The sequence below is a fragment of the Bdellovibrio bacteriovorus genome, from assembly GCF_025558485.1.
GTDB classification, from domain to species: domain Bacteria; phylum Bdellovibrionota; class Bdellovibrionia; order Bdellovibrionales; family Bdellovibrionaceae; genus Bdellovibrio; species Bdellovibrio bacteriovorus_G.
This window is the reverse complement of the sequence record NZ_CP102930.1, coordinates 57033-973917: the sequence shown is the minus strand read 5'-3', so window position 1 is coordinate 973917 and position 916885 is coordinate 57033. Positions and strand designations below refer to the sequence as shown.

General features: G+C 48.8%; 911 protein-coding genes, 11 tRNA genes, 1 other RNA gene, 6 pseudogenes and 1 riboswitch (2 of these 930 only partly in view). Of the genes and pseudogenes, 538 read left to right on the top strand and 391 right to left on the bottom strand.

Going from position 1 to position 916885, the window contains the following annotated elements; all coding sequences use genetic code 11:
* The 4 genes from EZJ49_RS04935 to EZJ49_RS04920 all read right to left on the bottom strand — a co-directional run.
* On the bottom strand, positions 1–80 hold the start of the coding sequence (locus tag EZJ49_RS04935; RefSeq protein WP_262554860.1) for a penicillin-binding protein 1A. 2605 nt of this gene lie to the left of the window's left edge; only the first 80 of its 2685 coding nucleotides appear in the window; the start codon lies at positions 78–80; its stop codon lies beyond the left edge, outside the window.
* Between the two features lie 74 nt (positions 81–154).
* The gene (locus tag EZJ49_RS04930; protein WP_262554859.1) at positions 155–1555 is read right to left on the bottom strand and encodes a hypothetical protein; all 1401 of its coding nucleotides are present in this window, start codon (positions 1553–1555) and stop codon (positions 155–157) included.
* 121 nt (positions 1556–1676) lie between these two features.
* Positions 1677–2108 (bottom strand): large conductance mechanosensitive channel protein MscL, encoded by a 432-nt coding sequence (gene mscL / locus EZJ49_RS04925; protein ID WP_262554857.1) that lies wholly within the window; start codon positions 2106–2108, stop codon positions 1677–1679.
* 14 nt (positions 2109–2122) lie between these two features.
* Complete coding sequence (locus tag EZJ49_RS04920) at positions 2123–2836, bottom strand: YdiY family protein (RefSeq protein ID WP_262554855.1); 714 nt, start codon at positions 2834–2836, stop codon at positions 2123–2125.
* Between the two features lie 119 nt (positions 2837–2955).
* On the opposite strand from EZJ49_RS04920, the gene EZJ49_RS04915 reads away from it, so the two are divergent.
* From EZJ49_RS04915 to EZJ49_RS04890, 6 genes are all read left to right on the top strand, one after another.
* Positions 2956–3210 (top strand): hypothetical protein, encoded by a 255-nt coding sequence (locus EZJ49_RS04915; protein ID WP_262554854.1) that lies wholly within the window; start codon positions 2956–2958, stop codon positions 3208–3210.
* Between the two features lie 82 nt (positions 3211–3292).
* Positions 3293–3829 carry a cell division ATP-binding protein FtsE gene (gene ftsE / locus EZJ49_RS04910; protein ID WP_262554852.1) on the top strand — a complete coding sequence of 179 codons (537 nt, stop codon included), beginning with the start codon at positions 3293–3295 and terminating at the stop codon, positions 3827–3829.
* A gap of 16 nt (positions 3830–3845) precedes the next feature.
* Positions 3846–4748 (top strand): cell division protein FtsX, encoded by a 903-nt coding sequence (locus EZJ49_RS04905; RefSeq protein ID WP_262554851.1) that lies wholly within the window; start codon positions 3846–3848, stop codon positions 4746–4748.
* Positions 4745–5854 carry a murein hydrolase activator EnvC family protein gene (locus tag EZJ49_RS04900; protein WP_262554849.1) on the top strand — a complete coding sequence of 370 codons (1110 nt, stop codon included), beginning with the start codon at positions 4745–4747 and terminating at the stop codon, positions 5852–5854. Before EZJ49_RS04905 ends, EZJ49_RS04900 begins: the two co-directional genes overlap by 4 nt.
* Before the next feature lie 4 nt (positions 5855–5858).
* On the top strand, positions 5859–7238 hold the full coding sequence (locus EZJ49_RS04895; RefSeq protein ID WP_262554848.1) for a S41 family peptidase: 1380 nt from the start codon (positions 5859–5861) through the stop codon (positions 7236–7238).
* 63 nt (positions 7239–7301) lie between these two features.
* Entirely contained in the window at positions 7302–7874 is a 573-nt protein-coding gene (locus EZJ49_RS04890; protein WP_262554846.1) for a hypothetical protein, read from the top strand.
* An 8-nt stretch (positions 7875–7882) separates the two neighbouring features.
* On the opposite strand, the gene EZJ49_RS16420 is transcribed toward EZJ49_RS04890, so the two are convergent.
* The 8 genes from EZJ49_RS16420 to EZJ49_RS04855 all read right to left on the bottom strand — a co-directional run bounded on the left by EZJ49_RS16420 (position 7883) and on the right by EZJ49_RS04855 (position 14071).
* The gene (locus EZJ49_RS16420; protein WP_410468746.1) at positions 7883–8536 is read right to left on the bottom strand and encodes a transposase; all 654 of its coding nucleotides are present in this window, start codon (positions 8534–8536) and stop codon (positions 7883–7885) included.
* A gap of 79 nt (positions 8537–8615) precedes the next feature.
* Entirely contained in the window at positions 8616–9509 is an 894-nt protein-coding gene (locus EZJ49_RS04885; RefSeq protein ID WP_262554845.1) for a DUF72 domain-containing protein, read from the bottom strand.
* Between the two features lie 67 nt (positions 9510–9576).
* On the bottom strand, positions 9577–10017 hold the full coding sequence (locus tag EZJ49_RS04880) for a hypothetical protein (protein WP_262554844.1): 441 nt from the start codon (positions 10015–10017) through the stop codon (positions 9577–9579).
* Positions 10018–10039: 22 nt separating this feature from the next.
* Positions 10040–11104 (bottom strand): translocation protein TolB, encoded by a 1065-nt coding sequence (locus EZJ49_RS04875; RefSeq protein ID WP_262554842.1) that lies wholly within the window; start codon positions 11102–11104, stop codon positions 10040–10042.
* A gap of 13 nt (positions 11105–11117) precedes the next feature.
* On the bottom strand, positions 11118–11969 hold the full coding sequence (locus EZJ49_RS04870) for a TonB family protein (RefSeq protein ID WP_262554840.1): 852 nt from the start codon (positions 11967–11969) through the stop codon (positions 11118–11120).
* A complete protein-coding gene (locus tag EZJ49_RS04865; RefSeq protein ID WP_262554838.1) occupies positions 11966–12382 on the bottom strand; it encodes an ExbD/TolR family protein in 417 nt (138 codons plus the stop codon). Before EZJ49_RS04865 ends, EZJ49_RS04870 begins: the two co-directional genes overlap by 4 nt.
* A gap of 3 nt (positions 12383–12385) precedes the next feature.
* Positions 12386–13126: a protein TolQ gene (tolQ, locus tag EZJ49_RS04860; RefSeq protein ID WP_262554836.1), complete on the bottom strand. Its 741-nt coding sequence runs from the start codon at positions 13124–13126 to the stop codon at positions 12386–12388.
* Positions 13127–13204: 78 nt separating this feature from the next.
* A complete protein-coding gene (locus EZJ49_RS04855; RefSeq protein WP_262554834.1) occupies positions 13205–14071 on the bottom strand; it encodes a hypothetical protein in 867 nt (288 codons plus the stop codon).
* 172 nt (positions 14072–14243) lie between these two features.
* On the opposite strand from EZJ49_RS04855, the gene EZJ49_RS04850 reads away from it, so the two are divergent.
* From EZJ49_RS04850 to EZJ49_RS04825, 6 genes are all read left to right on the top strand, one after another.
* Complete coding sequence (locus EZJ49_RS04850; protein ID WP_262554833.1) at positions 14244–14699, top strand: RrF2 family transcriptional regulator; 456 nt, start codon at positions 14244–14246, stop codon at positions 14697–14699.
* Positions 14692–16149, top strand: coding sequence for a Fe-S cluster assembly protein SufB (gene sufB / locus EZJ49_RS04845; protein ID WP_262554832.1), 1458 nt, complete (start codon positions 14692–14694; stop codon positions 16147–16149). The genes EZJ49_RS04850 and sufB overlap by 8 nt, the downstream gene beginning before the upstream one ends.
* A gap of 72 nt (positions 16150–16221) precedes the next feature.
* On the top strand, positions 16222–17052 hold the full coding sequence (sufC, locus tag EZJ49_RS04840; protein WP_262554831.1) for a Fe-S cluster assembly ATPase SufC: 831 nt from the start codon (positions 16222–16224) through the stop codon (positions 17050–17052).
* Between the two features lie 21 nt (positions 17053–17073).
* The gene (gene sufD / locus EZJ49_RS04835) at positions 17074–18333 is read left to right on the top strand and encodes a Fe-S cluster assembly protein SufD (protein ID WP_262554830.1); all 1260 of its coding nucleotides are present in this window, start codon (positions 17074–17076) and stop codon (positions 18331–18333) included.
* Between the two features lie 5 nt (positions 18334–18338).
* A complete protein-coding gene (locus tag EZJ49_RS04830; RefSeq protein WP_262554829.1) occupies positions 18339–19568 on the top strand; it encodes an aminotransferase class V-fold PLP-dependent enzyme in 1230 nt (409 codons plus the stop codon).
* Entirely contained in the window at positions 19565–20125 is a 561-nt protein-coding gene (locus tag EZJ49_RS04825; RefSeq protein ID WP_262554828.1) for a NifU family protein, read from the top strand. Before EZJ49_RS04830 ends, EZJ49_RS04825 begins: the two co-directional genes overlap by 4 nt.
* A 31-nt stretch (positions 20126–20156) precedes the next feature.
* On the opposite strand, the gene EZJ49_RS04820 is transcribed toward EZJ49_RS04825, so the two are convergent.
* The 3 genes from EZJ49_RS04820 to ssrS form a co-directional block, all read right to left on the bottom strand.
* Positions 20157–20717 carry a hypothetical protein gene (locus EZJ49_RS04820; RefSeq protein WP_262554827.1) on the bottom strand — a complete coding sequence of 187 codons (561 nt, stop codon included), beginning with the start codon at positions 20715–20717 and terminating at the stop codon, positions 20157–20159.
* Positions 20699–22660 (bottom strand): hypothetical protein, encoded by a 1962-nt coding sequence (locus EZJ49_RS04815; protein WP_262554826.1) that lies wholly within the window; start codon positions 22658–22660, stop codon positions 20699–20701. The genes EZJ49_RS04820 and EZJ49_RS04815 overlap by 19 nt, the downstream gene beginning before the upstream one ends.
* Positions 22661–22778: 118 nt before the next feature.
* A non-coding RNA gene (ssrS, locus tag EZJ49_RS04810) (6S RNA) lies at positions 22779–22958 on the bottom strand.
* 359 nt (positions 22959–23317) lie between these two features.
* Between ssrS and xseA the strand changes: the two genes are divergently transcribed.
* From xseA to EZJ49_RS04780, 6 genes are read left to right on the top strand one after another with little or no spacing between them, the layout of a single operon-like run.
* Positions 23318–24724: an exodeoxyribonuclease VII large subunit gene (gene xseA, locus EZJ49_RS04805; protein WP_262554825.1), complete on the top strand. Its 1407-nt coding sequence runs from the start codon at positions 23318–23320 to the stop codon at positions 24722–24724.
* Positions 24725–24949, top strand: a complete 225-nt coding sequence (locus EZJ49_RS04800) for an exodeoxyribonuclease VII small subunit (protein ID WP_262554824.1) — start codon at positions 24725–24727, stop codon at positions 24947–24949.
* A gap of 2 nt (positions 24950–24951) precedes the next feature.
* Positions 24952–25821 (top strand): polyprenyl synthetase family protein, encoded by an 870-nt coding sequence (locus EZJ49_RS04795; protein ID WP_262554823.1) that lies wholly within the window; start codon positions 24952–24954, stop codon positions 25819–25821.
* Positions 25822–25826: 5 nt separating this feature from the next.
* Complete coding sequence (locus tag EZJ49_RS04790; protein ID WP_262554822.1) at positions 25827–26603, top strand: TlyA family RNA methyltransferase; 777 nt, start codon at positions 25827–25829, stop codon at positions 26601–26603.
* A complete protein-coding gene (locus EZJ49_RS04785; protein ID WP_262554821.1) occupies positions 26572–27588 on the top strand; it encodes a patatin-like phospholipase family protein in 1017 nt (338 codons plus the stop codon). The genes EZJ49_RS04790 and EZJ49_RS04785 overlap by 32 nt, the downstream gene beginning before the upstream one ends.
* Before the next feature lie 9 nt (positions 27589–27597).
* Positions 27598–28920, top strand: a complete 1323-nt coding sequence (locus EZJ49_RS04780; RefSeq protein ID WP_262554820.1) for an aminopeptidase P family protein — start codon at positions 27598–27600, stop codon at positions 28918–28920.
* Positions 28921–28954: 34 nt separating this feature from the next.
* Here the strand turns inward: EZJ49_RS04780 and EZJ49_RS04775 are convergent, their stop codons facing one another.
* A complete protein-coding gene (locus EZJ49_RS04775) occupies positions 28955–30307 on the bottom strand; it encodes a PAS domain-containing protein (protein WP_262554819.1) in 1353 nt (450 codons plus the stop codon).
* 124 nt (positions 30308–30431) lie between these two features.
* Positions 30432–31175, bottom strand: a complete 744-nt coding sequence (locus tag EZJ49_RS04770; protein WP_262554817.1) for an HAD family hydrolase — start codon at positions 31173–31175, stop codon at positions 30432–30434.
* Positions 31176–31226: 51 nt separating this feature from the next.
* Here EZJ49_RS04770 and EZJ49_RS04765 point away from each other — a divergent pair, with 51 nt between their 5' ends.
* Together EZJ49_RS04765 and EZJ49_RS04760 are read left to right on the top strand one after the other, a co-directional pair.
* A complete protein-coding gene (locus EZJ49_RS04765; protein ID WP_262554815.1) occupies positions 31227–31682 on the top strand; it encodes a hypothetical protein in 456 nt (151 codons plus the stop codon).
* A gap of 4 nt (positions 31683–31686) precedes the next feature.
* Positions 31687–33321, top strand: a complete 1635-nt coding sequence (locus EZJ49_RS04760; RefSeq protein WP_262554813.1) for a glycerol-3-phosphate dehydrogenase/oxidase — start codon at positions 31687–31689, stop codon at positions 33319–33321.
* 2 nt (positions 33322–33323) lie between these two features.
* On the opposite strand, the gene EZJ49_RS04755 is transcribed toward EZJ49_RS04760, so the two are convergent.
* Complete coding sequence (locus EZJ49_RS04755) at positions 33324–38186, bottom strand: hemagglutinin (RefSeq protein ID WP_262554811.1); 4863 nt, start codon at positions 38184–38186, stop codon at positions 33324–33326.
* A gap of 191 nt (positions 38187–38377) precedes the next feature.
* Between EZJ49_RS04755 and EZJ49_RS04750 the strand changes: the two genes are divergently transcribed.
* From EZJ49_RS04750 to EZJ49_RS04710, 9 genes and pseudogenes are all read left to right on the top strand, one after another.
* Complete coding sequence (locus tag EZJ49_RS04750) at positions 38378–39163, top strand: hypothetical protein (RefSeq protein WP_262554809.1); 786 nt, start codon at positions 38378–38380, stop codon at positions 39161–39163.
* A pseudogene (locus tag EZJ49_RS04745) lies at positions 39126–39791 on the top strand (rod shape-determining protein); the annotation flags it as partial. The gene EZJ49_RS04750 and the pseudogene EZJ49_RS04745, both read left to right, overlap by 38 nt.
* A gap of 256 nt (positions 39792–40047) precedes the next feature.
* Positions 40048–40368, top strand: a complete 321-nt coding sequence (locus tag EZJ49_RS04740; protein WP_262554808.1) for a helix-turn-helix transcriptional regulator — start codon at positions 40048–40050, stop codon at positions 40366–40368.
* Positions 40349–41305: a hypothetical protein gene (locus EZJ49_RS04735; RefSeq protein ID WP_262554806.1), complete on the top strand. Its 957-nt coding sequence runs from the start codon at positions 40349–40351 to the stop codon at positions 41303–41305. Before EZJ49_RS04740 ends, EZJ49_RS04735 begins: the two co-directional genes overlap by 20 nt.
* Positions 41302–43269 (top strand): ATP-binding protein, encoded by a 1968-nt coding sequence (locus EZJ49_RS04730; protein ID WP_262554803.1) that lies wholly within the window; start codon positions 41302–41304, stop codon positions 43267–43269. Before EZJ49_RS04735 ends, EZJ49_RS04730 begins: the two co-directional genes overlap by 4 nt.
* Before the next feature lie 31 nt (positions 43270–43300).
* On the top strand, positions 43301–43513 hold the full coding sequence (locus EZJ49_RS04725) for a hypothetical protein (RefSeq protein ID WP_262554801.1): 213 nt from the start codon (positions 43301–43303) through the stop codon (positions 43511–43513).
* A gap of 68 nt (positions 43514–43581) precedes the next feature.
* Positions 43582–44316, top strand: a complete 735-nt coding sequence (locus EZJ49_RS04720) for a fimbria/pilus periplasmic chaperone (RefSeq protein ID WP_262554799.1) — start codon at positions 43582–43584, stop codon at positions 44314–44316.
* Positions 44313–46733 (top strand): fimbria/pilus outer membrane usher protein, encoded by a 2421-nt coding sequence (locus EZJ49_RS04715; protein ID WP_262554798.1) that lies wholly within the window; start codon positions 44313–44315, stop codon positions 46731–46733. The genes EZJ49_RS04720 and EZJ49_RS04715 overlap by 4 nt, the downstream gene beginning before the upstream one ends.
* Complete coding sequence (locus EZJ49_RS04710) at positions 46733–47653, top strand: hypothetical protein (protein WP_262554796.1); 921 nt, start codon at positions 46733–46735, stop codon at positions 47651–47653. Before EZJ49_RS04715 ends, EZJ49_RS04710 begins: the two co-directional genes overlap by 1 nt.
* Positions 47654–47707: 54 nt before the next feature.
* Here EZJ49_RS04710 and EZJ49_RS04705 read toward each other — a convergent pair whose 3' ends face one another.
* Positions 47708–48232, bottom strand: a complete 525-nt coding sequence (locus tag EZJ49_RS04705) for a hypothetical protein (protein ID WP_262554794.1) — start codon at positions 48230–48232, stop codon at positions 47708–47710.
* Between the two features lie 335 nt (positions 48233–48567).
* Here EZJ49_RS04705 and EZJ49_RS04700 point away from each other — a divergent pair, with 335 nt between their 5' ends.
* A complete protein-coding gene (locus EZJ49_RS04700; protein ID WP_262554792.1) occupies positions 48568–49161 on the top strand; it encodes a hypothetical protein in 594 nt (197 codons plus the stop codon).
* Here the strand turns inward: EZJ49_RS04700 and EZJ49_RS04695 are convergent.
* Entirely contained in the window at positions 49155–49568 is a 414-nt protein-coding gene (locus EZJ49_RS04695; protein ID WP_262554791.1) for a JAB domain-containing protein, read from the bottom strand. The two genes, EZJ49_RS04700 and EZJ49_RS04695, sit on opposite strands and share 7 nt — an antisense overlap.
* A 159-nt stretch (positions 49569–49727) precedes the next feature.
* Between EZJ49_RS04695 and lpoB the strand changes: the two genes are divergently transcribed.
* Both lpoB and EZJ49_RS04685 read left to right on the top strand, forming a co-directional pair.
* Positions 49728–50327: a penicillin-binding protein activator LpoB gene (lpoB, locus tag EZJ49_RS04690; protein WP_262554790.1), complete on the top strand. Its 600-nt coding sequence runs from the start codon at positions 49728–49730 to the stop codon at positions 50325–50327.
* Positions 50328–50381: 54 nt separating this feature from the next.
* Positions 50382–51575 carry a COG3014 family protein gene (locus EZJ49_RS04685; protein WP_262554789.1) on the top strand — a complete coding sequence of 398 codons (1194 nt, stop codon included), beginning with the start codon at positions 50382–50384 and terminating at the stop codon, positions 51573–51575.
* Positions 51576–51640: 65 nt separating this feature from the next.
* Here the strand turns inward: EZJ49_RS04685 and EZJ49_RS04680 are convergent, their stop codons facing one another.
* A complete protein-coding gene (locus tag EZJ49_RS04680) occupies positions 51641–52165 on the bottom strand; it encodes a polyhydroxyalkanoate synthesis regulator DNA-binding domain-containing protein (RefSeq protein WP_231839234.1) in 525 nt (174 codons plus the stop codon).
* Between the two features lie 285 nt (positions 52166–52450).
* Between EZJ49_RS04680 and EZJ49_RS04675 the strand changes: the two genes are divergently transcribed.
* Together EZJ49_RS04675 and EZJ49_RS04670 are read left to right on the top strand one after the other, a co-directional pair.
* Positions 52451–52948, top strand: a complete 498-nt coding sequence (locus EZJ49_RS04675) for a hypothetical protein (protein ID WP_262554786.1) — start codon at positions 52451–52453, stop codon at positions 52946–52948.
* Between the two features lie 104 nt (positions 52949–53052).
* Positions 53053–54924, top strand: a complete 1872-nt coding sequence (locus tag EZJ49_RS04670; protein WP_262554784.1) for a tetratricopeptide repeat protein — start codon at positions 53053–53055, stop codon at positions 54922–54924.
* A gap of 61 nt (positions 54925–54985) precedes the next feature.
* Here EZJ49_RS04670 and EZJ49_RS04665 read toward each other — a convergent pair whose 3' ends face one another.
* Positions 54986–55615, bottom strand: coding sequence for a hypothetical protein (locus tag EZJ49_RS04665; RefSeq protein WP_262554782.1), 630 nt, complete (start codon positions 55613–55615; stop codon positions 54986–54988).
* Positions 55616–55659: 44 nt separating this feature from the next.
* On the opposite strand from EZJ49_RS04665, the gene EZJ49_RS04660 reads away from it, so the two are divergent.
* The 7 genes and pseudogenes from EZJ49_RS04660 (at position 55660) to EZJ49_RS04625 (ending at position 63076) form a co-directional block, all read left to right on the top strand.
* The gene (locus EZJ49_RS04660) at positions 55660–56259 is read left to right on the top strand and encodes a hypothetical protein (RefSeq protein ID WP_262554780.1); all 600 of its coding nucleotides are present in this window, start codon (positions 55660–55662) and stop codon (positions 56257–56259) included.
* Positions 56260–56335: 76 nt separating this feature from the next.
* A pseudogene (locus EZJ49_RS16415) lies at positions 56336–58350 on the top strand (PrkA family serine protein kinase).
* The gene (locus EZJ49_RS04645) at positions 58350–59447 is read left to right on the top strand and encodes a DUF444 family protein (RefSeq protein ID WP_262554776.1); all 1098 of its coding nucleotides are present in this window, start codon (positions 58350–58352) and stop codon (positions 59445–59447) included. The pseudogene EZJ49_RS16415 and the gene EZJ49_RS04645 overlap by 1 nt, the downstream one beginning before the upstream one ends.
* A 15-nt stretch (positions 59448–59462) precedes the next feature.
* Complete coding sequence (locus EZJ49_RS04640; RefSeq protein WP_262554775.1) at positions 59463–60992, top strand: SpoVR family protein; 1530 nt, start codon at positions 59463–59465, stop codon at positions 60990–60992.
* Positions 60989–61351, top strand: coding sequence for a translation initiation factor (locus EZJ49_RS04635; protein WP_262554773.1), 363 nt, complete (start codon positions 60989–60991; stop codon positions 61349–61351). The genes EZJ49_RS04640 and EZJ49_RS04635 overlap by 4 nt, the downstream gene beginning before the upstream one ends.
* Before the next feature lie 95 nt (positions 61352–61446).
* Complete coding sequence (locus EZJ49_RS04630; RefSeq protein ID WP_262554771.1) at positions 61447–62124, top strand: response regulator transcription factor; 678 nt, start codon at positions 61447–61449, stop codon at positions 62122–62124.
* A gap of 142 nt (positions 62125–62266) precedes the next feature.
* On the top strand, positions 62267–63076 hold the full coding sequence (locus EZJ49_RS04625) for a gamma-glutamyl-gamma-aminobutyrate hydrolase family protein (protein WP_262554769.1): 810 nt from the start codon (positions 62267–62269) through the stop codon (positions 63074–63076).
* On the opposite strand, the gene EZJ49_RS04620 is transcribed toward EZJ49_RS04625, so the two are convergent.
* Positions 63073–64089, bottom strand: coding sequence for a M48 family metalloprotease (locus EZJ49_RS04620; protein ID WP_262554767.1), 1017 nt, complete (start codon positions 64087–64089; stop codon positions 63073–63075). The genes EZJ49_RS04625 and EZJ49_RS04620 overlap by 4 nt on opposite strands.
* 65 nt (positions 64090–64154) lie before the next feature.
* On the opposite strand from EZJ49_RS04620, the gene EZJ49_RS16385 reads away from it, so the two are divergent.
* Positions 64155–64427, top strand: a complete 273-nt coding sequence (locus tag EZJ49_RS16385) for a hypothetical protein (RefSeq protein WP_316963675.1) — start codon at positions 64155–64157, stop codon at positions 64425–64427.
* 92 nt (positions 64428–64519) lie between these two features.
* Here the strand turns inward: EZJ49_RS16385 and EZJ49_RS04610 are convergent, their stop codons facing one another.
* The 4 genes from EZJ49_RS04610 to EZJ49_RS04595 are packed head-to-tail and all read right to left on the bottom strand — an operon-like array spanning position 64520 to position 68098.
* Positions 64520–65251, bottom strand: coding sequence for a DEAD/DEAH box helicase (locus EZJ49_RS04610; protein ID WP_262554765.1), 732 nt, complete (start codon positions 65249–65251; stop codon positions 64520–64522).
* A 59-nt stretch (positions 65252–65310) separates the two neighbouring features.
* Complete coding sequence (gene tadA / locus EZJ49_RS04605; protein ID WP_262554764.1) at positions 65311–66243, bottom strand: tRNA adenosine(34) deaminase TadA; 933 nt, start codon at positions 66241–66243, stop codon at positions 65311–65313.
* Positions 66243–66995, bottom strand: coding sequence for a TerC family protein (locus EZJ49_RS04600; RefSeq protein WP_262554762.1), 753 nt, complete (start codon positions 66993–66995; stop codon positions 66243–66245). The genes tadA and EZJ49_RS04600 overlap by 1 nt, the downstream gene beginning before the upstream one ends.
* Before the next feature lie 41 nt (positions 66996–67036).
* Positions 67037–68098 carry a hypothetical protein gene (locus tag EZJ49_RS04595; protein ID WP_262554760.1) on the bottom strand — a complete coding sequence of 354 codons (1062 nt, stop codon included), beginning with the start codon at positions 68096–68098 and terminating at the stop codon, positions 67037–67039.
* 179 nt (positions 68099–68277) lie between these two features.
* On the opposite strand from EZJ49_RS04595, the gene rpsU reads away from it, so the two are divergent.
* The 5 genes from rpsU to EZJ49_RS04565 all read left to right on the top strand — a co-directional run bounded on the left by rpsU (position 68278) and on the right by EZJ49_RS04565 (position 72709).
* Complete coding sequence (gene rpsU / locus EZJ49_RS04590; protein ID WP_374001877.1) at positions 68278–68472, top strand: 30S ribosomal protein S21; 195 nt, start codon at positions 68278–68280, stop codon at positions 68470–68472.
* A gap of 92 nt (positions 68473–68564) precedes the next feature.
* The gene (locus EZJ49_RS04585) at positions 68565–69011 is read left to right on the top strand and encodes a GatB/YqeY domain-containing protein (protein WP_262554756.1); all 447 of its coding nucleotides are present in this window, start codon (positions 68565–68567) and stop codon (positions 69009–69011) included.
* A gap of 15 nt (positions 69012–69026) precedes the next feature.
* Positions 69027–70895: a DNA primase gene (dnaG, locus tag EZJ49_RS04580; RefSeq protein WP_262554754.1), complete on the top strand. Its 1869-nt coding sequence runs from the start codon at positions 69027–69029 to the stop codon at positions 70893–70895.
* A gap of 14 nt (positions 70896–70909) precedes the next feature.
* Entirely contained in the window at positions 70910–71812 is a 903-nt protein-coding gene (locus EZJ49_RS16380) for a sigma-70 factor domain-containing protein (protein ID WP_316963674.1), read from the top strand.
* Between the two features lie 132 nt (positions 71813–71944).
* On the top strand, positions 71945–72709 hold the full coding sequence (locus tag EZJ49_RS04565; protein ID WP_262554753.1) for a helix-turn-helix domain-containing protein: 765 nt from the start codon (positions 71945–71947) through the stop codon (positions 72707–72709).
* Here the strand turns inward: EZJ49_RS04565 and EZJ49_RS04560 are convergent.
* Complete coding sequence (locus EZJ49_RS04560; protein WP_262554752.1) at positions 72706–72948, bottom strand: AbrB/MazE/SpoVT family DNA-binding domain-containing protein; 243 nt, start codon at positions 72946–72948, stop codon at positions 72706–72708. The genes EZJ49_RS04565 and EZJ49_RS04560 overlap by 4 nt on opposite strands.
* Before the next feature lie 197 nt (positions 72949–73145).
* Between EZJ49_RS04560 and EZJ49_RS04555 the strand changes: the two genes are divergently transcribed.
* Both EZJ49_RS04555 and EZJ49_RS04550 read left to right on the top strand, forming a co-directional pair.
* Positions 73146–74075 (top strand): DMT family transporter, encoded by a 930-nt coding sequence (locus EZJ49_RS04555; protein ID WP_262554751.1) that lies wholly within the window; start codon positions 73146–73148, stop codon positions 74073–74075.
* Between the two features lie 83 nt (positions 74076–74158).
* On the top strand, positions 74159–74536 hold the full coding sequence (locus EZJ49_RS04550; RefSeq protein WP_262554749.1) for a nuclear transport factor 2 family protein: 378 nt from the start codon (positions 74159–74161) through the stop codon (positions 74534–74536).
* Between the two features lie 29 nt (positions 74537–74565).
* Here the strand turns inward: EZJ49_RS04550 and EZJ49_RS04545 are convergent, their stop codons facing one another.
* The 6 genes from EZJ49_RS04545 to EZJ49_RS04520 form a co-directional block, all read right to left on the bottom strand.
* Positions 74566–75363 (bottom strand): hypothetical protein, encoded by a 798-nt coding sequence (locus tag EZJ49_RS04545; RefSeq protein WP_262554747.1) that lies wholly within the window; start codon positions 75361–75363, stop codon positions 74566–74568.
* Positions 75360–77864: a hypothetical protein gene (locus tag EZJ49_RS04540; RefSeq protein ID WP_262554745.1), complete on the bottom strand. Its 2505-nt coding sequence runs from the start codon at positions 77862–77864 to the stop codon at positions 75360–75362. The genes EZJ49_RS04545 and EZJ49_RS04540 overlap by 4 nt, the downstream gene beginning before the upstream one ends.
* Before the next feature lie 148 nt (positions 77865–78012).
* Positions 78013–78528: a porin family protein gene (locus EZJ49_RS04535; RefSeq protein ID WP_262554743.1), complete on the bottom strand. Its 516-nt coding sequence runs from the start codon at positions 78526–78528 to the stop codon at positions 78013–78015.
* A gap of 134 nt (positions 78529–78662) precedes the next feature.
* Entirely contained in the window at positions 78663–78896 is a 234-nt protein-coding gene (locus EZJ49_RS04530) for a hypothetical protein (RefSeq protein ID WP_262554741.1), read from the bottom strand.
* Between the two features lie 139 nt (positions 78897–79035).
* Positions 79036–80577, bottom strand: coding sequence for an exonuclease domain-containing protein (locus tag EZJ49_RS04525; RefSeq protein WP_262554738.1), 1542 nt, complete (start codon positions 80575–80577; stop codon positions 79036–79038).
* The gene (locus tag EZJ49_RS04520; protein ID WP_262554735.1) at positions 80568–82946 is read right to left on the bottom strand and encodes an ATP-dependent DNA helicase; all 2379 of its coding nucleotides are present in this window, start codon (positions 82944–82946) and stop codon (positions 80568–80570) included. The genes EZJ49_RS04525 and EZJ49_RS04520 overlap by 10 nt, the downstream gene beginning before the upstream one ends.
* A 102-nt stretch (positions 82947–83048) precedes the next feature.
* On the opposite strand from EZJ49_RS04520, the gene EZJ49_RS04515 reads away from it, so the two are divergent.
* Positions 83049–83987: a hypothetical protein gene (locus tag EZJ49_RS04515; RefSeq protein ID WP_262554733.1), complete on the top strand. Its 939-nt coding sequence runs from the start codon at positions 83049–83051 to the stop codon at positions 83985–83987.
* Here the strand turns inward: EZJ49_RS04515 and EZJ49_RS04510 are convergent.
* A complete protein-coding gene (locus EZJ49_RS04510) occupies positions 83984–84739 on the bottom strand; it encodes a substrate-binding periplasmic protein (RefSeq protein ID WP_262554731.1) in 756 nt (251 codons plus the stop codon). The genes EZJ49_RS04515 and EZJ49_RS04510 overlap by 4 nt on opposite strands.
* A gap of 51 nt (positions 84740–84790) precedes the next feature.
* Here EZJ49_RS04510 and EZJ49_RS04505 point away from each other — a divergent pair, with 51 nt between their 5' ends.
* Positions 84791–85063 (top strand): peptidylprolyl isomerase, encoded by a 273-nt coding sequence (locus EZJ49_RS04505; protein WP_262554729.1) that lies wholly within the window; start codon positions 84791–84793, stop codon positions 85061–85063.
* A gap of 1 nt (position 85064) precedes the next feature.
* On the opposite strand, the gene EZJ49_RS04500 is transcribed toward EZJ49_RS04505, so the two are convergent.
* Together EZJ49_RS04500 and EZJ49_RS04495 are read right to left on the bottom strand one after the other, a co-directional pair.
* Positions 85065–86060, bottom strand: coding sequence for a hypothetical protein (locus EZJ49_RS04500; protein WP_262554726.1), 996 nt, complete (start codon positions 86058–86060; stop codon positions 85065–85067).
* Positions 86061–86075: 15 nt separating this feature from the next.
* The gene (locus EZJ49_RS04495; protein ID WP_262554724.1) at positions 86076–86723 is read right to left on the bottom strand and encodes a chalcone isomerase family protein; all 648 of its coding nucleotides are present in this window, start codon (positions 86721–86723) and stop codon (positions 86076–86078) included.
* 250 nt (positions 86724–86973) lie between these two features.
* Here EZJ49_RS04495 and EZJ49_RS04490 point away from each other — a divergent pair, with 250 nt between their 5' ends.
* Entirely contained in the window at positions 86974–88248 is a 1275-nt protein-coding gene (locus EZJ49_RS04490) for a hypothetical protein (protein WP_262554722.1), read from the top strand.
* On the opposite strand, the gene EZJ49_RS04485 is transcribed toward EZJ49_RS04490, so the two are convergent.
* Complete coding sequence (locus EZJ49_RS04485) at positions 88229–89116, bottom strand: DMT family transporter (protein ID WP_262554720.1); 888 nt, start codon at positions 89114–89116, stop codon at positions 88229–88231. The genes EZJ49_RS04490 and EZJ49_RS04485 overlap by 20 nt on opposite strands.
* Before the next feature lie 152 nt (positions 89117–89268).
* Here EZJ49_RS04485 and EZJ49_RS04480 point away from each other — a divergent pair, with 152 nt between their 5' ends.
* Positions 89269–89814 carry a DUF4383 domain-containing protein gene (locus tag EZJ49_RS04480; protein ID WP_262554718.1) on the top strand — a complete coding sequence of 182 codons (546 nt, stop codon included), beginning with the start codon at positions 89269–89271 and terminating at the stop codon, positions 89812–89814.
* 45 nt (positions 89815–89859) lie between these two features.
* On the opposite strand, the gene EZJ49_RS04475 is transcribed toward EZJ49_RS04480, so the two are convergent.
* From EZJ49_RS04475 to EZJ49_RS04465, 3 genes are all read right to left on the bottom strand, one after another.
* Entirely contained in the window at positions 89860–90267 is a 408-nt protein-coding gene (locus tag EZJ49_RS04475; RefSeq protein ID WP_262554716.1) for a glycine cleavage system protein H, read from the bottom strand.
* A 71-nt stretch (positions 90268–90338) separates the two neighbouring features.
* Positions 90339–91751, bottom strand: a complete 1413-nt coding sequence (gene glnA / locus EZJ49_RS04470) for a type I glutamate--ammonia ligase (protein ID WP_262554713.1) — start codon at positions 91749–91751, stop codon at positions 90339–90341.
* 28 nt (positions 91752–91779) lie between these two features.
* Positions 91780–92118, bottom strand: a complete 339-nt coding sequence (locus EZJ49_RS04465) for a P-II family nitrogen regulator (RefSeq protein ID WP_262554711.1) — start codon at positions 92116–92118, stop codon at positions 91780–91782.
* 249 nt (positions 92119–92367) lie between these two features.
* Here EZJ49_RS04465 and EZJ49_RS04460 point away from each other — a divergent pair, with 249 nt between their 5' ends.
* The 3 genes and pseudogenes from EZJ49_RS04460 to secA all read left to right on the top strand — a co-directional run.
* Entirely contained in the window at positions 92368–92970 is a 603-nt protein-coding gene (locus EZJ49_RS04460) for a gamma-glutamylcyclotransferase (protein WP_262554709.1), read from the top strand.
* Entirely contained in the window at positions 92963–93445 is a 483-nt protein-coding gene (locus tag EZJ49_RS04455) for a tRNA (cytidine(34)-2'-O)-methyltransferase (RefSeq protein WP_262554707.1), read from the top strand. Before EZJ49_RS04460 ends, EZJ49_RS04455 begins: the two co-directional genes overlap by 8 nt.
* A 130-nt stretch (positions 93446–93575) precedes the next feature.
* A pseudogene (secA, locus tag EZJ49_RS04450) lies at positions 93576–95879 on the top strand (preprotein translocase subunit SecA); the annotation flags it as partial.
* Between the two features lie 246 nt (positions 95880–96125).
* On the opposite strand, the gene EZJ49_RS04445 reads toward secA, so the two are convergent.
* The 4 genes from EZJ49_RS04445 to EZJ49_RS04430 all read right to left on the bottom strand — a co-directional run bounded on the left by EZJ49_RS04445 (position 96126) and on the right by EZJ49_RS04430 (position 100920).
* Entirely contained in the window at positions 96126–96581 is a 456-nt protein-coding gene (locus EZJ49_RS04445; protein ID WP_262554704.1) for a hypothetical protein, read from the bottom strand.
* A 204-nt stretch (positions 96582–96785) separates the two neighbouring features.
* Entirely contained in the window at positions 96786–99734 is a 2949-nt protein-coding gene (locus EZJ49_RS04440; protein WP_262554703.1) for a proline dehydrogenase family protein, read from the bottom strand.
* Between the two features lie 110 nt (positions 99735–99844).
* Positions 99845–100432 (bottom strand): fumarylacetoacetate hydrolase family protein, encoded by a 588-nt coding sequence (locus tag EZJ49_RS04435; protein ID WP_262554701.1) that lies wholly within the window; start codon positions 100430–100432, stop codon positions 99845–99847.
* The gene (locus EZJ49_RS04430; protein WP_262554700.1) at positions 100429–100920 is read right to left on the bottom strand and encodes a phosphoglycerate mutase family protein; all 492 of its coding nucleotides are present in this window, start codon (positions 100918–100920) and stop codon (positions 100429–100431) included. Before EZJ49_RS04430 ends, EZJ49_RS04435 begins: the two co-directional genes overlap by 4 nt.
* Before the next feature lie 78 nt (positions 100921–100998).
* Here EZJ49_RS04430 and EZJ49_RS04425 point away from each other — a divergent pair, with 78 nt between their 5' ends.
* Positions 100999–101898, top strand: coding sequence for an Hsp33 family molecular chaperone HslO (locus EZJ49_RS04425; protein ID WP_262554698.1), 900 nt, complete (start codon positions 100999–101001; stop codon positions 101896–101898).
* Here the strand turns inward: EZJ49_RS04425 and EZJ49_RS04420 are convergent.
* Entirely contained in the window at positions 101895–104087 is a 2193-nt protein-coding gene (locus EZJ49_RS04420; protein WP_262554697.1) for a phospholipase D-like domain-containing protein, read from the bottom strand. The genes EZJ49_RS04425 and EZJ49_RS04420 overlap by 4 nt on opposite strands.
* Positions 104088–104248: 161 nt before the next feature.
* Here EZJ49_RS04420 and EZJ49_RS04415 point away from each other — a divergent pair, with 161 nt between their 5' ends.
* Complete coding sequence (locus EZJ49_RS04415) at positions 104249–105442, top strand: sensor histidine kinase (protein ID WP_262554695.1); 1194 nt, start codon at positions 104249–104251, stop codon at positions 105440–105442.
* Between the two features lie 66 nt (positions 105443–105508).
* Complete coding sequence (locus tag EZJ49_RS04410; RefSeq protein WP_262554694.1) at positions 105509–106108, top strand: hypothetical protein; 600 nt, start codon at positions 105509–105511, stop codon at positions 106106–106108.
* Here EZJ49_RS04410 and EZJ49_RS04405 read toward each other — a convergent pair whose 3' ends face one another.
* Positions 106109–107011: a hypothetical protein gene (locus EZJ49_RS04405; RefSeq protein WP_262554693.1), complete on the bottom strand. Its 903-nt coding sequence runs from the start codon at positions 107009–107011 to the stop codon at positions 106109–106111.
* Entirely contained in the window at positions 107011–107439 is a 429-nt protein-coding gene (locus EZJ49_RS04400; RefSeq protein WP_262554692.1) for a hypothetical protein, read from the bottom strand. The genes EZJ49_RS04405 and EZJ49_RS04400 overlap by 1 nt, the downstream gene beginning before the upstream one ends.
* Before the next feature lie 72 nt (positions 107440–107511).
* On the opposite strand from EZJ49_RS04400, the gene EZJ49_RS04395 reads away from it, so the two are divergent.
* A complete protein-coding gene (locus tag EZJ49_RS04395; RefSeq protein WP_262554690.1) occupies positions 107512–107790 on the top strand; it encodes a hypothetical protein in 279 nt (92 codons plus the stop codon).
* A gap of 86 nt (positions 107791–107876) precedes the next feature.
* The gene (gene bamE, locus EZJ49_RS04390) at positions 107877–108320 is read left to right on the top strand and encodes an outer membrane protein assembly factor BamE (RefSeq protein ID WP_262554689.1); all 444 of its coding nucleotides are present in this window, start codon (positions 107877–107879) and stop codon (positions 108318–108320) included.
* Here the strand turns inward: bamE and EZJ49_RS04385 are convergent, their stop codons facing one another.
* From EZJ49_RS04385 to EZJ49_RS04365, 5 genes are all read right to left on the bottom strand, one after another.
* Entirely contained in the window at positions 108321–109013 is a 693-nt protein-coding gene (locus EZJ49_RS04385) for a hypothetical protein (RefSeq protein WP_262554688.1), read from the bottom strand.
* A 1-nt stretch (position 109014) separates the two neighbouring features.
* The gene (locus EZJ49_RS04380; RefSeq protein ID WP_262554686.1) at positions 109015–109659 is read right to left on the bottom strand and encodes a matrixin family metalloprotease; all 645 of its coding nucleotides are present in this window, start codon (positions 109657–109659) and stop codon (positions 109015–109017) included.
* A gap of 73 nt (positions 109660–109732) precedes the next feature.
* A complete protein-coding gene (locus tag EZJ49_RS04375) occupies positions 109733–110257 on the bottom strand; it encodes a hypothetical protein (protein ID WP_262554684.1) in 525 nt (174 codons plus the stop codon).
* Positions 110258–110322: 65 nt separating this feature from the next.
* Positions 110323–111828 carry an acyl-CoA synthetase gene (locus EZJ49_RS04370; RefSeq protein WP_262554683.1) on the bottom strand — a complete coding sequence of 502 codons (1506 nt, stop codon included), beginning with the start codon at positions 111826–111828 and terminating at the stop codon, positions 110323–110325.
* 21 nt (positions 111829–111849) lie between these two features.
* Entirely contained in the window at positions 111850–112857 is a 1008-nt protein-coding gene (locus EZJ49_RS04365; protein WP_262554681.1) for a ketoacyl-ACP synthase III, read from the bottom strand.
* Positions 112858–113004: 147 nt separating this feature from the next.
* On the opposite strand from EZJ49_RS04365, the gene fabG reads away from it, so the two are divergent.
* From fabG to EZJ49_RS04315, 10 genes are all read left to right on the top strand, one after another.
* Positions 113005–113754 carry a 3-oxoacyl-ACP reductase FabG gene (gene fabG / locus EZJ49_RS04360; protein ID WP_262554679.1) on the top strand — a complete coding sequence of 250 codons (750 nt, stop codon included), beginning with the start codon at positions 113005–113007 and terminating at the stop codon, positions 113752–113754.
* A 31-nt stretch (positions 113755–113785) separates the two neighbouring features.
* Complete coding sequence (locus EZJ49_RS04355) at positions 113786–114787, top strand: alpha/beta fold hydrolase (protein WP_262554677.1); 1002 nt, start codon at positions 113786–113788, stop codon at positions 114785–114787.
* A complete protein-coding gene (locus EZJ49_RS04350; RefSeq protein ID WP_262554676.1) occupies positions 114784–115563 on the top strand; it encodes an alpha/beta fold hydrolase in 780 nt (259 codons plus the stop codon). The genes EZJ49_RS04355 and EZJ49_RS04350 overlap by 4 nt, the downstream gene beginning before the upstream one ends.
* 145 nt (positions 115564–115708) lie before the next feature.
* Positions 115709–116245, top strand: a complete 537-nt coding sequence (locus tag EZJ49_RS04345; protein ID WP_262554674.1) for a c-type cytochrome — start codon at positions 115709–115711, stop codon at positions 116243–116245.
* 35 nt (positions 116246–116280) lie between these two features.
* Entirely contained in the window at positions 116281–117138 is an 858-nt protein-coding gene (locus tag EZJ49_RS04340) for an SCO family protein (RefSeq protein WP_262554672.1), read from the top strand.
* A 6-nt stretch (positions 117139–117144) separates the two neighbouring features.
* The gene (gene coxB / locus EZJ49_RS04335) at positions 117145–118101 is read left to right on the top strand and encodes a cytochrome c oxidase subunit II (protein ID WP_262554671.1); all 957 of its coding nucleotides are present in this window, start codon (positions 117145–117147) and stop codon (positions 118099–118101) included.
* A gap of 10 nt (positions 118102–118111) precedes the next feature.
* A complete protein-coding gene (ctaD, locus tag EZJ49_RS04330) occupies positions 118112–119719 on the top strand; it encodes a cytochrome c oxidase subunit I (protein ID WP_262554669.1) in 1608 nt (535 codons plus the stop codon).
* On the top strand, positions 119706–120371 hold the full coding sequence (locus tag EZJ49_RS04325) for a cytochrome c oxidase subunit 3 family protein (RefSeq protein ID WP_262554668.1): 666 nt from the start codon (positions 119706–119708) through the stop codon (positions 120369–120371). The genes ctaD and EZJ49_RS04325 overlap by 14 nt, the downstream gene beginning before the upstream one ends.
* A 3-nt stretch (positions 120372–120374) precedes the next feature.
* Positions 120375–120710 (top strand): cytochrome C oxidase subunit IV family protein, encoded by a 336-nt coding sequence (locus EZJ49_RS04320; RefSeq protein WP_262554666.1) that lies wholly within the window; start codon positions 120375–120377, stop codon positions 120708–120710.
* A 4-nt stretch (positions 120711–120714) separates the two neighbouring features.
* Positions 120715–121593 (top strand): protoheme IX farnesyltransferase, encoded by an 879-nt coding sequence (locus tag EZJ49_RS04315; protein WP_262554664.1) that lies wholly within the window; start codon positions 120715–120717, stop codon positions 121591–121593.
* Between the two features lie 52 nt (positions 121594–121645).
* Here EZJ49_RS04315 and maiA read toward each other — a convergent pair whose 3' ends face one another.
* Complete coding sequence (gene maiA / locus EZJ49_RS04310) at positions 121646–122305, bottom strand: maleylacetoacetate isomerase (RefSeq protein ID WP_262554662.1); 660 nt, start codon at positions 122303–122305, stop codon at positions 121646–121648.
* Between the two features lie 63 nt (positions 122306–122368).
* Between maiA and EZJ49_RS04305 the strand changes: the two genes are divergently transcribed.
* The 3 genes from EZJ49_RS04305 to EZJ49_RS04295 all read left to right on the top strand — a co-directional run bounded on the left by EZJ49_RS04305 (position 122369) and on the right by EZJ49_RS04295 (position 124817).
* Positions 122369–123094 (top strand): hypothetical protein, encoded by a 726-nt coding sequence (locus EZJ49_RS04305; protein WP_262554661.1) that lies wholly within the window; start codon positions 122369–122371, stop codon positions 123092–123094.
* Between the two features lie 167 nt (positions 123095–123261).
* The gene (locus EZJ49_RS04300) at positions 123262–123825 is read left to right on the top strand and encodes a PorT family protein (RefSeq protein ID WP_262554660.1); all 564 of its coding nucleotides are present in this window, start codon (positions 123262–123264) and stop codon (positions 123823–123825) included.
* Between the two features lie 11 nt (positions 123826–123836).
* Positions 123837–124817 (top strand): fumarylacetoacetate hydrolase family protein, encoded by a 981-nt coding sequence (locus EZJ49_RS04295; protein WP_262554658.1) that lies wholly within the window; start codon positions 123837–123839, stop codon positions 124815–124817.
* A gap of 31 nt (positions 124818–124848) precedes the next feature.
* On the opposite strand, the gene EZJ49_RS04290 is transcribed toward EZJ49_RS04295, so the two are convergent.
* Complete coding sequence (locus EZJ49_RS04290) at positions 124849–125412, bottom strand: superoxide dismutase family protein (protein ID WP_262554657.1); 564 nt, start codon at positions 125410–125412, stop codon at positions 124849–124851.
* 63 nt (positions 125413–125475) lie between these two features.
* A complete protein-coding gene (locus EZJ49_RS04285; protein WP_262554655.1) occupies positions 125476–125598 on the bottom strand; it encodes a hypothetical protein in 123 nt (40 codons plus the stop codon).
* Positions 125599–125813: 215 nt separating this feature from the next.
* On the opposite strand from EZJ49_RS04285, the gene EZJ49_RS04280 reads away from it, so the two are divergent.
* A complete protein-coding gene (locus EZJ49_RS04280) occupies positions 125814–131270 on the top strand; it encodes an alpha-2-macroglobulin family protein (protein WP_262554653.1) in 5457 nt (1818 codons plus the stop codon).
* Positions 131267–133291, top strand: coding sequence for a penicillin-binding protein 1C (pbpC, locus tag EZJ49_RS04275; RefSeq protein WP_262554652.1), 2025 nt, complete (start codon positions 131267–131269; stop codon positions 133289–133291). The genes EZJ49_RS04280 and pbpC overlap by 4 nt, the downstream gene beginning before the upstream one ends.
* Here the strand turns inward: pbpC and EZJ49_RS04270 are convergent, their stop codons facing one another.
* The 4 genes from EZJ49_RS04270 to EZJ49_RS04255 are packed head-to-tail and all read right to left on the bottom strand — an operon-like array spanning position 133292 to position 137946.
* Complete coding sequence (locus EZJ49_RS04270; protein ID WP_262554650.1) at positions 133292–133699, bottom strand: OsmC family protein; 408 nt, start codon at positions 133697–133699, stop codon at positions 133292–133294. It abuts the gene before it with no gap.
* Between the two features lie 26 nt (positions 133700–133725).
* The gene (locus EZJ49_RS04265) at positions 133726–134226 is read right to left on the bottom strand and encodes a response regulator (protein WP_262554648.1); all 501 of its coding nucleotides are present in this window, start codon (positions 134224–134226) and stop codon (positions 133726–133728) included.
* Positions 134227–134238: 12 nt separating this feature from the next.
* Positions 134239–137634 (bottom strand): ATP-binding protein, encoded by a 3396-nt coding sequence (locus EZJ49_RS04260; RefSeq protein WP_262554647.1) that lies wholly within the window; start codon positions 137632–137634, stop codon positions 134239–134241.
* 6 nt (positions 137635–137640) lie between these two features.
* A complete protein-coding gene (locus EZJ49_RS04255) occupies positions 137641–137946 on the bottom strand; it encodes an Hpt domain-containing protein (protein WP_262554645.1) in 306 nt (101 codons plus the stop codon).
* A 125-nt stretch (positions 137947–138071) separates the two neighbouring features.
* Between EZJ49_RS04255 and EZJ49_RS04250 the strand changes: the two genes are divergently transcribed.
* Positions 138072–138965, top strand: a complete 894-nt coding sequence (locus EZJ49_RS04250) for a phosphate/phosphite/phosphonate ABC transporter substrate-binding protein (protein ID WP_262554643.1) — start codon at positions 138072–138074, stop codon at positions 138963–138965.
* Positions 138966–139280: 315 nt separating this feature from the next.
* Entirely contained in the window at positions 139281–140147 is an 867-nt protein-coding gene (locus EZJ49_RS04245; RefSeq protein WP_262554641.1) for an NAD(P)H-quinone oxidoreductase, read from the top strand.
* A 6-nt stretch (positions 140148–140153) separates the two neighbouring features.
* Here the strand turns inward: EZJ49_RS04245 and EZJ49_RS04240 are convergent, their stop codons facing one another.
* The gene (locus tag EZJ49_RS04240; RefSeq protein ID WP_262554639.1) at positions 140154–141020 is read right to left on the bottom strand and encodes a M14 family zinc carboxypeptidase; all 867 of its coding nucleotides are present in this window, start codon (positions 141018–141020) and stop codon (positions 140154–140156) included.
* A gap of 79 nt (positions 141021–141099) precedes the next feature.
* On the opposite strand from EZJ49_RS04240, the gene EZJ49_RS04235 reads away from it, so the two are divergent.
* Together EZJ49_RS04235 and EZJ49_RS04230 are read left to right on the top strand one after the other, a co-directional pair.
* Entirely contained in the window at positions 141100–141999 is a 900-nt protein-coding gene (locus tag EZJ49_RS04235; RefSeq protein ID WP_262554637.1) for an aminoglycoside phosphotransferase family protein, read from the top strand.
* Positions 142000–142105: 106 nt separating this feature from the next.
* The gene (locus tag EZJ49_RS04230; protein WP_262554635.1) at positions 142106–142720 is read left to right on the top strand and encodes a DUF899 family protein; all 615 of its coding nucleotides are present in this window, start codon (positions 142106–142108) and stop codon (positions 142718–142720) included.
* On the opposite strand, the gene EZJ49_RS04225 is transcribed toward EZJ49_RS04230, so the two are convergent.
* Complete coding sequence (locus EZJ49_RS04225; RefSeq protein WP_262554633.1) at positions 142717–143103, bottom strand: STAS/SEC14 domain-containing protein; 387 nt, start codon at positions 143101–143103, stop codon at positions 142717–142719. The two genes, EZJ49_RS04230 and EZJ49_RS04225, sit on opposite strands and share 4 nt — an antisense overlap.
* An 89-nt stretch (positions 143104–143192) precedes the next feature.
* Positions 143193–143804, bottom strand: a complete 612-nt coding sequence (locus EZJ49_RS04220) for a 16S rRNA (guanine(527)-N(7))-methyltransferase RsmG (protein ID WP_262554632.1) — start codon at positions 143802–143804, stop codon at positions 143193–143195.
* Between the two features lie 103 nt (positions 143805–143907).
* Between EZJ49_RS04220 and EZJ49_RS04215 the strand changes: the two genes are divergently transcribed.
* From EZJ49_RS04215 to EZJ49_RS04185, 7 genes are all read left to right on the top strand, one after another.
* A complete protein-coding gene (locus tag EZJ49_RS04215) occupies positions 143908–144696 on the top strand; it encodes an App1 family protein (RefSeq protein WP_262554630.1) in 789 nt (262 codons plus the stop codon).
* A 99-nt stretch (positions 144697–144795) separates the two neighbouring features.
* Complete coding sequence (locus EZJ49_RS04210) at positions 144796–145548, top strand: transglycosylase SLT domain-containing protein (protein WP_262554628.1); 753 nt, start codon at positions 144796–144798, stop codon at positions 145546–145548.
* Positions 145549–145615: 67 nt separating this feature from the next.
* Positions 145616–146113: a thiol peroxidase gene (gene tpx, locus EZJ49_RS04205; RefSeq protein ID WP_262554627.1), complete on the top strand. Its 498-nt coding sequence runs from the start codon at positions 145616–145618 to the stop codon at positions 146111–146113.
* 12 nt (positions 146114–146125) lie between these two features.
* Positions 146126–147304, top strand: coding sequence for a DEAD/DEAH box helicase (locus EZJ49_RS04200; protein WP_262554625.1), 1179 nt, complete (start codon positions 146126–146128; stop codon positions 147302–147304).
* Positions 147305–147307: 3 nt separating this feature from the next.
* Complete coding sequence (locus EZJ49_RS04195) at positions 147308–147655, top strand: ArsC/Spx/MgsR family protein (RefSeq protein WP_262554623.1); 348 nt, start codon at positions 147308–147310, stop codon at positions 147653–147655.
* A gap of 3 nt (positions 147656–147658) precedes the next feature.
* Entirely contained in the window at positions 147659–149386 is a 1728-nt protein-coding gene (locus EZJ49_RS04190) for a DEAD/DEAH box helicase (RefSeq protein ID WP_262554621.1), read from the top strand.
* A gap of 24 nt (positions 149387–149410) precedes the next feature.
* Positions 149411–150721 (top strand): sensor histidine kinase, encoded by a 1311-nt coding sequence (locus tag EZJ49_RS04185; RefSeq protein WP_262554619.1) that lies wholly within the window; start codon positions 149411–149413, stop codon positions 150719–150721.
* A gap of 3 nt (positions 150722–150724) precedes the next feature.
* Here the strand turns inward: EZJ49_RS04185 and EZJ49_RS04180 are convergent, their stop codons facing one another.
* Positions 150725–151363, bottom strand: a complete 639-nt coding sequence (locus EZJ49_RS04180; protein WP_262554617.1) for a hypothetical protein — start codon at positions 151361–151363, stop codon at positions 150725–150727.
* An 89-nt stretch (positions 151364–151452) separates the two neighbouring features.
* Between EZJ49_RS04180 and EZJ49_RS04175 the strand changes: the two genes are divergently transcribed.
* The 3 genes from EZJ49_RS04175 to trhA all read left to right on the top strand — a co-directional run bounded on the left by EZJ49_RS04175 (position 151453) and on the right by trhA (position 153909).
* Positions 151453–151845 (top strand): DoxX family protein, encoded by a 393-nt coding sequence (locus EZJ49_RS04175; RefSeq protein WP_262554615.1) that lies wholly within the window; start codon positions 151453–151455, stop codon positions 151843–151845.
* A 159-nt stretch (positions 151846–152004) separates the two neighbouring features.
* A complete protein-coding gene (locus tag EZJ49_RS04170; protein WP_262554614.1) occupies positions 152005–153243 on the top strand; it encodes a DEAD/DEAH box helicase in 1239 nt (412 codons plus the stop codon).
* Between the two features lie 12 nt (positions 153244–153255).
* On the top strand, positions 153256–153909 hold the full coding sequence (gene trhA / locus EZJ49_RS04165; protein WP_262554612.1) for a PAQR family membrane homeostasis protein TrhA: 654 nt from the start codon (positions 153256–153258) through the stop codon (positions 153907–153909).
* Here trhA and EZJ49_RS04160 read toward each other — a convergent pair.
* The 3 genes from EZJ49_RS04160 to EZJ49_RS04150 all read right to left on the bottom strand — a co-directional run bounded on the left by EZJ49_RS04160 (position 153906) and on the right by EZJ49_RS04150 (position 156376).
* Positions 153906–154559, bottom strand: a complete 654-nt coding sequence (locus tag EZJ49_RS04160) for a substrate-binding periplasmic protein (protein WP_262554611.1) — start codon at positions 154557–154559, stop codon at positions 153906–153908. The genes trhA and EZJ49_RS04160 overlap by 4 nt on opposite strands.
* A gap of 137 nt (positions 154560–154696) precedes the next feature.
* Positions 154697–155953 (bottom strand): MFS transporter, encoded by a 1257-nt coding sequence (locus tag EZJ49_RS04155; protein WP_410468756.1) that lies wholly within the window; start codon positions 155951–155953, stop codon positions 154697–154699.
* A gap of 72 nt (positions 155954–156025) precedes the next feature.
* A complete protein-coding gene (locus EZJ49_RS04150) occupies positions 156026–156376 on the bottom strand; it encodes a GFA family protein (RefSeq protein WP_262554608.1) in 351 nt (116 codons plus the stop codon).
* A gap of 193 nt (positions 156377–156569) precedes the next feature.
* Here EZJ49_RS04150 and EZJ49_RS04145 point away from each other — a divergent pair, with 193 nt between their 5' ends.
* Positions 156570–156920, top strand: coding sequence for a VOC family protein (locus tag EZJ49_RS04145; protein WP_262554606.1), 351 nt, complete (start codon positions 156570–156572; stop codon positions 156918–156920).
* 67 nt (positions 156921–156987) lie between these two features.
* On the opposite strand, the gene EZJ49_RS04140 is transcribed toward EZJ49_RS04145, so the two are convergent.
* Positions 156988–157512, bottom strand: a complete 525-nt coding sequence (locus EZJ49_RS04140) for a hypothetical protein (RefSeq protein ID WP_262554605.1) — start codon at positions 157510–157512, stop codon at positions 156988–156990.
* A gap of 103 nt (positions 157513–157615) precedes the next feature.
* Here EZJ49_RS04140 and EZJ49_RS04135 point away from each other — a divergent pair, with 103 nt between their 5' ends.
* Positions 157616–158248: a helix-turn-helix transcriptional regulator gene (locus tag EZJ49_RS04135; protein WP_262554604.1), complete on the top strand. Its 633-nt coding sequence runs from the start codon at positions 157616–157618 to the stop codon at positions 158246–158248.
* 272 nt (positions 158249–158520) lie between these two features.
* Here the strand turns inward: EZJ49_RS04135 and EZJ49_RS04130 are convergent.
* From EZJ49_RS04130 to EZJ49_RS16410, 8 genes are all read right to left on the bottom strand, one after another.
* Positions 158521–158611 (bottom strand) — tRNA-Ser (locus EZJ49_RS04130).
* Positions 158612–158688: 77 nt separating this feature from the next.
* Positions 158689–159189 carry a hypothetical protein gene (locus EZJ49_RS04125; protein ID WP_262554602.1) on the bottom strand — a complete coding sequence of 167 codons (501 nt, stop codon included), beginning with the start codon at positions 159187–159189 and terminating at the stop codon, positions 158689–158691.
* A complete protein-coding gene (locus tag EZJ49_RS04120) occupies positions 159186–160295 on the bottom strand; it encodes a 3-oxoacyl-[acyl-carrier-protein] synthase III C-terminal domain-containing protein (protein WP_262554601.1) in 1110 nt (369 codons plus the stop codon). Before EZJ49_RS04120 ends, EZJ49_RS04125 begins: the two co-directional genes overlap by 4 nt.
* Before the next feature lie 44 nt (positions 160296–160339).
* Positions 160340–161614, bottom strand: a complete 1275-nt coding sequence (locus tag EZJ49_RS04115; protein ID WP_262554599.1) for an NAD(P)/FAD-dependent oxidoreductase — start codon at positions 161612–161614, stop codon at positions 160340–160342.
* Positions 161615–161779: 165 nt separating this feature from the next.
* Positions 161780–163123, bottom strand: a complete 1344-nt coding sequence (locus tag EZJ49_RS04110) for an AmpG family muropeptide MFS transporter (RefSeq protein ID WP_262554598.1) — start codon at positions 163121–163123, stop codon at positions 161780–161782.
* On the bottom strand, positions 163120–164763 hold the full coding sequence (locus tag EZJ49_RS04105) for a hypothetical protein (RefSeq protein WP_262554596.1): 1644 nt from the start codon (positions 164761–164763) through the stop codon (positions 163120–163122). The genes EZJ49_RS04110 and EZJ49_RS04105 overlap by 4 nt, the downstream gene beginning before the upstream one ends.
* A gap of 54 nt (positions 164764–164817) precedes the next feature.
* Entirely contained in the window at positions 164818–165273 is a 456-nt protein-coding gene (locus tag EZJ49_RS04100) for a GNAT family N-acetyltransferase (protein WP_262554595.1), read from the bottom strand.
* Positions 165270–165749 carry an HNH endonuclease gene (locus EZJ49_RS16410; protein ID WP_410468755.1) on the bottom strand — a complete coding sequence of 160 codons (480 nt, stop codon included), beginning with the start codon at positions 165747–165749 and terminating at the stop codon, positions 165270–165272. The genes EZJ49_RS04100 and EZJ49_RS16410 overlap by 4 nt, the downstream gene beginning before the upstream one ends.
* 236 nt (positions 165750–165985) lie before the next feature.
* Here EZJ49_RS16410 and EZJ49_RS04090 point away from each other — a divergent pair, with 236 nt between their 5' ends.
* The 7 genes from EZJ49_RS04090 to EZJ49_RS04060 all read left to right on the top strand — a co-directional run bounded on the left by EZJ49_RS04090 (position 165986) and on the right by EZJ49_RS04060 (position 172359).
* Positions 165986–166465 (top strand): peptidylprolyl isomerase, encoded by a 480-nt coding sequence (locus EZJ49_RS04090; protein WP_262554591.1) that lies wholly within the window; start codon positions 165986–165988, stop codon positions 166463–166465.
* Positions 166466–166491: 26 nt separating this feature from the next.
* On the top strand, positions 166492–166977 hold the full coding sequence (locus EZJ49_RS04085; protein ID WP_262554589.1) for a YajQ family cyclic di-GMP-binding protein: 486 nt from the start codon (positions 166492–166494) through the stop codon (positions 166975–166977).
* A 131-nt stretch (positions 166978–167108) separates the two neighbouring features.
* The gene (locus tag EZJ49_RS04080) at positions 167109–167453 is read left to right on the top strand and encodes an RNA recognition motif domain-containing protein (protein ID WP_262554586.1); all 345 of its coding nucleotides are present in this window, start codon (positions 167109–167111) and stop codon (positions 167451–167453) included.
* Between the two features lie 135 nt (positions 167454–167588).
* Positions 167589–168119 carry an arylesterase gene (locus EZJ49_RS04075; protein ID WP_262554584.1) on the top strand — a complete coding sequence of 177 codons (531 nt, stop codon included), beginning with the start codon at positions 167589–167591 and terminating at the stop codon, positions 168117–168119.
* On the top strand, positions 168116–168781 hold the full coding sequence (locus EZJ49_RS04070) for an ABC transporter ATP-binding protein (protein WP_262554581.1): 666 nt from the start codon (positions 168116–168118) through the stop codon (positions 168779–168781). The genes EZJ49_RS04075 and EZJ49_RS04070 overlap by 4 nt, the downstream gene beginning before the upstream one ends.
* Positions 168781–171330, top strand: a complete 2550-nt coding sequence (locus EZJ49_RS04065; protein WP_262554579.1) for an ABC transporter permease — start codon at positions 168781–168783, stop codon at positions 171328–171330. The genes EZJ49_RS04070 and EZJ49_RS04065 overlap by 1 nt, the downstream gene beginning before the upstream one ends.
* Positions 171331–171363: 33 nt before the next feature.
* Positions 171364–172359, top strand: coding sequence for an L-threonylcarbamoyladenylate synthase (locus tag EZJ49_RS04060; RefSeq protein WP_262554577.1), 996 nt, complete (start codon positions 171364–171366; stop codon positions 172357–172359).
* Here the strand turns inward: EZJ49_RS04060 and EZJ49_RS04055 are convergent.
* Entirely contained in the window at positions 172352–172513 is a 162-nt protein-coding gene (locus EZJ49_RS04055) for a hypothetical protein (RefSeq protein WP_262554575.1), read from the bottom strand. The two genes, EZJ49_RS04060 and EZJ49_RS04055, sit on opposite strands and share 8 nt — an antisense overlap.
* A 254-nt stretch (positions 172514–172767) precedes the next feature.
* On the opposite strand from EZJ49_RS04055, the gene EZJ49_RS04050 reads away from it, so the two are divergent.
* The 5 genes from EZJ49_RS04050 (at position 172768) to EZJ49_RS04030 (ending at position 176132) form a co-directional block, all read left to right on the top strand.
* Positions 172768–173643, top strand: coding sequence for a GNAT family N-acetyltransferase (locus EZJ49_RS04050; protein ID WP_262554574.1), 876 nt, complete (start codon positions 172768–172770; stop codon positions 173641–173643).
* Entirely contained in the window at positions 173607–174443 is an 837-nt protein-coding gene (locus EZJ49_RS04045; protein ID WP_262554572.1) for a lysophospholipid acyltransferase family protein, read from the top strand. The genes EZJ49_RS04050 and EZJ49_RS04045 overlap by 37 nt, the downstream gene beginning before the upstream one ends.
* A 32-nt stretch (positions 174444–174475) precedes the next feature.
* Positions 174476–175546: a DNA polymerase IV gene (gene dinB, locus EZJ49_RS04040; protein WP_262554570.1), complete on the top strand. Its 1071-nt coding sequence runs from the start codon at positions 174476–174478 to the stop codon at positions 175544–175546.
* A 205-nt stretch (positions 175547–175751) separates the two neighbouring features.
* Positions 175752–175922: a hypothetical protein gene (locus EZJ49_RS04035; RefSeq protein WP_262554568.1), complete on the top strand. Its 171-nt coding sequence runs from the start codon at positions 175752–175754 to the stop codon at positions 175920–175922.
* A 69-nt stretch (positions 175923–175991) separates the two neighbouring features.
* The gene (locus tag EZJ49_RS04030; RefSeq protein ID WP_262554566.1) at positions 175992–176132 is read left to right on the top strand and encodes a hypothetical protein; all 141 of its coding nucleotides are present in this window, start codon (positions 175992–175994) and stop codon (positions 176130–176132) included.
* 35 nt (positions 176133–176167) lie between these two features.
* On the opposite strand, the gene EZJ49_RS04025 is transcribed toward EZJ49_RS04030, so the two are convergent.
* Positions 176168–176605 (bottom strand): ArsC/Spx/MgsR family protein, encoded by a 438-nt coding sequence (locus EZJ49_RS04025; RefSeq protein ID WP_262554565.1) that lies wholly within the window; start codon positions 176603–176605, stop codon positions 176168–176170.
* Positions 176598–177653 (bottom strand): agmatinase family protein, encoded by a 1056-nt coding sequence (locus tag EZJ49_RS04020; protein ID WP_262554564.1) that lies wholly within the window; start codon positions 177651–177653, stop codon positions 176598–176600. The genes EZJ49_RS04025 and EZJ49_RS04020 overlap by 8 nt, the downstream gene beginning before the upstream one ends.
* Before the next feature lie 154 nt (positions 177654–177807).
* Between EZJ49_RS04020 and EZJ49_RS04015 the strand changes: the two genes are divergently transcribed.
* From EZJ49_RS04015 to EZJ49_RS03995, 5 genes are all read left to right on the top strand, one after another.
* Positions 177808–179424, top strand: coding sequence for a peptide-binding protein (locus EZJ49_RS04015; RefSeq protein ID WP_262554562.1), 1617 nt, complete (start codon positions 177808–177810; stop codon positions 179422–179424).
* A 136-nt stretch (positions 179425–179560) separates the two neighbouring features.
* A complete protein-coding gene (locus EZJ49_RS04010; protein WP_262554561.1) occupies positions 179561–180592 on the top strand; it encodes an ABC transporter permease subunit in 1032 nt (343 codons plus the stop codon).
* The gene (locus tag EZJ49_RS04005; RefSeq protein WP_262554559.1) at positions 180589–181608 is read left to right on the top strand and encodes an ABC transporter permease subunit; all 1020 of its coding nucleotides are present in this window, start codon (positions 180589–180591) and stop codon (positions 181606–181608) included. The genes EZJ49_RS04010 and EZJ49_RS04005 overlap by 4 nt, the downstream gene beginning before the upstream one ends.
* A 120-nt stretch (positions 181609–181728) precedes the next feature.
* Positions 181729–182322 carry a hypothetical protein gene (locus EZJ49_RS04000; protein ID WP_262554558.1) on the top strand — a complete coding sequence of 198 codons (594 nt, stop codon included), beginning with the start codon at positions 181729–181731 and terminating at the stop codon, positions 182320–182322.
* A 235-nt stretch (positions 182323–182557) separates the two neighbouring features.
* The gene (locus tag EZJ49_RS03995; protein WP_262554557.1) at positions 182558–183070 is read left to right on the top strand and encodes a hypothetical protein; all 513 of its coding nucleotides are present in this window, start codon (positions 182558–182560) and stop codon (positions 183068–183070) included.
* Here EZJ49_RS03995 and speA read toward each other — a convergent pair.
* Both speA and leuS read right to left on the bottom strand, forming a co-directional pair.
* Complete coding sequence (speA, locus tag EZJ49_RS03990) at positions 183015–184919, bottom strand: biosynthetic arginine decarboxylase (protein ID WP_262554555.1); 1905 nt, start codon at positions 184917–184919, stop codon at positions 183015–183017. The two genes, EZJ49_RS03995 and speA, sit on opposite strands and share 56 nt — an antisense overlap.
* A gap of 83 nt (positions 184920–185002) precedes the next feature.
* A complete protein-coding gene (gene leuS / locus EZJ49_RS03985; RefSeq protein ID WP_262554553.1) occupies positions 185003–187393 on the bottom strand; it encodes a leucine--tRNA ligase in 2391 nt (796 codons plus the stop codon).
* Between the two features lie 443 nt (positions 187394–187836).
* Here leuS and EZJ49_RS03980 point away from each other — a divergent pair, with 443 nt between their 5' ends.
* The 4 genes from EZJ49_RS03980 (at position 187837) to EZJ49_RS03965 (ending at position 191011) form a co-directional block, all read left to right on the top strand.
* A complete protein-coding gene (locus EZJ49_RS03980; RefSeq protein ID WP_262554552.1) occupies positions 187837–188838 on the top strand; it encodes a diguanylate cyclase in 1002 nt (333 codons plus the stop codon).
* A gap of 43 nt (positions 188839–188881) precedes the next feature.
* The gene (locus tag EZJ49_RS03975; protein WP_262554551.1) at positions 188882–189922 is read left to right on the top strand and encodes a cation diffusion facilitator family transporter; all 1041 of its coding nucleotides are present in this window, start codon (positions 188882–188884) and stop codon (positions 189920–189922) included.
* Entirely contained in the window at positions 189891–190598 is a 708-nt protein-coding gene (gene trmB / locus EZJ49_RS03970) for a tRNA (guanosine(46)-N7)-methyltransferase TrmB (protein WP_262554549.1), read from the top strand. Before EZJ49_RS03975 ends, trmB begins: the two co-directional genes overlap by 32 nt.
* A 107-nt stretch (positions 190599–190705) precedes the next feature.
* Positions 190706–191011 carry a hypothetical protein gene (locus EZJ49_RS03965; protein WP_262554547.1) on the top strand — a complete coding sequence of 102 codons (306 nt, stop codon included), beginning with the start codon at positions 190706–190708 and terminating at the stop codon, positions 191009–191011.
* Between the two features lie 9 nt (positions 191012–191020).
* Here the strand turns inward: EZJ49_RS03965 and EZJ49_RS03960 are convergent, their stop codons facing one another.
* Entirely contained in the window at positions 191021–193498 is a 2478-nt protein-coding gene (locus tag EZJ49_RS03960; protein WP_262554545.1) for a delta-60 repeat domain-containing protein, read from the bottom strand.
* Positions 193499–193644: 146 nt separating this feature from the next.
* Complete coding sequence (locus EZJ49_RS03955) at positions 193645–193935, bottom strand: 2Fe-2S iron-sulfur cluster-binding protein (RefSeq protein ID WP_262554544.1); 291 nt, start codon at positions 193933–193935, stop codon at positions 193645–193647.
* A gap of 109 nt (positions 193936–194044) precedes the next feature.
* Between EZJ49_RS03955 and trxB the strand changes: the two genes are divergently transcribed.
* From trxB to EZJ49_RS03935, 4 genes are all read left to right on the top strand, one after another.
* Positions 194045–194989, top strand: coding sequence for a thioredoxin-disulfide reductase (gene trxB / locus EZJ49_RS03950; protein WP_262554542.1), 945 nt, complete (start codon positions 194045–194047; stop codon positions 194987–194989).
* Between the two features lie 7 nt (positions 194990–194996).
* Positions 194997–195494, top strand: coding sequence for a response regulator (locus tag EZJ49_RS03945; RefSeq protein WP_262554540.1), 498 nt, complete (start codon positions 194997–194999; stop codon positions 195492–195494).
* A 176-nt stretch (positions 195495–195670) separates the two neighbouring features.
* Positions 195671–196411, top strand: a complete 741-nt coding sequence (locus EZJ49_RS03940; RefSeq protein WP_262554538.1) for a hypothetical protein — start codon at positions 195671–195673, stop codon at positions 196409–196411.
* Positions 196398–198140, top strand: a complete 1743-nt coding sequence (locus EZJ49_RS03935) for a S8 family peptidase (RefSeq protein ID WP_262554536.1) — start codon at positions 196398–196400, stop codon at positions 198138–198140. Before EZJ49_RS03940 ends, EZJ49_RS03935 begins: the two co-directional genes overlap by 14 nt.
* A gap of 13 nt (positions 198141–198153) precedes the next feature.
* Here the strand turns inward: EZJ49_RS03935 and EZJ49_RS03930 are convergent, their stop codons facing one another.
* The 6 genes from EZJ49_RS03930 to EZJ49_RS03905 form a co-directional block, all read right to left on the bottom strand.
* Positions 198154–199284, bottom strand: a complete 1131-nt coding sequence (locus EZJ49_RS03930) for a hypothetical protein (RefSeq protein WP_262554533.1) — start codon at positions 199282–199284, stop codon at positions 198154–198156.
* A 237-nt stretch (positions 199285–199521) separates the two neighbouring features.
* Positions 199522–200379, bottom strand: a complete 858-nt coding sequence (locus EZJ49_RS03925; RefSeq protein WP_262554531.1) for a PilZ domain-containing protein — start codon at positions 200377–200379, stop codon at positions 199522–199524.
* 51 nt (positions 200380–200430) lie between these two features.
* On the bottom strand, positions 200431–201399 hold the full coding sequence (locus tag EZJ49_RS03920) for a dipeptide ABC transporter ATP-binding protein (protein WP_316963673.1): 969 nt from the start codon (positions 201397–201399) through the stop codon (positions 200431–200433).
* The gene (locus EZJ49_RS03915) at positions 201399–202391 is read right to left on the bottom strand and encodes an ABC transporter ATP-binding protein (RefSeq protein WP_262554529.1); all 993 of its coding nucleotides are present in this window, start codon (positions 202389–202391) and stop codon (positions 201399–201401) included. Before EZJ49_RS03915 ends, EZJ49_RS03920 begins: the two co-directional genes overlap by 1 nt.
* 104 nt (positions 202392–202495) lie before the next feature.
* The gene (locus EZJ49_RS03910) at positions 202496–203158 is read right to left on the bottom strand and encodes an HAD family hydrolase (RefSeq protein ID WP_262554526.1); all 663 of its coding nucleotides are present in this window, start codon (positions 203156–203158) and stop codon (positions 202496–202498) included.
* Positions 203159–203164: 6 nt separating this feature from the next.
* The gene (locus tag EZJ49_RS03905; RefSeq protein WP_262554523.1) at positions 203165–203827 is read right to left on the bottom strand and encodes a hypothetical protein; all 663 of its coding nucleotides are present in this window, start codon (positions 203825–203827) and stop codon (positions 203165–203167) included.
* Between the two features lie 254 nt (positions 203828–204081).
* On the opposite strand from EZJ49_RS03905, the gene EZJ49_RS03900 reads away from it, so the two are divergent.
* Positions 204082–205131, top strand: a complete 1050-nt coding sequence (locus EZJ49_RS03900; protein WP_262554521.1) for a hypothetical protein — start codon at positions 204082–204084, stop codon at positions 205129–205131.
* Here EZJ49_RS03900 and EZJ49_RS03895 read toward each other — a convergent pair.
* The 5 genes from EZJ49_RS03895 to EZJ49_RS03875 all read right to left on the bottom strand — a co-directional run bounded on the left by EZJ49_RS03895 (position 205112) and on the right by EZJ49_RS03875 (position 211833).
* Positions 205112–205918 carry a hypothetical protein gene (locus tag EZJ49_RS03895; protein ID WP_262554519.1) on the bottom strand — a complete coding sequence of 269 codons (807 nt, stop codon included), beginning with the start codon at positions 205916–205918 and terminating at the stop codon, positions 205112–205114. The genes EZJ49_RS03900 and EZJ49_RS03895 overlap by 20 nt on opposite strands.
* Positions 205919–205939: 21 nt before the next feature.
* On the bottom strand, positions 205940–209137 hold the full coding sequence (locus tag EZJ49_RS03890) for a DNA polymerase III subunit alpha (RefSeq protein WP_262554517.1): 3198 nt from the start codon (positions 209135–209137) through the stop codon (positions 205940–205942).
* A complete protein-coding gene (locus tag EZJ49_RS03885) occupies positions 209121–210443 on the bottom strand; it encodes a hypothetical protein (RefSeq protein ID WP_262554515.1) in 1323 nt (440 codons plus the stop codon). Before EZJ49_RS03885 ends, EZJ49_RS03890 begins: the two co-directional genes overlap by 17 nt.
* Positions 210391–211047 carry a recA protein gene (locus tag EZJ49_RS03880; protein WP_262554512.1) on the bottom strand — a complete coding sequence of 219 codons (657 nt, stop codon included), beginning with the start codon at positions 211045–211047 and terminating at the stop codon, positions 210391–210393. The genes EZJ49_RS03885 and EZJ49_RS03880 overlap by 53 nt, the downstream gene beginning before the upstream one ends.
* Positions 211048–211188: 141 nt before the next feature.
* Entirely contained in the window at positions 211189–211833 is a 645-nt protein-coding gene (locus EZJ49_RS03875; RefSeq protein ID WP_262554510.1) for a hypothetical protein, read from the bottom strand.
* A gap of 16 nt (positions 211834–211849) precedes the next feature.
* On the opposite strand from EZJ49_RS03875, the gene EZJ49_RS03870 reads away from it, so the two are divergent.
* Positions 211850–212797 (top strand): hypothetical protein, encoded by a 948-nt coding sequence (locus EZJ49_RS03870; RefSeq protein ID WP_262554508.1) that lies wholly within the window; start codon positions 211850–211852, stop codon positions 212795–212797.
* A 10-nt stretch (positions 212798–212807) separates the two neighbouring features.
* On the opposite strand, the gene EZJ49_RS03865 is transcribed toward EZJ49_RS03870, so the two are convergent.
* From EZJ49_RS03865 to EZJ49_RS03845, 5 genes are all read right to left on the bottom strand, one after another.
* Positions 212808–213299, bottom strand: a complete 492-nt coding sequence (locus tag EZJ49_RS03865) for a methylated-DNA--[protein]-cysteine S-methyltransferase (protein WP_262554506.1) — start codon at positions 213297–213299, stop codon at positions 212808–212810.
* 46 nt (positions 213300–213345) lie between these two features.
* Complete coding sequence (locus EZJ49_RS03860) at positions 213346–213765, bottom strand: hypothetical protein (protein ID WP_262554503.1); 420 nt, start codon at positions 213763–213765, stop codon at positions 213346–213348.
* A 35-nt stretch (positions 213766–213800) separates the two neighbouring features.
* Entirely contained in the window at positions 213801–214820 is a 1020-nt protein-coding gene (locus EZJ49_RS03855; RefSeq protein ID WP_262554501.1) for a hypothetical protein, read from the bottom strand.
* 69 nt (positions 214821–214889) lie between these two features.
* Positions 214890–215651 carry an alpha/beta hydrolase gene (locus EZJ49_RS03850; protein ID WP_262554499.1) on the bottom strand — a complete coding sequence of 254 codons (762 nt, stop codon included), beginning with the start codon at positions 215649–215651 and terminating at the stop codon, positions 214890–214892.
* Between the two features lie 53 nt (positions 215652–215704).
* Positions 215705–218062, bottom strand: a complete 2358-nt coding sequence (locus tag EZJ49_RS03845) for a pyruvate dehydrogenase (protein ID WP_262554497.1) — start codon at positions 218060–218062, stop codon at positions 215705–215707.
* Between the two features lie 334 nt (positions 218063–218396).
* Here EZJ49_RS03845 and EZJ49_RS03840 point away from each other — a divergent pair, with 334 nt between their 5' ends.
* Entirely contained in the window at positions 218397–219203 is an 807-nt protein-coding gene (locus EZJ49_RS03840) for a TIGR02147 family protein (RefSeq protein WP_262554495.1), read from the top strand.
* Here the strand turns inward: EZJ49_RS03840 and EZJ49_RS03835 are convergent.
* The 7 genes from EZJ49_RS03835 to EZJ49_RS03805 form a co-directional block, all read right to left on the bottom strand.
* The gene (locus EZJ49_RS03835; RefSeq protein WP_262554494.1) at positions 219200–219997 is read right to left on the bottom strand and encodes a hypothetical protein; all 798 of its coding nucleotides are present in this window, start codon (positions 219995–219997) and stop codon (positions 219200–219202) included. The two genes, EZJ49_RS03840 and EZJ49_RS03835, sit on opposite strands and share 4 nt — an antisense overlap.
* Positions 219994–220371, bottom strand: coding sequence for a hypothetical protein (locus EZJ49_RS03830; protein ID WP_262554493.1), 378 nt, complete (start codon positions 220369–220371; stop codon positions 219994–219996). Before EZJ49_RS03830 ends, EZJ49_RS03835 begins: the two co-directional genes overlap by 4 nt.
* A gap of 14 nt (positions 220372–220385) precedes the next feature.
* Positions 220386–221639 (bottom strand): hypothetical protein, encoded by a 1254-nt coding sequence (locus EZJ49_RS03825; RefSeq protein WP_262554491.1) that lies wholly within the window; start codon positions 221637–221639, stop codon positions 220386–220388.
* Positions 221640–222088: 449 nt separating this feature from the next.
* A complete protein-coding gene (locus EZJ49_RS03820; RefSeq protein ID WP_262554489.1) occupies positions 222089–222256 on the bottom strand; it encodes a hypothetical protein in 168 nt (55 codons plus the stop codon).
* 124 nt (positions 222257–222380) lie between these two features.
* Positions 222381–223994: a hypothetical protein gene (locus tag EZJ49_RS03815; RefSeq protein ID WP_262554488.1), complete on the bottom strand. Its 1614-nt coding sequence runs from the start codon at positions 223992–223994 to the stop codon at positions 222381–222383.
* 163 nt (positions 223995–224157) lie between these two features.
* Positions 224158–225351 carry a Bcr/CflA family multidrug efflux MFS transporter gene (locus EZJ49_RS03810; protein ID WP_262554486.1) on the bottom strand — a complete coding sequence of 398 codons (1194 nt, stop codon included), beginning with the start codon at positions 225349–225351 and terminating at the stop codon, positions 224158–224160.
* An 84-nt stretch (positions 225352–225435) separates the two neighbouring features.
* Positions 225436–226386 carry a TonB family protein gene (locus EZJ49_RS03805; protein ID WP_262554484.1) on the bottom strand — a complete coding sequence of 317 codons (951 nt, stop codon included), beginning with the start codon at positions 226384–226386 and terminating at the stop codon, positions 225436–225438.
* Between the two features lie 134 nt (positions 226387–226520).
* Here EZJ49_RS03805 and EZJ49_RS03800 point away from each other — a divergent pair, with 134 nt between their 5' ends.
* From EZJ49_RS03800 to EZJ49_RS03790, 3 genes are all read left to right on the top strand, one after another.
* Complete coding sequence (locus tag EZJ49_RS03800; RefSeq protein WP_262554483.1) at positions 226521–227246, top strand: Stp1/IreP family PP2C-type Ser/Thr phosphatase; 726 nt, start codon at positions 226521–226523, stop codon at positions 227244–227246.
* Positions 227247–227269: 23 nt separating this feature from the next.
* Positions 227270–228274, top strand: a complete 1005-nt coding sequence (locus tag EZJ49_RS03795; RefSeq protein ID WP_262554481.1) for a M23 family metallopeptidase — start codon at positions 227270–227272, stop codon at positions 228272–228274.
* A 102-nt stretch (positions 228275–228376) separates the two neighbouring features.
* Complete coding sequence (locus tag EZJ49_RS03790; RefSeq protein ID WP_262554480.1) at positions 228377–228973, top strand: hypothetical protein; 597 nt, start codon at positions 228377–228379, stop codon at positions 228971–228973.
* 82 nt (positions 228974–229055) lie between these two features.
* On the opposite strand, the gene EZJ49_RS03785 is transcribed toward EZJ49_RS03790, so the two are convergent.
* A complete protein-coding gene (locus EZJ49_RS03785) occupies positions 229056–231227 on the bottom strand; it encodes a hypothetical protein (RefSeq protein WP_262554478.1) in 2172 nt (723 codons plus the stop codon).
* A 340-nt stretch (positions 231228–231567) separates the two neighbouring features.
* Between EZJ49_RS03785 and EZJ49_RS03780 the strand changes: the two genes are divergently transcribed.
* The 4 genes from EZJ49_RS03780 to EZJ49_RS03765 all read left to right on the top strand — a co-directional run bounded on the left by EZJ49_RS03780 (position 231568) and on the right by EZJ49_RS03765 (position 234519).
* The gene (locus EZJ49_RS03780; protein ID WP_262554477.1) at positions 231568–232116 is read left to right on the top strand and encodes a hypothetical protein; all 549 of its coding nucleotides are present in this window, start codon (positions 231568–231570) and stop codon (positions 232114–232116) included.
* Between the two features lie 18 nt (positions 232117–232134).
* A complete protein-coding gene (locus EZJ49_RS03775; RefSeq protein WP_262554475.1) occupies positions 232135–233316 on the top strand; it encodes an acetyl-CoA C-acetyltransferase in 1182 nt (393 codons plus the stop codon).
* Between the two features lie 68 nt (positions 233317–233384).
* Positions 233385–234137, top strand: a complete 753-nt coding sequence (locus EZJ49_RS03770; RefSeq protein ID WP_262554473.1) for an SDR family oxidoreductase — start codon at positions 233385–233387, stop codon at positions 234135–234137.
* A 7-nt stretch (positions 234138–234144) separates the two neighbouring features.
* On the top strand, positions 234145–234519 hold the full coding sequence (locus EZJ49_RS03765; RefSeq protein ID WP_262554471.1) for a hypothetical protein: 375 nt from the start codon (positions 234145–234147) through the stop codon (positions 234517–234519).
* A gap of 6 nt (positions 234520–234525) precedes the next feature.
* Here EZJ49_RS03765 and EZJ49_RS03760 read toward each other — a convergent pair whose 3' ends face one another.
* Complete coding sequence (locus EZJ49_RS03760; protein WP_262554469.1) at positions 234526–235842, bottom strand: HD domain-containing protein; 1317 nt, start codon at positions 235840–235842, stop codon at positions 234526–234528.
* 193 nt (positions 235843–236035) lie between these two features.
* Here EZJ49_RS03760 and EZJ49_RS03755 point away from each other — a divergent pair, with 193 nt between their 5' ends.
* The 4 genes from EZJ49_RS03755 (at position 236036) to EZJ49_RS03740 (ending at position 240375) form a co-directional block, all read left to right on the top strand.
* Positions 236036–236674 carry a transposase gene (locus tag EZJ49_RS03755; RefSeq protein WP_262554467.1) on the top strand — a complete coding sequence of 213 codons (639 nt, stop codon included), beginning with the start codon at positions 236036–236038 and terminating at the stop codon, positions 236672–236674.
* 219 nt (positions 236675–236893) lie between these two features.
* Positions 236894–237742 (top strand): flagellin, encoded by an 849-nt coding sequence (locus tag EZJ49_RS03750; RefSeq protein ID WP_262554465.1) that lies wholly within the window; start codon positions 236894–236896, stop codon positions 237740–237742.
* Between the two features lie 495 nt (positions 237743–238237).
* Positions 238238–239071 carry a flagellin gene (locus EZJ49_RS03745; protein WP_262554463.1) on the top strand — a complete coding sequence of 278 codons (834 nt, stop codon included), beginning with the start codon at positions 238238–238240 and terminating at the stop codon, positions 239069–239071.
* Positions 239072–239223: 152 nt separating this feature from the next.
* The gene (locus EZJ49_RS03740) at positions 239224–240375 is read left to right on the top strand and encodes a hypothetical protein (protein WP_262554461.1); all 1152 of its coding nucleotides are present in this window, start codon (positions 239224–239226) and stop codon (positions 240373–240375) included.
* Here the strand turns inward: EZJ49_RS03740 and EZJ49_RS03735 are convergent.
* From EZJ49_RS03735 to EZJ49_RS03665, 15 genes are all read right to left on the bottom strand, one after another.
* On the bottom strand, positions 240359–241630 hold the full coding sequence (locus tag EZJ49_RS03735; protein ID WP_262554460.1) for a hypothetical protein: 1272 nt from the start codon (positions 241628–241630) through the stop codon (positions 240359–240361). The genes EZJ49_RS03740 and EZJ49_RS03735 overlap by 17 nt on opposite strands.
* Positions 241627–242712, bottom strand: coding sequence for a hypothetical protein (locus tag EZJ49_RS03730; RefSeq protein ID WP_262554458.1), 1086 nt, complete (start codon positions 242710–242712; stop codon positions 241627–241629). Before EZJ49_RS03730 ends, EZJ49_RS03735 begins: the two co-directional genes overlap by 4 nt.
* Positions 242709–243452, bottom strand: coding sequence for an outer membrane beta-barrel domain-containing protein (locus EZJ49_RS03725; protein WP_262554456.1), 744 nt, complete (start codon positions 243450–243452; stop codon positions 242709–242711). The genes EZJ49_RS03730 and EZJ49_RS03725 overlap by 4 nt, the downstream gene beginning before the upstream one ends.
* Complete coding sequence (locus EZJ49_RS03720; RefSeq protein ID WP_262554454.1) at positions 243452–244468, bottom strand: hypothetical protein; 1017 nt, start codon at positions 244466–244468, stop codon at positions 243452–243454. Before EZJ49_RS03720 ends, EZJ49_RS03725 begins: the two co-directional genes overlap by 1 nt.
* Positions 244469–244480: 12 nt before the next feature.
* Positions 244481–245713, bottom strand: a complete 1233-nt coding sequence (locus EZJ49_RS03715; protein ID WP_262554452.1) for an AgmX/PglI C-terminal domain-containing protein — start codon at positions 245711–245713, stop codon at positions 244481–244483.
* 8 nt (positions 245714–245721) lie between these two features.
* Complete coding sequence (locus EZJ49_RS03710; protein ID WP_262554450.1) at positions 245722–246003, bottom strand: hypothetical protein; 282 nt, start codon at positions 246001–246003, stop codon at positions 245722–245724.
* Complete coding sequence (locus EZJ49_RS03705) at positions 246000–248960, bottom strand: tetratricopeptide repeat protein (RefSeq protein ID WP_262554449.1); 2961 nt, start codon at positions 248958–248960, stop codon at positions 246000–246002. The genes EZJ49_RS03710 and EZJ49_RS03705 overlap by 4 nt, the downstream gene beginning before the upstream one ends.
* Positions 248957–249454, bottom strand: a complete 498-nt coding sequence (locus EZJ49_RS03700; RefSeq protein WP_262554447.1) for an ExbD/TolR family protein — start codon at positions 249452–249454, stop codon at positions 248957–248959. The genes EZJ49_RS03705 and EZJ49_RS03700 overlap by 4 nt, the downstream gene beginning before the upstream one ends.
* Before the next feature lie 5 nt (positions 249455–249459).
* On the bottom strand, positions 249460–249909 hold the full coding sequence (locus tag EZJ49_RS03695) for an ExbD/TolR family protein (protein ID WP_262554445.1): 450 nt from the start codon (positions 249907–249909) through the stop codon (positions 249460–249462).
* Entirely contained in the window at positions 249906–250586 is a 681-nt protein-coding gene (locus EZJ49_RS03690; protein ID WP_262554443.1) for a MotA/TolQ/ExbB proton channel family protein, read from the bottom strand. Before EZJ49_RS03690 ends, EZJ49_RS03695 begins: the two co-directional genes overlap by 4 nt.
* 156 nt (positions 250587–250742) lie before the next feature.
* Positions 250743–251513, bottom strand: coding sequence for a LysR family transcriptional regulator (locus EZJ49_RS03685; RefSeq protein ID WP_262554441.1), 771 nt, complete (start codon positions 251511–251513; stop codon positions 250743–250745).
* Positions 251514–251525: 12 nt separating this feature from the next.
* Entirely contained in the window at positions 251526–253025 is a 1500-nt protein-coding gene (locus EZJ49_RS03680) for an ABC1 kinase family protein (RefSeq protein ID WP_262554439.1), read from the bottom strand.
* A gap of 49 nt (positions 253026–253074) precedes the next feature.
* The gene (gene rnr / locus EZJ49_RS03675; protein ID WP_262554436.1) at positions 253075–255693 is read right to left on the bottom strand and encodes a ribonuclease R; all 2619 of its coding nucleotides are present in this window, start codon (positions 255691–255693) and stop codon (positions 253075–253077) included.
* A 249-nt stretch (positions 255694–255942) separates the two neighbouring features.
* Positions 255943–256869 carry a Fic family protein gene (locus tag EZJ49_RS03670; RefSeq protein ID WP_262554434.1) on the bottom strand — a complete coding sequence of 309 codons (927 nt, stop codon included), beginning with the start codon at positions 256867–256869 and terminating at the stop codon, positions 255943–255945.
* Positions 256870–256963: 94 nt separating this feature from the next.
* Positions 256964–258034 carry a porin gene (locus EZJ49_RS03665; RefSeq protein WP_262554432.1) on the bottom strand — a complete coding sequence of 357 codons (1071 nt, stop codon included), beginning with the start codon at positions 258032–258034 and terminating at the stop codon, positions 256964–256966.
* A gap of 536 nt (positions 258035–258570) precedes the next feature.
* Between EZJ49_RS03665 and EZJ49_RS03660 the strand changes: the two genes are divergently transcribed.
* The gene (locus EZJ49_RS03660; protein WP_262554431.1) at positions 258571–259626 is read left to right on the top strand and encodes a hypothetical protein; all 1056 of its coding nucleotides are present in this window, start codon (positions 258571–258573) and stop codon (positions 259624–259626) included.
* Positions 259627–259834: 208 nt separating this feature from the next.
* On the top strand, positions 259835–260344 hold the full coding sequence (locus EZJ49_RS03655) for a hypothetical protein (RefSeq protein WP_262554430.1): 510 nt from the start codon (positions 259835–259837) through the stop codon (positions 260342–260344).
* A gap of 224 nt (positions 260345–260568) precedes the next feature.
* On the opposite strand, the gene EZJ49_RS03650 is transcribed toward EZJ49_RS03655, so the two are convergent.
* Both EZJ49_RS03650 and EZJ49_RS16405 read right to left on the bottom strand, forming a co-directional pair.
* A complete protein-coding gene (locus EZJ49_RS03650; RefSeq protein WP_262554429.1) occupies positions 260569–260832 on the bottom strand; it encodes a BrnA antitoxin family protein in 264 nt (87 codons plus the stop codon).
* Positions 260813–261088, bottom strand: coding sequence for a BrnT family toxin (locus tag EZJ49_RS16405; RefSeq protein ID WP_410468754.1), 276 nt, complete (start codon positions 261086–261088; stop codon positions 260813–260815). Before EZJ49_RS16405 ends, EZJ49_RS03650 begins: the two co-directional genes overlap by 20 nt.
* 828 nt (positions 261089–261916) lie before the next feature.
* Here EZJ49_RS16405 and EZJ49_RS03645 point away from each other — a divergent pair.
* The 3 genes from EZJ49_RS03645 (at position 261917) to EZJ49_RS03635 (ending at position 264787) form a co-directional block, all read left to right on the top strand.
* On the top strand, positions 261917–262933 hold the full coding sequence (locus tag EZJ49_RS03645) for a hypothetical protein (protein ID WP_262554428.1): 1017 nt from the start codon (positions 261917–261919) through the stop codon (positions 262931–262933).
* A 35-nt stretch (positions 262934–262968) separates the two neighbouring features.
* Positions 262969–263889, top strand: coding sequence for a hypothetical protein (locus EZJ49_RS03640; RefSeq protein WP_262554427.1), 921 nt, complete (start codon positions 262969–262971; stop codon positions 263887–263889).
* Positions 263890–264154: 265 nt separating this feature from the next.
* Positions 264155–264787 (top strand): response regulator transcription factor, encoded by a 633-nt coding sequence (locus EZJ49_RS03635; protein ID WP_262554425.1) that lies wholly within the window; start codon positions 264155–264157, stop codon positions 264785–264787.
* On the opposite strand, the gene EZJ49_RS03630 is transcribed toward EZJ49_RS03635, so the two are convergent.
* The 3 genes from EZJ49_RS03630 to EZJ49_RS03620 form a co-directional block, all read right to left on the bottom strand.
* Positions 264784–265920: an ATP-binding protein gene (locus EZJ49_RS03630; RefSeq protein WP_262554423.1), complete on the bottom strand. Its 1137-nt coding sequence runs from the start codon at positions 265918–265920 to the stop codon at positions 264784–264786. The genes EZJ49_RS03635 and EZJ49_RS03630 overlap by 4 nt on opposite strands.
* On the bottom strand, positions 265910–266572 hold the full coding sequence (locus EZJ49_RS03625; RefSeq protein ID WP_262554421.1) for a response regulator transcription factor: 663 nt from the start codon (positions 266570–266572) through the stop codon (positions 265910–265912). Before EZJ49_RS03625 ends, EZJ49_RS03630 begins: the two co-directional genes overlap by 11 nt.
* Positions 266573–266743: 171 nt before the next feature.
* On the bottom strand, positions 266744–266923 hold the full coding sequence (locus tag EZJ49_RS03620; RefSeq protein WP_262554420.1) for a hypothetical protein: 180 nt from the start codon (positions 266921–266923) through the stop codon (positions 266744–266746).
* 191 nt (positions 266924–267114) lie between these two features.
* Here EZJ49_RS03620 and EZJ49_RS03615 point away from each other — a divergent pair, with 191 nt between their 5' ends.
* Positions 267115–267957 carry an EamA family transporter gene (locus EZJ49_RS03615; protein ID WP_262554419.1) on the top strand — a complete coding sequence of 281 codons (843 nt, stop codon included), beginning with the start codon at positions 267115–267117 and terminating at the stop codon, positions 267955–267957.
* A gap of 5 nt (positions 267958–267962) precedes the next feature.
* Here EZJ49_RS03615 and EZJ49_RS03610 read toward each other — a convergent pair whose 3' ends face one another.
* The 12 genes from EZJ49_RS03610 to EZJ49_RS03555 all read right to left on the bottom strand — a co-directional run bounded on the left by EZJ49_RS03610 (position 267963) and on the right by EZJ49_RS03555 (position 279178).
* The gene (locus tag EZJ49_RS03610) at positions 267963–269630 is read right to left on the bottom strand and encodes a hypothetical protein (protein ID WP_262554417.1); all 1668 of its coding nucleotides are present in this window, start codon (positions 269628–269630) and stop codon (positions 267963–267965) included.
* A 21-nt stretch (positions 269631–269651) separates the two neighbouring features.
* The gene (locus EZJ49_RS03605) at positions 269652–270116 is read right to left on the bottom strand and encodes a hypothetical protein (RefSeq protein WP_262554415.1); all 465 of its coding nucleotides are present in this window, start codon (positions 270114–270116) and stop codon (positions 269652–269654) included.
* A gap of 195 nt (positions 270117–270311) precedes the next feature.
* Entirely contained in the window at positions 270312–270911 is a 600-nt protein-coding gene (locus EZJ49_RS03600) for a hypothetical protein (RefSeq protein WP_262554413.1), read from the bottom strand.
* 15 nt (positions 270912–270926) lie between these two features.
* Positions 270927–271961, bottom strand: coding sequence for a serine hydrolase domain-containing protein (locus tag EZJ49_RS03595; RefSeq protein ID WP_262554411.1), 1035 nt, complete (start codon positions 271959–271961; stop codon positions 270927–270929).
* Positions 271958–272857, bottom strand: coding sequence for an HTTM domain-containing protein (locus EZJ49_RS03590; RefSeq protein ID WP_262554410.1), 900 nt, complete (start codon positions 272855–272857; stop codon positions 271958–271960). The genes EZJ49_RS03595 and EZJ49_RS03590 overlap by 4 nt, the downstream gene beginning before the upstream one ends.
* Positions 272848–273396 carry a DUF5819 family protein gene (locus EZJ49_RS03585; RefSeq protein WP_262554408.1) on the bottom strand — a complete coding sequence of 183 codons (549 nt, stop codon included), beginning with the start codon at positions 273394–273396 and terminating at the stop codon, positions 272848–272850. Before EZJ49_RS03585 ends, EZJ49_RS03590 begins: the two co-directional genes overlap by 10 nt.
* Positions 273397–273565: 169 nt before the next feature.
* Positions 273566–274642 carry a hypothetical protein gene (locus EZJ49_RS03580; RefSeq protein ID WP_262554406.1) on the bottom strand — a complete coding sequence of 359 codons (1077 nt, stop codon included), beginning with the start codon at positions 274640–274642 and terminating at the stop codon, positions 273566–273568.
* 12 nt (positions 274643–274654) lie between these two features.
* Entirely contained in the window at positions 274655–275527 is an 873-nt protein-coding gene (locus EZJ49_RS03575; RefSeq protein WP_262554405.1) for an ABC transporter permease, read from the bottom strand.
* A complete protein-coding gene (locus EZJ49_RS03570; protein ID WP_262554403.1) occupies positions 275515–275700 on the bottom strand; it encodes a hypothetical protein in 186 nt (61 codons plus the stop codon). Before EZJ49_RS03570 ends, EZJ49_RS03575 begins: the two co-directional genes overlap by 13 nt.
* A complete protein-coding gene (locus EZJ49_RS03565) occupies positions 275701–276729 on the bottom strand; it encodes an ABC transporter permease (protein ID WP_262554402.1) in 1029 nt (342 codons plus the stop codon). It abuts the gene before it with no gap.
* Positions 276726–278192 (bottom strand): ABC transporter ATP-binding protein, encoded by a 1467-nt coding sequence (locus EZJ49_RS03560; RefSeq protein ID WP_262554401.1) that lies wholly within the window; start codon positions 278190–278192, stop codon positions 276726–276728. Before EZJ49_RS03560 ends, EZJ49_RS03565 begins: the two co-directional genes overlap by 4 nt.
* Before the next feature lie 5 nt (positions 278193–278197).
* Entirely contained in the window at positions 278198–279178 is a 981-nt protein-coding gene (locus EZJ49_RS03555; protein ID WP_262554399.1) for a BMP family protein, read from the bottom strand.
* 260 nt (positions 279179–279438) lie between these two features.
* Between EZJ49_RS03555 and EZJ49_RS03550 the strand changes: the two genes are divergently transcribed.
* Complete coding sequence (locus EZJ49_RS03550; RefSeq protein ID WP_262554398.1) at positions 279439–280155, top strand: Crp/Fnr family transcriptional regulator; 717 nt, start codon at positions 279439–279441, stop codon at positions 280153–280155.
* Positions 280156–280228: 73 nt separating this feature from the next.
* Here the strand turns inward: EZJ49_RS03550 and EZJ49_RS03545 are convergent, their stop codons facing one another.
* The 5 genes from EZJ49_RS03545 to EZJ49_RS03525 form a co-directional block, all read right to left on the bottom strand.
* Entirely contained in the window at positions 280229–281767 is a 1539-nt protein-coding gene (locus EZJ49_RS03545) for a phospholipase D family protein (RefSeq protein ID WP_262554396.1), read from the bottom strand.
* A gap of 51 nt (positions 281768–281818) precedes the next feature.
* The gene (locus EZJ49_RS03540) at positions 281819–282415 is read right to left on the bottom strand and encodes a redoxin domain-containing protein (protein ID WP_262554394.1); all 597 of its coding nucleotides are present in this window, start codon (positions 282413–282415) and stop codon (positions 281819–281821) included.
* On the bottom strand, positions 282412–284418 hold the full coding sequence (locus EZJ49_RS03535; protein ID WP_262554392.1) for a protein-disulfide reductase DsbD family protein: 2007 nt from the start codon (positions 284416–284418) through the stop codon (positions 282412–282414). The genes EZJ49_RS03540 and EZJ49_RS03535 overlap by 4 nt, the downstream gene beginning before the upstream one ends.
* A gap of 69 nt (positions 284419–284487) precedes the next feature.
* On the bottom strand, positions 284488–286068 hold the full coding sequence (locus EZJ49_RS03530) for a S8/S53 family peptidase (RefSeq protein ID WP_262554390.1): 1581 nt from the start codon (positions 286066–286068) through the stop codon (positions 284488–284490).
* A gap of 206 nt (positions 286069–286274) precedes the next feature.
* The gene (locus tag EZJ49_RS03525; RefSeq protein WP_262554388.1) at positions 286275–286673 is read right to left on the bottom strand and encodes a hypothetical protein; all 399 of its coding nucleotides are present in this window, start codon (positions 286671–286673) and stop codon (positions 286275–286277) included.
* Between the two features lie 129 nt (positions 286674–286802).
* Here EZJ49_RS03525 and tsaA point away from each other — a divergent pair, with 129 nt between their 5' ends.
* The 6 genes from tsaA (at position 286803) to EZJ49_RS03495 (ending at position 291042) form a co-directional block, all read left to right on the top strand.
* Entirely contained in the window at positions 286803–287510 is a 708-nt protein-coding gene (tsaA, locus tag EZJ49_RS03520) for a tRNA (N6-threonylcarbamoyladenosine(37)-N6)-methyltransferase TrmO (protein ID WP_262554386.1), read from the top strand.
* Between the two features lie 65 nt (positions 287511–287575).
* Positions 287576–288559, top strand: a complete 984-nt coding sequence (locus EZJ49_RS03515) for an isopenicillin N synthase family dioxygenase (RefSeq protein ID WP_262554384.1) — start codon at positions 287576–287578, stop codon at positions 288557–288559.
* Positions 288560–288684: 125 nt separating this feature from the next.
* On the top strand, positions 288685–289164 hold the full coding sequence (locus EZJ49_RS03510; RefSeq protein ID WP_262554383.1) for a hypothetical protein: 480 nt from the start codon (positions 288685–288687) through the stop codon (positions 289162–289164).
* Between the two features lie 8 nt (positions 289165–289172).
* Positions 289173–289937, top strand: a complete 765-nt coding sequence (locus EZJ49_RS03505) for a hypothetical protein (protein ID WP_262554381.1) — start codon at positions 289173–289175, stop codon at positions 289935–289937.
* Positions 289938–289948: 11 nt separating this feature from the next.
* Positions 289949–290377, top strand: coding sequence for a VOC family protein (locus tag EZJ49_RS03500; RefSeq protein ID WP_262554380.1), 429 nt, complete (start codon positions 289949–289951; stop codon positions 290375–290377).
* A gap of 131 nt (positions 290378–290508) precedes the next feature.
* Positions 290509–291042 (top strand): hypothetical protein, encoded by a 534-nt coding sequence (locus EZJ49_RS03495; protein WP_262554378.1) that lies wholly within the window; start codon positions 290509–290511, stop codon positions 291040–291042.
* 67 nt (positions 291043–291109) lie between these two features.
* On the opposite strand, the gene EZJ49_RS03490 is transcribed toward EZJ49_RS03495, so the two are convergent.
* Positions 291110–293788 (bottom strand): valine--tRNA ligase, encoded by a 2679-nt coding sequence (locus EZJ49_RS03490; RefSeq protein WP_262554376.1) that lies wholly within the window; start codon positions 293786–293788, stop codon positions 291110–291112.
* Between the two features lie 203 nt (positions 293789–293991).
* Positions 293992–294972 (bottom strand): OprO/OprP family phosphate-selective porin, encoded by a 981-nt coding sequence (locus tag EZJ49_RS03485; protein WP_262554374.1) that lies wholly within the window; start codon positions 294970–294972, stop codon positions 293992–293994.
* Positions 294973–295084: 112 nt separating this feature from the next.
* Between EZJ49_RS03485 and EZJ49_RS03480 the strand changes: the two genes are divergently transcribed.
* Entirely contained in the window at positions 295085–297148 is a 2064-nt protein-coding gene (locus EZJ49_RS03480) for an efflux RND transporter permease subunit (protein ID WP_262554372.1), read from the top strand.
* A 60-nt stretch (positions 297149–297208) separates the two neighbouring features.
* On the top strand, positions 297209–297571 hold the full coding sequence (locus EZJ49_RS03475) for a 4a-hydroxytetrahydrobiopterin dehydratase (RefSeq protein ID WP_262554371.1): 363 nt from the start codon (positions 297209–297211) through the stop codon (positions 297569–297571).
* Here the strand turns inward: EZJ49_RS03475 and EZJ49_RS03470 are convergent.
* The gene (locus EZJ49_RS03470) at positions 297568–298437 is read right to left on the bottom strand and encodes a DUF72 domain-containing protein (RefSeq protein ID WP_262554369.1); all 870 of its coding nucleotides are present in this window, start codon (positions 298435–298437) and stop codon (positions 297568–297570) included. The genes EZJ49_RS03475 and EZJ49_RS03470 overlap by 4 nt on opposite strands.
* Positions 298438–298599: 162 nt before the next feature.
* Between EZJ49_RS03470 and EZJ49_RS03465 the strand changes: the two genes are divergently transcribed.
* Positions 298600–299151 carry a hypothetical protein gene (locus EZJ49_RS03465; protein ID WP_262554367.1) on the top strand — a complete coding sequence of 184 codons (552 nt, stop codon included), beginning with the start codon at positions 298600–298602 and terminating at the stop codon, positions 299149–299151.
* A 127-nt stretch (positions 299152–299278) separates the two neighbouring features.
* Positions 299279–300076, top strand: a complete 798-nt coding sequence (locus EZJ49_RS03460) for a hypothetical protein (protein WP_262554365.1) — start codon at positions 299279–299281, stop codon at positions 300074–300076.
* 69 nt (positions 300077–300145) lie between these two features.
* Here EZJ49_RS03460 and EZJ49_RS03455 read toward each other — a convergent pair whose 3' ends face one another.
* The 6 genes from EZJ49_RS03455 to EZJ49_RS03430 all read right to left on the bottom strand — a co-directional run bounded on the left by EZJ49_RS03455 (position 300146) and on the right by EZJ49_RS03430 (position 306118).
* Positions 300146–301315, bottom strand: coding sequence for a glycosyltransferase (locus tag EZJ49_RS03455; RefSeq protein WP_262554364.1), 1170 nt, complete (start codon positions 301313–301315; stop codon positions 300146–300148).
* Entirely contained in the window at positions 301312–302514 is a 1203-nt protein-coding gene (locus EZJ49_RS03450; protein ID WP_262554362.1) for a cytochrome P450, read from the bottom strand. Before EZJ49_RS03450 ends, EZJ49_RS03455 begins: the two co-directional genes overlap by 4 nt.
* The gene (locus EZJ49_RS03445) at positions 302511–303305 is read right to left on the bottom strand and encodes a TauD/TfdA dioxygenase family protein (protein WP_262554361.1); all 795 of its coding nucleotides are present in this window, start codon (positions 303303–303305) and stop codon (positions 302511–302513) included. Before EZJ49_RS03445 ends, EZJ49_RS03450 begins: the two co-directional genes overlap by 4 nt.
* Positions 303302–304252 (bottom strand): isocyanide synthase family protein, encoded by a 951-nt coding sequence (locus EZJ49_RS03440; RefSeq protein ID WP_262554360.1) that lies wholly within the window; start codon positions 304250–304252, stop codon positions 303302–303304. The genes EZJ49_RS03445 and EZJ49_RS03440 overlap by 4 nt, the downstream gene beginning before the upstream one ends.
* Before the next feature lie 98 nt (positions 304253–304350).
* On the bottom strand, positions 304351–305193 hold the full coding sequence (locus EZJ49_RS03435; protein ID WP_262554358.1) for a LysR family transcriptional regulator: 843 nt from the start codon (positions 305191–305193) through the stop codon (positions 304351–304353).
* A gap of 64 nt (positions 305194–305257) precedes the next feature.
* Positions 305258–306118, bottom strand: a complete 861-nt coding sequence (locus EZJ49_RS03430; protein WP_262554356.1) for a S1 family peptidase — start codon at positions 306116–306118, stop codon at positions 305258–305260.
* Positions 306119–306246: 128 nt separating this feature from the next.
* Here EZJ49_RS03430 and EZJ49_RS03425 point away from each other — a divergent pair, with 128 nt between their 5' ends.
* From EZJ49_RS03425 to EZJ49_RS03410, 4 genes are all read left to right on the top strand, one after another.
* Positions 306247–307035, top strand: coding sequence for a S1 family peptidase (locus EZJ49_RS03425; RefSeq protein ID WP_262554354.1), 789 nt, complete (start codon positions 306247–306249; stop codon positions 307033–307035).
* A 142-nt stretch (positions 307036–307177) separates the two neighbouring features.
* On the top strand, positions 307178–308125 hold the full coding sequence (locus tag EZJ49_RS03420; protein WP_262554353.1) for a DUF438 domain-containing protein: 948 nt from the start codon (positions 307178–307180) through the stop codon (positions 308123–308125).
* A 28-nt stretch (positions 308126–308153) separates the two neighbouring features.
* A complete protein-coding gene (locus EZJ49_RS03415; protein WP_262554351.1) occupies positions 308154–308744 on the top strand; it encodes a hypothetical protein in 591 nt (196 codons plus the stop codon).
* Between the two features lie 54 nt (positions 308745–308798).
* On the top strand, positions 308799–310571 hold the full coding sequence (locus tag EZJ49_RS03410; protein WP_262554350.1) for a pyridoxal phosphate-dependent decarboxylase family protein: 1773 nt from the start codon (positions 308799–308801) through the stop codon (positions 310569–310571).
* Here EZJ49_RS03410 and EZJ49_RS03405 read toward each other — a convergent pair.
* Positions 310568–311128 carry a DUF4256 domain-containing protein gene (locus EZJ49_RS03405; protein ID WP_262554349.1) on the bottom strand — a complete coding sequence of 187 codons (561 nt, stop codon included), beginning with the start codon at positions 311126–311128 and terminating at the stop codon, positions 310568–310570. The genes EZJ49_RS03410 and EZJ49_RS03405 overlap by 4 nt on opposite strands.
* 114 nt (positions 311129–311242) lie before the next feature.
* Here EZJ49_RS03405 and EZJ49_RS03400 point away from each other — a divergent pair, with 114 nt between their 5' ends.
* The 3 genes from EZJ49_RS03400 to EZJ49_RS03390 are packed head-to-tail and all read left to right on the top strand — an operon-like array spanning position 311243 to position 313129.
* Positions 311243–312013, top strand: coding sequence for a hypothetical protein (locus tag EZJ49_RS03400; protein ID WP_262554348.1), 771 nt, complete (start codon positions 311243–311245; stop codon positions 312011–312013).
* Between the two features lie 50 nt (positions 312014–312063).
* Positions 312064–312468 (top strand): hypothetical protein, encoded by a 405-nt coding sequence (locus tag EZJ49_RS03395; RefSeq protein ID WP_262554346.1) that lies wholly within the window; start codon positions 312064–312066, stop codon positions 312466–312468.
* On the top strand, positions 312410–313129 hold the full coding sequence (locus EZJ49_RS03390; RefSeq protein WP_262554344.1) for an RCC1 domain-containing protein: 720 nt from the start codon (positions 312410–312412) through the stop codon (positions 313127–313129). The genes EZJ49_RS03395 and EZJ49_RS03390 overlap by 59 nt, the downstream gene beginning before the upstream one ends.
* Positions 313130–313189: 60 nt before the next feature.
* Here EZJ49_RS03390 and EZJ49_RS03385 read toward each other — a convergent pair whose 3' ends face one another.
* The 3 genes from EZJ49_RS03385 to EZJ49_RS03375 form a co-directional block, all read right to left on the bottom strand.
* Positions 313190–313570, bottom strand: a complete 381-nt coding sequence (locus EZJ49_RS03385; RefSeq protein ID WP_262554341.1) for a hypothetical protein — start codon at positions 313568–313570, stop codon at positions 313190–313192.
* Between the two features lie 211 nt (positions 313571–313781).
* Positions 313782–314525, bottom strand: coding sequence for an endonuclease I family protein (locus tag EZJ49_RS03380; RefSeq protein ID WP_262554340.1), 744 nt, complete (start codon positions 314523–314525; stop codon positions 313782–313784).
* 371 nt (positions 314526–314896) lie between these two features.
* Positions 314897–314973: transfer RNA gene (locus tag EZJ49_RS03375), tRNA-Pro, on the bottom strand.
* A gap of 83 nt (positions 314974–315056) precedes the next feature.
* Between EZJ49_RS03375 and EZJ49_RS03370 the strand changes: the two genes are divergently transcribed.
* Entirely contained in the window at positions 315057–315719 is a 663-nt protein-coding gene (locus EZJ49_RS03370) for a hypothetical protein (protein WP_262554338.1), read from the top strand.
* Between the two features lie 4 nt (positions 315720–315723).
* On the opposite strand, the gene EZJ49_RS03365 is transcribed toward EZJ49_RS03370, so the two are convergent.
* Positions 315724–315927: a hypothetical protein gene (locus EZJ49_RS03365; protein WP_262554336.1), complete on the bottom strand. Its 204-nt coding sequence runs from the start codon at positions 315925–315927 to the stop codon at positions 315724–315726.
* Between the two features lie 142 nt (positions 315928–316069).
* Between EZJ49_RS03365 and EZJ49_RS03360 the strand changes: the two genes are divergently transcribed.
* Positions 316070–316462 (top strand): hypothetical protein, encoded by a 393-nt coding sequence (locus EZJ49_RS03360; protein WP_262554334.1) that lies wholly within the window; start codon positions 316070–316072, stop codon positions 316460–316462.
* Positions 316463–316557: 95 nt separating this feature from the next.
* On the opposite strand, the gene rpsR is transcribed toward EZJ49_RS03360, so the two are convergent.
* Positions 316558–316827, bottom strand: coding sequence for a 30S ribosomal protein S18 (gene rpsR, locus EZJ49_RS03355; RefSeq protein ID WP_262554333.1), 270 nt, complete (start codon positions 316825–316827; stop codon positions 316558–316560).
* 191 nt (positions 316828–317018) lie between these two features.
* On the opposite strand from rpsR, the gene rpmB reads away from it, so the two are divergent.
* The 9 genes from rpmB to EZJ49_RS03310 all read left to right on the top strand — a co-directional run bounded on the left by rpmB (position 317019) and on the right by EZJ49_RS03310 (position 323151).
* Positions 317019–317300 carry a 50S ribosomal protein L28 gene (rpmB, locus tag EZJ49_RS03350; RefSeq protein WP_262554330.1) on the top strand — a complete coding sequence of 94 codons (282 nt, stop codon included), beginning with the start codon at positions 317019–317021 and terminating at the stop codon, positions 317298–317300.
* A gap of 14 nt (positions 317301–317314) precedes the next feature.
* Entirely contained in the window at positions 317315–317572 is a 258-nt protein-coding gene (locus EZJ49_RS03345) for a KOW motif domain-containing protein (RefSeq protein ID WP_262554328.1), read from the top strand.
* Between the two features lie 172 nt (positions 317573–317744).
* Positions 317745–318110, top strand: coding sequence for a hypothetical protein (locus EZJ49_RS03340; RefSeq protein ID WP_262554326.1), 366 nt, complete (start codon positions 317745–317747; stop codon positions 318108–318110).
* Between the two features lie 15 nt (positions 318111–318125).
* Positions 318126–318956, top strand: a complete 831-nt coding sequence (locus EZJ49_RS03335) for a carbon-nitrogen hydrolase family protein (protein ID WP_262554323.1) — start codon at positions 318126–318128, stop codon at positions 318954–318956.
* Positions 318957–319072: 116 nt separating this feature from the next.
* Entirely contained in the window at positions 319073–319318 is a 246-nt protein-coding gene (locus EZJ49_RS03330; protein ID WP_262554321.1) for a hypothetical protein, read from the top strand.
* Positions 319319–319357: 39 nt separating this feature from the next.
* Entirely contained in the window at positions 319358–321094 is a 1737-nt protein-coding gene (locus EZJ49_RS03325) for an electron transfer flavoprotein-ubiquinone oxidoreductase (RefSeq protein ID WP_262554319.1), read from the top strand.
* A gap of 84 nt (positions 321095–321178) precedes the next feature.
* Positions 321179–322303, top strand: coding sequence for a class I SAM-dependent RNA methyltransferase (locus EZJ49_RS03320; RefSeq protein WP_262554318.1), 1125 nt, complete (start codon positions 321179–321181; stop codon positions 322301–322303).
* A gap of 54 nt (positions 322304–322357) precedes the next feature.
* Entirely contained in the window at positions 322358–322753 is a 396-nt protein-coding gene (locus EZJ49_RS03315) for a branched-chain amino acid aminotransferase (RefSeq protein WP_262554316.1), read from the top strand.
* A gap of 29 nt (positions 322754–322782) precedes the next feature.
* A complete protein-coding gene (locus EZJ49_RS03310; protein WP_262554314.1) occupies positions 322783–323151 on the top strand; it encodes a polyketide synthase in 369 nt (122 codons plus the stop codon).
* A gap of 59 nt (positions 323152–323210) precedes the next feature.
* Here EZJ49_RS03310 and EZJ49_RS03305 read toward each other — a convergent pair whose 3' ends face one another.
* Together EZJ49_RS03305 and lpxD are read right to left on the bottom strand one after the other, a co-directional pair.
* Positions 323211–323576 carry a hypothetical protein gene (locus EZJ49_RS03305; protein ID WP_262554312.1) on the bottom strand — a complete coding sequence of 122 codons (366 nt, stop codon included), beginning with the start codon at positions 323574–323576 and terminating at the stop codon, positions 323211–323213.
* Positions 323577–323591: 15 nt separating this feature from the next.
* Positions 323592–324638 carry a UDP-3-O-(3-hydroxymyristoyl)glucosamine N-acyltransferase gene (lpxD, locus tag EZJ49_RS03300; RefSeq protein WP_262554310.1) on the bottom strand — a complete coding sequence of 349 codons (1047 nt, stop codon included), beginning with the start codon at positions 324636–324638 and terminating at the stop codon, positions 323592–323594.
* Positions 324639–324764: 126 nt separating this feature from the next.
* Between lpxD and EZJ49_RS03295 the strand changes: the two genes are divergently transcribed.
* The 4 genes from EZJ49_RS03295 (at position 324765) to EZJ49_RS03280 (ending at position 328214) form a co-directional block, all read left to right on the top strand.
* A complete protein-coding gene (locus EZJ49_RS03295) occupies positions 324765–325370 on the top strand; it encodes a hypothetical protein (RefSeq protein WP_262554308.1) in 606 nt (201 codons plus the stop codon).
* Between the two features lie 72 nt (positions 325371–325442).
* Entirely contained in the window at positions 325443–325661 is a 219-nt protein-coding gene (infA, locus tag EZJ49_RS03290) for a translation initiation factor IF-1 (protein WP_011163494.1), read from the top strand.
* A gap of 47 nt (positions 325662–325708) precedes the next feature.
* The gene (locus tag EZJ49_RS03285) at positions 325709–326893 is read left to right on the top strand and encodes a Tex-like N-terminal domain-containing protein (protein ID WP_262554304.1); all 1185 of its coding nucleotides are present in this window, start codon (positions 325709–325711) and stop codon (positions 326891–326893) included.
* Position 326894: 1 nt separating this feature from the next.
* Entirely contained in the window at positions 326895–328214 is a 1320-nt protein-coding gene (locus EZJ49_RS03280; protein WP_262554302.1) for a helix-hairpin-helix domain-containing protein, read from the top strand.
* Between the two features lie 174 nt (positions 328215–328388).
* On the opposite strand, the gene EZJ49_RS03275 is transcribed toward EZJ49_RS03280, so the two are convergent.
* Positions 328389–329759, bottom strand: a complete 1371-nt coding sequence (locus tag EZJ49_RS03275; RefSeq protein WP_262554300.1) for a hypothetical protein — start codon at positions 329757–329759, stop codon at positions 328389–328391.
* Between the two features lie 268 nt (positions 329760–330027).
* Here EZJ49_RS03275 and EZJ49_RS03270 point away from each other — a divergent pair, with 268 nt between their 5' ends.
* The 3 genes from EZJ49_RS03270 to EZJ49_RS03260 are packed head-to-tail and all read left to right on the top strand — an operon-like array spanning position 330028 to position 333206.
* The gene (locus EZJ49_RS03270) at positions 330028–331416 is read left to right on the top strand and encodes a TldD/PmbA family protein (protein ID WP_262554298.1); all 1389 of its coding nucleotides are present in this window, start codon (positions 330028–330030) and stop codon (positions 331414–331416) included.
* A complete protein-coding gene (locus EZJ49_RS03265) occupies positions 331416–332759 on the top strand; it encodes a TldD/PmbA family protein (protein ID WP_262554297.1) in 1344 nt (447 codons plus the stop codon). Before EZJ49_RS03270 ends, EZJ49_RS03265 begins: the two co-directional genes overlap by 1 nt.
* Positions 332760–333206 carry an LEA type 2 family protein gene (locus tag EZJ49_RS03260; RefSeq protein ID WP_262554296.1) on the top strand — a complete coding sequence of 149 codons (447 nt, stop codon included), beginning with the start codon at positions 332760–332762 and terminating at the stop codon, positions 333204–333206.
* Between the two features lie 81 nt (positions 333207–333287).
* On the opposite strand, the gene EZJ49_RS03255 is transcribed toward EZJ49_RS03260, so the two are convergent.
* Complete coding sequence (locus EZJ49_RS03255) at positions 333288–334094, bottom strand: HAD family hydrolase (RefSeq protein ID WP_262554295.1); 807 nt, start codon at positions 334092–334094, stop codon at positions 333288–333290.
* Between the two features lie 140 nt (positions 334095–334234).
* Between EZJ49_RS03255 and topA the strand changes: the two genes are divergently transcribed.
* From topA to EZJ49_RS03215, 8 genes are all read left to right on the top strand, one after another.
* Positions 334235–336955 (top strand): type I DNA topoisomerase, encoded by a 2721-nt coding sequence (gene topA / locus EZJ49_RS03250; RefSeq protein ID WP_262554294.1) that lies wholly within the window; start codon positions 334235–334237, stop codon positions 336953–336955.
* A gap of 86 nt (positions 336956–337041) precedes the next feature.
* The gene (locus EZJ49_RS03245; RefSeq protein WP_262554292.1) at positions 337042–337941 is read left to right on the top strand and encodes a hypothetical protein; all 900 of its coding nucleotides are present in this window, start codon (positions 337042–337044) and stop codon (positions 337939–337941) included.
* A gap of 120 nt (positions 337942–338061) precedes the next feature.
* A complete protein-coding gene (locus EZJ49_RS03240) occupies positions 338062–340080 on the top strand; it encodes a S41 family peptidase (protein ID WP_262554290.1) in 2019 nt (672 codons plus the stop codon).
* A 422-nt stretch (positions 340081–340502) separates the two neighbouring features.
* Complete coding sequence (locus EZJ49_RS03235) at positions 340503–341633, top strand: thiamine pyrophosphate-dependent dehydrogenase E1 component subunit alpha (protein WP_262554288.1); 1131 nt, start codon at positions 340503–340505, stop codon at positions 341631–341633.
* The gene (locus tag EZJ49_RS03230; RefSeq protein WP_262554286.1) at positions 341633–342688 is read left to right on the top strand and encodes an alpha-ketoacid dehydrogenase subunit beta; all 1056 of its coding nucleotides are present in this window, start codon (positions 341633–341635) and stop codon (positions 342686–342688) included. Before EZJ49_RS03235 ends, EZJ49_RS03230 begins: the two co-directional genes overlap by 1 nt.
* Positions 342688–343530 (top strand): class I SAM-dependent methyltransferase, encoded by an 843-nt coding sequence (locus EZJ49_RS03225; protein WP_262554284.1) that lies wholly within the window; start codon positions 342688–342690, stop codon positions 343528–343530. Before EZJ49_RS03230 ends, EZJ49_RS03225 begins: the two co-directional genes overlap by 1 nt.
* Positions 343531–343569: 39 nt before the next feature.
* Entirely contained in the window at positions 343570–344067 is a 498-nt protein-coding gene (locus EZJ49_RS03220; RefSeq protein ID WP_262554282.1) for a phospholipase, read from the top strand.
* A gap of 10 nt (positions 344068–344077) precedes the next feature.
* Positions 344078–344866, top strand: a complete 789-nt coding sequence (locus tag EZJ49_RS03215) for an App1 family protein (protein WP_262554280.1) — start codon at positions 344078–344080, stop codon at positions 344864–344866.
* Positions 344867–344894: 28 nt separating this feature from the next.
* Here EZJ49_RS03215 and EZJ49_RS03210 read toward each other — a convergent pair whose 3' ends face one another.
* The 4 genes from EZJ49_RS03210 to EZJ49_RS03195 all read right to left on the bottom strand — a co-directional run bounded on the left by EZJ49_RS03210 (position 344895) and on the right by EZJ49_RS03195 (position 347838).
* Complete coding sequence (locus tag EZJ49_RS03210) at positions 344895–345848, bottom strand: hypothetical protein (protein WP_262554278.1); 954 nt, start codon at positions 345846–345848, stop codon at positions 344895–344897.
* A gap of 42 nt (positions 345849–345890) precedes the next feature.
* Positions 345891–346406, bottom strand: coding sequence for an orotate phosphoribosyltransferase (gene pyrE, locus EZJ49_RS03205; RefSeq protein ID WP_262554277.1), 516 nt, complete (start codon positions 346404–346406; stop codon positions 345891–345893).
* A 79-nt stretch (positions 346407–346485) separates the two neighbouring features.
* Positions 346486–346794 carry a divalent-cation tolerance protein CutA gene (cutA, locus tag EZJ49_RS03200; RefSeq protein ID WP_262554275.1) on the bottom strand — a complete coding sequence of 103 codons (309 nt, stop codon included), beginning with the start codon at positions 346792–346794 and terminating at the stop codon, positions 346486–346488.
* Positions 346795–346797: 3 nt separating this feature from the next.
* Complete coding sequence (locus EZJ49_RS03195) at positions 346798–347838, bottom strand: CNNM domain-containing protein (protein WP_262554273.1); 1041 nt, start codon at positions 347836–347838, stop codon at positions 346798–346800.
* A 231-nt stretch (positions 347839–348069) separates the two neighbouring features.
* On the opposite strand from EZJ49_RS03195, the gene EZJ49_RS03190 reads away from it, so the two are divergent.
* The 3 genes from EZJ49_RS03190 to EZJ49_RS03180 all read left to right on the top strand — a co-directional run bounded on the left by EZJ49_RS03190 (position 348070) and on the right by EZJ49_RS03180 (position 350270).
* The gene (locus EZJ49_RS03190; protein ID WP_262554271.1) at positions 348070–348858 is read left to right on the top strand and encodes a dienelactone hydrolase family protein; all 789 of its coding nucleotides are present in this window, start codon (positions 348070–348072) and stop codon (positions 348856–348858) included.
* A 27-nt stretch (positions 348859–348885) separates the two neighbouring features.
* Complete coding sequence (locus EZJ49_RS03185) at positions 348886–349608, top strand: carbonic anhydrase family protein (RefSeq protein WP_262554270.1); 723 nt, start codon at positions 348886–348888, stop codon at positions 349606–349608.
* 152 nt (positions 349609–349760) lie between these two features.
* Positions 349761–350270, top strand: coding sequence for a hypothetical protein (locus EZJ49_RS03180; RefSeq protein WP_262554269.1), 510 nt, complete (start codon positions 349761–349763; stop codon positions 350268–350270).
* A gap of 65 nt (positions 350271–350335) precedes the next feature.
* Here EZJ49_RS03180 and EZJ49_RS03175 read toward each other — a convergent pair whose 3' ends face one another.
* From EZJ49_RS03175 to fusA, 4 genes are all read right to left on the bottom strand, one after another.
* On the bottom strand, positions 350336–350590 hold the full coding sequence (locus EZJ49_RS03175) for a hypothetical protein (protein ID WP_262554267.1): 255 nt from the start codon (positions 350588–350590) through the stop codon (positions 350336–350338).
* Between the two features lie 190 nt (positions 350591–350780).
* Entirely contained in the window at positions 350781–351227 is a 447-nt protein-coding gene (locus tag EZJ49_RS03170; RefSeq protein WP_262554266.1) for a hypothetical protein, read from the bottom strand.
* Positions 351228–351458 (bottom strand): YqjD family protein, encoded by a 231-nt coding sequence (locus EZJ49_RS03165; RefSeq protein WP_262554264.1) that lies wholly within the window; start codon positions 351456–351458, stop codon positions 351228–351230. It lies immediately after the preceding gene.
* Positions 351459–351641: 183 nt separating this feature from the next.
* Positions 351642–353750: an elongation factor G gene (gene fusA, locus EZJ49_RS03160; protein ID WP_262554262.1), complete on the bottom strand. Its 2109-nt coding sequence runs from the start codon at positions 353748–353750 to the stop codon at positions 351642–351644.
* Between the two features lie 240 nt (positions 353751–353990).
* Here fusA and EZJ49_RS03155 point away from each other — a divergent pair, with 240 nt between their 5' ends.
* Genes EZJ49_RS03155 through aat form a run of 3 tightly spaced genes read left to right on the top strand, consistent with a single transcriptional unit; the run spans position 353991 to position 357177 of the window.
* A complete protein-coding gene (locus EZJ49_RS03155) occupies positions 353991–355427 on the top strand; it encodes a RecQ family ATP-dependent DNA helicase (protein ID WP_262554260.1) in 1437 nt (478 codons plus the stop codon).
* Positions 355428–355438: 11 nt separating this feature from the next.
* A complete protein-coding gene (locus EZJ49_RS03150; RefSeq protein WP_262554258.1) occupies positions 355439–356512 on the top strand; it encodes a PQQ-dependent sugar dehydrogenase in 1074 nt (357 codons plus the stop codon).
* Positions 356512–357177: a leucyl/phenylalanyl-tRNA--protein transferase gene (gene aat / locus EZJ49_RS03145; protein ID WP_262554256.1), complete on the top strand. Its 666-nt coding sequence runs from the start codon at positions 356512–356514 to the stop codon at positions 357175–357177. Before EZJ49_RS03150 ends, aat begins: the two co-directional genes overlap by 1 nt.
* Positions 357178–357207: 30 nt before the next feature.
* Here the strand turns inward: aat and EZJ49_RS03140 are convergent, their stop codons facing one another.
* Positions 357208–357795, bottom strand: coding sequence for a hypothetical protein (locus EZJ49_RS03140; RefSeq protein ID WP_262554254.1), 588 nt, complete (start codon positions 357793–357795; stop codon positions 357208–357210).
* Positions 357795–358364 (bottom strand): cell wall hydrolase, encoded by a 570-nt coding sequence (locus tag EZJ49_RS03135; protein ID WP_262554253.1) that lies wholly within the window; start codon positions 358362–358364, stop codon positions 357795–357797. The genes EZJ49_RS03140 and EZJ49_RS03135 overlap by 1 nt, the downstream gene beginning before the upstream one ends.
* Before the next feature lie 205 nt (positions 358365–358569).
* Between EZJ49_RS03135 and EZJ49_RS03130 the strand changes: the two genes are divergently transcribed.
* From EZJ49_RS03130 to EZJ49_RS03110, 5 genes are all read left to right on the top strand, one after another.
* Entirely contained in the window at positions 358570–359745 is a 1176-nt protein-coding gene (locus EZJ49_RS03130) for a hypothetical protein (RefSeq protein ID WP_262554251.1), read from the top strand.
* Positions 359742–361034 (top strand): ankyrin repeat domain-containing protein, encoded by a 1293-nt coding sequence (locus tag EZJ49_RS03125; RefSeq protein WP_262554249.1) that lies wholly within the window; start codon positions 359742–359744, stop codon positions 361032–361034. Before EZJ49_RS03130 ends, EZJ49_RS03125 begins: the two co-directional genes overlap by 4 nt.
* A gap of 143 nt (positions 361035–361177) precedes the next feature.
* A complete protein-coding gene (locus EZJ49_RS03120; RefSeq protein ID WP_262554248.1) occupies positions 361178–362821 on the top strand; it encodes a hypothetical protein in 1644 nt (547 codons plus the stop codon).
* A complete protein-coding gene (locus tag EZJ49_RS03115; RefSeq protein ID WP_262554246.1) occupies positions 362822–363700 on the top strand; it encodes a trypsin-like serine peptidase in 879 nt (292 codons plus the stop codon).
* 8 nt (positions 363701–363708) lie between these two features.
* Entirely contained in the window at positions 363709–365526 is a 1818-nt protein-coding gene (locus EZJ49_RS03110) for an ABC-F family ATP-binding cassette domain-containing protein (protein ID WP_262554244.1), read from the top strand.
* Between the two features lie 47 nt (positions 365527–365573).
* Here the strand turns inward: EZJ49_RS03110 and EZJ49_RS03105 are convergent, their stop codons facing one another.
* From EZJ49_RS03105 to EZJ49_RS03090, 4 genes are read right to left on the bottom strand one after another with little or no spacing between them, the layout of a single operon-like run.
* Positions 365574–365861, bottom strand: a complete 288-nt coding sequence (locus EZJ49_RS03105; protein ID WP_262554242.1) for a hypothetical protein — start codon at positions 365859–365861, stop codon at positions 365574–365576.
* Positions 365862–365879: 18 nt separating this feature from the next.
* Positions 365880–366794: a hypothetical protein gene (locus tag EZJ49_RS03100; protein WP_262554240.1), complete on the bottom strand. Its 915-nt coding sequence runs from the start codon at positions 366792–366794 to the stop codon at positions 365880–365882.
* 26 nt (positions 366795–366820) lie between these two features.
* Positions 366821–368284 (bottom strand): TolC family protein, encoded by a 1464-nt coding sequence (locus EZJ49_RS03095; protein WP_262554239.1) that lies wholly within the window; start codon positions 368282–368284, stop codon positions 366821–366823.
* A complete protein-coding gene (locus EZJ49_RS03090; RefSeq protein ID WP_262554237.1) occupies positions 368278–369012 on the bottom strand; it encodes a hypothetical protein in 735 nt (244 codons plus the stop codon). Before EZJ49_RS03090 ends, EZJ49_RS03095 begins: the two co-directional genes overlap by 7 nt.
* A gap of 193 nt (positions 369013–369205) precedes the next feature.
* On the opposite strand from EZJ49_RS03090, the gene EZJ49_RS03085 reads away from it, so the two are divergent.
* On the top strand, positions 369206–372358 hold the full coding sequence (locus EZJ49_RS03085) for an efflux RND transporter permease subunit (RefSeq protein WP_262554236.1): 3153 nt from the start codon (positions 369206–369208) through the stop codon (positions 372356–372358).
* On the opposite strand, the gene ygiD is transcribed toward EZJ49_RS03085, so the two are convergent.
* The gene (ygiD, locus tag EZJ49_RS03080) at positions 372359–373132 is read right to left on the bottom strand and encodes a 4,5-DOPA dioxygenase extradiol (protein WP_262554235.1); all 774 of its coding nucleotides are present in this window, start codon (positions 373130–373132) and stop codon (positions 372359–372361) included.
* Between the two features lie 5 nt (positions 373133–373137).
* Positions 373138–373740, bottom strand: coding sequence for a YceI family protein (locus EZJ49_RS03075; RefSeq protein ID WP_262554234.1), 603 nt, complete (start codon positions 373738–373740; stop codon positions 373138–373140).
* A gap of 94 nt (positions 373741–373834) precedes the next feature.
* Between EZJ49_RS03075 and EZJ49_RS03070 the strand changes: the two genes are divergently transcribed.
* Together EZJ49_RS03070 and EZJ49_RS03065 are read left to right on the top strand one after the other, a co-directional pair.
* The gene (locus EZJ49_RS03070; protein WP_262554233.1) at positions 373835–374734 is read left to right on the top strand and encodes a LysR family transcriptional regulator; all 900 of its coding nucleotides are present in this window, start codon (positions 373835–373837) and stop codon (positions 374732–374734) included.
* Positions 374735–374906: 172 nt separating this feature from the next.
* The gene (locus tag EZJ49_RS03065) at positions 374907–375263 is read left to right on the top strand and encodes a hypothetical protein (RefSeq protein ID WP_262554231.1); all 357 of its coding nucleotides are present in this window, start codon (positions 374907–374909) and stop codon (positions 375261–375263) included.
* Positions 375264–375269: 6 nt separating this feature from the next.
* Here EZJ49_RS03065 and EZJ49_RS03060 read toward each other — a convergent pair whose 3' ends face one another.
* Together EZJ49_RS03060 and thiL are read right to left on the bottom strand one after the other, a co-directional pair.
* Entirely contained in the window at positions 375270–375812 is a 543-nt protein-coding gene (locus tag EZJ49_RS03060; protein WP_262554229.1) for a PilZ domain-containing protein, read from the bottom strand.
* Between the two features lie 69 nt (positions 375813–375881).
* Positions 375882–376832, bottom strand: coding sequence for a thiamine-phosphate kinase (thiL, locus tag EZJ49_RS03055; RefSeq protein WP_262554227.1), 951 nt, complete (start codon positions 376830–376832; stop codon positions 375882–375884).
* Positions 376833–376910: 78 nt separating this feature from the next.
* Here thiL and ppk1 point away from each other — a divergent pair, with 78 nt between their 5' ends.
* Positions 376911–379079 carry a polyphosphate kinase 1 gene (gene ppk1 / locus EZJ49_RS03050; RefSeq protein ID WP_262554226.1) on the top strand — a complete coding sequence of 723 codons (2169 nt, stop codon included), beginning with the start codon at positions 376911–376913 and terminating at the stop codon, positions 379077–379079.
* 16 nt (positions 379080–379095) lie between these two features.
* Positions 379096–379602 carry a phosphohistidine phosphatase SixA gene (sixA, locus tag EZJ49_RS03045; RefSeq protein ID WP_262554224.1) on the top strand — a complete coding sequence of 169 codons (507 nt, stop codon included), beginning with the start codon at positions 379096–379098 and terminating at the stop codon, positions 379600–379602.
* 2 nt (positions 379603–379604) lie between these two features.
* On the opposite strand, the gene EZJ49_RS03040 is transcribed toward sixA, so the two are convergent.
* On the bottom strand, positions 379605–380516 hold the full coding sequence (locus tag EZJ49_RS03040) for a hypothetical protein (RefSeq protein ID WP_262554222.1): 912 nt from the start codon (positions 380514–380516) through the stop codon (positions 379605–379607).
* Positions 380517–380568: 52 nt separating this feature from the next.
* On the opposite strand from EZJ49_RS03040, the gene EZJ49_RS03035 reads away from it, so the two are divergent.
* From EZJ49_RS03035 to EZJ49_RS03005, 7 genes are all read left to right on the top strand, one after another.
* The gene (locus tag EZJ49_RS03035; RefSeq protein WP_262554220.1) at positions 380569–380820 is read left to right on the top strand and encodes a hypothetical protein; all 252 of its coding nucleotides are present in this window, start codon (positions 380569–380571) and stop codon (positions 380818–380820) included.
* Positions 380793–381689 carry a hypothetical protein gene (locus EZJ49_RS03030; protein WP_262554218.1) on the top strand — a complete coding sequence of 299 codons (897 nt, stop codon included), beginning with the start codon at positions 380793–380795 and terminating at the stop codon, positions 381687–381689. Before EZJ49_RS03035 ends, EZJ49_RS03030 begins: the two co-directional genes overlap by 28 nt.
* A 102-nt stretch (positions 381690–381791) precedes the next feature.
* Entirely contained in the window at positions 381792–382457 is a 666-nt protein-coding gene (gene phoU / locus EZJ49_RS03025) for a phosphate signaling complex protein PhoU (RefSeq protein ID WP_262554217.1), read from the top strand.
* Positions 382450–383151 (top strand): response regulator transcription factor, encoded by a 702-nt coding sequence (locus tag EZJ49_RS03020; protein WP_262554216.1) that lies wholly within the window; start codon positions 382450–382452, stop codon positions 383149–383151. Before phoU ends, EZJ49_RS03020 begins: the two co-directional genes overlap by 8 nt.
* On the top strand, positions 383148–384581 hold the full coding sequence (locus EZJ49_RS03015) for a sensor histidine kinase (RefSeq protein ID WP_262554214.1): 1434 nt from the start codon (positions 383148–383150) through the stop codon (positions 384579–384581). Before EZJ49_RS03020 ends, EZJ49_RS03015 begins: the two co-directional genes overlap by 4 nt.
* Before the next feature lie 10 nt (positions 384582–384591).
* Complete coding sequence (locus EZJ49_RS03010; protein ID WP_262554212.1) at positions 384592–385482, top strand: RsmB/NOP family class I SAM-dependent RNA methyltransferase; 891 nt, start codon at positions 384592–384594, stop codon at positions 385480–385482.
* A 108-nt stretch (positions 385483–385590) separates the two neighbouring features.
* On the top strand, positions 385591–385953 hold the full coding sequence (locus EZJ49_RS03005) for a hypothetical protein (protein WP_262554211.1): 363 nt from the start codon (positions 385591–385593) through the stop codon (positions 385951–385953).
* On the opposite strand, the gene EZJ49_RS03000 is transcribed toward EZJ49_RS03005, so the two are convergent.
* Positions 385950–386207: a DNA-dependent DNA polymerase gene (locus EZJ49_RS03000; protein WP_262554209.1), complete on the bottom strand. Its 258-nt coding sequence runs from the start codon at positions 386205–386207 to the stop codon at positions 385950–385952. The two genes, EZJ49_RS03005 and EZJ49_RS03000, sit on opposite strands and share 4 nt — an antisense overlap.
* Positions 386208–386300: 93 nt before the next feature.
* On the opposite strand from EZJ49_RS03000, the gene EZJ49_RS02995 reads away from it, so the two are divergent.
* The 11 genes from EZJ49_RS02995 (at position 386301) to EZJ49_RS02945 (ending at position 398442) form a co-directional block, all read left to right on the top strand.
* The gene (locus EZJ49_RS02995) at positions 386301–387563 is read left to right on the top strand and encodes a DUF814 domain-containing protein (protein ID WP_262554207.1); all 1263 of its coding nucleotides are present in this window, start codon (positions 386301–386303) and stop codon (positions 387561–387563) included.
* Between the two features lie 104 nt (positions 387564–387667).
* Entirely contained in the window at positions 387668–388612 is a 945-nt protein-coding gene (locus EZJ49_RS02990) for an ABC transporter ATP-binding protein (RefSeq protein WP_262554206.1), read from the top strand.
* Positions 388609–389382, top strand: a complete 774-nt coding sequence (locus EZJ49_RS02985; RefSeq protein WP_262554204.1) for an ABC transporter permease — start codon at positions 388609–388611, stop codon at positions 389380–389382. The genes EZJ49_RS02990 and EZJ49_RS02985 overlap by 4 nt, the downstream gene beginning before the upstream one ends.
* Positions 389382–390920 carry a GldG family protein gene (locus tag EZJ49_RS02980; protein WP_262554202.1) on the top strand — a complete coding sequence of 513 codons (1539 nt, stop codon included), beginning with the start codon at positions 389382–389384 and terminating at the stop codon, positions 390918–390920. Before EZJ49_RS02985 ends, EZJ49_RS02980 begins: the two co-directional genes overlap by 1 nt.
* On the top strand, positions 390920–391903 hold the full coding sequence (locus EZJ49_RS02975; protein ID WP_262554200.1) for a DUF4340 domain-containing protein: 984 nt from the start codon (positions 390920–390922) through the stop codon (positions 391901–391903). The genes EZJ49_RS02980 and EZJ49_RS02975 overlap by 1 nt, the downstream gene beginning before the upstream one ends.
* A complete protein-coding gene (locus EZJ49_RS02970) occupies positions 391903–392895 on the top strand; it encodes a galactokinase (protein ID WP_262554198.1) in 993 nt (330 codons plus the stop codon). The genes EZJ49_RS02975 and EZJ49_RS02970 overlap by 1 nt, the downstream gene beginning before the upstream one ends.
* Positions 392841–393785 carry a DUF429 domain-containing protein gene (locus EZJ49_RS02965; RefSeq protein ID WP_262554196.1) on the top strand — a complete coding sequence of 315 codons (945 nt, stop codon included), beginning with the start codon at positions 392841–392843 and terminating at the stop codon, positions 393783–393785. The genes EZJ49_RS02970 and EZJ49_RS02965 overlap by 55 nt, the downstream gene beginning before the upstream one ends.
* 140 nt (positions 393786–393925) lie before the next feature.
* The gene (locus tag EZJ49_RS02960) at positions 393926–394417 is read left to right on the top strand and encodes a DUF3015 domain-containing protein (protein ID WP_262554195.1); all 492 of its coding nucleotides are present in this window, start codon (positions 393926–393928) and stop codon (positions 394415–394417) included.
* 167 nt (positions 394418–394584) lie between these two features.
* Complete coding sequence (locus tag EZJ49_RS02955) at positions 394585–395661, top strand: PepSY-associated TM helix domain-containing protein (RefSeq protein ID WP_262554193.1); 1077 nt, start codon at positions 394585–394587, stop codon at positions 395659–395661.
* 31 nt (positions 395662–395692) lie between these two features.
* Positions 395693–397621, top strand: coding sequence for a DUF4105 domain-containing protein (locus EZJ49_RS02950; protein ID WP_262554191.1), 1929 nt, complete (start codon positions 395693–395695; stop codon positions 397619–397621).
* An 8-nt stretch (positions 397622–397629) separates the two neighbouring features.
* Positions 397630–398442, top strand: a complete 813-nt coding sequence (locus tag EZJ49_RS02945) for a class I SAM-dependent methyltransferase (protein WP_262554190.1) — start codon at positions 397630–397632, stop codon at positions 398440–398442.
* Between the two features lie 6 nt (positions 398443–398448).
* On the opposite strand, the gene EZJ49_RS02940 is transcribed toward EZJ49_RS02945, so the two are convergent.
* On the bottom strand, positions 398449–399375 hold the full coding sequence (locus EZJ49_RS02940) for a CorA family divalent cation transporter (RefSeq protein ID WP_262554188.1): 927 nt from the start codon (positions 399373–399375) through the stop codon (positions 398449–398451).
* A 9-nt stretch (positions 399376–399384) separates the two neighbouring features.
* Here EZJ49_RS02940 and EZJ49_RS02935 point away from each other — a divergent pair, with 9 nt between their 5' ends.
* From EZJ49_RS02935 to EZJ49_RS02920, 4 genes are all read left to right on the top strand, one after another.
* Positions 399385–400239 carry an alpha/beta hydrolase gene (locus EZJ49_RS02935; protein ID WP_262554186.1) on the top strand — a complete coding sequence of 285 codons (855 nt, stop codon included), beginning with the start codon at positions 399385–399387 and terminating at the stop codon, positions 400237–400239.
* A 70-nt stretch (positions 400240–400309) separates the two neighbouring features.
* A complete protein-coding gene (locus EZJ49_RS02930) occupies positions 400310–401893 on the top strand; it encodes a penicillin-insensitive murein endopeptidase (RefSeq protein ID WP_262554184.1) in 1584 nt (527 codons plus the stop codon).
* Between the two features lie 154 nt (positions 401894–402047).
* Positions 402048–403124: a phosphatase domain-containing protein gene (locus EZJ49_RS02925; RefSeq protein WP_262554182.1), complete on the top strand. Its 1077-nt coding sequence runs from the start codon at positions 402048–402050 to the stop codon at positions 403122–403124.
* 9 nt (positions 403125–403133) lie between these two features.
* Entirely contained in the window at positions 403134–403781 is a 648-nt protein-coding gene (locus EZJ49_RS02920; RefSeq protein ID WP_262554181.1) for a hypothetical protein, read from the top strand.
* A gap of 2 nt (positions 403782–403783) precedes the next feature.
* Here the strand turns inward: EZJ49_RS02920 and EZJ49_RS02915 are convergent, their stop codons facing one another.
* Positions 403784–404590: an AgmX/PglI C-terminal domain-containing protein gene (locus tag EZJ49_RS02915; RefSeq protein ID WP_262554180.1), complete on the bottom strand. Its 807-nt coding sequence runs from the start codon at positions 404588–404590 to the stop codon at positions 403784–403786.
* Between the two features lie 41 nt (positions 404591–404631).
* Positions 404632–405036, bottom strand: coding sequence for a preprotein translocase subunit SecG (gene secG / locus EZJ49_RS02910; protein WP_262554178.1), 405 nt, complete (start codon positions 405034–405036; stop codon positions 404632–404634).
* 141 nt (positions 405037–405177) lie between these two features.
* On the opposite strand from secG, the gene EZJ49_RS02905 reads away from it, so the two are divergent.
* The 4 genes from EZJ49_RS02905 (at position 405178) to EZJ49_RS02890 (ending at position 408585) form a co-directional block, all read left to right on the top strand.
* Positions 405178–405648, top strand: a complete 471-nt coding sequence (locus EZJ49_RS02905; protein WP_262554177.1) for a hypothetical protein — start codon at positions 405178–405180, stop codon at positions 405646–405648.
* 144 nt (positions 405649–405792) lie between these two features.
* Positions 405793–406974: a hypothetical protein gene (locus EZJ49_RS02900; RefSeq protein WP_262554175.1), complete on the top strand. Its 1182-nt coding sequence runs from the start codon at positions 405793–405795 to the stop codon at positions 406972–406974.
* Between the two features lie 15 nt (positions 406975–406989).
* Positions 406990–407625: a dTMP kinase gene (tmk, locus tag EZJ49_RS02895; protein ID WP_262554173.1), complete on the top strand. Its 636-nt coding sequence runs from the start codon at positions 406990–406992 to the stop codon at positions 407623–407625.
* Positions 407626–407649: 24 nt separating this feature from the next.
* Positions 407650–408585: a DNA polymerase III subunit delta' gene (locus EZJ49_RS02890; protein WP_262554171.1), complete on the top strand. Its 936-nt coding sequence runs from the start codon at positions 407650–407652 to the stop codon at positions 408583–408585.
* 114 nt (positions 408586–408699) lie between these two features.
* On the opposite strand, the gene EZJ49_RS02885 is transcribed toward EZJ49_RS02890, so the two are convergent.
* The gene (locus EZJ49_RS02885) at positions 408700–411228 is read right to left on the bottom strand and encodes a hypothetical protein (RefSeq protein WP_262554170.1); all 2529 of its coding nucleotides are present in this window, start codon (positions 411226–411228) and stop codon (positions 408700–408702) included.
* A gap of 112 nt (positions 411229–411340) precedes the next feature.
* Here EZJ49_RS02885 and EZJ49_RS02880 point away from each other — a divergent pair, with 112 nt between their 5' ends.
* Positions 411341–412162, top strand: coding sequence for a TatD family hydrolase (locus tag EZJ49_RS02880; protein ID WP_262554168.1), 822 nt, complete (start codon positions 411341–411343; stop codon positions 412160–412162).
* On the opposite strand, the gene EZJ49_RS02875 is transcribed toward EZJ49_RS02880, so the two are convergent.
* Positions 412125–413027, bottom strand: coding sequence for a S1 family peptidase (locus tag EZJ49_RS02875; RefSeq protein WP_262554166.1), 903 nt, complete (start codon positions 413025–413027; stop codon positions 412125–412127). The genes EZJ49_RS02880 and EZJ49_RS02875 overlap by 38 nt on opposite strands.
* Positions 413028–413260: 233 nt before the next feature.
* Here EZJ49_RS02875 and EZJ49_RS02870 point away from each other — a divergent pair, with 233 nt between their 5' ends.
* The 6 genes from EZJ49_RS02870 (at position 413261) to tpiA (ending at position 420062) form a co-directional block, all read left to right on the top strand.
* Positions 413261–414520 (top strand): beta-sandwich domain-containing protein, encoded by a 1260-nt coding sequence (locus EZJ49_RS02870; RefSeq protein WP_262554165.1) that lies wholly within the window; start codon positions 413261–413263, stop codon positions 414518–414520.
* Positions 414521–414546: 26 nt separating this feature from the next.
* Positions 414547–415893: a beta-sandwich domain-containing protein gene (locus EZJ49_RS02865; protein WP_262554164.1), complete on the top strand. Its 1347-nt coding sequence runs from the start codon at positions 414547–414549 to the stop codon at positions 415891–415893.
* Positions 415894–416003: 110 nt separating this feature from the next.
* Positions 416004–416972, top strand: coding sequence for a beta-sandwich domain-containing protein (locus tag EZJ49_RS02860; protein WP_262554163.1), 969 nt, complete (start codon positions 416004–416006; stop codon positions 416970–416972).
* Between the two features lie 146 nt (positions 416973–417118).
* Positions 417119–418126, top strand: coding sequence for a type I glyceraldehyde-3-phosphate dehydrogenase (gene gap / locus EZJ49_RS02855; RefSeq protein WP_262554162.1), 1008 nt, complete (start codon positions 417119–417121; stop codon positions 418124–418126).
* Between the two features lie 3 nt (positions 418127–418129).
* Positions 418130–419335, top strand: a complete 1206-nt coding sequence (locus EZJ49_RS02850) for a phosphoglycerate kinase (protein WP_262554159.1) — start codon at positions 418130–418132, stop codon at positions 419333–419335.
* 1 nt (position 419336) lies between these two features.
* Complete coding sequence (gene tpiA, locus EZJ49_RS02845; protein WP_262554157.1) at positions 419337–420062, top strand: triose-phosphate isomerase; 726 nt, start codon at positions 419337–419339, stop codon at positions 420060–420062.
* A 19-nt stretch (positions 420063–420081) separates the two neighbouring features.
* Here the strand turns inward: tpiA and EZJ49_RS02840 are convergent, their stop codons facing one another.
* The 3 genes from EZJ49_RS02840 to asnS all read right to left on the bottom strand — a co-directional run bounded on the left by EZJ49_RS02840 (position 420082) and on the right by asnS (position 423401).
* Entirely contained in the window at positions 420082–420522 is a 441-nt protein-coding gene (locus EZJ49_RS02840; RefSeq protein ID WP_262554156.1) for a phosphoenolpyruvate carboxylase, read from the bottom strand.
* A 13-nt stretch (positions 420523–420535) separates the two neighbouring features.
* On the bottom strand, positions 420536–421678 hold the full coding sequence (locus EZJ49_RS02835) for a hypothetical protein (RefSeq protein WP_262554154.1): 1143 nt from the start codon (positions 421676–421678) through the stop codon (positions 420536–420538).
* 331 nt (positions 421679–422009) lie between these two features.
* Positions 422010–423401, bottom strand: coding sequence for an asparagine--tRNA ligase (gene asnS, locus EZJ49_RS02830; RefSeq protein WP_262554152.1), 1392 nt, complete (start codon positions 423399–423401; stop codon positions 422010–422012).
* Positions 423402–423907: 506 nt separating this feature from the next.
* Here asnS and ilvA point away from each other — a divergent pair.
* Positions 423908–425119: a threonine ammonia-lyase gene (gene ilvA / locus EZJ49_RS02825; RefSeq protein WP_262554150.1), complete on the top strand. Its 1212-nt coding sequence runs from the start codon at positions 423908–423910 to the stop codon at positions 425117–425119.
* 13 nt (positions 425120–425132) lie between these two features.
* Here the strand turns inward: ilvA and EZJ49_RS02820 are convergent, their stop codons facing one another.
* From EZJ49_RS02820 to EZJ49_RS02805, 4 genes are all read right to left on the bottom strand, one after another.
* Positions 425133–426002: a substrate-binding periplasmic protein gene (locus tag EZJ49_RS02820; RefSeq protein WP_262554147.1), complete on the bottom strand. Its 870-nt coding sequence runs from the start codon at positions 426000–426002 to the stop codon at positions 425133–425135.
* A gap of 92 nt (positions 426003–426094) precedes the next feature.
* Complete coding sequence (msrA, locus tag EZJ49_RS02815; protein ID WP_262554145.1) at positions 426095–426685, bottom strand: peptide-methionine (S)-S-oxide reductase MsrA; 591 nt, start codon at positions 426683–426685, stop codon at positions 426095–426097.
* A gap of 105 nt (positions 426686–426790) precedes the next feature.
* Positions 426791–428194: a hydantoinase B/oxoprolinase family protein gene (locus EZJ49_RS02810; RefSeq protein WP_262554143.1), complete on the bottom strand. Its 1404-nt coding sequence runs from the start codon at positions 428192–428194 to the stop codon at positions 426791–426793.
* Positions 428194–429555 (bottom strand): hydantoinase/oxoprolinase N-terminal domain-containing protein, encoded by a 1362-nt coding sequence (locus EZJ49_RS02805; protein ID WP_262554141.1) that lies wholly within the window; start codon positions 429553–429555, stop codon positions 428194–428196. Before EZJ49_RS02805 ends, EZJ49_RS02810 begins: the two co-directional genes overlap by 1 nt.
* Before the next feature lie 88 nt (positions 429556–429643).
* Between EZJ49_RS02805 and hisC the strand changes: the two genes are divergently transcribed.
* From hisC to EZJ49_RS02760, 9 genes are all read left to right on the top strand, one after another.
* A complete protein-coding gene (hisC, locus tag EZJ49_RS02800; RefSeq protein ID WP_262554139.1) occupies positions 429644–430762 on the top strand; it encodes a histidinol-phosphate transaminase in 1119 nt (372 codons plus the stop codon).
* Between the two features lie 12 nt (positions 430763–430774).
* A complete protein-coding gene (gene cmk, locus EZJ49_RS02795; protein WP_262554138.1) occupies positions 430775–431431 on the top strand; it encodes a (d)CMP kinase in 657 nt (218 codons plus the stop codon).
* A 73-nt stretch (positions 431432–431504) separates the two neighbouring features.
* Positions 431505–432371 carry a TIGR02285 family protein gene (locus EZJ49_RS02790; RefSeq protein WP_262554137.1) on the top strand — a complete coding sequence of 289 codons (867 nt, stop codon included), beginning with the start codon at positions 431505–431507 and terminating at the stop codon, positions 432369–432371.
* Between the two features lie 227 nt (positions 432372–432598).
* Entirely contained in the window at positions 432599–434395 is a 1797-nt protein-coding gene (locus tag EZJ49_RS02785) for a 30S ribosomal protein S1 (RefSeq protein WP_262554135.1), read from the top strand.
* Positions 434396–434536: 141 nt separating this feature from the next.
* Positions 434537–435505: a signal peptide peptidase SppA gene (gene sppA / locus EZJ49_RS02780; RefSeq protein ID WP_262554133.1), complete on the top strand. Its 969-nt coding sequence runs from the start codon at positions 434537–434539 to the stop codon at positions 435503–435505.
* Between the two features lie 3 nt (positions 435506–435508).
* A complete protein-coding gene (locus EZJ49_RS02775) occupies positions 435509–435916 on the top strand; it encodes a hypothetical protein (protein ID WP_262554132.1) in 408 nt (135 codons plus the stop codon).
* Between the two features lie 2 nt (positions 435917–435918).
* A complete protein-coding gene (locus EZJ49_RS02770) occupies positions 435919–436521 on the top strand; it encodes an HIT family protein (RefSeq protein WP_262554130.1) in 603 nt (200 codons plus the stop codon).
* A complete protein-coding gene (locus tag EZJ49_RS02765; protein WP_262554129.1) occupies positions 436514–437269 on the top strand; it encodes a rhomboid family intramembrane serine protease in 756 nt (251 codons plus the stop codon). Before EZJ49_RS02770 ends, EZJ49_RS02765 begins: the two co-directional genes overlap by 8 nt.
* Positions 437270–437328: 59 nt before the next feature.
* A complete protein-coding gene (locus tag EZJ49_RS02760; RefSeq protein ID WP_262554127.1) occupies positions 437329–437514 on the top strand; it encodes a hypothetical protein in 186 nt (61 codons plus the stop codon).
* Between the two features lie 132 nt (positions 437515–437646).
* On the opposite strand, the gene EZJ49_RS02755 is transcribed toward EZJ49_RS02760, so the two are convergent.
* Positions 437647–438645: a murein L,D-transpeptidase family protein gene (locus EZJ49_RS02755; RefSeq protein WP_262554125.1), complete on the bottom strand. Its 999-nt coding sequence runs from the start codon at positions 438643–438645 to the stop codon at positions 437647–437649.
* Positions 438646–438807: 162 nt separating this feature from the next.
* Between EZJ49_RS02755 and fliL the strand changes: the two genes are divergently transcribed.
* The 3 genes from fliL (at position 438808) to EZJ49_RS02740 (ending at position 442257) form a co-directional block, all read left to right on the top strand.
* On the top strand, positions 438808–439317 hold the full coding sequence (gene fliL / locus EZJ49_RS02750) for a flagellar basal body-associated protein FliL (RefSeq protein ID WP_262554123.1): 510 nt from the start codon (positions 438808–438810) through the stop codon (positions 439315–439317).
* 118 nt (positions 439318–439435) lie between these two features.
* Positions 439436–440836, top strand: coding sequence for a M16 family metallopeptidase (locus tag EZJ49_RS02745; RefSeq protein WP_262554121.1), 1401 nt, complete (start codon positions 439436–439438; stop codon positions 440834–440836).
* 2 nt (positions 440837–440838) lie between these two features.
* Positions 440839–442257 carry a M16 family metallopeptidase gene (locus tag EZJ49_RS02740; RefSeq protein WP_262554120.1) on the top strand — a complete coding sequence of 473 codons (1419 nt, stop codon included), beginning with the start codon at positions 440839–440841 and terminating at the stop codon, positions 442255–442257.
* A gap of 82 nt (positions 442258–442339) precedes the next feature.
* Here EZJ49_RS02740 and EZJ49_RS02735 read toward each other — a convergent pair whose 3' ends face one another.
* On the bottom strand, positions 442340–443059 hold the full coding sequence (locus EZJ49_RS02735) for a hypothetical protein (RefSeq protein ID WP_262554119.1): 720 nt from the start codon (positions 443057–443059) through the stop codon (positions 442340–442342).
* Between the two features lie 119 nt (positions 443060–443178).
* Between EZJ49_RS02735 and EZJ49_RS02730 the strand changes: the two genes are divergently transcribed.
* Together EZJ49_RS02730 and EZJ49_RS02725 are read left to right on the top strand one after the other, a co-directional pair.
* Positions 443179–444084: a LysR family transcriptional regulator gene (locus EZJ49_RS02730; RefSeq protein ID WP_262554118.1), complete on the top strand. Its 906-nt coding sequence runs from the start codon at positions 443179–443181 to the stop codon at positions 444082–444084.
* Between the two features lie 73 nt (positions 444085–444157).
* Entirely contained in the window at positions 444158–446065 is a 1908-nt protein-coding gene (locus tag EZJ49_RS02725; RefSeq protein WP_262554116.1) for a methyl-accepting chemotaxis protein, read from the top strand.
* Between the two features lie 5 nt (positions 446066–446070).
* On the opposite strand, the gene EZJ49_RS02720 is transcribed toward EZJ49_RS02725, so the two are convergent.
* Together EZJ49_RS02720 and EZJ49_RS02715 are read right to left on the bottom strand one after the other, a co-directional pair.
* On the bottom strand, positions 446071–446532 hold the full coding sequence (locus tag EZJ49_RS02720; protein ID WP_262554114.1) for a hypothetical protein: 462 nt from the start codon (positions 446530–446532) through the stop codon (positions 446071–446073).
* Positions 446533–446611: 79 nt separating this feature from the next.
* Positions 446612–446878, bottom strand: a complete 267-nt coding sequence (locus tag EZJ49_RS02715; RefSeq protein WP_262554112.1) for a hypothetical protein — start codon at positions 446876–446878, stop codon at positions 446612–446614.
* A gap of 172 nt (positions 446879–447050) precedes the next feature.
* On the opposite strand from EZJ49_RS02715, the gene EZJ49_RS02710 reads away from it, so the two are divergent.
* Genes EZJ49_RS02710 through EZJ49_RS02700 form a run of 3 tightly spaced genes read left to right on the top strand, consistent with a single transcriptional unit; the run spans position 447051 to position 448942 of the window.
* Positions 447051–447482 (top strand): hypothetical protein, encoded by a 432-nt coding sequence (locus EZJ49_RS02710; protein WP_262554111.1) that lies wholly within the window; start codon positions 447051–447053, stop codon positions 447480–447482.
* Positions 447483–447521: 39 nt separating this feature from the next.
* The gene (locus tag EZJ49_RS02705; RefSeq protein WP_262554109.1) at positions 447522–448553 is read left to right on the top strand and encodes a hypothetical protein; all 1032 of its coding nucleotides are present in this window, start codon (positions 447522–447524) and stop codon (positions 448551–448553) included.
* Positions 448550–448942, top strand: a complete 393-nt coding sequence (locus tag EZJ49_RS02700) for a hypothetical protein (RefSeq protein ID WP_262554107.1) — start codon at positions 448550–448552, stop codon at positions 448940–448942. The genes EZJ49_RS02705 and EZJ49_RS02700 overlap by 4 nt, the downstream gene beginning before the upstream one ends.
* Here the strand turns inward: EZJ49_RS02700 and EZJ49_RS02695 are convergent.
* Genes EZJ49_RS02695 through nrdR form a run of 5 tightly spaced genes read right to left on the bottom strand, consistent with a single transcriptional unit; the run spans position 448939 to position 451764 of the window.
* The gene (locus EZJ49_RS02695; RefSeq protein ID WP_262554105.1) at positions 448939–449781 is read right to left on the bottom strand and encodes a pyruvate, water dikinase regulatory protein; all 843 of its coding nucleotides are present in this window, start codon (positions 449779–449781) and stop codon (positions 448939–448941) included. The genes EZJ49_RS02700 and EZJ49_RS02695 overlap by 4 nt on opposite strands.
* A complete protein-coding gene (locus tag EZJ49_RS02690) occupies positions 449781–450335 on the bottom strand; it encodes a GTP cyclohydrolase (protein ID WP_262554103.1) in 555 nt (184 codons plus the stop codon). Before EZJ49_RS02690 ends, EZJ49_RS02695 begins: the two co-directional genes overlap by 1 nt.
* Positions 450336–450381: 46 nt before the next feature.
* Positions 450382–450834 (bottom strand): hypothetical protein, encoded by a 453-nt coding sequence (locus EZJ49_RS02685; protein ID WP_262554102.1) that lies wholly within the window; start codon positions 450832–450834, stop codon positions 450382–450384.
* Complete coding sequence (gene nusB, locus EZJ49_RS02680; RefSeq protein WP_262554100.1) at positions 450834–451241, bottom strand: transcription antitermination factor NusB; 408 nt, start codon at positions 451239–451241, stop codon at positions 450834–450836. The genes EZJ49_RS02685 and nusB overlap by 1 nt, the downstream gene beginning before the upstream one ends.
* Positions 451180–451764, bottom strand: coding sequence for a transcriptional regulator NrdR (nrdR, locus tag EZJ49_RS02675; RefSeq protein WP_011163623.1), 585 nt, complete (start codon positions 451762–451764; stop codon positions 451180–451182). The genes nusB and nrdR overlap by 62 nt, the downstream gene beginning before the upstream one ends.
* Before the next feature lie 147 nt (positions 451765–451911).
* On the opposite strand from nrdR, the gene EZJ49_RS02670 reads away from it, so the two are divergent.
* The 4 genes from EZJ49_RS02670 (at position 451912) to EZJ49_RS02655 (ending at position 455179) form a co-directional block, all read left to right on the top strand.
* Positions 451912–452541 carry a hypothetical protein gene (locus tag EZJ49_RS02670; protein WP_262554096.1) on the top strand — a complete coding sequence of 210 codons (630 nt, stop codon included), beginning with the start codon at positions 451912–451914 and terminating at the stop codon, positions 452539–452541.
* The gene (locus EZJ49_RS02665; protein ID WP_262554095.1) at positions 452538–453728 is read left to right on the top strand and encodes an RsmB/NOP family class I SAM-dependent RNA methyltransferase; all 1191 of its coding nucleotides are present in this window, start codon (positions 452538–452540) and stop codon (positions 453726–453728) included. The genes EZJ49_RS02670 and EZJ49_RS02665 overlap by 4 nt, the downstream gene beginning before the upstream one ends.
* 62 nt (positions 453729–453790) lie before the next feature.
* Entirely contained in the window at positions 453791–454339 is a 549-nt protein-coding gene (locus tag EZJ49_RS02660) for a hypothetical protein (RefSeq protein ID WP_262554093.1), read from the top strand.
* Between the two features lie 99 nt (positions 454340–454438).
* Positions 454439–455179: a hypothetical protein gene (locus tag EZJ49_RS02655; protein WP_262554091.1), complete on the top strand. Its 741-nt coding sequence runs from the start codon at positions 454439–454441 to the stop codon at positions 455177–455179.
* A 34-nt stretch (positions 455180–455213) separates the two neighbouring features.
* Here EZJ49_RS02655 and EZJ49_RS02650 read toward each other — a convergent pair whose 3' ends face one another.
* Positions 455214–455951: a hypothetical protein gene (locus tag EZJ49_RS02650; protein WP_262554089.1), complete on the bottom strand. Its 738-nt coding sequence runs from the start codon at positions 455949–455951 to the stop codon at positions 455214–455216.
* Between the two features lie 146 nt (positions 455952–456097).
* Between EZJ49_RS02650 and lgt the strand changes: the two genes are divergently transcribed.
* The gene (lgt, locus tag EZJ49_RS02645) at positions 456098–457156 is read left to right on the top strand and encodes a prolipoprotein diacylglyceryl transferase (protein ID WP_262554087.1); all 1059 of its coding nucleotides are present in this window, start codon (positions 456098–456100) and stop codon (positions 457154–457156) included.
* A gap of 355 nt (positions 457157–457511) precedes the next feature.
* Entirely contained in the window at positions 457512–458129 is a 618-nt protein-coding gene (locus EZJ49_RS02640) for a hypothetical protein (protein ID WP_262554086.1), read from the top strand.
* Positions 458130–458181: 52 nt separating this feature from the next.
* Here the strand turns inward: EZJ49_RS02640 and hisS are convergent, their stop codons facing one another.
* Positions 458182–459432: a histidine--tRNA ligase gene (hisS, locus tag EZJ49_RS02635; RefSeq protein ID WP_262554084.1), complete on the bottom strand. Its 1251-nt coding sequence runs from the start codon at positions 459430–459432 to the stop codon at positions 458182–458184.
* 101 nt (positions 459433–459533) lie between these two features.
* Between hisS and EZJ49_RS02630 the strand changes: the two genes are divergently transcribed.
* From EZJ49_RS02630 to EZJ49_RS02615, 4 genes are read left to right on the top strand one after another with little or no spacing between them, the layout of a single operon-like run.
* Entirely contained in the window at positions 459534–459983 is a 450-nt protein-coding gene (locus EZJ49_RS02630) for a DUF3299 domain-containing protein (protein ID WP_262554083.1), read from the top strand.
* Between the two features lie 17 nt (positions 459984–460000).
* Positions 460001–460480: a DUF2796 domain-containing protein gene (locus EZJ49_RS02625; protein ID WP_262554081.1), complete on the top strand. Its 480-nt coding sequence runs from the start codon at positions 460001–460003 to the stop codon at positions 460478–460480.
* Positions 460467–461159: an ABC transporter ATP-binding protein gene (locus EZJ49_RS02620; RefSeq protein ID WP_262554079.1), complete on the top strand. Its 693-nt coding sequence runs from the start codon at positions 460467–460469 to the stop codon at positions 461157–461159. The genes EZJ49_RS02625 and EZJ49_RS02620 overlap by 14 nt, the downstream gene beginning before the upstream one ends.
* Positions 461159–462424: an ABC transporter permease gene (locus tag EZJ49_RS02615; RefSeq protein WP_262555920.1), complete on the top strand. Its 1266-nt coding sequence runs from the start codon at positions 461159–461161 to the stop codon at positions 462422–462424. Before EZJ49_RS02620 ends, EZJ49_RS02615 begins: the two co-directional genes overlap by 1 nt.
* A 60-nt stretch (positions 462425–462484) precedes the next feature.
* On the opposite strand, the gene EZJ49_RS02610 is transcribed toward EZJ49_RS02615, so the two are convergent.
* Positions 462485–464497 (bottom strand): iron-regulated protein frpA, encoded by a 2013-nt coding sequence (locus tag EZJ49_RS02610; RefSeq protein ID WP_262554077.1) that lies wholly within the window; start codon positions 464495–464497, stop codon positions 462485–462487.
* A 58-nt stretch (positions 464498–464555) separates the two neighbouring features.
* On the bottom strand, positions 464556–464843 hold the full coding sequence (locus EZJ49_RS02605; RefSeq protein WP_262554075.1) for a hypothetical protein: 288 nt from the start codon (positions 464841–464843) through the stop codon (positions 464556–464558).
* A gap of 322 nt (positions 464844–465165) precedes the next feature.
* Here EZJ49_RS02605 and EZJ49_RS02600 point away from each other — a divergent pair, with 322 nt between their 5' ends.
* The gene (locus EZJ49_RS02600) at positions 465166–465402 is read left to right on the top strand and encodes a hypothetical protein (protein ID WP_262554074.1); all 237 of its coding nucleotides are present in this window, start codon (positions 465166–465168) and stop codon (positions 465400–465402) included.
* Positions 465403–465502: 100 nt separating this feature from the next.
* On the opposite strand, the gene EZJ49_RS02595 is transcribed toward EZJ49_RS02600, so the two are convergent.
* From EZJ49_RS02595 to EZJ49_RS02585, 3 genes are read right to left on the bottom strand one after another with little or no spacing between them, the layout of a single operon-like run.
* Positions 465503–467332 (bottom strand): adenylate/guanylate cyclase domain-containing protein, encoded by a 1830-nt coding sequence (locus tag EZJ49_RS02595; RefSeq protein ID WP_262554072.1) that lies wholly within the window; start codon positions 467330–467332, stop codon positions 465503–465505.
* Between the two features lie 16 nt (positions 467333–467348).
* Positions 467349–468962 carry a hypothetical protein gene (locus EZJ49_RS02590; RefSeq protein ID WP_262554070.1) on the bottom strand — a complete coding sequence of 538 codons (1614 nt, stop codon included), beginning with the start codon at positions 468960–468962 and terminating at the stop codon, positions 467349–467351.
* Complete coding sequence (locus tag EZJ49_RS02585) at positions 468962–470764, bottom strand: hypothetical protein (protein WP_262554068.1); 1803 nt, start codon at positions 470762–470764, stop codon at positions 468962–468964. Before EZJ49_RS02585 ends, EZJ49_RS02590 begins: the two co-directional genes overlap by 1 nt.
* A 147-nt stretch (positions 470765–470911) precedes the next feature.
* On the opposite strand from EZJ49_RS02585, the gene greB reads away from it, so the two are divergent.
* The 4 genes from greB to EZJ49_RS02565 all read left to right on the top strand — a co-directional run bounded on the left by greB (position 470912) and on the right by EZJ49_RS02565 (position 473947).
* Positions 470912–471388, top strand: a complete 477-nt coding sequence (greB, locus tag EZJ49_RS02580) for a transcription elongation factor GreB (protein ID WP_262554066.1) — start codon at positions 470912–470914, stop codon at positions 471386–471388.
* 114 nt (positions 471389–471502) lie between these two features.
* Positions 471503–472330: a substrate-binding periplasmic protein gene (locus EZJ49_RS02575; RefSeq protein WP_262554065.1), complete on the top strand. Its 828-nt coding sequence runs from the start codon at positions 471503–471505 to the stop codon at positions 472328–472330.
* A 154-nt stretch (positions 472331–472484) separates the two neighbouring features.
* Positions 472485–472943, top strand: coding sequence for a DUF3465 domain-containing protein (locus EZJ49_RS02570; protein WP_262554063.1), 459 nt, complete (start codon positions 472485–472487; stop codon positions 472941–472943).
* A 2-nt stretch (positions 472944–472945) separates the two neighbouring features.
* On the top strand, positions 472946–473947 hold the full coding sequence (locus EZJ49_RS02565; RefSeq protein ID WP_262554062.1) for a YheT family hydrolase: 1002 nt from the start codon (positions 472946–472948) through the stop codon (positions 473945–473947).
* Here EZJ49_RS02565 and EZJ49_RS02560 read toward each other — a convergent pair.
* Positions 473903–474628 (bottom strand): hypothetical protein, encoded by a 726-nt coding sequence (locus tag EZJ49_RS02560; protein WP_262554060.1) that lies wholly within the window; start codon positions 474626–474628, stop codon positions 473903–473905. The genes EZJ49_RS02565 and EZJ49_RS02560 overlap by 45 nt on opposite strands.
* On the opposite strand from EZJ49_RS02560, the gene EZJ49_RS02555 reads away from it, so the two are divergent.
* The 3 genes from EZJ49_RS02555 to EZJ49_RS02545 all read left to right on the top strand — a co-directional run bounded on the left by EZJ49_RS02555 (position 474619) and on the right by EZJ49_RS02545 (position 480023).
* On the top strand, positions 474619–476139 hold the full coding sequence (locus EZJ49_RS02555) for a flippase activity-associated protein Agl23 (RefSeq protein WP_262554058.1): 1521 nt from the start codon (positions 474619–474621) through the stop codon (positions 476137–476139). The genes EZJ49_RS02560 and EZJ49_RS02555 overlap by 10 nt on opposite strands.
* Entirely contained in the window at positions 476136–478361 is a 2226-nt protein-coding gene (locus EZJ49_RS02550; protein WP_262554057.1) for a transglycosylase SLT domain-containing protein, read from the top strand. Before EZJ49_RS02555 ends, EZJ49_RS02550 begins: the two co-directional genes overlap by 4 nt.
* Before the next feature lie 63 nt (positions 478362–478424).
* A complete protein-coding gene (locus EZJ49_RS02545) occupies positions 478425–480023 on the top strand; it encodes a LysM peptidoglycan-binding domain-containing protein (protein WP_262554055.1) in 1599 nt (532 codons plus the stop codon).
* Between the two features lie 66 nt (positions 480024–480089).
* On the opposite strand, the gene EZJ49_RS02540 is transcribed toward EZJ49_RS02545, so the two are convergent.
* A complete protein-coding gene (locus EZJ49_RS02540) occupies positions 480090–480938 on the bottom strand; it encodes a LysR family transcriptional regulator (RefSeq protein ID WP_262554053.1) in 849 nt (282 codons plus the stop codon).
* A gap of 88 nt (positions 480939–481026) precedes the next feature.
* Here EZJ49_RS02540 and EZJ49_RS02535 point away from each other — a divergent pair, with 88 nt between their 5' ends.
* Entirely contained in the window at positions 481027–481365 is a 339-nt protein-coding gene (locus EZJ49_RS02535) for a hypothetical protein (RefSeq protein ID WP_262554051.1), read from the top strand.
* Here the strand turns inward: EZJ49_RS02535 and EZJ49_RS02530 are convergent.
* On the bottom strand, positions 481362–483182 hold the full coding sequence (locus EZJ49_RS02530) for a hypothetical protein (RefSeq protein ID WP_262554049.1): 1821 nt from the start codon (positions 483180–483182) through the stop codon (positions 481362–481364). The two genes, EZJ49_RS02535 and EZJ49_RS02530, sit on opposite strands and share 4 nt — an antisense overlap.
* 222 nt (positions 483183–483404) lie before the next feature.
* Between EZJ49_RS02530 and EZJ49_RS02525 the strand changes: the two genes are divergently transcribed.
* Positions 483405–484169 (top strand): M48 family metalloprotease, encoded by a 765-nt coding sequence (locus EZJ49_RS02525; protein WP_262554048.1) that lies wholly within the window; start codon positions 483405–483407, stop codon positions 484167–484169.
* A 90-nt stretch (positions 484170–484259) separates the two neighbouring features.
* A complete protein-coding gene (locus tag EZJ49_RS02520; RefSeq protein ID WP_262554046.1) occupies positions 484260–485327 on the top strand; it encodes a branched-chain amino acid aminotransferase in 1068 nt (355 codons plus the stop codon).
* Between the two features lie 174 nt (positions 485328–485501).
* A riboswitch (cyclic di-GMP riboswitch) is annotated at positions 485502–485588 on the bottom strand.
* A 431-nt stretch (positions 485589–486019) separates the two neighbouring features.
* On the opposite strand, the gene EZJ49_RS02515 is transcribed toward EZJ49_RS02520, so the two are convergent.
* The gene (locus tag EZJ49_RS02515; RefSeq protein ID WP_262554044.1) at positions 486020–486820 is read right to left on the bottom strand and encodes an Mrp/NBP35 family ATP-binding protein; all 801 of its coding nucleotides are present in this window, start codon (positions 486818–486820) and stop codon (positions 486020–486022) included.
* A 68-nt stretch (positions 486821–486888) separates the two neighbouring features.
* Between EZJ49_RS02515 and EZJ49_RS02510 the strand changes: the two genes are divergently transcribed.
* A complete protein-coding gene (locus EZJ49_RS02510; protein WP_262554042.1) occupies positions 486889–487290 on the top strand; it encodes a hypothetical protein in 402 nt (133 codons plus the stop codon).
* Positions 487291–487302: 12 nt separating this feature from the next.
* Here the strand turns inward: EZJ49_RS02510 and EZJ49_RS02505 are convergent, their stop codons facing one another.
* The 5 genes from EZJ49_RS02505 to EZJ49_RS02485 form a co-directional block, all read right to left on the bottom strand.
* Positions 487303–487755 carry a hypothetical protein gene (locus tag EZJ49_RS02505; protein ID WP_262554040.1) on the bottom strand — a complete coding sequence of 151 codons (453 nt, stop codon included), beginning with the start codon at positions 487753–487755 and terminating at the stop codon, positions 487303–487305.
* Positions 487756–487820: 65 nt separating this feature from the next.
* Entirely contained in the window at positions 487821–488027 is a 207-nt protein-coding gene (locus EZJ49_RS02500; RefSeq protein ID WP_262554038.1) for a hypothetical protein, read from the bottom strand.
* A gap of 90 nt (positions 488028–488117) precedes the next feature.
* Positions 488118–488537, bottom strand: a complete 420-nt coding sequence (locus EZJ49_RS02495; protein WP_262554036.1) for a YbaN family protein — start codon at positions 488535–488537, stop codon at positions 488118–488120.
* Positions 488534–491602 (bottom strand): efflux RND transporter permease subunit, encoded by a 3069-nt coding sequence (locus EZJ49_RS02490; RefSeq protein WP_262554034.1) that lies wholly within the window; start codon positions 491600–491602, stop codon positions 488534–488536. The genes EZJ49_RS02495 and EZJ49_RS02490 overlap by 4 nt, the downstream gene beginning before the upstream one ends.
* A 139-nt stretch (positions 491603–491741) precedes the next feature.
* A complete protein-coding gene (locus EZJ49_RS02485) occupies positions 491742–492098 on the bottom strand; it encodes a photosynthetic reaction center cytochrome c subunit family protein (protein WP_262554032.1) in 357 nt (118 codons plus the stop codon).
* 105 nt (positions 492099–492203) lie between these two features.
* On the opposite strand from EZJ49_RS02485, the gene EZJ49_RS02480 reads away from it, so the two are divergent.
* On the top strand, positions 492204–493544 hold the full coding sequence (locus tag EZJ49_RS02480) for a glycine--tRNA ligase (RefSeq protein WP_262554030.1): 1341 nt from the start codon (positions 492204–492206) through the stop codon (positions 493542–493544).
* A 256-nt stretch (positions 493545–493800) separates the two neighbouring features.
* On the opposite strand, the gene EZJ49_RS02475 is transcribed toward EZJ49_RS02480, so the two are convergent.
* Both EZJ49_RS02475 and EZJ49_RS02470 read right to left on the bottom strand, forming a co-directional pair.
* A complete protein-coding gene (locus EZJ49_RS02475; RefSeq protein ID WP_262554029.1) occupies positions 493801–494289 on the bottom strand; it encodes a hypothetical protein in 489 nt (162 codons plus the stop codon).
* Between the two features lie 105 nt (positions 494290–494394).
* Complete coding sequence (locus EZJ49_RS02470) at positions 494395–494709, bottom strand: hypothetical protein (protein ID WP_262554027.1); 315 nt, start codon at positions 494707–494709, stop codon at positions 494395–494397.
* 274 nt (positions 494710–494983) lie between these two features.
* Between EZJ49_RS02470 and ppdK the strand changes: the two genes are divergently transcribed.
* The 8 genes from ppdK (at position 494984) to EZJ49_RS02430 (ending at position 508820) form a co-directional block, all read left to right on the top strand.
* Positions 494984–497695 (top strand): pyruvate, phosphate dikinase, encoded by a 2712-nt coding sequence (gene ppdK / locus EZJ49_RS02465; RefSeq protein WP_262554025.1) that lies wholly within the window; start codon positions 494984–494986, stop codon positions 497693–497695.
* 204 nt (positions 497696–497899) lie between these two features.
* Entirely contained in the window at positions 497900–499384 is a 1485-nt protein-coding gene (locus EZJ49_RS02460) for a catalase (RefSeq protein ID WP_262554023.1), read from the top strand.
* A 15-nt stretch (positions 499385–499399) separates the two neighbouring features.
* Positions 499400–499882 (top strand): ankyrin repeat domain-containing protein, encoded by a 483-nt coding sequence (locus EZJ49_RS02455; RefSeq protein WP_262554021.1) that lies wholly within the window; start codon positions 499400–499402, stop codon positions 499880–499882.
* 304 nt (positions 499883–500186) lie between these two features.
* The gene (locus EZJ49_RS02450; protein ID WP_262554019.1) at positions 500187–500699 is read left to right on the top strand and encodes a hypothetical protein; all 513 of its coding nucleotides are present in this window, start codon (positions 500187–500189) and stop codon (positions 500697–500699) included.
* Between the two features lie 309 nt (positions 500700–501008).
* Complete coding sequence (gene smc, locus EZJ49_RS02445; protein WP_262554017.1) at positions 501009–504596, top strand: chromosome segregation protein SMC; 3588 nt, start codon at positions 501009–501011, stop codon at positions 504594–504596.
* A gap of 268 nt (positions 504597–504864) precedes the next feature.
* Complete coding sequence (locus EZJ49_RS02440; RefSeq protein ID WP_410468745.1) at positions 504865–506412, top strand: hypothetical protein; 1548 nt, start codon at positions 504865–504867, stop codon at positions 506410–506412.
* 12 nt (positions 506413–506424) lie between these two features.
* Positions 506425–508107 carry a hypothetical protein gene (locus tag EZJ49_RS02435; RefSeq protein ID WP_262554013.1) on the top strand — a complete coding sequence of 561 codons (1683 nt, stop codon included), beginning with the start codon at positions 506425–506427 and terminating at the stop codon, positions 508105–508107.
* Between the two features lie 8 nt (positions 508108–508115).
* A complete protein-coding gene (locus EZJ49_RS02430) occupies positions 508116–508820 on the top strand; it encodes a hypothetical protein (RefSeq protein WP_262554011.1) in 705 nt (234 codons plus the stop codon).
* A gap of 127 nt (positions 508821–508947) precedes the next feature.
* Here EZJ49_RS02430 and EZJ49_RS02425 read toward each other — a convergent pair whose 3' ends face one another.
* Complete coding sequence (locus tag EZJ49_RS02425) at positions 508948–509589, bottom strand: NAD(P)H-dependent oxidoreductase (RefSeq protein WP_262554009.1); 642 nt, start codon at positions 509587–509589, stop codon at positions 508948–508950.
* Positions 509590–509736: 147 nt separating this feature from the next.
* On the opposite strand from EZJ49_RS02425, the gene EZJ49_RS02420 reads away from it, so the two are divergent.
* The 5 genes from EZJ49_RS02420 to EZJ49_RS02400 all read left to right on the top strand — a co-directional run bounded on the left by EZJ49_RS02420 (position 509737) and on the right by EZJ49_RS02400 (position 515424).
* Positions 509737–510150, top strand: a complete 414-nt coding sequence (locus EZJ49_RS02420) for an RrF2 family transcriptional regulator (protein ID WP_262554007.1) — start codon at positions 509737–509739, stop codon at positions 510148–510150.
* A 27-nt stretch (positions 510151–510177) separates the two neighbouring features.
* Complete coding sequence (locus EZJ49_RS02415) at positions 510178–510387, top strand: DUF5522 domain-containing protein (RefSeq protein WP_262554005.1); 210 nt, start codon at positions 510178–510180, stop codon at positions 510385–510387.
* Between the two features lie 120 nt (positions 510388–510507).
* Complete coding sequence (locus EZJ49_RS02410; protein ID WP_262554003.1) at positions 510508–512151, top strand: microtubule-binding protein; 1644 nt, start codon at positions 510508–510510, stop codon at positions 512149–512151.
* 12 nt (positions 512152–512163) lie between these two features.
* The gene (locus tag EZJ49_RS02405; RefSeq protein WP_262554002.1) at positions 512164–513069 is read left to right on the top strand and encodes a hypothetical protein; all 906 of its coding nucleotides are present in this window, start codon (positions 512164–512166) and stop codon (positions 513067–513069) included.
* A 3-nt stretch (positions 513070–513072) separates the two neighbouring features.
* Entirely contained in the window at positions 513073–515424 is a 2352-nt protein-coding gene (locus EZJ49_RS02400) for an FHA domain-containing protein (protein WP_262554001.1), read from the top strand.
* Here EZJ49_RS02400 and EZJ49_RS02395 read toward each other — a convergent pair.
* Genes EZJ49_RS02395 through EZJ49_RS02385 form a run of 3 tightly spaced genes read right to left on the bottom strand, consistent with a single transcriptional unit; the run spans position 515418 to position 517492 of the window.
* Entirely contained in the window at positions 515418–516038 is a 621-nt protein-coding gene (locus tag EZJ49_RS02395; RefSeq protein ID WP_262553999.1) for a hypothetical protein, read from the bottom strand. The genes EZJ49_RS02400 and EZJ49_RS02395 overlap by 7 nt on opposite strands.
* Positions 516039–516041: 3 nt before the next feature.
* Positions 516042–516722 (bottom strand): hypothetical protein, encoded by a 681-nt coding sequence (locus tag EZJ49_RS02390; RefSeq protein ID WP_262553997.1) that lies wholly within the window; start codon positions 516720–516722, stop codon positions 516042–516044.
* Entirely contained in the window at positions 516719–517492 is a 774-nt protein-coding gene (locus EZJ49_RS02385; RefSeq protein ID WP_262553995.1) for a TIGR02147 family protein, read from the bottom strand. The genes EZJ49_RS02390 and EZJ49_RS02385 overlap by 4 nt, the downstream gene beginning before the upstream one ends.
* 161 nt (positions 517493–517653) lie before the next feature.
* Here EZJ49_RS02385 and ftsY point away from each other — a divergent pair, with 161 nt between their 5' ends.
* Together ftsY and EZJ49_RS02375 are read left to right on the top strand one after the other, a co-directional pair.
* Positions 517654–518856 (top strand): signal recognition particle-docking protein FtsY, encoded by a 1203-nt coding sequence (gene ftsY, locus EZJ49_RS02380; RefSeq protein WP_262553993.1) that lies wholly within the window; start codon positions 517654–517656, stop codon positions 518854–518856.
* Positions 518857–518956: 100 nt separating this feature from the next.
* Positions 518957–519394 (top strand): hypothetical protein, encoded by a 438-nt coding sequence (locus EZJ49_RS02375; protein WP_262553991.1) that lies wholly within the window; start codon positions 518957–518959, stop codon positions 519392–519394.
* Positions 519395–519408: 14 nt separating this feature from the next.
* Here the strand turns inward: EZJ49_RS02375 and EZJ49_RS02370 are convergent, their stop codons facing one another.
* Positions 519409–520080: an oxidoreductase gene (locus EZJ49_RS02370; RefSeq protein WP_262553990.1), complete on the bottom strand. Its 672-nt coding sequence runs from the start codon at positions 520078–520080 to the stop codon at positions 519409–519411.
* Between the two features lie 15 nt (positions 520081–520095).
* A complete protein-coding gene (locus EZJ49_RS02365; RefSeq protein WP_262553988.1) occupies positions 520096–521646 on the bottom strand; it encodes an SH3 domain-containing protein in 1551 nt (516 codons plus the stop codon).
* Between the two features lie 165 nt (positions 521647–521811).
* Between EZJ49_RS02365 and EZJ49_RS02360 the strand changes: the two genes are divergently transcribed.
* From EZJ49_RS02360 to EZJ49_RS02315, 10 genes are all read left to right on the top strand, one after another.
* Entirely contained in the window at positions 521812–523443 is a 1632-nt protein-coding gene (locus EZJ49_RS02360; RefSeq protein ID WP_262553987.1) for a hypothetical protein, read from the top strand.
* Between the two features lie 144 nt (positions 523444–523587).
* On the top strand, positions 523588–525300 hold the full coding sequence (locus tag EZJ49_RS02355) for a murein L,D-transpeptidase (protein ID WP_262553986.1): 1713 nt from the start codon (positions 523588–523590) through the stop codon (positions 525298–525300).
* Entirely contained in the window at positions 525300–526148 is an 849-nt protein-coding gene (locus EZJ49_RS02350) for a hypothetical protein (RefSeq protein ID WP_262553984.1), read from the top strand. The genes EZJ49_RS02355 and EZJ49_RS02350 overlap by 1 nt, the downstream gene beginning before the upstream one ends.
* Positions 526149–526212: 64 nt before the next feature.
* Positions 526213–526803, top strand: a complete 591-nt coding sequence (locus tag EZJ49_RS02345) for a hypothetical protein (protein WP_262553982.1) — start codon at positions 526213–526215, stop codon at positions 526801–526803.
* A 135-nt stretch (positions 526804–526938) separates the two neighbouring features.
* Positions 526939–527247 carry a cell division protein ZapA gene (locus tag EZJ49_RS02340; protein ID WP_262553981.1) on the top strand — a complete coding sequence of 103 codons (309 nt, stop codon included), beginning with the start codon at positions 526939–526941 and terminating at the stop codon, positions 527245–527247.
* 26 nt (positions 527248–527273) lie between these two features.
* Entirely contained in the window at positions 527274–527837 is a 564-nt protein-coding gene (locus tag EZJ49_RS02335) for a 5-formyltetrahydrofolate cyclo-ligase (protein ID WP_262553979.1), read from the top strand.
* A 7-nt stretch (positions 527838–527844) separates the two neighbouring features.
* On the top strand, positions 527845–529410 hold the full coding sequence (rny, locus tag EZJ49_RS02330; protein ID WP_262553978.1) for a ribonuclease Y: 1566 nt from the start codon (positions 527845–527847) through the stop codon (positions 529408–529410).
* Between the two features lie 125 nt (positions 529411–529535).
* The gene (tyrS, locus tag EZJ49_RS02325) at positions 529536–530756 is read left to right on the top strand and encodes a tyrosine--tRNA ligase (protein ID WP_262553976.1); all 1221 of its coding nucleotides are present in this window, start codon (positions 529536–529538) and stop codon (positions 530754–530756) included.
* A 56-nt stretch (positions 530757–530812) separates the two neighbouring features.
* Complete coding sequence (locus tag EZJ49_RS02320; protein ID WP_262553974.1) at positions 530813–531451, top strand: 2Fe-2S iron-sulfur cluster-binding protein; 639 nt, start codon at positions 530813–530815, stop codon at positions 531449–531451.
* 61 nt (positions 531452–531512) lie between these two features.
* Positions 531513–532322, top strand: a complete 810-nt coding sequence (locus EZJ49_RS02315) for an alpha/beta fold hydrolase (protein WP_262553972.1) — start codon at positions 531513–531515, stop codon at positions 532320–532322.
* Between the two features lie 76 nt (positions 532323–532398).
* Here EZJ49_RS02315 and EZJ49_RS02310 read toward each other — a convergent pair whose 3' ends face one another.
* The 3 genes from EZJ49_RS02310 to EZJ49_RS02300 all read right to left on the bottom strand — a co-directional run bounded on the left by EZJ49_RS02310 (position 532399) and on the right by EZJ49_RS02300 (position 535582).
* Positions 532399–532725, bottom strand: coding sequence for a HesB/IscA family protein (locus EZJ49_RS02310; RefSeq protein WP_262553970.1), 327 nt, complete (start codon positions 532723–532725; stop codon positions 532399–532401).
* 104 nt (positions 532726–532829) lie between these two features.
* A complete protein-coding gene (locus EZJ49_RS02305; protein WP_262553968.1) occupies positions 532830–533999 on the bottom strand; it encodes a cysteine desulfurase family protein in 1170 nt (389 codons plus the stop codon).
* Between the two features lie 95 nt (positions 534000–534094).
* The gene (locus EZJ49_RS02300; protein ID WP_262553966.1) at positions 534095–535582 is read right to left on the bottom strand and encodes a hypothetical protein; all 1488 of its coding nucleotides are present in this window, start codon (positions 535580–535582) and stop codon (positions 534095–534097) included.
* Positions 535583–535775: 193 nt separating this feature from the next.
* Between EZJ49_RS02300 and EZJ49_RS02295 the strand changes: the two are divergent.
* The 3 genes and pseudogenes from EZJ49_RS02295 to EZJ49_RS02285 all read left to right on the top strand — a co-directional run bounded on the left by EZJ49_RS02295 (position 535776) and on the right by EZJ49_RS02285 (position 540520).
* Positions 535776–538146: pseudogene (locus tag EZJ49_RS02295) on the top strand (vitamin B12-dependent ribonucleotide reductase).
* A gap of 85 nt (positions 538147–538231) precedes the next feature.
* Positions 538232–539425 carry a S1 RNA-binding domain-containing protein gene (locus tag EZJ49_RS02290; protein WP_262553965.1) on the top strand — a complete coding sequence of 398 codons (1194 nt, stop codon included), beginning with the start codon at positions 538232–538234 and terminating at the stop codon, positions 539423–539425.
* 729 nt (positions 539426–540154) lie between these two features.
* Positions 540155–540520, top strand: a complete 366-nt coding sequence (locus tag EZJ49_RS02285; protein ID WP_262553963.1) for a hypothetical protein — start codon at positions 540155–540157, stop codon at positions 540518–540520.
* Between the two features lie 3 nt (positions 540521–540523).
* On the opposite strand, the gene EZJ49_RS02280 is transcribed toward EZJ49_RS02285, so the two are convergent.
* A complete protein-coding gene (locus tag EZJ49_RS02280) occupies positions 540524–541624 on the bottom strand; it encodes a competence/damage-inducible protein A (RefSeq protein WP_262553961.1) in 1101 nt (366 codons plus the stop codon).
* Positions 541625–541800: 176 nt separating this feature from the next.
* Between EZJ49_RS02280 and EZJ49_RS02275 the strand changes: the two genes are divergently transcribed.
* The 4 genes from EZJ49_RS02275 to EZJ49_RS02260 are packed head-to-tail and all read left to right on the top strand — an operon-like array spanning position 541801 to position 545090.
* A complete protein-coding gene (locus tag EZJ49_RS02275) occupies positions 541801–543009 on the top strand; it encodes an acyl-CoA dehydrogenase family protein (protein ID WP_262553959.1) in 1209 nt (402 codons plus the stop codon).
* 21 nt (positions 543010–543030) lie between these two features.
* A complete protein-coding gene (locus EZJ49_RS02270) occupies positions 543031–543744 on the top strand; it encodes a TrmH family RNA methyltransferase (protein ID WP_262553957.1) in 714 nt (237 codons plus the stop codon).
* 45 nt (positions 543745–543789) lie between these two features.
* Positions 543790–544656: a tyrosine-protein phosphatase gene (locus EZJ49_RS02265; protein ID WP_262553955.1), complete on the top strand. Its 867-nt coding sequence runs from the start codon at positions 543790–543792 to the stop codon at positions 544654–544656.
* Positions 544653–545090, top strand: coding sequence for a hypothetical protein (locus EZJ49_RS02260; protein WP_262553953.1), 438 nt, complete (start codon positions 544653–544655; stop codon positions 545088–545090). The genes EZJ49_RS02265 and EZJ49_RS02260 overlap by 4 nt, the downstream gene beginning before the upstream one ends.
* A gap of 20 nt (positions 545091–545110) precedes the next feature.
* Here the strand turns inward: EZJ49_RS02260 and EZJ49_RS02255 are convergent, their stop codons facing one another.
* Complete coding sequence (locus EZJ49_RS02255; protein ID WP_262553951.1) at positions 545111–545788, bottom strand: class I SAM-dependent methyltransferase; 678 nt, start codon at positions 545786–545788, stop codon at positions 545111–545113.
* Positions 545789–545790: 2 nt separating this feature from the next.
* Here EZJ49_RS02255 and EZJ49_RS02250 point away from each other — a divergent pair, with 2 nt between their 5' ends.
* The 3 genes from EZJ49_RS02250 to EZJ49_RS02240 all read left to right on the top strand — a co-directional run bounded on the left by EZJ49_RS02250 (position 545791) and on the right by EZJ49_RS02240 (position 547369).
* Entirely contained in the window at positions 545791–546540 is a 750-nt protein-coding gene (locus tag EZJ49_RS02250; protein WP_262553949.1) for a TPM domain-containing protein, read from the top strand.
* Between the two features lie 21 nt (positions 546541–546561).
* Positions 546562–547206 carry a TPM domain-containing protein gene (locus tag EZJ49_RS02245; RefSeq protein ID WP_262553947.1) on the top strand — a complete coding sequence of 215 codons (645 nt, stop codon included), beginning with the start codon at positions 546562–546564 and terminating at the stop codon, positions 547204–547206.
* An 86-nt stretch (positions 547207–547292) separates the two neighbouring features.
* Positions 547293–547369: transfer RNA gene (locus tag EZJ49_RS02240), tRNA-Arg, on the top strand.
* A gap of 15 nt (positions 547370–547384) precedes the next feature.
* Here EZJ49_RS02240 and EZJ49_RS02235 read toward each other — a convergent pair.
* Together EZJ49_RS02235 and EZJ49_RS02230 are read right to left on the bottom strand one after the other, a co-directional pair.
* On the bottom strand, positions 547385–547723 hold the full coding sequence (locus EZJ49_RS02235) for a tRNA-binding protein (RefSeq protein WP_262553944.1): 339 nt from the start codon (positions 547721–547723) through the stop codon (positions 547385–547387).
* Positions 547724–547737: 14 nt separating this feature from the next.
* Positions 547738–548217, bottom strand: a complete 480-nt coding sequence (locus EZJ49_RS02230; RefSeq protein ID WP_262555918.1) for a GNAT family N-acetyltransferase — start codon at positions 548215–548217, stop codon at positions 547738–547740.
* Between the two features lie 257 nt (positions 548218–548474).
* Here EZJ49_RS02230 and EZJ49_RS02225 point away from each other — a divergent pair, with 257 nt between their 5' ends.
* A complete protein-coding gene (locus EZJ49_RS02225; protein WP_262553942.1) occupies positions 548475–551678 on the top strand; it encodes a delta-60 repeat domain-containing protein in 3204 nt (1067 codons plus the stop codon).
* Between the two features lie 6 nt (positions 551679–551684).
* On the opposite strand, the gene EZJ49_RS02220 is transcribed toward EZJ49_RS02225, so the two are convergent.
* Positions 551685–552566 carry a sterol desaturase family protein gene (locus EZJ49_RS02220; RefSeq protein WP_262553940.1) on the bottom strand — a complete coding sequence of 294 codons (882 nt, stop codon included), beginning with the start codon at positions 552564–552566 and terminating at the stop codon, positions 551685–551687.
* A gap of 46 nt (positions 552567–552612) precedes the next feature.
* Entirely contained in the window at positions 552613–553002 is a 390-nt protein-coding gene (locus EZJ49_RS02215) for a hypothetical protein (RefSeq protein WP_262553938.1), read from the bottom strand.
* 179 nt (positions 553003–553181) lie between these two features.
* Between EZJ49_RS02215 and EZJ49_RS02210 the strand changes: the two genes are divergently transcribed.
* Positions 553182–553859, top strand: a complete 678-nt coding sequence (locus tag EZJ49_RS02210; RefSeq protein ID WP_262553935.1) for a hypothetical protein — start codon at positions 553182–553184, stop codon at positions 553857–553859.
* On the opposite strand, the gene EZJ49_RS02205 is transcribed toward EZJ49_RS02210, so the two are convergent.
* The 4 genes from EZJ49_RS02205 to EZJ49_RS02190 form a co-directional block, all read right to left on the bottom strand.
* Positions 553860–554465, bottom strand: coding sequence for a hypothetical protein (locus EZJ49_RS02205; RefSeq protein WP_262553933.1), 606 nt, complete (start codon positions 554463–554465; stop codon positions 553860–553862).
* Entirely contained in the window at positions 554462–555220 is a 759-nt protein-coding gene (locus EZJ49_RS02200) for a TIGR02147 family protein (RefSeq protein WP_262553930.1), read from the bottom strand. Before EZJ49_RS02200 ends, EZJ49_RS02205 begins: the two co-directional genes overlap by 4 nt.
* Positions 555221–555376: 156 nt before the next feature.
* Positions 555377–555682, bottom strand: coding sequence for a KH domain-containing protein (locus EZJ49_RS02195; protein WP_262553928.1), 306 nt, complete (start codon positions 555680–555682; stop codon positions 555377–555379).
* 114 nt (positions 555683–555796) lie between these two features.
* Complete coding sequence (locus tag EZJ49_RS02190) at positions 555797–556606, bottom strand: hypothetical protein (RefSeq protein WP_262553926.1); 810 nt, start codon at positions 556604–556606, stop codon at positions 555797–555799.
* A 279-nt stretch (positions 556607–556885) separates the two neighbouring features.
* On the opposite strand from EZJ49_RS02190, the gene EZJ49_RS02185 reads away from it, so the two are divergent.
* Positions 556886–558592 carry an ABC transporter ATP-binding protein gene (locus EZJ49_RS02185; protein ID WP_316963672.1) on the top strand — a complete coding sequence of 569 codons (1707 nt, stop codon included), beginning with the start codon at positions 556886–556888 and terminating at the stop codon, positions 558590–558592.
* Positions 558593–558626: 34 nt separating this feature from the next.
* On the opposite strand, the gene EZJ49_RS02180 is transcribed toward EZJ49_RS02185, so the two are convergent.
* Together EZJ49_RS02180 and EZJ49_RS02175 are read right to left on the bottom strand one after the other, a co-directional pair.
* Positions 558627–559049 (bottom strand): hypothetical protein, encoded by a 423-nt coding sequence (locus EZJ49_RS02180; protein WP_262553924.1) that lies wholly within the window; start codon positions 559047–559049, stop codon positions 558627–558629.
* A gap of 16 nt (positions 559050–559065) precedes the next feature.
* The gene (locus EZJ49_RS02175; RefSeq protein WP_262553921.1) at positions 559066–559959 is read right to left on the bottom strand and encodes a pirin family protein; all 894 of its coding nucleotides are present in this window, start codon (positions 559957–559959) and stop codon (positions 559066–559068) included.
* A 79-nt stretch (positions 559960–560038) separates the two neighbouring features.
* Here EZJ49_RS02175 and EZJ49_RS02170 point away from each other — a divergent pair, with 79 nt between their 5' ends.
* The 10 genes from EZJ49_RS02170 (at position 560039) to EZJ49_RS02125 (ending at position 568854) form a co-directional block, all read left to right on the top strand.
* On the top strand, positions 560039–560812 hold the full coding sequence (locus EZJ49_RS02170) for an AMP nucleosidase (protein ID WP_262553919.1): 774 nt from the start codon (positions 560039–560041) through the stop codon (positions 560810–560812).
* 76 nt (positions 560813–560888) lie between these two features.
* Positions 560889–561374, top strand: a complete 486-nt coding sequence (locus EZJ49_RS02165) for a hypothetical protein (RefSeq protein WP_262553918.1) — start codon at positions 560889–560891, stop codon at positions 561372–561374.
* A gap of 192 nt (positions 561375–561566) precedes the next feature.
* A complete protein-coding gene (locus EZJ49_RS02160; RefSeq protein WP_262553917.1) occupies positions 561567–562106 on the top strand; it encodes a hypothetical protein in 540 nt (179 codons plus the stop codon).
* Positions 562107–562304: 198 nt separating this feature from the next.
* On the top strand, positions 562305–562808 hold the full coding sequence (locus EZJ49_RS02155; protein WP_262553914.1) for a Dps family protein: 504 nt from the start codon (positions 562305–562307) through the stop codon (positions 562806–562808).
* A gap of 306 nt (positions 562809–563114) precedes the next feature.
* Positions 563115–563549 (top strand): helix-turn-helix domain-containing protein, encoded by a 435-nt coding sequence (locus EZJ49_RS02150; RefSeq protein ID WP_262553912.1) that lies wholly within the window; start codon positions 563115–563117, stop codon positions 563547–563549.
* Between the two features lie 68 nt (positions 563550–563617).
* Positions 563618–564886, top strand: coding sequence for a S41 family peptidase (locus EZJ49_RS02145; protein WP_262553910.1), 1269 nt, complete (start codon positions 563618–563620; stop codon positions 564884–564886).
* 183 nt (positions 564887–565069) lie between these two features.
* The gene (locus EZJ49_RS02140; RefSeq protein ID WP_262553908.1) at positions 565070–565687 is read left to right on the top strand and encodes a hypothetical protein; all 618 of its coding nucleotides are present in this window, start codon (positions 565070–565072) and stop codon (positions 565685–565687) included.
* Positions 565688–565726: 39 nt separating this feature from the next.
* A complete protein-coding gene (locus EZJ49_RS02135; RefSeq protein ID WP_262553907.1) occupies positions 565727–566944 on the top strand; it encodes an RDD family protein in 1218 nt (405 codons plus the stop codon).
* Positions 566941–567879, top strand: a complete 939-nt coding sequence (locus EZJ49_RS02130; RefSeq protein WP_262553905.1) for a rhomboid family intramembrane serine protease — start codon at positions 566941–566943, stop codon at positions 567877–567879. The genes EZJ49_RS02135 and EZJ49_RS02130 overlap by 4 nt, the downstream gene beginning before the upstream one ends.
* A gap of 99 nt (positions 567880–567978) precedes the next feature.
* On the top strand, positions 567979–568854 hold the full coding sequence (locus tag EZJ49_RS02125; RefSeq protein WP_262553903.1) for an endonuclease I family protein: 876 nt from the start codon (positions 567979–567981) through the stop codon (positions 568852–568854).
* A gap of 296 nt (positions 568855–569150) precedes the next feature.
* Here the strand turns inward: EZJ49_RS02125 and EZJ49_RS02120 are convergent, their stop codons facing one another.
* From EZJ49_RS02120 to EZJ49_RS02105, 4 genes are all read right to left on the bottom strand, one after another.
* Positions 569151–573881, bottom strand: a complete 4731-nt coding sequence (locus tag EZJ49_RS02120; RefSeq protein WP_262553901.1) for an RCC1 domain-containing protein — start codon at positions 573879–573881, stop codon at positions 569151–569153.
* Between the two features lie 38 nt (positions 573882–573919).
* Positions 573920–574552 carry an MFS transporter gene (locus tag EZJ49_RS02115; protein ID WP_262553900.1) on the bottom strand — a complete coding sequence of 211 codons (633 nt, stop codon included), beginning with the start codon at positions 574550–574552 and terminating at the stop codon, positions 573920–573922.
* A gap of 61 nt (positions 574553–574613) precedes the next feature.
* Positions 574614–575387, bottom strand: a complete 774-nt coding sequence (locus EZJ49_RS02110; RefSeq protein WP_262553898.1) for a hypothetical protein — start codon at positions 575385–575387, stop codon at positions 574614–574616.
* A 38-nt stretch (positions 575388–575425) separates the two neighbouring features.
* Positions 575426–576397, bottom strand: coding sequence for a hypothetical protein (locus EZJ49_RS02105; protein WP_262553897.1), 972 nt, complete (start codon positions 576395–576397; stop codon positions 575426–575428).
* 494 nt (positions 576398–576891) lie between these two features.
* Between EZJ49_RS02105 and EZJ49_RS02100 the strand changes: the two genes are divergently transcribed.
* The 3 genes from EZJ49_RS02100 to EZJ49_RS02090 all read left to right on the top strand — a co-directional run bounded on the left by EZJ49_RS02100 (position 576892) and on the right by EZJ49_RS02090 (position 578269).
* Positions 576892–577533 carry a matrixin family metalloprotease gene (locus EZJ49_RS02100; protein WP_262553896.1) on the top strand — a complete coding sequence of 214 codons (642 nt, stop codon included), beginning with the start codon at positions 576892–576894 and terminating at the stop codon, positions 577531–577533.
* 106 nt (positions 577534–577639) lie between these two features.
* On the top strand, positions 577640–577867 hold the full coding sequence (locus EZJ49_RS02095; protein ID WP_262553895.1) for a hypothetical protein: 228 nt from the start codon (positions 577640–577642) through the stop codon (positions 577865–577867).
* Positions 577868–577981: 114 nt separating this feature from the next.
* Positions 577982–578269: a helix-turn-helix transcriptional regulator gene (locus EZJ49_RS02090; RefSeq protein WP_262553893.1), complete on the top strand. Its 288-nt coding sequence runs from the start codon at positions 577982–577984 to the stop codon at positions 578267–578269.
* Here EZJ49_RS02090 and EZJ49_RS02085 read toward each other — a convergent pair.
* The 3 genes from EZJ49_RS02085 to EZJ49_RS02075 all read right to left on the bottom strand — a co-directional run bounded on the left by EZJ49_RS02085 (position 578241) and on the right by EZJ49_RS02075 (position 580462).
* Positions 578241–579491: an Hsp20/alpha crystallin family protein gene (locus EZJ49_RS02085; RefSeq protein WP_262553891.1), complete on the bottom strand. Its 1251-nt coding sequence runs from the start codon at positions 579489–579491 to the stop codon at positions 578241–578243. The two genes, EZJ49_RS02090 and EZJ49_RS02085, sit on opposite strands and share 29 nt — an antisense overlap.
* A gap of 66 nt (positions 579492–579557) precedes the next feature.
* The gene (locus tag EZJ49_RS02080) at positions 579558–579890 is read right to left on the bottom strand and encodes a hypothetical protein (RefSeq protein ID WP_262553889.1); all 333 of its coding nucleotides are present in this window, start codon (positions 579888–579890) and stop codon (positions 579558–579560) included.
* Between the two features lie 254 nt (positions 579891–580144).
* A complete protein-coding gene (locus tag EZJ49_RS02075; RefSeq protein WP_262553888.1) occupies positions 580145–580462 on the bottom strand; it encodes a hypothetical protein in 318 nt (105 codons plus the stop codon).
* 161 nt (positions 580463–580623) lie between these two features.
* Between EZJ49_RS02075 and EZJ49_RS02070 the strand changes: the two genes are divergently transcribed.
* Positions 580624–581493 (top strand): PBECR2 nuclease fold domain-containing protein, encoded by an 870-nt coding sequence (locus tag EZJ49_RS02070; RefSeq protein WP_262553886.1) that lies wholly within the window; start codon positions 580624–580626, stop codon positions 581491–581493.
* 232 nt (positions 581494–581725) lie between these two features.
* Here the strand turns inward: EZJ49_RS02070 and EZJ49_RS02065 are convergent, their stop codons facing one another.
* Positions 581726–582475, bottom strand: coding sequence for a hypothetical protein (locus tag EZJ49_RS02065; protein ID WP_262553884.1), 750 nt, complete (start codon positions 582473–582475; stop codon positions 581726–581728).
* Between the two features lie 217 nt (positions 582476–582692).
* Complete coding sequence (locus tag EZJ49_RS02060) at positions 582693–584129, bottom strand: lipase maturation factor family protein (RefSeq protein ID WP_262553882.1); 1437 nt, start codon at positions 584127–584129, stop codon at positions 582693–582695.
* A 117-nt stretch (positions 584130–584246) separates the two neighbouring features.
* On the opposite strand from EZJ49_RS02060, the gene EZJ49_RS02055 reads away from it, so the two are divergent.
* Positions 584247–584522: a hypothetical protein gene (locus EZJ49_RS02055; protein ID WP_262553881.1), complete on the top strand. Its 276-nt coding sequence runs from the start codon at positions 584247–584249 to the stop codon at positions 584520–584522.
* 32 nt (positions 584523–584554) lie between these two features.
* Here EZJ49_RS02055 and EZJ49_RS02050 read toward each other — a convergent pair whose 3' ends face one another.
* The 3 genes from EZJ49_RS02050 to lnt form a co-directional block, all read right to left on the bottom strand.
* Positions 584555–585346, bottom strand: coding sequence for a Smr/MutS family protein (locus EZJ49_RS02050; protein WP_262553879.1), 792 nt, complete (start codon positions 585344–585346; stop codon positions 584555–584557).
* A gap of 649 nt (positions 585347–585995) precedes the next feature.
* Entirely contained in the window at positions 585996–586712 is a 717-nt protein-coding gene (locus EZJ49_RS02045; RefSeq protein WP_262553878.1) for a hypothetical protein, read from the bottom strand.
* Positions 586690–588300: an apolipoprotein N-acyltransferase gene (gene lnt, locus EZJ49_RS02040; protein ID WP_262553876.1), complete on the bottom strand. Its 1611-nt coding sequence runs from the start codon at positions 588298–588300 to the stop codon at positions 586690–586692. The genes EZJ49_RS02045 and lnt overlap by 23 nt, the downstream gene beginning before the upstream one ends.
* 33 nt (positions 588301–588333) lie before the next feature.
* Between lnt and EZJ49_RS02035 the strand changes: the two genes are divergently transcribed.
* Positions 588334–589155 carry a hypothetical protein gene (locus EZJ49_RS02035; protein ID WP_262553875.1) on the top strand — a complete coding sequence of 274 codons (822 nt, stop codon included), beginning with the start codon at positions 588334–588336 and terminating at the stop codon, positions 589153–589155.
* Positions 589156–589185: 30 nt separating this feature from the next.
* Here EZJ49_RS02035 and EZJ49_RS02030 read toward each other — a convergent pair whose 3' ends face one another.
* From EZJ49_RS02030 to EZJ49_RS02020, 3 genes are all read right to left on the bottom strand, one after another.
* A complete protein-coding gene (locus EZJ49_RS02030) occupies positions 589186–589755 on the bottom strand; it encodes a hypothetical protein (RefSeq protein ID WP_262553874.1) in 570 nt (189 codons plus the stop codon).
* 68 nt (positions 589756–589823) lie between these two features.
* Complete coding sequence (locus EZJ49_RS02025) at positions 589824–590396, bottom strand: hypothetical protein (protein ID WP_262553872.1); 573 nt, start codon at positions 590394–590396, stop codon at positions 589824–589826.
* 143 nt (positions 590397–590539) lie between these two features.
* Positions 590540–591922: a S8 family peptidase gene (locus EZJ49_RS02020; RefSeq protein ID WP_262553871.1), complete on the bottom strand. Its 1383-nt coding sequence runs from the start codon at positions 591920–591922 to the stop codon at positions 590540–590542.
* A gap of 177 nt (positions 591923–592099) precedes the next feature.
* Between EZJ49_RS02020 and EZJ49_RS02015 the strand changes: the two genes are divergently transcribed.
* Together EZJ49_RS02015 and EZJ49_RS02010 are read left to right on the top strand one after the other, a co-directional pair.
* Positions 592100–592597 (top strand): hypothetical protein, encoded by a 498-nt coding sequence (locus EZJ49_RS02015; protein ID WP_262553870.1) that lies wholly within the window; start codon positions 592100–592102, stop codon positions 592595–592597.
* Positions 592598–592678: 81 nt separating this feature from the next.
* Entirely contained in the window at positions 592679–593224 is a 546-nt protein-coding gene (locus EZJ49_RS02010) for a GNAT family N-acetyltransferase (RefSeq protein WP_262553868.1), read from the top strand.
* Between the two features lie 38 nt (positions 593225–593262).
* Here EZJ49_RS02010 and EZJ49_RS02005 read toward each other — a convergent pair whose 3' ends face one another.
* From EZJ49_RS02005 to clpS, 4 genes are all read right to left on the bottom strand, one after another.
* A complete protein-coding gene (locus EZJ49_RS02005) occupies positions 593263–595311 on the bottom strand; it encodes a lytic transglycosylase domain-containing protein (RefSeq protein WP_262553867.1) in 2049 nt (682 codons plus the stop codon).
* A 201-nt stretch (positions 595312–595512) separates the two neighbouring features.
* Positions 595513–596409, bottom strand: a complete 897-nt coding sequence (gene htpX, locus EZJ49_RS02000) for a protease HtpX (RefSeq protein WP_262553866.1) — start codon at positions 596407–596409, stop codon at positions 595513–595515.
* A gap of 60 nt (positions 596410–596469) precedes the next feature.
* Positions 596470–598800 carry an ATP-dependent Clp protease ATP-binding subunit ClpA gene (gene clpA, locus EZJ49_RS01995; protein ID WP_410468744.1) on the bottom strand — a complete coding sequence of 777 codons (2331 nt, stop codon included), beginning with the start codon at positions 598798–598800 and terminating at the stop codon, positions 596470–596472.
* On the bottom strand, positions 598797–599141 hold the full coding sequence (gene clpS, locus EZJ49_RS01990; RefSeq protein ID WP_262553862.1) for an ATP-dependent Clp protease adapter ClpS: 345 nt from the start codon (positions 599139–599141) through the stop codon (positions 598797–598799). The genes clpA and clpS overlap by 4 nt, the downstream gene beginning before the upstream one ends.
* 235 nt (positions 599142–599376) lie before the next feature.
* Between clpS and EZJ49_RS16375 the strand changes: the two genes are divergently transcribed.
* Entirely contained in the window at positions 599377–599931 is a 555-nt protein-coding gene (locus tag EZJ49_RS16375; protein ID WP_316963671.1) for a type IV pilin protein, read from the top strand.
* 112 nt (positions 599932–600043) lie between these two features.
* Positions 600044–600595 (top strand): tetratricopeptide repeat protein, encoded by a 552-nt coding sequence (locus tag EZJ49_RS01980; protein WP_262553860.1) that lies wholly within the window; start codon positions 600044–600046, stop codon positions 600593–600595.
* Between the two features lie 183 nt (positions 600596–600778).
* On the opposite strand, the gene EZJ49_RS01975 is transcribed toward EZJ49_RS01980, so the two are convergent.
* Positions 600779–601090, bottom strand: a complete 312-nt coding sequence (locus tag EZJ49_RS01975; RefSeq protein WP_262553859.1) for a helix-turn-helix domain-containing protein — start codon at positions 601088–601090, stop codon at positions 600779–600781.
* 201 nt (positions 601091–601291) lie between these two features.
* On the opposite strand from EZJ49_RS01975, the gene dnaK reads away from it, so the two are divergent.
* Together dnaK and EZJ49_RS01965 are read left to right on the top strand one after the other, a co-directional pair.
* Entirely contained in the window at positions 601292–603205 is a 1914-nt protein-coding gene (gene dnaK, locus EZJ49_RS01970) for a molecular chaperone DnaK (RefSeq protein WP_262553857.1), read from the top strand.
* 92 nt (positions 603206–603297) lie between these two features.
* Positions 603298–603894 (top strand): Crp/Fnr family transcriptional regulator, encoded by a 597-nt coding sequence (locus EZJ49_RS01965; protein WP_262553855.1) that lies wholly within the window; start codon positions 603298–603300, stop codon positions 603892–603894.
* Here EZJ49_RS01965 and EZJ49_RS01960 read toward each other — a convergent pair.
* On the bottom strand, positions 603877–604737 hold the full coding sequence (locus tag EZJ49_RS01960) for an MBL fold metallo-hydrolase (protein ID WP_262553853.1): 861 nt from the start codon (positions 604735–604737) through the stop codon (positions 603877–603879). The two genes, EZJ49_RS01965 and EZJ49_RS01960, sit on opposite strands and share 18 nt — an antisense overlap.
* Positions 604738–604911: 174 nt before the next feature.
* On the opposite strand from EZJ49_RS01960, the gene EZJ49_RS01955 reads away from it, so the two are divergent.
* The 7 genes from EZJ49_RS01955 (at position 604912) to EZJ49_RS01925 (ending at position 609957) form a co-directional block, all read left to right on the top strand.
* Complete coding sequence (locus EZJ49_RS01955) at positions 604912–605235, top strand: rhodanese-like domain-containing protein (protein ID WP_262553851.1); 324 nt, start codon at positions 604912–604914, stop codon at positions 605233–605235.
* Complete coding sequence (locus EZJ49_RS01950; RefSeq protein WP_262553850.1) at positions 605232–605654, top strand: YeeE/YedE family protein; 423 nt, start codon at positions 605232–605234, stop codon at positions 605652–605654. The genes EZJ49_RS01955 and EZJ49_RS01950 overlap by 4 nt, the downstream gene beginning before the upstream one ends.
* 1 nt (position 605655) lies before the next feature.
* Positions 605656–606096 (top strand): DUF6691 family protein, encoded by a 441-nt coding sequence (locus EZJ49_RS01945; RefSeq protein ID WP_262553848.1) that lies wholly within the window; start codon positions 605656–605658, stop codon positions 606094–606096.
* A 10-nt stretch (positions 606097–606106) separates the two neighbouring features.
* Positions 606107–606883 carry a sulfite exporter TauE/SafE family protein gene (locus tag EZJ49_RS01940; RefSeq protein ID WP_262553846.1) on the top strand — a complete coding sequence of 259 codons (777 nt, stop codon included), beginning with the start codon at positions 606107–606109 and terminating at the stop codon, positions 606881–606883.
* 78 nt (positions 606884–606961) lie between these two features.
* Positions 606962–608899: an acetate--CoA ligase gene (gene acs, locus EZJ49_RS01935; RefSeq protein WP_262553844.1), complete on the top strand. Its 1938-nt coding sequence runs from the start codon at positions 606962–606964 to the stop codon at positions 608897–608899.
* 13 nt (positions 608900–608912) lie between these two features.
* Positions 608913–609434 (top strand): DUF6580 family putative transport protein, encoded by a 522-nt coding sequence (locus EZJ49_RS01930; protein WP_262553842.1) that lies wholly within the window; start codon positions 608913–608915, stop codon positions 609432–609434.
* Between the two features lie 22 nt (positions 609435–609456).
* Positions 609457–609957, top strand: coding sequence for a tRNA-dihydrouridine synthase family protein (locus tag EZJ49_RS01925; RefSeq protein WP_262553840.1), 501 nt, complete (start codon positions 609457–609459; stop codon positions 609955–609957).
* Here the strand turns inward: EZJ49_RS01925 and EZJ49_RS01920 are convergent.
* The 3 genes and pseudogenes from EZJ49_RS01920 to EZJ49_RS01910 all read right to left on the bottom strand — a co-directional run.
* Positions 609929–610324: pseudogene (locus EZJ49_RS01920) on the bottom strand (tRNA-dihydrouridine synthase); the annotation flags it as partial. The gene EZJ49_RS01925 and the pseudogene EZJ49_RS01920 overlap by 29 nt on opposite strands.
* 104 nt (positions 610325–610428) lie before the next feature.
* A complete protein-coding gene (locus tag EZJ49_RS01915) occupies positions 610429–610893 on the bottom strand; it encodes an EVE domain-containing protein (protein ID WP_262553837.1) in 465 nt (154 codons plus the stop codon).
* Positions 610890–611285 (bottom strand): YchJ family protein, encoded by a 396-nt coding sequence (locus EZJ49_RS01910; RefSeq protein ID WP_262553836.1) that lies wholly within the window; start codon positions 611283–611285, stop codon positions 610890–610892. The genes EZJ49_RS01915 and EZJ49_RS01910 overlap by 4 nt, the downstream gene beginning before the upstream one ends.
* Positions 611286–611423: 138 nt before the next feature.
* Between EZJ49_RS01910 and EZJ49_RS01905 the strand changes: the two genes are divergently transcribed.
* The 6 genes from EZJ49_RS01905 (at position 611424) to EZJ49_RS01880 (ending at position 618712) form a co-directional block, all read left to right on the top strand.
* On the top strand, positions 611424–612191 hold the full coding sequence (locus tag EZJ49_RS01905; protein WP_410468753.1) for an SDR family NAD(P)-dependent oxidoreductase: 768 nt from the start codon (positions 611424–611426) through the stop codon (positions 612189–612191).
* Positions 612192–612193: 2 nt separating this feature from the next.
* Positions 612194–613597 (top strand): class II fumarate hydratase, encoded by a 1404-nt coding sequence (fumC, locus tag EZJ49_RS01900; protein ID WP_262553834.1) that lies wholly within the window; start codon positions 612194–612196, stop codon positions 613595–613597.
* A gap of 73 nt (positions 613598–613670) precedes the next feature.
* Positions 613671–614603 carry a hypothetical protein gene (locus tag EZJ49_RS01895; RefSeq protein ID WP_262553832.1) on the top strand — a complete coding sequence of 311 codons (933 nt, stop codon included), beginning with the start codon at positions 613671–613673 and terminating at the stop codon, positions 614601–614603.
* Between the two features lie 13 nt (positions 614604–614616).
* Positions 614617–615057 carry a hypothetical protein gene (locus EZJ49_RS01890; protein WP_262553830.1) on the top strand — a complete coding sequence of 147 codons (441 nt, stop codon included), beginning with the start codon at positions 614617–614619 and terminating at the stop codon, positions 615055–615057.
* A gap of 21 nt (positions 615058–615078) precedes the next feature.
* Positions 615079–617100 carry an ATP-dependent helicase gene (locus EZJ49_RS01885; RefSeq protein ID WP_262553827.1) on the top strand — a complete coding sequence of 674 codons (2022 nt, stop codon included), beginning with the start codon at positions 615079–615081 and terminating at the stop codon, positions 617098–617100.
* 175 nt (positions 617101–617275) lie between these two features.
* Positions 617276–618712, top strand: coding sequence for a hypothetical protein (locus EZJ49_RS01880; protein ID WP_262553826.1), 1437 nt, complete (start codon positions 617276–617278; stop codon positions 618710–618712).
* Here the strand turns inward: EZJ49_RS01880 and EZJ49_RS01875 are convergent.
* Positions 618698–619360, bottom strand: coding sequence for an RluA family pseudouridine synthase (locus tag EZJ49_RS01875; RefSeq protein WP_262553825.1), 663 nt, complete (start codon positions 619358–619360; stop codon positions 618698–618700). The genes EZJ49_RS01880 and EZJ49_RS01875 overlap by 15 nt on opposite strands.
* The gene (locus EZJ49_RS01870; RefSeq protein ID WP_262553823.1) at positions 619357–619767 is read right to left on the bottom strand and encodes a hypothetical protein; all 411 of its coding nucleotides are present in this window, start codon (positions 619765–619767) and stop codon (positions 619357–619359) included. Before EZJ49_RS01870 ends, EZJ49_RS01875 begins: the two co-directional genes overlap by 4 nt.
* 125 nt (positions 619768–619892) lie before the next feature.
* Here EZJ49_RS01870 and EZJ49_RS01865 point away from each other — a divergent pair, with 125 nt between their 5' ends.
* The 4 genes from EZJ49_RS01865 to EZJ49_RS01850 all read left to right on the top strand — a co-directional run bounded on the left by EZJ49_RS01865 (position 619893) and on the right by EZJ49_RS01850 (position 622058).
* Entirely contained in the window at positions 619893–620147 is a 255-nt protein-coding gene (locus EZJ49_RS01865; protein ID WP_262553822.1) for a hypothetical protein, read from the top strand.
* A 79-nt stretch (positions 620148–620226) separates the two neighbouring features.
* On the top strand, positions 620227–621156 hold the full coding sequence (locus EZJ49_RS01860) for a ParA family protein (protein ID WP_262553820.1): 930 nt from the start codon (positions 620227–620229) through the stop codon (positions 621154–621156).
* Positions 621157–621167: 11 nt separating this feature from the next.
* Positions 621168–621722 (top strand): hypothetical protein, encoded by a 555-nt coding sequence (locus tag EZJ49_RS01855; protein ID WP_262553818.1) that lies wholly within the window; start codon positions 621168–621170, stop codon positions 621720–621722.
* 3 nt (positions 621723–621725) lie between these two features.
* The gene (locus tag EZJ49_RS01850) at positions 621726–622058 is read left to right on the top strand and encodes a BolA family protein (RefSeq protein WP_262553816.1); all 333 of its coding nucleotides are present in this window, start codon (positions 621726–621728) and stop codon (positions 622056–622058) included.
* Positions 622059–622244: 186 nt separating this feature from the next.
* Here EZJ49_RS01850 and EZJ49_RS01845 read toward each other — a convergent pair whose 3' ends face one another.
* Positions 622245–623360, bottom strand: a complete 1116-nt coding sequence (locus EZJ49_RS01845; protein WP_262553815.1) for a sensor histidine kinase — start codon at positions 623358–623360, stop codon at positions 622245–622247.
* Positions 623361–623368: 8 nt separating this feature from the next.
* Positions 623369–623983, bottom strand: a complete 615-nt coding sequence (locus EZJ49_RS01840) for a response regulator transcription factor (RefSeq protein ID WP_262553813.1) — start codon at positions 623981–623983, stop codon at positions 623369–623371.
* Positions 623984–624142: 159 nt separating this feature from the next.
* Between EZJ49_RS01840 and EZJ49_RS01835 the strand changes: the two genes are divergently transcribed.
* Complete coding sequence (locus EZJ49_RS01835) at positions 624143–624577, top strand: Spy/CpxP family protein refolding chaperone (protein WP_262553811.1); 435 nt, start codon at positions 624143–624145, stop codon at positions 624575–624577.
* An 11-nt stretch (positions 624578–624588) separates the two neighbouring features.
* The gene (locus EZJ49_RS01830) at positions 624589–624858 is read left to right on the top strand and encodes a hypothetical protein (RefSeq protein WP_262553809.1); all 270 of its coding nucleotides are present in this window, start codon (positions 624589–624591) and stop codon (positions 624856–624858) included.
* Positions 624859–624869: 11 nt separating this feature from the next.
* On the opposite strand, the gene EZJ49_RS01825 is transcribed toward EZJ49_RS01830, so the two are convergent.
* A complete protein-coding gene (locus tag EZJ49_RS01825; RefSeq protein ID WP_262553807.1) occupies positions 624870–625130 on the bottom strand; it encodes a hypothetical protein in 261 nt (86 codons plus the stop codon).
* A gap of 204 nt (positions 625131–625334) precedes the next feature.
* On the opposite strand from EZJ49_RS01825, the gene ettA reads away from it, so the two are divergent.
* Together ettA and EZJ49_RS01815 are read left to right on the top strand one after the other, a co-directional pair.
* On the top strand, positions 625335–627005 hold the full coding sequence (gene ettA / locus EZJ49_RS01820) for an energy-dependent translational throttle protein EttA (protein WP_262553805.1): 1671 nt from the start codon (positions 625335–625337) through the stop codon (positions 627003–627005).
* A 6-nt stretch (positions 627006–627011) separates the two neighbouring features.
* Positions 627012–627857, top strand: a complete 846-nt coding sequence (locus tag EZJ49_RS01815; RefSeq protein WP_262553803.1) for a DUF4010 domain-containing protein — start codon at positions 627012–627014, stop codon at positions 627855–627857.
* Positions 627858–627868: 11 nt separating this feature from the next.
* Here the strand turns inward: EZJ49_RS01815 and EZJ49_RS01810 are convergent, their stop codons facing one another.
* The 3 genes from EZJ49_RS01810 to EZJ49_RS01800 form a co-directional block, all read right to left on the bottom strand.
* Positions 627869–630364 carry a hypothetical protein gene (locus tag EZJ49_RS01810; RefSeq protein WP_262553801.1) on the bottom strand — a complete coding sequence of 832 codons (2496 nt, stop codon included), beginning with the start codon at positions 630362–630364 and terminating at the stop codon, positions 627869–627871.
* Positions 630365–630492: 128 nt separating this feature from the next.
* Positions 630493–630828 (bottom strand): rhodanese-like domain-containing protein, encoded by a 336-nt coding sequence (locus tag EZJ49_RS01805; protein WP_262553799.1) that lies wholly within the window; start codon positions 630826–630828, stop codon positions 630493–630495.
* A 4-nt stretch (positions 630829–630832) separates the two neighbouring features.
* Complete coding sequence (locus EZJ49_RS01800; protein ID WP_262553798.1) at positions 630833–632050, bottom strand: MFS transporter; 1218 nt, start codon at positions 632048–632050, stop codon at positions 630833–630835.
* 29 nt (positions 632051–632079) lie between these two features.
* Between EZJ49_RS01800 and EZJ49_RS01795 the strand changes: the two genes are divergently transcribed.
* Entirely contained in the window at positions 632080–633234 is a 1155-nt protein-coding gene (locus tag EZJ49_RS01795; protein WP_262553797.1) for a hypothetical protein, read from the top strand.
* Here the strand turns inward: EZJ49_RS01795 and EZJ49_RS01790 are convergent, their stop codons facing one another.
* From EZJ49_RS01790 to EZJ49_RS01775, 4 genes are read right to left on the bottom strand one after another with little or no spacing between them, the layout of a single operon-like run.
* A complete protein-coding gene (locus EZJ49_RS01790; protein WP_262553796.1) occupies positions 633235–633525 on the bottom strand; it encodes a DUF167 domain-containing protein in 291 nt (96 codons plus the stop codon).
* A 14-nt stretch (positions 633526–633539) separates the two neighbouring features.
* On the bottom strand, positions 633540–634079 hold the full coding sequence (locus EZJ49_RS01785; protein WP_262553794.1) for a DivIVA domain-containing protein: 540 nt from the start codon (positions 634077–634079) through the stop codon (positions 633540–633542).
* Positions 634080–634139: 60 nt separating this feature from the next.
* Positions 634140–634967, bottom strand: a complete 828-nt coding sequence (locus EZJ49_RS01780; RefSeq protein WP_262553793.1) for a pyrroline-5-carboxylate reductase family protein — start codon at positions 634965–634967, stop codon at positions 634140–634142.
* Positions 634968–634976: 9 nt separating this feature from the next.
* Positions 634977–635636, bottom strand: a complete 660-nt coding sequence (locus EZJ49_RS01775) for a YggS family pyridoxal phosphate-dependent enzyme (RefSeq protein ID WP_262553792.1) — start codon at positions 635634–635636, stop codon at positions 634977–634979.
* A gap of 248 nt (positions 635637–635884) precedes the next feature.
* Between EZJ49_RS01775 and EZJ49_RS01770 the strand changes: the two genes are divergently transcribed.
* A complete protein-coding gene (locus EZJ49_RS01770) occupies positions 635885–636292 on the top strand; it encodes a hypothetical protein (RefSeq protein WP_262553791.1) in 408 nt (135 codons plus the stop codon).
* Here EZJ49_RS01770 and EZJ49_RS01765 read toward each other — a convergent pair whose 3' ends face one another.
* Both EZJ49_RS01765 and EZJ49_RS01760 read right to left on the bottom strand, forming a co-directional pair.
* Complete coding sequence (locus EZJ49_RS01765; RefSeq protein ID WP_262553790.1) at positions 636293–637153, bottom strand: polysaccharide deacetylase family protein; 861 nt, start codon at positions 637151–637153, stop codon at positions 636293–636295.
* A 76-nt stretch (positions 637154–637229) separates the two neighbouring features.
* The gene (locus EZJ49_RS01760; protein WP_262553789.1) at positions 637230–637805 is read right to left on the bottom strand and encodes a Maf family protein; all 576 of its coding nucleotides are present in this window, start codon (positions 637803–637805) and stop codon (positions 637230–637232) included.
* Positions 637806–637833: 28 nt separating this feature from the next.
* Between EZJ49_RS01760 and EZJ49_RS01755 the strand changes: the two genes are divergently transcribed.
* From EZJ49_RS01755 to EZJ49_RS01730, 6 genes are read left to right on the top strand one after another with little or no spacing between them, the layout of a single operon-like run.
* Positions 637834–638742, top strand: coding sequence for a type II secretion system F family protein (locus tag EZJ49_RS01755; protein ID WP_262553788.1), 909 nt, complete (start codon positions 637834–637836; stop codon positions 638740–638742).
* Positions 638742–639092 carry a DUF192 domain-containing protein gene (locus EZJ49_RS01750; RefSeq protein ID WP_262553787.1) on the top strand — a complete coding sequence of 117 codons (351 nt, stop codon included), beginning with the start codon at positions 638742–638744 and terminating at the stop codon, positions 639090–639092. The genes EZJ49_RS01755 and EZJ49_RS01750 overlap by 1 nt, the downstream gene beginning before the upstream one ends.
* Positions 639079–640752, top strand: coding sequence for an FHA domain-containing protein (locus tag EZJ49_RS01745; RefSeq protein WP_262553785.1), 1674 nt, complete (start codon positions 639079–639081; stop codon positions 640750–640752). The genes EZJ49_RS01750 and EZJ49_RS01745 overlap by 14 nt, the downstream gene beginning before the upstream one ends.
* On the top strand, positions 640752–641915 hold the full coding sequence (locus EZJ49_RS01740; protein WP_262553783.1) for an FHA domain-containing protein: 1164 nt from the start codon (positions 640752–640754) through the stop codon (positions 641913–641915). Before EZJ49_RS01745 ends, EZJ49_RS01740 begins: the two co-directional genes overlap by 1 nt.
* Entirely contained in the window at positions 641915–643948 is a 2034-nt protein-coding gene (locus tag EZJ49_RS01735) for an FHA domain-containing protein (protein ID WP_262553781.1), read from the top strand. The genes EZJ49_RS01740 and EZJ49_RS01735 overlap by 1 nt, the downstream gene beginning before the upstream one ends.
* A gap of 8 nt (positions 643949–643956) precedes the next feature.
* Positions 643957–644634 (top strand): hypothetical protein, encoded by a 678-nt coding sequence (locus EZJ49_RS01730; protein ID WP_262555915.1) that lies wholly within the window; start codon positions 643957–643959, stop codon positions 644632–644634.
* On the opposite strand, the gene EZJ49_RS01725 is transcribed toward EZJ49_RS01730, so the two are convergent.
* Positions 644631–646358: a sulfatase-like hydrolase/transferase gene (locus tag EZJ49_RS01725; protein ID WP_262553779.1), complete on the bottom strand. Its 1728-nt coding sequence runs from the start codon at positions 646356–646358 to the stop codon at positions 644631–644633. The genes EZJ49_RS01730 and EZJ49_RS01725 overlap by 4 nt on opposite strands.
* 161 nt (positions 646359–646519) lie before the next feature.
* Between EZJ49_RS01725 and EZJ49_RS01720 the strand changes: the two genes are divergently transcribed.
* Entirely contained in the window at positions 646520–647149 is a 630-nt protein-coding gene (locus tag EZJ49_RS01720; protein WP_262553777.1) for a MotA/TolQ/ExbB proton channel family protein, read from the top strand.
* Positions 647150–647152: 3 nt separating this feature from the next.
* Positions 647153–647557, top strand: a complete 405-nt coding sequence (locus EZJ49_RS01715; protein ID WP_262553775.1) for an ExbD/TolR family protein — start codon at positions 647153–647155, stop codon at positions 647555–647557.
* A gap of 30 nt (positions 647558–647587) precedes the next feature.
* Here EZJ49_RS01715 and EZJ49_RS01710 read toward each other — a convergent pair whose 3' ends face one another.
* The gene (locus EZJ49_RS01710; RefSeq protein WP_262553773.1) at positions 647588–648661 is read right to left on the bottom strand and encodes an immunoglobulin domain-containing protein; all 1074 of its coding nucleotides are present in this window, start codon (positions 648659–648661) and stop codon (positions 647588–647590) included.
* 217 nt (positions 648662–648878) lie between these two features.
* Here EZJ49_RS01710 and EZJ49_RS01705 point away from each other — a divergent pair, with 217 nt between their 5' ends.
* The 6 genes from EZJ49_RS01705 to EZJ49_RS01680 all read left to right on the top strand — a co-directional run bounded on the left by EZJ49_RS01705 (position 648879) and on the right by EZJ49_RS01680 (position 654474).
* Complete coding sequence (locus EZJ49_RS01705) at positions 648879–649295, top strand: hypothetical protein (RefSeq protein ID WP_262553772.1); 417 nt, start codon at positions 648879–648881, stop codon at positions 649293–649295.
* A 127-nt stretch (positions 649296–649422) separates the two neighbouring features.
* Positions 649423–650088, top strand: coding sequence for a diacylglycerol/polyprenol kinase family protein (locus EZJ49_RS01700; protein WP_262553771.1), 666 nt, complete (start codon positions 649423–649425; stop codon positions 650086–650088).
* A 25-nt stretch (positions 650089–650113) separates the two neighbouring features.
* On the top strand, positions 650114–650971 hold the full coding sequence (pssA, locus tag EZJ49_RS01695) for a CDP-diacylglycerol--serine O-phosphatidyltransferase (RefSeq protein ID WP_262553770.1): 858 nt from the start codon (positions 650114–650116) through the stop codon (positions 650969–650971).
* Positions 650955–651962: an aspartate-semialdehyde dehydrogenase gene (locus tag EZJ49_RS01690; protein WP_262553769.1), complete on the top strand. Its 1008-nt coding sequence runs from the start codon at positions 650955–650957 to the stop codon at positions 651960–651962. The genes pssA and EZJ49_RS01690 overlap by 17 nt, the downstream gene beginning before the upstream one ends.
* A 56-nt stretch (positions 651963–652018) precedes the next feature.
* Positions 652019–653383: a CFI-box-CTERM domain-containing protein gene (locus tag EZJ49_RS01685; RefSeq protein WP_262553768.1), complete on the top strand. Its 1365-nt coding sequence runs from the start codon at positions 652019–652021 to the stop codon at positions 653381–653383.
* Positions 653380–654474: a porin family protein gene (locus EZJ49_RS01680; RefSeq protein ID WP_262553767.1), complete on the top strand. Its 1095-nt coding sequence runs from the start codon at positions 653380–653382 to the stop codon at positions 654472–654474. Before EZJ49_RS01685 ends, EZJ49_RS01680 begins: the two co-directional genes overlap by 4 nt.
* 33 nt (positions 654475–654507) lie before the next feature.
* Here EZJ49_RS01680 and EZJ49_RS01675 read toward each other — a convergent pair whose 3' ends face one another.
* Positions 654508–654765, bottom strand: coding sequence for a hypothetical protein (locus tag EZJ49_RS01675; RefSeq protein ID WP_262553766.1), 258 nt, complete (start codon positions 654763–654765; stop codon positions 654508–654510).
* Between the two features lie 75 nt (positions 654766–654840).
* Here EZJ49_RS01675 and truA point away from each other — a divergent pair, with 75 nt between their 5' ends.
* The 5 genes from truA to EZJ49_RS01650 all read left to right on the top strand — a co-directional run bounded on the left by truA (position 654841) and on the right by EZJ49_RS01650 (position 658435).
* On the top strand, positions 654841–655698 hold the full coding sequence (gene truA / locus EZJ49_RS01670; protein ID WP_262553765.1) for a tRNA pseudouridine(38-40) synthase TruA: 858 nt from the start codon (positions 654841–654843) through the stop codon (positions 655696–655698).
* A gap of 110 nt (positions 655699–655808) precedes the next feature.
* Positions 655809–656249 (top strand): 50S ribosomal protein L13, encoded by a 441-nt coding sequence (rplM, locus tag EZJ49_RS01665; protein ID WP_262553764.1) that lies wholly within the window; start codon positions 655809–655811, stop codon positions 656247–656249.
* Between the two features lie 13 nt (positions 656250–656262).
* Positions 656263–656661 carry a 30S ribosomal protein S9 gene (rpsI, locus tag EZJ49_RS01660; protein WP_262553763.1) on the top strand — a complete coding sequence of 133 codons (399 nt, stop codon included), beginning with the start codon at positions 656263–656265 and terminating at the stop codon, positions 656659–656661.
* Between the two features lie 192 nt (positions 656662–656853).
* Positions 656854–658182, top strand: coding sequence for a DUF3373 family protein (locus tag EZJ49_RS01655; protein WP_262553762.1), 1329 nt, complete (start codon positions 656854–656856; stop codon positions 658180–658182).
* 7 nt (positions 658183–658189) lie between these two features.
* Entirely contained in the window at positions 658190–658435 is a 246-nt protein-coding gene (locus EZJ49_RS01650; RefSeq protein WP_262553761.1) for a hypothetical protein, read from the top strand.
* Between the two features lie 40 nt (positions 658436–658475).
* Here the strand turns inward: EZJ49_RS01650 and EZJ49_RS01645 are convergent, their stop codons facing one another.
* Positions 658476–658865 carry a hypothetical protein gene (locus EZJ49_RS01645; protein ID WP_262553760.1) on the bottom strand — a complete coding sequence of 130 codons (390 nt, stop codon included), beginning with the start codon at positions 658863–658865 and terminating at the stop codon, positions 658476–658478.
* A gap of 227 nt (positions 658866–659092) precedes the next feature.
* Between EZJ49_RS01645 and EZJ49_RS01640 the strand changes: the two genes are divergently transcribed.
* The 3 genes from EZJ49_RS01640 (at position 659093) to EZJ49_RS01630 (ending at position 663967) form a co-directional block, all read left to right on the top strand.
* Positions 659093–660937, top strand: a complete 1845-nt coding sequence (locus EZJ49_RS01640; RefSeq protein WP_262555914.1) for a hypothetical protein — start codon at positions 659093–659095, stop codon at positions 660935–660937.
* Between the two features lie 11 nt (positions 660938–660948).
* Positions 660949–663249, top strand: coding sequence for a hybrid sensor histidine kinase/response regulator (locus EZJ49_RS01635; RefSeq protein ID WP_262553759.1), 2301 nt, complete (start codon positions 660949–660951; stop codon positions 663247–663249).
* Positions 663250–663385: 136 nt separating this feature from the next.
* Positions 663386–663967 carry a hypothetical protein gene (locus tag EZJ49_RS01630; protein WP_262553758.1) on the top strand — a complete coding sequence of 194 codons (582 nt, stop codon included), beginning with the start codon at positions 663386–663388 and terminating at the stop codon, positions 663965–663967.
* A gap of 8 nt (positions 663968–663975) precedes the next feature.
* Here the strand turns inward: EZJ49_RS01630 and alaS are convergent, their stop codons facing one another.
* Genes alaS through EZJ49_RS01615 form a run of 3 tightly spaced genes read right to left on the bottom strand, consistent with a single transcriptional unit; the run spans position 663976 to position 668334 of the window.
* Positions 663976–666699: an alanine--tRNA ligase gene (gene alaS, locus EZJ49_RS01625; protein WP_262553757.1), complete on the bottom strand. Its 2724-nt coding sequence runs from the start codon at positions 666697–666699 to the stop codon at positions 663976–663978.
* Positions 666686–667150: a regulatory protein RecX gene (locus EZJ49_RS01620; RefSeq protein WP_262553756.1), complete on the bottom strand. Its 465-nt coding sequence runs from the start codon at positions 667148–667150 to the stop codon at positions 666686–666688. Before EZJ49_RS01620 ends, alaS begins: the two co-directional genes overlap by 14 nt.
* Positions 667151–667173: 23 nt before the next feature.
* Entirely contained in the window at positions 667174–668334 is a 1161-nt protein-coding gene (locus EZJ49_RS01615) for a metallophosphoesterase (protein ID WP_262553755.1), read from the bottom strand.
* A gap of 90 nt (positions 668335–668424) precedes the next feature.
* On the opposite strand from EZJ49_RS01615, the gene EZJ49_RS01610 reads away from it, so the two are divergent.
* Both EZJ49_RS01610 and EZJ49_RS01605 read left to right on the top strand, forming a co-directional pair.
* On the top strand, positions 668425–670113 hold the full coding sequence (locus EZJ49_RS01610) for an AMP-binding protein (protein ID WP_262553754.1): 1689 nt from the start codon (positions 668425–668427) through the stop codon (positions 670111–670113).
* A 78-nt stretch (positions 670114–670191) separates the two neighbouring features.
* Positions 670192–670983 carry a substrate-binding periplasmic protein gene (locus EZJ49_RS01605; RefSeq protein ID WP_262553753.1) on the top strand — a complete coding sequence of 264 codons (792 nt, stop codon included), beginning with the start codon at positions 670192–670194 and terminating at the stop codon, positions 670981–670983.
* 7 nt (positions 670984–670990) lie between these two features.
* Here EZJ49_RS01605 and trpS read toward each other — a convergent pair whose 3' ends face one another.
* Positions 670991–671986: a tryptophan--tRNA ligase gene (trpS, locus tag EZJ49_RS01600; RefSeq protein WP_262553752.1), complete on the bottom strand. Its 996-nt coding sequence runs from the start codon at positions 671984–671986 to the stop codon at positions 670991–670993.
* A 381-nt stretch (positions 671987–672367) separates the two neighbouring features.
* Between trpS and EZJ49_RS01595 the strand changes: the two genes are divergently transcribed.
* The 7 genes from EZJ49_RS01595 (at position 672368) to EZJ49_RS01565 (ending at position 677344) form a co-directional block, all read left to right on the top strand.
* The gene (locus tag EZJ49_RS01595) at positions 672368–673000 is read left to right on the top strand and encodes a GNAT family N-acetyltransferase (RefSeq protein ID WP_262553751.1); all 633 of its coding nucleotides are present in this window, start codon (positions 672368–672370) and stop codon (positions 672998–673000) included.
* Between the two features lie 57 nt (positions 673001–673057).
* The gene (locus tag EZJ49_RS01590; protein WP_262555913.1) at positions 673058–673594 is read left to right on the top strand and encodes a phosphatidylglycerophosphatase A; all 537 of its coding nucleotides are present in this window, start codon (positions 673058–673060) and stop codon (positions 673592–673594) included.
* Positions 673594–674076 (top strand): CinA family protein, encoded by a 483-nt coding sequence (locus tag EZJ49_RS01585; protein WP_262553750.1) that lies wholly within the window; start codon positions 673594–673596, stop codon positions 674074–674076. The genes EZJ49_RS01590 and EZJ49_RS01585 overlap by 1 nt, the downstream gene beginning before the upstream one ends.
* Positions 674077–674147: 71 nt before the next feature.
* Positions 674148–675275, top strand: coding sequence for a recombinase RecA (recA, locus tag EZJ49_RS01580; RefSeq protein WP_262553749.1), 1128 nt, complete (start codon positions 674148–674150; stop codon positions 675273–675275).
* Positions 675276–675496: 221 nt separating this feature from the next.
* Entirely contained in the window at positions 675497–675847 is a 351-nt protein-coding gene (locus tag EZJ49_RS01575) for a DUF488 domain-containing protein (protein ID WP_262553748.1), read from the top strand.
* Between the two features lie 166 nt (positions 675848–676013).
* On the top strand, positions 676014–676757 hold the full coding sequence (locus tag EZJ49_RS01570) for a 3D domain-containing protein (RefSeq protein WP_262553747.1): 744 nt from the start codon (positions 676014–676016) through the stop codon (positions 676755–676757).
* 50 nt (positions 676758–676807) lie between these two features.
* Positions 676808–677344, top strand: a complete 537-nt coding sequence (locus EZJ49_RS01565) for a DUF924 family protein (RefSeq protein ID WP_262553746.1) — start codon at positions 676808–676810, stop codon at positions 677342–677344.
* Here the strand turns inward: EZJ49_RS01565 and EZJ49_RS01560 are convergent, their stop codons facing one another.
* The 3 genes from EZJ49_RS01560 to EZJ49_RS01550 all read right to left on the bottom strand — a co-directional run bounded on the left by EZJ49_RS01560 (position 677345) and on the right by EZJ49_RS01550 (position 680489).
* Complete coding sequence (locus EZJ49_RS01560; protein ID WP_262553745.1) at positions 677345–677635, bottom strand: hypothetical protein; 291 nt, start codon at positions 677633–677635, stop codon at positions 677345–677347.
* A 21-nt stretch (positions 677636–677656) separates the two neighbouring features.
* On the bottom strand, positions 677657–679879 hold the full coding sequence (locus EZJ49_RS01555) for a S8 family serine peptidase (protein ID WP_262553744.1): 2223 nt from the start codon (positions 679877–679879) through the stop codon (positions 677657–677659).
* 127 nt (positions 679880–680006) lie between these two features.
* Positions 680007–680489, bottom strand: a complete 483-nt coding sequence (locus tag EZJ49_RS01550) for a glutathione peroxidase (RefSeq protein WP_262553743.1) — start codon at positions 680487–680489, stop codon at positions 680007–680009.
* 128 nt (positions 680490–680617) lie between these two features.
* Here EZJ49_RS01550 and EZJ49_RS01545 point away from each other — a divergent pair, with 128 nt between their 5' ends.
* The 3 genes from EZJ49_RS01545 to EZJ49_RS01535 all read left to right on the top strand — a co-directional run bounded on the left by EZJ49_RS01545 (position 680618) and on the right by EZJ49_RS01535 (position 684213).
* A complete protein-coding gene (locus EZJ49_RS01545) occupies positions 680618–680941 on the top strand; it encodes a hypothetical protein (protein WP_262553741.1) in 324 nt (107 codons plus the stop codon).
* A 167-nt stretch (positions 680942–681108) separates the two neighbouring features.
* A complete protein-coding gene (locus EZJ49_RS01540) occupies positions 681109–682656 on the top strand; it encodes a hypothetical protein (protein WP_262553740.1) in 1548 nt (515 codons plus the stop codon).
* A 375-nt stretch (positions 682657–683031) separates the two neighbouring features.
* Positions 683032–684213, top strand: coding sequence for a hypothetical protein (locus EZJ49_RS01535; RefSeq protein ID WP_262553738.1), 1182 nt, complete (start codon positions 683032–683034; stop codon positions 684211–684213).
* Between the two features lie 12 nt (positions 684214–684225).
* On the opposite strand, the gene EZJ49_RS01530 is transcribed toward EZJ49_RS01535, so the two are convergent.
* Both EZJ49_RS01530 and EZJ49_RS01525 read right to left on the bottom strand, forming a co-directional pair.
* Positions 684226–685413, bottom strand: coding sequence for an aspartate kinase (locus EZJ49_RS01530; RefSeq protein ID WP_262553736.1), 1188 nt, complete (start codon positions 685411–685413; stop codon positions 684226–684228).
* Complete coding sequence (locus EZJ49_RS01525) at positions 685410–686336, bottom strand: lytic transglycosylase domain-containing protein (RefSeq protein ID WP_262553734.1); 927 nt, start codon at positions 686334–686336, stop codon at positions 685410–685412. Before EZJ49_RS01525 ends, EZJ49_RS01530 begins: the two co-directional genes overlap by 4 nt.
* Positions 686337–686626: 290 nt before the next feature.
* Here EZJ49_RS01525 and flgF point away from each other — a divergent pair, with 290 nt between their 5' ends.
* The 12 genes from flgF (at position 686627) to fliW (ending at position 696838) form a co-directional block, all read left to right on the top strand.
* Positions 686627–687442 carry a flagellar basal-body rod protein FlgF gene (gene flgF, locus EZJ49_RS01520; RefSeq protein ID WP_262553733.1) on the top strand — a complete coding sequence of 272 codons (816 nt, stop codon included), beginning with the start codon at positions 686627–686629 and terminating at the stop codon, positions 687440–687442.
* Between the two features lie 66 nt (positions 687443–687508).
* Positions 687509–688294, top strand: coding sequence for a flagellar basal-body rod protein FlgG (gene flgG, locus EZJ49_RS01515; RefSeq protein WP_262553730.1), 786 nt, complete (start codon positions 687509–687511; stop codon positions 688292–688294).
* A 3-nt stretch (positions 688295–688297) separates the two neighbouring features.
* Entirely contained in the window at positions 688298–689227 is a 930-nt protein-coding gene (gene flgA / locus EZJ49_RS01510; protein ID WP_262553728.1) for a flagellar basal body P-ring formation chaperone FlgA, read from the top strand.
* Positions 689224–689976 (top strand): flagellar basal body L-ring protein FlgH, encoded by a 753-nt coding sequence (locus tag EZJ49_RS01505; RefSeq protein ID WP_262553726.1) that lies wholly within the window; start codon positions 689224–689226, stop codon positions 689974–689976. The genes flgA and EZJ49_RS01505 overlap by 4 nt, the downstream gene beginning before the upstream one ends.
* A gap of 1 nt (position 689977) precedes the next feature.
* The gene (locus EZJ49_RS01500) at positions 689978–690976 is read left to right on the top strand and encodes a flagellar basal body P-ring protein FlgI (protein WP_410468752.1); all 999 of its coding nucleotides are present in this window, start codon (positions 689978–689980) and stop codon (positions 690974–690976) included.
* A gap of 309 nt (positions 690977–691285) precedes the next feature.
* Positions 691286–692026 (top strand): rod-binding protein, encoded by a 741-nt coding sequence (locus EZJ49_RS01495; RefSeq protein ID WP_262553721.1) that lies wholly within the window; start codon positions 691286–691288, stop codon positions 692024–692026.
* Between the two features lie 78 nt (positions 692027–692104).
* The gene (flgM, locus tag EZJ49_RS01490) at positions 692105–692434 is read left to right on the top strand and encodes a flagellar biosynthesis anti-sigma factor FlgM (protein WP_262553720.1); all 330 of its coding nucleotides are present in this window, start codon (positions 692105–692107) and stop codon (positions 692432–692434) included.
* Between the two features lie 148 nt (positions 692435–692582).
* Complete coding sequence (locus tag EZJ49_RS01485; protein WP_262553718.1) at positions 692583–693101, top strand: flagellar protein FlgN; 519 nt, start codon at positions 692583–692585, stop codon at positions 693099–693101.
* A gap of 182 nt (positions 693102–693283) precedes the next feature.
* Positions 693284–694693, top strand: a complete 1410-nt coding sequence (gene flgK, locus EZJ49_RS01480; protein ID WP_262553716.1) for a flagellar hook-associated protein FlgK — start codon at positions 693284–693286, stop codon at positions 694691–694693.
* A gap of 3 nt (positions 694694–694696) precedes the next feature.
* Positions 694697–695779 (top strand): flagellar hook-associated protein FlgL, encoded by a 1083-nt coding sequence (gene flgL / locus EZJ49_RS01475; RefSeq protein WP_262553715.1) that lies wholly within the window; start codon positions 694697–694699, stop codon positions 695777–695779.
* Positions 695780–695839: 60 nt separating this feature from the next.
* Positions 695840–696067: a carbon storage regulator CsrA gene (gene csrA / locus EZJ49_RS01470; protein ID WP_038451346.1), complete on the top strand. Its 228-nt coding sequence runs from the start codon at positions 695840–695842 to the stop codon at positions 696065–696067.
* A 243-nt stretch (positions 696068–696310) separates the two neighbouring features.
* Positions 696311–696838, top strand: a complete 528-nt coding sequence (gene fliW / locus EZJ49_RS01465; RefSeq protein ID WP_262553713.1) for a flagellar assembly protein FliW — start codon at positions 696311–696313, stop codon at positions 696836–696838.
* Between the two features lie 81 nt (positions 696839–696919).
* Here the strand turns inward: fliW and EZJ49_RS01460 are convergent, their stop codons facing one another.
* The 4 genes from EZJ49_RS01460 to EZJ49_RS01445 form a co-directional block, all read right to left on the bottom strand.
* Entirely contained in the window at positions 696920–698290 is a 1371-nt protein-coding gene (locus tag EZJ49_RS01460; RefSeq protein ID WP_262553711.1) for a family 14 glycosylhydrolase, read from the bottom strand.
* 148 nt (positions 698291–698438) lie between these two features.
* Entirely contained in the window at positions 698439–699005 is a 567-nt protein-coding gene (locus EZJ49_RS01455) for a hypothetical protein (protein WP_262553708.1), read from the bottom strand.
* Positions 699002–699466: a hypothetical protein gene (locus tag EZJ49_RS01450; protein WP_262553707.1), complete on the bottom strand. Its 465-nt coding sequence runs from the start codon at positions 699464–699466 to the stop codon at positions 699002–699004. Before EZJ49_RS01450 ends, EZJ49_RS01455 begins: the two co-directional genes overlap by 4 nt.
* 90 nt (positions 699467–699556) lie before the next feature.
* Positions 699557–700780, bottom strand: coding sequence for a DNA recombination protein RmuC (locus EZJ49_RS01445; protein WP_262553705.1), 1224 nt, complete (start codon positions 700778–700780; stop codon positions 699557–699559).
* A 104-nt stretch (positions 700781–700884) separates the two neighbouring features.
* Here EZJ49_RS01445 and menA point away from each other — a divergent pair, with 104 nt between their 5' ends.
* Genes menA through EZJ49_RS01425 form a run of 4 tightly spaced genes read left to right on the top strand, consistent with a single transcriptional unit; the run spans position 700885 to position 704229 of the window.
* The gene (gene menA / locus EZJ49_RS01440) at positions 700885–701784 is read left to right on the top strand and encodes a 1,4-dihydroxy-2-naphthoate octaprenyltransferase (RefSeq protein WP_262553704.1); all 900 of its coding nucleotides are present in this window, start codon (positions 700885–700887) and stop codon (positions 701782–701784) included.
* Entirely contained in the window at positions 701781–702773 is a 993-nt protein-coding gene (gene menC, locus EZJ49_RS01435; protein WP_262553703.1) for an o-succinylbenzoate synthase MenC, read from the top strand. The genes menA and menC overlap by 4 nt, the downstream gene beginning before the upstream one ends.
* Positions 702749–703915 carry an AMP-binding protein gene (locus tag EZJ49_RS01430; protein ID WP_262553701.1) on the top strand — a complete coding sequence of 389 codons (1167 nt, stop codon included), beginning with the start codon at positions 702749–702751 and terminating at the stop codon, positions 703913–703915. Before menC ends, EZJ49_RS01430 begins: the two co-directional genes overlap by 25 nt.
* Complete coding sequence (locus EZJ49_RS01425) at positions 703912–704229, top strand: (2Fe-2S) ferredoxin domain-containing protein (RefSeq protein WP_262553699.1); 318 nt, start codon at positions 703912–703914, stop codon at positions 704227–704229. The genes EZJ49_RS01430 and EZJ49_RS01425 overlap by 4 nt, the downstream gene beginning before the upstream one ends.
* 6 nt (positions 704230–704235) lie before the next feature.
* Here EZJ49_RS01425 and EZJ49_RS01420 read toward each other — a convergent pair whose 3' ends face one another.
* Positions 704236–706161 (bottom strand): hypothetical protein, encoded by a 1926-nt coding sequence (locus EZJ49_RS01420; RefSeq protein WP_262553698.1) that lies wholly within the window; start codon positions 706159–706161, stop codon positions 704236–704238.
* A 154-nt stretch (positions 706162–706315) separates the two neighbouring features.
* Between EZJ49_RS01420 and EZJ49_RS01415 the strand changes: the two genes are divergently transcribed.
* On the top strand, positions 706316–706975 hold the full coding sequence (locus EZJ49_RS01415; protein WP_262553697.1) for a hypothetical protein: 660 nt from the start codon (positions 706316–706318) through the stop codon (positions 706973–706975).
* Positions 706976–706989: 14 nt separating this feature from the next.
* Here the strand turns inward: EZJ49_RS01415 and EZJ49_RS01410 are convergent, their stop codons facing one another.
* From EZJ49_RS01410 to EZJ49_RS01400, 3 genes are all read right to left on the bottom strand, one after another.
* On the bottom strand, positions 706990–707601 hold the full coding sequence (locus EZJ49_RS01410) for a murein L,D-transpeptidase family protein (RefSeq protein WP_262553694.1): 612 nt from the start codon (positions 707599–707601) through the stop codon (positions 706990–706992).
* Between the two features lie 153 nt (positions 707602–707754).
* On the bottom strand, positions 707755–708210 hold the full coding sequence (locus tag EZJ49_RS01405; protein WP_262553693.1) for a YkgJ family cysteine cluster protein: 456 nt from the start codon (positions 708208–708210) through the stop codon (positions 707755–707757).
* Positions 708211–708219: 9 nt separating this feature from the next.
* Complete coding sequence (locus EZJ49_RS01400; RefSeq protein ID WP_262553692.1) at positions 708220–708648, bottom strand: acyl-CoA thioesterase; 429 nt, start codon at positions 708646–708648, stop codon at positions 708220–708222.
* A 92-nt stretch (positions 708649–708740) separates the two neighbouring features.
* On the opposite strand from EZJ49_RS01400, the gene EZJ49_RS01395 reads away from it, so the two are divergent.
* The 6 genes from EZJ49_RS01395 to EZJ49_RS01370 all read left to right on the top strand — a co-directional run bounded on the left by EZJ49_RS01395 (position 708741) and on the right by EZJ49_RS01370 (position 714829).
* Complete coding sequence (locus EZJ49_RS01395) at positions 708741–709697, top strand: polyprenyl synthetase family protein (RefSeq protein WP_262553691.1); 957 nt, start codon at positions 708741–708743, stop codon at positions 709695–709697.
* A complete protein-coding gene (locus tag EZJ49_RS01390; protein ID WP_262553689.1) occupies positions 709694–710761 on the top strand; it encodes a prenyltransferase in 1068 nt (355 codons plus the stop codon). The genes EZJ49_RS01395 and EZJ49_RS01390 overlap by 4 nt, the downstream gene beginning before the upstream one ends.
* Complete coding sequence (locus EZJ49_RS01385; RefSeq protein WP_262553687.1) at positions 710737–711495, top strand: class I SAM-dependent methyltransferase; 759 nt, start codon at positions 710737–710739, stop codon at positions 711493–711495. Before EZJ49_RS01390 ends, EZJ49_RS01385 begins: the two co-directional genes overlap by 25 nt.
* Complete coding sequence (locus tag EZJ49_RS01380; RefSeq protein ID WP_262553685.1) at positions 711473–712642, top strand: hypothetical protein; 1170 nt, start codon at positions 711473–711475, stop codon at positions 712640–712642. The genes EZJ49_RS01385 and EZJ49_RS01380 overlap by 23 nt, the downstream gene beginning before the upstream one ends.
* Positions 712643–712665: 23 nt before the next feature.
* On the top strand, positions 712666–713559 hold the full coding sequence (locus EZJ49_RS01375; protein WP_262553683.1) for a PP2C family protein-serine/threonine phosphatase: 894 nt from the start codon (positions 712666–712668) through the stop codon (positions 713557–713559).
* Between the two features lie 130 nt (positions 713560–713689).
* Complete coding sequence (locus EZJ49_RS01370) at positions 713690–714829, top strand: citrate synthase (protein ID WP_262553681.1); 1140 nt, start codon at positions 713690–713692, stop codon at positions 714827–714829.
* Positions 714830–714923: 94 nt separating this feature from the next.
* Here EZJ49_RS01370 and EZJ49_RS01365 read toward each other — a convergent pair whose 3' ends face one another.
* Positions 714924–716654, bottom strand: a complete 1731-nt coding sequence (locus EZJ49_RS01365; protein ID WP_262553680.1) for a hypothetical protein — start codon at positions 716652–716654, stop codon at positions 714924–714926.
* 244 nt (positions 716655–716898) lie between these two features.
* Here EZJ49_RS01365 and EZJ49_RS01360 point away from each other — a divergent pair, with 244 nt between their 5' ends.
* Complete coding sequence (locus EZJ49_RS01360) at positions 716899–718416, top strand: murein L,D-transpeptidase (protein ID WP_262553678.1); 1518 nt, start codon at positions 716899–716901, stop codon at positions 718414–718416.
* A gap of 4 nt (positions 718417–718420) precedes the next feature.
* Here EZJ49_RS01360 and EZJ49_RS01355 read toward each other — a convergent pair whose 3' ends face one another.
* Positions 718421–720130, bottom strand: a complete 1710-nt coding sequence (locus tag EZJ49_RS01355; protein ID WP_262553677.1) for a septum formation initiator family protein — start codon at positions 720128–720130, stop codon at positions 718421–718423.
* 113 nt (positions 720131–720243) lie between these two features.
* The gene (locus EZJ49_RS01350; protein WP_262553675.1) at positions 720244–720918 is read right to left on the bottom strand and encodes a response regulator transcription factor; all 675 of its coding nucleotides are present in this window, start codon (positions 720916–720918) and stop codon (positions 720244–720246) included.
* Positions 720919–721056: 138 nt separating this feature from the next.
* Between EZJ49_RS01350 and EZJ49_RS01345 the strand changes: the two genes are divergently transcribed.
* From EZJ49_RS01345 to EZJ49_RS01295, 11 genes are all read left to right on the top strand, one after another.
* Positions 721057–721455 carry an HIT family protein gene (locus tag EZJ49_RS01345; protein ID WP_262553673.1) on the top strand — a complete coding sequence of 133 codons (399 nt, stop codon included), beginning with the start codon at positions 721057–721059 and terminating at the stop codon, positions 721453–721455.
* A gap of 18 nt (positions 721456–721473) precedes the next feature.
* The gene (locus tag EZJ49_RS01340) at positions 721474–722025 is read left to right on the top strand and encodes an inorganic diphosphatase (protein ID WP_262553670.1); all 552 of its coding nucleotides are present in this window, start codon (positions 721474–721476) and stop codon (positions 722023–722025) included.
* The gene (locus tag EZJ49_RS01335) at positions 722026–722268 is read left to right on the top strand and encodes a DUF1653 domain-containing protein (protein ID WP_262553668.1); all 243 of its coding nucleotides are present in this window, start codon (positions 722026–722028) and stop codon (positions 722266–722268) included.
* 9 nt (positions 722269–722277) lie between these two features.
* Complete coding sequence (locus EZJ49_RS01330; protein WP_262553666.1) at positions 722278–723300, top strand: NAD(P)H-dependent flavin oxidoreductase; 1023 nt, start codon at positions 722278–722280, stop codon at positions 723298–723300.
* Between the two features lie 154 nt (positions 723301–723454).
* Complete coding sequence (locus EZJ49_RS01325) at positions 723455–724786, top strand: hypothetical protein (protein WP_262553665.1); 1332 nt, start codon at positions 723455–723457, stop codon at positions 724784–724786.
* Between the two features lie 37 nt (positions 724787–724823).
* The gene (locus EZJ49_RS01320; protein ID WP_262553663.1) at positions 724824–725909 is read left to right on the top strand and encodes an imelysin family protein; all 1086 of its coding nucleotides are present in this window, start codon (positions 724824–724826) and stop codon (positions 725907–725909) included.
* 12 nt (positions 725910–725921) lie between these two features.
* Complete coding sequence (locus tag EZJ49_RS01315) at positions 725922–727430, top strand: di-heme oxidoredictase family protein (RefSeq protein WP_262553661.1); 1509 nt, start codon at positions 725922–725924, stop codon at positions 727428–727430.
* A gap of 350 nt (positions 727431–727780) precedes the next feature.
* Positions 727781–729517 carry a chemotaxis protein CheA gene (locus tag EZJ49_RS01310; RefSeq protein WP_262553660.1) on the top strand — a complete coding sequence of 579 codons (1737 nt, stop codon included), beginning with the start codon at positions 727781–727783 and terminating at the stop codon, positions 729515–729517.
* Positions 729514–730281, top strand: a complete 768-nt coding sequence (locus EZJ49_RS01305; protein WP_262553658.1) for a chemotaxis protein CheW — start codon at positions 729514–729516, stop codon at positions 730279–730281. The genes EZJ49_RS01310 and EZJ49_RS01305 overlap by 4 nt, the downstream gene beginning before the upstream one ends.
* On the top strand, positions 730278–731840 hold the full coding sequence (locus EZJ49_RS01300; RefSeq protein ID WP_262553656.1) for a chemotaxis protein CheB: 1563 nt from the start codon (positions 730278–730280) through the stop codon (positions 731838–731840). The genes EZJ49_RS01305 and EZJ49_RS01300 overlap by 4 nt, the downstream gene beginning before the upstream one ends.
* An 8-nt stretch (positions 731841–731848) precedes the next feature.
* Entirely contained in the window at positions 731849–733234 is a 1386-nt protein-coding gene (locus EZJ49_RS01295) for an aldehyde dehydrogenase family protein (RefSeq protein ID WP_262553655.1), read from the top strand.
* Positions 733235–733277: 43 nt separating this feature from the next.
* On the opposite strand, the gene EZJ49_RS01290 is transcribed toward EZJ49_RS01295, so the two are convergent.
* Positions 733278–733484, bottom strand: a complete 207-nt coding sequence (locus EZJ49_RS01290) for a hypothetical protein (RefSeq protein WP_262553654.1) — start codon at positions 733482–733484, stop codon at positions 733278–733280.
* Positions 733485–733676: 192 nt separating this feature from the next.
* Here EZJ49_RS01290 and EZJ49_RS01285 point away from each other — a divergent pair, with 192 nt between their 5' ends.
* Positions 733677–734633, top strand: coding sequence for a hypothetical protein (locus EZJ49_RS01285; RefSeq protein WP_262553653.1), 957 nt, complete (start codon positions 733677–733679; stop codon positions 734631–734633).
* Here the strand turns inward: EZJ49_RS01285 and EZJ49_RS01280 are convergent.
* The 5 genes from EZJ49_RS01280 to EZJ49_RS01260 form a co-directional block, all read right to left on the bottom strand.
* On the bottom strand, positions 734630–736564 hold the full coding sequence (locus EZJ49_RS01280) for a response regulator (protein WP_262553651.1): 1935 nt from the start codon (positions 736562–736564) through the stop codon (positions 734630–734632). The two genes, EZJ49_RS01285 and EZJ49_RS01280, sit on opposite strands and share 4 nt — an antisense overlap.
* Before the next feature lie 190 nt (positions 736565–736754).
* Positions 736755–737846, bottom strand: a complete 1092-nt coding sequence (locus EZJ49_RS01275; RefSeq protein WP_262553649.1) for a D-alanine--D-alanine ligase family protein — start codon at positions 737844–737846, stop codon at positions 736755–736757.
* Positions 737847–737881: 35 nt separating this feature from the next.
* Entirely contained in the window at positions 737882–738535 is a 654-nt protein-coding gene (elbB, locus tag EZJ49_RS01270; RefSeq protein ID WP_262553647.1) for an isoprenoid biosynthesis glyoxalase ElbB, read from the bottom strand.
* A gap of 70 nt (positions 738536–738605) precedes the next feature.
* Positions 738606–739475, bottom strand: a complete 870-nt coding sequence (locus EZJ49_RS01265; protein ID WP_262553646.1) for a hypothetical protein — start codon at positions 739473–739475, stop codon at positions 738606–738608.
* Positions 739472–740563, bottom strand: a complete 1092-nt coding sequence (locus tag EZJ49_RS01260) for a GNAT family N-acetyltransferase (RefSeq protein WP_262553644.1) — start codon at positions 740561–740563, stop codon at positions 739472–739474. The genes EZJ49_RS01265 and EZJ49_RS01260 overlap by 4 nt, the downstream gene beginning before the upstream one ends.
* A 164-nt stretch (positions 740564–740727) precedes the next feature.
* On the opposite strand from EZJ49_RS01260, the gene EZJ49_RS01255 reads away from it, so the two are divergent.
* From EZJ49_RS01255 to EZJ49_RS01230, 6 genes are all read left to right on the top strand, one after another.
* Entirely contained in the window at positions 740728–740961 is a 234-nt protein-coding gene (locus EZJ49_RS01255) for a ferredoxin (protein WP_262553642.1), read from the top strand.
* Positions 740951–741604, top strand: a complete 654-nt coding sequence (nth, locus tag EZJ49_RS01250) for an endonuclease III (protein WP_262553640.1) — start codon at positions 740951–740953, stop codon at positions 741602–741604. Before EZJ49_RS01255 ends, nth begins: the two co-directional genes overlap by 11 nt.
* Positions 741605–741618: 14 nt before the next feature.
* Complete coding sequence (locus tag EZJ49_RS01245; protein WP_262553639.1) at positions 741619–742101, top strand: DoxX family membrane protein; 483 nt, start codon at positions 741619–741621, stop codon at positions 742099–742101.
* Positions 742102–742104: 3 nt separating this feature from the next.
* The gene (locus EZJ49_RS01240; protein WP_262553638.1) at positions 742105–743145 is read left to right on the top strand and encodes a thiamine ABC transporter substrate-binding protein; all 1041 of its coding nucleotides are present in this window, start codon (positions 742105–742107) and stop codon (positions 743143–743145) included.
* Between the two features lie 77 nt (positions 743146–743222).
* The gene (locus EZJ49_RS01235; protein WP_262553636.1) at positions 743223–744605 is read left to right on the top strand and encodes an ABC transporter permease; all 1383 of its coding nucleotides are present in this window, start codon (positions 743223–743225) and stop codon (positions 744603–744605) included.
* Complete coding sequence (locus tag EZJ49_RS01230) at positions 744577–745218, top strand: ABC transporter ATP-binding protein (RefSeq protein ID WP_262553634.1); 642 nt, start codon at positions 744577–744579, stop codon at positions 745216–745218. The genes EZJ49_RS01235 and EZJ49_RS01230 overlap by 29 nt, the downstream gene beginning before the upstream one ends.
* Here the strand turns inward: EZJ49_RS01230 and EZJ49_RS01225 are convergent.
* Entirely contained in the window at positions 745215–745670 is a 456-nt protein-coding gene (locus EZJ49_RS01225) for a response regulator (protein ID WP_262553632.1), read from the bottom strand. The genes EZJ49_RS01230 and EZJ49_RS01225 overlap by 4 nt on opposite strands.
* Positions 745671–745810: 140 nt before the next feature.
* Here EZJ49_RS01225 and EZJ49_RS01220 point away from each other — a divergent pair, with 140 nt between their 5' ends.
* The 19 genes from EZJ49_RS01220 (at position 745811) to EZJ49_RS01135 (ending at position 753761) form a co-directional block, all read left to right on the top strand.
* A complete protein-coding gene (locus EZJ49_RS01220) occupies positions 745811–746110 on the top strand; it encodes a hypothetical protein (protein ID WP_262553630.1) in 300 nt (99 codons plus the stop codon).
* Positions 746100–746342: a hypothetical protein gene (locus EZJ49_RS01215; RefSeq protein ID WP_262553628.1), complete on the top strand. Its 243-nt coding sequence runs from the start codon at positions 746100–746102 to the stop codon at positions 746340–746342. The genes EZJ49_RS01220 and EZJ49_RS01215 overlap by 11 nt, the downstream gene beginning before the upstream one ends.
* A 6-nt stretch (positions 746343–746348) precedes the next feature.
* Positions 746349–746424: transfer RNA gene (locus EZJ49_RS01210), tRNA-Thr, on the top strand.
* A 187-nt stretch (positions 746425–746611) separates the two neighbouring features.
* Positions 746612–746745: transfer RNA gene (locus tag EZJ49_RS01205), tRNA-OTHER, on the top strand.
* A gap of 20 nt (positions 746746–746765) precedes the next feature.
* Positions 746766–747098, top strand: coding sequence for a hypothetical protein (locus EZJ49_RS01200; RefSeq protein ID WP_262553626.1), 333 nt, complete (start codon positions 746766–746768; stop codon positions 747096–747098).
* Positions 747099–747105: 7 nt separating this feature from the next.
* Positions 747106–747181 (top strand) — tRNA-Trp (locus tag EZJ49_RS01195).
* 409 nt (positions 747182–747590) lie between these two features.
* Positions 747591–747923, top strand: a complete 333-nt coding sequence (locus tag EZJ49_RS01190; RefSeq protein ID WP_262553625.1) for a hypothetical protein — start codon at positions 747591–747593, stop codon at positions 747921–747923.
* A 671-nt stretch (positions 747924–748594) separates the two neighbouring features.
* Positions 748595–748670: transfer RNA gene (locus EZJ49_RS01185), tRNA-Ile, on the top strand.
* A gap of 314 nt (positions 748671–748984) precedes the next feature.
* On the top strand, positions 748985–749173 hold the full coding sequence (locus EZJ49_RS16400; RefSeq protein WP_410468743.1) for a superinfection immunity protein: 189 nt from the start codon (positions 748985–748987) through the stop codon (positions 749171–749173).
* A gap of 162 nt (positions 749174–749335) precedes the next feature.
* A tRNA-Gln gene (locus EZJ49_RS01180) sits at positions 749336–749412 on the top strand.
* A 23-nt stretch (positions 749413–749435) separates the two neighbouring features.
* On the top strand, positions 749436–749588 hold the full coding sequence (locus EZJ49_RS01175) for a hypothetical protein (RefSeq protein WP_262553624.1): 153 nt from the start codon (positions 749436–749438) through the stop codon (positions 749586–749588).
* A complete protein-coding gene (locus tag EZJ49_RS01170) occupies positions 749585–749992 on the top strand; it encodes a hypothetical protein (RefSeq protein WP_262553622.1) in 408 nt (135 codons plus the stop codon). Before EZJ49_RS01175 ends, EZJ49_RS01170 begins: the two co-directional genes overlap by 4 nt.
* Before the next feature lie 127 nt (positions 749993–750119).
* Positions 750120–750278, top strand: coding sequence for a hypothetical protein (locus EZJ49_RS01165; RefSeq protein ID WP_262553621.1), 159 nt, complete (start codon positions 750120–750122; stop codon positions 750276–750278).
* A 256-nt stretch (positions 750279–750534) separates the two neighbouring features.
* A tRNA-Cys gene (locus EZJ49_RS01160) sits at positions 750535–750609 on the top strand.
* A 219-nt stretch (positions 750610–750828) separates the two neighbouring features.
* Positions 750829–750904, top strand: a tRNA-Asn gene (locus EZJ49_RS01155).
* Positions 750905–751005: 101 nt separating this feature from the next.
* Entirely contained in the window at positions 751006–751515 is a 510-nt protein-coding gene (locus EZJ49_RS01150) for a hypothetical protein (RefSeq protein ID WP_262553620.1), read from the top strand.
* A gap of 60 nt (positions 751516–751575) precedes the next feature.
* Positions 751576–752091, top strand: coding sequence for a hypothetical protein (locus EZJ49_RS01145; RefSeq protein WP_262553618.1), 516 nt, complete (start codon positions 751576–751578; stop codon positions 752089–752091).
* Positions 752092–752157: 66 nt separating this feature from the next.
* Positions 752158–752472 (top strand): hypothetical protein, encoded by a 315-nt coding sequence (locus EZJ49_RS01140; RefSeq protein ID WP_262553616.1) that lies wholly within the window; start codon positions 752158–752160, stop codon positions 752470–752472.
* A 464-nt stretch (positions 752473–752936) separates the two neighbouring features.
* The gene (locus EZJ49_RS01135; protein ID WP_262553615.1) at positions 752937–753761 is read left to right on the top strand and encodes a flagellin; all 825 of its coding nucleotides are present in this window, start codon (positions 752937–752939) and stop codon (positions 753759–753761) included.
* Positions 753762–753941: 180 nt separating this feature from the next.
* Here the strand turns inward: EZJ49_RS01135 and EZJ49_RS01130 are convergent, their stop codons facing one another.
* Positions 753942–754580 (bottom strand): transposase, encoded by a 639-nt coding sequence (locus EZJ49_RS01130; RefSeq protein ID WP_262553613.1) that lies wholly within the window; start codon positions 754578–754580, stop codon positions 753942–753944.
* 437 nt (positions 754581–755017) lie between these two features.
* Between EZJ49_RS01130 and EZJ49_RS01125 the strand changes: the two genes are divergently transcribed.
* A complete protein-coding gene (locus EZJ49_RS01125; protein WP_262553611.1) occupies positions 755018–755851 on the top strand; it encodes a flagellin in 834 nt (277 codons plus the stop codon).
* Between the two features lie 161 nt (positions 755852–756012).
* Here EZJ49_RS01125 and EZJ49_RS01120 read toward each other — a convergent pair whose 3' ends face one another.
* Complete coding sequence (locus EZJ49_RS01120) at positions 756013–758361, bottom strand: phosphoenolpyruvate carboxylase (protein WP_262553609.1); 2349 nt, start codon at positions 758359–758361, stop codon at positions 756013–756015.
* Positions 758362–758516: 155 nt separating this feature from the next.
* On the opposite strand from EZJ49_RS01120, the gene EZJ49_RS01115 reads away from it, so the two are divergent.
* From EZJ49_RS01115 to EZJ49_RS01050, 14 genes are all read left to right on the top strand, one after another.
* Positions 758517–758894: a hypothetical protein gene (locus EZJ49_RS01115; RefSeq protein ID WP_262553608.1), complete on the top strand. Its 378-nt coding sequence runs from the start codon at positions 758517–758519 to the stop codon at positions 758892–758894.
* Between the two features lie 244 nt (positions 758895–759138).
* On the top strand, positions 759139–760506 hold the full coding sequence (gene fliD, locus EZJ49_RS01110; protein ID WP_262553606.1) for a flagellar filament capping protein FliD: 1368 nt from the start codon (positions 759139–759141) through the stop codon (positions 760504–760506).
* Positions 760507–760546: 40 nt separating this feature from the next.
* Positions 760547–760954: a flagellar export chaperone FliS gene (gene fliS / locus EZJ49_RS01105; protein ID WP_262553604.1), complete on the top strand. Its 408-nt coding sequence runs from the start codon at positions 760547–760549 to the stop codon at positions 760952–760954.
* Positions 760955–760977: 23 nt separating this feature from the next.
* A complete protein-coding gene (locus tag EZJ49_RS01100) occupies positions 760978–761403 on the top strand; it encodes a hypothetical protein (RefSeq protein WP_262553602.1) in 426 nt (141 codons plus the stop codon).
* A gap of 146 nt (positions 761404–761549) precedes the next feature.
* On the top strand, positions 761550–762596 hold the full coding sequence (locus tag EZJ49_RS01095; RefSeq protein WP_262553600.1) for a tetratricopeptide repeat protein: 1047 nt from the start codon (positions 761550–761552) through the stop codon (positions 762594–762596).
* A 1-nt stretch (position 762597) separates the two neighbouring features.
* Entirely contained in the window at positions 762598–763209 is a 612-nt protein-coding gene (locus EZJ49_RS01090; protein WP_262553598.1) for a hypothetical protein, read from the top strand.
* A complete protein-coding gene (locus EZJ49_RS01085; RefSeq protein WP_262553596.1) occupies positions 763209–763940 on the top strand; it encodes a glycosyltransferase family 9 protein in 732 nt (243 codons plus the stop codon). Before EZJ49_RS01090 ends, EZJ49_RS01085 begins: the two co-directional genes overlap by 1 nt.
* Complete coding sequence (locus EZJ49_RS01080) at positions 763858–764685, top strand: glycosyltransferase family 9 protein (RefSeq protein ID WP_262553594.1); 828 nt, start codon at positions 763858–763860, stop codon at positions 764683–764685. Before EZJ49_RS01085 ends, EZJ49_RS01080 begins: the two co-directional genes overlap by 83 nt.
* On the top strand, positions 764672–765355 hold the full coding sequence (locus tag EZJ49_RS01075; protein ID WP_262553593.1) for a hypothetical protein: 684 nt from the start codon (positions 764672–764674) through the stop codon (positions 765353–765355). The genes EZJ49_RS01080 and EZJ49_RS01075 overlap by 14 nt, the downstream gene beginning before the upstream one ends.
* A 43-nt stretch (positions 765356–765398) precedes the next feature.
* Positions 765399–767312 (top strand): PAS domain-containing sensor histidine kinase, encoded by a 1914-nt coding sequence (locus EZJ49_RS01070; protein WP_262553591.1) that lies wholly within the window; start codon positions 765399–765401, stop codon positions 767310–767312.
* Entirely contained in the window at positions 767309–767662 is a 354-nt protein-coding gene (locus EZJ49_RS01065; RefSeq protein WP_262553590.1) for a response regulator, read from the top strand. The genes EZJ49_RS01070 and EZJ49_RS01065 overlap by 4 nt, the downstream gene beginning before the upstream one ends.
* Positions 767659–768240, top strand: coding sequence for a 16S rRNA (guanine(966)-N(2))-methyltransferase RsmD (rsmD, locus tag EZJ49_RS01060; protein WP_262553588.1), 582 nt, complete (start codon positions 767659–767661; stop codon positions 768238–768240). The genes EZJ49_RS01065 and rsmD overlap by 4 nt, the downstream gene beginning before the upstream one ends.
* Positions 768233–768715, top strand: coding sequence for a pantetheine-phosphate adenylyltransferase (gene coaD, locus EZJ49_RS01055; RefSeq protein WP_262553586.1), 483 nt, complete (start codon positions 768233–768235; stop codon positions 768713–768715). Before rsmD ends, coaD begins: the two co-directional genes overlap by 8 nt.
* 11 nt (positions 768716–768726) lie before the next feature.
* A complete protein-coding gene (locus EZJ49_RS01050) occupies positions 768727–769929 on the top strand; it encodes a pyridoxal phosphate-dependent aminotransferase (protein WP_262553584.1) in 1203 nt (400 codons plus the stop codon).
* Between the two features lie 70 nt (positions 769930–769999).
* Here the strand turns inward: EZJ49_RS01050 and EZJ49_RS01045 are convergent, their stop codons facing one another.
* A complete protein-coding gene (locus tag EZJ49_RS01045; RefSeq protein WP_262553582.1) occupies positions 770000–771226 on the bottom strand; it encodes a hypothetical protein in 1227 nt (408 codons plus the stop codon).
* Positions 771227–771387: 161 nt separating this feature from the next.
* Here EZJ49_RS01045 and EZJ49_RS01040 point away from each other — a divergent pair, with 161 nt between their 5' ends.
* Together EZJ49_RS01040 and EZJ49_RS01035 are read left to right on the top strand one after the other, a co-directional pair.
* Positions 771388–772299 carry a DUF2802 domain-containing protein gene (locus EZJ49_RS01040; RefSeq protein ID WP_262553580.1) on the top strand — a complete coding sequence of 304 codons (912 nt, stop codon included), beginning with the start codon at positions 771388–771390 and terminating at the stop codon, positions 772297–772299.
* Positions 772300–772301: 2 nt separating this feature from the next.
* Entirely contained in the window at positions 772302–772544 is a 243-nt protein-coding gene (locus EZJ49_RS01035; protein WP_262553578.1) for a hypothetical protein, read from the top strand.
* Here the strand turns inward: EZJ49_RS01035 and EZJ49_RS01030 are convergent.
* Positions 772541–773506, bottom strand: a complete 966-nt coding sequence (locus EZJ49_RS01030) for a hypothetical protein (protein WP_262553577.1) — start codon at positions 773504–773506, stop codon at positions 772541–772543. The genes EZJ49_RS01035 and EZJ49_RS01030 overlap by 4 nt on opposite strands.
* Positions 773507–773690: 184 nt before the next feature.
* Between EZJ49_RS01030 and EZJ49_RS01025 the strand changes: the two genes are divergently transcribed.
* Complete coding sequence (locus tag EZJ49_RS01025; RefSeq protein WP_262553575.1) at positions 773691–774491, top strand: S1 family peptidase; 801 nt, start codon at positions 773691–773693, stop codon at positions 774489–774491.
* 46 nt (positions 774492–774537) lie between these two features.
* Here EZJ49_RS01025 and EZJ49_RS01020 read toward each other — a convergent pair whose 3' ends face one another.
* Both EZJ49_RS01020 and EZJ49_RS01015 read right to left on the bottom strand, forming a co-directional pair.
* On the bottom strand, positions 774538–775047 hold the full coding sequence (locus EZJ49_RS01020) for a helix-turn-helix transcriptional regulator (protein ID WP_262553573.1): 510 nt from the start codon (positions 775045–775047) through the stop codon (positions 774538–774540).
* 9 nt (positions 775048–775056) lie between these two features.
* Complete coding sequence (locus EZJ49_RS01015; protein WP_262553572.1) at positions 775057–775803, bottom strand: cytochrome b/b6 domain-containing protein; 747 nt, start codon at positions 775801–775803, stop codon at positions 775057–775059.
* A gap of 194 nt (positions 775804–775997) precedes the next feature.
* Here EZJ49_RS01015 and EZJ49_RS01010 point away from each other — a divergent pair, with 194 nt between their 5' ends.
* On the top strand, positions 775998–776258 hold the full coding sequence (locus EZJ49_RS01010) for a PepSY domain-containing protein (RefSeq protein WP_262553570.1): 261 nt from the start codon (positions 775998–776000) through the stop codon (positions 776256–776258).
* Between the two features lie 41 nt (positions 776259–776299).
* Here the strand turns inward: EZJ49_RS01010 and EZJ49_RS01005 are convergent, their stop codons facing one another.
* On the bottom strand, positions 776300–776809 hold the full coding sequence (locus EZJ49_RS01005; RefSeq protein WP_262553569.1) for a hypothetical protein: 510 nt from the start codon (positions 776807–776809) through the stop codon (positions 776300–776302).
* 125 nt (positions 776810–776934) lie between these two features.
* Entirely contained in the window at positions 776935–779889 is a 2955-nt protein-coding gene (locus EZJ49_RS01000; protein ID WP_262553567.1) for a hypothetical protein, read from the bottom strand.
* A gap of 122 nt (positions 779890–780011) precedes the next feature.
* Here EZJ49_RS01000 and pal point away from each other — a divergent pair, with 122 nt between their 5' ends.
* From pal to smpB, 6 genes are read left to right on the top strand one after another with little or no spacing between them, the layout of a single operon-like run.
* On the top strand, positions 780012–780515 hold the full coding sequence (pal, locus tag EZJ49_RS00995; RefSeq protein WP_262553565.1) for a peptidoglycan-associated lipoprotein Pal: 504 nt from the start codon (positions 780012–780014) through the stop codon (positions 780513–780515).
* A gap of 47 nt (positions 780516–780562) precedes the next feature.
* Entirely contained in the window at positions 780563–780874 is a 312-nt protein-coding gene (locus tag EZJ49_RS00990) for a DUF4398 domain-containing protein (protein WP_262553564.1), read from the top strand.
* A complete protein-coding gene (locus EZJ49_RS00985) occupies positions 780871–781548 on the top strand; it encodes a tetratricopeptide repeat protein (RefSeq protein WP_262553562.1) in 678 nt (225 codons plus the stop codon). Before EZJ49_RS00990 ends, EZJ49_RS00985 begins: the two co-directional genes overlap by 4 nt.
* A gap of 7 nt (positions 781549–781555) precedes the next feature.
* Positions 781556–782590 carry a tRNA (adenosine(37)-N6)-threonylcarbamoyltransferase complex transferase subunit TsaD gene (gene tsaD / locus EZJ49_RS00980; protein ID WP_410468772.1) on the top strand — a complete coding sequence of 345 codons (1035 nt, stop codon included), beginning with the start codon at positions 781556–781558 and terminating at the stop codon, positions 782588–782590.
* Entirely contained in the window at positions 782587–783414 is an 828-nt protein-coding gene (rsmA, locus tag EZJ49_RS00975; protein ID WP_262553558.1) for a 16S rRNA (adenine(1518)-N(6)/adenine(1519)-N(6))-dimethyltransferase RsmA, read from the top strand. The genes tsaD and rsmA overlap by 4 nt, the downstream gene beginning before the upstream one ends.
* On the top strand, positions 783411–783869 hold the full coding sequence (gene smpB / locus EZJ49_RS00970; protein ID WP_262553556.1) for an SsrA-binding protein SmpB: 459 nt from the start codon (positions 783411–783413) through the stop codon (positions 783867–783869). Before rsmA ends, smpB begins: the two co-directional genes overlap by 4 nt.
* Here the strand turns inward: smpB and EZJ49_RS00965 are convergent.
* The gene (locus EZJ49_RS00965; protein WP_262553554.1) at positions 783814–784473 is read right to left on the bottom strand and encodes a hypothetical protein; all 660 of its coding nucleotides are present in this window, start codon (positions 784471–784473) and stop codon (positions 783814–783816) included. The genes smpB and EZJ49_RS00965 overlap by 56 nt on opposite strands.
* A gap of 77 nt (positions 784474–784550) precedes the next feature.
* Between EZJ49_RS00965 and EZJ49_RS00960 the strand changes: the two genes are divergently transcribed.
* Positions 784551–785333: a hypothetical protein gene (locus EZJ49_RS00960; protein WP_262553552.1), complete on the top strand. Its 783-nt coding sequence runs from the start codon at positions 784551–784553 to the stop codon at positions 785331–785333.
* A 13-nt stretch (positions 785334–785346) separates the two neighbouring features.
* On the opposite strand, the gene EZJ49_RS00955 is transcribed toward EZJ49_RS00960, so the two are convergent.
* From EZJ49_RS00955 to EZJ49_RS00945, 3 genes are read right to left on the bottom strand one after another with little or no spacing between them, the layout of a single operon-like run.
* Positions 785347–786024 carry a flagellar brake protein gene (locus EZJ49_RS00955; protein WP_262553550.1) on the bottom strand — a complete coding sequence of 226 codons (678 nt, stop codon included), beginning with the start codon at positions 786022–786024 and terminating at the stop codon, positions 785347–785349.
* Positions 786000–786899: an SAM-dependent methyltransferase gene (locus tag EZJ49_RS00950; protein ID WP_262553549.1), complete on the bottom strand. Its 900-nt coding sequence runs from the start codon at positions 786897–786899 to the stop codon at positions 786000–786002. Before EZJ49_RS00950 ends, EZJ49_RS00955 begins: the two co-directional genes overlap by 25 nt.
* Positions 786896–787198 carry a hypothetical protein gene (locus tag EZJ49_RS00945; protein ID WP_262553547.1) on the bottom strand — a complete coding sequence of 101 codons (303 nt, stop codon included), beginning with the start codon at positions 787196–787198 and terminating at the stop codon, positions 786896–786898. The genes EZJ49_RS00950 and EZJ49_RS00945 overlap by 4 nt, the downstream gene beginning before the upstream one ends.
* Before the next feature lie 205 nt (positions 787199–787403).
* Here EZJ49_RS00945 and EZJ49_RS00940 point away from each other — a divergent pair, with 205 nt between their 5' ends.
* On the top strand, positions 787404–788615 hold the full coding sequence (locus EZJ49_RS00940) for a hypothetical protein (RefSeq protein ID WP_262553545.1): 1212 nt from the start codon (positions 787404–787406) through the stop codon (positions 788613–788615).
* A gap of 110 nt (positions 788616–788725) precedes the next feature.
* Here the strand turns inward: EZJ49_RS00940 and EZJ49_RS00935 are convergent, their stop codons facing one another.
* From EZJ49_RS00935 to map, 4 genes are all read right to left on the bottom strand, one after another.
* Entirely contained in the window at positions 788726–789253 is a 528-nt protein-coding gene (locus tag EZJ49_RS00935; RefSeq protein ID WP_262553543.1) for a MarR family winged helix-turn-helix transcriptional regulator, read from the bottom strand.
* Positions 789254–789467: 214 nt separating this feature from the next.
* Positions 789468–789863: a hypothetical protein gene (locus tag EZJ49_RS00930; protein WP_262553541.1), complete on the bottom strand. Its 396-nt coding sequence runs from the start codon at positions 789861–789863 to the stop codon at positions 789468–789470.
* A 109-nt stretch (positions 789864–789972) separates the two neighbouring features.
* Positions 789973–790482 (bottom strand): GlcG/HbpS family heme-binding protein, encoded by a 510-nt coding sequence (locus tag EZJ49_RS00925; RefSeq protein ID WP_262553540.1) that lies wholly within the window; start codon positions 790480–790482, stop codon positions 789973–789975.
* Positions 790483–790553: 71 nt separating this feature from the next.
* Positions 790554–791312 carry a type I methionyl aminopeptidase gene (gene map / locus EZJ49_RS00920; protein ID WP_262553539.1) on the bottom strand — a complete coding sequence of 253 codons (759 nt, stop codon included), beginning with the start codon at positions 791310–791312 and terminating at the stop codon, positions 790554–790556.
* On the opposite strand from map, the gene EZJ49_RS00915 reads away from it, so the two are divergent.
* Both EZJ49_RS00915 and EZJ49_RS00910 read left to right on the top strand, forming a co-directional pair.
* On the top strand, positions 791311–792186 hold the full coding sequence (locus EZJ49_RS00915) for an NAD(P)H-hydrate dehydratase (RefSeq protein WP_262553538.1): 876 nt from the start codon (positions 791311–791313) through the stop codon (positions 792184–792186). The two genes, map and EZJ49_RS00915, sit on opposite strands and share 2 nt — an antisense overlap.
* Positions 792187–792276: 90 nt before the next feature.
* Positions 792277–793215 (top strand): hypothetical protein, encoded by a 939-nt coding sequence (locus EZJ49_RS00910; protein ID WP_262553536.1) that lies wholly within the window; start codon positions 792277–792279, stop codon positions 793213–793215.
* A gap of 326 nt (positions 793216–793541) precedes the next feature.
* On the opposite strand, the gene EZJ49_RS00905 is transcribed toward EZJ49_RS00910, so the two are convergent.
* Complete coding sequence (locus tag EZJ49_RS00905) at positions 793542–794141, bottom strand: NUDIX hydrolase (protein WP_262553535.1); 600 nt, start codon at positions 794139–794141, stop codon at positions 793542–793544.
* A gap of 50 nt (positions 794142–794191) precedes the next feature.
* Positions 794192–795394: a TCR/Tet family MFS transporter gene (locus EZJ49_RS00900; protein WP_262553533.1), complete on the bottom strand. Its 1203-nt coding sequence runs from the start codon at positions 795392–795394 to the stop codon at positions 794192–794194.
* A gap of 115 nt (positions 795395–795509) precedes the next feature.
* On the opposite strand from EZJ49_RS00900, the gene EZJ49_RS00895 reads away from it, so the two are divergent.
* From EZJ49_RS00895 to EZJ49_RS00885, 3 genes are all read left to right on the top strand, one after another.
* On the top strand, positions 795510–797324 hold the full coding sequence (locus EZJ49_RS00895) for a monovalent cation:proton antiporter-2 (CPA2) family protein (protein WP_262553532.1): 1815 nt from the start codon (positions 795510–795512) through the stop codon (positions 797322–797324).
* Between the two features lie 53 nt (positions 797325–797377).
* Complete coding sequence (locus EZJ49_RS00890) at positions 797378–797620, top strand: hypothetical protein (RefSeq protein ID WP_262553531.1); 243 nt, start codon at positions 797378–797380, stop codon at positions 797618–797620.
* A gap of 138 nt (positions 797621–797758) precedes the next feature.
* Positions 797759–798604: a porin family protein gene (locus EZJ49_RS00885; RefSeq protein ID WP_262553530.1), complete on the top strand. Its 846-nt coding sequence runs from the start codon at positions 797759–797761 to the stop codon at positions 798602–798604.
* A gap of 71 nt (positions 798605–798675) precedes the next feature.
* Here the strand turns inward: EZJ49_RS00885 and EZJ49_RS00880 are convergent, their stop codons facing one another.
* The 3 genes from EZJ49_RS00880 to EZJ49_RS00870 form a co-directional block, all read right to left on the bottom strand.
* Positions 798676–799053, bottom strand: a complete 378-nt coding sequence (locus EZJ49_RS00880; RefSeq protein WP_262553529.1) for a DUF2914 domain-containing protein — start codon at positions 799051–799053, stop codon at positions 798676–798678.
* Between the two features lie 215 nt (positions 799054–799268).
* Positions 799269–799610 (bottom strand): hypothetical protein, encoded by a 342-nt coding sequence (locus EZJ49_RS00875; RefSeq protein WP_262553527.1) that lies wholly within the window; start codon positions 799608–799610, stop codon positions 799269–799271.
* Positions 799607–800395 (bottom strand): TIGR02147 family protein, encoded by a 789-nt coding sequence (locus EZJ49_RS00870; RefSeq protein ID WP_262553525.1) that lies wholly within the window; start codon positions 800393–800395, stop codon positions 799607–799609. Before EZJ49_RS00870 ends, EZJ49_RS00875 begins: the two co-directional genes overlap by 4 nt.
* Before the next feature lie 211 nt (positions 800396–800606).
* Here EZJ49_RS00870 and EZJ49_RS00865 point away from each other — a divergent pair, with 211 nt between their 5' ends.
* Positions 800607–800963, top strand: a complete 357-nt coding sequence (locus tag EZJ49_RS00865; protein WP_262553524.1) for a hypothetical protein — start codon at positions 800607–800609, stop codon at positions 800961–800963.
* A gap of 36 nt (positions 800964–800999) precedes the next feature.
* Here EZJ49_RS00865 and EZJ49_RS00860 read toward each other — a convergent pair whose 3' ends face one another.
* The 5 genes from EZJ49_RS00860 to EZJ49_RS00840 all read right to left on the bottom strand — a co-directional run bounded on the left by EZJ49_RS00860 (position 801000) and on the right by EZJ49_RS00840 (position 804857).
* Positions 801000–801503, bottom strand: a complete 504-nt coding sequence (locus tag EZJ49_RS00860) for a hypothetical protein (protein WP_262553522.1) — start codon at positions 801501–801503, stop codon at positions 801000–801002.
* A gap of 131 nt (positions 801504–801634) precedes the next feature.
* Positions 801635–801970, bottom strand: a complete 336-nt coding sequence (locus EZJ49_RS00855) for a hypothetical protein (RefSeq protein ID WP_262553520.1) — start codon at positions 801968–801970, stop codon at positions 801635–801637.
* A 144-nt stretch (positions 801971–802114) separates the two neighbouring features.
* Positions 802115–802447 carry a nuclear transport factor 2 family protein gene (locus EZJ49_RS00850; protein ID WP_262553519.1) on the bottom strand — a complete coding sequence of 111 codons (333 nt, stop codon included), beginning with the start codon at positions 802445–802447 and terminating at the stop codon, positions 802115–802117.
* On the bottom strand, positions 802447–804090 hold the full coding sequence (locus EZJ49_RS00845; protein WP_262553517.1) for a CRTAC1 family protein: 1644 nt from the start codon (positions 804088–804090) through the stop codon (positions 802447–802449). The genes EZJ49_RS00850 and EZJ49_RS00845 overlap by 1 nt, the downstream gene beginning before the upstream one ends.
* Before the next feature lie 2 nt (positions 804091–804092).
* Positions 804093–804857 carry an SDR family NAD(P)-dependent oxidoreductase gene (locus EZJ49_RS00840; RefSeq protein ID WP_262553515.1) on the bottom strand — a complete coding sequence of 255 codons (765 nt, stop codon included), beginning with the start codon at positions 804855–804857 and terminating at the stop codon, positions 804093–804095.
* A 150-nt stretch (positions 804858–805007) separates the two neighbouring features.
* Between EZJ49_RS00840 and EZJ49_RS00835 the strand changes: the two genes are divergently transcribed.
* From EZJ49_RS00835 to EZJ49_RS00825, 3 genes are all read left to right on the top strand, one after another.
* Positions 805008–806561: a tolA protein gene (locus EZJ49_RS00835; protein WP_262553513.1), complete on the top strand. Its 1554-nt coding sequence runs from the start codon at positions 805008–805010 to the stop codon at positions 806559–806561.
* The gene (locus tag EZJ49_RS00830) at positions 806558–807208 is read left to right on the top strand and encodes a J domain-containing protein (RefSeq protein ID WP_316963670.1); all 651 of its coding nucleotides are present in this window, start codon (positions 806558–806560) and stop codon (positions 807206–807208) included. Before EZJ49_RS00835 ends, EZJ49_RS00830 begins: the two co-directional genes overlap by 4 nt.
* Before the next feature lie 212 nt (positions 807209–807420).
* Positions 807421–808977, top strand: coding sequence for a BspA family leucine-rich repeat surface protein (locus EZJ49_RS00825; protein ID WP_262553511.1), 1557 nt, complete (start codon positions 807421–807423; stop codon positions 808975–808977).
* 65 nt (positions 808978–809042) lie between these two features.
* Here the strand turns inward: EZJ49_RS00825 and EZJ49_RS00820 are convergent.
* From EZJ49_RS00820 to gcvT, 3 genes are all read right to left on the bottom strand, one after another.
* A tRNA-Leu gene (locus EZJ49_RS00820) sits at positions 809043–809125 on the bottom strand.
* Between the two features lie 100 nt (positions 809126–809225).
* Complete coding sequence (gcvH, locus tag EZJ49_RS00815; RefSeq protein ID WP_262553509.1) at positions 809226–809615, bottom strand: glycine cleavage system protein GcvH; 390 nt, start codon at positions 809613–809615, stop codon at positions 809226–809228.
* Between the two features lie 45 nt (positions 809616–809660).
* Positions 809661–810752, bottom strand: coding sequence for a glycine cleavage system aminomethyltransferase GcvT (gene gcvT / locus EZJ49_RS00810; RefSeq protein WP_262553507.1), 1092 nt, complete (start codon positions 810750–810752; stop codon positions 809661–809663).
* A gap of 54 nt (positions 810753–810806) precedes the next feature.
* Between gcvT and EZJ49_RS00805 the strand changes: the two genes are divergently transcribed.
* Together EZJ49_RS00805 and EZJ49_RS00800 are read left to right on the top strand one after the other, a co-directional pair.
* On the top strand, positions 810807–811313 hold the full coding sequence (locus EZJ49_RS00805; protein ID WP_262553505.1) for a class I SAM-dependent methyltransferase: 507 nt from the start codon (positions 810807–810809) through the stop codon (positions 811311–811313).
* A gap of 154 nt (positions 811314–811467) precedes the next feature.
* Entirely contained in the window at positions 811468–811893 is a 426-nt protein-coding gene (locus tag EZJ49_RS00800; RefSeq protein WP_262553503.1) for a DUF4423 domain-containing protein, read from the top strand.
* 60 nt (positions 811894–811953) lie between these two features.
* On the opposite strand, the gene EZJ49_RS00795 is transcribed toward EZJ49_RS00800, so the two are convergent.
* A complete protein-coding gene (locus EZJ49_RS00795) occupies positions 811954–815136 on the bottom strand; it encodes an Ig-like domain-containing protein (RefSeq protein ID WP_262553501.1) in 3183 nt (1060 codons plus the stop codon).
* A 176-nt stretch (positions 815137–815312) separates the two neighbouring features.
* On the opposite strand from EZJ49_RS00795, the gene EZJ49_RS00790 reads away from it, so the two are divergent.
* Entirely contained in the window at positions 815313–816092 is a 780-nt protein-coding gene (locus EZJ49_RS00790; RefSeq protein ID WP_262553499.1) for a substrate-binding periplasmic protein, read from the top strand.
* Here the strand turns inward: EZJ49_RS00790 and EZJ49_RS00785 are convergent.
* From EZJ49_RS00785 to EZJ49_RS00765, 5 genes are all read right to left on the bottom strand, one after another.
* Positions 816051–817067: a small ribosomal subunit Rsm22 family protein gene (locus EZJ49_RS00785; protein ID WP_262553497.1), complete on the bottom strand. Its 1017-nt coding sequence runs from the start codon at positions 817065–817067 to the stop codon at positions 816051–816053. The two genes, EZJ49_RS00790 and EZJ49_RS00785, sit on opposite strands and share 42 nt — an antisense overlap.
* Before the next feature lie 9 nt (positions 817068–817076).
* Positions 817077–818078, bottom strand: a complete 1002-nt coding sequence (locus EZJ49_RS00780) for a glycosyltransferase family 9 protein (protein ID WP_262553495.1) — start codon at positions 818076–818078, stop codon at positions 817077–817079.
* 3 nt (positions 818079–818081) lie between these two features.
* Positions 818082–820955, bottom strand: a complete 2874-nt coding sequence (gcvP, locus tag EZJ49_RS00775) for an aminomethyl-transferring glycine dehydrogenase (protein ID WP_262553492.1) — start codon at positions 820953–820955, stop codon at positions 818082–818084.
* Between the two features lie 107 nt (positions 820956–821062).
* Positions 821063–821920, bottom strand: a complete 858-nt coding sequence (locus EZJ49_RS00770; RefSeq protein ID WP_262553490.1) for a hypothetical protein — start codon at positions 821918–821920, stop codon at positions 821063–821065.
* A gap of 112 nt (positions 821921–822032) precedes the next feature.
* The gene (locus tag EZJ49_RS00765) at positions 822033–822365 is read right to left on the bottom strand and encodes a hypothetical protein (protein ID WP_262553488.1); all 333 of its coding nucleotides are present in this window, start codon (positions 822363–822365) and stop codon (positions 822033–822035) included.
* Between the two features lie 129 nt (positions 822366–822494).
* Here EZJ49_RS00765 and EZJ49_RS00760 point away from each other — a divergent pair, with 129 nt between their 5' ends.
* Complete coding sequence (locus EZJ49_RS00760; RefSeq protein ID WP_262553486.1) at positions 822495–823352, top strand: class I SAM-dependent methyltransferase; 858 nt, start codon at positions 822495–822497, stop codon at positions 823350–823352.
* A gap of 120 nt (positions 823353–823472) precedes the next feature.
* Here the strand turns inward: EZJ49_RS00760 and EZJ49_RS00755 are convergent, their stop codons facing one another.
* From EZJ49_RS00755 to EZJ49_RS00740, 4 genes are all read right to left on the bottom strand, one after another.
* Positions 823473–823946 (bottom strand): actin-binding protein, encoded by a 474-nt coding sequence (locus tag EZJ49_RS00755; protein WP_262553484.1) that lies wholly within the window; start codon positions 823944–823946, stop codon positions 823473–823475.
* A 66-nt stretch (positions 823947–824012) separates the two neighbouring features.
* Positions 824013–824336: a DUF4286 family protein gene (locus tag EZJ49_RS00750; protein WP_262553483.1), complete on the bottom strand. Its 324-nt coding sequence runs from the start codon at positions 824334–824336 to the stop codon at positions 824013–824015.
* 8 nt (positions 824337–824344) lie between these two features.
* Positions 824345–825682, bottom strand: coding sequence for a TldD/PmbA family protein (locus EZJ49_RS00745; RefSeq protein ID WP_262553481.1), 1338 nt, complete (start codon positions 825680–825682; stop codon positions 824345–824347).
* A gap of 11 nt (positions 825683–825693) precedes the next feature.
* Entirely contained in the window at positions 825694–827118 is a 1425-nt protein-coding gene (locus EZJ49_RS00740; RefSeq protein ID WP_262553479.1) for a TldD/PmbA family protein, read from the bottom strand.
* A 235-nt stretch (positions 827119–827353) separates the two neighbouring features.
* Between EZJ49_RS00740 and EZJ49_RS00735 the strand changes: the two genes are divergently transcribed.
* The 6 genes from EZJ49_RS00735 to EZJ49_RS00710 all read left to right on the top strand — a co-directional run bounded on the left by EZJ49_RS00735 (position 827354) and on the right by EZJ49_RS00710 (position 836751).
* Entirely contained in the window at positions 827354–827590 is a 237-nt protein-coding gene (locus tag EZJ49_RS00735) for a hypothetical protein (RefSeq protein ID WP_262553477.1), read from the top strand.
* A gap of 12 nt (positions 827591–827602) precedes the next feature.
* Entirely contained in the window at positions 827603–828814 is a 1212-nt protein-coding gene (gene epmA, locus EZJ49_RS00730) for an EF-P lysine aminoacylase EpmA (RefSeq protein ID WP_262553475.1), read from the top strand.
* 110 nt (positions 828815–828924) lie between these two features.
* Positions 828925–832458, top strand: coding sequence for a tail fiber domain-containing protein (locus EZJ49_RS00725; RefSeq protein WP_262553473.1), 3534 nt, complete (start codon positions 828925–828927; stop codon positions 832456–832458).
* A 137-nt stretch (positions 832459–832595) separates the two neighbouring features.
* Positions 832596–833837, top strand: coding sequence for a TolC family protein (locus EZJ49_RS00720; protein WP_262553471.1), 1242 nt, complete (start codon positions 832596–832598; stop codon positions 833835–833837).
* Positions 833834–834805 carry an efflux RND transporter periplasmic adaptor subunit gene (locus EZJ49_RS00715; RefSeq protein WP_262553470.1) on the top strand — a complete coding sequence of 324 codons (972 nt, stop codon included), beginning with the start codon at positions 833834–833836 and terminating at the stop codon, positions 834803–834805. The genes EZJ49_RS00720 and EZJ49_RS00715 overlap by 4 nt, the downstream gene beginning before the upstream one ends.
* Entirely contained in the window at positions 834802–836751 is a 1950-nt protein-coding gene (locus tag EZJ49_RS00710) for an ABC transporter permease (RefSeq protein WP_262553469.1), read from the top strand. The genes EZJ49_RS00715 and EZJ49_RS00710 overlap by 4 nt, the downstream gene beginning before the upstream one ends.
* Positions 836752–836776: 25 nt before the next feature.
* On the opposite strand, the gene EZJ49_RS00705 is transcribed toward EZJ49_RS00710, so the two are convergent.
* Positions 836777–837346 carry a GNAT family N-acetyltransferase gene (locus EZJ49_RS00705; RefSeq protein WP_262553468.1) on the bottom strand — a complete coding sequence of 190 codons (570 nt, stop codon included), beginning with the start codon at positions 837344–837346 and terminating at the stop codon, positions 836777–836779.
* A 138-nt stretch (positions 837347–837484) separates the two neighbouring features.
* On the opposite strand from EZJ49_RS00705, the gene EZJ49_RS00700 reads away from it, so the two are divergent.
* Positions 837485–837766: a hypothetical protein gene (locus EZJ49_RS00700; RefSeq protein WP_262553467.1), complete on the top strand. Its 282-nt coding sequence runs from the start codon at positions 837485–837487 to the stop codon at positions 837764–837766.
* 136 nt (positions 837767–837902) lie between these two features.
* On the opposite strand, the gene EZJ49_RS00695 is transcribed toward EZJ49_RS00700, so the two are convergent.
* The 6 genes from EZJ49_RS00695 to EZJ49_RS00670 all read right to left on the bottom strand — a co-directional run bounded on the left by EZJ49_RS00695 (position 837903) and on the right by EZJ49_RS00670 (position 843455).
* On the bottom strand, positions 837903–838199 hold the full coding sequence (locus EZJ49_RS00695; protein WP_262553466.1) for an HU family DNA-binding protein: 297 nt from the start codon (positions 838197–838199) through the stop codon (positions 837903–837905).
* Positions 838200–838313: 114 nt separating this feature from the next.
* Positions 838314–839573, bottom strand: a complete 1260-nt coding sequence (locus EZJ49_RS00690; RefSeq protein WP_262553465.1) for a glycosyltransferase family 4 protein — start codon at positions 839571–839573, stop codon at positions 838314–838316.
* A 3-nt stretch (positions 839574–839576) separates the two neighbouring features.
* Entirely contained in the window at positions 839577–840689 is a 1113-nt protein-coding gene (locus EZJ49_RS00685) for a hypothetical protein (protein WP_262553464.1), read from the bottom strand.
* Entirely contained in the window at positions 840677–841138 is a 462-nt protein-coding gene (gene mutT / locus EZJ49_RS00680; protein ID WP_262553463.1) for an 8-oxo-dGTP diphosphatase MutT, read from the bottom strand. The genes EZJ49_RS00685 and mutT overlap by 13 nt, the downstream gene beginning before the upstream one ends.
* Positions 841125–842126 (bottom strand): quinone-dependent dihydroorotate dehydrogenase, encoded by a 1002-nt coding sequence (locus EZJ49_RS00675; protein WP_262553462.1) that lies wholly within the window; start codon positions 842124–842126, stop codon positions 841125–841127. The genes mutT and EZJ49_RS00675 overlap by 14 nt, the downstream gene beginning before the upstream one ends.
* Positions 842127–842180: 54 nt before the next feature.
* Positions 842181–843455 carry a Glu/Leu/Phe/Val family dehydrogenase gene (locus EZJ49_RS00670; RefSeq protein ID WP_262553461.1) on the bottom strand — a complete coding sequence of 425 codons (1275 nt, stop codon included), beginning with the start codon at positions 843453–843455 and terminating at the stop codon, positions 842181–842183.
* A gap of 288 nt (positions 843456–843743) precedes the next feature.
* Here EZJ49_RS00670 and EZJ49_RS00665 point away from each other — a divergent pair, with 288 nt between their 5' ends.
* Positions 843744–845273, top strand: a complete 1530-nt coding sequence (locus EZJ49_RS00665; RefSeq protein WP_262553460.1) for a hypothetical protein — start codon at positions 843744–843746, stop codon at positions 845271–845273.
* On the opposite strand, the gene EZJ49_RS00660 is transcribed toward EZJ49_RS00665, so the two are convergent.
* Complete coding sequence (locus EZJ49_RS00660) at positions 845245–846162, bottom strand: alpha-ketoglutarate-dependent dioxygenase AlkB (protein ID WP_262553459.1); 918 nt, start codon at positions 846160–846162, stop codon at positions 845245–845247. The genes EZJ49_RS00665 and EZJ49_RS00660 overlap by 29 nt on opposite strands.
* Before the next feature lie 116 nt (positions 846163–846278).
* On the opposite strand from EZJ49_RS00660, the gene rfaE1 reads away from it, so the two are divergent.
* The 3 genes from rfaE1 (at position 846279) to EZJ49_RS00645 (ending at position 848409) form a co-directional block, all read left to right on the top strand.
* The gene (gene rfaE1 / locus EZJ49_RS00655) at positions 846279–847307 is read left to right on the top strand and encodes a D-glycero-beta-D-manno-heptose-7-phosphate kinase (RefSeq protein WP_262553458.1); all 1029 of its coding nucleotides are present in this window, start codon (positions 846279–846281) and stop codon (positions 847305–847307) included.
* 35 nt (positions 847308–847342) lie between these two features.
* Entirely contained in the window at positions 847343–847720 is a 378-nt protein-coding gene (locus tag EZJ49_RS00650) for a DOPA 4,5-dioxygenase family protein (protein ID WP_262553457.1), read from the top strand.
* Between the two features lie 203 nt (positions 847721–847923).
* Positions 847924–848409, top strand: a complete 486-nt coding sequence (locus EZJ49_RS00645) for a peptidylprolyl isomerase (RefSeq protein WP_262553456.1) — start codon at positions 847924–847926, stop codon at positions 848407–848409.
* Between the two features lie 20 nt (positions 848410–848429).
* On the opposite strand, the gene EZJ49_RS00640 is transcribed toward EZJ49_RS00645, so the two are convergent.
* Both EZJ49_RS00640 and EZJ49_RS00635 read right to left on the bottom strand, forming a co-directional pair.
* A complete protein-coding gene (locus tag EZJ49_RS00640) occupies positions 848430–849221 on the bottom strand; it encodes a hypothetical protein (RefSeq protein WP_262553455.1) in 792 nt (263 codons plus the stop codon).
* Positions 849222–849281: 60 nt separating this feature from the next.
* Positions 849282–850457 carry an MFS transporter gene (locus EZJ49_RS00635; RefSeq protein WP_262553454.1) on the bottom strand — a complete coding sequence of 392 codons (1176 nt, stop codon included), beginning with the start codon at positions 850455–850457 and terminating at the stop codon, positions 849282–849284.
* Positions 850458–850787: 330 nt separating this feature from the next.
* Between EZJ49_RS00635 and rlmN the strand changes: the two genes are divergently transcribed.
* The 7 genes from rlmN to EZJ49_RS00600 all read left to right on the top strand — a co-directional run bounded on the left by rlmN (position 850788) and on the right by EZJ49_RS00600 (position 858870).
* Positions 850788–851987: a 23S rRNA (adenine(2503)-C(2))-methyltransferase RlmN gene (gene rlmN, locus EZJ49_RS00630; RefSeq protein ID WP_262553453.1), complete on the top strand. Its 1200-nt coding sequence runs from the start codon at positions 850788–850790 to the stop codon at positions 851985–851987.
* Between the two features lie 10 nt (positions 851988–851997).
* Entirely contained in the window at positions 851998–852906 is a 909-nt protein-coding gene (locus EZJ49_RS00625) for a PfkB family carbohydrate kinase (RefSeq protein ID WP_262553452.1), read from the top strand.
* A 175-nt stretch (positions 852907–853081) separates the two neighbouring features.
* Positions 853082–853723 carry a hypothetical protein gene (locus EZJ49_RS00620; protein ID WP_262553451.1) on the top strand — a complete coding sequence of 214 codons (642 nt, stop codon included), beginning with the start codon at positions 853082–853084 and terminating at the stop codon, positions 853721–853723.
* A gap of 314 nt (positions 853724–854037) precedes the next feature.
* Positions 854038–855327: a hypothetical protein gene (locus EZJ49_RS00615; RefSeq protein ID WP_262553450.1), complete on the top strand. Its 1290-nt coding sequence runs from the start codon at positions 854038–854040 to the stop codon at positions 855325–855327.
* 1 nt (position 855328) lies between these two features.
* Positions 855329–856468 (top strand): metallophosphoesterase, encoded by a 1140-nt coding sequence (locus EZJ49_RS00610; protein ID WP_262553449.1) that lies wholly within the window; start codon positions 855329–855331, stop codon positions 856466–856468.
* 214 nt (positions 856469–856682) lie between these two features.
* Positions 856683–857900 (top strand): glucose-6-phosphate isomerase, encoded by a 1218-nt coding sequence (locus EZJ49_RS00605; RefSeq protein WP_262553448.1) that lies wholly within the window; start codon positions 856683–856685, stop codon positions 857898–857900.
* Between the two features lie 37 nt (positions 857901–857937).
* A complete protein-coding gene (locus EZJ49_RS00600) occupies positions 857938–858870 on the top strand; it encodes a GGDEF domain-containing protein (protein WP_262553447.1) in 933 nt (310 codons plus the stop codon).
* 2 nt (positions 858871–858872) lie between these two features.
* Here EZJ49_RS00600 and EZJ49_RS00595 read toward each other — a convergent pair whose 3' ends face one another.
* Complete coding sequence (locus EZJ49_RS00595) at positions 858873–859223, bottom strand: hypothetical protein (protein WP_262553446.1); 351 nt, start codon at positions 859221–859223, stop codon at positions 858873–858875.
* Positions 859224–859584: 361 nt separating this feature from the next.
* On the opposite strand from EZJ49_RS00595, the gene EZJ49_RS00590 reads away from it, so the two are divergent.
* The 3 genes from EZJ49_RS00590 to EZJ49_RS00580 are packed head-to-tail and all read left to right on the top strand — an operon-like array spanning position 859585 to position 861204.
* The gene (locus tag EZJ49_RS00590; RefSeq protein ID WP_262553445.1) at positions 859585–860205 is read left to right on the top strand and encodes an RNA polymerase sigma factor; all 621 of its coding nucleotides are present in this window, start codon (positions 859585–859587) and stop codon (positions 860203–860205) included.
* A gap of 9 nt (positions 860206–860214) precedes the next feature.
* Positions 860215–860694 carry a hypothetical protein gene (locus EZJ49_RS00585; RefSeq protein WP_262553444.1) on the top strand — a complete coding sequence of 160 codons (480 nt, stop codon included), beginning with the start codon at positions 860215–860217 and terminating at the stop codon, positions 860692–860694.
* Between the two features lie 24 nt (positions 860695–860718).
* Positions 860719–861204, top strand: a complete 486-nt coding sequence (locus tag EZJ49_RS00580) for a hypothetical protein (protein WP_262553443.1) — start codon at positions 860719–860721, stop codon at positions 861202–861204.
* 1 nt (position 861205) lies between these two features.
* Here EZJ49_RS00580 and EZJ49_RS00575 read toward each other — a convergent pair whose 3' ends face one another.
* The 9 genes from EZJ49_RS00575 to EZJ49_RS00535 all read right to left on the bottom strand — a co-directional run bounded on the left by EZJ49_RS00575 (position 861206) and on the right by EZJ49_RS00535 (position 872118).
* Entirely contained in the window at positions 861206–862363 is a 1158-nt protein-coding gene (locus tag EZJ49_RS00575) for a hypothetical protein (protein ID WP_262553442.1), read from the bottom strand.
* A gap of 64 nt (positions 862364–862427) precedes the next feature.
* On the bottom strand, positions 862428–863576 hold the full coding sequence (locus EZJ49_RS00570; protein ID WP_262553441.1) for a hypothetical protein: 1149 nt from the start codon (positions 863574–863576) through the stop codon (positions 862428–862430).
* Positions 863573–865153 (bottom strand): hypothetical protein, encoded by a 1581-nt coding sequence (locus EZJ49_RS00565; RefSeq protein ID WP_262553440.1) that lies wholly within the window; start codon positions 865151–865153, stop codon positions 863573–863575. The genes EZJ49_RS00570 and EZJ49_RS00565 overlap by 4 nt, the downstream gene beginning before the upstream one ends.
* A gap of 32 nt (positions 865154–865185) precedes the next feature.
* Positions 865186–866322: a protease gene (locus EZJ49_RS00560; protein WP_262553439.1), complete on the bottom strand. Its 1137-nt coding sequence runs from the start codon at positions 866320–866322 to the stop codon at positions 865186–865188.
* A gap of 30 nt (positions 866323–866352) precedes the next feature.
* Positions 866353–866934, bottom strand: a complete 582-nt coding sequence (locus EZJ49_RS00555; protein WP_262553438.1) for a cation-transporting ATPase — start codon at positions 866932–866934, stop codon at positions 866353–866355.
* 3 nt (positions 866935–866937) lie between these two features.
* Complete coding sequence (locus EZJ49_RS00550; protein ID WP_262553437.1) at positions 866938–869649, bottom strand: hypothetical protein; 2712 nt, start codon at positions 869647–869649, stop codon at positions 866938–866940.
* A gap of 21 nt (positions 869650–869670) precedes the next feature.
* Entirely contained in the window at positions 869671–870204 is a 534-nt protein-coding gene (locus EZJ49_RS00545; protein ID WP_262553436.1) for a protease, read from the bottom strand.
* Between the two features lie 289 nt (positions 870205–870493).
* Complete coding sequence (locus tag EZJ49_RS00540; protein WP_262553435.1) at positions 870494–871558, bottom strand: aminopeptidase; 1065 nt, start codon at positions 871556–871558, stop codon at positions 870494–870496.
* Positions 871546–872118, bottom strand: a complete 573-nt coding sequence (locus tag EZJ49_RS00535) for a porin family protein (protein ID WP_262553434.1) — start codon at positions 872116–872118, stop codon at positions 871546–871548. Before EZJ49_RS00535 ends, EZJ49_RS00540 begins: the two co-directional genes overlap by 13 nt.
* Before the next feature lie 89 nt (positions 872119–872207).
* On the opposite strand from EZJ49_RS00535, the gene msrB reads away from it, so the two are divergent.
* Complete coding sequence (msrB, locus tag EZJ49_RS00530) at positions 872208–872624, top strand: peptide-methionine (R)-S-oxide reductase MsrB (protein ID WP_262553433.1); 417 nt, start codon at positions 872208–872210, stop codon at positions 872622–872624.
* Between the two features lie 63 nt (positions 872625–872687).
* On the top strand, positions 872688–873407 hold the full coding sequence (locus EZJ49_RS00525; protein WP_262553432.1) for a DUF3750 domain-containing protein: 720 nt from the start codon (positions 872688–872690) through the stop codon (positions 873405–873407).
* Here the strand turns inward: EZJ49_RS00525 and EZJ49_RS00520 are convergent.
* Positions 873404–874294, bottom strand: a complete 891-nt coding sequence (locus tag EZJ49_RS00520) for an energy transducer TonB (protein ID WP_262553431.1) — start codon at positions 874292–874294, stop codon at positions 873404–873406. The two genes, EZJ49_RS00525 and EZJ49_RS00520, sit on opposite strands and share 4 nt — an antisense overlap.
* Positions 874295–874386: 92 nt before the next feature.
* On the opposite strand from EZJ49_RS00520, the gene EZJ49_RS00515 reads away from it, so the two are divergent.
* The 5 genes from EZJ49_RS00515 to EZJ49_RS00495 all read left to right on the top strand — a co-directional run bounded on the left by EZJ49_RS00515 (position 874387) and on the right by EZJ49_RS00495 (position 877714).
* Positions 874387–874896: a PilZ domain-containing protein gene (locus EZJ49_RS00515; protein WP_262553430.1), complete on the top strand. Its 510-nt coding sequence runs from the start codon at positions 874387–874389 to the stop codon at positions 874894–874896.
* A 161-nt stretch (positions 874897–875057) separates the two neighbouring features.
* Positions 875058–876401 (top strand): PhoH family protein, encoded by a 1344-nt coding sequence (locus EZJ49_RS00510; RefSeq protein WP_410468742.1) that lies wholly within the window; start codon positions 875058–875060, stop codon positions 876399–876401.
* Positions 876402–876419: 18 nt separating this feature from the next.
* Positions 876420–876839: a MaoC family dehydratase gene (locus tag EZJ49_RS00505; protein WP_262553428.1), complete on the top strand. Its 420-nt coding sequence runs from the start codon at positions 876420–876422 to the stop codon at positions 876837–876839.
* On the top strand, positions 876836–877264 hold the full coding sequence (locus tag EZJ49_RS00500; protein WP_262553427.1) for a BLUF domain-containing protein: 429 nt from the start codon (positions 876836–876838) through the stop codon (positions 877262–877264). The genes EZJ49_RS00505 and EZJ49_RS00500 overlap by 4 nt, the downstream gene beginning before the upstream one ends.
* A gap of 21 nt (positions 877265–877285) precedes the next feature.
* Positions 877286–877714 carry a DoxX family protein gene (locus tag EZJ49_RS00495; RefSeq protein WP_262553426.1) on the top strand — a complete coding sequence of 143 codons (429 nt, stop codon included), beginning with the start codon at positions 877286–877288 and terminating at the stop codon, positions 877712–877714.
* 12 nt (positions 877715–877726) lie between these two features.
* On the opposite strand, the gene lipB is transcribed toward EZJ49_RS00495, so the two are convergent.
* Positions 877727–878416: a lipoyl(octanoyl) transferase LipB gene (lipB, locus tag EZJ49_RS00490; protein ID WP_262553425.1), complete on the bottom strand. Its 690-nt coding sequence runs from the start codon at positions 878414–878416 to the stop codon at positions 877727–877729.
* 177 nt (positions 878417–878593) lie between these two features.
* Between lipB and EZJ49_RS00485 the strand changes: the two genes are divergently transcribed.
* On the top strand, positions 878594–880216 hold the full coding sequence (locus tag EZJ49_RS00485; RefSeq protein WP_262553424.1) for a hypothetical protein: 1623 nt from the start codon (positions 878594–878596) through the stop codon (positions 880214–880216).
* A gap of 99 nt (positions 880217–880315) precedes the next feature.
* Here EZJ49_RS00485 and EZJ49_RS00480 read toward each other — a convergent pair whose 3' ends face one another.
* Positions 880316–881626 (bottom strand): imelysin family protein, encoded by a 1311-nt coding sequence (locus EZJ49_RS00480; RefSeq protein WP_262553423.1) that lies wholly within the window; start codon positions 881624–881626, stop codon positions 880316–880318.
* 146 nt (positions 881627–881772) lie between these two features.
* Here EZJ49_RS00480 and EZJ49_RS00475 point away from each other — a divergent pair, with 146 nt between their 5' ends.
* Positions 881773–882744 (top strand): sterol desaturase family protein, encoded by a 972-nt coding sequence (locus EZJ49_RS00475; RefSeq protein WP_262553422.1) that lies wholly within the window; start codon positions 881773–881775, stop codon positions 882742–882744.
* Positions 882745–882917: 173 nt separating this feature from the next.
* On the opposite strand, the gene EZJ49_RS00470 is transcribed toward EZJ49_RS00475, so the two are convergent.
* The 3 genes from EZJ49_RS00470 to EZJ49_RS00460 all read right to left on the bottom strand — a co-directional run bounded on the left by EZJ49_RS00470 (position 882918) and on the right by EZJ49_RS00460 (position 887375).
* Positions 882918–885026, bottom strand: a complete 2109-nt coding sequence (locus EZJ49_RS00470) for a TonB-dependent receptor family protein (protein ID WP_262553421.1) — start codon at positions 885024–885026, stop codon at positions 882918–882920.
* An 89-nt stretch (positions 885027–885115) separates the two neighbouring features.
* Positions 885116–886105, bottom strand: coding sequence for an extracellular solute-binding protein (locus tag EZJ49_RS00465; protein ID WP_262553420.1), 990 nt, complete (start codon positions 886103–886105; stop codon positions 885116–885118).
* A gap of 121 nt (positions 886106–886226) precedes the next feature.
* Positions 886227–887375 (bottom strand): hypothetical protein, encoded by a 1149-nt coding sequence (locus EZJ49_RS00460; protein WP_262553419.1) that lies wholly within the window; start codon positions 887373–887375, stop codon positions 886227–886229.
* A 129-nt stretch (positions 887376–887504) separates the two neighbouring features.
* Here EZJ49_RS00460 and EZJ49_RS00455 point away from each other — a divergent pair, with 129 nt between their 5' ends.
* Positions 887505–888254, top strand: a complete 750-nt coding sequence (locus tag EZJ49_RS00455; protein WP_262553418.1) for a tyrosine-protein phosphatase — start codon at positions 887505–887507, stop codon at positions 888252–888254.
* On the opposite strand, the gene EZJ49_RS00450 is transcribed toward EZJ49_RS00455, so the two are convergent.
* Positions 888255–889043, bottom strand: a complete 789-nt coding sequence (locus EZJ49_RS00450) for an SdiA-regulated domain-containing protein (RefSeq protein WP_262553417.1) — start codon at positions 889041–889043, stop codon at positions 888255–888257.
* Positions 889044–889278: 235 nt separating this feature from the next.
* Here EZJ49_RS00450 and EZJ49_RS00445 point away from each other — a divergent pair, with 235 nt between their 5' ends.
* Complete coding sequence (locus EZJ49_RS00445) at positions 889279–889935, top strand: hypothetical protein (protein WP_262553416.1); 657 nt, start codon at positions 889279–889281, stop codon at positions 889933–889935.
* A 73-nt stretch (positions 889936–890008) separates the two neighbouring features.
* Here EZJ49_RS00445 and EZJ49_RS00440 read toward each other — a convergent pair whose 3' ends face one another.
* The 4 genes and pseudogenes from EZJ49_RS00440 to EZJ49_RS00420 form a co-directional block, all read right to left on the bottom strand.
* Positions 890009–890440 (bottom strand): DUF3011 domain-containing protein, encoded by a 432-nt coding sequence (locus EZJ49_RS00440; protein WP_262553415.1) that lies wholly within the window; start codon positions 890438–890440, stop codon positions 890009–890011.
* A 96-nt stretch (positions 890441–890536) separates the two neighbouring features.
* Complete coding sequence (locus EZJ49_RS00435) at positions 890537–891184, bottom strand: hypothetical protein (RefSeq protein ID WP_262553414.1); 648 nt, start codon at positions 891182–891184, stop codon at positions 890537–890539.
* A gap of 194 nt (positions 891185–891378) precedes the next feature.
* Positions 891379–892799 (bottom strand): annotated as a pseudogene (gene lpdA / locus EZJ49_RS16395) (dihydrolipoyl dehydrogenase).
* A gap of 64 nt (positions 892800–892863) precedes the next feature.
* A complete protein-coding gene (locus tag EZJ49_RS00420; protein ID WP_262553411.1) occupies positions 892864–894468 on the bottom strand; it encodes a 2-oxo acid dehydrogenase subunit E2 in 1605 nt (534 codons plus the stop codon).
* A 493-nt stretch (positions 894469–894961) separates the two neighbouring features.
* On the opposite strand from EZJ49_RS00420, the gene sfsA reads away from it, so the two are divergent.
* The 3 genes from sfsA to EZJ49_RS00405 all read left to right on the top strand — a co-directional run bounded on the left by sfsA (position 894962) and on the right by EZJ49_RS00405 (position 897729).
* Entirely contained in the window at positions 894962–895693 is a 732-nt protein-coding gene (gene sfsA / locus EZJ49_RS00415; RefSeq protein WP_262553410.1) for a DNA/RNA nuclease SfsA, read from the top strand.
* A gap of 11 nt (positions 895694–895704) precedes the next feature.
* The gene (locus tag EZJ49_RS00410) at positions 895705–896751 is read left to right on the top strand and encodes an NAD(P)-dependent alcohol dehydrogenase (RefSeq protein ID WP_262553409.1); all 1047 of its coding nucleotides are present in this window, start codon (positions 895705–895707) and stop codon (positions 896749–896751) included.
* 207 nt (positions 896752–896958) lie between these two features.
* A complete protein-coding gene (locus EZJ49_RS00405) occupies positions 896959–897729 on the top strand; it encodes a murein L,D-transpeptidase catalytic domain family protein (RefSeq protein ID WP_262553408.1) in 771 nt (256 codons plus the stop codon).
* Between the two features lie 60 nt (positions 897730–897789).
* Here EZJ49_RS00405 and EZJ49_RS00400 read toward each other — a convergent pair whose 3' ends face one another.
* The 4 genes from EZJ49_RS00400 to EZJ49_RS00385 form a co-directional block, all read right to left on the bottom strand.
* On the bottom strand, positions 897790–898098 hold the full coding sequence (locus EZJ49_RS00400; RefSeq protein ID WP_262553407.1) for a helix-turn-helix domain-containing protein: 309 nt from the start codon (positions 898096–898098) through the stop codon (positions 897790–897792).
* Positions 898098–898394 carry a hypothetical protein gene (locus EZJ49_RS00395; protein ID WP_262553406.1) on the bottom strand — a complete coding sequence of 99 codons (297 nt, stop codon included), beginning with the start codon at positions 898392–898394 and terminating at the stop codon, positions 898098–898100. Before EZJ49_RS00395 ends, EZJ49_RS00400 begins: the two co-directional genes overlap by 1 nt.
* Before the next feature lie 194 nt (positions 898395–898588).
* The gene (locus tag EZJ49_RS00390) at positions 898589–898975 is read right to left on the bottom strand and encodes a HEPN domain-containing protein (protein WP_262553405.1); all 387 of its coding nucleotides are present in this window, start codon (positions 898973–898975) and stop codon (positions 898589–898591) included.
* A 119-nt stretch (positions 898976–899094) separates the two neighbouring features.
* The gene (locus EZJ49_RS00385; protein WP_262553404.1) at positions 899095–899877 is read right to left on the bottom strand and encodes a DsbA family protein; all 783 of its coding nucleotides are present in this window, start codon (positions 899875–899877) and stop codon (positions 899095–899097) included.
* A gap of 146 nt (positions 899878–900023) precedes the next feature.
* On the opposite strand from EZJ49_RS00385, the gene EZJ49_RS00380 reads away from it, so the two are divergent.
* From EZJ49_RS00380 to eno, 6 genes are all read left to right on the top strand, one after another.
* The gene (locus tag EZJ49_RS00380; protein WP_262553403.1) at positions 900024–900641 is read left to right on the top strand and encodes a hypothetical protein; all 618 of its coding nucleotides are present in this window, start codon (positions 900024–900026) and stop codon (positions 900639–900641) included.
* Between the two features lie 170 nt (positions 900642–900811).
* On the top strand, positions 900812–901090 hold the full coding sequence (locus EZJ49_RS00375; RefSeq protein WP_262553402.1) for a cytochrome: 279 nt from the start codon (positions 900812–900814) through the stop codon (positions 901088–901090).
* Positions 901050–901562 carry a cupredoxin domain-containing protein gene (locus tag EZJ49_RS00370; protein ID WP_262553401.1) on the top strand — a complete coding sequence of 171 codons (513 nt, stop codon included), beginning with the start codon at positions 901050–901052 and terminating at the stop codon, positions 901560–901562. The genes EZJ49_RS00375 and EZJ49_RS00370 overlap by 41 nt, the downstream gene beginning before the upstream one ends.
* A gap of 23 nt (positions 901563–901585) precedes the next feature.
* The gene (locus EZJ49_RS00365) at positions 901586–902692 is read left to right on the top strand and encodes a CpaF family protein (protein ID WP_262553400.1); all 1107 of its coding nucleotides are present in this window, start codon (positions 901586–901588) and stop codon (positions 902690–902692) included.
* 127 nt (positions 902693–902819) lie between these two features.
* Positions 902820–903845, top strand: a complete 1026-nt coding sequence (locus EZJ49_RS00360; RefSeq protein ID WP_262553399.1) for a hypothetical protein — start codon at positions 902820–902822, stop codon at positions 903843–903845.
* Positions 903838–905106 (top strand): phosphopyruvate hydratase, encoded by a 1269-nt coding sequence (eno, locus tag EZJ49_RS00355; protein WP_262553398.1) that lies wholly within the window; start codon positions 903838–903840, stop codon positions 905104–905106. The genes EZJ49_RS00360 and eno overlap by 8 nt, the downstream gene beginning before the upstream one ends.
* Positions 905107–905167: 61 nt before the next feature.
* On the opposite strand, the gene EZJ49_RS00350 is transcribed toward eno, so the two are convergent.
* Positions 905168–906604: a catalase gene (locus tag EZJ49_RS00350; RefSeq protein ID WP_262553397.1), complete on the bottom strand. Its 1437-nt coding sequence runs from the start codon at positions 906602–906604 to the stop codon at positions 905168–905170.
* A gap of 4 nt (positions 906605–906608) precedes the next feature.
* A complete protein-coding gene (locus tag EZJ49_RS00345; RefSeq protein WP_262553396.1) occupies positions 906609–907100 on the bottom strand; it encodes an ankyrin repeat domain-containing protein in 492 nt (163 codons plus the stop codon).
* A gap of 151 nt (positions 907101–907251) precedes the next feature.
* Between EZJ49_RS00345 and EZJ49_RS00340 the strand changes: the two genes are divergently transcribed.
* The 3 genes from EZJ49_RS00340 (at position 907252) to polA (ending at position 910612) form a co-directional block, all read left to right on the top strand.
* On the top strand, positions 907252–907557 hold the full coding sequence (locus EZJ49_RS00340; protein WP_262553395.1) for a septum formation initiator family protein: 306 nt from the start codon (positions 907252–907254) through the stop codon (positions 907555–907557).
* A gap of 99 nt (positions 907558–907656) precedes the next feature.
* Positions 907657–907956 (top strand): XRE family transcriptional regulator, encoded by a 300-nt coding sequence (locus EZJ49_RS00335; protein WP_262553394.1) that lies wholly within the window; start codon positions 907657–907659, stop codon positions 907954–907956.
* Between the two features lie 64 nt (positions 907957–908020).
* Complete coding sequence (gene polA / locus EZJ49_RS00330) at positions 908021–910612, top strand: DNA polymerase I (RefSeq protein ID WP_262553393.1); 2592 nt, start codon at positions 908021–908023, stop codon at positions 910610–910612.
* Positions 910613–910637: 25 nt separating this feature from the next.
* On the opposite strand, the gene EZJ49_RS00325 is transcribed toward polA, so the two are convergent.
* The gene (locus EZJ49_RS00325) at positions 910638–911276 is read right to left on the bottom strand and encodes a hypothetical protein (protein WP_262553392.1); all 639 of its coding nucleotides are present in this window, start codon (positions 911274–911276) and stop codon (positions 910638–910640) included.
* A gap of 103 nt (positions 911277–911379) precedes the next feature.
* On the opposite strand from EZJ49_RS00325, the gene EZJ49_RS00320 reads away from it, so the two are divergent.
* Positions 911380–912363, top strand: coding sequence for a flagellar basal body-associated FliL family protein (locus EZJ49_RS00320; protein ID WP_262553391.1), 984 nt, complete (start codon positions 911380–911382; stop codon positions 912361–912363).
* Here the strand turns inward: EZJ49_RS00320 and EZJ49_RS00315 are convergent.
* The gene (locus tag EZJ49_RS00315) at positions 912353–913582 is read right to left on the bottom strand and encodes a sigma 54-dependent Fis family transcriptional regulator (RefSeq protein WP_262553390.1); all 1230 of its coding nucleotides are present in this window, start codon (positions 913580–913582) and stop codon (positions 912353–912355) included. The two genes, EZJ49_RS00320 and EZJ49_RS00315, sit on opposite strands and share 11 nt — an antisense overlap.
* Positions 913583–913752: 170 nt before the next feature.
* Here EZJ49_RS00315 and yihA point away from each other — a divergent pair, with 170 nt between their 5' ends.
* The 4 genes in view from yihA to EZJ49_RS00295 are tightly spaced (at most 13 nt apart) and all read left to right on the top strand, a layout consistent with a single transcriptional unit that may run on beyond the window.
* Entirely contained in the window at positions 913753–914343 is a 591-nt protein-coding gene (gene yihA, locus EZJ49_RS00310; protein ID WP_262553389.1) for a ribosome biogenesis GTP-binding protein YihA/YsxC, read from the top strand.
* Positions 914340–915083, top strand: coding sequence for a 3-deoxy-manno-octulosonate cytidylyltransferase (gene kdsB, locus EZJ49_RS00305; protein WP_262553388.1), 744 nt, complete (start codon positions 914340–914342; stop codon positions 915081–915083). Before yihA ends, kdsB begins: the two co-directional genes overlap by 4 nt.
* Positions 915083–916744 carry a CTP synthase gene (locus EZJ49_RS00300; protein WP_262553387.1) on the top strand — a complete coding sequence of 554 codons (1662 nt, stop codon included), beginning with the start codon at positions 915083–915085 and terminating at the stop codon, positions 916742–916744. Before kdsB ends, EZJ49_RS00300 begins: the two co-directional genes overlap by 1 nt.
* Positions 916745–916757: 13 nt before the next feature.
* Positions 916758–916885, top strand: partial view of an SIS domain-containing protein gene (locus EZJ49_RS00295; RefSeq protein ID WP_262553386.1) — the beginning only. Its footprint extends 853 nt past the window's final position; 128 of the gene's 981 nt are visible here — the first part of the coding sequence; it begins with the start codon at positions 916758–916760; the stop codon falls past the right edge of the window.

Sequence of the window (916885 nt, the reverse complement as noted above, 5' to 3'; positions counted from 1 at the left end):
ACAGATTGGATAATTAGATACGCACTGAGGATGCCAATAAGACCGAGGGCGACGAAAAATAGCAGGATCTTTTTTAACACTGTGGGGGGCTCCTTTAATAAGCCCCCATTCTAACAGTGTGAAAGGGTAGGGTCTAGGGACACTGGCCCGAAGGCTAGTTGCCGCGCACGCCTTTTGTTTTAGAACTGTCACGCGATCTTTTCTTAACCTTAGCTGAAGCCAAGGCGCTGTCGAGGTTGCAGGATGGGTCTGAACTGCCGATGACGCCATTGATTTTGGCAAGTTCTCCGGAAATTTCAGAAGAAGCCTCATCTGCTGTGTATTCTGCACTCTTCTTTGGCGCCGGAGAGTTTTTAAGGGTCATCAATTCATTGGATGCAGTAGTAAGAGCTTTTTGCAAACTGGCCTGGCGGGTTGCCAACGCCTGAAGTCGAGTTTGTAGCTCTTGCTGAGCTGCCGTCATCTTTTGCTGGGTCAAAGTCATAAGGTCTGTGACTTTCTTTTCGGCCGCAGTTTTCTTTTTCGCTGTAGAGTCTTTCATTTGCTGAAGCTGAGTTGAAGCCAGATTCAACGTGTCGTTAATTTCATCCATACTGGACTCTGCGGAGCGGATTTTATCGTCCAATGCCTCAATTTCGGCCTGTGTATCTTCGCTGACTTTAATGCGGGCTTGCTGGAAGCGGTTAAGACATTTTTGATAGGCATCCAGAGCTGCTGCTTTCTGGGCTTTTGCTTTGCTGATGTGGTTCTTGCTGGAAGTGCCGCTTACATTTCCGTATTCTTTCGCGGCTTTTAGATACTCACCATTGCAAGTGTATTTGCTGGTTTCAGCGGTTAGCTCCAGCATCTTTGTTGCTTTGTTGCGCAAAGCGGCCGTGCGAGCACTGCGCAGAGAAATCAATTCACTGCCTTTGGCGCGCAATTGTTCTTTGTTAGAGACCTGAGCCTGTTGGAAGCTGGCTAGCTGTTCGCGTTCCTCGGCGTCCAGATCCTCTTTGGTTTTTTCCAGTTCTTGCTGGGCCTCTGTCAAAGCCTCTTGAAGGTCTGCAATCTTTTCGTTGAACTCTTTTTCGATGTCCGCTTTTTCCTGTCCAAGATCTGCGATGTCTTTTTCAGTGTCTTTAACTTCCTGATTCAAACGTTTGATTTCGTCATAGTAATCGCGACCATTCATCTGTGGGCAGGCAGAGCCCAGACTTGAATTGATGGGAAGACCCAGAACCGTTCCAATGGCATCAGTAGTGCTAAATTCTTCGCCACCAATGGTATCTGCGCAGGATTCCGCTTTTGCCACGCAGTTTGAGCCACTGCCCAGGCCCGCCTTACGGCAGGCGGTGCCAATCGCTCTTTCTGCTTCAGAAATTTTGTCCCGGGCGCTATTGCATTCCTGTCTGATCCTGTCAGCTTTATAGTCTTCCGAGCTAATTTGAACTTGAACACCTGATGTTACTGGCTGTGCAAAAGACACAGCCGGCATAATAAGGGAAGACACGCTCAGAAGATTGATGACTAATTTGACAGATGATCTCTTTTTAGAGTTTGAAATCGTACTCATTTGATTTCCTCCCCGATGATGGTTACTGATGCAAGTGCAGTACCAATTATCGGCAGGGGCGACCAAAAAGTTTACGTCCCAGAATGAGAAAAGCCCGGCGGGTGCCGGGCTTTCGTAGGTATTAAGCGACTGCGCTTGTGCAGTTAGGGCACTTGCGGGCTTTGATAGGAATTTGAGAGCAGCATTCCGGACACTCTTTTGTTGTTACCGGGGCAGCTTCTGGAGCTTTTTGCATCTTATTAGCCGCTTTCACGATCAGGAAGATGGCAAAAGCCACGATCAAGAAATCCAAAACGATGTTCAGGAAAATACCATAGTTGAGTGTCGCCACGCCTGCCTGTTTGGCAGCATCCAGAGTCGCATAGGACTCGCCATTCAAGGCAACAAACAGGTTGGAGAAATCAACTTTGCCCAATCCCAAACTCAAAACCGGAGTCAGGATATCGGCAACGAAAGAGGATACGATCTTACCGAAGGCGGCACCAATGATGATACCAACGGCCATGTCCAGGACATTGCCGCGCATAATAAACGTTTTGAACTCTTTAAACATGGTGGGTTCCTTTCTTAGAACTTCGCAACAAGGTTCATTGTAGTCGTAGTTGTCGTGTACTTGCCACTAGCTGGCACTTCATTCTGATATTGTAATAGGTAAGCCAATTTCAGAGAGAAGATAGAATTCAACATAACATTCAAAGAAGCCTCTGTGTTGAACAGGTAAGCATCCGGCTCAGTGAAGTTTGGCAGATATTCCGCCCAGTATTTGAAGGACAAGGTTTTATCCAAAGCTTTATTGAACTCTGTGTACACACGGCCCATGTTGTCGTTGGCAACAGTTCCAGCTGTGGACAATGTCTTTTGGTAACGATAACCGACCTCGAAGAACCAGTTCATTTCATCACTTTTTATCAGGGAATACTTCAAACCCAAATCCGTGGAATCCCTTTGAACATATCCGTTGAACACGTCACTTTCAGCTTTTTGACCGGCAAACACACCCAGGTAATCGGTCAATTCGCGCTCATAACGGGCACCAGCTTCCCAGTTGCGCGCACTTTCAACACCGTTAGAGTCAGTTTTCAAGTAGCGGCCGAAAGCTGTGTACACGTTTTTCTCGTGTGTATAGACAGCTTTTCCCTTTGCGGCATAGCTTTGGGAATCACTGTTGCCACTGACAACAACCGCACCCGCTTCTGCTTCACCAGTGAAAGGCTCAGCTGCCACAGCAGAGAAAGAACAAAGCAAAGCGAAAACACTTGCCGACAATGAGAACAATTTCATAGCAAAATCTCCTTTTATTTAGACAGGCTTTGACTCTAGATTTTTTTCGACACTCATCCAAGAAAAATGTGGTGAGAAACACAGCAAAATCTGCTATTTTTTGTTCGAGGTTTGTGAAGGTGCAAAAGGGTTTTAATTCGGATATTACAGTGCGTGGGCAGAAGTACCACATTCAGACAGAGGATTGGGGAGTTCAGAACCCCTATTTGGTCAGCAGAATTTTCTGCAACGGTGCGGTCCTTAAGACCATCAAAACACCTTACGACACAGTCTTGAAACTGGGTTCAACTCAGTCAGAAGAAGCGATCAAGTTGGCGCTGCGTCGCCAGCACAGTACGGTCATTGATACCTTGATGTCCGGAAGCATGCCTTAACTTCCTAAAAAAGGGACTTTCCCTCTAAAACCTCGACTTGTGGCGAGTATTCATCAGCCTGCATCTTTCATAAGATGAAGGGATGATTGAATTCTCTCACGTCTATAAGACTTATCCCGGCCCGGTTCATGCCCTAAAAAATGTTGATTTGCGAATCGACAAGGGTGAATTTGTCTTTCTGACCGGCCCCAGCGGTGCTGGAAAAACCACACTGTTTAAAATGATCTCGGCCTATGATGTAGCCACCTCCGGAGATGTGAAAGTGGCAGGCCATGACCTGCTGACAATTCGTGATACTCAAATCCCATTCTTTCGCAGAAAAATCGGTGTGATCTTTCAGGATTTCAAGCTTCTTAAGGATCGCACGATCTTTGAAAACGTCGCCTTGCCTTTGCAGGTTCGCGGTGACAAAACACCTGCGATTCAGCGCCGAGTGTACGAGGTTCTGGAACAGGTGGGGCTGGCGCATAAGCACGATCAGTATCCTGACTTTGTTTCCGGCGGAGAGCAGCAACGCACCGCCATTGCCCGGGCCATCATTCACCAACCGGGTGTTTTGATTGCCGATGAACCGACGGGGAATCTGGACCCGCGCCTTAGTGAAGAGTCAGGATACTGATCGTGGGGGATACGAAATGAGACCTCCCCAAAAAAACTGGGCATTAAAGCTTTCCACATTGGTTGTCGTCACGGCCTGCTTCGTGGTGATGGGAGCAGCCCTTCTTATTTCTCAGAACTTCAGAAATATTCTGACCTTATGGGGTGAAGACGTGCAGATGACGGTCTATCTGGCACAGGATCTGTCTGATTCTGGTCGCCAGGACATTCAGGCGCGCCTTAAGGAAAACGATGAAGTCGGTGCCGTGAAATTCATTTCTCAGGAAAAGGCCCTGGGGGATTTCCGTTCCCAAATGGCAAGCTATGCACCTGATATTTCGCAGGATGAAGAATTGCTGCGCCTGATTCCGGCAAGTTTTCAGGTGCAGTTAAAATCCTCCGTGGCGACAGCAGATCAAATGCCCGTGCTGCAAAAACTTTCTGAACAGGTCAAAGGACTTCAGGGAGTGGAAGAAGTCAGTTACGGACAGGACTGGGTGGAAAAATACGCCGCCTTGGTCAGTGCGATCGAGCTGACTTTGCAAGCGCTTTGTCTGGTGATTCTGCTGGCATCGCTCTTTGTGATGTCCAATGCTATTCGCGCTTCAGTGCAGGCTCGCAAGGATGAAATTGTGGTGTTGGAAATGATTGGGGCGACACCGTCCATGATTCGTAAACCCTTTTTGATGGAAGGGGCCCTCTTGGGTGTTTCTTCCTCGTTGATCGCAATGGTTTTGTGTTTTGTGGTGTATGTTGGCATCAAAAATCTGCTGACGACAAAGTTAAGTTTCCTGCAGCTGGGACAGCATATCGAATTCCTGGGCCCGGTCGTGTTGGTGGCTTTTGTCTGCGTGGGTACGGCGTTGGGGGCTTTTGGTTCTTATCTTTGCGTGCGTAGAATTAATGACGGATTTGCCGGAAGTCAGGGGACAACAGTTTGATTTGGTCGCGAATTCTTTTGGCATTAAGTCTGGCATGGGCCGTGGGGGCAAAAGCATCCACGGACGTGGATAGTCTTGCCAAGGACTTTGAAGCGACAAAAAAGAAGCTGGAAGCCGAAGAGGTAAAGCAGCGCCAAGTGCTGTCGGCATTGTATCAGTTGAATAAGAAAATCAAAAAAATTGTGACTGAAAAAGGGGAGCTGTCGCAGGATCGCGCCTTCCTTGAAGTCAGTGTTCGTAATCTGACTGTTAAAGTCGAGGATCTGGATCAGAAGTCCAAACAGCAGCGACTGTTACTGGCCGAACGTCTGCGTGCCATGTACAAGCTGGGCGGCCCTTCGATTGCGCGTTTTGTTTTCTCATCCAACAGTTCGGTGTCTTTGGAAAGAAATTTAAAGATTCTGGGTGTGGTGGCGGCTCGCGATCTGGAGCTGATTAAGAATTACTCCAAGGACCTTAAGGATTTGGAATCCAAAAGGAAAAGTCTGGCACAGAAGCTGGAAGGCCTGAAATCTGTTGAGCTAAAAATCGCAAATCAGGAAAAGGCTTTGCGCAAAGAGCAGGACCTTAAAGGCAAGCTTCTGGATGGGATCAGAAAGAACAAGATGTTTGCTCTTAATAAGATCAACGGCCTTCGTGAGAAATCGCTGCAATATAATATAGAGGATGCCGGACTCTTTGATTTGCTCTTTAAGCCCTCTTTTGCCGACCAAAAAGGAGCTTTACCGACGCCTTTGGAAGGTGTGGTTATCCACAAATTTGGACTTATGAAAGGCCAAGAACATCCCTATACTTTAACACACAAAGGTGTCTTCATCGCCGCAGCCAGGGGCAGCAACGTCAAAGCTGTGTTTGATGGAAGGATTTCTTATGTGGGACACATTCCCGGCTTTGGAACGACGTTGATCGTGGATCATGGTGATCATTACTACAGCGTTTATTCTCATACTCAGGATGTGAAGGTGAATGCCGGTGACGAGGTCACAGGATCACAGGTTCTTGCTCAGGTGGGCGAGGCTCCGATGGAAGGCTCCTCTGGACTGTATTTTGAAATTAGACATTTTTCCGAACCCTACGACCCGCAACAGTGGATGAAAGGACTCTAACACTATGCAATCACTCAAACGCTACTGGAAAACCTACATACTGGGTGGTGCCCTTCTGCTGGTTTTATTTGTCATGGCAGAAACAGGTTTTCAAGTAAGAGCCTTCGCCCAGGAAAGATATGCGGATCTTCAGAACTTCAGTAAAGTGCTGAATCTGATTCAGCAATACTACGTGGAGGAAGTGAACACCAAAAAGCTGGTCTATGGCGCGATCAAAGGGATGCTGCGTGAATTAGACCCGCACACGAACTTCATGCCGCCGGAAATGTTCAAGGACTTTGAAACCGAAACCAGTGGGGAGTTCGGGGGTCTGGGGATCGAGATTTCCATTCAAAACAGTATTCTGACGATTATTTCTCCGATCGAGGATGCGCCAGCCTGGGAAGCGGGGATCAAGGCTGGGGATAAAGTTGTGGGTATCGACGGCACCAGCACCAAGGGTATGAGTTTGGTTGAAGCCTCGCAAATGATGCGTGGAAAGAAAGGCAGCAAAATTGTTCTGCGTGTGGTTCGTGATGGTGAAGAAAAGCCGCGTGATATCACCGTTGTTCGCGGCAGTGTGAAAATCAAGTCTGTGAAATACACGGATTTGGGCGATGGCTTTGCCTATGTGAAAATCACGAGCTTCATTGAAAATACATCCAAGGACCTTCAGAAGGTTGTGGAAAATCATATGAAGAACAATAAAAACAAAATGTCCGGATTGCTTATCGACATGAGAAGAAATCCCGGTGGTTTGTTGGATCAGGCCATCAAGGTCAGTGATATGTTCCTGAAAGAAGGCACGATTGTCAGCACCATTGGTCGTAACAAAAACGAAAAAGAAATTGCGACGGCCACTAAAAAAGGTCAATACACCAATTTCCCAATCGTGATTCTGGTGAACGAATACACAGCCAGTGCCAGTGAAATCGTGTCTGGTGCTTTGCAAGACAACAAACGCGCTTTGATTGTTGGTCAAAGAACATTCGGAAAAGGCTCTGTGCAGTCCGTGATCAAACTGGGTGACGGCAGTGGTTTGAAGCTGACTGTGGCGCGCTACTATACGCCAAGTGGAGTTTCCATTCAGGCCGAAGGTATTCATCCTGACATTGAAATCGAAGACGTGGATACAGATGCATTCTCTAAAGCGATCGTGAAATCTGTGACAACTCGTGAGGGCGACATCGCCGGTCATTTGAAGGGCGATCGTGAGAAAGCCGCGGAAAAACTTGACGTAAAACAAGGCGCGGAAGAGGGTGCGTTAGCTTGGTGGAAAGACGTGGGATCAAAAAAAGAAGAGAAGCTTTCGCCACGCGACAAACTGTTCAAGACAGACTATCAGGCATATCAAGCATTTAGCTATCTGAAGGCTTGGGACACCCTGAAAGCTTTGACGCGCTAGTTATTGATTAAGGAATTTAGAGGCCCTACTCTACCGCAACAAGCAAGGCAGAGGGGGCCTTTCATGTTTAAAAAGACCAAGTTTATCATAGCCTTAGGCATGTTCGTGGGATCTGTTTCACAGGCTCAACATGTTGGTTTTGAAAAAGGCAACTCTCTCACAGCAGTACCTATTCAAGGACAAGTTCGTGTGATGTGTGGTGGATTCAATGGCAGTGGATCTGCGGTGTACACCTGCCGCGATCTTGTTTTGTCTCCGAATGCTTACGATTATTTCGTCGGTCCTCGTGACGGGCGAGCTACCAAGGTGGAGCTTGTGGCTTTCCATCAGGATGGTTCCAGTCGCAGTAAAACAGAAGACTACATTGGGTCCCGTGGTCGCAGCGAAGATGCTTTCAACCTTTGGATTTCAACGCTGTTCCAAAAGCCTTTATTGGAAAATGGCACGAACAAAGTGAACTATCGCTTGTTGGGAAATAATGCTGTTTACGCCGAAGGCACATTCACAGCCATGGTCAGTAAGGGTGCGCCGAAAGAATGCCCTCCAACGACCTATCAGTCCACTGACATCAACGATTGCAGTTCGCAGTATTCCATCTGCCAACGTTACTTCCGCGAATTTAACAACTGCCAATAGGTACGGACTTACTTATGGTTGTGCACTTGCGTAATAAATGGGTCTGTCCTTGTTGAGCGGTCTTGCGCTTTGAATATAGTTCTCTTCAGGCCTTCTCTCAGCACGTCGTAGTGTCTTTCCTCGAAGTTTTGATTTAACCAGTGTGATTTTTCACTCCGACATCTCGGCACTGAATCGAGCCAATGAAGTGGTGTCGTAACTAAGATGAAGTCACCTTTCTCATTTTTTCGACTAAATGTGGAGTAGCTGTAGTCTTCGACTATCGAGCTCAACCCTGCCTTTACCGGATTTCTTGCGACATATTTATATACGTTTCTATAGTGATAGGGATGAAGAATTAGACTGGCTTTATAGGGACCTCCAAAGACATGATTGATCCGGCCCGTTCTTCGGTTGATCTGCTTGCTGATGAATTTTTGCAGCCAGCCCATAACCTCGCCTAGGTCATGCTCCTTGGAGCACTGCCCGATAAGATGGTAGTGATTGCTCATCAGAACGAATGCGTGAATTTCAAAGCCAAATTCGTTGTGAATATGGTTGAGCCCCCGCCGAAATAGGTGCCAGCAGTCTCGCGCGGGAAGATAGAACCAATCCTGATTATTGGATCGGGCTGTTATGTGATAGGGAGCTTCATCTGTATATAAAAGAGGTTTTCTTGGCATAGTGTGGAGTTGTGCAATTGCACGGCCAAGCGGAGATCATTAACGCGGTTGCACTACCATAAGTAAGTCCGTACCCCGGCTAAAGGGTGGCGCACCATTTCAAGGGTAACAAGCTCGCGTCGCATTCTTCATTCAGGTATTGGATCAGGGCTTGAGTCATTTCAGGGCTGTTGATGTCGTCAGGTTCATGCACGAAGTAATAAACTCTTTGAAGCCCGGCCCGACTCCATTGACTGAGCCGACGAGCCCATTCCAAAGAACGAGTGTAGTCGCTGGGGTCCAGATTATTGCCGATGATTCTTAACATTGTGAAAGGCGCACTGATCGAGGTGTGTAAGACGTCGCGGCGGCCGGCCACATCGGTGATCACCAGTCCCAGCCCACGAGTTTGCAGATATTGTGTAAGCGCGGGCAGAATCTGACGGTCTTTAAACCAACTGGGGTGACGGAATTCCAAAGCCAGTTCAAATTCTTTCGGCCATTGTTGCAGGAAATAAAACAGAGCCGCCTTGTGGGAATAGTCAAAGTGCGGAGGGAATTGAATAAAACAAGGGCCGCGATGCTCTTGCAGGCTTTCCACAAAACGCAGCCATTCTTTCAGCAGGGATTTATCCAGCATGCCTTGTTCAGAATGCGAAAGCCCCTGAAACACTTTGGGACAAAACTGAAACTGCGGTGTCACCTGTTCCCGCCACTTTAAGACTTGTTCGTGATTGGGAATGCGATAGTGAGACGTGTTCAGTTCGATCGTGTCGTAGTTCTGAGAGTAATAGGACAGATACTCCGTCGGTTTGGTTTTCTCTGGATAGATCTTGCCGATCCATTCCTTGTGTCCCCACGCAGGGGTGCCCAAAAGGAAGCGGGTGGGTTGTGTGGGGCGCGGAAGCTTTTGCAAATACGCAACCGAAGCTCCGTCATCCGGTGGCAGTGACCAATCAACATTCGCGATGGAGGAAAGTTTTCCAAACTCCATAAGTAAATTCCGGGCAAAAAAAAGCCCGCCAGACAAATGCCTGACGGGCCCGATGTTCAATCAGAAACTAGTGGTTTTCTTCTTTCAAAGAACCCGCTGGAACTTCTTTTACTTTCACGGACTTATTCAGGAAAGCGATCACTTTCTCTTCAGTCAGCATGTAAGTCAGGCGGGAAGCCTGTTCCGGACGACCGTAGAATTCCTTGATACGGGATTCTTCGATACCAGTTTGTTGAGCGTACTCAGCAAATTTCGCATCCAGGTCTTCTTTTTTGCAGAACAAATCGTGTTTCTTCGCGATAGCATCCACAAGGAAGGAAGACTGGATCATTTCAGCGGCTGTTTTTTCAAAGTCGCCATCCCATTTTTCAACGTAAGAAGCGAAATCGTTTGGACCCATGCCTTGTTCAGTCATGCGTTTTTTGAAGTCTTCAACCAAAGAAGCTTTTTGTTCTTTCATCAAAGAAGGTGGAACTTCAACCGGGTTTTCCTTTACCAAAGTTTTCAAAAGACGGTTTTTGAAAGCGTCTTCAACACGCCCGATGATCTATACGCTTTAATGCTGAACCATCACCATTGGCCGTATAGATCATCGGGCGACCCGCGCGGTCTGAAGAAAACGCCAATTGACCGGAGTTGGAAACATTCGGTTCCACATTCAAAGCACCGGAAGGACCATTGGTGATTTTTCCAACCAAAGTTCCATCCAAAGTCATTTTATAGATGTCAGGGCTTGTCCCTTGAGAAATCGTCAGATAGATATTGCGACCATCCGGGGAAAAAGACGCACCTGAGTTGATCCCCTGACGGTAAGAGATCAAGGATCTTTTCCCGGTTGTCAGGTCCAACAGCAGCATATCAGCATTTCTGAATTTAGAGCCGACGCGTTTTACATATGAAGTGTAAGCAATCTTCTTGCCGTCCGGAGACCATGCTGGAGAGATTGCGATACTGCGATGACGGGAAACCTGTTCACTGTTGGCGCCATCCCAGTCCATCACAAAGATTTCTTTGCTTTGGCCGCCAGCGCGATCACTGGAAACCACCACGCGGGAAAGGAACGGACCTTCTTCACCGGTCAGAGCTTTAAGAACATCGTTAGAGAACGTGTGCGCAATACGGCGGGCGCTGGAAGTCGGGCCTTTATACTTCTTGCCTAAGACCAACGCCGCACGAGGCACGTGATATGTGTAAGTTTCCAAGGTCACTTCGTTACCAACCACGGAATAGGCGGCACGGACCAGGAAATCAGCTCCAATAGAAGACCAGCTTTGGAATTTGAAGCCATTAGGCAGACCCGGGGCTGGCATCAAACCTGTTTTGGCAGTGTCTTCAAGAAAGGCACTTTGATTGATGAACTGGAAGTAAGAGGAAACGCTTAAGTCATTGGTGATGGTGTTGAAAATCTCAATGCCCACACCCTGATTGCGGGACGCCGTGGACGGGGACCCTGAGTATTGCAGTGGTGGAAAAGCCATCAGACTTTTCTTTGTACGTGCTTCACCCATCTTGATATAGATGCCATTGGATTGCGCCTGAGAGATAAGGGGTGACAGGCCTAAAATCAGAATCAAGGCCAAAATCTGCTTCATCATGATGTCCTCCTAATTATTCCGGGAACCCAATCAGGATTCCGTCCACAGAGAATACGGCGATCAATTTTTCCGGTGGAGCCGGGAAAGGCGCCGAACGATCAATGGTTGCTAATACTTCTTCATCGTAGCTGGGATTGCCACTGGATTTAACAATTTTTCTACCTAAAATATTGCCGCGTGAATCAATGAACAGACGCACTTGGGCTTTATAGTCTTTTTTGGACAGCCATTCAGGAATGGTCCAATTCTGCTTAATATGACGATCCAGATCAGAAATATAGCTGTCGTTCTGAAGTTTCGCGATCCCGGTCAGTGAACTGCCAGGCGACACGACATTGCCCTTGATGGGCGCAGCACCCGTATCGGCTTTACCAGTTCCGGCATTAGCCGCGACTTTTTTCTTTTCTTCAGCGACGTCTTCTTTGATCTTTTCCAAAGCTGCCATGGCTTTTAGTTTGTCCAGAGCGTTTTGCTGCTTGGCTTTGACCTTTTCCAGATTCACGCCCTCTTCCTTTGGTTTTGCCGGAGGAAGTTTGACTGGCTCTGGTTTGGGCTCCGCTTTTTTCTCTGCCACTTTTTCGGGTGGTTTTTCCACAGGCTTTTCTTTGGCTGGTTCCTTGTCAGGCAGAGCTGGTTTCGGATTTTCTTTGGCCGGGGGTGCCAGATCCTTTGGTGGAGTTTTGTCCGGCAGACCCACCATATCCACACGCACGGCTTGTGTGAAATCAATGGTTTCCTGTGTAAAGAACACGGTCTTTAGCGTGAAGATCGAAATAACAAGTGCGTGCAGGGCAAAGGAGATCCCTATGCCGCGGGTGACTTGTTCGTCGTTTTTCTGCTGCTCGTTTTCTTCTAAGTAGTTCACTGGTCTTTAGGTTGTGTGATCAGGCCAATGTTAAAGATCCCGGCGGCACGCACTTCGGCCATAGCTTCCGCGACGAAGCCATAGTCCACCTTGCGGTCTGCCTGGATGTATACTTGTTTGTTCTTCTTGTGCTCAAAGATTGCTTTGAGTTTTGGACGAAGTTCATTCATGGCGATCTTTTGTTTGGCAATCGTCATTCGTTGATCCGAATTGATGACCAATACAAAAGGCTCTTCATTCACTTCAACACCGGACGAGGAGGTCTTTGGCAGATCCACCTCAATCCCCTGTTGCATTAAAGGAGTCGTCACCATGAACATGATCAGCAAAACCAGCATCACGTCCACCAGGGGCGTGATATTGATTTCACTTAATGTCGCCCGGCTTTTTCCGCCGCCGCCACTCATTCCCATGACTTAGTTTCCTTGAAAGAAGTTACGCTTAACAATGTTCAGGAAGTCCGCACTGAAGTTATTCAGAGCAATTTCCTGCTTGCGAATTTTAGAGATAAAGTTGTTATAAAGAACAACCGCCGGAATCGCTGTCGCCAAACCAATCGCAGTTGCAATCAAAGCCTCGGAAATCCCCGGAGCCACAACCGCCAGGCTGGCAGTTCCAGTTTGACCGATTTTGTGGAAGGACCCCATGATCCCCCAAACTGTTCCGAACAAACCAATGAAGGGACCGGTGGAACCTGTTGTGGCCAGAACTGTCAGGCGGGATTCAATTTTGGAAATCTCGCTTTCAGTGGCTTTGTTCAAAACACGCTCAAGGTTGTCGATCCCCGACAGAATCGGTTTATCACCTTCGGTTTTGGAAAGCAGCGGGGATTCAGAGATCTTTTTCATTTCCAGATAAGCGGCTTTGAACACGCGCGCGATGGAAGAGTCTTTATACTGGTCGATGTCTTCAAAAAGTGTGTCCAGGGAATTTACTTTCCAGAACTTGCTCATGAACAGTTCGTCGGATTGCTTCATGTTTTTAAAAGTCACGAATTTGGAATAACCAATAGCCCAGCAGAAAATGGACATGATGATCAGCATCAACAGAGTCAGCTGAACGACGGGACTGGCTTGTGCGATTGCATCGATGGAGCTGGTGTTCACCGAAACAGAAGGTGCGGCTTCAGCCACGTTGATGAAATTAAAAGCGGACATATCTGGACCTCCGGCGGACAGCTGTTAGAGCTTCTGTCTGTCAGTAAAAAGATATGCCCAAATGCAATTGGGATCAACCTATTGGGCAGGACCTTGGTTTAGGAGCTGTAGCAATTCTGGAAGATTCTCTGTGATCAGTCCGTCAGCTTTATAGCGACTCGCCTCAGCAAACTGTTCGGAAGTTTGGATGGGTCCCAGGAAGATTCTTTTGTTGCGACGACGCATTTCCACGATAACGTTTTCATTAAAGGCCGGTCGTTTCAGCAAAGTGAACGGGGCAATGAAGACATCACCTTTGAACTGTGTGGAAGAAAGAATATATAGAGAATCAAATGTAAGAAGTCTCATAATATCCGGCGTGCTGGTGCCGTACACCCATTCCGGTTTTAGTTCTTTCACAGAACTCATCACCACCAGGGCGTCACTTTGAATCAGCGTGCGATCTTTGGGGGAAAAGCCTTCAATGGCCTCCACCACTGCGGAATGCACGTCATGCACGTTATCCACGATGTTCAGGACAAAGCGGGTCTGCGGGAACTGTTCGTAGTATTCCTTCAGGGCCGGAGTGTTCTTATAGAACTCGTTGATTTGCTCCCACGGATATTCAGACAGTTTGCTGCCAATCATGATCGGAGTTGTGGGGTTGGCTTTCTGTTCTTCCTCTTTCGCCTTCAAAAACTCGATATCCCGGGAGGAAGGCAAAATGAAAGGAATCTTGTCCCGGGACATGCGCACATCAGCCCAGATTGCGACGTCGGATTTTAGCTTAACGGCCTCTTGCACCTTATCCAAAGTGTCGGCTTTTACGATCACAATCGGAGCGGGGCCAGAAAAGAAGGCATGTTCGTAAAGAGGGTAGTTCTGAGCATCACCCCAAATACGGGCCATCAAAATAAGAACACCAAGGACCAGGAAGCTACAAACGGTAATGAAAAGGATTCTCATAGGACTTTCGTATAGCACCCTAAGACTTTGAAATCAGCACATTTTTTCAAAACCAAAGGAAAGAATCCTGTCATGATCTTAAATACGCTAAAATTAGGCGTATTTCATCTTGTTTTTCAATTGGCTTTCTATTAGATAGAAGGCCATACAGTGTCCGCAGAAGGAACCTTTTATGAATAAAATCAACCGCAAGCTTGAGTATGCTTTAATGGCTTTAAAGTATATGAGCCAAAAGATGCCCGGAGAGCTGACCACAGCCAAGGAAGTGTCTGACGCTTTTCATACTCCGTTTGATGCAACTGCTCGTGTGATGCAGCAAATGGCCCAAAAGGGCGGCTTTTTGCGCGCCGAATACGGAGCCAATGGCGGCTATCAGATCACCAAAGATCTGGCGAAAGTTTCCATCCACGATCTTGTCGAAGTGATCGAAGGCCCCACGGCGTTGGTCAAATGTCTTCACAAAGAAGCTCCCTGCGAAATTCAAGGCACCTGCAACATTGTATCCCCGATCACAGATTTGAATCACAGACTTACGGAATTCTATAAGAGCCTGAGCCTGAAAGAACTATTAGTAGGAAAAGTGGCTATGCCAGCAAAAAAATCCACAGAGGTGGTGGCTCATGGATAACAACAAAAATTCCAACAACCCTCTGGAAAGTTACGAATACAAATACGGTTTCACCACAGACATTGAAACCGATCAGGTGGCGTTGGGTCTGAATGAAGACATCATTCGCCTGATCTCTGCAAAAAAGAATGAACCTGAATGGATGCTGGAATATCGCCTGAAGGCGTTCCGTCACTGGCTGACCATGGTGGAGCCCACCTGGGCGCACGTTTCTTATCCGCCAGTTGATTTCCAGGCGATTCGTTATTACTCCGCTCCTAAAAAGGCGAAAGACGAAGCCGACAAACCAAAATCCCTGGACGACCTGGACCCGGAACTTATCAAAACTTTTGAGAAGCTGGGCATTCCTTTGACAGAACAAAAGCGTATCTCGGGCATTGCTGTGGATGTGGTTTTTGACTCTGTTTCGGTGGGCACGACTCACACTGAAGTTCTGGATAAAGCCGGAGTGATCTTCTGTTCTATTTCTGAGGCCATTCATAAACATCCAGAATTGGTGAAAAAATATCTGGGCTCTGTGGTTCCGCACACGGATAATTTCTATGCAGCTTTGAATGCAGCTGTCTTCACTGATGGATCGTTCTGTTACATCCCCAAAGGGGTGCGTTGCCCGATTGATCTTTCCACTTATTTCCGTATCAACGCGAAGGATACCGGTCAGTTTGAAAGAACTTTGCTGGTATGTGATGAAGGTGGTTATGTGAATTACCTTGAGGGCTGTACCGCGCCTCAACGTGATGAAAACCAGCTTCACGCCGCCGTTGTTGAACTGGTGGCTTTGGATAATGCAGAGATTAAATATTCCACAGTGCAGAACTGGTACACGGGCGATAAAGAAGGCCGTGGCGGTATCTATAATTTTGTGACCAAGCGTGGAAAAGCTTTGGGTAAGTATTCCAAGATTTCCTGGACTCAGGTTGAATCCGGCTCGGCGATCACTTGGAAATATCCAAGCTGCATCCTGCAGGGGGAAGGTTCCGAAGGGGCTTTCTACTCTGTGGCATTGACTCACGATTTGATGCAAGCCGATACCGGAACGAAAATGATCCATATTGGTAAAAACACCAAGAGCACGATCATCTCCAAAGGTATTTCCACGGACAAATCCTCCAACGCCTATCGTGGGCAGGTGAAGATTCTGCCGTCAGCGGAAAATGCGCGTAATTATTCCCAGTGTGATTCCATGCTGGTGGGTGATCAAAGCAGCGCGCACACATACCCTTATATTGAAGTAAAAAACAAAACAGCGACGATTGAACACGAAGCGACGACTTCCCGAATCAGCGAAGACCAGATCTTCTATCTTCAGTCCCGCGGTCTGGATATGGAAAAGACCATTTCAATGCTGGTGAATGGCTTCTGTAAGGAAGTCTTCAAAGAACTTCCGTTGGAGTTCTCTGTCGAAGCAGTGAAATTGATCGAAATGAAGTTAGAAAATTCTGTTGGTTAGGTGCGCTGGGCGCACAGAGTGCAGCCGCCATCGGCGGCGGAACTGAAGTAGAAATAATTAAAGGTAAAGCAAATGTTAGAAATTAAAAACCTCCACGCTCGAGTTGAAGAAAAAGAAATCCTGAAAGGTCTGAACCTGACTGTGAAAGCTGGCGAAGTTCATGCGATCATGGGGCCAAATGGTTCCGGTAAATCCACACTTTCCAAAGTGCTGGCAGGGCACCCGGCGGGCGAAGTTCATGCGATCATGGGGCCAAATGGTTCCGGTAAATCCACACTTTCCAAAGTGCTGGCAGGGCACCCGGCGTATGAAGTGACTGCGGGCGAAGTGAAATACGAAGTGAATTTCCAAATGTCCAACCTGTTGGATCTTGAGCCGGATGAAAGAGCCAAAGAAGGCATCTTCCTGGCTTTCCAGTATCCTATTGAGGTTCCGGGTGTTTCCAACTTCACCTTCCTGCACACAGCCTTTAATTCTGTGTTGGCCCATCAGGGTTCCGAGCCAATGCCTGAAGGGGAGTTCCGTGAATTCCTTTACCAGAAAATGAAACTGGTCAGCATGAAGCCTGAATATCTGGATCGTCCGGTGAACACAGGTTTTTCTGGTGGTGAGAAAAAGAAAAACGAAATTTTGCAGATGGCGGTGTTGTCTCCGCGTCTGGCGCTTTTGGATGAAACGGATTCCGGTCTGGATATCGATGCTTTGCGTGTGGTGTCTGACGGTGTGAACAAGCTTCGTCGCAAGGACAATGCGATTGTTTTGGTGACTCACTATCAAAGACTTCTGGATTATATCAAGCCGGACTTTGTTCACGTGCTGGTGAATGGAAAAATCATTGAAACGGGCGACAGCTCTTTGGCGTTGAAGCTGGAAGAAAAAGGTTACGACTGGTTGATTAACTAATCGACCGTGGGAATAAGAACTATGAACTTACTATCAACTTACGACAGATTTAGTCAGTCCAACCCGGCACAAGGGGCTTTGGCCACCTTCCGTCAGGCGGGCTATGACTATGCTCTGAACAAGGGTTTGCCGACCCGCAAAGATGAAGACTGGCACTACACCAGCGTAAAAGCGATTGGTGAAGCAGGATTTGTTTCCAGCGGGATCACGTCTTTTGAGCCCAGCCATGAAACTCTTTTGCAAATCAAGGCACGTTTGAATTCTGACTTCACCAATATTGTTTTCTTTAATGGTGTTTTGAATAAAACCTTGTCTGCGGATTTGCCAGCGGGCGTGGTGTTGCGCGAACCGGATCAGTATCCGGCTCAATTTGACGATGCCTTTGATGCCTTAAACGGCGCTTATCTGACCAAGGCTTTGGAAGTTTCGATTGCCAAAGAAACTTCTGTGGAAAAGCCTGTGAATTTCATCTTCTTCACTTCCAATGAAGGTGGCACCAATTTGATGGTTCATCCGCGCATTCGTCTTGAGGTTGGTGCCAGATCTTCTGTGAAAGTTTTGGAAAGCCACTATGGGCTTCAGGATACAGTGTACTTTGTAAACTCTGTTTTTGATCTGCATATCGCAGACAGTGCCAAGGTTGGTTATGTGCGCGTACAGGCAGAAAGCGAACAAGCTTTCAATATTGGCCGTACCCGTATTGTGGTTGAAAAGAATGCCAACCTGGAAAGCCTGGCGTTTGCAACCGGGGCGGCTTTGTCCCGCCATTCTCTGGATGTCGTTTTGAATGGACCGGGTTCCAATTCAGAGATCTTGGGTGTGTATGCGGTTCGTGGTTCTCAACATGTGGACAACACCTCGTTGATTGATCACCATGTGGGTGAATGTAATACCAACCAGTTGTACAAAGGCATTCTGGATGGCGAATCCAAAGCTGTCTTCTGCGGCAAGGTGCTGATCGAAAAAGGCGCACAGAAAGCCAACTCTGCGCAGTTGAATAACAACCTGCTTTTAAGCACCAAGGCGGAAGCTGACAGCAAGCCTTGTCTTGAAATCTATGCTGATGATGTAAAAGCGGCTCACGGTTCTACAGTGGGTCAGTTGAATCGCGAAGAGCTTTTCTATCTGCAATCCCGCGCGATTGCGAAAGAAAAAGCCATTCCGATGCTTAGTTATGGTTTCCTTTCTGAAGTGATTTATAAAATTTCCGACGAGAACATCCAGACCTGGTTGTCTCGCCATTTGGATGAGGCGTTCAGTCACCTCAGCCTGAATCGGTAAGTGTTATGGGTAATTTGGACGAGTTATTTCTAAATGTGCGCAATCAGTTTCCGGCTTTGACCCAGTTGGTTCATGGCAAGAAGCTGGTTTATCTGGACAGCGGGGCAACAACTTTGAAGCCTCAGTCCGTGATTGATCGTATTTCGCATTTTTATTCTTATGAAACCTCTAATGTGCACCGTGGAGCGCATTACCTGGGTGATGTGGCGACGGGGCATTTTGAGGCGGCAAGGCACAAGGTCGCTCAGTATCTGGGGGCGGCTCAGTCTGAGGAAATCATCTTCGTGCGTGGTACGACCGAAGGCGTGAACCTTGTGGCCAACACCTGGGGTCTTGCGAACTTGAAGGCCGGGGATGAGATTCTGATCACGGTGATGGAACATCACGGGAATATCGTGCCTTGGCAGATGGTCGCGGAAAAAGTCGGTGCGAAAGTGGTTGCGGCTGACATTCATGATAACGGCGAGCTGAATCTGGAAGATTTCAAAAGCAAGCTGTCAGAAAAGACCAAGCTTGTGGCCTTCACAGCGTCATCCAATGTGCTGGGCACAAACACGGACATGAAACTATTGACCCGTCTGGCTCACGAAGTTGGCGCCAAAGTTCTGGTGGATGGGGCACAGATCGTGTCTCAGCTTCCGGTGAATGTTCAGGACATTGACTGTGATTTCTTTGTGTTTTCTGCCCACAAACTTTTTGGTCCGTTTGGCTTTGGTGCTCTGTATGGCAAAAAAGCGATTTTGGATCAAATGCCTCCTTATCAAGGGGGCGGCAGCATGATTGCCAAAGTCACGATCGAAAAGACCACGTTCAATGACGTGCCGACGCGTTTTGAAGCGGGGACTCCGCATGTGGAAGGGGCTGTGGGCCTGCATGCGGCTTTGGATTTTGTGGAAAAGATCGGTCTGGATAAGATCCATGCCTATGAAATGGAAGTTCTTAAAGATGCCACAGAAAAACTTCTGGCGATTCCGGATGTGAAAATATTCGGAACGGCGGCAGATAAAGGGGCGATTCTTTCCTTCAACCTGAAGGGGGCTCATCATTCGGATGTGGCTCAGATTCTGGATCAGGAAGGTGTTGCTGTTCGCGCCGGTCACCATTGCACACAGCCTTTGATGGCGCGTTTAGGTGTGCCGGGCACTGTGCGTGCGTCTCTTTCCGTGTATAATAATCATGAAGATATTGATGCTTTAGTTAAAGCCGTGGCGAAGGCCCGGGAGATGTTGTTATGAGCACCCAAGATGTACTCATCCGTATTCAAGCGACCCCAAATCCCAACGCGTGGAAATTTGTGTTGGATCGTCCTGTCCTGACTGAAGGAAAGGCGACTTATGCTGACGCAAAAGAGGCTGATCAAAGCTTGTTGGCGTCGTCTTTGTTCCAAGTGGACGGGGTTCGTCAGGTTCACTTCTTCCAGAACGTGATCACGATCACACACAATTTCGATGCAGACCCGGAAGAGATTCAGAAAAACGTCTGCTCGGTCATTCAGACCAGAATGCCTGCGCACAATCCGCAGCAAACACAAGTGGATGAAAAGAAATTGCGCCGCGCAAGTTTGCCGCCGGAAGTGCAGCAGATCGAAGAGATCCTTGATCACACAGTTCGCCCGGGATTGCAGGGTGATGGCGGGGACTTGGATGTTGTGAAGTATGAAGATAACAAACTGTATGTCTTCTATCAGGGGGCTTGCGGTACTTGCCCAAGTGCCACGTCCGGCACACTGATGGCCATCGAAGGCATTTTAAGAGATCAGTTCAATCCGGAAATCGAAGTGATTCCGGTGTAGGTAACAAAAAAGGACCCTTTCGGGTCCTTTTTTATTTTCTACGACGTTTAAAAGTTTCATTCCCCAGCTGAGCTTCAGCGGAACGTCGAAGCTCCGGGGCTCCGGCTTCCAAGGTGTCCTCAGCGCGGCTCACGATCACGGCGGAATTTCCCAGCACCTCATTGCCTGCATGGGCCTTAACTCCCAAAGAAATCATCTTTTGCTTTTCTTTAGAGAACCCCACAACAGTCAGCTTTAGTTCCACAACCTGACCGGATTTTACGTTGGCCAAAGAATCAGCTATTTCTCCATCGACCACGGAAACGCCCTCAGGAAGACTCCAGGAATAGCTGAAATCGCTTTGCAGATCCTGATTGACCAGCACGCGGGCCACCAGGGTGACTTCATCGCTGCTGTCCTCAGGAATGTCTGCTTCGGACTTTAGCTCCACATGGAAAGTTGCCAGATGTTTCCCAACAGGAGGTGGGCGCCAGCTTGATTTTTCCGCCGCTGCCGGGGCGCGCTCCTCGGATTTGCCAGAGAAGGAATATACAGAAGCCCCCAGGGCCAAACTCATAAAGGCAGCGGTGAAAACTATCTTTCGCTTCCGCATAGGGCGACTCCATTCCGTGTCAGTGAATATGTGGCAGAGGAACTCATTTGATAGTTCTCTTTGTTGTAGGCATTGATCTTCACGTTGATCACATAGTAACCGGCGGCAAGACCGCTTAAAGAGATGCTTTCAGTTGTTGAGCTTGCCGAGCGACTTTGTCTGACGATATAGGGTGAGGAATATCCTGCATACCAGTGCGCATCCTCAAAATAGATATAGTCCTTTTTGTAAAGAATCAGATCCAGATTCAGCAGTGTGCTGGTGTAGGTCATGGCCAAAGTTCCGCCGGAACCATCGTAATAGAATAAATAGAAGTCATTGTTGACCTGCTGATTGGATCGGGCAAGGCCCCCCAAAGACAGTTCTTTGGTGCCGACAGTGAAGGTCGTCGGGCAGGAACCTCCGGTGGCTGTCAGGTTGTAGGCATAGTCTTTGGTGGTTTTACTTTGTTTTTCTTCCGTCAGGATGGTGTCCCATTTGCTGTTGGCGTTTATATTTTGGGAAAGCAGATAGTTGAAAAGACCCACATTCGGAATCGGATACTTTGTCAGATTCACAAGACTCGTGGCAAGAGGGTTGCTATTTTTTCTGTGCCCCGAGGTGTCTTCGCCGGAGAATGTTTTCCAGATATCCGCAAAGGCGACGCCCGCTCCAGTATTCGCGCCGGAGTAAACCGCATCGTTCTTGCGTGTTGTCTTGTAAAGAGTTCTGGAGACAGAGACTTCGCGGAAGGTTCCGGTGCCCTCAAGGTCTGAGCCTCCTGTATTGTCCATCGAGGCCGTGGCGCCATTTTCCCAAAGGTTAAAGGAAATGCTGACGCCGGATTTTGCATTGCCCTTGTAGCCGTAAGTATCGACGTAGTAGTGATAGCGAACTTCATCAGGAACGCGGCTTTCATCTATGCCAAGACTCGCAGCATCGGCTCCGGTCAGCACGGCAGCTTGCAGGTAGTTGGCCCAGCCTTCACTCCACGCCAGACGGGCGTCAATTACGAAGTTCCCGTTATGGGACCCACCCGGAGAAGCCGAGTTTCCATAGACGTCTTCAAGGAAGTGACCATATTCATGCAGGATGACCGAGTCATCGAAGTGATCGGTGTCCGAGGACTTCACGTCACCGCTGACACCACCCAGGATAAAGAGCTTGCGATCTCCGGGGGAATAAAAAGACAGTGGTGAATTGGAACCAAAATAAGAATACGGATTAAATCCGGCCTTCCAGTAAACAGTCACCTTGTCGGCAACCCACCATTTGTCAGGATCGGCAGAGGGAACTCCGCTGACCATGATATTTTTGCTGATGTTGCGACGGATGTATTCGTTGGCCAAGAGAATATTGTACATGATATTGAAGGCGCCGCCCTCAAGACCCGGGTACAGGTTTTCATCAGCCTGGGCGATGACAGGGGTTGATGTCAGGTCCTTGGTGCCCGCAGTAATATCGCTGGCTGTGATCGTAAAATCCAAAGAGGCAAAGTGCGGAGTGTTGCCATAAATATCTTTTAGAATGCTGACTTTCAGAAAACTGTTCTGAGCGCGAGAGAAAACTTTGATAGTGTAGGTGCCTTCGGTTTTTGGAATTTTAAATTCGGCAGTTCCGTCTGTGGTGGTTTCGCCCTGTTGAATGCGAGTGCCACTGGCATCATAAATATGGAATTCAGCAAAGGCGATGGCCATGCCTTCGTTTACGACATTTGTCAGGCCATTTGTGCTGACTCCGGGGGAAAAGCTTAAGCCACGGTAACGGAAGATCGCAGGGACTGTCACCGTCACGGCATCAGCGTTGTCGATATCGGTGGGTTTGCCATAATAAGGCGGTTCGTTGGAAGCGGGCTCGGACGACGACGAATCGTCACGGCCTTCAAAGCCATTGCCACTGCCACAACCAGAAAGAAGTATAGAACAACCGCATAGAATAGCGGCCAGTATCCGGCTTAAATTCATAAAGAACTTATCGGACTTACGGGCAAGGGCCTGAACGATTACAGCCGTGATTTCTCAGTGTAAATTGTGGTAAAAATGCAGAAGTTTTTTGCAGGACTGTCTTGATTTGAGACAAATAAAAAAAGGCTCGAAGGCCACTCTGAAAAAGTAAACCTGTTTTAGCTAAGGTGGGTAACCATGATAACAACTTTAGGCTTCTCAGTACGAGCTGAGCTTGCTCACCATTGTCAGGGACAGTCCCCAAAAATATGCTTGTAAGGTTTATTTTCGATAGAGCTTTACGCCGTCGAACCCTTCTGAAGTCTATTCTAGCAGGTCTTTTAAAGTCGTCAATCAAACCGGACTCTTACTTTCCGGCAAAGCTCCGATAAATTGCTTATGACGCCAGAAAAGCTCGATTTTATTTTTCCGTTTGTGGTTTTTTTCTATGGACTCCTGATGGTTGTTGTGTTGGAGAACCCGGTCCTGGCAAGGATCGGACACGAGCGCCTGGGTCAGGCTTACGCCAATATCACGAAGCATAAATCTCTGGCGTGGATTTGCTTTTTTGTGGGCGGATTGTGGTCCGCACAGAACGTCTGGTATTCCTCTCTTTAGCTCTTGAGTTGACTCTCAATGTATTGACTCCCGTGGGAGGGGGCATTAGCCTCTGCTCCCATGTCGGATACTCCTAATCAAGCTCTTCGCAAGACAGATATTTCTGCCCAGGCCAATCTGGGGGCTGCGGATCTATTGACAAAAAACAATGAACCTTCCGTGCTCTCTGTTGAGCAGCTTAATATCTATGTCAAACAACTTCTGGAAGGTCAGATTGGGACAGTGTGGGTGAAGGGGGAGATTTCCAACTTTAAAGCACACACCTCCGGGCATTTCTATTTCAGTCTTAAAGATTCCAAATCCCAGATCACCGCAGTGATGTTCCGTGGTCACAATGCACGTTTGAAGTTCAAGCCGACGGACGGAATGGAAGTGATTGTGCGTGGTCGTATCACGGTGTACGAACCGCGCGGGAACTATCAGCTTATGTGCGAGATGATGGAACCTGTTGGCGCCGGTGCTTTGCAAAAGGCTTTTGAACAGCTGAAAATGAAACTGAAGGCTGAAGGACTTTTTGAGTCAGGCAAGAAAAGACCGATTCCGACTTTCCCGCGCCATATTGCGATCGTGACGTCTCCGACGGGAGCGGCGATTCGTGATATTCTGAACGTGCTTTCCCGTCGTGTAAAATCAATTCAAGTGACGGTGGTGCCCACGATTGTTCAGGGCGAGGCGGCTGCTCCGCAGATTTGTGAGGCGTTCAGGAAAGCCACAGCACTTCCGGGTGTGGATGTGGTGATTGTGGGTCGTGGCGGCGGCTCAATTGAAGACATGTGGTGCTTTAATGATGAAAAGCTGGCTCGTTTGATTGCTGCCAGTCCGGTGCCGGTGATTTCAGCTGTCGGACATGAAATTGATTTTACCATTGCGGATTTTGTTGCGGATTTGCGCGCTCCCACTCCATCGGCGGCGGCAGAGCTGGTGGCCAAAAGTTCCGGAGAGCTGGCTAATAAGGTTGTCTCTTTGGAGCGCATGCTGAAACTGACTTTTGAAAAGAAGATGAAGTATCTGCGTGAAAAGATGACGGGCCTTTCCAAGCGCTTGGTGGACCCGCAACGTCGTCTTCAGGATCTGGAGCTTCGCAATGATGATCTTTTGAATCGTCTGGAATTTGCGATGAATCGTCGGTTGTCTGAACGCCATCACAAGGTGGAGCTTCTGACGGAAAAACTGGGAAGCCCTCAGGATCTGATTGATGAAAAGAAAAAGGATCTGGAGTACTTGAAAGCGCGCACAGAAAAAGCGCTGCTGTTTTCTATCGAGCGTAAAAAAGCCCGCATGGGTAAAGTGATGGGAATGCTTGACAGCCTTAGCCCCCTGAAGGTGGTGGAGCGCGGCTATTCCATCGTGACCAAGGAACGTGTTGTTATTAAATCATCTGGCCAGGTGAAAAAAGGGGATCTTTTGGATATCCGTCTGGCTCAGGGCTCACTGACCGCTGTCGTTGACAGTGTGAAAGGGGAATAAATGGATTTCGAGAAAAAACTGGGTCGTTTGGAAGAGATCGTTCAGAAAATGGAAAAAGGTGATTTGGCTTTGGAGGAATCACTGAAGCTTTTTGAGGAAGGCGTGAAGCTTTCCCGCGAATGTCATCAGCGTCTGAATGAAGCAGAATCCAAAGTAAAGCTTCTGATGTCTGTAGGGGCTGATGGTCAGCCGGTGACTTCTGATTTTACTCCCGAGGAGAACTAATCTTGGATTTGGCAATTCAGATTGAACAGGAAATTGCGGCACGCACCCAGGCTGTGAATCAGTTTGTGGAAAAGTATCTGTCTGAAATGGAGCTTCCTGACGGGGCGGCCATCGCTGAATTGCGCAAGTCCATGCTTTATTCTGCCACCAATGGCGGCAAACGTTTCCGTCCGGTGCTTTCCTTGTTGGTGGGGGAGCTGTTTGGTGCGGGGAAAGAAAAGATTCTTCCTTTCGCAGCCGCGGTGGAATTGATTCACACCTATTCTTTGATTCACGATGATCTTCCCTGCATGGATAACGATGACATGCGCCGGGGCAAGCCAACCAATCACAAGGTTTTTGGTGAGGATTTTGCCCTGCTGTCTGGTGATGCTCTTTTAACAGAGGCGTTCATGTTGATTGCGGAAGGTTATAGCGATAATAGTTTCTTGGTGGCGCAGTTAAGTCGTTTGTTGTCCGGAGCTGCGGGTATCCGTGGAATGGTCGGAGGTCAGGCCATTGATCTTCGCGCGGGTGACAGGCAAATGTCCTTGGAAGAGCTGACGCACTTGCATCGTCTGAAAACCGGTGCGCTGATTCGTGTGGCGGTGGAAGGGGCTGCGGTGATTGCCGGGGCCAAGCCGACAGAAATCGAAAGCTTGAAAAAATTTGGTGAAGGTCTGGGACTGGCTTTCCAGGTGGCGGACGATGTTCTGGATCACGGTGAAAAAGGGCAGGATCTGCGCAGCTTCACAGGTATTCTGGGGCTTGAAGGTACAAAAACCTATCTGAGTGATATCAGCGCCTCCACATTGGCGGAGCTTCGCAAGGTTTCTGCGGATGCACCTATGCTGGAATTCCTTATCAGCTTTAATCAGAATCGTCAGGTGTAGTCTTTATGTCGGAAAAAATGCGCTTGGATCTTTATCTTGTCGAAAAGGGTCTGGCGCAATCGCGCACTCACGCACAGGAACTGATCGAAGCCGGTCAGGTGTTTCTTTTTGAAAACGCACAGAAAAAAGTTTTAAAGAAATCCAGCTACGCGGTGACTCGGGCACAGGTGGATCTTATCTCCGTGGATGCGGGGCCGGCCAATCGCTTTGTTTCCCGCGGAGGATTGAAGCTTGAAGGCGCTTTGGCGCATGTGAAGAAGTCCCCGCAGGGCCTGAAGGTTCTGGATGTGGGAATTTCCACAGGGGGCTTCACGGATTGTCTTTTGCAGCAGGGGGCAGAACAGGTTTTGGGTGTGGATGTGGGACATGGTCAGGTTCATCCGCAGCTGCTAAAGGACCACCGCTTGCAAGTGATTGAAGGCATCAATGCCCGTAATCTTTCCAAAGATGAGCAGGTTCTGAAATCCACACCTTCTGAAAAATTTGATCTGGTGGTGATGGATGTTTCTTTTATTTCAATAGCTTTGATTGTACCGGAGTTGACAGGTTTTCTTAAGACCGAAGGCTGTCTTTTAAGTCTGGTAAAGCCCCAATTCGAGGTCGGCGTTGACGGCCTTGCAAAGGGGGGTATAGTCAAAGATGTTTCTTTGTATGCAGAGGTCGAGACGAGAATAAAGACTCTTTGTTCTCAAAATGGATTCAGGGTGCTCGACTACTTCCCATCTCCGATTCAGGGAAAGGACGGAAATAATGAATTTTTCATCTATGCACAAAAAGTCTAGCTGGCTGGTGTTGTTCCTGTTTCTGGCAAGCTGTCAAAGCATTCGAACCCGGGAAGATGTTCGTAAAGCCACGACACCATCCACGCCGTCCCGTCCGGGAGCTGTTCAGCAACAGCGTCCGCAGGAAAGAGAAGACATCGGAACTCCTCCGCCTGTCGAGTCTGACGACGAGGAAATGGCTGAAGTTCCGCCAACACCACCTCCTGCGCCGGTGATTCCAACAATGCCCAAGATCGGTGTGATTCTGGGGGCTGGCGGGGCCAAGACATACGCGCATATTGGATTCTTGCATGAACTGCAAAGAGCCAAGGTTCCGGTGTACGCTATCGGCGGGGTGGAATTTGCATCCCCTATGGCGGCCTTGTATGCAAATAAGGAGCTGGCCAACGACGTTGAATGGCAGATGTTCAAGTTGAAGGATGAAGAGGTTCTGAAAAAATCTTTGCTGGGTGGCGTGAATAAGAACAATGACGTCACTGTGCTGAAGGACTTTGTGGGCGTGGCCTTTAATCGCGCCAAGGTTGAGGACTTTAAGGTTCCATTTGCGTGCCCGTCCTACAATCTGAAAAAGAATCAAGTTTATCTGATGAATCGTGGTGGTATCGACCAGTTGATGTATCTGTGCATGGCATACCCGCCATTCTTTAAGCCGTATCAAAACAGTGTTGCTGGCATTCGTGACATTACGGCATTGGCGAACTATTTGCGCCAGAAGGGGGCCAATTACATCGTCTTTGTAAATGTCCTTCAGTCGCCGGGCGGGTCTAAACCGTTTACTTTGGATGCACAGGCAACGGATAACGTATTATGGAGTGAAGTGGCGGGACTGTATAATAAGCCTTTGCCGGGAGTTGACACTGTCATTTCACTTGATACGTCCAGTTATGGTATTATGGATTTTGAAAAGCGTCGTGAGATTATGAACAAGGGCGCGGATTCCGCAGCCAAGCAGTTGAAAAATCTGACGCGCAAATGGGGTCTTTAGGAGAATTTTATGAGCAGAAAACCCACGTATGACATGAACATTTTTGCCGAGAGAAGAAGACAAGCCGGAGAGCAGATCCCAGGAGCTGCTTTGGTGGTGGCTTCACATCCGGAATACATTCGTAACCACGACTGTCATTTTCCTTACCGACAGGATTCCAATCTTTTTTATCTGACAGGATGGGAAGAGCCAGAATCTGTTTTGATCTATCGTCCGGGCCTGAAGCCTGAAACGGTGATGTTTGTGCGCCGTCGTGATGTGGAAAGGGAGACCTGGGACGGTTTTCGCTATGGGCCGGAAGGGTGCGAGCGTGAATTCAAGGTAGATAAGGCTTATCCAATTGATGAGTTCAGCAAGGTGGCTCCGCAGCTTCTGAAAGAAGTCGATCGCATTTATTACCGTCAGTATAAGAATCCAGAAATGGATCACAAGATGCAGGACGTTTTAGAAAGCGTCAAAGCTCTGCAAGGCCGTATGGGCAATGGCCTTTTGACTATTGTCGATGCGGATACATTGCTGGGTGAAATGCGTCTGGTAAAGTCTGAATACGAACTGACCCAGTTGCGTGAGGCTTGCGAGATCTCTGCACAGGCTCATTTGGCGGCGATGCGCTTTACCCGTCCGGGTGTGACGGAACGTCAGGTTCAAGGGGTGCTGGCGCACAACTTCTACATGAGAGGTTCAGCGCGCGAGGGTTACAACTACATCGTGGCCTCTGGAAATGCGGCAACAACCCTGCACTATAATTTCAACGATCAAGTCTGTCAGGACGGGGATCTTCTGTTGATCGACGCCGGGGCGGAGTTTAACTACTACACTGGCGATATCACGCGCACTTATCCTGTGAATGGTAAATTCACTGATGAGCAGGCTCGTGTGTATGAAGGTGTTCTGAAAGTTCAAAAAGAGATCTGTGATTTCGTTAAGCCGGGGATTGTATTTAAGGAACTGCATGACATGGGCACATCGCTTTTGACGGATCTTATGCTGGATCTTGGTTTGTTGTCCGGTCGTAAAGATGACCTGATTCAGTCTTTGGCACAGAAGAAATACTACCCACATGGTATTGGTCACTGGCTGGGTATGGATGTTCACGATGCGGGTTTGTACTTTAAAAAAGGCGAGCCTCGTCCTATTGAGGCAAACATGTGTTTCACCATCGAACCAGGCCTTTATATTCCTGCGGATGATACGTCAGCTCCTCAGAAATACCGTGGAATCGGTATTCGTATTGAAGACAATCTGCGTGTGACTTCGACAGGTTCTGAAAACATGACCTCTTCAGTGCCAAAAGAAATTGCGGATATTGAAAAGGTTGTAGGTAAAGCTTAATCGAAAAAAGCCCTCTGCTGTCAGAGGGCTTTTTTTATGCCGTGATGGCGCGATCCACTTTGCGTAGATTCTGGGAAATGAACAGCAGTTGCTCGCGTAATTCGTTGGACAGTCCCAGGCCCCATTTACTTTCACTTTCGATGGCGCGCAGGATCTTTTTAAAGCTCTCTGTTAAATCCTCCATGTCCCCCAGCAGGGCATCGAGTGAAGAGGAAAGCTCCTTGACCCGGGACATCTCGATTTTTCCCACAACACAAATAACATCCATTCCGGCTGTCACTTTGGAAAGCATGCTGATCGAGCGGATCAGGGATTTGTTTTTTGTGGTGAGTTCTTTGGCGGTGGCTAGAGCGATGGTGAAATTGGCTGAAATGAGCTGTTTCAGCAGATCGCAGTTTTGCACCAGCAATTGTTCCTGCTTTTCGTCGATGGTGCTATTTGCATTTTCCCGGTGCAGGGTTTCTTCGATCAGATGATTCATCATTTCGATTTGAAAGCGGGAAATCCCGATAGCCAGATACATCCCGGCAGTGGCCTGATGGAACGAGGTAAAGGTTTTCTCGAACTCCAGTGAATTGCTCAATATATCCTGGGCCAGCTTTTCCAGATTGTTGGAAACAACACCCAGAGGTTTTCCGACCTCTCCCAGCTTGGCTGCCGAGATGGTCAGGTTGGTGGTGACCATTTGGACTTCCCGGCAGATTTCATCAATGGCCTGGGATTTGGCCTTTAGGGTGTGGGTTCTTTCGCTAAGTTGATCTGCCACGCGAAAGGCATTTCGTGCGGTTTCTGTGCAGGCCCGTGATGCCATCAGCAGCCCTTCCAAAAGGCCGCTGGCAGAGGTTGATGTTGGTAACAGATTTTCCTGGGTTAATGTCAGCAGGCCGTCCCGCGATTTCATTTCAGCCAGAAGGGCTTCATTCATAAAATCTTCATACGAGGAAAACCCTTTCTCCTGCAGGACTTTTAATAGTTCCGCAGTGGCGTCATCCATTGAGGCACCTTCGTGCTCTTTTTTTAGAATATCGGCATATACTGTTTGGATTTCGCACATAAGTGCGGTGCTGGGCTTTAAGCGAATGGAAAGATAGCCATCCCCCATTGGAAAGGCCATGGCAAAGACCCAGTAGAAACGACCGCTTTTGCTTTGGTTTTTGACGTAGGCGCAGATAGGGCGGTTGCTTTTCAGGAAGCTCCAGAAGAGCTTAAAAACACAACGGGGCATATCAGGATGGCGAATGATGTTGTGAGGACGTCGCAGAATTTCATCCTCGTGATACTCGCTGACACGAAGAAATACTTTGTTGCCGGTTTGAATCAGGCCTTTGAAGTCGGTTTTGGAAAAGAACAGCTCATGCAACGCAAAGTCGGCCTCAAGACTTACCACCCGTGTCTCCTCGTGAAGACACTGCTATAACTTCAGTGATTCAATCACAGCAACAGATTTGGGTGGTTGAGGGAACAATCCACCGGCGCGGTGGAGAAACTCCCCCGCTGGTATAGACATTTTGTTAGATAAACCGGTGAGAAAGCCAGGAGAACTTTTCAGCATTCTCCTGAAGTTCCTGTTCAGTTTTAAATAACCGGTCATCGCGTGCAGCGGCACTGACTGCCAGCCCCAGATGTGTGGCAGATTGCAGCAGCTGATAGTCACCCATGGTGTTGCCAGATGCGAAGAACGGTTTTTTTCCTCCGGTTTTTTCAAGCAGCGCATCCACTTTTCCCTGCTTATAGGTGATCAGTCCTTTTTGAGAGCTGGTGATCGTGCCGTTTTCGACGACGGTTTCAATTCCGATGACGTCCTCTTTCTTCAGTCCCAGCATTTCAGCGCCGGGTTCCACGGCCCATTTGACAGAGGCAGTGACGACATAGATGCGCACACCTTTGGATAAAAACAGATCAATCAGCTTCTTTTGCTCGGTGAAAACGGGTAAAGGAAAATGCCCTTTGACGGCGTCGATAGCCCAGCTGTGAATTTGCTCCAGCTTTTGCCCCTGACAGATTTGAGCTAGCCAAAGGTAGGCTTTGGCGGGATTTTCCGCTTTCATGGACTGATAGTGTTCCCAAGGCTCTGGTGGAAGCGTTACCAGCTTGTTGTCGATCTGGTGATGGAAGAAAGTTTCCCCCAAATCGGTATCCCACAAAGTTCCATCCGCATCAAAAGCAGCCACGGGTGCAGAATCTTCTTTCAGAATGAGGTCCAGTGTCGTATTTATGCGCTTCCAAATGTCGGCGGAATAATCTTTGTATTTCATAGGCTCTTAGTATGAAATATGAAAAGAAAAATGACAAGGAGACCTGAGGGCATGAGCCTTTATTGTCGAGTGATTCAGTCGGAAGATTTGCAGCAAATTTTGGATCTGGAAAATAAGAAACTTGCAGAAGCTTATCCAGATGAGATGGAAAGAATGATAGCCAGCTGGAACTCCAAGTTTCGCGTCGAGGCTCTGAATCATTATATTGCTTTGGGCTGGAGCTTTCTGGCTCTGGAGCAGGACACCAACAAGCTGATGGGCTATTTCATTGCGCAGCCGTTGCTGTTCCTTGATGGACAGACGCAGACTTTGTGGGTGGAACATGTGCAGTACAACTCGTTGCAGGCACGCGATGAATTATGTGAGCTGGCTTACAAGCTGGGCCGGGAAAAACATTTGCAAAGGGTTTACTTCCCCAATGAAAATGGCGTGCCAAATTCAGTCAAGGGCTTCAAGCCGGAAAACTGGCAGCCGGGTACGCTTAGTGTGAAGACGACAAAAGGATAAAGCTATGAAGAATTTCTCCTTCGCAAACCGGATCCAGAATATCAACAGGATGAAGACTCAGGAATTTGACCTGGTCATTATCGGCGGGGGAATCAACGGTGCGGGAGTAGCGCGGGACGCTTCGGCCCGGGGCATGAAAGTGGCTTTGATCGAAGCACGTGATTTTGCATCCGGAACCTCTTCAAAATCCAGTAAGCTGATTCATGGTGGGATTCGTTACCTTGAAAATATGGAATTCAAACTTGTCTTTGAGGCCTTGAACGAACGCACACGTTTGTTCGAGATGGCTCCGCATCTGGTTCATCCGTTGAGATTTATGATTCCTCTTTATGAGGAAAGTCGCGTGGGTATGTTCAAAATGGGGATGGGGATGTGGCTTTACGATGCCTTGTCCTTGTTTCAGGCGCCGGAAATGCATGAACGCCTGAATGCCAAGGAATCCATGGATCACATGCCGGCTTTGCGCCAACAGCATTTGCTGGGTTCTTACATTTATTCTGATGCCTATATGGACGATGATCGTCTGGTTCACGAAACTTTGCGTTCAGCAAATGAAAATGGCGCCTTGTGTGTGAACTACGTAAAGGCCGTGGGTGTTCATTACGGATCAGATGGAAAAATTGATTCAGTCCTGTGCGAGGATCAGCAGGTAAAAGAAAAGTTTTCTATCAAGGCCCGTCACGTTATTAGCAGTGTTGGACCGTGGACGGATGATTTGGGTGCGAAAATCTTCAACGACTGGAAGAATATCCTGCGCCCGACAAAAGGTATTCATCTGACTTTGCCAAAACATCGTCTGCCGTTAAATAGTGCTGTGGTGATGGGGGCCGAGAAAAGCGATCGAATCGTTTTTGGAATTCCACGTCATGAAATGATCATTATTGGCACGACGGACACCGACTTTAAAGAATCCCCGGAAAATGTTTCGGCGACTCCCGAAGATGTAAAGTATCTTTTGTCGATCACGGATCATTATTTCCCGGGTGCGAATCTGACAGCACACGATATTATCGCAAGCTATGCCGGGGTCCGTCCTTTGGTAAATGACGGTTCCAGCAGCGAAGGAAAAACCAGCCGGGAACACACGATCATCAATGATGACCGTGGCGTGACTTTTGTGGCTGGTGGAAAATACACGACTTATCGTTTGATGTGTGAACAGACTGTCGATGCGGCCTTGCAATCGTTTTCGTTTGAAGAACGGGTGGCTTGGAGCAAGTCCGACACGATGAAGCCGCTGAATCCATACACCAGCGTGGATGCTTTCCAGCAGGCCCGGGTTCAAACAGATGTATGGTCGCATGAAACCGGACGCCCGTTGGATGAAATGAAGCTTCTGGCTGAACGCTATGGCATGGAAGGGGAGGAGATTTTAAATAAATACTCCTCAGACATGACGTACTGGCAGTTGGAGGCGGCTCAGGCCATTGATTCCACAATGTGTCTGCACATGCGGGACTTCTATGCCCGCCGTGTGCCTTTGTTCCTTGCGGACCGCAATCACGGTGTGAAGCACATGGATGAAATTGGTCAGATATTCCAGGAAAAACTGGGATGGAATGACAGCCGTCTTAAAGATGAAAAGCACATGCTGACCGAATACATGGCGCATGAAGTGGAATGGAAAAAGCACTTCTAGTTTTAAGGCAGGAAGTATTCAGAAATAGCCGGAAGCCCGTTCTGCATGGCCATAAAGACCAGTCGTTTTGGTTTTGGTCCTGAGGCGGGCTTAATCAGAATACGACGCCCCTGACACGCGATAGAGCTTGCAGGGAATGGCAGCTCTGTTGTTGTATAGTGAACCCCTTCCGCCAGCGGCCAGACTGCCGTATTGGAAAGATCCCCGATATTGTGAATGACGACTTTGTATAGCTTTCTGTCGGTGCCACCGCAGTAATAAAGTGCGCCAGTGTTGTCATAGACAAAGCTGGAGGGCTGCTGTGGCAGGGTCAGAAGTGTTTTCACATTTCCTGAATACAGCACATGCAAATTCGGGGTCGTAATCGCCGCATTCGTTGCGGGTTTGTACAGCCAGCCCCCCAATGGGTCAAAGTAAGTGGGCGTTCCCGTGCGATGAGGCCCCGTTGGTCCCAATGAACAATTCGTTGCCACGCCATCAGGACAGTCATCCAAATCCGAATCCACACCTATGCGTCCGCCCACGTAGGCAGTGGTTGCCGGAGTCACCAGACGCAGGGTCGTGTCGTTGTGAGCCGTGCCATTCCAGTACATAAAGTTCACAAGGAAGTTGCCGCCTTTGTAGGCCATGACTGACGGAGCATATCCTGTCATCAGTAAATCACCATAGGCGACATTGGATTGAGTGGAGGCTGGAGTTCCGCCTTCACCGTTCATAATTTGTTCCCACAAACCGGTGGCGCGATTTAAGCGGCACAGGCTGTGATAGGCTTTATAAGTGCTTGGCGGCGTGATCAGCACGTCGTTCTGCGCACAGTTCATATAGATGTCGCCATTGGCTGGGTTGGAGGCAAAGGCATTTGGTTCGACCCAGTTCCCAAGTTTAATACCCTGAGCATTTGCAGCCACAGCGAAGTTGACGTTGGTGTTTGTGCCATTTCCGGCCACCAGACGAACCTCAGGTGAAGCCCCCGGGGCCACTTCACGCAGTTTGTTTTGTTGGTGATCCAGCAGAAGAATATTATCACCCACACCGTGATCAATATAAAATAGCGAGGCCATGCGCATATCAAATCCGGTGCCGCCGTCCCCGGCGTCTTTTCGTTGACCAAATAAAGTATAAACTTTGCCGGCAACAACTGTTTTGATAATTCCTCGAGTGGAAAAGAACATGCGCCCATAGCGATCCACAAAGACGTCGTCCAGGGCCACCGGGCAGGAAGTGGCGTCGGTGCCGTCGATGCATTCACCGGAAGCTCCCGTGCCCAGTACACGCAGCCAGCTTCCATCATCCTGCAACTGGTTCACGCTGTTGTCGGTATAACGATTGGCCCGATAGACCCGGCCATCCATCGCATGCACATCGTAATATACAAGCGAAGAGTTGGTGAAAGGGTGCACGGGGAATACACCGTTGCCAACAAAGGTTGTTGTATTAAGTTCTGTCATGGGTCCGTAGGAATTTCCCGGGACAGAATAAACCGCCTGTACATAAGCTTTGATCAAAGTGCTGGTGGAAGGGTCGTAGCGCAGACTGAAGAAGGAATAGATATTGGAATTCAGATCCCAGGATGGCAAACCATTCACCCCGGTTCCGGAGAAGCGGATTGTTTCGACACGGGGAACTGCCAGAGATCCCTTGTAAAGGCGGATGCGCCCCCCGTTATTGGGTGCCGCGCCGGGTTTGTCAGATACAAAATACAAGTCTCCATTGGGCATGGGGATAAACGGTGAGCGTTTGCGAATCGCCCAGGTTTCATCAAGAGTCGGCACCTGGGTCAGATTGATTTTTAAATCGCGAGGGTCGGCAACAGTGTCGGCGGTGTCTGTCCCCAGATTTCCTGCCGGATCAGCCCCGATCAATGTTTCAATGATCATGGGTGTGACGTTGGTGTCAATTCTGCGGATCATATAGCGGTCATAGATCAGAATACGATTCTGATAATCCAAAGCGGTGCGCAAAATGGCCTTGGCGCGGGCTTGTTCCACGGGAATGCCATCACCAAAAGAATCCTCGCCCTCTTTTGTCAGGCGCAGCAGAACTTTGGAGTTATTGGTTTTTGGATCGATGTAAATAATTCCGAATGATGAATCATTAAAAAAGATTTTACCGTCTGTTGCCACCAAGAGCGTGCCGGGTGCCGTGTCATTGCCCACACTGGTGTTAAAGACCGTGCTTTTGGCGTTGCCGTTGTGTCCGGGGTCCTGATTTCCGGCCAGCAGATTGTAGGCGCCACTATTTAATGGAGGACTGGTGACCTGAGATGTCTGACCGTTATTGTCAGTCACACGAATTTGCAGTTTAAAGAACACATCGTTGGCGATGATGGAATTCCAAAGATAGCAACCTGTGCGGGGAGCTGAATACGAGCACGCGGAAGAGTTGCTGGAGTTATTTGCCAGCGTGTCTGTAATCAAAGTAAAGGGCTGGCCGTCTTCAGCATAGTAGAGCTCGACTTTGGCGATGGTGCCATTGTCACTGGCCTGCCAACTGATGTGAACCGGAGCCCCATTTGCGAAGTTCATATCAAAGGTGTTGGGCGGATTGGCCGGGGTGGTGGAATTTACAGTCAGGAACTTTGTGACCTCAGGTGGTGGATCGTTGATATAGTCGATGGTGTTGTAGTCTTTTGTCAGTGTGGCGGAGTTGGTGCTGATATTGCCACCGACATCCATTACCCATGCATAAATGTTGTAGGTGCCAAAGTTGATTCCCAGGAAGAAATCAAAGTCCGCTAAATTTAAAGTGGGAAGCTCTTCCAGACCGGGCTTGGGTGCTTTGACACTGACCCAGCAACTGTCAGAGGCGTTCGGTGCACTGTTGCCGGTTTTCAGGCAGAACTTGGTGATGGCTGTTTCTGCATCCGTGGCCTTTAAACTTACAGTCACATAAGAGCGAACGGTGTCATCGGGATTTAGCTGACCGTTGATTTTCATTTCGCCTGTGGCGATGACGGGTGCAATGGTGTCAAGAATGACATCAAAGGCATTGCTGGTTCCTGTTCCGGTCAGGCCATGCGTGTCTGTCAGGCGGGCGCGGACCAGGACTCCGGTGTTGTAGGCGTTTGGCGTCCAGTTCACGGTAAAGGATTTGTTATTCATGGGACCGGCAAGTCCCAAGGCGCGACTGGTGGCGACATTCCAAGTGCTCCCGCCATCGGTGGAATAATCAAGATAAAGTGTGGCTGCCGCCGACACGGTGGCTTCTGTGACATAGACAACAAACGGATAGCTGACATTGATGGCAAGTGTGGGGACAGGGTCCAATGTCAGAATAGGAGCCTTGCTGTCATAGGTGATGGTGACCACCGTGGCAGTTGAAATATTTCCGGCTTCATCACGGGCATAGAAGCGGACATTGCGAAGCCCCTGTTGATCACCGTTGGCGCTAAAATCAAAACTATAATTTTGCGCGGTGGTAGAACAGGGCAGCCAGCCGGAATCAGCCAGTGTGGGTGGGGCGTTGATTTCTTTTAGCAGAATAAAAGTCGCGTCACTGCAATCATTGGCTGTAAACTTCGCCAGCGGATCGTTGGTCACCGAAGCCGTGACAAGTGTGATAGACGGGGCTGTAATAGCATTGTCACGAATCAAATTCCACGCGGCATGAGACGTGGTGTTACCTGCGGCGTCCGAGGACGACAGCAGCAGTGCTTTATTCCCATCGCCAGCAGACAATGTCAGGTTCAAAGAGAAACTTCCCCCCGCAGAGCAGATGGTGTCATTCGGAGACGGCGTGAAGTTACCTGTTGCGGAAACAGAGGTTCCGGCTTCGCAAGATCCTGTGACGGTCACAGCGGATTTGTGTTTGCTTCCATCGGTCGGTGACAGAATCGTCAGGACTGGCGCTGTTGTATCCAGAGTGATCGTGCCGGATTCGATCATACCTTCTTCTGGCTGCCAGTTCCCGGCCTGATCACCTGCGATCAGGCAAAGACGATAGTCACCGTCGCCATTGAAAGTGATCGTTGCGGGGGTGCTAGCGCTTACGGGGGCAGTGTTCATCAAGGCCGTCCACTGGCCCTCGCAGTTGGTGTCTTTCACTATGATATAGCGGTACTCAGTGGCGCCGTCTGCCGGCACTGTGATGGAAATTGTACGATTCGAGCTGTCATTGGAAAGGGCCGGGCCCAATGGTCCAAGGGTAACCGGGAATAGAGGTGCTTGCGTGTCTTTGTTAAAAGTGGAACTGAGTGCGGTGCCTTTATTACCCGCGGCATCTGTCTGGGACACTTGCAGTTGAGCGGCACCGTCACTTAGAACAGCGGCGGTCAGCAGGCCAGTGAAGGTGTCATGAGTGCAGGGAAGTGTTGCCAGCACTGTGTCTGCGGAAGAAATGCTAACGGGACCATCACTGCTTTCGCAATTTCCATCCACCGGAAGTTGTGTTACCAGAGAGTTGCCAACCTCTGTGGGTAAAGGTGTGGAAAAACTAACGAGTGGTGCCTGAATATCCTTAACCACAGCGGTTTCATTGGAGGACTTGACTCCCGCTTTGGATGTGACCTCCAGCTTTACTTTGTATTCAGTGTCCGGCCAGCCTTGAGTATCAACGGACAATTCAAAGACACCCTTGGAACAAATCGCGGAAAACTTTTTTGCATCTGACAAGTCAGACGGTGCGGTGGTGACTGGCGCAATGGTGATGTCGATGCGCTGGCCTTCGTAAAAGCAGTCACCTTTGAGGGGATACTGATTAATGGGGTCTTGCGAGTTGATGATAAATGATTCGAGTTTATTGCCTTCGGAATCGGTCAAAAAAGGCGGTGTTAGAGAATTGAAGTCCCACAACTGACCATTGATGGTGCAGCCCGTGGTAAGACCCACGAATAAGAGGAGAAGGACTCCGATACCAGTTACGTTCATGCTATATAACTTATCGGTATATGTTTCCTTATATTTAGGCGAGGATCATTCATGCTGGCGTGAAAGTGTCTCAAAATGTCACTGGTGACAAAACTTTAACATGTTGAGCGTCTCATTATGGAACCTATGTGCAGAGGGCGCTGGCAGACTCTTTGATACAACAGGGGTGGTTCCCTGTTTTGGAGGTGCCTATGCGTTTTCACTTACCAATAATTCTTTCGGCTCTGACCCTGTCGTTGGCAGCTTGCTCCAATGGTGGCGGCGGTGGTGGTGGGACAAATCCTCCTGTTGTTGTGAATCCGAACAGTCCCACACCGCAAGTGCCGGGGACGACTTCTGAATTCACTTACGAATATCATCAAAACGGCTGCACGACCGGCAAGCAGAAGCTGGCGTCCAAAGCAGCTTACTGTGATGCTTTGTTAAATGATGCTCTTAACAACAACTGCGCGCGCGAAATGCGTGTGGAAACTTTCAATCGCATGTGCACGACGGGATCGACAATTTCCCCAACTGGCGGCTTGCAGGGCATGAGCACGGCTCGCTGTGAAGTCAACGGCATGGACTTGCGCGATCGCACGGTGATTCAAAATATGAATCCGTTCAATCCTCAACGTCGTCAGATTTATCGCGACATGTTCTGGAATGCGAGATCTGAACATGCTTACGACATTCTGGGCAGTTTGATTGATACATATGGACGGGCTCGTTTTGTTATGACGCCGTCTGTGGCTCAACGTGCGGCTCAGGGTGAAATTGATTTGTCTCAGCAAAAGGGCGAGTACCGCTTCTCTGTGCGCTCTGCTTTGGGGTATCCGATTTCCCTGAAGGTCACAAACGAGGAAACGGAAAAAGAAGTTTCTGCGACATGTATCGGTCCTATCAAGGACTACGAGTGCTTGTGCGGTAAGTACAAACGTATGAAGTACCGTGGCGTCGTCTGTGAAAGAGGCGGCGCAATCTGCGGGGGCTCGTGAAGTGTATCTGATCGAGGAACCAATGGCAGCGGCGATTGGTGCGGGTCTTCCGATCACGGAACCATCCGGCAACATGGTTGTCGATATGGGCGGTGGTACAACGGGCGTTGCGGTGATCTCTTTGGGTGGTATCGTTTATTGCAAATCCATCAAAGTTGCCGGTGACAAGTTTGACGAAGCGATCGTGAACTATGTTCGTCGTCAGTTCAATCTTCTGATCGGTGAAAGAACTGCTGAAAACATCAAAATCCAAATTGGTAACGCCTATCCGTTTGAAGAAGAAAAATCCATGGAGATCAAAGGTCGTGACCTGGTTGCCGGTGCTCCGAAGACCATCGAAATCACTTCTTCTCAAGTGAACGATGCTTTGATGGACCCATTGTCTGAAGTGGTGGACGCTGTTCGTACGGCTTTGGAAAAAACTCCGCCAGAACTGGCTTCTGATATCGTGGATAACGGAATTGTTCTGACCGGCGGGGGCGCATTGCTGGCGAACCTGGACGTGCTTCTAAGAGAAAGAACTGGACTGCCGGTTTCCATCGCGGAAGATCCATTGAGCTGTGTGGTTATGGGTTCTGGCAAGGTGCTTGACCAGCTCGACCTTCTAAGACAGCTGACTGTCGATTAATTGCTTTTCAAGGTTCCGCCGAAATGCCGTTTTGGTGTTTCGGTGTGACTGGACTTTTTTAACAGCCTGTTAGATTGTTTCCGAATTACCTGATAATATGACTGCGATGACAGAGTCTGACGTACAATCTATCGCTCTATTTTTCTATTTCTCTTTGCTCGATGATCAAAAGGCGATAGAGGCCTCATCACAAGCTCTGGTCCTTTGTCGGGGACGCAAGAATCGAAATCCTGAAATAAAAAATTCTGTGGCTATTGTGGCGGCTACCAAATCTGTTTGGGACAAGTATAAAGTGCGTGTTTCTCGTGGTCGTCCGAACACCACTGTGGAATCCGGCTGGTTGATTCCAGAGTCCCTGGATCTGGGACCGTGGCGTGAATTTCAAAAGACCGCCTCTGAAGACGAACTTTTGACTGTAATCTGGTCCAAAATTTTGAAGATTCATGATGATGATATTTCCGCAGGCTTGGGAATTACCGAAGGCACCATTCGTTATCGTTTGGGTCGGGCATTGCGCAAGCTGGGCAGTATGACCCAAGGTGTGAGTAAAGTAAAAAATGGCTCAACAGGAAAATAAGATACCTCTTTCCAAAAAGAACAAACGAGAGATGTCACCGTTTATCGGGCATGAGCTCTTGTATGATTTCCTGACGGACAGTCTGGACCCGGAACGCCGTGCAGCTGTGGCTGATCATGTGAAGTTTTCCCGGGATGCACAGCTGGATTTAAGCAAAATTGAAAACGGCCAAAAGTATGCAGAACGTCTGGCCGACACCCGTGTTTCTGAACCGATCATTGAGCAAATCAATGCCCCTTCCAGCTATCTGACAGTGCTGATGCAAAAGTCCAACTTCGACAAGTGGCCTCAGGGCTTGAAGTGGGGATTGGAAGCTTTGGTGGTTGTGGGTGTAATTGTGACCCTGCTATCTGTGACACCATGGCAGAAGGTGATGCAGCTGGGTTCTTTGGGTGGCTCTAAAGATATGGTGCTGGCTGAAATTTCCAAAACAGAAACCACTGCCGTGGTTGAAGAACAGCCGGAGTTCGTGGATGAAGGGGCAAAGGAAACTCCAGCAGAGGTCACTGCCAAATCACCGGACAAGGCTTCGGTGAAACCCGACGTGAAAGCTTCTCCAGCCACACCGACGCCGACTCCGACAACTGTGGCGGCCAAAACACCTGAAAAGGCGGCGGAAGTGCCTGCGGTCACGGGTGGTGGCGGATTCCTTTATCGTGGTGAAATCGAAGCCACAAATATTGAAACCATCGGGCCAAAAGTAACGGATAAGATTATCGAGCTGGGTGGGCGTAAAGCCGGCTCCGTAGAGCTGGGTTGGAAGAAAACCCCCACGTCCATGTACTATCACTTTACGATTCCGGAAGCGAAATATCAGGACCTGATGAATTCTCTTGCGGCCTATGGCAAGCCTAAGTTTTCCAAAGAAAAACACCCGCGCGTGATGCCTGATGGAATCATTCGTTTGATCTTTACCTTGGATGAAACGAAAAAGTGAAAACACTCAGGAAGAAACCTAAACGATCATTGCGCACGATCTTGATTGTCTGGTTTGTTCTGTTTTCCGTCGTGCCCCTGGCGTTCGTCACGGGCTATTCCATGATCAAATATGAAAAGGCCATTGATCACGAGCTGTCTCAGCGTCTTAGCGGCAATGCCCGCGAAATTGATTTACTGCTAACTGACCTGCGCTCCAGTCTGGCGCAGAAGCGGGATCGTTATGTTCGTGATCCCAGTCTGATCTATCACATGTCCGAAGGCGATAGCGGGACAATTCGTAATATTTCGTCCCAGTGGATTAAAACCGACAGTCTGTCCAGTCTGACGTTCTTTAATCGTGAAGGACGCATGCTGGCCTCTGTCTTTAAGGACGAAAAGGACAATGTGCGCAGTTTTGTTCCGGTTCAGGATGCCGTCTTTCTTTCTGCGAAATACATGGCGCAGGTAAAAGACGAAAAAGAAATTGCCCTGGCTGAATTTGGCGATAAGCAAAAGGTTAATCTGATCCTGATTTCCAAAGTGACCGGAGCTGGCGGGCGTCTGGTGGGCTACATGGAACAGATCGTGGATCTGAACCGCGCTTTTGTTGGAAAAATCAAAAGCCGTCTGAAGCTGGAGCTGATTTTTTTCTCTGACAACGGTCAGGTGGTGGTGGCCAGTCACCCGGATTTTTACCTTTATAAAAAAGATTTCTTCAAGTCGTACTTCCGTCCGGGGGCAGAGCCGTTCTTTGACCTGAATGTGCGCAGTAATCCCTATGGCTTTCTGATTTACCCGATTGACTGGGGCATCACAAAATTTTACGTGGCCTTGGGGGCCTCGAAAATTGAAGCCAAGGCCGTGCTGAAGAACGTGAACTATGCCTTCATCAGCGTCGTGGGTGCCGTTATTATTCTTTTGATTCTGACTATTCTGGTTACTTCCAGCTGGGTGTTGAAACCGCTTTATGATCTGGTGGAAGCTCTGCAGTCGTTTGAGTCGCAGGAACAAGCCGTCACCATTCCGGTGAAGAATGATACGGAAATCGGGCTTTTGACGGAATCCTTCAATGAAATGAGCAAAAAAATCTGGGTGGCCCGTTCAGATCTGCGCAAGAAGATCACTGAACTTGAAGCCGCCAACAAAGAGCTTAAAGACACGCAGACCAAGCTGGTGCATTCAGCGAAGATGGTCAGTCTGGGGCAGTTGGTGGCCGGCGTGGCGCACGAACTGAATAATCCGATCGGCTTTATCTACAGCAACATGACTCACTTGAAAGAGTATTCTGAAAAGCTGATTGAGCTTGCTGAAGTGGCGGAAAAAGATCCGCCAAAGCTTCCGGCGTTGAAAGAGGAATATGAATTTGACTATATCGTGAAGGACCTGCCAAAGCTGGTGGCATCCTGTCAGGATGGAGCTCGGCGCACGCGGGACATTGTCCTGGGCTTGCGTAATTTCTCGCGCTTGGAAGAGGCAAAACTTCAGGAGATCGACGTTCATCAAAGTCTGGATACGACGCTGAATCTTCTGCAAGGGGAGATTAAAAATCGCATCGAAATTCATCGACAGTATGAGCCAACTCCGTTGATTCATTGTTATGCCAGCCAGATCAATCAGGTCTTCATGAATATCCTTTCCAACGCTGTTCAGGCAATTGAAGGCAGTGGGCATATCTGGATTTCCACCATTGCTTTGAAGGACTTTAAAGGTTCCAAAGACAAGCGGGGTTGGGTGCAAGTCTCAATTCAAGACAGTGGTAAAGGCATGTCGGCGGATGTTTTGGAAAAAATCTTCGACCCGTTCTTCACGACAAAAGGTGTCGGACAAGGTACCGGTTTGGGGCTGAGTATCTCTTATGGTATCGTTCAAAATCATGGCGGTGAAATTCAGGCGCGTTCCGAAATGGGCGTAGGCACTGAATTTATTGTTGTCATTCCGGTCTATCCACCAATTCAGGAAAAGAACCCCCAACTATTGTCCTAAAGCTTTGGTCCAGCTTTCCGACAAGAACAGTATGAAGTTTCTTGCCGCAATCATATCGCTGACTCTGTCCTGTCCGCTGGCGCAAGCCCAGAGTGGGAAGATTTACCTTCAGGGTAAGGTGCGTGAAAAAGTTGATGTCACGGCTGTGAATGGAAAGCTGCAAATTGCCAAGAACTCCCCTCGCCTGAAAGTCGTAGTGGACAAGCGTTCCCCGGCATCTGTTGTGCGAGTTGAAGCGCCTTAAGGCCAGTTGTTAAAACTTGGTTAATGAGTTCTTCATCGCATTCAAAACACCTCTTATCATCAGGAGGTATGGCAAAAATCATTCTTCGTTCTGCATTTGTTTTCCTGCTGCTTCCGTCGCTGGCCTGGGCTTTTCGTTTTTCGCCCATGGTGGTGGAATTCACTCCTTCCGGCTCGCGTTCCACTCAAGTGTTGATTGTTGAAAATCCGGGGGACGAAAAGCTGCCGGTGCAGATTGAAGCCTTTGCCCGCCACACCGGCAAAGGGGGTGAAGAGATTCGGACCAAGACAGAGGATTTTGCCATCTATCCTGAACAGGTTGTGCTTCTGCCAAAAGAAAAAAGAAATGTCCGTGTATCGTGGTCGGGCAAGATTACTGATGGAAAAGAAAAAGCCTATCGTTTGGTGGCTTCGCAATTGCCGGTGGATTTCCGCGAAAAAAATTCTGCGCCCAAAAAGACCTCTGTGAATCTGAAGTTTCTTCTGCAATATGTGGCTTCTGCCTATGTGACGCCTGAGGGAGCCGAACCCCGGGTGATTGTAAAACAGGTGAAAAAGGCCGGACCCAGGAAAGTGTCCGTGACCTTTGCCAATGAAGGCACAGCCCACCGGGTGCTCTTGTTTAAAAGTCTGAAGATCAAGGCATCCCAGAATGTTTTGCTGGAACTGACTGGCAAAAAAGAAATTGAATCCATTAATCTGCTTCCGGGTGACACCGCCGCCGTGGAGCTGGAGACGACCAAAGAAGTCCCGGCCAATCAGGAACTTAAAGCGGAACTGACCCTGAAGGAATCAGATAATTGAAGAATTTTTTGTACGTTTTTATTCTACTGTTCGCCGGAATCCTTGCGGATGTGGCTTGGGCCCGCCCGGATTTGGGAAAGCCTTATTTGATGGCTCCTTTGGTATTGGATGGCCGGGTTCTTTCCGAAGCGTGGTTGTTTCCGCGTGATCAGGCTGAAGAATTTTCCGTAGAGGCTGCGCCCCTTTTGGAATCCGTTAAGCCGGTTCTGAAAGATGATCTGTTTTTAAAGCTTCAGCAAAGTGTGAAACCTCAAGGCGTTTTGACCATGAAGGATTTGGAAGCTTCCGGATTTTCAGTTTCTTTTGATCCGCCCAGTCTGGAGTTGCGTTTGGGTCTTCCTTCCAGATATCGCAAGCCCCAAACAGTGGATTTAAATTTTGTAGAGTTTGAAAATAAGAAGTACCTGCGTCCTGGGGAGCAAAGTGGTTATCTGAATTTGCGCACCCAGCAGTCCTGGCAGTATGGCAGTGATATAGAAAACAAACGCCGGGGAGCCACCGGAAATGTCGAACTGGTGGAAAATATCCAGAGTTTCGTGTTGGAATCCAGCGCGGATTTTCAAGAGGACGCCGTCGATAAGTGGCGCCGTCAGGACACCCGCCTTCGCCATGACGATGAAGAAAATATGATTCGCTATACCTTGGGGGATTTGACTTTGCGATCCGTTGGCTTTCAGATCTCGCCTTCCATTGCCGGGGTCTCGGGCAGCCGTGAATTTTCCATCCAGCCTTATAAGACACTGACCCCTTTAAGCAGTACAGAGATTATTATCAAAAGATCCTCTATCGTAGAAATTTATGTGAATGGTCTTCTTTTCAGCCAGCTGCGTTTAAGTCCGGGGGTGTTCAACATTCGCGATTTTCCTCTGGCCAGCGGTCAAAGCAGTGTGCGTATCAAAGTCAAAGATGATCTGGGACAGGAAGAGGTCTATGACTTTTCTCTGCTTTATGAAAACAGCCTGTTGGCACAGGGAATTCAGGAATTTTCATATGCAGCGGGCTTGCCGTGGCAGGTGTCTGGTGGGGATAGAGCTTATGATGATTCCGCTGTTTTGGTCAGCCTTTTTCATCGTCGCGGGATCACGGATCAGTTGACGGTGGGCGTGAACTATCAAAGTTATTTTTCACAGCTCCTTTTAGGAGGCGAGGTTTCCGGAGTTGGCGCTTGGGGCTATCTGTCGTTGCAGATGGCTCAGGGGTCTGAGTCATCTCAGAAAGCGGGATACGCGGAACGTCTGACCTATCGGTCTTTGGATAAAATCATGGGTCGTCAGATGCCAGTCCTGTTTATGCTGGAAGCGGAAAATCAGGATCGCGATTTCCGACCGGTGGTGGCTGGGGTAAACTCTCTAGACCCGCAGAAGTATCTAAGACGTTATGATGCGCAGGTGAATTATCGCTTTGATTCTTCGTGGTTGCTGGGGGTTGGTGCCGGAACTTTGCAGTTTGCCAGTCAGGAAGATCAAAGAATCTACCGCAGCAATCTGATGATTCCACTGCGCAATCAGATGCGTTTGGAAATAGCATACAATAAAACTTTGCAGGATAAAGAAGAAGACCGTGTGCTGCTGTCGTTCTTCTGGAATGAATCACAGGGCTTGCATAGTGCGAGTGCTTATCACGACACGCTTGAAAAGACCACAAACCTGACAGTTCACCGTAACAATCGCTATCAGTATGATGACTATCGTTGGAATGCCTCCATACAAAATAGTGACAGTCGCAATTCGCGCAGTGTTTCGGGTGAATACCTGACTCAACCGGCCAGCTTCCGGCTGGATCATTTCAACTTTGATCAAAACGGGCAGCAGTCCAATGTGACTTCCGTGGGCGTAAATACCGGTATTGCCTGGGTGGGATCTCGCTTTGCATTCACACAGCCGATCAGTGACAGCTTTGTGTTGGTCCATTCCGATCATTTGGAAAAGAATCAGGCATTGATGATCAATCCAACCGGAGACCGCGGGCAGGCCCAGTTGGGACCACGTGACACCGTGGTGTTGCGGGATCAGTCAGCTTATTACCGCAATACTTTGAATGTGGATTCGACCTCGTTGCCGATGGGGTATTTGATGGATCAGGAGTTTTATGGAACTCAGCTGACTTATCGTAGCGGTCTGTTGCTGGATTTGAAGATCACCAAGAAAGTCATGGTGAAGGGGCAGGTGCTTTTACCTTCCGGAGATCCGTTGGTCTATGCTGCGGGGGATGTTTTTGATGCTCAGGGAAAACTGGTTGATAATTCCTTCTTTACGAATAAAGAAGGGCGTTTCCTGATCGAAGGCCTGGAGCCCGGAACTTATAAAGTGATAACAGATCAGGCGGGTTTAAGTGGGTTTACATTTGAAGTTCCGCCGGAAGCTGCGAAAGTGCTGTTGATTGAAGCTGTGAAACTGCAACCACAGGAGAATCGGTGATGAAAACATATATTCTTTTCCTGATCCTGCCGTTGCTGTTTGTTGGAAGAGAGGCTGAGGCCTGTTCCGATATGGGCTTTTATCTGACACAACCATCCCCATACTTTCAAACCGGCGGCAGCATGAAGGAAACCTTTGGGATCGTGGTTAATGGAAATACGACTCAAGGGGCTTGCAGTTACTTTTTAACTTTCGACTATGGTTCTTCAACTTCTTATGCGACTCGGTCGATGAAGTTTGGATCTAACACCTGGCCTTATCAAGTGTCCAAGGACACCGCGGGTATGCAGCTTCTTAAGAAGTTCCCGGAAGGGGTTTCCTGCAATGACTTTATCTGCGACAAGCTTCAGGGAAACAGTTCGTATAATACGCAGTCGCAATCTTACACGATCTCTGTGGATGCCACCAATGACTGGCGGGCTGCAGGCACCTATGTGGATACGCTGACGGTTCGTCTTTATCAGGGGCCGGTGAATAATGCCACGCTGATAACATCGCATACGCAGACTTTGACCTTTGGTGCACATCGCAAAGCGGACATCTCGGTGGTGTCTTCGGGTGGGTCTTTTGACATTAACAAAACGACTCACACAATGAATTTTGCCAATGGTTTGGTAACGGGAGCAAAAGGCACGGCGGATATTATCCTGAAGTACAATGCCGGATATTCGTTGTATGCGTGGACTGACAATGGCGGAAAGCTAAAAAAAGTTGGTGGAACGGATACGATTGACTACACCTTCAAGATCAATGGCAATGTCGTGGCAATTCCATGGTGGACTCTGATTACATCAGGTTCCGGAGCCTCGCCAGCCAGCGGGTTGGTGAATCCGGTGGAAATCACCATTGGTAACACCACAGGCAAGTCGCAAGGGTCCTATCAGGACACGATCAATCTGACTATCCAATCCAACCAATAAAAAAGCCGGTCTTTGAGGCCGGCTTTTTGAATATTCTGAATATTCGCGAAACGCTTAAAGAGCTTCGATAGTCACAGTTACAGTGTCAGAGTAAACGCCGGATTGCAACGCTGCGATTTCCGCCGCAGTGGAAGTGGCTTTCACATTTACGGAAACCGCACTGCTTGTTTTTGCAGTCAAAGCACCAGAGGATGCTGTGCAATCAGCCGTCAAAGCACAGTTGGAGATACCAATTTTAGCGGAAGTATAGTCCAAAGAGTATTTTACTTTGCTTGTGCCTGGGCCTTGCAGTTCACCCGCATTTACAGAGGACAATGTGATTTTATAACCAGCTGTGGAGTTGGAGATTTCATGCATAATATTTGCGAAGGACAACTGAGTCGCCGCACCATTTACGATGTCATCAACATTCAAAGTCTGATCGACGTTTTCAAGAGGGTCAGTGCCTGTCGCCGTCAAAGACAGATATGTTGTTTCAGCCACAGTACCAGTAATAAGAAGCTGACCGGAGCTAGCGGCAAACGCATTTGCGGAAACAACTAGAGCACTGACTACAGCCAAAGTTTTGAACATTTTCATGGGAGGGGGGTCCTTTCGGTAAGTTGGGGGAACTTGTTATTATTGACAGTTTCTTTACTTCACGTTTCATGCCTGACATGAATTCACGGTAATTTGATTAATAGGTCACAATAAGTGTCTAAAACTTTGACGTTTGTGCCGAAATTCCAAATCACCTATTCGGGTTAGCCCTATTATTGAACTGTTTTTAAACTTTTCTATGTAATCAAGACTCATATTTTTACCAAGTCTTGATAATCAGAAACCGGAAGATACTGGAACGGTTAGGAAGAAAGTGTTTCAGAGTGAGATACAAAGGTCTTTAGATTTGTATTCAGCACTCCGATAAGGTTTTTATGGAATCGCAGAAGCCTCAAAAAGAAAGCTCCATGTTTCTGGCTTTGCTGCTCTTTATTGGAGCGGGCGCTATGATATTTGTCTATTTAGGCACGTCCGAGCCTCCCAAAAAAATGGCGGGCACCCCGGTGGCTGCAAAATCCGAAAAGTTTGAAAAGTCCGTGAATAGGCATTTGATGCTGACCAATGAAAAGATGGAGATGGCCCGTCAGCGCATGCAGGTTGAAAACGCGCGACTGATGAACAGTGATTTCAGTGAAACCAAAGCACAGGCGGCTTATGAAAATGACCGTCGTCTGGATCTTTCCACAGATACTCGTGCACAGGAATTGGCAGAAGAACTGGGTCGGGGCGCACGCCATGAGGAAGCCATGTCTCCGCACGATATTGTTCAAAAAGAATTGTTCAATGCTGAACAGGCTCAGGAATATTCTCAGGCCTATAAAGAAGAGTACGCCCGTCAGTTTGTTGAAAATGCCCGTCGTGGTGGTTACAACATTATTCTAAGTGAGGATCTGTCCCGCGTTCTGTCTGTAACGCCGATCCGTAACCCCAGCAATCAGTATCAAAGCACTTTGGAAGCCATTCAGTAAATTATCTGAGAGCTTCGTCCCCGTTTCCATTTCTTAAAATAGCCGTGATCCGCCATGCTGAAGTAGCTGTCGGCACAAATCACCAGGTGATCATTCAACGGAATTTCAAATAGCAAAGCCATTTGATGAATTTTCCGGGTCAGGATCAGATCCTGTTCGGAGGGGGTTGAGCTGTTGCTGGGATGGTTATGAGCCAGAATGAAAGAACTGGCATTGGAGGCGATCAGAATACGAAAGATGTCCCGGGGATGAATCAGGCAAAAGTCCGCGGTGCCTCGAAACACCATTTCTTTGCGGATCAGGTTCATCTGTGAGTCCAAAGCGAGAATCCAAAGTTCCTCGGCATAGGGATTGATGTTGGTTCGGAGAGATTCATAGGCCTGCAAACTCGTTGAGACTTCTTTCATATTTGATCTGTATTGCAATATACGAGGGGAGCAGGGCTTCAGCAGGAAATAAATGACGTTCGGATTTTGGACGGCCGTCCTGAAACGGAGGGGCATGACTTGCGTCTGCAAATCCCCGAGCATAGACTTTTGAGGTGTCCAAAGGGACAGGAAGGTAATATGAAAAAGAATCTGACTTTTGCAGCAGTGGCTCTTTCTTTCTTGGCTGTGACCAGTTGTGGTCCGAAGGCTTTTGTTAAAGGCCAGTATGATGATGTAAACCGCGAGAATCTGTTAAATGACCAATGGTCCGAAACAGACATGCAAAAAGCTGTTCAGGATCTGGTTGCCAGCCTGATGAATTCCCCAGCCATCAACAGTGCTAAAAAAATGCCGGTTGTGATGGTGACAAACCTGCAAAATAAAACCAGCGAACATATCGACACTCAAAGCATCATGGATATGGTGCGTGTGGAGCTGATGAAGTCCGGCAAAGTGGGTTTCATCGACAAAGAAGCCCGTCAGGATATTGCTGATGAATACAACTACCAGAACTCCGGCATGGTTGAAGAAACCAGCAAAAAAGGACCGGGCGGTCAGGTGGGTGCAGACTTTATCATCAACGGTCGTCTGGATTCCATCGTTCAGGAAGTTGGCAAAGACAAGTCTGTGTACTACAAACTGACTTTGAATCTGACCAATCTGAAAAGCAGTATGATCACATGGTCTGATCAAAAACAAATCCGTAAAACCTTCAAGAAAAAATCCATTGGTCTTTAATTGATGAACCGGATTGCGCAAAGACTCACGCCTGTCGTGGGTCTTTTTTTAGTTATGCCCCTGTTAGGTTGCGCCACTTATCAAAATAAAGTGCAACCTGCCCGCGAAGCATTGGCTCGCCATGAATACACCAAAGCTCTTGAAGATCTGAAACCGCTGGCAGAAAAATCCAGCGATGATCAATTGGTGTATTTGCTGGATTACGCGGTGGCCTTGCAGGTGGCGGGACAGCTAAAAGAAAGCAATCAGGTTTTCATGCAGGCGGATCGACTTGCAGAACTGATTGATTATCAGTCTATTTCCCGTATCGCCGGATCGTTGGCTTTGAACGAGGAAATGATTCAGTACAAGGGCGACACTTTTGAAAAGATCTTCATCAACGCCTACTTGGCGATGAACTTTCTGCAAATGGGGCAGTTGGATGATGCTCTGGTCGAAGCCCGCAGGATCAATGAAAAATATCTGAAATACCGCGCAGATGAAAAGCAGGCTTTCGAGCTGAACTCATTCAGTAAATATCTGTCGGCTGTCATCTGGGAAGCCAGTCGCAGCTATGACGATGCTTATATTGCATACGCTGAAGCCTATAAAATCGACCCGGGCATTTCGACAATTCGTGAAGACCTGATTCGTTCAGCCAAACTGGCGCGTCGGATGGATTCTTATCAGGATTGGAAAAAGAAATTCCCCGACGTGGTTGAGAAAAAAGAATGGTACGAGCGTGGCCTGGGCGAACTGGTTATTATCTATCAGCAGGGTTGGGGGCCACGAAAGGCGCCAAGTCCGAACGGACAAAGTCTGCCGACACTTTATCCGGTGCGCAGTGAAACTCAACAGGCCAGACTGTATCTTTCCGATAACATGAACTATTTAAGTCGCGAAGTCTATGATGTGCAATCAGCGGCGATCAAGACTTTGCAGGAAGACTATGGAATCCTTCTGGCAAAACGTGTGACGGGGATTGCGACAAAAGCAGTTCTGGCCGATCAAATCAGACAAAAGAATCAGGCCTTGGGTGACCTGGCTTATATTGCGATGTTGGTGTCGGATCGTGCCGATGTCCGCCAGTGGTCATTCCTGCCACAAACAATTCAGATCATTCGCGTGCCTTTGGCTGCCGGAAAATATCAGTTCCGTCTGGAAGGTTTGGATTACGGTCAGTCCCCGACAGGGGAAGGATTGGATCAGCGCGAAGTGGAAATCAAATCAGGTCAGAAAAAATTCGTCGTCTGGCGCTCTTTAAAGTAATTCTGAAAATAAAAAAGGCCCCGCATTGCGGAGCCTTTTTTTGAAATCCTTGCTGAAAGGTCTTCTTAGTTGTTCAACAAAGAAGTGCCTGGCAGGTTTGGAGTTTCGTCGTCCTGTTGAAGACCAGGAAGAACAGTTGCTTTTTCAGCGGCTACTTTAGCAGTAGTGTCTGTGTTGTAGCGAGTCGCTGCAGTTGCAACGCGGTTTTCCAAGTTTTGTTTAACGCTGTCAGTAGAAGCATTTTCAACAACAGTGTTTACTTGTTGTTTAGTCATGTAATCCTGAGGGAAAGCGCCAAGCTTAGCAAGGTAACCAGAGATGCTGCCGTTACCGTTCTGGATGATTTCACGAAGAGTGAAAAGAGGAGCGTACTGAGATGCTTTCTTTTCAGCTTCGAAAATGATCTGAGTCAAAGTCGCAGCAGTGATATCGTTTTTAGACTTGTTGTCGATAACCATCACTTCTTCGTTAGTGCGGATCATCTTTGCGATATCGTCCAAAGTCACATAGCAGCTTTGTTGAGTGTCGTAGAGTTTGCGGTTCTGATAGCGCTTGATGATTTTAACTTTAGAATTTGGCTTAGATGTCATTGTTTCGTTTTGGTTGATCAAAAGTGCCTCCCAATTTGAAATTTCCCCAAAGTCCCAAGGGGTTAACGGTGCCTTATGATTCGGCGTCCCCTTGCAGATGGGCGCAACCTATCCCTGCCGCCACCCCTTGTCAAGGGGTCCTAAAATCAAAAGAAAAGACTCTAGGCGTTATTTTTTCTGCAAATAGCCATTAGTTTTCTAAGATTTTACCGACCTTTGTCTAAAGTTTTTTCTAAAGGACGCCGAAATGTTAAAGGAAGACCTTTATTTTCGGAAAGAAAATTAATGAAAAACGAGCAAAAACAAGAGTTTAAGTCCTCTGGAGTTTTGGCCCTACTGGGTCTGGTGGGCTTTTCCACGGCGATCATCGCGACCCCTTGGAATCGCCAGATTCAGGACTCTCGAAGTGAGAACGCTCGTCAAAAAGCCGAGGTTGTCGGTTACCAAGTTGTACAAATTTACCGCGAAGCATCAAAAACTTCTGGGGCGGCAGAGAAGTCTTCTGGGCGGCTCCCAGCTTCAGTTTCAGCGGAACAGGGTCTTTCCCCCGAAAATTTGCGCAGCACAGGAACCATGGGTATGGACCCGTGGGGGCAGCCCTATCGCTATCGCATTTTATCCACCGAAACCAAGAGCGGGAAAATCCGCATCCTGGTCTGGTCAACGGGACCAAACCAGAAAATCGAAACCGCATCCTTGGACGACGAGGACAAGCCACTGGACAATCAGCCCCTCTATGAAGGTGATGATTTAGGGGTTCTTCTGAGTGTGTCTCACAACTAGACAGAGGGTGGGCGCGATCTTAGTCGCGATTACTGCCTGCTCGTTTAAGTTGCATCAAGCAAATCTCAAAAAAAGCCGATCAGCCTAGTGACCAAGGAGATCTAATGTTTCCATACACTAGGACCGCGATTATAGCCCCTCTTCTTCTTTCCCTTACGGCTTGCGCGACATTCACTTCGAATGATTCTGACAAGGCGCCGTACTTTGAAGCCTCTTTCGACGATAAAAACCGGGCACCGGCTTCCTTTGCTCCTGCGGTACTTTCCTTGGATAGTGGCAGCTCTTTGGACCCACTTTACATGCGCACTCAGGCGGACTATTACTTCGCGATGGGTGAGGCCTATGCATTGGAAGGAAACTCCCAGAAGGCCATCGAATCTTTCAAAATGGTTTTGATCTACGACACGAACTCTCCGGCAGTGAACATGCGTCTGGCTGCAGAATATCTGAAGCAGGGCATGATCACGGAATCTTTGGCGCAGTCTGAAGAGGCTGTGAAAAAAGATCCGAAGAACGTGGACGCGCACTTGTTGCTGGGTGGTTTGTATTCCTCCCTGAAAGTGTATCCAAAGGCGATGGAGCAGTATCACACAGTGATGAAGCTTCAGCCGGAAAACACAGAAGCCCCATTATACATTGGAGCATTGTACTCTGAGCAAAAACAATCCGACAAAGCGGTGAAGTACTTTGAGACTTTGCTGAAAAATCCGGAGTACACAACTCCGTACCTGGCGCACTACTACATCGGCCGTGTTCGCATGGAGCAGTCGGAAACTAAATTTGCCAAAGTGGCAGAGACGTCCTTCAAAAAAGCTCTGGAGCTAAAGCCGGACTTTGCAGATGCGGTTCTGTCTTTGGGTGTTTTGTATTCCAAGCAGAAAAATGAAGACAAGGCGATCAGCTTGTATCGCAACTTCCAAAAGGAAAACACTCCAAGCCCGCGTGTGGCGGAAGTGCTGGCGCAGATCTATATTGAGCGTGGGGACTATGAAAATGCCTATGCTCAGTTGGAAGTGATGGAAAGTGATTCGGACGAGCCACTGAATGTGCGCATGAAAATGGCTTTGATCCTGATTGAACAAAAACGCTACGACACAGCGGTGCAGAAATTGGAAGAGATTCTGAAGGATGCTCCGGAGTCTGACAAAGTCCGTTTCTATCTGGCTGCGGTTTACGAAGAAGCCCGTCAGCATGAAAAGGCTGTGAAGGAATATCGTAAGATCCCGGCTTCCAGCACATACTATGGAGAGTCTGTGGTTCATGCAGCTTACCTGCTAAAAGGTTTGGGCCGTCTGGACGAGGGTATCGAAGTGGCTGCTGTCGGTTTGAAATCTCGTCAGGATCAGCCGCAGGTGTTCGCGATGTATGCCTCCTTGCTGGATGAAAAAGGCGATTATAAAAATGCCTCCAAAACTTTGGAACAAGGTCTGCAAAAGTTCCCGGAAAATGCCCAGTTGAGATTCTACTATGGAACTATCAACGACCGCATGGGGAACAAGGATGTGGTGGTAACAGAAATGCAAAAGGTTCTGGAGCTGGATCCAAACCATGTGCAGGGCATGAACTACCTGGCCTTCACTTGGGCGGAAATGGGCGTGAAGCTTCCGGAAGCTGAACAGCTTGCCCGTCGAGCTTTGGAGCTGGAGCCGACAGATGGCTACATTCTGGATACTTTGGGCTGGATCTTGTATAAACAAAGCAAGTATTCTGAATCCGTGAAGTTCCTGGAAGCAGCTCACAAACATCAATCCACAGTCAGCATTATTGCTGAACACCTGGGTGATGCTTACTACAAGCAGTCCATGGTGGATAAAGCGAAGAAGATGTACAGGAAAGCCGCTGACCTTGAAACTGACACTAAAAAAGTTCAGGAGATCCGCAGCAAAATCACAGCGATTGAAAAACAAGAGCTGAATGGTGCGCCTCGCTTACCGGCCTCTGTTGAAAAGCCGATTGCAGAGCACGCTGAAAAATAACAGCCAAGATAACAAATAAACTAAAAAGCCCGCAGAAATTGCGGGCTTTTTGTTTGTTGGATCAGATGCCGGTTTTCCTGTTAAGAGCACCCTTGTCCTTGATGTGTCTATATATATGGTTCGTGGCGAAGAAAACAAAAGGCAGGGTGACGATAAAGCCAAATCCCCACAGCAGGCCGGAAATCAGAATGGCGACGCTTAAATAGAAGCTGACCAGGAAATACTCTTTGAAGTTCTTTATCGAAGCCAGCGCCACAATATCAATGGCCTTGGCCAGGGATGTGTCGTTTTCCATATTCAGGCGCAGGGCATGGTTCAGAATCAAATAGAAATATAAAGCCAGAATCAACAGCCCCAATGACAGCGGAATGGTTTGCAGAATGTCCTGCGGACTTTGCAGCAAACCCATGGCTGAACCCAGCAAGGCGCTGGTCGGCAACAGAATCAGAGCTGTAACCACGAAAGACAGCAGGTGTTGTTTAATAAAATTAAACTGCTGAGGCCATTTACGGGCTTGCGAATATTGATTGCTGATTTCCTGAAGGAATAAAAGCCCCATGGAGATAACGAAAGCGCTCAGGTACGGAACAAAACGCACCAGCAGAACGAATATAGTGGCAATACACCCCAAAAGAAGGCTGTTGCGCCAGTCTTCTTTTAATTGAATCAAGGCTTGTTTAAGGGAATTCATTTCTCTATGCTAAGGCAATGATGAACAGGTTCAATGCTTTTTTCATGATCGTATTAACCCTTTTCCTTTCCGGCTGTGTCACAAAGACGGTGAAGGAGGGTTCTTTCCAGAAAGCGCAGTGGGAAACCAAGGCGTTGATCAAAAATCAGAAAGAAAATAAAACCCAGTCTCTGAATATAGATATCTTTGCGATTAAGAACGAAAGAGCACGTTTTGAAATCACCGCGTTGTTGGGGTTTCAAGTTGCCAGCCTCGTGATGAGTCCGTCTGAGATCTCTTATGCTGTTTATCCTCAGAAGGCCTTCTATTATGGCCGCAATTCTGAACGTGCCTTCTTAAATGTCGTGGGCATGCCTTTGCATCCCATGAATCTGACAAATATCGCATTTGATGAGCCTGTACGAGGCCCCGGGTGGAAGTGTGGATTGGACCCCTCGGGTCTGATTTATCAATGTGAGAATCTGGCGAAGAAAACCCGTGTCGAATGGTTAGATCGAAAAGAAGGACAAAAGAAGGTTGTGATTACGGCACCGCAATTTGAAATGCAGTGGTTGTTCTCTGCGCCCAAGACTGAAGTCCAGTTCAAATCGGACCTTTTCACCTTGAGACAGCCTCAAGGGTTCAAAGCAATACAACTAAATTAAAAAACTCGTTAACCGTCTAGTAATGAGGCATAATCTAACAGAGTAGGTGTGTCACCAATCACCTGGGGGAGAGATTATGGCCTCTAAGTTTGATCTGCATTCACTGGTCGCCAACTGGCAAAACTCAAGCACTCATGCTAAAGAGCATTGGAGTGGAACCTTCGAGGAATATCTCGACCTGGTAAAACAAAATCCGAAAATTACCAGAAACGCCTATCAGCGCATGTATGACATGATCGTTGAGGAAGGCACTGAAACTTATATCGATTTCAAAAAAGAAGTTATTCGCTACAAATTCTTCGACGACACCTTCAATAACGGGAAAGACGCAGTCTTCGGTCTTGATGTGCAGTTGATGAAATTGGTGAATGTTCTAAAAGCGGCGGCCCTCGGATACGGCACTGAAAAACGTGTGATCCTGCTGCATGGACCGGTGGGAAGTGCAAAGTCCACGATTTGTCGTATGCTGAAAAAAGGCCTTGAACGCTACTCTCACACCAAGCAGGGTGCGGTTTACACATTTGAATGGATCGATGAAAAGCTGGAGCTGGATGGTCTTTTAGGAAAAGGTGTGAAGGTCTTCCATTCACCGATGAATGAAGAACCTTTGCTTTTGATTCCGGAAGAGCTGCGTGGTTCCGTTTATGATTCCATCAACAAAGGACAGGAAGGCAGCTTCCGCGTGCATGTGGATGGGGAGCTCAGCCCGCCTTCACGATTTATTTTTAAAGCCTTGATGGAAAAATACGACGGCAACCTGATGCAGGTTCTTTCCCACGTTCGCGTGAAAAGACTGTTTATCTCTGAGGCCGATCGTGTGGGTATTGGCACCTTCCAGCCGAAAGATGAAAAGAATCAGGACTCTACGGAACTGACCGGGGATATCAACTATCGTAAGATCGCAGAATACGGATCGGATTCAGATCCGCGTGCATTTAACTTCGATGGGGAGTTCAATGTCGCCAATCGCGGGATGATCGAGTTCGTCGAGGTTCTGAAACTTGACGTGGCTTTCTTGTACGATTTGTTGGGTGCTTCGCAAGAGCATCGTGTGAAACCTAAGAAGTTCGCACAAACCCAGAATTCATGGAAGCCCTTCGTGACCGTACGGTGAAGATCGACATTCCGTACATCACTCGCTGGAGAGATGAAATCAATATCTATAAACGTGATTTCAATTCCCAAAAAGTGCGCGGAATCAGCATTGCCCCTCACACCGTGGAAATGGCGGCAATGTGGGCGATTCTGACCCGTCTGGAAAAGCCGAAAAAAGCCAATCTGACCCGTTTGCAGAAACTAAAGCTGTATAACGGCAAGACTCTCCCGAATTATACAGAAGACAACGTGCGCGAGCTTCGTAAGGAAACTGTGCGCGAGGGCTTAGAGGGTATTTCCGCCCGTTACATTCAGGATAAACTTTCCAATGCTCTGGTGGCGGCTCAGCAGTCCAATAAAGGTTCTGTGAATCCGTTCATGGTCTTTAAAGAGCTTGAATCCGGTCTGAAAAATCATTCGTTAATTGCTAACGAGGAACTAAAGACGGAATTCAAAGAGCTTCTGGGTGTGGTCATGCAGGAGTACGAGGAAATCATCAAAGCTGAGGTGCAAAGAGCCATCAGTGCGGATGAAAGTGCGATGCAGCGCCTGTGTGCCAATTATATAGATAACGTCAAAGCCTATACGCAGAGAGAACGAGTTCGCAATCAGTTCACTGGAAACGACGAGGAACCCGATGAGCGTCTGATGAGATCCATCGAGGAGAAGATCGAGATTCCAGAGTCCCGCAAGGATGATTTCCGTCGCGAGATCATGAACTACATCGGGGCTCTGGCTTTGGAAGGTAAGAAGTTCAATTACAAAATGAACGAACGCCTGCACAAGGCCATCGAATTGAAACTCTTTGAGGATCAGAAAGACAGCATTAAGCTGACCACTTTGGTTAGCAACGTGGCTGACAAAGACACTCAAGAGAAGATTGATATTGTTAAAACCCGTCTCATCAAGGACTTCGGGTACGATGAAATTTCTGCTACGGATGTATTGCATTACGTGGCAAGTATCTTCGCCCGAGGGGACGTAAAGAATAAATAATGTCGATACGTGAAGACCATAACAGATTCAGAGAGATCGTTAAGGGCAAGGTCAAAGAGGATCTACGCAAGTATGTCTCTCAGGGTGAAATGATCGGGAAGCGTGAAGACGAATTTGTGAAAATTCCGCTTCCTCGTATCGATATTCCCAATTTCCGCTACGGCCCCAAGCAACAAGGTGGGGTTGGCCAAGGGGAAGGACAGCCGGGTCAGGATGTTGGTGATCCGGGCGAGGGTGGACAGGGACAGGCGGGCGAAGCTCCCGGAGAACATCTTGTCGAAGTTGAGATGTCCATGGAAGAGCTTGCCAATATCCTGGGTGAAAAGCTGGAACTTCCTTTGATTCAGCCCAAGGGCGCCAAGAACATTGATTCCTTAAAAACAAAATTCACGGGCCTGGCTCCGGTGGGACCGGAAGGTCTGCGCCACTTCAAGTCTTCATACAAAAGAGCCTTGAAGCGCATGGTGGGTTCGGGAACTTATGATTCTGAGGAACCTTTGGTGCTGCCGATCCGCCGGGACATGCAGTACAAGTCCTTTAAGAAAGTGCAACAGCCACAAACTCAGGCTGTGGTGATTTACATGATGGACGTGTCCGGAAGTATGGGTGATGAACAAAAGGAAATCGTTCGTCTGGAAAGCTTCTGGATCAACACATGGTTGCGTAAGCACTATAAAGGCCTTGAGACCCGGTTTATTATTCACGATGCCGCCGCAAAAGAGGTGGATGAAGACACGTTCTTCAGAACCAGTGAATCGGGCGGGACGCTGATCAGCTCGGCCTATAAACTGTGTCAGGAAATCATTCAGGCGGATTATCCGGTGAATGAATGGAACATTTATCCGTTCCATTTTTCAGATGGCGATAACTGGTCCGGCGAGGATACGCGTCTATGTGTTAAGATGTTGCAGGAATTCTTCCTGCCGAACTGTAATGTTTTCAGTTACGGTCAGGTGGAAAGCAAATACGGCAGCGGGCAGTTCCTGAAAGATCTGCAAAAGGAATTTGGCGAGGACGAACGACTGACACTCAGTCAAATCGAAAACCGCGACAAGATCCTGGATTCAATCAAAGACTTCCTTGGCAAAGGGAAGTAAGAGAGCGGAGCGAGCATGGCTAATCTGACACCCGAACTTGAGGCCGAAAGAAAAAGAATATGCCAGATCGCCAAAGATGCGGGGCTGGATTTCTTTGAAACGATCTTTGAGTTGATCACTTACGATCAAATCAATCAGTTTGCCGCCTACGGTGGATTCCCGGTGCGCTATCCGCACTGGAAGTTCGGGATGGAGTACGAACATCTTTCCAAGAGCTACGAATACGGCCTTTCCAAGATCTATGAAATGGTGATCAACACAGATCCGTGCTACGCGTATCTGATGGAAGGTAATGCCATGATGGACCAAAAGCTGGTCATGGCGCACGTTTACGGTCACTGTGATTTCTTTAAGAACAATATCTGGTTTTCAAAAACAAACCGCAAAATGATGGATCAGATGGCCAATCATGCCACGCGCATCCGTCGTTATATGGATCGTTATGGTCAGGATGTGGTGGAAAACTTCATCGACGTCTGTTTGTCTTTGGAAAACCTGATCGATCGTTACAGCCCTTATGTGGAAAAGTCTGTGGTTAAAACTCAAGAGTCGCGCCCACAGCAGGAAACAAACTACCTGCTCAGGGTTGATCGCTCTTACATGCGTGATTATATCAACCCTCCTTCCTTTGTTGAAGAACAACGTCGTAAGGCGGACGAGGAAGCTCAAGCCAAAGCGCAACGTTTCCCGAGCGAGCCTGAAAAAGATGTGCTGAATTTCTTTATTCATTATGCTCCGCTGACAGACTGGCAGCAGGATGTATTGTCGATCATTCGTGACGAGGCTTATTATTTCTCTCCGCAGGGAATGACGAAGACGATGAATGAAGGTTGGGCTTCGTACTGGCATTCCAAACTGATGACGACAAAGATTTTGGATGATTCTGAAATCATCGACTTTGCCGATCATCATGCCGGAACGATGGCGATGGCTCCGAACGGATACAATCCCTACAAGGTCGGCATCGAGCTGATGCGCGATATTGAAGACCGTTGGAATAAAGGCCAATTCGGCCGCGAATGGGAACAGTGTGATGACGTGCGCGAAAGAAAGCACTGGGATCGCAAGCTGGGCTTGGGGCGCGAAAAAATCTTTGAGGTTCGCAAAGTCTGCAATGACGTGACTTTCATTGACCAGTTCTTAACAGAGGACTTCTGCGTTCGTAATAAGATGTTCGTTTACAAGTTCAATAAGAAGACCCAGAAGTTTGAAGTCGATACCAAAGACTTTAAGGCCATTAAAGCGCAGTTGTTGTTCCACATGACCAATTTCGGCCAGCCGATTATTCGTATTGAAGATGCGAACTTTGAAAACCGGGGCGAGCTGCTTCTGACTCATTTGCACGAAGGCATTGATATGCAGCCGGATTTTATGAGCGAGACGTTGAAGAATGTTTTCAAGATCTGGAAAAGACCGGTGAATATCGCGACAGTCATGGATGAAACCCCGCAGCTTTTTAGATTCGATGGGAAAGAGTACACTCAGCACAAGCTGGGTGAGGAACCCAGTCCTAATCCATCAAATCAAGAGAGCTCAGGTTCGTGAAAAATACTCGCTTAGTTTTTAGTACAGATCCCCGGGACAATGTCACTTGTCCCGATTGCAAGGAATTGAAAGCCGAATGCCGCTGCCAGCCTGAAGAAGCTGTGCAGGACGGCCAATTTACTGTTATTTTTCGCATGGAAAAAAGCGGACGGGGCGGTAAGATCGTCACGGTTTTGGATGGTTTTCCCAGAAATGAGACCTATCTAAAGACCTTGGCGAAGGAATTGAAAGCTAAATGTGGAGTCGGTGGAACCCACATCCTGGGCGAAAAATCCGGGATGATCGAAATTCAGGGCGATAAGCGTGATCAATTGAAGAAGATCCTTGAGAGTAAGCGCATTAAATTTAAGGGAATGTAAAACTGGACCCTGTACAGCTTGCACTTTTCACCTGATCGGGTGATGCTTCAAATATGAACATGTTTACAACTTCCACTCCTTTAAGGGGAACGGACTTGGGCGCAAAAAAAATCGTAATTGTAGATGACTATGAAGAGAGCTGTAAGCTTCTTGCCGAGATTCTTAGCTCGACCTACGAGTGTTCTTACACTTCAGACAGCACATCTGCGTTTCGTCTGATTAATGAAAAACGCCCGGACCTGATTCTTCTCGACTATAAAATGCCGGGAGTGATGGGTGTGGATGTGTGCCGTATGGTGCGCGAAAGCGATACGACTAAAAACACGCCGATCATCTTTGTTTCCGGTGCGGCGACGATTGATGAACGTATCAAGGCTTTTGAAACAGGTGCGGATGATTTCATTTCCAAACCTTTCCATGTTAAAGAACTGATTTTGCGAATTAAAGCTCGTCTTTCAGAAAAAGAAACCGAAACGGCTTCTGAACTGAATGCGGCGAACTTGAAAATGAACCTTCTGTCCCGTCAGGTTTTTGTGGATGGGGACGAGGTAAACCTGACGCCTAAACAGTTCGATATTCTGAAGCTTTTGGTGGCGGGAAAGAACAATCTGGTCACTCGTGAAAAATGTCTTTCAGAAATCTGGGGCGATACGGAAGTCACTTCCCGCAATGTCGATTCGCAGATCAACTATCTGAAACGCAAAATCAGCAAATTCAACGGCCGTATCGTGGCTGTGCCATCCTTAGGCTACCGCTTGGAAGCCCACGACTAGCGAGTGAGTGAGGCTTTGCTCCTCCTTGCGCTTGAACCCCTTTGGCCGACCTCTATTTCTATCTGTTGGCCAGAGGTCGTAAAATTCTTGCGAAACGGCAAAGTCTATCGACATGTTCTTCTTTTGGGTCCACACTTAAAATGTGGACGCAGCAAAACCTTTACTTATAGGTCTTTCCCCTCGGTTTTTGCATCAGACACCGGAAAGTTTTGAGATCAAAGGCAAAACTATTCAGTATCTTGAGCAAAGTCTGGCGCATTTGATCGCCAAGCACGGCGATCTTGTCTTTATGATTCCTTCTTTGGAATCTTCCGGTCTTTTGGAAAAAGATGATCTGAACGTGCATCAGTATGCCGAAATTCTGGATGGTTTGGTGTTGCAGGGTGGGGTGGATATTTCTCCGACCGTGTATGGTGAAGAACCGCTGGAGCTTATGGCCAACCACCGGATCGACCCGATCCGCGATCGCTATGAATTGAAGTTATTAAAAGCCTTTGTCACCCGCAATAAACCTGTATTGGGAATTTGCCGGGGCTTTCAGTTGATGAACGTCTTTAAGGGCGGAACTCTTTTCCAGGATTTACCCACTCAGCTTCCCAGCGACATGACGCACTTTAAATCCGAGCTGTATGAAAAGCTGACCCACACAGTGGATATTGAACCTGGTGGATTGTTACAAGGCATGTATTCCTCTGGCGGGGAGATTGTCTCTATTCACCATCAGGGCGTTAAAAAGTTGGGAAATGGGCTGCAAGTAGAGGCGCGATCGCCGGATGGTTTGGTGGAGGCCTTTAGTTCCACAACAGATGCGTTCTTTGTCGGTGTTCAATGGCATCCGGAATTTCACATTGATAATGAAGCCAGATTCCTTTCATCGGAACCCTTGGTGAAAAAGTTCCTGGAGGCCTGCCGAGGCCCCCAGAAAACTGTCGAAAAATCCTACGATCTTTAGCTCTTTTGCTGTTTCTTTTTCGCAAGCTCCGTGCACAGGGCTTTCATGCGATCAAATTCCTTGGTCGATGTGATGGCGCGCGGATTGCGAGCTTGTTCCGCAGCCATCTGATTCATCTGGGTGACACGTTCACGACTTGGCGGGTGAGTGCTCATGGCATCGGCCAGTGACGTCATTAAAGCGTTTTGTTGCCCTTTGTTTTGCTCTTCCATCTTTAGAAGCTTGTCATAGAAAAGACCGACTTTATCTTTGTCATAACCTGCGGCCACGGAAGTTCGGAAACCGATACGGTCTGCTTCCATTTCGTCTTCACGGGAATTGGCCATAAAGGCGTACTTCTGAATCAACAAACCACCACCGGCTCCGGCGGCAGCTCCATACAAGGTCGCTTTTTGCATACACTCGTCGTCACCTTGTTTGCACAGCATTTTTCCCAGTCCATAACCTAAAGCACCACCCAGCAGTCCGCCACCCGCGGCATACATCCAGGATTTGCCCTCGGCTTTCTTTGCAGCATCCATGCGGATGGCAGTGTGGCGGGCTTTGATGTGACCGACTTCATGCCCGATGACCCCGGCAAGTTCAGCTTCAGAATCCGCCATCGCAATTAGGGGAGCCGTGATAAACACAGTTCCCGCCGGAAGAGCAAAAGCATTCACATAGCCGACATCAACGGCTGTAAAGTTATAGTTGTAAGGATGGCCTTCCAGGCTATTGGCAGAGACGATCTTGCGACCTAGTTGACTGATATAGGATTGTAGCTGGGGATTTTGGATGGCTGGGTAGTCTTTGCGCATTTGCGGAAGAACTTCCGAAGTCATGCGCTTTTCGTCTGCCACAGTCAGGGATGTCTCGTCCCCACGCAGATTTCCCTCACGCTGGCGGTGCTGTTCTGTTGCACAGGCCGCCATCAGAAGTGGGAGCGAAGCCAAGAAGGTTCTTCGTCCCATTGGGGTGCTGGTCCATTGTTTCAATACATCATCTAGTTTTTGGATCGCTTCCTTTTGTGCCATGGAGTCGATTTTACGCGAGGGCCTTCGCCTTTGGCAACTGGGCGTTTATTCCCGCCAGAAGGTCTGTGTTTTGCCTTGTTCTGCAAACGCTGTCCTTCCAGAATGGCTTTGGCTTTTCCAACAGTCATGATGGCCGCATTGGCGGCATCATCAGAATGGAACGGCTGATCTTCGACAACAGTGACTTTAGTGCGCGTGATTTTTTCAATTGCGAACAGGAAAGATTTTTCTTCCGCAGTACAGAAGGAAATGGAAATACCTTCCGCTCCGGCACGGGCGGTTCTTCCGATACGATGAACGTAGCTTTCGGGGATATGCGGAAGCTACGTTCATCGTAGATCGGAGAGCACACGTCTGAACTCCAGTCACGAGCTGAAAACTCGTATGCCGTAGTTGTTGCGTGTTATCGGTACTGGCAAACAAGTCACTGCTACTTTGCAAACTGTTGCAACAGATCCAGCTTTTGAGGTTTCTCCACGAACATCACACGCTGCTCGACTTTTTCGGCGGTGGAGGAAACCGGAGTCACTTCCACTTTCTTGGGATTCACCAGAATGCGATTGGCAAGAGTCTGAATTTCGTGCGGCATCGTCGCAGAGAAGAAGAGGTTGTGACGTTTCTGTGGAAGCAGAGGAAGGATTTTCTTAATATCCTGCATGAAGCCCATATCCAGCATACGGTCTGCCTCATCCAGAACGAAGATTTCCACGCGATCCAGCTTCAGGAACTTTTGATTGTGCAAATCCAGCAGACGGCCCGGTGTGGCCACCAGAATATCCACGCCACTTTGCAAAGCTTTGACCTGCGGATTCTGTCCCACACCGCCAAAAATAACCGTGTGGTGCATTTTTAAGTGCTTGCTGTAGGCCTCGATATTTTCATGAATCTGAATTGCCAGTTCACGTGTTGGAGTTAATATCAGTGCGCGCGGGGACTTGGGTTCGATCTTGCGTGTGTGTTTTGCCAGATTTTGCAGGATTGGCAAAGAGAAGGCCGCAGTCTTTCCCGTGCCGGTTTGTGCAATTCCCAGCAGATCATGCCCTTCAAGAATGACAGGAATAGCCGCCAACTGAATAGGTGTTGGAGTTTCGTAACCTGCTTCTTTTAAAGAAAATTGAAGAGGGGCAATAAGAGGAAGATCAGTAAATTTTGTAGTAGTCATCAGACCAGACTTCTAACAGGGGCCCTGTCCCCTGTAAATTTATTTCTGGTTTCGGGGGGTTATCGTCGGGATTGATTTTTCTTTTTGGCTGTTTTCAGAAGTTTTTGCACGGCCCAAAGGATGTCTTTGCTGTAGGAAAAGACGTCAGAGGCGGTCTTTTCATCAATCCATTCCACACCCCGGTGATAAGAGGCATCCTCAACTTGCTTGGGCGCCACCCAGTTTTGATCCAGAATGCCGACAAAGAACGTGGTTTTGCAGGCATGAATTTTTCCATCCCAGGGGAAGTCGTATTTTCGCTCGAAAGCAGTTTCCTCCAGAATGCGCACGCGGTATCCGGTTTCTTCCAGACATTCGCGGGCGGCGGACTGGGCCGGTGTTTCGCCGGCTTCAATGGCTCCGCCGGGCAGGAAAAAATAGGGCACTTCGGAAGTGGGATCAACGGCGTGAAAGCCCAGAACCTGACTGTTGTGCAAAACCACGACAGAGGCTCTTTCGCGATAATTTTTCCGGGCCTTGTCGATTTTTTTTTCGTCTCTGCGGTCTTTGAAGAAGCCTTGTAACAGGCTGCTGCATTCATTTTCCAGAATGCCGTCTGTGACCTCCACCTGATGATTCAGGCGGGAATCATGCAGAATCTGATAAAGGCTGCTGACGCCGCCAGCTTTAGGGTCTGTGGCTCCATAAACCACGCGTGCGATGCGCGATTGCTGAATGGCGCCAGCGCACATAATACAAGGTTCAAGGGTGACGTACAAAGTGCAATCACTCAGCCGCCAGCTTCCGCGCTTTTGCGAGGCCTTATGCAGTGCCAGCATTTCAGCGTGCCCCAGGGGAGTTTGCTGTCGCTCGCGGGTGTTGATCGCATAGGAGATCAGCCCCTCAGGACCCACGACAATGGCGGCGACGGGAACTTCATCCCGCACGGCGGCTTTGCGTGCCAGTTGCAAAGCCTTTTTCATCCATTTTTCATCGAGGGCTGGGGTGGTCATTATTTTTCCTCTGCGATTCTTTCACGAAGTTTAACAGGCTCTGTGGGTTTCTTGCGACGCATGCGAATGTTCAGCATTTCCACGCCGACAGAGAAGGCCATCGCGAAGTACACATATCCTTTCGGAATATGAACTTCCAGGGATTCAACGATCAAAGTAAAGCCGATCATCAGAAGGAAGCTCAAGGCCAGAATTTTCAGGGAAGGGTGTGAGTCCACAAAATCGCTGATAGTTTTTGCTGACACGATCATCACGCCGGCAGAAAGAACCACGGCGGCAATCATCACAGCAATTTCATTCACCATCCCAACCGCGGTGATGACCGAATCCAGAGAGAAAACCACATCCAGCAGCAGAATCTGCACGATGACAGCATTGAAAGAATGAGCGACAGTATTGGACTGGCTGCCTTCGACGCCTTCCAGTTTGTGATGAATTTCCATTGTGCTTTTCACGATCAGGAACAGACCTCCCAACAACAAGATCAGATCCCGTCCGGAGATTTCCTGACCCAGAACCTCAAACAAAGGCTCGGTCAATCCGATGATCCATGATAATGAGAACAGCAGAATCACACGCGTGATCACAGCTAGTCCCAGACCCATCATGCGGGCTTTGTTCTGCTGCTCTTTAGGAAGTTTTCCGGCCAAAATGGAAATGAAGATAACGTTGTCGATACCCAGAACAAGTTCCAGGGCAAAAAGGGTGAAAAAGGCGATCCAGATTTGTGGGTTCGCAAGCATTTCGGTCATAAAAAAGAGAACTCCTGTTAAGTCGTTCTCTTTTTTATAAACTATTTCAAAGGGCTTGGGTATTTCAGATCGCGGTTCAGGAAGTCCTGCATCCAGATTTTCTTTGGACCGCTGTCCCGCCACTTGGCCTCAAGGGAATAGGACGCATAAGGGGTTTGAATCAGGTATTGGAAGTCGTCATGTTCGGCCATCACCGCAAAGGTCAGGCTTTCTGCAAAGTCCTCAAAAGGGCTGACGGCGGCGTAGGTCGATACGAAGTTTGTGGGATTCAGTTGATGATAAAACGCCTCGATGTCTTCAAGTCCCAATTGTTCTGAACAGCCATAGAAACAAAGCTTGCTCCACAGAGGGAACTTCTGTTCCGGCAAGGGCTCCAGAGGATTTTTCCAGCTTAGTGCTGACCAGGAACCATCTTTAGGGGTCAGCTTTTTGAACTCTTCCGGATTCCACTCTGACAGATTGCAGGTGACCCCTTCCGGACAAATGAAGTTGTTGGCAGAATTTGCGAAATCCAGGATGTGGGCGAACTCATGCGCGATAATGTAGTGAAGCGCAGATAAAGACGCCGGCAGAGTCACATCCACACGCGGACCTTCAGGCAGATGAACAAACGGAGGCGCCTTGATACCGAAGGCCTTTTGTTCCTTCCAGCCTAGCACAGAGGTGGCGTCGTAGTTCTGTTCAACCAAAGCGCGGCGGATTCCCATAAAGGACCCGCGAACGTTTCCTTGGGCATCGGCTTGGATGATTCCGGCATAAGCCAAAGATTCCAGTTCGTTTTCGATATAGATGACATCCAGTCCGCAGAAAACTTTTTGCAGTTTTGGCGGCAGAATATCGTGGATCTTTTCTAGCGCCGCAGCGGCACTGGAGCTGTCTTCCTGGCACTGGCGGGATTCCTGCGGATTCTGAGCGGGATTCACGACACAGGTGATCTGCGGGATGCGAGAACGGCAGTCCGACTGGGAAAAGTGAGAGAATTTCTGGGAAACGGTCCGTTCAAAATGCAGTTGGCCGGGCTTTAGAATGTAAAAGTCTTCCCAGGCGTGAGCGTGACTAGTTCCAACGAATACTAGTAATATCAAATAGATAAGTAATTTCATAGGGTCCCCTCTGTTGCGATTTCCGCATTCCTTTAGGGGTGTTTCAATCAAAATGTGCAGAGGCGTGAATAATTCATCGCGTCAGGACCCCGAGACTTGCCCCTTTTCTGCTGCTTTGTTATACACTCTTTCTCTCAAATTCATAATTCCACTCAGAAGGGAAGGTGATTGTCGTGGCAATGGTTAAGATCAAAGACGGTGAGTCTTTTGAATCTGCGTTCAGAAAATTCAAAAAGTCTTGCGAAAAAGCAGGTATCCTTTCTGAAGTTAAAAAACGCGAAAACTTTGAAAAACCTTCTGTAAGACTTAAAAAGAAGTCTCTAGCAGCTCGTAAACGCGCTGTTAAAAAATCCAGAAAAGGTTGGAACGACTAGTTCCCTTTTTGAAAGATTGTTTTTTCAAGAGGCGACCACTGGTCGCCTCTGTTTTATGACCGAATCTCTTCTTAAGTCCCTTTGGAGGCACTATGGAACTCAGAGATAAAATCGCTGCAGATGTTAAAGCTGCCATGATCGCAAAAGAATCTGCAAAGTTGGGAGCGCTTCGTATGCTCCAGTCTGCGATCAAAAACCGCGAAATCGACATGAGACCAGATCCCATCACTCCAGATGAAGTGATGAATGTGGTTAAAAAGCTTGTTAAGCAACGCAAAGAATCCATCGAGCAGTTCCAGGCCGCAGGCCGTACGGATCTGGTGGATCAGGAAACTGCCGAACTGAAAGTTCTGGAAGTTTATTTGCCAGCGCAGATGAGCCGCGAACAAATCGAAGCTCTTGTTACAGAAGTAATTGCAGCATTGGGTGCTAAAACCGTGAAGGACATGGGTCCTGTGATGAAAGAAGTCATCGCAAAATCCGGTGGCGCCGCAGACAACAAAGTAGTGAGCGAAGTTATCAAGTCCAAGCTTTCTTAATTTTGTTGGAGAGGCATGCGATTTTCACAAGACTTTATCGAGAAGGTGTCAGAGGCCAATAACCTCGTTGATATCATCTCTCAATATACTCAGTTGAAACCTAGTGGTAGCGGCCTTATGGGCCGCTGTCCGTTTCCTGATCACGCCGAAAAAACGGCGTCGTTTTCCGTTTCCGAAACAAAACAGGTCTATCACTGCTTCGGTTGCCATAAATCCGGCAACCTGTTTTCGTTTTTGCGCGACTATCAGGGGATGAGTTTCCCTGAGGCGGTGGAATATCTTGCCGACCGTGCCAGCATTCCGATGCCCGCACCGGAAAAAGAAGACGCGCAACGAGATCAAGCGCACGATAAAAAGAAGTTGTTGTTAAAAGTAAACAAGCTCGCTGCTGATTATTTTTCAGAGCAACTTAAGCGCGTTCCTCACGATCACCCGGTGAAAAGATACATCGCCAGTCGCGGTTTGTCTCAAGAGGTGATCGAGGCTTTCGGTGTGGGTTATGCCGTGCCGGAATGGGATGGGTTGGAACAGTACCTGCTAAGTAAAAATGTTCCGATGGCTTTGGCGGAAGAAGCGCGTCTGGTGAAGGCTCGTAACAACAAGTCCGGGCACTTTGATATTTTCCGTGATCGTTTGATGTTCCCGATTTTCTCGGCGATGGGCGAACCCATTGCTTTCGGCGGACGTTATTTAGAGAAAAAAGAGAACGAACCGAAATATCTGAATTCGCCGGAAACGCCGGTGTTTGTAAAAGGCCGTGTGCTTTACGGGTTGTCTCAGACCGCGCGCTATATTCGCAGTGAAGACATGGCTCTGATTGTGGAAGGATACATGGATCTGGTGTCCCTGTATCAGGCGGACATCCGTAACGTGGTTGCTACGATGGGCACAGCTTTGACGCCGGATCATGGCAAGATGCTAAAGCGCATGACCAAGAACGTGGTGGCCTTGTTTGACGGGGACTCTGCGGGAATGGAAGCGGCCGAGCGCAGTTTGCCGATTTTGCTGGCGGCGGATTTATATCCAAAAGGGCTCACATTGCCCAATGGTATGGACCCCGACGATTATGTGAAAAAGTACGGATCTGAAGCTCTGAAAGCAGAGCTGGATCGTGCTCCGGATCTTTTTGTGATGATTCTGGCGCGCTGGATGGAAGGATACCGTGGCGAGGCTTCGGAAAAAGTAAAATTAGCCGATAAGTTAAAGCCATTGTTTGAGTCCATTCCGGATCTGCGTTTGCGGGATCTGTATCTGGCCGAGGCCGCTCAAAAAATGGGTGTAGGGCTTCCCTGGTTGCGTCAGGCTGTGGGAATACAGGGCAGTGGTCCTGTAAATTCACAAAGTCGCCCAGGAATGACTAGGACGGTGCAGCCAAACCCTTCTGTGGGCGCAGCTAACCCGAAAGCCTCTTCTGAGGTGTCCCAGTCAGTGGATGGAGGCAAAATCAGCCTTCAGGGAGCCTCTAAAGCCGAGTTGATGCTCTTGGGATTGGTACTCAAAAGTCGTGCCAATTTCGAGTCGTTTGTGAGTGAAAATCTCCTCGAGAGCACGGCCCATGAAGGAGTGAAAAAGATCCTCGAAAAAGCCACGGATGTGTATAGACAAGATCTCAGTAAGTTTGATAAATTGACCAGTCTCCTTGTCTCTTACGTCGATCAGCCTGAGTATTTATTCCAAGTGAGCCCAGCGAATGAGGGCGATCCAGGGTTCGATGAAGAGGCAGAATTGAAACTCCTGCGCGATTGCTTTAAGCGCGTAAAAGAAAATTTCCTGCGCGAACAAGCAAAGCGCCTGGCACGAGATCTTAAAAACGAACCTAGTTCGGAAAAGTTGGAACAGATTATGAATATTCAGAGAAACCGAATCTCTCTGAATAAAGGGTAAAAGGCGGGGTATTGATGAAACCGAACCTACCAAATAAACAAGAGAAAGAACCTGTAAAGGTGCTTTCTTTGCAAGAACAAGAGTCTCTGATTAAAGAAGAAATCCAGAGATTCCTGAAACTTGCGAAGGAGAAGGGTGCGCTTACGATCGAAGAGATCAATGAGCTCCTTCCCCCTGAAATTATCGCTCCGTCAGTCCTGGACATGTTCATGCATGGCCTTGAGGGCGGTGGTGTAGTTATTTCAGACTTGTCTGAAAGTTCGAAAGAGGAAGAGGGCGAAGGCTCCTTCCTGGAAAGCGTCGATTCTGAAGACGAAGAAATTGATGATGAAGAAAAAGCTGAAAGTGAAGACGTTAAGGGTAACGACCCTGTTCGCCTTTACTTGCGCAAAATGGGTAGCGTTTCCCTACTGACTCGTGAAGGGGAAGTGGAAATTGCCCGTCGTATTGAAAAAGGGGAGCGCGAGATCGTTCGTGCGATCCTTTTGTCCCCACTGGGTACCTACGAGATCATCCAGCTTGGTAAGCGCCTTGATGAAGGCCGTATCAAAGTTAAATCGATCTTCCGTGGTCTTGAGGACGAAGACACTCAATACGACGAAAAGGAATACATCGATAAGATTCACGAATTGATCGGTAAGGTCACAGAGTATCAGAAAGCCGCAGAAAAGCTGTTCGTGGTTCTTCGTAAAGAAGAAACCAACACGCCAGCCCGTCAGGCTGCCATGAAAGAACTTGTTGCGATGAATGACAAGTTAACCTGTTTTTTCCATCGCCAGTCCCAAAGGAATCACCCCGGCGATCATCACAAATATTTTCACCTCAATGGATTCATATTCGATACAACCTTCATAGCACCAGTATTCGACCTTTTCTGGCGGTGGCAGATAGCCTGCGGTAGCCGTTGCGCTCATTAGGATCAGTGCGGTGATGTGCATAAGTGCTTTAATCATGGGATAACTCCTTGTTGGATATAGAGTTGTCAAAAAACGATACCTTTATCAAACATGTTTAAATTGGTATCTTTTAGTGATACGAAATAAGCCATTATGGATCAAATCAGCCAACATACCGATGCCAAAAAGCTGCTTAAAAGCCTTCAAGAGGTTCTGAAGTCGAAAAAGATCACCTATGCGGATCTGGCACTTCAAATGGAAGTTTCTGAAGTCACCGTGAAAAGACTTTTCTCAACTCAGAACTGCAGCCTGCAAACGGTCTTTAAGGTTTGTGACCTGGTGGGGATTTCGTTTTTTGATCTGGCGGCTTTGGCCAATCAGGACAGGGAAGTCGACTATGTTCTGTCGGAAGAACAGGAAAAATTCTTTGCTGCGAATCCTGCGATGTTTGGAATTTTCCGATCTCTTCACCGTGGGGTCAGTCCTGACAAACTTGCGGCAGCCTGGAAGCTGACAAGTCAGAAGCTTTTCAAAGTGCTTCGTAAAATTGAAAGCTTCGGTTTGCTGGAGGTTCTGCCGGGCAATCAGGTGCGAATCAAAGCTGTTGGCAATATCCGTTTTCAGCACAAAGGCCCACTGGCGCGTGCTATCTTGCGTCCGCAGATTTTACAGTTCCTGGATTATGTGGATGTGGTTTTAAAGAATAAAGAAGTGTGTATGCAGTCAGCCGAAGTCGAGCTGTCCAAGATAAGCATCACCGAGCTGGTTGAAGAAATTCATGCCCTGGGTGCCAAGTATCGCGCCCGGGCTTTGCGGGATAAAAATCTTTTGTCAGCGGATCAGCTGCAGTCGGTGCGCTGGCTGTATGCCTTTGCGCCCTTTGAAACCAACTGGCAGCAGTACGAGCTGAAGGATTAAAGGCCGGCTGCGGGATCTTTTGCTGTTTCGGTTTCAGCAGTCCATTCAAGCAAGGACAATTCAGAAGTCTTTGTCCAATCAACCTGTTTGCGGTTGATGATGCGGATATTCACTTCATCGCCGTTCACCGTCCACAACAGGGTGTCGCCTTTGGCAATGCCCAGGGCTTGGCGGACGCGAGCGGGAATGGTGGTTTGGTTTTTACGGGAAGCTTTTGATGTTGCACCTGATTTGCTCATGCTATGGGATCTCCGTAAGGTCCATTTTAGGGGATAAAGTGGGGCTTTGTCGCCTTTTCCACTCTTGGCAGGCTCTACAAACAATCCTTTGTCCAGTTGGACGGGTCCACTGTTGAAGGTTTATCATTTGGGATTCGCTGTGATTCAAATCTAAAATCGCAGTAGGATTCGGTTCGGTTCCTAACTATAATCATCCTATGAACGAACGCCACTCTGCCGATAAGCAGGCCTTTGGAACCATGATTGTTTTGTGTATGCTCTGGGCCTTGCCGCAGATTGCGATCAAGATTGTGGGTAGTGATGTTGCGCCATTACTGCAAATCTCCATCCGTTCAGGAATCTCGGCCTTGCTGGTGGGTCTGTTTATGTTCTTCCGGAAAGAACGTCTGACGACTTTGTTCGACGGTTCTTGGAAGGCAGGCATTGCGGTGGGATTCTTTCATGCCTTGGAATTTTTCTTTATTGGTGAAGGTCTGCGTTTCACCTCCACATCCCATCTTGTTGTGTTTCTTTATACGGCACCGATCTTTGCTGCGCTTGGATTGCATTGGCGAGTTCCCGCGGAAAGATTAAAGCCGATTCAATGGGGTGGTATTGCCGCCGCCTTTCTGGGGATCATTATCGCTTTTAGTGGTCCGGCAGAAGCAAACTCGATAAATTCATTCGTTGGGGATCTGTTCGGACTGCTGGCCGGTGCCTCTTGGGGCGCCACCACCGTCCTTATTCGCACTACACGTCTTTCCAATGCTCCGGCAACACAGACATTGTTGTGGCAATTGATAAGTGCCTGTGTGCTTCTTGTGGTGGCGGCCATTCCCCTGGGGCAAAGTCATCTGAACTTCACGACTGCGGCAGTTGGCAGCATCCTGTTTCAGGCCGTGATTATTTCGTTTGTAAGCTATCTGATATGGTTCCAACTTCTTAGAAAATATCTGGCTTCGCAACTGGGGATACTGTCATTTATGACACCGTTCTTCGGTGTGATTTTTGGCTCTTTGTTTTTGGATGAACCTCTCGACGCCAATTTTCTGATTGGGGCCGTTTTTGTGTCTGCGGGAATTGTTATTGTTCTGGGTTATAGCTGGATACTGCAATTCATTGGCAAGCTGGTTCGGCGTCAGGTTTAGCCAAAGCACTCTGCGCAATTACATATTTCCTTAGTTCTATCGCCAGTTCAGTATTGAATCCATCAACCTTGAAGGAGGACGCGATGGAAAGAGAATCTGAATCCCTCAGAGTGGGACAGAAGCTGGTGGAGCTTTGCAAAAAAGGCGAAAACCTCAGAGCTGTGGATCAGCTTTATTCCGATAAAATCGAAAGTCATGAGGCTGTCTCGATGCCAGGAATGCCCGAAGGCGTGAATGGTATTGAAGCTATCCGCAAGAAAAACAAAGAGTGGGAAGAAACCATGGATGTTCATTCCATGGAGGTCGATGGCCCCTTTCCTTGTGGGGATCGCTTTGCTGTTTACTTCAAGATTGATGCGACTGACAAGAATACCAAAAAGCGCATGAAGATGAATGAAGTGGGGCTTTATACAGTCCACAATGGAAAGATCATCAAAGAAGAATTCTTCTATGCCATGTAAGAAAAAAAGCCCTCGTGCAGAGGGCTTTTTTATGGAGTCAAAGGCTTGAGCGGTGTTGCAAGAACACGTTTCTTTTCCGCATCCAGCAGAAGCAGACCCAGCGGAGTGATGGCAAGGTTCAGCTTGCGGGCCGTTGAGTGGTCACTGGAAAGCACCAGACCCGTTGTTGGAATTTCAACGAATCCTTGATCCTGACGGGCCGCCCAGACTTGGGCTCGGCGATCCGTGGCGACATCCTTGGTGACGGCAAAATAGCTCCAACCTGTGGCGGCATCATAAACGGCATGGGTCCAGCGGTCCACGTTGGGCCGGTTGGCAAAACTGAGGAAGTTCACTTCATCATAAATTTTCGGCGTCGCAGCTTCCGTTGTGACGGTCACTTTGCGCAGTCTCCAACCGTCAAAGATTAACAAATCCCCATCGGCATTGGACTGCATGCCATAGACATCTGTCAGATAGGCGCCCAGTGCGACACCACCATGATCTGAGGCCACGTAGTTCACCGGGCCACTGCCGCCCGCGACAGGTTTTACTGCTGTTGTATCTGATTCAAAGATCCATAGATCTGATTCGTCTAAGTTTCCGGAAGATCCCATAAAATAGAACTTCCCATTCGGAGTAAAGGCGGCGATTTTTCGCATGTTCTTCAGATTGTGCGAAGAGGTTATGCTAAACGGCGCCGTATCGAGAGTCGGATAGGTGCTGGCAGTTCCTGGCGCACCATAGAGCGTCGGGCCCAGACTGATGGTGTTTCCGGCAGCGGCTTCGTTCCAGGTTGAAAGGTCGAAGGAGTCCCACAGATTTGCAGGAACTCCACCCACGTTCACAGCCCAGTCCACCGCCGATGACCAATGGTCAGTGTATCAATCGTGGACGTGAAGATCGTGTTCAGGTTGCCAGTGCCGTTAAGATTTGCAGCGGATGACCAAATTTCCGTCTCGAAGTTTAAGACATGCATGGTGTTGGTATTTGTTTCTCCGCGCATGCAATAGATTTTATTGGGTTCGGTAGAGACCATCGCACATCGATTAAACGGAGAACCCCAGCCACCAGTGGTCAAGTTTTCGTTGGCCAGTTTGTAGGAACCATAGGTGCCAGTACCTTCAAGAACCAGAGTTTTATTGCTATAACGTATCCATATTTTGCTGGCGTCAGGATTGATCATGAACATGTAAAGATCTGTTTCAGGACATGGCAGCAGTGAGCTGCTGGCCAAGGTGTCCATTGCGCCCAAAGGACCGCAGGAGCCCGGAGTTCCCAGAATACGGATTGGATTTCTATCAGTGGAATTCAAATCCACCTGATAGATGGCGTGGTCTGAGTAATAAAGAAGATGCCCTGTTTTTACATAGCGGGTGGTTGTGGACTGATCTTTCAGTGTGGGAGACAGATAATTGATCTGTGGAAGTTGCTTGCTCCACACAACACTCTTGTCCGAGATTTTAACTTTGACCAGCAGCGAACATGCGGTGCTCATCAAAATCATTTCATCAGAACTATTGATATCCAGAATATAGGGCTCGGTCAGTTTCACATTGGCAGCATCACAAGCGGATTTGTAGGTGTCCCCGATCCACGATGAAATCAAACCCGTCTGGGAATTGACCGTCACAATGGCATGCCCTTTGGTGTAATAAAGGCGGTTGTTGGAATCCGAGAAGAAAGTTCCGGACTGGGTGTTGTTGGCTCCAAGATCTGCGGCATTGATATGTACGCCTTCATTTAAGTTGCCAGGCTCGCCCAATAAAGATGTCCAAACAGAGTTTTGCAGTTTTGAGTTGGCACTGGCGACCACCCCGGCTGCGGAACTGCAAGTGATGATAATTCGTAAAGGGGTGGATGCTGAAACCGTCTGGCCTGTGGGTGTTACGTTGGGAACGGTCCAGGAGAAATCACCCGTTGTGGCCGTCTTATTATTGGGTAAATTCTGGGCGATCAGATGATAACTTAAGCCATCATCGACAGAATACTGGATCTTTTTAATGGGATTGGAGTCTAAAGGAATGCTCCCTCCGGGACTGCATGACCATTCGATGGTCATGGTAGAGGCTGGACTATAGACTCCACTTGTGGCAGGTGCAGTGATCACTACGGTTGGTGGCGCGCCCAAATCCAAAGTGACTGCCGCCTGACGAATATTGCTGACAGTCCCCGCAGCATTCTTGACCTGGGCATAAACTGTTTTTGATCCGCCCGTGTTGCTTAGTGTGAATGTACCGTTGGTATTATACGGAAGCCAGGTGGCTCCGGTGAAGCTGCTGTTTTCTGAAAAACGCATGTGGCTGATAGGGGCATGGACGGGCGTTGCTGTGATCTGAGTTGTGGTGTAGGCAAAGCCAATTGTGCCAGCCCCGTCGGCGATAGAGAAAGTATCTAAAGTGGGAGTGCCTGAGTCCACGACCCAGGTCACGCTTGTGGGCGCACTGATATTGCCAGCGGTATCTTTGGCGCGAATTTGAAAGTTGTGCGATCCCTGACTGAGGGAAGAAAATGAGATACCGCTAATACAGGCAGAAAAATCCGCCGAATCCAGCTTGCATTCATATCCATCAAAAACGGCGCCCCCTGTTTCAGTATTGGTAAAACTGAAAGTGGCTGTGCTGCTGGTGGTGGCGGTTGCAGGGGCTGAAGAAATGGTGATCACCGGAGCCGTCAGATCCACTGTCCACGTATAAGAAATCACATTGGAAATATTTCCGGCAGCATCTTTTGCGCGAATTCGATAGGTATGAACATCCTGATTCAAGCTGACCAGTGGAACCAAGGAACTGCATGTTTTGAAAGATCCTGTTGGTGCCAAAGCAGAAGTGTGTTCGCACTCGTAAAGTGCGACACCTGTACTGTCATCGGTGGCAGTGAACTCAAAAGTGGCGGAGTTTTCTTTTGTCAGAGTGGCAGGTGTGGATTGGACACTTAAAACCGGTGACACCGTATCCACGGTCCAGGTGATGGTGGCGACTTGACGATTGTTGGCGTCGTCCACGGCGGTTACTTGAAGACGGTGTTCGCCGTCATCTAAGGAGCTGAGATTCAAAGGGCTGGAACATGCTGCGAATACACTGCCGTCAATGGAACATTCGACAGAAGCCACCGGGCGACTGGTAGGGGCCTTGATAGTGAAAACGAAGTTGGCGCTGGTCTGATTGGTGATTGTTTGAGGCTTGTCTGAGAATGAGATAATGGGAGCCAAATTGCTTTGCCATGCAAATTCAGAATCCAGAGTGCAGGAGCTGAATACCATCGCGGTTAAAAACAGCAAGCTGATCTTAACCGGATAGAGATCAAAAAAGCGAAGTATTAACTTCTTGCTACACCCCAACACGTTCATCAAAGAACTCTTCGGTCTAAGCCGGGGGATCTTAATATCTCAGGGTGAGAATTGAGAAAAGTGTGTTCCGTAGTTTGAGGATACTAAAAAGCCCCTGGGGGATGCACAACCCAGGGGCCTCTTAGCTGGAAACTGTCGTCTTTAAGAACTAGAAGTTGTAAGAAACGACGGCATTCGCAAAGTTATAGTGGTCTGCGGTTTTGTCGCTGAACCAGTTATAAAGTGACAGATACTCCAGTCCGACACCCCATTGTTTGTTAAGGGTGTAGGTCGCTCCTAAAGTCAGGGTCGGGCCAAAGAGAGTTTCATCATCGCCGCCGGCTGCGATCTGATCCATGTTAGTCACTGCGAGGCCGGGCGCGATATAGATATCCAAATCGTTCTGATCGTAAAGATGAGAAGTGATGTTGGCTCCTAAAGTCGTGCTTTCAGGTTTATTGGCGTCCGAGTTTTTCGTGGAATGCATAAGCATCGCCCCTAAACCGAAAGTTCCTGTGCGGTGTTCGTATTCCAGGCCAAAGTTTACCGCGGCTTGAGTGGAACCCACCATCAGTTTGACTTGATTTGTACCGTTCTTGATATCTTCCACAGTTTGCGCTTGTGCGAGAGTGGAAATTCCTAAGGTGATTAAAAGACCTGCCATGAGTGCCATGAAATATTTCATAGGTGATTCTCCTTGTTGATGTTTCATGACTTTAAAACGGGAGGGACATGAGGGAGAGGAGTCGGGACCCTCCTGAAAGAATGCAGGAACAGGAGGGTCCCTAGGATGCGTCATGGAGGTGACACAAGCCGTATTTAGGATACTTTTTTAAAGCGAGTCGGAGGATGTTCGTACTTTTTCAACAGCTCAGTGAGTTTGGCCTTCACCTCTTCCTGGTGAAGTTCGCATTTCTGTTGAATCAATCCAAAGATAGCTTTCACGCTTCCGCGAGTGCTTTCGATATCCTCAGGGGAAATGTCTTCCCACGCTGCTTGAATTTCAGCCTTCAAGCTTTTCCAGTTTTCTTTTGAGATTTGCTTATTCATCATGCGTAAGCTCCTTGCGTATCTACAGGAACTTAAAGCAGGATTGGTTCCAAGCATGAAACCATGTTTATTTCGACCTGAGCCGGGATTGTCGCCCAGGCAGGGGAAAAACTCCCCATTTTATGGGGAGTAATGGGAGGGTCTAGGTCAGGTTGTAGTGTCCCTTTTTGGAACGTACCCGCTCTAGCTCCGACAGCAGAACAGCCATGCGATCATAAGTAACGACAGAAGAATCCTGCCAACGAGGTGATGAAATTGTGGCTTCACTTAAAGAGGATTCTTCAATTCGCTGCCCGTTTCTAAAATGAAGCGCAAAACGGGGACCTTTGCTGGAAAGTGCATATTCGATATCCGAGTTTAGTAACTTCGTCAGTTTGCGTGCTCGCAAATACGCTTGCGCGGCTCGCTTGAAATGTCGTTCAAACTTATCCGCGATATCTTCAGCCGTCAGCTCAACTTCGATTTCTTCTTCCTCGGGCATCTCGATATCACCATCAAGTTCTTCTTCCGGCGGGGCATTTTTAACGAAATACAAACCCAGCGCAAAAATAGATCGCATGGAAACAAAAGTCCCCATCGGCTCTTGATGACGAGTGCAGAAGATTTCAAATCCGGCTTTAAGAAGTTCTGAATCCAAAGGTTCATAGAACATATTGGGATCAAAAACCTGATCTTCAGATCGTAAAGACTCATTGAGTTTCAAAATAGAATCAAAAACCAGAGCGCTCGAGAAGGGACCGATGAAATGTTCATCATCCTGCTCGGGGCTCATGGAAAGAAAATCATGGCTAAAGAAGACCAGACTGCGTTCGCCCGCCTTTAAGCTGATGTTATAGCGAGGATTGTGCTTTTTGATTTCATCGGTTTCTAGCAGGGCCGCTTCCAAAGGTGTACGGCAAGGGGTCACGATCAAATCATAGGCTTGGGTCAGCATCTCGAGCTTGAAGGAGTCCCGGCCTTTCTGCCCGCGGAAATAACTATTCACGCGGTCATGCAGGGACGTGGCTTTACCAACATAAAGGATCTCGCCCCATTGAGAAAGATAGCGATAGACACCGGGAACCTTGGGAAGATTCAGACGCTTTTCCTTGGGCATGGGATATTCATATTTGGTTTTCTTCGGGGCTTCCTGATTCAGCCAGATATTCAATTCATCCAGTGTTGCAATCTGCTGTTTTTCAAGTTCGTTCAGCAGTTGATTCCAAATAACCTGTGTGGCTTCCACGTGGCTGGAGCCGCGTTTGAATTCACCCGAAGCATGACCAAAGTATCCAGCCAGTCCCTTGATGCCTTTGGCGGGAAGATTGGGGAAAAGCCTTTTGGCAATCGCATGGGTGCAGATCACCGGAAATTCACGAAGTTTTAAAGCTTCAAAGCTGGCGGCCAGAAACGGTCTTTCAAACTGGGCAAAGTGAATCACGGCCTGGCGGTCTGAAATTTCATTGTAAAGAACTTCAAAGACCTGTTCCAAAGGTTTTGCATTTTCAAGTTCTTCGCTGCGGATACCGGTCAAAGACAGAATTCTTTTGGGAACAGGCTGGTCTTCGGGTTGAGCAACCAAATGACTGCGAACATCAGAAGAATCTGATAAAGCCCAGGCCATTTCCAAAATGTTGGCAGTATCCGGCTTAGCGCCGGTGGTTTGCAGATCGAAAAAGAAAACGGGCAGATCCTTTAATCGCACGCAATTTCCTCTGCACTTTTCCAGAAGGATTCGATATCAGAAAGAATCTTTTGTGAAACCAGTTCCTTCGGGCTTTGTTTAAACCACCCGCGGGGCATGGCTTCGGCATAGACCGGATTTAAGAAGCGCGAATCCATCAGGATAATCACTCCCTTGTCGGTTTCCGAACGAATCACGCGTCCCGCAGACTGAATGGCTTTTGCCATCGCTGGATAGACATAAGTGTAATTAAAGCCGTGTTCTTTTCCGTAACGGGTGTCGAAGTAGGAACGAATTTGTTCGCGTTCAAAATCAAAACTGGGTAAAGCCGGCCCGATCACAAAGGCCCCAATCAACATATCCCCCGGGAAATCCACGCCTTCAGAAAAAACACCGCCCTGCACGCCCAAAAGCAAAATCGGCTCGGTGGCGGATTTGAGTTCCTCCAGATAGATTTGCACGTCCATCTGTTTCATGTCGCGTTCCTGACGCAGAACCCGCATGTGCGGAACCTGCAACAGCTTTTCAACTTGTGCCAGGAATTCAAAGCTGGGGAAAAGAGCAATATAGTTTCCGGGCTTCACGCGTGTGACCCGGGCGATCACTTCAGCAACTTTGCCAGAATTTAAAACACGGTCATTCAGTTTGGTGGAAATCTGCGGGATGATCATCAACTGACGGTTTTCCACCTTGAACGGGGACTGGAATTCCAGTGTCTGACTTTCTTCCGGGAATCCCAGAAGTTCCTGATAGTAGGCAAAAGGTTTTAAAGTCGCAGAAAATGCCACGACATTTTTAAATTCCTTATAAGCCAGTTTCAACTGTTCCGAAGCATCACAGCAGGTGACTTTCAGCATTTCACTGAATCGGGTGTTCTGATAAGTCGTGAAAAATTCAGGCCCGTGATATTCCAGGGCTGCAATGAAATCGCTCCACATGTTCATCATGCGCAACATCGGATCGCGCTGAATGATTTCTGTTTCACTGTCCAGATATTCTGTGGTCAAGGCTCGGATGGATCTTTCCAAATCAAGGAACGGTTCAATGTCGATATCCACTTTGCGGGACCCGCCGTCTTCGCCGTATTCCTGAATCAGGGATTTCGCCTTGCGAATCAAAGTTCCAGCCTGCAAAGAAAACGTCGCAGGCAGTTTGGTAAAGTCTGATTCCAGAATATCCAGATCCTGCACACTTAATGACGGAGAAAAATAATCCTGAGCCCGACTGGGCAGGTTGTGAGCTTCATCAATGACCAGATTGGGTCTTTCTGCCGATTCCAACAGGGGTTCGGAAAGGCGTCCCAACAAACTGCGTGGGGAAAAAGCATAGTTGTAATCACCAATTACCACGTCGGCCTGCTCAATGGCTTCCACAGAAAGCTCGAAAGGACAGACTTCGTATTCTTTTCCCATTTCGATCAGCTTTTCCTGGGTCAGCTTTTTCTTCTTACTTAGCTTATTCACCAGATCATGATCGGCCAGTTTGGTGTAATAACCGCGGGCAAATTCGCAGTAACCGGGATTGCACAGGGTTTCGGCCTTCAGGCACATTTTACTTTTTGCTGTTAACGTCAGCGAGCGCAGCTTGCTGCCTTGTTCTTGCAGCTTTTCAACAGCCTCTTCCGCCACAATGTGCTGGGAATTTTTCGGCGTCACATAGACGGTCTTTTGCCCGCGGGCCAAAGAGTCTTTCAGATTCGGATAAAGAACGCCGACGGTTTTTCCCAAACCTGTTGGGGCTTGCACCAACAAAGGATGCTTGCTGGCCACCTGCGCTTCAATGCTTTCAATCAGTTCACGCTGTCCCGGACGGGGTGTCGCAAAAGGGAAGGTCATTTCTTCCGCCATTTTCTGGCGGGACTTGAAAAGCTTTTCTTTGACCTTGGTTTCTTCAACCAGTTCTGCCAAACGCAAAGCCAGCCACAGTTCATAGTGGGCAATATCCAAAGTCACACGCAAATCCACGGATTTGAAATTGCGCGAGGAAACCAGATGCAGATTTAAAAACGGAATATGCCCTGTTTCCTTGTAGTGGAAATATCCATAAGTGCGCAGCTGCCAGATGTAGGGATGATTGTCGTCAGCGCGAAGTTTGCGCCACAGCTCTTCGACATCAAAGGCGGTTTTGATCTCTTCGATTTGCACTGGATTTGCAGTGATACCATCAGCCCGGCCAGAGATATGAAACTCATAAGGACCGGCCTCGAATACGCAGCTCATGCGTTTTTCGGGGGTGTAGTCGTCGTATTCCTTCTGGCGGCGGCGCTGGATGGACTGATGGATTTCCTGCCCGCTCATCGGAGGCGCACCATAACCGGAATGCAGCTCGATGCTTCCGCGGCGAGGGCATGGCAGGGCAAATTGTCGGACATCCAAAGACACTTTTCTCACAGGTCTAATCAATCACAAACCGCTGCTAAACGCGACAGCAAAAATTTAAAATGAACTCGGTTTTCCTTGCCCCGAGCGGGAGTTGAAACATACCTTGTTTATATGTGGCGTTTCCTTCCGGTCCTTTTTATTGCATTTTCCCCACTTGCGGGGGCTCAGGTCGAATCAGAGGCCTTATCAGAGGAATCCGTAGAACAAACCACTTCTGCACAAAAAGCCACCGCTTATTTGGAAGGCACCCGGGAATTGCTGTCTTCACGCGTAATCCGCCTGTCTGAAAGTGTGGATTCCCTGTTTGGCAATACCCGTGCGGATGACCAAAAAAACACCAGCACTTTACGTGTCAGTCAAACCTACTATATCCGTCGGGGCAATTTGGGTGCTGATGATCCCGGAACATCCTTAAATCTATTTTTACCGAATCTAAAGCGTTGGGAAAAAGCAGTGCAGGATAAAATGCAACTGCCTCAACGGAACGGCGGTTCTGCCGATGAGGCAGTTGTCCCTGCGGCTGAAGAGGAAGAGCGTTTGTGGGACCTGAACAGCGAGACAGGGCTGGTCGTCGCAATTCCAGTGAATTATTTTGCCCGCCTGCGTTTGCGTCGAAGTTTTCTGCTGGGATATTTTGAAAACTCCTTTTTTGAACAGATCGGATGGTCCAAAAAAGATGAATGGGAAGAGCGAACCTCGCTGACAACGGACTATGCCTTTTCCCGGGATTTGTTATTCCGTTTTGTCAATGAAGCCAACTGGGCGATGACGAACCGGGATTTTGATACGCATCACGGTCCGTCATTAATTCGCACCTTAAGCGAACATTCGGCCTTGTCACAGGATTTTCGTTATAACACCAAGTTGATCGGCCGGGCGATATACAGTGAAAGCTTTGTGCTGTCTTCGACTTTTACGCAAAGAATGCCCATGCAGTGGATTTATGTGAAGACAACGCCGTCCCTGTCGTGGTCCCGCAGTGATGGTTTCACACCGGCATGGGCCTTGTATATGACTGTGGAATTGGTATTTGGAAACGAGGATTCCTAGTCGCGGAATTCTTCAATGCCCTTTTCTTTCAAAAGAGCCGACCACGATCCGTCATGGATGATGATATCAATAAGACGATTGACCTCTGCCACAGAGATGGCCTTTTGTTCTTTGGAAACCAGAATACCCAAATCGTAAAGCTGATCGTACTTGGTGGAAACCATCAGCTTCGCGCGTTCTTCAGGATGGGTTTTCAAGTAAATATCCAGATACTCCTTGGTCACCATAGCGATGTCGGCGCGCTTCATCACCACAGACCGGATATTGCCATCCAGAGTATTGGTGAATTCCACATTGAAACCCTTTAAGGCCGCGCTGCTGGTGGAAAACCCCAGAAATCCGTAATGATAACCTTGCATGCACTTGATGGTCTTATTGTGGAGATCGTCAAAATAGCTCTGGTTTTTCGCCTTGTCTTTGTGAGCGACGAAAACCTCAGCGCCGTGGCGGAAAATTTTAGAGCTTTCCACTGTTCCCGGAGTCCAGCCCCAGGTTTTGCTTTCAAACGCCATGATTTGATAGCGGGACGATTTCAGATCGTGGTATCTTCGATAGGTCGTTGTTGGTACGAAAGAGAAGACATACTTATTCTGCTTTTGATTTAACAAAGCGATTAAATCCAGCGTCAGCCCTTCATAAGTGCCGCCGCGGTTGATGACATAAGGTGGAAACTCATATCCCCCCAGTTGAATGGGAATAGGCTTCGCCCAAGTCGTCAGACTTGTTAGCAGTAAAATTAAAGCGATCTTCACATTGACGACCTTAAGGAGTCTTTGCGGGATCGTCAAATTAAAAGGGAACTTATGAAAATCAGAGCCAGTCATATTTTGGTTAAAAATCAGTATGAAGCCGAAGATTTGATCAGAAATTTGAAAGAGGGAAAGAGTTTTGAAGAACTCGCCCAGCGCTACTCGCAATGTTCATCGGCGAAAGTGGGTGGTGATCTGGGCATCTTTGGTGAGGGGCGTATGGATGCGGACTTTGAAGAAGCCGCATTTGCCTTAAAGGTCAACGAAGTGACAGCCAAACCCGTGCGCACCCGCTTTGGCTATCACATCATCAAAAGAACTCAGTAACCTAAGTATTGCCTTCGGGATTTAAACTGCTCCAATATTGCAACGCTTGTTGGATCAGTTGCATATCGTATTGAATACGCTTTTTTTCATTTTCCAACAGACGTTGGTCCTCTTCCGGGGAGGCTCCGACACTACGAGCTTCCACTTTCATTTGCGCAGAAGCTTTGTCGTACAGTGATTCCCACAGACGCTGCGCCATCAGGCGATCAAACTTTTCCTGGGGCTGTTCATCGGAAGGAAGCTGTTGGCCTGCATAATCCACAAGTCCGCGGGATTTGAATTCGATCCTGCTATGAAAACGCAGACGGGAAATGGCATCAATCTTCTTGATATACTTCATGGCTTCTTCAAGCTTTCCCACGTTGTCGATGGACTTTGATAGAATGCTTTCTTTTAACAGCACGTCGCGGATGAACATCGTTCTAAGCATCAGGAATGAATAAGTGGTTTCTTCAAAGCGGCGACCGCCCTCAATGCCGCCGCCAATGACGTAGTTTTGAATCATTTCCTGGACGACATTCTGTGGGGTGAAGCCTGCGATAATCTGTAAAGCGGTCAGCTTTGCGATTTTCAAAGTATTGATGCGTTGGATTTGTTTTTTTGTATAAGGAATCTCGGCTCCGCTGCCCTCGTCAATGTCTTTGGCGGGCAGGGCTTCATCAACCTCTTTCAGCCATAGGTAGGTCAGCTCCACCAGTTCTTCGGCGGTGGCCGCTTCGGCAAGTTTTTTTCCGTAAGGCATCAGCTTAAATGGAACCGGGGCAAGAGTGTCGTAGTTTTCTTCTTTCAGAAGATTTTCCAATGGAATAAGCAGGGATTGATCATGAACCCCTTTATTGGTGGTCTTCATGGCGTCGAGCATACTTTCCATCTTGGAATTGGTCTGATTCATTTTATCAGGAATCTGCTTGGTGCTGTCGATGGCATCCTGAGCATCACAGGCCACCAGGCCTGTGATAAGGGCAGACGCAATCAGAACTTGTGTCAGTTTTTTCATCGGAATACCCCAACCTTAAGGATTAACAATGTCGTTCTTCAGGGACGCTACACCGTCATCGGACGGCGTACCCAGCCAGATCGAAAAGATTTTATACGCCAGACCTTTTTCGCCGTTGATACGAGTCTGGTGTCCGGCCGTGTCTTCATAAATCAAAGACTCTGAACCATCGGAATGTTTGGTCACCAGAATTGTCAGACTGGCGCCGGCATCGGCATCGCCACCTTTACGAACGGCTTCCAGAAAGGCTTTGATGGCAGGGGTGTTCATATCTACTTTGTTAACGTTTAAGGCATCACGGAAAGAACTTTGTACGGTGTCAGCATCCACGGAGCGCAGGAAGCTAAGCTGAATGGCAACACTTTCGCTATCCTCCAGGGATTTAAGGGCTTCCGCTGATTTTCTGACAAAACGTTCGGGGCTGCTAATCAGAAGTTGCGCCACATAGACTTTTACTTTCATCAGTAAAACCTTTTTCCAGCGCAAACCCGCACCGACAGATCCCAGTTCGATTTTTTTATCGTCCAGAGTACCCTGGGCGGATTTTGCGATATTCACACCTTCGATAGAACGTGCGCCTTTTTCCAGTTGCAAAAGAGCAGCGTTCGACGACAGGGACAGCATCAGCAGGGTGGACAACAAAGCAGAAGCAATGATTCTCATAAAATAGACTCCTTATGGATCCGAGCTAGATACGGGAGAAAGCCTGACGAGTCCCTTTATTTGTCAGCAATCAATATTTCCATCAGGTAAGACGGCACTCGACACAGGACGCGTAAACAAACAGATGCTTTTGTTCTTTCTAATAGAATTTCAACACTTGAATGCAAACCGCTGAATACAAATTGGACACTACAAAAAATATTAAATTCCTAATGTGAACCGGCCGAAGACCTTTGGGAACGGAGGTCCCATGGTCGGAACCAATAAAATCACCAAATCTTTCTTTGTCACAGGATTGCTGGTCTTGGCAGCCTGTGCCCCATCCAATGACTTTCCTGCAATTGATGAAAGTGGAAACGAAAGTGCTTCCGTTGTTGAGCCCGCCGTTCCCAATCCTGATGCGGGAACACCGGGAGTGCCGGAACCGGCGCCAGGCATTCCGGAAGTGACCGGTCAAAAATTACTGCTGAATCAGGCGATGACATTACGTTATGAAAAATCCGGGGTTCTGGAAAATAAAATCGAACTGCCTGAAGGTACGCAGATAGAAATCCCGGCCAGCTATGAAGTTAAACATCTGGATTATCGCACATCCAGTGGCGGTATTGAGCGGTCCAGCACTGGCTTTATTTATCCGATAAAGGTGGTTTCGGTTCTTTCACAGTACCAGTCCCAGTTTACTGCGGCAAAAATTGCAGAGATTAATAGAACCTCCGGTGGACTGTTTATCTTTGCCTCTATCGTTGGAAATTTGGAAGGCACCGAAGGAAATTTTGCAGTGGTGACGGCTTCAGCATTGGGAGAAGGGTTTAACAAAAATTTTGAAGCCAGCGGCAAGCCCAAGTTTAATTACACCACATCGGTGAAAAAGAGATTTGGTGACAGGCTAAATAAAGGAATCAGTCCGGATTCCTTAAGTTTCGACATGCGCACAAAGTATCAGGCTATATTTAATGAGCTAAAAAAAGCCGTGAACAGAACTGCCGCAACGCCCAAGTCCTATCTGATGATGGATAAAAGTGCGGCGACCCAGTGGTCCATTAACTTTGAAAAGACGGGTGTGATTTCCACCAGCGGGGCCTGGAGTATTGCGACTCAAGGAACGGCTGTTCGTCACGGTTTTTCAAATGTCCCTTGTGCCGAGTTTCAGTCCGAGCTTTTACGTCAGGCCTATCAGCGTGCCGGATATCGTGTGGCGGATGATTTCAATAAATCCAAAGGCAATCAGTTGATATGGTCCAGCACCGCTGCGGTGGTGAATTATTCAATGGCTTTGTACAAGGCTGGATGGGTGCCATGGGATGCTACCAAGTATCGTCCCATTTTAGGTTCAATCATGATGAATGGGGCAGGTTATACTCCCGGGCATACTTATATTTCTGCCGGGGACGATGGCATGATCATCGTGGATAACGGGGCGCCTCAGGGACGGGACTTGCGCAAGACAACAGATAAAACGATTTCAATCATGTTCCAGGTGGGTGTGTTCTTCCTTCCTCCGGGGATCAACCCGCCCGCTTGGTAAGTGTCAGGACATTTCCCAGCAGGCACAGCACGACGCCTAAAACTATATAAGGTGTCCAGTGAAAGCCTTCAAAGAAACTGGAAAGTGTCAGGGCAATCACCGGGGAAAGCACGCTGGTATAGGCGGCTTTCTCCGCTCCTATTCTGCCAGCCAGTGAAAGATACGCACCAAAAGCAATCACAGAGCCGAACAATGCCAGATACGCCAAAGCCCCCAGGAATTTTCCGGTCAGAGGGATGCTGAGGTCATGACCCAAAATCAGAGCCACTAACAGAGTGAACAGACTGCCATACATCATACCCCAGGTGTTTGTGACGACGACGGGAATGCGCAGCTGATAACTTTTTTGCGCCACCATATTACCCATCGAAGCCGACAGCGTGGCTAAAAATCCAACCAGCAGACCCCAGATGGTTTTTGAATTGGGATCGAAATGTAAAATCTCATTCAGAAAAATGAAAATGATCCCGATTCCACCCAGAACCGAACCCCAGATCACGTTGCGAGTGATGGGCTTTTTGAAGAACAGATTCATGCCGAACATGTTGTAATAAACCAGAGCCGTAAAACTCAATGCAACCATGCCGGAACTAATCATGGTTTCTGCCACATAGGTCAGCATGTAGTTGATGGAAAACATCAGGATTCCCTGCCCGGCAAATAGCAGGTGTTCGCGGCGCGAGTATTTCAGGTTTTGCTTTTTCCAGAAGCAAAAAGCGAAAAGCATTCCCGCTGCCAGCAGAAAACGCCAGAAGACCGAAGTGACCGGAGACGCAGAATCAATCTGAAATGTGATGACAAGCCAGGTAGAACCCCAGATCACAGTGCAGATGGTATAAAGAATAAGGTTTTCAAATCTTGCTGGCATTCAGGAAATTTAGCAGAAGGTCCAGATACGGTCACTGCACTTCTTGTAAGTTCGCAGTGAAACAACTGAATCTTGTCAAAGTTCGAGAACTCTTCTGCTGCGATCTCGCATCCGGCGGCATAATAAAGGGGTGAAACAACAAGGAGCATCTTATGGAACCGCAAAGACCGGATTTAGAGAAGATACCCAAACAAGAGAGAGTCTCGAAACCCACACCTCCAAAGGTGGAAAGTAAGCCGGTGGTTCAAGTGGAATCCGAAACCAGCCCGGCGCAGTGGGTGTGCATGGTGCTGGGGGTGGCTTTTGTGCTGGTGGGAATGTCGGGATTTGTCCTGCCGAATTTATTCGGAATGCATTTAGGCTGGGGGCATAACATTATTCATATCGTTTCGGGGATCGCGGCATTATGGTTTGGTGTCGGGAACTCCATCATTACGGCAGAGCGCTTTAGTTACATCTTTGGTGCTATCTATGGAATGTTGGGGTTGGCGGGATTCCTTTTTGGCTCCAACACCAGCATGATTCCGCCGACCATGGACTATGATTCGTTCTGGTGGCGTTTGATTCCGGGTTACTTGGAGCTGGGAACGGCTGACCATATCGTGCACATTCTGATTGGCGCGGCGTTTGTTATCGGGGCCTGGCTGACAGCCAGAAAGCTTGAGCGTATTGCTCCGAAAGGAACGACCTGGCATTAAAGCAAATAAAAAAGCCCCGGTGTGTCCGGGGCTTTGCTTTAAGGACTAATCCTCGTCCTCATCGTCATAATCGTCGTCTTCGTCGTCATCTTCTTCGTCGTCATCTTCTTCGTCTTCTTCATCCTCATCGTAGTCCTCGTCGGCTTCGATGCGAATCAGCCAGCCTTCTTCATAAGGATCTTCCATGATAAGGGAAGGATCGTCGATCACTTGAGAGTTCACTTCAACCACAGTTCCGGCGATTGGAGTGTAAATGTCCAAAGGGCCATCGTCAGTTTCCAGAGTGCCGATAACGACATCTTCATCAACTTGTTCGTTCTCCGCAGGCAAATCTACGGAGGAGATGGATTCGAAGTCTTCAAGGCCGTCTTCGTTGATGCCGATGGTGATCATACCATCTTCCTGGCGCACCCAAAGGTAGCCCATAAAATTTCTAACGTCGTCTGATGCCATAGTCTTTCCTTATCTATGCTGATCTAGTCCAGTGGTGCGGTAAAACCGCACCACATCCTCCGCGTGGCGGCTTAACAATCGTAGTATAAATGGAACTCGTAGGGAACTGGTCTTTGCTGAATTGGGCGAACTTCTTTGTCGATTTTGTATTGAACCCAGGTCTGGATCAAATCGTCGCTAAAAACATCGCCTTTTTTCAGGAAGCTGCAATTAGCCATCAGGCTGTTCAGGCTTTCTTCCAAAGTTCCGGGAACGGAAGGAATGGCCGCCGCCTCTTGGGGAGGCAATCCGTAGATGTCTTTATCCAGCGGGTCGCCCGGATTGATCTTATTAATAATACCGTCCAAACCGGCCATCAGGATCGCGGCTTCCGCCAGATAAATATTGGCAGAAGGATCTGGAGTGCGGAACTCGATACGTTTTGCTTTCGGGTTTGGACCGGAGTTAGGGATGCGCATGGCTGCGGAACGGTTTTTAAAGCTGTAAGCCAGCTTGGTCGGAGCCTCAAAGCCCGGCACCAGACGTTTATAAGAGTTGGTTGTCGGGTTGATGATACCGCAAAGAGCCGGGGCATGTTTCAGAACACCGCCGATGTAATGTAAAGCCATTTCGGAAAGACCCGCATATTTGTTGCCCGCGAAAAGATTTTTTCCATCTTTCCACAGGGACATATGGATGTGCATTCCAGAGCCGTTATCACCAAAGATAGGCTTTGGCATAAAGGTCGCGGTTTTTCCATAGCGTTTGGCCACGTTCTTCACGATGTATTTGAACCACATCATTTTATCGCCCATGTTCAAAGCGGTGTCGAAGCGGAAGTTGATCTCACTTTGTGCGGCAGCGACTTCGTGGTGATGACGTTCCACTTGCATGCCACATCTTTCAAGCTCCAGACAGATTTCGGTTCTTAGATCCTGTTGGGAATCTGTTGGCAGGGCCGGGAAATAACCCTCTTTGGCGCGAACTTTATAACCTTGATTGTTGCCGCCTTCGTCGCGACCTGTGTTCCAGACAGCTTCGTCACTGTCGATCATGTAGAAGGCAGAACTGTTGGTCTGTTCATAACGGATGTCATCGAAGATAAAGAACTCTGCTTCAGGGCCGAAGTAAGCCGTGTCAGCAATGCCGGTGGATTGCATATAAGCGATGGCTTTTTTAACAACCTGACGAGGATCGCGGTTATAGGCTTGAAGAGTTTCAGGAAGGCAGACATCACAAATCAGAGATAAAGTGGGAACCTGCATGAATGGGTCCATCATTGCTGTGGCCGGATCGGGCAGGATGATCATGTCAGATTCTTCAATGCCTCTCCAGCCGCGGATGGAGCTTCCATCAAAACCGAAGCCCTGTTCAAAAGCCTCGTCAGTCAACTGGTGCAGTGGCACTGTCAGATGTTGCCAAGTTCCGACCATGTCGCAGAACTTCAGGTCCACCATTTTAGCGCCTTTTTCATTGGCGAATTTTAAAACGTCTTGTCCGGTCATCGTGAGCCTCCCTGGGGGTTAAAAACTTTTAAAGTGCCTGCTCGTCCTTCTCACCGGTGCGGATGCGAAGGGCTGATTCCACAGGAATAACGAAGATTTTTCCGTCACCAATTTTTCCTGTGCGCGCTGTTTTCTGAATGGCTTCCACGGCACTGTCAACAAGTGCTGCGGGAAGAACCACTTCAATTTTTATTTTTGGGAGAAAATCGACGACGTATTCCGCGCCTTTGTAAACTTCAGTGCGGCCTTTTTGACGGCCAAAGCCCCGAACTTCTGAGACAGTGATCCCTTCAACGCCGACCTCAGCAAGAGCATCGACCACGTCATCCAGTTTGAAGGGTTTGATAATGGCCTCAATTTTTTTCATGTACTACTTTGCTCTGAAAAAGAAATCCTACATCAGATTTTTAAAAGGATAGCAAAGCATCCGAAGAATGCAAAAACTAGAAAGGTCATTTAATTTTTTTAATTTCTGCATAACGCATTCCAGTAAGTGTCACTCTTTGGAAAAAAAGAAAAAGCCTTAGGAATGCGGCTTGCGGGGCTATGTGGTTTTTGGTACACACGGGACCTCATTTTCGGAAAATCACTATTGTTGTCGTACTCGGGGGGGATAATGACTACAAATCGTTTTTTCGTTTACGGTTCTTTTTGCGAAGGCATGGTTCACTTCAGCAAGATCCAAAATTTCGTGGAATCTTCAGTATTTGCACGAGTTAAAGCCACAGCTTACCGCCTAAAAGTGGGCTTTCCGGCGCTGGTCAAAGGGGGCTCGGACCTGATTCCCGGGCAGATGATCGAACTTAAGGGTTCCGATCTATTGTTGAACCTGATGGACGAGTTCCACGGTTACAACCGCATGGACCCGGACAAGAGCCTTTACTCCAGAGAAGAAATTGATGTGCATCCAGAAGGTGCTTCCGAGTCGGTGAAAGCTTGGATTTACTTCCTGAATCCATTAAAACTTCCGGTGAATGCCGCTGTGATTGCAGGGGGAGACTGGAAACGTTCCATGCAGGAACAGCCCGCTTTGACCTCCAAGCTTAGCGACAAGCAGGTAACTTATATTCAAAGACTGGGACGTTCTTCTGGCCGCGAGATCGTTCCGATTGATCTGACGCTTTATCGTGAGCTGATGAATCTGGAGTTGATCGTCGATAAGGGTCGTCGATTGGCGCTGTCTAAACTGGGCCAAGAGGTTTACAGACACCTTGCCTAATACAGAAAAACTTTTCCGCATTGTTCTTATTGAGCCCGAGATTCCTCAGAATACGGGAAATATCGGGCGCACTTGTGTGGGTACTAACTGCGAGTTGCACATTGTGGGAAAAATGGGGTTCGAGATCAACGACACGAACCTGAAAAGAGCGGGGCTGGATTACTGGCCCCATCTGACCTGGTACCGCCACGAAACTTTTGAAGACTGGTGGAAATTGGTAGAAGATCCCAGCCGCATCTGGCTGTTCACGACAAAAACGCAGCGCACATACTTTGATCCTCAGTATCAGGCCGGGGACTGGCTTGTCTTTGGGAAGGAAACCAAAGGGCTGGACCCGGATTTTTTGATGAAGCATCCCAACCAGACAGTGACGATTCCAATGATTGGTGAAGGTGCACGCAGTCTGAATTTGGCCACCAGTGTGGCCATCGCAGCTTACGAGGGTCTTCGTCAGCTGAAGTATCCATTGCGATAGTTTAAGGCTTTGGTCGGGGTTTAACCTGACCAAGTCTTTAAAATTCCGAATGAAATCGCGTCAATGACGCATCCAGAAATTGCCCCCTTACCTTGCCGCTTGCGAGTATTTAGGTCTATCCTCATAGGCTATGGTTACACAAATTTTGACAAAAATGTTCGGAACGAAGCACGACCGTGAGATGAAAAAGATCCAGCCTACTGTGGATCGTATCAATGCCCTGGAACCTCAGATGGCAGCTCTTACGGATGATCAACTTAAAGCCAAAACTCCAGAGTTCCAGGAACGCCTGAAGAAGGGCGAAACGGTTAACGATATTCTGCCGGAAGCTTTTGCGGTCTGTCGTGAGGCCTCCAAACGTGTTTTGGGAATGCGCCACTACGATGTTCAGTTGATCGGTGGTTACGTTTTGAATCGTGGTAACATCGCAGAGATGAGAACGGGTGAAGGTAAAACCCTGGTGGCAACGCTGCCGGTTTATCTGAACGCTCTTACGGGTCGCGGTGTCCACGTTGTGACCGTGAATGACTATCTGGTTCGTCGTGACGCCGAACACATGGGTCGTCTGTATGGCTGGCTGGGTCTTACAACCGGTATCATCGTGCACGGTTTGAACGATCAACAGCGTAAAGAGATGTACGCTTGCGACATCACTTACTGCACCAACAATGAGCTGGGCTTCGACTACCTTCGTGACAACATGAAGTTTGATCTGAACGACTACGTTCAAAGACCTCATTACTACGCTATCGTGGATGAGTGCGACTCCATCCTGGTCGATGAAGCACGTACTCCGCTGATTATTTCCGGTCCTGCGGAATCTTCCACAGACAAATACTATGCTGTGAATGCCATCATTCCTCACCTGAAGCGTGATGTTCACTTCACGATGGAGGAAAAATCCAAAACGGCTTCTTTGACTGACGCTGGGAATGCGAAAGTGGAGGAACTGATGGGTCTTTCCAATCTTTACGATCCGCAAAACATCGAAATCCTTCACCACGTTTATCAGGGTTTGAAGGCTCACTATCTATACCGTCTTGATGTGGAATACATGATCAAGGATGGCGAAATCGTGATCGTCGATGAATTCACAGGCCGTTTGATGCCGGGCCGTCGCTGGAGCGATGGTTTGCACCAGGCGATCGAAGCCAAAGAAGGCGTTGAAGTGAAGTCTGAAAATCAGACTTTGGCAACGATCACCTTCCAGAACTATTTCCGTATGTATGAAAAGCTGTCTGGTATGACCGGTACTGCGGATACAGAAGCGGTGGAGTTCCAAAAGATCTATGAACTTGGTGTGAATGTGATTCCAACCAACCGCCCGATCATGCGTAAGGATCAGGAGGACGTGGTTTATAAGTCTGAGCTTGCGAAGTTCAAGGCGATCACAGCCGACGTGAAAGAACGTATTGCCAAAGGTCAGCCCATTTTGGTGGGTACTGAATCCATCGAAAAATCAGAGGCTTTGAGTAATTTCCTGCGTAAAGAAGGTGTTAAACACGAAGTTCTGAATGCGAAACACCACGAACGTGAAGCGGAAATCATCGCTCAGGCAGGTCGTAAAGGTGCTGTGACTATTGCTACAAATATGGCAGGTCGTGGTACGGATATCATGCTGGGTGGTAATGCCGAGATGCTGGCAAAAGCTCAGGTTGGGAATGACGATTCTCCAGAGTATCTGGAAGCAGTTCAGAAGCTGAAGCCGCAAGTTGAGGCGGAACGTGCGGAAGTTCGTTCTTTGGGTGGTTTGTATATCATCGGTACTGAACGCCATGAGTCCCGCCGTATCGACAACCAGTTGCGTGGTCGTGCCGGTCGTCAAGGGGACCCGGGTGAATCCAGATTCTATCTGTCGTTGGAAGATAAACTGATGCGCATCTTTAACGGGGAGCGTATCCAGAAGATCATGGAAATGCTGAACATCCCTGAAGATGAACCGATCACGGCAAAAATGGTGACCAACGCCATCGAAGGTGCGCAACGTAAGGTTGAAGGACACAACTTCGATATTCGTAAGAATCTGATGGAATACGATTCCGTGATGAACGCACAAAGAAATGCGATCTATGGAATGCGCCGTAAGGTTCTGGAAGGTCAGGAGATCGAAAGAACCACTTTGGACTGGTTGGGTGATGTTGTTTCCACACTTCTGGATACCTACATTCCTGAAAACGGGAAAAAAGAGGAATGGAGTCTTGAGGGTCTGAACAACGCTTTGGCACAAACATTTGGTTTCAAAGTTGATTTCAGCACCATGTCTGTAAATACCGACACTGTAACTGAGGCTGTTAAAGCCGGTGTGAAAGAGGTTTGGGATCGTCAGAAAAACTCCATGGGTCCGTTCTTTGAACAAGTTCAGAAAATGATTCTGCTTCAAAGCATCGACAATCACTGGAAGAACCATCTGTATGTGATCGATTCGATCCGGGAATGGAGCTCTTGTGAATTGATGACGATTCCTCAGGCGGACACCACTTACTATGATGTTTACATCATCTGGCCGTTCAGCATGAGTGGTCCCTATTCGAGTATCACTCAAGGGGATCTGAACTTCGGCTATCGGGATAGTGAAAAAGACGGAACGACAGAGGAAAAAAGACCGGACTCTGTGACGAGTCCGGATTTCAAAAGGCATGCACTTTAAAAGAGTGAAGCCAGCATCAACACTGGCGTTGTCTTATTGACCCAGGATTTCGAAGTAATACGGATCATAGCTTTCCACCAGCAGGCGTTCGCTTTCCGGCAGCTTGCCTTCGTTCAGGCTTCTTAGAACATCCTGAATCAGTGTGATGTCCATGATGTAGGCCTTGCTATTGAAAAGCATTCCGCCGACAGATTTTCGCCCCCAAGGTGGGAAGAATACAGGATAACATTTCAGATCTTCAGCCACGGTGTTCACAAAATCGCCCACCGTGATGCCGGGAACCATGGCGGTCGCGGCAATCAGGGTGATCTGGTCAGACGACAAGGCCTCGCAATAAAGACGTTTACCGACCAGGCCGCGATGATCGTTGGTCACTTGCAGAACCTTGTTGGTCTGAGCTACGAAGGACTCGATAAACTCGTGAGGGGTGACGGCAGACGCCGATGCCGTGGCGACAAAAAGACTTAGAAAAAGAACCAGTGCTTTCATAGACCTTCCGGAAATAGGGGAATGATGGATTTGTATGGCCGGGGAGATTGCAGTTATCGCGCCAACCATGCTTGAACTGAGAGGCAGATGAGGCCCAAGGCCGTGAAGTCTTTGCAGAACGCCCCTTTGGAACAGGGAAAAAGAACAATAAAAAAGCCCTCAGCTTTTGACTGAGGGCTTGTGGAATTTCCTGGAAAGGAAGGTCTATTCTTCTGTCGGAGCAAAACCGCGACGAAGTGTATTTTCAGTCACACAGGCGGGTTCCATGTACTGTTTCAAGTAATCAGGGCCACCGGTTTTAGAACCGATACCAGACATTTTAAAGCCGCCAAATGGATGACGGTCCACCATCGCGCCCGTGATTCCTCGATTGACGTAAAGGTTTCCAACTTCCAATTCGTCTTTCACACGCGCGATATTCGCAGGACTTCTGGAGAACACACCACCCGTCAGAGCGTACTCTGTACTGTTGGCAATATCCAAAGCCTGATCCAGATTTTTCGCACGAACGACAGCCACAACCGGACCGAAGATTTCAGCTTGAGCCAGTTTTGCATCACCAGCCACGTCACCAAAGATTGTCGGAGGAACGAAGTAACCGCCGCCCGGGACAGAGCCCTTGAACAGAAGTTTGTGGTTTTTCTCGGCATCAGCAATGGTGCCCAGAATACGGTCGTAAGCTTCCTTATCCACAACCGGACCCATGTACGCCTTTGGATTTTCAGCAGCGTGGATTTCGATGGATTTGGCAGACTCTACCAGACGGTCCACGAAACGTTCGTAAACTTCATCCAGCACAATCACGCGGCTGGCCGCTGAACATTTCTGACCACTGAAACCAAACGCAGAATAAAGTACACCATCAACCGCTTCATCCAGATCAGCATCGTTGTCGATAATGACAGCATTTTTTCCGCCCATTTCGATGATGCAGCGTTTGACATGTTGCTGGCCCGGCTGAACCACAGCGGCACGGTTCATAATGTGCAAACCGACGGCTTTGGAACCTGTGAAGGCGATTGTTGTCGTGTACTTGTGGTTCACGATGTGTTCACCGACCTCTTCACCGAAGCCCGGAAGGAAGTTAATCACACCTTGTGGGAAACCGGCTTCCTGAATCATCTTCATCAGGCCCCAGGCAACCACAGAGGATTGTTCGGCAGGCTTCATCACCACGGTGTTACCGGCAACAGCGGCTGCCGTCACCATGCCAGCTAGAATTGCCAGCGGGAAATTCCAAGGCGCAATCACCGCAGTTACACCGCGGGATTTGTAGATGTACTGGGACACTTCGCCCGGAAGGCCGCCCACACGCAGTGGCTTTTGCAGATCGCGCATGTGACGAGCATAGTAACGGCAGAAGTCGATGGCTTCACCAATGTCGCCATCAGCTTCGGCCCACGGTTTACCCACTTCCAGAACTTGAGTTGCGATCAGTTTGAAACGATCGCGAGTCATAATGTCGGCCAGCTTATCGACCAGAGCCGCACGTTGTTCGCAAGGCACGTTCTTCCACGTCTTGTAAGCGGTTTGCGCGGCTTGCATGGCCTGTTCAGCCTGCTCTGTGGTGGCCATCTGAATCTTGCCAACAATCTGGTCGGATTGAGACGGGTTCACACGGTCAAAGATCTTGCCGGACTGAAGCTCTTTGTTGTTGATGACGATGTTGACGTTCACCGGCAAAGAGGCTTTGGCTTCGTTCAGGGCTTTTTGCATTTTTTCACGATCTGTTTTAATCGCGAAGTCCAAAAGTGGTTCGTTATAGAACTTGCCCGGTTTTTTCTGAATGGTCGCGGATGTCGGAGTCAACCCCTGAGCCGGATCTTTCAAAAGTTCCGCCATGGATTTGTTATCAGCAAACTTGCCACGCAACCAGGATTCGTTGGACGTGTTTTCCAGAAGACGGCGCACCAGATAAGCCATGCCCGGGATCAGCTCACCCACCGGAGCGTATTCACGCATGCGGTAGCCCATGTCCACGATGGTTTTTTTGATGGGTTCGGCCATTCCGTAAAGCATTTGGAACTCCAAAGCCTCTTTCGGGATGTTCAGTTTTTCTGCGTAAAGCATGCACGCTGCCAAAGTTCTGACGTTGTGGGAGGCAAAAGCAGGGCGGATGGATTTGATATTTTCCAGCAGGTACTTCGCGCACTGTTCATAGTTCGCGTCAGATTCCGCTTTGTTGGTGTAAACCGGAATCGGCCAGCCACGCTGTTCGGCTTCGATGGTTTCGTAATCCCAGTAAGCACCTTTAACCAGACGAACCCAGAATGGAGTGCCGCGCTTTTGTGCAAAGTCTGTCAGGGATTTGACGTCTTCAAAGGAATCACGCAGGTAAGCCTGAATCACGATACCGAAGAATTTATAATTTTTGAACTCAGGTTCGTTGATCAGTTCGGTGAACACTTCCAATGTCAGATGTTTGACAGAGTACTGTTCCATATCCAGATTGACGAACACGCCTTTTTCCATACCCAGACGGAATACAGGGCGCAGACGGTCTTTCAGGATTTTTTTGGATTCATCCCAAGCCGCATCTTTGATCTGGGAATAAAGCGCCGTCATTTTCACGGACACGTTTACTTTGGGTAAAGCGCCTTCGTGATCGCGGTCGATCTGCGGAACTTCGTCCCACTTCTCAGCGTCTTTAGCCAGCCAGCTAATCAGCTCCATGTATTTGTTATTATAGTCCTGTGCTTCTTTTTCAGAAAGCGTCGCCTCACCTAAAATATCCACGGTGAAGGTCATTTTGTTTTTGCGCGCTTTTTTCAGAACTGGCAGTGCCTCATCCGGGCTTTCGCCAGTGATGAACATTTTTGCCATACCCATGACATTTTTTTTGATTGCTCCCGCCATCAGGCCCGGCGCCAAAGAACCCAAACCAAGACCGACGTTGAACACCGGAGGCAGAGAGCCGCCATCTTCAGAGAAGTATTCTTTCAAGTGGCGCGCGACTTCGTCACCCGAGTTGATGGAAGGAAGCACGTCCACAAAGCGGAACATGTTGGTTTTGAATTTTTCGTTTTTCATACTCCATTCCATGATGGAGCCATACCAGAAATCTTTGGAGAAGATGGAAGCCTTGGACTGGCTTTCCATGCGTTTAAGGATCTCTTCGCCACGGGAGACAATTTGCGACTGAATGTCGTTCATATGTTTTTTACCTCAATAATAGAGGGCCGCATATTCTCTCCGCAAAATCAAAAATTCAAGAGTTTAGTGTTCCGGGAATGAGGCCGGGAACGCCCTCTTGACGCGAATGGCTAGCGGACGATCCAGGTGTGTTTGGTTTTACCGGTGATCTCGGCTTCCAAAATGTCGCCGGAACGAATAGGACCGACTCCGGCAGGGGTTCCGGTCAGCAGCAGATCCCCCGGAACCACCGGGAAGTGCTGGCGGACGAAATCAATCAGCTTTTCATAGCCAAAAATCATATGGGCCGTGTTGCCTTTTTGACGGATCTCGCCGTTGATTTTTAGAATTATTTCAAGGTTTTTCAGCTCTTCCAAGTCGCCGACAGCAAAGAAGCTGGAAAGCGGACAGGACTGCTTAAAACTTTTCGCCAAAGTCCAAGGGTGGCCTTTGGATTTAAGTTGGTTTTGTTTGTTTCGCTCGGTCAGATCCAGGGCAATGCAAGCTTCATCGATTTGCAGGTTTTCATCAAACTGCAATGCCAGCTCCACCTCGTGATGGATTTCACCGGCCCATTCTGGAAGGTGAATTTCTTTCGCGGCCAGTGTTGCAGAACTGCCGGCTTTCAAAAACAACATCGGTTCAGCGGGAACATCATTCCCCAATTCTTTGGCGTGATCGGCATAGTTGCGGCCTACGGCCCAGATATTCTGAATCATAGCTGAATCCTTTTTAGCTCGATAAATTCAAAAACTCCGTCGGCATTGACGTGAAAACCGACATGCTGCGCGGGACTCCAGTGGGAAAACTCATAATCAGACAGGTCTTTATCGGCCGGAGCCACGGCCATGGCTTCCACCACCCAGTCATAGTGGGAGCACATAAAAATCACGGCTTCTTTTTGAGTCGCGGCGTTTTCCAGCGTTTTGCCAATGCGATGGCGGAATTCGGTCACGGTTTCATCGGATTTCTGTTCCAATAGGGCGTCCTGAATCACGAGCGGAAGTCCAAAATGCTGGGACATCGGGCGAAATGTGCTATGCGTGCGTTTTTTCGGGGAAACCCACAGTTCTGTGGGACGCGGCAGTTCCTCTTTAAGCACCTTGTCGAGTAGTTTGGAAGCTTGAGCATGTCCCTCGGCGGTCAGATCGGGATCTCCGGAAAAATCCATGGCTTTTTGGGCGTGTCTAAAGACGTAGATCTTCATGGGAATAGGCTCTCTTCACTTGAAAAAATGGGGCTGCTTTGTTAGCTTTCATTTTTCCACAAAGTCCGGGAGTTTGTCATGAGTAAAGAACGGGTTCATCGCTTCGTATCCAAAGATCTCACTTTGCGTATTGCCGCAGTCAATGCCACAGAGGTTGTTCGACACATGCAAAACCTGCAGAATACCTATCCTTTGGCCACAGTGGCCGTGGGGCGCAGCATGGTCGGGGCTCTTTTGATGGCAGCTCAGCTTAAGGACGATCAAATGGTCGGTCTGCTTTTCCGTGGCAACGGTCCTTTGGGAAGTATCTATGCCGAAGCTTCTTACAATGGTCATGTGCGTGGATACACAGCCAACCCTCAGTATCAGCCTGCCAATTACGATAATGGCTTGAGTTTGAAAGAAGCTATCGGTATCGGGCTGCTGAGTGTTGCTCGACATCAGCCGTTCCAAAAACAACCATTCCAGGGAACAGTGGAGCTGGTCAGTGGTGAAATCGGGCAGGACATTGCCCATTACCTTCATCAGTCACATCAGATTCGTTCTTTGGTTTCTCTGGGTGTTTATCTGGATACTTATGGCAAGGTGCAATCTGCCGGAGGCGTGCTGATTGAAGTGATGCCGGGCGTGGATGAAGCGCTGGTGGAAAAAATCCAGAAAAATTACGACGACAAAAAACCAAACATTTCCAAAATGCTTTTGGACGGGGCTTCCGCCGAAGATCTGATCAAACCGTTTCTGGATGGCATTGCCTACGAGGAACTGGAACACGATCATCCGGTGGAATACTTCTGCCCGTGCACGAAGGACCGCGTGATGCGTGCGCTGGAGCTTCTTTCCAATGAAGATCTGGAGGACATGATCGAAAAGCAGGAACCAGTGCACGTGACCTGTCAGGTGTGCGGTCGTCCCTACGACGTTTCAATTCCGGAAGTGAAGGCGTTGAAAGAAAAGCTTTACAAAAGCTCCCTGCACTAGAAGTACGAGTCGGCCCAGTCGATCAGGGTGGAGTTGATCCAACCCACCTTTTCTGAAGCGGTGATACGGCGGCCCTTGCTGATATAGTCCAGGGCTTCCTTACGCATTTCCATGGCTGTTTTTGCATGCAGAATCAAAACACCGCTTTCCGTATCATGGATAAAGCTGCGCCGGTTCATATTCACGCTGCTGATAAAGCTTAGTTTTTTGTCTATCACCAGAATCTTGGCGTGCATGATCGAATTATTCTGGGTCCATTCATAGATCTCGACATCTTTCAGATGGCGATTGATGCCCTGTTTGTTCACGTCCTCGGCAATTCTGGGAGTCCCATCACCGGCCAGATGAATACGTGTGATGATTTTAACTTTGACCCCGCGCTGAACGGCTCGGTCCAGTGCCGCACTGATCGCCACAGACGGGCGGAAGTACGGAGTGGTCAGCAGCAGTTCGCTTTGCGCGGAATCAAACATGTCGATATAGAACTTTTCCAATTGATAGCCGTCGAAGTAAGGCATCGAGGTGATGTGACGGACCAGCGGCGTTGAATCGGGCAGCGTGCGCAGACGAGTCACCTGAGCCATGGAGGCTTCTTTCGGAACATTGACGTTGGTCGAACGATAGCGCTGTGATTCCGGATCACGCATCCAGAAGGCCAGCATCTGAGCCATCACGGATTTCACGAAGGAATAACCACGAATTTCGATTTCAAAATCGTCGTAATAAATATAGTCTTCTTCACCGTCACCGTAGTTTTTCAGGAACTTATAGGCCTTGTAAAATGGTGTATCGCTGAAGATGTAAGAATCGCGAATGTTGCGTCCTCCGGTGATCAGGAAGCTGGCTTTGGGATCACTGGAAGAATGACCAATAATCAGCTTCGTATGATTCACACGGTGGAACTTGTCCAGCCAGCCGCCGTTATTTTGGTCCGACAGCGTGTATTTGTAATACTGCACCTTGATATTAGGAAGCCCCTGTTGCAGACGCTCGATAATCGCCTTGTCCTTGCGGGTCATGGTGACTTCCGGAACCAGAATGCGAATCTGTGTGCCTTGTTGAGCATGATAGCGAAGAGCGCTGGATAGCACCATCCCATAGAAGTCAGCAGAGAAATTCAAAGAGGAAACCCAGATAATGTCAAACTTCGGCGCTTTGGAAAAATCCAGTTCCGCCATCGGGTTTTTATTATTGAAATCCTTGCGCTTAAGTGGAGATCCAGTCAGAGACAGGATCTTTTGATTCATGGACGTGTAAGGATCACGCAGGTTCACCAGTTTATCGAAGGTCTGAGGACAGGTGGTGTAGTTAAAATCCTGGGTCCAGAAGAAAGCCGCCGGATCTTTGCCGAAGCTTCCCTGCGGACGGGCACAGATATCAATCTGGTTGGTCAGCTTGATCCACTCATGGGAAACTCTGCCGATGTCCACCAGTTGTAAACCGTTGGTCCATGTTTTGGAATTCTCAGGATCGCGGAAATAGAATTTGCAATAGTTCACACGCGGCGCGAACTTCACGCGGACACGCTGGCCGTTTTCCTGATTGTAGTACCAGTTAAATTCGTAAACCTGACTGCGGGTTTCACCGGAAAAAATCCATTTTCCCGGATGAATGATGTCGCCATCACATTCCAGACGGGCTTTTAGATATTTCTTTTCATTTTCACGGCGATCATGGCGGAAGTGCGCGCTGACCGGCAGGTCATTTTCAAAGCGCAATGTATAGCTTTGATAGAAGTTGTGTTCGATCGGGAAAGAGCCCTGCGGATTTCCCAGTTTGAAATCGTCCATGGATTTGATGGTGATGATTTCCTCTTTGTCGAACAGACGGGGACGGAAGGAGGCTTCAAACCACGGACCGATACCGGACCATTCACGCAGAAAAAGTTTTGAGGAAAGTTGATTGATTTCCTGACTTCGTTCCGTCAGCAAAGACTCGACGTGCGGCCAGCTTTCGCTGGTGGGGCTCAGCTTGCGATCGAATTTGGCATTCTGCTGGCCTTTTTGGAAAAGCTCCTGATTGTATTCCCAGTCCTTGTTCCAATAGTGGGAAAGCTCGACATCAATTTCCTGGATACGATTGGCGCGTTCATCATCGTACATGATAGAGCTCGGAGCGCGTTGCGGTCCGGTACATGCTGCAAATAGACTGACGGTGGCAACAAGGCCCCCCACCCATAGTAACTTCATATCTACTAAAACGGTTTAGCCTGCTGAAAAGTTAACGATTTTGCCCGAGAAAAATCAAAAAAGTAATGAGGACCACAGACGTCTCCTGTCAACTTCATAGACACCCGGAAACTGTTCAGGGGCCCGGGCAGGGCGGTTCGGGGTTTGCTTGAACTTTGGGTATGGGTAATACAAAAGTGTCGTCTCAAAATGGGATTTCGGGAAAATGGCTTACGGTCTTTGTGCTGGTAAGTCTGGCCGTGGCTGTTTTGAGTTTTACTTTTGAAGTCCAGCGCGCCCGCAGCTCGGTTCAGCAGTATGTCGGCATCTGGGAGGATGACATTGCCCGGGCAAAACTGTTTCAGGGTGACCCTGGTTTGCAGAATAAAATCCTGAGCCAGCTTAAAGAAGTCCACACTGCGGTGGTAAAAAGCGAAGTGCAGAAGCCTGAATCCCTGCAATGTCTGTTTTCAACGCAAGTGCCGATCACATTGAACTCTTTGCCTGCGGGAAGTATTGCTGTGTGTTTCGGAACATCCGAGCTGGCAGTGAAGGCTGTGACCTCGCCATTATTTATGCTGGGTCTGGTGTTGGGGTTGGTGTTCCTTGGTTGGTCTTATCGTCGTGAATTTATGGCCCGCTTGCATGAACAAAAACTGGAGTCCGAACTGGCACTGTCTCGGGAAATTTCTGAAATCTCCCGTCAGGTGGCCCATGATATTCGCGGACCTTTGATGGCCCTGACGACCCTAAGTCAGCTTTCACATGAAATGAGCTCAGAGAAAAAAGAACTCTTCGACCATGCCGTATCCCGTATCAAAGGTATCGCCGAAGACCTGTTAAGCCGCAGTCGTAAGTCAGTTTCGCCAGAGTCTGCCGTAACAGTTGCCAAGCAGCAGGATTTGACGGCTTTGCTGGAATCACTTTTAAAAGAATATCGCTTTTCCAATCCGCAAGTGGACTTCACATGGCACAAGCACATTCATTCCGCATCAGTGAAAGTTCTGCTGGATTCAGTGAAACTGCAAAGGGTTGTCAGTAATCTGTTAAACAACTCCTTGGAGGCTCTGCCGGAAAAGGAGGCCTCGATTAATATGACCTTGATGGAACGTCAGGATCATTGGTTGCTGCAAATTATGGATAATGGTTGCGGTATTCCGGAAGAGGTTTTGCCGCAGTTGACACAGGAAGGGGTCAGTTACGGAAAAGAAAAAGGCAATGGACTGGGCTTGTATGATGCCAAAAAATCCTTGGAAGCCGTGGGCGGGGATTTGCAAATTCGTTCCCGGGTGGGGGTTGGCACCCAGGTTATTTTAAGTATTCCCAAAGCTCCTGAATCTGCGCTTGACCCTGATCTGGGGGCTGCTCATTCTTAATCCATGCATAAGACATGGAAATATCTGGCTGTAAAAAATGAACAGGAATTAAAAGATCCGACGCGCTTGCAGAAGCTGGCGCGCCACCGGGGCACGCCGGGCTGGTTGCTAATTGGGGTTTTTTCCGTCTGTGCTTTGGCCAGTCTGCTGGTCAGTGGGTTCTTTATTTATCTGGTACGAAAAGATGAAATGCCCCTGTGGTCGGGTTCTGGATCTGCGGTGATGATGTTGATTATGGCAGCGGCTTTTGTTTTTGCGGCACGGGTGTTTCATCGCGCCCGCAAGACGGATGTTTTACGCAATTTTTTGCTGCATCCTGAAGACTTTGTTTTTGTGCCGGGAACCTTGAAGGATTTTTCTTATGTCGCCGGGGATAATCGCAAGCTGTCGCGATATCATGTGCAGGGCGAGGCGCAGGGCCCTGGTGGGGAGTCACTGTTCGTGAGCGAATTTTTTGATTCTTACATCTGGCCTTTTACAACCAAAGCGCAGGATCAGCAGCTGCGTAAAGGGGATGATTGGTATGATATGAAAGGCAAGCGAGCGACCTTGCCGGTGCCCGCCCATTTTCTGTGTCCGGCCATGAATCCCGAAATAGCCATTCTTGTCGGAATAGATCACGATCTTATTTCTGAGGCGTTAAAGCGCAACCGGATGAAGCTGTAGTTATTGATCCAGTTCTATACCCAAAACATTTTCGATGGTTTTTTCGTAAATGTCTTTTTTGTGAATTTTTCCGGGGACCACTTCTTTGCGGCGAATGGTTCCGGCGGATTCAGGGAAGGCCACGAACAGATCTTTTTCTTTTCCTTCACTGGTCAGATCAAATTTAAATTCCAGCTCCTTGCAGGACGCCAGCAGTGACACTGATCCGGTAAATGTTTTTGCCGGTGTGATTTGCAATTCGCTGATATTTAAAGTGGTGATTTTAATTTTCAGATCATTTTCACGCGGATTTTCGATATTTTCAATCGCACAGGGAAAGGTCAGCAAAACGGGGCTTTGAGCTCTGGCATGCGCTACCGCCATAAAGTCCGGAGCCGTCGGCGCCGAGGACAGTTGCATGCTGCTGACCACCAGTCCCCACGGATTTTCCAGCGTGCGCTCGGTGTTGCTTAGACGGATCTGAGTTTTTATGTACAGATCATTTTTCTGGGCATTTTCAGTGATACGCAGATGCAGTTGTGCTTGATAGGAGCCATCAGGTAGCTGTTTTAGGCCCAGCAGACGGCCTGCCTGTGATAGATTTTTTTGCTGAACCTTTTCGCGCAGGCGGCTGACTTCGCGGATACGTTCTTCGCTGAGTTTTGGCGACATCAAAAAAGCCAAAGAGGTTTGCGACTGCCAGAAGTTGTTGGAGTCGTAGTTGAAATAGCGCTCCAGATACTGGCGCAGGAAAGTCATTTTTTCCATTTCACCCAGTTGCATGTTTTGCAGGGACTCTTTGCCGGCATCCATGGTGATGGCCACAACGCGGGGATTGTTTTTAAGCTGCCAGTACAAGTAAGTGACACTTCCGGCCCAAACAAGGCTGCCTGCCAGCAAAATCACCAAAACACGCGTTTTCATTATTCAGCCTTGTCCAGAGGAAGGATCTCGATCATCTGATCGCGGTGGTATTTTTTATTCGGGCCTTCATCCACCCACTGATCGATTTTGTAGAGTTTGATTTTGGCCTTGCCGCTTTGGAAGTACTTCTTATCCGCTTTACCCGTGGTTTCTTTTAGCAAAGTTGCCGGACCGTTCTGGAAGAAATCCAGCTGTGCTTTCATCTTTTCTGTTTCCAGGCGCATGACTTCCATGTCTTTTTCATCACTGAAGTAAAAGTTCGCGGCCACCGCAGAAACCACACCAATAATACCGCCCCAGTACATGGCGTGAAGCTCGGGGCGTTCATCCTCGGGCGCTGTGGCTGCGCCGATCACAGCGCCCACACCGATACCGATGCCCGTGGCCGCAAAACGACTTTTTTGGTTGGTGGCACATGCCGAAAGCAAGAAGCAGACTCCAAGAAGCAAAGACATTGATTTCATATAATCAATGCTAAGTTTAAAACCGGCTTCAGGCAAATGCTACTTCATGAGATGTTGCTAAAGTATCGTTACCCGGAAAAAGGGGTGGCGGCCAAAAGGGAATATGAGCGCATTGATTTGAAGTCCATTGAAGAAATGGAAAATCAGATGAGCCTGGGATCCTCTGTGAAAAGAACATTGAAAAAGGTGCGCAGCCAGTACAGCACACCCGAGGAAAGACAAAAGCACAATGCCGCTGAAGCTCACGGCGAGGCTGGCAAAGCAACGACAATACCGGCACCCGGCCTTGTGGATCCTGTCATTTTGAAAAAATAATTTTCCGCGCATCAAAATGAGACAAAAGAAAGTTGCTCACTTTGAGAGATCGGTGGAAGCTGATACCTTAGAAGAGTGGGGGAAGTATGCTCCGATATTTCGCTATTCCATTGATTTCGCTGAGCTTGCTGACGACAGCCTGCCAGACATCCATGCTAAAGCAGTTTAACGAAATCACTCCGGGAATGGAAAAAGATGACGTTCTGAATCTGATGGGAAGCCCCACCCGCACCCAGCGCTTTCATGGCAAAGACCGCTGGACCTATGTTTTTTATGACAAACGCATCCGTTTTGAAAAAGAAGTGCAATTCTTTGAAGGTAATGCTGTGTATATCGGCGACACCTGGCAGCCAGCGGCCGACCGCACTGCTATAGCCATGGATACGCGCAATGATCAAAAGAATCGTGAGATTGATGAGATGCTGGCCCGTGAGGTTGAAAGTCATCGCAAGGCTTACGAGGACTATGAAAAGAAGGCCAAAGGGGAAGACAAGGTCCGCTATGTGCCGACCTTTGAGCCTGTCCGTTAGTTAATCTGCAGCAGGGAGCACTAAGGGTTCTCCCAATACCGAAATCACTTCATAACCACTGATTTCCAAAGTGTCAGACGCGTCCTGACCGTAGAACTTCACGCCTGTCCATGTCCATTCCTGAGGCCATTCATCCACAACATTACGGAAATAAATCTTACCTGCTTCGCGAATGCCCGGAGCTGAAGTCGTGAATTCAAACTGGCTGACCGGGCTTTGGAAAATCTGTTGAAAGGGAATCGGGAATGCGGCGATATGATTTTGATCTTCGCTGACGGTGCAGGGAACTCGCACAACCATTTTGGGAATTTCCCCGGAAATTGCAATACCTTCAGCTGCAAAATACAAATCCAAAGTGGGATAGCGGTCGCAGACAAATACGCGTGACCCCGCGGGACTTTTCATCAGGAACAAACCCAGTTTGATGCCCGGGCCACTTGCAAAAGAATCCAGTTCGACGTTTTTAAGGACCTGATATTTGAAGGCTTTGCGGAACTCTTCCGGAGAGGCTTCGGAAAGATCAAAGTTATCGCTTTGGCTGCCCACAGTGCTAAGGCCTCCGTCAGAGGCGATATTTCTTTTTGGCAAAAACTTTTTGTCCAGAACATGCAGAGCAAACGGAAGAGCGGCCATCAGCAAAATCAGGCTTAGCATTCGGGACATCTTTTGTAGGGGCGTCCGGTTTTTCTTCATACTAGTACTCGCACTTTATAGTCGTGCGGTCCGCATCCGTGAGAGTGTCACGAACGGAACCGCCGTTTAATACAGCCCACATTACACTGGGAACGGTGCTGCGGTGTTTGAGACCCAGCACGTGACCCAATTCATGCACCAGCAAACTTTCCAGATGCACGTCTTTGACAGTTGTTGGGGTCGTTCCTGTGAAGTAGCTGAAGTATTCATTGTTGATTGCGACGTCAGCTTCGTAAAGCTTGTTGGTTTTCCAGTAAAGGGATGTCAGTCCCTGATAGTTGACGTTTTTATTGGGCCAGGTCTGATGCCAGTGAATTGTATTTTTACTGTCCTTGGTGGCGGCATCAGGCAAAGGGTCGCTGGTGTGCTCGAAATAAAAAAGAGTCATCCCGGCTGCTTCGTTCCAGTGGGCGGCAGCTTGGTTCAGGGCTTCTTCATATTGTGCGGGAAAGTCTTTGTGAAGTTTCAGGCGGACAGGGATGTTTCCCTTCCAGGAAACGCGTTGGCCGTAAGAGTTTTGCACAAAACCGCAGTCATTTTCTGCGGCACTGGCTAAAAGATCCTCGTCGCCGGGCCCAAGTGTAGGCCCTTTCTGGCATGAGCACAGAGCTAGCAATGTCAGAGGCAAAACGAGAAATTTCAACATACTTGTCAGTTTACACGAGATTCCTTCGGACATCCTGACAAGTATTGATTACTCGACCTTTGACGAGCTGCTTTTAGTTATAGAATTTGGCGATGTCGTCGGTATTACGGATAAAGGTTTTGAAGTCCGGTGAAACAAAGGAAGATTCGTGGATCTTACCTTCTGGGCAGCCTCTGAGTGTGGATTCGTTTTCACCATCCCACTTGCAGGCACCCACGTACCAAGCCTTTTCGCTGTAATCAATTTTGTAAGCAACCAGTGTGTTGGAACGGAAGATCGCCACAACTTCTTCCAGAACAGTTTGACCGTCAGAGTGAAGGTCGCCCTGAAGAACTGTGTCCATCCAGATGTAGGATTGTTTGTGTGCAATTTGGTTCAATTTTTTGAACTGCACTTCAGAAAGAAAGATGGAGCGAACGCCGTCTTGATAGATGGACATTTCACGATAAGGCTTTACGCATTCAGCAACACCGCAAACTTCTTTGTATTCTTGAATCAAATCATAGAATTTGTCGGCGCCCACGAATTGCTTGTCAGCAAAGGCGTTCAGAGAAATCAAACTTGTGGCTGCAAGCAGGCTTAATACAAACTTTTTCATAGTACAATCTCCGGTTCGAGGAGTTTGTATAACCCTAGTAACGGCCGTTGTATAACTTAAAATGCTTATGTGTGGTCGCCAGCAGATGCCGCAAGCTGGCGTTTCAGAATTTTTCCGCTATCGCCTTTCGGAAGGGCGGCTAGAAACACGAAATGCTTGGGAATTTTGAATTTTGCCAGATTCTTGGCGCAGTGGTTAAGAAGTTCATCTGCGGTCAAATCGGATGTTTGACGCACGATAAAGGCCTTACCCACCTCGCCCCATTTGTTGTCAGGAACGCCGATGACAGCGGCTTCCATGACGGATGGATGCGATCTTAGGATTTGTTCGACTTCCGGGGGATACACATTTTCCCCGCCGGAAATGAACATGTCCTTTTTGCGTCCGACCACATAGAAATAGCCTTCTTCATCGCGACGAACCAGATCGCCGGTGTGAAGCCAGCCATCCTTGATGGTTTCCTGAGTGGCCTTTTCATTTTTCCAATAGCCCTGCATAATCATCGGCCCGCGCAGAACCAGTTCACCCACTTGATTGCTGCCCAGTTCGCTGCCGTCGTTATCAACCACTTTGGCGTCGATATAAAAATTCGGAAAACCGATGGATCCTATTTTGCGAAGAGCATCCTCTTCATTCAGGGAAAACACATTTGGCCCAAATTCGGTCAGGCCGTAGCCCTGACGAATCGGAACCCCCTTTTTATCCCAGGTCTTAATAAGTTCCAGCGGCATGGGTTCACCGCCGACAATGGCATAACGAATGCGGCTAAGATCAGTGGACGAAAAGCGCGGGGACTGCGCCATCATATCCATGGTGGTTGGCACACCAAACAAGAGTGTCGCCTTCTGTTCTTCGCTAAGGCGCAGAATCTGATCGGCATCAAACTTTTTCAGGAAGACCACTTTGGCTCCGCGATGAATGAACGGAGTCGTTAACACATTCCAGCCGCCAGTGTGGAAGAATGGCAGGAAGATCACCGTACAGTCAGTTTGCGAAATATTCAGACGCAAGGTGGTGTTGATGGAATTCCAGAACAGCATCCGGTACGTCAGCACAGCCCCTTTGGGATTGCCGGTTGTGCCGGAAGTGTAAAGGATCATAACGGGATCATTTTCAACAGGAGTAAAAACGACTTCCGCAGGGTCGTGCGTGGCTTCCAGTGCAGAGGCAAAACTGTTTGCCCCTTGCAGGAAAAGTTTTTGCGGAACTTCGTCGCTGGAAAGTCCCTCCAGCAGCGAATTTAAATTTTCCTGAAGAACTACGAGCTTCGGGGCAGAGTCAGTCAGAATGTGACGAACTTCCCTTTGAGTCAGGCGGAAATTGATTGGCACCATGATGGCGCCCAGTCGTTGCAAGGCAAAAAACAGGAACACATATTCCAGTTCATTCGTGGCCAGCACGGCGACGCGGTCGCCTTTGCCAATTTGGAATTGCTGTTTAAAAAGTCTGGCCCCTTTGTTTGCAAGTTCAAACAAGCGAGCATAGGAAAATTCACGCCCGGTATCGCCATCTTGAATGGCAATATTTTGCGGTGAATACAGATTCCATCTTTTCAGCCAATCCAGTTCCATGTGTCCCTCTTGTTTAGACGACTAAGTGTCGTATCCCCACTCCAAGGCCAAGGCCGCCATACTCATACCACCGCCTGAACCCAACATAAAGACCAAGTCGCCTTTTTTCATTTTCTTTTGGTAAGCCGCATCCGCCACCGCCATGCCGATGGAGGCTGATCCGGTATAACCATAGCGATCCATGACGTAATGGGCGCGTTCACGAGGCAGGGACAATTGATCCATGGTTTCGTAAATGCTCTGCACATTGAACTGTGTGATGAAGAAATGCTGAATGTCAGAAGGATTCTTTTTAATGCGATCCAGGATCTGATGAGTCAGGCGTGGCCAGTGAATCCCGTTGGTTTCAGGTGGGATGCGTTTTGGGAAAGCCAGCAGGTGACCTTTGTTTTCAATGACTTGATGACTGACGGGTTGAGCGGTGCCTCCGGCATAGATTCCCATATAGTCGTGATACTGACCATCGGTGTACATCTGGCTGTCGATAAAGCCCGAACTGTCTTTGGATGGTTGCAGAACCACGGCCCCTGCGCCATCGGCAAATAGAGAAGCAATTTTGTAGTCGTCAAAGTTCAGATACTTGCTCATGCCATAGGCGCCGACGACCAGGATGTTTTTGTACTTGCTGTCAGCGGCAATGTATTTAGAGGCAATGTCACAGCCAACCACAAACCCGGCGCACGCCGTGTTGATGTCATAAGTTCCTGCATTCACCGCACCCAGACGATACGCCACCACCGAGGCGGTGGAGGGAGAAAGATAGTCAGGTGTATCGGTCGAAACAATAATAAGATCCAAATCTTTGGCTGTGATGCCGGCAACCTTCATGGCTTCTTCCGCAGCGGGTAGAATCAGGTCAGAAGTGCGCTGTTCAGGGTTCATCCAGCGACGTTCGCGGATATTCCTTTGTTCACTTAAGAAAGTTCCGATGTCCTTTTTGTAAAGATCATTAAAGTATTGATTGGTAACCACGCGTTCAGGCGCGTACATACCGGTTCCTACAATGGTCGCTTTTCTTGTCGTGTTCATTGTTTATTCCTTTGCGATTTCGCTTATCTACAAATCAGTTTTGCGACTTTGGCAAGAAAACTTTTTTAGAGCTTTAACTCTATACTCCGAGCGAAAAAGTGCTTTTTCCTTTGACGGGAGGGGGGAGATTCGGGGTACTCGTGACGTATGAACAATATTACTTTTGATTTCAAAAATAAAAATGCAGTTGTTACTGGTGGTGCTTCCGGCATCGGTTTTCAAATCACTCGCAGCTTTCTTGAAGCTGGTGGAAATGTTTCCATCTGGGACTATTCCGAGCAGGCACTGCAAAATGTGAAGGCTGAACTTTCCCAATATTCAGCGCAACTTCATCTGGCGCAAGTGGATGTTGGCAATCGTGATTCTGTAGCCAAGGCCGCAGCATCTTTGCCATGGGCTGTGGATATTCTTGTGAACAATGCCGGTATCACGCGCGATAAATCTTTCGCCAAGATGATGCCGGAAGACTGGGACGCCGTGATCTCTACAAATCTGACGGGTTTGTTCAATGTCACAAAGACTTTGTTGGAAAAATTTAATCCGCAATCCGCACACAAGCGCATTATCAGCATTTCTTCTGTGGTGGGTTTGTATGGCAACTTTGGTCAGACCAATTACGCTGCGGCGAAAGCGGGTGTTATCGGGATGGCTAAAACCTGGGGGAAAGAATTGGGTCGCAAGGGCTTTACATCCAATGCGATTGCTCCGGGCTTTATTGCAACGGCGATGACCAAAGCGATGCCCAAAGAAGTTCTGGAGGGCATGGCAGCGAAAGTTCCGGTGACCCGTCTGGGTGAGGTGGAAGATATTGCAAATGCGTGTTTGTTCCTTGCCAGTGAGCAGGCCAGCTATATCAATGGCACTGTTCTAAGTGTTGACGGCGGTATTGTTCTGTAATCATTAAAAACTTTTTGAAGGAGTGACTTCGATGAGATCTCTGTTCTTGGCTTTGTTTGTCTTGGTATCAGGTTTCTTTGTGTCCTGGGAATCTTTGGCGAATGCTGAAGCGGTGAAGGGATTTGTGCAAATCACTCCGCAAAAAGAGCTTTTTGTGGATTATGTGCCTGCGAAAGAAAAGCAGCCCACGGTTATTTTGGTGAATGGTCTGACCTACAGCACCCGTCAATGGGATCGCTTTGTTGACGTCCTGGTGGCCAGAGGTGTGGGTGTTCTTCGTTATGACCCGATCGGACAGGGGCAGACTTTGTTGAAGTATGCACCGATGGTGGCGCCCGTTCCCGTTCAGGATCAGGTGCAGGATCTGAAAGTCCTTCTTGAGAAAATGAAATTAAAAGGTCCATTTAATATTGCTGGACTGTCTTATGGCGGTGGTGTGGCTGCGGGCTTCACCGCCGCTTATCCATCTCTGGTGAAAAATCTGATCATGATGGCGCCGTTCACGCGTCCATTGGAAGGTCAGGATCGCTGGATCAAATCCCAAATCTGGGCGACTCGTCAGATTTTCCCGTACAACAAAATGACGGATGATGAGCTGTACGATCACTATTTGCATCAGATCATTTATGCAACTTATCCGCAGGCAGAGCCTGTGGTTCTGGAAAATCCTTTCAAGCTTGAAGCCACTTTCCGTCTGGTGCAGGGAATTCGTAAATTCCGTCCGGTGGATTTGACCAACATGATCCCGGCCAGGTCATTGCATTTGATGGTGGCTCGTCAGGATCAGTATATCGAAACCAGTGTGCTGGATGAATACTGGGATGCGGTTCCGGCGGCGGCGCGCGCCAGTCGTTTGTATATTAATGGTTCTGAACACAAAATGGTTGAAGCGGTTCCGTATTTCACGGCCTCCTGGGTTTATGAAATCCTGACAGGTAATAAGCTTCTTTCTTTCGGTCGTGATTTCGAGGGCTATCCATTCCGCGGCGAAGCTCGCAGTGGTCAGGATCAGGTGACGGTGGGTCGCGAATGATTCACCACGAGGTTGTTTCCGGCGTTGTTCCTGAAAATGTCTTTTTTATTCACGGCAATCTGGCCTCCAATCGCTGGTGGTATCCGGCAGAGGAAGTTTGGAAAAAGCAGGCGGCTGGAAAAACTTTGCCGGGATCTTTGATTTATGGTGAGTTTCGCGGTTGTGGGAAAAGCACGGCTCCGCAAAGCAGTGATGAAGTGGATCTGCACTTGTTTGCCGAGGATTTCATCGCGTTGCTAAAATCTTTGGGCTCGGGGCCTTATCATGTCGTTGGACATTCCACCGGGGGACTAATTGCGGCATTGATGTTGGCAAAAGAGCCCACCTTGTTCCGCAAGGCGGTATTGCTGGACCCTGTCGGAGCACAAGGTGTGATGTTTGATTCCTCCATGATCAGCGCTTTTGAAAAGATGAAGTTGGACAAGGATCTGACGGCGGCGGTTATCGGCTCCACGATTCATAATAATAATCCGGACAGTGATTTCTTCCGTCAGGTGGTGGTGGAGGATGCCTTCAAGGCGGTGAAGTCCGTGGGTCACTGGGTGCTTGAGGCCCTTGATGGGCTTGATGTTCGGGGTGATTTAAGGTCCGTGCGCAACGAAGTTCTGGTTCTGCATGGGGAACATGACAAGCTTCTTCCTGAGGGTGATTCTCAGGCGCTGGCGGGCCTGTTTATGAACGGCAAGTTCGCGCAAATTCCAGGTCAGGGGCATTGTCCAAACATCGAAAATCCCGAGAAGTTTGTGAACATCACTCAGAGTTACCTGTTTTCTTAAAGGCACACTCTTTTGCGGCGCATAATATCATCTAGTCCGGGGCGGCTTAATAGGTTGCCCATCGGTCTGTTTTCGGTTAGTTATCGTTTAATACATTACAATACTGTGACAAAACTACTTTGCGTCCCCTAGGGAGTGCCAACCTATGTCTGAAGCTAGAGATGAATATAATCGTAGTGGTCTGCTGGCGTTTGCCTTTTCAATGGTATTCGTCTGTGCGTTCTTCGTTTACATCGTCGTGATCAATAAAGGTGTTGATCTGGGCGAAAACGTTGTAGATCCAAATGCACCTGTTGTTGAGGGTGCGGTTCCTGTTTTCGACATCACGAAAGTACAAGAGCCATGGGTTTCCACTCCTGAAATGGTTGCTTACGGTAAGAAGTTCTTCGCAACCAACTGTGCTATGTGCCACGGTAACGAAGGTAAAGGCGACGGTGCTGCGGGTGCTGGTTTGAATCCGAAGCCTCGTGACTTGGTTGCTGGTAAGTGGACTCAAGGTGAAGGCGTTATCGCTCACTATAAAGTTCTGCAAAATGGTATCAAGGGCTCGTCCATGGCGGCGTATGCTCACTTCAAACCAGCTGACCGCTGGGCTGTGATCCATTTCATCGATTCTATCACTGAAAACAAATCTAAAGACGATCCTGCTAAAGTTGCTGAGTTTGCAAAAACAGCACAATAATTAAGGATTTATTCATGCTTGCCGGTGAGCTTGTATTGAAAACAAAAGCAATGAGAGCGGCGCTGGTAGCGTCCGTTCTCGTTTTGTTTTCGGCTCAGGCCTTTGCTTACGATGGTAAGCCTGCTCCGATGGTGGCCAGTGAAAAGCCCCAGGAGCTTGAAGGGGTCGGCATCGACGAAAAGTTGGGTTCTAAAATCGACCTGACTCTGAAAGTGAAAGACGATAATGGCCAGGAAGTGGCGTTGGGATCTTTCTTCGATGGCAAGCATCCGGTGATTATTTCGCCGGTGTATTTTTCCTGTCCGGGTCTTTGTAACTTCCACTTGAACGGTCTGACCGACGCGCTCAAGTTGATGGATAAAGAATGGACCGTAGGTAAGAAGTTTAAGTTGCTGTCTGTGAGTTTTGACTCAAAAGAGACTCCCGACTTGGCGGCACACAAAAAACAGACTTACATGAAACTGTATGATCGTGCAGGAACTGAAAAAGACTGGCACTTCATCACAGCGGATGAATCCACAGTGCAGGCGTTAACGCAGGCTTTGGGATTCAAGTTCAGATGGGACGAGAAAGCTCAGGAATGGGCGCACGCTTCGGCAGCGATTGTGATTACGCCGGACGGAACGATCTCGCGTTATCTGCCGGGGATTATGTTTAATCCTCAGGACATCAAGATTGCATTGAACGAAGCCACCGATGGGAAAATCGGAACCTTCGTCGATAGCTTGGTGCTTTATTGTTTTAAGTATGACCCACATCAAAGCAAGTACACGCTCGTTGCCTTCAACGTAATGAAGATGGGTGGGGCGGTAATGGTTTTGGTGATGGTAATTTGGTTATTGCCTGTATGGATTCGTGCTCGCAGAGAGCAGGACAATACGGCGGGGAGATAAAGGTACATGATGTGGTTTAATATTGCGAAGGCCCAATCCTTCATGCCCACGCAAGGAACCGAGATTGCGAAGCAGGTCGACAATCTTTATGGATTCTTGCTTGTAACAAGTTTTATTGCCTGCGTGCTTGTCATCGGTGGGATGATCTACTTCGTCTGGAAGTACAGACGTAAGACTCCTAATGATAAAACAGCATATATCTCTCACAACACCGCTTTGGAGTTCCTGTGGTCATTCATCCCACTGGTTATCTTCCTGGGTGTGTTCGGTTGGGGCTGGTACATCTACCATCAAATGCGTGCGATGCCTAAGAATGCGTTGGAAATCAACGTCCTGGGCAAACAGTGGGCATGGGAAGTTGAATACAAGAACGGTTACAAGACCGTGAATGAAATCGTGGTTCCAATCAATCAGGACGTTAAGATTCTTCTGACTTCTTCTGATGTGATCCACTCCTTCTTCGTTCCGTCTTTCCGTATCAAGCAGGATGCGGTTCCGGGTCGTTACACGGCTTTGTGGTTCAAAGCGGACAAACTGGGTGATTTCCACTTGTTCTGTACTGAGTACTGCGGAACTTCCCACTCTGGGATGATCGGTAAATTGAAAGTCGTGTCTCGCGAGGACTTCGACAAGTACATGGAACAAGGTCAGGAAGAAAGAAATCTTCCGCTGGGTGAAAAAGGTAAGAAATTGTTTGCGGTTAAGGCCTGTGCGTCCTGCCACGCTGTGGACAGCCCGGCAACAATGGTCGGTCCTTCTTTGTTCCAGAAGTTTGGTCACGAAGAAACAATGGATGACGGAACTAAGATCATGTTCGACGAAAACTACATTCGCGAATCCATTCTTGAGCCGAACAAACATATCGTTAAAGGTTTCCCTAAAGGTGTTATGCCTACCTTCCAGGGTCAGTTGAACGAAAACGAACTTGGTGCTCTTGTCGAGTACATCAAGAATCTGAAGTAAGGAGTTGGGCATGGCGAAAACGACAGCTCACGGCGACAACTATATTAATTATGAAAAAGGTCTATGGTCCTGGTTGACCACGGTGGACCACAAACGTATCGGTTTGATGTATTTCATCACTGTTATGTTCTTCTTCTTCATCGGTGGGGTTATGGCCCTGTTGCTTCGTTTGGAACTTTTTGCTCCAAATACGGCACCAAACGTAGGTCAGATTCTTGCTAACGGTGATGTTTACAATCAGGTGATGACATATCACGGGGCGATCATGGTCTTCATGGTTATCGTTCCTGGTATTCCGGCGATCCTGGGTAACTTCTTCCTGCCATTGCACATCGGTGCAAAGGACGTGGCCTTCCCTAAGATCAATCTTCTAAGCTGGTACTGCTTCATGGCCGGTGCGATCCTGGCGATTGCAACGTTCTTCACAACTAAGATCGACACGGGTTGGACTTTCTACACTCCATACTCCATCAGAACGGGTACTGCCACAGCGTTGATGGTTCTTGCCGCCTTCATCATGGGGATGTCCTCCATCTTGACAGGTTTGAACTTCATCGTGACTGTTCACAAACTAAGAGCACCGGGCATGACAATGCACAGAATGCCTTTGTTCGTATGGTCTTTGTATGCAACAGCGATCCTTCAGATGCTGGCGACTCCGGTTTTGGGTATCACATTGCTTCTTTTGGCAGTGGAAAGATTCCTGGGTATCGGTATCTTCGATCCTAAACTGGGCGGTGACCCGGTATTGTTCCAGCACTTCTTCTGGTTCTACTCTCACCCTGCGGTTTACATCATGGTTATCCCGGCAATGGGTATCGTGTCTGAACTGATCACGACTTTCTCCAAGAAAGTGATCTTCGGTTACACGGCAATTGCATACTCTTCATTGGGTATTGCGGCGGTGTCCTTCTTCGTTTGGGGTCACCATATGTTCGTGTCCGGTCAGTCTGAAACGACTGGTATCATCTTCTCCTTCCTGACAATGCTGGTAGGGGTTCCGACGGCGATCAAGATGTTCAACTGGGTGGCGACGTTCTATAAAGGTTCCGTCGAATTCCGCACTCCAATGTTGTACGCACTGGGCTTCATGTTCCTGTTCGCCATCGGTGGTGTGACGGGTATCATGCTGGCTACTCTTCCAATCGACGTTCACTTCCACGATACTTACTTCGTGGTGGCGCACTTCCACTACGTGATGGTGGGTGGTACATTGATGTCCTTGATGGGTGGTTACTACTACTGGTTCCCAAAAATGTTCGGCAAGATGTACAGCGAATCCACAGCTCGCATGTCCTTCGTGTTCATCTTCATCGGCTTTAACGTGACCTTCTTCCCTCAGTTCATCCTGGGCGCAATGGGTATGCCTCGTCGTTACTTCGACTACATCCCGGCTTATGAAACTCTGAACAAGATCTCCACTGTTGGCTCTTGGCTGATCGGTATCGGCTTCTTGTTCGGTCTATACACAATCGTTCACGGTCTATTGAAAGGTGAGAAAGCTCCGATGAATCCTTGGGGCTCTAAAACGTTGGAATGGCAGACGCCGTCTCCTCCTCCTCACGACAACTTCAGTGTTGAACCAGTAGTAACAGCGGGGCCTTATGAGTACAGATAATCACGCACACGGCGCACATACAGCGCACGTCGCTCACCATTTTAAAACTGCTGACCAGCAATACTCTTCCGGTAAGGAAGGTATCTGGCTGTTCATGCTGACAGAGATCCTGATGTTCGGTGCGATCTTTGTTGGTTACTTCTACTACCATAACCAGTACCCGGAGATGTTCGCGGAAGGCGCGAAGTCTTTGGATTGGAAAATGGGCTTCGTGAACACCCTTGTGCTGATCTTCTCTTCTTTCACAATGGCGATCTCGATTTCCTTCATCCAAAAGAACCAGCAGAAGAAAGCTGTGTTGGCTTTGGCCACCACCATTCTGTGTGCTGCGATCTTTATGGTGATCAAGTACTTTGAATACCAGCATAAATTCCACTTGGGTCTGTACCCAGGGAAATTCCTGGATGCTGCAAAAGTGGGTGCGGAACATGCAAACCTTGGTTTGTACTTCGGCTTCTACTACACAATGACAGGCCTGCACGGTATCCACGTTATGATCGGTATCGGACTGATCACTTGGTGCTTGCTGCGCACGGTTCGTGGCGACTTCCACAGTCAGTACTGGATTCCGGTTGAGGGTGTTGGTTTGTTCTGGCACATCGTCGATTTGATCTGGATCTTCCTGTTCCCTCTTTTATATTTGGTGGGGTAATACATGGCTCAAAATAATGACAACAACGCGAATGTTCTTCATCCACACATCACACCAATGGCAACTTACTTCAAAGTTGCTTTGGCCTTGTTTGGTCTGACTTTCCTGACAGTATTTGCGCATCAATTCCATCACCAAATGGGTTCTTGGGCGGCTCCAGTGGCATTCTTGATTGCTTTGATCAAGGCGTCTCTTGTAATCCTTTGGTTCATGCACTTGAAAGATGACACGAAAATGAATCGTTTCATCTTTGCTATCGGCTTCGTCTTCCTGGCGTTGTTGTTCGGGATCTGTGCAATTGATTTCGCAACTCGTGTTCCTGAGTTCAGCCCACTATAAGATCGTGTTACGTACATACGCGGATCTTACCAAGTTTGGCATAGTCGTTTTTTCAGTCCTTGCGGGATTGGCCGGCTATGCCACCGGTTTTCAGATCGAAAACACATTTGATTGGAAAATCTTTTTAGAGACTCTGGCGGGGATTTATTTCCTTAGCTCGGGTTCTCTTGCACTTAACCAGGTGCAGGACTGGAAGATGGATGCCAAGATGCCTCGCACGGCCAAGCGTCCGATTCCGTCTGGTAAGATCAAACCGGCCGCGGCGGGTATTTTGTCCGTCTGTCTGCTGGTTGTTGGTTTGAACTTCCTTTTCACCCTGGAACCTGTTGCAGGTTGGGTGGGGTTGTTCTGTGTGTTTCTTTATAACGGTCCTTACACTTTGTGGTGGAAGCGTCGTTGGGCTTTTGCCGCTGTTCCGGGGGCGATCCCTGGGGCTTTGCCGGTGACCATCGGCTACGCAGTTGCAAATCCCGATATCTGGAATTCTGAATCCCTGTATTTGTTCCTGATCATGTTCTTATGGCAGATGCCACACTTCTGGGTTCTGGCGATTCGCTATAAAGATGACTACGCCAAGGGCGGTGTCCCGACATTGCCAGTGGCTTTAGGGATGGATCGTACTTTGTTCCAAGTGGGGCTTTATACTTTTGTGTATGTGGGTGTGGCTTTGGCGGCGCCAATGTTTGTTCATGCCAGTTGGATGTTCGTCCTTCTGACATTCCCATTCTGTTTCAAAGTTCTGCAAGAATTCTATCGCTACTATAAGTCCAACGGCACAGAACGCTGGCTGGCTTTCTTCATGTGGCTGAACGTTTCGATGCTGGTGTTCTTAGTCATCCCAGTCATCGACAAATGGAACTTCTTATTCATTAGTCACAACTAGGCGGCTGGACTTACTTTGGCGCGTGTTTTTGGCTGGCATTTTGGCGGCGCTTCTATTTCTTTTTGAATTCTTCTGGGGTGTCGATTTGTGCGAAGGGGTGGGCCTTCTGGAAGCTTTCCAGTTTTAGGCAGTTTTCGTTGATCTTTACCAGTGTCGGATATTGAGAGATATCGACTTTATATCTTTGTGATGTCAAAAGTTGTGGGATCAGGAACAGATCCGCCATGGTGATCTCATTGCCGAAACTATAAGTGCCTGAAAACTCTTTCAGGGTTGTTTCCAAAACCTCAAGGCCCTGTTTGACCCAGTGTTGAGCCCATTCGTCTTTTTGATTCTGGTCATAGCCGTGTTTGGCTTCCATGTATTTCAGGGTTTTCAAGTTAGCCATTGGATGCATGAAGGAATTGATCACCTCGCACACCTGACGGATGCGGGCCTTGGTGTATGCATCGTTTGGGAACAGCGGTTTTTCGGGGAAGACCTCGTCCAGATATTCCATAATCGCAAAGGATTCCGGAATGATTTTTCCGTTGTGGACCAGAGTGGGGACGCCGCCTAGAGGATTGATCTTTTTATAGTCAGCAGAAAGTTGTTCGCCTTTCAGCAGGTTGATCGGCTTGTACTCAAATTGCAGTTCCTTGTAATGCAAAGCCAGACGAACACGGTAAGAGGTGGAGCTGCGAAAATAGTTGTAAAGTACCATCGAGGCCATATACTGACTCCTATTGATTTTTATTGTCGGTGTGCTTTCGATACCCAGTCAAAGGACTTTTCGATGCCCAATCGTTTTATCTTTTCCCTGCGTTTTTCAACGAAAGTGTTCTTTAAGCTGGGTTTTCTGGCAGTGGCGTTGATCGCATTCATGACGTTGTTCCGCATGAACTTGTATTTCCTTTCAGTTTTTCATGCGACACCGAATGCGGCGTTTGTTGAAATTGCCCAATCCTTTTTTGCCGGTTTCAGATTTGATCTGCTGATTTTCGGATTTATCTTTTTGCCGATTTATTTCCTGGTGATCCTTCAGGCGTTTTCGCAAAAGTGGCCGAAAGCTTTGTTTGTATTTTATAAGCTCTATTTTGTGGTGGTTTGGTTTCTGATCTGTATTTTGACTTATGTGGACTTCTTCCACTTTGCAAAGTTTGGTCAGCGTATGCGTTGGGCTGAATACAGTCAGTGGAGCTTTGATCCGTGGTTGCAGCAATTCCAAACTATGCCGGCTAATCAATCGTGGATATTCACAGTGATCACCGTATTGCTATTCAGTCTTGGATACATGCTGGTGAAAAGCCTGAAGTTCGGCGACTGGAAGGATGAATACTCACCCCAGCCGGGTGGTAAGATTGAAATTCTGTTAAGAATCCTGCTGCCATTGGTTATTATCGTTCTTGCGGCGCGTGGCACAGTGGAAGCCCATCACCTTGCTTTGGAGCACAGTGAAGTCTCTTTGGATAAGGTTATCAATGAGATGGCATTAAATGCCCCCTGGTGCCTCGACAAATAAGTCGTACACCGGATCATTAGTTTTTAGCTGCGTTGCTTCGTCGGCGGTGTACTGGGAGTACGCCTTTCTCCTTGCGCCTTGTAAAAACTAATGCTTCGGCGTACTGGTGTTGGTAGTATTTACGGGAACTATTGAATAGTCTCAATCGGTTTTTTCAGGAGGATGTAATGAAGAAGTTAGCGGTTTTGGTTGTTGCGGCTTTGGGGATGATGTCTTCGGTTGCTTTGGCTGATATTGATTATGGTTTGGAAGTGGGTATTCGTCAGCAGTCCGGTGAAGTGGATGCGGCGACTTCTTCTGCTAAATCTCAGATGGGTTTCCAGTTTGGCGCGACGGCACATTTCCCGATTTCTGGTCCTTTGCATCTGCGCACAGGGATGCTGTTCACGCAAAGACCTTTGATTGCAAAGGATGACAATTCCGGCGATGAGGCAAAAATCAGCATGAACTATCTGGATATCCCAGTGGCGCTTATGTACAAATTTGAAGAGTACGCAGGTGTTTTTGCCGGGGTTTCTTTGGGTATGAATCTGGACAGCTCTTGTGATGCGACCGGCTGTAAGGTGACAGATGTTAAATCTCCTCTGATTCCATTGTTGATCGGTGCAAGCTTTAAGTTTGCTCCGCAGTTGGGTGCGACTTTGTATTATGAATCAGCAAGTGGTGAAGCGGCGAAAGGTCTAAAAGACTACCGTGCCGTGGGTGCTAACTTGATGATCACTTTTGACTAAGGATTTGTGACGTGAAACTAGGTTCCTTGAAATCTTCTGAAAGCAAAGATGGACAATTGTGCGTGGTCAGCCGTGATCTTAAGACGGCTGTAAAGGCCACTCATGTTGCTGCCAGTCTGCGTGAGGTGATGGAAAAATGGTCTGAAAAAGAGTCTGCTTTGCAGAAGCTCTATACGGACCTGAATGAAGGCAAAGCTTCCGGGGCTTTTGCTGTGAAAGAAGAGGACTTCCATTCCGCATTGCCCCGCACGTGGCTTTTTGCCGATGGCTCTGCCTTCATCTATCATATCAAACTTGTTCGCATGGCACGTAAGGCGGCTTTGCCGGAAACTTTGGCGACTGTTCCTTTGATGTATCAGGGCGAGTGTGGCCAGTTCCTGGCTCCGACAGAGGATATTCCACAACGTGATTTTTCTCACGGCACGGATTTCGAGGGTGAAGTGGGCGTTATCACTGATAATGTTCCAATGGGTGTCACTCCGGAAGAGGCTTTGAAGTACATCCGTTTGTATGTGCTGATTAACGACGTGTCTTTGCGCGGTCTGATCCCTGAAGAACTGGCGCAGGGCTTTGGTTTCTTCCAAAGTAAGCCGGCATCAGCGTTGTCTCCGTTTGCGGTGACGGCGGATGAACTGGGTGCTGCTTTGAAAGACGGTCGCATCCATCTTCCGTTACATGTAAAATATAACGGGGAATTCTTCGGTAAAGCCAACGCCGGTGCAATGCACTTCCATTTCGGCCAGTTGATTGCCCATGCGGCAAAAACCCGTAATCTGGCGGCAGGCACAGTAATTGGCAGTGGCACGGTTTCCAATGAAGAACACGGGAATGGTTCAAGTTGTCTGGCAGAAAAACGCATGATCGAACAGATTGAAGCAGGAGCTATTAAAACTCCGTTTATGAAGTCCGGTGATACGGTCGAGATGCAGATGCTGAATGAAAAAGGTGAAAGTATCTTCGGAAGAATCTTCCAAAAGGTGAAGGCTGTTTAAGCCTTCACCCTTTTTAAGAGGTTCTCTAAAACTAGAGAGCCTCGATCACTCCACACGCGATGCGTGCGCCGGAGTTGCCCGCAGGCTGGGATTTCAAGTCGTCTTTGTCTTTGTGAATGACCACAGCTTTACCAATGATGCTTTCCGGACCTTTCATGGTCATGCCTTCGATTGTCAAAGTCGTGTTGGCCTTGCTTTTGTTGTCTGCCACCAGATTGCCCAGATCGCCCACATGACGGCCAGTTACATCGTGACCTGCGTGATTGCCTTTGGACGGATTGAAGTGACCGCCAGCTGAAGAAAAGTCCGCCGCAGAGCAATCGCCATTTTCATGGATGTGGAATCCGTGAGGTCCCGGCTTGATGCCTTCAATCATGGTTTCGATTTTCATTTTTCCACCTTCTTCAGTAAAGTGGATGATGCCTTTTAGTTTGGAGCCTTTGACAGTTTTCAGAACAGCCTGAGCTTTCTGCGGGGCAGGAGCTGCGGCTTCGTGATTGTGATGATCGTGGTTATGTGTTTCGGCGGCTTTTTCCTTTTGCGCACAAGCTGCCATGGAAAGAGATACAAGCCCGATGAGTAACATGTTTTTCATATGAGATCCCCTTTCAGTGATTTATATGCAAAACAGTTTACTCATCAGAACTTGTCCATGTCATTACCCATTCGCAAAATAAGCGACAATACCGACCAGGATGAAAACACTCAGGTAAAAGTAGATGACCACGCGGCCCAAGCGGATTTTAGGAGCCAATCTGGCTCTGGTTTCAAGAGTCGTCATAAGGCCTCCTTTACTTCTTTGTATTATCTCATGTTTTGAAGCAACGTCTCCAATAGATAAAAGCTAAGATCCCTATAGAGAAAACCTTCAGGTCGCGCGTCCAGACTGGTCTAGTTTTTATCTGAACTGCACTTCGAGGGCATCGTCATAGGGCATCAACCAGTGACCATTTAGGGACACACAGACAAGCTTAGAAGACTGAAGGAGTTCTTCTTATGTTCAACGTCTTTATCTCTCTTCTTTTCTCTTTGGGATTTGCTCAGGAAAAAACTCAGGTAAGCACATTTACACCTCAAGGATACGTTAAGTCTGTAGAACAGGTTCGTATCGAATTTGCCAAGCCGATGGTTAAATTCGGTGAGCTCAATTTGGCAAGTCCTGCGCAAAGTGCCTGCTTCGACTTAAAAAAAGGGCAAGGGCGCTGGATCGACACGCGCAACTGGGTGTTTGATTATAAAGAACCTCTGGCGGGCGGCATTTCCTGTGTGGTCACTGTGCATGGGCAAGAGTATCGCTTTAATACCGGCGGACCTCATGTGAAACAGATTTTCCCGCAGATGTATCGCCCTATGGAACCGGAACAGAACTTTGTCATTGTACTGGATTCACCAGTTAAAAAAGAATCCCTGAAAACGGAAGCGTATTTTGTAGCGGAAGGCCTGGGGGATCGTTTGCCTGTGGTGGAAGTGACTGGTGCAGAAGCCGAAAAAATTCTTCAGGCTGCCAAGAACGAATACCAGTATGAAAAAGATGAATTCAAAGGTGACTATGTTGTCCTGAAATCGCAGCGTCCTTTCCCCGCCGGCAGTCGCATCAGTCTGGTTTGGTCCAAGTGGATTCAATCGCCATCGGGGCACACTTCAAAAGAAGACGAAACTTTTGAGTTTCAGGTAAGAGAACCCTTCAAGGCCGAGTTTGGCTGTGAGCGTGAAGGCGCGGGGAAGCCTTGCGTGCCATTGTTAGGGATGCGTCTGTCTTTTAGCTCCTCAATCAGTTTGCAGGATGCCCGCCAAATTTATATTGAAACTTCCGATAAGAAAACTATCAAACCCACAGGTTTGGATGATCAAAGCCCCAAGGAGCGTATTAGCTATCTGGAGTTCAAGGGACCTTTTGCACAAAAGTCTTTATTCACAGTGGTGATACCCAAAGGCTTGAAAGATGAAGATGGCCGTTTACTTGCAAATCAGGCGCAGTTCCCTTTAAAGGTGAAAACGGGTGACGATCCAGCTTTGTTAAAATTTGCCGCAAGTTTTGGTGTGATCGAGGCGGGCCCGGATGCCGCCATGGCTGTGACTTTGCGCCGTGTGGAAAAGACTGTGGACACGCAGTTCGCCGGATGGACAGGACAGTTTAAAGCGGCCGATTTTAAATCCATTATGACGATGCTCAGTGAAGTGCAACAACGTCCCTATGGTGAAGAACCTTTGAAATGGAAAAACAAGCCATCACAAAAGATCCAGATTAAAAAGCCGGCCAATCCCGCGGAAACAGAAGTGGTCGGAGTGCCCTTGAAAGGCAACGGCTTTTACGTTGTGGAAATGAAAAGCCCTCTGTTGGGGGAAAGTCTGCTGGATAAAAAGAAGCCATTTTATGTGCGTTCCGCCGGGCTGGTGACGAATCTTTCGGTGCATGTGAAATACACGCAACAGGAAGCCTGGGTCTGGGTCACAGAACTAAAGTCGGCAAAGACGGTGGCAGGTGCAAAGGTGCAGATCTTTGATAACGCCGGAAATGTCATGGCAATAGCGACGACAGATGCCAAAGGCTGGGCTTCGTTCAAATTTGCAAAACCAATTTCTGACTGGAAAAGGGATGAAGCCGGCAGCTTTTACAGTGGGTTTTTCGCTGTGGCGGAAAAGGGTGATGATTTCAGCTTCACCCACACATCCTGGGATAAGGGAATTGAATCCTGGAGATTCCAGATTCGTGGCGGAGACAGTGAAAGCCCCTTTCTGGGACACGCCATTTTGGACCGCACACTCTTAAAACCTGAAGAAAAACTTTCTGCTAAAATCGTACTTCGTAAAACGACTCCTGACGGGCTGGGGCTTCCTTCTGCGACAGAGTGGCCGACGAAAATTTCCCTGATCCATGCCTCTGGATTGCAGTCCTTTAAGCTGCCCTTGAAGTGGAATCAGAAAACTGGGGTGGCTCAGTTCAGTTGGGCTGTTCCTGCTGGAGCGAAGCTTGGCAGCTGGTCACTGACTTTGGAACGTGAAAAACCGGCGATGCAAATTTCCGTGGGCGATGTGTCGGTGGAAAGTTTCCGTGTTCCTTTAATTCAGGTTCGTGTCGATGGTCGCCAGCCTTCGTATGTCTTGCAAAAGGATATTCCCGTGCAGGTTTCCGGCACGTACTTCTCTGGCGGCCCGACAGGGGATTTACCAGCTAAAATGCGCTGGAGCGTGGAGCCCGGCTATTTCTCTCCGCAGGATGATGATTTCAGTGACTACACTTTTGCCAATGGGGCTGTAAAAGAAGGTTTGTTCCGTCATGGGGAAAGTGACAGCAATCGTTATATTCCCCAAAGTGGTGTTAAGGATTTCCATCTGAATAAACAGGGAGTGGCTGAAGAAACCGTTAGCGGAGTCAAGTATGCGGCCGGTCCTCAGAATCTGCGCGCGGAAGTGGAATTTAAAGACCCTAATGGAGAAATTCAAAGCGTCAGCCGCACATTCCCTTTGTGGCCATCGTCAACGGTTCTGGGGATTAAGGCCCGTGGCTGGTCCGCCACACAGGATTCCGTCGAATTTGACGTGGTGGCTTTGGATCTGCAGCAAAAAGCCCTGAAGAATCAATCCGTGCAGGTCGATCTTTTCACCAGCAGATATTATTCACACCGAAAGCGTCTGGTCGGAGGATTCTATGCTTACGAGGACTTTCAGGAATACAAGAAAGTCGCAGAGCTGTGCAAAGGCTCCACCGATGCAAAAGGGCAGTTCCTGTGTCGAGGAAAATCCCAGGTGGCTGGTAATGTGATTGCGGTGGTTTCTACCAAAGACTCTCAAGGCCGTGTCAGTTACGCCAATGTTTCACAGTGGATTCTAAAACGTGGTGAAACTCAGTGGTTTGGGGCCGATGACAATGATCGTGCAGATTTGATTCCATTTAAGAAAAGCTACGAACCTGGCGAAGTGGCAGAGTTCCAACTGCGCACTCCTTTCCCACAGGCCAAGGTTTTGGTGACGGTGGAACGCGATGGTATCCTGTCTTCTGAAGTACTGGACGTGTCCGGAGAAAAACCAACAATCAAGATTCCAATTAAAAAAGAATATGCGCCTAATGTGGTGGTATCGGCTTTTGCCATACGCGGTCGTCTGGCTGATCCAAAACCGACGGCGTTGGTGGATTTGGCAAAACCTGCTTACAAACTGGGGCTTGCCCAGATTAAAGTGGGGTGGAAAGAAAATACGCTGAAAGTTTCTGTTGCGACAGATAAGAAAACTTATAAGGCCCGCCAGAAGGCGCAGGTCACTGTTAGCGTGAAAGATCATCTGGGACGTCCGGCCACTCAGGCCGAGGTGGCGCTGGTGGCAGTGGATGAAGGTCTGCTGGCCTTGCGTGATAACGATTCGTGGGATCTGTTGTCATCGATGATGCGCTTGCGTCCTCATTCCGTGCAAACGGCCACTTCACAAACTCAGGTGGTGGGGAAACGTCACTTCGGTCTGAAAGCTCTTCCGATTGGTGGTGACGGGGGCGGTGGTTTGCGCCGGGAACTGTTTGATACCCTGTTGTATTGGAATCCTTCTGTAAAACTTAATTCACAGGGCGAAGCCAGAGTGAATGTGGCTCTGAATGATTCAACCACCAGCTTCAGGATTGTGGCGATTGCTTTGCAGGGTAAGGATCAGTTTGGAACAGGGTGGACCTCGATTCAATCCTCTCAGGATCTAATGATTCTGCCGGGGCTTTCTGCGGTTGTCCGCGAAGGTGATGATTTCCGCGCGGGCTTTACCGTGCGCAATGCCTCGTCATCAGCACAAAGTGTGAACCTGACCCTGACAGTGACACCGCAACAAGCGGGTTTGAAAGCGCAGGAACTGCGTTTGAATCCGGGCGAAGCGAAAGAGCTCTTCTGGAATATCAAAGCTTCAGAGGCCGGGACTTTGACTTACGTTCTGACCGCCAAAGATTCTCAAGGACAGATGATGGATGAAATCAAGAAAGTACAAACCATCCTGCCTTTGCGGGTGGCAAGAATCTATCAAAGCCAATGGGGAGCATGGCCGGATTTGAAGAAACTTTCGTTGCAGCAGCCTCAGGGGGCTGATCCGGCAAAAAGCTCGGTTCAAGTGGAAGTTGCAAGTTCCTTGGGTGCTTCGAGCGCAGGGATTCAGGATTTCTGGAAGAACTACATGTTCACCTGCCTTGAACAACAAGTGTCCCGCACGGTGTCTTTGAATGATAAGAAATCCTGGCAGAAGCTGGAGGAAAAGTTAGATGCCTATATCGACAGCAACGGACTGCTTCGTTACTTCCCGGGAAATTCGCCAGGCAGTGTGAATTTAACGGCGTACATTCTAAGTGTGGCCCATGAAGCTGGATTTACATTCAGCGATGATCATGAAGCGCGTTTACTGGATGCCATGAATGCCTTCGCCGAAGGGCGCCTGAATGACGGTGGGGAATTTAATCGCGCCGATACAGTTTTAAAGAAAATTTCTGTTTTTGAAGCGCTTTCCCGCTATCGCCGCCTGAACGTGGATCTGCTTTCGGGTGTGGATTATCAGCCGAATCAATGGCCTTTGTACAGTTTGGTGGAATGGTACCAAATCCATCTGTGGGAAAAGGATCTTCCTGGACGGGAAAAGAAGCTGGCGGAAATCGAGCCTGTGCTTAGAAATCGTTTCTATTTCTCGGCTAAAAAACTGCAACTGAGGGAAGAGGGTCTTGAAGCTATGCCGTGGCTGATGCGAGATTCAGAAAGCTCCATCCTAAGACTGATTCTGACCACGGTGACTTTGCCACAGTGGAAACAGGATGCTCCAAGATTGTTCCAGGGCGCTCTGGCTCGTCAGGATCACGGGGCCTGGAGTTTGACAGCGGCCAATGCGTGGGGCTCTTTAACCGCGAGAAAGCTTCAGGAAATATATCCTGAAAAAGTGAAAGGTACTTTTGCCGCGACTTTAAATAAGAACTCGCAGACATGGAACTGGGTAAAAGGCGGAAATGGAATCCTAAACCTGCCATGGACGACTTCAGCGGGCGATCTGATACTGGAACAAAATGGTGCCGGCAATCCGTGGATTACTGTTTCTGCCAAAGCTGCGATTCCGGTCAGCAAGCCGGTTTTTGCAGGCTTTAATGTGGAAAAGACCATTATGGCCATCGAACAGAAAAAGAAAGGTGTGTGGAGTGTTGGTGATACTGCCAAAGTTCAGCTGAAGATCAGAGCCAAAGCTGCGCAAACCTGGGTGGTGGTGGAAGACCCAATTCCGACGGGCGCCAGTATTTTACAGACATCATATGCGACTTCTGTTGAAAGAAGGCCGGAACTGGTTCGTTTCTATCATTCCTGGTTCCCTCAGGAGGAACAGGTGATTGAATATACCTTGCGCTTTAATCAGGTTGGAACTTATCAGCTTCCGGTCACACGAATTGAAGCCATGTACAGTCCGGATCTGTTTGCAGAGTTGCCGGAATCAGTGTGGAAGGTTCAAGAGTGAAGAAGAAACTGATTGCGTGTATTGTCGCCGGAACTTGCGCTGTGGGGCTTGCCACAGGGCTGGGGTATTATGTCAATACGGCACCTGATGTGCCGGACTTTGTAAAAGTGGAGGCTTCTTATAAGAGTTCGGATCTTTTCCTTGTGGATCGTAAAGGTCAGCCATTGCAGCAATGGCGACAGGATATGTCCAAGCGGTCTTTTCTTTGGGTGAAGTATAAGGATATTTCACCGGAATTGATTTCAGCGGTGCTGCTTTCGGAAGACAGAAATTTCCAAAGCCATCATGGGGTGGACTGGAAAGCTCTGGCTGCTTCGGCTTATCAGCGCAGCTTTAAGGATTCATCTCGTGGTGGCAGTACGATTTCCATGCAGCTGCTTAAACTGTTGCATCCACGCAAGGACCTGTGGCAGGGAGTTTCTGGAAAAATCCGGCAGATTGTGGCGGTATCGTTTCTGGAAAGCCGCTGGAGCAAAGAACAAATTCTGGAGGCGTACTTAAATTTAGTCGGCTTTCGTGGGGAAGCCCGTGGGGTCAGTGCGGCGGTTTGGAATATGTACGGTCAGACCCCTAGGGATGTTTCAAGGCTGGATGCAACTCTGTTGGCGGTTCTAATTCGCTCCCCGAATGCGGATGCCAAGCAGTGGGCACAGCGGGCCTGCTGGCAGGCACCGGATTTATGTGCGGCCTTTGAATCGCGCATTCGTCATGCAAATAATTTAAAAATGAACACCAGCAATGAGGCTCTGCATTTGGCGCAAAGGATTTCCCGCGAAGGACAGCGGGGTCTTGTGCAGACAACGCTGGATAGGGAACTGCAAAACTATATTCAGGAACAGATTACGGGGCAGATCCGAAAGCTCAAAGAGCAGAACGTGAACGATGCCGCCGTTCTGGTGATTGAAAATGCCACGGGTGAAGTCTGGGCTTACGTGGGTGGTTCCGGTGGGGATCTTTCGTCAGCGCCGTATGTGGATGGGGTGCAGGCTTTGCGACAGGCCGGCTCTACTTTGAAGCCTTTTTTGTATGCCACAGCCTTTGAAAAGAATCTGCTGCATGCCGAATCGTGGATCGAGGATTCCGCAGTGGACATTGTTTTTGATCGCGGTGTTTATAAGCCGCAAAACCATGATCGCCAGTTTTATGGCTGGGTGATGGTGAAGACCGCGCTGGGTTCTTCGTTGAATGTCCCGGCGGTGAAAGTATTTAAACTGCTGAATGATGACTCCTTCTGGAGCAAGCTTAAGAATCTGAACTTCAAAAACCTGGAAGACCCGGAGCACTACGGCCCGGCTTTGGCACTGGGTGTGGCGGATGTGACCCTGGAAGATCTGACTCTGGCATATCGCAGTCTTGCGCGTGATGGGTATTTTGGTCCAATGAAATGGCAGGCGGATGAAGTTTTGTCTTCCGCACAATCTGTGTTTACACCTGAAAGTGCCAAAGAAGTGCGTAAGATCCTTTCTGAAAATCAAAATCGGGCTTTGGGGTTTGGTCTTGATTCCGCTTTGGCTTTATCCGGGGCTGCCGTGAAAACGGGAACCAGCAAAGACATGCGTGATAACTGGTGTGTTGGCATGAACGAGCGTTTCACTGTCGGCGTTTGGGTGGGTAACTTTGGCGGGGAACCGATGTGGAATGTGATGGGTGTTACGGGGGCGGCTCCCATCTGGAAGAAAACCATGATGTGGTTGCAGGAACACTATCCCTCGGAAGAAATCAAACTGGCTGAAAGCAATCACACAAGTGTTTCAAAGCCACAAACCTATCCAGGGGCACGGATTTTATATCCACAGGATGGAATGATTCTGGCTTTAGACCCTGGAATTCCGGCAGCAAATCAGAAAATGCCTTTGCTGGTTGAAAATTCTCAGCACCGTGATTTGTACTGGCAGATTAATGAAAATGAAAAGATAAAGGCGACCGATTCCTATCTGTGGTCGCCTTCCGTGGGCCGCCATCGTTTTTCCCTTTTTGAGGGGGAAAAAAAGCTGGGCGAAGTGTCAGTGCTGGTTAAGTAATTAAATGTCGTAGTGGAATAAAACGGGGATCTGCATATCAGGATGCACGCTTTGTTTCACCGGGCAGGTATTGGCGATTTGTTCCAGTTTTTTGCGATAGTCGTGCGGAATATTCTGAGGCATGTGCAAAACCACGTTCAGCTTTACGATACGACGGGGATTTGTGCCCATTTCTTTTTCAACTTCGACGCGTGTGCCTTTTAGTTCAACGCCATCTTTTTCTGCGGCGATAGCCATGACCGTCATCATGCAGGAACCTATAGCGGCACCCAAAAGATCCGTCGGAGAAAAGGCTTCGCCCTTGCCGTTGTTGTCGCGCGGAGCATCTGTTTCAATGCGCGCTGAAGACGGGGCGTGCGTGATTTCACAATGTTTTTCACCTTGATAAACTGCAGACATTTTAACCATGAGGTAGCTCCAATATGGGGACAGATCTAAGAGGACATCTCTTCGATAATTTTACGCAGGCGCATTTCAGAGGACTTGGACATGTCTGCATAAATTTTGCGAAGATGAGTGGATCTCACAGGGTCGTTTTTGGACGTTTTCATCTCGCGCCCGAACTTCAGAGCTGCACAGACGCTTTCGATCACAACTTTGCGTTTGGAATCCTTGGTAATGAAATCAAAGGCACCCAAAGACAGGGCCTCCAGAGCCCGGGAATGATCGCCGTGGGCGGTCAGAACCACGAACGGAGTCATCTGTCCCAAAGAGCGGACATACGCCAAAAACTTAAGACCGTTCATATGGGGCATTTCAATATCGGAAAGGATTGTGTCAAATTCCTGTGCCTTGACGAACTGAAGGGCAGCAGAGCCATCTTCGGCCTCCACGATTTCATCAACAAACTCTTTCAGAAAGTGCTTCAGAAGTTCACGGATATCAGAATCGTCTTCTACTATCAGTAAACGACTTTTCTCTTCTTGTCCCGTCATTCTGAATTCTCCCTACAAAGAGTATTTATTAATGACTCCCAACAGGGTGTCCTTCTTAAAGGGCTTGGCAATGTGGTCATTGCATCCAGCCTTCAGAGATTTCTGTCGATCTTCCGAAAGGGCATGAGCCGTTAAGGCTATGATGGGAACCGGGCTTTTATGCTCGTCTCGTTCCCACTCCCGGATTCGATCTGTGGCCGCATAGCCATCCATCTCAGGCATTTGCACGTCCATAAAGACGATGTCAAACTCACCTGACTTTATCTGATCTATGGCCTGAAGTCCATTCTCTGCTTCAATTATTTCGTAAGGTTCGTTCTTCAAATAATGTGTGAACAGGGTTCTATTGTCTTCAGTGTCATCGGCAATAAGAATGCGGATCTTTTTATTTGGATCACGCACTTTGGGTTGAATAAAGTCCAGCTCCGGCGCCTTCAGGGAAAGTGGCTGATGCGTCACAGGATTATAGATCTGTTCGCGATAAGGAATGGTGAAAAAGAAAGTTGTCCCGGCGCCGGGTTTACTTTTAAACCAGATTTGTCCACCCATAAGTTCGACCAGACTTTTGGAAATAGCCAGCCCCAATCCCGTACCCCCATATTTACGGGTGATGGAATTGTCCGCCTGAGAGAACTTCTGAAAGATAACATTCTGTTTTTCTTCAGGGATTCCGATTCCAGTGTCTGTCACGCTGATCAGCAGGGTGTCCTTTTTAGAAGGGTTTTTACCGATCAGAATCCGCACATGTCCCTTGTTGGTGAACTTAATGGAGTTTCCAATCAGATTGATCAGCACCTGTCGCAGTTTTGTCGGGTCACCCATCAGATAAGGCGAAATTCCCGGAGCAATTTCACAAGTGCATTGCAGTCCCTTTTCCAGGGCACGCGGCTTAATCATGTCCTCAAGATCGGTCAAAATCTTTTTAAGATCGAACGGAATGTTTTCGATGGACACTTCACCGGCTTCAATTTTTGACAAATCCAGAATGTCGTTAATAAGCGACATCAGAACCTCTCCGGCCTTGCAGAAGATCGTCACGTAGTATTTCTGATCTGCGTCCAGTTTCGTTTCTTTTAAAAGCTCGGCCATACCCATGATGGCATTCATCGGTGTGCGGATCTCGTGACTCATTTGTGCAAGAAACTCGGATTTTGCCTGCGAGGACTTTAAAGCTTCATTCTTAGTGGCAATCAAGGACTGTTCTGCACGGCGAAGTTCCGTGATGTCCTGAGTGGTCACATACATATAAAGGGCATTGCCATAGTCGTCGTATTCTGTGCGTCCTTTGCAGCGAACCCAGATCAGTTCATTGGTGTCCTTTTTCATACGCAGGTCCACATGGAATGGCAGAATGTTCTTGTGAGCTTCGGCGATGGCTTTATCAAAGGATGGCAGGTCTTCTGAATGGATCAGGGAACGGAACAGGTCATAGCTGGGGACCACATTTTCCGGTGTCAGGCCAAGAAGTTGGAATTCCTCTTCAGACCACAGGCAGCGTCCGGTTTTAATGTCCCAACGGAAAGATCCGGTTTTGGACAATGCTTGGGATTCCTTAAGAAGCTCTTCTTTAAGGCGCAGCTCTTTTTCGATATCTTTTTTCCAGGTCATGTCGGCGCCGATCAGGGCCAGAATGACCTTACTGGAACGGTCACTGCGGATGCGAGCCCAAGAAAGCTCCAGAGGGACTTTATCGCCCGTCACTTTTTTCAGAATAGCTTCAGAACTGTGAGGATTTTTGATGCTGATATTGCGGTGAAGGGAGTCTTCAATCTTTTTATAGTCCGTATCGATCCAGTTGCGCAGGTCCGTGCTTTTAAGAGCCACGGCACTTGCACCCAGAAGATTCTGCGCCGCCGGATTGAAGCCACGAATGCGGAAAACATTTTTGCCTGGTGTGGTTTCCTCTACTTCGACAACAAAGAAGACCTCGTTCAGTGAATGAACCACGTTTTCCAAAAAATCGCGGGCGACTTGGGTTTTGCGGAATTCTTCGGAAACCTCATTGAACTTTTTGTAGATATCCTGAAACTCGTCTTCCTGATTCAGCGGCAGGGTTTCGGTGAATTGATGTTCTTTTAGCTTTTCCAACCCGTCAGCCAGAACTGCCGTGGGGAAAAAGATTCGGCGATACAGCAGCCAGGCTCCGGCCAGGGCCAGACTCCAGATCAGGAAACCGCCAACGAAGAACCACGGGATTTTAAATGACAGTGGCGCCAGAATTTCATTCAGGCTGGTTTTGCTGATAAGAATCCAATCATTGCTATCCAGGATATTCACGCGCCCGATGGATTGCAGGCTGGGAGTTTCCAGATAATCATCAGAGGATTCAAACAAGGTGGCCTTGTCCATGTAGCGTTTGACCTGATTACTGGGAAGAACCACCGACAAAGCGGCATTGTGCGAGCGGCGAATGCTATCCAGAACCACCAGCGAGTCATCCTGATTGCGAACTTTTTTAAGAAAAGCTTCCGGTGATTGCAGGAACAGACGGGGATTGTTGCGAATAAAGCCATCCGGTCCGAAGGCCACGATTTCACCTGTTTCCGCCAGCCCCAGATCCTTCCAGTTTTTATTGTTGGAAAGAATGCGGTCGATTCTTTCTAAAGGAATCTGGAAAATCAAACTGCCCACAAATTTGTTCTGATCAAACAGAGGCATTACCATCAAACCCACTGGTATGTGCCAGAAATGACTTAAAGAGGTGAAGTCGAAAAATTTGGTGGCTCCTTTAGGAGCATTCAGGGACCAGCGATAGGCCTGCGACAGGCGGGAGTTTGCAAAAGTTCCGACCATCAGATTTTCGCCAAAGTCCAAACCCTTCAACGCGGAATAAGCCACGATACCCTGCGGGTCCACCAGCAGAATGTCGCCAAGATGTGCGCGTTCCAAAACCTCGAATAACTTGCCATGCAAGGCTTCGTAGCTTTTGAAGTAAGCCAAATCCGGAAATCCCGGCACGGTGGCAACTTGAGACAGGGGGCGCCCGATATTTTTTGAGCTTTGTAAGAACTGATACTGCAGGAACAAAGGCAGGGCTGTCATTTGGTTCAGAACTTTTTCAAGGTCGGAAACCTGGGTCAGTTGCGAGTTTTCAGCCAGCCCCTTGCGCCATTGGTTCTGGCTGGGATGGCGGCGCAGCCAGTCCTGAATTTGTTGAAGTTCCTGTGGAAATCGTTCCAGAAATCTTAAGGCTGGCGAATATTCCGAGGTCAGAACCAGAGTGTTTTTAAGATAGGCGAATTCACTTTGCAGTTCTTCAGCCTTGGACTGACGAATTTGCACCAGACGTTCACGAGTGCTTTGTTCCAACGAAGAACTGCCCATCTTATAACCCACAGTTCCGGCGACCAGGAGCGTGCCCAGCACCAAAACTGAGGTGAAAAGAAACAGGCGGTTTTTGTGGCTCATAGACTCCTACATTGGAACGTAATGGATATCGATGTTAAGAAAGTGAATTTTCATTTTCTTTAGAAGCTCTGGCAGAGGAGTGGGATCGTTTTTCTTCGCGGCAACTTCCATCTGAGCAGCCAGTTCACTTAGTTCCACGAAACCATATCCGGCAGCTGCGCCCTTGATTTTATGAGCCATCTGAGCAATGGCCGTGAGATCGTTTTTCTCTATGAGGGCAGTCAGGGACTCGATGTCCTTCTTGCGGTTCTCGACAAATTGCGGAACCAGATCCTGTAGATCAGCATCAATTTCAACCTTCACTTTAGACATTTCCATGCCCTCCTTATCCTCGATAATGGCTCAGATTTTCAATTCATATTAGTTTATGACAGTGTTTATTGCATACATTTAATACCGAGAGTAGATTGGAAAAATAAATTTCAGGAGAAGCGCTTGTGTTGAAGAAAGTACTCGTCATTGCATGTTCAGCCTTTATGATTACATGCACGTCACAAAAGGAGTTGGGTTCTTCGGACAAGCCGGTTCGTCTTGCACTGGTGCCGGGGCAGGACTCTGCGGTGCTGATGGAAAATGGAAAAATTCTTGAGAAATGGATTCTGCAGCAAAGCGGCGTTCATGTTCGTGTGCAGGTGCCGGTCAGCTTCGTGGCTGTGGTGGAGGCCATGGGATCAGAACGTGTCGATGTGGCGATATTAAATCCTTTTGGATACATTCTGGCTCACGAAAAGTACGGGGCAACCGCCAGACTGATGGGGGTTAATGGCGAGTACTCCGAATACTGGGGGCAGATCATCACAGCCAATCCCAAGATTAAAAATTTGCAGGATTTGAAAGGAAAGAAGTTTGCCTTTGTTGATCCTGTATCAACTTCGGGATATGTGCTGGCGGCGAAGCTTTTACAGGATGAAAAAATCAAACTTGGTGAAACCATCTTCGCCGGAAAGCACGACAGTGTGGTCACCATGGTTTATCAGGGCCGAGTGGATGCGGGGGCGACCTACAACACCCCTGCTGAAAATGGCGTGCCTCAGGATGCGCGTCGTCTGGTGACCATGCAGTTTCCGGATGTCTATGAAAAGGTGCGTATTCTGGCCAAGACCGGGCCGATTCCCAGTGAGCCTGTGGTCTATCGCAAGAACTTCCCACCCGAATTGGAAAAGAAAATCAGTCAGGCACTAAAAAGTTTTTCTTCCACTCCGGAAGGGGGAAAGGCGTTAAAAAAGCTTTATCATCTGACGGGATTCAAAGATTGCTCTGATAAAGATTATGACAGCGCCCGCCAAATGCTCTTGGATCTGGGCCAGAAGGTTCAGGATCTTGTAAAGTAATCAGCAACTTAGGGGCATTTCGCGCCTGACCTTGAAAAAAACCTAAATTTGGGGTCTAATGAACCCATGCGCCGTTCAACATTCATGAATCTTATTCTAAGATTTTGTTGCAGCAGAGAAGATCTGCTGAAGGCCTAGTTCTATCTTATTTGTTCTCTGAACATCTTTTTTAAAAAAATCAAAATACACACATAACATCATTCTCTCTTTAGGAGGAATTTATGACCACAGAACCTCGTATTCTTATTACTGATCAGGATTTCCATCGTTTGTCTGCCAGATCCACGTCCTGCGCCTGAGCCGGCATGGTGGAGTGTGAATCGTCCCGACTGCGCCCAAAGGCAGGGGGTTTATCCACCTCCTCCGGGTGCATCGGATATTCCAGGCCTTGAAGTGGCCGGAAGTATTGTGGCTGTCGGGAAGGATGTCACGCGCTGGAAACTGCATGACGAAGTGTGTGCTCTGGTGACTGGTGGAGGTTATGCGCAATATGTCCCTGCACCAGAAGGGCAGTGTCTTCCGATTCCGGCGGGAATGAGCATGATCGAAGCGGCAGCTTTACCGGAAACATTTTTTACGGTTTGGACAAATGTATTTGAAAGCGGGGCGCTAAAAAAAGGTGAAAGTATTCTGATCCATGGCGGGGCCGGTGGCATCGGTACGACTGCGATTCAAATGGCTGCGGCGATGGGCGCAAGGGTCTTTACCACTGTGGGTAAGAAGGAATCCGTTTCTATCTGTCAGGAACTGGGGGCGGAAAAAGTCATCCTGTACAAAGAAGAGGACTTCGTCAGCGTTGTGAAGAAGGAAACGAATGACCGTGGCGTGGATGTCATTCTGGATATGGTGGGTGGTGATTACTTTGCCCGAAACCTTGAGGCGTTGGCCATGCAGGGGCGACTTGTGCAAATCGCCACTTTACAGGGCGCCAAGGTGGAGCTGGATCTTCGCAAAGTCATGTTCAAAAGACTGACGGTGACCGGATCGACATTGCGTGCACGTCCGGTGACGGAAAAAACCCGTATTGCCCAGGCGTTGGAGAAAAATATTTGGCCGATGTTAAATCAGGGGCAGATGAAGCCGGTGATCTTTAAGGTCTTGCCGTTGGGTCAGGCATCCGAAGCCCATGTGCTTATGGAATCCAGTCAGCACACGGGCAAGATTGTTCTTCAGGTCAGATAAGCTTGATTATTCCAAGTGTTCTCTTTGACGGGAACTCTTGTCACATTTGCCGGTAAAGGCATGATTTACCGCGCGCTGTTTTGGCGCGTTTTCAAAGAAGCGGCGAAGACCCGGCACGTTGACGTCGATCATCTGTTTCATCTGTGATTGGGAAGGGGAATGAGTTGTTCCCATCTCAAACAGCAAAGACCAGACACCGTGTTTCCAGTAGGCATAGTCTTCAAAAGCTCCATCAGCGGCATAAAGAAGCTCTTTGGAGTTTCCTACCTGATAGCCACTTTCCACGACGGCATCTTTGGAAAGACCGATAAAGGTGCTGTCATATTCCGTTTGAGTGTCACGAGTGGAAAAACCCCAAGGGTACAAAACTGCGGGCCAGTGCGTGTGCAGGGTTGCCGAGCTGACAATGTTGGCCTGTTCCAGGAATTCCGCCAAAGCTTTCGTCGCTTTGGATTTGTGGGAAACACCTGAAACGCAAGGTCCCGGATAATCACGGTTTTGGTCAATCGAGCCGCCCGAAGTTCGTTCGTAGCGATTGCGTGAGTTGTAACCGGAGATGTTCAACACAGGAATCACATAAACGGTATGACCCGGGATTGGATTGCGGGCAAAGGATTCCGCTGCGCCCAGGGCGACTGCGGTAGATCCGTATTCGTTGCCATGATGAGTGGCGACGATCAGGTCGGAAACTTCGCCGTTTCCGATTTTCAGGCCGGAAATCATCTGGCCGGAATCAGAAAGACCGATGTCAATCCATTGAGTTGTTGTGGGGTTCTCCTGAGAAATTCTACGAAGAGTGTCTTGAACACTGGTGTAATTGCTTGCAGGAGCAGCTTTCGTCATTAGGAAAAGGGACAAAATCATTTCTAGCATGGAACTAGGCTCAATGTGTTCTGGCACGAAGTCAAAATACGCTTCTGGACCACTTCGACAAACTGGATTAAGGTCTTAGATGATGAAGTACTCAGACGCATTCACCAGGAACATTCAGGATACTTTTGGCACCAGTGGCGAAGTGTGGTTGCAAAGTCTGCCGTCTTTAATTTCCGAATTGGAAAGAAAATGGAACTGGCAGTTTCTGATTCCGGCACAGGATCTGTCTTATAACTTCGTCGGCTTTGGAAAAAGAAATCAGGATGACAAAGAAGTTGTCATTAAAATTCTTTGCCCCGATGGAGTGTTGGAAAAAGAACTGCAATGGTTTCAGTTTTATCCGGACGTGACGCCTGAAATTTTGGGACATGATTCGCGTATTAAAGCATTTCTAATGGAGAAAGTGAGACCCGGAGATTCGCTGAAGTCTTTGGTACGTCAGGGAAAAGATGCGGAAGCCACACGTGTTCTGGCCAAAGTCATATTGCGATTGGGAAAGCCTGTGGATGCTGTGCCGAAGCCATTTCGACATGTGCGTGAATTTATTCCGACGCTGGAGAAGCTTCATGGCAAGGTTCCGACAGAACTTGTGCACTTGTCGGCGTTTCTTTTTCAGGACCTCTGTATGACGGCTCCACAGGATGTGCTGCTGCATGGGGATCTTCATCATGACAATATTCTGTCTTCCGGGGATTCATGGACTGTGATTGATCCTCATGGCTATGTCGGTGATCCGGCATTTGAGGTCGGCGCCATGATCAACAATCCGTTGGATTTCTATCCGCAAGGGGACATGCAGGGGATACTGGAAACCAGACTGCAAATTCTGTCAGAGGAACTTCCCTGGGATGGACAAAGAATTCTGTCCTGGTGTTTTTGCTATTCCATGTTATCAGCAGCCTGGAGTGTGGAGGATCGGCAGGAGATTCCGGAAAATCTGCTGCGGATTATCTGGATACTGGGGCAGAAGCTTAGCTAATATGTCGAATGGCGGCCAGCCTCCCTTTTGAGATCTGACAGAGGCTCGAGGATTTTTCAGACTTCCTGATGTGAACACTTTAAAATAGGTCCTATCAGGAGGCTTTATGCTGAATGAACATCCCTTAAATGAAATTCAGAAAGTGGAAAACGAAATTTATCGCCTGCATCGTCGCTTGGAGTCCTTAAGAAAAGAGTCACCGGCGGTGGAGGTGAAGAATTATATCTTTCACAGTATGAATGCAGAAGTCACCTTAAGAGATCTATTTGCTGATAAAAGTCGTCTGCTTGCCATTCACAATATGGGACAGGGTTGTCGATCCTGTACTTTATGGGGGGACGGGATCAACGGCTTTTTGCCTGCGTTGGAGGATCAGTTTGCAGTGGTGATGTTGTCCAAGGATACGCCGGACGTGCAGAGACGTTTCGCCAATTCGCGCGGCTGGCGGTTTAATATGATTTCTCACGGAGGTGGACTTTACATTCGGGAACAAAGTGTTTTGGCCGGACAGAGCAATATGCCGGGTATTGTGTGCTATGAAAAAAGAGGCGAGCGGATCTTTAGAAAAAACAGCAGCGTCTTTGGTCCCGGAGATGACTTTTGTTCGATATGGAACATTCTGAGTCTTGCCGGAGTTGGTCTGGAGGAATGGACACCCCAGTATTCCTATTGGCGTCGCCCGGAACGGCTGGACGACGGCGGAAATAATCTGTCGCTCTAAGGATACAGGGATTCTTCCATGTCCCCTTGGGCCAGCCACGCACGGGCAATGTCGCGTTCTTTCGTGGTGAAGACTTCGATGTCCATTTCGACAATGGGGTCCAGGAAATTACTGATATTTTTCACCCAGTGAATATCGGTGACAATAGCGGCCTTGGGGAACTTATTCAGATTTTTAATTCCGAAGCGCAGGTCCTTCCAGAAGGCCGCAAGTTCCACTTTGCCGATGTCGCGTACTTCTTCCAGAATATTGACCTCACCCCATTCTTCGATGCGTTTTTGGATCAGATTCAAAAGAGTGGTGACGGAATCTGCGTTGATGTCTCCATCGACCAGAATTTCGATATATCTGAATTTGGGGTGTTCGGCTGTCACTTTCAGCATGGGGGCTCCTTCTTAAGAAAAGATGATTTTAAGAAGAAGCCTCAGAGTGACAAATTAAATTGCAATACTTTGTCGATACGCAAGGAAATCTAAATAAGAACCAAGTGACGCTCGACTTCCAGCACAGGGGAAGCCAGAGGTTCAATGATGACTTTAAGGTCTTTGAATTTTTTGCGAGCCAGACCGACTTCCTCGTCGATCTTTTCCTTGCGTGCTTTAAGCAGGAAGTATTTACCGCCTTTTTTATAGTAATCGCGACTGAATTCCAGAATAACATCCACGGGTTTAAAAGCCCGGGAGGTAACGACTTCGACCTTTTCCAGTTTCGGCGGGATTTCACCATGAATACGTAGGTTAGGGGCAATAGCCACACAACGCTTCAGGAAATCCTGCTTCAATTTGCTTTTTTCAAACAGGTGATATTCCACATCCGGGAACTGAATGGCATAGATGACGCCGGGAAGTCCACCGCCAGAACCGAAATCAGCCGCTACTTTAACGTCTTTCGGGAAGCTTTTAATAGGCAACAGACAGTCAATGACGTGATTGTCGATAAGCTCTTCGTAAGTCATCTTACGGCTGATCAGATTCAGCTCTTCATTGGAGCTCCAAAGCAGGTCCAGATAGGCCTTCAGCTTCGGCAGGGCGGCTTCGTTAAAACCCAGTTGTAAAAATACGGGAATGCGTTTTTCAAAATACATATCTTGTTTTAAAGAGTTCCGGACAAAAAGGGAAGGTCTTTCAGAGGCCGACCTAAGGCGGAGTGCGGTTGCCAAGTGCGGGGGACTAAGCCAATATTTGTGTATGAGAAAATCGGTACTTTTTTACTCTCTGTTGATCATTTGGTTTGTTTTGGCTTCCTCTGTTTCCAGGGCTCAGGATCAGAAGAAGGTGGTCCTGGTCAGCGGCTTCGACGATGTTCTTCGTCAGGCGCACAATACCAATATTATTTCCGCGGGTTTGAAGCTGATGGACAAGGATCTGTCCTATGCGGGCATGCCGGAACTGTATCGCCGGATACTTGCCAGCAGTGGCACCGGGCAGTTCTATGTCATCACGGCCATGACCAACTGGCTGGAGTCCCGCGTGGACAAATTTATGAAGGACTATCAGTATCCGCCGCGCTCGGTTTATATGCGTGACTGGGTGACGGAATGGTCCATCACAAAATTTAAAATGCACCATCTGGAGGAAATCCTTAAAGTAAATCCCGACAGCCAGTTGGTGGTGGTACTGGATAATTCCACCGCCAGTGTTGAACTGGCGGAGCTGCTAAAGGCCCTGCACCCGGCAAGAGTGGCAGAGATTTATCTGCGCCAAACTGTGGAAGGTAAATCTTCGCCCCACGCAAAGACCTTTGTGACAGCTTTTGATATTGCGTTTCGGGAATTTGTCAGTGGCCGGCTGGGCGAAGACGACCTGGTGGCCGTGGGAAAATCCATTCTGGCGGATAAGACCATGGAAAGCTGGATTCCGGCTTACGCATACTGCCCAAAGAACTATGACCCTTGTGCCGGATTTTCTCTGGGCGCGCGTGGCGTCTGTGAAGAAATCAAAACCAAGGTCTCTGAATACTGTCAAAAGCGTAAATAATCATTCTGTATTTACGGGAATTTAGCCCAGTTATTTCGCTATAATTTCGACACTTTTTTCAACAGTAAAGATTGGTACCGTTGTGCCGATCTGTTACTTATGAAAAACGCCACAAACAGATTATTTTTTATTGTCGCCGTTTTGTTCGTTGTTCAAATCCTGGCAGGTTGTAAAACTTCAGAAACCTCCCAAACTCCGGGATCTTCTGATAACTCGTCTTCGGCGGTGGAACCCACACCGACGCCAAATCCTGAACCCGCACCGGAACCAAGCCCGGTGCCGCCGCCTACAACAGAAGAGGCTTTGCGTGAAGTCACCCCTTTATGGGAAGGCAAAGTTAGTGGTGCTCAGGAATGGACAACCCATGTGGACCGTGAGCTGGATCGCCTGGGGCAGAATCTTTTGGATGTGATCCCTGCTGACCGCAGTCTATTCTGTCCGAAGTATCAGACCCTGTCCTATGCACAGAGAAAGCAGTACTGGGCCTTCATGCTATCGGCTATGGTGCGTTTTGAAAGTAATTTTAAAACAGAAACTTCCTATACTGAAGACTTCAACGACAGCAATGGCAACCGGGTTGTCAGTCGCGGTTTATTGCAGATTTCCATTGAAAGCGGCAATGCCTATGGATGTGGTTTCAAATCGACAAAGGATTTGCACGACCCGAAGCAGAATCTTAGCTGTGGTATTCGTATTCTGGATCGTTGGCTGGGACGTGATGGCCGCATCGCAGGCAAAGTGGATGGGGCATGGCGCGGAGGGGCGAGATATTGGTCGGTGCTGCGCGCAGGAGATAAGACCAGCTATAAGTCAATCCTGAGCTGGAGTCAGAATCTATCCTTCTGCAAGTAGTTTGATCTTGTATTGAACGGTGCTATGCTGGGGCTCGTTTCTATTCTTAGAATAAAAAGGAGAACTCATGGCATCTATAACTCTGCAAGGCAATCCAGTAAAAACATCCGGCTTTCTTCCTGAAAAAGGTACAGTCGCAAAGGACTTCTCATTGGTGCGTAATGATTTGTCCGAAGTGAATCTGGCAACTTACGCTGGTAAAAAGAAAGTTCTTAATATTTTCCCAAGTGTTGACACGGGCACCTGTGCGGCTTCTGTAAGACGTTTCAATCAGGAAGCGGCAAAGCTGGATAACACCGTTGTTTTGAATATCTCTGCGGACCTTCCTTTTGCACAAGCCCGTTTCTGCGGCGCTGAAGGTATTAAAAACTGTGAAACGATTTCCTCTTTCCGCAGTGACTTTGGTAAGGACTGGGGTGTGCAGATCGCGGATTCTCCTTTGGCGGGATTGCTTTCCCGTGCGGTGGTGACTTTGTCCGCTGATAATAAAGTTTTGCATGTGGAACAAGTGGCAGAGATCGTGGATGAGCCTAACTACGAAGCGGCTTTGGCATCTTTGCGCTAGTTCTGTTCTGGTATGAAGCTGCACACATCTTCGCACAAGGTTAAGAATTTTCAGGAAATGAATCTGGCGCCGGCTTTAATGACGGCGTTGCAGAAAATGAAAATCTCCAAACCGACTCCGGTACAAAGTCAGGCAATTCCCACGGGGCTGGAAGGTTCGGATCTTATCGCCATTGCCCAGACGGGCAGCGGTAAAACTTTGGCCTTTGCCCTGTCGTTGCTGACAACCCTGCATAAGAAACCGCAGGCGCGTGCTTTGATTTTGGTACCCAGTCGGGAGATGGCGCAGCAGATTTATAAGGTCTTTTTGGAATTATGTGCGGAAATGCCAGTGTCAGTGTGTCTGGCAATTGGAGGCAGCACGGGTTCCAAGCAGGCCAATCAACTTAAAAAGAATCCCCGTTTGATTATTGCGACTCCGGGTCGCATGAATGATCATCTTTCCACAAACAAGCTTCTGCTTCAGAATGTGGAAGTCATTGTTCTGGACGAAGCTGACCGTATGCTGGATATGGGCTTTGCTCCTCAGCTAAAGACGATTCAGAACACTTTGCGTGGACAGCGTCAGACGATGATGTTTTCGGCAAGCTTTGGTTCCAATGTTGAATCCATGGCAAAACTTTTCATGCGTCATGATGTCACAATGATTCGTTCTGAAAAAGCTGAAGCTCCGGTATCCAGCCTAAAGCAAAAAGTGTTGTTCCTGGATCGCACCATGAAAAATGATCGCCTGTTGGATGAACTCAATGCCGCCCGTGGGGGCGTGATAGTCTTTACGGGGAATCAGGATTCCTGTGAGGCCGTCGGGAACTATCTTCAAGAGTACGGCTTTTCCGCAGATTTGATCCATGGTGGTTTGTCACAAGGACAAAGAAACCGCGTGGTGCGGGCTTTCCGGGAAGGGGAGCTGCGAATTGTTGTGGCCACGGACCTGTTGGCGCGTGGTTTAGACGTGCCACATGTGGACCATGTGGTGAACTTTGATCTGCCCTTTCAGCCCGAAGACTTCTTGCACCGTATCGGGCGCACGGCTCGTGCAGGTCGTGCCGGTCAGGCCATTACTTTTGTAACCCCTTCAGACACAAGGATGTATGCGCGCATCAAGGGATACCTGCCAGGTGCGGAAGAAATTAAGGTGGACCCGCGCTTTAGTTTCATTGATCGCACGAAGAAACATCAAAAAAGGAAATAAGCGATGAGCTCCTGGATCATTTATCACAATCCCAAATGCAGTAAAAGCCGTGAGGCTCTGGTTCTTTTGCAGGCTCAAGCCATTGATGCCAAAGTTATCGAATATCTGAAAGAACCCCTGTCAGAATCTGAATTGCTGGAACTGCAAATAAAATTAGGGACCGAGGCCTCTGCTCTGGTTCGCACGAAGGAAGATGACTATCAGGCAGCGCCTTTTGATGTTACTTCGGTGGATCTTGTCGCGAAGAAGCTTGCGGCAAATCCCAGATTGATGGAGCGTCCGGTGGTGGTTAAGGGGGCTGTCGCTGTGATTGGTCGCCCGGTTGAAAATTTAAATAAATTATTAAGTTAATACATGTATCAACTTCGCCCTTACCAGCAGGAAGCTGTTCAAGCGACGCTCAAGCACTTTCGTGGAAGTAAAGATCCGGCGGTGGTGGTTTTGCCGACTGGGGCGGGTAAAAGTCTGGTCATTGCAGAATTGGCAAGGCTGGCGCGTGGACGTGTTCTGGTCATGGCTCACGTCAAAGAATTGATCGAACAGAACCACGCCAAGTATTTGAGTTTCGGCCTTGAAGCGGGAATTTATTCCGCCGGATTAAATCGTAAGGAATTTGAACAAAAAGTTATTTTTGGCAGTATCCAATCCATTGCCCGGGCGCCCGAGGATTTTTTCAGTAATTTTTCACTGGTGGTGATTGATGAATGCCATCGCGTTTCAGTTGAAGGGGACACCCAATACAATCAGGTGATTTCCAAGCTGCGTGAACTGAACCCCGATATTTGTATTCTGGGTTTGACGGCGACGCCTTATCGGCTGGGACTGGGCTGGATTTATGAATTTAATGCCGCCAAAAAGCTCAGACACAGCTCGACCGAAAGATTCTTTAAAAAGTGTATCTATGAACTATCCATTCGCTACATGATTAAAAACAAGTATCTGACACCGCCGGTGAAAATTGACTCTCCGGTGGCTTGTTATGATTTTTCCAGCTTGAAGCTTCAGGGAACGCGCTATGTTCATGCCCAGGTGGAACAGATTCTAAAGGATCAAAAACGCATCACACCGTTGATTATCAAGAACATTGTGGACATGTCTGTGGACCGCAAGGGTGTAATGATCTTTACCAGTTCTGTCAGTCATGCTGTTGAAATTATGAAGTGTCTGCCTCCGTATATTTCAGCGTTGGTTGTGGGGGATACCCCCAGTGAAGAGCGTGACGAAGTGATTGAAGCCTTTAAAGCAAGGCAGTTGAAGTTTTTGGTCAATGTTTCAGTTCTGACAACGGGCTTTGATGCACCTCATGTGGATGTTATCGCCATTCTGCGACCGACCGAATCAGTAAGTCTATATCAACAGATCGTTGGGCGCGGACTGCGTTTAAGCGATGGAAAGACAGACTGCCTGGTTTTGGATTATACCGGACAGGATCACGATTTGTTTTCTCCGGAAGTGGGAAACAGCAAACCTGTGAAAGAATCTGTCCCGGTCGAGGTTCCGTGCCCGCAGTGCGGGACCACCAATGCCTTCTGGGGGATTGTTGATCCTGATGGGGAGCTTGTGGAGCACTTTGGACGTCGCTGCCAAGGGGCCTTTGAAGACCCCACCACAAAAGAAATTCAAGACTGTGGTTTCCGTTTTCGCTTTAAAAGATGTGATAAGTGCGGGGAGGAAAACGATATTTCTGCCCGGGCTTGCAGTTCTTGCAGTCACTTGCTGATAGACAATGATAAAAAGCTAAAAGAGGCGATGTCCTTAAAAGATGCCCATGTCATGCGGGTTGAAACCATGACCTTTGAAAAAGGTTGGGACAAAAAAGGAAATGAACGTCTGGAGATAAAATACTACGATGTGGACGCACAGCCGTTGACTGAATACTTCTATCTAAATAGTCCCGAGGACTGTCAGGCTTTTTATTTCAACTTTATTCGTATGCACAACCGCGTGCCGGAAAAAAAGATCTTCGTCCGCAATGCCGATGAAGTTCTAAAGATACAGGGTCGCTTTAGGGTTCCTCTGTTTGTGGTGGCGCGTAAGCAAAAATACTTCTGGAGTATTCGCGAGAAAATCTTCAACGACTAGCGGGCCCTGTGTTATAAACAAACAATGGGCAGTAAGTTTGGTGCGTATTGGAGATTCCTGGTTAATAGGGGCATATCTGCAAAAGATACACCCAGTCGCAAAACAGCGATTCGCGCCTCTAATGTGGTCTTTCTGACTGCTGTCCCCGCATATCTTTCCTATGACATTATTTATCTGCTGACAGGCGACTACGTCATGATGTCAGTGAATGTCTTCTTCCTGCTTTGCTGCATCCTACTTTTGTTGGTTGTTGGAAATCCGAAATGGAATGCCTTGACCCGCGTGGTTTTTTTAATCCAGGGAAATCTGGCGATCTTTGCGATTTCTTATGTGACGGGCAGAAGCTCCGGGGCGGAGTTCTTTTATTTCATGCTGATCTGTGTGACTTTCATTATGTTCGATAAAGAGGAAGAGGATCGGTATGCCACACCCTTTGTGGTCTATACGATCACTTTGTTCCTGATCGGGCAGTATCTTCTACCTGAAGCCCGTTTAAGTTTGCCTTCCATCGAGGCGGTCGGTACGGCCAACTATCGCAAGCTGTCTTTTTTAATTTCGGCCATTATGATTTTTTTCATCATCCGCTATTTGCGCACAATTTATACTTTGGCGCAGGCAGATTTGGAAAAAGAGGCAGGACAAATTATTCACAATGAACGGATGGTGGCCTTGGGGCAGATGGCCAGCAGTGTGGCCCATGAAATAAACAACCCTCTTTCCGTCATCAAGGGCTTAAGCGAAGTCACGTTGGAAGGGTTGGGTGACGATGCTTTGGATCGGTCAACCATGACGGATTATCTGACTCGTGTTGTTTCCATGTCGGAAAGAATCAATAAGATCGTGCGGGCCTTAAGTGTTTATTCACGAAAAAACGAAGTTGATCCTTTTGTGCCGGTGCCGGTTGAAAAGATTGTCAGTGATGCGTGCGTGTTGTTTGAAGATCAGTATTCCTCCAAAAACATCCAGTTCTTTTTGGAAATGCCCCGTAAGAAGTTAGAGATTCTTTGCCGGGAGGTGCAAATCCTGCAAGTGCTGGTAAATCTGCTGCAAAATGCCAAAGACGCGGTTGAGGACGACAAATCCCCGTGGATTCGTTTAAAAGTGCAGTCTGTTGAAGATATGGTCGAATTCAGTGTTTCCGACAGCGGCCGCCTTAAAGATATTCCAAGTATTGCGAAGATCTTTGAGCCTTTCTATACCACCAAGGAAGTTGGTAAAGGCACAGGGCTGGGGTTAAGCATCAGTCAAGGAATTGTGCTGGCCCACGGTGGAGAAATCTATTTGGATACCCGGTCTGAAAATACCCGGTTTGTCTTTACGGTGCCTCAGGCCTGAGGTTTAGTGGAAGTAAGGTGCAAACTTTTTATAAGTGATGGCAACAAGGAAAGTGGCTAACACCAGCCACAGAAATCCTTTCCAGGTCCCGTTTAAGTCGGCCGGACTTAGCTCCATGTGGAAAACAGTAGCGGTAAAAAGATAGATCCAAAGACCTAATTGCCAGCTCATTCCCGGAAGCAGGGACCAGCTTGGGTTTTTTAAAAACACCTGACCACCGGGAACCAGATAAAGGGCCCCGGCCAGCAAGAGCGGCCCGACAATTAGGGGGGCGATTCCGATAAAAAGATCGCCTATCAGAATCCAGATCTGCGGAATAAAAAGAAGATTGGGAACCTGACGAGGGCGGCTGACCACATGGCCGTGACTGCCATTACGGGCGTTGGGGTCAAAAAGATTAAAACCCACAATTTCATGCAAAAACGCCAACGCCGCCAGCATATGACTGATTTCATGAATCATGATTCCCGGGGCAAACAGCCACAGAAAGGTTCGTTCACCCAGTTTGTTGGCAATCCAGTTGCGAAGTGCGTAGGACACCCAATGCAGGAGGAAGCCGACAACAAAGGCTGCAAAGGAAAATAACAAAAGTTTTTGAACAGCCTTAAAGCCAAAAGTCAGAATAAGATGGGTGTCAGTCATGAAGTTTCACCTGGGATCTATATTCCCACAGCCCGCAATTGTCAGACAAGGCCTGAAGATGTAGCATGGGAACAGAAAAGGAGAATTGAATGAAATCCAAACTGACTTTGGCAGCACGTATTTTGTTGGGTCTGGTGTTCTTTGCGGCAGGACTGACGGGACTTTTGAATTTGGTCCCACCTCCAACGGATTTACCTGAACGTCTGATGACATTTAATACAGGGCTTGCGGCATCTGGTTACTTCTTCCCGCTTTTGAAAGGGACTGAAACAGTTTGTGGTCTGCTTTTGCTAAGTGGTTTCTTTGTTCCGCTGGCTTTGGTGGTTTTGGCTCCGATTGTTTTGAATATTGTGCTGGTTCATGGATTCCTGGCTCCAAGTGGTCTGCCGTTGGCTATCGTTATCGGTTTACTGACGGTGTATTTGGCGTTCTTTGCTGATCCTTATTCTCATGTCGTAAAAGGCCTGTTCCGTCGTAAGTAAGCTGCGGGTTCGATTTTAATGGTTTTTAGCAGGCAGGAAGTGATGATAACGTGTAGTAATCACAGGCTTTCTGCCTTTTTTTCTTTAGGGTTTCACCCCTGTCGCCTTCTGTGGTAAATGCATTCATCCATTTGACCTGTATCCACAGCGAGGTTTGCGTTGAAGTTTGAAAAATTCCACCTGTCCGAAGATCTTTTGCGCAATCTGCATGACAACGGATTCTTCCGTACCACCGACATTCAGTTCAAGGCTATTCCGTCCATCTTAAAGGGCGAGGATGTTTTGGCCATCGCACAAACAGGAACAGGTAAAACGGCCGCTTTCGCCATTCCTATTATCGACAGTATTCACGCCAGCAAAAGCAGCAAGCGTTCATTGGGTATCCGTTGTCTGGTGATGGTCCCAACGCGGGAACTGGCGCAGCAGATTGGTGAGGTCTTCAATCGTCTGTCCAAACACACCAAAGCAAAACCTTTTGCCCTGTTCGGCGGAGTGGAGCAGGATGCTCAGATCAAGAAGCTTCAGGATGGCATTGATATTCTGATCACAACGCCGGGTCGCATGTTTGATTTAATCAGTCAGGGCTTTGTGGATATCAGCCATATTGAAACTCTGGTTTTGGACGAGGCTGACCACATGCTGGACCTGGGATTCATTGAGGACATTGAATCCATCAAACGTAAATTAACCCGCCGTCATCAGACATTATTCTTTTCTGCGACGATCAACCCTGAAATCAAAAAGCTGGCGTTTTCACAGGTGCGCAGCAGTGCAATTCGTATCCAGATTTCCCCGGAAGATCCTGTTTCCAAAAACGTGTCCCACTATGTAATGTTTGTGGAAATGGACGATAAGCGCTTCTTCCTGGCAGAGTACGTTCACCAGAATCCGGACGGGAAGTTTATTATTTTCGTGCGCACTCGTGTGCGTGCAGAGCGCGTGGCTAAGGCTTTGGAACGTGCGGACATCAAGTCTTTGACGTTACACGGGGAAAAAGATCAGACTGATCGTGCAGAGGTGATGAAAGCCTTCCGTAGCGGAGATTGTAAAATTATGATCGCGACGGATCTCAGTGCCCGCGGAATTGATATTCCGGATGTGACTCATGTCATTAATTATGACCTTCCGGAAAAACCAGAAAACTATGTTCACCGCATCGGTCGTACAGGTCGTGGCTTCAACAAAGGGATTGCGGTTTCTTTCTGTAGTCAGGATGAAAAAGAGCTGTTGGCGGAAATTGAAGGACTTCTGACCAAGAAAGTCGAAGTGATCAATGTCAGCAAGAATGACTACAAGGCTGTGATTTCCGCACCGTTGGAAGATGACATTGATCGCAGTCTGGCAGCCATGTTAGCCAGCGAAGACGAATATAAGAAATCCAAGAAGCGCAAGAAGTAAAAGGGGGACCCTTTGAACACCAGTCCAGCACTAGTGAAACCATTTTTGCGAGGTCACTTCCATCAAGGGGCTTTTTATTTTGCCTTGGGTGCCTGCACGATGCTGATTGCTGGCTGCAAGACGTCTTTGGAATTTGTTGCCATGATTATCTATTCCATCGGCCTTGTGACCTTGTTCGGAGTCAGCTCCCTTTATCATCGTATTAACTGGAAAGAGAATTCCCGTTTGTGGATGAAGAGAATGGACCATGCCGCGATCTTTATTATGATTGCGGCGACGGGAACTCCGGTGGGACTGCTGGCGCTTAAAGACAACGGTCAAAATTTTCTGATTGTGATCTGGGTGGCCGCTTTTCTGGGAGTAATTCAGTCCCTGTTTTGGGTGAAAGCCCCGAAATGGCTGTCAGCGGTTCTGTATGTGGCAATGGGCTGGCTGGCTTCTCCATATATTTCTGAAATCAAGGCGGCTGTGGGCTTCCCGGTTCTGCTTCTGATCCTGACCGGTGGACTTGTTTATACTTTGGGTGCGGTTATTTATGCTGTTAAAAAACCAAATCCATGGCCAAAGATTTTTGGCTATCATGAGATCTTTCATATTCTGACAATTGTAGCCGCGGCCCTTCACTTTATTGCGATTGTGATGTTGCAAAAAACAGGCGTTTTTTAATAAGACTTTAAGATTTTTTCCAGTGTGCCGTTCTTTTTAATCGTGTCGATAGCCCTGTTCAGCTGGGATAAAGAAATTCCAGATTTTTTGGAAAGGGCACACTTCGTGATCACAGAATCCTGGCCAAAATCCGAGAACTGCAAGGCCGGGAAAGATTTCTTAAAATAATTGTATTCCAAATTTGACATCAGGACGTAGTTCACACGTCCTTTCAGTAATTTTTGAACATTGCTGCCAATATTGGGGCCGTCTTCACGCTGGATCAGGTTTTTTTGAAATTCCTCTTCCAGTCCGCCATAGATAAAGTTCAGAACTGTGCCGATGCGTTCACCGTGGAGCTCTTTCTTATTTCGCGGAGACCTGCTTTTTAGATAGGTCACGAAATTTGTGCTGGTATAAAGATCGTGGCTCCAAAAAACCTGAGCTTTAATTTTAGACTGCCAGATTTCACTGGAGTGACAAATCAAGCTGATTCGTCCGGAAAGCAAAGCCGGGGCAATACGCTGCTTGGGCAGTAAGAGAGTGTTTAAGGGAATTCCCAGTTCTTTGGAAAGGGCTTCGCCGAGGTCTTTTAAAATGCCATCTTTCAAAGAAGCCGAAGTTTCGCTTCTTTGAATATCCACCAAGGGCATGGCGTAGTCGGAATTCACGCCATAAACTTCAGTGTTAGACCTTTCGGAATGGGCGTGCAGGGAGTTGAACTGGAGAAGCAGTAATAAAATGAAGGCCCGAAATTTCATTGTCACAGCATAGAGGAGCAGTGCTTAAAGTAGAACTAATAAAATCATCAATTCGTGCTGAGACCCTGTTGTTCCGCAGTCGTGGGACTTTCCTGACTTAGTCTGCGCAGGCTGGGGGACAGGAAGCCCAGTAGAGTGATGAATCCGGCCAGGCCTCCAAGAACGATAAAGAGCCAGCGAACGCCGATAAGTTCCCCGAGTGGGGAGGTGATGGCTAAGCCCACAGGAGCGGCAAATCCCGCAAAGGTTCCCAGTAAGGCTAAGGCGCGGCCCTGAAGCTGATTGGGAATTGTTGTTTGGATTAAAGCAGTCAGAGGGCCATTGCCTAAAATATACAGCAAACTGCTGAAGGACCACCAGAACGCAGCAAGCAGGAACATGTTGCTGGCGGCCAGTGCTGTCAGTGAAAGCGTAAAACATGAAAGGGCAAAGCCCCAAAGAATCCACAGGACTTTTCGTTTGGGATTGAAAATGGTGATCAGGGCTCCACCGATGATCATTCCGGCACCGCCAAGACCTTCAATGAAAGCCACCTCCGGGGCGCCTCCGCCAAAATGTTCTTTTACCAGCAGCGGAACCAGTGTCATAGAGGGCATAATCACCAAAGTGACAGCCGCTAACAGGGCATAAAGGATTCGCAGGCCTGGATTCTTCCATACGACCAGGCAGCCTGCGCGGAACTCATTCCAGACACTGCTGCGTTCCTCCACTTTTACGGAAGGTTGGGGAATATGATACAAAAACAGCGGCAGAATTCCCAGCAGGGCGGTGGTGACATCAATGGAAAGCGCATAGCCGATGGGCATAAAGCTCATGGCCAAGGCCCCCAGTGGTGCGGCGGCGATCAGCATAATACCGTTCAGGGTTTGATTCAGTCCGGCTGCGCGGGAGATAAAGCTTGCAGGGACCAGCATCGCCGTACTGGCGTTTGCGGCAGGTTGTTGAAAGGCCTGCATCGCGCTGCGGATGAACATCATTGTATAGACGTGCCAAAGTTCAATCTGATGTGTCGCAAACAGAGTAATAAGCACCAGCATACAAAGAGCACTGATGACATCGGCAGCAATCATCAGCAAACGACGACTGTAGCGATCCGCAAAGGTGCCTCCGACAGGGCCCAGCAAAGCCTGTGGTAGCAGGGCAAACAGTCCTGCCAGAGCCAGGGCTGAAACACTATTAGTCGTGTCAGTGATCCACCACAGTAAAACGAACTGAGTTAATGCAGAACCAATCAGAGAAAGCGCCTGCCCGGTAAAGATAGACCAATAGCGAAGTTTCCATGGGGAATCCTCGCCAATTGTCATCGCAGAATAAATATCAGATTTTTCAGAGATGGTTGTTGAATCCATCGTTTCCTAACCGGCCCTTTTGCTTTTTTAGAAAGATCTTCCGTCGCATTCCTGCACTGTCAGGGCTTTAAGGTCAATGCCTTCCAGACAGCGAACATTGATGGCCTTCATTTTTGTACCATCTGGTGTTTCTCCGGTGGCAAAAGAGGTGACGCCACAGGTGGAACAGAAGGTGTGGTGGATCTTTTTCTTGCCGAACTGATAGTCTGTCAAAGAGTCAGCGCCGGATAGCAATGTGAACTGAGTTTCAGGAACAAATGCCAGAAGAGTGCCTTTTCTTTGGCACATGGAACAGTTGCAGCTGATAACTTCGTTAAAAGCCCCTGTGGCTTCAAATTTAACTTTACCGCAATGACAGCTTCCTTGGTGTTTTTGCATGAAGATCTCCTTGAAAGAAACCATCGTAGAATACTTTAAACAACGGAGCTATTTCTAAATATTTACCACGCGCGCTAACCAAGGTCTTGGTGAGAAGGGCACTTGGGCGGTGGACGGTTCTGCATTCGTCTTTTATTTGACCTGTCGTGAAAGACTGCCGCTATACTGAAGGAAACTTCAGGTGGTGCACAGCATGAAAGTTAAAAGAATAGTCGCCAATATTGAAACCAAAAAGATTTCCGCAGCCAAGCGCTTTTATGAAAAAGCTCTGGGGCTGGAGATCCTGATGGACCATGGTTGGATTGCGACCTATGGAAATTCATCCAGGATGACAGTGCAGGTCAGTTTTGCCTCGCAAGGCGGCTCGAAAACACCGGTGCCGGATCTGTCCATTGAGGTGGATGATGTGGACGAGGCTTTGCGCCGTATGAAAAAGGGGCGTTTTAAGATCGAGTATCCCCTGACGGAAGAACCCTGGGGAGTGCGCAGATTCTTTGTGCGCGATCCGCTGGGGAGGCTGGTGAATATTCTGGAGCATCTTTAAGATTTAAAAGATGAAAGTCCCCGTGCAAGGCAGGGACTTTTTCGTAGTAGAGACATCAAATTTTTTTTTAGATCTTTTCTTTGATCTTTGGGAACAGGACAAACGATAAACCAAACACGATATGAGCAGCCCAGTCCCAGAACATCGGAACTTGCTGATTCCAGAAATCGACGCCATGAAGTGTCGTCATCAGGAATGGAATCAATACATAAGGTCCTGACATGGCAATTACACCAAGTATCAGTCCGGCGATAAGGGATTTTTTGGTGGTTTCGATGGAAAACTTCGTTGCGGCAATCCCAAAAAGAACACCCCACAGCAGTGAAGGTCCCAGTTGATGCAGGATAAGACCAGCAAGAATAGCACCGATGTGCAGTCCTTCAAGGGCGGCTTGGCCAAAGACCATTGAACCAATCACTTGCACCGGGTATAGAGGACTTTTTCCCAGAAAAATAGCGAAGACCAGCATGACGACGACAGCCATGATAAGTCCCGCGATTTGTCCTGTTATAATGGCTGAAATAAGAGTTTTCCTGGATACGACTGTTTCATTTTGAATTTTATGAACCGAACCTGCGGTTGATGATTGCATGATTGATCTCCTTGATAGGGGTGGGCTTTCTTTTTCTTATTTTCGCTGGCATAATATAAATGGTAAATACTGTTTAAATTGTTTAAATAGACAAAGGCTGGATATGAGAACTTTGCATTCAAATCAGCAGCTTATTCTGAAGTATCTGTTGGGCTATAAAGACGGAGCCACGCTGGATGAAATCGCTGACCATGTCGGGATTACTAAAACGGCGGTGAAAGAGCATATCTTGAAACTGGAAAGCTACGGTTATCTGACGTTCACTGATACGCGGGGAGCGGTGGGGCGCCCACGCCGACGGTACCAATTAACCAATGATGGGCACGATGTCTTTCCGAAGCAGTACTCATGGCTTTCCAATGTACTGCTGGAACTTCTGGCCGAGGATCTGGAGCGTGACGGTATTGCCAGGCTGATGAAGAGTCTTGGTGAGAAAGTGGCTTTGTCCATGGAAGGAAAATTCAAAGACCTTACCCCCAAAGAGTTGGTCGTTAAAATCAATGAGGTGATGAACGATCTTGGCTATCAAACTGCCATCAAGCAAAGCGATATCAGAAAAGGCGTGGTATTGGAAGCCACCAACTGTGTGTACCATGCGATCGCCCAGAAGCATCCCGAACTTTGTGGTTTTGACATCCATTTTTTAAGAAAGGCCTCTGGCATGTCGGTGAAGCTTGAAAGCTGCATCGCACGTGGGGGTTCCATCTGCCGCTTCTGTCTGACCAAAGAGCGGTGAGCGCGAACTGTTTCAAAAATCAAAGGACCATCAAGGTGGTTTATTTCAAAATGTGAAAGACATGCCTATGCCAGAGCTAAGGTTGCACTCCGCAAGGGATGGTTTACGGGAGAGATACAAATAGCGTGGAGTGGACATCCCAAGAGCGTGGCCGTATCGATAAAGGCGGGCAGACGGAATGTGTTTCCAATTATACTCTTGAAAGCCTGATCTTGGATCTTGCAAATTAGATTCTGAGTGGGTGCGGCGAGAATGGATAGGAAAATTGAAAATGGCGGAGAGAGAGAGATTCGAACTCTCGGTAGGCTTGTGACCTACACACGCGTTCCAGGCGTGCGCCTTCAACCACTCGGCCACCTCTCCGCAAACAGGAACGTAAAGAGAAGCCAAGATAGCATAGCGCATTGCATCAAGGCAAGGGCTTCTGATGAAAAAAGACCTCACTCACTGAAGTATTCGTACAATTCTTCCTGTCGAACCCGGGCATAGTGGGCTTTCTGTTTGGCTTTGCGGGCTTGGGCCTCCACAAAATTCCAATAAACGATCTGATAGACGAAAAATACGAAAACTCCTCCGGCCACGGCTAGGAAAAGGGGGCGGTTGTCTTCCCATTCGGCCATGCCGGTGAAAAGAACCAACGGATGCATGATGAACAAAACTGCATGCAACCACATTTCTTCGGCTGAACAGTACTTGCGGTGAATCCATTCGTCTTTGGTGACTAGAATGCAGGACCCTATGGCCATCACATAATAAACCACTTCAGTGGTGGGGGTGCGGTCCACAAATGTCAAAAACAGCAAACAGGCAATCACCGACAGTGTGTCGATGGGGTGCCCAATACGTTCCCAGCGCGGCAGTCCTCGGCGGCGGTGGAAAACAAACTCGTCAAATAATATGGCAGCACCTTGAACGACAGAGGCAATCAAAAACGCACTCATAGTTTCTCCATCAAACTTCCGCACACAGTGAGGCCCGGACCGAATGCATAGCTTATAATCGGAGTTCCCGATGGTACGGAATCATCACGCAGAATCTGTTCCCACAGGTGAGGCAGTGTCGCAGACGACATGTTCCCGCGCTGGCGCAGTAACTGACGACTGTGGCTGACCTGGGGTTCGGTGAGTTCCAGATGTTTCAAAGTCTGGTCGATGATTTTCGGTCCCCCGGGGTGCACGGCGAACAAGCCGTTTTTCATAATGGAGGCAACATCATAACCGCGCTCGCTTAACCAGCGATAAGTGAAATCACGGATCTTATCGCCCACCATCATGGGGACATCCTTGGACAGGGTCATCTTCATACCCCAGTCAGAAACCATCCATTCCATCGCGCCGGTGGTATTGGGCAGAAGCTCTTCGTACAAAGATAAAACCTTAAATCCAGACTTCGGTTGATCGTGTGACATGGAATAGGCAATGCAGCCATCAGCGAAAAGACTTTGAATCACCATTTGTTCCAGCGTGGGATCTTCGGGATTTAAGTGCAGGCTGCACAGTTCGGTGTGCACCAGATCGACCGTCTTCTTTTTACCCAGAATACTTTCATTCGCCAGAAAACCTGAGGCCATTCGCAAGGCCGGGAAAGCGCCGTAACAACCCATGTGATAAGAATGTGTCACTGTTACGGGTGTTGCAGACTTTACCGCTGTCATCTGCGCAGCGCTGGGGGAGATATAGCCTGTGCAACTGACGTGAATCAGATCATCCGGAAAGGCGCGCTCTGAATAAATGCGATCAAAAAGTTCTGTGACGATTTTGTGATAGTACTCATGCCGCCGATGCATGCTTACGCCGTGAGAACTTTCTTTCACCGGATAGATGGGCTTGTCCTCCCATCGGGATTTTTCGACATCCGGTATGAAAAAGTACCTTTTTTCGATCTGCGTTTCCGGGCAGCCCACGCGCTGAAGCATCTTCAGGTATTCTTCCTGAGAAAACCCCTGTTTCTTCTGCGCCAGCTTGTGTGCTTCGGAAAGCCATTCAAGGCATTCGTGTTGATTTTTTTGATAAGGCGGCTGTATGGAGTGAAAGTTTTCTAAGTACATGCCTTGAGGCTAGAGATCGCCCCAAGGCTTGAACAGATCCAGTGTTACGAAACAGGCGGCTTGGGTTTTGATCTCCATTCTTTATCGACGATCAAACGCGCGCCACGTTTGAAGGTGAAATAAGCATAAGCCCACTGCCAGATTACGAAGATTTTATTCTTAAAGCCAATAAGATAGTAAACGTGGATAAAGAGCCATAATAACCACGCAAAAAAACCACTGAATTTCAGGTTATGAATTTGCGCGATGGCTTTTCGGCGGCCGATCGTTGCCATCTGTCCCTTGTCGAGATACTTGAACTCGGTCCGCGACTTTCCGGCAATTTCATTCAGAATGACATTCGCTGCATGCACGCCTTGTTGCATGGCTACGGACGCAAGGCCAGGCAAGGATTTGCCGTCCTCTGTGAGGAAACACGCCTGATCGCCCAGAACAAAAACTTCCGGGTGATCTTTCAGGCTTAAATCTTTTTCGATGATCACGCGACCGGCACGATCCAGTGGCACGTTTAAAGTTTTGTTGATGCTTGAAGGTTGAACTCCGGCGGCCCACAAAATAGTGGAGGCCTTGATCACCTCATCGCCCAGAACGACGGAATCCGCACGCACATCAGTGACACGGGTGTTTGTCCAAATTTGCACGCCCAAGTCTTCCAGATCACGAGCCGCTTTGCGGGACAGATCGGAATGGAAAGCGGCCAGAATGCGCGGACCTGCTTCAATCAGAATGACACGCGTACGAGAGGGGTCAATATGACGGAAATCCTGGGTCAACGTATGACGACTGATTTCAGCAATGGTCCCGGCCAGTTCAACTCCTGTGGGGCCAGCGCCGACGATCACGAAGCTGAGTTGCTGCTTTTGTCGTTCAGGATCAGTTTCTTTTTCGGCAAGTTCAAAGGCCATTAAAACACGACGACGAATTTCTGTGGCTTGTTCCAGTGTTTTTAAACCCGGTGCATTTTCTTCCCACTCAGGGTGAGCAAAATAGCTGTGTTTGGCTCCGCAAGCCAGAATCAGATAGTCGTAGTTGATATCGCGACCGGGAACATGGATTTTTTTATTCTGCAAATCCACCGATTCAAGATTATCTAAAAACACCGAGATGTTCTGATATTTGGAAAGAATGCCGCGAATAGGGCCGGAGATTTCCGCAGGTGAAAGTCCGGCGGTTGCCACTTGATAGAGTAAAGGCTGAAACAGATGATAGTTGCGTCGGTCAATCAATGTCACAGAGACATCTTTGTTGTTGCCGAGCGCACGCGCTGCCTTAAGACCTGCAAAACCACCACCGACGATGACGACTTTTTTAGTTGGCATATATACCTCTGAGCCCACCTTAGCACCTTCCTTCACAGAGAGAAATAGAAAGACCTTTATCTATCTGCGAAATAAACTGGGCTTTGAAGTATTGCCGTCCCATAGTGTTGTCGGAAAAACAACACTGTGGTGATTTGGAATCTATGTCTTTGTCGTTTGACTTGCTTATTGGGACTTTGAAGTCTTGGGCAGCTTGGTGTTACTTCGGACCAGCAGAATACAAAGCAGCAGAGCCGGAACTCCGATCAGCGCCGTTCCCAGGAAGAAGATCGCATAAGATTCCATCAAGGCATGTGTTTCGGAAAGTTTTTGCACGACGAGCCCAGAGAATCCCTTAAGGACTTTTCCTAACAGAGCATAGAAAGAACTTAGCAGAGCATACTGGGTGGCTGTATATCCCAGAGTAGTCAGGCTGGACATGTAGCCAACCAAGGCCGTTCCGGCAAAGCCTGTGGCAAAGTTATCCACGATCATGGCGCCTGTGAATACTTCCGTGCTGGGACCTACCATTGCAAGAACAGAGAAACCTATATTGGATGCCGGACCAATCACTGCACCAATTAAAAGTGTCGAGATAAATCCAAAGCGGACGGCCGTCAGGCCCGCCGCAGCCACACCCACCACTGAGGCAATCAAACCGATGGAGCCGCGAACCGCACCCACGGTTTCTTTGGTCAGTCCCAGATCTGCATAGAATGGATTTGCCATCGGTCCCATGACGAAATCAGAAAGACGATACAGGCAGACCGCTGCCAAAATAAGCAAGGCCCGGCGACCGTGCTGTTTGAAGAAGGAAATAAAAGGGCCAGCCACGGCATCAAATAAACCCCGGCCAGTCCATAGCGGTGCCACATCAGCAACAGCAGGACCGCGTTTGGGTTCTGTAGCGAACAGTGTTGCCACAATACCGACTGCCATCAGAGCACCCATTGCAGAATAAGAAATCGCCCAGCCGATAGATCCTGCTAAGATCAGAATCAAAGCGTCGGTGACCAGCAGGGAAGCGCGATACCCTAACTGATAGGACGACGACAAAAGCGCCATGTCTTCGCTGGCATCAGAAACCTCGATCCTCCACGCATCCACGACGATGTCCTGAGTGGCAGAGGCAAAAGCAGCCACAGCCGCCAGCAAAGTAAAGAGCATCAGCCCGCCTTCAGGTTTCACATAAGACATACCCAGTAAGCACAGTCCCACAAGAACTTGTGAAATGATCATCCAGCCACGACGTCGCCCCAGCCAGGCACCGACCAGCGGAGCATCCATTTTATCAATCAGCGGAGCCCACAGGAACTTTAAGGAGTAGGCCAGGCCCACCCAGGAAAGAAAACCAATAGTGGCTAAGGCAATACCACTTTCGCGCAGCCAGTATCCCAAGGTGTTTCCGACCAACATGAAAGGAAGTCCTGAAGAAAAGCCCAGAGCCAGCATGATGGAAACTTTAGGGCGGGCCAAAGAGCGGATGGTATCCATCCAGCTCAGACGTCGTGATTTTTTAACAGTTGTCATTTCTGCGCTGTCTTTCCAAGTTGCTTTCTCATCTTCCAAAGAAGGTGGCTGATATAAGGGCGGCGGGTTTCACCCGTCGTCACCATCAAAAGTTTCGTGATCTTCAAGTTCACGGCATCCGTGTACAGAAGAATTAACATTTCATAGATGAAGTTCGTGTTCAGTGTCACGTGATTGTCGGTGCCGACGCCCAGCTGAACACCTTTTTTTTCCCACCAGGAAAACGGGTGGTCTTTGTAATCTTCAAATTTCCCGGTCAGCTTGTTGTTTGAAGATGGCAGAGACACCAGGGTGACACCTTTTTGGATCATACGATTTAGAACATCGTGCTGGTAGTGTTCCACCTCACGTGCTGTGTGGAATTTCGCTTTCACAAACAGAATGTCCTCTTCTGTTGTCAGCTTGGTTCCCTTTAGAAGCTTTTCCAGAACATGACGGTTAAAGCCCCAGTCCAGTTCATTCAGTTCGCGGAACAAAGGATCTTTTTCCGTAATGGCCTGTCCCTGCTGGTTCTTGGCCAGAATGTCCTGATAGATGCGGTGGAAGTATTTGTTGGGGTTAATTCCCAAACTGATTCCGTGTTCCAGTGTATCGATATGCCAGATGTTCATGGCATTATCGACGGCCTGAATACCTTTTTTCAGAGTGTGCCAGGTTTCACCGTGATGCGAGCGGATTTTGAATCCGCGATACTGCAGCTTGCGGAATCCGGATTGCATTTCGTTGAAATGCTCCTTGCGGTAAAGTTCACGCTCGTCACCGACGGTATCGGCATCGCGCAAGTGGCGTTCCAGGAATGGATATTTGTCTATCATGTCCACGATCTCATTGATCTGGGCCATGAAATGTTCCTGACGGGTTTCAAATTTTTCAGAATCAAAGTGATTGGCTTCTTTTCTGAAGGACGGTGACAGGATGAAGTCAAAATTCGGATGCTTTTCCTGGAAAGCTCTAAAGCCGTCATACAGGCCCAGTACCACGTCTTCTGAAGTCACATTGTCGATACCGGGAATTTGTTCAGAGGAACTTGCTGTGGAACGCGACAGGGAAAACTTCAAACGCACACGACCGACATTGAATTTATAATAAAGCTCTTCGGCCATGGAATAGGCGGCTTCTTTGTGAACCTCGCGATTGATAAAAATCAATTTCGGAAGATACAGGATTTTCAGATAGCGGGAAAAGCCTTCGTTTTCCTGCAGGCGGATCAGGCGGTCCACATCCTCCACCGAGCGAATCGGCAGGGCCTTGTCGCCATAAACTTCAGCGATTTTTTGTTCATAGATGGCTTTGTCGGGGCCTTCCAAAAGTTTTTTCAGGCGGGGATAAATAAATTCCGCAGTGATCGCGCCCGTCAGGTGAATATGTTCCTCGTGATATTTCAGCGGGAAATTTTTGAAAAACTCAAACAGGGCCGCAGACAGCGGATGTTTCAGTAAAGAGGAGATTGTGACCTGATTGATCTGGAAGCTGTTTAACAACTCACGAAACTCAACAACCAGTTGATAGGCTTCGACGTTTTCATTTTTTAGTTTCGATGAAATCAGCAGGTCAATGGTGTCGGAAAGAGAGATTCCGTTGGTTTCGCTGATGATAGTGGTAAGAGCTGAAGTCAGCTTGTTGTGAACATCCTTATTCACGGGAATCCTCCTGACAAAACGCGGACTTAAGATCGTTTAAGTCCTACAGGAAGATTAACGGGGAATCAGATGCTTGTACATGACTTTATGGGGGCCGATGTCCTTGATGTCGAACAGGTCTCCGTAGAATGAAAATCCGAGTCTTTCATAAAATGGAAAGGCCTTGATACGCGCGTTGAACCACACCAGATCACAGCGGCGTTTTTTAAGGTCCTCGACGGCAAAGCGCACCAGTCTTTGTCCGATACCATGCCCCCGATAATTGTCATCCGTGGCCATGCCGCGCAGGCGGTAAGGAAAGCCCGCGGCGAGTGCCGGGTGTGACTCCTGGATGAAAGTCGCGACAGAGATCAGTTTGTCGGCGTGAAAAAGACCATAGTGATAGGTGGTGATCAGATCATCACCGGGATTGAGGCACTCTTCTTCAGAAAGAAAAGGTTTTAAAACTCGTTTGCGAATCGGAAGGGTGTCGGTGGTTTTTATAAATTTGATTTCGTGTTCGAATGTCATCCTGTGCTCAGTCGTAAATAGGGCGTCCAATCCGGTGGTATGTGATCTTCGCCGATTTCAAGTTGCAGTGTCGGGAGCCATGATGGGGCACGAGGCTCGTTCAGTAAAGGCATATTGGCGGTGCGCGGGGTGCGATTGGCTTTTCTTTGATTGCAGTCCCGGCAGGCGGAAACAACATTGGTCCAGTTTTTGGGGCCGTTATGAGAAGCTGGGACGACGTGATCAAGGGTGAGCTGTTTGGCGGCGAGTTTGGTGCCGCAGTACTGGCAGGTGTAATTGTCGCGGATATAAACGTTTTCCCGGCAGAATCGGACGGCTCCGGCGCTCCGTGGTCTTACATAGGTTTTCAGTCGTAAGACACTGGGAAGCTGAAACCTCCGATGGACCGATCGGGCAAACGCTGAGTGATATTCAAGTATTTCTACTTTACCCTGAAACCACAATACCAAGGCCTTTTGCCAACTTACGACCTTCATGGGCTCGTAACTGGAGTTGAGCAACAAGGACCTCAGCGAGGACACGTGCATCATGCTTCCCCCCTCAGGTGCAGGACAGATCCCATTCAGAGATCGGTCCTAAATATAATTATATCTAGCTCTGCGTCTCAATTTCAAGTTCCTCGTTAAATATTCAAAAGAACTGGGTCTTTTCGGTTGCCTGAGGGGGATCAAAATGGGATACCCTCGGGCATTAGCGCTATAGGAGGCCTAAAATGAAAAGAGTCTTGGCATTTAATTACGTTCTAAAAGGGCCTGACGGCAATGTATTGGACGCTTCTGAACAGAATCAGCCACTTCCATTCCTTGAAGGTGCGGGCCAGATCATTCCTAAACTGGAAGAAGAAATCAAAGACCTGAAAGAAGGCGATAAAAAAACTGTTAAGCTTGCCGCAAAAGATGCTTACGGTGAAGTGAAAGACAACATGTTCATGGATGTTCCCAAGCAGGAGCTTGCTCATTTGCCTCAGTTGGAAGTTGGCGCTCATCTTCGTTTGGAACTGGGTCAGGGTGCTCACATCGTTCGCGTGACTAAAATCACTGATGAAACAGTGACTCTGGATGGCAACCACCCATTGGCTGGTCAGGATCTTGAATTTGCTATCGAAATGGTTTTGGTTCGTGAGGCCACAGCAGAAGAAATTCAACATGGTCACCCGCACGGTTTGCACGGGGACGCTGGTCATCACCACTAATTTGTTTTTGGATAGAGGAAAACGTTATGCCATCTTTTGATATCGTATCTGAAATCGACATTCAGGAAGTGGACAACGCCATCAATCAGGCGCGCAAGGAAATCGAAGCGCGCTATGATTTTAAAGGCAGTAAAGCTGAAGTTCTGTGGGATAAAAAAGAAGTCACACTGACGGCAGAAGACGACTACAAGGTCGGTGCCATGGCCAGCATTCTTCAAACAAAACTGCATCGTCGCGGAATTGATATTAAGGCGATCAAGTTTGAAAAAATTGAAGAAGCCGGCGGAAGAATGCTTCGTCAAAAGGTCACTTTGGTACAGGGAATTGACCGCGAGGTTGCGAAAGATATCATTAAATTGATTAAAGATTCCAAGCTTAAAGTTCAACCTCAGGTCGCGGATGACAAGCTGAAGGTGTCGTCAAAAAGTATTGATGAGCTTCAAGAGTGCATCAGCCTGGTGCGGGGTGGAAACTTCCCAGTTCCCTTACAATTTAATAATATGCGCGCATAAAATTGGTCTTGCACGTTTTTTGGGCTATGCTAGCGTTATTGATAGTTAAGGTCCCCGTGTGAGTGTACTCGATTTTATGCTGTTCGAAGGCTTCCTCGGGTATAACAGCCCAACCATTATAGGAGGTCTTTGTGGCTAAGAAACTTTATGTAGGCAATTTGCCTTATTCCATCGACGATGAGGCACTTCATCAGCACTTCGCACAGTTCGGTGCGGTGGATTCAGCAAAGGTTATCATGGACAGAGAAACAGGTCGCTCTAAAGGCTTTGGCTTTGTAGAGATGGCCGAAGACTCTGCTGCTGATCAGGCGATTGAAAAAGGCAACGGCATTGAATTGAATGGCCGTGCTATCAATGTGTCTGAGGCTCGTCCACAAGCTCCTCGCGAGGGTGGTCCTCGTCGTGGTGGTTTCGGTGGCGGTCGTGGCGCTGGCGGCCCTCGTGGTGGCGGCTTTAGCAACCGTGGTCCTCGCTAAGTAGCCCATACTTTGACGAAGCTGGACTTGTCATTGTCTTAAAAACTAAGGTCTCATAGGAACCCTATGAGACCTTTTTTATTTCTCCTTATTCTTGCCTTTAGTTCTCTTTCATTTGCTCAAAAAAAATTAGTCGTGCTGGGTGATTCGCTGACCGAAGGCTATGGCGTTGCCAAGGATGCGGCTTTTCCTGCGGTGCTGGAAAAGAAGCTGCATGAATCCGGCAAGAAAGAATGGACTGTGATCAATGCGGGGGTCAGTGGGTCAACGACAGCGTCCGGAGTCAGCCGGATGAAATGGGTTTTTAAATCCAAGCCCGAGGCGGTGATTCTGGCATTGGGAGCAAATGATGGTTTGCGTGGCCTGAAGATCGCAGACAGTGAAAAACATCTGGCACAGGCCATTGAATATGCACAGGGGCAGAAGGTGAAGGTTATTCTGGGTGGGCTTTATATGCCGCCAAACTACGGCAAGGCCTACACCGATCAATTCAAGAAAATGTATGAAACCCTGGCGAAGAAATACAAAGTCACTTTTATTCCATTTATTTTGGACAAGGTGGCGGGAAATCCCAAATACAATCTGGCCGATGGAATTCATCCAAACGAAGAAGGTCATAAAATTATAGCTGACAATGTTTTCACAGCTTTGAAGGGGGTCCTGTGAGCTTGATCCTGAAAGATGTCCGTAAAGGTTTTCACCAGGGCGATGCCGAGATTCAAGTTTTAAAAGGTCTGAATGTCACCATTGAACCCGGTCAGGTTGTTTCCGTCGTCGGACAATCAGGCAGCGGGAAATCTACGTTGCTGTCGATTCTGGCGGGCCTGGAACGCGCCGACCGTGGGGAAATCCTTGTGGATAATATCAATCTGACGCCGATGAGTGAACAGCAGATGACTTTGTTCCGCGCGCAGAATATTGCGGTCGTGTTTCAGCAGTATCACCTGATTGCTCATTTGACGGCTTTGGAAAATGTGATGCTAGCGTTGGAAATTCTAAAAATGGAAAACCCGCGCGAACGTGCGGAAGAAGCCCTTCGAGAATTGGGATTAGGACATCGTTTGACTCATTTCCCCAGTCAGTTAAGCGGCGGTGAATGTCAACGCGTGGCGATTGCCAGAGCTCTGGTGGTGAAACCTAAAATTCTTTTGGCCGATGAGCCCAGTGGAAATCTGGACACCCACACGGGCGACAAGGTCATGGATGTATTCTTTGATATTGTTCGCAAGCATAAGATCACCACGTTGTTGGTCACACATAGCGAGGCGCTGGCTAAAAAATGCGAACGCACTTTGCGGCTTGAAGAAGGTCAGTTGAGGGAAGCCTAATGTTGTTAAGACTTGCATGCCGTGAGCTTCTGCGCAGCTGGCGCTTTGGTTTGTTTTTTATTTTCAATTTAAGTCTGGGGCTGACCGGCTTTGTTTCTTTGCAGGCCTTTAACGAGGCTCTGGAAACCGAAATCCAAGCCAATTCAAAAGCCATCCTGTCAGCGGATCTGGCGGTGGCTGCACGTCGCGAGCTGAGTGAAGATGAAACAGCAAAAATGCGACAGGCGCTGCCAGCAGGAACCAAAGAAGGCAAAATCTATGAATTCTTTGCGATGCTCAGTTCATCCAAAGGTTCTCGTTTGGTTCTGGTCAAGGCTGTTGATGGTAGCTATCCGTTTTACGGAGAACTGGAGCTTGAGTCCGGCCGGCACATCACGGCCACCAGCGACAATAAGGATATTTTAAAAGAACAAAAGGCCTGGATTTATCCTGAACTGAAATCCCAGTTGGGATTGGATGCCGGGGATGAGATTCAGCTGGGACAATTGAAGTTGCAGATTTCGGATCTGGTCAAGAAGGATGCGACACAGACCTTCCGGGCAGCGAGTCTGGCTCCGCGAGTGTTTATTAACCGTGAGCTGTTGTCGCAGTCCGGACTGTTGCAGTACGGAAGCACTTTTTCTTTAGCGCACTTGTTCCTGTTGCCTGCAGGGGCTGTGGAATCGCAGGCCCGCGACAGTCTGTACAATGTACTGACTGATCCGCAGATCAATGTGGAAACGCCAGCGACTGCGGGTGAGGATTCGGGCCGTCAGTTGGGGTATTTGTCAGACTATCTGGGATTAGTGGCGATTGTGGCCCTGTTTATGTCGGCTTTGGGGGCGGCTTATATTTATCGTCTGTTCCTTTCAACCCGCATGAAGGAAATTGCAATTTTAAGGACACTGGGGTTGCAAAGCGGGCAGGCCGTAGGTGTTTACATTTTGCAGGCCTCTTTGCTGGGCTTTCTTGCGACGGTTCCCACCATGCTGTTCAGTCTTTTGGTGCTGCCGCTGTTAAGTAAGCTGCTGGGCAGTTTTACCCCGTTTGATTTGCAGCCCACGATCACGCTGGAAGCATTTTTAATCTGTCTTTTAATGGCAGTCTTTGGCAGCTTTGTTGTCAGTATTCCATTCCTGACGAAGATCTTTGATCTGCGCGCAGCCAAACTGTTTAGTGAGGAAAAATTTTCTGCGGGCGAAGGGCAAAGACGTTATTGGACGTTCCTGCCTTGTCTGGTGCTGTTTTATTTCCTGTCGGTGTATCAGGCTCATTCCTGGAAAATTGGCAGTCTGTTTATTGGTTCAATGATTCTGGTGGTTCTGGCCTTGCTGGTGATTGGATATTGCACCGTGAAGGCGGCAGGTTTGATTAAGGGACTGAATCGCTGGTTCTTTAAATTCAGTTTCCTAAGTCTTTCACGCAGAGCCGGGGCAAGTCTTGCGGTTTTTGTTGCGTTGGGTATGGGGGCCTTGCTGATCAATATCCTGCCGCAATTAAAAAACTCTTTGCAGGCGGAATTCCAGTTTGAAGGAAAATCCAAGATTCCGTCCCTGTTCATGTTTGATATTCAGGACGAACAATGGCCGGGCATTGACGAAGTACTAAAAGAAAAGCAGGTCACCCCGTTGGCACGGTCTCCGTTGGTGCGTGCGCGTATTCTGAAGGTCAACGGACAGGACTATGAGCGCAAGATTGAAAGCGAAGGTTTTAAAACCCGCGAGGAAGAACGCGAAGCCCGCTTCCGCAATCGCGGCATGAATCTGTCCTACCGGGAAAGCATGTCGGATTCGGAAATCATGATTAAAGGACGGCCGTTCTCGGGTCCGTTTGATCCGGACAAGCAAGCCAGAGCCGAGCTTTCAGTGGAAACCCGCTTTGCCGATCGTATGGGCTTTAAGATTGGTGATGTGCTGGTATTTGATGTTCAGGGCGTGGAAGTCGAAGGGGAGATCATTAATCTGCGCAAAGTGAAATGGACCAGCTTCCAGCCGAATTTCTTTATTTTGGTTCAGGATGGGGTTTTGAATGAGGCTCCGAAGTCATGGATTTCCGCCATTCCTTTCCTGCCGGAACAACAACGGGTGGATTTGCAAAACACACTGGCACAAAAGTTTTCCAACGTGTCGATCATCGATGTGGTTCGCACGGTGGATGATGTTCTGAAGACCGCCGAAAAAATGAGCTGGTCCCTGGAGCTGATGGCCGGGCTGGCGCTGATCACCGGATATATCGTTCTGTTCTCAATTGTGCGCAGTCAGATCAAGTTGCGTCGTTGGGAGTTGAACATGCTAAAAATCCTGGGGGCTTCCGGTGGTGAGGTGGCAAGCTTCATCCTGACAGAGTTTGCGTTTCTGGCATTTATCGCCTCGTTCTTTGGGGCGGCATTAAGTGTTCTGGTTAGCTTTGCTTTGAATACGTTCATATTTGAAAGCGAGTTCCGGTTGTCTTTTGTTCAGCCATTGGTGTCGGTGGTGATAATCACGGGCTTAAGCCTGTTGATATCGTTCCTGGCCAGCGTGGATATTGTCCGGGAAAGCGCTTTAAGTATTCTCCGCGAGGAAAAGTAGTGGTACAAAAGGACCATGACGCCAAACGAAGCCTTGGCTAAGGCAAAAATTATTCTGGAAGAAGGGGGAGTTATTGGCTTCCCCACCGAAACGGTCTATGGGCTGGCAGCCCGTATTGATATTCCTTCAGCCATCGAAAAGATCTTTACCACCAAAGAACGTCCTTTTTTTGATCCGTTGATTGTGCATGTGGCGTCCATAGAACAGGCCAAAAAGGTGACAGCATTCTGGGGGCCTGCAACCCAGGCTCTGGCAGACGCTTTCTGGCCGGGGCCGCTGACAATGGTGCTGCCACGCGATCCTTCTGTGAACGCGATGATCACTTCCGGTTTGGAATCTGTCGGGATTCGCATGCCGAATCATCCGCTGGCTTTGGAGCTTTTGCAGCAGGTGGGCGTTCCACTGGCGGCACCCAGCGCGAATAAATTTGGCCGAACCTCGCCGACTTCCGCCAGTCATGTGCGGGTGGAATTCAGAAATGAAAATGTTTTTGTTGTCGATGGCGGGGACTGTGAAATTGGTATCGAATCCACGGTTTTGCTGGTTCGCCATTTCGCGGATAAGGTTGTTCTGTCGATCTTGCGTCGCGGACATATTTTAAAATCCGACTTGGAACAGGTGCTTCAGAACAAGGGGCTGACCTACGAATTTGTTGAACAAATTGATAGGCGTGAATCCCCGGGCCATATGAAGCATCATTACATGCCGTCCGTACCTTTGATTATGTGTCTTGATCCCCAGCGCAGTCCTGAAAGTGTGCTGGCGGAGGTAAATGGCAAAATGAAAGATCTTCCCGATGAAATTGAAAGCATCAGGATCATCAAGCCTGAAGGTGGCATCCACAGCTATGAAGTTCTGAAACTTTCCGCAGACCCCTTGCTGGCGACACGCGAGCTTTACGGGCATCTGCGCGAATCCGCGTCTCATGGCAAGGACTGCATCCTGTTTTATCGTGAAGCTCATCAGCAGGGTGAGCGCTGGGAGTCTTTGTTTGACCGCTTGAACAAAGCGGCGTCGCTGATTATTTAGAGCGTTTCTTCCACATAAAGAAAATCAAGGTTCCAAAGAAGAGAATAAGAGTTACCACCAGCATGACTGTATTGGTGGTGCTGGGGGCGGCCGCTGAATGCATGCCAAAGTAGAAGAACGTGGTCTTTAAAACCAGCAATCCCAAAGTCATCATTAGAATATAAGGCCATAGCTCGTGCGGTCCGGAGCCAGGTCCTGTGGCAGATTCCGGATGATTTCCTGAAGATAAGACAGAGCCTCATCGTTTAGTTGCAAATGATCGAGAGGTTTTTTGAAATGTTCTGCACCCATAAGCAGGTCATAACATGATTCTTTAAGGTGACGCCAACAATATCCTGATGGAGTTCTGACAATCTTGAAAGGAAATCCCCGCTACACTGAGCGTGATCCTAAAGGGGAGGGGCCTTGATGATCAACTCGTTAGCGTACGCCAGTCTTGAACGTGTGTCTTTGAATTTGCAATCCTTCTATCAGTTGCGCTTGAACCGTATTCACAAGTTCAAAGCCAAAATTCAGATCCAGTCTGATGTTGGACCTTTTGAAATCAAAACGGTGACAGACGTCGAAGAACTGAAAGAGGCACTGACCTTGCGTTACGAGGTTTTCCATCGCGAGATGCAGGGAAAGAAAGCCCCGACCGGAGTGGATGTCGATGAATTTGATTTTGACTGTGATCATTTGATCATCAAGGAGAAACGCAGTCAGCGTATTATTGGAACCTATCGTTTAAACTGTTCTCTTTTCACCGACGAATTCTATTCTGCCAAAGAATTTATGATGAGCGGAATCTTGGCGCAGCCGGGAGTAAAACTGGAACTGGGGCGGGCCTGCATTCATAAGGATTTCCGTCGCGGGGTTTTGATTTCACTTTTATGGAGAGGCATTGCGGAATACATGGCGGCCTCGGATTCAAAAATGCTTTTTGGTTGTGCCACGGTGAAAACCGATGATCCGCGTGATGCGGCTTTGTTGACCCGCTATTTCGAGGAAGAAGGCCGTGTGGTTCCCGGTTTGCGCACGCGTCCGACACTGGCTTACACCATGCCCATGTTAAATCACTTTTTAGAAGAAGTCCGAGGCCCTCTCACGGAGACTCAGAGAGCCCAGGCCGAGGAACTTCTTCCTCCTTTGTGTCGTGCGTACCTGAAGGCGGGGGCCTTCATTGGTGGCGAACCAGCATGGGACCGTGAGTTTCAGTGCATTGACTTCTTGACCATTCTTCACAGGGAAGATTTAAATAGGACCTTGTGGAAGAGATTCAAGCTGGACTCCGCGGAGTCATAAAACTTACTGTTTTTATTATCATCATTCTGACTTTTATGGTGTGGTCCTTTATCTGCCATTTGGTGGTGCGGGACCCGCATAAACGACTGATTCGTTTTTCCAGCAATTCCAGATTCTTTGCAGGCTTGATTCTGAAAGTTTTCAATCTGGAGCTGACCGTAGTGAACAAACCACCGGCAGACCAGAAGTGCCTGATCGTCAGCAATCACATGGGCTTTGTGGATATTCTGATGCTGGCGTCATGTCAGCCGATGTTGTTTGTGACCTCCAATGAAATGCGTGAAACACCTTTTCTGGGCACACTGACAGAAATGGGTGGATGCATTTACGTCGAACGTCGCAGTCGCACAAAAATTCTGGAGGAAATGAAGTCCATCGTAAATGCCCTGCGTGCAGGCTTCCGGGTGGTGCTGTATCCCGAAGCGACCTCCACGAATGGAGAGCGTGTTTTGCCATTTAAGAAAACTCTGATGATGGCGGCGGCCCAGGCCGGAGTTCCGATTCGGCCGGTGGTGATTAATTTCCGCGAAGTGAATGGCGAAGAGTTTTCATTGAAATGGCGTGATCATCTGTGCTGGTACGGCGATATTCCTTTTGCGACCTCGATGTGGAAGTCTGCGGTGCTAAAATCCGTGAAAGGTGAAATCGAGTTTCTGGAGCCGATCTATACAACTCCGGAAGATGATCGTGGTTTGATTGCTGACAAGGCACATGCGATGATTTCGTCGAAGTTCGTTCCAGTCAAAGGGCTGCCGGTGGAAACCCAGCCTCCAGCCGAGATGGAAGCAGATCCCACTTGATTTAGTCTCTTTGATATGTAAATAATGTGTAAATGAGGAAGATCATTCACATCGACATGGACTGCTTTTATGCGGCGGTAGAGGTGAAGCACCGTCCCGAGCTTAAAGGCAAGCCGTTGGGAATTGGTGGTCCACCGAATTCCCGCAGTGTTCTTTGTACCGCCAGCTATGAGGCTCGTAAGTTCGGGGTTCGTTCTGCCATGCCGTCATCTCAGGCAGTACGCTTATGTCCGCAGTTGATTTTGATTCCTCCGCATTTCGACTTATATAAAGCTGAAAGTCGCAAAGTTCGCGAAATTCTTGAAAGATTCACAAACAAAATTGAACCATTGTCTTTGGATGAAGCTTATCTGGATGTGACGGATTGTCCGTTGTTTGGTGGCAGTGCCACTCTGATTGCCCAGGAAATCCGCCGCTTGATTTACACGGAATTAAAACTGACGGCTTCGGCCGGGGTGGCGCCGAACAAGTTTCTGGCGAAGATTGCCAGTGACTGGAAAAAGCCCAACGGTCAGTTCGTGATTCGTCCACAGGATGTGGAGGTTTTCGTGAAGGACCTTCCGGTTGGAAAAATATTTGGTGTGGGCAAGGTGACCGGGCAGAAAATGAATGATCTGGGACTTTACACTTGTGGTGATATTCAGAAGTATTCCGTTTCCGAGCTTTCCCAGTGGTTCGGTTCCCGCGCGACGGAGCTTTATGATTTCGCCCGCGGCATTGATAATCGCGATGTGATCACGGAATGGGAAAGAAAATCTCTGACGGTGGAAGAGACTTTTAATAAGGATCTTCCCACGCTGGAGGAATGCGCGAAGGCTTTGCCTGCCCTGTACGAGGACTTTGTTTTGCGCATGGATCGTGGGCAGTATCACGATCGCATCAAGGGTTTGGTGGTAAAGCTGAAGTTCTTCGACTTCAAGCAAACCACACACGAGGAGGTCATTCACGATCTTCCGACTTTGCAGGATTTTGAACGGCTTTTGGAAAAGGCGTGGAACCGGAGAGCGGTGCCAGTTCGCTTGGTCGGACTGGGGGTTCGATTAGGTTCCCAAAAGAAATCCACGACAGATGAAGATTCCTCTCAATTGAAATTTGCCATCTAAAATTCAGCTTTCAGGGGTGGTGCACTTTTTTCTGGCATCACTGTTGCTTTAGATCCTTTGTGCCCAGCAATGGAGCCACAACGGCTTCGTTTGTAAAAGAAAGGACGCCCTATGAAGAAGATGGTTTTATCTGGCCTTCTCATAGCCACATTGTTTCGTTATTCAGGCCATCTCGGTTAAGATCCTGCAGGAAGAACTGTCAGGCTTGTCACCGGCATTAGCCCTTATTCCAGGTTCTATGGCCGTGGTCACGGTGATGATCGTGGTTTTGCATGTTCTGGTAAATCTGGATGATGTATCTGAAACAACACCTTTGCGTCGTTCGGTGAAGCGTTGGATGCGAAGAATTTCCGATTTGTTTAAAAACAAAAACTAAAGAGGACAGCTTTGCTAGGGACTCATGTTTTTCTGTGCCAGAATAAAGGAACGATGAGAGGAGGTTTGTATGATCAGCCTGTCAGTCGTGATTTTGGTGCTGGCCTTAAGTTTCGGGGGTGCATTGATGATTCTGCGCTTTAAAAAGCACGGATTCTTTGAAGAGGAAGTGAATAAAAAACGTCCTCCAAGTTATCGCCCTCATCATTAAAAAAGGGATTCAGAAGCTGAATCCCTTTTGTTGTTTTAGAATTCTTTTTTCCAGTCGTCTTCTTTGAATCCGACCAGATGAATGTTGTCGCCAATAACAAACGGGCGCTTTACCAGCTTGCCATTTTCAGACAGCAGTTTGATCGCTTCAGCTTCTGTCATGGACGGAAGTTTTTCACTGAGTTTCATCTCTTTGTACATCACACCCGAAGTGTTGTTGATCGCTTCAGCTTCTGTCATGGACGGAAGTTTTTCACTGAGTTTCATCTCTTTGTACATCACACCCGAAGTGTTGAAGAGATTGCGAATACTGCCGCCGCGTTCTTTCATGGCGGCGAGCATTTCTTTCAGTTCTTTTTGCGACGGAGCTTTATCCACGATCGGCAATTTGTCGTATTTGACTTTTTTGCCGTCAAGGAACTTCAAAGCTTTCACGCAGGTCGAGCACTTGGCATATTCGTAAACTTTAAGCATGGCTCTTCACCAGCCAGCCGCACATTTTGTATAGAATGCGCGCGCCCACGTTGCCATCCCACTCGACTTCCTCTTCGGAAAGTCCACCGGTTGAAACTTCGTTCAGATCAAAGGCCACGATCTTGCGACCGGAAGCATGAACCTCACGGAACAGGAAGAACACCTGATCCACACTCAACCCACCAGGAACCGGAGTGCCCGTGTGAGGGCAGAACGCCGGGTCCAGTCCGTCGATATCGAAAGAGATATAAACATTCTGCGGAAGTTCTTTGATGATGTCTTTGCAGACCTGTTCCCAGGTTTCGCCTTTCAACATGCGGCGCTTGAGTTCCAGATCGTAGAAAGTCTTGATGTCTTCGCGGGAATTGCTGAAGTCGTATTCTTCCTCGCAGAAGTCACGGATGCCGACTTGCACCAGTTTCTGAGGCTTTTTAGCATCAGTCATCACGTTGTACATGATGGAAGCGTGGGATTGTCTGAAGCCCTGATAAGCTTTGCGAAGATCGGCGTGGGCATCGATGTGCAGAACCCCGAACTCGCCCTTGTACTTGTCGCTGACCGCGCGGATGGCACCCAGCGGAGTGGAGTGGTCACCACCAACCAGACCCAGCAGCTTGCCCTTTTTCAGGACGTCAGAGCACTGGTCATAGACCCACTGGCTCATCTCTTCGCAGGCCTCGTTGACCTGAGCAGCCAGCTTGGTCATTTTGCTTTCATCTTCGCTGAGATTTGTTCGCATTTCGATCAGTTCCTGAGCCACGGCCTTGAACTTGTCGTTCATGTTGCACAGGTCTGCGGGGAAGTCGCGCATGTGGTAACCGACTTCGTAGGCTTTACCCACTTCGATATCGAAAAGATCAATCTGTTCACTGGCTTGGCGGATGATTTTTGGGCCGCGAGAGGCGCCTTCGCCGTAAGAGGTGGTGACTTCCCAGGGAACCGGGACCAGGACGACTTTGGACTCTTCTTCCGTCATCGGAATTCCGAAGATTCCGAACTCGGCAGAGATGGTAGTTGTGGGATCAAATTTCACAGTCTTTTCAGACATTTTTTACTCCTTAAATAAGCCCCAATGGTATAGCATTTAAGCGCGGCGTCAATCGAGCAATAACTTGATTATTTTTGTCGCATAACCCATTTTAACCCAACTTTGGGAACCACTTAAATTCCCAGCGAAATTCCTTGGAGGATACACAATGAATATGAAGGGACTCCTGGCTCTTGCACTGAGCTCAGCTTTGACAGCTCCCGCTTTTGCAGCCGCACCAAATGCGAATGCACCAAAAGGCGGAAATTTCGTTTTCAATCTTGGCGGCGAGCCTCCTACGGTTCACCCTATCACGGCAACTGACGCTTACTCACGTTATGTTCAAAACTACGTGTGTGACGGCATGGCGACTCGTGACAGTGAAACTTATGACTGGAAGCCACGTCTTGCTGAAAAGTGGGATATCTCCAAGGACAACAAAGTCTTCACATTCCACCTGCGCAAAGACGCAGTTTTCCACGACGGCACGCCAGTAACGGCTGACGACGTGAAGTTCTCTTTCGACGCGATCTTTGAACCTAAGTACGAAGCGGCTCACTTGCGTCCGTACTACGAAGGTTTGACAAAAGCTGAAGTCATCGACGCTCACACAATCCGTTTCACGGCACGTGACCTGTACTTCAACAACTTTGAATCTGCGGCGACTTTGACTGTAATCCCTAAGAAAGTTTACAGCGATATCGAAAAGTCCAAAAAAATGAACCGTCAGCTTATCTGCGCGGGTCCTTACGCTCTTTCCAAGTTTGACCGTGGTCAGCTTATCACTTTGAAAAAATTTGATAAATGGTACGGCAACAAAGACGTTGCATACGCTGGTATGTACAACTTCGACACAATCACAATGCGTTTCTACAAAGATGAAAACGTAGAGCTTGAGCGCGCGAAAAAAGGTGAGCTTGATTACCTTGATCTTCGTGTTGAAGCGTTCATGAAAAAAGCGGTTGGCGCTCCTTGGGGCAAAACAATCATCAAAAACAAAGTTGAAAACAGCGCACCGAAATCTTACGGCTTCATCGGCTGGAACTTCCGCAAAGAATTGTTCCAGGACAAGAATGTTCGTATCGCATTGGCTCACTTGTTGAACCGTGAAGAGATGAACAAAAAATTCCGTTATGGCATGTCTGACCTTGCCAACGGTGCAATCTATCTTCGTTCTGAATACAACCCAGGCAACAAAGCTTTGGAATTCAGCCCGAAAAAAGCTCAGGACTTGTTGGCTAAAGCCGGCTGGACTGACAAAGACAAAAACGGTGTTCTTGAAAAAGAAGTTAACGGCAAGAAAGTTGAATTCAAATTCACTTTGATCTACCCATCCAAAGACACTGAGAAATACTACACAATGTACCGTGAAGACCTGAAAAAAGCGGGTATCGACATGGACTTGAAATACTTGGAATGGAATTCCTTCCTGAAGCTGGTTGACGAAGGTAACTTCGACGCTGTGACGATGGCTTGGGGTGGCGGTTCTGTAGATCCGGACCCTAAACAGATCTGGCACTCTGCAAGTGCGGTTGCCGGTGGTTCCAACTTCATCGCTTACAAAAACCCTGAAGTGGATAAGCTGATCGACCAGGCGCGTGTTGAGCCAAATAAAGCAAAACGTGTTGCTGCACTTAAAAAGGTTTACGCGAAAATCGCTGAAGATGCTCCATATGCGTTCCTGTTCAACGACAAGTATGCATTTTATGCAAACTCGTCTCGTATGGGTAAACCTGCAGAGACCTTCAAATATGAGGTCGGTAGAGACTACTGGTGGTTGCAGGCTAAATAGCCTGCCCTAGCAGAATCATATTAATTTTTTACCAGAAGGCGCACATTGGGCGCCTTCTTTCTTGCGCCTCATTGAAATTAGTTATACAGCGTAACTGTCTTTTCTGTAATCGAATGCATATTGTGGGAGTAAGGCTTTGATCGTTTACCTGATTCGCCGATTGTTATTGATGATCCCGACGTTCTTCGGGATTACCATCGTCACCTTTGCGTTGATTAACCTCGCTCCGGGAAGCCCTATTGAGCAGAAACTTCAGGCCATCCGTTTTGGCGCTGCTGGTGGGGGCGGTGGAGGCGGTGGCGGGATCAACACCCGTGGGGACACCTCCGTAAATGAGGAAGTTATCGAAGCGCTGAAAAAGCAGTACGGTTTCGATAAGCCCATCCACGTTCGTTACTTTATCTGGGTTAAAAATCTGGTTCGCATGGACTTCGGTGAAAGCTTTACCTATCAGGAACCGGTTATCGACGTTATCAAAAGTAAGTTCCCGGTTTCTTTACAGTTCGGTATTGCCTCTTTGATCCTGACTTATCTTGTCTGTATCCCTTTGGGTGTTCGTAAGGCCATCAAGGCCGGTGGTGCTTTTGACCGCTGGACGACCATCACCCTGAATCTGACGTACTCCATTCCGCCTATCGTTTTGGGTATTTTCCTGATCGTTGTTCTGGCGGGTAAATTGAATTTGTTCCCATTGGGGGGCTTACATTCTGACGATTACGAATCTCTGACCACCTGGGGTAAGATCGTGGACCGTGCCCACCACTTTGTTTTGCCTTTGATCTGTTACATGATCGGTGGCTTTACAGAGCTTTCCACATTGATGAGAAACTCCATGTTGGACGTGGTTAAGTCCGACTTCGTCCGTACTGCCCGTGCCAAGGGTCTTTCTGAAAGAGTGGTTGTCTTTAAGCATGCTCTTCGTAATGCCCTGATCCCGATTGCAACAGGCTTGGGTGGCTTCTTTGGTGCCTTCCTGGCGGGGTCTTTGATTATCGAACAGATGTTCAATCTGGATGGTATTGGTTTGCTGGGCTACCAGTCCGTATTGTCCCGTGACTATAACGTGATCATGGGTCTGACCTTTATCTCTTCCATGTTGTTGATGATGGGTCGTATTTTCAGCGACATCATTTACGTTCTTATTGATCCAAGGATTGACTTCAAATGATCGAAAAATATCTTATTCGCAATGAATTGACGTTGAAGAGATATAAGCGATTTAAGCGCGATCGCGTGGCTGTTGTCTCTTTCTGGATTTTGATGGCGATGTTCTTCGTGAGCTTCACGGCAGAACTTTGGGCGAATAACCATCCCCATGTATTAAGCTATCAGGGGAAGTTGTATTTCCCGCTTATCAAAGAATATCACCCGACTGCATTTGGTCGTGACGACATCTTTGTGATGGACTATCGCGAGCTTGAAATGAAAGAGGGTGACTGGGCTATTTGGCCACTGGTGCAGTGGGACCCTTATGAGGCGAATAAGTTCGTGGATACTTATCCGTCCCCTCCGACTAAAATCAACTGGATCGGAACAGATGAAAGTGGTCGTGACGTTTTGACCCGTCTGCTGTACGGCTTCCGTTATACGATGTTGTTCTCTATTGGATGCTGGATCGTGACTTATGCTATCGGTATCACGATGGGTGCCCTGATGGGTTATCTGGGTGGAAAGGCCGATTTGTTCGGTCAGCGCATTGTTGAGGTTGTGGAAAGTATTCCGATCCTGTTCGTGTTGATCACGGTAATTTCGATCTTCAACCCAAGCCTGCCGTTGTTGGTTGTGTTCTTCTCGATCTTCAGTTGGACAGGGATTTCCGCTTATATGCGTGCCCAGTTCCTTTCTTTAAGAAAGCGTGAATACGTTGAGGCGGCCCGTGCTATCGGAGCGGACCACAAGCGTATTATCGGTAAGCACATTCTTCCGAATGGTTTGACACCGATTGTGACTTTCGCACCGTTCTTTATTGCGGGTGGTGTGAATACGTTGTCCTTCCTGGATTATCTGGGATTGGGGCTTCGTCCACCGACTCCAAGCTGGGGCGAGCTGCTGGCTCAGGCGCAAAAATGGTTCACGATTGCAGAGTGGATCGTTTGGGGTCCGATGGTTGCCATCGTATTGACTCTGACCTTGTTGATTAATATCGGTTTCGCAGTCCGCGATGCCTTCGATTCAAAAATGTAAGGCAAAACAGCCGTATTTTTGGTGCAAAATAAAAACATATTTGATTATGTGGGTGAACGAAAGTTCACCCATTTTTTTTGGGAAAAGGTGCATCCATATCCCTTTCCAAAGGAGTTTTCGATGAAATACATGGCTTTTATTTTAGTGGCCCTGGGGTTTTCTATTTCCCACGCTCAGGTGTTGGGAGAGTTGAAGGGCGCCGGTCCTATGACAGCTTCTTATGAGCGTCTAGATGGCAGTTACGAATATATGGACCTGAAGTGCACGGTGGCTTTGAATTATCACCAGTCCGCTGAAAAGGTCGATTTGGATTTTTCTTTCTATGACTGCAACCGCTTGGGTGGTTGGAATGATCTGCCAGTGTCCTTGAAAGTTCAGGGAGGTTCATTGGTGGATGCTCAGGGGCAGGAAAAAGGTCGCATTCTGGCTGATGGCACTGTTGAATTCACAGCCCACACTTATTCCACAGTCCAATATCAGGACACCAAATATGATTTTAACTGTCAGCCTTATTCTACAAGCAAGAAGACCTTGCGTTTGGATAAAGTGACTTCTTATACCTTTGCCAAGGTTGAGGAAGGATACCGCTTTACGCGTAAACAGTCTGAAGATCGCATGGCTTATAAGTCCCGAAAAGGGCATGCCCGCTGTCCGGCGGTGATTATTCCGGCGAAAATGAAGTCCAGCAGCTCTTTGATGGCAACGATCAAGTAATCAGAACGAGAATAAATTCCTTATTGAGGGACTTGCATAGTCCCTCAACACTTTCCCCCTAATCTGGAATCATCAGGCGCACAAGTTGTGCGGGGGGATTCTATGTTATCCAGAAAATTATCGTCCGGTCTGCTGAGCTGTCTTTTACTCGTGTCTTTAAGCTCCTGTAAATCGCCGGTGACGTTTACTGAACCCACTGCTGACTTTATCCTTTGTTTCAGATCAAAGCCTGCTTTTGCCCAGAGGCCCTTGTGTCAGTCAAAAGACTGTCGAGGACTCTGAACTTCGTCGCGAGATCCGCTATGAATACTTCTGTCGTGAAATTAAAGGGGTGGTGAGTTTTATCAGCACTCGTGAAGAAGAAAAGGGTGTGGTTATCTCTGTGGTGGATACGGATGTTGATGTGTGGAGCCCGCGGGGCGTGCGCCACATTCAGTCGGTCAGCACCCACAGTCAGTTTGAAAATGGGGCGTCCCAAGTGGATCGCGAGTTCGAGGAATCCTTCACTCGTGACGGAGTGTTGTGCTTCGTTCTTCCGACAAAGTCACTACGGCCACTTACGGCGGCTGTGGCAGACCGAAAGTGTCACAGTCTGCTGTTGAGGAAGTGGTTTTATAAAACTTCCAGATGGGGGCAGGAAAATAAAAAGGGCTTCTTGCGAAGCCCTTTTTATGTGGAACTTAAAGGATTTCTTACTCGGCCTCTTCAAGGTACGTGTAACCGGAAAGACCTTCTTCGTAATGCTTGATAAGAAGCTTGGCTTCCTGCTTGGTGATAGAGCCTTTTTGGATACTTTCTTCAGTGGCCTGACGAACGCTGTCGACCATTTCAGAACGGCCGTACTGAACGTAAGACAGAACCTCAGTCACTGTGTCACCAGGAACGTAGTGGTCAATAGTGTAACCCACGCCATTCAAAGAGATGTGAACCGCATCAGTATCCCCAAACAAGTTATGCAAATCGCCCAGGATTTCCTGGTAAGCACCGGTCAGGAACACGCCCAAGTAATACTGCTGACCCTCGGTGAACTGATGCAAGCGAATGGTTTCTTTCGGTTCGCCGGAAGCTGTGTCGATGAACTTTTCGATCACACCGTCAGAGTCACAAGTCAAATCCGCCAGTGTGGCTTCACGCTTTGGCTCTTCACCCAAGCGGTGAATAGGGATCACCGGGAACAACTGACCCACGGCCCAGGAATCCGGTACGGACTGGAACACAGAGAAGTTAGAGAAGTAAGTGTCACACAGTTCTTTGCCCAGCGCTGCCACGATATCTTCACAATCCGGAGTCGCGCGCGCCAGCTTGATCATCTTGGTCGCGATAGCGAAGTACATGGATTCACACCATGCGCGTTGCTCAAGACTTAGAACGCCGTATGTGAACAGTTGCAGGGTTTCCTGTTTGGCCTGTTCAAGGTCATTGAAGCATTCGTTGATATTGTCTTTGTTCACCTTTTCAAAGATGTACTGCATGTCCTGCATGATGGAATGATCCGTTTTCGTCGCTGGACGAGGCGGTTCATGGCGGTGAAGATCATTCACACCCATCACGTTGAATACCAAAACCGAGTGGTGAGCCACCAGGAAGCGGCCGGACTCGGTCACGATGTTTGGATGAGGAATGCCTTTTTCATCACACAGAGTCTGCAATACAGACACGATGTCGTTGGCGTATTCCTGCTCAGAGTAGTTCACAGAGCTGTCGGAGTGGCCTGAACCGTCGTAGTCAACACCCAAGCCGCCGCCCACGTCGATGTACTTCAGGCCTGCGCCCATTTTGTACAGTTCAGTGTAGAAGCGCGCGCCCTCTTTCAAAGAGGACTTGATGGACTGGATCTGAGGAACCTGAGAGCCGATGTGGTAATGCAGAAGCTCCAGGCAATCCAGCATGCCTTCGTTTTTCAGGAATTCAACGCCTTCCACGATTTCTGTGGAAGTCAGGCCGAACTTGGAGCGAGCGCCGGAAGAATCAACCCACTTACCCGCACCTTGAGTGTTCAATTTCGCACGGAAACCAATTTTTGGACGGGTGTTGAACTTCTTCGCCACGTCCACGATCATTTTTAGTTCTTCTTTGCGATCCACAACGATGATGGTGTTGCGGCCCAGTTTTTGGGACAGGATCGCTGTTTCGATGTATTCCCAGTCTTTGAAACCGTTGCAGATGATTAAGGCATCTTCGGTGTTCATCAAAGCCAGAACCACCAGAAGCTCTGGTTTGGAGCCGGCTTCAAGGCCCATTGAGTAACCCTTACCGTACTTCACCAGTTCCTGAACCAGATGGCGTTGTTGGTTCACCTTGATTGGGTAAACGCCACGGTATTGGCCTTTGTAGCCATGATCGGCAAATGCTTTTTGGAAGCAGCCGTTCAAAAGCTCCACACGGGATTTAATAATTTCCGGAAAACGAATCATGATAGGAACGCGAATACCGCGATCCAAAAGGTCTTGGGTCAGCTCATGCAGGTCCACTGTTGGACCGTTAGCCCCCATAGGAGTGACAGCGACATTGCCAGCGCTGTTAATTCTGAAATAACCGTTGCCCCAGTTGTTGATCCCATAAAGCTCAGCGCTTTTTTCAGGACTCCAATTAGACATCTCTTTTGGCCCTCACGACTAGGGGGCCCGGATAAAGGACCCCATGTTGTTTTTCAGGGGTCCTTTTCGGTAAAAGAACCCAGTTATTTTACGATCAAATTCAAAATTTTCCCGGCTTTGTAAATCACCTTGTCGGGATTTTTGTCGCCAAGAACGGACGCCACCTGGGCCACGGCTTTTGCCGCCGCGACGGCTTCTTGTTCAGAAGCTGCCACGCCAATTTCGATCGTGCCGCGCATTTTTCCGTTCACTTGCACGCCGATAGTCACAGTGTCGTCAGCGCACAGGGTGTTATCATATTTTGGCCATGGAGCCAAAGAGCAAAGTCCCTCTCCATTCATTTTTTCCCACAATTCTTCAGCCAAATGCGGGGCAAACGGAGCCAGAATCTGAATCAGAGGTTTCAGAGCCAAAACCGAACGGCATTCGGAGCGGTAAAGCTCGTTCACAAGGATCATCATGGCGCTGATCGCTGTGTTGAAACTCATGGACTCGATGTCTTCTGTGACTTTTTTAATCGTTTTGTGAACTAATTTCTCAATCTCAGGAGTCAAAGCATCCTGAGTTGTCACCAGCTGACCATCGTCGTTCACAACCAAGCGGCTGATACGATCCAGGAAGCGTCTGACGCCATCAATTCCTGTCGGAGCCCAAGGCTTGTCCTTATCCACCGGACCCATAAAGCTGATAAAGGTTCTCAGGGCATCGGCACCGTGGGAACGGGCAATCTCTTCTGGAGAAATCACATTTCCGCGGGATTTCGACATTTTTTCACCATCGGGTCCCAGGATCATCCCTTGGTGCGCCAGTTTTTGGAAGGGTTCATCGTGGGTTACAAGGCCGCAGTCGAAAAGAACCTTCATCCAGAAACGGGAATACAGCAAATGCCCGACAGTATGCTCAGGACCGCCGACGTACAAATCCACCGGCATCCAGTACTTTTCTGCCTCTGGACTGAAAGGGGCCTCATTATTACGAGGATCAATATAGCGCAGGAAGTACCAGGAAGAACCCGCAGCCCCCGGCATGGTGTCGGTTTCACGACGACCTTCTTTGTTGCCATCCATGTATTTTACCCAGTCAGCATTGCGTGCCAGCGGAGCTTCCCCGGTGTCCGCCGGTTCATAGTCCGCCACTTCTGGCAAAATGACCGGAAGTTCATTCAGGGGTACACCTTTGGAGCCGTCAGCGAAGTGAACGATCGGAAACGGTTCACCCCAGTAGCGCTGACGACTGAATAACCAGTCACGCAGTTTGTACTGAACTTCACGAACGCCCAGTTTGTTCTGTTCAAGGTATTCCAGCATTTTCTTGATCGCGTCTTTTTTATTCAGACCGTTCAGGAATTCAGAGTTGATCATGACGCTGTCACCTTCAAATGGCAGCTGGTCACTTTCCAGAACTGATTTGATTGGGATATTGAATTTTGTCGCAAATTCAAAGTCACGGGCGTCGTGACCTGGAACCGCCATGATGGCGCCGGTGCCGTAATCCATCAGAACATAGTCAGCAATCCAAATTTCAATCTTATCACCTGTGATCGGATGAATGGCGTGCGCTCCCGTGAAGACGCCGGTTTTTTCAGTCGTGGCTTTGCGATCCACTTCAGATTTTTTGGCGGTGTCGGCAATATAATTCTCCACGGCTGCGTACTGAGGCTGGGAAGTGATCTTTTTCACCAGGGGATGTTCCGGCGCCATCACCATGAAAGTCACACCGTACAGGGTGTCTGGACGGGTGGTGAAGACTTCAAATGATTCCGGATCTTCTGAAACCTGGAACGTCACACGCGCACCTTCGGATTTGCCAATCCAGTTGCGTTGACCTTCCTTGGTTCTTTCCGGCCAGTCCAAGTTGTCCAGATCATTCAAAAGACGCTCGGCATAGTCGGTGATCTTCAGCATCCATTGTTTCATCGGAACGCGGATCACCGGGTGACCGCCACGCTCGGATTTGCCATCGACAACCTCGTCGTTGGCCAAAACAGTTTTCAAAGCCGGGCACCAGTTCACCGGAACTTCTTTTTGATAAGCCAGTCCACGTTCGTAAAGCTTCAGGAAAATAAACTGAGTCCATTTGTAGTAGTCGGGTTCACAAGTGGAAATTTCGCGACTCCAGTCAAAGCTGAAACCGAAAGACTGCAAAGTTTTACGGAAGCTTTCAATGGCTTTGCGGGTGGTGATTGCAGGGTGAACACCGGTTTGAATTGCATACTGTTCCGCAGGCAAGCCAAAGGCGTCATAGCCCATGGGATGAAGAACATTGAACCCGTTCGCACGCTTGTAACGGGAAATAATATCCCCCGGAGTATAAGAAGCCATGTGACCAATATGCAGTCCTGAAGCGGAAGGATAAGGGAACATATCCAACGCATAGTACTTGGGTTTGGAACTGGTTGTCTCAGCCTGAAACGCCTTCGCATCAGCCCATTTTTTCTGCCACTTTGCTTCGTATTCGGTGAAGTTCAAACTCATAAAAACATCCTTCAAAATTCAAAGAAAAACACCACAACCATAAATAACGAAAATCCCAAGACAATTCAACGAATAAGCCCTCTGAGTCCCGCGTAAAAAACAGCCAGGAAAATCACAGAAAATGTAAGAATCCCACCCAGCCTTAAGTCAATGTAACAAACAAGGTCGCCGCGCCGGAGAAGGGCTGTGGGAGGGGCTCCGCCGCAAGTTCCGCAGTAAAGCCAGACCATCTAACCGACGAGGACCCAACAACGAGCCCAGAGCCATCTCGAAGTTCTGAAAGCGCAACGAGCGAGGACTGTCCGAAGCGCCGGAGCCCCTCCCACAGCCCTTCTCCGACCCGGACTCGACCGAAGTCCGCCTCTGGTCTAATGATTAGAAAATCGTCTAAATAATTCCCAGAATTAACCGATCAGTATCTCAAACGTTACACTGGTATGTAGATGAGTTTTGAAGTCAGCCCTAAACAACCTAAAAGTCGCCGTATCCTGGTGATCGACGATGACAAAGACAGCCTGGAGATTCTCCTGGAGCCTTTGCGTTGGGAAGGCTATGACGCTCGTGGTGTCACGACCGAAGCTGAAGCGCACAAGCTGATCGAATCCTGGATTCCTCACATTGTGATTCTTGACTGGATGGCGCCGTCCATGGCGGGTTTGCGGGTTTTGAAATCCGTGCGTGAGCGCCTGTCTCACGTTTCCTGCGTGTTCGTGTCAGAAAATTCCAGTACCGAGGCGATCATCGAGGCTCTGGACTCTGGAGCCGATGACTACATTGTAAAGCCCTTTGTGCCGTTGGAGCTTTTAGCGCGCATTCGTTCTCAGTTGCGTATTCGTGACTTGCATGAACAACTTCTGTTTGCCAATGAAAAGCTGAAAGAGCTTGTTGATACGGATGATCTGACGGGTCTGTATAACATGCGTTCGCTGTATCAACGTCTGGACTTCGAGATGGAGCGTGGACGCCGCTTCCATCGTGATGTCTGTGTCGTGATGATGGACATGGATTATTTCAAAACTGTGAATGACGGTCATGACCACTTGTTCGGAAGCTATGTGCTGTCCGAAGTGGGCAAGATCATTCGTGCCAATACCCGTAATATCGACATTCCAGCACGCTATGGTGGTGACGAGTTTCTGATGGTTTTGACAGAAACCAATCATGCTGGTGCGATGTATTTCTGCGAACGCCTGCGTGAGAACATTGAAAAGACAACCTTCCGTAATGGGGAAGACTCCATGAAGTTGACAGCGTCACTGGGGTTTGCCATTACGATTCCGGGTGAAAATATCAGCGCCCGTGAGCTGGTTCGTCGTGCCGACCATGCGCTTTATGAATCCAAACATGCGGGCAGAAACCGTGTGGCGTTCTACAAGCCGGAAACGGCTCCGGTGGTGGAGCTGAAGTCTGCTGCCGCCATGAAACGTCGTAAGGCCGCAGGCTAATATCTATTGACCTTCCCGGGGGGATCTACGAAAACCCTCTTATATGCAAAAGACAGCTTCTAATCCTTCAGACAAAATCCGTTCACGTGCCGCCTGGGTTTCAGCGATTGCAAGTGTTTTGATTTTTGCCTTGAAGATCACCGCATATAAAGTGACCGGTTCTGCGGCCGTGCTTTCCGATGCCTTGGAAAGTATCGTGAATGTTATTGCCGCCGGGGTGGCTCTTTTTGTGATTCGTTTTGCCGCTCAACCAGCAGACGAGGATCATCCTTATGGTCACGGCAAGGCGGAATTTTTCTCTTCAGCTTTTGAAGGGGGCATGATCTTTTTTGCTGCGATCATGATTATCGGCGAAAGTGCGAAGGCGCTGCTTTTCCATGAACCACCGCAAAAGCTGGAAACGGGTTTGTTGATCGTGGCCGGGGCCGCAGTTCTGAATTTAATTCTGGGGCTTTATTTAAAGACGGTGGGGGCTCGTCACCGGTCCGATGCTTTAAAAGCCAGTGGGGCTCACGTTTTATCGGACGTGTGGACCACGGTGGGAGTGATGGTTGGTCTGGGGCTGGTGCTGTTGACCGGAATCGAGTGGCTGGACCCGGTGATTGCGATTGCCGTGGGGTTGCAGTTGGCCTATTCGGGTTTTCAGATTGTGCGCGAATCACTGGGCGGCTTGCTGGATGCCCAGGATTTGGGGTCTTTGGAGCTTCTGGCGCAGGCCTTGCGCAAAAATCGTGTTCCGGGAATTATTGATATTCACCATCTGCGTGTGATTCGCTCGGGGCGTTTCCATCACGTGGATGCACACATGGTGGTTCCGGAGTATTGGGATGTGGCTCAGATTCACGAGATGACTCAGGGGTTTGAAGCTCGCGTGGTAAAAGATTATGAGTTTGACGGCGAGCTGGCTTTTCATTTGGACCCTTGTAAAAAATCCTTTTGTGTTCAGTGTGATGTGGCCCAGTGCCCGATTCGTTTGCAGTCATTCCAGTCCTTGCCGGAGTTCTCTGTGAAAAGCTTGACCGATGACCCGGGTCCGACTAATCAAGGGACCCATGACGACTCAGGCTCCAAGAAGACAAATTAATATCACTAAAGACCTTCCAAACCAGAATGCCTACACATTAGCCTTGAATGGGGAATATTCCCATGTGGCTTTTGATGAGCTGCGTGCGCCGCTAAACAAAGGCAAATGGCGCTCAGATGTTTTTAAAGCGGATGCCAAAATGCCTATGGATGTGGAGGTGGGCACTGGGAACGGGACGTATTTTGCTCATCACGCAAAAACCCATCCTGATCGTTTGTTGGTGGGGCTGGAGCTGAAGTACAAGCCATTGATTCAGACAATCCGTCGTGCATTGAATGCCGGTTGCAATAACGCGGCGATCACGCGTTTTCATGCCTTCAATATTGACGAGCTGTTTGAAGAAAATGAAATTGATAACGTGTATATTCACTTCCCAGATCCGTGGACTTCCCCGAAGAAGCCGAAAAACCGTTTTGTCTGCAAACAGAATTTGGAAATTTTGTACCGTCTGCAAAAGCCGGGGTCTTATATCAACTTTAAAACGGATTCTTTGGTGTATTTCCTGTGGGCGATGGATGAAATTCGTCAGTCTCCGTATGAAATTGTTTTTGAAACTCAGGATCTGCACAATTCAGAAATGAAAGATCAGAACTTTGAAACGGCTTTTGAAAAGATCTTCCTGCGTGAAGGCATCAAGATCAATTTTGTCCGCCTAAGAAATAATCGCACTGTCTAGAATTACACGGCCGCGCCTTCCCGGGGCCGGGTCCAGCGTCATCTGACAGGTTTCGGACTTTTTTAATATAAAAGACTACACTATAGGCCTCGGTCAAAGGGGGCTATATGAAAGCATTTGCTTTACTGTTCGGCCTGAGCTTGGGGCTGGCGCTGGCCCCGGATGCAACCTTGGCGGCAATTACCAAAGGCTCTGATTATGTGATTCCGGCGGAAGAGTCGGTGTCCACCATGCGCAGTTCCGCGCTTCCCTGCTACAGCCGCAGTCAAAAGAGCGTGGGATCACGGGCACGACTTTCCTATATTGAAGGGGAGCGTTGTGCTTTACCCAAACCCACAGAGGCACGGCGGTTGGATCGCCTGGATCACGAGCCTGACGATCCGGGAATGCCTTTTAAAAAACGTGATCTGTAGTTAGCTGGGTTATCTGTTTCCATCTTTGTCATAGCGAACCACCACCGCATCGGTGGCGCTGCCGCCGGAGGGCTTTTCGCCAGTCACCAAAATGCCGTCCTGTGCAAGCGGAACTATGAATTTAAAGCGCAGAAATTCTGCATCCATCAGGTAGCCCGCATTGGCGAACGAGGTGTCGATGCTTCCGTCGGAATTAAGTCTGACGATGACCCCTTTTGCGTAGTCTTCAGACCCCGCCAAAAGCCAGCGCCCCAGAGAGTCCTGAGCCAGCGCCGTCAACATGGTCAGAGTGGGAACCGCCACAGCAAGCGACCCGCCCGAACCCCAGTTCGTGTCAATGGTGCCGTCCTTGTCCATTTTAAGAATGTATTTTTCTTCGGCATTGTAGGTTGCATAGAACAAAGAAATATTTTGTGCGGAATCCAGATGGATTGACATGAACTCGTTTTCAGATGTCATGCCGAAGGTCGTATAACCTGTGCCGTTGAAAGATAAATCCAGCGTGCCGTCACTTAAGAAGCGGATGGCATAGACATCATCGTAACTGTTTCCCGCCACCAGCAGATGACCATTTACAAAGGTGGCAGCCAGAGGCCACATTTCCAAAGATGTAATAAGCTGGCCGTCACTTCCGAATGTGGCATCCAGAACACCGGCGCTGGTGAATTTTGTAATCAGCAGCTTGTCGGCGTCAGCTCCGCCCCATAGCTGGCTTAGAACAAAAAAATTGCCTGCGGTATCAGAGGCGACAATCCCCATGGACAGGGCTTCAGGGGATGGAACTGTCACTATACCCGTGCCATTGAAAGAGGTGTCTAAAGCCCCTGAGTCTGTGACTTTAAGAATACGGTTTTCAGAGGTATATGTGGCCTCGTTTCCAACTAACATGGAAATGTAGAGACCACCGGAAGGGCTTGCGACAAAGTTGGCATCTTCTATAAATTCATAGTTATTTCCGTAGTAACTGAAGTGCCCCTGCATCCCGAAAGAGCTTTCTAAAGAGCCATTATGTTCTTTGGAAAGAAACAGCGCACGCTCTTGGAACATGGTTCCTAAAATGAAGACATTGTCGTCGTCTTGCAAGGATCGTTTGATTTCCTCGTCAGAAGAAACCAAAATTTTTGGCCATAGAACACCGGCAGAGGCAAAGTTGCCATCCGGACTGCCATCGGGCTGAAGCTTAAGAATAAACAAACTTGATGAACTGGTGGTGCTAAAACTGTTGCCATAAACATAGATATTGTCGGTGTCATCCACGATCAGATCCGTTGCGATAAGGGTGGATTGTGGGTGACGCAACTTGAAGTCATCCAGCTTTAACAAACCGGCTGTGCCGAAGGTTGCATCTAAAGTGCCATCGGGAAAAAGCTTGATCAGGCGTAAAAAAATGTCATCAGCACCGACATCGCTGCCCAGAACGATCAGTTCTTCATCTGATGTGAGGGCCAAGTGATCGGTGTATGCAATGTCTGCCCCCAAAGCCAAGAGCCCATTGGTGGCAAAAGAGTTGTTCCTTGTGCCATCGCTGTTCAGGGCAATGACGAAGGGGCCAGAGTAAGCGCCACGCCCCAGGCCATAGATAATGCCGTCGGAATTGACAACGACTGCGTGCAGGCGGTCAAAGTGTCCAAACTCACCCTGAAAGGAATCTGCAAGCATGCCGTCCCCGGAAAAAGAAGAGTCCAAAGAGCCGTCCAAGTTATAGCGAACCACTGTGAAGTAATTGCGACCAGACTTGTTGCTTCCGCCGACACACACAAGTTTTTGGTTGCTCTGTATGGTACAGTCCTGAAGGTCTTCACCCGATGATGTCAAAAAATCTGTCTGAACGATGCCATTGGTCCCGTAGGTTGTATCCGGGGTTCCATCCGCCAGATATCTGGCGGCAAAAATATCGCGAACACTTCCGTTAATGAAATCTCCGGCAATATATATTCGATCCGAGGAATCCACTCCGATCCACCGTGCAAAGTAGATGGTGGGGTCCAGGGAAAGCTTTAAAATTTCTCCGTTATTAAAGCTGGTATCCCGTTGGCCCTGATTATTTAGCTTTTCAAGTGCGACATGATCGGTAAGAGCAACGCTGTCGTAATGGTTTCCCAGTCGCAGGATGTGGGTTCGCCCTTGGTTGGAAGCTGAATGCACCAGATAAAAATAAGCCTCTTCACGCTGGGATTCGCCGTTATGAAGAGGTGCCGCTGCGCCTTGAGCGGTTATCTTTTTAAAATAGACATTGTCCACAAGCCTGCTGGAAAAAACCAGATGACCGTCATTGGTCATCATGAGCTGCCGGGCATCGGCACCACCTTCGGGATAGTTTGCGCGAACGTTGAAGGAAGAAATGGCAGGAATCCCAGGATTGTCTCCGCCGGGAGGGGTGAGGGAGGGCTGGCCGTTTGAGACCAATCGAATCAGTTGGGCGTCTATTGTACAGCCCGTTATATGGAAGCAGAATAGTGTGAGGACCAGTACGTACAGATGATTCATACTCCTCCAGGTCTTATTTTTATCGGCTTGGCATTGGAGCTGCTAAATAGAAAACACGAGGGTAAGACACCTTTTTTCGATGGAAAGATCTTGTTGTGATCTGAGGAGAAGTTCCAGTCTGAAACAGAACCGGAGGAACCCTGTAATTACCAATACGAGGCATCCACGGTGATGTCGCCCAGAATTTGTGTCTGACAGCTGATGCGGACATCTTTGGGAACGTTGTTGGTTTCGCGCAGGAAGCTTTCGGTTTCATTTTCGGAGGTCAGATTTTCTTTTCCTTCAACGATCACGATTTTGCACTTTGCGCAAACGCCATCGCCATCACAACTGGAGGCCACGGGAAGTCCCGCATCAAGCAAGGCCGTCATAAGGACAGTTTGCGAGGGAACCTCAATAGGCGCGTGAATGTTCTTTTTAAAGGAAATCAGGGGCATAGGCCGATTGTAGCTGACGCAGCCCAAAACGTGCAAAGAACTAATGAAAAGGGTCCTATTTGTTGATAGCCTTTGAGCGTAATTCCCGACCTATTTGTGAGGTAAAACTATGACTGAAGATCAAAAAGTGGAAAATGTCATTATCATCGGCTCCGGTCCTGCGGGACTGACATCGGCTGTTTATACATCTCGTGCAAACCTGAACCCTTTGATGATTGAGGGCGAAGAAGCCGGTGGCCAGTTAATGACCACAACCGAAGTTGAAAATTTTCCTGGATTTGAACACGGAATCACAGGCCCGGATCTGATCACTGTTATGAGAAAACAGGCAGAAAGATTTGGCACGCGTTTCATCACCCGTAACGTGACGAAGGTGGATTTTTCCCAGCGTCCGTTCAAGGTATGGATCGGTGACAAGCTTCATTTGGCAAAATCCATCATCATTTCCACGGGTGCCAGTGCAAAGTATCTGGGCTTGCCTTCGGAAAAGACCTACGCGAATCGCGGGGTTTCGGCTTGTGCAACTTGCGATGGTGCGTTTTTCCGTAATCAGGAAATTGGTGTTGTCGGTGGTGGTGACACGGCGATGGAAGAAGCTCAGTTTCTGACTCGTTTTGCTTCCAAGGTTTATCTGATCCACAGACGTGATCATTTCCGTGCCTCCAAAATCATGGTGGATCGTGCATTGAAAAATCCAAAAATTGAAGTTTTGTGGAACACGGAAGTGGCTGAGGTTTTGGGTGATGGAAAAAGCATGACGGGTGCGAAAATCAAGAGCACTGTCGATGGTGCTGTCAAAGAACTTCCGATCACCGGTCTATTCCTGGCCATTGGCCATAAGCCCAACACAGACCTTTTCAAGGGAATGCTGGATATGAATGAGACAGGCTATTTGATCACCCAGCCTAATACCACTTATACTAACATTCCAGGTGTCTTTGCGGCTGGAGACGTGCAAGATCATGTGTATCGTCAGGCGATCACGGCGGCAGGCACAGGGTGCATGGCTGCGATTGATGCAGAAAGATGGCTGGAAGCCCAAGAGTCTCACTAAGGAATGTATGAAGGATAAAAGAATCAACACCAAGGATCTGATCGAAAAGATCGAGAAAATGACCAAAGCCCGCATCGCTTCTCAGGAAGTGGTGCCTTTGGATCAATTCCGTGAAGCGAAGAAAAAGCTCGACCCCAAAATCATTCTGGTTATTGAAGATGACGAGACAATGCGTTTGGCGATGAAAAGAATTCTGGAAAGCGAAGGCTATGTAACGAAGCTTGCGGCTGACGGAACAGAGCTTTCCACGGTGCTTGATGATCATCCGGTGGATTTGATTCTGATGGACGTGGGTTTACCGTGGGTGAATGGTTTTGAACTGGCGCAGTTGCTGAAAGATCACCGTGATCTGAAAAAGATTCCATTGGTGTTTGTGTCTGGAAAAGCTTCTGAAGAGGACATGAAAAAAGCATTTGAACTGGGCGCTGACGACTACATCAAAAAACCTTTCGATGTGGAAAAGCTGAAGAAAACAGTGGAAACACTGCTGAAGCTGAATCCATAAGTCCTGCGAAATAGATTTTAAAAATCAAAGCCCCTGCCGGAAACGTCAGGGGCTTTTTTATACAGACCAAAGTTTTGTCTCGGAATGGGATTCCACGCTGTCTCCATACTTTCCCAATAGTTCTTGCAGAAAATAGTGATCGAAGCTGATTTTTCCAGATAGAATTAAAAGGATTCATGACACGTAAAAGCACGTACCTCTTCATCGCTATTGTCGCCGGTTTGGTGGCGTTGAGCTTGTTCTTTAAAAAGGATCAGGAGCCCACGTTTGCGGAATCTGTGGAAGAAGCCGCCGCCGTTGTGGAGTCGTCTGATCCGCAAAGTGAAGATGAAATCGTGCTGGCGACGAAGCCTTTAAACAAGACCCAGGTCACAGAAATTCCGTCCCATGGTGACAACACCGCTGCGCAAGCCCGTCGTTTGCATTTGCCGCAAGAAAAAGCCGTCGCAAACAAAGTGACACCGACCTCCCGACAACTTGCCCAGTCCTCCATGCTTTCAGGAACCTCCTGGAAAGTGTGGGAGGGAATGACAGCTTATCCGAAGTCAGCCGGTCCCCGCGCGGACGCTGTGGCTGAGGTCAGCGGGTTTTATCTGGTGCCGCAAGAAGGCTTGCGTCCTGATGAAAGAAATTATTCCAATGCCCAGCCGATGATTGTCTATAACGAGCGCAAAAATATTGCGGGTGTGGTGACGGGCAGTGTTCAGATCACTTTACGCGAGGGTGCGGAAATTGACCCCGTGCTGGAGACTTTCGATCTGAAAGTCGTCGGGCAGCTGCCGGAGATTCGCACCTATTTCGTGACGTCCGCACAGCAGCCTTATGATTTGTTTTCCTTGAAGGATCGACTGGGCAGTGAACCCGGGATCAGTGATGTGCGTTTGGAGATTTTAAGCAGGCAGTATGAAAAGTTTTAAAAGAAAAGCAAAAATCTATCTGCCGTTGCTGATGGTTGGTGCCGTCATCGGTTTGCTTTTTACCAACTGTTCAAAACAGGGGTTTGATGCTGCCGTTGCCGAAATTCAAAAGGGCGATGATCCGTTTCTGGGATATGCCTGGCATATCAATAATACCGGGCAGTCGGTATTTGCAACGTCGGGCAGTGGCGTTGTTGGGTTTGATCTGAATATGCTGAAGGCCTGGACATCGGGTCTTTCAGGTTCCGGTTTAAAAATCGTTGTTTCTGATGATGGCATTCAGGATGCCCACGAGGATCTTAAAGATAACTTTCTTTATGGTGTTTCAATCAATTACCATCTGTCCACTCCGACAGGTGCAAATAATGCTCCTCCGAACTCTGTTGATGATAACCACGGGACGGCAGTGGCAGGGCTGATCGCCGCGGTGGGTGGCAATGGCGTGGGAACCAAGGGTATTGCCTATAAGTCCAAGTTGATTGCCTATAATCTTCTTTCCAGCAATGTGGCGCAATTAGATGAGCGTATTGGTCAGCAGGTCACGGGTGGATATGATATTTATAATATGAGCTGGGGCAGTTCTCAGAACAATCTTCCGGTCCCAGTGGCGGTGTGGGGCACATCCCTGGTTGCTGGTGTCACCAATGGGCGCGCGGGCAAGGGCTCCATTTATGTAAAATCCGCTGGCAATGACTTTATAGTCAAATGCCACAACTCGACGACCACTTACTGTGTTGGTAATGCGAACTTTGATCCTGACAACAATATGCCTTACACCCTGATGACCGGTGCTTTAAATTCAATGGGGGAAGTGGCCTCTTATTCTTCACCGGGGGCGAATTTGTGGGTGTCCTCTTTTGGGGGGGAGTTTGGTGATGATTATCCGGCAATGATCACTACAGACCGAAGTGGTTGTAGTGCAGGGTATGCCCAGACTTTGAATTCAGGGAAAGTTGAATTTGAACGCGGCAGTGATGGAAACTCCAAATGCAACTATACGACGACCTTTAACGGAACTTCTGCGGCGGCTCCTGTTCTTGCCGGGGCCATTGCTTTGATTCTGGAGGCCAATCCGAATTTGACCTGGAGAGATGTTAAATACATTTTGGCAAAGACCGCTGTGCAGGTCAGTCCGAATATGTCGAATGTGACCAGACATCCTTTCTATAATTACCCGGGTGATGCATCGAAGAATGTGCGCCTTCCGACGGGGGCTATTTGGGAAAATGCCTGGGTTACGAATGCGGCAGGGTTTAAATTTCACAACTGGTTTGGATTTGGCCGGGTGAATGTGGATGCCGCTGTCGCATTGGCCAGAAACTACAGTTCGCCTTACACAGCGGGACCGTCGGTCATTGGCTTTTTGATGAACTCCAGTCCCAGCCCGAATGCAATTCCTGACTATGATGCCGCGGGGATTTCCAGCACGCTGTCTGTGGGGACCAGCCTGCGTATCGAAGCGGTGCAGGTGCAGATTAATATCTCTCACAATAATATTGCGGATTTGGGGATCGAGCTGATTTCTCCATCCGGAACCAAGAGCATGATTGTGAACATGCGCAATTCACTGACGGGAATTGCCGGGTTCGATAACGATATTTTCCTAAGTAATGCTTTCTTCCATGAACGATCCAACGGCACGTGGACTTTGAAAGTTTACGATGGGGCCAGCAATGATATCACCGGTACATTGAATAGCTGGGGTGTGAAAATTATCGGAACGCCTTAAGGTGTGTCTGTTTTTAATTTCCAATAAACATAGATGAGATGCAGCGGGTTTCCAGATTTCCCGGATAGAAGGACGTGGAGCCCACGCGGGTGAATTCCTTTGTGCTGGCGTTGAAGGTGAATTTTTCAATGTTGTACGGAATAGAGCCGGTTGTGAGGTTCGTGGCGATGGAACCTCCGGTGGCGACATACAGGCTCTTTGTCGCCGGGTCGTAGGTCATTGCCGAAGCCCCATAGATCACGCTTGGAACTTCGTAACCTTTCACCTCATCGCTGATCGTGTTGGCTGTTTCGTCGATATCATAAGAATAAATGGAGTTCTGCATGGATCCGTTGGTGCCGGCATAGCTGACCACGGCGCGACCGGTGTCTGTCATATAGACGGAAGATGTTGGATAAGCTGTTAAAGCCGGAGCGGCCTGACTGGCAAGGCAACCCGTGGTGCCGTTCCAACCTGTTTGGCCATTGATGATTCCCAGTCGATTGTTTGCGCTGGAGGCATTCTGGGAATGGGTATAAAGGATGTTGTACCCCAAAGTGTTGGAGCTTGTAGGATAAGTCGCCAATGAAGTGATATTGGTGACCGATGGACTGCATGCACCACCTGGTCCCTGCACCCAGGCACTGGTGCCAGTGCCTGTTTCGCGGGCTTTGCCAGTATCAAGTTTTTCAATCGCGGTGGAGCGGCTGATTAGCAATCCATCAATTGTTTTGAAAATAAAACGGGCGGCCGATTGTAACGCGCCAAAGGGGGCCGCCGTTGAAGTGTTGTTATAATAAGTCTGTCTTTCACCGGAAAGAGCTTTCTTGATTAGCTCTATTCGGCGCTGACCTGTATGTTCCAGCAGAACCAGAAGATGCTCGGAATCATAGTCAGAAATTCCCACCGGGGTTGTGCCGGGGGCATCAAAACCAGTTGTAAAATCGGCGACTCGTCCTTCGTATTGAGCTGTTTCCAGATTCAAGCGGAAGATAACATTGGAAGACGTTGTTGCAGAATAAGTTGTATTACCTGTCCCGGAATAGCAAAGACCACTGGCCACATACAAATAGCGGGGCTTGGCTGCTTCTTCAACCTGTGGCTGACAGGCAGTCAGAAGGTTTGCCGCGACTCCAATAGCTACAACGTTTCTCAAGTGACTCATGGGCTCTCCTTGCCGAGTTCTCAAAATAAGATATCGGTGATTGTTAAGAGTCCTTGATTGTTTTTGAAGAAAACTAGTCTAAATGTACCGTTAAGATACTTTAATATAATAAAATCTCTGGAATGCTTCTTATTCAAATATGAAATGAACAAAACATAGCGGTAAGAAATCCGACAAAAGTCGAGAGTGGGGATTCACAGAATCCTCTTTTGGAAATTGAATTTTGATGGGTGAAGATTATCCGGCGTTTTTACGAACCTGATCTTGATAGGCGACGTAGGCCTTCAGCAAGGCATCCAGACGCAAGGTCATGGCGACGTCCTGCTCGATAAACATCAGACGGCGTGGATCTGTCAGATCACCCACGATTTTTGCTCTGAAAAGCAGACGAGCTTTGGCCGGGTCCGGCTCAAAAGGATTTACGATAATCAAATCAAACGGTTTATTTAGGAAGTCTTTGGGGATTTCATCCTCAAGCATTGTTCCGCTTAGGGAAATATCCTTGGAATAAGTTCTGAATGAACGGACTTTGGAAACCAGCACAACTTCGATTTTGAAATTGTGACGGGGATCGCGACGACGGTCAGAACCTTTGGGTTCGGCCTTGGCTGCGGCCACGGGAACGACGTCCGCTTCTGCCTGAGCGACTTTCTTCGGCTTGGGCATTTCGGATTTGTCTTTTTTGATTTTGTTCAGATCCAGATCGTCGCCGTTGAAATCCTTGGCATGGTAGCCTCCGACTTCACGATGTTTTAAAGGCATGTCGCCCACTACCACTTGTGTATATTGACTGTCGCCCTTGGTAGCCGGGGCATTCTTGGTTGCAGTCAAAGTGTGTTCCTGATCTTCGCCCGGCAGGCCCGGTATGTCCCCTGGCTTTGGCGGTTGAACAATCACGAAGTAAGTCTGATCTGATTCAAGGAAGTCCTTGATGGAAAGCCAGCCTTCCCAGCCGGGTGTCCACAGGAAGAATTTTGTATGATTTTCGACGGCGATGGAAAGAATCGTCACCTGTGCCTGAACCACAGACATAGGCTTTGTCTGTGTCTTGGTTTCGGCATCATAGATAATCCAGATCTTCCCCTGCGTCTTCATGAACTCCTCAGTATGTACTAAGGAGTTTATCGGAAAAAATTGGTTACTTCTTTACACTCGGATGCACGAAGCGATGTGATCTTTTGATTTTGCTTCCAGAGACGGGACGATAGTCTTGCAATCGTCAATCGCCATCGGGCAGCGCGGGTGGAAATGACAGCCGGAAGGCGGGTTTATTGGGGACGGAACGTCGCCAGTCAAAATGATACGCTCTTCTTTTTTACGCGGATCGGGAACCGGGATCGCGGACATCAGGGCTTTGGTATAGGGATGTTTTGGATTCTTATAAAGCTCTTCAGAATCCGCCATCTCAACCACTTTACCCAGATACATCACGGCCACACGAGTGGAAACGTGTTCAACCACTTTCAAGTCGTGCGCAATGAAGATGTAAGTCAGGCCCAGTTTCTGTTGCAGTTCCATCAGCAGGTTGATCACCTGTGCCTGAATGGACACGTCCAAAGCGGAAACCGGTTCGTCACAGACGATCAGTTCCGGATTCACTGCCAAGGCACGGGCAATGCCCACGCGCTGACGTTGGCCGCCGGAAAATTCATGCGGATAGCGGTTCAAATGTTCACGGCGCAAACCCACCAGATCAATCAGTTCATGAATGCGATCCAGACGTTCTTTGGCTGTGGCATAAAGATTGTGAATGATCAGAGGCTCTTCCAGAATCGCGCCGATGGTCATGCGTGGATTCAAAGAGGCAAACGGGTCCTGGAAGATGATCTGAATTTTACGGCGCATTTCACGAAGCTCTTCGCCTTCGATGTGAGTGATGTCTTTGCCGTTATAGATGATCTTTCCGGAGGTGGTGTCATGCAGACGCATCAGGCAGCGGCCCAATGTGGATTTTCCGCAACCGGATTCACCAACCAGCCCCAGTGTTTCGCCTTTGTTGATTTCAAAGGACACGCCCTGAACCGCTTTTACGCTGGCCACTTCGCGATTGAAGATGCCACCGTGAATGGGGAAACTTTTTACCAGGTTTTCAACTTTTAACAGGGGAGTGCTCATTATTTCGTAACCTCGTCAGACAAGGGGTGGAAACAAGCAACCTTATGGATGCCGCGAAGATTTTCAGTGGATGGATAAGACTGACGACAGTCATCCTGAGCATAAGGACAACGATCCGCAAAACGGCAGCCCTTCGGAAGATTGTAAAGACTTGGAACCATCCCTTTGATGGTTTTCAGCTGATCCAGCTTGTGACCGGTTTCAAAGTGCGGGATGGAATCCAGCAAACCACGAGTGTATGGATGCTTTGGACGATAGAAGATGTCTTCCACAGTGCCGAACTCAACCACGCGGCCCGCATACATCACGGCCACTTCGTTACACATCTCTGCCACAACCCCCAGATCGTGAGTGATCAGGATCATGCCGGCATTGAAGTCTTTTTGCAGTTTGCGCATCAGATCCAGAATCTGTGCCTGAATAGTTACGTCCAACGCTGTTGTCGGTTCATCGGCAATCAGCAGTTCCGGATTGCAGGAGATCGCCATGGCGATCATCACACGCTGTCTCATCCCGCCGGAAAGCTGGTGCGGGAATTCATGGAAACGTTTTTCAGGAGCCGGAATACCCACGATACGAAGCATATCGATCGCACGTTCGCGGGCTTGAGCTTTTGTAAGATTTTTTTGGTGCAACAGGATGGCTTCTTCGATCTGATCGCCCACGGTATAAACCGGGTTCAGGGAAGTCATCGGTTCCTGGAAGATCATCGCGATTTCGTTACCGCGGATCTGTCTCATGCGGTCATCAGACAGTTCCAGAAGGTTTTGACCCTTAAACAGGACTTTGCCGGAATCGATATGTCCGGGCTTTTGGACAAGGCGCATAACTGAAAGGGAGGTTACGGACTTGCCGCATCCAGATTCTCCAACGATTCCAAGTGTTTGGCCTTTTTTGACGTTAAAGGAAACGTCGTCAACAGCTAGAAAAGTGCCTTCGTCCGTTTTAAAGCGAGTCTTAAGATTTTGAACTTCTAAAAGAATGTCGTTCACCGGAGACAACCCCCATTATCAAAAAGCTTTCACCTTATATAGTCCACGCCGCCCTGAGGCAAGCCCACAAAGGGTGCATGGCTATTTTTTACGGCAAAGATGCGTCAAGCTTTTAGGGGGATTTTCTTCAGCAGAGCCGACAGATCCTGATAGTGATCCAGAACCGCCAGAGGCTCATATTCTTCAAGTATATGTCGGGCCGTATAGCCAAAACCGATTGCGATAGAGCCAACACCGGCTCGTTGGGCTGAAAGCATATCCGGAGTTCCATCGCCGATCATCAGGGTGTTGCCGGGATGACGGTCCGCCAGACCCATCATTGTGCGCAGGGGCAGTGGGCTGGGCTTTCTTTCCTCCAAAGAGTCGGCCCCAAAGATATTCACCCAGGGAAAGCGCTGCAATCCCAGATGATGAATGATGGCTTTGGCGGGTTCTTCATTTTTGTTGGTGATAATGGCGATGGGTCCCTGATACTGACTTAGAAAATTTTCGACGCCCGGATAAATACGGGTTTTATTCAGCATTTCCTCTTCATAGGTGCGCAGAAATTCCATTTCCAGACCGATGATGTCACCGGGTTCCAGATTATCGTCTTTAAATAAATCGGCGATGAGTTTTTTGATCCCCTCGCCGATATGAGAAATAATGGTGGCGTCACTTAAAACGGGTTTCGAGTGATTCGCCAGTGTGCGATTGACCGCTGTGATAATGTCAGGAGCGGAATCAATCAAGGTGCCATCAAGATCAAAGACAAGAAGAGGATTCATAGCCCCCTATCTTGCCGACTTTATGGTTATTCGACAATCAGGAGCTTGCGGGGCAACGGCAGCAGCGGATTTAACTGTTGTCGTTTGGGCGTGAGGATTCCAACCCAACTGAAGGTCGATCATGTACATGTTCACCATCTCGCCAGTGTTGTTGGTTTCTGTCATGGCACGGCCACCGACACGAGCCAGCCAGCCTTTGGCGATAGAGAACTCTTTCAAAGCCTGCAAACCGATGAACTGAGCGTCACCTTGGGAAGCGGCATACGAAGAACCCATTTCAAAAAGGTGATTTGCCACCAAACCGGCCTGCCATGCATTTGCGAAACGATAGCGTGCTGCCAGCTCAAGACTGGAACCTGTCGCAGCTGTGTCTTTCGCACCTGATTGAGAGAACTGTTGATTGGAAATGCCGAAGCCAGCATCAAATACATACGGTTGCGCCAGATAGTAAGAACCCAGCAGTTTCAAAGAAACCGGCGTGCCTTCAACCGGAACATTGTCATTGTTGCCAGTGTAACCACCACCGAAACCAATGAATGGCAACAGACCTTGAGGTGCCATTTCAACAGATTCCTTGGAAAATTCCAGGCTGCTTGAGTTGACGTTTTGATCAGCAAAACTGTTCAGAGATAGCATAAGCAAACTTGCCAGCACGATAGTGGACTTCATATAAAACCCCTTTGTTTAGTGGCTTGGTTATCCGGGTGACAGGGGTTTCTGTCAATGCGTGCAACAAGGGGTTATGACAGAATTGGTTGCAAATTCATCGGAAACAGTCTTTTCCGAGGTTGATTCATTTTGAGACGCCTTGCTGGCCCTGCATTTGCTTTTCTTATTCGCGAAACGACGAGCCCTCGTTGGGTCCGTTTTCAGACGAAGAAGTGACATTTTTTCGTCGTCATGCGTATAAAGAAGGAGCAGTTATGAAAAAAATCAGCCTTATTCTTGCTGTCAGCTTGGGACTTGCCGCCTGCGCCCAGAGCGATTCCGATTATGCGCGAAAATATCGCACCCAAAAAACTGAACAAGGTAAAGCCGAACAAACAGCTCCGGCCGGAAAAGCCATCACCATGTGTGACAAGCCTGCCGTGGTGATCTGTGAAGGCCTGAGTAACATGGGAACCAAGGCACAGGCGGAGCTTGCGAAGAACGCTTTGGATGCTTTAAAGAAAGAGCACAGCCTGAGTGAGGACTTTGATGGCTCACCAGCCAGTTTTGCCGCCTTAAATGAAGAACAAAAGGCTTTGAATTTGGATGCTGAGCTTCTGAAAAAAGCCGATGAAGGTTATCAGATTCTTTATAAGTATGATGACGATGTGACAGAAGCTGCCGAAATCGCCCGAACCACTTTGATTGAGGTGGTTGAACGAGAAAAGGAAATGTCTGAAGACGACAAACGCCACCTGTTTAGCATCATCAATACATCTTTGGTGTTTTCCGTCACGGAAACCCTGACCAATCATTTTACCTTTAAAGATCAGGTGCTCACCAAGCTGAAGGAAACCTGCGGTTTGGATGGCGGAAAAAATGCATCCTTTTCGATTGTTCCCGGTGGTGGCCCTAACGGGGTCATCACAATTTGCCCGGGCCGTTTGCTAAGAAGTGCCGGGGCTGCCAAAGAAGACCGTATTATGAGTCTGGTATTTGATTTAAGCCGTGAAATCGCTGTACAGATGAGTCTGCGTGGAGTGAAAGCTGATGACAGCGCCGTGGCTTGTCTGACCGGTGGTTCACTGGATCAGGAAGGTGACAGAGCTTTAAATGCCGACAAGGTTCATGCGGATTTGTGGGGCTATAAAGTTGTCAATACGCTGTTGAAGAATGAAAAAGACATTGAGGCTAAAAAAGCCAAAGCGAAGAAAGCCTTCCGCAGTCTGTGTCTGGACGGCAAGGAAGAAGAACGCATCCTGAATTTCTTTAAGCTGGATACAACGGGAGTTAACTTGTCCTGCTCTAACGGCCCTCGTTGCTAATATAGGCTTCGACGTTCATTTCTATGGAATAATCTTTGGAGGCCTCTTTTAAAGGGGCCAGCATCCAGTTCCAATCCTTGATTTTTGTGAATCCGTCAAAATGCACGGGGTAAGAACCTGTGTAAGTGACTTTGCCTTCCGGGTCGCGATAGGTGACGGCACGATCTGTATAAACCAGTTTTCTTCCTTTGCAGGCGCGAAGGTTTTTCAGATGAATTTCACCATAGGCGGTGCAGATTTCATCTTTTTCCTCAAGTATCAGATTTTTACTGGTGTATTTTTCCAGTGCTTCCATGGGTAATAAAGCCAGTTGTGAAAGCAGATTTCCGGACACAATCAGATCAGCTTCAAAATGGAAAAGCTCTTTCTGTGAAAGATCCTGAATCAGGTTTTTCAAGTCTTGCAGGGACTTTAGCTTTTCCAGCTCTGCCAAAGAGCCCCCCAGATCCAGAGTGACCAGCTTCAGGCGGGAATTTCGTTTGGCGGCCCAGTGATGTTTCAAAGGATGAACCACATCCACCAAAGTGATGGATTCAAAGTTATTCGCCAGCAGATGCAGTGGGATCTCATGTAAATGGGCACTGCCCAGCACAACCACGGATTTTTTCTGCGGCAGATCCTGAATCGTTTGCAGGAAAATATCCTGACAGTTTTTCAGATGCGGAAGCCAGACTTTTTCACAGCGTTCATAGCGATGCTTTAAAGAAATCGAATGGTATAAAAACCCGTATTTCTTTGCAAGGGGAGTGGCCGGGGTAAAAATCATTTCAATGGCTTCGCGAATCATGCCGGCACCATAGCATCAGCTTTAGGTCAGTGGCAACACTCTCTCCGCCCGGATATTGGTGATCCCGCCGACTTTTTCAAGATGCCCCTGAATTTCCAGTAAGGACCGCGTGTAAATTGTGGGCCGGTACTTTTGATAGATTTCCGGATGAATGACGATATTCATAAAGCCAAATTCATCTTCCAGCGTGATAAAGCACATTCCTTTCGCGGTTGGAGGTCTTTGCGTGATGGATACCAGACCGGCTACGCGAACTTTGGTTTTTGTCTTAAATCTTTTTAAGTCATCAGAATGCATATAAGGAATATATCGCTGTGCAATCAAAGACTGACTTTTCCCATGCAGGTAAGAACGCAGGATGGAAATCGGATGAGCCTCCACTGAATAACCTTTGCTGTCATATTCCCGGCGCAGGCGATCCCAGTTGGATTCAAAAGGCAGGTGTTCCGGTTCATCCTCGTCATCGCCCAGTTCAAACTGTTCTTTAGGGTGTCCCCACAGAAAGCTTTGCTGATCCAGACTTAAGCTTTCCAAATGCCAGATCAATTCACGTGTGTTGGTGTTAAAGGATTCAAAAGCCCCGGCAGCAGCCAGCTTTAGCAAAATACTGCGTGGCAACTGTGTGCGTTGGATGAAGTCCGTTATGTCTTTAAAAGCTCCATCCGTCTTTCGTGCCTGCTCAATTCGCAGGGCCAGTGGGGCAGGCAGGCCGTAAATGGATCTTAAGCCCACACGCAGGATATGGAAATGACCGTCTTTTTCCTCTAAGGTGTAATCATAGTCTGATGTCTGCACATCCAGTGGTGCCACCTTCACTCCGTTGCGCTGGGCTTCGCCGATAATCGTGCGAGGTGCATAAAACCCCATCGGCTGGCTGTTCAGCAGGCAGCAGGTGAAGACGTCAGGATGATGGCATTTCAAATAGCAACTGGCATAAGTTAGTAAAGCAAAGCTGGCCGAATGGCTTTCAGGAAAACCATAATTGGCAAAACCTTCCACGGTTTTATAGATTTGTTCGGCGTATTCAACACTGATGCCATTTTTGGCAAAGCCCGCCTTCAGGCGCTGTTCAACACCGACCATGGTGATTTGCTTTCTCCAGGCCGAAGACATGACTCGGCGTAATTCATCGGCCTCACCGGGTGAGAAATCGCCCACGGCCACGACCATCTTCATCACCTGTTCCTGAAAAATCGGAACACCCAGGGTTTTTTTCAGAATAGGTTCTAGCTTGGGGTGTGCATATTTGATTTTTGTCGGCTGGTTTTGGCGCAGTTTCAGGAAGGGATGAACCATCCCCCCTTGCAAGGGCCCTGGGCGGATCAGGGCAATTTCAATCACCAGATCGTAAAAGTTTTTAGGCTTCATGCGTGGCAGGGTGTTCATCTGAGCTCGGGATTCGATCTGGAAAACCCCGACGGTTTCCGCCCTTCCGATCATTTCATAGGTTTTTTCTTCATCCGGGGGAAGGGTGGCAAGACTCAGGTCTATATCCTTGTGTTGACGAAGCAGATCAAAACATTTACGCAGACAGGTTAGCATTCCCAGACTAAGCACATCAATTTTCATCAGACGCAGACAATCCACATCATCTTTGTTCCATTGAATGACATAGCGTCCGTCCATGGTGGCTTTTTCCACGGGCACCATTTCGGTGATGGGATCTTGCGTGATCAGGAAGCCACCGCTATGAATCCCCAGATGACGTGGAAACCCCCGCAGTTGTTGCGCCAGTGCCAGAAACATTTTCCACTGTTCCGGGTTCAATCCAAACTCTTTGGAAACTGCCGGGTCCAGCAGGCGACTGATTCCATCACGGCCCATGAACTTGATCATGGCGTTGATTTTCGCCAAAGGAATGCCAAACACCTTGGCTGTTTCCCGAATGGACATGCGCGAACGATAACGAATCACCGTGCACACCATGGCGGCATGACGTTCGTTGTATTTTTCATAGATATGCTGAATCACTTCCTCGCGGCGGCTGTGCTCAAAATCAATATCAATATCCGGGGGCTCCCGGCGTTCGCGGGAAATAAATCTTTCAAACAAAAGATCCATCTGAATCGGATCAATGGCCGTCAGGCCAATGCAAAAACACACCACTGAATTCGCAGCGGAACCACGGCCCTGATACAGGATATTTTTACTGGTCGCAAAGTCGCAGATTTCTTTTAAAGTTAAAAAATAATCTTCGTATTGCAGGTCTTTGATCAGATTCAGCTCGTATTCAATCTGAGTCAGAACCTTTTCCGGAATGCCGCCAGCATAGCGCTTTTCCGCGCCTTTGTAGGTCAGATCCCTTAAAAGTTCCGAAGAGGTCATGCCTGCGGGAAGTGAGGACGCCGGATAGCGATAGCGAATTTCATTTAAGGAAAATTCAACCCGTTTGGAAATCTCCACAGTTTTTTCCACAAGATCCAGACGGTCCTGCCATAGGTATGAAATATCCTCCATGGACTTCAGACAGCGTTCACCGTTTTGAATCAGTTTGTTTTTGGCTTCATCCAAAGTGGTGTGGTGTAAAATGCAGGTAACCACGTCGAACAGGGGCTTTCGTTCGACAGAGTGCATGAACGGACGCTGGGTGACGAACAGCTGGGCCTGATACTTTTCTTCCAGGGCGAATCCCTGCTTGCAGAATTCATGTGATTCCCAGGTAAGATCCCGCCACAGGGGAAGATAAAGCCGGTTGTCGAAGATTTTTTCCAAACGTTCATAGCGATCATCACTCCAGGGGGGGATGGCCAGACATAAAAGATGCTGATTGTATTTTTCAATCTGTTCCAGACTAAGTTTGGAAAAACCCTTGCTGGCCTGACGTTTTCCCAAGGTCAGAATTTCACAAAGATGGGAATAGCCCTGCTTGTTCATGGGAATCAAAACCAGTGAGGTTTCATCCGTCAAAGTCAGCTCAGTGCCGATCAGATAATGAAAATCCTCTTTGGCTGCAGGAAGGGTGGTAAAGTGAGACGGGGATTGCGCGGCCTGAAAACCGCGAACCACGCCGTAAAGACCATTTAAATCACACACTCCCAGACCGTTGTAACCCAGCTCCATGGCCTTTTCGACCATTTCTTCCGGGCTGGAGGCGCTTTGCAGAAATGAAAAATTTGTTCGACCGATCAGCTCTACAAAACCCCGGGCTTGAGGCAAAGGTTTTGCGGGAAGATTTCGGGAGGGGCTGATTGGTAAATTTTTATTAGTCAAAATACCCATGCAAGTAAACCTGTGAATTTATGCGATCTTTGAAAACCCACAGAAGCTGACCCTGATGCGAGAGTGCAAAGTAATAATCTCTGTTTTTTAAATCCTGAACTGATATCTGCCACCATGCTGATTCGATCCGTTCACTGGGCAGTGAGGACACAAAGCGCAACTTCTGCACCTCTGCGGCTGACAGGGGTTGAGGCTTTTCCAGCAGCAGGGACGGTCGGGGACTTTCTGCCAGCCCTTTGGCATAAACTGATTTGATCTGCAAAGCCTGATCCTGCCTTTCCACCAGATCGCGGGGATTGAAGTCCTCGGGCCAGTCGGTGACCAGCCGGAAACTTTGTTCCGGAAAATGGCTGGCTTCCATTTGCAGAAAACCCATTTCACACTGGGACTGTTTGGCGAAACTGATCAGGCGACGCCAGCGGTCCTCACTGCTATCGCGCGGTTCAAAGAAATCCAGCTGTTGAATTTTTTCCGGCACATCAAACAGGGAAATTTCAAATTCCCGAATCGGATTTTCCAGAACCTGCTGTTCCAGTTTTTTGAAAAGCAGATCCTCAAACAGATTTTGATCACGGGTGGGGCTGACCGGTTCAATCGACAGGCTGTAGCGTTTGTCGGAATATTCACAGTGCAAAACCACATCCAGACGCTGGGCATGTCGCGACAGTCCCAACAGCCGTGCAAACAAAGTGTCCAAATGCACTTTCATACGCGCCATCAGCAGGGGCGCAGATCCTATGGGATCATCCAGGTAGCCATAGCCCACAAGAGGGTCGCGAGGCACAAGAGGTGAAATGATCTGAGCGTCCTGAGAATGCAGACGATTCCAAAGTAAAACACCAAAATCCCCCCAGCGCTCCCGCAGTGAATTCAGACGGAAATTTAAAACATCCTCCAGCCCATGAACACCCAGCGTGTGGAAAAAATCAATCATGTGCTCGACAGGTTTTTTTTGAGCCCACGGGGACAGTCCTTCCAGATCCTTCAGGGCATCCAGTCCCAGCCCTTTGAAACTTTCCTGTTCTTTCCCGCGCAGGGACACATGTGACGGACGCCACTTGGCCAGCATTTGGGCTGCCGGAGCCGTGTCAGCAATGGCGGCCGAGGCGTCGGCTGAAAACTTTCCGGCAATCTCCAAAGCTTTTTCCAGACATCCCAGTTCGCCGCCCAGCAGGTGCTGAGTGGTGGTGATATCCACAAAAATAAAATGAGGAAAACGGAACTGCACGCGTGGACTTAACAGTAAAAAAGCTTCAGCTGAGGAGCTTTCTTGCGGTGTTTTTAAATTGATGCATAAAGTTCGCATGGATCATACTCCCGGCCATATTAAACGGTGTTGGACGATGAAGGGCGCGTTGAATGGTGATGAAGTCGCGCTGAAAATGAATCATCAGACTGAATAAAGGGTTTACAAACTTGCTGGCTTTTTGATTTACAAAAACCAGTGCCACCTTGTGCAGACGGCAAAGACGTTTCAACTTCTGCAACTGATGATTTTTCAGAAACATATCTTTCAGGTTGCAGCCGATCACTTCAAACAGTGCGCTGGTGATCAGTTCTTGCAACAACCAAAACAGTTGTTCCTGATCTTTGGGCTCTTTCACCACCAGCAGTTTTTTTAGATTGATCTTATAGTTGTTCAGATGTGCGGGGAAAAGCTGGGTGTCGCCATTGATCCATGCAGCCCATTTGTTCTGGGAATGGACCCCTTGAACAATGCGTATCCACAAAGATGTCGCGCCGGTGCCCGGAGCCCCTTGCAGAAGACTCAAGTCTCCTTGAGGTAATCCTCGCCACAGCAGAAAATCATCCAGCACGCGGACCCCCGTGGGAAGCCCCGCAGGAGGTTGCAATTGGTCGGCAGAGACAAAAGGAATGTTGGCCAGTTCGGGAAGGGCAAGGGTGCTCATACGCTCTCCATTTACATATAAATTACTATGTAAATTATATGTAAGTAAAGGGCGTATTTTAAATATGGACCAAAGTTAGTGTTTTATAAATATAAAATAAAAACAATAACTTATGAAAACAAAACAAGTCATCTTCTAGCGTTAGCGAAGCTCTTTCGGGGTTGCCACCCGGCTTTGGATAAAATAGCGAAGCCCGATGGACCCTCCATATTGATCGGCGTATTCGTGGGCTTTTTTGGTCAGGGAATAAGAATAACGAGCTTCGGCCATGATCGCATAACGGCCACTGCTCCAAAGCTCTCCTTGTAGTGCCAGATCCAAACCTGTTTCAGAAGAAGAGCGCGCCGTTGTTCCCATGTCATCGGCGGCAGTGAAGTCATTATGCAGAACTGTGGTGTTACCCATCGGATAGGAAGTGTAAACAGCCAGAGAACTTGAAAAAGACGGGCTCCACCAACGGCGATAGCCCAGTGTGATGTGCATGACTTGGGTTTTTTCTACGATGTACTTGTTGTCGTCCTCGCGGAAAAAAACTTTGTTCATATAGATGGCGGCGATTTCCAGGCTGCCTTTGTTATCAACATCACCATTGGCGATCAATGCCAGTCCTGCAGAGTTCAGATCATTTTCGCTGGCCTTGTCGCCTTCATAATTGGTTTTGAAAATATAAGGACCCAACGTCGCATAGACATTTCCCCGCTGAGGAACGTAGGCCGAGGCTGTTTTTGCAGCCAGAAGTGAGATACTCAGCGACAGAAAGCAAAGGATGAGTCTAAAATAATTCATGTTTGGAGACTAAAACGTGAAAGCGGAAAAAGCATCAACATCTTTGAAGACCTTAGTCTCTCTTCTGCTGGTTCTGGGGGCAGGTCAGGCCGCCGGCGCCAGTAAAAAGACACCTGCTGAAAGTGTTGAGGAATCCTTTATCAGCAGCAATATCGCCATTTCCGAATGGTTTGATGGTGTGGCCGAGGGTTTGGATTTGTTTTTGGCCGGACATCAGTACACCAGCAAACGAAACCCCACGTCGGCCACGATTTCCTCGGCATTTTATTATAACGAAAAGAATCACTATTCCGATGCGACCAGCTTCAACCTAAACCTGCGTTTACCCAATGTCGAAGAATACTGGATGATCACTTTCACCAGTTACGATGACACCAAAGAGCGTGGGGTCAGTCAGACCTATCTTCGTCAAAGCCCGCGTGAACAGGACTACGGGGCGACATTGGGATTTTTTCAAAAATTAGGAGAGGTGCGCACCTCTTTTCAGCCGCACGTTAGTTTTGCCGGATCTTTTAAAATTTCAAATTCTTTAACTTTTGAAAGTGTCGCAGAGCGCGGAAAAAACTATCGGGTCAACCCCAAGCTGCAATTCTATGCTGATGCCGACAAGGGCACTGGGATCTTTCAGGCTTTCAACTTTAACTTTCTGCTGACGAAAATATTTACCCTGACCTTCATCAATGAAGGGGACTACGAAGACAGAACACACCTGTATTCAGTCACCAACGGTGTGGCTTTGGGGCAGTGGTTTAACAAAACGGCCAATATCTCGTATAACTTTTTTGTGACATCCGAAAATAAACCCAGTTATCGCATGACCGGATTCAGTCTTTCCACCTCGTGGAGTCAGACAATTTATAAGAACATGCTGTCGTATCAGTTTATTCCGGGGCTGGGCTTTGCAACCGAGGATAACTATCGAGGCATCCCCGGTCTGACCATGATTCTGGATCTGCAATTCTAATTCGGAGCGCTTAAATCGCGCCTTCGACCTTCAGAAGATATTCCTTCACTTCCGGTCCCCAGTGGTATTTCAGAAGATTGCCATTTTTGCCAACCACGCGATGGCAGGGAATCCAGTAGCTGATGGGATTTCTGCCCACCGCTGAAGCCACAGCGCGAACGGCCAAGGGCTTTCGCAGCTTCTTTGCCAGTTCAGAATAAGTGACTGTCTTGCCAGCCGGAATTTTCAAAAGCTCCAGCCACACCTTCATTTGAAATTCTGTGCCTTGCAGCCTGAGTTTGTGTTGTTGAGTCCAAAAGTTTCCCTGTTTCCAAGGAGCGGGCTCGAACGAGCCCGACTTAAAGGCATAGTGAGTTTCAAAAAACTCCGCTAAATCGCCTTCGACCAGCTTTTTCCCGGCATTATAACTGCCGAGGAAAATCAGCTCGTCCTGTTCAAAGGCGGCCAGCCATTCACCATATTCGGAAGGCACTTTGTAGATTTTAAATTCCAGATCCGCCATTGCTCACCTCGTTTGTGAGCCGACAGCTTTATCGCAGAATGGGGGCTTAGACAACCTCCTCGAAGTAAAGTCCGGTGCAATAGCGGATATCATAGCCGTGGAAACGTTTTAAAATCGGAACGGCCTTGTTTTTTTCCTCTTCGTTCATGGTGACCAGACACATCAGGATATGGCCCCGGCGGATTTCATCGTCAGCCTCGGTTAAGAAATGCCATTCCGCTGAATCTGAAAACTTAACGAACTTGCGAAAGTATTTACCGACCAGGTCGGCGTGATTGGACTCAATATCAATGGCGTCAACCCCTTCATCTCCCTCAAAGATATTAATATCCTCTTCTTTAAAACCGATATTGATCAGTGCAGAAGCAGCCTTGCGAACATCCTCCCCTTTGGCGAAGAACGCCAGCGTGTGATGGTTTAAGGATGGCAGGTGATTGGGATGAGGCAGATGTTCAAGCTGACTCATGGTGGTCCTCCTCTTCGTTAAGGTTATTATATACCCTACTCAAACATTCCATCCATTGTGATGAACTTCTGGTTGTTATTTGTCATACGAATGGATTGGTAGAAGCTGTGCTGGCACTGGCCTCGTAACAGGGCGTCCACACCACCAATCATGGCCGTGTAAACCTCGTCCACATTCAGCACATCCATCGAGGTGATAATCCCTGTTTTCGGGGCGGCAGCCCGTGTGCGCGACAGGAAGTGATCGCGCGAGGCACAGGACATCAGGCCCAGAACGGCGGCTTGTTTTGAGCCGGAGGAAAGGGCATTTAGCATCTTTTTAAATCCGGGACGCTGAGCCTTGTAGTACCCGCTGTAGTCCAGCTTGTTGGAACTGCCAATGAAAACCGGCGGGGCAAAATCCGGTCCGCCACCGTTGCGGGAATGGCCGAAATAGAAAACAGCATCCGCTTCACGCAGGGCTTTGCTGAAATAGTTTTCCATGTACTGTGTTCTTTGGCGTTGTTGGTCGCGGTATTTTCCCAGATTGTCAGAAAGAATTTCGGATTGGGATGAAAAACGAATTTCCACGCGGGCCTGAATGCGACGTCCGTGAATGGAAACATCGCGAACAAAGATGGACGAACTATCCGAACTTTGCTGGAATCCGCAGAAACGCGCATTACCACTGCAACGCGAAGTCAGCAGTTCCTTCAGGGCCTCAAAGGCGCCGATGTCCATGGAAGGACTGACTCCGTAGCTTCGTCCGGAATAGCTGACGTTGCTTCCTGTTGTCCAGTCGAAGTATCCCAGAGCAATACGAATATCCAGCACCCCATCATTTAAAATTCCTCCGTAGCGTTGCAGGCAGATCGCGCGTTTGTCCGCTGTCAGATTGTTTGGATTGTCGGTGGCTTTATCTTCCAGCAGGGCCAGATAGCGTTCGCCCATATTGTTAAAGAGCTTTTCGTAAAGATAGCCGGTGTTGCGGCCCCAGCTCCAGGCCAAGGCGGTGGATGATGAAAGGCCCAGAAGAAGGCCGGCAGCGAAAACGACAAGACGTATTTTATTGCTCATAGTCCCTCCATGAGGAACCAGAATAAAAAAATGAAGTCAGATTGGCCTAGTTAAATTCCAGAGTCTTGTTTAAGAGCAAGGATAAGCAACACGCTTTAAGAAGCGTTCCAGAGCTGGTGCGTATTCAGATTTAAAATCGCGCAGCCCTGTCAAATGACCTGCTTCAGGCAAAGAGAGCTTGCTCCAGTCTAATTGAGTGTGCGGCTCAAACACGGCATCAATATGTTCTGGCGGTATCAACAAATCTTTCCAGCCGCGAATGGACAGAATGGGGAATCCTGCTGGGAATGTTTCAAGATCCTTGTGAAGGTCCTTATGCAGGAACGGGCTCCAGCTCAGGCTTAAAACGGGTGTTAAGGCCAGTCGCAAAGGCAGGGGGCTGATTTTGTATTCGTGGGTGTAAAGGTTGTACGCTGACGGCAGGAAGTGGCCGGAAGGACCACTGTCACATACCAGTGCCACCGTATCAGTGCAGTTTCTGCGTGCCATGGCTTCGATGGCAGATGCGGAAGGATTGGAAAAAGAGAAAATAATCTTTTTGCCGGGAATCAGATTTAACAATGTTTCAATTTGGTCTGCATAAACGTGCTTCAGGCCGAATCCGCCCTTGGCACTGATGGGAAGCTTTAAGGACCGAAGGTCCTTGTGGTCGCCTTGAAGTTGAAAGGCAAAGGCATCAAAGCCCCAGGAGTTCACGAGCTTGATATGACGAAGCAGTTGTCTTTTGCTGCCTTCAAAGAAATGAACGAAGAAAATCAATTCTTCAAATTTCTTCTCTCGCGCGAAAAAGAACTCCCCATCAAAGGGGAGCTCTTGCTGTTTCTTGTCCATTTAAGTCCGGTTCCGCAGGCTTGCGCCCGCTGCACTTTCTGCGCAGAAGCGGCTTAGTGCTTCTGGCTGTGAGTTGCTGATGGCCACAAATCAGTCCAGTGGGCAGCTTTGGTGGAAGCCTGATTGGCTTCGCCCAGAGCACTTTCGGAAACCATGACTTTTTCAAGTGCGGTTTCGGAAAGGACTTTTCCGCAGGCTTCGACGATGGAAGCGTCATCCAGGTGGTGGTACTTGTAGATTTCTGTTGGGCGACCGCACTTGGAGTGCTTGCGAACTGCAAGACATTCCTGACGAACACCAATGATAGAACCCAAGTTATCCAACAGACCAGCTTCACCATCGTGAACGCTGACAACCGGAACGCGACGACCAGCCACTGTGATCAGATCCCCTGTGGAAATTTCTTCCGCTTTTTTCAGGTAAAGATCCGCGTTGATGCCCAGTTCGTTGCGCAAGTAGTGGTAATCGTTTTCGTGAGCCTGGATACCCGCCAACAGATCGGATGAAGTCACCACGATCACGTTGGCATAAATACCACGCGCCAGAAGAGCTTCAGAGGCTTTCATGGCTTCCGCCACCAAAGCACCCATTGCGAAGATGTTGATCACGTTGTCGCCCGGCTCGTAGCCAGCGTAACCACGGTAATCAATCAGGAAGTAAGCGCCTTTCAGAACCTCTTCACGAACAACGGCGAACATTTCTGTTTCGCTCATTGCGGATACTTCCTCTTCATTCGCTGCGCCTGCAATCGGGAATTCCGCGCGAGCCAGCTTGCCTTCCAAGCCCACTTTGAAACGAGCTTGTTTGGAAAGGTATTTCACGAAGTCTTTTTGTTCCGCTCCGCGAGTCACCAAGCGCAACAGAACACCGGATCTGCCGGCATTGTCATTCAATACGTGTCTGCGAATTGCATCCACCATGATCCAGTCAAGTTCCTGGCAGAAGTACGGTTCCCACGTGATTTGATTTGGAATCTGAACGTCAGACTTCCAACCGTGCTGCGCGCCTTCAGGGGATAAAGTCACACCGGATGGAGTGCCCACGCAAATAAATGAAGATTTCCAGTACAGGTTATAGAAATACTGATCCAGTGCACGTTTCAGGAAGAAATCGTAAACAGTCATCAGTGGGATGATTGGCACGCCCACAACGTCACGCATTTTTCCGAATGCGCCCACGCAGGACATAACGTTGCCTTCTGCAATTTCAAAGCGCAGGAAGCGGTCTGTAACGTCTTCGCCCGGAACCAGATCCGGAAGCTTGTTGTCTTTCACGCCCAGTTCCGCCTCGATGTCTTCCACTTCCTGAGCACCGAAGATCTTACCATCCATCGCTGGATTCAAGTTCGTGGAAGTTCCCACGTCCGGCGCCATGGAGATGAACAATTCGCCCGGAAGTTTGAACGGTTTTTCGTTTTCAGTCAGGGCTTTTTGACCTGCCTTCAACTCAGACTCATTCAGGGAAGTGTTGGAAATACGAGTCAGCTTCGCTGTCAATTGACCCAGCATCCATTGCGTGTGTGGGTAGCTTGTCATCTTCGTGTTGATTTCCAAAGAAGATGGCATTTCGCCGAACTCAGCAAGTTTTGTCAGGAAAAACTCCTGATTTTTTGCTTTCAATGCATTCTGAGCTTTGATGTCTGCATAAATTTTTTCACCACGAGAAGCCAGGAATTTGCCTTCAACAGACTTTTCGTCAAAGCGTGCGTAAAGCGTGTCACCCGTGATGCCTTGTTTTGCGCGCAGTTCTTCAACTTCGTCTTCGTGAGGAAGGGAAGAGTGGTTACCTTGCTGAGCTGCGGCCTTCAAGCCCCAGCCTTTCAGGGTGTGGGCGATGATGATCGTTGGTTTGCGCTTGGATTCTTTGGACTTCAGCATCGCTTTGGCCAAAGACATCATATCATGCCCGCCAAAATCACGAAGGGCTTCGTAAACATCCTGATCCGCAATCGGTGTCAGGAATTTTTTAAGTGTCGGGAAGTCCTTGATCAAACTTTCTTTAAGTTGTTTTGCATCGTGAACCAAAAGCAGCGCCTGAAGATCGTAATCTGTCAGTTCTTTTTCAAGGAAGTTTTTGAAAGTCTCGCCGTCTTTTTTTGCAAACAGGGCTTCACGCTTGGCACCGTGACGAACCTGAATCACTTCCCAGCCGTTGGCAGCCATTGTTCTTTCCACACGGTCCGCATCTGTACCGCCCAGGATCGCGTTATTCACCAGACGGTGACCATCCAGGGATTGACGGTTGTAATCCAGAATCCAAGTCAGGTTGCCGATTTCACGTTCAGAGAAATCCGGCACCGCTTCGTACATGGAACCTTCACGGAATTCAGAGTCACCGCAAACAGCCCAGAAGTGAGCGTCTTTAGGAACATCATAACCGTGTTCGCTGGCATAACGATAAGCCAAAGCCATGTAACCGGCTTCAACAGGCGGGATGCCCACAGAACCGGAAGGGAAGAAGTTGTGTTGATCCGGATCGTAAGCAGAGTGGTAAAGTGCAGCACCACTTTAGATCCCTGATTGGCGAAGGCCTGAAGGGTGTCATGATATCCTACCATATCATCCTATGTAAATCAACAGCTTACGAACAATTTTCAAAAATCATGAAAAATAAAGAACTTCATTTGGAACTCCTTAGATAAGGGTGTTGTTCGTGATGGGCCCTTTATATCCCTTGGTCCATGTGGCTTATAGGGTTGTTTGGTAAAAGGTTGACAATAATTTTAACCAATTAGTTAATATTTATATGTCCGTATCCATCTATCACTATAGCGATTACAAAGAGTTCTATAACTCCTGGGTAGAAAACCAGCCTCGTCAGGGGTTCGGGGAGTACCGCCGTTGTGCGCAGGCCCTGAATGTTTCCACCACCATGGTCAGTCAGGTGTTTAAAGGCGACAAACATCTTAGTTTGGAGCTGGCGTCGGATCTCTGTGATTATTTAAGTCTGGACGAAGACGAGACGGATTACTTTTTGTTGCTGGTGGATTACGGCAGAGCCGGCAGTCACAAACTGCAAAAGCGTTTTCAACGTCAGATCAAACAACGTCAGGAAAAATCCAAAAAACTTGAAAACCGTGTGAAGGCCAACGAACTGAACGATGAAGCTCGTATGATCTTTTATTCAAGCTGGGTTTATCAGGGCATTCGTATGTTGGCGGATACCGGTCTTTACAACGATGCCGAGGTTTTATCGACCCGTCTGAATCTGCCACGTAATCACGTGCAAAAAGTGTTGGACTTCCTGCTGGCGCAGAATCTTTTGGTGGAAGAAAAAAACAAACTGAAAATCGGTTCAGCGCGAACACACTTGCCATCTTCATCACCACTGGTGGGGCGTCACTTGCAGAACTGGCGCATTCAGGCAACCAGCAAAGTTCACCAGATTCGCGATGATGATTTTTATTATTCAGCGCCGATGGCACTTTCGCAGGAAGTGGCCGACTGGATTCGTCAGGAACTTCCGGCTTTCGTGGAAAGAATCAATGCCAAGGTGATTCCCTCCAAGTCCGAAGTCGTTCGCTGTATGAATATCGACTGGTTTGAATACTAATAGTTGCGGAAAGATTTGGTCTTCATCCAGGCCTCCAGTTGAGGCTTGGAAATTTCGCCTTTGTCTCTCCAAAGAGTAATCACCAGTTCGCGGATGTTGTCGTAATCATCTTTGGAAAGTGAAATTTTCGCGACTGAATCCGTCAGGCCATCAGAACTGTCCAAGGCAAACTTGCGGGCGCAAAGATCGCGCTGCTTGCGGTATTCATCCTGTTTTATATCCAGACGCAGCAGTGCAATTTCTGAATAGCACTGATCCAGACGGTTTTTATGCTTCATCAAACGCACACCCATAATCATTTCATGCAGAATCAGAATGGCCCGGTCTTCGTTGCTGGGATATTGCGCGAACAAATCAGAGTTGATCCACACGGCATTCAAGTTCTGCAAAGCCAGTTGTTGCAGTTGCTTGTCACCGAAACTGACACCAATAACCTGAGCGGGAAGTTTATTCAGCTCTACCGGAATCAAATACCATGTGCGGTTCATGGCGATATGAACCAGATCGGAAGCAAAGCGTGGATATTCCGCCTGAACCGTGCGAATGATCGGCAACAGATATTCATTAAATTCCGGAACATCCTGCAAGCGGACAGAATAAGATTCTAAAGGGCGGCCATTCACGCCGTTGCCTCCGCCGCCGCTGTCAACGCCACCTTCGGCTTGTTGATAGCCATTGCTTGGAACGGGTTCACGGATAATTTCGCGAACGGTTTCGGTGTTTTGTCCTTGGCAGGCGGTCAAAGCGGCTGCCGCAAAAAGAACGGTCAAAGCTTGCATCAGGGACTTCATCATAGGTCCCCCTGCATACGGCGTTTGATTTCCATATCGGCCATTTTGATTGATATTTCTTCAAGCTCAGCGCCGTGACGTTTGTAAAGGACCAGTTGATTTTCGCTGAAATCCAGATAGCCAGAGTCAGCTTGAATCACTTCATGGGGTTTGGAGGCATCTTTTGTTGAAATTTCCACAAGTGGTTTGCTCAAGATATGTAAAGCCTTGAGCTGGCTTCCTTGAGAAGAAGCTGCGCGCGCCACCAAGCACAGATTTTGAGCTGAACAGGTTTTCAGCTCAAAGCCCTGAATCGAGGACTCAATGCCGGAAGCAAGGACTTGTGAAGTCCCTGCGACCAGAAGAGTGCTGATGGTAAGAAGTTGAAGCAGCTTCATTTATACAACCCGAATTAGTTGGAGTTTTCTTCTTTAAGGATCTGATCCGCATCACCATTTGGAAGCAAGCCACCCAATGTTTTATCGCGGAAGGATGTTGCGGCTGTGCCTTCGTTGTTCCAAGTGGCAGGCATCAGTTTTCTCAAGTCTGTAACCGGATTTTTGAACAAAGCCATGTAGTCCACAGTGATGGTTTTCTTATTGTCTTCCCCACCGAATTCTTCGTTCACCGGACCGGACAAGGCCTTATCCATTTTTGCAATGGATTCCTGTGCGTTCACCAGATCATCAATGCAAAGGTTGTTGAAGATATAGCCTTTACGCGGGATCGCTTCGCCGTTTTTATCTTTAGGGCAAAGGTCTTTCTGATACTTCACAGCCCATTTAAAGGCCACGCTGAAGTCAGCACCCAAAGAACGGATGGCTGTCAGGCTTTGATCTTTATTCAAAGTCAAAGCACCTGGGATTTTTTCCAGTCTTTCCATGATATCCTGAGCGGTCATTTGTTCTGTTTCACTGCGTTTCACCAGTTCGTCGATACCTTGGATGCTGTAGCCTGTATAAAGGCTCAGATAAAGAACTTCAGCCGCTGCGTATTGTTTTAGAACCATCAAATCCGCCATGTTCACTTTTTTCATGGCCACTTCAGAGAAGTCGCACTGAACATCGGCGATGGTGTCTTCGTTGCCAGGAAGCAGAACGCAACTGTCGGTCATTTGTTCGCGAATCATATCGGACATCAGACTTGGGTTCATATAAAGAACAAAGCTGGCGTCGGCGTTTTTGGCGATGAACTGACGAAGCTCGTTGGCTGCATTACGGTACTCGATCAAAAGCTTTTGCATATCAGAAAGATTCTCGATGTTCTTTGCGTTTTGCGCAGGAACCGTCAGGAATTGGCGGGTCGGGTGTTGTGGAATCTCTTTGGTTGTTTTTGCCAGTTGATCCGCATCACCATATTTTTCCGCGTAAGGTTTTGCACGAGTCAAAATCCCTTCAAAGATCATGAAGCGTTTCAGGAAGATATTGTAGAACTGGGCTTTTTTGTTCCCGGGATCTTTTTCCAAAGCCTTTTCGAAAACTTTTTTGGAAAGGTGCAAAGTGTAGGGGGATAGAAGCTGTTCGCCTGCGTTTGTCAGATCTTCAGCATTCATTTGTGCCGTGGCTGTGATGCGAACTTTTTGAACTTCTTTAGTTGGCTCAGAGCAGGCAGCCAGTGCCATTGTCAGACTTGTGCAAAGTACGATTGTTTTAGCGAAGTTTTTCATTTCATGGTCCTTTCGTTTTAGAAGCGTTAGCTTGTATGACGCAAGTTATAACGACTTCCAAAGCCTGCTCACAGATCTGTTTTGTAAATAGTTATCTAAAAAGTTAACCATTTAGTTAATATTTCTTCAGATCCATCTATACTCAAGGAAGCAAGCCGGGGGCCCATCGAAAGGGGCTCAGATTTCATATATTGATTTTGGTTGTCTCATTTTGAGATGGGCCCAGGCAGGTGCCCTTTTAGGCTGGAGGGTGTTTAAAAGGAAATCAGCTCTCAGCGGCCGACGGGCCTTTATGGGCTTCAAAATGCAAAAGCGAGGAAAGCCTTCGCCAGCCTCGCTTTTGGTGGATCTCCTGTCCGATAACAACAGGAGGTGTCCGATGCGTAAAAAACAGTATTTACGTTATCGGCGCGTTTTAAGGCTAACTAAAGAGGTCCTGCCTCGGTGATTTAAGGAGCTTGTTCCTCGTAACTTTCCTCGATAGTTCCCTCGGGGGTTCGGTGCACCCGGCCCGTATCGGGTTTGGCGGTGCCCTGATGGCGGCTGGGTTTGTGAATCGGGGGACTTGGTTTTTGCGTGGGTTTGGTTGTGGGCGGTTTGGTAGGATGGTGTTTCATGGGGTCTCCTTTTTCAGAAAGACCCCCAATGCAAAGGGCATGTCGGTTGAGCTGAAATAAAAGCCAGAGCCAGCGAGTCGTCGGGGCAGACTGCCGCCAAAGCCGGGGCAAGCTGCCTCACGGACTAAATATTCAGTCGGGAATACAGCCACTTTTTCAAAAAGTCGAAGCTGGTTTTGTCGATACTTGCAGTTTTGGCAGATTTGTTTTTTGAATCCGCACAAATCCAGTAACCGATAGCGGGTGCGAGTTCATACTTCATGGCATGAGCTTCCTGGTTTGCCAAGGTCGGTGTTTCCAGATCCAGGACAAAAACACTCTTGTAGTTTTTCGCGAAGGCAGAGCAGTTGTAATCCCTTGTGGCTGACCAGCGGATGGACTTCATCTTTTGTGTCACAAAAGTGTTTTCCAGCCACTGACTGATAAAATCCCGTTTGGCTTTTTCGAAATGGATACGGGTTGAATCCGCCTGACGATCCAAAGTCATCCAATTGAAGGCCTCTGCCAGATTTTTCGTCAGGATCTCTTTGAAGCAGGCATTGAATTGGGAAACGGCGCCGGCCTTGTTCAGAATCGTGTTTTTCAGTTCAGACCCACAGGTTTTTGCGATGCTGTCACGCAAAGGCATCTTTTCGATTTCAGTCGTGATATCGTTGTAAACATTGACCTTGTGATCCAGTACCTGCAAGGCGTGTTGTTCCAGCTTGGCTGCTTCTTGAGCTACACTGTCAAGCTGACAGTTCTTTCCATTACGGAACTCGATGTTGCCGAAGATTTTACTTTTAATAAACTGATACCGGGACGGACTGGCTTGCAACAGCTTTTCCGGATTGAAACGATAGGCAGACACGGACTCGGCAAAGTCCTCCCATGAATTGATGCTGGCATACTGGGAAACCCAGGATTTATAGCCAAAGTCCCCACGATGCGGATGTTTCCAGTCCACCATCATGAAAGAAGCGATCTTTTCCCAGCCCGTGATGTTCAACCAGGCTTGGGATTCATCCAGATCGGTGGCCACCACATCAGACCAGTTATGAGCGATTTCGTGAAACAGCAGATACTTTTTCATGTCGGTGGATTCCGTATCCCAGAAGTCATAAAATTGCATGGAGGAATCGGCATAAACATTTTCCTCCTGCGTGGATTTGGGGCCCGCATGAGTCAGCTGTTTAATATCTGAAAGAGGCAGCAGATGCGGAGGAACCAGCGCCATGGTTTCAAGGATAATATCCAGATCTCTGTCTTTGAAATAGCCCGCGCCATAGTATTTCATCGGGGCCACATTCAGACGGTATTTATCCAGAAGATAAAGAGCCTTCAGGGATTCGGATCTTCCCATGATCATCGTCAGGGCACAGCGAACTGAATGACATTTTCTCCGTGCGTTCTCGATGCGGGGATCTTGTTCATCATAGGCGGTGTTTTCAGAGGGCTCGATCAGGTCTTTAAAATGTTTTACATAAAATGAACTGTCGTTAACAAACTTAAAGCCCAGAACCTCAAAGGTGCTTTTCTCTGACAGGCGTACTTTATTCTGAAAATACTTTTCAATCTCAGAAATTTTAGTCAGAACGGGATAGCGGCATGGGGCATTTCGCACTTCTTTTGCTCCGGCAGAAAAGTGCTCGGAGGCGGCCAGCGCCGTTGGGGCCGTTAGCAAACTCAAAATAGCGCCGCCCCACAGGGAACAAAGTCTGATTTTTTTGAACATGCCCGGCACTCGCGGCTTTCTCATTTTGAGACTCCTTAAAGAAGGTCACGGCTTTTTAAAAGCAGCTATCGTGCCTTTTATTAAGGAATAGGTGGGACTTGGGATCGGGGGTGTTGTCAAAGTTGTAAAGAGGTGACGATCTCTGACGACGAACCACCTCTGTTCGATATTTTTTCTGTGATGACTTTTAAAGAGCCCTTTTGATGATCACGCGATGAAGAATCAGTGCCAGTACGCCAAAGCATCCCATCAGCACACACATCGGCATGGTTGTACCGTCATGCAGGCGACTGACAGCGGCAGAGGAAAGGGCCGCAATACCGTATTGCAAAGTTCCCAGCAGAGCCGACGCACTTCCTGCGCTTTTTTTCTGTGTGGCCATTGCGCCAGCTGTGGAATTTGGAAAGGTCATGCCCAGACTGGCAATAAAAAGGAACAAAGGAATCATGATTCCCCAGAAGCCCCAGTTCAAAATTCCGGCAGCGGCAAGCAGTGCTCCCAGAACCGCCAGAATGACAAAGATCTTTTCCAGAATCACATCATAACTAAGACGCTTCAGCAGACGAGTGTTGATTTGCGAACATAAAATCAAACCCACAGCGTTGGAACCAAAGACCCAGCCAAAACTTTTTGCGGGAATGCCAAAGTGGTTGATAAAGACAAAGGAAGACCCGGTGATATAGGCGAACATGCCCGCCTGTGCAGCGCCTCCGGCCAGAGCGTAACCCATAAAGTTGCGGTCTTTCAGAATACTGCCGTAAATCTTCCACGAATCTTTGATATGCACCCGTTGATCGGGGTGATGTGTCTCAGGAAGGAAGGTGGCAATCAGGATGATGCACAAAGTGCTGATAACGGCCAACAGGGCAAAGATCATGCGCCAGCCGAAATGCTCACTGATTTGTCCTCCCAGAACAGGGGCCAGAATCGGAGCGGCCCCCATCACCAGCATCAGCAGGGAAAACACTTTCGCTGTTTCCTGGTGTGTGAAAAGATCACGCACAATCGCACGCGAAATCACCACACCAGCGCAGGAACCCAAAGCTTGCAGAAAGCGGAACAGAATCAGCATTTCAACGTTTTTGGTAAAGGTGCATACGACCGAGGCCGCTGCGTAAATTCCCAGTCCCACATACAGGGGCTTCTTACGCCCATAGCGATCTGTTAATGGACCATAAAAAATCTGACCGGTTGCCAGCCCTACAAAAAAAGAAGCCAATGAAAGCTGCACAGAGGAAAGGGGCACTCCCAGATTTTCTGCAATAGCCGGAAATGCCGGCAGATACATATCAATCGACAGGGGACCGAAAGCCGTCAAACTGGCTAAAAGCAGAATCAAAGCGGCAAAGGGAATGTTGTATTTGGCAGTGGAGGAGTGCATGGGCACTTCATAGCAGGAAGAGAATTGATTTGCACGGGGGAAGTCAGCAGAGGCCTCTTAGTGAGGAGGCCTCATGAAAAGCGCTTAGGTTTCCAGAACAAAATCCCAGCGAATTTTTACGGTGCCATCGCCTTCGATGATTCCTTTGGGTGGATTCGGGAACGGAGCTGCCGCACGGAAGGCCTCAATGGCGGCATCATCAAGATCACGAACACCGGAGTCACTAAGAACCTGCACACGTACCAGCGTGCCTTTATCATTCAGAACGATCATCAGCTTGGTGATACGATCCTGATTGGCGGCCGCCGGGGAACGGCCTTCTTTGAACATTTTGCTAAGTTTTTCACGAACGCGCCCTTCCCAGTGTTGGGAAAGCTGTTTGCGAATACGGTTGTAGTACGAGTAGTACTTGAACTCGCGCGTGTTCAGCAAAGTTTCCAAACCTGTGTTCACGTCCTTAACATAATCATTTGACTGACTGGCTTCCGCGCCGGTTCCGGCGTTTTGTTCACCGGTACCACGGCCTTCGCCCAGTCCAGATTTTTGATCGGCAATTTTCTGTCTTTCAATCGCTTCACTGGCGTCAAAGCCCTTGAAAAGATCCTTGGCGATCTGTTTTTTAGCTTCCTCGGATTTGGTCACAGCCTTCTGACGGCCGTCGCCTTTAGGGCCGGTTTTTTTAGGCTCGGCCTTTTTCAGGTTTTGAAACTGACCACGTTGAGCGGCGATGGTCTGCTTTTCGACCTTTTGGTTTTTGGCGCTTAAAAAGCGTGTATCGACCTCTTCTTCGTTGGCGGAAGTCTCACTCTGCTCTACGACTTGGTTCGCAGACACCAGCAAGGCTTTCTTTTGAGCTAATTGCTCAGCCTTGGCAAATTGTTGAAGCTGGTCCGGAGTCAGAAAGTCGATGCTGACTGTCTCTTTCAGAGGGGCTTCATGTTGGAAAAGTCCTGCGATGTAGAAACCCGCCACCACAAACACGTGGAGAGCCAGGGAGAGCACAATATACTTTCTGAAAGACGGTGACTTCTTCATAAGACCTCACCCCTTTCTATCGGTATTATGACACTTGATATTGAGGTGATGGTGAGTCGGGCTCAAAGATTGCGACCCAAGTCTAGGGCCAGACTTTGACTCTTCTGTCAGGAGTGGGTGAAAATGATACAACTATGAAATTTGACTCGTGGTATCTGACAGATAAAGGTCTTCGTCGTGATTCGAATCAAGATTCCTGCCTCATCAATCGAGAGCTGGGACTTTTTATCGTGGCGGATGGAATGGGTGGACACTCAGGCGGTGAAGTCGCCTCGAGCATGGCGGTTGAAACGGTGGAAGAAATCATGCTTCAGCCGGATGTTCATAAAAAATCGCCGCGTGAAGTGATTCTGCAAGCCTACGAAGAGTCATCTAAACGAATTTTTGATAAAGCCGCCAACGAACGTCCGGAGCTGGCGGGGATGGGCACCACGATGGTGATGGCATATATCCGCGGCAAACATCTGTATGTGGGAAATGTCGGCGACTCCCGCTGTTATCTGTTTAAGCGGCCTCATCTGTGGCAGATCACCGAAGATCATTCACTTATCAATGAACAGCTGCGTGCCGGTGTCATGAGTGAAGAACAGGTTCGTCAATTTGTGGGGCGAAACGTCATCACGCGCAGCGTGGGTTACGAGCGCGAAGTCTATCCGGATATCATTGAGCGCGAGATTTTCCCTGGGGAAATTTTCCTCATGTGTTCTGATGGTCTTTCCGGTTTGGTGGACGATAAAAGAATTTCTGAGATTTTAAATCAAAATACACCTGACAAAGCCGTTAAAGCCTGTGTAGAACAAGCCTTGGCCAATGGTGGAGATGACAACGTCACAGTCATGCTAGTGCATTTCCACGAGTGAGTCTGTTTTAAGGAGCTAAGGTTTTGGATAAAAAGAAAGTCACGCTGTTTATTGTGAGCAATCAGACGGGGAAAACCCGTAAGCTTGTGCTCTCGGCTGCCTGGCTTAAAGCCATTTCCTTTATCTCTGCGATTGTGATCATTATTTTTGCCGCAGGTCTGGTGGATTATTTCGGTTTGCTTTTGCAGGCCATGGAAAATAAACGCCTGAAGGCGGAAAACGCCCAGCTCATCAAGCAATTCCAGGTCGTTGAAAGTAAAGTCAGCGCGTTGGAGAACTCTCTGGAGCGGGTGAAGACTTTCACCACCAAATTGAAACTGATCACCAATGTCGATGCGGATGATCGTATCACCAAGCTGACAATGGGGGCCAAACCTGCCGCCGGTCAGCCCGTGGAAGAATACGAGCCGATGGAACAAAGGGATGATGCCGATGTTCTGGTGGAACAGGATCAGATCTTTGCCAATAAAAAACCTTTGAACGATCAAACGGGTGAACTGGCCAACGAAAATGCCGACAAAGACTATGCTTCTTTGGTTGTGCGTATTGATAAAGCCGTCAAGGAAACCCAGCTCAAAGAACAAAGTGTTATTGATCTTTGGGAAAGCCTGTCTGAACGTCAAAGTTTGCTGAACTCCACACCGAATATGAAACCGGCCAAGGGATGGATCACATCGCGCTTTGGTTACCGGGTTTCTCCGTTCTCCGGGAAAACGGCCCTGCATGCGGGTCTTGATATTGCGGCAGCTCCTGGGTCACCGGTTTATGCTCCGGCCGATGGCGTGGTTGTTTTTGCCAGCTATGATGAATCTTACGGAAAATTGATCACAATTGACTATGGCTATGGTGTGACCACTCGTTTCGGTCACTTGTCACAGATCTATGTGCAGGCCGGGCAGCGTGTGAACAAATGGGACGTTGTCGGGGCCGTGGGTAACACCGGGCGCTCCACAGGGCCTCACTTGCACTACGAGGTTCGCATTAACGGAACCGCCGTGGACCCTTTGAATTACATCCTCGACGAATAGGGGCCAGCTTTTCGCAGCAGCTCCTGCTTTGTTTGGCAAATATCAGTAAAATTATTAGACCGGAACTTTTCATAAGAACTACACTGAAGGCGTGAGGTGCTTATGAGATTTTTTATTCTGGCTTCGGCTTTGCTTCTTTCGTTGTCAGCAGAGGCGGCATTACCCCCGCAGTTTTCAGAATGTCTGTCGCAAAACAGTGGCACAAATATGAGCGCCACTGATGTGGCAGAGATCGCAAAAGTCTCCCGCATCACGTACTGCCAGAATCAGGTCAGCATTGTGGGTAAATCCGATCTTCAGGCCATGCTGGCAAACCCCAATGTGAATATTGGAATTTCAGTCAGTAAAACCAGTTATTCCAATCAGGATTTGCTGGATATGGCGGCGACGGGCACTTATGTGTTGTACGTGGATGGCAGTCGATTGTCCCGGGATAATCTGGTGGCCTTGCTGAATGCCGGGGTGCAGGTGGTGGTGCTGTCAGGCAGCTCGGGGCTGAGCAAGCTGGATCTACTGGCAATGGCGGCTGCTAAGACATTTATTTTGAATGTGAATTCGGCAGTTTCCAAAACAGATTTGCAGGACTATGTGCGCGCGGGAATGCAGATTGTGATTCGCACTTCTCAGGCAGGTTTAAGTCGTCAGGATATTTTGGATGTAGCGCAGCTGAACACCGAGAAAGTTTCAATCTTCCCATAGTTTGAAGATGCAGAACTTAAAAAAGAAAAAGGGCTCCTGTGAAGGGAGCCCTTTTTGCTTTGGCATTTGTATCGGGACTTTATTATTGGTTCATCACGGAAACTGCAGGCATTGGGCACTGAAGTTCCTTCAATTTTTTGCTTACCAGGTTGGCATCAGACTGGAAGCCTTTGGATGCCAGGGTCGTTCTGGCCTGATCAACAACTGATTTCAAGTAGCCTTGGCCACCTAATTGTTTGTTACCACGGCAGGCTGTCACAACAGAAGAATCCATTTTAACATCCAAAACCGGATCAATCATGTCACAGAAGAACTGGATCGCACCGATATGGTCGATGGATGCAGACCAGTCCAACCAAGCGGATTCAAGCTGCTGACAGACCAATTCGTTCTCGCGAGAACCCACTGGAAGCTGTTTCAGGTTGAAGTTGCTCATAGCTTCGCTGATCGCTTTGCTATTCTTCATCATTACAGGGTCCTCAAAGACAGTGCCCATAACGATTCGGATGCCTTTACCCTGACCGGAATCAGTCATGCTGAAGGAACCCTGACGAAGTGCTCTCATGTTTGTGGTGAAAGCGGCAACGGCTTGATCGTGCATGGTTTTCGTGTGGTTGATCCAAGCCAGAACAGGTGGCTTGCCGAAGCTCCAGGAGCTGCGGGAACCGAACAGACCGGCTTTCAGGTTCACCATGCGCTGAGCCAGTTCAGAACGGTCAATGATAGAATTATCCTGAGCCAGTTCCTGCATCGCTTTTTCAACACGTTTGATTGTCAGTTTCTCTGTTTCGATCAAAGTGTATTGAGCTTTCCACTGACGGTAGTCAGCGCTCTTGGACAGATAGCTTTCAAGCTCCACTTTGCTTTGAGACACAACGCCGGAAGTGGCATTCACAGCCTGACGCATAGCCTGAATCCAGGAGCGGCCATTCTGAGCACAAAGTTTCAAAGCGCTTTCGTCTTCAAATGATTTTGCTGCGTATTCAGCAACACGCTTCATGGAGTTTGCATGAACCGTTTTCAGCGTCAAAGCCTGAAGTTTCTGAGTACGGTCACTTTGTACAGTGGCCTTATCCAGATTGACGAAAGCAGAAGCCGGGAAGGTCTTGCCATCAGAAGCCCAGTTCACCAGCTCATTTGCCAGTGTACAAACCATCAGATCATCGTTGTTGGTTTTTAGCTGTGCTTCTACAGTTTCAACATCCGCACGGTCGTTTACCAGCTGGGTGTTGACGGCTGTGAAGTACTTTTCGGAAGAGTCCTTATAGTTCAACAGATTCGTAAGCTCTGCGGAAGGTTTGGAGAACTTCGCGTTGTAAAGATCCACGCTCTTTTCAAGCTCTTGAGTGATCTTTTCGATTTTTCCACTTTGTGCCAACTGCATGAAGCGAACTTTCTTCGCCACTTTAGTGAATTGGCAAGTGTTCTGAAGAACCGCTTTGCGGTGTTCAGCTTTGCTCATATCCAAAGTGTTTTGATCGATCATTTTAGCGATTGCGGAAATACCGCTTGTCGCAACCACGCCACCGATAACAAACGGCAGGGCCGGAGCCAGCGCCGCATTCATGGAAACGGCAAACAGGGCATAAGGTGCAAGGCCGTTGATAACGTCATTCAGAGCCAGTAGAACTTTACCAGTGGACATCGTTTGACGGCCACACTTGGAATTCAGGAAGTTGTTGTTATTAACGATGTCACCCAGATTGCCAACAGCGGTTAAGGCAGCGGTCATGGTCTGTTCAACACTGTTGACGTTCACTTGCGTTGGGTCCTGCGTCTGCATGATTTGTTGCAGGGATGCGATACTTTGTTTGATCGCGTTTCCATTGTCCTCGATGGATTTGGCAGAAGGACTGCCAGTACATTCCGGAGACGTCAGAACCTCTTTATTCAAAGAATCAATTGCAGAGATAAGTTCCGCATGAGGACGGTTGTCAAACAAAGGACAACTGTAAGCATCAGGAACCTTGGCCGCATTCATTTTTCCTGCCGCTGTGCTTGTGGAAGTCACGCGGGTGTTTGAAGTGCTGGGACGGGTCGGGGTTGTGGAAGCCGAAGACCCTGCGGAAGATCCCGTATTTGTTTTCGGAATCGTCGGGGTGGTTGGAGTAACCCCGGTGTCCTCATCATCGCCGAAAAGATTCAGCGAGAAGATGCTTGCACTCGAACTGGCCCACACTTGCTGAGGGGGCACAATGAAGCTCGCGGTCAGCGCTAATGCCAGTGCGCCTCTTTGAACGTTCTTGAATTTCATAAAGTCTCCAGTGTTTAACTTTTTGCCACTTTTACTTTTTTCGCGTGTCATCCCGAGACATTTTGTCGGATCAGCGTGTCTAAATACTTAGAATCACATAGTTCCTTCTTAACTTCCCAAGTGTGCACACGAGTTCAGGTGGCAACGATGCAATTTCAATGCGCAGATTGCTTCACTTTGAAACAAGTCCATGGTCGAGGTGACAATATATTGCCAAGTGAAGTGCCACTGGACGGCCTCTGACGTTTTTCCGGGGATTCCTCTGTTATTTGCTTATTATCTGAACTTTAAAGGGACTGGAGCCACTTTGGGTGGAACGCTCTTTGTATAAGAGGTAAGTATGAGACTTTTGGTTTCCTGCCTTCTCTTTATGATGACCTTCTCTGGAGCCTGCTGGGCCAAGGTGGACTTGCGTACCACCAAGCCGCTGGTGATTCCTGAGGACAAGGTCACTCCGAAGATCACGAAAGAAGACGTGGCCAAGATCATTCCATTGGATATTAAAAAAGATGAAAGCACCGGATCTGTCATGAGTCGCATTGCCGACCGCGGATTCAATCTTTGGTTTAATTCTGAATTTATGAAGAACAGCGCTTTAGGTCGTGCGGTGGAAGAAACGCAGGAAAAACTAAAGACGGATGTTGTGGTTCCAGCTTCGACTCCCCATGGAGTTGTTCATAAGTTCTCATTCCGTGTGGAGGCCTTTCAGGCCTTGGCGAAAATGGAATACTCCGGTTGGTTGAAGGCTGCCATCAACTATGATGCAAAGGCCTCTGAAACAGATATTCAGTTCAAAGACAAAGTATTGGATAACAAAGATCTGATCGTCAGTCATAAAGCCAATAAAGAACAAGGTTTGTCGATGATTGGCCTTGCCTGGTCCTGGTAAGCGTCCTACCCTTAACTCATGGAAAATATCGTATTTATCTCTGGGAAAAGAACTCCCTTTGGAGCTTTTGGCGGATCTCTAAAGGATGTTTCAGCAACGGATCTGGGTGTGGCTGCCGCCAAAGCAACCCTGGAACAAGCCGGTCTTTCACCTGAAAAAGTTGAACATGTGATTTTCGGAAATGTGGTTCAGTCCGGTGCTGATGCGGCTTATCTGCCTCGTCACATTGGCTTGAAAGCCGGAGTCCCGGTTGCTGTCGGGGCTTTTGCTGTTAACCGCTTGTGTGGCAGTGGATTCCAGGCATGGGTGAACGCTGTACAAATGATCCAGTGTGGGGAAGCCTCTGTCGTGCTTGCCGGTGGTGTTGAGCAGATGTCACAGATTCCGTATGTGGCCCGCAAAGTTCGCTTTGATGGGATGCGCATGGGGAACTTCGAGCTGGAAGACCTGATGACCTCGGCTTTGACGGATGCTTATGCCAAAATGCCAATGGCCATCACAGCAGAAAATCTGGCAGTGAAATACAGTATCTCTCGCGAACAATCGGATGCTTATGCGATTCAATCCCAGCAAAGATTCAATGCTGCGGTTGAAAAAGGATTCATGAAACAGGAAATCTGCCCTGTGACAGTGGAAGGCCGCAAAGGCACTGTGGTTGTGGAAAAAGACGAACATCCAAAGCCGGATTCCACTTTGGAAAAGCTGGCGACCTTAAAACCAGTCTTTAAAAAAGATGGCTTGGTTACCGCAGCGACTGCTTCCGGTATCGTGGATGGGGCGGCCTGTTCTTTGTTGATGAGCGAATCCAAAGCCAAAGAGCTGGGGTTAAAACCAATGGCTCGTATCATCAGTTATGCCTCTGTCGGTTGTGATCCGACAATCATGGGTATTGGACCAGCGGGTGCGGCTCGCAAGGCGTTGGAAAAAGCCAACTTGAAACTGGAACAAATGGATCTGGTGGAAGTAAACGAAGCTTTTGCGGCCCAGTATCTGGCGGTGGAAAAAGAATTGAAATTAGATCCGGCAAAAACCAACGTCAATGGCGGTGCGATTGCTGTGGGCCACCCATTGGGCGCGTCAGGTGCTCGTATCATGAATCATCTGGTGTATGAGCTGCACCGTCGTGGTGGAAAATATGCTTTGGGTTCTGCCTGCATTGGCGGCGGTCAGGGTATTGCGATCATCATCGAAAAAATCTAAGTCCTGGACACCCCGGAACAGCTGTTGCCGGGGTTTTTGTTAATTCGGCCTTATACGAAAGACTTTTCATGGAATTTAATCTTCGAGAACGTACATCATTGATCGTGGGTCCTTTTACAACAACAGTGCAAAGTCTGGTGATGGGTTTAACTCAGATGGGTTCAGACTGTGTGCTGCTGGATTTCGATAATGCCGCCAGCCAGCGTTTTTGTAATCAGATCAATGACGCCCGTGAAATCAACCCGAAGTTTGGCAGAGCATTGGGGGTTAAATCCGCTATGAAGACCGCAGATGATATTAAAGATGCGGTCGGAACAGCGGCACAGTCTTTCGGCAGTGTGGATTTGTTTATTGATGCGCAAACTTACAACAAACAAAACCGCTACAAAATTGGCGACAGCATTGATTATCTGGATGAAGAGCTTCAGCACAATTTTAAGTCCTCTGTGATGCTGACTCATGCGGTTTTGAATTTTCTGAAGAATCGCAAGCGTGGCAGAATTCTGTATCTTTTGAATGAAACCTATCCGGACCCGATTCTGGCCGGGGCGCGGGGGGCGCTGATTCCCTTTGCCCAGTCTTTAGCAAAGCAGGTGGCAGAGCATAATATCACCGTGAATGTCTTGAAGTTGGGTTTGACTGAAGAGTATATTTTGGCCCAACACCCGGAAGCCAAATCCATCAAAGAAGCGGTGGAAGCGTTAAAGGTGAAAGAACCGCATCTGCGCATCACTGAACCGGACAAGGTCACAAACACCGTGACCTATCTGGTCAGTCAGTTCGGAGCAGCGGTGAACGGTCAGGTTATTTCTTTAAGTTAGGTGGGACATGCAACAAGGTAAGCTTATGATTCGTCCGGCATCAGTGATGTTTCAGTGGTGGGATTTTATTCCGCACTACACGCTGAAAGATTGCTGGAACAAGGCTCCTTTGGAGTTGGATATTTCAGAAGTGCAGGCGATCTATAAGCGCGGTCCGGCTTACCTTTACCACTGCCGCCGACAGGACGTGAACTATCTGGTTTATTTAGGCGAGGTGCCCGAGGGCTTAAAGAACATTCCTGTTCAGGAGGTGGGACCTTTTGAAGTGGTGAAGGTCATTCGCACATTTCCGTCAAAATGGAAAAAGGCCTTCCCCAAGTTGTTGGGTCTGGCCTTTATCACGATTGTTCTTTTGAAAATGTTTTTTTCTTTCCGAACTTAAAAGGTTTTAAAGCTTAAGACCTTTCAAAATCCCTTCAGCTTTGGCCAGATTTTCCGGCGCTACATAAATGCGGTCGATAATACGTGCACCCTCATAGCGTTGGAAGATCTCTGTCGTCTGATTGATCGGCGACGGCTGTGCCCAACGGTCATACTGGTCCACGACATAGATCTGCAAAGCACGCTCTTCCGGGGACGCTGTGTGGTATTTGGACAGACGAGCCTTGGAACTGGTGCGGATGACCTCGATGCCTTCAGCTTCCAAAGCCTTTTTGATGGCTTCCGGGCGGTCGGATTCAGAGGTGTTGTGCTGCTCAATCAAAACCTTAAACGGCTTTCTTTGCGCAATTCGCTGTGCCCATGGGTTGTCAGCACTGCTTAAGTGTTCATGCAGACGATAGTCATTGTAGTGCGTGTATTCGTTGATATCCCCGGGCAGAACAAAAGTGCAATCCGGAGAGGTCAGATAACGGTTCAGCATTTCCTCATAGATGATGCTTTTGTGATGGCAATACACCATCAAGTGCATGTGGTGACGGGAAATTAAGAAGTCATCGAAAGAATAAAGCGCACGGCGATTCAGGCCCAGATACATCTTGTTTTCACGACGATGGAAGGTCATGTTCTGAATCAGCCAGGATAGATCAATTTTTCCGTAGTTGGTGCCGCAGAAATAACTGTCGCGTTCCAGATAGTCCATGCGGTCCACGTCCAGCTCACTGGATACGAGCTGGCTTAAGATCGGGCGGAAGTCCACGCCATTATCGACGAAGAAATCATCCGGGCAGTGCAGGGCCTTATCAATCAGGCAGGCTACATGAATGGGCTGAATATCCGGGAAGGATTGTCTGATAGTGTCAGCGATGGCAGAATCCGTGACATATTTAATCGTATAATCTTCGTGATTGGCGCGACGGTTGTGATTCATCACTGTGTGCGCTTCTTCGCCGTATTGTTCCTGCTCTTTATACAGTTGAATCTTCAGCTCTGAAAGATGCGGCATCACTTGTTCAGTGGTATGGCTTAAAGGGCCGTGGCCCACGTCGTGCAATAAAGCTCCTAAGCGCAGCACCTGACGGAAGCGGGTTTTTACAGAAGGTTTTGAAAACGGATACACACGGAAGATTGCATCGAAGGTTTCACCTGCAAGGTGTCCCACGCCGACAGAATGGATGTATCTGTTGTGGGTGGCGCCAGGGAAGCTGAATTCCGCATAACCCAGTTGTTTGATCGCGCGCAGACGTTGATATTCAGCGGTATCCAGCACGGCCACTTCAGGTTCAGAGTAATATATAGAGCCATGAACGGGATCGCGAATTTCCATCTTTTCTCCTCTGGGAAAGGTACGCCGTACCTTTTTGTAGCGCACGGCATTGTTTCTAGGGGTTGGCTTTGAATAGCCGGGAGGCCCGCTACCTGTCAAATACCTTAATAGGTACGAGCTTCGGAAGCCAGAGATGCTCCCTATCTAGCAGGATGGACCCGACGTAGGACTAGGGATTGATGGTTCGGTCGATATGGCGCGAAAGAAGACTTATAGAACGGATGAGTTTCCCTACCATGTTACAGCTCGTTGCGCGAATCAGGAATGGTTCGCTCTGCCTTTGGAGGATTGTTGGGAGATATTTTCTAACTACCTCTGGTTTATCACACAGGCATACTCTGTCCGAGTGCATGCCTTTGTTCTTATGAATAACCACTTTCATCTTCTGATCAGCACTCCGCTGGCGAACATCGATGAGGCGATGAACTATTTTTTGCGCGAGGTGAGTAAGTCGATTGGTGCCCGAGCCAAACGGAAAAGTCAGATTTTCGGAGGTCCCTATCATTGGACGGTGATCTCAAATTTCACATACTACCAGCACGCTTATAAGTACATCTATCGAAACCCAGTGCAGGCAGGAATCTGCTCCCGAGTAGAGGACTATCGCTATAGTACAATTCGGGGATTGTTGGGTTTGGATCGGGCGTTGGTTCCCGCTATTGATAATCTCTGCCTGATTCAGAACATGTATAAGCAACTGTCGTGGCTGAATTCTGAGTTTAATTGCGAAGACCGAGAAGCGATTGCAAAGGCTTTGAGACGAAAAGAATTTAAGATTCCACGTGATCCTCATACTGGAAAGAGAAGTCACCTTGAGGATGGAGTTGTTTGAATATTAATCATTTCAATAGCTTATGAAGCGGCGCACTCCAAAAAGGTACGGCGTACCTTCTGGGCTTAGGGCCAGAAATGTAAAAAAATGAGACGTATCACTTTAGGAATTTCTGGGGACTCCGATGAGTAAGGTAAGAAATGAATCGCCCAAGGGCACCACGGTAGGTGCACTGAGCTTCAAGGATCGAAGCTCAGAAATCTTCAAGGAGGAGGAAACATGGGTCTCAGAATTAATACGAACAGTGCTTCGTTGAATGCTCAGAGAGTTCTCTGGGGGACGAAGATCGGTCTTGATAAGAGCATGGAAAAGCTCGCTTCAGGATTCCGCATCAACAGAGCTGGTGATGATGCCGCCGGCCTAGCGATCTCTGAGAATTTGAAAGCTCAGATTCGCGGTCTAAAACAAGCATCCCGAAACGCTCAAGACGGTATCTCTCTGGTTCAAGTGGCCGAGGGTTCCATGAACGAGATCTCTTCGATCTTGATCCGTCTAAGAGAATTGTCAGTACAAGCAGCTTCCGACACGATCGGACCTGTAGAAAGACAGTTCCTGAACGTGGAATACGATCAATTGGTATCTGAGATCGACCGTATCTCCGAAGGCACAGAGTTCAACGGAACTCAGTTGCTGGCGGGTGTGGGTTCCATCCTGGATTTCCAAGTTGGTACTAGAAATAATCCTGAAATCGACCGTATCTCTTTCGACGCTTCCAAAGCAGATGCAAACTCTGCGGCTTTGGGTGTGAACCTGACCTCTGTTGCTGATAAAGCTTCTGCTCAGAACGCTTTGGCAGCGATTGACCAGGCGATCGTCAGTGTCTCCGCAATGCGCGCAGACTTCGGTGCGATTCAGAATCGTCTTCAATCTACAGTTTCAAACATTCAAGTGTCTGTGGAAAACATGTCAGCTGCGAACTCTCGTATCAGAGACGTGGATGTGGCTGAAGAGACATCTGAAATGACCAAGAACAACATCTTGTTGCAAGCCGGTACTTCCGTCCTAGCACAAGCGAATTCCCAAGCTAACGTAGCACTTGGACTCTTGAACAAGTCATTCCAGGGTTAATCCTGGAGTGACCTAGGTTCCCGATCTTGATAGATCAAGATCACCCTCAAGTGTAACGACCCGAGCTCTGTAAAACGAGCTGACAATTTGATCTGTTTCCTGCGACGAGGCCGTCTTTCACGGCGGCCTCATTTTTTCAGTCAGAAATTTTGACTGACGGGGAGTGGATTTAAGAAACAGGATTCTGCATCCGGTTTCTGAATGTATGAATGAATCTTTTGATGAAGAACTCCCTGGCGAGTGACTTTGTCCGCCCTTTTTAGAGGCTGCTTTTTCCTCTGTGCAGCGACCGAATTTTCAAAAAAATTTCTTCAGCAAAAAATAGAAAAGAAAAGACAAAAACTGGACTCGAGCCGTTGTGTTGTTTTTCCGAAAAGTAAGCAGGGAACTGTATCGCAAGTTCCGAATATTAATTTTACAGGTGCACGGATCGCGCCTTATGCCAATGGATGGCACATTTTCACGGAGGAAGAACTATGAAGCACGGAGGATAGAATGGGATTAAGAATCGGTACCAATGTGGCAGCGTTGAATGCACAAAAAAATCTGTACATGACAAACATCAACGCGAATAGATCAATGGCAAGATTGGCCTCAGGAATGAGAATCAATCAGGCCGCTGACGATGCTGCAGGTCTTGCGATCAGCGAAAACCTCAAAGGTCAGATTAGAGGTTTAAGACAGGCCAACCGAAATGCCAACGATGGTATTTCCCTTGTGCAGGTCGCGGAAGGCAGCTTGAACGAAGTATCCAACATGCTCATTCGCTTGAGAGAGTTGGGTGTACAGGCTTCCTCTGACACGATTGGTGAAACTGAAAGAAAGTTTTTGGACGTTGAGTATCAACAGTTAAAATCCGAGATCCAGCGTATTACTGAATCCACGGTCTTTAATGGTTACGAGCTTCTCAACGGTACTGGTGGGATGATTGACATCCAGGTCGGCGTAAACAACGACCCATTCCGTGACCGGATCAGCTTTAATGCTGGTGCGGCCAATGCCACTGTAGATGCCCTGGGATTGACGGCAGAAAGTGTGGCGACGAAGGAAGGAGCTCAACTGAGCTTGGATACCATCGATCAGGCCCTGACATCGGTGAACGCGATTCGCGCGAACTTCGGTGCCTTACAAAATCGTCTGCAATCAACATCCAACAACTTGTTGATCGCTGATGAAAACTTGTCGGCAGCGAATTCCCGAATCAGAGACACTGACGTCGCGGCAGAAACCTCTGAAATGACAAGAAATAACATCTTGTTGCAGGCCGGGGTTTCCGTTCTGGGTCAGGCCAACCAGTCACAACAATTGGCTTTGAAGCTCTTGGGCTAATAAGTTAAAAATCAAAGGCGGCTCCTTAAAAAGGGCCGCCTTTTTTATTTTCTGTTCCCAGGTTTTCATCGGACTTTCATTTAGACAAATGCTGCTTAGAGTAATGCGAATATAGTTGAATTGGCGGTGTCTGCAAGGCACCTACAAAGTCTATGAAATTCATTGCGGCTTTTCTTTGTAGTATGGTGCTTCAGGCTCAGGCGGCCTGGGATTTAAATGACGTTTCTTACCTGATGCCTTTGCCAACCCAGATGGGTGAAGATTCGTTGCTAAAGTTGGAAAGCTCCGCCCGCGGTGGGTCTTTGTTGCCGACTTCTTTTGTAAATCAGATTCCTGTTTTGGCCATTGATCGCAGTCGTGACGAATTAAACAGTGCTTTACGTGTGGTCGGTGTTCGCATTGATCCGTGTTTCCCATTGCCGACGCCTCAGTCCTGCCAGCGCCAGATCCGTTTGGTATGGCAGCCGGTGGAACTTTCCCGCCGTAACGAGATTCAGTCAGTGGATGCGGCTTTGCACAGCTTCTATGTGTTGCAGGATTGGGAGTTTGCCAGTCTGCTTAAGGAACTGACCGCTTGGAAAAAGAAATATGCTGTGAATACGGCTTATCTGCCCTTGCAGGTGCATCCGGCCTGGAAAGAGCAGGGCGATGCTGCTCCGGCTTTTGCGGATTTTAATAAAATCATTCTGAAGTATGCGGGTGCGGAAAACTTCACGCGAGTAACGGCCATGGTTTTGCGTGGAAATGCCGACATGTGGGCATTTGCCGGTTTTGAACCGACCGAAAGCGGCAAGTTGCAGATGTTGCGTGTGCCTCGTTTGGGTGATCGCATGGCTCAGTCGTTCATCAATCTTGCTGTGCCTCACGACCATTTTGCTGGGGGAGGCATTGCTCCGTCTCCTAAAGGGCCGGATACTTTCAGCAACCTGACCGGAGAATCCATTCGTCTGGAGGAACCCGGCACAGAAGAGCTGATTCGCAAAGAAGTGCGTGCTGCTTTTCGTGTTGAAAATCCAAAGAACTTCACTCCTGAAAATATGGATTGCGTCAGTTGCCATGTGGCCCAACCAGCTATTCAATGGGTCTTAAACAAGCGTCCGGAATTGAAAGTTGATCAGCTGTGGAGCAGCGAGATCTACGCAAATGCCAAGTACAACCTGGGCAACACAAGCCCCGAGGTGTGGAACACCCAGCAGATCAGAGCTTTTGGTTATTTTGGAAGAAATGTGGCAATCAGCCAAAGAGCCATTAACGAGTCCGCCGAAGTGGCGGACTTCATCAACAGAATTACTGCGCAAGAGTAAGAGGGATCAGGTCCACCGCGAAGCGGGCATTTTCCTGATACTTGTATTCAACGTCGCCACCCAGACGAACAGAGTTATTTTCCGGATCGTAAGCCCATCCTCCGGCAACTTTGTTCGGGATGATCTGACCACGACCGGCATTCAGTTCAGCAGCAGTGCCGTAGCGAACGCGCACCTGCAAGACGCCATTGCCATCCACGCGAGGACGCTGACTTAGGAAAATTTCCTTGGCCAAAGTCTTTTTAGTGATATCAGAACCGATGCGGGCCAGATCATCACCAAAGTTTTTGTTCACGATACCCACGATATACTTGGACTTGATGCTTTCCGGAGAACCTTTTTCCTCGTTCGCAAGAACGATCAGCTCTTCAAGTTTTTCAGGGCCAAACCCTGTGCAAGTGCCGTTGTTTTTCGGGGTTTTCAGATTCATGTCGAAGCACTGAGGATTGTATTTCGGGTGAATACGCAGCGCCCAGTCTTTATTTTCATCAGCATCTTTGGCTTTCACCAAAACACCGTAAACGGCAAGTTTTTTGGCTTTGCCACCTTTGAAGTCCAGCAGAGTGCGCGCCATTTGTTCTGTACTGATGCGAGAATTTTTAAATTCATCAGCATCTGTCATGAACACAACAACCAGCTGAGCGTCAGGACGGAAGAAGCCTTCATTTGTGCCGCCACGACCGGATTTTTCCAGGGCTGCTGTCAAAGGGGCAAAGAACTCCTCGTCCTCTGGCCCCCCCTGCGCATAGGGTGCAACACCAATGTTCAGAGTGGCGGAAAGAATGCTTTTTTCCTTCTTTGTTACATAACGCTTGTTGTAGGACTGGCTTTTTGAGTCCTTGATGTAACGAAGCTCACCAATCTGATAGGAATCTTTCTTTGTTCTTGCGAAACGATCAGAGCTGTCCCAGGTTGAAATCACACCAATGTGATAGTCGATCATCGCATTTTTGTTGATACCGTTTGTGAAACGATCCAGATTGCGCAGTAGATTTTCTTGAGCGGACTTCATACTTTCAGAGTTGTCCGTCACAAACAAAATATCCACCTGCGGATTGAAATCAAGCTGGCTCTGACCGCCGTCTTCGGTAATCCATGTGAATTTCTGTTCTTCAACATGTTCATACTGTGGGATTTCCACAGTTGGCGGAGCCACTTCCGGCTGTTGAGCCATAATGCCGCTGGATTCCGGGCTGCAAGCTGCGACCAGCATCAAAGCAGAAGCGTAAATGCAAAGGGCGATAAGTTGTTTCACATTTTCCTCCTGATGTTCTGCGGGCAGGTTTTTGCCGCCACGTCGTACTTATCAAGTTCATCAATCCAAGGGCGACCGTCATCCATGAAGACCAGTTGATCTTCTCCGGCTTTGTTGAAGTCGCCTTTGGAGTAAAGCTCCTGGGCCAGCTTCATGTCGGTATGAATTCTTTGAATCGCTTCCACTTCGATCAGATTTAGTTTCTGAACAATACGGAAGTTGGCTTCAGATTCGGATTTAGCCAGTTGCTTCATGCGATTTTTAAGTTTCGCGAAGCTTTCCTGCTGAATCTTGCTGACTTGAGACTGCAAAGTCGGCTGGGTGTTGAGGTCTTTCAGGATTTCCAAAGCTTTTTCCGAAACCTTGAAGCGCAGCATTTCCTTCTGAAGATCCAGGTCCTTGTAGTAAAGCACAGGCAAAGTCAGAAGGGATTCCGCGACATCAGAGGCTTTCAAAGGGAAAGTCACGGATTTAGCAAGAACCTTGGCGAAAGACTCGTTCATGCCGGTTTCAGCCAGCTTTTGAACTTCCAGTACGCGGGTTTTCTGTCTTTCTTTAAACGTTTCGTGAGTTTCAAAGACACCTTTGTAATCACAGATTCTTAGCTGGGTCAGAGAGCGCAGGAAGTAGGCTTCAGAATTAACAACCTCACCAAACTGGGGGCTGATCAGAGTTTTGGTTTGTGCCAGAGCTTTTTCGGAATCATTTTTACGGAAATAAGCCCAGCCTTTTTCTTCGATGGCCTCAAACCAGTAGTCACTGCCTTTGGGAATCTGATTGTACAGCTTCAAGGATTCATCAAACTGACCCTTGGCAAAGGCCAAACGGGCTTTTTTCATGGATTCTTTGCCGGAACAATCAACACATTTTGGCAAAGAGGCTTTTTCCAGAGCTTTAAAATCCAGAAGCTTTAAGGCTGCGGTATTATCTTTGCCAGAAAGAGCCTTTTCAAAGGACTGACCCCAGTTCTTTAGAACAAGCGTCTCTGACCGTTGCAGGTCTGCCGCTGCGCCAGCGATGGACGCTGTGCCTAGCAAAGAAGCGATAAGAATGTTCTTAAAAAACATGCTACGGGAAATCATAAAATGAATCCGATTCCCAAGGAACCAACAACAGTGTCCAATGATCTGGAACCTGTAACCGGTTGGTCTTTATAAGTTTGGTATCTCATTTCTGCACGGGCAGAAATGTGTTTTGTGATCCATGCACCCACGCCAGCACCAGCTGTCATCAAGCTTGTTGTCCCGCTGGAAAGGGTCATCTGACCGCCACCTGCCAGCAGGTAAATGTCAAACTGGGTCACACCCATATCCAGGAAGCTGGTTTTGCCGTAAATTGGATACCAGTTTACCACTGCCAATGCCGCGTTTTCCGGATAGTCGATATCAACAGCATAAGCACGTCCACCAGCTTCATAGTTCTTTTTAGCCTGATCGAAGATACGCTGACCTTCATCAGTCAGTTTATTGCCGTAGTCGTAGTAGCGAACACCCAGGGACCAGCGGGGAGTGATATGGTAATCAGCCGCAAGGCCCAACGACTGGGTTTTCACGTAAGAGTCACCACCGAAAACACTGCCATAAGAAACACCGAACTCAACACGGTTGCGTCTTTCAACAATGCGGTCCTGTACGATGCGCGTGCGAGTCTGGGATTTGATGTTTTGAGCCATCTCCATCAATTCCTGATTTCCACCCAGAGAATCGATGTCATCAGCCAGCGTGGCTTTCTTTGCAGAGGCTTTGCCTGCAGCCATTGCCGGGGACACCATAAAAGCGGCGGCAATAACGGAAAGGGAAAGAAGCTTTAGTGTTGTTTTCATTATTGGGCTCCTTGGGAAGCCTGCTCAGGTGCGAAACGAATCTTCAACTGAGTCAGGGATTCTGGAGTTGACAGTCCGTTTGGACCATAAACTTTAAAGCTAAGGCGAACACGCACCCCATTAGCATTCACCATGAATGTCCCATCTTTCGCCAGTTGTGGTTGTACAGTGATTTTCTTTGTATCGAAAACCAGTTTGAACTTCCAGCGAGAGTCCCCAAGGTATTCAGGATCTTTTTGTTTTGAATCAGCAATCACGTGACGGGAACCATCCAGTTCCAGGAAGTCATTCCCGGCTGTGTAGCTAACACCATCATAACTTACCACCAGACGTGGTTTTTGCTGGCTGCGACCATCGATGCCCGGAACTTTCACTGTGACTGTGAAAACAGTCTCAAGACCCTGCATTACTTCCGCACCTAGGCCATCCACTTTCAATTCAGAAGGGGCCTCCTGGTTTTTGAATACGAACAAAGTCGTTTCCTTTTCACGGACCAGACCTTTAAGTTTATCAGCGTTCTGACTTGTTGCAGATACAACTTCAGCAATGAATTTCACATTCACAGCTTTCATGTTGGACGTGGAAGCCACGGTATAAAGGGCCGGGTTGTACTTCAGGATATAAAGATCTTTTTCCTTTTGGGAAGCTTCCAGTGTCGCACCTTCAGGCAGACCCTGAGCTGTCAGTTTGATCTGAACACCGGGAACCAGGACGCGAGCGTAAACTTTAAAGGAGGATTCCTGACCTTCGTTGAAAGTCATTTGAGCATCCGGAGTGATGACGATGAATTTTTCGTCAACTGTGGATTCTTCTTTTACCACCACTTTGGGTTTTTCAACCACAACAGTGTTGGTGATTTCGCGTGGTTTTTCCGGACCGTGAGTGATCACATCCTGAGAATGTTTTCTCAGTGTGTCCAGAGTGGAGTTTGGTACAGGATCTTTCTTCCAATCACCGCAACCGGCTAGGAGCAAAGTCACTGGAACGGTTAGAATTGTGGTTTTAAGAAAGTTCATTTTGTACCTCTCTTAGCGGCTGCTCACGCGCATAAGTTCAAATGGGTAAAGAACGTCAACATTTACTTTTCCTACCGGACGCGGGAACTGCCATGATTTCATTCTCTGCAACATGCAGTTTTCAACCATGCGGGAACCCAGGGAAGACTGTGCCACCTTGGCAGTGGTGATTCTTCCTGCCGGACCAATCACGAAGTCCACCGCCACACGACCACCGATGGATGGTTGCGCCTGAAGACCTTTTTCATAACAGTAGATGATCTGACCTTTGTTTTTATTGATAACTGCGATGATTTGGTCACGATCCAAACCACCTTCAACAGTGGCTTCTTCATCCAGTGGCAGGCTGACAGCTGAAGTGCCGCCCACCAAAGAGATTTTGCCGTAACCTGCACGACCGCCACCAACACCTTTGGTGCCGTAACCACCTGCACTTTGCGCGCGACCACTGCCTTCACCGGCAGAACCTGCAATCAGGCCATTGCCCGGAAGATAACCTTTGATACCGCCACGGCCTGTGGAACCCACGCCGCCGCCGCCACTGCCGACACCCGCAGAACGGATGGCTTTCATGGAGTTGTTATCCAGACCCTCGTAACCACGAGTCCCTTTTGGAGTTCCGCCCAAAGCCGCCAAAGCGCCGATACGATTCACATCTTTGGCTTTGGCAGTATTCACCTTGTAAGGTTTGGTTTTCAATTTGGCTTGAGCTTTAGGGCGATAGACTTTTTTAGTTTGTTTGATTTTGGTCTGAGAAACCTTCACGTGAGCCCGAGGCTCCTGAATTTTTTTAGCGGGTTCTTCTTTAGGCAGAACGATTGTAACCAAAGTCGGTTCTTCTTTTTTGGAGAAATAAGAAGCCCAGATCCAGGTGCCCATCATAAGACTTAGAACGGCTGCGATATGCGCCAAGGTGGTCTTTTTCAGAACCACTTTCAGTTGTTCATCGTCCTGATCTTCAGAAAGCTGATAGGTGGGGCTGTTCGCAGGAACGCCATTGGCTGCCAGACGCAAATGCCCCAGGCCTTCCAAAGCAACGCCCTGTTCGTTCATCTGAGAAAGATCAATTGTCTGTAAAAGACGGTATTCGATCTCATTGGATTCAAGAGTTTGAAGGTTGGAAACCGCTTCAATACGACGACTATTTTTCAAGTACACGATATTGAGCGATTCAGAGTCCACAGCAAAGGTGCGGACTTTTTGTCCTAGCCTATTTTCAAGAATTAACAGCTTTGCAGTACTCATATTCAATCCTAGTTTCTTTTCTCGTCTTGGTCGATTTTGTCATCGAACCGGTTTCTACCACCCAGCAGATCCTCAAGAAGCTTGTCATTCTCAACGGTTGCCTTGGTGTTTAACGAACTTTGGTACTTACCTCTGAGGGCACTGCCATCAAATTTGAACGAGGTGCCGAGTTTGGGCCTATGGCTTTGCTCCTTTTTCACCTTATTCGCTCCTGTCGCCTTTTGAGACGCGGAAGCTGGTACCGCTAGTAAAGATAGCAAAAGGGGGGCCAGAAAAATCACCTGTTTCATAGGCTTTTTCCTCTCTGAATTTGATTTAAACGGGCTTCCAGATACGACGGCATCAGGGGGTGGCCCATTTTTGTCTCTAGGTATTTCAGGTTTTCAAGGTCACGCACATTAGATGGGTTTTCAGACACGGATTTACGTGCGGAAACCAGATCTTTGCTGGTGAATGAAGAGGTGCCCAAAGCATCGGACACCGCAGTTTTCATGCGGCCACGACCTGGAAGCTCTTCCAGAATTTGCATTTCACGCACCAGGAGCTTTTGAATTTCCGGGCGGGCCATTTTGTATTCGTTTGCCAATTGCCCCAGGGCCGGAGAGCTTGCCCACAATTCATCCATTTTCTGGCGAGCAGTTCTTGCTTTCACCAGATAGGGCTTGGAACGGCCTTTGAGGATTGCAACGTACTGCTTTTGTTCCGCCGGGCTTAGACCCTTTGGCATTGGCAGGGCCGCAAGATCACGCACCAGACGGTCATTTTCCGAAGCCACGATATTCAACATAATCAATTGTGCCGTAATATCTTTAAGAGCCAGGGATTCTTTCAAAAGCTTGTCAGCCTTTGCCGTCAAACCCATGCGATCCTGAATGGATTTCTGAACGGTGCGGTCGTTCTTCGCATTTAGCTGATGACGGGCAATTGTTGGGTGGAATTGGCCGACCTTATTGTAGAAGTCCTGCTTCTGGAAGAACTGAGCCGCAGATTTACGACGAAGCTCTTTCATTTCAAAGACAGACTTCAGGCCTTTTTTATCCATGGTGCGAGCATAAACCAACAAAGCGGTTTCATTCAGAAGATCCGGTTTTGCTTTCAGATCCTTGGCTTGCGCTTTCAGTTCTTTGACAGGATTGGAAGACAGCAGCACTAAACGGGATCTCATCACCAGGGCACGATCGCCCTTCAGACCGGCTTTCAAAGCAGCCTTATAGTGTTTTTCAGGATTCATGTCGGCCAAGTCCGCCAGAGTACCCAGACGGAATTCACGGTCTTTGTCAGACATCCTGGAGCTTTGAACTTGAGAAGCCATGCGGTAAGCACTTTTGAAATCCAGATGTTTTTCATAGTGAGCCGCCAGTTGTTCACGTAGCTCGTCTTTGCGGGAAACCGGCACTTCCGGCATTGCAATCTGGGCCAGCACGGCCTGAACGTAAGTGGACTCTTCGCCAGTTTTCTGAGCCAGAACGGCAATGTTATTGTAGAAAAGAATCTTTTCATTGGCTTTGGCGCCAGACACATCTGTGGTCAGAACTTTCTTAAGCAGTTTTGAATGTTCAGATACGGATGACTTCGGGTTGTTGGCAACAGCGGCCACCTGATTCATCAGGGCCTTGCGGGCCATTGTTGCAAATTCAACTTTGTGTGCCGGGAACTTTTCAGAATAATCCCAGGCCCACTTTTGCAAAGCTTCTTCATCTTTAAGTTGAGCGGCAGCATCCAAAGACAGATCCGCAGACTTTTTGCGAAGGTCGGCATTGCCTTTTTTATCCATTGCCAGCTCGTTGAAAGCCAACGCAGCTTCCTTCAGATTTTTTTCCTGATAACTTAGATATGCCAGCTGATAACGAACTTCGAAGGATTTCGTGTCATCGTCGGAATATTTCAGGAAGTGCATATAAGCTTCGCGGCGCAGTTTCAAATCCTGGGACTTTTCTGCTGCGGAAACTTCGTTAGCCAAAGCGGCTTCGCGGTCTTTCTTGGGGAAAGAACGGCTTTCGCTGATACTGCGATAGATCTGAATAGCCAGAGGATATTTCGCCATCTCCATTGCGATCTGTGAACCACGGTTCGCCATGTCGATGTCAGAAGGGAATGTTTTATTGTAGATCAAGTAAGCGTTCATCAGATCCTGATCCGGCTTCAATTTCTTGGAGCGGTGAAGTTCTGTTACATAACGCTTCATGGTTTTTTGCAGTTCTTCACACTTGGACTCTTCGCAGCCTGTATTTTTGAATGCCGCTGCCGCTTTGGCGAAGTCTTGAGTGGATTGAGTCGTCTGGCCACGATCATAGTTCACCTGTGCCATGCGCACGAAGGCTTCCAGACGTTCTTCTTTTGTCAGGTCAGGTTGTTCCAAGTAGCGGTTCAGGATTTTGTGAGCCGCTTGTTTTTGGCCCAAGCGGTCCGCTTCAGAAGCGAAATGGAACATCAGCTCTTTACGGTTCTGAGCCGGAGCCAAAGACTCAAACTCATTGATTTCTTTGTCAGTAATAGCTTTACGGGAATAGAACGTCGCCAGGTCGCGCATAATATCGGCATGGAAGACAGGATCGTATTTAGAGCCTTCTTCTGTGTCGCGAGTGATCAGGTGTTTGTTCTTCAGAAGATTTTCCATGATGGAAATCGCAGAGGAAAGCTTTTCTTCGTTGAAATCACACCAAGCCATATTGTAAGTGACCAGGGCGCGGTTTTCGAGCTTGTTGTCTTTCAGGGCCACGACGTAGTTTTTGCGGGCATCAACGAATTTATTCTTTTGGAAAAGAAGATCACCCAAAGCAGCGTGAGAGCGGGAGACAATCGAAGGATTGATTTTCTTTGTTTTGGCTTCTTTGATGATTTGTTCAAACAAACGGATGGCATTGTCATTTTGACCGGCCATTTCGTAAAGGTGAGCCAATTGGAACAGGATCGGACCATGTTCGTTGATACGAACCTGACGAAGAAGCTCTTCATAAATTCCGATGGCCTTTTGACGGTCGGCTTTGGAGCCTTTGCAACCGTCGCAGTTTGCCTCCACTTCCAGCATGAAGCGATCACGAGCACGTTCAGCCAAAAGATCGGCTAAACGCTGCTGCGTGGGAACCCAGGAAGGATCTTCCTTGCCAATAGCGGAAAGGACCCGTTCCATCTTTTGGATGACCAGATCCTGAGTTCCGGAATTCATCTTGTCGGCATGTGCAAGACGAACATTTAATACTCCGAGGCAAACAACACTGAGAATAGTAAGTCGTCTTAGATTTTTCATTTTCCTGGCACCACTGCAAATTTAAGTTTCTCGATACCTGCCAGGGAACCTGCTTTGATAAGAGGATCCAGCTCGGCGTACTTCATTTCTGTATCGGCCTGAATCATCAACTCCAGATCTTTTTCTTCAGAGTTCTTTTTGATTTCAGCCAGTTTGTCTGTCAGGTCGCGGGCTGCAATGCGCTTGTCGTCCAGGAAGTAATTGCCTTTTTCGATGCGCAGGATAGGAGCCACTTTTTCGACACCCTGACTGTGATTGGCCATTGGAAGACTGATGCGGGATGGAACCTGAGTTTCCATTCCGCCGTTTTGAGTTCCAATCAGCAGATAGATCACGATGATCGAAAACGCGTCGATCAGGGAAGTTAAAGGCAGCGCCAAAGCCAGATCACGGCGAAGCAGGCTTTGTTTCTTGCCGCCACCACCCAATGCAAGGGCATCTTTCATTGGGGAGCGTTTGGATGTGGAAGTTTCCAAAAAGGATGTCTTTTTCATAGTTCCTACCCCAGCGGGGACAAGCCCACGCCTTCAAAGGCACTTTGTTTAAGGTGATCCATCACACGGATAACGTCTCCGTAAGATGTATTCGCCTCAGGACGTACAACACTTGTTTTAAGATCTGGATACTGATCGCGCAGGGCTTTCAGTTTGCCTTCCAAAGCTTCCCAATTCACGCCCTTGGTGGATTTACCAATGCGGGATTCAAGAACCTTGGCTTTAGGCACATTACGTAGAGAGAGCTGAACTCCACCGTCAGCAGCCATCGTCACCCACAGTGAAGGGGGATTTTTGGCGCCGGCTGTGGAGTTGTCTCCAACGGCCTGCTTGGTATCCAGAGTCCCGATCTGAACAAACACCGCCGTCAACAACAGAAAACAGATCAGGACGGAAAGGATATCCAGAATGGGAAGGATATTGATTTCAAAGTTCAACTCTTTCTTGTGGCTCATACAAGCGATCTTTCTTTCTTGTCAGATACGGGTGCGTAGTGGAAGCCCAGCTGGATGAAAAGGTTCAAGGCAGCTTTGTTCAGATCTTCCGTCAAACGGGAAGCACGGTTTTGCAGAACTGCGTACATGATCAAAGCGGGAACCGCAACCAACAGACCATAAGCTGTTGTATTCATCGCCAAAGAGATACCATTGGAAAGGATTGCTGCTTTTTCAACCGGGTTGGCATTTGCGATACCCGCGAAAGAGTGGATCAGACCCGTGATTGTACCTAATAGACCGATCAATGTTGCCACGTTGGCAAACATCGCCAGGAAACCGATACGTTTTTCGATGCGGGTGTTTTCCTCAAGAAGGATTTCATCCATCTTAAGTTGAATTTCTTCTTTGCCACCCATATCAATGGCTGCCTGAATACCCGCGGACGCGACAACGCCGAGCGGTTCTTTGGCGCTCAATTGCAGTGAACGACGAAGAGCCTTGTCCAAGTTACCGCCTTTAATATCCTCAGCGATTGCTTTAGACAGATCTTTTTGATTGATTTTGCGATTTACAAAAAGCGCGATAGAGCGTTCAGCGATAATCGCGACAGAGACCACCTGAGCAGCCAAAATAGCCCACATCCAGAAAGCGTCTGAAGAAGTAAAACCACGACCAAGTGACAATAGGAATTCCATAAGTCCTCCGTTAAAAGAATCCGGAAGCCTTAGGAGCAAGGGGGGTGCCAGAGCCCAGTGTCTCATTACGAGGCTTAGAGGAAGAGACCTGTGCATTATTTCAACAGCGGTGACGTTTTATGGCGTCACTAAAAAGTAAGTCCGTACCTAAGTTATTTATTCTTCGATGGCGGCTGTGATGTTTTCCCACAGCATGGGGCTTAATAATTCTGAACCGATCATCAGCACGGGTTCGGCATCTTTGGCGCGGCCACGTTTGGCTTCAGTGGGTAAATGACCTGTGCCGCCGTTGTTTTCAAACCAGGAACGGCGAATGGATAAAGAGTTTGAAACAAACAGATGCGGGAACTGCTCCAGCTCCTTTTTATTGGCTCTGCCGTATTCAAAGGTGCTTAAGACGTTGAACTTTTTGGAAGTCTCGATGGATTCAAGTCTTTGGAAGCCCAGTTCCATCAGGTATTTAAATTTCTGACGACCGGGTTGCTTGGAAGTGAAGATCAAATCCAGATTTCCGGAAAGGAAATTGGCTTCCAGCTCGTTCAGATCAAAGATATCCAAAGTGATCTTTTTAACACCGACTTCTTCAAAGCACAGACGGGAAGCATTCAATGCAAAGTCCGACAGGCCTTCCAGCGTGCCGATGTGCAGTTCTGCCACCATCTGATTGTTGCTGATACCTTGCAGTTCAGTTTCCAGACGGCGAATGGACTTTTCAAAAATCTCTGACAGCTGAAAAGCCACGCTGGTCCAGCCGGATTTTCTTTTGGCGGAACGATCCAACAGAACGATTTTCAGTTCGTCTTCGATCTTTGCAATAATGCGGGAAAGTTGAGGTTGGCTTAACCCCACGTGCAGTGCTGCCGCGGACAGATTTTTGAAGTTCACAGCTTTTGCCAGTACGCTCAGCTCATAATACAACTGTTGCATCAAGTCTCCGCCTCAGGGTTTTCTGATATAATTTAAAAAGGCCAGCATTCCCAACATCACTGCGATGGCATAGCCGACAAAGCTCATTGTTGGCATTCCCATGATGTGATTTTCGGTGGGATGAACAAAGATAAAGGATGAACTTAGAATCAAGGCCGCGATAATGACTGCCAGGAATAAAAGATTCGACGAACTTTCGACGGACCTTTTCAGTTCTTTGATTTCCCCCACATGCAGGCGGAAAGCATGATCCGGACTGTTCACCTTGCGCAGGAAGAAATTCAGCTGGCGTGGTAATGAATTTAGGAAATTTTTTGATTCCCGGGCCATCTGGGACATTTCATTTATTAACTTGTCCGGTCCGAAATGGGTTTTGGCCAGTTCACCGGCAAATTCCAAAGAGTATTGCAGGAAATCAAAGTCCTTGTGGATTTTACGGCCCATGCCCTCAATCGCCACGATGGACTTGAAGAAAAGCATTAGATCCGTCGGCACATGGATGTGGTGGCGGGCCGCGATTCCCGAAGAACGCATCAGCACCTTGCCTAAATTAACATTTTTCAAAGTCAGACCGAAATAAGGCGCAATCAGCTCACGCAGGTCTTTCGCAAAAATATCCACATTCACGCGGTCCGTGAACGGGGCCAGGTCCACATATTCATACGCCAGTCGTTCGTAGTCCTCCCGGGACAGTGCTAACAGCATGTTGGCAATCGAAGCCTGAGTGCGAGAATTCAATCGACCGACGACACCGAAGTCAATCAAACCGATTTTATTTTCGGGCAAAACAAAGAAATTCCCAGCATGCAGGTCGCCGTGGAAAAGGCCGTCATGGAAAACCATCTTCAGATAAGCTTTCAGACCTCTGCGAATGACCTCTTCAGGGTTGATACCGGCTTGTAGCAGCGAGGATTCCTGGCTTAAAGGAACCCCAGGAAGAGCTTCCATCACCAGAACCCGTTCAGTGGTCAGATCCAGATAGACTTTGGGGATTTTGATATTTTCATCACCCGCGAAATTACCCTGAAAGCGACGAATGTTATTGGCTTCAACCACGAAATTGGTTTCAAGTTCAAGGGTGCGGAAGTATTCATCGACAATGCCCACCGGATTATAGGATCTGGTTTCGGGAATGTACGTCACCAGAAGTTCCGCCAGTAGGTAAAGAACATTCAGATCATCATTGATCGTCTGAATGATGCCAGGGCGCTGAACCTTGATAACCACATCTTCACCGGTGCTAAGACGGGCACGGTGTACTTGAGCGATGCTGGCAGAACCCAGAGGCTCTTTGTCGATGGATTCAAATTTTTGATAAAGGGTGTTTCCGAACTCTTCACGCAGAACTGCTTCCACAGTTTCAAATGAGATGGACTGAACGCGGTCATGCAGCTTTTCAAATTCAGCGACGTATTCTTCGGGAACAAGATCGGGACGGGTGGCAAGAAGCTGTCCCAGCTTTACGAAAGTGGGACCCAGTTCCTCAAAGCTCATCCGCATGCGCTCTGGCATTGAGAGGTCCTCAACGTCAGAGCTTGCGTTTAGCCTTTGGATAATGAATTTACCGAGTTTTACCTTTTCCGCGACCTGATGAAAGCCGTGCTTTGCGAACACCCCCACGATCGTTCTGAGTCTTGCCGCGTTTTTTAGAGTCTTTCCGATCTGGCGTCCGGTGCTTAAGGCTGTCACTATTCTTCTCCGAATAATCGTCATTATCCCGGAGTTTAGACTGTTCGGCAAACATCAATTTTTTACTGAGCTTTGGTTTGTCCGAAGCATCCCCATTGACCTGTTCACGGTATCTCTCTGGACCAAGGATCATCTCGAGTAAAGTCTTGTCTGGACCTTTTTTATCCTCTTCATCAAGTTGACGAGGTTTCAGATTGTATTGTTTTTCAACCTTACGCAGTTTTTCAGAGCTTCCCTCTGGCACATCTTTGCGAACATCACCAAAGAAACGGGATTTTCCGTGTTCCTGAACTTTGTTTTTCTGCTTGAAGCGATCAGGTCCTTCCTCACGGAAGTTCTTTTTGCCAGCATCCTTGGATTTGCCGTGCTTTCGGTCTTGCTCCCGTTCGGGGCGACCCTTGCGTTCAGAGCGATCTGCATGGCGTTCTTTACCGCGGGCAATATGATCTTTCGGACGTTTTTGGGCATGTAGCTTTTTTAGAACTGCGGAAGCAGATCTTTCAGCAGCAGTCTGCTCATCCTCGTGTTCCTCTTTTTCCAAACCTGCCAGAGCAAAGTTAATTTGTCCTTGCTCGGGATCAGCGGCCACAACCTGAATACGAATACTGTCACCAATACTGTAAGAGAACCCGGAACGTTTTGCGACCAGACGAAGATTTTCCTCGTCGAATTCAAAACGGTCACCACCCAAGTCATCCAGACGAACCAGACCGTCAATATCATATTCACGCAAAAGAACGAAGACACCGAATTTTGCGACAGAGCTGATCATGCCATCAAATTCCTGCCCTACGAATTTTTCCATGAAACGGGCCTTTTTGATGGATTGAACCTGACGTTCCGCTTTTACTGAACGTTGTTCTGCCGCGGAAAGGATTGTTCCCGCCGTGGACAGATCGTCTTCGCTCATCAGGCGGTAACGAGAATTTGGCATCACTTGATTTTTTAATAAACGATGCACAATCAGGTCAGGATAGCGACGGATCGGGGATGTGAAGTGAGTATAAAACTCAAACCCCAGACCGAAGTGACCCACATTGTTCATACTGTATTTGGCCTGGCTCATGGATCGCAATGTCAGGATATTCAGGATTTGCGATTCCGGACGGTTTTCAAACTCCTCCAAAGCCTTGGTCAGGCGCTTTTGCAGCTTGCCGGTGCCCAGCTTTGTTTTTCCGCCGAAGTTCTCCAGATATTTTTCCAGAGTGCGAATGGCCATTTCATTAGGTGGTTCGTGGATGCGGTACAGAGCCGGGATATTACGACCCGAAAGGAATTTGCCGACAGCAACGTTCGCAGCCAGCATCATCTCTTCGATCAAACGGTGAGAGAACAAGCGTTCAGAGCGTTGAATGTCAACGGGAACCCCGGCGCCATCAATGACCAGTTCTGTTTCCGGAATTTCCAGGTCCAGAGATCCTTCCTTAAAGCGTTTTGCCATCAGGATTTTTGCCAGGTCATAAAGTCTTAGGATGTGCTCTTTAACGTGCTGGTGTTTTTCGACGTTATTTCCGTCAATAATTTCCTGAGCCTCACCGTAAGTGACGCGGGCCTTGCTTTCCATGACGCCTTCATAGAAATCGGATTTAATGAGTTCTCCGGTAAAGTCGAAAAGCATTTCGGCGACAAGGCACAGGCGTGGAACATGCGGGTTTAGGGAACAAAGTCCGTTACTTAGAACTTCCGGAAGCATTGGAACCACATAGTTCGGGAAATAAACGGAAGTTCCGCGTTCGTAGGCATCCTTATCGATCGCCGTTCCGATTTTCACATAGTGGCTGACGTCGGCAATGGCAACATAAAGACGGAAGCCTTCATTGGTCATTTCAACATAAACAGCATCGTCAAAGTCTTTTGCGGTGGCGCCGTCAATTGTGATCAAAGCTTTATCGCGCAGATCCCGGCGACCCTGGAAATCTTTTTCTTCAGGTACTTCGCCAAAATGTTCGGCTTCTTCCAAAGTGGCCTTGGAAAATTCCAGAGGGATATTATTTGCGCGGATCACGCGTTTGATATCAGTCAAAGGGTCCAGAGCATTGCCGATGATCTCGGTCACTTTGCCTGTAAAGGGTTTGCCTTCATCGGGATAGCTGAGAATTTCTGCCGCCACAAGCTCTTTGTCTTTGGCGTTCATGGAATCTTCGATTTTGATCTTCAGATCCTGGCCCCAGCCTTTGCCTTCATCGCGAAGGGCGCCGGTACGCTCATTCATTTTATAAAAACGGCCCACTACAGTTTTGGTTCCGCGTGATAGAACACGCACCAGTTCACCACGGAAACGTTCGCCGCCTTTTTCTGGGAAAACTTCGATGGCCACTTTGTCGTTGGTCATGATGCCTTCCATGGAATGGCGGGGGATATAAACGTCCGGGTGATCTTTGTCGTCAGGGATAAAAAAACCAAATCCGTCTGGATGTCTTTTTATGGTGCCGTTGAGGATTTTCTTTTTTTGCATTGTCAGGCTGTATTTCCTTTTATTTGAGATTATCACAAGTTAGGCAGGCGAAAAGGAGAATCTTTATGCGACAAAGCCGCCGTCGAAGTCCTGTTAGTGTCAGCAATTACTTGTGATTGAACAGATTAGAGTGACTCTCTGAGGTCTGTAAGAAGTCAGAGAAAAGAGGTACTTAATATATAGCTGACTTTCCCCAATAAAACAAATCTCGAAATTGTCAGCTCGGCGTCTGTCCTAAGTAGCGGATTATATTTAGTTAATTCCCGGATATGGTGCCGTACGAGTCTACTTCGGGCGAGACGCTTTGTAGGTTGCTTCGGCCTTTTCTCCGGTGATGGTGACTTTCTGTTCTCTTACCGCTAAAGCCAGATCTCGGCTGGCTGTGGCCGTTGAAATTTCTGGGAAAAGTTCCATATAGATTTTTCGACTGAAAGAGCTCTCGCCAAAGTGTTCAAGTGCGTAGTGGATTCGATCCCTGACGCTTGCTTTGGGTGGACGTTGATTGGCTTTGAAGTTATTAAGAGCGGCAAGAATAACTTCCAAGGAGAACTCCAAGAAAGCCGTTGAATCTCCAGCTTTATCGGACTTTTCAAGGGCTGAGTAGTATTGCATCTGTTTTTTGTGGATGAGTGTTTCCGTGGAAATATACTCGAAAACAGGGGAATGTTTCATAAGCAGTAGCTGTTGCCACAGTCTGCCCATGCGACCATTGCCATCTTCAAAGGGGTGGATGAATTCAAGCTCATAGTGAAATACACAAGCTTTAATGATCACGGAGATCTCGTGGTCTTTTTGAAGAAAGCTAAATAATTCGCCCATTAAGTGAGGAACATTCTTTGCGGGAGGGGCCACATGACTGACTTTTGTGCCCTTCAGAATACCAACCTGCCCAGTTCGATATTTGCCAGCATTCTTAAACAGCCCTTGCATGAGAAGCTTGTGCGCTTTAAGCAGGTGTTTTTCTTGAGTCGGATTAAAGGCCATCAGGGAGTCATAAACCTTCAGTGCATTTTGCACTTCCATAATTTGTTTTTCCGGGCCAAGAACCCTTTTATTTTCAAGGATAGCGGTTATTTGCTCTTCACTGAGCTCATTTCCTTCTATAGCCAGACTATGATGTTGGCGAATCATGTTTTGGCATAGAGATGAAATCCGTTGAGGATAGCTTGAAAGCGTATGTCCGTTCTGCATAAACGTTTGTGGCAAAAACATGGGCTGACCATTGTTATATTGATTTAATTAGTAGAGTAAGCAGGTCATGATAGTATCATTTGATACTATCATGACTGGCTATCTGATGATGGTTTTAGAAGTGCGCCAAGGCGCCCAGAGTGATTACGTTTGCAGAGTCTGTTGGAGAGCCGTCGGCATCCACAAAAACTTTCTCGTCTGCTTTATCCATGCGGTACTCGACATAGACATTCAGATTTTCGTTAAGAACGATTTTATCACCCACAGTCAGTGAATCCACTTTTTCGCCAGTGCCGTAAGCCAAAGTGCCTGCACCGCGAACCATCTCATAACGAAGGGCCAGATTGTTCATGCCCAAACCATAAGTGATCAAAGCTGTGCTGGCATCAGCCCACTGAGTGCCGGAGCCATCTGGTTTTGTGGTGTAAGAGTCATAGATCAAAGCTGCCAGCATGTTTTCTGTGATTTGATAAGAAGCCCATACACTGGAAGCAGAGTTCTCAACCTTTGGTTTGGTAGTATCTGGTTTGTCAGTACCCAGGTAATAACCGGCAAACCATGTGAAGTCGCCAGCAATTTTTCCGGTGAAAGAAAGCTCAGTTGTTTTGGTTGGCGTGTAGTCGTCACCGAAAGCACCATATTTGGCTTGGTTGTAAGTGGAAAGGGTTGCCGTCAGCCAGTCGCCAGCAACGTACTTCGCACGCAAACCCTCGCCGTAACCAGGAACAATGCTTTGGTAGGCGATTGTTGTTGTATAGAATGCATTTTCATACTTCATCAAAGACTCATAGCCCATTGTTGTCAGGAAGCGACCGAAACCAACGTACAAGTTCTGCATTGGTTTATAGAAGATCTCTGCCTGTTCAAGAGCACCAAAGTTATTTGTGGAAGAGGTTACTGTGGGTCCTGTTGTATCTACTGCGGAGACGTAAGTAGTTGGTGTGTAAGCCAAGCGAGTCAGGAAATAAATTTGATCCGTTTCTTTGCTGATAAGGATCTGAGCATTGCGCAAGCGATAAGCTTCATTGTTGACGCTATCGGTGTATGGCATGGCAGTGCTCTTGGTGGACAGGAAGTTATAGTCAAATGCGACCTCTCCGTTCACTGTCAGTCCAGAGATTTCAACAGCTTGGGCGCTGAAACCGCACATAATTAATAGGCCCGCGATAAGTACATTCTTTTTCAAAGTAGCTCCTTATATATAGTGTGAATGTTTTGGGTACCAAAAGATGGTAAGACCAAGGTCCAGTTGTGTAACGTAAAAACATCGTAAAGCTGGACCTTGATCTAGCGTGGCATGGAGATTTTGAAATTTCGCGTCAATTGTCGTTTCTTGAATCTTTTTTGGGCCGCAAACAGTGTTTTATTGTCCACCGGACCTTTGGCGACCTTCAGAAATTGCTCTTTAAGAAGTTTCCTTCAAACCCGCTGCTGGCGCGAGTTTGAGTGGAATAATTGTTCTAAAAAATTGAATTCCCCCGCACAGGGGTTTAGTCACAAAAAGATGTGTTCTGAAGGGCACAAGGTGAATCGCGTTGATGAAGTTTTAGGCGCAATGAAAACGTACCGAAAATTTTTGTTGTTGATCTTGGGCTAGGTCCTCATTAGCATTTTTTGTGTACTCGATTAAAACTTTTAATGGATTTAAAAGAAAATCATACGATTGCAACGAAACGAAAGGATGCAACAATGAAAAAGATTCTAGTAGCAGCAGCTTTGACTATGGCAGCAGCTCCAGCAGCAATGGCTTCTAAAGCACGCGTTGAGGCTTTGAATAACTCTCGTCACGTTTTGGATTTCCAAAGCGCATTTGACAGACCTTACCAGTTCTTGGCTCTTTCTGAGCAAGCAACTATCGAGTGGGGTGGTACTGGTGATGCGGCAGCTCCGCACGCTGAAGGTGGTTTCGTAAAACGCCACGGTGATGATTCTGCATTCGGTGTTTACTTCGGTCGTCGTTCTGCTGACTTCTCTGAGGCCGTTGCTAAAGGTAATACTCTGGTCGCAACTGCTGGTATGACTGGTACATTCATGCTTGAACAAAATGGTTTGAACTTGTTCTATGCATCTAAAATGGCTGACTGGACTTACGGTATCACTGTTAAGTACAGCAACGGTAAAGATGATGGCGCTGGCACAAAAGCTAACTCTGCAGGTCTAGCGGTTGGCGCGACTAATGGTGCTTGGGATGTTGAGTTGGTTCAAGGTTTGGGCGCGAAGTCTGAATTGAACGACGGTACAAATACAGCAACTGTTGAGTCTAAAGCTTTGACATCTTTGACTGTTGGTTACCATGTATCTCCAGAAATGGAAGTTTACGGTAACTTCAAAACTGTAAAAGTTGAAGGTTCTTTCCCAGCTCCAGTAAACGATGTAACTGTTGAAAAAACTTCATACAAACTTGGTATGGTAAACACTTTGGTTAAAACTGACGAAGGTAACTTCTTCTACGGTGTAGAGTTGGCTTCTTCTAAAACTAAAGACACTACTGAGTCTATGACTTTGCCAGTTTACATGGGTGTTGAAGCTAACGCAGCTTCTTGGTTGGTTCTTCGTGCATCCGTTGCTCAAAACGTGATCCTGAATGAAACTAAAGACATCTCTGGCACTCCTGCTACAGATGGCGATAAAGAAGATCTTGACTCCACTAAGATGGCTGCTGGCGCAGGTATCAAATTCGGTAAGAGCATGATCGATGCTACATTCTCTGATACAGTTGGTGGCACTATCAACTCTAACAACTTCTTCTCTCAAGTTGCTTACACTTACACTTTCTAAGACCTAGTCTTAAAAGTTGAGAAGAGAAAGCCCAGGTAACCCCTGGGCTTTTTTTATTTTTAAGTCGTCATTTAGGTCTTAAGCTTTTGTGTCTTTTAGGGACGCACCTATCCCGCTCTATTGGAGTTGAATAATTCTTGAACGAGCTTTTTATAAAGTTCTCCTCGCATACTCCGAAACGCCTCCAACAACAAATTGGAGGCATCAGATGGCTTTGGTAATTAAAAGCTGGAAAACAAACAACACACCAGCACCGACCGAGTCTTATATTTCAATCCAGGGCCGTCAGGCGGGGCTTATTGGCTTTTTACTAAGTCTGGTTGGTATGGATCCGACAGTGAAATTCACGCTAGACCATGGCAAGGTGACTTATACGGCATCGTCTTGGAGTGGTACAAAGCGTGTTGTAGTTCCGTTGACGAAGGTCGCAACGGGGTATTTTGGTTATACCCGCCCATGGCAAGAAGCTCTGGTTATCGGGATGGTATTGTTGCCATTCTTCGGACTGGGATTGATTGCCGGACCTCTGTATTACTTTTGGAATAAGCGCCTGGAGTTCGGTGTGCGGGCCACTTCTGGCGAAGCCTTCCCCTTTGCCTTTCAAAGAAGTGTCATTGAAGGGCAAAATATTGATGAAAAAGCGGGTCACGCCATTTTGGATTTGATTGAAAAGCATGTACAAAATCATGCGACTCCAGAATACGCAAAAGCTGGTTAGTGCTTTTAAAATAAGCCTCATCCATAAGATGGGGCTTACTCTTTCTCGTAAGTTCTTCCGGAGTCTCTTCCTGGTAAATATCGGGCAGTCATGAGTGAAAATATGGCTATAACTACCCATATTTTTGACCAAAAATAGTAAAAAACAATACCTATTTTTGACCAAATTGGAGTTTGTTCTGACTCAGGAGCCTGTATCCATTCCTGTTGGAAAGTCGCAGCCATCTATGAGGCTCTCTTAATCACAAGCTCGATCAGGGCCTTTCTAATAAGCTTCTGGTAATCAGTCTTATCCTTATTTGCTATCTTCTTGAGTTCGGCTAGAAGATCCGCAGGAACTCTTAAAGTAATGGTCGTATCCTTCTTCTTAATCTCCAGATCATAGATATCCGCAAATGACTTCCACTTCCCATTTTCAATCAGGGATGAAAGATCTCGGTCCAGGGGATCTTGTTGGCTTTTACTTTTTTTACTTGAAGGTTTTTTCATAGAGTTTCCTTATTTCATTTTCTCGAGCATATCGGGCTGAAATCGGCCTGATCAGAAGCTTGCCGTTGGTGGCTCTGACGGTAAAGGCCACAAAGATAAAGCGGGAATCCAGTTGTCCAAAGGCGATGAAGCGAGGCTCTATCTCAGAGTGTTTGTCGTCGTTTGTATAAGCTGGTTGGCCCTTGAAAAAGCGCTCAATATCTTTAGCTGAAAGGCCATGTTTAGCCTGTTTGCCTCGTCGATTTCCAGTTCGAATCTCATGTTAAAGCTATTCCAATTCTGAAAAAATGTAAATACAAATATAAATACATATGTAAATACTTAAAAACACTGAGTAAAAAGAAAGGTGCAAAAGATATGACTTTATGTGGTTTGGTTGGGTTTTAGCTGGCAAAGACTCGGGGACGTAATTCGGATTGGCTGGACAGAGAAAGTCAAAAGCCCGGAGTTCCGGGCTTTTGACTAATTAGGCAGATTTCTTGATGGGCCTAAAGCTCAGTCGCAGCTTAAAAGGCATTAGAAGCTTGTTAATTGTTTCGAGTGTAGGGTTTGATTTTGGGTTGATGGCTCTCAGGATGTTAGAACTGGGCATGCGAACCTTTTTTGAGAACTCTTTTACCCCGTAAGCACGTATGACTTTCCCTAAAGCCGCTTGAATTGAAATATCCTCTTCAATCGCTGTAAGTAAAAACTCGCGTGCAAAATTAATGTCGGTGTGGTTCGAGATTTAAGTGTCTGAAATTAGGATGAATCGAAGTCCGAAAGTCGGAATGTGTAAAAAATTCTGAGATAAGAATTTAAGAAGAAGCATTTCTAAAAAATATTTGCATCCCCGAAACAGGGGGGATTTGAAAATATATCGAGGACATGTTTTTCGAAAACTATTTTTTAAATCACCTCTTTAAAATTGGCTCTGGGTGCGGATTTCAGAGTGATGTTAACAGCAAATCGCGTACACAAAGTTTGCGCGTGAGTCATGTGAGTAGAGGTAAAAAGCAAAATTATTTGACCATGTTGATGCACGTTTGCTGAAGTTTTTGTGCATAAGCAAAACATTTCATAACAACAACATGAGGTTCAATTAATGAAAAAGTTTGTTCTTGTCTCCGCACTGTCTTTAGTTGCAGCAACTCCAGCGATGGCTTCTAAAGCCCGCGTTCAAGCTTTGCAGAAGGCAGAGTTCTTGAAAGATTCTCAAACAGTATTCGAGAATCCAGCCCACGTAAACTCATTGGGTAAATACCTGACATTGGAACTGGGTGGTTCCGCAAACACTTCTGCACCAAAAGCAGAAGGTGGCCTGTTCACTGATGAGTTCGGTGCAAACATGGGTGTTTATGTTGGCCACTTGAGCCCGATCCAGCAAAGTCTGCGTGCTGGTGCGACGGCAGCTGAAGGTCAAAACAATCCAGTGGAAATTTTCTACGCAAAAGATGGTTGGGGTGCTTCTGTTGCTTTGTCCAATTCTGAAGACAAAACCACAGATACAAAAGAACAGTATCTGGCGCTTCGCTATGGTATCGACCGTGATGGCATGGAGTTCTCAGGTACGGTTGAAGCTATTGCCGTTACAGAAACAGGCACTGATAAAACTGTGGGTGCTCCTTACATCACTTTGAACTTTGAACAAGAGATGGGCACAAACTACTTCTTCAGTAAATTGAACTGGGGCGCAGGTAAATACGAAGCAACTGCCGGTGATACTGATGTAAAAGACATTGGTGCGGAAGTTGGTATCCTAAGCCGCAAAATCAAAAATGTTTACTATGGTGCTTCTTTGTCTTACGCAAAACGTGAAATCGGCAAGGACATCACAGCGATGAACCTGCCAATCTTCGCGGGTGTTGAGGCAGAGCTGAATTCATGGGCGGTGGTTCGCGCATCCGTGTCTCAAAGCTTCTTGTTGAGCAGTGTGCAGGATAAAAATCAAACAGCTCCTGCTGACGAGACTATCACAAATAAAAACGACACAACTGTGGCTGCGGGCATTGGTTTGAAATACAACAACTTCGCTCTTGATGGTGTTGTAGCTGGTTCCACAACTGGACAAATCAATGGTAACGACGTTCTGACTCAAGCTTCCATCACTTACAACTTCTAATTTCTGGGATCTAAAACTCAGGAAAGGGGTTAAGTATGAATAAAAGTATTTTCGCGGTGGCAGGCTTGGGCCTGCTGCTTAATGGATGCGGTGGTGGCGGCGGTGCTTTGACGGCAGCCGGTGGCAGCGTAAGTCTGGCGCAGGCGACAGCGATCTTCGGAACTCAAGGGGTGACCACGGCGATGCAAAGTCTGGTGCCATCAGGAAATGCAGTCAGTCCGGTGGTAATGCCTGCCGGCTTTGTGGGGATCTTTGATTCTTGCACGACAAAAAATCCGGATCCGACTGTGGATGCGGATGGTGACGGCATTCCTTTGTCTTTGGAAGTTAAATACAGCTGTGATCGGGTTTCCACTGAAGGCGGCGGATTTGCAAAAAGACAGGGTAGCTATAAGATCGTGGACTTCATGGATTCTGTTGGCGCTGAAAATAAAGGTTGGGGCGGTGGATACCGTTACGACTTTGATTTTTCGAATGCCTACATTGCTCCTCACGAAGAGTTCACCGATATTTACGATGGTTATTTTGAGGTGAAGAGCACATCCAGTTCTATGGGTTATTCTTCCGCTTACACCGGGACTGTTGTTGGACACGCAAAGACGCCAGTGTCTTTCGATTGGAAATGGAAGTGGCAGACCCAATGGGACAACACTTATACTCCAGAGGACATGAGTCAGCCTTATCAAAAGGGCAGCGCAAAGTTTGATGGTTTCTTTGGTGTTTCCGGTGTGATGGAGCCTGACAATCAAGGCAAGCAAACTGAAGTAAAAGTCGTGTTTGCTCTGAAATCCAAGAACCTGAAGTATGACAGTTCCTGCTCTCGCTATTGGAGTGAAGGCAGCATCAGTTATATCGACGGTTCCAACAATGAAATCCGTTATGAGTATGCTTGCTCGACAATGAAAGCATATTTCAACGGTGATGAAGTGACGAGTACACTTGTACGCCTGAATTAGCATCCCTAGGCGTTCAAGTTTTGCAATCGAACCCCACAGCTGTAAAAAGCTGTGGGGTTTTTTAAACCCCATATTCATGGTCATCCATATGGGCGATAGCAGTTTCAGATTCTTTCTGGAAAACTCAAGAAATACTCAATTCAAAGTATGAATAAAACTCTTCTAATGTCTGCTTACTAAGTTGATGTTAGTTTAGTTTTTAACACTGCTTTAACAGAGCAACCGATTCAATTCTTAGTGGTAATATAGAACGTAAGAAGGAGCCATGAAGAAGAAAGTACTTCTTGTTGATGACAACAAGGATTTCGCCCTGCTTTTCCAAGCGAAGTTCAGTCATATTGGCGAAATCCAGTATGTGCACTCCTATGAGGAGGCTCTGAAATCTATTGCGGAAGGCCCATGGGATCTGTTCTTCCTGGATCACAATCTGAATGGTAAAACTTGCTTTGATTTAATTCCGGCGATTCGCAGCTCTCATCCGCGTTCTCATATTATTATTGTGACGGGACACTCCAGTAAGGAAATGGCGATCAATGCCGTTAACTATGGTGTTAGCGGATTTATCGAAAAGCCAATCATGGAAGAGGAATTGAACAGTCGCTTGCAGGCCATTGATTGGTTCAGTTCATCTTTGATTTTGAATCAGGTGAACCGCAGCGCCAGCTTTAAAGGGCGTTCCTGTCCGTTGACTCGAGTGGAATACATTATCCTTGAAACTCTTTATGCCAAGTCACGCCAGTTGATCACCCGTGAAGAACTGGAAAAGAACATCTGGGGAGGCCGTCACGTGGCGAAGAACTCTTTGGATACACACCTGTATAATCTTAAACGAAAAATTCCGGAGCTAAAGGATCATCTGTCCTCTGTTCATGGTTCCGGCTATATCCTGAATATCTAGGCGTTCTGCGGGAACTTCATACGAACTTCAATTCCGGAAGGTCGCAGTTTGATTTTGGCTGCGATCCCCAAACTTTCAAGATCAGACTTCAGAATTTCCATTCCCACACCAGAGTTACCTTCGGCTTGTCCAGAGGTCGAATTGTAAGATCCGGCATTGTCTGAGTAAATCAAAGTGCTTTTGTCCCAGATGGCCGTGATGGAAGGCTGAGAGGTTTTGTTTCTTTCAAAAGCTTCCACGGTATTTAGCATCAGATTAAAAAGTGCAGAGCGCAAAACATCCGCATCTGTGTGAACGATATGCTGGGTGGGCAGGGAGATTTGCGCATTGTGCAGGCGACGCTCCAGAATTTGCAGGCAGCTTGTAAAGACTTCGCGTATGCAGATGGCACTGCGGGTTCTTTGGGATCGGGTCATCTTGTTGATAGAATGAAGCATGTCACGAATGTGCTTCATTTCTGAGTTTAAGGATTTAAGCTGTCTCTGATAGTCGTCAACGGTCCAGTGTGATTCGGCGGCACTCATCGCTTCCACCGCAATCAGGGGTGAGGAGATCATGCCCTTAACATCGTGAAGCAGACGGTTGGTTTCGTGTCCAATACGGCTCAGGCGCAGCAGGCGTTCTTTTTCCCTGCGGCTGTTGTCGATAGCATATCTTTGAATAAACCAGGAAAGAATAAAGCAGATAACGATAACCAGAACCCAGTCCTGCCGCGTGATGGCCGGAATCTTCCATTGCCACTGTTCCTGCAACCAGTAACTAAGAATAATCCCGAAGCCTCCTGCGCCGAAGAAAAGAGGAAAGAACCATTTTCTTTTTGTTTTTATAAACGCGCAGCCCACAGCACATTCCAGATACGCGGCTTCATACAGAGGAAGCATCCACACCAGACTGACGCAATAGAAGATACAGGTGGCAAACAAAAGAGCTCGCGGTCCATCGTGCAGTGGATGGTCCTCTTTGTAGAAGTAAAAGGCCAATCCGCTGGCGAAAACTCCGGAAAGAACTTTGGCTATGACAAAATATATTTGTAGGTTTTCTGCAACACGATGAATGTCAGGCAAAGAGGCAAATGAAAAAATCGCCAGCAACAAGGCGACGGCAACAGGATAGATATTGGCTTTAATCTTCATAGCAATAGCCGCGACCGTGGATGACCCGAAGTCCTGCTTTGATGGGAGGAAGCTTCTTTTTGATATTTAAAAGGTGTGTATCCAGAGCATTGCGGCTGATGTGGCTTTTGCCCCAGATCTTTTCAGTCAGTTCATCGCGCGTGATGATCGTGCCTTTTTTGCTGACCAACAGACTGATAATATCTATCTGGGTTTGTGTAAGATAGATCTCTTGCCCCTGATAAAAGACAGTTCTTGTGGCCAGATTCATTTCGAAGTCAGAGTCCTTAATGATCTCGCTTTGCGTGCCATTGTTGATGGCCTGATCCAGCAGGGTCTGCAAGTCTGCCAGCAGAATGGGCTTTTCCAGAAAGCCGAAAATCTGAAGATTCAAAAACCCCACGGCCATTTTCAGGTCCACTTTTCCAGAGATCACAATCACCGGCGGTCTTGAGGGGTTTGTATTTAAAGACTTTAGAAGGTCGTGACCATTTTCAGAACCCAAATCGAAATCCAGCAGAATAACCTTTGGGGGATTCTGAGCCATAACCTCGGCGGCGCTGGAACTATTCTGGGCAAGATGAACGGCATAGCGACTGGAAAGGGCCGTCTTCATGGATTGAAGAAAGCGAGGATCGTCGTCGATAGCTAGAACTGCTGGCAGGCTGACCATAAAACACAATTGTTATGATCTTTATTCACAAAATCAATGAGAGACTGTCTTTCGCGGCTGGACTGGGCTTTCTTTGAATTATCCTTGAGTGATGAGGTCAAAAAAGGGGAAACCCCAGGCCTTGGGGGGAAGACCTGGGGTTCGGGGGTAAATTGGAAATGTTGCTTGTGATTAGCGAACGCCAGCTTTTGTCGTCGTTTTCACATCTTTAGCAACTTGAGTGAACTTGGCAGGAGGGTTCGTATTTGCAAAACGACCTACATTCACTTTGCTGTCGCATTTCGTAGCTGCAAAGGAAGCTGTCGCTGTTACTGTGATGATTGCTGCTGTGAAGATCTTAGCGAATGTCATTTTGAACTCCTTTGCGATGCGCGGTATATATATCCTTAATGCTATGACCATGCCAGGGCTCGCGTTTTGGAATGAGAATTTGCCAACGAACTTTCAAGCACTTATAAGAACGTATTCTCAGTGTGAGATTGCAGTGCCAAAGCGTGCCCTAGAATGCGCGCGCCCTGTTAGGAAAGTGACGGAGTTGTCCAATGAGTTCTCTTTATAAATCTATCGGTCTCATTTTGATAGCGATGCTTTCCATTCAGTTCGGGGCGTCGGTCGCCAAAGGACTTTTCCCGGTTGCAGGACCTGCCGGGACCACTGCCTTGCGGGTGTTTATTTCGGCGTTGATTCTGGTTCTCGTTATGCGCCCATGGAAAGAAAACTATTCCAGCAAGCGCATGAAGTCACTGGCCGCCTATGGGGTTTCATTGGGGGCCATGAATCTGTTGTTCTACTTGGCTCTTGAACGAATTCCTCTGGGAATTGCAGTTGCGTTGGAGTTTACAGGTCCGCTGGCTGTGGCGTTGCTTTCGTCAAAGAAGGCCTTGGATCTTTGTTGGGCGGTTTTGGCAGGAGTGGGCATTTATTTGGTTTTACCAACCTCTGAAGTTTCCCATGCTTTGGATTTGACCGGTGTTGTTCTTGCTTTGGCAGCCGGAGTTTTCTGGGGTCTTTATATTATTTTCGGAAAAAAAGTGGGCAATACCGAAGGCTCCTCTTCTGCGAACGCTGCCGTCGGAATGTGTTTTGCCGCATTGGTTACTTTTCCTGTGGGATTGGTTACCAACTTTGATCAGGTCACCAGTCCGTCCTTGTGGCCAATGGGGGTTGCGATTGCCATTCTTTCAAGTGCATTGCCGTACTCTTTGGAAATGAAAGCAATGCGCGATATGCCCGCCAAGACTTTCGGTATTTTGATGAGCCTTGAACCCGTGGTGGCAACTTTAATAGGGATATTATTCCTGCAAGAAACTCTGGCTCCCATTCAGTGGGCAGCCATCGTCTGCATCGTGATTGCTTCGGCGGGAAGCACGGCTACTGCGAAGTGAGCTATCTATTTGTGGCGCTTTAGATAGTCTGCCACATTCAAAAGACTTTTAACGACATTTTCATCGGCGGCCTTACAGGCGTTCAAATTATTATCTGCACGGCATTGGATCTTACTTGAAAGGTCAGTCAGCGTCAGAGTCAGGACATCCTTGGCTGGAAGATAATATGTTTCTCCCTGATCGTCTTCAAAGGCGATGCCGAGGGTCTTATCAGAGATTTCATCTGTGGCTGACAGGAATACCTGCTGGAACAGAGCCCCCGACATATAGAAGTTTTCCTTCTGCGTTTGGGAAAACTGTAACATCCCGCCTTTGGAAGCTTTTAGATAGATTTTGCTATAGCTGTTTAATCCGACGCCAAGAATGCTGGCGATTTCCAGAGATGATTTGCCGTTGCCGGCAATAAGGTTTAGTTCCTCATCAGCCAAAGACAGCACATTTTTTAACTGGAAGAAGCCTGTATAGGTATTGCTTTTCAGAAGTTTGAAGAAAGATTCGAGAGATACGGTGTCAATGCTTCTTTCTCCCAACTTTCTTTCGTTAATAAGTTGCTTTAGAATCTGCTCACTTTGAGATTTGTCAGGGATAATGTCCTGCTCAGAGAAAGCCTTGAAAAGAATCGAGCTTTGGCGATTCTGTAACGAGGATAGAACTTCTTCTGCGTTCCACAGTTTCTGAATGATAGGGAACAGACCGCGAGAGTTGTTCTTAATGAACCCTTCCAGATCGTAGCCAACTTCTTTGGACATGGCGAGGCTTTGCAGGATTTTATTGGTATTGGCAAATACCAAGACCGCCATTTTTAATAGATTTAAATCATTGATTTTTACTGCCCGCGTAATGGAGGCGGCAATTTTTGAAAAAGTCGATTCAGTCGTCAAGTTAACCAGATTTCCTTCAATGGCTGCAGTTAAGAAGAGCAATTCGGCCTCTGAAACAGGAGCCATCAAAGAAACACGAGAGGATATAAGATCAGATGCTGAGACATTGGATCGGCATGTTTCGATAATGGAAGAAGTATGTGCACTAAGACGTTTGGATTTCAAAGTCATTTGTACGGCAGATTCAGTACATAGATTTATAAGATCAACCTTGCTGCCGACAGCATCGAAATAGGATTGGAAGTCCTGCTGGGACAAATGATCTGTGTCAATAAAGAGATAGATTTTTTTGGTCAGTAGGGTGTCGGTAATGATTTGAATATTATTCAGATGATTAGAGCTGCCGTTATTGAATTTAATTAAAGTTTGAAGGTCTGCATTGCTTTGGCTGGCAGCAAACCCGGTTGCCCAGGAACTGAATGACTTGAATATGGTGGAACGTGATGCTGCATCTTTGGAGCCTGCAACCGCAACGGCAGAACTAAGGATATTATTAAACACCTTAATATCATTAGGAATCAGGGTTTTTGCATCTGCCTTGGAAATAAATTGTTTGATGGCCTTGCAAAGGTCGGCCTCGTTGGTGCTTGTGCTTAGTGGGAGCAGCTGAGAATCATCAAACTTGGATTCTGACTGAATATCTGCACAAAATTGCGAAGGCGTTTTCTGTGTTTCCTGTACGGTGATGATCTGTTTTTCTTTTTTATCCGGATTCTTTTTAAATGAGCAGGCGCCGACCATAAAGATGGTCGGCGTGAGAACCAGCATTTTAAGAAAATGTCTCATGCTCATTGTGAATCTCTTTGCTAAAAATTAGTATCTTAGTTCTGAGTGAACGCGCACACCGCGGATCTGATTTTTCTGATCCATTTCGTTCAGAGTCTGCCATGCATTATCTAGCTTTGTTGAAAGTTGCTGTAATCCCTCGGCATTGAATTTATTCTCTTTCAGCTGTTTTTTTGCATCCGCGATAGTTGCAATAATGCTGCGATTTAAACTAGGTTGGCTGGAGTCTTTCATTTCTTCCATTTTCTTGATTTTAGCTCCGATTGCCTCCTCAAGTTGTCTTTCTCTCCAGTCAGCTTCGGCGGCGTCGATCTTTGTGTGTTGGTTTTCATTGAAGAACTCTTCTTCGTCCAAGCGTTCATTCATTTCCTGGGTCGCTTCGATTTTCGCAAGACCGTGTTCAATGTCTTCCATGGAAATTTCTTCTGCCATTGCTTTGACGGAACCTAAAACCATGATAACGGCCATAGCCAGTACAATCTTCTTTTTCATAACTCTCTCTCCTTTGGGAATTTTCTTCCAATTGGAAAGAATGCGAGCAATGTGCCCGGTCGGAAAGAAATTAGGGGGCAAAGGGTTGTCTAGATATATGACAGAGGCCTAACAGCGGCATACAGGCGATAGTGGAATCTCAAACTGAGACAGCAAAGGAACGCCCCTCCGCTGGACAGAGGGGCTAAGTGAAGTCTATTGATGGTGAAGATCAAAGGATTGTTCGTCGAATTTTTCCGGATCTGCATATTCCCCGAAAACTTTCTTCATACTATATTCAGATGCCTTGTACGCCAGAGCGCCGACAGTCGCTGCGGCAACTGCCGGTGTTAAAGCCACAGGATCAGTCGCGTTAGAGCCAAAGGGTTTCGGTGTGCCGCCAAACACCGGATACTGATAGTGGTCCAAAGAAACTGCCAGAGGTATCAGAGTTCTCGGGGCCGGATTACCGTTGATGTCGAAATAGTCTTCGGGCACCAGACGATCATTTTTAGGACCATTACCCACGTAGCGGTCCCAAGCATATTCGACAGCGGCAACGGCGGCACCAGCTGCCGCAGCTGCAACATAAGCATTGGCGTAGATCTGGTGATTGTCCAAACGGGAGTATTCCGTTAATGACTTCAGCACAGGTTCACCCAAAGCACGTTGCATGCGTTCTTCACCCAGTTCCTGACGAAGCTGATTTAGCATATCTGCAACCTTACCTGGATTCAGATAGTAGTGTGAAGTGGCAGAGGCCGCCTGGACGGTTAAACTGACGGCAAGGCCAGCGAGGATTGTTTTGATTTTCATGTCTTTCTCCTTTTGTTAGTAAAAGTACTGTTCAAATTGTTCGGCCTTGTCGGCCCATTGTTTGGTTGGTTTAAAATTGTCGGTCAGAATCACAATGCGCAGGTCAGAACTTGGAACAACAGCCATCAGGGAGTACGCCCCTAAAGAGGCCCCATTGTGCCAAAAGCTCTTAAATGTCTGATTCTGCGACTGCACCCACCCGTGGGCGTAATGATCTTTCGGAGTGGGAAATATTTTTTGGAAGTCAGCCATATCCAAAGAGTGCAGCCACTTTGCCATGTCCTTGGCAGAAGATTTGATGCCTCCGGCTCCTGCTGATCTGAATAAAATAGTCTTTAGATGCAGCTGACCTTGTAAATTTCCCCACGGTAGCAACAACGACACCGGCAGAATGTCGTTTGCTTGAATTGCGGCTGTGTATTGCAGGCCAGCGTTGGCGGTGGTGGCCGTGATAATGTTTGCAAAAGATTTCTTTTCAATCAGCTCCAGCAAGCGGGACAGAACCAGATAGCCAAAGTTAGAATACTGAAACCTTTCACCTGGTGGATTGTCCAAATGACTTTCTTTCAGCGGCAAGCTGTCGATGTCTTGAATACTCCACTGGGAATTAAAAGATCTTTTTAAAAAATGCCAGAAGCTGAGGTCACGGCCAAAACCGGATTTATGGTTCAGCAGCATTTGCAATGTGATTTTTTCCATCTTGCCAGTGCAAAAGTTTTTTAGCCAATGACAGGCTGGGGTTTGCAGATCCAGACCTTGCTGTTGCAGGGCCAGATAGCGCTGCCCTACGAAGGCTTTTGACATACTGGAAATTGCATAGATCTTGTCCTGAGGGCCATCCTGAAAAAGAATCTTGTCACCTTTTTGAATAAGAATCGAACCAGAGATCAGATTCTGCTTCTTAAGATTCTTCCAGGTGGATTCAATTTTTTGTGGCAAGTTCACCTCATTGGTGACCGGCACTTTGATTTCACAAGAGGCGAATTGCAGAATCACCCAGGAAAAAATCACCACGGTGAACGCATGGTCCAAGAAACGTCTTAAAGTCATGTGGCACCGCCTGTGACAACGGACCTGCGCAGCTTATACCAAACCTGCATTGGCAGGCTGATTTCTTCGTCCTCTTTAAAGAATGTGTAGCTTACACACATGGCAAGGCCGAACATGAAAAGGCCCATCACCAAAGAGATCGACAGATGCAAGCCTGTTCCCAATAGAATGATATAAGGGCGCCATGCGCGCATCCAGATCAGGTATGGAAGTGAGATTTGAAATAGAACAGTTCCCAGGCTTAGCGCCGCCAAAAGCAACGGAAACTTGGCAAGCAGATGAAACATTTCGGGATTTCCATATTCAGTGACGCCCATGGTGTAGTAAAGAGCAACACCCTTGTTCCAAAGAGGACCCATGACTTTTAAAAGGCCGGCCGTTGCATAAACGAACGTGACCTGAATTTTAATCATCAGGACCGCAAGGTTGGTCACCGTGATGGAAGTAGGCGATTGCTTTTTGCTTGGGCTGACCAGGATCAAATAGAATGCAATCAGGTGCATCAGGTTGTTGCCACCATCCATAATCACATTAGCGCGATTGTCCAGATTGATCATTAGAAGATACACAACAGCAGCTGTAAAGCGGGGAGCCCTTTCCAGAATACCCAAAATGGCAAAACCCATAATGGCTATTAGAAAGAACGGATAGGCTTCCTGCATCGGCGACCAGCTTAAAAGATTAAAGATCTTTTCAAATGGGCTTAGCGTGACGAAATCTGTTTTTGAGATATAGGCATCCTGCGAATAAAAGAAGCTCGCCTGGGTTGCCAGAATGGTATAGTTCACCAGTACCCAGATATATACCATGCGACGGGCCCATCGCATGGCTTGCAGGGATTTCACTTCAGTATGAAGTGTTTTGAAATAGTTTAAAAGAATCTGAATTAGTTCCATGCCACGGCCTCACTTTGCAAACTAAAACGATAGGTTTGGGATTTTCCCTGACTTTCCTGAAAGCGTTTGGAGTAGTCGGTGGTAAAGGTGCGTTGAATTTCAACTTCGGCCTTTGCATATTTGCCACAGCGGTCTTGTAAATATCTTTGCAGAACCGGCATTTCGCGAATTTCTGCGTCGGCAGTTTCTTTTAGTTTGGCGTTGAAGATTTCGCGCGCCAGATTTTGAAGAACGTAAGTCTGCTTGCCTTTGGCGGTGAAAGGAAATCTTTTATGGGCCGAGAAAAGCTGTTGTAAAGGATGCTGCCAGACCTCACTGGGATTGCAGCGATAAGAAAGTTGCAGACTGGATGTCGCCGGTTCCGGCGCGAACAGATGCCAGTTCTGTGTAAAGAAAGAACTCATGTATTTGTTGGTGAAGAAAGAGTATTGAGAGGTTGCGGGATTTGATGGTGCCAGATAAAGCACATGCACAATCAGATGGAAACCCAGAATGCCCAGAAGGGCACATTTAATTAAGGTGATTTTCGTATGGTTCATTTGAACTCCTCAGATGCGAGGGTTCAAAAGCAGGGGATGTGCCGCAATCAAATCGAATATATTTGATCTGATGCCTTAAATTCGTGGAAAGATCTTAAATGTGGGAAGAATTCTTGGAAGACGGACGGGCTGACGGAGGGCGGATGGCCCACCGTCAGGGGTTGCAAAGCTACTTTGCTTCGGCCTTTTCAGTCTTGGGAACTTCAATATAGTCAGGAGCTACAAAGTCCACAGTGAATGGATACTTATAGGATTTGTAGGCGCCGATTTTTGGTTTTCCGGCAGAAACATAGGCTTCATCCCACAAGGCAGCCAGAAGAACGGCCCCGCGAGCCATTTCGGTCACGATCATTGGTTTCATTTTTTTGAAAGCTTCTGTCGCTGGCTTTCTCTCTGCGGCTGTTTTTAATTCCATACCCTTTTCTTTGATCAGCGTGGACTTTTTAGTCACGGGATCAAGCTTTAGCAACTTTGGAATTTCTGTGTTGGAAATAACGCTCAACACTTTCATTCTTTCGATTGCAGTTTTTGGTTTCATGAAAGAAGGGTTTTTCATCGCGCGAGCAGACTTCAGCACCAGATAGTCCAAATCACCGTCGAATTGCCCGACGACCTGGTCCTCAAAGTAAGCGTGAATGCCACCGTGGCCTGCGGCATAGCCGTCATAGTCAGCTGTGGTGTGGAAAGGTTGGCAGTTATCACCGACGAAGTGGCCCATCAAACCCATGGAAACCACCATGTCGTAAGCAAGTTTGTTGTAGGGAAGTTCGTTGTCTTGTTCCTCTTTGAAATTTGTCGGAGCTTTCGCTGCGGCGAAGTCATCCTTCAGACTTGCGATATGACGCATGAACTGGTCGGCTCTCCACCAGGATGAACCAAATTCCTGAGGAATGGATTTGATCGTTGTGCCGTCATTTTTGAATTTATTCGGTTTGCCGGTGAAATCCGTCATCAACTGTTTGTAGTCCACAGTGATGTCTTTTACGTCCAAACCGATAACTTCGATATCGATGAAGTGAGTTGGGTTGCCAAGTTTCGCAGCATCACCGCCCAGGCTCTTCCAATAGAAGTCCGGCATATTGCACAGATGACCCATCATCTGGGGTTTGTGTTGCAGGTATTCTTTCAAGCCGGGCTCTTTCACCAGAAAAGTGGCTACACGGCAGATAGTGTCGTGTCCGCGACCGCCCCAGGCCCAGACTTGGGTGGAAGATAAAAGAATCAATGCCAACAATACGTTTTTCATAGTGACCTCTTCTTATTGGTGACCCAAAGCTTTTGGAGCACGGCTTTTGCCGATGAAGCCCGCAAGCGCAATGATAGTCACGATGTAAGGTAAAATTTGAACAAATTGAACCGGGATTTCGATGCCCCCGACTTGCACACCTTGCAGACGGATTTGCACGGCATCAGCAAAGGCAAACAGAATACATGCCGCCAACGCAGGGACGGGCTTCCATTTTCCAAAGATCAGGGCGGCCAGCGCCATAAAGCCGCGTCCGCCAGTCATCATCGGTGAATAAGACGAGGCAAGAAACAGCGATAAGCTTGCTCCACCAAAGGCCGCCAGACCACCACTTAAGGTAACCGCCGCCCAGCGCACTTTGCGAACGCTGACTCCGCTGGCTGTCAGGGCTTCGGGATGTTCCCCGGCAAAAAGAACCCACAAACCGGAACGTGTGCGATACATCCAGAAACTGATGGCCGCCACTAAAGCAACTGCCAGCAGCAAAGGCTCAAAAGTAAAACGGTCTTCAACCAGCAAGGCCGGTGTTGATCCAGTGGAGCTGTATAGAATTTTTGTGATGAAGGGAATCAACCCCATCACCAGAAGGTTAAACGCCATGCCGGTGATAATCTGATCAGCCTTAAGTTCAATAACAAAGAATGCGTACAGAGCCCCAATCGCAAAACCTGCGATTAAAGCAGCCCCCCATCCAGCCCATGCGGAAGCAAAACTGTAACCTACAACCGCTCCGGCAAAAGCACCCATTAGCATAAAGCCTTCCAGGGCCACATTCACAATGCCAGAGCGTTCACTTATCAAGCCACCCATGGATGCAAAAATCAGCGGCGTCGCCAAGCGCAGGGTTGCCAGGGTCAGCGCGAGAATCCAGGTCAGTGTTTCCATTTAACCCTTCCTTCTTTTTTGCTTAAACCATTCCCAGTATCCTTGAGCGACAACGCCCAAAATGACCAAGGCCTGAATAATACGGGAAAAATCACGCGTGATCGTGCTGGTTTCAAGATCGCCAAGCGCAGGGTTGCCAGGGTCAGCGCGAGAATCCAGGTCAGTGTTTCCATTTAACCCTTCCTCCTTTTTTGCTTAAACCATTCCCAGTACCCTTGAGCAACAACGCCCAGAATGACCAAGGCCTGAATAATACGGGAAAAATCACGCGTGATCGTGCTGGTTTCAAGATCCAGATCCGAAGCGCCTTTGTGAAGGGCTCCCATCAGGAAGGCCGAAACGATAATACCCAGCGGATTGTTGCTGGCCATCAAAGCGACGGCGATGCCGATAAAGCCATAATCCGGGGAAAACCCAATACGATACTGGCCAGCACTGCCGACAACTTCTGACAAAGCCACAAATCCAGCCAGAGCTCCGGCCAGAGTCATAGCAGCGATCTGCACTTTCTTTTCCGAGATTCCAGCGCGATGAGCCGCTTCAGGATTGGAGCCCACCGCCCGCAACTTGAAGCCCCAAGCGGTTTTCCAGAGAAATATCCACATCAAAACCGCAATCACAATAGCAAAGACCAAAGAGGCATTGGCCGGAGTATCCGGAAACAGACGGGCAACAAGATCGTAGTCCTTAAACATATAGTTCGGGGATACCAAAGCTGTTTCCGGGTTTTGTGAGTCAGGATTTGGAATGATCTTTAGGGCAAACCAGCCCGCCAGCCCTGCGGCGATGAAATTCATCATAATGGTGATGATAACTTCGTGACTGCCGCGCACGGCCCGCAGCCATCCGGCAATCCACCCCCAAAGACCACCTGCAATCAAGGCAGCCAAGACAGCCAGCACCGGGGCCAGAGGGAATGGTACATCGGGAAGCAAAACCCCCACGGCAGCGGCGGTGACCACGGCCATCGTCATTTGACCTTCGGCGCCGATATTAAAGAGTCCGGCATGGAAACCAATGGCAACGGAAAGACCACAGAAGATAAGCGGAGTCGTATAGGAAAGGGTCAGACCCAGGTCATACATGGAACCAAAGGCACTGCGGACCAGAATCGTAAAGACGTTCCAGGGGTTTTCACCCGCGAATAAAGTTAAAAGCAGGGCCAGAGTCAGTCCCAGCAGGAAGCCGAAGATGCGTTTCAATGTCCACCTCCCATGGCTTTACCTAAGGAAGTTTCGTTGAATTCTGAGCGTGTGAATTCGGCTACGATTTGGCCCTTGTAAAGAACCACGATACGGTCTGATAAAGCCATCAATTCATCCAATTCCGAGGAAATCAGTAGGACCCCGGCGCCGTCGTCGCGACTTTTGCGAATTTCGTTGTGAATAAATTCGATAGCGCCGATATCAACGCCGCGAGTGGGCTGTGCCGCCAGAATGACATCCGGCTTTTGGGTCAGAGCGCGGGCTACGACCAATTTTTGCTGATTGCCCCCGGAAAGCTTTCCGAAGGCCATGCGCTCATTGTGAGGACGGATGTCATAGGCTTTCATAATTTCCTGAGTTCGTGCGATCAGCTCGCGTGTTTTCAGGAAAAGACCTTTTGTGAATCTATGTTCCTGTCCCAGCAGGAAGTTTTCATAAACCGGGCGCGATGGCAAAACACCAAAGCGCAGACGGTCTTCCGGGAAGGCCTGCAAAGAACCATGACACTGAATGCTGCCGCTCAATGAGCCTTTGTTCAGCGATTTGGAGTCAAGCAGACAGCGAATCAGAACATCCTGTCCATTGCCTTCCACGCCAGCAACGCCGACGACTTCGCGGGCGTGAATTTTTAAATTGATATTGCGCAGTTTATGCGTGCCGAGATCCGCAGACAGATTTTCGATGTTCAGTAAAGTTTTGGAGATATCAATGCTGGACAGGCGCTCTTCCGGTATCTGCAGGCCGCGACCCACCATTAAGGCAGCCAGATCCTCGACAGAGGTGTCAGTGGTCTTTTTTGATTCCACCATGCGGCCGGAACGGAAGACGGTGACAGCGTCGGACAGGGCCATCACTTCTTTCAGCTTGTGGGTGATAATCAGAATGGTTTTTCCTTCTGCTTTTAGTTTGCGAAGGTTGGAAAAAAGATCCTGAACTTCCTGCGGTGTCAGCACGGCTGTGGGTTCGTCCAAAATCAGAATGTCAGAATCCTGAGAAAGAATTTTAAGAATTTCAATGCGCTGCTGTTCACCGACGGAAAGGTTCTCGACTTTGGCATTAAGATCCACATGGAAGCCATAGCGGGTGGCAATGTCGTTGATGCGCTGAGCTTGTTCCTTGCGAGGAAGAAGAGCAAACGCAGAACCCTTTTGTTGCAAAAGGATATTGTCCAAAGCCGTATAGGGTTCGGCGAGCATGAAGTGCTGGTGGACCATACCGACCTTGGCCGCCATCGCATCAATTGGGGAAGCAAAGTCCACGGACTGGCCGTGAATCAGGATTTCTCCGGAATTCGGGCGGTACATTCCAAACAGAATTTTCATGGCCGTGGATTTGCCAGCGCCGTTTTCTCCGACAATGGCGTGAATGGAACCTTTGGCCACGGAAAAGGAAATGTCAGAGTTGGCGCGGACCTCGCCAAAGTACTTACTGATTCCCTTAAATTGCACAGCCGCCGTCATGAGGTTTACTTTTTCTTGTAGTAGTCAGGAACCTGGATCTGGCCAGCAATGATTTTCTTTTTGATCTCTTCGACCTTTTTCTTCATGTCGGGAGTGATCAGCTTTTCGTTGTATTTATCCAGTGTGTAGTTCACGCCATCATTTTTAAGACCGTAAAGCACTGTGCCGGAAGTGAATTTGCCAGCCTGGGTTTCTTTGATCGTGTCATAAACCGCAATGTCGACGGCCTTCATCATGCTTGTCAGAATCACACCGGGCTTGATCCAGTTTTGATTGGAATCAACACCGATGGCGAATTTCTTTTTTTCCTCAACAGCATCAAAGACGCCGGAGTTGGAAGCTCCCGCTGCCACGAAGATCACATCGCTGCCTTTGGCGATCTGGGCCAGTGCCAGTTCCTTTGCCTTGGCTGGATTGTTCCAGGCTTCGCCTGTGACACCGACATAGTTTTCAGTGAAGTTGATTTTTGGATTTACGTATTTTGCCCCGGCGGCATAACCCATCGAGAATCTGCGGATCAAAGGAATATCCATGCCACCCACGAAACCAACCGAGTTTGTTTTGGAGGCCATCGCCGCCAACGCGCCAACCAGGAAAGATCCTTCATGTTCTTCAAAAAGCAAAGAACGAACATTCGGTGCTTTGACATCACTATCGACGACAGCAAATTTCACTTTTGGAAACTGAGCTGCCACTTTCTTAACGGCGTCCTGCTGAGCGAAGCCAATGCCAATCACCAAGTCGAAATTTTTTCTGGCAAAAGCGCGGTGCAGATTTTCAATGGCATTTGTGTCGGTGGCTTCGACGTATTTCAGATCGATCTTCAAATCTTGTTCAGCCTTCTTCGCCCCAAGATAAGCGGCAGAGTTGAAAGACTTGTCGTCTTTACCGCCTTTATCGAGAACCAGACCGACTTTAAGAGTGTTTGCGTGAGAAAGTGTGCTGCATGACAAGATTAACAAGGTCGTAAGAATACTTTTAACCATGTATCGGACTCCATTGAACCTCTTTTAACGGCGTGTAATCTGTCGAATAAGAGGTTGAAATTACGAAAAAATTCCAGTTTTGAGTTGGGCTGAAAGTAGGGGACGTGTCTCTGTGAGTCAAGTCAAAAGCATGTCAGGACCGTCGAGGAGAGGCCGTTACAAGGTTGTTATGTCGAAATTTCAATTAGGAGGCTGTATAATACCAGTTTAGGATGGCCTCAACGAATAACCCAACGAAGAAAGCTCGGAGGTAATAGAGTATGGAATCTCAGACAATACTCAACGGCGGAGTAAACTCCCTTGGTTTTATGGGTGGTCAAAACCTAAGTATTCCAAGTACTTCAAACGTTCCCTACGAAGTTATTCATCTCAAGGAAGAAGAGATGATTTTCAAAGAAGGCGAACCGGTGAAGGGTCTTTACTACGTTCAGTCAGGATGTGTTAAAGTTGTTGTTAACCGCTCGCATGCGCGCGGCCGCACGACAACCAACGAATACGTGACAAAGTTGGTTTCCCCAGGGGAGTACTTTGGATACAAAGCCCTTGTGAAAGGAACGCCGACTCAGAGTCACGCCAAAGCTGTGAAATCGACAGTACTTTGGCTGTATCCACGCGAACTTATTCAGGTGGCGATGGCGCAAGCAAGTCCTCTGATTAAGTTGCTTCTGAATCAGGCTGTGAATGATCTGGAGTCGTTCGAGACGACCAGTCAGTTGCATTATCTGGCATCAGTGCAAGAGCGCATTGCATACCAGTTGGTGTTGTTGTCTGACAGATTCGGTGTGCAAACACCAGCCGGGGTTTCTCTAAACCTGAAACTGACAAGAAATGAGTTTGCTCAACTTGCCAGCACGATCAACGAATCCTTGTCCCGTCATTTGACAGAGTTCAAAAACGAAGGACTGATTGATTTGAACGGTAAAGAGATCATCATCAAAAATAAAGATGGTTTGATGAGAAGATCCGGAAATTTCTAGTCTGTCCAAAATCTATCTGCTGACAGAATCTCTGAACCCCGAGTCGAAGCTCGGGGTTTTTTTATTTTAATCACTATAGCCAGGATTCGGGAATGAAGATGGCACTGACGGCGGCCTTGAAGCGTTTCCACCATGTGGTTTCGGGATCAGTAAAATAGGTTCTTTCCTGATCTCCTTCATGAGTTTTCCATTCCAGTTTTTTATTTTCTGTCAGAATCACTTCATAGCTGTCTTCAGGAAGATCTTCCAAAAAGCGTTTTGCCACGGCTTTGGCGAATTCCGGGCTTTCCACGACCACACCCATTTCGCTGTTCAGGATAACAGAGCGCGGGTCCAGGTTCATCGAGCCAACAAAAACTTTCCGTCGGTCAAAAACAAAGACTTTGCCATGCAGGCCTGAACTGGAAAAGCTGCCGATGGTTTTCTTTTTTTTGCTTTTTTTGCTGGCTGGGTTGGGCTTAAGCTCAAACAGCCTGACGCCATTTTTCAGCAGGTCTTTGCGATACCCCTTATAGCCGGAAAACACTGTGGCGATATCACTGGAAGCCAGAGAATTGGTTTGCACAATGGCCTGTACTCCGCGCTGGTGCAAACTGCCAAAGAATTTAACACCTTTTTTGCCGGGAATGAAATAAGGCGAAACCAGCAGCAGTTCTTTTTTTGTTTCTTCAATCAAAGGATAAAGCTGATAAGGCAGATGCTCTTCCCTGATATCATCAATTTTGCTTAGTTTGGCTGGAGGATCGATGATGACTTCAGCCTTTCCCCAGAATAATTTCAACGGTTCTTTGGTGAACTGACGCACCATTGGAGTATCCTGCAAGGCTTCGGCGTAGCGGGTGTCTTCGGCTTCCTGAACGGCGGCCGCAAAATCCTTGCGCAAAAGATCCAGATCATCCGGGGTCGCCTGGAAGCTGTTCAGCGCAGTGATGGGATAGGAAATCTCGCTGTTCCAGTAGGTGTCAAATTCCTGCGACAGACTTTGTACGATAGGACCAAATGTCCAAAGGTCAAAGTCACCAAAGTTCATTTCATTGCTGGCATCAAAGTATTCATTGGCGATATTACGTCCGCCAACAATGCCTGCTTGATTATCGACGATAAAGACTTTGTTGTGCATGCGGCGATTGACTGTGGAAAAGCGCACAATATCGAAGATTCTCCAAGACCTACTGGCAAAAGGATTTGCCATGCGAATTTCGATATTGGGATGGGAATCCAAAGTTGCCAGCATTTTTTCGTAGCGCGCCTGATTTAGATCATCCAGCAGAATACGAACTCGCACCCCGCGGTCCGCAGCGGTGATGACAGAGTGAAACATCAGGCGTCCGGTCAGATCGTTTTCCCAGATATAGTATTGCAAATCCACGGTATGGTCAGCGACTGCCACAGAGGCCATGCGCGCGATAAAAGCCTCCAGACCGGAACTAAGGGGATAAAATGCGGACTGCCCGGGATGAGCTTTGAGTTGTTTGTCGATAGCAGAGCCAAGACGGGTTGCTGGATCAGGAGGAAGAGAGTGGGACTCTTTGCGATTGTTGTTCGGTGGCAGGGTTGCACAACCCATCATCAAACCAACAAATAAATGAATATAAAGAAGCTTCTTTAACACAAAAACCCCGCAGGCTTTTATAGACTACGGGGCTTTGTTTAGGCACTCAAATTAATACTTCACACTGCAGCCATAAGGCTTGCTGGTTTCTTTGGCGATTTTTTCACCTTTTTCCGCACTGGCCACGGCATGAATGATGTAGTTTTCTGCCGAGGCGATCGTTTTAGGATCAGCAGAGTCATTGCTATCGATGGCGCCATTGTAGCGAAGCACGCCCTGAGGATCGATCAGGTACATGTGGGGTGTGGTTTTGGCTCCGTATGCTTTCCCCATCTTGCCGCTGTCATCAATCAGGATTGCTGTGGCTTTAGTGCCTTCTTTTTCACCGTTCTTGGCGGCGTCAACCGCAGCCAGATAGCCCTGTTTCCCCGGGGCGGAAGAGATGACTGATAGCCAGACAATTCCTTTGCCCGTCATTTCGGTCTGGATCTTTTGCATATTTTTGCTGTCATAGTGCTTACGAACATAGGGGCAGTCCTTGTTGTACCATTCAAGGACAACATATTTACCTTTGAAATCTGAAAGCTTATGCGTTTTACCTTGAGCATCAGCGACAGCAAAATCCGGCGCCGGACTCCCGATTTTAGCATCAGCAAAGGCGAAGTTGGCAGAAAGGCCGAGGGCCAATGCGAGAACAATATGTTTCATGGTTCTTTCTCCTTGTTAAGTAAATCTAAAACAATTCCTTTGGTTAAAACTTCGGGAAGCAGATGGGCTTTGTCAGTTCCAGCTGCGTAGTACACATAAAGCGGCAAAGAGTTTCTGCCATATTCAGCCAGAGCTTGCGTGATCAAAGGGTTTTTGTCAGTCCAGTCCGCTTTGTAAAGTTGCACGCTCCTGTCAGAAAAAGCCTTCTGAATGTCTTCTGTATGCAGAACCAGCTTTTTATTCACCTGACAGGTGATACACCAAGCAGCGGTGAAATCGATAAAGACGGCCTTTCCATTTTGCAAATCCTGTGTGACGGCTTCTTTGCTGAAGCTTTTCCACATATCCTGCTGGATTGAAGCCTGCTGAACTGTTTTTTGGGGCATAGCTGCCAAGAGTGCAAACGAAAGAATAAAACCCACAAGCAAAGTGGCTTGTCGGCAACGTTCGTTTTTAATTTTGTGAGAGAGCCAGATCAGGAACCCACAAAGAAGGAACAATCCCAGAACAAATAGCAAGGCTGCCGCATCGATCTGATAAGACAGCACCCACATCAGCCACAGAACAGTCGCAAAAAGTGGAAAGGCCAGAAATTCCTTTAAGGTTTGCATCCACGCACCGGGTTTTGGCAGTAAGCGCAGTCCCTGAGGAAAATATGCAAGTAACAAAAACGGCAGGGCCATACCGAAACCCAGTCCCGCAAAAACGATCAGGGTGTTGTGTGCGGGAAGAGTCAAAGAGGCTCCCAACGCCGCCCCCATAAAGGGCGCTGTGCAGGGGGTGGCCACGACAGTTGCAAGGACTCCGGTCAGGAACGACCCCCATAGAGAATGAGAGGTCTTTGCGGCACCCAGATAAGTCAATGATTGACCGATTTCAAATGTCCCTAAGAAATTCAGACCCAGCCAGAAGAATAAAACAGCAATACCAGCAGCTATGATCGGAGATTGCAATTGGAAACCCCAGCCGATCTGTTCACCACCAGCACGCAGCGCCAGTAACGTTCCACCCAATGCCAGAAAAGAGACGATGACGCCAACTGTGTAAGCAACGCCGGAAGTTCGCAGGTCTTTTGTGTTTTTGTCCGGCCCCAGAAAGCTAAGGACCTTGATGGACAGCACCGGGAATACACAAGGCATGAAGTTCAGAATAAAGCCGCCGATCAGGGCCCAGAACAAAATCATCGCCAGAGCGGGCGGGGATTCTTTATTCAGTGAAATCTCGTAACCGGATTTTTTTCCTGAACCGTCTTCAGTGACAAGCAGGAACTTGGAACCGGAAAAATCTGTGCGGGATGTGTCTTGTAAATCCAAAGTCAAAAGATAGTTTGAGCCCTGGGGTTCCAGAGCGGGAACAGAGCTTTTAAAGCTTTCACCGTCTTCGGGAAAGACTTCAAGATTCTTGATGGGTAAAGAGTTGGGAAGATGCAGCTTTGTGATCAGTTTTTGGTCGGCCCGGGATTCGATGTTCCATTGGAAATCATCGGGAGCTTTGGACGGATAAGTGAACTTGCTGAAAATGTCAGAAGGCGGACCCGTTTGTGCCGAGAAAGGAATTTCCCGGCGCAGTTCTGTGAAGTACGGAATGCATTCCACTTTGCAGATTAGAAATTCCAGATTCAAAACAACTTCGATGGGTTTTTTAATATCCTCAGCTTGCAGGTCAAAGATAAAAAGACTTTCGTGCGAATATCCAAGGTTGGTCAGGCCTTCAACAGAAATTCGCTCTGGAAGTGGCCAGTGTTCATCGGTGATCCGGGCATTTTTTAAAGTCCATGTCCATTTGGGTGCAGCCCCGGAATCGCCGGAGTTTTTCCAGTAGATATGCCAGTGATCGGCCATGGTGAAATGCAGACCCAAAGAGTTTTGCTGTTCGGGATTCCAATAGGCGTGAGAAGTAATAAGCTCAAGTCGGCCCTGCGGAAATTGAAAAACGGGGCCTGCAGCAGAAACACTGGAGGCGCTTAGTAGTACTAAGAAGAAAAGGCTCAGCAGAAATTTCATCTCCCAATTATGGGAAGATTTCCGTCTGAGCGCAATCCTTCAATGCCATTTTGCAGTAAGAGTCCAATACTAAAGATGGAAGTTCTTTCCATTCACCGGAGTCGGGCGACACAGACCGGCTTCCAGTGGACGCTGGAAAACTTCTACCGCACCCGCAGGAATAATTGCTCTGCGAGGATAGATGGCATATCCGCCTTGAGGCATCGCCACGATCATGTCGTTCAAAAGGTTGCGACGCAATTGTGTATTTAAAAGAATTGGATCAAATGGAACCATCACACGGATGGCGGCCGTTGTTTGCACAGGCACACCGCCACGGCCGACAACATCACGAATTTGTTCCGGCAGGGGATTGAAGGCCACATCCACAAAGCAATTTGGTCCTGTCGGGCCGAATCCCAAAAGATTCAGGGAAAGCCCGCGCTGCTCCCAATTGTGTTTTGAGCTGACCGCATTCAACAGATCCACACGAGTCATGCGTGGTTCACGTGATTTCAAAAGACCCAAGCCGGCAGCGACAATCGCCGCTGAATTAGAGCTGCCACGATATTCAGTGCCGTCTTCCAGTTTCAAAGAGGAGGGGGCCAAAAGATCCGGCTTATCACGGAAGAAGGAGGTGGAAGAGCGATCAGAATCACTTGCACCGACAGTGATCACTGTGGGATTGTCGGCCGGATTCAGCAAGGTTTCACCACGAGAGTGAGAAGGCATCATCAAACCTTCGCCATCCGCTGTGATACGCAGTTGGTCGCGTTGAGTGAAGTTGTTAGAGCGATTTTTCACACGCAGGAAATAAAGACCCGGTTGCAAATCCACAGAAATGATTTCGCGCGGATATTTGGAAAAACCCGGACGACCTTCATTGCGGTTGTCGGATTGTTTCAAGGCGCTGTTCTGAATCACGTTCAGCATATCATCCGTCAAAGCCAGATCCAGATCTTTGTTGGTGCCTTCTTCAACATCATCTTTGAAATCATTCCAGGAAAGAACAATCTTTGCCGGACACTTCCTGCCAGCAGCAGCCTGACAGCGCAAAGCCAGGGCATTATTCTGATCCGGCATTTGCACCCAATTGTCGTGGCCAGTCGTGATCGGCCCATTGTAAGTGGTCAGAGCAAAATTCCCCGCCGCATTCACCCAAATGACACCAGCACGAGTGGCGCGATTGACTTCCGCATTGATGAAACCACCGCCGTCAAAGTTGCCACCGTATTCCCAAACTTCAGAATAAAGAACCAGATCATACTGACGGGCAATCACATCATCGATAGCGGCCTTAAAGTTAGAAAAACCAAAAGCATTATAAAGCGTCAGCTCGGGCATCCACTGAGTGGCCTTCATATCATTGGTCATCATGGAAATCAGAATCTGTGCCATCTTCAACCCATGCACAACCTTCAGATTCTCAGGATTCGCAACAGGCCCCGCCACATAACGAGTCCCGACCGGCAAAGTCCTGCCAATTTCTTTTTCATACCCAAAGAAGCCTTTATCAAGAACTGCAACCTTCAACTTACGCCCAGGATTCTGAGCCGCATAAAACGGAGCAAAGCCCAAAGAATTTTTCAGCAGATCTGTATTGGCAAAAGGTTTAGATGCAAAAGCTGTTGTCACACCAAGCATCAAAGCGAAAAACACAAAAAATTTCATAATAGTTCCTCCGAGGACTTTCTTCGAAGTGCAAGAACCAGGACTTGCTTCAGCCCTTAGGAATGGGGATCTCCGCTGGAATCGACCTCCAGCCAGCGGACGCGTTGGCCGCTCAAAGAGCGGACAGGCTGGCGAGGGCAGGAGCCCGTGTCGATGCAAGCGGAGATCCCCATTCCTAAGGGCGGCCAGGAAGGCCGCCGTTATTTTTACCAGTAGTAATTAGAATAGTAATAGTAAGAATAGTATCCGTAGTTGTACGTGTAGCACGGTCTGTACCAGCTACCATACCAGTAAACATAGCTGTAGTAGTTGTAACCACTATAGAAGTACCAGCTGGAAGCTCCACCGTCCTGATCCAACTCGTGACGAACATTCGCCGCTTGTTCAAAAGAACCGGTTTGCGCCAGAACCTGGGCTTGTTCATTGCTTGTCACTGCGGATTCAGATGCTAGTACGGCAGTCTGGTTGTTGCGGTTGTCCACGCGGATCACGACCGTGCCGTTCATGGATTGATTGGTGACGGAAGATTCGTTATCCAGTTCACCGGCAAATGCAAAGCTTGTTGCTCCCAAAGTCAGAGCAGCTACCAAAATAAGCTGTTTCATATTTGAAGCCTCCTAATGGCTGTTTGTTTTGCCTCTTTCTTATGCTTTCAAAGGCCCATGTCATCTGAAAAGAGCCTGTAATTCGAAAGTCCTTGACGCATAACGTTCCGCAAAGGTACGGGCTAGCTTATGGAACCGATTGGCTACTTAGAGTCTTGTTTTAAAGATAAATTTGGAACGCCGCGACAGCCTGGCTTAGTGAAGCAGGCTCAGGCGCGTTTGAAGATTCGTGCGGATCTTCAGCCCGAAGAGTCTTTGCAGGGGCTTGAAGGCTTCAGTCATGTCTGGCTGATCTGGATTTTCCATCAGAACAAAGTGGCTCGTTTCCATTCCAAAGTGCATCCACCTCGTCTGGGCGGGGAAAGCATGGGATTGTTTGCGACTCGCACGCCTCATCGTCCGAATCCTATTGGTTTGTCTTTGGTGGAACTGGTGAAGGTGGAAAAAGACGGTATCATCGTGGCTGGCGCGGACCTGGTCGATGGGACGCCTATTTTGGACATCAAACCCTATCTGCCTGAAGTGGAAGCTATTCCCACTGCGAAAACAGGCTGGCCCGCAGAGATCGCCAAAACCCCCATCGAAGTGACCTTTGACGACAAAGCCGAGCAACTTTTACAGCAGTGGCAGAGCCAAAATCCGGACAAGGCCTTGCGAGAAATTATCGAAGAGACCTTAAAGCTGGACCCGCGCCCTGTGGTTTATAGAGGATTTGAAGAGGGAAATTCGCCCTATAGAAGCTCTCACGCTGTCAGATTGTTTGACGGGGATATTCATTTCAGGTTTGAAAGTCCCGGCCACGTGCGGGTGCTCGATATTCTTTTTACGCATAATTAGTTGCTGTTGCCTTTTATTTGCGCAGCAGGCTACAGTCCGAGCTGAACCAATACAAGGGAGGAATCGTGAGAACAACGGAAACTGCTTCTCATTCTGAAAACAGCACTCTTCGTAAAGTGCCAACATTGAGCCTTGCAAGTTACACCAAAGGAACCGGCGCTGAGCGCTCTGAGTTCATCGACAAGCTCTTCACTGGTCTAAAAGAATATGGCTTCATTATTCTTAAAGATCACAACGTCAAAGCTGAAGATCTGCATAAAGCCTACGACATTCTTAAAAATTTCTACGCTCTTCCCACTGAAGTTAAAAAATCCTATATTTCTCCCAAAGCGGGCTTCCAGCGTGGATACACTCCGTTTGGTCAGGAACATGCCAAGGATTCTCCGGTCATGGACCTGAAAGAGTTCTGGCACGTGGGTCGTGAGCTTGCCGAAGGGAACGCATTGAAAGCGGTTTACCCGGCAAATGTTTGGCCTTCAGAACTGCCGGAGTTCCAAACACATTTCGCAAAGCTTTATGCGGCCTTGGAAGAGGCAGGCGATGTGATGCTGGAAGCATTGACGATGCCGTTGGAAGTTGAAAAAGATTTCTTCGCTAAAATGACGAAAGATGGAAATTCCATCTTAAGACTTCTGCACTATCCGCCGATTCCTGAAGGGGTTGATCCTCGTTGTGTTCGCGCGGCGGCTCACGAAGACATCAACTTCATTACAATTCTTCCAGCTGCGACCGCTTCCGGTTTGCAGTTGAAAGACCGTGACGGCACTTGGTTGGATATTGAATCTGAACCGGACACTTTGATCGTGGACGTCGGCGATATGCTGGCTCGTTTGACCAACGATGTTTTGCCTTCCACCACTCATCGTGTGATCAATCCGCAGGATGGCACGAATCAAAGCCGTTATTCCATGCCGTTCTTCATGCACCCGCATCCGGATGCAATGCTTAGCTGCTTGCCATCTTGTAAAGGGACAGGCGCCAAGTACCCTGATATTACTGGTCAGGATTTCTTGATGCAGCGACTGCGCGAGATTGGTCTGTTAAAGTAAGCCCAAACTTGTCACCACAGCTGAAATGACTTCAAGAAGGGGATCTGAAAAGATCCCTTTCTTGCGTTTTTAGCCTGTCGCCGAATAAAAGAAGTCACCTGACGAATTTCACATGAGGGGGAATCATGCGATATTTGATGTTTGTGGTGATGCTTCTGGTGGCTCTATGGTCGGTGGAAGGTTATACGTTGAACTCTCCGCAGGAAGGGCAAATGAGCTTCCGTATTCAATCCCTGGGTGCGCGGGGATATGAATATTCGTCTCTGTGGAATCCTCTTACGCAGGTGGCACTTTTGCGAATAGGGTTGGTGCTGTCCAAGGCGGATGTCGAACTGATCAATCAGTCGATTTCTTTCGGTACCGCCAGCGAAGTGCTGTTTGAATCCAACGATTCTCAGTCCAATCAATCCTGTCAGCAGGTCAGTCAATGGCATTTTGAATATGAACCGGGGCTGCCAAACTATCTGATGTATGTGGCGTTGAAAGGTCCCGGGTGCGCTCGCGTAGCCAAGTACTTTGATAATCTACAGGTTAAGTTAAGATTCCGAGGAATTTCGCTGCCGCAGTTTGTACCCATTGACGTCTCTGTCAATATCAGTCGATAACTGAGGGTATGAATAAGAAATCAGCTTTGTTTTTAGGTCTTATCGTCGCTATTGTTCTTATTATTTCCTATTGCCACACGCGCAGAGATGCCGGGCCTGAAGGCACAGAGCCAGCTCCGGAAACGCTGGGCACTCCGGCAGAACAGATCACGGAAGCTCAGAACTTTGTAAAGGCCGAGCCTCCGCCAATGGAGGCGCCAGCTGCGGCTGCAAGTTCCGGCTTTCTGCCGACTGAAATGGAAGATCCGCACAAGTTTGAACTATATCAGCAGAAAATCAAAGAAATGGGCGCCTGCCTGAATATGATTGTTAAGCCTCTGGACCCGGGTGTGGAAGTGAACTTTGATACTTTCAATCAGTCCATCAATGAGGATCTGGGGGACATCGTGACTCAGGATGAGGAGTGGGTGACCACGGATCTTCGCACCAAGGACGGGGAACTTCGTCGTCTGTATCTGGAAAGAATGGGCGATCCTGAGGGATCGCGTTCCTTGCAGTACTTTGCTTATGCGTCGGATGGATCGCGCAAGGAACTGCCTTTATCCAAGGAACAAAAAATCAACCCTACCGAAACCTTGTTAGCCAGCCTGGAAGCCGATGGCGAGGTGGTGGGGCGTTCTGTGTCGCGCAGAATATTCTATCAAAATGGGGATGATCTTTTGCTGGTGGAAAAAAATGGCAAAATCTTTTCTTTCCAGTTGGTGCATGAGGGTACTTCTTATCGCTGCACCGGGGCTGATAAATCCTCGACCTTCCAGTGTCAGTGCAAATAAAGGAGAAATAAGTGGAAACAAATGAGTTGCATAGAGGCCGTTTGATTGATCACCTTCAGTTGGTGGTTGCGGATCTTGAAAAAAGTAAGAAGTTTTATTCAGCGGTTTTGGGATCTTTGGGGATTTCTATGGGTGGCGAAGGCCCGGGTTTTTTCTGGTGTGACGAGCTGTTTATTTCAGCCGTTGATAGTCAGGCCAGCGCGGGGAAGCTGACTGGCAGAACGCACTTGGCATTTCAGGCGCAGGATCGCGATGCTGTAAAGAAATTCTATGAAGCCGGTTTGGCCTCTGGAGGCAAAGACAACGGTGGTCCGGGTGAACGTCCTTATCATCCGGGCTACTACGCGGCCTTCCTTTTGGACCCGGATGGGAATAATATTGAGGCAGTTTTCCACGGTCCGGCGAACAGGTCTGCAGACTCGATTAAGATCACATTTTAAAACCTGCAAGCGCAGTCTAAATGTCAGACTACAGTAAGGGTCTTTTGCTTTGGCAAAGGGCCCTTTGCTTTCTTGTTCGTGTGAAAAGGGACTTTTAAAATAAGATGTCCTGCACAAACAAGGAGGTTTGTATGAATCGAGATCGTTGGTATCGGGAGGATTCCCGCAGACGAGATCCAGAGCGCGATTACGGCGAATTCATGGATGAATACTCACGGCCCCGCCACGAATCCCAGATGCCGGATGACTATCGCGATTACCGCGACCGCAGTGATCCAAGGCCTTCCAATTACACTAGGGGTGGCCATGGTTCATCCCGACGGGGTGAGCGATATGACGAATATCAGCAGCGTCAGCGTCGCCGCGATGAATTTGACAATCGTGATTATCACATGAATCGGGACTATGTGCGGGGGGATTGGGAGGCGGATGAAGCCTACAATCAATCCGACTGGTCTCCGCGAGATTCATTCGAGGCGGAAAGACGAGCCAATGGCTATCGTCATTCTTTTGAGGCCTCTCATCCGCAAATGGATCCGCATTTTGACCGTCATTTTGATTATCGTTATGGCAGCGATGACATTGATTTTGACAGTCGTGAAGAACGAGCAGAACCACGCCGCCGACATCATCGCCATTCGCGACGGGCGCGCCGCGGGTATTGATTTTTGGGCAAAAAAAATCCTCCGTGGTTTTGAATCACGGAGGATTTGTCTTTTTAGGAATTCTTTTTTACTGGAAACGGGTCAAAGCGTCGCGCAGTGAATCCAGTTGAACTTTGGATTGCGCCAACAAAGCACGGTCTGCTGCGATCACATCTTCATCCGCATTTGCCACAAATTTTTCGTTGGAAAGTTTGCCGGTCAGCATGCCGATGTCGCGAGTCAGCTTTTCGATGGATTTGTTGATGCGTTTGATTTCCTCATCAAAGTCCACCAGGCCTTCCAATGGGATGATCACTTTCACACTGGCATCCTTAACCACCACCGGAGCCACGGCACATTTCATCATGTCGCCTTCAGGGCCGATTTCCATGTTTTCAAGGCGGCCCATTGTCATCAGGGCGGTGCGGTTGTTACCCAGAATTTTCTGAGTCTGATCATTGGTCACACCCAGACGGACATTCAGTTTCACAGCCGGACTGATGCGGTTTTCTCCGCGGATGTTACGGATGGCAGTGATCACTTCCTTCACGATATCGATTTCCAAAGCGGCTTGGCTTGAACCCAAGGACAGGAAGTCTTTGTCGTTACGGACATTTGGGTATTGATCCATGATGCACGCTTCGCCTTTGATTGGCAGCTTCTGATAGATTTCTTCAGAAATAAACGGTGTGAATGGATGCAACAAACGGGTGATGCGGTTTAGAACCTGCGCAATCACTAGTTGAGTTGCCGCTTTTTCTTCAGCGTTATTGCCATTCAGGATCGGTTTTGTGAACTCGATATACCAGTCACAGAACTGATTCCAGATGAACTGATAAAGCGCCATGGAAGCGTCAGAGAATCTTTCCTGCTCCATCGCTTCTTCGACTTCTTTGGTCACTTCCGCAAGTTTGGTGATGATCCACTGATCAAACACGCTGATGTGCGCCTGATTTGGCAGGGCCTTCACGCCTTCCGCCGGAGCTTTGAAGTCCGACAGATTGGAAAGGGCAAAGCGAGCCGCATTCCAGATTTTGTTCATAAAGTTACGATAGCCTTCAAGGCGCTGTTCACTGAACTTGAAGTCTTTTCCAGAGAACAAGTGCGCCGCAAACGTGAAGCGCAAAGCATCGGCGCCGTGCTTTTCAATCATTTCCACCGGATCAATGGAGTTCCCCAAAGACTTGGACATCTTGCGACCTTGAGAGTCGCGCACCAGACCGTGGATGTAAACCGTGCGGAATGGAACGTCCCTTTGGAATTCCAGACCCATCATGATCATGCGGGCCACCCAGAAGAAGATGATATCGTGACCCGTTACCAGATAGCTGGTTGGGTAGAATGTTTTCAAGGTCTCAGTTTCGTTTGGCCAGCCCATTGTGGAAAACGGCCACAAAGCAGAACTAAACCAAGTGTCCAGAACGTCGTCGTCCTGATGCAATTTGGTGCTGCCACATTTTTCACAAGTGGCGGCATCGGATTCGCTGACAGTTTGGTGATTGCAATCAGCACAATACCAAACCGGAATACGGTGACCCCACCACAACTGACGGGAAATACACCAGTCTTCGATGTTGTTCAGCCAGTGCAGGTAAACTTTTGTCCAGGACTCCGGTTCAAAACGGATGGTGCCGCTTTCGACCACGCGTTTTGCCGGTGTGGCCAAGGCTTCCATTTTTACGAACCATTGTTCGGACAGGAAAGGCTCAACAACGGCGCCGGAACGAGAGCAGTGACCCACAGAGTGAACGTGAGGTTCTTCTTTTGCCAGCAGGTTTTGGGCTTTCAGGTCTTCCAGAATGCGTTTGCGAGCCTCTTGAACCTTCAGGCCCTTGTAAACGCCGGCATTTTCGTTCAATTCAGCTTTTTTAGTCAGGATATTGATGAATTCCAGATTGTGCGATTTACCGATTTTGTAATCGTTGAAATCATGAGCTGGAGTGATCTTCACCACGCCCGAACCAAACTCTTTATCCACGTAGGTGTCTGCGATGATCTTGATCTTTCTGTTGATCAAAGGGATCAGAACATTTTTGCCGATCAGGTGTTTGTAGCGTTCATCTTCAGGATGAACACACAACGCAGAATCTCCCAGCATTGTTTCCGGACGTGTTGTTGCCACAGTCAGGAAGCCGGAGCCGTCTTCAAGAGAATAATTGATATGGTACAAGGAACCTTTGATCTGCTTGTGTTCAACTTCCAGATCTGAGATTGCAGTTTCCAAAGGACCCGACCAGTTCACCAGACGCTGACCGCGGTAGATCAGGCCTTTTTTATGCAAAGACACGAAGACTTTGCGAACAGCTTTGGAAACGCCTTCGTCCAATGTGAAAACAGCGCGATCCCAGTCACAGGAATCCCCCAGGCGACGCATTTGATTGTAAATGCGGTTACCGTATTGATGTTTCCAATCCCAAACTTTTTCCACGAACTTTTCGCGGCCCAAATCATGACGAGTGATATTTTCTTTTTTCAATTCACGCTCAACCACAGATTGAGTCGCGATTCCGGCGTGATCTGTTCCCGGCAGCCACATGGTGTTGTAGCCATTCATTCTTTTCCAGCGAATCAGCATATCCTGAATCGTGTGATCCAAAGCATGACCCATGTGCAGGAAGCCTGTGACGTTCGGTGGAGGAAGGATGATGGAAAACGGAGGTTTGGTGGATTGATCCTGGGCTTTGAAGTAGCCGTTTTTTTCCCACCATTCATAAGTGCGAGATTCAACATCTGCGGGATTGTAACGATCTGATAACTGCTCTGACATTTGTAAAGACCTCTGCAGGTTTAAGGACATGAAATGCTTACGTTTTTAACCCTTAGAGGCTAACAAATTCAAGCTTTTTGGGATAGGGCCAAATGGAGGAACTGGGTCAAAGTGCCCTTCAGGGCTTTTGCGGTGGGGTGCGGTGCGAAAAAAAGGGAGGCTCGGAAGCCTCCCTCGATCTAAGTCCTAGTTGTGACTGTATCTTACTTCAAGAAATCTGCCATCAAACGAGCGCCCAGAACGATTTCCTGGCTGGTGATGTCGTCGCCAGTTTCAGGCTCTTCTTTCACGTTGTTGTAGGCCAGGTGGTAACGGAAGTTTGTGTCTGTGTATGGTTTGTACTCAAGAACCGCGCCATAACCGATGAACTTGTTGGTTGCTGTGCCACCGATTTCGATTTTTTCTTCGGAAGTCTGGAACTCAAGACGAGGTGTCCATTTTTCCCAACCGGAGTATGCAAATTTCGCCACGATGGAAGTGACAGTGTCTTTGTCGCCGGAAGCGTCTTCTTTGAACTCAGACATCAGGTAGTCCGCAGAGAACATCCAAGGATTGGCGTTCCACATCACACCTGCTGCCATCAATTGGTGTTTGTCACCATCTGCCGGGCCGTTCATGGTGTGGTAGGAAAGGTTGGTCATGAAGGCTTTGTCCATGAAGGCGCCTCTCCAGATCGCGCCCATCAGGCTGGAGTTTTGTTCGGCAGCTACCCCAGAGGCACGTACCGGAGTGGCTTCATCTGTTGCCAGCAAGGTGATGTTTTGATCAGCAAAGGTGAAAGTCCCTTTAACACCAGTCATATAAAGAAGATCGGTGGTGCCGATGTTGTGGCCAGTGCCCGCCGCCGTTGCCGCACGAGTCGCAAGGTCTCCGTTAGGTCCTTTCAAAGTGTAGAACTGAGAAGTCAGATAAAGATCCGCACCGCTGGTTGCACCTTCGAAACCACCGATATCGGAATTCACTTTACCCACGCTCAAAGAGAACATGTCAGACATTTTGTGAGTCAGGAAAGCGTACTCAACAGCCGTTTGTGTGCTATCAACACCTGTGGTGGCATCCTTGTTGAAAGCCAAGCGCACGCGGAAGGACAAATCGTCCGTCGCCTTGCCTTGATAGTCCAGGCGGCCTGTTTTGAAGTAGAACTTTGTAAAGTCCTTCAATGCAGAGTCTCTGTAGTCGCTCATAGGAATATCTCACCACCACGCATTAAATCTGGCAAGGTGTATTTAGGAATCGCGTTAAAAAAGCTCTTCGTTTGTTGCGAAGAGCTTTTTGTTTTTTGATTCTTAAAGATTAGTGCTTTGTTGGCTGTTTCTGGGCTCGTGGTCTTCAACCGTCAACGTGCTTTTGGCCATTCCGACCTCGGTTCTGGGAAGCTTCATTATTCTGTATTTCGCAGGCTTCACCTTGAACATCTTTACGCTGATGGGACTCAGTCTTGCCATCGGGATTGTCGTGGATGATGCCATCATGGTTTTGGAAAATATCATCCGCCATTTGGAAATGGGTAAAAGCAAGCGCGAAGCCGCTTTGATTGGTGCGCGTGAAATTACTTTTGCGGCAATGGCAGCCTCGGTTTCATTGGTGGCGATTTTCCTTCCAATTGCCTTTATGGAAGGTCTGATCGGTCGCTTCCTGTTCCAGTTTGGTGTGACCATGAGTGCGGCGGTGATGATCTCATTACTGGAAGCTTTGACGCTGACACCGATGCGTGCGTCACAGTTTGTGGAATCTGGAGAAAGAACCACGCGCTTGGGGCGTGCTTTTGAATCCCTGTTTGATCGTCTGCACGGCGCTTACACTAAAACCCTGGAAGTTTCTTTGAATCACCGCTGGAAGGTGATCGGGGCCTCCTTGGTGTTCTTTATCTTCAGCTTTGGTTCGGTGGCCTTTCTTAAAGGGGAATTCCAGCCCTCACAGGATCAAAGTTCCCTGATGGTTCAGATCAGCAATCCCCCGAAGTCCGCTATTTCATTTACTGATGAAAAGGTGAAAGTGATCGAGGATTTCCTGTTAAGCCGTTCAGAGGTGAATTCCACCTTCGTGGCTGCCGGGGGGTTCACTGGTGGTGAGGCAAATAATGCGATCGTGTTTGTGGATTTGAAGCCCAAAGGCCAGCGTGGCAAGTCGGCTGAAAAAGGGCATGAACTAAGTCAGCAGGAATTCATCGAAGTGGTGCGTGACTATCTGAATAAGACCATTCCGGAATCCAAGCCGCAGGTACAGGACCCGTCAACCCAGGGCTTTGGCGGCGGGGGCGGAAAGGGCTTCCCCGTGGAGTTCAGTATTCAGGGACCTGACTGGGCGAAACTGGGTGAGTTTTCTGAACAAATTGTGGAAGAGCTAAAAACCAGCAAAGTCATGACAGATGTCAGCTCTGATTATCAGGCGGGTGCGCCGGAAGTGCAGATTATTCCAAACCGTCAGAAGGCGGCGGATCGCGGTGTTAGTGTTATTGCCATCGGCGAAGTCTTAAATGCCATGATGGGTGGTGTGGTTGTGGGAAGCTACGAAAAAGGCGGCCACCGCTATGACATCCGCGTGAAAATGAAAGAAAACGGCAAAAATCCTCAGGAACGTATTCGTGAATTGAAGGTGCGTAATAACCGTGGGGAACTGGTGCCGATTGCCTCGGTCGTGGATATTAAAGAGGCCTCTGTGGCTTCTAGTATTTCCCGTAAAAACCGTCAGCGTTCGATTATCATCTACGGTAACATGGGGCAGGGACTAAGCCAGCAGCAATCCATGGAAAAAGCACAGGAAGTGGCGCGAAAGATTCTGCCCGCAGAATACAAAGTGGTCCTGAGCGGTTCTGCCGAGGAATTCCAGCAGAGCTTTATCAGCTTGTTGTTTGCTCTGGTACTGGGATTTGTCGTGGCTTACATGATTCTGGCATCGCAGTTTAACAGCTTTATCGACCCGGTGACGGTGTTTATGGCGTTGCCATTTAGTTTCTCCGGAGCGTTCTTGGCGCTGTGGATTGGCGGGCAGTCCTTGAATATCTTCAGTATGATCGGCTTGATTTTGCTGATGGGTATTGTGAAGAAGAATTCGATTTTGCTGGTGGACTTCACCAATCAGCGTCGGGATGCGGAAAAGGTACATGTTCATCAGGCTTTGCTTGAGGCATGCCCGACGCGTTTGCGCCCGATTCTGATGACATCCTTTGCGACCATCGCTGGAGCTGTGCCAGCTGCCATGAGTCTGGGGCCCGGAGCGGAAGCGCGTCAGCCGATGGCGATTGCCGTTATCGGGGGTGTTTTGGTTTCCACATTCCTGACTTTGTATGTGGTTCCTTGCGTTTACAGTCTATTCGCAAGATTTGACCGCCGCGAAGTTCAGGTGGCACATGAGAAATAACAAATTGAGAGCCCTCGCGGACTGAGGGACAATGGGGGTTCTTGGAAAGGGGCCCCCACCATGATCAGTCAAACCGATTTGCTTAGAAAGCGCAGCCATCCTGTTGACCAGGCTTTGGCGCCAGAAGAAATTGATCAGTACCTGACTATTTTAGATGGCTGGGTTTTAATGGGTCCGCATATCGCCAAGACCTTCCATTTCACCAACTACTATCAAACGATGGCTTTTGTAAATGCCATCGCCTATGTGGCCCACACGGAAGATCATCATCCGGAACTGGAAGTTTCCTATAATCGCTGTCTGGTGAAGTTCAATACTCATTCAGTCAATGAGGGGTTCGGCGGGCTTTCCGAAAATGACTTTATCTGTGCCGCCAAAGTGGATGCGGTTGCCTCTAATCAGTATGCGCCGGTGTCTCATTAAAGAGTGAGCTTTTGTAGCTGCTGGGCATCCAGAGGGGCTTTGATTTTTAGATCATTATCGAAATAAATAAAGGCTGTTTTAAGGTCAGGGACTTCTTTGGGGTCAGTTAAATTCTGTGCATGGCTGGGTATTTTGTGATGGGACCAGTCTTGCAGTCTTTGTGCCCAGAACTTCAAAGCATTTCTATCATAGCCGTTGTCATAGAATGTTTCATCGCCATGCAGACGCAGATAGATGAAATCGCTGGTGATGTCCTCCATATAGGGCCATTTGCCCGCAGTATCGGCAAACACCAAGGCCACCTGATATTTGCGTAAAAGATCAATGAAAGCCGGATTTTCAAAGCTGTGATGACGAACCTCCAAAGCATGGCGCAAGGGTTGGGCTGAGTGAATAATATCGTTCGGGTAAGTGGGGGTAAAACGCCGGGAATTTTTGGCCAGACTTGCGGCTTCGCTGACTGTTTTTGGCAACAGGCTGAAAAAGGTTTCCAGTCGTGGAAGTTTGTCTTCATTGAAGACAAAACTGGGAGGCAACTGCCAAAGAATACAGCCCAGTTTTTCTTTTAAAAGTAAAACCCCAGAGGCTAAAAAGTTAAACAAAGGTTCTTCAACGTCCTTAAGACGGTTGATATGCGTGATATACTGCGGGCCTTTCACAGAAAAAATAAAGTTCGCAGGAGTTTCATTGTACCAGTGCTGGTAAGTGGACGGCTTTTGATAGGAATAAAAAGAGCCATTGATCTCAATGGACGTTAAACACCGGCTGGCATGAAAGAGCTCCTTCTTTTGTGGAAGGTCTTCAGGATAAAACGTTTTTCGCCACGGAGGATAAACCCATCCGGATGTGCCTATGCGAATTTCCATTCTTCAAGTGATAGCTCATTGCAGGATGGATAATAACTTAAAATACCGTTTCTGATTAAGAAACATGCCCGTCAAACAGTATCTTGCAGTCCTGCATTAAGAGCAAAAATTTGACGTTCTTAAGAGAGAATTTTAAGCTTTTCAAACTCATATGGAGGAAATATGCGTTCTATAGTTTTTGCTCTTGTTGCTTTGGTTTTGGCAGGATGTGCTTCTCAACACAAAGCCAAGGATGTTGATACGAAGGTGGATATGTCGGCTCCCGTGCGTGGAGATTCTGTTGTCGGCGTTAAAGACGGAGATATGGTTTATCAGCGCAAAGTGGCAATGAACGAAGAACTGCGTCGTTTGGAACTGGATGTTTACAATTTGGAAGCCAATGTGTTTGGCGGTCCTCGTTATTTGGACAACCGTGGCCTGTATGGAGTTTTGCGTGATTGCCGGGTGCAGCTGGGCGATGTAAAAAATGGCGGTGACGGCAAGGTGCGCTGGACGGAATCCCGCGAGTATGTGACTCCGGATGACGATTTTTCGTCTATCGGTGTTGAAGATAAAAAACGTATCGTGGGTGTTTCTGAAGAGTTCCTGAAAGATCGCATGAACCGTTTCCGTGGGTATAAATCAACCCTGGAAAAGCGTCAGGATGAATACGAAACCAAAGTTAAAGTCTGCCAGATGGAACTGACTTCACAGAAACAAAGAGCCTCGCAATAGCGGGGTTTTTTCTTTTTTGTAAGGAAGATCGTGCCCTGGTAGTTGGATTGAATTTATTTAATTCTTGTATCTTTGACCCCAAGCGGGGTCTTCTTTAAAACTGGTCTCCAAACAAGGAGATATTTCAGTGAAACCATTGATTCAAAAAACTTTGTCTTTCTTATTGGTGGGATCTTCTCTGGCGGTTGCCGCCGGGCTTATTTCTAAAGAAGAGGTAAATAAAAGAGTCTCTGCCATAGTGGCCCCTTACAATAATCAAACCACAGCAATGGATATTCAGTTTACCGATCTTTTGGTGAATGACGTGCGAGCCCTGGATTTCGGCGTCAAGGTCGCCATCAAAAAGAAAGGTCCGGAAAATGAGCTGGCGCTGACTATCGAAAATGCGAAATACCAGTACGGCGATGGCAGTGCTCCCACAGCCACGGCGGATCTGGTGATGCAGACGGATCTGAAAAAAGCTTTCGGACAGGAAACGCTGGATCAGTTCGGCGAGGAACTGGACAAGGTCGCGCAGGAATTGGCGGCTGATTATATCAAGAAATACGGCGAAGCCGCTGTTTTGGATATTGTCATGGAAGACGTTCAGAAAGATCAGCAGGGTCATTTGAAGTCCGTCAGCATGCGCATGAATGCGACAATTGATATGACCAAACTGCCAGCTGATTTGAAGGCGGAGGATGTTGAAGTGCGCTCTATTCAGGCGGCCTTGCATATTTCAACTGCGGGTGCCCGCGGAAATATTCAAGTGGTCATCAATCCGGCCTATAAAGGTTTTGCTTCCGAGCAGACCGGAATGAAAGAGCTGATCGAAAAACTTCTTAGTGATGATCGTGAAACCTATGATAGTCTGGCTAAGATCGTTGAATCTTTGGATGGCTTTGCGAATTGGTTCGTAAACCAAAAAGCGGAAGACGAACAATAATTATAGAAATTGCAAAAGGCCCCCTCTTTTTGCCTGTCCTGCAAATGGACACATTGAGAGGGGGCTTTTTTATATTGCCATTGTTTCTTCAATCAACTGCGCTGCTTTTATAGAACCGTTTTGTTGATAGTCCTGAGCCACTGCCTTCACTTGTTGGTGGAGTTCATGATTTTCGAGCATGTCGATAATCGCTTTACGAATTTCTGGGATCATGGCTGTTCGCAGGTTGATAGACTGGCCTGTTCCGCTTTTCTCGACAAAATAAGCTTGATGGGCTTGATCGTTGCAGATTGGGAAGACCAGCAGGGGAGTTCCAGCGCGCAGACCTTCCATGATCGAGTTGGCTCCGCCATGTGTGATAAATAAAGAAGCCTGGGGCAGAATATCCAACTGAGGGGCATAACGATAAAAGCGACACTGGGATGTGTTTTTCCAGCCCGGCTCGTCAATCAAATCACCAATGGATATTTCCAAATGAACTGGCAGGTCTTGGACAGCGGCGGTAATTTTTTTGAAAAGTTCAGGATAATAAAATACCTGACTTCCAAAAGACACGTAAATGGTTGTGAGTCCATCGACCGGGCTGTAGGTTCCGGCAGAATCACCCCGATCACGAAGGGGGACCGACGGACCGACAAGCTGCACTCCTGCCGGCGGCGATTTGATAAAGGACTTTGTGGCAAAGGTGATATTCAACCACGGGGACAGGCAGTCCACGGCGCGAAAGCGCAGACTTTCAGCGCCTAATGACTGAAACAGTTGCTGGCGGTCGTGGTCAAGGCTGCGCACTATATCCAGAACATCACTTTGCAAGTCGTCTGGAATCACCGAGGTCAAGGAGCTGGACATTGAAACCCAGGGAAGTTTTAGATTGTGAGCCGCAATGATTGCCGCATAGTTCATCGGATCTGCGACCACAACATCAGGTTGGTGCACTTTAAGCCATTTTTGTACAAGAGGAACCTGTTCTTTGATGCCCTTTAAAAAGAAGGTTTGAATGATAGAGCGATGCAGGGCGCGGTTTTCAATCATCTCCACCAAGGAACGTCCGCGGGGACTGCCTTGATCTGCTTGAACCAGCTTCCCACAGAAGGGGATGCCTGCTTTTTTCATTTGTCCTTCCAGATTTCCGGCAGAGATCACCGTCACATCATGACCGCGGTCCAGCAGGGCTTGTGCTGGCCCGATATAAGGATTGATATGCCCCTGATCAGAAAGAAGGCAGAAAACTATTTTCATAAAGACTCCGTGGTCAGATGCAGGTTTTCAAAACCGGAAAACGCCAGGCTTTGATGTTTGCGCAAAGAGACCTGTGAGGTGTCCAAAGAAAGATCCGGGAAATCTTGTAGCAGGCGAGTAAACAGACGTTGCATCTGAATGCGTCCCAGTCGGGCCCCCAGACAGTAATGAATGCCAGCACCGTAAGACAAATGGGGATTGCGATCGCGGTTCAGAACAAATTCATGAGGCTTGGTAAAGACATTGTCGTCCCGGTTGACTGCGTGATTTGCGACGAACACCAACTGGCCAGCTTTGATAGAAGCCCCGTTTAAGGTCATATCCTTCTTTGCAATACGGAAAATAAAGTTCACGGACGGGTCCAGGCGAGTTGCCTCCTCGATGGCTTTTTCCAAGAGGCCCGGATTTTGTACCAGATCCCGCCAGATATTATTTTGCAAGAATGTATGAAGATTGTTGCAGATCTGATCGGTCGTTGTGACAGTGCCAGCCACCAACATTATTGCGGCCTGAGACACGACCTCGTCATCATCCAGACTTCCTTGCGAGCGCAGCAAGTGGCTGATGAAGTCGTCCTGTGGTTGTTCCCGGCGCTCTTGCATCAGTTGTTTGAAGTAATCGCGCAAGTGGGCAGCCCCGGAGTCCGCATTGAAAGCATCCAGTTCCAGATTGTCAGAGGCTCCGCCAAAAAATTGGGTCATATGATTGGACCACAAATAGAAATCTTTGCGTTTGTCTGTTGGAATAGAAAATAAATCCGCCAGAACGATATTCGGTAGTGGCAGGGCCACCTTTTCCACAAAGTCGAAACTGAATGTGCGAGGTAGCTGATTGATCAGCTCATTAACAACCGCATCGACCTGAGGCAGAAAGCGATCCAGAATATGATCGGTGATCCCGGAATTTCCCAAACGGCGCCGCGCTGTATGGTGGGGGGGATCACTGGTGACCATCATCTTTTTCACTACCCCGAAGAAGTTGGAAACTTTGGCAAACGGGCAGCCTGATATCTTGGCCATAAAGAACGAAGATCGATCGGCACTGAAGTCAGGGCTTTTCAGAACCCCCTGGGCCAGTTCATGATCTGTGAGGACCCAGATTTGTTCCGCTTCAGCCCAGAAGACCGGCCCCTGGGATTTCAGAAAATGAGCAAAACTTTCCGGTGAAGACGACATTTTACGGTGATAAAGATCGGTCATAGGGAGGTCTCCTTAATAAGCTGAATGCGACGCAAATGGCGGGGGCAATTCTTTTCAAAGGCGGTTCGTCCGTGAATCAGTGAATGGTTGTCGGCGAAAAGAAGATCCCCGGCTTGCCATTGGTGTTTATAACAGTATTCGGCTGCATATATTTTCTGGACCATGTCGCTGAGAAAATGAGGATGCAGTGAAAGATCTCCACCGCTGATTTTCAGGCTTACGGGGTTGAGTTCGGTTTCCACGGGTTCTGCAAAACGCAAGATAGGGGCTTGTGTGATGGGATGCTTTTGCACCAACGGGGCTTTGATTGATCCGCCATAGTGCGCTTTTTTGTCGGTTTGATATTGCAACTCCAGTAAGGCCCAGTGGTTACGAATCTCTTCGGAAGCTTCCTGATAAAGAGGTTCTGTATTGGTAAAAAGTGTTTCTCCCCCAGCGGCTTCGTTGGGGGCCTGCACGCAGGAAAAAACCAGATAGTCGGGAACCTGATGAAAAGCTCCATCCCAGTGGAACGGTACTTTTTCCCGGGAAAAAAGATAGTTCTGCGGGTTCTGGTCTTCTTTCATTTCCATGACAGGGCCAAAGCTCCATTCCAGGGGGCGCATTTCTGAAATACCTGCACAGAATGCCAGAAATTGATCACGGGCCGGGGCTGAAATTCCCCGGATGACCACCAGCTTGTGCTGGTGCAAAAGTTCTTTGACGGTGGCAATGGACAACTGCGCCAACCCGGTTGTGTGGTCATCGGAAACTAACATCATACCGAAGGGATTCAGGGACACCTGTTTCATAGGGCCTCCATTGCCGCTTGGGAAGTTGGCAGGAAGTAGTAAGGATATTTTTCGGCAGCATAGGTCAGAACACCTCCTGCGGCTTCGACTTGAGATCGCGGTGCCAGATAGTAATCGTGTCCGTCAAAAACTGTGACTGAATGCCAGGGTGTACGCCAAAGGTCTGACGACGGCAGCAGACGAATTCCAATTTTTATGGAATGTAAAGGCTGCGGATGAATAGACAGGCGCAGGGAGTTGGCGAACTTTTTTTCCACCAGACGACTCCAGGCATTGGATCGGCGGATCACCTCATACGCCAAATCTTTGGCATGTTCGCGCAGAGAGGTTCGGGACTTTTCAGGATACAGAGCTGTTTGATCTTCGAACATAAAGCGGTGGATTCCATTGAACATGGAACGAGCTTCGGCATCTTTTAAAGTGCGCTGGCGAATCGTTGCCACGGGCTCGGCAAATTCGGTGGTCAGGCGCTGCCTCATTAAATCGTAATTGTGGGAAGAAAAAACATCATCCAGACTGAAGGTGGAAAGGTGGGTCAGATCATGATCCCGCAGAATTTCTTTGATTTCGCGCCCGTACACATCGACAGCGCCATCACTGACTTCAACCACATCGCTAAAGACGCGTCCGTCTGAGCAAATCGTGATATGAGCGCCAGCAGGGTAAATGTTTTGGATGTGCTCGCAGAGACTTTGCAGTTTTTTAAGAGCCAGGACTTCGCCATAGTCCGGGCGGTTAGTGACTGTCTTTTGTGGATTTGGGGATTTGGCCGGAAACGCGGGCAGAATCATATGCACGGGCTTTCCGTCGCGAATAAAGCTGTCGATCTTTTCTAACTGCTGCGCCCGGATTTTGAGAATCTCACTTTGCAAGTTCGTTTCATCGGGAAGAGCTATGACATTGCGGATTTCAAAAACCAGATTCAGTATTTGTTCGGACAGGGACATACAAACCTCCTAGAGAACAGACTTGTTTCTAGGAGATTTCACATATTGGGTAAAATAATAAGGACCTATTTATGATATAGGTAAAAACCTATATATGCTTACAGACAGTCTTTGGCGATCTCAATCAGGGTTTTGGCGGCTCGGGAGGTCATGACTTCCTTGCGGTAAGCGACAAAAAGCTCGTCCTTAAATGCCGGAAGCTTCGCGTCCACCACGGTCAGCTGGTGCCCACCTTCACTTTGAGCCACGCGTGTCGGCAAAACTCCGTAGCCAGCGCCCGAGGCCACCATACATTGAACCACCTCCAGATTGGGGGTTGGTACAAAGTGCGTGAAATCCAAAGAGGGCCTTTTAAGACGTTTTAAAATCCATTGGGTCTGTGCCAGATCCGGATCGCCGAAAAGAATTTTTCCGGTGCGGTGACGACTTTGAAAGACCGTCACATGGTCGTCGCAGATTTTTCTCAGAACCAGATCGGGATGATTGGCAGGATTGATAACCAATCCCAGATCGACTTTGAAATTGATGATTGATTCCGTGATGTGGCGGGAAAGGTCATGCACCAGTTCAATTTCAATGCGCGGAGCCCGACGGGAAAGTTCTTTGAAAAACTTCGGCAAGGTATAGCGGGCCACGGAAGGGTGCACTCCCAGACGGAACTTCCCCTGAAGCTCGTGTTCATCCTGCTGAGCTTCCTTTTGCAGACTGGCCCAGGATTCCAGTAAAGTCATAATCTGGCCTGAGATGCGCAAGCCCGGCTTGGTCAGGCGAACTCCGGTGCGGGTGCGGATCAATAGCTGTGCGCCGACTGCGGACTCAAGCTTATGAATAGACTGGGTCAGGGTGGGTTGGGAAATCCCGATGCGTTCAGCGGCACGAGAGATGTTTAACGTGCGAGAAACTTCCAGAAAGTATTCCAGATCCGTAGCGCTAGGTAACATTGGATTATCCTTTCAAATGGGGAATCCAATATAGTCTAAAACCTATGGTCATTACTTTGCAGTATTATTTACTGCCAGTCAGAACCTTTTTAATCCAAGGCAGGGCATAGGAAACGGCGGCATAGCCTCCGACTGAAGACCCCTTGGCGCGGAATCCAGAGCAGGCAGAACCCCAACTGACAACGCCGACTTGAACATAGAGGTTGTCCCGCTGAAGAAATACGGGCCCGCCACTGTCGCCGGGGCAGGAGGATTTCAGATGTTGATAGGTTTCGATGCACAGGGTTTCAGGGCCTAGTTCATAGCCTCTTTTTTTGGGAAAATCGTCTTGTGCGCAAAGAGCGCGGGGTAAAAGTGGGGCCTCCAGCTTTTGCAACCACGGACTTTCTTTGTGCCCCTCGCTGTCGGTCAACCCCCAGCCAGTCACCAGAACTTTCTGCGTGGAGCTTCCCAAGTCCAGATCATTCAAAGCCAAGGGGACAATGTCCGTGACAGCTTCTGAAAGTTCGATCAATGCGATGTCAGCCTTGGGCCAGGCAAAATCAGGGTGAGTCTGGATAGAGCGGATTTTCAAAGGATGTCCATCTTTACCGGACTGTTCAATGCCGCCGATAAAGAGCATTAACTTGCTGGGAGCCACAATGCGCTGGCGGGTTTCCGATTCATCTTCCAAAACACAGTGCGCGGCCGTCAGCACCCAACGGGAGGCAATCAAACTGCCGCCACAGTGATGGGATACATAGTCTTCTTTGGGATCATTGAACCAGATGTTGACCATAAACGGGAACTCGCCCAAAACAGTTGGGGACCCACCGATAATGCCATTCGCAAAGGCAGCTTTTTGAGCCTCCGGGCGCTGTGCCGGTTGGCAGGAGGTCAGGGTAAGGAGCAGAATTGGAAGAAAGAAAAGGCTGCGATACGACATGTCCCTCGTCATATTCGAGTCCGGTCCGGACTTCACACTAAATATTCGATCGCAAGGAGGGTCTGAATATTTTTCCAGGCTTTCTCGAGGTCGTTTGGGAACCCGGACGGGAATGATAGAACAACCATATGAAAACAGGTCTTTTATCATTGTTGTTGCTGGTCCCGGCTTTGTCCTGGGGTGTGGTGGGTGGTCGTACTATTACGGATGGCTCTTATCGCCAAACGGTGGCTTTGACCTTCAAAGAATCCTCCGCGCAACTTCAAGGTGAAACGTATTGCAGTGGAACTTTGATCGGACCTCGTCTGGTTTTGACGGCGGCCCACTGTATTTCACTGGGAGCCAAGGCTTTTAAAACACCGGTGGAAGAGTTTCCTCAAAAAATCTGGATTTATATTGGTGATTCGACAGACCCGCAGTCACATCCGTGGGTGACACCGCAATTGAAAGTGGCCCGGGCCCATGTGCATCCTCAGCCGGACATTCCTCGTGGCGATCTGGCTTTGTTGGTGTTGGAGCAGGATGTGGATCTGGTAGAGTATCAGATTCAGTCGGCTCCGATGACTTTGGCGAATAAAGACATGATCGGTCGTGAGCTGACTCACGTCGGCTATGGAATGACTGTTCATCAGGGCGTGAAAGGGACAAAGGCTTCCGTTAGCCTGCCTTTGCGTGCCATCACAGGATACAGCGGATTGGAAATCGGCAAGATTTTTGAACCGGGCCCGGGGGCATGTCATGGGGACTCTGGTGGCAGTGCATATTTGCTGGATAAAGACGGTCAGGTGAAGTTTGTGGGTGTGGAAACATCTATTTCCAATCACCCATGCGGAGAAGCGGCCACTTACTTTATCCCGGTGTCGCAAGAAATGTTCATCTGGATTCGCGGTGCTGTTTCATTGCCACTCTTTGAATAGACGCGGGCATGCCTTCAAGGGGCAGTATTACAACATGAGTTATGTGACACATCCTTAATGGGGAATCGTAGAAAAATGATCTGAATCAAGGAGTCCCGCAAGCATTGGCGTTAGTCTGTCAGCATAGATAGAGGTTCGGTCGATGCATTACCCAAAACTTCCTGACTACATTACAGGACTTCCTGAAAACCATTCTTTAAGGGTTTACTTTGAAGAAAATGAGTTTATCAAAAAGCTGCTGGTGGAGCTGCAAATGGCCTCCCCTGTTCAGGACTTTCAGAAATTCATCAATGTCTTTAATCACGTTTGCGCAATTGAAAAACGCTATGCCCGCAAGGAAAACCAACTGTTTCCGTTTCTGGAAAAACGCGGCTGGTATGGTCCCAGTCAGGGAATGTGGGCGTTTCATGACAGTATTCGCGACATCATTCGTGCGATCCGCGTGCAAATAGAAAGTAAAGACATCGCCAGCGTGACTGAAAATATCCGCATTCTGATTGAGAACATGCACCACATGATTCATGTGGAGGAAAACCGCCTGTTCCCCAATGCCTTACAACTGTTGCAGCCTGAAGACTGGGACGCAATGATTGCGGGGGATGAAGAGATTGGCTGGGTCGATCAGGACCGTCGAGTGACAAAAGAGCAGCCTGAGAAAACAACCGGTCCCCTGGATCTTTCAAAGCTGAAAATGGACGAAGGGTTTTTGAACTTAGAACAGATTAATCTGATATTGAAATTCCTTCCTGTGGATGTGACCTTTGTGGATGAAAATGACAAGGTGGCTTTTTACAACCGGGGTGAAGAGCGGGTGTTTCCGCGCAGCGCGGGGGTGATAGGACGCGAAGTTCGTTTCTGTCATCCTCCGAAAAGTGTTGATACCGTTTTGCGCATTCTGGAGGAATTTAAAGCCGGTCGGAAAGACGAGGCCGAGTTTTGGATTCAGTTCAAGGGGCGCACCATTCACATCAGATACTTTGCGGTTCGCGATAAAGAGAAAAACTACAAAGGCGTTTTGGAAATGTCCCAGGACATCACCGACATTCAGAAAATTCAGGGAGAAAAAAGACTGTTGAGCTGGGATCAATAGCCTTGTCCTTTTTTAAGGGAGAGACGGTATGGAAAACAGAGTCATGATGACAGCCGAGGACATGAAGCTGCCGCAAATTTTGGTGCGTGAACCCTTCGCGGAATTTCTTCGCGCGGATCAGGAGGAGTACAGCTTTCCGATCTCCCTTTTGGATGTCGTGAGATTTGCGGGGCACGCCTGTCCTTCGATGGTCGGAGCCTTTGTAATTTCACAGAGAGCGGTGCGAGAACTTTTTCCTGAAACAGGTGTACTGATCCGCGGGCAAGTGTCGGTGGAAATGGGGTCGGCCGTGGATCGGGGGGCAACGGGCCCGATATCGAACGTATTTTCCATGATATTTGGCGCATGGGAAAAAAGTGGTTTTGGTGGCATTCAGGGAAATTTTGTGCGCCGGGGACTGCTTTCCTATGAAGTTTCAGATCTGCCCCCGGGTACATACAGATTTAAGCATTTGGGAACAGGAAAGACGATTGAAGTTTTCTATGACTCTTCCCAGGTGGATCTGAAAGGGGACTTGTCGGATCTTTCTTTTCAAGAGGTCTGGAGAATGAAAATTCGCCGAATCGTGATGGAAGCTGACAAGGTGCTGATGGTTAAAGTATCCCAGTCGGCTCACTAGAATCCACCGGGGCGTTGGATTCCAGATGTCAGGGAGTTTGTTAAGGTGGCTTTTATGAAAGACAAATTAGCAACGCTCTGTCTGTCCGAAGAAGCCGCTTTAAAGGGGCTTTTTCTGGGGCCGCAGGCGGAAAACAGTCAGTGGGTTTCTGCGCAGATCAATGCCCTTTTAAATTCCTGGTTTGAATGGCGGCGCAGTTTTCGGCCGGGTGATGGCAGAGCGGTTTCCTCAGCCGATATGGAATCCGCGGATTATATAAAACGCCGTCAGCATACGGACGATGTCTTGCAGGAACTGGCATCACGTTTTGAACAGGAAATTCCAAAATTTTCCCCACGCTACATTGGTCACATGTTTTCAGAGACCTCACTGCCGGCCTTGTTCGGTCATATTCTGACTTTGCTACATAATCCAAATAATATCTCTGGTGAGTCCTCTTGGGTCGGAGTCACCGTCGAGGAAGAGGCCATCACCGCTTTGGCGCAAATGATGGGTTTTAGAAAAGGTATTGGACATTTCACTTCGGGCGGAACCATTGCAAATTTTGAGGCTGTCTATCGTGCACGTACACGATGTGTTAATTGGATGGCTGCGGGGTTGGAACAGGGTTGTTGTTCCGCGTTTGCCAGTGCGGCCATGGGTTATCGAAGTTATAACGAAATTTCCCACGGGGTAAAGGCTTCTGCAGAAAGATTGAACCCATTTGAAGGCAATCCCTTTATAGCAGCACAGGAAATTTCGCAGAAAATCGGGCGTGATTTTCTGGGGCCTGTGTTGTTAATTCCGGAACACAAACATTATTCCTGGACAAAGTCGGCCCACGTTTTTGGCCTGGGTGCCGAGGCTTTGTGGCCGGTGCAACTGGATGCTCACGGGCATCTGGATATTCAGGATTTAAAGAGGCAGATTCGGCGTGCTCAGCTTGAGGATCGCCCCATTGTGATGGTGGTGTCGGTTTTAGGAACAACAGAGCTGGGCATGATTGATCCGATTCATGAGGTGCAAGAGCTGCTGGATATGTACCGCCATGTTGAAGGCTGGCACATCTGGCATCATGTGGATGCAGCTTACGGGGGATTTCTTTGTTCTTTAAAAGGGGAAAATCAGGAAGTCAGCGGTGTTCTGTCGGAACAAAGCCTTAAGGCCATTGAAGCGATGGGGCGGGCGACATCGGTCACCATTGATCCTCACAAGCTGGGGTATGTGCCGTATTCATCAGGGGCTTTTATCACTGCTGACGAAAAGGACTATTATCAAAGGTCCTTTGGGGCACCTTACGTGAATTTTTCTGTTAACAAGGACAAGGGGCCTTTTACATTGGAAGGCTCTCGGTCGGCGGCGGGAGCGGTTGCGACCTGGATGACAGCGCAGTGTGTGGGGTTTTCTCAGGAAGGTTATGGGCGGCTGATTGCACGCACAATTCGTCTAAGAAAAGAGATGGAAGAGGTCCTGCGGGAAAATGTGCCGAATATTCGTGTGGCTCCCAGTGGGGACGCCAATCTTCTGGGGTTCTGCGTGGCTCAGCCAGGGGATTCTTTGCAAAAGGTGAATGAACGAACTTTGCGGCTTTATGAAACCTTTGCAGCGGATAATCACAGTGACTTTTTTATTTCAAAAACCCGGATTTATAAGAAATGTTATTCGCGATATTTTGAAAATGTTGTCAGCTCATGGCAGGGCAGGATCGACGCCGATGAACTGGTGCTGGCAAGGATTTGTATTATGAACCCGTTCTTTAAAACCAAAGAGATGAATGTGGATTTTCAGGATCTCTTTGTTCAGTCGCTGCAAGAACGGGTCAGAGGCTTGGACTCATTAAAGATCTAAACCTTCAACAACCCGCGGAAGCCGCGAACGGCATAGTAGGATTCCGCGCCATTATGATAGGTAAAGACATGGTCATAGCGGCGGTCACAAAAAATCGCACCACCCAGCTTGCGGATAGCAGGCGGGGTCAGCACCCAACTGGAGCTTTTCAGATCGAATTCACCCAGGCTTTGTAGTTCCCGGTACTGTTCTTCAGTCAGAATTTCCACGCCCATTTCTGCGGCCAGATCCATGGCGCTGTTTTTTGGTTTGTGTTCTTTGCGGGAATTGAGGGCCTGGCGGTCATAACAAATGCTGCGGCGGCCTTTCGGGGTTTCTTCTGAACAATCACAGAAAAGAAATTTGTCCGCTTTCTTATCATATCCGATCACATCTGGTTCACCGCCGGAACTTTCCATTTCTTGCAGGGACCACAGTTTGTCAGGGTGGGCTTCCAGGCGGGACTGGACTTGAGACCACTTTAGGCCTTTGTGGCGAGGCATATTGTTCTCGAATCGTTCCTGAAGAGTTGTGAGAAGGCTTTCGGATTGTTTTGGGGAAAGTTTCTTTTTGCTCATGGATATAAGGTGCCGCTGCTTTTTCAAAAAGGCAAACGAGAGTTTGTGTCTCAGATTGGGTAAAAGAGGTCTGGGATCTTAAGAAGAATTCCAAATTAGACCATAAATAGTATCATGTATATTTCGTGGAACGTTTGGGGAAATATTTCTGTTTTGCTGATCACAGCTTGGTTTATGATCGGCTGTTCACTTAATTTAGAGATGTACGGTCCGGCTTCAGGCAGCTTTTCCTCCAGATTAACTCCTCCAAAAGTCACTCAAGTTACGGCAGACCTGACGGGGATTGCCAGCACTTCCGAGATATCAAGTTTGTCATTACCTCGGGCTACAACAGCACAAGTGATTCCAATTTCGATTGAGTTCGATCGTGCCATGGTGGTGAATGGCAGTCCGACGCTGGAACTTTCCACGGGGGCCATTCTTCGAAAGGCAGCCTATGTATCGGGGTCGGGAACATCCACTTTGATTTTTGAATATACGGTGGTTGCCGGTGATTCCGCCGCGAAGTTGGACTATACCGAGGCCATGGCCATAAGTCTGAATGGTGGCGAGATCCTGCCGATAAATCAGGAAAATGAGTTTACTGCCCTGGAACTTCAAGAAGCTTTAAAATTACCAGATCCGGGCTCTGATAAATCTTTGGCGGGCACAACGCCTGTACTGATTAACACCGTGCCGGAAGTTAAATCGTTGAAATCGCCGGATACGGATGTCTATCTGGACGGAACCAGTTTGGAAGTCGTGGTTAAATATGATCAACCAGTTTCGGTGTCAGGCAGTCCGCGTTTGCCGATTCAGGTGGCCAGCAACACCAGAAATGCGAATTTTGTGGCGCAGATTTCCCCCAGTGAACATCACAGGTTCTTACTTACACATCGATTTTAACCGCATCATTTGCATCCAGCACACAGACCGTCGAGGTTGACAGCAGTGCCGTGGATATTCTGATCCCGGTGGTTTTAAATGCGCCGGCCCCGATTCCTTTTAAAGTGTCGATTGAAACAATGGGCGAAGCGACAGCTTCAGATTTTCAGCTGTCTTCAAAGTATGTCAGTTTTGGAATAGGCTCGAGTGTCGAGTATCTGACGGTCCGCCTTCTTAGCCATTCGACGGCCGGACCGGAAAGACGTTTGCGTCTGGTGTTGGCGCAGAATCAGCTTGGCACCGGCGGTGTGCTGTCCATGACAGAGATCAATATCCGTGATCAGATTTTGGTGGCACCAAAGATTGTCGATTATAAACAAGGCGATGATCTTGGAAAAGGATGTGGTCAAGGTCGCGATGAGTTCAAACGGCGGCTGTGCAGTTCTGAATTCAGGAGCATTGAAGTGCTGGGGTAAAAATGACTTTGGGCAAATTCAGCCGGGCACGACCACGAGTCAAACCACACCATTTGAGGTGGTTGCAGGTGGTGTGACGGACGTTGCGCTGATGGACAGTTCGAGTTGCTATTTAAATCAGGCAGGTGAGGTTCGCTGTTGGGGGCGTGGTGCCAATGGAGAGTTGGGTCAGGGAAACACCACGAATCTTTTAAGTATTCCGTCAGACCCGATTTTGACGGATGTTCAGAGCATTTTTGCCGGTGGTCGCCAGCAATCGTCCCAGGCCTGTGCGATAAAAACCAACGGCGATCTGTATTGTTGGGGATCCGGTTTTGGTCTTGGTTTAACTTCGACGCCGCAGAAAATGTTGGAAGGTGCTAAAAAAGTTTCATTTGGTGGATATAACTCTGTTTGTGCGATTGTCGGAGACCAGAGGTCCCTGAAATGCTGGGGTGAGAATAGCTCCGGCGAAATGGGGGATGGAACCAAAATCGCCCGAAGCTTTGCCGATGGCCCTGTCACGGTGGTGACTGAAGGCGTGAAAGATGTGTCCTCTGGACCCGGATATAATTGTTTTGTGATGCAGGAATCCGGAGAGATGAAGTGTATGGGCGGCAAAGCCGAAGTCTTCGCCAGTGGTGATTCAACCAAGTTCGCCAAGACGGTTTTTGGTTTGTAGATGAGATGATGGGCCTTGAGATCAGCGGTCTCAAGGCCTTGAAACTGCAATCTGGCGATTCTATTTGCAGGTCGCCAGAAGAGTTGTCATTTCCCCCAAAGAATCGAAGATGATCAATGCATAGTCGTAGCCACTGGAATCGTCTGTCACGGCACGGAACTGGACGCCGGAGCCAGTGTAGTAAATCATAGGGCCTGTTTGGTTGCGATACTTTACATGATATGTTTTCAGGACAGCATCCTGCGATTTTCTGTGGTTGGAAAAGCCATTCAGGATTTGCACGGTCTTTAAATTGTCATCCCCGCTTACGCTTAGATACTTTGTTGTGTGTGCCACCGGGCTGACGATTCGGCAGATTTCGGATGTGGCAGTGTCGGCCTGTGCCGTCGTGATCGTTAGAAAAGTCGTGGAAAACAGCAGGGCTTTTACGAATGTATTCATAAATACTCCTAAAGGGTTGATTCTGCTCCGTGGCCTTGGGACGGATTTCCCAACTCCACAAGAACAGAGCTTTCGAAGGGGAATGGTGCGATAACCATTCCCACTTCAGGACGTATTTAATGGACTTGAAGGTGTGGCTGTTGTTTAAGCCCCATCAGGCGTGCGGAAACTGTCAGCGAGGTGTTGGGGCCGCGTGTTTTAGCCTTGTGGGCTAAAACTTGGAGATTTGATCAACGTACTCGGGGTGATCAATGAATGGATTGCGATTGCCTTGAATTCTTTCAATGGCGTTATTGCGTTCCAGTTCTGACTGGTCCACAGGATCAAGCTTATTCCAGCGGCGCAGAGTTGCTTCCTGAGCAGCAGGCAACGGGAAGTCATAGCGAACGGCAAAGTAAAATACGGCTCTGGCAACATTGCCTTTGTGTTTAGTGGGCGGTTCAAAAACCAGTTCGCTGCCGCCGCCTTTGCCTAGTTTTGACTCTGTGGAGATGTCCTGTCTTTGTTCGTCAAAACATCTTGGTGCATTTTTAATTGTGCTGACATCGCCAAATGCGAAATTACCGCGCATGGAATTGGCTCTGGAATCTGTCGGGTAAAGATGGTGAAGATCCGCTTTGCCGACATTGAAATAGTGGCGTCCCTTGAACCAGGACTGGGCGACGGTGTGTTCGACGTTGATGATCATGGAAGAAGGCTCTTTTCTTGGGCCAACTCCGTTACCAAGGTGGGTTTGACCATAAGGAGTGGAGCAATAAACTTCGTCAATGGCGTAAGAGCCGTCACTTAGTCTAATAAGTGCAACATTTCCAAGAAGCTCTACCTGGGCTTTGTCGTAAGAAATCGGGTGGTGGTCGGAAGTGACCTGTTTTTTCAGATCACTGCGAAGGTCTGCTTTGGCTGTGATAGATGTTAAAACCAGTGCGGCTGACAATAGAATCAAAGAACGGCCCACATTTCCCCCTTGTTGGTCGTACAATATCTTCAACGAGAAGATATCTGACGAGTATCAAAGGGGTTTTAGTGTTTCAATCTTGAAAGGTGGGATGTCTTGGTGCGGCTCAGATAAGAAAACAGAATCCTGACAAAGCTATTTGTTTTTGAATATCTCATCAATATTGGAGTGAAGTTTTGCCGTCAGGCTTTCCATGAGGGTGCTTGTGAAATCCTCAAGGGTGTCAGCGGGGATGGGGCTCGTGCTAGCATCCTGCTAGGGCGAGCGAACCCACGACCCAAGCTTGACCTGTAACTTCGAAACCTATCACCAGGTCCGAAAAACAAAAAAGCCGACTACAATCTTCGATTGCACTCGGCTTTTTTGTAAATTGGTCGGGGAGATAGGATTCGAACCTACGACCCTCTGGTCCCAAACCAGATGCGCTACCAGACTGCGCTACTCCCCGACAGGTAATGGAAACTACATAATTGGGTGGGCACTTGTCAAACTACTAGATTCTAACGCGCAATATAAGCTATCCTTTTTTCCATGGAAAACTTTTTGAACTCGTTGCCGAAGCCTGTCCTTGCCATCCTTGTTCTGGTCGCAGCTATTTTTGTCTTTATGGTCATGAGTCCGCCTCATTCCGTGTGCGACACTCAAGCTGAAACCTTCAAGGAGTTGCAAAAAGGCAACATCTTCCCAACGCTCTACAAGAAGAACAAAATCCCGCCGACGATTGTGCGTGCAAAAGAGGCATGTCAGTTGGGGAATAGTGCCGGGTCCTGTTATGAATACTTTACGATTCTGCGTCAAGTGGCGGAAGGGGTCGGCAAGGCGTCAGCGGAATGCACACCTCAGCTTTATGAGATGGCCGAAGTCCGCTCCGCCCTGAATGACGGGATGGAGTTGATGGCGCGGCTGGCGTGGGGGACTAAGCCTCCAGAGCCGGGATTGGAGAGATTCGGATGGATGCAAGACGCAGAAATCGCAATTTTTTGTCGTCTGAAGAACATCTACACACGCGCTAACGGAGAAGAGGCCTGGACCAACTTCCGCAGAAGAGTTTACGAAAAGTTCCCGGGTGAAGAGATTCCTCCCTCTGCAGACCCTAATTATGTGGCAGCAGAGCCTCGCAAGGTCACGCTGGTCCTGTCTGAACAGGACATCTGGAATCGCAGTCTGTTTTCCGTGCGCTGTGAAGTTTATTAGTTAATTACAAAGAGATTTCCAAAGACTTCCAACGAGGTCTTTGATCGCGATATTCCATTTGGCCATACAGGACCAGATCATGGTCGTCGCGATGCTGAATGCGGAAGCCGAAGTTCTGAATCTTGAACAGACTCCATTCGGCAGGATTCAAGCCAAAGTTTTTAAGTTGGTTTTGCAGAAGCAGAAGATTTAGTGATGACAGTTTCATGGTTCCCCCATTTGTTTAAGTTGTTGGGAACCTCTTAGTGCAAGCCGGGGACCGGACGGTGCCGGACGTCTGCTGCAATTTAAAGGGGTTTCGGCTGCCCTGGGTCTTGAGTTGTCTTTGGGGCTGGTCTAGCTTCTAGGATATGAGACGAAATGCCTTCCTTGGATATTTGATTGCCCAGTTTATAGTTATCATCGCTGTCGTGGCCCTGTTCCGGGGCGTTGAGGATCGCCAGATCGCGGCGACAATGGCGGGGACCTTGTTTGTGATCCTTCCGGCTATTTTGATGGTTTGGGAATATCGCCGGGCACAGCTCAGTCAAATGCTGTGGTTTGTCATAGTTATGCAGTTTTGGACATTGTTTGCGCTCCCTATTTTGGGGATTCGGCTGGCGAACTGGGGGATACCTTTTGAGCAGCTTTCATTTATTGGAATTCCGGGTCCTGTGCTGCATCAATGGTCCAGTAAAAGTTACATGGCGATGGTGGCTGTGACGGCCTGGTGCTGGTGGAAATTGTCCCGGAAGAAGTCGTAGGGGCTTAAAAAGCAGGTTTAAAACGCAAAAAAGCCGGTTCATCACCGGCTTTTTTGTCTTTCCAATCAGGAAATCTCTATTTAGTTCAGATCGAATTAGATCTCGAAAGGAACTGGAGAAATTGCTTCTGCTCTGTGGAATGTATCGTAAGAGTCAGAGCCAGATGGCAATAGAGCCAAATTGCGGGATTTCTTAACAGCTGCAGCAACTTTTTTCTGTTGAGCAACGGAAAGTTTAGAGATTCTGGATGGAGTGATTTTACCACCGTCACCGATGAAACGAGTCAAAGATGCTGGATCTTTGTAATCGAATACGTGGTCACCAGAGAATTCCTGACGGTATTTGCTACGAGTTGTCTTTTTCATTACTATCCTCTTTCGATTTCCTATTGGTTAGCGAGTTCTTGTGTATACGAGAAAAAACAGTTGCCATCAAGTGTCTTTTTACTTTATATGGTTGTTTCTTGTTTTGCCGCGCCAATAGGCGCCAATCCAGACTTGTAGCCAGTTAGCGGGCCTTAGGCCTGCCTGTAAGAGATGAGCCAGAGGAGCTTAGAATGAGCAAATGTGAAGTAACGGGAAAAGGCCCCATTGTTAAGAACTTGGTCAGCCACTCCAACATTAAAACGAAGTCAACTGCTCTACCAAATGTTCAGAAAAAACGCATCTTTAGCCGCGTTCTGAACCAAATGGTTAGATTGCAAATCGCAGCAAGCGCTATCCGTGACATGGAACACGTTGGCGGTTTCGATAACTTCATTCTTAATCAAGATGACTCCAAGCTTTCTAAAAGAGCTTTGGCAGTTAAAATGAGAATTAAGAAGAAAATTAAGAACTAATAAGGCTGGCCGACATGAAATTGAAAATCAAAAAAGGCGCGACAGTACAAGTTATCACAGGCTCTGACAAAGGTAAGAAGGGTTCTGTAATTGCTGTTGATGCAAAAGCTATGAAAATCCAAGTTCAAGGTGTGAAAGTACAAACACACTACGACAAAAAAGACGGTCTTTTGAAAAAAGAAGGCTTCATCGACTACTCCAATGTGAAGTTGGTTGAAGGCGCTTCTAAAGAAAAGAAGACTAAAAAAGCGACTAAGTCTAAATCTGCATAGTCTTTCATCCGGTTGTTCTGACGAGATCAACCGGGCAAAGTTTGCCTAAGACAAAGTCTAAATTTGGTCCTTAAAGCGATCTCTTCGTTTTAGTCTCTTACATAGCTGCGTAAAATCTAAGTTGAGTTTAGAAGTATTAATTTCGGCCAACTTGTTAAAAGAGGAGAGCAGCTTGAAACAGGACCAAATCTTTAAAGCAAATAAACTAAAAGCACTGTTCTCGGTAACGATGACGGTGCTTTTTTTTTCGTCCCTAGGTTCGTCTTTAGCTCAGGCTGCTGAACTGGGCGATTCTTTGGTTTTGTGCAAACATAATAAAACAGTGCGCACTCTGCGTGTTGAAATCGACAAAGATCAAATCTGCCGCACAATCTACACCAAGCAGGGTGTGGATGAAGTCATCGGCTCCGGTCAGAATCATAATTCCTGTGCGGAATTTGTTTCCAATGTCAGAAAAAATCTGGAAGACGCCAAATGGAATTGCCGCGAGGTTAAAGAGGCACGCACGTCCAATGTTCTGCTGAATTCAGCAGAATAATAAAAAGGAGCCATTATGAGTGCAGAGCTGGTTGTTGCCGCGATTCAAATGACGTCTGTGGATGACGTCGCAACCAACGTCACTCAGATGGAAGAACTTCTGAGAGAGGCTTTTAAAAATGCCTCTCCGCGCTTTGTCAGCTTTCCTGAAAACTGTCTGTATCTACGACTGAAAGAGGGCGAAAAAATCGAAGGCATGACGGTCAGTCATCCGGCCTTTGCCCAACTCGCAGACCTTGCCAAAAAACATAATACTTATCTGCATCTGGGATCAGTGCCACTGTATCTGGAAGGGCATCTTTATAATTCGTCCGTGCTGATCACAGATCAGGGGGACATCCATCCCACATACCAGAAAATGCATTTGTTCGACATTCAGCTTGATGGGCAGGCCCCGCTGCGCGAATCCGATGTGTTTCGCCATGGGCAGACTCCAAGCATGATTGAGGTGGACGGATTTAAAATCGGTGAGGCGATCTGTTACGATGTGCGTTTTGCCGAGCTGTTTTCCCAGTATGCGCGTAAGGAAGTGGATGTGATTCTGCTGCCAGCGGCATTCCTGGTAAAAACCGGGGAGGCGCATTGGGAGATCCTGTTGCGGGCCCGTGCGATTGAGAATCAATCTTATGTGATTGCGGCCGCTCAAGGGGGCACCCATCATGGACTGCGCGGAGGCACGCGCGAGACCTATGGCCATACTCTGATCATTGATCCTTGGGGTACTGTTGTCGGGCAGATCGAAAAAAGGACCCCCGGTGTGACCATTTCCAAATTAACTCGCGATCGCATTGAGTCTGTGCGCCGCCAGATCCCGATGAAGTTTCATCGCCGATTGCCTGTGCCCTAGAGCATGGCGTGGTCCAGAACTTTCTGGACTGAGTTCCGGAATTCCTGCAATATTTCAATGACAACATTCTCAGTTAGCTTTTAATATGCGCCCGAGCGCAGAAGATGGAGCTGGATATGATCCGAGTTTTCTTATGTTTATTTCTGCTATCCTCAGTAGGTGTTCAATCCGCGCTGGCTCAGGATGCGGTAGAGCCTCAGTACGATGAGGCTCGCGAAGCAGAGATCGCTGCAAAGGCTAAAAAACGCCTTTATCCCGGTGGTCGTGACGAAGAGGATTTGAAAGTGCAGTCCCAGTTGTCGACTCCGCCGCGCAAGTTGGCCCCGCAGGCTGAAGTCAAAGACGAGCCGATGGAAGAATAGGCCTTTTGCCAGAAGTGTATTGAATTGAATGGAGAAAATATGTCTGTAAACGATCAACTGCCTGAAGGTGTTACACGCGAAACGATGGACGTCGATGTTCTGATCGTCGGTGGTGGTGCCGCGGGATTGTCCTGTGCCCTTCACCTGCAAAATCAAATTCAGAAACACAACGAAGATGTTTCTACGGGCCGCAAACAGGGCGAACAGATTCCTGAACAAATGATCGTGGTTCTGGAAAAAGCTTCCGAAGTCGGTGCCCACAGTTTCTCGGGCGCGGTTCTAAATCCAAAAGCTTTGCAGGAACTGATTCCGAACTTCAAGGACGAGGGCTGCCCTCTGGACTCTGAAGTGAAAAAAGATGCTGTTTATTATCTGGGCTCTGATTTTTCTTTCAAACTGCCAATCACTCCGCCGCCGTTCCATAACGAAGGCAACTACATTGTTTCTTTAAGCAAGTTCAACCGCTGGCTGGGAACAAAATGTGAAGAAAAAGGCATCAACATCTTCCCGGGCTTTGCGGCTGTGGAGGCTTTGTATGAAGGCAACAAAATCGTCGGTGTTCGCACGGGCGATAAGGGCCGCGACAAGAATGGCAATCCAAAAGCCAACTTCGAGCCGGGTTTGATCCTGAAATCTAAAGTGGTGATCTTCGCTGAAGGCACGCGTGGATCTTTGTTCAAACAAGTTGAAAAGAAGCTGGATCTTCGCGCTGGCAAAAACAAAGAGGTTTTTGAAGAGGGCGTGAAAGAGATCATTCAGATGCCTCCGGGCACGGTGGAAGCAGGTCAGGTTATCCATACCATGGGCTTCCCGTTGTCCAAGTCCATCGGTGGTACTTTCATCTACACTTTGCCGGGTGATAAGATCATCGTGGGCTTGGTCGCGTACCTGGATACCAACGATCCTTTGTTGGACCCGCACCGTGAACTGCAAAAATTGAAAACTCACCCGTTCCTGAAAAGCATGTTGAAGGGCGGCAAGGTTGTCGCATACGGCGGTAAGACTTTGCCGGCCGGGGGTTGGTATTCCATGCCGAAGCTTTACGGCGATGGCTTTATGGTGTGCGGGGACTCTGCCAGCATGGTGGATGTTCAGAAGCTAAAAGGCATCCACTTGGCAATGAAGTCGGGTATGCAGGCGGCGGAAACTATCGTGGATGGTTTGGCTAAGGGTGCTGATTTCTCTGAAAGCACCACCAAGGCTTATTCTGACCGTATTGAAGCGGGTTATGTGAAATCTGAGCTTTATCGTGTGCGTAACTTCCACCAGGCACTAAGCAAGGGCATCGTGGAAAGCATGCCTTTGCTGGCCCTGCAAGAGATCACGGGCGGCCGTGGCCTTCAGGACCCAATGCCTATTGACCATATAGACGCCGAAACGACCGAAAAGGTGGTGGATATCTGGGGACCTTATGGTTTGGACCACGAGGACAACAAGCTTCCGAAACCGGATAGCGAGCTGTTCTTTGATAAGCTTTCCAGCGTTTATTTGACGGGCACCATGCATGACGAGGATTCCCCAAACCACCTTATTTTGAAGGACGGGGATATCTGCCGCACGGTATGTGAGCCTCAGTACAAATCACCATGTAATCATTTCTGCCCGGCCTCTGTTTATGAGATGGTGCCGTCCACAAAAGAAGCAGGTAAGAAGGACTTACAAATCAATTATACGAACTGTATTCACTGCAAGACTTGTGATATTAAGTGCCCATTCGAAAACATCGAGTGGACCGTTCCTGAAGGGGGCGGTGGACCACAGTACCGCGAAGTCTAGGATTCCATTGGGGAGTCCTGGCTGGCGGAGGGAAGCTCAGCGCATAGGGACTGGGCTTTCTTAAACCACAGAAAGGACTGCCCCATGCCTGAGTTTTTTGCTTCCACAGCCCGTGGACTTGTTGAACCGTTAGAACAAGAATTGAAAGATCTGGGACTTAAAGTCACCAATCGTTACATCGGGGGCGTGTTCTTTGAGAGTAACTGGGAAGGCTGCTATAAAGCCAACCTTCACTCCCGCCTTGCCAGCCGTATCCTGAAACCTGTTTTGGATTTCACGGCTTATCAACCCGAAGAATTGTACAATCAAATTCTTCGCCATGATTTCACCAAATACATCAAACCGACGCAGACTATTTCCATTGATGCCAGCGTGTCCGATTCCAAAATGCGTGACCAGCGCTTTGTTGCGATGAAGGTCAAAGACGCTATCGTCGATCAATTCCGTGAAAAATTCGGTGTGCGTCCTGACGTCGATAACGAAAATCCGTCTTTGCGCATCCATGTTCGTGCGATTAAAAATCAATTCAACGTGGCGATTGACACTTCCGGTGACAGCTTGTTTAAGCGCGGTTACCGCAAGGAAGTGGGCGATGCCCCTTTGAAGGAAAATCTGGCGGCGGGTCTGTTGCGTCTGTCTGAATGGGACGGTCAAAGTCCGCTGGTGGATTTCATGTGCGGTTCCGGCACTTTCCTGATCGAAGCGGCGATGATGTCCATGAACATTGCTCCGGGTGTGAATCGCAAACGTTTCGGTTTCCAAAACTGGCTGAACTATGAAGAGGACGCCTGGGAAAAGGTTGTTCAGGAAGCCATGGACGCGGAAAAAGAGGAGCTTCCATTTAAGTTCTACGGCTTTGATATCGACAAACGCGTTTTGATGAATGCCAAAGATAACGCCAAACGTGCTGGTGTGGATCAGGTGATCGAATTCAAAAAAGAATCTGTCGCAACGGTGGAGCCACCGGTTGAAAAAGGTCTGATTGTCGTGAATCCGCCGTATGGTGCTCGTATCGGTGACGAGGACAACCTGCGTGACGTGTATCGTGATCTGGGCTTTACCCTGAAGCACCGATTCAAGGGGTGGGATGCATGGATTCTATCCGGCAACAAAGAGCTGATTGCGGATCTGAAGTTGAAATCCACCCGTAAGCACTTCGTATTTAACGGCAATATCGAATGCCGCTTCCTGAAGTATTCCATGTTCTAGTTGCCCGTGGGCGGTCTTGCGGGGCTGCCTGCTGTATCCTTAGAGGGGGATTTTATGAAGATTGTGTTTTTGCTGATCAGTCTTTTACCGGGGATGGCCTGGGCCGGATTGACCTCGAATGAAGTGGTTCAAAAAGTGGAATGCCGTCTTTCAAATGACGGTGTGGTGCTGAAAGAGCGCGAAGCCTACATGATGAATATCGTCATTGATCAGGATTACGGAAAATTTATCCAGATCCAGTTCGGTGATGAAAGTACGGTGATTCAGTATCAGTTGTTGATTGAAAACGATCCTGAAGCGACAGTTCCGGGTTCGATGATCTTCCTGCAAAACCTGAAGGTCGGTGAGCGCGAAGCGACGCAGGAGTTTTCAGCCCAGCAGGTGAACTGGGTGCGCACAACAAACGAAGGTTACATGGTTCAGTGCAACCTTCCGGAACCGATTAAGTAATATTTCAACCAGTGTTTATGGAGATTAAAATGAAACGTTGGATGAGTGCAGTTGCTGTGATGATGTTGTTTTCCGCAGAAAGCTTTGCGGCGAAATCCTATGTCTGCGAAGGCAGGACAGAAGAACAGGCTCCAGTACATCTGGAAATTTCTGTTGATAACAACGACTATGCGACCGTGAAATTCGCGGGTGCGGACTATGAAAATGAATGGGTCGGTGAAAACACCCGTGTGTATCGTACGATCGGTGGTCGTACTAAAATCACCACTGCTTACGGCAGCCGCACGGAATATTTCGTAAAACTGGAGGTTTCTGATGATGGTACAGGCAGCCTGGTTTACGAAGAGGATGATTCCGGCTGGGAATACTTCGTTGAAGCCCAAGTGAAGTGCAAATAGTTGAAAATAAAAAACCGAGGCCTTGACCTCGGTTTTTTATTTTAAGCTGTCATAATTTTTTAGAAAGGTTTGTTGATCGCAAAGATCGCAGCTGTGGTTCCCAGAACCAAAAGCAGGATGGCGATAGGCCAGCCGATGTAGCCTTTTCTTTTGATCAGGGATACAGCAACGCCCAGAAGCACCCAGATCAGAAGTTTGCCGTACAACCAGCCCGGCATGGCACCCATGATGCCCAGTTTGGCCATCATGCCGAAGCCACCGACCAGCAATAACATCAAACCCAAACCGTGAGTCGCAAAGCACATGATGCGTGCTTGTTTGTTCAGTTGCACGCGTGCGTAGTTCGCAACCAGAAGTCCGCCCAAGCCGAAGAACAGAGTCATAAGACCCAGGAAGTGCATGATTTTATAGAACTGATACGTCATTAAGAAGTCTCCTTGTTATTCTTCTTTAAGGCCAAGATGTTTGATCACACGGGCAAGGTCTTTGCGGATGCGTGTGATGTGGGTTTTGTTGGTCAATGTTTTAAGGGCGTCACGCAAAGGCTCCAGCGGGTAGCCGCCGTACTGGCCGGACTCTGTTAGATTGAAGGTCACAGCGCCACGCCCTGCGATAACCACGCGATCTGTGATGGTGACGTGGTCAGAAACCGCGACTTCACCGCCGAACATGCAGTTGTTGCCAATTTTACTTGATCCCGCCACGCTGAATTTTGCCGCCATCACGCAGTTTTCACCGATGATCACGTTGTGGGCGATGTGGCAGAAGTTATCCATTTTGGTGCCATTGCCAATGCGGGTTTCAGTCAGGGCGGCGCGGTCGATGGCGCAGTTCGCACCCAGTTCCACGTCGTTACCGATAACCACGCGGCCGATCTGCGGGATTTTCTTCTGATGCCCTTCTTTATTCATGACAAAGGCAAAGCCGTCAGAGCCGATCGTAGTGTGAGGATGAATTTCGCAGCGAGCTCCCAGAACACAGTGTGAACCCAGGAAAACATGGGGATGCAACAAGCTGTGATCACCGACTTCGGCAAAGGATTCAACCACGGTGTGGGCGCCGATGGTCGTGCCTTCACCGATTTTGGCTTGTTCTCCGATAACCGCATAGGGGCCAAGGCAGACGTTTTTCCCCAAATGTGCGGTCGGGTGGATCACTGCCGTGGGATGGATTTTTTCCGTCTGATTGAAGCGGTTCATTTTTCCATCGAACAAAGGCAGGATGGCAGCCATCGCCAGTTGTGCAGAATTGGCCAGGAATAAAGTGGACTTGCTGTCAGCAGGAAGTGTCAGTGCTTTGTGCGCTACAATGATTGGGGCCTGTGCCGTCAACGCTGCTGCAAGTTGCTCGGGCTTGGAAACAAAAACCAAACTTTCTGAATCGCAGAGTTCCGGAGGAAGAACTTTGGAAGCAATAGCTTCCATAGAGCCGGAAACGAAGTTAAGATCAGGGGAATTTAGCTCTTTGATAACTTGTGCTGTAATCATAGTGATGCCTCGCGCTAACACTTTACTATTATTTTTTTGATGTCAAGACACTGGGTGATAGTATAAAGCTGCTTATATAGACACTTTTTGATTCTTTCTCACCTTTAATTTTGGAGAGGAAACGAGATGGCGAAAAAGGCTGCGAAAAAGGAAGCACCTGCGGCAAAGGCAAAGGCAAAGAAGACAGCAAAGCCCACGGCAAAACCGGTAGCGAAGAAAGCTCCGGCAAAAGCCCCTGCGAAGGCGGCTAAACCTGCGAAGCCTGCTGCAAAACCTGCTAAACCTGTAAAGGAAGTCAAAGCGACAAAGGCTCCTGCGAAAAAGGAAGTTAAGTCTGCGGCTCCTGCCAAGCCAGCTCCGAAGGCGGCGAAGCCGGTTGAAAAAGCTCCTGCTCCGGCAAAAGCTCCGAAGGCTGAAAAACCTGAGAAAAAGTTGAAGCTGGTGGAAGCTGCTCCGGCGGCGGAAGTTGTCGAGGCTCCGAAAAAAGAAAAGAAAGTCAAAATCGACAAGACCGGCATGTCCGACGATCAGGTGAAATGGCACGAGCTTCATGAGAAGTACAAGGCCATGAAAGCCCCGACCTACAGCATTTCGGGTCAATTTGAGGCAAAGACTCCGCTACAACATAAAATCTTTGGCTGGGGTTTCATTCTTTCCAATGAATACGATCGTTTGGAAGTTCTTTTTGAGGACAGCAAGCGTATGCTGATCAGCAACAGAAAGCTGTCCTAATCTGATGTTTCACCGGGTGCCGGGCAGAAAAGTATTGCAAGGCACCAGAAACTGACCTAGAAATTTATCTGCATGGCAAAAGACGATTTGGTACAAATTGACGGAAAAGTGATCGACGCCCTTGCGGGTGGTCTATACAAAATTGAACTTGATAATAAAGTTATCATTAACGCAAAGCTTTGCGGAAAAATGAGACGCTTTAATATCCGTGTGGTTGTTGGTGACCGTGTGAGCGTGGGGGTTTCTCCTTACGATCCTTCTCATGGCTTGATCCAATTCCGTCATAAATAATACCGATTTAATATCTTCTAACATTTCCAATTAAATCTAGAGGTTCTATGGATCAGGCTCTTCAGAGTTATTTGGCTCGTATTGCTCCAACCGTTCCCGCTAAGTCAGCACAGGCTGTGATCGAACTAGCGGCAGAAGGAGCGACCGTTCCGTTCATCGCACGTTACCGTAAAGAGAAAACAGGCAATCTGGACGAGGTTCAGATCCGCGCTGTGATCGAAGGTCACGAAACTTTCAACGAAATCGTCAAGCGTAAGGCGTTCCTGATTAAAGAAATCGGCGAACAAAACAACCTGACGGCAGAAATCCAGAAGCGTATCGAGCTTTCCTGGGATCTGGGCGAGTTGGAAGAAATCTACAAACCATTCAAAAAGAAAAAGAAAACCAAAGCAACCATCGCGCGCGAAGCGGGCTTGGAACCTTTGGCAAACTGGATCTGGGAAATGGGCCATGGCCTGATCAAAGACGATCAGACTATGGAGATGAAGGCGAAAAACTTCCTCAATCCAACTGCAAAAATCAACACCTACGAAGAAGCGCTTAAAGGTGCTCAGGACATCATCGTCGAAAAAATCGCCAATGATGCCGACCTTCGTGCGATGGTGGCGAAAAACTACAACGACAGCGGTCGTGTGGTGGCGAAAGCAGCCAAGGGCTACAAGGCAAACTCCAAGTACGAAATGTACAAGGAATTTGAAGAGCCGGTTAAAAACCTGATGGACGCGAAAAACAATCACCGCTATCTGGCGATGAGACGCGGCTGGCAGGAAGAAGAGCTTTCCGTTGACGTTAAAGGTGACGACGAAGCTATTTTGAAATCCTATGAAAACTTCGCAACCAGCACTCCGGACAATGCCATCGGCGATTATCTGAAACAGTGCGCTCGTCTGGCGCTGAACGTTTATGTTCTGCCTTCTGTTGTGAACGAGGTTCACCGTCAGTTGAAAGAAAAAGCGGATCAGGATGCCATCACGGTCTTTGCTGAAAACGTGCGTAAGCTGTTGTTGGCTTCTCCGTATGGACCTAAATGTGTTCTGGGTGTGGACCCTGGTTTAAGAACGGGCTGTAAAGTGGCCTTGATCGATAAATCCGGTGCTTTCATTTCTCACACTGTTCTTTACACTTTGGGTGATGATGCTGACAGAAAAGCGAAAGTTTTATTCGGTGATGTGATGAAGCAGATCCAGATCGAGGCGATCATCGTCACCCAAAGTGTAAAGAACAGGCTGTAAAGTGGCCCTGATCGACAAATCCGGCGCCTTCATTTCCCACACGGTTCTTTACACTTTGGGTGACGATGCTGACAGAAAAGCCAAAGTTCTGTTCGGCGACGTGATGAAGCAGATCCAGATCGAGGCGATTGCTGTCGGTAACGGAACTGCCGGTCGCGAGACTGAAGCCTTCCTGAAGAAAGTTCTGAAAGACCTGGGTAAAAACATCCCGGTTGTGATGGTTTCTGAGTCCGGTGCATCCGTGTACTCGGCTTCCGAAGTGGCTCGTGAAGAGTTCCCGGATCTGGATGTCACTGTTAAGGGTGCGATCTCTATCGCACGTCGTTTGCAGGATCCATTGGCTGAGCTTGTTAAGGTCGATCCAAAATCCATCGGCGTTGGTCAGTACCAGCACGATGTGAATCAGTCTCAGTTGAAAAAGTCCCTGGAAGCCGTAGTTGAGTCCTGCGTGAATAACGTGGGTGTTGACGTGAACACGGCATCAGCAGCGCTTCTTTCGCACGTGGCGGGTATCGGCCCGGCATTGGCAAAAGGGATCGTTGAGGCTCGTAAGAAAGCCCTGTTCAACGAGCGTTCTGAGCTTTTGAAAGTTCCAAAATTCTCTGCCAAAGTTTTCGAACAGGCGGCGGGTTTCCTAAGAATCCCACAAAGCAAACATGTTCTGGATTCCACTGGTATTCACCCTGAGCGTTACCAGGCGGTGACGGACATGGCGAAAGACCTGGGCGTGTCTTTGTCTGATGTTATCGGCGAAGGTGCGAAGAAACTGGTTTCCCAAAGAAGCAAATGGGCGCAGCTGGTGGGTGAGTTCACCTTTGATGACATCGTAAAAGAACTTGAAAAACCAGGCCGCGATCCGCGTGATCCGTTCAAGGTGTTCCAGTTCCGTGATGATATCATGGAAGTGAAGGATCTGACTGAGGGTATGATCTGCCCGGGTATCGTGACGAATGTGACCAACTTTGGTGCGTTCGTGGATATCGGTGTTCACCAGGATGGTCTGGTGCATATCTCTGCATTGTCTCACAAGTTCGTGGATGACCCTCGTAAAGTGGTGAACCCAGGTGACCATGTGACCGTAAAGGTTTTGAAAGTGGATGTGGTTAAGAACCAGATTTCATTGACGATGAAAATGGACGATGCTCCGGAAGCGTCGGCTCCTCGTGGCGAAAGACGTCCGGAAAACCGTGGTGCTTCCCGCCCAATGGGTCAGGGTCAGCGTCCACCGGCTGGCAGACCGGCTCAGGCTCCAATGAAACCAGCAAACCCGTTCAACAACCCGTTTGCAGCTTTGATGAATGTTCCGACAAATAAGAAATAACAAGGAGAACTAAAATGGCAGCAAAAGGTAAATCCAGAAAAGGTATCCGCGCTAGAAAAAAACGCATCTTGACCAAGAAGCGTATGTACAGAGCAAAAATCCGTAAATAGGTTTTGCTAAAAAAGCGCCCCGTAGAAGGGCGCTTTTTTTATTCTCAAATTCGACCGGAAATCACTAGGGCTGTTTTTCAGCCGTCTGTTGCAACAACAACAAATCCTTATAAGTAAAGATTCGTTCCTCGCGGGACGTGTGCAAATCCTTGTCTGTCACATTGGCGTAGGACGCCGCAAACAAGCTGGCACCCAGGTCCTTGCCCTTCATTTCAATCGTTCTTGAGGCAAAGCGGATACCGCCTTCTCTTAACGCCGTTAAACTGGTAAAGCGGGCTGCTGCCACGGTCGGCAGGGAGCTGAGTGTTGCCACCAAGCTGGTTTCAATCGCCACAATGGTGTTCCCGACAGACTGGCCGGCAAAGAACAAGGCCAGAGTGGAATACATCACACGGGCTTCGGCATTTTTCACGGCGGTATGGCTTTGGGCCCCGGTCAGCCACAGGGCGAAATTGTCTTTCATCTTGTGATAATCATCATAAAGCTGTTTCCCAGTGATGGCCGTCACTGTACCGCCGCAGGCCAAAGACACCGGCCATGCCTGTAAAACAGCGGCAACCAGCGAGCAAGTTGAAAATGCTGCCAGCTTGATGCTTGGCGAGTTTCTTTCGATCCACGCTTTCAGGCCCACAGTGTGTTTCTGGTTTATCAGCATCAGTTGCACCATGCGCTGCTTGACCGGATTTCCGGCCACGACATTGGCGACCACTGGTTCATACACCAAAAAACTTAGCAGAGGATTTTTCTCGGTGTCGTAAAGTTCGCCCAGAGCTTTTTGAACATGTTCAATGTACTTGCCAATGGCGCTGGCCACCTGCTGATCGGTGGGTTTGTCGGTGGGAAGATAAATCACAAACGGCACCTGATGGATGATCAGGAAAGCTTGCAGACGATAAAACTCTGCGGCCTGTTTAAGTTCATTTTCTATCACGTAGCCTGTGGGATCAAAGCGAGGGCTTTTCGGAAAGTTCAGATATTTTTGCTCGGCTTTGTCTGAAATGGCCTGAAGGTCATCTTTATAGATACGACGTAACAGAGACAGCTCGGACTGATCCTGATCGAATCTGGTTTCGTAGCGCACAAAGGGCAGGGTCATTCCCAACCGGGCCGAGGTCACAGTCGTATAAACCCCCTGGCCAGCTACGGTTTTGCCGTTGGCAAGTCCCACAAGCAGGCGATATTCTTCTGACTTCTGCTTGATGGCGGAGCGGATCAGGGGAAGTTTGGACTTGATGTCTTCATCGCACAAATTGATGAAGGCAAAGCAGCGGCGCAACTTTTCTGCTTCGGTTTTTTGTTTTTCCACCAGACTGATGGTTTTGGTTTTAATCTCTGTTAGCAGAGCCTCTTGGTCTGCTGTCAAAGAGGGCTGCGTGCTGGCCCCGGCAGAGGCGGACAGCATCGCGATCGCAAGAATCACAGAAAGCACGTTCATACTATTTCCTTACAATTCCTCAAATTTCATCACCCTGCCGGCAATAGTCGGCACTTTGTCAAAGGACTCGACATTGGAAGGGGGTTCATTTGAGTTGAGAGCTCATTCATTACTCCTGCGCAGAGAGTCTTCAAGACCTGTTCCATAAGAGACCAAATTAAAAGATCTATCTGGTGATACTCCAGGGCGTGATGACACGACCTGTGGGGTTTTTCACTTTGGAGGAGGGCTCAGGTAGGATACTCTTGAAGCTCTTAAGGAGGTCCTCATGATCGTTCAACCTCATATCCTGACAAAAGCTCTGGATGCGGCTTTGAGTACAGGTGCTGATTTCGCAGATATCTTTTTGGAAGATACATATTCCTCGCAATTGAGTGTTCTTAATTCCAAGCCCGAACAGGCCATTGTCGGCCAGTTGTACGGTGCGGGTATTCGTTTGTTCTTTGGTCATGAGATCGTCTATGTGACGACCAACGATTTGTCAGAGACCGGTCTGGTAAAGGCGGCGTTGAACGCGGCTCAGAGCCGTGGGGCCGGAGCAGCGTCCAAGTCCATGCCTTTATTGCAGGTGCCTTTCGATACGATCCACACCTACGGAGAAAAACCTTGGGAAATGAACCGTGATCGCAAGTTCCGCTGGTTGAATACGATTGATCAGGTGTCCCGTGCACGCAATTCCGCGGTGACACAGGTGGATGCGGGCTTGAATGAAAAATTCCAGCGTGTGCAGATCGCCAACTCCCGTGGTTTGATGGCCTATGATGAACGGGCTTACACACGTATTCGCATGCAGACCTTTGTTGAACATAATGGCGTGAAAGAAAGCGCCAGTGAAGATGAAGGTCACATGGGAACATCAGAAATCTATGACAATATCGATTTGAAATCCCTGGCAGAACAGTCTGTGGATCGTGCGATGATGCTGACGACCGCAGCTTATGCACCCGCAGGTGAAATGCCGGTGGTGATTGATAATGCCTTTGGTGGAGTGATTTTCCACGAAGCCTGTGGCCACGGTCTGGAAACAACGTCAGTGGCAAAGGATGCCTCTGTCTTTTGCGGGAAGCTGGGACAGAAAATCGCACACGAAAGTGTGACGGCCATTGACGATGGCACCATCGAAAACGGCTGGGGCTCCCTGAATATGGACGACGAGGGAAATAGAACCAAAAAAACCACATTGATTGAAAATGGTGTTTTGAAATCCTATATTGTGGATGAAATGGGCGCTCGTCAGACGGGCTATGATATTACTGGCAGCGGACGCCGTCAGTCGTATAAATATGCTCCGGCATCCCGTATGCGTAACACGTTTATTGCTGCGGGTAAGGATAAGTTTGAAGACATGATCCGCGACGTGGATTACGGCCTTTACGCCAAAAAAATGGGTGGTGGTTCCGTGAACCCGGGAACAGGTGACTACAATTTCCAGGTGGGTGAAGCCTACATCATTCGTAATGGTCGTATCGAAGAACCTGTAAAAGGGGCCTGCCTGATTGGTCGTGGTATCGACACTTTGGGTAAGATCACTAAGGTTTCTGATGATCTAAAATTGGCACGCGGTATGTGCGGGTCTGTCAGTGGTAGCATCCCGGCAGCCGTGGGGCAGCCACAGATTCTTGTTTCCAGCCTGATGGTTGGGGGGAGAGCAAAATAATGGATACAGTTAAAACAACCTTCCAAACAATTGTTGAAAAAGCCCGTCACGACGGCGCCAAAGTGGAAATGCTGATCTCGGGCGGGGAAAGCCTGAGCATTGGTTATTCCAAAAAGAAACTGGAATCCTTTGAATCCACGCAATCCCAAATGGCCGGTCTGCGTGTGATTTTGGGGGCCAGTCAGGGGTATGCCTATACCGAAAATCTTTCTGAAGAATCGTTGCTGCGCACTTATGTGGAGGCCTTGAACAACGCCAAAACTGTGCAAAGTGGTGATGCCGCAGCGGTGGAGCTGGTAAAGCCACAGTCTGTGAAGGTGATGGAGGGTCTGTTTAAAACAGAAACCGTGGCGATGGATAAGAAATTGGAAGTCGCACGTTTGCTGGAAGAAAAATGTCTGGATAAGGATGCGCGCATTACGGCGGTTCCTTATTCCGGATTCAGTGAAAATGTCAGCTTTAAGCGTGTGCTAAATTCTGAGGGCCTGGATCAGGAATTCAAACAGAGTTATTATTCCGGCTATGCGTATCCGCTGGCAAAAGAGGGCGAAAGCTCCAAAATGGGCGGCGAAGGATTCTTTGCGCGCAACTTCGCGGATATTAACGCGGAAAAAGTGGCGCATGACGGTGTGGATAAAGCCGTTTCCCGCTTGGGCGCCCAGAAGCTGCCGACAGGAAATTATGCGGTTGTGATCAGCCGTGACGAATTCCCGATGGTGTTACAGATGATTTATCAGTACTTCTCTGCCAAAGAGGTTCACGAGGGGAAATCCCTGTTCCAGGGCAAGCTGGGACAAAAAATTGCCAGCGAAAAGTTTGAACTTCTGGATGATCCATTTGAAACACGCGGAACTGCGGTACGTCCTTTTGATGATGAAGGTGCAGCTTCGCAGAAAACGGTTCTGTTTGAAAAAGGTGTTCTGAAAAACTTCCTTTCCAACTTGGAATATGCAAAGAAAATGAACCTGCCGCACACCGCACATGCCCGTCGCAGTCCGGCTTCACAGCAGGCGATTGGACCGACAAATCTTGTGGTGGCCAAGGGGGAACAGTCATTGCAGGAATTGTTGTCCTCTCACGATAAAGTTGTGTATTTGACAGAGTTCTCTGGCGGATTGCATGCGGGTTTTAAAGAATCCACTGGTGACTTCTCGATGCCCGCAGAAGGTTTCCTGTATGAAAATGGCAAAAAGATCGCACCTGTGGATCAGTTTGTGATGTCAGGGAATGTTCTGGATCTACTTCGTGAAATCGAAGCGATGGGGAACGAATATAACAAGCCGGGCAGTTCCTTTATTTGTCCGGATGTGCTGATTAAATCCTTAAGCTTTGCAGGTGCCTAGATGAAGTCTGTTTTGGCACTTGTGATGACAGGATGGATGGCGGTCAGTGGGTTGGGCTGTGCCAGCCTGCTGGGCTATAAAGAAGAACCCAAAGTTCAGTTGCACGAGGTCTATGCCAAAGATGCGGATCTGGTCGGAACAACGCTGGTGTTTGTGATCGACGTGGAAAATCCTAATGAGCGCGACATTAAGGTGGATGAAATCACCTACAAGGTCTTCTTGTCTGGCAAAGAGCTGACGGAAGCCAAAACCGAAAAGCCAGTGACGGTTCCAGCAAAACAGTCGGCAAAGGTCGAGGTTCCGCTGCCTGTGAAATACACGGCATTGCTGGGTAATATCGGCAGTATCCTGATGGCCCGTGAAGTGAGCTATCGCATCGAAGGCGATGCAAAGCTCTCATTCTTCAGAATCCCCTTCTCCAAAGAAGGAAAAGTAGAACTCCGCTAATCCAAAAGGTACGGACTTACTTTTGGTAGTGCAGCAGCGTTAGACGCGCTATTGCTACCAGAAGTAAGTCCGTACCTGGTTTTAGGTCTTCGTGTGACTTTTTAAAATCGCTTTGGCGATTTCTGTAAAGCCCAACCCACCTCGGTCTTTGGAGACATAGGTGGGTTTGTTTTTTATCTGATCAATAAAATTCTGAATGTTCGCGACCGCGAAACTGTGCGGGAAATAAGTGAACATAGGTTCATCATTCGGGGAATCGCCCGAGAAGCCGCAGACTTTTTTGGCTTCTTCCGCAGTCACGCCGAATTCTTTTTCCAGGAATCTTAATGACATGGTCAGTTTGTCATAGCTGCCGAACCAGCCGTTGACGTGAATGGAGCTGACTTTGGCTTGAGCGCCATGCTGATGGAAGATGTCCACGATCTTTTGCACTTCGGATTTCGGCAGGGCCGGAACGTCTTCGCAGAAGTCGATGGCCAGATCCATCAAGCGGCAGAACTGATCACTGGCCAGATCGCAGCCCGGAACCTTTTGCAGAATTTCTTTTTCAAGCTGCTGAAGTTTTGTGCGATTTTCTTTTTGAGTTTTTTCATCAAAGAAAAAATGGCGCTGCATGGTTTTGTTGTGATAGCGGAAGTAGAAGCCGCCGTTTTCTCCGACAATGCCGCTGACGGGCCAGACGCGGGCGATCATTTCACACCAGCCAGCTGGGCGTCCTGTTACGGGGATGACGTGAATCCCCGCACGATGAAGGGCCCATAGGGCTTCATAGGCCTCTGGCCCCAACTGTCCTTCGTCAGTCAAAGTGTCGTCGATATCAGTCAGCAAAAAGCGCAACGGGCTTGAGAATTCAGAGGCATTTTTCATTTCCGCAGTATAGCTGGACATCGAGCCAAGGTCTAAGTTGATATGGCTCGTCAAAGTTTAGACTTGCGCCCGAAGACATTCACCTTCATGTTTTGTCTATTATATAGGGGCCGCTACAGCTTCTCATCTTGATGACGGCTCCTAGACGAAGGGCTTGAGTCATGGCAAAAAAAAGCGACGCATCAGACGGTATTAAGTTAGTCATCGTGGAGTCTCCCACGAAGGCCAAGACCATCCGTAAGTTCCTGGGTAAAGATTATGTCGTGGAATCCTGCATGGGACACATCCGCGATCTGCCTCAATCCGCCAAAGATATCCCTGAAAAGGTCAAAAAAGAAAAATGGGCCCAGTTGGGTGTCAACGTCGATAAGAACTTTGAACCTTTGTACTGTGTTCCCAAAGACAAAACCAAAGTCGTTAAGAATCTGAAAGACAAACTTGAAGATGCCTCAGAGCTGTATCTCGCGACGGATGAAGACCGCGAAGGAGAATCTATCAGCTGGCATTTGTTGGAAGTGTTAAAACCAAAAGTTCCAACCAAGCGCATGGTGTTCCATGAGATCACCAAAGACGCGATTCAAAAAGCCTTGAAAGACACGCGAGAGATTGACTTCAATCTGGTGCGTGCTCAGGAAGCGCGTCGTGTATTGGATCGTTTGGTGGGTTACACGATTTCTCCGCTGCTTTGGAAAAAAGTGGCCTACGGTCTTTCTGCAGGTCGTGTGCAGTCCGTGGCCGTGCGCCTGATCGTGGAAAGAGAACTAGAGCGCGTGCGCTTTAAAAAGTCCTCTTACTGGGGCGTGCTTGCAGAACTGAGCAAAGACGGTGTGAACTTTGAATCCCGTCTGCAACAATATAAAAACCAACGTGTGGCAACTGGTAAGGACTTTGATGGTCTGACGGGTCAGTTGACAGCAGGTAAAGACGTTCTGGTTCTGGATGAAAAAACAGCAGGCAAGTTGTCCCTAGATTTGAAATCCGGCAACTGGCAGGTGACGGATGTCGAGGAAAAACCAACCTTCCGTAAACCGGCTCCACCGTTTATCACTTCCACTTTGCAACAGGAATCCAATAGAAAGCTGGGATTAAGTTCCCGTGAAACCATGCAGGTCGCACAGAAATTGTACGAACAGGGTTTCATCACCTATATGCGTACGGACTCCACCTTCCTGTCTAATGAGGCGATTACAGCTTCTCGTGATTGTATCGAAAGCAAGTACGGAAAAGAATATCTGACTCCGCAGCCGCGCAATTACGCCGCTAAAAAAGTCAAAGGCGCACAAGAGGCCCACGAAGCGATTCGTCCTGCCGGTAATCAGTTTATGGACCCGGATGAAACGGGGCTTACGGGAACTCAGTTCCGTCTGTATGACCTGATCTGGAAACGTACGATTGCGTCCCAGATGGTGGATGCTCGCCAGAAGCAAGTTAGTGCGAAGATCACCGTGGGTGAGGCGTTGTTTGGGGCTTCCGGTATGACCATTGAATTCCCGGGCTTCTTGAGAGCCTACGTGGAAGGCAGTGATGATCCAGAAGCAGATTTGGCTGAACGTGAAGTGCGTTTGCCAGCGTTGGTGGTTAAAGACGCTGTGAAATGCGCGAAGTTGGATCCGACTTCCCATGAAACCAAACCACCGGCTCGATACACCGAGGCCAGCCTTGTCCAGACAATGGAAAAAGAGGGCATTGGTCGTCCTTCCACGTACGCCTCTGTTATCGGGACTATCATTGACCGTGGCTATGTTCGTAAAAACGGAACGGCGCTGGTGCCGACGTTCACAGCGATGATTGTGTCCAAATTGCTTAGTCAGTATTTGTCTCAGTACGTGGATCTGGGATTCACTTCTGAAATGGAACAAAGCCTGGATAATATCGCGGATGGCGAATTGGACTGGGAAAGTTATCTGGCTTCCATTTACAAAGGTCCAAAAGGTTTGCGTGCTTTGGTGGACAATCAAGGTGACAAGATTGATCCGAATGAAGCGCGAACTATGACTTTGGAAGGCATGGATAAATACAAATTCCATGTCGGTCGTTACGGTGCCTATGTGACCACTCAGCGCGACGGTGAAGATGTCAGTGCGTCTTTGCCGGATAATGAATCTCCGGCGGATATCACTCCGGAAATTGCTGAAAAATTAATTGATCAAAAAATTAACGGAGCGGACTCTTTGGGGAATGATCCAGAGACCGACCTGCCAGTGTATGTTCTGAATGGCCGCTATGGGCCATACGTGCAATTGGGTGATGTGACTCCGGAAGACGACAAACCGAAACGTGCGTCGCTGCCTCCGGGCACTCAGCCAGAACAAGTGGATCTGGCGATGGCGTTAAGCCTTCTGTCTTTGCCAAAAACTTTGGGAACTCATCCGGGTACGGGCAAGGATATTAAAGCGGGCTTGGGACGTTTTGGTCCGTTCGTGGTTCATGACGGGGACTATCGTTCTATTCCGAAGGGCGAAAGTATCTTCAATATCACTTTGGAAAAAGCTTTGGAAATGCTGGCGCAACCTAAAAAAGGCCGTGGCCGTGCAGCTCCATTGAAAGAACTGGGGGCGCATCCAGAAACGGGTGATGCGATTCAGGTCTTCAACGGTCCTTATGGTCCTTACATCAAGTCCGGCAAGGTCAATGCGTCTTTGCCAGAGGGGGCAACCCCGGACACGGTGACGCTTGAGCAAGCCGTGGCTTTGATCAATGAAAAGGGTCCGGTCAAAGGCAAAGGGAAGAAGGCGAAAGCTGCTCCGAAAGCCAAGGCCGCAAAAGTATCGGGTGAAAAGGTGGCTCCTAAAAAGCCCGAGTTGAAGAAGGCAGCCTCTGCAAAAGAGAAGGCCAGCGCCCTGGGTGTCAAAAAAGTAGTCACTCGCAAGGCGAAGAAGTAAATTGTTCAGGCCCCTTTTCGGGGCCTTTTTTATTTGGTAAATTCCAACCACTGTTTAGCTTGAAAATCTTGGAAGGAACGGTCGTTATGGGTGACAGTCCCCTGAAGGGACAATTGGAACTGGGGCTTAACCGCCCTAAGGAAAAGGATAGAAACTTCCATCTTGGAGGTCGCAGTTTCTATTTCTTCGACTTCGACGACAATATTGCGTTCCTGACCACACCTTTGATTCTATTCCATAAAAAAGATCGCTCTGAAGTGCAAATCTCCAGCGGGGATTTTGCCCAGTATCACCAGTCCATTGGTGAATCGGGGCCCTATGCGGACTATGAAATTGATTTCTGTGATGTGACCGGGACATTCAGAAACTTCCGTGATGTTCATGTGGATGAGCTGGAAAAAATGGGCGGCAAAAAACAGATATTTGTGCAGGACGTAGCCGCCGCTCTGGGGTACCCGGACTTCCAATGGAAGGGGCCTTCCTGGGAATGTTTCTATCATGCGGCCTTCAATCAGCGTCCTCTTTCCGTGATCACAGCCCGCGGGCATCATCCTGAAACTTTGAAAGACGGTATCCGCGTTTTTGTCCAGAACAAGGTTTTACCATTGGAGCCCAACTATTTGAGCGTCTATCCGGTGAGCCATAAAGAGACGCGCGTTTTGCTGGGTGATTCGGACTTCAAAGCAGGTACTGCCGAGTTGAAACAACGAGCTATCCGCGCCAGTGTTGAACAGGCGATTGAAACTTATGGTTACAATGCCCACCATCGATTCGGTATGTCCGACGATGATCCTAAAAATATCCAGCTGATCGTCGAGGAAATGACTCGACTTAAGGCCAGGTTCCCGGAGATGTCCTTCTTCATGATTGAGACTCAACACGGAAGTTTCATTAAGCATGAAGTCAAATTGAGCGGCCTTCGTGGTGACAAAGCGGACAACCTCTCACAACTGTCTTTCTTCGAAGACGGCCGACGAAAGTCTTAAGATTCCTTTCTACGTCCTAATTTATGACGAGCTTCATAAATTGAATGCTCTCTGCTAAATCTTTGATAATCTAATGCAATTAGGATTGCTCCCTCGGGGGGGAGACACGGAAGGATCATCATGAGTTCATTCTCAAAAGGCATTAGAGGTTTGGTTGTTGCTGGTTCACTGGCAGTTTCTTCACTTGCCTCCGCACAACTAAAAGAAGGCCTAGAGTGCCGTTATCTGACAGTCATTGAACAGGGCTTTTTGGCAAATCACGTTAAGTACACGAATCGAGATACAGATTTGCAGAATCGCGTGGTTGAACAATATCTGAAACGCCTTGATCCTTCAAAAATCTATATGACCCAGGCTGATGTGGATGCGATCCGCAAAGCTGCTGGAAATGTTTTTGAAAAGACTAAAAATCGTGACTGTACTTTCCTTGATCAAGCACAAAAAATTGTTCTTGAGCGTGTGAAAGACCGTTCTGAATTTGCTAAAAAATATCTGGGCAAAGACTTCAAGTTTGATGAAAAAACAGAATTCACTTTCGATCCGGAGAAAAAAGCGTGGCCGAAAGATGCTGCTGAAGCAAACGAGTATCTGAAAAAATACATTCAGTTCCAAATCGGAAACTACATGGCAACAGACATGAAAATGGATGAAGCCAAAAAGAATGTGATTAAAAACTACGAACGCGCAGTGAAGAGAACTCAGGAAACCACTCAGGATGATTTGTTCTCCGGCTATCTGGATTCTTTCGCACGCGCTTTGGACCCGCATTCCAGCTTCTTCTCTCGTGACGTTCTGGAGGACTTTGAAATCCAGATGCGTCTGTCCTTGGAAGGTATCGGGGCGACTCTTTCCTCTCAGGATGGTTTCACAGTTGTTGAACAACTGGTTCCGGGTGGTGCTGCTGCAAAATCCGGTTTGATTGAACCACAGGACAAGATCATTGCCGTAGGCCAGGAAAAAGGCGCTATGGAAAATGTGATCGACCAGGATTTGAAAGACGTTGTTAAAAAGATCCGTGGCAACAAAGGCACAAAAGTTCGCCTGACGATCCTAAGAAAAGCCGGTGACGGCAAAAAACGTTTCGATGTCACATTGACTCGTGAAAAAGTGAATTTGGAGGACGAAGCAGCTTCCATCATTTATCAGGATCATGAAATCAACGGTCAGAAGAAAAAAGTGGGCATTATCAATTTCCCATCTTTCTATGCTGATTCCCGTCGTGGCGGCAGATCATCTGCGGCTGACATGAAAAAGCTGATCAAAGAAGCCAACGAGAAAAAAGTGGACGGACTGGTGTTGGATCTTTCCAACAATGGTGGTGGCTCACTTGAAGATGCTGTAAAAATCGCCGGTTTGTTCTTCCAAACGGGGAACGTGGTAAAACAGTCCTCTAAAAATGAAGGCCGTGCGGAATCCGCTTTGCGCGATACAGACCCAATGGTTGATTGGGGGGGGCCGCTGGTTGTATTGACCAGCCGTATTTCTGCGTCCGCCTCTGAAATTGTGTCCGGCACTTTGCAGGACTACAAACGTGCGGTGATCGTTGGTGGTGATCACACTTATGGTAAAGGCAGCGTTCAATCTGTTCTTCCAATCCCGAATAATTTGGGTGCGATCAAAGTAACAGTGGGCATGTTCTTTATCCCGGGCGGCAAATCGACTCAGCACCGTGGTGTTGATGCTGACGTGGTTCTGCCAGGTCCGTTCAGCACGGATGATATCGGTGAAAAGTACATGGACTATTCTTTGCCGCCAAAAACAATCGAGGCGTTCCTTTCTCCGGATGCTTACGTGAAAGAAGGCCCGGGGGCCTGGAAAGAAATCAAACCAGAGTGGTTGAAGTCTTTGCGTGAAAGATCCTCTGAGCGTGTGGCGAAAAGCGATGATTTCAAGAAGATTGTTGATGAGCTGAACAAGGCGAAAGCCCGCGGCAAAGTAATCCGCGTCAGCGAAGTTCTTAAAGATAAGAACGAAAAAGAGAAAAAAGAAAAGGCTAAAAAGACCGCTAGTAAGGCGAAGAAAAACGAAGAGTACCTGAAGCGTCCTGATATTCAGGAAGCCGAAAGTGTTCTTTTGGATCTGATTCAGTTGGAAGACGGGAAATCCCTGGTTCCTCAGAAGCAGGCTAATGCCAAGTAGTGCGACTTAATAGAGCGATACGTTGTTGTTAAAGCCCGGGCAAACCCCGGGCTTTTTTTATCCGCGAGTGGTGAAAAGGGCCCATCTCCTGCGTTGTCGGATCGCCTTCTCGCTCCGACGTGCCAGGAGCACGCCTGCGCTGCGAGGGCGACCCTCCGCCTTGGATATGGACCCTTTTGACCACTCGCTCTTTCCTGTTTTTGGGGAGGGGATTGGCTGGGCGCCCTTTGGGGGCTTGCCGCCGCCGTGGTTGGTTTTCAGATAGGCAAGGGGAGCTTAAAAAGTGGGCATTTTTGATGGGTTTTATAGGAGTTGGGGCTGGTTTATTGGGTTTGGGGCTGGGGTGGTTTTTGAGGGTTGATTGGGCGTGACAAAGGGTTGTGTTTTCGCTTAGATAGACCCGATTAATGGAGGCCCTGAAGATGTCTAAAAAGACCACTGTGAAAACAGGGGGTAAGGCAGTTGCTGGTAAGACGACCAAAAAAGCTGCGAAACCTGCTGCGAAGTCCACTGTGAAAACTTCCAAGAAAGCTGCTGTTCCTGCGAAAAAGAAGCAGAGCTTCGGTGGATTGTCTGAAGAAATTCTTTTGCGTATGCATGACCTGATGGTCAAGTCGCGCGTTCTTGAAGAGCGTTTAATTAAAATCTACAAAGCTGGTGAAGCTTACTTCTGGATCGGCGGACCAGGCGAAGAAGCCTGGGGTGTTCCACTGGGGATGCTGGCGCGTAAAGGTTTCGGTCCAGAGAATGACTGGTTGCACTTGCACTACCGTTGTACGCCAACGATGGTTGCCATGGGTATGACCATGATTGATTCCATTCGTCTGATGATGAATCGTGCGACAGATCCTTCAACAGGCGGTCGTAACTTCTCCAGTCACTATTGTTTCCCGGAATGGAATGTGGCTCCTGTGACTTCTCCTTTGGAAGTTCAGTACCCTATCGCGTGTGGTACAGCTCAGGCGCAAAAGCGTGTGGGTAAAGGTGCACTGTCTATTGTGACTGGTGGTGATGCGGGGACTGCGGAAGGTGATTTCGCGTCCTGCTTGATTCTGGCTTCCCGTAAGGGGCAGGAACTTCCGGTTCTGATCACTGTTCAAAACAATGGCTATGGTATTTCCACTCCGTATGATGGTCAGCATGGGGAAACTCACATTGCGGATCGTGCACGTGCGTTTAACATCCGCTCACGCGTGATCAACGGAAATGATCCTGTTGAAACTTATCTGGCCTTGAAAGAAGAGATGGAATACATCCGTAAAACCGGTAAGCCATCCTTCATCGAGGCGATGGTGACTCGTTTGTACGGTCACTCTTCTGCGGATGGTGCCAACAAGAAACCTGCTTTGTTTGATCCGGTTTTGAGTTTTGAAAAACGCCTGATCGACGCTGGCATTCTGTCTGAAAAAGCCGCGAAGAAAATCTGGGAGATCTACGAAACAGAGGGCGTGAATGCTCAAGAGCAGGCTCGTCAGGAGCCTTCGCCGACACCGGAATCTGTTTGGGATCACGTTTACGTTAACAATGAAAATGCAGATTGGAGAAAATTCTAATGGCAAGTATTGCGCAGGCCATCAGAATGGCCCTTCACTACGGTGAAGAAAACATGGGCGTAAAAGATATCTTTGGTCAGGACGTGGGTGCACCATTGGGTGGTGTATTCACGGCGACTCAAGGTTTGCAGACGGCTTGGAACTCCACTCTGGATGAACGTGGGATCATTGGTATGGCGATGGGTATTGCCATGGCGGGTGATCGCTGCGTGGCTGAAATCCAGTTTGCGGATTATATCTTCAACACCATGGACCTTTTGAAAATTGCCGGGAACACCCTGTGGTGTACCAATGGTCAGATTCAGCTTCCTATGGTTGTGATGACTCCTGTGGGTGCGGGGATCTTTGGCTCTGTTTATCATTCTCACTCTTTTGATGCCTGGGCTTCCCGCTTGCCGGGCTGGAAGATCGTGATGCCGTCCAATCCGTTGGATGCTTACGGTTTGATGTTGTCTGCGATTGAAGATCCAAATCCGGTTCTTTATTTGAAATCCAAGGCGTTGATGCGCCATAAAGGTGATGAACTGATCCCGGGTGAACCAGTGGATGAAAAAGAGCTGAAAGCCATGATCGACAAGCCGGTGCAGAATGCGGATGGCTGGAAACCTCGTTGGCCGGAACTTGAAAAGTACATGGTGCCAATTGGGAAAGGCAAGATCACTCGTGCCGGTGAACACATCACGGTTGTGACCTACAGTCGCATGGTGCACCTGTGTGACGAGATTGCGGATAAACTGGCGGAAGAGGGTATCTCTGTTGAGGTGATCGACCTGCGCTCTATTTATCCTTATGACTGGCAGTTGATTAAGTCTTCCATTGAAAAAACAGGCCGCGTGTTGTTCGTGAACGAAGATACGGAAGTGACGAACTTTGGTGAGCACTTGGCTTATCGTGCGACTCAGGAATTGTTCTATCAATTGATGGCGCGTCCTCGTGTTCTGGCAGGTAAGAACCTTCCAGGCATTGGTTTGCATCCGAATCTTGAAAAGAACTCTGTCCCACAATTGCATGACATTGAAGCTGCAATTCGTGAAGTTGTTGCGGAAGTGCCTTAATGAGCAAAAAAGATCTTTCCCATCGTAAGAAGGTTCGCCGTCGGGTTGCCAAGAAAACCTCCAAGATGCAGTTTGATAAGTACGAACTGTATCGGAAGTCTGTGCAATCTGCGGAAAATGACGTGATTTTTATCTGGAACACCTACCGTGAACTGAAGGGGAAAAATCCCCGTTTGTTCCGTGAGGATTTCTGCGGAACCTTCGCACTATCCACAGAGTGGATTAAGCTGAACCCGCGTCATGAAGCTGTGGGAATTGATCTTGATCCGGAACCAATGGCTTACGGAAAAACTCATTACCTGACCAAGTTGAAGCCGGAACAGCAGCGCCGTATGCGCCTGATCGAAGGCAATGTGCTGGACCCGAATCTGCCAAAGGCGGATATCGTGGCGGCGATGAATTTTTCATACTTCTGCTTTAAACAGCGTGATTTGATGAAGAAGTACTTCACCAACGTGTTTAAGACGTTGAATAAAGATGGCATGTTCCTGGTGGATATTTTTGGTGGCAGTCAGTGTTACGATGCCATTGAAGACACAATCAAGCATGAAGGCTTCACTTATTACTGGGATCAGACAAACTTTGATCCTGTAACCAATGAGGCTCTTTTCCATATCCATTTCAAAGTGGGTGGTAAGAAGCTGGAACAAGTGTTCACCTATGACTGGCGTCTGTGGACTATCTCGGAAATCAAGGATCTGATGCAGGAAGTGGGCTTCCGCAAGGTGCATGTCTTCTGGGAAGGCACGGCTCCGGATGGCTCTGGGGATGGCAACTTCACCCGTGTGGATCACGGGGAGGCTTGTGAAAGTTGGATTGCTTACGTAGTGGGCGAAAAGTAGTCCTAAATATCTGGTCTGGCTCTTGCTCCTTAAGGGGGCATGAGCATTGAACTCAAACTAATCTCTTTTAAGCCCGTTAAGGGACGCTGGTTGGCATTGGCTGTCTATTTTATAGTCAGTGCTGTGGCGCCTGTGGCCTATTCCAAAAACACGCTTAATGACTTCACCAGCGATGGATGCAGCATGAGTCCGGATGGCTTTGCCTGGGATATGAATGCCTTCCTGGACTGCTGTGTGGACCACGATGTGGCTTACTGGCAGGGTGGCACTCGTGACGACCGTGAGCGCGCAGATCAAGAGCTGCGCAAGTGCGTTGAATTTTCATCAAACAAATACATGGCCGATGCCTACTATCGCGGTGTGCGTGTGGGTGGGACCAATAAGTTGCATACACCTTTCCGCTGGGGCTACGGCTGGGTCGAAGAAAGAGGCTACAAGCCGCTAAGTCGTGAAGAGCGACAGCAGGTGAAGGCCAAGTTTAAGATGATCAACTGGGAAGCAATTTACGATTCAATTTTCTTGGGTAATAAACGATAGGAGAATCCTTATGAGAAAGTATCTGGCTTTTTTTGCAGGCCTGATGATGGCGGCCGCAGCAGAGGCAAAAGTTTTGGTGGTATCTGATATTGATGATACTTTGAAGGTGTCCCACGTTCTTTCCAAGAAAGGTGCTGCGACCTCTTTCCTGGATGATGACAGTCTTTTTGTTGGTATGCCGGAAATCTTCCAGATGCTGAACTATCAGCATGAGGATATCGAGTTTCACTATGTCAGTCTGGCGCCCAAGATTCTGATGCAAGAACAGCACTCGGACTTTCTGGAGGAAAGCGGCTTTCCTATTACCCAGTTACATATGAATTCCGGCGTGAAGCAGGACCCGGAGCTGAAGCAGAAGGTGATTCGTAAGTTACTGGCGGAAAAAAAGCCGGAGCTGGTGATTTATTTTGGTGATAACGGTCAGTTTGATGCCATTGTTTATGATCAAATGGTGAAAGAGTTCCCGCAGATTCCTGCGGTCAGCTATATCCGCGAAGCTTATTCCAAGCTGGCTCGATCCAAGCATCCTACAATGGAAGGTCAGATTGGTTTTGTAACCAGTGTGGAAGTGACAATTGATCTGATTTCAAAAGGCCTGTTGTCCAAGAAGGCTTATGCGCCGATCGAAAGTATTGTTTACAAGCGCCTGTTGCGTGATGACGGTCACGAAAGATTCGGAGAAATGGTCTTCCCTTGGTGGCAGGATTGTCGCGATTTCAAATGGCAGTGGAATATCACAAATCCATCTCAAAAATTGCAGATCATCCAAAGCACTATTGATAAGAAGTGCGGAGTGTAAAAGAAAAGGGGCTGGCAAGCCCCTTTTTTTATCTGGTTCCACCTGCCGGACGACTGAGTCCCGGAGGAGTTGGGCCCTTGCCGCCGCCACTACTTGATCCGCTACCGCCAAATGGTTTTGGCTGAGTTGCAGAAGCAGGGCGAAGTGCCATCCCTTGTCTAAGACAGAAATCCTCACGCATGTTGGACAGATTCTTCCGTGGCAGATCGCAGGCATCAGCAATCGTGGCGCAGAATTTATGAGATGTCTTGTCGGTCATCTGTTTTTTAAAGAAGCGCTCTTTTACATCAGCAAGACATTTACGAAGGCCTTGGTCTTTGTCGCCCTTTTTGATGTAGTCCTTGGGGCGTTCAATTTTTTCACCGGACACATTGTAATCGGGGATTGTCGCCTGATTCAGCTTTTCTTTGAAGATGTCACGTTTGTAGTCCAAAGTGGACTGGCCATCGAAGGCACCATCAAATAGATAATCCAAACTGTCTTTGCTGTCCTGTCTTCGCCAGAAGAAGGAATCAAACCCAAACATTTCTGCGGCTGTCTCCATTTGTTTGTCAGAGACTTTCTGTTTACGATTGAGAAGCTCATTTATAAAACGCCAGTCTTGCGCGCTCATGTCATGATATTCAGGGCTGCGACCTTGTTTCAGCGTATCTTTTCCCAGATATTCAGAGCAGACCCCATAGGCCTGAACAAGTTTGATGACGGACATCTGGAATTTTTCACGGTCTTCGCCGGATGTTACTGTATTGGTGTTATACTGCTTTTGCGCCAGCAGTCCCATCAAAGCCAGCCACTTGTCGGAAACCTGAACTTCCTGCCCCTGATCCTGATAGTATTTTTGAATTCCGCAAGAGACGCATTTTAGACCCGACATTTCCATCTGTGCATTGGAGCGACAATCAAAATCGTCATACCCCGCAATGGCGGTCGATGTGGTGAAAACAATAGCTGTGCCTAAAAGTGCCTTAGAGAACTGTTTCATCTCGTCTTCTCCTCGATAAGATAAACCAGTTCTCTGTATCGGCTAAAAATCGGATTTCTTGAAGAGCGGACGAAGGTCCAGCCCGATTTCAACCAGCTTTGGCTCTGGGAATGATGGGCCCCGGTGGATCACGCACAAAACTGTGGAAACATCCGCACCGATAGAGCGCAAATCCGCCGTGGAAAGAACCACCTGACCGCCGGTTGTGACGACGTCTTCAATCACGCAGACCTTCTTGTCTTTGATTTCCAGGCCTTCAGCGAACTTGCAGGTTCCATATTCCTTGGCTTCTTTACGAACGAAGACACAGGGGATGCCGGTTTCCAGCGACAGGGCCGTGGCGATAGGGATGCCGCCCATTTCAAGTCCGGCCAAAACTTCTGTGCCCGCAGGAATCAGAGGAGCCATCTGTTTGGCGATTTCACGAAGCAAAGCAGGTTGTGCCTCAAAACGATACTTGTCGAAGTACTCGTTCGAGATCTGTCCGGAGCGTAATTTAAATTCTCCAGTCAGGTGGGCAATGTCATAGATTTTCCTGGCAAGTTCTTGTCGAGTCATCCGGATAAGCCTTTTGCTAAGGGTTGGCGCAGGCGCAAAAGTCTATGCTGCGCTTGCACTACCAAAAGTAAGTCCGTACCTAGATTTCTTCAAGCCACTTCTTGAATTCGGGGTTAATTCCGAGGACTGGCAGAGTCATGATGCAGGGGGCATCATAGGGGTGAAGCTCTTTCACTCTTTTTGTGACTAAGTCCTGTGCGTCAGAGGTTTTCAAGACTTTCAGGATTAAGATATGCTCAGAGCTTGTTTCTATTTTTCCTTCCCACCAGTACATCGAGTCCATTCCGGGAATGATGTTGGCGCAGCCGACAAGCTTTTCTTCCAAAAGAGTTTTGGCGATCTGTGCGGCGCACGCTTTGTCAGGGCAGGGGATATAGAACAGGATCACAGATTAGCTCCGGCGCAGTTTTTGTTTGCGCAGTTGCCATTGTTCCAATGCGAACTTACGCATGTCTTCCACACTGTCCAGCTCATCGACGATTTCCACACCCAACAGGGTTTCAACGGCATCTTCCAAGCTGACCAGGCCGGCAACAATGCCGTATTCATCCACAGCCAAAGCGACGTGTTCTTTTTCCTTAATGAAGAAATCCAGAACCTGAGACACCGTCATGCGCTCTGGAATACTGGAAATCGGAGTCACGATATCGCCGATCACTTTATCGTGCTGATCGTTCGACAGAGCCTCGTGGATTTTATAGCGATAGGTCATGCCGATAATATTATCCAGGCTGCCATCGTAAACCGGGATGCGTGAAAAACGCAGTGGACGATACTTGTTAAAGACCTCTTCCACGGTTTGGTCTTTGTCCAAAGCAAAGAACACCGATCTTGGTGTCATGATGTCGGACACATAGATTTTATCCAGCATCAGCAGATTTTTGATAATGTTGGATTCTTTGCCTTTCAGGGTGCCTTCTTCCACACCGATTTCCGCGGTCATCAGAATTTCTTCGCGGGTGACTTCCGGGTCTTCGGAATTTTTCGCAAACAGGCGCCCCAGCCATTCTGACATAATCACCAGCGGGTACAAAATCAGAATCATAAACTGGATGGTGTAAGCAGAAAAAGGAACCAGAGCTTTCCAGTGTGCGGCCCCGATGGATTTAGGAATGATTTCAGAAAGGATCAGGATCAGGAAAGTCAGGATGAAAGAAGCCAGAGTGACCATTTCGTGGCCATAGTGAATCTGGATTTGGTAGGCGATTGCAGCAGAGCCAAGGGTGTGGGAAACGGTGTTCAGGGTCAGGATGGCGGAAATAGGGCGGTCGATATTTTCTTTCAGGTGCTCCAGAAGCTTGCCGCTTCTTTTGTTCTCTTTGACCAGAACTCCGATGTAGGCCGAAGTTGAAGTCAAAAGAACCGCTTCCAACATTGAACATAAAAACGAGATACCAATGGTACTGATGAACAGAACAATAATAATTGTCATAGAGTGATGCTTAATTCAGAGAAGTTAAATGTGACGGGCCTAAGCCTGTGATATTCCATAGAGACCCTAGTGTACCACGATCAGGAAGGTCTCTGTCTATAACGCGACTTGCAAGAGGTCCTGCTATATTGGATTTAATTGAGCTTTTTGTGACTCGGCACTCCTTAAGTGGGGTTTTTTGACCTTTCAGCAGGGCCTTCATAGACTTTGGTAAAGTCAGAAGGAGTTCAGATGAGACTACAAAATTTCGCAATGGCGGTGGTGACCATTTTGTCAGGAGCAATGGCAATGGCGGACGTAAAAACAGAAGCCGTCGATTATAAAGATGGCAAAACAGTCCTTGAGGGTTTTATGGCCTACGACGAGTCTGCGAAGGGGCCTCGCCCGGCGGTCATCATTGTCCATCAATGGATGGGCCTGACTGATCACGAGAAGAACAGTGCCCGTATGCTCGCTGAAAAGGGCTATGTGGTTCTGGCTGCGGATATTTATGGTAAAGGTAAACTTCCCGGCAGCCCGGCCGAGGCCGGGAAACTGGCAGGGGAGTATAAAGGCAATATCAAACTTTTCCGTGAACGGGAAAAGGCCGCATTTGAATTCCTGAAAAAGAATAAAAATGTCGATGCCAAACACATTGTGATCATGGGCTATTGCTTTGGCGGTACAGGCGCTCTTGAGGCGGCCCGCTCGGGGCTTCCGGTCGTGGGGGCCGTCAGTGTGCACGGAGGACTAGCGACATCAAACCCGGAAGATGCCAGGAACATCAAAGGCAAAATCCTTGTTCTTCATGGGGCCATAGATCCACACGTTCCTCCTGCAGAGGTGAACGGTTTCATGAAAGAGATGAATGAGGCTAAAGTTGACTATCAGTTTGTGGCTTACTCGGGAGCTGTTCATGCTTTTACTCAGAAGGAAGCGGGCAATGACCCAAGTAAAGGGGCTGCCTACAATGAGGCCGCCGCTCGTCGATCTTGGCAGGCCTTGCTTCTATTTCTGAATGAAGTGGCACCTGTAAAATAACCATTTTTTGCAATGAAGGAAAACTACATGAAAGCATTGATATTAGCATTGCTGGCGACGGCATTTTTGTCGTCTTGCGCATCCCGACCAACTCCTCAGGCGGAGTCACTTCCGTCGGTTGTCAAAGTTCAGGCGGCAACGCCGCAGGAAGGACTGGATGCTCTGACGGCAGGCAATCGCCGCTTTGTTCAGAACGAGATGCGCGGGCAGGACTACCATCAGCAGATCGATAAAACCAAAAATGGTCAAAAGCCCTATGCTGTGGTTCTAAGTTGTCTTGATTCCCGTGTTCCGGTGGAAATCGTATTTGATCAGGGGATTGGTGAGCTCTTTGTTGCCAGAGTTGCGGGAAATATTGAAAACGATGACATCCTGGGCAGCATGGAGTTCGGTACAGCGGCTATGGGAGCAAAGCTGATCGTGGTGCTGGGGCACACCAAATGCGGTGCTGTCAAAGGAGCCTGTAACAATGTGAAGCTGGGACATCTGACTGGTTTGCTGAAAAAGATTGAACCGGCCGCGGCTCAGGCAAAAAAAGAAATCCCTAATTTCAATCCTGAATCCTACGAACATGTGGATCATGCTTCTGAGCTGAACGTGAAATTGACTGTTGAGCGGATTCGAAAAAAAAGCAAAATCATCCGCGACCTGGAAGCTCAGGGCAAAGTGCGGCTGGTCGGAGCGATGTATGACATCTCCTCTGGTAAGGTCGAATTCCTGCCGGATCAGACCGTCAATGCCAGTAAGTAGTTCGGTTGGCCGCAGGCCGGTCGCAATATACGGCTTTTAAGCTGTATAAACTCTGAACAAGCATGAAAATATGGCAAGGGTGGTGTCGTGGAATGGCTCTCGGGGCCGCCTTATGCTAAAGACTTCGCTTTGAATACAAAAGGAGTCTTAGAATGAAAAATATCCTGTTGGCAGCCCTGCTTTCTGTGGCATTTGTGGCACCTGCTTTTGCCAATGTTGGTTCTGGCGATCAGAACGTGATCTCTGCAAAAAAAGGAAAAGGTAAAAGCGAACCGGCTCCTAAAGATGGTGAAGAGCGTGGTGAGGAAAAAGATCCTCGCGAAGAAACCTATGAAGGCAACGACCGTGGTGGTGGCTCCTTTGATGGCGGTGGCTACGGTGGTGGCGGCTTCGACGGAGGCGGTTACGGTGGTGGTGATGGCGGCGGCGGTGGAATGATCGGTGAGATATTCTCTGTGGCTGGTAAAGGTAAAACCTACCCTGTAACAAGCAATACCACTGTTGAAGACCGTGGTGAGATTCTGGTTTACACGACTCGCACTCAGGAAGATATCAGCTATGATGAAACCTGCACGACAATCACAGTTCTGACTGTGGCTAAATCCACGGGTAAAGTGATCTCTTCTGAAAGCAACGAATACTGCAATCGTTGGCCAATGTAATTGATGTATCAGAAATGAAAAAAGAAAAAGGGCCGGATATTCCGGCCCTTTTTCTTTTGCACCGACTATTTTTTGTCAGTCGCTTCGTCAACTTTGTCTTTCACGTAATCCGCACCTTCTTCAACGCGGTTCTGACCTTTTTTCGCCAGACATTTTACGTCGCCTTCAGTACAAAGAGCTTCCTCTGCTCTGTTTACTGCTTTTTTTCCGGCGCGTTTGACGTCATTTACGGTTTCTTTGGCCTTTTCAGCAACAGTCTCTTCCGCGTGAGACACAGACATAAATCCAAAAAGAGCCAAGGCGACGATGATGCTTTTCATAAAAATCCTTTCATATCGTTTTAACCGCTGAAGTGTTCAACGGTCTCATTCTTTGTGGTTTGACGTAAAAGCAATGCATATGCCAGGTGGCAGAAGCGCCAGGCTCGTTTTAATCAATAGTACAGGTGGGAAAAATAGGCTACGAGGTAAAATTGCCCCGCAGGTTTTGGGGCAAAAAAGAAGCGGGTCTTTAGCCCGCTTGTTGTTCCTGTTTTTCATTTCGTTTGTTCTGGCGTTCTTCGATGTAGTCCATCACCAGCAGGGCGACGGCATTTTCCAAAGCGCCGCTTTGTTTGGGAGGCGTAGGACGTTCTTCGAAGCCCAGTGCCTTCAGCCATGTTTTACGATTCAGACTGTAAGCCAGAACACCGGCAGAAATCACCGTCATGCCAAGATAGACGATCATACCACCGGAAATTTGAAACTCTTCACCCTTATCCAATTGCCCGGCGATGCTGGCAATAAATAGTGATAGTCCCACACAGCTTAAAGCCAGAGAGCCAATTGTTGAAACCAGCACGAAAGTGATGGCCCGAAGATGCAGAACCAGCTGTTGAGTGATGGCAGTGCCGGGTTCTTTGAAAAGGCTTTTAGCGTTGCCGATAAAGAAAGAAATGATGGGCAGAAGAAAGTTCATCTAGTCGTCCTTTCTTTTGTAAAGCAGGCGAGCAATTACAAATCCCGCCAGTGCGGCGATCCCCACAGAGACCCAGGGGTTTTCTTTCACTTGCGTGGTCAGGGCATCTTTGGCGTCCTTGATCTGTTCACGCTGTTCCGCAGGGACCTTGTCCTTCAGGGTTTGTGTGTACTGCTTCATTTCTTCTTGCAGTTGTTTTTTGATTTCGGCGATAAGCTGATCGCGATCCATGATGGTTGTCCCTTCAAGAAGTTGCTCCGGAATAATACGCAGGACTTTTCGGCATGAAAGGCGGGATTGTTTAGACGGGGTGGGACAGATGAAGTCCTAGGTCCAGACGGGATGTCCGAAGGTCTTGGTTTGAGGGCATAAAAAAAGCCCGGTGTTTCCACCGGGCTTTGAAGTTTGAAGCAATTACTTCTGCTCAGCTGCGCGCTTAGCTTGGTATTTCTTCGCAAGCTCTTCCTGGATGTTACGAGGTACTGGAGCGTACTTCGCGAATTCCATAGAGAACTCACCTTTACCTTTGGTAGCAGAACGAAGGTCTGTGGAGTAACCGAACATTTCTGTCAGTGGTACTTCCGCTTCGATAACCGCGTTTCCTTCGAAGGCAGTTGTACCCACGATAGAACCACGGCGTTGGTTGATTTGACCAACAGCTGCACCTTGGTATTCGTCTGGAACTGTAGTCTCAAGCTTCATGATTGGCTCAAGAACAGTTGGTTTCGCGTTAGTGTAAACTTCACGAAGTGCCGCCATACCAGCGATTTTGAACGCCATGTATGAGGAATCGACATCGTGGTACGCGCCGTCTTCCAGAACAACTTCAACACCAACAATTGGGAAGCCGATAAGAGGACCTTTAACAGTCTGCTCTTTGAAGCCTTCTTCAACCGCAGGGATGAATTCTTTAGGAATACGACCACCGACAACTTTGTTTTCAAATTTGAATACAGAGCCGTCTTCTTGTGGTGGAAGTGGAACGATCTTACCAACGATTTTCGCGTATTGACCGGAACCACCAGTTTGTTTTTTGTGAGTGTAGTCATACGGAGCTTCAACGGAGATAGTCTCACGGTAAGCAACCTGAGGTTGACCCACGATAACTTCACAGTTGAACTCACGCTTCATACGCTCAACGTAGATCTCCAAGTGAAGCTCACCCATACCAGAGATGATAGTCTCGTTGGATTCCTCGTCACGGTGAACGCGGAATGTAGGGTCTTCCTTACGGAATTTTTGAAGAGCTTTGGAGAAGTTGTTTGCCGCAGTTTTATCTTTAGGCGCAACAGCCAAGCTGATAACTGGTTCAGGCACGTGCATGGATTGCATGGACGCGTGAATTTTGTCATCACAGAAAGTGTCACCGGAAGCACAGTCGATACCGAACAATGCAACGATGTCACCAGCGTAAGCTGTGTCGATGTCTTCCATCTTATCAGAGTGCATACGCACCAAACGAGGAATCTTAACAGATTTCTTGTTTGTCTGATTGATAACGAAGTCACCTTTGCCCATCTTACCTTGGTAGATACGCATGTAAGTCAACTGACCAAATGGAGTTTCCTGAAGTTTGAACGCCAGGGAAACCAATGGTTTGTTGTTGTCTGGAACAAGGTCAAACTTTTCTTCGTTCTTATCAAGATCAAGAGCTTGCTCTTTTTTCTCAGCAGGGGACGGAAGATAGAAAGTAACCGCGTCGATAAGACGTTGAACACCTTTGTTTTTGAAAGCAGAACCACAAAGAACCGGAACAAGTTTCAAGCCGATAGTGCCTTTACGGATAGCAGCGCGAATCTCTTCCAGAGTTGGTTCTTCTTCCATCAGGAATTTTTCTTCGATGGTAGGGTCGATATCAGCAAGTTTACCGATCATGATCTGACGGTATTTCTTAGCTTGATCAACCATGTCTGGTGGAATTTCGCCGCGTACAACGTTTTCACCATCTTTACCTTCGTTTATGTAAGAGCACATTTCCACAAGGTCAACGTGACCTCTGTGCTGGTCTTCAAGACCAATTGGAATAGTGATCATAACAGCGTTCAAACGAAGTTTTTCGATCAAAGCGTCAGTAACACGGTAAGGATTGGCACCTTGACGGTCCAATTTATTTACGAAGGCCAAACGAGGTACGTTGTAACGTTTCATCTGACGGTCAACAGTGATGGACTGGGACTGAACGCCCGCAACACCGCAAAGCAAAAGGATCGCACCGTCAAGAACGCGAAGAGAACGTTCAACTTCAACTGTGAAGTCCACGTGCCCCGGTGTGTCGATCAAATTGATGGTATAGTCTTTCCACTGAACTTGAGTCGCAGCAGAAGCGATCGTAATACCTTTTTCTCTCTCTAGATCCATGGAGTCCATTGTAGCGCCGACGCCGTCTTTACCACGAACTTCGTGGATAGCGTGGATCTTACCTCCATAGAACAAAATACGCTCAGAAGTCGTGGTTTTCCCGGAGTCAATGTGCGCCGAGATACCGATGTTTCTGACCATATCAATATTCCAATTTTTGGACATATCTTTACCCTTCGTTTATATGGTTTTAACCGCTGTTTTCATTAGCAAAATTTATGAAAGCAATCGAATTATCATCAAATACTACTAAGTGCAAAAAAAGATTCTAGCCCAGATTCACGACGCGCCGCTTCTGCAAAAGTAAGCAGGTACCTTTTGATCGCGCAGGGTACCTTTTGGTCGGGGCGGGGGCTGATGTAACTTTTGCGCCTGCTTTCTTCGTAGCGTAGACTGATCGGCACTATGGTCGATCTTCTTCAGCTTTTAAAAGCGAACTTTCCTTTTACTTCTTTTCGGGGCGAGCAAGAGTCCATTCTGCGCAAAGTTTGGGCAGATGAAAACCTGCTGGCGTTGATGCCGACGGGAATGGGAAAAAGTCTCTGTTTTCAGTTTCCGGCGAAAACCCGGGAAGGTCTTGTGGTGGTCATTTCGCCCTTGATCGCTTTGATGCAGGATCAGGCGCAAAAAGCCCAGGAGCTGGGGATTTCTGCCACCTTTTTAAGCTCCACTTTAAGCCGCGAAGAACGAGAATCCCGACAGGCAAAGTTGGCGCAAGGGGCTTATAAACTGATTTATGTGACCCCTGAACGCTTTCGTAAATCCGAATTTCTTCAGGCTATTGAAAAACGCCAGATCCAGCTTCTGGCCGTCGATGAGGCCCACTGTATTTCCCAGTGGGGTCATGACTTCCGTCCGGACTATTCCCGGGTCGGGGAGTTCCGTGCGCTGCTGGGAAATCCTCCGACGCTGGCTCTGACCGCCACGGCCACACCGGAGGTTCAAAAAGACATTCTAAAAAAACTGAATATCGAGGACGCGCCCATTATTTCCGCCGGGATTGAACGGCCGAATCTGGCTTTGAACGTGCATGACATTTACGGCCTTGATGAAAAGATCCGCGCGATCGTGGGGCTTCGTCATCAGTTTGGGGGCACGGCGATTGTCTATTGTTCCTTGATTCAAACGCTGAAGAAGATTTCGTCATCATTGAATCGCATGGGCATTCAGCATCTGGTGTACCATGGTGACTTGCAACCTCAGGAGCGTAAACGCAATCAGAAGGCCTTCCAAAGCGAGGAGGCTCCGCTGATGGTCGCAACCCCGGCCTTCGGGTTGGGGATTGATAAAAGCAATGTGCGCCTGTTGATTCACGCCGAGACTCCGAATTCTTTGGAATCTTATTTTCAGGAAGTCGGTCGCGCAGGACGTGACGGGTTGGAGTCCTTCTGTCATTTGCTGTACGATCAGGACGATGTCAGCATTCAGATGGAGTTTTTGAAATGGTCCCATCCGGAGCCTGAATTCATTCGCAAGATATACCAACTGATAGAAGACAAAAGAATGCAGGTGGATCAGGGGGGATTTGACTTCCTTCGCGAACAAATGAATTTTAGAAATCGCCGGGATTTCCGTTCTGAAGCCGCCGTCAGTATTCTGGAGCGCTGGGGCTGTCTGCAAAAGTCCGATGATCCGTTTCCTTATGCTTGCGTGCAGGCTCCGACGGATGAACAATTTATTACAGAAAATGGAGAAGCCATTTTGCGCGCACAAAACACGAAGCTTTTGCAAATGGTGCAGTGGGCGAATCAGGACAGTGAGTGCCGGATGAACCGAATCTACAGCTACTTCGGGCATGATCACCAAACCCCTTGTGGAAAGTGTGATATCTGCACCCGATAAAAGGAGGACGTATGAAGAAACTTGCCAGTGTTCTGCTATTGACCCTTCTGACAAGTCGGGCTGGAGCGAAACTCCCGCTGGAAAAACTAAAACTACCACCGGGCTTTTCCATTTCTGTCTGGGCACAGGTTCCGGGGGCAAGATCTCTGGCGCAGGCGCCGGACGGGCGCGTGTTTGTCGGATCCCGTTCCGGAGATAAAGTGTATGTCGTGAAGAATGGAAGGACCCAGATTTTTGCGCAGGGACTGGACAGCCCTAATGGCGTGGCCTTTAAAGATGGCAAAGTTTATATCGCAGAAATTGCCAGCATTCATGAATACGATGGCAATGCAAATGCCAAGCTCCCGGCGAAACCTCTGCGCACTTTGCCGCAGAAGTTTCCCACAGATACGCATCATGGCTGGAAGTTCATTCGCTTCGGACCTGATGGCAAGCTGTATGTTCCTGTCGGAGCCAATTGTAATATCTGTGATCCCGGCAAAGATTACGCGCGTATTTACCGCATCGACGTGAATGGCACTTCCAAAGAAGAAGTGGCTTCGGGCGTGCGCAACACGGTCGGTTTTGATTTTCACCCTGAAAGCAAAGAACTTTGGTTCACCGATAATGGCCGCGACTGGCTGGGGGATGACCGTCCTCCTTGTGAGGTCAATCGTCTGACAGCGCCGGGACAGAACTTTGGATTCCCTTTCTGTCATGGCAAGAATATTTTGGACCCGGAATTTGGCAAGGGTAAAAACTGCGCCGATTACGTGGCGCCGGCGGTGGAGCTGCGAGCGCATGTGGCCCCTTTGGGAATGCGCTTTTATACTGGGAAAATGTTTCCGGCCGAATATCGCAACAGTATTATTCTGGCAGAACATGGTTCCTGGAATCGTTCGGCCCCGCAGGGGTATCGTCTGACATTTGTAAAAATCAACGGCTCGCAGGTGGAAAAGACCGAGGGCTTTATTGACGGCTGGTTGCAGGGGGATTCTGCGTGGGGACGTCCGGTGGATGTTGAGGTTATGCCGGATGGATCTTTGCTGGTTTCCGATGACAAGGCGGGAGTGATCTATCGTCTTATCTACAAGGCTTTGAAATAATGCAGGGAAAGCTTCGTTCATCGGTCGATTTTCCGGATGCGCGTGACACCTTGGCCGAGGGGATTATTGCCATTGGGGGAGTGCTCGATGTCGGCACGCTTTATACGGCGTACAGCAAGGGTATTTTTCCGTGGCCTCAGCCCGGTTTGCCAATGCTGTGGTTTTCGCCTGAGCAGCGAGGGATCTTGGATTTTCAGGATTTCCATGTGCCGGAAAGTTTAAAGCGTTTTCGCCGTCGTCATTCTGAAATTACTTTTACTGTGAATAAGGATTTTCATCAGGTGCTGGAAGAGTGCTCCAAACAGCCACGCCCTGGACAGGACGGGACCTGGATCACGACGCAGATGAAGCGCGCCTATCTGGAATTCTTCAAGGCGGGTTTTTGCATGTCGGTTGAAGTGCGAGAAAACAACATCCTGATCGGTGGGATCTACGGTGTTCTGGTGGAAGGTGTTTTTAGTGGTGAAAGCATGTTCTATAAAAAACCCAATGCCTCGAAGCTTGCCTTATGGCGGCTGGTTGAGGTGCTGTCAGAAATGGGACATCAATGGATGGATGTGCAGATGGTTACACCTGTGATTGCCAGCATGGGTGGGAAGCTCGTGGACCGTGAGTACTATCTGGATATGTTGGAACAGAGACATTTTCAGTACGAAACCACATGACGGATTTCGTACTGATTGGAATGAAATGAATTACTGAAGAATGACCTGAGCCGCTTTGCCGTCTTTTATTTCATAGACAGATGCAGAGCCCATATATCTTTCAACCTGAACTCCGATCTTTTTCCCCAATTTTTTTGCATGTTCGCCATCAGCAGGCAGCACATACAGAGGAATGCCGGATTCGGCAGATTTTGATTTGTCGATCTTTGGCAGTACCGTGGATTTGATATTGGCTATAGTCCAGGAATGGATCTCCACGGCCTGCCAGGTCTTGTCCTTTTTTGTCAGGGCCACGGCATATTGACGGTGCAGATCACTGCCCAGAAGAACAATGTCTTTTTCCCCGTTATTGTCCAAGTCTGCGATGAAGGCCATGGGAACACCGTTGGGTTCGACCTCTTTGATCAGGTTTAGAACAGATTCACTGTAGTCCTTCAAATCGAAAACAATAAATTCCGGATTCCAGTTGATCAGTGCTTTTTTTGCCTCTGCAGGCAAAGAGATTCTGGCGTTTCCGTCTTTAATAACAACTTCGGCCATGTCTGTTTTGGAAACATCCACCGGAGCCGCGTTACAAAGAGTGCTAAAAAGAAGGGTTGCAACAAGTGGTTTTATCATTATCGAACTCCTGACGCGCTTTTTTTGCTGCTGCTGCCACCGCTGGTTTTTTTCTGAGAGGTTTTGCCGTTGGCCCCCAGCTTTTTCGGGCAGGACTCACCACGGGGAACCAGGAAGGCATGATTGTCGATGACTCCACATCTTGTCATGCTTCGCGCCCAGTAGGGGCGGGCTACCTGAGGATTGTAATAATAGATGATATCATTGGGGCCTTCCTTGACTGCCAGAGCAACCGCCTTTTTACATTGCTCCAGACCCTTTTTGTCGTCACTTCGGGTGGGGGAAATATTATTTGGATGTCTATCCTGAGTCCAACTGAACTGACTGTCTTCATAAATAACACCGCAGGCGGTATCAGGGTGCGCGTTGGCTTCCATACGGGACAGGACGACCTTGGTTACGGCCACCATGCCATCGAAGGCTTCGCCCCGGGATTCATGGTAGCAATTGCAGACCATGCAATTGGTGGCTGACTGCTTTCGGTTGCAAGTCATTGCCGCGAAAGCTTCAGAATTTAAAAAAGACACGCCAATAAATGTAGTTAGTAAAGCAACGATCTGTATTCTCATTAAGTTCAGTTTAACTGTGGAAGACTGAATCGGAAGTTTTTTTTGATTTTCGTCAGGACTTTGGATGTTTTACTGTTCCAAACTTCCGCCCAAGGTCCAGTGTTCGCGTGCGGAACAGGAAATGTCACCGTGGTTAACCGATTTACAGCATTAACCATTTGAACCGGGCATGGCGCGGGAATGAGGCTTGCAGATAAGCGCAGCGATGGAAGTGTCAGGTCGTTTTGTCATATCCGGAATCTTAACTCTGTTGCTGCTGGCAACGGGGGGGTGTTCTTTTAAAAAGAACCCGGCGTCCGGCCATGCCCAAGTGATTGTGGTTGAAGAAAAGGCACGCCCGCTTGTCCTTCCAAGCATAGAAGAGATCATTGCAGGTGAGGATGAAGAAGCGGCTATTGAGCAGTTGGCTGAGCGAAAGAGCGAAGTCGATGGCCTTGCAAAAAACACATCTGCCAGCGCAATTGATTTCGCTATTAAATACAAGAAAACCAAAATTTTAAGCTATTTACTGATCAGCGGTCACAGCCCCTTTGTCCTGAATCAGGATAGCCGTGAGAAGATTGGATATGATCAGGAGCTGAATAGTCTTATCAAGTCTGCTCAAAAAGAGAGCTTTGACGATATTATTGCAAGTCACCGGCAGGGCTTGGCAGTCTTTTACGCACGCCTTGAAGAGTACCAATTGGGGCCGGGAGGGTGTGAAGATCTCGCTGACACCCTTGTGAAGAGCATTTATACCGCAGGCGCATCCACACAATCAGTTTTTTTGGAAGTCGTTAATAGTAAAGTCTGCTCCCCATATAAGGATCGTTTTTCTCTGGAGAAAATTTCTGAATGGATTAGCTTTGAATACTTCTATCAGTTCCAATCCGCATTTAAGGATACGAGCTTTCTCGCAACGCTGATGACCCTGAAGAAGCTTACAACAATCAGCATCATGGTTCCTGCGGGTGGCTGGCATTCAGATCAAATGGGACTTATTTCAAGTCATGTGGAAGTCAGTCCCGTGACTATGCTCATGTTAAAAAAGCCGTGCTTTCAGAATGATACCTCTTTTGATAAGTGGCTGGATGTTGCAACCAGACTGATTAACCCGGAGGTCGGTGCATACTCATATCCGTATGTGTTCTCAGAGGGGTTAAATGGGGCTGGCCAGTACTGTGGAGAGGAAAAAAAGTATTGTTCAGAGAATGACGAGAACATTGCCAGTATGTGGGCGTTGTTCCGCTATCAGTTCCCTGATGTCCGTTTGTCGAAGGCGCAATTCCAGGAGCTGTATAGCGGACGCTCTCTTGACTCAAGCTCCACCGGCCTCAGCCAGGCTGACGGGGAAAAGTTTCGCGCGGAACTTTGCAGTCTTCCGGAAAGGAGAAGTCAATGATGAGAGTTCTCTTTCTGTTGGTTGTAATTCTGGCCTTGCAAGCCTGTTCCTTTGGTAAAGATTCTTACGACAATAGCGATTTAATTGTGAGACAGGCGGCTGATCCTGTGGCGTCTTTACAGCAGAAGAATGTGCTTGCTGCAGTTCGTTCAGGTAATGTTGCAATAGTCGAGCGGGAATTACAGAAGCTGCAAATATCTGAATACTCCTTTGCTGGACTGGCAGAGACCCCGTTGGGCCTGGCCGTAAGGTCGGACAGTTTGGAAATTGCAAAATTTTTGATAGACAGGTCTGTGGGCCCGTATAACTTGGGGAGTGAACAGGTTTCGTTTGACGAGAATGCGTTAAGGCGACGTCATCAGGATCTTTTGAGGTTGCTAAATCATGCCCGGAAGTTGCGGGAGATCAAAACTGATGGTGTTAATGAGACAACGGCTTTCGTGCTGGAATTTTATTTAAAGAAGATAAAAGAAATTCTGGAAAAAGTAGTTGCTGGAAACATGGATGCGGCATTGTCAGCAGTTGATAGGACGGGGTTATCCTGTCTATTCGTGCAGTCGCAAGTCATACAGAGTGTCCAGTTGGGTGAGATTGCCGGTTCCGAAGCAATAATCAATTTCTTAAGAAAAGTTCGCTGCGAGCAAAGGTTAAGTTCTTCGAACATTCAAATGCTATATGAGGCAGAGCTTATCAGGCAATTTCAGGCATTGTTTGAAGCTCCGGCCCTGCTGGGCTATCTTAGCTATCAGCCGAATTTGAAAACTACTATGTGGAATATTGATAACTCCGGAATCTTTTTAGCTCCGGAATTACTGATTAGAATTGCCTGGTCTGAAGATAACGAGTTCTTAAAGGTGGGGCAGTGTTCTCCCTCTGGTCGAAGTGACCATGAGCCTTGTGGCGACAATCTTGACGAAGATGATCGGGTACAAAAAATTATCACAGCTTCAGGGATTAAAAAGTCGAGATTTGAAATTATTAAGACACTCGAGGGGAAGGTTGCTTCTTGGAGTAGGTATTATCCTCGGGAAGTGCGTCCAATACTTGCTGAGGCTGATGTTATCTACTTTTTCACAAGCTTCTACTGCTCCGGAAAGGCAGACTTTTCGGGCGTGACCTTTCCGTATTTGGCAGGAGTAAAGGACGAAGACCTTCTTGGGGAATCAATTCCATGGAAGGCGGCACTCCTAACTCGGCCAGATAGTATTCCTCCCTTGACGGACGAGTATGAGGAGGAGCCTGAAAAGGATATTCCCCCTGATCTCATATGGTCATCCGGCAGGAATTGACTGTCTCATTTCAAAACAGTGAAAGACGAGAATTGTTCTTTGTTTAATCTCTAGACAGCAATTTAGGCTCAAACCCCATGATTTCGCAGGCATAGGCGTTGCAAACCTTCCATTGTGAAATAGAAAACAATTGGGAGGCTTAAATGTCTAAGAGAAGTTTGATTGCAAAAGGTCTTGTGACGTTGTCTTTGTTCACACAGCACTTTGCGTGGGCGCAAAGTCATAAGGTGGAAAGACCACCACAGTTTGTGCTGTTTGCTTTTGACGGCTCTTACAACAACGACGTTTGGCAGTACTCCCGTGACTATTCTCAGATGAGAAAAGATCGTGGAGTGGACACTCGTTTTACTTTCTTTATCAATCCGGTGTACTTGCTGAGCCCAGAAAATAAAACCACCTACAATCCACCGGGAATGCGCTTGACCAGGGACTCTAAGAATAATGTGGTTGCTACAAGAAATCGTGGATCGGCAATTGGCTGGGGTGATGACCGTGAGGATATTTCCCAGCGTATTGATCAGATGAATGATGCTTATCGTGAAGGTCATGAGATTGGCTCTCATGCCGTTGGACACTTCGATGCAGGATACAAAGAGTGTGAAATGTCCTCTGTTACGCGTAAATGCGTGCGTGATTCAGGTGGCAACATTAAATGGAAGTGGGACTTGCGCTGGTCCGAGGCAGACTGGAAATCTGAGTTCCAGCAATTCTACTACATCGTGGACAATGTTTTCTCTTTGAATAAAATCCGCCCGAAAGAACAGCCGGGTCTCTTGTTCCGTAATCACATGAATGGTTTCCGTGCGCCTGTTTTGGGTGTAAGTGATGGTTTGTGGCCGAATCTTCCTAAATTCGGTATTAGATATGATACTTCCAAGTTGAACATGCCGAATTACTGGCCTGAGAAAAACGAGTATGGAACCTGGAACTTCCCGTTGGCTGAAGTTCCGGAACCGGGTGGATCTCGTCGCTGGATTTCCATGGATTATAACTATTGCGTTCGTGACTCTGCCCGTGTTTTGAAGGAAGAACCTCAGACAATGCAGATGATGACTACAGATAGACACGGTCAAACAGTGAAGGCCAATAAAGCTCGTGACTGCTTGAATACGGTCTCCACTGCGCAGAAAGCGAAAGTGAAAGCAAACATGCTTGAAATCTATCGCAGTTACTTCAATACGAACTACTATGGCAATCGTGCGCCGGTTCATATTGGTCATCACTTCTCTAAATGGATGGGTGGCGCTTACTACGAGACTTTCTTTGAGTTTGCTAATGAAGTATGTTCCAAACCTGAAGTGAAGTGCGTAACTTACTCTGAACTTATGAACTTCCTTGAAAGCAAAAAGGCGTCTGATATTGCAGCCTTCAAAAAAGGTGAGTTTGCCAAGTTGCCACGCCCTAAGTCCACCACGTCACCACGTCACTTGGATTTGGCGATTCAGATGACGCCGGATCAGGATTTGATGAAAATTTCCCTGACTGGTCGTGATGCCAAACTCAAAGGTCTGAAACAGTTTGTAACTGTGGGTGATACAACTCAAGAGATTAACGGTACAGTTGACCTAAGAGATGTTCGTCAATGGTCTGAAGCTGGACAGGATGCCCTGGTGCGTATCTCTATCGAAAATAGAGCTAATAAAGAGATCGCCACTGCGACTTATAAAGTAAAAGCCATCGGAACAGACATTGAGTCTGTTGATGCTGAAAATATCGAAACCCGCTGGGAACAAGGCCACTTGCCTGAAGCTCACGCAGATGAAATGGATTTCACCAAAGGACACTAAGTGAAATTGGTCCGTGCCGTCCTGATGGGGACATTACTGCTAAACTTATTCGGGTGTGGAGGAAGCTCCACGCCCGGTTCTGTTTCAAGCCCTGAAAAGCACGGACAGGGAGTGATCTATGGAGATGACTCTGTTCGGGATGTTTCAGCCGAGATGCTGAACCTTGGAAGCAGCTTTGCACTGGTTTCCCGTGAAAGCTGGGAGCTTTTCAAAGAGTCCGGTGAGACCGATTTTATCAATGAAATCTATGCCACCGGCAGTGAGTTGGAATGGGGAGAGCAAAGTCATCTTGCTTTTTGTTCAGGTGTTTTAATGAAATCCGATGTGGTTTTGACGGCAGGCCATTGTATCACCGACGAACATACATGTGAAAATACCGTTTTTGTCAGAAATTATCGTAAGAATGTGCCAGCGTCTGAAATGGAAGTATTTAACTGCAAGAAAGTCAGCCATCGTCGCCATGACTTTGCTAATGGGTTGGACTATGCGGTGGTGAAGCTAACTGAAACAGTTAATGCGGCGGCGGCACAACCGGATATGGTGGCGTTACGGGAAGGGGCCGAGATTTACTCACTGGGATATCCTTTGGGCAGCCCACTGAAGAAGGCTGATGGTAAAATTCGCTCTGCATATGCAAACAACGGAATGATGATTTCAGAGCTGGATGTCTTTGAAGGAAATTCTGGTTCTCCGATTTATTCCAAAGACCGCAATAAGCTGATTGGCATTCTTTCCAGTGGTGAGAACGACTTTAACGACCCGACATTTGGCGATGCTCCGACTGATGTATCAGTGCGCCATTGCCTTGAAAATGAGTGTCTGGGCGAATTTATCACGCCCATCGAGAAAATTCTGGCCGATATCGAGAATCAACTGTAAGTTGGGTCATGCTTCTTATTAATACCCATAAATTAGAGAAATCCTTTGCAGGCAAGGTCCTGTTTAAGAATGTCAGCCTTGGAATTGAGGAAGGCGAACGTGTGGGCTTGGTGGGCCCGAATGGAGCTGGTAAGTCCACGCTGCTAAAAATTCTTGCGGGAAAAATGTCCCCTGATTCGGGTGAAGTGACCGCCAAGAAGGGTTTGCGGCTGGGGTATCTGGAGCAGACACCGCTTTTTAAGCCCAATGAAACCATTTTGGAGGCTATCTTAAGCAAATGTCAGGATGAACACGAATCCATCGGGGCGGCATACGAATGGATTGCCCGTTTGGAGCTTTCTCAGTTCGGTGAAAATTTTCTGGTGCAGGATTTGTCCGGCGGTTGGAAAAAGCGCGTGGCACTGGCGCGAGAGCTGGTGCTGGGGCCTGAACTTCTTTTGCTCGATGAACCGACGAATCATCTGGATGTGTCCAGTATTATGTGGTTGGAGGAATTCCTAAGCCGTGCGCCGTTTGCGACGCTGACGATCACGCACGATCGCTTATTCCTGCAAAGAACCGTGAATAAGATTTTTGATCTGGACCCGAAGAATCCGAACTATCTGATTTCCACCACTGGCGGTTATCTTGAGTTCCTCGAAGCTAAAGAGATTTTACTGGCCGGCCAGGAACAAAAAGAACTGGCGATGAAAAACACTCTTCGTCGCGAAACCGAATGGTTGCGTCGCGGGGCCAAGGCCCGTCTGACCAAACAAAAAGCGCGTATTGAACGGGCAGGCACCTTGAAAGAGGATGTGGAAGAACTGTCTGCGAAGAATGCCGCTCGCAAAGTAAAAATTGAATTTAAAGAAACCGACCGTAATCCGCAAAAGTTAATCGAAGTTGATCATGTGACGAAGTCCTATGATGGTCGCGTGCTCTTTAAGGACTTCAGTTATCTGGTGACACCGAAAACACGTCTGGCCTTGTTGGGGGATAACGGTTCCGGTAAGTCCACCTTGATTCGTATTTTGTTGCAGCAGGAACAGCCGAGTTCCGGTCGTGTGGTTCAGGCTGACAAACTCAAGATCTCTTATTTTGAACAGAACCGCGAAACTCTAAAACCAAAGGAATCAGTTCTTAAAAACATCTGCCCGGACGGGGATTATGTTCACTATCAGGGACAGTACGTTTTTGCGCGTAGTTATCTGGAAAGATTCCTTTTCAACCGTCAGCAAATGGATCTTCCGGTTGAAAAGCTGTCAGGTGGTGAGCAAAGCCGTCTGCGTATTGCCCAGTTGATGCTGAATGAGGCCCAGGTATTGGTGCTCGATGAACCGACCAATGATCTGGATGTGGCGACGCTGACCGTACTGGAAGACTCATTGAAGGAATTCAATGGCGCAGTAATTCTGGTCACGCATGATCGTTTCTTTATGGATCAGGTGGCCTCTGACATTCTGGCCTTCCATAAGCAGCCCGACGGTGAAACCACGATGGAGCGTTTCGCTGGATACATGCAGTGGGAAGAATGGTTTGATGAACAAAAAGAGCTTCAGGCGCAGGAGTTAAAGAAGGAAAAGAAAGTGGAAAAAGCAGCGGCCGCAGGCAAGCCGGTGAAGCTTTCTTTTAAGGAAAAATTTGAACTGGAAAATATGGAAACCACGATCTTTGATCTGGAAGCCAAACTTTCGGATTTGCAGACTGAAGCAGGAAAACCAGAGGTCGTCAGTCAAGCCAGCAAGGTGCAGGAACTGTATGCGCAGATTTCAGATTTGCAGGCTAAGATTGAAGCTTTGTATGCCCGCTGGGCCGAGCTGGAAAAGAAGTCTCAGGGACAGGGATAAGTCAGATAGAAAAAGAAAAGGGGCTTTCAAAAAAAGCCCCTTTTTTATTACTTGAAATCAACAGAGTAATTGGTCACTTGCTCTTCAGCAACTTCCCCCGGATAGCGAATGGTCTTGATGTTCAGAACCAAATCCAAAGCGTTTTGCTGGCCTTCACAGGAGTAGTACTTTTTGTACTTGCAGATATAGCCAAAGCAGAACTCCATTTTGGAAGCGCGAGTGTAAGCACACTGAACATCGTAAGTGTACTCAACCGAGCTTACCACTGAAGACACGCTTGAAGCCAAAGCAGGCTGAGCCAAAAATCCAAGTACGATCACAAAAAGCTTTTTCATAGGTTTACTCCCGAACAATTAAGGTTGTTTTTCCAGGGTGAACTTGCCACCACCGAAGCCCACACTTGTTGTCATATCGCCCGCAAATGCGCCATTTACAACTGTGCCATAAATAGTGGCTTTGTAATTGGAGCCCGGGTTAAAGCGTGGAGTGCCTTCCAAAGTCAGGCGGGCCGGGTTGGACTCGAAGTCGTATTCGCCCTTCAGGTTCAATGCGACAGTGCCGCTGGCATCGTCAGCACGGCTGAAATCACCGATCAAAGTTGGAATGGTGATCGCGCCGTTTGGAACTTCCTGAATGTAAAGTTTCACAGTGATGCCCACCAATTTACCATCAAAGGTGCCGCCCATCTGTTTTAGGGTGCCATTGTAAGTGCCCACGATGGTGTTCAGCTTCGCACGGATGCGCTCGTAGTATGCCACTTCTTCGCGGCCGGAATTGTTGCCGGAATTTTCACGGGTTTTCAGAACCACGTCCAGAATACCGATAGAACCGGCAATTCCCTTGGCTTCGCCCACAATTTTATCACCATTAACGTGAGCGTCGATGGTTTGGATGTCATCACGACCCAACGTGGAAAGGTCTTTCAGATTCACTAAAGAGATCGCGCCGGTTTCTTCCGTCAAAGCCACGATGAAGTCGAAGTTTCCACCGACTTTTTTCAAAGTGGCGTGAAGCTGGGACACCAGGCGAGTGGAACCGTCAGAGTTTTTACCGTTGGCCACTTTAAGGTCAAAGAATACAAGGTCCACTTCCTGAGCTCCGTCAGCTGTGGTCAATGTGCCTTTGTAAGTGCCGATCACAGGCTTATAGCTTTTTTGCAAAGCCTGGTTTCTTTCATTTTCGCGTTGTTTGTCAGCGTTTTTGTCCTGATCAAACGCACACGCAGACAAGCTTAGAACTGTCATGGCAAGGATAAGATTTTTCAACATAGCAACCCCTCTATAAAAATTAAAATCTATTTATCTGAAACCGCAGCGTCGTCCGGAATCAGTTCGTCACGGCTGGCCGCCCATTCATTCAACGCGATGGCATAGTCGCCCAGCGCACGAATGTACTGCACTTCCGAGTCAAAGTAGTTATTCATCGCCGTAATCAGAATGGATATATCGGTACGGCCCTGGTTGTAAGAACGATTCAGCTCTTGAGAAGCTTTTTCCCGGTAGCCTTTTTGTTTCAAGGCACTTTGCACGACGGCGTAAGTGGACTGCACTTTACGTTGCGCCTGCAGTTCCGTGTCTTCAGCTTCCAGCAACTGGCGGCTTAAACGGGTGGATTCAAGGTCTTTGGTCAGCTTGCGATTGATGATCTTTTCGTTCTGAACATCAGAACCGAATTTGTATTCAAAGCGCAGACCCATGTAATACTTCGGACGGGAACCGGAAACCACGTCAGAATAAGAACCTTCGGAATTTTCATCAACACCAGTGGTGTAAACCTTCCCGACAAAGTTCAAGGTTGGATAGCTTTCTGATTCTGCTGCTGACAGGGATTCAGATGCCGCTTCCACTTTCAGTTTCTGAGAACGAACAGAACGCAGGTCTTCCACTTTTTTCGTCGGCAGCTTCGGCACAGCCGGAATGCCTGCCGGGATCTGGAACTTGATCTCTGTACCCGGTTCCAAAGAAAGCAGGGTGATCAGGTTTTCCAGATTGTTCAGATAATCCGTGGAAGATGTCTTAACCTTTTGTTCACGGGTTTCAAATTCGGCCTGAATCTGTGGCAGGTCGCCGGGATTGGAATAACCCAAAGAGGTTTTGCGTTTTACCGCATCCACCAGTTTTTTTGTGCGATCACGGGATGCCACGGACTCTTTGAAATTTTCCTGTGCAACATAAGTGTTCCAGAACTGGCGGATTGCACCCATCACAACGTCTTCCAGTTCATTGGCGCGGGTGATGGTTTGCGCTTCATATGTCAGCTCAGCCGCATTCACGTTGCCACGATCCGCAACCCCGAAGAAGTTGCCAAGCAATGCCTGCTCCAGCAACAAGCCTGCACTGTCCAGAGTCTGCTCGCTTGGCGGCGGGTTGGTCGGCGAACCGTCATAGTCCACTTTTTGTGACAAACGGCTTAGCTCCAGGCCCAATGTGGTTCCGGTGGTGAACGGTTTGTTCAGGCTGACCGTTGTTTTATAGCGTTCAAACTTGTCTTCTTTGAGGTCGGAAGAAGTCAGCAAAGAAGCGGATTTATCGTATTCAAATCCACTTTCCGCCTTCAGTGTCCAGTCATACTTGGACAACGCTTCTGCCGGAGCCAGACGGAACTGCTGGTACTTCAGATTGACTTCCTTGGTCTGAAGACCCTGCTTCAAAACCAGTTCAGCCACAGTTCGTTGATTTAAAGTAATTTCCTTGGGAGCTTGGGCATAAGCTCCCTGCATTGCGGTCGTACTAAGGAAGGCGAGAAAAACTTTTACCATGTTACTTTTGTCCCTAATTCAAAGTTGTCTTTTTGAAGTGCGATTTCAGAGCTGTCTTTAAGAGATCTTTGTGTCCATTCAGTGAATACAGACCATTTGCTGCCGATCAGGAAATCAAGTCCGTAAGTCATGGAATTGAAAGAGCCTGTTTTGGAGAAAGTGGCAAAATCATTGGCGCTGGTCTGGGTGTAGCTCAGGCTGCCGATTTGCGGGGAAACGTTCAGGGACAACCAGCGCAGGCGGTCCCAGGACACATTCAATACCGGTCCGCCGCTGAACAAAGTGGTGTTCAAACGAGCATCATTGATTTCGTAACCGGATGGCAAAGTCACAGAGGTTTCCTGGGATGCCAGACTGCCTTTGGCGCGCAGACCGAATTTCCATAGAACTTGTTTTGTAGCGAACGCGGGGCTTAGAACTCCCAACTCCAGACCTGGCATTGTTGTAGAGCCATTTTTTCCAAGATCAAATGTGCCGGAGCCGTCTTTGGATGCGAAACCTTCCGGTTGGAAGCTTTGTACAGACAAGGCTGCGGAATATTTCCAGCTGCGTGTGATGATTTCCGGGCGGGGGTCTTGCAAAGTCAGCATGCCCTGAACTTGAGCGTCTGTGGCAGTGGTTCTTTCCAGTCCCTCAAATTTCGCTTCAGCAACGGCTTGTTGTTTCAAACTTTGAGCGCTGCAAACAACGGAAGAGAAAAGAACGGTTAAAAGAAGTCCCCATTTCATACTGTCACCCCTGAATAAATGTGCGTCAGGAATAGACTGCGTGTTGGGGGCTGTCAACCCTCCAGTAAGGTGCTTCGGCATCCTTTATAAATCCTATCATTTCAAGGCTTTGAGAGCGTTGTGTTGAAAGAAAAGCTGATGACTAATTTCAAGGCTTTACCTAGAGTGGCTAAGTAAATTTTGAGGGGTGAGCATGAGGTTATCCGATATTTCTATTAAGAATCCTGTATTTGCGTGGATGTTGATGTTCGGTCTGATGATATTCGGATTGATCTCCTTTTCCCGCATGGGCGTCAGTCAGATGCCAGACGTGGATTTCCCGACCGTGACCGTAAGCGTCACGCTGAGTGGGGCAGCCCCTGAAGTTATGGAAACTCAGGTGGTGGACCCTATTGAAAGTGCCCTGATGACGGTGGAAGGTATCGAATCCATCAAGTCCAACAGTAAAACGGGCACAGCCAGCATCACCGTGGAATTTGATCTGGATCGCAATATCGATCTGGCGGTTCAGGACGTTCAGGCAAAAATTTCAGGCATTCAGCGTTTGCTTCCTGATGATGTGGATCCGCCGACAATTTCCAAAACCAATCCGGATGATCAGCCAATTCTGTGGCTGGCCCTGACTTACGATAAAAACGATCCTGAATTCATGATGCGCTATGCACGTGACTATCTGAAAGACCGTTTCACCACGGTTGAAGGTGTCGGTGATATCTTCCTGGGCGGTTACACTGATCCGGTGATGCGCGTGCATGTGCGCCCGAAAGACCTGCTTCGTTATAATATCTCTGTGAACGACGTGATGGATGCCATCCGCAGTGAACACTCGGAAGTTCCGGGTGGTTATATCCAAACAGACAAAAAAACTTTCAACGTCCGCACAATGGGGGAAGCTAAGACCGAAGAGGAATTCCGCAACATCGTGGTCAGCAAGCGTGGCGGTCGTGCCGTGGCTGACCCGACGAACATGGTGCGTATTTCCCAGGTGGCCGATGCCAGCATGGGCCTGGACAAGATTGAAAAAATGTCCCGCTTCAATGGCAAAACGGCGTTGGGTCTGGGGATTCGTAAGCAGCGTGGAACAAATGCTGTTTCTGTGGCCCGCGCAGTAAAAGAAAAGATTGTCGAAATCCAAAAGCAATTGCCCGAGGGCATGAACATTCAGGTGAACTTCGACAGTACAAAATTCATCGAACAATCCGTGGGCGAGCTGAATCATCACTTGGTTTTGGCGGTGATCTTCACATCCATCGTGTGCTGGATGTTCCTGGGAAGCTGGTCGGCAACATTTAACGTCCTGCTGTCCATCCCGACCTCGTTATTAGGGGCCTTTATCGGTCTTTATTTCCTGGGTTATACCTTGAACACGTTCACCTTGCTGGGGCTGACTTTGGCCATTGGTATCGTCGTGGATGATGCCATCATGGTTCTGGAAAATATCTTCCGGTATAACGAAAACGGGCGGGGACGCATTGAGTCTGCGATTCTGGGTGCGCGTGAAATTTCGTTTGCGGCGATGGCTGCCACTGCGGCCGTTATTGCGATCTTCCTTCCGGTGGCCTTCATGAAAGGGATTATCGGGAAGTTCTTCATGCAGTTCGGGGTGACGATTTCCATCGCAGTCTTCCTGTCGCTGGTTGAATCCCTGACGATCACGCCGATGCGTTGTGCGGGCTTTGTTCACCATGGTGAAAGAAAAACAAAACTGGGTAAAGGTTTTGAAGCGTTCATGGAAGGCACGCGCGTGGGTTATGACCGTTGGTTGCGTGCTTCTTTGCGCCACCCATGGAAAGTTCTGATTGGCTCTTTGGTGTTTGTGGCGGTGTCCTTTGTCTCTATCAAATTTCTGAATAAAGAAATGAGTCCGGCGCAGGATCAAAGCATCTTTATGGCGCGTTTGATTATGCCGGTGGGAACCTCCCTGGCTTACACGGATCAGCAGACGCAGAAGGCTGAAAAGTGGTTGATGTCCCGTCCGGAAGTGCAGCAGGTTTATGCCGCTTTGGGCGGTTTCGGCGGAGGTGCTTCGGATGCCAACGTCACGATGATGTTTATTACCTTGAAAGAAAAGAAAGATCGTGGGGTGGACCCGGCAACGGGCAAGATTCTGTCGCAACAGGAATTTATGCAGGTGGCTCGTACCAATCTGGCCAAGATTGAAGACATGCGTCCGGTCCTGATGGACTTGTCGCAGCAGGGTTTCTCTGGCGGTCGTGGCTATCCGATTGAATTTACGCTTTTGGGTTCTGACTGGGGTAAGCTTGCGAATTACACAGAACAGATGATGAAAGCCATGACGGACAGTGGACTGATGGTGGACGTGGATTCCAATTACCTGTTGGGTATGCCGGAAATTCAAGTCAAGCCGGACCGTATTTCCGCAGCTCATCACGGGGTCAGCATTGCTTCCATTGGCTCCACTGTGAGCGCTTTGATCGGTGGTGTGAAGGTGGGTGAATATCCGCAAGGAGGTCATCGCTATGACATCAAAGTCAAACTGGTGGATCAGGGAAATCCGCTGGATGAAATCAAGACCTTATTCGTTAGCAACACAGTTGGAAATCTGATTCCGCTGCCACGTGTGACGAAAGAGGAAGTGGGTTCAAGTTTGCAGTCCATCTCCCGTTCCAACCGTCAACGGGCGATCACCATTACGGCCAATATGAAGCCGGGTGTGTCCCAGCAGGCGGCCATGGCCTACGTTGAGGAAGCGGCCCGCAAGATGCTGGAACCGGGTTACATGATTGATCAGGGAGGAAGCTCCAAGACCTTCAAGGAATCCTTCCAGAGCTTGCTTTTTGCGTTGGTGATGGGGCTGGTGATTGCCTACATGGTTCTGGCAAGTCAGTTCAATTCGTTCATTGATCCGGTCACAATCCTGATGGCGTTACCATTTAGTTTCAGTGGGGCATTCTTTGCATTGTTGATAACGGGTCAGTCGTTGAACATGTTCTCGATGATTGGTTTGCTGCTGTTGATGGGTATCGTGAAAAAGAACTCGATCCTGTTGATTGAATTCACCAACACGGTTCGTGATCGTGGTACGAGTGCCGCGATGGATGCACTGACCGAAGCGTGTCCAACCCGTCTTCGTCCGATCCTGATGACCTCGGTGGCGACCATCGCCGCAGCCATTCCTTCAGCAACAGCGCGCGGAGCAGGTTCTGAAACCATGCGCCCGATGGCGATTTGTTTGATTGGTGGCGTAGTGGTTTCCACGGCCTTGACCCTGTTTGTGGTTCCGGCGGTTTACTTGCTGATGGATAAGTTCAAAACTCGTGATGAAGTTCGGGAAAAAACCAAACAGGCCTTTGCGGCTGTGGGTAATGAAGCTCTTGATGCCTAACTAACGGCCCCACATCACCGAGCGCATGGAAAGGGCACCCATTGAAAATCCTTCGTAAGGATAGGAAAGGGTGTCGCTGTCTGTGGAAGCACCATAAGCATAAAGCAACGGCAGGTAGTGCTCGATGGTCGGAACACTTAGTGTCGCACTTTCGCCCAGATCCTCGTAATCTGTCAGAACTTTTTCATCGCGGTTTTCCAATGCGGTTTTGATTTTTGCATCGAACTCTTCAGCCCATGGCAGTTTTGCGGTGGGTTCCCGCCACTGAAGCAAACGCAGATTGTGAACGATATTGCCGCTGCCAACAATCAACACACCCTGTTCGCGCAAAGGTCTTAGCAGGCGACCCATTTCAATGTGTTGTTCTGGTGTTTTGGTCACATCCAGACTGACTTGATAAACCGGAATATCTGCATGCGGGTACAGATGCGTCAGCACAGACCAGGTGCCGTGATCCAGGCCCCATTTGTCATAGAGTTCAGATTTAGGCAAAAGCCGCTGGGTTTCATGGGCGATGCCCAATGGCCCGCGTGCCGGATATTGGACGTCAAAAAGTGCTTTGGGAAATCCATAGAAGTCGTGAATCGTGGGAGGGTCGGGGTGATACAGAACCTTGGTCCCTTCTGTCTCCCAGTGGGCAGAGACAGAAAGAACAGCCTGTGGTTTGGGAAGGGATTTCCCCAATTGGTTTAGCTTTTCCGTGAAGGGATTTTTGTCGAGTGCATTCATCGGAGAGCCGTGGCCAATAAAAAGCACAGGCATCAGGGTTGACATAAAACTTAACCTTTCTTGGCAGCTGGTTTGCCAGCTTGGATCTTAAGGATCAGCGTCACTTCATCACCAACAACCGGGCCGGCTTCAACAACACTGCTCCAGTTCAAACCGAAATCTTTACGATTGATTTTGCCTGTCGCTGTGAAGGCCACCTTGTTGTTACCGTAAGCGTCGTTAACATCGCCCAGATATTTCACATCCAAGGTCACTTCTTTAGTCTTACCTTTGATTGTCAAATCGCCAACAATTTTCAGATTCTCCGGCGTGCCGACGACCTTTTTTGTGACGAATGTCATCTTTGGATTTTTTGCCACGTCAAAGAAGTCCGCACTCTTCAAGTGATCGTCACGGTCTTTGTTTTCTGTGCTGATACTGGAAACATCCACATTCAGGTTGGCCTTGGATTTTTCCAGTTTGGAATCCACAACCAGCGTGCCGTCAAATTTTGCAAAGCGACCTTCAACAGTCGAGATCACCAGATGAGGAATCTCAAAACCGATTTTTGAGTGAGCCGGGTCGATGCTGTAGCTGCCCGCAGGGATGGTTTGACCTGCAAAAGCAGAAAGGCTTGCCAGAGTTACCAGAGAGGAAAGAATAAGTGATTTCATGTAATGTCTCCTTTTTTGTTTGTTCGACCGGTTTAGTATCGAGCGATTTTGATTATTGCGTAAGGTGACATATTCGGGATAAACTGTTGCGTATATGGAACAATTCGATCTCAATCAGATACGGACATTTGTTAAACTTGTACAGGCAGGCAGTTTTACTAAGGCCGCCGAGGTCCTAAAGCAGCCGAAATCCAGGGTCAGCCGCAGGTTGTCGGCCTTGGAAAAAGACCTGGGGGTTCAGCTGATTTACCGAACCACGCGTCAGTTCCAACTGACCGAAATGGGACGGGTTTATTACGAGCGTGCCCGCGGTCTGATTGAAGGTTTGGAAACCCTGAGTGGAGAGGTCAGTGAATCCACCAGCGAAATTTCCGGAGTGATCAAGGTCACAGCTTCGGACGACATGGGAGTGAAACAGTTGCCGCTGATTTTGGACGAGTTCACTCGCCAGTATCCGCGGGTGCGTTTTGATCTTTACCTGACACAGGCCTATGTGGATTTAGTGAAGGAATCCGTCGATGTGGGGATTCGTATAGGGAACTTAAAGGACAGTTCTCTGAAGGCTCGTAAGATCGGAACCGTGCGCAGTGTTCTTATCGCATCGCCGGGTTTTCTGGAGCGTTATCGTGTTTCTGAAGATCTGGAAAAGCTGAGCACGGCCCCGTATTTGGCCATGACCCAAAATCCCAAGCTGGAAGTGGTGCGGGCCACAGACAGCAAGAGATTGGTGCTTAAGATCAATCCGGTCTTAAGCGCCAACAATCCTGCGATGCTTTTAAAGATGGCCGTGCTGGGAAAAGGCTATGCATTTATCCCGGAGTTTCTGTGCAAGGAAGAATTGCGCGACGGCCGTCTGGTGCATATTCATAAAAATCTGCGCAGTGACGAGGTGCCGGTCAGTCTGGTGTCTCCTGATACGAAAGAGACCTCCCAGAAGGTCAAACGCTTCATGGATTTTGCCTTTAAGCGACTGAAAGAAGAATACTTCGGTTAGCCTTCCCAAGGACTGTGTCGCGCGAAACACCGGACGGAGGTGACGCTTCCGGCCCGGTGTGCAGGGCTTGTACAGAGGGACACATCTTAGATCTTAATACGGGCTTATGAGCTGGTTTTGCCGTGGCGAAGAATTTGCTTTGATGGGCAGATATCAAAGTAAAGGAGCTTTCATGAAAAAATCAGTGTGGGTGATGATGTTGTTAACCCTGGGTGCGCAGTGGGCGATGGCGGAATCTTTGGTCTGTCGGACGGCGGATCAAAAGGTGCAAATTGAGCTTCAGTCTGTGGGGGCCGAAGTGATCGGTGTGCGTGTCAGCGGCCTTGATAGTACGGGTGCGGATATTATGGTTGCCGACACTGAAAAAACAGCCTCCTCTTTGAAGGTCACCATGATCGACCTGACCAATGCCAAGGGGCTGGAGCTAAGTGTCGAAGCCAAAGATCAGAAAATGTCCGGTGTTTTGCTTGATATGGGCGCGGCTGGAAATGCTTCCACAGAATATGCTGTCACTTGTGAAGTGAAGTAAAGTAACTCAGGACAACCAGCTCAGGATCATCTGGTAAAGTCCAACGTATTCAAAACGCAGAAGCATCCAGATGCTGGCGCACCAAAGGGTCGCCAGCATTCCCATCAACACCAGTTGCGGCAGATTTGCCAGACTGACATTGCTGCGCGGGCGATTGAGCATATCGTCGATCTGGCCTCGTTCCTGACTTTCTTTAAAGCGACGAGCCAGCCCCTGCGCCAGAACAATTCTTTGTTGCATTTCCAGTTTATAAAAATGAATTCCCACCAGCATTTGTGAATCTGAAATGTTTTCCAGACGGGTGACAATGCCATAGCAGGCCATCTGTCTTGAACCCGGCGGTGTGAATTGAATCTTAACGACTTCTCCCAGAAGGGGACAAAGATCATCGGGCGCCGTGAATGCCAGCCCGGTTAAGGAGACATTCTTGATTTCCGTACCTTCTTCCCAGGGGATTTGCTTGGGGCCCGCAACACGCACCAGACTTTCATCCTCTGTGTTGAGGATGTAGCGAGGTGATCGGCCATGATAGCGGGCAAGACTTGTCATGCAGAACTTATCGGTCTGACCGGACCTTCCCTGAAGTCAAAGCGGTGTCTTGAAATGAGATTTTAACCGCTAGAAATGCCGCCAGCCTTTGAAGTCCGTAATTTCCTCTTGTCCTTTGGCGAAGGTTAGAAAAACACCGGGTTTATCTGTAAATTGTCCAACCATGTGCCATCCTGAAAAACGATCGTAATCATCCGGAGCCACCGCCATCAGCAGTTCGTAATCCTCACCACCCCAAAGTGCAAAATCAGAGGCGGGCATTCCCAGTTGCAGGGCCAACTGCTGACTTTCAGGATGCAGCGGCAGGTTTTCCGCGAACAGATGAAAGCCACCGTCTTGAGGTGTCAGCAAAAGGGCATCATTGACCAGTCCATCACTGCAATCCATCAGTGCGTGAACGCGCGCATGATGGGTTTGTAAGCCTTTGATCAAATCCAGTCGTGGGCGGGGGCGCAAATGTTTTTCCTTGGCTTCTTCATAGCCGGGAAGTTTTTTCTGCAAAGCGGTCAGCCCGGTGAAAGAAAGTCCCAATGGACCGCTGGAAAGTAAAAGGTCCCCGGCCCGTGCCCCTTTGCGTGTGATCGGATTTTCACAAGATCCGTGAACGCTGACATCAACCACAAGTTTGTCCGAAGCCGCTGTCAGGTCGCCACCGACAATTTCTGTTTTCCAGTCGTCCGCCAGTTGAGTCATGCCTTTATAGAAATCGTCAAGCCAGGATTCATTTAGGTTTTGTGGCAGGGCTAAAGACACCTGTGCATAGTGTGGTTGGGCTCCCATGGCTGCAATGTCGCTTAGATTGACGGCCAAAGCCTTGAAACCCAGATCAAAGGCGCTGGTGTATTTCAAATCAAAGTGAATACCTTCGACCATCATGTCCTGACAGACCACCGAATAGCCCGGGTAGTTCTTAAAAACAAAGGCATCATCGCCCAGTGGGACGATATTGTGACTGTTTTGACGCTGGACCCGAAAACGGATCTTTTCAATCATGGACCATTCTTTGGGAGTGTTTTGCATGTCGTTGTCCTTGGGAAGACATTGCTTAAGGTGTCACTTTATTGTGAAATAGAGTCTTCAGGAGTCAAGGAGGATTCTTTGAACACACCGAAGGCGACATCGCCAAAGCGAACATCTAAGAAGAAATCAACACGGAAGCCGAAGGTTGTCGAACATCCTCTGTCATCTGAAAGTCTTTTTTCCAGCCGTGAGATCGGCTGGTTGAATTTTAACAGACGCGTTCTGTCTGAAGCGGAGGATGCACGCAATCCGCTTTTGGAACGAGTGAAGTTTCTAAGCATTTCCGGTTCCAATTTGGATGAGTTTTTTATGAAGCGGGTCGGGGGGCTAAAGCGCCATGTGGCCTATGGCGTGTCACCAAAATCCGCCGACGGAAAAACGCCGATGCATCAGTTGCAGGAAATCCGTCAATTCGTGATCCCGATGATTCAGGATCAGGCGCAGGTGTTCAATAAAGTTTTGAAACCGGCTCTGGAGAAAGAAAATATCTTTTTGTTAAGCTGGAAAGAGCTTAGCGAAAAAGAAAAAGAAAACGTTAAAAAGTATTATAACAAAAATGTTTTCCCGGTGCTGACGCCTTTGTCGGTGGACCCGGGGCATCCATTCCCTTTTATTTCCAACCTGTCCATTTCTCTGGGTGTGACCCTGAAGCATCCCAATGTGGATGAAAAACTTTTTGCGCGGGTGAAGATTCCCAAGGTGCTGCCTCAGTGGGTACGCACGGACTCTGAAAGCGGTTCGTATCGTTTTATCAGTCTGTTGGATGTGATTCAGGAAAATCTGGCGGATCTGTTTCCGTCCATGCAGGTTTTGGGTGTAATGCCGTTTCGTCTGACCCGTAATGCGGATTCAGATCAGGATCAGGAAGATGCCGAAGACCTTCTGGAAGCCATCGAGGAGGAACTGCGCCAGCGCCGTTTTGCCGAAGTCGTGCGTTTGGAGCACGGCCCGCATCCTGATCCCTGGATGCTGAAATTTTTGATGGAAGAGCTGGAGCTGATTGAAGAGGACATTTACGAAACGCCGGGTCTTTTGGACTTTACAGATCTTTCCGCAATTTCTGATGTGAATCTGCCGAAGCTTAAGTTTGAGCCTTATACTCCGGTGGTGCTTCCGGCTTTCGCGGAAGATGGGCTGGGCATGTTTAACGCCATCAAGATGGCGGATCAACTGGTGCATCATCCCTATGAAAGTTTTGCGGGCTCGGTGGAAAAATTCATCCGCGTGGCCAGTGAAGATCCTAAGGTGCTGGCAATTAAAATGACCCTGTATCGCACTGGTGACAACAGTCCGTTTATCAAAGCTTTGATTCGCGCGGCGGAACAGGGCAAGCAAGTGGTCTGTCTGGTGGAACTAAAAGCCCGCTTTGACGAAGAACGAAATATCTATTGGGCCACGGAGCTGGAAAACGCTGGGGTACATGTGGTCTATGGGGTTGTGGGCTTGAAGACCCATGCCAAGACAGCCTTGGTGGTTCGTCAGGAACAAGAGGGGTTGCGCTGTTACTGTCACATTGGGACAGGAAACTACAACGTGGCAACTTCGCGTTTTTATACAGATCTGGGGTTGATCACTGCGCGCGAGGAAATCACCGGGGATGTGGTGGAATTTTTCCACTATCTGACGGGGCGGTCGTTGAAAAGCAATTATCAGAATCTGTTGATTGCTCCGGTGAATATGTTTGCCCGGTTTAAAGCCATGATTGAACGTGAAGCCGAACATGCCAAGGCCGGTCGTCCGGCGCAGATCATTGCCAAGTTTAATAACTTTGAGGAAAACGACATTGCCGTGGCGCTATATGCGGCATCGCAGAAGGGCGTCGATATTGAAATGATCGTGCGTGGTTTTTGTTGTTTGCGCCCCGGGGTTCCGGGGATGAGCGAACGCATTCGTGTGACCTCGATCATTGGTCGTTTCCTGGAACATTCACGTATTTTCTATTTCCGAAATGGTGAAAAAGATCCGGTGGATGGTGAATTTTTCCTGGGGTCGGCGGATTGGATGTATCGCAATCTTCATGCGCGGGTGGAAGCCATTGTACCGGTGCTGGATCGCACCTTGAAAGAAAAGTGCTGGGAAATTCTAAACCTCTGTGTAAAAGAGCAGCGTCAGTCCTGGGAGATGAAGTCTGACGGGACCTATGTGCGTCAGAACTCCACAGATGTCGGAATTCATCAAACTCTGATGCAAATTGCGAAAGCCCGGGTTACATTTGTAGAGGAAAACACAAACACATCCTCAGAATAAGGTCGGGAAAAGCACCGTGGAGTTGATCATCATCCGGCACGCCGTCGCCGAAGATAAAGAAGAGTTTGCGAAAAAAGGGCAGGAGGATTATCTGCGCCCTTTGACCCTGAAGGGACGTAAGCGCATGCAGAAGGTCTGCGTGAATCTTCGCGATTATATCAAGGAGGTTGATCTGATCGTGTCCAGCCCCCTGACCCGGGCGCGCCAAACGGCAGAGATCGTTTCACAAATCTACTATGAAACCAAAGTGGTGGAGGCCCCGGAACTGGTGCCGCACAGTCCGCCACAGGCCTTCTTAAAATGGCTGCGTGTGCAGGGGAAAAATCACAAGCGCATTGCTGTGGTTGGGCATGAGCCTCACCTGAGCACCTTTGCCAGCTACATGCTGTCGCTGAAGTCCGAAAGTTTTATTGATCTGAAAAAAAGCGGTGTCATCGGACTGGAGCTGGAATCTTTTGTCACAGCTGAAGCGGGCCGGGCGCAGCTGCTGTTTGCCATCCCGCCAAAATTTCTGACAGATTAGTTTTAAAGCATCGACCAGATCAGGCCGTCACGCAATCCCACTGACGGAATCAGAATTTTATGCGTTTCCGCCTGTCGCAGGATGGTTTCCACCAGCATGGCGGCAGGGACGATGACGTCAGCGCGGTCCGGGCGTAAATTCAGCTTTTCAATACGCTCTTTGACTTTCAAGGCCCGCAGACGGGTGATGATTTCGGAAAGTTCTGGCAGGGTCAGGAAGGTGTGGGGGGATTTCTTTAGCAGCTGCATTTTCAGTTGCCCCAAGCATTCCAGATTGCCGCCCGTGCCGATGGCAAAATCCACCGGGTCCAGGTCGCAATTTTTATAGATGTGTTCACCCAAAGCGGTGATGAACTCACCCATGATGATATTCAAATGATTTTCAGTCAGATTCCTTTTGGCCAGATTCTCCAGAACACGGACGGTGCCCATTGGGAAAGACTTGGTGGCCAGCATCGTGCCACCCTGAGAAAAGGTGACCTCCACGCTGCCGCCGCCGACATCAATCAGCATGGTTTTACGATTGTCCAAATCCAGCTCGCGACGGACAGCCAAATGGATCAGACGGCCTTCTTCCGTGCCATCAATCACTTCGATTTTGATCCCGGAGGTTTTATAAATCAGATCGACAAATTCCTTCTGATTTTTGGCTTCACGGCAGGCCGAAGTGGCCACGGCTCTGCATTGTTGTACATCGAGTTCCTGATTGGTCAGGGCATAACGGTGGAAGGTGGCTTTGGCGATTTCCAAAGAGGCCGGGGTGATCACCCCTTGGGTGAAGACATCATGCCCCAGTCGAACCGCTGCCCGGAATTTTTTAACAATATGCAGGTGGGGGGCTTGCGGATGAACATCGGCGACCATCATGCGGATGGCATTGGAACCGATGTCGATGGCGGATACTCGACGTGACACGATAAACTTCCCTTTCCTTGGCAACAGTATATAAAGATGGCAGCATGAGAGCATGAAAAAAATCGTTCTGGGTTCTTTATTTTGTACTTTTGCCTGTACACAGGCTCTGGCTCTTTCTGAGATTGAAATTTCCGGTGAGCTGGATGTGACTGCGTCAGTGTGGACTTTACCTACCGGAGAGCGCGGGAACTCGGCCTTTAATGTTCCCTCTATGTTCATGGATATCAATGTGCCGTTACCGGAGAGCGCGGGAACTCGGCCTTTAATGTTCCCTCTATGTTCATGGATATCAATGTGCCGTTGAAAGATGACAATCTGCTGGTGCTTTCTTTTGAGGGTTCAGAGGACAAAGAATCCAGTCCGAATCGTTTCGATGTGGGACTGCGTGAAGCTTATCTGGATGTGGTCAGTGTCTTTGGTGGTATGAAGGCCTTGCGTTTGGGGCTGATTCCTCAAACCTGGCAGGAGGCTCAGTATCAGGCCAGCAACTATCGCTTCCTGGGGCGCACGGCGTGGTCGATCACGGAAAAATGGAAGTATCTTTCTTATTCAGATCTGGGTGCTTCGTTTATGTCGGAACTGCCTGCTGACTATGGCGAGTGGGCTTTAAGTTTGTCTAACGGGGAAGGGGCCGAGGAAAAAGAAAAGGGCCCGCATAAAGAGGCGGCTTTGTTTGTCCGCCTTTTCCGCTGGTCCCCATGGTCTTTGAGCTTCAACTATGTTCGCGGAAATTATGAGGTCTATGGCGAAAGTGCCGGACTGAAAGAGCGCATACAGGCCCTGATCAGTTACGAGGAAAAAGACGACTGGATGGTGGCATTGGAGTTTATGGATGCCAAAGATCCGGCGGATGCCATTGGCGACTATAAAATCGCCGAAGGCGTGGATGTCAGTGCTTTAAGCGGGGAGTCCGTGCAGGGGCAGGCCGCCAGCCTTTACGCTGTGGTGCATACAGGCCCTAAAGCTGAGGTGATGCTTCGTTATGACTATCTAAACGCGGCGGTCGGGGAAACGGGCAAGAACCTGCAAACAGGCATCCTGGCCCTGGGTTATCAGGTGACGGATGATATTAAGGCCGCTATAGCGGTGGATCACACTCATTTTGCCGAGGAATTTGCTCCCGGGGTGCGGGATCGTTCCCGAGTCGAATTTGCGGCTCAGGTTCTCTTTTAAAGTGTGTTAAGTTTCTGTTAGAATCCATAGAGATGCCGTGTTAAGCGGTGTCTTTATTTCTTAAATCATTATAAATCAAGCCAAGCGCTAAGGGTGGATGCCATGGAAAGAGCGATAGACATTCAACTGGAAGACCTCAAGAAAATGATTCTTTTGATGGGTGGCCATGTTGAAAAATCGCTGTCTTTGGTGACGGCAGCATTGCTGTCCCGGGATCTGGAAATGTTTGATGGGGTTCATGCCATCGAAAGACAAATCAACGAGGATCATATCCGTGTTGATAATGCGTGCATGCACCTGCTGGCTAAGCAAGGACCGGTGGCCAAAGATCTTCGATTGATTATTTCTGTATTGAAGATCAATAACGATCTGGAGCGGATGGGTGATCAGGCTGTGAATATCTCTTATTCCGGCAAGGATTATCTGGGGCGCAAGCCGATTCAGGCTCAGTTGGGTGATATTCAGAAAATGTCTGAAATCGCCGGTCGCATGGTAAAAGAGTCTTTGGACTGTTTTGTTCGCGGTGACGTTGAGCAATCCAAACAGATTCTTCTGATGGATGATGAAATCGACGCGTTGAAAAACAAAGTGTTCAACGAGGCGATGGCTCACATGAAGGCTCATTCCGGTGATGTGGAAGCCTGTATGGATTTGATTTTAATCGCGAGAAACCTGGAACGTCTCGGGGATCATGCGACGAACATTGCCGAAGACGTGATCTTTGCCTTTACCGGCAAGGACGTTCGACATGGGGGAAAGTTTGGCTGACAACTCAGTGCATGTGCTAGTGGTGGAAGATGAGCAAGAGATCCGGGAGTTGATGGCTCTGCACCTTTTGCGACAAGGTTACCGAGTGACCGAAAGTGCTTCCGCCGAAGAGGCCTTGCAAGAGGTAAATCGTCAGAGCTTTTCCCTTTTTGTTCTTGATTGGATGCTGCCGGGTCTGAGCGGCGTCGAAATTGTTGATAAAATTAAATCCAAACATCCGGGTGCTTCGGTTTTGATGGTGACTGCCAAAACCGAGCCCCAGGACATTGTATCCGGCCTTGAAAAGGGTGCGGATGACTATATGACAAAGCCCTTCAACCCCTCTGTTTTTGTCGCCCGAGTAAAAGCACTTTTGCGTCGCTCACAGGTGCAGGCAGCTCCAGCGGCGGAAGAGGGGGAAGTGTCCCTGTTGGGGCTGAAAATCAATTTTAAATCCTATGAAATTTCCTATAATGGCGAGCCTTTGCATCTGACCCCTTCGGAATTCAAGCTGCTGGGGGCTTTGGTGCAGAATCAGGGCTGTGTTCTGACCCGTGAACAACTGATTGAAAACATCCAGGGCGAGGGGATCAATGTCGTTGGACGCACTATTGACACCCATGTATTTGGATTACGCAAGAAGTTAGGTGAATGGGGCGATCGTATTGAGACTATCCGTGGCGTTGGATATCGGGTTAAAGTAGATATCGCATGAAGCGATTTATCCGTTTTCCTTGGCGAGTCTATTGGCGCTATTTTTCCTGGCAGATCGTGGGTTTCAATGCCCTGTTTCTGGCGATTATTTCTGTTATTGATGTGCGCTACGGGGTTCGTCCGTTTGTTTACAACGAAGCTCTTCTGAATTTCTTTGTGTTCAGTGTTCTGGTTTCTGCACTGACATCCTATCGTTTTACCAAGCCGATTCACCGGGTGATTTTGAAGGCCCTGCGCATTTCCAGCAAGCGCACATTCGGGAGTTTGGTGGATGGTCAGGATGATGATCTGTTGGATGATGAAACTGCGGATATTTCCGAGCTTGAAGTGGCTCTGGATCACATTCACCGTAAAATGAAACGTCGTAAGGCCCGGTACCTGCAAGCGCAGGAGGAATCCCAGGCCTTTATGAGTGCCGTGGCCGAAGGTTTGGTCAGTGTCAGTCTGGATGAAAAGATTCTTTATTTTAACTCTCAGTTTGCCGCTCAGTTCCTGTCTTCCAATCTGATGGACGGGCAGGTTTTGCGTTTGAAGGACGCCATTCGTTCTTCGGATGTTCTGGAGGGGTTCACGAAAACGATTCAGGTGGGCAAGGTTCAGCGCTTTACCGTGAAGCTACCGACATTGATCGACAATCAGCCGCGCTATTTCGCGGTGTCAGTGAATCCGATTCGCAACGAAAAAACGCGGGAAATCTATGGCGTGGTGGGGATTTTCCACGATATCACAGAGATGAAACGGGCCGAACAGATCCGCATGGACTTTGTGGGTAATGCCTCGCACGAACTGCGCACACCGCTGACCTCCATCAAAGGCTACGTGGACACGCTGAAGGAAGATGTTAAAACCGGTCAGGTTCAGCAGGCCGGGAAATTCCTGGATATTGTTTCCCGCAATATTGATCGTTTGATGGATCTGGTGAACGACATGCTCAGTATCAACTCTTTGGAGGCCTCCAATTCCGAGTTGAAGATGGAAATGATTCACCCCCTGTCGATTTCGGAGCATGTGGTTTCTGAGCTTGCAGTGATGGCGGCGGAAAAGAACATCTCTATTCATGTGAACGGCGATGTGCCTCCGTTTATGGCCGATGCCCGCAAGGTGGAACAGGTGCTGCGCAATCTGGTTTCCAATGCGGTGAAATACATCCCGGCGGGAAAAACCATCCGTATTCGTTGGGAACGGGACATCAAGGAATACATCATTTTGCGTGTGATAGACGATGGGCAGGGTATTCCGGAACAGCATCTGGATCGTCTGTTTGAACGTTTTTATCGCATTGACCGGGGCCGCACCCGTGATGCGGGTGGAACCGGGCTGGGGTTGGCTATTGTGAAACATATTATGCAAAGTCACGGCGGCACCGTCGCTGTAAAGAGTATTATCGACCAGGGTTCTGAATTTATTTGCTCTTTCCCAATCCGAAAGTAAAATCCGGGGGATGAACGCCGATCATCCCTTTTATCGTCATTTTGAAAAAGTTTATGGTTCCCGCTGGCCCGCACTGTTCGCGGCCCTGCAAACTCGCGAACAGCAAGTGGCGCGTGTGAATGCGTGGAGCCCCTCGGACCTGAAAACCAAATCCTGGGCCACCTTTCCGGAAAAAGCCGAACTTTCGGGTTGTCATTGGCTGACTCCATCGCATGGCTGCCAGCCCGAGCGCAATGCGGATGAGCTTCTGGATATTTACATCATGGACCCGGCCAGTGTGATGGTGGCAAAAGCCCTGGATGTGCAGCCGGGGGATCGTCTGTTGGATATGTGTGCGGCTCCCGGTGGGAAAAGTCTGGTGTTGATTGAATCCTTCGGCGAAGAGGGCGAAATTTTCTGCAATGATCTTTCCCCTGAACGTCGCGAACGCTTGAAAAAAGTCATTCAGCAGTATGTGCCTCGTGAGGTGCGTAATCGTGTGTGGGTGACGGGTAAGGACGGCGTGCAGTTTGGTTTGAAAGAACCCTCCAGCTTTGACCGGGTTTTATTGGATGCCCCTTGTTCTGGCGAAAGACATATTCTGGAAAATCAGGCGGCTCAGGATGAATGGAGCCCGCGCCGGACGGAACACCTTGCGGCCCGACAGTATTCTCTTCTGGCGGCGGCTTTTCTGGCTGTGAAGCCGGGGGGGCGCATTGTGTATTCAACCTGTTCGATCAGTCCTGCGGAAAATGACGATGTCGTGCGCAAACTTTTGAAAAAGAAAAAGGCGGCGGTGAAGTTGTTGGAAGCTTCGCTGGGCGTCGGTGGCGAGCGCACTGAAATGGGTGTGGCTTACATGCCGGATCAGTGCGGCTTTGGACCCTTGTACTTTGCCGTGATCGAAAAGGTCGAAGAATAGTTTTTTCTTCGACTTTCTGATAAGAAGCAGATAACAAACTTGAAATTATCGCTGACCGCAAAAGGTCTCTACACTGTTGCCTCCAACAAAAATTAAAAGGAGTCACGGATGAGATCTTTTTTTGCGGTCTTGGTGTTTATTGTTGCGTCTTGTTTGGTCGTGTTTTCTCAGGCACGGGCGGAAGTGTCGTGTGGTTCCTGTGGCGGCAGCAATCCGGTGGAAAAGTTATGCGGGCAGTTGCGCAAGGATTTAAAATACACAGCGGCAGAGCCTGCAAAACAAGTCAGTGCGGAAGTGGAATTGTGTCTGGATCTGGCATCGGGTGGTGTGGCTTGCGGTGTTTCTTCGGACACCCTGCTTTTGGCGTCCTTGAATTCCATGAAGGTTTTGGGGGTGGAGGAAGTGTGCTTGAAATTTGACACTTCCGTCAGTCCACGCCGAATTTTATCGGCGCAAAGCCGGTTGTATTAGTTGTCGTCTTTTTGACGGAATTTGTGGCGACGGTATTCTTCCAAAGTCAGGAAGCCGTAGGTTTTCTTGCGATAGATTTCAACGGCTTCGGCCTCAATATCAGTCAAAACATCGTCCACGAACTCCAAAGGAATGGTGCCGGATTTCATCAATTGCAGGGTGTAGAGGTGGACCACACGGCGGATAAAGTCATGGCTTTTTTCGCGCAGGTTGGCGGTTTCTTGAAGCTGGGTTTCAACGATCTTGATTAGCATGTCTGTATTCATACCCTAGAAATATCGGTTTTCCTTTTACGAACCTGAGCATCAGCGATGGAAATTTGGCCCAAAGAATGAGAGACTCGTGGGATGAAAGCCCTGACTCAGCAAGAACTGCAGCATTTTGTCTCTTATTTCGCACCAATTTTGGACGGTGCCCAGCTTCAGGAAGTGCAGGCCAACGACCGAGGTCTGGCTCTGGGTTTTCATCTGCGTGGCAGTATGTTCTGGCTGATCCTGGACCTTGTACCGAATGCGCCGATGATGCTGTGTTTTGAAAATCAGTGCCCTTTTAAAAAAGCTCCGAAAGGCAAACCGGTCAGTTTGTTTTTGAACTCTCATGGGCGCAATTTGTTCTTTGCTGGAATGACGGTGTTGGAAAAGTTCGGACGTGTGGTTGTGCTGAATCTGAAAAATTCCTCGGCCGATTGCGAGCTGGAAATCCGTCTGATTCCCAAGCAAAGCAACCTGATTGTGAAAGCTCAAGGCAAACAAATTGCTTGGGATCGACCATTGGATTTGTCACAGGCGCCGCATGTGGAAAATCCTCCGCACCCCCGGGACTTGGTGGCTATTCATGAAGAATGGCTGTCCGAACAGGGTTCGGGTTCCAAGAAAACGGTTTTAGACCCGGCAGAACAATGGGAACGTCAAAAGCAAAAGGATCTGGAGAAAAAACGCCGGGCCTTGGCGGAAATTCAAAAACAGATCGAAAGTGACCGCGAGCAGTTGTGGTACGAGGCTGGACAGTATCTGAAGACTCATGGCAGTCTGTATGTTCCGGAAAATCTGCAATCCTGTGTTGATGCCAAACAAAGCTTAAGCTGGAATATCGAAAATTGCTTTGCCAAGGCCAAGCAGCTGGTTGGTAAAAAAGAAGGCGCTCGCGAAAGACTGGACGAGCTGGTTCTGGAAATCCAGAAACTCGAGGACAGTCGTTATTCGGAAAAGCAGAAAAAACCGGCTTTGGTGGACCTGATGAAAAAGGCCGATGCGCGGGGCCGAAAATTACATTTGGATTCGGGTGCCTTGGCTTACTGTGGAAAGTCCGCCGCCGACAATCTGGCGCTGCTTCGTCAGGCCAAGGCTTGGGATTACTGGCTGCATTTGCGCGACTATCCGGGGGCGCATGCCATCATCCACAGACAGCGTGATCAGGAAATCACTCCGGCAGAAATTCAAGAGGTCTCGGCCTGGGTGGCACGGGAGTCTTTATCGCAGAAATCTTTGATGGTCGGTCAAAAGGTGGCTGTGGTCATAGTCGAATGTCGCTTCGTTCGCCCGATCAAAGGCGACAAGCTGGGCCGCGTAACCTACCACTCTGAACGCACTCTGAACTTCTCCCTCTCCTAACCCTACGGCGCATCGCTTCTGCAAAAGTAAGCAGGTACCTTTTGGATTGACTGGTGACAAGCTGGGTCTAAAATTTTCTTTCAGACTACAGAGGAGATTGCACCATGATTCAAGTCAAAGATCTCACGAAGGATTATGGTCCAAGACGGGCCATTGATAAACTGAACTTCTCTATTTCCAAGGGTGATGTTGTGGGCTTCCTCGGCCCCAACGGCGCAGGTAAATCCACGACGATGAAAATCATCACGGGCTTCATGGCTCCCAGCCATGGCAATGCTTCCGTGGCCGGATTTGATGTTTTTGAAAACCCTTTGGAAGTGAAAAAACGCATTGGTTATCTGCCGGAAATTCCGCCGGTCTATGCTGACATGTACGTGCAGGATTATCTGCGCTATGTGGCAGCACTTAAACAGGTGCCGAAAGAAAAGATCGAAGGCTCAGTTAAAAATGCCATCGAAAAAACCAACCTGGGTGATGTGCAAAAACGTTTGATCCATCACTTGTCCAAAGGTTTCAAACAACGTGTGGGGATTGCCCAGGCCATCGTGTCTGATCCGGAGGTTTTGATTCTGGATGAACCCACCGTCGGCCTTGATCCCAAACAAGTGGCCGAGATTCGCGAGTTGATCAAGTCCCTGAAGGGGCAGCACACGATCATCCTTTCCACGCACATTCTTCCAGAAGTGGAAGCGACTTGCGAAAAAGTTATTATCATCAATAAAGGCCGTATTGTCGCGGAAGACAGCATTCAGAACCTGTCCACGATGGAACAGGGGCAGATCCGTCTGCACGTGCGTTTGCGCAAAAGTGTTGAAGACATGCAAAATGTTTTGTCCGGCATGGGTTCCGTCATTGGCGTTCATTCGGGCGCTTCTGCAAAAGAATGGTCCATCGACCTTAAAGGCAGCGAGGAAGCTGTGGAAAACGTATCCTCGCTTCTGGTGGGTAAGGGGTATGGCCTGCTGGAGCTGACTCCGGCCAAGCGTGATCTTGAAGACGTGTTCTTGAAACTGACATACGGACAACAGGAAAAAGGAGGTCCGGCGTGAGCGGCACTCTCGTAATTTTCAAAAAAGAACTTAAAGGTTTCTACTTCAATTCCACTTTCTGGATGATCTGTTTTTTGGTCAGTGTGGTGTTTAGCTGGGTGTATCCGATTCAGTTGAATTTGTTTTCACAACTTCTGATGAACTATGTGATGCAGCAGGGGGTTCCGCAAAATCAATTGAATATCCATTATGGCGTGTTCCTGCGTCAGCTTTCTTATTTAAACCTGCTTTTGATTTTCGTTGTGCCGGCTTTGACCATGAAACTTTTTGCAGAAGAAAAAAAGCTTCGCACGTTCGATCTTCTTTTAACCTCGCCTGTGACGTCCTTCCAGATTGTGATGGGTAAGTATCTGGCGGCTTTGGGGGCTGTCGGCGGCATTGTGCTTCTGGCGCTATTGTACCCTCTGGCAACCTCCACTCTGGCGACTGTGAACTGGGGGCCGCTGTTTATCGCGTTCCTGGGGATCTTCCTGGTCGGGGGCGTTTACGCAGCGATGAATCTTTTTGCATCATCCCTGACTGAAAACAGCATCGTGGCATATGTGGCTTCGGTGATCTTCAATGTATCCATCTGGTTTGTCGGGATTGGTACGGAAGTGGTGGACGGCGAACGCGCGCGCAAAATTTTTGAGCACGTGTCCTTAAGCAGTCACTTATCAGGTCTGGTGGAAGGCACGGTGCGCACCAACGGTCTGATTTTCTTCCTGAGTATTATTGTGTTGTTCTGCTTCCTGGCAGAGCGTGTTGTTGAATCCTCACGTTGGAGATAATGATGAGCAAATTAGGTAAGATTTCATTTTTGTTTGCTGGAATCTCTTTGGTGGCGATGATTATTACACGCTACCTGCTGGGTGAATGGGTGCCGTTTTGCTGGCTGTCCTTGGGACTGGCGGTTTTATTCCTGATCGTGGGCTTGGTTAAGGACCGCAGCTTCTTCAAGGAATTCTTCACGATGAAAACCACCAAAGAAGGTATGAGCATGGGGGTTTTGATCCTTTTGACTTTGGTGCTTCTGATCGTGGTGAATTATATCGGCGTCCGTCATACAAAGACCTGGGACTTTTCACTGGCGCAGGCAAACACTTTGTCTGATCAGTCTGTCAAGCTGGTGAAGTCTTTGGATTCTGACCTGAAAGTGTATTTCTTTTATAAGAAAGGCGTGGAAGGCAACGAGGAAAACCGTCGTCTGTTCCGTGAGCTGATTAAGAAATATCAGGATCAAAGTGCAAAAATTCAATTGGACTTTGTGGAAGTGAATGAACGCCCTGATCTGTCACAGGAATTCGGCGTTGATAAAGGCAGTGGCGTGGTGTTCCTGGATTACAAGGGCCGTCGCAACCGCATTGAAAAAATCGACGAGCAGGACTTTACCAGTGCTTTGGTGAAAGTGACGCGCGAACAGAACAAAACAGTGTATTTTACCGTTGGTCATGGTGAAAAGAACATCAATGATAACAAAGAGGGTTTGGGTCTGGGGTCTTTGAAATCCCTGCTTGAAAACAACCGCTATCTGGTAAAAGAGCTGCCGTTGATTCAAAATCCAAAGATTCCGGCAGATGCGGATGTGATCATTATCGCTGGCCCTGTTCAGGGCTTCCAGAACTTTGAAATTGAAGCGTTGGAAGGTTACTTAAAAGGTGGCGGCAGTTTGTTACTGGCGCTGGAGTCACAGAATTCCGCGGGCCTTGAAAAGTTGACCTCCAAGATGGGCTTGCAGTTGGGGAACAACTACATCCTGAACCAGGTGGAAACGGTGATGGGTCGTGGTATCAATCAAGGTCCGACACTGGGTGTGATTTTCTCGATGAACAATAAAATCACCAAACCGTTCGGGCGCAGCGAAGCGACTTTGTTCCGCTATCCGCAATCCTTGAAAAAAGTGGATATTATTAAAGGCATTGTCGTGGATGAACTGGTTTCCACCGCACCTAATGCAATGGCCTTCCCTTCCATGCAAATCAAAGGTGAAGGGGCTGAAGATGCCTACGCGCTGGTGGATGAAGTCAGCGGTAAGTGGGGCGGGGATGAAAATGCCAAAGACTTCACAGCGATTGTTGCCGGTGATGTGGACTTCCTGACCAATCAGATGCTTTACCAAAACCTGAATCGTGATCTGGTGTTGAACTCGGTCGCGGCATTGGCGAAGGAGGAAAATCTGATCAGCATTACGCCTAAAGAACCCATGGCGACACAAATGATTATGACAGAAACCAAGTTCGGTGTTTTCTTGTTTGCTTTCATCATTCCACTGCCTATCCTTTTGCTGGGAACCAGCATTGGTCTGTGGCTTAGAAGGAGAAATGCGTAATGAAACTCAAAGGGCGTACAATACTTGTCATTTGTCTTCTGATTTTTGGCGGTTATGCCGTGTATGATTTCTTCAACGAAAAGAAGGTTGAAGAAAAACGTGCGATGGACGCTCGTCTGATGACGGTCGAGTTCGATCAGGTGGACCAGATCGAGGTTGAAAAGGGTGGCCAGAAGATTATTTTAAAACGCAGCGTTGATGGCTGGGCCATGACAGAACCCTTGCAGGACACGGCCGACAATACAGCCGCGGATGATTTTGTCAAAGGGGCTTTCCCGGAGCGTATTATCGAGGTGGCCAAAGAGGGTGCTGACATTCAATGGGCTCTTTATGGTCTGGATAAACCGCTGGGAAAAATCACCTTCAAAAGTACTGCAGGTTCCCAGGATGTGTTCGAGATTTCTGAAAAACGTAACTTCGAGGACAATGTCTTTGCCCGCCGTAATGGTGAAAATCGGGTGTTGCTGGTCAATTCAGTCTGGCAAAACCGGGCGAACAAAACAGTGATGGATTTCCGTGAACGTCATTTCCTGCGCCATAAAATTGCCAGTGTGGATGAAGTCAGTATTAAGAACGACAAAGGTCGTGTGATGATCCGTCGTGAAGACGGCAAATGGCTGGCTCCGGAAAAGAAAGATCTGAAGCTGGATCAGAACAAAGTGCGCGAACTGTTGACCCAGATTGCGGATGCCAAGGCATCTGAAATCGTAGAAGGCAAACTGCCGGGTCTGAAGAACCTGTTCACCATGGAGCTGGTGATGAAGGATAAAAAATGGAAGGCGGACGTGGGGCAGGCCAAGGATCTGGGCATTTACGCTAAAGTTTCCGATCCGGCCCAGCAGATGAAGATGGAAGCGGGGGCTCTGGACCGCTTTATCAAAATTGTTCTGGCGGACTTGCGCGAAGATGAAGCTCCGAAGGATAATAAAAAAAGCACGTCCGATGAGCAGCAGGCCATGATGGCCGAGCAGAAAGATAAGTAATGCAGAAGATTGTCGTTAAATCTCCCACGCGTGTGGATTTGGCAGGGGGCACATTGGATTTGTGGCCCCTTTATTTGTTTATCAATGGGGCTTCCACCGTCAATGTGGCCATTGATATATACACAGTGGCGGAACTGACGCCTCATGAAGATGCGACGATCGTGCTGGAATCCGCCGACTTGAAACTGCGCAAGGCTTACAGTAATTTGGTGGATGCTCTTTCTGATCCCGATCCCAAAATGATTTTGCTGCAAACACAACTGCGCTACTGGAAGCCAGAGCGTGGCTTCACGCTAAAGACCTCTTCGCAAAGCCCGGTGGGCGGCGGACTGGGCGGAAGCTCCAGTTTGACCATCAGTCTGATGAAGGCGTTTTCCCAGTTCTGTGGCCGACCTTTCCGTGACGTGCATCACATGGTGCAGGTGGCCCATAATATCGAAGCCGAGATTTTAAACACGCCGACAGGAACCCAGGATTATTATCCTGCGGCTTCAGGGGGCTTGAATGTGCTTCACTATGGGTACGATGGAATCCAGCAGAGCGTACTGCCGGTGTCACAGACGCCTTTGGCGGAAAAGTTTATGCTTGTTTACACGGGCAAGGCCCATCACTCGGGATTAAATAATTTTGAGGTGATGAAGGATTCCGTGGTTAAAGATCCACGCACCCTACAGGCCCTGCGTGATCTGAAAAGTATCGCCATTGAAACGGAACACGCAGTGCGGGCCGGAAACTGGAAAGAGCTGGGGCCGCTTTTTAAACGTGAGTTCGATGCCCGGGTTCGTTTGGCCCCGGAATTTTCAAGTCCTGAGATCTACAAGCTTGCCGAAGTCTCTTTGCAGAATGGGGCTGAGGCTGTTAAAATTTGTGGAGCTGGAGGCGGCGGATGTGTCTTGGTCTGGTGTCCTCCTGACAAACGTGAGGGAGTAGCCAACGCATGCCAAAAAGCCGGCTTCCAGGTGATGGACGCAAAACCCGTCGATCCCCTGTAAAGAAAACGACGAAAAAGAAAGCCGCAGCTCCGAAAAAAGCTGCGGTCGAAATGTCGTCCCATGCCGGAGAAGTGCATCGTTTTATCGGCCTGTCCCTTGGGGGCGGTAAATCCGACAAAGCCTGTCTGGCGGTTCTGGAATACTATCCCAAGCATAAAAAAATCTTTCTGTCCCGTCTGGTTGAAAAAATCAAAAGTGACGAAGTTCATTCCGCAGACTTCAAAATTCAGGAAGTCATTCAGCAGTATCATAACGATGTGGATATGGTGGCCTTTGATGTGCCTTTCCGTTTTCCGGTTTGCCTGGAGTCCAAGGACTGCTGTGCCAGTATAGAGACCTGCAAAAAACCCCATGTACAATGGATGTGGGAATACACCCGTAAACTGCATAAGAGAAAGAAGCCGCGTAAGCTCTTCACGCCCTACACGCAAAGATGCGTGGAAATGTATCTGTCGTCAGAGCTGGAAGAACCGTTTATTTTGCAGCACGCGATGGGGGCGAACAGTGCGCCGTTATTGGCGCGGGCGATGTTTCTGCGCCGCCATCTGAAAATGAAGTGCATTGAGGTTTTCCCCAAGCTGTCTGTCTGGCGCATTGGCCGGTCATTGAATGTGATGAAGAGTCATCTGCGCTTTCATAAGCACGCCATTGGCGGGGATGAAAGTCGTCGTGAAATTTTGCATGCGTTAAGTTCTCACAACGTCGCGTTCGTTTACGACCAGGACGTGAAGCTGATGATAGAAAATAATCACGCCTTTGAGGCCTTTATGTGCGCATTGACGGCTTTCTTAAGCTTCAAGGGCGGTACAGAATCTCGTCCTGATGGTTTCCCGGCATCAGAAGACTGGATTGAATTTCCGAAGATCAACGTGCGTTGGGATGGTTTTTGATTCTTTGGACCTTGGTCCAGTTCCCAGTGTCCAGCTGCGGACAGGTCCTTGTGCCCAAGGACAACAAAACTATTTGCCGTTTGTGTAAATCGAGGCCACAATTTTTTTCAGGCAAAATCCAATTTACTTCGGAGGTTGAAATGAAGTTGGTTAAATTTGTAGTTGTAGCAATGTTGGTTTCTGGTGTGGCACACGCTCAAAAGAAAAAAGGTCTTTTGGAAGAAGTGTCTGGTCAAGGTTATGGTTCTGCAGGTTGTGGTTTGGGTTCCCTGGTTATGGGTTCTAACGGCAATCAAATTCTTGCAGCAACTACTAACGGTACTTCCGGTAACCAAACTTTCGGTATCTCCACTGGTACTTTGAACTGCCAACAAGATGGTATCTTCAAATCCGGTAAAGAAGTTCCAGCTTTCATCGAAGTGAACAAAGTGGCTTTGGCTAACGATGCTGCTCGTGGTGAAGGTGAGACTTTGGCGGGTCTTGCTAACTTGATGGGTTGTGACTCTAAAGTTATGGGTACAACTTTGAAAAAGAACTACAACAAAATCTTTGTTGAAACAAACATGCAACCTGCTTCCATCGAAGCAAACATCAATGCAGTTGTTTCTCAAAACAATGTTTGTGGTGCTTAATATCTAGATCTCAATATTTGAGGGTCTATCGAAACGCAGTGGTAAAACCCACTGCGTTTTTTTATTTTCCGCGAACTGTTTTTCATTAGATTTTCAAAATCCCTCCATTGATGAACTAATAAGGTCACTAAGTTGTATATTTCGTATGAAGACGCTATCCAGTGGCCATGAAAAGATTCGTTCACAAGTTCATGTTATGGACTCACCGCTGGCTGGGGATTATCGTCGGGATTCACTTTGTCCTTTTGGGACTGACCGGCAGCTATCTGGTTTATACCGAAGAAATTGATGCTTTGATTAAGCCTGACTTGAAACTGTCTTCTGCGGCACCGGTGGTGCCTGACATGGATAAAATCGTTCAAAGCGCCCGTCAGGGGTTGGGAGTGGATTCCAATCCATTGCGCATGACGATTGCCTCTGAAGATTCCCGCTACAATCATCGCATCATGTTTAATGTTCCCAAAGGGGAACAAAAGCGCCGTTTTGTAACTGCCTATGTGGATGCTGCGACTTTTGAATTCAAAGGCTCCGAAGTGTTCAAGGAAACTTTGGGCGGCTTCTTCTTTGTTTTCCATCACGATCTGTTTTCGGGTGGGACGGGTCGAACGATTGTCGCTGTGACTGGTGTTTTAAGCATGATTCTGCTTTTGGGGGGATTGTACCTGTGGTGGCCACGTCAGGGGAAAAGCTGGAAGCGCAGCCTTCGTTATAACAAGCAAAGATCTTTCCTTGGGTTTAATCTGGAGCTTCACAAGTTCCTGGGTTTTTATTCCTTGATCCTGATGTGTATCGTGACGTTCTCTGGCATTTATCTGGCGCGTCCGGACTGGTTCTTCCCACGGGGGCCCGGCGGCGGAGGCGGACCGGGTGGCGGTGGTCCTGCGCATCAGCAGGCTTTGTCTTTCACGGTGGTGCAGCCAGCGCTTTCGTCATTGTTGGAGGAAGATCAGATTGCGCAGTTCCGCATTGATTTGAAAGACAACAAGTTGATGGGCCTGGCACGTGATCAGAAGCATGGCATCAGCGGCTGGGAGTGGGATCTGGGGTCGGGAGAACTCTTAAATACGAAGCTTGTGAAGGATCGTGATTTTAAGAAAAAGTTTGGCGACTTGCAACGCGCCTGGCATGTCGGTGATTTCTGGGGAGAGCTGGGAAGATTCCTGGTGTTTGTGTCCGGCATCCTGCCTTTGGTGTTCTATTTCACCGGAACATATTACTGGTGGAAGAAGAAAAAGAAGGCTTGATAAAAGTGCATGAACCCACAAAGATGGGTTTATGCGTTGGATTTTCATAGCTTTTGTTTTGATTTTTGGGGCCTCGCAAGAGGCCTTTTCTGCATCTGCCGACTGGGATTTGGTATTAAAAGCCATTCGTGAACGCAAGCTCGGGAACGAACGTCAGTGGCATAAGCTTTTGCACTTTGAAAAAGATTTCTTTCATGTGCGCGAAAGTCAAATCGACAGCGCTTCATTTTTTTATTCGCCCGTGGGTAAAAAAGATCCGGTTGCAGAACTGGAAGCCACAGCTCAGAATTTTTTCCGCGGCGAAGCCAGTGACGTCAATGACCGGGCTCAATGTCGATTTCCGGCGCGTTATCGCTGGCTGAAGGAAAAGTTAAAGGATCTGAGGATTCAATGGCCCGATCAGTTTTGTGAACGCTATGAAGCTTTTGCCAACGGTCTTCAGGGGGAATCTGTTTCACTGGTGTTTTCCAGTTACTACATGAACAATCCTTCATCGGCTTTCGGTCACACCTTCCTGCGAATTAATAAAAAACCCTCTGAAAAGGATGGTCAGCGCCATGAGCTTTTGGATTATGGTCTGAACTATGCCGCAGACACCGACACCAACAATGCTTTTCTGTATGGCTTTAAGGGGTTGTTCGGGATGTTCCCGGGCACCTTCCGCGCGATTCCGTACTACTATAAAGTACGCGAATACAACAATGCGGAATCCCGCGATCTGTGGCAGTACGAACTGCGTCTGGGCCCCGAAGCGGTGACGATGCTGGTTGCGCACGTCTGGGAACTGGGGCCGGCCCAGATTGACTACTGGTATCTGACGGAAAACTGTTCTTATCACATGCTGAGCATTCTGGAGGCCTCCGATCCGACAGTGGATGTTTTGGACAAGCTGGACCAGTACGTGATTCCGGCGGACACGGTGCGGGTTCTTTGGACCAAGACGGATCTGGTAAAATCGGTTTCCTACCGTCCTTCTGTACGCGAGGTTTTCTTTGTGCGCTGGAATCGTCTGACTGACGGTGAAAAAGATCAACTGTCACAACTGGCGCATCAACTGACTGTGCAGGATGAAATTGTTTATTCTGAAGCGTTTTTAAAAAGTCCGGCAGCAGCACAGGCGCGTGTACTGGATGCCTTTATCGACTTTATTGATTTCCGTTACAGCAAAGAAGTGCAGGAAGCGGGACGCGAAGGGCAGCTTAAGATGCGTGTTCTGGGGAAGCGCAGTGAAATTGATCTGGCTCCGGAAGCTGTGACCATCACGCCACCACCGGAAGAACAACCGCATCTGGCGCATCCTTCGGGGCGTTGGGGGATCGGGGCAAAGCACGACACCGCAGATCGGGATTTTGTTTTGCTGTCTCATCGCTTTGCTTTGCATGACCGTCTGGACCCGGCTTGGGGTTATCCACGCTATTCACAGATTTCTTTTTTTGATCTGGATTTTTCTTATGGAGAATCGTATTCCGAACCGGACCTTAAAAAGTTTGATCTGGAAAACTTCTCGGCGTTTGAATTGATCTCTGCCAGCGAATGGACATCCTTGTTTCCGGAGAATTCGTGGAGATTCAAGTTGGGGCTGGAACGCACTCAGAATGAAAATTTCAATCCTGTCCACGAAGCTGTGGTTCGTTTGGGATACGGGTGGACTTTTGGTCTTGGGAAGTTTGATCTGACGGCTCAGCTTCAGGGGGAAGCGCATTATGGGGCTACGCTGTCAGAAAACAATTTGTGGGGTGGCGCAGGTCCGTTGGTGGATTTGCACTATCAGATAAACTCCTATTGGTCGGTAGAGGCTTTGGCGCAGTACCGCCGCGACTCATCATGGGACCGTCAGGACTATTTGAAAACTCAGGTTCAGACGCAATGGAGCATTAGTAAGACTTGGGGGCTTCGCGCTGCGTACCGTAACCAGAGATTCCTTGAGGAAAGCAGCCTACAGCTATTTAATTACTACTGAGGTGTCTAATGGCTGATTTTCCATATCTGCACGGGTTCACCACAGAAGAACAGGATCGCCTGCGCAAACAAGCACGCTTTGGTGAACATACGGTATATCAAAATATCAATTTATCCAATGTAAAGGATTTGCTGGAAGTCGGCTGTGGAGTCGGGGCACAAAGTGAAATCCTTTTGCGTCGATTTCCCGACTTGCAGTTGAGTGGTATTGATCGCAGCACCAAACAGCTGGCGGCAGCTCAGCAAAGACTTTCCAATCTGCCGTTTGCTCAGGGGCGTTTCCACTTGCAGGAAATGGATGCCACAGCCATGAAGTTTCAGGCGAACTCTTTCGACGGGGCGTTTCTGTGCTGGATTTTGGAACACGTTCCGGACCCGATTCGTGTCCTTTCTGAAGTGCGCAGAGTTCTGCGGCCGGGCTCTGTAGTCTATGTCACAGAAGTGATGAATGCGTCGTTCTTTTTAGATCCTTATTCTCCGAACGTATGGAAGTACTGGATGGCCTTCAATGAATACCAGTTAGAACAGCGGGGAGACCCGTTTGTTGGGGCAAAGCTGGGGAATTTCCTGATGCAACTGGGGTATCATGATATTCACACGGAAATCAAAACGTGGTTTCTGGACAATCGTTATCCGCAGGCGCGCAAGGACTGCATTGAGTATTGGACAGAGCTATTGCTGAGTGCCAGTGAACAACTGGTGGCGGCGAAGTGTATTTCGGAAGAAGTGGTGCAGGGAATGAAGGACGAAATGGCCCGCGTGGCCAATGATCCGAACGCGGTCTTTTTCTATTCCTTTGTGCAGGCAAGAGCTCGGACCTAATAATTATTAGAGTTCGTCCTTTTTCAGCCAGCCTTTTTTGTAGATCCAGTAGGTGATGCCGATAATCACAAAGAGCATAAATGCCAGCGTGGCGTAATAACCATTCGGCTGGCGCAGTTCCGGCATATTTTCAAAGTTCATTCCGTAAATTCCGGCAATGAAATTCAAAGGCAGGAAGAAGATTGAAAACACAGTCAGAACCCGCATCACTTCATTGGTGCGGTAAGAGGCTTCATTGGTTTTCTGTGACATCAGAGACAGATGCAAATTCAAAAGTCCGGTGATTTCCTCGTAAATATCATCGGCAAAGAAGCTAAGTTTTTCCAGCGGCTCCCGGACTTGTTGCAGATCCCTTAACGGCAATTCATCATGCAGGTGGACCTTGTTGAAAACATCCATCGTGAACTTAAAAATTTTGCGATAGGACGAGGCCTTGCGTTTGATCTGATAACCTTCACGCAGAATGCTACGACGCTTAAGAGTGAAAACGCGTTCTTCGATAATGTCGGTTTTGGCATCAAGTTCATCCAAAGGGGCATCAAAGCTTTTTACAGTCTGCATACACAGGGACTTGACCAGCGTCAGCAGGGGAAGCTGTTCAAAAGCTACCTTGTCCTTTTTGATGCTGATACATTCCAGAGGCATGCGGTGGATGGTCAGAACAAAATCACGACCAATGAAAAAAGCGATTTTGGTGGTCAATGACTGGATTGTGCCGGCCTTGGGTTTTGCTGTGACATCGTGGTGACGCAGAATAATGAAACAGGATTTTTCAAAGAACGTGCATGACGGCAGATGTTCCGGGTCCAGACAGGTCATCAGGGCATTCAGCGGAATGGGAAACTCTTCCGCCAGCTTTAAAAGATCGTTCTGCGAAGGAGCTTCGCAGTCCACCCACTTATAGTCTTGCCATTGATGTTCAAATCGTTTCATGATTCCAGTATGACAAAGTTTTCCGGGCTTCGCCGTTTCTTTTTCGGATGCATCGCGACGTTATCTCTGACGGGCTGTCAGTCGTTCTTTTACTATCCCATGAAAGAAAAACTTTTTGATCCGGCCAAAGTGAAAATGCAGCCGGAGGATGTTTTTCTGAAAACTCAATCAGGCAACACAGTTCATGGTTGGTATTTTGCCTCTGCACAGAAAGACAGTCGGGGCACCTTGCTGTTTTTCCACGGTAATGCTGAAAACATCACATCGCATTTTTTGATGTTTCACTGGCTGCCCGCTCAGGGCTACAACTATTTTATTTTTGATTATCCTGGCTATGGGCTTTCTGATGGACAGCCCACTCCTGAAAACACCGTCGAAGCGGGGATAGCCGCTGCGGAGTGGCTGCACCAGAAAAAGGATTCCCGGCCGTTGATTATTTACGGTCACAGTTTGGGCGGTATTGTGGCTTTGAAAGCGACAGAAGAAATCAAGGATCGTATTCCGGTTCGCAATATCGTGATTGAAGCCAGTTTCCGTTCTTACAAAGGCATGGGCCGCGATGTTTTAAGTCGTCGTTGGTGGACCTGGCCTTTGCAGCCGATCACTTATCTGGTTTTAAGTGATAGTTATGCGCCGAAATCCTTAAGCGATTTTTCACCGATTCCGATGCTGTTTATCACTGGATCTGACGACAAGGCCGTTGAGCCGGAAAATACTCACAGGATGTTTGCAGAAGCCGCCGCCCCTAAAGAGCTATGGGTGATCCCGGGCGGGCATCATGGTGATCTTTATGAATTGGGCAGCCGGGAATTACGGGAACAATTCACGTCCTATCTATCAAAAACTTCGACAGTCCTGAAGTAGCAGGCACTGTTTAATTTCAATACAGAAGGTGCACCTCCGGCGACATGCTTCTTGCAGCATGTCCGGTAGGATGAAGTACTTTACAAAGACACTCACCATTTTAGTTTCCTTCGTTATGATGACCACCGGTTGTGCGCCGGATTCCCGTGAGCAGGGCTCTGAAGTAAAAACCACTTATGAACCTGCCCAGCCCAATATTCAGGATGAAGACGGATACAAGGTTGTTCGCGGTTCCACCCGCGTTCAGGATGTGAGTGTCAACTTTGACCCGGCCACCAAAGGCATGACTTTAAAGGGCCGTGTGGAATTTCTTCCTGTGCGCAGCAAGACTGTGCAAACTGTGGATCTGAATCTGGCGGGTATTCTGGATGCCCATGGCTTTATCGCTTTAAAACCCTTGAACCCGGTAGAGGCCCAGTCCGAGGCCTTGAAAGTGGCAGCCAAAGCCACGTGTTTAAGTGAATCTGGCGATTGCCGTTCTTCTTTCATTGATATTTACGTGTATCACAATGACATCGTTTATCACCATCAGGTGGAATCCATTCAGGATGATCTGACTGCGGCTGATCCCGACGAAGAACAGGTTCCTGACGAAGAGTTGGAAACCGAAGGTGGTTCTGACGACGTGGAAGGTGAGCCAGGCCGTTACGTGGGTGATGTTGCTGACGACATCGAAAAAATCCTGGAAGTAAAAAAACCGGAAGTAAAAAAAGAAGAACCGAAAAAAGAAGAGCCTAAGAAGGAAGAACCAAAGCAGCAGGAGCCGAAGAAAGATCTGCCAAAGACAGAGACTCCGCCGCGTAAGGAAGAGCCTAAAAAAGATCCGCCGAAAACAGAAACTCCTCCAAAGAAGGACCCTCCTAAAAAAGAGGAGCCAAAAACAGCTCCGCCTAAAAAGGAAGAGCCTAAGAAAGAGGAGCCTAAAAAAGACGATTCAAAAAAAGAAGAACCAAAGCAAGCTCCCAAGGAAGAACCCAAAAAGGAAACTCCGGCGGCCGGACCGGCTATTAACAAAGTCAGTCAGGCTATTGGGGCCGTGAATGCGGGACGCTTGGAAAATGCGGCGAATATGCTGGTGTATGAACAAAATCATCAGCCCTCCGGGTTCCATGTGATTCGTCCCGAGCGCAAAACTCACTTTGCCACCAATGAACTGGCTTACATCATCGTGCAAATGGCAAATATCACGAAAAAGGATCTGCCGGGTTATCAGATGTCCATCGGTGACTTGTCCCGTGAAAAGGGTGGAAAGCTGGGTCGTCATAAATCCCACACCAATGGTTTGGATGCGGACGTGGCGTTCTATTTCGACAATAAGAATTTGCAGGGAGCATTCACCTCTGCTGTGACCATCAATAAACCTCATGCGAACTGGATGATGAAGCAGCAATGGAAGCTTTTTAAAGAGGTTGTTAACACTCAGTTGATCGACCGTATCTTTATCCATGGCACTTTAAAAAAGGCCCTGTGTGAACATGCGATTGCCACCGGAGAACTTAAAAAAGGTGATATGCAAAGCCTGGCGGCGCAAACGCTGCGTCGTCTGATCTCTGAAAAAGACCACCACAATCACTTCCACCTGCGCGTGAAGTGCTCTAAAGCTCAAGTAAGATGCCGCCAGATGGCGGAGCCAGTCAACACCACCGGCTGTTAGCCGCGGCTTGTGAAAAAGGCCCATCTGACTGCGTGCTTGGAGCACGCCTGCGCTGCGAGGGCTCGCCTCCGCCTTGCATATGGACCTTTTTGACAAGCCGCTCTTCCACTTTTTTTGGCTGGCCCTTTGACGCTGGCTGCTTCAGAATCTTGGTATGGCGGATTGGCGTGATCGTAGTGAGATGAATGGGGATGTGGTGTTCTTTCGGTATGTTTCCGAAGGGATGGAGAAAAGTCATGAAGAGGTCTTTTTGTGGGATCTTGATAAGACTTATCTGGATACGACCATTGATTCCTTGTCGGGGTTGATGACGACCATTCTGGAACGAGCTCTGAATAAGAAAAACATTCCGGGCACCAATGTTCTGCTGCAATCTTTATCCGAGTTCCGCAAACAGCAAAAAGGCTACATGTATTTTCCGATCTATTTCATCACGGCGTCACCTCCGCAGATGGAAGAGCGTATTTCCGAAAAATTCGCGCTGGATAATATTCGCCCGTTCGGCTGTTTCTATAAGGACAATCTGGCCAATCTTCGTCCGGGCCGCTTCTGGCGCCTGACCAAGCAGGTGGGGTATAAGTTGCAAGCCCTGTTGCAACTGCGCACTCGTCTGGGGGAAACGGTTCGACAGATCTGCTGGGGCGATGACAGTGAAACAGACGCGATCATCTACAATCTGTATTCTGATATTTGTTCGCGTCGTCTGGGGCCGAGCGATATTCGTTCGATTCTGGAAAAACTCAATGTCACCGGCGAACAGGTGAATACGATTCTGGAACTGCAGGCACAGATTCCTGAAAACGATCCGGTTGAAAAGATCTATATCAATCTCGCGACCGACACGGACCCGGATTATTATCTTAAATTTGGTCGTCGTACTTTGGCGACATACAACACGTTCCAGGTGGCCTTGGACCTGTATCAGGATCATCGCCTGAATTTGGAAGCCATCTATAGTGTGATTCAGGACATGGTTTATAATTACGGTTATACTCCGGAAGAACTGATGAAAAGCTTTGACGAATTCATGCGCCGGGGGGTGCTGGGTGAAAGAGCTTATTTGGAAATTCGTCCGTTCTTTATTGAAAAAGGTCTGCTGCATTCCTCCTATGAACCCAGCGTTGCACCACTAAAAGAAAAGCTGGTGGACGAAGGGCATGTCTATGAAATGGAAGGTGTGCATGAGCCGTGGATTCCGGATCGTATTGATTACATCCACGATTACAGATAGGTGCATGTTTTGAAGTTACTGGAGCGTTTGCCAAAATCTTTGCGTCCCTGGGTTTTCGCCCTTGCCGGTCTGTTTGTCTATGGTGGAACGGTTAATCTGGGGTTCTCGGACATCTTCCTGGCTCTTCCGTTTGTTTTGTTCGTGATCTATGCCGCGCTCAAATGGGGGCGGAAATATCTGCTTTGCGCGGTGTTGTTGCTGGTGGTTCTGGCTCCGCTGTACTATCTGAAAAAACAGCACAGCGCGATTTTCTTTCCGGCCACTGGAAAGCATTTCACCGTCAGTGAAGACGTCTGCCTGATTTTACACAGATCCAATTATAGCGGTGATTTTGTGGTGGTGACTTCAATAACAGCCGATCGTCCTTGTGGGCACGACCCCGGCAGTGAGGCGGTCCGCTGGGTGACGTTGAAGGCCCGGACGCCTTTGCAAGTCCGTGAAGTGTCGGTGTCTCATGCGGATATGGGGGAATCCTATGTGATTCATACTGATTCCGAGCTGGGTGATGTGGCCTTTTATGGAAATCAGTTTATTGTCTGGCCGGATGGTCGAAAGATCGAACAGCACGAGCTTCGCCGGGCGATATTTTATACACCATCGCTTCTGATGTACTGGCCGACCGGGCCGATCATGTTGATGACCTTATTCAAACAATAGAACTATTCAAAGCGCAGTGGGAAGACGGTGGAGATAGGATCGCCGCCGAAGGTTTTAAACTCGACTCTGCGAATGGCCTCCAACAGACATTTTTTGAACCCCGGATCATTCAGATTGCTGCTGGCAATGTCAGCTTGATGAACCTTGCCGGTTTTTTCAATCGTGAAGCTGATGGAAACCTGTCCCACCACACCTGGGGTTTTTTGCAGCAATTGTGTATAGCACTTAAAGAAGGAATTGCGATGCGTGCGCAGGGTGTCCTGAATAAACTCCGAAGTCAGACCCTCGGCTTTGGTGGCAGGGGCGGCAGGAACTCCGGTTTCTGCCGGAGCCAGATCCGGAAGAGTCTCTACCGGGGCTTGTTTCTTATAGTTCATTTCATAGTCGGTGGCCGTCCAGCGCACACCGTCCTTGGAAACATAGACACTGCCTTCGCGTCCGTAGTTTTCCACCTGCACATCGCCACGCTTGATGACCAGAACAATGCGCTCGTTTTCCTCATCCAGGGTGATCAGGGAGTTTTCCAGAATACGAATGCGATAAGCGGAATCAAATTCCATCGTGGCATCGCCATCGACACTGGTTTCAACAGAATCCAAAGCAAACAGGGTTGATTTACGAGTCAGCGTTTCCTTAGAAGTCATGTTGTTGCGAAGAACAAAGACTTTCCCCAAATTCAGTTCAAGACGAGCCAGAGGCCGGGCGCCAGGTTTGTTCTTTTCAGTTTGTGATGCGATGAAGAGAGAAAGGGCGACGCTTATAACGCCAATGATAATCAGAGATGGAATCAACCAGTTGTTCTTCGCCATAGAGAAACTATAGCGAAGAACCCGTTAGGAATGTACTAAAATTACTTCTGAGCAGGAGCTGCAGTTGCAGCAGGGGAAGCGGCAGGAGTCGCCGTTTCTACAGGAGTCGCAGCAGGAACGGCAGCGGCACCAGCCGCGGCGTCAGTGGCTTCAGTTGGGAAATGCTCTTGAGAAGGAGCTGTTGGCAGCGGAAGGCTATCAACAACAGATTTAGTTTTGGAAGAAGTCATTGTAGCCAAAGCCAGACAAGTCACTGCGAAGATGATTGCAGCCCAAACTGTCATTTTACCAGCCAAAGATTGTGCGCCAGTTGCACCCAACAAAGAGTTAGAGCCGCTGGAACCACCCATGCCCAAAGCCCCGTCACTTTTAGAGTCTTGGATCAAAACCAAAACGATCAAAACGAGAGCAACGATGATATGCAAAACGCCGATAAATGTAGTCATTTTCTGTAATCTCCCAAAGACCCCCAAATATATGGATATTGAAGGTTTTCGTCCACCCCAAAGTGACCCAATCCCAACGACTTAATGCATATAGTCATGGACATATTGAGTCTCAGCAGCTTCCCGGTCACCATAGAGTCTATGAAAAAGATCAGCGTTGCGATTTTCTGCCTGTTTTTTGTGCTTCTTGGGGGCTGCACTTCTCAAGAGGGAAAAATTGAAAAGAAAGCTCAGGAATTGGGCGAAAAGAAGTTTCAGGAACTCTTGCAGCAGGAAGCTGACGAAAATATCAAACAGTCCGACTGGCTGAATAAAGCTTATCTGGAATTTATGACCGAACGATCTGAGGTCTCTGTCAGCGAAGTGAAGTTGCAAAGTGAAAGTCGGGCCACGGCGACTGTGATCGTGAAAAGTTATCCGGTGTCGTTGCGTAGAACTTTGGCGAAGATTGCCGGAGGGATTGAAAACTCGCGCAGTCGTCGTTTTAACTTTAGCGAGGCACTAAGTCTGGTCGGTCAGCAGACCGGCGGCACGGCAGACACTGTCGAGCAGCCTCTGATCACGTACAAGTTCAATAAAACTTCCGCCGGAACGTGGGTGGTGGAGTTTTAATCTCTACCAGATTTTGCTGGCTTGAACCGGGGCTGGAGCGGACTTGGGCCCGCTGTCTAAGGCATAAACAGAGAAAAATAGAGGAATCACGTAGTTAGCAATGCAAAACACCGGGTCTTGGGTTTGCAGCTCCCGACCCTTAAGATGAAAACTCTACTTGGTTCTCTATTGTTGGCGTCCGCTTTCTTAGCCCCTTCCGCCCCGGCGTGGGCTGATCTGTCGTCTTCAATTGAGACAGTCGAAACCGAGGTCATCGAAACGACCCTGGAAAAGGCTCAGGCGGCCGAACAGGCTGAGCGCCTGCATATTCGTGTGGGCGAGGGTGAAAAAGAACGGGTTTTTGAGCTGGAAACCACCCCGGATAAAGAGGCCATGAAAGAGGCTCTGGGACTGAAATTGCCAGAGAAGGTTAAAGCCGAGATTCTGGCGCGCGGAGGCTCGATTGAAGAGGCGGACCCGATGAAGCCTTTTGATGGTCTTCCGGCGGATCGTCAGAAGAAGTTCCAGGAAATGCGTCTGTTGTTCCTGACCAATGCCGCTCGTATTTTGAACGCCACGAAGTTTGTCTATGGCGCGGGCAGTGTTGTGGGTGACGGTCTGAATTTTGTGAAGATAAAAGCCAAGCAGGCTGTCGGTAAAGAAGTGGAAGTGGAAACGCGTGTTCAGCGTTCTTTCCAGGCGCGCAGTCATGAAGCGGCTCAGGCGATCTTGCGTGGGTTGGATTATAAGCTGTGGTCTCAGGCTCCGCTGGTGATTGATTCCAATGAGTTCGGTTTAAGTATTTCTGCAGGGATTGTGGCTGAAGCAGGTGTCCTTCATAAGGGCGGTGGGGGCGCACAGGAAGTGGGCTTTAGCTTGGCTTACAATAAAACTCAGAAGGCTTTTGTGTTTGAGTTGTTCCATAACTCTGAGCGCTTCGACAGCTCCAAGGCCGCGGTGACCGTCGCCGGGATCGTCGGAAAGCTGGGGGGCAGCATGGGACGCAGGCAAGGGGCTGAAACCCTGAGGGGCAGTTCGTTCTATCCTCCAGCGATCCCGGGGTACAGCACTTCTTCACCAGAGTTCTTCCAGTCGGGATTGAGTTCAAGCTTGGGATTCCCGCCTCCGCCATTTGCTGATCTTTTGACCTTTACCAACAAATTTGAACGCCATTCTTTGATCCGTATTACAGTGTCTCCGGTCGTTCCGGGCTTTATTCGCATCCAAATCGCCGATGTTCGCGGCGGATTGCAGCTTGTTGCGATGCGATTTGTTGACGTCTATCGTGCAATATCTGAAAAAGTCCACTTGGGTGGACGCCGCGCGTGCGGTGCAGTCTTTAACTAGATATTGCGGTGCGAAATGAAATTTCTGGTATTCGAGGGGCTTGATGGCTCCGGCAAAAGTTCTTTGATGGCAGCTTTGGAAAAAGAGCTGCAAACACGCTCCATTCAATTCCATCGCACTCGTGAACCTGGCGGGACTCCGCTAGGGGATGAAATCCGCCACATGATTTTACGCAAAGAAGGCCCAGCGCCGACAGCGCGCACGGAATTGCTGCTTTATGAAGCCAGCCGTTCGCAGCACGTGGATCAAGTGATCCGCCCGAAGCTGGCGGAAGGTATGTGGGTTCTGTGTGACCGTTTTGCCGCAAGCTCAGTCGCATTCCAAAGTGGTGGTCGTGAAATCTCTGAAGCTGACGTGGTGATGCTTAATAACTTTGCCACGGGCAATTTGAAACCTGATGTGACGGTGCTGCTGGATCTTCCGGTGGAAGAAAGCCGTCGTCGTCGTCAGGGCCGGGGAGCACAGACCGGTGAAAGCGAAGACCGCATCGAATCTGAAGCGGACACTTTCCATGAAAAAGTGCGCCAGTCCTTCCTGCAACAAGCCCGTGCTGACGAAGCTGCCTGGTTGGTGTTGGATGCGCGTGAAACGCCGGAAGTTCTTTTCAAACAACTTCTTCAGGCATTGGCAGATAGAAAAATTTTGAACTAAAAGGAATTGCAACCTGTGGCACGTATGCTCGATTTCGTCCTGGGACATCAGGAGACAATCAAAAAGATGGTGGAGTCTTTCGAAAACGGAAGACCGGGCCAGACTTTTTTATTTGTCGGTCCCGGCGGTATCGGTAAAAAACTGACCGCCATGGGGTTTGCACAAGCTTTACTGTGTCCTTCCAGCAAGCGGGGCTGTGGCAAGTGTCCTTCCTGCTTCCGTATGTCTCAAGGCAGCCATGAGGGCCTGAAGGTTATTGTTCCTTCGGGTGCGAATATTAAAATGGAACAGGCCAAAGAGGTTCTGGAATTCCTGAGCTTAAAAAGTCTGACCGGCAATCGTGTGATCATTATTGATCAGGCACAGACCCTGAACCCACAGGCTGCAAATTCATTGCTGAAAACTTTGGAAGAACCACCGGAAGGCACGTTCTTTTTCCTGATTGCTCCGAGTGTGGCTGGGATTCTGCCGACCATTCGTTCGCGTTCCCGCATTGTGCAGTTCCGTCCATTGACTCAGGAAGAGCTGGGGAAAAAGGTGAAGGCACCGACATGGGCTTTGAAGGCTGCCGGTGGCAGTTTTGAAAAACTGGCGCAATTGCAAGAAGGCCCCGAACAGGAAGTGCGCGAAAAAGCGGTCGAGATTCTGACTTTGTTCATTCAGGACAGTGATTTTCTGCTGAATGAATTATGGCGTACCGAATTTAAAGACCGTGCCCAGGGGCAGCGCATGATCTCCTATTGGATCGGCTTTGTGAAAGACGCCATCTGTTTGCAAGAGGGTGCAAAGGCCCAGATCGTGAATCTGGATCAGGCGCCGTTGATCAAGTCCCTGGCTGAACTGGATCGTCAGTATCTGCTAAGGCTTGTGCAAAAGGCTTTGCAAGTGGAACAAGCCTTCGGCGCCAACCGTGACCCGCAACTGGTCGTGGAAGAATTCTATATTTCCACGCGGCCTTAAATTTATACTCTTAAACGCATCAGAAGAGCAGCCAGTTTTCGCCCACTTTGGCAGTCCTTTTTATTTTGAATCAATTCCGCAGGCCCTGCGGTTTTACCGGGGGCCTTGCAAATCCTATTTTTTATTAATCGACATGAACAGCACCATATTCTTACGGTTGAAATCGCGGAAGGCGCAGATGCGTTCCGAGTGGTTCAAAGACTGTTGCATTTGTTTGGTGATGCCTTTGTCTTTCAAGTGGCTGTTCAGGCGCTGATCGTAAGACATATCGTAGCCTGTGACCCCCTTGAACGGGGACTTTAGGACAGTGCCGTTACAGATCGTTTTCAAAGCTCTTTGGTCGTTGAAGGCTAGAGCCTGCACACACAGTTGCGCTTGCAAGTAAGTCGATTCGTCGAATTCACTTTGTGGCGATGTCGTGCCTGTGCTGGTCATTGGGTAGCGATCGGCATGTTTGAAGTAGTACATGTAAATTCCCAAAGCTGAGGTCGGATTGGTCATCAGGCCCCAGTCGTCCTTCATAAAGTCCAGCATCAGACGGTGAGTGGAATCCATCATCGTGCTCATTCGGCCGGTACGACCGTCGCCGACACGTTTTAGGGTCGCGATGTTGGCGATGATGCTGTCTTTTAGAAGCTCTTCCAAAGCCTCCAGATTGCCTTTGTTGATCTTCAGCGCCATATTCAGGTCAGACTGAATGTTGGCAGGATTTCCGTTGTACATTTGCAGCATGCGGTCCAAAGCGGCCATACCGGCCTGGATAAAGATCTCTTTTTGCTTCTCTGTGAAGTTTTCTTCAGATTTCAGAAGCTGGATATAGTCCTGATAAACGAAGTTCACCAGACGGTTTGCCAGGAAACCGGAACGGGCCTGCATAACCATGAATTCATCAAAGACAGTGTTGATCAGCTTTTCCGCAGCGGAGGCTGCCATCTTGATGTCTTCTTCGCTTAGATTGCGAGCATTGATTTTAGAGGCAAAGCCTTTACCAATGCGCTCCACTTCATCAAAACTGCTAAGAATACGACTGATGCGGGACTGTGTATCCATGATCGTGGAAACCACGGAAGCATCACCGGATTTTTCCACGCGCACTTTCACGATATCCAGATAATCGTGGATTACACGCAAGCTGTCTTTTACGGTGTAGTTCACGTCGGTCAGGGCTTCATTTACCAAAGCCTGCTTATCGACGATATACCAGTTACTGAAGTAGGAAATAACCGAGATATTGGCTTCACGACCCAAATCCTGCATATTGCGACCGATGGTTTCTGCCAGAGTCACCGGGTCCTGGAACTGTTTTAGTTCCATATAGTGCGCCTGCAACCAGGCATCTGAGGAAATCGGCATCATGCCCACAGCTTTACCGGCAACCTGATCCGGCACTTCATCCATACCAATCAGGAAGAACGGGATTTTCAGCGGGGTTTTATTCATTGTGAAGAAGTTCGTGCGACCTTCGCCACGGAAGCCTTCGCCATTGATCATGGCTTCAGAAATTGTTTTAACCAGTTTAACGACGGCATTTTGTTTGGCTTCCAGGGACGGAAGTTGTTTGATCGTCATCAAAGTGGAATTGTAAGTTCCCAGCAGGGTTTTCAGGCCTTTGTAGAAGTCCGCCACCTCTTGCTGAATGCGGTTTTGGAAATCCGCATCTGTTGGCAGTTTCGGGTCCACACCGATTTGAATTTTCTGCATCCATTTGGTGATATTTGGAATATGTGTATTTAGTACGTAATGGCCCAGGAACGGATTCTTCGCATCCACCTTGGTGCCTTTTTCCTGTCTCCATTCAATGTCATTCATGCCGTCTTTGAACAGACTCATGGCATCGCGTGCCTGACAGTAGGATTCACTGGTGACTTCCATCAAGCAGGACATGGATGCTAAAAATTCCTGCTCATTCAGTTTTCTAAGAACTTTGGAAAACTTGCGTTCACGCACGACATTGGACAGTTTTGAAACCAAAGTCGCCATCTGGCTTCCCGTGGAATCCTGTCCGGAACCGGCAAAAGCAGTGGCCACTTGAATTGTGGAGGCCAGGAAATTACCCATCACTTGCTGGCTGTCGCCCATCAGGCACTGATCCAGTTGTGGCAGGCTATCGACGACTTTATTCAGAATACCGACACCAGCTTTGGTGCTGCGCTGGATTCTTTCACCGAAGTCTTCCATGCGACTGGACATGTTTTGCGCCATGGCGGTACTGGCGTTATCAGCGCCGACCTGTGCGGAAAGGGTGGCCCCTTCGATGGATCTGTTCATCATCAGTTTCATGACCTGGTTTTTCATTTCAGGGCTGCTGGTCGCAAAGGTGCGCAGAGCCTCGATTTCAGCCGGGATCTGGGAAAGGCGTGCCGAGCGTCTTGGACTGTCAGAAACATTTTTAACCTGCCCTTGCAGTTCGTCGATAGCGGCGCGAGTGGCATTCCCCAGGGCCTGACAGTTAGGATCATCTTTTAATTGTAAAGTGATCTTACGCAGGTTCTGAGTGGCTGAAAGAGCATTCTGAGTCCAGACCCCTTGTGAGGCACAGGCGCCGCCAAACGCGTAGGCGGAACTAAGTCCGCTTCCTTGTTCCTGGGCATGGGCCGCCAGACTGGAAGAAACGAGAATAGCGCTAATAAGGGCCTTTTTCATAATGCTCCCTGATGTCTCAGAATGAGACTCAATAAATAAAAATTCACTCAGAGTCCTTAAAAGCAAAGACCGGACCTGTCTGTCTGTAATATAAGGGATCTAAGCAGGCGGGGTGACAAAACAGGCTAGACAGCTGTTAGAGGTGTTGAATATACTGCGCCCCATGGAATGGATTGATATTCACGCACATTTGAACATGCTCGAAGAAGGTGTTGAGGCCGCTATTCAGAACGCCAAGGCCGTTGGTGTGAAGAAGATCATCACGATTGGCACTCAGCCGGAAGATCATCCTGTTGTTCTTGAAATTGCCCGTAAATACTACCCTGAAGTGTATTGTACATTGGGGGTGCATCCTCATGACGGTGGCACTTACACTGAAGCTGCCGGTAAATTTATCGAAGAACATGTCAGTGAACCGTGTGTTGTGGCCGTGGGTGAAATTGGTCTGGATTATTATTACGACAATTCCCCGCGGGATCTGCAAAAAGAAGCTTTCCGTGCCCAGCTTGAAATCGCCAAACGCACCGGGATGCCAGTGGAAATTCACACGCGTGATGCGGAAGAAGACACGATTGAGATTTTGAAAGAGTTCAAAGGCGAGGTGAACGGACTGATTCACTGCTTTACCGGAACCGAATGGCTGGCTCGCCAGGCTTTGGATGTGGGGTTTAATATCTCCATTAGTGGGGTTGTGACTTTCAAAAATGCCGATAGCTTGCGCGAAACCGTCAGGATGCTGCCATTGGATCGTATTCATGTCGAAACGGATTCACCGTTCCTGGCACCAATTCCGATGCGCGGGAAAAAGAACACGCCTGCCTATGTGGTTCACACCGCGAAGTTCGTGGCTGACCTGAAGGGGATCAGTTTGGAGCAGCTGTGCGAACAGACGCGAATCAATGCGCTAAAGATGTTTCCGAAGATTCAGTGGTAAGCTCGCTATTTAGCAACTTCATGCGGGTTTTTGCAATCCAGCCCGCAAATGGCGCCACCTTGGTGGCCTGACCGATGCCTTTGCAGCTGCTAAAACCATTGGGAAGCTTTTTACCCAGAATAGCAGAATTCACACCGATGACTTTCAGGACGCCGTTTTCATGATAGAACTGGGGTCCGCCTGAATCACCCTGACATATAAATGATGGCACGGCGGAATTCAGCCAGTAACGATCCGCAAAGCGATTGTAGGTGCTTTCGATTTGCATGACACCTTTGTGAAGCTGACCGATCGAAGCCCAGGAGTTTTCATTGGGTCTTCCGGTATAATCCTGCGAACGTCCGTAGCCATAAACATACACGGTTTGTCCTGCATAGTTTGCTTTGGTGTCGGCGTCCACAGTCACAGGTCCATAGCCTTCGGGAATCCCGCCTTCAAACGTGGCAACAGCAATATCATGGTCATATTTCTGTGTGGAATTATAAGTCCCATGGCGTTGGAACTTCAGCCCTTTGCGGGACAGGGAATTGGAAATATCATAGTTATTGGTAAAGCGAACATCGAAATGATCAAAGCCCTTTACACGACTTTCATCAAAGCAGTGAGCCGCAGATAAAATAGTCTGTGGCCCTATCAGTGTGGCCGTGCAAAACCCCAAGGACTGACCGAAGCGATTCTTAATATCCAGCAATACCACACTGCGGGCGGCCTGGCTGGTGCGTTCATGAATGGGAGTTCCGCCAATAATATCAAACGATAATTCTTCAGTTGTGCTTCCGTTCTGCGAAAAAGATCGAGGGCTGCAGGCTGTTGCGCCCAAAACAAGGGACAAGCTGAAGCTGGCAAGCAGTGGAAGTGCTTTCATATAATGTGGCTCCTTGATGAATCTCCAATTGCTATCTTGAGAATAGTCTCTTTGCCCGTTGCGGTTGTGTAAACTGCAAAAAGACAAAAAGGGGCATGCTGACAAACTTCTGATCAAATTCTTTTTTCGAACGCGGAATTAAGTGGAACTCATTTTGGTATGCGACTTGCTTTACGGTGGTTGATCAAAAGTTTGGAGTGTTTATGGAAGGCTTGAAGCCAGGGAGATTTGTTATGGAACGTAAGGTGGTTGCGACGGTGCTTTTGGCACTGACAATGATGCAGACAACAGCCTATGCTCAGGTTATTTCTGATTTGCCGGTGCCGGGTGGCAGTGAAGTGCAGGCTCAGGTTCAGTCCGGCCCTAGAACTCCGCCACCGCCTGTGACGGAAAATATCAATCGTCATTATGCGGATGTGGCCAATCTGGATCAGATCAGTCGTAAATCCGGTGGCGAACCCTATCGCTTCCATCTGGCGCAGCCGACTCAGGTAAGATATCTGGAACTTACGGTGCGTGCCAGTCGCGTAAAAATTCATGAAGCAACAGTGACGACGACCCGTGGTCAGCGCTTTGTGATCCGTGAATTTAACAATAGTGATGTTCTGTCAGCCGGTGCGCTGTTAACTTCTGAAAATCTGAATTTGAATGATGATGTTCGTATGATCGAATTACGAATGGAATCTTATTCCCAGCCTGCGACCATCGCGTTGAAGGCTATTGGCAACAATTCGGTACCGCGTCTGACGGTGCAGCGTCCAGTGTCGGCTCCGCCGGTAACGCCGTCACAGCCAAGTCGTCCGGTGGACACACGGCTTAAAGCAGGCGATCAGGTGGTCTCCGTTTCAGCATCCACAAGAAAAGTTTACGATGGTCGCGTTGTTGAAGCTTATCAGAACGGCAAGGTGCTGGTTCGTGATGCAGATGATGGCAAAACCTATGTACGCGATCAGGAAAATGTTCATAAACGCATTTCTTGCAACGCCGGTCGTGTGTGTGAGGGCGAAGAAGTCATGGCGTACCCTATTGGGGAAGGCAAGGCCTATTCAGGGCGGGTCACAGCGGTCTATACAGGCGATTTGGTGAAAATGCGCGATGCCGATGACGGCAAGGAATATTACCGTGCATCCAAGCTTGTTCACCGCAAAGTGAACTGCCTTGAATCTCTGTGTGCTAAAGATCGCGTGGTGTCCGTTCTTAATGACAAGGTTTATTTCGGTTCTGTTGTGGCCGTTTATTCCAACGGTCTGCTTCAGGTGCGCGATGATGACGACGGTAAAACCTATCCACGTAAGATGTCTGCGGTGTCCAAAGAGGTGAAGTGCGGCATGGGCTTCTGCCGGGGTGATCGTGTGCTAAGTCAGGGTGGCAGTGGACGTTATTATGCAGGACGCGTGGAATCGGTTTATGCCAATGGTCTGGTCGGAGTGCGTGATGATGACGACGGCAAAGTGTATTCACGTCATTACACAAAGCTTTCTCGTGCTCGCTAATTTAAAAAATTAATTTGGAGATTTATATGAAAACAAAATTAATTCTTGGAATGTTGATCGCAACAGCAACCGTGCAGGTCAGTGTTCCTGCTTTAGCTCAGCAACAGGGGCGTCCGGGCCGCTATCCTCAGGCTCCGATGCCGCCACCCCCGCCACCGGGGCAGGGTTCTTATCTCCAGGAAGGCCGTGTTGAGATTCAGGGCGTGACCCGTAGTTCCGGTGGAGCCTGGTACCGTGTCAGCTTGCGCAAGGCAATTCGTCTTGAGCGTGTTGAGGTGGCAGTTCTGGCTCAGCGTCTGAAGTTGCATGAGGCTGTTCTGCATACAGAAGATGGTCAGCGCATTGCTGTTCGTGAATTCCAGAATACAAATGTGATCAATGCAGGTTCCAGAGCCGTTTCTGAGGTTCTGAATGTTCGTTCCCGTATTGTGGCCATGGATCTTCGTGCGGAATCTTACGGTGGCTATGCGGATATCAGTGTTTCCGCGTTGTCTTCTGAATCCCGTCCTCAATTGGTTGTGGGCAGTCTTCCTCCGCCAATTCCAAGCCAGCCAAGCTATCCGGGCCACGGCAACGGTAATGGTGGCAACAACGGCTGTTACAATCGCAGTGATGTGGCTCGCGGCCTGGAACGTATGGGACAGGAAGTGGAAGAGTGGGCCGCACGCATGTCTCGCAGTTCCTACGGTTCTGTGGAATACAACATGGCCAGCCAGCAGTTGCAGCAGGCCGCTTCTCGCATGGTGAATTTGGCGCAAAGTCGTGAAGCCCAAAACTCTTCCTTGAGTTCGATGGAAACCTTGGGCGGATTGTACCTGAGAAAGATGAGCACATATTCTTACGGTTCTGTTCCTTACAATGCGTTCTCTCAAGTTTCCACAGCGATGTTTAATTCCATGGAAAAGGGCCTGGATGTGGCTTTGCAATGTGAGATTCGCACAACTGACGATCTGTTGAGATTCGGTCAGGACTTCCTGACAAAGATGAGCACTTACAGCTATGGTACGACTCCCTACAATGCTTACAGCCGTCTGGCGCAGTCCTTGTTCGCAAAGGCGCCGTCCTTCTATGAACAGGAAAGCCGACGTAACGGCAAACAGTTCCGTCAAATGGACCTGGATATGGAATTGTTCGCAGGCAAGATGAGCACTTATTCTTACGGCACCATGGCTTACAACTCTTACAACCTGTTGGTGCAAAAAGCCGCTCAGTTGTCTGAAGCTCAGTTCCGTCAGGTGGTTCTGCGTGTGAGTGCCAATGAACGTTTCGAGTTGGTAAGACACTTTGAAACAAGACGTAATTCTTACTCGTATGGCTCAGTCATCTACAACCATTACACGACAATGAAACAAATCGCGGCGGATGGAAGATAGTTTAATGTGAGTAGGGGATCATTTTGGTCCCCTTTTGACACTGATTTTATTGGCACAAAGTTTGGATATAGGCTCAACGGATTCACTAATCAGTCTTTAAGGAGACGTTTATGAAAAAGAACCTCGTTCTAGGATCACTTATTGTCGCTTCCCTTGTACAATATACAAGCCCGGCATTCGCAGATAAGGAAACCATTGGTGGAATTATCGGTGGTATCATCGGTGGCGGTATCGGTACTCAAATCGGTAAAGGGAACGGTAATAAAGCAGCGATTATCATTGGTGCAATCGCTGGAACGATGATTGGTTCCAAAGTCGGCAAGGACTTGGATGAAGCTGATCGTCGTGCATTGGCAGAAGCGCAAAGACGCTCTCTGGAAGACCGTTTGGGCAGTCGTCGTGACTGGGATGGTCGTAACTATGGCTCCCGCACAGGCGCACGCGGCAGTTTCACTTCCACTCGTGAAGGCTACAACAACCGCACTGGCGAATATTGCCGTGAATACACAAGCGTGATCTACATGCGTGACCGTACAGAGGAAACTCGTGGTGTGGCATGTTCCCGCAGAGACGGTTCATGGTATGAAGTTCGTGAAACTGAAGTCCGCTTCGGTGGTCGCGACAACGGTGGCGGTCGTCACAATGATGGTCCGGTAAGACCGACATATCCATCTCAACCAACTCGTCCAACACCTCCACCTCCTCCAGGTCACAATGGCCGTGGTTATGAAGGCAATGTGCAGATCAGCCAGGTGACTCGTCGTACTGGTGGTGAGTGGGTTCGCGTGACTCTTCGTTATCCGGTGACTTTGGAACGTATTGAAGTTCGTGCTCTGTCTGCAGGCGTGAAAATCCATGAAGCCATGGTTTACACAGCCTCCAATCAGCCAGTGCGTATCAACTACCTGTCCAACACTCGCACAATCTACGCTGGACAATCCGAAGTTTCCGAGAATCTGAATATCCGTGAACGCATCCAGGTTATCGACCTTCGTGTTGAATCCATGGGCGGATACGCAGATATTCTGGTGAACGCGATCTCCAATCAGGACCGTCCGTCCCTGTCTGTGAGTCGCTAGGAAGCTTGTAAGGCCTGAAAACGGCCTATGAGCCTGAAATTTTAAGGAAATTTCACTAAAAGCCAGTCTATGACAAATGGTGTCTAGACTGGCTTTTTAGCGTTCAAAAGCTGATATTGAGTGGGTTTAAAACAAGGAGCTCACTCATGTCTAAGTTGCGTGTTGGTATCAACGGTTTTGGTCGTATTGGTCGTGTTCTTTTCCGCGCGGGTTTTGAAAAATTCGATATCGTCGGAATCAATTCTTTGGACAGCATCGAGGGTGATGCGCACTTGCTAAAATACGACTCTGCTCACGGTGTGTTTGGGGCGGATGTTTCCACTGAAGGCCACAACCTTATTGTGAACGGCAAAAAAATCCACGTTTCCAAAACTCGCAATCCTGCGGAAGTTCCCTGGAAGGAATGGGGCGTTGATTTGGTTCTTGAATGCACTGGCGCCTTCAAAGACAAGGCCGAATTCACGCAGCACATCGCTGGTGGCGCGAAACGCGTTTTGGTTTCCGGCCCTGCGGAAAAAGGTGCGGACATCACGATGGTTTATGGTATCAACCACGAAGCTTACGATCCATCCAAGCACACAGTGGTTTCCAATGCTTCCTGCACGACAAACTGTCTGGCCCCTTTGGCGAAAGTTCTGAATGACACCTTCGGTGTTGAGCACGGAACGATGATGACGGTTCACTCTTACACAAATGACCAGAAAATTCTGGATGCTCCTCACAAGGACTTGCGTCGTGCGCGTGCGGCGGCGGTCAGCATGATCCCGACAACAACAGGCGCAGCGAAAAACGTGGGCTTGGTATTGCCAGAGCTTAAAGGAAAAATTGACGGTATCTCCGTACGCGTTCCGACTCCGAACGTGTCTTTGGTGGATTTCACATTCACTGCAAAAAAAGATGTGACGAAAGAATCTGTGAACGAAGCTTTGATCGCGGCTTCCAAAGGAGCTTTGAAAGGCATTCTGGCTGTTGAAGACAAAGAGCTTGTCAGCGTTGATTTCAATGGCAACAAACACTCTTCCATCGTGGATTTGGCTTCCACCATGGTTGTGGGTCCTCGCATGGTGAAAGTTCTTTCCTGGTACGACAATGAAACGGGCTTCTCTAACCGCATGGTGGATGTTGCTTTGTATATGCAACAGAAAGGTCTGTAATCCATGTCTAACGGTCTAAAAGGTATCAAGACAGTTCGTGATTTCGAGTTGGAAGGAAAAGTTGTTTTCCTTCGCTTGGATTTGAACGTTCCGATGGAAGGCGGCAAGATCACGGATGAAAACCGTATCACGGCTTCCTTGCCAACGATCAAGTATTGCATGGAAAAGGGCGCGAAGCTGGTTCTGGCTTCCCACCTGGGTCGTCCTAAAACCAAAGACGACAAAGAATTTTCTTTGGAGCCTGTGGCAAAACGCCTTCAGGATCTTTTGGGTGCGGAAGTGATTCTGGTGGAAGAGCCGGATTCCGATGCGCCAAAACATCTGCTTCCGTCTTTGAAGAAAAATCAGATCATCCTTCTGGAAAACGTGCGTTTTGAAGAAGGGGAGACGAAAGACTCTGTGGAGTTCGCGCAAAAAATCGCGAACTACAGCGACATATACATCAATGACGCTTTCGGAGCATCTCACCGCGCGCACGCAACCATTCACGCTTTGCCTTCCGTAATGAAAGACAAGGGCATTGGTTTCCTGATCGAAAAAGAAATCACCATGCTGGATTCCCTGTTGCAAAACCCAAAACGTCCGTACATTGCGGTGATGGGTGGCGCGAAGGTTTCTGACAAGATTGCTGTGATCGAACGTCTGATGGACGTGGTTGATGGCTTTATCGTGGGTGGCGCGATGGCTTACACCTTCCTGAAAGCTCAAGGTCTGCCGGTTGGAAAATCTTTGGTTGAAAATGACAAGCTAAAATACGCCAAGGAAATGATCGAGCGTATTGAAGCTCGTAACAAAACTATTTTGTTGCCAGTGGATCATGTGGCTACAAAAGGCATCACAGACACGGCCAATGCCCGCGTGACAAACGATGTGGCGATTGCTGAAGATGAGCTGGGTGTGGACATCGGTCCGAAATCCATCAAGAATTTCTCTGTGGCTTTGCGTGAAGCGGGCACCATCTTCTGGAACGGCCCTATGGGTATTTTTGAAAACCCGGCCTTTGCCAAAGGAACTTTCGGCGTGGCTCAGGCTATCGCGGAAAGTGATGCCGTGAAGATCGTGGGTGGGGGCGATTCTGCGGCGGCAGCTGAAGCTTCCGGCTTTGCAGATAAGATGACTCACATCTCTACCGGTGGTGGTGCCTCCCTTGAATATCTTCAGGGCGACAAACTGCCAGGTCTTGAAATCTTGCGCACAAGGGTACGTTAGGATGAAAAAGATTTTTGCGGCGAACTGGAAGCTATTTAAATCCCCCAAAGAAACGCGTGAGTTCTTTGCTCAGTTCAAGGAATTGGCGGGGAAGGCCACGGGGGAAGTTGTATTCTTTCCTTCCGCGATTTCTTTGGAAGCTGCCAGCGAATCCTTGAAAGGCACTTCCATCAAGTGGGGTGCGCAGAACGCGTACTTCCAGGCGCAAGGGGCTTTCACAGGTGAAAACTCAGCACAAGTGGTGAAAGATCTGGGCGGCAGTTATATCCTGATTGGTCACAGCGAAAGACGCAGTCTTTTCGGTGAAGGGGATGCTCTGGTCGCGGACAAAGTGGCTTTCGTTCAAGGCTTGGGCCTGACCCCGATGTTGTGCATCGGTGAAACCCTGCAAGAACGTGAATCCGCTAAAACTTTCCGGGTTTTGGAAACACAATTGAATCTGGGGTTGGCAAAAGCCGACAAGACAAAACCGTTGGTGGTGGCTTATGAACCTGTGTGGGCTATCGGAACGGGGAAGGTGGCAACACCGGAACAAGTGGCTGAAACGCACACCGATGTTTATTCCATTTTGAAAGCTTTGGGCTTTGAATCAGCACCGATTCTGTACGGTGGCAGCGTAAAACCGGATAATGCCGCAGGCTTGATTAAGCAGCCGCATGTGAACGGTTTCCTTGTCGGGGGAGCTTCGTTGGAAGCAAAATCCTTCAGTGAGATTGCTTCCGTTTAGCAGGCTTTTTTGAATGCTTTCAGCCGTTGCCGGATTTGATCTGGCGGGCGGCTGACTTAACAGCGTCCTCCACCAGTTTGGCATCAGATGCAGGAAGCTTCTTGAGATTGCTCAGGAAGCTTTTTTTATTTTTTTCATACAAAGGCAGAACAACTTCACCGGCATACTGAGTGGGGTCTTTTTTCAGAAGAACCACGGTGGCCTTGATGATTTCCTCTTGCAACTCTTCCGTGCCGGATTCTTTCACTGCGGTGGTCACGGCTGCTTCCAGGGCGGCAAAAGCCTTGTCCTGGGCTTTCATTTCGTCTTCGGAAAGTTTGGTGTCTTCTGTCACTGTGATTAAAGCATCGACTTTGGCAGCATGAAGCTTTTCGATGGCTTCGCGGACATCATAAAAAGCCGCCATCGCCGGAGTGGCGAAGAAAGAACAAAGAATCAGAGTCATCATGGTTTTTTTCATCTTGTGCTCCTTCCTACGGTTTAATCATCACGCCAATCATTCGGTACGGCTTTCCTTGGGCGGCATATCTGCGGGCTTTCGGAGAGCTTAAGAACGAATTGCCGGAATAGAAGTCACTGACAAATCCGCCATTACTGCCCCAGTCAGTTTTGATCTGAACGTCACCGGATTCCTTGGTACCATTATGATAGACGATAACGGCCCCTTTGGGAACATCCGCCGGACTTTTAATCATGTCACGGTACTTCGGGTTGTCCATCAGATTAATCATACCCTGGGCTTTCAGGTCGCGAACGGCATCGCGGGCATGTCCACCCGGCGGGTAGCGGTCGATCATGTCACCGCCCATCAGGGCACGTTTGACATAACGGTAGCAATAACCGCTGGATTTTTTTCGTTTGTTTCTTATGCCGTAGCTGATGGAATTCTTTACTTCTTTTCCTTCAGAATAGCGCATGATCATCGGATCATCAGACCACTTTCCAGCAGCGGCATTGCGCGGGATGCTGGCAGAGGACTTGTTGATCTCGGTTTTCACATCCCGGATATTCTGGATGTTGCGTTGAGCCTGATCGGTGGTTTGCGCCACAGAACAGTTCACGCAGATATCGCCTTCGGTTTTCTTCGGATCAGAGTTTTTTGCCAGATTTGGATCTTCGGAAGGCAGGGGCTTCTGCGTCGCCTTTACGATTTCCTTCGTTGGCAGGGTCGGCTTGCTGACAGTTCCTTCCACGGGAAGACCTTCACCATCGCGCTGTGCACGGGATGTCAGTGCTTCCTCGGGGTCCTGAACTTCAGAGCCTTCTTTGTCTTTAAATGCAAGCCATGGATCTTTTTGCGAGAAATAAACCCAGACTTCGTCGCCCACTTTGGCGGAATTTGTGCCTTTGCTGTCACCCACTTTGGTCAAACGCACTTTCAGACCGTAAGAACCGGTGCGTTTCAACTGACGGGTTTCAAGGATGGTGGCTTCAGAGTCTTTGGGTACAAGAGATTTAATATTGCGGGCGTTGGATCGGAAATCCACAGAAGAGCGGCCATTCAGGTCTCCGGAGAAAACCACGTCCTGAAGCTCCTGAGGAATGTCAGCCAGTGCTGAGCTTCCCAACAGAGTCAGTGCGACAAAGATGCGAAGGACGCGATTCAATAAACCCAAATTAATACTCCTAATAGGCTCTTCGGACTTCTGTTTAAAAGATGAAGCAGATCATCTTTAAACAAGTCGAAGGTCCTGCTGACTTCGCGGTGTTTTCACGCTGTCTCAATCTGAGATCAATTTCTGGCAGTGAACGAAGCTTTCAGAAATGACTTCAATTTCTGTACCTGCGCTGGAAACTCCACCTTGCAGTTGGAGAGATGTTTGTTGTCAGGGGTCGCAAATTCGTAAAGAAGATGAACACGGTGTTCAGTGGGGATGAATCTTGGAACGCAGCAAAGAGCGGCAGAAGAACAAAGAAAAAAGGAGGCTTGCGCCTCCTTTTGATTTTCTAGAACAAAGCATTCTTCGGTGTTCTTGGGAATGGAATCACGTCACGGATATTCCCCATGCCGGTGATATACATCATCATGCGCTCAAAGCCCAGACCGTAACCCGCATGCGGGAAGCTGCCATAGCGGCGCAGATCCGTATAGAAAGAATATTCTTCCGGATGCAGGCCCACCTGTCTCATACGTGCTTCCAGCTTTTCCAGATTGTCCTCACGCTGAGAACCACCAATGATCTCACCAATACCCGGAGCCAGCAAATCCATCGCACGAACTGTTTTGTCGTCCGCATTCATCTTCATATAGAACGCTTTGATGTCTTTTGGATAATCTGTCACAAACACCGGCTTTTTGAAGTGTTCTTCAGCCAGGAAGCGTTCGTGTTCGGATTGCATGTCGATACCCCACTGCACAGGGTATTCGAACTTCTTACCGGATTTTTGCAGGATCTCGATGGCTTCAGTGTAAGTCACCCGCGCAAATTGGTTGTTCAGAACGTTGTTCAGTTTGTCGAACAGACCTTTTTCTACGAACTGATTGAAGAATTCCATCTCTTCCGGACATTGTTCCATCACGTAGCGGATGATGTACTTGATCATGTCTTCAGCCAGCTCCATGTTGGCTGTCAGATCCGCAAAGGCAATTTCAGGTTCGATCATCCAGAATTCCGCCGCATGGCGGGAGGTGTTGGAGTTTTCCGCACGGAAGGTCGGACCGAATGTGTAGATGTTACGGAAAGCCGCACAGAAAGTTTCACCGTTTAATTGGCCGGAAACAGTCAGGTTGGTTTCTTTGCCGAAGAAGTCCTGGCTGGCATCAATGCTGCCGTCTTCTTTGCGTGGTGGTTTATCCAGCTTCAAAGTTGTCACGCGGAACATTTCACCGGCACCTTCCGCATCAGAGCCTGTGATGATCGGGGTGTTCACGTACACGAAGTTCTGGTCATGGAAGAATTTGTGAATCGCATAAGCCAGCACAGAACGCACGCGGAAAACCGCAGAGAACGTGTTGGTGCGCGGACGAAGATGGGCGATCTCACGCAGGAATTCCATGCTGTGACGTTTGTTTTGCAGAGGGTATTCCAGATCGGCTTTTTGCACGATTTCGATTTTGGATGCCATCACTTCAAAGCTTTGGCCAGCGCCCTGGGATTTCACAACTTTACCGGTCACCAGCACAGAGCTGGAGATGGACAGTTTTGCCACGTCGTCGAAATTGGAAAGATTGGTATCGAAGACCACTTGAACCCCTTTGAAGAAGGTTCCGTCATTCAATTCAATGAAGCCGAAATTTTTCTGATCGCGAATTTTGCGAACCCATCCGGACATGTGAATTTCTTTGTCCAGGTACTTTTCGGTTTCTCTAAATAGTGATTTTACCAATGTCGTTTCCATAAAGGCCCTTTCAGCATTCCAAATAACCTATCTCTCTTCGGGCTGGTGCGCAAGAACCTGCGGTCTCGCTTCGAGGCGATTGCACGAGATCTTTTCGGGAAGCTTGTTGGGGGACTCAAAATGCGCATAACGCGAAAAGTCATTAGCCAGCTAGCTTCCTGATATCAATAACTTAAATTGAGACCGCGTCTTGCTGGGGTTCCTGGTGAGGCCTAAGATAAGGATGGCTTCAGGAAGGAGTCCCTATGGCAACCCGAACTCATTTTCGCTTGTGTCATATCTGCGGTACCGTCAATTCGGCAGAAGCCGAGCTGGTGACAGCCTGTGAGTGCTGCGGAAAGCACCTTGCACCCTTTTACTTTTTCGACGAGAGTAGGGCCATGGGCATGACCGAATCGAATTTTTACTCCAGTATCAGTGGAGGTCAGGATTCATCGTCTGTCCTTCCCCATAAGGAGTATCCGCCGATATTGGGGTTAACTGTGTATTGGGAGCCCTGATTCAAAATGAAAGTCAGCTTTGCAGACATCCAGAAAGCCCGAGAGTTAATTAAAGACATCATTTGCCCCACCGAGATGAGCCACTCTATCAGTGCCAGCAATCTTCTAAAGAGCGAAGTCTATTTTAAATTTGAAAACACTCAGCGCACCGGAAGCTTCAAGTTCCGTGGCGCCTATAACAAGATCTCCAATCTGACGGCGGAAGAAAAAGCCCGTGGCGTGGTGGCAAGCTCTGCCGGAAATCACGCTCAGGGGGTGGCTCTGTCAGCCAAACTGGCCGGAGTCAAATCCACCATCGTGATGCCGGAAAATGCCTCTATCAGTAAAGCTTCTGCGACCCGTGATTACGGCGCGAATGTGGTGTTGAAGGGCGAGATCTATGATGAAGCCTTTGAACACGCACAAAAGCTGGAAAAAGAACACGGCTTTACCTTTGTGCATCCCTATCAGGACCCTTATGTGATTGCCGGGCAGGGGACTATTGGAATTGAGATTCTGGAAAAGGTTCCGGATCTGGATTCCATCATCGTGCCTATCGGTGGTGGCGGTTTGATCAGTGGTATTTCTCTGGCAGTTAAGTCCATCAATCCCAAGGTGCGTGTGATCGGTGTGCAAAGTGACCGCTCGCCGGGAATGGCGCACTTGTTTAACAAGCAACCTCTGTCCCAGGCCAAAAGAGCGGCAACGATTGCCGATGGTATCGCGATTAAAAACCCGTCGCAGGTGATGCTGGATAATTTCATTTCCAAGTATGTGGACGAAGTGGTGACGGTCAGTGATGACGAAATTGCCGAAGCCATTGTGTTCCTGATGGAACGCGCGAAAACTGTGGCTGAAGGTTCCGGAGCAGCGGCGATGGCGGCTGCGATGTCCCGCAATCTGAATCTGGGTAAAAAGACCTGTGTGATTATCAGTGGTGGTAACATTGATTTGAATATCGTTTCCAAGATCATTGATCGCGGGCAGATCCTGCGCGGACGTCTGTGTGAACTTTCGGTGATCGTGGATGACCTGCCGGGAAATCTAAGCCGTTTGACTCAGGCAATTGCCTCGCAAAAGGCCAACATTCTGGAAGTGCGTCATGACCGTGTTTCCAAGGGGCTTTCCCTGCGTGAAACACGAATCGACTTCGTTCTGGAAACCTCCAGCATTGATCATGCTGAAAGAATCAAAGCGGCTCTGGAACAAACCGGGGCGAAGGTGGTGGCAGGCTCTTAAGTGAGCTTGCCGTTCAGGCCTCCGGATACAAGGTCAGCAGCTTGTGCGAGGCCTTGGGTTTGGACGGATTCTTTTCAGAATCATTTTTTTCCGCAGACTCCAATGACAGATATTTTTGTGGCGACTCTTTCCAGTCATAAAGATTGTATTTGTTCAAAATGCGTTGCAATTCCCCATTGCGGCGAAGCTCTTCCACACCCTTGCTAAGAATTTCTGCGTAGGTTCCTGATTTGGGATGATTTGGGGAAAAGGAAATAAACAGCTCCACGGCTTCCTCTTCCACCCAGCCTGCGGTTTTAAAGCTGTCTGTTTTCAGGCTGCCGGCATAGGTGGTGTATTGAAGCACCAGGGGGTTTTCAATAAACCCATCCAAGCGTCCGGCTTCCAGCATGCGGATCATTTGTTCCAAAGGGCGATCCCCTGAAAACGGAATGAAGGTGCGGTGACGCTGGCGAATCAGCGGATCAACCCCACCTCCATAGGCATAGCCATTGATCACGCCAATGCGTTTCCCCTGCAAAGAACCACGGCCCGTGTATTCCCACTTCGAGCCTTTTGCGACAAAGAAGGCATTCTTCATCAAACCTAAAGAATTTTTCGGATAAATAAAGTCAGGGGCGTCAGCCACGCAGGCGCCGATAATACCCTGAGCTTTATTGGCCCGTGCATCTTTGACGGAGCGAGCCCAGTTGGTCATGGTAATTTGGACCTGATGTCCTTGAGGTTCAAAGACGGCCTTGGCAATTTCAACCATGTAGCCGGGTGTTGGAGAATCCAGATTGCAGACGTAAGGGCACCAGTAGTCCGAGCGCAGGATGATCACATCCGCAGTGGCATTGGACACAAACAACAGAATTAACACTGTTAGAATGACCGAGTTCATAAGGCCCCTCTCCTTACTTACTCCTATGCAATACTGTGCTGTTCTGCAAGTTGCACGGATAAAACGGGGACCTTTCTTAGATGTAACCTATATTACTTGAACTCAATCTTTCTTTCGAAATGACAGGTGTATCCACCCGGGTTCTTCTGTAAATAATCCTGATGATATTCTTCCGCGCTCCAGAAGTCCGCAGCTTTGACGATCTGGGTGACCACGGGATTTTTCCAGGCATCGGATTTTTCCACGCGAGCGCGCACGATTTCGGCCTCATCTTTTTGTTTGTCAGAGGTATAGAAAATAGCACTGCGATACTGAGTGCCGATGTCATTGCCCTGACGGTTGGTGGTGGTGGGGTCGTGAATCTTGAAGAAGTAAAGCAGCAGATCCTGATATTTTAGTTTTGTCGGATCAAAGGTGATCTTCACGGTTTCGGCGTGATTGGTGGTGCCGGTTTTCACAATGTTATAGGTGGCATTCCTGGTGTCGCCACCCATATAGCCGACCTCGGTTTGCAAGACACCGGGAAGTTTGCGCAGCAGATCTTCCATGCCCCAAAAACATCCACCTGCCAGATAAGTCACTTCTGAAGAACTCACGTTGTTTCCTTTCTTGGACGGGGTTGTCTGTGCCAGACAACCAAAGCTGATACCCAGTGCGATAAGTAAAGTGATCAGTGCTTTCATAAAAGCTATTTTAGCACTGCTCCGCCCGAGGCGCCAGAGCTGCCCTTGTTGCGAACGTGCCAAAAAACAAAGACCGGCATGAGGCCGGTCTTTAGAAGAAAACTTTTATTGCTCAGAGCGACCGTAACCGCCGCCTGATCCTGAACACAGGGTCAGGACGTCTTGTTTTGCGAACTTTTGCTGCCCCAGGACCGGCAGTTGTTTGGCGGCCTCACCATTTTCAATCAGCACCTCGCAGGGATCCCCATGAGAGCAGTTTTTCAACAGGCGGGGACGATGCAAAGTCAAATCTGCCAGCCAGGTGGCTTCCGCCTCCTCACGCATTTGCAGTTTCAGAATCAAACCGCGACCGCCGTTGAATTTACCCTTGCCGCCATTGGATTGACGTTGATCCACGCGCAAAACTTTGACGGGGAAATCACGTTCCAACTGCTCCAAAGAAAATGGATTCAGAGTGGCGCAGGAGCCATCGCGGTCCGCCTGGGCGGCTTCGCCACCGGGAAGACGCAGCAGATGGTGCTTATCGCCCGAGCGCAAATCAAAGTGCAAAGCACAGTGGCCGCTCAGGGAGGTTTCTTGTTTGTGATGAATTTGCGCCAAGGCCAATTCAATCGCGGACTGCAAAGCCGCCACACCGCAAGTCATACCTTTGTAAGTGGGTGCGGGATATTTTCCCACCAACCAGCAGCCCGTAGGTTTGGTAATTTGCAGAACCGCAAAGGACCCGCTATTTGCCAAATCAGTGAAGCCATAATGACGGCTGATTGCGTGGAAGCAGGTGCCGTAAGTTGCCGACTCTGTCAGGGAAACAGTTTTTGCCGCGCTGGTGCCGCTGAAATCCATGGACACTTTTCCATCCTGAATTTCCAAAGTCAGACGCAGCAGCTCACCGCTGTCCAGAACCACGTCCACACGCGCTTCGCCTGAAGCACTTTCAGAAATTTTCTGAGTCGCGGCCTGTTTGCAAAGTTTCAAATAGTCTTCGATCAGTTCGCCTGTGATGGTGAAGCCGGTGAATTCAATCGCCTCGATCAGTTTTTGTGCGCGCAGGCTCAGGTCCTGCACTTGATCTTTCAGCCATTCCACAAATTTTGGCGGACAGGCCGGATGGGCCTGCATGGCCGTCAGAATCATTTCATTGACCTGATTGTTCTGGCGCAAAGGCATCGGCGGAATGCGCAGGCCTTCTTCCTCCACGGATTTCACCAAAGTGAGTTTCGTATCCAGAGCCCGACGAGTCACCCACAGAAGGTCCTCAGAAACGGCCATAACAAAGGTCATTTCAGAAAGCAGACTGCCGCCGCTGTAAGGATCATTCAGAAGGGCAATATCGCCTTCCTGCAATTTCAAATATTTTGCGGCCGTGGTTGCGGCGGTGGTCAGGGTGCCGTAAGTCACAGGCATTTGCCCGCGCACGGCCAGAACGTCCCCATCCAAAGTCATCAATGCGGATTCGCCCACCAAAAAGTCATTCAATAAAGAATGCAGAAGTTCAATCTGATAGTTCATTACTGGGCCCCTTTCAGGGCTTGAGCGCCCCACAATGCTGTGGATTCGGACTCGCAGAATTCCTGATCAAGGATGGTGGTGTGCGGGTCTTTTTTAAAGATGTTCGCAAACAGCGGAGCCAGGGGACCCGTGACCTTTAGTTTTTTGGTTTGACGGCGCAGGCGACTTTCCATTGCCAGGCGCTGCACACTAAGGCTTTGCAGTTCTTTGGTCAGATGATGCAAATCCGTGTCGCGCAAAGAACTGATTTTGGACAGGGTTAAAAGAGCATTTTTAAAACGCTGAATACCTTGTGTGGAAACACGGTCCTCAAGGCCTGCGATTTTTGCAAGCTTCGAGTTGTCGGACCAAAGATCCAGCAAGCTCATTTTCTGGCCGCGACCCAGGAACATTGGCCCCGGCTCCCACGCCTCCTGATGATTGGAAAAATCAAAACGGCTGAAGCTGTTCAGCTGAATGCCCAGAGTCGGCTGAATGCCCAGAGTGTGTGTTTTCAAACGACGCACTTCCACCGGTCCCCATGGACTTTGCCATGCGGATTCCCATTGGGACGGAGAGATCAGGGCGAACTGTTCAAGGCCCAGATATAAAATATCCGCAGAGTTGGAGGGATCTGCCAATCCCAAGGCAGACAGGGATGCAAACAGACTTCCCACTTCGCGTTGATTTTCGTCCTGGAACAGATCTCCGGCGCTATCCAAAAAGTGGATGTTCTTTTTGTCGATGGCGGATTCAAGGCCGGCATACAATTCACTTTTTAGTTCGGAAAACACACCGGACAAGGTGGCGTTCAGGGCATTTTTAGTCCAGCGGCTGACTTCGTGAGGATTGTCGGATTTTTCCGGGACAAAAACCTCCAGGCCTTTTTCCTGGAAGATTTTTTTTGCCTGTTCCAGATGCACGGGGTTTGTTGCCGAGTGCAGGAAGTTCAAACAGACTTTTTTGCAATCCATCAACTGCACTTTGGCAGCAATGGCTTCAATCTCTTCATTTTGCAAAGGCAGTTCAATCTGACCGTCGGCCAGAATGCGTTCGCGCACAGAAAATTGCAGGTCTTTGTTGGTCAGCGTGTGTTCCGGGGAACCGCAGATATCCAGCCAGTGTTCAACACCTTCGGTGCTGACGTGGGCCACAGCGCCGCTCAGGCGGTGATCCAGAAGTTTCTTAGGAACACGCAGGCTGATAAAAGCCTTGGAAATCTGTTGATCTTTGTAAGGGGCCACGAATTGGGTCAGTGACGCCTTAAGGTTCTCGCGAGAAAGATAAACTCTTTTCTGCGCAAGGGAATTGGAATCTGACAGGAGAGAGAACTCAGCGAACGAATCACCGACACTCACTCCCAGCAAGAGGCTGTTTTGCATTTTAGAACGCTCTCTAATGAATTTACACTGGAATTAAGTTAGGCGATCAGGTATAGCAAAATATTCTCTCTAAGAAAAGGATTCTAAAGTGAAGATTTCTCCCGAAATTTTGAATCTGGTGCCGTATAAACCTGGTAAACCGATTTCCGAGACACAACGTGAGTACGGGCTCACGACGGTGTATAAGCTTGCAAGTAACGAGAATCCTTTGGGTACTAGCCCCAAAGCCATGGCAGCGGTGAAAACGGCCCTGGAACATCAGAATCTGTATCCGGACCCTTCCCACTATGAACTTTTGCAAACCCTGTCAAAAGAATGGGGCTTCCCGACAAAACAACTTGCTATTGGCAATGGCAGTGATGAGCTGATTGATCTTCTGACGCGCATATATTGTGAGCCCAAAGACGGTGTTTTGACATCAGTCGCGGCGTTCAATGCCTATGAAGTCAGCGCTCCGGCCAATCGTGCGGTTATTCATAAAATTCCAATGGCGGCGGGATATCGTTTTGATCTTCCGGCAGTGGCGGATTATTTCCTGGCTCATCCGGAAAAAAACATCCGTTTGATTTTTGTCTCTAATCCCAACAATCCGACGGGCACCTATGCCACCAAGGCGGAAATCGAATCCTTCCTGGAAAAAGTCGGCAATCGTGACGATGTGATGGTGATTTTCGACGAGGCTTATAACGAATTTGTACGTGCGAAAGACTATGCCTCTGCACAAAGTTATATGGGGCAGTACAAGAACCTGATCGTTCTTCGCACTTTCTCTAAAATCTACGGTCTGGCGGGTTTCCGTATTGGGGCGATGATTGCGCCAACAGAAACCATTGAAGTCTTTAACCGGGTGCGCAAACCATTTAATGTCAACGATTTAGCGCAAGTGGCTGCAAATGCGGCTCTGCAAGATAAAGAATTTATTGAGCGATCGCAGCAGATTTGCTGGAAAGGGCTTGATTACTTCTACAAGAAGTTAGAAGAATTAGGCCTGCCGTACATTTCATCTCAGGGAAATTTTGTCATGTTTGACACTCTCCGTGACGCCGCCAAGGTGAACGAAGCCTTGTTACGTCGTGGGATTATCATGAGACCGCTATTGAACTATGGGTTCAAGACGCATCTGCGTTTGAGTGTAGGGCTGGAGCATGAAAATGAGGCCGCCTTAAAGGCCTTGGCAGAAGTTCTAAAAGAAATTCCGCCGCTGTAGTTTTGGAGAATTATGGGAATGGTTATTACGATTGATGGCCCTGCGGCCTCTGGTAAATCTTCAGTAAGTCGTGAGCTGGCTCGTCGTTTGGGCTGGCAGTGGGTTTCCACAGGTGCTTTCTATCGTGGTTTGGCATTTGCTGCTCTTCAATTGCAAATCGATCTTGATGACGTCAAAAATCTGGCAGAGCTGACTCACAATCCGGTCTGGAGTGTGAGAATGAACGAGGACCGCACCCGTGTGTTCTTTCAGGATCAGGACGTTACAGATCTGATTGCTCATGAAGACGTTGGTAATTTTGCCAGCAAAGTCAGTCATTATCCAGAAGTGCGTAAGGCCCTTCTGGATGCGCAACGCGGTTGTTCTGACGGCCCTCAGGGGTTGGTGGCGGAAGGGCGTGATTGCGGGACTGTGGTTTTCCCCAAGGCTGAAGCGAAAGTCTATCTGACGGCACATAGTGCGAACCGTGCGGCCCGTCGTGCGGCAGAGCTTGGCTTGGACCATGAAGACATGGTGAAGGCGCAACAGCAAAGAGACCTGCAGGATTCCACACGCAAGGTGGCCCCGATGGCTGTGCCAGAGGATGCTTTGGTGGTGGATACAACGACTCTGAATCTTGAACAGGTCGTTGATAAAGTTGAACAGTTTGTTCGCAGTAAAGTTGATTAGAACACCTGTCTGCGTCCTGTCTAGTGTTGGAAATCACATAGAGCCCTGACGCTGAGCTTGTTATCATGGGGCAATGAAAATCCTGTGGATTGCAACTTTGATGTCTATGGTGGGCAGTTGGGTTTTGGCGGTGGAAAAACCGAAGACCGAAACCATTCAATGGGCGATGACGGATTTTCCTCCTTTTATTTTACTTTCTTCTGATGGCGCCAACGTCGATATTCAAAAATCCCAAGGGCCCTTTGCGGAAATTTACCGCGAACTGGTGCGATCACTGCCACAGTACGAACATAAATTTGTCCGGGCGTCTTTTCTGCGGGCGGAAAGACTGTTTTTATCGCACCGGCATTTTTGCACTTTGCTGTTGCAGGACACACCGGCACGATCTCACTATCTGATCTTTGGCGCCGAGGTGGCCCGGGCGCTGCCAATTGGGCTGGTGATGTCGCCGGGTTCCTACAGTAAATTTCAACAGTATGAAACAGCAGACGGAATGGAGCTGACCAAGCTGGTGCAGGCAGGTGATTTCCGTCTGGGCGTGGTGCAGGGCCGGTCTTATTCCAATCAGATTGATCGTCTGATCGTTCGGGCGAAGGATTCCTATCGTCACGTCAGTGATCAGGCGGTCGGTGGCCTTTTTGTGATGCTGGAAAAAAATCGTTTGGATGGGGTGCTGTCGTATTATCTGGAGGAATGGGATCACCGCAAGGGGCGCGAGGCGGGGGCCTTGAAGTATCTCGCGGTGAAAGAGGCTCCGGCGTATATCTCGGTGCGCGCATCCTGTGAAAAGACGCCGTGGGGAGAGAGCACGATCAAAGAGATCTCCAAAGTGGTGGAGGAAAAGAACGTCCGCAGCCGAATCTATGACTATTTTCAAAAATCCCTGCCCAAAGAGATGAGAGGAAAAGTCCGCGAGATCTATCGGGGACTTTTGCCATAGGGCGACTCAGATCCAATACATTTGATCTGAGTGCCGTCAGGTCTAGGTTTCCTAAGGGGAATGTAGGTTCGCATAATCCGGGAACTCTTAAATCGGCAACAAGGCGCGTAAAACCTTTGACTTCCAGCCCCTTAGGTCGCTAAACCAGTGATTCGCCTTAAGTGCGAAGAAAGGTTACGGGTAGGGTCCATGAGATCTTACTACGTGGGAGGTTTACAAAACACGATATGACAAAACAATTGAACAAGGCCGAATTGGAAAAACAGAAAGTTCTAGCTTTCTTGGATGCAGAGGACTCCAAAGTCCCAGCAAATCCTGGCATTTTGAATGCAAAATCTGAAAAAGGTGACTTCGACTCTCTATTCGAAGCATCCATGAAAGAGCAAGACTTCAAAGTCGGCGACGTTGTAACAGGTACTGTAGTTGAAGTTCAGTCTGACTACGTTCTTGTTGATATCAACTACAAGTCTGAAGGTTTGATCGCGATCAATGAATTCCGTATCGTTGACGGTGTTCGCGAAGTGAAAGCTGGCGACAAGGTAGAAGTTTTGATCGACCGTATCGAAAACGAAAACGGCATGATCGTTCTTTCTAAAGATAAAGCAGACATGCTTCGTGCATGGACTGATATCTCTAAAGCAGCAGAGAACGAAGAAGTTATCGAAGGTACTGTTGTTGCTAAAGTTAAAGGCGGCTTGAGCGTTGATATCGGCGTTAAAGCATTCTTGCCTGGTTCCCAAATCGATTTGCGTCCGGTTCGCAACATGGACGTTTATTTGGGCAAAAAGTTCAAATTCAAAGTTATCAAATTCAACAAAAAGCGTGGCAACATCGTTCTTTCCCGCCGTGCGCTTCTTGAAGAAGAACGCGACAGTTTGCGTTCTCAAACTTTGGACACTATGGCAGAAGGTTCTGTGGTTACTGGTGTTGTTAAGAACATCACTGACTACGGTGCGTTCATCGACCTTGGTGGTATGGACGGATTGTTGCACATCACTGATATGTCTTGGGGCCGCGTAAAACATCCTTCTGAGATGTTGAACGTTGGTGACGAAATCCAAGTTAAAGTTCTTAAGTATGACAAAGAAAAAGAACGCGTATCTTTGGGTATGAAACAGCTTCATGCAGATCCTTGGGAATCTGTGAAGGCTTCTTATCCTCCAGGCACTAAGCTTAAAGGAAAAGTTGTTTCCTTGGCTGAGTACGGTGCATTCGTTGAGCTTGGTGAAGGCATTGAAGGTCTGATCCACGTTTCTGAAATGTCCTGGACTAAACGTGTAAAACACCCTTCTCAAATCGTAGCTGTTGATCAAGAAGTTGAAGTGGTAGTTCTTGAGGTAGACACTGAAAACCGCCGCATCAGCTTGGGCATGAAGCAACTTCAAGCCAACCCATGGGTTGAATTGAAAGAATCTTATGCTCCAGGTACGATCATCGAAGGCGAAGTGAAGTCTGTAACTGACTTCGGTATCTTCATCGGCATCGAAGAAGGCATCGACGGTTTGGTTCACATCTCTGACTTCTCTTGGACTAAACGTGTAAATCATCCAAATGAGCTTTACACTAAAGGCCAAAAAGTTCGCGCGGTTGTATTGGGCGTGGACATCGAGAACGAAAGATTCTCTTTGGGTATCAAACAACTTGAGTCTGACCCTTGGTCAAACATCGAGAACAAATATGCTATCGGCACTCAACACGACGTTAAAGTCACTAAAACAGCTGACTTCGGTGCATTCGTTGAGCTTGAATCCGATATCGAAGGTTTGATCCACATTTCTGAACTAACAACAGATAAAATCAACTCTGTTGAAGAATTCATTAAGCCAGGTCAATCTGTAAAAGCAGAAGTTATCTCTATCGACAAAGACGCTCGTAAGATCGGTTTGTCTGCAAAACTAGTTAAACTTCGCGAAGCAAAAGCGGACGTTGACGATTACGTTAAAAAAGCAACTGCGACTTCCAAGTCCACTTTCGGTGACTTGTTCGCTGACCAGTTGAAAAACGTAAAAACTGACAAGCAGTAATTCGTTCAAGACCAAAGGCTGACCCGCAAGGGTTCAGCCGGTCGAGTACGATTGACTGACAAGTCTTAAAAGGGGACCCTAGTAGGGTCCCTTTTTTTATTTGAAAAGGGACCTTTTTCATTCATCCGCTCGGGGGCCGATATGAAGGGCAGCTTTTTCAAAAAATTGGTAATCATCTTTTTAGTTTTCGTGGGCCTGGGGGCTCTGTTGAAAATGGGCGGCGACTTCTTCGGCAGCCCGGATAAAAAGGTCACAGCAAAAAACACCATTCTGCATCTGGAAATGAACGGCGTTATTCTTAACGGCAAGAAATTCATCAAGAATCTTAAAAAATACCGTGAAGACGACAAGGTCAAAGCGATTCTGATCAGCATCAATTCTCCAGGTGGTTCTGTCGGACCTTCCCAGGAAATCTTTGCAGAGATCAAGCGCGTGCGCGATGAAATCAAAAAACCAGTGATCTGTGTCAGCACCGGCATCATGGCCAGCGGCGCTTATTATTCTGCCGTGGCCTGTGACAAAATCGTGGTGGCTCCAGGGGCGCTGGTGGGCTCTATCGGTGTGATCATGGAATTTGCAAATCTTGAAAAGCTTTATGACTGGGCGAAGATTTCCCGGTACTCCATCACTTCCGGGAAATTCAAGGACTCTGGTGCGGAATACCGTCCGATGCGTGAAGATGAAAGAACTTTATTCCAAAGCATGATCGATGAGGTCTATGCGCAATTCAAAGGCACCGTGGTGAAAGAACGTAAACTTCAAGAGGATGTTGTTTCTGAATATGCCGATGGACGTGTGTTCACAGGGGCCACAGCTGTTAAGATGGGCTTCGCGGATCAGGAAGGCTATTATGAAGACGCTGTGAAGCTGGCGGCGGAAACAGCAAAGCTGGGTGATAATTATGAGGTCTTTGAAATTCCCAAAAAGAAAGTCAGCATCTTTGATCTGGGCGGCGGTGACAGCGAAGATGACCTGAACAGCATGTCCGAATTTGCTGATATCATGAAAGGAAAATCCTTTGGCGCGGACATGGAGGGTGCGATGAAGTACATTCTGCGTGCGAAATATTTGAACCAGCCATTGATGCTAATGCCTGGTTACTGGGAGTAAGTCATGAAAGCTCTGGGGATCTTTTTGCTGACAGTGCTTTTTGCCGGATTGGCCCAGGCCAATCCTCAGGACCCGCGTCAACCCCAGCCTTGGTTTGATATTCGTTGGAAGGGTTACTATTACCTGACCGCAGATATTGAACCCGCACCGGGAGTGATCTTTAAAACCGGGCAGAAGTTTGAATTTATCGGGATCACCGGCGGCGGTGGTTATGTGCCAGTCACTGTGTTTGAGCTAAAACCTTTGGTGTGCGAGACACCGCAGCTTGAAACAGAGTTGGTTTTGTTGAATCCTGCGGGTGGAAATAAAACTGAAATTGGCTTTGAGATGCGTAAGAACTGTATGATGGTTTTCTTTGTGGAAAATCACCTGATTGGCACCTCCAGCTATTTCACTGACAGCACGGAGTAAGCATGGCAGCCAAAAAGGCCCGCAAGAAGACATCCCCCAAAAAGAAAGCCCCGATAAAAAGACCGGCGGCAGTTCATGGGAAAATCCAGATAGCCAAAGACATCTGGCCGATGGAAAGAGATGTCCTGTTCCGCCCTGACCGCATGAAATACGTGCGTAAGCTGATCAAGCCGGAAGGGTGTGTGTTCTGCCGGGCCTCAGAAGAAAAAGTCAGCTTTGACACTCTTTGCGCGTTTAAGACCAAACATTCCATGGTCGTTTTGAACAAGTTTCCTTATAACAGCGGACATCTGCTGGTTTTGCCCAAACGTCATTGCGGCGACCTTTTAAAACTTTCTGATGAAGAATACATGGATCTGCAAAACACCATTCGTCTGGTGATGAAGGCGTTAAACGAGCTTTATCAACCCGGTGGCATCAACGTGGGCCTGAATCATGGCGCGGTGGCCGGGGCCGGCATCCCTGAGCACTTGCACTATCATGTCATTCCACGATGGACCGGGGACCTTAATTTCTTCCCTTTGATTGCTGAGACCAAGGTCTTGGTTGAAAGTCTTGAGCAGACCTACGAGAAGGTTTGGAGTATTTTAAGAAAATATGAATAGAGGCGTGACTTTCCAAACGGCTCCACTGACCCCTGCGGTGAAGTGGCTGCTGATCATCAATGTGGCTATCTGGTTCGTGTTCCAAGTGATTCTGGAAGGTTTCTTGCGTATTCCTTTCACGTCGATCTTCGGTTTGTTCCCGGGGAAAGTTCTTTTTGATTTCCAGATATGGCAACTGGGCACATACATGTTCCTGCATTCGATGCAGGTCACGCATATTCTGTTTAATATGCTGATGCTGTGGTTCTTCGGGGCTGAGCTTGAGCAGCGCTGGGGTTCCAAGTTCTTCCTGGTTTATTACTTCGTATCCGGCATTGGTGCGGCGATTTTGTACTGCCTGGGTGTTTGGATCTATGCTTTGACCACGGGTTCTCAGACCGGATTGATTGTTCCGGTGGTGGGGGCTTCAGGGGCGGTCTTCGGTCTGTTACTGGCGCAGGGGTTGATCTTCGGGGAACGCATTGTTTACTTCTTTATGCTGTTCCCGATGAAGACCAAGTACTTTGTGGCTTTGATGGGGCTGGTGCAATTGGCGTCCCTTATGACTTCTAGTGTCAGTGGTGGGGAAGTGGCTTATTTGGCCCATTTGGGCGGGATTGTTTCGGGCTTTATCTGCCTGAAAACCAAGGGCTGGCTGGATCGCAATGACCTTCGGAAGAAGTCCAAAAACAAGAGCCGGAACCTGCGTTTGGTCGTCAATAACGATAAAAACGAAAAGAACGACAAGCCTCCTAAATATTGGAACTAACTGGACGGGGCCCGTTTTTTGGGCTATAAAAAAGGGCTCGATCGCAAAAGGGAGTTTTTATGTCTTTGGCTCAGGCTAATAAGAATTTGAAGTATGATAAGCGTATGACTGAAAACAAAATCAGCGCAGGTGAATTGTCCAAAGAAGAATGGCAGAAACACCTTGAGCAGCTTCCTGATCTTTCTCACAACGTAGAAACGTTCACTATGGACGGTAAAAATACGAAGGATGAAGACTCTCACTAATTCCCGAGTGATCTGATCCGCCCCAACTGTAAACTTTCAGGGGACTAAAAAGCACAACCACGATAAATGGTTGTGCTTTTTTTATTCAGGCCTGTGAAATCAGTGAGGGATAAGTACGCGATCCGTCGCGAACTATTGCGTTTTGTTCGAGGATGCTGTCATGGAGTTTTCACGAGCAATCGCCGCCGTGACTTCGTTTTGACTAAATGGCGCCCATTCTTCACGAATGATTTTGAAAGAGTCGCCGGACTTCAAAGCATAGATGGTCTTCACGCCATAATCGACGTGTTTGTCGGACTCATAACGTTGCAGTGTTTTTACCAAAAGCTGATCGTTGTGTTGAACGATGTAGGGCTGGGACAGGTGAACCTTGATGTATTCGTACTTGGATTTCAGGTTCTTCTTATGGCTCATCCAGGAATTGTAGTTAAAGCCCGGAGCCTTAAAGCCAGCATCATAGAAGGACATGTACTTTTCAATGTCCTGATTTTCCCAGGCTTGTCTCCAGCTTTCCACAAAGCTGCTTAATTCCCCGCGGCGCTTGTCATGTTCGTCTTTGCTGACATAATCCACATGATCAAAGATCAGAATCGGGGTTTCGCCCAGTTTGATATAGTCGGCAAGTTTTTTGATAACATCATTGCGAACCACCACGCAGCCGCGGGAACCGCGGGTCAGAGGTACAGAATCAGGGATCGCATGCAGCCAGATACCGGAACCGGTTTTGTTTTCACGCTTGTCGAAAAGGTTCGGGTAGTTGGTGGTGAAGGCCAGGGCACCATAAAGACTGAATGGAATTTTTGGCTGGCTTAAACGTTCTTGCAGGAAGTAAATGCCTTCCGGCGTTTTGTGATCATCACGTTTGGTTTTGTTGCCGCCCATTTTACCAATGTCAGCCGGGTACTCGGTGATTTTTTGAATGAGTTCCCCATTGCGTTCAAAAACAGAAAGCTTGCGCTGTTCTTTATCGACCAGAATGACGTAGCGGGAAAATGCTTCGGTTTCTGAAATCTGCAACAAAGAAGCGGGCAGCAGTTCTTTCTCAATTTGGGATTTGGGCGCGACAACAGGATCTGCCATGGTCGGCAGACTGAGGAAAAGTAAAGCACAGCCCGTGAGGAAACGTCTCATGTTCTTATTATGCCCGAAAAGGTCTTGATCTTGTCAAGTGGCTGTCCTCAGGTGTCCAGAGGTTGGACGTTTTTCGAATAATTTAGTTGTAAATAATGAGGTCTAAGATCTTAAGACCTAAGCCTGTCTCACCGATAAAATCTATGACATAGAGGTTTATACATGGCTGAACAAAAAGAGCAATCGACCGCGAAACCACGTAATATGGCAATGATCTTCCAGGTGGCCTTTGCGGTGCTGAATCTTGCCGTTATGGGTGGTGGGGCCTACATGGTTTACGCCTCGACGATGGGATGGGAAAGTCCCAAGGTGACGGAAGAGGATGCCGAGCGCGAACTGGCCTCCACGGCGAGTGAAGCGGATCTGGCTCCGTTGATCTATACCATGGATAAATTCACTGTGAATCTGGGAGGGGAGCCTAAGCGTACCATCCGTCTGGAAATCAATCTGCAAATGCTGGGCAAAGAAGGTTTTGAAGAGGTGATGGAACCTGAAAACCGCGCCAAAGCTCGCGATCGCATTGTGCGTCTGCTGAATGATAAACTCTTTGCGGATCTGGACAGCATTCAAGGCAAGCTGTTCCTGAAGGACAAGATTGCCGGGGAAGTGAATGGCATTCTTCGTCGTGGTATCGTGAAGGATGTTTTCTTCTCGGACTTCGTCGTTCAGTAATCCGGCCTGTAATATCCTGCCAAAAGTCTTAAAAGTCCTGAAGTTCGTTGTCATCATAGCCCTGCGGTTTCAAACTAGGTGCAGAGTCGTTCTGTATTAACCAACGAAAGAAGCACCTATGAAACGGATTTCAACTTTGCTCTTGGGGCTGGGACTTGCTGTCTCTGCCTACGCCGTCGAACCGTCACCAGCTCCTGCGCCAAAGCAGGATGTGATCGGGACCATCAAAGGATGGACTGAACGCAGCCCGGACCTGAAACTTTCTCTTCCCGTAACTAAATTTGTTCTGGATAACGGACTGACCGTGCTTCTTTTGGAAGATCATGCGGTGCCAATGGTAAGCTATCACACTTGGTATCGTGTGGGCTCCCGCGACGAATCTCCGGGCGTGACCGGGGCGGCACACATGCTTGAACACATGATGTTTAAAGGTGCCAAGAAGTATGACGGCAAATCCTTTGATCGTATCTTCCATGAAAATGGCATTACGAATAATGCCTTCACCACCAATGATTACACCGGCTTTTATGAAAATCTGCCAAGTTCAAAACTGGAGCTGGTGATGGATATGGAAGTGGACCGCATGAGTTCCCTTCTGATCAGTCCGGAAGATCTGAAAAGTGAAAAAGAGGTCGTGAAAGAAGAGCGCCGCTGGCGTGTGGACAACAATCCCATGGGGTTGTTGCGCGAACTGATGATGGGGACACTGTTTAAAGTGCATCCTTACAAGTGGCCCGTGATTGGCTATATGAAAGACATCGAGGCTTATGACTCTGACAAGCTTCGTTACTTCTATAACACCTACTATGTTCCGAATAATGCGGTCCTGGTGGTCGTTGGTGATTTCAAAACATCCACAGTGAAAAACCTGATTGAAAAGTACTATGGCAAATTGCCATCCAAACCTTTGCCGGAAAGAAAATATCCGACAGAGCCAATGCAAAAAGCCCAGCAAAATGCGACTTTGCGCAAAGACGTGCAGAATACATCCTTTGTGGTGGCTTACCAAAGCCCGAAGCAGGGCGATCCGGATATGTATGCCCTGGATCTGGCTGCAAATATTTTGGGTAATGGCAGCTCCAGTCGTTTGCACAAACGTCTGGTGTATCAGAAACAAGTGGCGACTTCCGCATATGCCTACAACTATTCCATGAAAGATCAGGGGATGTTTGCGGTGGGTGTGAACATGAAACCGGGTCTGGGATCGGCAGAGGCGCTGGATCTGGTTTACAATGAAATCTGGAAACTGCGTAATCAGAAAGTCACTCCGCTGGAGCTTGAAAAGGCGAAAACTCAAGTGATGAAGGATTTGGTGGACAGTTTAAAAACCATGGATGGCAAAGCCCGTGCCTTGGCCGTGAATGAAATCGTTAATGGCACCTATGAAAGCCTGTTCACTGATCTGGAAAAATATCAGGCGGTGACGGCGGACGATATCAAGCGTGTCGCGGATAAATACACACAACAAACACAACGATCCATTGTGACCCTTGAACCCAAAGTGAAGAAGGAACAATAGTCATGAGAATATTTATCGCAGCTTTGACGCTTCCTCTTGTATGTTCTGTTCTGGTGGCTTGTTCCAGCTCTTCTAAAAATACCGTGAAACCACCGACAGAAGGCTATGTCACCAGAGGCAATGGCTCTTTCAAATTGCAGCCGTATAAAGAAGTCACTTTGGAAAATGGTCTGAAGGTTTACTTTATTCACGATGCGACTTTGCCCCGGGTCAGTCTGACAATGATGATTAAAACGGGCAGTATGCAGGAAGGTTCCGGCAAGCCGGGCCTGAATGCCTTGACATCTTATCTTCTGGAGCAGGGCACGCAAACCCGCGATGCGCTGAAACTGGCGGATGAATTTGGTCAGTTGGGATCATCTTTGGATATCAGTCCCAGTGCGGATGCAACGACGGTTTATGCGGACTCTTTGACGACCGGATCACAGGCATTGTTGGATTTGTTTTCTGATGTGACCATGAATCCGGCCTTTAAAGATGCGGAAATCGCCCGCATTCGCTCCCAGATGCTGGCGGGCCTGCAAAAGAAGGTCGATAATCCGTCCTCTTTCGCAGATGAAAAAATGGATCACTTTGTCTTTGGCAATCACCCGTATGGCCGTGACACCAATGGCACAACGGAAGGTCTGAAAGGCATCAGTAAGCAGGATGTGATCAAGCACTACCTGACATTCTTCCGTCCGAACAATTCCATGCTGGCTGTGGTGGGTAATTACGATGCCGCTTATGAAAATCGTGTGCAGGAGGTCTTTGGCAAATGGACCAAGCGCACGATTCCGGAAGTCAAAGTGGAAGCTCCGCCGGTGAGTGATTCCCTGCAGGTGAAACTGATTGTGAAAAAAGGTTTGCAGCAAACGCAAATTCGCATCGGTCAGGTGGGGATCAACCGTGCAGATCAGGATTATCTAAGACTGCGTCTGGCGAATGAAACTGTCGGTGGCAGCTTTGCCAGTCGCCTGAACCAAAAAGTCAGGGATGATCTGGGACTGACCTATTCGATCTATTCCTTCTTCGATGTTCGCAAAGAGCGTGGAAGCTACGACATCGTGACCTTCACTAAAAATGAAACCGCCGGAAAGACATTGGACGAAGCACTGAAGGTTCTGAATGATTTCGTGAATACCGGGGCGACAGAAGCTGAAGTGTCTGCCGGTCGCAACCAGCTGATCGGGCAGTTCCCGAGAGCCATCGAAACAGCGGATCGACTGGCTTATAATCTGCTGGCTTTGGATTTTTACGGAATTCCGGTGGATTACCTGACTGACTTTAACAAGAACGTGGGGGCGATCAAGCCAAAGGATGCCAATGCAGCCTTTAAGAAAGCTGTAAACCCTGCGAAGTTCAAGGTTCTGGTATATGGGGATGAAAAGATCATTCCGCAGTTTGAAAAGTACAAACCAGTGATTGAACGAATGAAATAAAAGACAATAGCAGGAATAAATAAAAACCCCACAACTGATCAAGCTGTGGGGTTTTTGTTTTTTAAGCTTTAAGATCTGATTCTTATCTGCGTTTCTTGCGGGCTTTCAGGAAGATGTATGCTCCCAGTGCTGCCAGCAGGATGGCGCCGGCCAGCAGAAGGGTTTTATTATTCCCTTTGCCGCCATCCTCTTCACCCTGAAGCATATCGGCTGGCATTGCAGAACTGATCGGGGCTCCCAGGGTTTCTGAGCCCGGGCGAATCGGGCCCAGTTCCGGTTTCGCCAGAAGGTTTTTGGAGGCGATCACTCGCAAACTCATCACGGCTTTGAAGAAGTCCTGGCTGTACTTTGTGTAGTATTGTTTGTGTGCACTGAATGTGATCAGGATGGCGATTTTATCTTTGATCGTGGCCAGATAGCGTGTGAAATAGTTGGGAACTTCGGACCCCAAATGCAGGGAATCCACCCATGTCTGGTCATTGATCTGGACGCTTTTGGATTTATAGACAATTTTGGACTCGGAGGAACCGCCGCCTTTCAGGGCTATGGAAATAGGGGTGTTCAAGTGAGACTCATAAAGGGCAAAGGTGTCAGTCGGTCCGACTTCTTTGGCGGTCAGGATAATGATGGCTTCTTTGGCTTCCTTGGTTTGTTCACTTCGGCAGACCCATTCGGTTTGCTCCAGATTACATTTCCAGGTTTCCGGCATTTCAAATGCGATGTAAGCATTACGAAAGACTTTTGCATGGGCGCTAAAACTGAGTAGAATAACGGCGAGTGATGCTAACAAACGAAACTTCATGCAGACCTCGGTGCTGTACTGGTTTAAGCTTTTACACTTCGGCTTCACCGAAGTAGGCTGTGCAGTAAGTATAATAACAATTTCCTCTGGGATCAAAGAGCAAAAAAGGGAGATTTCCTGTGAAGAACCTTTATCAGCTGACCACATTCGTGACCGTCATCAGCGAGGGCAGCATGACTGCGGCAGCGGACAAGCTCTATTTGACCCAGCCCGCAGTTTCCCAGCAGATTCGCAACCTGGAGGAAGATCTAGGTGTGGAGCTGCTGGTAAGGGGCGTACGCTCCATTAAAGCCACCCCTCAGGGGGAGGTTCTTTATGAATACGCAAAAAAAATCATTCATCTGACCCAGCAGGCGGAAATCGCCATCAAATCCATCGGCAATCAAATGAAGGGGCAGTTGCGAATTGGGACACTGAACTCTTTGGGGTTGCATGTGATGAGTCCCATTGTGGGACGCTTGATGCGCCATAATCCCGAGCTGACCCTGAAGATTGAATATGATCGTGGCGAAGAGCTGATCAAGGGATATAGAAAAGGTCAGTACGATGTTTTGATTCTGCCTGACACCAAAACTGAGTTTGCGTCCGAGCTTGATGGCAGCGAGCAGCGTTTCCTGTTGAAAGAGGAAATGTGGCTGGTCGGTTCCAGCAAAGACGAAAAGATGCCTCAGCAGATCCTGGTGAAGGACATGGGCGCTTTCCCCTTGGTGGATTTCACCGAGGAGTTCCCCGCGTTTTACAGCGAACTTCACGGCAAGATTCAATCACAAGGGGCCAAGGTCAGCTCTATTTTCGAGTCTTCCAACGTGGGGACTTTAAAGCGTGTGATCGAGGCCGGACTGGGATGGGGCTTTCTGCCGGCTCACTCCATCAAAAAGCAGGTGCGTTCAGGCCGCCTGAATCGTGTGTACGTTAAAGACATGCACTACGAAATTGATCTGATGTTCTATTATAAAAAGAACTCTGACAGCAAGGCCTTGGTCGAGGTCTTCTATCAAACATTGGCCCAACAAGAAAAAGGTTAGACCTTTGTAGGATTCATTTGGGATCACTTTCTTCCGAAAAAAGGTTCAGATTCTTTTCGGGAGAAAGTCTTAAATGAAGAAAAACTATTCTATTCAGGTCAAGTTGGCAGTTCCTATTATTTTGATTGCTTTACTTGTATTGGGAACGATGACCTTTTTGATGGCTCGCAACGGCCATGAAACTGCAAAAAAAGCCGCGACAGATAAAACTGTTGCCACCGCACGGGCCTACGCTGCCGAAATGCGCTTGGATGTCGAGCGGGGCTTGGATATTGCGCGCAACATGGCGCATATTTTGGAGTCATTTAAGAAGCGCAACAACACAGGCCGTTCTCAAGTAGCCGAAGCTCTGCGTGAAATTCTGGAAAAGAATAAATTCCTGATCGGCACCTGGACGGGGTGGGAACCCAATGCCTGGGACGGTAAGGATGCTGACTACGTATCTGTACAAGGTCACGATGCCAGCGGTCGCTTTGTACCTTATCTGAACTGGGAAGGTGGCAAGTCCTCTTTGACTCCGTTGGTGGGTTACGGCAAGGCCGGTGAGGGTGACTATTATCTGGTGCCTCAGGCGCGTGGTAAGGAAACCATGGTTGAACCTTACCTATACCCAATTGACGGTGTTCAGGTGTTGATGACCTCCGCTGTTGTACCTATCTTTGTTGATGGCAAGTTCGTCGGTAACTCCGGTGTGGACCTTCCGTTGAAAGACATCCAAAGCAAAGCCAACGGTGTGAAACCGTTTGAAACTTCCGAAGCTTATCTGGTGACGGCAAATGGCAATTACGTGTCACATCCCGATGAAAAGATGATCACCAAGCCAGCGGATTATCCATTTGAAGTTGAAAAATTCAAAGCGGCCATCAGTAAAGGTGAAGAACTGACGATCACAGGTGTTGATCCAAAAGATCATCAGGAATATCTGTATGTGGTTTCCCCGATGAATCTGGGTAACACGCAAGAACCGTGGGCTTTGATCGTGAGAACGCCCACCAGCACAGTGCTGGCTGAAGCCAGTGCAATGGTGTGGACTCAGGTGGTGATTGCCCTTTCCGGTATCTTCATTCTGCTAGTGGCGGTAATGGTGATTGCGCGTATGATCTCCAATTCTGTCAGTGGTTTGGCGAATAAACTGCAAAGCTCTGGTGATCTGGTATCCTCTGCAATTCATCAGTTGTCCATTGCCGGTCAGTCCTTGTCTGAATCCTCCAGTTCCTCTGCGGCTTCTTTGGAAGAAACCGTCGCGGCTTTGGAAGAAATGACTTCCATGGTGAAAATGAATTCAGACAATGCCAAACAGGCGGCATCCTTGTCGGCACAGTCCTCAGAAACAGCGGTTCAGGGTGAAAAGGAAATGGGCGAGCTGTTGTCCTCCATGAACGAAATTTCTGCGTCTTCCAAGCAGATTGAAGAGATTATCAACGTTATTGACGATATTGCCTTCCAGACGAATCTGCTGGCTTTGAATGCTTCTGTGGAAGCGGCTCGTGCAGGTGAACATGGTAAGGGCTTTGCGGTGGTTGCCGAAGCGGTGCGCACACTGGCGCAACGTTCTGCAAGTGCAGCCAAAGACATCACAGGCTTGATCAAGGAATCTGTGGAAAAAATTGACCGCGGCACGCACAAGGCCGATAAATCCGGCGAGATGTTGAAGAATATTGTAACTTCCGTTAAGAAAGTCGCGGATCTGAACAATGAAATCTCCATGGCCAGCGAAGAGCAGTCCACAGGGATTCAGCAGATTTCCAAAGCGATGAATCAACTGGATCAGTCGGTTCAGTCCAACGCGGCTTCCTCAGAGGAAATCGCAGGAACAGCGCAAGAAATCAATTCTCAGGCAGCGATCATGAAGAATGTGGTGGATGAACTGAATACGGTTGTGTATGGCAGTGGCGAACAGCCGGCTCCAGCCAAGACTCTGACGGCAAAAGCGCCGTCAGAACACGCTGAAATGGATGAAGACGGCTGGAAAGCCGCTTAATAGAACTATTTAAAACGATTGGCGCAGGCTTGTTTCAGAAGATAAGCCTCGCGCCAAGTGTCTGCACTTCGCAAAGCTCCCTTCAAATACCAGTAAATACGCATCTGCTCCATATAGGTTAAATCACAGAATCCTGTATCCACATAGCAACTGACGTGACTGTCCATGGCCATGGTGTGCATATCTTTGCAGCTGGTGCCTTCGGCAACTTCCTGAATGCGGTCCTGTAAACAATAGCGAACATCCTGAAGCCAGATCTGGGACTGAGGTGAAAAACGGACTTCATCATTCAAAAATTTCTGACAGTAAGGATACCCGAAGTTTTGCCAGTAGCCTTTGCGTCCGCAGGCATTTTCGCGCTCTTTACATGCGTAGAAGTCACAGGATTGGTCGCTGGGCACACAGGATGAAGCCGCAGCAGAAAAAGACATCAGAATAGTCAAAATAGCAAGAACCAGACGAGACATAGAGGGCGAAAGTAAAAGCAGAAAGGGGCTGTGTCCAGCCCCTTAAATCCTCTGGGCAAAACTTGCAGGAGTGTCTAAATTAGTGACGCTCGCTGGGGTCATTGGGCTTGGGTGTTTTCACGCAGACATAGCCGCAATGTTCAAAGCAATGCTTGGATTTGCTCCAGCAGTATTTTTTTGAAACTAAAAAACCTTTGGGACAGGTTGGCCGTTCAAACTGAAGGCTCCAGATGGGCTCGATAGTCGCATTTTCAGGAATATCCTGCGCCGAGCTATAGGTCTCCGTCGCCCCGGCGGTGCCGGCAATTGCAAACGAAGTAAGAATCAATAAAAACATTTTTTTCATTGGTGTCTCCTTGGTATTTTTGTGAAAGAGTAGCGGGGGTTGCCGATCACGAGCCATCGCTTTTGTGCGACGGTGCGGGAATACAGGCAAAGTCTTGCAAGGGCATTACACCATTCCAGAAATAGTGGGTAATTTCTCAAGGGCGAGCGCAGTCTGACAAACAGGAGGTTTTATGAAAAGAGCAGTTTTATTTTTTCTGGGGATGATGACTTCCGCACAAGTTTTTGCGGCGGCGGATTCCGTGGCGGTTTTTCATCGCGCTGAAAAAGTGGGTGTTTTGTTGAATGAACGAGCGGCCTATGGTCGTATTCAGCAGTTCATGGATGCCATGGGTGCAGAAAGCCGTTTCCGTTGGTTGACGGCGGATGAAAGTGTGAAAATTGAATGTGCCCGTGAAGATGTCAGAGCCACCTGCACGATTCGCTTCCTGCCTTCTGAAGTTGTGGCGATCCAAGGCCGCAGTGTGAAGGCCTTTGTGGCAACGAATGATTTCCCGCAGATGTTTGAGATGACTTTTGAAAGCTCAATGGAAGACCGCTTTATCCTAAAAGCAGGGCCGGAAGGATTGTGGCTCTGGGCGGGGAAACGCGGCGAGAATCCTTAGTGCGCGCGGCTTAGGTCTGAATCTCAGGATGTTCCGGCAATGAGTCTGGGCAAACATAAAGGGCCATTGGATAATAGATCCATGGCCTTTTTATTTGTCCTTCTCTTATCTTGGAACGTCAGTGCGGGAGAGCCCGACAATTTTTCCGCCCGTCGCGACACCAAAGCAGTTGTCGCTAATGAAGAAATCAACAAGGCAATTAATGCAGTTCTGGATATGAATTTGCAAGAGTTTCCTGCCAGGTTCGGTTGTGACCGGAAAAAGTTTTTGGACTTTGTTCAGGACGATCTGGATCGCAATTTGCCACAAGTGTATAAGGCCGTTTACGTGAACGCACCCATTGCGGGGCCTCGTTCTGCCAAGGAGGTCCCTTACCGTGCGGGTCGTCCTTATACGGACCTTTATTTTTCTCAATCCTATAAGGTGGATATTAACGGTCAGATTTTTTATATCGGCTTGGATAAGATTGATCACTTCTTTGCGCATGGGGCGACTTACTGGGACATGATCGGGCAAGACCCGTTACTTCCCAAAGACAAAGTAAAAAAGGCGTTGGAGGTGGGAGTTATGCAGGAACAAGCCACCTGGGGATTGCAACGCCCCGGAGTGAAGTCCTATGCCGATCTGTCGGCCAACTATCAGGGGCTTTACTTCTGGCGCGATCTTTTTGATGGCAAGCCCGCTATTGCCGTTTGTAAGAATGGGCGCTTTGTTAAGAACCGGGAATTTAAAATCGAGGACTACTTTGTGCCGTCGATGGATGAAACCATCAACTGCAACAGTTATGCGAATCAGGAAATGTATCAGGCGATAAAAAAAGTCACCGACAAATGGGGGCAAAAATGCCCGGCAGTGGATGGCCCTTGCGAGCAGATGAAATCCAAAAACGGCGATTTTGCTTCTTTGCTTTTGCACCCGCGTTGTCTGGGGACCGGAACTTCTCAGGTGGAAAAGGCTTCGGCCATGACCACCAAGGACGTCGTCGATACTGCTCAGGCCGTTATGGGGGGCGGAGCCAACTATCTGCTCTTTAAACTGTTTGGTGAAAAGAAAGGTCAGGGTGTGCGATGAGACTTCTTGCCGTGCTGGCCATTGTTACTGTCAGTTTCAGTGTGATGCGGGCACAAGCTTCGTTGAGCGAGGCCAACAAGGTCTGGAAAGAATTCAGAGCTTGTTCCAAGCGAACTCCGCAGGATGTTTTTACCTCCTGTGCCAGTGGGTATCTGGCCTCGGGCTTGGTCGCACCCGAGAAGAATCAGTTGTTGCAGCTTTTGGATATTGGGTACGAGTTTACCGGATTGCAGGACTGCACCGGGCAAAATAAAATTCAGCCAACTAAAATAAAGTCCGAGTTCTACTGCATGGAACTTAAAGGCAAAAAAAAGAATGGCGAAGGCTATGTGGCTTTTGTTAAAGAAATGGATGGCTTGAAAATCCAAACCATCAAATTCAAGTACTAGAAGATCACACTGTCCGGCAGGCCCAGTCGGGCGGCGATAATACGCACGATTTCACTGGCTGTTTCTTCCAGCGCACGTTCGGTGACGTTGAACACCGGCCAGCGTCTGTTCACTTTAAAGATTTTTTCTGCATATTCGATCTCTTTGGCGATGTGAGACATCGACGCGTAAGATCCGCCTGGGTCCTGACCGAACTTTTCCAGACGGCTTTTGCGGATTCTTTGCAGGGAATCCATATCAATGATCAATCCCACAATGCGACGCTGATCTATTTTGAAAAGCTCTTCTGGCAGGGGTGTGTCCAGCACCAAGGGCACGTTGGCAACCTTCCAGCCTTTATGGCTCAGGAAAATTGAAAGAGGTGTTTTGCTGGTGCGGGAAATCCCGACCAAAACGATGTCAGCCTTGTCCAGTTCTGCAAACGTTTTTCCGTCATCGTGTTTAACGGTGTATTCAATCGCCTCAATGCGCTTGAAATATCTTTCATCCACGGCACGCAATGCGCCGACGGCGTCTTCAGAATGTTGTCCAAAGAAAGTGTCCAGTGTGGAAAGCAAAGGCCCCAGAAGATCAAAGTAAGGAATACCTTTTCCCGAAGCCATTTCGCGGATCTTGGTGCGCAAACCCTGACTGGCCACAGTGTAGGCCAGCATTCCACGACGCTCGAAACATTCTTCGATGACGGCTTCAGCCTGTGCTTCGGTGCGCACGTTTTTACAGCGGATGATATTGACGTCTTTGGTGGTGTACTGAACCAGCGCCGCACGGATCATGGTGGCGGCGGTTTCACCGGTACTGTCTGAAAGAATATAAATGGTGTAAGTTTGGGGGTCCGTCATTAGTCAGCAAGTCCGTTGATCAGCGCTTTACGAACATTTTCGATATGCTCTTTCAACCAAAGATCGGCCATGCCTGAAAACAGCAGGAACGCAAAATCAGGGCTGGCTTTGATCAACAGACAGGAGGTTTTGTTTTCGGGGTCCAGATGCTGCATTTGCAGTTTACCCAGCATCTGTTCTGAATTGGTGGTCAAAACCGAAAGCATGTTCATCGGTGGCAGACGCAAGACCGCTTTGGAATTGTTTTTCAAAAGCTGAGTGGCACCTTTATGGAAGTAAGCCTGCGCTTTCCATTGTGCATCGTTGTTCTCCAGAAGAACTCCGGCGTCAAACAGCATTGCCAGACGGGAAAATACCACAATCGCACGGTCGATATGATCTTCAGGAAGTCCTAAAGAAAGACCGCGCACCAGTGAAAGATCGCGGGATGGTTCAAAGTGGGCAGTGCGTTCGCTGGCTTCAACCTTGGCTTCAAAATCATTATCCAGAACGGATTCCAAACGCTTTTGCAGATTTGTGATTTTTGACACGATTGTTTGCGACAGTTTTTCCATGACGTTCTCCCACGCTGATCATTTTATTCTGGGGAGAAACACGCACTTAATCAAGTACGACAGTGAATTCCTGTGAAGGATGATGGGCCTGCCACGCGATCTGCAGGTTCCCGGTACTTTGTCCAGGTGGCAGGAAAATGCGCAAGGTGGGCTCTTTCAGGTTTTTCCAGATGCCAAAGACTTCCGCCGTCCATGCTGTCAGGTCCCCATTCCACGGAAGAACCACGACCCATTTATTCGGCAGCAGTTTTTCAGAGGCGATCATCAGCGGAGCCGAGGATGCAGAGGGCTTTAGCGGGGATTCCAGCTCCGCCTCGTGCACAACAGATTCGACGAACTCTGGCAAAGTCGGGTTGTGGTGGCGGGAGGATTTACAGACTTGGAAATTCAGATACCAGTCCAGCTTGGCTGTCCAGGGTGACTTTTCCAGATCAGGCACAATCCACAGGTCAGAACCCGGATTCAGTGCACTGGCCTGGGAAAGTACGCTGAGTGCCATTAGTGAGCCTTACCGACTTGATCCAAAAGGCCGTTAACGAAGCTGCCGGAATCAGAGGTGCCGTATTTCTTGGCAATTTCAACGGCTTCATTGATGGCGATGTTTTCTTTGATTGGTTCAGAGGCAAAACGCATTTCATAAACTGCGATACGCAGGATATTGCGATCAATCGTCGCCATGCGCTCAACTTTCCAGTGAGCACTGGAGGCTTGAATTTTGGAATCAATGGCGGATTTCTGCGCCTGAACACCAGTCACGAGAAGATCGGCGTAGGAAATCACTTCGGGGTCAAGACTCTGCTCAAACACTTCAAGGAAGGTTTGGTAGCTGATCTGCGGAGCAAACTCAGTTTGAAAGAGGACCTGGAGGGCGAGTTCGCGGGCTTGGCGTCTTGCTGTCAGTTTCATGATTGGTACTTTTCTCGCTTTCAACAAATGTCATCGCTGTGAGGCTTAATTGTGGATTACTTGCATCGACAAAATCAAGAAGTTCGGCGTCTTCCAGAGTCTCCACAAATTCCTGAACGTCTTTGAACGTTCTATATACACTTGCAAAGCGAATATAGGCAACGTCATCAAGTTGTTTTAATTCAGCCATCACTTTTTTGCCGATCAGACGGGAAGAGATCTCGGATTCGCCACGGTTGATAACCCAGGCAGAGATTTTTTCCACCACAGCATCAATCTGTGCCAGACTGACCGGACGCTTTTGGCAGGAGGCTTGAAGGCCTTTCAGGATTTTTTCTTTGCTGAACGGTTCGCGGCGTCCATCTTTTTTGATGATGAACGGGAATGCGAGCATGATCGTTTCCACTGTCGAGAAACGGGCTTTGCACTCGAGGCACTCACGACGGCGGCGGATGCTTCCGTCCTTCTGCACTCGGGTATCCAAAACTCTGTCATCAGCATGTCCGCAAAATGGGCATTTCATAGTCTTTAGTCCCGCTTAAAAGCTAGCCGGAGATTAGGGAGCCAGCCCTCGTGAGTCAACGGGTCCAGCGCCTTTGTCTTGATGCGTTATGGACCTTCCTTGGCAGGCTAAAAGCTGGATAGAATAGAGGGCAGAATTGAGGTGCGTGTGAAGACTTTTCTAGCGTTGATTTTGCCCTTGTTTGTAGCTTCTGTGGCCACAGCTCAAGATTCCCAGCCGGTAGTTGGACGTGATGCTGCTGCCAAATACTTCCAGCCCCGTGATCCGGCGCAGTCTTATGGCAATTCTGTCCGAGGCACTTCTGATCATTATCTGGCTTTGCACTTTGGCCGCTATATGGCATCGCAATCCTATGACTGGGGTAAGAATGGTCAGGAAGACGATGCGGGGAAAAACCAGTTCGGCGTCACTTATCGAGTGGGCGAGTGGTACAACTCCATGGATCTGGCGTTGCGCATGGATTATTCCGAATTCGATCTGGCGGATGAAAACCCGACGAAGCTGTCGTTCATGCCTTTGATCACCTTCCCGGATGCGTCCTCACGTTTTCCACTTTATTTCGGTGCGGGGCTGGGATTGGGTGTGTTCTTTAAGCAGGCCTCTGGAAAATCTGCACTGTCTTTGGACTATCAGCTGATCGCAGGGGCTCGTTTCTTTGATATCTTTGAAAATACTGGATTCTTCATCGAAGCTGGTTTAAAAAACCACCTTCTTATTCTGTCCTCCGGGCAGTTCAACGGAACCTTTTTGGCCACTGGCTTGGTATTTACATTTTGAAAATTCATAAACATCTCGTATCCGAAATCGTTACTGCTCTTGATGAAGTCTTTGAACAGGGCTTCTATGCAGACAAAGTCATTCAACGCCACCTGAAGGCCAACACCCGTTGGGGTTCCCGTGACCGTCGTTTCTTTGCGGAATCAGTTTACGAAATCGTGCGCTGGGAACGTTTGCTTAGCCATATGGCTGACGACAACGATCTTTGGAAAGTGTGGGGCGCCTATTGGGTGCGCGGCGGGAACGAACTGCCGGATTGGGAAGAACTTGACGGTCTGAATCCCGCCGAAGTGATTGCACGTGAAAAGAATGTTTCTTCCTTCGCGGTGGCCCAGAGTATTCCCGACTGGATGCACGAACGCGGCACCCAGGAACTGGGGGCTGAGTGGAAAGATGCCATGCGCGCGTTGAACAAGCCGGCCGAGGTTTTCCTGCGCACCAACACTTTGAAGACCACTCCTGACGAACTGATCAAAACTTTGGAAGAAGCCGGTATCAATGCCACGAAAGTGTCGCCGGATCTGCCAAATGCTTTGCGTTTGGTGGAACGCAAGAATGTGTTCATCACCGAACCTTTCAAAAAAGGTTTGTTCGAGGTTCAAGATGCAGCGTCGCAAATGGTGGCGCCACTTTTGGGTGTTGAGCCCGGTCACCGTGTGATTGATGCCTGCGCCGGAGCCGGAGGGAAAAGTCTGCATCTGGCGTCCATGATGAAGAACAAAGGCAAGATCATTTCTTTGGACATTCACGAATGGAAATTGCAAGAGCTGAAAGTGCGTGCGCGCCGTGATGGTGTGGACGTGATTGAAACACGTCTGATTGATTCCAACAAAGTGATCAAGCGTTTGTACGACACTGCGGACCGTTTGTTGCTGGATGTGCCGTGTTCAGGAATGGGTGTTTTGCGCCGCAACCCTGACAGTAAATGGAAGTTGAGCAATGACGAAATCGACCGTCTGCACGGTCTTCAGTACGAAATTCTGACGGGCTATTGCAAGATGACCAAAAAAGGCGGGCAGATGGTGTATGCCACTTGCAGCCTGTTCCCGAGCGAAAATGAAAAGCAGATTGAAAAGTTCATGAGCGAACACGGTTCCGACTGGACTTTGCTCAAGCAGATTCATGTGCGCCCGGATAAAGAGGGCTACGACGGCTTCTATGCCGCCCTTCTTCAACGTAATAAATAACCGGACCTCTCTGGACCCTGACTGGCCTTGGGGTCCTAACTACTTTCGCCGATAAAAAGGCTGTGAAGAAACTTTTACCGCTGCTTTTTTTAATCGTCTCAAGCACTGCCCAGGCCGGTTTTTTACTGGAAGTGGGCGGCACCTATATGGCAGATACTCTTTCCACCTCAGAAACTCGGACCTCCACAAAGTATTTTTATAATCTTGGCGCGCTTTTCAGTTTGAAAAAGAATATCTGGGGAGGCTGGAACTATTCCGGCATTTCCCATACCGACAAGGACACGGCAACAACCACCTACAGTTCGGTGGACACGGGGCCTTACCTGAAATGGCAGTTTGGGCGTAACCAGCTTTATAGTCTGAGCATGGCCTATAATATCCTTAGCAAGGGGCAGTTTTCCGATGGCACAACTACAGAGGAGTGGACTGGCACCAGCATGTGGTTTCAGTTCGGGGTGATGCCTGAGGTGCGGGAGGGGCTTCATCTGGGAGCCTCGCTTAATTACTATCTTGCAACATATTCCAAGAAGACTGTTTCCGGGGTTGAGTCGAACGACTCCAACTCGAAATCCTGGATTTTCCCTATGCTTACGCTCACTAAGCAGTGGTGATGCGTTGCAAAAGATTAAATAGTTAGCAGTTGGACTTTTTCATTTGAAAGCTCGTATTTGCCTTGGTATGACCCCTGCCAACGAAACAAGGGGGTCCAAATGATTCGTTCTCTAATCGCAGCGGCGTTGACACTGGGTATGGCGTCTTCCGCTTTTGCTACTGATAAAGCTTACTTTGAAATCAAAAAAGTCACAGTTCGTGACGTGACTGAGCAGTATCCGCAAATGGATACGTTTGCAAAAGGTGCAAACGGTTTGTCTCAGGATTGCAACTCTCAACGTCCATTGCGCGTGAAATTCGCTGGCGAAAACGAAATCGCTAACGAAGTGAATCCATTGAACGCAATCGAGTTGATCGTGGATCAAATCATCAACATCGGTAAAAAAATCTTCGCAGTTATCAACGCGGGTAAATCTGTTGTTAACTTGAAAATGGACACTGCAAATGCTCTTCCAGCTGGTTTGACTTGCTGGTCTGACCTTCACGGTTGGAACATTCCTCAGTCCAAAGTTTACAACGTTGTTTATGAAAATGGTTTCGGCATGGCTGTTGTCGATTTCTCTTACCGTGTAACTTACACTGCGGGTGGTTCTGCTGATGGTGTTGGTAAATACATCACTAACGCGACCTTCATGCCAGCGAACCTTTCTGTTGCCTGGGGTTTCAACTTCGACGCAACTGCGGTTATCCCATCTGTATTCAACACAGGTTCAAAACGTGATCCTGTAGCGGGTATGCAAATGAACATGGAGTGGAAAGCCACTTCTCCAATGGCATACGAACAAGCCACTGAGTCTTACTTCGTAAGCGGCGAAAACAAATTGATTCAGTTGGATTAATAAAAAAGGGCCCCATAAGGGCCCTTTCGTCTTCTTAGAAGAAGATCTTGATTCCTGACCTGATCCCTGTGCGATCGGTGACCGTGTCATCCGTCGCAGCAGGGATTTTTGTTTTCTGGCTCTCCTTAAACCAGCTTCCGAAGATCCGGATGGCTTTGAAGTCTATGAAAAGCCCGGCTTCGGCACGATTCCCTTCGACATCTCCTAAATCATCCGTGGAGGTGGGAAGGAAATAACGATATTTCCCGTCGATTCCGAAATACTTGGTTAAATATACCTGTAATGAAACTTGTCCAAACTGCTGGGACAGGCGGTCTCCGGCCCCTTCGCGTGTACGCAGACCATAATGAATGGTAAAGGCCGTGTTCTGGATAGAGTTCCCCAGCAGGCGGATATTAAGCATTCCGCCAAGATCGCTGAAGTCCTCTTCCGTGTTGTTTTCATATTCCGCTGTCAGACCCACAAACTGCGCATAGGCTGACACCTCACCACTGTACGAGACATGAGATTCACTCGTGCCCGAACCTTCCACTTCTGTTTTGAAGGAATTGTAGGTTCCTCCCAGAGCGAACTCATAGGGGGAAGGCGAATTAACCGACAGCCACATGTCCATCATGCGGTTGCGGTTTTTGGTCTCCATCCATTCAGACAGAGACCAGCGGCCTTTTTCCCGGGCGGCAGCGCGCTTGGTGAAATCAATTCCGCTGCCCCAGCGACTGGCACTTTGTGCCTCGGCCAGGGACGCGGCCAAAATAATGCAGAGTAGAAGCACAGATGAAAACCTAGACATACCCCTATTTTCTCGCTTTTATGGTCCCAGGTCCATAGAGCGTCTCAAATCGGGCAGGTCACGAAGTCGTGAGTGCATCACTTTGCGACGAGGGCTACGAATTAGTTTTACAAAAAGAAGGATATCCTGTGGTTCATGATTTCGATCCCTTTGCATTAAGAATTTCCGGCGACTTTGGTGTTCGTTGGTATGGTTTGTCTTACATGATGGGCTTTATCTGCGCCTATCTGCTGATCACCTGGTTGGTACGCAGACAGCGTGCGGGGATGACAGCGCAGATGGTGGGTGACTTTATCACATATGCGGCGATCGGAACTTTGGTGGGTGGTCGTTTGGGTTATGTGCTTTTCTATGGCCCGGATCTTTTCCTGAAATTCAAAGGCACGTTCCCGTTTTGGGGTGTGCTTGCTGTGAATGAAGGCGGTATGGCCAGTCACGGTGGAATGATCGGTATCGTGATCGCGTGCTGGTTGTATGCGCGCAAGTATTCCGTGAACACTCTTTATCTTTTTGATTTGGTGGCGGTCAGTGGTCCTGTCGGTGTGTTCTTTGGTCGTATTGCGAATTTCATTAATGGTGAACTGGTGGGGCGTCCCTGTGACCCGACTTATCCGTTGGCTGTGAAGTTCCCGCAAGACATCACAAGCTGGCCTTCACAGGAAGCCAGCAAGTTGTCCGAACTGGTGCCAGTGGTGGAAAAAATCGGTGTGGGTCGCGAGCAGTGGCTGGAACTGGTGGACAAATTCCGCTTTGACGTAAGTGCGCGCGAACAGCTTTATTCCGTGTTAAATAATGTGATCGAAGCCATTCAAAACGGCAACACCGCTGCGAAAGAGGCGATTGCGCCTTTATTGACCCCGCGCTATCCATCGCAGTTATTTGCGGCTGTGGGCGAGGGCTTGGTGATCTTCCTGTTCCTGTTCTTCTTGTGGAGAAAACCACGCAAGCCGGGCTTTATCGCTGCGTGCTTTATTTTGATCTATGCCGTGGTGCGTGTGGTGGATGAACACTTCCGTATGCCGGATGCGCATATCGGTTTCCAGGCTTTGGGGCTGACGCGTGGGCAGTGGCTCAGTGTTGCGATGTTCGCTGTTGGTTTGATCATGATGTTTGTCTGGACACGGGCAAGTTCTTTGAAGATCTCGGGCTGGAACAAAGGGCATTCGATCAAGTTGAATCGTAAGTAGTTTTGAAAAAGCCACCGTCGGGTGGCTTTTTTGTTTTTGTCTTCCCAAGAGGTGCCCTGTGATGCCTGTAATGACAGAAAAAAATGATATTAAAATTGTCGGTATCGAAGTTCGCACTAGCAACAAAGCTGAAATGAGCGAAGCTGGTATTATGCGAGCGATGTGAATGGCGAGTATTCTTTTGTGTTGGGAAAACAGGTGAATTCTTTCGATGCTGTTTCCGCCGGATTGGTGTCAAAAGTTCTGCCTGCCTCCAGATATCAGGTTGAGATCTTTATTTCCATCAAATAGACCTGCTAAAGGACTTTTCAGGTCTGGTCTTTCGCGGTAGCCTTTTTGACAAGGAGATATCACCATGATCATCAGACTTGTCGTGTTCGTGCTTTTATTGGGCGGGCTTTCATTGGGGCCGTCGCAGGCTTGGGCTTTGGATTTTGATAAAGACGAGGGGATGTCCCGGGAAACTCTGGCGACATCCCTGAAAAAGAACACACGCCTTTCGCAGGAACAGATTGATCAACTGATTGTGCTTTTGCAACAGCAGTTCAATGTCGATCCTGGCCAGAAGATTCCGATCAAAGGTTATCTCTATGCGCATGGCATGAACGGGGCTCTTTTGATGGACCATGATGTGTGGGCCTTTGATGCCGCTTTCCTGGTGCCGGGAACTGACGAAGTGGTGCGCATCCCCGAAATGTATCTGTGCGATTTTAAAAACGGTGGCTTGAAGTTTGAGATCGCATACAAGTGGATGTTCAGCTTCATTCCCAGCGGGGTGAATATCAGTGAACTCAACGGCGCCGTTTACGGTCGGGGAGTGGGTGTGGTGGCGGAAGCGTTTCTGGGACTGGAAGGTTCCTGGCTGCCGGCTCAGAACAGGGTGAATGATCTGTTCCATGTCGCTGTAAAGCTGGGCTTCGGGGGCGGGATCGTTTTCCCAAAAATGGAATTCAAACTGCGAAATATTCAGTAAGAAAGAATAAAAAAACCCGCTTCAGAAAAGCGGGTTTTTTGTTTTTCAAGCTCTAAATTGAAAACGAAAAGGTTTTCAGTTCTTCGCGTGAAATCTCTTTTTGTTCGCCGGTGGTGAAGTTCTTCACCGTCACTGTTTTATTGGTGACTTCGTTGCCACCCAAAATCAAAGCATAGTGAGCCCCGGCTTTATTGGCCTTTTGCATTTTCTTGCCCATTTTTCCAGACAGGAAGTTTTCAGCTTTCAGGCCACGGCTGCGGATTTCATGTGCGACCTTGACACTTTCATCCTCGCCCTGATCGTCAGCGCCGATAATGGCCACCAGCACTTCAGGTTTCACGGCAAGCTCTTTAGGCACCAGATCCGCCAGGCGATCAATGCCCGCGGCCCAGCCCACGCCCGGGGTTTTCGGTCCGCCCATGGTTTCAATCAAACCATCGTAACGGCCACCGGCTAAAACAGTGCCTTGGGCACCCAGTTTGGAGGTCGTGAATTCAAACACCGTGTGGCAGTAGTAATCCAGTCCGCGCACCAGATGATTGTTCACTTTGTAAGGGATGCCGAGTTTTTCAATCCCCGCCAAAACTTTGGCGAAGAAATCCTGTGATGTCTGGTTCAGAGATTGTTCCAACTTGGGGGCATTGGCATTCAGCTTTTTGTCGCCTTCATCCTTGGAATCTAAAATGCGCAACGGATTTTTTTCCAGACGCATTTTGCTGTCTTCAGAAAGCTGGTCTTTGTGGGCTGTAAAGTACTGAACAAGAGTGTCGCGGTAAGCCGCACGGCTTTCTGCATCACCCAAAGTGTTGATTTCCAGGGTGCAGTCTGCAGAAATGCCGATTTGCTTCAGCAGATCCCACGCCAGAGCAATGCATTCCACATCGGCCAAAGGGGATTCATAACCTAAACACTCTGCGCCCAATTGGTAAAATTGACGATAACGTCCTTTTTGTGGTCGTTCATAACGGAACATCGGGCCGGAATAATAGAATTTCAGAGGAAGATTCTGCATCATGCCTTCTGAAATAAAAGAGCGAGCCACACCCGCAGTGCCTTCGGGACGCAGGGTCAATTTTTCACCACCGCGATCTGTAAAATCATAAGTCTCTTTATTCACAACATCGGAAGTTTCACCCAAAGTGCGGTGAAAAACGTCAGAAAACTCAAAAATCGGGGTTTCAATCTCTCCATAACCGTACAGAAGTGCCTTTTTATAGGCTGATTCTTCGACAAAACGGAAAAGAAGATTGTCTTCAGGAAGAAGGTCACGAGTGCCGCGGACACTTTGAATTTTGTTGCTCATAGAATTGGCCCTTTTTTGACTAACAAGTCTTCGTTATAGCAGAGGCTCGGGCACTGCGCAAAGCTATTGCATTTAAAGAGGGCTGAGTCTTTAATGGATATATGAAGAAGTGGGTTTTAGCAGGCATTTTCATTTTGGTGGCCGTGACGGCGGCGGTTGTTTATCAACTGGCGGGTTCCGGCGGAGCTGTTTTAAACGGCGTCGAAGTGGACTGGCGTCTGCTGGGTGAAATGGATTACATCACTGGAAAGTCGTCTTCAGAGCTTAAAGCACTGGACGGCAAGATCGTGAAGATTCCGGGGTTCATGGTTCCTTTAGAGGACAACCAAAAGGAAGTCGTGGAGTTTCTGTTGGTGCCCAGCCCGCAGGCCTGCATCCACGTTCCGCCGCCACCACCGAATCAGATGGTCTATGTGAAAATGAAAAAAGGAACCGATGCAGCAATTGGTCCGATCTGGGTTCATGGAACTTTGAATTTAGTCACTAAGAAATCTATGTACGGGGATGCGTCCTTCGAACTGGTCGGAGAGGCCATCGAACCGTATAAATAACTCTCTAGGAGGTCTTTGTGTTAAAAGTTCTTCTCTTGTCATTGATGGCATTGGCGCACACGGAACATGGAGCTCATGTTCACGGAACGGGAAAAGTCAGTCTTGCCTTTGATGGGAAAAAAGGAAAGTTGGAGTTTCATGCTCCGACGGAAGCCATCTACGGTTTTGAGCATTCTGCAAAAAGCAAAAAAGACAAACAGAAAAAAGAGGAAGGCCTGGGCAAGCTGGATGCCATGGCTGAAATGGTGGTCTTTGATCCGGCGCTTAAATGCGAAGTGAAAAAAGAGATCTTTGAAGTCATCGAACAAAAGAATCATTCCGATGTCGAGGCGGAGTATGCAATTAACTGCGAAGCTCCAGTGGCGGGCAGCACGGTGACGTTCAATTTCCAGAAGACCTATCCACGTCTGAAAAAAGTGCAGGTGGAGGTTCTGGCAGACCAGGTGCAAAAATCCCTGGAAGTGAAAAAGAACGGAGAAAGTCTTGAGCTCAAGTAGCGAATTGATCACCCTGAGAGATCTGTCCTACACATACAGTGGGCAGACTTCTCCGACCTTGCACGTTCCTGAATTCCGGGTGAACAAAGGCGAAGAGCTGTTTTTGTACGGTCCCAGTGGAACAGGTAAAACAACCTTGCTGGAAATTCTGGCGGGGGTTTTGCGTCCAACAAGGGGCTCTGTGGAAATTCTGGGACGTGATCTGGTAAAAATGTCCGATGCCGAACGTGATGCCTTCAGGGCAGAACACATGGGTTACGTTTTCCAAAGCTTCAATCTGATTCCATATCTGTCTGTTCAGGAAAATATTGAATTGCCTTTGCATCTAAGTGCTTCGCGCAAGGCCCGCCTGGGCACTGTGGATACGGAAATGGTGATCCGCGCTTTGTGTGGCAATCTGGGGATTGCCGACCTTCTGGAAAAGAAAGTCACTGAACTGAGTGTCGGACAGCAGCAGCGCGTGGCTGTGGCCCGCGCACTCTTGGGGAAACCCGATTTGCTTTTGGCGGATGAACCGACTTCGGCTTTGGATGCTGATCATCGGGAAAAATTTCTGAAGCTGATGTTTGAACTTTCCGAGCTGTATGGCACGACGGTGATTTTCGTATCCCATGACCGCAGCATTGAAAAACTATTCAGTCGTTCTCTTTCTTTAGAATCCATTAACAAGGTTGTGTGATGGTCTTTTTGAAGTTGGCAATCAAGTCTTTGCAGAATCGGGCGTTTGCAACAACACTTACGGTGATTTCCATTGCTTTAAGTGTGGCCTTGTTACTGACCGTGGAACGGGCCAAGCGTGCTGCTGAAGAAGGCTTCACGCAAACGATTAGTAAAACTGATCTGATTGTCGGTGCACGCAGCGGTCCGCTGCAATTGATTCTTTATACGGTTTTTAACATGGGAAATGCGACTCACAATATTTCCTATGAAACTTACGAAAAGGTTCGGATGAATCCGGCGATTGACTGGACGATTCCCTATTCTTTGGGGGACGGCCATCGTGGGTTCCGCGTTGTCGGCACGAATCAGGATTTCTTCAAATACTATCACTATCGCGGGGATCGTAAAGTCACTCTGGCCGAGGGGCAGGAGTTCAACGACCTTTGGGATGTGGTGGTCGGTGCGGAAGTGGCCCGCAAGCTTGGTTATAAACTGGGCGACCGTGTGGTGGTGACTCACGGGGTGACCAAGGGCGAAGGCATTCTTCAGCATGATGATCGTCCGTTTAAAATTTCCGGAATTTTGGAGGCAACAGGCACTCCGCTGGATCGTGCGGTTTACATGTCCTTGCAGGGGATGGAAGCTTTGCACATTGACTGGCAGGATGGATCAGCTCCGTCACCGGATAAAATTGTTCCTCACAACAAGTTAAGCAAAGAAACATTGCCTGTGCAGACGATCACCGCGTTCTTTGTCGGTGCCAAGTCACGCATTGAAACTTTGAAGTTACAGCGTGAAATCAACACCTACAAAGAAGAGCCGTTGCTGGCGATCATTCCGGGGGCGACTTTAAGTGAGCTTTGGAATGGTCTGTCTTATGTCGAAGGTGTGTTGCGCATGATTTCCTGGATGGTGGTGGCTGTTGGATTCATGGCAATGCTTATCGCACTGACCACAACCCTGAACGAGCGCCGTCGTGAAATGGCCATTTTGCGTGCGGTGGGGGCGAAGTCCACTCAGATTGTGGGTTTACTGGTGTTTGAATCCGCTCTTTTGACAGCTGTCGGTGTTTTGTCAGGTGTCGTGGTTTCTGTCGGCTTGGTGGCGGCTTTGAAGCCGTGGATTGAAACAGAGTTCGGTCTGTATTTGGTGGGCCCTTGGTTTACGCGTTCTGAATTGCTTTATCTGGCAATCACACTGGTTGGTGGGACTGTTATTGGTCTGATCCCGGCTTTGCGCGCGCAAAAGCTGGCATTGAAAGATGGTCTTAGCGTTCGCACTTAATAAAAAAGCCACCGCTTTTGACGGCGGTGGCTTTATGTCTCTTAGGTTTTGGAATCTAAACTATTGACCAATCTGTGCTAGCTGGACACCTCCCTTTGTCGATTGGACTCGGGAAGGGTCCACATTTTCAAGAATCACATCTGTTTTAGCTTTAAAGAAGATGTCCACGATCATGCGGAATTCCGCAGTTTGACCGTCTTTCTTTTTACCTGTCGCCAGGCGAGTCAGGATTTCATCTTCAGAAACACCTTCTGTTTGTTCCGCTGAAGCCAGGACTTCGCCTTGTTCCAGCATCATGAATGGGGCACGCAGTTCAGTGCTGTTGCCGTATTTGTCTTTTTCGTTGGCATAAACCACATGGCAGGCATTGATTGCGGCCACACGGGCGTCAGATAAAGAGATCACTTCGGATTCATCTGCAATACCATTGCGGTTTTTGTCCACCCAGACTTTGATTTTCTGACTGTACAGCTCACCGTCCCAAGGACCCAGATAGTGCTTCTTAGGATCTTCGGATTCACAGTCTTTGCCAGCCAAAGCGATCAGAGTTTCAAAACCGTTGGCAAAAGTTTTTTCCTCTTCGCCCACTTTGACCTTCATTTCAGAACCGAACAGGTTTTTTGCGCTGGTGATGCTGCCATCGGCATTTGGCACGACCAGGAATCCGTCTTCGATTTCTCGTTTGAACAGTGTTTTGTTCACAGAGTTCTCAGATTCCTTGCTAACCAGTTTGCCACCCAGCCAGGCTGTCATATGACTGACTTTTTGACCGCCATCCAGATCGTTGTCGCTGCCATCGACTTTTAGGTTTGCCAGATTAAAGAAGCTGCCGCCTTCCACGCTGGAAGTTTGCACATTCTTTTCCCCCAGATCCAGAACCAGTGGTGTGTACTTCGTTGACATGGCTGTTCCATCCACACCGGAGTGAACCATCCATTGAATCAACTGAGGCACCGCTTCGTAAGCAGAGTAACAAAGATCACCCGCATTGCAGGCACCCATTGTAACGGTCGCACCGGTGCCGCTTTTCACAGATCTTTGAGTGGAAAGAACTGAGGTGATAAAATCTCTTTGAGACCAGACTGTGCGCAGGTCAAAGATCTGCTTGAAAGTCAAAGTCACTTCATCACCACGAGTCAGACCTTTACTGAGTTTGATGAAATCCGGAGTCAGAATACTCAAGGACTTCTTATTGGTATCGTTAATGTTTTCACGAAGGTCCGCCAAATAAAGGTTCACGATATTCGGAGAACCGTCACCGAGCTTTTTGAAAAGACGGGGACTGCCGGAATTCACATCGTCTGCATAGGATTCACCATAGTACAGATTGCGCAGGGAATGATTTTGCAAAGCAACCGCATCGGGGATGACCTGATCCTGACCATCGAAAGCTGTCACGACGCCTGTGTTTTCAACACTGGCAATAGCGCGGACCGTACTGAAGAAGCATTTGGAACCAGTGATGAACTGACTGCGCGCTGTCATGTGATCCACCAGATAGTGGAAGTGATTGGTGATGGCCGCCTTCGGTGTGCAGTTTGTGGACCATTTGCACGCGTCAGTGTCTTTTTTCGCCGCGCCAACATAGATCGGTGTCACACCGCTGGAATCTTTTCTTAGAATGGATCTTTGATGGGACCAATGCGCAATTGTATCCACAGCACTGCCCGCAGAAACAGAGAATCGCACCGGGATCAAAGAAGTGTCTTCTTTAGCAGCTTGCAGAGCCGCCTGGCGTTCCTCTTCGTAGCGGTCGGAACCGTCAGGGCGGATGCGCTCGCAGTTGGAAACAGGTTTGCCATTGATGGAATCAGCACTGGCCAGATTCGGTGTCATGGAATCATCACCGTCGGCAACGTCTGTCATGTGCTTGTAAGGGTTGAACGGATCAACCTTTGGAACCTCTGGGATTTCCACTTCCGGAAGCACCGGAGTTGTGCCAAAGGCGTTGTCAGATAAAGAGCTTTGTTCAAGGGCTGAGGGGGCGAAACGTACTGGTTGGCTGCAACCTACGACAGCCTCAACAAGAGCTCCACACAGAACCAATTTTGAAAATTGAGTTAGTTTATTCACAGTATCCCCCCGGATCGTAAATAACAGAGACTTTTAGAATGAAAATGGAACGAAGAAACTATTCAGAGTCGCGAATGGATTTGACCTCAACCTCGTCCTCGTTCAGGAACGGATTGTATTTGACCGGATTGCGCTTGCTATCCACCACGGTGATGACCTCACCTCTGAAGCTCGCCCCACCGGTGGAGCTGATATTGCGTGCGATCGTGGCATTAAGATCTTTCGCTGCGGCGTTGCCTTCGTCAATCATCTGATTGAATGTGCCTGTGGATATAACATCTTTAGCCAAGGCATATTCCGGAACCGCTGCTGCTACAAACAATATGGTCCACAAAATCTTTCTCATCGTTTCCCCCTGCGAAGGTTTGACAAAGCAACGGGCGGGCCAGCACCTAAGCTGCTGAAATCTTACAAATTCGCATGTCGATGAAATTCAGCCAAAAGTTTTCCATGTTTTGTGTGAGTACTTGTTTTCAGGTCAGATTTTTCGGAATCGGAAAATGTTTGAACATGTGCTGAATCTGTACAGTTGTGATCCGATGCAAATGGACTGTCTAATATATTTTAGACAGTGCTTAAGGAGTTTTCGCTTATAAACAACCTATTGCATCCAGGGGTGGCAGGAAGCATGCAAAGGACCTAATCTACAGTGATATCCGGGGGGATGTATGAAGTTGAAAGTGTTGTTGCTGTGTTTTCTATTATTGAATGTCGTGTCCTGTGCAAGCGCACCATCCATCTTATCCTCTAAGAAAGATCCCACACGCAGTGTCTATATTACGGAAGCTTTTATTTATCCTGAGTTCCGTCAGGTGGCGACGGCGCAACCGGTGGCTGAAAAAGAAACTGCCGCTGTTGTTGCGGCAGTTTCGTCAGGCTCCCGTGCTCCGGCGAGTGAGCGCTAGAGTTCCGTCAGGTGGCGACGGCGCAACCGGTGGCTGAAAAAGAAACTGCCTCTGCTGTTGCGGCAGTTTCGTCAGGCTCCCGTGCTCCGGCGAGTGAGCGCTAGGCAGCGTCTTTGATTTTTACTTTGTCAGCGGCTTCGGCCTCGTAGTCGGAATAAGGGGTGCGAACCTCGATCATGCTTCCGTCTTCAGCTCTGTAGCCGCGGACTTTGAACATCTTCAGGGCCTCAGAGCGCCCTTTGACTTCAGCGGCTCCGGCCAGCTCGGTTTTAAAGTCCTCACCAATCTTTTCTATGACAGTGTCCGAAATCAGCAGGTCGGCACCGAAGGCTTTTGTTGAAGCTTCGATACGGGAAGCCGTATTGACGGTGTTTCCGATGACGGTGTATTCCATACGCTCGTCTGAACCGATGGTTCCGGAAATTGCCTTGCCGGCATGCAGGCCCATACCGATATTGATCGGCGGCTGACTGCGGGCGATGCGGCGTTCATTCAGATCCTGCAGGGCACGTCTCATTTCCAGACAGGCGCGAACAGCCTGATGGGCATCGCGATCAGAACTTTTTGGTGCGCCCCACACAGCCATGATCGCATCACCGATAAACTTATCAACAACGCCACCGTGACTGTTGATGATTTTAACCATCACACCGAAGTATTCATTCAGCATTTCAACGACCTCTTCCGGCGAACGCTTTTCAGAAAATGCCGTGAAGCCCCGGATGTCCGAGAAGAAGACCACGACCTCTTTGGTCTGACCGCCAACCCCGATGTCCTTGTTGATCAAGTCCTCGGCCACAGAGGACCCGTGGAATTTCGAGAACAGACTTTTTACTTTATCGCGTTCCTTCAGACCTTCCGTCATGTGATCAAATGCTTCGGCCAGATCGCCCACTTCGTCATGGGATCTGACGGCGGCACGGGCCTTCACATTGAAGTTCCCTTTGGAAACCAGATTGATCATCTCCGCCAGTTTTTCAATCGGGGAGGTCAGGGTCATAGAGAACAGGAAGATAAAGAAGATCGCCATGGAAATAGCAGAACCCGCGACAAAGATCGCCCGGCGTTTGACCTCGTTGGAAACCTCCAGAATGGTTTCCTCTGAAGTTTGTGAGATCACCGTGGCACCGTAAGAGGTTTTCACGGAGGCCCCGAAGTAGTCCTTGTCGTTATCAGGATTCAGGAACTTTGTCTGGAACTGCGGCGATTTTTGAGTCAGGGCCTTTTGCACAATGGGGTATTTTCCCATGTTCAAACGCGCCATGGCTTTTTGTTCGTCTTTATGGGCTAACAATTCACCGTTGCGATCAATCAGATACTGGGTGCGTTCAGACGGATCAGTGAAGGGCTTTTCAAACGGAGCCAGGGTCACGTCGGCCAGGGCAATGTGTGTGATTTTTCCTTGTTCATCACGTATTAGCGGAATGCCGATGGTGATCATGGCCGGGGCCTTCGGGTAAGAGGCATTCTTAATTTCAATGCTTCCCTGAGCCACGGAACGAATCGGGAACTTCTGCCAGGATCGCAAATGAGTGATATACACCGGCGTCAGACCATAGGGTTTTAGAACATCGTCTTTCACCTTGCGCGCCACGGTTTCCACCGCAGGGCCGTCCAGCTTAAGAACTTCCAGCGCAATAAAGTTTTTATCTTTGGTAAAGTTAAAATCAAAATCATCGCCAGCAGCGGTATGGGAGGCCGCCCCTTTCGTCAGCAGGGATGCGGTTGTACGAGTCTTGTCCACCAGACTGGCCACGATGTTTTCGATTTCCTTGGCTTTGGCCGCTGCGGATTCCAGATTGGCGATATCCACCTGTTCCGCAGCTTTTTTCTCGAAATACGAAGAGGAAATCCAGGTGATCGTTCCGGTTGCCGCCACCAGAATCAGGATGGTGACCGTGATGAGTTTTGTGGAAATGGGTATTCTCATAATTCTCTCCTGATCACTAGAAGCTCCACTCAGCAAAGATATTTAAGTAGTTTCCGACGATGGTGGATTCGTTGACATCCCCCTCGCTGGCGAAGCTGTCTGTTCCTGTCGCGGCCTTATAAGACATTTTATCCTCACGGCGGGCATAACCGATCAATCCCGTAAAGCGGGGGGTGAAACGGTAGCTTCCCAGGAAGCCAAACTGCGTGGACATTTTCGGGTCCATGGGCTCGCCATTCGGAGTGCTGATTTTCATCAGTGACATATAGACATGGGCATTCACCTGAATGCCCAGTTTCGGACTTAAAGAATACCAGTATTCTGCTCCAAAGTGCGGACCGGCCGAACTGATTTTCAGATCAGAGGACTGTCCGGAGAATGGATCACCCACGGTTTCCGGCAGTTCTTTATAGTAGGGCCCGGCCTGGAAGCGGAATTCCCCGCGGTCGCCGGTGGCTTTGCGATAAACGGCATTGGCTTCGGCGGAAGCAAAAGTTTGCGTCTTGCCGTTGAAGGTAAATCCGCTCATGTCCAAAATCCCCAGGAAGCCCCATGGGGTTTTGGGACTGAACCAGCCGATACCCATGCGCCCTGTTCCTCCAAGAGCTTTATAAGCCACGGAAGAGTTCTTTTCAGGATTGATACCCTGATATTGCATTTCAGTGACCAGATAGCTGGCGACAGCATACCAGCCGGTGACACGATCAATGGATTTACGAACCAGTGCCGTGTATTCGGCAGCAGGGGAACGATCTCCACTGCGCACAGAGAAGGACTGCTTGGCCAGTTTGGAAGGTGGGCGCAAATCTGATTTTGCGCGGATGCCGACCTGGTATTGTCCGCCCGGCCAGCTTTCATCAAATGGCAAAGTGTCCTGCTGGTAGTTTTCAAGGATTTTCATTTTTTCCCATTTGCGGGCTGTCTTGTTGTATTTCAGGATATAGATGTCATAGCTGCTGACATAGTCAGGCTTGGACCATTTCAGTTCGCGCACAAAATCTGTTTCTGGCTTTTCAATGCGCGGATTTTCAACCGGTTTCCCCATGATTGTGAATTGTCCGACGGCAGTGGCATCACTGACGATACCCTCATCGTTGGCAGAGGAAACCTTCCAAGTATAGTGCGAAGCCACGGGGATGGTGGTTTTAAAGGACGGCTCTTTCAGGGTTTCTGTGATCTGGGTTTTTCCGTCTTCAGAAATCAAGGTGAACTGATAACGATCGGCTCCGCCCACCGGGTCCCATTTGAAGTTCACTGTGGTTTTGTCATTTTCCTGAGTCGGCATTTGCAGTCGGGAACCCGGGAATTTCAAAACAGCGGTTTCCAGGCCGACGTTGAATTCACTTTCCTCACTCCATTTGCCGGGAACTCCACGATAGTCACGGGAACGCAGTTTCATCATGTACTTGCCAGGGGTCAGGCGGCCATTCCAAACGGCTTCTCTGACTTTGAAGGTGAAGGTTTTGGCTTCCTCGCCCTGAGCTTTGACCTGTTTTAATTCGATTTCGTAAGACTTGGCGTTTTCAATTGCTTCCCACTCGAAATTAACGAGTCGGCGATAAGGCGCCGCCCAGACCAGTGAGGTCCAGAAAGAGATTAGCAAAAGAATGAACGCACTAGTTAACTTCATCAATTGACCTTGATCTTCTTTAAAGTAGGGGCTTTGATATTCGACGTGTCCGGCACCAAAAGTTTACGGGCCGGCAGCACCTCACTGCTGCGACCGTAGTTGTCCACCGCAGACACTTCGACTTCATATTCTCCGGGCAGCAGATTTTTAAGCGACGTGGAATTCTGCGCATATTTGCTGCGTTTTAGCTGTTTGCCATTTTTTCTGATTGTCAGCCAATATTCCCTGGCACCATCCACTTTGCTCCAGACCAGCTGGCTGCGGCCATCGTTAGAGGCCTGCAACATGCCTTCCGCCGGGGTAAACACCGGAGCTTGTAGCAAAGGCAACGGACTGACCGTCAGGATTTGCGAGCTTGCCGTGCCCAAAACTTTTCCATCAGAGGAAAGAGCTTCAATAGAGGCAATGTAACGACCCGGTTTGCGAACCGGAGTTGTGACTTTGGTTTCTTTGACATCCATGCTGCGCGCAGCTTCCGGAGCTTCTTTTTCTCCGCGATATTTAACTCTCCAGGACGCCACCTGATCAATGCGGTCACCTTTCCAGGAAAGATCCAGCTGAGGCTGTTCAACGTAGTACTGCACCAGATTTTTTTCCGGCATGGTGAAATCCACCAGGACAGGGATCGGTGCTTTTTTTGCATTCAGTTCAGCTACAGAACCGACGGTGAATTTCTGCACTTTACCCAGCACAGGTTTTTCCGTATCGACAAAATAGGAAGTCATGCGCCAGTAGTAAGTGCCACTTTTCAGACCCGGTACGGTGAAGCTTTCCTCTTTGGTAAAGGACTGGGTGGCAATCTTGCGGGTCATTTTCTCATCAGACCAGATTTCCAAAGTGGTCTGGCGTGTGTCATCGCCTTTTTGCCATTTAAAGCTCAGGTCATAAGGCAGTTGTGCTGCCGGAATTTCCGCATCGGCAGTCGGGAAGGTCACAGTCGGAGCATAGCGCGCCAGCACTTCGGTTTTGTAGATGGGACTTTCTCCGGCCACGGTGCCCTGAGGGGTCATGGCCACCAGTTTCCAATAATGACGGCCAAAAGACAGCGGAGCCTGAAGCTGGCTGGCATTCAGGCTGGCTTTTTTAACTTCTTTAAGTTGTTTACGGCTTGGGCCCACCCACAAGGACACCTGGGTGTTGGCAGGGAAACCACGCCATTGGAAAGAAACCGGGTCAGGACTTTCCGCGTTCATCGCCACCGGCTTTTGCGGGGATGGCGACAGAATCTGCACTTCTTCACGAGTTGTCAGATCCTGAGTTTGACCGTTGCTGCCTTTGATGGAGGCTTTACCTTCAAGGACTTGAACGTCCACAGAGTTTCCACTTCCTTTGGAAAGAGACGCCGAGGCCTGGGACAGATCGACTTTACCATTGGCGGAATTTAAAACCAGTCCCGGGGCATTGCTGTCACCCGCACCGGCTTTGGCATTGACGAACAAACTACCTTCCATCAAATCCAGGGCGATTTCGCCTTCGGATTTTTTGATAACGATCAGGGATTCCGGTTCCAGATCCAAATAGCGATCTGAATCCACAAACTGGATGCGTACTTCGCCGCGTTCACTGGTACGAATGGCTTCGCCGTTATACAGTGGTTCGCCGGTGTTCACCAATTGCCACAACAGACGGGAGGCCGGACGCCGCTGAATGTCTTCAACCACTTTTCCGACGTAAGCCAGCGGTTTTTCATTGGAATGAGAGGCGCGATTGCTGTCGGTGGATTGATACCAAACCCACGTTCCTGCAAACACGGAAGACGAGCTTAAAGCGGCAATAAGCAGACGTTTCCATTGTTTTTTCATCGATTCCTCCTCTATCTTTTTTCGGAGAGAAAGTCTCATTATTAAATGGAGCTTAAGTCTAGGTCCGAGTCGTCGAAGGTCGAAATTATGGAATGCGAGGTATAAACCTTTGTAAGGTCTCTGGCAGATGGTCTAGAGTCTTGCCATATGGACAACAAGAAGAACTATATCACCCCCGAAGGTCTGGCTAAGCTGAAAGCGGAATATCACGAGCTGATGCACGTGGAGCGTCCGAAATTAGTGGAAGTGGTGGCCTGGGCCGCCAGCAACGGCGACCGTTCGGAAAACGCGGATTACCAATACGGCAAACGCCGTTTGCGTGAGATCGACCGTCGCGTGCATTTTCTGACCAAAAGAATCGAGGATGCGGAGCTTGTTGATCCAAAACAGATGAAGGGCAGCACTGTGCTTTTCAGCGCCACGGTGACCCTGCTGAACGAAGACGGTGACGAAGTTGTGTATCAGATTGTTGGCGAGGATGAGTTTGATCCAAAGCTGGGGAAAATTTCCTGGAAGTCGCCGGTGGCACGCGCTTTATTGGGTAAGAAAGAAGGCGATGAAGTCCGCATTGTCAAACCGGCCGGAGAAGAGTTTGTCACGATTGACAAGGTCGAGTTCCGTTAAGCGTTTTACTGTGAATTAACAGTCCTTCGGGTTGGTATTCCCGACAAAGTTTTTACATCCTGAATCAGACATGATGTACTGGTGCGAAGAATCTCAATGCAAAGAGGTGTGCCGGTGTCATGTGCATGGAAGGTCCTTTTTTTAGGGTTAGCATTTCTGACCACCTCTGCGCATGCTGAAGTCATTAAAATTTTGGCTGAAGACAGTTTTCCCCCCTACAGCTCCGGTCAGGGGAAGCAGGTGGAAGGACTTTCCGCCGATATCGTGCGCAGTGCCTTTCGCACTCAGAATCTGGAAGTGCAGTTTGAAGCTGTGCCATATTCCCGCTGTTTAGCCAAGGTGCAGGCCGGATCAGAGCTGGGGTGTTTTAGCACGACCTATGATCCCACGATGTTGAATGTTCTGATTTTTCCAGAGCATCCCTTGGTGATAACCAGTGCCATCGCGATCGCGTATAAAGACAGTCCGGAAGGAAAGGTCAGTTCCGTCAGTGATTTGGAAGGCCGAAAAGTGGCGGTTACCAATGGTTTTTCTTATGGTGCCGAATTCGACTATCACCCCAAGATTGAAAAGCAGTTTGTCAGTTCCGATTCCAATGTCCTGAAGCTGGTGGCGGGGAAGCGGGTTTCCCATGGGGTCGTGAATTTTTTGACCTACTACTATTTGCTGGGAAAGCAGACAGAGTCCGTGCGGAAAAGCCTGAAAGTTCTCGGGCCGATTGGGACGGGGGGCATTTACCTGATGTTTAGTAAGAAGCATCCTCAAGGAGAGCAGAATGCGCAGAAGTTTGATGCCGGTATGGAAAGCCTGCTTCGTTCAGGAGAGTATGAGGGAATACTGAAGAAATGGGGCGAAAAGTTCGGCCTTTCCCTGAGCGACATTCGCCATATGTCAGCGATTCATAAGGACCCTTTAAGGGTTCCTTCCAAAAAAGAGAAGTGAGCCTTCTTTTCATTCTGGCGGCTTCTTACTGGCCGCCTCTTAAAACAGCAGTAAATTTTACAGAGAATATAAGACTCTTTTTGATTGTCAGATGTCCGCGATTGGAGCAGACTTCCGCCCGTATCGGGGTGCTTCAATCATGAAGGGGGATGTGATGAAGTCTTGGGTTCGTTTGGCCATCTATGTTTTTGCATTTGTTCTGGTTGTTTTTTCCGAAATGGATTCTGCAGAAGCGGCTCGCTTCAAGACTTATCAGGAAACTGGTCATATCACTGATGATAGCGAACTGGTGGATGCTGTCAGCAATCGCCGTCGTGAGGACTTTGTTGAAGGTGCGGATATGGTTGTGACCAAGATCCTGCCGGACGACAACAGTGGTCTTGAACATCAAAAATGGACTGTACGTCTTTCTAATGGCGAGACCATGCAAGCTGTGTATAATTTGGATATGTGCCCTCGTGTGCCTCTGAAAGTGGGCGATAGAATTGCGATGGGTGGTCAGTTCATCTGGACAAATAAAGGTGGCTTGCTGCACTGGTTGCACCACGATCCGCGCGGCAGAAGGCCGGATGGATATGTTTATGTGAACGGAACGTTCTATTGTAAGGAGTAAGCTTGCGACGACTTGACCTGATTCCATGTTCAGCGCCTTTTTGGGCCGACAGCGGTCATGGTCAGACATTGTGGGCTCATTTCCTTAAGTCAGTCGAGCTTTCTGATTTTGGTAAAAAGTTTGAAGTCGATCTTCCGGATGGAGATCGACTTTTTTGTTCTTATCTTCCGGGTTCATCGTCTCTTGTGGTCAGTCTTTTTCACGGGCTTTCCGGGGATATTTCCTCGGACTACATGCAAAGAACGGCGCTGATTTGTCAGAAACTGGGTCACGCGGTGGTTTTGGTGAACCATCGCGGGGCGGGTGAAGGGGCACCATATGCCAAACGCCCGTATCATTCCGGCAGTGCAGAGGATGTTTCTGTTGTTTTAAGCCATCTGCGCCGAATGTTTCCAAAGCAGAAACATGTTTCGGTGGGATATTCTTTAAGTGGCAATATCATGTTATGTCTGCTGGGTGGTTTTGCCGGCCGGGAAAAACCGGATGGTGCCATCACAGTCAATGCACCCATAAATTTACAAAATGGGTCGTTGCTGCTGAAGTCCGGTTTGAACCGTCTTTATGATCTGCGTTTTGTGTCCCGTCTGCGTAAACTGGTCGATGAAAAATACAAGATGGGATTGATATCAGAACGCTACGAGATCCCACGCTGGGCCACGGTGTGGGACATGGATCAGATCTATACGGCTCCGGCATCGGGCTTTACCAGCCGCGAGGACTATTATCAGCGCTGTTCGTCCATGAACTATGTCGGAAATATTGATGTGCCGACATATTCTTTGACGGCCGGGGATGATCCGTTTGTTTCAGTTCATGATTATCTGAAGGCCCCGTTTTCCAAACACGTTCAGCTGCATATTGAAAAGCGGGGCGGGCACATGGGATATCTGCATCAGGGGGCCCTGCCTGTGGGTGGGAATCGCTGGCTGGATTATTATCTTTTTGAGGCCTTGCGGGGGCTAGAGCAGACACTCTTTGAAAAGGCTCCAGCGCGCGTTCCATAGGGAAAAGCCGGGGGCTGTCACCCCTGAATCCAGGACGGGCAACTGTTCCATCTGCAAAGGCTGCTGTTTTAAAGTGCGCAATAATGACGGCCCCAGATACCATCCCCTGATCTTTTGTTTCTGTCCTTGCGAGGTCAGCTTTTTAAAAGCCTCCTGTCTGATCATGATCACATCACTAAGAGGGTCTGCAGGCACCGGGCCGAATTTTTCCTTAAGAATCCCGTTAAACAGATGCTCGTTCTTCTGACGTGGATTTTCTTTCTTTAAAAAAGAGCTGTTCTTTTGCGCATAGCGATCGCCCCAGTAAAGATCGACTTTTTCCTCGCTTATCAGATGTTGCAGCAGGCGGAAAAGATCCCCCAGTGGTGTGTTCATTTCCACCGATGATACAGCCAGAAAATGGCCTTGGGCTGTTTGCAGTCCCTGCCACAGACTGGCGGCACGGCCCAGATATTTTTTGTTTTGAACAACCCGAACGGGGGCGGCAGGAGCTGAGACCACAACATCTTTTTCGGCGATCAGGACAACTTCGTAAGGCACCGGGAATTTGGTGAAAAAAGTTTGCAGATCGCGCAAGCAGTCTGTCAGGTGTTTGTTTTCCTGATCCAAATATATCACCAAGGATAAGAGCGGGGTTGACACAGCAGATTCCATCTTTACGATAGTTAGCAATGAAATCATCGAAGGTCACGAACTTCTCTGAAATTGCGCTGTGGACGGGGCTTTTGCTGCTGGCAATTCTGAGCCGCTTTCTGTTGTTGACGAATAAACCCATTCATTTTGACGAAGGTATCAACGGCTGGTTTGTCCTGCAGATGTCCAAGCTGGGTTTTTATAAGTACGATCCCAACAATTATCACGGGCCTTTGTATTTCTATGTCCTGCAGGTGTTTGAATCCCTGTGGGGCCGCAGTTTGCAAGTGCTGCGGGCCGTTCCGGCGGTTTTCAGTGTCTTAAGTGTGATGATCTTTCTGTATGGGGCTTTGCGGTCCCGATTTGTAAATATCGCTCTGGCGGTGCTGATTTTGATCAGCCCGGCATTTATCTTCTTTGGCCGCTCTGGTATTCACGAAATGCCATTTGTCTTTTTTCAGATCGTGTTTGCTTTGGGACTGTTGCGTTGGGTGCAGCAGGCGGACAGCAAAGCTTTAAGTCTCTTTTTAGTTGGTCTGTGGGGAATGGTGACACTGAAGGAAACTTTTGTGGTCACTTTATTTGCCTGGGTTGCGGGGTTTATAGCTTTGGGGCCGAAGGCTTTGCAAGAGCTGTTCGGTTTGTCCCGTATCCGGCAGGCCTGGACCCGGTCGGTGACGGTCTTGTTTTTGCTTTTGCTTTTGTTGTTTGTGCAGTTGTTTACGGGCTTTTTTAAAAATCCGTCAGGACTGCTGGATTTTTTCAAGGCCATTTTGCCATGGTTAAAAACCGGAGTGCACGGGCAGGGACACGAAAAAAACTTCTGGTACTGGATACAGGTGCTTTACACGGCGGAACCATTGGCGCTGTTGGCGGTGGTGTGTTCCTTTGTTGGTGTTTTTTCCCGTCATCGGACCTTGCGGGTTGTCAGTGTGTTTTCACTGGTGCAATTACTGGTTTATTCCTTGATCCCTTATAAGACCGTGTGGTGCGTGTTGTCGCTGGTGTGGGGTTTTTATTTTGTTCTGGCGTTGATGGCGGAACAGATTTTTGCTTTGCGATCCCGCGGGCGCTGGCTGTTTGTGGTGGCAGGGACCGGCTTGGTTTTGATAGGCTTCCGAAGCACTTATATTTCTGTCTATCAGGTGCCGATGGATTTGACACATCCCTATGTTTATGTGAATTCAAGTTACGAACTGGTCGAACTTTCCGACAGAATTACGGCGGCCTTGAAAACTCATCCCGAACTGAGCAGGGAAACTGTGCAGTTCGGCATGAAAGAACAGTGGCCCTGGCCCTGGCTTCTGCGTGATTTCAAAGGTTCGGCTTATGAGCTTTGCAGCAAAAGAATTTTGCCGGATGCCCTGGTGTATTTCTGTGAAAAGATTGATAGCGAACCTTTGGAGCTGCTTTTGAATGAGTCCTATTGGAAGATTGAAGCAGTCTTCCGTCAGGGAAAAGAAGTCAGCGTGGTCTATTTAAGAAAATCCGCTTTTGATATGAGCGACTATAAAGGAAACCTGCAGGTTGTGGGTCCTTCAGAGGAGGATGCTCCGTGAAAAAGAATTTTGTATTTGCCGGTCTTTTACTTGGTTCAACTGCGATGGCACAGGTTCATAAAATTGATGTGAAAAAAGAACTCTCTGGCAATGTGGTGAATCTGTATCAGGAGACGTCAGAAAGAAAGAAAGTGAAGCTTTCCGCTTTGTCGCAGCTGAAAGATTACGAGATTCATTTGAAGTGGGCGGAATGTTCCAGGCTGGCGCCTCAGGTATTTAATGCACGCAAGGACTTGCGTGGCTGGGTGGCAACAAGCTGGCTGCACTGCTTGGAAGGCGCGCAGAACAAAGTTAAAGACCGTGCTGCGGTGGACAGGGCCTTAAGTGCTTTGGAAGCGCATAAGGATCTGATGCAGGAGGGCCCATGGTCTGTCAATTTGGCAAAGGCTTATGTCAGCTTGAAACTTGCGGCTCTTGAAGATCAGGTCAGCCGTAAAATTAAAACTGCTGCCGGTGGCATTGATGCCCTGCTGGCGGGGTCTTATTCCTTAAACAAAGATCAAAAGGCCCGGGCTTATCAGCTTTTGGGGGATCTGGCGCTTTTGGATAATAATTATGCCCAGGCGCAGTTCTTCTATGAGCAGGCGCAGGATCAGCGCGATTCAAAATACTTGCAGGACAAACTGGATTTTATCAGCCGCACGAAAGTCACGGTGGTGGCGCCCTCGAAGCCCGCCGTCAGCATTCCGGAAGTCAGTGGTGAAGAAGGAAAGTTGGAAGAACGGGTGGCTGCGGCCTTGAAGCAGAATGATCCGATCTCGGCATTGAAGGATTCGGTGCAGATTCTGAATGAATACCCGGGCAGTCGCGCGGCTCGGCGTTTGAAAGACAAGCCGCTGGAAATTTATAATTCGCTTTCAGAAAATCTGGTGAAGGTGAAGGCCTTGAATGAAATGGAAGAAGCCGACACACAACGCCTGATGGACTGGGCGCAGAACCTGCATCGACGTGCCGACTTTGCCGGAGCGATGTCCCTGGCTTTGAAAGCCATGGGTAAAAATCCGTCGGCACCAACGACGACATCCGCTTTGTGGATTGCCGGTCGCTCCGCCCATTTTCTGGGACAATATGACCGGGCGCTGGATCTTTATAAGAAACTTTTCACCAATCATTTGGGGTCGGACGAAGCTGCTGAAGCGCTGTTTCGTTCCAGCTTGATTTATTATCGCAAAAAAGAATTCACGAACGCCTCGGCTTTGTTGGAAAGACTGTTGCAGCAGGGGCGTGATCGTTATGAGCTGAATGCGCAGTACTGGCTGGTGCGTTCGTTCCAGGGCAGTAAATCCGATCGTGCCAAACAGGCGGCGGCAGATTTGATGGATCGTTTTCCATTCTCGTATTATGGCCTGCGTTTGCGTGCAGAAGCTCAGGATGGAAAGCTGACCTGGCCGGAAAATAAAGACAAGGCCCCGACGCTGACGAATGAATTTTATGTCGTGGGTGCGCAGAAGACTGCGTGGCAGCGTTTTAAGTCCCTGTCTGAATCAGGCTGGGTCAGTGAAGCGCAGGAAGAACTTTCCTTCATGCCGTTTATGAAAGATGCAACGCTGAAGGTGAATCTGGCGGAAAAAATGATGGAGCGTCAGCAGTATGTTACGGCCATTCGCTGGATCAATGAAGCGATGGAGGCTGATCCTCGTCTGCGTCGCGAGCAGTTTGTAAAGATTGGTTACCCTGAAGCGTTTGCAGGTCTGTATCAGGCTGAGGCGGAACGCTACGGTGTGGATGCGGTTTTGTTTAAAAGTCTGACTCGTCAGGAAAGTGCCTTTAATTTGAAAGCGGTTTCCACGTCCAATGCTCTGGGCCTGATGCAGATGATTCCACCGACAGCTCAGGAAGTGTCGCGCAAGCTGGGAATGAAAGTGGAGCTGCCAGATGATATGTTCCGTCCCGAAGTAAATATTCCGATGGGGGCTTTTTATATCTCCCAGATGTTAGACCAGTTTCAGGGAAGCGTGCCATTTGCTTTGGCGGCTTATAACGCAGGACCCTATCGCATGAAGTTGTGGATGGAAGGAAGAACTGAGGTTGGCGAACTAGTTTCCAGGCCCAGCTCTGAACCCCTTGATGAGCTGTGGTTTGATGAGTTGCCATGGACAGAGACGAGCTTCTATGTGAAAGCGATCTTAAGAAACGTCCTGCTCTATCGCCTCTCTGAAAAGGGAAATTATGCCCCAAATCCCGTCCTATGGCAGGATTTGCTGATTAAAAAGGCAAAATAAGGACGATGTTTTATTGAAAAAGTCCTCTGACTTTTGTAGCCTGAAAACTGCGTCGGAGGACTCATGAGGAGACTTTTAACATTGAGTTTGGTCCTGGCCTTTTTGGCAGGGTGTGCTCATAAGGATTTGGGCACAAATGCTGGTAAGAACTCAGCATCCAACAGTGAAGGGGATTTGAAGGACATTGGCTCGTTCCGCTTGTCCGACCCCGAAGGCCCCAAGGTGGTGGATCAGGAATTGGAATCCATCCCTACAGAAGTAAACCCGCTTGTTGAGAAATGGATCGCCTACTTCCAGGGTCGTGGTCGCCCGCATATGGAACGTTATCTGGCTCGCTCCACTCGTTACGAAAAACTGATGAAAAAAGTTTTGCGTGACAACGGACTTCCTGAAGATCTTTTCTACATTGCTTTGATTGAATCTGGTTTCAGTTCCCGTGCGACGTCACATGCGTCGGCAGTGGGTTACTGGCAGTTCATTCGTGGCACAGGCAAACGTTATGGCTTGGATATCAACGCCTTCGTGGATGAACGCCGTGACCCGGTTTTCGCCACTCAAGCAGCGGCTGAATATTTCAAAGGTCTTTATAGCGTGTTCGGATCCTGGTATCTGGCGATGGCTTCCTACAACGTCGGTGAAAACCGCGTGAAGCGTGAAGTGATGAATCACTATACGCGTGATTTCTGGGAGCTGGCTCGTAAGAAAAGACTTCCGGCGGAAACCATCAACTATGTTCCTAAGTTCATTGCCGCGAAAATGATCGGTAAAGATCCTGCGAAATACGGTTTCGATGACATCGACTATCTTCCACCAATTGAATTCGATCACATCACAGTCAATCAGCCGGTGAACCTGCGTTTGATGGCTGAAAAACTGAATTTGAACTATGAGGATTTCAAAGCTCTGAATCCAAAGTTCAAAGGTGAAGTGGCGATTCTAAAAGGCAGTGATCTGGTTTTGCGTGTTCCACCGGCAACAGCAAATGATGCCAAAGTGGCTGCGACAGAAAGCTTTGTAAGAAGCGTACAGTTCATCGCTGATTCCGGTGACACACAAACTTACCGCATCCGTCGCGGTGATACTCTAAGCACTGTGGCTCGTCGTTACCGTACCACTGTGGCTTATCTGCGTGATCTGAATGATATCCCTCGCCGCAAGCCATTGCGTGTGGGCATGCGTATTCAGGTTCCGGATCGCACGCCGTTGAAAGACCGTTCTTCCAATCGCTCGATGGTGGCTAAGAAATCGGCTCCGACCAGCACTCAAAACAGTGTTGAAACAGTGACCGTAAGCAGAGATGGTCGTTACTATATCGTTCAATCCGGTGATTCTTTGTTCACGATTGCACGTAAGTATTCCACCAGCGTTTCTGAACTTCAGCGTATGAACAACATCAAACGCGGTCGCGTTTTGAAAGTGGGCATGAAACTGAAAGTTCCGACTCCAGGCAGCTCTTCCATTGCCAAGGCGTCTGTGGATGTGGCGAAGTCCAACAAACCTAAAGCCAAGGTTCACGTTGTCCGTCGTGGAGAGAATCTTTCTGTGATCGCTGCGAAATACAATGTGGCTGTTTCAGATATTAAGCAGAAAAATAATATCCGCAACCCGGCATCCATCATGGTGGGCGCACGTATTGTGATCCCAAATGAAGTGAATCAGTAAGAGATCAAAGAAATTTCAAAATGAGAAAAAGGGACTCTGTGAAAGAGTCCCTTTTTTATTGTCATCTTAAGTCAATGCTTTGACAAACAAACGCGCGGGCTTTGAAAGCTGATGTTCCCCCAGATGAATCAGATAAATCTTGTAGCGGATTCTTTCCGCCCATTCTGAAAATTCCTCGATGGTTTTTACTCCAGGCTGAGAAGCCGCAATAAAGTCCGGTACAAACCCCACGCCCAGCCCCAGCAGGCTCATTTGTGCGATGACTTCCCAGCTTTCAACGGTCAAAGCGGTGAGGGCTGCTTTACCGCTGGCGCGTTTATAAGCTTTTTCCAATTCAGTTTTCCCCGGGCTTTCCAAAGTACTGAGGAAGCGAGGTTGAACAGGAACGGCTGTTGATTTTTGAATGCAGCGAAAGCCCCCTTCGCCCAACAATTTTCCTTCAAATCCGGTTGGGCGGCTGTCGTCAATGACAAGACCCAGTTCGCATTTACCTGAACGAACCATCTGCATAATTTCCTGAACCGAACCAAAATGAACTTCCGGGGTGACAGACGGATGGGTCTTCAGCAGGTTTTTTAACGGTGCAGGCAGCAGATAATGCGCCACCGCGCTGGACGTGGCCAGGGTCAAAGGCCCTGAAACAATTTCAGAACGGCCCTTAAGATCACTTTTTAAATCTTCAAGCTGGCTTAAAATTCCGCGGGAACGTTCCAGCAACAGGCGGCCTTCTTCGGTCAGTTTAAAGCGATTTTTAGTATGCAGCAGAAGTTCGCATTGCAGATTTTCTTCAAGTTTTCTGATGGCTTGACTGATAGCGGGCTGACTGATGTTCAGGGACTTGGCGGCGGCGGCCAGACTGCCCAGTTCCGCAGCTTTGATAAAGTATTTCAGGTGGTAAATGTTCGGTTCGGACATAATAATAAAATGTTATTATTATATTTAAAATAATTCAATTTAGAATAACGGCGTTCGGGGGTATAAGGCCTTTCGTTGTGGAGGTCCTATGAAAAATCTGGTTTTATCTGTTGTGACATTTTTGACGGCGTCAGTGGCTTTGGCGGCAAATCCGGTGTGTTTTGTGGAATATCGCAGCCCAGCGAGGTCCTATGAAATTCAGGCCGAGCTGACTGTGGAAATAAAGGAAAATACAGATCTGGCCAGCTGGGTTCTGGATCAGCAGATGGAAAGTTTCAACGCCCGCGTGGTGGAAGTGGATGGCCGCTATCTGGCAACACTGTCCGTTGCTGATGTTTCTGTTCATACTGAAAGTGACAGTGATTTATCCCTGTCACTGAAGAAAAAAACGGAGCAAGTCACCGTGACCTGTCCGGCGCGATACTAAATGTCCTGAATTGACAGTAAAGAAATAGCGCTCTTGATCTTGCGGATCGAGGCGTTTTTATCCGGCGTCGCTGTGGCTTCACGAATTTCCCAGCGGCGTCCCTGATACAGATAGTACAGGTAGCTTTGCAGAGTTTCCTCGGTGATGTCCGGGTGGTAGTGCGCCACGTTTCGCAGGTCCTTCATCAGGTCTGCACTGAATGCCAGTGTGGCAATGGCGGCAGACCGCGGGTCCTGCAAATCACTTTTTTCCATTTTATAATGTTCAATGATAACTTCCGGAATGCGTTTGATCTGGGTCGGTCCACGACTGTTGGCATCCGTATCAAAGCCATTCCCTTTTGCCAAAGACACCAGCACCGGGGCCAGTTCCTTGATTTTATATTTCCAGTTCTGGCCATAGTCGGTTTCCGGGGCCAGGACACCAAAGGCGAATTGAGCCAGCATGTTGTAATCATCATCCTCGATGCGCAGAAGACTCATCAGAGTGCTTTTCTCGTCTTGCAGGGCTTTGACATAGGTTTTGGTGAAGCTGTCTTTCAGGTTGACGCTGATAGCGACTTTTTTGAAGTCGCGGTTTAGTGGTGTGTAGTTATACGCCACCCGGTTACGGAAGACCTTATTTGCACCAAAAGTCAGGCGATGATTGCGGATGCGGAAGTGATGTTCGGCAGTTGCCGGCAGTACATACACCGGAGTTCCCACTGGCACTGAAGCATTGGACTTAAACACCGCACGTGTCAGATTGTCTCGTTCAGCCTGCAGGAAGTGGAAGCCGGAAGCTTGTGACGCATAGAAATAGATTCCCGCACCACCGGAGTTGATTTCATCCCCGGCAAAGATTTCCAGAGCAGAGCGGGATAGCTCCACACCGTCCTGACGGAAGTAAAGCAGTTGCTTTTGCTTCTTATCGACGACCACGTAGGCGGAATCGCCGTAGTTGGTATGGAAGTAACGAATCACATCCAGATCGGCCTTTTGATTGATGGCGTGGCGCTTTTGAATATACGTTTCGTATTTTTCGCCGGGGTATTTTTTTAGTGCCACAATTTGAGTCGAACCCGGGTTCAGACGCTGATCTGGCAGTTTGACGGAAGGAATGGCGACAAAGACCTGCCCCAGAACCACAATCTGTGATCCATTGACATCTGCCGTCTGATTTTCACGCAAAGTCAGCCAGTAATCCTGACGCATTTTCTTTTGCGTTTCGGCGTCTGTGATGGTCGTGCAATCACGTCCCAGGCCGCGCAGCAGGGAATTAAATTCGGTCACCGTCAAATGACGTTTCTTTTCTGTCGCTCCGGAAATAGCCGCTAATTTTTTGGATAAAGAAGTTCCGTCGATGCGGGGCCAGTTGTTGCTGATCCAAAGGCTTTCAATTTCACTGTCGGTAAGGTTGATTTCACCCAAATGCCGGGCCAGGGCGGCAACCACCGCAACATAAGAGTTCGACATGCGTGTGGCCGGCTTCCAATAATCGGTCTTTTTCAGGGTTTGAATGAAGTTTTCATAGTCCGATGCCTGACCATATTTTGCGAAAACAGATTTAAAACTTTCGATCTGTTGTTTTTGCAGACGTGTGCTTAGGGTTGCGGCATAGGCTTCGATGGTATTCAGGTTTTCAAGGCTCAGTCTTTGCGCCAGCTTTAGGTACGCCCGTTGATAAAGATGTCCAGTCAGGGAGGGATTCAGAATCTTTTGATCAGAATCCTTCAGACTGACGACGGGCGTTTTGCAGAATGCCGGAACATCAGAAGCCCAGGCAGAACCGGATATCAAAAGACCTGTAATGAAGATTTTAAAAGCATGAGTGCGCATGATCGCTTTTTCAGCAAAGGCGAAGCCAGTCTGAAAGGGAAATCAAGCGGTTATGACACTGTCGGAGCTGTTGATATGTTTGACAGGGGACCAGCAGCGGCAAAGGCCAATTCGCGGCAGCAGTACCGTTTTAGGCGCGTATTGGATGGTCTCTCGGCTTTAGATTCGTCACGGCGCGGGTATGAATATCGCTAGGATACAATTCCACGAGCGAGGTTGTGTATGCGTTGGAAAAGTGTTTTTGCTGTTAAGGTTGTATTGGCTTGTTTGATGGCCGTTCAGGCACAAGCGTCTGTCGCTCAGTATGTGTCGCCCGATTATTATCTGGGACAGTTGGTGCGTGGTATTTTGATGGCGGCAAGTCAGGTCAGTCATCCGCAGTTTAAAGAAATTGAGGCTCCGGAAATCAAACAGAAAGCCGAGCAGGCATTGCACAAAATCTATCAGTATCCGGCGTTCAAGTATCGCTATGATAAGCTTTCCATTATCATTATTCAGGGGCTGCCGGGCGAACCCAACGGATTTAGTTTTGGTAACAACATGTTCTTAACCAAAAGCATTGTTGAGGCGTTGTCTTCTGCGCAACTGACTGCCGTGATTGCGCATGAACTGGCGCATTCAGAAAAAGCTCACAATATGCAAAAGACCCCATTGCCATTGGGGGCCGCAGCCTATCAGCTAAAAACAATTTACGATGCGGTCAAAGCCGGGCAGTGGCCCGCCGGACGTGATCTGGTGGCGTCTATGCAGGACCTGCTGGCAACCAGTGGACTGGCCATGGAGCTTCAGGCGGACTGTGTGGCGGCTCAACAACTGGAACATATGAACCGTCAGGGGCTTCCAAATTCAGCTGCTGATTTGAATAGTGCCACCAGTGTTTTGATGGGATTTGACATCACCACAGACACCTCTGATGACCCTTCGGCAGTACGTGCACAAGCTTTAGTGAACAAAGTTTATGAGCAAGGTTCGTGTGACATCTTTTAACACGGGGCCGTGGGGCTGATTCAGCCTATTAAAAGGTGAAAACCGCAATCGAAGTTTGACCAATCTGTCTATGTTCGATAGGTCCTTGGTATGACAACAATTACCAAGACTCTGACGACATCGCCAAAGGCCCTTCCTCCGTCCAATCAACTTGGATTTGGGCAATATTTCACTGATCACATGTTTGTGGCAAAATTCACCGAAGGCAAAGGGTGGAGCGAAGCCGCTGTTGTTCCGTATGGTCCGCTTTCTTTGGACCCGGGGGCTTCTGTTTTTCATTATGGTCAGGCTCTGTTTGAAGGTATGAAGGTCTTCCGTCAAGAGGACGGCAAAGTGGTTTTCTTCCGTCCCGAGTTCAATCACCGTCGTATGGCCGACGGGGCCGCTCGTCTGTGTTTGGAAGCTCCTCCGCTGGAGCTTTTCATGGACGCTTTGCAGGAACTGGTGGCGGTTGATGAACGTTGGATTCCGAAAGAACCGAACACGTCCCTGTACATCCGTCCCACGTTGATTGGTTCGGAACCGTTTTTGGGGGTTCGTCCTTCGCGCGAAACTATTTTCTTTATTCTTTTGTCTCCGGTGGGTTCTTATTATTCTGAAGGGACCAAGCCGGTAAAAATCTGGGCGGAGGAAAAGTATCTTCGTGCGGCGCCGGGTGGTTTGGGGGCTGTAAAGGCCGGGGCGAACTACGCCTCCAGTCTGAAGGCGGCCTTGGAAGCCAAGAAGCAGGGCTATTCACAGGTTTTGTGGCTGGACGTGGAACACCAGGGGATCGAGGAAGTCGGCACCATGAACGTGTTCTTTGTCTTCGATAACGAAATCGTCACACCGGAATTGAACGGCAGTATTCTGCCGGGCGGGACCCGCGATGCTATTTTAGAACTGTTGCGTTCTAAGGGGCTGCCGGTCACAGAACGTCGTATTACGATCACAGAAGTGATCGAGCGTCTGGGCAGGGGAGAACTTAAGGAAGTCTTCGGAACGGGCACAGCGGCGGTTATTTCGCCTGTGGGCGTGTTGCACTACCGTGGCAAGGACTGGGTTATCAACAACAATGAAAATGGTCCATTAAGCAATGAGCTTTACAGCGAGATCACGGCCATTCAACGTGGAAGTCAGCCGGATAAATTGAACTGGCTGGTATCTCTTAAGAAATAGTTTTTATTTTGATTGTGCTGGGGGCGAAGTCGTCTTGAAAAAGACAGAGCCCAAAAAAAGTGCTAGCGAGGAATCGTCAGTGATAACTCGCTAGCTAAGGGGAATGAAACCAATCCTTGTATGTATTTGTTCCTTCCATATGCACACCTCTGATTCCTCAGGTGACTCATGACCTTTGGCAGCTGGCTGGCATGGTCCGAAAGACCGACACCCCTTTAGCTTTGCGTCCCGCCGTTTCCGAACGGTTTGCCTTGAGGCAAAGGAAGGATCTTAATCCTAACGAGTATAACCCTAGGAACCTCCTTTGAGTTATTCATCAGATCCAACCAGTCCATTCTTGTTTAGAGAGGCATGAACCGCACCTCTTTTTAATAATCCTGGTGACGCATCTTCACTTCAGTTCGTCATCGTGATGTTCGTAAAAACGAAAATTCATCCGTGTCCTCCTTTAGCTGGCCCTACTAGCGTTCACTTACTCAGAGGTAAGTCTCACGAGCCTTGTGGTTTCAACACAATCAGGATAGCCCGACCAAAGTTTTAATTTCAATAGCACGGATGTCGATTCTCAATTTACGTCGGATTTGTGTATCAGGGCGGGAAACAGAATGGTTTTTTGTTTTGGCTTGAAACAAAAAGGCCGTCAGAACGACGGCCTTTTTTGAGAATAAAAAATAGAATTTTAAAAATTTGAACTAGGTTGTTGGAAGAAGTTCGCGAATTTCATCAGCGATCTTCATGAAGGCCTGCGCTTCTGCACCATTGCTGTTGGCTTCCACGATAGGAATGCCGGCTTCGCACGCCATGCCCACAGAAGGATTGAAAGGAACTTCGCCAAGTTTATTGATGCCTTTGGATTCCGCGTAAGAATCAATTTCGCCCTTAGGGAAAAGCTGCATTTTTTCACCGTTGGCAGGGTTGATCATGTAAGCCATGTTTTCCACAAGCCCCAGCAAAGGCACGTTCACACGCGCAAACATATCGACTGCTTTTTTCACATCCACCAAAGCCACGTTTTGCGGAGTGGAAACCATCACAGCACCAGACACCGGAACTTTTTGCGCCAAAGTTAGTTGAATGTCACCCGTACCTGGTGGCAGATCCACAACCAGATAGTCCAGCTCACCCCAGTTCACATCGCGCAGGAATTGATCCATGGCCTTAAACAACATCGGTCCACGCCAGACAACGGCCGCACCTTCCTCCACCAGGAAGCCGATGCTCATCAGCTTGATGCCGTAACGGGTGATAGGTTCCAGTTGATTGGTATCCGGGTTGATATGAGGTTTTTGCGCCAAAGAACCTAACATGCGAGGAATGCTCGGGCCGTAAATATCCGCATCCAACAGGCCGACCTTGTTCTTTCTGCCTAAAGCCATAGCAAGGTTGGTAGCCACCGTACTTTTACCGACGCCGCCCTTGCCGGAACTGACCGCGATAATATGTTTCACTCCGGGAATGCCTGTCTGTTTTTCAAAGGGATTTGGGGCTGCCATGAAGGTGACTCCTTGCTAATTTGCTCCACACAACCAATAATAGAACTTGGATGAATAGCCAAGACTTTTTGACATTGAATCTAGTGGGAGCAGGGGCTTTCATTTTCTGGTATCTCGTTTCACGAGGCGGCAGCCGTCGCCCGACCCAGTTGAACCTGAAGGCGAAGGACAGTGCCCCACCTCTAATCGATCCTGCGCCAGAACAGGCGCCGGGTATCGAGCCTTTGCGTCGAAATGTTGCACCCCCTCAGGTGCACCCCGATCTTGCGGGGAGCCAATCCAAAAGCCTTAACATCATGTTTAATTACAACGGGCATTCCTGGGATGCTTATGAGGTTTTGGGGGTTCCGGCAGGAGCCTCCATCAAGATCGTGACAGAGGCCTATCAGGCGGCGATTCGCCGCAGTGACCGCGAATCGTTGGAGTTTCTGGAAACGGCTTATAAAGCCATTCTTAATAAATCCGCTTAAATTTTTATTTGCTTACTTGGTATAAAGGCAACTGTGACCGCGCCCGTTTCGGCTATGTTCCCACAGGAACTTTTTCGGGCCGTCCTGAATCACGGTGTCTTCTTGCAATAAACTCAAAGAGTTGTCTTTGTCGATGTAAATAGTGGTTTCTTTTTTACTGATGAAGTTGTCGCGACTGACCACTTCCCGTAAAATTTTTCGTCCCGGTGATTGAATGACCTTAAATCCGCGGTTGATCTGGCAGAAGCGAATCGTATCCATGGATGTGCCCTGAGTTGAAGGATACAGGGCAAAACCATCGCAGTCTTCCGTCCACTCCACTTCGGCAGGGCAGTTGTCCGTACCATTGATCAAACGATAGTACCCTTCGGATGCAGAGGCCGCAGGCACTGTCGGCGCACTTGTCGCCAGGGCAATATCTGAAATCAACAGTCCCAAAATAAGAATCAACCGAGGCCAGCGCATTCACACTCCTTCATTCTTTTTTCAAGGAGCAAGCTTCATGCGCAGATGAAATGGCTTGTAGGGCTTCAATAGAGTAGAAATCTCATGATGATATGTCGATATGCCGTTTCTGGGCAGGCCTCGCTGGCTGGTGCCAGAATTTCAGCGATCTTGCTGGCACTACAAGTGGCGGCAGCGTTCAAATTGCTTGGTGTAAAATTCTGATAAGCTAAGAGTAAAAGAAAACCCGTACTCAAAGCACCCAGCTTCGACCACTGACGAATAGTCATCATACATTCCCCCGGACACTTCTTTTCGGCTGGACTTAGGTAAAGGTGTAGAGGGGATTTTACTTAAAGTGATCACAGGTAATGTCTATGGGATCAGCATCTGTCAGATGGCTGGTCAGTCGCGCTGTCTCGATGTGAGACCGAGGGGCGCGTCCAGATAAAAACCAGCACGCAGGAACAGACCACTGCTGCACAAATCTTCGCATAGAAGGGGACATTACCAAAGAAAAGGGACAGGGAAACCAGAGGAACCATCAAACCCGTGGCCATCAGCTTGGCCCGGGTGCGGATCACCCCATGCTTTTGCCAGTCCAATATCATGGGTCCCAGATGGGGCTGCGCCAGCAGCCATTTATGCCAGCGAATTGAGCTGCGGGCGAAAAAGAAAGCTGTCAGTAAAAGAAAGGGTGTTGTCGGAAGCAGAGGTAAAAAAATACCGATGATCCCCAGCGCCAGAAACAGCCAACCCAACACAAAGTAAATTGTTCGCCGGGCTTGCTTTACAATCTTCACAGTTCAACCTTTTTCCTTTTGCTTTCCAGTGGTGAAAGCATCAAATACAGCGCCGGCACGACAAACAAAGTCAGCAGCGTGGAAACAATGGTTCCCCCGATAATGGAAAGACCCATTGGAATACGTGTTTCTGAACCGATACCATGACCGATCACCAAAGGCAAAGCCGCGGCGACGGTTGCCACCGAAGTCATCAGGATCGGGCGCAGACGAATCGGGCAGGCCGCCAGCAGGGCCTTTGCAATGTCGGTTTCCCCGTGATGGCGAACTTGATTTGTGAACTCCACCAGCAGGATGGAATTCTTTTTGGCAATACCCATTAACACAATCAAACCAATGAAACTGAACAGATTCAGGGAAATATCAAACATCCACAAAGCCACCAGGGCTCCGGTCACTGAGAATGGCAAGGCCACCAAAACTGAAACAGGATGGATGAAAGAGTTAAACTGAACGGCCAGAATCAGATAGGCCACCAGAATGCCGACCATCATCGCCGAATAAAGACTTTTAAAGGAATCAGCAAATCCGGCAGAAGCCCCTTCCAGAGCGAACGAATACCCCTGAGGCAGAATCTCTTTGGCAATGGCACTGGTGCGTTCCAGCACGGTGGCCTGAGACTGTCCCGGAGACAGATTTCCGAACACGGAAATCGCACGCTGACGGTTCACACGGCTGATACCCTGAATGGCTTTTTGTTCTTCGATTTTTACAAGCTGGGACAAAGGAATCAGATTGCCGAAGTTATTACGCACATACAGCCGTTTAAAGTCCGCAGGTTTTTGGATTTGTTCTTCTATGAATTTAAAACGAATGTCATAGCGTCTGCCATCAGCAGTGTAACGTCCCTGACGAAGGCCACCGACCCCCGCAGAAAGAATCGCCCCGACGTCTTCAACAGAAACACCGCGAGCCGCCATGGCCTTACGGTCCGGAGTCAAAACCAGCTCAGGAATCCCTTTACGGAAGTCTGTATCCAAATCCACGGCCAGATTTTCTTTTTCCAGACGGTCCATCAGTTCATTGGATTTTTCAAATAGAACATCCAGATCGGGACCGCGCAGATTGATCGCCACCGGGTTCTGACGTCCCGAGGAAAGATTACGTGCGGAAATATCACGCATGGAAACCCGCATATCCTTGATCTTGCGGAATTCCTTACGCCATCTGTCCATGATCTGAAGATGTCCTTCCGAACGATCTGCGCGGGCTTTCAATGCCACGGGCATGAAGACTTGATTCACATTGGCACCACCGCCACCACCGCCGACAGAGACTACAAATCCTGCCACAGTTGCATCGTCTTTTAGCACGGCTTCAAGTTTTTCTGCGGCCTTGCTGGTGGCTTCCAGTGATGTGCCCGGAGGCATCTGCGCATTCAAAATGATAAAGTCCTGATCCTGTGCCGGAACAAATTCCTGACGAACCTTGCTGACCAGGAACAGGGACACAACGAAGAAGATTACCGAGCCCAGAACCACCAGATACTTAAAGCGCAGAGTTCCATGCAGAACTTTTTGATAGGCATGAGCGAACTTTTCAAACAGCTCATCCAGAAAGTGTTCCAGTTTAGAGATTTTTGGTTCTGTACTGAGCAGGGCTGCCGCACGCATTGGGGTGATGGTAACGGCCTCCAAAAGTGACAGGGAAACCGCGGCACTCATGGTGACGCCGAACTGGAAGAAGAATTTACCAATGATCCCGTCCATGAACACAACTGGCAGGAAGACCGCGATAACTGCCAAAGTTGCGGCCACGGCCGCGGGCAGAACTTCTTTTGCGCCATCCGACGCGGCCTTGGCCGATCCTTTACCCATCCGATAATGGCGGATGATATTTTCCAAAAGCATGATGGCATCATCGACGACGATGGAAATGGAAAGAGTCAACGCCAGCAGAGTGAACAGGTTCAGCGTGAATCCTGAGAAATATAAGATGATGAATGTCCCGACAATGGAGGTCGGAATCGAGAACAGGATATTGATCGCCGCCTGAACGTTTCCAAGGAACAGGAAGCAGATTAAAATCGTAATCAGGGCTGCCACCCATAGTTTTTCAATCGTCAGATTGACCGTGGCATCTGTCGGGCGGGTGAAGTCCACATTGACCCGGAAATTGAAGCCTTCCGGGAAAGAGCCTTTGATGCTATCCAGTTTTTCGCGGACCTCATTGGCGACAGTGACTTCGTTTGTACCACGCTGCTTACGCACAATGATGGAAACGGCCTGACGCCCATCGACCCGGGCCGTGCGGCGAACGTCAGAAAGACCGTCCTCCACCCGGGCGACATCCCTGATGAAGATGTCACGATCAAAGATGCGCTGGCCACCCCGGCGCAGAATCTGAATGTTGGCCACTTCATTGACATCTGTGGCTTCGCCCAACCAGCGCACGCGCAACTCGCGTTCGCCTTCAGTAAATTGCCCGGCGGCACTTTCCAAGTGTTGAGTGTTAATCGCGGCAACCACGTCATTGAGGGTCAGATACAAAGATTCTAGTTTTTTAGTGTCCACCCAAATGCGCAGATTACGCTGACTGAAACCACCGATGCTGACCTCACCCACGCCTGGCAGGAAGCGGACTTGATCCAGCAGATAGTTTTCGGTCCAGTTGATCATGTCTCGCAGGGGAGCTTCACCAAAGACCGACAAAATAATGATCGGGTCTTCTTCGGGATTTTGTTTGCGGATGGTGGCCGGGTCCACTCCGGGAGGCCAGCGCATACGGCTAAGTGCTGTTTGAACTTCTTGCAGTACGACATCGACGTTGCGATTAATATCAAAATCCAGCGTGACGGACCCGGACCCTTGTCGGGCTGAAGAACGCATTTCCTTGATACCCTCGATGGCCAGCAGGCGTTCCTCGATAGGGTCCAGCAACTCGGCTTCGACAACTTCCGGGGCGGCCCCCTCGTAAGTGACGGAGATACTGACCACCGGGAAATCCACGTCCGGAAGCTGACTGATACCCATGCGGTTCATACAGATGGCTCCGAAAACAATCAGAGCGAACATTAGAACCCATGCAAACACCGGGCGTCGGATCGAGAGGTCAATCAAGTTCATGGCAGTCCTTTCGCACAATTCATTTTTCCCCATGTGGCGCGAGAGTCAACTTGGGGACTGGAAGGCATGTCACTTTAGACGAAAGAGTGGCGGACGAGGTTCATGGAAGAGGGATTTTTTCTGTAAAAATAGAGGAAACTTAGAAAGCCTTTGCGTTAGCAGGCTCTTTGTAGTCGGGCATCATTTTCCCACGATGACACATATAGCAGGTCGCTTTCGGACCTTTTTTCCCATCCAAGCCGTTGTCTCTCAGCATCTGAGTCAACTTCATATGCTCTTTGCTGATTTTGAAGGCTTTTTTATCGTCAGCCTTGAAGTTCTGAACATTATGGCACGCATTGCAGGTGACACCCAGTTCCCGGGAAATGACGATCATTTCCTCGCGGATTTTTTCCTCGTTAGTCACGAATTTGGCCACGGACTCCGCAGACGCTTGTGGGATGGAAAGGCTCAAAAAAAGGGTCAGAAGGTAGAAGCTTTTTCGGATGCACTGCATAGGAATAGCTTCTCCGAGGACCCGGCCTCAGGCAAGGGAGGACCCTGATTTCTTGACTGGTTCTAGACCCCATATTAACTTGAAACCCAACCTGTGGAGTTCTGTATGAAAATTAAGCATTGTGAGGACCTCAATACTCTTGTCAGCCTCAGCAAACGTCGTGGTTTTGTTTTTCAATCCAGTGAGATCTATGGTGGTCTTGCAAGTTGCTGGGATTATGGTCCTCTGGGCTCATTGATGAAGCTCAATGTAAAACGCGCATGGTGGAACGCCATGACCCGTCGCCCGGATATCGTGGGCTTGGATGCGGCGATCCTGATGCATCCGACGGTGTGGAAGGCGTCTGGTCACGTCGATGGTTTCTCTGATCCATTGGTGGATTGCAAAGACTGTAAAACTCGTTTCCGTGCGGATAACACGGATTCTTATATCAACGAGAAAAAATGCCCGAACTGCGGCAGCAAAAACCTGTCTGAAGAACGCAACTTCAATTTGATGTTCAAAACCCACATGGGTCCTTTGGAGGATTCTGCCAGCGTGATCTATCTGCGTCCGGAAACGGCTCAGGGGCACTTTGTGAACTTCCTGAACTGTCAGCAGTCCTCTCGCTATAAGATTCCATTTGGTATCGCGGCGATTGGTAAGTCCTTCCGTAACGAAATTACTCCGGGGAATTTCATCTTCCGCACGCGTGAATTTGAACAGATGGAAATGCAATATTTTGTAGAGCCGGGCACAGATGAAAAGTTCTTCACCGAGTGGAAAGAGCGTCGTTGGAATTTCTATATCAAGTTCGGTATCAAACCGGAGAATTTGAAATTCAAAGACCACGACAAGCTGGCGCACTATGCGCGTGCGGCGGTGGACGTGGAATACAAGTTCCCAATGGGCTTCTCTGAGCTGGAAGGTATCCACAATCGTTCCGACTTCGATTTGACTCAGCATATGAAGGCCTCTGGCAAAAGTCTGGAATACTTCGACGAGCCGAACAAAAAGAAATACATCCCTTACGTGATCGAAACAGCTGTGGGCTGTGATCGTTTGTTCCTGGCCTTCCTTTGTGATGCTTATCGCGAGGAAATCACCACGGACGACGCAGGTAAAGAGGACGTGCGTGTGGTTCTGGGCTTGCACCCGGAAATCGCTCCGTACAAAGTGGCTGTTTTGCCTTTGTCTAAGAAGGAAGAACTGACGTCCATTTCCGACAAAGTTCGTGACCAGTTGGCGGAAGACTTTGATGTGACTTTGGATGAATCCGGTTCTATCGGTAAGCGCTACCGTCGTCAGGACGAAATCGGTACACCATTCTGTGTGACAGTGGACTTTGACACCATCAACGATCAGGCTGTTACAGTTCGTCACCGTGACAAAATGACCCAAGAACGTGTGGCGATTTCCCAACTGGGTGCTTACATCGCAGCGAAAATGAAGACTTTCAATCAGTAGGCCCGACAGGGCAGAGCTGAAGTCCCGTCAGGGGCAGAGCTGAAGTCCCGTCAGGGGCAGAGCTGAAGTCCCGTCAGGCCCGACAGGGCAGAGCTGAAGTCCCGTCAGGGGCAGAGCTGAAGTCCCGTCAGGGGCAGAGCTGAAGTCCCGTCAGGGGCAGAGCTGAAGGGCCTGTCGGCCCGTAAGCTGAAGCAGAAAATAATAAAAAAGGGAGCGTCAACGCTCCCTTTTTTATTTCCAATTGTCCTTCGGAAAACTACTTGTTCAGGCTCCAGCAGGAATAAGGTCCGTTCTGAGTCAGAAGCACGATGCTGTCGTCGCCGTTATGAGCCAGAGTTTTGCCCGTTTTAGCATCGAAGATCAGTCCATAAGGATTGTCGCCCGGCCAGGTTTTTACCTGAATATAAGTGCGACCGGTCACTCTGGATTTGAAAGTGATGATGTAAAGGTCATTGAAAGGCTGTTCGCCTTCCTGAGAGAAGAATTTTTTGATTTCCGCGAAAGTCATGGCTTTGGAAGTGTATTCCTCCTGCACCAGGTGAGCATTCACCAGTTCAAGTTCAAACGCAGTCAAAGAGTTGATTTCCTTGATGTCCAAAGTGCTCAGCTCTTCAAAGATGCTTTCATAGTCTTCTTCCTGCTCGGCTTCCAAGGCACAAAGCTCTTTCAGGTTTTCCAGCTTTTGGCCCTTGGCGAAAGAAGTGGAAACCGCGAATAAAGACAGAATTAAAATAAACTTTTTCATTTAATAACTCCCCATGTGTGATGACGAATAGGCTTGTAACAACCGCTGTGATTTTTGGTAAGTGAATAAGAATCAAGTTATTATTCAAAAATCACATAGATGTATTTAGTACTGGGACAGTTCCGCCGGGTTGCCATCGACATTGCGATAGACAATGCCGTCAATCTGATCGCCAACTTTGTAGTTGCAGGAAGTGATCACACCAAAAGAGCTGGCTTCGTCGATATCCAAAGGGCAAACGTAAGAAGGATTGAACATCCAGTTCCCGGTCCAGGCCATTTTTACCCGGCATTGAGTTTCAGAAACAGGTTCCACAGAGGCTACCTGAGCAAGCATTTGAGCTTCCAGTTGAGTACATGTTGGGAAGGCAAAAGACGAGCTGGCAGCAAGAAGGGTCAGAGCGAACGCAAGCGTTTTCATGGTTTTCTCCTTTGGATTTTGTGAATGCGCTCTTCTAGCATGTCCGGCGGCTTCTTGGCGTCAGGAATGTGTCAGTATTGTGTCAGCTTGTAAAAATGCCTAAGTGCTCGATAAATGAAAGCTTTTCCGGGGACATCCACACCCCCGGAGGGTGGAATCTTAGCTCTATTAAACAGAGCCTCGGTGCGCCAATAAATTTCATTGATATTAAGGGGTTAGCGATGTTTTATTACATCGTATAGACGATAAATTTACTTTTCGGTGGGGGAGACTAATGCACCAGAATGTAAACTCTGAAAATAAAACGACCAAATCCACTATTCCTCAGAAGTTCGTGTACTTCTTTGCTGCCGGTGATTCCGAAGGCAATGCGGGAATGAAAAACATCCTTGGAGGCAAAGGCGCCAATCTGGCGGAAATGACCTCTCTGGGTATTCCAGTGCCTCCGGGCTTTACGATCTCCACAGAGATCTGTGCTCACTTCTATGAAGCCGGTGGTAAGTTGCCAGAATGGGTTCGTCCTTCTGTTTTGGATGCCATGAAAAAAGTGGAAACTAAAATCGGCAAAAAATTCGGCGACGTGGCCAATCCGCTGTTGGTTTCCGTTCGCTCCGGCGCTCGTGCTTCTATGCCGGGCATGATGGACACGATTCTAAACCTGGGCCTGAACGATCAGACCGTGGAAGGTTTGGCGAAGTCCTCTAACAACCCTCGTTTTGCCTGGGATTCTTACCGTCGTTTCATTCAAATGTATTCGGACGTGGTGATGGGCATGAATTCGTCTCTTCTGGAAGTGACTTTGGAAGACATGAAAGAGGAAAAACACTACAAGCTTGATACAGAGCTGACGGTGGATGATCTGAAACTTCTTGTTAAAAAATTCAAAGATCTGGTTCATCAGATGACAGGTCAGTCCTTCCCGGCAGATCCTTGGGATCAGTTGTGGGGTGCGATCTCTGCGGTCTTCCATTCATGGAATACCCCGCGTGCGATCACTTACCGTGAACTGCATTCAATCCCGGCAGCGTGGGGAACGGCCGTGAACGTTCAATCCATGGTCTTCGGAAATATGGGTGATGATTCTGCAACAGGCGTGGCGTTTACGCGCAATCCGTCCACAGGGGAAAAGGCTTTCTACGGTGAATTCCTGATCAATGCCCAGGGTGAAGATGTGGTGGCGGGTATCCGTACTCCGCAACCGATTACCAAGGTGGCTGCGGCGGCTGCGGGAGTAATGTCTCTGGAAGAAGCTCTTCCACAGGCTTACGGTCAGCTTGTTGATATTTATAAAAAATTGGAAGGTCATTATCGTGACATGCAGGACATCGAGTTCACAATTGAACGTGGTGTTTTGTGGATGCTGCAAACTCGCAATGGAAAAAGAACGGCAGCTGCAGCATTGAAGATTGCCTGCGATATGATCGATGAAAAGTTGATCACGCAGGATGAAGCCATCCTGCGCCTTGATCCGGCAGCTTTGGATCAGTTGCTGCACCCGACGTTGGACCCTAAGGCCGCGAAAACCACTTTGGCCAAAGGTTTGCCAGCATCTCCGGGCGGTGTGAACGGTCAAATCGTTTTCACTTCCGAAGAAGCGGTTGAATGGAAAGAACAAGGCAAGAAAGTTATTCTTGTGCGTATTGAGACGTCTCCGGAAGATATCGCCGGTATGGTGGCCGCACAAGGGATCCTGACGACTCGTGGGGGGATGACTTCTCACGCGGCAGTTGTGGCGCGTGGTATGGGTAAGTGCTGTGTGGCGGGTTGTGGTGACATCGAGGTCGATTACCGTAACGAAACCATGAAAGTGAAAGGGTACGTTCTTAAGAAGGGCGACGTGATCACTTTGGATGGTTCCACTGGTGAAGTTTTCCTGGGTGAAGTGAAAACCATTGAACCGAAACTGGATGGCAGCTTCGAGCGCATCATGAAAATCGCCGATGGCATTCGTAAGTTGAAAGTTCGCACGAACGCGGACACTCCAAAAGACGCACAAACAGCGCGCAACTTCGGCGCGGAAGGTATCGGTCTTTGCCGTACCGAGCACATGTTCTTTGGCGCGGATCGCATTGATGCTGTTCGTGAGATGATCATTGCTGATAACAAAGCGGACCGTGAAAAGGCGTTGACGAAATTGTTGCCAATGCAGCGGGAAGACTTCTATGGCTTGTTCAAGGTTATGGATGGCCTGCCAGTGACAATCCGTCTGTTGGACCCGCCATTGCATGAGTTCGTGCCTCACACAGATGAAGAAACCAAAGAGCTGGCGAAGCGTTTGAACACGGACTATGAACGTCTGCGTGCGAAAGTAAAATCTTTGCATGAATTCAATCCGATGCTGGGTCATCGTGGCTGCCGTTTGGCGATCACGTTCCCGGAAATCTATCAGATGCAAGTGCGCGCGATTGCCGAAGCGGCAGCGCAGTTGATCTCTGAAGGTAAAACACTGGCTCCGGAAATCATGATCCCGCTGGTGGCGACAGACAAAGAGCTGGATGTCCTGCGTGGTCAGGCGATTGGTGAAGTGAAGAAGGTTCAATCTGAAAAGAACGTGAAGTTCGAATACACAGTTGGAACGATGATTGAGCTTCCTCGTGCCGCCCTGACTGCGGATGCGATCGCTGAACATGCAGACTTCTTCAGTTTTGGTACGAACGATTTGACTCAGACGACTTTGGGGCTTTCTCGCGATGACTCGGGTCGTTTCCTGGGTTCTTACGTTTCTCAGGGCATTCTGCCAAAAGATCCGTTCATGTCGATTGATCAGGTCGGTGTTGGGTCTTTGGTGAAAATGGGTGTGGACTTGGGTCGCCGTGCGAAGCCGGATTTGAAAGTCGGCGTGTGCGGTGAACATGGTGGTGACCCGGATTCTATCGAATTCTTCCACCGCGTGGGCTTGGATTATGTGTCCTGCTCTCCGTTCCGTGTGCCTATCGCCAGACTGGCAGCGGCTCGGGCCGCTTTGCTGGGTAAGAAATTGCACTAAGTAAGAAAATGAAAAGGCCCTCCATCACGGAGGGCCTTTTTTTATTCACTGGGTGAAGTAAGAGTGCCAAAGGCCAGGGTTGTTTTTTTACATGAATTGCCCGGTTGGTGCCGTCAGACGACAGAACTCTAAAATACACATTCATCACGACTTCGCGCTTTTATTATCCTGAGTGAGTCATTTAAATTCACGAAAGGATACATCATGGCTCGCACGAAGAAAAGTCTGACAACGACCGCAGGGGCTCCTGTGGCGGATAACCAAAACTCTTTGACGGTAGGGCCACGAGGTCCGTTGGTTTTGCAGGACGTGGCACTGATTGAAAAGCTGGCCCATCAAAATCGAGAACGTGTGCCGGAAAGATCGGTTCATGCCAAAGGCTCCGGTGCTTTTGGAGTTTTAACGATCACCCACGACATTAGTAAATACACCCGCGCCAAGTTTCTTAAAAAAGGCACAAAGACCGACATGCTGATTCGTTTTTCAACAGTGGCGGGGGAAAGAGGCGCTGCCGATGCCGAACGCGACGTGCGGGGTTTTGCCATGAAGTTTTACACCGAGGAAGGTAACTTTGATCTGGTTGGCAATAACACCCCAGTGTTCTTTGTACGCGATCCCTATAAGTTTCCGGATTTTATTCACACACAAAAACGTGACCCCCACAGCAACTTAAGAAGCCCGACAGCGATGTGGGATTTTTGGTCACTCAGCCCGGAAAGCTGTCATCAGGTGACGATTCTGTTTTCGGATCGAGGACTGCCTGCAAGCTACCGGCACATGCACGGCTTTGGCTCGCACACGTATTCATTTATTAATGAAAAGGGTGAACGCCACTGGGTGAAATTCCATTTTAAAACGGAACAGGGCATCCGTAATCTGCGCAATCACGAAGCTGCCGAACTTGTAGGGCGAACGCGCGAAAGCCATCAGGAGGATCTGTACAACGCGATTGAAGCCAGGGACTTCCCGCGCTGGAAATTCTATGTGCAGCTGATGACGGAAGAACAGGCGAAGAAAACGCCTTACAATCCCTTTGATCTTACGAAGGTGTGGCCGCACGGGGATTTCCCTATGATTGAAGTCGGGCACTTTGAACTGAATCGCAATCCGGTCAATTACCATGCGCAGATCGAACAGGCCGCCTTTAACCCCAACAACATGGTGCCGGGGATTTCGTGGTCGCCGGATAAGATGTTGCAGTCGCGCACCTTTGCTTATGCCGATGCTCATCGCTACCGCATTGGGACCCACTATGAAATGTTGCCAGTGAATAAACCCAAAGTGGAAGTTCATCACTATCACTTGGACGGGGCCATGCGCTTTGACCTTCCGGAATACCATCACGCTTTCTATGAGCCAAATTCTTATGGTGGCCCGGTTCAGCAGGAACAGTATCGGGAGCCGCCACTTAGATTGGATGATCCGGTGATGGATCGCTTCAACCATCGTGAAGGCAATGATGATTATTCCCAGTGCCGGGCTTTGTTCAATCTGATGACGCCCGATCAGAAGAATCAACTGTTGAACAATATTGCAGAGCACATGAAAGGTGGCCATGTGCCGGAAGAAATCGTGCGTCGTCAGGTGGATGTCTTTATGCGGGTTCATCAGGATTATGGATTGGGGCTGGCCAAGCTGATGGGGCTTAAGGTGTACACGGATGCAGAGCAGGCGTCTTCTCATCATTAATTAAAGGAGTTCGATATGCCAACCTGGGAAGAATATAAAAGAACAATGGTCATGGAGCCGCAGATCTTTGAAGAAGCTCGCAGTGGCAACTGCGAAGCCTTGCGGCAGTATCTGGCGTTTGGAGGCGACATAGAAATTCGCAATCACAAAGGGCACACGCTTTTGATGCTGGCGGCTTATCACGATCAAGAACATGCTTCGGAGCTTCTGATTGAACATGGTGCGGATGTGAACTCCCTGGATGAGATGGGGAATTCCATTTTGATGGGAGCCTGCTTTAAAGGTCATGTGCGGGTGGTGGAGTTATTGTTATCGCAGGGGGCGATGACAGATCTTAAAAATCCGCATGGCATGACTGCCTTGGATTTAGCACGGGTGTTTGGGCGAAAAGATGTGGTGTCTTTATTAAGTGATCGTCCTGCGGCCTGGAGCGATCCGATGGAGGTCGCCTGCCGTCTGATTGCACGCAAGCTGTCTCGACCGACTCCGGAAGCTTAAAGCATCTTCAAGCGGGGCTTAAAAATGCAAAAGCGAGTTTGGCCTTCGCCAACCTCGCTTTTGGGAGTGTCTAGATTTCCTCCAGAGTGCTAAGTTGTTTGTTTCATTGTGGAACAATCGAGCGCTGATTAAAGCGTTTTCAAAACGACAATTGTCGTCACTGTCTAGGCATCATACAGATTGAATCTGCTCCTTCTTTCTTACATGGTTGTGTAACTCCTTGAAATCTAAGTTGGATTCCTCATTGGTCCGGATGTGGCTGTGGATTTGCTTTAGGGATAGGCATAGAGAAGGAACAAATTTTATGAAAATCAAAAACTATATTCTGACGATGATGAAAGCTTTGGCGCTGACAGCAATGACTGTTGGCTTGGTAAACTGTAGCAAAGACAGTGGTGGTGGTTCCACGACTACGACGACGGCCTATCGCTGCTTCCAGGTAAACTCTTACAATGGAACAAGCACGCAGGTGGATAATTCTTACTGCTACAACAATAGTTATCAGAATGGGTATTCCACGTATCAATGTCGTGATGTGAACAACGCGGTAGTGGCAAACACTCTTTGTGCGAACACGGGTGTGGCAACAGGTTACTCCATCAATCAGTATGGTTACTGTGTGCAGACTTCAACTGGTCAGCAAGTTCCACAAAACTATTGCACAACAGGTGTAGGTACGGGTGTGGGCTCTGTAGTAAGCTGCCAAGGTCAGACATTCTACTGGCAGGGTATTCAGATCACTTGCGGTGTGACTTACAACTGCCCATCAGGTGTTGTACTTCAGAACTTGCAAGGTCAAACAGTACAGTGCATGTAATCTGAAATCCTTCTTAAGTTCAGAATAATCAACGGCGCACCGATCCCCTCGGCGCGCCGTTTTTCATTTCCCGAAAAGGTGCCTGGTGATTTTTTCTAGCTACGGCGCAGCAGAAAAAATCACCAGGCACCTTTCCTCAACGCGACATGTAAATCGGATTGTAAGTCTGCTTAAGTTTTCAGCGAACCGGGTGGTTTTAAGAGGCTATGGTTGACATGACTCCCAACACTCGCGAAATTCTAATGGTCTTTGGTCTAGCTAGACCTTGGGCTTGTGTTTGAGGGGAAGTACTCAAGAGGGGAATATACCTTGAGAATTAAAAAGATTGAACTGATTGGTTTTAAGTCATTCAAAGACCGCACAGTGATCCACTTCGATGCTGGTATCACGGGTATCGTCGGACCTAATGGTTGCGGTAAGTCCAACATCGTTGACGCACTTATGTGGGTCATGGGTGAAATGTCTGCCAAGGACCTTCGTGGCTCCCAAATGACGGACGTTATCTTCGGTGGTGCTGAGGGGTATGCGCCGTTGGGGATGTGCGAAGTTTCTCTGACTTTGGAAAATGACGGGGGCGCGTTCCCTGCCAAATACATCAAGCATTCCGAGATCATGGTAACCCGTCGCTTGTACAGAAGCGGTGAGGGTGAATATTTCGTCAATAAAGAACCTGCACGTTTGAAAGACGTTCAGGAAATCTTCATGGATACCGGTGCCGGTGCCAAAGGTTTCTCTATCATCGCTCAGGGTATGATCGGTAAGATCATCACTGCGAAACCTGAAGACCGTCGTATGCTTATCGAAGAAGCTGCGGGTATCACGAAGTTCAAAGCTCGTAAAAAAGAATCCCAGCGTAAATTGATTTCCACGGACCAGAACCTGGTGCGTTTGCAGGACATCATCGGCGAGTTGAAACGTCAGATCGATTCCTTGCAAAGACAGGCTCAACGTGCGGAACGCTATCGCAATATTAAAAATCAAATTGAAGACCTGGATCTGTGGTTGTCTTCAGCTCAGTACATTGAGCTAAAGCGTGCCGCGGATGAAGCTCAGGCGATCTTCAACGAAGCGCAAAGCATGGAAGTGGAAGGCGAAACAAACCTTTCTACCTTGCAGGGCCAACTGGAAGTTCTGAAACTGCAAATTCTTGAAAAAGAAAAAATGGTGGAAGAACAGCAAACTCAGTTCCACGACAAACAGTCCACGGTTCAAAAGAAGGAAATGGAAATCCAGGAACTTCGTTTTGAAATCGAACAGGCCCGTCGTAACGAACAAATGACCGGCACCATCCTGCAGGAACAAGAAGCCCGTAAAGAGCTTCTGACTCGCGATAAAGCGGCGTTGGACGAACAGGTTGCTGAACTGAAAGAGGAAGCTGAAACACTGGCGGCCACTTTCGCTCAGAAAAACGACATCTTCCAAAACTCCAATTCTCGCATCTCTGTTGTGGATGAGGAACTGACGACCAAACGTCGTGAGTTGTTCGCCGTGGGTCAGTCCGAGTCCTCTTTGGATGCCCGTGTGAATTCTTTGACAGCACAAATCGCTGACATCACCGAGCGCCAGGACAACGAACAACTGGTTCTGAATGAACTTCGCGAAAAACAAGTGGAGTTTGAAGCCCGTCGCAAGAAGGTCTTCAACGAACTTGATAAAGAACGTCAGATGCAATTGGATCTGGCGAACGATGTGGATTCCTTCGAGGCCAACAAAAAGATCCTGATGGATTCCGCGGCAGTTAAAAAAGCGGAAGTGGAACAATTCAAAGACAGTTTGAACGAAGTGGCATCCCGCTTGTACGGCTTGGAAAACCTGCAAAACAACTTTGAAGGTTTCCAAGAGGGAGTGAAGCAGGTCATGTTGTGGCAGAAAACCCGCACTCAGGAAATGATGGCGGACGGTTCTGTGGTGACTCACTTCCAACCGGTTTCTGAGGTTGTGGAAGTTCCGGCTGAATATGAAGTGGCTATGGAAGCAGCGCTGGGTTCTCGCCTGCAAATGCTTCTTTCTTCCGACGCAAATATCGCGATGGATGCGGTCACTCACCTGAAAGAAAACAAATCCGGTCGTTCCAGCTTCTTGTCTGCAAATGACAATGGCAAAGGTCTGAACCGCGCAGAGGCTCCAGTTTCTGAAACTGGTGTTCAGGCGATTCTAAAAGACGTGGTTAAGTCTGCTGACAAGTTCCAGAACACTGTGGCTTATCTGTTGGATGGCGTGGCGATTGTTGATTCCATCCGCACGGCTTTGGCTTTGCGTCCTCGTTACGAGGGTTGGACTTTCGTGACTGTTGACGGGGACACCCTGACAGCTGACGGAGTTTTGACAGGTGGTTCTTCTGAATCCGCAGATTCTGGCGTTTTGAAGCGTCGTCGTGAAATCAAGGAATTGTCCGAGAAGAAAGACGAATTCGCAGGGAAACTGGCGTTGGCACAAGCCGCTCTGAAGAAAACGGAAGAGCAGCTGGCAAACGTTCTGAATGACTTCGAAGGCGCGCAAAAACGCAAAATTGAACAAGAAATCAAAGTCACTGAACTTCGTAAGGATCTGGAACGCGCAGAAAACGAACTGGTCAACGCTCAAACAGCGGTGGAAAGACAAGAGCGCGAACTTAAAAAGATCACTGAACAAGTTGAAGTTCAGGAAGCCAAACTGGAAGAACTGAATCAGGCGTTGCTGGAAGCTCGCGAGAAGAAAGTTCTTTTGGAGATGGAAGTTGAGACTCTGAACACAGAGTTGAACAGCACCCGTCAGGGCTTTGACGGTCTGCAGGCTGAAGTGACTGAACTTCAGGTGAAATCCGCTTCCAAAACTCAGGAATACCAAGGTGTCCTGAGACAGCTTGAAATGGTGACCAAGTCTTTGAATGATTTGGACGGCCAGTTGACTCGTATGAGTGAAGAAGCTCAAGGGTACAATTCTCAAATGACTGAAAGCCAGATGGCTTTGGAAGAAAAGAAAATTGAATTTGAACGTCTGTTGGACGAAGTTGAGCAGTTGAAACTGCAAGTCGGCCGTACCAAAGACGAATATGAAGTGATGTCCGAAAGTGCCCGCGAGATTGAAGATCAGGCTATGTCTTCTCAGCGCGCGCGCAACGAAAGACAGCACAAAATGAATGATTCCCAGTTAAAACTGGAACAAGCCAAGATGAAAGAGCAGTACCTCATCGATCAAATCCGTGAGCGTTACATGCTGAATCTTCCGGACGTTATTGAAAAATACGCGGACCGTGAAGGTGACTTCCTTGAGGCGGACGCTCAGTTGAAAGACTTGCGTGAAAAGCTGGCTAAAATTGGTGAAGTCAACCTGTCTGCGATTGAAGAGTACGAAGAAACAGCTCAACGTTATGAGTTCCTGACAAAACAGCACGCTGATTTGACAGAAGCCAAAGAGCAGCTTCGTAAAGTTATTGATCGTATCAACAGAATCTGTTCCAAGCGCTTTAAAGAGACGTTTGACCTAGTGAATGACCGGTTCACTCGCGTATTCCCGGTTCTATTCGGTGGCGGTGAGGCGAATCTGACCCTGATCGAAAACGAGGAAAAAGGCGAAGCGGGTATCGAGATCATGGCGCGTCCTCCGGGCAAAAAGACACAAAACGTGTCCTTGATGTCGGGTGGTGAAAAAGCCCTGACGGCGGTGGCGCTGGTGTTCTCCATCTTCCTGGTGAAACCTTCTCCATACTGTTTGCTGGATGAGGTTGACGCTCCACTTGATGACGCCAACGTCTTCCGTTTCAACGACCTGGTTCGTGAGATGGCAAAACGTTCTCAGATCATCGTTGTTACCCACAACAAACACACCATGGAAGTGGCTGGTAAGTTGTACGGCGTGACGATGCAAGAGCGTGGGGTTTCCACGATGGTTTCTGTATCCTTGCAGGATATCAAATAAGACCCACAAAAATCGAAAACTCAAAAAACCCGCTGCTAGTCCCAGCGGGTTTTTTCTTAGGTACGGACTTACTTGTGGTAGTGCTTCTGCGTTAGACGCGAATGCACTACCACAAGTAAGTCCGTACCTTTTTGAGGCGGTCGGGTGTTCCCCCGGAACAGCTTAATGAAAATTTGACCGACTAAGCTGTCTTGTATTGAGAATGCCGGTCGCGCTATCGAGGAATCCTCCGATAAGATAGAAGAGTCGCGGAAACTTCTATGGGGGAATGACCGTGTTAAAATATCTATCCATAAGCTTGCTGTTTTTGGCAGGGCCTGCTTATTCGCAGAAAATGAGCGAGGTCGGCTTATACAATCGATGTTACTCCCATTTGACCGGGAAGCCGGTGCCGTTGGGTCATGCCACGATGGCGCAGATTCGCTCCGGGAAAATGCATGCGTTGGATGCATGCAATGCCTTGCTGGACAAGGCCGAATTGGATGGCAGTGGTCCGTTAGTTCATCGTTCAGACAAGGAAGCACGTTCAGTTCTTAATACATTCTATAATTTCCATCGCACCTGGTTTACTTCCAACACCATGGAGCAAATTCAGGAATACAGTGAAGAAATGTCCCGCGGAACCGTGGATATTTATGATTCCACTGAACCCAGTCTGGCTTTAACCCGTGCGATGTTCGCGCGTGGTTCAAAATATTCTGATGTGATCACAGCCAATCAGGGTGTTCGCGCCTTGCGAGAAGATGATGCGCGTGTGCGGGCTTCAATTGGCTGGACTGTGGATTTTCCGGGCCGTCGTCGTTATGGTAACAATGGTGGTTTGAATGAAAACCTGTTCCACTTCCGCGCTTTAAGTGGCGGTTTTAACGGGAACTCAGACACGACAAATTCCATCTTTATGAATTTACCCAGAATTGAAACTGGGGAATTGGTGGGGATTCGTACTACCACGGAAACCGCCGTGGTTCCCAACCTGTCACTGCAACCGTTGGGTGCTGACAAGCGCGCCAGTGATCAGCCGGGCTTGAACTTTAGCTTTGATATGCTGAAGAATCTGGGCGGCGGGGTTTTGGGCTCGCCGATCTATCTGATGTTGAACTATGGGCATGGTCGGGGCCTTGAAGCCAACGGCACCACCAAGGTTCCACGCCGCTGGTCACAGACCAATATGGAATCTTTCCTGTGTGCCCAGCTTCCGGCGCTACGTGAATCCGATATCACGCAGTATGTGGTGGGGAATTCCTCTGCGCCTTTCCGAAACTCTGGAAGCTGCGTGATGTGCCATGCGACTTTGGACCCGATGGCTTATACGGCTCGCAATGTGGTTGTGGGAAATTCGGATTATGCCGAGTTTTCTGCCGGAGCTCGTACCCATGCCAAAGCGGCTTTGCATTTGACGACTTATCGTCCTGAAATCGCTTCTGTCAGCGGCTGGCCGTCGGAGCCTGTGGCGAACTTCCACCGTCAAACTCCGAACGGTCGTTTGTATTTCCGTTCGATGACAGGTCAGCTTATTGACAGGTCCGTCAATGGCATTGGCGGGCTGGGGCTCGCGATGAGCGAAACAAAGGACTATTACTATTGTGCTGCGAAGAGATACTTCCAGTATTTCACTGGGATCACGGTGGCTTTGTATGACCGTTCCAATCCCAACAATGAAGTTTTGAATATGCAATTGTCAAAAGAGGCCATTGAGGATCGCAAGTTTATTGAATCTCTGGGGGATGAGCTTCAACAAACTCAGTCTGTGCGCCAATTGGTGAAACGGATCATGGCTTCCAAGTACTATAGCGATGTGAACTATCGCGAAAAATAATCCGGGGGGATTATGGGGGACGAAAACAATCTGACACGAAGAGGCTTTATTGCCGGTGGCGCTGTCGTCGGGGCATCAACTGCTTTGGCGCTGACACCCTTTGAGCGTCTGATGAATGTCCTAAGCACCGGGTTTATTCACAAGGCCCAGGCCGAAGCCAATGGCACTGAGGGCTCGCGAAATTATATCAATATCCTGATGGCGGGCGGACCGATGCGCTACACGTTTGATGCGTGGATGCGCACGAATCCTTCCGACCCGCAGTTGGATTACAATCCGATGGTGGCCACCAAGTTTGTCTCTTCCGGGGGCCGGGTGGTGGGAACTGAGTATGCCACGTTTAACTATAACGGCGTCATGGTTCCGCACATGTTTTCCCATGCGGTGACGACATCGGCGGGAAGTCGCGCTTTGACGGAGCTTTTGAATCACATGCTGGTGGTTCGTGGTTTCGGAACGGGGTTTGACGGGCATTTGTTTAATGCCACAATCCAACAGGCTCCGGTCGGTGGAGTGGCATCTTTAATGGGGCTGGCCGCCGATTATTCCAAGAAGACTTTTGAAGCCATCGAGTGGCCGGATCGCGGTGCCTATGGCAACTACGCTTCGATGAATGGAAAGGCCCTGAACAAGCTGACGGGCAATCCCCTGACCTCTTTGCTGGAAGGCTTCGGTGGTCCACAGGGCGGACGAGTTAAAGGACGCTCTTTGAAAGAGCGCAATCAAGAGGCCTTTGAACTGGCGCAGGCACGTTTACGTGCTTATGCTCAGTCTGATTTTGCCGGGGCCACAATTCTGGGGAAAAATCTGTCCAATGCCTCAGCACTGATGAAAAAGGGCATCGGCAATATTGGTGCTTACTGGGATGGTGCAGTTGCGCGCTATCGCAATCTGATGGAAGCCAGCCTGCGCCAGCAGGGTTTGGTTGGGATCAATGATGTGCCGATGATTTCTGCACAGAACGAACACTGGCGCGTGCACGTGGCCGATGGCAATCGTGGGATGACGATCAGTGCGAATTCGGATCTGCGTGATTCCATTAAAACCATGACTTGTCCGGGAGCGCTGGCTGAAGGCTTTGCTTTGGCTGAATATGTTCTGAAAGAAGGACTGGTCAGCACAATGAATCTGCAAATGGGTGATCCGGCGGGCTTGATGATGAAGGATGCGGCCAATGGCGTGACCGGCAATCATGTTGCCATCAAGGACATGCACGAAACCGGATCTATTCCGGGAGTGTTGATCACGACAGCCTATTACCGGGCCTTGTGCGCGGGGATGCTGGAGCTGATTGATCAGTTAAAGAAAAGTAAAGTCAACGGTGCGGATTTGTGGTCTGAAACTGTTATTCAGGTGATATCTGAATTCAATCGCACGGCTCGTGCAAATGGTTCGGGCAGTGACCACGGATTTAACCAGTTGGTGACCAGTGCATTTTCCGGTGCAATTCAAAAAGGTCCTTTCGTGGTCGGCAATATTTATAAGTCTGGTCATGGTGGTGGTTATACCGGAACGCAGGGTCGTGCGGCACCGATTGAAGGTTACAATCAAAAGGGCATGCCGTCGCCAACAATGGCGGCATCGACAGTGGCCGCTTTGCTGCGCACGAAAAATCCTTATGAGAATTTAGCAGAACCGTTGGTGCGTTTAAGCGGCAACGATCTGCAGGTTTTGAAAGCGGCGAAAATCGTATGAGGTGGTTGATGTTAGCCAGCAACAGATACAAGATTTTTGGTTTGCTTGTCACTGGACTGGTGATGACCCAGTTTTATCAAAACTGCGGTCAGATGGGCGGATTTGCTGTTCTAGATCAGTCATCCTTGAATCTGGATATGGGTTCAACCGGAGGCAGTGATCAGAATCATCCTCCGCAAAAAGATGTGGTTCTGCCGACGCAAAAAGTGCAGGTGGTGAACCGGGACTATGTTGCCGCTTTGATGCGGGAAATTTTCACGACATCCGGTGGCCCTGTTCCGAATCTGGAGGGGCTGTTGAATCAGTGGATTATCAATCGCGGTGCTCAGTATGGACTGGGATGCAATCCTTACGACAGCTATTCCGGGCGGGATTGCGGCGGGGATATTTCCAACTCCAATCTGCCGATCAAAGTGGATGGCAATACTGTGCGGGAATCTTTCCGTGTGCAGTTCTGTGAAAATATTCTGGGCATGGACGAAGGCGTGAACGCGATTTTGGAAAAGATTCCGAATCGCCCGGCAGCCCCGACGGCAGAGGCTGTCAGACAGGTGTATGGTCTTTTCTATCGTGGTGACGGCGCATCCGACATCACGATCGCGTCATTGCTGGAACTGGATAAGGTTCTGGCTCAAAAAGGAGAGCCCGCCATTGAACGTTGGCGAGCTCTGTCGCTGCAAGTATGTGAATCACCAGGCTGGCAACTGCAGTAAACAGAATTCAACACCCCAACTGCTGCGTTGAATTCTGTTTATAAAGGAGGTCCGCTGCCGAGATAAAATGGCAAAGTGTCTTTTGGGGGAACCTTGCCAGTTCAGGTCAGCAGCGGAAGTTGAAAGGTTATTTTACGTAGTGAATAAGGTCTGCTTCAGCGAAGCGGACCTTTTTTTGATGCTGCAAAGGATCTTCGCTGTGGCGGTACCCCAAAGCCACCGTGGCCACAGTTTTCCAGCCTGAGCCTTCGTTACCCAGAATTTTATCATAGGCCGCGGGATCAAAGCCCTCCATCGGGGTGGCATCAATCTTCAGAAGGGCTGCTGTTTGCAGCAGGAAACCCATCGCGATATAGGCCTGACGTTGAGACCATACGCGGATTTTTTCCTCTGGCGCCTTCACAAGATTTTCGATCAGCATATTTTTGTAGCCGTCCAGGGACTCTAAGGAGGTCTCTCGGACATCGGCGACACGCTGGATGAATTTTTGCACGAACTCCGGATCAATTTTTTCCTTATACTGGAACACCACATAGTGGCTGGCATCAGTCACTTGAGTTTGATTCCAGGAAACAGGTTTCAGTTGATTGCGCACCTCAGGATTTTCCACGACCAGGAATCTCCAGGGTTGTACGCCGTAAGAGGAGGGGGCCAAGGTCAAAGAGTTGCGCAGTTGTACCCAGTCCGCATCCGAGATCTTTTTGCTCGGGTCGAACTTTTTCGTGGCATAACGCCATTCCAGGGCATCTTGAAGAGTTTTATGAGTCATCGGGAGGGTCTCCTATATAATGTAACCGATATGAGCACATTATGAGGGGTCTTGGTTTTAAATGCAACTATAAAAAGCACATTTAAAGAAAGGTTCATATAATTCAGCCCGGTTGTTTATTTTTAAGGCTTGGGGTAGAGTATATCCATGGTTGACCAACGATTTTCTGTCTCAGTCCATATTATGACCGCCCTGGCTTATCACAAGGGTGAGCTCATGACCTCCGAGGAGCTGGCTTCGGGCATCCGAACCAACCCCACGGTGATCCGTCGCTTGATTTCCAAGCTGGTGGAAGCGGGGCTGTTGACCTCTTTTAAAGGAAAATCCGGCGGCGTGAAGCTGGCCAAAACCCCGAAAGAGATTTCCCTGAAGGACGTCTATATCGCCATTTCTGAAAAGCGACTGATTGCCACTCCTGACAAAGATCCCAATAAAAACTGTGTGGTCAGTTGTTCAATGAAAAAGCTGATGTGCGAGGTTGTTGACGGGATGGAGACAAACTCCATGCAATACCTTCAGGGCATCCGTCTTTCTGACCTGACGTCCCGAATTTCCAGGTAAAGCCGGAAAAAACACCAACGGCTTAAGATGAGACACCCAAAAAACTCTGAACAAATTCTACAGGAACTTCACGATCAGGCCTGTGAATCGCAACAGGATTTCTACATCGATCCCGAAACAGGTTATACGGTTTTCACCGCTTTTTATCATTTGAAGCGCGGGCAGTGCTGTGGTTCAGGCTGTCGCCACTGTCCGTGGAAAAAGAATAGTCAGAAAGATTCAAAAGGCACCAACTAGCCTTCCGTAGTGTCGAAAGCTTCGGCACTTTCCTCGAAAGAAAAACACTCAATTCTGTTTTTGATCCACCGAAAAGAAGATCGACGCTGTTATTCTTAAATGCAGGTGGGGTGCGTAGGTATGTCGTTTAATTACCAGAAAAACAAAGAACATTCGAGCGACAGCTTTTGGACGTCGTACTCGGATTTATTCCTGGGTTTAAGTACGATTTTCCTTTTGTTGTACGTGACATCCAGTCTGCGTACCGGAACCGATGCTTTGCGTGGTCAGGTGGAAAATCAAAAGCTTTCGATGAAAGTGGAAGAACTGCAAAGTCAGTTGAAGATGTACGAATCCGTCAAAAATGAATACCTTGCAAACCAAGCTCCGAAGGATGAAATGCAAGAATATCAGGAGCTGATGGACAAGCTGACCCTTTTGCAAGAAGACGCCAAAACGGAAAAAGACCGTTTGATTCAGGAAGCGCGTGAAAATGGCGAAAAAGTCAAAGCCTTGAATAAGTACCAGCAGATGGTGCGCAATGTTCTTAATGCCAACAAGATGGCCAAAGCCAAGATCATCAATCGTGACGACCTGATCAAGGAACAGGACGTTGAAATTGAAACGCAGGAAGGTCAGATTGCTGACCTGAACAAGGACATTCTGCAAAAGAAGCAGTTGATTGCCCAGGGTGAACAAAAGATCGAACAAACCCAGGCACAGTTGCATAAACGTCTTACTGAATTGCGTGGGGCGTACAAAGCCAACAAGCTTTCCAAAAAGTTATTTGAACAAAAAATGGCGCAGGCCCGTGCTGAAGGAAACCAGAAGGTGGCACAGCTTAATCAGGTCAATGCCCAGTATCAGGCGCAGTTGAATCAGGCCAATGTGCAGTTGGGTCAGGTTCAGGGCGAACTTTCCAAAACTCAGGGGTTGTTGTCTCAGAAGGAAGAGGAAGCGACTCATCTGGCTGGGACGCTTTCCCGCACGAAAGCCGATGCCGCAGCTAAAATTGCAGGATTGGAAAGCGGCTTGGCAGACGAGCGGGCTCGTGGAGCTAAGAAAGTGGCGGCTTTGCAGGAAGGCTTTGAAGCTGAAAAAGGTGCGTTGAAACGTGGCTTCGCTGCACAACAAGCCGGCTTGCTTCAGGAGAAGAATGCCTTGCAGGGTGCTTTGAGCGATACGCAGGGCCAGTTGGCCAAGGCGCGTGCGGAAATCGAAGCTCGTAAATCTGTTGCCGGAGAAATCCAAAAAGGTTTTGCCAAGGCGGGGATCAAAGCGGACATCGACATGCAGACGGGTGATGTGGTTTTGGATTTCGGTCAGGCTTATTTTGACAGTGACTCTGACCGCCTGAAACATGAAATGAAGGGTGTGCTGGAAAAAGCCATGCCGATCTATTCCCGTTCATTGTTTGGCAATCCCAAAATTTCAGACAAGATTTCTGCGGTGGAGATCATCGGTTTTGCGTCACCGACATATCAAGGTCGCTACGTGGACCCGCAAAGTGCGAAGCCGGCAGACAAGGCCGCTTTGAAATACAACATGGATTTAAGTTACCGTCGTGCAAATTCCATCTTCAGCTACATGCTGGATGAAGGGAACATGCGATTTGAACATCAGCGCGAGCTTTTGTCTTTGATGAAGGTTTCAGGACGAAGTTTCCTGGAGGTCATGAAAGTGCAAAACCGCAATGTCGCTTCTGCCGCGGAATTCTGCCGTCAGAACGACTGTAAAAAAGCGCAGCGGGTTATTATCCGCTTTAATATGGATCAAAAGAAATAAAAGGGGTGGGTTGTGACAACGAAGGCATTAGCTGAATATTTTATTATAGGTCTGCCGTATGCGATGGCAGCCGTCTTTCTGGTCGGTCTGTTCTTCCGTTCTGTGATCTATTACACAGTTCGCCGCCATGAATGGTTTGCCAAGGAATTTGAAAAACGCGTGAATCGCTTTATCGAGGCTGAAGTGCCCGGCAAAGTTGAAAACGTGTCTTTCTATGTTCTGACGAAAAAAACCCTGGAAAGAACTTATTACGAAGTGTTTGAAATCCGTGACCGTATGAAACGCCGCAAGCCGGATTCCGTGATGGCCACCAGTGACCGGGTATTCCTGGTTCGTCAGGGGTGCGCCTGGTTGGTGAAGGACATCCTGAAGCAGGTAAAGTTCCTGCGCTGGACGGATGAAAATCCAAAGCTGTTGAATATCACCAAGGCGACATTGCAACATAATCCTTGTTTCAACCGTGTGTTTGGCATTTTCCCGATGGTGGGGATGAATGATTTGATTTCCATTTTGCCGGGTCTGTTTGTTGTGGCGGGTATTCTGGGGACGTTCATCGGTATCGCCGGTGGTCTTCAGGAACTGGGTACAATGAATTTGCAGGATCTGGAAAACACCAAAAACATCATGGATCGTTTCCTTCATGAAATTTCCTTTGCGATGAAAACTTCCATCGCGGGTATTATCTTCTCGTTGATGGCGCACGTGACGAACGTGATTCTGTCCCCGGAAAGATCCTATGTTTCAATGGTGGATCGTTTTGAAAGTGCTTTGGACCTTCTATGGTACCGCAGTGACAACAATGAATACCCAGCCCATGAACGTCCTTTTGATGAGCACCGCGATGCTGTTGAAGCTTTGGCCGAAGATGCACTCAACAAGGAGATTGGAAAGACTGCGGTTGTTTCCCGGGGAGCTTAATAATTGAATAAGTTCATAGTTACAATCCATAGGAAGGATCAGGTGTTAAGCCGTGAGGTGAATAAAGATTCATTCACCATGGGCCGATCTTTGGATTGTGACTTGTCCTTGAACGACACCAACATCAGCCGCGTTCATGTGGTGGTCAGCCGTCGTTGGAACCAGATCTGGATCGAGGATAAAAACTCTTCTAATGGAACCTATATCAATGGCACCCGTATCGTGCAGGGGACTCCTGTCAATGTGGTGCCTTCCGACCGTATTCAACTGGGCCGCTCTGAATATATTCTGAATGTGGATCTGGAGCTGGAACAACCTGCTCCTGAACCTGAACCAGAACCGGAGCCGTCTTATCAGCCCACGCCACAAGAAGAAGGTGAGGACGCTCCGTTGGAAGCCACGGTGGCCATGCCTGCGCCGAACATGGCGCCTTTCCAGGCTGAAAAAATTCTTCATGAAGCCAAGCGCAAAGCCGCCCAGATTATTCTGGAAGGGGAAACCCAGGCTGAAAAGCGTGTGCAGGTGATCTATCAAAAAGCCCGGGAAGCTCAGGCGCAGGCGGAAATCTTCTATCAGGCGCGCATGGCCGAAGCGCACAAGGAAGCCGATGCCATTCTGACGGACTTCCAGAAGCAGGGGCAGACCCTGTTGCATGAAGCGCGCAACATGGCGCAGGAACTGCGTGAGGAAGTGGATTCCTACGTGCAGAGCCTTCGTCAGAAAGCCAAAAAAGATGCCGAGGAAATTGTTTCCGAAGGAACTTTGGCCGCTGAAAAAATGAAGGATGAGGCTCTGGCCAGTGGCCGGGATCTGGCTCGTCAGGAAAGTCAGGAACTGCTGAAGACCACACGCGAGGAGGCTGATCGCATTCTGGATTTTTCCAAATTGCAGATCGAGGAAACCCAGGCTCGTATTCGCGGTGATCTGGAAAAGTCCCAGCAGGAAATTCAACTGACTTTGCAAAATGCCAAAGAGGATGCGGAACGCATGCTGGAGGAATCCAGTGCAAAGATCCGTGAATCTGAAGCGGTCCTGCGTGAAGAATCTGAACGCATTCGCAACGAAAACAAGGATTTGGTTCAGGCGGCCAAAGCCGAAGCAGAACAGATGATTCAAACCGCAGAACAGAAGGTTTCAGAGATCCAGTCCGTCAGCAGTGAAAAGCAAACGGTTCTAAATGAGCTTCTGGAAAACGTCGCGGCTCGTACGGCGGAGCTGCAAAAGGTCACTGAAGATTTGAATAAAACCCGCACCGACAACTCCGACCTGCTAAGTCAGGTGGAAAAAGGGCAGGCTTTGTTGAAAGAGCTTCAGACCACACATGCGGATCTGGAAAAGCAAAAGGCCTTGTTGGAGGCTTCTTTGAAGTCCTTGCAGGAAAAACAGGCGCATCTGACCATGGATGTGCACGATATCGAAAGCAAGAAAACACATCTGTTTAAGGAATACGACGCCCAGAAGATTTTCCTGAACGAAAAACTGGAAAAAGAAAAAAGCCAGATGGCCCGTTCGGAAGAAGAGCGTCTGGAAGAATTACGTCTGGAAATGTCGAAAAAGATGCAGAAAATGGAACGAGACCTGCTGGATGACGTGATTCGCAAAAAGTCCTCGATGGTCAAAGAAATCCATTCTGCGATCGAAAAAGAAGTCGTGATGTTGATGGAGCCTGAAAAATGGCGCAACATTTCCCAGTCCGTTGAAAATCACATCACCGAAGCCATCGAAGGAAAAGTGGCGACACTGTCCCAGTCCTCGATGACGGAAAAGCCTGTTGATCTGATGAAAAAGCGCAAGAATGAAAAAGTACGCTGGGTCACTATGGGACTTGCCATGGGAGCCATTGGTTACTTCGTCAGTCAGGTTGTGATAAACAAGGTTATCCGTGACCAGACACCGATGCAGACGATGGTCAGCAATGAGGCCAAGAAACGTCAGGATGAACTGGAAAAACGCCGCTTTAATCCGGCGCAGGCGGATGAGGTCAAGGACACTTATACCGATGCAGTCATTTATACCCGAAACTATCTGGATATCTACACGGATGCGCAGTTCCAGCAAAAGCTTTACAAGGCAGCCTCCGCCTACTTGCTGAAGACCTGGAGAGTGGACGAGGACAAGTCCATTCAGGTGATTTCTGCGTCCAGTGCTTTGGTGAAAGAGCTGGCTGAAAAACGCACGAAGATCCATCCGGACTTTATCAAAGAGGGTATTGAAAAAATGCGTGAGCTGGAAGGTCAGACCCTGACTCGCATGAAAACGACGCTGGGATCAGAGGTCCGTCTGGAATCCTATCGTCGTTTTGAAAAGAACTTCTATATGGAAGAAGTCAAACGCCGCCGTATGGCCAATTACTGATACAGCGGGATTTTCATCTCGCGAATGATCTTCCAGTAATCTGCCGGTTTTGCATTCTGCGCCTGTTCACTGAACAAATAAGCATTCAAACTGCGGGCTTTGATCGAGTTGTCCTCGCCCAGTTTGTAAAAGTGCTCATACACGATTTCGTGCAGGATCAAACCGGCCTTGCTGCGTTCAGAAAGCTTGTTCCACAAATCCTGATCCACCAGAAAACGTTTGGATACGGACGAGGCGTCTTGCCGGCGGATCGCAATCTGCCGGACTTTGCACGTTTCGTCTTTGGGCTTGAACAGATGTTTGGAATCCCGAATGTTCGTCAAAGTCACGTCAGCTTTGAAATCACTTTCGTCAATAAATTGACTGAGGCGTCGCTGATAGTTGCGCGCCTGAACAGGACTCAAACGAGCCAGATTTTTCAGGACATCCCCGGCAATTTCACGATAGCTGTTTTTGCCGTCGAAATTTTGCAGCTTCAGGTCCGATTCATAGAAATCCAGCAGTTCCGTTTGTGCAGGGCAGGTCACAACATCGCCGCCATTGCCAACCCGGTTGCCACTGGCTGAAGCCGTCAGAGAAATCGTTAGAAGAGGGCCGAGAATAAGCTTTTTCATAATCTATCTCGCCAGTGTCAGTTTGTATTGCAGGTTTTGGCCTTCCACTGTTTTTAACTTCAGATTGGCCACCTTACTGATGCGCCCGCTGGGAACATTGATCAGCACCCAGCGCTTGGTCAGGCTCATGGAGGGAACTGTGAACGGAGAATACAAATGTGTCTCTGGAACTTTAGGCACACCTTGAACCACAGCTTTTCTTTGCTGGATGTCACTGGCTAGCGAGTAAACGGCAGCTCCTCCATAAGCAGCAGCTCCCAGGGCGGTCAGTGCATCGCTGTCTGACAAAATCCCGGCAACGACAAGGGCACCACCGGTCAGGGCGGTCAGTCCGACACCCATACTTTTGTTGTAGTGGTTCATGCGGTGTTCTTCTGATTTGGCTTCAGCCCAGCTTACCAGATCCTTGCCGACAATAATGTTGAATGGCTCGTTGTCAGAATTTGTCAGGTCAAAGTCGGCATTATCCACGCGCACCCATTTTCCGTCGCGGCTGCGGAAATTGATCTGCAAAAGCAGGTTGTAGTCATCAGAATATTCCTGAATCACTTCGGCAGAAACATCCATTTTATAGGGATTGCTTTGATCCGCAGGGTCCGTTGCGGGAAGCGGTTCGCCTTTGATTGCCAGATCTTTACTGGCGCAGGAGGCAAGAAGCAGAAAGACGATAAAATACTTTTTCATGATTGAATCCTTTCAAGTGAAAACAACTGACAGGCGATAACAAAAACTTCTTTTGAATTCGGGGTTTGCAGAAAATCTGCAAGGCGGTCCTGAAACTCTTCCACCATTTTTCGTGCCTGCGGAATTTTGGCGGGATCGGCGGCAAAGGTCATGGCGGAATAGTCTCTTTTTTCCAAAGGCACTTGCGGTATTTTTTCCAGTGCCATTTGCAGAATACTTTGGTGGTAAGCCTGAATCGCGCGGGAGGGGACGTCACTGACCACATTCAGTGGGGCGATTTTTTGTTTTAACAGTTTGCCGTCTTCGATGATGTCCAGACGGCGCAGGCGTTCCAAGGCAGTGCGGGCTTCGCTGACGGAAATTCCCAGACGGTCTGAAATCCAGTAAGGGTCCGCTTTGGCGCCGCGGATTTTACCAAGACTCAGAATCGCGAAGTGATACCATTCGGAAATCACGCGGAATTCATCTTCCTGCAACTGGCGCTTGGCACGTTCAATCGGAGGGGTTTGAACTTTATGTAAAAGAGTCTGCGTTAGCAAAGAGCGTTCATCTTCCGGTGACATGTGCAGGCTTTTTGCGATCTGTCCCAGAACTTCGGATGTGAAGTTGCGCTTTCCGGAAAGAAGCTGGGACAATTGTGCGGGGCTGATGCCAAGGCTGTGGGCAAAGGCCCGCAACGAATAGCTGCTGTTACGTTCTTTTCTGCGCGCCAGTTCTTCTCGCAGCAGGGTGATCGCATCATTTGCAGGTTCTGAAGTCTGTGTTTCCATGCGCTCAAGCTATTTCAGGGGCTCTGTGCCGGTCAATTGAGGTTTGTAAACAGTGTTTCAGAGCTTGAAACAGACCCAGAATGATCTGGTTTCTGTCTGTAAAGTGCGGTAAATAGGGGGTGTTTTCCCTACCTTTTTGACGCGCATAGTTGGAGGTTTCGATGATGTCCCCGGGGCATGAGCAGCAAATTACGATTCTGGCTGGTTTGGTTGTTTTGATCTTTGTAGTGATTTTCGGTGCATTGATCATCAGCATGGTTCGCAGCTCTAAGAAGAAGGCACAGGAACTGACTCACGAAACAAAACGTGAAATTCCGACAACTGCAGAAGTTGAGGAAACCGAGGGTGTGCGTCTGGCGCATATTGATTCCACGGGGAATGTTGTTTCGGATTTATCTGTTCCGGATTTGCATGACGCCGCGGTGGCGCTGGAGGAAAAAGCTGTTGATCTGCGCGACGCCCTTCGCAAGACCGAGGAAAATCTGTTCGGTCGTATTCGCAGTCTGTTCAAAGGTGAAACCAGCAACAAGCATCTGGAAGAGATCGAAGAGATTCTTTATACCAGTGATTTGGGTCCCACCACAGTTCAACGCCTGATGGGAGCAATCGAAGACAAACTTTCAAAAAAAGAACGTGCTGATTACGACACGGTTCGTGAGGCGTTGAAGGAGGAAATCAAAAATATCTTCTCTGATTCAGCTTCCGCGACTGTACAGGGCGGGATTCTGTCCAAGATTAAGTTTGCCTCGGAAGGCCCGACAGTTCTGATGATTGTTGGGGTTAACGGCGCGGGTAAGACCACGTCCATTGGTAAAATCTCTGCACAATTGGCGGGCGAAGGCAAAAAAGTGCTGGTGGCTGCGGGTGATACATTCCGTGCGGCGGCAGGCGGGCAGTTGAAAGTCTGGACGGATCGAGCACAGGTGGAAATCTTTTCTCCGGAAGGTGTAACAGATCCCAGTGCCGTGGCGTTTGATGCTGTGGCGAAAGGCAAGGCTCAAGGGTATGACGTGGTGATCGTGGATACGGCGGGCCGTTTGCACACGCAGGCGAATTTGATGGAAGAAATCAAAAAGATGAAGCGTGTGATGACCAAGGTGATTCCCGATGCGCCTCATGAAACCTTGATTGTCTTGGATGCCAATTCTGGTCAAAACGCTTTGATGCAGGCTAAGGAATTTCATAATGCTTTGGGCCTGACGGGGGCTGTTCTGACTAAAATGGATGGAACTGCCAAAGGTGGGGTGGCCGTGGGACTTGCACAAGAGCTGCATATTCCCATTAAACTGATCGGTGTCGGGGAACGCATTCAGGATCTGCGCACGTTCTCTTCTCAGGAATTTGTGGAGTCTTTGTTCCACTAACTCAAGATAAAACACACAATGCTCTGACAGAATCCTGACGATTTTGCCGGAACATTTCGGCTATAAAGGGGCCTCGAAACTTTTTAAAGCGAGGTTCCTGATGAAACTATTTGTTGTTACTCTTTCTCTTTTGGCTGCGCCGGCCTTTTCCCAAGCCGAAACCTGCTATAAGGCAATGGACTACGTGCCGTATGAAGTTCCGGGCACCATCTGTTTTTCTGAATTAAACGTCACTGCTGATGATCAAAATATCGAAGTGATCAGCCCGGATGGTTCTGCCCCGGCAGTTTTGACTATTGTTAAGACCAGCCGTCACAATGAAGACAAGCTGAACTTTGTTGCCCAGGCGACGATGGTGGATGTTTGGGAAAGCGGTTGCGGTTCCGGATTGTCTGCTGTGTTGAATGTGGCGGGTCGTATTGAGTTCGGAACAATTTATCCGGCAGCTTTGAAGGTTTCCGTGGATGTGGCAAGCACATCTGACACTTGTCATTCCTCTGAACAAAAGTATTCAGTTCAATACGCAGAGATCAAATAATCCCTGCGGCGTAATTATTTTTGATCGGCAATTCTTTGAATGTGATCTGACTTATAGACATGGAATCCCGGGTGAAAATTCAGTGTGGCAATCGCCATCGCCCGGGCAATGTCTGTCGCGGAAATAGCGCGATACTTTTTTAACGGCCCTCTTAATAGGACATTTAACAGCGGACTGATCTTCTGTGCGAACTCTTCCCCGCGCCGGGCTTCTTTGCGCTCTCCTAAAATCAACGAAGGCTGAAAGATTTCAATTTGCGGAATTTTAAGACCTCGCAGGGCTTCTTCCATTTCGCCTTTGACCCGATTGTAGAAGATGCCGGATTGGGGATCAGCACCCAGTGCGGAAATCACCAGCAGTTTCTGTGCGCCGGCTTTTTCGGCCACTTTGGCAAACTGAATAACATAGTCATAGTCCACTTTGCGGAAAGCCTCTTGCGAGCCCGCTTTTTTAATGGTGGTGCCCAGACAGCAAATGAAAACTGTGGCTTGCAAAGCATCCTGATGTTTGTCCAGGGCTTCAAAATCCAAGATGATATTGTCGGTTTTCGGGGGTATTCGTCCCAAAGGGCGGCGGGAGATGGCTTTGATACTTTTGATTTCATCAATGTGGGCTAAAAGCAGAAGGAGCTCGTGTCCCACGAGCCCCGTCACGCCTGTCATACAGACATCAGTTGGGTAGATCATTGATCTCCAGTGGCATTACCTGCTGTTAGGATTGCCGTTGTCGTTCTCAGTTCTGTAAGTCACTTTTGGCGGATTGTGCTTGCCGGAAGTTGTCAGGAACTCAGGAACGGAAGTTCTGAAGTCAGACAAACCACTTACACGGATCACACCTTTGGTTTTTACGCTGTCAGGGTGAGAGTAATCCACCAAGCGACCTTCGTCCACCAGGAAGTAACCTTTGAAGTTTGTTTTCGCTGCATCTTTTTCCCAGCCGGAGTCGATTTTATAACGGTCTCCAGAATCGCCGGAAGCGGCAGATTTTCCATAGTTCAAAGGCGCTGCATTCGGATATTGATCCACATCGTAAGTGCCGCGTTCAATCAGGTTTTGACCTGTGATCACAGGAATAGCTTTGTTGATGATCTCTTGTGCATCAGCAGTCAAACCGTTGCTTCTTTGTGCGCCGTCAGTCAGAAGGATGTAGTTCCATACTGCTGGCTTTTCAAAATTGTGCGCATAGCGAGGCAGTGGAGTCACCTTCTTCTTGAACACGCCAGTGATTGTTTCCACTTCACGAGTGGATTCACGCGCATAGATACGATAGATGTCGGTGCCCGGCGCCAGGATGGAACGCAGGTACGCAATCGCACGGTTTTCCAGACGAGTACAACCGGAGGAGCCCGGGTTTGTGAACAGGTTGGCGAAGAATCCGCGAGTCAGCTCAATAGCAGCAGCTCCGTCTTTACCCCAGCCGATAGTTCCGTGCATCCACTGATAGTTCATACCATTAATGTCGTCAGCCGGAGTCACCTTGGCAGCATACCAGCCGAAAGCACCGTGCATCGTGGTGTTGCCCCTTGCATCTTTCACCATCCATTTGCGGGAGCCCAGCGTTTTTGTCATGCTGTCCGTGATTGGGTCCGGAATATACTTCAGGGACTCTCCGGCTTTATACCAGTGAGGATAATGCTGCTGACCGTCCTGATAGAACTTCACCCACTCAGAAATCTTCGCATGGCCCAGCCAGGTTTTGAAAGCGTGAGGATCTGTTTTTGTTCCTTCTTCAGGACGACCCACGACCATGTCTGTTTCCATCACAAGTTTGTGTGAACAGTTCGGTGTTTCAGTACAACGTTCGTAAACGCGGGTCTTTTCTGTCGCCACGTTCTGGATCACAAAGTACTTCGTGGCAGCTGTGACCAGTGACTTCGTGCTTAGATAGTCCTTGGAAACAAACAATTCAGGTGCCACATCCGCAGATACAGAAGCAGAACGAATGATCTTGATTTGCACAAGGGGAGTCCCCTCATTCAGGACATCGATGATTTCGATTTCATCATTCAGTGACAGCTTGCCCACGATATTTCCGGAGGTCGCATTGCTGCTTCTGACATTTAAAGCATCAGCCGTGATGAAGTAGCGTCCGCCCACCTGCAATTCAGATTTTTGCAAAGCTTGAGGTTTGGCAGAGGATGTGGCGTTGGCTTCAACGGCCGAAATTTCCTGCGCGATACTCAGCATGGGAGAGCTGGCAATCAACATACTCAATACCGCCGAGCACAGTCGGCGAGACTTAAACTTTGTCATGAAACGTCCTCCGATATTTTCAATATCTATTAAACTTCTGTCATTGACTCAAAACCCCTCAGCAAGAAGCGTGACAGGTGTTCTTGCTGCGGTATTTTTGATAGGACTGTTTTCAGCCCGTCGAACAAATGGTCAAAGCGCCCATAAGGGGCACATGGAGGTTACATGACTAAGAAAAGGATTTTGATGTTGGGCTTGTTGTTGTTGCCGGCTTTCGCGGAAGCCCAAAGCAATTCAAGATGGCGTATCACAAAACCATCCTGGACTGCGGTTGACGAACAACGCTTTGGTGAGTTTGTCTCGCAAATCGGCGGAGCTGTCGAGCGTCGTGAATGTGATAAGGTGGACACCTGTCTGCGCAGCTCTGCAAACCCCTATGCAGGAACTGACCCGTCCAACCTAAGACTTTTTGCTGATTGTGCTGATCTACCATATTATCTGCGCGGGTATTTTGCCTGGAAGAACGGTCTTCCCATGTCCGTCGTCAGCAGTGTCAGTGCGCGTCCGGGAAACACCAACAAGGATGTGCGTTATTCCACGATGGGAAATTACGTCACCGGCCGTTATGATGTTATTCCTTCCCGCACCAGTTCCCCGAATGCCGTCAGTTTGCTGAACAGTACTTTGATTGATATGACTTATTCGGCAACATTTCGCATGATCGGTCAGGAAGACACCGGACGTTTCACTGATTTTTATCCGGTCAAGCTAAGTCGTGAAACCATTCGTCCGGGCACAGTGATCTATGATCCCAACGGGCATGTGGCGATTATTTATAAAGTCACTGATGACGGACGGATTTTTTATATAGATTCTCACCCGGACAACACGCTGACCTCAGGAATGTACACGCCCAAGTTTTCACGAAGCCATCCACAACACGGGGCGGGCTTTAAAAACTTCCGTCCTTTGTCCTTGCAGGGCGCGCAGCGAAACTCGGCCGGGGACTATTATGGCGGTAAGATTATCGGGGCTCGCAATGATCAACTGGCGGCTTACAGTCTGGAACAGTTCTATGGTAACAGTCCGGACCCTGAAGGCGTCTGGAACAAGGGGAAGTTCCTGTTCCGTGGGGTGGCCTTTCCGTACTATGATTATCTGCGTATTATGATGGCCAGCGGGGAACTGCGTATTGATCCTATCAAGGATATGCAGCAGGTGCTGGCGGATATTTGCGTGAACTTGAAGGACCGCGTGGTGGCGGTGGAACAAGCTCGTAAAGCCGGTGTTGATATGAAGCCCCATCCCGAGCGTCTGCCGACAAATATTTATGGAACTGTCGGGGAATGGGAGGACTACGCGTCACCAAGTCGGGATGCGCGCCTGAAAGTGTCTTTCATGGATATTCTGAATCAGTCCCGCAATCTGGTGCAGCGTCATCGTGCGGGTGATCCGGCGATCGTGTATTCGGGTGCGAATCTGGCTGCGGATCTTCTGGCCACTTATCAACGCGAAGCCGCCGCCTGTCAGTTTACGTATGTGAACTCCAGCGGTTCACCCGTGACCTTGAATCTGGAAGAGGGGCGTCAGCGTGTGTTTGCGATGAGTTTTGACCCTTATCATTGTGTCGAGCTGCGCTGGGGGGCAAGCAACCCGCAGGAGCTGGCATCCTGCCGCGATGATGAAAATAAGCGCCTTTGGTATGATCGTGAAAAGTGGCTGCGCTATCAGTGGGAACGTCGCTATGATTCGCGCATGGATTACTCTTTGGACGAGCTGACCGGTCCGAAGCCGGGTGCCGGTATTGCCCAGCCGCCGGATGTGGATATTATCCGCCTGCTGAACTCTTTGATGTGAAAAACGGGGGCTGAAAAGCCCCTGTCTCATTTTGAGATTCGCTGACAATTCGCGGCTCCTGTCTAGAAAAGTTTACCCGAAACCCTTTTGGCTGCCAGCAGGGGTGGCACTTTATTTGGATATAAGGAACCTGAAGAGGTTTCTATGTCTATGAAAAGTTGGGTTAAGAAGTCTATCTATATTAGTTGTGGTCTAAGTATTCTGATGTCGTCCGGCGCAGGGGCGACCACACCTGCGCAGATTGAAACTCAGCTTAACAGGCAAAGCCCTTCGCCGTTATTTAAGATTGGCGACTATTTTCTGCATCAAACTCCGCTTCTGACTCTTTATAAGCTTCGTGGCTATCGTCCGATTTGGGTGACGGCGGACGGGAAGCTGACACCGATGGCGACGAAGCTTAAGACTGTTTTGAAAACGGCACATCTGCACGGATTGAATGTCGCGGATTATTGGGATGCGACCCTGGAAGGGTATTCCACCAGTCCTAAGCTGGCCAGTTTCTCTATTACTTTGGAACTTATGATGACTGAAGCGCTGCTGCGCTATGTGGATCACTTGCAGAATGGTCGTCTGGACCCGCGTCAGGTGGATTCGGATATTAAAGTTGATCGCAAGGTCTTTAAGGACTTCGATGTTCTGAAGAACACGTTGGATACTGCGGAATCAAGATCTGCGGAAGACCTGCGTGCACTGCTGGATAAGTTTTCCCCGCGGGGTGCGAACTATGCGGATCTGAAGCAGCTTCTGGCCTATTTCCGCGGCATTGAAGATGCCAAAGAGTGGGCTGACATCAAAGCTCCATCCAGCAAATTTATGCTGGGTTATAAAGGACCTCAGGTTGTGCAGTTGCGCTTGCGTCTGCTGTCTTTGGGGTATCGTTTGAATAATTTTGAAAGCAATGTGTTTGACAGCGAAGTGGATGCGGCTGTTCGCAAATTCCAGGAATCCAGCAACCTGACCAGTGACGGGATTGTCGGTCCTCAGGTTCTGCGCTTTATGAATGTGCCGGTCAGCGAGCGTATTATGCAGATCGAAGCCAATATGGAACGACTGCGCTGGCTGCCAAGTGAAATGCCGACCCGTTATGTTTATGTGAATATTGCGGCGGCAGAGTTCCGTCTTTATGACAACTATAAGCGCGTGATGAAATTCCGTGCGATCTCCGGCCGCGAGCACTGGCGTACGCCGATGCTTTACAATGACCGTGTGACTTATGTTGAGCTAAATCCTGAGTGGGTTGTTCCGGACAGTATTGCCGCGACCAAAATTCCGATGATCAAGGCTGATCCGAATTATCTGTCCAGGAAAGGCTTCAGTGTTCGCAAGTGGGTGAATGGGGCGTTGGTGGACGTGTCTGCCAGTGAACGCGCCAATATCAACTGGGACCGTTTTGTCAGAAACTATGTTCTGGTTCAGGAAGCGCGCACAGACAATGCCCTGGGCGTGGTGAAGTTCCCGCTAAGAAATGAATACTCTATTTATCTGCACTATACGGATAATAAAAATCTTTTCGATGATACCAGTCGTCAGTTGAGTTCCGGTTGTGTTCGTTTGGAAGACCCTTTCCAGTTTGCCGAATACATTCTTTCGGGAAATACGACAGCCATCAGTCCTTCCGGTGGCAGTTGGACGAAGTATGAAATGAGTGGTTTGGTTCCTTCTCATGAAGGTGATCGTCCGGACCCTCGATATCAGAAGATGCGCATTCCGTTAATCACTCCGGTTCCGGTGTTTCTGACTTATTATACCGTGGACAGAACGGACGATGCCGAACTGCGCTTCCTTCCGGATGTGTACGGTCAGGATAAAAGAATTGTGAATATGATTAAAGTGAAGTCTTCCGGGGAGTTGTTCTAATGAAACTTTTAAAACGATTCGGAACTTATGCCGTTTATGCCTCCATGTTGGTAAGTGCCTCCTGGGCGCAGGCGCAAAGTATGGGCTCTATGACCGTGAATGGTCAGGCCGCTCCTTCGCAGGTTTTCAAAAAAGTGAAAGTCGCGCAGTGTGTGGAAGGGCAAAGTGGGTCTTGCAGCAAACCTGTGTTCTTTGATCTGAATGCTCGTCAGGAACTGGCAGAGGGAACATATCTGGTTGGATTTGAAAACACTCTTTATCCGGGGCTGGTCAGGGTGCAGGCCGGACAGAACACGGTTTTGAATTTGGAGCGTTTGGATATCCCGGCGATTAAAGGCGAGCGTGTGGTTGTTTATCGCAATCTGCAGTCGAAAACAGAGCAGGATAAATTTTTGGAGTCCTTCTTCTATGGAAAAAAGTCCTTCTTCCGTTTGGAGAAGGGGAATTTTGGTGATCTTTATCTGACGGGTGCGTGGGAAAAAGATGCCATCCAGCGCTTGTCTTACGAAGGTTGTCCGACGCGTTTGTCAGAGCGGGACAAGTCCCAGCTTCCTGATGCTGATAGAAAAAGAATTTTGGAAGTGGATTATTTGTGCAACATGGTTCGTGATGCCAGCTCTCCGGCGGATCTTGCGGGACTTTTTGACTTCAGTAATGACAAGAATGGCAGAATTGTCCAGAACTGGGTGTCGGCTCCGGGAATTGCCATGGATATTACTCATGATCGTTATTTAGTGGCGACCCCGACCAGACCAGGATCTTATGTGATGGTCTTCCCGGGTTCATACACGGTGCAGGCGTTGGGGAAAGATGCCAAAGCGGGCGTCTCAGTCCAAGTCGGAATGTAGATCAGAACCCGGTCCTTCTTGGTTTTTCATTGAACCCAGAGAGGCTTTTCACTACCCTAAGTACATGCTCAAGAACGTATTTGGTTTGATCTTATTGTTGGGGCCGCTGTCGGTGGCGGCTCAAGGCGTAAAGCCCATCTCTGTTTCGTATGAAAACCTCATGCGCTGTTTCCCGGAACTACAAGATGAAAAACTGTCATTTAAGGTGGATTTGAACCGCCTGAAGGACATCGCAGATGAAAAGTTCGTGACGTCTCAGTCGCAGCTGCGTCAAAGAAAGATCCACTATCTGGATGCAGAAAAACAGGCGATGAACCTGATTCTGCGTACCAAGTTTTCCGGAGCAAAAAAGGTCCAGACCGAGCTGATCTTGCAGCAGGTCGATGAAAAGGGCGTTGTGACGGATATCAAATTGACTGAGAATCAGCGCATCAATCCCAAACAAGACACCATCAACAACTTTCTGCTGAATTCTGTGATCAAAACAGATGAATACTCTTATAATGACACGAAGCTTAATGGAGTTTCTGCGGCCTATATGCGCAACTTCAAGGATGTCATGGAGTATGAACTGAACGACAGTCCGGGCAACAGGTCCGTCGTCTGCGAAAATCAGAAGAATCTCGGCATTATATGCACCTGTTCTAAAAAATAAATCTGTTGAATATCGACCTTTTAGAGATATACTTTTTGGAGTGTTGATCTAGGAATTTTTCTAGAGTTTTAAAAGGTTTAGGCATTTTTACTGGCCGGTTTAGGCCCCATAGATTCTGCAGCTGTTGAGGTGCTAGTGACATCTGAGAAAAAAACCTACAATTTCCTAATTGCGGGTGTCCCTTACAAATTAAAAACCTCTCACGACGATGCGACTGTTGAGGAGCTCGTTGAATTTGTAAACAACAGAATGAATCAAGCCATGTCCATCACAAAGAATGGCTCTTTCCAGAATGCGGCCGTACTCACGGCGATGAATCTTGCCGAAGAACTTATTCTATTGAAACGTAAAGCCCACCGCGAGTTGGAAAAACTTGAGGAAAGAGCTTTGCAGCTTTCAATGGATCTAGAAAATTCCAAGAACAACAAGGTTTTGAACAACTGACTTTGTTTTGATTTCTTGGAGTGTCCATGTCTGTTTCCTGGAGCTCTAAAAAGGACTGTCGGTCCTTCTTTAAATCTCTTTGCGCTCAAGAGTTTGCGCAAGGTCTTGTTCAACATCAAAAGCAGCTCGATGCTCACCTGCGGGATTTTTTAAAATCGCAGGCGGGTGTTTGGGGAGCCTATCGGGCATTGCCGGAAGAGGCGCAGGTCGAGGAAGTGATTCACATTCCGCACTTGCGATGGGCCTTTCCGAAAATGGTCGAGGGGCATTTGGAATTCTTTGAGACCCGGGCTTTCGTTCTGGGACCCTATGGAGTCTGGGAACCTCAGCCCGGCTCTGCACAAAGATTCCTGTCCGAGATTTCGGGGCTGCTTATTCCCGGTTTGGTTTTTAATAAGAATGGCAATCGCCTGGGTAAAGGTAAGGGGTTTTATGACAAGACCCTGCAGGACTACCAGGGGATCAAGGTTGGAATTTGTTTTGATTTTCAGATCGCAGCAGATCCGCTTCCTACCGAGCCTCATGATGTGGTGATGGATTACCTTCTCACAGAATCAGGCTGGGTCGATTGCAAGAAGTATCAGGAGTGAATGAATCATGGAGATCGTAATCAGCGCCATTATCGGCCTGTTCATTGGTGGAGTCGTTGTTTTCGTTATCAAGCGCTTGCAGGATAACAACAAAAAGAAATCAGCACGTTTTGAGGCTGAGCGTATTGTTAACAAGGCCAATTCTGAGGCTGCCAAAATTAAAAAAGATTCCGAAAACAAAGCCAAAGACTTTGAAACCCGCGCCCGCAAGAATGTCGAGCAGGACATTCACAAGCAAAAATCCACTTTGAAAAACAAAGAGTCCCAGTTGGACCGTCGTTTGAAAGAGATCGAGGATCAGTTCAAACAAAAAATGGAAGAAAACGAAAGATACCTGAATTCTTTGAAGGATCGCGAGGAAAAAGTGGCGATCTCTGAAAACCGTATCAAGGATCTGGAGAAAAAAGGCGAACAGCACGCTGTTGAATTGAAAAACAAGCTGGAATCCGTTGCGGCCATGAGCCAGGACGAAGCTCGTCGCCAGTTGCTGACAGCCCTGGAAGATGAAGCCAAGCAGGAAGCTGCGAAGAAAATTGCGCAGATCGAGGCGGAAGCCCAAAAGGAATCTGACGTTAAAGCCAAGCGTATTCTGGCAACCGCGTTATCGCGTTTTGCATCTGAATACACTTCTGAAAGAACAGTCAGTGTTCTGGCTCTGCCAAATGACGAGATGAAAGGTAAAATCATCGGTCGTGAGGGGCGTAACATCCGTACATTGGAAGCTCACTGTGGTGTGGACTTGATCGTGGATGACACTCCGGAGGCTGTGGTTATTTCCGGCTTCGATCCGGTTCGTCGTGAACTGGCTCGTCGTACAATTGAAAAATTGATGGAAGACGGCCGTGTGCACCCGGCGCGCATTGAAGAAGTCGCTGAAAAGCAGCGTAACGAACTGATGAAATCCATCAAAGAAGAAGGCGAACGTCATGTGATGGAACTGGGTATTCCAAACATGCACCCCGAACTGATTAAAATCATCGGTGGTTTGAAGTACCGTTCTTATCAAGGTCAAAACGCCTTGAATCAGTCTTTGGAAGTTGCGACCATTGCCGGTCTTTTGGCCGCCGAACTGGGTGTCAGTGTGAAACTGGCACGCAGAGCAGGTCTTTTGCACAACATCGGTAAAGCCATCGACCACACTATCGAGGGCAGCTACGCCTTTGTGGGGGCGGAAGCCGCGAAGAAATACAATGAATCTGAAGACGTGTGTCACGCAATTCGTGCGCACAACGAAGAGGAAAAGCCACATTCAATTCTGGCTTGGATTGTTCATGCAGCTTACACACTTTCAGTTTCCCGTCCGGGCGCGCGTCGTCCGCAGATGGATTCCTTCATTCACCGTTTGGAAGACCTTGAAAGTATCGGTAACAGCTTCGACGGCGTCTTGAAAACACTGGCGCTGCAAGCAGGTAAAGACATCCGTGTTCTGGTTGAATCCGCGAAAGTGACTGACGATCATGCTGTGATGCTGTCTCGCGATATCGCTCGTAAGATCGAACGCGAAGTTCCGCAAGCAGGACAAGTCAAAGTCACCGTCGTCCGCGAAACCCGTTCCGTCGAACACGCGAGGTAGTCCCGCCCACGGCGAGGATGCCGTAGCGCTGGCAAGCGCGCAGGCTGGACTGAGACCGCCCACGGGGCGAGGATGCCGTAGCGCTGGCAAGCGCGCAGGCTGGACTGGACTAATGGAGTTAGGTAATGTTTTTAGATCCTAAAGAGCAGTTGGAAAGAATCAAGTTCGGTGTTGCTGAATTTATCAGTGACGAGGACATGCTTAAAAAACTAAAGCGTTCCAAAGAGACGAACAAGCCATTGAATATCAAACTGGGTGCTGACCCCACTCGTCCTGACATTCATATCGGTCACACAGTGGTCATCAACAAGCTGAAAACCTTCCAGGATTTGGGGCACAAAGTGTCCTTCCTGATCGGGGACTTCACCGCGATGATTGGGGACCCTTCAGGAAAAAACACGACTCGTCCGATGCTGACTCGTGCAGAAATCGAACAGAATGGTCTGACGTACGCAAAACAGATCTTTAAGATTCTGGACCCGGAAAAAACCGAGATCGTTTACAACTCGTCCTGGATTATGAAAATGAATCCGGCAGAGTTCATCACCATGACCTCCAAGTACACCGTGGCGCAGATGTTAGAGCGCGAGGACTTCACCAAGCGTTACAAGTCCGGGACTCCGATTGGGATTCATGAATTTATCTATCCACTGACACAAGGTTACGATTCCGTGGCTTTGAAAACTGACGTGGAGCTGGGCGGGACAGATCAGAAGTTCAATCTTCTTGTCGGTCGTGCGATGCAGGGCTCTTACGGTCAGGAACCTCAGTGTGTGCTGACGATGCCAATTTTGGAAGGTATTGATGGCGTGAATAAGATGTCCAAGTCGTTGGATAATTATATCTCTGTTGTTGATACACCTAAAGACATGTTCGGTAAAACCATGCGGGTTTCTGATGAACTGATGTTCCGTTGGTATGAACTTCTGACGGACATCACGGGTACTCAGCTGGCGCAATTGAAAGCAGATGTCGCTGAAGGCCGCAAACATCCAAGAACAGTGAAAGTGGAACTGGCGAAGTTCCTTATTAAACGCTTCCATTCTTTGGCAGAAGCACAAGCTGCGGAAGACGAGTTCAACCGTATCTTCGTGGAAAAAGGCCTGCCGGATGAAGTTCCTGACTTTGAAGCTCCGGCAGAAGCGCAAGTGGGCTTTGCCGCGTTGATGGTGAAGGCGGGCTTGGCGGCTTCCAACAGTGAAGCCGGTCGTCTGATTCAGGGTGGTGGCGTGCAGATCGACGGGGAAAAGGTTTCTGATCCGCGTTTGAAAATGGATCTGATTACTGGCAAAAGCTTTGTAGTTAAAGCCGGTAAAAAGAAGTTCGTTAAAATTGTAGTTAAGTAAAAAACTGTCGTGCCTTCGGGAACGACTGTTCAGTTTAGTTTAAAAGGATCTTGGTTATGAAAATCAAATTTCTTCCGCAGAATATCGAAGTTGAAGGCACTCCCAACAAGAGCCTTTTGCAGATTGCTACGGAAAACAAAATCGAGATCCGCTCTATCTGTAAAGGTGTTCCTTCCTGCGCCGAATGCCGTGTGCGCATTAAGGAAGGGGATTCCAACATTCTACCGCCCAACAAGGCAGAGCTGAACCTGATTGGAACCAGCCACTTTATTGATGGCCGTCGTTTAAGCTGTCAGGTGCATTGTTATGGTGACGTGACGGTGGATTTGACGGAACAAGTGGAACGCATTGAAAATCAGACCAAGAAAATCCGTGGATTCCGTGCGAACAAGCACATCGAATCCAAGGCCGTGAACGACACCATGTTGCTCAGTGAAAAACCCGAGGATAAGCTGACCCCGGACAAGGTCCAGGCTCAGCCATCCCAGCCGTCGGGGACTGAGGAAAAACGTCCTCAGCAGCAGCAGCAACATCAGCAGCAAAAACAGCAGCAGAATAAGCCAAAGCAGCAACAGAATCAGCAGAAGGCACAGTCTGGTAAGAACCAAAATCAGAATAAAAATCAGGGTGGCCAACCCAAGCAACAGCCACAGAAGCAGCAACAACAGCAGCAGGACCGCAAGCCGCAGAAATAGTCTGCGGTCTGGACCGAAGGGCAGTATCCTGTAAACAGATCTTTACCGATATGTTTCATGGATGTCACACAAGATCACTTTCCGGGAACGGGGACAGGGACCACTGCTAATACTTCTTCATGGTTATGGAGGAAGTGTTCATCATTGGGATTCAATTGCTGAAAGTCTGTCGCAGACCTACCGGGTGGTTGTTCCGAATCTAAGTCACATCTATATGAGCAGCGACAAGCTGTTCTTCACCGTGCAAATCGAAGTTCTGGCGCGCTTCATTCAGGAAAACTTTCCCAATCAGCGTGTGAACGTGGCGGGTCTTAGTTATGGCGGTGCCTTGTGCTGGGGACTGGCCACGCATCATCCGCAACTGGTGAAAAGAACCGTGTTGATCAATCCGATGGTGACAGATCCCATCCGTCATTTTCTGCCAAAGGAGCTGAAATTCTTTTTCTCTATTCCGCTGAATCTGAAAAGCGTTTATGTGATGCTTTCCACACCGATGGGTCGCAGTTTCCTGAAGCGATCCGCACAAATTTTCAGGGATGAGCGCAGTGAAGGGGCCGTGTCGGTAGAAACCTTAAAGGGCCGCAAGTTGCAGTTTGTTGCCCATATGATCCATCACTTTGCGTGGATTTTGCGTTCCGAGGATTGGGCTTATTGGCACACTCGTCTTTACACTTATCGCGGTGACTGCCGTCTGATTTATGATGAACAGGATCTGCTGTTTAATCAGGATGCCTATCGTCAGTTTGCCCGCCATATTGGTTGTGAAGATATTGTGACTCTGACCGGGGCCGGTCATTTGGCGATCAAAACTCAGCCGGAAGAAGTGGCTCGACTGATTCAGGAATTTATCAGCACAGCCGTAGCCGCTTAAAAAGGAAAAGGGAAAAGGTACGGACTTACTTTTGGTAGCGCACTTGCACAACCAAAAGTAAGTCCGTACCTAAAAATTAAACGTTGAAGCTGGAACCGCAACCGCAGTGCTTGTTGGCGTTGGGGTTGTTAAAGACAAAGCCTTTGCCGTTAAGACCTCCGGAATACTCCAGAGTCATACCCAAAAGATAAAGCATGCTTTGAGAATCAACGGCTACCTTTTGACCGTGGGATTCAAAGAACTTGTCTCCATCGCGAGTCACAGTGTCGAAATCCATCTTATAAGACAATCCAGAGCATCCACCTTTTTTAACTTCAACGCGCAAAAAGGCAGCATCTTCTTTGCCTTCTTCTTTTTTTAGCGTCGCAAGCTTTTGCGCGGCTTCAGGTGAAATGTTAATCATCGCGAACTCCTTTAACTGCGGTACGGTTTAGTATAACACAGCTGTCAAGGGGTTGGGAGGCTTCAGATAAGCCTCCGGTTGATGTTTGTAAGTATATGAAAAGACTATTTATTTATGGCTAATTTGAGGATTTCAGCAGCTTTGCTGAGTTCTTCCCGGGTTGTCCAACGCCCCAGACTTAGGCGCAAAGAGCACTGCACTTCATCAGCGGAAAGCCCCAATCCCCGCAGAACATGGCTGACCACCATGGCGCCGGTCCCACAGGCAGAACCAGTGCTGACCCCCAGCTTTTGCAAACGAGGCAGAATCTGCTCGGTTTTAATTCCCGGTAAAGTGATATTCAAATTGGCCGGAGATCTTTCTGTGGGATGACCATTCAGATGAACTCCGGGAATGGCTTCCTGAAGTTGCTGCCACAGGAAGTTACGCAGTTCAGTCATGTGCTGAATTTCGCTGTCCAGATTTTGCTGACACAGTTCGCACGCGGTTCCGAACCCAACAACGGCTGGAACATTCACAGTCCCGGAACGCAGGCCGCGTTCCTGACCTCCGCCATAAATCAAAGGATTCAGCTGAACTTTGGGATCTTTGCCGCGAATATAAAGTGCACCGATACCCTTAGGGCCATAGATTTTATGGCCGGAGAAAGACATCAGATCAATACCCATTTCAGTGACGTTGACCGGAATTTTTCCCGCGGCTTGAGTGGCGTCCGTGTGCAGATAGATCTGGTGTTCACGGGCGATCCGGGCGATTTCCGGAATCGGATTGATAGAGCCGATTTCGTTATTCACCCAGATAAAGCTCATCAGTTTGGTATGCGGCTTGATGGCCTTTTTGATTGCTTCCAGTTCCACCTGTCCATATTTGTTGACCGGAAGGAAATCAACTTCGACACCTTGTTTTTGCACGGCGGCCATCGCCTTCATGACAGAACTGTGTTCAATCTGGCTGGTGATAAAATGAATCGGAGCTGTGGGGTTTTCCTCACGCAGTTTGGAAAGCAATCCAAAGATCACCCAGTTGTTGGATTCAGTCGCGCCGCCAGTGAAAGTGATTTCCAAAGGACGGGCACCGATCAGCCCGGCCACCTGAGTGCGTGCTTTACCAATGGCGTTTTCAGCAACCCAACCCCAGTGATGACCGGCGCTGGCGGGATTGCCGTAAAGTTCTTTGAAGTAAGGCTCCATGCTTGCAAAGACCCGAGGGTCCACCGGAGTCGTGGCATTGTAATCAAGATAAATGGCGCTGTCTTGTTGCAAGGTAGTTCCCATCGGACGTTCTGAACTTAATTCCATATAAGCTAAGAGCTAAACCTTGCCCGGGCGCGGGGTCAATAGAAAATCCGGAAACTGCGCCTTGGCGTGGTTTAGACGGAAACTTTTTCTTTCAGTTTTTCCTCAAAAAGCTGGATTTTTTCATTCAGGAAGTTCTGCGCGCGGTATTTGTCCAGATCCTGAATTTCAGCTTTGAGCACATGCAAATTGGACACGCCCTGACTTTGCAGCCTCTGTTTTTGCACATTGAAGAACTTGCTGCCGCGGGGGGTGTACAGGACATATTTATTGTTCTTGGGCAGATATATATAAACATTAAATTCCACGGCGACATCACCGGCAAGCTCATTCAAATGAATGCTGGCCATTTCCTCGTCAGCGGAGCTGCCGGTGGTGATTTTCACGTCTTCACGCGGGAAAAAAGCCATCGCCACTTCATGTCCGTTGTGCACGGATTTACGCAGAAACTCCGCCTGCTCCAGTGCCCAGTCCTCGAAGGGAACCTCTTTGATTTTAAGCTGCATGGGATCGCTGTCCTCGATGGTTTCTCCGTTTTCCTTAAGGAAGCGGAACAACCGTTCACGAATTTTGGCGATGAACATGTCATCAATCTGACGGTCTTTTCCCATGGCGGTGATCAGATAGCCGGAAAAGCGCGGGGATTCGACAACGATGCAGGATGTATTGGTGGAATCCGCAATGGCCTCGGAGTCCGCAAATGACGTTTTCACGCAGGACTTGTCCAGGGCATCCTTGGTTCCACGCAGAATAATGGAATCTTTTTTTGTGGCGGAGGGATGATTTTCAATTTGCTCTGGCGTGGGGCGGTCTGTGTGTTTTGCAGGCTGTTCCAACGGCGCCCAACCGGGGCTGCTATTACGAAGAGAGCCCACAGGGTTAAAAGGGGACCCGTGTTCATCCGTGGGACTTTGTTGGCGGGCCCAGTCGGGTCCCAAGCCACTGTTACCTGCTGATAAGCCGGGCGTTTGAGTCAGGCTGTCGCCGGAAAGAACGCCGCTTAAAGACGAGCCGACGGGGGTGCTGCTCATGGCACTCATGTCATCGCCGCTTAAGAGTTGTTGTAGGATACTGTGCGCGCTGGAAACATCCTCGCCCGAGCCCTGGCCTTTGATGGAAATCACACCGTCAGAACCTTCGGCGGTGTTGCCGCTGCGATTGAAGGCGGGATTGCTGTCGCGGGTTTGCTGATCCTTGTAGTATTTGTTCACAGTCCGTTCCACCGCAGGTCCGGTGACGGGCGGATAAAGAATATATTCAGTGTTACAGTTGTTCAGCAGGGTGAAGGACGCGGCTGAATTGGTTTCTGCAAAAGCAATCACACAAACCGGAAAGGCCTGAGTCAGAATCTTTGGCAGGTTGCGCACCTTGCGATTGGGATGATCAATGCTGACCATGACAAACTGAGGTTGTTCCTGCACCAGAAAGATCAAAGCCTCTTTCAAGTTGGTGGTGGATTTGATGTTCCATTCGCGGTTGCGTAAGAATCCTTCGACAGCTCCCAGACTTGTTGAGTTGGCCTTAATAATAAGGAGCTTCTTTTTGACGGTCTCTTGATTCATGCCCCACTCCCGTGTTGCTTTTTTCATAGAATTCTTAACGGCTTACTGATGACCCTAAACAAGCGTCGGGGATTAAAGACAGGTCATATTGCCAAGCCTTAACGTTCACCCCGCCTTAAGACCATTGGCTTTTCGAACATGTGTGAGGGGCTTCTTGCTTGGCTGAAAGAAAAACTCCCTCTAGACTGTAATCATGAAAAATAAAACTCTGCACAGCCCGTCGTACTTTGTCGCTGCCGGAAAGAATCCGGAAAGTCTGTTTTCCTGGAAACGTGTGAACTGCGAGATCCGCAATCGCAAAGGGGAAACATTCTTTGAAATGAAAAATGTTGAGGCTCCGGAAGGCTGGTCCCAACTGGCGATTGATATCGCCGCCAGCAAGTACTTCCGCAAAGTCGGTGTGCCGGGGGCCAAACATGAAAACTCGGTTCGCCAGATGGTGGATCGGGTGGTGAAAGCCATCGTGGGTTCGGCGGTAAAGCAAGGGGGCTACTTCAGCTCCCGCAAAGAGGCCGATATTTTTGGCAAAGAACTAAAGTACATTTTACTGTCCCAGCGCGGGGCCTTTAACAGTCCGGTGTGGTTCAATGCCGGATTGTGGGAAGCTTATAAAGCCAATTCGCCCAGCGAACATTTTGCCTGGGAACAGTCCGGTGTGGTTCAATGCCGGATTGTGGGAAGCTTATAAAGCCAATTCGCCCAGCGAACATTTTGCCTGGGATGAAAAGAAAAAATCCATTCAGCCAACCCGGAATGCTTATGAACGGCCCCAATGTTCAGCTTGCTTTATTCAAAGTGTGGATGACAGCATTGAAGGCATCTTTGATCTGGCCAAAACCGAAGCCAAGCTGTTCAAGTATGGTTCCGGAACGGGCACAAACTTTTCCAGGATCCGCAGCAAATACGAAGCCACAGGCTCTGGCGGAAAAAGTTCGGGCTTGATTTCTTTTCTGGAGGTTTTGGATCGAGGTGCCGGGGCGATCAAGTCGGGTGGCACCACAAGGCGCGCGGCCAAAATGGTGGTGGTGGATATTGACCATCCCGAAGTGCTGGAATTTATCGACTGGAAAATGCTGGAAGAACGTAAAGCCCACTTGTTAATTGCGGCAGGCCTCAGCGCCGATTTTGAAGGCGAGGCTTATCGCACAGTTTCGGGACAGAATGCCAATAACTCTGTGCGGGTCAGTGACGCCTTTATGAAAGCGGTGAAAGAGGATCGTCCTTGGAAGCTCAAGGCCCGCATCACTGGAAAATCTTTGCGGGAAATTCCTGCCACAGAAGTATGGGGACGAATCACCAAGGCGGCCTGGGTGTGCGCTGATCCGGGAATTCAGTTTCATAATACAATCAATAAATGGCACACCTGTCCTAAAACGGATGTGATTAACTCCAGCAATCCGTGTTCGGAATACATGTTCCTGGATGATTCCGCCTGCAATCTGGCGTCGATCAATCTGGCGAAATTTCTAAGTGAGACAGGGGACTTTGATTTTGAAGCCTTCATTCACACCGCGCGCACATTGTTTGTGGCACAGGAAATTCTGGTGGATTATTCCAGCTATCCGACACAGCAGATTGCGCAGAATTCTCACAGCTATCGTCCTTTGGGATTGGGCTTTGCCAACCTGGGCAGTTTGCTGATGCGAAAAGGCATTGCCTACGACAGTGAGGAAGGTCGTGCGTGGGCCGGGGCTTTGACGTCTTTGATGACAGGTGTGGCTTATTTGACCAGTTCAGAGATGGCCCGTGCCAAGGGGCCGTTTGATGGTTTCCGCCGTAATCGCGCCAGTATGTTGAAGGTCATGAAGATGCACGAACGGGCTGTCAGCAAAGTGCCGTGGCGGCTATTGCCTTCGGGCGTGGATAAAGCCGTCAAAAATCTTTGGAAGGGCGTTTTGTACAATGGAATTAAGCATGGCTACCGAAATGCACAGGCGACAGTTATCGCGCCGACCGGAACCATCGGTCTTTTGATGGATTGTGATACCACGGGCATTGAACCGGATTTTTCTTTGATCAAGTTTAAAAAACTTGTCGGTGGAGGCGAGATTCAAATCGTCAATCAGTCTGTGGATACAGCTTTAAAGGCCCTGGACTATCCGGAGCCGGAACGACAGGCGATTCTAAAGTATATTGAGGAAAATAACTCCGTTGTGGGGGCGCCTCATATTCGGGGCGAGGATATTCCTGTCTTTGATTGTGCCACAGCTCCAGCGGGTCATCGCGTCCTTTCACCGGAAAGTCATGTCCTGATGATGGCGGCGGTGCAGCCGTTTATCAGTGGAGCCATTTCCAAGACCGTGAATATGCCAAGTACCGCCACCGAGGACGACATCAGCCGCATTTACTTCCTGGCTTGGGAGCTTGGGGTGAAGGCCGTGGCCGTATATCGGGACGGCAGCAAGCAAAGTCAGCCACTGAATTTAAAGGAAAAACCCAAGGCCGTGGAAGAAGTTCCCGTCCCGAACTTCACCATGAAGTGCCCTGAGTGTGGGAGTGACACGGTGCTTACGAGTGGGTGTTATCGCTGCCCGAACTGCGGCACTACGGTCGGTTGCTCCTAGCTTTGGCTTTGTGCGGCGGTGCTGGTCAAAGTGGGGGGGCTGCCTTTATTCTCTATTTCCTCTTTTAAAATTGAAGGACTGCTTTATGTCTAAAAAAGATATTTTTGGTGATGATGTTCCTGAAACACAAGACTTTGCTTCTTTTGAGCAGCTTTTTGCTCAATCTGAAAAAGGCCTGAAGACTCGTCTTAATGTCGGCGATCAAGTGCATGGTGAGATTCTTTCCATCGGAAAAGAAGAGGCCTTTGTTTCCACAGGTACGCCGATGGATGGCATGATCCTGACGAAAGATCTTTTGGATGAAAACAAAGAGGTAAAATACAAAGTCGGCGATTATATCGACTGTGTTGTCACTGCCATCAAGGGCGGCGAAGTTCGCCTGGCGAAAAAAGGTTCTTTGAATGCCTCCACCGATTCTTTGGAAGACGCTTTCGATATGGAGCTTCCAGTGGAAGGCCGCGTGACTGAAACCTGCAACGGTGGTTTCCGCGTGAATATCCAGGGTAAGACGGCGTTCTGCCCAATCAGTCAGATCGATAGCCGTTTTGTTCAGGATGCCAATGAGTACGTGGGTAAGAAGTTTGATTTCATGATCACGCAGCTGGACCCCAAAGGCCGCAACATTGTTGTGTCCCGTCGTAAGGTTCTGGATCTGCAAAAGGCTGAAAACGAAGGCACGTTCATGCTGAAGCACCAGCCGGGTGCATTGCTTGAAGGTAAAATCGTGCGCTTGGAAAAATTCGGTGCGTTCGTGGAACTGGAAGCAGGCATTGAAGGTCTCATCCACGTTTCTGAACTTTCCTGGTCTCGTGTTCATGATCCGAAAGAAGTTGTGATGGCGGGGCAGCCGGTCACTGTAAAACTTCTGAAGATGGAAGAGATCGACGGCAGATTGAAGATTTCTCTTTCCTTGAAACAGGCTGATGGAGCGGGTAATCCGTGGATGACCGTTCCGCAGAAATTCCCGGTGGGCACTGTGGTGCAGGGGAAAGTGGAAAAGAAAGAAACTTACGGTTTGTTTGTGAACATCGCTCCGGGCGTGACAGGTCTTTTGCCACGCTCCAAATGGCGTGATTCTGTTGAGGCCGCTCAATATGAAAACAAAAAACGCGGTGACGATGTGACCGTGCAAGTGGATCAAATTCTATTTGAAGAAAAGAAGATCTCTTTGGGCCTTCCTGGTGAAACGGAAGACAGCAGCTGGAAGTCTCACTCAACGGCTTCCTCCGGTCTGGGCGCCATGGCTGAAGCTCTTAAAGGACTTAATCTGAAAAAATAGCAGGTCCAAGGTCAGTTTCTGTATTCATACATCTGAATTATCCCCCGAAACGGCGACAACAGTCGCCGTTTTTTTTTCGCAAAATTTCCGCTTACAAAAAAGAAATCCCTTTGAACTTTGTAATCATTTGTTTCGGGCAAAACGATTTTATCGTCTGAAGTTCATCAGTTGCAGTGTTGGATCTTTAGAGTCTTATAGTTCAGGCCGACAATTTGAACATGAATACTTCTTCGGCCTTTGGGTTGCGCTTTTTTGCATGTGGTGTCGTTCTTCTTCTTTTGCAGGCTTGTTCTATGGAAGCAAGCATCGATGCTATTTCAAAAGAGATCACAACAGTTTTTTCCAAAACAACAGTCACGGAAATAACCGCCATCCAAGTGTCTTTTGTATGAAGAAAACCGCTCAATTGATATGATCAATTCTCACAGGTGCTGGGATGGACTGGCGGAGGGTGGTCTGCCATGACACCCATGACCTCTTATACAGAGACAAACCCTTCTGTGAAGGGCTTTGCTAAATCGGACCCATGGTGACCAAACAGTGTATTCAGGTGGTTTTCGGACCTCATTCACGAAGCGCCGGGGCTGGAACGGACCAGTAGTGCCTTAAATTGAAGTGGAGTTCGGATTACCTGTTTTTTTTGGTCTCCCCCTCAATAAAACTGTTCCGTGAGCCGATAAGTGTATCAGTAGGAGATCCTCGTTCGGACGTATCATTGAGGGATTGATTATGAGCAACAATGTCAGCGCCTATATCGAAGTCAAATTGCTTGAAGCAGCCAAGGACAAATGGGTTTTTCAGAACTTCAAATTTGAAGGTCATAAATTGCGTCCGTTAGAGCGCAAGATGTACTTTGATTTTGGAGTGATCGAGGTTTTTCTAAACCCCAACGGCAGTATTGATGTTGTCGGGGACTTTTATAGAAACAGCATCAAGGCCTCGGAATATGCCTCGGCTCAGGATGCGTGTGTGCTGATTTATGATCATCTTCGCTATGCAGATCAAAACTATCATCGTCTGATCGAAGCTCCGGAAAATTGGACCAAGCCGGGCTTTATCTCCAAACTTTTTGCCGGTTTCCGCAAGGCGGGTTGATTCTTACAGGTTTTTCAACCAGAAGATCACCGCCATTTCGGCAAAATACTGGTGTCTTCTTTCTTTCATATTCATGGTTTTATAGGGGCTGGTGATAAAGTCTTTCACCTTGCGCCCGCGATAATCCAGGCTGACCTCGCAGCTGTGTTCGTCCTTTGGAAAAAGGTGCAAATGCAAATCTGCCGGACTTTTTACGTCGCGGGATTTTGAAAAGCTCCATAGTTGATCAGTCATAAATCCGCGCAGCACCGGCATCAGGCGGTTCATTAAAAACTGCCCTGTCACCTCGTCAATCAAACAGATGGATTTTATATCCTTTAGTTTTTCTGCGAAAAGCTCCGCGACATCATCACCATCCCGGGCAATGGTGCAAAAATGCAGGGCTTCGGTCAGTTGCTCCAACGGGGCTTTCAGTTCCTGTTCACGTGTGCGGTGGAAGGACGCCTTGATTTCGACATAAGGCAGGTGCACGCGATAACCTTTTTCAACCTTGATTCCTTGTAGAACCTCTTCCACGATCAGCGCCACATCTGATTCGCCCACGCCGATGGTGTCCCATTTGCGCGTGATATACGGGTCCAGACCGGCAGTGTTTTGTTGCAGCCACCGGGCGATACTGGCATCCCAAACCGCTTCGATTTCCCGGGGCGGTCCCGGCAGTACGAAAACTTTTTTACCGTGTGCTTCCAGAAAGAATCCATTGGCAGTGCCTTCTTTGTTGGGAAGCACTTGGGCTTCTTCGGGGAAATAACATTGTTGTCTTTGGATGTCTTTCACCACGTAACCTCGTGAGGTCAGGCGGTCATTTACGTGCTGCCAGGAACCGTCGTCAAAGACGAGCTTGCGACCGGCCCAATCCGCCACCACATCACGAGTAAAATCATCCGAAGTAGGCCCTAAGCCCCCGGTGATAAAAACCAGGTCGGCTTTGCTGGCACAGAACTCAATCCCTTCCCGCATCAGGTCGCGTTCGTCAGGAACCACCAGGTGGGTCTGGGTCGTCAGCCCCAAATCTTTGAGTTTTTTGGAAATCCAAGAGGCGTTTTTGTTTACAATTTGCCCGTCGGTCAGTTCGGTCCCAATACCCAAAACAGCGGCTTTCATTTTGTGGTCTCCTTAAGGCGCAGATCAAAAAGCTATTCCAAGGCTGTATCAGCGTCCAGTACCACTTGCTAAACGGGTGAAATGCGGCGCATTATTGTGGTCTAACCCTTGCCCCGAAGGCCGTCTCTTCATAGATTCGCCTGACTGTATGCATCTCGATTTAAGGAGTCGCTTTTATGTCTTTCAATTGGAAAGAATTTGATCTTTACAATCCAACACCTGAACACGCGATGTTGCGTGAAACTCTGAAGGCTTTCACCGAGGCGGAAATCGAACCGCAGGCGCACGAGTGCGATCGCAACGAAAAATTCAACCTGGCCCTGTTCAAAAAAGTGGGCGAGCTGGGGCTTCTGGGAATCACAGTTCCCGAGCAATTCGGCGGTGCGGGAATGGATGCAACAGCGGCCACCATCGTGCATGAGGAATTCTCTGCCGCAGATCCGGGTTTCTGTTTGGCCTATCTGGCGCACTCCATGCTGTGTGTGAACAATATCGCCGTGAATGGCAGTGATGAACAGCGTCTGCGTGTTTTGCCAAAACTTTGTTCCGGCGAATGGGTGGGCTCTATGGCGATGTCTGAACCGGCTATCGGCACAGACGTTTTGGGGATGCAGACGACAGCCGTTAAAAAAGGCAACGAGTACGTGATCAATGGTCGCAAGATGTGGATCACAAACGGCACGATTGATGAAAACAACACACCTTGCGATCTGGTTCTGGTTTATGCGCGCACGGGTGAAAAACACGGACGCGCTTTGATCTCTACTTTCCTGGTTGAAAAAGACCATAAAGGCTTCGCTGTTGGTCAGAAGATCAAAGACAAATTGGGTATGCGTGGTTCCAACACGGCAGAGCTTGTGTTCCAGGACTGCCATGTGCCAGCCAGTGCCTTGATTGGTCACGAAGGTGATTCCATGCTGCACATGATGCGCAACCTTGAAATCGAGCGCCTGACTTTGGCGGCGATGAGTTTAGGTATCGCAAGACGTTCCATTGAAATCATGAATCGCTACGCTCAAGAGCGTGAAGCCTTCGGTAAGTCTTTGAATCACTTCGGTCAAATGCAGCGCTATATTGCGGATTCTTATGCTGAATACAAAGCGGCGCGTGCCTATGTATATGAAACCGCTCGTCGTATGGATTTAAACAAAGAAGGCAACCGTCTGGATTCTGACGGTGTGAAACTTGTGGCGACCACCATGGCGAAAAATGTCGCAGACCGCGCGATTCAGGTTCTGGGTGGCTACGGTTATGTGGGTGAATACGTGGTGGAAAGACTTTGGAGAGACGCAAAGTTGCTTGAGATTGGTGGCGGCACTTTGGAAGCTCACCAAAAGAACATCACTCGCGATCTGGCGAAAAATCCGGAAGCTCTTTACAAATAGTCCTGCATTTAAGAGGTCAGCATGTTCCCTTACGGGCCCGAACTTGAAATCAATTCCGATCTGCTTGTGAACTATAAAATCGTTCTTGAGAAGATCGGGCCCCTGCTGACGGACGAGCGTCGCGAAAAAATCGAAAAGGTTGTGTCCTTGCGCAATTTCGACACGGCGGCGGTGCTGGAAGGGATTTATGACCGTGGGAATATTTCTGCGGTGATGAGAAGTGCTGAAGGCCTGGGCTTTGGCAATTTTCATGTGATTGAAACCCAGGAAAAATTCAAGGAAGCCAACCGTGTCACCCAAGGGGCTGACAAATGGGTCGAAGTCAAAAAGTGGAAAAAGACCACTGACTGCGTGAAGGCTCTCAAAAATCAAGGTTACAAGATCTGTGTGACCCATCTGGATGCGCGGTCAAAACCTCTGCACGAAATTGATTTCAGCGGCAAGACGGCTCTGGTACTTGGTAATGAACGCGATGGTGTGACTCCGGAAATGATCGAAGCGGCTGATGAAACTGTAATCATTCCCATGACCGGCTTTGTGCAGAGCTTTAATATCTCGGTCGCGGGCGCTTTGGCCTTGTATCATATTTCTCAGGATCGCCTGAAACGCCGTGGAGCCAATGCCTCACTCACGGAAGAAGAGCAGGGAATTCTGCGTGCTCACTACTACATGCGCACACAAGACAGTGCTGCGAAGTATCTGGAAGAAATGTTCAGCCGGGGTACGTTGGCATAGACATAGGCGGCCCCTTCCCCTAGAATTTTGGGTGAAGGGAGTCTTATGAAAAAAACTGCGTTGCTTCCCATTGTCCTGTTGTTGGGTGCGTGTGCGGAAAAAACCGTGACCACGATCTCTGAACAACCCGCCAAAGTTCCGTTCTTTATGACTCGTCCTCAACCGACTTCTCCGGTGGAGCTGGTTTTTGATCACGATCGTGACGGACGTCATCCTGTTAATTATCGTAAAAATGAGGCGCTTCGCATGTCCGGCAGTGCCACGTTTTCCCCGAAAGCCATGAAGGACGTGGCCAAACCTGTGAAAAAGAACAAGGGCGCGCTGTATGTTTTTGATCTGCGCCAGGAATCACACGGTTTGATCAATGATATACCCGTGACCTGGTATGCTGAACGGGACTGGGCCAATGCCGATCTAAATCACGAAGAGGCCGTCCGTCGCGAGCGTCGCTTGCTGGGCGATTTGCGTGTCGGTGATAAGCTGGGTAACACCACTATTAAAAGTATTGAAACCGAAGAAAGCATGGTGCGCACATCAGGACATCAGTATGTTCGCCTGACAGTGACAGATCATGTGCGTCCGGTGGATTCTGAAGTGGATCGTTTCATTGAAAAGGTTCTCGCCTTACCGGCGGACGCGTGGGTGCATTTTCACTGCCGAGCGGGCAAAGGGCGAACGACCACGTTTATGATTCTGTTTGATATGCTGAAAAACGCCAAGGATACCTCTTTTGACGAGATCATCAGGCGCAACACGGAGCTAAGTAATGATTATGATGTTCTGGCGGTGGCCGGGGACTGGAAGCATGTCTATCAAAAAGAACGTGCGGCTTTCGTTCAGGAGTTCTATAATTATGCCAAGGCTCATCCAAATGGAGAGGGCGCTCTTTGGGGTGAATGGGTGTTGAAATGAAACATTTCGTGGTTCTGACTCTGTTGACACTGATGATGGTTTCCTGTGCACACAAGAAAACGCAGGATCTGGATTTTGACGATGCTCCGGTGGCGAAGAAAACGTCATCGGCAAAAAAGATAGATAAACCCGGCGCCAAACCTGAAGCTTCCCCGGCAGAGCTATCGCGCAACTCTGGCATTGTGGTGGACCCACAGGATCTGGCGGTTTTGGATCGCATGACCAAAGCGGTGGAGCTGTACGTGCACAAAGGGAGCAAGAAGGAATTTACAGCCCTGTGCAAGGATAAGCGCTTTGACTGTTATGTGGCGGACAAGTTTTTCCCGGCGAAGAAAAAGAAGACAGCCCGGGCGATTCCCCCTTATGCCAGCGGTTCCAAGATGGGCTTGCAAGGGGAGGAACGTGTGCAGGTTCGCTACGAGTTTTATCCTTAGTTTGCTGTGATTTCGGCGAATTAGTTTTTACGCAGAATAATGGACTTCATCAGCGGTTCCTGATCGGGAAGCTCGAAGTCCATGCCTTGCGCCGGTGCCGGCAGAATCTTGAACGAGAATTCACGTTTTAATTTATTCAAACGCAGGTGCAGGTCCCCAGTGGTCCACTTTTCGTAGTTGGTGCAGAACAGCAGCAAACCGTCTTTTTGCAGGCAGTACATGCAGTTGATCAGCAGCTCATCAAAGTTCTTACTGATGGAAAAAACACCGCTTTTGGATCGGCCAAAGGAAGGCGGGTCACACACGATCAGGCCGAACTTGCGCTTTCGGCGGATGGTGCCTTTCAAAAATAAAATACAATCCTGCACCCAGAACTCGTGATTTTCCGCTTCTGGATCAAGACCATTGAGTTGGAAATTGTTTTTGCTCCACTCAATGAAGTTGGCCGACACATCGACGGTGCAAACTTCACGTGCGCCGGACAGGGCGGCCACGGTGCTAAACCCACTGGTGTAGGAAAATAAATTCCGAACTGCTGGACGCAAATGGCAAGAAGGTAAAACTGGAAAGCATGCGCGGTCAGCCGAAAACCACCAACCACGTTGACGGAAAAAGCCCGTTTCCTGCCTCAGTGGGATATGGCTCCCGAAGAAAAAGCGGCGGCTGAAAAAGCTCCGGACGTGAAGTTCTAACTTCACACATGCGTTTTCTGACTCTTTCCCTTTTTTCTGTCTTCTTCAGCTTGAGCCTTGCGGCTCAGGCTGAATTCAAAGTTCCCACTTTGACTGGTCCGGTCATGGATGAAGCCGGATATCTGACGCGCGATGATCGGCAGGAGCTGATGCAGCTTTTGTACGACTTCAACAAGCGTGGCGTGGCGCAAGTTCAGGTTTTGATTGTTCAGTCTTTGGATGGAACTCCGATTGAAATGGCGTCTATTGCAATCACTGACAAATGGAAGCTGGGTGATGCGAAAAAAGATAACGGTGTTTTGTTTCTGATTTCGGCGGAAGACCGCAAACTTCGTATTGAAGTCGGGCAGGGGTTGGAAGGTGCGATCCCGGACGTTATTGCCAGTCGGATTATTCGCGATCAGGTGGTTCCTTTGTTCCGTTCCCGTCAGTTTTCTGCCGGTGTGGTTCTGGGGACGCATGAAATTTTGCGTTTGGCGGACAAAGAATTTGCTGAACAGCACGGGCTTCAGGAAAATGCCCCGGCCAAAGATGATGATGGCGGCGGTGAAATTCCTATTGGCGTGATCATTCTTCTATTCATTATCATTTCCATCCTTGGACGCTTTGGTGGCGGTCGCGGACGTTACTACCGTGGTGGTGGCGGCTGGGGCGGCGGCCTGGGCGGCGGGGGAGGATGGTCTTCTGGTGGAGGAGGCGGTGGCTGGTCCGGTGGCGGCGGTGGCTTCTCTGGTGGTGGATCTTCCGGCAGTTGGTAACGGGCTTTCTTTTGAGGGATTATGGCTTGGATTAATAAATATCTTTCTGAAAGTGATCTGGCCCAGATTGAGGCGACGATTTCCCGTGTGGAAGAATCCACTTCCGGTGAGATCGTTCCTGTTATTGTTCGTCGTTCTTCGGCAGTGGGGCATGTGCCTTTGTCATTGACCCTGCTTTTGACGTTGCTTTTGGTGATTGTTGAATTCCCGTTCAGTGACTGGTTGTGGGTGACACCTTGGGTGTGGCTGTGGCCGGTGCTGTTGGTGGCGATCTATGGGGTTTCCCATGTTTTGGCCAAGAGTAAATGGATTCAGAAGGTCTTTGTGCCCGAACGTGATGAGGTGGATTCGGTCCATCAGCGCGCGCATTTGGAATTTTATCTAAACCGCATCCATCGCACTGAAAACGGAACAGGGGTATTGATTTTTGTTTCCGTCATGGAAAAAAAGGCTGTCGTTTTGGCAGATGAAGGCATTTCCAAGAAGCTTCCCAAGGAACATTGGGACGAGGTTTTGGCGGTGCTGGGGGAAAAGCTTCATAAGGGTGAATGGGCCCAGGGGTTTGTAGCGGCGATTGAAGCTTGCGGACAGGATCTGAAAACTCACTTCCCGGTGACAACACCCGGTCAGAACGAGCTTAAAAATCATCTCATTATCAAAGATTAAGGTTTTCAAAAGGGGAGCGCCACGGCGCGCCAGCTCATTTCTTGCGTTTTAAAGGTCTTCATTGATAGTCTGGTGACCTCATCAGTGCGGCTGTAGTTCAGCTGGATAGAGCACCTGGCTTCGAACCAGGGGGTCGGGAGTTCGAATCTCTCCAGCCGCACCATTCTTGTAGCCTGCACTAAAGCAGCTTCGTGCCCAGCGGTACATCTTTGTCCGGGACACACAGGGCAACTTCTCCTTTGTCGTTGTGAAAGCCTGTAACCAAACATTCGGACATGATGGGGCCGATCTGTTTTTTGGGAAAATTGATAACGGCCACAACGAGTTTTCCGATCAATTCCTCTGTCGTGTAAAGGTTTGTGATTTGGGCGCTGGATTTTTTAGTGCCGATTTCAGGTCCGAAATCCACTTGCAGCAGATAAGCTGGCTTTTTTGCTTTGGGAAAAGGCTCAGCACTGATAATTCTTCCGATTCGAAGTTCTACTTTGGTGAAGTCGTCCCAGCTAATTGTTTCCATTACATGCTTCTTTCTTATTTGTACAAACGATACATATCTGTGGGAATGTTTAACAGAACAATCTGCCTGTCGAATTTCATGCCCAGTTTTTCCGCCAATTTTTTTGAGGTTATATTATCCGTGGTGATTGTCGCGGTGATCTGAGTCAGATTAAGAGTTGTAAATCCGTATGCGATCAGGGCCCGCGCCAGTTCTGTGCCATAACCTTTTCCTTGGGCGGAAGCTTTGAATCTGTAAGTCAGATCAACAAGGTCTTCGCCCTCCCAATGCCACGGGGTCAGCCCGCCCATGCCGATCACGCAGCCGCTGCTTTTTTCGATGACGGCGTATTTGCCGGTATTTTTTTGAATCCACACACGCGCGGATTCGATATCGGCCTGTCGATAGTCCGTGATCGGGTACAGAGTGAAGCCTTCATCATGGGAAAGCTCCAGGAAGTCCCCAGCCATGTCAACCGTCCATTTTTTTATAATCAATCGAGATGTTTCAACCATTGAAGAAAGTGTAGCAGAGTTTTTAAAGCCGCGCTCGCGGAAGTGCCCGCTCAAACAAAGGTGCTCTCGGGTGCGGACGGGGCTAGAGAGGCGACAAAATCCTAATACGAGATTGGCTCCTTTTCTCCGGGCGTTCTGCGTAAAACACCTCCTGTCGTATCAGAAGACTCCTCAAATACGATGCGCAACTGGAGATATAGACCGTTCTACAACTATTTAACTATTCAGGCACTTACAGGATAAACCGATAAATAAATATGCATTTTTTATTCTTGATCGTATTGGTTTTAATAAATTCGGGCTGCTCTATTGAGGCGAGCCTGTTAGATGGCTCGTCCGGGTCCACAACAAATCCTCGTCCGCCGGTTGTCGAAAAGACATCGGCTCCGACAGTCTGTGTAAATGGAGAGTTTGGTCCTCCTCTTCTTCTGGGTGATGGGGATTACCTTGTTGCAGGTGCATTCACGCAAATTGGGGAGTGTGGCTTTAACATCTATGGCAGTTCTCTTGGCAATGTGACCGGCAAATTAAATGTCAATGGGTCACTGACAAAGACTCTGCCGGATGGTCAGGGAGGTTACTACATCACCGGAGAATTTTCAGCGGTGAACGGAGTGGCCGTACCCGGGCTGGCGCGTATCAATGCCGACGGAAGTTTGAACAAGAGCTTTAAGGCCTTTGGCAATATGCCAGCAGGGGTGTCCGGCACAGAGAATCTTACGCTGGCTTTGGCCTCTGGAAAGCTTTTTGTAGCGGGCCCATTTTCAAGCATAAGCAATCCCTACGGTTCAATTGTGGACCCTGTTACCGGTGTTTCAAAGTGGCCTTCTGGAAAGCGCTTTGAAGACCTTGTGGCGGCTGCGACCTCGGATGGCAATGGCGGGCTTTATATCGCCGTCGAGGGGCCTTACCAAGGGGCTATGCGCGGAAGCGTTATTCACCTGGATCAAAATGGCCAAATAGATGAAAGCTTCCACTCTGTGGTGGGAGGCTCTATTAAAGTTCTGACCTACGATCAAGCTTCCAACATTCTTTATGCCGGCGGTGTGGGGTTGTGGAATGGCAGTGTCTTTATGAAGTCGGTTCTTGCCATGAATGGAAGTTCTGGCGCGGCGGTTAGTGCCTGGGTACCACCTATTGACGGGACTCCGACGGCTATTGTTGTGTCGCCCACCCATGTGTATGTGACACGAGTGAATTCTTATAACAGTCCTGAAGCGGGGCTGATGGCCTTGAATAAAACAGATGGTTCGGTTGTTTGGCAGGTATCGACAAGTATCCGCTCGGGCTTTTACGGTTTGGCCTATGACGGTAGTAAATTGTATGGCGTCGGAGCATTTACTAAAGTCGGTGCCGTGAGCAGAACGGGAATTGCTGTCTTTGACGAAAATGGAAATTTGCTCAGCAGTCCGGCGGCTGTACCTACTTCAGAAGTCAGTAGTGTTCTGTATGCTGGTGGCTATATCTATATTGGTGGCTACTTCAACAATGTCGGAGGCACAACTGCTTATGGGCTGGCTCGCTATAACGCCAGCGACCTGACACTCGATACAACCTGGACACCCAATGCCGTGAATGGCGACGATCTGATGACAGTCAGAGGGCTGGTCCACGATGGAGCAGATACTCTGTATGTTTATGGTGATTTCTCTGCCATTGGCGGTAAAGCCCGTACAGCAGTGGCGGCCATCAGTACAACCGGGGCAGGTGCTGTGAAAGACTGGGATGTTGCACTGGCTGCGGGCGGTGCAGATGATATCGTTCAGGCTGTGGCATTGGGGGGCGGTGGAGTTTTTGTTGGCGGTAAATTCCAAAGTATCGGAACTGCCGTGGTGCAGGGACTGGCTGTGCTGGATTCGGAAACGGGGGACGCGGCTTCGTTCGATGCAAAAGTGTCCGGAGGAAATATTGCCTCTATGGATATTTCTCAGGATGGAACAAAGCTCTATATTGGCGGTGACTTCGTTTCTGTTCAGGGACAGACCCGGAATGGTTTGGCTTCGTTGACGGTGGCGGATAATCTTTTGACGCCTTGGGCGCCTATCGTAAGTCGCGGCACTTTTGACGAAGTTTATTTTGTGCAGGAATACGGCGGTATCGCTTATATCTATGGTTATTTCTCAGAGCCTGTAGGCGTGAATCTTCAGAATCGTGACAGTTTTGCGGCTATTGATCAAACCGGCAACGTGATCAGTTGGATGCCAACAGTGACAGATCCCAATACCGTGAATGACTTTGTCATCGAAGATGGCATTTTGTACATCTTAGGCCGGCTGGGTGACCCGCAGAACCCCAATGTCGCCGCCTACAATCTGAAAGCCGGTGGCAGCTTACTGCCTTTAGGGCAGTCCTTTACGGCTCACTCTCCTCGTTCACCGGTTGTCTATAATGGTGCGGTTTATATTGCTGACGGAATTAGCTTGTTGAAGCTTGAGTCCGATGGCACGGCCACCGAAGTGCATGCTTACTCTGGAATCATCGGCTCACTGAGCGTCAGTGGGGGCCATCTGTTTGTGGCGGCGGATGATCTGGGCGGCCCGGATCGCAAAGGCCTTGCTATTGTGAACTTCGACAAGGCTCAAATCGCGGATTGGTCTTCTTCTGTGAATGCTACAGAAGAATTCCGTGATGTTTATGCCGCTCAAAGAGCGGGAGATTATCTTTATATTTCAGGTCGTGGGTACGATGAGTTTGGTGCGCTGGCAGGAAAATTGGCTGTCATCAATATGAAAACGAATGTCTCCCAAATCATGGCGGTGTCAGGACGAATTGATTCCATGGCCGCCGCGGGGAACACGGTATATCTGACAGGTGAGTTTGAAGAGATCAACGCAGAAGCCCGCTTAAGCCTGGCGTCCATAAGTAACGGTCAATTGACCAACTGGCAGCCTCAACTGAACGGCCCGGCCCAGATGGCACAATTGCATCAGGGCGTGGTTTATGTCAGCGGCGAATTTGACAATGTGAATGGTGAAGAACGCAAGGGATTGGCAGGGTTCTCGTCTTCCACCGGAGATCTTTTGGCATTGAATCCATTTGCAGGTTACGACTATGCAGCTGTCGGAAGATTTATGGCTTCCGGGGACAAGGTATATATGTCTTACGAAGCGGAGAAAGACGGAGAGTACGAAGAAGGTATCATAACCGTGCAAAGTGCCACGATGCAGGTTGCGAATTGGACCATCCCCGAGGATATGGATTACTATGAAAATTGGACGATGTCTGACGGACGTCTTTTCTATTACGATATCGATAGCTGGGATGTGCGAGTCAGAGACATGGCTTCAGGTCAGTTGGTTTCAGTTCCCTGGGAGCTGTCAGCAGAGAATTTACAAATTGTAAAAGACAGAGTTTGTTGGAGCTCCGGAGAAAGTGGCTTGTTATTTGTTATGGATGGCACGACCGGAAAAGCCACGATGGGCTTCCAAAAGGTCCAAGGACCTCCAGGGGGCGTTGAGTAAAATGCATCAGGGGCGTCGGCGGAACGGGTATAGCATCTGCCCCCAAGTGCGCTTGGGGATGTCTTCGCCTTCCACACCGATTTTTCCGACGTGTTTGCCTTCGGGGTGATACCACGTACCGAAAACCTGATCCCAGATCGAAAGAACTTTGCCAAAGTTCTGTGACGAAATTTCCGGCACAACCGAATGATGCCAGCGATGCAGTTGGGCTGTGTTAAAGACACGATTCAGAGGACCCATTTCAAAATCCACGTTGGCGTGCTCTAAAAGACCGGTCACGGCGTTGACCAGCAGGAAAAGTGCAATCAATTCAGGCGGCACTGCCAGCAGGAACAGTGGCAGGAAATAAAACAGCCAGTTCAGGAAAAGATCCACGGGATGAAAGCGTCCGGCATTGTCCCAGTACAGCCTTTCCACGGCGTGGTGGATGGAATGAAATCGCCACGCCAAGGCCCAGCGATGACCGATGCGATGAACCCAGTAAAAGAAGAACTCGGTGATAAACAAGGCCAGTGCCAGCTGTGAAAGCAACGGCCATTGGCGCGGCCACAGGCTTTGCAGGCCGGGGCTCATCAATGCTGAAGACTGATTCAGGAACAACGCTGTCAGCATGATCTCGACAACTTTGGACAGTCCCGGCAGAACAATATTGGTGAATATAAAATTGCTGGTGCGATCCCCTTGTGGCGTGTTCCATTCGCGGCGATAGGGCAGAAGACGTTCCGTGATGTGAATGATGGCAATTACCACCACGGAAATCGCCGCTGTTAACAAAGCCAGCTGTTCACCCGGAAACAGATCTTTGAAGGCAAAAAAGACAGCCACAGAGGCGATAAGCAATATGGGATAATAGATCAGACGCAAGGTCTGCGTGGCAGATATGTTCATCCCTTTAGCATGAACATATCACGGATTCTTGTCAAAACTCGCCCCACTAAGGGCGAGGAGTCGGTGGGCGGGGCTCTGGAGTATTGATGCGGTTGCAGACCCCGGACAGATGCACTTGATGGTTTTTATCCGAAGTGAAGATATTCAAAGTGCCCACGGCATAACCTTCACGCTGACACCAGAAGGTGATGCGATAACGACAGGATAAGCCGGAACGAAGTTGTTCAGGACAATCGCTTTGAACAGAGAAACTGTCTCCGGCAATTGTATGTGAAATGCCACGAAGTACGGTGGAATTGTAATTAGTCAAAAGCATCTCGCGAGTGCGTGTGGCGGACACCGGAAGCATCCCAAAATCCAGACGTGATTGCACCTGTGCCTCGGCTCCCAGCGCAGCAAATAAAGTTAAGAACACAAGAGTTTTCAAGTATTTCACGGTGACCTCCTTGGTGAATAAATCAATTGGGCCTTTGGCCGAGTAAGCAGTCAAACCTTAGACCGGAACTTCGATTTTTATCTGTTCGACACATTTATCAGAAACAGCTTGAGGTCGCGGCTCGTTGACGGCTTGATCGGCACTTGTAATCTGAAAGTCACCTATTGCAGGAGGTCTTGATGAAAGTGGTACTTTTCGCAACAGCATTGTTCTTTGCAGCGATGGCCAACGCAGCCCCGGCTCCCGAAAGCTGCCAGCCCATGGCTGAAACCAAAGGGGGCATCTTGCTTCAACGGGCCTGGCTGGATCAGGCTGAAATCTGCATGCTGTCAGTTTCCCCCACGGATGCTTACAAGGACATGATCTATCGGGATTATGTGCTAACGGCTGATGGCATGTTCATGGTGTTTAATTCATACGGCACAGACGGGCAGTTTGGTGCTCGTGATTTCTACATGTTCCCGCGCAAACAAACCAAGATGAATTATCAATGGAACGAGGATGCTCAAGAATTGATCATTGAACATGTCACTGGCGATCGCTTTGTTTTTGATATGAATAAGGCCGTCCTGAAATCCATTTCTGGCGCCAGCAAGGTGGTGGTGGATAAGGTCTCTAAAAAGAACGGTGGCGGCGTGTCCATTGAGGGCTACAAAGGTCAGATTCTGGATGTGGGCTTTGCTTTAAATCAGGACCCGTCCCAGAACAGCGGTGGCAGTTCGGTTTTGCGTGACAGTCAAAGATCCTGTTCTTTACGAAACAAGGATCTTTTCCGCTATATGAGTGACGGGGATGTGATCTTCCGCTTTAAGACAGATGCGGAGTTTCAGAAGCTGGTTTCCACCAGCTGTCGATAATTAAAGAGAATCAATCAGCGCCGTGAACGCGCGACGGTCACGGTACTGGAAATCCAAAGAATGAACCAGAGTGTTTACATGACGAACCCAGCTGGAATTTGAGTCTGGGTTTTCCTCAAGAACATCGCGATAAATGAATTCGTGCATGACCAGTGCGGCTTTCTGATCCTCGTTGAGTGCCTGCCACAACAAAGAATCAATGGCATATTCCTGAACACCGAAACGGCTTTCGTTGGTTTGTACGATGGCGATACGCATGCGGCAGCCAGCTCGTAGTTTGATCGTGCCCTGATCATTCGGTCCAGTCAGTTCAAAGCGCCCATGCCAGCGAACTTGTTCAGGCCACTGTTGCAGCCAACGGGTGTATTTCAGGGCTTTTTCCGGATTTACAGCGCGAATGCGGGAAATCAAATCGGCCACTTTTACCTGAAAGGAGCGGGCCGGGGAATAATCCATCGTCAGGTTCTGAGCTTGGGCTTCCGCCACTTCCAAAGCCAGAGGGGCCTGATTGCGACAGCTAACAACATAACCGCCATTACGAACCACGTATTGAGCAAAGGCCGAAGGGGCCACAAAAAGAAAAGCAAAAACGATCAGGTATCTCATGCCATCTCCTTGGAGGTCGCAGGAAGCAGCTGCATTCCCAGAGTGTAAATTTCGGTGCATTCGCCTTGAGAGAGCTTGCTGTAAACTTTCTTCCAGCACTTCTCAAGTTCTTTCTTGGCCTGAAGCAGGTTCTTCGGATTCACGGCCATTGTCACATAAACCATGTCACGCTGGTCTGTGGGAACCTTGTGGAAGATGTCCGCGCTTCTTTGCAGGGCCTCCATATGGAATTTTTGCACATCAAAGTTCGGAATGTCGCTTTCAGAGGACAGGCTGCGCACGGATTTGATGAAAGTTTCATCGCTTTGGCGCTCCACCAGCCCCAGTTGTTCCAGCTTGTTCATCACCAGCGCGGTTTTTTCAGGGCTGACGCCGGTTTCGTTTGAAATACTTTCAATGTCACAGAGGTCCGAATGCAGGTCCATCGCAGCCAGAACCAGGAAGAAATCCACTCCAGAGACAGCGGAAAACTCCGTTTTCGTCAGGATACGCTCGATGGAGTAGGTGGCTTTTTTGCGGTTTTTTTCCGCCTCGAAAAGTTGAATGGCGGCATCATGATCTTCCTGACTAAGACGCAGACCGGAGATCAGTTTGTCAAAGTTCGTAGAGGAAACCGGACGCTTGTTGTTGAAAATTTCAGAAAGATGTCCCGGGGATATGTCCACTCGCTGGGCCAGGGCACGCAGCGAAAAGCGAGGGTTTGCAGCTCGACGTTCTTCAAACTTCTTATGGAAAAATTTATTCAAAGTTTTCATGTGCATCCGACCTCTTATCAACTCGTGTTCCACAAGTACACGGTAAACGCGAGTGATTGCAAAGATGTCAGACCACAGAAGGGGATTACTGTTTCGACTTTAAAATCGAACAGAGAGCCGCTCTGGAAGCGGCTTTGGCGGCATGCGCCATTGGCGTTAAAGAACCAGATCAATCACCGCGCGGAAACCGTGGGTGCCAGCAACGGCGGCCAGAAGCACACGCAGGGCATTGATGGTTTTGCCATTGGCGCCAATCAGGCGGCCGCGCAGGTCGGTCGGAACCTCAATGCGATAGACCGTGGTCTTGTCACCTTCGGTGTAGCTGACTTGAATGTTGTTGTGGTCGTTGCAAAGGTTCTGGGCGATGGTGTGAAGCAGGCTGCGAATTTCCTCACGCGAAGAATCTGAGGTGGCGGTTGGAAGCGGGCGCATTTTAAAAACGGGAATCGCGGAATCATTCATGGATCAAATACTCCTTAAGCTCATTTTCTGAATCCTGAAAATGAAACTCAAGGAGCATGTCAAAACCAGTACCGTATTCTGTTTGAAGCGAATGTTCAAACAGGTCTCGGGACGTTAGATATCGTAAAGGTTAAAGCCTGTGTCCGGTGCATCCATGACATCCAGTGCCTGATAGATTTCCTCGTTATCATCGAATTCGCTGCGCTTCTTGGCGTTCAGACGTTTTTCGTCGTGGCACGGAGTGTAGGCCTTAAGGGAGTTGGCGATCTTTTTGGCTTTACCGCTGGCTGCTTGCGGACGCAGGACATCCCAATAGGATTTGCGGCTGAAAAGGGCACCGTCACGGCGAAGCTGTCCGTCGAGCATGCTTAAGGTGCAGGTAAATGTGTTTGCAGGCGTCTTGCTGTCACCATTGCTGCACTCTTTGGCGTAGCCACCTTCTTTGCCGACATGAAGTTGCATCAGACCATACAGGCTGCCATTGGGCCCCTTGGCCGGAGCATTCTGGTTGCAGGTGCTTTCATAGTTGGCCATGGCGTTAAAGACCAGAACCCAGAAGTTGGCTTTGTCGGTGGGTTTCATCTTTGTATAGGTCGGGCAGGCGCGATAGATATCCGGCGCACCTTTTTCCAGATTTGGGAAAGAGCCTTCCAGGTAGTCTTCACGAATATCATGAGCCCATTGCCCCAGTTCTGTGCCTCTGGCGAAGCTGTTGCACTTCGGTCCCCAGTTCAGTTGTTTGTTGATATCAGTGATGACCGTGGCCACAAACTGCATGTTGTCTTTCATGCGCGGGCCTGCTGGCGTATTCACAAAGCAGTCCGTGCAGACACCGGCTTCAGTATTACCACGGGTTGCAGGTGCAGTGGGTGAATAAAGCATGGCTGTCGCAACCATTATGGCGATTCTAGATGAAAACTTCATGTCCAGTCTCCGAGTTCAGTTGTTCCTCTAAAGGTGTGGTTGATGGGACACTCTTCGGTTTATAGCTGGACTTTCTGTACCAAAAGAGATTTTTTTCGTTCAGTGCAATGCAAGGAACAGTTGCAAAAACAAAAGTGTTTTATTTTGAGTCATAAAACGGTACTGAAAACCAAATAAGATTCGCGAGTTCTTTTCATTGACCAAAGTTCAGGGATGGGGGAACAGTGGACCTTTTCCACCGGAGTGGTGCTAACATACTCTATCCAGAGGTCAAAAGTTATGAGCACAAATATTATTGAAGTCCGCAATCTGGCCGTAGAATTCAAGACCGAAGAGGGGCTGGTGAAGGCCGTTAAAGGCATCTCTTTTAATATTCCCAAGGGTAAAACTGTCGGTCTGGTCGGAGAGTCCGGGTCCGGAAAAAGCATCACCTCCCTGGCGATCATGCAGTTGATTGGAAACCCCGGAAAAATCACACAAGGCGAGATTCTTTTTGAAGGTCAGGATTTGCTGAAATGTTCTGAAAAGAAAATGCGCAGCATCCGTGGGGCTCGTATTTCCATGATCTTTCAGGAGCCCATGACCAGTCTGAATCCGGTTTTGACGGTGGCTGATCAAATCACGGAAACCCTGATGCTTCATCAGGGGCTGACCAAAGCGCAGGCTTTGGACAAAGCTTTGGATCTTTTAAAGCAAGTGGGCATTCCGCGCCCTGAAGAGCGCCTGTACTTCTATCCTCACAAATTCAGTGGTGGTCAGCGCCAAAGAATCATGATTGCCATGGCTATTGCCTGCAATCCTGACGTCTTGATCTGCGATGAGCCGACCACGGCACTTGACGTGACCATTCAAAAACAAATTCTGGATTTGCTGGCGGAAATTCAGCAAAGAACCGGAATGAGCTTGTTGTTTATCACCCACGACCTGGGGGTGGTGGCGGACATTGCTGACGAAGTGATCGTCATGAATAAGGGCGAAATCGTGGAGCGGGGACGTTCCAAGGAAATCTTTGAAGATCCCAAACACCCATACACCAAAGGCCTTCTGGCCTGCCGTCCGTCATTGGAGGGCAATCCCGATCGTTTGCCGGTGTTAAGCGATTTTATGACAGCAGAAGGGGAAGAAATCACAACCCCGGTGCAGTCACGCGTGGTGGCCCCGGCCTCTGCCCGTGAAGATAAAGTTTTACTGGAAATCAGGGATCTGCAAACGCATTTCCCACACACTGGCGGTCTGTTGGGACGAGTGCAGTCTTGGACCAAGGCCGTTGATGGTGTCAGCTTTCAGGTGAAAAAAGGCCGAACGCTGGGACTGGTGGGGGAATCCGGTTGCGGTAAAACAACCTTGGGCCGCACAATCATGCGTCTGATTGAGCCTACGGGCGGAAAAATTATCTACGACGGTCAGGACATCACGACGATGGATACCCGTCACCTGATGCCGATTCGTAAGAAAATGCAGATCATCTTCCAGGACCCGTATGCGTCTTTGAATCCGCGTATGACCATCGGAACTATTTTGATGGAACCGATGCAGATCCATAACATCGGCGACAACAACAATCAGCGTCGGGAAATTGCAGCAGAGATGTTGAAAAAAGTCGGCATGAATCCATCCATGATGAATCGTTATCCGCACGAGTTTTCCGGTGGACAAAGACAGCGTATCAGCATTGCGCGGGCTTTGATGGTTCGTCCGGATTTCATTGTTTGTGACGAATCGGTTTCAGCATTGGATGTGTCCATTCAGGCGCAGATTCTGAATCTGTTGCTGGATTTGCAGGATGAAATGAATCTGACCTACATCTTTATTTCGCACGATCTGTCTGTGGTGAAGTTCATTTCTGATGAAGTGGCCGTGATGTTTGGCGGTAAGATCGTTGAACACAACACCGCGCAAAGCATCTATGAAAACCCGCAACACGATTATACCAAAAAACTACTGGGCGCGATTCCCAAAGGAATCCCGAAGGAATTGGTTCTTTAAAAAGAAAAAGCCGGTTGAAAAACCGGCTTTTTTATTAGCGTCGCTTGTACCAGCTCCACAGGTCCTGACTGAATTGCACAGGACTGGGGGAGCCTTCATATAAGGATCGGATCTGGCGAAGGGCCGGGGCTTGCTGGGCTCCTGAAATTTTCAAAATCCGGAAAAGCTCATTCAAGTACTTTCCCTGTCCTGCTTTCAGGTCTTTCCCCAGGCTGACAAAATTTATTGTGGCAAACTGCTGGGCCTCCAAGGCCTGTTCGTTTATCTGTTCACTGCTGACAGTGGGGTCTTCGGAAGCCGGGGCCGGGCCTTTGCCTGCCATCACCTCGGCGTCCCCAGCGTGGGTTTCCCAGTTGGGTGCAAAGGTTTCCTCGTTTTGTGAAGGGGATTCCGTCGGCGTCGAAGCACAACCTGCAAGCATCAGTACGGTGAAAGAAAACAAAACATATTTCAACAAGCAGGTCTCCTTCGTCTTAAGAGCCTGCAGGCTCTGGAGGAAGTGGTATAATGTCAGTTTCCCCGGGAACTTGCGGGAAGGTCAACTCCCGCCATTGTTTTTTAGCCTCTTCAATTTTTTCACGCGAGGAGGAAACGTAGTTCCAATAGATATAACGCGGCTCAGGGAAGGGCTCTCCGCCCAGAACGATGAACTGTGTGTCTTCAGCAGCGGTCACTTTTAGCGAGGACCCCTGTTCCAATACGACAAAGTCATCTGGCGGGATCTCTTTGCCATCAATGTCCAGTTTTCCTTTGATGATATAAAAGGCAAGTTCCTGATTGCCCGGATCAAAAGTGAAGGTTTCTGTTTTTGGCAGCTTCACGTCCATAAAGAAAAGCGACGAATAAACATCCACCGGGGATTTGTGTTTGAAGGCCTCACCGGCGATCAGGCTGACGTCAGCAGTTCCAACTTTGAAGCTTGGAATGCTGGCCATTTCGTGATGGGTGAAGCTGGGGGCGCGATCTTCAGCAGTCAACGGCAGGGCAACCCAGAACTGCAACAGATGCAGGCGATGGGCTTTGCCATGAATTTCCTCGGGCAGACGCTCGGAATGGGAAATCCCGCTGCCTGCGGTCATCCAGTTGACGTCGCCCGGGCGTAGAATCTGTTTGTTGCCCAAGCTGTCATGGTGAAGGACCTGACCTTCCAAAAGGTAACTTAACGTGGACAAGCCAATGTGCGGGTGAGGGCGGACATTGAGTCCATCTCCTGCGGCAAAATCAGTGGCTGGGAAGTAGTCGAAAAAGATGAAGGGTCCTACCATTCTTTTCTTGGAATAGGGAATCAGGCGATGCACCTGTGGACCACCGACGGACACCAGGCGGGGAGGAATCTCCATCAGGATGTGATTTTGCGTAGAACTCATAATCGGACCCCTTTTCTTCTGTGGATTATCATGTTAGCTTAAACCAATTTACCAATTGAAGAAAAATTATGGGAGTAGCATGAAAACAAAAAAAGAAATCGTCGATAACTGGTTGCCTCGCTACACAGGCGTGCCATTGAATGAATTCGGTCACTATATTTTGCTTACGAACTTCGGGAACTACGTCAAAATGTTCGCTGAACAGTTTAATGTTCCTGTTCGCGGCCTGGATAAGCCGATGCAGAGTGCTACGGCGGAAAATATCACTATTCTAAATTTCGGCATGGGCAGTGCCTTGGCGGCGACTTGCATGGACTTGTTGTCGGCCATCAATCCTAAGGCTGTTTTGTTCCTGGGTAAATGTGGCGGGATCAAGAAAAAGAACCAGTTGGGTGATTTCATTCTTCCGATCGCAGCCATCCGTGGTGAAGGAACCAGTAATGAATATCTTCCGGCGGAAATCCCGGCGTTGCCGTCGTTCCGTTTGCAGAAGGCTGTTTCCACGATGATCGCGAAACACAGCTGTGACTATTGGACGGGCACTGTTTACACCACCAATCGTCGTGTGTGGGAACATGATGAGGCGTTTAAGGATTATCTGACTAAAACCCGCGCGATGGCCGTGGATATGGAAACAGCCACGATCTTTGTAACGGGCTTTGTAAACGAAATCCCGCGTGGGGCTTTGTTGTTGGTATCTGACAACCCAATGATTCCAGACGGTGTTAAAACCGAAGAAAGTGATAAGAAGGTTACTGCCAGCTTTGTGGATAAACATTTGGCTATTGGCATTGATTCCTTGCGTGAACTGCGTGACTCGGGTGAGTCCGTAAAACACATGCGCTGGGACTGATTTCAGACAGTTTTATCCATCTTCCGTTCCAAACCCCATTGCGCTCGACTAGGTTCAAAGACTTAAGGAGGACGCCATGGGGAAATGGATTCTGATTCTTCTGACTGCCACAAGTCTTTTTGCCACGGGAAGTGTGCAGGCACAGCCGATGCCTCTGCCAGATGAACCTTACCCGGGGGAACCTAATCCCAGTCCGAACCCTCCGCCTCCGGTCAAACCACCACCACGTCAGGAAATCCCTTATTCTCTGGGGGGTGGAGACACGGGACGTTTTCGGACTCGCACATTTGATTTTTTCCCGCGTTTTGACTTGAACCGCATTGTTCGGATTCGTCTGGTGGGGACACGCAATAACATTGAAATTAAAGAAGTGCTTATTCAGTACGCGGACTATTCAGGCGAACGTCAGGAGTTCCGTCTGCCGGGGGAATTGAAGTCCGGTGGGATTCGGGAAACGGTGTTGGATGGGCGCGCGGTCTATCGCATTCAGATAAAGGCGGCGAACTCACATTTTTGGAAAAAACCCGGGGGCTTTCGCGTGGACGTGATCGCTGTGAGATAACAGAGATGCCCAAATTTTCAGCATGAAAATTGGATATGAAAATGCAAAAAGCTCTCGATTTAGCGGGTGGATTCTTGCAAATTTCACCTTTTTTCACGCAATTAACATATTGTGTCATCTTGAAAGTTGCGATATAACTGGGCCCACTTTAAATCACCTAGACGTTTAAATGCACTATTGGGGAGGCTCGTTTTGATCAATCCAGGCACTAACATGCACGCCGACGAAATCGACACAGATTTGGATTCTGACCTAGACAACGAAAAAGAGGTGAAGAAATCGGCCTTCGACGTAGATGTCGATGAAGAACAGGAAACCGCTCTATTGGCGAGCCTGTCAGACACACTTCTTATGGAAGGTGAAGAAGATGACCTGAATCTTGATGATGTTGAAAACATCCTTGAGCTTCCGGACGCGGGGTTCCCGAAGTTCACTTTGGCAAAAAATAAAGCTCGTTTCTTGAGAATGGTGAGCTGGTACCGTGGTAAAGAAGAGTGGATCGAAGTGGCTCCTCTTTCAGGTGTAACCAAGCTGTTCAAAACTCAAACGAAAGAGCTGGAAGGCATTCGTTCTTCCAAGTTGGATTATGAAATGGAACTTGAGACAGGAACTTTGACTCCTTCTCAAAGATCTTACCGCCGTGATGAACTTAAAATGTGTAAAGTTCAGGAAAAAATGGCAGTTCACTTGATCTCCAAACTTCAAGTGAAAATCAAATCCGGCCGTCGTTAATCGGTCGCAGCCACAAAAAACAAACCAACCCCGCCCTAAAAAAGCGGGGTTTTGTTTTTTCTCCACCCCCAAAAGGTACCTGCTTACTTTTGCAGAAGCGCTGCAGCTTACGCACAGCTTCTGCAAAAGTAAGCAGGTACCTTTTTGTTTGTTTTGGTTTAGAGTTTAGGCCGTAGCTTTTACAGAAAGGTTCCGACTATGAAAAAGAACAACAAGTCCGAAAAGCACGCCAAACCATCCATCAACATTGGTATCCAGGAAAAAGACCGCCAGAAAATTGCTGATGGTTTGTCCCGTTTGTTGGCTGACTCTTACACTCTTTATCTTAAAACCCACAACTTCCACTGGAATGTCACGGGTCCTCAGTTCCAGACGTTGCACGTGATGTTTGAAGCTCAATACACCGAGCTGGCATTGGCGGTGGACCTGATCGCAGAGCGCATCCGTTCATTGGGTGTGGCGGCACCAGGCACTTACAAAGAATTCGCAAAACTGACCAGCATCGAAGAACCTAACGGTGTGCCGGCAGCAACTGACATGATCAAACAACTGGTTGAAGGCCAGGAAGCTGTTGTGCGCACGGCGCGCTCGATCTTCCCATTAGTTGATAAAGTTGGTGACGAAGTCAGTGCCGATCTGCTGACACAAAGAATGCAGCTTCACGAAAAAACCGCGTGGATGCTTCGCAGTTTGCTGGAGTAGTTCGTAGATATAAATGACTTTCTTTAAAAGGCTCTGCTGACCGGCAGGGCCTTTTTTGTTTCTCCCAGAGGCGAGTTCGCCGATCCTGCATCCTTCTTTGGTCGTTAAAAGCGTCGGTTTTTTGGGCAGAAAATCCGGAAAAGCCGTCAAGAGACATTTTGAAGACCTACAAAAGTCCAGTGTTTTAGCCCGTTTAAAGTGTCTCAAAAAATATTTGCAACTGGCCCTAAATTCTCAGCGTGATACGCCGATAGGTACAAAGTGAGTCAAATAAGCTTTGATAATGTTTCAAAAGGGGAGGACTAAATGTCACGTACAGTTATGATCGTGGTGAGCGATAACCAGGAAACCATCGAGAACACAAAGAAGTACTGGGAGAATCACGATGTGACAGTTCAAGCATATTCATCTGCACAGTTCAGAGAAGGGCTTGATAATGCATTTTTCAGACAACAACTAGTGGCGGGTGTTCCGGCTTTGGCTTCTGGCACAAGCCCGATCAATTCTGACGTGGGTGGCGGTAACGTTATTCAGTTCCCAACACCGACGGCAACAGCAACAAGCGTGCAAAAAATGGAAGAGCTTGAAGCTCAGGCCATCGAAAACGCGATTGTTCAATACAAAGGCAACCTGACTGAAGCTGCGAAAGCTTTGGGCATTGGTCGCGCAACTTTGTATCGCAAAGTAAAGCAATACCACATTGATCCTTCTGCGGCTCGCAAGAAGAAAGTGGCTGCTTAGTCTCCTTTTGAATTGAAAAACAAAGACCGGGTGATAAAACACTCGGTCTTTGCTTTTACAGGACTAAGATGACCCGTATTTTTTTCGCTATCCTACTGGCACTTGGCTGTGCCTACGCTGCTTATCATTTCACTCTGCAAAAGGGTTTCGTAAACCCGTATCCGGCATTCTGCGATCTGGTGTCGCAAAAAATATTTCTGGATGATGCCAAAATTAAAAACTGGAAAAAGACCTGCCATCGTCGCAGTCGTCTGGTGACTCCGTATTCACCAAAAAAAATAATCATCAAAGACATGAACAATGTGCTGGCACTTTTAAAGGTGTCACATCTGGAAGTTTATGATTCCAAAGAGGTCGCCAGCATCTGGCGTGGGGAAAGTCTGGAAACCGGCATTGAAAGCCAGTTTGTTGACGGCGAGCTGGTGATTTTCAAAGTGCATCCGAATTCTCCGGCCGAGGATCTGGGGTTGCGCCGCGGGGATATTATTCAGACTATCAACGCCGAACAGCCCAACCCCTGGGAAGCACAGACAGGCGGGGATATTATTCAGACTATCAACGCCGAACAGCCCAACCCCTGGGAAGCACAGACAGAACAGGGTTCGTATCTGATTCTTCGCAAAGACAAAGAGTTTTCCGTGAAAATAAAGCCCCGGGCGATTATTCGGTCCGAGGAAATAACTTTGGAAGCCAAGGAGCCGGGACAGGCGGTTTTGAAAGTGCCGTCCTTCCGTGCGGCCTTCTTCGTGGATGAAGAAATGCAAAAGCTTGAAGCCGGGCTGCTTTCATTGAAACGTGTGGTGGTGGATCTGCGCGGAAATGCCGGAGGCAATTTTGTCGCGGGCTTAAGATTTCTGTCGCTGTTTATATGCAAGCCCGAACTGGTGGGCACCCTGGAACGACCGCGTGTCGCAGTAAAAAGTGCGGCAGAGCTTCCCAATGACCTGGACGATCAGGCTCAGTTGGCAGTTCTGGACACGCACAGCGAAGTGCTTTTAAAAACTTACGCGCAGAAAAACTGCTACAGCGGTGAAGTGCGGGTGTTAGTGGATGGGAAAAGTTCTTCTGTGGCGGAAATGGTGGCGCAGGCGCTGAAAGAATTTAAAAAGGCTCCGCTGTTGGGAAGCCCCAGTCGCGGGCAGTTGCTGGTCGGAGTTTGGTATCCACTGGATGAAGTGGCACAAGGGGTGCAAATTTCCATCCCCGAGGCGGTTTACCTAAGTCATAAGAAGTACCGTATTGAAGGACAGGGTGTGGAATTGGACCGGGTTCTTTATTATCACCTTCCTGAAATGCAGGCAGGGATTGATTCCTGGGAGAAAAAGGCCCTCGACTAGACCCCCGGAATTTGGATTTTTATGTGTCAGGATGAGATGATCAGAATGATACGTCTAACATCTTTTGTACGTCTGTTCAGGCCTTGTTCAGCTAGAATGAATAAGTGCGGTTTTTAAACGGCATACCCTTCGCAATGAAAGTCATCAGGACTCGAACTGTCGTGACTTCTGAGGGGTGAAATAATGAGGAACGCAAACGTGATCGAATTTCCAAAAGCACAATCTGTAAGAAAAAGATTGCAGGACAAGGCCCAGGAACAAAAAGCTGTTCTGGTTCTTTCCATTGCCTCTGTTTTGATTATGACAGTTTTCCTGAATCAGTGGCTGGTGCGTGGTCCGGATCAAGGGGCGGCGGCTGCGGGAAATCGTGGTGTTGCCAGCTTTGAACCCTCTAGCTTTGCCAAAGATGTTAAATGGGAACATGATCTTGCCAAACGCATGGCTCGTGAAAAATCCACGGTGGCGGCAAGTCTTGCGGAAGCTCCGACATTGCGTGATGAGCTGGTGTTTGGTTTCCTTGAAGGCAAATACGGCATGAAAACCGTGGAAGGCCGTATTGAAAGTCTGGAATTCATCGACGCTCAGGCGGGTGAACAGCCGATGCAGATTACGGATAAAGCCGAGTTCCTGAAAAAATACTCTGACGCCTTTGGTGTGCAGTTCGCAGAAGTCAGTCTGGCTCAGAACTCCACAGGAGAGCAGGTCTATAGTCTGATTGATTCCTCAAAGGAAATCGTTGGCAAGGCTCAGTTCGTCACGGACGATCAAGGGCGTGTGCAGGCGATCAATTTCGCGCACTAATCTCTTTAGTGTTTCCTGTTTCAAGCCGATACGATCCTTATGGTATTTCCAGATCTATCGGCTCCTGAAGTGAAGCCCCATTATCCAAAATCCAGTTCGGTGCCTGTCGCTTTCGTGGCGGACAGATTTATTGCGCTGATTCTGGATTTTTTAATTTTCTCTCCGATCATCAGTTTGCTGATTGCGGGATTGGTTCGTCAGACCAAAACCTTCTTCCTGCTGGATATTCAGTCCGCAGAAGGGGTGGTGGCAGCCGGCCTGGTCTGCGCCTGCATCATCATGCTGGTCATTTTCCTGCAATCGGTGTTTCTGTATTTCTGGCAGGCAACACCGGGGCAGATATTCATGCAATTGCGTGTGATCTCTTATCCGATCTATCAGCCGCGCCTGACGTATGCTCAGTGTTTGATTCGTTCCATGTGCTGGAGTTTCGGCGTCCTGCTGCTGGCGATTCCTTTTTTGGAAATTTTAAGCCATCCGTTCCGTCGTGCGTTCCCGGATCGTGCCGCCGACACCTTGGTGATCACGCTGAAAAAACAGCATGATGACGGCCCGATGCCGATTGAATCACGATTTATTTCGTCATGGATGCGTATGAGCTTTTTGTTTCTGGCTCTGTTTGGTGTGCTGGGCTTCATGAAAGCTTATCACGGCCTGTACACCGGAGCTTATAAATCCACGACTGGTAAAATCGCCGTGAGTGTGTGCCGGGAAATCAAAGGCACAGATGGTCTGGATGGAAATGCCCGCTTGGATACAGCGTTGTCGCTGTTCCTTTTAAATGAAATTTCCGGGGAATGTTTAGAGAAAGAGGCGGAGGTGGCCTTGTGGGGGGACCCGGTGAGTTCTCAACCTCTGGCTTATCTTGCAAAATATCTATTAGCAGATGGCAAGGTTCAAGAGGAGTATTTTGCCAAGGTCTGCGAGGACTCCTCGTCCACGACATGTGCGCTGGCCCGCTATATGGCGGAAGGCGGGGGCAGCGAGGATCTGGAGATGGCGGATTCCGGTCTGCTGGTGACTCAGTTCCTGAAGTCCGAGGATATGTTTGCGGCTCAGGATTATGTGGGAAGTTTGAAGACCATTTCAAAGATGCAGAAGAATCCGGTGTTGAAAACCGCTTTGGAAAAACGCTATGTGCGCTCGGTGTGGGCTTTGCGTGATTCGGAGTTTACGCCAAATAAAGGCCGTATGCCCGCCAGTGCAGATCCGGATACCTGGATTGATGACTTTAAAGAACGCTACGAGGTTCCATGATCATCCCATGTCCTGAGGATTTTAAAGACTATTCCCGGTACCCGCTGACGATCACGCTGGCGGTGTTGAATGTCTTTATTTTTATTCTGATCTTCAGTGGCGCAGGCTCCAACCTGACCTCTTCGCCGGTATTGCAGAAAGACGGTTTGGTTTTGACGGGGCGACTTTATTATCAGTATTTGCAAACACTGCCAGCGGAAGACCTTTACACCAAACCTGAATGGGTTTTGCAGATGGGGTCCTTGAACACTGAACACATGGGTCTTCTGGGGGCCTATGCTTTGCGTGATTCCCGTTTTCTGGAAAAAGGTGATGTCCTGAACTATCGCGGAGACCAGGTGCAAGTGGCTTCGTGGCGCAAAGACATTTCGGAGTTCCGCAAGAAGTATCAGGAGCAGTTGTTGTACCGCTTCGGTCTGAGTTCAGGAACCAAAGGACCGCTGTCGTGGTTCACTTATCAGTTTTCACATTCCAACTGGATGCATCTGCTTTCCAATTTAAGCTTTTTAGTGTTGATCGGTGCTGCCGTTGAAGTGATGGCAGGCAGTCAGATGTTGTTGATTGTGTATTTGCTGGGAGGCTGTGCCGGAGGCTTGGGCTTTTTGCTTTCCGATCTGCACGGGACGGTTCCGATGGTGGGGGCCAGTGCTTCCATTAGTGCCTTGCTGGCCTTTTACTGTATGGCTGAAATGCGAGCGCGAGTTCGTTTTTTATATTTCGCATCCCCCATGCCCGGACATTATGGCGCGATTTTTTTGCCAACCCTGTTGATTATTCCATTGTTCCTAGTTGTCGATGTGGCGAATCTTTGGGCGACCCCTGAGGGGATTGGCGGGGGCGTGGCCTACGCCGCCCATATCGGCGGCAGCGTGCTTGGAGCGATCTTCGGCTTGGCTTATCGCGGGCGATCTGTTCAACCCGCATCTCAAAACTGATAATGTAAATTCTATATACCCGTTGACAGGATCGTTACCATTGGGACATGTTACTGCCCAGAGGCTGTAGATCACCCCCAAACCGAATGGTGGACCTGAATGAAGCAAATGTTGCTCATTAAGTCAGTGATTGTTTTCACATTGTTATCTTTTGTTGGTGTTGCGAATGCGGCGCCGTCTTCTCAACTGGTCCCATATTATGGGGAAGAGTTCTATCGCGATCTTCAAGCGGGAACCACCGGAGAGACTCTTCAAACCAGAATTAAAACTGTTCTGCGCAGCTATCACCTGCTGGTGAAAGGTTCTTACGATCAGATCGTAAAAGCCTGCCCGCAAGGGCAAGGTCGTTGCTACTCTCACACGGCTATTGGATACAAAGCTGCAAGAGTTTTCCTGATGGGGAAATACTACCTTGTTAAAGAAGGCAATCAGTACGCGGTTCGTGATGTTTACTGCAATACAGAACGCGGTCCTGAGGACTTCAAAAGCTCCCAGCCATCGCCGGGTAAAATTCCGAACAACACCGTGATCAATGTTGAGCACACATGGCCTCAAAGTAAATTCACCCGTCGGTTCCCGGATGAAGTGCAGAAGTCCGATTTGCACCACTTGTTCCCGACGGACTCTCAGATCAATGCCATCCGCGGTAACCATCCGTTTGGTGAAGTGGCCAAGGATCTGATGGATCTGAAATGCCCGGATTCTCGTTTCGGTCTTGGAACATCCGGTTCTGATGAGGTTTTTGAACCACCACAAAACCATCAGGGGAATGTGGCTCGGGCTTTGTTCTATTTCTCTCTTCGTTATGATCTTCCTATTGATCCACAACAGGAACAGGTTCTGCGCCGCTGGAACCGTGAAGACCCTGTTGATGAAGATGAGATGAAACGTAATATCGAGATCTATAAAGTTCAGGGCAATAGAAATCCGTTTGTGGATTTTCCAGAACTCGCTGACCGCTTGAGCGATTTTTAAAAAAATAAATAAAAGTTGATAAACTTGAAAAGCCAGCTCAATGCTGGCTTTTTTTGTTTTTGGAGTGGCTTTGGAGATTTTTGCTTAAGTTCTTTGCAGAATGGGGTGGATTTTTAGGGGCTTGGGCATAATTCTTAAAAAATCTGTAATAAGACTCTTGCAATCGTGTTTTTGTTATGCTGCAATCAATTTTACGGGAGGGGTGATACCAAGGAAGGTCTCGGGGAGCATGATGTTCTCACCTCTATTTTAATTAAATTAAGAAAGGCCACTGGAAACAGTGGCCTTTTTCTTTTTTAGAACCGGGCCTCGCGCACTTGATGCAGGTGATGATAAACATCCAGTGGACCATCCTGCTCACGGCAGTAAAGCTTGTCATCGGTGCTCAGTGCACAGAACAAGGCGCCGCTAGGGGCAGCCTTAACTGATTTAAATGTTGCTCCAGCCGGTGTGATCACACGGGGGGCAGCTTTAAACAAGCCATCATCCCAGATATGCACGTCTCCGCCAGTGGTGATCGCCACGATATCGCGTGAACTGATGGTAAAGTCTTTGTAGGAGGCTCCGCCATTCAGAGCGAAAGGAACCAGGCTGTTATGAGTCGTGATTCCACCCCAGCAATCCAGCGTTGTGCCTCTTAAGGCACAAGTGATGATGTCGTTCATTGCCAGTTTTGAATAGCTGTTACCACCCTGGACAGCACTGCCAGTGGAGGCCGTCGTGCTGTTGTTACCGAGTTTACCGTTAGTGTTGTCACCCCAGCAGCGGATTTGCCCGGAGGTTTCCAGAAGTCCGCACAGACGGTTGCCAGAAATCTTGAAGTCCGTGTAGCGATTGGTTGGGTCCACAGAGGTGGGCGTTGAAGAATTTCCCGTGCCTCTTTTAATCAGCCCCAGACCCCAGCAATAGATTTCATTGCCCTGGCTAAGGGCACACATTGAATCAGTGCCATAGCTTCCCATGATGGGCTTGAACAGGACTGAAGGCAGAATTTTCGTCGGCTGTGCTGTCAAAGTGTTTGGACAGGTCATAGCCCCCGAAGTTCCGTAACCCCAGCTTTTCAAATGGCCATCTGAACCTACAGCGGCGGCACAGTAAGTGTTTCCAGTCATACCTTGGATGGCTATACCGCCGGTCAAAGTATAATCGAGTTTTCCGTCACTGTTGGTTCCATCAGCCAGATGTCCGAAGTAGTTGCTGCGGGCACAGTACGACGCCGTTGGCGTTGAAAGACATGACATGATATCTGTGTTTTCCGGAACTTTACCGCCGGTGAAATTTACGAAGGGCTGAACTATGCGAGGAGTTTTTCTTGAGGTTGCACTGGCTGAATAGCCGCTGCAAACGGCGGTGCCATCGTTACGAATGGCACAAACGCTTCCCGGAGTAACTCCATATTCAGCGTATTGACCGACAGCATCCATCAGTGCCAGCGAGCTCAGAGTGCCTTTGACGGTTGTGCGATAGTTGGTGTCATCCCCAAAGCAATAAGCCAGATCATCATCAGCAATCCCGCAGATGGTGCCCTCGTTAACTTGGATGCTTTTCCAAACCAGATTTGCGTTCAGCAAGGTCGGTGTTGCATACAGCTTTTTCGTTTGGATGGCCGTGTAACCGCCAGCGATCTCTTTACCCCAGCACTTTAATTTGAAGTTTTCAGTGATCGCACAGGCCTTGGTGTTGCTGCCGCTGATTTGCAGATATTTCGTAGAGCCATCAATAATAGCCGGAGAAGTCGAAGCCGTGTTGGTGCCATCGCCCACCTGATAGTAGTCATTGCGTCCCCAGCAGCGCAGCTGTTGGGTTGTCAGGGTAATACCGCAAACATAGGTATATGACGTGACGTCACTATATTTGGTTCCGCTATCAACCGGTGTCAGAACACTATAAGTGGTGGTCGCGTTGTTAGCGATGGTTTTGTAAGTGTTCTCTCCGTAACAATAGAGATCATCGGATAGGGAAATCGCACAAGTGGTGCCATGTGAAGGAGAGACCTTTTTAAATTTCACAACGCCGTCATCAGCATACGCAGTGGTTTTGCTGCCGTCGGTAGCCCAGCAGCGAACCCGGTCATCCGAAGTGATGCCGCAGCCAATATATTGTTTCAGAGCGATGGATTTGTATTTAACGCCCGGATCATAATTGGTGGACGTGAAGTTGCCGTAGGATGCGCAGTAAAGATCATCCTGGTCACTCAGGGCGCAGAAGTGAATACGATTTCCGACAAGTTGTTTGAAGCGCATTGTCGGTTGAGGCTCAACAATTCCGGTCGGAGATCCTGATGGCAGACCCCAGCAGCGCAGGCGGCCATCTTCCGTCAGTGCGCAGGTTGGTGACGGATTGTTGTCACTGCCATGCACGAAACCGATAAGTTTTTGCGAGCTGCGCACGGGATCACGAATCATATAGTGTTTGGTGTGATTTTCCCCGACAAAATAATCAGGTTGATTTGTATGAGTCAGATATACAGCCACAGTGCTGTCCTTGGTCGCCAGATTATTAGTCAGGCTGTCGAAGGTCACCTGAGCACTAAATTGGCCTGCGGGAACTTCAATATAGCCCGGGTAAAGATTGTGATCGACCATGTAAATGGCATCACCAGAGGTCTGGAAATAAACACGGACCGGGGAACTTGAAGGCGCACTTAAAGTCACACTGACGGCAACGCCGGTTTGTCCTTCGGTCACGACCTGGCTGGGAGTGCTTAGAGAAGCGTAGTTGATAACTGATTTTTGCCAACTGTAAGTCGTGGCTTGGGAATAGTCCTGCCACAGCCCATTCAGACCACTTTTTCCCACCACACAAATGGTGATGAAGTCATTGGTGCTGAAAGAGGCTTGGTCCACAGAGAATCCTGAATCAATGCTTTTCTCTGTGGAATATCCCGAGGCCGAAGAGCACGAAATGCCTTTTCCGGATTTATATTTATAGTTGGAAACCCCGATGCCTCCGACGCTTAAGGAAACTGCCGGCATCGAACTTTTCCCTGAAGGGGCCCCGGCCACGGTGGCCACCGGAGGAGCGGTGCTTAAGGTGGCTTGGAAAGAGAAGCTATCCTGAATAGAACTTTGGAAAGTCAGATTCCCGGCAATATTGACGGTGTCGCCGTCATTGCCCGTGACAGTTTGCAGGGAGTTCCATTCGCCATCGGTACATGTGGTGGTGGCCACATTGGGCGAAGTGATATTGATCGTGGCTCCGTTTGGAGAACATGTTCCGGACAAGGTGAAAGAAGTACCGACGTAACCACCGGCAATCGGGTAGGTCGGAGTGGCGTGCCGATGAATGGTGTATGTATCAGAGATCGAGTCCTCCACCACGCCCGCAATGACCAGTTCGGCGGTGACATTGATAACGGTGTTGTTTGCGATGCTTGCAATGGAAACGGGATGGCTCCATTGATTGTTAATGGTGCAGGTGGTTTCACCGGTAAAGGTGCCGGAAATCTTGACTGTGGCACCGGGCTGGGTGCAAATCCCTGCCAGATTTAGGGTGGCTCCCATATCTGCGGTGGTGATGAACAGGCCAACTCCCGGTGCCGCATATTGAATCGAGGCACTGACACATTCGGATTCGTTGCCGAAGCTGTCGCGGAAGCGGGCACGAAGATTGATTGTGGAGGCGCTGGTCGCTGCCGTGAATTGCACGGAAGGCGCGATGGATTGCCAGAAACCACCTGCTGTGCACGAAGTGTCTTCAGTCAGATAGTATTCTTTCATGTAGTCAGGAACATCAAAAGCCACACGCAGATGTCTTGAGCTGGTCATGGTGGCATTTTCGTTGATGACCATTTCCTGACGGAAGGCATCTTTTGGCATCCAGTAAAAGATAAAGCCAGGACCGGCATTTTGTGCATCCGAACTGAAATTGATGGTAAATGAACCAGGTTCTGTACTGGTAAATGGCTGCAGGCCCACGGGGATCACGGTTCCAGAGGCGGAATAAAGAGTCTGACCATTTTGGCGAACCGACACAATGTCTTTATCCTGCTCTGTTACTACAGCCGCTGCGGGAGTGACGTCCATGGCGACGGATGAGTTCACAGTGAAGGAACAGTTTTCATTGTTATTGTAACCGGGATTTTGCTGATATTTACTGCTGGCCACAATCCCGAAAACAGCATTGGAAGATCCGGCAGTACAGACATTGTGAATGGTTGCGACGTCAACGACAGGAATGCGGTCGGTGAAACACTGACTGATCAGACCTGTGGCTGTGCGGAATTTAGCGGATACAGGATAAGATGCCGGAGTGGTGGAAGGCAGTGTCCACGCGTGATCACCTGTCGTGCGATTTTGCCAGTTGGTGGCGCCGCTACAATCTTCATTGTTGAATAGGGTGTATTGACTGAATATCTGCGGGATATAGAAACGCAGGGTGACGTTCTGATCCACGGCCAGTTTCATTTGCAGTGGGTTGATCCAGATACCCATGGCACCGGAATACACTTCCACTTTTTTTACTGCTGACAAATTGCCTGCGGCATCTTTGGCTTGCAGGAACAAATAACTTTTCCCATCCGGGAAAGTCACAGTGCTCTTTATGTTGGTGTAGGGCTCTGCCGCAAAGGTGAACAGATCATTGTTTGCCACAAAGGACCGGAAGGTGCACTTGTCATTCAGATTCTGGCAGTCCCAGCTGATATAACCTTTATCATTGAGAATAATGTCCGGCATGCTCAACAGCTGCGGAGGAGTGGTATCTTTGTTTAAAATAACGTTTTCAGTTTTAACTTTTTTCGTGGCATCGGCCAGTTCGACCTGCTCTACCACCAGAGATGTTTCACCGTCTGGCAGATCCTGAACATCAAGAGAGTATTGCCAGATCCCTGATGTGGGACAGTCCATTTTGCTGCGTTCAACAGAATCCACGGCGAAGGTGATCGGCCCTTCGTCTTTGTCGCACTGGCCTTCCAAGGTCAGTGTTGTGCTGTTCAAATCAACATAATTGTCTTCAAGATTTGTGATCAGCTTGAAATTTTCTTTAGTCAGAGCCTCGATGACAGAGTCTAAAGTACAGCCTGACATCAGCAGGGCTGACAGTAGTACCGGGGCGTAAGAAGACGCTATTCTGCGGATAGACTTAATAAACGTACCGTGGTGGAGGCCATCAGGTCTTTGTAGGTCCCTTTGAACATCGGCTGAGACTGCGGCAGAACAAACTGGCTGACCACGGAAAGAATCAGGCTGACAGAACCGGCAAAAATGAAAACCGTCTTCCAACCAAAATATTGTGCGATAAAGCCCGCCAAAGTGCGCGCCATCAGGGAGCCGATCAGGATTCCGGATAGTACAATGCCCACGACTTTGCCGCGCTCTTCAGGCTTGGCAAGGTTTGCGGCAAACGGGATCAAAACAGATTGAGAAACATTGAAAAAACCCATCACACAACTGACTGCGCAGAAAACACCCAAGGTGGGACTGAAAGGCAGAGCGATGGCCAAAAGACCTGCCATGGTCATGCTTCCTTGAATTAACTTACGGCGTTCGATCATGTCTCCGAGTGGAACCAAAAGCAAAATACCCAGTGCATAACCGATCAGGGTGAATGCGGGTATCAAAGAAACCTTGGATTCCGTTACGCCGAATTCACGCGCCAAAATGCCCAGCAACGGCTGGTTGTAGTACATATTGCCCACAACCAGAATGCAGGTCAGGGTCATAAAGAAAACTTGTGAACGCGAAAGGCCTTTTCCCATAGGACCCTATAGGTAATTCATTTGAATCTTATATTCAATCAATACATGCGAATGTGATTTATTACCGGGACAGTATCGAGTCGCACTCTGATATAAGTTGTTTCACGGGTTTGCCTTTGTGACAGGCACGACGCAGATCACGAATAAGCTTCATTTTGCTATCTTCCGCTTTCACTTGTTCGACGTGATTCACGAAACCATAGAACTCTGACAGCAGAGTCCCCTGAATTTCAGCGGTGATCAAAAGCTTGTCGGTGGTGCTGGCGCCTTCGGGTTTTTCCTGCTGTGCTTTCAGACGATCGATCTTTTTCAGGATCTTTTGCGCTGGTTGAATCAAATGATAAATGCGTCCGATGTTGTCCATCAGCAGTCGGAACTCAGGATCTTGCAGAGCGCGCGTTCCTTCGCTGCGCAGATATTGCTCCAAATAAACCACGCGGTCTGTTTTTAACTGCTCCTTATCCATGGCACTGGTATCGCACAACGACGGACACAGTGGTGGCAGGGGCGCCTTTTCCAGTTGCTTTATCAGATGGGATATCTGTTCGCTGTTTTTCATGAAAGAGCGGGAGGTGTTAAAAGCACTGCGGAAATTTTCTTTGGAAGATTCAGGAATAAAATCACCGGGGGCTGGTGCTGCCGGGGTTTTTAGTTCCGGAGTCAGGGACGCTTTGGCGATGGGATAAGGTTTTTTCTGAACCGGGGGGGCTGAGGGATTCTGAGTCAGATAATCCACTGCGTAGTAAGTGACAGCGCCCACGCCCACAAACGCGCAGGTCACCAGACCTAGCACAAAGAAGGCAAAGTATTTAAGGGCACTGCGCAGAAATCTCATAGGGTGATAGTTAGCAAAAAGGCCAGCCTCTGTCAGCTTTATTGATCGCGTTCGCTGGGTTCACCGCCCACGGTCTCGTCCGGGAAGGGCAAGGCTTTCAAATTACGACGATTGGCTTCGGCGGTGACCGACCGGGCCGAGTTCTTATAAAGATATCCGAACAGACCTCGGGCCTGACGGACAATGTTGGCGTCCTTAACAATCACGATTTGTTCGTTGTTGTTTTCCGCGTTTTCACTGGGATTGAAAGAAGTCCCCAGAACCGCCAAAGAGTCCTCAGGGAAAATGAACACCTTGTGATGAATCTTGGAAGTGGTTTTCACAGAGCTGCCATCTTCCAGACGGAAATGACGTTCGCCATAAATTGCCGGAGCCGTTCTGATTTTATCCTGCAAATCAGTGACACCCGCTGCACCCAAGGCCTGAAGAATCGGGGCTTCTCCATCGGTCAGATACTTCCCGGAAGGCAGATCTTTCTTTAGACCTGATAGCAACAGGAAAGCGCTCCACTCGCGCATGGCAAACGGAGTGTCACCGACAGAGCGGAATTCGAAATGACCTTTTTCCTGCATGTCACGGGTCGCGCGTTCCAATAATGCGTTTTGAATTTGCTTGGAAGAAAACGCGAAATGCACAGCTTCGATGGAACCCTTGGTGTTTTGAATCAAAGGCACATAAATGCTTTTATTCACATCACCTTCGCCGCCATTAGGAGAGAAAGACAAAACGATGTACGGAGCTTCTTCATTGGCTTTCTGCTTTTCACCGTAAATCTTATAACTGCCGCTGATCGGGTACTGGCTTTGCCCGCGGATTTTATATTCCAAAGTTTTCTTCAGTTCGGCTTTGGTGGCTTGCGCTGGCAAAGAGCCCAGAATCAGCAACGCATGATTGGCGTTGGGGATAGAATACTCTGTGCGCTTTTCCTTTGGCAGATTTACAACGCGCACGACCTGAGTCATAATTTCAGGACCGATGCCATCACCGGGGATCACTGTCAGTTTCATCATTATTGTGGCCTTTCGTTGCAGGGCCCTGTCTTATCAAAAATGCGGACTGTTTCCAAGTGCCACAGCATCGCGCGCGAACTGGTAGGTGGAGCTTTTTTAGGCTCCCTACCAGGGAAGGCAGGATGTGGGGTAGGTTGTGTGGGCCACGAAGGATTCCCCGAGTGGGGTGGGGCCCGATTGTCTCATTTCGAGACTTACCTAAGTACTAAAGCAAGGCGCGGGCCAGACCTTTTGGAGTCCTTTTGCACCACACTTTGCGGCGCGGGGGTGTGCAAAGGTTGGACAGCTAAAAGTATATATAAAATCAACCACTTACAATTTTTCTGGGGGCCTGTCTGTAAAACAGACGGGTTTTTCTGGCCAATGCTCACTTTACAGGCTTTGACCGGGCTTTGCTAAAAAACTCTGTGAAAACAATATGTTAAATCATGGCGCGGAAAGCTTTCGGGATGGCCCTTTCCTTGTATTGGTATCAAGACAAAGGAGGTCGCTCCATGGTGAAGTGGCTTGGGATCAGTTTGATCCTTACTGTAGCTCTATTTGTTCAAGCCTGTGCGCCGAAGTCACAAGATGACTGCGGATTTGTACAAAACGTCTATGGCGAACGAATCTCCTGGAAAAGTGACGTACCTGTCACAATGTACCTGCATGAGTCTGTGCCTGACTCGATGATCCCGGCTATTCGCAGTGCTGCTGCAACGTGGGCTCGCACCGCAGGTCGCGATATTATCAAAATCGTCGAATATCCCCGTGAAATGGGTCCTTTGAATCCTCATAAAGACGGACGGAATGTTATCTACTTTATGAATGCCTGGGAGGCGAACCGCGCTTCCGAGCAGGGGCGTACCAGCGTTTATTGGATTGGTGATCTTATCAAAGAGGCGGATATTCGCCTGAATGCAGCTGACTTTAGCTTCTATTGGAATGGCAACACCCTGACGACAGCGGCTAAATCAGAGAGGAAAAGTTCTTCTCCGGTCAATATTGAAGCTCTGGTGCTTCATGAGATGGGCCATGTGCTGGGCTTGAAACATAAAGATGGCAGTGGGTCTGTTATGGCAACGTATCTTTCCAGTGGGGATGATCGTGTGAACCTGGCAGGTACGGACACAGCGTCCTTGCAGTGCGAATACTAGCGGGCCGTGTAAAATGTCCATGTAAGTTTATTTAAGTTGTTGGAATTGAAAAAAGCTAACTAGACTTTGATTTCGCGCCTGAGAAAACGGGTGAAGGAGAATACAAATGAGAGTGATCAATCTGGAAAATGCACAAGTGGAAACAACTGCTGCAGAGTCTTTTGAGCCCTCTTTTTCTCCTGTGACTCACAAGTCCTATCATGAGCTGGCAGACACGCCTGTTGTGGAAAAGGATGCCTTGGCTCAGCTTCATACAAATCTTGAAATGCTTCAGGATCTTCAGTCCCGTCTTGCTTTTGTGATGCGCGAAGTGCGCTATTTGATGAAAGCTTAGTGACATCTGTTCTGTTTCGTTCGGAACAGTTTCTCTCCAGCCTAGGTGGAAAAGGCAGGCCAGACGCACTTGTGTATGATGACAGTTTGGTCATATTCCGATCTAATTTCACATATGAAACGGCAATTTTCGGAATTTCAGGTATATTTCCAAAGTCATTTCGACCAATGGGGTCTCACCAAAACAGAGTGTGAAGTTGGAAGTTTGATTCTGTCCGGCCTAAGCCTCCGTGAAATTGCAGACCTGCGTGGCACGTCTGAAACCACGACGCGACAACAAGCCCTCAGCCTTTACAAGAAAGCCAGTGTGGATGGTCGTCATGATTTGGCGGCGTATTTCCTGGAAAATCTGCTGGTGGCCCGGCATGAGCGCGCTAAGCTTTGCGATCAAAGCGGTTCATAAGTCCTTTGGGGATACGATACACGACCCAGTCGCCATCGCGTTCGCGGGTCATGCCTTCGGTGATCACCGGCTTATCAAAAGTAAATTCTTCGCGGAACGTCTGGAAGTTGGAACTGCTGACAGTCTTGCTGTCGTCCTCCACCTTATCCTTGAAAGAGCGCTGACCTGAAACGGTGGCTCGGTCCTTCTGAATGGTGACCTTCACGTTGTCTTTTTCATGCTCGGGCACGAAGGCTTTTAAAATATAGAAATCGGGATTTTCACGCAGATAACTGCCGCGGTCTTCGACCTTATAGAAAGGATCGGCTTCCTTGTCAGAGTATTTGGCAGCGGCTTTGACAAAGTCCTTGCGGGTTTCTGCCAGCTCACGCACATAGCGTTTCTTCTGAATGCTGGCGGCTTCGCGATTGGCTTCTTCGGTTTTCTGATAATTACTTTGGAAGCGTTCGTGCTGATTGCTTAGCTCGTTGTCGTAAGCCTGCTTTTGATGGATCAGGCGGTCGGAGTACTGCGTATTCAGATGTTCTTCGCGGGACTCCCACTGCTTTTGCTGCTGATCATAGCGTTTGGCAAAATCGGAATTCTGACGTTCCAACTTTTTGCCCTGTTGTTCCTGTTCATGAACAATTTCGTTTTCACCACGGGCACGCAGTTCGGTGTATTCCTTTTCGTTGCGAGTGCGCAGACGCTCCTGATTTACCTGACCGCGCTCGACCTCACCTTGCAGGCGGGTGTCGTTCAGTTGGCGCTGTTGTTCCAGACGCTTGCCGCTGAATTCGTTGATTTGCGCCATGTCTTTATTGTATTTGGCTTTGGCACCGCGAATGTCATTGTCACTTTTGGCACGAACATATTCGATGCGATCGGTGGCATCCTGTTCAATGCGTGCGACTTGGTCCTTGGAGTCCTGTTTGGCCTGTGCCAGTTGAGCTGTTCTTTTTTCGCGGGTGGTGGACAGCTTTTGACTGTAGTCGTCCTGCATGGCGCGGGTTTTGGAGTTGTATTTGTCCGTCAGTTGCTGACGCTCCTGATGAGCATCGTCAGCGGCGACCTGCTGGCGTTTGCGAATATGATTGATGGCCGCTTCGTTTTGTTCCTGAAGGCCGTTTTTTTTCTCGTGATAGTATTCTTTAAGATCCGCAAGCTCGGCTTCGTTTTCTTTAACGAGTTGCTTTTTTTTACGTGCGTGATCGGCTTGAACCTCGTTCAAATCCGCTTGCATGGCTTTTCTCGTGGAACTGTCAATTGACGACATATTCTTAGAGTGTATCAAAAAGGAACAGGACTATTAAGACGTCGGGGAGTCCTCGGTCGGAATCTGGCCTTTGGGGTTGGGGCAGTGAGGCTTGAAGCTGTCCGTGCGCCCATAACAGCGCCAGGTATCTATGTAAGTGACGTCTTCATCGGGGGCAACCTGATGATAGTAGCGGTACTGAATGTGATCCAAAGTGCTTTCCACCAGACGATAGTCCTGCGTGGGCGGAGGTGTGCCGGGGGCAGGGGCTTCTGCGGCAGCCGGAGCTCTTTTCGTGATCTTCAAAAGAAAAACGCGGTACTCGGCCCTGGCCAGGCCGGGCAGCAGAACAAAAAAGAAAGCCGATAAGAAAACCCGATATTTCACAAGTTCTCCTATCGGCTTTGCGGTGGGAACTCAAAAGGTGCCTGGTTGTTTTTTCTAGCTATAGCGCATCAACCAGGCGCCTTTTTCCTTCTTCAAGGATAGCATTGCGGAAAAAGGCCGCAGTAAAATTGTTGATTGATGTCGAATTAGGACTCCAAGCCTTAGACAGAAATTGGAACTTCCAATACCGAGGCGCCAAAGCCTGCCGGAACTGCTTAAGCTTTAGACGAAAAAAAGAACTTTAATATGACGACTTAGTGGCTGTGCTCGTGGTTGGCGCGAACAGTGTTTTCCACGATGTGGAAGTACGCACGCACCAGCATCTGATAAGACTCACTGTCGAGAGCCTGAAGATAGGCCATCTTCTCGAAGTATGTCTTTTTCGCAATCAGTTCAGTCATGACGTCCTGGACCTTCTTCATCTTATCGAAGCTGTAGAAGTCCTTGTCGTCGCTCACTTCCTTGAGCACTTTTGCGATGGATTGATTGTCAAAAAGAACGTGAACACCCATGGCTGAATGAGACAGCAACGCTTCCATTCTTTCCAAACTTGTTTCTTCTAGATTGACCAAGAGAGCCTCCTGCTGACCTCTTAAGTCCGATGTTGAGGAATAAACCCCCGTGTTGCAAGACCAAAAAGCGAACTATGACAGGGCTTGTCGAAAGTGTCCTTTTTCTAGTTGTTGGGACAAGAGAATCTCTCGATAATAACAAATGAAGGATACGAATACACATGGCGAAAACAAAGACCCGGGCTAAAAAGAAACCAACCACCACTATCTCCTCTGAAAAAGAGTACATCATCGTGGATGAGGCGGCAGGACTCATTTTTGAAAGTGAAGAAGACCTGTTTGGTTATTTCCGGGAAGCCATCGACAAGCTGGAGGAAGAGTATTCCTCCCTGCGTTCGGCCGAGGATTTTTCTGACGAAGAACAAATCGCCCGTGAAAACTATCTGGAACCCACGTTGGATGAACCAGATGAAGTCTGGATGGATGACAAGACCTTTGAGGATTTTGCCATCTATCACTTTATTCGCACCTACGAACAAGGTGACGAGGCCTTTAAGTATGTTGCGGTGGCCTATGTTTCCACAGAGGACGAATATCCGACCTTTGTTTTCATCCATTTCCCGTCTCGCGACAGCCGTGTTTGGCAGAATTACCAGCGCGGTGAAATGGTTTATGACAAAAACTTTGAACAGGTGTCCGGTGGCTCTGTCGAAGGCGATGCCATGGGCGAAGGTGACCCTTTGGCCGTGGGTCTTTATCAGGCCATGCTGAAAGTGCGTGCCGAAAAAGACATCCCTCAGGATAAATTCCAGGACTACGCCGACCTGCGCGAAGAGACCATTGAAAATGCCGACGAGATCTGGCGAAAAAACGATCTGGATGGAAACATTCTGGTCAGCTTTATTCGCGAATTCCCGGATCATGAAACCACCAAGGATTTGATCTATATTGCCGTGACTCAGGAAGATGAAGAGTCCAATGTGCATTCGCTGCTGTTCTCGTTCCCGACCACAGATAAAACTTTGGCGGATCGGTATAGACAGGGTGAGAATTTGCAAGCAGAAGAAGTAAGCCAAGAATCCGCGCACTGATCGGCCGTTGAAAACGGCCCGCCTGCTGCGTTGTCGGGCGGCCTTCTCGCTCCGACGTGCATGGAGCACGCCTGCGCTGCGAGGGCCTACTCCGCCTTGCATTCGAACCGTTTTGAACGGCCTCCGCTCTCGGTATTTGCGCCGGCGCTTCGCTGGACTGAGAGAGGGAGTCAAAATAAAAAACCACTCTGGGGGAAGAGTGGTTTTTTTGTTTTTAGGGGGTGGGTCTTTTTTAGAAACAGAAGTTGTTGGACATGGACTGGTACTGGGAGGAAGTGAACTGGCCTGCGCTGCTTTTGAATGGGTGCAGAGCCTGTAGAACGCCTGCGCGGGTTGCGCCGTTGTCGTTGGCGTAGGCAGCCGGGTCCGCAGCGAACAGTGGTAGCAGAGCGTCCATAGTGTTGATCGCTTTGTTTGTGGAAGCGTCGTAGTTCGCCACTTTCAACACATCGTAGTCACCATTTGGATCTTTCAAGTCAACTAGAATGCTAACGTTATTGAAGAAGTTTTGTGGGTCTGTGTAGCCCATGCTGGAAGCCACATTAACAACATCGCTCCACTTCATTGCTGTCATCCAACCTGTCAGATATTGACCTGTGGATGGATTCATCAAAGCAAAGTTCAAAGCGGAAGTGTCCAGATTTGTATAACCGGATGGATTTGCCAGCCACTTCCACAAAGAGATATAAGAGCTGCCGGATTTAAATGTGGATGGCAAAGAAGTCAGGCGCAGATAAACATATTGCATGCGCACATATTTGGATGAATCCACGAAGACTTTAAGTTTACCGGTAATGCCGTTGGCAGAACCCTGATTGCAATAAGCCAGAGCTTTAGAAGTTGCGTCTGTTGTGCTCGTTGCAGAATCACGGCTGGAAGAATCCGTGGAACCCGCGATTTGGTTGCTGGAACCGCAAGCTGTCAAAAGAGACAGTGCACCGAGTGTTAGAAGAGTTGTGAAGATTTGTTTCGCATTTTTCATAAAGCCCCCTGTTGCCAATCTATAGAGCAAGCCCGGTGCCATAGGTCAGACTGAGACAAAACGAAAAATATCCTGAAATCAATAGCTTGGAAAAATCGCTGTTCTCACTGTGAAACGTTCCCAAGCTGAAACGTCAAACTTCTACAGAGGTGCCGTACAGCGCGCGTCACTTTGCGCACATTCTTTTCAGAATGAGACGCCGAAATGGAGTCGGTATCTATTCTGAGTCGCGGGTAAATGTGGGGCCGTAAGATCCCAGATGTTCGCGCTGCCACCATTGGCCGGATTTTCCCAGTTCGGAAAGGTCGGTAAAGCGATATTCATAGCGTTCAAATCTTAGGTAATGAGGCGCGGAACCTTTAAAGGGGTTTGTTTTTAACAGACCCAGGACATCCGGGGACTGCTCGAAAATACGTGTCGCCAGATTCTGCAACCATAGATTTTCATTAAACCCTTCCAGTGCTGCAAACCACATCTGCCAATCCAGTCGGGGTTGGTGAGGTGCCACAACTGTGGGCATCTTTTTCAAGTTGCCAGGTTTGTGAAGAAACTCATAGTCCACCCAGTGATGTCCGTCGTTACTGCCTTGCAAAATAATTTCAGGACGGCTTTTTGTCATGACGGCAAAAAGGCCATAAGGATTGTTAATGCGGAAAGGGTAAAGCAGGCGCATGTAAGGCAGCATGAAATTCAACTTCGGGCTTTTCTCCCAAAGTGTTTTCAAAATCCAGAACAAAGATGCTGGCACTAAAACCACGGCAGCCCCTAAGGCCACTTCGGTTGGGATGGTACTATGTTCAACCCAGTTGATCTTAAAGCCCCAGGTGGAATCCGGCAACACAGCCAGACACAATCCCAAGGTCAGCAGATTAAAGAATCCATAGTTGCCGGTCAGAATAATCAGAATCTGAAGAAGAATTAAAAAGCCGACAGCAAGAACCTGTGTTTTTCCCGGAATCAACATTAAAAACGGCATCGCCAATTCAATGGAAAACATAACTGCGGCGCTGAATTTCTGAAATAGCACGGGCAGCTTGTAAGCAAAGTAAGCCAGCGGTGTGGGCAGAGGTTGAGTCCAGTAGTGATAAGTCAACGCCGTCAGATTTTTCCAGCTGGCGTCTTTATGGGTCAGCTTCACCACGCCGGAAAGAAACATCAGCTTAAACAGCAGAAAAATCACCAGGCCCAGAATGACCGGGTGCAGGCTGTGAGTTCCCAGTGGAATCCATTCCCACTTCCAAGGGGCAAAAAACAACCCAAGAAAACCAAATTCAAGTAAAAGACTGTCCCATTGATAGCTAAGGAAAATCTGCCCACAACTGACGAAAGAAAGGTAGCAGACAAAACAGATCATCAGCATGATGCTTTGGCTGAACCCCAGAAAAGCCAGCGAGGAGGCTGTCATGCCAATAAAGCAAAACAGTTTTAAAGTCAGGTCCCCTGAAGAAAACCAGAACAAACTTGGAATGTGATAGAAACGATCGGCTTTCAGCTCTTTATCCAGGATATTCAAGAGGTGATCAATGGACAGAATGCCTTGAGTGCCAAACAATCCCAGAACCTGCGGTAACAAGGACAGAAATGCCACGAAGTAAGAAATGGACAGGGTCTTTGAAACAATCCAACTTGAAATGTTATAGTCATCAATTAACATAAACGGCCCTTCCACTGTTGATTTCCGGCAGGCATTCTGAAAAAGAATACCATGCAGAACATCCTCTCTTTTAGCCTTATCTGGGTGCGATTTCTTAACTATAACCCAGGAGAATTTATGAAAGCATTTGTTCTATCTCTCTTTGCAGCGCTGACCTTGTCAAGTGCCAGCGTATTTGCAGCAGAAGAAGTTTTTGATCTTCAATCCGTACCAGGACCGTTTGTCGTGGAGCCTGTTTTTGAAGCCGAACGTCTGAGCTGTCCGGCAGAGACCACACCCATTGCAAAATACTGCTGGAATACCGGCAAGGGATGCTTTGTAAAGTGCGGGGTGGTTTGTCATCCGAAACGTGAAATTCCACCGACGGTTCCAGAACCTCACTTTGAAAACTAAAAAAAAAGCCCCCGAAATGTCGGGGGCTTTTTTTATGCTTCGCCAATTTCAACCCAGGTGATTCCATCGCCACCGCCGTCCGGCGATCCGGCCTTCCACTTCTTGACGTAGATGGATCGCGACAAATAGGTGCGAACGGCACGTTTCAGTGCCTCGGTGCCATGACCATGGATGACTTTGATGCGGTCCTCATGGGCCTGGGCGGCCTTATCCAAAGCCAGCTCCAGTTCCTGAAGTGCATCCTCAACTGTTCGCCCGCGCAAATCCAATGTGCGGTCATCGTCGGCCAGCGCCACAGTGATGTTGGAACTTTGACGAATCAACTGGGAGGTCGGGTTCGACGGCTTACCCGGAGCTTTCAACACTGTCCAGGGAATTTGCAAGCGCACAGAGCCCGATAGAATCAGGACCTCGCCTTTGGAATTCGGTGTGCTTTGAACAATGCCGTCTTGATTAAGGCTTGGTACAAAGATCTTTGATCCTGGCGGGAACTTCTTGCCAAACTCTTCGGCCGTTTCCGGTGCCCCCGGTTGAGTGATCGGTTTGGCTTTTACAATTTCTGGAAGCTTGTATTTGATTTCCTGTAAAGCTGTGTGACGTTTAAAGGTCTCGTCGGCCTTGGCATGCGCAATGGCTTCCTCGACTTTACGTTCGGCCTTCTTCAAAGTGCGCTGCAACCATTCATCTTTATCTTTGTTGAATTGTTCCAGCATTCCTTCGTATTTGCGCTTCATTTCGGTCGCTTTTTTGGTTTCCTTGCGCAGGTGATCCTGCAAAAGTGCGATGTCGGCTTTTTGGGTATTGGGCGGCTGCACCACGTTCATGTAGCCCCATATAAGTGTACCGCATAAATGCATGGCCTGTAAAACCAGTATGCCTTTTTCGGTATCGTCTTTTAACCCGTAGCTGTTAAGGGCAAGATTGGTCTTAGACAGGTTAAAGGGCTTATTTTTATTGCCTACACTTGTAAAGAGCATATCATAGTAATTGTCGAGCATTTCGTATACAGGCACCTGTGCCGTTTGCAAACTGTCGATAAGTGTATGGCTATCAGTAGTATTTTCTTTGCGCAGGTTCAGGTTCAGTTCCCGTATTATATATACCTGTTTCAGTACCCGGTTGTCGGGCCGGGAAAGGTAAGTGCTGCTCAGTAACTTGTTTTTGGTACTTATGGTTTGTATAATAAATTCCGTGGCCTGCCGCAGGTTTTCATCTGTGCCCGAACGAAGCTGCTTGTACAGGTCTTTGGGGCCATCGTTAAGGAACATATAATTTTTATAGGCTTTGGCAAGTTCGGTTAAGTGTTCTTTATTTTCGTTCTGTGCCGTTAGTATAAGGCACATACACAACGAAAGAGTGCAAAACAGTGTTTTTTTCATGTAAAAATGGATGCAGGATTATTTATAGCGTAAAAATAGATAATTTAAATATGTCCTATCCGATTTATTCCAGCTACGATATCCGGGATTCCGGTTACAAGATTTCCACTTCAATCTGGCGCAGGCGGTTGTTGGAGGGAATGACTTTTTCAGGCTCAATGAACACGGTCTGCTTGGTCTGGGACGATCCATGAATAACACCCGGCAGGTGATGTTGCATCCCACTGCGAACCGGAAGAACCCAGCGACCCTCACGGGTGGTGACGTATTTATCCTGCAGAACATTTTCCATTTGATGGTCGCGTACCAGACGATCCAGCGTGCTTTGCACTTCGCGCGCCAGGCGCTCTTTTTCACGGAAAAGACGGAACAGAGTTTCGCTGGCATCCGAACGGATGTCCCCGCTGGGTGTCAGAATCTGATCGATGGCGGAAATAGGTTCTTCCGCTTTCATCAGACTGCCGTGGATTCTTTGGGCCCAGTCGTTTTGAACCGGGTGCAGGGCCTCTTTCAGCGCCAGGGCCTCCAGACAGAAGCTGCGCACGTCTTTCATTTCCAAAGTTTTCAGAACGGCGCGCTTTTTCAGACGGGAAACCCAAGTTGAATACAAATCCAAACTGGTCATGAACGGGCGGACACCCTGATTTAAAACCTCGGTGGCCTGGCTGATTTCCTGAAAGCTTTCGTAAGCTTCCTCTCGGGATTTCAGCGGGCCGGTTTGCATAACGGCTTCGCGACCCATGTCACTGGTTGCATGGGCTTTAATTTTTTCTAAAATTTCAATCCAATCAAGAACGACGAGATCTTGCATTGAGGGCTCCTCGGACAATAAGCGCTCCTAAAATCAGGACAAGCACGATCCAGTCCCAATGACCCCATTGGACATAGAACGTGTTAGGAGCATTTTTTAAGTACTTTATCACAAACTGCCCGCTCCATTCCTGATGAAGCGGGGACTTTTGTAGAACATCACCATTGGCAAGAATTGCCGTGCTGATACCGGTGTTGGTGGAACGAATCAGCGGACGACGCACTTCAATGGCCCGGGCCAGTGTCATGTACAAATGCTGTTGGGGCTCAAACGTTTTGCCAAACCAGGAATCATTTGTGACATTCACCAGAATATCAGCACCTTCTTGCGCCAGACCGCGGGTGAAAGCCGGGTAAAGACCTTCATAGCAGATTTGCCCGCCCCAGTGAATGGTTCCTTCCGCGCGTTCCCAGGTCATCACTTCCGGCCCGTGACCGCGGCCGAAGTTGGAAACAAATGGCAGAAGTTTTAATATGAACGGGAACTGTTCGCTTAGAGGCAGATACTCTCCGAAAGCCAGCAGTTCCGTTTTGCGGTAAGGTTTATCCAGATTGTTGCCGTAAGGGTCCACCAGGAAAAGGGCATTGTAGGTGGAGGTGTCTTTCTTTTCATCTGTTTTGGGATCTTTGGAATAAGCTCCGGTGATCAGCGGTGTTTTCATCGGCATCAGCCCTGAAATCAGGATCTGCGTGTTCTTGCGATCCAGCAGATGCTGATCCAGATAATCCGGGAAAGCTGTTTCCGGCCAGATCAGAACGTCTGTTTGCGGGAATCTTCGAAGTGCTCCGAAGGACAGATCCAAAAATTTACGGGTGATGACTTCTTGATAGCCCCGGCCTTGTTCAGCATAAATCTTTTCCAGATTTCCGATATTGGCTTGCACGACCGTCGCGCGAATTTCACTGTCAAATTTGTTCCATTTCTGGCCATGCCAGTAACCGAAAGCCACCACTGCGGCAAAGCTCATGGCCAGAAGTGACAGCTGTGCCAAAGCTCTTTTGATGTAACTTTGCTTCAGCCAGATATAACCCATCCAGGCATTGAAAAGCAGAGCGATCGTGGATAGGCCATGGAACCCAATCAGATCCGCCAGATGATAGGCCGGCATTTTTGACCAGATGAAGGTGTATCCCAAGTGCCATTCAAAGATCACGGGCCACACGCGCTCTAAAAGGGCGTGCAGCAGGGCGATCACGAACAGACTTTGTCCGCCACTAAGGGAAAAACGCAGGCGCAACCAAGTTCCCGCAGCCACTGCCACCGGAATGTAGAGATGCATAAACGCACAAAAAAGCAGCATCGCCAGATAGGAAACAGCCCAAGGCAGTTGACCGAACTCGTGCGCGGTGTAGGCAATCCAGTGGAAACCAATCAAAGTCAGAACGAATTGTGTGACCCATCCAGCCCAAAAAGATTTCTTAACAGAACTGTTTTCCTCAGTCGCTGAAAGCCAAAGTGGAGTGTAGCAAAAGATCAGGGCCCACGGAGGAAAGGGGATGTAACTTGTGCCGACGAGAATTCCAGAGAGAATCGCCCAACGAAAATCGTAGGCTTTATGCTTGAAAAATTGAAACCATCTCTTCATCATGGTATTAGTAACATAAAGAGTGAGTGAGTCCACGTGAAATTGAAGATCAGATGCCCATCATGCGCGAAATTGTACGAAGTTGAGAGTGACGATATCCAGTCGGAAACACCTCTGTTTCAGTGCATTTCCTGCGAAAGTAGATTCAGTTTCGAATATCCTCCTCAGGACCCTCAGAATGTGATGTGCTTTAAGGTTTCCTTGGAGCCGGAAACAGCATCGGCAGACCTTGAATCTCCAATTCTGGAGAAGAGTGAACGAATTCTTGCTGCTGAGCGACAATCCGAGGTGGCTGTTGAGCCGGGGACGCAGGAGATGAAATCCTGTCCGAAGTGCGGGGCCTTGAATGGTCGTCGTGCCAAGGAATGTTACTCTTGCCATGTGATTTTTGAAAAGCTGGAGGGTCTTCCGAAAGATCCATCGCTGAAAGCTCAGCCCAGTCTGGTTCGCAAATGGAAGAATCTGGTCGAAAACTTTGAAAACGAAGATCTGCACGACGAGTTCATCCGTTCCTGCCATCAATTGGATGCGTTGCGTTTTGCGATGCTGAAGTATGAGGATTTAAAAGCCGCACAAGGGGGGGACCCTAAGTGCGACGAGATGATCGCGCGGATTAATTCCCTGATGATGGTCGGTTTGTCGCAGAAGCCAGTGGCTGGTGAAGCGGCGGCCAAGCCAAAATGGAACAAGTATCTTTACTGGGGACCTTTCGGGCTGAGTGCTTTCCTGATTTTGTTGGGAATGATCAACTTGGGTCATCGCAATTTGATCGGCGTCGGTGTGGCGCTGGCGTGTATGACAGCTGGACTGATCGTCATGATTAAAGGCAAGATCTCTGCCTCTGATTTCCTAGATTAAAAAAGGCTCCCAACCGGGAGCCTTTTTCGTTTAAAGACAATAGTTATTTTCGTTGAAGTAGCGTCTGCACATGGACGTGCCGTTTTGGCAATCGGACGAGTTGTTGGACCAGTAAGACCCTGTGCGTGAGCAGGTTTTGGTTCCGCCGTCTTTGACTTCGGCTATGAATTCGCCCGAGGCTGTGACCTTGTCATTGAGGGTGATTTTATATCTCACAGTGTTTTTGCCTGGATCGAGCAGCGGGCGTTGCAAAAGGGTGGCAATCCACAGGTTGATGGACTTCTTGCTTTGACCTTTGTTGCTGTCGTAAGCGACGGTTTTGGTTCTTTGAGAACCATCCTGATGCAAAGCTGTCAGCGTGACAGAGTCGCCTTTTGTGTCTGCCGGGCCGACGAAGTAGTCGTATTCACCAGAAGTCAGAATTTCTTCGCGGCAGTTGAAAGAACCGTAAGTCGGGCCGCCGGGAGAGCTGGATTGGCAGTGAACGACGATTCGTCCCTGTGCTAGAACTGCTGTTTTTTGATTTCCGTTTTTGAAGCCCACTTCAGCGTGGGCATTCAGACCTAGTAAAAATATGAAGACAGATAGTACCGGTTTCATAAAAGTTCCCCTTCCTTTGCTACCAAGTCTGGCATTGCCAACCCCGGATAGCAAGGCAGGAGAGCTTTTTACGGAACAGGGCAGAGTTTTTCTTTTTGACAGTGAATGATCTGATCGCGCAGTTGAGTCATTTCATCCAGATTGTGTTCCAGTTCGTAATCAAAGCCGACAGCTTTACCACCACGTTGAGAAACTGAAATAAACTGCGTTACATACTGGAACTGCTCATAGGCGTACTTTTCACCGGTGGAGGTATTGATAAACTGCAACGGCTGACCGGAACCCAAATGAGTCAGGAACCTTTTGCGCTGCTGTTTGGCCTTGGTCAGGCCATTTTTCAGGTTGGTGTAGCACTTTACTTCGCCCACCATAGCCACTTTCTGAGTGTTCTTATCCATCAGAACCATATCCAGCTCACCCACGGTGCGGCCTCTGAGATTGTAAGCAACGCCCACGATAACTTCATACTGCGGGGATGGATATTGTTCGGAAAACTCTGCACGAGCGACTTCTTCACACACAGCCCCCGGATCGCGATAGTGACGGGCCTGATTGCGGATCTTTTCAAAGCTGGTGGCTAAATCCGCAAAGGCAGATGCAGAGAATAAAAGAACCAAGAATAAAGACAGAATTTTTGTCATGGCAAAGTCCCCCGGACAGATGGGGGCCAATGTGCCACGACCTTGGGATCTTGGCCAGAGCCGGGGCGGGTGAGGGGAAAAAGGAAAGGGCTGTCGAGAATCTAGACAGCCCCTTAAGAATCTTTTGGAATGAAAGTACGGCTTTAGAAGCCCTCGTTTTCCTGCTTCGTACCGATTTTTCCCGGACGAACTTTTGTGCCCATGGCATCTATTAAAGATTTACCGAAGTGGGTCATTTCGGTGGCTGTGGCATCAAGGCCTTCTTCCGCTGCGCGAGAGCGTCGGTCGTTAGGATCCCCGGTGAAGCTTTTCATGTTCTGAGTATTCACGGCAATGACTCCTGAAGCCCCCACGCCCTGATCTAAAATGGTCAGAGCTTTATAAAGGTTCAACTGACGGGAGGTTCTGGTTTTGGATGCCAGTTGAGTTTGTGCATCCCCTGTCGCCAGAATGTACTTCTTCACGTCTTCAGCCTGGAAGGACTGTTTATGGGCCATCACCAGAGCCGCAGCACCTGTTACGAAAGCCGTGGCCTGCGATGTGCCGGTCATATACCCATAAGAATTGCCCGGCAGGCAGGACAGGATGTTCTGGCCCGGGGCTGCGATATCCACTGTCTCCACACCATAGTTGGACGATGCCAGCACCTGAGTGGACGGATCAATCGCCGTGACAGAGATGATGTTTTTCAATTTATAGTCGGCCGGGTAGTAATGATGTTGATCCGAGTTGGATCTTTCATTGCCGGCGGCGGCAACAAACAGAATGCCTTTTTTCTCGGCTTCCGCAATCGCATCATGCTCTTCCTGGGAAAACTCTGTACCACCACCGGAGTAGTTGATGATGTTCGCACCCATTTTCACCGCGTAGCGAATAGAGGCCACCGTGTTTTTCAGGTTGTCTGTGCCGGGAACTTTTGGATCATAGTACTTCAAAATCATCAGACTGACTTCCGGTGCGATGCCGGTGATGCCTTTGCCGTTTCCAGCCTCGGCCCCGATGATGCCTGCGATATGCGTTCCGTGTCCGTGATTGTCGTCAAGTTTTGGATTGTTGGAAACAAAGTTCCAGCCATAGACGTCATCAACGAATCCATTGCCATCGTCGTCAATGCCGTTGGTGGCTTTGTCGCGGCCTTTGGAATCCTTGCCGGTTTCGCCCGGATTGCGCCACAGATTTCCGACCAAATCCTCGTGCTTAATATCAATACCAGTGTCGATCACCGCGATGACGATGTCGCGACTGCCTTTGGTCACAGACCAGGCGCGAGCTGCGTCGGATTTTTTCAAACCCCACGCCTGACTGATCGCCGGATCGTTGAAAAGAGCACTCGGTTCATCCACGACTTTGTCGGTTTGTGAAGTGATGAAGGATTTTTCCAGCGCGCGCAGACTGCTGTCTTTTTTGCTGGAGCTTTGTGTGCGGGAAGGGGAGCTTTCTTGTGTGGAGTAAAGGTAAATCCCCAGTCCACCAAAGAAAGTCAGACCGACACAACTAGCTGCAATAACCACTTTGCGAGAAAACATGAAGTATTCCCCTTTCTCCACAAGAACTTATCGGCAAATAGTCGGGCAGCATGAGACGAAAAGACGGAAAGTTGGGCCAGGATGTCTCACGATGAGACACCTGGGGTAAGATGGAGGCGGAACAATAAGAGTCAGTTTCATTCTAAAGTCCAGAGGCGCATGGCCGAAGAGAAGAACATGAAAAAGTTTAGAACAGCTCTGATTTTAAGTGTTTTGTTTCTGGCAGCTTGTAACAACAAAGCCGGTTCTGGCGAGTTGGATCTGGGGAGCTTAAGTGAAGGTATCACTTACCAGGCCCAGAACGAAGATGCCGGAAATTTTCACTATGTTTCCATGGACCTGAAAGCCAACGGGGACTTTGAACAGGTTGAAGGACTTTTTGATTCTGGCGGTGCCGGATCAAAGTGTTCGCTGAAAGGAACGTGGGCTGTTTCCCAAGGTGCTGTGGATTCAGAAGTTGGCAATGAATTGGTGATCACCGTGACAGAACTCAATGGCGGCGCCGTCAGCCTGGAAAAGCGCTATGAATTAGGCGAGCTAAGTGCCGAAAGCTTGCGCGTGAAGCTGGAAGCCGCAGGCTCTGTCATTGATATGACAAATGCCAACTATGTTTCCTATCCCGAATACCAAGCCGCCGAAGCAGGTCTTGCAACCGACACTTTCTGTGATCGGTAGGTTGCTTGAAGACAGGCTTGGCTTAGACTTTGTTAATAGAATTTTCTTTATTTATCCTGAACTTTTAAAATAGGACAATATATGTTTCGCAAGGATATTGGGGATGGTTTTTCTGTAAGAGAAGTGTCTGCTTCAGAGATGCGTGTTTGTTTGGCGGAAAATTTTGAATCGATTTTTTCAAATAGATTGGAAGTTGCAGCCGTGGAGTCTCATGGGGGGCAAGGGCTGGAGAGGCTGTCAGCTCGTCGCCAGAGTGAGCAAAGATTTAGTCTGCGTCTGGGAGTTTTCTTGCTGGATCGAATGGTTGGGTGGCATTTTGGACACGCAACGGATGCAGAGACTTACTATATGCAGAACTCGGCGGTTTTACCGGAATTTCGGGGAAAAGGTCTTTATCATAAACTGCTTCTTTGTGTTCTTGAGAAGGTAAAAGACGAGCAGTTTCAGGTTGTTTCCAGTATGCACCACCCGAACAACCCCGGAGTATTGATCCCAAAGTTGAAGGCTGGATTTGTGATCACGGGCACGCATTTTCACGAACGGTTTCGATCTTTAGTGGAACTAAGATATATTTTTGATTTAGAACGGCGTAAAAACTTTAATCGTAGCTTAGGGCTAGATATTTAACAAAAAAGCCACCTGTAAGAGGTGGCTTTTTACTTTAGTCATCGTTGCAGTTTCAAAAGTTCTTCCGGGAAGCGAGATCCCTTTTCCTGATGAAGAAGTCTTTGGTAGAAGACGTAGTTTCTCATGGTGAGCTTGATGTAAGCTCGGGTTTCTTCGTAAGGAACCTCTTCGATAAACTCCACAGAGTCGTCCCGGAAGCGGGTTTTTAGCCAGCCGCGAATTGCGCTGTCGTTGGCATTATAACCGGACACTGCCAGAATATACTGGTTGTTATACTTGCGCATAAGGTTCTTAAGCTCAAAGGCACCCAGAGGAACGTTGATTTCTGGCTTAAACAGATCGCTGGCCTCGCTGTAGGGAAGATTATTTTGTTTTGCCAACTGCTTGGCCACACCTGGCAGAAGCTGCATCAGGCCGAAAGCGTCCGCAGGACTGCGAGCCTCTGGATTGAATGCGGATTCCTGACGGATGATCGAGAAAATAAATTCCTGTGGAATACCACTTTTAGTTGAAGCCCCGGCAATGATGTCGCCAAAAGCCTGAGGGAACAGCAGATCCGGGTGATCGTTTAGCAAACGGTCTTTAACTTCAGGCTGCAAGGCCCCGATCGCAGAGAAAAGCGGAAGATACAGGCCCGCACGCGCATAGCCCGAAGAAACCGCCAACCAGGTTTTTTCTTCGGTGACATTACGTTTTTTAAGATCATCGACGGCGATGTTCAGAATTTTTTCTGCGAAAGGCTTTTCATTGACGGCAATCAGCCATTCTGTCGTCAGACGCGTGGAAACAGACAGTTCATCCACGGAAAACAGACTTAGACCTTGCAGCTCGTTGACATCCACGGAAAGTGGCGGGAACTCCCAGCCCAAATCACGGTAAGCCATCACCCCGTAGTATCCCAGCGGATCTTCCTTGCTAAGGCTTTGAAGTTCGACCTGCGACTCGGCGTCCAGATTCAGTTTTTTCAAAGTTCTGGCCAGCCAGAATCTTGCGCGTGCTTTATCAGAAGGATCTTTGACAAGTTCCTTCATTTGTTCAAGGCTGGTGCGAGCTTCGGCCCATTTGCCAAGCTTGAAATAGTTCCAGGATTTCAACCACGAGATTTTGTCACGCAGGCCTGCGAAGCTCACAGGTTGTTGATAGCTGGCTTCAAAGTATTCCAGAGCTTTGCTGAAGTTGCCCTTTTCCTCGTCGATACGGCCCAAGATAAAGAACACCTCATCCATAGGGTACACGCCACGCAAACGGCGGTGAGTTTCGTTCAGCACTTGGACTGCACGGGATGTCTGATCTTCGGTCCACAATGTTTTGGCAAACAGCACCTGCGAATCATGGAAGCGCGCAATCGTGCGACGGTCTTTTTTATTTCTTTGCAGTTGATTCTTGGCCCAGTTCACAACGTCGGCAGTTGCATTGATATAATCATTGCGGCGCTGAGCGACCTTGTAGGTTTGGCGAATGTTTTTCAGGGCCTGGAACTGTTCGTCAGTCGTTGCTTCTTTGGAGCTTAGAATCTGTTTGTAAGTTTTAAGTGCTTTATCGAAATCGCGATGGAAGCGATAGTCCGATGCGACCGCGCTGAGCTCTTTGTAAGCTGGCAGCGGATTCAGGCGCGGAGAGTTTTTGTAAAGCTGTGCCTGAATACTATCGGCATCTTCTTTAAGCTCCAGTTTCTGCGCAAGCAAAAGAGCTTTCAGGTAGTATTCTTCCTTGTTCTTTTTATTGCTTTCGCTACGGGCTTTTTCAACATAAGCGACAAGATCATCTTGAAGCTCCGGTGTTTGCAGGGCCTTTTTAAGATTGATGTCGATGGAAAGGTCACGATACCAAGGGGCGATATTCTCCGGCAGGTTTGCCAGAAGCTTTCCTGCGGGACAGGTTTCGTAAGCTCTAAGTAAGGCCAGATCATGAAGCGGGAACTCCATCGTACTGGAAAGCTGACTGAAGCCCTCGCAGGCCACAGCAGGATTTTTTTCTTTGTGGGCCATGGAAACCATATAGGTCTTCCACCAAAGAATGTTGTTTTCCTTGATGCCGATTTCAAGTTTTTCCAGATCAGAAACAGGAGCCGATCTCCATTTCGCCATAAAACTCGGTAAAGGAGGCGTCAGACGTTTGTCGATACGCGTGTCAAAACGCGAAGTCGTCGCGCAACCTAGAATCACAGAAAAAAATGAGAGAGCAAGAACTATACGAGGCATAACACTGAGGTTATGCCCATTCAGGATAAGAAACAACCCCACAGGACGGAAAGCCGTTCTAAAGTTGGCTTTCCGCTGCGAGTGGTCTTAAACGCGGCCGCGTTGCAAAGCTTCGATACGAACTTCCAGAGGAGGGTGAGTCATGAACAATTTGGCGATTCCACCTTTGTCGCGGTTGGAAATCATCAAAGTTGCTGTGGCACCTTCTTCTGGTGGAATTGGCAACTCATAGACGGAACGCAGTTTTTGCAAAGCTGCCACCATGTTTTCACGGGAAGAATACTTTGCTCCACCGGCATCGGCACGGAACTCACGACGACGGGAGAAGTAATTCACCACGATAGAGCCCAGCATTGTAAAGGCGATGTCGCCCAGAATTGTGACAGCAAAGCGAACGATTTCGCGGAATTTTTCATCCACGTTGGAGGCCACAAGATTTGCCAGAATACGAGAGAAGAACATCGCAAACGCGTTCACAATACCTTGGATCAAAGTCATGGTCACCATGTCACCGTTAGCGATGTGAGCCACTTCGTGGGCCAAAACGCCTTCGATTTCTTTTTCATTCATTCTTTGCAGAAGACCTGTGGAAACCGCCACCAAAGAATTGGATTTGGAAGGGCCTGTGGCAAAAGCATTGATGTCCACGGATTCGTAGATACCAACCTCTGGCATTTTAGGAAGTTGAGCACGGCGAGCCAGTTCATGAACTTTTGTTACCAAAGCGCGAAGCTCAGGATTGGAGTTGTTTGGTTCGATGACTTTTACGCCATGGAACATTTTCGCCATCCATTTGGACATAAGCAGAGAAATGAAAGCTCCGCCCATACCCCAAACGGCACAGAACGCCATCAAGAACGGAATGTAAGAGTTAAGTCCTGCCAAACCCAGGAAGCGGCTGACGATAGACCAAACGATGCCGATCGTTGCGATCACCAGAACGTTTGTAAGAATAAAAAGACCGATACGTTTCAAAAATGCCATTTATGCACTCCTTCTAGAGTCATCCTAATAATGATAACTCTAAAAGGAATGTCAATGCCATCACGTTGTGACAGGCTGCTTTTGATTTTTTTGACCCGCCCCATTGTTTGGGGTGGTGCTAAAATGGAACTTGAGCATATCCTTTTCAAGCTCAACATTGACGCGTCCACCATCCACCAAGCGACCGAAAAGAAGTTCGTCGACCAAGGCTTTCTTCAGATGTTCGTCCACACAGCGAGCCAAAGGACGCGCTCCATAGACTTTGTCGTAGCCTTTTTTCATTAGCCACTTAATTACATCTTGAGAAACATTCAGTTCCACTTTCTTTTCCAGCAAGGTCATCTTCAGTTCGTCCACAAACTTTTGAGTAATGCGGATAACCATGTCTTCTGTCAGATCGCGGAAGGACACCACGGCATCAAGACGGTTGATGAATTCCGGAGAGAATGCTTTTTTAATGGCATCCAAAGAAAGCGAGCTGCGATTTTCATCGATCATGCCGATAGTGCCGCGCGAAGTTTCCAAGGCTCCGGCATTGGAAGTCATCACTAGAACAACGTTTTTAAAATCTGCCACGCGTCCGTTACTGTCGGTCAGTCTGCCGGCGTCCATCACCTGTAACAGAATATTTGTGATGTCGGGGTGAGCTTTTTCGATCTCGTCCAGCAGCAGAACGCAGTAAGGATTTTTGGTGACGGCTTCTGTTAACAGACCGCCTTCTTCATAACCGACATACCCCGGAGGAGCCCCCACCATGCGAGCCACGGCATGTTTTTCCATGTACTCACTCATATCAAAGCGCTCGAAGTGAACGCCCATGATGGTTGCAAGCTGACGACAAACCTCTGTCTTACCCACGCCGGTCGGACCGGTGAACAGGAAACTGCCGATCGGCTTGTTTGGACGACCCAGGCCGCTGCGGGCGAACTTGATGTTCGCGACCAGGCGGTCAATGGCTTCGTCTTGCCCAAAGATCAGAGCTTTTAATTTCTTATCCAGATCACGCAGCTGCGTTTTTTCGCTGGAAGAAATATTGGCTATCGGAAGCCCGGTCATTTTCGCAATAACCTCTTCGATTTCCGGTGTGTCAATTTTGATGTCTTCCGCATTTTCATATTTCAGACGGAAATAGGCTCCGGCTTCATCCAAAACGTCGATGGCCTTGTCGGGCAGAAGCTTTCCGTGAATGTGTTTTTGTGAAAGATCGACCGCTGCTTGCAATGCTTCGTCCGAGAACTGCACCTGATGGAATTCCTCGTAAGACTTGCGCAAACCTTTAAGGATTTTTACGCAGTCTTCTTTGCTGGGCTCGTGAATGTCGATTTTTTGGAAGCGACGGTTCAGGGCGCGGTCTTTTTCAAAGTATTGACGGTATTCACTGTGAGTGGTGGAGCCGATACAGCTAATATCACCATTTGCCAACGCAGGTTTCAGCAGGTTGGAGGCATCCATGGAGCCGCCGCTGGTGGCGCCAGCTCCGACAATGGTGTGAATCTCGTCGATGAAAAGAATGGCGTTGGGATGTTTTTCGATTTCTTTGACGACGGCTTTGAGGCGTCCTTCGAAGTCCCCGCGGAATTTTGTTCCGGCCAGCAGTCCGCCCAGATCCAGAGAATAGATCACGGCATTTTTTAGTTTTTCCGGCACCTGATTGTTGACGATTTTTTGTGCAAGGCCCTCGGCGATGGCGGTTTTGCCGACGCCGGGTTCACCGATCAGCAGGGGATTGTTCTTCGTGCGGCGACAAAGAACCTGGATCGTTCTTTCGATCACGTCTTCGCGTCCGATCAAAGGGTCTAACTTTCCTTGCTTGGCTCGTTCGTTTAAGTTGATGCAGAAACTTTCCAATGGAGACCCACGGATTTCCTCGCTGCCATCCCCTTGATAGTCCGCAGTGCGGGGAGTTGAGGCCGGAGGGATCTCGTGATCACGTCCGTCTTTTGTGATCCCATGAGAAATGAAATTGATAATATCAAACTGGGTAAGGCCCTGTCTTGCCAGTGCAAAAGCGGCATGGGAATCCTGTTCATAGAACAGTGAAACCAACAGACTGCCTTCGCTGATTTGATTGCGACCAGCGCTTTTCATTTGAATGGCCGCGCGTTGAATCAGGCGATGGCAGGCCAGGGTGAATTCCGGTGTCCAGGATTCAAAACCACCGTAAGAACTGAGTTGTTCATCGGTGATCTGAGGGATTCCGGTTTTTAGGTGATCGCGCAGATCCTGTTTCAGCTTTTGCACGTTCACGGCACAGGCTTCCAGGATTTCCACCATGACCGGGGATTCGGTGAGAATCAGGAGGATGTGCTCCAAGGTCACAAATTCGTGACGATTGCGCTTGGCGAGTTCGGTGGCTTCAGCGAGCTTGCGCTCGAGTTCACGGCTCATCATGCTTCCTCCTCCAGTGTGCTTTTCAGGGGATACTGATTGAGTTGCGCGAACTGGTTGACCTGCATCACCTTCATTTCGGCAATCTCAAGACTGAAAACCCCGGCGATTCCTGCACCCTTCTTATGAACATCTAACATTATTTCAGTGGCTTGCTCTTCTGTTTTTGCAAAAAAACGACGCAATACAAGGACGACGAAATCCATCGGAGTGTAGTCGTCGTTCAGAAGAATCACCTTGTACATCTTCGGAGTGTCTAGTTTTGGGACGAGCTGAACACCGGCTTCCCCCTCTGTCGAGGAAAACGGATAGTTGCTGTTGTTGTCTTTTTTATTGTTACCCATAAGCTTTATTCTACCTTATGACCCAATTTGAGCACTCTTTCCCCTTTGGCAAGTCTAGCGAGGGGATAAAAGCTGGTTATAGGTCCGGCCTTAGAGGGAGAATATCCGGTCCCTTACGAAATAAACATGAAACAAATTATTCAATCTTATTCGAGACAGGACCTTGCAATACAAGATCACATTTGACACACTTATGTGGGTAAACAGTTTAAAAAAGAACCATGGAGGTCTTTAAATGTTTTCATCTAAGAGAAAATCTCAAAGCGGTTTCTCGCTTGTTGAGTTGATGGTCGTTGTTGCGATCATTGGTATCCTGGCGTCCATCGCCATCCCTTCAATCAATAAATACATGGCGAAAGCACGCCAGGCTGAAGCGAAGACAAACTTGTCGTCTCTATATACTGCTGAGAAGGCATTTGTTGCGGAGTTTAATGCCTATACCGGTGGATTCCAGGTTGTGGGTTATAATCCAGAAGGGCAGCTGAGATATAATGTTGGTTTTGGGAATGAAGGTGTAACTTGTGCTACCTTGAGAACATCTTATGGTTACACAGCTGCTTGCCCAACAGTGCAAACGAATACCAATGCTTATTGTGCTGCGAATACAACAAGATGTACACAGTTGGCTGACGGTCTGAACACGAATGGAACATTGACTGGCGTAGTGAATCCTTCAGTGAATGCTTTTACTGCGATTGCAGCGGGAAGAATTCGTAATAATGGTCAGCCTGACAGATGGTCAATCAATGAAACTAAGAATTTGATCAATACAAATGACGGTACCCAATAGTATTTTTCTATTTAGAGCTATTTCATTAAGAGTTCCAGGTATTGTACTTGGAACTCTTTCTTTTTTTCTGCTGGTCAGTACGCAAACCATACTTTCTGTAAAGCAGCCTGCGGTGAAGGCCTTGATTGATCCTCCTCCAATGGTGGAAAGAATGTCCTTCGGTTACGCTGAGACTATGGCTGATCTTATGTGGATTCGTGCGCTTCAGGATTTTGATTATTGCGATTCGGAAGTCGCCAAAGGTATTTGCCGCAATAACTCTTGGCTTTATAAGATGCTGGACTCTGTGACCAACCTGTCTCCAAAGTTTCGTATGGCTTATGCGGCAGGGGCATTGGCCCTAACAATCATTATTACCGACGTGGACGGCGCCACCAAAATTTTCGACAAAGGCGTTAAAGAGTTTCCCAATGACTGGCCGATTCTGTATAGAGCCGCCTATCACTACATGTACGAAGTTAAAGATAATAAGCGAGCGGCAGAGCTGCTGATTCAGGCAGCAAACAATGGTGCGCCGCCTTGGCTATTTGCATTGGCGGGGCGTCTGTATTCTGATTCCGGTAATATGGAACTTGCTGAAGCTGTATTGCAGGATATGATCGCAACAGAGCAAGATCCTGGTTTGATTAAGCGTCTTCAGCAAAAAATCCAATCAATGAAATAAACTATACGGTTGTCTATAAATTCCTCTTGCAGTTGAACAAAGATAGATATGCAGATGATCGATGGAGTATTTAGTTCGATGCCTTTTATCGATAGAAATTATATCTATACCGTCGGCATGATGAACGAGGCTATTTGTTTGCAAATCCCAAGTAGTGAATCGAGTGAAGGGGCTGTTTGAAATTTACGCAGCCTCCAAGCTGACTTTGAATTTCAATCCAGCTTTGCTTAGCTGGTCTTGCAGCGAAAGGCTGACGAAAATCTTGGAAGGGTATCCCAGCTTTTTCGCAAAGGCGGCGGCGCGCTCCGGGGAAACAAATTTGTGACCCCGTTCGATTTGTGACAAGTGAGCGCTGGTAATGCCCAGCTTTTTGGCCATATCCATCTGAGTAACTTCTTCCGCCATGCGAATTGCAAGTAACGTGTCTCCAAATGTGGCGGGTGTTCCCAATAGCTTGTCCAAGAAATTCATGGAATCACTTTTTTTAGTACGCATGCTTGTTGACCTCTAAAACTTCAATAAATTCGATGTTCCCGTCATTATCGATTCTGTAAATAGCTCGATAAGCTTTGTTCAGGCGGATCGAGCGTTGACCAAGTCGTTTGCCCTTTAAGAATTTCATTCAGCCCGTACTCATAATTACCATCAATATTTTTCAGTCGCTGATCCGAAACAACCTGCCAGGCAGAAAATGGTATGGGTAAAATTATTGGTATCGACTTAGGAACGACGAACTCTTGCGTCGCGATTATGGAGGGCGGTGAGCCTAAAGTTCTCGTGAATGAAGAGGGCGCTCGTACCACTCCTTCCGTCGTCGCATACACTAAAGATGGTGACCGTTTGGTGGGGCAAATTGCCAAACGTCAGGCTGTGACGAATCCCGAGAACACAATCTATTCTGCGAAACGTTTCATCGGTCGCAGATTTGAAGAGGTTCAGGAAGAAATCAAACTTGTTCCTTACACTGTGGTTGCCAAGGGCAATGACTGTGCTTTCAAGGTTCAGGGTAAAAACGTTTCTCCGGAAGAAATTGGTGCGGCAGTTTTGGCTAAACTTAAAAAAGTCGCAGAAGACTATTTGGGTGAGCCGGTAACAGAAGCGGTTGTAACCGTTCCTGCATATTTCAACGATGCGCAAAGACAGGCGACAAAAGATGCCGGTCGTATCGCTGGTTTGGAAATCAAACGTATCATCAATGAGCCGACAGCGGCGGCATTGGCGTACGGTTTGGATAAGAAAAAAGATGAAAAAATCGTTATCTATGACTTCGGTGGTGGTACGTTCGACGTTTCCATCCTTGAAGTAGGGGACGGTGTTGTTGAAGTTCGCGCAACCAACGGTGACACTCACCTTGGTGGTGACAACTTCGATACAGTGATCCTGGAATGGTTGATCTCTGAGTTCAAAAAAGACCAGGGCATTGATCTTAAAAATGACAAAATGGCTTTGCAACGTCTGAAAGAAGCTGCAGAAAAAGCGAAGATCGAGCTTTCTTCCGCTCAGGAAACAGAGATCAATCTTCCGTTCATCACAGCGGACCAGTCCGGTCCTAAACACTTGCAGACAAAACTGTCTCGCGCGAAGTTTGATCAGATGACAGAGGACCTTGTAAGACGTTCTATGGAGCCTTGTAAGAAAGCTTTGGCAGACTCTGGTCTGAAAGCTTCTGAAATCGACGAAGTTGTCTTGGTCGGTGGTTCCACTCGTATCCCGGCGATCCAAAAAGCTGTTAAAGACTTCTTCGGTAAAGAGCCTAACCGTTCTGTGAATCCGGATGAAGTTGTGGCAGTGGGTGCTGCGGTTCAAGGGGGCGTACTTGCTGGTGACGTGAAAGACGTTCTTCTGTTGGACGTGACTCCACTAAGCCTTGGTATCGAGACTTTGGGTGGCGTGATGACGACTCTGATCGAAAGAAACACGGCGATTCCTTCCAAGAAATCCCAGGTGTTCTCGACAGCAGCCGACAATCAGCCAGCGGTTGATATCCACGTTCTTCAAGGTGAACGTAAGATGGCTGGCGACAACAAGACTTTGGGTCGCTTCGAGTTGGTAGGTATTCCGCCAGCTCCACGTGGTGTGCCTCAGGTAGAGGTGACATTCGATATCGACGCCAACGGTATCTTGCACGTCTCTGCGAAAGACATGTCTTCCGGCAAGTCTCAGCAGATCAAGATCACAGCGCAGTCTGGTATGTCTGAGGACGAAATCAAACGTGCCGTGAACGATGCTGAAGGTCATGCTGAAGAAGATAAACGTAAAGCGGAAGCTGCAACGCAAAGAAACAATCTGGATAACTTGGTTTACCAGACAGAAAAATTGATCAAGGATTCCGGTGCTCAGTTGCCAGAGTCTGAAGTCAAATCTGCAAACGAAGCTGTGGCTGACGCGAAAAAGATCCTGGAAAACAAAGCCGCTTCCGGCGACGAGTTGAAAGGGGCCTTTGAAAGACTTCAAAACCTGACGCACAAACTGACTTCTGATCTTTATAAGAAGCAGGGTGCTCAACCAGGGGCTGAGGGGCAGCAGGCGGATCAGGCTGCTGAAGGTGACACTTCCGCAAACAAAGGCGGCGACGATGTGATCGACGCTGACTACAAAGACGTCAACTAATTCAAGATTCAATTTTTGAATTCCTAAAGCCGGGCTGAATCACAGCCCGGCTTTTTTATTTCTTCCATTGTATTTTGTGCTTTAATAAAGCCATGGAATTTAAAGCGCTCTTTTCTCAAGCTCCTCTTAAAACATTCAAGCGTGGTGATGTTATTTACCGATCAGGTGACACGCCAAAGAATATCTATTTTGTGGAATCCGGTCTGGTGGGATTGGGCTTGTGGGGGGAATCCGGCAAGGATCATCTGGTGCGTTTATTTCGGGAAGGTCAGATCTTCGGGCATCGCAGTCTGTTTGCCAACGAGGTTTATCACGCCACCGCCACCGTGATTGATGAAGCTCAGGTCCGGATTCTTAACAAGGCGGAAATGCGCGAACAGATGAAGGGGAACTGCGACCTTGCTGAAAAACTTCTGGAAACTCTGGCTAAAGAGCTTCGTCAGGCCGAGGCCCGTCAGCTGGTTCTAAGTGAAAAAGATGCTCCGGCACGCATTGCCGAAGCAGTGGTTTATTTAAAAGAGCTTCACCCGGAATATTCATGGACCCGTCAGGAGATTGCTGAATTTTGCGGGACCACGACGCCAACGGTGATCCGCACCTTGGCACGATTTGTAGAGGAAGGCCTTGTCGAACAAAAAGGACGAGAAATCGTTATTCTGAATAAATCAGCCCTACTGTCGCAGGGGTAACTTCAGGTACCGAGTGCCGTTGTTGTCGGGCTCTGGCAAGTGTCCTGCGCGAATATTGACCTGAATACTAGGCAGCAGCAACTTGGGTGCTGACAGGGTTTTATCCCGCTCGGTACGGAACTTGATAAAGTCCTCTTTGCTGGTGTGAGCTTTTAGCTGAATATTTTGCATTTTTTGTTCTGCCACCGTCGTTTGGAATTGCAAAGGACGTCCCTGCGGTTGGTAGTCGTGGCCAACAAAAATACGCACTTTTTCCGGCAAGGCATAAATGCGATTCATCACCGAATCGTACAGACTTGCGGCGCTTCCCGCAGGGAAGTCACAGCGACCTGTTCCTGAATCCGGCATAAAGATCGCATCTCCGGTAAACAAAGCATCTTCAATCAGATAGGAAGAGCACGCCGGAGTATGCCCCGGAGTGAACAATGTTTTAATTTTCAATGAACCGGCCTGCAATTCCTGACCGTCCTTCAGAAGAATGTCAAAATCCTGCCCCGCAGTGTTCAGATTCTGCATGTTGAAAACAGTTTTGAATATCTTTTGCACCTCCGTGATTCGCTCACCGATGGCAATCTTAATATCTGGAAAGAAGTTTTTAAATAATTGCGAACTGGACAGATGATCTGCATGTGCATGGGTTTCCATCACATAATGAGGGCGCAGATGGTTTTCTTTTAAATAAGCCACGACGGGGTCCATGGACTGCGTGGACAGCTTGGAGGCTGCCGGATCATAGTCCCAGACCGGATCAATCACTACAGCATCAAGGGTGTCCTTGTCGAACACAATATAAGTCAGCGTCGAAGTCGCCGGATCAAAGAAATGCTGGATTTGTAGGTTCATGGAAATCCTCCTGGTCTGAGATCTGAAGTTAGTTTCATTTTAGAACAAGCCCTCGGATCCGGTTATGCCCGTGGACATAAGAAAGATCATTTCTTTTATGTTCCCGGACATAACACCCAGTTGGAGAATAGCTTTAGGCTGACAGCATGTGAAGTCAAATAAGTGAGGACTGCTATGCGTGAAATCACCTGCGAAGAGCTAAAACAGAAGAAGAACCAATTTCGCTTGATCGACGTGCGGACACCTGAAGAGTACATCGGCGAACTGGGACATATTCCCGGCACAGAACTACGGCCTTTGGGGCCGGACTTTATGGAGTTTTTAAAAACCCTGAATCCGGAAGAGGAGATTGTCTTTGTCTGCCGAAGTGGCGCAAGATCAGGGCAGACCACTCTGCTTTCCGAAGAGATGGGCTTTACTCAAAGCTACAACATGGTCGGTGGCATGCTTCGTTGGAATCAACTGGGCTATGAAACTAAAAAAGGAGACAGCAAATGATGAACAGTATTTTGATGGCCTTGAGTGGAGGAGCTTTGATTGGCTTTGCTGCATCCCTGATGTTGGTTTTCAACGGACGGGTAACGGGAATCAGCGGGATTGTAAATGGTTTGCTGGGTGGGTTGTTCAAAGACGGTCTGTGGCGACTGACGTTTATTCTGGGGTTGTTGGTGGGGGGCGCTTTGTTGGGAATGTCCCATCCGGAGTTGTTCGTAAACACCAGCGGGCGCTCGGTGGTCCTGGTGACGCTGGCAGGTTTGATCGTTGGCTTTGGCACAGTGATGGGCAGTGGATGCACCAGCGGTCATGGCGTCTGCGGGATCGCCCGCTTCTCTGTGCGATCACTACTGGCGACAGCAACTTTTATGATTATTGGAATTTTGACAGCAACAGTTTTGAAGTATTGGCTGGGAGTTTAAAATGGAAAAGCGACAGATACAGCAGGCCGTGCTGGCATTTATGGCGGGACTTGTTTTTGCCGTGGGGTTGGCGGTTTCAGGAATGACCCAGCCTCAAAAAGTAATTGGTTTTCTACAACTGGGGGAAGGTTGGGACCCTTCACTAATGTTTGTGATGATCGGAGCGATCCCCGTACACATGATCAGTTATCGTTGGATGCGCGGGCGCCCAAGCCCGTTGTTTGATACTCAATGGCATGTGCCGCAATCCAAAGATATCACAAAGCCACTGCTGATAGGAGCGGGGTTGTTTGGATTAGGCTGGGGATTGGGAGGTTTTTGTCCGGGACCGGGACTCACCTCCTTGGGGGCCGGCCAGATGTCGGCCGTTTATTTTGTTCCGGCAATGCTGGTGGGGATGGGACTGTATCGTCTTTATTCCCAAAAGATCGCAAAGAAATAAGAGGTGAAAAATGGAACTGTTGGGATATTTCGGCGCCGCTGTGATTGGTATTTCGCTGGGGTTGTTGGGGGGTGGAGGCTCTATTCTGGCGGTTCCTTTGTTTGTGTATTTCTTTGCATTGCCTCCATCGCAGGCCACCAGCTATTCACTGTTTGTGGTAGGGCTTTCCAGCCTGATTGGTTTCGTGAAAAGTTTCCGTCAGGGAAATGTGGATCTTAAAGCCGGGATTCTTTTTGCGATTCCGTCGTTTGTTGGCGTGTTGGGGGTGCGGCGTTGGATTCTGCCGCATATTCCGGTGCAGTTGATGTGGGGGGATGTTGCTTTCGACAAAGAAGTGGTGATTCTGACTGCATTTGCGGTGGTGATGTTGTTGGCGGCCCTGGCAATGCTGATTCCTGCGAAAAAAGCGGAAGCTTCTTCCGGAGCTATGACTTTCGCAGCAAAAGCGCTGGGTGTTGGGGCTGTGACGGGATTTGTTGGGGCAGGCGGTGGTTTTTTAATTGTTCCTGCTTTGGTGAAGATGTCCGGGCTTGGTATGAGAGTGGCCGTGGGAACATCCTTAGGTGTCATTGCGGCCAATTCGTTGCTGGGGTTTTTCGGCGATGTTGCTTCCGGAGCAGCCCTGGATTATCTGCTGTTGTTGAAAACTTCTGTTCTTGCCGTGGCGGGAATTTTTCTGGGTTCTTATTGGGGGCAGCACACACCGGAGGCAAAATTGAAACCCGCTTTTGGGGTTTTTGTACTGGTTCTAGGGTGCGCCATTATTTTCCAGCAGGCATTTAATTAACACTTTTAAATACTTTCATGGGCGTTAACATTTGACGTCTTTCTCAGTTGATTTACGATTAAGTCATATGAGGTGAGTATGCACAAAGATCTTTATCCCGTGAACGCTGAGGTGGCAAAAAAAGCCTGGATCAATGAGGCCAAGTACAAAGAGATGTACGAACGTTCGATCAAGGACAATGAAGCCTTCTGGGCAGAGCAGGCAGAAAGCCTGGACTGGATCAAAAAATGGGACAAGGTCAAAGAAGTCAGCTTTAAAAAGCCAGTCAGCATCAAGTGGTATCAAGGCGGCAAGTTGAATGTGTCCGCGAATTGCATCGACCGTCACTTGAAAACTCGCGGCGACAAGGTGGCATTGCTTTGGGAGCCGGACAATCCTTCAACACCGGCTCGTTCTATCACATACAAGGAACTGCACAGGGAAGTCTGCCGTTTCGCCAATGTACTGAAAAAAATGGGCGTTAAAAAAGGTGATGTGGTTACAATCTACATGCCGATGGTTCCTGAAACCGCGATTGCGATGCTGGCCTGCACACGCATCGGTGCGGTTCACTCTGTGGTCTTTGCCGGTTTTTCTCCGGATTCTATCTCGGATCGTATTCTGGATGGGGAATGCAAATATGTTATCACTGGTGATGCGGGCTATCGCGGCAGCAAGGTGATTGCGCTAAAGGAAAATATCGACAAGGCACTATTAAAAACCCCGGACGTAAAAAATGTTCTGGTGGTTAAGTATGCCGGCAATGATGTGGAAATGAAGCCGGGCCGTGATCTCTGGTATCATGAAGAGGTTCAGTCCGTAAGCGATCAGTGTGAACCCGAAGCGATGGATGCCGAAGACCCGCTATTTATTCTATATACCTCCGGTTCTACCGGAAAACCCAAAGGTGTGATGCATACAACGGGTGGTTATCTGGTTTATTCCGCAGTGACTCACAAGTATGTTTTTGATTATCATGAGGATGACATCTACTGGTGTTCTGCCGATGTCGGCTGGGTGACCGGGCACAGTTATATCGTGTACGGGCCGCTGGCCAACGGAGCAACGACGCTGTTCTTTGAAGGTGTTCCCAACTATCCGACACCATCGCGTTTCTGGGAAGTGGTGGATAAACACAAGGTCACAATCTTCTATACTTCGCCAACGGCAATTCGTTCTTTGATGCGTGAAGGAAGTTCTTACGTGCAATCAACGTCTCGCAAAACGTTGCGCATACTGGGGTCTGTCGGTGAACCCATCAATCCTGAAGCCTGGGCTTGGTATCACGATGTGGTGGGTGACGGCCGCTGTCCTGTGGTGGATACGTGGTGGCAGACGGAAACGGGCGGGATTTTAATTACACCTTTACCGGGCGCCATCGCGCAAAAGCCGGGCTCTGCCACCTTGCCATTCTTTGGGATTCAACCCAAGTTGCTGACGAATGAAGGGCAGGAAATCAAGGGGGCCGGAGAAGGTGTTCTGGTGATTGCGGATTCCTGGCCGGGTCAAATGCGCACAGTGTATCGCAACCATGAACGTTTCGAGGACACGTACTTCTCAAATTATCCGGGATATTATTTCTCTGGAGATGGTTGTCGCCGCGACGAGGACGGCTACTACTGGATCACGGGTCGTGTGGATGACGTGATCAATGTTTCCGGTCACCGTTTGGGGACAGCAGAAATTGAGTCGGCTTTGGTCGCCCACCCGAAAGTGGCAGAGGCTGCGGTTGTGGGGTATCCTCACGATATCAAAGGGCAGGGGATCTATGCGTTTGTGACGTTGCGTTCGGGGGAAACCCCAAGCGAGGATTTGCGTAAGGATCTGGTGCAGACTGTTCGTAAGGAGATCGGTCCGATTGCCACGCCTGATTTGATTCAGTGGGCGCCACGTCTGCCAAAAACCCGTTCAGGCAAGATCATGCGTCGTATTTTGCGTAAGATTGCAGAAAATCATCCGGATCAACTAGGTGATATCACAACGCTTTCTGAGCCAGGGGTGGTTCAAGAACTGGTGGACAATCGTATGAATCGGTGATAGCTTGCGCGTCATGAATACACGATTAATGACTTTGATCTTGATGGTTCTTGGCGCGGCTTTCAGCCGTTTGATTCCTCACCCTTGGAATTTCACTGCCATTGGCGCAATGGCTTTGTTTGGCGGGGCGTATTTCCCATCCAAAAAGCAATCCTTGTTGATTCCTTTGGCGGCGTTGTTGCTAAGTGATCTGGTTTTGGGTTTCCATAGCACGATGATCTTTGTGTATATGGCCTTTGCGATGGTTGTGGTTTTGGGTTGGAATCTGCGTGAACAAAAAGGGGCTGCAAAAATCGCAGGCCTGTCTTTGTTGACCAGCTCTTTGTTTTTCCTGATTTCCAACTTCGGTGTTTGGGTGATGGGCACAATGTATGCTCCGACGCCTGCGGGTTTGTTCCAGTGTTTGCTGGCAGGTCTGCCATTCTTTGATAACCAAATCTATGGTGATTTGTTCTTCTCTGGTTTGCTGTTTGGTTCCTTTGAGGCTGTTAAAAAGTGGGCTCCGGATTTTCTTGGCCAAGCGGCCGCTAAATAATTTTTGAATTCTTGAAGGGGCCATGAAGCTGGGTCTGCATCGCCCTGTTCTGGGTGGAAAAGTAAATTTCCCATTGTGTCTGGCCCCGATGGTGGGGCTGACTCACGTGGCTTTGCGTGAGGTCATGCGGGAATATCTTCCTTCTGACGCCTACACGATCTGGCCCACCGAAATGCTGAACTCTCGCCGAGTACCTGGCGAAAATCTTGAAACAACTCCTGAAACCATGCGCAGTCCTGACGAAAACGGGCTGGTGCCGCAGATTCTTGGTAATGAAGAAGGCCCCATCGCAGAAAGTGTTAAGCGCCTGATCGAATGGGGAGCTGAAGCCATCGACATCAATATGGGTTGCCCCGTGCAAAAAGCCCTGAAGCACAATTACGGTGTGGCTTTGATGGGGGATCCGACCTATGCCGCCGAAGTCGTACGCATGACCGTCAAAAACTCCACAGTGCCAGTCAGTGTGAAGTTGCGCGCGGTGGGAAGCACCAAAGAGCGGGGACGGCCTGACGGACTGTTTTGACGATGTCAAAAACCCGATCACAGGATTTCAAAAGACTGGCGCCCCCGTCGTGGCGATTGACGGTTTTAGCCGGGCAGCCGAAGTTCAGATCCACGCCCAAGGCCCCCAGTTTAACTGCGCGCTGGGCGTTGAGTGCCAAAGGTTCGGCCTGACCGCCAAGAAGTTGGACAAAGACCGGGGTGCCCCAGCGGGTGCGAGATCCGGTTTTCAGTTCAGGGCAGTTTTTATAGAAGACACTTTCGGGATGCAAACGGTCGGTCACGCGCAGGAATTCGGTGACACATTGATCAATGCCACCAATCCGGGTCAGCGTATCACGCATTACCCAGTCCACCACACCTTCCATTGGAGCCAAAAACAACTTCATCTTCTATACCTTTTAGTACGCTGTAACATTCATTTATTCGCGAAGCGAGGAGGAAGCCGTACTGGTTGTACGGCGCCGACGCAGCGACAAAGAAGAAATGAATGTTACGGTGTGCTTCCGCCCATTTTTTTGACGATATCGAAGTGCTTTTTATCAACAGGCTGAATGGAAAGGCGAGAACCTTTTTGCAGAACCAGCATTTCGGAAAGCTTTTCATTGTCGCGCAGGTCCTGAAGGCTCACAAAATTCTTAAAATGCCCCACGTATTCCACCTGAACGCAATACCAGATTGGTTTTTCCTTGGTGGCTTTCGGATCAAAGTATTCAGACTTTTTATCGAACTGTTCCTGATCCGGTTCAGCAACCTTGGATACGCGAGCCAGCCCGGCAACTCCCGGAGGTGTCGCATTGGAATGATAGAATAGAACTGCATCGCCAACCTGCATGTCCTTCATCATGAAATTGCGGGCCTGATAGTTGCGCACGCCATTCCACCAGGTGGTTTTGTCTTTTTTTAGCTGATCCAAAGAAAAAACATCAGGCTCGGATTTCATCAACCAGTACTTCATTTGGTTTTTTCCCCTTTGATCTTGCCGGATTTAAAGAACCACTCGCCAGCTTGCTTGCGGAAGGTGCTGACTTCGTGATGAACGTAGTCCTCGTCATCAATACTGTAAAAGGCTTTAAACTCCACAAGGCCTTTGGTGCCTTTTTCTTCGGCGTTCAAGATTTCCAGCTTTAGGAATTTCGCGCGTTCGGCCCATTCTTTATTCGCTTCATCGTCGATCAAATCCAGGGTCTGTGGATCGGTCGTATCGCGCAGGTACTGCATTTGATTTTTCGCAAAGGCAGCATAGCGTGAACGCATCAAAGCTTCAGCTGTCGGAGCCAGCGCTTCACCTGAATGATAAACACCACAGCACACAGAGTAATTTTTGTCAGAACCACAAGGACATTTCATAGCCCGCGAAGCTATCAGAATTTCCCCATCAGAGGTACGCCGTACCTTTTTGGAGTGCGCCGCGTCGGGCTGGTTTTTGAAAACCATGTGCCATACCCAAGCTCTTGACGGCCTGCTATCGTCTTAGAGGTGAGGTGAATTATGACGAAATGGGCACTTATTACCGGGGCGACCTCGGGCATTGGCCGGGCGACGGCTCATTCATTGGCAGAACAGGGATTTTGCATTCTGGCGACTGGGCGCCGTTATGAAAAGCTGCAAGAACTGCAAAATGAGCTGAAGGCCAAGTTCCCGCAAGTGCAGGTGAAGCTGGCAAGTTTTGATGTCTCCGATCGCTTTGAAGTCAGCGAGTTTATGAAGGCTCACGCAGCGGATTTGGCTTATATCGAAGTTCTGGTGAACAATGCGGGGCTGGCCTGCGGTGTGGAAAAAATGCAGGAAGCCTCTTTGGACGATTGGGAAACCATGATCGACACCAACATCAAGGGTTTGCTTTTTATGACCCGCGGAGTGGTGGAACACATGGTGAAAAAGAACTCCGGACATATTATAAATTTAGGTTCGGTGGCCGGGCGTTGGACTTATCCGGGTGGGGGAGTGTACTGCGCAACGAAGTTTGCGGTGCGCGCCCTGTCCGAAGGACTGCGTATGGATTTACTGGGCACCAGGATTCGCGTCACAAACATTGAACCTGGCATGGTGAATACTGAGTTCTCAGTGGTGCGATTGAAGGACCAGGCTAAAGCCGACAAGGTCTATGAGGGCATGACCCCGTTGATGGCCAAGGATATTGCAGAAACCATCGCGTGGTGTGCGGCTCGTCCGGCTCATGTAAATATTCAGGAACTTGTGATTTATCCCACCGATCAGGCCCATGTCGGTCAGGTCGCTCGTAAAGGAGTTTAAGTATGTCAGGCAGCGGATTTAGAATTGAAAAAGACACCATGGGTGATGTGCAGGTTCCCGCAGATAAATTTTGGGGTGCCCAAACGCAAAGGTCCACGCAGAACTTCCGCATCGGCGGGGACCGCTTTCCACGCGAAATGATTCGCGCGCTGGGGATCTTAAAAAAATCTGCTGCTGTGACAAACCAAAAGCTGGGAATTTTGGATACAAAAAAAGCCGACCTGATTATCAAGGCTGCTGATGAAGTGATTCAAGGTAAACTGGATGCACATTTTCCTTTGGTGGTGTGGCAGACGGGTTCGGGCACTCAGACCAACATGAATGCCAACGAAGTCATCGCCAATCGAGCGATGGATATGACCGGCACCAAGCTTCCCAGTAAGGACATTCATCCCAATGATGACGTGAACAAGGGGCAGTCGTCCAACGACACCTTCCCAACGGCGATGCACATTGCTGTGGGAGAGCAGATCCATCACCGCCTGCTGCCGATGCTGGAAAAACTGCACAAGGCGCTGGAACACAAACAAAAAGAATTCCAAAGCATCGTGAAGATCGGCCGCACGCATTTGATGGATGCAACGCCGCTGACTTTAGGGCAAGAGTTTTCAGGCTATGCCACGCAATTAAAACACACCATTCAGCGAGTGAAAAACACCCTGCCACATCTTTACGAACTGGCCTTGGGGGGCACCGCTGTTGGAACAGGGTTGAACACCCATCCGAAGTTTGCCGTGGAGGCGGCGGCAGAGATCGCGAAAGAAACAGGACTGCCGTTTGTTTCTGCCGAAAATAAGTTCGAGGCCTTGGCCGCACATGATGCTTTGGTGGAAGTCAGCGGGTCATTAAATTCTGCTGCTGTGTCTTTGATGAAAGTTGCCAACGACATCCGTCTTTTGGGATCAGGTCCCCGCTGCGGTATTGGCGAACTGCATTTACCGGAAAATGAACCTGGCAGCTCCATCATGCCGGGCAAGGTCAATCCCACCCAAAGCGAGGCCATGACAATGGTCTGTGCACAGGTGATGGGAAATCACGTCGCTGTCAGCATTGGCGGAGCAACCGGGCATTTCGAGTTGAACGTGTTTAAGCCGTTGATTGTGTTTAACGTGCTGAACTCGATTCGTCTGCTGGCGGATGCGTGCGAGTCCTTCACCGACCACTGCGTTTCGGGAATTGAAGCCAACCATAAACAAATTCAGAAGCACCTGGAGCACTCTTTAATGCTGGTAACGGCGCTGAATCCTCATATTGGCTATGACAATGCAGCCAAGATTGCCAAAACTGCCCATAAAAACGGCACAACACTGCGCGAAGAAGCCATCAATCTTGGACTCCTCACTGGCGAAGAGTTTGATAAAGTAGTAAAACCACAGGACATGATCGGCGCTAGCCGGCAGAGCTGAAGCTCGGCGGCAGCCGGCAGAGCTGGAGCGCCGGCAGGCGCGCAAGCTGGAGCAACTTAAGAACTGGAGAAGTATGAACCCACTATTGGCTAAAGCGGACTGGATGAATCAGGATGACATCAGACCCTACGTCTTTGTGCGTCCCGAAAACCAGATTGCTCAGCCGGGGTCGGTGCATCGCCTGAACTGGTTTACCCAGTCTCCAATCATCAAAAATCCTCTGGATGTCAAAGAGCTGGCCTTTGCTGACAGAATTTATTCTCTGGAAGAACGTGCCTTTGGGCCTTCTAATATGGCCATGCCGCGTTGGGTTTTTTACGACTGTGCGGTGATGCCAGGGTTTGTGGCGGGCTTTGCAGCTCGTCCATCAGCTTTGTCCAAGGCGGCGCGCGAGGCGCTGGACCCTAAGAAGTTCCCGGCGTCCCAGTCTCCGATTAAAACTTCCGGTGTTTTGAAGGAAGTCGAAGCTTTGGACGACATGGATTGGATTCCTTTGTCGCTATTTATCATCATTCCGACGATGCATAAGGGCGAGTGGGTGGCCCACAACCTGTGTTCGGTAAACTCTCTTTTGCCGAAGGAAGAGCAGTTTTATGGTCTAGGTTTCCTGTCCAAGGCTTTCGGGCTTTGGTACGCAAACGTGGAGCAATGCTCCGGAATGACTCAGTGGGGAAGTCCGGCTTTGAAGCTGCACTCGCATTATGGTCATTTAGAGGTAATTGGGGCTTACGCTCCGGTGCATTCTCATGCTAAAACTATTACTTACCGTGTACAGGTAAATACTCAATGCTGGGAAAAGTTCTTCAATAAGGAGCCGGACCTGGCGTTCTTGGAAAACTACGGACCGACCGGCACGTTCATCGATCCGAAGAAAGAAGAGAGCATGTTGGGCTTCCAACAGCGCATTGAGCGCAATGAAGGGCCGTTCTATCTCAGCGCCGGAGAGATCGCCCAGAAGAAGCTTGATGAACAGTTGATGATTTACAGTTTGAAACAACAATACTAGATAGGAAGAAACCATGTCGATGAATACTCTGCCACCCGTCGCGAAATCCTTTTTTGCGTTTTGTAAGAAATGTGATGCTGATAGATACCACGTTGTTCTGGCTCACACTTCGGCAACATCCGCAAAGATTAAATGCGAAATCTGTGGTTCTCAAAAGACGTATTCTCTTCCTAAAGCTCAAACTAAAACCGGCAAGCCTTTGACGGGGGCGGCTGCGAAAAAACGTGAGCAAACAATGAACTCCCGCAAATCCAGCCACCGCAACGAATATGAAATGCTGATGGCGAATGAAAGCGCAGCCACTGCGACTTACAACATGAAGGGCAAGTTTGAAAAAAACACCAAGCTTCAACATCCTAAGTTCGGCATGGGTTTCATCAAGGATGCGTTGAATGATAAAATTGAAGTTGTGTTTGAAGACGAAGTTCGTACTTTGATCCACAATCGTCAGTAGTTTTTGAAAGAATAAAAATTAATGGATTGGTTCAAGGGGCTCAACCCCGAACAACAAAAGGCCGTGAAGCACAACTTCGGGCCTTTGTTGATTTTGGCGGGGGCCGGTTCAGGCAAGACAACAGTTCTGGTTTCCAGAACCGGGCGTTTGATTTCCGAGCGTGTGGCACAGGCTCAGGAAATCTGCGTTCTTACTTTCACCAACAAAGCCGCGCGCGAACTCAAACATCGCGTCAGTGCCAAGCTGGGCAGTGCCGGGACGGGCATGTGGGCGGGGACTTTCCACTCTTTCGGATTGCAGATCCTGCGCCGGTTCCACAAGCATGCGGGGCTTTCTCCGTATTTTGGGATTGTCGATCAAAGTGACTGCAATGCCATTGTCAAAGATCTGGTGAAAGATATTAAGAACTCCAGCAAGGACAAGTTCGACACGGATAAAATCCTGAACATGATCAATGACCGTCGCACGGGGATGGCGCCGCAGACCGAAGCGTTTGATGAATATCACGAGATGGTCGAGGTTCTGACCCCGAAATTCACCAAGCGTCTGGAACATCTGGGTGTTGTGGACTTTGAGGGGCTTTTAATCAAGCCGCTGACGTTGCTTAAGGAAAATCCGGAAATCCTGGAAAAAGTGCAGGGCATGTTCACGCAAGTGATGGTCGATGAGTTCCAGGACACCAATCGTCTGCAGATGGATCTGATCGCCCAGATCGTGCAAAGTCATAACAATATTTCTGTGGTGGGCGACGATGATCAGTCCATCTATGGCTGGCGTGGGGCGGAAGTAAAAAATATTCTGAATTTCCCACAGGAATTCACTCCGTGTGAAGTGATCAAGCTGGAACGCAACTATCGTTCTTCGGCTGAAATTCTGGCCGTGGCCAATGCCGCTATTTCCAAAAACAAAAACCGTCACGGCAAGATTCTGCGCCCGCAGATTGCTGAAGACACCGGGCAGCTTCCGGAATTGTTTATTCTGGATCGAGAAGAGGACGAATGTGAATTCGTCGTCAGTGAAATTCTGAATTTCCAAAGACAGGGTTACAGCTACAAGGATATGGCCGTGCTGTATCGTTCAAACACCCAAGGGGGCTTGATTGAGTCCTCTTTGCGTCGTGCGAATGTGCCCTATCATATTTCCGGCGGCACTTCGATTTTCGATCGTCGAGAGATCAAGGATCTGATGGCTTACCTGAAGCAAGCCCTGGCTCCGAATGAAGTGTCTTTGCGTCGTATTATCAACGTCCCGTCTCGCGGAATTGGTGACACGACGATTGAAAAACTCAGTGAATTTGCGCTGAAAAAAAGAATCAACTTTGTCGATGCCTGCCGCTTCTGGCAGGAAGCCGGAGTCCAGGATAAAGCCGGGGAATCCATCGACAACCTGATGCTATTTATCGAGAATCTTCCGAAGAACATTTTGGATTTCCAGGTGGGTTCGACCCCAGGGGCCAAGATGGTTCAGATCTTCCAGGACATCGGGTATCGTGAATATGTCTATGGTACCGCCGCAGACCCCACCAGTGCCGAAAAAAAATGGATGGTGGTCGAGATTCTGGGGCGCATTTTGGATGCTTATCTGGGACGTCGTTCTTATGACGTGGAAAACATCAAGTCCTTCGTGGATTCGATGCTTTTGCGGGATGATATGTCCGAAGAAGAACTGGAAAACAAAGTTCAACTGATGACCTTGCATGCCTCCAAGGGGCTGGAGTTCCCGGTGGTGATTCTGGCGGGGTTGGAAGAAGATCTTCTGCCGCATAAAAACCTGGGTTCTGACATCGATGAAGAACGCCGCTTGTTCTATGTCGGTGTGACCCGAGCCAAGAAACGCCTGGTGATGTCGCGCTGTCAGCAACGCAAACGCAACGGCGTGGTAAAACCCGTGGCACCTTCGCGATTCCTTTTGGAACTTCCCAAAGAGCTTTACACCGAGTTTCCACTGGGCGCCCGTCCGGTCGTGGGGCAGGAACGTGAAGATCTGGTGGCAAGTTTCCTTTCCAAGCTTGATAGCAAGCTTGGCAGTAACGTCAAAAAATAGGTCCGTGTTCGCAAACGCCGTGGAAACAACAGGCGCTTGAAACGTCCTGCTGTCAACGCGTTCAACAAATCTTAACTGATAAAACCACTTTCATTTGATTGCCGCCGGGATTTCATCTGGCACCGTCTTCGCAGCTTCCCAAGTCTGTGGAGGCTGCTGCCGAGGATGTCTCATTATGAGACTTTCTTCCAGACAGAACGGTATGAAGATTTGGAACATGAAAGCTTTGATGACAGCGATGTTGGTAAGTCAAACTGTCAGTGCGGCGATGCCTCAGTTAGATCTGCCGGAAACCGGCTGGCATGAAATTCCGCAAGTCTTTCAGCCGTACCTGACCAGCAAGGCATCGCATTTGGAATACAATGCGGAATCCAAATTCCTGCGTCAGTTCCGCGTGAACCGCCTGCTCAGCCGTGACAGTCACGTCGTAAATATCGAGTGGAATAAAATCTCTGTCAGAAAAGATGCGCCCTTGGAAATCAGACAGTGCTGGGGCATCTTCGTCAGCGGGGGCTCTTGTGGCAAGGCGATTGTGTCGCCACTGCCAACTCACTATTCCCCGGAAGGGGAGCTGGATCTTTTAAAATATGCGCGTCACGTGGCCTATTATAACGGTCTGGCAGTTTCCCGTGATGTCTTTGTAAACCTTATTCGTGACAAAGATGCTTCCAAGGGCGAAATGCGTAAGCGCATTATTGAAACCACTCGCAATACTAACAAGACCTATCCGAATTCTTTAGCCACCATCCGCAAAGATCAGCGCAAAGACATCGGCGTCTATCTGGTGTTGGGCATTGGCGGAGAAAAAAGCAAGAATGCCGCTTTGATTCAACGAGCCGCAGAAGAACTAAGACGGATGGGGTTTACTTCAGAAATGCTGATGGTTGATGCCGAACTGGGCAGTGATTACAACGCCGTGATGTTAAAAGAGATGCTGGCGCAACGCTTGCCGCGACTGAAAAAGGTGGTGTTGGTGGCCGCCAGTAAAGGTGTTGCCGACTTTATTACTTTCTTCCTGAATCACGGTGAATCCCTGTCTTTGCGGGAACGGGAAAAAGTAAAATTGATGGTATCGCTGGCCGGAGTGATCCGTCCTTCCTTTGTGGCGAACTACGTGATGGAAAGCAAAGGCGTGATTCCCAAATTTGTGAAGACCACTTTAACGGTGACGGGACGGACGGAAACCAAAAAGGGGATTTCCTCTTTGGCTGAAAACCCGTGGGAAGGGCATGATCCGAAAGGGATTAAAAACCTTTTCCCCAACATGAAATGGCTCAGCATGCCGGCAGTACCTGAAGGTCTGGATGGCGTGACTCATCGAAGTTTGTGGGAAGGCTTTTTGAAGACTCCAAGTTACAGATATGCAGAGGAAGCCTCTCCGATGGATGGTTTGGTTGAATCTGCCGCTTCCGTGCTGCCACCGGACACGGGCTTGCAAGAACTGATTGTGCCGATCTATGGGCCTCACGCCATGGCCCTGGGTTATTACACTGCGAATTTGAAAGTGGCACCCAACGCCCATCGCGATACGGTGGATAAGGTGGTGCCAGAAGCCGGAGCCGAAATGCTCAGCGCGATCTTCCGGGCTTTGCCAGTATCACTGGTGGACTAATTTTAAAAACTCTTCCGGCAAAGGTGCTTCAAACGTTAAAGAGGCACCTTCAAAAGAAATGACCAGCTTTGCCGCATGCAGGAACATGCGCGAGGTCTGATAGATTCCGGCCATGCGCTCATTGTACTTGGGATCACCGTAACGGGAATCCCCTAAAATAGCGTGCTTGGCCAGGGCTGTGTGCTTGCGAATCTGATGCTGGCGTCCTGTCAGCAGGCGCACCTCCGCCAAAGAAAAATACTTGTTAGCTTCGGTGATGCGATACCGGGTTTGCGCGGGAACGCGGTCCTTGCTCATACCTTGGGGATTCTTGCGTCCTTCGGCTTTGTCACTTAAAGGTTGATTCCACTCCAGCCAGTCGGGACTGACGGGCAGACTGCCACGCAAAACGGCGTAGTAAGTTTTTTCCGTCTGATGATTTTGAAATTGCTCGGCCAGTTTTGCGGCGGTAGTGGCGTCTTTGGCGACCAGCAGAACTCCGCTGGTTTCTTTGTCCAGCCGGTGAACCAGATGCAGATTTTCCAGAGGAAGGCTTAACTGGCGATGCAGAAGATGCAACACATCGTTGGCTTCATTATGAACGGAAACGCCAGCGGGTTTATCAATAGCGATCCATTTCGGACTTTGCGCCAAAACAGGCAGATTCACGGGAGCTCCTTCAGGATGGCTTGCACGTCTTCGGGTGAAACATCTTTTCGTGTCAGATCACTGTCCATGATCCAGCGTTCTTTACGGGATACCGCCAGGGCATGGACCGAGACAAGCACTATCAGATTAAAAATGAAGCCGCCCCAACTAAGAAACAGAAAAAACGCCCCCATCAGGAAAATATTTTTTTCATAGGCCTTGAGGTCGGCTTCTTCTTTGCCTTCGTAAAGCGGCTCGATATCAGAACGGGACTCCCGCCAGGTCAGGTTGATTTTTTTCAGATTGTTTTGCAGCTGTCGATAGGCAGGGGATTTGATTTTCTTTCGATGCAGCCACAGGTGCAGTCCCGTGATGCCGGCCGAAGGTATCCAGCCAATTACATAAGCCGCAGCAAGTTCCGGTGCCATGGGGAGGTTCCTCTTTCTTTTCTCTGGGGGTCAGTCTAGCGGGGGGTATGATTATTGGCAATACAGGGGCAGCAAAGTGGTGCAGGAACCGGGGGCTTTGGCAAAATAGTGTCGTGAGGTGACCCATGAATCCCAGCGTTCACGAATTTCTAGAGTTTTTAGACAAGGAAGATGACACGGACTATGGTGATTTTAAGCGCGAGGTGGATCTTCATTTGGTTCACATGGCCGAGGCCCTGCGGCCTCTAAGTGTCGAGCAACGCTTGCAAATTCAACGCATGCGAGAACAATTACTCTGGTCCTATAAGTTCGACATTGAAGAAATGCGGTCACTGCTGCGCTATGAAGTCCAGCATCTGGAAGGCGCGCCCGAGCTGTAATGAACGGAAAAGTTGGTGCGCTGCGTGTTTCCAAGGCAAAAACTCGCTTGTAGGCTTGAGGGACTGACGGAGGTACTTCATGTCCACTTTGGCGCAACAAGAGTTTTGCATCACTCTCAGCGATTTAGCCTCCTTCATGGAGCTGGCTCCGAATCAGGTGAAGGCCAAAGCTGAGGTCGTTCTGCAAAAGAAATTGAAATCCCCGTGGCTGCTTCCCGAGGAAGTGCGAGCTCTTCTGTTGGCTGAAGGTTACAAATACCCGCAAAAAGTTATTTCTGTTCAGATGCTCAAAGGGGGCGTGGCAAAGACCACTTCTGTTTTGAACATGGGACTGCGAGCGGCGATGTACGGCGCGCGAGTGTTGTTCATCGATTTGGATCAGCAAGCCAATTTAAGTTTTGCCTTGGGCGTGGAGGACGAAAGTCTTCCGGTCTGGGTGGATGTGGTGGAAAAGAAAAAGAGCATCGAGGAATGTGTGCGCTTTGTCGAACCTCATGTGGATCTGATTCCATCCAGCTTGAACAACTCGGTTCTGGATCGGGTGCTGTTAAATTCCAATCGCAATTGGGCCCAGGCTGTCAAAGCACCTTTAGAAAAAATCAAACATCGCTATGATCTGATTCTGATCGATACGGCTCCGGCTTTGAGTGCGACCAATACGGCTGTCACTGTGGCTTCCGATGAGGTGATTCTGCCAGTGAACCCGGACAAGTTTGCGTTTCTGGGACTGCAAAAGAATTTGAGTGAACTGGAAGATATCAGGGCGGACTTCGGTCTGGGCTTTAAGAAGAAAGTTCTCTTTACCAAGTTTGATGGTCGTGAGAACTTCAGTCATGAGCTTTTACAAAAGTGTATTGAGTCTTTTGAAGATTCACTGATGAAGGGGTATATTCGAACTTCTTCCGAGGTGAAAAATACTGTGCGGTCCGGAAAAAGCCTTTTTGTCGGGAAATCCCCGGTGAAATCCGATTATGATTTTGTGACCCGCGAAATGCTGGGATTTGCTTAAAAGGAAGTGTCATGCCAGAGATCAAAGATTACGACGGAAAAAAGAAGCACCACCACTCTAAAAAACGTCGCCCTCACCACGAGGCGCAGACCGAAGAGATCATGGCTGAAGCTGAGGAAATTCAAGCCGAAGCTGCGGTGACCATGGATGAGGCGCAAGAGATCAACACCGAAGCGCAAAACGAAGGTGTGACAATCGATGAGACTGTTTTGGAAGCTAAAAAAATGGTTTCTGAAGGCGCACCGATTTTTGATGAAGACACTCAAAACTTCTCAAGATCGGAAGACGAGCCCCAAAAAGTTCATCTGGATTTCTACGGCAGTGAAATGATTCGTCAGAAAGCTCCGAAAGTAATGGAACTGGCGGATTCCGTGGCCGACGAATGGGTGAAGGACGGTCAGTTTGAAGGTCTTCCCGTGGGGAATCCTTTGGCGCAAGTGGCAGCGGCAAAAGCTTTGCGCAAAGCCAAAGACGTGGAAAAGAAGCTGGAAGAAAAAGGCGTCTTTGCCATGGCGAAAATGGGAATTGATCTGATCAAGTCCAAAATCGACAAAAGAAATCACTAAGTAATGTCTTCGCGCGAACAAAGAATCCGTGACATCTTAAACCAGTCCCTGGCTCCGCTGGAGCTAGGGGTGGAAAACGAAAGCCATATGCACTCTGTCCCGCCCAACAGCGAGACGCATTTCAAGGTGCTGGTGGTGTCTGACGCCTTCGAAGGCAAATCCCGCATCGACCGCCAAAGAATCGTCAACGACCTGTTGAAGTCCGAATTACAAAGTGGTCTGCACGCTTTAACCCAGAAGGCTTTGACGCCTTCTGAATGGGATGTGCAGAAAGATACTCTGAATTTTGTTAGTCCTGAATGTTTGGGTGGAAGCAAGCACGACCGTAAGTCCTAAGCACGCAGTTTTTGCGAGAGCTTCGGGCTGTCTGCCACTCTGGGGCACGCCATCCGGGCTCAGTTGCCGCCGCCTTTGGCGGTTCGCGCCTTCCGGGCGCCGGCAAAGGCCCCTGCCGTGGCAGTCATCCCGAAGCTCTCGCAAAAATGGCTTCGAACTTTCTTGAATAATTGAACAGGTAGTTTGTTAGCACTTTGTTGGGGATGGGATCTTGAGAGTGAACTCTGCGCCTTTGCCGTCTTGGCTGGTGACGGTGATGTCGCCGTTGTGGGCTTGCATGATTGAGTGGGCGATGGAAAGGCCCAGGCCGAAACCCGAGGTTCCGGGGGATCTGGCGGTGTCGGCGCGATAGAAGGGTTCGAAGATGTGGGGCAGATCTTTGGTGGTGATGCCCACGCCGTCGTCTTTTACAGAGATCATCCAGTCATTGCAGTTTTTGTTCAGGCTGACGATGATTGGTTTGGAATCGGGGCGGGAATACTTGATTGCGTTTTCGATCAGGTTTCTTAGAACCCTTTCGATTTGCATACCGTCCAGATCCAAGATCACTTGCGGTAATGACGTGATTTTGACGCCGGGACTGGTGTTTTCATAGTCAGCAACCACGCCCTCGATCAGGTCATGCAAAGGGACTGCGGATTTACGCAATGAGGTGGCGCCTTCTTTCAGACGGTAGGATTCCAGAATTTCTGATACCAGTGTTTCCATTTTGCGCAAGTCATCTTTCACGGACTCTTTCAGGGAATCGTCCTTCATCAGATCCACCGCCACGCCCACGCGGGTCAGGGGACTGCGCAGTTCGTGACTGACATCGCGGAGCAGGCGTTCTTTGGAAACGATCATTTTTTCCAGGCCATCGGCCATGTTGTTGAAGGCTTCTGCGATCAGTTGGAATTCGTCATGGTGGCGGGTTTGAATGCGGTACTTCAGGTCTCCGGTGGAAATCTTGTTCACGCCCTGAATGATGACCTTCATCGGGGACATCATCCAACGAATCGTCAAAAAGCTTAGAATCAGAATCAGCAGAATAAATCCGGCAATCCCGATAAAGGGGAATGCCAGAAAACGAGGGATGTCGGAGGTGGCAATAAACCAGGCCGTGCGGGGTTCCGCCCCTTTGAGTTCCGCAAAATAATATCCGTCGTATTTTCCCAGGGCGATCTTCGCAGTCAGCCCATCGTCCTTTTTCGTGATCTCGGCAAAGGACGGCAGCCCTTGGTTGTTGGCAAGATCTTCAAAACCCGCCACGCGGGCGCGCAGATGAAGATCGTCATAAATCTGACGGATGCCATTTTCACTCAAAGAATTATTCAGACGCTGTTGCAGATTGACGGTTTCGCTGCGCAGACGGGCCTTGGTGGCATCGAGGACCTTGTTGTTCGGTTAATACGTTCATCCATGATGCGGTCCCGGGAAAGGCTTTGGCCTGAATGGGACATCAGTAGTTTTAGCAATTCGAATTCATGAGTGCTTAAGTTCAGATTTTGTTCCTGCAAAAAGGCCGCGCGTTGTTGCACATCCAAAATCAAGTCTCCGGATTTCAGGCGGCTTCCTGAGGCCGTTTTTTTCGAACGGCGAATCAAGCTTTTGATTCGTGCCACCAGTTCACGGGATTCAAAAGGCTTGGGCAGATAGTCGTCCACTCCCAGTTCCAGTCCCAGCACCTTGTCCGAGGTTTCACCCCGGGCGGTCAGCATCAGGATGGGAATGTCACTGAAGCTGCGGATTCTTTTGCAGACTTCAAAGCCGTCCATTTCTGGCAGCATGACATCCAGAATGATCGCATCAAAGCGGTCCCTGCGCAGACTTTGCAGCGCTTGCGAAGGTGTCGTGGATTGCTCAATCAACAGATCGAACTGTTGAAAGTACTGACGTAAAAGCTCTCCAAGTTTTTGATCGTCATCGATCAGAAGTATGCGATTCATGGTTTTATTCTAGTCGAAAAGCGTTTAAATCCAAAGATAAATACCCAGCATAATCAAGCAGTTACAATTTGTTACAATCATTAACAGGCCAGCAACCAATTCCTTCCTCGGGCATCTTAAACTGACTTCAGAAACAACCCCCTTATTAAGGAGTCACTTATGAGAAAAAATAGAAAATGGTCCCGGGCTTTTGCAATGGTGGTGGCCGTGGGCAGTCTGGGTTTTCTAGCGTCAGGATGTCATCGCTCGCCGGAAGAAAAGATGACCGCGATCAGTGAAAAGATCGCCAATAAGCTGGACTTCAATGAACAGCAGAAAGCCTTGCTGGCAGATATCGTGGGTGAAATGAAAAAGGACTTTGCTGAACACAAAGCTCAGCGCGCCTCCATGGCAGGCGACATCAAGAGCATGATTTTGTCTGAAGATCTTGATAAGGCCAAAGTGAAAGAGCTGATCAAAGCTCGCCAGGAACGCATGGATACCAAGGTCGATAAATATCTGGATCGCGTCGCGGCTTTGCATAAGACGCTGACTCCAGAGCAAAAGGCCGAGCTGATTGAAAAGCTGGAAAAACTTCAGAAATGGCATCAGTAAAGGCGGCTGTCATGTCAAAGGTTGGTGTGATCCGGGTGCAGGGACAGGATGGACGATGGGCACAGCAAATCGTTGGCGAGGTTCAGAACTGGCTTGCCGCCAGCGGATGGGGGGATGTCGTGACGGCATCCTTTCAGCCGTTGGCGACAGCGAAGGTTCAGGTGGAATTTGTCCCAGGTCAGTTTCAAAGCAACAGTTTACGGCGGATTTCTTTAAGGGAAAATGCGCGGTTTTCTGATTTTGAAGCGGCGTTGGATCGTTGGCTGTGGGAGCTGGAGTAGGGGCTTGGCCCTTACTCGTCGAATTGATTCAGTTTGGATTTCAGTTCGCCTAACAGGCGTTTGACTTCCTGCAGCTGTTCTTCTTCCGGAGAAATCTTGTTGGTCATCTCTTCGGTCAGGGTTTCCCAGGTGTCGAGGGCGTTTTTCAGATCAGTATTCAGATTTCCAAAGAGGGACTTTTTAGATGCGGGCTCACGCTTCTCCGGTTTTTCCGGGGAATTCTGCGCGTCTAAATTGGTATTTTGCTGCCGCTCTAAGTTGTTGCCACTCATTAAATGTTAGTTTCTGTCCGTTGTTTTCAGCTTTTTGCTTACTTTTTATGCCGGAAATCCGGTTTTCTATCTGAAAGCGCGTCCTGCGCAGGGGCCGATAGTGTGATAAATGGAACTCCATTTGACAAGCGTTTTTGGGCTGGTAGATTACTTCGCGTATATCAATTCCATTGCCGAAAACGGTCTTTTTAGGAGTGTGACATCATGTCTCAAGAGATTATCTACACAATGAAGGGCGTAAGTAAAGTATATCCTCCACAAAGATATGTGCTGAAGGATATTTATCTTTCTTACTTCTATGGCGCCAAGATCGGTGTTTTGGGTCTGAACGGTTCTGGTAAATCCACTTTGCTTAGAATTATGGCAGGCGTGGATAAGGACTTCCTGGGTGAGGCTTTCCCTTCCAAAACAATGAAAGTTGGTTACTTCGAGCAGGAACCGCAATTGGACGAAACACTGACTGTGAAAGAAAACATCTTCGCAGGCATGGGCGAGCTTCCAAAAGTGATGAAAGAATACAACGCCATCAACGACAAGTTCTCTGACCCGGATTTGGATCCGGATGAGATGAATAAATTGATCGAAAAACAAGGTGTGCTTCAGGAAAAGCTGGAGGCTTTGGGTGCTTGGGACGTCGATCAGAAGATCGAAATCGTGATGGATGCTCTTCGCTGTCCAGATGGGGATTCCCCGGTGACGAACCTTTCCGGAGGTGAAAAACGCCGTGTGGCTTTGGCCCGTCTGATCATGTCTGAACCTGACATTCTTCTTTTGGACGAGCCGACGAATCATCTGGATGCGGAATCCGTGGCATGGTTGGAACAATATCTGTCCAAGTTCCCGGGAACTGTTATTGCTGTTACGCACGATCGTTATTTCCTGGACAATGTGGCGGGTTGGATTCTTGAACTGGATCGCGGCGAAGGTATTCCTTGGAAAGGGAACTACACCAGCTGGTTGGAGCAAAAAGACAAGCGTCAGGCCAATGAAGCCAAAGATCAGGCTCGTAAAGCGCGCACTTTGGAGCGCGAGTTGGACTGGATTCGTCAGGGGGCGAAAGCTCGTCAGGCTAAATCCAAGGCACGTATTTCCAATTATGAAAACTTGTTGAAAGAGGCGTCCCCAGAGAAGATTCAGGAGATGTCCATCTACATTCCGCCGGGACCTCGTTTGGGCGATATTGTGGTGGAAGCTCATGGAATTACCAAGGCCTATAATCACAAGGTTCTTCTGGATGATGTCAGCTTCACGATTCCTAAAGGGGCTATCGTGGGTGTGATCGGGCCGAATGGTGTGGGTAAATCCACGTTGTTCCGTATGATCACGGGCAAGGAAACTCCGGATTCTGGCACTTTCAAAGTGGGCGAAACAGTCAAGATTGCTTACGTGGATCAAACACGTGAAACCTTGGATCCGAACAAGTCCATCTATGAAGAGCTGTCTGGCGGCGCGGACGTGATCCAGTTGGGCACGCGTGAAATCAATGCCCGTCAGTATGTTTCCTGGTTCAATTTCTCTGGTTCTGACCAACAAAAGAAAGTCGGTCAATTGTCCGGTGGTGAAAGAAACCGTGTGAACATGGCCAAGATCCTTAAAGAAGGCGCGAATCTGTTGCTGCTGGATGAGCCAACGAATGATCTGGATGTAAACACCATGCGTGCGCTGGAAGAAGCGCTGCTTGAGTTCGGTGGATCTGCTGTGGTGATTTCGCATGATCGTTGGTTCCTGGATCGTGTGTGCACACACATCATGGCGTTCGAGGGTGATTCTAAAATTGAATTCTACCCTGGAAACTTCACAGAGTACGAAGAAGACCGCAAACGCCGTCTGGGTGAAAATGCCGGTCCAAAGCGTGTTCGTTTCAAAATGGTGTAGCACTTGATGAAAAATCAATGGGTAAGGGCAGGATTATTCCTGCTCTTTCTTTTTGTGGCATCCCGTTTGGTTCCGGCCGGGTCGATAGATCCCTGGGGGCTGTTCCGTCCGCAAAAGATTCTTTTTATGTTCTTTGCGCTTTCGGCATTGCAAGTGATGGGAAGCGTGTTTTCCCGAATTATCGGACACCGTGCCGGGGTGCTGATGACGGGCTTTTTAGGTGGTCTGTTATCAAGTACGGCCACCACGGTCAGCCTTTCCAAAGACAGTCATGAAACGGAAGGTTCACAAAGTGTGCGTATGGCGGCCATGCATGCGGCAATTCTAGCGATGCTTTTGCAGGCGGTGGTCTTGGTGGGCGCGGGCAGTTTGGAAGCTTTACAGGTCGTGCGCCTGCACTTTCTGATTCTATTTGCGATCACCGCAGTGATGATTGTTATTTTATGGCGCAGGCAAAGTCGTCCCCGGGCGATAGCCAGAGGGCCGGAAAAGATTCTGGATGTGACAGAGTCTTTAAAGCTTACGATCTTTATTGTTCTTATTTTAGCAGCCAGTCGCGGGGCCCAACAGTGGCTGGGGACGGAAGGCCTGATGGCTTTGACGTTTGTGGTGTCGCTTTTTGAAGTGCATGGGGCGCTAATTTCCACGGCACAGTTGCTGGCGGCTGATAAAGTGGGGCTGGAGCAATATGAAAAACTTGTAGAGCTGTCCCTGTTGGCAAGTTTTGTTTCCAAGTTCTTCCTGATTGCGGTGATTTCCAGTGCGCAGTTCAAGAAAAGGGCCCTTTGGAGTCTTCTGCCCGCTGTGCTCTTTTTGGTGATACACCTGTTTGGGTGGATTCATCTGCGTTAGTGTTTTTGCAATTAAAGGCCGACGCCCATCCAGCGGATATAGTATCCATAGCTATTGTGCGGAACTGCGGAAGCATTGCAGTTGGTTGAGTCATAAGACCCCAAAATCCCGATGTAAATACGGAAGCTGGTCGGGGTGATATTATAAACTGATGTCGCTCCGAAGGTGACCCAGTGGCTTCCCACGCTGGCATCCAGGGTTGGGAAGTAGTTAAAGACCGTGCTAAAGTTGCAGGAACTTGTCGAGATGTCTTTATAAGCCGAGCACCAGGTGCCGCCAGTTGTATTGACGGCATAATATGTCCATCCTCCGGGACTGCTCGATCCGACACAGGCTCTTAAAGAATTTCCGGAAGTGTCCTTCACTGCACCGATAAGTTTACCCATGACTGTCACGTCACCAGCGCCATCAATTTTCACGCGTTCCTGGCGAGTCGTGGAACCATTTGCCGTGGTGGAAATACTGAGCCCGGTTCCTTGAGCCGAGGCCGTGTGATTTTCCGTGGCGCGGAAGCTGACATTGGCCTGCGGCGGCCACAAGTTCGTAGAAGGTGTGGGGGATTCAGAGCGATAGCCAATTCCCGCCACTTCCATGCTGGCAGTCGGATAAGCGGTGCTTCGCTGCACCACGAATGGATTGGTTCCGTCCATGACAACATCGGCCTCGTTGGATTTAATGTGCAGGGTGGACAGGGGGCTGGTCGTGCCGATACCGACATTGCCTGAACCGGTGATTCTCATACGTTCGGCATCAGTTCCTGCGGCTGCGGTATAAAACCGCAGATTTCCATTCACGGCTGTTGCAAAGTCTGTTTCCGCATTCGAGGAAATACGCGCACTGTAGGCATGAGTAGAGTTGTCGTATCCGCGGAATGCCAAAGTGCCAATGGTGTCATTGGCTAAAATTGGATTGCGAGTCGAAGCTGTACCGCGGGAGCGGACCAAACTGATTTGAGGCACGGCTGTTTCGGAATTCACACCTTCCATAAAGATGTCATCGCCATAGTCAGTGCCGTCACCCACGATATGCAGGCGGCGGGTCGGAGAAGTCGTGCCCACGCCTATCATGCCGTTGCTGTCCATACGCAGACGTTCTGTTCCGTTGACGCTAAAGCCAAGCATTCCTGTGCCCGGAAACATTCCCGAAGAGCTGTATCCACCGAAGGAATACGTTGGATTGGCTGCGGTGAAGGAGCCTCCTCCAAGTCGCATCAAAGGTCCGAAGGAACCATTCAGGATCAGCGATGTCGCACTTAAATCCATGGCCAGATTTCCGCCGGAAGTGAATTTCATAATCCCGCCACTGTTGGAAATCCCCGTGGATGGACTGCTGGCAAAACTCAAAGACGGAGTATTCCAGGCACCATCGGCCAGATAGATTTTACCTGCGTTGGTGATATTGTAAGTTCCCATGTTCAGATTTGTAGTGGCGGTATGATTCCCCAGGTTATCACCTGATGCTGGAAGCAATGCCGCTGGAATTTTCCCGGAGCCATCCAGTTCGACCAGATTTCCGGCGGAGTCTCCGAAATCCTTCGTGGAAGCGGTGCCTAGCCCCGATACCTGTGTATTGGCGATGGCAATATTCGCACAAGTGAATGTGTCGGTGATAGCACTCCAGTTAAGAGTTTTATTCGCCGTCGCGCAAGAGGCGGGCATTTGTGTATTTCCTGTGACCGTGGAACGCAATTCACCAAAGCCAAAGTATTGAACATTCCATTTGCTGGAATCAAACATCAGTATTTGCCCCAGGGACGGAGTGGTGCTGGCCACCGGGATGCCTTGGATTTTTTCAACTTTGGAATTACTTAATCCCGCAGTGGATGTTACATCACCCGCTAAGTTTGGAAGATCCGTCGCTGTGACATTAGAGCCTCCGGTGACCAAACCTTTGGCCGTCACGGTCACCCGGTCATAGGTTCCTGCTGCGACGCCGGAATTATTCAGTGAAATCACCGGAGCTGTGCCTCCGGAACTGACCAAAGGCGCCGAAGCCGTGACGCCCGTCACTGTGCCACCACTGGTGGTGATCGTGGTCCACGAAAGTTTACCGCCACCGTCCGTCGTCAAAAGCTGGCCTGTACTGCCGTCGGAAAAGGGCAGTTCATAACTGGTATTTTGTGATAAAGTCGGCGCTTTCAACTCCACATAATTGGAGCCTGAATACACGCGCAGTCCTGTGGAGGTCTGAATCAGGCCGCTTGTATTAATAGCTGTGCTACCCCCGATGGTTCCCGAAATGATGGCATTGCCTGAAACTTTGCCCGCAGTCGTGAGCGTTGCCAGCTTACTGTCGGTGATGGCCGCACCTGCCGCAATATCGGCATTCACAATAGTGCCATCGACGATTTTTGCAGAGGTCACTACGTTGTCGTTAAGAGTGACTGTTGCTGAGGGGGCCCCGCTGGAGGAAACATCGCCGGTCAGGCCGGTCAATGCTCCTGAGGTTCCCATATCATCAGCCGGCACCCACTTGCCACCGTCATATTTCAGCACCTGTCGTTGCAATAGCTGCGATCAAAAACTTTTTCATGGTACATCCTTGTTTAAAGTTTCAGTTTTGATGTACCCAGTATGTTACAAACCGTATGAATCAACAACAAGGCTTTAACAAAAGCGGCGGCTTCTGTGTCAAATTATTGTTGGCGCTCGGTTAGCAACCCTTGCAAACCACCTTTGACAAAGAAACTATTAATGAATCCGGCACCTTCAAGCTGTGTGACCACCTGGGGGCTGGATTTTTCATCTTTGTCCAAAACGACGACGGCAAAGTGCGGCGGAAGGCTTTTGGATTTCACCGATTCCAGTACATTTTCCATTTGGCAGTGCAGACTGATGTTGTCCAAGTGCATTTTTGTGACACTTTTGTACCAGTCCGAAAGATCCACCTGATCCAGGATGACCAGCAGAAATGGCGTGCGTGTTTGGATCAGATTGTCGAATTGAAAGTAACCGATAGAGTTGAATTCCATATTGTTATCCTACGCGGCCGTGGTCTGGAATAAGTTTATAAATAGCAACAACGATCATAAGTCCGGCAAATGCCATGACACCTGAAGCCCAGAAGGGTGAAGTGATGGCAACAGATCCGTAAAGGAATCCGCCCAAAGCGGGGCCTAAAATGCGCCCCAAAGAGGCCATGCTTTGAGTGACCCCCATCGCGGCCCCTTGTTCTGAGGAATCAGAAAGTAAGCTGATGCTTCCCAGTGTGGATGGATTCGCCAGACCGTTGCCCAGCGACAGTAATGTCATGGTTACGGCCATGCCGGCGATGGTGTCCACCACCGCGATACCAGTTAATCCCAGAGCCAGAAGCAATATGCCCAAGCGCAGAACTTTGCGTTCGCCCCATTTCGGCAGCAGACGGCGCACCAGGAAGCCTTGAGTAAAGATGATGATTAAACCAATATAAGCAAAACCGAAGCTGACCTGTTTAACGTCCCATTGATACTTTTCGCCCATGAATAAAATCAGTGTGGCTTCCATGGAAGACATCGCTAAAGAGCTTAGCAGGAAAATGACCATCAACGGGCCGACAGTTTTTTTGTTCAGATACTGCCACATGATTGAAAAACGTTTTTTCTTGGCTGCAGATTCACTTTTTTCACTTAAGGATTCTTTCAAGAACTTCATACCGAACAGGAAGTTGGCAAAACAAAGTCCCGCAACCCAGTAAGAGGCAAAAGATGTGTCAAAGTGCGCCGCTGCGGAAATATGCTGACCCCATACGGCCAGACCGCCTCCCAGAGCCGGGCCGACAACAAAGCCCAGACCGAACGCAGCCCCAATCAAAGCCATGCCTTTGGAGCGTTCGTGTTTAGGGGTGATGTCAGAAATATATGCTGAGGCTGTGGAAAGACTGGCTCCGAAGAAGCCCGCCAGCAGACGAGCGACAAACAGCCATTCCAAAGAACGTGCCCATGCGAACATGATGTAAGAAAAAGTTTCGCCAACCAGACAAAATAGTAAGATCGGACGACGGCCATAGCGGTCACTCAGGCGACCCCAGAATGGCGAGAACAAAAACTGCATCAAAGAATACACAGACAGCAGCAAACCTGTTTCGAGTGCCGAAGCACCGAAGTTGCGACTTAGGATGGGGAGAATTGGAATAACCACACCAAAGCCCACTAAATACAGGAAAACAGTGAAAAAGATGATCGCTAGCTGTGATTTGTTTGATGTCGCCGTCATAGGCTTGTTAATATTAGGAAGTTATGAAAATGGCAAATAATCTTCAGCGTTGGGCAATTGCCTTCTTAAGTATTTTTTCGATTTCATTGCCAGCTCTGGCTGTGGATAATTACAAAGAGTTCCGGCGGGATCGCTGGGATTTTGAGGCGTCTGTTAACTACTTCTATTCTGAAGCCAACTATCCGTCTTCTGGCGGGGGAAGTCAGAATCTTCCCAGTGGAAATACCTATTCCCTGTTGGATTCGTCCTTTGGGACTCGTTACACCCCAAAAAGAAACTGGTCTGTTTTTGGTTGGGGAACGGTTTCCAATGCTGAAAGCAAGGATTCTGTTGCAACTCGTGGCAATAGCTCCTTCAGTGAAGCGGCTGTGGGCTTTGATTTTCTGATGTATTCAGATGCGTTCCAGCTGATTCCTGAAATCATTGCCGTCATGCCGTTTGAAGAGGTGGACCCTGCTTCGGATACCGTACTGAATTCTGAGGGTGTTTTTGAGGTTCGCTCCCGTTTGATTGCCCAAAAAGACTTTGGAACTTTGCGCGGCTATGGATGGTTGGGGTTTAACTTCCGCAGCGGTGGACGTTCGTTCCTGATGCCGTGGGGTGTGGGGGCGCAGTTTAAAATGAACCGCTTCCGTTTGGGTGGAGAACTGTTCGGTTATCAGAGTGTTTCTGATGACACGACGGATGTGACAGAGGCCTTGCGGACTTCTTATATCAGCGGGGTTAATGCGGGTTCGATGAAGTTTTACGGGGTGAAGCCCAACCTGATGGATTCCCAGATTTATGCAACCTGGCTGATGACGCCCAAATGGACTTTGCAGGTTAACGGGGGAACCACTTTGACAGGTTCCAATGCTGCTGCGGGTTTTCATGTGGGAGGCTTCCTGCGCTATAGTTTTGATATGAGCGAGGGGTATTCAGAGCAGGAGTACGTGGCGCCAGTTGCAAATCCGGTTCCGAACTACCGTTCCAATATGTATGAAGAAAGCGAAATGAGTTCGCAGAAAAAGGTTCAACGCTTTCAGGAGCAGCTTGATGATGGCGTGGATCAGAACCTGTTTAAACCACGTCCCACCAAGGCTAAGAAGCGCAAGCGCGTGAATCAGGATCAGTTGCAACAGGAACTGGATAATACGGAATTCCAGATCGAACTGAAATCCAACAAGAAGCAAAGAGGCCGTTAATTATTCCCGGGGTACTTTTAAAATGCCCCGGACCGTTTCTTCGCTCAGGCCGCAGAGTTCAACAACCTTATGCCGGCCGGTGTCGCCTTTGACCAGCACAACATCTCTTTTCGGAATATCAAAAAGATCGGACATGAATTCGATCAGGCCTTCGTTGGCGCGGCCGTCAATGGGCGGAGCTGTGATTTTAACTTTAAGTTCGCCGTTGTGAGGACCCACAACTTCGTTTTTGGAGGCTTTAGGCTGAATGAAAAGGTGGAGCCGAACTCCACCTTTTGTTGTTTCAATCATGAAGAAAACCGGAATTATTCTGCTGACAGCGGAGACACGTTTGGAGAGCGGCCTGCATTGCCATTTCCGTTCACAATGTTGTGATTTGGAAGCTGAGCCTGAGGCATGTATTTCTCGCCTTGTTCCAACAGTGACAAGTGTGCCTGAGCCAGAGCTTTTAAATTGGCTTCAAACTGCATGCGTGCACGTTTTAGCTCGGTTACTTCCTGATACATTTTTTTCAATGAATCACGAGAGTCACGAGTGATAATTTCAGCCTTCTGCTGAGCATCCGCAATAATCAGCTTCGCTTCGCGGTCTGCATCCTGACGCAGACGATCTGCCATCTGGGTGGCTGTGGCGATAGTTTCTTTCAAAACCTGATCACGCTCTTTGTATTCCATCAAGGAAAGTTCTTTTTCGCGGATGGCTTCTTTTAGAGTGTTACGCTCTTGAATCAGAGCTTCCATTTGTGCCGCGATCTGCTGAAGGAAATCCATAACCTCGTCAGCATCAAGTCCCATCATCTTTTTACCAAAAGACTTGTGTGCGATATCGATAGGAGTAATTCTCATCTTGTTCCTCCTTGAACAATATGAATTAAGGATAAAGGCCGAGTCTGTCTGCGGGCAAGACTATTTGATTTCCCGGGCCATTTCTTTGTTTCTCATCGCCGCCTTTTCAAAGCTGATGCGAAGAGCGCGTTCGATCTCAAGCTCTCTCATGGACTGAAGTCCAGCTGCCGTGACACCTTTTTTGGAAGTGACGCGGGCCTGAAGGTCTTCGACGCCTTCACGGGCTTGTGCGGCCAGAAGGGACGCTCCCACAAAGGTTTCGATGGTCATCAGGCGGGCCTCTTCGACAGAGAAGCCGTGTTCTTCAATCCAGTCCTGCCAGTACATCATCATTTCAAAGACGAAGCCGGTTCCGCTGGAGCAGGAAACCATCAGGGCTTCAAATTGATCCTCGTCGCCGACATGAATCACCCGGCCCAGTGGTGTGAACAAATCTTCCACGGTGGCCTCAAGGCCTCCGTCGTCGTCATCATTCAGCAGATACCCAATCACACCACGGCCGATCAGGGACGGGGTGTTCGGCATCACGCGTGCAAGGCGGGCGCCCTGAACATAGCGTTCCAGGCTTTCCATGCGGATTCCCGCAGCCACGCTGATGACAATTTTATGTTCATCAAAGCTGCGTGTGACGGGCTCCAGAGCATTCAGAAGATCCTGCGGTTTAATTGCAAGGATAATGATATCGCACTTATCCACCAGTTCATCGTTACTTGACACCGGATTGATATGGTAAGTTTCTGCGAGTTTGTGAAGTTTTCCTTCGGAGCGATTGGAAGCGTAAATATTTTTGGCAGGGAGGCCTCCTTCGATGAGACCTTTAATCATGGCTTGCGCCATATTTCCTGCCCCAAGAAAGCCGACTTTTTGCGATTTCAACAAGGGATTCATATAGTGATCCTACCCTTTGGCGGGGCGTTCGCCAAATAAAATAGTCCCAAGCCGTACGATTGTTGCACCTTCCTCAACTGCGACAGGGTAATCATGGCTCGTGCCCATTGACAGCTCTGTCAGTGGATGAACTTGAAGATCCGTCATCGTTTTCAGTTGATCGCGCAATTCACGCAGCTCCACAAAGTAAGGACGCACTTCTGCCCCGGTTTCGGTTAATGGTGGCATGGTCATAAAACCAAAAATATTTAAATGCACCAGTGCTGTCAGGGACTTCCAGCATTCCAAAAGTTTTTCTTTTGAAAAACCATCCTTGGATTCCTCCTGCGCCAGATTGACTTGAATAAGAATTTTTTGTTGCAGGCCTTTGGTTTCGCACTGGCGGTTGAGCGTTTGGGCCAGTTCCAAAGAATCCACCGAGTGAATCAGATGAAAGGCTCCGACGACCATCCGGGCCTTATTTTTTTGCAGATGTCCGATGAGATGCCATTCAATGTCCGGCAAATCGGCCAGAAGCTTTTGTTTTTCCAGTGCTTCCTGAACATAGTTTTCGCCGAAGCGGCGCTGTCCTTTGCTGTACAGGTCGCGAATCTTGTCGGCGGGCTGAAGTTTGGAAACTGCAAGCACTTTGGCCGGATGGGCTTTCTGAAGAATCTCTTTTAAATCCATGCCTTTTCATAGCAGATGTAAATCCTTTTTGTCCATAGAAATACCATCGCTACTTTTTTGTTGACGATGTGTGAAATGGTGGTAGAACATGGTTTATGAGACGCTCCTCCCGAAGAGCCACGGCGCGAATAGCCGCAATCCGCACAGATGACCCCCGGCTGCATCCTATGAGGCAGTTCGGGGGTACGCTTTTAAAGAAAAGCCATGCAAAAACCGCAAGGCCGCTTTCTTTGAAGCGGGGAGTGCATGTGGCACTTCATTCAGAACAGGCGCAGGGTGAATGGTCATTGAAGACAGCCCGGAACAGGCGTCTTATTCAGGAAATTGTCCGTGCTCAGGCAGGGAAATATGGAATCTCCATCCGGGAGATTTTAACCCATGGTCAGGATTTACATCTGTTGATTAAATTAAAAAGCCGGTCTTCGTTCGCACCGTTTATTCGTGCGATCAGTGGGATGCTGGCGTTGATGATTACGGGCTCTGGAAAGACGCGGGCTTTGAAAAAGAAATTCTGGGATTTTCGGCCCTGGACACGACTTGTGGATCTGACTGTGAAAATCTCTGTCGTCAGCGAGGCAGGTCTTTTAAATCATCTGCGGTATATCAAGATACTGCCGGGCCCATTGGGAAGACCCAGCATTCTTGAATCTTCGTAATTAACGATTTAGTTTAGGGAAGATATTGCGATCATCCAAAGTCACAAAGCGATAGCCTTTTTGTTCCAGCATGGTCAGCAGGCGATCCAGACTTTTTGCGGTGTTCATGTGTACGTCATGCATAAGCAAAACGCCGCCCTGTGTTTTTGCCACTTCACGCATCACGTGACCGGCATAATCCCGGCGCAGACTGTCGGGTGTCTGGCAGGTTGCATTTTCTTTGTCAGTCACGTAGCCGTCTGCATAGGCCCAGTCACAAGTGTCAATGTCCCAGCCTGTGATGTGATAGCCCAAAGATTCAATCATCTCATTGGCAGAACAAGTGGAATTGCCATAAGGGTAACGGAAGTAAGTCGGCTGAGAAAAGGAACGCAGCATGCGGTCCGTGGCTGAAACCTCTGACTGTGCTTTTGAGGAACTTAGCTCGTGGAAGTTCGGGTGGCTGTAAGAGTGGTTGGCAATATGATGGCCTTCATTTACCACGCGCTGAACCAGAGCTTCATTGCCTTTGATGGCACTTCCCAACATAAAGAAGGTGGCCTTGGCATTATGAGCTTTGAGCACCTCCAGAACCAAAGGGGTGCTGGCAGGGTTTGGTCCGTCATCAAATGTCAGTGCAATGGTTCCACGCGTGACAGGATCAGGAATTTGAATCGCATACTTACACTTGTTGCGGGGCTTTAGCACATCCCAGATACCCCAGGTGTCGTCGTAGTCCTGCATGCGCTTCAGGCCTTCTTCAGCCTGACGTTCGATAAGTTCCTGGACGGAAGGGGCTTGTGGCAAAACTTCCTGTGCGTGTGTGGTTGCAGCTGCCAAAGTCAAAGCAGCCAGAGTAAGAGAAACGGAACGTTTCTTCATGTGAACGACCTCCGATGGAAAAAGATGGGCCACCATACCAGAGGTTGGTGCTTTCACCCCAGAGAACTTTCAGCGTTTAAATTTTGGACAGTAGATTTTTCACCGCTTCAACGGGAAGGCCCACGACGTTGTCGAAGGGGCCGTCGATTTTCTCGACGAAGGCTCGACCCTGGCCCTGAATTCCGTAGGCCCCGGCTTTGTCCATCGGCTCCCCGGTGTCAATGTAGGTCCAGATTTCAGCATCACTCAAATTTTTGAAATAAACTTTTGTCGTCTCAACATGAGACAGCTCTTTCCCCGAGCTGGACTCGACCAGGCACACGGCCGTCAGTACTTCATGATATTTTCCCGACAAAAGCCTGAGAATTCGGAAGGCATCCTCGCGATCCTGGGGTTTTCCCAGGGGGCCACCCCCAAAAATCACCTCCGTGTCGGCTGTAAGCACAATAAACGGCTCTGTACGGCTGGCCTTTAGCAGAGGCAAAGCGGCCCTCGCCTTACGACGGGCAATATCTAAAATCTGCTCGTTTACATTCAGGTTTTTATTGGGAATTTCCGATATTTTAACTGGCACCACGTCGAATGAAAAACCGGCTTCACTAAGCAGCTGTTTTCGGCGCGGGGACTCTGAGGCAAGGATAAGAGGCTTCATAGGAATACTTGAACACGAAGAGGCGAAAATGGGAAGTGCAGAGTTAATGCTGATTCTGGGATTGCTGCTCGCAGGAGTGGCGGTCTTCCTATTTGTCAGTTCGATATTTGCAAGCAACTCCGACAAGCAACAGCTGTCGTGGGCCAACAATGATGAACCGGTGAAATCCAAAAATCCGGTGATCAATTTCTCGCGTCCGCTGGTGCATCAGTTCACCTTGCAGCACGCGATGAAAATTCGCAGTGAATCCTATCGCAAGAAGGTCAGCAGATACATTAAAACCTCGGGCCTGTCTTCAGAGCTGAACGAGGATGAGTTCATCGGTTTGCAATTGCTTTGGGGGATCATATTCCCGATCTTCCTGATGATCATGAACTTCTCGTTGCAGTTGGGACTTTCCATTCCGGTGGTTATCGGCATGGGGCTGATTGGTTTCTATCTGCCGCAGATTCACGCCAAAGGTGAAAAGAAGCGTCGTGAACTTTCCGTGCGTGCGGACCTGCCGTTCTTTATCGACCTTCTGGCTTTGTCAGTGGAGGCGGGTCTAGACTTTTTCTCTGCGATTCAGAAGATCGTGGACAAGGCGCGTGGCACGGACAGTGTGCTGGCTGACGAGTTTTCAATAGTGTTGAAGGATATTAAAATCGGTTCGTCCAAATCCCAGGCTTTGAAAGAGATGGCGGAACGACTGGACATGAATGAAATCACAAGCTTCGTGGCAGTCCTGGTGGATGCTGAGGCGACCGGGGCCAGTATTTCCCAGGTTTTGAAAGACCAGTCAGTGCAAATGCGTCTGGAAAGATTCGTTCGTGCGGAAAAGGCCGGGGCGCAGGCGTCACAGTTGATCCTGCTTCCTTTGATGTTGTTTATTTTGCCAGCGGTTTTCATTGTCGTCTTTGGACCGGTGGCAGTGTCGTTTATGTATGGTGGCAAGTAATGATGGCTAAGCTGATGAACACCACAACGAATCAGACTTTGATTGCGGACCTGGAAGTGGCCTCCACTTTCCTTAGCCGTGGCAAAGGACTTTTGGGGCGGGAGAATCTTCCATCCCATCAGGCGTTGTGGATTCATCATTGCAACAGCATTCATACTTTCTTTATGAAGTTTGCGATTGATTGTGTGTTTGTGGATAAGAATCTGAAGGTGCGTGCCATTCGTAAGGATGTGCAGCCCTGGAGATTGATTCTGCCAGTGTGGGGTGCCGCTTCCGTTATTGAAATGGCAGCGGGGACCGTCAGCAAAGTGAACGTCAGCGTGGGAGATCAACTTTATGTGGGCGCTTAGAATCTTGACCGGCCCGCAGGCCGGGTCCGTTGTGGAGTTGAAGATGGGGAAAAACCTCATCGGTCGGGCTCCGCAGTGTGATATTAAGCTTTTAAGTCCGGGTGTTTCCAAGGAACACACCGAGGTTGCGGTTTATAAAGATAAGATCGTGATTACGGATTTGCGCTCCAGCAACGGCACCTATTTAAACGGTGTCCGTATGCAAAGTGGTGTGATGCGTTTGGGCGACAAGCTGGGAATTCATGATGTGATTGCGGATGTGATTCCATCACCGGAAGCCCGTCAGCAGCGTCCTGCGCAAAGTAATGCTCCGGCACCAATGCCTTATTATGGCGGTGGGGCGGCTCCGCAGATGCCACCAGCCATGCCAATGGGAATGCCAGAACAGCAACCAATGGGGATGCCTCAGGGAATGCCGCAGCCTATGGCGGGGATGCCAGGTATGGCAGCTCCGGGCGGCGTGGCTCCGGCCCCTGCTTTCCAGCAGGGTGGCTTCCGTGGATTTATGGATAAGCTGAATGACTACATGGACCGTGTGGCTTTGCCCGGGGTCTATCGTTTGCCACAGTTCGTGGAAATGAAAATGGTCCTTCTGGGCTTTGTTGTTCTGTTTATTTTCTCCACGACCTTGTTGTCGATGATTCCGATGGTGCAGATCACCCGCGCCAGCATTATTAATGAAAGTAAACGTCGTGCGTCCTCTATTGCTCGTACGGTGGCAACTTTGAATCAAACAGCGCTGATTCAGAACAGCTATTCCACACTGACGACCAACGCCGCAGAGGCTGAAGACGGTGTGAAACAGGTTCTGATCGTGCAGCAGTCCGACGGAATGATTCTGGCTCCGGCTTCCCGTGCGGGGACCACGCCGGATCTGCCATTTGTCCATTCGGCCCGTCGTGAAATGCGACCGCAGGCTGTGGAAGTGGATTCCTCCACTATCGGTGCGAGCTTCCCAATTGGTTTGTTTGACCCGAATACCGGTGAACAGTCTGTGAAAGCCCATGCCATCGTGCTTTACGATGTGGGCAGCCTGGCATTTGATGACGGCCGTGCCATCAGTTTGTTCATGCAAACGCTGGTGATCGCCTCTCTGTTGGGTCTTTTGATTTATTACTTCATGTACAAGCTGATTGAATATCCGTTGGTGGCCTTAAATGCCCAGTTGGATACGGCCATGCGTGAAAAAACGGACAATACCGCTGTGGATTTCCAGTTCCCGCCATTGCAGGCGCTGATTGGCAATATCAACAGTTTGCTGACTCGCTATATTCACGGTGACAGTGATGGTGGTTCCGGTGGTGCCGGCTTTGTGAATAAAGACGGGGAAGCAGAAAATCTGGTGCAGATCGTCGGCTTCCCTTGTGTGACGATTTCCAAAGAAGGCCGCATTGTGGCCTGCAATCCGTCCTTCCTGCAAGTGGCGCGTGCTGAAATGGCGCAGTTGCAAGGGCAGCCTTATAAGGCCATTCCAGATGCGGCTCTGCAACAGAACATCGAAGGCCTGATGCTGCGTTCGCGTGAAAATACACGCGGCATTCATACGGACCAGCTGGAATTCAGCGGACATCTTTGTATTTTAAGTTGTCAGGCCATGTGCACAGGGCAGGAAGTGGATTATTTTGTGATCACAGTATCCCCAACTGAAGGAGGCTCTTGATGAGTGCAGCCCCTTCCATGAAGGATACTTTGAAATTTGATATTGAGGTCATCAAAGGGCCTCACAGCGGATTGAAGCTTTCATTTGCAAAAGCGTCGGTGTCGCTGGGGCGTGGTCCGGAAAATGACATTGTCCTTTCCAGTGATCCGCGCGTCAGTCGTCAGCATGCAGAAATCAAACAGCGTGGAAATGAATTTGTGCTCGTCAATCTGAGTCAGAAAAACTTCGTGATGGTCAATGGCCAGAACGTTCAATCCGAGCCGTTGACAAACGATTCGGTGATTCAGATTGGTGAGACAGAAATTATTTTCCGTGCGGAAGTCCCCGAAGTGCAGGCGGCTCCAGCCCCCGCGGCCCCAACACCAAATCCGGTGTCTTTCCTGACACCGAATCCGGGTCCGCCAATTCAGCAGGGGAATCCATTCCCGACGCCGGTCGCAACACCTCGTCCGCAGCAGATGCCGGCGTATCAACAGCCGCGTCCGATGCCATCCATGCCCAATCCGTCCATGCCTCCGGCTCAGCCGATGGGTTATGGCGGATACAATCCTCCACCTTCCGGTGGGGGGGCTGGTCCGGCGATGGGAACGATGGCTTCGCCACCGTCGGGTGGGGTGCTGGCGAATCCGAAAGTTCGTTTCTATGGAATTGTGGCGGCCATTGGTTTGGCAGTTTGGTTCTTCCTGTTCTCTGGCAATTCCAAACCGAAAAAAGATGCCAACACATTCCGAACGTCCGCGTTGTCGATGGCCGATGTGGCCGAGGCGGAAAAACGCTCGCAGGAACTGTTGACTGTTAAAAAAGAAAAATACGATTCCATCCAGTATCGTCGTGCACAGGAAAACTTTATCAAGGGTTTCCGGGATTTCCAGCAGGGTCAGTATGCCCGTGCACGTGAAGCCTTCCAGGTGGTGTTGAATCTGGACCCGGATAACGAACTGGCGAAGCGATACTTCCATTTGTCGAAGATTAAGTTTGATGAACTGGTGAAATTCAACATGATTCAGGGCAACCGCTACAGAGAGAAAAAGAACTGGCGAATGTGTCAGTCCAATTATTCCAACGTGATGACAATGCTTCAGCATAGGAAGGATGATCCGTCCTATAAGGAAGCCAAGCAGTATTATGAAGAGTGTACTTTGAACCTGGAGGGCAGATACTAATGGCGCTGCTTCGGGTTCGCCTTCGTGGCAAAACAGTTTGTGAAGTGAACTTAAGCGAAGACCGCTCTTATGTGGCTGGTCGTAAAGAGGACTGCGATATCGTTTTGCAGCCGGAAAAAGGCATTTCCCGGGAACACTTCAAGGTGTCCTTTGTTAATGGCTCATGGACTGTGGAAGTAGTGTCCCGCTACGGGGAAGTGATCTATAACGGTGATCAGGTTCAGCAGTTTTCGCTTGAACATGGCAGTCAGTTCTCTGTACCGCCTTATGAATTTGATTTCCTGAACACTGTGGCGGAAGTGCCAGCGTATGAAGAACAGCCTGCGGCTTCAACGGGTGAAAATCTGCCGGCTTTGACCGGGGTTCATGCGGAATCCTTTGAAGGCAGCGATGAAAAAACCATGATCGGTGTGGCGCCAACGGCGGCCTTCATCAAGATTGTGGACAGTCACAACGAAGCCAAAGAGATGATCCGTCTGGATGCCGGGGATTCGTGGGTGGCCGGACGCGATCCATCCTGTCATATTCAGATTCGTGATCAGCGGGTCAGTCGTCGCCAGTTTGAAATTCGCAGAGCCGGTTCGCAGTACGTGATTCTGGATCTGGGCAGCGTGAATGGCACGCTGTTAAATGGAAACCCCATTTCCTCCACGGACATGACACCGATCAAGAGCGGTGATGCGATCAGTGTGCTGGAAAATTATCTTTATTTTGAATTGCACGATGCGAGCTTCCAAAGTCGTATGGAGCTGGTCAGTGTGGCCCCGCCAAATCCTTTGGTGCCGACTTCTCAAGAAAGTCTGCCAATGGAATATCAGCAGCAGTCTTACGAGATGGCCCCCTATCAGGGGGCGATGCCGCCGATGCCTTATCAGCAGCCGATGCAGTATCCGGGTATGGGAGCTCCGGCTCCGCAACATTACCCTCAGGCAGCCAGCGGGAAATTTGATTTCCAGAAGCATCGTCCAAAAATGATTATTGGTGCCGTGGTGCTGGTGGCCGTGGCTTACCTGTTCAGTGGCAATGACGGCAAGGCTCCTCCGGCGCAACCGGGGCAGGGGCTGGTGGTGCCGGGCTCGCCAGCGGATATTTTTGCAAAACTAAAACCGGAACAGCAGGCACTGGTTCGTCAGCGTTATAAGGATGCCAAGAACCTTTACATGCAGGGTAAATATCAACTGGCACAGGATGAAATCATCAAGATTCAGGAACTGGTGCCGGACTATGAGGACATCCGTGAAATTGAACGTTTGTCCAAAGAGGCTATTTTCATTCAGGAACAACAACGTCGTCAGGCCGAGATTGAAAAATCCAAAATAGAGGCGGAAGAAAAGATCCAGAAACAGGTCGCCGAATGTCAGAAGAAAATCAATCCGATGATTACTGCGCAGGAAATTGAGGACTGTCTAAGCCCGGTGCTGCAATTCAACCCCGAGCATCCACGCATTCTGGATTTGAAAGCCCAGGTGGATGCTCTGAATGCTCAGCGTGAAGCCAAGGCCGCGGAAAGGGCCGTTTATCAGTCATTGGTGTCCAAAATGAAAGGCCTTTATGACCGGGCTCAGGCCGTGCATAAAAAAGGCAAGCCACTGGATGCCATTGCGGCTTATGAAAAAGTGATTGATGCGCAACTGCCGGACCCGAACGGGTACAAAGGGCAGTCCAAGCGCACGATTGCCTCGATCCGTCAGATGATGAATTCCAAAACGGCACATCTTCAGGCCGAGGCGGAAAAATACTATCAGTCACAGAATTTGAAGGGGGCCATTCAGTCCTTGCGAAAAGCACGCTCTTTGGACCCGACCAATGAAGAACTGCCAGAGCGTATCGAGCGCTATGTGGTGGAGCTGCGCAAGCAGATGATGACTCTTTATCAAGAGGGAATTCTGGAGGAAAGCTTCGGCAATGTCGATGGTGGTGAGGCCAAGGCCGGTGCCAAGGATAAGTGGAAGAAGATTCTGGAGCTGGATATTCCGGACGGGGAATACTACAAAAAGGCTTATATTAAACTGAAGAAATACGGAGCCCTGTAGTCGTGAAAATGCAAGAGCGATCCTATAGCACCAAGATTCTGCGCCCAAAACCTCTGATCCACCGTGAGGACGACGGCAGTTTGATTGTCGTGGCGACCTCGTGGGGACAACCTGAACACGCGCAGCGTGCGCTGGATGAGGTTGTGAAGTATGTCAGCTCTGCCAAAGCAGACGTGGAAGTGACCTCGCCGTTTGAGTTCCTGACCTGTCTGACTGACGAAGTGAACTATGTGCGCACCGGGATCTTAATTGCCAATGACCTGTTATACCGGGGTGAAAACCGCGCGGAATATTCTTCCGGAGTGGAGCTGATGGCCATCTTCAGGCGCGGCTCGCAATTGGCGTGGGCCCATGTGGGTTGTCCAAGTTTATTCATTCAAAGAAAAAATCAGAAATTACAACCGCTGTCGGTGGGGCTGGATTTATCCAGTGAATCCGAGGTCAGTCAGTTGCCGCCTCTTCCGGCGCAATTGCTGGGATTGGACCCCACTTGTTATATTCACTGCGGACACACTTCTGTAAGTGAAGGGGATCGTCTGGTTCTTTTGGCCAGCAGTCGCGTGGCGACAACGCTGTGGACGCGTGAAGGTAATTCTTTGGATCTGTCTGCGGTCACAACCAGTATGATTCAGGAAAACCCGGAATCTCCGTTCTGGCTGGGACTGGTTGATGTCGATGCGGATTAAAGGTCTTCGACAGTCAGATTTTTATAAACCTGATTGCGCAGCTTGCTGAATTCCGGAAGGCTTAAAGCCAGTTCCACCCTTGAAGGGGCAAAGACATTGTCCCGCGATGTATCCCAGATAAGACCTGCGGCAATGTTGGTTCTTTGGATCTGTTGATCCAGCATGTAGTTTTTAAATGAACGCTCAAAACGTTTTTTCTGCGTGTCGCGCACCAGTCCGCGGGCATCCGCGCGAATCCAGTCAATCCATTCCAGGAACAGCGGGTCTCCGCAGTTTTTCAGATTGTCCGTGTTGATGCTTTTTGCCGAGATCAAATCAAAGCAGGCATCAGAAACCCTGGCATTCTTCATGCCCAGATTTTTTTCTGCAATGAACTGCCATGTGGACACTTTGTTTTTGGTGCCCAGTTGCTTCAGGGTTTCCCAGTCTTTTTGATTCAGGGCGATTTGCGCAGTCCAGTTTAAAAGATCCAGACTGCCGGGCTGGGACTGCAACAGTCTTTTTAAATCCTTTAACAGCAAAGCCTCCTGATCCAGACGCATCCAGCGGGAAAAAGGCAGACTGAGTTTGGTCGTCCATTCAGAAGCCAGCGGTGCAAAGGCCGGAAACTGGTTTCGATACAGCAGGGATTGCAGGCGCTGGGTGGTGGGCAGGATGCTTTCCTGCAACATGGGAAGTGGATTGGTTTCAAAGCGGTCCACCAGCGTGTTGTAAAGGCGCGGCTTTTCATCATTGATCAGCAGAACGTGGTTGGAAATGGCGGCTGTTTTTAACGGACCCGCCTTGCGCCACAGGGCCCAGCCAGATTCCAGTAGTAAAGGACGATCTTCAGCCCAGTTGGCATTGGGGCTTTTCAGAACTTCTGCCAAAGAATGCGCGGGAAACGACGGAGGAGCCTGATCCACAATGCTTTCCCCGAGCAGATGGAAAACGGTGCGGCCGACATCGACCAGGCTGACGTTCTGATCAATCTTCCAATGGATGGCTTCATCGCGTTTCTGTTTTTGTGAGGGTTTGATGAAAAGGGCCACTTGTGTGTTTTCGCCATGCAAGTTCATGGTGCTGAGCTCTTTCGGGCGGTCGTTGCCCGTATGACCATTCAAGCCCACCAAAAAGATCGTGGTTTTATCCCAGCGACCGCTGTTTTTCAGGTCTTCAAAAAGCTCGTAAAGGCTTTCATCCAATTCATCCAGCTGGCTTTCAAAACTTAAATTGCGTGTTTCACCAAGATCCGTCACGGTTTCGGTTGTGGTGAATAACAGGTCAGGAACATAGATCACGCTGAAAAAGGCCATGCCCGCCGCATCCTGATGAACCCATTGTCGAAAGGCATCGGCATTTTGTTTAAACGGACGAATCAAACTGCGGAAGGTCGGAACGATATTGTCATCAAAAAGCTCAAAGCCCTGATTTAAACCTGTGCGGCGAAAGACAGGGGCACCACCGGAAAAGAAGCTGGTGCGATAGTCCTGATCCGAAGCCACCTCGGACGCCAGTTCAAACTCGGCGGCCAGACCCGGGCCCCCATTGTGACGAATCTTGTGTTGGTAGGGGTAAAGTCCAGTCAGCAGCGAAGTCAGGGCCGGGACAGCCAAGGGGGAGGGGGAAAAAGCGTGGGTGAAGCGCACCGACTCTTTGCAAAGCAATTGAAAACCAGACCTCTCGGGGGCTTCTTGATTGCAATTGACGTCGCTGATGGTCAATTCATCAACTGCAATGATCAAAATGGATTTCCTGTCGTGTGTCTGGCAGGAGAGCTGGACCAAACTCAGAAGGAGTAGTGTGAGAGTTAAAATGATTTTCCGCATACCTTGACCGTATGTAATGGTTTTAGTGATAATGGATCAATTAGATTGCGCAGTCAAAGATTTGGAGGAAATCACCCATGCTCACGGAAAAAATATTTACAGTTGCCCACTTGGCGGATCAAGTCGTTTTGTGGATCTTGCTTGTTCTCAGCGTCCTGAGCATCGGCATGATTTTGGAACGCTACTTTGCTCTGAAAAAAGTTTCCGCAGAGTCTCAACGAGTGCGCGCACGCATCAAGCTGGCTTTGCAAAGCAACAGCCTTGAAGATGTCGAGGATCTGGCGAAAGATCCAAACTCCATTGAAGGTCGCGCAGCAGGCTACGCATTGAAACACATGAGAGACGCGGGCAGCAAAGGTCTTTCCGAAATCTTCAACACCTTTGCTTTGACAGAGCGTCCGGAACTGGAAAAATTCCTGGGCTTCCTGGCGACGGTGGGTTCCAATGCGCCTTATATCGGATTGTTTGGTACGGTTTTGGGTATCATGAAAGCCTTCAATGATTTGGCGACAGCTCCAGAAGCGGGTCAGCAGACGGTGATGGCGGGTATTTCCATGGCCCTTGTGGCAACGGCAGCCGGTCTGTTTGTGGCGATCCCGGCGGTGGCGGCTTACAACTATTACAGCAAGCAGGTTCGCGGCGTGTTCCAGAACCTGGAAAGCGTGAAAGAGTTGTGCCTGGCTTACGCTAAGAAAAAAGGTGTGTAACAAATGGCAATGAATAACAGCGACAATAATGAAGCCATAGCGGACATTAACGTCGTTCCGCTGGTGGACATCATTCTTGTGGTGTTGATCATCTTCATGGTGACAGCTCCCATGTTTATGAAGCCCACCATCAACGTGAATCTGCCGAAAGCGGCCAGCGGTGATCAGACGGCGCCAAGCAAATTGAATATCGCATTGACGGCAGACGGCCGTATCAATCTGAACGGAAGCTTCGTGACGGAAGAGGATGTTCGTGCGAAGGCGACAGATGAGGTCGGAAAGAATGCCGACGTTCAGGCAATCATTTCTGCGGATAAAGACGTGCCCCACGGAAAAGTGGTGGGACTTCTGGACATCGTCAAAGGTGCCGGGGTTAAAAAGTTCGCAATCAGTATCGATAAAAAATAAAAACAGGAAAGGGCTCGAAAGAGCCCTTTTTTAGTTGGGTTGTTTTACCCACTTACAGGTGTTGGCAATGAGCTTCAGCTTGTTGTTGCGGCACTCAAACTGAACTTCCCCGGTGTATTTATATGCATAGTTATCAGCGTAACGGTCCCCGTACTCATAATCATAATTTGGATTTACAGTCGGAGTATGAATTCGCGGAATAGTCGTGCGGCAGTTCATCCAGGTTTTATCCAAATATTTCAACGCCGGAACGTCATAGCTGCTTAACTTGGAATAGCTGGGTGCCTGGAAGAGCACATTGTAGCGGTCGTACCCTTGATGCAGCAGGAACTTCCCGCGTGGGCCATCGAAATATTCCGTGAAATAGTTGTAGGCCTGATCATAGGTGGCATTTGTATAGGTGAAATAGCGACCGGCAGGACATCCGACGGCCGGTTCCAGAATAGTCACGCGTGCCAGATTACTTTGCACGGACTGGCTTTTGGCATCTTTAATCACCACATAATAGGTGCCTTCATTGCTCCAGCTGTCCGCTGAACCCGAGTAGAAACTGTAATGGCCCATGCCATTGGTAATCGCTGCGCTGTTTTTGTACCACTGAATTGTGTAAGGGGAGGTGCCCCCGGTGAAGGTGACCTCAAGCTGGAAGTTGCCGTTTTCCTGCACACTAACGCTGGACGGGTGATTCACAATTTTCAAAGGACCATCGCCCCCGCCGTTGCTACCGCTGCCGGAAGACCCGCCACCACCACCAATAGTGACTGCCCCACCGCCAGAAGAAGATCCGCCGCCGGAACTGCCGCCTCCGCCAATGGTGACTGCGCCACCAGAGGAACTGCCGGAACCTGAGCCGCCCCCATTGGAGCCGCCGCCCATATTGATGCCACCACTGCTTCCAGGGCGAGAGCCCCAGATGGAAGAATTGCCGGAACCTTTGGAGCCGGAGGCCGAAGAGCCTCCACTGGTGTCTTTGTCGCAGTCCGAACCGCTACAGAGAGAGTTCTGTGGAGCACAGTTCTGAAAACTCACGATGGTGAGTGAAGCGACAACAATCGCTGAAAGAACTCGAAAGTTTCGAATTTTTCGCAAAATACGTCTGTTCATGGTCACCTTTCCCCCAGTGCCTGGACTTTAATACGGAAGAATCGTGGAAAAACTAAAGCAAAAGTCCGGTATTTTTTGGGAATTTTCTCAAAACGACACAGCTAAAGTCCTGCGGTGAATTTCCGATCAAAGAAGTATGTTTAAACGTCAGCCTTCGGACACACAATTTCTCATTGTGACATTTGTTTTGGTGCTCTTTTTGGGGGTGCCCACCTTTATGAATTTGACCGAGGATGATGCTGTGGTTCCGGACGCCATTGCGGCGGGGCAGGGGCCGGCCCTGGCGGCGGGAAGAACTCCAGCCAGTGTTCCTGCGGTGGGAAGCCGGATTTCTTCGGCCATCTCTCATTTGGCGCAGCTTGATTTGCGTTGTGCAAAAAAAGCACAGAGCCCTCTGCGTGTTGAAGGCAGCTATGTCCAGTTTGAGGGTAAAAACTGTCTTCGCGATAAGACTCTGGAAATCGTTAATAAGAGCAATGGCTACACGGCCTCTGTTTTCTTAAAAGGCACTGACAAATATCAAACCGACCTGATCCAATTGCAGAAGGGCGACAACGAAATTACGATTCGTTATCACGATGGCCCCGGAAAAGCTGTGGAAGAGGTTGTTCAGGTTCATTCCAATCAAATTTAATTAAATAAATACAGTCACTTGATGCGATCGGCTAGAGTAAGATCAATTAAATTGATCTTGCCACGCTCTGCCTTTAAGTTAGCCACCGTCCCGCGATAAACGCGTGGATAGTGAGTGGACTTATTTGATGCTAGTTGAAGGAATCACCCAACCTGTGGACTTAAAAAAACGTTCGGACATTCATTATGCTCGTAAAATCTGGCATATGTCCGGGGTCTTTGCGATGTTCCTGGCTTATGTGTATTTGCCACCTGCAGTCTCTATGATCATTCTTATGGTCGCATGGTCCCTGTTTGTTCCTTTTGATTTCCTACGTTTGAAATACCCGGCTTTGAATGATTGGGCGATGCATGCCTTCAAGCCAATCATGCGTCAAAGTGAAGTGAAAAAACTGGCGGGCACAACATTCCTTTTAAGCGGTGTTCTGATCGTTGATGTGCTGTTCCCAAGACCGATCGTGGCTTTGACTTTGTTGTTCCTGGCGTTTGCCGACCCTATCGCAAGTTATTTTGGAATTCTGTACGGCAAGGATAAAATCTTTGGCCACAAATCCATCCAGGGCTTCATGGCGGCATTCTTTGTTTGCGCCGCAGTGACTTTCATTTATTTAATCTATCACAATTATTTGATGGATCGCCTGATTGTCGTGAGTTTGTTCGCAGGTTTGGTTGGCGCTTTCGCAGAGCTGATTCCTGTTGCCAAGCTTGATGACAATTTGACTCTTCCTCTGATGAGTGCGGTGGGGTTGACCATCCTGTTTTATTTCTTTGGATTTTTCTCTGCTGTAGGATAATGTCTGCCTATTAAAAGGTGGATATATGGCTACGGAAACTCACATCGATAAAATTGACTCTGAAGACGCTAAAGCCCAGCGCTTGGCAATGTACATTTATATCCTTCCCAACCTGATGACGACGGGAAATCTGTTCTCGGGCTTCTTCGCTGTTATTCAATCCATCAAAGGCAACTATCTTTATGCCGCTTACGCTATCGTTGTGGCTGCGATCTTTGACCAATTGGATGGCCGTCTGGCTCGTTTGACTCGTTCCACAAGTAAGTTCGGTGCAGAATACGATTCCCTGTGTGACCTTGTCAGCTTCGGCATGGCGCCGGGTGTATTGTTGTTCTTGTGGGCTTTGCAACCCTTTGGTCGTTTGGGCTGGGTGGCGTGCTTCCTGTTTGTGGCTTGCGGAGCGCTTCGTTTGGCGCGTTTCAATGTTCAGGCGAACGTGGTTGAAAAGAATTACTTCCAGGGTCTGCCAATTCCAATGGCGGCGGGTATTGTGGCGTCTTCTGTTCTGGCATTCCAGGATTTGGAGTTGGAACCCCTTGGAAACTACGGTCTTTTGGTGATGACGATTTTGCTGGCGTTGGTAATGGTCAGTAACTTCCGTTTCCGCAGCTTCAAGGATTTGGATCTGAAAGAGCGTCTGCCTTTCCGTTACCTGATCCTGGGCTTGGGTGTCCTTGTTGTTGTTGCACTTCGTCCTGAAGTGATGTTGTTTGTTCTCTTCATGGCTTATGCTGCTTTGGGTGCTGTTTTTGGTGTCTTCAAGCTCGGAAAAAATATCCGTAAGATCAAGCCAAGTGTGTACGCTCCGGCCTCTGTGCATGAGAGCGACCTGGTCCTCGAAGAAGAGGAAGAAGAGGCAGCGAAAGATGAAAAGAAAACTTAAAGTCGGTGTCGTTGGGGCGACCGGTATGGTCGGCCAGACATTCATGAATATTCTGGCAGAGCGCGACTTCCCCATTGCGGAGCTGCGCCCTTTTGCTTCTGAAAACTCTCTGGGTAAAAAAATTGAACTGCAAGGTCAGCAATGGCCGGTGCAGATTTTAAAAGACGGCTGCTTTGACGGCTTGGATCTGGTGTTCTTTTCCTCCGGGGATGATATTTCCGCAGAGTGGGCTCCCAAGGCCGTTGCGGCCGGGGCATTTGCCGTGGATAACTCGGCGGCTTTCCGTATGGACCCGAATACTGTTTTGATCGTTCCTGAAGTGAACGGTCATCTGGTGAATAAAGATTCCAAACCGCAGATTATTGCCAATCCGAACTGTTCGACCATTCAGTTGGTGGTGGCGTTAAAGCCGTTGCAGGAAAAATTCGGTTTGGAAGAGGTCCGCGTCAGCACATATCAGGCGGTCAGTGGCGCAGGTCAGGGCGGGCATGACGAATTGATGGAGCAAACCTCCAATCATCACAAGAACCCGGAGCCGAAAACTTTCCCGCATACAATTTTGTTCAATTGCATTCCTCAAATTGGCTCGTTCAATGATCAGGGGTATTGCAGTGAAGAAGTAAAGATCATGAAGGAAACCCGTAAGATTCTGGGTCAGAATGATCTGAAGGTGTCGGCGTTCACAGTTCGTATTCCGGCTTTGAATGCCCACAGTGAGTCTGTGTGGGTGACTTTGAAAAAGTCCGTGGGTCAGGATGAAGTGACGGCGGCTTTGCAGGGACAGGATGGAATCGTGGTGCAGGATGAACCGAAAAAAAGCGTTTATCCGCTGGCTCGCGATGTCTCAGGTAAAGATCCGGTCTATGTGGGTCGTATTCACCGGGACCTTGAAAATCCCAACATGTGGCTGATGTGGGTGGTTTCTGACAACATCCGCAAAGGGGCGGCTTTGAACGGGATTCAGATCGCTGAAAAGATCTTCTGCGACTAAGGTCTGGGCGGGGTCCATTTTTTGACTTCCGGACCTTAGCATGGTTCGATTAAAGGATGAGACGCTTTCCATGGACGGGAATTCACAATTATAAGTCTTGGGCCCTTTCCACCTTGGTGGGCGGTCTGCTTTTCTCCACATCCAGCTTTGCAACAATCACTCTGGTTTCGGCCGAAGGTGCTTCCAATACTGACTTTTCAGTGGCGGCGACACCAAAACTTTTTGTAGGTTTTGCCGGAAGTTGTACATCCACTGATACGAGCAAAACCTGTGACAGTTGTACGGGTGAGGATGTCGGCGGCAGCAAGTTGTGGCCGTGCAACAAGCGAAATGCTTATCCGACAATGCGTTTAACCATTCGTATCCAGTCCAATAGCACGGTTGCGGTCACGGATGCGGTCTTTAAGGTGAACGACAATACTTTTACACCAAGTATTACACCAACCATGGCTGACGGTATTCTGACGGCTCAGATCGAGTGGCGCGAGCTTTGTGGGGCGATGGCAACGGATAATGCCAGTTGCACAAAAAGTTTTTCTGGCGATTTCGCTCTTGGATTTAAAACAACCACAGATTCCACAACGACAAACGACCTTTTGACCTTCAAGGTGTATGGCCGTGTGAGCACTGCCGGTCAGGATCTGGTTTATCAGGACTGTCCAACCACAGACTCTCAGGTGATTCCGGGTTCGGGGTACTGTCACTTTTCTGTATATCGTGGGGACTCTAAAGTTTACGCCGACCAACTGGGACGGGCGGATGGATATCCGGCAACAACGGCGGCAGGGATAGAATACACCGGGCCGGTTTTCTTCTTCAAAGAGCAGCTTCAGGGCGAGGACGATAATACGACGATCGCCGGTATCACCAATGCTTCAGATTATATGCAGTTGATTTCTCCAGAACAGGACAACCGTATTGATGGATTGGAAAACGAGATCCGCTATTGCATGGTGATGGCAAATCAGGATCAGACAGGAATCATTTCCTTCTTCACGCCACTTCCAGGAACTTCGGGCGGTGTGACGGCAACTGATCTGTGTGCGACCCCGTCACAGGTTGTGGGGCTTTTGGATGACAAGCATTGCTTCATTGCCACGGCCGCCTTTGGCAGTGATATGGCTCCGGAAGTTCAAAGTTTCCGAGATTTCCGCAACAAATATCTTCTTAGCAATTCCGTGGGCGCCAGATTTGTAAAGTTCTACTACAAACACAGTCCATTCTATGCAGAATGGATCTCTCACAATGAATATGCGAAATCCGCAGTTCGTGCGGCTTTGTGGCCCCTGCTGTTCTTTGCCCGTTTAAGTGTGACTTTTGGTTTGTGGACGACTTTGCTGATTGTGACTTTGGCTGGTGCCTCAGCCTATGAAATGTATCGTCGCTGGTTCCGCGTTCGTAAAGTAAGAGGTGTATTGTGAGAATCTGGCATAAGCACTTTGTGGTGGTTTTGGCAGTCTTAGCTTTCCACTCGGCCTGGGCTCAGGAAGAGTCTGCTCCGCAGGAGCCTCCTTTTGTTCAGGAGGAAAGTGAGTTTGAAGTTCCTCCGCCTTCGGATGATCTGTTCAGCAACGAAGCGGACGCTATTGAAAGTGAAATTCAAAGTGCAGCGCCAGAAGGCAAAAAAGAGACCGTTAATCTGAATGAACAAAATCCCGGTGATGCCAAGGTGGAAGAGGATCTTCTGTTTGAGGAGGAAGCCGCACCTGTCGTGGAAGAAAATACGCCAGTGGTGGAAGAGCCCGCGTATGAAGTTGCTCCGGCGCGCCAGACACCCAAAGTGGATGTGGTTCGTCGTTCAAAAAGCGGCGGGGTGGAATACATTCAGCATCCTCAGGCAGCCAAGGGTTTGATGACCATTACTAAAGACGGTGCGTATGTCTATCGCGTAAAGCCGCCATCTGCCTCCAAGGAATCCGGCACCTTCCGGGTGGGGATGATTGATCCTCCGAAAATTCAGTCGGCTGATGGTGTGACGGATTACAGTTCCATGTATGGCGGTTCTTCCCAGCCGGTCTTTATGTTCGATTATGAATGGAAGCCGTTTAACGGTTTTGGCAGCTTAGGTGTCCAGATTGGCGTGGGCGTGATGTATTCCACTGGGCAGGGACGCTTTATTGTTCCCGATCCCCAGTTCCCCGATCAGCAGGCTAAAGAGGAATACACATTCCTGGCCATTCCTTTAAGTCTGGGTGGGATCTATCGTCTGGAATGGGGCAACCGTCAGTGGGTGGCTCCGTATGTTGCGGCCGGTGGAACTTATATTGGTATTGCTGAAATCCGCGATGATGGCAAGTCGCCTTCACTGGTCGGAACACCGGGTGTGTATGGCGCGGGTGGTTTGTTATTCAATATTTCCGCAATGAACAGGGACACGGCTTTCACCCTGAGTTCAGAATACGGTATCAAGAATCTTTGGGTTTCTTTGGAATACCGGCAGTTGCAGACGTTCACGGAGGATGTGGACTTTTCTTCAGGAATTGTCGGCGCCGGAGTGACAGTGGACTACTAAAAAGAAAAGGGGCCGAGGCCCCTTTTTTATTTCTTACTTGTTAACACAAGCTGCAGAATAGATGGTTCTGTTGTGACGGTGAGTAACCGCCTGATAGCATGCCTGACCTTGCGTGCTGCAGTTCGCACGAACATAAACCTGGTTGTTAGAGTCGTAACCCATAACATTGTTTTCTTCACACCAGCTGATGAAATCAACATAGAAATCATCGGGACGGGACTGGATTACGTCGGAAGTTTGAGCCATTGCCGAACTGGAAGCCAATAACAAAATAGCGATCAAAGCTTTCATTTTATTCTCCTGATATATATTGAAAATTAAGGCGTCCAGAGAAGTACGCTTTTCACGGGGGGATTGCAATGCCCCATGAAAATTGGACAGGGTCCATTGCCGGCGGGGTTGCGGGGATGGGGGGAAACTGGTAGGTTCCCGGCCATGACGACAAAAGTGCGCTTTACTGTTGCTTATGACGGAACAGGATTCTGCGGATGGCAGAAGCAAAAACCGGAAGATCAGATTTCCGTGGCTCAGGTTATTGAAGAAGCCCTTTCCAAGGTTTTTAATGAAAAGATCACCCTGTTTGCTTCCGGCCGAACCGATGCCGGGGTCCATGCCCTGAACCAGGTTTGCCACTTTTCTACGCATCGCAAGATGGACCCGGCCAAGAAATGGGACCTGTGTTGGGCTTTGAATTCGCACCTGCCTCCGTCCATCGTGGCCAAGAAGGCCTGGATCGCTCCGGATGACTTTCACGCCACTTTGTCAGCCACGCATAAGACATATCGTTATCTGATAATGAATAAACCCCGTCCCAGCGCCCATCTGAATCGCTATGCGGACTGGGTGCGCCTGCCGATCCAGCTTGAGCACTTGCAGGAAAGTTCTAAATATCTCTTGGGAAATCAAGACTTTAAGAGCTTTCAGTCGGTGGGAACCCCGGTTCAGGACACGATTCGCGAGATTTATAAGGCCGACTGGGAATGGCGTAAGCCCGGTGTTTTGCAGTTCACGATCACCGGCAGCGGCTTTTTGAAGCAGATGGTTCGCAATATTGTGGGGACCTCGCTATTATTGGAAAGAAAGGGCTTAGACCCCTCTAAAATGCAGGAGATTATTGCGGCTCAGGACCGCATGAAAGCCGGGCCTCCGGCACCTGCGCAGGGCCTGTACCTGATGAAGGTTTATTATCCTCAGGACCTTGACAATAGGTGCCTAGAACTTTAAAACATCCCTTCCCGCAAAATAGTGTAAGAGCCCGTTGTTAAACTCAAACATATTTTTGCTGAGCAGACGGACGGTAAAACCGGCTGTTCAAAATGAAACTGGAGATTCTAATGAAAACTTTCAATGCTAAGGCAGATGAAGTTGAAAGAAAATGGTGGATCGTTGATGCCGCTGACCAAAAAGTAGGTCGTGTAGCGACTCAAGTGGCAAACATCCTTCGTGGTAAAAACAAAGCTATCTACACTCCGAACGTTGATACTGGCGATTTCGTTATCGTTATCAACACGGACAAGATGGAGCTTTCTGGAACTAAGTGGCAGGATAAGAAGTACTACTCTCACACTCGCTTCTTCGGTTCTATGAAAGAGATGACTGCAGCTCAGGCGAAAGAGAAAGATTCTACTTTCATCATGCACGAAGCTGTACGTGGTATGCTTCCAACAAACAAGCTATCCCGTCATGTTATCATGAAAATGAAGGCTTACACTGGTGCTGAGCATCCTCATGCTGCTCAAAAGCCGGCTCTTTACACACTCCCTTCTAAGAAATAATCGGAGATAGATAATGGCAGCAGCAGATAAATTCTACTATGCAACTGGAAGAAGAAAAACAAGCTCCGCGCGTGTTTTCTTGAAACCTGGTAAAGGTACAATCACAATCAATGGTAAAAAATCTGACGACTATTTGACTCGTATGCAGTCTCAAATGGTTATCGTTCAGCCTTTGGACCTTTTGAATCAACTTGGCAAGTTCGACGCTAAAATCACTGTTTCCGGTGGTGGTGAGTCTGGACAAGCTGGTGCTATCCGTTTGGGTATCACTCGTGCGTTGATCGCTTTCAATCCTGAATTCAAAGGGATCTTGAAGAAAGCTGGCTTCGTTACACGTGATCCTCGTATGGTTGAGCGTAAAAAATACGGTAAAGCTGGTGCACGCCGTAGATTCCAATACTCCAAGCGTTAATTCGCTGGGTCTTCGGACTCTGGAGAATGGAGAGAAAAGGGAGCTTTCGAGCTCCCTTTTTTTTTGGTTTTTTCTGATCGTCTTACTTCTGTTCCGTCATAGAGTTTAGTTTATAAGTCTCCTTTAATTGTAATTTTACTCTCATTGCAAGGCTGTCATCACAATGTTACTCCGTTTGGGGTAGGGGGCCTTGTGCGATTGATTTTTTTGTCAGTATTGCTGTTATTAAGTGTGTCGGTAAGGGCACAGACAGAACAGCAAACAAGTTCTCCTAAAAGTGTTGAAGAGCGTCTGGCAGAGCTGGAAGCCAATCAAAATCTTCGTTACATTTCTTTGTCTGGTTTTTTGATCTCTTCTTATGATCACATTGCAGTCAGCGAAACCTATCCCCGGGCTTTGGATCACAATGATTTGCAGTACGCTCGATTGCGTTTTTCCTTAAATGCTGATGCCGAATTGAATCCACAGCTTAAGGTCTATACGCGTTTGACGGCCACCAAGTTTATGAATAATTGGCGGTCTCAGGGCGGCACTCCTTATTATATAAAAGATATTGAAGGTGTTTATTCCCAATCAGGTTCTGAAATTCATCTTGAAAAGGCGTACGTGGATCTTTCCTGTCCGGCATCCCTTTGGACTTTGTCAGTGGGACGTTTGCCGACCGTGAACGGCAGCCCTGAACACTTCTGGGATGTGCTGCCTCGTCAGGGGACTTATCCGTTGCTGACGTTTGATGCTCCGCTGGACGGCGTGGGCGTTACCTATCGTGCAGATTCTCATTTGCCGATGAATCATGAGTTGTCGCTAAGGGCTTTATACACCCCGTTCATGGATGTGTCCTGGAATGGGATGTACAAGTATCTGATGCCTCCGAAAGAAGACACCACTGGCGGGACTCCCAGCGGATCTGACACAGATACAATGATTAAGATGTGGGCTTTGCAGGCGGACTATTCTTTGAAAGATCAGGAGCGCTGGGAAGATCTGACGGCCATTGTTCAATATTATCAGGGCGGGCCTTTGCCATTTTCTTCAGGGGCGGGAACGTCGGATTTGAATATTGAGGTCAATGGTCTTACGGGGTTGCTGGAAGTGATGGGGATTGCGCAAACCGGGTTGGATGTGTCGTTAAGTCACACCTATACCAACGCCATCAGCGACGGGCAGTTTGCCCCGGGGTTGGGATTTGGAACGGATAAAAACTCGGGCAGTAATCAGGGAAGCATCACTTTGCTTTCTACTCGCTATCGTTGGGCGACGTGGGCTTTGGGGTTGGAATGGTTGTCGGCTTCCAATGTCCCGTTTTATTTTTCGGCGGCACCAGAGGATCTGACGCGTTTTTATTCCACACCGGGTTCGGGTGAACACCTGTATGTCACCAAAAAGATATTCAATCTTGTCACTGCCAGAATGGGCTATCGTCAGCAGGACCTGCAAAATTATCCGATCACGTTTGGTCCGGTGGCAAGCACGGATCGACAGGTTAAAACCTATTACCTCAACTTGAGAACTGACTTCTGAGGCGGCGATGAGATTTGGTTTGGCACTTTTATCCGTCGTATCTCTTTGGGCTCTTCCGGCGCAAGCCGGAAAGGTGGAGTCCGTGCAAGAGCTGCTGATGGAAACCTGTAAAAAGAAAGTCAGCTACGAGCAGGCATTGGTCCTGATTCGTCCGTTGTATTTAACATGTGTGCCGGGAACTAAAGTTGCTGTTGGAGAAAAATGTCAGGTGAAGTGCCTGAAGCCGAATGCAGGAGCGGTGATCGGAAGATAAAAAAAGGCGCCTTGATCAGGCGCCTTTGAAGTTCTTGGAACTACTTTGTGCAAGACAAAGGATAGATGTTCCCGTTAGCAGCCAGGAAGCCACCGAAAGTACCATCGTTTTCAAGACCCAGACCCAAGAAACCAGTGTTAGTGATAACACCGTCAACTTGTGTGGATTTATCAGTCAAAGCCAAAAGATTCAGGAAACCATTTTGGATTTGTTGTGCAACTGTGCCTTTATCCATTTGAGAGAAGAAGACAGCTGTTTTTGCACGCTCAACCAGATTCACGACAACGAAGTCAACGGACTGATCGTCAGCCAAATCAACAGTCAAAGTCACAGAGTTGTTTTCAGAAGGAACAACGCATTTCATGATTGTTGTGTCTGCCATTGCAGAAGAACCCATAAGAACCAAAGCAGCCATAATAAGCTTTTTCATTAAAAACCTCCTATAAGGTGAACGGGGGGAGGCTATTTCAGCGGGCGAAGCCTTGCAATCCAAATGCGTCGCACTATTGGAGGATGATATTAATAAAATCCCACACTTGGACGCACATCTTACCTAGCACTTGGTCCGAGTTCCCGCTGATTTAAGGGACAGACTCGCGTTTCTTTATTACCCTATGTGTTAAGGAAAATTTGCAGAAGGAACGTCTCGTGAAATCCATGTTTTCATCTTTGATCCTCATCTTTGCCTGCTCTCTTTCAATTGCTCAGGAGAAAGCTCCTGAAACAGCTTCGGCTCCGCCACCTGCAGCCAATACCGCCACTGCGGATTCTGAAAAGAAAGCTGAACCCTCCAAAGAGGAATCTGAATATTCCAAACCGTTGTTTTTCTCGGTGATGGATCAGGAGCTGAAAATAAAAAATCCTGTGGTCGAATATGATCTGAAGACCTCCAAGGGCAAACAGATGGAAATCGGCGGGGTTACTTTTAACAGCGACTCTTTGATGGCCAAAATGGAAAACTCCAGCCTGATTGTAAACTGGAATCAGGATCTGGTGGCTGGTGGGGATCTTTCTGTTATCAGTCAGCAGGGTAAAGAGCTGTGGAAACAAAAGGTGCAGGGTGCGGGCTCGTGGAAGTCGGCAGAGCTGAATGGTTCCAAGGCCCCTCAATGGAAAGACGGGGAAAGATTCCGTTTCTGTCTGCGTTCTGAAGCCGGCAAAGGTTATGCAAGCATTTGCTCTCAGTGGTATGGAGTGGAGATCAAAGATGGCCAGTCACAAATTGGTGTGACCAAATCCGAAGCCACGGCCCGTGTGATTTTCCAGAATGAAGAAAAGAAATTGCAGGGAAGTGAAGAAGTGGCAGTGGGGGCTCCGGTGCAATTCCTGGCAACACTGACCTCTGATGCGACCTATGAATTTGTGTCAGAGCCTGTCGCGCCGGTTGTGCGCGATATGATCGAGTCTGAAAATGCTGGTCAGGTGACTTTAACGGCAGAATTGCCACGCCCGCTGAAAGTTGAAGCCAAAGTCATTCAGGGTGAACAGTATGGCACAGTGACACGCATTCTGGGTTTTGAAAGCACGATTGGGGCTTCCAACGATCTTTGGCAGGCGGATCTTCCACAAAAAAACACACGCCTTGTAATCCCGGGAAAATCCGGTGGGGTGTTTGTGTACGGTTTGGAGATTAACGATCCGCCGAAACAAAAGGATCGTCGTTTTATTTCCCATCGGGCGCCGAAAGGAACATATTCCTCCAGAGACCAGCTTCCGGTCCGTGATATTGAAGACAAGGTGACCCCGTGGCATTTTGATGTGCCCCAGAAGTTTGCGGTGAACACCGTTCATCTGGATGTGCCAGGTGAAAAATCAAATCACAAAGCCTATATGGAAATTTATCGTGCGGGGGCGGGAGAGGCGAGTCTTCGTCTGACGGGTGTGGTGACCAGTGACAGTGACTATGTGGTTCTGGGTGAAGGCCACGTATCCTGGTGGTTCAATGATCTATTCGACTGGCAGAACTATTATTTGTCCAGGCAGCGTTGGGGTGTAAGTGCGAAGTACTTCACCTCTTTGACAAAGCTTCCGGCATCCACGGCGGGTGGCAGTTCTGAGGATGTGAACCTGAATGTGGCAGATGTGGATTTGCGTTATCGTCTGAATCCGGGTCTTTGGGAAAAGGATGAAACTTTGGGTGTGATTCTGGCTTACGAGGCCATGACCCTGGGGGACACCAATGTGCCTAAAATGGGTGTGGGATTATTCTGGGCGCGCTCCATGCCGCGTGCGATTGACTACTGGTTCTCAAAGCTGCCATTTATGAATTATCCAAAATGGGTGGATATGGAATTTATCAAGTACGTGTCCTCCATGGACAGCGATATCACTTTGGGTGATGACTATGTTCTGAATTTCCACGGGAAAGTTTTATGGACATCCAGCTTCTTCGGTGAAGCCGGATTTGGTTTGAAGAACTACTACTTCGAGAAAAAATCCGATGGCTCGGGCGCGAAGCTGACAACATTCTATGGAACGGTGGGGTTGGGGCTTAATTTTTAAGCTGAAGGTTGATGAAAAAGAAGCTCACCTTTGTTCACCTCTTTTTACTGAACCAACTTGTGACTACTCTGGTGCTGCTAACGGTGCTGGGTGTGTACGGAACTCACTTGTTTATTCAGGAACAAAGAGCTCTGCGTGAGCGTATGGAGCCCGCTTCGGTCCGTGAAGTCGAGCGCATGAATCATGATTTTGCCTCTTTGGAAGCCAATGTCCTGCGCTTAAAAAGCATGGTGGAACTGTTCGATGTGATGCCCAAAGGGACCCGGATCGACAAGTTCCGGCAGTTTGCCTCTGCCACCATCGGCAGTTACAGCAGTCAGTTCAATGCCTACGTGGCTTTGGGGCCACGCCTGGCGCAGGAATATTTTGGCAAAGATGCTTACGTCTATGTTCTGCACCGGGATTTTTCCTTGTTTGCCAGTCCCCAATACAATGAACCATCCACTTTTATCGCCGAGGTTTTTTCCGAGGCCGGTTATGACCGTGACCCGGATCAACAGTGGTGGTGGTTGAACGAAAAAAATCAGAACGTCAACTATTCGGATTTCTACTTTGATAAAGGCTACATGGAAAAGGTCATGTTCAGCACGACCACCGGTATTTATAAATCCGGAAAAATGGAAGCCGTGGTGGGAATTGACACTTTAGCCGGGGATATTGCACATCGTTTGGGAAGTTTTAAGCTGGGTGAAACCGGAGGCGCTGTGATCGTGGACGAACACGGGCGCCCTGTTCTGCCGTTGATCGCCAAGGATTTGCCATTACTGGGATATCGCTATCTGCGTGCCTTCAGTCAGGATGAATTCAGGTCCATGCCGAAGTTGTCGCAGAAGGTTTTCAATATTCAGGCGCAAAAACAAATTCAGGAATTCCCCGGCGCCGATGGAAAGACCTATCTGACTTTTTCCCATCCGATTAAAGGCAAACCCTGGCATCTGGTGATCTATCAGGAAAAATCGGAAGCTTATTCTGGTCTGTACTTCCGTTTGTTCTTCTTTGGATTTGTCGCGCTGGTTACATACGGTGTCTTTACTGTGATGGTGTGGATGACCGGAAACTATGTGATCAAACAGGATAAAAAAGCTCTGGCCCAATTGCAGGAATCACGGGACCGGGCAGAGGCCGCCACCCGGGCAAAGTCGTTGTTCCTGTCAACCATGAGCCATGAAATCCGCACTCCACTGAATGCCATGCTGGGATCGGCAGAGCTGTTGAATGAGACCTCTTTGGGATATGAACAGAAAGAGCTTCTTGGCTCCCTGCAAAGTGCGGGGGATACTTTGTTGAGCATGCTCAATAATATTCTGGATTATTCCAAGTTTGAATCCGGCCGGATGCAGATGGAAAGCCGCGAATTCCTGCTGAGTGATCTGGTGCGCGAGGTGCAGGCTTTGATTGCCACCTCCGTGATGCGTAAAAACTTACAGTTTGTATTTCACCCTCCGGAACATGACCGCTGGATTGTGGGTGATTCCTTGCGTTTGAAGCAGGTTCTGATGAATCTTCTGGGGAATGCCGTGAAGTTCACAGACCGGGGCATTATTGAATTGAGCATTCAGCCTTATCCGGCAGCGGAAGAGGGCCGGGAAATGATCTTCTTTGAGGTCAAAGACACCGGCATTGGAATTGCCAAAGAAAATCTTAAAAAGGTTTTTGATGATTTCGGGCAGGAGGATTCCTCCGTCACACGCCGCTTTGGTGGCACGGGGCTGGGGCTTAGTATTTCTCAACGTGTGGTGCAGTCCATGGGTGGAGAACTTTACTGCGAAAGCCGGCAGTTTGTGGGGTCGCGCTTTCATTTTTCTTTGCAGTTTGTTTCGCGTAAAGCAGAACTGTGGAGCACACGCTGGTCGGTGGATTTAAATGTGCCACAGTCAGTGCCAGCGGACCTGACGACGGCAGTGGATAGCGGACGGCGTACAGTTCTGATTGTGGATGACATGGAAGAAAATCACACGCTGCTAAAGGCTTATATCAAGCGTCTGGATTTTGTGACCACGGATTCGGCTTACAATGGTTTTGAGTGTCTGGAGATGTGGGAAAAGACCCACTATGATCTGATCTTTATGGATGTGCAGATGCCGAAAATGTCGGGATTGGACACCATCCGCAAGCTGCGCGAAATTGAGCGTGTGCGCGGGTTGCGCCGAACCCCGGTGGTGGTGATTTCCGCCAACAGCTTTACTGAAGACATCGAAAAAAGCCTGATGGCCGGGGCGGACGAACACTGTGGTAAGCCCGTGCGCAAGCAAACGGTTCTGGAAGTTGTTCAGAAGTACTGCTCCCAAAACGTCGAAACTGTTCAGGTCTAATATATTTGAATCCACAAAAGTGAAAACTCACAAGACAGCGTTAAGTTCCTAACAGGTATTCCCGATATTACTTAGGTCTGAGCCCGGAATAGATCTTGCCTCTATTCATTATGAAACGGGTAAAGAGGGGGAATTCATGACTAAGCGTTTGGCAGTGTTGGCTGGTACAGTCTGTCTCATTGTGGGATTTCAGAATTGCAGCCAAAGTGCACTTCAAACATCTGAAATGGCATCCATGAACGATGTCTCTGTGATCGTGCCTCCGGCAGCGGGTGGTCAGTCATCCACGGAAGCCAGTAAGGTCACTTATGTTGAAATTCCCAATATCTCTGACGACGGAAGTGCTTTAGCCAAGGCATCGGAAGTCAGTCCTTATCGTCTGGTGATCGCGACTGAATCCGGAAAAATCCATTTAGTGGATGATGGCAACAATGTTTTGCAGGAACGCTGTCTGGGTTCTGCAAATCTGGCAGAGCTAAAAACAATTCTAAGCGGTTCTTCTGTTTGTGCAGCTCCGGTGAAGTCCGGGGATATTTGTGCAATGAAATACACGCCGGCCTATGCCTCATTGTATGCTGATGAAAAGCGTGTGAATCTGGGGGAAGAAAAAGACTCCTGCGGCCGTGGTCGTCAGGATTTGTGTGGAGGCTTGGCGGATGTCTTCCAGGCCTACGTGGCCCATGTCCGCGCCAACTGGGCAGACATGAGCTGCGAATAAGCCAGGTCTTACAGACCCAGCATTGATTTTACTTTACCGAAGGCTTCGTTCATCTGAGCCCGATTAGGTGCTGCCCCTTGAGCGAAGTCAGGGCGACCGCCCCCTTTACCACCCATAATGCCAGCAACTTCCTTCAATAGATCTCCGGCTTTGGTTTCAGCAGAGATTTCTTTGGAAACGCTCACGATGATCGGGTGACTGCCTTCACCTTGACCCACGACAACAACAATACCGGATTGGATTTTGTTTTTCAGGTGGTCTGTGACTTCGGCCAAAACCTGACGGTCATCCAGTGGAACATCTGCCAGAACAAGTTTTGCTGAAGCACCGGCTTTGGTTTTAAACGTCAGGGCTTTTTCAGCCAGCTCATCAACGTTAACCTGTCCGCCTTGCAGCTTCTTCATTTCTTTTTCAAGCTGCTTCACCTGGTCTTTCAGGGACTCCACACGGTTTGCCAAAGTCGCAGTTTCGCCGGTTGTTTCCAGATGTTTGATATAGTGCGGGCTTTTTTGGAAGCCTGCTGCCGCCAAAGCGTCATCCAGATGGTTCACCGCACTCATAACATAGTGAACGGCATTATCCGCAGTGATCGCCTCGATACGGCGAACGCCCGAGCTGACACCAGCTTCAGAAACCACTTTGAACAAGCGGATTTCAGAAGTGTTTTTCACGTGTGTTCCGCCGCAAAGTTCGCAGGAGAAATCACCCATGGTCAGAACGCGCACATCGTTGGCGTACTTTTCACCGAACAAAGCCATCGCCCCTTTTTCCAGGGCTGCTTTGTGGGACATCATCTCTGTCTGTACAGGGTTGCCACGTGCGATTTGTTCGTTGACCAGGTCTTCGATCTTTTTGATTTCTTCAGAAGACACAGGTTTGTTGTGAGTAAAGTCAAAGCGGGTCTTTTGTGAATCCACCAAAGAACCGGCTTGAGTCACATGTGTGCCCAAAACTTTACGAAGGGCTGCATGCAGCAAGTGAGTCGCAGAGTGATTCGCAGCGGTATTGCGTCTTTCCACCGGATCAACACCAGTAACAACGGCAGTGCCGGTTTTGAAAGAACCGTGTTCGATTTCCACATGATGAAGAACGATATCATCAATTTTGGTTGTGTTAATGACACGAGCACGGTTGGTGTCGTGCATGATGTAGCCCACATCACCTGACTGACCGCCACCTTCGCCGTAGAAGGTTGTTGCATCCAGAATCATCAAACCAGGATCACCTGTTTTTAGTTCTGCAACCTCCGCCTGACCGTTGGAAAGGGCCATCACTTTACCGTCGCCGATAGTTCCTTCATACCCCAGGAAGGTCACGGACTTGCCGGATTGCAGATAGTCTTTGGCAAACTTGATCATGTGAGCTTCATCAGCTCCCATGGATTTGCCTTTCCAGGAGGCTTTGGATTTCGCACGGTTGTCTTCCATTTCCTTTTCAAACGCGGCTTCGTTCACTTCGATGCCTTGTTCGTTGGCGATCACGCGGGTCAGATCGGCCGGGAAGCCATAAGTGTCATACATGCGGAAGACCACTTCGCCAGAAAGCTCTTTAACACCTTTGGCTTTTGCCTTGGAAAGTTCATCCGCCAGAATCGCAGTTCCCTTATCAAGGGTGGCGATGAAGCGGTCTTCTTCGTCACGGATGGTGTTCAGGATATGGTCGCGGCGGGTTTTCAGCTCCGGATAAACGGCGCCCATGCTTTCAATCAAAGCCTCTGCCATGCCCGGCAGGAAGGACTTGTCGGCAGAAAGTTTGCGACCGTAACGGATTGCACGTCTCATGATACGGCGAAGAACATAGCCACGTCCTTCGTTGGAAGGCAGTGCCCCATCCGCAATCAGGAAGGAGGTGGAACGGCAGTGATCCGCAAGCACGCGCAAAGCCGCAGTGGTTTCAGCCGCTGACGGATTTTTTGCTAGCACATCTTTATCCGTGATGTATTCAATGCCACCAATTTTGCAGGCAAGCTGAATCATCGGTTGGAACAGGTCGGTGTCGTAGTTATTGAACACACCCTGCATCGCTGCCGTCATACGTTCCAGACCACCGCCTGTATCGACGGACGGTTTTGGCAGCGGAGTCAGGGTGCCCGGAGGATTTTCAAAGTACTGCATGAAGACCAGGTTCCAGATTTCCACGAAGCGGTCTTCACCGGCTTCGATGCCTTTGAATGGATCAGAGATCGTACCGGCTTTAGGGCCGTGATCATAGAAGATCTCTGTGCAAGGGCCGCAAGGACCTGTGTCACCCATTTTCCAGAAGTTGTCTTTGTCGAAGCGGAAGATGCGCTCACGAGGAATGCCTTCCTGATTGTGCCAGATATCGGCGGCCTCATCGTCGGAAAGGTGAACAGTCACGTAAAGTTTTTCTTTTGGGATCTGCAATTCTTTAGTCAGGAACTCCCAGGCAAAGTGGATGGCGTCTTTTTTAAAGTAATCGCCGAAAGAAAAATTCCCCATCATTTCAAAGAAAGTGTGGTGGCGAGCGGTGAATCCCACGTTTTCCAGGTCATTGTGTTTACCGCCAGCACGCACGCATTTCTGTGCAGTCACGGCGCGAGTGTAATCTCTTTTTTCAAGACCCAGGAAGGTGTTTTTGAACTGATTCATACCGGCGTTGGCGAAAAGCAACGTGGGATCATTTTCAGGAATCAGGGAGGAAGAGGCCACATGTTTGTGTCCGTTCTTCTCGAAGTATTTGATAAAGGCGTTTCTGATCTCAGAGCTTTTCATAAATAACCTTTCTTACGGTCTCAGAATCGAATCCACGGGAAGCCAGCAATCGGCCCACTCGGGCTTTTTCCTCACGGGAAAACTTGTGGTCTTCGTCGTACTTATTTTTGACAATCGCCAGCGCCTTTTCAAGCTCCAAAGCACGATCGGTCTCAATACTGGGAAGACCTTTTTCCTTAAGGTAGTTGTTGATGTAATAGATGCCCTTGTTACGGCGATGAAGCATGTCGGCCAAGCGATGGGCCAGGTCCGTCGGATCACCCAACCAGCGGTTGTCTTTGGCGAACTCGATGGCCTCGTCAATGATATCGCCGACATCTTCTTCGTCAGAGAACTTTTCCTTCAGTTTGGTGCGAAGTTCTTTTTCCGAATGATCCCGGCGCGCGATCATGTCCATGACCTTCTTTTTGGCGGCTTGTCGGGTTTTCAGGGGATCTTTCTCTCGGGACATAGAGGAAATTAATACCCCGTTTTTTATTTCTTGCGAAGGATAATTTCAGTCAGTTCGCAATAAGTTCCCAGACGTAACTGGGGCCCCCAGTAACCGGTTCCCTGATTGACATAGAGCTGCATGTTTCCGATGCGGTACAGGCCTTTGTTGTAGCGCTGGAAAAAGACAATCAGCAGATTCCATGGGAAGAACTGCCCGCCGTGGGTGTGGCCGGAAAGCTGCAAATCCACCCCCAGAGTTTCGATCTGTTTGGCCAGAGCAGGCTGGTGGGACAAAAGAACCTTGAAGCTGTCCGTTTTAAGCTGATTTTGCACCTTTGCCAGATCCGGTCCCTCTTCTTTGAAATGGTTGGCGGCCGGGTCGGGGATGCCCACCATCTGCAATTCAGCCGAGCCCAGACGGATGGATTCCGCTTTATTGATCAGAACCTGGAATCCAATGTCGCGGAACGCCTGCAAACTCTTGGCGGCATTCCAGTAATATTCATGATTTCCGGGAACGTAGTAGATCCCATGTTGGGCCCGCAGGCCTTTGAGAATTTGAAATTCTTCGGTGTGCTTTTCCACGAAGCTGTCCAGAATATCGCCCGTAAACACAATGACATCGGGGTTTAGACGGTTGACCTGAGCCACCAATTTTTTGACCAGTCGGATCGGCAGGCTGGGGCTGATATGCAGGTCCGTAATGTGCACAATACGCAGGTTTTCCAGATCGGCGGGCAGATTGGCAAACTCAAGCGGCACAGTCTTGTTGAAAGCCCCTTTGCGCACGATCAGGTGTCCAATCAGAATGAACAACACCGGAAGACCCATCAAAGTGGTGGTGGCCTGGGCACTGTAAAGAGTTTCCAGTGACAACGAGGCGACAGAGATTTTATCCACGAAAGCGAACACATCCCGCAAGATCACCAGCGAGATCAGAAAGTTGATATAGGCCATCACGGTCAGCGCCCCGTTCATAAAACGATCCCGCCATGGATTATGGTCCAGACGTCGTTCGCGCAGAAGGATCATGAAACTGCCAATGACCAAGGCAAACAGGAAGGCCAGAAAACTGACCAGTAAAGTTGTTCCCTGCCATGAAAAATCTGTGAAGCGAGTCAGTTGATGCGAAACATAGACGAAGATCACAAGAACGAAGGTGCTGGCGATAGTGCGAAAAATTCCCATGGGATTTTTTAACATGCCCCTCTGTTTTTGCACAGTCCAATGTAGAAACACACGTCGGCGAGTCGAGTTAGAAGTGCTAACCTTAGAAAATCCCTGGAGGTTTGTATGAGCTTTCGCAATGAGTTTGAACAGGCGAGGGATTTTTTAATCCTGCATCGCTCAGATTATGACTATGCCTACAATAACTTCCGTTGGCCGCGGCTGGAGGAATTTAATTGGGCCCTTGATTACTTCGACCCGATGGCCTCGGACAACAGCAAAATCGGATTGTGGCTGGTGGATGAGGTCGGACGGGAAAAAAAGTTTAGCTTTTCTGAGCTTTCCCGTCGTTCCAATCAAGTGGCTAATTTTCTGCGAACGCTGGGGCTGCAAAAAGGGGATTCAATCTTTTTGCTGATTGAAAACGATGTGGCTCTTTGGGAGATCATGCTGGCGGCAATGAAGATCGGCGCTGTGCTGGTTCCCAACAATCCGCTATTGTCACAGCAGGAGCTGAAAGACCGTCTGGATCGGGAAAAGATCAAGATGATTGCCACAACCAAAGCACACACCTCCAAGTTTGATGTGGTTTCCTCCGGGGTCATTCCAATTGCCGTGGATGGCGAGGAAGAAGGCTGGGTTCATTACGAAAATGCCTATCTGGAAAGTTCCGAGTTTGAAACTCAGGAAAAAACCAAAGGCACGGACCCGCTGTTTCGGTATTTTATTTCCTCTAGTGGTGTGAAGCCAAAACTGGTCGAACACAGTCACGCCGGGTTTACGGCGGGGCATCTGGCGACCATGTATTGGATTGGATTACGACCGGGGGATGTGCATATGGCCATCAACTCCACGGGCTGGGCGATGCACGACTGGAATTCATTCATTGCGCCCTGGAATGCCGAGGCCACCATCTTTATCTTCAAGGAAAAGCGCTTCAATGCGCGCCTGCTTTTGGATGCTTTGGAGGAATTTCCCATCACCACGTTGTGTGCTCCACCGACTGTCTGGCGAATGCTGGTGCAAGAGGATCTTGCCGCCGCAGAAACGCATTTACGGGAAGTTGTCAGCACCAGTGAATCTTTAACCGCGGATCTGATTGTGAAAATTCACAATGCCTGGGGACTGTTCCTGCGCGATGGTTATGGCCAGACTGAAACGGCTATCCTGATCGGCGTGCCTCCGGAGGAAAAAGAAAGTCTGGGCACTGCCGGGAAAGCCATGCCAGGCTTTAAGATCGCGCTGCTGGATGCGCAAGGGGCCGAGACCGACAATGGGGAAATCTGTGTGGATATTTCCGCCAGCCCTTGGGGTTTGATGAGCGGTCTGGACAGTTCACAGAAGTATTATCACACGGGTGATTCAGCTTATCTTGATGCACTGGGGAACTTCACTTACTGCGATCGCATTGATGGCCTGTTTAAGTCTTCGGGTTATCGTATCAGTCCGTTTGAGCTGGAGTTTGTTTTGAAGGATTTCCCTTCAATCCGCGAAGTGGTGGTCATCCCCAGTCCCGATCCGATTCGAGAGTCCGTGCCCAAGGCGCTGGTGTCGGTGGTGAAAGGGGTGGAACCCACCAAGGAACTGGCGTTGGATATTATGAATTTTGCTCGAATGCGGTTGTCTCCGTTTAAGCGCATTCGTCGTCTGGAGTTTATGGAAATTCCGAAGAACGCCGCCGGTGAAACTTTACGGGCGGATTTGATTTCCATGGAACGACAAAAACGGCAAAGTAGTGAGCGCGCCCCTTACGAATTTTGGGAAGAGGATTCAAAGATCAGCATTTCAGACACATGGGCGCAGGAACTGCCTTAGTCTGTTTAGTAGAGTTACAATCACGCAAGCGTCGGGTGTTTTACTGCGCCTGTGCCTGCGTGATGTTAAGATGGCAGAGTGAAAAGGGTTCTCTTCATTTTACTTCTTGTCTTCTGTCAGTCAGTGCAGGCCTCACCCAAAGAGTGTGTTCGGCATTTTCGTCTTGGGGTAAACAACTACAGTCCTCTTTATGAAGTTCAGCCTGATGGGACCGTCAGTGGGCTGACATATGATCTGCTCAGTGAAATTTCTGCGCGTATGGGTTGTGTATTTTCTCAGATCCCGATGGATTCGCCGCGAATGCTGGAGGACTTCAAACGCTGGCGTTTGGATATGGTGGCCTTCATGGCTCCGCTGGAAGAGCTTAAGTCTGCCGGAGAATACATTTCTCTATATCAGGCGGCTCGCAAACTGATCGTTGCAAAAAGCTTTTATGATAAGTCCCGCAAGGCTCAGGATTACTTAAATGATCCCAAGGTTAAATTTGGCAGTCAGATCGGACCCCGGTTTTTTCTGGGCAGTGAAGAGGAAAAAAGACTGATGGGTCAGGGGCGCCTGATTTCTTTTCCCAATCCCGGCGCCGCCTATAAACAGTTTGTGACCGGACGAATCCAGGCCATGTTTTCCACACCGATCATTCACTGGCACTTTCAAAAGGAAATGCCGGATCTGGTGACTAAAACCGTGGCGGTTCCGGATGTGACCCATCCGTTGACAATGGGGTTTTATATATCACTAAGAAGGATCTCAAAGGCAGAAGCGGACAAGATCAAGAAGGTCGTTCAGGAGATGAAACAAGACGGGACACTTCGTAAGATCGTGTCCCGTTATGTGGATGGTGAAGATATGATTTACTATCAGAATCTGTAGGTCTGATTTACAGACCTACACCCATGATCGCTTTCATTTCTTTCAAAGTCTGGCGGGTTTTTTCCTGAGCTTTCAGGGAACCTTCTTTACAGATTCTCAGAACCGCTTGGGGGTCTTGAGCGTACTGCGCACGGCGTTCACGCATAGGCGCGATGATCGTGTTCAAAACTTCAGTCAGGCGCACTTTCAAGGTGCCATCACCCAAACCACCGCGCTGATAGTGTTCTTTCAGTGCTGCAACTTCGTCTTTTCTTGGATCGAAGACATCCAGGAAGCTGAAGACCACGTTGCCTTCCACTTTGCCCGGATCTTCAATCTTAAGATGGCCCGGATCGGTGTACATTTTCTGAACTTTCTTTTTGATCACGTCAGCGTCGTCGGAAAGATAGATGGCATTACCAAGGGATTTGCTCATCTTCGCTTTGCCATCAATGCCCGGCAGACGGCCCGCCACACCTGGCATGCCTTTGACAGGTTTAAAGAAGTCAGTTTTGTAAATGTGATTGAAACGCTGAGCGATTTCGTTGGTTTGTTCAATCATCGGGTTTTGATCCTCACCGGCTGGAACCAGATTGGCTTTGAAACCCAGAATGTCGGCAGCCTGACTGACGGGATAAGTCAGGAAGCCCGCAGGCAGGGATTTTTCCAGATTCTTTTGCTGGATTTCGGTTTTCACCGTTGGATTTCTTTCCAAGCGTGCCACGGTGACCAGATTCATGAAGTACGTGGTCATCTCAAACAACTCTGGCAGTTCGGATTGAACAAAGATCGTGCTTTTCGCCGGATCAATTCCGGCAGCCAGATAATCCAGGGTCACTTGCAGGATATTTTCGCGAACCTTTGTGGTGTCATCATAGTTGTCGGTCAGGGCCTGAACGTCAGCGATGATGATGTATTGATCGTGAGAATCCTGAAGATCCACGCGGTTTTTAAGCGATCCAACGTAATGGCCAAGGTGGAGGGGACCTGTTGGACGGTCGCCCGTAAGAATGATTGGTTTCATAAAAAATCTATAGCATTAACAGGAGTGGCTGGGAACAGGTATAGAAAGAAAATAGGTCGGCCCCGAGAGTCTTAGAGGTGAAACCAAACATTTCAGTTTCCGGCGTTTGATCTACAACTGAAGAGCTATCAAGGTGTCTATGAAATAGACCAAGCTAGCCAACAGAATCATCCAACGAATCATGGGGCCTCCGTGAGGGCAGTATGCGAAAAGGTCTCGGAGAAGTCGAATCGCTAATTTTGATGGGATCTATAAGTTTTTCGCACTGAGTCGTGCCTCTTTCCGCGAATTTCGTGGAATCAGTTTTTGGTTGGTTTGCAGTTAGAGCTTTTTTTACCCAGAACCTTGCCTGTTGTGAGGTCAAAAAATAGGACCTTGGGTATGCAGTCCGATTGTTTTGAGATCTATAACAATCAAAACGGGCACACGTACTCTTTCCGCCCATTTTCCATCGAACGTGATTTTGATATCTACTACAAGTGGATGAATCAGTCTTACGTATCGCAATGGTGGAACTTGGCTAAATCTCCGGCAGAATTAAAAGCTCACCTTGAAAAAGAACTCGCAGACAAACATCAGAATCTTTTTATCGGCTGCGTGGATGGAGTTCCCGTTAGTTACTGGGAACGCTATTGGTTGCAGCAGGATATTCTGGGCCGCTATGTGGATGCTCAGCCTTTCGATCAGGGACTGCATTTTCTGGTCGGAGAAAAAGAATATCTGGGTCGTAAATTCACTCCCTCTTTGATCGCCGCCTTCCTGAAATTCCTTTTCCAGGACCCGCGCACACAACGGGTTTTCGGAGAGCCAGACATCAACAATCGCATGGTGCTTCGCTATGCCGAGGCGACGTGTTTTGAAATGCAGGGTGTGGTGGAGATGCCAGAGCGTTCTTCTGCCGTGATGGTCTGCCGTCGGGAAAAATTCTTTGCCAAGTATTCCTCCAAGGCGGGCGAGCTTTGGAAACCTTCTGTGCGAGAGTCTGAGGGCTTTGCTCAGGAACTGCACGTTTAGCTCTGACGCTTCTCATTCTGCATTGCAAGGCCTACGGGTCCGGCGTAACTCATCGTGATGATGACCAAATTCCTGATACAACTTGCGACTTTGTTTGGTGTGGGCCGTTTTCCCAAAGGACCTGGTACTGCTGGCACCTTGGCGACCATTCCCATTGTCATTCTTTTAAGCAAATTGGGGCCGATCTATTATATGGGGGCGGTGATTTTGCTGCTCATAGTCGGAATTGCAGCCTGCGAAGCTTACGAGCAGGCCAAGGGCGGTCATGATCACAAAGAGATCGTAATTGATGAGGTTTTGGGTTTTCTGATTACCATGGTTTGGCTGCCAATGACATGGCAGGCCATTTTAATCGGTTTTGCCCTGTTCAGATTGCTGGACATCACAAAGCCTTTATTCATAGGATATTTAGATAAGAAGATCCAAGGAGGACTTGGGGTGATGATTGATGACGTGGCCGCGGGGATAATTGCGAGCCTCATCATGCAAGTGATCTACACTCAAACCAACTGGTTGGGCTCTCAGATAACTGTTCTGCACTCCGACTCCGTCGGAGTAAAAAGTTTATCCCTTATTTTTGCGGGATTGGCTTAATGGACAGGAATGAGAAGCTTCAAGAACTCATTCGATCCCTTCGCGACCAAAAACTCACAGTGGGTTTTGCGGAAAGTTGTACTGGAGGTGCACTTTCGGCTTTTTTAACAGAGCAACCAGGCGTGTCCGACATATTTCTAGGCTCTGTGGTTTCTTACTCTAACGAGGCGAAGGTGGATCTTCTGGGGGTTCGTCGAGACACTCTCATGCAAGAGGGTGCGGTGAGCGAGACAGTCGCTCGTCAAATGGCGCACGGAGTGCGTCGTCAGCTTAAAACTGATTGGTCTGTGGCAATCACAGGTATCGCTGGTCCGACAGGTGGAACACCGTCAAAGCCAGTGGGCACTGTATGCTTTGCCATCGCTGGTCCGGGTTTTGAAGACTCCAGAAAAGAAATCTTTTCGGGAGACCGCAAAACCATCCAGACGACTTCGGTGGACTACGCAGTGGCCTGGCTGAAAACAGTTCTCGACAAGAAATAGTAAAAGGCCCCCGGCCTGAACATTAAACACAAAAGTGTCGTGGCGATAGTCACGAGAGAGAGGAACAACAGATGGCAAACGCTACTGTAGATAACAAAGCAAATTCAGAAAAAATCAAAGCCCTTGAATTGGCTGTTTCGACTATCGAAAAGCAATTCGGTAAAGGCTCCATCATGCGTCTGGGCGCGAACGATTCTTTGGTTAAAGACGTTGAAGCGATCAGCACCGGTGCATTGAGCCTGGACATCGCTTTGGGTATCGGCGGTCTTCCTAAAGGTCGTATCTGTGAAATCTATGGACCAGAGTCTTCTGGTAAAACCACTCTGTGCTTGTCTGTTATCGCTCAAGCTCAGAAAAAAGGCGGCGTTGTTGCTTTCGTCGATGCAGAGCACGCTTTGGATATCAACTACGCTCGTAAACTGGGTGTGAACACGGAAGATCTTTTGATCTCTCAACCAGACACTGGTGAGCAGGCTTTGGAAATCACGGAAACTCTGGTTCGCTCTGGCGCGATCGACGTATTGGTTGTCGATTCCGTGGCAGCCTTGGTTCCTCGTGCAGAGATCGAAGGTGACATGGGCGATTCCCACGTTGGTTTGCAGGCACGTTTGATGTCTCAGGCTCTTCGTAAATTGACTGCGGCGATCAACCGTTCCAACACTCTTGTTATCTTTATTAACCAAATCCGTATGAAAATCGGTGTTATGTTCGGTAACCCTGAAACGACTACGGGTGGTAACGCTTTGAAATTCTATTCTTCTGTTCGTTTGGATGTACGTCGTATTGGCGCGATCAAAAACGGTGAGGATGTGACTGGGAACCGCACGGCGGTGAAAGTTGTGAAGAATAAAATGGCGCCTCCGTTCACTAAAGTTGAATTCGACTTGATGTACGGTGAAGGTATTTCTGAAGAAGGCGATCTTCTGGATCTGGCAGTGACTGCGGGCATGGTTGAAAAATCCGGTGCGTGGTTCTCTATCAACGGTGAGCGCATGGGCCAAGGTCGTGATGCTGCGAAAACCTTCTTGAAAGAACACCCAGAGTACATGGTTGAACTTCGTAAAAAGATCCTTGCGGCTAACGGTATCGGCAAACTTTTGGTTGATACCAACGGCAGCAATGGCGAAGACCACGAAGGCACAGAGCCAGCCATCGAAGCCGAAGACGCTCCGAAAAAAGGCAAAAAAGGCAAACACTAAACTCGGCCCCGCCGGCAGAGCTGTGGCGACTGTTCTCACTCCGACTTTGTCGGAGTAGAGTGTCGCTACAGCTGAAGCAACTCCAAAACCCACTCCACAAGAGTGGGTTTTGTTTTTTCCCACCCCAGTTTTGCCGAAGAACAAAAAGGTACCTGCTTACTTTTGCAGAAGCTTCGCGTAAAATAACGCATGGTTTATGCAAAAGTGAGCAGGTACCTTTTATGATTAAGATTAAACGAGTTTATGAAAAGCCTAGTCGGGATGATGGTTATCGAGTTTTGGTGGATCGTTTGTGGCCGCGTGGGATTAAGAAGGAAGATTTAAAGTTCAGTGAGTGGCCGAAAGAGATTTGTCCCAGTACAGAGCTGCGCAAAGAGTTTGGTCACAAGCCCGAGAAGTTTTCTGAATTTAAGACAGAATACAAGAAAGAACTGAAGGCGGCACCGGCACAGGATAAACTGGCAGAGCTGGCCGAACGTGCGCAGAACCAGAACGTCACCTTGTTGTATGCGGCTCGCGATGAAAAAATCAATCACGCACATGTTCTGAAAGAGATTCTGGAAAAGTTCTGATTTTTTGATCGCGCAAAACCTTATGCTTTTTTAATCCAATGAAAGTGCAGATGACGGGGTTTCTGGGGGTAAACTGTCGTTTATTCGCAGTTCAGGTCAAGCGCACCTTGTTATGTCTTTTGACGTAGTTGTGAAGGATGCACAGTGAATTTGTTAGTATGGGCCGATGATCAATGTGGTTTTTGGACTTCTATTAGCAATGACTGTGCGGGCCCAAGAGGCAGGTTTTACCGAGCCGCCCATGCCACCGCCTTTACCGGCTCCGGTGGAGCCGACATTCTTAAACCCCACAATCTATTACAAGCCCATTATCAAATACGACGTGGATCGTTGCGAAGAGCAGACTCGTGTGGAAATGCTTTCCCCGGAAGACAAAGTCCTGACTCGCCTGTGCGTGAAGGATTTCAACAACTGCGTGATGCAGGGGGCTTGCTATGTCCACGACGAAAACGGGCGCTTCCGGTCATTTAATTATTACGCCCGCGGTGAAGACGGCGTGCCCCGCTTTAAAGAAGTGGACATGCGAAAATGTCCTTACGGCTATGGCATGCGGAATGTGTGTCTGGACCCCTATCATACGGTGGCTGCTGATTTAAGCATCTATAAAATGGGGGACGTGATTTTTGTGCCGCGCCTTGAAGGGCAGATAATGCCGGATGGAACTGTTCACGATGGCTTCTTTGTTGTTCGTGATGCAGGAGCGGCAATCAAAGGGCCGAATCGTTTTGATTTTTACACGGGCTTTACCAGGCCCTTCGTTCCTGAAAATACTTTCCATCGTCTGGGTTTTGCCGATCTGAAAAACAGTTTTCCTTTTCGGATGGCCACAGACGAAGAAGCGGCCCTTGTGCGTGAAAACACAGGGTACCCCGGAACCAAAAAGGTGATTCTTCTGCCACCACATCGCTAAAGTCTGAACGCGTCTGGACACTCAGGCTTGCATCGGGGATGCTCAGGCTTATGAACGCAAACACAGTTATTTCATTTTGGTTTGAAGAAATTGATCCCCAGCTTTGGTTTACCAAGGATGCCGCTTTTGACGATCTTTTGCGCAAGCGTTTTTCTGTTTTGCATGAAAAGGTCTGCAAAGGGGAAACATATCTTTGGCGTCAAAATCCGGAAGGACGTTTGGCGGAAATCATCGTGCTGGATCAGTTTTCCCGCAATATGTTCCGCGGTTTGCCAAAAGCTTTTGCCAGCGATGCTCAGGCCTTGGCTTTGGCGCAGGAGGCGGTGATGCAGGGGGATGATATGGATCTGCCAGTGCGTCAACGTGGTTTTCTATACATGCCTTACATGCACAGCGAATCAGTACTGATTCATGAAGAGGCCATGAAGCTTTTTGCTCAGGAAGGGTTGGAAAACTCGTACAAATTCGAGATCGCGCATAAAAAGATAATCGATCAGTTTGGGCGCTATCCACATAGAAATGCCGTCATGGGAAGAGAGTCCACGACGGCCGAGCTGGATTTTATGAAAGAACATGCGGGGTTCTGATTAAGGACCGATGTCCTCTTCCAGATCCGTGCACTGAAGACGGCCTTGATTTACGCTTACGGCCGTGATCCCGCTGGCATCTTCAAGCATCTGTAAATCGCCGTCCATAGTGCCGTCACTGTTGATGGTGACAAGGGCGCGCTCGCCACCTTTTTGGATGTCAACGATACGTTTGGTGTCTTCGATTTGTTGAATCACGCTGCAACCCTGATTGTTGACGAAAACACGAAGTCCTTCGGCCTGGGCTTGCGCTCCTGCGAAAATCAAAGCGGCGATAAAGATTTGTTTCATAAGGTTCTCCTTTTTTTATTTTTATCTGTATTCCAAAGATTCCAGGCGGGACTCAAAATAGTCGGTGACTATCAAAGAACTGCCACGAGCTTTTAGCTCCAGGATTTTGTTTTGTATTCTTGTCACTACAGGCTCAATGTTCGTATTCAAATTCTTTTGATCCAGCATCTGGGACTGAACGATTTTTTCCAGCTTGTTCACTTCCAGTAGCAGGTCTTTTTCAAAGATGTTTAAACCACCTTGTTTGCCCATGAACTCTTCCAGACCGATGCAGCGATAGGCCATTTGCGCCAGTCGGCAATCCTGACGATCAATGCCCAGTTTTTTGCATTCACGGCCTTCTTGAGAGCGATACTTGTTAAAAATCTCCTGAGCAGGCTGTTCTTGATATGGAGCCGCCGCCGAAACACCATTCTTTGTGAAGCCAAGGCCCGGCGCAATCAGGGTGTAACCGTGCACTTCAGAAGCAAAGGCCGCGGGCAGGACTTTTCCATTTCTATTCAGACGGCGGAAGGCGATGATGTCGCCAGTTTGAGCTTGTTCCACCGGCACGCGCTGACACAGGGGGGAATCGACGATATTGGCAAACTCGCTGGCAAAAGTGTGATGCAGCCCTTGAGAAACACCAGCCAAATAGGTAGAGGCGTTCCAACAGTTAGGACCCTCGACTTTGGCGTGACGGTCTTTCAGCATTTTCATTTTCCCGACCAGCAAAGCTTTTTTCAAATCGGCATAGCCCTGGGATTTGATAGGCGCAGGATCTTTGGTCACTTGAGCCGTGGCGATAAAGAGTTCGCGGACTTCACTGGCGGTCAGGTCTGGAAGCTCGCTCCACAGCCGCGCAATAAGATTCACCATATAAGGCGTTGCCATGGAAGTGCCGGAGTGCTCAATCAGACCACCACCCAAAGAGGCGGCATTGACTTTTACACCCGGAGCCAGAATATCGACGTTGTCTTTTCCGAAGTTACTGAAGTCTGCCATTTTAGCATTTTCAGGAGTGACTTCTTCGATGGTACTGGCCGTCAGGGCGCCGACCTTCATGACGTTGGGATGCGTGAAGCTGGCCGGATACTGACGGTTCTTTGACAGATCCAAATCCACACCGGCGTTGCCAGAGGCTACCACGAATAGAGTGTTTGGATTTTCTTCGATCATGGTTTTGTAAGCACGAATGCCATCACGCAGGCCCAGCAGATCCTTATGGTCGGCCGGGAAGCCCAGGCTCATGTTGACGATGCGAACCTGATGCTTCTTGATAAAATCAGACATTTTACGGATATAATCTGCACGAGTGTAATCACCGGCAAAACCCACCAAGGCGATATTGTTCAGACCATGACTGGCGATATGGGCCACGTGGGTTCCATGGGACAGGGGACGCTGGTCCTTATGCATGCCAATTGAAGATTCTGTTGGCAGGCCGATATCGCGCACTTGTTCCCAACCGAAGTTGTCGTCAATCCAACCGTTACCGTCATTGTCGATGCCATCCACAGGGTCTTGAGGATTGTTCCACCACTTGCTGACCAGTTCTTTGTGGTTGTAGTCAAATCCTGAGTCGATAATCGCAATTAGGAAGCGATTTGGATTTTCCCGCTGTTTTTTCAGCACAGCAATTTCATCTGTTGAAAGACCGGATTTCTTAAGGCTGCCCACCAGATCGTACTTTTCATAAAGGGAGTATTCACTCAGCACTTTGCCTTTAGGGTCTTTTTCGATAAACGCGTAAGGCTTTTCATCCTGATCCTTGTAGTAAAGGAAGATGGAGGATGTCAGTTGATTATCTTTGTTTAAATAGTCTTTGCGGTTTTCCCTGAAGGGTTCATTTTGTTCGTGGTGGCCGATGTACTCCAAAGTAATCGGAGCCTCTTTGGTGTAGTGCCATTTGCGCATCAACCGTGATTGTTCTGTTTGGATTCCTTCTTTATCAAGGAAAGACCATTCTTCCTGACTTTGAATCTGGCCGTATTTTTCTTTTTCAATAGAAAGCTCAGTGACAATCAGGCGGTTTTGTGTGGACTTGGTAAAGCGCACCCAGCCAGTAAAGCGGCCTTCAATATCAAAATAGCGGCGCTCGGTCAGAAATCCATCCTGATAGTGGCTTTCTTTTGAAACAACACCGTTGTCGAACTTTTCAGTTTTAACTGTCGTCGCAGCCCAAGCAAAGGACTGTCCCAAAATGAGACACAAGGCCGTTGTGATCAGGGATGTTTTAGCTGTCTGAAAAGATCTCTTCATCATAAATGGAAGAGATAGCAACGAGGGTGCCAGAGAGCCGCAAGCATCGTGGTGTCAGCGGCGGATACTGCCCTGTCGAAGAGTCTGACAGGGCAGTGCCATTTATTAGCTTATGGATTTTCGTGGAATATTAAGTCAGAGCTTTCTTGATGTCGCCAGTGATGTTCACAGGCTCCTCTTGCGGGGCGTAGCGCTTTAAGACCTGACCGTCTTTACCCACAAGGAACTTGGTAAAATTCCACTTGATCATCTCTGTTCCCAACAGACCCGGAGCAGAGGACTTCAACCACTGATAAAGAGGATCGGCATTGTCACCATTCACATCAATTTTTGCCATGACCGGGAAAGACACGCCGTAGTTGAGTTCGCAGAACTGCTGGATTTCAGAGTCAGAGCCGGGCTCCTGAGCGCCGAACTGGTTGCATGGAAAGCCCAGAATCGTAAAACCCTGATCCTTGAACTGAGTATAAAGTTCTTCAAGGCCCTTGTACTGGGGAGTGAAGCCGCATTTGCTGGCGACATTGACGATTAGAACAACCTTGCCGTGGTATTCATCCAGAGAAGTGGATTTACCGGCAGCATTGGCGACTGAGAAATTGTAGAGGTTTTTCATGGGAGCTCCTGTTTGTTCAGCGGCTAGCATAGCGTGGTTGTGGGATCGGTGCAAATTGATACGTTCCCAGACAGACTGGAAACACATCTTTGGTAATCCGCGTATAGTCGTTTTGTGAATTTTAGGGTTTGGGCACAAATCCTCTGATTCTTCAGACGGCAGAAATTGATGCGGATAAATGTTCTAACTTTGAAAACAAAGTCCAAGAGGCCAGTCAGGCGATCAATAATTTAAGCAGTACCCTGAATAATGCAGCTCAATGTGCTTCGTTGACGGCGGGGAACACAACGGCAGTTCCTGATATTTGCAAAACCAATCCGAATCTTCCGGGCTGTACTGTGACGGGCCCTGCGGGAGTTGCAGGACCGGATGGAATTACCGGGCCGCATTCCAACATCTGGATGAAAATTCAGAATCGTTATCAAGTGGTGCGACCGACGTTGATGCCGTGAGCTTATGTCTCATCTTGAATCGGATTTTCGTTTTGATTCTATTTCACGAGTCAGTCTTCATTAAAATATGAGAATATATCCTAACGAAGTTGTAGCAAACTGAGTTAGGGGCCGATAGGAATACTATGAGAAACTGGTATTTAAGGGGACTACTCCCTCTTATTATTTTGGTACTTCTCGGAGGTGTAGAGGCTTCGGCCGGCACGTTCTTGGGTTGTGCTGAATGGTGTGCCAGTCGATATCTTCCCAAGTCGGGTGCAGCCACTCGCGATCAAGTTATTCGCTATGACAGTTGTGTCGTTCAAACCCAAAGGGAAGGCCGTTGTGGCGGAGGAAACTCCTCCAATCGCGGTTCCGGCGGTGGAACTTCCCGCCCGGCACAAACCCAACAACCTGCCGAGACACAGCGACAGCAGGAGCCTCAAAGCACATCGCAAACAAATCCCTGTGGCAACCGTTGTCCTGTGAGTCAGTGTATGGAGAATGTTAACGGTGGGGGCGGGTATATCTGTCAGTCGGAAATGCAGCAGCGTGGACCTGACTGTTCAGCACAGTATGCCGATCTTGCGCAGCAGTGTTCAGACGCCGTGGCAGAGACTTCTCACACCTGTGATGAAAAGAGCGATAGCGGCATGAACAATGTGGCCGATACGGCCTCGCAGCTTAGTTTGATGTTTGGTCAGCAAACGGCATCCAGCATTCAGGCGGCATGTTCAAGAATGGCAGGTCTTTCTGCTGCGGCTAATGCTGCTGTGGCAGCGTATCGTTTGAACTGTAGCAGCTCGATCAATTCCTGCCGCTCGGCCTGTTCTGCTTTGGTGGATTATGTCACTAATAATCCGACTTGCACGGTGCAGGGGTTTTCAGGGGCAGCTGGCGACAATTCGATGATTTCCGAAAATGCACGGGCGCAGGCCGAGCGCTGTGATCGCTTTGAAAGCAAAGTGGAAGAGGCCAATCAGGCCATTGCGAATTATGCGGGCACTATGCAGAATGCCGCCCAGTGTGCTGAGCAAACTTCCGGTGATCCGGCTGCCATTCCTGAAATATGTAAAACGAATCCAAACTTGCCGGGCTGTGCAAACACCGGCCCCGTGGATTGTACCAAGCCGGAAATGGCGTCCAATAAAGTTTGCATCTGTTCCAAGAATCCCACGGACCCTGCATGTCTTTCTCAGAAAGGGATGAATGGCAGCACTTATTCCAGTATCAATTCAGCTTCGCGTTTAAATTCTGTTGGTGGGGATGTGCCAGGTGGAGATCTGCCGGACTTGCCGGCAATATCTCCGGGTAAACCAGGATCCGGTGGAGCTGGAGAGGCTGTGGACGGGCGACAAGGTGGCAGTGCCGGACTGTCTTCTTCCGGTGGTGGAGCGGGCGGCGCTGATGCCGGATCGGATCGTGGTCAGGGTGAGGGTGGTAATCTTGATTCCAATGTGAATGCCGGATTCTATGGCGCTGGCGGAGGAAGTGGTGGTTATGGCGGAGCCGGATCTGGCGGTGGATACGCAGGGAAAGCGGGGGCTGCTGGTGTTGCGGGGTCTAGAAAAAGTGGCCCGGATTTGCGACAGTTTCTGCCCGGTGGAAAGTTTGATCCAAAAACTCGCGGCATTGCCGGAGTCTCCGGTCCGGATGGAATTACAGGTCCCCATTCAAATATCTGGAAGAAAATTCAGAACCGCTATCAGGTTCTAAGCCCGACTCTGATGCCTTAGTGTCTCAAATCGAGATTGCTTATACTTTGGTAAAGTTCACGTCTAAATGTACCGAACAGTATCACCATGGGAATGAGAAGATTTTTCTTACATGTGGTCTTTGGCGGATTCGTTCTAACAATGGCGATATTACCGCAGCAGACATGGGGGGCTTTTGACAGCGAAGATTGTCGAGTTCGTAGATGTTCTGGAAGTCAGCAGTGTCAAGAAATTGCTTTTTCAGACCCGGATAGCCAGTCAAGTAGGCTGGCTTACCGATGTGTAGATTCTGAACTTACGGGGCCACCAGAGCCCGCTCGTCAGTGTGGAAATCGCTGTTCTGTCGAGGATTGCATTAATGTGAACGGCGGCAGTGGCTGGATTTGCCGAGGAGAAATGGCTGGAGGAGGTCAGGGTTGTGGTGCCTACCAGCAGCTGCAGGCCCAGTGTCAGGAACAAATTGCCGACACTTCTTACACTTGCGATGAAAAGAACGATACGGGTATGTCTCAGGTTGCCAATACTGCTTCACAATTAAGTTTGATGTTTGGTTCGCAAACAGCCTCCAGTATTCAAGCGGCGTGTTCGAAGATGGCCAGTCTGTCTGCGGCGGCGAATGCGGCGGTGGCGGCGTATCGCCTGACATGCAGTAGTTCCATTAACTCTTGTCATTCGGCGTGTGATGCGGTGGTGGAGTGGGTGAACAGTAATCCGCTGTGCGTGCAGGCAAGTGGCGGGGCGATTTCCGTAGGCAGTGCCGAAACACAGGCAAAGCGTTGCTCGGATTTTGAAAACAAAGTTTCAGAGGCCAATCAGGCCATTTCGAATTTCGGCGGAACTATGCAAAACGCTTCACAGTGCGCAGCTCTGACCTCTGGGGAATCAGCCGAAGTGCCTGAAATCTGTAAAACGAATCCCAACTTGCCGGGCTGTTCGAACACAGGTCCTGTTGACTGTACGAAGCCTGAAATGGCCAGCAACAAAGTATGTGTGTGCTCGAAAAACCCAACGGACCCCGTGTGTATGGGAACGAACTCTGCCGGTGGTGGCAGCTTTGTCAGTAGCAGTTTGGATTCCAGCAGTCGTTTGACCGCCAAAGGCGGGGACGGTATCACTGGTGACCTTCCGAATTTACCGGGAATATCTCCGGGTAAACCGGGCTCTGGTGGCGCCGGGGAAGCTGTTGACGGCAAACAAGGCGGTGGTGCCGGATTGTCTGGCGGCGGCGGCGGTGGCTCCGGTGGTGGTGGTGAATCTGGCGGCGGCGGTGGCGAAGCCGGTGGACTTGATGATGTGAAGGTCACAGCAGGATTCTATGGCGGCGGAGGCGGAAGCTTCGGTGGTTACGGCAGTGGAGCTGCTGGTGGCGGTGCCGGTCGTCCTGGTGTGGGCGCAGCAGGAGCTGCCGCAGGTAAAGGTGGTCCGGATTTAAGCAAATTCCTTCCCGGTGGACAGTTTGATCCAAAACGCGGGATTTCCGGAGTGGGAGGCGCCGATGGTATCACCGGCCCTCATTCAAATATCTGGCAGAAAATTCAGAATCGTTATCGTGTGATGACGCCGACGTTGTTGCCTTAATTCAGTTTAAAACTAAATCAAAGGATGGAGAGCCTCAATAACCTGCTTGCGCAGGGGGGCCTCCACCAAAACAGTCAGGCTCATGGCGCTGACTAAAAGTTTCTGCGCAGCCAAATTCTTTTCATTCAGATTATTCAGAACTTTTTGTGTGATCTCCGGTGACGTGGCGCCTGTGCAGGTCAAAGTCACGGTGGAATAATCCGTCGGCAGCAGGGTAAAGTCAGAATGCTTTTGCAGTTCCTTCTTCACAGCCACCATGATTTCCTGAGGTCCGGTCAGGAAGATTTCAGTCTTATCCAGCGAAAGTTCACAGCTAAGCAACTGAGGAAATGCGATTTGATTGTAGTCCAAAAGACTTTGCAATCCATGCAGAGCTTTAGCCGGATTCTTTTCTTTGCAGTGAATGCCCAAAACCAGTTCGTGAGAATTCAGGGACAGGGCTTTGCAGGATTCAAACATATTCAATCCTTTTTTGACGAGCGTGCCGTCAGAGGTTTTATTGGAGGCAGGACCGATATACAACGTCACATCACGCATCTTGGCCAATTCGACGGAGCGATAGTGCAGAACCTTGGCGCCCCAGAAAGTCATTTCCATCAGCTGGTCATAATTCAGTTCGTTCAAAGGACGTGCGGATTTAACAATGTTAGGGTCAGCGGTAAAGACCGCCGGAACATCTTTTAGAATTTCACAGCGTTCTGCTTTAAAAGCCGCGGCCATTGCCACAGCGGAAGTGTCGGAACCACCACGCCCCAGGGTTGTGATTTCTTTGGTTGTGGGTGACACACCTTGAAAGCCCGCCAGAATCACCACTCGGTCTGTTTTCAGGGCCTCTTCCACACGTATGGGTTTCACGTCTTTAATGAAAGCATTGACGTGGGAATCATCGGTAAAGATCCCGGCCTGACTTCCGGTAAAGCTGATCGCTGAACATCCCAGATCATTCAAAGCCATGCTGACCAATGACATGCTGATGCGTTCACCCACAGTCAGCAGCATATCCATTTCACGTCTTTGTGGGTGGGCAGAGACTTGATTGGCAAGGTCGATCAGTGAATTTGTGGTTTTGCCCATGGCACTGACAACAACAATCAGGGAATTATCTTTGGATTGAGCTGCGATGCGGGCGGAGACAGATCTGATTTTTTCAGGATCTGCTAAGGTGGCTCCACCGTATTTCTGGACAATCAGGGGCTTCATTCCAATGCAACTTTCCGAGTGTTATGATAGACGTAGGTGGAAACCATTCGTCCGGCTCCCTTAGGAACGCGGATGAAGTGTTTTTGCACCTGCCGGGGAATGTATCCCAAATACAGCTCGGCATTCAAATCTTTTAATGACTTTCTGGTGACTCCCAAATGATCGGCCAAAGGTTCCAGATCGGTGCCACCGGGGACAAGAACAACATCGTATTCCAACGGGTCCATCTTTTCCAAATCACGGAATCCATACAGATTTGGTGCTTTGGCAATTAGCATAGCGGCCAGGATTTTAGGAACGTAATCCTGAGTTTCCTGGGGAAGTGCATCGAGCTTAATGAGCGCCCAGTAATCTTTAGTGCCGTATTTCTTGATGCGACGGCGCAGTCCGCTTTCGCCCATGTTGTAGCTGGCGGCGACCAGATACCACGATCCAAACTCAGCATGTAGATCCTTCAGATAGCGAATTGCAGCCAGAGTGCTCTTTTTAAGATCTCTTCGTTCATCAAGCCACCAGCTTTTGCTCAAGCCATAGCGGGAACCTGTGGCCTCGATAAACTGCCAAGGGCCCACCGCATCGGCATGGCTGATGGCGTTTGCTGCAAATCCACTTTCGATCATCACCATGTAAGCCAGATCCGAAGGCAGGCCTGCACGTTTTAATTCTTCCTGAATGAAAGGCATGTACTTGTAAGAGCGCTGCAACCAGGTGCGGAACCACTTATTACCGTTTCCCTGAAAGTAAGCGATCCATTTGCTGACCTTTTTATTGTACGTCACTGGAAGATCAAAGATCAGATTGTCCGACTGCGTGTGCGTGGACTTCGCTGTCAGAGCTTTTAGTTTTTCCTTTAAGCTCAGGGCGCGGTTTTCTGGCGATGCAGCCGTCACGGCAGGAGTGACCACGGGCTTGATTGGAGCCACTGGTGCTGCTTCTGCGCTGAAGCTGTAAATAAGAGATGCAATGAAAAAGATAGAAACCCACGTCCTCATGTAGTCAATTATGAAGCTGATTCTTTGACACTGTCGACAAAGATCTGACAATTCCCTGGCGCCATCGACGAAGGTCAATACACGGCCAAATCGAAAAAAACTTGAGCCCAGAAATTTTGAACTGTGCAAAGGTCCAGCTTGGAACCTTTTTCCCAGACCAAGATCCGTCCTGTCAAAAGATGGCACACGCCTTGCTGCTCAACACTGTGGAGGGGAAGTTCATGAGTGTAAAAGGTGTCTATACAGCGCTAAGTGGTGCCATGGCCCAAAGTACAAAGCTTGATACTATTGCCAATAATCTGGCTAACGTGAACACGCCTGCCTTTAAGCGCGATCAGCAGCTTTTTCAGGAATACCTGACTGCCAATGAAAAGATGCCGGAAACCACACAGATTCCCCGTGATGTGGCTTCCATTGAAAGCTTCTATAATATGCAAGGTGGCGACAAAAGCTACGTTGACACCAAAGGTACTTTCACTGATTTCTCACAAGGCGGTTTGAAGCCCACTGGAAACAATCTGGATGTTGCGATCGACGGCAAAGGCTTCTTTGAGGTGGCCACTCCGGGCGGCGTAAAATTGACACGTGCCGGGAACTTTACCCTGGACGGTAACGGACAGTTGGTTACCAAAGACGGACACCCGGTCCTTCGTCAGGCCGAAGCTGGAGCAGACCCCGCAGGCCGTGTGATTCGTTTCACCGGTAGCGGTGCGATCAGCATTGCCGACAATGGCGATGTTTTTGAAGGCACTGAAAACCTGGGAAAGCTTTCCCTGGTCACTGTTAACAATCCTGATTCCTTGCAAAAGACGGGCAGCTCTCTTTATACGTTCAAGCCGAATATCGCGCCGGACATGCAGAATATCAATAATCCCAGCGTAAAGCAGGGGTTTTTGGAAACCTCCAACGTCAACATCATCCAGGAAATGTCAGACATGATCACCACCAATCGTGTCTTTGAAAGCACGCAGAAGGCCATCAGTGCCTACGATCAGATGGCCGATAAAATGATCAATGTGGTGGGAAAAACAAACTAGCCTTCGCCGGGGATACGGCTTAGCGGGCTAGTAAATTAATTTAGAAGCTAACGGAAGGATTCGTGAATGCTTAAGAGTTTGAACACAGCAGCTACAGGGATGGCGGCACAACAGACCAATATGGATGTGATTGCCAATAATATCGCCAACGTATCAACGGCTGGCTTTAAAAGATCCCGTGCTGAGTTTGAAGACCTCATGTATCAGACCCAAAAGGAGCCAGGGACGGCTTCGGGTCTGAATGCTTATTCTCCAAATGGTGTTCAGGTGGGTCTGGGTGTGCGCACGGCCGGAGTGCAAAAAGATTTTGCCAACGGCCAGGCACAGGTCACTAAAAATCCGTTGGACATTCAAATTGAAGGTCAGGGCTTTTTCCAGGTTCTGACTGCGGATGGTGAAACAGCTTACACTCGTGACGGGGCCTTCAAAAAAGATCCGGCGGGTCGCATGGTTGATAAAAACGGCAATGTTCTGCAGCCGGAAATCACTGTTCCTCCAAATGTTTCCGGTCTGGAGATCGCACCCACCGGTGAAGTGCGTGTGATCACAGGTCTTAACGATGCTCCGCAGACAATCGGTCAGATTGATGTGGTGAATTTTGTGAACCCAGCGGGTCTGAAGGCTGTTGGTAAAAACCTGTTCACGCAAACACCTTCCAGTGGTCAGGCCATCACGTCGCGCCCGGGTCTGAATGGCACGGGTTATCTGGCACAAGGACAGCTGGAATCCAGCAACGTGAATATCGTTGATGAAATGGTGAATATGATCACCGCCCAGCGTGCGATGGAAACCAATTCCAAAGTGATGCAGGCATCCGATCAGATGCTTCAATCCATCAACAATTTGAGATAATTGATGATTAAGTACTTTATGTTTTTACTTCTGGTGAGCACTCAGGCCTTCGCAAGGCCTGAGATCTCCATTCCGGCCAGTGTGGAAATCTCACAAAGAGAACTTCTGCGTTTGGGCGACATCGCCACAGTGGAAGGCGGCAGCGAGGAATTGCTGGCGGCACTGGATGCTGTGGTTTTGCGTGAAGATGCGCGAGAACTTCTGCTAAGCCAGCATTTGGAATCCGGGGAAATTCTGGGCAGGATGCGCTCGGCTTTGAACAGCCAGGAAAATTTGCGCAGGATGAATCCGCAATTCAAAGTGCCTTCACAGGTCAAGGTCAGTTTTGCCAGCACCCCGGTTTCCAAACAGGAAATTGAAAGAAAGATTCACAATGTGCTGAAAGCCCGCTGTCAGGAATGTGAATATCAGGTCAGTGTGCAAAGCACGCCACGCCCGGCATCAAAGCTGTGGGATCTGGATTATACTCAGCTTTCAGCCAAAGGCGGGTTCCTTTTGCCGTTGCGCGACGGTGATCAAAGACAAATTAAATGGATCTCCGGAACAATTCGCGTTTCCCGATTAACCCCGGTGACGACCCGTTTGATCTTACAAGGAGAGAGAGTTCAGGCTGATGACCTGCGCATGTCCATGACGGATGTGACCTTTGCCAAGGATGGCAGTTTGCGCATGGAGGATATCCAGGGTCAATTGGCGGCTCGCTCTCTTCCCGTCGGAAGCACAGTATGGGCTTCCGATCTCAAACGTGAACCGGCAGCTAAGAAGGGACAAGTCGTTAAAGCTTTGCTTGGCGACGATAGTTTCGAGATCTCCGTGAATATGATGGCGGAGGACAGTGGTTTTGTCGGAGACATCATTAAAGTAAAAAATCTGGAAACACAAAAAGTACTCTCCGGTCTCGTGACTGAAAAAGGTGTGGTGAAGTTGCAATGATGAAGACCCTTTCTCTCTTCTCAGTATTGGTTCTATCCGTTTTCGCAACAGGTTGTGCGACGATGCAGGATTTTTTGACTTCGCTGGATGGTCCGAAAGAAACTCCGGCGTTGAAAGATATTAATACGGCTCCGCGTTTTTCTGACAATCAGAATATGGGTGTGCCGACGGATCGTCAGTACAAGCGCATGACCCGCAATCGCATGGAAGAGGAATCTGACCTGGGTGCGAATGCCGGTTCGACATGGGTGATGGAAGGGCAGGGCGCGTATCTTTTTGCACAAAACAAAATGCGCAAAGAGGGTGATCTGCTGAATGTGACACTTGATGGTCCGGCCCGCAAGCAGGTGGAAACAAAAGTCTCTGTGATTAAAAAATTGTTGAAGCAGCTGGAAGAACAACAGCAGCAACAACAGGAACTGAGCAACTCGCTGGCGCAGAACGGGACAGAGGCTTCCCGTGCTCCGGCTTCCGAAGCAAAAAAAGCGGAAGCTCCAAAGGCGGATGAAAAGGATGAAGGGTTGGCAGACGTGCAAAACATCCCAACCCGTATCGTCGAAAAAATGGCGGACGGCAATTATCGCATCAAAGGACAGCAGCCGTTCATGATCGGAAAACGTGAATATAAAGTGATTGTCACCGGCCTTATTCGTCCAGAGGATTTCAACGATGCCGGTATCAATTCAGAAAAACTACTTGATCCACAGTACGATGTGGTCAGCTTAAGAAAGACTAAGAGCAATGAATAAGATTCTAAACTTCTTTTTGCTTTCGGCATTTTTCTTCATGACATTGATGGAATCCGCCAATGCGGCTCGCCTGAAGGATATTGCAAGCATTCGTGGTGTGCGAGAGAACCAGCTGATCGGTTACGGGATCGTTGTGGGTCTTAAAGGAACTGGCGACGGCAAGAACGAATTTATGAGCAAGAGTATGGTGCGCATGCTTGATAAGCTGGGAATGAAGCTCGACAACGTGGATTTCTCCAGTAAAAACGTGGCGGCGGTTATCGTGACTTCGACGATGCCGGCATTTGGCAAAGCCGGAAATCCGATTGATATCACTGTCAGTGCCATTGGTGATGCCTCTTCTTTGCAGGGGGGCACCCTGCTGCAAACTCCGCTGCGTGCTGCGAATGAACAGGTGTTTGCAGTGGCACAGGGAAGCATTGTGATCGGTGGTGACGGTAAGGATCAGCATTTGACCAGCGGTCGTGTGCCGAATGGCGCGATCATCGAACGTGACATGACGGCGGATTTTTCCTCCAGAAAAATGTACCGTTTGACATTGATCAATCCTGACTTCACAACGGCAGCGCGCTCAGTGCTTACGATTAACAAGGAACTGGGTGGTCACTACGCTTCGGCAAAGGATTCAGGAACAATTGATATTATCACGCCATTTGCCTATGAAAATCGTGGTGTGGAATTGCTGGCGACCATTGAATCCATCGAGATCAATCCGGATATGAAAGCACGTGTGGTGGTGAACGAAAAGACCGGCACGATTGTGATCGGAGACAAAGTGAAGATCTCCAGGGTTGCTATCTCACACGGTGCGCTTTCTGTGAAAGTGGGCGATGGTAAAAAAGGAACGGAAGAAAAAGTGGCGGTTCTCGACAGCGGTGTCAGCGTCGGGGAACTGGTGCAGGCTCTAAACAAACTGGGAGTCTCGCCGAAGGACCTGATTACAATACTTCAGTCCATAAAATCAGCTGGAGCTTTGCACGGGGAACTCGAAGTTTTATGAGATTTCTGTTTCAGAATGACACAGCATTTAATACAATCAAAGTTATAGTTTCAGACACATGGATGTGTTTGAAACGCGGGGAGGGTGAGAAAGAGATCGCGAACCATGGAAGGTCAAGAGTCAAAAGTTTCTCGCAGGAAACAGGAGCAATAGGTCAGCAGAGATCACGGAGTGATCAACACGAGCCGAAGCTACACTCTCAGAATCGAGTGCAGGATGCACATGATTCTCCGACTCTAACTCCCCTTTTTTTCTCTTTCAAAAAAGGTACATCCGTACCTTTTTCTTTTTTGATGTAGGAGTCTCGCAATGAGCGGTGTGAGTCTCAAACGTATGATGGGGCGGCCGGAACAGAAGCCGCCGGAACAGAAGCTGCGCGAGGTTTCTGACATGTACGAAAAGCATTTCCTGCGCGAGATGATGAAGGCCATGCGCTCCACTGTCCATGAGGGTGGCTTCATTCAGTCCAATCAGGCGGAAAAGATTTTCAAAGAACAGCTCGATGATCAATACGTCGAAAAGTGGGGTGAGCGTGGTGGTATTGGTTTGTCCAATATGATCTATGATCAGCTTATGAATAAGTTTGGCGTGATGATGGGGATCAAAGCTCCGGTCGCAAAACCTGTCGGCCCACTGACTATGGATGAAAAAAGCAATTACACGGCAAAGCCTTTCCAGCATCCGGGTAAAAAACAATCCGTATCCTACAAATTCGATGTGTCACCCAACGCTGGACCTTCGTCGGAAGCTGCTTCAGCTTCCGTGTCTGCCGACACTGCAGCTCTGCCGGCTTCCGCCGCAGTAAAAGCCCCATGGGACGGGGTTTTGCTGGGGAAGCGGAATTTGGCGGATGATCAAACCATGGTGGAAATAGAGCACGACAATGGTCTTAAAAGTCAGTTGGTTTTTAAGGGTGGACTGTCTAAAGTTTCGACAGGGGAAAAGTTGCAAGCTGGCGACACGCTTGGCTTTTTAAGCCCTGAGGCAAAAGCCCTTTACTGGACTATCGAATCTGACAAGGATACTGGACCAGAAACTGTCTCAGAATGATTTGGTGTAACTGTCTCATTGTGATACTATAAAAAGAATAAGAGAGTGTGTTTCTACACTCTGACAGAGGAGTTCTCGATGAAGATCACGCACAATAAAGTCGGTCAAAATTTGAATCTTACAGATTCTTCCAGATCTGACAAAGCGGATGGTATCAAGAATAAAACACCAAATGCAGGTTTGACGAAAGCGGATGCTTTGACGTCCTCCAATCTTGGTGAATCCTCACGCGTGGAGCTGTCTCCTCGTGCGCAGGAAGCAAAGCGTATCAAAGAACTTGCTATGGCTGCTCCTGATGTTGATGAAGCAAAAGTTGCAAAATTCCGCGCTTTGATCGACGAAGGAAAATACAAAGTTGATGCAAAAGCCATCGCCGACAAAATGGTTGATGAACATTTGGAATTCTAGTCGGCTGATGCCGGCATAAAGTCCGCGCTCTGAAAAGAGCCCGGCAGCGACAGCACGGAAGCTGAAGTAAAACGATTTCAATCCCGCCTCGAGTCAAGCATAGCGGATCTTCCGCCAGGGCTTCAGCGAAGGCGGAAGGATGATGAAGATGGACGCAACAGTCGAAAGAGCGTTTCACAAGCTAGAATCAAATCTCGAAGAACTTACCAAAATTTATCGTTCTCTGTTGGATATCGTTCGCAAAGAAAAAGAAATTCTTTTGAAAGCGGATCGCGAGGCTTTGGACGAAAGCAACAAACTGAAAGAGGAGTTGCTGTTCAAACTTCGCGCGCAGGATTCTTTGCGTTCCCGCTATGCGATGGAGCTGGCGACTATCGTGGGTGCTGATACGGAAAATCCACGTTTGCTTGAGCTGGCGCAAAAGCTGGCGGGCACTCCGGCAGCGGACCGTCTGCGCACTCAGCATGCGGCATTGGATATCCTGATCAAACGCATTACTGAAATTAATAAAGAAAATGAAGAATACACAAAGTCCGCTCTGAATACATTGAACGGCGCTTTGAACAATATCAAAGACACGCTTTCCGGCAAGAAAACATACGGAGGCAAGGGCCAGGTAAAACAGGGCCCTCAAGTCGCAGGCAACTTCGTTTCTAAAGAAGCCTGAGGCCGATGAAAAAGGCCCATCCGACTGCGTTGTCGGGCTTTATTCTTCGCTCCGACGTACATGAAGTACGCCTGCGCTGCGAATAAAGCCCTCCGCCTTGCGGCTGAACCTTTTTGATCAACCTCCCACATACAAGATGTATTTGGGATTGTTAAACGGAACCCACCGGAGATGAGGATAGGATGTCTAAAATCTCGGCTATGATGGATACGGGTAAACGCTCTCTGATGAACTCTCAGACGGCATTGCAGACGGTCGGTCATAATATCGCCAACAAATCGACTGAAGGTTTTTCTCGTCAAAGAGTGGAGCTTCAGACGAACATGCCTATCACTGAAGGCAACCTTCAGATCGGTATGGGGGCCCGTGCGGGTGTTGTGACCCGTGTGAACAATCCATGGCTTGAAAAACAAATCCAAAAAGAAGGCATGAACATGGGCTTCCAGGATTCCCGCGCGGAAGGCCTGAGCCGTGTTGAACAGGTGTACAACGAGCAGACCAACAAGGGTCTGAATCAGTACATGACGGACTTCTTCAATTCCTTCCGTGAGCTTTCCAACAACCCTGAAAGCCTGGCTTCGCGTACAATGGTGCGTGAAACGTCCGTGGCGTTGACCAAAGATTTCGGTCGCGTGGTGGGGCAATTGAAAGCCGTGCAGGAGGATTTGGACGGCCAGGTGAAAACGACCGTCGAGGAAGTTAATCAGCTGTCCAAGGAAATTGCCTCTTTGAATGAAAAGATTCAGATGATTGAGGTGCAGAATACTCCTGCCAATGACGAGCGTGACCGCCGTGATCTTTTGCTGAAAAAAATGGGTGAAAAGGTCGATATTTCCTGGGCGGAAGGTAAAGACGGCATGGTAACGGTGACAGCAGGTCGCACGGCGATTCTGGTTTCCGGTATCGGTTCGTCGGAACTGAAAGCGCAGCAAACAGATGCCCGTGACCGCGTGGAGGTTTTCTTCATGGGTAACGGCAGTACACCAGCGAATATCACCGAACAGATCTCGGGTGGTCGCATCGGTGGTGCTTTGGATGTGCGTGATCATGTGATTGAGGATCTGTTGTCTCACGTGGATAACATGGCCTACACACTGGCTAAAGAAGTCAATATGGCTCACATCGAAGGCTATGACAAAACCGGACGCAATGGCGTGCTGTTCTTTGATATGCCGGACAATGTGAAAGGGGCTGCTTCGGCGATTGCCCTGAATAAAACCGTATTCAATGATGTGGGTCGTATCGCAACGGCCGCTCAGGCGGGTGCAGCGGGTGATAACACCGTGGCAAACGTGATCTCTGCCCTGCAATACCGTCAGGTGATGAGTGATGGCACGGCGACTTTGGATGATTACTACAACACGCAGGTGGGTCAGATCGGTGCGGTTGCCCAGCGTGCGGTGAAATCCCAGGAAGCACAAAAGAACGTGATGTCTCAACTGACGAATATCCGCGAAAGTATCAGCGGTGTCAGCTTGGATGAAGAGACCACGAAAATGATCGAATTCCAGAAAACTTACGATGCGTCAGCGCGTTTGATTAAAACCGCCGACGAAATGTTTGATACTGTACTGAATCTAAAACGGATGTAATAGATGAGAATCGCAGATAAAATGGCTTTCAATCAGGTGAACCAGAATCTGACCAAGAACAGGTCGGATATGGCTGATTTGCAGAATCAGGCTGCGACTCAAAAACGTATCAACAAGCCTTCGGATGATCCATTGGCATCCGCACGTGTTCTGACGGCCAGAACGGAAGAACGCGGGAACACTCAGTTCATTAAAAATATCAACAACGCCAAAAGTTTCCTGGAATTTTCGGATCAGTCCTTAAGTGAGCTTACAGAGATTCTGGTGCGTGCAAAGGAATTGGCAGTCAGCCAGTCCAATGATGCCAGCGGAAACGAGGAAAGCCGTATGGTGACGGCTTCCGAAGTTGAACAGATCTACAACCAGTCCATCCAGATCGGTAACCGCAAGCTGGGTGAAAGATATATCTTTGGCGGTCAGAAGACTCAGACGACGCCGTTTAATCAAAGTGGCGATTACTTTGGTAACGATTCGGATATGAAGATTCAGACTCAGAAGGATGCCTTTGTGGCGATGAACCTTCCGGGCAGCAAAGTGTTCCTGGGACGTGGACTGGGCGGCGACGGAGTGGTTCGTGCTCAGTATGAAACTCCGACAGATGTGGAGTCTTTAAAGAACTTCCAGCATCAGGAAATTCAGCGTCAAGAGCAGAATGAGCTTATTGACTCTAACTATCTGGAAACTCGTGGTCCTGCGTCAGAACGTCGCTCCAGCCGTTTGGATAAGCAAGATCCGGTGACGGGCTCCGGCGGGGTGAATCTGTTCTCGACCCTGAAGAATCTTGAGATTTCCATGCGCACCAATGACAAAGAGGGTATTCAGGATGCCTTGGACACCCTTGATCAGGCTATTTCCCAGGTGGTTTTGGCTCGATCTGAAGTTGGGTCCAGAATTATGGCTGTGAATAACACCATGGATTCCCTGCAAAAGGCTGTGGTGGACAATAAGGTGACTGCTTCCCAGCTCGAGGATGCGGATGCCTTCCAGGTTATTTCTGACATCAATAAGACCGATAGCACGCTGAAAGCGACCCTCGAAACGTCCGGAAAGCTTATTCAGCCAAGCCTTCTTGACTTTCTAAGATAAAAATAATACCTACAGTTCCGCTTAAAACTACCGATAACGACTGCAGCAAAAGGAGTTGTCATGCTGGTTCTCACACGGAAGTTGGGTGAAAGCATCGCTATCGATGACCACATCAAAATCAGAGTAGTTCAAATTAAAGGTAAACAGGTCCGCCTAGGCATCGAAGCGCCCAAAGATACCAAAATCCACCGTGAAGAAGTTTACGTTGCGATCCAAGATCAGAATCAGCAGTCTGCAACAACAGATGCCGACAAGACTCGAAATATTGCTAAGCTATTGAAACCATAAAGGGTTTTTAAAACTTATGCTAAAAAAGGCCTGCACTTTGATTGCCAGGCCTTTTTTCGTTTTTAAGATCACGGTCAAATCCTTGCTGGTAACGGCATTGCGCCTGAAGCGGTCAGTCATCCTCTCTAGATTTTAATTGAGTCTCCCTAGATTTAGGTCCAGATTTATAGGTGTATTCACCGTCTTAGTGCCTTGGTGTGTCTAAAATAAGGGTGAATCTGTGTACCTGTTTGGAGGGGTTGAATGATCATTTCGACATCAAGATTCGGCCAGATTGAGCTGAAACAAGAAGATGTTCTGACTTTCACCGAAGGCCTTTTGGGCTTCGCTGATTTGCGCAAATTCGTTCTTCTTGATGATCCAAATGACGAAATCTTCGCATGGTTGCAAAGCTGTGAGGCTCCTGCGATTGCTTTCCCGGTTCTGGAGCCTGAATTGTTCGCTCCTCAGTACAAAGCAAATCTCACTAAAGGTGACATGGAAGCTTTGAAACTGACGGCTCAGGATAAAGCCCGTTACTTCTCTATCGTGACAATCCCTGATGATCCCACACAAATGACTGCGAATCTGAAGGCGCCGGTTGTGGTGAACATCGAAGCGCGCACAGCTCGTCAGTGTGTTCTTCAGGATAACAATCTGGCAATTCGTGAGCCTATCTTCACGAAGTTGCAACAGCGTGTGGTGCAGAACCCGGCTGTGGCGATCAAGAATCAATCCACAGGTATCGACGTTGCGACAAAGCTGACTGTGATTCGCGACGCTGAACTTTAATTTCAATAGAATCTGAAAAAGAAAAAGGAGCCCACAAGGCTCCTTTTTTATTTTGTCGGTGTTGATAAGTGAATTTGTAACTTAAAAGAAAACGCCGCCACAACGAAGGCTTCCGGAATGAATTTGGCTCATTCCACGAATCTGATTCAGGATTTGCTCGTGTCCAGCGACTTCGTTCAGTCGTAGTAAAGTCATTCCGCTGTAGCCGTGATCCTGTAAAAGACCATTCATCCGCACAAACGAATTTGTATCGTACAAAGTCCATGACAGGGCATTTTCCCCTTTGAGCGTCAGACCCTGCTGACGGGCGGCTTCGCCAATTTTTCTGGTCAGGGTTTGTGCGCGGGAATCAATGCGTGTGTCGTGTTCATAGTCCCGGTCTGGAAGTTCACTGGCGGTAAAGTGCAGCACCACTTTAGATCCCTGATTGGCGAAGGCCTGAAGGGTGTCATGATATCCAAAGTTTGCAGCGTCCGAATACCAGTTCTTATAGCTGGTGCGAATCAGTCCCGCGCTAAGTTCTGCAAGGCGGTCTCCTCCGGCGCGCCAGTGGACCCCGGGAATCTTGGCACCAAGTTCCACCTGAGTCATGACCGAATCGCTGGCATGGAAGACACCCTTGGCAATTCGTAACATCTTCTTTGCGTGATCAGTCAGGCTGTCGTTATACCAGTCAAAGAAGTCCTTGCCGTAAGGGCTGAAGTGTTCGCCTTGGCGGAAGAATTGATCTTTCAGCAGATCCGGATTTGGGGGATACACTTGATTAAAATGTGTCAGGTTGAATTGCCAGCTGTGATTGAGAGCTTCGATGGTGGCGTATTTTTTTTGCACGTATTTTTGAAAGTCCTGTATTGCCAGTTCCGAATAGGCTTGCAGGGCTCCACGGTGGGGATAACCTGCGCCGGGTCCGTCGTGCATGTTATAGGACGGATAGCGAAGTTCTCCGGCAGGGCCCATGGAAATATTGATTTCTTTGATAAGACCCGCGCGCGTGGCGAAGTTGGCCCGGAAAGCTGTCATGAATCTTTCATAGTGCGGGGCCATGATGTCAGTCGCCCAGAAAGAAACATATTCTTTGGAGACATTGCCGTGTTCGCTTTTAAACATTAAAACGGTCGGGTCAGAAGAGCGGGTCTTGTAATAACCCTGCTGCCAAACCCATTCTGGCAGCGGAATATAACCGCTGTCGCCAACATTTCCGCCCAGTTGATGAAAGGACAGGATGGGAATCCATTTCAATCCAGCGCGGGAAATCGTATCAGCCATCTTTTCGTAATAGCGCCATTCAAAGGAATTTTTCTGGGCTTCCACCAGACCCCACCAAATATCGGTGGAAACCCCTTCGATGCCCGAGCGTTTGGCTTCACGCAGTTGCGCTTCAAACTCCTGCCAGGCTGTCTCAGAATGAGACGCGTCGGGATTGTAAGGGTCGCCAATTAAGAGCGGCCCCATAATGTTGACCTCGGCCTGAACAGACAGAGCTGTCAATATTAGCAAAACAGTGACAAAGAACGTTCGGATATGGCGGTGGATTATTGCGTAGCTTCGTTGTGTTTGCATTCAGATTGGTAATGCAAGGGACAGACCAAAAAGTAAGTCTTTATTCCAGTGCATTGAGCTCGGCGTTCTTTTCCAGCAGCGAGGATTCCAGTCTTCTGATTTGCTGCTGTTGTTGTTCGTAGGCTCGCTGAGTTTGCAGAAGCTGTCGTCGCAGGGAGGTTTCTGAAACAGTGGATTGATAGATGTCCTCTTGCAGGCTTTGAATCTGGGCCCGCATCACGGAAATTTCATTTTGCAGATCCTGACGGTTGCTGTTGATTTCCGCCAAAGCCTGTTCGCGTTCGGCCTGCACATTGCGGGGGCCTTCAAGGGCCTGTGCAGACAACAGCAGTTTTTCATTTTGCATCAGCTCCAGTTGCTGTTCCTGTTGTGACAACAAATCATTCAGGTCCGTCAGTTGCGCCTGCTGAACGGTGATGTCATTAAAGTTTGTCTGCCAATAGACGAGTTGTTCGCGGGTTTGTGCAATGGCCTGCTGTTGAACGCGGATATTGTCATCAATTTGATTGCGAATGGTTTGTGCCTGGCTGCTTTGCGCTTTTAGAGCCTCGTCAGCGCGGCGATTGATGTCCTGACTTAGGCGATCATAGCTGTTGAGCTCCATCATGAAATCTTGAAGCTGCAAATTGCTTTCGCGCAGTTCGTTGGCATAGCTATCCGGAGTGGGCGCCTGTGTGTTGTCACGCTGTCGGGCTTGCAGGTTTTCCAGGGCTTGGCGCTGCTGTTCCAGCTTGCGATTTTCTTCGGTGAGTTGTTGTTGCAGATTGACGGTTTCGCTGCGCAGACGGGCCTTGGTGGCATCGAGGACCTTGTTGTTTGGGGCTTGAGTTGTTGTTGCAGATTGACGGTTTCGCTGCGCAGACGGGCCTTGGTGGCATCGAGGACCTTGTTGTTTGGGGCTGCACTTACAACAACGGGAACGCTGGCAGGGCGGCGCTGTTGGATTTGCACGACTTGTTCAACGATGGCAGTTTGCGTGGTTTGAATGCCCCGATAGGCATAAAGCAACCACACCGAAGCGCCGATGACAACGGCCAGACCTAATAGGAAAAAGTTTTTTCTGGTCATGAGGCCCCTTGATCAGGCTAATTTTTCAAGGGGAGAGTTTCAAATTCCAAGGACACCTTGTGCTTACTCACAAGATGCCAAAGGGCAGTTCTAAGCCTGCTCTAACTGCGGCAAGGACTTTTCGGTCTTTGCGCCCAGACGTTTCAGATCTTCGACCTGGTCGATCAGATTGCCGCGGCCTTCAGAGACCTTCTTAATAACGTCTTCATGGGCCTTCTGCGCGTCTTCCAGCTTGTTGCCTAAGTGTTGCAGGTCTTTCAGCAAGCCTGCAAACTTGTCATACAAAAGTCCACCACGTTTTGCGATTTCAAGCGCATTTTTTTCCTGACGGTCTTGTTTCCACAAAGCCGCCACGGTGCGAAGGGTGGCCAGTAGGGTTGTGGGACTTACGATGGCCACGTTCTTTTCCCAGGCATACTGGAAAAGATCGGGCTTCAACTTAAAGGCCAGGGCAAACGCAGGCTCCAGCGGCATGAACAAAATCACAAAGTCCGGTGAAATCAATTTATCAGCCGCGTGGTACTTCTTGTCTGACAAACCATCGATATGTTTTTTCAGGGAATCAATGTGCAGCTTGCCCAGGCGCTCCTGCTCTTCGGCGGTTTCTGCGGAAGAGTATTGCTCATAGGCGATCAAAGTCATTTTGGAATCCACGATCAGATGCTTTTCATCCGGCAGATTGACGATCACATCCGGGCGCAGGATCTGGCCGTCTTCGCCGCGTAAATCCATATCGGTGCCCTGAATGATGTATTCTTCCCCTTTGCGCAGGCCCGAGCGTTCCAGAATATTTTCCAGAATCAGCTCGCCCCAGTTGCCCTGGGTTTTGACTTCGCCTTTCAGCGCTTTGGTCAGGTTTTGGGTTTCAGCGGACATGACCTTGTTCAGTTCCATTAGTTTGGTCAGTTCTCCACGCAGAACCCCGCGCTCGGAACGTTCCGTGGAATAGGTTTCCTCCACTTTCTTCTCGAAGTCTTTAATTCGTTCTTTAAGCGGTTCTAGAACCGAGGCGATATTTTTATGGTTCTGGTCGGTGAATTTGGCGGACTTTTCTTCAAAGATTTTTTGCGCCAGAACTTCGAACTGCGTGTTCATTCTTTGCGCCAGTTCGTCCTGCTGTTTTTTTGCTTCTACCATCAGGGTCTTTTGTTCTTTCAGACTTTGTGACAGAAGGTCATTTTTCATCTGCGCGGCCAAAAGATCGGCCTGCATTTGGGCAAGATCCGCAGTGTTTTGAGCTTTCAGTTTGAAATAAACCAGCAATCCGGAAATCAAGGCTCCCGCCACAAATGCCAGTCCTGTCCATACGCTCATAAAACCCCCTGTGATCTTCAATTCCTCCTCTTTTTGCCCTTAGAAATTCTTTTGGTCACGCGAAAAGAATCTGATACAAAGAGACTGAAATTTAACTCTTAACAATGCGATGCAAAATGATCTCTGCTGGCCGAATTAAAAATATTCTTCTCGCTTTTCGCCCCAAAACTTTGACTGCTGCCCTGGTGCCCTGTGTGGCGGGGACGGCCTTAGTAAAGGCGATTGGTCTTTCCTGGAATGGTTGGGTGCTGTTTTATGCCCTGATGGCGTCTTTCCTGATCCAGATCGGCACGAATCTGGTGAACGACGCTGTGGATTTTAAAAAAGGGGCTGATACTGAAAAACGCATTGGGCCTCAGCGTATTACTCAGGCGGGGATTCTGACGGCGAATCAGGTCATGCTTTTGGGTTCTTTGTGTTTCCTTTTGGCTGTGTTGTGCGGGATTCCGCTGGTGTTAAAAGGCGGCTGGGTTATCGTGGCGATTGGAGTTGCATCGGTGTTGATGGGCTATTCTTATACCGCAGGTCCGTTCCCGTTGGCCTATTTGGGGTTGGGGGATTTGTTTGTGATTCTTTTCTTTGGCCTGCTGGCGGTGATGGGAATTGTTTTCCTGAACACCGGGGAATGGATGTCAGAGGCTTTTGTTCTGGGGTTGCAAATCGGTTTCCATGCGACGACATTGATTGCGATCAACAATTTGCGTGATCATTCGGGGGATCGTCTGGTGAACAAGAAAACTTTGGCGGTTCGTTTTGGGGTGGGTTTTTCCCGCTGGGAAATTGCGGCATTAAGCTTCCTGCCGTTTGTTCTGAATCTTTACTGGTGGTTTGAGGGCTACAAAATTGCCGCCCTTGTGTCGTTGTTGGCGCTGCCTCTGGCTTTCAAGCTGACAAAAAATGTTTTCAACACAGAGCCCAGTCCGGCGTACAATAAGTTTCTGGGGCAGGCTGCGGGATTGCACCTGGTGTTTGGTCTTCTTATCGCGTTAGGATTTGCTTTTTGATTAAAATTTTCACCAGTCCTTATTCGTTGAAACCAGTTGGCTTGTTGAGCGCTGTTGCGAATGTCACAGCCCGACAGGGGGCTTTGTTCAAAGTGGAATGGAGCGACGGGCACATGGGATACGCAGATCTGCATCCCTGGCCGGAGCTGGGGGATTTGTCCCTGCAAGAACAGCTTGAAGACCTGCGCATGGGACGTATGACAGCGCAGGTGGAACAAAGCATCTGGATGGCTCGCCGGGATGCTGTCTTAAGGAAACAAAAGAAGAACATCTTTGATGCAGGTGAAAAGATCCGCAACAACTACCTGCTTTCCAACTATCAGGATTTAAAGCCCGGTTTTCTGGACGAGCTAAAAAAACAGGGCTTCACCACTGTGAAAGTCAAAATGGGTCGCGATTTGCAACAGGAAGCTGTGGCGCTGACTCACATTGCGGCGGCGGGACTGCGTATGCGTCTGGATTTTAATGCCGTCGGAAGCTGGCAGATATTTGAAAAATTTATGACCGGACTTCCGCCCGCAGTTCGCGTGTTGATTGAATATGTCGAAGATCCATTCCCTTTTGATTTCCATGCGTGGAATGAAGCGCGAAAACTGTGCAAGATTGCCTTGGATAATCAATACGACAAAGTGCCCTGGGGTAAACTGCCCTCAGCAGCCTTCGATGTGTTGGTGATTAAGCCCGCCAAGACAGATGTGGATAAGGCTGTGGCACACTGTCAGAAGTGGAATCTGAAAATGACCGTGACCAGTTACATGGATCATCCTGTGGGAATGCTTCATGCGCTGGGCGTGGCGATGGATTTAAAGAAGCAGTATGGCGACATGATTCTTGAAGCCGGTTGCCTGACATATCGTCTGTTCCAGATGGAATCGTTCGGGGCAGAGATCAATACGCAAGGTCCTTACCTGTTAAAAACCAAAGGTCTGGGAATCGGTTTTGATCGCTTGTTGGAGGCATTGCCATGGCAGCCACTGCAAAGCCGTTAGATTTGCACTCTGAAGAAAATGAAATTCTGCTGAATCCGCGTTGGCCGCAAGCCGACTATCAGGCTTTGTATCAACTGGCCCGCCAAACTCAAGAATCGTTGCAGTTGCAGGGACATGTGTGGATTGCGACATCCGGTTCCACCGCCAATTCCATTTCCGCCACGAAGTTGGTGGCACTTTCCAAGAAAGCCTTGATTGCTTCTGCAAGCGCGGTCAATCGTCATTTGCAAAGCCATGCACAGGATGTATGGACTCAGGTGCTGCCTCACTTTCATGTGGGGGGATTGGGAGTTGAGATTCGCGCGGCTCTTAGCGGAGCCAAAGTGGTCCCGGCATTAAAAGACGGGCGCTGGGATGTGCATCACTTCTATCAGACGCTGATCAATGAAAAGTGCACGCTGTCAGCGTTGGTGCCCACGCAAGTGTATGATTTGGTGGCGCAAAATTATCGATGTCCTTCGGACTTGCGTGCCATTGTGGTTGGGGGTGGTGCCTTTGAAATGGATTTGTATCAGAAGGCCCGGGCTTTGGGGTGGCCGGTTCTTCCCAGCTATGGCATGAGCGAAACGGCTTCACAAATTGCCACGGCATCTTTGGCGTCTTTAAAGCAATCAGAAAATTTTCCGGAAATGGGTTTGTTGTCCCACGCAAAAGCCCGTCTAAACGAAGAAGGTTATCTGGAGGTTTGGGCGGAATCCTTATTCAGTCTTTATGCCCAAAACACCCCGGAAGGTCCTCGTCATTGGAGCCCCAGGCAGGACGACGGCTGGTTTACCACAGAGGACCGGGGGCAGGTTGTCGATGGGAATTTAAAAATTGAAGGGCGCAGCAAGGACTACATTAAAATTGGCGGAGAAGGCACTAATGTGGCCCGCTTGCGCTCGGTTCTGGAATCCTGTGCCTTGCAGCTGAATCCAGACTGGCCGGTAAAAATCACGGTTTTGGATATGCCTTCTGACAGGCTGGGGGCAGAGATCCAAGCTGTCAGCATGTTGTCGGAAGCCGACACGCAGAAGGTCCTGCACTTATATGCGGAAAAAGTGCTTCCCTTCGAAAAAGTTCGTAAAATTTATTATATGTCAGAGATTCCGCGCAGTGATCTGGGTAAGATCCTGTGGGCGGAGTTGAGGAGAAAGCTATGAAACGCGAAGAAAACCCGTGGTCCAAAGGAATCGTGCTTATTTGCACGAAATGCCATAAGTCCATCAGCTCCAAACTTTTGGAGGAAGAGGGTAACAGCGCCGACAATCTGAAAATGTTCCTGAAAAAGAGTTTCAAGGAATCCGGGGATTCTTCCAAAATTCGTGTGGTGACTTCGAGCTGTTTGGATGTGTGTATTGATGACACTCAGGCCATTACGTATGCCGGCACTGATGGTGACACAGAAACTTTCGCAATCCATCCCGAGAAGGATCGCGAAAAGATTCTGAAGTATTTGCATGAAAAGATCGACTAACCCGGATTAGTTAAAGACACCGTTAAAGTCTGATCCATAGTAACCGGAGGAACTGTTTACATAAATCGTAAAGGCAGTTCCCGCCAGTCCGGTCGTGTTCATATAAACGGTTCCAATGCTTCCCCCCTGAGGTATTGTCACAGGGGCGGTGCCACCAGCGATCGCTGTCGAACAATTGGCATCGGCATAAAGTTGTGCGGAACCACCCGGCGTCAGATAAATCTGCAGGGTTGTGGAGACAGCACTGGACACGGGTTTAAGGATTCCAGCTCCATCCACGACCCCTACGGAAATAGCTTTACAGCTTCCAGAGGTCAGATCCATCGGCACAATTTTAAACTGTCTGGCAATGGAATGAATCACCACCAGCGGTGTTGCTGGGGTCAGGCCCGCAGCCGTGATATTGAAATGATAGGTCCCGGCCGTGGTGGCTGCCGGATTAAAATAGACAAGGGTGCTGCTTTTGCCTTTGTTGATAGAGATGGAAGACGTCGGAGTGCCACAGCCTTCATCAGAGAAGAACTGACCCAAGTTATCCTCTGCCGTGTCAAGATTCACAGTCAAGTTGGCGCTGACTGGAAGCAAGGTGCCGTTGGCATTCATTGCAGCCACTTGATAAAGGTGACACTCGCCATTGACAACATCGCGCGGGCCCTGGAAGTCCAGCTTGGTCACGATATTTTTATCGCTTAGGTCAGCACGGAATTCCAATGGTTGGGTGTCGTAGCTGTAGGTGTTGCCCGTGGCTCCTGTGGCTGTCACTTGGAAGGTCACAAAGCTTTCTGTATCAGTTCCACTTGGGACAAATTTCATGTATCCCTTCAAAACAGGATCATAGCTGGCAAAGGTGAGCTCGGTGGCACGTGTTGTACAGGATTCGTTGCTATAGAATTTTAAGCGGGCATCAGTGGCGGTGACGCTGAGAGTGCCACCAAACTGGTCGTCTGCCGGATTGTTGTTGTACATTTGCGAACGAAGGCGGAATGGATAGCAGACATTTTTATAAAGCTGCAAAACGGTCTGATCCAGGGACAGCCAGCGTTGCAGGGACGTGTCCTCTGAGCTGCGCAGAATAACGTTAGCAGCCACGGGACTGGCAGTTAAAGCCGATGGACTGACTAAGGAGAAGCTTAGCAATCCATCCACCGGACTGCTTGGGAAGCGATAGATAACTTCGGCATAGTTGGCCCCTGCCGGAATTTTGAAAGTGTCCGTGGTGTTGGCTCCACTATGGCAGTCCACCCAATTCGAGTGCGCAGAAATGGCTGTGCCATTATTGCCGGAAAGACTTTGTTTAATCCCGAAGGTGATATCCGAGGTATGCGTCGCCTGATGACCGGATGAGTTGCTGAGATAAACAAAGAAAGATCCGCACTGATTGGCGCCGGCATAACCACGGGGCCAGTTCTTTTCAAGATTAATGGTTGTGGCAACAGCACTTCCTCCGTCACCATTTCCTCCGCCATTGCCCGGGGTCATATCAAGCAAGGAAAGCATTTCTGTGTCACCAATGGCTGAAAGGCCTTTGATGTAAATCGCATCAACATCATCTGATCCGCTGTTGATTCCCCAAAGATGAAGCAGATCGTTCTTCGTCAGATAGATGTCAAAGGTGCCATCAGAACAGTTGACGTCATTGGTCTGGCCCGAAGGCAGTGAGGTTCCGGTGATGTCAGGTGTCGCCGGCGCCTGATGCCAGATATTTTTGTCGAAGCTGATAAAGACCGTGCTGACACGTGTGTCGCAGCTTCCTTGAATGCGGGCGTAGTTTTGACTGTCGAAGTCCTGTTCGAAAGGATTTGTGCCTTTCAGTGTCGGTGCGGGAAGTTTCTTACCCAGTGGAGACATCTCCAACTCGGGGTCCTTACAGCCGACGACTAAAAAACATGTAAACAGAAAAATACTGAGTTTCTTACCAGTTACGTGCATCATAGGGTTCTTTTCGACAGGCTCTTAGGCCCCCTAAAGCGCCAAACTGAGAATCGGTGCGGCTCTTGTCGGTTTGTAAGGTCGTTGCTTCATTTTGACCTAGTATGTCTTGAGTCTGCTCACGTTCGGCGGAATAGTGAGAACAAGGGGTCTTAATATGAAACACATGTTATTAGTCTTTGTTCTGATGAGTTCTGTATCTGCACGTGCGATTCCCTTTCCGGATCCTGTGCCGGGCCTGATGGCAGCGTTGCAGTTTTGCACTCAGATCGAAGATGAAACGGTGATTCCGGCTTGTGTTCAGATAGAAAGTTCCGCCAACTGGTTTACCAAAGAAGCCCTGCCGATCTGTAGGCAACAAAACTTTGATGAAGATCGTGTGCGCTGCCTGCGGGGAATTCACAACAGTGACATTCGTGTCGAGGAAGTGCAGGTTTGTGAATCCCTGACCTTCGATGATGAAAAAGCGTGTTGTCTGGCAGAAATCCACCGACCTTTCCCGTATCGAACCCGCTTGAAAGTGGACCCGACACCGGGACTGCAGGCGGCTTCCCGCTTGTGTCAGTCTTTCTTTGCCGATGATGATAAACGCCGTTGTCTGAAAGAGCTGAGCGCGGCAGAGCTGTTCACTGTGGAATCAGTCGGCTTCTGCGCCAGTCGTTTTTCCGATGACGAAAAGATTCAGTGTCTGGGATTGTTGCGCAATAAGTTTATTGTCGCCGATGAAGTCAGAATCTGTGAGAAGGTCTTCACCGATGAAGGCAAGTTGTCCTGCCTTCAGGGTGTGGAAAGAAAGTATCTGCTGCGTCGTCCTTAAACCAGGACGACGTCTTATTTTGCCGGGCTGATCTTGCAGATCTCAACCAAAGTTCTTTCTTTGGTTAAAGCAAAGATCTCTTCGATTTCGGCATTCGTTACAGCCACACATCCCAGTGTCCAATCCAAGGGATGAATTTTGCTGATGCGTTCGTATTTCGCCGGATTTGAAGGCAAACCGTGAATCATGATATCGCCACCCGGAGAACGCCCCTGGGATTTCGCGTAAGCGATATCGGCCTTGTTCGGATAGTCCACATGCAAAGACTTGGTGAACTGGCTTTGCGCATTTTTATAATCAATGGTGTAGATACCTTCCGGAGTTTTTCCGTCGCCTTCAAATTGCTTGTGACCAATAAAATTCCAGCCAAATGCCACAGTGTAAGTTCTTAGCAAAGTTTCGCCGGAAACCAGATAAAGCTGACGGCGATCTTTGGAAACCACGATGCGTTCCACATTCAGACCTTCACGTTTTAGACGATCCACAGATTCGCGGCTGCGATCCAGAAGTTTGTCGATGCTGGTGATATCATCGCAGAATTTGTAGGAGCGATCCTTGGGATTGCCTGCCAATGCTTGAATGGAAAGAAGACTTGCTGCCAATAGGGGGAGAATTAGTTTTTTCATATGGAGCCTTTGTACCATATTTTTCCTCTGGCAGAGGATTGCAAGTGCGGAATCTAATGGAGAAGGAAGGTAATTCAGCATTGTCAAATGAGTGGACAGTGCTCCCTGGCAGAGGAGCAGACAAAGAGACAAAAAGTGGCAAAAAAAGGGGGCTTATTTGCCCCAGCCTTTTTCACTTTCGATCTGTTCGCGGATCTGTTGCTCAATTTTGTCAGCGGGAATCACCGGGCCGCGGCCGACCCCAGGGCAGAAGGCTTTAACATCCTTGGCCCAGGATTTGGCGTTCATCACCTCGGGCCAGAACGGCCAGGTACGGCATTGGGCTGGGCGTGCCTCATAGACGCTGCAACCTTTGCCTTTTAAGAACATGCAGTCCGGGTTTTTCGGGTCTTCTTTCAGATGCCAGATGCCGCCGGTCATATCGCAGTATTTACGGGTGAAATCCCCGGTGCGCATTTTTAGATGTTTGGCAAAACGCTGGCGGTCTTCCAGGCTTAGATAAACGAAGCCATACTCGCCGTGAGAAGTGCAGCACTTCCCGGAACCTGTGCATTCAAAACGAACGCCTTCGCGCCACCATTCTTTTCCTGTAAATTTGAATTCTTCCATCACGCTCCTCTAGCAACCCTGACCGGTGGATTCCAAATAGGGCTCCAAGCGCGACTTCATCAGGGATGGCAATGCCGTTTTCTGTTTGGTCTTTCCGTCAATAACTGCGTGAACCATGGTCACGACAGCATTGGTTTTATCATTGTGGCTAAAGACGTACTTCATTTTGAAGGAAGTTTCGCCAAAGCTCGCCACGCACACCTGAACATCGTAAGTTTCACCCGGGACAAACGGCGCCAGGAAATTGGATTCCGTGTGGCGCAGGGGAATCAGCAGTTCACGACTGCCGAACCATTCGTTCCAGGTGTAACCCGCTTCCACGATAAACTGCTCGAAAGCGTCATGGGCAAACCCAAAGATATTTCCGAAAAACATGATCCCCGCGGGATCGGCTTCCCGGAAGGTGATGGTCTTCTTTGTGTGAAAGACTTTATTCATAATGTCTCGGACTTTACGGCCTTTGATCCCTTGACAGCAAGCAGATAAATCGCGAAGTTAGCGGGATCAGTCGCCCTCTTGAGGAGTTAAAATTGCAACGCAGCGTCATTGATCTGAAAGTCTATGATTCAAAGGATTTCCCTGCCTATTTGCCGAAGCTAAACAAGCTTTACGATGATCTTTTTTCCGGCGGGAAAGGCTTTCGTGCAAAACTGATTCGCATGATGTCCGCTCACCTGGGCATTGAACCCAAGACAGAACTTCTTTTGTCCCAGACTATCGAGTTTATTCACAACGCCTCCCTGTTGCATGATGATCTGATTGATCGTTCTCATCTTCGCCGTGGCAAAACAGCGGCGTGGTTGAAGTACACTCCTGAATACGCGGTGCTGGCGGGTGATTATCTGCTGGCGCGAGTGATGGTGAATCTTTCCGGTCACGGCAACATCAAGCTGGTGCAATACACGGCCGAGGTGATTTCTGATCTTCTGGAAGGTGAGTGGTTGCAGGATTCCGTTGTGGGTGATTTCTTTGTGACCATCGAACAACTGGATCGCATTCACAATCTGAAAACAGCCAGTTTGTTTAAATGGTGCATTCGTGCGCCGTTCATCGCCCAGGAACGATACGACGAGGAACTGCACAACATTCTTTCCGAAATGGGAACTTTGCTGGGCCAGTTGTTCCAGCGCAGTGATGATCTTCTGGATTATGACATCCGCAATGACGAAGGCAAAGCGATTCTGGGCGACCTGAAGTCAGGTTATCTGAATTCCTTTGGGGCTTTTATGTGCCAAGGGGCCACCCGTCACGAGATTGATCACATTGTGAAAAGTAAAAATCTGGAACAGTACTATGCCAATGTGGGTGGCAAAGCCCGCTTTGATCAGAAGCTTCTGGAGTTTGACGAAATCAACAAGGGTCTGATCAAAATGTACGATCATCATCTGGAGCGCCTGAAAACCTTCCTGAAGCCGGGTGAGGAAAAGCTGATTGATCAGCTTCGCCCGTTGACAGAGATCCTGTACTGGAGAAGGAAGCCTTCGTGAGTGAGTTGATCACGCTTTCAAAAAAGAATCCCGAATTTGAATCTTACCTGCTTGGGACTTTTTCAAAGACGCAGAGAGCTTTGCCGCAGCAGACGCTGAATGTAAATTCCGCGTCTGAAACGGTGACGTTCAGGGTGATGTCTTTAACTGAAATTCCGAAACCGTCTTTCTGGACGGCGATTGCACAAATATACAAAGTCCGCAGCTTTCTGCTGATTTTCCTGCCGCTGTTTTTAATCATGACCAAAAATGTTGATGATCGCACCATGCAGGACCCGGTGACGACGACTATTGCCACTGTGGGTGTTTTGCTGGCCTTTATCGCGATCAATCTGCGCAACGATTATATGGACCACATGAAGGGCGTTGACCGTGTGCTTGAACGCAGTGGCAGTCGTGCCATTCAAAGCGGGTGGGTTACAGCGGCGCAGGTAAAAGGTCTTTCCACTGTCTTTTTGGCGATGGCCATTCTGTGTGCCGTTCCTTTGATTTTTGCGTTTCCTGAACTGGCCGGTATTATCGGAGTCAGTCTGGGGATCGGTCTGTGGGCACAGTTTAAAAAACAGAACTCTTTCAAGTACCGTATTGGCGGGGAATTTGCGCTGTTTGTGATGCTGGGACCGTTGTTGACGGTGGGCTTCCAGATGTCCATGGGTGTGCCTGCTGATATTGAAAGCTTCTGGCTGGGTTGTGTCTGGGGCTGGCTGATTCTGTTCATGGTTCATTTGCGCAACTTTATGAACATCTTCCCCAGCAGTCAGGCGGGGTTTACCAATACCGTGAATTGGCTGGGCTTTGATAAAGCCCGACGTTTGATCGCGGCGTGGTGGATCTTATTCATCATCTTCAATTTGGTTTATCATTTGTTGTATGCAGGCTTTTACTGGGGTGTTTATCTGACAGCGGTGCTGGTTTTTGCTTCTGCGGGATTCATCAAGAAGGTGAAAAACATTTCCAGTCCTGTGGGCAGTGATATGAAGGCTGTATTCCGTTCGGGTTTTTATTTATTCCTGTTGGCCATCGGCATGTGGGTTTTTGAGTGTCTGTGGTATCTGCTCCGCTAAGCGGTTCTCGCATTTGTGTCAGGGCCGATCAATCCGGTCTGGAAAAAGCTGAAAAGTGGGCGGCCTTTCTGCAAGCGCCGCTCAATCCGGAAAATCCTGAAAACTATTTCTTCCATTTTTTTATCGAAGGTGACCGCGTGTTTGTGCGCGATCTGGAAAAACGTTTGCTGGAAATTGATTTCGATAAAAATCATCTGGATTACGAACGCAAAGGTCATCGTGGCAAGAATGAACTGATTGCTAAAGCGCTGGGCGTGGGCAAAGGGGCCCGGCGGATTCTGGATTTATCCGTGGGCATGGGAATCGACAGCGTGTTTCTGACTCAACTGGGGTTCACTGTCACGGGTGTGGAGCGTTCACCGGTTCTTTATGCGCTTTTGTCCGAAGCGTTTGAACGCACGAAAAAAGAATATCTGAAGTCCTACCAGCTGCATTTTGGTGACGCGTTGGAGTTTTTGAAAAAGAACAAGGGCCAGCTTGAAATTGATTCCATTTATTTTGATCCGATGTATCCGCACAAGAAAAAGTCCGCTTTGCCAAAGCAGGAAATGGTTGTCTTCAGGGATCTGGTCGGACATGACGAAGACGCCAGTCTGGTGTTACAGGAAGCTTTGACCTGGCCTGTGCAGCGAGTGGTGGTGAAACGCCCGATGCAGGCCGAAGAACTGCTGCCGGGGGTTCGTCATTCCTACGAAGGAAAGGTGGTTCGCTATGATACTTATGTGGTTGGGTAGTTTTGTTCTGATGTTGGCCGGGATGATGTATTCGCAGCAGCTTCTGGCAAAACTGCTTTCCGGTTTGCAAAAAAGTTTTTTGGATAAAGGCCTGGAAGGCGGGCTTAGCACCCTGTTTGTGCGGTCCTTGAGTGTGGTGATGCTGGAGGCTTCTCCGCAGAAGTCCTTGTATTCGGGGCTGGCGCTTCTGAACTTGCGTGTTCTCCCAGCGCATCCCAGTGCCTTGGTGATGTGTTTAAGCACCCTGGGGGTGTGGTGGGTTTTGCTGTTGGGTTCTTTGTTCATGAGCTTTAATGGTTTCTTTCTTTTGGGCGTTGCTGGTCTTGTGTGTCTGACGGTTTTTGTGAGCACAAAAGCCCGTGATGTGCTGTTGTTCGTGGGGGCCGTGGGGTTGTTTCTAGTGGGCGGTGAAAGCATGCTTCGCAATTCCAGCGTGATTCAAACAATCCTGGGGCAAAGTGAAGTGGCGTTCTTTCTGGCGGATGGCCGTTTTCCGACGGTAGTGATGTTCTTTGTGCTGGCGATGCTTCTAAGTCTGGTGGTGCAGATTGAATTCTGGTCGCTGGCATTGGCATTAAGCCTGCTTTTGACAAACACCATCGCCTTTAACGGGGCCCTGGGGCTGGTTGCCGGGGAACGTGTGGGTCGTATGATCTTCTTCTGGTGGCAAAGTCGATCTTTGAACCAGCAATGCCGTCACATGGCGGCGCAGTTTGCCGGAGTGTCCGCTGTCGGAGCCGTTGTGGGGTTACTGATAGCTGGAGAAGTCAGAACCTTTTTGGGGCTGGGTTTCACCTCTGGTTTGGCATCTTTTCAGGAAAAGAGTCTGCAATTTGTGTTGTTATTCGCATTGATTCTGGCAGCGCAGTGGATGGCCCAGATGATTTGGGGTCACTTTGGTGCCAAGGCGCCGGTGGATGAAATGCAGGACTCAAAATACTTTGGGTCACACTGGAAGACGTGGGGGCTTTTGTCGGCTCCGGTGATGGTTTGGGCACGTGAAAAAGTCCACAAAAGACACAGCGAGATTCGCTATCATCTGCAAGGCTTGGGAACCCTGAAAGAGGGGCAGGTCCCCGCACCGATTCAGGCTCGACTAAAGGCCGAAGAAGAACAGTTGAATATGTTCCTTCACGACTGGCAGTAAAAAAGAATTTAAGATAAGCCGTCATGGCAAAAGAACAAGACGAACTTAAAGAGCGAATTTCAGAACTGGAACATGAACTGGCGGTAAAAGAAGCCGAGCTTCACCGCTATCGTCTGGAACTGACCAAGGCCAACGGCGCGTTGGAAAAAATGATTGGTCAGGTCAGTCAGGAATTGAAGCTGGCGCAGACTCTGCAAAAGTTTTTGTCTCCGACCGAGCTTCCTAATGTTCAGGGCTTTGAGTTCAGCACCAAGTTTCTGCCGGGGACGAGATCCGGTGGTGACTACTTCGATATTTTTGAACACGAAGACAAATTGAAATTCGGAATCCTGATTTCCAGTGCCAGCGGGTATTCCCTGTCTTCGTTGCTTCTGTCCATGATCATTAAGATATCTTCTCAGATCGAAGCCCGTCGCGGGCTGGAGGCGCATAAAGTCGTGGCGCTTCTTGCCAAGGAAGTCGTTCCCAATATTCAGAACGAAGATAAGGCCAGCGTCTTTTACGGGATCGTGGATCGTCGCAGTTTTGAAATGCAGTACTGCTCCATTGGTAATATTGACGGCTTTATGCAGGTCTATGGACGGGAAGGTTTGGTCGAGCTTTTGCCGACCGGCCCGAGCTTAAGTAAAGATTTTAACACGGAGCCTCAAAGTAGAGTGATCCAACTAAATCCGCGGGATCGTCTGATTCTGGCGACCGAAGGCTTGAAGATGTCCCAGAACTCCCTGGGGGTGAACTGGGGTGGACATGGAATTTCCGAGGCGATTTCTCGGGCCCCGAAGCAAGGGGTTCATGAGCTTCGCAATGAGATTCTTTTTGCCAATGAAAAGTACTCGGGTAAACCGGACCCGGTCCGTGATCAGACCCTGATCGTCACCGAAGTCAAAGACCGAGTTATCAAGTTGGCTTCCCGTTAGAACCTGATTTTTACTATATTTTCAGTGCGGTGGTTTATGCGACTTTGGGGCGGGAACTCCGTGACAACTTGTCAAAATTATTGATAAGTCTAAAATGCTATTGAATGAAAAAGTCAGAAAGGAAACTGCGATGGCTGAAGTAAATATCTATGAAGGCGCCTTGGACAAGGGTTTGGAAGGCGTTGTTGCTTGTACAACGAAAGTATCTTTTATCGTTGGTGATTCTCTTAATTTCCGTGGTTACACGATCGATGATTTGGCTGCGAACTCCACTTTTGAGGAAGTAACGTATCTTCTTTGGAACGACAAACTTCCAAACGCTCAAGAGCTGGCGGCTTTCTCCACTCAACTTCACAATGAAATGGCTTTAAGCCCTGAATTCATCAAAGTATTGAAAGCAATCCCGACAAACGTTCACCCGATGGGTTGGTTGCGTACAGCCGTGTCTTTGATGGCTCACTGGGACACTGATGCCAACGACAACGGCGCTGATGCAAACTTGCGTAAAGCTCTGCGTTTGACTGCAAAAATGGGAACTCTTCTTTGTGCATTCGATGCAATTCGCAAAGGTAAAGAGCCTGTGGCTCCAAAAACAGACAAATCCATGGCCTGGAACATGATGTACATGCTGGGTGGCGGGACTGAGCCTAAAGCTGAGCACGTAAAAGTAATGGACACTTGCCTGATCCTTCATGCTGACCACGAATTGAACTGCTCTGCATTTGCAACTCGCGTGACAGCGTCTTCTTTGTCTGATCTTCACTCTGCAATCGTCTCTGCGATTGGTGCGTTGAAAGGTCCTTTGCACGGTGGTGCGAACGAACAGGTTATCCTGATGCTGCAAAAAATCGGCAACATGGAAAAAGCCCAGCAGTTCGTTAAGGACGCTTTGGCTGCGAAAGAAAAAGTAATGGGTATCGGTCACCGCGTTTACAAAAACGGCGACCCTCGTGCGCGCATCTTGCGTGGTATGTCTGACAAGTTGACTAAAGATGCTGGTATCCACCACATGTATGAAATGTCCACTTTGATCGACGACACCATGTTCAACGAAAAAGGCTTGATGCCGAATGTGGACTTCTACTCTGCAACGGTTTACTTCTCTATGGGTATCCCAACAGATTTGTTCACGCCGATCTTTGCAGCATCTCGTATTTCCGGCTGGTGCGCACATGCTTTCGAGCAGTATGCAAACAACCGTATCTACCGTCCACGCGGCAAATGGGCAGGCAAAGAGGGTCTGAAATGGACCCCAGCCAACCAACGCTAAGGTACGGCCTTACTTTTGGTAGTGCACTTGCGTTATGGAAACAAAAAAACCCACACTTTGAAGGTGTGGGTTTTTTATTTTCGGGATCTGTTTCTTATTCGCACTTATCCAGCGCTTTAGGGGCCTGTTCTTGTGCGGCCTGTTTACAGCTTTCCGGGATCGCCGCTTTCTTTAGCTGCGCCAGTTGCAAAGCACGGAACAAACCTGAGGAATGAATAGTTTCCGTATTCTCTTTAATGACTTGCAGACTTGGGGTGTCTTCCGCTGAAGCAAATAGACAGCCATAGTTACTTTTTCCGTTCAGGCTGTTTTGCAGGCTGGCCACAACTTTACCGGCGATCACATCGGCAAAGTCTTCTTCCATAAAGCGGGTGTTGCCTTGTTTGCCTGCCAGGCAGGATTTTTGCGAATTATAGCTTTGACTGAATTTTGAAATCAGATGGCCGAACTCGTGCGCCAGAATCGCCACGCCATAGGACGGTTTTTTCACCGACAACCAGCTCGCCTTGATTCCTGTGTCAATCGTGTGGGTGGCGTCTGAAATATGCAGATCCACCAGATGGAAACAGTTGGTTGGCTTTTTGTTGCTAGTCATGGAAAGGATTGTCGCCAGCGTGAAAGATCCTGAAGCATCCAGATTTTTCAGATCACTGACTGCGTCCTTGGAATCTGCTGCCATGTCCTTCAGGCTTTGTGCCCAGAACTTCACGGCCTTTTCATTGGTCATCGGGCTGTACACCACGGACTTTTGAACGATGCCATAAGCTGCATCCTGAGCACTTAATAAAGAAAGAACCTGTTTACGAACCTGTTCGGTGGTGGCCTTGAACTCCGCCACCTCTTTTTCCTGAGGGTAAAGATTCATGGCTTTCGTCATTTCCTTTTCGCACAAGGCAAGCATCTGGGATCTTTCAGACTCCAGGTCTTTCAGTTGGCCCTGCAAATTGGCTTTACCGTAGATCTGTTTCATCTCTTCCATACTTAGATTGATTTGCTGGGGGATGTTGCTTTTTTCATCCATCACCGCATCAATCAGGCGCATGGCAAAGCTGCTGTCAGCCAGACCTTCCAGCTCATCCATTTCAATGACTTCGCCATTGAGGAATCTTTGCAAAGAGCCTGTTTTCATATTCAGAATGCGGCCTTTTGCTGCTTTGTTGATCTTTTCTTCCAGCTCCAGGATTTTGCTGATTTCAAGCTTTGTGGCTTCCGTCAGATTTTTTCCTGCGTAGATGGAGGTGAAGTAAGCCGAAGCTCCTTTGACCTGTCTTAGAGAATGCGCCTTGATAAAGGCTTCGCCGGAAAGAAGTCCGATAACGGTTTTTTGTGTTTCGCTGGCATCCGGATGAACCATAATATAAATGGCTTTGATCAAGCGGGCCTGGTCGTCCGCAATTTCCACCTTGTCGAATTCAGCTTCCTTTTCCGCAATATAGGAAAGAGTGGCATTTGTCTGTTGGACTCGGGCATTGACAGTTTCCAAAACCCGAGGCGCCAGGTTTTCATCATAATATTTTTTCAGAGCTTCGCTGGGTTTTTCAGCATCGGCTAAAAGCTTGGGCAAAGAAAGCTCGGCATTGGCGGAGCACAAGTCCTGATAGCAACGTTGACCGGCAGACAGATTGGCCGTGTTGGCAGGTGATGACGTATTGGTATCTTTATTGGCAACATCGCTTTGTTTCTGGGAAGTCTTGCTTTTTTCAGCAGCTGGCTTGGTGCGCGCAGTGTGAATGCTGGCGCCATCGACCTTTTCCTTCTTACAGGCAGTCATCGTCGCGCAAGAAGCAATCATACCCAAAGTCAGCATTGTTTTTGACCATCTCATTCTGAGACCTCCCAAAAAAGTTCAACAGGTGTAGATCTTTTATGCGATCAGCTCGCATTAGATATCTTACGGCAGCAAGACTCCTGTCACTTTTGGTAAGGAGCAAACTCGAAGCCAGAAAAATGTCCAATTGCAGATGTTAGGTTTAGTTTTGGAAAGAATCCGGGCAGAGGCCCAGTCCAACCCTAACATTGCAGCCCGTTTATGGCCAAAATTTAGATAAGGAAGAACATGAGGAGGGGTTATGGAGTTGATACGTTTCATGGCTTTCTGGGTTGTTCTGAGCCTGTCCCTGGCTGTGAATGCACAGACTCAAAAGGAGTACCTGACCGTTGTAGATAGAATATCCTTGATGGATCTGCGCGAGGCGATGATTCGATCCGGAGACCACGGTGTGAATACGAAAAGCTACTGGAGTGACTCGATGGAGTCCACTTACCTTCAGGATTCGGGTAATCCGAATCTGAAATCCCAGGCCAATTTAAATTTTCTGCGGCTGTTAAGAGATGTGTCTTCAGGTGTGGTGGACCCGGCTCTGGTGGGCGTGGATGTGAAACTGACACGGAAGGTGTTTCCCACAGTGAAAGAACTGGAGGCGAAGCTGGTGGCCGTTTCATACAATCCGTGGGCTGTGTTGGAAGCCATGTCACCTCAGTCGCCACAGTATCTGGCCCTGCGGGACAGCTTGCGTAAATTGGACCGCATCTGTCAGGCGGGGGAATGGGTGGCCCTTCCCAAAGTGAAAAAGACCCTGAAGCTGGGAAGCAAAGATCCTGTGCTGATCCCTTTGAAAAGCCGTATGTCCCAGCTGGGATATACGATGAACAGTCTGGACAATGCTTTTGATGACAAAGTGGTGGCAGCGGTGAATGACATTCAGTGGAATTTACGCTTTAAACCCGACAGCAAAATTTCTCCGGGGGGAAAGACCTGGAAGTATTTGAATGTGTCCTGTCAGGAGCGCATGCGGCAGGTGCGTTTGGACATGGAAAAGCTGCGCTGGTTCCCGCAATACTTTGAAGATCGCTATATCTTTGTGAATCTGGCGATGTCTTATTTCAGTCTGGTGGATAAAACGGGTGGCAGTCTTTACACGATGAGCTTCCGTACAATCAATGGTCGCCCGGAACGTAAATCACCCACGATGAAAGACAAAATCGTTTATCTGGTGATCAACCCCTTCTGGGTGGTGCCACCGACAATTTTCCGTGAAGATAAGGTGGAGGAAATAAAAAATCTATGGCCGTGGGAAATTCGTCAGTACTTTGACAGCCACAACTATGAGGTCTGGAACAAGTCCTTCACACAGAAGCTCGATCCGGCCAGTATCGACTGGTACAATATGGACCCGAATCAGGATGCCAATATCTATATTCGTCAGCGACCGCATCGCATGAATGCGTTGGGATCTTTGAAGTTTATGATGACAAATTCTTACGCGATCTATCTGCACGACACCAATCAGCGGGAACTGTTTGTGGAGCCCCACAGACTTCTCAGCTCCGGATGCGTAAGAGTTGAAAAGCCTGTGGATCTCGCTGAATACCTGATGCGGGGAACGGCCTGGGATCGCCGGGCCATTGAAAGATACATGGCCAAGCCCGGAGAGGTTCTGGATAACGACACGCGTGTGCAGTTAAAACAGCCGATGCCGGTTTATATGGTCTTCCTGACATCTCAACTGAGCTCTGATGGAGTGTTAAGATTCGCGGAGGATTCCTATAAGCAAGGCACCCGCCTGTTAAGGCTGGGTGCCTGGTAAGCAGTTATCGACTGGCCGGGATCACGGTCGGAGTGATCGTGGTGGTTGAGTTGGTTATCGGAGTGGGGACGAGAGTGGAACCGTAGCTGCCGGTGTAAATGGAAGTTCCGGTTCCCAGCGTTCCGCCGATATAACTGGTGCCGCCATACTGTACTTGTTGAATGCGCGCCATCAGACTGTAGAGCTCCTGCTGTAAGGAAGAGACAGTTTGGTATTTTTGCACCATTTGCTGTTGATACTGTTGCTGGTACTGCATGGCCGTTTGATATTGTTGTAATTGCATTTGCATCATTTGCTGCTGTAAGGCCAATGACGACGAGTCATAACCCATCATGCTTCCCATGCCCATCATATTGCTGCCATAGCCGATTCCGTAACCCATCATATTGCCAGTGCCCATCATTGATCCCATCATGGACCCGTAGCTACCCATAAGCCCACCGTAACCGACAAGGCCACCCATCATGCTGCTCATCATGTTGTTCCCCATCATCGAGCCATAACCCATCATATTGCCCATGCCGTAACCATAGCTGGGCACTCCACCGTTCATACCCCATGGCGACATGCCGCCCATATAGATTCCGCCGCCCATGTTGTTCCCCATCATTCCGGCCGGGTATCCGAACGCGCCTCCGGCAGAGCCATACATGCCCCCCATTCCGTAAGCCCCGGTCATACCCATCGGACCATTCATATTGCCGGTGCCACCCATCGTGCTGCCACAGCCAAAGGTTCCCTGACCGGTGGCGCCGCTAACCGCCCCATAAAGACCGGACATCAGATAAGGATAGCCGTAAGAAAGGGCCGGATAAGACTGTGTCGGCCATCCTGCATTGGAATTGTATTCGGCGACCATTTGGTTTTGTTTGTAACCCATGTAAGAGGCAAAAAGGCCCGTTCCAACATTGGCAATAACATTGGCCCAGTCTGTTTGCGGGCGTTGAGACTGTCCGCCACTGCCTTGTTGCATACACTCGATACAAATATCACCTTCAGTTTGCGCCAGGCCCTCGCGACGGGCTTCCAGAGCATCCTGCTTGGCATCTTTCAGATCCTCTTTGGCGCGGGCAATCGTGTCTTCAAGTCCCTCAATTTCCCTTTGAAGTTTTTCGGACTGGGAATGTTGCTTGCGATAATCAGTCAGACCTTTTTTACAGGTGGTGGCATCCTGACGGCCGCCGTCGGTTTCTTTGAATTTGATGTTGGTGCAGACCGATCCACTGACGGAACCGCTTTTACCCTGATCGCAATACTGGCGCCATTCGCTGACGGTGAAGCCATGAACCGGAATCATGCTGGCGTTGGGCAGGGTGGCTTCGCCTTCTTGTCCTTCAGCGGTGAAGTCCTGATTTTCTGATTGCATGCCGCGATACTCTTCACAGCGGCGGGAATTTTCCATGTGCTCAAAAATAAAATCGGCATAGTCGCTGGCGATGGATTTTTCAATATTCTGTCTGGTGCGGGTCAAAGTGCGGTCTATTTTCTTCTTTTCGGATTTTTTGGCCTTCAATTGCTGTTGGGCTTCCTGAATTTCGGCCTGGATTTCTTTGGTGGTGTCATCAACGCTGGTGGCGCCATTTCCGGCTTTCATCCCCGTCGAACAGCTTTGCATTCCGCCGTATATACCGGTTCCCCACATGGAAACCTGGGCCACGGAAGCCAGGGGAATCAGAAGCAGAAGAACAGTGGTTGGAAGAATTTTTTTAAACATACGCCCGCCTTTGAACTTAATGCTAGCGAGCAAGTATTGAGTGACTGTGGAGTTAGGACCTTGTGATCATAATGAGATGGCCAGAGCGGGAGGGATACTCTGGCCGGAGAGGACTAAACGGCTTTTTCCAGACGATAACCCTGGCCATAGACCGAGTTGATCTTCACTGCTGTAACACCATTCTTTTGTAATTTGGAACGGATGTGACTGATGTGAGAATCCACCGTGCGGTCGTAGATTTCCTCGCCTGAAGCCAGGCGTTCAATCAACTGTTCACGAGTCACAATTGTTTCCGGATGTTCAAAGAAAGTCGTCAGGATTTCAAACTCGCGGCGATTCAGATTGATCAGGGACTCACCGTTTTTCAGGATCTGTTGATTCTTAATCAAAGTCAGGCCTCCGAAGCGGACAAGATCCAGGGATGGTTTGTTGTCCGCCAACTGGTTGCGAATACGCGCGGTCAATTCCCGTTGACTGAAGGGCTTGCGAACATAATCATTGGCCCCCTGATCAAATCCCTGAATCACACTTTCTTCATCCGTGCGTGCGGTCAGAAAGATCACTGGATTTTTTAATCCTTCCGTGCGCAGCCATTGGCAAAAATCAAGGCCAGTGCCATCGGGTAAATTGATATCCAGCAGGAACATGTCAGCTTGAATCATTTTACTTTTAATTTTGGCCTCGGTGACGGACTGAACCCATTCCACCTTGTAGTTGTCCAGCTCCAGTTGCAACTGAACGGCTTTGCCAATCACAGGATCATCTTCAAGTAAAAAAATTGTGCTCATAAACTCCAGCCTACCATAGGGTTTGTATTGGACCGACTTCTATTCTTAATGGGGAGTGTTGAACAATTGTGGAGGACTGGCCAAACGTCTCAGATTAAGGCATGATTTTTCTGTTCCGAATAAATTGAAGGAGAACTCATGGCTTCCGTATTTACGAAAATCATTTCCGGCGAACTGCCTTGTTACAAAATCTATGAAGACGACCGCGTTCTTTCTTTCCTCGCCTTGGACCAGGTCAACTTGGGGCATACACTGGTGATCAGTAAGGAAGAAATCAATCATTGGACCGAGGTTCCGGCAGAAACATATGCGCACCTTCATAAAGTGTCCCAGAAAATCGGCAAGGCTATTTTAAAGGCGGCAGGTTCTCCGCGTGTGGGGCAGATGGTGGCGGGATTTGAAGTGCCTCATTACCATTTGCATCTGATTCCGGCCTGGTCCATTCCGGATCTGGATTTCAAAAGAGCTCAGCGTCGTTCTGATGCCGAGATGAAGCAGATTCAGTCCGAGATCATCAAGCATCTGGAAAGTTTATAACCCCCTCTGGAGGTCCCCATGAATCCTTGGCATGACATCAGTCCCGGTGAAAAGGCTCCGCAGATTGTAACGGCTTTGATTGAAATTCCTCAAGGCTCCAAAACCAAGTTTGAATTGGACAAGGCTTCAGGTTTGTTGAAGGTGGACCGGGTGTTGTACAGTTCAGTTCACTATCCGGCCAATTATGGTTTCATTCCACGCAGCTATTGCGGGGATCATGATCCCTTGGACATTCTGGTACTGGGACAGGCCGAGGTTTATCCACTGTCTTTGATGCGTGCTCGTCCTGTGGGCTGCATGCGCATGATTGATCAGGGGGAATCCGACGACAAGGTGATTGCGGTGCACGAAGATGATCCGGAGATGGCACATGTTCAGACGATCAAGGATCTGGCCCCTCATCAGTTGAAAGAGATCAGAAACTTCTTTGAGATCTATAAAGGTCTGGAAAACAAAAAAGTGGAAGTCGAAGGCTTTTTGGATTTGCCGGAAACACTGAAGATCATCACTGAATCCTTTGAGCTGTATGAAAAAGAAAAATCCCGTCTTCTGAAAGAGTCAGGAAGATAAATGCAGAACGAAAAACCGACAGCAGATGTTATTCCTGGGGCCATCTACCAGCACTACAAGGGAAAACCTTATCGTGTGATCGGAGTGGGTCGTCACAGTGAAACTTTGGAAGAAGTGATTTTGTATGAATCTTTGTACGACAATCCGTTGGGACGTTTGTGGAGTCGTCCGGCCTCTATGTGGAATGAACTGGTGGATGTAAACGGGGAAAAGGTTCCGCGTTTTAAATTCATGTTTAAGTAGGATTTTCCAATGAACTGGACACTGACCGATCTGCCGATCATTCAAGGACCCATGGCCGGTGGATTCACCACGGCAGAGCTGATTTCTGAAGTGTCCGAATGTGGTGGGCTGGGCTCCATCGGAGCAGGTTATATGTCGCCTGAGGCCTTACGCTCTTTGATACGCGCGGTGAAGGCCCGCACGCAGAAACCGTTTTCTGTAAATCTGTTTATCCCCCATCCTGTGCAGGTTGAAACAGCGCAGGTCGAAAAGATGAAAGAATGGCTGGCTCCTTATTACAAGGAACTGGGGATGTCTGAAGTTCCGGGACTGAAATTTGATCCGCAGCTTTTTGAAAAACAGTGGGACGTGGTCTTGCAGGAAAAAGTTCCGGCTTTTAGTTTTACTTTTGGTCATTTAAATCCTCAGCAGATGCAGGCTTTAAAGTCCCAGGGTGTCTATATTATGGGTACCGCAACGACACTGGCAGAGGCCCTTGTTCTACAGGAACAGGGCTGTGATGCGGTGGTGGCACAGGGGGCGGAAGCGGGCGGGCATCGCGGATCTTTCCTTGGTGATACTTTCCAATTTATTCCCACGGAAGAACTGGTGCGGACTTTGGCTGGAAATCTAAAAATTCCGGTGATTGCGGCTGGCGGAATCTTTAATCGTCAGGGATTGGAACGCGTGACGGCGGTCGGGGCTGCTGCGGTTCAGATCGGCACGGCTTTTTTAGTCTGCGATGAAAGTGGTGCTTCTTGCGAATACAAACAGGCGCTGCTTGCGGCAACACCGCAGCAGTCTGAAATGATCAAAGTCTTCACGGGACGCTGGGCTCGGGGGCTTACCAACAGATTCACCGCAGAAATGAAAAAACACGAAGAGGAAATTCCGGCGTATCCGATTCAGCACTGGCTGACGACACCACTGCGTAAACGTGCGCAAGAGCTGGGGCAGACCGATTTTCAGTCCCTTTGGGCGGGGCAGGGATTGGGTTCTTTGCAGCCCTGCTCGGCCCGGGAATTCATGAAAAAATTAGCCACCCCCCTCTGAGAAAACCATGAGTTTCCACAGCCCTCATTCTTATTATCAATAAGCTTTCATCTGGCATTCAGGTCATTCTCAGTTATCGAGAAATCATAACGCGCCCCTTTACCTTTCTATGGCGCAGGCCTACAAACGGGCCTCATCACGGAGATCTTGATAAATGAAATGGGCCCTATCTATCCTTTTTGCCTTTTCTTCCGCGGCTTACGCTCAGGAAGCTTCCACTACAACCACGACGACCGCTCCAGCGGCTCAGTCCAATTCTGAAAAAACAGAAGAAGCTGCTCCGGCACAAGCGACACAAGTTGCTTCCGTTCCGGAATTAAAGAAAGACTTCCCGACGTTTGAATTCACTTCCTACGGGTACATTTCTTTCAGTCAGCGCGAGACTTTTAAAACGGTCCAGAATCTGGAACCTATCGTTCGCCGTTCTATGGATTTGGCAGAGTTTGCCTTTGAAGGGGAATACCACCTGAACGACAGCGCCAAAGTTGAATTTGAAGTTGAAATTGAACACGGTGGCGTGGGTACAACAGTTGAATTCGATCCTTTTGAGGAATTCGGTGAGTTTGAACAGGAAATCGAAAAAGGCGGTGAGGTTGTTCTAAAGGAAATCGTTTATAAAAAGGATTTCAAGAAGACCAACACAGCATTGAAAATCGGTAAGTTTCCTTTGTTCGTTTCCCTGGGTACAGTGCTAAGCAAACCGCACCGTTACCCAACTATTCTGGCTTCTGACCTTGAAGCCCGTATGATCCCGCTGGGCTGGACCGAAACGGGTGTTTCCGTTGAACAGAAATACAGTGGTTTCACTGGCCGTCTGTCTTTGGTGAACGGTTTGAATTCTGAATTCTTCCGCACTTATTCATGGGTGGGCGGTGGATACCAGCGGCACTTTGAAAATATGAATGCGGATAATCTGGCCACTGTGGTCAGCCTTGAATGGGGCAGCGTTGCCAAGGGCACAGGCGTGGCGATTTCCCAGTATGTGGGTGATACGACGGACAACCGCTATAAAGTGGACAAACTGAAAGTTCCCGGTGAAGTCAAAATCACAACCGTGATGGGGAACTATAAATGGAATGGTTTCGGTATTGCTGCTGAATATATTGAAGGCTCTTTAAGCAATGCGGATAAAGTTTCTGCGGCGAACGCCACATTGGGTGGTTTGGCAAAACCAAAAGCTTTTGCCTCTCTGGGGTCCAAAGCCCGTCTGGAAAGTGTGCAGCTTTCTTATGACTGGGAAGCGCCGGGCTTGGTTTTCTATGTGAAGGCTGAACACGTAAACACGTTTGCCGATGTTAAGGGGAATATCACCAAGAATCCACGCTACGATGTCAGTCGTCGTTCCGGTGGCTTCATGTGGATGTGGGATACTGCGGCCTTCATGAAGGTTCAGTACTCTCGTGACAAAACTGAGCTACAGGGTTTGCCAGAAACTTATCAGGCGAACGTGGCATTCGGTTTCGACCTGTCCGCTTTTGAAAAATAGATTTTAATTTTTTATTAACAACCATAAGGAGTATTAAATGAAAGCTCTTAAAATGATGATGGCGGCTTTGGCTTTTGCTGGTGTTACAGCACAAGCGGCTTCCAACAAAGAAATCATCAATCACGTTTCTTACAATGTGATTCTTGCGACCTATAATGACCTGGCGGCAAAAACTGCGGATCTTTCCACTGCAGTGAATGTTTTGGCGGCAAACGTAAATCAGGAAAATTTGGATAAAGCTCAGGCCGCTTGGCGTGCAGCCCGTATTCCTTGGGAAAGCTCTGAAGCCTTCCTGTTTGGTCCGGTGGATTCTTTGGGTATCGACCCAATGCTTGATACATGGCCTTTGAACAAGCTGGATCTGGATGCGGTTATGAATTCCAACCGTGCGATCACCACAGACCTTGTGCGTGGTTTGGGTACCAACCTTCAGGGTTTCCACACTCTTGAATACCTTTTGTTCGGTGACGGTAAAGCTTCCAACACAAAACCTGTGTCTGCTTTGACGACAAAACAGATTCAGTATCTTCAAGCTTCTGCAGAACTGCTGGCTGAACACACAGCTGAACTGGCACACGCTTGGACAACAAACTATGATCCGGAAAATCCAAAAGCTCCGGGCTATGTGAAAGTTATCAGCACTCCGGGCCTGAACAATCAGTTCTACGCTTCTGAAAGAGCGGTTATGGAGGAATTCGTTCAAGGTATGATGGGTATCGTGGACGAAGTTGCCAATGGTAAAATGGCGGACCCAATGGGTGCGGATATCGGTTCTGCAAACATGGCGCTGGTTGAATCTCCATTTGCATGGAACTCTTTGAAAGACTTCCAGCACAACATTCGCTCTGTTTACAGCATCTACACTGGTCACTATGGTAAAAACCGTGGACCGGGCGTAAAAGCTCTTGTTGAAAGAGTGGACGCTGGTCTGGCTGCTCGTGTTGAAGCAGACATCATCAATTGTATCAATCTGATTGAAGCAATTCGTCCGGCAAACGGCGGTGACTTCGGTCAGGCGATCTTCACTCCAGACGGTCGTGCCCGTGCACAGACTGCGATTGAAGCCCTCAATGCACTTCACGCGACTATTGAGTCTGAAGTTCTACCAACTCTGGATATGTAATCGGGAAGATATATGAAAGCCTGGATTGTTATTTCTGTATTGAATCTTATGGCGGGGGCAGCGATGGCTGCTCCACAAGTTGACATGGATTATGTGCATGCGGAAAAGTCCGGTGGGGATACAACAGTATTCTTCAAAGGACAATCGATCTGGGCCTTTCGTAACCCGGCTGCAAATTTGTCTGAAGAAGAGATCGCCCGTCATCTGACCGGTGATGCTCTTTTTGAGAGAAATTTCTCCGATGATGCCAGCCGCTTTGATCGCGGTTTGGGACCTGTTTATAACAACACCAGCTGCAATGCCTGCCATTCCAAAGATGGTCGTGGTGCCTTGCCAGTGGTTCCATTCAACAAAGAATGGGTTCTGCTTCGTCAGAACGAAGCGGTCTTTTTGCGTATCAGTATTGAAGACGGCGTAAAGCGTCCGAAGACCCGGGAAAATCACTGGGGTGCTCCGGTTCCGGTTCCGGGCTTTTCTGATCAGTTGTTCCATTTGGGTTCTTTGGGGGTTCGAGAGGACCTTCCGGGAACAGGTCAGGCGCAGGTCTGGATGAAGTATGATAAAACCACTTTCACCTACTCTGATGGAGAAGAAGTGGAACTGCGTAAACCCGTGTTCAAAGTCACTGGTGCCTACGATGAATACTTTGACTCAGTCACAGGCCAGACCCGAAGCCGTCTTTATGAAAAAGATGTGAAGATGGGGGCCCGTATCGGGACTCCGATGATTGGTTTGGGTTTGCTTGAGGCGATCAAGGAATCTGATATTCTGGCATTGGCGGCCCGCGATCTTTCTGCGGAAGGTGTCAGTGGCAAAGCCAACTATGTTTTCGATATTGAAAAAAGCATGAAGGGCGATCCGTACCCGGTTTCCATGGGGCGTTTTGGTCTGAAAAACAACACACCTTCTGTGTTGCACCAGTCTTTGGGTGCTTTGCGTGGCGATATCGGTGTGACGAACTATGCCTTCCCGGATGAAAGCATCGCGGGAACTCCGTTGATGGAGGCTTTCAGTGAAGGTCGTCAGCCAAGTCAGGCATTGGAAGCCAGCGATCAGGTTGCAAACGATCTGGTGTTCTATTCTCAAACGTTGGCAGTTCCGGCACGTCGTGGAGCGACCGAGGCGGAAGTGATTCGTGGCGCAGGTCTTTTCCATCAGGTCAGTTGCACAACTTGCCATCAGCCAAGCTTCACAACTGGCGATCATCCGATCAAAGCCTTTGCAAATCAGAAAATTTATCCTTACACCGATATGCTTTTGCACGACATGGGTGAAGGGCTTGCTGATGGACGTCAGGACTTTGAAGCTGATGGCCGCGAATGGAAAACGCGCCCACTGTGGGGGATGGGTCATACTCAGACCATCAACCCTCGTGCAGGCTTCCTGCATGACGGTCGTGCCCGCACTTTGGAAGAAGCCATCCTTTGGCATAGTGGGGAGGCCGAGTATTCCAAAACTCGCTTCACTCAACTTCCCAAAACGGATCGCGCCGCTTTGATTCAGTTCATCAAGTCATTGTAATAACTTGTTTCAATCTGAACTGGGGAACTGAAAACTGGACCTCAGAAAAGTGGCACATAACAGTCTGACCATAGTACCATGAATACAAGCTTCTATTGGGGCTGGTAAGGAGGTGATGCTTATGGTTAAACCTTTAGACATAACCAAGGCGGAGGTGACGTCCTCTTAGGACGCCTGGACCTTCGCCGAGGATTCGCAAGAATCTTTTAACAAGAGCGACCGCAAGGTCGCTCTTCCTTTTTTCGACCTTTCAAATCTTCATTAAATTAAATCCCCGGTCCTAAGTTAAAGCCCTGAAATGCCGATAAAATTCTGGAAACCTCTAACGCAGAAAGCGGGCCTTCCCAGAAATGTCGGATGATACAAATGAACTAGATCCATCGCAGCAGGAAGGCGCTGTCTTCATCGATTTTGAGCAAGTCGAAGAAGTCTCTCGTGCGTTCTTCGAGGAATCCAAGGAAATCCTCGAAGACCTGGATTCTTTGATTCTAAAACTGGAAGCGCATCCCCAGGATCAGGATCAGCTTAATATTCTTTTCCGCAAAATACACACTCTTAAAGGCAGTGTCGGCGCGGTTCCCGGAGGACAGCTTCTGGGATCTTTGTCTCACGAATTTGAAGCCCTGCTGACACGGATCAAACGCGAATCGCGTCCTGTCACAAAAGACTGCGTGGATATTTTCCTGAAAAGTTCGCGTATTCTGAAAGTACTGGCGCAAAGTCTGCGTGAAAAACGGGAAGTTTATCCCGAGGAACTCAGTGAGGCGATTGAAGTAATTTCATCTTATGGCAGTTTCAGTTTTGAAAACGAAACTTCATCAAGTCTGCCGCGCTATCGGGATTCGTCAGTGGCGACACACACTGGTGACGACGCCGGTGTGTGGCTGTCAACAAATCAGCTGAACGAGTTTCTGCGTCTGTCTGGGGAACTGCTGGTTTTAAAGAACTTCTTCCAGATGATGAATCAGACGGTGAACTTCCGTGTTCAGCCGGAGGTCTTTGAAAGACGTCAGGGTGACTTTGCCCAGAATCTGGGAAAGATCTGTGATCAGTTTCAGAATCAGGTGCAGGTGGTGCGCAAGGAAAAAGCCAGCGACAGTTTGCAGGCATTGCCAGTGCTGGTTCGTCAGGCCTCTACAGAGCTTAATAAGAATGTCCATCTGGAAGTGGATGGTTCTGATCTTTTGATCGACAAGGGGTTGGGCAAGGACCTTTACGAATGTCTGGTGCATTTGATCAGAAACTCCATCGATCACGGTATCGAGGATCAGTTTGAACGCGCTTTGCAGGGAAAGAACTCCATCGGAACTCTGCATTTACAGATTTTGGAAAAAAGCGGCGCGGTTCATGCGATTTTTAAAGATGACGGAAAAGGTCTGGACAAGGATCGCATCCTGCAAAGAGCGGTCAAAAATGCTTTGGTGACTGCCGAGGCGGCCCCGCAGCTTTCTGAAGACGAAATTTATAAATTTATTTTCCAGGCCGGATTTTCCACCAAAGACAAAGTCACCACAATTTCCGGAAGGGGCGTGGGGATGGATGTCGTGCAGGCCATCGTTGATAAATACCACGGCCGTATCACAGTGGAAAATCATCCGGGTATGGGAGCCACCTTCCATCTGGAACTTCCCATTCCTCAGCACATCATGGTGGAAAGTGCGTTATTGTGTCTTTGGGGTGACTATCAGTTTGCAGTGCCGCTGTCATCGGTGGCGCATATCACATCCTGCGAGGAACTGAATATTAATACGGTTCAGCATCTTCGTTATTGCCAGTTCAGCGGACTGACGGTGCCGTTCATGAACTACGAAGAAATTCTTAATATGAATTTAAAAGTGTCTGATGAAGTGGTTCGCAGATCGTCCGCAGTGTTTATTCGCGTGAAGGATCAGGTGCTGGCGTTGATGGTGGATCGCATCGAGGCACAGACGGATCTGGTCGTGAAGTCCTTTGGAAACTTGATTCGCGAACAAAAGGGCTTCAAAGGCATTTCCATTCTGGCGGATGAAAAGGTCACTTATATTGTTGATCCGGAAAAGATGTTTGCCCTGCTGGCATTGTCTGAAACACAAAGGGAGGCTGCATGAGTGATTTCTTTGGTGATGATTTCACAGCCGAACTGAAATCCTATTTTCTGGACAGCCTGGTTAAGGAAGTCGATAAGTTTTCAGACCTGACGGATGAAAACCTTTGGCGCCGTATCCGTGGTGAAGTGGCGGAACAGGCCCGCAGTTGGGCCGTGGATGCCCGTACAAATGAATTTTCTTTTTTGGCGCCCTGGCTGGAAGGATTCGACGAAAAGTCAGAACACATCCAAAGTGCCAGCGAGCTTTTGAAAGCCTTAAAGACCCTGAAGTCCTATGCGGAAGCTCTGCTGCTGGAAAAAAGTGACAGCGTGGATCTGGCGACACGCTTTGCGCTGAACTCTCAGAACCTGCGTGAGGTTCTGCTTTTGCATTGCCGTTCCGGGCAGCAGGAATTTGCAATCCCGATTTTAAGTGTGATTGAAATCAGTCCTCGTCTGCCTTTATACAGCCTGCCGGACCGTCAAAGCGGTATTTTAGGCGTTGTGCCTTTCCGTGGGGAAGCTGTGCCTGTGGTGAATTTGCAGGATCATGGTTTTGCTCAAGTGGAATCGGACAGTCGCTTCTATGTGATCTGTGAACAGCAGGGGGTGCGTTTTTCCCTGCAAGTGACCGGTACTGAAGAGCTGATCAGCCTGAAGGAAACTGAATTACAGAATATTGAAAACCATTCCCACATGATGTCTGCCGACTTTATTCGCCAGTTTTTTATCAAAGACTCGCGCAGTATTATGGTGCTGGATCTTGAAAAACTGGTGGCAGCATGAATACGCACTATTTATTTCCCGGAAAAATTGCAGCTTTTCGGGAGGAAACCGTCATATCCACTTTATTGGGATCTTGTGTGGCGGTGGCTCTACATGATCCGACAACCCGTATTGGGGGCTTGAACCATTATCTTTTATCTGATGGGGCTCCGGATGATCATGTGAACACCCGCTATGGAATTCATGCGATTCCGTTGCTGGTGGAGGAATGCGTGCGTCTTGGTGCCAACCGCAGCAAGTTGCAGGCAAAGATCTATGGCGGTGGCAACGTCATCAGTGTCGCTCAAATCGGGGAGGGCATCGGCAAACGCAATATCGATTTTGCCGAAAAAGCCCTGCGTGATCTGGGTATTCCCATCCTTGAAAGAAATGTGGCGGGTGAATCGGCGCGCACGATCAAAGTAAACACGGCCACCTTTGAGGTTCTGCATAATTCATCTGCCCAAGGTGGCAGTGTTGACAGGCCTGTGGATTTATCCGGCTTTCGGCCTTTGGCCTCTGCCAAGAATGTGAAAGTGCTGGTGGTGGATGATTCTGCGACGGTGCGAACTCTGTTTACGAACATGTTCACAAAAAATGGTCTGGAAGTCGTGGGGGCTGCGGCGGATGCCTATCAGGCCCGCGAATTGATTTTGTCAAAAAAGCCGGATGTTCTGACTTTGGATATCGAGATGCCTAAGATGTCCGGTGTGATGTTTTTGGAAAAACTGATGAAGCATCATCCGATTCCAGTGGTGATGGTTTCGTCTTTGGCCAGCACCGGAGAGGCGGCAATGAAGTCGCTGGAGCTGGGGGCTGTTGAATTTGTTCACAAACCATCGCAGTTTGACCCGGCGGTTCTGAAAGATCTGGCGGGAATGCTGGTGGAAAAAGTTCGTGCGGCAGCTTCGGTGAATATTCTGAAGAAACTTAAAGAAGCACCGGCACCCCAGGCACTTAGAACAACGACCCTTTCAACAATTCCACGCAAGAAGGCGGCAGAGCTGAAGGTGATCGTACTGGGCGGCAATGCGGGCAGTGCGGATTCCCTGGAAAAATTTATTAAGGGCCTTGCTGCCGATACACCTCCGGTTGTGGTGGCGTGCAGTACGGTGGCAAACTTTGTGACGGCCTTTATCAGTAAGTTAAAAGCCGGATCGAAAGTGACTCCTGTGGTGGCAAAAGATGGCGAATTCCTGCGGATGGGACATGTCTATTTCATCCCGTCTGAACATCACGGTAAAGTGGTGTCACGCCCACAGGGGCCGATGATCAACATTGTGAAAGGTGCTCCGGTTTCTTCGCAGCTGCCGTCAAGCACGGTGTTATTCCAGTCGGCATCCCAAGCCTATGCACAAGGGGTTTATGCTGTTTTGCTGGGTGGGTTTGGTGCTGACGGAGTCGATGGTTTGGTGGAAGTGCAGAAAGCCGGCGGTGCCACTGTGGTGCAACACCCCGACGAGGCGCAATTTCCCTATGCCCCACAGAAAGCCATTGAATTGGGAGTGGCGGATGAGATACTCAATGCCGACATGTTGGCGCATCATCTGATGCAGTATCGAAACCAAAACTTATATTAGGATCTTCGTTGGAACTGCAAAACTTTATCGGAGGGGCATTTGTCCCTTCCGACAGTCAGAAAAAAATCGCAAAATATTCTCCTTTTGACGGTCAACTGCTAGCCGAGGTCACGGCGTCGGATGCGATGGACGTGATCAAGGCCATTCAAAGTGCCAAGAAGGCGGCACCCGCATTCAAGGATCTGTCACGCAACGAACGGGCGCAGATACTGCAAAAAATGGCGCAGGCTTTGGAAAATAAAGCTGCCGAGTATGCTTATCAAGAGGCCTTGGATCAGGGGCTTTCACAAAAGTTTGTGCTGGAAAACTCTGTGCAGGTGGCAATTCAAATTCTGCGTCAAACGGCAGATTCCCTTAAACAGGAACTTTCGCCCCAAGTGCTTGTGCAACCTGTGGGATTGGTCGGTATTGTCACCTGCTGGTCGCTGTCGTTGCGTCTGGTGACAGAGCGTTTGGCTCCAGCCCTGGCGGCCGGAAATGTCTGCGTGATTAAGATTTCTGAAAAATCCCCGATCACCGCTCATATCCTTGGTGAGGTGCTGCAAGCAGCTGCGGTTCCGGCAGGAGTGGTAAATCTTCTGCAAGGTGACGCGGAGGTTGGAAAAGTTATTGCCGGACATCCCAGTATTCATGCTGTCGCTGCCGCGGGTAAAACCAGCACGATGGAAAGCATTGCCAAGGCCGGGCTTTCGCAATTTAAAAAAATGCAGCTGTCCGGAAGTGTGAAAAACGCGTCAATTATTTTGGCCGGAGCTGATTTTACAAATCACATGGATGAAATTCTTCGCTCATTCCTGATTGGGCAGGGGCAGATGTGTTGGAACACGTCGCGCTTGTTTATTCTGGAATCCATGCAAAAAGAATTTATGGAATCTCTTAAAACCGCTCTGGATAAGTTAGAGCCTTTGACAGACCCCTCAGGTTCATCAGCCTGGACACCGTTGATTTCAGCAGAGGCGGTTGAGGAAGTCTTAAAAAAGACCCAAAGTGGTGTTTCCGAACATGGCAAGGTGGCGTGGGGGGCGGAAAGAACATCAAGCTCCGGTTACTTTGTAAAACCTGTGATGATGATTGATCTGCCGAACTGTTCAGTCTTGCAACAGGATGAAATTCAGGGGCCGTTGTTTTTAATCACGCCCGTGAAGTATCAGCACGAAATCGCCAAGTGGGTGAATACATCTTATCTGGCTCATTCCGCCGTAATCTGGGGACCGCCGGAAAAAATCGACAAGGTTATGGGGGCCCTGGAGTGTGCTCAAGTCTGGATGAATGAATGGATGAATGGGGAAGATCTGACGGTCTTTGGCCATAAGCAGTCCAGCTTCGGCAATCCTGATATGTCCTGGGCGGGCTCGTTCTATTCGGATGTTAAGATCTTGACGGGAACCCGGTAACGTCAATCATCTGACAAGATTCCCGTCGAAACATTGGCTGGACTTAGTTCAGGATGTGGGTGCGGTTGCGTGTTTTGACTTCGCAATGCGGGCAGAAGGCTTCTTCTTTGACTTCAGATATTTCGCGGTCCGCGATGTGTTTTAGCTCCAGTACGGTGCCGCAAAGTATGCAATTGTTTTGGGAAATGATGAACTCGCGGTGTTGCGCTGACTCGGCTTTTTCAAAGTAGTTGATCTTGCTGTATTCCATTTGCCTCTATCCTTGGGGCGTTCATCGTCGTCCTGACGAAGTCTCCATTCCGGAGCATTAATGTATCTATGCAAAAGCTGTTCACAGGCGAAAGTCCGGGCTTCGGATGTGAAAAGGAAGGCGGAAGGTCCCATCGGGGAACTGATTTTGGAAGGCGTTTTTTGCGTTTGAAATCTGCAAAAGGGGTTTTCCATGAAAAAAATGATTCTGATTTTCTGCTCGTTGGTGATTTTATTGGCCCAAGTGGGATGTATCGAAGTCCGGGATGAAAATGAAGACCCGGAGACAAGCTCCCCACAGGCTCCGGCGGTGCCGGTTATGGTTGATGAAAAAAAGATCGACCGCGTTGTTATCGAAGGTGAGATGTTTGTTTTTCAGGGGCAAATTCTGTCGCGCAAGGATCTGGAATACAACCTTTACAAGGCGGGCAGCCCGGCTATGTCCCGAAAAGTCGAAGACATGGAGTTTCATATCAAAGAGATGATTTTTACCGAAGGCTCTGTTCTGTACACGATGGGACACCGGGTGCGTTTGCATATTGATCACTTGATCTCTGCACGAGGGCGAATTCATACCTTCGCAGCGGGAACAAAGGCACCTTTGAATGTGCCCGGCCGTTCTGGAGGACACTTGTTTCTGGATATCAGTATGGCTGAAGAAGGACGCTTGTTCATTGAAATGCGCGGAGAACATGGCGGTGACGGCCTTGTCGGAGCGGCGCCAGATCACAGCATGAAAGGAGTCGCCGGGCGCAACTCGCTTCAAGCCCGCTGTTCAGCTGGCCGGATTCCCAAAAGTCAGGTGGGTGGCGATGGTGGTCAGGGTAAGAAAGGTCATCCCGGAGGGGGCGGAGCTGCTGGCGGAAGTTCGGGAACGCTGGAAATCAAAATTCAAAAGGGAAGCCTTTTTGCCTATCAGTTTTATAAACACCCTGGCCTGGGTGGTCGCGGGGGATTAGGCGGGCGTGGAGGTGAAGGCGGAAAGCCGGGCCGGACTTTCAATGCGGAACCCTTTGGGGCGTATTGCCCATTGGAAGTTCTTCCTGTGAAAGGCCCCGAAGGAGAGATGGGGGCAACAGGAGCCAGCGGAGCCAATGGAATCGCAGAGACGATCTGTGTAACCCGTGATGGAAAAGCCACCTGCTATTAATTGTTTTCCATCGAATAATTCAGAATCGTCTGAATCAGTGATTCCACCTGCACGGGTTTGGTCAAATAATCCGTGCAACCAGCCTCAATACATCTTTCGCGATCATCTTTCATCGCATGTGCCGTCAAGGCAATGATGGGTTTGCGGTATCCGGCCTGACGCAATTTTTTAGTGGCGGTATATCCATCCATCACCGGCATCTGAATGTCCATCAGGATGATGTCGTATTCTTTTTCCAGAGCTTTTGACAGGCCTTCCTGACCGTTGGTGGCCAGAGTTAAATGGGCACCTCGTTTGGCCAGCATTCTTTGAATCAGCAGGCGGTTGTCCTCGACATCATCAACCAGCAAAATGGATGTGGATGACAGCTGTTGTCCCAAGTGAACCTCCTTTGTTGATCCGACAGGATGTTTGGTCTTTGGGGTGTTGGGAATATCCAGGGCAATTTTAACAGTAAATGTACTGCCTTTGGCGGCGTCACCTTCTTCCAAAGTGACATCACCACCCATCATCTGGGCCAGACGGCGGGACAGCACCAGACCCAGGCCTGTGCCTTCATATTTGCGCGAGATCGAATTGTCGATCTGGCTGAATGCCTGGAACAGCAGACTGCGCTGGGACGTGGAAATCCCCACACCGGTATCTTTGATCGTGAAAGCCAGATAAGGGCCGGAGATTTCGTAAGTCATTCGGACGTAGCCTTCATCTGTGAATTTGACGGCATTGCCCAGAATGTTGGTCAGGATCTGGCGCAGGCGCAAAGGATCGGTGCGGATGATATCCGGAATCAGACCACGGCGGTTGAATTCCACATGCACGGGTTTGGAACCCACACGGGCCACCATCAAAATATGCAAATCACTTAGCAACGAGGACAGATTCACATTATGTGGTTCCAGCTCCAAGTGCCCGGCTTCCACTTTTGAAAGATCCAGAATGTCGTTGATAATACGGGTCAGATGTTCGCCGGTGCGATGAATAATGTTCACATATTGCTGGCGTTCATCTTCATTCAGATTTGAATCTTTCAGCAGATCAGAAAAACCGATGATAGCCGCCAAAGGTGTGCGAATCTCGTGACTCATATTGGCCAGGAACAGACTTTTTAGCTGACTGGCCTGTTCGGCCTGACGGCGTTCGCCGATGCTGCTGCTTAAGTGCTGGGCCATGTTGTTAATGGATTCAGCCAGTTGTCCCAGTTCGTCACCGGAACGCACGGGTACCGCCACGTCAAATTTTCCTTCGCCGACTTTGAAGGCGGCATCGTTCAGTTCAGTCAGGCCTTTGGAAAGATTGCGGCTGAAGGAAATGGTCAACAGCAAACCGGTGCCTTCCACGATCAGCACTGCAAAGATCAGGGTCACCATCAGAACATATTCCAGCCAGCGTGATCCTTCGCCCAAAGTGTTCGAGAAGGCTTCCTCTAAAACAGTCAGACGGTCGTTGAGTGAATCGACTTTGTCCAAGGCCTGAATGATGTCACTTTCACGGGCGCCTTTTTGAATCAGATCATGCAGAGTGTTTCCATGAGCAATCAGCTCATGGGTCATGTCATCACCCTCTTTCCAGATCGCGATGGCTTTTTTAACGTACTTAAAATCATGGAAGCGCACGATCAGGCGGATGACTCCGGGGATGTCATCGGGGTGGACCTTGCCTTCGCGGAAGCCTTCAAAGGCTTTTTCGCGATTGGGAGGGACTTCCTCCAGCGCAGAACGGGCTTTGTAATCCCCCAAAGGAATTTGCACGTTATCCAGAAAGTTTTGATAATAAAGAACGTCACGGGTGCGTGCATACTTGTGCAAATTCAGCACGGCATCCTTTTGTCCCTTGGACCACATGCTTTCACCGGTAACAAAGGCACGGACAGAGGACAGAGTATTCATGGCAAAATACAGCGTGAATAATTCCAGCGCGATCAGTAGTGCCATGACTCCGATAACGATATAGAGCTTATTTGCTACAGAAAGAAATTTCCAAAAACGACGTAGTCCCATATGCACTAATGTATCGGCATATACGACTAATGTTGTAAACAAAAGAATTTTTCAAATAACATCAGGACATAAGAATGAAGCCCCTCACTTTGGGAGGGGCTTCAGAAAGAAATATTGCGAAAAATTAATCCAGATAGCTGGTTTTTAGCTTTTGTTCTGCCTGATGCTTTTCAAAACCCAGTTGCAGCAGTTGTGTAATCAAATCTTTGTAACTTAAACCCGAAGCTTCCCACATCTTTGGATACATGGAAATCTTGGTAAAGCCCGGAATGGTGTTGATCTCGTTAATATACAGATCGCCGTTGGGGCGAACAAAGAAATCCACGCGTGTCAGGCCATCACAGCCCATTGTTTGATAAGTCTGTTCTGCCAGCTTTTGAATGGCTTTGATGGTCGTTTCCGGGAACTCCGCAGGAATTTTCAATAAAGCCCCGTTGTCGTCGATATACTTGGCTTCGTAAGAATAGAACTCATGCTGAGGAATAATTTCACCCGGCAAAGAGGCCTTCGGTGCCTGGTTCAGACCCATAACAGAGCACTCGATCTCGCGCCCTTGAATGAATTCCTCTGCCAGAACCTTGGTGTCAAACTGGAAGGCATCTTTCAGTTTCACGGCGAAATCCTCTGCGGATTTGATTTTATGAACCCCTACAGAGGAGCCCGCATTGGCAGGTTTAATAAAGAACGGAGTTCCCAGCTGGGCGACCACGTCGTTGTAGCTGGTGTTGTTCTGCGGGGTCAGCAGCATGTACTTGGCATTGGGAATTTTTGCGACCTGCAAAAGGCGCTTCATGATTTCCTTGTCCATGCCCGCAGCGGAAGACCAGACACCGCAGCCGACAAATGGCAGTTGCACCATTTTGAACAGGCCCTGAATGGTGCCGTCTTCACCCATGGTTCCGTGCATGATCGGGAAGGCAATATCCACATGAGTCTTGGAGTGATCTTTCAGGGAATAAAGAACCGGTTTTCCCTGCAAAGACATCAAAGCCACGGGCTCTGCATTTGTGGGAAGGGATTGATCGACGATCTTGGTGGCTTCTGTGAACACCTTCATGTCCGGGAAGCGATACCAACTGCCTTCTTTACTGATGCCGATAATGACCGGAGAGTATTTGTCTTTATCCAGCGCATCGGCCACGTTCTTTGCAGAACGCATTGAAACTTCATGTTCTGCGGACTTGCCACCAAAAATCAATGCTACAACTTGCTTCATAAAAATTCTTAAATCCTAACTTATGCTAAAAAATCTTAAGCCCACTCGACCAATTCATGTGCCAGTCCGAAAATGCCGGCAAAGACCTCATTGGGTTTGGCATCGCCATACATGTATGCCGGGGTTGTTACCACTTTTGTTTCACGGTCTGTGATGTAGTCATTCACAGGACATTCTTCATGGATGGCTCCGGTTTTCTGAATTTCGGCTGCTGTTTCGGCATCATCACCGATAGTGACGGTGACTTTCTTGTCTCCTAAAACCTTGGCCACCACCACCGGAGCAATACAAAGTGCACCAATAGGTTTACTGGAATTGTAGAAATCCAAAATCACGCGTTTGACTTCCGGGTTGACGTCACACTGAGCGCCTTTTTCGGCCCAGTTGCAAAGATTTTTGGCGGCACCATAGCCACCTGGGAATGCCACGGCATCGAAATCCTTGGCGTGCAGTTTGTCCAGACTGCTGATGTGTCCGCGGGCAATGCGTGCGGCTTCGGCTAACAGGCTGCGGGTTTCTCCGGAAGGTTTTCCGGTCAGATGATCGGTTACAGGAATTTGAATGTCGGGAGCAAAGCAGGACACTTCAGCTCCGGCCTGGTTTAATCCAACCAGCAAGCTGACGGCCTCTGTGATTTCACTTCCGTCTTTAAAACCACAGCCAGAAAGAACAACGGCCACTTTTTTCATAAAAAAACCTCCCGAAAGAGGCTTTAGCTTAGCGGATTCACAGAAGGCTGGCAACGAAGGAGGGCGGAAACTAGTTGCCGCCCTTTTGATAATTTGCCAGCCGGGTGCAGACAGAGACCAAAGCTTTTTGATCTCCTGCGCTGGCCAGCGCGCGATAGCAATAGTCCGTCATGCGGGAGAAGAAAGGCAGGTCAGGTGTAATGGAAACGCTGTAATTGACCTTTTGCTTTTCTGTCGTTTCGCCTTTTTTGTAGTAAGCGGCCCAGTCAAACGACACAGTTTTTACTTTCATGGTGCAGCTGCTTAGTCCGCCGCAGTTCGGCTGCGTTTTCATCAGATCCGGTGCCGGGCGCATTTCTTCGGACACTTTCAAGTTGAAGCATTTAATTTCACAGCTGTCGTAACCCAGGGTTTCTTTGCAGATCTTTTGTTGGGCGTCGGAAAGCTGGCAGGCATAGGCCAAACCCAAAACTCTCTCGAATCCCAGAGACATTTGCAGATCATCGGCCATTGTGGAAATCTCGCCTTTCAAACGAGCACCGCGCACCATGGCTTCAATGGCGGGGGAAGCCTTTGTCACTGTGCGATGTTCTTCTTGTGTGCTCTGTTGGGTGTTGCCGTCAGAGGTCAGAAGTTCTGTCTGGTACAGGTAGGTGTAAAGCCAGTCGTTTTCACGCTCTTCTTTTTTGGAGATCGTGACACCTTCTTGCAGCCACAGTTTGTCTTCGCCGGTTTCAATTTTGCGATAAGTGCGTTGCAGGACAAAGTCATTGGTGGACATACTGAGCGGGTCCGCATCTCCCCAAGCGTCCCCCAGGGCTCCGGCCACCTCCTGAAGGGTGGATGGATTTTCCTCGTCCTCCAGCTCCGGCGTTTTCACGCAGGAAACAGCAGTGGTCAAAAGCACAACGGACAGCAGGGTTTTTAGAAAATACTTCATATCGAATCCCAACCCCAGATCCAAAGATTCAGAGGCAAAACTTTTTCAAATTGCTGGACGGTTTCCTCTTTAAAGATACCCAAAGCACGATAGTCCACCGGACCGAACAACAGACGAACCATGTCGGTTTCGTTATTGATGGTGTACAGATCCTGACCAACACCAAAGACAAAATGTTGCGGGTGCTTTTCCAGCACGATATCCGCGACACCTTCGGCGCGGAACGCACGTTTGATTTTGGCAGCCAACTGGTCAAAGTTCACAAGCTTGATCATGCCCAGAAAACCGTTGTTCACGGTCTCTGTTTTAGTCTGCAAAGCTTTGATCAGATTCTGGGCATGGCGCGGGCAGATGATTGTGTAAGGCTGACCCTTTTGCGCACGAATAAAGCTGAACAGCGCCATAAGTTTGGAAACCGACCCGCCCCATTCATGAATATAGCCACCCAGATCCACACCTTTACCCTCAATGGCATAAGCAGCCAGCTGACCGTTGCTTTCCCAGGCTGTATAAACCTTGGTTTGTGGGATTGAGAGGAACTTTCTGGTTTCTTCAATGGTGCGCACAGAGTTTACAGAATGGGCCGCATACAGGCGATAGATTGCATCTGGAGAAACTTTGTTGTCCGTGGAAAAGCGTAAATTGATTGGCGGAATGTCGAATTCGTCCTCGATCACGAAGCTGATTTCGGACCCGGCCAGTTCAAACCCCATACGGCGATAGAAATCGAACAGATCGGTCCACAGGATCGCAATATCACAGGATTGTTCGGTCGCGGACTTCAGACAGTCTTTGATAATTTGTGTGCTGTAGCCCTGGCCCTGATGCTGATCGTCTGTCACGACGGAACCAATGGCGCCCACTTTAAAGATCACATGCGGGGACTTGATAATGAGAGGCTTTAACACGGCATGGGACAGAACTGCACCCTCGTCGGCAATGATGCGCATGTTGTGCAAGTTGTTAGAGGAAAAGGCCGTAGGATACTCTGCGGCGATCGACCAAGAGGCTTCATTTCTTAGTTTTTTATTCAAAAAATCCAAAACTTGAGGAAGCTCAGCTTCCATCGGAGAACGAGGTCCTTCCATTATGCCTCCCTAGGGCTCATATATAGATACTATACGGGGGGCGAGGGGGAACCCAGCATTCAACACAGGACTCCCTGAAAAATGCGACCCAAGTCGGGAAGGGGATTTGACATCAAGGGCAAAAAGCTTATATTAAGGCGGCTTGGCACCCTAAGGAGATTGCAATGGCAGATAAAGGTCAGAGTTGGAAAGAAAATAAGCCCGGCAAAATGTTCGTGGATCAGTCTTGTATTGCCTGTGATGCTTGTGTCCTGACGGCTCCTAAGAATTTCTCCATGCACGAAGAAGACGGCCACGCGTTTGTGGCAAAACAGCCTGAAACTCCGGAAGAAGAAGCTCTGTGCAAAGAGGCGATGGAAGGTTGTCCGGTTGAAGCCATCGGGAACGATGGCGAGTAATAAAAAGGTCTCTGCCAAACAGGCGTCAGTCCTCGCAACTATTGAACTTCTCAAGAGATATTATCCTGACGCTCACTGCGCTTTAAATTATAAAAACCCCTTTGAGCTTCTTGTTGCCACCATTTTATCAGCCCAGTGTACGGACGAGCGGGTGAATATGGTGACACCTCATTTGTTTAAAAAATACCCAAATCCCAAGGCCATGTCGAAGGCTCCGGTTGAATCCATCGAAGAAATCATTCGTTCCACCGGCTTTTTTAAAAATAAGGCCAAAAATCTCAAAGCCTGTGCGACTACTTTGGTGGAAAAGCACAAGAGCGAGGTTCCGCAAAATCTCGAGGCTTTGGTCGAGCTGGCAGGGGTGGGGCGCAAAACTGCCAACGTGGTTCTGGGGAATGCTTATGGTATCCCCAGCGGGATTGTCGTGGACACTCATGTGACCCGTCTGTCGAATCGATTGGGCTGGGTTAAAACAGACAATGCCGTGATGATCGAACGTCAATTGTCAAAGCTGGTGCCTCAGGAGGATTGGATTATGTTGTCACATTATCTGATTTCTCATGGTCGAGCTGTCTGTAAGGCGAGAAAACCTGCATGCAGTCATTGCTTTCTCGAGGAGACTTGCCCTAAGAAGGGTGTCTAGTTCACAATGTCTTCATGTTAGTTTCATTCTTTGAGAGCGTTAAATACGTTGGTCATCTTCTGCCGATTTCTTTCCTTAGAATCTTTCTGGGTTATTACTATCTGGAACATGCTCTTTTAAAGTATCGCGGTGACTATCTGACCCGTCCGCGCATTGCCGATCAAATGGCCGAATGGCTGCCTGCCAGTCATGCGCCCAACTGGTTTAAAATTTTCGCCAGCAGCACCATGATTCCGAACTGGCAGACTGTGGCCTTTATTGTTCTGGGATTGGAATTTGCCATCGCGATTTCCTACATTGTCGGCTACGTCGTGCGTCCGGTGGCTTTGCTGGGAGTGTTGCTGTGTGTGACGATGCTCTTCATTTCTGGCCCGGCTTCAGAGGATCTGTATAAAACCTTTTTGGCAATTCATTTGATTCTGGCCTGGGTCGGAGCCGGTCGTTGCCTGGGGTTTGATTATTACTTCTACAAGCGCCGTCGCGGGCTTTGGTGGTAAATCGTGAAGCATTTTGTTCTATTCATCGCAGTTGTATTTCTGACGTTGTTTCTGGCAGTTCTAAATCGCACGGACAATGCGGCTCCGTCGAGCTCTTTGCCGACAGTGCGAGTATTTGGTTATGCGTCCTTTACAGGTCGCTGGGGACCGGGTCCTTTGCTGAAAGATCTTTTTGAAAAAACCTGCAAATGCAAAGTTGAATTTATCGAAGGCAGTGATTCCGGGATCTTGTTGCAGCGTCTGAAAATTGAAGGTGAAAGCCTGGGTGCAGATGTTGTCGTCGGTCTGGATCAATTTGATCTTTCCAAAGCCACGGCTGAACAGCCTTGGCGCAAGCTAAGTCTGGGGCAGTTGGATGTTTACGATGCCGTCAGACCGGCGTTGGCAAACAGTTACTTTGTTCCCTATGACTGGGGGGCTTTGACGTTCGTGGCTCGTCGGGGGGAACTGGTTCACATGCCGGGGTCTTTGGATGATCTGCTGGCGCCGGAACTGGCAAAGAAAATTGCCTTGCAGGACCCGCGTACCAGTTCTCCAGGGATGCAGTTTTTGTATTGGGTGATCCGCACCAAAGGTGAGGAGGAAGGCTTCCGTTATTTACAGAAGCTGATGTCACAGATTCACAGTTTCTCACCAACCTGGTCCACTGCTTATGGTCTTTTCACCAACAAGCAGACCAAACTGGTTTATTCTTATGTGACCTCGCCACTGTATCACGAAACTGAAGAAAAAAAGAAAGACTACCTGGCGCTGCCTTTCACGGAAGCGCTTCCGGTGCAGTTCGAGTTCGTGGGGATTCCAGACTTCTGTCGTCACTGTGATCTGGCCGAACAGTTTGTAAATCTGATGCTGTCGCCGGAAGGCCAAAAAATCATTATGGAAAAGAACTACATGTTCCCGGTGATGAAGGGTGTGATGGAAAACACTCCTTTTGCGCCACTGATGAACGTGAAGACTCTGCAACAGGTGGAGATTCTTTCCGCGACAGAAGTGGATCGTCTGCTGCGCCGTTGGACTGAAATCCGCCGGGGCGAACTCAATTGAATCTTCGTCAAATGCTCAGGATTGGACTGGTTCTTTTCCTGATCTTTCCCTTTCTTTTTTTGCTGACACAGTTTCAAGTGACCAGCTGGCCCGATATGGGCGAGCTGATCTGGGCCTTTAAGAACAGTTTTTTACAGGCGACACTGTCAGCCGTGTTTTCATTGGTGCTGGGGTTCTGGGTGGCTTTGGGGTTACTGGCCCTGAATTCCCCGCGCACACGTCGTTTGCGTTTTGTGCTGGAAGTCCTGTGTCTGCTGCCGAATTTTCTGCCGCCTATTTTTATTCTGCTATCCGCTTTAAGTGTGATTGATCCGTTTCCGATGGGGATTGCCGGGATCGTCATTGTTCACAGTTTGATGAATTTCGGTCTGGCGGCGGTGTTGTTGGCATCGACCATCGAAACGAAGCTGGGTGGAATTATTGAGCTTGCCTATGTGGAAGGTTCCAGTCGCTGGAGATTCCTGCGTCAGGGGCTTTTGCCGATGTTGAAAAAAGACCTCTGGCTTCTGGGGCTTTTTATTTTTGTGATTTGTTTTGGCAGTTTTGCAGTGCCTTTGATTGTTGGGGGCGGGCGAGGCACCACGGTGGAAGTGCTGATCTATGAAAAGATCCGTCTTTCCAGCCAGTGGGGGGATGCGGTTTTACTGGCCTTCTTGCAATCTGTCTTTATTTTTTCTTTGTCCTTTATTGCCAGTCGGGGGAAAGGCTCTTTGCATCACCGTCCGGCGAACTTGCGATTGCTGGGCAGCTATTCCGGACTGATGGTTATCGGGGTGTTGTCGTTTGTATATTTGTTCGGATACGCCCAGGGCTTTGTGTCGGGGCTTGCGATGATTTCCACTTTTTATGAATTGCAGTCAGCGCTTGTCTGGAATTTTTTAGGCAGTATTGTTCTGGGTTTGTCAGTTGGGGTTCTTTGTTATGGCGGACTGATGTGGATTGCTTACTGCTGGCCCAAGAAGTGGTTTGAAAGATTCCTGAATGGCTATGTGGCGCCATCGACTTCCTTGGCGTGTTTTTGCCTGTTGATTTTGGGGCCGAATGAAGGGCTCTATCCGTTCCTTAAGATCCCTTTGGCGCTGACGGTTTTAAGCTTGAACAGTTTGTTCCGCATGGGCTGGGATTCAGAGCTTCATGCCTTGCAGAATCAGATGACCGTGGCTTATTCCATGGGGGCTTCGCCGAATCAGATTTTCCGCGAAGTTTTGTTCCCTCAGTTGTCTCGTCGTGCGGGGCTGTTGGCGGGGATTGCCTCGATCTGGGCGTGCGGGGACTTTGCTGTTTCGCGGATTCTGGCGCATCATGATTTAAGCATTGCCATGATGACGGAAACCCTGATGTCGGGATACCGCTTGAATCAGGCCATTGTTTTAAGCAGTCTTATTGTCGTCGCTGGATTTATTTGTTTCGTAATTTGTGTTGGAGGAAGTCGTGTCCTTAGTCGAAAATTTGCACCGTGATTATGGCGACTTCAAATTATCCATCAACCAGTGGGAAATCCTGGATGAAGGCGTTACCGTTTTATGGGGACCTTCCGGCTCAGGCAAGACGTCTGTTTTTCGCATTCTGTTGGGGCTGGAAGACTGTCCCGGCATGAAGTGGACTTACCAAGGGGTGGATCTGGCGCGTTTGAAGACGCCGGATCGTCATCTGGGCGTGGTTTTTCAAACCCTGGATTTGTTTCCACATCTGACGGCAGAAGAAAATATGATGTTTGCGGCGCGGGCCCGTAAAGTTGATGCCGCCAAAGCGCAAGCTCGTATGAAAGAGCTGGTGGGGACTTTAAAAATGGAATCCTTTCTGCAAAGACCGGCATCAGTTCTGTCAGGCGGAGAAAAACAGCGTGTGGCCATTTCCCGTGCGATCATGGGAGAACCGCGGCTTTTATTGCTGGATGAGCCTTTTTCCGCTTTGGATCAGGAACTGCGCGAAGAAAGCCGCAAGCTGGTTAAAAATGTGATTGAACAGGAAAAGATTCCCACCTTGCTGGTGACGCACGATCAACGGGATGTTGAAGTGATGGCAAATAAAATCACCACCATTCGCAACGGTCAGTTGGTGGAAGGTTATTAGCCGATATAGCGCTGGATCATTTCCAGCAGGGCGGATTTCTTAATAGGTTTGGTCATGTGTTCGGAACAACCAACATCCAAGGATTTCTGCACATCTTCAGCCATGGCATTGGCACTGACGGCAATAATCGGCGTGGCTTTTGTACTGTTTTGCTGTTCCCACTCACGGATTTTTCTGGTGGCGGCATAGCCATCCATCACCGGCATCTGAATATCCATTAGAATTAAATCAAAAGGTTCTGCCAGAACCTTATCGACCGCATCTTTTCCATTTTCAGCCTGAACAACTTCAAACGGAAGCTTCTTCAAATAAGTCAGTAACAGGAAGCGGTTGTCTTCCGTATCATCCACAACCAAAATACGTGCTGTGCGAGTCAAAAGTGGTTCTTCGCGGCGGATGGCGCATTCCCATTGGAAATTCTGGCAAGCCTTGGTGCCTCTGCGGCCTTGCATGCTGGTTAGAATTCTGGCCTGTCACGCCGGAGGCACGGGTTCGATTCCCGTACACACCGCCAAATTTAAACCCTAGGGTTGTCAGTCAATAAACGACGTGCTATGATGACCCTATAACTTAACTCCAACTGGAAATCGTAATGCTCACTCTTGAACGTCTCGCTGAACTGATGCAGAATAACGTCCACCGTGTTGATGGTAACTTCCCCTACGATGTTACTCTCTATGATGACAACCCGGAAGAGAATGATGGTATTGATGTAAAGTATACCGACGATGAAGGTAATGTAGGTAACGTCTGGATTGAAGAGATTGTCAGTGTCGATGAAAATGGCCTGATTCATTGTCAGGACCACCTTGGCTCTGCAATCGAAGTGGAAATCTTCCAGCGTGTTACCAAGTTTGATCTGATGGTTAACGGAGCAAACAATGGAGCTTAATAGTCTACTGCGAAAGATTGATCGCGTCGAGGATGGGACTGTAATCTATATTGATGCAGTCTATAAGGTAGATCGCGCATATTTCGATGAAGATGGCATTCTCAGTATTGAAGCCTATCATTTCAACAAGTTGACCATTTTCAATATCGATAGAGTTAACAATGTGTTCAGTGATGATAAAATAGGTGTTGTTGGTGGTGACGAAGCGTTCATCATCGAATTCGTTAAGTAAAGTTTCGCCGGTTTAGCTCAGTTGGTAGAGCAACTGCCTTGTAAGCAGTAGGTCGGGGGTTCGAATCCCTCAACCGGCACCAAACACGTGGTATGATAGGCTGAAAGGCTTCTGGTAAACTCAGTTAGCGCTGAGGGTGAAGGTTCGATTCCTTCCGTCATACAGTTATTCGGGGAGGTCAGTTAAATCTGGATAACCAATAAAGGGCGTGAAGATACAGTCAGTGACCGAATTCTCTGGCTGAGGAATGTCCCCTCAACAAAATTCATGCCTATGTAGCTCAGTTGGGAGAGCGCTCCATAAACTTTATAACACGGGCTAAGTACACGTCGCGTTGTTAACATTCGGGTTGATCGCTGGATGTTGTTAGGAAAGGTCGCAGGTTCGAGTCCTGTCATGGGCTTCTAATTAAGAGAAAACCAAATGAAGAATCTATTAAAGAAGCTTTACGTAGAAGACACCACTGAAATTGATATTGATGTATCCGAGGATAATCTGTCTCTTAATGGTGAGAAGGTCCACACTCTATGTGTTGACGTAGTTAGTCGATCTGATTATACTTTTAGCAATAACCGCTTTATGTATGCAGTGATGGCTCTACTTCTTGTCGCATTGATCGTTTCTGCTGTAGCAGGATCATGGCTTGATGTTCTGGTTATCACCGCTATCATGTTAGCCAATATGCTTTCGGTAGATAAGGATGTAGACATTCACATCCAGACTAATACACGTGACAGTAGCGAAGTAGAAGAGTAAAATTTAAGGGCATGTAGCTCAATTGGCAGAGTAGCGGATTCCAAATCCGTTGGTTGTGGGTTCGACTCCTACCTTGCCCGCCAAACAAAGTGGTAAAATATATGAAATACTATATTGCTACAGAAGCCACATGGGATGACTGTTTAATCTGGAGAGAAGTCTCCAAAGAAGTATACGATTCCCATAGTGGATACAAGAAAAAGGGTTGACTTCGGTCAGCCCTTTCTTTATTATAGGCCCCATGAACCCCGACATTCTTTATACCAAAGTAACTTACCTAGGCAAGGGCCTCTATGGCTGTCGTGTCTATAACCGCAAGACCGACCTACCGCTGGTTGAAATTCGCGTCTGTAAAAGGTTGATTGGTAGCGCATTCCGCGATATGCTTCGCACTCTGGACAAGTTGGGTTGGGATAGCCCGATGGCTGACGCTTCCCGACACAGAGACAAGTCCTACACCCAAAACCCCGGCAAATACATCTGGTATTACTAATGTCAATCAAACACCTAGAAACCCTATACAAGCTGCTGTCCACCCATCATGTGCTTCTGGAAAATGAACACTTTGTGGAATCCGTCAGTCTCGTTGACGAAAGTATGATCGCTCGTCGCCCGTCAGGCTGGTTCTGTAAGAATGATCTACCGCACGTAGATATTAACGCCAGTCGCTGGGGCAGTATTCAGGTTGACGCCTATGCCGTGACTCAGAGCGGTTCTATCATGGTAGTTGATGATTCCGGCCATAGCTGGCATTTGCAGGTTCTCACACCCATGGATATGCACCAAGTCAAGAATCTCCTAGATGAATTGAAGGAAGACGAATGAAGAACATCATTCTAGCAATTCTCACAGCCCTTTCCCTATCGGCCTGTATCTCAGTGCCGTACTACCAGCCTGTCTATGGCTATCCTCGCACCTATGCTCCGCAGTATCCCACCCATTGGGAAGTGCGTCCTAACTACTCCCCCTCTCAAATGTTTTCTTGCAATACCGTTTTGATCCGTGGTATAATTAAGTACACCACCCCTTATGGGTACGTGGTAGTAGCCAACAACGGCGAACTGTACGATAACTGCGTAAAGTATTAATCGGCTCGCCCTTGCATAGTGTTTCTAGATAGAGTACAATAGAACTCTAAAAGGAAACACTATGCTAACCACTTCAATTAACGTTTTTGCTTATGATAAGGAGACGAAGCGTCGTCTAAACACACATGCTGTGTATTCGCGTTCATTCCCCGGTGCTGTACCGGTCCCCAACAAGGGTGATCGATTCGGCCATCTAAGCTGGACATTCCCTGTTTTTGATGTACTATACACCTACCTAAACGATACCGTCCGCGTTGACGTGTCCATTTGGGTAGAAACTGATGAACAGCGTCACGCACTTCTAGACGTTCGTTAAAAAAGAAGTGGTAAGCTTCGATAGATGATGATACGATATCACTAAGTCGAAACTGCTGGGATGTGAGGTCGGGACTGCCCCAGCACGAATTTGGGTCTATAGCTCAATGGTTAGAGCGTGGGACTCATAATCCCTTGGTTGCAGGTTCGAGTCCTGCTGGACCCACCACATTTAAAGGTAAACATATGGGCGTCGTCTTTGGCTTTATTCTATTTGCAGCATTCTGGATCATAGTCGGTTTAGTCACTGTATTCCCTCGAATTAAAGTAAGTGTATTGCTATTGACTCCTGTGCTTATCATTGGTACAATTGTATACATCATCAATAGGTTCTAACATGGTTATTCTATTAACTTTGTTCATTTACCTTTTTATAATGGGACTATTGACATGGAATTTCACCCGTGTTAACTTGAAAAAAGAGTTAACCACTATAGCCCTTATTATAGCGGGTCTAGCTTTTATGATTTATATTCGATAACAATGCTCACTTTTCTAACATTCACATTCCTTTACTTCCTACCCGTCATCATTGCAGTTGTACGTGATTGCAAGAACAGTCCTGCGATCTTCATTCTAACAATGCTGGCCGGTTGGACTGGTGTGGGTTGGTTCATTGCCCTATGGTGGGCGCTATTCGGGAAACCTGAACGTGCTGCTAATTATAGCTGATGTAATGATCGCTCTGTCTATTGCTGCTGGTGTCGCTCATGTGATACCATGCGGCTCTAAGCAAGAGACTGTCATGCAGTTTGTGTTCGTAGCAATTGGCACATTCATGATGACATTGGGCTTTACAATCCACTAAATAGCCTGTATAATACAACTTCATTCAGGGGTATAGCCAAGCGGTTTAAGGCAGTAGGTTTTGATCCTACCATGCGAAGGTTCGAATCCTTCTACCCCTTCCAATTCAAATCTTAGAGTAATAATCATGTCCCGCATTAAGCAGTTGGCTATCGATATTGTCGAAGATTCTCAGGAAGATATTGACGTAGAGCGCGATGTTGCGCTAGTCTATATCCCACGCGAGGCACAAAAGCCTTATATCCCTTCACGTTCCGAACTAATGGAAGACCTCCCATGATGGCAGATGACTTTGGCGGCGGTGGTCCCGTTCGTCCGTATGACTCCGCACTAACCAATTACGAATTGCGCGAACAAAACAAGGCTCTTAAAGAAGAGCTTAAAGAAGTCAAGGACGAACTAAACGTCTATAAGATGGCTCCGCTGCGTCGTAGTTGGCACAACTTCAAGAAAGGCTTTGTAAATTGCATTCCTTATATTGTCGTTCTAGGTATTCCTCTTGCTGTGGTAGGTGCTGTCAGCTTCGGTGACAAATACGCAACTAAGCGCGATTATGAATCGTGTGAGTTCGCTGCCAAGATTCAGGCTACCAAGTTTGAATTTGACAAGAACAACAAGAAGTGCTATCTTTACGATTCCAAATTTGAAAGGTATATGCCTCATGGCATCAAGAACCCCGATTAAAGACGCATTCAACGCGGTATGGGAACCTATTAAGATGCCCGCTGGCGTCATCCTAGCTGCGGCTACTGGTGTAGCCATCTTTGCTGTACCGATTTACCTAGCAACCCGCTATGAATCGAAACAGCCTATGACAGTTTCCAAGTGTCGTGGTATCAAGCAAGCTATTGACCCATCAGCTACGTACATGTATGATATGGATATGTGCATTGCTCGTAAGGAAGATGGCACTCTGTACTCCTACACCGTGATTGATGGAAAGATCAAGCGCGAAGAAATCAAGCTCTAAAGTAAATAAGGTATTAACATGGAAGAATACAACGTGCATAATACCAAATTCGTTAGGACGATGATATGGATTGGCAAGGCGATGGCTCTTTGTTTGAAGCCATTAGCTACGGCTATAGCAATTTTCATCTTGCTATTAGTCATGTTGATAGATGCGATACGCGAAACAATTAAAACGTGGGCGCCTACTATTGTAGGGCTTGCAATTCTAGGTGCGATGGGTTACTTTATCTACCGCATACTTACACTTTAACAACGGCCAGTTGACAGAGCGGCAGATGTGACGGATTGCAAATCCGTTTAGGTGGGTTCGACTCCCGCACTGGCTTCCAATTTAAGGAAAACTATGAAGCGTTTGGGCATTGCTTTACTACTGACTCTCCCTATCAGTGTCATCGGATTCCTATTCGGTGCATTCCAAGGGGTGCGAGGGGTTGACTTGGTAGGTGGAACTGCTATCATGAGCCTTATCACAATGTACCTGCTGTGGACTGAGAATATTCAGTTTACACGTAAGAAAAAGTAATACTAAATAGTTTGTATAATTTAATGGATCTGTAGCACAGCGGTTAGTGCATCGCCCTGTTAAGGCGAGGGTCATAGGTTCGAATCCTATCAGGTCCGCCATTTTGAAAACCACCTTCGGGTGGTTTTCTTCGTTTCAGGGGTTGACAAGGCATCTAGGGCGATTTATTATAGGCACCTACTCCAACAACGGAACCAAACCAATGAAGACTGTAACCAAGACAGAAGCTCAGGACATGCTGGATGCTGGTCGCATCAGTAGTTCGTATTTCAAAAAGAAGTATACGATTCTAATGCCGAAGGAAGCTGCACAGAATTGGCTGGACGCACTGCGCTCTGGTGAATATATTCAGTCAGCGATGGTGCTTCATAATCCGACGACTGGTGGTTTCTGCTGCCTAGGCGTTGAGCAGTATTGCAATAATGATGGTTACGTAGAAAATAATTACAAAAGTGACAAGGATAAGAACGGAAACTTCCTCGGTTATCCGACCATTGGCTATCAGCAAGAGCGTGGCTATCTGTTCGTTGACGCAGACAATTGCAAGACTGGCAATCCTGCATTGCGCAAGGGTCGTACTGCAAACCTCAATGACTCCACTTATGAAGTTAAGAAGAAGGTGAACCAGTACGCAACCAAGAAGGTAAAGCTCCATACTAACGATTTCGCCAAGATGGCGGATTACCTTGAAGAAGTGATGCTAGTCTACTAAGACTTGACACCATCCTAACCATCATCTATAATTCACCTAATCCAACAACGGAACCAACCCATGAAGACTGTAACTAAAGCCCAAGCTGAAAAGATGCTTAAAGATAAGAAGATCGAAGTTGCCCTATTCGATCAGGGATACACCATTCTAATGCCGAAGAAGCGCGCTCAGAAGTGGCTAAAGGCTCTACGCTCTGGTGAATATATTCAGGACGATGGCCAGCTACATAGTTCAGTCTCGGGTGGCTTCTGCTGCCTCGGCGTTGAGCAGTATGTTAATAACGGCAAGGTCGTGGAGAATTCATTTAAGAGTGAAACCTGCGATCTAGGCGAATGGGCAAACTTCCCTAGCCACAAGTACCTAGAGGAAGCCGGTATGCTGTATGTCAATAGCTGGAACAACAAGTCTGGTGATCCGTACATCAAGAGTGAAGACGAATGCGTCTCCGAACTGAACGATGAAATTGGCCGCGTAACCCGTAAGGTTAACCAGCACAAGACTGTGACCCGTTCGGTACACGTCAATGACTTCACCAAGATGGCAAGCTACCTTGAAAAGGCAATGCTAGTCTACTAAGAAATTGCTTGACACCTGATTCAAACCACTCTATACTAACCACCTACCAACTAGGAAACTAAACAAATGAAGAACGTTCTACTGGCTGTTGCTCTAATGTCCGTCTCGGCTTTTGCTACGGCTCAGACCGTCGCCTCGGAAACCACTCAGCTACCGGATGGTACGATTGAAACCCGTATCCCGAAGATTGAACTTGAGGCCTCTTCCGACATTGCTTACTACGTTGTTGCGAGATCTGGAAGCTATAGAGTGGGGAGGTTCTCTAATACTGTGGAATTAGTTTCTTTGGAAGAGACTTTGATTTCAGAGCTTGTTCAGCAGAATGCAGACTTCATTTTCGATCGCACTATTCCTGTGGATCAAGATATCCGGTTGCCCTAGCACCCATGTAACATAACACTTCGATAAATCATCGTTTTTTAGCCCTAGGTCGAGCCCGTACTGGACCTAGGTCGAAAATTTTTGGGTCCTTAATTTCCAGTAAAATCAAACACTAAGCAAAGCGCCAAAAAAAATCCTGGACCTTAGGCTAAAGTTTTCAGGACCTAGGTCCGAAGAGTTTGTTGTACACGTTGGGCAAGCTAAAAAGGACCTCCAGATCAAATCAGGATACCTCCTCTTGAAGCTCAAGCTCCTCGAAAGAAACGACCAATCACCGTTTCTGAGAGGGGCGGCTCCAACCATAAATTTGTTTTTAAAAATTTAAGAAGAAACGAAATACAACAATTCAGATCACGGGACGTAGGCGGATTTCGGGTGTTCAAAAGGTAAGTGGTGCTACCTTCGATCATTTTAGATTCCATAAAAAACCAGCGGCTCGGATCTCTTATCCCTAGGAGGTTCTAATGGGCTTAAGAATCGCAACTAACACCGCATCTATCTCAGCGCAACGTGTGCTATCCAAACAGCAGAAACGCGCAGAGCATGCCGCACAGGCATTGGCTTCTGGTAGCCGTATCGTAAATGCGGCGGATGATGCCGCGGGCTTGGCGATTTCTGAAAACTTCAAAGGACAATTGAAAGGTATCGGTCAGGCGCGAAACAACGCCAACAATGCCATTTCCTTTGTCCAGGTGAGTGAAGGGGGCTTGAATGAAGTCTCCAACATTCTAGTGCGTCTGCGTGAGCTGGGAGTGCAGGCAGCTTCCGACACTGTGAGTGACACAGAAAGGGAGTTCCTAAATAAAGAAACTCAACAACTTATCCAAGAGGCGGATCGTATCGCCAAGACGACGGTCTTTGGTACGAAGAAGATGCTTGATGGTACTGCCGGAGCGATGGAGTTCCAGGTGGGTGCTTACTCGGATGAGAATAACGTGATCAAATTTGAATTCGATGCTGATGCCACATCAAGTGCGCTGGGTATCGACAGTATTGCGATGGCTGACAGGGGCGATGCGCGAGACTCTCTGGAAACGGTGGATAAAGCCATCGAAAAGGTGAGTGGTATGCGCGCGAACTTCGGTGCGATGCAATCCCGAATGGAATCCGCAGTGAGTAATCTTGACGTGTCCTATGAAAATCTGTCGGCCGCGAACTCTCGTATTCGTGACACAGACGTGGCAAGGGAAACGGCAGAGATGACGTCCGCGAGTATTCTGCAAAACACCGCAGTGTCAGTATTGGCTCAAGCCAACCAACTGCCGCAAGTGGCAATGAAACTGGTTTAATTCTATAAAAGAAATTTATTAAGATTTACATTCGCGAATTACGGAATGTCGGAAGAGGCCTGTTCTGGGATAAGGTCTCTTTCGGGAAGAGGGGTCGCCCACATATACTCCTCGTCTTAAGCCCACCCCGGGGACACCCGTCCCCGGGGATTTTAGAAGGTGCCTGGTGACTTTTTACACCTACAGCGCGTCAACTTCTAAATGGGATGGACGATTCTTATAAGGGCTGATTCGGAAAACACCTCTTCTCAGGCCTTTTTGAATCTTTTCCCAGTCATCTTGTCCGGGGTCAGTATTTAGCCACTCTAGGGTAGTAAGTCGTGATTTCCATGTTTCCCAGTGAGAGTCGTCGCTGATGGGAACATCCATCTTCTCCAATCCAAGAAGACTTCTTAGTGTCGAGTATCGATAATCTTCAACCCTGTCACATAATCCCGCCTCAACCGGATTTCGATATAAGTATTTATAAGCATGTTGATAGTAGAGCTGACTTGATAAGAGGCTGCGGTGAAACCGTGATCCATAAGTGACATTGATTCTATTGCTAAATGCCCGAAGATCTCGTCCGGATTCTGACATGAAGAACCGCATAGATTCACTTAAATTTCCATTTGGTGCCGAAGCTATCATATGGAAGTGGTTACTCATCAATACAAACGCATGAATTCGAATTCCAAAAGCCAAATGGATAAAGTGCAGATGAGTTGTCATCACTCTCCAGACATCTTCTGGTTCGACTGAAAACCAATCACGATTAATGCATCTTGCGGTTAAGTGATAAGGCAGTTCTGTGTGGCAGATAAATTTATTTCTTCCCATGACAAGCCTCTCTTTCAATTGAAATTCCTAGATCAAAGCCTCTCAGACCTTTGTTTTGTGTCCGGATACTGAATTTTTGATGCGGTGTAGGTGTAAAAAGTCACCAGGCACCTTTTCTTGGTCGGGGTGGACTTTGGGTTTGGCTGGACCTTGGTCTTGGAAAAGGCAGGGTTTTGGTCTGTTTTTCAATACGTTGGTCCAGCTTTTACTGGATCATGGTCCAGAAGTGCAGGACCCGACTAAAGCCTTTCAAGACCTCGCCGAAAGGTATGTCAGAAGCAACGACGAGACTGAAGTCGAAAGCCTCGAGAAGCTCGCAAGGAGTGATTGCCTTACGAAACTTCGCTTGAGAGTGCCCAGACAAAAGTTGAGTCACCAACGTGTACAACAGGTCAGCCTAAGTAGGTATAAGGCGGCCGAATTAATGGAGGTCCCAAATGGGAATGAGAATTTCTACGAACGTATCCGCGATCAATGCACAGAGAACAATGGTGAACTCTCAGCGTGATATCGGTAAATCAATGTCACAATTGGCATCCGGCTCCCGCATCAATAAGGCGGCAGACGATGCAGCAGGTTTGGCGATCAGTGAAAACTTAAAATCACAAATTCGCTCTCTAGGTCAGGCTTCCCGAAATGCGAACGATGGTATCTCCATGGTTCAGACAGCAGAGGGTGGTTTGTCTGAGATCTCCAACATCCTGACTCGTATGAGAGAATTGGGTGTTCAGGCTTCTTCTGACACTATCGGTGATACAGAGCGTGGCTTCCTGGATAAAGAGGTTCAGCAATTGAAAGCTGAAGCACAACGTATCACTCAGACAACTAGATTCGGTACAACAAAACTTCTGGATGGTTCCGGCGACAAGTTCGACTTCCAGGTAGGTATTAATAATGACGGTGAAGCAGACAGAATCTCCTTCAACGCCGGTGAAACAGATGCAACAACATCCAGCTTGGGAATTGAAGGTTTCGACTTCTCTTCCAAAGAAGGCGCACAAGATGCCCTGGCAGCAGTGGATAAGGCACAATCTCAAGTGAATGGTTTCCGCGCAAGTCTCGGTGCCCTTCAAAACCGATTGCAATCCACAGTTGATAACTTGGGTGTGCAACACGAGAATATCTCTGCAGCGAACTCTCGTATCCGTGATACAGATATCGCAGCGGCAACAGCAGAGTCCACTCGTAACCAGGTTCTTTTGCAGGCAAATACATCCGTACTGGCTCAAGCCAATGCGATGCCAAACTCTGCACTAAGATTGATTGGTTAATATTAGAATCGTTTATAAGGATTTGACCTGAGAGGGCACCTCCGTTCCCTCTCGGTACCAACCTACCCAGGAAGACTTAGAGCTTCCTGGGGTACTTAACGACGCCGCCTCGGTTACGAGGTTTTCTGCGTTTAAACGGAGCAGTTCTTACTTTTTAGAAATCATCCCGTCGTCAGCATTCCGCTGGCAACCCCGGTGACAGTTTCACGCAAAAGTTTGATGTCCTTTTTCTCCAGAGCAATCAGTTGCAGGACATTCAGTGGATGAATTAATGGAGACCGCAGTCCGATACTGGTCTTCAGCCACGGGCGATACCATAAAAGATTATTTTCCTGAGTCAGCTCTTTCATGCACTTCAAGGCCGCACGGTATTCTGCTTTGAATCTGCGTTCGTAATCAGCCCGCAGTTCCGTGGGCAGCTTTGAACAGCGAAGATAGAAGAAAAACACATCCAGTTCGGCCTTCTGTAAAGTGAACCCCAAAGCTTTGATGTAAGATCGGAACATCGCGGATTCTTTCAGAATGCCGCGATATTTCTGCTTGGTCTTGTTGTCCAACCCCTGCCAGAAACTTCCCACACCCCACCAAGTTGGGAACAAGGCGCGAGTTTGAGTCCAGCACAGAACCCACGGAATGGCGCGAAGACTTTTTATCTGCACCGGTCCTTGTCTTTTTGAAGGTCGAGACCCCATACGCAGGTCTTTCATAAATGAATATGGGGTGGCCTTTTCAATCAGTTCCAGAAATGAGGGCTCCTGCAAAATGGTTTGATAGGAAGCCTGTGTTGCCTCAGCCATTTGCTGAAGAAGGTGGTGCGAGGGTCTGGATTCCTGTCGAGCGGGCTTGTTGCGGCGATCTGACCTGTTTTGAATCAGAAGGTTGATTTGTTTTTGCAGAATAGGCGCCGAGTTATAACTGCGATAAACCATTTCCCCTTGCACAGTCATCTTGACGTTCTTTAATGCGGATAAAGGCCACCACTCAGTTTGCTCCTGAATGGAGCCCCCACCACGTTCAATGCTGCCACCGGAACCGTGGAAAAAGATTGGTGTCAGCTTGTGTTTTGATATGATCTTTTCCAAATCGTGCATGGCTGACTGAATCAGGAAGCGCGAAGCGAAGGACCCATTTTCCTTGGCAGAGTCAGAATATCCCAGCATCACTTCCATTTGAGCGGACCAGAGATTTCTAGCAAGGCTCAGATTTTTTTTCTTATTTAAAAACTCTGCAGTGATAAGGCGGGAATTTTTCAGGGAATGAGAACTTTCGAACAAAGGCACCACCGGGATGCGGGCAGCCCCCAGAATTTTTTTACTAAGCTGAACACCGGCCTCGATGTCGGCAGCCGACTCGCACTGGCTTAGGATGAAGCCCCGCACGTAGTCCCGAGGATTGTGATCTGGGCAGATCTGGCCAAGGGCTTTCAGCATTTTCGAGATATTCATGGTCGCGGTGGATTTCTGAAGGGCCTCGTGCACCAAGGTGCTGTCCTCGCGAATTTCCAAAGGCACGACCAGCGCCGGGAAGACCTTCAGAAGACTGCGGATGGCATTTAAGTTTTCGGACTCAGCCCCTAACAGCTTTAGATGCTGATGGGACAGCCGCTGAACTTTGGCTGCCCAACCTTGTACCTTCTGATCATCACCCTTGTAAATTCTGTTCAGTGTCTTGATTTGCTGCTTTAGCTTCAGGGAGTCTGAAAGGAAAAGGCCCAGCTCCTTTTTCTCCTGCAGGCCTGAATGTGCCAGCGGTTGGATGTCGTTTAAGTGAAGATCGAATCTTTTTAGAACCCACTTCAGCAGAATCTTGCGCGACATGGAAAGACTTCCAAGTAGGGTCTTTTCGTTCACACCGGGGTGACCATCTTTATCTCCGCCGACCCAGGTGCGTACATAGAAAGGCAGCCGGTTCTGGCGTTGCTCGATAAAGATATCCAGGATGTCATCCTGAAGGATTAAAGAATAAATGTATTCAGCCTCGTCCATGACAGAGGGCTTTCGTTGTTTTGACAGCGGCAGGTGCCAGGCCAAGCGGATCAGGGCGTGAAGTTTTCGGGTTTGCGGAGCTTGCTGATCGTGCAGACGTTGCACCATCAGATCATGAATTTTTCGTAGATAGTGAATGATATCCGCATTACGGGATTCCGTGGGATGAGCAGTCAGAACATGGATAATGCGGCCATAGGGGTGATCTTCAGAAGAAAGGGGTGTTGTTCCCTCCTGCTCCAACCTGAATGTGCGATAAGCAGATTCACAGGCATTAATCAGCTCAAGCATCAGTCCGAAAGAGTGCGCAATGTGAAATTGCTCCTGGGCGTTTAGATTTTCCAGTTTCTTTTTTAGCTTCAATAATCCCTGCATGTCATTGCTTGAAGGGGATTTCACATAACGACGGATCTGTTCGATGCGATTGAATGCGACCGGGCCCAGTTCGGCGCGAATGACGTGGCCTAACTCGGTGATAGACCAATCGACAAGAGAGGTGAGTTCTTTGGCAAGACGTTGTTGCATGGTGGGTCCTCCTCTACGTAGGGATAGGGTACGCCTCTTTCATTCGTCTAGGAAGCAAGTTTGTGCTCTGGGCAAGAGTCTTGGATTGATGCGATATGCTGAGAAAAAACACCAGGCACCTTTTGGGGGTGGGGGAATGTGCCGATAAGATGGGCATGAATATCAAGGGACTGATCTCTAACATTTTACCGAATAATGAGGTTCGCAATGTCGAGTCCATCGGTAAAACTATCAAGTCCGATTCCACTCATGATCGCGATGCCAACGGGCAAGAGCAGTATCAGAGTCAGGAGCAGCCTCAGCATGAGCCCATGACCGAGGAGCAACTGGAAAAATCCATGGAGCATCTTCGTAATCTGCCTGCGATGAAAGAGCACAAGTGGACCGTGGAACTTGAAGTCACAGAGAGCGGACGATTCGTTCTTGTGAAGGATAATCTGGGCACACTGATCCGTCGTATTCCTGAATTGGAATTGTGGACTCTACCCACGGACGACTCTCCAAGAGGACAGTTACTGAAGCGTTCCGCTTAAGTTTAATTTCACCCTGTGCATTTGATTCCCGGCTGGAGGTCCAGCAAAAAGACCCGCCGTCAAAATCCCTGCCGCGTAAAATCCATTAGAGCCCTGATTCCCGGCTGGAGGTCCAGCAAAAAGACCCGCCGTCAAAATCCCTGCCGCGTAAAATCCATTAGAGCCCTGAAAGCCTTGCTACTGGCCTTTCCTAGAGACATTTAATTGACTCACGGTCACTGAATCATTTTGACACAATGAATTCATGGCAGGATTCCGAATTACAGGCATGGCCTCTGGGCTACCACCAAATATCGTTGAGCAGCTGATGGATGCTGAGCGTATTCCTGTGAAACAAATGGAAGTCGGCCGCGCGAAGCAAGAGGATAAACTCAAGCTGGTGCAGGATCTGGAAACCAAGGTGAACGATATCACCAAGAATCTGGGTGAGCTGACCTCCAGCAGCGGTTTCATCGACAAGAAATTCCTGAGTGGTGATCCAAATATTGTGGATGGCCAGGTCGATCCTCAAACTGCGATCCCGGGGGACTATGCACTGGAAGTGGTGCAGTTGGCGCAGAAGCCAGCGGCCATTTCCAACGGCTTCCCGGATAAAAATGAAACTCAGATGGGGACTGGATACATCAAATTCCAAACCCCGGAAGGCACGAAGGAAGTTTACATCAATGGCGGCAATTCCACGTTGGAAGGTGTGGCCAAGCAGATTAACTCCTCTAACGTGGGACTTAAAGCGCAAGTGCTGGAAGATCGTAAGGATAAGGACAATCCTTTCAAACTTCTGGTGTCGGGTCTGGCAACAGGTGACGACAATCAGGTCAGCTTCCCAAAGATTTATCTTCTGGATGGTGATCAGGACATGTTCTTTGATGAATCCCGCAAGGCTCAGAACGCGAAAGTAAAAGTCGATGGTTTTGAGATTGAACTTCCCGACAACAAATCCACGGATTTGGTGCCGGGTGTAACTTTGGATTTTAAATCGGCAGCTCCGGGCCGCGAGATTCGCCTTTCCGTGAAGGAAAATCTTGAGGTCATTAGCGGCAAGATCAAAAGCTTCGTGGATGCTTACAACGCAGCTTTGGAATTTATCCAGAAGCAGAACAAGCTTCAGGCCGGAAACGGCAAGAATCCGTCATTGGGCCCTTTGGGTGGTGACGGGATGTTGCGCTCGATTGAAAACAGTCTGCGCCGGGTGATCCTGAATCCGCAGATGGGTGTGGAATCTCCGATTCGCCGTGTGGGTGAGCTGGGGATCGAATTCAATCGTAACGGTACTTTGAACTTTTCTCAGGACAAGTTCAATAAGGTGCTGCAAGCCAATCCGCAGGGGGTTGCAGCCTTCTTGCGTGGTGATGGATTTGCGACCGGATTTGTTTCCACGGTGAAACGTGAAATCGGGAATTTGGTGAACGGGCAGTTCGGAACAATCTCCAACCGCAAACGTGGTTTGGAGGATCGCATCAAGCAGGTGAACAACCGTATTGAAACGAAAGAACGCCAATTGGAGAAAAAAGAGGACAGTCTGCGACGCAAGTTTGCGGATCTGGAACAGAAGATGTCGGCGCTGAATGCCCAGCAGGCGAAGTTTGCAGCGATGGCACAGCCACAGGGTTAAGAACGTTGAATGTTGAACAGGAAGATGGAGTGAGGGGCCTATGAACAAGAACGCGTATCAGAAGTACAAAACAACTTCCGTACAGAGCGCCAGTCGGGAAAAGATTCTGCTGATGCTTTACGAAGGTGCTATTAAGTTCACCAAGCTGGCAATCAAAGCCGCTGAAGAAAAGAAGATCGCTGATCGCGGGATGAATATCGGCCGTGCTTTCGACATCATTATGGAATTGAACAACACCCTGGACCATAAGGTCGGTGGTGAAGTCGCCAATCAGCTGGAACAGCTTTATATGTTCATGATGGAACAATACACCAAAGCCAATATCTCCGGCAGTCCGGAGCCATTGAAAGAGAACCTGAAGCTTTTGAACACTTTGTACGATGGCTGGGTTCAGGCAGTGGAAAAACTAAAACAAGAAACCAATAATTCAGACAAAAAAGCGGGTTAAGAATGAGTCACTGTGGAGGGGACATGACCAGAATCATCACGTTGTTGAACGAAAAAAATCACTACCTCGAGAAATTCTACTCTTTGAATGAAGTGGAACTGGCGAATTTTGCCCAGGGGCAATTCGACAATCTGGAACACTTCTATCAAACCCGTGACAGAATTCTGGATGTTCTGAAGTATGTGGATGCACAGATCGAAAAAGCCCATGATGAAATGGGAGCGGAAGCGATCATTCCGGAAAACGAGCGCCGTGAGGTGAAAGAGGCTTTGGCGATCAAGGATGAATACGTGGCCCGTATCATTGAACAGGACATTCAGGTTCTGGCATGCATCGAAATGGCCAAGAACTCCATTATTCGCGAATTGCAGGAAGTTCGCCGCAACCGTAAAGCGGTTGGTGGTTACAAGACCAAGACCTTCAATCAGCGTCTGGATGAAGAGGTCTAGGAAAAATATTCCTGACAAAAACATGACGGCAGGTTCAGCGAAAGAGTCAAACAACTGGCTGAGTCTGCCTCAGAATCAATTAAATCACAAAGCACCTATTGGCATCTGTGTTGCTCCTTCAAATCTGCGCGAGGAGATCACGTCAGATGTTGGAAAATCAGATCGTTCAAAAGTCCAGTGAAATTGCTGGTGTCAATTCAAGTCCTGAAAGCTATCAGGATGCACCCAAGATTTATTTTGATCCGCAACAGGCTATTGCCGATTTTGAAGCGGAAGTGTCTGAAGTCAAAGAAGTAAAGATTGTCGATGAACGTGTGGCAAGGTTCATCCGTAATGCTCAGGTGCTGATGAAACACCGCGAGTATCCTTTGGCAATGAACCTTCTAAGAGAGGCTTCCAATAAGGATTCCAGGAACCCCGTCACATTGACGATGCTGGCAAACTGCCTGGATAGAATGTCCCGTGGTTCCGAGTCTTTGATTGTGCGCAAGACTCTGGCTGAAGTGGATTATGGCTTTGAAAATCTGCATGGTTATGCGACGGCACTTTATAAAGCCGGTCGCGATCAGGAAGCTTTGGATAAATACTATGAAGCTTTGGCTGTACTGACTGAAGAAACCTCCACTCTGTTTGAGACTTATAAAAACATGGGCAATATCTTCGTTCGTCAGGGCGACTTCGATGGAGCTGAAGAGTACTATAATAAAGCCTACACTTTGAATCCCCAGTCCGATGTTCTTCTGGTGAACTTCGGCACACTGGAAGTGCAACGCAATGATTATGACAAATCCCTGTTCTGTTTCCGCAAGGCCGTGGAGATCAATCCGGAAAACGACAAAGCCTGGGTGGGACTTGCCATGGTACACAGTCAGTTCGGTGACATTGAACTGGCATGGGCGAATATTGAATCCGCAATTGATATCAATCCACAAAATAGAACAGCTGTTCATTTGGCAGCAAACTGGGGATTGCGCGATGGTAAGTTACAAAAAGCCATCGAAGCACTTCAAGGGTATCTTGCCAGTGTGGAAGAAGACGAGGATATGTCACTGGTTCTGATCAACTTGCTATGCAGCGCTGGTCAGGTGGATCAGGCATTGCTTGAAATGGAACGTGTTCTTCTTTGGAACCCGGATCATCAGGAAGTTCGTAATTTAAAAAAGAAACTGACCGCTTCACAGAAGGTTGCCTAACATGTCAATGATCACATTTTCTGAAAACCACGAATCTTCATTGATTGCTTTTGAAGAAGGTCAGCCTCTGGCCTCTTTGCATGATCCTCGCGGTGAAGGCCTGAAATGGGCTTATTCTTTGGGTGTTCTTCCGGCGGAACACGTTGTTGTTGTCGGCCTGGGGGCCGGATTCCATATTGCAGCGCTGGCGGATGTGGACCCGGATGTGCGTATCACGGTTGTGGAGTCCCGCGAGTCTTTGATCCCAGTATTCCGCTCTCAGTTCCCGGAACTGGAAGACCGTGTGGAAATCCGCGTGGTTCAGGACGCGCAGGATCTGTTCAAGTCCGAGCTTTTTCAGGAGATCCTGAATCATCGTTCGTTCGTGCTGTCCTTCCATGAATGTTGGGGGCAACAGGCAGATTTCTTTGCAGAGCTATTTTCTCATATGACAGGTCGCTCTGTGGATTCCCTGAAATATCATTTTCAGGAATTTGGCATCAATATGAAGGCACTTTACAATTTGCCGCGCCATAATCTTTCCATCAACGACATTGCGCCGGTGGTGGAAGCTTCCGTAATGGCGGAAAATCAGAAACAGATTTTCCGCGTGCTGGGTGAGCTGGTGAAATAATGAAAATTCTGGTTCTTTCCCTTTTAAGGCTTGGTGACATCATCCAGCAGGAACCTCTGCTGCGTGCGTTGCGTGCAAAGCATCCTGAGGCTGAAATTCATCTTTTGGTGAATCGTCAGTTTGCACAGGTTGAAAAGCTGATGCAGGGGCTGGTGGATCGCTATATTCATTTTGATCGTGAAATGATTCAGCGGGGCCTGGGGGAAAGCGGATTTAATATTCTTTGGTCCTTCACGCAGGTGCAGGAACTGGTGAATTCTTTAAATGCCGAAGGCTATGATCTGGCGTTGAACTTCACTCACAATAAACTCAGTGGCTATCTTTTGGGGGCTTTGGAAGTTCCGCAAAAGCAGGGTCTTTATCATGCTGAAGGGCGCTTTCAGGGGTTGAACAACCGCTGGATTCGCTACTTCAACGAGCGTTTTTCAGGTTCACAGAAGTCCTTGTTTCATTATGTGGAGCTTCTGGGAAATTCCTTCGACCTTCCCGTTCAGCCGCAAGCGCGAGGGGAAAAGAAGAAAAGCAAACGCATCCTGTTCCAGTGTCTGACCAGTAATGATAAGAAGAACTGGGGTCTGGAACACTTTGCTGAAATAACAGAACCATCTGCCTTACGTCCGAAATCTGGTTTTATCTGTTGTGACATTTTTGACGGCGTCAGTGGCTTTGGCGGCAAATCCGGTGGTATTGATCGGTTCTGCGGGGGAAGCCCCGGTGGCATTGCAGATTGAAGCTGAAGTCAAAGAGCTTCAGTTTGTGAATCTTGCGGGGCGCACGCAGATGTCGGATCTGTTTGCGATTCTGAAGAATGCGGAATTGCTGATTGGATGTGACAGTGCACCGATTCATGTGGCGTCTTTGACGGATACTCCGACTTTGAACATCAGTGTCGGGCCGGTGAATTTCTGGGAAACGGGTCCGAAGGCAAGCTTGGGCTTTATCTATCGGGCTGAAAATCAGGAAACGATTGTTCCCGAACAGGTGGGGCAGGCAATGGCAGATCTTCTGGCAGGACAGGTGATGCCGGGACTGATTGTTCGGACCGGTGGCCTTGTGAGCTATGCTCGCGAAGAGTCAGCGGCGGAACGGTTCCAGTGGGACTTGGTTCAGGCCCTGTATCTGGGCGGTGATTTCCCGATAGCCGAGCGCATGGAAATTGTTCAGGGGGCGATGAAGCTTAATGATATCAACACTTTTGCGATGGAACAGCTGGCTCTGCTGCCGACGCTGGGTGTGGAAAAAGTGGCGCCATTCCTGGATAGCGCCGAAGAAGTTATTTCAAATATTAGCCGAATGGTTCCGGAATTGAGTCCTTTAGTAAGCTGGTATCATGCGGAAAGAATCCGCATTGCACCCGGCACGCTCGAGGAAATCCGTACCGCAACTTTGAATGTGCATGAGCGTCTTAAACGCCATCTTCATGTTTACATTCCGCATGAGGCACTCAAGGAAGAGGTGGACAATGGAGCGGTTTAAAGTCAGCGGCGAGGATCTGCGCAACTTCTATCAGGAGAATATTCCCCTGGCCAAAGTGTTCAGCGATATCGAGCAGGATTTGCGACACACCAATCAGGTGGTCTGCCGTTATATCGTGAACGGTCTTGAAATCGCCGAGGCGGATGAAGCCCGTTTTTCGACGGTGACATTGGAACAGATTGAAACTTTGGAATATCTGACTGAAAACAGCCGTGATCTGACCGCATTGGTCTTGCGCGGCTGGATGGAGGCTTTGCCAGAGCTGATGCAAAGAACTGAAAGCCTGGCCAAGCGCATGCGTGTTCAGGGATTGAGTGGTCTGTTGAAGCCCATTCACGATCTGGTTCAGAACTGTGAATTTTTGATCGACAGCGCAATGACGATCAAGGAAACCATGGGGGATCAGTTCCTAGGGGGAAGTCCAGTTCGTTGGGAGAAAACTGAAGCTGAAAGTAAAAGAACGGTTCTTGAGGCTTTGCGCGCTTTGGAAAATAAGGATTTTGTTCTTTTAGCGGATGTCCTGGAGTATGATTTGAACAATGTTCTTCAGATGTGGCTGGACCACTTGAGGGTGTTGGAGAAATCACTGAATGGCGAATACTCAGGGTCTTATTTCGATTCCGAACAAACTGGACCCAATCCTGTGGGTCGGAAACGTATCGCCAATTAGACTTCCTCATTTCTTCCCGTTTCAAAAGCGGGAGGTTGAGATCGTGTTCAGAGCCTCCACCAGCGAGGCTCTGCCTCTTTTGCAAACCCGGCGTTTTTCCTCGATCTTGGTCCAGGGTTCCTCTGACAGCGAGGCCTTGGAATTCCTTTATAAAGCCCGAACTTTGCAGCCTATGGCGCCGCGACTGTTGATCGCAGAGGACCTCAATGAACAAGAGGTGCGCGAGGGGATCAATAAGGCTCAGGTGTATCGCTTTATGCGCTGGCCTTTGTCTGAGCATGAAATCTGGGAACAGCTGGAGCTGGCATTGCAGCGTCACTCCATGTTTCTGTCGCGCTCCTTACTGCTAAAAGAATCCTCGCACCAGAACAAACAACTGGAAGCCCTGACGCATTCGTTGGAGGCCATGGTCGAAGAAAGAACCCAGTACATTGAAATGTCCCACCACGAGGAAAGTGAAAAGCTGAATCGTGAGCGTCAGTTGATCCGTTTCATCAAGGATCTGGCGACACAAACATCTTTTGAGGACATTCTGGCGATCTTGCGTAAAGAATTGCGCAAGTTCCATAAAATGGGCGATCCGATTTTATCATTCCGTCTGGGAGGTGCTAAAACCTTCTTCCTGAGTTTTCAGTCAGGTCACTTTACCCAGACAGAGTCGGCCAGCTATTTCGAGTTTCCGAAGGCGGCACAGGTGCCAAGTGCGGAGCTGACTCGTTATTTTGCCAATCACTTTGGCAGGCCTTTTATTAAAGCCTATGTTGTTCCTTTTGAATTGCGTCTGACCAGTCATCTGACCAGCGGGCAGGGCGAAGCTATTCTGTGCATTGAAAACTCTTTGAATGACAAAGAGATGGGCCCTTTTGTGGACTTTATGAGCGACCGTGTGCGCCCTTTAAGTATGGCGCTGGATCGCGTTCTTTTGGAAAGTCAGTTGTCCGGATTTTCCTATCGCTGGGAAAAAACCTTCGATGGCATGCGCGATCCAATCGCGATTGTGGATATTGATTACAATGTGGTGCGCGCCAATCGTAAGTTCAGCGATCGTTTTATGCACCATAAATGCTATGAAAGCTTTGCTCATCGCCAGGCGGCCTGTGAGGGCTGCCCGGTGCCGCAGGCCATGAAAGAAGGGGCTCCGGCGGCAGGACAGATTCAGGTGGATGGGCGTATTTATCAGGTGCACAGCTATCCGGTTCTTTTGGATCAAAGCACAAGGCCTACCAATGTTGTGAATCAATATGTGGATATCACCCAGTCGCGTGAGTTGTACTTACGCATGTTACAAAGTGAAAAAATGGGTGCCATTGGGATGCTGGCCGGGCATATCGCCCATGAGCTGAATAATCCTTTAACGGGACTGCGTTCGTTGTCCCAGGTCTTGTTGCAAGAGGCCGATCAGGGCAGCAATTTGCATTCTGATCTGGTGGAAATTGAAAAGGCCACGGCGCGGTCTCAGCGAATTATTAAAAATCTTCTGGATTTTTCCAAGGGCGAGGATCAGCCGTCGGAGTACATCAGTGTGGACGAAGTGGTCGAAAGAACTTTGCCGATGCTGAAGTCGGCGCTGCGCACCCATCGTTTGGAAGTGGATCTGGAAACCTTGGGGCAGACAGTTTTTGTTGAGCCGCACCTGTTGCAGCAGGTGGTCTTTAATCTGATTAACAATGCCTGTCAGGCGATGAAAGAGGCGGGCCGTCTGAGTGTGAGAACCCGTCACGATCAGGGGCGTATCTATTTGGAAATCGAGGATACGGGGCCGGGGATTCCGGAAGACATCCGTCGGCGTATTTTTGAACCCTTCTTTACGACAAAAAAAGAAGGACATGGTACGGGTCTTGGGTTAAGTATGTCTAAGTCAGTCATCGAAAAATTCGGGGGAACCATCGAGTTCCGTAACGTCGAGCCGCACGGCACTTGTTTTGTGATTGTGCTGCCGCAAAGGAATGCGCCGTGAAGATTTTGATTGTGGATGATGAGGCTCTGGTTCGTCGTTCTTTAAGCCGTGCCTTAAAAGGCAAGGGCCACGATGTGGTGGAAGCGGCGGACGGCAATGAAGGCCTGCAATTGTGGCAGAACTCCAAGCCGGATCTGGTTTTTCTGGATGTTCTGATGCCGGGAAGAACCGGGCCTGAAGTTTTAAAGGAAATGCGGGAGCAATCCGAAGCCAAGGTGATTCTGATGTCGGCTTTTGCCGGTGAACATAACATGGAGACGGCTTTGCAAATGGGAGCCAATCTTTTTGTGCCTAAACCATTTGAGGATATTTTTGCTGTCGTCAAGATGGCCGAGGATTTGGAAAGATGAGAATTATTGCGGGGAAATATCGTGGACATCAACTGGTCTCTTTCAATGCAGACCATATCCGCCCCACAACTGATCGTGTAAAAGAGACCTTGTTCAATAAACTGCAATTTGAAATTGAAGGATCAAAGGTTGCCGATCTTTTCTGCGGCACGGGGAACTTGGGGATTGAGGCTTTGTCTCGTGGCGCTGAGTTCTGCACGTTTGTGGAAAAAAATCCCAAGTCTTTGACGATCACTCGTCAGAACTTTGAAAAGCTGCGGGTTCCGGCCTCTGATTACAAAATCGTCAATATGGATGTGATTGCCTTCCTGAAGTCCTATTCGGGCGAGGCTTTTAATATCATCTTCGCGGACCCGCCGTTCACAGAGAAAATGGCCCACGCGGTGATGGAAGCCGCCAGTGGCAGCGCCGCCTTCGGGCCGACGACTTTGCTGGCCATTGAATCCCAGGCCAAAGAAAGAATGGAAGATCGTTACGGCGCAGTGGTTCGTTACAGCAAGAAGGAATATGGCGACAAGATTCTAAGCATGTTCTGCCACGAAAGCGCTTTGCAGCAGGAAGAGGAAACTCATGAGTAGAATTGCCGTTTACCCTGGAAGTTTTGATCCGATCACGATGGGACATGTGGATATCATCAACCGCATTTCGCCGTTGTATGATCAGGTGATCGTTTTAGTTGCGCAATCTTCCCAGAAGCAGAGCATGTTCACTGGCGAAGAACGCAAACAGTTGATAGAAAAATCCCTGTCGCACCTGAAAAACGTCAAAGTGGACATTTTTGGTGGTTTGACCGTGGAATACATGAAAAAGGTCAAAGCCGAGGTCATTGTGCGTGGTTTGCGCGCGGTGGTGGATTTTGAATACGAACTGACCATGGCAAATATGAATCGCAAACTGGCTCCGGACTTTGAAACCATGCTGGTCTTTGCCAGCCCCGAGTACTACTACATTTCCTCGCGCGGGGTGAAGGAAGTGGCCATCAATGGTGGCGCTTTAAAGGATCTGGTTCCGGACGTTGTTATTGAAGCCATGAATGCAAAACTGAAAAAATAAAGGAGTGGGTCTTGATCCAGCTTTCCAAAAGAGCACAAAATCTGAAGCCGTCCCCAACGCTTTTCTTGGTGGCTAAAGCCAAAGAGCTGGCGGCCCAAGGCCATGATGTGATCTCTTTGACTGTTGGTGAACCGGATTGGCCCACTTTTGCGGGCCCTTCCCAGGCGGGGATCGAGGCCATTCAAAAAGGTATCACCAAATACACTCCGGCCAATGGAACGGTGGAACTTCGCAAAGCCATTTCTCAAAAACTAAAAAGCGAACTTGGTTTTGAATATTCCGCGAAGGAAATCACCGTGGCCTCTGGTGCCAAATACATTATCTTTTCGGCTTTGCAGATGATCTGCTCACCGGGGGACGAGGTGGTGATTGCGACGCCTTATTGGGTCAGCTATCCCGCCATGGTGGAACTGGCGGATGGGGTGCCTCACATCGTGGAATGTGGTGAGGCGGAAAACTTCAAGATCACCCCGGAAAAGTTGGAAGCTGCGATTAATGCGAAAACCAAAGGCTTCCTGTTCTGTTCTCCGAGCAACCCGACAGGGTTGCAGTATTCAGCAGAGGAATTGAAAGCGCTGGCAGAGGTATTAAGAAAGCATCCTCAGGTGGTGATTATCTCTGATGATATTTACAACCGACTGGTCTTTGATGGCAGCACGGTGGCACCGCACATTCTGACTGTGGCACCTGATCTGAAAGACCGTTGTGTGCTGGTGAATGGCGGGTCCAAGGCTTATTCCATGACGGGTTGGAGGATCGGCTGGGCCACAGGGCCGGAGCGTCTGATCACGGCAATGGCGGACTATCAAAGTCAAAGCACAGGTTCACCTTCCAGTATTTCCCAGCATGCCCTGTTAGAGGCGATCAAGTCTTCAGAAGCGGACATCGCTGAAGTTGTACAGAAGCTGGTGGCGCGCAAGAATAGCGGACTGAAGGAACTGGAAACAGTTCCGGGATTTAAAACAGCTGAACCCCAAGGGGCTTTTTATTTCTGGGTCGATATCCGCGCGAACCTGGGAAAGACCTATCAGGACCGGGTGATTCGCACGTCCAAGGACTTCTGTGATGTGCTGCTGGAAAAGTTTTTTGTAGCGACAGTGCCGGGTGTCGAGTGCGGGACGGAAGGATACATGCGGTTAAGCTTTGCGGTTTCGGAAGAAACCATGAAAAGAGGTATCGCCCGCATGAAAGATTTTGTCAGCCAGCTGGTTTAAGCGACCCTTTCAGGGAAATAAAAAAGGCGTTGATCTCTCAACGCCTTTTTTTGTTTGTTGCTTCAAGTTTTTAGAACAGATTGCGGAAGAAGGACAGGATGCGGGCAAAGAAACCTTCTTCTTTCAGAGGAACCACTTTGCCACCCACAGAGCTTGGGGCGCGGTTGTCGGCACACTGATAAGTCACTTCAATCGTTTTTCCAGCCGGAACCGGAGTGCTGAAGATCAGGTTCAAGCCTTCAATGCGTGATTCAACCACGCCGATGCTTGGAGTGATAGTCACGTTCACGGCACCCACCGGGGCACATTCCAAAGGAATGGAGCTAAGAGAGTCTTTGATCTTGTCCACGAACAGATTCAAGTTTGTGGAGTAATCGCTGTCACAGATACTTCCGATACCGCCACCTGTCAGGTTGGACAGTTCGGCATATTTAAATCCGTAGTGGCTTTTTGCTGATCCGGTGTCCTGGGTTTTCTTACAATCAGAATCACCCGGCTTCACGATGATGGAGTTCACGGTGAAACGGCGATCTGTGCCCAGAATCTGACGAACGTAATCAACAAACACCTGAGGTTTGTCCTCGTTTTCCAGCGGTTTCAGTTCTCCTGTATAAACCTGCTGGGAAGCATCTCCACCGATGCTGCGTTCGTCTTCGTCAGAGATAATGATAAAGGCAACTGCGGAATCACGGCGATAGCAGCCGTTGTTGGGGGATTCATTGTAGTCCCCGTTATAGACGTGGTGATAGGCGGCTTTGATGGCGCGCTCGTCATCAGAGTTCTTCCAGCCCGCATCAATGTATTCCATTGTGTGGTTGAAGATGCTGTTCAGATCTGAATTTGAATAGTTGGTGGTTTTTCTAAGCACCATGCCCAGTTGATAGCTTTCCGTTGCACTGTTTTGCCAATAGATAGAGGCACCCCAGGCGGAATCTGTGGCATTGATCGGAAGAGCCCGTGTGACAGTCGCACACATCTGCCAGTCGATGTTGGAAGCCTGAAGCTTGGTCACGAAGGAGGAGAGCTTCGCCGCCAGTTTCAGGTTGTCCGGTTTCATCGAGTTGGAATCATCGACGATAAGAACGATATCCAATTTATTATCAGTGGCCTGAACTTGATTTGAATAGACCACATCTCTGAGCGGGATGTTTGGAGTCGGGGTTGGTGAAACTCCGGTTCCGTCAGTATCCACATCATCAGTGGATGGCGCAGAAAATTTTACAGGTCCACAGGCGGATAGGGCCAACACCAGCAACAATGAGGTCCAACGAACCCCATGCCATCTTTTCAACGACATAATACAAACTCCCCTTTGTTGCATAATAACACACTGGAATTTCCGTCCCAAAGCGATCTGGGGTCTAGGTCCTGCTTTGATACATTTAGGACCTAGGTCTCATTGTAGGACGGACCTTGGCCATCTAAGATTAAAGCTGGGTCTAGCCGAGGAGGCGATGGGTGAGCTTTTGGGTGCTGCTACAAATTCTGGTGAACTTGATTCTTTTGGCTGGTGTGGTCGGTCTGTGGGTGCGCTTAAATCGTCCTCCAAAAGATGATCCGCGCCTTAGCAAAGGCCTGCAGCTTCTGCAAAGCAAGATTGCCGTTTTGGAGGATCTGTCGGATCGCACAGAAACTCAGGTGAATCAGTTGACGGCCCTGTTAGAACAGAAGGTCAAAGACATCCAGTCCAAGATTCAGGCTGCGGATAAGCAAATTGGTAAAATTGAACAGAACATGCAAAAGAGTCTGGAAGTGGCGAAAATCTTCCAGGACCGCATCCCGCACACTGAAATCATCGAACGCCAGAATACAGTGAAGTATGTCAAAGCCGCACGCATGGCCCATCAGGGGATGAGCGTGGATGAAATTGCGCAGGAAGTGGATTTGTCCAGAGGTGAAATTGAATTTATCGCCAAAGTGAATCGTGACCAGCTGATGTTCTGTGAAGACAGTCTGCCGGAATGGGCCAACGAGGAGGTTCAGGAGGAAGTCAGTGCTTCAGATTTGAGTGATGTGGATAACATCAGCTTTATGGCTCCTTTGCAAAAAGAAATTCCTATCGAAATCAGCACCGCGTTTGAAGTTCCCAAAGCCGACAAAGAGGCTTTGAAAAAACTGGGTGACGCTTTCAAAGCGGCCTGCGAGGAAGTGGAAGCCGAAGAAAAAGCGGCACAACAGACTGCGAACAATGTGTCCGCTTTATTCAATGTGACTCAGAATATTGCGCAGACTTTCCTAAGTGAAAAACCAACTCCGGCCGCGCCGACAGCTGCGACAGTGGCAACACAAAGACCTGTTCAGTACATTGGGGAACCGGAGATCCGTCCGGTGCAGTTCCGTCGCATTGATCTGACCAAGGATATGGATTAATTATGGCATCAGCGGCTTTTCTTCGATCATTGGAAAAAGGCCGTATTCTGAATGCTGTTGTTGAAGAAGTGACTTCCGCCACAGCAGCTCTTTGCAATTTTCAGGGTGAATTGCTGTTGATATCCAATCATACCGGGCGCCAGCTTAAAAAAGGGGACCCTATTCAGTTGCAGGTGCAAAGCGTGCACCCCTTGCAGTTTCAGATTTTTTCTTCAGGCAGTCCCAAGTTTCAGCGAGTGGTTTAGTTTGCGCACTGGCCGGGCTGATGAAAGTCTTTCCCTTTAAAAAGAGATTTTTTAAGGAAGCTGTATTTGGCCGGATCATTCCTCTGAAGTTTCTGAGGTTCAAATAAATAAGCCATCACACTTTCAGCAAAGTCCTCAATGGAATTGCTTTGCGCATAATTGGAAACCCAGAAGGTTTTTTGACCGTTATGCTGCCATAGAACATCGGGAATCGCCGGGATCATTTCCCAGCCTGTCAGGTGCAGCCAGTCCTCGCTGCGATCAAGGTCATTGCCATCATCACGTAAAGCCCAAAGGTGGGCGAATTCGTGCAGTAAGATATAGATTTGTTTTTCTTCACTCAGAGTATTCCAGAAATCATAAACCAGAATTTCGCTGTTGGCGGCCACCGCCGAACTTTCATTGCGGGGATCTTTGGCGCCCCGGCGATAATGCACCAGTTTTTTATTTTCAGAAAAACGGCTAAGCTCCGTCGGTACAAAACTTAAAGCATTAAGAATCGTGTCAAGCTCTGCGGATCTCCATGCTGAAGCGTGATCAAAGCGCAGGTGTGAGACATTCAAATTAAACCGGCTGTTCAGGTAAAGGACTTTCCAGGCGTTGTCTTTTCCAAACAGATATTCCGTGGCACAGATCACGGTTGAACAATGTCCGGCAGCAGTAGCAAGCAGACGGGTATCCTTGCGGATCTCGCTGTAAGGGTCCGCTTCGGTCAGATTTTTAAAGACCCGAATAAGTTCTGCTGAATCATTTTTAAAGCTGAATCCTTGCGCGGTATTTTCGCTGGTTATTCTGTCGGCTCTTTGCAGGAAGTGGTTTTGAATCTCCTGATCCGTCCGGGCCACCGCAAAATGGCAAGGAGCCTTTCTAATTGAAACTTCGGAAACCGCATAGTCCGCCCCAGCCCGGGCAGATCCGGGGAACAGAAGCAGACTTAGAAGTGCAGATAGAAGCGATTTCATGGCTTTAACTTAATGCGAAGTCAGGGCCAGGATTTTAAGATCCAGAAGCGATAGATTCGTTTTAAAGGGGCTTTTCAGAGGAAAAACCTGGGGACTGACAAAAAGGGCGCAAAACTGTCAAGCAATAGACTGGCGTTGATCCGGGGTCTTGTAATAAACCTCCGCCCATACAAACGGAGGCTTTATGAATAAAGCAGTACTATTGATTGCATCTCTTTTTCTGGTGGCGGCATGCGCTCCACAAAATTTTCAGGAACAAACACTGAATCCGACAGAGGCTTCTCAGATCGTTGGCGGTGACAAGGTTGAAAGTTTCAGCAATATCGGTCGCAGCACGGTCGGTATTTATGAATCTAAAATTGGTTACATTTGTTCTGGAACTTTGATTGCAAAAAATCTGGTTCTGACTGCGGCACACTGTGTGGACCCTAAGGCAAAAGATCTGGTTGTGATCTTTGCCCCTGAAATGAAGAAAGCCAGCAAAGAACAAATCCGCCGCGTGACCGGACAGGTTGTTCACGACGGTTATACTGGTGATGTGCAGGCCAAAGATACTAATGATATCGCAGTTCTTCGCTTTGAAGGTGAAGCTCCGGCCGGTTTCCAGGTGGCTCCGATGTTGTTTGATTCAGGTTATTTGAACAACAACGTTCGCACGATCGTTGCCGGTTACGGTTTGAACTGGACGATTTTGCTAAGTAAAGGTGCTGGTACACTGAGAACTGCCAAACTTTCCATTGAAGATGTGAACTTCTCCCGCACGGAAGTGATGTTGGGTCAGTCTGTTCGCCGTGGTATTTGCAGTGGTGATTCCGGTGGTCCGGCTTATCTTGAATTGAACGGCCGTTTGCATGTCTGGGGTGTGGCAAGTCGAGGAGACTCTTTGCCAGGTCTTCTGACTCCAAAATGCATGCTCTTCTCTGTATTCACACGTGTGGATGCGCATCAGGATTTCATCGCCAAAGCGATTCGTGATCTTCAGTAAAAACCGCTCTCAAAAAGCCTCGGCCTCAAGCCGGGGCTTTTGATCTTTATTCGACTGGCACCAGTAAATCTTCCAGGAAAAATGCCGAAAGTTCCGAGCGTCCCGCCAATCCCGCTTTTGCATAGACTGCGGCGGATTGGGCACGAACGGTTTTTTCAGATGTGCTGCGAACCTCGGCGATCTCTTTCAAGCTCAGGCCTTTCAGAAGTAAAAACGCCACTTCCTTTTCGGCCTTTGACAGGTTCCACTTGGACAGTTGTTGATCAATCGCCAGGGAAAGACCTTCCATGTACTTCCTGGATTCCGCTCTCCAGATTTCGGCCTCTTTTTTGAACTGTGAGAAATCACGAATTTCCCGATCCAGGCGATGCTTCAGTACAACAGAGCCCCGCAAGACATAGAAGACACCGAACAGAGCCGCAATTCCAATCGTCCCTTCGACAAGCACATGCCATAGGGCAACTCCTTCTTGGGAATCTGTAAACAGATCCAGGCCTGCCATCACGGCGATGATGAAAAGAACCACGGCTATGAGGCTTCTTTCTTTATTGCTCAAAATGACACCTTAATCCTCTCTCACGCTGGCCCAGTCGTCATCGTCCTTGCCATCGCTTCCATGACCGGAGGCTTCGTTTTCACCCAGTTGAAGTTGAGTGCCGAATAGCTGCAGAGTCTGGTTTTGTCTGTCATAATTTTTATAGATATATGCAGAAAGTGCAATAACAAGTCCCAGGAACAAAACACCGACCGCGGGGCGGGACGAGTTGATTTCTTCAGTTGTCGGGACGTCATTTTTTTTGCCATCAATCATGCTGAGGCCAATCATTTCTTTATGTCGCAAAGTGTGCAAAAGAACACCCGCCACATGTAAAACAGCGACAATGATAAAGCCATTGGACAGAAGTTCGTGAATATCCTCAAAGTTTTCTTTGTTGGGGCCTGAGGTCATCAGGAATCCGGTCAACCCGAGGCCTAGGGCAAAGAACATCATCAGCAGCGCCGCCCAACTGGAGGCTGGATTGTGCCCGGCCCAACGTTCTTTAGAGCCCGACAGGATCCCCTGAAAGTAAGTAAAGACCGACTTTGGATGAAGAGAGAAATCTTTGAATTTGGCATGTTTACTGCCCACAAATCCCCAGACAATCCGCAGCAAGACCACGAAGGTCAGCATCAGCCCGGCCAGCATGTGAAAAGTGAAAGTGGCAGAATCATCTTCCACGGTCTGGGCGATAATAAAGGCCGTTAGGAAAAGTCCTACAAAGATCCAATGGAAAAGTCGAGTTGGTAGATCATAAATAAGATGGTTCCGCATAGTGACTCCGATCTGGGGGTGCCCCGTATGTCTCAAATTATCGGTGGAGTCGGTCGCGGCGTCCATGGGGCAAATGACCTAAAACCACTGATATTAGGTATTTAGGTCCTTTGCCATATTTACAAGAGACGGCCTCAGATCAATATTTTTGAAAACGCCCCAAGAAAAATATCGGGGCAAAAAAGGAGATTCTTATGAAGCAAATCGTTCTTATCGCAGGTGTGATCGTTCTGGCGAGCCTGAATGCCCAAGCCAAGAAAAGCTGCACGGACCAACCCAAAGACAAGTGGATGTCCGAGGAGGCTTTTAAAACGAAAGTCGAAGAGATGGGCTACAAAATCAATAAATTCAAACAGCCGGGAACCTGCTACGAAATCTATGGGCTGGATAAAGATGGCAAGAAAGTGGAGATCTATTTTAATCCGGTCGATGCCACGATTGTAAAATCAAAATAGTCTAAAAAAGAAAAGGCCCCGAACTGTGATCGGGGCCTTTTTTATTTGGAACTCTCTTTGATGAAAAGAGTCATGTAGTGGCGAACCATGTATTCCAGCTTGATGGGCTGGTTCTGGTAAGTCCAGATCACTTCGCCGAAGGCACCCCATTTAGCCTCGACAATATGTTCATCCATCACATTGGTGGCAGTTTGTGCTGCTTCCATGCCCGGAGTCGGGATGTAATTGGTGCCGATGAAGTTGAAGCGAATGCTGATTTGTCCCGGCGCCTTTAATGAGAAGATCATTTTAAAGCCGTTACGGAACAGCATGAAGTCTGCATGTGTTTTTGCGATACCGTAAATTTTAATACGGCCCAAAGCCGACGGTTTCAGTTCGTTGAAGGACGTTGATGCATCCACGAACTCGGTTTTCATAGCAAGAAGGAACTGAATCGTGTCGTTGATAAGAATCTTTTCGGCGTCAAAACCAAAGCTCATATCAACAAGACCGGATTCCTCCATCTGTTGCTCAGCCTTCACAAGTTCTTTAATCCAGCTGATTTTTTCCATGAATCTCCCCCCAAGGTGACAGCATAGAGCAGCATCCTCGCCGCTAGTTGTCGATATCTTCAATAATTTCGAGGGGCTGTGTCTTTGTCAAGATGGAGCGGTTTGGCTCACCGCAATAAACCGACTTAGAAGCCGGTTATTTGCAGTGCCGTTGCCAGAACGCCTTCCGCACCCTGTTCTGCCTGGAAGGCCACATAGTATCCGGCAACGAAAGTTACCGGGACGACGTAACCCAAGGTTGTTTCCAACTTCACTTCGACACCGGAACTCCAGAACTGTTTTTTGTTCAGAGCCACGGTTTCAGAAGGCTTGGTTTCATTGATAAAGACACCATCGGCAGCAGCGCCATCAACGATCAGGGATCCATAAATGCGGCGGAAGAAGAGCGGATCAGTGCCGGACCCGCTGTAGATTTCCTTCAAAGGCAGGCGGTATTCAGCATTCATCGTCACCAGATTCCGGCCGAAAAGCTGTCCGCGTTTGTAGCCACGCAAAATATACTGCGGCAAGGGACTGTCGGGCACAAACACCATTGATTCTGTAGAGACTCCGTAGATGGAGGAAATTTTCTCCGGGATATATGCGCCATTCACCCGCAGCATGATCGCATGATGTTTCGGCAGATAACGTGACAGATAGATTTCCCCGCCGGTGATGAACTGGGAATGGTTCAGGTAACCGTTCTGGGCAATATAGTTGTAAGCTCCCAGATAAGCTCCGCCACCGGATTCCGGTGAAATTTGTGCGCCGGAGTCAGAATAGTTGGCATAGTTCAGGTAAGCATAAGGCCCGGTGCGCTTGACGGTGGTATGAGCGTTGGTGCGTTCCAGATACTGCCAGCCCAGTTGCAGGTTGGTATAAATCGACATCCAGTAGCTGTCAGGAAGCACGGACAACTGAGTGCCGGTGTCTTCGATTTCGTTGGTGGTGGTGCCCAGATAATAACTGCGTTTGTAAGCAATCAGTGCCAAAGGCAAAGAGGTCGTTTGATTCAAATAGCTTCCCAGTAAACTGCCTTTGTTGATGGCTGTATCCCAAGAGGCGGAAAGCGCGTAGGAATGTTTTTTCAAAGGATCAAAACCGGAAGTCTGTGCCTGCAAAACAACCCCGGTTTCGCTGGATGATCCGGAGATGAAGGGAATCCAATAGCGCGGCAGCAAATAACCATACGGAGAATAGTCTTCCAGTTTGGCATCAGCCAGCACGGCGCGGGCTTCTGCATCCGCTTTGGGATTCCTTTCAACGGCATCATAACGGTCGCCGACCAAAGAGGAAACCTGCGGCAAGGGTGTGGAGGTCTTCTGCCACTCTTGCGGCATAATGGCGGAAACCCGCAGGCCCTGGGCTGTCATCTGTGTGGTGAAGATCTCTTTTTTGACCGGGTCCAAATCCGCAGTGAAAAGAGCTGTCAGTGTATGGGACACGGGGCGGGCATTTTTAAGCTCCTGATCGGCCAAATACAGATTTAGAACACCATTTTTACTGGAGGCAAACAGCAGCCCTTCGGTGGTTTTGCGGGCGAAGCGGGCGTTGGGATGGTCGGCAAACAGGATCTGTGGCTGGCGTGAATCCAGGGAAATGCGGTACAGATTTTCGCTGCCGTCCTCTTTACGGAAAGAATAGATCAACGTGCTTTCATCCCAGAAAGTGGGATAGGAAATGCGTTCCTGCATTTGCGGGGAAAAGATGATTTCAGACGGCGGATTCTTTTCTCCGTTTAACTTTAACACGCCCAAGTGGGTGCGATTGCCATCTAACTTAACAAAAGCCACTTGTTGCCCGGAAGGGGAAACTGCCGGTTCGCGGGCGCGCAGACCCTTTGTTAAAGCCTGGGCTTTTTTGCTGCCCAGATCATATACGAATAAATCGGAATAGCGTTGAATGCGGTTGGTGTAGTCGATTTTGTCGTAGATCAGCTTCTGTGAATCCGGGAACCAACTGATGCGTTGGATGCTGCCGGTGGGTGGGCCGTCTTTTTGGGTTGCAGGGATAAAGCCTTCATTGAAGCGTTCGATAGTGTTGGCTGACTTGGCATCAAGAAAGCTTTGTTCAGGATTTTCTTTGCTGATGATGCGAACGGCACGAGAGTTGCCGTCATCCTCTGTGATTACAGCCAGATGTTTTCCATCCGGTGAAATAGCCGGGCCGCTGACGGACTGGAAATTGTTTTTAGGAACGATGATTTCCGTCGGGGTGACTTCGCGCAAAGTTTTAAGCTGTTCCAGTGCACGCTGTTCGGTGGATTTCATCATGTGGTTGTACTGACCGGTGTAGCTGCGCCCCATGTATTCGCGGGCCGGGGCTTCAATAAAGTAAGGAACGCGGCCGCCTTGGGCTTCATGCAGGTTTGCCACCACGGCATTGCCGTGATCTGCCAGCATCTGGCTCCACATCAAAGAACCAAAAAGATAAGGGCGGGCGCCCTGGGGCCAGGTGTAAATGGATTCATTGGCTTCGGCGATGTCATAATTATAGAAGCTTTGTCCATCGACCATCGCACGAATGGTGGCGTCCTGATATAAAGAGCGCAAGCGACCGTGATGTCCCAGGCGGGTTTCCATTTCCACGGCCACGCCCTCTTTCCACCACTGCGGCATCAGTATATTCGGAGCAATGATGGTTCCGAACACCGCTCGCAGCGGTTTCATGATTCCGTTGGCCGGTTCAAAAGTCAGAATATGCGTGTATTCATGGGCTAAAAGTTCAAACGCCCAGTCACCGGTGTCGGCCAGGCTTTCTTCGGGGCCCGGCAAAACCGGATAGGCCATGATGTGGGGATAGGGAATGCGGGTGGCGTAGCCATTGGTGATGTCCGTTTTATCATTGATAACGACAACAGTTGTTGCGGGCTGTGTGCGGAAATAAGAGCGCAGTTCCGCATAGGCCTTTTCCAGTTTTTCGGCGTACAAGTAGCCAAGGTCCTGCTGCTCGGCATTAAAAATTACTTCAAAGTGTGGGGTTTTCAAAGTTTTCCACTTCAGATTGGGAGGAACTTCCAGCTGTGCCTCGGCTTGGGACATCATCATAAATGTCGTTATAAATAGAGACGCCAGCCCGTAAACAAAGGATCTTTTTTGCATATGATTTCTTAGCCGTACAGCAACGCAACATCAATTCGGAAATCTAAGGTTTGACAATGAGCCGCTATAAATTAAAGTTTTTATTGTTAATGATAACGACTCGAACTTCATAGGAGGACATCATGGTTCGTAAATTGGCTCTTGGTCTTGTTGCCATCGCTTTCGTAGCAGGTTGTAAAGGAAAACAAACTCAGTCTGATCAGGACATTCAAACAATGCCTACAGGCGATCAAACGGCTATTGATTCCACACCACTGAGCTTCGACCCAATGGGTTCTGACTCTGGTAAAATCTCTGGTTTGGTAACTGTTCACTTCGGTTATGACAAATCCAGCCTTGATGCTTCTTCCAAAAAAGACATCGCGACTAACGTCGAGTGGATGAAAGCAAATCCTTCTGTACGCGTACAAATCGAAGGTCACTGCGATAATCGTGGTACAATCGAGTACAACGTGGCGTTGGGTGAAAGACGTGCGAACGCTGTGAAAGCGTACATGGTTTCTTTGGGTATCCAAGCAGACCGTTTGAGCACAATCAGCTACGGTAAAGAAAAACCACTTGAGATGGGTGACTCTGAAGCTGCATGGGCGAAAAACCGCCGTGCGAACTTCGTACCTGCTCAGTAGGTCTACACACCGACCCCGTCGTAGTAGGTTATTAAGAAAGGCGCAGAGTGAGAATACAGAGACTTTTCATCGGAGTTTTACTTTTTACGGTGATTGTCGGCTGTCAAACTGCGCCAGTTCCTATAGATGACTATTCTCTCGCTCGAGCCGCACTGGATGCGGCTCGTTCTGTTCAGGCGGCCCGACACTCTCCCGGATACTGGCATCAGGCGGAAGAGGCCTATCGCAAAGGGCGCATCTACTTTGAAGATCGTGATTACGGAAAAGCCAAAGAACAATTCATCCGCGCTCGTATGGCTGCGGAAAAGGCTGAAAATTCGGCCCGTCTGATCCGTCAAAAAACTGGAGATATCCTATGAAGCTAATTATTTCAGTTGCGGCAGCCTCTGTGCTTTTGACAGGTTGTTTGAAAACTCGCAACGATGTTCGCGACAATCAGCAGCGTCAGGTGATGCAGCAGCAGGTGGTGACTTTGCAAAAAACCAACGCAGATGCCGCAGGACGAGTTTCTGATATTGAAGAACAGATGCGTGAACTGAATGGTCGTGTGGATATTGTTGAAAATAAACTGGGGCAAAGCCATTCTGGTGTGGAAAGTGCTTTAAAGGCCTCCCAGCAGCAGAACGTGGACCTGAACACCAAGGTCACCATTATGCAAGAAGCCCTCGCAACCATGGAAAAGCAGATCTACGCTTTGAATACGGAAGTGAATGCGTTGCGCGCTGAACGTATTGCCAGTGCCCAGGCGGCGGAAAAGGCGGCAAAACAGGCGAAAAGGGACCCTTACGCGGCGGCTCAGGACAATTTCAATAAAAAAGACTGGAAGCAGTCCATCCTGAATTTCCAGAAATACCGTGATGAAAACCCGAAAGGTCCTAAGTTTGCGGATGCGACCTATAAAATCGGGGTCTCTTTTCAGGAATTGGGCATGAAAGACGAAGCAAAAACCTTTTATGACGAGGTGGTCAGCAAGTTTCCGAAGTCAGAAGAGGCTCGTCGTGCTAAGATCCGTTTGAAGGGTTTAAAAAAGTAATATCGTGATTGAAAGAGTTCTGGCCATTGAAACAAGCTGTGATGACACCTCCGTGGCGATCGTGGATCGTACGGGCTGGGTGCACTCAGTGGTGGCCGCTTCTCAGGATCTGGATCACGAAATCTATGGCGGTATCGTTCCTGAAATCGCCGCCCGCAACCATTCCATCGCTTTAATTCCCCTGATCGAAGAGGCTTTCAAAAAGGCCAATATGAACTGGTCTGATGTTCAAGGCATTGCCGTGACCAATCGTCCGGGTTTGATCGGGGCCTTGATCGTTGGGTTGGTGACAGCGAAGTCCTTGTCACAAGCCAAACATTTGCCTTTTTTAGGTGTGAACCATCTGGAGGGTCATTTGTTGGCGCCCTTCCTGCGTGATGATAAGTATGCTCCACCGGAAGACTTCGGTTATCCGTATGTGGGCCTGGCTATCAGTGGTGGACATACAAGTTTGTATCAAATCAAAGGCCTTGGCGATTACCGCATTTTGGGTGCCACCAAGGATGATGCTGCCGGAGAATGTTTCGATAAATTTGCCAAGATGGCCGGTCTGGGATTCCCTGGGGGAGTCCGCGTGGATCAAATGGCCAAAACCGGCAATCCCGAAGCGTTCGAGTTCCCGCGCAGTATGATCCATGATGACACTTTCGATATGAGTTTTTCGGGACTAAAATCCTCTGGTCAGCGCATGATCGAGCAGTTGGGACCTGAACTGGTTCAGGAAAGACTGCCGGATCTGTGCGCCTCTTTCCAGGAAGCCATCGTCGATGTGTTGATTGCAAAACTAGATCGCGCCGCCAAAGTTTTCCGTTCCAAGCGGGTGATCTTAACCGGCGGAGTGAGTGCGAACTCTCGCTTGCGTGCCCGGGCTCAGGAGTGGGCGGATAAAAAAGGTTATACTTTGGTGATTCCGCCTCTGCGCTATTGCACTGACAACGCGGCGATGATCGGATACGTGGGGGCCTTGCGCATGGCTCGCGGTGAAGTTTCAAGTTTGGATTTGGGGCCGTCGCCTCAACCTTTAGTTACGGATTTTAGATGAGCAATTCCAGAGAACGTCTGCAACGCGCGCAAGAAGCCATGGGCATTGCCGCCAAAAAATCTTTAGGTCAGAACTTTCTGGTCAGTGACACGGTCATTGAGCGCATCATCAATCAGGTGAAGGCCTTCGAGCCGGAAGCGTTAGTCGAAGTCGGTCCGGGGCCGGGGGCATTGACGGATCTTTTGCTTGAACTGAATCTGCCTTTGCAGTTGATCGAATTGGATCGAGTGATTGCGGCGTACTGGCGCGAAAAGGGTTTGTCGGTTTTGGAAGAAGATGCTCTTCGTCTGGATTGGAAGCAGTTTTATACCGGGAAGCGATTGATCTTTGTCAGCAATCTTCCTTATCAGATTTCCTCTAGCATTGTGGTGGAACGTTCGTTGGAAAACGAAGGTGTGGCAGCGATGGTGCTGATGTTCCAGAAGGAAGTGGCCCAGAAAATTCGCGGGACCGTGGGGGCCGAGCTTTACGGCCTTTTAAGTGTCTTTGCACAGACTTTCTGGAAGATTGAAACCGTGACGGATGCGGGTCCAAGGGATTTCCAGCCTCCTCCTCGGGTGGCCAGTCGGGTGCTGTCCTTCCAGCGTATTGAATCTGAGGTGAAAAACCGCAAGGCCTTTCTGGGCTTTGTGAAATCCGCTTTTGCGCAAAGACGTAAGCTTTTGAAGAAAAATTTGTCTGGTATTTTAAGCCAAAAGAAGCTAACTGAAGAACAACTGATCGGCTGGCTGGCAGATATGGGCTTTAAAGAAACCGCCCGTGCCGAGGAACTAAGCCCTGTCCAGTTCGTAAAGCTTTATAAGCATTTTGGATTTGAAGAATGAGCGAAGACATCCTGATTGTTCATGAGAACAAAAAAGCCCGGTTTGATTATACGATCGTAGAAACCTACGAAGCGGGCCTGCAGCTGATGGGCAGTGAGGTGAAATCCTTGCGCAACAAGGATGTTCAGTTGAAGGACTCTTACATCAGTTTTAAAGGGGATGAGGCGTACCTGCAAAATGCGCACATCGCTGAATACAAAGCTTCCAGCTATAACAATCACGTACCGGAAAGACATCGCAAGCTTCTGATGCACAGAAGTGAGCTGGATGAAATTTTCGATGCTTTACGTGAAAAAGGCTATTCCTGCGTGCCGCTAAAGATCTATTTCAAAAACGGCCGTGCGAAACTTCAGATTGCTTTGGTGAAGGGTAAAAAGACCCACGACAAGCGTGAGGCGATCAAGAAACGCGACGTCTCTGATCAAATTCGTTCATCTCTACGACGTTCTCGCTAAGGATAAATTCTTCCTTAATACCCAGGCGTGCGCGCTTTTCAGACAATAAAGTCTTCCAGGCAGCATAGGCCTCGCGGTTTTGCGGATCGATGCTGAGCTTTTCCAAAAGCTTCAGCTCGGTTTCCGTGTTCGCTTTCAGGGCGCGATAGAAATAATCATAGGTCATGGAAAGATCGCGGAAGTCATCTTCTTCCGGGATTTGATAATCGGGGATATGCCACTGACCCAGCATCAGTTGGTGCATGTGTTTTTCCATTCTAACCAGCGGGGACAGAAGGTTTTTAGTCATGCGGATACTTAGGAACAAAGTCACACCCGTCAGGAACACAAAACTTGCTGCCAGGAAAATGCGCAGCCAGGTGGTTTCACGCTCCAAGTGCTGAACCAGACTTGGATAGGTGTCGTAAGCCAGACTTTTGAATAGGTCGTAGTTCTGGTTGATAAAGTAAAATGCCGGCAGAAGGAATAGCAAAGCCCCACCGGCAACTGCCGTGATCATGTACCAGCAGTATTTATACTGAAAGGCTTTATTCAGAATAAAGCGTCGCGGGTGTTGCCCGTGTGGTACGCGTTGAGGTTCGATGACTCTTCTACCGTATAACATATGTCCCTTATCGGTCTGTTGTGTTTTGAGTAGAGTCCAATTATTCTCAAAAAGATTCATCTTGAAGGAGAAACACTATGAGTTTACCACTGGCATCTTCATTTGTAGGGTCCAAGGCTCAAGATACATTGCGACTAAAGTCTGTATTGACCCTGCTTTTCTGTATCTTGGTGGTGATGTTATCGTTCCTTGAGGCCAAGGCTGAGGAAGAAGGTCCGGGCGGCGGTGCTTTGGTTGATGAAAGCTATTCTTTGAAGGCTGATCGTGAGGCCTTGGAAGCTCTTCGTAAAAACATCCCGGAAGAAGTCCGAAAAGAAAACGATGAAAAAGCCTTTATGGACGGGCTGGTGTCGGATTTGTCCCGTTCGCCGTCTCAGGTTCGTAATCAGTTTAGCTCCATCGTGAATAAGAAGCGCACGTTGTTTAATAAGGACATGACCAAAACCCGTGAACAATTCGGGAAACAGCAGAAGAAAGAGCGCGACGAGTTCACCAAGGAGCTGGCAGCCAAGCGCAAGGCCTTTGCCAAAAACAAAACCACTTCAGAAGACCGCAAAGAGTTCTATGACGAATTGGAATCCAAGCGTAAGGACTTTTACGAAAACCAGAAAGAAAAGCGCGATTCCTTTGAAGCTGATATGCGTGACAAACGCAAAAACTTCGATGACTATATCCGCGCTAAAACCGACGAGTTCAACCAGCTTCACCGCGATTACACCAAGCGCTTTGATGAAAATAAAAAGTCGCTGGCCGATCAGAAAAAACAAGCCGAACTGAAGAAAAAGCAGCTCCAGCAGCAACTCGATCAGGAATACGACCCAATCCGCAAAAAAGACCCGACGGTCCTCGGCCCGGAGTAAAAGGCACCTTTTCCTAGCGGCGGAAGACTTCTTTGTGGATTTCCAGGGTTATGGCGAAGAGCTTGTTTTCCAGAATTGCTGGCAGTGGGGTGAACTCAATGCCGAAGGTCTGGATGACTTTGTTGCTTTCATCAACCTTGATGTGACGAACAATGCCCTGCACTTCGATAGGAACTCTTTTTCCAATCAGCAGATGTCCTGTGACTTGATCGCCCACTTTCATCAATGGGGCATCCAGGCGATAGATCACCCGGCAGCCTTGGCCACTTAGGTCGGCCAGTTGTCCGGTGATTTTCTGCGGCTTTTGATTTACCAGAATAATATTATAGAACGCGTGATATCCGTCAGGGATGTGCACGCGATAGTTCTGACGGCGTTGCAGGTGATAAAGTTCCTGCGGGACCGGGATCAGCACTTTGCCGTTTTGAACCTGTGCTTTGGCTTGGAAGTAATACTTTTCCCCGCCCAAAAAGAAATGCCCCAGATATTCTTCCTGATCTTTCATCAGGGTGGGGGATTCAAAGGTGCACTCCAAAGCCTGAAGTTTGGAATTGAAAAGCTGCACGCGCAGTTTACAGATCGAGTCCTCGGTGCCTTTGCACAAAAACTCTCCGCGCGCTTTCGCCATATCATCCCAAAGCTTCGCTTTTTCATCAGCGCGGCTTATCAGCTTGAAGGTGGTTTGATCCATACCGTGACCTCGTGCTTGTTGTGGTGCAAATGCTGAATCCGGGTGTGTTCCATCTGCAAAAACTTTTTCAGTGTTTTAAAGTCGGTCTCACCCTGGAATTTTATCGTGCAAACGAAGTTTGAGCAAAGTCCTGAAGCTTGCCAGGTCTGTACCAGCTCCAGCAGTTTTTCAGGATAACAGATGATATCGGAATAGAACCAATCAATGCGGCCAAGATCCTCCGGCTTCACATTGAACGCGTTGGTCTTCATAAACTTCACGCCCGGCAAATCCGCAATGGAAGGCTCCAGTGGAGCGCGGTCAATACTGATGACTTCGCAGCCCATTCTTTGCAAAACCCACGTCCATCCCCCGGGGCAACTGCCGAAATCGACAACCCTCTGGCCCGGTTCGGGGCGAATGCCATAAACAGTGAAAAGCTCCCACAGCTTAAGGTAGGCCCGGGACGGCGGCGTTTTCTTGTCTTCATTGAACTTCACATCCCCCAAAGGGAACCGAGAATTGGTCGTCGGGGAGGCCAGCAGGGTGTTTTTATCCAATAAGGTCCATGCCCCCAGATTGTTTTCCGGAAGTTCACTGAGGAAATCCAAAACGCGCGGACGCAGTTTCGGAAGCTGATCCTGAATCAGCTGGGCACGGCGATGATTTTCAAAGGTATAACAGGCCCACAGCTTCCCCAGACTTTTTAAGGCCTTGGATGCCTGGGATATGGATTCAAATGGAATGATTTGAGCATCAAGCCAAATGTTTTGGGCCCAGACAGAATTCTGCAAGGGCCCATCAGTGAGTACCAGATTTCCGTGAACCGACTTTACGTCTTTAAGTTCTTCAAGAAGTTCTGGCAGAAATTTTTCAGAAGCAAGATACGCGATCATGCCGCCTTAGTTGCCACAGCCGGAGTCAGAAGTCCACGGTTATCCCAGACTGTCATGCAGTCGGACCAGAACTTCTCTTTAATTTTCATGTCAGCAGGGCCCATTTTCACCTTGGGGAAATCCTGTTTGTCGAAGTGCTCGGTGAACTGACTTTCATTGCAGGCACGAACAACCTTCATCATCAGATTGAAATGTGCTTCCGAAAAAGGCTTGTTGTCCACGAGCATTTTTCGGAGACCGCCCTCTGGAGTATGCAGCAGGAAATTAAAGAGGTTCGGTACATCATATTTCTGACTCATAATGAGACTCCCTTTTTATGTTGGTTACCTCTTTATTATCGGATGGCCTTGAAGAGTTCTTAAACTCTGATCTTCGACCAATGTCGGGTAGATGACTGAACAATAATTTTTCAGTTTTCCCCGACTTTACCAACATCCTGAAAACTGGACCTCAAAATGGTCCAGGACGTCTTTAGTCGCGCGACCTAGCTCCGATCTAGCAGGTATGAAAACACAAAAAAGCACAACCAACATCTTGCTAGGCCTTATCGTAACAACAACTTTGATCGCTCCTACGGCATTCGCAATGTCAAAGAAGCCAATCAACACAACACCGACGACTCCAACCAAACCACCGACAACAACACCAACCCCAGCCCCGACTCCGGTCCGTGAGCCTGCGGCGGTGACAGATTCCATCACTCCGGAAAACTTCGATGTCTTCACCGAGGTTTCCTATCCAGTGGGCGGTGTCGTGGATAACAACTATAAGAACTACCGCGAGCTTTTGCCGGTTCGTAATGCTCAGGAAGGTCATGCAACGGACAGCGCTGATCCACAACTGGATGGCAAAGACCGTTTCGCTGATCGTATTGCTTATGCGGTTGAATTGAAAATGCAGCCGTCCAAAGCGCAATTGGGCTATGTGGCTTCTTACTTCAATCTGAATAAGGACGTGAACACTTATCTGCCAAACAGTTTGATTTCGCATCCGCTGTGTAATGTGACTTCAGATACATTGAACACAACATTGTCCGGCAAGAACATTCCTTCCGCAGCGACGATCAAGAAAATCAACACGTTTGCGGATTTGATGAACGGCTATCGTCGTGAAGCTCTGTCTGGCAGCCGCGAAGGTTATGTGAAGGCTTCCAAGCTATGGTCTAAATTCATGATGTGCTTGTCTTATATGGAATCTTTGACCACAGCCGACACACAAAAAGCGAAAAACGTGGCAGCGAAATACGCTCCGTCAGGTTATCGCCGTCCGGCAGGGGTGAACTTCTATGAAGATCCATATCAACCGGCAGAATCCCGTTTGAACATTGGTCTGTTCCAATTCACTCCGGACGCGGGTGGTAATATCCAGGCTTGTATCCGTGAATGGAATCAGTTGTATCCAAGAAACACGATCAAGACGAATGCTTCTCAAGCAGATCTGATCCGTATCCTGGGAAGCTCCATGCAGACTTTCAATGCCTTCTGTGCGGCAGCGAAAGTGACAGGCAGCTTCGCGGTGCAAGTGAATGCGACAAGTTCCAAGAACACGCATCCTTACAATGTGAAGTCCAATGGCACTTTGAAAGCTCCGGCAGAGCGTTGTGTGAGCCCGCACATGGCAGTCGGCCGCTCTTACAACCACTTCGGTCCATTCCAGAACACTTCCGGTTATACACTGGACACTATCGTAAGCTGCTCTTTGGCGGGCGATTTGTAAAACGCACGCCGTACCCTTTGGGACTACATTGCACAAATAAAAAACCAACTGACTTGATGCTCAGTTGGTTTTTTGCTTTTGGTATTAATAACGTTAAAGAACTTGTTAGCTTAAGACTCAGTGGACTTCTGTCCGATCTCTTTCATCTGCTTGATCAGGCGGGTGAAGAAATCATTGATCGAGTTCTTTTCGTCGGAACCGAACTCGGCCCAGAAGTTATTGATACGTGATTGGTATTCCGGAAGAATCTTTGAAGTTTGTTCTTTGCCTTTTTCCGTCAGTTTGATCACGTAGGAACGGCCGTCTTTTTCGTGCGTGGTCCTTTGTACGATTTCGGCTTTTTCCAGACTGTTGATCAAACCGGAAATCGTGGCCTGAGTCACGCCCACCATGTGAGCCAGTTCCGACGGCATCAGTCCGTCGGTGTATTTCTTCAAAAGAATCATCAGCGTAAAACGACCGGAAGACAGGCTGTATTGAGAAAAGAACTTGTCCAGATTGATCTCAAATTCCGCGGTGGTTTTACGCAGAAGAATATGTGAATACCAGGATTCGGGATTCACTTGAGGATACAAAACACCGGCCTCTTCCTGGATTGCTTCACGGGAGGGGATCTCGGTTAAAAAAAGCTTGGCCATAAAACCTCCTGGAACTGTCAGCAAGCATATTCAAGTTACCTTATCAGTTTAATTAGGGGGCTAAGCGCAAGCAAGCAAAAGGACGCATAAAAAGCATAACATATCTCGCCTTTCTCCTCTGAAAAGGCGTTTATTTACAGTTGAGAAAAAAATAAAAAAAGGAAGAAGTGCGGAACACTTCTTCCTTCATAAAAAGCCGGGATGTGAAGATGGCTTACTCTAGAGTGTAAACGATCACTTTCGCGAAATCTTTCTCGCTCAAGGCTCTTTCAAGGCAGGCGCGGGAAGTGTCGAAAGAAGATGGGGATTTAGCACCAGAGAAAGTGATGAACACAACACCGTTCACAGCTTCACCGTGAACCTGGCAACGCTCGTCCATCAATTTCAACAGACGGCCTTTGCTTACCGGGATCTCGCCATCTTTTACGTACTTGATAGCACAAGAGAAGAAGCTTTGAGGCTTGTCAGTGGGTTTTTCAACTGCTTTCAAGCATGTGTTGTAAAGATCAGAGATTTCTCTTTCAACAGCGATAACGTTTCCAACCTTACGGTCAGCAGCGTGAGCAGAGAAAGCGACGAACAAAGAAGCGATTGCAAAAAACATTTTCATAAAGGTCCTCCGTGATTAAAAGAAGCACCCATAGCCTTTCACCTTTTATTCCGCTCTGAAAGCCTTTAGGCAGTGTGTCTAGAGCCTTTTTCAAGCGGAATCTGGTGGACTAGTTGCCTATTCGATCTTTGATTTTATCAATTCCGGCTTGAGCGCACTGGTCGTCCAAAGGACCGCCTGGAGCACCGCCCACACCAATAGCACCAATGACGATACTGCCAGCTCGTATGGGAAGCCCCCCGCCAAGCAGAAGGAATCCGTCAATGTCCCCCAGATTTTGGGCGGCAGGATTGCTTTGAGATGTTGCAAGCATTGCGGAGGTACCATTCTTGGCAGAGGCTGCTGTATAGGCTTTGCGGCGACTGGCATCCACTGTGTGCGGGCCTGCGCCATCGGCGCGAAAGAGCGCTTTAATGTCGCCGGCCTTATCGACAACCGTGGCCGCCACTTGATAGCCCTTCGTGGCGCAATTGGCTACGGCTTCGCGCGCAGCTTCTTCAGCCAAAGACATGGAAATCGTGGCTTCAAATTTAAGCCCTGCCGTCGGAGCAGGGACCGCAAAAGCCGAAGTGTTTGCAAGAAGTAGTGAAACAAAAAATAAAGAGCAGGACATGTTCATAAGGTCTCCTAAGGTTGAAAGGAAATCTTAGAACTTAAGAACAGCCTGCCGCAAAGGCAGGTCTGATGTTTTTAAACAGGATCAGGAATCGTGACGATCAGCGCACGGTCTTTCAACACCACCATCGTGTGTTCAAACTGGGCTGTGCGATGGTTTTTGCCAGAAACCAAAGTCCAATTGTCGGCTTCTTCATCGACAAAACGGGCTCCGGTGGAAACGAACGGTTCGATTGTAATAACGTGACCTTCTTTTAGTTTGCGACGGTCGTCTTTGTCGTAATAGCTGGCAATAAACTTTGGTTCTTCATGCAGACTGCGACCCACACCATGACTGCCCAGATTTTCAATCACTGTGTAGCCGTGCGCTTTGGCGACCTTTTCAATGTTGTAGCCAATCACGCTGATCAGTTCGCCGGCTTTGACAGCCTTGATGGCCGTTTCCAGCGCCAGACGTGTGACTTTCAAAAGTTCTTCGTCTGCTTTCTTGCCCGGAGGCACCACAAACGACCCGCCGTTATCGGCAAAGTAACCGCCCAGTTCGGCAGAAACATCGATATTGATCAGATCACCTTTTTGAATTTTTTTAGTGTCAGAAGGCACGCCGTGAGCCACTTCGTGATTCAGGCTGATGCAGTTGTAACCGGGAAAATTGTAAACTGCCATGGGACCGGACTTGGCGCCATGAAGTTCCAAATATTTTCCACCCAGATTATCCAGCTCTTTGGTGCTCATGCCGGGTTCAACTTTGCCAGCCATGTATTGCAGGCAGTTGGCGACAATCTTTCCGATTTTTTTAAGACCTTCAAGGTCGGCTTCAGTCTTTACGATCATGACTTCGGGTTATACACTGATCCCTATGGAAAAAGCCAACGATCCCGTGCGTATTCTGAAAAAATCATCTGCGAGGAAACTTTTACCAGCCATTTCCGAGCAGGATAACAAGGCCACTCGCGGACGCAGCCTGCTTCTGGCCGGAAGTGCCGACTATCCCGGTGCCGGGATTCTGGCCGCGCGCGGGGCTTTGCGCATGGGAAGCGGTTATGTGACCCTGGCGCAAAAAAACATCTCCGTATCCTCGTTGGAAAATCCGGATTTTCTGTTATTGGATTTGGCGCAGAAAGAATGGCACTCACAAAAGTTTGATGCCATGTTGTGCGGGCCCGGTTTTGGTGTGAACTTGTTTACGGCCCGGATTATTCAGGAACTCAAAGAGCGCCAGATCGCAAACGTCATTCTGGATGCCGATGCCATCACCGTATGTGCAGAAGAGAATTTATTCCCCTTGCCGCGCACCTGGATCGTTACACCTCATGCCGGAGAACTTGCCCGTTGTCTGGGAGTTTCGGCAGAGGAAATTTCGACCCATCGCTATGAATTTATAAAACTGGCGCAAGAGCTTTTTCAGTGTGTTGTTCTGCTTAAAGGGCATGGAACTTTGGTGGCCAACGGGCGACGGGTGTATGGAATTTCAACCGGGAATGCAGCGTTGGCGAAATCGGGGACCGGGGATGTACTTTCCGGAGTCATCACTGCTTTAAGGGCGCAGGGGTTGTCTCCGACCCGGGCGGCTCTGTTGGGAGCTTATGTGCACGGCGCCACGGCGAACCTTTGGAAGGCCCAAAAAAAGGATCTTTTGTCGATGATGGCCTCGGATGTGGTCGAAATACTGCCTCAAGTCCTCTATAAGCTTCGTCAGGGTGATTGAAAATTCTACTTGGCGCATTACATAACAAAAGCATGACTTTTCTTTTGCTCCCGGGACAGGTACAAACTCTCGAAACTTTTGGGGGTTTTCATGGTTAAAGGGCTTTTGATCGGGTTTATTGTGGGGATTTCTTTGGCAGCCAATGCGCAGACTTCTTCCACCACACTTTCCACTCCTTCTGTGGAATCCGGAACTCAAAAAACATCCACTTCTGTGGGTGAGGTTCTGAAAAATAAAAAATTTGAAGACGACAAAGACATCACAGATGCCAAGCTTAAGGCGGAATCCGGTTCCTTGTCCCGCTACTCCCTGAAGTTCTCTCTTTCTTACTTCGGCCCTCCAGTGGGTGATCTTTCCAGCAAAATGCAGCCAAATCCAGATGGTTCCATCGGTGTGAATCAGGTTTCTTTGAGTGGTTCCATCAGTGGTCGTTACCGTTTGGATTCCAAAAGTGCGATCAGTGCCGGAACAGGTATCAACGCTTTGACACCGTTCCACGGTGTTGAGCGCACGGATGTGAAAACTCCGTTCATCAGCTATGACCGCAATTCCCGTATGGGCGATCTTCAGTTGCGTAATTCTTACGGCGCTTCCTGGACAACGGTTCCGAACTTCCGCGATGTCGGTCAGTATGCTTCTTTGTCTTACGATAACTCTTTGGTTTACAATCTTGGCAACTCTGGTTTTGCCGCGGGCTTGGATACCGGCCTGAGCGTGTTCCTGTATGAGCGCGGGTATGAGCCTAAAGACGGCAAAGCCTCCCGTTACCACCTGGGTTTCTACCCGCAGGTTAAATACAACGTTTCTGACAAAATGAATGTTTACACTTCTGTGGCCATGAACTTCTGGAATCCACGTGCGCGTGATGGCGAATGGGATCTTTTGAACAAAACCCTGAGCGGTCGTTTGGGGATGGGTTATGCTTTCAGCCGCGATATTTATTTTGCGCCTTATTTGAACTTCTACCCGAAAGATTTGAAGGCTGATTCCACGACGTTGAGCTTCTCTACGATCTTCTCTATCCTGTAGTCGCTGTCTCAAATTGAAAAATAAAAAAACCAGGGCGCCTTTTTCGTCCTGGTTTTTTTATTTAATCACCAATTTAAAATGCACAGGCGTTAAGGCGGCCCCGTACCGGTCAGGAGAGCCAATTCACGAATCTCCCTGTTCCAGATATACTCTTTACGTACTGTCTTATTAGCCATTGAAGGCTCCTTTCGTGCAAGGTGAACCTCTTGGGTTCATAAGACTTATCGGCTGGACCTTGGGATAGTTGAGCCCTTTTAATGAAAAAGCTCAAAAATATCGGACTGTGCTGCTTTGAAACGGAAAATTTGTTTCTGATCGCGACGAATCTATTTTAACAGCTTCTGCAAACGTTCAAAAAGATTCAAGGTCATCATGTAGGAAAGCCCCCATAGCGGTGGTTCCCGATCCAGATAGACCGCGGGAAGTTCAATAGACATATTTTCGCGCTGAACTTTGTAAATGGTTTGTCTTTGCGGATCACGAATGTGCTTTAAGGGCACCCAGAAATAATCCGCAACTTCGTTGGCATCCAAGGTCACATTAAAACTTTGCTCGGTATAAAACACAAACGGACGGATGTAGAAATCCAGCAATGTTCCGGCTTTGCGGGCCTGAATGTCATCCAGTCGTCCCAGCAGTTCCTGAGAATTCAGATGAACACCGATTTCCTCCATGGTTTCTCTGAAGGCGGCATCCAGATCAGTGACATCAAAAGCCTCGCGTTTGCCGCCGGGAAAAGCCAGTTGTCCGGACCAGCGGTCTTCGGGACGGATGGCTCTTTGGATAAACCCCAGCTCCAGATTTTCCTCGGACTCACCACGCAGGATCAATGCCACGCATGCATGCGGGGCCATTTGTCGGGCCAGATCCAACGGCTCGAAAGAGGTGATGGCAGTATGAAGCAAAGATTTGATACTAGAATCCATGACTCTTTAAGGATACTCCCGCAGGACGGGCCCCGCAAGGCCAGCCCGCTTTAGGAGACTTTTCTGCGGACCATAATGGCCCAGGAAACCAGGCAAATGATGGCAGCGAAGAAATAAGGCGCACCCGGAATGGATGGCACACCTTCCGGCGGTGCAGAAAAGTGAGCAAACAACTTAGTTGTGACCAAAGGGGTGATAATCGCAGCCAGACTTGCCAGGCTGACCAAAGAGCCCTGCAACTCACCCTGTTCCTGCGGTGGAGTGTTGTGACTGATCAAAGACTGCAATGCCGGTGGTGCGACCCAAAAAATCGCAGAGCCGACCAAGATGACATACATCATCCAGCCTTCGGTGGCGAAACCGAAAAGTGCGAAAGAAATCGCATAACCGAACGCTCCGATAACCACCGTGCGATGTTCACCCAGCTTCGGGATCACCAAACGTGTCAGCCAGCCCTGAGCAATGGCGGACAGCAGGCCCACCGCAGCCAGAGAAAGACCCACTTGCGAGGTTGTCCAGTTAAAGCGGGTTTCCGTGTACAACGTCCAAATAGATGGGTGAGTTTGCCCGCCCAACTGGAAGAAGAAGTAAACCAGCAGTAATGCCAGCAGATGTTTGGAACGGAAGACTGTCACCAGAGAATGCAATGGGTTGGTTTTGCGCAAATCGACTTTACGGCGCATTTCCTGAGGCAGGGATTCCGGAAGGATGAACAGACCAAACAGGAAGTTTAAAAGATTTAAGCCCGCCGCTGCCAAAAACGGATACTCCGGTCCCAGGTGTCCCAGTAAACCGCCGATGGCAGGGCCGATGATAAAGCCCAGCCCAAAAGCGGCGCCCACCATTCCGAAGTTGGCAGAACGGTTGGTGTCATCACTGACGTCAGCGATATAAGCCATTGCCACGGTGATATTGGCTCCAGTCAGTCCGGCAATCACTCGTCCGGCGAAAAGAATTCCCAATGTGGGGGCAAAGGCCATCAAAATATAATCAAAGCCCGCAACCAGCAGGGACACCAATAAAATGGATCTGCGCCCAAAACGGTCCGATAGGGCCCCTAACAAAGGGGACGCCAGAAACTGCATCAGGGCATAGACGGAAATAAAATAGCCGAAGTATTCCGAAACAGAAGTTTCACTGGAAACGAAGCGACGCATGATATCCGGCAAAGACGGGATCACAAGCCCCAGGCCAACCATATCCAAAGTCACAGTGATAAATATAAACCAGATGCCAGCTTTTGAATTCTTCATAGGGCTCAGGCTAGAAGAGCGATCTAAAATTGTCAGCAGCTCTTTTGAGATTAATAAAAATTTACCTAAGTCTATCCAATTGCACGGATGGCATGCTCTTGATAGCTTTGAGAGCATGATTTTACACGAACAGCTTCTGCAGATTTTGGCATTCTTGGGTTTTTCCGTGGTTCTGGTTTCACTGTTTCAAAAACTGGGATTGGGAACCATCTTGGGATATTTGGCAGCGGGGATTCTAATTGGTCCTTTGGGTTGGGGACTGATTTCTGATTTTCAGTTCGTGCAGAATATCGCCGAATTTGGTGTTGTCTTTCTTCTTTTCATCATCGGTTTGGAGCTTCAGCCGCGAAAATTGTGGTCCTTGCGAAAAACACTGATCGGCTTTGGTGGATTGCAAATTCTTTTTTGCACCGTGGTCTTTACCGTGATCGGGCATCAACTGGGCATTGCCTGGGCCAGTGCCGCAGTGGTGGGCTTTGCTTTGTCCCTGTCTTCGACAGCTTTTGCTTTGCAGTCTTTGGCGGAAAGAAAGGTTCTGAATACGGAATTCGGGCGCGCTTCTTTTGCGATCCTGCTGATGCAGGACGTGGTGGCGATCCCGGCTTTGGCGGTGATTCCAAGTTTAGGTCTGGTGGCGGCAAACACTCATTCTGTGAACTGGGGCGGAGCCATTGCGATCTTTATTGGTTTGGCTATTGGCAGCCGCCTTTTGATGGGTCGTTTCCTGCAAGTGGTCGCGGAAACCCGCAGTCGTGAACTGTTCACAGGCGTGACCTTGCTGATTGTGATCGGAGTGGCCTTCCTGATGGAAAGCGTGGGGCTGTCGATGGCGTTGGGGGCCTTCCTGGCCGGGGTTCTATTGTCGGAATCAGAATATCGTCACGAACTTGAAGCGGACCTTGAGCCCTTCAAGGGCTTGTTGATGGGGTTGTTCTTTGTTTCTGTCGGTATGTCCGTCAAACTGTCGTTGTTGTTGCAGTCTCCAGTGATGATTTTGTCATTGGTTGTGGGCTATATGATCTTAAAAGGTCTTTTGATCTTTACCGTGGGCCGAATCATGAAACTGCACTCACAGGCATCTAACAACCTGTCCGTGTATCTTGTGCAGGGCGGGGAATTTGCCTTTGTGATCTTTGGTGTTGGGCAAAGTGCGCAGGTGATTTCTGCGGATTGGACTCAGCGATTCACTTTGGTTGTGACCCTGTCCATGATTGCCAGCCCGTTGATTATTGTTTTGAACGAAAAGATTCAGGCGTGGATCGCCTGCAAAACTCCGGCAGCAGGTGCAAAAGAATATGACAAATTTGAAGAAACCAACAATCCGGTTATTATTGCCGGCTTTGGTCGTTTCGGTCAGATCTTCGGTCGTATTCTAAGAACGCAGGATATTCCGTTCACAGCGATTGAACATGATACCGAGCAAATCGAACTGCTTCGTCGTTTTGGTAATAAGGTTTATTACGGTGATGCCGCTCGCAAGGAAATTCTGGAAGCCGCCGGTATTCGCAATGCCAAGTTTTTCATTCTGGCGGTGGATGATGTCGAAACATCCAATCGTATTGCGCAGATTCTGAAAGAGGATTATCCGCACGTTCAGGTGTTTGCTCGCGCCCGTAATCGTCAGCATACCTTTGATTTGCTAGAGGCCGGGATCAAGTTTGTTCGCCGTGAAACTTTGGATTCCAGTATTAATTTGAGTGGTCAGCTTCTGGTGGCGATGGGAACCCCTGAGGCACGGGCTCATGCGATCATTGAACGATTCCGCCGTCATGATGAACTGATGTTGTGGGAACAATTCAAAGTCCGCCACGATCAAAAGAGCTTTATTGACGTATCCAGACAGGCCGTTCAGCAGCTGGCACAGGTCCTCAAAGAAGACGCGGAAAAGACTTATATTGAACCGCAGACCGGGGACAAAGATTTGTTTTAACCTTTTTGGGGGCGGGGCTGGTCTTACCAATAGGAATGGTTAGGAGGGCACGGATGCGCTTCTTGGTGGTTATGACGATTTTATTGTGGGCGGCTTTTGCCAAGGCCGAGGTTCAAAACTTTAACGGGATGATTCAGGAGGCTTCGATGAGTCAGAAGCTTTTAAGGAAGCGGCTTTTGCGGATTTTAAATTCGCAGCAGGTGGCCGTGGCCGCCAATGAGCAAACCCCGGAGCAACTTCAAACAGAAAGCCCCTCCCAGGACTTTGAAGTTCGCTTGGTCCAGGCTCGACATTAAGTTAAGAAAATTTGATAACGTTTCCCCTAACACCGCTGTCCCCCGGCGGTGTTTTTTATTTTCTGCTTCTGTTGACTAAGTTCTTGCGCATCTATGAACATAGAGATCTCGATTGCAAAACAACAACAGGAGTTCATCGTGTATTCTAAATTATTTGCATCCCTGATCGTACTTGCTTCCTTCAGCGCCCACGCTGCTGACAGCGAATTTTTCTATCAATCCAAAGCAGGTCAAAGCGATCTGACGCCGCGTTTGGGATACGTAAGCGCAGCTGTTAAGGGAAAAGGAGCTGGAGCTGTTGAAACGAAATTCTCTGGAATCTACCAATCGGGTGTTTCCTATGAATACGGAATCAATGAGATGTTTTCTGTTGAAGGAACTCTTTTGTATTCCTCTTATGAAACTGACTCCACTCCAAAAACTAAGACTTCTGGGCTGCAGGACCCGCAGGTTGTTCTAAAAGGAACTTCTGATATGGGGAATGCGAATCTTCGTTTTGGTCTTCGTGCTGGTTTGAGCCTTGAAAAGGCCGAAGATAAAGCCAATGGTGATTCCAATACGGCTTCCGGGGGCTTCTCTTTTGCTCCATACGTGGGTGTAGATACTGAAGCGGCTGGCGGATCTGTCGGAGGGCGTTTGTTCTATACATTTATGATGGAGCGCACTCGTGAAGAAGAGGGTGGGCCGGATGTAAAAACAAAAGATGGTAACGTCCTGGGACTGTCTGCTTTCTATGAAACTGCAATTACAGATGTGATTCTTGGTGGTTCTTTGAACTACGCTAGTTATGACACTGCAAAACTGACCAGCGAAGGTATGACGGGCGAAATCAAATCCTTTAATACAACAGGTTTGTCTTTATACTCTCGCATGCCGTTTGGTAGCTGGGCATTGCTTCCACGTTTGGACTATGACTTCTCTCATAGTGAGGCTTCCAAATTTGACATTATTAACTTGTCAGTTGCAGCCCGTTTTGGGTTCTAATACTAATAAAAGAAGGCCTCGAATTTTTGAGTCTTGATTTAAAGCCGCTGTTTTTCGCAGCGGCTTTTTTATTATCGGAAAATGTCTTTGTAAAAGGCGCGGTGGGGATTGATCTCGCTGACTTTGGTGACATCGAAATAAATCCGGCCGATTTCACGTCCGTCCGTGGTTTCCACGCTGATCCTCCAGCGGCCTTCTGAATAGTTCTGCTTGGATGCAAAGCCTCGATAACCGCCCTCGCGGCCTCCGGCAATGGTCATGGGAATTTTGTCTGTGGTCTGCCAGCCGCGCACCGGGTCTTTGTAGTACCAGTGCAGGATTACGGAGTCGCTAAAACGGGCCGGGGAAAAAATCTGGGCGAAGAAATAGATCTTGTCGTCAGGTTCGGCCTGGAAGTTCTGATCCCCTCTTTGCCAGAATTGCCATGAGGGGGTTTCATAGGACAGCACATAGGTGCCATTGACCTTTTACAACAAATAGAAAGTTCAGAGGGAAGCGACCGTTGTTCATGGTGCCATCATACTCTGGAAAAGGCTCTCTTGTTGTCAAAATTATTTCAGGAGTTGTGGCGCGGGGCCGAGCTTTTTTTGTTGGAAATCAAAGGGACAGTTGATGTTACTTCAGACGGGGACCGGCCCCGATGCTGGCGGTCCCCGAAGAAGCTTTAATTAAAGATACAAGTGAGTGGAAAAGTCTGTGTGTTATGTACCGAAGATAAAGTGCTGATCTTTGCGAAAGTGATCCTATATTGAGTCCCTGAAAATGCATTTTCCTGAAGCTGCCCGGCATCCCGGGCGGTCAGCTTTCCGTTCAAATAGACTTGTAGTTCCAAACCATCGGTCATTGAAGAAAATCCATAAATTCGAATAGGAATTTTTTGGTTCTGAGACTCGCACACAAACACAGCTGCGGAGTCTCCACCACCTTCCTTAACACCTTGACGTATGCGAGCCGGGGCAGAAAGGCTTGTTAAAAGCAGAGCGCAGACACAGATATGGGTTTTCATACATTGTCCTTTTGTTTTGTCAGCGGGAAGAAGCTGATTTGCAGTTGATAGACATCTTTGGCTTTCTTGGGCTGGAAGTCCCGGGCAAAAGATCTTCTGAAGTCGGCAATACGTTCAATAGCCAGCTCAAGATCCTCAGGATCAAAACAGAGCGTGGCTGAAGTATGATTGCGTTTTTTCACAGCAATCTCACGCACGGCATTTTGGGAAAGTTCCAGCAGTTGGATCTGATACTTTCGTGCCGCATCGGATGTTTCTGAGGGGCTAAGGTGAGTCAGTTCCCCATTTTCAGAGGCATCAATCCATTTACCCTTTTCATTTTTCTTTAAAAGTCCCAGACGCAGCAGACGGTTGACTGCAATATTAACCTCGGACTTGGTGATGCCCAAACGCTGAGCGATCCAGATGGCATCAGATTTGAAGTCCTCCAGATAAGTTAGCTCCAAAATCGCATAGTGATACCAGTCGGATATAACGGCGAAAGAATCCATCGTCAGCTGCTGAAACTGGATTCTGATTTCATTGTGCCCCTGCATGGCTTCGGCAGAAGCTGGCAGACGGCGAAGTTGATCCGTTGTCAGCCCCAAGGCAGAGCCCAGACGCATTTTCATTTTCTCTGTAATAGGACGTTTGCCGTTGATCATTTGTGATAATGCGGAAGGCTCTACCTGCAGGGATCGAGCGAAGGAACGAAGAGAGTAGTTTGGATTGGAGCGACAACGCGCAACGAGTTCTTCCTGCAGAAGTTGTTTAAAGCTGCGGGCCTGGATTCTTTTACTTTTCAAACGGTGAAGCTCCATAGGGCAGGGGTTTAACACCAGTGGAATTTAAGATCCAGTTTTTTTGCCGCAATTTGTGTCAAAAACTGACACGGAGGCAGGTTTTTCATGTGTCATAAACTGACACGCTTTGTGTCAATAATGCTGGCTAAGTTAGAGAGACTTCAATTACAACCCCACTCAAGACAAACACATAAACCTCTTACAAGGAGAGCATATGAAAGCATGGATCGTATCAGCAGTATTGGTTATGGCAGGGGCGCAGGCAATGGCAGGGAACGGGGATGGAGCGGTGGTTTTTCACTGTGAAAGTCTGCCGACTGTGGATTCAGCGCTGAGCGTGATGGGCATTGCCGATGAGTTGACCGGGGATATTGATTTGGTGGTTCTGGTAGCCGGACAAGTGAAGGCACAGGACAAGGGGCTTTTGGTGGAGGGCGCCGCACGTTATGAAGGGCAGATTTTTGAAATGGAGTTTTCTCAAGTGACCCACATTGTGGCAAAGATGCCGAATGATGTTTTGTCGGTGGGACAAGCGGATTCGTTGATTTGTGCCTATCCGGCATTGCCGTAACTTCGTCAGGGAAGTCACGGCTTGCTTCGTGGCTTCCTATTCTTCGGAAAAATCCTCAATGGCATTTTCGTCGCGGAAGTGGAATTTGAAGTCCGGGCTGATGAAGATTCCGCTGGAAATATAACCGGGTGTGCAGTTTCCTTTCAGAAACTGATCCATTTTGTCCTGATCTTCTTCCCAGTCGATATCACAGCTGCCCACGTCATAGGCTGCATGCTGGATGATTGCACGATAAGCCACAAATTCACCAGAGGCCGAATAGTATTTGCTTAAAGCCGCCACTTCGACTTCAGCCTCGGAATTCAGCATATAGTCGCCTTCGAGAATCGTGTCATACCAGATGTCGGCTTCTGCATTTGCAGCCTTCATCAGACCGTCGATTTGCCTGGAGGTCAGAGTTTCCGGGTCCACATCTTCGCTGCGCCCGTTGTTTGCCTCGGTCACTGCATAGACTTTTTTAATGAACAAATCTTCCGCATGGGAAGAGGCCAGGGAATTCAGGGAAAAAGCAGTCAACAATAGCATCAACAAGAACTTCATATTTATTACTCCGTGTTTGATGGGGCTTTTGTAGGCTTGGTAGGGGTATTTGTAAATTACATTGAAAGAAAGTATATATTCTTTTCGTGCATAAAAAGAAAGGCCGCCGTAAATGGCAGCCTGGAATGGGACTATTTGCAGTTCAAAGCGCCCTTATAAACAGTCGCGTTGGGGTTGCTGGCTTCCAAAGTCACATGAGCCTGACCGTTTGCCAATTGCACCACATATTTGTGGTCACCCGGGATGTTTTCAACACAAACCAGAACCGGAAGATCGGCTGCGTATTCTCTGCAATCCATGTCGATCACAAATTCGCGATAATCGAAAGCCAAAGTGGCTGTGCTACCAGTCATTTCAAAGGCAGCATGTGTGCCGGATTTCAATGGACCTTCGCAAGTCACGGTTTCAGAAGCCAAGGCTGAAGTGGAAGTGGAAAGTGCCGCCAGCAGGGCGAAGAAAGCTTTCATGGGAACCCCTTTTCAAAAGTGTTTGTTGGAAACAGCTTTTTGACTGCAAAAGGGTGATTTGTCGTGTTTTGAATCTGTTAAGAGAGTCGGAGTTGTTCCGTGTTTTTCCAGGGAACCCCGGAAAGGATTCCCATGGAAAGTGTTTTAGTAGGCAAACCAGATGTCTTTAATCAGGCCATCTTTGAATTCATAGATGGCAACGACGTGAGAGCCGCTGGGAACCACGGATTCTTCATCCAGCACCTTGTTGTTCAGAACAATACGGCTTTTCAGGGTGCAGTGCAGATCCGGAGTGTTCCTGAACTTTTCATCATAGAGTTTGCGAAAAGTTTCCATACCCACACAGAAGGGCCCGTCCTGCCCCAGACGATAAGCCGTGACCTCAGGATGGTAGAAAGAGCAAAACTTGTCGATATCGCGGTTGTTGTAGGCATCCAGTTGCCCTTGCACCAGTGCAACTCTTTGTTCGGTGGTCATTAGCGGGGTTCCTCAATTCTAAGAGTTTGGTTTACAGCTGTTGGCCCCAGAGTTTGCACCTTTCCGGATGGCCAGCGGATTTCCACTTTGGTGATTTCTTTGATTTGCCCTAAACCGAAATGCAATGTTGGATCATTTTGCTGATTCATGGTTCCTGTCACGCCATCCTGCTGGCGCAGGAAAACGCCGCCGCGATGGAACACTCGTACCTGGGCTGTCACAGCCTGCGTGCCGGAACGAGTGCCCTTCAGTTGCACGCGCAGGAAGTTGTTATTGTCATTCACTACATTCTGTAAGACGCGAATGCCAGGCGCTTCCCCATTACGCAGACGTCCTGATTGAACCAGATCCATTTTGCCGTCATTGTTCAGATCCGCCCATGCAGCTGCATAGCTGTCAAAGACACGTATGCCCTGTTCAGCGCCGACATCTTTGAATTTAAAGCCACCGATGTTTTTGTAAAGCAGGGAATACGAGTACGCCAGATCGTAAACCTGACTGATGTAAACATCCAGCAGCCCGTCATTGTCAAAGTCGGCAGCCGTGGTTTGTGCCCATAGTTCGTCGCCTTTATATTTTGAGAAATCCCCGATCGGGCGGTAGGCAATTCCTGAAGCCGGGCGCACATCCATCAGGCGATAAAAAGGAGCACCGCTGTTGCGATAGATTTTAGAATCGTCACAAAGATATCCGCGTTGGTCGAAAGTGCCTTTGTTGGTCATGCCGACAAATTTGTGCACCAGATTTGAAACCCAAAGATCCAGATTTCCATCATTGTTGAAGTCCGCCCAGACCGAAGATATCGTGTGACCGTACTGTGGGCCATAATATGCCTTGCGGGACTGGTCATAGAATTTTTTTGGATCGTGGTCCCCTTGAATTCCCAAAAGTGGGGCCTGATCCATCAGAAGAAAGCTTCCCAGCGTATAGAAATTATTTGGACGAAGACGGTAATTTGAGAAATAAGCCTCGATAGATCCGTTGTTGTTATAATCGGCAACAGCAATGCCGCGCAGATAGTTTTGACTTTGGCGTAGCGCCAGCGGTGTGGCGTCTGTCAAACGTTTACCTTTGGTGTTTATGTACATTTTTGACGGCAACAGCGGATCACCGAACTTAGGTTCGCTGAATCCCGCCAGGACATCAATCCAGCCATCCTTGTTCACATCCACAATGGCCAGTGCGTGGGCGTGTTCAGGAAGAATGAAGCCCAGCGCTTGGGATGATTCGATAAATTTTCCTTTTGTGGTCTGCATAAAGACCTGACCCTTGGTGGTCATAATGTCCAGCAGGCGATTGTTATCCAGATCCACAAACAGGGGCGCACCTTTCATTTCACGAATGCCCACAAGCTCTGTGACATCGGAAAATTGAATGCTATTTTTGCTGCTGATATTTCTAAACAGTTTTCCACCGGCCAGCATATCCACCCAGCCATCGTTGTCATAGTCCCCGAAGGCCAGGGTTGTGGTGTGCAAGGCGGGAAGCCCGGAAGAGGTCGTGACATCCTGAAACTGCGAGGCTGTGGAGCTGAATTCCTCTGAGTGAGCTGAAGATGTGTGAAAGCGCCACTCCGGATTGGACAGGGTGAAACCAAGAGCAAAGAATCCTACAACGAAGCCACTGATAAAAAATCGTTTCATTTTCAACGTCCCTTTTTTTCCAAATCCTGAACCGAGATCAAAGAAGATTGCATTTTATATTTTTGAGGTTGCAAACAGAACCCGACCACGAGGGCCGCCACATCGGCAGGAGAGCGCAATTGATGATCTGTCTTGAGCTTTTTGAAGCTGGCGACATCTGGAAAGTCTTTTTTCTTGAAGCTGCGGATGGTCTGCTGCATTTGTGTGTCCAGCACGCCGGGACTGAAATGATAGATTTTGATTTTCTTATTCTTTGAGGTTTCCAGATCCAAAGCGGTGTTTTCTGTAAACATCTTAAGCCCTGCTTTGGAAGAACAGTACATTGACCACCCTGAAATCGGACGGAAGGCTGCACCTGAACCAATATTGAAAATCGTTAAAGGTTTCTTTTCTTCGGTGGCCAGACGGGCACAAACCTGGGAAAGCAGCACGGGTGAAATCAAGTTAGTGACCAGATGAGTGTTGATGTCATCCGGATTTAGATCTGCCAGTGAACCCACGGGATTTATCAAAGCGGCGTTGTTGATCAGATGAATCCTGCGGAAAGAGGAAAGATCCAGATTTTCCAGAACTATTTCCACTTTCTTAATAGTGCTGAGGCCGCGACTGAAATCGGCGGTCATATGTTTGAATTGAGCTGATTTAGCTGATTTAAAAGTGGGACGGGAGCGGGAAAGGTTGAGTACCTGATGCCCTTGTTCCAGAGCTTGCAGACAAACCTGTTCCCCCAGCCCTTTAGAGCCGCCTGTAACTATAAATAAATCCATAGTTAAATTATGAGTTTTGCCTTGTTAATCAGCAAGGCCGGATGGTCGTGAGGTCCAGAATAGGAAACACTTAATATCATTGAACTGTTTTCGCTGAGACTGGACTATGGTCAGCATAAATAAGTCCAGATAATTTCCGATAGGAAAGGGATGAGTAATCCGGTTTCAGCCCTTCTTATTTTATGTCTTCTTTTTTCTGAAATGGCGGGGGCGTCCGGTGCTGATCTGGAGCTTTTATACACCAAACAAATTGCCTGGACGGCCGCGAATTTAGAGGACGACCAGATCGTGGCCTCTTTCCGTTCTTCATTTAAAGAACTTCTGGCTGATAAATCCAAAATGGCCCAGTTGGAAACGCCTGAAGGCCAAAAGATTCTGCAGCAGGGGAACAACCTGCTGGCGGTGACCAAGCTTCAGGAAGACTTGCAAAAGTGTCTGCTGTCCCATGCTGCGGCACAGGGGGTTTCTGAGGCGTTGGCCAGGTCGTTGAATGCGCAGGCTCTTAACTCCGACATCTGTGCCAATGTGATTCAGAACAGCCGGAAGCTGCAAGGATTTGGGCGGGCCCTTGATAAAAACATGAAAGAGGAGGCAAGGGCCAGGATCTTGGATTCTGCTCAAAAGCAGCTAAGCAAAACCCAATCTTACTGGAAGGATGCTGCAAAAAAAGATGCATTGGATATCGCAGTGGAGCTGACGGACCGGGAACGGGAAATGTCTGTGAAACCTCCACAAGCAGGGACAGAGCTTTTGCTTTACACCAAAGCGATCCGTGAAAGAAAAAATAAAGACATCATTGTCAGGAAAGATATCGTCACGGCTTTTAAGGAAGTCGATGATGAGCTTAAAATCCATGCGGACTATTTAAAAGACAGCGTCAAAAAAGACGTGGATGAGGCTTTGCAAAGTCTGCTGGTAACGAACCCGGCGGCCAGTGCCCAATATCTGATGGAAAACCCGGGTGCGATGGGAATGGTGTGCAAGCTTTTGCAGGACTACGACAGAAAGGCCCGGAATAAAGAAACTTTGGACAAGGCCATCTTCTGGGGTGGTTTGGTGGTGGGTGGTGTTTTACTGGCAACAGGTATTGGTGCGGGTGCGGGAGCTGCTGTTCTGTCCGGAACTGCCGCTGCGGGCACTTTGACAACAGTTGCTGCCGGGGCGGCTTTGGCCGGAACCCTTGCCGGGGGCGGGGAAGCCATTTATGCCTCGACGAAAGCGCATGAATCTTTTATTGAAGCGCGCAGCTTGAAGGCGTCTGCATTTGCAGAAGGGTCCGCAAAAGAAGCTTTCAGCAAAGCGGATCAGGCAAGCGAAAAGGCCTATTCTGACCTGGCCGAAGCGGGATTTTCCGCAGCGTCGATTCTTCCATTTGGCGCGGGCTTGAAAGTCATGAAAAATGCGGCCCAAGCTTCCCGTTTGGGTTCTTATGCCAAGGTGGCAAAAGAGGGCCGTAAAGTCGAAGCGGAATCCATCAAGTCACTAGCCGTGTCGTTGAAGGAAATTTCTGCGGATAAAGATGTGCTGAAGGTTCTGGAAAGCAGTCAGAAGAAAGTTGATTCCGAGGAAATGGGCATGTTCCTGGGTTACTTGTCGGACCTGTCCCAGAGCGAACGTAAACAGGTTCTGGATCTTATTAAAAAGAAGCCTGAAAAAGTGCCCGATGCAATTCGTGAATCCTCCAAATCCGGAGTGTGCAAATGAAGTCGTTGATTTTATTTTTGATGTTGTTTCCGGGATGGGCGTTGGCCCAGACGGCTGATGAAGTTCGTCGTATTATGAATTCACAAAGCAGCTTTTACGAAGTTTTAAACATAAGCAAGAACGCATCGACAGATGAAATCCGCACGGCCTACCGTCGTTTGATGAAGACATATCATCCGGACCGTTACTTGAATGAGCCGCAGAAGTTAAAAGTTGCAACCGAAGTGATGAAAAAGCTTAATACCACGCGGGACACCTTGATGGACCCGGTGGCAAGGCAGCGTTACGACGCTACTGTGCGCACGACGGCCACAAAACCAGCGACTCCAAAAACATCCACCAGTGCTGCACAGAAGTGGACGCCGCCAGATTTTGGAGCCAAAGAAGAAGCCCCGAAAGCCTCAGAAAAAGCTTCTGAAAAAGCAAAGACCTCTTCAGCAGAACCTGCGGCGGAGCCAGCTAAGTCATCTGCCACGGCTCAGAAGTCGGCCACTGCTGATGCGGCGCCTGCGGCTCAGGAAAAAGCAGCGGCGGTGAAATCGGAGCAACCAATCAATCATCGCGCAAAACAAGCGGCTAAATTCTATGAAGACACCGCTCGATGTGGCGATGGCTTCTTAAAAAGCTTTATTGATGTCATGTTGTAGGACGAGCCAAAGTTAAATAGCCAGCGTATTTGGGTAATACATTTTTGCTGCGCCTCATATTGAGACTTTTATTGAGTCCAGTTGCGAGGCTTCCGATAAGTTATCCGATGAAACAATCGGAACGTCTCTTGCCACGGTTCATATTATTGATGGTCGGACTTACCAATCTCATGGGTTGTTCTATAGATGTCAGTTTGGTTGGTGAGACTAATTTGGCCTCCAAGGATATGGCTCCGCCTCTGGGGTTGGTTATTACAGGGCCAGACATTCCCTCCGGCGATATTTCCACCAGCTTTGTCTATACTGTGAGTTATACCAATGCCGACGTGGTTGATTTGGATGATCTGGATATTACTTTGGGTGGAGCAGATACCACCGGCTGCACGAAGACCGTTACTGGCTCCGGGACCAGTACTCGCACAGTGACAGTGACCGACTGTTCGGGGGATGGACCGGTGACAATTTCCATTGCTGCGGATTCAGCGCGGGATGCTTTGGGAAATCAGGCGTTGGCTGCGGGACCTTCTTCGCCTGCGATGATCAGAAACTCCATGATTGTGAAAATTGATACAACTTTGCTGTCTGGTGGATCACCGAATGACACTGTTGTCATTCCTGTGTCGGACTGGACAGCCTACAATTTTATGATCAATTGGGGTGACGGAAGCGCTGACGAACCGGTGATTTTGGCAGTGAGCGACGGGACCGGAGAAAATAGAACCGCGACGCACTCTTATATTACACCGGGTACTTATCGAATTAAAATTCGCGGAAGTCAGATCCCGTCGATTCCCTTCTGTGCGCAGGCCGACAAATTAAAAATTTTGGACATCGAGCAATGGGGACCTGCCGCATGGTCAAATATGGAGGGCATGTTTGCTGGATGTGCGAATGTGCAAATCTCGGCAACAGATGCGCCGGATCTGAGCAACGTAACTAATATGAAGAGTATGTTTTCGGGAGCGACCTCCTTTAACAGTCCCATCGGGCATTGGATCACTTCCAATGTGACCGAAATGCATTCGATGTTTCTGGGGGCTGCGGCTTTCAACCAACCTATTGGAAGTTGGGATACTTCAAGCCTTACGGATATGACCGCCATGTTTTCTGGTGCCACGAGCTTTAATCAGCCCATCGGAAGCTGGGACGTATCCCAGGTGACTTCGATGAGCTGGATGTTCTATGACGCCAAGGCCTTCAATCAGAATATCGGGGGCTGGGACACGGGGAATGTGAAAGACATGGGCAGCATGTTTGCCAGTGCCGAAAGCTTCAATCAACCCATTGGCGGCTGGAACACCTCCAGCTTGGAATCGACCTACTATATGTTTGATTATGCGTTGGCGTTTAATCAGCCTATCAACAAAGGGGCCGGTGGTATTTGGGATATGTCGAAGGTGAAAAACATGGAAGGCATGTTCTTCCGCGCGGAATCCTTCGATCAGGATATCGGAGGCTGGGATACGTCGGCCGTCACCACAATGAAGTATATGTTTGCCAATACACGTGCTTTCAATAAACCAATTGGCACTTGGAATACCGGCAATGTTCTGAGTATGGAAGGTATGTTCGGTCTGGCAGAGAAGTTCAATCAGGACATCAGCCTGTGGAATACAGGCAGTGTCACGAACATGAATTCTCTGTTCCATTACGCGCCAGCCTTTAATCAAAATCTCAGTGGGTGGAATATTGGAAGTGTCACGACCTCCACGGACTATGCAACAGGTGCTGACAATTGGGCGATTCCGAACCGACCGGCCCTGCCGTAGATTTTGGACATAAAAAAAGCCAACTTATTCAGTCGGCTTTTTAGTGGTTCTTAAGCTTAGAGATTTGGTGCCCCGCGAGGGACTTGAACCCCCACGCTTGCGCACTAGATCCTAAGTCTAGCGTGTCTGCCAATTTCACCAGCGGGGCAACACATCTCTAGGCTCAAGGAAGCACTATAGATAGCTTATTTCGGAGGCCGATTGCAAGCGGAAATTTCAAAAAAACGTCCGCTTGCCCTGAACTCAGCCTATTTCTCGCTGATCAATTTTTTGTAGTCTGGAGCTCTCATAAGGTTTGCGAGCTCTTTTTCAGTATCCATTTCGATACGAACCAACCAGCCTTCATTTACTGGGTCGTCGTTCAAAACAGACGGATCATCGCTTAGGGATGAGTTTACTTCGATTACAGTGCCGGAAACCGGGGCATAAAGGTCACTCACCGCTTTAACGGACTCGATAACGCCGAAAGTTTGGCCTTGAGTGATCTTTTGACCTTCTTCTGGAAGTTCAACGTAAACAACTTCGCCCAAAGAATCTTGAGCAAATTCAGTGATACCTACAGTAACGATGTTCTCATCAACTTGAGCCCATTCGTGTTCTTTAGTGTAGTAATAGTCTTCAGGAATATGAAATCCCATGTCTGGCTCCTTATTTTTTGTTAGCGCAGTTCAGTTGCCACATTCTCAGCGTCCGCTGACAAATGGTGTTTTGCAAACCACGGCCTTCACTTTACGACCGCGGATGTCCAAAAGGAACTCGGTTCCTTCTTTTGCGTAAGCTACATCGATAAAAGCAATACCGATAGGTTCATCCAGGGTCGGGGAGTGAGTACCACTAGTTACCTTGCCGATTTCTTTGTTGTCAAAAGAAAACAGGCTGTAACCCTGACGAGGAATACCCTTCTCAAGCATCTTAAATCCCACAAGATTTCGGCTTAAGCCGGCTTCTTTTTTGCCCACAATTTGGGCTTTATTGAAGAAGTCCTTTTTGGCGGGTTTAATCACCCAGCCAAGGCCGGCTTCATAGGGATTCGTTGTGTCATCAATTTCATGACCGTACAGGGAATATTTCATTTCGGTTCTTAGAGTGTCACGGGCACCCAAACCGATGCTCATCACGCCCAGATCTTTGCCTTTTTCCAGCAAAGTCGTCCACAGATCCACGGTCCCGGCTGCATCGATAAAGACTTCGCAGCCCTTTTCGCCAGTATAGCCCGTCGTAGCGATCATGATTTTGTGGTTTTTGAACTGCCCCACTTTCAAATTGAAAGGCTTCATTTCGCTGACTTTGATGTCGAAAACACGGTCGCAAAGTTCCAAAGCTTTAGGGCCTTGGATCGCGATTTGCCCCCAACGGTCGGATTCGTCGGTGATATCCGCGCCTTTGTTATGTTTGGTCATCCAGGCAAAGTCTTTGTCTTTGTTGGAAGCATTGGCGCAAACCAGGTAGTCGGCGTCTTTTTCCAGACAATAAACGATAATGTCGTCAACCAGGCCGCCCTGATCATTTGGTAGCAAAGAGTATTGAGCTTCACCCACGTTCAGCTTCGCCACATCGTTTGTCGTCAGCCATTCCAGAGTTTCCAGGGATTTAGGGCCTTTGACGCGGATTTCTCCCATGTGGGAAACGTCAAACAGACCGACGTTCGTGCGCACGTTATTGTGTTCTTCACGAACACCCACGTACTGAACAGGCATATACCAACCGGCGAAATCGACCATGCGACCGCCGAGCTTCTCGTGTGTTTCTGCTAATGGAGTCTTTTTCATGCGCATGAATATCCCTTTCCCCGTGACATTCAGTCAATGAGGATTCTATCTTGCGACCCGATGTTCAAACTCTCTCGCCGCATGCAGCTTATATTCGATCATCTTTTGCCCGGAAAACCCGTCTGGGACTTCTGTTGTGACCATGGTTATCTGGGGCTGAATGCCTATGAAAGCGGGCTTTTTTCCGAGGTTCATTTCGTCGATCAGGTGCCGCACATCGTAGAGCAGCTGGAGGTTCGTTTTCAGGCAGAATATTTCCGTGACGATGCGCTGACTCAGGCGGGATTTCATTCTCGACCCGGGGAGGATTTGCAGCAGCCTGTGTCAGGCACTGTGGTTATTGCCGGAGTAGGGGCGCACACTATCTTAAAAATTGTCCAGTCTTTGACTGAAAACGGACTTTTAAGTGCAGACAGATTGATATTGGGTCCACAAAGAGATGAGCAGATGCTGTCTGATTTATTACAAAAAGTCCTTCCAAACACCTTCAAGACAGACTGCGAAATGCTTTCCGTTGAAGAGCGAGGACGAAATCGTAAGTTGTTGATATTCGATAAAATTCTGTAATGTTCGGCGACTTTATGACGCGCTCCGAACAGCTGGATTAAATGTCTGTAAGATTGTGAACAAAATATTGATTATCAGGGGCCCTGCAAATAATTGTGTCCTCATGCAGGATGTAAATAAAAACTCAGATTTTAGACAATTTCTTGAAGATGAATTGGCTCGTCGTAGCCAAAACTATCCCCGTTACTCTTTGCGTGCGTTTGCTCGTCACCTGGAAGTGGACTCGTCTTTCTTGTCCAAAATCCTGAATGGCAAACGTACTGTAACAATGAGAACAATCCGTATGTTCGGGGAGCGTTTGAACCTGACTCCGGATGAACTTCAGCGTTTCGGCGAAATCAGCCGCGAAAAGAAGATGAAACGCAAGTTGGAACGTCTTTTGGAGAAAATGCCAAGTGAAGAGCGTGAACATTCCACGATCACAATCAATGTGGATGAAGCGCGTTTGACTGAAGCCAAAGAAAAAATCAAAGGCTTCCGTCGTGAACTGGCGCAATTCCTGGATGCGGGCGTTGTTCAAGGCAAGACTTATCAGATCTCTGTGTCCTTGATCCCGGTTTCCGGCTACGTGACCGAGTAGTTACGGAATTCAAAAATAAATTCGACTAAAAACCGAGGGCTCGCAAGGCTCTCGGTTTTTTTATTGTACATCAAAAATCGGATTTGGGACCATTAGGCGTGGGTAGGGTACGACGTTGTTTAATCGGGTGTCGTATTTAAAGACCAGATTTCCGACGGCGAACAAAGCCCAAGGGGCAATCACTGATCCACGCAATTCACCGTAATAACGGCTGTGAACATTCTGTGCATTGATACGAACGTGATCAAAAACAGTGGAAACGCGGGTGGAGTTGACCGTCGCTGCCCCCACACGATCAGGTTGTTCACCCCAGTATCCTGACCATTGCCAGGAGTGCGCTGTGTAGTTCGACATCTGATAGCCGTTCCAGCGGCACATGTTTTCATAAGCCACCACGGGGTTGATCAAAGTGCCGGACTGATTGATGACTTTGACATCCAGAAGATGATCGTACCCATTCACCGCACCAATCCAGTTATTAAATAACTCTTTAGCCATTGCACATTTCCACGGGTCCAGCGCGGGATCACAGGCGGAATAAGTTCCGTTGGAAATATAGTGAGCATCCAGATACTGCGCATGTTCCGGGCGCAGTGGACAGCGCATCCATTCCCAGGCTCCGGCATCGCCGTTGGATTTGATTGTCAAAGCACCTTCAGCGGCATCGCGCAGACCGCCCGGATTGGCGGCGTTGACGATTTTCTGAGCGTCTTCAAAGTTGTTCAAACTGCGGCGGATAAAGCGGATGTCATAAAGTCCAATACCCATATGGATGTTGCGGGAACTTGTGATTTGCAAAGTCGGTGAAGCCGCACCACCCACATAATGAATGGCCGTCCCACGATTGGTTTCGATAAAGATATTTCCTGCAACGTAAATCGAACAGCCCACGTCGTCGGTTTGGATATCGGGATTATTCAAATACAACGTTCCGCTGATGATAATACTTCCATGGCAGACGATGGTGCCGTTGTTGCGCACGAACTGCCCGTAGCCAAAGTCATGAATTTGCAGTCCGCTAAGGGCGGGTTTGGAGTTCGGACCTTTATAGACAAAGGCTGTTGTTCCCGCACTTAAAGAGCTGTCCAGCGCCAGCACTTCCGCATCCGAAGGTGCGCGGATTGTGATGGAGGACTTCAGTTGCAATCCCCCTTGAACTTTCGGGGGAACCAGTTGCGGCACTTTCGCCACCGGAGTCGGGTCGACTTGCATGTAACCATCGCCATCCATCAGGATCGTTCCCTGACTGTCGGTGAGGGGGCTGTACTGATTCCAGTTGTTTTGCAGGAAGTTTTTCAGATTGATCGGACCGGAATTGGGATTGCCGGAGGTTTGTTTAATAAAGTTCTTATCCGTCACCGTGATGTTCGGCATATAGATGGAACCCGTCACTAGGAAATCAATCACGTTGTTATCGTTGTGATAGATGTAAGACCCGGCAAGATTGGCGACACCCAGAAGATTGCTGGCGTTGGTATAGTTGGCTTGCGACACGCCAAAGTCGGTGACGATATCAGCCTGAATGTTGGCGTGACATAAGATACAGGAAAGCTGGGTGCTGACTGCTAATGCCGGATACATGCTCATCACATAGTTATCCACGTGCAGACTGAAGGTTTTTGAATCCGTACCGATTCCATCCGTGGCGGAAAAAGTAATCACAGTGCCATCTGTGGAAGACGCATGGGCTGTTCCCATCTGCACCGCCAAAGTTCCGGTGGTGCCGGAAACACTGCAATTGGCGATATCGACGTAATAGGCATCAGCCGTAGAACCTGAACATGTTAAGGGCTGGGGATCAGGGAAGGTGGCATCTCCGCCCGGAGACACGGTGAAGGTCAAATCAAAGATGGAATTGGCAAAACACTTGTTGCCACATTTTTCCAGGGCAGTGCCACTGGTTCCCGGCCACACGGTGATCTTCACGGGCTCATTGATGAAATTCACTGTGACCGCAACGTTGGCGGTTGCCAGGTGCGGAGTCGGCTGAACCTGATCGGCAAATTGTATTTTGATATTGCAAGGCCCGCCATGATGATCGGCACCGCTGTAGCGATTGAAATAGTGGGCTGTTGGTGCGTAAGTCAAGGCCCCGGTGTCAGCATCAATGGACACGCTTCCAAAATCAGAACATCGCGGGGCATCCGCAGTCGCCAGACTGTAAGTTCCGGCACCTTCCTCGTCGGAATCAACCAGGACATCTGCGAAAAGTTCGGTGCTGGCGCTGTTACGATCCAGACTGATGGTGGCAGGTGCTGTCAGGCTGGGTGTTTTTGTATCCAAAGTCACTGTGATGGAATTACTGACGGTCAGATTTCCGGCTTCGTCGCGAGCCCACATTGTGATGGTGTGACTGCCGTCAGCTCCGGTCAGGGTGACATTGTTGGCTCCGGCAGAGCAGGACATCCACGCCGGATCATCCAGAGCTGGAGGGGTGGAGCCGTCTTGGGTGAAGATCACTTGATAGAAAGAATCCGGCGCCTGATTGTCGTCATCACAAGAACTTAAATCCACCGCCACCGGGTTGTCTGAGATCGTTCCATGAATCAACGCAATGGCCGGTGTGGATGGCGCCGTCTGATCCAGAGTGTATGCCAGAGGATAAGGATAGCAGTAGGTGTTCCCAGCGGCGTCTTCCGCCAGAATGCTCCAGGCATAGTTGCCTTCGGCTGGTAAAGCCTGTCCCAGTTCAAAAGAATAATTCCCGGTGGTGGCATCGGCGGTAGAGTTCGCCAGAATGTCGCCGCTGCAAGTGATGGAGTTAAATAAAGTCACAATGGCTTTAGGTTCTGTGGTGCCTGCAACAGACGGACGAGCCACGGGACTGACCGAGGCGGGCAGAATAGTGGCGGTGCCGATAGTGGGAAGAATGTCATCAAAATGAACTTCAAAAGCTTCAGACTCTGAAGACTTTTCGCCTCGACTTCCGATGGCTATGCCGGCTGGCAACTGCATTGTGATAAGGCCCTGATTTGAAGGAATCAGTTCAATAATATACTCAGTTCCCGTGACGCGAATAATATTGGATATCGCGGCATTTTGTGCCTGAAACTGTTCTGCATGGACGACATCAGGTGCGCGGTTGAAGCTGATCCGGACTTTGACCGGGGATTTGTTCGTGTAATAAGCGGGGGATTCTGCACCTTGCAGAGAGGCCTTAAGTTCACCATTGTGAACACTGGTTTTTATGGTGCAACCAGCAATCCAAATACTGGCGCAAATCCATACAATGAATTTTTCCATTACGTACCGTGTATTCAAGTGTATTACCCCAATATATATACATATCGGTATGTTTGCTCTAATCTTTAAGTGGTAATCCGATATGGCGGGGGCGTAATTCTCGCGTTTCAAATTAGTTCATCTTGCAGGGGGGTGGACGTGATACAATCAGGGCACAGGCGAAGGAGTTGTTCTATATGCGTCTGCTCTGGATCGTATTGGTTCTATTATCTTTTTCCGTGCAGGCTTTTTCCAAAGAAGTCATTGTGATGATTTCTCCTTACGATACTCCTCCTTTCATTGTGGATCAGAAAAAAGAAGAGGGTTTGGTCTTTGAATTGGCGGCCCTTTTAACCGCACGATCCCGGGGGAAATACGAATTTAAAGTCAGCGTTTTGCCCCGAACACGTCTGCTGAAGGTCCTGGAAAAAAGCGGTGTGGTGGTGGTCCCGTTGGTGGCGCCTAAGTGGTTTGAAGATGCAGAGGAAAAAAAGTTCTTTTGGACTTCAGCCATGATGGATGATGAAAATCTGGTACTTTCTCCACGCAAAAAACCTGTGGATTTCCGCGGGATGGATTCCCTGAAGCATTTAAAAACCACTGTGGTTAGCGGGCACAGCATGGAAACTGTGACAAACTTGCAGCACACAGGCGAAGTGGATTCTTTGCCTACAAATTCCCTGAGCAACGGTCTTAAGATGCTGGCGCGAGGGCGGATTGATTTTATGATTACAGGACGACTGGTTGCGGATTATTTAATTCAGGATCTGAATTTGGGACAGGATATTTATATTTCCGACCGATCCGTTGAAAAGTTTGAACGCAAGTTTCTTCTGTCCAGAGATGCGGATAAACATCTGCAAAAATGGCTGGAAGGTGAAATCCAGCGTTTGCGAAGATCCGGTGAATGGAAAAAATTTTTGGGGGCGTTTCTACTACAAAACCGTCAGCTCTTCAGTCACCCGAAGTTCGTTTGAAACCTTTTGTAAGCCCGGCGGCAGTTCAATAAGAACTCCACGGGGGATTTCCTGTTCCAGCTTGTTCTTATGCATCCACGCCAAAAACTCGCGATCAGACCCACGGCAGATCATCTGACGGTCTTTGCCCTTTTCCTTTAGGCGATCCCCCACAACCCGGGCCGCAGTCACCGGGGCCGGAGGGGTCTTGCGCATCAAAAGATAGCTCATGGTCAGTGTGCGGTTTTTCATCGGCAGTTCGGCTTCCAGATTCAGGAACCACTGCGGGGCTTTGAAATGCACACGATCATGACACCAGTCGGTTTTGGATTGGGTCAACAGCGGGCAGGGGCCTTCATGCGTGCATGGCGCCCAAACGTGATAACCTTTTTCCAAAAGCTTCTGGCGAAGTTGCAACAGCTTGCGGCCATCCTGCTGGGTGGATGGTTCCACCAGCATCAGGGCTTCACACTGATAAGCCCATTCCGGCAGATCACTTAGTTCGGTCAAAGAATAAGAAAATAAAGCCAAAGTCTTGTATCCGTCTTTCATGCGACCTGCACTGAAAGTACGTTGCCAGTCCTGACGCGGGAACTGAGTGAAGTGCTTTTCAATAATCTGCTGCGGTTCTGAGGCGCGTTCGATCAACTGATAGCTGAACTTGTGACGTTCATTCAAAGTGATTGAAGCGGTGGCCAGTCCTGCGCCGAAATCAATCACGTGTTCAAGGCCCGCAAAGAAATTTCTTTTGTCGGCTTCGGCAAACAGTCCGGTCAGACGGGTGGAATTCAGCGGCAGATAATAGCAAAGATAAGCCACCTGCGCCCAGGATTCGTTCCAGGGGGTTGGACTGTCGGGCTTGGCGATAAAGTAATCAGAAAGAGCCAGCACACACTTGGCCAATGCCTTGGAATCCTTCAGCGACAACTTGTAAGTCGCCAGGGCACGATCAATGGATTCTTCAAATGAAGCCGGGAAGCTGAATTCTCTTTGCATGAAGTTATTCTAAAGCGAGGACAGGGTGTGAAGCAATTGTTCCACCGTGATTTTCTCCATACAGTGAAATTCTTCACAGTGGGTGCCATCGCAGTGACTGCCATCCGGATTGAGTGTTGGCGCTTCAAAAATATGAACATGAGGCCCGCGAGCGGCCCAGCGCACAGGCTTTTGCACGCGCACATGAGGATAGATCCCCAGAACCGTAGCTCCTAAAGATGCTGCCATATGGGCGACACCCGTGCTGGGTACGACCACGGCCTTGGCATTCTTAAGCACCGTAAACAGCTCGGATGCTTTTAGCAGTCCTTGCAGGCAGAGGACGTTGGTATCACCTTTAAAAGTGGCCTTGATATCAGTCAGCCATTTTTCATCCGCAGCGGTGCCCGTCAGAACAACTTGGGTATGAGTACGGACCTGCTTGATAAACTCGACATAATTGGCAATGGGCCAGTTCAGGGCTGAACCCGCCATTCCCGGATGGACCACGACATAGCCACCTGCTGACAAATGATGTTTTGCCAATAGCTCGGGATTTGTCGGGGCTTGCAGTTTTAAAACCGGAGCCGGGTCAGAACTGGTATTGTTCAAAGCATGTTTCAGAACATCCAGATTGTATTCGGCTTCGTGCTTTACCGCCAGACTGCGCCGCTGGCGCAGGCCTTTGTTCAGGAACAAAAAACTGTGCCACTGCGAACGAACACCGGCGCGAACCGGAACACCTTCCGCCCACAGAGCATAGCTGACCCACCAGGGGGCTTGGAAGCTGACGGCCAGGTCGGGTTTGTATTCTTTCAGGAAAGCGCGAAGTTTTTGCAGGGACTCTTTAGAGTCTTCTTTGGCAAGCTCGATGTATTTTCTGTGGGGATCGGCATGATCGGGTACAAATCCCAATCCCTTGGCGATAACCCATTGCTGATCCCAGTCCTTTAAAAAAGAAACCTGATCTACACACATAGTGCAGATCAGGTCGCCGATTTTATCTAAACGGATCAGCAGTACACGCTTCATTCGTTACGTGTACTCTTCAACGCTGGGGCAAGAACAAATAAGATTGCGATCACCGTAAGCGTTATCCACGCGGCCCACGACCGGCCAGAACTTATTCACACGCAGCCATTCCACCGGATAAACCGCTTCTTCACGAGAATACGGATGATTCCATTCCGGTTTCATCAGCATCTGCGCCGTGTGCGGGGAGTTTTTCAGTGTGTTGTTTTCCTTGTCCATCTTGCCGGATTCAACAGCGCTGATTTCCTTGCGGATGGTCACCATGGAATCAATGAAACGATCCAGTTCTTTTTTGGATTCAGATTCAGTGGGTTCGATCATCAAAGTTCCTGCCACAGGGAAGCTCATGGTCGGAGCGTGGAAACCGAAGTCCATCAAACGTTTAGCAACGTCTGTCACGTCGATGCCAGAGGTCTTTTTGATCTCACGCACATCCACGATACATTCGTGCGCCACCAGACCGTTTTTACCTTTGTAAAGAACAGGATAGTGCGGTTCCAGTTTTTTTGCGATGTAGTTCGCACTCAGGATACTGACCAAAGTAGCTTTGCGAAGCCCCTCTGCGCCCATCATGGTGATGTACGCCCAAGAGATCGGCAAAATGCTGGCGCTGCCCCAAGGAGCCGATGTCACAGCAGAAATACCCTCTTTAGGACCTGCTTCAGGAACCATGGAATGTTTTGGCAGGAATGGAGCCAGGTGTGCACCCACACCGATAGGACCCACGCCCGGACCGCCACCACCGTGAGGGATGGAGAAGGTCTTGTGCAAGTTCATGTGGGAAACGTCCGGACCGAATGTTCCCGGGCGGCACATACCCACCAGGGCATTCATGTTCGCGCCGTCCATGTAAACCTGACCGCCGTTGTCGTGGATGATTTTGCAGATTTCAACGATACCTTCTTCAAACACACCGTGTGTGGAAGGATAAGTGATCATCAACGCTGCCAGATTGTCTTTGTGTTGTTCTGCTTTCAACTTCAGATCAGCAACGTCCACGTTCCCCTGATCGTCACAGGCCACGACCACCACCTGCATGTTTACCAGTGAAGCGGAAGCTGGATTGGTTCCATGGGCAGAAGATGGGATCAGACAGATATTACGATGAGCCTGACCACGGGATTGGTGATACTTACGGATCACCAAAAGACCCGCGTATTCACCCTGAGAGCCCGCATTCGGCTGCAAGCTCACGGCCGCAAAGCCGGTGATGTCGCAAAGTTTTTTCTCAAGATCGTGGATCATTTCAATCAGACCTGTGGCCTGAACTGTTGGCGCAAACGGGTGCAGCTTGCTGATTTCCGGCCAGGAAACAGGAACCAGTTCTGTCGTTGCATTTAGTTTCATCGTGCATGAACCCAGTGGGATCATGGAATGAGTCAGCGTCAGATCCTTGTTTTGCAGATGATGGATGTAACGAAGGATTTCAGTTTCACTGTGGTGAGAGTTAAACACAGAATGAGTCATGTAAGCCGAAGTACGAGTCAGGGCCGCTGGCAAAGTCACATCACCCAGAGCTTCATCCACAGACAAAGCCGTAAAGCCTGCCATGTTACCCATGTTGAAGGCCGCCCAGATCATTTCCACATCTTCCACGGAAGTTGTTTCATTCAAAGAGATGCCCAGCTTGTTCCCGCCGAAGTTGCGGAAGTTGATCTGCATTTTTTCAGCTTGTGCGATAATCGCAGCCGCTTTGTCTGTCGTTACAGTCAAAGTGTCAAAGAAAGATCCTGCCGCCACATTGTGGCCCAGCTTTTTCAAGCCTTCCGCCAAAATTGCCGTCAGACGCTGAACGCGCAACGCGATTTTCTTAAGACCTTGTGGTCCGTGGTAAACAGCGTACATGGAAGCCATGTTGGCCAAAAGCACTTGGGCCGTACAGATATTGGAAGTCGCTTTTTCACGACGGATGTGTTGTTCGCGAGTTTGCAAAGCCAGACGCAAAGCAGACTTGCCTTGAGAATCCACGCTGACACCCACCAGACGGCCTGGCATCAAACGCTTGTAAGCATCTTTCGTAGCCAGATAACCTGCGTGAGGACCTCCGAAGCCCATGGGCACACCAAAGCGTTGAGAGTTACCGACAACCATGTCAGCGCCCCACTCACCCGGAGGCGTCAACAAAGTCATCGCCAGAAGATCACTGGAAGCTGTCACCAGCGCGCCGTGGTCTTTGTATTTTTTGGCAAGCGCGGAATAGTCTTCAACAGTTCCGTTTGTATTTGGATATTGGAAGAACACACCGAAGACCGGTTTGGCGAAATCATATTTCGCCGGATCAACCACGATCATTTCAAAACCCAGAGGCTCTGCGCGAGTGCCCAGCACTTCGATCACATGCGGGTGCATGTCCGGAGAAACCACAAAAGCGTTTGCTTTGTTTTTGCAAAGAGAATGCGCCATGAACATCGCTTCGGCAGCGGCAGTGCCTTCATCCAGCAAAGACGCGTTGGCGATTTCCATGCCGTTCAGATCCGCGATCATGGTTTGGAAGTTCAACAGAGCTTCCAGACGGCCTTGGGAAATTTCCGGCTGATAAGGAGTGTAGGCTGTGTACCACACTGGATTTTCAAAGATGTTTCTTTGAATCACAGTCGGAGTGATGGTGTCGTGGTAACCCATGCCGATGTAGCTTTTGAAAACTTTGTTTTTGGAAACCATCTGTTTCAGATGATTCAAAAGCGCGTATTCAGAAATACCGGAACCAACGTCCTCGTATTTGTGAGTGGTGCGGATTTGGGAAGGGATCACTTTATCAGCCATTTGATCCAAAGAGTTGAAACCCAGTGTTTTCAACATCTCGTGAATGTCTGAATCTGTTGGACCAATATGACGGGGAATAAATTCGTTCTTGGAAGAAAGATCTGCAATTTTCATGAGCACCTCTAAAAAATAGACGCCCCGAGACTAGCACACCCCCTGCCACTTCGTCAGATAACATTTTTGCTGCGTGGCCGCGTCGTCGGTGCGTACTATGTTCTGGTTCAGGAAGCGCGCACAGACAATGCCCTGGGCGTGGTGAAATTCCCGGAAAGGAACAGCACGGCCGCCTTTGGACCGAATGGATCGCGCAGAATAATCTTCTGGTGATTCAAACCAACAGAGCGAACCGCCACGGTTTTGAAGTTTTCACTTTCCAACGTCGCCAGATCATCAAAGATGGCTTTGACCTCGGGGCGTGCTGTGATGGTTCCGGCGTCGATACCGCCCGTGACCTTCACATTCTTTTTGATGTGCTGGTTTTTCAAAGCGTCAGCGATGACTTTCAAATCGAAATCAAAAACATTGTACCAGATTTCCTGTTCGGCCCCGCGAATGAAATCAATCACGACTTTGCGCAGATCATCACCGGGCAAAACACGGCTTTTTGGATCTGCGGCGTCTTTCAAGTGAGGGTGATTGACGAACAGACGCATGGAACGATAGCCGGGGGCTCCGCCGGGAAGGTCCATTGTCAGGGGCTGCGACGGACTTTCATAGGCCGCCAATTGAGCCGCAAAGGCCGGTGTCTGTATCACGGCTTTTAATTGAACTTTGATTTCACTTAAGGCCTGGGCATAAGCTTCCGGGGATTCCTCCTGAGAGCTTTTCAACCGACTAAGGGTTTGATCAAGAATACGGATGTATTCAGGGTTCTTTTTCAGCAGGAAAACGATCTGACTTTGTGTCAGGGGTTTTTTCTGTTGCAGGACGGATTCGTTCAGGGCCTTGTACAGGTCCTTTTGGGTCATGGCTTTGAAGGTGACATCGAAAATACGGGCATAGTCGTAAGAGTCCGCCCAGACCGGGGTGACCAGAAGCTGAAGGACGAACAAACTAAAGAATAATAACTTCTTAACCATTCCCTGAAATACAGCAAGGACCCTGCCTTTTTGAGAATGGCTTATATTAGATATGGGTGTGCAAGGGTGGTGGGGTTGAGCCCAAAACTGTCACCCTTGCCGGGAAAGGACCTTAGATCGCCAGACGGCAGGAAGCTTCCAGAAGGATTTCGCGGCTCCAAAGGGTCCACTTGATCTCGTCATCTTCGGTTCTTAGAACACCGTCGGCATAAGTGCGGGACACATTGGTTTCGTAGATTTCAATATAGAATTTGGAAGAACCCAGATTGCGCACGCTGGCCTGATAGCTGCCATAAGTGCCAAAGACAACATTCTTTCCTTCAATCGTCGTCACTTTCGTGTCGGCGATCACGTCGTTGTTAACTTTCAGATTGCAGAATAGATCCTGAGCTTGAGCCGCAGCTCCGGACAACAAAACAGTTAAAGAAAGCAATAGGTGTTTCATAATATTTCCCCCTGAAAAACGGTCGAACATATTTATGCTCTCAAGGTGCAGGAAGAACTGTCCACAGTTTATCGTGGAACAAGACTTGGGACTCGACCTCTTTGTGTGTCTTGCGCTACGATAAACAGCATGACAGTCGATAAAAACCTTATAGCACCAGAACATACGGCGGTTCGCGTGGCCTTGTGGCGCGCACTGCACGTTCAAATTGATCCTGCCCCCCATGTCTTTTCTGACGAGCTCGGGGAAAAACTTGTCGCTGAAGAAAACTGGCGCAGTCGTCAGGATATGAATCCGGATTTTTCCAAAGGAATGCGTGCCTCCATCGTGGGGCGGGCCCGTTTGATCGAAGACCTTGTGGAAGAACAATTCCAAAAAGGTGTCACCCAGTATGTGATTCTGGGGGCAGGGCTGGACACCTTTGCCCAACGTCGCCCTGAACTGGCATCCCAGATACAAATTTTTGAAGTCGATCAGCCGGGACCGCAGGCCTGGAAGCAAAAGCGTCTGTCTGAAGCTGGATTGGCCACACCGCCGTCCTTGCACTTTGTGCCTGTGGATTTTGAAGCGGGACAGTCCTGGTGGGCACAGTTGCTGGCTGCGGGATTTGATTCCAGCAAGCCTGCCGTGATCGTTTCAACCGGGGTGTCGATGTACCTGAGCAAAGAAACCAATATGACGACTTTGCAGCAGATGGCAAAACTTGCGCCCGGTTCCATTTTCGCAATGACCTTTATGCTGGCCTTGGATCTGTTAGAGCCGCAGGAAAAAGCCATCATGGAATTCGTGATGAAAAGAACCGCCGAAGCGGGGACGCCGTTCTTAAGTCTTTTTGCGCCGGATGAAATTGTAGCGATGGCAAAGCAGGCAGGCTTTAAAAATGCCGAATATGTGTCTGGCGCGGATATTTATCAGCGCTATTTTGCCAGTCGATCAGACGGTCTGAATGCCGGTAACGCTGAAGCCTTCCTGTTGGGAATGACCTAATTGTCGGTCACTTTCGGTGGTGGCATTTTATTAAAGTGCGGTGGAAGTTTTTGATAGATAAAATAAAAAAAGGGAAGGTGTTGAGCCTTCCCTTTTTTGCGACCTTGAAAAGTCAGAAGCTTATTTCTTCTTTGCAACTTTCTTGGTGGTTTTGCGAGCAACAGCTTTTTTAGTTGTCGCTTTTTTTGTTGTTGCAGCTTTCGCTTTAGGAGCTGCTTTTTTGGAAGAAGCTTTCTTCGTGGTTTGTTTTTTGAACAAAGTTTTTTCCAATTTGGTTTTTTGAACGATGGCTTTTTTCTTGTAAGCCTGAATGTTCTTTTCCAGATCGTCAGCGGATTTTTTGATTTTGGAAATAGTGCTGTTCACTTCTTTTTCCAATTTTGCTTCAGAAACAGAAAGAGCTTTTACGATCTCCTGATACTTCTTCCAGGCAAGTTCGATCTTGTCTTCTTTTTCCTGATCGAAACGGCCTTTAAGTTCCGCTTCTTTCTTTTTGATCTCGTCACTTAGCTTTTGGAAGCTTTCAAGAAGGTTTTGTACGTTTTTGTTACCAGAAAGATTTTCAAGAATTTTTTGGAAAGCTGCAGATGCCACAACGGTCTCCTTTGTTTACATTTCCCAACATACACTGCGCCCGGGGGATTTCCTAGTCCCTCAAGCCTATTTTGACGTAAAATTAATTGTTTCCAACCAGACTTCGCGTTGGGCAGAAAACTGCCCCGGGAACTTCTCAAGACCCTTTTCGCGCATTCCCATTGCGTATTCAGTCATGTAAGTCTTCATCGCGTCTTCATCTTTGATCGTGTAAACGATCTTAAGATCTTTGCTGGAGGCTTCCATGCTGCCGCCTTTTCTTAAACAAAGTTCGGCCTTTAGGAAGCCGGGTAGAGTAAGAACTTCAGCGATGTGTTCGTTTTTGAGCCAATCAACGTACTCAGTGTAAACTTCATGTCTGACAGAGATATGAACAATATAAGTAACCATGTCGCCCCTTAAAGAGTGAATTTGAAGTCCTTGATTAGCATGCCCGGAATTTTTTTGCCACCTAAAGCACGGCTCTCATAAGTGGAAACCTGAGGATCAATCTCTTGGAAGTCTGTCACGGCCAGAAGGTTTGCGCCCAAACAGTCAAAAAGAGACTCATCAAAGCGCAAATCCGCGATCGGGGCCACGATTTCACCGTTTTCCACCCAGAAGCAGGCATAGCGGGTCATCCCGGTGATACGGGCATTCAGACGGTCCGACCAGTTCAGATAGTGCAGGTTGGACAGGTACAGGCCCGTTCCCAATTCTTTCAGGATCTCGTCCTTTTTCAAAGTGCCCGGTAGGATCTCCATCGCACGTGGAGACTCACCACTGTCACCGGCATTGCTGGTCACACCGTATTCTTTGGCAGAACGGCTGCTGATCAGGAAGCTTTGCAGCTCTCCGGCTTTGATCAAATCCAGCTTTTCTGGCGCAAGCTCTCCTAAAGAGTTGTACTGGTGAGTCAGACCCATGCTGAAGTTTTCACGCAAGTTGAACAAAGGCGAAAGGGAGCGCTCTTTATCGGCCAGACGTTGCATGGCACTGGCCCCTTGTTTGTAAGCATTAAAGCTTAAGGCACCCCAGGCAAACATGGTGGAAAGTTCCGCCACAGCCCCCGGAGCCAGATAAGTGCGGTAAGCCCCTGGCTGCAGAACTTTTTTAGGACGATCCATCAGGTTCAGTTGATTTTTAGTCTGCGCCAGATTTTCTTCAAAGGCCTTTTGATCCCAGCTTGTTCCGGCATAGATGGACTTCACGGCTTTTTCACCCAAATAGAGCGAATAATCCACGAAGAAGTTTTCTGTCGCAAACCAGTGACTTTGCCCTTGAGAATTTTTGTTGGCAGAAATAATCGGACCCGCGCAGTAAAGACCGGCAAGGTCTGTTCCCACTGCCGGAGCCGTAATGGCTTTAACCACGTCTTCATCGCTCAGCAAAGTGCCTTTGAAGGTGCTGTCACTGGTGCCGTTGTTTTTGATCGGAACCTGATAAGGATCTTCGGGAAGAAGATCACATTCCTGACGGGCTTGTTCCAGCCAGAAGTCAGCACGCTTTTTATCTTCTTCAATTTCACCAGTGATAGAGAAAGTGATATTGGCGGTTTTTTTATCTTTTTGCAGTTGCAGGCTTAAAGAGCGCTGTTCCACATGCGTGTTCTGACGGACTTTGTTGCCGTTAAAACGCACGAACAGGGATTCTTCGGCATGAAGATTCACCAAAGCCTGTTCATGGGATTTTAGATTTCCCAGCAGATGGTCGGCCACGGCATTGAAGGCAAGTTTTGTTTTTTCAGTAAAATTCATGGGCGACTCCTTTAGGCTCCGAAGACTTCAACGTTGGTGAACAGGCAATAAGGATTCGTATGGCCCACGCGAATGACCTGATTTGGCTCGCCCTTGCCGCAGAACGGGGACCCAAAGGTTTCGCGCACTTCGCTGACTGCTTTTAGGTTGTTCCAGAACTTCACAGTCGTGCCGCGATAATTTGGATTTTTCACGGTCTTGGTCAGTTTGCCGTTTTCGATCAGTTGGCCGTATTCGCAGCCGAACTGGAATTTGTTGCGGTAATCATCAATGGACCAGGATTTGTTCGCCTGCATGAATACGCCGCGCTCTACAGAGGCAATCATGTCTTCCAGCTTGGAGGTGCCCGGTTCCAGATTGATATTCGCCATACGGTCAATCGGCGCACGATTCCAGGATGAAGAGCGGAAGTTGGCAACGCCCGGCAGGTTCAGACGGGACTGGGACTCAAGCCCGCCCAGGCCGCGAATGAGCAAGCCGTCGTGGATCAGGAATTCTTTGGTCGCCTTGTGACCGGAATCATCAAACGCGTAAGAAGCCATGGCATCGGATACGGTCGGATCGAAGGTCACGTTCATCAGTTTGGAACCGTACTGAAGTTTTCCGAAGTCTTCAGGTTTTACGAAGCTCCATCCGGCATAGTTTCTTTCATCGCCCAGAATGCGGTCGTATTCCAAAGGATGTCCGATAGACTCGTGCACCTGCAAAGTCATCTGGTCTGGTGCCAGTAACAGATCCATGGAAGTGTCCGGGCAGTTTTCCGCGGACAGAAGCTCGACAGCTTCATTCGCCAGTTTTTTAGAACGGTCGATGATCGAAGCACGGTCAAAAACCTCGGCCCCGATTTGCAGACAGCGCGCCAAACCACCGCTGTCGGAACGGGTTTGCATTTCGCCCCCGGCTCCGGCGGTTGCAGAAAAATCGGTGCTGACGATGGAAAAACGCTGTTCAAAGTCAGAACCACTGGAAGTCACGGTGTGGAAATGAGTTTCAACAATCATCGCGGTGGCAGAACGGCTGACGATTTTGTCAGAAACACTCATGGCGCGAGTGGCCTCCACGAAGATGTCAGAGATTTCCTTGGCAGAGAAAGAATCCAAAGGTTTTACCACCGGAGAACTGTATTTCCCTTCGGCCACGGGACGGTGATCGGCACTGAAAGCATGAACCTTGTGCAAGGCGGCGGCTTTGGCGATGGAAACAGCTTTGTGCAAAGCGCGCTTGATGCCGCTGTCGCTCAGATCACTGGTGCCGGCGAAACCAAAGTGTCCGTCCACAAGAACCTCGACCATGACCCCTTGATCGAACGAGATATGATTGCGATCTGGTTTTTCATCGCGCACGGTGCGGAAGGTGGTTTTTTCAGTCACGTGACGCAAACTGATCCAGTCGGCCGTCCCTTTCAGGGAGTTCATGGTTCTTTCAAGGTGAAGCATGCAAGTCCTTTTTTGAATAGTTAAATGGAATTAAGCACTTCCATATCGGATGCGGGCCTAAAAAACAACCTTTCAGGGCACTGAATGAAAAGTCTCGTGGATTGGTACTTTGGGGGCGAGGGTGCCAAAGAGGGGTCAAAATGTTTTGGCAAGGCGTTTGCTTTATATAAATCCAAGGAGGTCGCTGGTGCCATAAGGAACCAGCTTACAGCCAAACAAGGGGAGGGGAAAGATTATGAGAGTACTTCTAGCAGCATTAGCAACAGGTTTCATGATGATGGTTATTCACGTTAACGCCGAGGCTGCAACCTTGGACACTCCCAGCTGTAGAATGCAAAGCGAAGGTATTTTCGATGGAGCTTGGGTGAAGCACCGTATCGTAGTGAACGAGGATGTCGTTTACGGTGCGAATGACCTGGATTCTATCTTGTCCCAGCTTGATTCCTTGCGTGATCAGGGCCTTTGCCGCTAAAGTGGCAGGGCTTTGAATCGGAATGAATACTTAACCCAGATTTGGCCCGCTTATCCTGCAATGCCTGACAATGCTCAGGCCGCCGGGCGCATTTATCAGATCGAACGGGAAGACGGTGGCTTGAAGCTGACCCTTCACCGCGACTCCAAGACCCATAAAATTCACTTTGAAAAAGCACCGCCTTATTCCGAACACCTGATTGAAGGTGATTTGGTGGCCGTGGTTTCTGCCGAAGAGCTAATTCTATTGGCGCCCCAACTTCAGTCGCTGCCTTCGCGTTCCTGGAACAAGGAACTGACGACACAGTGGGGGCTTTATCTGACGGCTCTACGCGCTTTTTTTGTCGATCAGGGGTTTGTAGAATTAAAGACCCCAAGCCTTGTTGTATGCCCGGGGACAGAGCCTAGTTTGGATGTGTTTTCCACCGAACTGAAGGTAGGATCAAAAAAGCAAAAACTGTTTTTGCCGACCAGTCCGGAATTGCATTTAAAAAAAGCCCTGGCTTTGGGGGCTGAAAAGATCTTTGAACTAGCCCCTTGTTTCCGTAACGGGGAGATGACGGAACGTCATCAGCCCGAGTTTTTGATGCTGGAATGGTATCGCGCTTATGCGAACCTGACCTTGATCAAAGAAGACATGATTTCTTTGGTGCAGGTGTTGGCGAAAGCTTTGGGTGCTTCTGCGCCGAAAGCTGTGCGCTCGTATTCAGTGGCCGAGCTTTTTAAAATTCATTGTGGTTTTGATTTAAAGCCCGACACGTCCAAGGATGAATTGAAAACACTGGCTGAAAAGTGTGGTGTCGATGTTCGCAGTGCCGAAAGCATTGATGATTATTTCTTCCTGATCTTTATGGAAAAGATTGAAACCCAGTTGCCAGCCGATGAACTGGTCTTTGTGGAAAAGTATCCTCCCTATCAGGCGGCATTGGCGCGACTGACATCTGACGGGTGGGGCGATCGCTTTGAGGCGTATTGGAAAGGTCTTGAGTTGTGCAATGCCTTCCACGAACTGAATGATCCTGTGATTCAGCGGTTACGCTCTGATGAGGATTTGCAGAAAAAAGCCGAAATGAAGAAAGAAGAGATTTCTTTAGACCCTGAGTTCTTCCAATGTCTGGAAGCCGGAATGCCACCATCCGGGGGAATAGCCTTGGGAGTCGAGCGTCTTTTTATGGCTTTGACGGACACAACGGACATTACTTCCCTGCGCCTTTTCCCACTTTGAGACGTCTTTTGTTTTGCATCTGAAAGGATGTGGAACACAGCGGAGCAATCGCGAATTATCCTTTGGAAATGTAGTTAAAGATTCAACAGGTTAAGACCGTAAAGTTCTACATGGGAACAATTACGGAACGTCTTGAAATGATATGCGCCATTCTTATCGGTATGGCTTCGGTGGCTTCCGCCACGCCCGCGACATTGAATTATCAGGGACGAATCATAAAATCTGATGGAACTCCGCTGGAGTTCAACAACGTCAGCTTCGCTTTTGAAATCACAAATGCCAGCGGTTCTTGCATTTTCTATCGGGAACAGCGCGATGGTGTGAATATGCAGGGGTCAAAAGGGGTTTTCGATATTGCCATCGGCGAAGGGACCAAGCTTTATCCTGCAACTGCCGATTATGGACTTCGCGATGTCTTTAATAACTCTTTGGAACATAAGTGTTCCGGGGTGGCTACGCCTTATACTCCTGACCTGGATGAAGTGCGTGTTCTGAAGGTGCAATTCCATGATGGTGTGGGATGGAAGGCGATCACTCCAAATAACATCATTCGCTCGGTTCCGTTTGCCAGCTATTCTTATTCATCTTCCAAATTGGGCGATAAACTTCCCAGCGATTTTGTTTTAAAGACTTCTTTTAATTCATGCGCGACAGGGCAGTATCTGACCTATGATGGTACAAACTTTCTTTGTAAAAATGATGCTGGTGGTGCCGGGATGGTGGCGGACATTGCAGTCACCGGACCCTACTTAAGTAAAAGCGGCACAGCCTCATTGCCAACGGTGTCGGCAGTTGTTGGAGCCACGGCGGGAACTTTGGCTGCCGGTGATGACAGTCGTTTTCTGAATGCTGAAAAGATCCGTGGCGTGAATGTCAGTGCGACGGCGGCCACTCCAGGGCAGGTTTTAAAATTGAACGGGTCCAATATCTGGGAGCCTGTGACTTTGGATTTCACAGAATCTCAGATTTCGGGCTCGATTTCAGGGGCTAAGATTTCCGGAGATATTTCTGGCAAAGCCAGTGGCATTAACGGAGTCCTTCCGGTTTCTCAAGGGGGAACGGGAAGTGGGACGGCTCTGAACAACAGCCGTCTTATGGTTTCCAGTGCCGGGAAAATTGTTGAAGCATCGGCTTTGGAAGACGGTCAGATTCTGATTGGTAAAACCGGGGATGCTCCGCAGGCAGCACTTTTGAGTGCCGGCAGCGGTGTGAGTATTAATAATGGTCCCGGTGGTATCACGATCAGTGCCACGGGAACAGGTGGGACGATCACGTCGGTCAATCCGGGCACGGGACTTTCAGGTGGTGGTTCTTCGGGAGCTGTCACTTTGAATTTGGCCAACACAACTGTTGTCGCTGGAACTTACGGAACTGCGACCAAGGTTCCGCAGTTTGCAGTGGATGCTCAGGGACGTTTGACAGCCGTAACTGAGTTGACGATTTCTGGAGTGGCTCCGGGAGGTGCTGCGGGCGGTGATTTGGATGGAACTTATCCGAATCCCGATGTGGTAAAGCTGCGTGGAAAAGCGATTTCGGCGACGGCTCCCACGGCCACGGGGCAGGTGCTTCGTTATGATGGGGCTCAGTATGGACCAAACTTCTTAAGCCTTGCTGATATTCGATCAACGGTGACTCCGGGAAATACAATCTTCCCGGGTTCTTCGTGCGCGGCGGATAAAACTTTGAACTGGTCCTCTTTGACGGACTCTTTCGCGTGTCAGAGTATTTCCATCACGGAATCTAATATTTCAGGAACCATTGCCTTGGGTAAAATGAATTTTGGCACCCAGACGGCCAAGACTTTCCTGGCGGCACCTACTGGGGCTGGCGGAGCGCCATCATTTAGAACTATCGCGGCTGCGGATCTTCCGGCGGACGCTTACGACAACAGTTACTTCAAACAGGGTGGCAATACTTTTGGAGCTGCTGCCAATCTCGGCACAACGGACGCGCAGAATCTGCAATTTGTGACGGGTGGAACAGCTCGTATGGCTTTGACGACGACGGGGCGCTTGGGGATCGGCACGATTGCTCCCGCCTCGGGCCTGACTCTGGTCAATGACGGGGTTGGCGATGCAAATGATGATATTGGTATTTTCAGTCATTCGGCGACAAATACACCGGCTCTTATTATGAATAGATCCTATGGGACAGCGGCGGTGCCTGCGGTAATGCCTGCGGGAAGTTTGGTGGGGTCTATTCAGTCACGAGCTTACAATGGTTCAGCCTTTGTCGAAGCGGCAGGTGTGCGCACTTATGCAGAGACTGTTTGGGACAGTGCCACTCCAAGCACAATTAATGGGGCGTTGAGTATTGTAACCATGACCGGAGCTTCTGCCACAGAAAAAATGCGTGTGACGTCGGAAGGCTCCATAGGTGTAGGAGTATCAGTTCCGATCAAACAGGTTCATATTCAAAAAGATCAGGCGACAGACACGGCTTTATTGATTCGAAATGCCAGTATTGCGGATAATGCTGCTTCAGCCGTGGATGTTGAGGCCGATGGGGCGGGGGCGCAGTTGATTTCCTACGGAACGGGAGTGACCGGAACTTGGGGATCATCCACGATTCCGAAGGCGGACTCTGTCATGTTACGGACTTATACAACAAGTCCTGCCACCAACTTTGGTGTCGGAACTGGCAGTGCACATCCTTTACATTTGGTAACGGACGATACTCCTCGTGTGACCGTGACAGCCACGGGAATGGTCGGTGTGGGGCTGACTTCACCACTGACTAAGTTCACCATCGCGGATCTATATCTGGGAACCACTTCGGACAACTCAGGTCTGGGCATTTCTGTTTACGGTTCGGCCAATGATTTTGGTGGTCTGACCTTGTGGGATCGTGATGGTGACACCAGCACCACCAACGACGGCGACACGACACTTTATTTTGGCGATGACCCGACAGACAATCTGCGTTTTGCTTATAAGCAGTCAGGTGTGGCAATGTCAGAGAAAATGCGTTTGACCAGCACAGGCAGTTTGGGGATTGGAACCACCAATCCCACAGGGCATCTGCACGTGTCTTCAAGTGCGCAATATACCTCCATCGTGAATGCCAACGCTGCGGCTGGGGGGCAGCAATGGAAATGGTTGTCGTCTTCCACGGCGGCCCCACTGGGCGCAAACTCCATGTGTTTTGCCATCGGGGTTTGCTACTTCAGTCTTTATACGACCGGGAATGCGACGTTATCGGGAACTTTGACTCAGTCCTCGGATGTTCGTTTTAAAAAAGACATTGTCGGTATTGACGGCGCATTGAATGACATTCTGAAATTGCGGGGCGTGACTTATTTCTGGAAAGATGAAAGTAAAGCGCACAGCAAACAGATGGGGCTGATTGCCCAGGAAGTGGAACAGGTGTTCCCAGAGGTGGTGGAAACTGATGCTGGCGGTTATAAGTCAGTGGCTTATCAAAATCTGGTGGCGCCGTTGATTGAGGCGATTAAAGAACTTCACGCAAAATGGCTGGGGGACTCACAGGAAATTCGCAGTGAGTTGTCGAAACAGAAACGTGAGATCACCTCTTTGAAAGAAGACAACGAGCGGCTCAGGAAGAAGGTCGAAGAAATTGCGGTCATTAAGAAGGCGCTTTGTGGCAAGGACGCTGATCTTGCCTTCTGCAAAGAGGAAAAGTAAGGCCCCCGATATAAGAGAATTCTGGACCTTCGGCGAACAGAAGGTCCTTCCATAATTGATCATCACTCCTTGATTATCCTAAGACAGTTGACTCACTCTTCAGTGAGGGTTGCAATAAGTCTGTGGGATTTAGAGTGATGATAAAGAACATTGTTTTCCTGATTCTGATATTCGCCGCCGTCTCTGGCCGGGCCGCGACCTATTCCTTTGCGGACTGTCTGGAAATCCTGAAAAAGAACAATGCAGAACTGATTTCAGCTGAACAGAATCTGCAAGCCGTTCAGTCACAGATGAGAGCTTTGTATGGTAATTACCTGCCGCAGATTTCTGCGAACCTGGGCTATCAAAAGGGCGAAACAGACAGTGTGGACAGTGAAGGCTATTCTGCCACACTGAATGCCACTCAGAATATTTTCAATGGTTTTTCTGACAGTGCCCGTATTTCTGAGGCGGAAGGAAAAGTAAAAGTCGCCGAAGCGAATCTGCGCTCGGTGAAGGCTAAGTTAAGCTATGACTTAAAATCCATCTTTGCCAGCGTGGTCTATGCCCAGGATTCATTGAAGCTTTCCAAAAACATTCAGAAACGCCGGTCCGATAACTTGAATCTGGTGGAATTGCGTTTTCAAAGCGGACGGGAAAACAAAGGTTCGGTGCTTTTGTCCAAAGCTTATCTAAAGCAGGCGCAGCTTGATGTTCTGAAGGCAGAAAATCTGTATCAGACTTCGCGCAGTTCCCTGATTCGTGTTCTGGGACTGGCTCCGGATCAGGAGGTCGAAGTTCAAGGTCGGGTTCCGGAAAACACACCTCCCTTGGCAACACCGGCTTTTGCCAGTTTGGCGCAGCAGACACCCGGATTTTTACAGGCACAAGGCCTGATTCAAAGCGCCGATGCCAGTTTGAAAAATTCCCGTTCAGAGTTTTTACCATCTTTGGATCTGTCAGGTTCTATCGGTAAAACTGGAGAGGATTTCTTCCCGGATCGGGACCGCTGGAGTGTCGGGGCGACCTTGTCATGGTCCTTGTTTTCCGGTGGTAAGGACTATTTCACACAGAAAAGTGCCGTTGCACAAAAGCTGGTGGCGGAAAATAACTGGAAGAATTCGGAACTGGAGCTGATCGCACAACTGCGGCAGGCCTTTGCTGATTTTATTGAATCCTCTGAACAAGTGAAAGTCAGCGATGCCTTTGTCGAAGCCGGGGCAGTTCGCGCTGAAATCGGGCGCAGTAAATACAACAATGGCCTTTCCAGTTTCGATGACTGGGATAAAATTGAAAATGATCTGATTTCTTATCAGAAAGATCAGACACTGAAACGTCGTGACCGGGTTGTGGCAGAAGCCAACTGGGAAAAAACTCAAGGTGTGGGGGTTCTGCAATGACACGATCCAAGAAGCTCATCTTTGCCAGTCTGGGGGCGGTGCTTTTATTAAGCGGCGGCTATTATTTCTGGAACAAAGAAAAGAATGAAGCTCCAAAGTATCGGGAAATTCCTGTTACCACGGGGGATCTGGAAATCACTATTTTAGCGACAGGCACCGTACAGCCGAAGAACAGGCTGGAAATCAAGGCCCCGGTGGCGGGCCGTATTGAACAGATTCTGGTGAAAGAAGGTCAGCAAATCCGCAAAGGGCAGATTCTGGCCTGGATGAGTTCCACAGAACGAGCGGCAATGCTGGATGCCGCCCGCGCGCAAGGTGCAGAGGAATACAAAAAATGGTCCGAGCTTTATCTGGCGACACCGGTGATGGCCCCGATCTCTGGGACATTGATTCTGAAAAATGTCGAGCCCGGTCAGACCTTCACCACAACGGATGCAATTTTTGTGATGTCAGACCGTTTAACAGTGAAAGCGCAGGTTGATGAAACGGATATTGCCCAGATCAAGCTGAAAGAAAAAGCGACAATTGTACTGGATGCTTATCCGCAAAATCCACAGCCTGCAATCGTGGATCAAATTGCCTTTGATGCGACAACGGTGAACAGTGTGACCACATACATTGTGGACGTGATTCCGGTGGAAACCCCGGATTTCATGCGCAGTGGGATGACGGCCAATGTGACGTTTAATATTGCCGCAAAAAAGGATGTTTTGATTGTGCCCAGTGAAGCCCTGCGTGTCAGCGAGGGGCGCACCATGGTGCTGGTGAAAAAGCCAAATTCCAAGGAAGGTGTCATGCGGGAAATCCGCACCGGCATCACCGATGGGAAAAACACGGAAGTGGTTGAAGGGCTTTCTGAAAATGATATGGTTTTGGTGACTGAATTCAGACTGGGGGCAAAGTCCTCTCAGAGTACAAATCCTTTCGGACCGCCATCTCGCACCCGGCCTAGGTCAGGTGGGCGATGATCGAAATAAAGGATATTCGCAAGTCATATAAAATGGGCGATCAATCGGTGGATGTGCTGAAAGGCATCAGTCTGCAAATTGAGCGCGGTGATTTTGTGGCGATCATGGGGCCATCGGGATCAGGCAAGTCCACTTTGATGCATATCCTGGGTTTGCTGGATATTCCCACCAGCGGATCATACAATTTAAATGGTCGCGAGGTCGCAAGTCTTTCTGAAGATGAACTGGCCGTGGTACGCAGAGAGGAAGTCGGGTTTATTTTTCAGCAGTTCAATCTGCTGCCCAGAATGGAAGCCTGGCAGAACGTATCCCTGCCGCTGATTTACAGCGAGGATGGTTTTAGCTTTGATAAAGCGCAGGTCCTTTTGGACAAGGTGGGTCTGGCAGAAAGAATTCATCATAAGTCCAATGAACTGTCCGGGGGACAACAGCAAAGAATCGCCATCGCCCGTTCCTTGATTAACAATCCACGCATTATTTTTGCCGATGAACCCACTGGGAATCTGGATTCCAAAAGCGAAAAAGAAATCATGGAGATCCTGCGCAAACTGAATGAGCAGGGGATTACGATTATCATCGTCACACATGAAGAGGAAATCGGTCAGCAGGCCAAGCGTCTGATTCGCTTAAGGGATGGAGTGATCCAGTCAGACGAAAGGCTTCAGCCGCTAAGTTCTGCTGGTTCAGAAAAGACAGTTCGGGAGCTGCGGCCACCCAAATTCCCGGTGCGGGAAATGGTTGAACATCTTCATCAGGGATTTCAGACTTTGGCCGCCAACAAGGTGCGCTCAGGTCTTTCCATGCTGGGGATTTTAATTGGTGTGGCAGCCGTGGTGGGAATGCTGGCACTGGGAACCGGTGCCCGGCAGTCGATTGAAAAGCAGCTGTCATCGCTGGGCTCCAACCTTCTTGTTCTGCGTGCGGGCAATGTGCGAGTGGGAGGTGTGGTGCAGGAATCCGGGGTGAGGATTCGAGTCACATTGGATGATGTGGCAACGATTAAAAGCCAAATCCCGGCAATTAAAGATGTGTCTCCGTCGTCTTCCGGACGAGGTCAGGTGACTTATTTGAATAAAAACTGGAACACGTCGGTGATGGGGGTTGCGCCATCCTATGAACAAATGCGCGCCAGCACGCCGATTTACGGAAGATTCTTTTCGGAAGAGGAAAATCAGCGCCGGGCTTTGGTGGCTGTGATTGGCACCACAGTCGCACGTGAATTGTTTGGAGAAAAATCCCCCATAGGTGAAATGATCAAAATCAACAAGGTGAATTTCCGTGTGATTGGTGTACTGCCGGAAAAAGGTGCCGCGGGTCCTCAGGATCAGGATGATCGTATTCTGGTGCCGGTTGTTTCCGCGATGTATCGTCTGTTCGGAAAAAACTATGTGGATTCGGTGGATATTGAAGTGCGCGATGCCAATGATATTCCTGACGTGCAGGATTCTTTGCAAGAGCTGATGAACAAGCGTCATCGCGTTCCGGTTTCAGCGCAAGGGGATGCTTTCAACGTCTTTAATATGGCGGATATTCAGCAGGCGTTGAATTCCACCAGTCAGACCATGTCCATGTTGCTGGCATCCATCGCGGCAATTTCTTTGGTCGTCGGTGGTATCGGAATCATGAACATCATGCTGGTGTCAGTGACGGAAAGAACCAAAGAAATCGGTTTGCGCAAAGCCATCGGCGCGCGCCGCCGCGATATTCTGCTGCAATTCCTGGCGGAATCCATCGTGGTCAGTGTGTGTGGCGGCTTATTAGGAATCGCTCTAGGTGTGGGGTTCTCGCTTTTCATTTCCAAAGTCGTCGGATGGACCACAGTCGTTTCGCCATCTTCCGTGCTGTTGTCGTTTGGATTTTCAGCGCTGATCGGAATTGTCTTCGGCAGTTACCCAGCCTCGAAGGCTTCCAAGCTGCATCCCATAGAAGCCCTCCGCTACGAATAAAAGGTGCCTGGTTTTTTTTTTCTGGCTACACTGTGTTTTGTTTAAGCCAGTTGGCTTTTATGAGGCCGTAAACGACAAGATCCACGTATTCGTTGTTCTTTAGAATTTGTTGTTTTAGGTAGCCCTCTTTTTCCATTCCGGCTTTGACCATGACTTTGCCGGAAGCGGGATTGTGGGCCATGTGGCAGGCAGTGATTTTGTTCAGCCCCAAAGATTCAAAGCCATAGAGAATCGCGGCTTTTGTGGCCTCAGTACAATAACCTTTACTCCAATGAGCTTCGCCAACCCAATAGCCGACTTCAGCGCGATGATGGTTTTTGCTGCTCATCAGGCTGATACAACCAATCAGTTCGTTGGTGCTTTTTAGAGTGATGGCCCAGTCTGCACCGTGACCATTCTTAAAATTTTCCTGATGATGTGAAATCCAGTCCTCCGCCGCTCCGTCAGGGTAGGGGTGGGGAATGGCCAGCGTGGTTGCCGCAATTTTAGGGGAACCGGCCTGACGTTGAATTTCTTTGGCGTCATTCAGGGAAAAGGCCCGCAGAATAAGGCGTTCAGTTTGCAAAGTTGGGATGGTTATATCTACTGTGCTCATAGGGCCCCCATGTGATTTTTATGGATAATCGCACAGGTTTGTAGATGAAAAAAAGACAAAAAGGGAATCTTGACTGTTTTATTTATGGGGGCTCCGTTAGAAAGGGTCATCTTTTTACATTCTAACGGAGGTTCCATTATGAAGGGTCTTTTGATTGCGGCTTTGGTATTTGTTTCTGCTCCTGCATTTGCCGGAAAAATGAAAGAAATCTACACGATGACAAATGAAAGCGTATTGGAAACTTTGGGTTTCGATGAAGGCATTGTCAGAGTCGATGGTCACAAATTCGTAAGTGTTCCGGGTGCAGACTTGGCTGTTCAAACGACAGTTCGCGGTTACAATGGAAAAACTTATACTTGTGTGACGACGTTTGTGGATTCTGAATACTTCTATCAGGTGAATTACACAACTTGTGACTAAGTTGTTTTGAGTCGCAGAAAATAAAAAAAGGGAGCTGCAAAGCTCCCTTTTTTTATTCTTGGCCGTCGTCCGGGCCACCGTTGATGTCTTCTTTTAATCGCAGAAAATAAAAAAGGGAGCTTTGCAGCTCCCTTTTTTATTCTTGCCCGTCGTCTGGGCCGCCGTTGATGTCTTCTTTTAATTCTTTACCGACTTTGAAGAACGGCAATTTCTTTTCATCAACATTGATGATTTCACCCGTGCGAGGGTTACGCCCTTTGTAAGCACCGTATTGACGATTCACAAATGAACCAAAACCACGGATTTCGATACGGTCATCGCGCATCAAAGCTTCAACCATAGAATCAAAAATGGTGTTTACAACGGTTTCTGCTTTTACACGGGTAATACCCGCTTTTTCAGAGATCAAATTAATCAAATCCGCTTTTGTCATCTTCTCGCGTCCTTCAGAACTTCCAAGATCTCAACTGACCTACTTAAAGTATTGATAACACTCTCGATTATACAGAAGAGCCGGGGGCTGACTACCACTTTTCAACGATTTAACTCAATGCTTCTTATACAAGCCCGTATTGAGCAGGATTTTACGGTAAGCATCAAGGACTGACTGGACCATTTTCTGGGTATCAAACAGGTCAACGACCTTCTGGCGGGCCCTTTCGCCGATTTCTTCGGCTGGCATCGTCCCGGAAAAGATCTCAACCAGCAAATTACTCATAGAGTCGACATCGGCCGGTCTTAAAAGGAACCCGTCTCGACCATCTTCGATAATATTGGCAATTGGGGACACTTCCGAGCCCAAAACGACCTTTTTCTGGGCCATGGCTTCCAAGGTGGAAGGCTCAAACCCGGTGGTACGCGAGCCCATATTCACGAAAACATCACCCAAAACGATATAATCTTCCAGTTCTCCGGTGGGAACGGCACCGGTCATGATCACACGATTTCCCAGCGCCAGATTCAAAACCTGGAATTCGATTTCTTTGAATTTGGGGCCGTTACCGACCAAGAGCAAATAGCTGCCCGGTTTTTTGATGGCAACCTTTTCAAATGCGCGAAGCAGAGGAATCACTTCCTGTACCTCGGTCATGTCCGTGATGGAAACCGCGACATGGGCATTTTCAGGAATGCCCAGTTTTTTTCTTAGCTCCAGTGACTTTTCTTTCGGAGTCAAATCACCCAGTTCAATGCCGTAAGGCACTGTGTAGGTGTGATAATCCGGATACAGATAATATCTTTCCAGAATAATCCGCTGCTGAGGATTGGTGACAAAAATTCCATCGGCAGTTGAAAGCAACTGACGGTCACCACCATAGTAAGTTGTCAGAAACTTATACGCGGTTGCGATTCCAGTGGTCAGCATGCTGCCCAGGGTTTCCTGCTTCATCGCCAGAATGGCAAAAAGCTGGGACATCTGAGTAGCTTCCACGTCGTAAGCCATCGCGACTTTGAGGTTTTTCTTGCGAGTTCCGACGCGGTAACCGGATTTGTCGATGCTATGAAGAATGTGAAACGGGTCTTCCTTGTGAAGTTGCGCGAATTTCTGGCGAACCGCCATTTGGAAGCTTAGGTGCGAAAGATTCTTTTCGCCCTCGAACAGGTAGTGAACCTTCACACCATCGCGAAGCACTTCGGGTTTTTTCATGGCAGAGCTGGCCGCAAGCACCGTGACCTTGTGCCCTTCACGAGCCAGGCCTTTGGCAATCGGCCACAAAAAACCATGATCGGTCGCACGACTGAGAATCGGAAAGCGATGAGATGTCAGACAGATATTAAGTGTTTCCGGCAGACGGGACTTTTTGACCATGCCTTATCTTAGATGATTCAAGGCCTTGTTGTACAGACGATTGAGTTCATTCATGGAGGAGTCGATCAGATGGCGATCTTCCGCCAGTTTTTCAGACAGGGATTCCGGCAGTTTCAGATGGCTCTTGGCCAAAAGTTTGATGAGGTCTTTTTGCAGCTGACCGTGGTTCAGAACCCAGCAGTTCACCGTGTTTTTCCAAAGATCCGAGTGCACGCTGGTCTGGCGCGAGTCCAGAATCAAAACGGCCTGGGATTGGATCGCACGCAAATAATATTCCGTCATTTCAACCGGCGTGAACTGCTGTCCGGCGAGCATCAAGGCCGTGCTTTTCTGAAGCAGATTCTGAGTCAAAGAGGCAGACAGAGGTCCAGTCAAAAGCCAGCGGTCCGCGCATTGGAATTCCTCCATCCACGCGGCGAATTTTTTGCGATCACGCAAGGACCAGTGGGAATAAGTTCCCCACAGGGCGACTTTATATTTCTGCGCAACCGTGCGCAGACGAATAAAGCTTTCAGCGTTCGGATTAAAGCGAGGCTCATTAAAAGGAATCACCACATAAGGTTTTTGTGCCAGAGTTTCCAGTAAATGCAACTCACTGCTATCGACAGCCTCTTCGGCTGGAGGAGTCGCTTTCAAATCCAGAACTGGTGGCAGAATCCCACGGCCCTGTCGGTTGGATCGCACATCCAGTCCGCGCAACAACCCCAAAGCTTCCACTGTTGGGCAGGTGATGATGTCACTTTCCTCAATCAGATAGCGAACCGGATTTCTGCGGCTTAAACCTTTGCGAATGTTCAGAAGAGACGTCGTTAAAACGCAAGTCGGATGGGATTTGGCAAAAGTCGAAAGCACCATTTGGGCGGGACTCATGCGGTCTTCATCCAACAGCACATGCAGGATCTGCGGTTGCAGTCCGAACAGGCCAGGAATAATGCGGATGCCCTCCAGAAAACTCCATTTTTTGAAATAACCCATGAACTCGATGCCGCTGGTATCGCGGGGAGTTTCACCGTAACTGGTCAGCAGAACCACTTCATGTTGTTGCGCCTTCAGAGCTTGTGCAAGCTGCCAGGAAGTCGCATTTACATGTTTGCTCACCAGTATTATTTTCGCCATTCAAGTCCTAAAGCTTTGTAGATCCTGTGCAAGATCTTGCGGTTGGCTTCCGGAATATTACGGTGTTTAAGCTCTTCCGGATGAATCCATTCCAGCATCATATGATGCTTGGCACGGGGTTCGCCTTTCCAGTATAGGATTTCATAGAATAATATGAGAATCCCTACATCTCCGTAGGAATGTGTGCAGGCCAGCTTTAATTCGCCGACTTCGGCCTCGATACCCAGCTCTTCATTTAGTTCACGAGCCAAAGCTTCTTCAGGTGTTTCGCCATTTTCGATCTTACCGCCGGGGAATTCCCATTGGCCCGCCAAAGAGTTGTTTTCAGGGCGTTGACCGACAAGAATCTTGCCGTCTTTGCGCAAAAAACCAGCGACCACAGGAATCCAATGACCCTTGCGGATTTTTGATTTTTTTGGTTTTGTCTCCACTGCGCTATCGCCCGTCATTATACCTTCTTGCTACGTGATGGAAGAAACCTGGTCCATGGAACACAAGTGCACTATAAATTTGAACAAGATCGGCGCCCATTTGCAATCTTTCAAAGACATCTTCTGGGCTCATAATGCCCCCAACGCTGACTAAAAGCAGTCCTTCGCGGTTTTTGCCTAAAGTTTGAACAGCAACTTCAAGCGCACGCTTGGAAAGATCCTTTAAGGGAGCACCGGAAAGTCCTCCCTCTGCCGGGAAGTGGCAGCCTGCGGGGCGGGACAGCGTGGTGTTCGTCAAAACGAAGCCATCAACGCCCAATTCTTGGCAATTGTTCACAGCCTCAGCAAGTCCCTCATCGCCCATGTCCGGAGACAGTTTCACCAAAACCGGTGTGGGTTCAAAGTGGGATACACGGTCCATGATGGGTGAAATCAGGGCGCGCAGATTCTCTTTTTTCTGAAGATCTCGCAGGCCCGATGTATTGGGGCTGGAGATATTCACAACAAAGGCATCTGCAAATGGACGGAACTGATCCACCAGTTTTAGATAGTCACTCACCGCACTGTTGTTCGGGGTGTGGCGGTTTTTTCCGATATTAACAAAGATCGGGGTTCGGTAGTTCGGTGCATAGTACGCCAGATTGTAAAACACCTCGTCTGCCCCGTGGCTTGGGAAACCCATCTTGTTCCACATAGCCTGAAGATTCAGGTCGCGGTCCATGATTTTTCCAGGATTTGGGGTTTGAGCGCGGGGAGTGACTGTGCCGACTTCAACGAAGCCGCATCCCAAAGCCCACCACTCTTTCAGATGTTCTGCATTCTTATCGACACCACCGGCAATACCCAGGGGATTGGCGAAATGAAGATCACGCCAGGTAAAGCTGTTCCATTGCGGAGTTTTTCGTCCGTGAAGCAAAGAGTAGAAAGGAAGACCCAGTGAGCTCAGATCGTGAGCCCACTGGGGTGGTAAAAGTAACCAAGGCTTTTTGATAAAGTCCAGTTTCAAATAGTAACCAAGGCTTTTTGATAAAGTCCAGTTTCAAATCCTGCGTCCCGCGCATTATCTTGGGTACAAGCCTCTTAGAAGCATCGCACGCTCAAGACGTTGAACAGAAACTGCCATCGCAGCAGATCTCATGTCCACGTTCTTTTCTTTCGCCAAAGAATAACCTTTGTCGAATGCTTTGGTGATGATGCCTTTCAAGCGGCCATTGATTTCTTCTTCGTCCCAGAAGAAGGACATAGTGTCCTGCACCCATTCAAAGTAAGAAACGATCACGCCGCCGCCGTTGGCGATAACATCCGGAGCAATGAAAACACCGCGTTTATGAAGGATCTTGGTCGCTGCGTTTGTGATAGGACCGTTCGCGCCTTCCACGATGATTTTTGCCTGAACTTTTTCTGCGTTGTGAGTGTCGATTTGGTTTTCCAAAGCGCACGGGAACAAAGCATCACATTTTACTTCAAGCAGTTCTTCGTTGCTGATTGGCTGAGCTTTTGGATAGCCCTTCAGGAATTTGTGAGCTTTCACGTATTCCATCACATCGTTGATATCCAGACCGTCGCCGTTGAAGATACCACCGGAAACGTCGCTGACTGCAACGATACGCGCACCACGTTCAAAAGCAAACTTCGCCGCGAATGAACCCACGTTGCCGAAGCCCTGGATCGCGATGGCTGCGCCCTTCATGCTCATGTTGCAAACTTCGAAAGCTTTTTCCGCAACATAAACCACACCCAAACCTGTTGCATGGTTACGGCCCAAAGAACCGCCGACTTCAACAGGTTTTCCAGTCACAACGCCTGGCTGTGCAAAGCCACCGTTTTCCTGGGAATAAGTGTCCATGAACCAAGCCATCGTCTGTGGATCTGTACCCACGTCCGGAGCCGGGATGTCTTTAGTTGGTCCAACAAAAGGTCCGATCTCGGAAGCATAACGACGAGTCAGGCTTTGTTTTTCAGTGCGGGAAAGTTTGGTTGGATCAACAGTGATACCACCTTTGGCTCCGCCCAACGGCAGACCCAACACAGAGTTTTTGAAAGTCATCAAAGCTGCAAGGCCGACAACTTCAGAAAGATCCACGTTTTGGTGATAACGGATGCCCCCTTTGTAAGGGCCCAAGGTTGGAGAATACTGCACGCGATATCCTGTGAATACTTTCACGCTGTGATCGTCCATGCGCACAGGGACGGAAACAGTGATGCAACGACGAGGTCTTTTCAGACGCTCAAGAATGTTGGGATCGCAGTTGATAATTTTGGCAGCTTCATCGAGAGTTTGAATGGCGTTTCTGAAAAGAGGCCCGTCATAGAGAGGCTCTATCTTGTGTTCCATGATATGTGTCTCCTTAAATACACCGAAAAATTTTAGTGAAGTAAATACTCAAAGTCACTCCGGAAAAAGGTGATGACTCGATGATTCTTTTTGGCCACAATGAGGCCTATGCTTCGGTCGTGGTTATGTTTTTTCAGCCTTATAGTCGTCAGCTCCAACGTCCTCGCCGCCAACCCGCAACGAGCTTTTCTTGAACAGTTTCAAAGCTCTCGCATCAGTTTTCCGGGAGACAACTCACCTCTTCTGGCAGACAGCCCGGGGCGTTATCCGGAGCCGCTGAACTTTATAATGACCAACATCATCAGCTGGATTCCCACGGGAGAGCCCAAATTGATGTCCACGGCCTGTGCTCCGGAAGTATGGGCCGCCCGCCTGCAGGACCCTCGCGTCCAAAAATCCGTTCAGTTGCAGGGAGCACTGGTTCAGAAATACTTCCAGGATTGCCGTGCAGAGCTGGAAACCGGCGATGATGGCTGGTTTGTGAATGTCCGACGTATGATGACGATGAAATACAATCCACAGGGTCATCCGTTTTTGCGCCGGGTGGTTGTCAATCTGCCGGGGAATGTGAAGCTAAAAGGTCTGTTGGGCCTTAAAGGCGACATGAAGCGCCGTCCTCTGGTGATTGTGCGTCTGGGGATTTTTTCCAACGTCGAGGACTTCAAACCCGAGCGCGCATGGTTGATGATGTTCTTTGAACAGTCACCGTTTAATGTCCTGATGCTTGAAAATATGTCGAGCCCGGATTTTGTGGCTAACAACAGTCGCTTTTCTTTCGGGGGCTATGACGAGGGCATTCAAAACATTCAGGTGGCGCGTTTATTGACAGACCCGGTGGAGCCTTTGTCTCAGTTGGTGGACAGCATTCATCTTTTTGGGATCAGTCTGGGCGGGCACGGGGTTTTGTATTCGTCGCTACTGAATAAATATAATTCCCCAAAGCGGGGGCCACTGATTAATTCCTTCATGGCGTTGTGCCCGGTGGTGAATCTGCGCGCGACGATGGAAAGTCTGACCCACAGTGGGGTTAAATCCGCTTTTGTCGATTTGTGGAGTCGTCAGCGTTTGCAAGGGTTGGATCGCAAGATTCCGGCACTGGAAAGCTTTGAAAGTTTCTCTTACTTAAGCAAAGCCATCTCTGAGATCGCGCGAACTTATCATGGTGGTCTTTCTTATGTGAACTCGGTCAAGCTGCCGCCGGGGGTTGAGGACAACACCCACTTCTGGGAGTTGAATGATTTCTGGCGCCACTACAAACAGGTGAAAGAGCCGGTTTTGATCTATGCGACAGAACAGGACCCTGCCGTGCCGTATGATTTAAATGCCCAGCAGTTGCAGAATAAAGAACTGAAAGTGGACAGCAAAAACATCCGCGTGGTGGAACTGCCTCAGGGGGTTCATTGCACGTTGCCGGTGCCTTATGACTGGTCGGCGATCACGTCATTGTTCCAGTCGTATGTTTTGTCCCATTCGCCGGACTTTAAAATGACTGAGCGGCATCTGGATGTGGATCTGTCAGACGAAGAATGGAAGGGTTTCTTTGATCAAGGTTCAAGCGTGCGCTTTGAGGTGGAAGAGCCGGGCAAGAAAGCCGGTTTCGTGACCATTGCCCTGGAGGTGGAAAATGCCAGGGGCAAGGAAAAATCCATGAACCTGAGCCTGCCGCTGTCGCAATTTGATTTCCGCTTTTTGAATCAGGACATGACCGGGTCAGAGCAGGAAATGATCGTGCGCTGGTTAAACCAGAATCTAAAAATCTCCATTGATCAAAGTCAGGGGAAAGCCATTCTTAAGGCTGTCTGGCCAGTTGCTCTTTAAAAAAATCTGAATGCTCCGCCAGCTTTTCCATGTATCCGCTGACGTCTTCCCGGGCTTCGGCGGGCAGTCGGTAAAAGGGCGTGACATGTTCATCCGGAACATAGCGGAAGGTGAAGTTGATCCGACGGGTTTCAAAGTTGTCGATATCGTTCAGAGGAAAAATATGATCCTCTTTGCGATCCACACGCTGCACGCGATGGAACAGATGTTTCTTGAATTTATCCCCACCGAAAATTTGCAAAGAGCTGTCTTCCAGCCACTGTTGAAAGACCACGTTGGATTTCGACTCTGTGCCCTGACTTGAAACAAATTGAAAAAACGCACGTTCACCGAATGAAATCGATGCCACAGGGCCGGGTTCAAAGTCTTTGTGCTCACCCACACGGGCGCAGTCGTTCTTTTTCCCGTCTTCCGCTATTTGATCTCCATAGTAATTGATCAGACACGTGTTCAAGTGCCAGCCCCGGGGAATGTCACGTGGGGCATAGGTGTCGTGGATCAGGGCTTCGATCTTTTGGATCAGATATTCCAAAATCGGTGGATATCCTTCGGCCGTTACACAGCGGTTGTAGATGCCCTTGGGCGGATGATAGTAGTTCAGACACGCAAACTGCCAGTTCCCCAGCCAGTACACCGGGCGCAGCAACGGTCGTTGCTTCTGATTTTCCGGAGGCGGGTTGTTTTTGGAATAACGCATTTCCCAGATCGGATACAGGGTTCTTAGGTATTCCATGATCTCGGTTTTTTCGCGGGCAGAGATATAGTTTTGTTTATAGATCAACCCGTAAGGCAGGCTCTTTTCCGAAGGGCGTTCGGTCCCTTGATTGCGGGCCGGGGCGCCTTTGTGCGCGGGGGATTTGCCTTGAAACTTGCCTTTGGGTTTAAACATAGGCTGAGGGTTCTATCATGAGGGTGGGCTTGCCGCCAAGTCCGGGGTTTTAGGGGTGACAGTCTCGTCCCCATGGGCTACAAAAGAGCCATATCAGCTTTCCGGAGAATGAAAAAATGACAACACCCGTAAAGGCCACCGTAGGCCCTCAGGAAAAAGAACTTCTCTTAAATCAAATCCCTTTTTTGAAGGGTAAGAAGATCCTTATTATTGGCGACGTCGGTCTGGATGAATACGTGATGGGGCAGGTCCGTCGTATCAGCCCGGAAGCTCCGGTTCCTGTTCTGGAAGTCGAAGAAGAAGACATGCGTTTGGGCCTGGCGGCGAACGTGGCGCAAAACGTGGCCAGCCTGGGTGGGGAAGCGATGTTGATCTCTGTGGTCGGTGATGACACCGGGGCCAACCTGCTGCGCGATTTGTTTGAAAAAAATGGCGTGAGCTGGGAATACATGATCGTGGACAAGGCCCGTCCGACCACGCGTAAAACCCGCGTGATGGCTAAGCACCACCACTTGGTGCGCGTGGACTATGAATTAAAAAAATATCTTTCTGCCGAAGCGGAAGCGCGTTTGATCGAAGCTGTGGAAAAGAATGTGGCCAAAGCCGACTGCGTGGTGATTGAAGATTATGCCAAGGGCGTGATCTCTCGCAACGTGGTGGAAAAAGTTTCTGCGATTTGCAAAAAGCACGGCAAGAAACTGATGGTCGATCCCCATCGCAATAATCACGGTTCCTTCTATCAGGGCGTGGACTTGATCAAACCCAACTATGACGAAGCCGTGGTTTTGACTGGCAAGGACTTCAATGACCTGCGTGACAATCCCAACAAGGTGATCGAAGTGGCGCGTGAGCTGCAAAAGATCACCGGTGCCAAGGACGTTGTTCTGACGCGCGGAAAAGATGGCATGACCATTGTGTCTGGTGACGAGATCACAGAGGTTCCAACCTATGCGCGCAAAGTTTTCGACGTGACGGGTGCAGGAGACACCGTTATTGCGGCCCTGGCTTTGGGGCTGATGTCAGGCTTGTCGCTGGTTCACTCTTGCATGTTGGCAAACTATGCTGCAGGCGTGGTTGTTGGCAAAGTCGGCTGTGTTCCTTGCGAAATCCCGGAACTGAAAGAATATATCCAAACTGCGCACTAGGCGAGGTATCTTTGGGAAGCGCGAAAGGGGAGGCTATGGAGCGATCTTACAAAGTAAATAGTCAGCTTTTGCCTCCGGGCTTTCCTCGTCAGTTCGATGCGCATATTTACTTCGATGAAGTTCATCGTGATAAGGCGTCCCGTTTGCGTGACGAAGCCATTCGTATGTTCGAAGGTAAAAAAGTTTTTGTGGGTGAGATGATCCCTGAAGCAATCGGACCTCACCCGGTTCCTATGTTTGAAATCAATTTCCCCAAAGAACATTTTACCGAAGTGGTTTTGTGGCTTATGCATGAACGCGGCGATCTTTCGGTCCTGGTGCATGAGCTGACAGGGGACGATCTTTATGACCATACCCAGGCGGCCCTGTGGCTGGGACCTGCGGTTGAGCTCAAATACGATAGATTTAAGTAATCTTCGGGATTTTTTTTGGTATTAGGACTGGCAGGATAGGTTTAGAGTGTTATACTAAACGTCGGGACCGCAGTTCTTGCCAGGTCGCCCATGTGATCCACGTGACTCAAATTGATACTCGTTCGCTGTTTTCTTTAGATACTGAACCACAAATGCATCCGGGTTTTTGAACAAACAATGTTTCGCCAACAAAAGGACATGCTATGAACGTTCAGATTGTATCGTTTCACTGTGTTCTTAAAAACAAACTGGGGCAGATTATCAGCTCCACGTACAACCGTGATGTTCTGACTTCATTACCGGAAGGGACGGATCATTCTTTACCGGGCCTGTCGGTGGGACTAAAGGACATTCGCAAGGGTGAAAAACGTCAGATTGAACTTAGTGCCGAGGAAGCCTATGGATTTTACGACACCACCAAAGTGCTTGAGCTGGCGCGGGAATCCCTGGTCGGCAGTTCCAAGTTGAAAGTGGGTGAAAGTGTTCTGTTTGCCCGCGAAGGAAAAAACGTTGAAAAGTTTCGTGTGACGGATCTGTCGCAAGACCGGATTACCCTGGATGGAAATCATCCTTTGGCTGGACAGGATCTGATTTTTGAAATCGAGGCCCTGGATGTTCGAGAAGCTACACCGGAAGAAATTCAGGACTCCCTGCCGGAAGAGAGCGATGACGGCATTCTCCGTCATTAGGCGTGAGCATCGCATGCCAGTCATTCACCTTTATGTTTCTCGATAGACGAAAGCGCTGTCCAGAGCATCAGACCACTTCCGCTGAAGCTTGCCAGATCCTGTCGTGAAGACGGCAGTAAACGCAGTTCCGGTTTTTGGTTGCGGGGGTTGTTGCGAATTTCCAGCTTCGCACGGGAATAGCGTGCGGGGTTTTCCGGATCAAGAAACACGATCTCCCGAGTTTCAGGCAGGGCGGCCACTTTCAGCACGAAATGAAATCCACGAATCTCGTTTTCATTCACGATGGGAATCATGGGATCTTGACCACCACGAGGGCCGCGGTCCCGGCGTCCCATGGACGGTGGCGCTGTTGGGCGCGAATCATAGCGCAGCAACAGAATCTGCCGTTTCGAGGAAAACAGGTCCTCAGTCGTTAGCTCGTTATCTGAAAAGTAACGCCCTTTGCCCTGATAGGTGTGTTCTTTTACAAGAAGCGTATCCAGATTGCGCATGTACTGAATCAGTTGCGGTTCAATCAGGCCATTGTGAACATCAACCCCTTGCTGCAAGCTGAGCTGGGCGGCCAGTTGTAGAAGTTGAATCTGCCGATCCTTACTGAAGGGACCGTATTCCAGTTGCAACCAATTGATGGCGCTGGCGGGACCACATAAAGAACTTGGACCGGCGTTGGGGATGATTCCGCGAGCATATAGTTCCTCGTCATTTTGATTCAGCATTAATGACGGCAGGTGACCTTCGGGTGGCAAATCCACGATGGTGGCATTGGCAAAATGAAAGACAAAGAAAAGAATAGAAATAAGCCCTGTGCGCATGGGCTTATTTTTAAAGAAGTCAGAAGAAATATTCCTCTGAAATTATGGAAATTGTAAATATTAATGGGCCTGACCAGGGGCGGACACCAGGGCTGGTTGCTTTTTAAACAACCAAGTGTAGCTGTTCACCATAACAAAGGACCCGATCAGGAAGAAGGAGCCCGCCAGAATGGCATTGTGAATGCCGATAAAGTCGGTCAGCTTTCCGATCACCAAGTGCATCAGAATCAACATCAGCGAATCCGTCGTCATCATATAGGTCACAGCGGTATCCAGATCCTGCGGGAATTCAGAAGATATCCACGAAATTGCCAGTGGATAGAACGGTGCCACGGCCAGACCGGCTCCTGCCAGGAAAAGCGGATGAATGAAAAGTCCCGCCAGCAGCAGAACCAAACTACCCACAAGGGATGCCGAAAGCAGAAAGCGGGCGGACTGGTGAAAGTGAATCACCGCAAAAGTCAGTCGGCCCAGCATCATGCAGACAAAGAAATAGGTCACATAAAGGCTGGACGCCTCCATCGAAAAATTCCAAGTGCGCTGCATGTAAAGCGCCAGGCGGGAGGAAATCATAATCTCTGCTGCCACCGCGAAGCTGAGCATAATTGCCAAGAATAGCTGGGGTTTGAGGTTTTTCTTTTTATTGGCACGATGTTCATCCGCCGTCACTTTGGAACGGGAATGCAAAGATTTGTGGCTGGGATGATAGGTGTAAGCCAGCAGACACAGCGGCCCGACAGAGGCGATGGCAAAGGTCCAGCGCCAACTGCCTGTCAGATATTCGATCGAAGCCGCCAGCAGCGGAGCCATCAGACTTGCCAGTCCATACATGGTGTGAAGTCCCGCGAGCATGCGCTGCTTGCGTTCGGGGCTGGAGCCCATTGGCACCAGAACATTGGGCACCAATCCCAGAATCCCCATGCTAAAGCCAAAACCAAAGCTGAAGATCAAAAACACCGGAAAGATCGGTGATGCCGCCAGCCCCAGCAAGGAAACCACCAGTCCGATAGTTCCGCCTTTAAGTACGGTCAGTCGGTCATAGCGACGCAGAAGGTAGCGGCATGCATAACTTGAAATCAGGCCGGAGATATTGCTCAGGGCAAACATCAAAGAACCCATGCCGTCACTGACTGAGAATTGCTTTAGAATTTCAGGGAAAAGGGGCCCTCGGATATTGTCGGTCAGACCGAATACAAAAAGGCTGGCATAGGACAGGAAAATAAAGGGCCAAATCATGTCCTTCAATATAAAGATGCGCCAAAGAAAAACAAGAGCCGACCCCACCAACTGGATTCTTTCCATAGGTACGGACTTACTTTTGGTAGTGCACTTGCATTAGACGCGGTTTTGCTACCACAGGTAAGTCCGTACCTTTGTAAGTTTTCCCGAAAAGCCCTCAAAAACTGTCTTCATGAGCTCCCAATTATATGAAATCCCTAGGAAATGAGGGGGGCTTGTGCTACAAACCCTGCACACATAATCCTTTAACCAAACGGGATCGGCCGATAGATCGGTGAAGATCCCAGCTGTAACAAGCACGGCTGTCACAAGCCAAGGAGCCCGAAGATGGAAGCAAACGCCGGCAGCATTCTTGCGCCCGTTAATTATTCTGACGACAACGTCGCCAAACCCCTCGAAAATCAACCGGTCAATTTTTACTCCCTGACTTTGGAAGATCTGAAAGCCTATATCAAAAGCAAAGGCAAAGAGCAGTTCCGTGCTCAGCAGATCTTCAAATGGGTTTACGAACAACGTGTGACTGATCCTGAGCAGATGACCAATCTGTCCAAGGAATTCCGTCAGGATCTTCCGGCAATATTGTCCTTTGAGCTTCCTCCGGTTCTTCAGCACTTGAAGTCCGTGGATGGCACCCAGAAATTCCTTTTCGACATGAAAGACGGTATGTCTGTGGAAGCGGTTGTAATCCCTTCTGAAGACCGTCTGACTTTGTGTATTTCCTCTGAAGTGGGCTGTAACATGGCCTGCAAATTCTGTTTCACTGGCAAACAAAAACTAAAACGTCGTTTGCGCACTGAAGACATCGTAGGTCAGTTCATGCAAGTGCATGATCGTTTGGCTGAAGGTCAGCGCATCACCAATATCGTTTTCATGGGGATGGGCGAGCCGCTGGACAATCCAGAAGCCGTTTTCAAAACAATCGACGTTATTCACTCTCCTTGGGGTATTAACCTGTCCCGTAAGAAGATCACTGTTTCCACTTCCGGTATCGTTCCGGAAATGTGGCGTGTGGCTGATGCGAAAGTTCGTTTGGCGGTCAGCTTGAACGGTCCAAATGACGAGATCCGTTCCCAAGTAATGCCGATCAATAAGCGCTGGGACACGAAAACACTTTTGGAAGCTTGTAAAGAGCACTACCGTGTTTCCAAAGATAAGATCACTTTCGAGTACGTTTTGTTGAAAGGTATCACAGACCAGTTGGAACACGCCCGTCAGTTGGTAAAACTGGTGAAAGACGTTCCATGCAAAATCAATATCATCCCGTTCAACGAACACCCGGGTTCTGGTTACGAGCGTCCGGATGACGATACAATTCAGGCGTTCCACACTGAATTGATGAATTTGGGCGCGCATGTTCTTCTTCGTCGCTCTATGGGCCGTGATATCTTCGCAGCTTGTGGTCAGTTGACGACAGTGAAAGAGCGTCCTCAGACGATGGATATTTCCAATTCCCGTCTGGCGGGTCTGCCTAAATATAAACGTGAACTTTTGGCTGCGCAGGAAGCAGAACAAAACAATCAACAATAGAGGTAACATTATGTCTGAAATTCTTGTTGTCGGCAGTCTTGCTTACGATTCCATCGAAACTCCGTCCGGTAAAGTGGACCGAGCTTTGGGTGGTTCTGCGAATTATTTCTCTTTGGCAGCGTCTTTGTTCTCTAAAGTTCGCGTTGTCGGTGTGGTCGGTGAAGACTACGACCAGAATGACTATGACCTTCTGAACAACCGTGGGGTTGATCTGGCGGGCCTTTCCAAAGTTCCGGGAAAGACCTTCCATTGGGCGGGTTCCTATGAAGGTGACCTGAACGAAGCGAAAACTTTGAAAACCGATCTGAACGTGTTTGCGGACTTCAACCCGCAATTGCCAGAGCATTTCAAGGATTCTTCTTTTGTATTCCTGGCAAACATTGCCCCTGAGCTGCAATTGCAGGTTCTGGAGCAGGTGAAGTCTCCTAAGTTTGTTGGTATGGACACCATGAACTTCTGGATTTCCATCAAGAAAGACAAGCTGATCGACGTTCTTAAAAAGGTCGATTTGGTTTTGATCAATGAAGGGGAAGCCAAGATGCTGACTGGTGCTGCCAATGCGATTTCTGCGGCCCCACTGATTACGGCATTGGGACCAAAAGCTGTTGTGATCAAACGCGGTGAGTATGGCTTTGCTATGTACACCAAGGACGAGGGTTACTTTATTCTTCCGGCGATGCCGATCCCAACAGTGGTTGATCCCACTGGTGCAGGTGATACATTCGCGGGCGGCTTCTTCGGTTATCTGGCGGCTCAGAAGGAAGTTCCGACGATCGCTCACTTGAAGCAAGCCTGCATCATGGGTTCCATGATGGCTTCTCACACGATTCAGGATTTCTCTGTGAAGGCGTTGGCAAAGGTTACTTTGGGTGATCTTGAAAAACGTTTGGCTGACTACAAAAAGGTCATCACAGTTTAGTGTTCTTCTTTTGGACTAAGGGTCTTCAATGCAAGGTCCTTGGTCCGGTTCCTTTGCGAAATTCGCACACCCAGTCCAATCCTTGGTCTGGCTATCTTCATCAAACCAAACAAAATTTAGGTAAAAATGCGCAGAGGTATCAACGAGATGCGAGCGTTTGCCGATAGATATGAATATGAAAACACAGCATATCTTAGCATGCGTTCTCTGTTTAGCGATGTTTGGTACAATTTCCTGTTCCGGAGATGAGCAGGCGTTTCCAACAGTGACTGAAAATCCAAGCACTGATCCGGGCACAGATCCCGGGACAGATCCGGGTACAGACCCCACGGACGTGACGGTACCAGACGGAACCGGCTTGTATTTCCGATTGGGTATGAAATGGGAGTCAGCTGCTGAGACGGTCGCCTTTACAAACTTGAATAGAGCCGAGGCCGGTGATTGCGTTGTTACTTCCGTGACGCCCGATATTACCTGTAGCTTCACGATCCCAGAAGGACAACTGTATCACACCACTCTGCAGTTCCGAATGGGCAGTAAAGCGGCTGCTTCATGTCCCATCTTGAAGTTCCGTCCGTATTACTATCAGAAGTCCGCAGCTTCTGCTGTGGCAGATGATCCAGGAACTCCGGGAGACGAAACGGCTCCGGGTTATACACCTTCGGGTTCTGACACGGAGTTGTCATGCGCTGATGGCAAAGAGGCTCTGTGCTTCGGTGGTGCGGCTCCTCACATGGTGGAAGGATTCCCGGAAAATACGGGTCGCTACGAGGATCAATTACTTTTTAAAGAGGGCTTTTGTGAATTCCTGTCTTAACCTATCAATTTCACTTATGTTTTCTTTATCCCATGGATCTTCCTCAGAAGTTCGTGAACCTTTTGGTTATTCTTATCCCGCTGGTTGTATTGGTTTCGGCGTTTTTCATTCTGGATTACCTGCAAAAGAAGAAGAAAAAGGATGGGTCGTAGCGCCCTGATGTCTTGGAATGAGACAGGCCCGACTTAGATCCTGTTATTGATAGGGCTTTGTTTTATCCTTAAAGGGAGGACCGGAAAATTCCGATATTTCCCTTAGACATGAGCAAAAAGAAAAAGAAATCTTCAGCTGCTGAGAATCTCATTGAGTCATTGATGGATGACCTCAAGGATATTCAATCCGAGTCCTCGTACCGTGCGGGTGGCTCTGATGATGATTTTGCCGGTCTGCCGACTTTGGATGCGGATGAGCATCGTCTGGATAAAACCTCTGCGGGAGGAAACCTTTGGGACAATCTTGAAAAAGATATCAGCAAAGATCCCAGCAAGGATCTGGATGCCTCTGAATTCATTGGCGGTGCGGATTATTCTGCGGATGGCGAAGCCAGTTCGTATGAAGGTTCCTACAAGGAAGCAGTTCTTGAAAACCCTGAAGAGTCAGAGGACGTGAACGACTTTGAAATGCCGGATGGTTTTGGAGATCTTCCTCCCTCCGAGCGCTTTATGGTGGGCCCGACGGCTGAAGAGGACCGCTATGACGGTCCTTCCGCAGATGTGGGCTATCAGTCCGCGGATGAATTGGAGTCCCCGCCGATTCCGGAAATGGATGATGAGTCCACTCGTCCGGTCTTTAGTTCCTCGTCTTCGGCAGGAGAGGATAAAACCGTTTCCATTCAGCAGGATTTTGGTGCGACCAGTTCTGTTGTCGGCACTGACGCCGATAAAACAGTGGCCGTGGAAGGCTTTGCCAATGCCCGTGTGGGCGCACGCAAGGCTCCGGAAGTGGATGTTAAGGTCAGTGTCGGTAATTTCCGTGGCAGCCGTGGTTCTGCCAATGTGATGACGTCTGTCGATGCCAGTCTGGCGCAGGCTGAAAATCTGAAGCTGGCACAGCAGCGCATTCTGGAACTGGAAAAAGAAGTGGAATTCCTGCGTGCTGAAAATGAAGAGCTGGCTTCGGCTGGTGAAATCATTCGCTCTCGCACGGATGACCTGACTGTTCGTATTTCTGAAATTGAAAAAGAAAAGACCGAGATGCAGGAGTCCGCGCAAAGCGAGATTCTGATTCTTAAGGGCAACCTTCAATACAAAGAAAATGAAGTGGCCAAGGCCCGCATCAAGGTGGAAGAGCTTGAAGCTAGACTAAAATCCGACTTCAAGAAGATCCGTGTTCGCGAAAGAGAGCTGGAAAACCGCCTGGAATTGCTCCGTGCAGAAAAATCCGCTCTTGTTCGGTCCAAAGATGAGTATATTTTAGAACAAAAAAGAAAGATTGATCAGCTCTCTCAGGAACTCGATAATTACCGTAAGAAATGTCTTGAGCTTAACAAGACGATCGAGGCCAATCAGGATCAGGTCAAACGAACCGAGCGCGCACTGCGTTTGGCTTTGACGAACCTGGAGGCAAAGGAAGAGAATCTCGTTCCGTTGAAGAAAGCTGAGTAGTATGGAAGCCACTTCCCAGGCTGAGAGTAGCGAAGGCACCGCCGTCGCGAAACCCGCTCCCATTAAAAAGGTTAAGGTCATTATCAGTGATCTCCATTTGGGGAAGGGCCGTCTATTGGCGCAAGGGGGGATCAATTCCCTGGAAGAGTTCTATTATGGTGAAAAACTGGTGGAATTCATCCACTACTATTCCACCGGGGTCTTTCGCGACTATGAAGTCGAACTTATCATCAACGGCGATTTCCTGAACTTCCTGCAGTGTGATTACAAAGGGCATTTCCTTTCCGTGATTACCGAAGCCGTCACTTTGGAAATTCTAAAAGACTGCGTGAACGGTCATCGCAATGTATTTACTGCGTTGGCTGAGTTCGCTGCCAAGCCCGGCAATACCATCACTTACATTGTGGGCAACCATGATCAGGGAATGTTGTGGCCGGCTTGCCGCGCCTACCTGAATCAGGTGATCGGAACCCCGATTCGCTTTAAGAATATCGTTTATTTCTTCGATGGCGTTCATATCGAGCATGGTCACATGCACGAGGCAGCCAATCGCATGGACCCCAAGAAATTCTTCCTAAAAAAGGATCTGGTGGAGCCCATCCTGAATCTGCCTTTTGGGTCGCACTTCTTTTTGGAAGTTGTACTTAAGATCAAACAACACTATCCGCACGTGGATAAGATCCGTCCTTTTGGCAAAATGTTGCGTTGGGCTTTCCTGAATGAAACAAGAACGATAATCAAAGCTTTCTTTATGGCCATGGGGTACTTTATTAAAAGTGCCTTTGTGAAGGACCCGCGTCGTCACTGGCCGTTAAAAAGGATTGTTCAGGTCATCGCGGAAAGTGCTATTTTCCCTGATTTAAGTGAATCCGCCCGTAAAATTCTGAGCGATGAGCGTGTCCACACGGTCATTTTTGGACACACACACGTCTATCAGTATCGCCAGTGGTCAGAGAATAAAGAATATTTCAACACAGGAACATGGACTGAAGTCACATCTTTGGATATCGTGTCTTTGGGAAAAATCACGAAGCTGACCTATGTTCTTATCGAGTACCCGGAAGACGGAGGACGACCGCGAGGGCGTTTGAAGGAGTGGAAGGGTTACCACAAAATCGAAGAAGACGTAGCTATATCCTAGCCGGCCGATGAAAACAGCCCGATCGACTGCGTTGTCGGAAAACCTTCTCGCTCCGACGTGCTTTGAGCACGCCTGCGCTGCGAGGGTTTCCCTCCGCCTTGCGCTCGAGCTGTTTTGATCGACCTTTAACTCTGGATGGATTCTGTCGGGCTTCGTTGAAAAAATCCTTTTTAATAAGATTCAAAATTGTGATTTGTGGGAAAGAGACGTTGTTATGTTGGAGATTACTCAGGGGCATCATCAGGTTGATCCGGTTGTTTTGGGGAAATGTCAGGAGTCTTTGAAGTTGTTTTTGCAACGTGCAGAGATTGGCTTTCCTCAGTTGATGGAGAGGGTTTCTTTATGGCAGCAGTCCTATCAAGTGGGGACAGAGCTGGCGGAGAAGTTTAAAAAGCTGGTGATCGTGGGTTTGGGTGGAAGCTCTCTGGGGACCCGTGTGATTGCTGAGGTCTTCCGCGCTCGCAATATGTACTTTGTTGATAATGTCGATGCTTTGGATTTTGAAGCCATGATTGAAGAACTGGGTGATCTGAAAGAGGTTGCCTGGGCGTTTATCTCCAAAAGCGGAACGACGATTGAATCTTTGTGTGCTTTGGAACTGGTGGATCAGATCTATCGGGAAGAAGGCCTGTCTCTTTCCCAAAATAGTGTGGTTATCTCTGAAACCAAGGATAGCAGTCTGACTAAGTGGGCTCGTGATAACTCCGTCACCATCTGTGAAATTCCGGTGGATATTGGCGGTCGTTTTTCTGTACTTTCCCCTGTGGGAATGATGCCAGCGGCATTTTTGGGACTGGATCTGGAAAAATTCCGTGTGGGAGCGATGCGTGCTCTGAACGATACCGCGGTGATCACGCAGACCATGGCGCAGGTGATTCAAAGTTATCAGCGCCAGGAATGGATCACACTTTTGTGGATTTATAACTCCCGTATGAAATCTTTCGGGGCCTGGTATCAGCAACTGTGGGCGGAATCTCTTGGAAAACCTGTCACGCGTGACGGAAAACCCGCGCCGCGAGTCAGTACACCGATGGCGGCGGTGGGGGCTTCGGACCAGCATTCCATTTTGCAGCAGGTGATGGAAGGAACGAAGGATAAGTTCGTGATCTTCCAGCGTGTCGAAGAATCCGAAGGTGGATCGCAGCGGATTCATCGGGCTCAATTTAAAGAAACACTGGATCTGCAAGGTCGCACCATGGGTGAGCTTTTGCGGGCGGAATGTCTGGCTACGCAAGAGGCCCTGAATCAAAATGGCGTTTCCACGATGACTCTTAAGACGAAAGTCCTAGATGAACATAGTCTGGGTTACATGTTCATGTATTGGCAGCTGGTGGTTGCGGGGCTGGGTGAGTACCTGCAAATAGACGCATTCAACCAGCCGGGTGTGGAGCTGGGCAAGAGACTAGCGAAAGAGAAATTGAAGAAAGCATGATTGTCATTCGTCGCCCCGGGGATTTATACTTTTTCCTATGGCTCACAATGATGACAATTCAGACAACTTAGAAAAAACCAGTATTGTTGCCAGCGACACTTTCAAGGGTCGTCTTAAAGAGGCTGATGATGTGCCTCCGGCAATTGTTGTATTGATTGGACCTCCGGGTTACGTCGGTAAACAGTATCCTATCACGGCCAGTGACATCGTTATTGGTCGCTCTGTCGAAAGCCAGGTTTACATCGACGATAAAAGTTTAAGTCGCTCGCACGCGAAATTCGCAGTGAATGCCAGCGAAGTGTCTGTCATTGATTTGGGTTCCACCAATAAAACCATCGTGAATGGTCAGGTGATTCCGCCATTGGCTTCCTGTTTATTGAAAAATAACGACCAGATCAAAACCGGGAACGTGATTTTCAAATTCCTGGAAAAAGGCAGCATCGAGGCCATGACGAATGCCGCGATGTACGATCGTGCGCAGAAGGATGCTTTGACGGGAGCTCATTCCAAAGGAGCACTTTTAGATAAGGGACCTGAGGCGATGAAGCGCGCCGAAGTTTTGAACGAGCCCTTCAGTCTTGTGACTTTCGATATTGATCACTTTAAAAAAATCAACGATAGCTTCGGACATCCAGGCGGGGACCACGTTCTAAAAGAACTTTGCCGTATCGTGATCACGAAGCTGATTCGTTCCAATGACTTCTTTGCCCGTTATGGTGGGGAAGAATTTGTGCTGCTGTTGTCGGGCTCTCCGTCAAAAACGGCTGGTGAAGTGGGCGAACGTATTCGTCAGACCATCGAGGCGCACGACTTTGTCTTTGAAGGTAAGAAAATTCCAGTAACGATCTCTGTTGGCGTGGCCACGAAGCTTCCGAACGAGACCGAATGGACTCAAGTGTACGACCGTGCCGATAAGGCCTTGTACCAATCCAAACAAGGTGGCCGTAACCGCACCACGATTGTTTCATAAAGCTATTTGCACCGGGCTGCTGTAATGGTGGCTCCGGTTGTTGCTGTATTTAAAACCAGATCTGCTTCACAGCGGCTGGTTTTTGCTATTTTGCGTGCCTCTGCGCAAGCTTCCTGTGAACTGAAATAAAAAACCTTTCCATCCAGATCCGCATAACGGCTGTCCACGAACATGACTTCGGAGGTCTTGTCATTGCAGAACAAAGTCGCAAAGGCGGAACCATCCCGACCATAATAACGATCCACAAACGGTGTCAGCTCCCGCACAGAATAAATGCGGAAAGAGAGAACACTTGTGGCATGGCTCAAGGAAGAAAACAGAATCAGCGAAAGGCAGACAGACAGGTGTTTCACGAGGCCTCCTGTTTTAAGGGCTTCCTGAAACTCTAGCCAAGAATGCTGGCGGTTTTAACCTATTAATAGAGAAGCAGAACGGCAATGCTGCATACAGACTCATAAGGCAACACATCAGACGTTGGTCCAGTCCATAAGAAACGGTTATACATGTCATAACGAAATGCGTAATTCCTAAGATATTTCATATATTTAGAGCCACTTTGACTCCTGTCATTTAGGCATCATCGTTGCATTAGTGAAAGAGTGTAGGCACCGCGGGTTTGGGGGCGAATTTACCGGGGGCTGAGGGGGGCAGAATGGCTCTTCTGGGAAAAAAATTCAGGACGTTAACCGAATTTAGACAGAAACGAGTCAAAGTATGGAGAGAGATCTAAACGTGACGGATCTTGAACTGGTAGAAAAAGTGAAGTCTGGGGACAGACGCTCTTTTTCCGAACTCGTGAAACGACATCAAAGAAGTGTGCTGCGGTTGAGTTTGAGGTTTGTGAAGGACATGGACACAGCGGAGGATGTGACGCAAGAAGCGTTCATCAAGGCTTACGAGAAGCTTAATACCTTTGAAGGTCGCGCTTCTTTCAAAAGCTGGTTGTTCCAGATTGCAGTGAATACTGCCAGGAACAAAATTCGCGAGTGGAAAAGAGAAACCGTGGACATTGATGATGTTCAGTTGGCGGTGGATGCGGAAGCTGAAACGACACTGGTTCATACGGCGGTTTCTGACATTCTTAAGAATGAAGTAGAAAAGTTGCCATTTAAACAGAAAACAGCCCTGGTTCTTCGTGTTTACGAGGATCTTAGCTTTAACGAGATCGCTGACATTATGGAATGTCCATACGATACAGCGAAGGCGAATTACAGACATGCGTTGATGAAACTTCGTCAGACTTTTGAGCAACAGTCGGAGCTTAAAAACTGGACGGAAGAAGTAGGTGGCTTCTTCCTCGAAGTAAACCAGAGATTTGCGGAAGCAGAAGGATAGGAAAGGCACATGGACAAAGTGGACCGTATGGATCGCATGGATAAGGTGCGAAAGGGGTTGAAATCGGCTGATGATCTTGAACTGCCCATGAACGATGATTTCTTTGATCGTTTGCATGACAAGATCATGGCAGAGGTTGAACAAACTGAAATTCAACCAACCCCGGTGCTTATGACCCCCAGAAATTTGCTTCGCTCTCACTGGCGGGGATGGCTTTATCCCGTCAGCGGCGTAGCATCCCTGTTCGTACTGGCTTCTCTTTTGATTCCGCAGGTGTCAAAAGTAAACCAGACAATGACCCGCGCCGGCCTGTTGAGTGATGGCCATGAAAGAATTGTCTCTGAGGCCCTTTTGTCCCCAGAGGAAATTTCCCAGACCTTGATCTCCACGCAGAGCGAATCTGACTTTTTTATGGACGTAGCTCGCGAATCATTTGAAAATTTATCTGTAGATAAATTCAATAAAATCATGGGTGAAAGCGGACGCTAACACCCTGACTTCGGGTGATAAGACGTGCGCAGACTGACTCTGTTTCTAATTTCAATTTTCTGTCTAAATTCGGCTTTCTCCGTGGCCGCCCACGCTGCGGAGAAACGCAATCAGCTCGAAGAACTGCTAATCTGGAAAATGAGTGATGAGCTGAAGCTCAACACCACTGAGGAAAAGAAATTTTCCGATATCGTCAGAGAAATCAATAAAAAGAAAGCGCAATTCAACCAGGAACTTCAGGCTTCCGTGGAAAAGATGAGCAAAGCCGCGACGGAGAAAGCCAAGGACGAAGAACTGGTCACGTATCGCAAGTCCTTGCAAAACTACGGGCGTATGAGCGAGGAAGAATTCGACAAGTTGAAGCCGCTTTTGGGACCGGAACGTATGGTGCAGTATCTGCAAATTAAGCAGGACCTTACCAATCGTATCAAGACGATGCTGACGAACCCGGAAGGCAGTCCAAAAGAAGTCAAACCTTTGCCTTCACCAAAACTGATCGAGGAAAAATAATTTAGCGACAGTCTTTGCCGGCGGGACGACGGTCCCCCCAGCGCACAGCCGGGGCATAGTCGGCAGATGAGATCAGATCCCCTTGCAGGGATCGGGAGGCCATTTCCCAAGCTGTCGTTTGACGACCGGGCCAATGTTCAAAACGGCACTGTTCAAGCAGGGTACGGCCATCGCTGACATCCCCGGCAAGATCGCTATCCCCATCCGTTCTTTTTTTCCAGTCATACAGGTCCCGCACTTGCAAGTAGGCATCACGGATGCGCTTGTCACGGCTGTCCGTGGAAAACTCATCGCGCAGATCCCCTGACAGGCAGCGGTTGCCATTGGCTGCCACTGTGCTCCACCCCTGATGCACAAGCTTTGCGCGGGTTTTAAGAAGTCCGCAAATGCTTTCAACAACGACCTCCACGCGTTCCTCGAAAGAAGGAATGCGTATGCGCAGCAGACGGCGGATTTCCTCGTGCCACTGGAAGATCTGGCGGCGATTGATAAGTTTCAGTGGTGCCCATTCAGCAAGATCGAACTGGTTCAGGCCATAATTCGGAAGCTGTTCCAGGCGCAGGCCGTAGTGGCCCGGCTGTTTCCAAATACGGTATCCGGCACGTTTCAGCAAAGGGGCCATGTAGGGATTTCGGCTCTGACTTAAAGTGCGAACCAGCCGCGGGGAGGTGGAGGAAATCACCTCGACAAAGCCGGTGTCAGTGATGGATTTGACATATTCTGCGTGTCCGCCGTTGAAACCGGTGCGACGTTTTTCCTCTTCAGAAAGGTGCGGGCTTAGAAAAATGACACCCGGGCGGAAGCCTTCTTTGGAAATTTGCACAGGATAGGTGTCCAGTTCCAACGTGTAAGTGGAGCTGAGGTCACTGACATATTCCAGAAAACTGCGCAGTCGCTGTGATTCCGTCTGATGATCCCAGCGCGACATTTTCTGATTGATATAGCTGCCACTTTTTGTGGGATCGGCGAATTGAACGGGTAAACCGTTTTTTGCGGCAAAAATAATTCGTGCGGCATAGACAGCGTCGGCGCAATCCGTTTTTAGACCGTAGAACTCAGAGCTGGGGGAAGAGAAAATTTCGGCATGAAAGTCCCTTTCCATAAAAACAGAAAAAGCCGTTTCATGCTCTTGTGTCCACGACTGGTGTGTGTTCCACACCGAAGCGCTTCCCAGCGAGGGAAACAGAATTAGTAAAAGCCAAAGAACCGGATGCTTCATTGGCTTAGTTCAGTCCGGGCCAGGAGGATTCCGTGGCCTCTTTGATGATGTCAGTGCCGACTGTGAACTCGACTTGATCTTCCGTGTTCTTGCGTGGGGCCTGACTGGTTTCCTGAAACTCAAAACGAATCAGGCAGAAGCGTGGTGCATTCAGCGGATTAGAGTTCAGCAGCAGGCGATAGAAAGTCATTTGCAAAGACGGGAAGTTCATAAACGGAGCATTGGAGTCGCCCAGGGTCAGGCCCGGTGCAGAGACTTCATTCAGCTCGCGAGGCCCGCCGTTGTTACGATACTCGCAGACGTAGTAAGAGCGCACTTGCAGGCCGGAGTTTTGAATATATCTGCGGTTGGTTGCGCCCAAAAGAGTTTGAACGCTGTATTTACCAATTGACAGATCTTCCAAAGGATTCGATCCGCCATTGCCATTGCCATTGCCATTGCCATTGCCATTGCCATTGCCATTGCCATTGCCATTGCCATTGCCATTGCATCCGCCATTGCCATTGCCATTGCCATTGCCATTGCCATTGCCATTGCCATTGCCATTGCCATTGCCATTGCCATTGCCATTGCCACCGGGTCCGTTTCCATTTCCGGGGTTTTCATTGTCAACGCTTTCAGGATCATTGGCATGGTCAGGATTTTTATACTGGCCGTAACAGTTGCCGTTACTTTTTTTAAGTCCTTTGTCGCAAACACCGTTCTTTGACGGCGTTTCATACACCGGGCCCAAATAACAGAAATCCAAATGATAAGTGGCGCCGTATCGTTCGCTGGACAAATTCACGGTCAGCTCGGTGATGTTGTTGAACCACTGCGTTTGTGCCGATGAATATACTTTCGGATCTGATTCGGCTACCAGTACGTCGTTGTCGATCGGATTGCCGTGACGGTCTGAAAGCTCAAAGGAAAGGGAATCAGTTCCACCCATTGGGTTGGTGATAACTGCGGATTCGCAATTGGGATTTTCGCAGGCTCCAGATGGTGGTGCAGGCTGTCTGGGGTGGGAAATTCCCAGATTGCACAAGTACAGGTCCTCGGAATAAGTGCCATTGGGAAGAGGCTCATCTTTTTTATTTTTAACATTTATCTTCGCAGCCGCCTGCAGGCAGAACCCCAGGGTCAGAAGTGGCACGATCAGAAGGCGCATCATTGCGGAGCCTCACAGTTTACAGCAGGGTCTTCCTGGAAGGACTGAGTATAATTGCCCAGGACCGGTGACTCACGTTTGTAAGTGTACTGACCCAGCTTCAGGACGCCAGAAGATGGATTGGCCTCCAAAATCTTAAAGCGAGTTGTCAGCTTGGAATAGAATTTGGATTTACCGGCATCAGCACAAGAGGACTTGGAGGGATTGCAGACTTTTGTGTAATAAGATGGCCACTGATTGTTGTCGCCGAACATACGCAAAGATTGAATGGCCTGTTCTACAATTTGTGTGGAATCGCCTGAACTCAATGCTGGCAAACCGGCCACAGGTCGCAGACCTCGGCTGCTGGTAAAGCCCGGCAAAGAGCTGATAGGGTCAATGCCTGCAGTTCCCAAAGTGCCTTGAATATTGATTAGGAACTGGAAGAAGTCCTGAGTGGCCATGGTAAAGTCATCCAGAGGGTCCACGAACAGAGTGACCAATTCGTACTCGTCGCCCGCCTCGATGTGAGTTTCCTGTAGATTGTGAGGCACGGTTTTCAAAAGGCCCTGCCATTGTGGGAAAATAAAGTCGGCATACCACCAGGAATCGACAAGTTCTTTTTTACCGCCAGAGGATAAACGATAAAGTTCCATTTCCGCTGCCACCGGAGCCATGAAATTGTTCGGCGTGGAGCAATGGCCCTGTTTGCAGTTGTTCTGGCCAAGGTTTGAGGCCGCCAAAGAGGTGATGATGGTGTAGGTGTTGTTCTGACCCGTGATACTGATATTTCCCATGTGGGTATCAACCATTAAGTCAGTGGGGAAGCGGGGGTTTTCCTCGCCGTTGTCTTCGGTCACAGCCATAAGCTTTTCAGACGGCTGGATGTAAAGTCGTCCTTGGCGTGTACCCAGAGCGGTTAAGTCGGGGCTTAGGCCGGAATCGTCTCCGGAAAGATAGCTATTAAGAGCAAATGGAATGTCCTGCGGATTGATTCCGTGAGTTTTAAGAAATTCCGGGTTTTGACATTCTTCCTTAAGAGCCACGCTGATGGAAACGCGGTTGAAGGGACGAAGTCTTAGAAAGCAATAGTCGCCTTCCATGCGAATGTAGCCACGATTGTCATTGGTGACTTTGCAGGCTGTTTGATCGACTTTGAAACTTAAAGCGCGGCCTTCGAGATCAGCCACCGAAAGATAGGTGCATGATTTCAGGATCTGATGCTGTCGGGCGACCAGACCGGCTGTGGGATAAATCGGTTCCTTAAGCTGGAACGGAGAATTTTTGAAAGAGCAGCGGGGCGCTTCCATTTTACCGTCGAACACCAAATCAGAGAAATTGGCATCCACTTGAGGTGAAACAATGCCGACTGCCAACATCAGGAAAGGACCGTCAGTCGCAGCACAGTGTTCAACAAGAGAGGGAACTTGAGAGGTTTTGGCGCCGTTGGAGAATCTTCCAGCGGCACCGGTTTCGGAATTCAAAAAGATGTTCAAAGCACCGAGATTCTGCATTCTGCAGGCCGCAAAGCCTGAAGAAGCGGAAACCAGAACCCCAAGAAGAGTCGCGAAGGTAAATATCTTTACAACATTTGATTTCATAACAGCCTCTTGGAGTTATCCGATATCAGTGATTAGTGAACTTCTTCAATAGTTGTGTGAGTGCAAAGCTCAGCACCGTGACGCTGCCATTTTCTCAAGTTGAATTTCAATGCATTTGCAGAGTTCAAAGTCTGACGACCGTTGGTCTCTGTGAATACGTATCTAACTTTGCAGAAACGTGGGGTTTTAGTGTTGTTTACGTTCAACCATTGACCGTTGTTACCACCTGCGGACTGAAGGCCGGAGAAGTTCAGATTCAAAGCGCCGCTGCCGAAGTCAGTTGTGCCGAAAGCAGAAGAGGAAGCTGGAGTCGCAGTTGCGAACAAGTCACCAGCAAGTTTTTCAGTTGCTTTGGAAGCATTGAACTGGAATGTCGCTTCGTTAACAGTTGTGTCGTAGTAACCTTGGTTGTTGGCTGCATTTTGCAAGCTGCCCAGACCTTGTTGATCACATACTATGTGTGCTTTAACTTGCAGACCGGAAAGCTTGGTGTATTTCAAAGCTTCAGCAGTTGCTTCTTCCAAACCTGGGGTGCCTACTGCGCCAGTGCCGTCTTGACCGTGACCAACTGCAGAGTTCAGGAAGTCAGTGGCAGAAACCTGAGCGATGATGTTGAAGTTAGCAACAACATTGTCGGCATTGTATTCGATTTGTGGGCCGCGATAGCAGATATCAACGAAGTATTCAGCGATGTAAAGCTCAGAACCCAGGTTGAACTGAAGGTCACCGATACGGTTGCCATAAGCTTCGTTTTCGCCGTTGCTGCCGTTGAACAATGCGTTCCAGGCACCACCGTCATCAGAAGATCTTGTTACAGTGTTAGTGTAAGGTTGACCTGCAGAACCAGCAGCTGGGTGGTCTGTCCAAGGAGCATAGCTAACTTTCATGTAGTTCATCAAAGTATCGCCACCGTTGTCGCCGGAGCAAACGCACTGAGTGTCACAGATTTCTTTGGCTGTGTCACACGCCGTTGGAGTACAGGAAGCACCTGTTTTTTGGTTGTAACAAACTTTTCCAGTTTGAGCTGCTGCGCGAATACCCGCGTTACAAGCATAGATGCTTGGGCCAGAGCTGAAAGTTTTGAATTTGAAACGCAAAGAAATTGCGTTTGCGCTTTGTGCAGAGATCAATAGCATGGCTACTGCTGCGAATTTCATAATGTTAGTCATTGTTTTCTCCTTTTGATCTAACGTTCTGTTTTAAGGTTGGTTTAATTTAATTTCCGAAGCACCGGATTCCACTCGCGGAGAGTACTCCAGCACTTGCATTTCCTGGTTATAAGGACCTGTGCCATCGCAAACGACGTACTTGATCCGGGTCGGTTCATTATTCAGATTCTTTTCCAGAACCAGCAGCGGTTGAGCTGATGGATTCGGACACAGGTTTTGGAAGCGTGTCTGTACCTCGACGCTATCGATGGCAGAATAGAAGTTGTAAATACTGCGGGCGGCGACAAAGACGTGATTGTTCTTAAAGACCTTTGCCGCATCCAGCACCGGAACGGCCTGCAGGGTATTGCGGTAAAGACGATCCACTTCCGTAAAGACGGTGCGCAGAATCGGATTGGCGGTGCCGAGGCAGTTGAAACACAGCTCTTGTTCTTTATGGCAGGCGTTTTTATCGCCACAGACAGTTTCGCACAGATTTTCGTCAGCGCGACAGAACAGCGTGACAGTGTCACTGAATTCACCTTTGCTGCCGACCTGAACTTTGGATTCAATCGTCCAGGCTTGTGCGTGCAGAGTTCCCAGTAGAATAACCGCCGTCAAAAGTTGCTTCATGTGCTATTTCCCCAAAGCTCTGCGGCAGCTTTTGCTCCAGCCGTAAACGTTCGTAACACGGAATTTTTCCAGCCGATTTTCATTGCAGTAAGCAGTTACTGATATATCGCCCTCACAAAGATTGGTTCGTAGGACGGTATCGGTCGCCAGTCCCTGATAGTCGCCATCGTTATGAATATAGGCGCTGTGAACCTTGGCATTGTATGTCTGTTCGATGTACTGAGCGGCTTTTGCAGCACAGGTGTCAGAGAAACAGTTCAAACCTTTCCCCAGCATATCCACGCAATGAGAAGGGATTTCGCCATACTTTTTGTAAACTTCAGCGGCATAAGCCGGGTTCACAGTCCATCCACGCGGAATATTGACCTTGTCTTTTTTGGCCTTGAAATACTTCTGGAAGGTGCGGAACAGATAGACGATGAATTTAGCCGGATTTACACCACCACTCCAAGTGGCCGTGGAAGCTGCTGCAACTGCCGTGAAGTTCAGGGTGCAGCCGCCGCAGAAGGAACGCTCGGTGCTGGCGCCATTGGCAAAGTCCGTGGCTTTCAAAGAGATCACTTCATTTTTCTGTTTGGCATCACAGTAATTCACAGTCAGGCCGGTGAAAGAATAGAAGTTGTAGTGCTTGATGCCGTTGCTATTCAGGGAAACTGCACATGGAGCCCCCAGTAAAGGACCGAAATCCGCAACCAGAGAAGTCTGCGCCTTGGATTTTTCCAGGCGGGGATCGAACTTCAGAACGCCGTTTTTCATCAGTTGGTTGAAAGAAACCACTTTCGGAGCAGTGAAATTCACATCCAGATAGATTGGCAGAACGTTCCAGCCAAACAGGGCCGTATTAGCAAGGTCGATCATAAAGACCTTGTTCATACGCTGAGTCTGGAACCACGGATCATACATCTTACAAGTGGTCAATTCTGCATAAGGGTTGAACAGATTTGGATCAGATGATTTTCCAGCCAAAGGAATCAAAGCATCGGCATAGACAGACACCGCATAAAGATCCACCACGCTTTTTACAGCCAGGCGGGCGCAGTCAATAGAGCTGCTACAGATGGTCTGTGCGCCTGCGGCAGTCTGGCCGCTCCAGGAAAGAGTTGGTTTTCCAGAGAACGTCGCTGGCACAAAGGGCGCGGCTTCTGCATCCGGACCGATTTGCAGCATTTCTTTTGCCCAGGCAGAAAAACCGTTTTTGCTGACGGTGTAGCCTGGCTTGCTCCAGAAGTTTTGTTTTTCAAGCTGATTGCAGGTTGCAAGAATCGGAGCAGACAGCTTATTGAAGAAATCAATGTGTTCTTTGATGGATCTTCTTTCAGAGTACTGCATCTGAGTCATGTTTTTAAGCTCAGCGATGCGGTCGATATTGGATTTCAGGAAGTCCAGAGAGTTGTCGCCAGCCAGACGCACTTCCGTACAAAGATAATAAAGCTCATTCATCAGGTTGTCGGAGGAAGCGTTGGCGGTCAGCTCCTTGTTCAAACCATGAGCCAGCAGCTCCACGCCCAGTTGATCCTGAAGAAGATTCAGGTGCATGGTTGCGGATTGATATTTGGTTTTAATCAGCGCGCGGGACTGGATCAGGTTCTTACGGAAGTTTTGCAGCCACCCTTGGGCCGTGTCGTGGGACTGAGTTCCCAGGAAGTCGTTATTAACTCCGCGAACACCTTTTTCCAGAAGCTCCAGCTCTGTGCCGACAGGAACATTGTCAAACTGCTCGGGTGTGACAGAGTCGCTGAGTTTGGCCAGCTCTCGCACACTGTTTGTGGCAAGGTACTCACTGTCACAGGACGGTTTGGTCATGCTTTTACAGCCATTTGGAGAGAACATGATTGATTCTTCCAAAGCAATGGAACGGAACAGGCGGCCAAAGGAAGGACTTAGCATTTCCACTTCATTGGTGTTGCGCCATGCCCAGGACAGATAGATTTTCAAGCTGTTCCAGAAGTCGAACCCCTGAATGTCCAAAGAGTTTTTGTTGGTTTCCCAGTCGATCTGTAAAGTCACAAAGCGATTGGGAAGTTTGTCGTCAGAATCAAAACACCCGGTCAGGTAGTCTGCTTCGTTCAGATAGGCCAGGGCAATATCCTGCAGGTTGGACTGGTTGACTTCAGAGTTATGAAGATGCCCTTGCAGGGCAGAGAATTTTTTAATGTAGTAGCAACCCAAGCGGTCTTTGGAGGCATGCAGAGGGAAGTTGTCTTGAGTGAAACGATCATACGCCGTCAGATCGGCACGTTTTCCAGCGCGGGTCCAGATACCGGAAAGATAGTCGTTCATGTCGCTGCAATTGTTGCCGGCCTTTTCGCATCTTTGTGAAGCGCCGACATACTTGGGAAGTTGCGCGGTTTTCAGATTTGTCGGCAGAACCGGCAGATGACCGCGAATCATTTTATTCATGATATTCAGGGTCATGTAAGCCACAGAAAGACGGAATTCCTTCATGGCTTTGTTGCTGTATTCTTCAGGAGCCAGTCCTTGAAGTTTAGCAACAGAGTTGGCCAACTTCCCGGCATTGTATCCGTCGATCATGACCAGTACAGAGGAGGTGGGTTTTTCAGAATCCAAAGCGCACTGCGCTCTGTTCGTGAAACTTAGAGGACTCAGAAGCGTTGTTTGATGGGCAGGCACCTGGGACTGCGCCAATCCAGGAACCAGTCCTGCCAGAACGAATCCGGAAATTAGAAGAGAGATCTTCTTCGTGGTGATCTTCATGAGTCCTCTGTCAGTGAGCAATTAGTTAAGCGCCTTGCAGTTATCGACTTTGTTCAACATTGTCGTATAGAACAGGATCACAGTCTGATCGGCTGGAGAGAAGTTACGTTTTGTAGAACCGTCAGCATTAACCATGTTGTACATGTACGTGTTCACGAAGCGGTAAACAGAAGGAGTCACACGCAGGGTGGAGTTACAGGAGTAGTTTTTGTAAGTCACAGTGATGCCCGCGTAGTAGTCAGAACCATCTTGTTGAGCATTTCTGCCGTCGCCGATATAGAAGTTGTTGCCGCCAGAGTTTGGATTGTTGCCGTAACCAACCTGGAAGCTGACTGTCCAGCCTTCACCGTGACCGTCAGTGCCGACGATAGAGCAAAGATTGCCTCTGCAAGCCACTGCCATTTCGTTTTCAATTTTTCTTTGAATCTCTGCTTCGGAGTAGTGTGGGTTTGGACGAGGATCGTAGTCAGGACTGCCGCCATCGAATTCATCAGCGTGGACGGTCATAGACATTGCCAAGGCTACAAGGCCCGCAGCAAGGAACTTCAGTTTCATAGTGCTCTCCGGTTTTTTGTGGGCCGTCAGGTGCTGTGTACGTACTAATGTTTCCTGACAGGTTTTTTAAAAGTGGTTGGGTTTTAGTCTCATTCCTCACGTTTCGCTATAGGAAACTTACCAGATGTAAAGAATTTTTGACCGAAAGGAGTAGTACAAACGGGTTAGGGCGATTATGGAAACGTTAGTTTGTTTGATTTTTAACAGAATCGACGGGCGGAGTGGATGTTCCTTAATCAGTGATTACGTGTATTTAGGATGCACCGGAAGGAAAACCGGTGCTGGCAACCTACTGTTGTTTTTTAGATATCATCTCTTTGAGCGATGCCGCTGGATCATGGGCTTTTTCCAACCCGCGGCAGCTATCGATGAATTTAGAGTAGTTTTGTCCCACCAGGTTGTACAGGGATTCAAAGTCACCCAGATCCTGCATATATGTTTTGTAAACCAGAAGGCGGGCATTGTTGAGCTTGGCTTCACTGAACTTTTTGTAGTTGTCTGTCTTTAGAGTCGGAACAACTTCTGCTGCGAACTTTTTTTGAATGTCACGGATGCGCTCGCTGCGTTTTTCCTCACTGCGCTCACTGGCGGGAAGATCCTTGTACCATTGCTCTAGCAATTTGAGCTCTGCGGAAATAAAGGTCGAAAAAACTTTGTTGTCCTGATTTTCCAGTTGAATCTGTTTCAAGGTCGGAGAATCAGCGCCCTCTTTTTTCAGATAGAACAGTTCGGCACCTTTGTTACCCAGAAAAGTGGCCAAACGCTCGTTAAAATCCGCGGCATGCTTGATGTACAGTGTGGCGTGCACGGTTTCATGAATGATTGTGTTCACCAGATCATAGTCGTCATAACGAAGCATGGAACTTAAGATGGGATCATTGAACCATCCCAGCGTGCTGTAGGCGGAAACGCCGCGCATGTAGGTGTCGAGATCCTCTTTTTGCAGGGACTTTTCCTCCTCAACCGCGTCGGCTTCGTGGAAGTATCCCTTGTATGGCATTTTTCCCATAAATGGATACGACCACTGATAGTGCTTCAGTTCCCACTTGGGGGCGGCACTGACGACATAGGTGACGTAAGGGCGGTCCAGTTCCACGTAAGATGTGTAGTTTTTTGAGGAGGCCAGATGCAAATTCTGTTCGGCGAACAGACGAGCCTCCTGCGCCAGACGCAGTTTTTGCTTTTTGGCTTCATCCAGATTCGGGTCTTCCAGAGCTTCATTCACCGGAATCCGGCTGCCCAGAAGCTTCATTTGTCCATAGCCTGATTTCATCAGGTAACCCATTTGGCAGCCACTGTTAAAAGCGGCAACGGCCAGCAGGGTCAGAGGGATAAGATATCTTACAGGGCCCAAGTCACACCCGCGCGCACGGAGCTGTCATCCGTTTGCAGGCCGCCACCGATGGGGGTTTTCCAGACATCATAGCTCAGCTTGATGCCCAGGGATTCAGTGACCTGAATTTTCAAACCGACTCCGTAGCTGGGGACGGTGACGCTTTCAGGTTCGATGGTGTAGGTGTCTTGTCCTTCGATTTTAATTTGTTGGAAACGGCTGATCTGGGCGCCACCACCCTTGATGTAGGGTTGGAAAAGCGCTTTGCGATCTGCGAAGGTCAGAATCAGATCGGCTCCAAGAATTTGTGATTTCTGTGTGGTGGTACGACGGGCGTCACTGGGGCTGGCTTTTTCCTCACGCACACCTTTGGCATCGGTATAGCTTAGCTCCAAAGCCATGCGCTCTAAAAAGTAAAGGGACAGTGAGCCGGTGATGGATTCAGAATCAAACGAGTTGTCTTGGTCGAACGTGGTGGTTTTTCTTCCGTAAGATAGTCCCAGTTCAGTGAAAAGGGCATAAGCAGGTACAGAGGTCCAAGTCAAAACGGCCAGGAGGGTCAGAGATAAAAGCTTCTTCATATCCTTAGATCTTAGCAAGGTTGCTTGGCGAACGACATGGGCTCATTCACACTCTGGACTAAAGCAGCTGGACCGGGTAAAACCAAAGTATGGATAAAAAGACTTTAAAGTGCGGTTTGCCTTCTGACGAGGCGGAACTGCGAAAACTTCTGACTCCTGAACAATATCAAATCATGGTCCAAAACGGCACGGAACGACCTTTTCAGAATGCCTTTTGGAATCACCATGAAGAGGGTATTTACGTGGATGCGATTTCGGGCACACCTTTGTTTTCCAGTCAGGATAAATTTGATTCGGGAACTGGGTGGCCAAGCTTCACGCGTCCGATTGATAAGAATGCGGTGCTGGAATTGTCCGATTATTCCCATGGGATGACGCGAATTGAAGTGCGCGCCAAGGATTCCAACTCTCATCTGGGGCATGTCTTTGATGATGGTCCTGGCCCTACGGGTCTGCGCTATTGTATCAACTCGGCCTCTTTGCGTTTTATTCCTAAAAAATCCTGATGTGCTGAGGCGGGCTCAGCATTTTTTTGCCGCAAGAAAAAGAAAATCATCCATAATGGGGCGATGAAAACTTTCGGTATTTTTCTTTCATTGTTTATGTGGGTTTCGCAAACATGGGCCCAGGACTGGCGGACGGCAACTCGTGAAAGTGCGCATCTGGCTCCGGACCCTCGTGAAGAAAAACAAGCTGTCGTGCAGGTGTATGCCGCCCGCACAGTCAGTTGGCGCGGATATTTTTCTGTGCATTCCTGGATTGCCACCAAAGCCAAAGATGCCTCTGAATATACCACCTATCATGTGATCGGCTGGCGGGTGAACCGGGGCTTGGAATCCGTGCGGATCGAAAATGACATTCCCGACCGTCACTGGTTTGGAGCCCGGCCGGAACTGATCGAGGACTTGCGCGGCGAAAAGGCCGAGGCGGCCATCCCCAAAATCGACGAACTGGCGCGCAATTATGCTTACAAAGGCACCTATCGTGCGTATCCCGGACCGAACAGCAATACGTTTATTTCCCATATCATCCGCAACGTGCCGGAACTGACGGTGGAGCTTCCACCCAATGCAATTGGCAAAGACTGGATCAATGAAGCCGATGTGGTGGGTTGGAGTGAATCAGGCACGGGGGTGCAGTTTTCTCTGCTTGGAATGTTTGGATTAACCGTGGGGCTGCACGAGGGTATTGAGTTGAACTTGCTGGGCTTGAATTTTGGAATCGACTTCTGGCGGCCGGCGCTGAAGCTTCCGATGGTGGGCAGGGTCGGTATGACCGACAAGCCTTAGTTGCGATTCACCAGCGCGGGTGGGTTGTAACGAACGGTGAATGAAAACACCAAATGAATAAATCCGTCTTCCTTGACCATTTCCTGAGGAGGGTTGGGGAAGATGCGGGCTTCCTTGAAGGCGTTGATCGCCGCCATATCAAAGTTTTTAATCCCAGAACTTTTCATAATCAAAGCGGATCTTAAGTTGCCACTCTTATCCAGAATAAATTCTGCCTGTGTCACCCAGTTGCGGTTCCCGGCATTGATGCGGTCAATGCGATCAAAGCTGTCGATGGCCTGTTGCACGCGGGTTTCCCAGCGAAAACGAATCAGTTCCTCCACGCGGGCGTAGAAAGTATAGAACAGATAGCGGTCTGTGTTCAAGGCGGTGAAGGACCCGACTTTGACATCTGTGGGAAGTGATTCGCCGACAGATGAATAGCCATCGTTGAAACGCTTCATCTCGGCCAGTTCTTTGCTGATATCAACGTTGCGATAGCCGTCTTTGTCGGTGTCTTCAGGTTTGATTTGCTCGCGCTTTTGTTCCGCCATTTGCGGAGCCTGCCTCGGGTCCTGCTGCTGCATGCTGCTGTCACGATTGCTGCGATTTTGCGTCATGCCGGTTTTGGCGGCTTGAGTTTCCTCTTTCACGCGCTGATTTTTTTCAGAAAGAAAACGGGCCAAGGTGTCGTCTTCCGGAAGCTTCACTTTTTCCGGCACCAGTGCCTGACGAACCACGCTGCGGTCCTTGGGTTTTAGAGCCTGCATGATTTCCTGTTCCGGGGAAAGCGTGACTTCGATGACCTCAGGCTCGGGCAGCTGCAATTTGGGCGCAAGCCAGATCAGGCCGATGATCACCAGCAAATGGAACATAAAACTGCATAGAACTGCCCTGACAACCGCCATGTGTCTCATTTTAAGCCGAAACTAGACCTAAGGGCAAGACGGCTAAAGTTGAAACACATTCTGCCGATAAGAATTAGGTCACAGGGGGACAAATGGGGAAAATTCTCGATATCACGCCACGTCTAAGATCTCAAAATTCTTTGGAAAATAAGGAAAATGAGGTTCGCACGGAGGTGCTGGATATCACGGAGGCTCGACAAGAGATTCTGAGCCGCGATCGCCGTGATGTAAAAAGAACCATTTTAACTGAATTTGTGGGTGCCTTTGTCGTATTGCCTGAAAGGGGTCTTTTGAAGGCCGCTTTGTATGACATCTCTGAAAACGGGATGGCCTTTGACTTGGAGCTGGCGGATGGTGGCTTTGCTCCGGGTGATGAAGTGGCAATGCGTGTGTACCTGAATCATTCGACGTATTTCCCGTTCACGATTGTTGTGTCCAACAGCCGTGCTATCGAAGACGAAGGCATCGTTCGTCATGGCGCCGGCTTCGTGAAAGGTACAATGAATGATGTTGCACTTCATCATTTCGTGAAGTTCATCGAAAACGTCAGCGCCAGTCTGAAAACCGATACGGGTGACGTACTGGTTTCTCACATTTCTTAAAAAAATCTGAAAGCGGGGCGAGGGACTTAAATCCCTCGCCCTTTTCTTTTTTCAGGCAGAGTGATTTTGACTGCCTGCTTAGTAATGCTTTTCCGTGGACTTTGGTCCGGTGATTTGTTGCAATTTAGCTGTGGAGTATCTGCAGTCTGAAGGCAGATCACATGGACTATAACTACGGAGGGTGTCCATTGAGTAAAGCAAAACGCAGAAAAATTGTGGTCGATACGAACGTAATCCTTTTCGACTCTCAGGCGATCTTGAGATTTGGAGAGGCTGATGTTCATATCCCAATCTCTGTTATCGAGGAAGTGGACAAGTTCAAAAGAGATCAGGGTGAAAACGGACGTAATGCCCGTCAGTTCAGCCGCTTTATCGACGTTTTGCGCTCCAAGGGTTCATTGGCCAGCGGTGTTCAGATCGACAACTCTGAAACGATGGTTTACATCAACACGGATCTGATGCTGGCAGGTATGCCGTCAGAGCTGGATCATCAAAAGGCGGACAACCGTATTTTGAACACAGCTTTGGCTTTGCAGAAGCAGCATCCGCGCTACAAAGTGGAACTGATCACCAAAGACATCAACCTGCGTATCAAGGCCGATGTTTACGGTGTTATTGCCAACGACTACGATGCCAACGATATCAACCGTGATGATTTGTACGAAGGCTATCAGGAGATCATGGTGTCTCCGGAGCAGATCGACGCTTTCTACAAAGAAAAGCGTTTTGTCACGGACGTAAAACTTTACGGCAATCAGTATGTGATCATGAAGGACACTGCGAATCCGAATCATTCAGCGATTGGTCGTTACAGTCTGGCGGAAAAAGCCATTGTGCCTTTGATGCAGGCGGCTGATTCCATCTGGGGTATTCATGCACGAAATGTCGAGCAAGCCTTCGCATTGGACTGCCTGCTGAATGATGAAATCATGTTTGTGTCTTTGGTTGGTAAAGCCGGAACAGGTAAAACATTGATGGCGATTGCTGCGGGTCTTCATAAGACGTTGGATCAAGGGCAGTTCCAAAGATTGCTGGTGTCTCGTCCGATCTTCCCAATGGGACGCGATATCGGTTACCTTCCGGGTGACATCGAGCAGAAATTGAATCCGTGGATGCAGCCTATCTTTGATAACGTGGAGTTCCTGATGGGTGCGGACAAAAAAGCTGCGGGGCGTGCACAGGAATTGATCAATCAAGGTATGCTGAACATTGAGCCGTTGACTTACATTCGCGGTCGCAGCATTCCGAAGCAATACCTGATCGTCGATGAAGCACAGAACTTGACTCCGCACGAGATCAAGACAATTGTTACGCGTGCCGGTCGTGGGACGAAGGTTGTCCTTACGGGTGACGTTTATCAGATCGATAATCCTTACGTGGATTCTGCGAACAGTGGTTTGACTTACGCAGTAGAGAGATTCAAGGGCCATCCAATTGCTGCCCATGTGACTCTGACGAAAGGTGAAAGATCTGAGCTGGCTGAACTGGCAGCTAATATCTTGTAGGTTTTTTAGGAGTATTTCATGGCTGAAGTGATTGATGTAGGATTTGAAGCAAAGGTGACTGTGCAAGTGACGGATAAAATGATCCAGCAATTTGCGGAGCTATCCGGAGACCACAATCCAATTCATTTGAGTGATGAATATGCATCGAAAACTCGTTTTGGTCGTCGTATCGCTCACGGTATGATCGTCGGCGCTCTGATCTCCAGAGCGCTTGTTGATGGTATCGGTCAGGGTGGTATTTATCTGGCTCAGAACATGAAATTCGTAAACCCGGTTTTCGTTGATGACACGATTGTGATCACCATTAAAATCACGGGTCTTAGAAAAGAAAAAGGCATCGCCACAGTTGAAACCAACGTGGCGAAAGTAAACGGGGATGTTGTGGTGAAGGGTGATGCTGTCATCATGATGTCCTCCACCGGTCCCAGTGGTATATGAGCGGAGTCTTCCATCTGGTCTATTTCAGCAGGGCCGCCGAGGATCTCAGTTATACGGACATCCGTGAGATCCTTGAAGCTTCCCGCCGGAATAACACCCAGTTGGGTATTACCGGCCTGCTGATCTTTCGGGATGGATATTTTCTTCAGCTTCTTGAAGGGGCTGAAAATAATGTGCGCGATATCTTAAGCAAAATCCGCGACGACGATCGCAATTACTCTGTAAGGGTTATGATTGAAACGGAAAGTGTTGACCGCCTTTTTGAAGGCTGGTCCATGGCCTTTTACGACGGCGATATTTCCACAAACTCCACCGCGCATTTAGTGGATTTGTTCGAGGCAGTTTTAGAGGGCGGCATGAATAAAAAAAATCTGATCATGCCGATCTTAAGAAAATTCCGAGCTTCTGCACCTGATTTAAAATAAACAACTTTGAAGGGGACCTCTATGAAAGCAGCAATGGCAAAACTTCTTTCCGCCAGAAATTACAATGGAAAATATGATGATTTGGCTTTGACTATGTTGCGCGTTTTTATTGGCGCGACGATGGCATTTTCTCACGGTCTGGGTAAATTGCCTCCGTCAGAAATGTTGGTGGGCGGAGTGGCTTCTTTGGGTTTCCCAATGCCGGAATTCTTTGCTTGGTGTGCCGGGCTGGCTGAATTTGCCGGAGGCATTTTGTTGATGTTGGGTCTTTTAACCCGTCCGGCGGCGGCGTTCGTGGTCTTCACCATGGCGGTTGCGGTCTTCGGTGTGCATGCAGCAGATCCATTCGGGCAAAAAGAAATGGCGTTGTTGTATCTGTTCGCCAGCTTGTTCTTTGTGATTCACGGAGCAGGTCGCTGGTCTATCGACCACAAACTAACAAAGAAATAGAAGATTGAAGAATTAAAGGACGTCGAGAAGGCGTCTTTTAAGTTTTTCTTTGAACTCTGGCAGCTGGATGGAGCGCTTTAGCAGCTCTTCCAGACTGACCATGGTGTCAGAGGTGAAGCCGCAGGGGTGAAGCCCCTGAAAGGCTTTTGGGTCATGGGTGATGTTGATGGCGGCTCCGTGGAAACTGACCCATTTGCGCACACCAACGCCGACCGAGGCCAGCTTTTTATTCAGAACCCAGACGCCGGTTTCATCGGCTTCGCCCGGTGCCTGTGCTGTTTTTGCCGAAGAACGGCTTTCCACACCTGTCAGTCCGTAGCTTTTAACCACGTCCACGATGGCTTCCTCCAGAACTCTCAGATAGCCGGAAATCTCGCGATCCTGTCGTCCCTTGCGGGTCTTTGTCAGATTTAAAATTGGATAGACCACCAGTTGACTGGGGCCATGATAAGTGGCGCGGCCTCCGCGGGTGACTTCGACAATGCGGCCATTCCAGGCAAAAATATCATCGGGCTTGGTGGCTCTGCCGACAGTCACAACCGGTGGATGAGAACAAAAAACAAGATACCCTGGAAGGTCGTCGTTATGGACTTTTTCCACCAGTTCATTTTGTTTTTTCAGAGCCTCTTCGTAGTCGATAAGACCCCAATCCTGAAAAATAAGATCTGCCATGAATTCTTTGTGCCACTGATCTTTGGACATGTCATTCATTCTCTTCAAAGGTCCAATTCAGAGGGGAGTGCGGAATCTTTAGACAGCAATGTTTTTGGGTGTGTAAAGGGTTTGGTCACAAAAATTTCAAAATGAGATTCGTTTGAAAAGCCACAAAAGATACCGTCACAATGGATTCAGGATCACATAGAGCAGGGAGAGGATCTTATGAAAAATCTAGGACTGATGGGCATCTTGGTGACGATGATCGCGTTGACAGGATGTCTTGATAACGGTGGTGGCTCCGAGGTTAAGCAAGACCTCAATAACGGAGACTTCAGTGTTATTACAGATCCGGAAGATGGCGGCGGTAGCTCCGGTGGCAACACGGACGAAGGCAGCACCGGGGGCGGCACAACGCCAACCACGCCACCTCCTGCCGTGACAGAGGGGCTGGACATCAACAAGGGTGCCACGCTGACAGGTTCCACGAAACTGACCCTGGATTTCTACTCTCCATTTGTGGCTGCCTACGTGAAGGTTTCCGAAGGTGACACTTGCACGACGGGCACTTGGGTGGACTATGTGGATACTGGTATTCTGAACAGCTCCAAAACCAATCAGAATGTTCCGGTCAGCGCACAGTTCCGCGATCATGACGGCAGAACCAGTGCTTGTTATACAAGAAGCATCTACATTGATCAGGCCGGTCCGGAAATTATCTTTGCGAAATATCCATCTGCGCCGGTTGAAGAGGGTCTGGATGTGGAGATTGTCTTTACCGTTAATGATGTACCCGCTGGTGTGGCCAGTGTGACATGTTCTTTTGGTACAACCTCCAAGGCCTGTGCCGCAGGAACCAATAAGATCACTTTCCCTAAAATGGCCGGTGGTGATTATACCTTGAAAGTTTCCGCCAAGGATAAGCTGGGGAATGCCTCTGAAAAATCTGTCAGCTTCAAAGTGTCCTCTCTGTACAAACAGATGGTGAACAATGTTCGTGTGAACGAATATCAGAAGGTTGATATTTTGTTCGTGATCGATAACTCCGGATCAATGGAATACGAACAAAAAAGCATGGCGTCCCGTGTGCGCAACTTCCTGGATGTGGTGAAAGGTCTTGATTGGCAGATCGCAGTGACGACGACAGACCCGGTTCATAAAACTTTGGGGGATGGCCGTCTGGTACAACTGGCAAACAAACCGGGTCAGTACATTCTGACCTCTTCCATGAATGAAGCAGATGCCCGAACCACTTTAAGCAATACTTTGCAAAGAAGTGAAACCGGCAGTGGTACAGAACAGGGGATCTATGCGGCTTACCGTGCGATTGAAAGATCTTTGAGCGCCAGCGGTGGCAACGCCAACTTCATCCGTAACGATTCACAACTTGCAGTGGTCGTGATCTCGGACGAAGATGAATCCGCCAACGGTGCGAAGAATGATCCTGCAAACTTCGTCAAGTTCGTTCAAGACAGCTTCGGAGCACAGAAAGCCATGAGCTTTCATTCCATCATCGCACGCCCTGGTGACCAGGCCTGCTTGAAGGGCGAGGGTTATTCTGCAGGATTCCGTTATGAGCAGATTTCCAAATTGACTGGTGGTGTGATCGGGGACGTGTGTGCCACCGATTATGCGGCCCAGGTTCAGGGGATCGCCGAAGGTGTGCGTAAGACATTGAAGTCTATCACTCTGTCTTGCACGCCGGTTGTAGATGCCATGCGGTCGATTCTGGTTCTGAAAGACGGTCAGGTGTATGACGGCACAAGACAAATGGAAGGTCTGAATCTGGTATTTGACCAAATGCTGCCGGAAGGAAACTACGAAGTTTACTACTCCTGCCTAAAATAAGACGGTTGGTGAAAAAGGCCCACTTCCGCCTTGCATATGAACCTTTTTGACCAACCTTGAACTGATGGGTTGGTCTTTGTTTTTTAGGATTCTTATGGCCTAGTCGTTGTCGCCTTGGTGGGTTGGTGGCGCGCGCAGAGCCAGAGCTGCCAGCACTTCAGTTTTTAGCAGGAACGCCACTTCGCGGACGTCCGCATGAACGGCGCAGATTTCTTCTTTACGGTCTGTCATCGTGGTGGCTTTGCACAGGGCTGGGTCCATGGCTTCGATCTGGTCGAACAAGGAGCCTTTGTCCTGAGCTGCTTGAACAGAGGCAATTGCCTTGTCCAACGCCGCTACAACCTTGGCTGCCACGTCACTGCGACCGGATTTTTCCAGAAGGTCATCCAGACCGTAAGCTGGTTGGTTGCTAAAGCTTCCTGTGAAGATCGCGCGGAAGCCTTTCAATTGAGCTTCAGCAGATCCCAGAGACAAGCCAGAGTACAAGTGTTCCACTGTGCGTGGGCATTTGTCTTCGGTGCAGTCTTTGTGACGAGCCATTGGTGCGCCCAGTTTGGCGTCTTTCAATTTTTCGATGTGGGCCATGGCATCGGTCAGGCCATTGATGGATTCTTTGATGCTTTTATAGCGGGAGCCGTCAATCAAAGCTTTGGTGAAGTTTCCTTCAGCCACGGACCAGCGGGATTTCAATGTTGCAGATTTGACTTCAACATCTTTTACCAGTTCCTGAGCCCACAGGCAGCGATCCAGCTTTTTCTGGGATGCCGGACGGTCATTCCATTCCTTCATCGCAGGATTTGCGCGAAGGTTGCAGGTGCTTTTCAGGGATTTTTCAAACAAAAGATATTCAATCGCACTTAGACCGCGAACGTTGAACAGCAGACGATCACTGCTGATCGGTGTGTTGGAGTTTTCGTAAGCTTTCTTGTCAATGTCACAAGTGTTCAGATAAGGCCAGGAATAGATGTAGTCATTCAGGAAACGACCATCATCCAACAACGGACCAAACGGAGCCGCTTCCAGTTCATGGAAAGCCAGCATCGCACGTTCCCAGTCCAACTGAGCTTGAGTTTCTTCACGGCGTGCGGAGGAACCGTTGGACAAAGCCTCGCAGTACTGGCGCAAAGAGTTTTTCAAAACCGGAACTGTTGCAGCAAAGTTGTCAGCGGAACGGGAAAGAACATTCACGCCGATATTGATCAGCATTTTTTCTTCGCTGAACGGGCCTTCATTTGGTTTTTGAAATTCACCGGGAAGGCTGCCATCTTGAGGTTTGTTGGAATTATTGCCCGGTGTGGAGCCACGGGAAGTGGTGGGTTTGTCAGTGTCAAAGAAGTCAGAACAGGACGCCATCAACAAGCAGGCTGCTGCAGCCAGGGACACCTTCAAAATCAAAGATTTTGCTTTCATAAAATCCTCACTTTCCAAAGGCCTCTTTGTGCCTGAAAACCCCTTGTTATGACAAGTTTTCATAGGCCCCCCTGTATAATTGAAAACCCACTGAGGATAGGGACTTGCGAGTGTCCTTCAGCAGCATTTTATGCTACAAAGACCCCATGCTGGAAATGCCCGAAAACTGGACAAGACTGCAAAAATTACTCTTTCAGTTTGATGAGCCCACATCAAGGCTTTATCACGTCAATATCCTGTCCAGTCTGGCCCTGATTCTGGTGGTTCTTGTCATTCTGGCAAGTCAGCAAAAAATACCGATCTGGACACTGTTACGCCGCTGGATTCTGCGCAAAAAATACTGGTGGAACCATTCAACTAAACAGGACTATCTGATCTACTTCCTGAATGCTCTTTTCAAAAGCTTCCTGTTCGTGCCGCTGTTTGAATGCAGCTTCGTGATTTCCCAAATAGTGATTCGTTTTCTGGTGCGTTTCAGCGATGGTGACGTCCTGAATATTCCCGTAAATAACGCTTATTTGCTGGCTTTCACATTGGGAGTTTTCGTCTGGGACGATTTCCTTAGATTTTTCCACCACTGGCTGATGCACAAAATCCCATTCTTGTGGGAGTTCCACAAGCTACACCACAGCGCCCGCATCCTAACGCCAGTGACCCTGTACAGAGCCCATCCGGTAGAATCCGTCCTCGCGATCTTCAGAAACAGCATCAGTCTTGGAACCTCGATAGGAGTTTTTATCTTCCTATTCGGCTCGAGCTTTTCTTTATGGACCCTGCTTGGAATCAACGGCTTCGGCTTTTTATTTAACTTAGTCGGCGCCAACCTAAGACACAGCCACATCCCACTCGGCTTCGGCCCGCTGGAAAGACTGCTGATCAGCCCAATCCAACACCAAATCCACCATTCCAAAGACGAAGCCCACTACGACAAAAACTTCGGAGTCAGCCTAGCCATCTGGGACGCTCTTTTCGGCACCCTGATGTTCTCAAAACAAGTAGGAAAACTAAAAGTAGGCCTCAACGAAAGATTCCGAACATCCCTGTGGCACCACTACAAAGACCCATTCCTTGCTCTTATCCCTAAAAAAAGCTCATCTCGCAAGCCTTCCCCAAAATAGCGCAATAGTCGCAAGAAAACCGAACGTCGTCCGCCGAGGGCCCGAAGGGCTGCTTGAAGCAAGACGCGAGTTCCACAGCAGCCTCCTCCCAAAGGGAGGGGCGTCCGCGAGGACTGTCCGAAGCGGCTTGCTTCAAGCAGCCCTTCGGGTCCTCGACGGGTGGATGATCATGTTTAGAAGGTGTGTTTGATTCCCACCAGAAGGCTTCGTGCTTTTCCGGGTCTTGCCCCAAACGGTCGCAAAGAAACCAAATAGTCATTGTCGAAGATGTTATCAACACGGGCATAGAAATTACCCTGTTTGTTGTATTGATACTTCGCTGTCCAATCGACAACTCCATAAGCCGGAATTTCGGAACGATCGGTTTCAACCGTCTGATCGTACATTTTTCCGGTCCAGGACAGGATCACTTCCTGAGTGTACTTGCGGTACTGAGTTCCGAAGCTCAGGCTGTATTGTGCTTGTGGCACATACGGCAGCGGATCACCGGAATGAATCGTGCCCACACCCCATTCGGGATTGGTGGATTGTGAATCCGACGCAAACTCTGCCTTGGTCACGGTCACATTCAGGCTGACCGGCAGATACACATTCTTGTACTGGAAGCCTTGGGCAAAGCGCGCCTCAAGACCCTGAATCAAAGCTTTGCCGCCATCAAATTCCTGATCCAAAGAATTGCCCGTGCATCCGGAAGAAAACGAACAAGTGTCTTTGATGTTCTTATAGTCAGCACGGAAGGCAATCGCTTCGGCAAAGAACTCGTGATCGGCATTGGAATAGCGAACGCCGGTTTCATAGTTCACACTTTCTTCGGCTTTATTACTTTGTGTCTGACCGGGACCGACAGCGCTCATGCCGCGGTTGACACCTGCCAGCCAGGACCAGTTGTCATTGAATTGGTACAAAGTACCCACGCCCGGCACAAAGACACTTTGGCTGCCGTCGGTGGTGACATCTGTCAAACCGTTGTAGGATTCATAGTTCAGGCTTTCAAAGCGACCGGCAGCTGTGAATTTCCAGGAATTCCAAAGAATCTCGTCAGAAGCCGTGACAGTGACAGCTTGAGTTCTGTCTTGAATCTTATTCGTGCTCTTTTCCGGATCGGCAGTGCGCACCAGACGTCCGTTGGTCATCGAGAAAATATTCTCGGTGTGATCACGGCGAATCTGATCTTCGTGCAGACGCAGTCCCAAGCTTACTTGGTGCAGGAATTCCCCGGCTTGATGAGCGGAGAATGACCCCAGTTGCAGGCCCTGACTGTGGAAATAGCGATCATTGTTCGCCATCACGATGTCAGCGCCAGCACCGATGCTGGAAGAATCCGCCTGACCTGTGATGACGTCATAGTACATTTTATTGATGTTATCTTCCGGATCACGCAGAACTTTGTTCACATCAATGTTCGTATCGCGGAAGTTATTAAAGCGATTCCAGTCACGATGGAAATTATTGCGATAAGCGGTGGACCACAAACCCCACGTGGAAGTCATCTGGGTTTTATAGGTCAACTGCATCTGTTCATGATCGAACTTCATCAGATCATTTTCAGAAGCCGCATAACGACGGAACGGAGAGCCCGCGAAATCATCCAGGGTCAGACCCAGATAAGTTTCGTCAGAAGCTTCATCAGCGTAACCGAGTTTCCACGAGATAGACTGCTGACGGTCCCCCGGAAGGCGGTATTCACCTTTGATCAAAATATCATTCTTATCAAAGCCGGTATTACGACCTGTGTCGAGTTTTTTAAATCCATCTGTTTTCAGGTGCGTGCCTTCAAACATGATGGCGCCACGATCCCAGACATAGCCCAGGTTACCACGGTATTTTTGCGTGTTGTAACTGCCACCAGCCACTTCAACTTCCGCACGGTTTTGCGTGGGCAGACTGCGGGTGATGTAGTTGATTGCGCCACCGATGGAATTTGGACCATAAGGAACAGAGGCCACCCCTTTAAAGACTTCCAGGGACTCAATTTTACTCATAAACGGAGTATAATAAGCCGCCGGAGCCGAGTAGGGAGCCGGTCCGATCAGAATACCGTCTTCAAGAATAACAACTTTACGACTGCGGTGAGGATGGGTTCCGCGCAACCCGATGTTCGGGCGAAGGCCAAAGCCGTCTTCTTCCTGAACATAGACGCCGGGAATTTGTTTTAGCACGCGTGTGACGTCGGTCTGTTGTTGTTGTTCCAGCTTTTCTTTGCCAAAGAAATGGGCGGAGTTCGGTTGTGTCAGTTCCTCTTCAGAACTGCCAATGACCTTCACAGCGCCCAGTTCGGACATGGAAGCGGAGACCTCAGAAACGTCTTCGGCCTGTGAAGGCAGGCCGAAGAGGGAAATTACTAGTAGTGTAGAAACGAATTTCGTCATGACTATTTGTAATCAAGTTCCTTGATGATTTCTTTTGCAGCTGGAACAGATTCACCGATCACAGTCCAGTTGGTTGGGTCAACTTTGAAAGTGCCCCAGTCTTTGATCAAAGTGTTTGGAGTCACACCCAAAGCCGCTGGGTATTCCATGTGGCTGCCAGACAACCAAAGCTGGTTGTTTTCCTGAAGCATCAAAGAGATGAATTGTTCAGCCAAAGCCGCTTTTTTGGAATACTTCACGATACCAACACCAGAACCGTTAACGTGCGCGCCAGTCGAGTTTTGGTTCGCGAACAGTGGTTTGATTGGGAAGTTTGGATTTTGATCCAACATACCAGCCAGGTAGTAAGTGTTAGCAATACCGATATCGCAGATACCGTTTGCCATTGCTGTCATCATTGCAGTGTCGTTCGGGTAAACGTCAACAGCCAGGTTATCCAGGATACCCGCCATGATGTCTTTCGCAGCAGTTGCACCTTTGTGGTGAACAAGACTTGCGATCAAAGCAACATTGTAAGTGCCTTTGGAAGTTCTCATGCACACGCGGCCCGCCCATTTAGCATCAGCAAGGTCAGCGTAGTCAGAGATCTCAGAAGGATTCACACGGTCCGGAGCATATACCAGAGTACGAGCTCTGTAAGTGATACCGATCCAGTTGTCGTTAAGATCTTTCATTGCCGGAGCAACGCGGGATTTTACGGAAGCAGAAGCCAATGGCTGCAACAAACCTTTTTGAGTCAGGTCAGAAAGGAAAACCAGATCTTTTGTGAAGATAAGGTCAGCAGGTGTAGCTTCACCTTCAGCTTGGATTTGGGCCAAAACGTCAGCGTAAGCTTTTTCAATGATAACTACGTCAGCACCAGTTTGAGCTTTGAATTGATCGGCGATTGGTTGAACGCGTGCAGTCGGGCGGTCTGTATAGATTGTCAGTGTTTCTGCAGAAGCGACAACAGCCGTCAAAGAAACGATAGCGGCGGCAATAAGCTTTTTCATGGGAAAGACTCCTTTTGGTTGATGGCGCAGGAGATACCCCAAAAGAAGGCCCATTCACAACTGATGAATGCTAAGTTGTCCTAAATGATAAACGACTGAAGATGAAAACCAAATGAAAGTGCTAGCGCGCCTTCAGATAGCGATTAATTGCATCTGCCACCTCAGCGGACTCATGAATGACCCTTTGGCTGATTGCCGGGTTTTCCATGAAGTACCCAAAAGCCCTGATAATTTGTGTATTTTTCAAATCCGGGCTGACGTTCTGAAGGTCGTACCCCGCATTTTTATAGGCAAAAGATCCGGCCAGCATCTCAATTCCCAGATCCGTGCGGTTGCGCTCCAGCCACACACGGGCTGGCTGGGCGACATGGCAACTGGCGCAGTCCATGTTTTCAGGGTTAAAGCTGTGCGGATCTTCGATGCGATAAATGGCCTTTAGTTCCTTGCGCAAAACATCCTCACTACCGACTTTCAAGCGATCCGAATTGCCAATCACTTTGGTGAAGGAATCGTCCCCGTTGGCAGCCGGGGAGATCATGCCCCTTTCAAAGTGATCTGAGGGCACCGCAAAATTCACAAAGGCCTGAGCACTGCGATCCAAACGCGGGATCTTTATCAGCTTCAACTGCCCGTTACGAACCTCAAAACCCGAGAAGGACCACATATCGCCTGCCCCACGCACCACCATCACAGTGACACGGGAAAGATTGGCAAGGCCGGCATACTTTTTCACGATCTCATTAAAGGCCAGCAGCGCCGGGCTTTTATCCGCCTGTTGGGCCCATGCCGGATGGATCTGCAATGGCAGACCGGAGGTTTGAATTTGATGATTCTTTTTCCAGCTTTCCAGATCTGTCAGTAAAGAGCTGAATTCCTGATCTTCCAAAACATAGAAGCTATGCAAAGCCGCATCGACTGTTTGCACGCGCCCACGGAAGCCCGGCTCAATCGGCTGCCACACCAGACGAATTTGTTTTTGGCAGGACTGCGGAGTCGGAAGCGGGAAGCACGGGTCCACGCGCACAGCAATCACACGCAAGGACGCAGCCACATCATTTTCATTCATCACCGGAGTCAGTGGTGGTATGGTTCCCATGAAGGCCGGATTTAGCAGAGGCCCGCCTCGTCCCGCTGTCGTGATGCCCATAAGATTGTCGCCGCCTACACGAGTGGGAAGTGGCATCAGATAGGACACGTCGTTTAGATCCCAAGCTGCAAGAGCAGAAGAACTTAGGGCCAGAGTCAGAATAAATGCGAGAGAAGCTTTCATGGACGGGAAAATTTCCATTTTTGAGGCATCAATTCAACAAGTTTTCATTAAAGCTCCGGGCTAAGGCCCTAAATGAAAATGAAATAAACGCGCTTCGTGTTATGATGATCTTTTACGGAAGGAGCCGGAATGAAATTGCAGGGCGGAATCAACTTTAGGGACATGGGTGGATACCTAGCGGCGGATGGGCGTCGTGTGAAAAAGAATCGTTTGTATCGCTCGGGCTCCCTGTCTCGACTGACAGCCGAAGACTGCGTGCAGTTGGAAGAACTTTCGATCACGCAAATTCATGATTACCGCGACGTCAAAGAATCCGAACATGATAAAGATGTGATTTGGAAAGGGGCGCAGTATGAATGCTGCCCGGCTAATCCGGATTCTCACGCGGTGAATGTGGCAGGCCATGATTTCTATGCAGAGGAATCACTGCGTGCCATTCCCAGCAATTTTATGGAAAGCCTGTATCAGCAGTTGCCGTTTTCCAACAAGGCCTACAAACGTCTTTTTGAACGGGTGGAGCCTGCTCAAAGTGGCGCTCTGGTTCAGCACTGCGCTGTCGGGAAAGATCGCACGGGTGTTGGTTCGGCTTTGATGCTGATGTCATTGGGAGTTAAAAAAGAAACGGTTATCGAGGACTATCTGCGCACCGAGCAGACCTTGCAGCCTTTCCGGGAGTTGATTCTGAACCAGAACGAGAAAAAACTGTCCAGTAAGAGCCTTGAGACCCTGCACTATCTGATGTCCGTCAGAGAGCAGTTCCTGAATGCGGCTTTTCACGAAATTCACCAGCGCTATGGCAGTATGGATCGTTATTTCGCGGCAGAGTTTAATCTGACTCCGGAACGCTTAAAAGCTCTTCAGGATAAATATCTGGAATAGTTATTTTATAATCACCACAATATTGGGCTCACTGACGAGCACCATTTCCCCATTTTTTCCAAAGGTCAGCCCTTCATACTGAGGAGCTTCTTTAGGAAGATCCAAAGTGCTAACAGCCTGACCTTGTAAATTCACCCGCATCACACGGGAAGATTCGTGGCTTAGCAGAACCAGCTCGTCTTTGGCATCATCATAATGACAGGCCGACAGATCGCTCATCACATGTTTTAGCAGGGCGTCGGCATCATAAGGTTCGCGCAGGCGCAGACGATCAGGGCTTGTGATATCTTCCATTGTTGCCGGGCGGGGCCATTGGAAAATACGCTTGGGCTTTTTTTCCTGAACCGCGAAAAGAAGATTTTGTTTTTTAGAATAACAAACCCCTTCCAGTCCCTTGTTGCTTTTCCCGGGACGGGGAAGCTGCATCAGCTGAACCTCGGCGCGGGACTCTCGGGCATCAATGCTGGTTTGGCCCGGCAGGATTTTTAGGATCAACACCTGGTTGGATTCTGTGCTTAGGGCAAATTCGTTGTTTCCCAGATAAGCAATGTCTTCGGTGTCATCATCAATCAGATTTTGCAAATGAATCACCCGCAAGGGCCTGGTGAAGTCCGCTTTGTATTCAAAGACATTCCCTGAATTATTTTGAATCAAAAAGTAAGAGTCGCTATCGGGGCTGTAGGTGATGCCCGAAAGATTTCCGTCAACCTCGGGCAGCGTTTTTAGTTCGGCTGCAAAAGAATATGTGGATAACAGAGCCAACATGGCGAAGATGCTCAGTGTTTTCATTAAATCCCCCCGAGGTGCAGTCTTATCCTGAGACAGGGTTTCATAAAACCACATTCTGACTCTGTTTCCTTTTTGTAAAGATTCTGCCGTTGGGGCTTAAGTCTAGTCCAGTCCTGCCGAAACTGAATGCGCAATTGCAACAACAAGGAGACTCGCGATGATTGCAGCCCCGTTTAAGCATCTATGTTTGGCCCTGACTGCTGTTATAAGTTTGGCCGCCTGTTCCCAGGAAAGTGTGATCAGGGGTGCAGAGCTGACCACGCAAACCCAGCAGGGAAATCTGTTCGTCGGCTTAAAGACGCATCTGGATTCCAATTCCATTCAAATTATGAATGTACAACTGCCTATTTATAATCCGGACAGTCCGCTGGAGATTTTGGGTGTGTTACAAGTAAATTCTGTGGCTCCGGGAATGACGGATGTGGATTTACTGGTGAACTTCACGCGGGTAACACAGATCCCTTCCTTGAAGGCAGAGCGGGGGTTGCCGAATGGAACTTTCTTCCCGGTTATGGGGACTAAAACAGACAACTGGTATTCCATTCCACTTAGCGACAGTCGTATTTCCAAACTGTATTTGAATGTGGATTTGGCAGCGTCGAAGGTGGTTCTGGGCTATGCCTTGGGAACAGATGCGGTCAGTGCCGGTATTATTGCCAATCTTTTCACAGGGTTTAATTCCAACGGTATCACAGGCTATGGTGGTCTTTACAGTGGAGTGCAGCCGGGGCAGAGTGGCTTTGCAATTTTTGCCGATGTCAGCGCTATTCTGAATGGCCCGACCACGCCCAAGGTGTTTTTTGCAGATAGCACATCAGAATCCAGCAAGAGGCCCTTGCAGAAACGCCTGTGGGATTTAAATGCGAAAAAAACCTGGATAAGAGTTAGATAAAGTATTCTGATAAAAAAAAGCCCTGCACAATTTGTGGCGGGGCTTTTTTATCGTCGAGCTTTGAGGATCTTAATTAGTAAACGCGCAGAACTTCAAATGTTGCACGGCAACCACGGTTCACCCAAATACGATCGTTGTAGAATCCGAAAGTTTGGTTGTACAAGCACGCATCGTAAGAGAACACATTGTAAATACGGATGGAACGAACACCATAAGCGCCGATATAGCACTCTTGATAGTTATAGTTCCAGGATTCACAGTTCACATATTCATAACGAGCATTGCCACCCGGAGGGTATGGATTTGGGTAGGGAGCTGGCGGTGGATTTGGACGTGGGTTTGGAGCCGGATATGGGTCCGGACGTGGATTGCCTGGGTAAGGGGCAGGGCGCGGTCCCGGACGGATATAGGAAGTTTCTGGATCTTGTTGGCTTTCAAAAACATCGGCCTGAGCCACGGTCGCAAAGCCGACTGTTAAAAGAAGAGCAAAGAAAAGGTTCTTCATAGGTTTTCCCCCGAAAAAAGTGTCATTTTGACTTCAAAAATTAATGTCACCCATCAATATGCAGGATTGATGCCGCTGTTTTTGGTGTCAGATTGGCTAAAATTTCCAGTCTTCGATCAGCAAAGCCGCTTGCAGCTTGCCTTGCCGGGTCAGTGCACTTAGCGATTTGATGCGATAATCAAAAGAAAAATTATTGGCAGAATTCATTTCCGTCACGCGATGGAACGGAAAATTCAGACGAAGTTTTGTGAATTTCACCACCTTCAAGGCCGTTGAAGCCAGGCCAAAGAGGGCGTAGTAGAACAAACTATCACGCTCCCACAGGTCAAACCACGGGTGTGTTGTCAGTTGTTCCAGGGTGAACGAGCAGCGGTCATAACAGCTTAAGCTGCGGAAGATCTGCAACTGGTCCGAGTTATAGATCTGAATGTACTTTTCACGATGGATGGTGTCGTTCAAATCTTCTGAAGGGACAATACCCATGCGGAACAGGAACTGAAGAACGAAGCGTTCGTGATTGAAGTCGCCACCAAGCTGGCATTCGGCTTTTAAGGCACCGATATAGGCTTCCAGAGCCGCACTGACGGCGGATTGTTTGCTTGTTGAAAGTTGGTGAAAATGCGGCAGGTGAGTGTGTGTATAGGGGCGGACTTCATGCCCGAGCGTCTTCAGAAGGCAGCCGAGTTCTTCCAAGTTAGAGCGATAAGTTGCTGTCAGTGAATTTAATGCCAGTTCCATTTCCATAATCTAATCCGTATTTAAGGATGTTCTACCGGAATAGGGGCAGGATGGGAGCAGTTTTAAACTTGCTTACGGATTTGTAAGGCTCGTAATGTTTGCTTGGGAAAAAAGCTCATGACTGTCGGCTTTTTGATACAGATGGGTGGAGTGGAGAAATAAAAAAAGGCCGACTTTGCAGCCGGCCTTTTTGCGAAAGCTTATGCTTTCAAAGGTTTTTGAATGATATGGATCGCGTGACCCAAAGTCGCTTCCGCAGCTTCCATCATCGTTTCACCCAGTGTTGGGTGAGGATGGATGGTCAGTGCCAGATCTTCGATACGTGCGCCCATTTCGATCGCTAAAACAGCTTCAGAGATCAAGTTGGAAGCTTCCGGACCGACGATGTGAACACCCAACAATACGTGGGTCTTTTTATCAGCGATCATTTTCACGAAACCATCTGTTTCCATCATGCTCACCGCGCGGCCGTTGGCTGCGAACGGGAACTTGCTGATCAGAAGGTCTGTGTGGCCTTTGGCTTTTGCTTCAGCTTCAGTCATGCCGGCTGCTGCGATTTCCGGATCGGTGAAGACCACTGCTGGAACTGTTTTCGCATCGTAAACACGGTTATGACCCGCGATCACTTCCGCAACCAAGACACCTTCATGGGAGGCCTTGTGCGCCAGCATTGGCTGACCACAGATATCGCCGATAGCAAAGATGTTGGAAACATTCGTGCGGCGTTGAGCATCCACTTTCACGAAGCCACGCTCGTCAACAGCAATGCCTGCCGCTTTCAAGTTGGCCTGATCGCCATTTGGACGACGGCCCACGTCACAAGGATCTTGTCGCATTTAACAACTTCGTCTTTGCCGTTGATCTCAACCGTGACTTCATAACCGTCTTTGACTTTTTTCTGACCTTTGGCTTTGGCTCCGTAAAGAACATTTACGCCGGCTTTAGTCAGTTTGCGAGTCACGATCTGCGCACAGTCTGGATCAACCACACCGGCAAGCAAAGAAGCTTGAGCTTCGATCACAGTCACTTCAGTGCCCAGCTTGCGCAGGTAAGAAGAGATTTCAAGACCGATGTAACCACCACCGATAACCGCTACGCGCTTAGGGATAGCGTCGAACGCCAACGCACCCGTGGAAGAACAGATGTCTTTTTCGTCGAATTTGAAACCAGGGATTTCAATCGGACGGGAGCCTGTCGCCACGATGAAGTATTTCGCCTGCACGGCTTCAGTGCCGGCAGAAGACTTCACAGAGATTTCTTTGGAAGTTTTGAATTCAGCCTCACCTTTGATGATGGTAACGCCATAGCCTTTAAGAAGCTGATTCACGCCGCCGGACATCTTGTCAGAAACGGATTGTTTCCATTTCACAAGCTGTTTCATGTCCACGTCGATGCCACCTTTGATGTTCAAGCCCATTTCTTTGAAATTGTGCTGAGCTTTGTGCAAAAGGTGAGTCGCAGTGATCATGGCTTTGGACGGGATACAACCCACGTTCAAGCACACGCCACCCAGGAATTCACGTTCGATAACTGCTGTTTTAAAACCAAGTTGTGCAGAACGGATCGCAGCCACATAACCGCCGGGACCCGCACCAATAACTACTACGTCAAAATTTTGCATATAATCTCCAAATTTAGTCCAGCTGAAACACCGGCTGGTGTTTCAGCCTCCTCGGTGGGGCCGATTAAACTAGCTCCACCAAAAGTTTGCCTGGGTTTTCGATGCGGCCGATGAAGGCAGCAAGGAATCTTGCAGCAACAGCGCCGTCGATCAAACGGTGATCGGCAGTCATTGTGTAGTTCATAACTTTGATTGCAGAAACCTGACCGTTTTTCAGAACGATTTTTTCATCGATCTTGTACATGCCCAGGATCGCCACTTCAGGGTGATTGATCACCGGAGTCGCGTAAGTGCCACCGATAGAACCGATGTTCGTCACAGTGATAGTCGCACCTTTCATTTCGTCCGGTTTCAACTTCCCGTCACGAGCACGCTTGGAAAGATCCAGAATTTCTTTGGAGATTTCCAGAATGGATTTCTGGTCCGCGTTTTTGATCACAGGAACAACAAGTCCGTTTGGAGTGTCCGCTGCGAAGCCCAGGTTGAAGTATTTTTTGTAAACGATTTCGCCAGCCGCATCGTCGATGGACGCGTTGAACATCGGGAATTCGCGGATCGTCGCGATCAAAGCCTTCATCACGATTGGAAGGTAAGTGATCTTCGTGCCGTTTTTCTCTGCGTGTTCTTTCAGGCCTTCGCGAAGAGCAACCATCGCATCCACTTTCGCTTCATCCATGATGGTGAAGTGAGGGATCACGTGCTTAGAACGCTGCATGTTCTCAGCGATCTTCTTACGGATGCCGATCAATGGAACGCGCTCTTCCGCAGCACCTGCCGGGCCTTGGTAAGCTGGTTTAGGAATGGTGGCGGAAGCCACGGAGTGCTGAGGCTTCGCCGAAGCTGAACCAGCACCACCGGAAGACATCACATCTTCACGAGTCACGCGACCTGCCAGACCTGTACCGGAAAGAGAGTTGATATCAACACCCATTTCACGAGCCAGACGACGAGTTGCCGGAGTCGCCAATACTTTGGAATCAGCCACAGGCGGGAAGATGCCTGCAGAAGTGGACGCTGTTGCCGCCGGAGCTGCTTTGGCGGCGGAAGCCGCGGAGTGTGCAGGCGCAGACTGCACTGAACCAGCACTTGAAGCTGCCGGAGCCGGAGCGGAAGCTGCGCCGCCTGCACCTTCCAGGATGATCATGGTGGAGCCGACTTTAACAACTTCACCTGCTTTGAATTTAAGATCTTTTACAACACCCGCTGCCGGAGTAGGAACTTCCACAGTGGCTTTGTCAGTCAGGACTTCAGCAATCGCCTGGTCTGCTTTGACAGAGTCGCCTGGTTTTACCAACCACTTAACAAGTTCGCCTTCAGTAACGCCTTCACCCAATTCAGGAAGTTTAACCTCTTGAGATTTACCACCACCGGCTGCCGGAGCAGCTGGTTTGGAAGCCGCAGGAGCTGGAGCCGCTGGTTTTGCCGCCGCTCCCGCACCGTCAAGAGTGATCATGGTGGAACCGACTTTAACTACGTCGCCTGCTTTAAATTTCAAATCTTTCACCACGCCAGCAACAGGAGATGGAACTTCAACCGTTGCCTTGTCAGTCAAAACCTCTGCGATCGCCTGATCGGCTTTTACAGAATCACCGGGTTTCACCAACCATTTTACCAATTCACCTTCAGTAACACCTTCACCAAGTTCGGGCAGTTTTACATCAGTTGCCATGTTGAGAAAGTTCCTTTCCTTGTTGCATAACTTAAACAATCAAAATTAAAGCTCTCGCCCTTCGCAATGAAATGACTTCTGCGAAGATAAAGTGGCGGGTTGAGAGCAGCATCCCGTTCTATGCTCACGAAATGACGCAACAAATTAATAATCTAAAAGAAGAAAAAACTCGTATAACTGAACGCTTAGCTCAAATTGATAAACAATCAAAATCAAAGCTCTCGCCCTTCGCAATGAAATGGCTTCTGCGAAGATAAAGTGGCGGGTTGAGAGCAGCATCCCGTTCTATGCTCACGGTAGAGTATTTGCACCCATTAACGCCGCGCATAACAGGTTATCTGGAGGGCTCTTTAGGGCTGCCACGCAACAGTGTCATTTTTGCAGGGAGCCTTTAAAGCTGTAGGGTGTCGGGTGGGGGGCAAAAGGAATCGACAAAAGGGCGGCTGACAGACTAATTTCATGAAAAAGAATTCGATTTTCAAATGAGGTTTTCATGAAGTTTCACAGCAAGTTGCAAGAAGGTATTTTTCTAAAACGCTATAAGCGCTTTTTTGCAGACATTGAGTGGAAAGGGCAGACCATTACAGCCCATGTGCCTAACACGGGCAGCCTTAAAAGTGTGAATAATCCGGGGCAGCACTGTCTGTTCTCTGAAAGCACCAATCCGGAACGAAAGCTAAAATTCACATTGGAAATGATCAAATCTCCATCGGGAGCGTGGGTGGGGGTTAACACAGCAACGCCGAACACGGTGGTGCGCGAAACTCTTCAGCACGTCATCGGTCATAAGAAGGACGTGGTGGGGACCTTTGCACATTGGGCCGGGTTTGATGAAGTGAAGCCGGAATACAAAATTAGTGCGGAAACCCGCTTGGATTTTGCCCTGAAGAAAAACGGCAGTGAATCATTGCATTTCATCGAAGTCAAAAATGTCACCCTGTCAGAAGATGGTGTTGCCAAGTTCCCCGATGCCGTGACGGAACGTGGGCAAAAACACTTGCGTGAACTAATGGCTTTGGTGGAACAGGGACACACAGCTGAAATTGTATTCACAATTCAGCGCCATGATTGTGGCTCGTTTGCTCCGGCGGATGATATTGATCCGGAATATGGCCGTTTGCTTCGGGAGGCTCATCAAAAAGGTGTGAAGGTTTCGCCGCTTGTGCTGGACTTAACCCCTGAAGCCATTGAACTATCAGAGACAGTTCTTCCTCTTAAACTGTAAGGAGCACCGTGATGATTCCAGTGAATGCTTATGCCGCTTATCAATCCAAAGAGCCTTTGAAACCCTACAAGTTTGAACGCCGTGATCCGGGACCTCATGATGTCCAGATCGACATTCACTTCTGCGGGGTGTGCCATTCGGATTTACATCAGGTGCGTGACGAGTGGGGTGGTTCCAAGTTCCCGATGGTTCCCGGTCATGAAATCGTGGGGAAAGTCATCAGCGTCGGAAGCTCTGTGAAGAAATTCAAAGCGGGTGATTCTGTCGGTGTGGGTTGTTTGGTGGATTCCTGCCGCACTTGTCCTTCCTGTGGCGAGGGTCTGGAGCAGTACTGCGAAAACGGGTCGGTCGGGACTTATAATTCTGTCGAAAAAGACGGCGTGACTGTGACCCAGGGTGGTTATTCCACGCAAATTGTGGTGAACGAGGATTTTGTTTTAAAGATCTCCCCGAAACTTCCTTTGGATAAAGCGGCCCCTCTTTTGTGTGCCGGGATCACGACTTATTCTCCACTTCGTCATTGGAAAGCGGGGCCGGGTAAGAAAGTGGCTGTGATGGGTTTGGGCGGCCTGGGCCACATGGCTGTCAAACTAGCGGCGGCAATGGGGGCGGAAGTCACCGTGCTTAGTTCTTCCAATAAAAAGAAGGACGATGCTCATCGTTTGGGGGCGCACAATTATGCAGCCACCTCTGAACAAGAAACTTTCAAAAAATACAATCGCAGTTTTGATTTGATCATCAACACAGTGTCAGCGCCGATTGATCTGGGCAGTCATTTGCAGCTACTTAAGCGTGACGGCACGATGGTGCTGTTGGGTGTACCTGACAAGCCCGAGGCCATTCACGCATTCCCGTTGATCGGTGGACGTCGCAGTCTTGCCGGCTCTTTGATCGGTGGTATCAAGGAAACGCAAGAAATGCTGGATTTCTGTGCTGAACATGGAATCACCTCTGACATCGAGCTGATCAACATCGACAAAATCAACGAGTCTTATGAGCGCATGTTGAAAGGTGATGTGCGCTATCGCTTCGTGATTGATATTGCTTCCTTGAAGTAATCCCACGCGATTTTATTAGCTGGTCTTAGCAAGAGCGGGGATGATCCCCGCTCTTTTTGTTTAGGCCCTATCCAAGGTCTGGAAAATGTCAGAAAACTGGACACTTTCTCTCTGAAAACCTGCCAAGTATTCAGTCAGTTCCACAGTCTTTAAAGTTTCAAATATGAGTGGCCGATCCGCTTCTGTGAACATTCACGGAGGATCACCATGGCTCTTATAAACTCAAAAACACTCTTGGTACTTTCCACGACATTCTTACTGGCGGCCTGTGGACCTGGAACTCCAGTGCTGCCCGATGACCCGAACAATGAACCCACGGTCGAGATGCCGAGCGAGGGCAATAATTCTCAGGGCAGTACGGAAACTCCCGGCGTTGTTGAAACTCCTGAAGTGACTACTCCGACCACGCCTGAAGTTCCTGACGAGGTTGTGGACGGGGACGAGGCGATTTTAAAACTTTATGACTATCTGGACCCGAACCACATCGTGCCGACGGCAGGATTGAAAGCGGCTGTCTTGTATTTCCATAAGAATAAAACCTCGTTCAAGAATCAAAATGTCATTTCGGTTTTGGATTTCAGTCAGAAGTCCACGCAAAAGCGCTGGTACTTTATCGACATGAAAACGGGCGCGGTGTGGAATGTTCACGTGTCACACGGAAAAGGTTCTGACAGCAACCACGATGGTTTTGCGGAAAAGTTCAGTAACGTGTCTGGTTCCAATGCTTCGTCTTTGGGCTTCTATAAAACCGCAGAAACCTATCAGGGCAGTAACGGCTATTCTTTGCGTCTGGATGGCTTGTCTTCCACGAACTCCAATGCGCGCTCTCGCGCGATCGTGGTTCACGGGGCCAGTTATGTTCAGGATTCAGCGGTGATTCAAGGGCGCAGTTGGGGTTGCCCGGCGGTATCCCAAGCCAACCGCGACAAGGTCATCAACCTGATCAAAGGCGGCAGTCTTCTTTACGCGTTTAAATAGATTTAAAAGTCTCTGGCGAAAACTCCTGATTGAGAAAAATCAGGAGTTTTCCATTTCGCTTTAGGACACCTTAAGGGCAATCCGGTGCTTCGGATAAATCTTTGCGAGCATTTCCATCAGCTTATCAGTTGTAAAGCGATCATTGCGATAGCGCAGCACTTTGCTGATGATACTTTCATCGACGCCCACGATTTTCGCCAATTCCTTCGCCTTTAATCCGTGTTCTCTCTGATAGATCACAAATTGTCTGCAAATTTCATAGCGAAGCTTTTCCAGTGGAGTTGCATCCGGAGAAAGGAGCTGAGCACCCTCTGCCTTCTCAAGTTTAGTTCGCACCGCTGCCAATTTCTTCTTACTGGGAAACGCCATTATCTCCTCCGATAGGCATTAACTACGCCTAGGTAAAACTTGCCTTTTTCCGTCAGCCATATCAGGCGGTAAAGCTTGCCATCCAATCGCATGTTCTCGGTGACAAAGTATTCATAGGCCTCATCGTCGGCTTCAGGTGAAAAATCATTTCCGTCTAAAAGATGAACTAACCTAAGAATCAATTCGTCAGTTATTGAGGTCGAGAGCTTTAATTCGTAATGGGGATCAATGATGACCTGGCTAAGGCGCAGTCCATTAACTGTGATATCGACCGCATAAACGCGTCTTTGTACCATGCTTATCCTCTTAAAAATGGACAAATTTGTCAAGTTTTGTGTTGGAGTAAGCTAGTGCAAGACGAATGGCAGCCTAAAAGGCGTATAAATTGAAGATGAGCTATGTTATGAGGCGACAATCGGTCGAACGAGAAGGGGGGCTTCGGCCCCGGGCCTCCTAGTCTTTAGGTAAAAATCATTAGGAGCTGGCTTCCTTACAGAAGCACTCGCAGTTGTTCGCCGACCAGTTTTTTTAGATTTTCAACGTAGCCGAAGTATTCTTCCATATCCAGGCGTTCATCAGCACGGACATGGGCGTTCGGGGAGTTGTAAGGGGTCAGTTCGATCACATCGGCATGCGAGGAAATCGCAGAGAAGTTGTTTTCTTCCAGCACCTGCATCAGGGCATCCAGATCGTGCCCTTCTTCATCGTGCGGGTATTCCAAACCGCGCATTTCGCAAAGAGCTTTTAAGAACTTTTCGCAGGCTTGAGCCAGATTGTAGCCGACCAGATCGTGCTGCTTTTCATCGTTAAGATGTTTTTGGGCGATATCGAGGTCGTCCTGAGCTTTTAGAATCATGGATTTTGCGTGGGCGCTCATGGCGGAACTCCTTGGTGGTTGGTTCCCTCCACTTTAGAGGCAGGACGTGGGTCCGGGCAAATAAAAAACCCACAGTTTTGAGGCTGTGGGTTTTTATTTTGATCTTTTTTTAAAAAGAATTACTTAGCGTCTTTAAGATGACGATCAATGATTTCTTTGAAGTCAGCAAATGGATATGCACCACGCAAAGAAACACCGTTGATCAGGAAGCCCGGAGTACCGGAGAAGTTGAATTTACGAGCTTCTTCCATGTCCGCTTCGATACGTTTTTGTACCGCTTCAGACTTAAGGTCTTTTTCAACTTTCTTAAGGTCCGCGCCCACTTTTTTAGCAAAGTCTTTCAAAGCACCCTCTTTTTTAGTACGCAGGTCGCCTTGGTTCTCGAACACCAGGTTGTAGAACTTTTCAGCTTTTGCGTGATCCTGAAGAGCGATTGCTTCAAAGTATTCAGCCGCAGGCATTGCCATTGGGTGGAAATCCAAAGGAAGGTGTTTGTAGATAACACGAACGTCTTTTGGATAAGCTTTCATCACTTCATCAACAGTCGCGTGACCTTTAGCGCAGTATGGGCACTCGAAGTCAGAGTATTCAATGATAGTGATTTTTGCATCTTTAGGACCGAAGACAACACGGCCTTCTTCGATAGCCGGTTGAAGTGGGTTTTTGAATTCGTCGTCGCGTTTTTTGCCTTCTTCAGCAACCGCTTTTTCCTGAGCTTTACGTTGAGCGTTCTGAGCAGCTTTGTTAACCACTTCAATGAATTGCTCTGGATCTTTTTCGATCGCTGCGAACACGATGCTCGGATCTTTTTCCACTGCTTCCTTGAGTTGTTTAGCTGAAGGGGCACAATTTACCAATGTAAGTGCCAGTGCTGAAATTCCAAATAACTTAAGTGCTTTCAATGTCTTCCTCCAAGATGGATGATTGTAATTTTTTGAGCCCCTTTATATTGACATCATTTTCAGTTTAGAGGGAAGGAAAAAATCCCGGTCCAAGGTCCTGCTAATCAGGACTTGTCTCACTCTGGGACCCCTTTAAACTGAGTTCTATGAATAAATCAAATTTCCTTTTAACAATGTTCGCTCTTATGTTTCTTGGCGGCACGGCGCATGCTGGTTTGCTGTTTAACTATTCTCAACTGGCTTTGAAAGATCTGGATCAGATGAACAAGCTGGTTAATGACAAGGTGACTGAGTCCAAAAAGTCATCCAGCGGCAAAGCGGTTCCGCTGAAAGAAGCCCTTCAGGCGGTGTATTCTCGTCCTAACGACGATGAAATGATTGAAAAGATTGTGTCACCTTTGCGTTCAAACCTTGATGAGTTGGAGTCCTGGGAAAAAACGATCAGTCAACTTACTGACGAAGCGATCAATGCCCTGAAGAATCCTCGGGCTTTTAAACCTGTCGTCCAAACGACCTACGTCATTTTTCTGGAAAATCTTTTGTCCGAGATCAAGCCGCACATGAAGAATGACGGATTTGAAAGGAAGATTGCTGAACGTATTCGTGACGCAAGGATCGAACTTTCCAAGGAAGCGGTGAACGAAAGAAAGCTTCGCACGATGAAGGACACGACGTCTCCTTCTGAAATTGCGGGCAAAATCCTGACTGAATCCTCTCAAGAGACGGTCGAAAAAGCGGCAGAATCTGCCGACTCCGAACAGTAATTTCCCTCGACTTGACCGGGCCCAAGTCCGATTCGACTCTGGGCCAGCGTCAAACGATAGATCTCCTCAAGTCTTCAAAAATCGCCTCAAATTGACTCAAGTTCTAATGAACTCCTACCGATAGAAACACCATGTGGGCTGGATGCCCTTGAGCAAATTAGGAGGATTCGATGTTTCTGCAAGGCGATTTGCAATTAGTGTTTGATGCACTCTACTCCGTAGGGGCTATCGACCCTGTATTGAAGCTTGATTGGTCCGAAGTGACGAGGGAAATGATGGCAAACCCACAGATCCTGAGTGACGCTTTCCAGACAATCAACGGCTGCCGCGGCAACAAAGACCTTCTGATTCAGAAGCTCCACATGATGGACCCTAGGTCCGTGAATTATATCGCTATGGAGGTGGCCCGTGAGTTTTGTGAGTTCCAGGATCGCACAGAGTTGCACTAAGGTTCTTTGCCTGTTGTTGCTTTCTTCTGTAGCGAATGCGTGGGAAGTGGATTTCTCCCGTCGTCAGGTTGAATTCAATAAAGTCAAAAACGAAGATCGTCTGCCAGCCAGCGTGCAGGAGGATCAATCCGTAAATATTCTGAGCAAGGTCTTTGATTCGGTGGAGCCGACTCAGGACATCGTCATCATGAATACGGACAAGGGCTTTGTTCCTGAACAGGTGCGCCTGAAAAAAGGCGGCAATTATCGTATTCATATCGTGAATGTGAACAATAAGGAAAAAAATGTCAGCTTCGTGCTGGATGCTTTCTCTGAACATCACAACACGGTGTTTGGTGAACAGAAGACTTTCTTTGTAAACCCAAAAACAGATGGAATCTTCTCTTACCAGTGTCCGGAAACAGCGGTGCAGGGGAAGTTCATTATCTATTCCGATGCGGCAGCGGCAGATCGCAAGCCGGCATCCAACTAATTCGTTAGTGAGGAAAGGCACCCATGTCTGACCAGTCGAACGTTTTCAAACAGACCATTCAGCAGAATCTCGGTCCTGTTGCGAAATACCTCGAAGACAAGGGTGTGTCGGAAATTCTTGTAAATGGCCATAAGGAAATCTTTGTGGAAAGAAAAGGGAAGCTCGAAAGGGTGGCCGAATCTTTCCCGTCTGAAGATGATCTGCGCGCGGCGGTCAACAGTATCGCGCAAAGCGTGGGCAGACGTATCGACGACGAATCGCCTCGTTTGGATGCGCGTCTTCCGGATGGTTCGCGTATTGCGGCGGTGATCCCGCCGATGTCGCGCAAGGGAACGACTCTTTCCATTCGTAAATTCACCAATAACAAAATCACTTTCGCCGACTACATCAAGTTCGGAGCGATCACCGAAGACGGTGCGCGCTTCCTGGATATTTGCATGTTCCTTGGCAAAAACATCATCGTCAGTGGTGGTACCGGTTCCGGTAAGACCACGCTGTTGTCGTTGCTATGCACGCGCATCCCGAAAGGTCAGCGTGTGATGGTGATCGAGGACTCTTCAGAGTTGCAGGTCGAATACGAGCACGTGGTGATGTTTGAAACCCGCCAGGCCGATGCGGCCGGGAAGGGTGAAGTGACGATCAAGGACCTGCTGAAGTCCGCTCTGCGTTTGCGTCCCGACAGAATCATCGTGGGGGAGGTTCGTTCCAGTGAAGCAATGGAGCTTCTGAATGCGATGAACACCGGTCACAAAGGCTGTATGGGAACGGTCCACGCCAATACGCCTGAAGATGCGATCGTGCGTTTGGAGGCTCTGGCTCAAGGGGGCGATGCCCGAGTCAGTGAGAAGGCCTTGCGCTCTCAAGTGTCCTCGGCCATTGAAATTATCATCCAGGTCTCACGTTTTTCCGACGGATCTCGACGTATTGCAGCAATTAGCGAAGTGTGCGGATTCAATGCGGATGGTTCATACAACGTGATTCCGATCTTTGAAATGTCCCGTTTAACACGTCGTCCCGACGGAACCTTGGAAGGCAAGCTGATCCCCACCGGCAACGTCCCATCGTTTATGGAAGAGATCATCGACAATAACCTCCCATTCCCCAAGAGCAAGTTTTCTAAAGTAGCCTAAAAGGTGCCTGGTGATTTTTTACGCCTACGCCGCGTCATAGGCGTGACGCGGGTGCTCTTTTCCGAGTGAAAAGGGGGGGTGTTTTTTTGTGTTTAAAGAGTGGGGAAACTAGGCTAAGACCTTCTTCGTGCACTTTAGTTGTAAGATTTCAAACGCAGTTCTAACTATTCTGGAGCAGCAGGGCGAAGACCTCAGCCAGCTCTATGAGCAGGCTCATCTTCCGATGGAGCTGCTGAAGGACTCGTCGTATTGGATGACAGCTCCCGAGATGGAAAATTTTCTGGAGTCTGTTCTGCGTCTTCCCCTGAAAAGAGAAGAAAATATTCTGCTGCGGGCAGGGCATGAAGGCCCGGAGCTGCGTGCCTGGGGCGTGTTGGATAGCGTTCTGCGTATGATGCCGCATCCTCAGGAAATCTTTAATCAGCCTGAACAATTCCTGTCGTACTTTATCTCTCCGAAACCGCCGATTGAAAATCTTCGTCGTGACGAAGCCAGTATTTCATTTGATTTGCCTTTGCCAGCAGAACAATACCCATTGGTAACGACCTACCTGAAAGCGGCGTTTGAGTCGCTGCCGGTGTATGTCGGTCAGCCCGCGGCGGTCTGTCACTGGGAAGGCATCACGATTCAGTTGAATTGGTCCACGCAACAAAGTTCCATCTTCAGTGAAAGTGTTGGCCATCAGGTCAGCCCGGCTTTGTTTCAAAGTCTGATTGATGATCTTCAGCGCACGCAACGCGAGCGCGAGGATCTGCAAAAATACGTCGGCGATCTGGAAGAGAAAATCCGCGCGATTGAAAAGCAAAATCTGAAAGCATCCACCGGGGTCCAGCCGGAAGAGGCCTCTAACAACGCTTCTTCCCTGTTGCCTCATGAAGGATCTCTGTCACACTTGAACTTTGACAGTGAAACACCGGGGTATGTTCTAAGTCAGAACCTGGCACGTCTGCACGACTACATGGTGCGCGCGCAGCAACTGATCACCATGCTGGCTGCTCAGGGGAAAATGACCCCGGCGGTGAAAGAGGCCATGCGCCGAGTGGACTGGGAATTCGTAAAAACCCAGTATCCGCGCACAGTCTTTGAAAGCATGGACCTGGTAAAAAAAACTATGAATAAGAACGCCGAGAAAGAAGGAAAACATCATGTCTGAAATTATCAACATCGTCTCTCGTGAAATTCTTGATAGCCGTGGCAATCCAACTGTCGAAGTTGAAGTGACCACCGCTGATGGCAATATGGGCCGTGCCGCAGTTCCATCCGGAGCTTCCACCGGTGCGCACGAGGCTTGCGAGCTTCGTGATGGAGATAAGAACCGTTTCCTGGGTAAAGGCGTTTTCAAAGCGGTTGATAATGTTCGCGAAAAGATCGCTCCGGAAATCATCGGTCTTCAGGTGACTGAACAAACTTACATCGACAAAATTCTTCGTGATATCGACGGCACTGAAAATAAATCCAATCTGGGGGCAAATGCGATCCTGGGGGTGTCTTTGGCAGTGGCGAAAGCCGCAGCTGCTGACTGTGGTTTGCCGTTGTACCGTTATGTCGGTGGTTCTCAGGCGACTCGTTTGCCGGTTCCGTTGATGAACGTTTTAAACGGTGGCGCACATGCGAATAACGGTTTGGACATTCAGGAGTTCATGGTTGTTCCAACAGTGAATAATTCTTACGCAGAATCCCTGCGTGCCGGGGCGGAGATCTTCCACACGCTGAAAAAGATTCTGGCTAAAAAAGGTCTTTCCACAGCAGTGGGTGACGAGGGTGGCTTTGCTCCGAAATTGGGTTCCAATCAGGAGGCTTTGGACCTTTTGATGAACGCGATCGTGGATGCCGGTTATGATCCGGGGCAAAACGTGTTCCTGGCTTTGGATGTGGCTTCTACAGAAATGTTCAAAGACGGCAAATACCAATGGCAAGGTGGCCACATCAGCCCGACAGAACTTCTGGGTATCTACAAATCATGGGCGGAAAAATACCCGCTGGTTTCCATCGAAGACGGTTTTGCTGAAGACGACTGGGATTCCTGGGTGAAAGCAACGGCAGAGATGGGTTCCACCATGCAGCTGATCGGTGATGACTTGTTCGTGACCAATCCAAAACGTCTGCGCATGGGTCTTGAGAAAAAAGCCGGAAATGCTTTGCTGGTGAAAGTAAATCAAATCGGTACTTTGTCTGAAACTTTCGATGCTGTGAATCTGGCGCAAAGAAACAAATACCGCACGATCATGTCTCACCGTTCTGGTGAAACAGAAGATGTGACAATTGCTGACTTGTCTGTGGCACTAAACTGCCATCAGATCAAAACCGGCAGCTTGTGCCGTGGTGAAAGAACTGCGAAGTACAACCAGTTGCTAAGAATCGAAGAAGATCTTGGTGGCATGGGGCTGTATTGGGACAAAGCGGCCTTCAGATAGTCGGCCGCCGAAAAAGAATTTTTGAAATTAGAAGCCCTGCGGGTTATACCGCAGGGTTTTTTTATTTCAGGCCGAGTTTGGCGGCGATGCGGGTGCCGTAGTCCGGATCACATTTGGTGAAGTGGGTGATGTTCCGGCGTTGCAGGTCTTCGGGGATGGATTTCATGGTGCCTGCGATGTTCGTTGTCAGGCGGTCCTTTTCTGCTTCGCTGAGGATACGGTACAGGTTTCCAGCCTGTGTGAAGTCGTCGTTGTCCTTATGGGAGTCATGACGATCCAAAGTGCCTGACAGCGCCAATGGTGGTTCGCGGAAGGACTTGTTTTGGACAGGGCCTTCGAAGCCATTGGGCTCATAGTTGTCAGCCCGTCCGCCATTGCCATCAAAGCGCATGGCTCCATCGCGGTGATAAGCATTCACTTCAGAATGCGGACGATTCACTGGCAGATACTGATAGTTCACACCCAGACGATAGCGTTGAGCATCGGGATACGCGAACAGTCGCCCTTGCAGCATCTTGTCCGGAGAAAACCCCACACCCGGTGGCACATTGCTTGGTGAAAATGCGGCTTGTTCCACTTCGGCAAAATAGTTTTCAGGATTGCGGTTGAGTTCTAATACACCGACATCTATCAGTGGGAACTCCTTGTGTGGCCAGATCTTTGTTAAGTCGAACGGATCAAAGCGGAACTGCTCTGCCTGGCGTTCGCTCATGATTTGTATCTTTAATGCCCACTTGGGGAATTCTCCGCGTTCGATGGCTTCAAACAGATCGCGTCCGGCATAGTCAGGATCAGTCCCGGCCAGTTCCACTGCTTTTGCCACAGACAGGTTTTTAATCCCTTGCATGGATTTGAAGTGGAACTTCACCCATACGCGTTCATTCTGTGCGTTGATAAAGCTGAACGTGTGGCTGCCATAGCCATTCATAAAGCGATAGCCATCTGGAATACCCCGGTCGCTAAATAAAATGGTGATCTGGTGAAGCGCCTCAGGGGCATTTGCCCAATAGTCCCAAATGCGGAAGGCATTTTTATAGCCGGTTTGGGGATCGCGTTTTTGAGAATGGATAAAGTCCGGGAATTTCAAAGGATCACGCTCAAAGAACACGGGCGTGTTATTCCCCACGATATCCCAGTTGCCTTCTTCAGTATAAAACTTCAAAGCAAAGCCGCGCGGATCGCGTTCGGTGTCGGCCGAACCTTTTTCACCTGCCACGGTTGAAAAGCGCAGAAAAGCGGGCGTCTTTTTGCCGATGTCAGAAAAGATTCTGGCCTTGGTGAAGCGAGTGATGTCGTGAGTGACCGTAAAGGTGCCGTAAGCTCCAGAGCCTTTGGCGTGCACCACGCGTTCAGGGATGCGCTCACGGTTGAAGTGGGCCAGCTTTTCAATCAAATGGTAGTCCTGCAAAGCCACGGGGCCACGCGGACCGGAAGTCAGGCTGTGCTGGTTTTCAGAAACAGGAATACCTGCGGATGTTGTCAGTGTTTTTTTGTTCATGGAATTAAGCTCCTTTGGTTGGCAGTGAAAAAAGTTTCATCATGGCTGAAATTCGGCGAAAGAAACGGGGGCGAACGGTGCGGTATCCGGTGTCAAGATCTGCCAGCAATGCTGCGACTTCGTGGCGTCCGAAGGCTTCGGCAAAGGTCAGTGCGGTTTGACCCTTGGGATTCACAGCCAGAGGATCAGCCCCGGCGCGAAGCAACTGCTGGACAATTTGTTTGTGCCCTTTGAAAGCTACACCCATTAAGATCGTATTTCCGGAATCATCGCGGGAGTTCACATCGGCATGGCAGGAAATTAAAAGACTGACCAGAGGCAACTGCCCATTGTAGGCCGCCAGCATCAGAAGGGAATGGCCCTTATGGTTGCGCAAGTTGGGGTTTCCCAGATTTTCCAAATACTTTAAAACTTCAGAATAATGTCCCTCGCGCACAGATGCGAAGATGGGATCTTCGGTTTGTGCTGTTTTAAGATAGTCGGACCATGTTCTCATAACACCTCTCTTGCAGTTAAGATCGGTGATTTTTGACAATAAATCGAATTGATAAGATTCATATTATATATTGATTTTATCTATAATAATGAGGCAGGACCTAGGCTTCGGTCCTGTAGCCACAAACCCAAGATCTGGCTAGAATAAATCCATGTCTTACACTCAGTTTGCAGTAGGTTTACGACGTTTTCTAAACAGCCCCACAAAAGTGGCAATGGCCTGCCTTACCGTCTTTTCCATCTCTATCGTGGTGAATGGGAATGCCTTTCGTTTATGGGGGCTGCATCGCGATTTCGATCGTATTACCTTTGAGATTCAGCAAACGCGTCAGAACATTGCGGCCTTGTCGGGTCAGCTTAAACAAGCCAAGGACCCGTCCTTCATTGAACGCCAGGCTCGCGATAAATTGGATTTGGCTGGCGAACACGACCTTGTCTTTGTTTTCCCTGAACAATAGTCTGTGACCTATCGCATTATCGAGTGCAAACCGCCTACAATAGAAATAGTATTCCTGCTCTATTAGAGGATACTTTTTTAAGTGAATCTAGGGGTTTATATGCTTGAGAATCAAAATCTTGATTGGAATAAAGAATCTCTTCACGATCTGCGCCTGCGTTTAGGCTGGAGCCGCTCTGATCTTGCCCGTCGTTTACACTGTTCATCTGAAGATGTTGAAGCTCTTGAAACTGGCCATCGTTCTATCGAGGGAGCCTTGAAGGGACAGTTGGAAATCCTTCGTCGTCAGGCTGAAGCCTGTTGCGACGAAGTGATGTGCATGCCTGCGGCTGAAGCAGAGCTGGACAAAACAGCCTTGGAACAAATCGACTTTGCCCGCGTGAAAGCCGACTTGGAATAAGCATCAAGCATCGACATTCAGGCCTCTGCGGTGTAGATCTTAGGTTTTACATCGGGAGGTCTCTATGAAAAAACTCTACCTCATTGACGTCAGCGCCATGTTCTTCCGCGCTTACTACGCGATTCGTCCGCTGTCGTCTCCGTCAGGCCTTCCGGTCAATGCCATTTATGGCTTTCTGTCGATGATCATCAAGCTACTGAAAGAGGAAAAGCCAGAGTATCTGGTGTTTTGCTATGATCGCAAGGAACCGTCTTTCCGTAAAACTATGTATGATGCCTACAAAGCTCACCGCACGGAAATGCCGGACGAACTGGCGCAGCAGATTCCGTACATTAAAAAGTTGGCGGATCTTTTGGGCGTTCCATCCTTTGAAGTGGAATCTTTCGAGGCCGACGACATTATAGGAACTGCTGCAAAGTGGGGACGTCGTAACGACATGGAAGTTTTCATTGTCAGTGGTGATAAGGACTTCGGGCAGTTGGTCGAAGATCACATTATCCTGTACGACACCATGAAAAACGTCCGTTACAATCCCCAGGGGGTCTTTGAAAAATGGGGCGTGCGCCCGGATCAATTCATAGACTATCTTGCCATTGTCGGGGACACCTCTGACAACGTGCCCGGCGTAAAGGGCATTGGTGAAAAAGGCGCGATCAAGCTGCTGGAGCAGTTCAAGCATGTCGAGGATATTTATGAAAATATCGACACGGTTGAAAGTAAAAGTGTGCGCGAGAAACTGATTGCCTCCAGGGAAAATGCCCTGTTGTCCAAGAAGCTGGTTACAATCTCTTTGGATGTGCCGATGCCGAATGACCTGGATGCCTACAAGTTAAAGCCTTTCCATACCGAAGAGCTGAAAGCCCTGTTGCATGAACTTAATTTCAAGAGCTTTGAAAAAAGTTTGTTTGGAACTGTTTCTGAAACGGCTCCGGCAGTGCCACCGGCTGCGGCTCCAAAGGAACTGGTGACGACTCCGGCGGCAGGGGCCATCATTGCGGTCGCGGAAGATGTGACACCGACGCTGGTGATTGCCAAAGAGGATCGAAGCTTCACAGAAAAAAGCCTGAACACCCGGGAGCTTGCGGAAGTTCTGACGGAAAAGCAGGATCTCTGGGGCTTTGCAGACGCGCGTGGAGTTTTTGTCGGGACTGCGACTGAAGTTATTGAAGTTCCTGATTTTGATTTTTTAGGCAGGCTGACGGACACTTTTCAGGTTCAATGGCATGGTTATGATTTGAAAAACTTCTGGCATAAAATCGGGGCTCGCACACCGACAGCGGCATGGGATTCCCAGTTAGCGGCCTACGTTTTAAAGGCCGGGGATACCTCTGATTTTGGCAAAATCTATACACGCTTTATGGCGGATGTTTTGCCAGAACTGGCATCGCCCGCGTATTTGTACAATGCCCATTTGAATTTTGCGCAAACTCTGCAACATCAGTTGCAAAACGTGCAGGGTGAGAAAGTTTATCGCGAACTGGATCTTCCTTTGGCGCGTGTTTTACTGTCGATGGAACGTTACGGGGTTCGTATCGACAAGGATTTACTGGCGCAACAAAGTGCAGATCTGACCGGGGAAATTGCGAGTCTGGAAGAAAAAATCCACGCGGCAGCCGGAGAGGCCTTCAATGTCGGAAGTCCAAAGCAGCTGGGTGTGATTCTGTTTGAAAAGCTGGGCTTGCCTGTCGGGAAGAAAACCAAAACAGGGTATTCCACCGATGAAGAGGTTTTGCAGGGGCTGGATCATCCAATAGCCAGACTGGTTCTAAGCTGGCGTGAGCTTTCCAAGCTGAAATCCACCTATGTGGATGCTTTGCCGACGATGATTGATCCCAAGGACGATCGTGTTCATACAAGCTTTAACCAGGCTCTGACAACCACGGGGCGACTTTCTAGCACCGCGCCAAATCTGCAAAATATCCCGATCAGAACCGAACGGGGACAGCAGGTGCGCAAGGCCTTTATTGCAGCTCCGCGCATGAAACTTCTTTCTGTCGATTATTCCCAGATTGAATTGCGTATTCTGGCACATATTTCTGAAGACCCGAATTTGTGCAAAGCCTTTGCGGATGATTTGGACATTCACGCGGCGACGGCGGCGGAAGTCTTTGGAGTGCCCTTGAAGGAAGTGACATCAGAACATCGTCGTTCGGCCAAGGCCGTGAACTTCGGTATTGCTTACGGGCAGGGGGCTTTCGGTCTGGCAGAAAATCTGGGGATTTCCCGAACCGAGGCCAAAGACATCATCGAACGCTACTTCAGTCGTTTCAAAAATGTGCGCGAATACATTGATGGTACAGTGAAAGCAGCCCATGAAAAGGGCTATGTTGAAACACTGTTTGGGCGTCGCCGTTACATTGACGAACTTAATTCCAAGAATATGGCCATGAAAAAGTTCGGAGAGCGTGCAGCCATCAATGCGCCGATTCAGGGAACGGCCAGTGATCTGGTTAAAAAGGCCATGATTGAGGTCTTTGAGCAGGTTCCGGTGCGTATGCTGTTGCAGGTGCACGATGAATTGATCTTTGAGGATTTTGAGGAAAGCCTGAAAAAGCACACGCCACAATTAGTGTCGATCATGGAAAATGTAGTGAAGTTGAAAGTGCCATTAAAAGTGAACTATGCAATCGGGGACAACTGGGACGAGGCCCACTAAGGTGGGCCCTTTGCGGTAAGGGAGGCTATTCCGTTTCCCAACCCACGACACGGCCGCCTTCGAAGTAAACATATCGCGTTTCTTTGCGATAGCCTTCGGGGGCGGAAACAAACTTCTGATATTTCCAGCGTTCGTTCTTATAGATTGGGTTGCCGGAAACCTCCACACTCATCGGATCACCCCAAGAGCGTTTAACATAATCCTGAGGCATTCCCACGGCGATATCCTGTGTTTCGATCAGCCCCTTCATTTCCTCTTGCGGGGCTTGGGCGCGACTCCAGACATTATTGCGATTGATCCATTGCTGACGGCCTTCGATGGACGGCACGGACAGGAAATCAATTTTTTCTGCATCATTTTTCAGCCAGGGCAGAATCTTGGAATACTGTTCGCGTTCTTTGCGCGAGGACAGGCTGCGTTCCAGCTGACGAACCTGCTGACGGTCGCGGATTTCCTGCAAGTCTTTGCCGCTAAGGTTGGTGGGATTTTTTCCCAGTTCGTAAGCCGTTTGACGTGTCTGGCGGTCATAGGTGCCACGATCGGCGTCGTCACTGTAACGGATGTCCTGTGGACTGCCGGCATATCCACTTTCGGTGGAACGGTGGAAATTTGCACAGCCGGACAAGGCCATTGAGGCCACAAATAGCGAAATCAATACTTTCATTGAAAAGCTCCTACCCTTTAATGCTAGCCGATGGACTTCTGTTTATAAATTGTTCTTGCGGCGTATTTGGTTCCTTCCTTACAATCGTCTTGGGGGATTGCATTTGGCTGAGCAGGAAAACACGACCAAAGTAGAGGAAGAGATCAAGGACGGAGCCCCGGAAGCGGAAGGCGAAGACCTGATGTCTTTGGAGTCCTTGGACTCGGTGCTGGCGGAAGAAGATCCTGAATTTGCCCAGTCGCTAGGGGAAATTGGCCCTGATGTGGAAGGTGCCGGTGAAATCTACGAAGAAGGCCTTGAGCTGGAATACACTCTGGCTGAAGAGGAAAAGTTATGGCAGACCGCCACAGGGGTGCGCGCGAAGCTTTTAAAAGCGTTTCCGTTTCTTCCCCGAATTTCCTATAAAATAAAAATGAAGCGCACAGTGATGCGCTTAAGTTTCAGAAAGTTTAAAGAACAGGCGCGCCATCGTGTGGTTAACGCCGGACCACTGACTGTGGCGTGGTTAAAGTCGCTGATGGTCGGGCTGAAAAAAAATCTGGGTGCGGGGACTGCGGCTTTCAAAAGTTACTCACTGGTAAAAAAGCTGATGTTTGTGGTTCTGATTGTCGCGACGGGGGCCGCAGGCTTTGTTCTGTACCGGGTCGGCACCAAGGGTTTACTTCCGCACAGTGAAGATCTGTTTGTGCGTTCTTTGGCAGACTGGTCATCGCAAAAATACCAATATGATCCCAAGACTGAAACAGAACCTTTTTACGACTCCACGCGGGCCGCCCAGAATATTTTCCTGATGAAACGCATGGTGGTGAATCTGCGTCGCTCGGGAGAGGCTGGCTCCAATCCTATGGGCGCATTCGAGTTCTATGTGGAAGGCGCGGCCTCTGATGTCGTTGTGGAAATCAAAGACCGCGAAGCGGAAGTGGAGGATTTGTTCCTAAGGACGATCGAAGAGATGACATTCGATCAGGTATCCTCAGCTGAAGGGAAGCAGGCGCTTTGCGATCGTCTGCGTAAAGAGGTTAACAAGGTTCTGACGAAGGGGTACGTTCGTCGTATCTTCATCAAAACCGCGATCGTTAAACCTTAAAATTGGCCAGATCGATATTGTAATATTTCAAGCGGTCATGCAGAGTGCTTTTCGGCATCCCCAGATCCTGGGCTGTTCGTCGCTGGTTGCCGCGATTGGCCTCCAGACGTTTTAAGATCATCTGCTTTTCAATCTCTTTGATCACGGGGATGTCATTGGTGACGCGTTCCTCGGATTTTTCCAAAAGTGTTTTATCCAGAAGTTTTTCAATGTGGTTTTCCGTGATGTGTGTGCGTGGATAAAGGGCTGCCGTGCGGCTGACCAGATTTTTAAGTTCACGGATATTCCCCGGCCACGGATGTTTTTTCAAACGGACGATGGCGCCGTGAGAAAAGCGCACGCGCATCTTTTTGGCAAAAGAATAAAGCAGTTCTTCAAAATCCTCCATGCGCAAAGACAAGGCCGGTGGGGCGATGGTGACGACATTCAGACGGAAGTACAAGTCGGCGCGGAACAGGCCCTCGCGGATTTTTTGTGCCAGATTCTGGTGAGTGGCGGCGATGATACGCACATCGGTGCGCACGTTGCGGTCAGCCCCCACAGGACGAATTTCATTATTTTCCAAAGCTCTTAGCAATTTGGCCTGCAATCCATAGGAAAGATCCCCGATTTCATCCAGAAATAAAGTCCCGGCACGGGCCGCTTCAAAAGCCCCTTTACGGTCACTGATGGCTCCGGTAAAGCTGCCTTTGATATGGCCAAACAATTCACTTTCGATCAGGGTTTCGCTGAGGGCGCTGCAATTGACGCTGACAAAGGGGCCTTTACAGCGAGAGCTTTCTTCGTGCAGGGCATGGGCAATGACATCTTTACCCGTGCCCGACGGCCCAAGAATCAGCACCGGGAATGCGGTTTGGGAAACATTCGACAGGGCTTGTAGTTCCTCATTCCAGACTTCATTGCGGCTGGTGACGGGGAAAGGTCTGTTGGTTTGTTCCTGTGTCAGGAATAGAAACTCCTGATCACCGATGCGAATCACATCGCCATCGTTCAGGTAGGCTTCCATCACGCGGGCATCATTGACGAAGGTGCCGGCGGCGGAACGCAGATCGCGAATCAGATAGGATTGATCTTTCTTTTCGATACGGGCGTGGCGGTCGGCAATGTCGATTCCCGAAAGCGGGAATTGGCAGTTGGAATCCTTACCCAAGGTGGAAAAATCCTGAAGACTGAGTGTTTTTCCGTTTTCATCCATCGTTTTCAAAAAGGCTTGTGACATGGGGTCTCCTGCTTAAAAAATGTCCAGCATGAGTGCCGGGTTTGATGCTTTGGGCCTTTTCAAGTCTCTGGCCGGGCTGGGCTCAAATATAAGCGGGGCTCGGGGTTTTTCGACTCACCAGATTATCGGGCAGGGGACTTGATTCCGAGAATTGAGAAAAGGGGGGAGCTTTGATAGTCTTAGCTATGCCAAAGACGATTCAATTTATCAAAAGCGCCGTTCTGGAAAAAGATTTCCCTGTTCACCGAAAAGCAGAAGTAGCCATCGCTGGTCGCTCCAATGCCGGAAAATCGTCTTTCATCAATGCTCTGACCAAAAATAAAATCGCCAAAGTCAGCTCCACGCCGGGTAAAACACGTTTGCTGAATTTCTTTGATTTGGATCAGTCCTATGTTCTGGTGGATATGCCGGGGTATGGATTTGCCGCGCGTTCCGGTGATGAAATGCGTGAATGGCATCGCATGATTGAAACTTATCTGATGAACCGTGAAAACCTGCGCGGTCTGGTGCTGGTGATGGATATTCGCCGGGCATGGACACAGGATGAAGAACTGCTGAAAGAGTTTTCGGAAAGGCGTGGCTTCCCTTTGGCTGTCGTGTTGACCAAGGCTGATAAGATGTCCCGCAGTCAGATGTTGCAGGCGACAGCAAAAATCAAAAAGACTTCGGGCCTGAGTGCGGTATTCCCGGTCTCTTCTTTGAAAAAAGAAGGCCAGGATGCGGTTGAAGAATATATTTACGAAAACTGGGTAAAAGAATGAAAATTGTTGGCGTGATTCCCGCTCGTTTTGGCTCCACACGATTCCCCGGAAAACCTCTGGTGAACTTGAAAGGCCGCCCCCTGATTCAGTGGACGGTGGAAGGAGCCAGGAAGTCCCGACTTCTGAGCGAGGTGATTGTCGCCACCGATCACGAAGGCATCAAGGCTGCTGCGGAAGCTGTTGGCGTCAAAGTTGTCATGACGGACAGTGATTTACCGACAGGCAGTGACCGTATTCATGCGGCGATCAAAGATGTGGCTTGTGATGTTGTTGTTAATATCCAGGGCGATGAACCGCTGGTCACAGGTGATCTGATTGACCGTCTGGCACAGGTGTTTGTTGATGATCCGAAGATGGACATGGCAACCCTGGCACATCCGATTTCTAAAGAAGAACTGCACTCTGCGAATTCCGTCAAGGTCGTGCTGAACAACCGTGACGAGGCCTTGTATTTCAGTCGTTACGCTATTCCGTATTCACGGGTTTTGGCGGACGAGTTGGGAACCTGGGATGGCTGCCTGAAGCATATTGGCATGTATGCTTATTCCAAAAATTTTTTAAAGCAGTTCTGTGAAGCTCCTCCGGCCCTCATTGAAAAAGCCGAGAGTCTGGAGCAGCTTCGCGCGCTGTATTTAGGTGCAAAAATCAAAGTTATCAGAGTCAAGGAAGCCAGTATCGGGGTGGATACTCCCGAGGACTTGGCGCGACTCGAAAAACTCTTAAGCTCACAGGGGATGTAATGGCGAAGAGAAAGACAACCACCAAGGTTTCAACGGCAAAGTCCACGAAGAAGGCTTTGAAACAGAAGTTTATTTTTGTCACCGGGGGTGTTGTTTCCTCGATTGGCAAGGGGCTGACAGCAGCAAGTCTTGGGGCTTTGCTGGAAGGCCGTGGTCACAAAGTGACTATTATGAAATTTGATCCTTATTTGAACGTGGACCCCGGCACAATGTCGCCGTTGCAACACGGTGAGGTGTATGTCACCGAAGATGGCGCGGAAACGGATCTGGATCTGGGGCACTACGAGCGCTTTACCTCGGCGCTGATGAATCGATCCAACTCGGTGTCCACCGGACAGATTTACGATACAGTTTTAAATCGCGAAAGACGCGGGGATTATCTGGGGGGAACTGTTCAGGTCATCCCGCATATCACTGAAGAAATCAAAGCACGCATCTATGAAGCGGCTCAAGGCAGTGAAATTATTCTGGTGGAAATTGGTGGCACCGTCGGGGATATCGAAGGTCAACCGTTCCTGGAAGCCATCCGTCAGATGCGTAACGATGTCGGTCTGGAAAATTCTGTGCTGGTGCACGTCACCTATGTACCGTATATCGCAGCCGCCGGAGAACTGAAATCCAAACCCACGCAGCACTCGGTGAAAGAGTTGCGTGAAATCGGTTTGCAGCCTGATTTCCTGGTTTGTCGCAGTGAAAAAGTCATTGATGACAATCTGAAGGCCAAAATCGGATTGTTCTGTTCTGTAAAACCTGAAAATGTCATTGCGGCTCAGGACAGTCGCTTTATTTATGAAGTGCCACTGTCTTTGCATAAAGAAAAGCTGGATGAACTGATCATTGCGCGTCTGGGGCTTTCCGCTGGCAAGTTGAATTTAAAAGGCTGGCAGAATCTGGTGAAGATTTTGGGGAACCCGGCTCATACTGTGAAAATCGGTGTGGTTGGAAAGTATGTGGATTTGAAAGAATCCTACAAGTCCCTGCATGAATCCCTGGTGCATGGCGGGGTTGCCAACAATGCCCGTGTGGAAATTATCTATGTCGATTCCGAAAATGTGACCGATAAAACTGTCAATTCCCTGTTGGGGAAAGTGGACGGAATTCTGGTGCCGGGTGGTTTTGGGACCCGCGGTGTGGAAGGAAAAATCACGGCGATTAAGTTTGCCCGTGAAAAACGCATTCCGTTCTTCGGTATCTGTTTTGGCATGCAGTTATCAGCAATTGAATTTGCCCGTAACGTCTGTGGGATCAAAGATGCCACCAGCCGTGAATTCCATGCGGAAAACAAGCGTAGTGGAAACTTTGTCATTGATTCCATGGTTGAACAGCGAGGTATCGTCAACAAAGGCGGAACCATGCGCTTGGGGGCTTTTCCTTGCGCGATTGCTTCCGGCACGCGAGCGCATCAGGTGTATAAAAGTTCCTCCATTATGGAACGTCATCGTCACCGTTTTGAATTCAACAACAAGTACAAGGCTTTGTTTGAGAAAAATGGCATGGTGGCTTCCGGTATCTGTAAAGAACGTGATCTGGTTGAAATTGTGGAGCTGCCGGATCATCCTTGGTTTGTGGGGGTGCAATTTCATCCGGAATTCAAATCCAAGCCTCTGGCTCCACACCCTCTCTTCGTGCACTTTGTAAAAGCCAGCTTGAAGAAGAAGTAAGAAAGGTTTTTCTATGTCTAAAGTTATTCAGCAGGCTTTAAAAGTTTTGGATGTCGAAGCTCAGGCCATTCTGGCGTTGAAAGAGCGTATCGGTGCCGACTTTGAAAAAGTGGTGCAGATGATTAAAGCCTGTGATGGAAA

Coding starts and splice junctions, on each gene's coding strand:
- EZJ49_RS04085 (WP_262554589.1), top strand. CDS start 166,492: ATGCCATCTTTTGATATCGTATCTGAAATCGACATTCAGGAAGTGGAC.
- EZJ49_RS00845 (WP_262553517.1), bottom strand. CDS start 804,090: ATGAAACGATTTTTTATCAGTGGCTTCGTTGTAGGATTCTTTGCTCTT.
- glnA (WP_262554713.1), bottom strand. CDS start 91,751: ATGACCGGACAAGACGTTTTAAAATTCGCCAATGAAAAAGGCGCTAAA.
- EZJ49_RS00400 (WP_262553407.1), bottom strand. CDS start 898,098: ATGGCGTTTCCCAGTAAGAAGAAATTGGCAGCGGTGCGAACTAAACTT.
- ettA (WP_262553805.1), top strand. CDS start 625,335: ATGTCTCAAGAGATTATCTACACAATGAAGGGCGTAAGTAAAGTATAT.
- EZJ49_RS03830 (WP_262554493.1), bottom strand. CDS start 220,371: ATGAAGCTGCTTCAACTTCTTACCATCAGCACTCTTCTGGTCGCAGGG.
- EZJ49_RS04460 (WP_262554709.1), top strand. CDS start 92,368: ATGACTACAAATCGTTTTTTCGTTTACGGTTCTTTTTGCGAAGGCATG.
- EZJ49_RS04600 (WP_262554762.1), bottom strand. CDS start 66,995: ATGACCGAAATGCTTGCGAACCCACAAATCTGGATCGCCTTTTTCACC.
- EZJ49_RS00750 (WP_262553483.1), bottom strand. CDS start 824,336: ATGGTTACTTATATTGTTCATATCTCTGTCAGACATGAAGTTTACACT.
- EZJ49_RS00600 (WP_262553447.1), top strand. CDS start 857,938: ATGGCTCACAATGATGACAATTCAGACAACTTAGAAAAAACCAGTATT.
- EZJ49_RS02245 (WP_262553947.1), top strand. CDS start 546,562: ATGGCTTGGATTAATAAATATCTTTCTGAAAGTGATCTGGCCCAGATT.
- EZJ49_RS02165 (WP_262553918.1), top strand. CDS start 560,889: ATGGGGAAATGGATTCTGATTCTTCTGACTGCCACAAGTCTTTTTGCC.
- menA (WP_262553704.1), top strand. CDS start 700,885: ATGCGATGCAAAATGATCTCTGCTGGCCGAATTAAAAATATTCTTCTC.
- rpsR (WP_262554333.1), bottom strand. CDS start 316,827: ATGAAAAAGACAACTCGTAGCAAATACCGTCAGGAATTCTCTGGTGAC.
- EZJ49_RS01100 (WP_262553602.1), top strand. CDS start 760,978: ATGACCAGAATCATCACGTTGTTGAACGAAAAAAATCACTACCTCGAG.
- EZJ49_RS02315 (WP_262553972.1), top strand. CDS start 531,513: ATGTCACACAAGATCACTTTCCGGGAACGGGGACAGGGACCACTGCTA.
- EZJ49_RS02505 (WP_262554040.1), bottom strand. CDS start 487,755: ATGCGCTGGCCTCGGTTGATTCTTATTTTGGGACTGTTGATTTCAGAT.
- EZJ49_RS02150 (WP_262553912.1), top strand. CDS start 563,115: ATGTCACGTACAGTTATGATCGTGGTGAGCGATAACCAGGAAACCATC.
- EZJ49_RS01145 (WP_262553618.1), top strand. CDS start 751,576: ATGAAGACTGTAACTAAAGCCCAAGCTGAAAAGATGCTTAAAGATAAG.
- EZJ49_RS02935 (WP_262554186.1), top strand. CDS start 399,385: ATGACAAAGTTTTCCGGGCTTCGCCGTTTCTTTTTCGGATGCATCGCG.
- EZJ49_RS01785 (WP_262553794.1), bottom strand. CDS start 634,079: ATGAGAATTACTCCTATCGATATCGCACACAAGTCTTTTGGTAAAAAG.
- EZJ49_RS02005 (WP_262553867.1), bottom strand. CDS start 595,311: ATGGCGAAATGGAGATCGGCTCCTGTTTCTGATCTGGAAAAACTTGAA.
- EZJ49_RS03825 (WP_262554491.1), bottom strand. CDS start 221,639: ATGAAAAACTTCGCTAAAACAATCGTACTTTGCACAAGTCTGACAATG.
- EZJ49_RS02805 (WP_262554141.1), bottom strand. CDS start 429,555: ATGCAAAACAGCCTCTTGCTGGGAGTGAGTGTCGGTGATTCGTTCGCT.
- greB (WP_262554066.1), top strand. CDS start 470,912: ATGGACAACAAGAAGAACTATATCACCCCCGAAGGTCTGGCTAAGCTG.
- EZJ49_RS03620 (WP_262554420.1), bottom strand. CDS start 266,923: ATGACATTCGCTAAGATCTTCACAGCAGCAATCATCACAGTAACAGCG.
- nrdR (WP_011163623.1), bottom strand. CDS start 451,764: ATGAAATGCCCATTTTGCGGACATGCTGATGACAGAGTTTTGGATACC.
- EZJ49_RS03295 (WP_262554308.1), top strand. CDS start 324,765: ATGGCGAAAAAGGCTGCGAAAAAGGAAGCACCTGCGGCAAAGGCAAAG.
- EZJ49_RS00785 (WP_262553497.1), bottom strand. CDS start 817,067: ATGCAAAGAGAATTCAGCTTCCCGGCTTCATTTGAAGAATCCATTGAT.
- EZJ49_RS01790 (WP_262553796.1), bottom strand. CDS start 633,525: ATGATTGAAACAACAAAAGGTGGAGTTCGGCTCCACCTTTTCATTCAG.
- EZJ49_RS03750 (WP_262554465.1), top strand. CDS start 236,894: ATGGGTCTCAGAATTAATACGAACAGTGCTTCGTTGAATGCTCAGAGA.
- EZJ49_RS01150 (WP_262553620.1), top strand. CDS start 751,006: ATGAAGACTGTAACCAAGACAGAAGCTCAGGACATGCTGGATGCTGGT.
- EZJ49_RS01855 (WP_262553818.1), top strand. CDS start 621,168: ATGCCAGAGATCAAAGATTACGACGGAAAAAAGAAGCACCACCACTCT.
- topA (WP_262554294.1), top strand. CDS start 334,235: ATGGCAAAAAAAAGCGACGCATCAGACGGTATTAAGTTAGTCATCGTG.
- EZJ49_RS00905 (WP_262553535.1), bottom strand. CDS start 794,141: ATGGATTCTAGTATCAAATCTTTGCTTCATACTGCCATCACCTCTTTC.
- EZJ49_RS00455 (WP_262553418.1), top strand. CDS start 887,505: ATGAAATTGCAGGGCGGAATCAACTTTAGGGACATGGGTGGATACCTA.
- EZJ49_RS03310 (WP_262554314.1), top strand. CDS start 322,783: ATGAAACGTTGGATGAGTGCAGTTGCTGTGATGATGTTGTTTTCCGCA.
- tpx (WP_262554627.1), top strand. CDS start 145,616: ATGGCATCTATAACTCTGCAAGGCAATCCAGTAAAAACATCCGGCTTT.
- EZJ49_RS03155 (WP_262554260.1), top strand. CDS start 353,991: ATGGTCGATCTTCTTCAGCTTTTAAAAGCGAACTTTCCTTTTACTTCT.
- EZJ49_RS03475 (WP_262554371.1), top strand. CDS start 297,209: ATGATCAGTCAAACCGATTTGCTTAGAAAGCGCAGCCATCCTGTTGAC.
- EZJ49_RS04090 (WP_262554591.1), top strand. CDS start 165,986: ATGAAAAGAGTCTTGGCATTTAATTACGTTCTAAAAGGGCCTGACGGC.
- EZJ49_RS02440 (WP_410468745.1), top strand. CDS start 504,865: ATGACCGTGTTAAAATATCTATCCATAAGCTTGCTGTTTTTGGCAGGG.
- eno (WP_262553398.1), top strand. CDS start 903,838: ATGTCTGAAATTATCAACATCGTCTCTCGTGAAATTCTTGATAGCCGT.
- EZJ49_RS04110 (WP_262554598.1), bottom strand. CDS start 163,123: ATGACAACTGTTAAAAAATCACGACGTCTGAGCTGGATGGATACCATC.
- EZJ49_RS03260 (WP_262554296.1), top strand. CDS start 332,760: ATGAAGTCTGTTTTGGCACTTGTGATGACAGGATGGATGGCGGTCAGT.
- EZJ49_RS04855 (WP_262554834.1), bottom strand. CDS start 14,071: ATGAGAATCCTTTTCATTACCGTTTGTAGCTTCCTGGTCCTTGGTGTT.
- EZJ49_RS00405 (WP_262553408.1), top strand. CDS start 896,959: ATGGCTCTTATAAACTCAAAAACACTCTTGGTACTTTCCACGACATTC.
- EZJ49_RS04800 (WP_262554824.1), top strand. CDS start 24,725: ATGGATTTCGAGAAAAAACTGGGTCGTTTGGAAGAGATCGTTCAGAAA.
- EZJ49_RS04115 (WP_262554599.1), bottom strand. CDS start 161,614: ATGCCAACTAAAAAAGTCGTCATCGTCGGTGGTGGTTTTGCAGGTCTT.
- EZJ49_RS04195 (WP_262554623.1), top strand. CDS start 147,308: ATGAGCTCCTGGATCATTTATCACAATCCCAAATGCAGTAAAAGCCGT.
- fliL (WP_262554123.1), top strand. CDS start 438,808: ATGGCTGAACAAAAAGAGCAATCGACCGCGAAACCACGTAATATGGCA.
- EZJ49_RS02930 (WP_262554184.1), top strand. CDS start 400,310: ATGAAGTACTTTACAAAGACACTCACCATTTTAGTTTCCTTCGTTATG.
- EZJ49_RS01800 (WP_262553798.1), bottom strand. CDS start 632,050: ATGACGGCGACATCAAACAAATCACAGCTAGCGATCATCTTTTTCACT.
- EZJ49_RS02540 (WP_262554053.1), bottom strand. CDS start 480,938: ATGTCCGAACCGAACATTTACCACCTGAAATACTTTATCAAAGCTGCG.
- EZJ49_RS01090 (WP_262553598.1), top strand. CDS start 762,598: ATGTCAATGATCACATTTTCTGAAAACCACGAATCTTCATTGATTGCT.
- EZJ49_RS00555 (WP_262553438.1), bottom strand. CDS start 866,934: ATGAAGCAACTTTTGACGGCGGTTATTCTACTGGGAACTCTGCACGCA.
- EZJ49_RS04485 (WP_262554720.1), bottom strand. CDS start 89,116: ATGCCAGCAAGATTTGAAAACCTTATTCTTTATACCATCTGCACTGTG.
- EZJ49_RS01045 (WP_262553582.1), bottom strand. CDS start 771,226: ATGTCGTTGAAAAGATGGCATGGGGTTCGTTGGACCTCATTGTTGCTG.
- EZJ49_RS02740 (WP_262554120.1), top strand. CDS start 440,839: ATGAGAATATTTATCGCAGCTTTGACGCTTCCTCTTGTATGTTCTGTT.
- EZJ49_RS03595 (WP_262554411.1), bottom strand. CDS start 271,961: ATGACTTTAAGACGTTTCTTGGACCATGCGTTCACCGTGGTGATTTTT.
- clpS (WP_262553862.1), bottom strand. CDS start 599,141: ATGGGTAACAATAAAAAAGACAACAACAGCAACTATCCGTTTTCCTCG.
- EZJ49_RS02310 (WP_262553970.1), bottom strand. CDS start 532,725: ATGATTAACATTTCACCTGAAGCCGCGCAAAAGCTTGCGACGCTAAAA.
- EZJ49_RS02705 (WP_262554109.1), top strand. CDS start 447,522: ATGAGTCTGGGCAAACATAAAGGGCCATTGGATAATAGATCCATGGCC.
- EZJ49_RS01405 (WP_262553693.1), bottom strand. CDS start 708,210: ATGGAAGAATTCAAATTTACAGGAAAAGAATGGTGGCGCGAAGGCGTT.
- EZJ49_RS01825 (WP_262553807.1), bottom strand. CDS start 625,130: ATGAGTGGCAACAACTTAGAGCGGCAGCAAAATACCAATTTAGACGCG.
- EZJ49_RS03075 (WP_262554234.1), bottom strand. CDS start 373,740: ATGAAATCACTTATTCTTTCCTCTCTGGTAACTCTGGCAAGCCTTTCT.
- EZJ49_RS04180 (WP_262554617.1), bottom strand. CDS start 151,363: ATGACTGACACCCATCTTATTCTGACTTTTGGCTTTAAGGCTGTTCAA.
- EZJ49_RS00440 (WP_262553415.1), bottom strand. CDS start 890,440: ATGAAGAACCTTTTCTTTGCTCTTCTTTTAACAGTCGGCTTTGCGACC.
- EZJ49_RS04050 (WP_262554574.1), top strand. CDS start 172,768: ATGATCAACTCGTTAGCGTACGCCAGTCTTGAACGTGTGTCTTTGAAT.
- EZJ49_RS04500 (WP_262554726.1), bottom strand. CDS start 86,060: ATGAAAAAACTGACACAAGTTCTGATTGCGTCTGCCCTTATCACAGGC.
- EZJ49_RS02560 (WP_262554060.1), bottom strand. CDS start 474,628: ATGATTTCATTGCTAACTATCGTAAAGATGGAATCTGCTGTGTCAACC.
- coaD (WP_262553586.1), top strand. CDS start 768,233: ATGAGTAGAATTGCCGTTTACCCTGGAAGTTTTGATCCGATCACGATG.
- EZJ49_RS02275 (WP_262553959.1), top strand. CDS start 541,801: ATGTCTTTCAATTGGAAAGAATTTGATCTTTACAATCCAACACCTGAA.
- flgA (WP_262553728.1), top strand. CDS start 688,298: ATGATTAAGTACTTTATGTTTTTACTTCTGGTGAGCACTCAGGCCTTC.
- EZJ49_RS03580 (WP_262554406.1), bottom strand. CDS start 274,642: ATGAAAAACGTATTGTTGGCATTGATTCTTTTATCTTCCACCCAAGTC.
- tmk (WP_262554173.1), top strand. CDS start 406,990: ATGAAATTTCTGGTATTCGAGGGGCTTGATGGCTCCGGCAAAAGTTCT.
- EZJ49_RS04785 (WP_262554821.1), top strand. CDS start 26,572: ATGAATTTTTCATCTATGCACAAAAAGTCTAGCTGGCTGGTGTTGTTC.
- EZJ49_RS02765 (WP_262554129.1), top strand. CDS start 436,514: ATGAATAGAGGCGTGACTTTCCAAACGGCTCCACTGACCCCTGCGGTG.
- EZJ49_RS00700 (WP_262553467.1), top strand. CDS start 837,485: ATGAAGGGTCTTTTGATTGCGGCTTTGGTATTTGTTTCTGCTCCTGCA.
- EZJ49_RS02480 (WP_262554030.1), top strand. CDS start 492,204: ATGAAAATTAAGCATTGTGAGGACCTCAATACTCTTGTCAGCCTCAGC.
- EZJ49_RS01975 (WP_262553859.1), bottom strand. CDS start 601,090: ATGCGTACTAAAAAAAGTGATTCCATGAATTTCTTGGACAAGCTATTG.
- EZJ49_RS00650 (WP_262553457.1), top strand. CDS start 847,343: ATGGAGCGATCTTACAAAGTAAATAGTCAGCTTTTGCCTCCGGGCTTT.
- EZJ49_RS01745 (WP_262553785.1), top strand. CDS start 639,079: ATGTGGGCGCTTAGAATCTTGACCGGCCCGCAGGCCGGGTCCGTTGTG.
- EZJ49_RS01650 (WP_262553761.1), top strand. CDS start 658,190: ATGAGATTTGGTTTGGCACTTTTATCCGTCGTATCTCTTTGGGCTCTT.
- EZJ49_RS01215 (WP_262553628.1), top strand. CDS start 746,100: ATGGAGCTTAATAGTCTACTGCGAAAGATTGATCGCGTCGAGGATGGG.
- EZJ49_RS01460 (WP_262553711.1), bottom strand. CDS start 698,290: ATGGGGCCGCTCTTAATTGGCGACCCTTACAATCCCGACGCGTCTCAT.
- EZJ49_RS01030 (WP_262553577.1), bottom strand. CDS start 773,506: ATGAAATCGCTTCTATCTGCACTTCTAAGTCTGCTTCTGTTCCCCGGA.
- EZJ49_RS03655 (WP_262554430.1), top strand. CDS start 259,835: ATGGCTTTGGTAATTAAAAGCTGGAAAACAAACAACACACCAGCACCG.
- EZJ49_RS01940 (WP_262553846.1), top strand. CDS start 606,107: ATGGAACTGTTGGGATATTTCGGCGCCGCTGTGATTGGTATTTCGCTG.
- EZJ49_RS04125 (WP_262554602.1), bottom strand. CDS start 159,189: ATGAGTGCGTTTTTGATTGCCTCTGTCGTTCAAGGTGCTGCCATATTA.
- EZJ49_RS03710 (WP_262554450.1), bottom strand. CDS start 246,003: ATGAAACAGGTGATTTTTCTGGCCCCCCTTTTGCTATCTTTACTAGCG.
- EZJ49_RS04725 (WP_262554801.1), top strand. CDS start 43,301: ATGAAGTTTCTTGCCGCAATCATATCGCTGACTCTGTCCTGTCCGCTG.
- EZJ49_RS02365 (WP_262553988.1), bottom strand. CDS start 521,646: ATGACAAAGTTTAAGTCTCGCCGACTGTGCTCGGCGGTATTGAGTATG.
- EZJ49_RS02735 (WP_262554119.1), bottom strand. CDS start 443,059: ATGAAGTTTCGTTTGTTAGCATCACTCGCCGTTATTCTACTCAGTTTT.
- acs (WP_262553844.1), top strand. CDS start 606,962: ATGCACAAAGATCTTTATCCCGTGAACGCTGAGGTGGCAAAAAAAGCC.
- EZJ49_RS02125 (WP_262553903.1), top strand. CDS start 567,979: ATGAAGCAAATGTTGCTCATTAAGTCAGTGATTGTTTTCACATTGTTA.
- EZJ49_RS03755 (WP_262554467.1), top strand. CDS start 236,036: ATGGCGCGAAAGAAGACTTATAGAACGGATGAGTTTCCCTACCATGTT.
- EZJ49_RS01120 (WP_262553609.1), bottom strand. CDS start 758,361: ATGCAACAACGTCTTGCCAAAGAACTCACCTCTCTTGTCGATTGGTCT.
- EZJ49_RS03060 (WP_262554229.1), bottom strand. CDS start 375,812: ATGACAAGTCTTGCCCGCTATCATGGCCGATCACCTCGCTACATCCTC.
- EZJ49_RS03685 (WP_262554441.1), bottom strand. CDS start 251,513: ATGCAACAGTTGTATTATGAGCTGAGCGTACTGGCAAAAGCTGTGAAC.
- EZJ49_RS04920 (WP_262554855.1), bottom strand. CDS start 2,836: ATGAAATTGTTCTCATTGTCGGCAAGTGTTTTCGCTTTGCTTTGTTCT.
- sufC (WP_262554831.1), top strand. CDS start 16,222: ATGTTAGAAATTAAAAACCTCCACGCTCGAGTTGAAGAAAAAGAAATC.
- EZJ49_RS01410 (WP_262553694.1), bottom strand. CDS start 707,601: ATGAAAAAACTAATTCTCCCCCTATTGGCAGCAAGTCTTCTTTCCATT.
- EZJ49_RS02695 (WP_262554105.1), bottom strand. CDS start 449,781: ATGACGGACCCCCAAACTTACACCATTTATATTCTTTCAGACAGTACC.
- EZJ49_RS01495 (WP_262553721.1), top strand. CDS start 691,286: ATGAGCGGTGTGAGTCTCAAACGTATGATGGGGCGGCCGGAACAGAAG.
- EZJ49_RS04695 (WP_262554791.1), bottom strand. CDS start 49,568: ATGAAAGAAGTCTCAACGAGTTTGCAGGCCTATGAATCTCTCCGAACC.
- EZJ49_RS02700 (WP_262554107.1), top strand. CDS start 448,550: ATGAGACTTCTTGCCGTGCTGGCCATTGTTACTGTCAGTTTCAGTGTG.
- EZJ49_RS01870 (WP_262553823.1), bottom strand. CDS start 619,767: ATGGCACCGGAACTTGCTGCGGCTTATGTAATTGGCTGGATACCTTCG.
- EZJ49_RS00955 (WP_262553550.1), bottom strand. CDS start 786,024: ATGGATCAAACCACCTTCAAGCTGATAAGCCGCGCTGATGAAAAAGCG.
- EZJ49_RS04765 (WP_262554815.1), top strand. CDS start 31,227: ATGAGCCTTTATTGTCGAGTGATTCAGTCGGAAGATTTGCAGCAAATT.
- EZJ49_RS00510 (WP_410468742.1), top strand. CDS start 875,058: ATGGACTATAACTACGGAGGGTGTCCATTGAGTAAAGCAAAACGCAGA.
- EZJ49_RS03975 (WP_262554551.1), top strand. CDS start 188,882: ATGCAAAAGACAGCTTCTAATCCTTCAGACAAAATCCGTTCACGTGCC.
- EZJ49_RS04325 (WP_262554668.1), top strand. CDS start 119,706: ATGAGTACAGATAATCACGCACACGGCGCACATACAGCGCACGTCGCT.
- EZJ49_RS01775 (WP_262553792.1), bottom strand. CDS start 635,636: ATGGATTTAAAAGAGATTCTTCAGAAAGCCCATCCGGCCAAAGTGCTT.
- EZJ49_RS01795 (WP_262553797.1), top strand. CDS start 632,080: ATGGCAAATAATCTTCAGCGTTGGGCAATTGCCTTCTTAAGTATTTTT.
- EZJ49_RS01360 (WP_262553678.1), top strand. CDS start 716,899: ATGGAGTTGATACGTTTCATGGCTTTCTGGGTTGTTCTGAGCCTGTCC.
- EZJ49_RS03740 (WP_262554461.1), top strand. CDS start 239,224: ATGAAATTCATTGCGGCTTTTCTTTGTAGTATGGTGCTTCAGGCTCAG.
- EZJ49_RS03335 (WP_262554323.1), top strand. CDS start 318,126: ATGAGTGCAGAGCTGGTTGTTGCCGCGATTCAAATGACGTCTGTGGAT.
- EZJ49_RS01345 (WP_262553673.1), top strand. CDS start 721,057: ATGGCTTCCGTATTTACGAAAATCATTTCCGGCGAACTGCCTTGTTAC.
- ilvA (WP_262554150.1), top strand. CDS start 423,908: ATGAAAGTCAGCTTTGCAGACATCCAGAAAGCCCGAGAGTTAATTAAA.
- EZJ49_RS03555 (WP_262554399.1), bottom strand. CDS start 279,178: ATGGTTAAAAGTATTCTTACGACCTTGTTAATCTTGTCATGCAGCACA.
- EZJ49_RS04505 (WP_262554729.1), top strand. CDS start 84,791: ATGAAAATCAGAGCCAGTCATATTTTGGTTAAAAATCAGTATGAAGCC.
- EZJ49_RS01880 (WP_262553826.1), top strand. CDS start 617,276: ATGAGACTTTCTTCCAGACAGAACGGTATGAAGATTTGGAACATGAAA.
- EZJ49_RS04150 (WP_262554608.1), bottom strand. CDS start 156,376: ATGCAAAAACACCAAGGAAGCTGTCATTGCGGTAAAGTTAAATTTGAA.
- EZJ49_RS01365 (WP_262553680.1), bottom strand. CDS start 716,654: ATGAGATGGTCAAAAACAATGCTGACTTTGGGTATGATTGCTTCTTGC.
- EZJ49_RS02450 (WP_262554019.1), top strand. CDS start 500,187: ATGAAAATCAAAAACTATATTCTGACGATGATGAAAGCTTTGGCGCTG.
- EZJ49_RS02230 (WP_262555918.1), bottom strand. CDS start 548,217: ATGGTTGAAACATCTCGATTGATTATAAAAAAATGGACGGTTGACATG.
- tpiA (WP_262554157.1), top strand. CDS start 419,337: ATGAAAAAGATTTTTGCGGCGAACTGGAAGCTATTTAAATCCCCCAAA.
- EZJ49_RS02335 (WP_262553979.1), top strand. CDS start 527,274: ATGTCTGTTTCCTGGAGCTCTAAAAAGGACTGTCGGTCCTTCTTTAAA.
- EZJ49_RS02900 (WP_262554175.1), top strand. CDS start 405,793: ATGAAAACTCTACTTGGTTCTCTATTGTTGGCGTCCGCTTTCTTAGCC.
- EZJ49_RS02515 (WP_262554044.1), bottom strand. CDS start 486,820: ATGGCAGCCCCAAATCCCTTTGAAAAACAGACAGGCATTCCCGGAGTG.
- EZJ49_RS03120 (WP_262554248.1), top strand. CDS start 361,178: ATGTCTAAGAGAAGTTTGATTGCAAAAGGTCTTGTGACGTTGTCTTTG.
- EZJ49_RS04755 (WP_262554811.1), bottom strand. CDS start 38,186: ATGAACGTAACTGGTATCGGAGTCCTTCTCCTCTTATTCGTGGGTCTT.
- EZJ49_RS04555 (WP_262554751.1), top strand. CDS start 73,146: ATGAACGAACGCCACTCTGCCGATAAGCAGGCCTTTGGAACCATGATT.
- EZJ49_RS03955 (WP_262554544.1), bottom strand. CDS start 193,935: ATGCCCCTGATTTCCTTTAAAAAGAACATTCACGCGCCTATTGAGGTT.
- EZJ49_RS00830 (WP_316963670.1), top strand. CDS start 806,558: ATGAAGTCGTTGATTTTATTTTTGATGTTGTTTCCGGGATGGGCGTTG.
- ctaD (WP_262554669.1), top strand. CDS start 118,112: ATGGCGAAAACGACAGCTCACGGCGACAACTATATTAATTATGAAAAA.
- EZJ49_RS00865 (WP_262553524.1), top strand. CDS start 800,607: ATGAAAGCATGGATCGTATCAGCAGTATTGGTTATGGCAGGGGCGCAG.
- EZJ49_RS03430 (WP_262554356.1), bottom strand. CDS start 306,118: ATGTCGTATCGCAGCCTTTTCTTTCTTCCAATTCTGCTCCTTACCCTG.
- EZJ49_RS01035 (WP_262553578.1), top strand. CDS start 772,302: ATGGCATCAGCGGCTTTTCTTCGATCATTGGAAAAAGGCCGTATTCTG.
- EZJ49_RS02605 (WP_262554075.1), bottom strand. CDS start 464,843: ATGAGAAAGATTTTGTGGACCATATTGTTTGTAGCAGCAGCGGTTCCG.
- EZJ49_RS01955 (WP_262553851.1), top strand. CDS start 604,912: ATGCGTGAAATCACCTGCGAAGAGCTAAAACAGAAGAAGAACCAATTT.
- EZJ49_RS03180 (WP_262554269.1), top strand. CDS start 349,761: ATGAAAAATATCCTGTTGGCAGCCCTGCTTTCTGTGGCATTTGTGGCA.
- EZJ49_RS00325 (WP_262553392.1), bottom strand. CDS start 911,276: ATGAAAGTATTGATTTCGCTATTTGTGGCCTCAATGGCCTTGTCCGGC.
- EZJ49_RS03125 (WP_262554249.1), top strand. CDS start 359,742: ATGATGAGAGTTCTCTTTCTGTTGGTTGTAATTCTGGCCTTGCAAGCC.
- EZJ49_RS02095 (WP_262553895.1), top strand. CDS start 577,640: ATGAGAGTGATCAATCTGGAAAATGCACAAGTGGAAACAACTGCTGCA.
- ftsE (WP_262554852.1), top strand. CDS start 3,293: ATGATTGAATTCTCTCACGTCTATAAGACTTATCCCGGCCCGGTTCAT.
- EZJ49_RS04415 (WP_262554695.1), top strand. CDS start 104,249: ATGGGTAATACAAAAGTGTCGTCTCAAAATGGGATTTCGGGAAAATGG.
- EZJ49_RS03590 (WP_262554410.1), bottom strand. CDS start 272,857: ATGGAACTAATTCAGATTCTTTTAAACTATTTCAAAACACTTCATACT.
- flgF (WP_262553733.1), top strand. CDS start 686,627: ATGAGTGTAAAAGGTGTCTATACAGCGCTAAGTGGTGCCATGGCCCAA.
- flgG (WP_262553730.1), top strand. CDS start 687,509: ATGCTTAAGAGTTTGAACACAGCAGCTACAGGGATGGCGGCACAACAG.
- bamE (WP_262554689.1), top strand. CDS start 107,877: ATGCTCCGATATTTCGCTATTCCATTGATTTCGCTGAGCTTGCTGACG.
- EZJ49_RS03265 (WP_262554297.1), top strand. CDS start 331,416: ATGGATACAGTTAAAACAACCTTCCAAACAATTGTTGAAAAAGCCCGT.
- lnt (WP_262553876.1), bottom strand. CDS start 588,300: ATGATGAAGAGATGGTTTCAATTTTTCAAGCATAAAGCCTACGATTTT.
- EZJ49_RS00340 (WP_262553395.1), top strand. CDS start 907,252: ATGTCTTACACTCAGTTTGCAGTAGGTTTACGACGTTTTCTAAACAGC.
- EZJ49_RS03835 (WP_262554494.1), bottom strand. CDS start 219,997: ATGATGAAGTCCCTGATGCAAGCTTTGACCGTTCTTTTTGCGGCAGCC.
- EZJ49_RS00670 (WP_262553461.1), bottom strand. CDS start 843,455: ATGGAACACAAGATAGAGCCTCTCTATGACGGGCCTCTTTTCAGAAAC.
- EZJ49_RS00525 (WP_262553432.1), top strand. CDS start 872,688: ATGAAAACTTTCGGTATTTTTCTTTCATTGTTTATGTGGGTTTCGCAA.
- csrA (WP_038451346.1), top strand. CDS start 695,840: ATGCTGGTTCTCACACGGAAGTTGGGTGAAAGCATCGCTATCGATGAC.
- EZJ49_RS04670 (WP_262554784.1), top strand. CDS start 53,053: ATGTTTCCATACACTAGGACCGCGATTATAGCCCCTCTTCTTCTTTCC.
- EZJ49_RS03000 (WP_262554209.1), bottom strand. CDS start 386,207: ATGCTAATCAAGATCGTTGAAACCCAGCTTCAAGAAACCGCCAACCTG.
- EZJ49_RS02455 (WP_262554021.1), top strand. CDS start 499,400: ATGCCAACCTGGGAAGAATATAAAAGAACAATGGTCATGGAGCCGCAG.
- EZJ49_RS00915 (WP_262553538.1), top strand. CDS start 791,311: ATGACTTCGGGTTATACACTGATCCCTATGGAAAAAGCCAACGATCCC.
- EZJ49_RS02065 (WP_262553884.1), bottom strand. CDS start 582,475: ATGAAAAATGCGAAACAAATCTTCACAACTCTTCTAACACTCGGTGCA.
- EZJ49_RS02025 (WP_262553872.1), bottom strand. CDS start 590,396: ATGACAAAAATTCTGTCTTTATTCTTGGTTCTTTTATTCTCTGCATCT.
- EZJ49_RS00420 (WP_262553411.1), bottom strand. CDS start 894,468: ATGGCAACTGATGTAAAACTGCCCGAACTTGGTGAAGGTGTTACTGAA.
- flgK (WP_262553716.1), top strand. CDS start 693,284: ATGTCTAAAATCTCGGCTATGATGGATACGGGTAAACGCTCTCTGATG.
- flgM (WP_262553720.1), top strand. CDS start 692,105: ATGAAGATCACGCACAATAAAGTCGGTCAAAATTTGAATCTTACAGAT.
- EZJ49_RS01890 (WP_262553830.1), top strand. CDS start 614,617: ATGTCGATGAATACTCTGCCACCCGTCGCGAAATCCTTTTTTGCGTTT.
- EZJ49_RS00495 (WP_262553426.1), top strand. CDS start 877,286: ATGAAAGCAGCAATGGCAAAACTTCTTTCCGCCAGAAATTACAATGGA.
- EZJ49_RS02640 (WP_262554086.1), top strand. CDS start 457,512: ATGATCATCAGACTTGTCGTGTTCGTGCTTTTATTGGGCGGGCTTTCA.
- EZJ49_RS02520 (WP_262554046.1), top strand. CDS start 484,260: ATGACAACAATTACCAAGACTCTGACGACATCGCCAAAGGCCCTTCCT.
- EZJ49_RS04885 (WP_262554845.1), bottom strand. CDS start 9,509: ATGGAGTTTGGAAAACTTTCCTCCATCGCGAATGTTGATTGGTCACTG.
- EZJ49_RS04770 (WP_262554817.1), bottom strand. CDS start 31,175: ATGAAATACAAAGATTATTCCGCCGACATTTGGAAGCGCATAAATACG.
- EZJ49_RS03505 (WP_262554381.1), top strand. CDS start 289,173: ATGAATAAGAAATCAGCTTTGTTTTTAGGTCTTATCGTCGCTATTGTT.
- EZJ49_RS03400 (WP_262554348.1), top strand. CDS start 311,243: ATGTATATTTCGTGGAACGTTTGGGGAAATATTTCTGTTTTGCTGATC.
- EZJ49_RS04015 (WP_262554562.1), top strand. CDS start 177,808: ATGAAGGGACTCCTGGCTCTTGCACTGAGCTCAGCTTTGACAGCTCCC.
- EZJ49_RS04620 (WP_262554767.1), bottom strand. CDS start 64,089: ATGGCACAAAAGGAAGCGATCCAAAAACTAGATGATGTATTGAAACAA.
- EZJ49_RS01310 (WP_262553660.1), top strand. CDS start 727,781: ATGTCGGATGATACAAATGAACTAGATCCATCGCAGCAGGAAGGCGCT.
- EZJ49_RS02600 (WP_262554074.1), top strand. CDS start 465,166: ATGAAGTTGAAAGTGTTGTTGCTGTGTTTTCTATTATTGAATGTCGTG.
- EZJ49_RS03705 (WP_262554449.1), bottom strand. CDS start 248,960: ATGAAAAATCTAAGACGACTTACTATTCTCAGTGTTGTTTGCCTCGGA.
- EZJ49_RS01015 (WP_262553572.1), bottom strand. CDS start 775,803: ATGCGGAACCATCTTATTTATGATCTACCAACTCGACTTTTCCATTGG.
- EZJ49_RS00470 (WP_262553421.1), bottom strand. CDS start 885,026: ATGTCCGAACTGGGCGCTGTGAAGGTCATTGGCAGTTCTGAAGAGGAA.
- EZJ49_RS04875 (WP_262554842.1), bottom strand. CDS start 11,104: ATGATGAAGCAGATTTTGGCCTTGATTCTGATTTTAGGCCTGTCACCC.
- EZJ49_RS03815 (WP_262554488.1), bottom strand. CDS start 223,994: ATGAGAAAGCCGCGAGTGCCGGGCATGTTCAAAAAAATCAGACTTTGT.
- EZJ49_RS01455 (WP_262553708.1), bottom strand. CDS start 699,005: ATGATGGAGCTCAACAGCTATGATCGCCTAAGTCAGGACATCAATCGC.
- sufD (WP_262554830.1), top strand. CDS start 17,074: ATGAACTTACTATCAACTTACGACAGATTTAGTCAGTCCAACCCGGCA.
- EZJ49_RS03760 (WP_262554469.1), bottom strand. CDS start 235,842: ATGGAAATTCGCGATCCCGTTCATGGCTCTATATATTACTCTGAACCT.
- EZJ49_RS02545 (WP_262554055.1), top strand. CDS start 478,425: ATGAGGAGACTTTTAACATTGAGTTTGGTCCTGGCCTTTTTGGCAGGG.
- EZJ49_RS03365 (WP_262554336.1), bottom strand. CDS start 315,927: ATGAAACTGTCATCACTAAATCTTCTGCTTCTGCAAAACCAACTTAAA.
- EZJ49_RS03030 (WP_262554218.1), top strand. CDS start 380,793: ATGTTCATGGATATCAATGTGCCGTTGAAAGATGACAATCTGCTGGTG.
- EZJ49_RS02285 (WP_262553963.1), top strand. CDS start 540,155: ATGAGCAACAATGTCAGCGCCTATATCGAAGTCAAATTGCTTGAAGCA.
- EZJ49_RS03240 (WP_262554290.1), top strand. CDS start 338,062: ATGAGTTCATTCTCAAAAGGCATTAGAGGTTTGGTTGTTGCTGGTTCA.
- EZJ49_RS01425 (WP_262553699.1), top strand. CDS start 703,912: ATGAAACGCGAAGAAAACCCGTGGTCCAAAGGAATCGTGCTTATTTGC.
- gcvT (WP_262553507.1), bottom strand. CDS start 810,752: ATGCGCATGAAAAAGACTCCATTAGCAGAAACACACGAGAAGCTCGGC.
- EZJ49_RS04830 (WP_262554829.1), top strand. CDS start 18,339: ATGGGTAATTTGGACGAGTTATTTCTAAATGTGCGCAATCAGTTTCCG.
- EZJ49_RS01280 (WP_262553651.1), bottom strand. CDS start 736,564: ATGGCACTACTGATCGCGCTGGAATTATTCACGCTGTATTTTGCCATG.
- EZJ49_RS02110 (WP_262553898.1), bottom strand. CDS start 575,387: ATGAGATTTCTGCGCAGTGCCCTTAAATACTTTGCCTTCTTTGTGCTA.
- EZJ49_RS03525 (WP_262554388.1), bottom strand. CDS start 286,673: ATGAAACAGCTTATTTTGGTAGCTGCTCTGACTTTGGGAGCAACAAGC.
- EZJ49_RS03510 (WP_262554383.1), top strand. CDS start 288,685: ATGCGATATTTGATGTTTGTGGTGATGCTTCTGGTGGCTCTATGGTCG.
- EZJ49_RS01925 (WP_262553840.1), top strand. CDS start 609,457: ATGAAGCTGGGTCTGCATCGCCCTGTTCTGGGTGGAAAAGTAAATTTC.
- EZJ49_RS00300 (WP_262553387.1), top strand. CDS start 915,083: ATGGCGAAGAGAAAGACAACCACCAAGGTTTCAACGGCAAAGTCCACG.
- rsmD (WP_262553588.1), top strand. CDS start 767,659: ATGAGAATTATTGCGGGGAAATATCGTGGACATCAACTGGTCTCTTTC.
- sfsA (WP_262553410.1), top strand. CDS start 894,962: ATGAAGTTTCACAGCAAGTTGCAAGAAGGTATTTTTCTAAAACGCTAT.
- EZJ49_RS03245 (WP_262554292.1), top strand. CDS start 337,042: ATGGGTGACAGTCCCCTGAAGGGACAATTGGAACTGGGGCTTAACCGC.
- EZJ49_RS01320 (WP_262553663.1), top strand. CDS start 724,824: ATGAAAGCTCTTAAAATGATGATGGCGGCTTTGGCTTTTGCTGGTGTT.
- EZJ49_RS01445 (WP_262553705.1), bottom strand. CDS start 700,780: ATGAGCGTATGGACAGGACTGGCATTTGTGGCGGGAGCCTTGATTTCC.
- EZJ49_RS04680 (WP_231839234.1), bottom strand. CDS start 52,165: ATGACATCTAAGCCAAATTCTAAAGTTAAAATCATCAAGCGCTATCAG.
- EZJ49_RS00635 (WP_262553454.1), bottom strand. CDS start 850,457: ATGATTTGGCCCTTTATTTTCCTGTCCTATGCCAGCCTTTTTGTATTC.
- EZJ49_RS00335 (WP_262553394.1), top strand. CDS start 907,657: ATGCTTGAGAATCAAAATCTTGATTGGAATAAAGAATCTCTTCACGAT.
- msrB (WP_262553433.1), top strand. CDS start 872,208: ATGGATAAAAAGACTTTAAAGTGCGGTTTGCCTTCTGACGAGGCGGAA.
- EZJ49_RS02200 (WP_262553930.1), bottom strand. CDS start 555,220: ATGAAAACTTTGAATAAATTTTTCCATAAGAAGTTTGAAGAACGTCGA.
- fabG (WP_262554679.1), top strand. CDS start 113,005: ATGAACAATATTACTTTTGATTTCAAAAATAAAAATGCAGTTGTTACT.
- EZJ49_RS02435 (WP_262554013.1), top strand. CDS start 506,425: ATGGGGGACGAAAACAATCTGACACGAAGAGGCTTTATTGCCGGTGGC.
- EZJ49_RS02755 (WP_262554125.1), bottom strand. CDS start 438,645: ATGAGACGTTTCCTCACGGGCTGTGCTTTACTTTTCCTCAGTCTGCCG.
- EZJ49_RS02840 (WP_262554156.1), bottom strand. CDS start 420,522: ATGAAAAAAACCATGATGACTCTGATTCTTTGTTCTTTCTTCGCCACT.
- EZJ49_RS02760 (WP_262554127.1), top strand. CDS start 437,329: ATGTCTTTGGCTCAGGCTAATAAGAATTTGAAGTATGATAAGCGTATG.
- EZJ49_RS16410 (WP_410468755.1), bottom strand. CDS start 165,749: ATGAAGGTCGTAAGTTGGCAAAAGGCCTTGGTATTGTGGTTTCAGGGT.
- EZJ49_RS00550 (WP_262553437.1), bottom strand. CDS start 869,649: ATGAAGATCACCACGAAGAAGATCTCTCTTCTAATTTCCGGATTCGTT.
- EZJ49_RS03790 (WP_262554480.1), top strand. CDS start 228,377: ATGAGATTTTTTATTCTGGCTTCGGCTTTGCTTCTTTCGTTGTCAGCA.
- EZJ49_RS00375 (WP_262553402.1), top strand. CDS start 900,812: ATGTTTCTGCAAGGCGATTTGCAATTAGTGTTTGATGCACTCTACTCC.
- EZJ49_RS04890 (WP_262554846.1), top strand. CDS start 7,302: ATGTTTAAAAAGACCAAGTTTATCATAGCCTTAGGCATGTTCGTGGGA.
- EZJ49_RS04355 (WP_262554677.1), top strand. CDS start 113,786: ATGAGATCTCTGTTCTTGGCTTTGTTTGTCTTGGTATCAGGTTTCTTT.
- EZJ49_RS02385 (WP_262553995.1), bottom strand. CDS start 517,492: ATGGAAACACAGACTTCAGAACCTGCAAATGATGCGATCACCCTGCTG.
- EZJ49_RS03005 (WP_262554211.1), top strand. CDS start 385,591: ATGAGATCTTTTTTTGCGGTCTTGGTGTTTATTGTTGCGTCTTGTTTG.
- EZJ49_RS01305 (WP_262553658.1), top strand. CDS start 729,514: ATGAGTGATTTCTTTGGTGATGATTTCACAGCCGAACTGAAATCCTAT.
- EZJ49_RS00660 (WP_262553459.1), bottom strand. CDS start 846,162: ATGTTTAAACCCAAAGGCAAGTTTCAAGGCAAATCCCCCGCGCACAAA.
- EZJ49_RS00930 (WP_262553541.1), bottom strand. CDS start 789,863: ATGAAAATGTTTTTTGCAATCGCTTCTTTGTTCGTCGCTTTCTCTGCT.
- EZJ49_RS02490 (WP_262554034.1), bottom strand. CDS start 491,602: ATGAACTTGATTGACCTCTCGATCCGACGCCCGGTGTTTGCATGGGTT.
- EZJ49_RS01140 (WP_262553616.1), top strand. CDS start 752,158: ATGAAGAACGTTCTACTGGCTGTTGCTCTAATGTCCGTCTCGGCTTTT.
- ygiD (WP_262554235.1), bottom strand. CDS start 373,132: ATGTCAACCCTGATGCCTGTGCTTTTTATTGGCCACGGCTCTCCGATG.
- EZJ49_RS03170 (WP_262554266.1), bottom strand. CDS start 351,227: ATGAACTTTCTTCTGCCCATCATTTCTTTCTTTATCGGCAACGCTAAA.
- EZJ49_RS02885 (WP_262554170.1), bottom strand. CDS start 411,228: ATGAAAAAGGCCCTTATTAGCGCTATTCTCGTTTCTTCCAGTCTGGCG.
- EZJ49_RS00745 (WP_262553481.1), bottom strand. CDS start 825,682: ATGAATTTTACTGAAAAAACAAAACTTGCCTTCAATGCCGTGGCCGAC.
- EZJ49_RS04530 (WP_262554741.1), bottom strand. CDS start 78,896: ATGATGAATAAGCAAATCTCAAAAGAAAACTGGAAAAGCTTGAAGGCT.
- EZJ49_RS02270 (WP_262553957.1), top strand. CDS start 543,031: ATGTTCCCTTACGGGCCCGAACTTGAAATCAATTCCGATCTGCTTGTG.
- fliW (WP_262553713.1), top strand. CDS start 696,311: ATGATCATTTCGACATCAAGATTCGGCCAGATTGAGCTGAAACAAGAA.
- EZJ49_RS01535 (WP_262553738.1), top strand. CDS start 683,032: ATGGCTGGAGGAGGTCAGGGTTGTGGTGCCTACCAGCAGCTGCAGGCC.
- EZJ49_RS01915 (WP_262553837.1), bottom strand. CDS start 610,893: ATGAAGTACTGGTTGATGAAATCCGAGCCTGATGTTTTTTCTTTGGAT.
- phoU (WP_262554217.1), top strand. CDS start 381,792: ATGGAAAGAGCGATAGACATTCAACTGGAAGACCTCAAGAAAATGATT.
- cmk (WP_262554138.1), top strand. CDS start 430,775: ATGGGAATGGTTATTACGATTGATGGCCCTGCGGCCTCTGGTAAATCT.
- EZJ49_RS02070 (WP_262553886.1), top strand. CDS start 580,624: ATGGCGAAAACAAAGACCCGGGCTAAAAAGAAACCAACCACCACTATC.
- EZJ49_RS03285 (WP_262554304.1), top strand. CDS start 325,709: ATGGATCAGGCTCTTCAGAGTTATTTGGCTCGTATTGCTCCAACCGTT.
- EZJ49_RS01245 (WP_262553639.1), top strand. CDS start 741,619: ATGTTAGTTTCATTCTTTGAGAGCGTTAAATACGTTGGTCATCTTCTG.
- EZJ49_RS01595 (WP_262553751.1), top strand. CDS start 672,368: ATGCAGTCCGATTGTTTTGAGATCTATAACAATCAAAACGGGCACACG.
- EZJ49_RS02960 (WP_262554195.1), top strand. CDS start 393,926: ATGAAGTTGGTTAAATTTGTAGTTGTAGCAATGTTGGTTTCTGGTGTG.
- EZJ49_RS03570 (WP_262554403.1), bottom strand. CDS start 275,700: ATGGAAACACTGACCTGGATTCTCGCGCTGACCCTGGCAACCCTGCGC.
- EZJ49_RS01590 (WP_262555913.1), top strand. CDS start 673,058: ATGATGACCAAATTCCTGATACAACTTGCGACTTTGTTTGGTGTGGGC.
- fliD (WP_262553606.1), top strand. CDS start 759,139: ATGGCAGGATTCCGAATTACAGGCATGGCCTCTGGGCTACCACCAAAT.
- EZJ49_RS00910 (WP_262553536.1), top strand. CDS start 792,277: ATGGTTAAAGGGCTTTTGATCGGGTTTATTGTGGGGATTTCTTTGGCA.
- EZJ49_RS02390 (WP_262553997.1), bottom strand. CDS start 516,722: ATGAAAAAGTATTTTATCGTCTTTCTGCTTCTTGCCTCCTGCGCCAGT.
- EZJ49_RS00715 (WP_262553470.1), top strand. CDS start 833,834: ATGACACGATCCAAGAAGCTCATCTTTGCCAGTCTGGGGGCGGTGCTT.
- EZJ49_RS03635 (WP_262554425.1), top strand. CDS start 264,155: ATGAAGAAGAAAGTACTTCTTGTTGATGACAACAAGGATTTCGCCCTG.
- EZJ49_RS02745 (WP_262554121.1), top strand. CDS start 439,436: ATGAAACGGATTTCAACTTTGCTCTTGGGGCTGGGACTTGCTGTCTCT.
- EZJ49_RS03940 (WP_262554538.1), top strand. CDS start 195,671: ATGACACGTAAAAGCACGTACCTCTTCATCGCTATTGTCGCCGGTTTG.
- EZJ49_RS00965 (WP_262553554.1), bottom strand. CDS start 784,473: ATGTTATACGGTAGAAGAGTCATCGAACCTCAACGCGTACCACACGGG.
- EZJ49_RS01485 (WP_262553718.1), top strand. CDS start 692,583: ATGGACGCAACAGTCGAAAGAGCGTTTCACAAGCTAGAATCAAATCTC.
- EZJ49_RS03010 (WP_262554212.1), top strand. CDS start 384,592: ATGAACGCCGATCATCCCTTTTATCGTCATTTTGAAAAAGTTTATGGT.
- EZJ49_RS04280 (WP_262554653.1), top strand. CDS start 125,814: ATGTTCAACGTCTTTATCTCTCTTCTTTTCTCTTTGGGATTTGCTCAG.
- EZJ49_RS04020 (WP_262554564.1), bottom strand. CDS start 177,653: ATGTCTGAAAAGACTGTGAAATTTGATCCCACAACTACCATCTCTGCC.
- EZJ49_RS03630 (WP_262554423.1), bottom strand. CDS start 265,920: ATGAAGATTAAAGCCAATATCTATCCTGTTGCCGTCGCCTTGTTGCTG.
- EZJ49_RS02955 (WP_262554193.1), top strand. CDS start 394,585: ATGAAAAGATTCGTTCACAAGTTCATGTTATGGACTCACCGCTGGCTG.
- EZJ49_RS00535 (WP_262553434.1), bottom strand. CDS start 872,118: ATGAAGAAGCTTTTATCTCTGACCCTCCTGGCCGTTTTGACTTGGACC.
- EZJ49_RS00365 (WP_262553400.1), top strand. CDS start 901,586: ATGTCTGACCAGTCGAACGTTTTCAAACAGACCATTCAGCAGAATCTC.
- EZJ49_RS01000 (WP_262553567.1), bottom strand. CDS start 779,889: ATGCAAAAAAGATCCTTTGTTTACGGGCTGGCGTCTCTATTTATAACG.
- EZJ49_RS03980 (WP_262554552.1), top strand. CDS start 187,837: ATGAGTTTTGAAGTCAGCCCTAAACAACCTAAAAGTCGCCGTATCCTG.
- EZJ49_RS02770 (WP_262554130.1), top strand. CDS start 435,919: ATGGCAGCCAAAAAGGCCCGCAAGAAGACATCCCCCAAAAAGAAAGCC.
- EZJ49_RS03775 (WP_262554475.1), top strand. CDS start 232,135: ATGGAAAATATCGTATTTATCTCTGGGAAAAGAACTCCCTTTGGAGCT.
- EZJ49_RS00500 (WP_262553427.1), top strand. CDS start 876,836: ATGAGCGGAGTCTTCCATCTGGTCTATTTCAGCAGGGCCGCCGAGGAT.
- EZJ49_RS00315 (WP_262553390.1), bottom strand. CDS start 913,582: ATGTCACAAGCCTTTTTGAAAACGATGGATGAAAACGGAAAAACACTC.
- EZJ49_RS01325 (WP_262553665.1), top strand. CDS start 723,455: ATGAAATGGGCCCTATCTATCCTTTTTGCCTTTTCTTCCGCGGCTTAC.
- EZJ49_RS03550 (WP_262554398.1), top strand. CDS start 279,439: ATGGAATCTCAGACAATACTCAACGGCGGAGTAAACTCCCTTGGTTTT.
- EZJ49_RS03880 (WP_262554512.1), bottom strand. CDS start 211,047: ATGAGCACCCTTGCCCTTCCCGAACTGGCCAACATTCCTTTTGTCTCT.
- EZJ49_RS02475 (WP_262554029.1), bottom strand. CDS start 494,289: ATGAAAAAGTTTATTTTAATTCTGTCTTTATTCGCGGTTTCCACTTCT.
- EZJ49_RS02155 (WP_262553914.1), top strand. CDS start 562,305: ATGAAAAAGAACAACAAGTCCGAAAAGCACGCCAAACCATCCATCAAC.
- EZJ49_RS03540 (WP_262554394.1), bottom strand. CDS start 282,415: ATGAAACATATTGTTCTCGCATTGGCCCTCGGCCTTTCTGCCAACTTC.
- coxB (WP_262554671.1), top strand. CDS start 117,145: ATGATGTGGTTTAATATTGCGAAGGCCCAATCCTTCATGCCCACGCAA.
- EZJ49_RS04100 (WP_262554595.1), bottom strand. CDS start 165,273: ATGACATTCGAACACGAAATCAAATTTATAAAAACCACCGACACCCTT.
- EZJ49_RS01025 (WP_262553575.1), top strand. CDS start 773,691: ATGAATAAAGCAGTACTATTGATTGCATCTCTTTTTCTGGTGGCGGCA.
- EZJ49_RS02395 (WP_262553999.1), bottom strand. CDS start 516,038: ATGAAAAAGCTTATTCTCGGCCCTCTTCTAACGATTTCTCTGACGGCT.
- EZJ49_RS04675 (WP_262554786.1), top strand. CDS start 52,451: ATGAAAAACGAGCAAAAACAAGAGTTTAAGTCCTCTGGAGTTTTGGCC.
- EZJ49_RS03230 (WP_262554286.1), top strand. CDS start 341,633: ATGGCAAGTATTGCGCAGGCCATCAGAATGGCCCTTCACTACGGTGAA.
- EZJ49_RS03605 (WP_262554415.1), bottom strand. CDS start 270,116: ATGAAAAAGAAGATTGTACTGGCTATGGCCGTTATCATGGTTTTAGGT.
- EZJ49_RS04055 (WP_262554575.1), bottom strand. CDS start 172,513: ATGATGACTTTGGGATTGCTGGTTTTAAAGACCACGTTCTTCTACTTT.
- nusB (WP_262554100.1), bottom strand. CDS start 451,241: ATGAAACTGACAGCAAGACGCCAAGCCCGCGAACTCGCCCTCCAGGTC.
- EZJ49_RS03150 (WP_262554258.1), top strand. CDS start 355,439: ATGAAGAAACTTGCCAGTGTTCTGCTATTGACCCTTCTGACAAGTCGG.
- EZJ49_RS04645 (WP_262554776.1), top strand. CDS start 58,350: ATGTCGATACGTGAAGACCATAACAGATTCAGAGAGATCGTTAAGGGC.
- EZJ49_RS01780 (WP_262553793.1), bottom strand. CDS start 634,967: ATGAATCCCTTGTTGAAATCGCAAAAAGTCGGCTTTCTTGGGGCAGGA.
- pal (WP_262553565.1), top strand. CDS start 780,012: ATGGTTCGTAAATTGGCTCTTGGTCTTGTTGCCATCGCTTTCGTAGCA.
- EZJ49_RS02190 (WP_262553926.1), bottom strand. CDS start 556,606: ATGAAGTTTTCATCTAGAATCGCCATAATGGTTGCGACAGCCATGCTT.
- EZJ49_RS02725 (WP_262554116.1), top strand. CDS start 444,158: ATGAAGAAAAACTATTCTATTCAGGTCAAGTTGGCAGTTCCTATTATT.
- EZJ49_RS03305 (WP_262554312.1), bottom strand. CDS start 323,576: ATGACGTATCAGTTCTATAAAATCATGCACTTCCTGGGTCTTATGACT.
- EZJ49_RS04540 (WP_262554745.1), bottom strand. CDS start 77,864: ATGAACGTGTTGGGGTGTAGCAAGAAGTTAATACTTCGCTTTTTTGAT.
- EZJ49_RS00795 (WP_262553501.1), bottom strand. CDS start 815,136: ATGGAAAAATTCATTGTATGGATTTGCGCCAGTATTTGGATTGCTGGT.
- EZJ49_RS01135 (WP_262553615.1), top strand. CDS start 752,937: ATGGGCTTAAGAATCGCAACTAACACCGCATCTATCTCAGCGCAACGT.
- EZJ49_RS02555 (WP_262554058.1), top strand. CDS start 474,619: ATGAAATCATCGAAGGTCACGAACTTCTCTGAAATTGCGCTGTGGACG.
- EZJ49_RS04825 (WP_262554828.1), top strand. CDS start 19,565: ATGAGCACCCAAGATGTACTCATCCGTATTCAAGCGACCCCAAATCCC.
- EZJ49_RS00945 (WP_262553547.1), bottom strand. CDS start 787,198: ATGAGTCAGAAATATGATGTACCGAACCTCTTTAATTTCCTGCTGCAT.
- EZJ49_RS02050 (WP_262553879.1), bottom strand. CDS start 585,346: ATGAACGTGGTGCAGCCGCCCAATACCCAAAAAGCCGACATCGCACTT.
- EZJ49_RS03610 (WP_262554417.1), bottom strand. CDS start 269,630: ATGAGCATGAGACATTTTCTTAAAATGCTGGTTCTCACGCCGACCATC.
- EZJ49_RS01505 (WP_262553726.1), top strand. CDS start 689,224: ATGATGAAGACCCTTTCTCTCTTCTCAGTATTGGTTCTATCCGTTTTC.
- EZJ49_RS01010 (WP_262553570.1), top strand. CDS start 775,998: ATGAAGCAAATCGTTCTTATCGCAGGTGTGATCGTTCTGGCGAGCCTG.
- EZJ49_RS03920 (WP_316963673.1), bottom strand. CDS start 201,399: ATGAGCACTCCCCTGTTAAAAGTTGAAAACCTGGTAAAAAGTTTCCCC.
- EZJ49_RS04185 (WP_262554619.1), top strand. CDS start 149,411: ATGGGCAGTAAGTTTGGTGCGTATTGGAGATTCCTGGTTAATAGGGGC.
- EZJ49_RS00410 (WP_262553409.1), top strand. CDS start 895,705: ATGATTCCAGTGAATGCTTATGCCGCTTATCAATCCAAAGAGCCTTTG.
- EZJ49_RS02235 (WP_262553944.1), bottom strand. CDS start 547,723: ATGGAAACAATTAGCTGGGACGACTTCACCAAAGTAGAACTTCGAATC.
- EZJ49_RS03720 (WP_262554454.1), bottom strand. CDS start 244,468: ATGAACTTTCTTAAAACCACAATTCTAACCGTTCCAGTGACTTTGCTC.
- EZJ49_RS03415 (WP_262554351.1), top strand. CDS start 308,154: ATGGAAAACAGAGTCATGATGACAGCCGAGGACATGAAGCTGCCGCAA.
- EZJ49_RS03945 (WP_262554540.1), top strand. CDS start 194,997: ATGAAGGATAAAAGAATCAACACCAAGGATCTGATCGAAAAGATCGAG.
- EZJ49_RS00740 (WP_262553479.1), bottom strand. CDS start 827,118: ATGCTTCACCTTGAAAGAACCATGAACTCCCTGAAAGGGACGGCCGAC.
- EZJ49_RS00605 (WP_262553448.1), top strand. CDS start 856,683: ATGTTGGAGATTACTCAGGGGCATCATCAGGTTGATCCGGTTGTTTTG.
- EZJ49_RS02775 (WP_262554132.1), top strand. CDS start 435,509: ATGAAAGCTCTGGGGATCTTTTTGCTGACAGTGCTTTTTGCCGGATTG.
- EZJ49_RS03275 (WP_262554300.1), bottom strand. CDS start 329,759: ATGAACGTGCTTTCTGTGATTCTTGCGATCGCGATGCTGTCCGCCTCT.
- trmB (WP_262554549.1), top strand. CDS start 189,891: ATGACGACTCAGGCTCCAAGAAGACAAATTAATATCACTAAAGACCTT.
- EZJ49_RS03650 (WP_262554429.1), bottom strand. CDS start 260,832: ATGAAAAAACCTTCAAGTAAAAAAAGTAAAAGCCAACAAGATCCCCTG.
- EZJ49_RS04135 (WP_262554604.1), top strand. CDS start 157,616: ATGAGAACTTTGCATTCAAATCAGCAGCTTATTCTGAAGTATCTGTTG.
- EZJ49_RS02715 (WP_262554112.1), bottom strand. CDS start 446,878: ATGAAAAAAATGTTTTTATTGATTCTTACTTCGTTTGCAATTGCCGGC.
- EZJ49_RS02305 (WP_262553968.1), bottom strand. CDS start 533,999: ATGGGAACTACCTTGCAACAAGACAGCGCCATTTATCTTGATTACAAT.
- EZJ49_RS04685 (WP_262554789.1), top strand. CDS start 50,382: ATGCCCCTGTTAGGTTGCGCCACTTATCAAAATAAAGTGCAACCTGCC.
- EZJ49_RS03135 (WP_262554253.1), bottom strand. CDS start 358,364: ATGAGAATACAGATCGTTGCTTTACTAACTACATTTATTGGCGTGTCT.
- EZJ49_RS03530 (WP_262554390.1), bottom strand. CDS start 286,068: ATGAAATTTTTTGTGTTTTTCGCTTTGATGCTTGGTGTGACAACAGCT.
- EZJ49_RS04305 (WP_262554661.1), top strand. CDS start 122,369: ATGCCCAATCGTTTTATCTTTTCCCTGCGTTTTTCAACGAAAGTGTTC.
- EZJ49_RS03960 (WP_262554545.1), bottom strand. CDS start 193,498: ATGAATCATCTGTACGTACTGGTCCTCACACTATTCTGCTTCCATATA.
- EZJ49_RS01860 (WP_262553820.1), top strand. CDS start 620,227: ATGTCCACTTTGGCGCAACAAGAGTTTTGCATCACTCTCAGCGATTTA.
- EZJ49_RS01895 (WP_262553832.1), top strand. CDS start 613,671: ATGAACCCACTATTGGCTAAAGCGGACTGGATGAATCAGGATGACATC.
- EZJ49_RS00645 (WP_262553456.1), top strand. CDS start 847,924: ATGAACGTTCAGATTGTATCGTTTCACTGTGTTCTTAAAAACAAACTG.
- EZJ49_RS01735 (WP_262553781.1), top strand. CDS start 641,915: ATGGCGCTGCTTCGGGTTCGCCTTCGTGGCAAAACAGTTTGTGAAGTG.
- EZJ49_RS02870 (WP_262554165.1), top strand. CDS start 413,261: ATGGAACGTAAGGTGGTTGCGACGGTGCTTTTGGCACTGACAATGATG.
- EZJ49_RS00985 (WP_262553562.1), top strand. CDS start 780,871: ATGAAGCTAATTATTTCAGTTGCGGCAGCCTCTGTGCTTTTGACAGGT.
- EZJ49_RS02860 (WP_262554163.1), top strand. CDS start 416,004: ATGAAAAAGAACCTCGTTCTAGGATCACTTATTGTCGCTTCCCTTGTA.
- EZJ49_RS01750 (WP_262553787.1), top strand. CDS start 638,742: ATGATGGCTAAGCTGATGAACACCACAACGAATCAGACTTTGATTGCG.
- EZJ49_RS00710 (WP_262553469.1), top strand. CDS start 834,802: ATGATCGAAATAAAGGATATTCGCAAGTCATATAAAATGGGCGATCAA.
- EZJ49_RS04905 (WP_262554851.1), top strand. CDS start 3,846: ATGAGACCTCCCCAAAAAAACTGGGCATTAAAGCTTTCCACATTGGTT.
- EZJ49_RS01125 (WP_262553611.1), top strand. CDS start 755,018: ATGGGAATGAGAATTTCTACGAACGTATCCGCGATCAATGCACAGAGA.
- EZJ49_RS04175 (WP_262554615.1), top strand. CDS start 151,453: ATGAAATCCAAACTGACTTTGGCAGCACGTATTTTGTTGGGTCTGGTG.
- EZJ49_RS04065 (WP_262554579.1), top strand. CDS start 168,781: ATGTTGTTAAGACTTGCATGCCGTGAGCTTCTGCGCAGCTGGCGCTTT.
- EZJ49_RS00465 (WP_262553420.1), bottom strand. CDS start 886,105: ATGAAAAAGCTTATTGCCGCCGCTATCGTTTCTTTGACGGCTGTTGTC.
- polA (WP_262553393.1), top strand. CDS start 908,021: ATGAAAAAACTCTACCTCATTGACGTCAGCGCCATGTTCTTCCGCGCT.
- EZJ49_RS02015 (WP_262553870.1), top strand. CDS start 592,100: ATGAAAAAGTTTAGAACAGCTCTGATTTTAAGTGTTTTGTTTCTGGCA.
- EZJ49_RS03890 (WP_262554517.1), bottom strand. CDS start 209,137: ATGGGTATTTTGACTAATAAAAATTTACCAATCAGCCCCTCCCGAAAT.
- EZJ49_RS01165 (WP_262553621.1), top strand. CDS start 750,120: ATGACAGTTTCCAAGTGTCGTGGTATCAAGCAAGCTATTGACCCATCA.
- rlmN (WP_262553453.1), top strand. CDS start 850,788: ATGGAAGCAAACGCCGGCAGCATTCTTGCGCCCGTTAATTATTCTGAC.
- EZJ49_RS02195 (WP_262553928.1), bottom strand. CDS start 555,682: ATGAATGATTCCGCGATTCCCGTTTTTAAAATGCGCCCGCTTCCAACC.
- EZJ49_RS01085 (WP_262553596.1), top strand. CDS start 763,209: ATGAAAATTCTGGTTCTTTCCCTTTTAAGGCTTGGTGACATCATCCAG.
- EZJ49_RS02590 (WP_262554070.1), bottom strand. CDS start 468,962: ATGAAGTTAACTAGTGCGTTCATTCTTTTGCTAATCTCTTTCTGGACC.
- EZJ49_RS02945 (WP_262554190.1), top strand. CDS start 397,630: ATGGCTGATTTTCCATATCTGCACGGGTTCACCACAGAAGAACAGGAT.
- EZJ49_RS00585 (WP_262553444.1), top strand. CDS start 860,215: ATGGACAAAGTGGACCGTATGGATCGCATGGATAAGGTGCGAAAGGGG.
- htpX (WP_262553866.1), bottom strand. CDS start 596,409: ATGGCATTTTTGAAACGTATCGGTCTTTTTATTCTTACAAACGTTCTG.
- EZJ49_RS03035 (WP_262554220.1), top strand. CDS start 380,569: ATGAAAAAAATCGTTCTGGGTTCTTTATTTTGTACTTTTGCCTGTACA.
- EZJ49_RS02425 (WP_262554009.1), bottom strand. CDS start 509,589: ATGACTCATAAAACTCTTCAAGATGCCCTGGAATGGCGTTATGCCACG.
- EZJ49_RS01585 (WP_262553750.1), top strand. CDS start 673,594: ATGGACAGGAATGAGAAGCTTCAAGAACTCATTCGATCCCTTCGCGAC.
- EZJ49_RS01765 (WP_262553790.1), bottom strand. CDS start 637,153: ATGAAGAAACGTTCCGTTTCTCTTACTCTGGCTGCTTTGACTTTGGCA.
- EZJ49_RS02615 (WP_262555920.1), top strand. CDS start 461,159: ATGGTCTTTTTGAAGTTGGCAATCAAGTCTTTGCAGAATCGGGCGTTT.
- EZJ49_RS04350 (WP_262554676.1), top strand. CDS start 114,784: ATGATTCACCACGAGGTTGTTTCCGGCGTTGTTCCTGAAAATGTCTTT.
- EZJ49_RS04425 (WP_262554698.1), top strand. CDS start 100,999: ATGAGTAAAGAACGGGTTCATCGCTTCGTATCCAAAGATCTCACTTTG.
- EZJ49_RS03420 (WP_262554353.1), top strand. CDS start 307,178: ATGCATTACCCAAAACTTCCTGACTACATTACAGGACTTCCTGAAAAC.
- alaS (WP_262553757.1), bottom strand. CDS start 666,699: ATGAAAAGCTCTGAGATCAGAAACGCCTTTATCAAATACTTCGAGAAG.
- EZJ49_RS04790 (WP_262554822.1), top strand. CDS start 25,827: ATGTCGGAAAAAATGCGCTTGGATCTTTATCTTGTCGAAAAGGGTCTG.
- EZJ49_RS01635 (WP_262553759.1), top strand. CDS start 660,949: ATGAAAAAGAAGCTCACCTTTGTTCACCTCTTTTTACTGAACCAACTT.
- EZJ49_RS00615 (WP_262553450.1), top strand. CDS start 854,038: ATGGATGACCTCAAGGATATTCAATCCGAGTCCTCGTACCGTGCGGGT.
- EZJ49_RS04430 (WP_262554700.1), bottom strand. CDS start 100,920: ATGAAGATCTACGTCTTTAGACACGCCCAAAAAGCCATGGATTTTTCC.
- EZJ49_RS02530 (WP_262554049.1), bottom strand. CDS start 483,182: ATGCGCACTCATGCTTTTAAAATCTTCATTACAGGTCTTTTGATATCC.
- EZJ49_RS03885 (WP_262554515.1), bottom strand. CDS start 210,443: ATGCGAACTTTATGCATCAATTTAAAAACACCGCAAGAAAGCTCCTCA.
- EZJ49_RS00460 (WP_262553419.1), bottom strand. CDS start 887,375: ATGAAAGCTTCTCTCGCATTTATTCTGACTCTGGCCCTAAGTTCTTCT.
- EZJ49_RS00890 (WP_262553531.1), top strand. CDS start 797,378: ATGCGCTTCTTGGTGGTTATGACGATTTTATTGTGGGCGGCTTTTGCC.
- EZJ49_RS02320 (WP_262553974.1), top strand. CDS start 530,813: ATGAAAATCAAATTTCTTCCGCAGAATATCGAAGTTGAAGGCACTCCC.
- EZJ49_RS02570 (WP_262554063.1), top strand. CDS start 472,485: ATGAAGTCTTGGGTTCGTTTGGCCATCTATGTTTTTGCATTTGTTCTG.
- trpS (WP_262553752.1), bottom strand. CDS start 671,986: ATGAAACCAATCATTCTTACGGGCGACCGTCCAACAGGTCCCCTCCAC.
- EZJ49_RS00695 (WP_262553466.1), bottom strand. CDS start 838,199: ATGACAAAAGCGGATTTGATTAATTTGATCTCTGAAAAAGCGGGTATT.
- EZJ49_RS03700 (WP_262554447.1), bottom strand. CDS start 249,454: ATGAAAAAGACATCCTTTTTGGAAACTTCCACATCCAAACGCTCCCCA.
- EZJ49_RS02655 (WP_262554091.1), top strand. CDS start 454,439: ATGATTCGTTCTCTAATCGCAGCGGCGTTGACACTGGGTATGGCGTCT.
- EZJ49_RS02925 (WP_262554182.1), top strand. CDS start 402,048: ATGGCGGATTGGCGTGATCGTAGTGAGATGAATGGGGATGTGGTGTTC.
- EZJ49_RS03490 (WP_262554376.1), bottom strand. CDS start 293,788: ATGTCAGAGCAGTTATCAGATCGTTACAATCCCGCAGATGTTGAATCT.
- EZJ49_RS04025 (WP_262554565.1), bottom strand. CDS start 176,605: ATGCTTAAAGTTTACGAATATGCCAAGTGCTCGACCTGCGTGAAAGCT.
- EZJ49_RS04320 (WP_262554666.1), top strand. CDS start 120,375: ATGGCTCAAAATAATGACAACAACGCGAATGTTCTTCATCCACACATC.
- EZJ49_RS03320 (WP_262554318.1), top strand. CDS start 321,179: ATGCCTGAGTTTTTTGCTTCCACAGCCCGTGGACTTGTTGAACCGTTA.
- EZJ49_RS01400 (WP_262553692.1), bottom strand. CDS start 708,648: ATGAATAAAGTCTTTCACACAAAGAAGACCATCACCTTCCGGGAAGCC.
- EZJ49_RS00855 (WP_262553520.1), bottom strand. CDS start 801,970: ATGAAAGCTTTCTTCGCCCTGCTGGCGGCACTTTCCACTTCCACTTCA.
- EZJ49_RS04225 (WP_262554633.1), bottom strand. CDS start 143,103: ATGCTGAAAGTGACAGCCGAACACCCCAAATTCAGATATATCGAAATT.
- EZJ49_RS02135 (WP_262553907.1), top strand. CDS start 565,727: ATGGTATTTCCAGATCTATCGGCTCCTGAAGTGAAGCCCCATTATCCA.
- truA (WP_262553765.1), top strand. CDS start 654,841: ATGAAAATTGGACAGGGTCCATTGCCGGCGGGGTTGCGGGGATGGGGG.
- rpsU (WP_374001877.1), top strand. CDS start 68,278: ATGGTTAAGATCAAAGACGGTGAGTCTTTTGAATCTGCGTTCAGAAAA.
- EZJ49_RS02375 (WP_262553991.1), top strand. CDS start 518,957: ATGAAACTATTTGTTGTTACTCTTTCTCTTTTGGCTGCGCCGGCCTTT.
- EZJ49_RS03800 (WP_262554483.1), top strand. CDS start 226,521: ATGAAATTTGACTCGTGGTATCTGACAGATAAAGGTCTTCGTCGTGAT.
- EZJ49_RS04490 (WP_262554722.1), top strand. CDS start 86,974: ATGGTCGGAACCAATAAAATCACCAAATCTTTCTTTGTCACAGGATTG.
- EZJ49_RS00620 (WP_262553451.1), top strand. CDS start 853,082: ATGAAAACACAGCATATCTTAGCATGCGTTCTCTGTTTAGCGATGTTT.
- EZJ49_RS03235 (WP_262554288.1), top strand. CDS start 340,503: ATGTCTAAAAAGACCACTGTGAAAACAGGGGGTAAGGCAGTTGCTGGT.
- EZJ49_RS03070 (WP_262554233.1), top strand. CDS start 373,835: ATGGAACAATTCGATCTCAATCAGATACGGACATTTGTTAAACTTGTA.
- EZJ49_RS04705 (WP_262554794.1), bottom strand. CDS start 48,232: ATGAAAATGTTCAAAACTTTGGCTGTAGTCAGTGCTCTAGTTGTTTCC.
- EZJ49_RS02810 (WP_262554143.1), bottom strand. CDS start 428,194: ATGAACTATCAGATTGAACTTCTGCATTCTTTATTGAATGACTTTTTG.
- map (WP_262553539.1), bottom strand. CDS start 791,312: ATGATCGTAAAGACTGAAGCCGACCTTGAAGGTCTTAAAAAAATCGGA.
- EZJ49_RS01335 (WP_262553668.1), top strand. CDS start 722,026: ATGCAGAACGAAAAACCGACAGCAGATGTTATTCCTGGGGCCATCTAC.
- EZJ49_RS02970 (WP_262554198.1), top strand. CDS start 391,903: ATGCAGAAGATTGTCGTTAAATCTCCCACGCGTGTGGATTTGGCAGGG.
- EZJ49_RS04435 (WP_262554701.1), bottom strand. CDS start 100,432: ATGATTCAGAATATCTGGGCCGTAGGCCGCAACTATGCCGATCACGCC.
- EZJ49_RS00435 (WP_262553414.1), bottom strand. CDS start 891,184: ATGGAAATGGAACTGGCATTAAATTCACTGACAGCAACTTATCGCTCT.
- EZJ49_RS02460 (WP_262554023.1), top strand. CDS start 497,900: ATGGCTCGCACGAAGAAAAGTCTGACAACGACCGCAGGGGCTCCTGTG.
- EZJ49_RS01300 (WP_262553656.1), top strand. CDS start 730,278: ATGAATACGCACTATTTATTTCCCGGAAAAATTGCAGCTTTTCGGGAG.
- EZJ49_RS03900 (WP_262554521.1), top strand. CDS start 204,082: ATGAAAAAAATCAGCCTTATTCTTGCTGTCAGCTTGGGACTTGCCGCC.
- EZJ49_RS04820 (WP_262554827.1), bottom strand. CDS start 20,717: ATGCGGAAGCGAAAGATAGTTTTCACCGCTGCCTTTATGAGTTTGGCC.
- lpoB (WP_262554790.1), top strand. CDS start 49,728: ATGAAAAAGAATCTGACTTTTGCAGCAGTGGCTCTTTCTTTCTTGGCT.
- EZJ49_RS00485 (WP_262553424.1), top strand. CDS start 878,594: ATGAAAAATCTAGGACTGATGGGCATCTTGGTGACGATGATCGCGTTG.
- EZJ49_RS00590 (WP_262553445.1), top strand. CDS start 859,585: ATGGAGAGAGATCTAAACGTGACGGATCTTGAACTGGTAGAAAAAGTG.
- EZJ49_RS01850 (WP_262553816.1), top strand. CDS start 621,726: ATGTCTTCGCGCGAACAAAGAATCCGTGACATCTTAAACCAGTCCCTG.
- EZJ49_RS01945 (WP_262553848.1), top strand. CDS start 605,656: ATGGAAAAGCGACAGATACAGCAGGCCGTGCTGGCATTTATGGCGGGA.
- EZJ49_RS04535 (WP_262554743.1), bottom strand. CDS start 78,528: ATGAAATATTTCATGGCACTCATGGCAGGTCTTTTAATCACCTTAGGA.
- EZJ49_RS04230 (WP_262554635.1), top strand. CDS start 142,106: ATGCTGAATGAACATCCCTTAAATGAAATTCAGAAAGTGGAAAACGAA.
- EZJ49_RS01815 (WP_262553803.1), top strand. CDS start 627,012: ATGAAAAATCAATGGGTAAGGGCAGGATTATTCCTGCTCTTTCTTTTT.
- rfaE1 (WP_262553458.1), top strand. CDS start 846,279: ATGACAACACCCGTAAAGGCCACCGTAGGCCCTCAGGAAAAAGAACTT.
- EZJ49_RS02905 (WP_262554177.1), top strand. CDS start 405,178: ATGAAAAAGATCAGCGTTGCGATTTTCTGCCTGTTTTTTGTGCTTCTT.
- EZJ49_RS01710 (WP_262553773.1), bottom strand. CDS start 648,661: ATGAACAGACGTATTTTGCGAAAAATTCGAAACTTTCGAGTTCTTTCA.
- EZJ49_RS02115 (WP_262553900.1), bottom strand. CDS start 574,552: ATGGGAAAAGGCCTTTCGCGTTCACAAGTTTTCTTTATGACCCTGACC.
- EZJ49_RS02975 (WP_262554200.1), top strand. CDS start 390,920: ATGAAACTCAAAGGGCGTACAATACTTGTCATTTGTCTTCTGATTTTT.
- EZJ49_RS03085 (WP_262554236.1), top strand. CDS start 369,206: ATGAGGTTATCCGATATTTCTATTAAGAATCCTGTATTTGCGTGGATG.
- EZJ49_RS03725 (WP_262554456.1), bottom strand. CDS start 243,452: ATGAAAACAACACTAAAGCTTCTTTCCCTTTCCGTTATTGCCGCCGCT.
- EZJ49_RS00390 (WP_262553405.1), bottom strand. CDS start 898,975: ATGAGCGCCCACGCAAAATCCATGATTCTAAAAGCTCAGGACGACCTC.
- EZJ49_RS04405 (WP_262554693.1), bottom strand. CDS start 107,011: ATGAAAACGCGTGTTTTGGTGATTTTGCTGGCAGGCAGCCTTGTTTGG.
- EZJ49_RS01130 (WP_262553613.1), bottom strand. CDS start 754,580: ATGGGAAGAAATAAATTTATCTGCCACACAGAACTGCCTTATCACTTA.
- EZJ49_RS02175 (WP_262553921.1), bottom strand. CDS start 559,959: ATGAGTTCTACGCAAAATCACATCCTGATGGAGATTCCTCCCCGCCTG.
- EZJ49_RS00835 (WP_262553513.1), top strand. CDS start 805,008: ATGAGTAATCCGGTTTCAGCCCTTCTTATTTTATGTCTTCTTTTTTCT.
- EZJ49_RS04760 (WP_262554813.1), top strand. CDS start 31,687: ATGAAGAATTTCTCCTTCGCAAACCGGATCCAGAATATCAACAGGATG.
- tolQ (WP_262554836.1), bottom strand. CDS start 13,126: ATGTCCGCTTTTAATTTCATCAACGTGGCTGAAGCCGCACCTTCTGTT.
- EZJ49_RS01565 (WP_262553746.1), top strand. CDS start 676,808: ATGAACGCAAACACAGTTATTTCATTTTGGTTTGAAGAAATTGATCCC.
- EZJ49_RS01190 (WP_262553625.1), top strand. CDS start 747,591: ATGTCAATCAAACACCTAGAAACCCTATACAAGCTGCTGTCCACCCAT.
- EZJ49_RS03670 (WP_262554434.1), bottom strand. CDS start 256,869: ATGTTTTTGCCACAAACGTTTATGCAGAACGGACATACGCTTTCAAGC.
- EZJ49_RS00520 (WP_262553431.1), bottom strand. CDS start 874,294: ATGGCGGTTGTCAGGGCAGTTCTATGCAGTTTTATGTTCCATTTGCTG.
- EZJ49_RS02685 (WP_262554102.1), bottom strand. CDS start 450,834: ATGGCACTCAGCGTACTTTCCCAGGCCAGTGCACTGAATCCGGGTTCT.
- EZJ49_RS01640 (WP_262555914.1), top strand. CDS start 659,093: ATGTTTTCATCTTTGATCCTCATCTTTGCCTGCTCTCTTTCAATTGCT.
- EZJ49_RS02265 (WP_262553955.1), top strand. CDS start 543,790: ATGAAAAAAACTGCGTTGCTTCCCATTGTCCTGTTGTTGGGTGCGTGT.
- EZJ49_RS03905 (WP_262554523.1), bottom strand. CDS start 203,827: ATGAAGTCCACTATCGTGCTGGCAAGTTTGCTTATGCTATCTCTGAAC.
- mutT (WP_262553463.1), bottom strand. CDS start 841,138: ATGACGGGCGATAGCGCAGTGGAGACAAAACCAAAAAAATCAAAAATC.
- EZJ49_RS00480 (WP_262553423.1), bottom strand. CDS start 881,626: ATGAAAGCAAAATCTTTGATTTTGAAGGTGTCCCTGGCTGCAGCAGCC.
- dinB (WP_262554570.1), top strand. CDS start 174,476: ATGAGGAAGATCATTCACATCGACATGGACTGCTTTTATGCGGCGGTA.
- EZJ49_RS04735 (WP_262554806.1), top strand. CDS start 40,349: ATGGCTCAACAGGAAAATAAGATACCTCTTTCCAAAAAGAACAAACGA.
- asnS (WP_262554152.1), bottom strand. CDS start 423,401: ATGGAAACGACATTGGTAAAATCACTATTTAGAGAAACCGAAAAGTAC.
- EZJ49_RS00640 (WP_262553455.1), bottom strand. CDS start 849,221: ATGCGCACAGGGCTTATTTCTATTCTTTTCTTTGTCTTTCATTTTGCC.
- EZJ49_RS00395 (WP_262553406.1), bottom strand. CDS start 898,394: ATGGTACAAAGACGCGTTTATGCGGTCGATATCACAGTTAATGGACTG.
- EZJ49_RS02690 (WP_262554103.1), bottom strand. CDS start 450,335: ATGGAAAAACTGTCGCAAACAATCGTGTCAAAAATCACAAATCTGCAA.
- EZJ49_RS03535 (WP_262554392.1), bottom strand. CDS start 284,418: ATGAAATTTCTGCTGAGCCTTTTCTTCTTAGTACTACTAAGCGCCTCC.
- EZJ49_RS02060 (WP_262553882.1), bottom strand. CDS start 584,129: ATGTTAATTGATGACTATAACATTTCAAGTTGGATTGTTTCAAAGACC.
- EZJ49_RS03910 (WP_262554526.1), bottom strand. CDS start 203,158: ATGAATCCTCTTCTTGTCTTTGATCTTGATGGCACCTTGATTGATTCC.
- EZJ49_RS02090 (WP_262553893.1), top strand. CDS start 577,982: ATGAAACGGCAATTTTCGGAATTTCAGGTATATTTCCAAAGTCATTTC.
- EZJ49_RS01930 (WP_262553842.1), top strand. CDS start 608,913: ATGAATACACGATTAATGACTTTGATCTTGATGGTTCTTGGCGCGGCT.
- EZJ49_RS04260 (WP_262554647.1), bottom strand. CDS start 137,634: ATGAGCCACAAAAACCGCCTGTTTCTTTTCACCTCAGTTTTGGTGCTG.
- EZJ49_RS02990 (WP_262554206.1), top strand. CDS start 387,668: ATGATTCAAGTCAAAGATCTCACGAAGGATTATGGTCCAAGACGGGCC.
- clpA (WP_410468744.1), bottom strand. CDS start 598,800: ATGATGAGCCGTGAACTCGAGCGCAAGCTCGCTGAAGCCACCGAACTC.
- EZJ49_RS01705 (WP_262553772.1), top strand. CDS start 648,879: ATGAATTTGACCGAGGATGATGCTGTGGTTCCGGACGCCATTGCGGCG.
- EZJ49_RS04895 (WP_262554848.1), top strand. CDS start 5,859: ATGCAATCACTCAAACGCTACTGGAAAACCTACATACTGGGTGGTGCC.
- EZJ49_RS02525 (WP_262554048.1), top strand. CDS start 483,405: ATGCGTTGGAAAAGTGTTTTTGCTGTTAAGGTTGTATTGGCTTGTTTG.
- EZJ49_RS00725 (WP_262553473.1), top strand. CDS start 828,925: ATGGGAACAATTACGGAACGTCTTGAAATGATATGCGCCATTCTTATC.
- EZJ49_RS02950 (WP_262554191.1), top strand. CDS start 395,693: ATGCGTTGGATTTTCATAGCTTTTGTTTTGATTTTTGGGGCCTCGCAA.
- EZJ49_RS01290 (WP_262553654.1), bottom strand. CDS start 733,484: ATGGAATACAGCAAGATCAACTACTTTGAAAAAGCCGAGTCAGCGCAA.
- EZJ49_RS04345 (WP_262554674.1), top strand. CDS start 115,709: ATGTCTGAAGCTAGAGATGAATATAATCGTAGTGGTCTGCTGGCGTTT.
- EZJ49_RS04000 (WP_262554558.1), top strand. CDS start 181,729: ATGAAATACATGGCTTTTATTTTAGTGGCCCTGGGGTTTTCTATTTCC.
- EZJ49_RS03560 (WP_262554401.1), bottom strand. CDS start 278,192: ATGACGGCGGCTGTGCAATTTAAGGGAATCAGTAAGTACTTTGGCGAG.
- EZJ49_RS03495 (WP_262554378.1), top strand. CDS start 290,509: ATGAATCGAGATCGTTGGTATCGGGAGGATTCCCGCAGACGAGATCCA.
- EZJ49_RS04550 (WP_262554749.1), top strand. CDS start 74,159: ATGGAAAGAGAATCTGAATCCCTCAGAGTGGGACAGAAGCTGGTGGAG.
- EZJ49_RS01675 (WP_262553766.1), bottom strand. CDS start 654,765: ATGAAAGCTTTGATCGCTATTTTGTTATTGGCTTCCAGTTCGGCAATG.
- EZJ49_RS01095 (WP_262553600.1), top strand. CDS start 761,550: ATGTTGGAAAATCAGATCGTTCAAAAGTCCAGTGAAATTGCTGGTGTC.
- gcvP (WP_262553492.1), bottom strand. CDS start 820,955: ATGAAAATTGCAGATCTTTCTTCCAAGAACGAATTTATTCCCCGTCAT.
- EZJ49_RS02010 (WP_262553868.1), top strand. CDS start 592,679: ATGTTTCGCAAGGATATTGGGGATGGTTTTTCTGTAAGAGAAGTGTCT.
- EZJ49_RS03485 (WP_262554374.1), bottom strand. CDS start 294,972: ATGAGCGACTACAGAGACTCTGCATTGAAGGACTTTACAAAGTTCTAC.
- EZJ49_RS04780 (WP_262554820.1), top strand. CDS start 27,598: ATGAGCAGAAAACCCACGTATGACATGAACATTTTTGCCGAGAGAAGA.
- EZJ49_RS03935 (WP_262554536.1), top strand. CDS start 196,398: ATGAAAAGTTTTAAAAGAAAAGCAAAAATCTATCTGCCGTTGCTGATG.
- EZJ49_RS03860 (WP_262554503.1), bottom strand. CDS start 213,765: ATGAGTCAGCTTGAACATCTGCCTCATCCCAATCACCTGCCATCCTTA.
- rpmB (WP_262554330.1), top strand. CDS start 317,019: ATGAGCAAATGTGAAGTAACGGGAAAAGGCCCCATTGTTAAGAACTTG.
- EZJ49_RS04375 (WP_262554684.1), bottom strand. CDS start 110,257: ATGAAAAAGTTTGTATTAAGCCTGCTTGCAGCCACAAGTTTGATTTCT.
- EZJ49_RS02630 (WP_262554083.1), top strand. CDS start 459,534: ATGAAGAAGTGGGTTTTAGCAGGCATTTTCATTTTGGTGGCCGTGACG.
- EZJ49_RS03105 (WP_262554242.1), bottom strand. CDS start 365,861: ATGAAAAAGCTTTTTGTGATCGTACTTGGATTTTTGGCTCAGCCTGCT.
- EZJ49_RS03930 (WP_262554533.1), bottom strand. CDS start 199,284: ATGAGTCACTTGAGAAACGTTGTAGCTATTGGAGTCGCGGCAAACCTT.
- EZJ49_RS00515 (WP_262553430.1), top strand. CDS start 874,387: ATGGGGAAAATTCTCGATATCACGCCACGTCTAAGATCTCAAAATTCT.
- EZJ49_RS04475 (WP_262554716.1), bottom strand. CDS start 90,267: ATGGCATCAGACGACGTTAGAAATTTTATGGGCTACCTTTGGGTGCGC.
- EZJ49_RS01375 (WP_262553683.1), top strand. CDS start 712,666: ATGGCAAAAGAACAAGACGAACTTAAAGAGCGAATTTCAGAACTGGAA.
- EZJ49_RS00935 (WP_262553543.1), bottom strand. CDS start 789,253: ATGGCCAAGCTTTTTTTAACCGAGATCCCCTCCCGTGAAGCAATCCAG.
- EZJ49_RS03345 (WP_262554328.1), top strand. CDS start 317,315: ATGAAATTGAAAATCAAAAAAGGCGCGACAGTACAAGTTATCACAGGC.
- EZJ49_RS16380 (WP_316963674.1), top strand. CDS start 70,910: ATGAAACCGAACCTACCAAATAAACAAGAGAAAGAACCTGTAAAGGTG.
- EZJ49_RS03195 (WP_262554273.1), bottom strand. CDS start 347,838: ATGACAATTATTATTGTTCTGTTCATCAGTACCATTGGTATCTCGTTT.
- EZJ49_RS04140 (WP_262554605.1), bottom strand. CDS start 157,512: ATGCAATCATCAACCGCAGGTTCGGTTCATAAAATTCAAAATGAAACA.
- EZJ49_RS16420 (WP_410468746.1), bottom strand. CDS start 8,536: ATGCCAAGAAAACCTCTTTTATATACAGATGAAGCTCCCTATCACATA.
- EZJ49_RS01175 (WP_262553624.1), top strand. CDS start 749,436: ATGTCCCGCATTAAGCAGTTGGCTATCGATATTGTCGAAGATTCTCAG.
- EZJ49_RS02250 (WP_262553949.1), top strand. CDS start 545,791: ATGCGTTTTCTGACTCTTTCCCTTTTTTCTGTCTTCTTCAGCTTGAGC.
- sufB (WP_262554832.1), top strand. CDS start 14,692: ATGGATAACAACAAAAATTCCAACAACCCTCTGGAAAGTTACGAATAC.
- EZJ49_RS03600 (WP_262554413.1), bottom strand. CDS start 270,911: ATGAAAATCAAAACAATCCTCGCTGGCCTTGCCGTCAGTTTAACCGTC.
- EZJ49_RS04710 (WP_262554796.1), top strand. CDS start 46,733: ATGAAAACATATATTCTTTTCCTGATCCTGCCGTTGCTGTTTGTTGGA.
- EZJ49_RS03660 (WP_262554431.1), top strand. CDS start 258,571: ATGGCAGCAGCTCCAGCAGCAATGGCTTCTAAAGCACGCGTTGAGGCT.
- rsmA (WP_262553558.1), top strand. CDS start 782,587: ATGAGCAATTCCAGAGAACGTCTGCAACGCGCGCAAGAAGCCATGGGC.
- EZJ49_RS01730 (WP_262555915.1), top strand. CDS start 643,957: ATGCAAGAGCGATCCTATAGCACCAAGATTCTGCGCCCAAAACCTCTG.
- EZJ49_RS03470 (WP_262554369.1), bottom strand. CDS start 298,437: ATGGAAATTCGCATAGGCACATCCGGATGGGTTTATCCTCCGTGGCGA.
- EZJ49_RS03110 (WP_262554244.1), top strand. CDS start 363,709: ATGCTTCTTATTAATACCCATAAATTAGAGAAATCCTTTGCAGGCAAG.
- EZJ49_RS04815 (WP_262554826.1), bottom strand. CDS start 22,660: ATGAATTTAAGCCGGATACTGGCCGCTATTCTATGCGGTTGTTCTATA.
- EZJ49_RS02710 (WP_262554111.1), top strand. CDS start 447,051: ATGAAAAGAGCAGTTTTATTTTTTCTGGGGATGATGACTTCCGCACAA.
- EZJ49_RS03445 (WP_262554361.1), bottom strand. CDS start 303,305: ATGAAACAGGTGTCCCTGAATCCCTTCGGTATGATGTTAGTTTCCGAT.
- EZJ49_RS02055 (WP_262553881.1), top strand. CDS start 584,247: ATGAAAGCATTTGTTCTATCTCTCTTTGCAGCGCTGACCTTGTCAAGT.
- EZJ49_RS02290 (WP_262553965.1), top strand. CDS start 538,232: ATGTCTAAAAAAGATATTTTTGGTGATGATGTTCCTGAAACACAAGAC.
- EZJ49_RS03820 (WP_262554489.1), bottom strand. CDS start 222,256: ATGAAACACCATCCTACCAAACCGCCCACAACCAAACCCACGCAAAAA.
- EZJ49_RS00475 (WP_262553422.1), top strand. CDS start 881,773: ATGCTGGAAATGCCCGAAAACTGGACAAGACTGCAAAAATTACTCTTT.
- EZJ49_RS04440 (WP_262554703.1), bottom strand. CDS start 99,734: ATGAACGACATTCAGTCGCAAATTGTCTCCCGTGGCGAAGAGATCCTT.
- EZJ49_RS03090 (WP_262554237.1), bottom strand. CDS start 369,012: ATGAAATGGGGACTTCTTTTAACCGTTCTTTTCTCTTCCGTTGTTTGC.
- EZJ49_RS04445 (WP_262554704.1), bottom strand. CDS start 96,581: ATGAAAGCACTGGTTCTTTTTCTAAGTCTTTTTGTCGCCACGGCATCG.
- EZJ49_RS04385 (WP_262554688.1), bottom strand. CDS start 109,013: ATGAAGAAAAACCGGACGCCCCTACAAAAGATGTCCCGAATGCTAAGC.
- EZJ49_RS00565 (WP_262553440.1), bottom strand. CDS start 865,153: ATGAAATCAAATGTTGTAAAGATATTTACCTTCGCGACTCTTCTTGGG.
- EZJ49_RS01200 (WP_262553626.1), top strand. CDS start 746,766: ATGAAGAATCTATTAAAGAAGCTTTACGTAGAAGACACCACTGAAATT.
- EZJ49_RS03780 (WP_262554477.1), top strand. CDS start 231,568: ATGAGACTTTTGGTTTCCTGCCTTCTCTTTATGATGACCTTCTCTGGA.
- EZJ49_RS02940 (WP_262554188.1), bottom strand. CDS start 399,375: ATGAAACGATTTGAACATCAATGGCAAGACTATAAGTGGGTGGACTGC.
- EZJ49_RS04145 (WP_262554606.1), top strand. CDS start 156,570: ATGAAAGTTAAAAGAATAGTCGCCAATATTGAAACCAAAAAGATTTCC.
- EZJ49_RS02500 (WP_262554038.1), bottom strand. CDS start 488,027: ATGATGACTATTCGTCAGTGGTCGAAGCTGGGTGCTTTGAGTACGGGT.
- EZJ49_RS03140 (WP_262554254.1), bottom strand. CDS start 357,795: ATGATAAAACCACTTGTTGCAACCCTTCTTTTTAGCACTCTTTGTAAC.
- EZJ49_RS03175 (WP_262554267.1), bottom strand. CDS start 350,590: ATGAAAAGCATCATCGTCGCCTTGGCTCTTTTTGGATTTATGTCTGTG.
- EZJ49_RS02105 (WP_262553897.1), bottom strand. CDS start 576,397: ATGATGAAACTGACAGTGATCCCCGGTGATGGCATCGGTCCTGAAATT.
- EZJ49_RS02045 (WP_262553878.1), bottom strand. CDS start 586,712: ATGCAAGATCTCGTCGTTCTTGATTGGATTGAAATTTTAGAAAAAATT.
- mscL (WP_262554857.1), bottom strand. CDS start 2,108: ATGTTTAAAGAGTTCAAAACGTTTATTATGCGCGGCAATGTCCTGGAC.
- EZJ49_RS01960 (WP_262553853.1), bottom strand. CDS start 604,737: ATGAACCTACAAATCCAGCATTTCTTTGATCCGGCGACTTCGACGCTG.
- EZJ49_RS01630 (WP_262553758.1), top strand. CDS start 663,386: ATGACTAAGCGTTTGGCAGTGTTGGCTGGTACAGTCTGTCTCATTGTG.
- sppA (WP_262554133.1), top strand. CDS start 434,537: ATGAAGGGCAGCTTTTTCAAAAAATTGGTAATCATCTTTTTAGTTTTC.
- xseA (WP_262554825.1), top strand. CDS start 23,318: ATGTCGGATACTCCTAATCAAGCTCTTCGCAAGACAGATATTTCTGCC.
- EZJ49_RS01740 (WP_262553783.1), top strand. CDS start 640,752: ATGAGTGCAGCCCCTTCCATGAAGGATACTTTGAAATTTGATATTGAG.
- EZJ49_RS02140 (WP_262553908.1), top strand. CDS start 565,070: ATGAGGAACGCAAACGTGATCGAATTTCCAAAAGCACAATCTGTAAGA.
- EZJ49_RS03255 (WP_262554295.1), bottom strand. CDS start 334,094: ATGTCCAGCTATACTGCGGAAATGAAAAATGCCTCTGAATTCTCAAGC.
- EZJ49_RS01560 (WP_262553745.1), bottom strand. CDS start 677,635: ATGAAACAAATCTTTATCGCCGCTTTGATTTTCGCAGGAGCGCAAGCC.
- EZJ49_RS00545 (WP_262553436.1), bottom strand. CDS start 870,204: ATGAAACTGAAGTTCCTTGCTGCGGGCCTTGTAGCCTTGGCAATGTCT.
- EZJ49_RS02420 (WP_262554007.1), top strand. CDS start 509,737: ATGGTTGACCAACGATTTTCTGTCTCAGTCCATATTATGACCGCCCTG.
- EZJ49_RS04300 (WP_262554660.1), top strand. CDS start 123,262: ATGAAGAAGTTAGCGGTTTTGGTTGTTGCGGCTTTGGGGATGATGTCT.
- recA (WP_262553749.1), top strand. CDS start 674,148: ATGGCAAACGCTACTGTAGATAACAAAGCAAATTCAGAAAAAATCAAA.
- EZJ49_RS01620 (WP_262553756.1), bottom strand. CDS start 667,150: ATGTCCCGAGAGAAAGATCCCCTGAAAACCCGACAAGCCGCCAAAAAG.
- EZJ49_RS02130 (WP_262553905.1), top strand. CDS start 566,941: ATGATCATCCCATGTCCTGAGGATTTTAAAGACTATTCCCGGTACCCG.
- EZJ49_RS02260 (WP_262553953.1), top strand. CDS start 544,653: ATGAAACATTTCGTGGTTCTGACTCTGTTGACACTGATGATGGTTTCC.
- EZJ49_RS04480 (WP_262554718.1), top strand. CDS start 89,269: ATGGAACCGCAAAGACCGGATTTAGAGAAGATACCCAAACAAGAGAGA.
- EZJ49_RS00610 (WP_262553449.1), top strand. CDS start 855,329: ATGGAAGCCACTTCCCAGGCTGAGAGTAGCGAAGGCACCGCCGTCGCG.
- EZJ49_RS02865 (WP_262554164.1), top strand. CDS start 414,547: ATGAAAACAAAATTAATTCTTGGAATGTTGATCGCAACAGCAACCGTG.
- EZJ49_RS00350 (WP_262553397.1), bottom strand. CDS start 906,604: ATGAACAAAAAAACACTGACAACATCCGCAGGTATTCCTGTTTCTGAA.
- EZJ49_RS02205 (WP_262553933.1), bottom strand. CDS start 554,465: ATGAGATACCTGATCGTTTTTGCTTTTCTTTTTGTGGCCCCTTCGGCC.
- EZJ49_RS04365 (WP_262554681.1), bottom strand. CDS start 112,857: ATGAACACGACAAGAAAAGCGACCATTGTAGGAACCGGTATGTACGCG.
- EZJ49_RS04565 (WP_262554753.1), top strand. CDS start 71,945: ATGGATCAAATCAGCCAACATACCGATGCCAAAAAGCTGCTTAAAAGC.
- dnaK (WP_262553857.1), top strand. CDS start 601,292: ATGGGTAAAATTATTGGTATCGACTTAGGAACGACGAACTCTTGCGTC.
- aat (WP_262554256.1), top strand. CDS start 356,512: ATGCAGGGAAAGCTTCGTTCATCGGTCGATTTTCCGGATGCGCGTGAC.
- EZJ49_RS04235 (WP_262554637.1), top strand. CDS start 141,100: ATGATGAAGTACTCAGACGCATTCACCAGGAACATTCAGGATACTTTT.
- nth (WP_262553640.1), top strand. CDS start 740,951: ATGGCGAGTAATAAAAAGGTCTCTGCCAAACAGGCGTCAGTCCTCGCA.
- EZJ49_RS01265 (WP_262553646.1), bottom strand. CDS start 739,475: ATGAAGTATTTTCTAAAAACCCTGCTGTCCGTTGTGCTTTTGACCACT.
- EZJ49_RS02415 (WP_262554005.1), top strand. CDS start 510,178: ATGAGACACCCAAAAAACTCTGAACAAATTCTACAGGAACTTCACGAT.
- EZJ49_RS04290 (WP_262554657.1), bottom strand. CDS start 125,412: ATGAAAAACATGTTACTCATCGGGCTTGTATCTCTTTCCATGGCAGCT.
- EZJ49_RS02535 (WP_262554051.1), top strand. CDS start 481,027: ATGAAAAATCTGGTTTTATCTGTTGTGACATTTTTGACGGCGTCAGTG.
- EZJ49_RS04370 (WP_262554683.1), bottom strand. CDS start 111,828: ATGGAACTGGATTGGCTGAAAAGATGGAATCTGTATTCACCGCAAAAT.
- EZJ49_RS03130 (WP_262554251.1), top strand. CDS start 358,570: ATGGAAGTGTCAGGTCGTTTTGTCATATCCGGAATCTTAACTCTGTTG.
- EZJ49_RS03875 (WP_262554510.1), bottom strand. CDS start 211,833: ATGAATTATTTTAGACTCATCCTTTGCTTTCTGTCGCTGAGTATCTCA.
- EZJ49_RS03425 (WP_262554354.1), top strand. CDS start 306,247: ATGAAAACAGGTCTTTTATCATTGTTGTTGCTGGTCCCGGCTTTGTCC.
- EZJ49_RS02875 (WP_262554166.1), bottom strand. CDS start 413,027: ATGAAAGCACTTCCACTGCTTGCCAGCTTCAGCTTGTCCCTTGTTTTG.
- EZJ49_RS03810 (WP_262554486.1), bottom strand. CDS start 225,351: ATGCACTCCTCCACTGCCAAATACAACATTCCCTTTGCCGCTTTGATT.
- EZJ49_RS03645 (WP_262554428.1), top strand. CDS start 261,917: ATGAAAAAGTTTGTTCTTGTCTCCGCACTGTCTTTAGTTGCAGCAACT.
- EZJ49_RS03210 (WP_262554278.1), bottom strand. CDS start 345,848: ATGAAACAGTTCTCTAAGGCACTTTTAGGCACAGCTATTGTTTTCACC.
- EZJ49_RS04610 (WP_262554765.1), bottom strand. CDS start 65,251: ATGACTACTACAAAATTTACTGATCTTCCTCTTATTGCCCCTCTTCAA.
- EZJ49_RS01755 (WP_262553788.1), top strand. CDS start 637,834: ATGGGAAGTGCAGAGTTAATGCTGATTCTGGGATTGCTGCTCGCAGGA.
- flgL (WP_262553715.1), top strand. CDS start 694,697: ATGAGAATCGCAGATAAAATGGCTTTCAATCAGGTGAACCAGAATCTG.
- elbB (WP_262553647.1), bottom strand. CDS start 738,535: ATGAAAAAAGTGGCCGTTGTTCTTTCTGGCTGTGGTTTTAAAGACGGA.
- EZJ49_RS02915 (WP_262554180.1), bottom strand. CDS start 404,590: ATGGCGAAGAACAACTGGTTGATTCCATCTCTGATTATCATTGGCGTT.
- EZJ49_RS01645 (WP_262553760.1), bottom strand. CDS start 658,865: ATGAAAAAGCTTATTATGGCTGCTTTGGTTCTTATGGGTTCTTCTGCA.
- EZJ49_RS03845 (WP_262554497.1), bottom strand. CDS start 218,062: ATGGCTTTGGCTTATCGTTATGCCAGCGAACACGGTTATGATGTTCCT.
- EZJ49_RS00685 (WP_262553464.1), bottom strand. CDS start 840,689: ATGGCGAAAATAATACTGGTGAGCAAACATGTAAATGCGACTTCCTGG.
- EZJ49_RS01700 (WP_262553771.1), top strand. CDS start 649,423: ATGCTAGTTGAAGGAATCACCCAACCTGTGGACTTAAAAAAACGTTCG.
- EZJ49_RS01415 (WP_262553697.1), top strand. CDS start 706,316: ATGAAACACATGTTATTAGTCTTTGTTCTGATGAGTTCTGTATCTGCA.
- EZJ49_RS03270 (WP_262554298.1), top strand. CDS start 330,028: ATGATCGTTCAACCTCATATCCTGACAAAAGCTCTGGATGCGGCTTTG.
- EZJ49_RS00925 (WP_262553540.1), bottom strand. CDS start 790,482: ATGAACATGTCCTGCTCTTTATTTTTTGTTTCACTACTTCTTGCAAAC.
- EZJ49_RS04930 (WP_262554859.1), bottom strand. CDS start 1,555: ATGAGTACGATTTCAAACTCTAAAAAGAGATCATCTGTCAAATTAGTC.
- fumC (WP_262553834.1), top strand. CDS start 612,194: ATGTCAGGCAGCGGATTTAGAATTGAAAAAGACACCATGGGTGATGTG.
- EZJ49_RS01005 (WP_262553569.1), bottom strand. CDS start 776,809: ATGGAAAAAATCAGCTGGATTAAAGAACTTGTGAAGGCTGAGCAACAG.
- EZJ49_RS00780 (WP_262553495.1), bottom strand. CDS start 818,078: ATGAAGCGTGTACTGCTGATCCGTTTAGATAAAATCGGCGACCTGATC.
- EZJ49_RS00850 (WP_262553519.1), bottom strand. CDS start 802,447: ATGACCACCGAACAAAGAGTTGCACTGGTGCAAGGGCAACTGGATGCC.
- EZJ49_RS01350 (WP_262553675.1), bottom strand. CDS start 720,918: ATGAGCACAATTTTTTTACTTGAAGATGATCCTGTGATTGGCAAAGCC.
- EZJ49_RS01950 (WP_262553850.1), top strand. CDS start 605,232: ATGATGAACAGTATTTTGATGGCCTTGAGTGGAGGAGCTTTGATTGGC.
- EZJ49_RS00560 (WP_262553439.1), bottom strand. CDS start 866,322: ATGACTAACATTATGAAATTCGCAGCAGTAGCCATGCTATTGATCTCT.
- EZJ49_RS16375 (WP_316963671.1), top strand. CDS start 599,377: ATGTTTTCATCTAAGAGAAAATCTCAAAGCGGTTTCTCGCTTGTTGAG.
- EZJ49_RS01610 (WP_262553754.1), top strand. CDS start 668,425: ATGAGCTTTCGCAATGAGTTTGAACAGGCGAGGGATTTTTTAATCCTG.
- EZJ49_RS02430 (WP_262554011.1), top strand. CDS start 508,116: ATGTTAGCCAGCAACAGATACAAGATTTTTGGTTTGCTTGTCACTGGA.
- EZJ49_RS03575 (WP_262554405.1), bottom strand. CDS start 275,527: ATGGAAACACTGACCTGGATTCTCGCGCTGACCCTGGCAACCCTGCGC.
- EZJ49_RS01835 (WP_262553811.1), top strand. CDS start 624,143: ATGAGAAAAAATAGAAAATGGTCCCGGGCTTTTGCAATGGTGGTGGCC.
- EZJ49_RS03615 (WP_262554419.1), top strand. CDS start 267,115: ATGAGTTCTCTTTATAAATCTATCGGTCTCATTTTGATAGCGATGCTT.
- EZJ49_RS01075 (WP_262553593.1), top strand. CDS start 764,672: ATGGAGCGGTTTAAAGTCAGCGGCGAGGATCTGCGCAACTTCTATCAG.
- EZJ49_RS02370 (WP_262553990.1), bottom strand. CDS start 520,080: ATGATCTACCCAACTGATGTCTGTATGACAGGCGTGACGGGGCTCGTG.
- EZJ49_RS04265 (WP_262554648.1), bottom strand. CDS start 134,226: ATGACGGGACAAGAAGAGAAAAGTCGTTTACTGATAGTAGAAGACGAT.
- EZJ49_RS00840 (WP_262553515.1), bottom strand. CDS start 804,857: ATGGATTTATTTATAGTTACAGGCGGCTCTAAAGGGCTGGGGGAACAG.
- gcvH (WP_262553509.1), bottom strand. CDS start 809,615: ATGGGATTTCATATTCCTGAAGACTATTACTACACTAAAGAACACGAA.
- EZJ49_RS03465 (WP_262554367.1), top strand. CDS start 298,600: ATGCGTTCTATAGTTTTTGCTCTTGTTGCTTTGGTTTTGGCAGGATGT.
- EZJ49_RS04395 (WP_262554690.1), top strand. CDS start 107,512: ATGCTACTTCATGAGATGTTGCTAAAGTATCGTTACCCGGAAAAAGGG.
- tyrS (WP_262553976.1), top strand. CDS start 529,536: ATGTTTTTAGATCCTAAAGAGCAGTTGGAAAGAATCAAGTTCGGTGTT.
- smpB (WP_262553556.1), top strand. CDS start 783,411: ATGAGCGAAGACATCCTGATTGTTCATGAGAACAAAAAAGCCCGGTTT.
- EZJ49_RS01370 (WP_262553681.1), top strand. CDS start 713,690: ATGGCTGAAGTAAATATCTATGAAGGCGCCTTGGACAAGGGTTTGGAA.
- EZJ49_RS01570 (WP_262553747.1), top strand. CDS start 676,014: ATGATCAATGTGGTTTTTGGACTTCTATTAGCAATGACTGTGCGGGCC.
- EZJ49_RS02085 (WP_262553891.1), bottom strand. CDS start 579,491: ATGCAAGCGGATTTGAACGAGGTTCAAGCCGATCACGCACGTAAAAAA.
- EZJ49_RS04660 (WP_262554780.1), top strand. CDS start 55,660: ATGATCGTATTAACCCTTTTCCTTTCCGGCTGTGTCACAAAGACGGTG.
- EZJ49_RS04240 (WP_262554639.1), bottom strand. CDS start 141,020: ATGCTAGAAATGATTTTGTCCCTTTTCCTAATGACGAAAGCTGCTCCT.
- EZJ49_RS01275 (WP_262553649.1), bottom strand. CDS start 737,846: ATGAAGCAAGTTGTAGCATTGATTTTTGGTGGCAAGTCCGCAGAACAT.
- EZJ49_RS04665 (WP_262554782.1), bottom strand. CDS start 55,615: ATGAATTCCCTTAAACAAGCCTTGATTCAATTAAAAGAAGACTGGCGC.
- EZJ49_RS01830 (WP_262553809.1), top strand. CDS start 624,589: ATGTCAAAGGTTGGTGTGATCCGGGTGCAGGGACAGGATGGACGATGG.
- EZJ49_RS02220 (WP_262553940.1), bottom strand. CDS start 552,566: ATGAACATATCTGCCACGCAGACCTTGCGTCTGATCTATTATCCCATA.
- EZJ49_RS00900 (WP_262553533.1), bottom strand. CDS start 795,394: ATGAAGAATTCAAAAGCTGGCATCTGGTTTATATTTATCACTGTGACT.
- EZJ49_RS03215 (WP_262554280.1), top strand. CDS start 344,078: ATGAGAAAGTATCTGGCTTTTTTTGCAGGCCTGATGATGGCGGCCGCA.
- EZJ49_RS02995 (WP_262554207.1), top strand. CDS start 386,301: ATGAAAGCCCTGACTCAGCAAGAACTGCAGCATTTTGTCTCTTATTTC.
- EZJ49_RS03220 (WP_262554282.1), top strand. CDS start 343,570: ATGAGCATTGAACTCAAACTAATCTCTTTTAAGCCCGTTAAGGGACGC.
- ppdK (WP_262554025.1), top strand. CDS start 494,984: ATGCACCAGAATGTAAACTCTGAAAATAAAACGACCAAATCCACTATT.
- EZJ49_RS03100 (WP_262554240.1), bottom strand. CDS start 366,794: ATGTTGAAAAATCTTATCCTTGCCATGACAGTTCTAAGCTTGTCTGCG.
- EZJ49_RS01255 (WP_262553642.1), top strand. CDS start 740,728: ATGGCAGATAAAGGTCAGAGTTGGAAAGAAAATAAGCCCGGCAAAATG.
- EZJ49_RS01690 (WP_262553769.1), top strand. CDS start 650,955: ATGAAAAGAAAACTTAAAGTCGGTGTCGTTGGGGCGACCGGTATGGTC.
- EZJ49_RS01910 (WP_262553836.1), bottom strand. CDS start 611,285: ATGAAATGTCCTTGTGGTTCTGACAAAAATTACTCTGTGTGCTGTGGT.
- EZJ49_RS01285 (WP_262553653.1), top strand. CDS start 733,677: ATGAAAAAAATGATTCTGATTTTCTGCTCGTTGGTGATTTTATTGGCC.
- EZJ49_RS03895 (WP_262554519.1), bottom strand. CDS start 205,918: ATGATTCGCGAAGCCATTGAAATGATTTTTACCCCGGCCACTCCCCTT.
- EZJ49_RS03640 (WP_262554427.1), top strand. CDS start 262,969: ATGAATAAAAGTATTTTCGCGGTGGCAGGCTTGGGCCTGCTGCTTAAT.
- EZJ49_RS03435 (WP_262554358.1), bottom strand. CDS start 305,193: ATGTTACCTAGCGCTACGGATCTGGAATACTTTCTGGAAGTTTCTCGC.
- EZJ49_RS03625 (WP_262554421.1), bottom strand. CDS start 266,572: ATGGTCAGCCTGCCAGCAGTTCTAGCTATCGACGACGATCCTCGCTTT.
- EZJ49_RS03190 (WP_262554271.1), top strand. CDS start 348,070: ATGAGACTACAAAATTTCGCAATGGCGGTGGTGACCATTTTGTCAGGA.
- EZJ49_RS01840 (WP_262553813.1), bottom strand. CDS start 623,983: ATGAATCGCATACTTCTGATCGATGACGATCAAAAACTTGGAGAGCTT.
- leuS (WP_262554553.1), bottom strand. CDS start 187,393: ATGAGTTTGAACTTCACCGAATACGAAGCAAAGTGGCAGAAAAAATGG.
- lpxD (WP_262554310.1), bottom strand. CDS start 324,638: ATGATTACAGCACAAGTTATCAAAGAGCTAAATTCCCCTGATCTTAAC.
- EZJ49_RS00570 (WP_262553441.1), bottom strand. CDS start 863,576: ATGATGCGCCTTCTGATCGTGCCACTTCTGACCCTGGGGTTCTGCCTG.
- EZJ49_RS01530 (WP_262553736.1), bottom strand. CDS start 685,413: ATGAAGCCCCTGATTGTCCAGAAATACGGTGGAGCCACCTTAGCAGAT.
- EZJ49_RS00345 (WP_262553396.1), bottom strand. CDS start 907,100: ATGAGAACATGGTCCGACTATCTTAAAACAGCACAAACCGAAGATCCC.
- EZJ49_RS04700 (WP_262554792.1), top strand. CDS start 48,568: ATGGAATCGCAGAAGCCTCAAAAAGAAAGCTCCATGTTTCTGGCTTTG.
- EZJ49_RS01115 (WP_262553608.1), top strand. CDS start 758,517: ATGAATATCAAGGGACTGATCTCTAACATTTTACCGAATAATGAGGTT.
- EZJ49_RS02585 (WP_262554068.1), bottom strand. CDS start 470,764: ATGAAAAAACAATGGAAACGTCTGCTTATTGCCGCTTTAAGCTCGTCT.
- EZJ49_RS01965 (WP_262553855.1), top strand. CDS start 603,298: ATGGAATTTAAAGCGCTCTTTTCTCAAGCTCCTCTTAAAACATTCAAG.
- EZJ49_RS04255 (WP_262554645.1), bottom strand. CDS start 137,946: ATGTCTAAAGTGAAGGTTGAAATTGATGCTGATCTACAGGATCTGGTT.
- EZJ49_RS02890 (WP_262554171.1), top strand. CDS start 407,650: ATGCTCGATTTCGTCCTGGGACATCAGGAGACAATCAAAAAGATGGTG.
- EZJ49_RS03455 (WP_262554364.1), bottom strand. CDS start 301,315: ATGAAAATAGTTTTCTGCCTTCTTTCTGATCAGGGGCATATCAATCCT.
- EZJ49_RS03360 (WP_262554334.1), top strand. CDS start 316,070: ATGAGACGAAATGCCTTCCTTGGATATTTGATTGCCCAGTTTATAGTT.
- EZJ49_RS01330 (WP_262553666.1), top strand. CDS start 722,278: ATGAACTGGACACTGACCGATCTGCCGATCATTCAAGGACCCATGGCC.
- EZJ49_RS04495 (WP_262554724.1), bottom strand. CDS start 86,723: ATGAGAATCATTGCTTCTGCTTTGTTGTCCACCCTGCTGATGCTGTCC.
- EZJ49_RS00770 (WP_262553490.1), bottom strand. CDS start 821,920: ATGGTTAAGAAGTTATTATTCTTTAGTTTGTTCGTCCTTCAGCTTCTG.
- EZJ49_RS00765 (WP_262553488.1), bottom strand. CDS start 822,365: ATGAAACACCTATTGCTTTCTTTAACTGTTTTGTTGTCCGGAGCTGCG.
- EZJ49_RS04420 (WP_262554697.1), bottom strand. CDS start 104,087: ATGAAGTTACTATGGGTGGGGGGCCTTGTTGCCACCGTCAGTCTATTT.
- EZJ49_RS01450 (WP_262553707.1), bottom strand. CDS start 699,466: ATGACCAGAAAAAACTTTTTCCTATTAGGTCTGGCCGTTGTCATCGGC.
- speA (WP_262554555.1), bottom strand. CDS start 184,919: ATGTCTAATTGGAGTCCTGAAAAAAGCGCTGAGCTTTATGGGATCAAC.
- EZJ49_RS00940 (WP_262553545.1), top strand. CDS start 787,404: ATGAAAACACAAAAAAGCACAACCAACATCTTGCTAGGCCTTATCGTA.
- ftsY (WP_262553993.1), top strand. CDS start 517,654: ATGATGTCCCCGGGGCATGAGCAGCAAATTACGATTCTGGCTGGTTTG.
- EZJ49_RS03730 (WP_262554458.1), bottom strand. CDS start 242,712: ATGATTTCCCGTAGCATGTTTTTTAAGAACATTCTTATCGCTTCTTTG.
- EZJ49_RS04005 (WP_262554559.1), top strand. CDS start 180,589: ATGATCGAAAAATATCTTATTCGCAATGAATTGACGTTGAAGAGATAT.
- EZJ49_RS03865 (WP_262554506.1), bottom strand. CDS start 213,299: ATGGCGGATCTGGAATTTAAAATCTACAAAGTGCCTTCCGAATATGGT.
- EZJ49_RS03330 (WP_262554321.1), top strand. CDS start 319,073: ATGATCCGAGTTTTCTTATGTTTATTTCTGCTATCCTCAGTAGGTGTT.
- maiA (WP_262554662.1), bottom strand. CDS start 122,305: ATGGCCTCGATGGTACTTTACAACTATTTTCGCAGCTCCACCTCTTAC.
- pssA (WP_262553770.1), top strand. CDS start 650,114: ATGGCTACGGAAACTCACATCGATAAAATTGACTCTGAAGACGCTAAA.
- msrA (WP_262554145.1), bottom strand. CDS start 426,685: ATGAAAGCACTGATCACTTTACTTATCGCACTGGGTATCAGCTTTGGT.
- EZJ49_RS01260 (WP_262553644.1), bottom strand. CDS start 740,563: ATGGAAGGACCTCGTTCTCCGATGGAAGCTGAGCTTCCTCAAGTTTTG.
- trxB (WP_262554542.1), top strand. CDS start 194,045: ATGACTGAAGATCAAAAAGTGGAAAATGTCATTATCATCGGCTCCGGT.
- EZJ49_RS04215 (WP_262554630.1), top strand. CDS start 143,908: ATGAGAAAATCGGTACTTTTTTACTCTCTGTTGATCATTTGGTTTGTT.
- EZJ49_RS00960 (WP_262553552.1), top strand. CDS start 784,551: ATGAGTTTACCACTGGCATCTTCATTTGTAGGGTCCAAGGCTCAAGAT.
- rplM (WP_262553764.1), top strand. CDS start 655,809: ATGAAAACTTTCAATGCTAAGGCAGATGAAGTTGAAAGAAAATGGTGG.
- EZJ49_RS03385 (WP_262554341.1), bottom strand. CDS start 313,570: ATGAATACATTCGTAAAAGCCCTGCTGTTTTCCACGACTTTTCTAACG.
- EZJ49_RS00735 (WP_262553477.1), top strand. CDS start 827,354: ATGAGAGTACTTCTAGCAGCATTAGCAACAGGTTTCATGATGATGGTT.
- EZJ49_RS03925 (WP_262554531.1), bottom strand. CDS start 200,379: ATGAAGACGCAGGGGAAGATCTGGATTATCTATGATGCCGAAACCAAG.
- EZJ49_RS04190 (WP_262554621.1), top strand. CDS start 147,659: ATGTATCAACTTCGCCCTTACCAGCAGGAAGCTGTTCAAGCGACGCTC.
- EZJ49_RS03695 (WP_262554445.1), bottom strand. CDS start 249,909: ATGAGCCACAAGAAAGAGTTGAACTTTGAAATCAATATCCTTCCCATT.
- EZJ49_RS00895 (WP_262553532.1), top strand. CDS start 795,510: ATGATTTTACACGAACAGCTTCTGCAGATTTTGGCATTCTTGGGTTTT.
- EZJ49_RS02210 (WP_262553935.1), top strand. CDS start 553,182: ATGAAAGTGGTACTTTTCGCAACAGCATTGTTCTTTGCAGCGATGGCC.
- EZJ49_RS03185 (WP_262554270.1), top strand. CDS start 348,886: ATGAAAGCATTGATATTAGCATTGCTGGCGACGGCATTTTTGTCGTCT.
- EZJ49_RS03410 (WP_262554350.1), top strand. CDS start 308,799: ATGAAAGACAAATTAGCAACGCTCTGTCTGTCCGAAGAAGCCGCTTTA.
- EZJ49_RS03785 (WP_262554478.1), bottom strand. CDS start 231,227: ATGAAATTCAAGAACGTTCAAAGAGGCGCACTGGCATTAGCGCTGACC.
- EZJ49_RS03015 (WP_262554214.1), top strand. CDS start 383,148: ATGAAGCGATTTATCCGTTTTCCTTGGCGAGTCTATTGGCGCTATTTT.
- EZJ49_RS04120 (WP_262554601.1), bottom strand. CDS start 160,295: ATGTACTTAGAAAACTTTCACTCCATACAGCCGCCTTATCAAAAAAAT.
- EZJ49_RS04750 (WP_262554809.1), top strand. CDS start 38,378: ATGCGTTTTCACTTACCAATAATTCTTTCGGCTCTGACCCTGTCGTTG.
- fliS (WP_262553604.1), top strand. CDS start 760,547: ATGAACAAGAACGCGTATCAGAAGTACAAAACAACTTCCGTACAGAGC.
- EZJ49_RS03965 (WP_262554547.1), top strand. CDS start 190,706: ATGAAAGCATTTGCTTTACTGTTCGGCCTGAGCTTGGGGCTGGCGCTG.
- EZJ49_RS04720 (WP_262554799.1), top strand. CDS start 43,582: ATGGCAAAAATCATTCTTCGTTCTGCATTTGTTTTCCTGCTGCTTCCG.
- EZJ49_RS02850 (WP_262554159.1), top strand. CDS start 418,130: ATGTCTAACGGTCTAAAAGGTATCAAGACAGTTCGTGATTTCGAGTTG.
- EZJ49_RS03325 (WP_262554319.1), top strand. CDS start 319,358: ATGTCTGTAAACGATCAACTGCCTGAAGGTGTTACACGCGAAACGATG.
- EZJ49_RS04030 (WP_262554566.1), top strand. CDS start 175,992: ATGATCAGCCTGTCAGTCGTGATTTTGGTGCTGGCCTTAAGTTTCGGG.
- EZJ49_RS03690 (WP_262554443.1), bottom strand. CDS start 250,586: ATGGAATTCCTATTGTCACTTGGTCGTGGTTTTACTTCTTCAGACGCT.
- EZJ49_RS02350 (WP_262553984.1), top strand. CDS start 525,300: ATGAAACTTTTAAAACGATTCGGAACTTATGCCGTTTATGCCTCCATG.
- EZJ49_RS01380 (WP_262553685.1), top strand. CDS start 711,473: ATGATACTTATGTGGTTGGGTAGTTTTGTTCTGATGTTGGCCGGGATG.
- EZJ49_RS03315 (WP_262554316.1), top strand. CDS start 322,358: ATGAAGATTGTGTTTTTGCTGATCAGTCTTTTACCGGGGATGGCCTGG.
- EZJ49_RS01420 (WP_262553698.1), bottom strand. CDS start 706,161: ATGATGCACGTAACTGGTAAGAAACTCAGTATTTTTCTGTTTACATGT.
- EZJ49_RS03390 (WP_262554344.1), top strand. CDS start 312,410: ATGAGTTCAAACGGCGGCTGTGCAGTTCTGAATTCAGGAGCATTGAAG.
- EZJ49_RS00625 (WP_262553452.1), top strand. CDS start 851,998: ATGTCTGAAATTCTTGTTGTCGGCAGTCTTGCTTACGATTCCATCGAA.
- EZJ49_RS03095 (WP_262554239.1), bottom strand. CDS start 368,284: ATGGTAAAAGTTTTTCTCGCCTTCCTTAGTACGACCGCAATGCAGGGA.
- EZJ49_RS04585 (WP_262554756.1), top strand. CDS start 68,565: ATGGAACTCAGAGATAAAATCGCTGCAGATGTTAAAGCTGCCATGATC.
- kdsB (WP_262553388.1), top strand. CDS start 914,340: ATGAAAATTGTTGGCGTGATTCCCGCTCGTTTTGGCTCCACACGATTC.
- EZJ49_RS00875 (WP_262553527.1), bottom strand. CDS start 799,610: ATGAAAACCCATATCTGTGTCTGCGCTCTGCTTTTAACAAGCCTTTCT.
- fusA (WP_262554262.1), bottom strand. CDS start 353,750: ATGTCCAAAAATTGGAATATTGATATGGTCAGAAACATCGGTATCTCG.
- EZJ49_RS03225 (WP_262554284.1), top strand. CDS start 342,688: ATGAGCAAAAAAGATCTTTCCCATCGTAAGAAGGTTCGCCGTCGGGTT.
- EZJ49_RS04640 (WP_262554775.1), top strand. CDS start 59,463: ATGGCTAATCTGACACCCGAACTTGAGGCCGAAAGAAAAAGAATATGC.
- EZJ49_RS03165 (WP_262554264.1), bottom strand. CDS start 351,458: ATGGATCGCGATCAGCTTATCGCCGAAATCAAAAAACAACTGCAAGAA.
- EZJ49_RS03440 (WP_262554360.1), bottom strand. CDS start 304,252: ATGTCCCTGTCCGAACAAATACTGAATCTGGTTTTTGAAATCCGCAAT.
- dnaG (WP_262554754.1), top strand. CDS start 69,027: ATGCGATTTTCACAAGACTTTATCGAGAAGGTGTCAGAGGCCAATAAC.
- EZJ49_RS02720 (WP_262554114.1), bottom strand. CDS start 446,532: ATGTCTCGTCTGGTTCTTGCTATTTTGACTATTCTGATGTCTTTTTCT.
- EZJ49_RS01715 (WP_262553775.1), top strand. CDS start 647,153: ATGGCAATGAATAACAGCGACAATAATGAAGCCATAGCGGACATTAAC.
- EZJ49_RS04465 (WP_262554711.1), bottom strand. CDS start 92,118: ATGAAAAAAATTGAGGCCATTATCAAACCCTTCAAACTGGATGACGTG.
- EZJ49_RS03065 (WP_262554231.1), top strand. CDS start 374,907: ATGAAAAAATCAGTGTGGGTGATGATGTTGTTAACCCTGGGTGCGCAG.
- EZJ49_RS03715 (WP_262554452.1), bottom strand. CDS start 245,713: ATGAGTACTGCAAAGCTGTTAATTCTTGAAAATAGGCTAGGACAAAAA.
- EZJ49_RS02030 (WP_262553874.1), bottom strand. CDS start 589,755: ATGAAACCGGTACTATCTGTCTTCATATTTTTACTAGGTCTGAATGCC.
- EZJ49_RS03450 (WP_262554362.1), bottom strand. CDS start 302,514: ATGACCGATCTTTATCACCGTAAAATGTCGTCTTCACCGGAAAGTTTT.
- rpsI (WP_262553763.1), top strand. CDS start 656,263: ATGGCAGCAGCAGATAAATTCTACTATGCAACTGGAAGAAGAAAAACA.
- rny (WP_262553978.1), top strand. CDS start 527,845: ATGGAGATCGTAATCAGCGCCATTATCGGCCTGTTCATTGGTGGAGTC.
- EZJ49_RS03680 (WP_262554439.1), bottom strand. CDS start 253,025: ATGCCAGAGCGCATGCGGATGAGCTTTGAGGAACTGGGTCCCACTTTC.
- EZJ49_RS00505 (WP_262553428.1), top strand. CDS start 876,420: ATGGCTGAAGTGATTGATGTAGGATTTGAAGCAAAGGTGACTGTGCAA.
- EZJ49_RS03765 (WP_262554471.1), top strand. CDS start 234,145: ATGCAACAAGGTAAGCTTATGATTCGTCCGGCATCAGTGATGTTTCAG.
- lipB (WP_262553425.1), bottom strand. CDS start 878,416: ATGTCCAAAGATCAGTGGCACAAAGAATTCATGGCAGATCTTATTTTT.
- EZJ49_RS01550 (WP_262553743.1), bottom strand. CDS start 680,489: ATGAAAAACCTCTACAATTTCTCAGTCGCCAATGCTGCCGGTAAATCC.
- EZJ49_RS04595 (WP_262554760.1), bottom strand. CDS start 68,098: ATGAAATTACTTATCTATTTGATATTACTAGTATTCGTTGGAACTAGT.
- EZJ49_RS03850 (WP_262554499.1), bottom strand. CDS start 215,651: ATGGACAAGAAACAGCAAGAGCTCCCCTTTGATGGGGAGTTCTTTTTC.
- EZJ49_RS04155 (WP_410468756.1), bottom strand. CDS start 155,953: ATGACAATTGGCGAGGATTCCCCATGGAAACTTCGCTATTGGTCTATC.
- EZJ49_RS02185 (WP_316963672.1), top strand. CDS start 556,886: ATGAGCACAAATATTATTGAAGTCCGCAATCTGGCCGTAGAATTCAAG.
- EZJ49_RS04850 (WP_262554833.1), top strand. CDS start 14,244: ATGAATAAAATCAACCGCAAGCTTGAGTATGCTTTAATGGCTTTAAAG.
- hisS (WP_262554084.1), bottom strand. CDS start 459,432: ATGAGCAACAAAATTCAAAGTGTCCGCGGCACTCGTGACCTTCTTCCT.
- EZJ49_RS02965 (WP_262554196.1), top strand. CDS start 392,841: ATGCCAAAAAGCCGGCTTCCAGGTGATGGACGCAAAACCCGTCGATCC.
- EZJ49_RS02355 (WP_262553986.1), top strand. CDS start 523,588: ATGTCTATGAAAAGTTGGGTTAAGAAGTCTATCTATATTAGTTGTGGT.
- EZJ49_RS01575 (WP_262553748.1), top strand. CDS start 675,497: ATGATTAAGATTAAACGAGTTTATGAAAAGCCTAGTCGGGATGATGGT.
- EZJ49_RS02145 (WP_262553910.1), top strand. CDS start 563,618: ATGACCCGTATTTTTTTCGCTATCCTACTGGCACTTGGCTGTGCCTAC.
- EZJ49_RS04865 (WP_262554838.1), bottom strand. CDS start 12,382: ATGGGAATGAGTGGCGGCGGCGGAAAAAGCCGGGCGACATTAAGTGAA.
- EZJ49_RS01685 (WP_262553768.1), top strand. CDS start 652,019: ATGAGACGCTTTCCATGGACGGGAATTCACAATTATAAGTCTTGGGCC.
- EZJ49_RS00450 (WP_262553417.1), bottom strand. CDS start 889,043: ATGAAAACACTGAGCATCTTCGCCATGTTGGCTCTGTTATCCACATAT.
- EZJ49_RS02345 (WP_262553982.1), top strand. CDS start 526,213: ATGCTCAAGAACGTATTTGGTTTGATCTTATTGTTGGGGCCGCTGTCG.
- EZJ49_RS04285 (WP_262554655.1), bottom strand. CDS start 125,598: ATGACGACTCTTGAAACCAGAGCCAGATTGGCTCCTAAAATCCGCTTG.
- EZJ49_RS04270 (WP_262554650.1), bottom strand. CDS start 133,699: ATGGTTAAAATGTCTGCAGTTTATCAAGGTGAAAAACATTGTGAAATC.
- EZJ49_RS02360 (WP_262553987.1), top strand. CDS start 521,812: ATGACTAAGAAAAGGATTTTGATGTTGGGCTTGTTGTTGTTGCCGGCT.
- EZJ49_RS02170 (WP_262553919.1), top strand. CDS start 560,039: ATGAAAACAAAAAAAGAAATCGTCGATAACTGGTTGCCTCGCTACACA.
- EZJ49_RS01340 (WP_262553670.1), top strand. CDS start 721,474: ATGAATCCTTGGCATGACATCAGTCCCGGTGAAAAGGCTCCGCAGATT.
- EZJ49_RS02980 (WP_262554202.1), top strand. CDS start 389,382: ATGATGAGCAAATTAGGTAAGATTTCATTTTTGTTTGCTGGAATCTCT.
- EZJ49_RS00805 (WP_262553505.1), top strand. CDS start 810,807: ATGTTCAAACTCTCTCGCCGCATGCAGCTTATATTCGATCATCTTTTG.
- pyrE (WP_262554277.1), bottom strand. CDS start 346,406: ATGACTCGACAAGAACTTGCCAGGAAAATCTATGACATTGCCCACCTG.
- EZJ49_RS04220 (WP_262554632.1), bottom strand. CDS start 143,804: ATGTATTTTGAAAAACGCATTCCCGTATTTTTACAACTGGGTTTTAAC.
- EZJ49_RS01865 (WP_262553822.1), top strand. CDS start 619,893: ATGAATCCCAGCGTTCACGAATTTCTAGAGTTTTTAGACAAGGAAGAT.
- EZJ49_RS03805 (WP_262554484.1), bottom strand. CDS start 226,386: ATGAAGAAGTCACCGTCTTTCAGAAAGTATATTGTGCTCTCCCTGGCT.
- EZJ49_RS03770 (WP_262554473.1), top strand. CDS start 233,385: ATGGAATTTAATCTTCGAGAACGTACATCATTGATCGTGGGTCCTTTT.
- EZJ49_RS01220 (WP_262553630.1), top strand. CDS start 745,811: ATGCTCACTCTTGAACGTCTCGCTGAACTGATGCAGAATAACGTCCAC.
- EZJ49_RS03405 (WP_262554349.1), bottom strand. CDS start 311,128: ATGAGCAAAAAGAAACTTTCCCCAAAACAATCCGAAAGCCTTCTCACA.
- EZJ49_RS02785 (WP_262554135.1), top strand. CDS start 432,599: ATGACAAAACAATTGAACAAGGCCGAATTGGAAAAACAGAAAGTTCTA.
- EZJ49_RS00720 (WP_262553471.1), top strand. CDS start 832,596: ATGATAAAGAACATTGTTTTCCTGATTCTGATATTCGCCGCCGTCTCT.
- EZJ49_RS04200 (WP_262554625.1), top strand. CDS start 146,126: ATGAAGCTGCACACATCTTCGCACAAGGTTAAGAATTTTCAGGAAATG.
- EZJ49_RS01805 (WP_262553799.1), bottom strand. CDS start 630,828: ATGGAATTCAACTCTATCGGTTACTTTCAATTCGACAATCTGATCCAA.
- EZJ49_RS02595 (WP_262554072.1), bottom strand. CDS start 467,332: ATGAGAATACCCATTTCCACAAAACTCATCACGGTCACCATCCTGATT.
- EZJ49_RS02820 (WP_262554147.1), bottom strand. CDS start 426,002: ATGAACTCGGTCATTCTAACAGTGTTAATTCTGTTGTTTGTGTCCAAT.
- EZJ49_RS03745 (WP_262554463.1), top strand. CDS start 238,238: ATGGGATTAAGAATCGGTACCAATGTGGCAGCGTTGAATGCACAAAAA.
- EZJ49_RS01720 (WP_262553777.1), top strand. CDS start 646,520: ATGCTCACGGAAAAAATATTTACAGTTGCCCACTTGGCGGATCAAGTC.
- EZJ49_RS03585 (WP_262554408.1), bottom strand. CDS start 273,396: ATGAACCATACGAAAATCACCTTAATTAAATGTGCCCTTCTGGGCATT.
- EZJ49_RS04380 (WP_262554686.1), bottom strand. CDS start 109,659: ATGTTGAAATTTCTCGTTTTGCCTCTGACATTGCTAGCTCTGTGCTCA.
- EZJ49_RS00665 (WP_262553460.1), top strand. CDS start 843,744: ATGACCAACATCATCAGCTGGATTCCCACGGGAGAGCCCAAATTGATG.
- thiL (WP_262554227.1), bottom strand. CDS start 376,832: ATGCAAAACACTCCCAAAGAATGGTCCATGATTGAAAAGATCCGTTTT.
- EZJ49_RS04515 (WP_262554733.1), top strand. CDS start 83,049: ATGTGGCGTTTCCTTCCGGTCCTTTTTATTGCATTTTCCCCACTTGCG.
- EZJ49_RS00790 (WP_262553499.1), top strand. CDS start 815,313: ATGCGTCTGCTCTGGATCGTATTGGTTCTATTATCTTTTTCCGTGCAG.
- EZJ49_RS16400 (WP_410468743.1), top strand. CDS start 748,985: ATGCTCACTTTTCTAACATTCACATTCCTTTACTTCCTACCCGTCATC.
- EZJ49_RS02280 (WP_262553961.1), bottom strand. CDS start 541,624: ATGAAAGCCGCTGTTTTGGGTATTGGGACCGAACTGACCGACGGGCAA.
- tadA (WP_262554764.1), bottom strand. CDS start 66,243: ATGACCACCCCAGCCCTCGATGAAAAATGGATGAAAAAGGCTTTGCAA.
- EZJ49_RS02020 (WP_262553871.1), bottom strand. CDS start 591,922: ATGTTTTCTCGCAAAGTGGTTATTGCAGCTAGTTGTGTCGGTCTGACT.
- tsaA (WP_262554386.1), top strand. CDS start 286,803: ATGGAACCGATTGGCTACTTAGAGTCTTGTTTTAAAGATAAATTTGGA.
- EZJ49_RS03370 (WP_262554338.1), top strand. CDS start 315,057: ATGGAAAACTTTTTGAACTCGTTGCCGAAGCCTGTCCTTGCCATCCTT.
- infA (WP_011163494.1), top strand. CDS start 325,443: ATGGCAAAAGACGATTTGGTACAAATTGACGGAAAAGTGATCGACGCC.
- EZJ49_RS01430 (WP_262553701.1), top strand. CDS start 702,749: ATGGCAGCCACTGCAAAGCCGTTAGATTTGCACTCTGAAGAAAATGAA.
- EZJ49_RS01225 (WP_262553632.1), bottom strand. CDS start 745,670: ATGCAAGGCCGCAGAGGCACCAAGGCTTGCCAGAATTTCCAATGGGAA.
- secG (WP_262554178.1), bottom strand. CDS start 405,036: ATGACTACATTTATCGGCGTTTTGCATATCATCGTTGCTCTCGTTTTG.
- EZJ49_RS00690 (WP_262553465.1), bottom strand. CDS start 839,573: ATGGTCAAAAAGTCCCGTCTGCCGGAAACACTTAATATCTGTCTGACA.
- EZJ49_RS00380 (WP_262553403.1), top strand. CDS start 900,024: ATGAATAAATCAAATTTCCTTTTAACAATGTTCGCTCTTATGTTTCTT.
- EZJ49_RS00950 (WP_262553549.1), bottom strand. CDS start 786,899: ATGATCGCGTATCTTGCTTCTGAAAAATTTCTGCCAGAACTTCTTGAA.
- EZJ49_RS02300 (WP_262553966.1), bottom strand. CDS start 535,582: ATGAATCAAGAGACCGTCAAAAAGAAGCTCCTTATTATTAAGGCCAAC.
- EZJ49_RS01615 (WP_262553755.1), bottom strand. CDS start 668,334: ATGTTAAAAAATCCCATGGGAATTTTTCGCACTATCGCCAGCACCTTC.
- EZJ49_RS00760 (WP_262553486.1), top strand. CDS start 822,495: ATGACAGTCGATAAAAACCTTATAGCACCAGAACATACGGCGGTTCGC.
- EZJ49_RS02410 (WP_262554003.1), top strand. CDS start 510,508: ATGTCGTTTAATTACCAGAAAAACAAAGAACATTCGAGCGACAGCTTT.
- EZJ49_RS02485 (WP_262554032.1), bottom strand. CDS start 492,098: ATGCAGTGCATCCGAAAAAGCTTCTACCTTCTGACCCTTTTTTTGAGC.
- EZJ49_RS02100 (WP_262553896.1), top strand. CDS start 576,892: ATGGTGAAGTGGCTTGGGATCAGTTTGATCCTTACTGTAGCTCTATTT.
- EZJ49_RS01170 (WP_262553622.1), top strand. CDS start 749,585: ATGATGGCAGATGACTTTGGCGGCGGTGGTCCCGTTCGTCCGTATGAC.
- EZJ49_RS02790 (WP_262554137.1), top strand. CDS start 431,505: ATGAAAATCCTGTGGATTGCAACTTTGATGTCTATGGTGGGCAGTTGG.
- EZJ49_RS01885 (WP_262553827.1), top strand. CDS start 615,079: ATGGATTGGTTCAAGGGGCTCAACCCCGAACAACAAAAGGCCGTGAAG.
- EZJ49_RS02120 (WP_262553901.1), bottom strand. CDS start 573,881: ATGTCAGGCTGTACTTTAGACTCTGTCATCGAGGCTCTGACTAAAGAA.
- EZJ49_RS04560 (WP_262554752.1), bottom strand. CDS start 72,948: ATGAGCAAATCAGGTGCAACATCAAAAGCTTCCCGTAAAAACCAAACC.
- EZJ49_RS02225 (WP_262553942.1), top strand. CDS start 548,475: ATGCATTTTTTATTCTTGATCGTATTGGTTTTAATAAATTCGGGCTGC.
- EZJ49_RS01355 (WP_262553677.1), bottom strand. CDS start 720,130: ATGTTTAAAAAAATTCTTCCAACCACTGTTCTTCTGCTTCTGATTCCC.
- EZJ49_RS01555 (WP_262553744.1), bottom strand. CDS start 679,879: ATGATGAAGAGATCTTTTCAGACAGCTAAAACATCCCTGATCACAACG.
- EZJ49_RS01760 (WP_262553789.1), bottom strand. CDS start 637,805: ATGAAGCCTCTTATCCTTGCCTCAGAGTCCCCGCGCCGAAAACAGCTG.
- EZJ49_RS03855 (WP_262554501.1), bottom strand. CDS start 214,820: ATGAGCAATAAAATACGTCTTGTCGTTTTCGCTGCCGGCCTTCTTCTG.
- EZJ49_RS01315 (WP_262553661.1), top strand. CDS start 725,922: ATGAAAGCCTGGATTGTTATTTCTGTATTGAATCTTATGGCGGGGGCA.
- EZJ49_RS00705 (WP_262553468.1), bottom strand. CDS start 837,346: ATGAGCACAGTAGATATAACCATCCCAACTTTGCAAACTGAACGCCTT.
- gap (WP_262554162.1), top strand. CDS start 417,119: ATGTCTAAGTTGCGTGTTGGTATCAACGGTTTTGGTCGTATTGGTCGT.
- EZJ49_RS02470 (WP_262554027.1), bottom strand. CDS start 494,709: ATGAAAACGCTTGCGTTCGCTCTGACCCTTCTTGCTGCCAGCTCGTCT.
- EZJ49_RS00860 (WP_262553522.1), bottom strand. CDS start 801,503: ATGAAGTTCTTGTTGATGCTATTGTTGACTGCTTTTTCCCTGAATTCC.
- EZJ49_RS04210 (WP_262554628.1), top strand. CDS start 144,796: ATGAAAAACGCCACAAACAGATTATTTTTTATTGTCGCCGTTTTGTTC.
- EZJ49_RS03840 (WP_262554495.1), top strand. CDS start 218,397: ATGTCCGTATCCATCTATCACTATAGCGATTACAAAGAGTTCTATAAC.